The 922,746-nt window shown below is 67.3% G+C and carries 785 protein-coding genes, 1 tRNA gene, 28 pseudogenes and 1 riboswitch (2 of these 815 cut by a window edge); of the genes and pseudogenes, 448 read left to right on the top strand and 366 right to left on the bottom strand.

The features are described 5' to 3' along the window. The 8 genes from SY91_RS18110 to asd form a co-directional block, all read left to right on the top strand. A protein-coding gene (locus SY91_RS18110; RefSeq protein ID WP_006479342.1) for a TetR/AcrR family transcriptional regulator crosses the window boundary here: on the top strand, window positions 1-424 show its 3' portion. The gene continues 182 nt to the left of window position 1, outside the view; 424 of the gene's 606 nt are visible here — the last part of the coding sequence; its start codon lies off the left edge, out of view; the stop codon is at window positions 422-424. Window positions 425-594: 170 nt separating this feature from the next. After that, on the top strand, window positions 595-1,524 hold the full coding sequence (locus tag SY91_RS18115; protein WP_006479341.1) for an alpha/beta fold hydrolase: 930 nt from the start codon (window positions 595-597) through the stop codon (window positions 1,522-1,524). Between the two features lie 359 nt (window positions 1,525-1,883). After that, a complete protein-coding gene (gene leuC / locus SY91_RS18120; protein WP_006479340.1) occupies window positions 1,884-3,293 on the top strand; it encodes a 3-isopropylmalate dehydratase large subunit in 1,410 nt (469 codons plus the stop codon). A gap of 3 nt (window positions 3,294-3,296) precedes the next feature. Next, window positions 3,297-3,443 carry an entericidin A/B family lipoprotein gene (locus tag SY91_RS18125; RefSeq protein WP_011548098.1) on the top strand — a complete coding sequence of 49 codons (147 nt, stop codon included), beginning with the start codon at window positions 3,297-3,299 and terminating at the stop codon, window positions 3,441-3,443. Between the two features lie 68 nt (window positions 3,444-3,511). Next, window positions 3,512-4,162 carry a 3-isopropylmalate dehydratase small subunit gene (leuD, locus tag SY91_RS18130; protein WP_011548097.1) on the top strand — a complete coding sequence of 217 codons (651 nt, stop codon included), beginning with the start codon at window positions 3,512-3,514 and terminating at the stop codon, window positions 4,160-4,162. Window positions 4,163-4,241: 79 nt separating this feature from the next. Next, complete coding sequence (gene leuB / locus SY91_RS18135; RefSeq protein ID WP_011548096.1) at window positions 4,242-5,309, top strand: 3-isopropylmalate dehydrogenase; 1,068 nt, start codon at window positions 4,242-4,244, stop codon at window positions 5,307-5,309. A gap of 119 nt (window positions 5,310-5,428) precedes the next feature. Then, a complete protein-coding gene (locus SY91_RS18140) occupies window positions 5,429-5,548 on the top strand; it encodes a hypothetical protein (RefSeq protein WP_006756675.1) in 120 nt (39 codons plus the stop codon). 83 nt (window positions 5,549-5,631) lie between these two features. After that, window positions 5,632-6,753 carry an aspartate-semialdehyde dehydrogenase gene (asd, locus tag SY91_RS18145; protein WP_012338485.1) on the top strand — a complete coding sequence of 374 codons (1,122 nt, stop codon included), beginning with the start codon at window positions 5,632-5,634 and terminating at the stop codon, window positions 6,751-6,753. Between the two features lie 102 nt (window positions 6,754-6,855). Here the strand turns inward: asd and flgE are convergent, their stop codons facing one another. Beyond that, entirely contained in the window at window positions 6,856-8,100 is a 1,245-nt protein-coding gene (gene flgE, locus SY91_RS18150; RefSeq protein ID WP_023474476.1) for a flagellar hook protein FlgE, read from the bottom strand. Between the two features lie 25 nt (window positions 8,101-8,125). Here flgE and SY91_RS18155 point away from each other — a divergent pair, with 25 nt between their 5' ends. From SY91_RS18155 to SY91_RS18215, 13 genes are all read left to right on the top strand, one after another. Beyond that, window positions 8,126-8,338 (top strand): hypothetical protein, encoded by a 213-nt coding sequence (locus tag SY91_RS18155; protein WP_185921289.1) that lies wholly within the window; start codon window positions 8,126-8,128, stop codon window positions 8,336-8,338. 572 nt (window positions 8,339-8,910) lie between these two features. Continuing rightward, window positions 8,911-11,031, top strand: coding sequence for a FimV/HubP family polar landmark protein (locus SY91_RS18160; RefSeq protein WP_043886337.1), 2,121 nt, complete (start codon window positions 8,911-8,913; stop codon window positions 11,029-11,031). Next, complete coding sequence (gene truA / locus SY91_RS18165) at window positions 11,031-11,843, top strand: tRNA pseudouridine(38-40) synthase TruA (protein WP_023474479.1); 813 nt, start codon at window positions 11,031-11,033, stop codon at window positions 11,841-11,843. The genes SY91_RS18160 and truA overlap by 1 nt, the downstream gene beginning before the upstream one ends. Beyond that, window positions 11,840-12,541, top strand: coding sequence for a phosphoribosylanthranilate isomerase (locus SY91_RS18170; RefSeq protein WP_043886338.1), 702 nt, complete (start codon window positions 11,840-11,842; stop codon window positions 12,539-12,541). The genes truA and SY91_RS18170 overlap by 4 nt, the downstream gene beginning before the upstream one ends. Window positions 12,542-12,595: 54 nt before the next feature. Then, entirely contained in the window at window positions 12,596-13,789 is a 1,194-nt protein-coding gene (gene trpB / locus SY91_RS18175; RefSeq protein WP_011548091.1) for a tryptophan synthase subunit beta, read from the top strand. Between the two features lie 9 nt (window positions 13,790-13,798). Then, window positions 13,799-14,650 (top strand): DNA-methyltransferase, encoded by an 852-nt coding sequence (locus tag SY91_RS18180; protein WP_023474481.1) that lies wholly within the window; start codon window positions 13,799-13,801, stop codon window positions 14,648-14,650. 42 nt (window positions 14,651-14,692) lie between these two features. Continuing rightward, window positions 14,693-15,508: a tryptophan synthase subunit alpha gene (gene trpA, locus SY91_RS18185; protein WP_023474482.1), complete on the top strand. Its 816-nt coding sequence runs from the start codon at window positions 14,693-14,695 to the stop codon at window positions 15,506-15,508. Between the two features lie 64 nt (window positions 15,509-15,572). Then, window positions 15,573-16,445 (top strand): acetyl-CoA carboxylase, carboxyltransferase subunit beta, encoded by an 873-nt coding sequence (gene accD / locus SY91_RS18190; RefSeq protein ID WP_009691548.1) that lies wholly within the window; start codon window positions 15,573-15,575, stop codon window positions 16,443-16,445. 99 nt (window positions 16,446-16,544) lie between these two features. Next, a complete protein-coding gene (gene folC, locus SY91_RS18195) occupies window positions 16,545-17,855 on the top strand; it encodes a bifunctional tetrahydrofolate synthase/dihydrofolate synthase (RefSeq protein ID WP_023474483.1) in 1,311 nt (436 codons plus the stop codon). A gap of 29 nt (window positions 17,856-17,884) precedes the next feature. Further along, on the top strand, window positions 17,885-18,721 hold the full coding sequence (locus SY91_RS18200) for an SPOR domain-containing protein (protein ID WP_023474484.1): 837 nt from the start codon (window positions 17,885-17,887) through the stop codon (window positions 18,719-18,721). A gap of 7 nt (window positions 18,722-18,728) precedes the next feature. Then, on the top strand, window positions 18,729-19,223 hold the full coding sequence (locus tag SY91_RS18205; protein ID WP_006479328.1) for a CvpA family protein: 495 nt from the start codon (window positions 18,729-18,731) through the stop codon (window positions 19,221-19,223). 51 nt (window positions 19,224-19,274) lie between these two features. After that, window positions 19,275-20,807 (top strand): amidophosphoribosyltransferase, encoded by a 1,533-nt coding sequence (gene purF / locus SY91_RS18210; protein WP_006479327.1) that lies wholly within the window; start codon window positions 19,275-19,277, stop codon window positions 20,805-20,807. 260 nt (window positions 20,808-21,067) lie between these two features. After that, on the top strand, window positions 21,068-22,258 hold the full coding sequence (locus SY91_RS18215; protein WP_023474485.1) for an O-succinylhomoserine sulfhydrylase: 1,191 nt from the start codon (window positions 21,068-21,070) through the stop codon (window positions 22,256-22,258). A gap of 102 nt (window positions 22,259-22,360) precedes the next feature. Here SY91_RS18215 and SY91_RS18220 read toward each other — a convergent pair whose 3' ends face one another. The 3 genes from SY91_RS18220 to SY91_RS18230 are packed head-to-tail and all read right to left on the bottom strand — an operon-like array spanning window position 22,361 to window position 25,459. Next, window positions 22,361-23,326: an NAD-dependent epimerase/dehydratase family protein gene (locus SY91_RS18220; RefSeq protein WP_023474486.1), complete on the bottom strand. Its 966-nt coding sequence runs from the start codon at window positions 23,324-23,326 to the stop codon at window positions 22,361-22,363. Further along, window positions 23,313-24,359, bottom strand: a complete 1,047-nt coding sequence (gene gmd, locus SY91_RS18225) for a GDP-mannose 4,6-dehydratase (protein ID WP_006479324.1) — start codon at window positions 24,357-24,359, stop codon at window positions 23,313-23,315. The genes SY91_RS18220 and gmd overlap by 14 nt, the downstream gene beginning before the upstream one ends. 35 nt (window positions 24,360-24,394) lie before the next feature. Continuing rightward, window positions 24,395-25,459 (bottom strand): acyltransferase family protein, encoded by a 1,065-nt coding sequence (locus SY91_RS18230; protein WP_023474487.1) that lies wholly within the window; start codon window positions 25,457-25,459, stop codon window positions 24,395-24,397. 470 nt (window positions 25,460-25,929) lie between these two features. Between SY91_RS18230 and SY91_RS18235 the strand changes: the two genes are divergently transcribed. The 3 genes from SY91_RS18235 to SY91_RS18245 are packed head-to-tail and all read left to right on the top strand — an operon-like array spanning window position 25,930 to window position 32,097. Next, window positions 25,930-28,122, top strand: a complete 2,193-nt coding sequence (locus SY91_RS18235) for a hypothetical protein (protein ID WP_023474489.1) — start codon at window positions 25,930-25,932, stop codon at window positions 28,120-28,122. Window positions 28,123-28,168: 46 nt separating this feature from the next. After that, complete coding sequence (locus tag SY91_RS18240; protein ID WP_006479321.1) at window positions 28,169-29,635, top strand: flippase; 1,467 nt, start codon at window positions 28,169-28,171, stop codon at window positions 29,633-29,635. Beyond that, the gene (locus SY91_RS18245; protein WP_023474490.1) at window positions 29,632-32,097 is read left to right on the top strand and encodes a glycosyltransferase family 4 protein; all 2,466 of its coding nucleotides are present in this window, start codon (window positions 29,632-29,634) and stop codon (window positions 32,095-32,097) included. Before SY91_RS18240 ends, SY91_RS18245 begins: the two co-directional genes overlap by 4 nt. A gap of 382 nt (window positions 32,098-32,479) precedes the next feature. Here SY91_RS18245 and SY91_RS18250 read toward each other — a convergent pair whose 3' ends face one another. Further along, window positions 32,480-33,655 (bottom strand): acyltransferase family protein, encoded by a 1,176-nt coding sequence (locus SY91_RS18250; protein ID WP_023474491.1) that lies wholly within the window; start codon window positions 33,653-33,655, stop codon window positions 32,480-32,482. Window positions 33,656-33,873: 218 nt separating this feature from the next. Between SY91_RS18250 and SY91_RS18255 the strand changes: the two genes are divergently transcribed. Together SY91_RS18255 and galU are read left to right on the top strand one after the other, a co-directional pair. Further along, a complete protein-coding gene (locus SY91_RS18255) occupies window positions 33,874-34,017 on the top strand; it encodes a hypothetical protein (protein ID WP_006479318.1) in 144 nt (47 codons plus the stop codon). A gap of 230 nt (window positions 34,018-34,247) precedes the next feature. After that, the gene (gene galU, locus SY91_RS18260) at window positions 34,248-35,135 is read left to right on the top strand and encodes a UTP--glucose-1-phosphate uridylyltransferase GalU (protein WP_006482949.1); all 888 of its coding nucleotides are present in this window, start codon (window positions 34,248-34,250) and stop codon (window positions 35,133-35,135) included. 372 nt (window positions 35,136-35,507) lie between these two features. On the opposite strand, the gene SY91_RS18265 is transcribed toward galU, so the two are convergent. Next, a complete protein-coding gene (locus tag SY91_RS18265; RefSeq protein WP_023474493.1) occupies window positions 35,508-36,626 on the bottom strand; it encodes an acyltransferase family protein in 1,119 nt (372 codons plus the stop codon). Between the two features lie 267 nt (window positions 36,627-36,893). On the opposite strand from SY91_RS18265, the gene SY91_RS18270 reads away from it, so the two are divergent. Then, complete coding sequence (locus SY91_RS18270) at window positions 36,894-37,343, top strand: HU family DNA-binding protein (protein WP_011548077.1); 450 nt, start codon at window positions 36,894-36,896, stop codon at window positions 37,341-37,343. A 166-nt stretch (window positions 37,344-37,509) separates the two neighbouring features. After that, window positions 37,510-38,493, top strand: coding sequence for an AadA family aminoglycoside 3''-O-nucleotidyltransferase (locus tag SY91_RS18275; RefSeq protein WP_185921290.1), 984 nt, complete (start codon window positions 37,510-37,512; stop codon window positions 38,491-38,493). 239 nt (window positions 38,494-38,732) lie between these two features. On the opposite strand, the gene SY91_RS18280 is transcribed toward SY91_RS18275, so the two are convergent. From SY91_RS18280 to SY91_RS18290, 3 genes are all read right to left on the bottom strand, one after another. Continuing rightward, window positions 38,733-39,206, bottom strand: a complete 474-nt coding sequence (locus SY91_RS18280; protein ID WP_043886341.1) for a VOC family protein — start codon at window positions 39,204-39,206, stop codon at window positions 38,733-38,735. 391 nt (window positions 39,207-39,597) lie between these two features. Continuing rightward, window positions 39,598-40,755: a porin gene (locus tag SY91_RS18285; RefSeq protein WP_006479312.1), complete on the bottom strand. Its 1,158-nt coding sequence runs from the start codon at window positions 40,753-40,755 to the stop codon at window positions 39,598-39,600. A gap of 416 nt (window positions 40,756-41,171) precedes the next feature. Then, window positions 41,172-42,116 (bottom strand): YihY/virulence factor BrkB family protein, encoded by a 945-nt coding sequence (locus SY91_RS18290; RefSeq protein ID WP_023474495.1) that lies wholly within the window; start codon window positions 42,114-42,116, stop codon window positions 41,172-41,174. A gap of 142 nt (window positions 42,117-42,258) precedes the next feature. Here SY91_RS18290 and fdnG point away from each other — a divergent pair, with 142 nt between their 5' ends. The 7 genes from fdnG to SY91_RS18325 all read left to right on the top strand — a co-directional run bounded on the left by fdnG (window position 42,259) and on the right by SY91_RS18325 (window position 51,767). After that, window positions 42,259-45,330 carry a formate dehydrogenase-N subunit alpha gene (gene fdnG / locus SY91_RS18295; RefSeq protein ID WP_185921291.1) on the top strand — a complete coding sequence of 1,024 codons (3,072 nt, stop codon included), beginning with the start codon at window positions 42,259-42,261 and terminating at the stop codon, window positions 45,328-45,330. Between the two features lie 10 nt (window positions 45,331-45,340). Continuing rightward, the gene (gene fdxH / locus SY91_RS18300; protein WP_006479309.1) at window positions 45,341-46,255 is read left to right on the top strand and encodes a formate dehydrogenase subunit beta; all 915 of its coding nucleotides are present in this window, start codon (window positions 45,341-45,343) and stop codon (window positions 46,253-46,255) included. Next, window positions 46,252-46,878, top strand: a complete 627-nt coding sequence (locus SY91_RS18305) for a formate dehydrogenase subunit gamma (RefSeq protein WP_006488816.1) — start codon at window positions 46,252-46,254, stop codon at window positions 46,876-46,878. The genes fdxH and SY91_RS18305 overlap by 4 nt, the downstream gene beginning before the upstream one ends. Before the next feature lie 392 nt (window positions 46,879-47,270). Next, a complete protein-coding gene (gene fdhE, locus SY91_RS18310) occupies window positions 47,271-48,206 on the top strand; it encodes a formate dehydrogenase accessory protein FdhE (RefSeq protein WP_023474497.1) in 936 nt (311 codons plus the stop codon). A 72-nt stretch (window positions 48,207-48,278) separates the two neighbouring features. Continuing rightward, a complete protein-coding gene (gene selA, locus SY91_RS18315) occupies window positions 48,279-49,718 on the top strand; it encodes an L-seryl-tRNA(Sec) selenium transferase (protein WP_006479308.1) in 1,440 nt (479 codons plus the stop codon). Then, on the top strand, window positions 49,715-51,640 hold the full coding sequence (gene selB / locus SY91_RS18320; protein WP_023474498.1) for a selenocysteine-specific translation elongation factor: 1,926 nt from the start codon (window positions 49,715-49,717) through the stop codon (window positions 51,638-51,640). The genes selA and selB overlap by 4 nt, the downstream gene beginning before the upstream one ends. A gap of 32 nt (window positions 51,641-51,672) precedes the next feature. After that, window positions 51,673-51,767: transfer RNA gene (locus tag SY91_RS18325), tRNA-Sec, on the top strand. 136 nt (window positions 51,768-51,903) lie between these two features. On the opposite strand, the gene SY91_RS18330 is transcribed toward SY91_RS18325, so the two are convergent. From SY91_RS18330 to SY91_RS18345, 4 genes are all read right to left on the bottom strand, one after another. Beyond that, window positions 51,904-52,959 (bottom strand): SDR family oxidoreductase, encoded by a 1,056-nt coding sequence (locus SY91_RS18330; protein ID WP_023474499.1) that lies wholly within the window; start codon window positions 52,957-52,959, stop codon window positions 51,904-51,906. 217 nt (window positions 52,960-53,176) lie between these two features. Further along, the gene (locus SY91_RS18335; RefSeq protein ID WP_023474500.1) at window positions 53,177-54,832 is read right to left on the bottom strand and encodes a tannase/feruloyl esterase family alpha/beta hydrolase; all 1,656 of its coding nucleotides are present in this window, start codon (window positions 54,830-54,832) and stop codon (window positions 53,177-53,179) included. Between the two features lie 24 nt (window positions 54,833-54,856). Beyond that, the gene (locus SY91_RS18340) at window positions 54,857-55,897 is read right to left on the bottom strand and encodes a hypothetical protein (RefSeq protein WP_052334976.1); all 1,041 of its coding nucleotides are present in this window, start codon (window positions 55,895-55,897) and stop codon (window positions 54,857-54,859) included. Then, complete coding sequence (locus SY91_RS18345; protein ID WP_023474502.1) at window positions 55,894-57,243, bottom strand: MFS transporter; 1,350 nt, start codon at window positions 57,241-57,243, stop codon at window positions 55,894-55,896. Before SY91_RS18345 ends, SY91_RS18340 begins: the two co-directional genes overlap by 4 nt. 113 nt (window positions 57,244-57,356) lie before the next feature. Between SY91_RS18345 and SY91_RS18350 the strand changes: the two genes are divergently transcribed. The 4 genes from SY91_RS18350 (at window position 57,357) to SY91_RS18365 (ending at window position 63,405) form a co-directional block, all read left to right on the top strand. Next, window positions 57,357-58,265, top strand: a complete 909-nt coding sequence (locus SY91_RS18350) for a LysR family transcriptional regulator (RefSeq protein ID WP_006479304.1) — start codon at window positions 57,357-57,359, stop codon at window positions 58,263-58,265. Window positions 58,266-58,332: 67 nt separating this feature from the next. After that, window positions 58,333-59,379 carry an AraC family transcriptional regulator gene (locus SY91_RS18355; protein ID WP_023474503.1) on the top strand — a complete coding sequence of 349 codons (1,047 nt, stop codon included), beginning with the start codon at window positions 58,333-58,335 and terminating at the stop codon, window positions 59,377-59,379. 45 nt (window positions 59,380-59,424) lie between these two features. Then, a complete protein-coding gene (locus SY91_RS18360; RefSeq protein WP_023474504.1) occupies window positions 59,425-60,435 on the top strand; it encodes a LacI family DNA-binding transcriptional regulator in 1,011 nt (336 codons plus the stop codon). A 483-nt stretch (window positions 60,436-60,918) separates the two neighbouring features. Next, window positions 60,919-63,405, top strand: coding sequence for a beta-glucosidase (locus tag SY91_RS18365; protein WP_260632472.1), 2,487 nt, complete (start codon window positions 60,919-60,921; stop codon window positions 63,403-63,405). Window positions 63,406-63,598: 193 nt separating this feature from the next. On the opposite strand, the pseudogene SY91_RS18370 reads toward SY91_RS18365, so the two are convergent. Further along, a pseudogene (locus SY91_RS18370) lies at window positions 63,599-64,518 on the bottom strand (LysR family transcriptional regulator). Between the two features lie 130 nt (window positions 64,519-64,648). Here SY91_RS18370 and SY91_RS18375 point away from each other — a divergent pair. The 5 genes and pseudogenes from SY91_RS18375 to SY91_RS18395 form a co-directional block, all read left to right on the top strand. After that, the gene (locus SY91_RS18375) at window positions 64,649-65,599 is read left to right on the top strand and encodes a hydroxymethylglutaryl-CoA lyase (protein WP_023474507.1); all 951 of its coding nucleotides are present in this window, start codon (window positions 64,649-64,651) and stop codon (window positions 65,597-65,599) included. Between the two features lie 11 nt (window positions 65,600-65,610). Beyond that, window positions 65,611-66,762 (top strand): CaiB/BaiF CoA transferase family protein, encoded by a 1,152-nt coding sequence (locus SY91_RS18380; protein ID WP_023474508.1) that lies wholly within the window; start codon window positions 65,611-65,613, stop codon window positions 66,760-66,762. Further along, entirely contained in the window at window positions 66,759-67,295 is a 537-nt protein-coding gene (locus SY91_RS18385; protein WP_023474509.1) for a gamma carbonic anhydrase family protein, read from the top strand. Before SY91_RS18380 ends, SY91_RS18385 begins: the two co-directional genes overlap by 4 nt. A gap of 106 nt (window positions 67,296-67,401) precedes the next feature. Beyond that, complete coding sequence (locus SY91_RS18390) at window positions 67,402-68,841, top strand: MFS transporter (protein ID WP_023474510.1); 1,440 nt, start codon at window positions 67,402-67,404, stop codon at window positions 68,839-68,841. A gap of 169 nt (window positions 68,842-69,010) precedes the next feature. Beyond that, window positions 69,011-69,232, top strand: a pseudogene (locus SY91_RS18395) (amino acid permease); the annotation flags it as partial. A 41-nt stretch (window positions 69,233-69,273) separates the two neighbouring features. On the opposite strand, the gene SY91_RS18400 reads toward SY91_RS18395, so the two are convergent. After that, window positions 69,274-69,627 (bottom strand): winged helix-turn-helix transcriptional regulator, encoded by a 354-nt coding sequence (locus SY91_RS18400; RefSeq protein WP_006479294.1) that lies wholly within the window; start codon window positions 69,625-69,627, stop codon window positions 69,274-69,276. Window positions 69,628-69,719: 92 nt separating this feature from the next. Here SY91_RS18400 and SY91_RS18405 point away from each other — a divergent pair, with 92 nt between their 5' ends. The 3 genes from SY91_RS18405 (at window position 69,720) to SY91_RS18415 (ending at window position 71,398) form a co-directional block, all read left to right on the top strand. Continuing rightward, complete coding sequence (locus SY91_RS18405) at window positions 69,720-70,046, top strand: nuclear transport factor 2 family protein (RefSeq protein WP_023474514.1); 327 nt, start codon at window positions 69,720-69,722, stop codon at window positions 70,044-70,046. Continuing rightward, on the top strand, window positions 70,046-70,825 hold the full coding sequence (locus tag SY91_RS18410; protein WP_023474515.1) for an SDR family oxidoreductase: 780 nt from the start codon (window positions 70,046-70,048) through the stop codon (window positions 70,823-70,825). The genes SY91_RS18405 and SY91_RS18410 overlap by 1 nt, the downstream gene beginning before the upstream one ends. A 360-nt stretch (window positions 70,826-71,185) precedes the next feature. After that, window positions 71,186-71,398, top strand: a complete 213-nt coding sequence (locus tag SY91_RS18415; RefSeq protein WP_023474516.1) for a hypothetical protein — start codon at window positions 71,186-71,188, stop codon at window positions 71,396-71,398. Window positions 71,399-71,459: 61 nt separating this feature from the next. Here the strand turns inward: SY91_RS18415 and SY91_RS18420 are convergent, their stop codons facing one another. Then, window positions 71,460-71,885, bottom strand: a complete 426-nt coding sequence (locus tag SY91_RS18420) for an NUDIX hydrolase (protein ID WP_023474517.1) — start codon at window positions 71,883-71,885, stop codon at window positions 71,460-71,462. Between the two features lie 187 nt (window positions 71,886-72,072). Next, entirely contained in the window at window positions 72,073-73,461 is a 1,389-nt protein-coding gene (locus SY91_RS18425; RefSeq protein ID WP_043886346.1) for a nucleobase:cation symporter-2 family protein, read from the bottom strand. A 261-nt stretch (window positions 73,462-73,722) separates the two neighbouring features. Between SY91_RS18425 and SY91_RS18430 the strand changes: the two are divergent. Beyond that, window positions 73,723-74,763 (top strand): annotated as a pseudogene (locus SY91_RS18430) (RNA-guided endonuclease InsQ/TnpB family protein). An 85-nt stretch (window positions 74,764-74,848) separates the two neighbouring features. Here SY91_RS18430 and SY91_RS18435 read toward each other — a convergent pair. Continuing rightward, on the bottom strand, window positions 74,849-75,826 hold the full coding sequence (locus SY91_RS18435) for a LysR family transcriptional regulator (RefSeq protein WP_023474520.1): 978 nt from the start codon (window positions 75,824-75,826) through the stop codon (window positions 74,849-74,851). A gap of 134 nt (window positions 75,827-75,960) precedes the next feature. On the opposite strand from SY91_RS18435, the gene SY91_RS18440 reads away from it, so the two are divergent. The 3 genes from SY91_RS18440 (at window position 75,961) to SY91_RS18450 (ending at window position 78,414) form a co-directional block, all read left to right on the top strand. After that, window positions 75,961-76,680 carry an SDR family oxidoreductase gene (locus SY91_RS18440; RefSeq protein WP_023474521.1) on the top strand — a complete coding sequence of 240 codons (720 nt, stop codon included), beginning with the start codon at window positions 75,961-75,963 and terminating at the stop codon, window positions 76,678-76,680. Window positions 76,681-76,924: 244 nt separating this feature from the next. Continuing rightward, window positions 76,925-77,260, top strand: a complete 336-nt coding sequence (locus SY91_RS18445; protein ID WP_011548055.1) for a putative quinol monooxygenase — start codon at window positions 76,925-76,927, stop codon at window positions 77,258-77,260. Further along, window positions 77,257-78,414: an iron-containing alcohol dehydrogenase gene (locus SY91_RS18450; RefSeq protein ID WP_023474523.1), complete on the top strand. Its 1,158-nt coding sequence runs from the start codon at window positions 77,257-77,259 to the stop codon at window positions 78,412-78,414. The genes SY91_RS18445 and SY91_RS18450 overlap by 4 nt, the downstream gene beginning before the upstream one ends. A 36-nt stretch (window positions 78,415-78,450) precedes the next feature. Here SY91_RS18450 and SY91_RS18455 read toward each other — a convergent pair whose 3' ends face one another. Both SY91_RS18455 and SY91_RS18460 read right to left on the bottom strand, forming a co-directional pair. Next, window positions 78,451-79,614, bottom strand: a complete 1,164-nt coding sequence (locus tag SY91_RS18455; RefSeq protein ID WP_185921292.1) for an MFS transporter — start codon at window positions 79,612-79,614, stop codon at window positions 78,451-78,453. Window positions 79,615-79,837: 223 nt separating this feature from the next. After that, a complete protein-coding gene (locus SY91_RS18460; protein WP_023478143.1) occupies window positions 79,838-82,018 on the bottom strand; it encodes an ornithine decarboxylase in 2,181 nt (726 codons plus the stop codon). A gap of 508 nt (window positions 82,019-82,526) precedes the next feature. Between SY91_RS18460 and SY91_RS18465 the strand changes: the two genes are divergently transcribed. Continuing rightward, window positions 82,527-84,827 carry an Orn/Lys/Arg decarboxylase N-terminal domain-containing protein gene (locus SY91_RS18465; protein WP_124591544.1) on the top strand — a complete coding sequence of 767 codons (2,301 nt, stop codon included), beginning with the start codon at window positions 82,527-82,529 and terminating at the stop codon, window positions 84,825-84,827. Window positions 84,828-84,892: 65 nt separating this feature from the next. Further along, a complete protein-coding gene (potE, locus tag SY91_RS18470; protein WP_023478030.1) occupies window positions 84,893-86,278 on the top strand; it encodes a putrescine-ornithine antiporter in 1,386 nt (461 codons plus the stop codon). 3 nt (window positions 86,279-86,281) lie between these two features. Here potE and SY91_RS18475 read toward each other — a convergent pair whose 3' ends face one another. Continuing rightward, window positions 86,282-87,190 (bottom strand): LysR family transcriptional regulator, encoded by a 909-nt coding sequence (locus SY91_RS18475; protein ID WP_023478031.1) that lies wholly within the window; start codon window positions 87,188-87,190, stop codon window positions 86,282-86,284. A gap of 197 nt (window positions 87,191-87,387) precedes the next feature. Between SY91_RS18475 and SY91_RS18480 the strand changes: the two genes are divergently transcribed. Further along, window positions 87,388-87,972, top strand: a complete 585-nt coding sequence (locus SY91_RS18480; protein WP_043888659.1) for a putative glycolipid-binding domain-containing protein — start codon at window positions 87,388-87,390, stop codon at window positions 87,970-87,972. 4 nt (window positions 87,973-87,976) lie between these two features. Here SY91_RS18480 and SY91_RS18485 read toward each other — a convergent pair whose 3' ends face one another. Together SY91_RS18485 and SY91_RS18490 are read right to left on the bottom strand one after the other, a co-directional pair. Next, complete coding sequence (locus tag SY91_RS18485) at window positions 87,977-88,969, bottom strand: sulfonate ABC transporter substrate-binding protein (RefSeq protein WP_124478245.1); 993 nt, start codon at window positions 88,967-88,969, stop codon at window positions 87,977-87,979. A gap of 210 nt (window positions 88,970-89,179) precedes the next feature. Next, entirely contained in the window at window positions 89,180-89,587 is a 408-nt protein-coding gene (locus SY91_RS18490) for a DUF427 domain-containing protein (protein ID WP_011548045.1), read from the bottom strand. A gap of 367 nt (window positions 89,588-89,954) precedes the next feature. On the opposite strand from SY91_RS18490, the gene SY91_RS18495 reads away from it, so the two are divergent. Further along, window positions 89,955-91,616, top strand: a complete 1,662-nt coding sequence (locus SY91_RS18495) for an ABC transporter substrate-binding protein (protein ID WP_124478246.1) — start codon at window positions 89,955-89,957, stop codon at window positions 91,614-91,616. A 45-nt stretch (window positions 91,617-91,661) separates the two neighbouring features. On the opposite strand, the gene SY91_RS18500 is transcribed toward SY91_RS18495, so the two are convergent. The 8 genes from SY91_RS18500 to SY91_RS18535 all read right to left on the bottom strand — a co-directional run bounded on the left by SY91_RS18500 (window position 91,662) and on the right by SY91_RS18535 (window position 99,990). Then, window positions 91,662-92,609 carry a TauD/TfdA dioxygenase family protein gene (locus SY91_RS18500; protein ID WP_185921293.1) on the bottom strand — a complete coding sequence of 316 codons (948 nt, stop codon included), beginning with the start codon at window positions 92,607-92,609 and terminating at the stop codon, window positions 91,662-91,664. A 157-nt stretch (window positions 92,610-92,766) separates the two neighbouring features. Next, the gene (locus SY91_RS18505; protein ID WP_006479273.1) at window positions 92,767-93,720 is read right to left on the bottom strand and encodes a TauD/TfdA dioxygenase family protein; all 954 of its coding nucleotides are present in this window, start codon (window positions 93,718-93,720) and stop codon (window positions 92,767-92,769) included. Window positions 93,721-93,868: 148 nt separating this feature from the next. Then, on the bottom strand, window positions 93,869-94,714 hold the full coding sequence (locus SY91_RS18510; protein ID WP_006479272.1) for an ABC transporter ATP-binding protein: 846 nt from the start codon (window positions 94,712-94,714) through the stop codon (window positions 93,869-93,871). Between the two features lie 41 nt (window positions 94,715-94,755). Continuing rightward, the gene (locus SY91_RS18515; protein ID WP_185921294.1) at window positions 94,756-95,571 is read right to left on the bottom strand and encodes an ABC transporter permease; all 816 of its coding nucleotides are present in this window, start codon (window positions 95,569-95,571) and stop codon (window positions 94,756-94,758) included. Window positions 95,572-95,606: 35 nt separating this feature from the next. Then, window positions 95,607-96,449, bottom strand: coding sequence for an ABC transporter permease (locus SY91_RS18520; RefSeq protein ID WP_034174852.1), 843 nt, complete (start codon window positions 96,447-96,449; stop codon window positions 95,607-95,609). A 21-nt stretch (window positions 96,450-96,470) separates the two neighbouring features. After that, complete coding sequence (locus tag SY91_RS18525; protein ID WP_012338436.1) at window positions 96,471-97,538, bottom strand: ABC transporter substrate-binding protein; 1,068 nt, start codon at window positions 97,536-97,538, stop codon at window positions 96,471-96,473. A gap of 103 nt (window positions 97,539-97,641) precedes the next feature. Further along, window positions 97,642-98,889, bottom strand: coding sequence for a glycosyltransferase family 87 protein (locus SY91_RS18530; RefSeq protein ID WP_185921295.1), 1,248 nt, complete (start codon window positions 98,887-98,889; stop codon window positions 97,642-97,644). Between the two features lie 6 nt (window positions 98,890-98,895). After that, the gene (locus SY91_RS18535; protein ID WP_077179708.1) at window positions 98,896-99,990 is read right to left on the bottom strand and encodes a glycosyltransferase family 2 protein; all 1,095 of its coding nucleotides are present in this window, start codon (window positions 99,988-99,990) and stop codon (window positions 98,896-98,898) included. A 306-nt stretch (window positions 99,991-100,296) separates the two neighbouring features. Between SY91_RS18535 and SY91_RS18540 the strand changes: the two genes are divergently transcribed. Next, a complete protein-coding gene (locus SY91_RS18540) occupies window positions 100,297-100,671 on the top strand; it encodes a phage protein NinX family protein (protein WP_043886689.1) in 375 nt (124 codons plus the stop codon). A gap of 28 nt (window positions 100,672-100,699) precedes the next feature. Here the strand turns inward: SY91_RS18540 and SY91_RS18545 are convergent, their stop codons facing one another. The 6 genes from SY91_RS18545 to SY91_RS18570 all read right to left on the bottom strand — a co-directional run bounded on the left by SY91_RS18545 (window position 100,700) and on the right by SY91_RS18570 (window position 106,646). After that, on the bottom strand, window positions 100,700-101,686 hold the full coding sequence (locus SY91_RS18545; protein ID WP_023475064.1) for an ABC transporter substrate-binding protein: 987 nt from the start codon (window positions 101,684-101,686) through the stop codon (window positions 100,700-100,702). 232 nt (window positions 101,687-101,918) lie between these two features. Further along, window positions 101,919-102,350, bottom strand: coding sequence for a DUF1090 family protein (locus tag SY91_RS18550; RefSeq protein WP_023475063.1), 432 nt, complete (start codon window positions 102,348-102,350; stop codon window positions 101,919-101,921). A gap of 163 nt (window positions 102,351-102,513) precedes the next feature. Beyond that, window positions 102,514-103,698 (bottom strand): LysR family transcriptional regulator, encoded by a 1,185-nt coding sequence (locus tag SY91_RS18555; RefSeq protein WP_043886686.1) that lies wholly within the window; start codon window positions 103,696-103,698, stop codon window positions 102,514-102,516. Window positions 103,699-103,759: 61 nt separating this feature from the next. Then, window positions 103,760-104,482 carry an aspartate/glutamate racemase family protein gene (locus SY91_RS18560; RefSeq protein ID WP_012338429.1) on the bottom strand — a complete coding sequence of 241 codons (723 nt, stop codon included), beginning with the start codon at window positions 104,480-104,482 and terminating at the stop codon, window positions 103,760-103,762. 23 nt (window positions 104,483-104,505) lie between these two features. Further along, the gene (locus tag SY91_RS18565; protein WP_027808055.1) at window positions 104,506-106,056 is read right to left on the bottom strand and encodes an NCS1 family nucleobase:cation symporter-1; all 1,551 of its coding nucleotides are present in this window, start codon (window positions 106,054-106,056) and stop codon (window positions 104,506-104,508) included. A 254-nt stretch (window positions 106,057-106,310) separates the two neighbouring features. Then, window positions 106,311-106,646, bottom strand: coding sequence for a hypothetical protein (locus SY91_RS18570; protein WP_023475060.1), 336 nt, complete (start codon window positions 106,644-106,646; stop codon window positions 106,311-106,313). Window positions 106,647-106,733: 87 nt separating this feature from the next. On the opposite strand from SY91_RS18570, the gene SY91_RS18575 reads away from it, so the two are divergent. Then, a complete protein-coding gene (locus SY91_RS18575) occupies window positions 106,734-107,285 on the top strand; it encodes a DUF3005 domain-containing protein (protein ID WP_006479262.1) in 552 nt (183 codons plus the stop codon). A 94-nt stretch (window positions 107,286-107,379) separates the two neighbouring features. On the opposite strand, the gene SY91_RS18580 is transcribed toward SY91_RS18575, so the two are convergent. Both SY91_RS18580 and SY91_RS18585 read right to left on the bottom strand, forming a co-directional pair. Then, the gene (locus tag SY91_RS18580; protein ID WP_006479261.1) at window positions 107,380-108,141 is read right to left on the bottom strand and encodes a DUF4397 domain-containing protein; all 762 of its coding nucleotides are present in this window, start codon (window positions 108,139-108,141) and stop codon (window positions 107,380-107,382) included. 280 nt (window positions 108,142-108,421) lie between these two features. Next, a complete protein-coding gene (locus SY91_RS18585; RefSeq protein WP_006479260.1) occupies window positions 108,422-109,729 on the bottom strand; it encodes an MFS transporter in 1,308 nt (435 codons plus the stop codon). A gap of 538 nt (window positions 109,730-110,267) precedes the next feature. On the opposite strand from SY91_RS18585, the gene SY91_RS18590 reads away from it, so the two are divergent. Beyond that, on the top strand, window positions 110,268-110,714 hold the full coding sequence (locus SY91_RS18590) for a MarR family winged helix-turn-helix transcriptional regulator (RefSeq protein ID WP_006491051.1): 447 nt from the start codon (window positions 110,268-110,270) through the stop codon (window positions 110,712-110,714). Window positions 110,715-110,739: 25 nt separating this feature from the next. Here the strand turns inward: SY91_RS18590 and SY91_RS18595 are convergent. From SY91_RS18595 to SY91_RS18615, 5 genes and pseudogenes are all read right to left on the bottom strand, one after another. Then, a pseudogene (locus tag SY91_RS18595) lies at window positions 110,740-113,021 on the bottom strand (molybdopterin cofactor-binding domain-containing protein). Window positions 113,022-113,252: 231 nt separating this feature from the next. Then, window positions 113,253-113,900, bottom strand: coding sequence for an isochorismatase family protein (locus SY91_RS18600; protein ID WP_006479257.1), 648 nt, complete (start codon window positions 113,898-113,900; stop codon window positions 113,253-113,255). Between the two features lie 19 nt (window positions 113,901-113,919). After that, on the bottom strand, window positions 113,920-114,960 hold the full coding sequence (locus SY91_RS18605; RefSeq protein WP_023475056.1) for a Leucyl aminopeptidase (aminopeptidase T): 1,041 nt from the start codon (window positions 114,958-114,960) through the stop codon (window positions 113,920-113,922). Window positions 114,961-115,004: 44 nt separating this feature from the next. Next, the gene (locus tag SY91_RS18610) at window positions 115,005-115,835 is read right to left on the bottom strand and encodes an alpha/beta fold hydrolase (RefSeq protein WP_006479255.1); all 831 of its coding nucleotides are present in this window, start codon (window positions 115,833-115,835) and stop codon (window positions 115,005-115,007) included. Between the two features lie 27 nt (window positions 115,836-115,862). Then, window positions 115,863-116,615: an Asp/Glu racemase gene (locus tag SY91_RS18615; RefSeq protein WP_006479254.1), complete on the bottom strand. Its 753-nt coding sequence runs from the start codon at window positions 116,613-116,615 to the stop codon at window positions 115,863-115,865. A 299-nt stretch (window positions 116,616-116,914) separates the two neighbouring features. On the opposite strand from SY91_RS18615, the gene SY91_RS18620 reads away from it, so the two are divergent. The 4 genes from SY91_RS18620 (at window position 116,915) to SY91_RS18635 (ending at window position 121,743) form a co-directional block, all read left to right on the top strand. Next, the gene (locus SY91_RS18620; RefSeq protein WP_023475055.1) at window positions 116,915-118,072 is read left to right on the top strand and encodes an FAD-dependent monooxygenase; all 1,158 of its coding nucleotides are present in this window, start codon (window positions 116,915-116,917) and stop codon (window positions 118,070-118,072) included. 185 nt (window positions 118,073-118,257) lie between these two features. After that, on the top strand, window positions 118,258-118,761 hold the full coding sequence (locus SY91_RS18625; RefSeq protein ID WP_023475054.1) for a (2Fe-2S)-binding protein: 504 nt from the start codon (window positions 118,258-118,260) through the stop codon (window positions 118,759-118,761). Continuing rightward, entirely contained in the window at window positions 118,751-121,186 is a 2,436-nt protein-coding gene (locus tag SY91_RS18630) for a c-type cytochrome (protein ID WP_185921296.1), read from the top strand. The genes SY91_RS18625 and SY91_RS18630 overlap by 11 nt, the downstream gene beginning before the upstream one ends. A 224-nt stretch (window positions 121,187-121,410) precedes the next feature. Then, on the top strand, window positions 121,411-121,743 hold the full coding sequence (locus tag SY91_RS18635) for a hypothetical protein (RefSeq protein WP_034174847.1): 333 nt from the start codon (window positions 121,411-121,413) through the stop codon (window positions 121,741-121,743). A gap of 115 nt (window positions 121,744-121,858) precedes the next feature. On the opposite strand, the gene mmsB is transcribed toward SY91_RS18635, so the two are convergent. The 3 genes from mmsB to SY91_RS18650 form a co-directional block, all read right to left on the bottom strand. Continuing rightward, on the bottom strand, window positions 121,859-122,749 hold the full coding sequence (gene mmsB, locus SY91_RS18640; RefSeq protein ID WP_006479249.1) for a 3-hydroxyisobutyrate dehydrogenase: 891 nt from the start codon (window positions 122,747-122,749) through the stop codon (window positions 121,859-121,861). A 14-nt stretch (window positions 122,750-122,763) separates the two neighbouring features. Then, on the bottom strand, window positions 122,764-124,290 hold the full coding sequence (locus SY91_RS18645; protein WP_034174846.1) for a CoA-acylating methylmalonate-semialdehyde dehydrogenase: 1,527 nt from the start codon (window positions 124,288-124,290) through the stop codon (window positions 122,764-122,766). 111 nt (window positions 124,291-124,401) lie between these two features. Beyond that, window positions 124,402-125,721, bottom strand: coding sequence for an MFS transporter (locus SY91_RS18650; protein ID WP_185921297.1), 1,320 nt, complete (start codon window positions 125,719-125,721; stop codon window positions 124,402-124,404). A 157-nt stretch (window positions 125,722-125,878) separates the two neighbouring features. On the opposite strand from SY91_RS18650, the gene SY91_RS18655 reads away from it, so the two are divergent. Further along, window positions 125,879-126,838, top strand: a complete 960-nt coding sequence (locus SY91_RS18655) for a LysR family transcriptional regulator (protein WP_185921298.1) — start codon at window positions 125,879-125,881, stop codon at window positions 126,836-126,838. A 93-nt stretch (window positions 126,839-126,931) separates the two neighbouring features. Continuing rightward, window positions 126,932-127,723 carry a hypothetical protein gene (locus SY91_RS18660; protein WP_023478146.1) on the top strand — a complete coding sequence of 264 codons (792 nt, stop codon included), beginning with the start codon at window positions 126,932-126,934 and terminating at the stop codon, window positions 127,721-127,723. Window positions 127,724-127,777: 54 nt separating this feature from the next. On the opposite strand, the gene SY91_RS18665 is transcribed toward SY91_RS18660, so the two are convergent. Then, window positions 127,778-128,500 carry a haloacid dehalogenase type II gene (locus tag SY91_RS18665; RefSeq protein ID WP_023478147.1) on the bottom strand — a complete coding sequence of 241 codons (723 nt, stop codon included), beginning with the start codon at window positions 128,498-128,500 and terminating at the stop codon, window positions 127,778-127,780. A 200-nt stretch (window positions 128,501-128,700) separates the two neighbouring features. Further along, a complete protein-coding gene (locus SY91_RS18670) occupies window positions 128,701-129,339 on the bottom strand; it encodes a hydrolase (protein WP_023476540.1) in 639 nt (212 codons plus the stop codon). Window positions 129,340-129,642: 303 nt separating this feature from the next. Between SY91_RS18670 and SY91_RS18675 the strand changes: the two genes are divergently transcribed. After that, entirely contained in the window at window positions 129,643-130,536 is an 894-nt protein-coding gene (locus SY91_RS18675; protein ID WP_023476539.1) for a LysR substrate-binding domain-containing protein, read from the top strand. 283 nt (window positions 130,537-130,819) lie between these two features. Then, window positions 130,820-133,069, top strand: coding sequence for a putative bifunctional diguanylate cyclase/phosphodiesterase (locus tag SY91_RS18680; protein WP_023476538.1), 2,250 nt, complete (start codon window positions 130,820-130,822; stop codon window positions 133,067-133,069). A gap of 22 nt (window positions 133,070-133,091) precedes the next feature. On the opposite strand, the gene SY91_RS18685 is transcribed toward SY91_RS18680, so the two are convergent. Both SY91_RS18685 and SY91_RS18690 read right to left on the bottom strand, forming a co-directional pair. Next, entirely contained in the window at window positions 133,092-134,153 is a 1,062-nt protein-coding gene (locus SY91_RS18685) for a diguanylate cyclase (protein ID WP_023476537.1), read from the bottom strand. 77 nt (window positions 134,154-134,230) lie between these two features. Then, the gene (locus SY91_RS18690) at window positions 134,231-135,235 is read right to left on the bottom strand and encodes a chemotaxis response regulator protein-glutamate methylesterase (protein ID WP_023476536.1); all 1,005 of its coding nucleotides are present in this window, start codon (window positions 135,233-135,235) and stop codon (window positions 134,231-134,233) included. 312 nt (window positions 135,236-135,547) lie between these two features. On the opposite strand from SY91_RS18690, the gene SY91_RS18695 reads away from it, so the two are divergent. After that, on the top strand, window positions 135,548-135,976 hold the full coding sequence (locus tag SY91_RS18695) for a hypothetical protein (protein WP_043887657.1): 429 nt from the start codon (window positions 135,548-135,550) through the stop codon (window positions 135,974-135,976). 48 nt (window positions 135,977-136,024) lie between these two features. Here SY91_RS18695 and SY91_RS18700 read toward each other — a convergent pair whose 3' ends face one another. Continuing rightward, a complete protein-coding gene (locus SY91_RS18700; RefSeq protein ID WP_011548005.1) occupies window positions 136,025-136,249 on the bottom strand; it encodes a hypothetical protein in 225 nt (74 codons plus the stop codon). 271 nt (window positions 136,250-136,520) lie between these two features. Between SY91_RS18700 and SY91_RS18705 the strand changes: the two genes are divergently transcribed. The 4 genes and pseudogenes from SY91_RS18705 to SY91_RS18720 all read left to right on the top strand — a co-directional run bounded on the left by SY91_RS18705 (window position 136,521) and on the right by SY91_RS18720 (window position 140,417). Next, window positions 136,521-137,210, top strand: coding sequence for a DUF969 domain-containing protein (locus SY91_RS18705; protein WP_023476535.1), 690 nt, complete (start codon window positions 136,521-136,523; stop codon window positions 137,208-137,210). Next, a complete protein-coding gene (locus SY91_RS18710; RefSeq protein ID WP_011548003.1) occupies window positions 137,207-138,157 on the top strand; it encodes a DUF979 domain-containing protein in 951 nt (316 codons plus the stop codon). Before SY91_RS18705 ends, SY91_RS18710 begins: the two co-directional genes overlap by 4 nt. Window positions 138,158-138,176: 19 nt before the next feature. After that, a pseudogene (locus tag SY91_RS18715) lies at window positions 138,177-139,198 on the top strand (DUF2891 domain-containing protein). A gap of 157 nt (window positions 139,199-139,355) precedes the next feature. Next, entirely contained in the window at window positions 139,356-140,417 is a 1,062-nt protein-coding gene (locus tag SY91_RS18720) for an asparaginase (protein ID WP_023476533.1), read from the top strand. A 53-nt stretch (window positions 140,418-140,470) separates the two neighbouring features. Here SY91_RS18720 and SY91_RS18725 read toward each other — a convergent pair whose 3' ends face one another. Beyond that, complete coding sequence (locus tag SY91_RS18725) at window positions 140,471-141,445, bottom strand: LysR family transcriptional regulator (RefSeq protein WP_043887655.1); 975 nt, start codon at window positions 141,443-141,445, stop codon at window positions 140,471-140,473. 142 nt (window positions 141,446-141,587) lie between these two features. Here SY91_RS18725 and SY91_RS18730 point away from each other — a divergent pair, with 142 nt between their 5' ends. Continuing rightward, a complete protein-coding gene (locus SY91_RS18730; RefSeq protein ID WP_043887653.1) occupies window positions 141,588-142,994 on the top strand; it encodes an aspartate ammonia-lyase in 1,407 nt (468 codons plus the stop codon). A gap of 77 nt (window positions 142,995-143,071) precedes the next feature. Continuing rightward, window positions 143,072-144,577: an amino acid permease gene (locus SY91_RS18735; protein WP_023476532.1), complete on the top strand. Its 1,506-nt coding sequence runs from the start codon at window positions 143,072-143,074 to the stop codon at window positions 144,575-144,577. 65 nt (window positions 144,578-144,642) lie between these two features. On the opposite strand, the gene SY91_RS18740 is transcribed toward SY91_RS18735, so the two are convergent. After that, a complete protein-coding gene (locus SY91_RS18740; protein ID WP_023476531.1) occupies window positions 144,643-145,326 on the bottom strand; it encodes an alpha/beta hydrolase in 684 nt (227 codons plus the stop codon). 257 nt (window positions 145,327-145,583) lie between these two features. Here SY91_RS18740 and SY91_RS18745 point away from each other — a divergent pair, with 257 nt between their 5' ends. From SY91_RS18745 to SY91_RS18780, 8 genes and pseudogenes are all read left to right on the top strand, one after another. Then, window positions 145,584-145,826, top strand: coding sequence for an antitoxin (locus tag SY91_RS18745; RefSeq protein ID WP_023476529.1), 243 nt, complete (start codon window positions 145,584-145,586; stop codon window positions 145,824-145,826). After that, window positions 145,823-146,230: pseudogene (locus tag SY91_RS18750) on the top strand (type II toxin-antitoxin system VapC family toxin). The gene SY91_RS18745 and the pseudogene SY91_RS18750 overlap by 4 nt, the downstream one beginning before the upstream one ends. 400 nt (window positions 146,231-146,630) lie before the next feature. Further along, window positions 146,631-149,018 (top strand): MCP four helix bundle domain-containing protein, encoded by a 2,388-nt coding sequence (locus SY91_RS18755; protein WP_023476528.1) that lies wholly within the window; start codon window positions 146,631-146,633, stop codon window positions 149,016-149,018. A gap of 22 nt (window positions 149,019-149,040) precedes the next feature. Next, the gene (locus SY91_RS18760; protein ID WP_043887659.1) at window positions 149,041-149,769 is read left to right on the top strand and encodes a methyl-accepting chemotaxis protein; all 729 of its coding nucleotides are present in this window, start codon (window positions 149,041-149,043) and stop codon (window positions 149,767-149,769) included. Continuing rightward, a complete protein-coding gene (locus SY91_RS18765) occupies window positions 149,766-150,347 on the top strand; it encodes a hypothetical protein (RefSeq protein WP_023476526.1) in 582 nt (193 codons plus the stop codon). The genes SY91_RS18760 and SY91_RS18765 overlap by 4 nt, the downstream gene beginning before the upstream one ends. A gap of 25 nt (window positions 150,348-150,372) precedes the next feature. After that, a complete protein-coding gene (locus SY91_RS18770; RefSeq protein WP_043887651.1) occupies window positions 150,373-151,338 on the top strand; it encodes a chemotaxis protein CheX in 966 nt (321 codons plus the stop codon). A gap of 36 nt (window positions 151,339-151,374) precedes the next feature. After that, complete coding sequence (locus SY91_RS18775) at window positions 151,375-151,740, top strand: response regulator (protein ID WP_006486240.1); 366 nt, start codon at window positions 151,375-151,377, stop codon at window positions 151,738-151,740. Between the two features lie 143 nt (window positions 151,741-151,883). Continuing rightward, entirely contained in the window at window positions 151,884-152,342 is a 459-nt protein-coding gene (locus SY91_RS18780; protein ID WP_023476525.1) for a DUF3592 domain-containing protein, read from the top strand. 21 nt (window positions 152,343-152,363) lie between these two features. Here SY91_RS18780 and SY91_RS18785 read toward each other — a convergent pair whose 3' ends face one another. Next, window positions 152,364-153,254, bottom strand: coding sequence for a LysR family transcriptional regulator (locus tag SY91_RS18785; protein ID WP_023476524.1), 891 nt, complete (start codon window positions 153,252-153,254; stop codon window positions 152,364-152,366). 137 nt (window positions 153,255-153,391) lie between these two features. Here SY91_RS18785 and SY91_RS18790 point away from each other — a divergent pair, with 137 nt between their 5' ends. Together SY91_RS18790 and SY91_RS18795 are read left to right on the top strand one after the other, a co-directional pair. Then, window positions 153,392-154,822 (top strand): MFS transporter, encoded by a 1,431-nt coding sequence (locus tag SY91_RS18790; protein WP_023476523.1) that lies wholly within the window; start codon window positions 153,392-153,394, stop codon window positions 154,820-154,822. 187 nt (window positions 154,823-155,009) lie between these two features. Beyond that, window positions 155,010-155,804, top strand: a complete 795-nt coding sequence (locus SY91_RS18795; protein WP_023476522.1) for an enoyl-CoA hydratase — start codon at window positions 155,010-155,012, stop codon at window positions 155,802-155,804. A gap of 246 nt (window positions 155,805-156,050) precedes the next feature. Here SY91_RS18795 and alr read toward each other — a convergent pair whose 3' ends face one another. Continuing rightward, the gene (gene alr, locus SY91_RS18800; RefSeq protein ID WP_023476521.1) at window positions 156,051-157,172 is read right to left on the bottom strand and encodes an alanine racemase; all 1,122 of its coding nucleotides are present in this window, start codon (window positions 157,170-157,172) and stop codon (window positions 156,051-156,053) included. A 302-nt stretch (window positions 157,173-157,474) separates the two neighbouring features. Between alr and SY91_RS18805 the strand changes: the two genes are divergently transcribed. Further along, entirely contained in the window at window positions 157,475-157,846 is a 372-nt protein-coding gene (locus SY91_RS18805) for an MAPEG family protein (protein ID WP_023476519.1), read from the top strand. Between the two features lie 45 nt (window positions 157,847-157,891). Here the strand turns inward: SY91_RS18805 and SY91_RS18810 are convergent, their stop codons facing one another. Continuing rightward, complete coding sequence (locus SY91_RS18810; RefSeq protein ID WP_027805305.1) at window positions 157,892-158,839, bottom strand: LysR family transcriptional regulator; 948 nt, start codon at window positions 158,837-158,839, stop codon at window positions 157,892-157,894. A gap of 118 nt (window positions 158,840-158,957) precedes the next feature. Here SY91_RS18810 and SY91_RS18815 point away from each other — a divergent pair, with 118 nt between their 5' ends. The 9 genes and pseudogenes from SY91_RS18815 (at window position 158,958) to SY91_RS18855 (ending at window position 170,292) form a co-directional block, all read left to right on the top strand. After that, window positions 158,958-162,497, top strand: coding sequence for an ATP-binding cassette domain-containing protein (locus SY91_RS18815; protein ID WP_023476518.1), 3,540 nt, complete (start codon window positions 158,958-158,960; stop codon window positions 162,495-162,497). A gap of 507 nt (window positions 162,498-163,004) precedes the next feature. After that, on the top strand, window positions 163,005-163,757 hold the full coding sequence (gene glnH, locus SY91_RS18820; protein ID WP_012338385.1) for a glutamine ABC transporter substrate-binding protein GlnH: 753 nt from the start codon (window positions 163,005-163,007) through the stop codon (window positions 163,755-163,757). A gap of 15 nt (window positions 163,758-163,772) precedes the next feature. After that, window positions 163,773-164,480 carry a glutamine ABC transporter permease GlnP gene (glnP, locus tag SY91_RS18825; RefSeq protein WP_011547981.1) on the top strand — a complete coding sequence of 236 codons (708 nt, stop codon included), beginning with the start codon at window positions 163,773-163,775 and terminating at the stop codon, window positions 164,478-164,480. Next, window positions 164,477-165,205, top strand: coding sequence for a glutamine ABC transporter ATP-binding protein GlnQ (gene glnQ, locus SY91_RS18830; RefSeq protein WP_006486238.1), 729 nt, complete (start codon window positions 164,477-164,479; stop codon window positions 165,203-165,205). The genes glnP and glnQ overlap by 4 nt, the downstream gene beginning before the upstream one ends. Window positions 165,206-165,225: 20 nt before the next feature. Continuing rightward, window positions 165,226-166,275 (top strand): C45 family autoproteolytic acyltransferase/hydolase, encoded by a 1,050-nt coding sequence (locus tag SY91_RS18835; protein WP_023476517.1) that lies wholly within the window; start codon window positions 165,226-165,228, stop codon window positions 166,273-166,275. Between the two features lie 15 nt (window positions 166,276-166,290). Then, complete coding sequence (locus tag SY91_RS18840; protein WP_023476516.1) at window positions 166,291-167,625, top strand: aspartate aminotransferase family protein; 1,335 nt, start codon at window positions 166,291-166,293, stop codon at window positions 167,623-167,625. 25 nt (window positions 167,626-167,650) lie between these two features. Beyond that, window positions 167,651-168,205, top strand: a complete 555-nt coding sequence (locus SY91_RS18845) for a carboxymuconolactone decarboxylase family protein (RefSeq protein ID WP_023476515.1) — start codon at window positions 167,651-167,653, stop codon at window positions 168,203-168,205. A 206-nt stretch (window positions 168,206-168,411) separates the two neighbouring features. Further along, window positions 168,412-169,311 (top strand): lipid A hydroxylase LpxO, encoded by a 900-nt coding sequence (gene lpxO / locus SY91_RS18850; RefSeq protein WP_023476514.1) that lies wholly within the window; start codon window positions 168,412-168,414, stop codon window positions 169,309-169,311. A gap of 157 nt (window positions 169,312-169,468) precedes the next feature. Then, window positions 169,469-170,292: pseudogene (locus SY91_RS18855) on the top strand (extensin). Between the two features lie 95 nt (window positions 170,293-170,387). Here SY91_RS18855 and ahpF read toward each other — a convergent pair. From ahpF to SY91_RS18875, 4 genes are all read right to left on the bottom strand, one after another. Then, a complete protein-coding gene (gene ahpF / locus SY91_RS18860; RefSeq protein ID WP_023476512.1) occupies window positions 170,388-171,989 on the bottom strand; it encodes an alkyl hydroperoxide reductase subunit F in 1,602 nt (533 codons plus the stop codon). Between the two features lie 122 nt (window positions 171,990-172,111). Beyond that, a complete protein-coding gene (gene ahpC, locus SY91_RS18865; RefSeq protein ID WP_011547973.1) occupies window positions 172,112-172,675 on the bottom strand; it encodes an alkyl hydroperoxide reductase subunit C in 564 nt (187 codons plus the stop codon). 173 nt (window positions 172,676-172,848) lie between these two features. Then, complete coding sequence (locus SY91_RS18870; RefSeq protein ID WP_043887649.1) at window positions 172,849-173,058, bottom strand: CopG family ribbon-helix-helix protein; 210 nt, start codon at window positions 173,056-173,058, stop codon at window positions 172,849-172,851. A 115-nt stretch (window positions 173,059-173,173) separates the two neighbouring features. Further along, on the bottom strand, window positions 173,174-174,070 hold the full coding sequence (locus tag SY91_RS18875; protein WP_023476510.1) for a LysR substrate-binding domain-containing protein: 897 nt from the start codon (window positions 174,068-174,070) through the stop codon (window positions 173,174-173,176). A 178-nt stretch (window positions 174,071-174,248) separates the two neighbouring features. Between SY91_RS18875 and SY91_RS18880 the strand changes: the two genes are divergently transcribed. The 3 genes from SY91_RS18880 to SY91_RS18890 are packed head-to-tail and all read left to right on the top strand — an operon-like array spanning window position 174,249 to window position 177,230. Then, complete coding sequence (locus SY91_RS18880; RefSeq protein ID WP_043887646.1) at window positions 174,249-175,415, top strand: branched-chain amino acid ABC transporter substrate-binding protein; 1,167 nt, start codon at window positions 174,249-174,251, stop codon at window positions 175,413-175,415. Between the two features lie 41 nt (window positions 175,416-175,456). After that, window positions 175,457-175,981 carry an L-2-amino-thiazoline-4-carboxylic acid hydrolase gene (locus tag SY91_RS18885; RefSeq protein ID WP_023476508.1) on the top strand — a complete coding sequence of 175 codons (525 nt, stop codon included), beginning with the start codon at window positions 175,457-175,459 and terminating at the stop codon, window positions 175,979-175,981. Next, the gene (locus SY91_RS18890) at window positions 175,974-177,230 is read left to right on the top strand and encodes a Zn-dependent hydrolase (protein ID WP_185921299.1); all 1,257 of its coding nucleotides are present in this window, start codon (window positions 175,974-175,976) and stop codon (window positions 177,228-177,230) included. The genes SY91_RS18885 and SY91_RS18890 overlap by 8 nt, the downstream gene beginning before the upstream one ends. A gap of 33 nt (window positions 177,231-177,263) precedes the next feature. On the opposite strand, the gene SY91_RS18895 is transcribed toward SY91_RS18890, so the two are convergent. The 10 genes and pseudogenes from SY91_RS18895 to SY91_RS18940 form a co-directional block, all read right to left on the bottom strand. Next, a complete protein-coding gene (locus SY91_RS18895) occupies window positions 177,264-178,100 on the bottom strand; it encodes a c-type cytochrome (protein WP_077179679.1) in 837 nt (278 codons plus the stop codon). A gap of 289 nt (window positions 178,101-178,389) precedes the next feature. Then, window positions 178,390-179,658, bottom strand: coding sequence for a hypothetical protein (locus SY91_RS18900; RefSeq protein WP_077179678.1), 1,269 nt, complete (start codon window positions 179,656-179,658; stop codon window positions 178,390-178,392). Further along, complete coding sequence (glmS, locus tag SY91_RS18905; RefSeq protein WP_074803699.1) at window positions 179,655-181,478, bottom strand: glutamine--fructose-6-phosphate transaminase (isomerizing); 1,824 nt, start codon at window positions 181,476-181,478, stop codon at window positions 179,655-179,657. Before glmS ends, SY91_RS18900 begins: the two co-directional genes overlap by 4 nt. Window positions 181,479-181,596: 118 nt before the next feature. After that, window positions 181,597-182,084 (bottom strand): annotated as a pseudogene (locus tag SY91_RS18910) (Biofilm PGA synthesis auxiliary protein PgaD). After that, on the bottom strand, window positions 182,062-183,333 hold the full coding sequence (gene pgaC, locus SY91_RS18915) for a poly-beta-1,6-N-acetyl-D-glucosamine synthase (protein WP_011547962.1): 1,272 nt from the start codon (window positions 183,331-183,333) through the stop codon (window positions 182,062-182,064). Before pgaC ends, SY91_RS18910 begins: the two are co-directional and overlap by 23 nt. Beyond that, window positions 183,330-185,423 (bottom strand): poly-beta-1,6-N-acetyl-D-glucosamine N-deacetylase PgaB, encoded by a 2,094-nt coding sequence (pgaB, locus tag SY91_RS18920; protein ID WP_124591570.1) that lies wholly within the window; start codon window positions 185,421-185,423, stop codon window positions 183,330-183,332. The genes pgaC and pgaB overlap by 4 nt, the downstream gene beginning before the upstream one ends. A 13-nt stretch (window positions 185,424-185,436) precedes the next feature. Further along, complete coding sequence (gene pgaA, locus SY91_RS18925; RefSeq protein WP_185921300.1) at window positions 185,437-188,067, bottom strand: poly-beta-1,6 N-acetyl-D-glucosamine export porin PgaA; 2,631 nt, start codon at window positions 188,065-188,067, stop codon at window positions 185,437-185,439. Between the two features lie 104 nt (window positions 188,068-188,171). Further along, a complete protein-coding gene (locus tag SY91_RS18930; RefSeq protein ID WP_077179674.1) occupies window positions 188,172-188,948 on the bottom strand; it encodes a hypothetical protein in 777 nt (258 codons plus the stop codon). A gap of 67 nt (window positions 188,949-189,015) precedes the next feature. Beyond that, window positions 189,016-189,441 (bottom strand): hypothetical protein, encoded by a 426-nt coding sequence (locus SY91_RS18935; protein ID WP_011547958.1) that lies wholly within the window; start codon window positions 189,439-189,441, stop codon window positions 189,016-189,018. Window positions 189,442-190,073: 632 nt separating this feature from the next. Next, window positions 190,074-191,069 carry a LysR substrate-binding domain-containing protein gene (locus SY91_RS18940; RefSeq protein WP_011547957.1) on the bottom strand — a complete coding sequence of 332 codons (996 nt, stop codon included), beginning with the start codon at window positions 191,067-191,069 and terminating at the stop codon, window positions 190,074-190,076. Window positions 191,070-191,656: 587 nt separating this feature from the next. Between SY91_RS18940 and SY91_RS18945 the strand changes: the two genes are divergently transcribed. From SY91_RS18945 to SY91_RS18975, 7 genes are all read left to right on the top strand, one after another. After that, entirely contained in the window at window positions 191,657-193,072 is a 1,416-nt protein-coding gene (locus SY91_RS18945) for a circularly permuted type 2 ATP-grasp protein (RefSeq protein ID WP_023477240.1), read from the top strand. A 64-nt stretch (window positions 193,073-193,136) separates the two neighbouring features. Then, entirely contained in the window at window positions 193,137-194,078 is a 942-nt protein-coding gene (locus tag SY91_RS18950; RefSeq protein ID WP_011547955.1) for an alpha-E domain-containing protein, read from the top strand. Window positions 194,079-194,086: 8 nt separating this feature from the next. Continuing rightward, the gene (locus SY91_RS18955) at window positions 194,087-195,106 is read left to right on the top strand and encodes a transglutaminase domain-containing protein (RefSeq protein ID WP_023477241.1); all 1,020 of its coding nucleotides are present in this window, start codon (window positions 194,087-194,089) and stop codon (window positions 195,104-195,106) included. A gap of 93 nt (window positions 195,107-195,199) precedes the next feature. Continuing rightward, window positions 195,200-198,613 carry a DUF2126 domain-containing protein gene (locus SY91_RS18960; RefSeq protein ID WP_023477242.1) on the top strand — a complete coding sequence of 1,138 codons (3,414 nt, stop codon included), beginning with the start codon at window positions 195,200-195,202 and terminating at the stop codon, window positions 198,611-198,613. Window positions 198,614-198,827: 214 nt separating this feature from the next. After that, a complete protein-coding gene (locus SY91_RS18965) occupies window positions 198,828-201,434 on the top strand; it encodes a circularly permuted type 2 ATP-grasp protein (protein ID WP_012338361.1) in 2,607 nt (868 codons plus the stop codon). After that, entirely contained in the window at window positions 201,428-202,513 is a 1,086-nt protein-coding gene (locus SY91_RS18970; RefSeq protein ID WP_023477245.1) for a transglutaminase N-terminal domain-containing protein, read from the top strand. Before SY91_RS18965 ends, SY91_RS18970 begins: the two co-directional genes overlap by 7 nt. A gap of 177 nt (window positions 202,514-202,690) precedes the next feature. Continuing rightward, on the top strand, window positions 202,691-202,963 hold the full coding sequence (locus SY91_RS18975; protein ID WP_027807048.1) for a hypothetical protein: 273 nt from the start codon (window positions 202,691-202,693) through the stop codon (window positions 202,961-202,963). Window positions 202,964-203,022: 59 nt separating this feature from the next. Here SY91_RS18975 and pip read toward each other — a convergent pair whose 3' ends face one another. After that, window positions 203,023-203,955 (bottom strand): prolyl aminopeptidase, encoded by a 933-nt coding sequence (pip, locus tag SY91_RS18980; protein WP_023477246.1) that lies wholly within the window; start codon window positions 203,953-203,955, stop codon window positions 203,023-203,025. A 323-nt stretch (window positions 203,956-204,278) separates the two neighbouring features. On the opposite strand from pip, the gene SY91_RS18985 reads away from it, so the two are divergent. Beyond that, on the top strand, window positions 204,279-205,430 hold the full coding sequence (locus SY91_RS18985; protein WP_023477248.1) for an acyltransferase family protein: 1,152 nt from the start codon (window positions 204,279-204,281) through the stop codon (window positions 205,428-205,430). A 29-nt stretch (window positions 205,431-205,459) separates the two neighbouring features. On the opposite strand, the gene SY91_RS18990 is transcribed toward SY91_RS18985, so the two are convergent. The 9 genes from SY91_RS18990 to SY91_RS19030 all read right to left on the bottom strand — a co-directional run bounded on the left by SY91_RS18990 (window position 205,460) and on the right by SY91_RS19030 (window position 214,404). After that, window positions 205,460-206,281: a hypothetical protein gene (locus SY91_RS18990; protein ID WP_023477249.1), complete on the bottom strand. Its 822-nt coding sequence runs from the start codon at window positions 206,279-206,281 to the stop codon at window positions 205,460-205,462. Window positions 206,282-206,403: 122 nt separating this feature from the next. Then, window positions 206,404-206,976: a hypothetical protein gene (locus tag SY91_RS18995; protein ID WP_077232693.1), complete on the bottom strand. Its 573-nt coding sequence runs from the start codon at window positions 206,974-206,976 to the stop codon at window positions 206,404-206,406. 201 nt (window positions 206,977-207,177) lie between these two features. Beyond that, window positions 207,178-208,242 (bottom strand): 2-aminoethylphosphonate aminotransferase, encoded by a 1,065-nt coding sequence (locus SY91_RS19000; RefSeq protein ID WP_023477251.1) that lies wholly within the window; start codon window positions 208,240-208,242, stop codon window positions 207,178-207,180. After that, window positions 208,242-209,423: a phosphonopyruvate decarboxylase gene (gene aepY / locus SY91_RS19005; RefSeq protein ID WP_023477252.1), complete on the bottom strand. Its 1,182-nt coding sequence runs from the start codon at window positions 209,421-209,423 to the stop codon at window positions 208,242-208,244. The genes SY91_RS19000 and aepY overlap by 1 nt, the downstream gene beginning before the upstream one ends. After that, the gene (gene aepX, locus SY91_RS19010) at window positions 209,420-211,105 is read right to left on the bottom strand and encodes a phosphoenolpyruvate mutase (protein ID WP_023477253.1); all 1,686 of its coding nucleotides are present in this window, start codon (window positions 211,103-211,105) and stop codon (window positions 209,420-209,422) included. The genes aepY and aepX overlap by 4 nt, the downstream gene beginning before the upstream one ends. Beyond that, on the bottom strand, window positions 211,102-211,869 hold the full coding sequence (locus tag SY91_RS19015) for an NTP transferase domain-containing protein (protein ID WP_023477254.1): 768 nt from the start codon (window positions 211,867-211,869) through the stop codon (window positions 211,102-211,104). Before SY91_RS19015 ends, aepX begins: the two co-directional genes overlap by 4 nt. Before the next feature lie 35 nt (window positions 211,870-211,904). Then, entirely contained in the window at window positions 211,905-212,906 is a 1,002-nt protein-coding gene (locus tag SY91_RS19020) for a TIGR00374 family protein (RefSeq protein ID WP_023477255.1), read from the bottom strand. Next, on the bottom strand, window positions 212,903-213,712 hold the full coding sequence (locus SY91_RS19025; protein WP_043888246.1) for a 2OG-Fe(II) oxygenase: 810 nt from the start codon (window positions 213,710-213,712) through the stop codon (window positions 212,903-212,905). The genes SY91_RS19020 and SY91_RS19025 overlap by 4 nt, the downstream gene beginning before the upstream one ends. After that, the gene (locus SY91_RS19030; protein ID WP_011547939.1) at window positions 213,709-214,404 is read right to left on the bottom strand and encodes a CDP-alcohol phosphatidyltransferase family protein; all 696 of its coding nucleotides are present in this window, start codon (window positions 214,402-214,404) and stop codon (window positions 213,709-213,711) included. The genes SY91_RS19025 and SY91_RS19030 overlap by 4 nt, the downstream gene beginning before the upstream one ends. A gap of 655 nt (window positions 214,405-215,059) precedes the next feature. Between SY91_RS19030 and SY91_RS19035 the strand changes: the two genes are divergently transcribed. Next, entirely contained in the window at window positions 215,060-216,574 is a 1,515-nt protein-coding gene (locus tag SY91_RS19035) for an acetyl-CoA hydrolase/transferase family protein (RefSeq protein ID WP_023477257.1), read from the top strand. Window positions 216,575-216,604: 30 nt separating this feature from the next. Here the strand turns inward: SY91_RS19035 and SY91_RS19040 are convergent, their stop codons facing one another. Continuing rightward, on the bottom strand, window positions 216,605-218,143 hold the full coding sequence (locus tag SY91_RS19040) for a DHA2 family efflux MFS transporter permease subunit (protein ID WP_023477258.1): 1,539 nt from the start codon (window positions 218,141-218,143) through the stop codon (window positions 216,605-216,607). Window positions 218,144-218,277: 134 nt separating this feature from the next. On the opposite strand from SY91_RS19040, the gene SY91_RS19045 reads away from it, so the two are divergent. Then, window positions 218,278-218,718, top strand: a complete 441-nt coding sequence (locus SY91_RS19045; RefSeq protein WP_011547936.1) for a MarR family winged helix-turn-helix transcriptional regulator — start codon at window positions 218,278-218,280, stop codon at window positions 218,716-218,718. A gap of 117 nt (window positions 218,719-218,835) precedes the next feature. Here SY91_RS19045 and SY91_RS19050 read toward each other — a convergent pair whose 3' ends face one another. After that, window positions 218,836-219,333, bottom strand: coding sequence for a DUF2938 domain-containing protein (locus SY91_RS19050; protein WP_023477259.1), 498 nt, complete (start codon window positions 219,331-219,333; stop codon window positions 218,836-218,838). 134 nt (window positions 219,334-219,467) lie between these two features. On the opposite strand from SY91_RS19050, the gene SY91_RS19055 reads away from it, so the two are divergent. Then, window positions 219,468-219,893 (top strand): helix-turn-helix domain-containing protein, encoded by a 426-nt coding sequence (locus tag SY91_RS19055; RefSeq protein WP_011547934.1) that lies wholly within the window; start codon window positions 219,468-219,470, stop codon window positions 219,891-219,893. A 148-nt stretch (window positions 219,894-220,041) separates the two neighbouring features. Here the strand turns inward: SY91_RS19055 and SY91_RS19060 are convergent, their stop codons facing one another. Both SY91_RS19060 and SY91_RS19065 read right to left on the bottom strand, forming a co-directional pair. Next, window positions 220,042-220,923 carry a helix-hairpin-helix domain-containing protein gene (locus SY91_RS19060; protein WP_023477261.1) on the bottom strand — a complete coding sequence of 294 codons (882 nt, stop codon included), beginning with the start codon at window positions 220,921-220,923 and terminating at the stop codon, window positions 220,042-220,044. A gap of 182 nt (window positions 220,924-221,105) precedes the next feature. Continuing rightward, window positions 221,106-222,650 carry a sigma-70 family RNA polymerase sigma factor gene (locus SY91_RS19065; RefSeq protein ID WP_023477262.1) on the bottom strand — a complete coding sequence of 515 codons (1,545 nt, stop codon included), beginning with the start codon at window positions 222,648-222,650 and terminating at the stop codon, window positions 221,106-221,108. A gap of 296 nt (window positions 222,651-222,946) precedes the next feature. Here SY91_RS19065 and SY91_RS19070 point away from each other — a divergent pair, with 296 nt between their 5' ends. Both SY91_RS19070 and SY91_RS19075 read left to right on the top strand, forming a co-directional pair. Next, a complete protein-coding gene (locus tag SY91_RS19070; RefSeq protein ID WP_023477263.1) occupies window positions 222,947-223,372 on the top strand; it encodes a hypothetical protein in 426 nt (141 codons plus the stop codon). A 33-nt stretch (window positions 223,373-223,405) separates the two neighbouring features. Then, window positions 223,406-224,344, top strand: coding sequence for an SH3 domain-containing protein (locus SY91_RS19075; protein ID WP_185921301.1), 939 nt, complete (start codon window positions 223,406-223,408; stop codon window positions 224,342-224,344). Between the two features lie 145 nt (window positions 224,345-224,489). Here SY91_RS19075 and ilvD read toward each other — a convergent pair whose 3' ends face one another. The 5 genes from ilvD to SY91_RS19100 form a co-directional block, all read right to left on the bottom strand. Next, window positions 224,490-226,349: a dihydroxy-acid dehydratase gene (ilvD, locus tag SY91_RS19080; protein ID WP_011547929.1), complete on the bottom strand. Its 1,860-nt coding sequence runs from the start codon at window positions 226,347-226,349 to the stop codon at window positions 224,490-224,492. Between the two features lie 373 nt (window positions 226,350-226,722). Then, window positions 226,723-227,745: an Ldh family oxidoreductase gene (locus tag SY91_RS19085; RefSeq protein ID WP_185921302.1), complete on the bottom strand. Its 1,023-nt coding sequence runs from the start codon at window positions 227,743-227,745 to the stop codon at window positions 226,723-226,725. Beyond that, a complete protein-coding gene (locus tag SY91_RS19090) occupies window positions 227,738-229,330 on the bottom strand; it encodes an aldehyde dehydrogenase (NADP(+)) (protein ID WP_185921303.1) in 1,593 nt (530 codons plus the stop codon). Before SY91_RS19090 ends, SY91_RS19085 begins: the two co-directional genes overlap by 8 nt. Window positions 229,331-229,413: 83 nt before the next feature. After that, window positions 229,414-231,039 carry an APC family permease gene (locus SY91_RS19095; RefSeq protein ID WP_124476398.1) on the bottom strand — a complete coding sequence of 542 codons (1,626 nt, stop codon included), beginning with the start codon at window positions 231,037-231,039 and terminating at the stop codon, window positions 229,414-229,416. 232 nt (window positions 231,040-231,271) lie between these two features. Then, complete coding sequence (locus SY91_RS19100) at window positions 231,272-232,192, bottom strand: dihydrodipicolinate synthase family protein (RefSeq protein WP_185921304.1); 921 nt, start codon at window positions 232,190-232,192, stop codon at window positions 231,272-231,274. Between the two features lie 251 nt (window positions 232,193-232,443). Here SY91_RS19100 and SY91_RS19105 point away from each other — a divergent pair, with 251 nt between their 5' ends. The 4 genes from SY91_RS19105 to SY91_RS19120 all read left to right on the top strand — a co-directional run bounded on the left by SY91_RS19105 (window position 232,444) and on the right by SY91_RS19120 (window position 236,280). After that, a complete protein-coding gene (locus tag SY91_RS19105; RefSeq protein WP_185921403.1) occupies window positions 232,444-233,376 on the top strand; it encodes a 4-hydroxyproline epimerase in 933 nt (310 codons plus the stop codon). Then, window positions 233,373-234,500 (top strand): NAD(P)/FAD-dependent oxidoreductase, encoded by a 1,128-nt coding sequence (locus SY91_RS19110; protein ID WP_185921305.1) that lies wholly within the window; start codon window positions 233,373-233,375, stop codon window positions 234,498-234,500. The genes SY91_RS19105 and SY91_RS19110 overlap by 4 nt, the downstream gene beginning before the upstream one ends. A gap of 281 nt (window positions 234,501-234,781) precedes the next feature. Then, window positions 234,782-235,015 carry a 2Fe-2S iron-sulfur cluster-binding protein gene (locus SY91_RS19115; RefSeq protein ID WP_023476664.1) on the top strand — a complete coding sequence of 78 codons (234 nt, stop codon included), beginning with the start codon at window positions 234,782-234,784 and terminating at the stop codon, window positions 235,013-235,015. Further along, window positions 235,012-236,280, top strand: a complete 1,269-nt coding sequence (locus SY91_RS19120) for an FAD/NAD(P)-binding oxidoreductase (protein ID WP_023476665.1) — start codon at window positions 235,012-235,014, stop codon at window positions 236,278-236,280. The genes SY91_RS19115 and SY91_RS19120 overlap by 4 nt, the downstream gene beginning before the upstream one ends. A 37-nt stretch (window positions 236,281-236,317) precedes the next feature. Here the strand turns inward: SY91_RS19120 and SY91_RS19125 are convergent, their stop codons facing one another. After that, a complete protein-coding gene (locus SY91_RS19125) occupies window positions 236,318-237,262 on the bottom strand; it encodes a LysR substrate-binding domain-containing protein (RefSeq protein ID WP_006495053.1) in 945 nt (314 codons plus the stop codon). 164 nt (window positions 237,263-237,426) lie between these two features. On the opposite strand from SY91_RS19125, the gene gtdA reads away from it, so the two are divergent. The 6 genes and pseudogenes from gtdA to SY91_RS19155 all read left to right on the top strand — a co-directional run. Next, entirely contained in the window at window positions 237,427-238,470 is a 1,044-nt protein-coding gene (gene gtdA, locus SY91_RS19130; protein WP_023476666.1) for a gentisate 1,2-dioxygenase, read from the top strand. 87 nt (window positions 238,471-238,557) lie between these two features. Next, a complete protein-coding gene (locus tag SY91_RS19135) occupies window positions 238,558-239,256 on the top strand; it encodes a fumarylacetoacetate hydrolase family protein (protein WP_023476667.1) in 699 nt (232 codons plus the stop codon). 34 nt (window positions 239,257-239,290) lie between these two features. Further along, window positions 239,291-239,932 carry a maleylacetoacetate isomerase gene (gene maiA, locus SY91_RS19140; RefSeq protein WP_023476668.1) on the top strand — a complete coding sequence of 214 codons (642 nt, stop codon included), beginning with the start codon at window positions 239,291-239,293 and terminating at the stop codon, window positions 239,930-239,932. A gap of 32 nt (window positions 239,933-239,964) precedes the next feature. Then, entirely contained in the window at window positions 239,965-241,173 is a 1,209-nt protein-coding gene (locus SY91_RS19145) for a 3-hydroxybenzoate 6-monooxygenase (protein ID WP_023476669.1), read from the top strand. Between the two features lie 80 nt (window positions 241,174-241,253). Then, complete coding sequence (locus SY91_RS19150) at window positions 241,254-242,615, top strand: MFS transporter (RefSeq protein ID WP_043887776.1); 1,362 nt, start codon at window positions 241,254-241,256, stop codon at window positions 242,613-242,615. 55 nt (window positions 242,616-242,670) lie between these two features. After that, window positions 242,671-242,900: pseudogene (locus tag SY91_RS19155) on the top strand (PLP-dependent aminotransferase family protein); the annotation flags it as partial. An 84-nt stretch (window positions 242,901-242,984) separates the two neighbouring features. Here SY91_RS19155 and SY91_RS19160 read toward each other — a convergent pair. The 3 genes from SY91_RS19160 to SY91_RS19170 all read right to left on the bottom strand — a co-directional run bounded on the left by SY91_RS19160 (window position 242,985) and on the right by SY91_RS19170 (window position 246,198). Then, window positions 242,985-243,263, bottom strand: a complete 279-nt coding sequence (locus SY91_RS19160; protein ID WP_012338320.1) for a hypothetical protein — start codon at window positions 243,261-243,263, stop codon at window positions 242,985-242,987. Window positions 243,264-243,359: 96 nt separating this feature from the next. After that, a complete protein-coding gene (locus SY91_RS19165) occupies window positions 243,360-244,667 on the bottom strand; it encodes a cytochrome-c peroxidase (RefSeq protein WP_185921404.1) in 1,308 nt (435 codons plus the stop codon). A gap of 67 nt (window positions 244,668-244,734) precedes the next feature. After that, the gene (locus tag SY91_RS19170; protein ID WP_023476673.1) at window positions 244,735-246,198 is read right to left on the bottom strand and encodes a metallophosphoesterase family protein; all 1,464 of its coding nucleotides are present in this window, start codon (window positions 246,196-246,198) and stop codon (window positions 244,735-244,737) included. 155 nt (window positions 246,199-246,353) lie between these two features. Here SY91_RS19170 and SY91_RS19175 point away from each other — a divergent pair, with 155 nt between their 5' ends. Further along, window positions 246,354-247,202, top strand: coding sequence for a class I SAM-dependent methyltransferase (locus SY91_RS19175; protein WP_023476674.1), 849 nt, complete (start codon window positions 246,354-246,356; stop codon window positions 247,200-247,202). Between the two features lie 102 nt (window positions 247,203-247,304). Here the strand turns inward: SY91_RS19175 and SY91_RS19180 are convergent, their stop codons facing one another. The 5 genes from SY91_RS19180 to SY91_RS19200 form a co-directional block, all read right to left on the bottom strand. Beyond that, window positions 247,305-247,616, bottom strand: coding sequence for a hypothetical protein (locus SY91_RS19180; RefSeq protein ID WP_006479242.1), 312 nt, complete (start codon window positions 247,614-247,616; stop codon window positions 247,305-247,307). Beyond that, the gene (locus SY91_RS19185) at window positions 247,613-249,634 is read right to left on the bottom strand and encodes a BCCT family transporter (protein WP_043887777.1); all 2,022 of its coding nucleotides are present in this window, start codon (window positions 249,632-249,634) and stop codon (window positions 247,613-247,615) included. Before SY91_RS19185 ends, SY91_RS19180 begins: the two co-directional genes overlap by 4 nt. A 298-nt stretch (window positions 249,635-249,932) precedes the next feature. Next, entirely contained in the window at window positions 249,933-251,120 is a 1,188-nt protein-coding gene (locus tag SY91_RS19190) for a porin (RefSeq protein WP_023476677.1), read from the bottom strand. Between the two features lie 113 nt (window positions 251,121-251,233). Next, on the bottom strand, window positions 251,234-253,654 hold the full coding sequence (locus tag SY91_RS19195) for a glycoside hydrolase family 31 protein (protein ID WP_023476678.1): 2,421 nt from the start codon (window positions 253,652-253,654) through the stop codon (window positions 251,234-251,236). Window positions 253,655-253,681: 27 nt separating this feature from the next. Next, window positions 253,682-254,953, bottom strand: coding sequence for an MFS transporter (locus SY91_RS19200; RefSeq protein ID WP_011547905.1), 1,272 nt, complete (start codon window positions 254,951-254,953; stop codon window positions 253,682-253,684). A gap of 471 nt (window positions 254,954-255,424) precedes the next feature. On the opposite strand from SY91_RS19200, the gene SY91_RS19205 reads away from it, so the two are divergent. The 8 genes from SY91_RS19205 to SY91_RS19240 all read left to right on the top strand — a co-directional run bounded on the left by SY91_RS19205 (window position 255,425) and on the right by SY91_RS19240 (window position 264,772). Then, entirely contained in the window at window positions 255,425-256,369 is a 945-nt protein-coding gene (locus SY91_RS19205) for a MurR/RpiR family transcriptional regulator (protein WP_023476679.1), read from the top strand. Next, on the top strand, window positions 256,366-257,355 hold the full coding sequence (locus tag SY91_RS19210) for an isoaspartyl peptidase/L-asparaginase family protein (protein ID WP_023476680.1): 990 nt from the start codon (window positions 256,366-256,368) through the stop codon (window positions 257,353-257,355). Before SY91_RS19205 ends, SY91_RS19210 begins: the two co-directional genes overlap by 4 nt. Before the next feature lie 25 nt (window positions 257,356-257,380). Next, window positions 257,381-259,285 (top strand): dipeptide ABC transporter ATP-binding protein, encoded by a 1,905-nt coding sequence (locus tag SY91_RS19215; RefSeq protein WP_023476681.1) that lies wholly within the window; start codon window positions 257,381-257,383, stop codon window positions 259,283-259,285. 129 nt (window positions 259,286-259,414) lie between these two features. After that, a complete protein-coding gene (gsiB, locus tag SY91_RS19220; RefSeq protein ID WP_023476682.1) occupies window positions 259,415-260,977 on the top strand; it encodes a glutathione ABC transporter substrate-binding protein GsiB in 1,563 nt (520 codons plus the stop codon). Between the two features lie 67 nt (window positions 260,978-261,044). Beyond that, entirely contained in the window at window positions 261,045-261,965 is a 921-nt protein-coding gene (gsiC, locus tag SY91_RS19225; protein WP_006479236.1) for a glutathione ABC transporter permease GsiC, read from the top strand. 7 nt (window positions 261,966-261,972) lie between these two features. Continuing rightward, a complete protein-coding gene (gene gsiD, locus SY91_RS19230) occupies window positions 261,973-262,866 on the top strand; it encodes a glutathione ABC transporter permease GsiD (protein ID WP_023476683.1) in 894 nt (297 codons plus the stop codon). Further along, entirely contained in the window at window positions 262,866-263,948 is a 1,083-nt protein-coding gene (locus SY91_RS19235) for a P1 family peptidase (RefSeq protein ID WP_023476684.1), read from the top strand. Before gsiD ends, SY91_RS19235 begins: the two co-directional genes overlap by 1 nt. Further along, window positions 263,945-264,772, top strand: coding sequence for a M55 family metallopeptidase (locus SY91_RS19240; protein WP_006479232.1), 828 nt, complete (start codon window positions 263,945-263,947; stop codon window positions 264,770-264,772). Before SY91_RS19235 ends, SY91_RS19240 begins: the two co-directional genes overlap by 4 nt. 35 nt (window positions 264,773-264,807) lie before the next feature. Here SY91_RS19240 and SY91_RS19245 read toward each other — a convergent pair whose 3' ends face one another. Beyond that, window positions 264,808-265,587: an alpha/beta fold hydrolase gene (locus SY91_RS19245; protein WP_006479230.1), complete on the bottom strand. Its 780-nt coding sequence runs from the start codon at window positions 265,585-265,587 to the stop codon at window positions 264,808-264,810. Window positions 265,588-265,729: 142 nt separating this feature from the next. On the opposite strand from SY91_RS19245, the gene SY91_RS19250 reads away from it, so the two are divergent. Next, complete coding sequence (locus tag SY91_RS19250; protein WP_034174843.1) at window positions 265,730-266,509, top strand: AraC family transcriptional regulator; 780 nt, start codon at window positions 265,730-265,732, stop codon at window positions 266,507-266,509. A 431-nt stretch (window positions 266,510-266,940) separates the two neighbouring features. On the opposite strand, the gene pcaG is transcribed toward SY91_RS19250, so the two are convergent. The 3 genes from pcaG to SY91_RS19265 form a co-directional block, all read right to left on the bottom strand. Beyond that, complete coding sequence (pcaG, locus tag SY91_RS19255; RefSeq protein WP_006479229.1) at window positions 266,941-267,534, bottom strand: protocatechuate 3,4-dioxygenase subunit alpha; 594 nt, start codon at window positions 267,532-267,534, stop codon at window positions 266,941-266,943. Window positions 267,535-267,537: 3 nt separating this feature from the next. Beyond that, window positions 267,538-268,245 carry a protocatechuate 3,4-dioxygenase subunit beta gene (gene pcaH / locus SY91_RS19260; protein WP_011547893.1) on the bottom strand — a complete coding sequence of 236 codons (708 nt, stop codon included), beginning with the start codon at window positions 268,243-268,245 and terminating at the stop codon, window positions 267,538-267,540. Between the two features lie 275 nt (window positions 268,246-268,520). Next, a complete protein-coding gene (locus SY91_RS19265) occupies window positions 268,521-269,087 on the bottom strand; it encodes a YiiX/YebB-like N1pC/P60 family cysteine hydrolase (protein ID WP_023476686.1) in 567 nt (188 codons plus the stop codon). Between the two features lie 120 nt (window positions 269,088-269,207). Here SY91_RS19265 and SY91_RS19270 point away from each other — a divergent pair, with 120 nt between their 5' ends. The 4 genes from SY91_RS19270 to SY91_RS19285 all read left to right on the top strand — a co-directional run bounded on the left by SY91_RS19270 (window position 269,208) and on the right by SY91_RS19285 (window position 271,870). Further along, window positions 269,208-269,945 (top strand): helix-turn-helix domain-containing protein, encoded by a 738-nt coding sequence (locus SY91_RS19270; RefSeq protein WP_023476687.1) that lies wholly within the window; start codon window positions 269,208-269,210, stop codon window positions 269,943-269,945. A gap of 77 nt (window positions 269,946-270,022) precedes the next feature. Beyond that, on the top strand, window positions 270,023-271,009 hold the full coding sequence (gene pcaQ, locus SY91_RS19275) for a pca operon transcription factor PcaQ (RefSeq protein ID WP_006479225.1): 987 nt from the start codon (window positions 270,023-270,025) through the stop codon (window positions 271,007-271,009). Window positions 271,010-271,139: 130 nt separating this feature from the next. Beyond that, the gene (locus SY91_RS19280; RefSeq protein WP_006479224.1) at window positions 271,140-271,499 is read left to right on the top strand and encodes a type II toxin-antitoxin system RelE/ParE family toxin; all 360 of its coding nucleotides are present in this window, start codon (window positions 271,140-271,142) and stop codon (window positions 271,497-271,499) included. 74 nt (window positions 271,500-271,573) lie between these two features. Further along, the gene (locus SY91_RS19285) at window positions 271,574-271,870 is read left to right on the top strand and encodes an XRE family transcriptional regulator (protein WP_006479223.1); all 297 of its coding nucleotides are present in this window, start codon (window positions 271,574-271,576) and stop codon (window positions 271,868-271,870) included. A 99-nt stretch (window positions 271,871-271,969) separates the two neighbouring features. Here the strand turns inward: SY91_RS19285 and SY91_RS19290 are convergent, their stop codons facing one another. The 3 genes from SY91_RS19290 to SY91_RS19300 all read right to left on the bottom strand — a co-directional run bounded on the left by SY91_RS19290 (window position 271,970) and on the right by SY91_RS19300 (window position 278,631). Then, the gene (locus SY91_RS19290; RefSeq protein ID WP_023476689.1) at window positions 271,970-273,244 is read right to left on the bottom strand and encodes an APC family permease; all 1,275 of its coding nucleotides are present in this window, start codon (window positions 273,242-273,244) and stop codon (window positions 271,970-271,972) included. Between the two features lie 141 nt (window positions 273,245-273,385). Further along, complete coding sequence (locus SY91_RS19295; protein ID WP_023476691.1) at window positions 273,386-277,894, bottom strand: DEAD/DEAH box helicase; 4,509 nt, start codon at window positions 277,892-277,894, stop codon at window positions 273,386-273,388. 212 nt (window positions 277,895-278,106) lie between these two features. Beyond that, a complete protein-coding gene (locus tag SY91_RS19300) occupies window positions 278,107-278,631 on the bottom strand; it encodes a metal-dependent hydrolase (protein WP_006479220.1) in 525 nt (174 codons plus the stop codon). Window positions 278,632-279,028: 397 nt separating this feature from the next. Here SY91_RS19300 and ggt point away from each other — a divergent pair, with 397 nt between their 5' ends. Further along, window positions 279,029-280,732 (top strand): gamma-glutamyltransferase, encoded by a 1,704-nt coding sequence (gene ggt / locus SY91_RS19305; RefSeq protein WP_185921306.1) that lies wholly within the window; start codon window positions 279,029-279,031, stop codon window positions 280,730-280,732. 99 nt (window positions 280,733-280,831) lie between these two features. Here the strand turns inward: ggt and SY91_RS19310 are convergent, their stop codons facing one another. After that, window positions 280,832-281,755, bottom strand: coding sequence for an alpha/beta fold hydrolase (locus SY91_RS19310; protein ID WP_023476695.1), 924 nt, complete (start codon window positions 281,753-281,755; stop codon window positions 280,832-280,834). A 350-nt stretch (window positions 281,756-282,105) separates the two neighbouring features. On the opposite strand from SY91_RS19310, the gene SY91_RS19315 reads away from it, so the two are divergent. Beyond that, window positions 282,106-282,555, top strand: coding sequence for a winged helix-turn-helix transcriptional regulator (locus SY91_RS19315; protein WP_023476696.1), 450 nt, complete (start codon window positions 282,106-282,108; stop codon window positions 282,553-282,555). A 184-nt stretch (window positions 282,556-282,739) separates the two neighbouring features. Here the strand turns inward: SY91_RS19315 and SY91_RS19320 are convergent, their stop codons facing one another. Next, the gene (locus SY91_RS19320) at window positions 282,740-284,155 is read right to left on the bottom strand and encodes a TolC family protein (RefSeq protein WP_006479217.1); all 1,416 of its coding nucleotides are present in this window, start codon (window positions 284,153-284,155) and stop codon (window positions 282,740-282,742) included. Window positions 284,156-284,436: 281 nt separating this feature from the next. On the opposite strand from SY91_RS19320, the gene SY91_RS19325 reads away from it, so the two are divergent. From SY91_RS19325 to ppk2, 7 genes and pseudogenes are all read left to right on the top strand, one after another. Next, window positions 284,437-284,610, top strand: coding sequence for a hypothetical protein (locus tag SY91_RS19325; RefSeq protein WP_006495012.1), 174 nt, complete (start codon window positions 284,437-284,439; stop codon window positions 284,608-284,610). A 224-nt stretch (window positions 284,611-284,834) separates the two neighbouring features. After that, window positions 284,835-285,020 carry a hypothetical protein gene (locus SY91_RS19330; protein ID WP_006479215.1) on the top strand — a complete coding sequence of 62 codons (186 nt, stop codon included), beginning with the start codon at window positions 284,835-284,837 and terminating at the stop codon, window positions 285,018-285,020. A 142-nt stretch (window positions 285,021-285,162) separates the two neighbouring features. Continuing rightward, the gene (locus SY91_RS19335; protein ID WP_023476699.1) at window positions 285,163-287,283 is read left to right on the top strand and encodes a peptidase domain-containing ABC transporter; all 2,121 of its coding nucleotides are present in this window, start codon (window positions 285,163-285,165) and stop codon (window positions 287,281-287,283) included. Then, window positions 287,280-288,283: pseudogene (locus SY91_RS19340) on the top strand (hypothetical protein). The gene SY91_RS19335 and the pseudogene SY91_RS19340 overlap by 4 nt, the downstream one beginning before the upstream one ends. A 12-nt stretch (window positions 288,284-288,295) precedes the next feature. Then, on the top strand, window positions 288,296-289,591 hold the full coding sequence (locus SY91_RS19345) for an HlyD family secretion protein (protein WP_006479212.1): 1,296 nt from the start codon (window positions 288,296-288,298) through the stop codon (window positions 289,589-289,591). A gap of 4 nt (window positions 289,592-289,595) precedes the next feature. Continuing rightward, on the top strand, window positions 289,596-290,990 hold the full coding sequence (locus SY91_RS19350) for an OmpW/AlkL family protein (protein WP_185921307.1): 1,395 nt from the start codon (window positions 289,596-289,598) through the stop codon (window positions 290,988-290,990). 87 nt (window positions 290,991-291,077) lie between these two features. Then, the gene (gene ppk2 / locus SY91_RS19355; RefSeq protein ID WP_011547877.1) at window positions 291,078-292,028 is read left to right on the top strand and encodes a polyphosphate kinase 2; all 951 of its coding nucleotides are present in this window, start codon (window positions 291,078-291,080) and stop codon (window positions 292,026-292,028) included. 77 nt (window positions 292,029-292,105) lie between these two features. Here ppk2 and SY91_RS19360 read toward each other — a convergent pair whose 3' ends face one another. Continuing rightward, on the bottom strand, window positions 292,106-292,693 hold the full coding sequence (locus SY91_RS19360) for an IMPACT family protein (RefSeq protein ID WP_006479209.1): 588 nt from the start codon (window positions 292,691-292,693) through the stop codon (window positions 292,106-292,108). Between the two features lie 271 nt (window positions 292,694-292,964). After that, entirely contained in the window at window positions 292,965-293,822 is an 858-nt protein-coding gene (locus SY91_RS19365; protein WP_023477326.1) for a LysR family transcriptional regulator, read from the bottom strand. Window positions 293,823-293,952: 130 nt separating this feature from the next. Between SY91_RS19365 and SY91_RS19370 the strand changes: the two genes are divergently transcribed. Together SY91_RS19370 and SY91_RS35090 are read left to right on the top strand one after the other, a co-directional pair. After that, a complete protein-coding gene (locus tag SY91_RS19370) occupies window positions 293,953-294,531 on the top strand; it encodes a DUF4865 family protein (RefSeq protein WP_012338297.1) in 579 nt (192 codons plus the stop codon). Continuing rightward, window positions 294,531-294,653 carry a hypothetical protein gene (locus SY91_RS35090; RefSeq protein WP_260632474.1) on the top strand — a complete coding sequence of 41 codons (123 nt, stop codon included), beginning with the start codon at window positions 294,531-294,533 and terminating at the stop codon, window positions 294,651-294,653. Before SY91_RS19370 ends, SY91_RS35090 begins: the two co-directional genes overlap by 1 nt. 82 nt (window positions 294,654-294,735) lie before the next feature. Here SY91_RS35090 and SY91_RS19375 read toward each other — a convergent pair whose 3' ends face one another. Beyond that, entirely contained in the window at window positions 294,736-296,937 is a 2,202-nt protein-coding gene (locus SY91_RS19375; RefSeq protein WP_023477328.1) for a glycoside hydrolase family 3 C-terminal domain-containing protein, read from the bottom strand. Window positions 296,938-297,418: 481 nt separating this feature from the next. After that, window positions 297,419-298,525: a polysaccharide biosynthesis/export family protein gene (locus tag SY91_RS19380; RefSeq protein ID WP_023477330.1), complete on the bottom strand. Its 1,107-nt coding sequence runs from the start codon at window positions 298,523-298,525 to the stop codon at window positions 297,419-297,421. Between the two features lie 520 nt (window positions 298,526-299,045). Here SY91_RS19380 and SY91_RS19385 point away from each other — a divergent pair. The 13 genes and pseudogenes from SY91_RS19385 to SY91_RS19445 all read left to right on the top strand — a co-directional run bounded on the left by SY91_RS19385 (window position 299,046) and on the right by SY91_RS19445 (window position 315,625). Next, window positions 299,046-300,092, top strand: a complete 1,047-nt coding sequence (locus SY91_RS19385) for a dehydrogenase (protein ID WP_027805847.1) — start codon at window positions 299,046-299,048, stop codon at window positions 300,090-300,092. Beyond that, window positions 300,089-300,670, top strand: coding sequence for an SIS domain-containing protein (locus tag SY91_RS19390; protein ID WP_023477332.1), 582 nt, complete (start codon window positions 300,089-300,091; stop codon window positions 300,668-300,670). The genes SY91_RS19385 and SY91_RS19390 overlap by 4 nt, the downstream gene beginning before the upstream one ends. Then, window positions 300,667-301,398 carry a nucleotidyltransferase family protein gene (locus SY91_RS19395; RefSeq protein WP_023477333.1) on the top strand — a complete coding sequence of 244 codons (732 nt, stop codon included), beginning with the start codon at window positions 300,667-300,669 and terminating at the stop codon, window positions 301,396-301,398. The genes SY91_RS19390 and SY91_RS19395 overlap by 4 nt, the downstream gene beginning before the upstream one ends. Then, window positions 301,388-301,960 carry a D-glycero-beta-D-manno-heptose 1,7-bisphosphate 7-phosphatase gene (gmhB, locus tag SY91_RS19400; protein WP_006479202.1) on the top strand — a complete coding sequence of 191 codons (573 nt, stop codon included), beginning with the start codon at window positions 301,388-301,390 and terminating at the stop codon, window positions 301,958-301,960. The genes SY91_RS19395 and gmhB overlap by 11 nt, the downstream gene beginning before the upstream one ends. 227 nt (window positions 301,961-302,187) lie before the next feature. Continuing rightward, complete coding sequence (locus SY91_RS19405; protein ID WP_260632475.1) at window positions 302,188-304,410, top strand: GNVR domain-containing protein; 2,223 nt, start codon at window positions 302,188-302,190, stop codon at window positions 304,408-304,410. A gap of 42 nt (window positions 304,411-304,452) precedes the next feature. Beyond that, window positions 304,453-305,634 (top strand): glycosyltransferase, encoded by a 1,182-nt coding sequence (locus SY91_RS19410; RefSeq protein ID WP_023477336.1) that lies wholly within the window; start codon window positions 304,453-304,455, stop codon window positions 305,632-305,634. Between the two features lie 56 nt (window positions 305,635-305,690). Then, window positions 305,691-307,078, top strand: a pseudogene (locus SY91_RS19415) (DUF6418 domain-containing protein). Further along, complete coding sequence (locus SY91_RS19420) at window positions 307,075-308,313, top strand: hypothetical protein (RefSeq protein ID WP_023477338.1); 1,239 nt, start codon at window positions 307,075-307,077, stop codon at window positions 308,311-308,313. Before SY91_RS19415 ends, SY91_RS19420 begins: the two are co-directional and overlap by 4 nt. A 112-nt stretch (window positions 308,314-308,425) precedes the next feature. Further along, the gene (locus SY91_RS19425) at window positions 308,426-309,634 is read left to right on the top strand and encodes a glycosyltransferase (RefSeq protein ID WP_023477340.1); all 1,209 of its coding nucleotides are present in this window, start codon (window positions 308,426-308,428) and stop codon (window positions 309,632-309,634) included. A gap of 200 nt (window positions 309,635-309,834) precedes the next feature. Further along, window positions 309,835-311,646 (top strand): alpha/beta hydrolase, encoded by a 1,812-nt coding sequence (locus SY91_RS19430; protein WP_043888316.1) that lies wholly within the window; start codon window positions 309,835-309,837, stop codon window positions 311,644-311,646. A 112-nt stretch (window positions 311,647-311,758) separates the two neighbouring features. After that, window positions 311,759-312,919: an acyltransferase family protein gene (locus SY91_RS19435; protein WP_023477342.1), complete on the top strand. Its 1,161-nt coding sequence runs from the start codon at window positions 311,759-311,761 to the stop codon at window positions 312,917-312,919. 165 nt (window positions 312,920-313,084) lie between these two features. Beyond that, entirely contained in the window at window positions 313,085-314,299 is a 1,215-nt protein-coding gene (locus SY91_RS19440) for a glycosyltransferase (protein ID WP_006479197.1), read from the top strand. Window positions 314,300-314,335: 36 nt separating this feature from the next. Then, window positions 314,336-315,625: a hypothetical protein gene (locus tag SY91_RS19445; protein WP_023477344.1), complete on the top strand. Its 1,290-nt coding sequence runs from the start codon at window positions 314,336-314,338 to the stop codon at window positions 315,623-315,625. Window positions 315,626-315,649: 24 nt separating this feature from the next. On the opposite strand, the gene SY91_RS19450 is transcribed toward SY91_RS19445, so the two are convergent. Together SY91_RS19450 and SY91_RS19455 are read right to left on the bottom strand one after the other, a co-directional pair. After that, window positions 315,650-317,215 carry a mannose-1-phosphate guanylyltransferase/mannose-6-phosphate isomerase gene (locus tag SY91_RS19450; protein ID WP_023477345.1) on the bottom strand — a complete coding sequence of 522 codons (1,566 nt, stop codon included), beginning with the start codon at window positions 317,213-317,215 and terminating at the stop codon, window positions 315,650-315,652. Beyond that, window positions 317,212-317,820, bottom strand: a complete 609-nt coding sequence (locus tag SY91_RS19455) for a drug:proton antiporter (protein ID WP_171984285.1) — start codon at window positions 317,818-317,820, stop codon at window positions 317,212-317,214. Before SY91_RS19455 ends, SY91_RS19450 begins: the two co-directional genes overlap by 4 nt. 1,297 nt (window positions 317,821-319,117) lie before the next feature. On the opposite strand from SY91_RS19455, the gene SY91_RS19460 reads away from it, so the two are divergent. Further along, a complete protein-coding gene (locus SY91_RS19460; RefSeq protein ID WP_006479194.1) occupies window positions 319,118-320,509 on the top strand; it encodes a sigma-54 dependent transcriptional regulator in 1,392 nt (463 codons plus the stop codon). A 41-nt stretch (window positions 320,510-320,550) separates the two neighbouring features. Here SY91_RS19460 and SY91_RS19465 read toward each other — a convergent pair whose 3' ends face one another. The 6 genes from SY91_RS19465 to SY91_RS19490 form a co-directional block, all read right to left on the bottom strand. Continuing rightward, entirely contained in the window at window positions 320,551-323,004 is a 2,454-nt protein-coding gene (locus tag SY91_RS19465) for a glycoside hydrolase family 2 protein (protein WP_260632476.1), read from the bottom strand. Between the two features lie 29 nt (window positions 323,005-323,033). Beyond that, the gene (locus SY91_RS19470; protein ID WP_043887902.1) at window positions 323,034-324,089 is read right to left on the bottom strand and encodes a DUF1839 family protein; all 1,056 of its coding nucleotides are present in this window, start codon (window positions 324,087-324,089) and stop codon (window positions 323,034-323,036) included. Continuing rightward, window positions 324,086-325,060 carry an amino acid--[acyl-carrier-protein] ligase gene (locus SY91_RS19475; protein WP_006479192.1) on the bottom strand — a complete coding sequence of 325 codons (975 nt, stop codon included), beginning with the start codon at window positions 325,058-325,060 and terminating at the stop codon, window positions 324,086-324,088. Before SY91_RS19475 ends, SY91_RS19470 begins: the two co-directional genes overlap by 4 nt. Then, on the bottom strand, window positions 325,057-326,253 hold the full coding sequence (locus tag SY91_RS19480) for an acyl-CoA dehydrogenase family protein (RefSeq protein WP_006479191.1): 1,197 nt from the start codon (window positions 326,251-326,253) through the stop codon (window positions 325,057-325,059). The genes SY91_RS19475 and SY91_RS19480 overlap by 4 nt, the downstream gene beginning before the upstream one ends. Further along, a complete protein-coding gene (locus tag SY91_RS19485; RefSeq protein ID WP_006490451.1) occupies window positions 326,250-326,501 on the bottom strand; it encodes an acyl carrier protein in 252 nt (83 codons plus the stop codon). Before SY91_RS19485 ends, SY91_RS19480 begins: the two co-directional genes overlap by 4 nt. A gap of 179 nt (window positions 326,502-326,680) precedes the next feature. Then, window positions 326,681-327,463, bottom strand: coding sequence for a Crp/Fnr family transcriptional regulator (locus SY91_RS19490; RefSeq protein ID WP_011547857.1), 783 nt, complete (start codon window positions 327,461-327,463; stop codon window positions 326,681-326,683). A 921-nt stretch (window positions 327,464-328,384) separates the two neighbouring features. Between SY91_RS19490 and SY91_RS19495 the strand changes: the two genes are divergently transcribed. The 4 genes from SY91_RS19495 to polX all read left to right on the top strand — a co-directional run bounded on the left by SY91_RS19495 (window position 328,385) and on the right by polX (window position 333,284). After that, window positions 328,385-329,167: a Crp/Fnr family transcriptional regulator gene (locus SY91_RS19495; RefSeq protein ID WP_023476863.1), complete on the top strand. Its 783-nt coding sequence runs from the start codon at window positions 328,385-328,387 to the stop codon at window positions 329,165-329,167. A gap of 11 nt (window positions 329,168-329,178) precedes the next feature. After that, window positions 329,179-330,585 carry an undecaprenyl-phosphate glucose phosphotransferase gene (locus SY91_RS19500; protein ID WP_043887904.1) on the top strand — a complete coding sequence of 469 codons (1,407 nt, stop codon included), beginning with the start codon at window positions 329,179-329,181 and terminating at the stop codon, window positions 330,583-330,585. A 381-nt stretch (window positions 330,586-330,966) separates the two neighbouring features. Then, window positions 330,967-331,359, top strand: a complete 393-nt coding sequence (locus SY91_RS19505) for a TraR/DksA family transcriptional regulator (RefSeq protein WP_011547854.1) — start codon at window positions 330,967-330,969, stop codon at window positions 331,357-331,359. Between the two features lie 149 nt (window positions 331,360-331,508). Continuing rightward, window positions 331,509-333,284 (top strand): DNA polymerase/3'-5' exonuclease PolX, encoded by a 1,776-nt coding sequence (polX, locus tag SY91_RS19510; RefSeq protein WP_023476866.1) that lies wholly within the window; start codon window positions 331,509-331,511, stop codon window positions 333,282-333,284. 46 nt (window positions 333,285-333,330) lie between these two features. Here the strand turns inward: polX and ald are convergent, their stop codons facing one another. After that, window positions 333,331-334,446, bottom strand: a complete 1,116-nt coding sequence (ald, locus tag SY91_RS19515) for an alanine dehydrogenase (RefSeq protein WP_006479184.1) — start codon at window positions 334,444-334,446, stop codon at window positions 333,331-333,333. Window positions 334,447-334,736: 290 nt separating this feature from the next. On the opposite strand from ald, the gene SY91_RS19520 reads away from it, so the two are divergent. After that, window positions 334,737-335,153, top strand: a complete 417-nt coding sequence (locus SY91_RS19520) for a DUF3995 domain-containing protein (protein ID WP_034175281.1) — start codon at window positions 334,737-334,739, stop codon at window positions 335,151-335,153. A gap of 19 nt (window positions 335,154-335,172) precedes the next feature. Here the strand turns inward: SY91_RS19520 and SY91_RS19525 are convergent, their stop codons facing one another. Beyond that, window positions 335,173-335,481 carry a 2'-phosphotransferase gene (locus SY91_RS19525; protein WP_260632477.1) on the bottom strand — a complete coding sequence of 103 codons (309 nt, stop codon included), beginning with the start codon at window positions 335,479-335,481 and terminating at the stop codon, window positions 335,173-335,175. 399 nt (window positions 335,482-335,880) lie between these two features. Between SY91_RS19525 and SY91_RS19530 the strand changes: the two genes are divergently transcribed. From SY91_RS19530 to SY91_RS19545, 4 genes are all read left to right on the top strand, one after another. Continuing rightward, on the top strand, window positions 335,881-336,621 hold the full coding sequence (locus SY91_RS19530) for a gluconate 2-dehydrogenase subunit 3 family protein (RefSeq protein ID WP_023476869.1): 741 nt from the start codon (window positions 335,881-335,883) through the stop codon (window positions 336,619-336,621). Continuing rightward, on the top strand, window positions 336,621-338,399 hold the full coding sequence (locus SY91_RS19535) for a GMC family oxidoreductase (protein ID WP_011547848.1): 1,779 nt from the start codon (window positions 336,621-336,623) through the stop codon (window positions 338,397-338,399). Before SY91_RS19530 ends, SY91_RS19535 begins: the two co-directional genes overlap by 1 nt. Continuing rightward, window positions 338,396-339,823, top strand: a complete 1,428-nt coding sequence (locus tag SY91_RS19540; RefSeq protein WP_043887892.1) for a c-type cytochrome — start codon at window positions 338,396-338,398, stop codon at window positions 339,821-339,823. The genes SY91_RS19535 and SY91_RS19540 overlap by 4 nt, the downstream gene beginning before the upstream one ends. Before the next feature lie 208 nt (window positions 339,824-340,031). Next, complete coding sequence (locus SY91_RS19545; protein ID WP_023476872.1) at window positions 340,032-341,747, top strand: cation:proton antiporter; 1,716 nt, start codon at window positions 340,032-340,034, stop codon at window positions 341,745-341,747. Between the two features lie 27 nt (window positions 341,748-341,774). Here SY91_RS19545 and SY91_RS19550 read toward each other — a convergent pair whose 3' ends face one another. Together SY91_RS19550 and SY91_RS19555 are read right to left on the bottom strand one after the other, a co-directional pair. Then, window positions 341,775-343,673, bottom strand: coding sequence for a peptidoglycan D,D-transpeptidase FtsI family protein (locus SY91_RS19550; RefSeq protein ID WP_023476873.1), 1,899 nt, complete (start codon window positions 343,671-343,673; stop codon window positions 341,775-341,777). Window positions 343,674-344,093: 420 nt separating this feature from the next. Next, complete coding sequence (locus SY91_RS19555) at window positions 344,094-344,441, bottom strand: DUF3564 family protein (RefSeq protein ID WP_023476875.1); 348 nt, start codon at window positions 344,439-344,441, stop codon at window positions 344,094-344,096. A 651-nt stretch (window positions 344,442-345,092) separates the two neighbouring features. On the opposite strand from SY91_RS19555, the gene SY91_RS19560 reads away from it, so the two are divergent. Further along, window positions 345,093-346,307, top strand: coding sequence for an SDR family oxidoreductase (locus SY91_RS19560; protein WP_023476877.1), 1,215 nt, complete (start codon window positions 345,093-345,095; stop codon window positions 346,305-346,307). A gap of 72 nt (window positions 346,308-346,379) precedes the next feature. Here SY91_RS19560 and hpaR read toward each other — a convergent pair whose 3' ends face one another. Beyond that, window positions 346,380-346,820, bottom strand: a complete 441-nt coding sequence (gene hpaR / locus SY91_RS19565; RefSeq protein ID WP_023476878.1) for a homoprotocatechuate degradation operon regulator HpaR — start codon at window positions 346,818-346,820, stop codon at window positions 346,380-346,382. A 152-nt stretch (window positions 346,821-346,972) separates the two neighbouring features. Here hpaR and SY91_RS19570 point away from each other — a divergent pair, with 152 nt between their 5' ends. Genes SY91_RS19570 through hpaI form a run of 7 tightly spaced genes read left to right on the top strand, consistent with a single transcriptional unit; the run spans window position 346,973 to window position 352,888 of the window. Next, window positions 346,973-347,662, top strand: a complete 690-nt coding sequence (locus SY91_RS19570) for a fumarylacetoacetate hydrolase family protein (RefSeq protein ID WP_023476879.1) — start codon at window positions 346,973-346,975, stop codon at window positions 347,660-347,662. Further along, window positions 347,659-348,423 carry a fumarylacetoacetate hydrolase family protein gene (locus SY91_RS19575; RefSeq protein WP_006479172.1) on the top strand — a complete coding sequence of 255 codons (765 nt, stop codon included), beginning with the start codon at window positions 347,659-347,661 and terminating at the stop codon, window positions 348,421-348,423. The genes SY91_RS19570 and SY91_RS19575 overlap by 4 nt, the downstream gene beginning before the upstream one ends. A 26-nt stretch (window positions 348,424-348,449) precedes the next feature. Next, window positions 348,450-349,913, top strand: a complete 1,464-nt coding sequence (hpaE, locus tag SY91_RS19580; RefSeq protein WP_023476880.1) for a 5-carboxymethyl-2-hydroxymuconate semialdehyde dehydrogenase — start codon at window positions 348,450-348,452, stop codon at window positions 349,911-349,913. Window positions 349,914-349,959: 46 nt separating this feature from the next. Then, on the top strand, window positions 349,960-350,808 hold the full coding sequence (gene hpaD, locus SY91_RS19585) for a 3,4-dihydroxyphenylacetate 2,3-dioxygenase (RefSeq protein WP_043887895.1): 849 nt from the start codon (window positions 349,960-349,962) through the stop codon (window positions 350,806-350,808). Between the two features lie 44 nt (window positions 350,809-350,852). Further along, entirely contained in the window at window positions 350,853-351,245 is a 393-nt protein-coding gene (locus SY91_RS19590) for a 5-carboxymethyl-2-hydroxymuconate Delta-isomerase (protein WP_006479169.1), read from the top strand. A 20-nt stretch (window positions 351,246-351,265) separates the two neighbouring features. Then, the gene (gene hpaH / locus SY91_RS19595) at window positions 351,266-352,069 is read left to right on the top strand and encodes a 2-oxo-hept-4-ene-1,7-dioate hydratase (protein ID WP_006479168.1); all 804 of its coding nucleotides are present in this window, start codon (window positions 351,266-351,268) and stop codon (window positions 352,067-352,069) included. Between the two features lie 12 nt (window positions 352,070-352,081). Continuing rightward, window positions 352,082-352,888, top strand: a complete 807-nt coding sequence (hpaI, locus tag SY91_RS19600) for a 4-hydroxy-2-oxoheptanedioate aldolase (protein ID WP_011547837.1) — start codon at window positions 352,082-352,084, stop codon at window positions 352,886-352,888. Between the two features lie 75 nt (window positions 352,889-352,963). Here the strand turns inward: hpaI and SY91_RS19605 are convergent, their stop codons facing one another. Beyond that, on the bottom strand, window positions 352,964-353,755 hold the full coding sequence (locus SY91_RS19605; RefSeq protein ID WP_023476881.1) for an AraC family transcriptional regulator: 792 nt from the start codon (window positions 353,753-353,755) through the stop codon (window positions 352,964-352,966). A 95-nt stretch (window positions 353,756-353,850) separates the two neighbouring features. On the opposite strand from SY91_RS19605, the gene SY91_RS19610 reads away from it, so the two are divergent. Further along, entirely contained in the window at window positions 353,851-354,102 is a 252-nt protein-coding gene (locus SY91_RS19610) for a hypothetical protein (protein ID WP_006479165.1), read from the top strand. 32 nt (window positions 354,103-354,134) lie between these two features. Beyond that, window positions 354,135-355,096, top strand: a pseudogene (locus SY91_RS19615) (zinc-binding alcohol dehydrogenase family protein). A gap of 145 nt (window positions 355,097-355,241) precedes the next feature. Here the strand turns inward: SY91_RS19615 and SY91_RS19620 are convergent. The 5 genes from SY91_RS19620 to SY91_RS19640 form a co-directional block, all read right to left on the bottom strand. Next, window positions 355,242-356,333 (bottom strand): porin, encoded by a 1,092-nt coding sequence (locus SY91_RS19620; protein WP_023476884.1) that lies wholly within the window; start codon window positions 356,331-356,333, stop codon window positions 355,242-355,244. A gap of 152 nt (window positions 356,334-356,485) precedes the next feature. Further along, entirely contained in the window at window positions 356,486-357,553 is a 1,068-nt protein-coding gene (locus SY91_RS19625; RefSeq protein WP_023476885.1) for an ABC transporter ATP-binding protein, read from the bottom strand. Further along, on the bottom strand, window positions 357,546-359,318 hold the full coding sequence (locus SY91_RS19630; RefSeq protein ID WP_023476886.1) for an ABC transporter permease: 1,773 nt from the start codon (window positions 359,316-359,318) through the stop codon (window positions 357,546-357,548). Before SY91_RS19630 ends, SY91_RS19625 begins: the two co-directional genes overlap by 8 nt. Before the next feature lie 108 nt (window positions 359,319-359,426). Further along, window positions 359,427-360,527: an ABC transporter substrate-binding protein gene (locus tag SY91_RS19635; RefSeq protein ID WP_006479160.1), complete on the bottom strand. Its 1,101-nt coding sequence runs from the start codon at window positions 360,525-360,527 to the stop codon at window positions 359,427-359,429. Window positions 360,528-360,719: 192 nt separating this feature from the next. Further along, the gene (locus SY91_RS19640; protein WP_023476887.1) at window positions 360,720-362,201 is read right to left on the bottom strand and encodes a PLP-dependent aminotransferase family protein; all 1,482 of its coding nucleotides are present in this window, start codon (window positions 362,199-362,201) and stop codon (window positions 360,720-360,722) included. Window positions 362,202-362,301: 100 nt separating this feature from the next. Between SY91_RS19640 and SY91_RS19645 the strand changes: the two genes are divergently transcribed. The 3 genes from SY91_RS19645 to SY91_RS19655 all read left to right on the top strand — a co-directional run bounded on the left by SY91_RS19645 (window position 362,302) and on the right by SY91_RS19655 (window position 365,755). Next, window positions 362,302-363,537: a multidrug effflux MFS transporter gene (locus tag SY91_RS19645; protein ID WP_043887897.1), complete on the top strand. Its 1,236-nt coding sequence runs from the start codon at window positions 362,302-362,304 to the stop codon at window positions 363,535-363,537. Window positions 363,538-363,662: 125 nt separating this feature from the next. Further along, the gene (locus tag SY91_RS19650) at window positions 363,663-364,337 is read left to right on the top strand and encodes a response regulator (protein ID WP_043887898.1); all 675 of its coding nucleotides are present in this window, start codon (window positions 363,663-363,665) and stop codon (window positions 364,335-364,337) included. Then, complete coding sequence (locus SY91_RS19655; RefSeq protein ID WP_043887899.1) at window positions 364,334-365,755, top strand: sensor histidine kinase; 1,422 nt, start codon at window positions 364,334-364,336, stop codon at window positions 365,753-365,755. Before SY91_RS19650 ends, SY91_RS19655 begins: the two co-directional genes overlap by 4 nt. A gap of 55 nt (window positions 365,756-365,810) precedes the next feature. Here the strand turns inward: SY91_RS19655 and SY91_RS19660 are convergent, their stop codons facing one another. The 8 genes from SY91_RS19660 to SY91_RS19695 all read right to left on the bottom strand — a co-directional run bounded on the left by SY91_RS19660 (window position 365,811) and on the right by SY91_RS19695 (window position 373,924). Further along, complete coding sequence (locus tag SY91_RS19660) at window positions 365,811-366,677, bottom strand: MOSC domain-containing protein (protein ID WP_023476889.1); 867 nt, start codon at window positions 366,675-366,677, stop codon at window positions 365,811-365,813. Window positions 366,678-366,764: 87 nt separating this feature from the next. Beyond that, the gene (locus SY91_RS19665; protein ID WP_023476890.1) at window positions 366,765-367,718 is read right to left on the bottom strand and encodes an ABC transporter substrate-binding protein; all 954 of its coding nucleotides are present in this window, start codon (window positions 367,716-367,718) and stop codon (window positions 366,765-366,767) included. 33 nt (window positions 367,719-367,751) lie between these two features. Next, window positions 367,752-368,936 (bottom strand): c-type cytochrome, encoded by a 1,185-nt coding sequence (locus SY91_RS19670; RefSeq protein ID WP_023476891.1) that lies wholly within the window; start codon window positions 368,934-368,936, stop codon window positions 367,752-367,754. A 50-nt stretch (window positions 368,937-368,986) separates the two neighbouring features. After that, complete coding sequence (locus SY91_RS19675; protein ID WP_023476892.1) at window positions 368,987-369,808, bottom strand: ABC transporter ATP-binding protein; 822 nt, start codon at window positions 369,806-369,808, stop codon at window positions 368,987-368,989. Then, entirely contained in the window at window positions 369,802-370,896 is a 1,095-nt protein-coding gene (locus SY91_RS19680) for an ABC transporter permease (protein ID WP_043887900.1), read from the bottom strand. The genes SY91_RS19675 and SY91_RS19680 overlap by 7 nt, the downstream gene beginning before the upstream one ends. A gap of 4 nt (window positions 370,897-370,900) precedes the next feature. Further along, window positions 370,901-371,935: an ABC transporter substrate-binding protein gene (locus SY91_RS19685; RefSeq protein ID WP_012338267.1), complete on the bottom strand. Its 1,035-nt coding sequence runs from the start codon at window positions 371,933-371,935 to the stop codon at window positions 370,901-370,903. Window positions 371,936-371,965: 30 nt separating this feature from the next. Beyond that, the gene (locus SY91_RS19690) at window positions 371,966-372,805 is read right to left on the bottom strand and encodes a class II aldolase/adducin family protein (protein ID WP_043887901.1); all 840 of its coding nucleotides are present in this window, start codon (window positions 372,803-372,805) and stop codon (window positions 371,966-371,968) included. 33 nt (window positions 372,806-372,838) lie between these two features. Beyond that, window positions 372,839-373,924 carry an LLM class flavin-dependent oxidoreductase gene (locus tag SY91_RS19695; protein WP_023476895.1) on the bottom strand — a complete coding sequence of 362 codons (1,086 nt, stop codon included), beginning with the start codon at window positions 373,922-373,924 and terminating at the stop codon, window positions 372,839-372,841. A 228-nt stretch (window positions 373,925-374,152) separates the two neighbouring features. Between SY91_RS19695 and SY91_RS19700 the strand changes: the two genes are divergently transcribed. After that, window positions 374,153-375,505, top strand: coding sequence for an acyl-CoA dehydrogenase family protein (locus SY91_RS19700; RefSeq protein WP_105798194.1), 1,353 nt, complete (start codon window positions 374,153-374,155; stop codon window positions 375,503-375,505). Window positions 375,506-375,584: 79 nt separating this feature from the next. Here SY91_RS19700 and SY91_RS19705 read toward each other — a convergent pair whose 3' ends face one another. Continuing rightward, window positions 375,585-376,559 carry a LysR family transcriptional regulator gene (locus tag SY91_RS19705; protein ID WP_185921310.1) on the bottom strand — a complete coding sequence of 325 codons (975 nt, stop codon included), beginning with the start codon at window positions 376,557-376,559 and terminating at the stop codon, window positions 375,585-375,587. Between the two features lie 17 nt (window positions 376,560-376,576). Between SY91_RS19705 and SY91_RS19710 the strand changes: the two genes are divergently transcribed. Both SY91_RS19710 and SY91_RS19715 read left to right on the top strand, forming a co-directional pair. Next, complete coding sequence (locus SY91_RS19710; protein WP_011547818.1) at window positions 376,577-377,143, top strand: cysteine dioxygenase; 567 nt, start codon at window positions 376,577-376,579, stop codon at window positions 377,141-377,143. Window positions 377,144-377,248: 105 nt separating this feature from the next. Then, complete coding sequence (locus tag SY91_RS19715; protein WP_043888500.1) at window positions 377,249-378,874, top strand: rhodanese-related sulfurtransferase; 1,626 nt, start codon at window positions 377,249-377,251, stop codon at window positions 378,872-378,874. A 70-nt stretch (window positions 378,875-378,944) separates the two neighbouring features. Here the strand turns inward: SY91_RS19715 and SY91_RS19720 are convergent, their stop codons facing one another. Continuing rightward, window positions 378,945-380,090: a glycerophosphodiester phosphodiesterase gene (locus tag SY91_RS19720; RefSeq protein ID WP_023477556.1), complete on the bottom strand. Its 1,146-nt coding sequence runs from the start codon at window positions 380,088-380,090 to the stop codon at window positions 378,945-378,947. A 382-nt stretch (window positions 380,091-380,472) separates the two neighbouring features. Between SY91_RS19720 and SY91_RS19725 the strand changes: the two genes are divergently transcribed. Beyond that, the gene (locus SY91_RS19725; RefSeq protein WP_023477555.1) at window positions 380,473-381,540 is read left to right on the top strand and encodes a squalene/phytoene synthase family protein; all 1,068 of its coding nucleotides are present in this window, start codon (window positions 380,473-380,475) and stop codon (window positions 381,538-381,540) included. 479 nt (window positions 381,541-382,019) lie between these two features. After that, window positions 382,020-383,240 (top strand): porin, encoded by a 1,221-nt coding sequence (locus SY91_RS19730; protein WP_011547814.1) that lies wholly within the window; start codon window positions 382,020-382,022, stop codon window positions 383,238-383,240. Between the two features lie 103 nt (window positions 383,241-383,343). Here the strand turns inward: SY91_RS19730 and SY91_RS19735 are convergent, their stop codons facing one another. The 3 genes from SY91_RS19735 to SY91_RS19745 all read right to left on the bottom strand — a co-directional run bounded on the left by SY91_RS19735 (window position 383,344) and on the right by SY91_RS19745 (window position 385,792). Beyond that, the gene (locus tag SY91_RS19735) at window positions 383,344-383,763 is read right to left on the bottom strand and encodes a cupin domain-containing protein (protein WP_006479144.1); all 420 of its coding nucleotides are present in this window, start codon (window positions 383,761-383,763) and stop codon (window positions 383,344-383,346) included. Between the two features lie 10 nt (window positions 383,764-383,773). Continuing rightward, window positions 383,774-384,211 carry a carboxymuconolactone decarboxylase family protein gene (locus SY91_RS19740; RefSeq protein ID WP_006479143.1) on the bottom strand — a complete coding sequence of 146 codons (438 nt, stop codon included), beginning with the start codon at window positions 384,209-384,211 and terminating at the stop codon, window positions 383,774-383,776. A gap of 96 nt (window positions 384,212-384,307) precedes the next feature. Beyond that, the gene (locus tag SY91_RS19745) at window positions 384,308-385,792 is read right to left on the bottom strand and encodes a PLP-dependent aminotransferase family protein (RefSeq protein WP_023477553.1); all 1,485 of its coding nucleotides are present in this window, start codon (window positions 385,790-385,792) and stop codon (window positions 384,308-384,310) included. A gap of 165 nt (window positions 385,793-385,957) precedes the next feature. Between SY91_RS19745 and SY91_RS19750 the strand changes: the two genes are divergently transcribed. Further along, window positions 385,958-386,875 (top strand): LysR family transcriptional regulator, encoded by a 918-nt coding sequence (locus SY91_RS19750; protein ID WP_023477552.1) that lies wholly within the window; start codon window positions 385,958-385,960, stop codon window positions 386,873-386,875. Window positions 386,876-387,011: 136 nt separating this feature from the next. Continuing rightward, on the top strand, window positions 387,012-387,761 hold the full coding sequence (locus SY91_RS19755) for an SDR family oxidoreductase (RefSeq protein ID WP_023477551.1): 750 nt from the start codon (window positions 387,012-387,014) through the stop codon (window positions 387,759-387,761). A gap of 62 nt (window positions 387,762-387,823) precedes the next feature. Here the strand turns inward: SY91_RS19755 and SY91_RS19760 are convergent, their stop codons facing one another. Then, window positions 387,824-389,461 (bottom strand): glycoside hydrolase family 32 protein, encoded by a 1,638-nt coding sequence (locus SY91_RS19760; protein WP_023477550.1) that lies wholly within the window; start codon window positions 389,459-389,461, stop codon window positions 387,824-387,826. 175 nt (window positions 389,462-389,636) lie between these two features. After that, complete coding sequence (locus SY91_RS19765; RefSeq protein ID WP_023477549.1) at window positions 389,637-391,220, bottom strand: glycoside hydrolase family 68 protein; 1,584 nt, start codon at window positions 391,218-391,220, stop codon at window positions 389,637-389,639. Window positions 391,221-391,407: 187 nt separating this feature from the next. Here SY91_RS19765 and SY91_RS19770 point away from each other — a divergent pair, with 187 nt between their 5' ends. From SY91_RS19770 to SY91_RS19790, 5 genes are all read left to right on the top strand, one after another. Then, window positions 391,408-392,436, top strand: coding sequence for a substrate-binding domain-containing protein (locus SY91_RS19770; protein WP_043888499.1), 1,029 nt, complete (start codon window positions 391,408-391,410; stop codon window positions 392,434-392,436). Window positions 392,437-392,775: 339 nt separating this feature from the next. After that, window positions 392,776-393,462 carry a type 1 glutamine amidotransferase domain-containing protein gene (locus SY91_RS19775; RefSeq protein ID WP_023477546.1) on the top strand — a complete coding sequence of 229 codons (687 nt, stop codon included), beginning with the start codon at window positions 392,776-392,778 and terminating at the stop codon, window positions 393,460-393,462. 141 nt (window positions 393,463-393,603) lie between these two features. Next, entirely contained in the window at window positions 393,604-394,713 is a 1,110-nt protein-coding gene (locus tag SY91_RS19780) for an NADH:flavin oxidoreductase/NADH oxidase (protein ID WP_023477545.1), read from the top strand. A gap of 136 nt (window positions 394,714-394,849) precedes the next feature. Then, on the top strand, window positions 394,850-395,920 hold the full coding sequence (locus SY91_RS19785) for an AI-2E family transporter (protein WP_006479134.1): 1,071 nt from the start codon (window positions 394,850-394,852) through the stop codon (window positions 395,918-395,920). A gap of 221 nt (window positions 395,921-396,141) precedes the next feature. After that, window positions 396,142-396,516 (top strand): hypothetical protein, encoded by a 375-nt coding sequence (locus tag SY91_RS19790; RefSeq protein WP_034174823.1) that lies wholly within the window; start codon window positions 396,142-396,144, stop codon window positions 396,514-396,516. A gap of 39 nt (window positions 396,517-396,555) precedes the next feature. On the opposite strand, the gene SY91_RS19795 is transcribed toward SY91_RS19790, so the two are convergent. The 3 genes from SY91_RS19795 to SY91_RS19805 form a co-directional block, all read right to left on the bottom strand. Beyond that, complete coding sequence (locus tag SY91_RS19795) at window positions 396,556-397,350, bottom strand: SDR family NAD(P)-dependent oxidoreductase (RefSeq protein ID WP_012338247.1); 795 nt, start codon at window positions 397,348-397,350, stop codon at window positions 396,556-396,558. Window positions 397,351-397,747: 397 nt separating this feature from the next. Next, entirely contained in the window at window positions 397,748-398,302 is a 555-nt protein-coding gene (locus SY91_RS19800; RefSeq protein ID WP_023477542.1) for an inclusion body family protein, read from the bottom strand. A gap of 120 nt (window positions 398,303-398,422) precedes the next feature. Further along, window positions 398,423-398,977: an AidA/PixA family protein gene (locus SY91_RS19805; protein WP_043888498.1), complete on the bottom strand. Its 555-nt coding sequence runs from the start codon at window positions 398,975-398,977 to the stop codon at window positions 398,423-398,425. Between the two features lie 354 nt (window positions 398,978-399,331). On the opposite strand from SY91_RS19805, the pseudogene SY91_RS19810 reads away from it, so the two are divergent. Beyond that, window positions 399,332-399,888 (top strand): annotated as a pseudogene (locus SY91_RS19810) (inclusion body family protein). Window positions 399,889-400,141: 253 nt separating this feature from the next. Next, complete coding sequence (locus tag SY91_RS19815) at window positions 400,142-400,987, top strand: AraC family transcriptional regulator (RefSeq protein WP_006479129.1); 846 nt, start codon at window positions 400,142-400,144, stop codon at window positions 400,985-400,987. 18 nt (window positions 400,988-401,005) lie between these two features. Here SY91_RS19815 and SY91_RS19820 read toward each other — a convergent pair whose 3' ends face one another. From SY91_RS19820 to SY91_RS19850, 7 genes are all read right to left on the bottom strand, one after another. Then, a complete protein-coding gene (locus SY91_RS19820; protein ID WP_006479128.1) occupies window positions 401,006-401,593 on the bottom strand; it encodes a LysE family translocator in 588 nt (195 codons plus the stop codon). A gap of 98 nt (window positions 401,594-401,691) precedes the next feature. Further along, on the bottom strand, window positions 401,692-403,158 hold the full coding sequence (locus SY91_RS19825) for a heavy metal sensor histidine kinase (RefSeq protein ID WP_023477540.1): 1,467 nt from the start codon (window positions 403,156-403,158) through the stop codon (window positions 401,692-401,694). Next, entirely contained in the window at window positions 403,155-403,850 is a 696-nt protein-coding gene (locus tag SY91_RS19830) for a heavy metal response regulator transcription factor (RefSeq protein WP_023477539.1), read from the bottom strand. The genes SY91_RS19825 and SY91_RS19830 overlap by 4 nt, the downstream gene beginning before the upstream one ends. A gap of 33 nt (window positions 403,851-403,883) precedes the next feature. Further along, on the bottom strand, window positions 403,884-405,395 hold the full coding sequence (locus tag SY91_RS19835; RefSeq protein WP_185921311.1) for an efflux transporter outer membrane subunit: 1,512 nt from the start codon (window positions 405,393-405,395) through the stop codon (window positions 403,884-403,886). A gap of 5 nt (window positions 405,396-405,400) precedes the next feature. Continuing rightward, window positions 405,401-406,630, bottom strand: a complete 1,230-nt coding sequence (locus SY91_RS19840; protein ID WP_185921312.1) for an efflux RND transporter periplasmic adaptor subunit — start codon at window positions 406,628-406,630, stop codon at window positions 405,401-405,403. Between the two features lie 37 nt (window positions 406,631-406,667). Beyond that, window positions 406,668-409,835, bottom strand: a complete 3,168-nt coding sequence (locus SY91_RS19845) for an efflux RND transporter permease subunit (RefSeq protein ID WP_006479123.1) — start codon at window positions 409,833-409,835, stop codon at window positions 406,668-406,670. Window positions 409,836-410,019: 184 nt separating this feature from the next. After that, window positions 410,020-410,763: a Crp/Fnr family transcriptional regulator gene (locus tag SY91_RS19850; RefSeq protein WP_027810626.1), complete on the bottom strand. Its 744-nt coding sequence runs from the start codon at window positions 410,761-410,763 to the stop codon at window positions 410,020-410,022. Window positions 410,764-410,931: 168 nt separating this feature from the next. On the opposite strand from SY91_RS19850, the gene SY91_RS19855 reads away from it, so the two are divergent. Then, window positions 410,932-412,584, top strand: coding sequence for an acyl-CoA synthetase (locus tag SY91_RS19855; protein WP_185921313.1), 1,653 nt, complete (start codon window positions 410,932-410,934; stop codon window positions 412,582-412,584). A gap of 42 nt (window positions 412,585-412,626) precedes the next feature. Here the strand turns inward: SY91_RS19855 and SY91_RS19860 are convergent, their stop codons facing one another. The 4 genes from SY91_RS19860 to SY91_RS19875 form a co-directional block, all read right to left on the bottom strand. After that, window positions 412,627-414,609: a methyl-accepting chemotaxis protein gene (locus SY91_RS19860; RefSeq protein ID WP_124591620.1), complete on the bottom strand. Its 1,983-nt coding sequence runs from the start codon at window positions 414,607-414,609 to the stop codon at window positions 412,627-412,629. 139 nt (window positions 414,610-414,748) lie between these two features. Continuing rightward, on the bottom strand, window positions 414,749-415,180 hold the full coding sequence (locus SY91_RS19865) for a YqaA family protein (protein WP_006479118.1): 432 nt from the start codon (window positions 415,178-415,180) through the stop codon (window positions 414,749-414,751). 61 nt (window positions 415,181-415,241) lie between these two features. Next, window positions 415,242-416,417 (bottom strand): voltage-gated potassium channel protein, encoded by a 1,176-nt coding sequence (kch, locus tag SY91_RS19870; protein ID WP_006479117.1) that lies wholly within the window; start codon window positions 416,415-416,417, stop codon window positions 415,242-415,244. A gap of 122 nt (window positions 416,418-416,539) precedes the next feature. Next, window positions 416,540-417,196 (bottom strand): LysE family translocator, encoded by a 657-nt coding sequence (locus SY91_RS19875; RefSeq protein ID WP_124476379.1) that lies wholly within the window; start codon window positions 417,194-417,196, stop codon window positions 416,540-416,542. A 284-nt stretch (window positions 417,197-417,480) separates the two neighbouring features. On the opposite strand from SY91_RS19875, the gene SY91_RS19880 reads away from it, so the two are divergent. Further along, complete coding sequence (locus tag SY91_RS19880; RefSeq protein ID WP_006479115.1) at window positions 417,481-417,963, top strand: Lrp/AsnC family transcriptional regulator; 483 nt, start codon at window positions 417,481-417,483, stop codon at window positions 417,961-417,963. A 440-nt stretch (window positions 417,964-418,403) separates the two neighbouring features. On the opposite strand, the gene SY91_RS19885 is transcribed toward SY91_RS19880, so the two are convergent. Together SY91_RS19885 and SY91_RS19890 are read right to left on the bottom strand one after the other, a co-directional pair. Continuing rightward, window positions 418,404-418,547: a hypothetical protein gene (locus SY91_RS19885; RefSeq protein ID WP_226134863.1), complete on the bottom strand. Its 144-nt coding sequence runs from the start codon at window positions 418,545-418,547 to the stop codon at window positions 418,404-418,406. A 231-nt stretch (window positions 418,548-418,778) separates the two neighbouring features. Then, window positions 418,779-420,434 (bottom strand): IclR family transcriptional regulator, encoded by a 1,656-nt coding sequence (locus tag SY91_RS19890; protein ID WP_124476378.1) that lies wholly within the window; start codon window positions 420,432-420,434, stop codon window positions 418,779-418,781. Window positions 420,435-420,612: 178 nt separating this feature from the next. Here SY91_RS19890 and SY91_RS19895 point away from each other — a divergent pair, with 178 nt between their 5' ends. After that, entirely contained in the window at window positions 420,613-421,572 is a 960-nt protein-coding gene (locus SY91_RS19895) for an MBL fold metallo-hydrolase (RefSeq protein WP_006482658.1), read from the top strand. 186 nt (window positions 421,573-421,758) lie between these two features. Then, window positions 421,759-423,135, top strand: coding sequence for an MFS transporter (locus SY91_RS19900; RefSeq protein WP_185921314.1), 1,377 nt, complete (start codon window positions 421,759-421,761; stop codon window positions 423,133-423,135). On the opposite strand, the gene SY91_RS19905 is transcribed toward SY91_RS19900, so the two are convergent. Further along, a complete protein-coding gene (locus tag SY91_RS19905) occupies window positions 423,132-423,932 on the bottom strand; it encodes an SDR family NAD(P)-dependent oxidoreductase (RefSeq protein WP_185921315.1) in 801 nt (266 codons plus the stop codon). The two genes, SY91_RS19900 and SY91_RS19905, sit on opposite strands and share 4 nt — an antisense overlap. Window positions 423,933-424,073: 141 nt before the next feature. On the opposite strand from SY91_RS19905, the gene SY91_RS19910 reads away from it, so the two are divergent. Beyond that, window positions 424,074-425,039 (top strand): GlxA family transcriptional regulator, encoded by a 966-nt coding sequence (locus tag SY91_RS19910; protein ID WP_185921316.1) that lies wholly within the window; start codon window positions 424,074-424,076, stop codon window positions 425,037-425,039. 78 nt (window positions 425,040-425,117) lie between these two features. After that, the gene (locus SY91_RS19915; RefSeq protein ID WP_006479109.1) at window positions 425,118-426,266 is read left to right on the top strand and encodes an epoxide hydrolase family protein; all 1,149 of its coding nucleotides are present in this window, start codon (window positions 425,118-425,120) and stop codon (window positions 426,264-426,266) included. Between the two features lie 107 nt (window positions 426,267-426,373). Here the strand turns inward: SY91_RS19915 and SY91_RS19920 are convergent, their stop codons facing one another. Beyond that, window positions 426,374-426,865, bottom strand: a complete 492-nt coding sequence (locus tag SY91_RS19920) for a 2,4'-dihydroxyacetophenone dioxygenase family protein (protein WP_006479108.1) — start codon at window positions 426,863-426,865, stop codon at window positions 426,374-426,376. A 150-nt stretch (window positions 426,866-427,015) separates the two neighbouring features. Between SY91_RS19920 and SY91_RS19925 the strand changes: the two genes are divergently transcribed. Genes SY91_RS19925 through SY91_RS19935 form a run of 3 tightly spaced genes read left to right on the top strand, consistent with a single transcriptional unit; the run spans window position 427,016 to window position 429,115 of the window. Continuing rightward, window positions 427,016-427,504 carry a MarR family winged helix-turn-helix transcriptional regulator gene (locus SY91_RS19925; protein ID WP_006479107.1) on the top strand — a complete coding sequence of 163 codons (489 nt, stop codon included), beginning with the start codon at window positions 427,016-427,018 and terminating at the stop codon, window positions 427,502-427,504. Between the two features lie 37 nt (window positions 427,505-427,541). Then, window positions 427,542-427,877 (top strand): hypothetical protein, encoded by a 336-nt coding sequence (locus tag SY91_RS19930; protein ID WP_185921317.1) that lies wholly within the window; start codon window positions 427,542-427,544, stop codon window positions 427,875-427,877. Further along, window positions 427,874-429,115, top strand: a complete 1,242-nt coding sequence (locus SY91_RS19935) for an MFS transporter (RefSeq protein WP_185921318.1) — start codon at window positions 427,874-427,876, stop codon at window positions 429,113-429,115. Before SY91_RS19930 ends, SY91_RS19935 begins: the two co-directional genes overlap by 4 nt. A 24-nt stretch (window positions 429,116-429,139) precedes the next feature. Here SY91_RS19935 and SY91_RS19940 read toward each other — a convergent pair whose 3' ends face one another. Further along, a complete protein-coding gene (locus tag SY91_RS19940; RefSeq protein WP_034174818.1) occupies window positions 429,140-430,090 on the bottom strand; it encodes a LysR family transcriptional regulator in 951 nt (316 codons plus the stop codon). A 105-nt stretch (window positions 430,091-430,195) separates the two neighbouring features. Here SY91_RS19940 and SY91_RS19945 point away from each other — a divergent pair, with 105 nt between their 5' ends. Beyond that, window positions 430,196-431,551, top strand: coding sequence for an aspartate aminotransferase family protein (locus SY91_RS19945; protein ID WP_006479103.1), 1,356 nt, complete (start codon window positions 430,196-430,198; stop codon window positions 431,549-431,551). Between the two features lie 50 nt (window positions 431,552-431,601). Continuing rightward, window positions 431,602-433,119, top strand: a complete 1,518-nt coding sequence (locus tag SY91_RS19950) for a CoA-acylating methylmalonate-semialdehyde dehydrogenase (protein ID WP_006479102.1) — start codon at window positions 431,602-431,604, stop codon at window positions 433,117-433,119. Between the two features lie 126 nt (window positions 433,120-433,245). On the opposite strand, the gene SY91_RS19955 is transcribed toward SY91_RS19950, so the two are convergent. The 4 genes from SY91_RS19955 to SY91_RS19970 form a co-directional block, all read right to left on the bottom strand. Beyond that, the gene (locus SY91_RS19955; RefSeq protein WP_006479101.1) at window positions 433,246-433,620 is read right to left on the bottom strand and encodes a hypothetical protein; all 375 of its coding nucleotides are present in this window, start codon (window positions 433,618-433,620) and stop codon (window positions 433,246-433,248) included. Between the two features lie 282 nt (window positions 433,621-433,902). Beyond that, window positions 433,903-434,835 (bottom strand): DMT family transporter, encoded by a 933-nt coding sequence (locus tag SY91_RS19960; RefSeq protein WP_124476370.1) that lies wholly within the window; start codon window positions 434,833-434,835, stop codon window positions 433,903-433,905. 127 nt (window positions 434,836-434,962) lie between these two features. Beyond that, on the bottom strand, window positions 434,963-435,895 hold the full coding sequence (locus SY91_RS19965; protein WP_196222401.1) for an AEC family transporter: 933 nt from the start codon (window positions 435,893-435,895) through the stop codon (window positions 434,963-434,965). 173 nt (window positions 435,896-436,068) lie between these two features. Next, entirely contained in the window at window positions 436,069-436,953 is an 885-nt protein-coding gene (locus SY91_RS19970; RefSeq protein ID WP_230463065.1) for a LysR family transcriptional regulator, read from the bottom strand. Between the two features lie 375 nt (window positions 436,954-437,328). Between SY91_RS19970 and SY91_RS19975 the strand changes: the two genes are divergently transcribed. Continuing rightward, window positions 437,329-437,706, top strand: a complete 378-nt coding sequence (locus SY91_RS19975) for a nuclear transport factor 2 family protein (protein WP_006482852.1) — start codon at window positions 437,329-437,331, stop codon at window positions 437,704-437,706. Between the two features lie 24 nt (window positions 437,707-437,730). Here the strand turns inward: SY91_RS19975 and SY91_RS19980 are convergent, their stop codons facing one another. After that, the gene (locus SY91_RS19980) at window positions 437,731-438,531 is read right to left on the bottom strand and encodes a helix-turn-helix transcriptional regulator (RefSeq protein ID WP_077179272.1); all 801 of its coding nucleotides are present in this window, start codon (window positions 438,529-438,531) and stop codon (window positions 437,731-437,733) included. 132 nt (window positions 438,532-438,663) lie between these two features. Here SY91_RS19980 and SY91_RS19985 point away from each other — a divergent pair, with 132 nt between their 5' ends. Continuing rightward, window positions 438,664-440,070 (top strand): APC family permease, encoded by a 1,407-nt coding sequence (locus SY91_RS19985; protein ID WP_006479095.1) that lies wholly within the window; start codon window positions 438,664-438,666, stop codon window positions 440,068-440,070. Between the two features lie 72 nt (window positions 440,071-440,142). Beyond that, window positions 440,143-441,252, top strand: coding sequence for a P1 family peptidase (locus SY91_RS19990; RefSeq protein WP_185921320.1), 1,110 nt, complete (start codon window positions 440,143-440,145; stop codon window positions 441,250-441,252). Between the two features lie 156 nt (window positions 441,253-441,408). Here the strand turns inward: SY91_RS19990 and SY91_RS19995 are convergent, their stop codons facing one another. Next, the gene (locus SY91_RS19995; RefSeq protein WP_012338215.1) at window positions 441,409-441,621 is read right to left on the bottom strand and encodes a hypothetical protein; all 213 of its coding nucleotides are present in this window, start codon (window positions 441,619-441,621) and stop codon (window positions 441,409-441,411) included. 137 nt (window positions 441,622-441,758) lie between these two features. After that, complete coding sequence (locus SY91_RS20000) at window positions 441,759-443,942, bottom strand: FUSC family protein (RefSeq protein WP_185921321.1); 2,184 nt, start codon at window positions 443,940-443,942, stop codon at window positions 441,759-441,761. 199 nt (window positions 443,943-444,141) lie between these two features. Here SY91_RS20000 and SY91_RS20005 point away from each other — a divergent pair, with 199 nt between their 5' ends. After that, window positions 444,142-445,089, top strand: a complete 948-nt coding sequence (locus SY91_RS20005; RefSeq protein WP_006479092.1) for a LysR family transcriptional regulator — start codon at window positions 444,142-444,144, stop codon at window positions 445,087-445,089. Window positions 445,090-445,199: 110 nt separating this feature from the next. On the opposite strand, the gene SY91_RS20010 is transcribed toward SY91_RS20005, so the two are convergent. After that, a complete protein-coding gene (locus SY91_RS20010; RefSeq protein ID WP_185921322.1) occupies window positions 445,200-445,502 on the bottom strand; it encodes a DUF4148 domain-containing protein in 303 nt (100 codons plus the stop codon). Window positions 445,503-445,724: 222 nt separating this feature from the next. Further along, window positions 445,725-446,867 (bottom strand): porin, encoded by a 1,143-nt coding sequence (locus tag SY91_RS20015; RefSeq protein WP_011694731.1) that lies wholly within the window; start codon window positions 446,865-446,867, stop codon window positions 445,725-445,727. A 339-nt stretch (window positions 446,868-447,206) separates the two neighbouring features. Between SY91_RS20015 and codA the strand changes: the two genes are divergently transcribed. The 5 genes and pseudogenes from codA to SY91_RS20040 form a co-directional block, all read left to right on the top strand. Beyond that, on the top strand, window positions 447,207-448,448 hold the full coding sequence (codA, locus tag SY91_RS20020; protein ID WP_023475707.1) for a cytosine deaminase: 1,242 nt from the start codon (window positions 447,207-447,209) through the stop codon (window positions 448,446-448,448). 165 nt (window positions 448,449-448,613) lie between these two features. Beyond that, window positions 448,614-449,948, top strand: a complete 1,335-nt coding sequence (locus SY91_RS20025; protein WP_006479088.1) for a chloride channel protein — start codon at window positions 448,614-448,616, stop codon at window positions 449,946-449,948. A gap of 255 nt (window positions 449,949-450,203) precedes the next feature. Beyond that, window positions 450,204-450,515 (top strand): helix-turn-helix transcriptional regulator, encoded by a 312-nt coding sequence (locus tag SY91_RS20030; protein ID WP_319000886.1) that lies wholly within the window; start codon window positions 450,204-450,206, stop codon window positions 450,513-450,515. Next, complete coding sequence (locus SY91_RS20035; protein WP_006479086.1) at window positions 450,512-451,771, top strand: type II toxin-antitoxin system HipA family toxin; 1,260 nt, start codon at window positions 450,512-450,514, stop codon at window positions 451,769-451,771. Before SY91_RS20030 ends, SY91_RS20035 begins: the two co-directional genes overlap by 4 nt. Next, window positions 451,762-451,860, top strand: a pseudogene (locus SY91_RS20040) (TIGR00366 family protein); the annotation flags it as partial. The gene SY91_RS20035 and the pseudogene SY91_RS20040, both read left to right, overlap by 10 nt. Before the next feature lie 63 nt (window positions 451,861-451,923). On the opposite strand, the gene SY91_RS20045 reads toward SY91_RS20040, so the two are convergent. The 4 genes from SY91_RS20045 to SY91_RS20060 form a co-directional block, all read right to left on the bottom strand. Continuing rightward, the gene (locus tag SY91_RS20045) at window positions 451,924-453,252 is read right to left on the bottom strand and encodes an MFS transporter (protein ID WP_023475708.1); all 1,329 of its coding nucleotides are present in this window, start codon (window positions 453,250-453,252) and stop codon (window positions 451,924-451,926) included. Between the two features lie 222 nt (window positions 453,253-453,474). After that, window positions 453,475-454,407: a 3-keto-5-aminohexanoate cleavage protein gene (locus tag SY91_RS20050; protein WP_006479084.1), complete on the bottom strand. Its 933-nt coding sequence runs from the start codon at window positions 454,405-454,407 to the stop codon at window positions 453,475-453,477. Between the two features lie 35 nt (window positions 454,408-454,442). Continuing rightward, a complete protein-coding gene (locus SY91_RS20055) occupies window positions 454,443-455,249 on the bottom strand; it encodes an SDR family oxidoreductase (protein WP_006479083.1) in 807 nt (268 codons plus the stop codon). A 73-nt stretch (window positions 455,250-455,322) separates the two neighbouring features. Further along, window positions 455,323-456,033 (bottom strand): GntR family transcriptional regulator, encoded by a 711-nt coding sequence (locus tag SY91_RS20060; protein ID WP_023475709.1) that lies wholly within the window; start codon window positions 456,031-456,033, stop codon window positions 455,323-455,325. A gap of 286 nt (window positions 456,034-456,319) precedes the next feature. On the opposite strand from SY91_RS20060, the gene SY91_RS20065 reads away from it, so the two are divergent. Both SY91_RS20065 and SY91_RS20070 read left to right on the top strand, forming a co-directional pair. Further along, window positions 456,320-456,820: a type VI secretion system amidase effector protein Tae4 gene (locus SY91_RS20065; RefSeq protein WP_011547753.1), complete on the top strand. Its 501-nt coding sequence runs from the start codon at window positions 456,320-456,322 to the stop codon at window positions 456,818-456,820. Beyond that, window positions 456,817-457,269 carry a type VI secretion system amidase immunity protein Tai4 gene (locus SY91_RS20070; RefSeq protein ID WP_006479081.1) on the top strand — a complete coding sequence of 151 codons (453 nt, stop codon included), beginning with the start codon at window positions 456,817-456,819 and terminating at the stop codon, window positions 457,267-457,269. Before SY91_RS20065 ends, SY91_RS20070 begins: the two co-directional genes overlap by 4 nt. A gap of 54 nt (window positions 457,270-457,323) precedes the next feature. Here SY91_RS20070 and SY91_RS20075 read toward each other — a convergent pair whose 3' ends face one another. After that, window positions 457,324-458,115, bottom strand: coding sequence for an IclR family transcriptional regulator (locus SY91_RS20075; RefSeq protein WP_023475711.1), 792 nt, complete (start codon window positions 458,113-458,115; stop codon window positions 457,324-457,326). A 160-nt stretch (window positions 458,116-458,275) separates the two neighbouring features. On the opposite strand from SY91_RS20075, the gene SY91_RS20080 reads away from it, so the two are divergent. The 5 genes from SY91_RS20080 (at window position 458,276) to SY91_RS20100 (ending at window position 462,675) form a co-directional block, all read left to right on the top strand. Then, complete coding sequence (locus tag SY91_RS20080) at window positions 458,276-459,052, top strand: ABC transporter substrate-binding protein (protein ID WP_023475712.1); 777 nt, start codon at window positions 458,276-458,278, stop codon at window positions 459,050-459,052. A gap of 88 nt (window positions 459,053-459,140) precedes the next feature. Then, complete coding sequence (locus SY91_RS20085; RefSeq protein ID WP_023475713.1) at window positions 459,141-459,797, top strand: amino acid ABC transporter permease; 657 nt, start codon at window positions 459,141-459,143, stop codon at window positions 459,795-459,797. Continuing rightward, window positions 459,794-460,549, top strand: a complete 756-nt coding sequence (locus tag SY91_RS20090) for an amino acid ABC transporter ATP-binding protein (RefSeq protein ID WP_023475714.1) — start codon at window positions 459,794-459,796, stop codon at window positions 460,547-460,549. Before SY91_RS20085 ends, SY91_RS20090 begins: the two co-directional genes overlap by 4 nt. Continuing rightward, window positions 460,546-461,856, top strand: coding sequence for an NAD(P)/FAD-dependent oxidoreductase (locus SY91_RS20095; RefSeq protein ID WP_023475715.1), 1,311 nt, complete (start codon window positions 460,546-460,548; stop codon window positions 461,854-461,856). Before SY91_RS20090 ends, SY91_RS20095 begins: the two co-directional genes overlap by 4 nt. Window positions 461,857-461,934: 78 nt before the next feature. Beyond that, complete coding sequence (locus SY91_RS20100; protein ID WP_006479075.1) at window positions 461,935-462,675, top strand: class I SAM-dependent methyltransferase; 741 nt, start codon at window positions 461,935-461,937, stop codon at window positions 462,673-462,675. Window positions 462,676-462,699: 24 nt separating this feature from the next. Here SY91_RS20100 and SY91_RS20105 read toward each other — a convergent pair whose 3' ends face one another. Next, on the bottom strand, window positions 462,700-464,121 hold the full coding sequence (locus SY91_RS20105) for a cytochrome-c peroxidase (RefSeq protein ID WP_006479074.1): 1,422 nt from the start codon (window positions 464,119-464,121) through the stop codon (window positions 462,700-462,702). Window positions 464,122-464,215: 94 nt separating this feature from the next. Continuing rightward, entirely contained in the window at window positions 464,216-465,889 is a 1,674-nt protein-coding gene (locus SY91_RS20110) for a phospholipase C (protein WP_023475717.1), read from the bottom strand. Between the two features lie 401 nt (window positions 465,890-466,290). On the opposite strand from SY91_RS20110, the gene SY91_RS20115 reads away from it, so the two are divergent. Then, window positions 466,291-467,148, top strand: a complete 858-nt coding sequence (locus tag SY91_RS20115; RefSeq protein ID WP_023475718.1) for an EamA family transporter — start codon at window positions 466,291-466,293, stop codon at window positions 467,146-467,148. Between the two features lie 27 nt (window positions 467,149-467,175). Here the strand turns inward: SY91_RS20115 and SY91_RS20120 are convergent, their stop codons facing one another. Beyond that, window positions 467,176-467,649, bottom strand: a complete 474-nt coding sequence (locus tag SY91_RS20120; RefSeq protein WP_006479071.1) for an Lrp/AsnC family transcriptional regulator — start codon at window positions 467,647-467,649, stop codon at window positions 467,176-467,178. 325 nt (window positions 467,650-467,974) lie between these two features. Between SY91_RS20120 and SY91_RS20125 the strand changes: the two genes are divergently transcribed. The 6 genes from SY91_RS20125 to SY91_RS20150 all read left to right on the top strand — a co-directional run bounded on the left by SY91_RS20125 (window position 467,975) and on the right by SY91_RS20150 (window position 472,338). Next, complete coding sequence (locus SY91_RS20125; RefSeq protein WP_023475720.1) at window positions 467,975-469,360, top strand: amino acid permease; 1,386 nt, start codon at window positions 467,975-467,977, stop codon at window positions 469,358-469,360. 46 nt (window positions 469,361-469,406) lie between these two features. After that, window positions 469,407-470,609 carry an amino acid aminotransferase gene (locus tag SY91_RS20130; protein WP_023475721.1) on the top strand — a complete coding sequence of 401 codons (1,203 nt, stop codon included), beginning with the start codon at window positions 469,407-469,409 and terminating at the stop codon, window positions 470,607-470,609. 167 nt (window positions 470,610-470,776) lie between these two features. After that, window positions 470,777-471,175: a DUF488 domain-containing protein gene (locus SY91_RS20135; RefSeq protein WP_006479068.1), complete on the top strand. Its 399-nt coding sequence runs from the start codon at window positions 470,777-470,779 to the stop codon at window positions 471,173-471,175. A 111-nt stretch (window positions 471,176-471,286) separates the two neighbouring features. Next, the gene (locus SY91_RS20140; RefSeq protein WP_006479067.1) at window positions 471,287-471,577 is read left to right on the top strand and encodes a DUF1488 domain-containing protein; all 291 of its coding nucleotides are present in this window, start codon (window positions 471,287-471,289) and stop codon (window positions 471,575-471,577) included. A gap of 16 nt (window positions 471,578-471,593) precedes the next feature. Beyond that, window positions 471,594-471,833: a hypothetical protein gene (locus tag SY91_RS20145; protein ID WP_006479066.1), complete on the top strand. Its 240-nt coding sequence runs from the start codon at window positions 471,594-471,596 to the stop codon at window positions 471,831-471,833. Window positions 471,834-471,987: 154 nt separating this feature from the next. Next, window positions 471,988-472,338 carry a hypothetical protein gene (locus SY91_RS20150; protein WP_006479065.1) on the top strand — a complete coding sequence of 117 codons (351 nt, stop codon included), beginning with the start codon at window positions 471,988-471,990 and terminating at the stop codon, window positions 472,336-472,338. Window positions 472,339-472,372: 34 nt separating this feature from the next. On the opposite strand, the gene SY91_RS20155 is transcribed toward SY91_RS20150, so the two are convergent. The 3 genes from SY91_RS20155 to lhpI form a co-directional block, all read right to left on the bottom strand. Then, window positions 472,373-473,152 (bottom strand): helix-turn-helix domain-containing protein, encoded by a 780-nt coding sequence (locus SY91_RS20155; protein ID WP_006479064.1) that lies wholly within the window; start codon window positions 473,150-473,152, stop codon window positions 472,373-472,375. 16 nt (window positions 473,153-473,168) lie between these two features. After that, window positions 473,169-473,579, bottom strand: coding sequence for a response regulator transcription factor (locus tag SY91_RS20160; RefSeq protein WP_006479063.1), 411 nt, complete (start codon window positions 473,577-473,579; stop codon window positions 473,169-473,171). Between the two features lie 171 nt (window positions 473,580-473,750). Then, complete coding sequence (gene lhpI / locus SY91_RS20165) at window positions 473,751-474,686, bottom strand: bifunctional Delta(1)-pyrroline-2-carboxylate/Delta(1)-piperideine-2-carboxylate reductase (RefSeq protein WP_043887242.1); 936 nt, start codon at window positions 474,684-474,686, stop codon at window positions 473,751-473,753. 264 nt (window positions 474,687-474,950) lie between these two features. Between lhpI and SY91_RS20170 the strand changes: the two genes are divergently transcribed. The 7 genes from SY91_RS20170 (at window position 474,951) to SY91_RS20200 (ending at window position 483,062) form a co-directional block, all read left to right on the top strand. Beyond that, a complete protein-coding gene (locus SY91_RS20170) occupies window positions 474,951-475,688 on the top strand; it encodes a FadR/GntR family transcriptional regulator (protein ID WP_006479061.1) in 738 nt (245 codons plus the stop codon). 127 nt (window positions 475,689-475,815) lie between these two features. Continuing rightward, the gene (locus SY91_RS20175) at window positions 475,816-476,937 is read left to right on the top strand and encodes a branched-chain amino acid ABC transporter substrate-binding protein (protein ID WP_023475723.1); all 1,122 of its coding nucleotides are present in this window, start codon (window positions 475,816-475,818) and stop codon (window positions 476,935-476,937) included. Between the two features lie 77 nt (window positions 476,938-477,014). Further along, window positions 477,015-478,022, top strand: coding sequence for a trans-3-hydroxy-L-proline dehydratase (lhpH, locus tag SY91_RS20180; RefSeq protein WP_011547736.1), 1,008 nt, complete (start codon window positions 477,015-477,017; stop codon window positions 478,020-478,022). Window positions 478,023-478,207: 185 nt separating this feature from the next. After that, window positions 478,208-480,790: a penicillin-binding protein 1A gene (locus SY91_RS20185; RefSeq protein WP_043887233.1), complete on the top strand. Its 2,583-nt coding sequence runs from the start codon at window positions 478,208-478,210 to the stop codon at window positions 480,788-480,790. Between the two features lie 79 nt (window positions 480,791-480,869). After that, entirely contained in the window at window positions 480,870-481,745 is an 876-nt protein-coding gene (locus tag SY91_RS20190) for a PilZ domain-containing protein (RefSeq protein ID WP_023475725.1), read from the top strand. 223 nt (window positions 481,746-481,968) lie between these two features. Continuing rightward, complete coding sequence (locus SY91_RS20195) at window positions 481,969-482,298, top strand: DUF4148 domain-containing protein (RefSeq protein ID WP_006479056.1); 330 nt, start codon at window positions 481,969-481,971, stop codon at window positions 482,296-482,298. 359 nt (window positions 482,299-482,657) lie between these two features. Beyond that, a complete protein-coding gene (locus SY91_RS20200) occupies window positions 482,658-483,062 on the top strand; it encodes a lysozyme inhibitor LprI family protein (RefSeq protein ID WP_023475726.1) in 405 nt (134 codons plus the stop codon). 70 nt (window positions 483,063-483,132) lie between these two features. Here the strand turns inward: SY91_RS20200 and SY91_RS20205 are convergent, their stop codons facing one another. Both SY91_RS20205 and SY91_RS20210 read right to left on the bottom strand, forming a co-directional pair. Beyond that, window positions 483,133-483,780 carry a response regulator transcription factor gene (locus SY91_RS20205; protein ID WP_006479054.1) on the bottom strand — a complete coding sequence of 216 codons (648 nt, stop codon included), beginning with the start codon at window positions 483,778-483,780 and terminating at the stop codon, window positions 483,133-483,135. Then, the gene (locus SY91_RS20210) at window positions 483,777-485,879 is read right to left on the bottom strand and encodes a PAS domain S-box protein (protein WP_043887236.1); all 2,103 of its coding nucleotides are present in this window, start codon (window positions 485,877-485,879) and stop codon (window positions 483,777-483,779) included. Before SY91_RS20210 ends, SY91_RS20205 begins: the two co-directional genes overlap by 4 nt. 319 nt (window positions 485,880-486,198) lie before the next feature. Between SY91_RS20210 and SY91_RS20215 the strand changes: the two genes are divergently transcribed. The 6 genes from SY91_RS20215 (at window position 486,199) to SY91_RS20240 (ending at window position 491,701) form a co-directional block, all read left to right on the top strand. After that, window positions 486,199-486,669, top strand: coding sequence for a universal stress protein (locus SY91_RS20215; RefSeq protein ID WP_011547729.1), 471 nt, complete (start codon window positions 486,199-486,201; stop codon window positions 486,667-486,669). 334 nt (window positions 486,670-487,003) lie between these two features. Next, on the top strand, window positions 487,004-487,510 hold the full coding sequence (locus tag SY91_RS20220; RefSeq protein WP_006479051.1) for a cupin domain-containing protein: 507 nt from the start codon (window positions 487,004-487,006) through the stop codon (window positions 487,508-487,510). A 185-nt stretch (window positions 487,511-487,695) separates the two neighbouring features. Beyond that, the gene (locus SY91_RS20225; protein ID WP_023475729.1) at window positions 487,696-488,721 is read left to right on the top strand and encodes a DedA family protein/thiosulfate sulfurtransferase GlpE; all 1,026 of its coding nucleotides are present in this window, start codon (window positions 487,696-487,698) and stop codon (window positions 488,719-488,721) included. A 167-nt stretch (window positions 488,722-488,888) separates the two neighbouring features. Further along, a complete protein-coding gene (locus SY91_RS20230; RefSeq protein WP_124476355.1) occupies window positions 488,889-489,131 on the top strand; it encodes a hypothetical protein in 243 nt (80 codons plus the stop codon). Between the two features lie 34 nt (window positions 489,132-489,165). Further along, window positions 489,166-490,548 carry an amino acid permease gene (locus tag SY91_RS20235; RefSeq protein ID WP_023475731.1) on the top strand — a complete coding sequence of 461 codons (1,383 nt, stop codon included), beginning with the start codon at window positions 489,166-489,168 and terminating at the stop codon, window positions 490,546-490,548. Window positions 490,549-490,765: 217 nt separating this feature from the next. Continuing rightward, window positions 490,766-491,701, top strand: a complete 936-nt coding sequence (locus SY91_RS20240; RefSeq protein WP_043887238.1) for a universal stress protein — start codon at window positions 490,766-490,768, stop codon at window positions 491,699-491,701. 501 nt (window positions 491,702-492,202) lie between these two features. Here the strand turns inward: SY91_RS20240 and SY91_RS20245 are convergent. Beyond that, window positions 492,203-492,637, bottom strand: coding sequence for a hypothetical protein (locus tag SY91_RS20245; RefSeq protein ID WP_006479047.1), 435 nt, complete (start codon window positions 492,635-492,637; stop codon window positions 492,203-492,205). 546 nt (window positions 492,638-493,183) lie between these two features. Here SY91_RS20245 and SY91_RS20250 point away from each other — a divergent pair. Further along, window positions 493,184-493,438 carry a DUF3562 domain-containing protein gene (locus tag SY91_RS20250; RefSeq protein WP_011694735.1) on the top strand — a complete coding sequence of 85 codons (255 nt, stop codon included), beginning with the start codon at window positions 493,184-493,186 and terminating at the stop codon, window positions 493,436-493,438. Between the two features lie 201 nt (window positions 493,439-493,639). Next, window positions 493,640-495,439: a methyl-accepting chemotaxis protein gene (locus tag SY91_RS20255; protein ID WP_006479045.1), complete on the top strand. Its 1,800-nt coding sequence runs from the start codon at window positions 493,640-493,642 to the stop codon at window positions 495,437-495,439. Between the two features lie 43 nt (window positions 495,440-495,482). On the opposite strand, the gene SY91_RS20260 is transcribed toward SY91_RS20255, so the two are convergent. Beyond that, a complete protein-coding gene (locus SY91_RS20260) occupies window positions 495,483-496,223 on the bottom strand; it encodes a sigma 54-interacting transcriptional regulator (RefSeq protein WP_043887240.1) in 741 nt (246 codons plus the stop codon). 395 nt (window positions 496,224-496,618) lie between these two features. Between SY91_RS20260 and SY91_RS20265 the strand changes: the two genes are divergently transcribed. The 4 genes from SY91_RS20265 to SY91_RS20280 all read left to right on the top strand — a co-directional run bounded on the left by SY91_RS20265 (window position 496,619) and on the right by SY91_RS20280 (window position 500,400). Further along, on the top strand, window positions 496,619-498,619 hold the full coding sequence (locus SY91_RS20265; protein ID WP_034174804.1) for an ATP-binding protein: 2,001 nt from the start codon (window positions 496,619-496,621) through the stop codon (window positions 498,617-498,619). Window positions 498,620-498,676: 57 nt separating this feature from the next. Further along, window positions 498,677-499,087 (top strand): BON domain-containing protein, encoded by a 411-nt coding sequence (locus tag SY91_RS20270; RefSeq protein WP_006479042.1) that lies wholly within the window; start codon window positions 498,677-498,679, stop codon window positions 499,085-499,087. Between the two features lie 79 nt (window positions 499,088-499,166). Beyond that, window positions 499,167-499,712: a hypothetical protein gene (locus SY91_RS20275; RefSeq protein ID WP_034174803.1), complete on the top strand. Its 546-nt coding sequence runs from the start codon at window positions 499,167-499,169 to the stop codon at window positions 499,710-499,712. Between the two features lie 49 nt (window positions 499,713-499,761). Next, on the top strand, window positions 499,762-500,400 hold the full coding sequence (locus SY91_RS20280; protein ID WP_185921323.1) for a DUF4142 domain-containing protein: 639 nt from the start codon (window positions 499,762-499,764) through the stop codon (window positions 500,398-500,400). Window positions 500,401-500,422: 22 nt separating this feature from the next. On the opposite strand, the gene SY91_RS20285 is transcribed toward SY91_RS20280, so the two are convergent. The 3 genes from SY91_RS20285 to SY91_RS20295 form a co-directional block, all read right to left on the bottom strand. Then, on the bottom strand, window positions 500,423-500,926 hold the full coding sequence (locus SY91_RS20285; RefSeq protein ID WP_006479039.1) for a PRC-barrel domain-containing protein: 504 nt from the start codon (window positions 500,924-500,926) through the stop codon (window positions 500,423-500,425). A 107-nt stretch (window positions 500,927-501,033) separates the two neighbouring features. Beyond that, window positions 501,034-501,465: a CBS domain-containing protein gene (locus SY91_RS20290; RefSeq protein ID WP_006491217.1), complete on the bottom strand. Its 432-nt coding sequence runs from the start codon at window positions 501,463-501,465 to the stop codon at window positions 501,034-501,036. Between the two features lie 335 nt (window positions 501,466-501,800). Further along, entirely contained in the window at window positions 501,801-502,049 is a 249-nt protein-coding gene (locus SY91_RS20295) for a hypothetical protein (protein ID WP_006479036.1), read from the bottom strand. Between the two features lie 138 nt (window positions 502,050-502,187). Here SY91_RS20295 and SY91_RS20300 point away from each other — a divergent pair, with 138 nt between their 5' ends. The 5 genes and pseudogenes from SY91_RS20300 to SY91_RS20320 all read left to right on the top strand — a co-directional run bounded on the left by SY91_RS20300 (window position 502,188) and on the right by SY91_RS20320 (window position 508,279). Then, the gene (locus tag SY91_RS20300) at window positions 502,188-502,487 is read left to right on the top strand and encodes a hypothetical protein (RefSeq protein ID WP_077219246.1); all 300 of its coding nucleotides are present in this window, start codon (window positions 502,188-502,190) and stop codon (window positions 502,485-502,487) included. A 308-nt stretch (window positions 502,488-502,795) separates the two neighbouring features. After that, window positions 502,796-503,107 carry a hypothetical protein gene (locus tag SY91_RS20305; RefSeq protein WP_006479035.1) on the top strand — a complete coding sequence of 104 codons (312 nt, stop codon included), beginning with the start codon at window positions 502,796-502,798 and terminating at the stop codon, window positions 503,105-503,107. A gap of 203 nt (window positions 503,108-503,310) precedes the next feature. Further along, a complete protein-coding gene (locus SY91_RS20310) occupies window positions 503,311-504,192 on the top strand; it encodes a MipA/OmpV family protein (protein ID WP_012340034.1) in 882 nt (293 codons plus the stop codon). Window positions 504,193-504,288: 96 nt separating this feature from the next. Next, window positions 504,289-505,982: pseudogene (locus SY91_RS20315) on the top strand (VRR-NUC domain-containing protein). Continuing rightward, window positions 505,979-508,279, top strand: coding sequence for an ATP-dependent DNA helicase (locus tag SY91_RS20320; protein WP_023477877.1), 2,301 nt, complete (start codon window positions 505,979-505,981; stop codon window positions 508,277-508,279). Before SY91_RS20315 ends, SY91_RS20320 begins: the two are co-directional and overlap by 4 nt. A 15-nt stretch (window positions 508,280-508,294) precedes the next feature. Here SY91_RS20320 and SY91_RS20325 read toward each other — a convergent pair whose 3' ends face one another. Continuing rightward, window positions 508,295-509,068: an IclR family transcriptional regulator C-terminal domain-containing protein gene (locus tag SY91_RS20325; protein ID WP_006485222.1), complete on the bottom strand. Its 774-nt coding sequence runs from the start codon at window positions 509,066-509,068 to the stop codon at window positions 508,295-508,297. Between the two features lie 161 nt (window positions 509,069-509,229). On the opposite strand from SY91_RS20325, the gene SY91_RS20330 reads away from it, so the two are divergent. Continuing rightward, window positions 509,230-509,463: an AbrB/MazE/SpoVT family DNA-binding domain-containing protein gene (locus SY91_RS20330; RefSeq protein WP_027808267.1), complete on the top strand. Its 234-nt coding sequence runs from the start codon at window positions 509,230-509,232 to the stop codon at window positions 509,461-509,463. Continuing rightward, window positions 509,450-509,863 (top strand): PIN domain-containing protein, encoded by a 414-nt coding sequence (locus SY91_RS20335; RefSeq protein ID WP_023477876.1) that lies wholly within the window; start codon window positions 509,450-509,452, stop codon window positions 509,861-509,863. The genes SY91_RS20330 and SY91_RS20335 overlap by 14 nt, the downstream gene beginning before the upstream one ends. 72 nt (window positions 509,864-509,935) lie before the next feature. Here the strand turns inward: SY91_RS20335 and SY91_RS20340 are convergent, their stop codons facing one another. Further along, window positions 509,936-511,237 (bottom strand): UDP-N-acetylglucosamine 1-carboxyvinyltransferase, encoded by a 1,302-nt coding sequence (locus tag SY91_RS20340; RefSeq protein WP_023477875.1) that lies wholly within the window; start codon window positions 511,235-511,237, stop codon window positions 509,936-509,938. 204 nt (window positions 511,238-511,441) lie between these two features. Beyond that, a complete protein-coding gene (shiA, locus tag SY91_RS20345) occupies window positions 511,442-512,749 on the bottom strand; it encodes a shikimate transporter (protein ID WP_011547704.1) in 1,308 nt (435 codons plus the stop codon). Window positions 512,750-513,106: 357 nt separating this feature from the next. Here shiA and SY91_RS20350 point away from each other — a divergent pair, with 357 nt between their 5' ends. Then, complete coding sequence (locus SY91_RS20350) at window positions 513,107-514,234, top strand: 4-hydroxyphenylpyruvate dioxygenase family protein (RefSeq protein ID WP_023477874.1); 1,128 nt, start codon at window positions 513,107-513,109, stop codon at window positions 514,232-514,234. A 156-nt stretch (window positions 514,235-514,390) separates the two neighbouring features. Here the strand turns inward: SY91_RS20350 and SY91_RS20355 are convergent, their stop codons facing one another. From SY91_RS20355 to SY91_RS20370, 4 genes are all read right to left on the bottom strand, one after another. Next, window positions 514,391-515,731, bottom strand: coding sequence for a type II toxin-antitoxin system HipA family toxin (locus tag SY91_RS20355; protein WP_023477873.1), 1,341 nt, complete (start codon window positions 515,729-515,731; stop codon window positions 514,391-514,393). Between the two features lie 2 nt (window positions 515,732-515,733). Further along, a complete protein-coding gene (locus SY91_RS20360; protein WP_023477872.1) occupies window positions 515,734-516,141 on the bottom strand; it encodes a helix-turn-helix domain-containing protein in 408 nt (135 codons plus the stop codon). Between the two features lie 452 nt (window positions 516,142-516,593). Then, window positions 516,594-517,259, bottom strand: coding sequence for a cation diffusion facilitator family transporter (locus SY91_RS20365; RefSeq protein WP_023477871.1), 666 nt, complete (start codon window positions 517,257-517,259; stop codon window positions 516,594-516,596). A gap of 443 nt (window positions 517,260-517,702) precedes the next feature. Then, window positions 517,703-518,137: a mercury resistance transcriptional regulator MerR gene (locus SY91_RS20370; protein ID WP_003131969.1), complete on the bottom strand. Its 435-nt coding sequence runs from the start codon at window positions 518,135-518,137 to the stop codon at window positions 517,703-517,705. A gap of 71 nt (window positions 518,138-518,208) precedes the next feature. On the opposite strand from SY91_RS20370, the gene merT reads away from it, so the two are divergent. The 13 genes from merT (at window position 518,209) to SY91_RS20430 (ending at window position 529,340) form a co-directional block, all read left to right on the top strand. Then, window positions 518,209-518,559, top strand: coding sequence for a mercuric ion transporter MerT (gene merT, locus SY91_RS20375; RefSeq protein WP_003131974.1), 351 nt, complete (start codon window positions 518,209-518,211; stop codon window positions 518,557-518,559). Window positions 518,560-518,571: 12 nt separating this feature from the next. Next, window positions 518,572-518,847, top strand: coding sequence for a mercury resistance system periplasmic binding protein MerP (gene merP / locus SY91_RS20380; protein ID WP_003131987.1), 276 nt, complete (start codon window positions 518,572-518,574; stop codon window positions 518,845-518,847). Window positions 518,848-518,918: 71 nt separating this feature from the next. After that, complete coding sequence (gene merA / locus SY91_RS20385; RefSeq protein ID WP_003156770.1) at window positions 518,919-520,604, top strand: mercury(II) reductase; 1,686 nt, start codon at window positions 518,919-518,921, stop codon at window positions 520,602-520,604. Window positions 520,605-520,621: 17 nt separating this feature from the next. After that, window positions 520,622-520,987 carry a mercury resistance co-regulator MerD gene (gene merD / locus SY91_RS20390; protein ID WP_000995360.1) on the top strand — a complete coding sequence of 122 codons (366 nt, stop codon included), beginning with the start codon at window positions 520,622-520,624 and terminating at the stop codon, window positions 520,985-520,987. Then, window positions 520,984-521,220, top strand: a complete 237-nt coding sequence (gene merE, locus SY91_RS20395) for a broad-spectrum mercury transporter MerE (RefSeq protein ID WP_003132004.1) — start codon at window positions 520,984-520,986, stop codon at window positions 521,218-521,220. Before merD ends, merE begins: the two co-directional genes overlap by 4 nt. Then, window positions 521,217-522,206 (top strand): DUF3330 domain-containing protein, encoded by a 990-nt coding sequence (locus tag SY91_RS20400; protein WP_003132006.1) that lies wholly within the window; start codon window positions 521,217-521,219, stop codon window positions 522,204-522,206. The genes merE and SY91_RS20400 overlap by 4 nt, the downstream gene beginning before the upstream one ends. A gap of 130 nt (window positions 522,207-522,336) precedes the next feature. Beyond that, the gene (locus tag SY91_RS20405; RefSeq protein ID WP_003124096.1) at window positions 522,337-522,897 is read left to right on the top strand and encodes a recombinase family protein; all 561 of its coding nucleotides are present in this window, start codon (window positions 522,337-522,339) and stop codon (window positions 522,895-522,897) included. A gap of 2 nt (window positions 522,898-522,899) precedes the next feature. Beyond that, the gene (locus SY91_RS20410; protein WP_023478010.1) at window positions 522,900-525,866 is read left to right on the top strand and encodes a Tn3 family transposase; all 2,967 of its coding nucleotides are present in this window, start codon (window positions 522,900-522,902) and stop codon (window positions 525,864-525,866) included. A gap of 66 nt (window positions 525,867-525,932) precedes the next feature. Next, entirely contained in the window at window positions 525,933-526,493 is a 561-nt protein-coding gene (locus tag SY91_RS20415; protein ID WP_023476019.1) for a membrane protein, read from the top strand. Between the two features lie 6 nt (window positions 526,494-526,499). Further along, window positions 526,500-527,018, top strand: coding sequence for an alpha/beta fold hydrolase (locus SY91_RS35100; RefSeq protein WP_260632478.1), 519 nt, complete (start codon window positions 526,500-526,502; stop codon window positions 527,016-527,018). 297 nt (window positions 527,019-527,315) lie between these two features. After that, entirely contained in the window at window positions 527,316-527,447 is a 132-nt protein-coding gene (locus SY91_RS35105) for a hypothetical protein (protein ID WP_023476017.1), read from the top strand. Between the two features lie 83 nt (window positions 527,448-527,530). Further along, window positions 527,531-528,550 carry a DNA-binding protein gene (locus tag SY91_RS20425; protein ID WP_006479023.1) on the top strand — a complete coding sequence of 340 codons (1,020 nt, stop codon included), beginning with the start codon at window positions 527,531-527,533 and terminating at the stop codon, window positions 528,548-528,550. A 169-nt stretch (window positions 528,551-528,719) separates the two neighbouring features. Beyond that, the gene (locus SY91_RS20430) at window positions 528,720-529,340 is read left to right on the top strand and encodes a TetR/AcrR family transcriptional regulator (RefSeq protein ID WP_006479022.1); all 621 of its coding nucleotides are present in this window, start codon (window positions 528,720-528,722) and stop codon (window positions 529,338-529,340) included. A 56-nt stretch (window positions 529,341-529,396) separates the two neighbouring features. Here the strand turns inward: SY91_RS20430 and SY91_RS20435 are convergent, their stop codons facing one another. Next, on the bottom strand, window positions 529,397-529,534 hold the full coding sequence (locus tag SY91_RS20435) for a hypothetical protein (protein WP_162595461.1): 138 nt from the start codon (window positions 529,532-529,534) through the stop codon (window positions 529,397-529,399). Window positions 529,535-529,588: 54 nt separating this feature from the next. Here SY91_RS20435 and SY91_RS20440 point away from each other — a divergent pair, with 54 nt between their 5' ends. The 6 genes from SY91_RS20440 (at window position 529,589) to SY91_RS20465 (ending at window position 536,786) form a co-directional block, all read left to right on the top strand. Next, the gene (locus SY91_RS20440; RefSeq protein WP_023476016.1) at window positions 529,589-530,647 is read left to right on the top strand and encodes an NADP-dependent oxidoreductase; all 1,059 of its coding nucleotides are present in this window, start codon (window positions 529,589-529,591) and stop codon (window positions 530,645-530,647) included. A gap of 93 nt (window positions 530,648-530,740) precedes the next feature. Beyond that, a complete protein-coding gene (locus SY91_RS20445) occupies window positions 530,741-531,040 on the top strand; it encodes a putative quinol monooxygenase (protein ID WP_006479020.1) in 300 nt (99 codons plus the stop codon). 143 nt (window positions 531,041-531,183) lie between these two features. Then, a complete protein-coding gene (locus tag SY91_RS20450; RefSeq protein WP_006479019.1) occupies window positions 531,184-531,639 on the top strand; it encodes a (2Fe-2S)-binding protein in 456 nt (151 codons plus the stop codon). A gap of 1 nt (window position 531,640) precedes the next feature. Then, entirely contained in the window at window positions 531,641-533,860 is a 2,220-nt protein-coding gene (locus SY91_RS20455) for a xanthine dehydrogenase family protein molybdopterin-binding subunit (RefSeq protein WP_011547692.1), read from the top strand. 15 nt (window positions 533,861-533,875) lie between these two features. Next, window positions 533,876-535,180, top strand: a complete 1,305-nt coding sequence (locus tag SY91_RS20460; RefSeq protein WP_006479017.1) for a c-type cytochrome — start codon at window positions 533,876-533,878, stop codon at window positions 535,178-535,180. A 160-nt stretch (window positions 535,181-535,340) separates the two neighbouring features. After that, window positions 535,341-536,786, top strand: a complete 1,446-nt coding sequence (locus tag SY91_RS20465) for an NAD-dependent succinate-semialdehyde dehydrogenase (RefSeq protein WP_043887440.1) — start codon at window positions 535,341-535,343, stop codon at window positions 536,784-536,786. 170 nt (window positions 536,787-536,956) lie between these two features. Here the strand turns inward: SY91_RS20465 and SY91_RS20470 are convergent, their stop codons facing one another. Both SY91_RS20470 and SY91_RS20475 read right to left on the bottom strand, forming a co-directional pair. Continuing rightward, complete coding sequence (locus tag SY91_RS20470; RefSeq protein WP_023476013.1) at window positions 536,957-537,967, bottom strand: patatin-like phospholipase family protein; 1,011 nt, start codon at window positions 537,965-537,967, stop codon at window positions 536,957-536,959. A 138-nt stretch (window positions 537,968-538,105) separates the two neighbouring features. Beyond that, on the bottom strand, window positions 538,106-538,744 hold the full coding sequence (locus SY91_RS20475) for a hypothetical protein (protein ID WP_260632479.1): 639 nt from the start codon (window positions 538,742-538,744) through the stop codon (window positions 538,106-538,108). A gap of 126 nt (window positions 538,745-538,870) precedes the next feature. On the opposite strand from SY91_RS20475, the gene SY91_RS20480 reads away from it, so the two are divergent. From SY91_RS20480 to SY91_RS20505, 6 genes are all read left to right on the top strand, one after another. Further along, on the top strand, window positions 538,871-539,173 hold the full coding sequence (locus SY91_RS20480) for a hypothetical protein (RefSeq protein WP_185921324.1): 303 nt from the start codon (window positions 538,871-538,873) through the stop codon (window positions 539,171-539,173). 38 nt (window positions 539,174-539,211) lie between these two features. After that, window positions 539,212-539,415 carry an ogr/Delta-like zinc finger family protein gene (locus SY91_RS20485; protein WP_023476011.1) on the top strand — a complete coding sequence of 68 codons (204 nt, stop codon included), beginning with the start codon at window positions 539,212-539,214 and terminating at the stop codon, window positions 539,413-539,415. 85 nt (window positions 539,416-539,500) lie between these two features. Further along, entirely contained in the window at window positions 539,501-540,160 is a 660-nt protein-coding gene (locus SY91_RS20490; RefSeq protein ID WP_043887438.1) for an AAA family ATPase, read from the top strand. A 484-nt stretch (window positions 540,161-540,644) separates the two neighbouring features. Beyond that, window positions 540,645-541,775: a hypothetical protein gene (locus SY91_RS20495; RefSeq protein WP_185921325.1), complete on the top strand. Its 1,131-nt coding sequence runs from the start codon at window positions 540,645-540,647 to the stop codon at window positions 541,773-541,775. A 441-nt stretch (window positions 541,776-542,216) separates the two neighbouring features. Next, window positions 542,217-542,510: a type II toxin-antitoxin system RelE/ParE family toxin gene (locus SY91_RS20500; RefSeq protein ID WP_185921326.1), complete on the top strand. Its 294-nt coding sequence runs from the start codon at window positions 542,217-542,219 to the stop codon at window positions 542,508-542,510. A 2-nt stretch (window positions 542,511-542,512) separates the two neighbouring features. After that, window positions 542,513-542,869, top strand: a complete 357-nt coding sequence (locus tag SY91_RS20505) for an addiction module antidote protein (protein WP_023476008.1) — start codon at window positions 542,513-542,515, stop codon at window positions 542,867-542,869. A gap of 43 nt (window positions 542,870-542,912) precedes the next feature. Here the strand turns inward: SY91_RS20505 and SY91_RS20510 are convergent, their stop codons facing one another. Then, on the bottom strand, window positions 542,913-543,965 hold the full coding sequence (locus SY91_RS20510; RefSeq protein WP_023476007.1) for a phage portal protein: 1,053 nt from the start codon (window positions 543,963-543,965) through the stop codon (window positions 542,913-542,915). Next, window positions 543,962-544,321: pseudogene (locus tag SY91_RS20515) on the bottom strand (terminase); the annotation flags it as partial. The pseudogene SY91_RS20515 and the gene SY91_RS20510, both read right to left, overlap by 4 nt. Here SY91_RS20515 and SY91_RS20520 point away from each other — a divergent pair. From SY91_RS20520 to SY91_RS20530, 3 genes and pseudogenes are all read left to right on the top strand, one after another. Beyond that, a pseudogene (locus SY91_RS20520) lies at window positions 544,307-544,750 on the top strand (contractile injection system protein, VgrG/Pvc8 family); the annotation flags it as partial. The pseudogenes SY91_RS20515 and SY91_RS20520 sit on opposite strands and share 15 nt — an antisense overlap. A gap of 275 nt (window positions 544,751-545,025) precedes the next feature. After that, window positions 545,026-546,189: a hypothetical protein gene (locus SY91_RS20525; RefSeq protein ID WP_185921327.1), complete on the top strand. Its 1,164-nt coding sequence runs from the start codon at window positions 545,026-545,028 to the stop codon at window positions 546,187-546,189. 70 nt (window positions 546,190-546,259) lie between these two features. Beyond that, the gene (locus tag SY91_RS20530; RefSeq protein ID WP_185921328.1) at window positions 546,260-547,288 is read left to right on the top strand and encodes a hypothetical protein; all 1,029 of its coding nucleotides are present in this window, start codon (window positions 546,260-546,262) and stop codon (window positions 547,286-547,288) included. 119 nt (window positions 547,289-547,407) lie between these two features. Here SY91_RS20530 and SY91_RS20535 read toward each other — a convergent pair whose 3' ends face one another. After that, complete coding sequence (locus SY91_RS20535; RefSeq protein ID WP_043887433.1) at window positions 547,408-547,914, bottom strand: hypothetical protein; 507 nt, start codon at window positions 547,912-547,914, stop codon at window positions 547,408-547,410. Window positions 547,915-548,179: 265 nt separating this feature from the next. Between SY91_RS20535 and SY91_RS20540 the strand changes: the two are divergent. Continuing rightward, window positions 548,180-548,756: pseudogene (locus tag SY91_RS20540) on the top strand (ISNCY family transposase); the annotation flags it as partial. A 750-nt stretch (window positions 548,757-549,506) separates the two neighbouring features. Here the strand turns inward: SY91_RS20540 and SY91_RS20545 are convergent. Next, complete coding sequence (locus SY91_RS20545) at window positions 549,507-549,764, bottom strand: hypothetical protein (protein ID WP_185921329.1); 258 nt, start codon at window positions 549,762-549,764, stop codon at window positions 549,507-549,509. Between the two features lie 41 nt (window positions 549,765-549,805). Between SY91_RS20545 and dxs the strand changes: the two are divergent. The 7 genes and pseudogenes from dxs (at window position 549,806) to SY91_RS20580 (ending at window position 556,793) form a co-directional block, all read left to right on the top strand. Further along, window positions 549,806-551,723: pseudogene (dxs, locus tag SY91_RS20550) on the top strand (1-deoxy-D-xylulose-5-phosphate synthase). 51 nt (window positions 551,724-551,774) lie between these two features. Continuing rightward, window positions 551,775-552,584 carry a squalene/phytoene synthase family protein gene (locus SY91_RS20555; RefSeq protein ID WP_006479011.1) on the top strand — a complete coding sequence of 270 codons (810 nt, stop codon included), beginning with the start codon at window positions 551,775-551,777 and terminating at the stop codon, window positions 552,582-552,584. 54 nt (window positions 552,585-552,638) lie between these two features. Then, window positions 552,639-553,592 carry a 4-hydroxy-3-methylbut-2-enyl diphosphate reductase gene (ispH, locus tag SY91_RS20560; RefSeq protein ID WP_006479010.1) on the top strand — a complete coding sequence of 318 codons (954 nt, stop codon included), beginning with the start codon at window positions 552,639-552,641 and terminating at the stop codon, window positions 553,590-553,592. 82 nt (window positions 553,593-553,674) lie between these two features. Then, complete coding sequence (locus SY91_RS20565) at window positions 553,675-554,025, top strand: Rieske 2Fe-2S domain-containing protein (protein WP_185921330.1); 351 nt, start codon at window positions 553,675-553,677, stop codon at window positions 554,023-554,025. Window positions 554,026-554,054: 29 nt separating this feature from the next. Beyond that, entirely contained in the window at window positions 554,055-554,717 is a 663-nt protein-coding gene (locus SY91_RS20570) for a hypothetical protein (RefSeq protein ID WP_185921331.1), read from the top strand. Between the two features lie 14 nt (window positions 554,718-554,731). Continuing rightward, complete coding sequence (locus tag SY91_RS20575; RefSeq protein ID WP_023475996.1) at window positions 554,732-555,814, top strand: Rieske 2Fe-2S domain-containing protein; 1,083 nt, start codon at window positions 554,732-554,734, stop codon at window positions 555,812-555,814. After that, window positions 555,807-556,793 carry a terpene synthase family protein gene (locus tag SY91_RS20580; RefSeq protein ID WP_159086622.1) on the top strand — a complete coding sequence of 329 codons (987 nt, stop codon included), beginning with the start codon at window positions 555,807-555,809 and terminating at the stop codon, window positions 556,791-556,793. Before SY91_RS20575 ends, SY91_RS20580 begins: the two co-directional genes overlap by 8 nt. Window positions 556,794-557,206: 413 nt before the next feature. Here the strand turns inward: SY91_RS20580 and SY91_RS20585 are convergent, their stop codons facing one another. After that, window positions 557,207-558,016, bottom strand: coding sequence for a hypothetical protein (locus tag SY91_RS20585; protein ID WP_226240166.1), 810 nt, complete (start codon window positions 558,014-558,016; stop codon window positions 557,207-557,209). 363 nt (window positions 558,017-558,379) lie between these two features. Between SY91_RS20585 and SY91_RS20590 the strand changes: the two genes are divergently transcribed. From SY91_RS20590 to SY91_RS20605, 4 genes are all read left to right on the top strand, one after another. Next, window positions 558,380-558,826, top strand: coding sequence for a VOC family protein (locus SY91_RS20590; RefSeq protein ID WP_006479008.1), 447 nt, complete (start codon window positions 558,380-558,382; stop codon window positions 558,824-558,826). A 449-nt stretch (window positions 558,827-559,275) separates the two neighbouring features. Then, window positions 559,276-560,535 (top strand): porin, encoded by a 1,260-nt coding sequence (locus SY91_RS20595; RefSeq protein WP_409557534.1) that lies wholly within the window; start codon window positions 559,276-559,278, stop codon window positions 560,533-560,535. Between the two features lie 417 nt (window positions 560,536-560,952). Further along, a complete protein-coding gene (pal, locus tag SY91_RS20600; protein ID WP_043887429.1) occupies window positions 560,953-561,444 on the top strand; it encodes a peptidoglycan-associated lipoprotein Pal in 492 nt (163 codons plus the stop codon). A gap of 130 nt (window positions 561,445-561,574) precedes the next feature. Further along, window positions 561,575-561,736: a hypothetical protein gene (locus SY91_RS20605; RefSeq protein ID WP_023475988.1), complete on the top strand. Its 162-nt coding sequence runs from the start codon at window positions 561,575-561,577 to the stop codon at window positions 561,734-561,736. A gap of 91 nt (window positions 561,737-561,827) precedes the next feature. Here SY91_RS20605 and SY91_RS20610 read toward each other — a convergent pair whose 3' ends face one another. Genes SY91_RS20610 through SY91_RS20620 form a run of 3 tightly spaced genes read right to left on the bottom strand, consistent with a single transcriptional unit; the run spans window position 561,828 to window position 566,655 of the window. Beyond that, window positions 561,828-563,087, bottom strand: a complete 1,260-nt coding sequence (locus SY91_RS20610; protein ID WP_006479004.1) for a cytochrome c — start codon at window positions 563,085-563,087, stop codon at window positions 561,828-561,830. Next, window positions 563,084-563,779: a (2Fe-2S)-binding protein gene (locus SY91_RS20615; RefSeq protein WP_185921332.1), complete on the bottom strand. Its 696-nt coding sequence runs from the start codon at window positions 563,777-563,779 to the stop codon at window positions 563,084-563,086. The genes SY91_RS20610 and SY91_RS20615 overlap by 4 nt, the downstream gene beginning before the upstream one ends. Then, entirely contained in the window at window positions 563,776-566,655 is a 2,880-nt protein-coding gene (locus tag SY91_RS20620; protein ID WP_185921333.1) for a xanthine dehydrogenase family protein molybdopterin-binding subunit, read from the bottom strand. The genes SY91_RS20615 and SY91_RS20620 overlap by 4 nt, the downstream gene beginning before the upstream one ends. A gap of 532 nt (window positions 566,656-567,187) precedes the next feature. On the opposite strand from SY91_RS20620, the pseudogene SY91_RS20625 reads away from it, so the two are divergent. The 11 genes and pseudogenes from SY91_RS20625 to SY91_RS20675 all read left to right on the top strand — a co-directional run. Next, window positions 567,188-567,670 (top strand): annotated as a pseudogene (locus SY91_RS20625) (RNA-guided endonuclease InsQ/TnpB family protein); the annotation flags it as partial. Between the two features lie 2 nt (window positions 567,671-567,672). Continuing rightward, window positions 567,673-569,222 (top strand): annotated as a pseudogene (locus SY91_RS20630) (diguanylate cyclase domain-containing protein). A gap of 258 nt (window positions 569,223-569,480) precedes the next feature. Continuing rightward, window positions 569,481-569,756, top strand: a complete 276-nt coding sequence (locus tag SY91_RS20635; protein ID WP_006479002.1) for a hypothetical protein — start codon at window positions 569,481-569,483, stop codon at window positions 569,754-569,756. A 247-nt stretch (window positions 569,757-570,003) separates the two neighbouring features. Next, complete coding sequence (locus tag SY91_RS20640) at window positions 570,004-571,038, top strand: succinylglutamate desuccinylase/aspartoacylase family protein (protein ID WP_006479001.1); 1,035 nt, start codon at window positions 570,004-570,006, stop codon at window positions 571,036-571,038. A gap of 369 nt (window positions 571,039-571,407) precedes the next feature. Beyond that, window positions 571,408-572,331: a recombination-associated protein RdgC gene (locus SY91_RS20645; RefSeq protein ID WP_034174788.1), complete on the top strand. Its 924-nt coding sequence runs from the start codon at window positions 571,408-571,410 to the stop codon at window positions 572,329-572,331. Window positions 572,332-572,789: 458 nt separating this feature from the next. Beyond that, the gene (locus SY91_RS20650; RefSeq protein ID WP_041489392.1) at window positions 572,790-573,350 is read left to right on the top strand and encodes a GNAT family N-acetyltransferase; all 561 of its coding nucleotides are present in this window, start codon (window positions 572,790-572,792) and stop codon (window positions 573,348-573,350) included. Between the two features lie 74 nt (window positions 573,351-573,424). After that, complete coding sequence (locus tag SY91_RS20655) at window positions 573,425-574,378, top strand: ABC transporter substrate-binding protein (protein ID WP_034174786.1); 954 nt, start codon at window positions 573,425-573,427, stop codon at window positions 574,376-574,378. Between the two features lie 53 nt (window positions 574,379-574,431). Continuing rightward, complete coding sequence (locus SY91_RS20660; RefSeq protein ID WP_185921334.1) at window positions 574,432-575,481, top strand: LLM class flavin-dependent oxidoreductase; 1,050 nt, start codon at window positions 574,432-574,434, stop codon at window positions 575,479-575,481. A 10-nt stretch (window positions 575,482-575,491) separates the two neighbouring features. Next, window positions 575,492-576,844, top strand: a complete 1,353-nt coding sequence (locus SY91_RS20665) for an LLM class flavin-dependent oxidoreductase (RefSeq protein ID WP_027810432.1) — start codon at window positions 575,492-575,494, stop codon at window positions 576,842-576,844. Between the two features lie 65 nt (window positions 576,845-576,909). Continuing rightward, window positions 576,910-578,703, top strand: coding sequence for an amino acid ABC transporter permease/ATP-binding protein (locus SY91_RS20670; RefSeq protein ID WP_105797626.1), 1,794 nt, complete (start codon window positions 576,910-576,912; stop codon window positions 578,701-578,703). A 34-nt stretch (window positions 578,704-578,737) separates the two neighbouring features. Then, window positions 578,738-579,670 carry an ABC transporter substrate-binding protein gene (locus SY91_RS20675; RefSeq protein WP_185921335.1) on the top strand — a complete coding sequence of 311 codons (933 nt, stop codon included), beginning with the start codon at window positions 578,738-578,740 and terminating at the stop codon, window positions 579,668-579,670. Between the two features lie 75 nt (window positions 579,671-579,745). Here SY91_RS20675 and SY91_RS20680 read toward each other — a convergent pair whose 3' ends face one another. Both SY91_RS20680 and SY91_RS35500 read right to left on the bottom strand, forming a co-directional pair. Next, window positions 579,746-580,840, bottom strand: coding sequence for an LLM class flavin-dependent oxidoreductase (locus SY91_RS20680; RefSeq protein ID WP_034174784.1), 1,095 nt, complete (start codon window positions 580,838-580,840; stop codon window positions 579,746-579,748). A gap of 61 nt (window positions 580,841-580,901) precedes the next feature. After that, window positions 580,902-581,869 (bottom strand): annotated as a pseudogene (locus tag SY91_RS35500) (ABC transporter substrate-binding protein). 267 nt (window positions 581,870-582,136) lie between these two features. Between SY91_RS35500 and SY91_RS20690 the strand changes: the two are divergent. The 3 genes from SY91_RS20690 (at window position 582,137) to SY91_RS20700 (ending at window position 585,384) form a co-directional block, all read left to right on the top strand. Then, window positions 582,137-583,054, top strand: a complete 918-nt coding sequence (locus SY91_RS20690) for a serine aminopeptidase domain-containing protein (RefSeq protein WP_124591650.1) — start codon at window positions 582,137-582,139, stop codon at window positions 583,052-583,054. Next, window positions 583,051-583,482: a MarR family winged helix-turn-helix transcriptional regulator gene (locus tag SY91_RS20695; protein WP_006478991.1), complete on the top strand. Its 432-nt coding sequence runs from the start codon at window positions 583,051-583,053 to the stop codon at window positions 583,480-583,482. The genes SY91_RS20690 and SY91_RS20695 overlap by 4 nt, the downstream gene beginning before the upstream one ends. Window positions 583,483-583,938: 456 nt before the next feature. Next, window positions 583,939-585,384 carry a sialidase family protein gene (locus tag SY91_RS20700; protein WP_185921336.1) on the top strand — a complete coding sequence of 482 codons (1,446 nt, stop codon included), beginning with the start codon at window positions 583,939-583,941 and terminating at the stop codon, window positions 585,382-585,384. A 70-nt stretch (window positions 585,385-585,454) separates the two neighbouring features. On the opposite strand, the gene adhP is transcribed toward SY91_RS20700, so the two are convergent. Further along, complete coding sequence (gene adhP / locus SY91_RS20705; RefSeq protein WP_034174782.1) at window positions 585,455-586,483, bottom strand: alcohol dehydrogenase AdhP; 1,029 nt, start codon at window positions 586,481-586,483, stop codon at window positions 585,455-585,457. A gap of 464 nt (window positions 586,484-586,947) precedes the next feature. On the opposite strand from adhP, the pseudogene SY91_RS20710 reads away from it, so the two are divergent. From SY91_RS20710 to otsA, 3 genes and pseudogenes are all read left to right on the top strand, one after another. Further along, a pseudogene (locus SY91_RS20710) lies at window positions 586,948-588,979 on the top strand (TonB-dependent receptor). Between the two features lie 475 nt (window positions 588,980-589,454). Beyond that, window positions 589,455-591,074 carry a methyl-accepting chemotaxis protein gene (locus SY91_RS20715; RefSeq protein WP_185921337.1) on the top strand — a complete coding sequence of 540 codons (1,620 nt, stop codon included), beginning with the start codon at window positions 589,455-589,457 and terminating at the stop codon, window positions 591,072-591,074. A 465-nt stretch (window positions 591,075-591,539) separates the two neighbouring features. Beyond that, the gene (otsA, locus tag SY91_RS20720) at window positions 591,540-592,946 is read left to right on the top strand and encodes an alpha,alpha-trehalose-phosphate synthase (UDP-forming) (RefSeq protein ID WP_006478986.1); all 1,407 of its coding nucleotides are present in this window, start codon (window positions 591,540-591,542) and stop codon (window positions 592,944-592,946) included. A 175-nt stretch (window positions 592,947-593,121) separates the two neighbouring features. Here the strand turns inward: otsA and ftsH are convergent, their stop codons facing one another. Further along, entirely contained in the window at window positions 593,122-595,101 is a 1,980-nt protein-coding gene (ftsH, locus tag SY91_RS20725) for an ATP-dependent zinc metalloprotease FtsH (protein ID WP_006478985.1), read from the bottom strand. 486 nt (window positions 595,102-595,587) lie between these two features. Here ftsH and SY91_RS20730 point away from each other — a divergent pair, with 486 nt between their 5' ends. Further along, complete coding sequence (locus tag SY91_RS20730; RefSeq protein ID WP_185921338.1) at window positions 595,588-597,252, top strand: acid phosphatase; 1,665 nt, start codon at window positions 595,588-595,590, stop codon at window positions 597,250-597,252. A gap of 225 nt (window positions 597,253-597,477) precedes the next feature. On the opposite strand, the gene SY91_RS20735 is transcribed toward SY91_RS20730, so the two are convergent. Together SY91_RS20735 and SY91_RS20740 are read right to left on the bottom strand one after the other, a co-directional pair. Beyond that, window positions 597,478-599,343, bottom strand: coding sequence for a phosphoenolpyruvate carboxykinase (GTP) (locus SY91_RS20735; protein ID WP_006478983.1), 1,866 nt, complete (start codon window positions 599,341-599,343; stop codon window positions 597,478-597,480). Between the two features lie 608 nt (window positions 599,344-599,951). After that, the gene (locus tag SY91_RS20740) at window positions 599,952-601,535 is read right to left on the bottom strand and encodes an isocitrate lyase (protein WP_006478982.1); all 1,584 of its coding nucleotides are present in this window, start codon (window positions 601,533-601,535) and stop codon (window positions 599,952-599,954) included. 404 nt (window positions 601,536-601,939) lie between these two features. Here SY91_RS20740 and SY91_RS20745 point away from each other — a divergent pair. The 5 genes and pseudogenes from SY91_RS20745 to SY91_RS20765 form a co-directional block, all read left to right on the top strand. Then, a pseudogene (locus SY91_RS20745) lies at window positions 601,940-602,443 on the top strand (YbaK/prolyl-tRNA synthetase associated domain-containing protein); the annotation flags it as partial. Window positions 602,444-602,456: 13 nt separating this feature from the next. After that, window positions 602,457-603,095 (top strand): transcriptional regulator, encoded by a 639-nt coding sequence (locus SY91_RS20750; RefSeq protein WP_124476966.1) that lies wholly within the window; start codon window positions 602,457-602,459, stop codon window positions 603,093-603,095. Window positions 603,096-603,161: 66 nt separating this feature from the next. Beyond that, a complete protein-coding gene (locus SY91_RS20755; RefSeq protein WP_124591652.1) occupies window positions 603,162-604,136 on the top strand; it encodes a threo-3-hydroxy-L-aspartate ammonia-lyase in 975 nt (324 codons plus the stop codon). A gap of 115 nt (window positions 604,137-604,251) precedes the next feature. Then, window positions 604,252-604,500, top strand: a complete 249-nt coding sequence (locus SY91_RS20760; protein ID WP_034174780.1) for a hypothetical protein — start codon at window positions 604,252-604,254, stop codon at window positions 604,498-604,500. 283 nt (window positions 604,501-604,783) lie between these two features. Next, a riboswitch (cobalamin riboswitch) is annotated at window positions 604,784-604,977 on the top strand. 215 nt (window positions 604,978-605,192) lie between these two features. Further along, window positions 605,193-607,121 (top strand): TonB-dependent receptor domain-containing protein, encoded by a 1,929-nt coding sequence (locus SY91_RS20765; protein ID WP_124476969.1) that lies wholly within the window; start codon window positions 605,193-605,195, stop codon window positions 607,119-607,121. 43 nt (window positions 607,122-607,164) lie between these two features. On the opposite strand, the gene SY91_RS20770 is transcribed toward SY91_RS20765, so the two are convergent. Continuing rightward, window positions 607,165-607,797 carry a LysE family translocator gene (locus SY91_RS20770; protein ID WP_034174779.1) on the bottom strand — a complete coding sequence of 211 codons (633 nt, stop codon included), beginning with the start codon at window positions 607,795-607,797 and terminating at the stop codon, window positions 607,165-607,167. A gap of 116 nt (window positions 607,798-607,913) precedes the next feature. On the opposite strand from SY91_RS20770, the gene SY91_RS20775 reads away from it, so the two are divergent. Beyond that, window positions 607,914-608,375, top strand: coding sequence for an Lrp/AsnC family transcriptional regulator (locus SY91_RS20775; RefSeq protein ID WP_034174778.1), 462 nt, complete (start codon window positions 607,914-607,916; stop codon window positions 608,373-608,375). A 113-nt stretch (window positions 608,376-608,488) separates the two neighbouring features. Here the strand turns inward: SY91_RS20775 and SY91_RS20780 are convergent, their stop codons facing one another. From SY91_RS20780 to SY91_RS20805, 6 genes are all read right to left on the bottom strand, one after another. Continuing rightward, on the bottom strand, window positions 608,489-609,985 hold the full coding sequence (locus tag SY91_RS20780; RefSeq protein ID WP_185921339.1) for a collagen-like triple helix repeat-containing protein: 1,497 nt from the start codon (window positions 609,983-609,985) through the stop codon (window positions 608,489-608,491). A 264-nt stretch (window positions 609,986-610,249) separates the two neighbouring features. After that, the gene (locus SY91_RS20785; RefSeq protein WP_185921406.1) at window positions 610,250-610,597 is read right to left on the bottom strand and encodes a copper-binding protein; all 348 of its coding nucleotides are present in this window, start codon (window positions 610,595-610,597) and stop codon (window positions 610,250-610,252) included. Between the two features lie 53 nt (window positions 610,598-610,650). Next, window positions 610,651-611,442, bottom strand: a complete 792-nt coding sequence (locus tag SY91_RS20790) for a DUF2182 domain-containing protein (protein WP_124592125.1) — start codon at window positions 611,440-611,442, stop codon at window positions 610,651-610,653. Next, entirely contained in the window at window positions 611,439-612,083 is a 645-nt protein-coding gene (locus SY91_RS20795) for a DUF1326 domain-containing protein (RefSeq protein WP_124547541.1), read from the bottom strand. The genes SY91_RS20790 and SY91_RS20795 overlap by 4 nt, the downstream gene beginning before the upstream one ends. Before the next feature lie 157 nt (window positions 612,084-612,240). Continuing rightward, window positions 612,241-612,540, bottom strand: coding sequence for a hypothetical protein (locus SY91_RS20800; RefSeq protein WP_105797622.1), 300 nt, complete (start codon window positions 612,538-612,540; stop codon window positions 612,241-612,243). 211 nt (window positions 612,541-612,751) lie between these two features. Next, window positions 612,752-613,000: a hypothetical protein gene (locus tag SY91_RS20805; protein WP_006478971.1), complete on the bottom strand. Its 249-nt coding sequence runs from the start codon at window positions 612,998-613,000 to the stop codon at window positions 612,752-612,754. Between the two features lie 135 nt (window positions 613,001-613,135). On the opposite strand from SY91_RS20805, the gene SY91_RS20810 reads away from it, so the two are divergent. Further along, window positions 613,136-613,543 (top strand): hypothetical protein, encoded by a 408-nt coding sequence (locus tag SY91_RS20810; RefSeq protein ID WP_185921423.1) that lies wholly within the window; start codon window positions 613,136-613,138, stop codon window positions 613,541-613,543. A gap of 75 nt (window positions 613,544-613,618) precedes the next feature. Here SY91_RS20810 and SY91_RS20815 read toward each other — a convergent pair. After that, window positions 613,619-613,761 (bottom strand): annotated as a pseudogene (locus SY91_RS20815) (phenylacetic acid degradation protein PaaY); the annotation flags it as partial. Between the two features lie 140 nt (window positions 613,762-613,901). Here SY91_RS20815 and SY91_RS20820 point away from each other — a divergent pair. Continuing rightward, complete coding sequence (locus tag SY91_RS20820; protein ID WP_006478970.1) at window positions 613,902-615,272, top strand: MFS transporter; 1,371 nt, start codon at window positions 613,902-613,904, stop codon at window positions 615,270-615,272. A gap of 323 nt (window positions 615,273-615,595) precedes the next feature. Here the strand turns inward: SY91_RS20820 and infA are convergent, their stop codons facing one another. From infA to SY91_RS20840, 4 genes are all read right to left on the bottom strand, one after another. After that, window positions 615,596-615,859, bottom strand: a complete 264-nt coding sequence (infA, locus tag SY91_RS20825) for a translation initiation factor IF-1 (protein ID WP_006483034.1) — start codon at window positions 615,857-615,859, stop codon at window positions 615,596-615,598. A 466-nt stretch (window positions 615,860-616,325) separates the two neighbouring features. Next, on the bottom strand, window positions 616,326-616,529 hold the full coding sequence (locus SY91_RS20830; RefSeq protein WP_006483056.1) for a cold-shock protein: 204 nt from the start codon (window positions 616,527-616,529) through the stop codon (window positions 616,326-616,328). A gap of 413 nt (window positions 616,530-616,942) precedes the next feature. Then, complete coding sequence (locus SY91_RS20835) at window positions 616,943-617,359, bottom strand: type II toxin-antitoxin system VapC family toxin (protein ID WP_027807311.1); 417 nt, start codon at window positions 617,357-617,359, stop codon at window positions 616,943-616,945. Continuing rightward, window positions 617,346-617,582 (bottom strand): FitA-like ribbon-helix-helix domain-containing protein, encoded by a 237-nt coding sequence (locus SY91_RS20840; RefSeq protein ID WP_011547638.1) that lies wholly within the window; start codon window positions 617,580-617,582, stop codon window positions 617,346-617,348. The genes SY91_RS20835 and SY91_RS20840 overlap by 14 nt, the downstream gene beginning before the upstream one ends. 490 nt (window positions 617,583-618,072) lie before the next feature. Between SY91_RS20840 and SY91_RS20845 the strand changes: the two genes are divergently transcribed. Continuing rightward, entirely contained in the window at window positions 618,073-619,299 is a 1,227-nt protein-coding gene (locus SY91_RS20845) for an acyltransferase (protein WP_185921340.1), read from the top strand. Between the two features lie 19 nt (window positions 619,300-619,318). Here SY91_RS20845 and SY91_RS20850 read toward each other — a convergent pair whose 3' ends face one another. Then, window positions 619,319-619,996 (bottom strand): hypothetical protein, encoded by a 678-nt coding sequence (locus SY91_RS20850; RefSeq protein ID WP_175681298.1) that lies wholly within the window; start codon window positions 619,994-619,996, stop codon window positions 619,319-619,321. A 358-nt stretch (window positions 619,997-620,354) separates the two neighbouring features. On the opposite strand from SY91_RS20850, the gene SY91_RS20855 reads away from it, so the two are divergent. Then, window positions 620,355-620,576: a hypothetical protein gene (locus tag SY91_RS20855; RefSeq protein ID WP_034174773.1), complete on the top strand. Its 222-nt coding sequence runs from the start codon at window positions 620,355-620,357 to the stop codon at window positions 620,574-620,576. On the opposite strand, the gene SY91_RS20860 is transcribed toward SY91_RS20855, so the two are convergent. Further along, window positions 620,564-620,722, bottom strand: coding sequence for a hypothetical protein (locus SY91_RS20860; protein WP_175806639.1), 159 nt, complete (start codon window positions 620,720-620,722; stop codon window positions 620,564-620,566). The two genes, SY91_RS20855 and SY91_RS20860, sit on opposite strands and share 13 nt — an antisense overlap. Window positions 620,723-620,829: 107 nt before the next feature. Between SY91_RS20860 and SY91_RS20865 the strand changes: the two genes are divergently transcribed. Beyond that, entirely contained in the window at window positions 620,830-622,218 is a 1,389-nt protein-coding gene (locus SY91_RS20865; RefSeq protein WP_185921341.1) for a DHA2 family efflux MFS transporter permease subunit, read from the top strand. 9 nt (window positions 622,219-622,227) lie between these two features. On the opposite strand, the gene SY91_RS20870 is transcribed toward SY91_RS20865, so the two are convergent. Further along, window positions 622,228-622,608, bottom strand: a complete 381-nt coding sequence (locus SY91_RS20870) for a DUF4377 domain-containing protein (RefSeq protein WP_006478962.1) — start codon at window positions 622,606-622,608, stop codon at window positions 622,228-622,230. A gap of 295 nt (window positions 622,609-622,903) precedes the next feature. On the opposite strand from SY91_RS20870, the gene SY91_RS20875 reads away from it, so the two are divergent. After that, the gene (locus SY91_RS20875; RefSeq protein ID WP_034175270.1) at window positions 622,904-624,100 is read left to right on the top strand and encodes a tyrosine-type recombinase/integrase; all 1,197 of its coding nucleotides are present in this window, start codon (window positions 622,904-622,906) and stop codon (window positions 624,098-624,100) included. Window positions 624,101-624,220: 120 nt separating this feature from the next. Here the strand turns inward: SY91_RS20875 and SY91_RS20880 are convergent, their stop codons facing one another. From SY91_RS20880 to SY91_RS20910, 7 genes are all read right to left on the bottom strand, one after another. Continuing rightward, window positions 624,221-624,439, bottom strand: a complete 219-nt coding sequence (locus SY91_RS20880; RefSeq protein WP_011547630.1) for a YXWGXW repeat-containing protein — start codon at window positions 624,437-624,439, stop codon at window positions 624,221-624,223. 58 nt (window positions 624,440-624,497) lie between these two features. Then, window positions 624,498-625,655, bottom strand: coding sequence for a DUF1501 domain-containing protein (locus SY91_RS20885; protein ID WP_034174772.1), 1,158 nt, complete (start codon window positions 625,653-625,655; stop codon window positions 624,498-624,500). A 2-nt stretch (window positions 625,656-625,657) separates the two neighbouring features. Next, window positions 625,658-627,052, bottom strand: a complete 1,395-nt coding sequence (locus tag SY91_RS20890) for a DUF1800 family protein (RefSeq protein WP_185921342.1) — start codon at window positions 627,050-627,052, stop codon at window positions 625,658-625,660. 228 nt (window positions 627,053-627,280) lie between these two features. After that, the gene (locus tag SY91_RS20895) at window positions 627,281-627,784 is read right to left on the bottom strand and encodes a periplasmic heavy metal sensor (protein WP_023477098.1); all 504 of its coding nucleotides are present in this window, start codon (window positions 627,782-627,784) and stop codon (window positions 627,281-627,283) included. Then, window positions 627,781-628,200, bottom strand: a complete 420-nt coding sequence (locus SY91_RS20900) for a hypothetical protein (RefSeq protein WP_023477097.1) — start codon at window positions 628,198-628,200, stop codon at window positions 627,781-627,783. The genes SY91_RS20895 and SY91_RS20900 overlap by 4 nt, the downstream gene beginning before the upstream one ends. Beyond that, entirely contained in the window at window positions 628,197-628,991 is a 795-nt protein-coding gene (locus SY91_RS20905; protein WP_185921343.1) for an RNA polymerase sigma factor, read from the bottom strand. The genes SY91_RS20900 and SY91_RS20905 overlap by 4 nt, the downstream gene beginning before the upstream one ends. A 226-nt stretch (window positions 628,992-629,217) precedes the next feature. Continuing rightward, on the bottom strand, window positions 629,218-629,517 hold the full coding sequence (locus tag SY91_RS20910) for a YXWGXW repeat-containing protein (RefSeq protein ID WP_023477095.1): 300 nt from the start codon (window positions 629,515-629,517) through the stop codon (window positions 629,218-629,220). Between the two features lie 319 nt (window positions 629,518-629,836). Between SY91_RS20910 and SY91_RS20915 the strand changes: the two genes are divergently transcribed. From SY91_RS20915 to yddG, 3 genes are all read left to right on the top strand, one after another. After that, window positions 629,837-631,522 (top strand): purple acid phosphatase family protein, encoded by a 1,686-nt coding sequence (locus SY91_RS20915; protein ID WP_023477093.1) that lies wholly within the window; start codon window positions 629,837-629,839, stop codon window positions 631,520-631,522. Window positions 631,523-631,628: 106 nt separating this feature from the next. After that, window positions 631,629-631,910 carry a hypothetical protein gene (locus tag SY91_RS20920; RefSeq protein ID WP_234621029.1) on the top strand — a complete coding sequence of 94 codons (282 nt, stop codon included), beginning with the start codon at window positions 631,629-631,631 and terminating at the stop codon, window positions 631,908-631,910. Window positions 631,911-632,094: 184 nt separating this feature from the next. Next, window positions 632,095-633,039, top strand: a complete 945-nt coding sequence (gene yddG, locus SY91_RS20925) for an aromatic amino acid DMT transporter YddG (protein WP_185921344.1) — start codon at window positions 632,095-632,097, stop codon at window positions 633,037-633,039. Window positions 633,040-633,109: 70 nt separating this feature from the next. Here the strand turns inward: yddG and SY91_RS20930 are convergent, their stop codons facing one another. Continuing rightward, entirely contained in the window at window positions 633,110-633,742 is a 633-nt protein-coding gene (locus tag SY91_RS20930) for a LysE family translocator (protein ID WP_006478951.1), read from the bottom strand. A gap of 118 nt (window positions 633,743-633,860) precedes the next feature. Further along, a complete protein-coding gene (locus SY91_RS20935; RefSeq protein WP_023477090.1) occupies window positions 633,861-634,757 on the bottom strand; it encodes a LysR family transcriptional regulator in 897 nt (298 codons plus the stop codon). Between the two features lie 34 nt (window positions 634,758-634,791). On the opposite strand from SY91_RS20935, the gene SY91_RS35120 reads away from it, so the two are divergent. From SY91_RS35120 to SY91_RS20950, 3 genes are all read left to right on the top strand, one after another. Continuing rightward, a complete protein-coding gene (locus SY91_RS35120; protein ID WP_234621703.1) occupies window positions 634,792-635,283 on the top strand; it encodes a hypothetical protein in 492 nt (163 codons plus the stop codon). A gap of 151 nt (window positions 635,284-635,434) precedes the next feature. Beyond that, window positions 635,435-635,692 carry a hypothetical protein gene (locus tag SY91_RS20945; protein ID WP_006478949.1) on the top strand — a complete coding sequence of 86 codons (258 nt, stop codon included), beginning with the start codon at window positions 635,435-635,437 and terminating at the stop codon, window positions 635,690-635,692. Window positions 635,693-635,978: 286 nt separating this feature from the next. Continuing rightward, complete coding sequence (locus SY91_RS20950) at window positions 635,979-636,278, top strand: DUF4148 domain-containing protein (RefSeq protein WP_006478947.1); 300 nt, start codon at window positions 635,979-635,981, stop codon at window positions 636,276-636,278. An 84-nt stretch (window positions 636,279-636,362) separates the two neighbouring features. Here SY91_RS20950 and SY91_RS20955 read toward each other — a convergent pair whose 3' ends face one another. The 3 genes from SY91_RS20955 to SY91_RS20965 form a co-directional block, all read right to left on the bottom strand. Beyond that, on the bottom strand, window positions 636,363-638,135 hold the full coding sequence (locus SY91_RS20955) for a diguanylate cyclase domain-containing protein (protein ID WP_023477089.1): 1,773 nt from the start codon (window positions 638,133-638,135) through the stop codon (window positions 636,363-636,365). Further along, window positions 638,132-639,262: a PotD/PotF family extracellular solute-binding protein gene (locus SY91_RS20960; RefSeq protein ID WP_006478945.1), complete on the bottom strand. Its 1,131-nt coding sequence runs from the start codon at window positions 639,260-639,262 to the stop codon at window positions 638,132-638,134. The genes SY91_RS20955 and SY91_RS20960 overlap by 4 nt, the downstream gene beginning before the upstream one ends. A gap of 214 nt (window positions 639,263-639,476) precedes the next feature. Further along, window positions 639,477-640,199 (bottom strand): FadR/GntR family transcriptional regulator, encoded by a 723-nt coding sequence (locus SY91_RS20965; protein ID WP_006478944.1) that lies wholly within the window; start codon window positions 640,197-640,199, stop codon window positions 639,477-639,479. 269 nt (window positions 640,200-640,468) lie between these two features. On the opposite strand from SY91_RS20965, the gene uxuA reads away from it, so the two are divergent. The 4 genes from uxuA (at window position 640,469) to SY91_RS20985 (ending at window position 644,973) form a co-directional block, all read left to right on the top strand. Further along, a complete protein-coding gene (uxuA, locus tag SY91_RS20970) occupies window positions 640,469-641,530 on the top strand; it encodes a mannonate dehydratase (protein ID WP_181158610.1) in 1,062 nt (353 codons plus the stop codon). Window positions 641,531-641,602: 72 nt separating this feature from the next. Continuing rightward, on the top strand, window positions 641,603-642,913 hold the full coding sequence (locus tag SY91_RS20975) for an MFS transporter (RefSeq protein ID WP_023477087.1): 1,311 nt from the start codon (window positions 641,603-641,605) through the stop codon (window positions 642,911-642,913). 130 nt (window positions 642,914-643,043) lie between these two features. Then, window positions 643,044-644,477 (top strand): PLP-dependent aminotransferase family protein, encoded by a 1,434-nt coding sequence (locus tag SY91_RS20980; protein WP_006478941.1) that lies wholly within the window; start codon window positions 643,044-643,046, stop codon window positions 644,475-644,477. A 106-nt stretch (window positions 644,478-644,583) separates the two neighbouring features. Further along, window positions 644,584-644,973, top strand: coding sequence for a hypothetical protein (locus SY91_RS20985; RefSeq protein WP_043888106.1), 390 nt, complete (start codon window positions 644,584-644,586; stop codon window positions 644,971-644,973). Between the two features lie 237 nt (window positions 644,974-645,210). Here SY91_RS20985 and SY91_RS20990 read toward each other — a convergent pair whose 3' ends face one another. The 4 genes from SY91_RS20990 to SY91_RS21005 form a co-directional block, all read right to left on the bottom strand. After that, entirely contained in the window at window positions 645,211-646,494 is a 1,284-nt protein-coding gene (locus SY91_RS20990) for a virulence factor family protein (protein ID WP_023477084.1), read from the bottom strand. Beyond that, entirely contained in the window at window positions 646,491-649,085 is a 2,595-nt protein-coding gene (gene mprF, locus SY91_RS20995; RefSeq protein WP_034174767.1) for a bifunctional lysylphosphatidylglycerol flippase/synthetase MprF, read from the bottom strand. Before mprF ends, SY91_RS20990 begins: the two co-directional genes overlap by 4 nt. 426 nt (window positions 649,086-649,511) lie before the next feature. Continuing rightward, complete coding sequence (locus SY91_RS21000) at window positions 649,512-649,952, bottom strand: hypothetical protein (protein ID WP_023477082.1); 441 nt, start codon at window positions 649,950-649,952, stop codon at window positions 649,512-649,514. Window positions 649,953-650,033: 81 nt separating this feature from the next. Then, window positions 650,034-650,948, bottom strand: a complete 915-nt coding sequence (locus SY91_RS21005; RefSeq protein WP_023477081.1) for a LysR family transcriptional regulator — start codon at window positions 650,946-650,948, stop codon at window positions 650,034-650,036. A 106-nt stretch (window positions 650,949-651,054) separates the two neighbouring features. Between SY91_RS21005 and SY91_RS21010 the strand changes: the two genes are divergently transcribed. Next, a complete protein-coding gene (locus SY91_RS21010; RefSeq protein WP_034174766.1) occupies window positions 651,055-651,498 on the top strand; it encodes a GlcG/HbpS family heme-binding protein in 444 nt (147 codons plus the stop codon). Between the two features lie 4 nt (window positions 651,499-651,502). Beyond that, window positions 651,503-652,279 (top strand): SDR family oxidoreductase, encoded by a 777-nt coding sequence (locus SY91_RS21015; RefSeq protein ID WP_006478934.1) that lies wholly within the window; start codon window positions 651,503-651,505, stop codon window positions 652,277-652,279. A 49-nt stretch (window positions 652,280-652,328) separates the two neighbouring features. On the opposite strand, the gene SY91_RS35595 is transcribed toward SY91_RS21015, so the two are convergent. Genes SY91_RS35595 through SY91_RS21035 form a run of 5 tightly spaced genes read right to left on the bottom strand, consistent with a single transcriptional unit; the run spans window position 652,329 to window position 660,844 of the window. Then, window positions 652,329-653,015 (bottom strand): hypothetical protein, encoded by a 687-nt coding sequence (locus tag SY91_RS35595; protein ID WP_409557536.1) that lies wholly within the window; start codon window positions 653,013-653,015, stop codon window positions 652,329-652,331. Then, window positions 652,916-656,515, bottom strand: coding sequence for a molybdopterin-dependent oxidoreductase (locus SY91_RS21020; protein ID WP_409557535.1), 3,600 nt, complete (start codon window positions 656,513-656,515; stop codon window positions 652,916-652,918). The genes SY91_RS35595 and SY91_RS21020 overlap by 100 nt, the downstream gene beginning before the upstream one ends. Before the next feature lie 16 nt (window positions 656,516-656,531). After that, window positions 656,532-656,876: a nitrite reductase small subunit NirD gene (gene nirD / locus SY91_RS21025; protein WP_006478931.1), complete on the bottom strand. Its 345-nt coding sequence runs from the start codon at window positions 656,874-656,876 to the stop codon at window positions 656,532-656,534. Window positions 656,877-656,914: 38 nt separating this feature from the next. Then, window positions 656,915-659,497, bottom strand: a complete 2,583-nt coding sequence (gene nirB / locus SY91_RS21030) for a nitrite reductase large subunit NirB (RefSeq protein WP_023477079.1) — start codon at window positions 659,495-659,497, stop codon at window positions 656,915-656,917. A 21-nt stretch (window positions 659,498-659,518) separates the two neighbouring features. Beyond that, window positions 659,519-660,844 carry an MFS transporter gene (locus SY91_RS21035; protein WP_006478929.1) on the bottom strand — a complete coding sequence of 442 codons (1,326 nt, stop codon included), beginning with the start codon at window positions 660,842-660,844 and terminating at the stop codon, window positions 659,519-659,521. A gap of 654 nt (window positions 660,845-661,498) precedes the next feature. Between SY91_RS21035 and cobA the strand changes: the two genes are divergently transcribed. The 6 genes from cobA to SY91_RS21065 all read left to right on the top strand — a co-directional run bounded on the left by cobA (window position 661,499) and on the right by SY91_RS21065 (window position 666,621). Then, window positions 661,499-662,260: a uroporphyrinogen-III C-methyltransferase gene (cobA, locus tag SY91_RS21040; RefSeq protein ID WP_023477076.1), complete on the top strand. Its 762-nt coding sequence runs from the start codon at window positions 661,499-661,501 to the stop codon at window positions 662,258-662,260. A gap of 120 nt (window positions 662,261-662,380) precedes the next feature. Then, window positions 662,381-662,977, top strand: a complete 597-nt coding sequence (locus tag SY91_RS21045; RefSeq protein WP_012339886.1) for an ANTAR domain-containing response regulator — start codon at window positions 662,381-662,383, stop codon at window positions 662,975-662,977. Between the two features lie 5 nt (window positions 662,978-662,982). Next, window positions 662,983-664,035: a CmpA/NrtA family ABC transporter substrate-binding protein gene (locus tag SY91_RS21050; protein ID WP_011547601.1), complete on the top strand. Its 1,053-nt coding sequence runs from the start codon at window positions 662,983-662,985 to the stop codon at window positions 664,033-664,035. Between the two features lie 140 nt (window positions 664,036-664,175). Continuing rightward, window positions 664,176-664,775, top strand: a complete 600-nt coding sequence (locus SY91_RS21055) for a uracil-DNA glycosylase family protein (RefSeq protein ID WP_006478925.1) — start codon at window positions 664,176-664,178, stop codon at window positions 664,773-664,775. Window positions 664,776-664,863: 88 nt separating this feature from the next. After that, on the top strand, window positions 664,864-665,805 hold the full coding sequence (locus SY91_RS21060) for a helix-turn-helix transcriptional regulator (RefSeq protein ID WP_006478924.1): 942 nt from the start codon (window positions 664,864-664,866) through the stop codon (window positions 665,803-665,805). Window positions 665,806-665,922: 117 nt separating this feature from the next. Next, a complete protein-coding gene (locus SY91_RS21065; RefSeq protein ID WP_023477075.1) occupies window positions 665,923-666,621 on the top strand; it encodes a fumarylacetoacetate hydrolase family protein in 699 nt (232 codons plus the stop codon). A gap of 56 nt (window positions 666,622-666,677) precedes the next feature. Here the strand turns inward: SY91_RS21065 and SY91_RS21070 are convergent, their stop codons facing one another. The 4 genes from SY91_RS21070 to SY91_RS21085 form a co-directional block, all read right to left on the bottom strand. Then, window positions 666,678-667,217 carry a DUF4303 domain-containing protein gene (locus tag SY91_RS21070; RefSeq protein WP_043888111.1) on the bottom strand — a complete coding sequence of 180 codons (540 nt, stop codon included), beginning with the start codon at window positions 667,215-667,217 and terminating at the stop codon, window positions 666,678-666,680. A 126-nt stretch (window positions 667,218-667,343) separates the two neighbouring features. Further along, on the bottom strand, window positions 667,344-668,555 hold the full coding sequence (locus SY91_RS21075; RefSeq protein ID WP_023477073.1) for an MFS transporter: 1,212 nt from the start codon (window positions 668,553-668,555) through the stop codon (window positions 667,344-667,346). A gap of 228 nt (window positions 668,556-668,783) precedes the next feature. Further along, window positions 668,784-670,364: a trypsin-like peptidase domain-containing protein gene (locus tag SY91_RS21080; protein ID WP_185921345.1), complete on the bottom strand. Its 1,581-nt coding sequence runs from the start codon at window positions 670,362-670,364 to the stop codon at window positions 668,784-668,786. A 230-nt stretch (window positions 670,365-670,594) separates the two neighbouring features. Further along, the gene (locus SY91_RS21085) at window positions 670,595-672,142 is read right to left on the bottom strand and encodes a PLP-dependent aminotransferase family protein (RefSeq protein ID WP_260632482.1); all 1,548 of its coding nucleotides are present in this window, start codon (window positions 672,140-672,142) and stop codon (window positions 670,595-670,597) included. A gap of 195 nt (window positions 672,143-672,337) precedes the next feature. Between SY91_RS21085 and SY91_RS21090 the strand changes: the two genes are divergently transcribed. Then, a complete protein-coding gene (locus SY91_RS21090; protein WP_185921346.1) occupies window positions 672,338-673,540 on the top strand; it encodes a GNAT family N-acetyltransferase in 1,203 nt (400 codons plus the stop codon). Window positions 673,541-673,564: 24 nt separating this feature from the next. Here the strand turns inward: SY91_RS21090 and SY91_RS21095 are convergent, their stop codons facing one another. Both SY91_RS21095 and SY91_RS21100 read right to left on the bottom strand, forming a co-directional pair. Then, window positions 673,565-674,041: a DUF3331 domain-containing protein gene (locus tag SY91_RS21095; protein ID WP_185921347.1), complete on the bottom strand. Its 477-nt coding sequence runs from the start codon at window positions 674,039-674,041 to the stop codon at window positions 673,565-673,567. A gap of 41 nt (window positions 674,042-674,082) precedes the next feature. After that, window positions 674,083-675,291 carry a CynX/NimT family MFS transporter gene (locus SY91_RS21100; protein WP_185921348.1) on the bottom strand — a complete coding sequence of 403 codons (1,209 nt, stop codon included), beginning with the start codon at window positions 675,289-675,291 and terminating at the stop codon, window positions 674,083-674,085. A gap of 211 nt (window positions 675,292-675,502) precedes the next feature. Between SY91_RS21100 and SY91_RS21105 the strand changes: the two genes are divergently transcribed. The 4 genes from SY91_RS21105 to SY91_RS21120 all read left to right on the top strand — a co-directional run bounded on the left by SY91_RS21105 (window position 675,503) and on the right by SY91_RS21120 (window position 679,589). After that, window positions 675,503-676,243, top strand: a complete 741-nt coding sequence (locus SY91_RS21105; RefSeq protein ID WP_124592103.1) for a GNAT family N-acetyltransferase — start codon at window positions 675,503-675,505, stop codon at window positions 676,241-676,243. Between the two features lie 346 nt (window positions 676,244-676,589). Then, window positions 676,590-677,654 (top strand): 2,3-butanediol dehydrogenase, encoded by a 1,065-nt coding sequence (locus SY91_RS21110; RefSeq protein ID WP_006478912.1) that lies wholly within the window; start codon window positions 676,590-676,592, stop codon window positions 677,652-677,654. A gap of 326 nt (window positions 677,655-677,980) precedes the next feature. Then, on the top strand, window positions 677,981-678,637 hold the full coding sequence (locus tag SY91_RS21115) for a VC0807 family protein (protein ID WP_011547589.1): 657 nt from the start codon (window positions 677,981-677,983) through the stop codon (window positions 678,635-678,637). An 85-nt stretch (window positions 678,638-678,722) separates the two neighbouring features. Beyond that, a complete protein-coding gene (locus SY91_RS21120; RefSeq protein WP_034175267.1) occupies window positions 678,723-679,589 on the top strand; it encodes a type II CAAX prenyl endopeptidase Rce1 family protein in 867 nt (288 codons plus the stop codon). A 36-nt stretch (window positions 679,590-679,625) separates the two neighbouring features. On the opposite strand, the gene SY91_RS21125 is transcribed toward SY91_RS21120, so the two are convergent. The 5 genes from SY91_RS21125 to SY91_RS21145 all read right to left on the bottom strand — a co-directional run bounded on the left by SY91_RS21125 (window position 679,626) and on the right by SY91_RS21145 (window position 685,344). Further along, window positions 679,626-680,606 (bottom strand): aldo/keto reductase, encoded by a 981-nt coding sequence (locus tag SY91_RS21125; RefSeq protein WP_185921349.1) that lies wholly within the window; start codon window positions 680,604-680,606, stop codon window positions 679,626-679,628. A 156-nt stretch (window positions 680,607-680,762) separates the two neighbouring features. Continuing rightward, window positions 680,763-681,434 (bottom strand): MarC family protein, encoded by a 672-nt coding sequence (locus SY91_RS21130; protein ID WP_027806145.1) that lies wholly within the window; start codon window positions 681,432-681,434, stop codon window positions 680,763-680,765. 135 nt (window positions 681,435-681,569) lie between these two features. Then, a complete protein-coding gene (locus SY91_RS21135; RefSeq protein WP_006478907.1) occupies window positions 681,570-682,370 on the bottom strand; it encodes an enoyl-CoA hydratase-related protein in 801 nt (266 codons plus the stop codon). Window positions 682,371-682,407: 37 nt separating this feature from the next. After that, window positions 682,408-683,730, bottom strand: coding sequence for a phenylacetate--CoA ligase PaaK (gene paaK / locus SY91_RS21140; protein WP_185921350.1), 1,323 nt, complete (start codon window positions 683,728-683,730; stop codon window positions 682,408-682,410). A 57-nt stretch (window positions 683,731-683,787) separates the two neighbouring features. Continuing rightward, entirely contained in the window at window positions 683,788-685,344 is a 1,557-nt protein-coding gene (locus tag SY91_RS21145; protein ID WP_185921351.1) for a 3-hydroxyacyl-CoA dehydrogenase, read from the bottom strand. Between the two features lie 540 nt (window positions 685,345-685,884). Here SY91_RS21145 and SY91_RS21150 point away from each other — a divergent pair. Further along, on the top strand, window positions 685,885-686,973 hold the full coding sequence (locus tag SY91_RS21150; protein ID WP_006478904.1) for a calcium:proton antiporter: 1,089 nt from the start codon (window positions 685,885-685,887) through the stop codon (window positions 686,971-686,973). 90 nt (window positions 686,974-687,063) lie between these two features. On the opposite strand, the gene SY91_RS21155 is transcribed toward SY91_RS21150, so the two are convergent. The 6 genes from SY91_RS21155 to SY91_RS21180 form a co-directional block, all read right to left on the bottom strand. Continuing rightward, the gene (locus SY91_RS21155; protein ID WP_023476497.1) at window positions 687,064-687,945 is read right to left on the bottom strand and encodes an amidohydrolase family protein; all 882 of its coding nucleotides are present in this window, start codon (window positions 687,943-687,945) and stop codon (window positions 687,064-687,066) included. Beyond that, window positions 687,942-688,964, bottom strand: a complete 1,023-nt coding sequence (locus SY91_RS21160) for an NAD(P)-dependent oxidoreductase (RefSeq protein WP_023476496.1) — start codon at window positions 688,962-688,964, stop codon at window positions 687,942-687,944. The genes SY91_RS21155 and SY91_RS21160 overlap by 4 nt, the downstream gene beginning before the upstream one ends. Next, a complete protein-coding gene (locus SY91_RS21165; protein ID WP_012339866.1) occupies window positions 688,961-690,046 on the bottom strand; it encodes a LacI family DNA-binding transcriptional regulator in 1,086 nt (361 codons plus the stop codon). Before SY91_RS21165 ends, SY91_RS21160 begins: the two co-directional genes overlap by 4 nt. 8 nt (window positions 690,047-690,054) lie before the next feature. Next, window positions 690,055-691,941: a TRAP transporter large permease subunit gene (locus SY91_RS21170; protein ID WP_012339865.1), complete on the bottom strand. Its 1,887-nt coding sequence runs from the start codon at window positions 691,939-691,941 to the stop codon at window positions 690,055-690,057. 3 nt (window positions 691,942-691,944) lie between these two features. Then, window positions 691,945-692,976, bottom strand: a complete 1,032-nt coding sequence (locus tag SY91_RS21175; protein ID WP_012339864.1) for a TRAP transporter substrate-binding protein — start codon at window positions 692,974-692,976, stop codon at window positions 691,945-691,947. Between the two features lie 281 nt (window positions 692,977-693,257). After that, window positions 693,258-694,166, bottom strand: coding sequence for a LysR substrate-binding domain-containing protein (locus tag SY91_RS21180; RefSeq protein ID WP_023476495.1), 909 nt, complete (start codon window positions 694,164-694,166; stop codon window positions 693,258-693,260). 113 nt (window positions 694,167-694,279) lie between these two features. Here SY91_RS21180 and SY91_RS21185 point away from each other — a divergent pair, with 113 nt between their 5' ends. Both SY91_RS21185 and SY91_RS21190 read left to right on the top strand, forming a co-directional pair. Continuing rightward, window positions 694,280-695,218, top strand: coding sequence for a 2-hydroxyacid dehydrogenase (locus tag SY91_RS21185; protein WP_023476494.1), 939 nt, complete (start codon window positions 694,280-694,282; stop codon window positions 695,216-695,218). Window positions 695,219-695,282: 64 nt separating this feature from the next. Further along, a complete protein-coding gene (locus SY91_RS21190; RefSeq protein ID WP_023476493.1) occupies window positions 695,283-696,647 on the top strand; it encodes an MFS transporter in 1,365 nt (454 codons plus the stop codon). 25 nt (window positions 696,648-696,672) lie between these two features. On the opposite strand, the gene SY91_RS21195 is transcribed toward SY91_RS21190, so the two are convergent. Further along, the gene (locus SY91_RS21195) at window positions 696,673-697,641 is read right to left on the bottom strand and encodes a LysR family transcriptional regulator (RefSeq protein ID WP_023476492.1); all 969 of its coding nucleotides are present in this window, start codon (window positions 697,639-697,641) and stop codon (window positions 696,673-696,675) included. A 362-nt stretch (window positions 697,642-698,003) separates the two neighbouring features. Between SY91_RS21195 and SY91_RS21200 the strand changes: the two genes are divergently transcribed. The 4 genes from SY91_RS21200 to SY91_RS21215 all read left to right on the top strand — a co-directional run bounded on the left by SY91_RS21200 (window position 698,004) and on the right by SY91_RS21215 (window position 702,353). Beyond that, on the top strand, window positions 698,004-699,179 hold the full coding sequence (locus SY91_RS21200; RefSeq protein WP_023476491.1) for an HPP family protein: 1,176 nt from the start codon (window positions 698,004-698,006) through the stop codon (window positions 699,177-699,179). A 126-nt stretch (window positions 699,180-699,305) separates the two neighbouring features. Further along, window positions 699,306-699,719: a MarR family winged helix-turn-helix transcriptional regulator gene (locus tag SY91_RS21205; protein ID WP_012339858.1), complete on the top strand. Its 414-nt coding sequence runs from the start codon at window positions 699,306-699,308 to the stop codon at window positions 699,717-699,719. Between the two features lie 32 nt (window positions 699,720-699,751). After that, window positions 699,752-701,542 (top strand): chloride channel protein, encoded by a 1,791-nt coding sequence (locus tag SY91_RS21210; RefSeq protein ID WP_023476490.1) that lies wholly within the window; start codon window positions 699,752-699,754, stop codon window positions 701,540-701,542. Window positions 701,543-702,020: 478 nt separating this feature from the next. Continuing rightward, complete coding sequence (locus tag SY91_RS21215) at window positions 702,021-702,353, top strand: hypothetical protein (protein ID WP_006482964.1); 333 nt, start codon at window positions 702,021-702,023, stop codon at window positions 702,351-702,353. 104 nt (window positions 702,354-702,457) lie between these two features. Here SY91_RS21215 and SY91_RS21220 read toward each other — a convergent pair whose 3' ends face one another. Next, window positions 702,458-702,778, bottom strand: coding sequence for a pyrimidine/purine nucleoside phosphorylase (locus SY91_RS21220; RefSeq protein ID WP_006478890.1), 321 nt, complete (start codon window positions 702,776-702,778; stop codon window positions 702,458-702,460). 173 nt (window positions 702,779-702,951) lie between these two features. Then, on the bottom strand, window positions 702,952-703,854 hold the full coding sequence (locus SY91_RS21225) for a LysR substrate-binding domain-containing protein (protein WP_011547569.1): 903 nt from the start codon (window positions 703,852-703,854) through the stop codon (window positions 702,952-702,954). Window positions 703,855-704,035: 181 nt separating this feature from the next. On the opposite strand from SY91_RS21225, the gene SY91_RS21230 reads away from it, so the two are divergent. The 4 genes from SY91_RS21230 (at window position 704,036) to tssF (ending at window position 709,655) form a co-directional block, all read left to right on the top strand. Next, on the top strand, window positions 704,036-705,220 hold the full coding sequence (locus tag SY91_RS21230) for a M20 aminoacylase family protein (RefSeq protein ID WP_043887635.1): 1,185 nt from the start codon (window positions 704,036-704,038) through the stop codon (window positions 705,218-705,220). Between the two features lie 44 nt (window positions 705,221-705,264). Then, window positions 705,265-706,590, top strand: a complete 1,326-nt coding sequence (locus tag SY91_RS21235) for an MFS transporter (protein WP_023476489.1) — start codon at window positions 705,265-705,267, stop codon at window positions 706,588-706,590. Window positions 706,591-706,829: 239 nt separating this feature from the next. Beyond that, window positions 706,830-707,372: a cysteine hydrolase family protein gene (locus SY91_RS21240; protein WP_023476488.1), complete on the top strand. Its 543-nt coding sequence runs from the start codon at window positions 706,830-706,832 to the stop codon at window positions 707,370-707,372. 441 nt (window positions 707,373-707,813) lie between these two features. After that, complete coding sequence (gene tssF / locus SY91_RS21245; protein WP_023476487.1) at window positions 707,814-709,655, top strand: type VI secretion system baseplate subunit TssF; 1,842 nt, start codon at window positions 707,814-707,816, stop codon at window positions 709,653-709,655. 2 nt (window positions 709,656-709,657) lie between these two features. On the opposite strand, the gene SY91_RS21250 is transcribed toward tssF, so the two are convergent. From SY91_RS21250 to SY91_RS21290, 9 genes are all read right to left on the bottom strand, one after another. Then, entirely contained in the window at window positions 709,658-709,909 is a 252-nt protein-coding gene (locus SY91_RS21250; RefSeq protein WP_023476486.1) for a PAAR domain-containing protein, read from the bottom strand. 46 nt (window positions 709,910-709,955) lie between these two features. Further along, entirely contained in the window at window positions 709,956-710,741 is a 786-nt protein-coding gene (locus SY91_RS21255; RefSeq protein WP_185921352.1) for a hypothetical protein, read from the bottom strand. Next, complete coding sequence (locus SY91_RS21260) at window positions 710,738-713,677, bottom strand: glycoside hydrolase family 19 protein (protein ID WP_023476485.1); 2,940 nt, start codon at window positions 713,675-713,677, stop codon at window positions 710,738-710,740. The genes SY91_RS21255 and SY91_RS21260 overlap by 4 nt, the downstream gene beginning before the upstream one ends. A gap of 61 nt (window positions 713,678-713,738) precedes the next feature. Further along, window positions 713,739-716,243, bottom strand: coding sequence for a type VI secretion system Vgr family protein (locus SY91_RS21265; RefSeq protein WP_043887634.1), 2,505 nt, complete (start codon window positions 716,241-716,243; stop codon window positions 713,739-713,741). A 499-nt stretch (window positions 716,244-716,742) separates the two neighbouring features. Continuing rightward, window positions 716,743-717,849: a porin gene (locus SY91_RS21270; protein WP_011694745.1), complete on the bottom strand. Its 1,107-nt coding sequence runs from the start codon at window positions 717,847-717,849 to the stop codon at window positions 716,743-716,745. A gap of 62 nt (window positions 717,850-717,911) precedes the next feature. Continuing rightward, window positions 717,912-718,331 carry a DoxX family protein gene (locus SY91_RS21275; RefSeq protein WP_011547564.1) on the bottom strand — a complete coding sequence of 140 codons (420 nt, stop codon included), beginning with the start codon at window positions 718,329-718,331 and terminating at the stop codon, window positions 717,912-717,914. Between the two features lie 173 nt (window positions 718,332-718,504). Beyond that, the gene (locus tag SY91_RS21280) at window positions 718,505-719,782 is read right to left on the bottom strand and encodes a cytochrome c (RefSeq protein WP_011547563.1); all 1,278 of its coding nucleotides are present in this window, start codon (window positions 719,780-719,782) and stop codon (window positions 718,505-718,507) included. Between the two features lie 2 nt (window positions 719,783-719,784). Further along, window positions 719,785-721,404 (bottom strand): GMC family oxidoreductase, encoded by a 1,620-nt coding sequence (locus tag SY91_RS21285; RefSeq protein ID WP_023476482.1) that lies wholly within the window; start codon window positions 721,402-721,404, stop codon window positions 719,785-719,787. After that, entirely contained in the window at window positions 721,404-721,910 is a 507-nt protein-coding gene (locus tag SY91_RS21290) for a sugar dehydrogenase complex small subunit (protein ID WP_006478877.1), read from the bottom strand. The genes SY91_RS21285 and SY91_RS21290 overlap by 1 nt, the downstream gene beginning before the upstream one ends. Window positions 721,911-722,219: 309 nt before the next feature. On the opposite strand from SY91_RS21290, the gene SY91_RS21295 reads away from it, so the two are divergent. The 4 genes from SY91_RS21295 to SY91_RS21310 all read left to right on the top strand — a co-directional run bounded on the left by SY91_RS21295 (window position 722,220) and on the right by SY91_RS21310 (window position 731,858). Continuing rightward, entirely contained in the window at window positions 722,220-728,288 is a 6,069-nt protein-coding gene (locus SY91_RS21295) for an alpha-2-macroglobulin (protein ID WP_185921353.1), read from the top strand. A gap of 10 nt (window positions 728,289-728,298) precedes the next feature. After that, complete coding sequence (gene pbpC / locus SY91_RS21300) at window positions 728,299-730,542, top strand: penicillin-binding protein 1C (RefSeq protein WP_011547559.1); 2,244 nt, start codon at window positions 728,299-728,301, stop codon at window positions 730,540-730,542. Between the two features lie 203 nt (window positions 730,543-730,745). Then, the gene (locus tag SY91_RS21305) at window positions 730,746-731,033 is read left to right on the top strand and encodes a hypothetical protein (protein WP_006478874.1); all 288 of its coding nucleotides are present in this window, start codon (window positions 730,746-730,748) and stop codon (window positions 731,031-731,033) included. Window positions 731,034-731,168: 135 nt separating this feature from the next. Further along, window positions 731,169-731,858, top strand: coding sequence for a hypothetical protein (locus tag SY91_RS21310; RefSeq protein ID WP_023476480.1), 690 nt, complete (start codon window positions 731,169-731,171; stop codon window positions 731,856-731,858). A 29-nt stretch (window positions 731,859-731,887) separates the two neighbouring features. Here SY91_RS21310 and SY91_RS21315 read toward each other — a convergent pair. After that, window positions 731,888-732,408 (bottom strand): annotated as a pseudogene (locus SY91_RS21315) (GNAT family N-acetyltransferase). A 19-nt stretch (window positions 732,409-732,427) separates the two neighbouring features. Beyond that, a complete protein-coding gene (locus SY91_RS21320; protein WP_006478871.1) occupies window positions 732,428-733,675 on the bottom strand; it encodes a multidrug effflux MFS transporter in 1,248 nt (415 codons plus the stop codon). A gap of 297 nt (window positions 733,676-733,972) precedes the next feature. On the opposite strand from SY91_RS21320, the gene SY91_RS21325 reads away from it, so the two are divergent. Continuing rightward, a complete protein-coding gene (locus SY91_RS21325; RefSeq protein ID WP_023476478.1) occupies window positions 733,973-734,515 on the top strand; it encodes a hypothetical protein in 543 nt (180 codons plus the stop codon). Window positions 734,516-734,616: 101 nt separating this feature from the next. On the opposite strand, the gene SY91_RS21330 is transcribed toward SY91_RS21325, so the two are convergent. Further along, a complete protein-coding gene (locus tag SY91_RS21330) occupies window positions 734,617-735,513 on the bottom strand; it encodes a glutamate/aspartate ABC transporter substrate-binding protein (RefSeq protein WP_006478869.1) in 897 nt (298 codons plus the stop codon). 421 nt (window positions 735,514-735,934) lie between these two features. Here SY91_RS21330 and SY91_RS21335 point away from each other — a divergent pair, with 421 nt between their 5' ends. The 3 genes from SY91_RS21335 to mgtA all read left to right on the top strand — a co-directional run bounded on the left by SY91_RS21335 (window position 735,935) and on the right by mgtA (window position 741,080). Beyond that, window positions 735,935-737,599: a S8 family peptidase gene (locus SY91_RS21335; protein WP_023476477.1), complete on the top strand. Its 1,665-nt coding sequence runs from the start codon at window positions 735,935-735,937 to the stop codon at window positions 737,597-737,599. A gap of 509 nt (window positions 737,600-738,108) precedes the next feature. After that, window positions 738,109-738,267: a hypothetical protein gene (locus tag SY91_RS21340; protein WP_023476475.1), complete on the top strand. Its 159-nt coding sequence runs from the start codon at window positions 738,109-738,111 to the stop codon at window positions 738,265-738,267. A gap of 47 nt (window positions 738,268-738,314) precedes the next feature. Then, the gene (gene mgtA / locus SY91_RS21345) at window positions 738,315-741,080 is read left to right on the top strand and encodes a magnesium-translocating P-type ATPase (RefSeq protein ID WP_023476474.1); all 2,766 of its coding nucleotides are present in this window, start codon (window positions 738,315-738,317) and stop codon (window positions 741,078-741,080) included. Between the two features lie 109 nt (window positions 741,081-741,189). On the opposite strand, the gene SY91_RS21350 is transcribed toward mgtA, so the two are convergent. Next, window positions 741,190-741,474, bottom strand: a complete 285-nt coding sequence (locus SY91_RS21350; protein WP_043887637.1) for a hypothetical protein — start codon at window positions 741,472-741,474, stop codon at window positions 741,190-741,192. Between the two features lie 71 nt (window positions 741,475-741,545). Then, complete coding sequence (locus SY91_RS21355; RefSeq protein ID WP_023476472.1) at window positions 741,546-742,421, bottom strand: LysR family transcriptional regulator; 876 nt, start codon at window positions 742,419-742,421, stop codon at window positions 741,546-741,548. 51 nt (window positions 742,422-742,472) lie between these two features. On the opposite strand from SY91_RS21355, the gene SY91_RS21360 reads away from it, so the two are divergent. The 6 genes from SY91_RS21360 to SY91_RS21385 all read left to right on the top strand — a co-directional run bounded on the left by SY91_RS21360 (window position 742,473) and on the right by SY91_RS21385 (window position 746,888). Beyond that, entirely contained in the window at window positions 742,473-742,751 is a 279-nt protein-coding gene (locus tag SY91_RS21360; RefSeq protein WP_034174745.1) for a hypothetical protein, read from the top strand. 197 nt (window positions 742,752-742,948) lie between these two features. Next, window positions 742,949-744,031, top strand: a complete 1,083-nt coding sequence (locus SY91_RS21365) for a serine hydrolase (RefSeq protein WP_023476471.1) — start codon at window positions 742,949-742,951, stop codon at window positions 744,029-744,031. Between the two features lie 44 nt (window positions 744,032-744,075). Next, the gene (locus tag SY91_RS21370) at window positions 744,076-744,309 is read left to right on the top strand and encodes a hypothetical protein (RefSeq protein ID WP_006478862.1); all 234 of its coding nucleotides are present in this window, start codon (window positions 744,076-744,078) and stop codon (window positions 744,307-744,309) included. 71 nt (window positions 744,310-744,380) lie between these two features. Continuing rightward, complete coding sequence (locus tag SY91_RS21375; RefSeq protein WP_006478861.1) at window positions 744,381-744,836, top strand: MarR family winged helix-turn-helix transcriptional regulator; 456 nt, start codon at window positions 744,381-744,383, stop codon at window positions 744,834-744,836. A 64-nt stretch (window positions 744,837-744,900) separates the two neighbouring features. After that, window positions 744,901-745,464 carry an isochorismatase family protein gene (locus SY91_RS21380; RefSeq protein ID WP_023476469.1) on the top strand — a complete coding sequence of 188 codons (564 nt, stop codon included), beginning with the start codon at window positions 744,901-744,903 and terminating at the stop codon, window positions 745,462-745,464. Further along, complete coding sequence (locus SY91_RS21385) at window positions 745,461-746,888, top strand: DHA2 family efflux MFS transporter permease subunit (protein ID WP_023476468.1); 1,428 nt, start codon at window positions 745,461-745,463, stop codon at window positions 746,886-746,888. The genes SY91_RS21380 and SY91_RS21385 overlap by 4 nt, the downstream gene beginning before the upstream one ends. A 64-nt stretch (window positions 746,889-746,952) precedes the next feature. Here the strand turns inward: SY91_RS21385 and SY91_RS35130 are convergent, their stop codons facing one another. Both SY91_RS35130 and SY91_RS21395 read right to left on the bottom strand, forming a co-directional pair. Next, on the bottom strand, window positions 746,953-747,132 hold the full coding sequence (locus SY91_RS35130; RefSeq protein ID WP_404990013.1) for a hypothetical protein: 180 nt from the start codon (window positions 747,130-747,132) through the stop codon (window positions 746,953-746,955). A 106-nt stretch (window positions 747,133-747,238) separates the two neighbouring features. Further along, window positions 747,239-748,957: a SulP family inorganic anion transporter gene (locus tag SY91_RS21395; RefSeq protein ID WP_023476465.1), complete on the bottom strand. Its 1,719-nt coding sequence runs from the start codon at window positions 748,955-748,957 to the stop codon at window positions 747,239-747,241. 462 nt (window positions 748,958-749,419) lie between these two features. Between SY91_RS21395 and SY91_RS21400 the strand changes: the two genes are divergently transcribed. After that, on the top strand, window positions 749,420-750,661 hold the full coding sequence (locus tag SY91_RS21400) for a mechanosensitive ion channel family protein (protein ID WP_023476463.1): 1,242 nt from the start codon (window positions 749,420-749,422) through the stop codon (window positions 750,659-750,661). A gap of 58 nt (window positions 750,662-750,719) precedes the next feature. On the opposite strand, the gene SY91_RS21405 is transcribed toward SY91_RS21400, so the two are convergent. Further along, window positions 750,720-752,141 carry a PLP-dependent aminotransferase family protein gene (locus tag SY91_RS21405; protein ID WP_185921354.1) on the bottom strand — a complete coding sequence of 474 codons (1,422 nt, stop codon included), beginning with the start codon at window positions 752,139-752,141 and terminating at the stop codon, window positions 750,720-750,722. Between the two features lie 152 nt (window positions 752,142-752,293). Between SY91_RS21405 and SY91_RS21410 the strand changes: the two genes are divergently transcribed. Together SY91_RS21410 and SY91_RS21415 are read left to right on the top strand one after the other, a co-directional pair. Further along, entirely contained in the window at window positions 752,294-754,618 is a 2,325-nt protein-coding gene (locus SY91_RS21410) for an FdhF/YdeP family oxidoreductase (protein WP_023476461.1), read from the top strand. Between the two features lie 12 nt (window positions 754,619-754,630). Further along, a complete protein-coding gene (locus SY91_RS21415) occupies window positions 754,631-755,551 on the top strand; it encodes a bestrophin family protein (protein WP_023476460.1) in 921 nt (306 codons plus the stop codon). Window positions 755,552-755,575: 24 nt separating this feature from the next. Here SY91_RS21415 and SY91_RS21420 read toward each other — a convergent pair whose 3' ends face one another. Then, window positions 755,576-757,606, bottom strand: coding sequence for an FUSC family protein (locus SY91_RS21420; RefSeq protein ID WP_185921355.1), 2,031 nt, complete (start codon window positions 757,604-757,606; stop codon window positions 755,576-755,578). Window positions 757,607-757,752: 146 nt separating this feature from the next. Between SY91_RS21420 and SY91_RS21425 the strand changes: the two genes are divergently transcribed. From SY91_RS21425 to SY91_RS21435, 3 genes are all read left to right on the top strand, one after another. Beyond that, on the top strand, window positions 757,753-758,709 hold the full coding sequence (locus SY91_RS21425; protein ID WP_023478195.1) for a LysR family transcriptional regulator: 957 nt from the start codon (window positions 757,753-757,755) through the stop codon (window positions 758,707-758,709). A 338-nt stretch (window positions 758,710-759,047) separates the two neighbouring features. Continuing rightward, window positions 759,048-760,607: a DHA2 family efflux MFS transporter permease subunit gene (locus SY91_RS21430; protein ID WP_011547534.1), complete on the top strand. Its 1,560-nt coding sequence runs from the start codon at window positions 759,048-759,050 to the stop codon at window positions 760,605-760,607. A 288-nt stretch (window positions 760,608-760,895) separates the two neighbouring features. Further along, on the top strand, window positions 760,896-761,228 hold the full coding sequence (locus tag SY91_RS21435; RefSeq protein WP_006478845.1) for a sugar ABC transporter ATPase: 333 nt from the start codon (window positions 760,896-760,898) through the stop codon (window positions 761,226-761,228). Window positions 761,229-761,384: 156 nt separating this feature from the next. Here SY91_RS21435 and SY91_RS21440 read toward each other — a convergent pair whose 3' ends face one another. Next, window positions 761,385-762,437 (bottom strand): RNA-guided endonuclease InsQ/TnpB family protein, encoded by a 1,053-nt coding sequence (locus SY91_RS21440; RefSeq protein WP_185921356.1) that lies wholly within the window; start codon window positions 762,435-762,437, stop codon window positions 761,385-761,387. Window positions 762,438-762,529: 92 nt separating this feature from the next. Between SY91_RS21440 and SY91_RS21445 the strand changes: the two genes are divergently transcribed. Together SY91_RS21445 and SY91_RS21450 are read left to right on the top strand one after the other, a co-directional pair. Next, entirely contained in the window at window positions 762,530-764,119 is a 1,590-nt protein-coding gene (locus tag SY91_RS21445; RefSeq protein WP_185921357.1) for an ABC transporter substrate-binding protein, read from the top strand. Between the two features lie 146 nt (window positions 764,120-764,265). Continuing rightward, a complete protein-coding gene (locus SY91_RS21450; protein ID WP_124476788.1) occupies window positions 764,266-765,519 on the top strand; it encodes a hypothetical protein in 1,254 nt (417 codons plus the stop codon). A gap of 19 nt (window positions 765,520-765,538) precedes the next feature. Here SY91_RS21450 and SY91_RS21455 read toward each other — a convergent pair whose 3' ends face one another. The 4 genes from SY91_RS21455 to SY91_RS21470 form a co-directional block, all read right to left on the bottom strand. Then, window positions 765,539-766,849 carry an Nramp family divalent metal transporter gene (locus SY91_RS21455; RefSeq protein WP_185921358.1) on the bottom strand — a complete coding sequence of 437 codons (1,311 nt, stop codon included), beginning with the start codon at window positions 766,847-766,849 and terminating at the stop codon, window positions 765,539-765,541. Window positions 766,850-766,949: 100 nt separating this feature from the next. Continuing rightward, window positions 766,950-768,206, bottom strand: a complete 1,257-nt coding sequence (locus tag SY91_RS21460; protein ID WP_185921359.1) for an oxalate decarboxylase family bicupin — start codon at window positions 768,204-768,206, stop codon at window positions 766,950-766,952. A gap of 336 nt (window positions 768,207-768,542) precedes the next feature. Continuing rightward, complete coding sequence (locus tag SY91_RS21465; protein ID WP_185921360.1) at window positions 768,543-769,877, bottom strand: type II toxin-antitoxin system HipA family toxin; 1,335 nt, start codon at window positions 769,875-769,877, stop codon at window positions 768,543-768,545. A 3-nt stretch (window positions 769,878-769,880) separates the two neighbouring features. Then, complete coding sequence (locus SY91_RS21470; protein WP_034174738.1) at window positions 769,881-770,129, bottom strand: XRE family transcriptional regulator; 249 nt, start codon at window positions 770,127-770,129, stop codon at window positions 769,881-769,883. 258 nt (window positions 770,130-770,387) lie between these two features. On the opposite strand from SY91_RS21470, the gene sapR reads away from it, so the two are divergent. The 9 genes from sapR to SY91_RS21515 all read left to right on the top strand — a co-directional run bounded on the left by sapR (window position 770,388) and on the right by SY91_RS21515 (window position 778,323). Beyond that, entirely contained in the window at window positions 770,388-771,275 is an 888-nt protein-coding gene (gene sapR, locus SY91_RS21475; RefSeq protein WP_185921361.1) for a sap1 transcriptional regulator SapR, read from the top strand. A gap of 16 nt (window positions 771,276-771,291) precedes the next feature. Further along, window positions 771,292-771,855, top strand: a complete 564-nt coding sequence (gene ddpX / locus SY91_RS21480; protein ID WP_185921362.1) for a D-alanyl-D-alanine dipeptidase — start codon at window positions 771,292-771,294, stop codon at window positions 771,853-771,855. A gap of 71 nt (window positions 771,856-771,926) precedes the next feature. Continuing rightward, window positions 771,927-773,528, top strand: coding sequence for an ABC transporter substrate-binding protein (locus SY91_RS21485; protein ID WP_006478836.1), 1,602 nt, complete (start codon window positions 771,927-771,929; stop codon window positions 773,526-773,528). 10 nt (window positions 773,529-773,538) lie between these two features. Beyond that, window positions 773,539-774,609, top strand: a complete 1,071-nt coding sequence (locus SY91_RS21490) for an ABC transporter permease (protein ID WP_006478835.1) — start codon at window positions 773,539-773,541, stop codon at window positions 774,607-774,609. Window positions 774,610-774,675: 66 nt separating this feature from the next. Beyond that, on the top strand, window positions 774,676-775,590 hold the full coding sequence (gene nikC / locus SY91_RS21495; RefSeq protein WP_006478834.1) for a nickel transporter permease: 915 nt from the start codon (window positions 774,676-774,678) through the stop codon (window positions 775,588-775,590). A gap of 1 nt (window position 775,591) precedes the next feature. Next, on the top strand, window positions 775,592-776,506 hold the full coding sequence (locus tag SY91_RS21500) for an ABC transporter ATP-binding protein (RefSeq protein ID WP_034174737.1): 915 nt from the start codon (window positions 775,592-775,594) through the stop codon (window positions 776,504-776,506). Continuing rightward, on the top strand, window positions 776,503-777,279 hold the full coding sequence (locus tag SY91_RS21505) for an ABC transporter ATP-binding protein (RefSeq protein WP_185921363.1): 777 nt from the start codon (window positions 776,503-776,505) through the stop codon (window positions 777,277-777,279). The genes SY91_RS21500 and SY91_RS21505 overlap by 4 nt, the downstream gene beginning before the upstream one ends. 126 nt (window positions 777,280-777,405) lie before the next feature. After that, window positions 777,406-777,660, top strand: coding sequence for a GlsB/YeaQ/YmgE family stress response membrane protein (locus SY91_RS21510; RefSeq protein WP_006478831.1), 255 nt, complete (start codon window positions 777,406-777,408; stop codon window positions 777,658-777,660). Between the two features lie 330 nt (window positions 777,661-777,990). Then, window positions 777,991-778,323: a hypothetical protein gene (locus SY91_RS21515; RefSeq protein ID WP_006478830.1), complete on the top strand. Its 333-nt coding sequence runs from the start codon at window positions 777,991-777,993 to the stop codon at window positions 778,321-778,323. A gap of 21 nt (window positions 778,324-778,344) precedes the next feature. On the opposite strand, the gene SY91_RS21520 is transcribed toward SY91_RS21515, so the two are convergent. From SY91_RS21520 to SY91_RS21530, 3 genes are all read right to left on the bottom strand, one after another. Then, window positions 778,345-779,217, bottom strand: coding sequence for a LysR substrate-binding domain-containing protein (locus tag SY91_RS21520; protein WP_006478829.1), 873 nt, complete (start codon window positions 779,215-779,217; stop codon window positions 778,345-778,347). A 105-nt stretch (window positions 779,218-779,322) separates the two neighbouring features. Beyond that, window positions 779,323-780,222 (bottom strand): class A beta-lactamase, encoded by a 900-nt coding sequence (bla, locus tag SY91_RS21525; protein ID WP_124592069.1) that lies wholly within the window; start codon window positions 780,220-780,222, stop codon window positions 779,323-779,325. 208 nt (window positions 780,223-780,430) lie between these two features. Next, the gene (locus SY91_RS21530; protein WP_006478827.1) at window positions 780,431-781,300 is read right to left on the bottom strand and encodes a peptidoglycan DD-metalloendopeptidase family protein; all 870 of its coding nucleotides are present in this window, start codon (window positions 781,298-781,300) and stop codon (window positions 780,431-780,433) included. Between the two features lie 499 nt (window positions 781,301-781,799). Between SY91_RS21530 and SY91_RS21535 the strand changes: the two genes are divergently transcribed. The 3 genes and pseudogenes from SY91_RS21535 (at window position 781,800) to SY91_RS21545 (ending at window position 785,812) form a co-directional block, all read left to right on the top strand. Next, window positions 781,800-782,696, top strand: coding sequence for a LysR substrate-binding domain-containing protein (locus SY91_RS21535; protein WP_006478826.1), 897 nt, complete (start codon window positions 781,800-781,802; stop codon window positions 782,694-782,696). Window positions 782,697-782,742: 46 nt separating this feature from the next. Further along, window positions 782,743-783,129 carry an ester cyclase gene (locus SY91_RS21540; protein ID WP_011547519.1) on the top strand — a complete coding sequence of 129 codons (387 nt, stop codon included), beginning with the start codon at window positions 782,743-782,745 and terminating at the stop codon, window positions 783,127-783,129. A gap of 512 nt (window positions 783,130-783,641) precedes the next feature. Then, window positions 783,642-785,812, top strand: a pseudogene (locus SY91_RS21545) (hypothetical protein). Window positions 785,813-785,895: 83 nt separating this feature from the next. Here the strand turns inward: SY91_RS21545 and SY91_RS21550 are convergent. Both SY91_RS21550 and SY91_RS21555 read right to left on the bottom strand, forming a co-directional pair. Beyond that, a complete protein-coding gene (locus SY91_RS21550; RefSeq protein WP_023476837.1) occupies window positions 785,896-786,636 on the bottom strand; it encodes a sulfite exporter TauE/SafE family protein in 741 nt (246 codons plus the stop codon). A 133-nt stretch (window positions 786,637-786,769) separates the two neighbouring features. Beyond that, entirely contained in the window at window positions 786,770-787,771 is a 1,002-nt protein-coding gene (locus SY91_RS21555) for an aldo/keto reductase (RefSeq protein ID WP_043887846.1), read from the bottom strand. Window positions 787,772-787,911: 140 nt separating this feature from the next. Here SY91_RS21555 and SY91_RS21560 point away from each other — a divergent pair, with 140 nt between their 5' ends. After that, on the top strand, window positions 787,912-788,823 hold the full coding sequence (locus tag SY91_RS21560; RefSeq protein WP_023476836.1) for a LysR family transcriptional regulator: 912 nt from the start codon (window positions 787,912-787,914) through the stop codon (window positions 788,821-788,823). 43 nt (window positions 788,824-788,866) lie between these two features. Here SY91_RS21560 and SY91_RS21565 read toward each other — a convergent pair whose 3' ends face one another. Further along, entirely contained in the window at window positions 788,867-790,021 is a 1,155-nt protein-coding gene (locus SY91_RS21565) for a porin (RefSeq protein WP_023476835.1), read from the bottom strand. A gap of 381 nt (window positions 790,022-790,402) precedes the next feature. On the opposite strand from SY91_RS21565, the gene SY91_RS21570 reads away from it, so the two are divergent. Both SY91_RS21570 and SY91_RS21575 read left to right on the top strand, forming a co-directional pair. Then, the gene (locus SY91_RS21570) at window positions 790,403-791,500 is read left to right on the top strand and encodes an OpgC domain-containing protein (protein ID WP_006478818.1); all 1,098 of its coding nucleotides are present in this window, start codon (window positions 790,403-790,405) and stop codon (window positions 791,498-791,500) included. Between the two features lie 61 nt (window positions 791,501-791,561). Continuing rightward, window positions 791,562-792,515: an alpha/beta hydrolase gene (locus SY91_RS21575; RefSeq protein WP_023476834.1), complete on the top strand. Its 954-nt coding sequence runs from the start codon at window positions 791,562-791,564 to the stop codon at window positions 792,513-792,515. A gap of 96 nt (window positions 792,516-792,611) precedes the next feature. Here SY91_RS21575 and SY91_RS21580 read toward each other — a convergent pair whose 3' ends face one another. Continuing rightward, entirely contained in the window at window positions 792,612-793,826 is a 1,215-nt protein-coding gene (locus SY91_RS21580; RefSeq protein ID WP_023476833.1) for an FAD-dependent monooxygenase, read from the bottom strand. 166 nt (window positions 793,827-793,992) lie between these two features. Here SY91_RS21580 and SY91_RS21585 point away from each other — a divergent pair, with 166 nt between their 5' ends. The 3 genes from SY91_RS21585 (at window position 793,993) to SY91_RS21595 (ending at window position 796,249) form a co-directional block, all read left to right on the top strand. Continuing rightward, the gene (locus SY91_RS21585) at window positions 793,993-794,934 is read left to right on the top strand and encodes a LysR family transcriptional regulator (RefSeq protein WP_023476832.1); all 942 of its coding nucleotides are present in this window, start codon (window positions 793,993-793,995) and stop codon (window positions 794,932-794,934) included. Window positions 794,935-794,968: 34 nt separating this feature from the next. After that, window positions 794,969-795,340, top strand: a complete 372-nt coding sequence (locus SY91_RS21590) for a hypothetical protein (protein WP_050766473.1) — start codon at window positions 794,969-794,971, stop codon at window positions 795,338-795,340. Between the two features lie 150 nt (window positions 795,341-795,490). Further along, window positions 795,491-796,249, top strand: a complete 759-nt coding sequence (locus SY91_RS21595; protein WP_023476830.1) for an SDR family oxidoreductase — start codon at window positions 795,491-795,493, stop codon at window positions 796,247-796,249. Between the two features lie 102 nt (window positions 796,250-796,351). Here the strand turns inward: SY91_RS21595 and SY91_RS21600 are convergent, their stop codons facing one another. Further along, on the bottom strand, window positions 796,352-796,726 hold the full coding sequence (locus tag SY91_RS21600; RefSeq protein WP_006478812.1) for a hypothetical protein: 375 nt from the start codon (window positions 796,724-796,726) through the stop codon (window positions 796,352-796,354). A gap of 316 nt (window positions 796,727-797,042) precedes the next feature. Here SY91_RS21600 and SY91_RS21605 point away from each other — a divergent pair, with 316 nt between their 5' ends. The 5 genes from SY91_RS21605 to SY91_RS21625 all read left to right on the top strand — a co-directional run bounded on the left by SY91_RS21605 (window position 797,043) and on the right by SY91_RS21625 (window position 804,725). Next, complete coding sequence (locus SY91_RS21605; protein ID WP_023476829.1) at window positions 797,043-797,966, top strand: LysR family transcriptional regulator; 924 nt, start codon at window positions 797,043-797,045, stop codon at window positions 797,964-797,966. A 21-nt stretch (window positions 797,967-797,987) separates the two neighbouring features. Beyond that, window positions 797,988-798,662, top strand: coding sequence for a response regulator transcription factor (locus SY91_RS21610; RefSeq protein WP_006478810.1), 675 nt, complete (start codon window positions 797,988-797,990; stop codon window positions 798,660-798,662). A 154-nt stretch (window positions 798,663-798,816) separates the two neighbouring features. Beyond that, the gene (locus SY91_RS21615; RefSeq protein WP_006478809.1) at window positions 798,817-802,071 is read left to right on the top strand and encodes an efflux RND transporter permease subunit; all 3,255 of its coding nucleotides are present in this window, start codon (window positions 798,817-798,819) and stop codon (window positions 802,069-802,071) included. Further along, window positions 802,061-803,266, top strand: a complete 1,206-nt coding sequence (locus tag SY91_RS21620) for an efflux RND transporter periplasmic adaptor subunit (RefSeq protein ID WP_006478808.1) — start codon at window positions 802,061-802,063, stop codon at window positions 803,264-803,266. Before SY91_RS21615 ends, SY91_RS21620 begins: the two co-directional genes overlap by 11 nt. Further along, complete coding sequence (locus SY91_RS21625) at window positions 803,259-804,725, top strand: efflux transporter outer membrane subunit (protein WP_023476828.1); 1,467 nt, start codon at window positions 803,259-803,261, stop codon at window positions 804,723-804,725. Before SY91_RS21620 ends, SY91_RS21625 begins: the two co-directional genes overlap by 8 nt. A gap of 84 nt (window positions 804,726-804,809) precedes the next feature. Here the strand turns inward: SY91_RS21625 and SY91_RS21630 are convergent, their stop codons facing one another. Beyond that, window positions 804,810-805,985 (bottom strand): porin, encoded by a 1,176-nt coding sequence (locus SY91_RS21630; RefSeq protein WP_023476827.1) that lies wholly within the window; start codon window positions 805,983-805,985, stop codon window positions 804,810-804,812. Between the two features lie 329 nt (window positions 805,986-806,314). Here SY91_RS21630 and SY91_RS21635 point away from each other — a divergent pair, with 329 nt between their 5' ends. Both SY91_RS21635 and SY91_RS21640 read left to right on the top strand, forming a co-directional pair. After that, window positions 806,315-806,587 (top strand): DUF4148 domain-containing protein, encoded by a 273-nt coding sequence (locus SY91_RS21635; protein WP_023476826.1) that lies wholly within the window; start codon window positions 806,315-806,317, stop codon window positions 806,585-806,587. 81 nt (window positions 806,588-806,668) lie between these two features. Further along, window positions 806,669-806,824 carry a hypothetical protein gene (locus SY91_RS21640; RefSeq protein ID WP_023476825.1) on the top strand — a complete coding sequence of 52 codons (156 nt, stop codon included), beginning with the start codon at window positions 806,669-806,671 and terminating at the stop codon, window positions 806,822-806,824. A 68-nt stretch (window positions 806,825-806,892) separates the two neighbouring features. On the opposite strand, the gene SY91_RS21645 is transcribed toward SY91_RS21640, so the two are convergent. The 4 genes from SY91_RS21645 to SY91_RS21660 form a co-directional block, all read right to left on the bottom strand. Next, complete coding sequence (locus SY91_RS21645) at window positions 806,893-807,576, bottom strand: response regulator transcription factor (RefSeq protein ID WP_023476824.1); 684 nt, start codon at window positions 807,574-807,576, stop codon at window positions 806,893-806,895. 58 nt (window positions 807,577-807,634) lie between these two features. Continuing rightward, window positions 807,635-809,053, bottom strand: a complete 1,419-nt coding sequence (locus tag SY91_RS21650) for a sensor histidine kinase (protein ID WP_043887845.1) — start codon at window positions 809,051-809,053, stop codon at window positions 807,635-807,637. Continuing rightward, window positions 809,046-809,792 carry a response regulator transcription factor gene (locus SY91_RS21655; RefSeq protein ID WP_023476823.1) on the bottom strand — a complete coding sequence of 249 codons (747 nt, stop codon included), beginning with the start codon at window positions 809,790-809,792 and terminating at the stop codon, window positions 809,046-809,048. Before SY91_RS21655 ends, SY91_RS21650 begins: the two co-directional genes overlap by 8 nt. Window positions 809,793-810,084: 292 nt before the next feature. Further along, window positions 810,085-810,294 (bottom strand): hypothetical protein, encoded by a 210-nt coding sequence (locus SY91_RS21660; protein ID WP_023476822.1) that lies wholly within the window; start codon window positions 810,292-810,294, stop codon window positions 810,085-810,087. A 277-nt stretch (window positions 810,295-810,571) separates the two neighbouring features. Between SY91_RS21660 and SY91_RS21665 the strand changes: the two genes are divergently transcribed. Continuing rightward, window positions 810,572-810,877 (top strand): DUF4148 domain-containing protein, encoded by a 306-nt coding sequence (locus SY91_RS21665; RefSeq protein WP_006478802.1) that lies wholly within the window; start codon window positions 810,572-810,574, stop codon window positions 810,875-810,877. 377 nt (window positions 810,878-811,254) lie between these two features. Continuing rightward, window positions 811,255-812,424, top strand: coding sequence for a porin (locus SY91_RS21670; protein WP_006478801.1), 1,170 nt, complete (start codon window positions 811,255-811,257; stop codon window positions 812,422-812,424). Between the two features lie 121 nt (window positions 812,425-812,545). On the opposite strand, the gene SY91_RS21675 is transcribed toward SY91_RS21670, so the two are convergent. The 8 genes from SY91_RS21675 to urtA form a co-directional block, all read right to left on the bottom strand. Then, on the bottom strand, window positions 812,546-813,571 hold the full coding sequence (locus tag SY91_RS21675) for an aliphatic amidase (protein ID WP_023476821.1): 1,026 nt from the start codon (window positions 813,569-813,571) through the stop codon (window positions 812,546-812,548). Between the two features lie 84 nt (window positions 813,572-813,655). Then, window positions 813,656-813,991 carry an FmdB family zinc ribbon protein gene (locus SY91_RS21680; protein WP_023476820.1) on the bottom strand — a complete coding sequence of 112 codons (336 nt, stop codon included), beginning with the start codon at window positions 813,989-813,991 and terminating at the stop codon, window positions 813,656-813,658. A gap of 37 nt (window positions 813,992-814,028) precedes the next feature. Beyond that, the gene (gene fmdA, locus SY91_RS21685; protein ID WP_006478798.1) at window positions 814,029-815,267 is read right to left on the bottom strand and encodes a formamidase; all 1,239 of its coding nucleotides are present in this window, start codon (window positions 815,265-815,267) and stop codon (window positions 814,029-814,031) included. A gap of 62 nt (window positions 815,268-815,329) precedes the next feature. Continuing rightward, window positions 815,330-816,019 carry an urea ABC transporter ATP-binding subunit UrtE gene (gene urtE, locus SY91_RS21690; protein WP_006478797.1) on the bottom strand — a complete coding sequence of 230 codons (690 nt, stop codon included), beginning with the start codon at window positions 816,017-816,019 and terminating at the stop codon, window positions 815,330-815,332. Window positions 816,020-816,053: 34 nt separating this feature from the next. Further along, window positions 816,054-816,797: an urea ABC transporter ATP-binding protein UrtD gene (gene urtD / locus SY91_RS21695; protein ID WP_006478796.1), complete on the bottom strand. Its 744-nt coding sequence runs from the start codon at window positions 816,795-816,797 to the stop codon at window positions 816,054-816,056. Between the two features lie 3 nt (window positions 816,798-816,800). Further along, window positions 816,801-817,970: an urea ABC transporter permease subunit UrtC gene (urtC, locus tag SY91_RS21700; protein ID WP_023476819.1), complete on the bottom strand. Its 1,170-nt coding sequence runs from the start codon at window positions 817,968-817,970 to the stop codon at window positions 816,801-816,803. 55 nt (window positions 817,971-818,025) lie between these two features. Then, complete coding sequence (urtB, locus tag SY91_RS21705; protein ID WP_011547490.1) at window positions 818,026-818,943, bottom strand: urea ABC transporter permease subunit UrtB; 918 nt, start codon at window positions 818,941-818,943, stop codon at window positions 818,026-818,028. A gap of 55 nt (window positions 818,944-818,998) precedes the next feature. Further along, window positions 818,999-820,273, bottom strand: a complete 1,275-nt coding sequence (gene urtA / locus SY91_RS21710; protein WP_023476817.1) for an urea ABC transporter substrate-binding protein — start codon at window positions 820,271-820,273, stop codon at window positions 818,999-819,001. A 224-nt stretch (window positions 820,274-820,497) separates the two neighbouring features. On the opposite strand from urtA, the gene SY91_RS21715 reads away from it, so the two are divergent. From SY91_RS21715 to SY91_RS21735, 5 genes are all read left to right on the top strand, one after another. Further along, a complete protein-coding gene (locus SY91_RS21715) occupies window positions 820,498-823,920 on the top strand; it encodes an ATP-binding protein (RefSeq protein WP_043887843.1) in 3,423 nt (1,140 codons plus the stop codon). Window positions 823,921-823,987: 67 nt separating this feature from the next. Further along, window positions 823,988-824,926 (top strand): response regulator transcription factor, encoded by a 939-nt coding sequence (locus SY91_RS21720; RefSeq protein WP_011547487.1) that lies wholly within the window; start codon window positions 823,988-823,990, stop codon window positions 824,924-824,926. Between the two features lie 656 nt (window positions 824,927-825,582). Continuing rightward, window positions 825,583-826,998 carry a sugar porter family MFS transporter gene (locus SY91_RS21725; RefSeq protein WP_043887841.1) on the top strand — a complete coding sequence of 472 codons (1,416 nt, stop codon included), beginning with the start codon at window positions 825,583-825,585 and terminating at the stop codon, window positions 826,996-826,998. Window positions 826,999-827,053: 55 nt separating this feature from the next. Beyond that, on the top strand, window positions 827,054-827,782 hold the full coding sequence (locus tag SY91_RS21730; protein WP_023476812.1) for an HAD family hydrolase: 729 nt from the start codon (window positions 827,054-827,056) through the stop codon (window positions 827,780-827,782). Window positions 827,783-827,812: 30 nt separating this feature from the next. Continuing rightward, on the top strand, window positions 827,813-829,342 hold the full coding sequence (locus SY91_RS21735; protein WP_023476811.1) for a mannitol dehydrogenase family protein: 1,530 nt from the start codon (window positions 827,813-827,815) through the stop codon (window positions 829,340-829,342). Here SY91_RS21735 and SY91_RS21740 read toward each other — a convergent pair. Then, on the bottom strand, window positions 829,331-831,283 hold the full coding sequence (locus SY91_RS21740) for an FUSC family protein (protein ID WP_260632483.1): 1,953 nt from the start codon (window positions 831,281-831,283) through the stop codon (window positions 829,331-829,333). The two genes, SY91_RS21735 and SY91_RS21740, sit on opposite strands and share 12 nt — an antisense overlap. Window positions 831,284-831,383: 100 nt before the next feature. Next, a complete protein-coding gene (locus SY91_RS21745) occupies window positions 831,384-832,481 on the bottom strand; it encodes a branched-chain amino acid aminotransferase (protein WP_012339817.1) in 1,098 nt (365 codons plus the stop codon). Window positions 832,482-832,663: 182 nt separating this feature from the next. On the opposite strand from SY91_RS21745, the gene SY91_RS21750 reads away from it, so the two are divergent. Then, entirely contained in the window at window positions 832,664-833,122 is a 459-nt protein-coding gene (locus SY91_RS21750; RefSeq protein WP_027806114.1) for an Lrp/AsnC family transcriptional regulator, read from the top strand. A gap of 204 nt (window positions 833,123-833,326) precedes the next feature. On the opposite strand, the gene SY91_RS21755 is transcribed toward SY91_RS21750, so the two are convergent. Beyond that, on the bottom strand, window positions 833,327-834,475 hold the full coding sequence (locus SY91_RS21755; RefSeq protein WP_043887342.1) for a porin: 1,149 nt from the start codon (window positions 834,473-834,475) through the stop codon (window positions 833,327-833,329). Window positions 834,476-834,782: 307 nt separating this feature from the next. After that, entirely contained in the window at window positions 834,783-835,742 is a 960-nt protein-coding gene (locus SY91_RS21760; protein WP_023475867.1) for an aldo/keto reductase, read from the bottom strand. 170 nt (window positions 835,743-835,912) lie between these two features. On the opposite strand from SY91_RS21760, the gene SY91_RS21765 reads away from it, so the two are divergent. The 5 genes from SY91_RS21765 (at window position 835,913) to SY91_RS21785 (ending at window position 841,378) form a co-directional block, all read left to right on the top strand. Next, window positions 835,913-836,821, top strand: coding sequence for an AraC family transcriptional regulator (locus SY91_RS21765; protein ID WP_023475868.1), 909 nt, complete (start codon window positions 835,913-835,915; stop codon window positions 836,819-836,821). A 170-nt stretch (window positions 836,822-836,991) separates the two neighbouring features. After that, window positions 836,992-837,909: a LysR family transcriptional regulator gene (locus tag SY91_RS21770; RefSeq protein WP_043887343.1), complete on the top strand. Its 918-nt coding sequence runs from the start codon at window positions 836,992-836,994 to the stop codon at window positions 837,907-837,909. A gap of 225 nt (window positions 837,910-838,134) precedes the next feature. Continuing rightward, window positions 838,135-839,184, top strand: a complete 1,050-nt coding sequence (locus tag SY91_RS21775; protein ID WP_023475870.1) for an Ldh family oxidoreductase — start codon at window positions 838,135-838,137, stop codon at window positions 839,182-839,184. Between the two features lie 140 nt (window positions 839,185-839,324). Next, window positions 839,325-840,650, top strand: a complete 1,326-nt coding sequence (locus SY91_RS21780; RefSeq protein WP_185921407.1) for an MFS transporter — start codon at window positions 839,325-839,327, stop codon at window positions 840,648-840,650. After that, the gene (locus SY91_RS21785; protein ID WP_023475872.1) at window positions 840,647-841,378 is read left to right on the top strand and encodes an ABC transporter substrate-binding protein; all 732 of its coding nucleotides are present in this window, start codon (window positions 840,647-840,649) and stop codon (window positions 841,376-841,378) included. The genes SY91_RS21780 and SY91_RS21785 overlap by 4 nt, the downstream gene beginning before the upstream one ends. A gap of 42 nt (window positions 841,379-841,420) precedes the next feature. Here SY91_RS21785 and SY91_RS21790 read toward each other — a convergent pair whose 3' ends face one another. The 9 genes from SY91_RS21790 to SY91_RS21820 form a co-directional block, all read right to left on the bottom strand. After that, the gene (locus tag SY91_RS21790; protein ID WP_023475873.1) at window positions 841,421-842,623 is read right to left on the bottom strand and encodes an MFS transporter; all 1,203 of its coding nucleotides are present in this window, start codon (window positions 842,621-842,623) and stop codon (window positions 841,421-841,423) included. 212 nt (window positions 842,624-842,835) lie between these two features. Continuing rightward, the gene (locus SY91_RS35135) at window positions 842,836-843,018 is read right to left on the bottom strand and encodes a hypothetical protein (RefSeq protein WP_260632484.1); all 183 of its coding nucleotides are present in this window, start codon (window positions 843,016-843,018) and stop codon (window positions 842,836-842,838) included. A gap of 50 nt (window positions 843,019-843,068) precedes the next feature. Further along, window positions 843,069-843,716, bottom strand: a complete 648-nt coding sequence (locus SY91_RS35140; protein ID WP_260632485.1) for a hypothetical protein — start codon at window positions 843,714-843,716, stop codon at window positions 843,069-843,071. Next, entirely contained in the window at window positions 843,713-845,170 is a 1,458-nt protein-coding gene (locus SY91_RS35145) for a WD40/YVTN/BNR-like repeat-containing protein (protein WP_260632486.1), read from the bottom strand. Before SY91_RS35145 ends, SY91_RS35140 begins: the two co-directional genes overlap by 4 nt. 58 nt (window positions 845,171-845,228) lie before the next feature. After that, the gene (locus SY91_RS21800) at window positions 845,229-847,502 is read right to left on the bottom strand and encodes a LamG-like jellyroll fold domain-containing protein (RefSeq protein WP_043887344.1); all 2,274 of its coding nucleotides are present in this window, start codon (window positions 847,500-847,502) and stop codon (window positions 845,229-845,231) included. 407 nt (window positions 847,503-847,909) lie between these two features. Then, on the bottom strand, window positions 847,910-849,100 hold the full coding sequence (locus SY91_RS21805) for a M20 aminoacylase family protein (RefSeq protein WP_023475877.1): 1,191 nt from the start codon (window positions 849,098-849,100) through the stop codon (window positions 847,910-847,912). A gap of 83 nt (window positions 849,101-849,183) precedes the next feature. Next, window positions 849,184-850,518, bottom strand: coding sequence for a DUF3100 domain-containing protein (locus tag SY91_RS21810; RefSeq protein ID WP_023475878.1), 1,335 nt, complete (start codon window positions 850,516-850,518; stop codon window positions 849,184-849,186). Window positions 850,519-850,566: 48 nt separating this feature from the next. After that, window positions 850,567-852,084, bottom strand: a complete 1,518-nt coding sequence (locus SY91_RS21815; protein ID WP_023475879.1) for an aldehyde dehydrogenase family protein — start codon at window positions 852,082-852,084, stop codon at window positions 850,567-850,569. A 54-nt stretch (window positions 852,085-852,138) separates the two neighbouring features. Then, the gene (locus SY91_RS21820) at window positions 852,139-853,026 is read right to left on the bottom strand and encodes an NAD(P)-dependent oxidoreductase (protein ID WP_260632492.1); all 888 of its coding nucleotides are present in this window, start codon (window positions 853,024-853,026) and stop codon (window positions 852,139-852,141) included. Window positions 853,027-853,154: 128 nt separating this feature from the next. Here SY91_RS21820 and SY91_RS21825 point away from each other — a divergent pair, with 128 nt between their 5' ends. Further along, window positions 853,155-854,063: a LysR family transcriptional regulator gene (locus tag SY91_RS21825; RefSeq protein ID WP_023475881.1), complete on the top strand. Its 909-nt coding sequence runs from the start codon at window positions 853,155-853,157 to the stop codon at window positions 854,061-854,063. Window positions 854,064-854,255: 192 nt separating this feature from the next. Here the strand turns inward: SY91_RS21825 and SY91_RS21830 are convergent, their stop codons facing one another. The 4 genes from SY91_RS21830 to SY91_RS35510 all read right to left on the bottom strand — a co-directional run bounded on the left by SY91_RS21830 (window position 854,256) and on the right by SY91_RS35510 (window position 857,688). Continuing rightward, entirely contained in the window at window positions 854,256-855,350 is a 1,095-nt protein-coding gene (locus SY91_RS21830; protein WP_012339802.1) for a potassium channel family protein, read from the bottom strand. Between the two features lie 60 nt (window positions 855,351-855,410). Beyond that, the gene (locus tag SY91_RS21835; protein WP_023475882.1) at window positions 855,411-856,745 is read right to left on the bottom strand and encodes an NAD(P)/FAD-dependent oxidoreductase; all 1,335 of its coding nucleotides are present in this window, start codon (window positions 856,743-856,745) and stop codon (window positions 855,411-855,413) included. Between the two features lie 284 nt (window positions 856,746-857,029). Further along, entirely contained in the window at window positions 857,030-857,305 is a 276-nt protein-coding gene (locus SY91_RS21840; RefSeq protein ID WP_006478768.1) for a hypothetical protein, read from the bottom strand. Between the two features lie 173 nt (window positions 857,306-857,478). Further along, complete coding sequence (locus SY91_RS35510; RefSeq protein WP_006478767.1) at window positions 857,479-857,688, bottom strand: hypothetical protein; 210 nt, start codon at window positions 857,686-857,688, stop codon at window positions 857,479-857,481. Between the two features lie 477 nt (window positions 857,689-858,165). On the opposite strand from SY91_RS35510, the gene SY91_RS21850 reads away from it, so the two are divergent. The 3 genes from SY91_RS21850 to SY91_RS21860 all read left to right on the top strand — a co-directional run bounded on the left by SY91_RS21850 (window position 858,166) and on the right by SY91_RS21860 (window position 862,230). Beyond that, window positions 858,166-859,020 carry a helix-turn-helix domain-containing protein gene (locus SY91_RS21850; RefSeq protein ID WP_011547464.1) on the top strand — a complete coding sequence of 285 codons (855 nt, stop codon included), beginning with the start codon at window positions 858,166-858,168 and terminating at the stop codon, window positions 859,018-859,020. Window positions 859,021-859,147: 127 nt separating this feature from the next. Then, window positions 859,148-860,821 carry an ATP-dependent helicase gene (locus SY91_RS21855; protein WP_023475883.1) on the top strand — a complete coding sequence of 558 codons (1,674 nt, stop codon included), beginning with the start codon at window positions 859,148-859,150 and terminating at the stop codon, window positions 860,819-860,821. Window positions 860,822-860,898: 77 nt separating this feature from the next. Next, complete coding sequence (locus SY91_RS21860) at window positions 860,899-862,230, top strand: DUF6402 family protein (RefSeq protein ID WP_260632488.1); 1,332 nt, start codon at window positions 860,899-860,901, stop codon at window positions 862,228-862,230. A gap of 550 nt (window positions 862,231-862,780) precedes the next feature. Here SY91_RS21860 and SY91_RS21865 read toward each other — a convergent pair. Next, on the bottom strand, window positions 862,781-864,340 hold the full coding sequence (locus SY91_RS21865; RefSeq protein ID WP_006478764.1) for a methyl-accepting chemotaxis protein: 1,560 nt from the start codon (window positions 864,338-864,340) through the stop codon (window positions 862,781-862,783). A gap of 230 nt (window positions 864,341-864,570) precedes the next feature. On the opposite strand from SY91_RS21865, the gene SY91_RS21870 reads away from it, so the two are divergent. After that, on the top strand, window positions 864,571-866,094 hold the full coding sequence (locus SY91_RS21870; RefSeq protein ID WP_023475886.1) for an MDR family MFS transporter: 1,524 nt from the start codon (window positions 864,571-864,573) through the stop codon (window positions 866,092-866,094). 64 nt (window positions 866,095-866,158) lie between these two features. On the opposite strand, the gene SY91_RS21875 is transcribed toward SY91_RS21870, so the two are convergent. Further along, on the bottom strand, window positions 866,159-867,157 hold the full coding sequence (locus SY91_RS21875; protein ID WP_023475887.1) for a quinone oxidoreductase family protein: 999 nt from the start codon (window positions 867,155-867,157) through the stop codon (window positions 866,159-866,161). Between the two features lie 131 nt (window positions 867,158-867,288). On the opposite strand from SY91_RS21875, the gene SY91_RS21880 reads away from it, so the two are divergent. The 4 genes from SY91_RS21880 to SY91_RS21895 all read left to right on the top strand — a co-directional run bounded on the left by SY91_RS21880 (window position 867,289) and on the right by SY91_RS21895 (window position 870,773). Continuing rightward, window positions 867,289-868,161: a LysR family transcriptional regulator gene (locus tag SY91_RS21880; protein ID WP_043887355.1), complete on the top strand. Its 873-nt coding sequence runs from the start codon at window positions 867,289-867,291 to the stop codon at window positions 868,159-868,161. Window positions 868,162-868,250: 89 nt separating this feature from the next. Continuing rightward, complete coding sequence (locus SY91_RS21885; RefSeq protein ID WP_006478760.1) at window positions 868,251-868,811, top strand: GNAT family N-acetyltransferase; 561 nt, start codon at window positions 868,251-868,253, stop codon at window positions 868,809-868,811. A 9-nt stretch (window positions 868,812-868,820) separates the two neighbouring features. Continuing rightward, the gene (locus tag SY91_RS21890) at window positions 868,821-869,669 is read left to right on the top strand and encodes a MerR family transcriptional regulator (protein ID WP_006478759.1); all 849 of its coding nucleotides are present in this window, start codon (window positions 868,821-868,823) and stop codon (window positions 869,667-869,669) included. Window positions 869,670-869,792: 123 nt separating this feature from the next. Then, window positions 869,793-870,773 (top strand): sulfonate ABC transporter substrate-binding protein, encoded by a 981-nt coding sequence (locus SY91_RS21895; protein WP_023475889.1) that lies wholly within the window; start codon window positions 869,793-869,795, stop codon window positions 870,771-870,773. A 79-nt stretch (window positions 870,774-870,852) separates the two neighbouring features. Here SY91_RS21895 and speB read toward each other — a convergent pair whose 3' ends face one another. Further along, window positions 870,853-871,821: an agmatinase gene (gene speB / locus SY91_RS21900; RefSeq protein ID WP_023475890.1), complete on the bottom strand. Its 969-nt coding sequence runs from the start codon at window positions 871,819-871,821 to the stop codon at window positions 870,853-870,855. A gap of 365 nt (window positions 871,822-872,186) precedes the next feature. Here speB and SY91_RS21905 point away from each other — a divergent pair, with 365 nt between their 5' ends. The 5 genes and pseudogenes from SY91_RS21905 to SY91_RS21925 all read left to right on the top strand — a co-directional run bounded on the left by SY91_RS21905 (window position 872,187) and on the right by SY91_RS21925 (window position 877,479). Beyond that, on the top strand, window positions 872,187-872,858 hold the full coding sequence (locus SY91_RS21905) for a lysoplasmalogenase (protein ID WP_043887357.1): 672 nt from the start codon (window positions 872,187-872,189) through the stop codon (window positions 872,856-872,858). A 246-nt stretch (window positions 872,859-873,104) separates the two neighbouring features. Beyond that, on the top strand, window positions 873,105-874,685 hold the full coding sequence (locus SY91_RS21910) for a flavin-containing monooxygenase (RefSeq protein WP_023475892.1): 1,581 nt from the start codon (window positions 873,105-873,107) through the stop codon (window positions 874,683-874,685). A gap of 20 nt (window positions 874,686-874,705) precedes the next feature. Next, window positions 874,706-875,635, top strand: coding sequence for an SDR family NAD(P)-dependent oxidoreductase (locus SY91_RS21915; protein ID WP_023475893.1), 930 nt, complete (start codon window positions 874,706-874,708; stop codon window positions 875,633-875,635). Further along, window positions 875,632-876,536: pseudogene (locus SY91_RS21920) on the top strand (metal-dependent hydrolase). Before SY91_RS21915 ends, SY91_RS21920 begins: the two are co-directional and overlap by 4 nt. A 4-nt stretch (window positions 876,537-876,540) precedes the next feature. Then, entirely contained in the window at window positions 876,541-877,479 is a 939-nt protein-coding gene (locus SY91_RS21925) for an alpha/beta fold hydrolase (RefSeq protein WP_105798323.1), read from the top strand. Here SY91_RS21925 and SY91_RS21930 read toward each other — a convergent pair. Then, window positions 877,440-877,994, bottom strand: a complete 555-nt coding sequence (locus SY91_RS21930; RefSeq protein WP_006478752.1) for a putative glycolipid-binding domain-containing protein — start codon at window positions 877,992-877,994, stop codon at window positions 877,440-877,442. The genes SY91_RS21925 and SY91_RS21930 overlap by 40 nt on opposite strands. 363 nt (window positions 877,995-878,357) lie before the next feature. Between SY91_RS21930 and SY91_RS21935 the strand changes: the two genes are divergently transcribed. The 6 genes from SY91_RS21935 (at window position 878,358) to SY91_RS21960 (ending at window position 886,668) form a co-directional block, all read left to right on the top strand. Then, window positions 878,358-879,248 (top strand): urea transporter, encoded by an 891-nt coding sequence (locus SY91_RS21935; protein ID WP_023475895.1) that lies wholly within the window; start codon window positions 878,358-878,360, stop codon window positions 879,246-879,248. After that, a complete protein-coding gene (locus tag SY91_RS21940) occupies window positions 879,226-879,999 on the top strand; it encodes a class II aldolase/adducin family protein (protein ID WP_023475896.1) in 774 nt (257 codons plus the stop codon). Before SY91_RS21935 ends, SY91_RS21940 begins: the two co-directional genes overlap by 23 nt. Window positions 880,000-880,069: 70 nt before the next feature. After that, on the top strand, window positions 880,070-880,258 hold the full coding sequence (locus tag SY91_RS21945; protein WP_006478750.1) for a 4-oxalocrotonate tautomerase: 189 nt from the start codon (window positions 880,070-880,072) through the stop codon (window positions 880,256-880,258). A 266-nt stretch (window positions 880,259-880,524) separates the two neighbouring features. After that, on the top strand, window positions 880,525-881,445 hold the full coding sequence (locus SY91_RS21950; protein ID WP_124476819.1) for a hypothetical protein: 921 nt from the start codon (window positions 880,525-880,527) through the stop codon (window positions 881,443-881,445). A 13-nt stretch (window positions 881,446-881,458) separates the two neighbouring features. Beyond that, window positions 881,459-881,680 carry a hypothetical protein gene (locus SY91_RS21955; protein WP_012339784.1) on the top strand — a complete coding sequence of 74 codons (222 nt, stop codon included), beginning with the start codon at window positions 881,459-881,461 and terminating at the stop codon, window positions 881,678-881,680. Window positions 881,681-881,826: 146 nt separating this feature from the next. Next, the gene (locus SY91_RS21960; protein WP_023475897.1) at window positions 881,827-886,668 is read left to right on the top strand and encodes an NAD-glutamate dehydrogenase; all 4,842 of its coding nucleotides are present in this window, start codon (window positions 881,827-881,829) and stop codon (window positions 886,666-886,668) included. 22 nt (window positions 886,669-886,690) lie between these two features. On the opposite strand, the gene SY91_RS21965 is transcribed toward SY91_RS21960, so the two are convergent. The 6 genes from SY91_RS21965 to SY91_RS21990 form a co-directional block, all read right to left on the bottom strand. Next, the gene (locus SY91_RS21965) at window positions 886,691-887,554 is read right to left on the bottom strand and encodes a class I SAM-dependent methyltransferase (RefSeq protein ID WP_023475898.1); all 864 of its coding nucleotides are present in this window, start codon (window positions 887,552-887,554) and stop codon (window positions 886,691-886,693) included. A 7-nt stretch (window positions 887,555-887,561) separates the two neighbouring features. Next, window positions 887,562-887,912: a VOC family protein gene (locus SY91_RS21970; protein ID WP_023475899.1), complete on the bottom strand. Its 351-nt coding sequence runs from the start codon at window positions 887,910-887,912 to the stop codon at window positions 887,562-887,564. 2 nt (window positions 887,913-887,914) lie between these two features. After that, entirely contained in the window at window positions 887,915-888,091 is a 177-nt protein-coding gene (locus SY91_RS21975; RefSeq protein WP_006478745.1) for a ribbon-helix-helix domain-containing protein, read from the bottom strand. Window positions 888,092-888,182: 91 nt separating this feature from the next. After that, the gene (locus tag SY91_RS21980; RefSeq protein ID WP_023475900.1) at window positions 888,183-889,013 is read right to left on the bottom strand and encodes an arylamine N-acetyltransferase family protein; all 831 of its coding nucleotides are present in this window, start codon (window positions 889,011-889,013) and stop codon (window positions 888,183-888,185) included. Between the two features lie 161 nt (window positions 889,014-889,174). Further along, window positions 889,175-889,861 carry a hypothetical protein gene (locus tag SY91_RS21985; protein WP_006478743.1) on the bottom strand — a complete coding sequence of 229 codons (687 nt, stop codon included), beginning with the start codon at window positions 889,859-889,861 and terminating at the stop codon, window positions 889,175-889,177. 378 nt (window positions 889,862-890,239) lie between these two features. Then, on the bottom strand, window positions 890,240-891,724 hold the full coding sequence (locus tag SY91_RS21990) for an amidase (RefSeq protein WP_023475901.1): 1,485 nt from the start codon (window positions 891,722-891,724) through the stop codon (window positions 890,240-890,242). Between the two features lie 364 nt (window positions 891,725-892,088). Here SY91_RS21990 and SY91_RS21995 point away from each other — a divergent pair, with 364 nt between their 5' ends. Then, window positions 892,089-892,523 (top strand): universal stress protein, encoded by a 435-nt coding sequence (locus SY91_RS21995; RefSeq protein WP_023475903.1) that lies wholly within the window; start codon window positions 892,089-892,091, stop codon window positions 892,521-892,523. A gap of 250 nt (window positions 892,524-892,773) precedes the next feature. Here SY91_RS21995 and SY91_RS22000 read toward each other — a convergent pair whose 3' ends face one another. Next, complete coding sequence (locus SY91_RS22000; RefSeq protein ID WP_077216015.1) at window positions 892,774-892,998, bottom strand: hypothetical protein; 225 nt, start codon at window positions 892,996-892,998, stop codon at window positions 892,774-892,776. On the opposite strand from SY91_RS22000, the gene SY91_RS22005 reads away from it, so the two are divergent. Both SY91_RS22005 and SY91_RS22010 read left to right on the top strand, forming a co-directional pair. After that, entirely contained in the window at window positions 892,997-893,245 is a 249-nt protein-coding gene (locus tag SY91_RS22005) for a hypothetical protein (RefSeq protein ID WP_006478739.1), read from the top strand. The two genes, SY91_RS22000 and SY91_RS22005, sit on opposite strands and share 2 nt — an antisense overlap. A gap of 139 nt (window positions 893,246-893,384) precedes the next feature. Then, the gene (locus SY91_RS22010; RefSeq protein WP_023475904.1) at window positions 893,385-893,858 is read left to right on the top strand and encodes a nuclear transport factor 2 family protein; all 474 of its coding nucleotides are present in this window, start codon (window positions 893,385-893,387) and stop codon (window positions 893,856-893,858) included. 22 nt (window positions 893,859-893,880) lie between these two features. Here the strand turns inward: SY91_RS22010 and SY91_RS22015 are convergent, their stop codons facing one another. Beyond that, window positions 893,881-894,708 carry a BPL-N domain-containing protein gene (locus SY91_RS22015; RefSeq protein WP_226240403.1) on the bottom strand — a complete coding sequence of 276 codons (828 nt, stop codon included), beginning with the start codon at window positions 894,706-894,708 and terminating at the stop codon, window positions 893,881-893,883. A 343-nt stretch (window positions 894,709-895,051) separates the two neighbouring features. Here SY91_RS22015 and acnB point away from each other — a divergent pair, with 343 nt between their 5' ends. Further along, a complete protein-coding gene (acnB, locus tag SY91_RS22020; protein ID WP_011547436.1) occupies window positions 895,052-897,637 on the top strand; it encodes a bifunctional aconitate hydratase 2/2-methylisocitrate dehydratase in 2,586 nt (861 codons plus the stop codon). 147 nt (window positions 897,638-897,784) lie between these two features. Here acnB and SY91_RS22025 read toward each other — a convergent pair whose 3' ends face one another. From SY91_RS22025 to SY91_RS22100, 16 genes are all read right to left on the bottom strand, one after another. Then, window positions 897,785-898,186, bottom strand: a complete 402-nt coding sequence (locus SY91_RS22025; RefSeq protein WP_023475906.1) for a PPC domain-containing DNA-binding protein — start codon at window positions 898,184-898,186, stop codon at window positions 897,785-897,787. 74 nt (window positions 898,187-898,260) lie between these two features. Next, complete coding sequence (locus SY91_RS22030; protein WP_023475907.1) at window positions 898,261-898,812, bottom strand: GNAT family N-acetyltransferase; 552 nt, start codon at window positions 898,810-898,812, stop codon at window positions 898,261-898,263. Window positions 898,813-898,983: 171 nt separating this feature from the next. Further along, on the bottom strand, window positions 898,984-900,384 hold the full coding sequence (locus SY91_RS22035; protein ID WP_006478733.1) for an MFS transporter: 1,401 nt from the start codon (window positions 900,382-900,384) through the stop codon (window positions 898,984-898,986). 38 nt (window positions 900,385-900,422) lie between these two features. Then, the gene (locus tag SY91_RS22040) at window positions 900,423-901,667 is read right to left on the bottom strand and encodes an NAD(P)/FAD-dependent oxidoreductase (protein WP_023475908.1); all 1,245 of its coding nucleotides are present in this window, start codon (window positions 901,665-901,667) and stop codon (window positions 900,423-900,425) included. Beyond that, window positions 901,664-902,626 carry a VOC family protein gene (locus tag SY91_RS22045; protein WP_034174715.1) on the bottom strand — a complete coding sequence of 321 codons (963 nt, stop codon included), beginning with the start codon at window positions 902,624-902,626 and terminating at the stop codon, window positions 901,664-901,666. The genes SY91_RS22040 and SY91_RS22045 overlap by 4 nt, the downstream gene beginning before the upstream one ends. Before the next feature lie 18 nt (window positions 902,627-902,644). Beyond that, on the bottom strand, window positions 902,645-904,135 hold the full coding sequence (locus SY91_RS22050) for an aldehyde dehydrogenase (RefSeq protein ID WP_023475910.1): 1,491 nt from the start codon (window positions 904,133-904,135) through the stop codon (window positions 902,645-902,647). A 72-nt stretch (window positions 904,136-904,207) separates the two neighbouring features. Further along, window positions 904,208-905,035, bottom strand: coding sequence for an aspartate dehydrogenase (locus SY91_RS22055; RefSeq protein WP_006478730.1), 828 nt, complete (start codon window positions 905,033-905,035; stop codon window positions 904,208-904,210). Further along, on the bottom strand, window positions 905,028-906,695 hold the full coding sequence (locus SY91_RS22060) for a thiamine pyrophosphate-binding protein (protein WP_006478729.1): 1,668 nt from the start codon (window positions 906,693-906,695) through the stop codon (window positions 905,028-905,030). The genes SY91_RS22055 and SY91_RS22060 overlap by 8 nt, the downstream gene beginning before the upstream one ends. Next, the gene (locus tag SY91_RS22065; RefSeq protein WP_023475911.1) at window positions 906,688-907,485 is read right to left on the bottom strand and encodes an SDR family oxidoreductase; all 798 of its coding nucleotides are present in this window, start codon (window positions 907,483-907,485) and stop codon (window positions 906,688-906,690) included. Before SY91_RS22065 ends, SY91_RS22060 begins: the two co-directional genes overlap by 8 nt. Continuing rightward, window positions 907,482-908,339, bottom strand: coding sequence for an IclR family transcriptional regulator (locus SY91_RS22070; protein WP_006478727.1), 858 nt, complete (start codon window positions 908,337-908,339; stop codon window positions 907,482-907,484). Before SY91_RS22070 ends, SY91_RS22065 begins: the two co-directional genes overlap by 4 nt. Then, window positions 908,336-909,247, bottom strand: a complete 912-nt coding sequence (locus SY91_RS22075; protein WP_023475912.1) for an alpha/beta fold hydrolase — start codon at window positions 909,245-909,247, stop codon at window positions 908,336-908,338. Before SY91_RS22075 ends, SY91_RS22070 begins: the two co-directional genes overlap by 4 nt. Window positions 909,248-909,265: 18 nt before the next feature. After that, a complete protein-coding gene (locus SY91_RS22080; RefSeq protein WP_006489904.1) occupies window positions 909,266-909,793 on the bottom strand; it encodes a cupin domain-containing protein in 528 nt (175 codons plus the stop codon). 34 nt (window positions 909,794-909,827) lie between these two features. Further along, complete coding sequence (locus SY91_RS22085) at window positions 909,828-910,598, bottom strand: SDR family oxidoreductase (protein WP_023475913.1); 771 nt, start codon at window positions 910,596-910,598, stop codon at window positions 909,828-909,830. Then, complete coding sequence (locus SY91_RS22090) at window positions 910,591-911,661, bottom strand: aromatic ring-hydroxylating oxygenase subunit alpha (protein WP_006478723.1); 1,071 nt, start codon at window positions 911,659-911,661, stop codon at window positions 910,591-910,593. The genes SY91_RS22085 and SY91_RS22090 overlap by 8 nt, the downstream gene beginning before the upstream one ends. A 60-nt stretch (window positions 911,662-911,721) precedes the next feature. Further along, window positions 911,722-912,033 carry a recombinase-like helix-turn-helix domain-containing protein gene (locus SY91_RS22095; protein ID WP_006478722.1) on the bottom strand — a complete coding sequence of 104 codons (312 nt, stop codon included), beginning with the start codon at window positions 912,031-912,033 and terminating at the stop codon, window positions 911,722-911,724. 1 nt (window position 912,034) lies between these two features. Beyond that, a complete protein-coding gene (locus SY91_RS22100; RefSeq protein WP_006478721.1) occupies window positions 912,035-912,352 on the bottom strand; it encodes a non-heme iron oxygenase ferredoxin subunit in 318 nt (105 codons plus the stop codon). Window positions 912,353-912,794: 442 nt separating this feature from the next. On the opposite strand from SY91_RS22100, the gene SY91_RS22105 reads away from it, so the two are divergent. After that, a complete protein-coding gene (locus SY91_RS22105; protein ID WP_012339772.1) occupies window positions 912,795-913,874 on the top strand; it encodes a porin in 1,080 nt (359 codons plus the stop codon). 107 nt (window positions 913,875-913,981) lie between these two features. Here the strand turns inward: SY91_RS22105 and SY91_RS22110 are convergent, their stop codons facing one another. The 5 genes from SY91_RS22110 to SY91_RS22130 form a co-directional block, all read right to left on the bottom strand. Next, complete coding sequence (locus SY91_RS22110; RefSeq protein WP_023475914.1) at window positions 913,982-914,878, bottom strand: IclR family transcriptional regulator; 897 nt, start codon at window positions 914,876-914,878, stop codon at window positions 913,982-913,984. A 295-nt stretch (window positions 914,879-915,173) separates the two neighbouring features. Further along, window positions 915,174-915,653 carry a type 6 secretion system effector deamidase TecA gene (gene tecA / locus SY91_RS22115; RefSeq protein ID WP_185921364.1) on the bottom strand — a complete coding sequence of 160 codons (480 nt, stop codon included), beginning with the start codon at window positions 915,651-915,653 and terminating at the stop codon, window positions 915,174-915,176. A gap of 326 nt (window positions 915,654-915,979) precedes the next feature. Beyond that, window positions 915,980-916,186 (bottom strand): hypothetical protein, encoded by a 207-nt coding sequence (locus SY91_RS22120; RefSeq protein ID WP_006478718.1) that lies wholly within the window; start codon window positions 916,184-916,186, stop codon window positions 915,980-915,982. A gap of 305 nt (window positions 916,187-916,491) precedes the next feature. Continuing rightward, window positions 916,492-917,091, bottom strand: coding sequence for an alpha-ketoglutarate-dependent dioxygenase AlkB (locus SY91_RS22125; protein WP_185642881.1), 600 nt, complete (start codon window positions 917,089-917,091; stop codon window positions 916,492-916,494). A gap of 171 nt (window positions 917,092-917,262) precedes the next feature. After that, window positions 917,263-918,408 (bottom strand): metallophosphoesterase, encoded by a 1,146-nt coding sequence (locus SY91_RS22130; protein WP_185921365.1) that lies wholly within the window; start codon window positions 918,406-918,408, stop codon window positions 917,263-917,265. Window positions 918,409-918,596: 188 nt separating this feature from the next. Here SY91_RS22130 and SY91_RS22135 point away from each other — a divergent pair, with 188 nt between their 5' ends. From SY91_RS22135 to SY91_RS22150, 4 genes are all read left to right on the top strand, one after another. Beyond that, window positions 918,597-919,499: a LysR substrate-binding domain-containing protein gene (locus SY91_RS22135; protein WP_185921366.1), complete on the top strand. Its 903-nt coding sequence runs from the start codon at window positions 918,597-918,599 to the stop codon at window positions 919,497-919,499. 371 nt (window positions 919,500-919,870) lie between these two features. After that, entirely contained in the window at window positions 919,871-920,164 is a 294-nt protein-coding gene (locus SY91_RS22140; protein ID WP_011547413.1) for a hypothetical protein, read from the top strand. Next, entirely contained in the window at window positions 920,161-921,210 is a 1,050-nt protein-coding gene (mdtN, locus tag SY91_RS22145) for a multidrug transporter subunit MdtN (protein WP_185921367.1), read from the top strand. The genes SY91_RS22140 and mdtN overlap by 4 nt, the downstream gene beginning before the upstream one ends. Then, window positions 921,191-922,746 carry the 5' portion of an FUSC family protein gene (locus SY91_RS22150; RefSeq protein WP_185921368.1) on the top strand. It continues 520 nt past the right edge of the window, so 1,556 of the gene's 2,076 nt are visible here — the first part of the coding sequence; it begins with the start codon at window positions 921,191-921,193; the stop codon falls past the right edge of the window. The genes mdtN and SY91_RS22150 overlap by 20 nt, the downstream gene beginning before the upstream one ends.

Consider the following 922,746-nt stretch of genomic DNA (forward strand, 5'->3'; position numbering starts at 1 on the left):
CATATTCGTTGCCGCGTTGAACCGGTACATCGATCGGCGCGTAAGCGAGCTCAACATGATCCTTGCCGATGAAAAAAACGGACGGGACAAGGTGCGAGCGCTCCTGCGCTTTTACGCGGACGTCTCGCATGGAGACGAGGGTCGAAAGGGCTGTCTGGTCGTCGCCGGCGCCATTGTTCTGAGTACGCTGGATAGTGAGATCGCCGGTATCGTCCACAAATCGATGCAGAGGATCGAGCGTCTCCTTCGCGATTTGATCAAGCAAGGGCAGGCCGATGGATCCGTCGATGCCGCGCTGAACGCGCAAGCCGCGTCGAGCTGTCTGTTTGCCATGGTGCAGGGGCTTCGAGTGGTGGGGAAGCTCGGCCAGAGCCGGAGCGACATGTCGATGCTGGTTGACGAGGCAATGCGGCTGCTCGACTAAGGTTTCTGCGTTACCGGACCGGTGACTCGATGTGAAATAGCACGCGAAACCGCGCGTGCGCGTGGTCCGGTTTCGCCGAATTGGGAAATGAGTATTTCCGAATGGAATGGCTCCCGCTGCCCCGGGGGGCCATCATCGAGGACAGTCGATTCTGTAGAGAGGACGAACTTATGTACCAGCATCAATCATCCGCGGAGGCGTCGCACTTCGAGGCCGCGCCCTATTTTCGGGAAGACCCGCGGCTCGCCGGCTTTCGTCATCGGTTCGATACGGTAGACGGGGTGCGCCTTCATTTTGTCGAAGGAGGCCGCGCCGACGGCGAGACCATCGTCCTGCTCGCCGGGTTTCCGGAAAGCTGGTACGCGTGGCGGAGAATCATGCCGCTTCTCGCGGACGAATTCAGAATCGTGGCGCCGGATCTTCCCGGACAAGGCGATTCGGATCGTCCACTCGTCGGTTACGACACGCAGACCGTCGCGGCAACGCTTGCGCGCCTGCTGGAGCGGCAAAATATCGCGCGCTTTTACCTGGCCGCTCACGACGTCGGGGCGTGGGTCGCCTATCCGTTTGCCGCGATGTATCCCGATTCAGTGAAGCGATTGGCGTTGCTCGACGCGGGGATACCCGGCATCACGCTGCCCGCCGCACTGCCGATCGAGCCCGGCAACGCATGGCGCACGTGGCACTTCGCATTTCATGCTGTCGCCGACCTGCCGGAGACGTTGATTGCCGGCAAGGAGCGCGAGTATCTCGATTGGTTCTTGCGTCGCAAGGCGGCCAATCCCGAGTCGTTCTCCGACGCGGATGTCGACGAGTATCTCCGGGTGTTCACCCGGGACGGCGGGTTGCGAGCGGGGCTGGCCTTCTACCGGGCCGTGTCGGAGTCGTCGGCGCAGAACCGCAAGCTGCAGGCGCTGGGGAAGCTGAAGATGCCCGTGCTCGCCGTCAGTGCGGATCAGGGATCCATACCCGACATGGCGGGGCCGCTTGAACATGTCGCGGAACAGGTGACGGCTGCGACGATCGCGTATAGCGGGCATTTCATTCCCGAGGAGCAACCGCAGGCGCTGGCGCGCGAGTTGCGCAATTTCTTCCGTTAGCACGCCGCCGCAAGTCGATAGCGATGCCCTGGGCGGCCTGCGGCGGTCGAGAAATCGCGCCGCGCAAGCCAGCATGGGTGCGGCGCACGGATGCGTCGCACGCGTCGCACGCGTGGGCGCGTTTGGCCGGGTTGCGCATCGCTCGCGACAACCTGCGCCAAGTGCGTATGCCGACGGCGCGACTTGTCCGCGTCCGGCCGCCGCGCTTGCCGGGTAATGCTTATCCGGGTATCGCCTGTACCACCCAACTCACTGTTTTTATTCACTTTTTTCGTTATCGTGGTACTCCGCGGGCCGATTTTGCGTGGCATAATCGACCACATCCGCAAGGCTTGTAGTCACAACGACCCCGCATACCCATGGCACAGACTCTCTACGACAAACTGTGGAACACCCACGTGGTCCACACCGAGGAAGACGGCACGACCCTGCTCTACATCGACCGTCAGCTGCTGCATGAAGTCACGAGCCCGCAGGCGTTCGAAGGGCTGAAGATCGCGCAGCGTCCGGTGTGGCGCATCAGCGCGAACCTGGCCGTGTCGGACCACAACGTGCCGACGACGGACCGCAGCCACGGCATCGCCGATCCCGTCTCGAAGCTGCAGGTCGACACGCTCGATTCGAATTGCGACGCATTCGGCATCACGCAGTTCAAGATGAACGACGTGCGCCAGGGCATCGTCCACATCATCGGGCCGGAGCAGGGCGCGACGCTGCCGGGCATGACGATCGTGTGCGGCGATTCGCATACGTCGACGCACGGCGCGTTCGGCGCGCTCGCGCACGGCATCGGCACGTCGGAAGTCGAGCACGTGCTCGCGACGCAGACCCTGCTGCAGAAGAAGAGCAAGAACATGCTCGTGAAGGTCGAGGGCGCACTGCCGCGCGGCTGTACCGCGAAGGACATCGTGCTCGCGATCATCGGCAAGATCGGCACCGCGGGCGGTACGGGCTACGCGATCGAATTCGGCGGCTCGACCATTCGCGCGCTGACGATGGAAGGCCGCATGACCGTCTGCAACATGGCGATCGAGGCCGGCGCGCGCGCAGGCATGGTCGCGGTGGACGACACGACGATCGACTACCTGAAGGGCCGTCCGTTCGTGCCGACCGGCGCGGAATGGGATCAGGCCGTCGAATACTGGCGGCAGTTCAAGTCGGACGACGGCGCGCAGTTCGACCGCGTGGTCGAGCTGAACGCGGCCGAGATCGTTCCGCAGGTCACGTGGGGCACGTCGCCGGAAATGGTCACGTCGATCGACGGTCGCGTGCCCGATCCCGAGCGCGAGAAGGATCCGGTCAAGCGCGACGCGATGGAGCGCGCGCTGGCATACATGGCGCTCGAGCCGAACACGCCGATCGAATCGATCAAGGTCGACAAGATCTTCATCGGCTCGTGCACGAACGCACGGATCGAGGACATCCGCGCGGCCGCGTACGTCGTGAAGAAGCTGAACCGTCGCGTCGCGTCGAACGTGCGGCTCGCGATGGTCGTGCCGGGCTCGGGCCTCGTGAAGGCGCAGGCCGAGCGCGAAGGGCTCGACAAGGTGTTCACCGATGCGGGCTTCGAATGGCGCGAGCCGGGCTGCTCGATGTGCCTCGCGATGAACGCCGACCGGCTCGAGCCGGGCGAGCGCTGCGCGTCGACGTCGAACCGCAACTTCGAAGGCCGGCAGGGCGCGGGCGGTCGCACGCACCTCGTGAGCCCCGCGATGGCGGCGGCCGCGGCGATCGAAGGTCACTTCGTCGACATTCGCCAGCTGGGGTAACACGTGACGGCATCGAAGGTCATCGCGCGGCTGGTTGCCGCGCTGGCGCTGGCGGGGCTGGGCTTCGGCCTCGCGGGGTGCAATACCGTCCGAGGCTTCGGGGAAGACGTCAATGCCGCCGGCAGCGCACTGAAGCGCGCCGCGGAGTGACGTTTCCCGCCGAGAATTTGTCGATGTGCGCCGGCTGAATGCCGGCCCTTCAACCGGATAGACGGATCATGGAAAAATTCACTGTACATACCGGCGTCGTGGCGCCGCTCGATCGCGAGAACGTCGACACCGACGCGATCATCCCGAAGCAGTTCCTGAAGTCGATCAAGCGCACGGGCTTCGGTCCGAACGCATTCGACGAGTGGCGCTATCTCGATCACGGCGAGCCGGGCCAGGACAACTCGAAGCGTCCGCTGAACCCGGACTTCGTGCTGAACCAGCCGCGCTACCAGGGCGCATCGGTGCTGCTTGCACGCAAGAACTTCGGCTGCGGCAGCTCGCGCGAGCACGCGCCGTGGGCGCTGCAGCAGTACGGCTTCCGCGCGATCATCGCGCCGAGCTTCGCCGACATCTTCTTCAACAACTGCTACAAGAACGGGCTGCTGCCGATCGTGCTGACCGAGCAGCAGGTCGATCACCTGTTCAACGAGACGGTGGCGTTCAACGGCTTTCAACTGACGATCGACCTCGACGCGCAGGTCGTGCGCGCGGGCGACGGCCGCGAGTATCCGTTCGAGATCGCCGCGTTCCGCAAGTACTGCCTGCTGAACGGCTTCGACGACATCGGCCTCACGCTGCGCCACGCGGACAAGATCCGCCAGTTCGAAGCCGAGCGGCTCGTGAAGCAGCCGTGGCTCAACACCAAGCTGGTCGGCTGATCGCGCGTGGCGGGCGGGCGCGCCGTGCGTGCGCTCGCCGGCCTGCCTCCATAACAATCTACCCTGTCAGGAATTTCGCATGAAGATTGCAGTGCTGCCCGGCGACGGCATCGGTCCGGAAATCGTCAATGAAGCGGTGAAGGTGCTGAACGCACTCGACGAGAAGTTCGAACTCGAACAGGCGCCGGTCGGCGGCGCGGGCTACGAGGCGAGCGGCCATCCGCTGCCCGACGCGACGCTGGCGCTCGCGAAGCAGGCCGACGCGATCCTGTTCGGCGCGGTCGGCGACTGGAAGTACGACTCGCTGGAGCGCGCGCTGCGCCCCGAGCAGGCGATTCTCGGGCTGCGCAAGCACCTCGAGCTGTTCGCGAACTTCCGCCCGGCGATCTGCTATCCGCAGCTCGTCGATGCGTCGCCGTTGAAGCCGGAGCTCGTCGCGGGCCTCGACATCCTGATCGTGCGCGAACTGAACGGCGACATCTACTTCGGCCAGCCGCGCGGCGTGCGCGCGGCGCCGGACGGCCCGTTCGCCGGCGAGCGCGAAGGCTTCGACACGATGCGCTATTCGGAGCCGGAAGTGCGCCGCATCGCGCACGTCGCGTTCCAGGCCGCGCAAAAGCGCGCGAAGAAGCTGCTGTCGGTCGACAAGTCGAACGTGCTGGAAACGTCGCAGTTCTGGCGCGACATCATGATCGACGTGTCGAAGGAGTACGCGGACGTCGAGCTGTCGCACATGTACGTCGACAACGCGGCGATGCAGCTCGCGAAGGCGCCGAAGCAGTTCGACGTGATCGTCACGGGCAACATGTTCGGCGACATCCTGTCGGATGAAGCGTCGATGCTGACGGGTTCGATCGGCATGCTGCCGTCGGCATCGCTCGACAAGCACAACAAGGGGCTGTACGAGCCGTCGCACGGTTCGGCGCCGGACATCGCGGGCAAGGGCATCGCGAACCCGCTCGCGACGATCCTGTCGGCCGCGATGCTGCTGCGCTACTCGCTGAATCGCGCGGAGCAGGCCGATCGCATCGAGCGGGCGGTGAAAACGGTGCTCGAACAGGGTTATCGCACGGGCGACATCGCGACGCCGGGCTGCAAGCAGGTCGGCACGGCGGCGATGGGCGACGCGGTGGTCGCGGCGCTGTAAGCGGACGGAAATGAAGTCCGGTAATTAAGATGAAAAGGGCGCGAACGGGCCGGAAAAATCGGCCGGTTCGCGCACCGTTGGCCGTTGTGCGGGCCAGCGGCTTTGTGTAGACTCGAACGATGGCGCTGATTTCCCTGATCTCCCCGGTCCTGAAACTCCACGGCAACACTGCCCGTGCGGGTGCGCGCGCCATCGTCATCACGAAAACCATTACCACGAAAACGATCATTAAACGCTGATCGCCGTCGTGCCCGCCTGTTTCCCCGCGCGGTCACGCGGGACGGAAATGGCGGGGAAGCTCCATTCAAGCAAAGGGTTAGTCATGAACGTAGGTCTCGTAGGTTGGCGCGGCATGGTCGGCAGCGTCCTGATGCAGCGCATGCAGGAAGAGGGCGATTTCGACCTGATCGAACCGGTGTTCTTCAGCACCAGCAACACGGGCGGCAAGGCGCCGTCGTTCGCGAAAAACGAGACCACGCTCAAGGACGCGACCAACGTCGACGAGCTGAAGAAGTGCGACGTGATCATCACGTGCCAGGGCGGCGACTACACGAACGACGTGTTCCCGAAGCTGCGCGCGGCCGGCTGGAACGGCTACTGGATCGACGCGGCATCGTCGCTGCGGATGCAGGACGACGCGGTCATCATCCTCGATCCGGTCAACCTCGACGTGATCAAGGATGCGCTGGTCAAGGGCACGAAGAACTTCATCGGCGGCAACTGCACGGTCAGCCTGATGCTGATGGCGCTCGGCGGCCTGTTCCGCGAGAACCTCGTCGATTGGATCACGGCGATGACCTACCAGGCCGCATCGGGCGCGGGCGCGCAGAACATGCGCGAGCTGCTGTCGCAGATGGGCACGCTGAACGGCGCGGTGCAGGAACAGCTCGCCGATCCGGCGTCCGCGATCCTCGACATCGACCGTCGCGTGCTGGCCGCGATGAACAGCGACGCGATGCCGACGAGCCACTTCGGCGTGCCGCTGGCCGGTTCGCTGATTCCGTGGATCGACAAGGATCTCGGCAACGGGATGTCGAAGGAAGAGTGGAAGGGCGGCGCGGAAACCAACAAGATCCTCGGCAAGCCGGCGATGGGCGAGCCGGGTTCGATCCCGGTCGATGGCCTGTGCGTGCGGATCGGCGCGATGCGCTGCCACTCGCAGGCGCTGACGATCAAGCTGAAGAAGGACGTGCCGCTCGACGAAATCAACGGCATCCTCGCATCGGCGAACGACTGGGTGAAGGTCGTGCCGAACGAGCGTGAAGCGTCGATGCGCGACCTGTCGCCGGCGAAGATCACCGGCACGCTGTCGGTGCCGGTCGGCCGCCTGCGCAAGCTCGCGATGGGCGGCGAATACCTGTCGGCGTTCACGGTCGGCGACCAGCTGCTGTGGGGCGCGGCCGAGCCGCTGCGCCGCATGCTGCGCATCCTGCTCGACAAGTAAGCACGCTGGCGGTCCGGCCCGCGGGCCGCGCTGCACGATACGACGCGCCGCGTCGGCCTTGGGATTCAGGGTCGGCGCGGCGCATTTTTCATGGGCGGTCGTTCAGCGCAGGTTCAGCAGCGTCTGGTCGACGGCCTGCTGAGTCTTGATCGTCTGCGCATTCGCCTGGTAATTGCGCTGCGCGGTGATCAGGTTCACGAGCTCGGTCGTCAGGTTGACGTTCGAGTTTTCGAGCGCGCTACCCTGCAGCGTGCCGTGGTTCGTGCTGCCCGGAGCTGAGACCTGCGGCACGCCCGACGCGGCCGTTTCCGCATACTGGTTGCCGCCGATGTTCACGAGCCCGTTCGGGTTGTTGAAGTTCGCGAGCGCGATCAGGCCGAGCACCGCGCTCTGGCCGTTCGAATAGTTGCCGGTGAGCTTGCCGTCGGTGCCGATCGAGAACGTCGTCAGCGTGCCGCTCGCGAAGCCGTCCTGCGCGAGATTGCTCACACCGTCCTTGCCGCCGTACTGCGTCGTGCCGCCGAGGTCGAGCGTCAGGTTCTGCGGATTGGCGCCGCCCGTCGTGCTCGGGATCGAGAACGCGAACTGGCCGAGGCTCGGCGTCGGCTGGCCGGTCGCGGCCGACGTCGTCGAGCTGAGCCGGCCCGACGCATCGAACGTGACGGTGCCGAGATTCGTCGGCGTCTGGCCCTGCACGCCCGCGTAGGCCTGCCACGTGCCGGCCGCGCCCTTCGCGAAGTACATCGTGACCTGTTGCGAGCCGCCGAGCGTGTCGTAGACCTGGATCGACGAGTTGTAGTTGTACGTCGTGTTGTCGGTCGCGTTGAACGGCGTCTTGGCCGGCACCTTGTCTTGCGCGTTCAGGTTGAACTGGCCGGTGATCCTGCTCGTCGCGCGCGGTGCGATGTTGCTGGTCGGCGCCTGCAGCGGCACGGTCTGCGCGGTGTTGATCACGCCGCCGGCGCCTGCCGCATAGCCCATCAGGTTGCGGCCTTGCGCGTCGACGATCGCGCCGTTCTTGTCGCGGTGGAACGTGCCGTCGCGCGAGTACGTGGTCACGCCGTTGCTCGACATCTGGAAGAAGCCGTTGCCGTTGATTGCAACGTCGAGCGACGACTTCGTCGAGTTGATCGTCCCCTGGCCGAAATTCTGCTGCACCGACGCGAGCCGCGTGCCGATGCCGATCTGCGTGTTGACCGACGTCGCGACCGAATTCGCGTACATGTCGGCGAAGTTCGCGCGTCCCTGCTTGAAGCCGACCGTGTTTGCGTTCGCGATGTTGTTGCCGATGACGTCGAGATTGCTCGACGCCCCGGCCAACCCGCTCAAACCCTGCTGATAGCCCATGTTCGTCCCCGTAACGAGCTCGTGAGTGAATGCAGTCGTGCGACTGCGCGATGACCCTCCGGTACTTCACGGCATCAGTCCGACCGCGTGCTGCTGTCTTTCCGGCATGGGCGGGCGCGAGGTCGAAATGTGCCGATTCCTGTTTGAAGGCGATCGTATCGACGGCGGTTATCAGGTCTGTGTAATTTTGTGTAATGCAATTGGATTGATGCAGAAACGATCGCTTTTGTATGAGTAATGGATCGTGCGGAAGGGGTGAAAGCCTTACGGGGCGGGGCTTTGGCGGTGTGAATTCTCATTTCTCCGATAAGAGGGGGAAATTGACTTCTTAACGACGAATTGGAATCGATCGGGATGGGATTGATCGCCGGTCGAGATTTGTTTTGATTGTGCGGCTGGTCATTCATTAACGGCGGGCGGGATGGATTGTTGAGGAAACGCTTGCGATTCTGTTGCTCCGGTCCTTCGGAGGATGTCCGCTGAGCGCCACAAGGCCGTGTCATTCGAGTGGGCGCGAGTCTGCCGTGAGGCGGCTTTCGACTGCGGCAAGCAGGTTCATTTTTACGGATTGGATACATGGACTGCGACACGCGCACCCGCTCGACATGAGCGCCCGCCCGCGCCCGGCGGCACCTGCCGGCGACGAATTCGGCCGGAACCCGATCGCGTGAAGTAAACTACGCGGTTACGACGCACAGACCCGCCGAAAGCGTCGCGTTTCGCGCGACGCTTTTGCATTTCTGCAGCCACTTTATTGACGCTTCCAACCGCGAATCCGAGCCGCGCCCGCGCGCGGCGATAGAGCCAACGATGTCCCGAATTTTCTTGTTTCCGCGTCAGTCCCGCCTGTCGCGCGCCGTGCGTGGCGCGCTGGCGATCCTGGCGCTCGGCGTAGCCGCATCGGCGTGGGCAGTCGGCACCGGCGAATTGCCGGCGTCCGCCGCCGGCACCGCCGCACCGCTTACCGTGACGGTCCAGCCGGGCCAGTCGCTGAACGACATCGCGAAAGCGGCCACGCAATCGCATGATCCGGCCGTGCTCGCACGCGCTGGCCGTGCGTTGTTCGACGCCAATCCGCAGGCGTTCATGAAACGCGACGCGAGCCGCCTGAAAGTCGGCGCGACGCTGACCGTGCCCGCGCTCGACGCGACCGGCGCGGCGCTCGTGCCGGCCGGCGCATCCGCTGCCTCCGGTACGGCGGCTGCTTCCGCGCCCGCCGCCGCATCGGGCGGAGCGGCGATCGCGCAGCATGGCGCATCCGCGCCGCATCCCGGCTCGACCGTGCAACCCGCGCCGGTGGCGCCGGCCGTGCATGCGGCGCCGGTGAGCGGGGCGAGTGTCGCGACGGCGACGGCGGCGGGAGCGTTGGCCTCGAACGGTGCTTCGGCTTCGATCGGCGCATCGGCCGCATATGGCGCGTCGGCTGTCGAAAGCACGCAGCCGGCGGCGTCCACGGCCGGGGCAAGCGGCCCGCACGTGTGGAGCGGTGCGATCCAGTCGGCGCCGTCGTCCGCGAGCGAGGCCGCGGGGCAGGCGGTGCCGGGTAGCCCGGTTTCCGGCGTGCATGAACCGGCCGGCGCGGCGCCCGCGGTGAGTGCGTCGCAGCCGCGGCCGTCGAGCCTTCAGCAATTGCTGGCGTTGAAGAATCGCGTGCTGATGGAGTTGCAGAAGCACGGCATCGGCAAGCCGGCGACGACGACCGGCGTCGCGCCTGCTCCGGCGCCCGCCGCGCCGCGTCCGGCCGCGAATGACGCGGGTGCATCGGCCGCGGCATCGACGGCGGACGAAGCCGCGTCGGGTGCGGCAGCGAGTGCGCCGCAACCGGCATCGGCTTCGGTACAACCGGTCGCGCCTGTCGCGACGCCTGCACGTCGTACCGAACAGATGGACTGGCGCCCGGTCGCCGTGGCCGGCGCTGCCGTGATCGTGCTTGCGGCCGGCTTCGCATGGCGCAAGCGCCGGAAGGGTCGCCGCGCTGACGATGCGGGTACCGTTGCGACTGCGGCCGCAGGGGGCGGTGCCGTGGCTGCGGAAGCCGAAGCCGCGTCGTCCGTCGAACGAGAACTGCCGATCACGCCCGAGATGCCGGTCGCACGCGATGCGGCGTCCGACATGACCCTCGCCGCGGCGACTGCCGCTGCGGCGGAGACGATCGAGCCGCCCGCAGCTGACACATCGCCCGCGCCTGAAGTGATGACGCCGCGTGACGAGTCGCCCGAATTGCCGGCTGCTCACGCTGCGGGGCCGCTCGCGAACGAGGCGACTCCGGTCGAGGCTCCGCACGACGCAGAACCGGCGGGAAAAACCACCGCAGCGGACCAGCCAGCCGACCCGACCGCCGCATCCGTCGCACCTTCGACGACCGAAGCGCAGCACGCGTCGCTGATGCAGAACGCGATCAGCGCGCTCAACAGTCTCGACATGCCGCTGCCGCCGCGGACGGCGGACGAGCCATCGTCGACGGCAGAGGAACCGTCTGCGCGGGCAGTGCAGTCCGACGGTGATAAAATCGCAACTAACGGTCAATCCGCGCAGCGCCCGCCAACGGGCGCGAGTGAACCGGCACCGGAACATCCCGCCGACCAGGACGACGAGTTCGATTGGGACCCGGACGCAGCGACGCCCGCCAGCCAAGCTGGGAGCCCGCCCGTGACGACATCGCTGCCGCCGCTCGGCGGCGCGCAGTTCGGCGCGCTTAAGCTCGACTTCGACCTCGACTTGCCATCGACACCGGGCGCCGCGCTGCCCGCACTCACCCCGAACGAGCTCGCGCGCATCGCCCGCAACAAGCTCGACCTCGCGGCCGAATACGTCGAACTGGGCGACCTGTCCGGCGCACGGACGCTGCTGCAGGAAGTGATCGACGCGAACGACGCCGCGACCCGCGACGATGCACGCGCGCTGCTCGCGAAACTGGCGGACGAGGCGTGATGCGGATCGCGCTGGGCATCCAGTACGACGGCGCGGCGTTCTGCGGCTGGCAGGCGCAGCCGCACGGGAAGACCGTGCAGAACCGGCTCGAACACGCGCTGGCCGAATTCGCACGGGTGCCGCTGCACACGACGGTGGCGGGGCGGACCGATACCGGCGTGCACGGACTCGGGCAAGTCGTGCATTTCGACACCGATCTCGAGCGCGAGGTGTTTTCGTGGGTGCGCGGCACCAACGCGTTCCTGCCGCCGACCGTGTCGGTGCAATGGGCGAAGCCGATGCCGGACACGTTCCATGCGCGTTTTTCGGCGTTCGAGCGCACCTACTACTACGCGCTGTACGTGCATCCGGTGCGTTCGCCGATGTTGGCCGGACGCGCCGGCTGGATCCACACGCCGCTCGACGACGACGCAATGCGCGCCGCCGCCGCGCATTTGATCGGCGAGCACGACTTTTCGTCGTTCCGGTCGTCGGAATGCCAGTCGAAGACGCCGGTCAAACACCTGTATCAGATCGATGTGCGGCGCGCGGGGCATTTCATCCATTTCCGCTTCCGCGCGAACGCGTTCCTGCATCACATGGTGCGCAACCTGATGGGCTGCCTCGTTGCGGTCGGGCGCGGCCGCTATCCGGCCGACTGGCTCGCCGACGTGCTGGCCGGGCGCGACCGCAATCTCGCGGCGCCCACGTTCATGGCCGACGGGTTGTACCTCGCCCACGTCGGCTATCCGGCGGAATTCGCCGTCCCGCCCGCGCAGCTCGGCAGCGTACCGTGGAGCAGCGTCTGGGCGGATCTGGACCCACAAACATGACGGAGCACGCCGTGTCTTCTTCGAATTCCGCCGCGGCCGGCCTGGCGCCGCGCACGCGCATCAAGCTGTGCGGGCTGTCGCGTCCCGAGGACGTGCTGCATGCGGCCGCGCTCGGCGCCGATGCGATCGGCCTCGTGTTCTACCCGAAGAGCCCGCGCGCGGTGACGATCGCGCAGGCGGCCGAGCTGGCGAGCCTCGCGCCGCCGTTCGTGTCGGTGGTCGGGCTGTTCGTGAATGCAACCGAAGCCGACATCGAAGCCGTCGTGCGCGACGTGCCGCTCACGGTGCTGCAGTTCCATGGCGACGAGACGCCGGAGCAGTGCGATGCGCTCGGCCGCGCGGCCCGCCTGCCGTGGTTGCGCGCGGTACGCGTCGGCCCCTCGACGCAGCGTGCCGATTTGGTAGAATCGGCTCTTCATTATTCGAAAGCGCGCGGCCTCCTGTTCGACACTTTGGTGCCGGATTACGGCGGTAGCGGCAAGGTCTTCGATTGGTCTCTTATTCCCGCAGAGCTCGCGCGTCGGGCCGTTTTGAGTGGTGGCTTGAACGCGCAAAACGTCGGTGATGCGATCCGCCAGCTGCGTCCGTTTGCTGTCGATGTCTCGAGTGGCATCGAAGTGGAGGGCGAGAAGGGCGTGAAGGATCATGCCCGGATGGCGGCGTTCGTACGCGCGGTGCGCGAAGCGGACGCCGGGTGATGCAAGCCGGTGCGACCCCCAAAGCGGGCGCACCGACCGATCGAGAGAGACACCATGTACAACCTTCCTGATGATCGCGGCCATTTCGGCCCGTATGGCGGCGTGTTCGTCGCCGAGACGCTGATTCACGCGCTGGACGAACTGCGCGCGGCGTATGAAAAGTTCCAGAACGATCCCGACTTCGTCGCCGAATTCGAGCGCGAGCTGAAGTATTTCGTCGGCCGCCCGTCGCCGATCTATCACGCGCAGCGCTGGAGCGAGATGCTCGGCGGCGCGCAGATCTACCTGAAGCGCGAAGACCTGAACCACACAGGTGCGCACAAGATCAACAACGTGATCGGCCAGGCGCTGCTCGCGAAGCGCATGGGCAAGAAGCGCGTGATCGCCGAGACGGGCGCCGGCCAGCACGGCGTCGCGACCGCGACGATCTGCGCGCGCTTCGGGATGGAGTGCGTCGTCTACATGGGCTCGGAGGACGTGCGCCGGCAGGCCGCGAACGTCTACCGGATGAAGCTGCTGGGCGCGACGGTCGTGCCGGTCGAATCGGGTTCGCGCACGCTGAAGGACGCGCTGAACGAAGCGATGCGCGACTGGGTCACGAACATCGAAAGCACGTTCTACATCATCGGCACGGTCGCGGGCCCGCACCCGTACCCGATGATGGTGCGCGACTTCCAGCGCGTGATCGGCGACGAGTGCAAGGTGCAGATGCCCGAACTCGCGGGGCGTCAGCCGGACGCGGTGATCGCGTGCGTCGGCGGCGGGTCGAACGCGATGGGCATCTTCTATCCGTACATCGACGATACCTCGGTGCAGCTGATCGGCGTCGAAGCGGCCGGCGACGGCCTCGACACGGGCCATCACGCTGCCTCGCTGATCGCGGGCAGCCCGGGCGTGCTGCACGGCAACCGCACGTACCTGCTGCAGGACGACAACGGCCAGATCATCGAGACGCATTCGGTGTCGGCGGGCCTCGATTATCCGGGCGTCGGTCCCGAGCACGCATGGCTGAAGGACAGCGGCCGCGCGCAGTACGTTCCGATCACCGACGCGGAAGCGTTGAAGGCGTTCCACGACTGCTGCCGGATCGAGGGGATCATTCCCGCGCTCGAGTCGAGCCACGCGATCGCGTATGGCGTGAAGCTTGCGCCGACGTTGCCGAAGGACAAGCTTCTGCTCGTCAACCTGTCGGGCCGCGGCGACAAGGACATGCACACGGTCGCAGAGCGATCGGGCATCGAGCTCTGACCCCGACCGATGCGTGACCTGATCGAAGAGCCGGGCGGCGGCGCCGCGAGCGAGGCGGAGGCGGTTCAGCCCGCCGCTGCCGCGCCGCGCGCGCTGCCGTCCGGTATCGAACTGCACAACCGCGACTTCCTGACCCATGCCGCGTATCTGCCGGATGCGTCGATTGACCTGATCGTCGCCGATCCGCCGTACGGGCTCGGCAAGGACTACGGCAACGATTCGGACAAGCGTTCGGGCGACGATTTCCTCGCGTGGACGCGCGGGTGGCTCGAGCTCGCGATTCCGAAGCTGAAGCCGAGCGGGTCGATGTACATCTTCTGCACGTGGCAGTACGCGCCGGAAATCTTCAGTTTCCTGAAGACGCAGCTCACGATGGTCAACGAGATCATCTGGGACCGGCGCGTGCCGAGCATGGGCGGCACGACGCGCCGTTTCACGTCGGTGCACGACAACATCGGCCTTTTCGCGGTTTCGAAGGCGTATTACTTCGATCTCGATCCGGTCCGCATCCCGTACGACGCCGATACGAAGAAGGCCCGCTCGCGCAAGCTGTTCGAAGGCAGCAAGTGGCTGGAGATGGGCTACAACCCGAAGGACGTCTGGTCGGTCTCGCGCCTGCACCGGCAGCACGCGGAGCGCGTCGATCATCCGACCCAGAAGCCGCTCGAAATCATCGAGCGGATGGTGCTCGCAAGCTGCCCGCCGGGCGGCCGCGTGCTCGATCCGTTCATGGGCAGCGGCACGACCGCGGTGGCCTGCGCACGGCAGGGGCGCGACTTCGTCGGCTACGAGATCAACGAAAGCTATTGTGCGATCGCGCACGAGCGCGTGAGCGCGCTCGCCGCGCCGGCGTGCGCGTGAATCGCGCCGCCGCATCGCCGCATGCATCTAGGAAAAATTGCCATGTCCCGTATTCAGCAGACCTTCGCCGCGCTCGCCGAACAAGGCCGTAAGGGCCTGATCCCGTTCATCACCGCCGGCGACCCCGATCCCGCGAAAACCGTCGAATTCATGCACGCGCTCGCCGCGGGCGGCGCGGACGTCATCGAACTCGGCGTGCCGTTCTCGGACCCGATGGCCGACGGCCCCGTGATCCAGCGCTCGTCGGAACGCGCGCTCGCGCGCGGCGTCACGTTGAAGAGCGTGCTCGCCGACGTGAAGCGTTTTCGCGAAACCGACCTCAAAACCCCCGTCGTGCTGATGGGCTATGCGAACCCGATCGAACGGATGGGCGTCGACACGTTCGCGGCCGAAGCGCATGCGGCCGGCGTCGACGGCGTGCTGGTGGTCGACTATCCGCCGGAAGAGGCGGGCGTGTTCGCGGAAAAGATGCGTGCCGCGCAGATCGATCCGATCTTCCTGCTTGCGCCCACATCGACCGACGCACGCATCGCCGACGTCGGCAAGATCGCGAGCGGCTACGTGTATTACGTGTCGCTCAAGGGCGTGACCGGCGCGGGAAATCTGGATGTTTCGAGCATTGCAGGTAAAATCCCGGCCATCAAGTCGCGCGTGCCGGTTCCGGTGGGCGTCGGCTTCGGTATCCGCGACGCCGAAACGGCGCGCGCGGTGGCCGAAGTGTCGGACGCCGTCGTGATCGGCAGCCGCCTCGTGCAGCTGCTCGAGAGCGCCGCGCCGGAAGGCGCCGCTGCCGCGTTGAAGACTTTCATCGCCGAGCTGCGCGCTGCGCTGGACGGTGCGGGCAACACGGCGCGATAAACACAACACAGGAAGCGGGAACGGGCCGGTTGGCCCGCCCCGCCACGGAACAGGAAACCATACGATGAGCTGGCTCGACAAACTGTTGCCGCCGAAGATCAAGCAGACCGACCCGAAAAGCCGCAAGGGCATTCCGGAAGGCCTGTGGGTCAAGTGCCCGTCCTGCGAGGCCGTTCTCTATCGCAACGACGTGGACGCGAACCTGCACGTGTGTCCGAAGTGCGATCACCACATGCGCATCGGCGCGCGTGAGCGCCTCGACGGGCTGCTCGATCCGGAAGGCCGCTATGAAATCGGCCAGGAAATCGTGCCGGTCGACTCGCTGAAGTTCAAGGACAGCCGCAAGTACCCCGATCGTCTGAAGGAAGCGATGGACGAAACCGGCGAGACCGACGCGATGGTCGTGATGGGCGGGGCGATCCACACGCTGCCCGTCGTCGCGGCCTGTTTCGAGTTCTCGTTCATGGGCGGCTCGATGGGTTCGGTCGTCGGCGAGCGCTTCGCGCGCGGCGCGCAGAACGCGCTGGAGCAGCACGTGCCGTTCATCTGCTTCACGGCATCGGGCGGCGCGCGGATGCAGGAAAGCCTGCTGTCGCTGATGCAGATGGCCAAGACCACCGCGATGCTGACCAAGCTGGCGGAAGCCAAGCTGCCGTTCATCTCGGTGCTGACCGACCCGACGATGGGTGGCGTGTCGGCGAGCTTCGCGTTCCTCGGCGACGTCGTGATCGCCGAGCCGAAGGCGCTGATCGGCTTCGCCGGCCCGCGCGTGATCGAGCAGACGGTCCGCGAGAAGCTGCCGGAAGGCTTCCAGCGCGCCGAATTCCTGCTGAAGACGGGCGCGATCGACATGATCGTCGACCGTCGCAAGATGCGCGACGAGATCGCGCAGTTGCTCGCGCTGCTGCAGCGACAGCCGGCCGACGCGCTGGCTTGACCGGCGCAAGGTTGTGACTCTGCGCGTCGCCTGGCTTCAACGTCAGGCGGCGCGCTTCGTTTTTTGGCGTAGTGGCGGTACCGATCCAGATTTGATCCGATGAGCACTTTTCCCACTCTCGACGCGTGGCTTTCGCATCTCGAATGCGCGCACCCGGTCGGCATCGACATGGGCCTGACCCGTATCGGGCAGGTCAAGGCGGCGCTGCAGCTCGAATTCGCGTGCCCGGTGATCACCGTCGGCGGCACGAACGGCAAGGGTTCGACCTGCGCGTTCCTCGAGACGATCCTCGTGCGCGCGGGCTACAAGGTCGGCTGCCACACGTCGCCGCACCTGCTCGAATTCAACGAGCGCGCGCGCGTGAACGGGCAGAACGTGACCGACGACGAGCTGCTGCCGCATTTCGAGGCCGTCGAAGCCGCGCGCACGTCGCTGGCCGAACCTGTATCGCTCACGTATTTCGAATTCACGACGCTCGCGATCCTGCATCTGTTCGCCTCGCGCGGGCTGGATGCGGTGATTCTCGAAGTCGGCCTCGGCGGCCGGCTCGACGCGGTCAACATCATCGATACCGATTGCGCGATCGTCACGAGCATCGACATCGACCACACCGAATACCTCGGCGACACGCGCGAGAAGATCGCGTTCGAGAAGGCCGGGATCTTCCGCGCGGGCAAGCCGGCGATCTGCGGCGATCCGGCCGCGCCGCAGACGCTGATCGACCACGCCGAAGCGATCGGCGCCGATCTGTGGCTGGTCGGCCGCGATTTCCGCTACGAGGCGCAGGCGGGCGCCGAGCGTCAGCAATGGAGCTATCTCGGCCGCGAGAAGCGCTATCCGGCGCTCGCGTATCCGGCGCTGCGCGGCGCGAACCAACTGATCAATGCGTCGGCCGCGCTCGCCGCGCTCGAGGCGCTGCGCCCGGTGCTGCCGGTGTCCGCGCAGGACATCCGGCTCGGGCTGGCCAACGTCGAGCTGCCGGGGCGCTTCCAGGTGCTGCCGGGCAAGCCGGCGATCGTGCTCGACGTCGCGCACAACCCGCATGCGTCGGCCGTGCTCGAGCAGAACCTCGGCAACATGGGCTTCTTCCCGTACACGTACGCGGTGTTCGGCGCGATGCACGACAAGGATATCGACGGCGTGCTGCAGCACCTGAAGGGCGAGATCGACCACTGGTGCGTGACCGACCTGCCGCTGCCGCGCGCGGCCTCCGCGGAGCAGCTCGAAGCCGCGCTGCGCAAGGCCGGCGTGGAGGAGGGGCCTGATTCGAGCGTGACGCGGTACGCGTCGCCCGCGGAAGCGTTTCGCGATGCGCTAAAAAGAGCATCCGAGAATGATAGAATCGTGGTTTTCGGCAGTTTCCATACGGTTGCCGGCGTGCTGGCCTACCGTAAATCGCAGCAACACTGACTGACGGGCAGTTTCGGACTCAGCCATTCATGGGAATTTTCTCGTTCGGCAAGAAAGACGACGACGCGCCCCCGCGGCGCGGCGGTCGCACCGGGGCCTCCCGGAACGTGCGCACGGAGCGCACTGAACGCGTCGAGCGACGCTCGCGCCGCACCGAGCGTCCGGAATCGGATGCACTGCTCCTCGATCCGACCCTTCCAGAAAAGCAACGCGCGCGCCGTCGCCTCGTCGGCGCGATCGCGCTCGTCGTGGCCGCGGTGATCGTGCTGCCGATGGTGCTCGATTCGCACCCGAAGCCGGTCACGGACGACATCGCGATCGACATCCCGAACCGCCCCGCGCATCAGGCGGTCGCGCCGCGCGACGACGATGTGTCCGACGTGCAGGCGGGTGTCGCGCACGACGAACCGCCGGCCTCCGATACGGCCGTTGCGGCCGCACCGGCGCCCGCGCCGAAGGATGCCGCGAAGCCGGCCGCGAAACCCGATACGACCACCACGGCGAGCGTGACGCCGCCGAAGCCCGCGCCGAAGCCGGCTGCGTCCGCCGCGAAACCGGCCACGCCGAAGCCTGCGCCCGCAACCGTCGCGAATGACGGCGCCGCGAGCCCGGACAGCGGCGACGCATCGTCGCCGGCATCGCCGGCCGGTGCGCGCTTCGCGGTGCAGCTCGGCTCGTTCAAGGACGACGCGACGGCCCGTTCGTGGGCGACCAAGTTGAAATCGGCGGGTGTGCCCGCATATGTCGAGCATCGCAAGCAGGCAGACGGCAGCACGGCTACACTGTTGCGGGCCGGCCCGTTCGCGGATCGTTCGGCGGCCTCCGCCGCGATCGCGAAAGTGCGCGAAGCCGGTCTGACGCAGTAATGCCACGATGCTGACGGCTTTCGACTACGCTGTATTGGCGGTGATCGTGTTGTCGGCGCTGCGCGGCGCGTGGCGCGGCTTCGTGTCCGAGATTTTCGGGCTGATCGGCTGGATCGCGGCGATCGTGATCGCGAGCCGCTACGTCGGGCTGGTCGTGCCGTACATTCCGGCGAACTGGCCGGGCGGCGCGCTGACGCAGTGGGTGATCGCCTTCGCGTTGCTCGTGATCGGCGTCGTGCTGGTCGCCGGCGTGGCGAACGCGCTGCTGTCGCGGATCGCGCAGGCGAGTGGCCTGGGCGGCGTCGACCGCTCGCTGGGCATGATGTTCGGGCTCGTCCGCGGCTGCGTGCTGGTGGTGCTGCTGGTCGCGGCGGCCGGGCTGACCGAATTGCCCAAACAGGATTTCTGGCGCAATGCGCTCTTGCGTCCTTTTGCCGAACAGGGCGTGCATGAGCTGAAGCAGCTCCTGCCCGACGGCATGGCCCAGTACGTACGCGTGTGACGACGCGGCCGGGCAGGACGGAACCGATTTTGTCATTCTGAAGGACATGCCATGTGCGGCATCGTAGGCGTTATCTCCCAATCCCCGGTCAATCAGCTGATCTATGACAGCCTGCTGCTGCTGCAGCATCGCGGTCAGGACGCGGCGGGCATTGCGACGGCGGACGGCAGCAATTTCCACATGTACAAGGCGAACGGCATGGTGCGCGACGTGTTCCGCACGCGCAACATGCGCAGCCTGCCCGGCACCTACGGCATCGGCCAGGTGCGCTACCCGACGGCCGGCTCGGCGTCGAGCGAGGCCGAGGCGCAGCCGTTCTACGTGAACGCGCCGTTCGGGATCATCCTCGCGCACAACGGCAACCTGACGAACTGGCAGCAACTGAAGGACGAGATGTTCCGGATCGACCGCCGGCACATCAATACCAATTCCGACAGCGAAGTGCTGCTCAACGTGTTCGCGCACGAGCTGCAACTGTCGACCACGGGCCTCGAGCTCGATCCGGCGTCGGTGTTCAAGGCGGTCTCGGGCGTGCATCGCCGCCTGCAGGGTTCGTACGCGATCGTGTCGCTGATCGCCGGCTACGGGCTGCTCGCGTTCCGCGATCCGTTCGGCATCCGGCCGCTGTGCATCGGCAAGCTCGAGACCGAGCACGGCACCGAGTGGATGGTCGCGTCGGAGTCGGTGGCGGTCGAAGGCATCGGTTTCGAATTCGTGCGCGACCTGGAGCCGGGCGAAGCGATCTTCATCGACAAGGCCGGCAACTTCCACAGCCAGCAGTGCGCGGAGAACCCGACGCTGAATCCGTGCATGTTCGAATACGTGTATCTGGCGCGTCCGGATTCGTGCCTCGACGGCGTGCCGGTCTACAACGTGCGCCTGCGCATGGGCGACTATCTCGCCGAGAAGATCAAGCGCGAACTGCCGAACGTGCCGATCGACGTCGTGATGCCGATTCCCGATTCGTCGCGCCCGGCGGCGATGCAGGTCGCCGCGAAGCTCGGCGTCGAGTATCGTGAAGGCTTCTTCAAGAACCGCTACGTCGGCCGGACCTTCATCATGCCGGGGCAGGCCGTGCGCAAGAAGTCGGTGCGCCAGAAGCTCAACGCGATGAGCATCGAGTTCAAGGACAAGCACGTGCTGATCGTCGACGATTCGATCGTGCGCGGCACGACCTCGCACGAAATCGTGCAGATGGCGCGCGATGCGGGCGCGAAGTCGGTGATCTTCGCGTCGGCGGCGCCGCCCGTGAAGTTCCCGAACGTGTACGGCATCGACATGCCGACGCGTGGCGAACTCGTCGCGCACGGCCGCACCGACGAAGAAGTCGCGAAGATCATCGGCGCCGACCACCTGATCTATCAGGACGTCGACGATCTGCGCCGCGCGGTGCGCGACATCAACCCGAAGCTCGAGCACTTCGAGGCATCGTGTTTCGATGGCAACTACATCACCGGCGCGGTGACGCCCGAGTACCTCGATGCGATCGAGCGCGCGCGCCTCGCGCCGGCGTCGCAGGCCGATCGCGATACGGCCGGCGATACCGAGCGTTCGCAGATGAACCTGCAACTGTCGGTCGAGTAACGCCGGCGCACGCTTTTATCGAGGCGTGATAGGATGTGGCCTTGCGTCGATTTGATATCAGCTTGCGGACGCGGGGCAACTTCCCAAAACAGCTAAAGCGAAGGCCGGCGGCAGCCGGCCCGAGTCGATCGCTGTCGTACCGCACCGAAGCCCGCTGATGCCGACGCATAGCGGGCTTTTTGTTTTTTGGCCTCGGTTTTGACCGGGTCCGCGCCGCATGAACGACCGTCGGCGCGGCCCTCGAATACGGAAAACGGAACATGGACGACTCCCTCAACTTCGACACGCTTGCCGTGCGCGCGGGCACGCTGCGCAGCGACTTCAACGAGCATTCGGAAGCGCTGTTCCTCACGTCGAGCTTCTGCTTCTCGAGCGCGGCCGACGCGGCCGAGCGCTTCGCGAATTCGGAAGACTATTTCACCTATTCGCGCTTCACGAATCCGACCGTCACCATGTTCCAGGAGCGTCTCGCGGCGCTCGAGGGCGGCGAGGCGTGCATCGCGACGGCGTCGGGCATGGCCGCGATCATGTCGGTCGTTATGTCCGCGCTGCAGGCGGGCGACCACCTCGTCAGCTCGCGCAGCCTGTTCGGCTCGACGCTCGGGATGTTCTCGCAGATCTTCAGCAAGTTCGGGATCACGACGACCTTCGTCGACCCGACCGACCTGAACGCGTGGCAGGAAGCGGTGCGGCCGGAAACGAAGATGTTCTTCCTCGAGACGCCGTCGAACCCGCTGACCGAGCTCGCCGACATCGAGGCGATCGGCAAGATCGCGAAGGCGGCGAACGCGCTGTTCGTCGTCGACAACTGTTTCTGCAGCCCGGTGCTGCAGCAGCCGCTGAAGCTCGGCGCGGATGTCGTGATGCACTCCGCGACGAAATTCCTCGACGGGCAGGGCCGCGTACTCGGCGGTGCGCTGGTCGGCTCGAAGGAATTCATCATGGGCAAGGTGTTCCCGTTCGTGCGCAGCGCGGGCCCGACGCTGTCGGCGTTCAATGCTTGGGTGCTGCTGAAGGGGATGGAGACGCTGTCGCTGCGCGTCGAGAAGCAGTCGGCGAACGCGTTGGAGATCGCGCGCTGGCTCGACTCGCATCCAGCGGTGGCGCGCGTGTTTTATCCAGGGCTCGAATCGCATCCGCAGCATGAACTCGCGAAGCGTCAGCAGAAGGCGGGTGGTGCGATCGTGTCGTTCGAGCTGAAGGGCGACACGCCCGAGCAGCAGCGCGCGAACGCATGGCGCGTGATCGACGGCACGAAGTTGGTGTCGATCACCGGCAACCTCGGCGACACGCGTACGACGATCACGCATCCGGCCACCACGACGCACGGCCGGATTACGCCGGAAGCGCGTGCGGCGGCGGGGATCACCGAGGGGTTGATCCGCTTGGCGGTCGGGCTCGAGCATGCGGGCGACGTTCGCAACGATCTGGCGCGTGGTCTGGACGGCTGAGCGAGATAGCACTTTTTGGCTGGGCGTCAATGAAAACGGGCCGCTCGAGAGAGCGGCCCGTTGTCATTTCGGCGTATGCCGTCGCGTGCGTTTCGCCGACGTTCAGCCAGCGGCGTGCCCGGGCGGTGCGGCACGCATCGCGTCCACCATCCAACGCAACGTTTCGTCGAGCGGCGTGACCGGCAATTCGCCCACCGCGCGCCGCAGCTTGTCGCGCGACCCGCTCAGGCTTTTCACTTCGTTGTGCCGCACGAAGCGCGGGTCGATCGTCACGTCGATCACGTAACCGGCGATGCGCGACAGCATTGCCAGCACTTCCTTCAGCGAATACGCGCGCTCCGAGCAGACGTTGAACGTCTCGCCGGCCGGCGCGGTTTCGATGAGCTTCAGATAGGCGGCCGTCACGTCGCGCACGTCGGAGAAATCGCGGCTCACGTCGAGGTTGCCGAGCGAGATCCGCGGCGCGTTGCTCGCATAGTGCGCGACGAGCTTCGGCAGCAAATAGGCGTCGCTCTGGCCCACACCGGTGTAGTTGAACGGCCGCGCGATCACGATCGGCAGCCGGTCGGCCCAGAGCTTCGCCGCATATTCCATTGCGAGCTTGCTGACCGCGTAGTCGTTCGCCGGGGCAGGCGCGACGGTTTCGTCGAGCACGCCGGCCGTCGAATTGCCGTAGACGTTCGCACTGCTGGCCAGCAACACCGCCGACGGACGGCGGTCGAGGCCGGCGAGCGCCGCCAGCAGGTTGCGCGTGCCGACGATGTTGACCGCGTAGGTCTGCGACGGCTCGTCCTGCGCGACGTGCGCACGCGCGGCGAGATGCACGACCGCGTCGGGGCGCGCATCGGCCGCGGCCGCGCGCATGGCCTCCGCGTCGAGCAGGTCGGCGGGCAGCAGCGTGCAGTGTGCGAACGCCGGATCGGCGGGGCGGGGCGTGCCGGGCGCGACCGTGCCCCAGACGTCATAGCCGGCCGCCTGCAGGCGTTCGGCCATGTAGCGACCGGTGAAGCCCGTCAGGCCCGTGACGAATGCACGGCGCGACGGACGCCCGGTTTCAGAACGTGTCATGGTGTTGGTTCCGCGTCAAATCCGCTTCGACCATCATCTGGCAAAGTTGTTCGAGCGTCGTCTTCGGTGCCCAGCCCAGTTTGCTTTTCGCCTTGTCCGCGCAGCCGATCAGCAGGTCGACTTCGGCCGGGCGGTAGAACTTCGGATTCACTTCGACGAGCACGTTGCCGGTCGCCGCATCAAGGCCGCGCTCCTGCTCGCCCTTGCCGGTCCATTCGATCTGGTAGCCGGCCGCCGCGAACGCCATCCGCACGAAGTCGCGCACGGTTTCGGTGCGGTTGGTCGCCAGCACGTAGGTGTCGGGTTCGTCGGCCTGCAGCATGCGCCACATGCCTTCGACGTATTCGAGCGCAAAGCCCCAGTCGCGCTTCGCGTCGAGATTGCCGAGCTCGAGCTTGGTCGTCTTGCCCAGCTTGATCTTCGCGATCGTGTCGGTGATCTTGCGCGTGACGAATTCGCGGCCGCGCAGCGGCGATTCGTGGTTGAACAGGATCCCGCTGCTGCCGAACAGGCCATACGATTCGCGATAGTTCACGGTCATCCAGTGCGCGTACAGCTTCGCGACGCCGTACGGGCTGCGCGGATAGAACGCGGTGGTTTCCGTTTGCGGAATGGCCTGTACCTTGCCGAACATCTCGGACGTCGACGCCTGGTAGAAGCGCGTCTTCGGGCTCACGACGCGAATCGCCTCGAGCAGGTTCAGCGGGCCGATGCCGGTCACTTCGGCGGTCGTCGCCGGCTGGTCGAACGACACGCCGACGAAGCTTTGCGCGGCCAGGTTGTAGAGCTCGTCCGGCTGTGTGCGTTCGAGCAGGCGCAGGCTCGAGCCTGCGTCGGTCAGGTCGTGTTCGACGAGCGTCAGGTTCGGGTGCGTGTCGACGCCAAGCTCGGCGATACGCCAGAAGTTCACCGAGCTGGTGCGGCGGTAGGTGCCGGTGACTTCGTAGCCTTTGTCGAGCAGCAGTTTGGTCAGGTACGCACCGTCTTGCCCCGAAATTCCGGTGATGATGGCCTTTTTACGCGTTTGGCTCATGGCGTTGTCCTGGTAGAAGCGATGGATGATGAAATTCAGGCGGTCGTGCCGGCGGCAGCCGGCACCGCGCGGCGCGCCGGCCCGCGTGTCAGGCGCCGTTCGAAGCCGTACCAGCTCAGGGTCGCGTAAGCGAGCGTGATCGCCAGCGCGAGCACGGCCGTGACGAAGCGGTTCAGGTGCAGCGGCCACAGCGCGTACAGCACGCTCAGGTGGATCAGATAGACGGTGTAGCTGACGGTGCCGACGTAGACGAGCATCGGGTTCGTCAGCACGCGCTGCACGAGGCCGCGGCCGCGCAGCGCGATCACGACGATCGACGTGCACAGCAGCAGCGAGATGCTGTAGAGCGCCGCGTTCGAGAGCGGCGTGTTCGCGGCGCGAAAGCGCGGGAACGACAGGTGCAGCCAGCCGAGGATCGCGAGCGACACGAGCGCGCCGACGATCGCGAGCGGATAGAACGGCTCCAGCGCACGCCGGTCGCGACGCAGCACGATCGCCAGCAACGCGCCGGCCGCGAGCAGGTCCATCCGGAACGGCGTCAGGTAGTAGATCGGCCAGAACGAATCGAACCACGGCGTCGCGATCGCGCGCAGCACCGGCGCCGCGACGACCAGCGCGGCCGCGATCCACAGCAGCGCGCGCTCCGAGCACCACAGCACGACGAACGGCCAGAAGATGTAGAACTGCTCCTCGACCGCGAGCGACCACAGCACGTTCAGGCTGTCATGGCCGATGCTGCCGAGCGACAGCCCGATATTGGTCGAGAAAAACGCGAACCACGGCCAGTGCGGCAGCCAGCTCGCGCCGAACAGCAGCGTCGACACCACCAGCAGCAGCACGTACGGCGGCAGGATGCGGCGCACGCGGCGGGCATAGAAGTGGCTGAAGTACGACTGCCCGCGCGCCTTGCGATCGAGCAGGATGCCGGTGATCAGCAGGCCGCTCAGCACGAAGAACAGGTCGACACCCATCCACAGCGGCGCCTTCAGCGCGTGCTGCAGAAATACGGCGCCCACCGCGATCGCGCGCAGCCCGTCGAGCTGCACGATCCGGCCGTGGTGCGGCGGGGCGAGGTCGGCGGGGCGCGCCAGGGCCGTCATCGCGCGGCTCCTTCACGACCCGCATCCAATGCGTGTACGTATTGCATGCCTTTAAATCGAATATGGAATCGAAACCGATTCTAGGGAAAAGAAATCGGTAAAAAAACGCGCGTCGGTTAGCGGGCGATAAATAGGCAAATGCCGATTATTACGATCGCGGCATGAAAGGTTGGCGCCCGGACGGGCTCACCAGGCGGCGCGGAGCGGAATTTTCTACGTGGTGGCGCGGAAAAAGGCGGTCGTTATTGCCGTTTTTGGGCGTCGTTTATTCGCTGTTCCGGCTCGATATTTCAGGCAGAAACATCCCCAAATATTTCCAAATTTCTTGTGATTATTTTTGCTTGTAACCTGCATCGCGACGTTTGAAACCCATTTAGCGACAGGGCGCGGCCGCGGGCGATCCGTGGCAGCGCCGGTCGCTGTTGCATCGAGTCTGGAGAAGCGCATTGCGACGTCTGATTCTGGTTGGCATGACGGTATGCGCGGTGCTGCTGACGAGCGCCGCGCCGGCCGAAACGGTGTTGCCCGCGACGACCTCGTGGATCGGCAACACGTTCGGCTATGGCGATGGCACATGGACGCAGATCGACATCCGCGCGATCGCGGTGACGCCCGAGGGCAAGGTGTATACGAATGCGCCGTGGGACGAGAGTGGCGCCGAGGCGAGCGTCTACCAGGACGGGAAGATGCTCGGCTTCGCCGGCGGCACGCACGGCTGGGGCAATCTCGGCGGCAGCGCGATCGCGGTGAACAGCAAGTACGCGTATGTCGCGATCGGTGTCGGCAACGAGCGCGGTCACCTGCAGTCGCCCGGCATCTGGCCGGACAAGGGCAAGCAATGGTTCGGCATCTCGCGGCGCACGATTGGCGACATGAAGCAGCCCGCGCCGTTTCGCGCGGCGCCGCAGGTCGCGCCGGGCGGGCGCGCCGATACCGGCCGCGCACGGATGGCCGCCAGCTTCATGATGATGAACGAGGTGCCGGCGCCCGCGCGCTCGGAAGTGGGCGAGGCGAAGGCGGAAGTGGGCGGCCTCGCGGCCGACGACAAGACGCTGTTCGCGACCAATCCGTCGCGCGACGTGGTGGATGTCTACGACGCGGAGACGATGCAGCAGAAGGGCACGTGGAGCGCGCACGAGCCGGGCCGCATCGCGCTCGCCGGCGACGGCACGCTGTGGCTGCTGACCGATACGCTGGGCGGCCCTGCGCATCTCGTGCACGTGCGGGCCGACGGCCGCAAGCTCGACGACGCGCCGGCGCTGCCGGAAGGCACCGACGCGGTGGACGTGGCGGTCGACGCGAAAGGGCGCGTGCTCGTCGCGGACAACGGGCCGCGCCAGCAGATCCTGATCTTCTCGAAAGGCGGCAACGGCTATGCGCCGTCGGGCACGCTCGGCGAGCGCGGCGGCATTTTCGCGGGCCCGGTGCCGGGGCGGCCGGGCCCGCAGCGTTTCAACGGGCTGACCGGCGTCGGCGTCGACCGCGCGGGCAACATCTACGTATCGATGAACGGGATCGGGCCGCGCCACGACACGATCGGCGCGGGGCTCGGCGCGGTGCTGGAAAGCTACACGCCGGACGGCAAGCTGCGCTGGCAGGTGCAGGGGCTGCTGTTCGTCGACGGCGCGTGGCTCGACCCCGCGCGGCCGAACAGCGTGTACACGGGCAACAAGCGCTTCGAGCTCGACCTGTCGAAGCCGCCGGGCCAGGACTGGAAATACGTCGGCTTCCTGTCGAACCGCTTCAAGTATCCGGACGACCCGGTGTTCCACACGGATCAGTATCCGGGCATGCCGATCGCGCGGCGCGTCGACGGGCGCACGTTCCTGTACCTGACCGACATGTACGCAGATCACCTCAAGATCTACCGGTTCGACGCGAAGCGCGACGGCGAGGTCGCGATTCCGTCCGGCCTGATCGCAGGCCGTGCGCGGCCGGTCGACAAGGTGCCGAACAAGCCGCCGGGCGGCGACTGGCTGTGGCGCGACGCGAACGGCAACGGCCGGATCGATGCCGACGAGTCCGAGATCAACACGACGGGCAAGGCGAAGGCGGGCGGCTGGGGCTGGTGGGTCGACACGAAGGGCGACATCTGGCGCACGAGCGACGTGCGTGGCATCCACCGCTTCCAGTACGGCGGCGTCGACAAGGCCGGCAACCCGATCTATTCGTACGACAAGGTCACGACCTACCCGATGCCGCAGCCGTTCACGCAGCTGCGCCGCGCGATCTACGAGCCGCAGACCGACACGCTGTACGTGACCGGCTACACGGCCGACGCGCCGCCGCAGCCGGGCATCAACAAGGAAGTGGGGCGCGTGCTGATCCGCTTCGACAAGTGGTCGACGGGCTCGCCGGTCGCGCGCTACCAGGTGGCGCTGCCGTGGAAGCTCGATGCGAAGCCGATCTTCGACCTGATCGGGATCACGGTCGAGGGCCGCTACCTCTTCACGGTGGAGCCGGTCGGCAAGATCCACGTGTACGACAAGGAAACCGGCAAGGAAGTCGGCGTGATGAGCCCGGGCGCCGAGGTCGGCAAGGCGTCGGGCTGGGTCGACGTGCCGTTCGGCATCAGTGCGTTCCGGCGCGAGAACGGTGAGTACCTGGTGTTCGTCGAGGAAGACGCGCGCGGCAAGGTGCTCATGTACCGCTGGAAACCGTGACGGGCGGCGCGCCGTCGTCGGCGTCAACGTCACACAAGGCTAAAGCATGGACAAAGGCATACTCAAGAACGTTTCGATCAACTTCATCGGGCTGATCCTGCCGACCTTCGTGTCGCTGGTGACCGTGCCCGCGTACATCCACGCGCTCGGCGTCGAACGCTACGGCGTCGTGAGCCTCGTGTGGACGCTGATCGGCTATTTCGGGATCCTCGATCTCGGGATGAGCATGGCCGCGCAGAACCACATCTCGAAGGCGCTCGCGAGCGGCAACGCCGACGAAAGCGCACGCGTGTTCTGGAGCGCGTTCTGGCTGAATCTCGGCACCGGCATCGCGGGCGGGCTGCTGATCTATTTCGGCGCGTTCGTCTACACCGCGTATTTCACGAAGGTATCGGCCGCGATGCAGCACGAGGTGTATCTCGCGCTGCCGTGGCTCGCGCTCGCGATTCCGCTCGCGAACGTGTCGTGGGTGTTCGCCGGCGCGATCAACGGCGCCGAACGGTTCGGCGTGTTCAACACGAACCAGACGATCGGCACGTTCCTGTTCCAGCTGCTGCCGCTCGCCGCCGCGTGGTGGATCGCGCCGAACCTGCAGACGGTGCTCGCCGCGGCCGTCGTCGCGCGGCTGATCGCGGCGGTGATGCTCGGGCAGGCCAGCATCAAGGTGCTCGGCATCCGCCGCATCGATCCGCCGCAGTGGGGCACCGCGAAAGGGCTGTTCAATTTCGGCGGCTGGATGCTGATCGCGAGCACGACCAGCATGATCGCCGACACGCTCGACCGCGTGATGCTCGGCGCCGGCATGGGCGCGAAGTTCGTCACCTACTACACGGTGCCGCAGAACCTCGTCACGCGCCTGAACATGCTGCCGAATGCGTTGGTGCGCACGCTGTTCCCGCGGCTGTCGGCGGTCGGCCGCGATCATGCGGATACCCTCGCGCGCCAGTCGCTCGAATTCCTGAACGGCGTATTCACGCCGGTCGGCATCGTCGCGATCTTCGCGCTCGCGCCGTTCCTCACGCTGTGGGTTGGCGCCGATCTCGCCGCGCATTCCGCGCCGGTCGGCCGCGTGCTGGTGATCAGCGTGTGGCTCGTCGGCCAGGCGAGCGTCACGCGCATCCTGATCCAGTCGCAGGTCAACCCGGCCCGCGCGGCATTCGCCGGGCTCGTCGAGATGCCGTTCTTCGTCGGCGGCCTGTGGTTCGGCATTCATCACTTCGGGCTGATCGGCGCGGCGGTGGTCGTCGCGGCGCGCGCGCTCGTCGACTACGGCGTGCTGCTGTACCTGTCGGCGATCCGGATGCGCGCGATCGTGCTCGACATGCTCGCCCATCTCGCCTTCCTGCTGGCGAGCCTGTTTCTGGCCCAAGCCTGGTCGGGGCTCGGCGAGTCGATCGGCATGTGCGCGGTCGTGCTGGTGCTGAACGTCGCGTGGTCGCTCACGATGACGCCGGGATTGCGCGCACTCGTGCGCGACCTGTTTGTCCGTCTCAATGCGAGGAAAACCATATGAATCGCGATCTGGCGGAACACGCCGTCCTGAATCTCGCCGCGGCCGATGCCGCCGTGGCCCACCCGGGCGACGCCGCGCTGCACCGCGCGGTGCCGGCCGAGCGCGCGGGCGCGCGGCAGCCGGCGCGTGCGCTGCGCGTGGCGATCGTCCACGACTGGCTCGTCACCTATGCGGGCGCCGAGCGCGTGCTCGAACAGATCGTCGCGTGCTTTCCCGACGCGGACCTGTTCAGCCTCGTCGATTTCCTCGACGACCGCGCATTCGTGCGCGGCAAGCCGGTGACGACGTCGTTCATCCAGAAGCTGCCGTTCGCCCGCACCAAGTACCGCAGCTACCTGCCGCTGATGCCGCTCGCGATCGAGCAGCTCGACGTATCCGAGTACGACCTCGTGATCTCGAGCAGCCACGCGGTCGCGAAGGGCGTGCTGACCGGGCCGGACCAGGTGCACATCAGCTATGTGCATTCGCCGATCCGCTATGCGTGGGACCTGCAGCACCAGTATCTGGAGCAGTCGAACCTCACGCACGGGCCGAAATCGCTGCTCGCGCGGATGATCCTGCACTACATCCGCAACTGGGACACGCGCACCGCGAACGCGGTGGACGGCTTCGTCGCGAATTCCGCGTTCATCGCACGGCGCATCAAGAAGGTCTATCACCGCGACGCGGCGGTGATCTTTCCGCCGGTCGACGTCGACGCGTTCTCGCTGAACGCGGTGAAAGAGGATTTCTACCTGACCGCGTCGCGGATGGTGCCGTACAAGAAGATCGACCTGATCGTCGAGGCGTTTTCGCGCACGCCCGAGCGCAAGCTCGTCGTGATCGGCGACGGCCCCGAGATGCAGAAGATTCGCGCGAAGGCCGGCCCGAACGTCGAGATCATGGGCTACCAGCCGTTCGCGGTGCTGCACGACCGGATGCGGCGCGCGAAGGCGTTCGTGTTCGCGGCCGAGGAGGATTTCGGGATCTCGGTCGTCGAGGCGCAGGCGTGCGGCACGCCGGTCATCGCGTACGGCAAGGGCGGTGCGCTCGAAACCGTGCTCGACCCGCAATCGAACCTGAACCCGACCGGTCTCTTCTTCGACGAGCAGACGCCGCACGCGATCGTCGCGGCCGTCGACGATTTCGAGCGTGCGCCGCAGCGCTTCACGCCGGACGCGTGCCGCGCGAACGCGGAGCGCTTTTCCGCCGACACGTTCCGGCGGCGCTTTCTCGACTACGTGGAGCAGGCGTTGCCCGGTTCGACCGCGCAGCGCGGCACGGCCGCCCCGTTGCCGGCCGCGCGCGGCCCGGCGACGCTCGTGCTCGACCAGAGCGGCGTGCTCGGCGGCGCCGAGCTGTCGCTGCTCGAGATCATGAAACACATGCGCGCGAACGCCGACGTGCTGCTGTTCGCCGATGGTCCGTTCCGCGCGGCGCTCGACGAGATCGGTGCGCGCGTCGACGTGGTCGAGCAGGGTGCGCTCGCGGGCGTGCGCAAGCAGGGCGGCGTGTCGTTCGGCGCGGTGAAGCAGCTCGTGCGGCTGGTGCGCGACGTCGCCCGGCGCGCGCGCCGCGCCGAGGTAATCTACGCGAACACCCAACGCGCGATGGTGGTCGCCGCGCTCGCCGGGCGGCTCGCGCGCAAGCCGGTGGTCTGGCACCTGCGCGACATCGTCAGCACCGATCATTTCGGCGGCAAGCAGTTGAAGGCGATCAAGTATTGCGCGCGGCTCGGCGTCACGCGCGTGATCGCGAACTCCGACGCTTCCGCGCAGGCGTTCCGCGCGCTGACGGGCTTCACGCCGCAGCACGTCGACGTCGTGTTCAACGGCATTTCGGCCGAACCGTTCGACGCGCTGGAAGGCGTGAGCCAGGCCGCGCTGCGCGCGCGCCTCGGGCTGCCCGCGGACGCATGGCTGGTCGGCTCGTTCAGCCGTCTCGCGCGCTGGAAGGGGCAGCACGTGCTGCTGGAGGCCGCCGCGCGGCACCCGGACATGCACGTGGTGCTGGTCGGCGCGCCGCTGTTCGGCGAGGACGACTATGCGGCGCAGCTGCACGAATACGTCGCGCAGCACGGGATGGACGAACGCGTGCATTTCCTCGGGTTCCAGCGCGACGTGGCCGCGTGCATGACGGCGGTCGACGTCGTCGCGCACACGTCGATCACGCCGGAGCCGTTCGGGCGCGTGATCGTCGAGGGGATGCTCGCGCGCCGGCCGGTCGTCGCGGCGCGGGCGGGCGGCGTCGTCGAGATCATCGAGGATGGCGACGACGGGCTGCTTTGCGAGCCGGGCAACGCGGCCGCGCTGGCCGATGCGCTGGCGGCGCTCAAGCGTGACCGCGCGCTGCGCGAGCGGCTCGTCGCGAGCGGGCGTGCGACCGCGGTGCGCCGGTTCGGGACCGAAACCTACGTGGAGCGGGTCGAGAAGATCCTCGCGGATACGGCGAAGGCCGCCAAGGCCGCGAACGCGAAGAAGTAGCAGCCGGCGCGAGCCGGCGGGAAACGAGCCCCCATGCGGCGTTGCGCTGCGCGGGGGCTTCGCTTTTCGGCGGGCGAGGTGTCTGGCCCGGGCAAGCGGGCGGATTTGCGCCGCGAATCCGCGACGGGCGCGAGCGTAGCCGACCGTCATCTGAAACCAGGATCGGGGCCATCGGCAACGTGAAGCGGGCAGGCGACACCGTTGCAGTCGTGCCGCGGCAACCCCGCAGAGACGGCTTACGCGGGTCGTGGCGCGGTCGGAGAGCGGCAGGCTGCCGTTCCTTGTCGAACCGGCCCGCGACCGCGTGCCGGCCGTGAAAAAGCCCCCGCGCAGCGAGACGCCGCGCGAGGGCTTCGAGACCGGACGGGCCGGCCGGCTTGTGTCAGACGGCCTGTTCGGGCGTCGAGGCGACGACGCGGGCGGCGCGGGTCGGCTTGAAGCTGGCCGACCACATCATCGCCGGTCGTTCGAACATCCGGTAGAACAGGTACGCGACCGGAATCGCGACGGCCATGAACGCGAACGACGGCCAGATCGACAGTTGCAGTTCGGAGTGGAACAGCACCGAGCCGAGGCAGACGAACAGCGGCAGGTGGACCAGGTACAGCGAGTAGCTGAAATCGCCGAACCAGCTCAGCACGCGCAGCGGTGGCGTCGGGCGCGGCGGGCGGGCGAGCGCGCGGTACAGGAAGCACGCGAAGCCGGCCGACCACAGCTGGAATGCGCCGTACTGGCCGACATGGAACGCGCCGCAGCCGGCGGCCAGCAGCACGGCGGCCACAACGTACCACGCGCGCGACGGCACGACGGCCGTGTCGCGTGACTGCTGCGCGCGCACGTCGGCGATCCATGCGCCGATCGTCCAGGACAGCCAGTACGACGTGAAGAACTGCAGGTCGTGCCGTTCGAGCAGCCATGCCGACGCGACGTTGACGAGCGCGACCGCGGCCACGACGGCCGGCATGCCGATGCGCCGGCGCAGCGCGAACAGCAGCGGATAGATCGCGTAGAACTGCACTTCGAGCGACAGCGTCCACAGCGCGCCGTTCGACCCGTACGTGTAGCCGGCGACGCCCTGCAGCGAGAACAGGTTCACGAGGAACGCGACTAGGCCGACGTCGCGAATCTTGTGGCTGACGGGCTCGATCTGCAGGCTGACCGCGTCGAGCGCGAGCGTGAACAGCAGCGCGGCCAGCAGCACCGGGTAGATGCGCGCGAAGCGGCGCACCCAGAAGTTCGGCGCGTCGAGCCGGTATGCGGGGTTCGCCGCGAGCTTGAGCGCCGCGTTGCGGTGGATGCAGTAGCCGCTGATCACGAAGAAGATCGGGACGCCGGCGGAGCCCCACGCGAACGGGAAGGTCAGGTAGCCGGCGATCACGCCCGGGCTGAGTGCATGACCGTAAGCATGATGGAAGCTCTGCATGCCGACCCAGACGACCTGGCGGCAGTGGAAATAGGCGACGAGCAGCGCCGCGAAGCCGCGCATCGCGTCGATCACGTGTTCCTTGTGATCGGCGACGGGCGGCGCGGCCAGAGACGATCCGCTGAAAGCTTGCATGCGATTCGATTCCTTGCGACGGATGGACGGGAAGTTTCATCCAATCGTAATGCGCAAGAATTCGGTCAATGAATAAAAAAATCTCGCCCGGAAATATCGGTATTCCACATCATGGATTTATCGCGACCCGAAAGCGGTTCGCCGAGGGGCGCGAATTATTTGCCGATTTTTTTCTGATAGTTTGAAAGCTCCAGTTGAGTGATGCAAGGAGCGGCAAGATGGACATGCATTGGATCGCGAGCGCTGCAGTACTGCTGGTCATGGCCGTGCTGTCGGCGTACCGCGAGGCGCTGAAGAACGAACCGATCCGCCCGGGCCTCGAGCGGGGCGGCGTGCCCTATATCGAGGAATTCGAATCGTAAGAATTTGTATCTGGAAAATCGGTAATTTGTTTCTGCTTCGGCAATCGGTTCGGCAATATCGACCGGATTGAAGCGATTATATTTTTTCCGGAATAATTGGGCAATCAGTTCATATCGAAAATGAGCGGAGCGGAATTGGCAGTACCGTCGATTCTCGATATGCCGTTCGGAACACAATCGCGCCGGGTCGCGGGTCGACACGGCGCAGTCAACGCTATCAGGATGCGAACATGTTGAAAGTCACCAAGGCCGTGTTCCCCGTTGCCGGTCTCGGCACGCGGTTCCTCCCGGCAACGAAGGCGAGCCCGAAGGAAATGTTGCCCGTCGTCGACAAGCCGCTGATCCAGTACGCGGTCGAGGAAGCGATCAACGCCGGTATCACCGAGATGATCTTCGTCACCGGGCGCAGCAAGCGCGCGATCGAGGATCATTTCGACAAGTCGTACGAGATCGAGGCCGAGCTCGAGGCGCGCGGCAAGGAAAAGCTGCTCGAGCTCGTGCGCGGCATCAAGCCGAGCCACGTCAACTGCTTCTACGTGCGCCAGCCGGAAGCGCTCGGCCTCGGCCACGCGGTGCTGTGCGCGGAGAAGCTCGTGCACGGCGAGCCGTTCGCGGTGATCCTCGCCGACGACCTGCTGCACGGCGAACAGCCGGTGCTCAAGCAGCTCGTCGACGTGTTCGACCACTATCACAGCTCGGTGATCGGGGTCGAGACGATCCCGCGCGAGGACAGCCGCTCGTACGGCGTCGTCGAAGGCCGGGAGTGGGAAGAGGACATCATCAAGCTGTCGGGCATCATCGAGAAGCCGGCGCCGGAGGATGCGCCGTCGAACCTCGGCGTGGTCGGCCGCTACGTATTCATGCCGACGATCTTCGATCACCTGCGCAAGCTCAAGCCGGGCGCGGGCGGCGAACTGCAGCTCACGGATGCCGTCCAGTCGCTGCTCGCGAACGAACAGGTGCTCGCGTATCGCTACTACGGCACGCGTTTCGACTGCGGCAGCAAGCTCGGCTATCTGAAGGCCACCGTCGAGCTCGCGCTCCAGCATCCGGAAGTGAGCCGCGAATTCGAGGCGTATCTGCGTACCTGCTTGCCCGCGCTGGCTGCCGTCGCTTAAAGCGGCCGCGCGCTCCGTCGTTTCAGGTGGTGGTTGTTCCGTTGGCCCCGGCCGCTCGCGCGCCGGGGCTTTTTTGTTTTTGCGGGCGCACGAGCAGGGTGCGCGACGTCTCGGTGTCGTGCCGCGAACGGGCGGCAGGCGGTGTCCCGCGCTGCGTGACGCGTACCGACGAGGCCGCGCGTCGCGCGTGAAACCGGTGCGGAAGCACGCGCCGCGTGACCGGAGCGGTGGAGGGGGTGCGCGGCATGCACGACACTCGCACGGGTGTCGCGCGATGACGCAGCGTCGGCTGCCATGCAGCCGGCCGTCGGGTGTCGCCGATATCGAAGCGTTCCCGTCCGGCTTGCGCCGTACGCCGCTTCCGCGTACCGCTCAGCGCGGCGACGCGCTCGGCTGCGTGGCGAAGTGCCGGGCCAGCAGCGCGGCGATCGGCTTCTTGAAGTCGAGCAGCCGCTTTTCGAGATAACGCCAGGACAGGTGCGCGAGCAGCACGGCGAGCGCGAATTGCAGCATTTCCGGCAGCGTGTCGCGGACCATCTCCGGCATCGGCACGTGCGCGAAGGATGCGGGCAGGGCGCCGAAGCGCGCCGGAATCAGGTTGTGGAACAGGTAGAAGCCGTAGCTGATCGTGCCGAGATAGGCGAGCGGCGCCCAGTCGAGCAGCGCGACGACGGGATGCTCGGGCGCGCTGACGATCCACAGCATCAGCGCGGCGAGCGACGCCGACAGGCCGAGATCCGCGAGCCCCGCGACCGCATCGGGCAGCGCCGTGAACGCCGGCAGCACGAGGAAGAACACGACGCCTGCCGCGCCGAGCCAGCCGGGCGGCACGCGGCGCGCGGCCGTCGCGCCGCGATCGGCGAGCGCCATCGCGCCGACGCCGCCGAGCGCGATCAGCGCGAAATTCCACGGGGAAAACGCGTAGATCAGTACCGGCGACGCGTCCGACAGGTAGAGCGCGAGATGCGCGATCGCGCACAGCGCGACGGCCGCGATGCCGAGCGCGACGTGTCGCGCGGCGGGCACCGTGAGCAGCGCGAGCGGTGCGATCAGATAGAACTGCTGTTCAACGGCGAGGCTCCAGAAGTGCGACGTGGAGCCGGGCCAGCCGTCCTTGACGACGCCGATCCAGTAATTCGACAGGAACGCCGCGTGCCATGCGAGCCCGAGATTGACGCCGCGCTGGTAGAACAGCGCGTGTGCGATCGCGAGCGCGGCGAGCAGCAGGTAATACACGGGAAAGATCCGCAGCGCGCGCTTCGCGAGGAACAGCGCGAGTGCGTGACGGCGCGTCATGGTGCCGCGCTCGACCGCCTGGCGGTTGCGATGCAACTCGCCGACGATCAGGAATCCGCTGATGAGGAAAAACGTCCACACGCCGAGCTTGCCGACGTCGACGGCAAGGACATGGCCCTTGTGGGACAGGAAAACGAGGATGACGGCGAGGGCTCGCAGGCCGTCGAGTCCTTTGACGTATCTGACTTCGCGCATGGAGGCATCCGGGCATTGAGCGTGCCCAGTATAGGTGCGCAAATATCGAACGTAATTCGCGTTCGTGCTCGTTTGAGCTCATACGTGAAGGCGTTTTTGGATGCTCGAGCGTCGACGAAGTCGGTCGCGCGCAACAAAACCTGCGGGAAACCCCGCGAAAACGCATAAAAGTACTGCACGAAGCGTCAAGGCGCTTGTAGAATCCGGCGTTGAAGCGCGCGCGTTGCACGCTTCGTGTATCCAACGACCACACCTGGTAGGAGAAACATGGCGACTTCCGCAAAAAAGGTGGCCAAGAAGGCTGCCGCACCGGCGACCAAGAAAGTGGCTGCCAAAAAGGCTGCGCCCGCGAAGAAAGTAGTGGCCAAGAAGGCTGTCGCGAAGGCAGCACCGGCTGCTCCGACGCCGCTGAAGGACAAGTTCACGAAGGCATCGCTCGCAACGCACATCGCTGAGCGCGCAGCTGTCGAAGTGAAGGCGGTCAAGGCAGTGCTCGTCGCACTCGAGAACGTCGTGCTGGGCTCGGTCCACAAGAAGGGCGCAGGCGAGTTCACGCTGCCGGGTCTGCTGAAGATCACGGCACAAGTCGTGCCGGCGAAGAAGAAGCGCTTCGGCAAGGATCCGTTCACGGGCGAAGAGCGTTGGTTCCCGGCGAAGCCGGCCAGCGTGCGCGTGAAGGCACGTGCGCTGAAGAAGCTGAAGGACGCGGCGGCGTAATGCCGTGCAACGACTGCCGAATGCATGTCGGCAGCCGTTGCGATGTCCCGAGATCCCCGTACGCGAAAGCGTGCGGGGATTTTTATTGCGCCGCGCAAAGCGCGCGGCAGCGAACAGGCGGCGTCGCGATGACGGGTTGCCCGACGCGTGGCACGCGGCGGATCGTATGTCGCGCATCTGCATCCCCATCGCCGAGCGGCGAGCTTCGTTCGCGCGACGCATGTCGGTGTCGCTGCGGCAGGGCGAAACGCTCGGCATCGTCGGCGAATCGGGATCGGGTAAGTCGACGCGCGCGATGGCGCTGCCCGGGTGTCGTTTCTTCGCGCTCCGTCGGGCGCGCATCGCCAGGTTTGCCGTCGTGACCGACTTCATTCCGCACGACATCGCCGCACAGCTCGCCGCCGCGCGCGCCGCGATCGAACAGCATCTCGGTGCGACGCTGCAAGCGGTCCACCTGTTCGGATCGGCGCTCGACGGCGGCCTGAAACCGCGTAGCGACATCGATGTGCTGGTGACGGTCGCGGTGCGCCCGGACGAAGCAGTGCGACGCGCACTGCTGTCGGACCTGCTCGGCGCGTCGGCGCCGCCCGGGTGCAGCGGTGGCATGCGCGCGCTGGAGGTCACCGTCGTCGCGCACGGCGACGTGGTGCCGTGGCGTCATCCGGCGCGACGCGAGCTGCAGTTCGGCGAATGGCTGCGCGGCGATCTGGAAGCCGGCATCGTCGAGCCGCCGCTGGTCGATCACGATCTGGCCATCCTGCTGACGAAGGCGCGACAGCACGGTGTCGCACTGGTCGGGCCGCCCGCGGACGTGTTGTTCGAGCCGGTGCCCGCGCGTGACTTCGTCGCCGCGCTGCGCGCGACCGTTGCGCAGTGGGAAGCCGAACCGGACTGGCGTGGCGACGCGTGCAACATCGTGCTCGCGCTCGCACGCATCTGGTACAGCGCCGCGACCGGCGCGATCGCGCCGAAGGACGTCGCCGCGACGTGGGTGCTGGAGCGCCTGCCGGACGCGCACCGGCCGATCGTAGCCGCTGCGCGAGCGGCCTATCTCGATGGCGAAGCGGGCGCGGCAATCCTGTCGGGCGAACCGCTGGCCGAATTCATCGGCTACGCGCGGCGGACGGTCGAGTCGATGCTGTCGGCGTAGCGACGGGCGCCAGCGACGTACGCAAACGACGTACGCAAACGACGTACGCAAACGACGTACGCAAACGACGGGCGCCAATGACGTACGCAAACGACGGGCGCCAATGACGTACGCCACCGGGTTACCGCCGGCCCACGGATAGCAAACGCCTGCAAGCCCGCTACACGCGCAGCCCGTCGAGCCGAGCCCGTGCAGACGACCCGGCGCGGCGTCACGCGAGTACGGCCCGACGCGTTCCGTCAGCCCGCCGTGCCCGCGAAGGCTGCCTTCAGCGCGGCGTCGTCGAACTTGGTCATCTGCATCATCGCGGCGGCCACGCGTCCCGCCTTGACCGCGTCGCGGTCGGCCATCATCGGAATGAGCGCTTCCGGCACGATCTGCCATGACACGCCATAACGATCCCGCAGCCAGCCGCAGCCGTCGGCCGTGCCGCCGTTGTCGAGCAGGGCGCTCCAGTAGCGGTCGAGTTCCGCCTGGTCCGCGCAGCTGACGAGCAGCGAGATCGCATGGTTGAACGCCTCCGTGCGCGGGTGGCTCATCGCAAAAAATGGCTGCCCGAACAGCTCGAATTCGACCATCCGCGTGCCGTCGGTGCCGGGCACCGCCGTGACGCGCACGATGCGCGAATCCGGAAAGATGCCGGCATAGAAGGCCGCTGCTTCTTCGGCTTCCGTCGAATACCAGAGAAAAGGCGTGATCTTCTGAATCGTCATGACGAGTCTCCTGTCTGTATGGGTCCGGGGCAAACCATGTGCCGCCATCGATACGACGGACGACGCCTGCCGAAATCGACACGCGGCGCAAACAAATCCCGCTGTGGTTGAGCCGGCGATGCCGGCTGTGCGGATGGTAGTCGCTCAACAGCGAAACGGCGACCTCTGCGGACATCGAAAACGGTGTTGCGGGTGCATTGCAGTCGCCAGGCGCCGCTGCCGGCCCACCAGCCTGTATCGGGGCCCCGGCTTGAGCGCGGCGGCCCTGCAGGCGATGCCGGCCGCCACCGGGCGCGGACGAAAAAAAAGCCAGCCGCGGCCGAAACCGGGGCTGGCTTTCCAGGTCGGCGGCAAGGCGTCGGAGACGCCATGCATGCCGGATACTTCGTTTTTAGAACTTGTGACGCAGGCCGAGTGCGACGATTTCCTGCGAGCTCTTGCCGGCGATGCCGTACGAGCCGACCGACGCTTGCGCATCGGTACCGTCGGCGTTCTTGCCGCTTGCGTGCTGGTACGCGCCAACCAGGTAGATGTCCGTACGCTTCGACAGCGAGTAGTCCGCGCCGAGCGAAACCTGGTGGTACTTGGCGTCCGTCTGGCCGCTACCCTTCGTGTAGATGTAGCCGACGCCCAGCAGCAGCGGTGCCGATGCCTGGTACGTGACGAATGCGCGACCCGTGTTGTACTTCTGGTTCGTGCCGAAGGCCGAGTTCGCATCCGCCTTGTACTGGGCGTTGCTGTAGCCGAGGCCGAACGTCACCGGGCCGAATGCATACTGGCCAGCGACTTGCGCGATGCCGATCGACGATGCCGACGTGTACGCGTTGTTGATGAAGTTGCCCGAGCCGTCGAAGATCGCGTCCGACGTGCCGGCCCAGCCGGTGCGCTGGCCAACTGCGCTCAGCGGAGCCGAGTTGTTCGCGTGGAAGTAGCCGGCAGCCAGGCCGAGCGGGCCGTTGTTGTACGCTGCCGCTGCCGCCCACGTCTGACCCTTGCCGGTCGAGCCGGCGACGCCGCCGAGTGCGTACATCGCTTCGACCTGGAGGCCTGCCCAGACCGGCGACGTGTACTTGATCGCGTTGCTGACGCGCAGGCTGTTGTCGTTGTTGTCGACGTCGCCCGGCGTGGCGAACACGCTGCCGAAGTAGTTGTCAGCCGTGACTGCCTGGACCAGGTCGACCAGCGGGTCGTACTGGCGACCCAGCGTCAGCGTACCGTACTGGTCGCTTTGCAGACCGACGAAGGCTTGACGACCGAACATGCGGCCACCCTGGCCCAGTGCGCCCGATGCCGAGTTGAAGCCGTTTTCCAACTGGAAGATCGCCTTCAGGCCGCCACCGAGGTCTTCCGAACCCTTCAGGCCGAAGCGGCTGCCTTGCAGGTTGCCGCTACCCATCGACCACGAATTGTTACCTTGACCATCGTTGCCGTGAACATAGGTGATCGACGTGTCGATCACGCCGTACAGCGTGACGCTCGACTGAGCTTGAGCAGCGCCGGCCGCGCCCAGCAGGGCGAGCGAGAGGGTCGAGAGAGCAAGTTTCTTCATCGTTGAGTTTCTCCACGCAAGTGATTCATCGTTATTTGTTGCGGATTGGAGAATAGCTCAGTGCCATACACGCAAGAAAGCTTAAAAAATAAAGTGCCTCGAAAAGGTAACAGCAGGAAAAAGTCCATATATATCAAGCACATCAGAGACTGTTCCTGTTTATGAAATAGTTGACAATTGCTGCGCTGCGATTGTTTCAATAGCTGACGTGCATGGCGGCACAACCCCTGTTTCGGCTCGTTTCAGCAAGGAAACGAGGGTATGCAAACGTTTGCGGTTGCAGGTGTGTGTGCGTCGAGGTGTAAGGAAAGCATCGACGCCGCGCGAATGCGCGGCGAACACCGGGGTTGCGAGGGTGCGGGAGGATGTGCCTGGGCGCGCGAGATCGATGTGCGGCCTGTTCACGGACGGCGCAATCAGTCGTCGCGCGGGCGATCGTCGGCCTGACCGGGTCGAGCGGCTGGAGCGGGCGCGGCCGGCGCCGCATGCTCGGCCGGCCGATGCGCATTGCCGCGGGCCGCCGCGAACTCCGCGCCGAGCAGCAGCACGATCGCGGAGAAGTACAGCCACATCAGCAGGACCGCGAACGATCCGGCTGCGCCGAACGCACTCGCGGTGCCCGCATGCGCGAGATACAGCGCGAACAGCTTCTTGCCACCGGAGAACAGGATCGCGGACACGATGCCGCCGATCGCGGCGTCGCGCCACGCGACGCGCGCATCGGGCAGGAATTTCATCAACGACGCGAACGCGGCGGCGAGCACCGCGATGCCGACGAAGAACTGCACGAGGTTCGTGACGACCACGTACGGCGAATCGCCCAGCAGCCAGGTGCCGATGAAGGTGATCGCGGTGTCGAGCACGAGCGACACGATCAGCAGGAACGCGACGCCGAGCACGAGGCCGAACGAGATCAGCCGGACCCGCACCAGCCCGAGCATGCTCGACCAGCGGCTTTCGGTGGCCGGCCAGATCACGCTGAGCGCGGCGCTGAGCGACGCGAACGTGGCCGACGCGCCGATCGCGAGCGCGGCGAACGAGATCAGCGTGGCGAGGCCGCCGCGTTCGCCCGCGCGGTGCGCGTTCTGCACGATCGTCTGGATGGAGGCCGCCGCGTCGTCGCCGATCAGTTGGTGCGCCTGTTCGAACACCTGGCCGCGCGCGGCGTCGTCGCCGTAGAACCAGCCGGCCACCGCGATCACCATCACGAGGGTCGGCGCGAGCGAGAACGCGGAGAAAAACGCGATGCCCGCAGCCATCGCGGAGCAGCGGTCGGACGAGAAGCGCTTGAACGCGGTGAGGGCCCAGTTGGCCTGCTGCTGGGCGAGGCGGGTGGCTTCGGAAGTGATCTGTCGTTTCATGACGGTTCGGTTGCGCGCGGAACGCGGATCATCTCAGTTAATCGGACAAATCGGTATTGATCCGAGGATTCGATCATAGTTGCCTGAACTGTCTATAATTCCTTTCAGTCGTACCCCACCCCACAATAACGCCGAGACCGCCATGCTACAAATGTCCCGGCGCCAGTTCCTGAAGGTGACGGCCACGTCGCTTGCCGGATCGAGTCTTGCCCTGATGGGCTTTTCTCCGTCCGAAGCGCTGGCCGAAGTCCGACAGTACAAACTGGCGCGCACCGTCGAAACGCGCAACACCTGTCCTTACTGTTCAGTGGGTTGCGGCATCCTGATGTACAGCCTCGGAGACGGCGCGAAGAATGCGCAGCCGAGCATCATCCATATCGAAGGCGATCCCGACCACCCGGTCAATCGCGGCACGCTGTGCCCGAAGGGCGCGAGCCTGATCGATTTCATCCACAGCCCGAACCGCCTGACGCACCCCGAGTATCGTGCGCCCGGCTCGGACAAGTGGGAACCCATCTCGTGGAACGACGCGCTCGACCGCATCGCGAAGCTGATGAAGGCCGACCGCGACGCGAACTTCGTCGAGACGGCCGAAGACGGCGCGAAGGTCAACCGCTGGCTCACGACCGGCATGCTGGCCGCGTCGGCGGGCAGTAACGAGGTCGGCTACCTGACGCACAAGACCATCCGCAGTCTCGGGATGCTCGCATTCGACAATCAGGCGCGTGTCTGACATGGCCCGACGGTGGCAGGTCTTGCCCCGACGTTTGGCCGTGGAGCGATGACGAACCATTGGGTCGACATCAAGAACGCGGACGTGATTCTCGTGATGGGCGGCAATGCAGCCGAGGCCCATCCGTGCGGTTTCAAGTGGGTAACGGAGGCGAAGGCGCACCGCAAGGCGCGGCTGATCGTCGTCGACCCGCGCTTCACGCGTACGGCCTCGGTGGCCGATTACTACGCGCCGATCCGCACCGGCACCGACATCGTCTTCCTGGGCGGCGTCATCAACTATCTGCTGACGAACGACAAGATCCAGCATGAGTACGTGAAGAACTACACGGACTTCTCGTTCATCGTGCGCGAGGATTTCGCGTTCAACGACGGCATCTATTCCGGCTACGACGCCGAGAAGCACGCGTACCCGGACAAATCGAGCTGGGACTACGAGCGCGGCGACGACGGCTTCGCGAAGGTCGATCCGACACTGCAGCATCCGCGTTGTGTATACAACCTGCTGAAGCAGCACTACGCGCGCTATACGGCGGAGATGGTCCAGCAGGTCTGCGGCACGCCGAAGGAGAAATTCCTGAAGGTGTGCGAGATGCTCGCGACCACGGCCGTGCCCGGCCGCGCCGGCACGGTGCTGTACGCGCTCGGCTGGACCCACCACTCGATCGGCGCGCAGATCATCCGCACCGGCGCGATGGTGCAGTTGCTGCTCGGCAACATCGGCATCGCCGGCGGCGGGATGAACGCGCTGCGCGGCCACTCGAACATCCAGGGGCTGACCGACCTCGGGCTGATGTCGAACCTGCTGCCGGGCTACATGACGCTGCCGATGCAGGCCGAGCAGGATTTCGACGCGTACATCAAGAAGCGCGTGCAGGAACCGCTGCGGCCGAACCAGCTCAGTTACTGGAAGAACTACAAGGCGTTCCACGTCAGCTTCATGAAGTCGTGGTGGGGCGACGCGGCCACCGCCGAGAACAACTGGGCGTACGACTACCTGCCGAAGCTGGACAAGCAGTACGACCTGCTGCAGGCGATCGAGCTGATGAATGCCGGCAAGATGAACGGCTACATCTGCCAGGGCTTCAACCCGCTCGCGGCGGCGCCGTCGAAGGTGAAGACGGCGGCGGGCCTCGCGAAGCTGAAATGGCTCGTGATCATGGATCCGCTCGCGACCGAGACGTCCGAGTTCTGGAAGCACCACGGCGACTACAACGACGTCGATGCCTCGAAGATCCAGACCGAGGTGTTCCGTCTGCCGACCACCTGCTTCGCGGAGGAAAACGGCTCGCTAGTGAGTTCGAGCCGCGTGCTGCAGTGGCACTGGAAGGGCGCGGAGCCGCCGGGCGAAGCGAGGAGCGACCTCGAGATCATGTCGGGGCTGTTCCTGCGCATGCGCAAGCTGTACCAGAAGGACGGCGGCAAGTATCCGGACCCGATCGTGAACCTGACCTGGCCGTACGCGAACCCGGAGAGCCCGACGCCCGAGGAACTGGCGATGGAGTTCAACGGGAAGGCGCTCGCCGATCTGCCCGATCCGAAGGACCCGGCGAAGACGCTCGTGAAGAAGGGCGAGCAGCTCGCCGCGTTCGCGCAACTGAAGGACGACGGCACGACCGCGAGCGGCTGCTGGATCTTCTGCGGCGCGTGGACCCAGGCCGGCAACCAGATGGGGCGGCGCGACAACTCCGACCCGACCGGCATCGGCCAGACGCTGAACTGGGCGTGGGCGTGGCCGGCGAACCGGCGCATCCTGTACAACCGCGCGTCGTGCGACGTCGCGGGCAAGCCGTTCGACCCGACCCGCAAGCTGATCGGCTGGAACGGCAGCGCGTGGAAGGGCGCCGACGTGCCGGACTTCAAGGCGGACGAACCGCCCGAAAACGGGATGGGGCCGTTCATCATGAATCCGGAAGGCGTCGCGCGCTTCTTCGCCCGCGCGGGGATGAACGAAGGTCCGTTCCCCGAGCACTACGAGCCGTTCGAGACGCCGCTCGGCGCGAACCCGCTGCATCCGAACAACTCGCTGGCGCTGAACAACCCGGCCGCCCGCGTGTTTCCGGACGACCGTGCGTCGTTCGGCAAGGTGGCGGACTTCCCGCACGTGGCGACCACGTACCGGCTGACCGAGCACTTCCACTACTGGACCAAGCATGCGCGGCTGAACGCGATCATCCAGCCCGAGCAATTCGTCGAGATCGGCGAAGACCTCGCGAAGGAAGTCGGCGTCGCGCATGGCGAGCGCGTGAAGGTGTCGTCCAAGCGCGGCTACATCATCGCGGTCGCCCTCGTCACGAAGCGGATCAAGCCGCTGACGATCGACGGCAAGAAGGTCCAGACGGTCGGCGTCCCGCTGCACTGGGGCTTCAAGGGTCTGACGAAGCCCGGCTATCTCGCCAATACCCTGACTCCGTCCGTGGGTGACGGCAACTCCTATACACCGGAATTCAAGTCGTTCCTGGTGAAGGTCGAAAAGGCGTAAGGGGGAAGAGATGGCATTGCAATCGCTGGATATCAAGCGGGTCTCGGCCACCACGACGCCACCGCCCACGGTGCGCGAACCGGTGACCGGGAGCGTCGCGAAGCTGATCGACGTATCGAAGTGCATCGGCTGCAAGGCATGCCAGACGGCATGCATGGAGTGGAACGACCTGCGCGACGAAGTCGGCACCAACGTCGGCGTGTACGACAACCCGGCCGACCTGAGCGAGCATTCGTGGACGGTCATGCGGTTCTCCGAATACGAGAACCCGGCGGGCGACCTCGAGTGGCTGATCCGCAAGGACGGCTGCATGCACTGCGAGGACCCGGGCTGCCTGAAGGCGTGCCCGTCGCCGGGCGCGATCGTGCAGTACAACAACGGGATCGTCGATTTCCACGAGGAGAACTGCATCGGTTGCGGCTACTGCGTGACCGGTTGCCCGTTCAACGTGCCGCGGATCTCGAAGAAGGATCATCGCGCGTACAAGTGCACGCTCTGTTCCGACCGCGTCGCGGTCGGGCAGGAACCGGCCTGCGTGAAGACCTGCCCGACGGGCGCGATCGTGTTCGGCACCAAGGAGGACATGAAGCAGCACGCGGCCGAGCGGATCGAGGACCTGAAGGAGCGCGGCTTCGAGCATGCGGGGCTGTACGACCCGCAGGGCGTCGGCGGCACGCACGTGATGTACGTGCTGCACCACGCGGACAAACCGTCGCTGTACCACGGGCTGCCCGACAACCCGTCGATCAGCCCGATGGTGAAGCTGTGGAAGGGCATCGCGAAACCGCTCGCGGTCGCCGGCCTCGCGCTGACCGCGCTGGCCGGGTTCTTCCACTACACGCGGGTCGGTCCGAACGAGGTCACCGACGAGGAAGAAGCCGCTGCCCGCGACGAGGCACGACGCATCAAGGAGGACGCGAAATGAGCCACGACGACCCCAACCTGATCGTCCGCTACACGCCGAACGAGCGCACGAACCACTGGATCACCGCGATCACGTTCGTGCTGCTCGCGTTGTCCGGGCTCGCGCTGTTCCATCCGTCGATGTTCTGGCTGACCGCGCTGTTCGGCGGCGGCCAGTGGACGCGGATCCTGCATCCGTTCGTCGGCCTCGTGATGTTCGTGTCGTTCGCGATTCTCGTGGTGCGCTTCTGGCACCACAATGCGCTCGACGCGGACGATCGCCAATGGCTGAAGCAGATCGGCGACGTGCTGACCAACCAGGAAGACAAGCTGCCGCCGGTCGGGCGCTATAACGCCGGACAGAAGCTGCTATTCTTCACGCTGGTGGCGTGCCTGCTGCTGCTCCTGCTGTCGGGAATCGTGATCTGGCGGCGCTACTTCTCGTTCTACTTCCCGATCGGGGTGATCCGCGCGGCCGCTGTCGTGCATGCCGTGGCGGCCTTCGTGCTGATCGCGAGCATCATCGTGCACATTTACGCGGCGTTGTGGGTGAAGGGTTCGATCGGTGCGATGGTGCGCGGCACCGTCACGCTGGGCTGGGCCCGCAAGCATCACCCGAAGTGGTTCCGTGAAAGCGTGAAATAACGCAGCGGAGCGGGGCGGTACGCCGATTGCGGCGTGCTGCTCCGCCCCCACCGCAGGAATCGCCCGAAAGCGCCGATTCGTCGGCGCTTAGTTGGGGGCTGTTTGCGCATGGAACGCGCATGCGAATGCCCGAAATCGCCCGCAGGGCAAGGAGTGAGGAGCGCCGTTTGGCCGAGCCAAACAAGTGACGAGCGACGCCGCCATGTGGGCGATTTCGGGCATTCCCCTAAAATGGATAATTAGACACGGGTTGCCACGAGAAGGGCCGCTCGCCACGTTGCGCTCCTTGCGAATACGTCAGTATTCGCTGCGTCGCGCGCCTCGCGAGCGGCCCTTCTCGTGGCAACGCATGCGCGTTCCATGCGCAAACAGCCCCCTTGGAAGATATTTTCGTGACACAACGCATTCTGGAGCCGACCGAGATCTCGGCACTCGATCATTCGGCCATTCCGCGCTTTCGCCTGCCGGAGCGCGCGACCGCGTTCGCGGCGCGCGCCGCGCGGCTGCGCAAGCTGGCCGACCTGAACCCGATCAGCGGCTACCTGCGGCTGATGGCCACCGTCGCCGACGCGCAGCACGCGACGCTGCAGGCGCTGGAGCTGCCGCTGCCGTCGAAGGAAGCGATCGCACGTGCGCAGGAACATTCGATGCCGCTCGTGCCGGCGCTCGACGGCGAACGCAATGCGCGCTGGCGCGCCGTGCTGTACGAACTGCTCGACCGCGTCGAAAGCGCCGGGCTCGTCAACCCGCAGCTCGCGAAGCTGCTCGACCGGTTGCGCCTGATGGCGCCGGCCGAGCTCGACGCGCAGGCTGATGCGATCCTCGCGCTGCGCTTCGCCGAGGTCGACCCGGCCACCGCGCCGTTCCTGATGGCCGCGCTGCAGGTCGCATGGACCGACCTCGCGAGCCGCGTGACGCCCACCGATGTCCCATATCTCGACCAGCCGGGGCTGTGCCCGGTGTGCGGCACGCACCCGGTCGCGAGCGTCGTGCGGGTCGGCGGCCAGTATCAGGGCTACCGTTTCCTGCAGTGCGGGCTGTGCACGACCGAGTGGCACATGGTGCGCACCAAGTGCTCGCACTGCGATTCGACGAAGGGCATCGCGTATCACGGGATCGAAGGCGGCAGCGAAGCCGTCAAGGCCGAATCGTGCGACGAGTGCAAGACCTATCGCAAGATCGGCTATCAGGAGAAGGACTACGAGTTCGAGCCGCTGGCGGACGATCTCGCGAGTCTCACGCTCGACCTGCTGATGAACGAGGCCGGCTACCAGCGCAGTTCGCCGAACCCGCTGCTGTGGCCGGACGTGTCGCGGGAAGCGGACTGACGGCACGGGGCCGGGGCGGCGCGAGCGCCGTCCCCGGCGGACTGCGAAGCATGAGACTGGAGCCACAACGACGTGACCGAACCGGGTGTGAATGAACTGAATGCCGTGCTGGCGCGTGTGCCGTCGGTCGAGCGCGTGCTGTCGTCGGCGCCGCTGCAGCCGCTCGTCGCCGACTATGGCCGCACGCGCGTGCTGAACGCCGTGCGCGCCGAACTGGAACGCTGGCGCACGGCCGCGCAGCGCGATCCCGCGGCGGCCGAGCCGCTCGACGAGCCGCGCATTGCCGCCGCCGTCGCGCGTACCCTGGCCGCGCAGAATGCGGGCGCCGTGCGCACCGTGTTCAATCTGACCGGCACCGTGCTGCACACGAATCTCGGGCGCGCGCTGTTGCCCGACGACGCGGTGCGCGCGGTGGTCGACGTGCTCACGCGGCCCGTCAACCTCGAGTTCGATCTCGCTACCGGCCGTCGCGGCGATCGCGACGACCTGATCGACGCTCTGCTGTGCGAACTGACGGGCGCGGAAGCCGCGACCGTCGTCAACAACAATGCGGCGGCCGTGCTGCTGACGCTGTCGGCGCTCGCGACGAAGCGGGAAGTCGTCGTGTCGCGCGGCGAGCTGGTCGAGATCGGCGGGGCATTCCGCATTCCCGACATCATGAGCCGTGCCGGCGCGAAGCTGCGCGAGGTCGGCACGACCAACCGCACGCATCTGCGCGACTACGCGGATGCGATCGGTCCGCGCACGGCGCTGCTGATGAAGGTGCACTGCAGCAACTACGCGATCAGCGGCTTCACGAAGGAGGCGACGCTTGCCGAACTCGCGCCGCTCGCGCGCGAGCACGGCGTGCCGGTGGCCGTCGATCTCGGCAGCGGCACGCTGGCCGATCTCACGCAATGGGGCTTGCCGCACGAGACGACCGTGCAGGAAACCGTCGCCGCCGGCGCAAACGTTGTCACGTTCAGCGGCGACAAGCTGCTCGGCGGCCCGCAAGCCGGCCTGATCGTCGGCGATCGTGCACTCATCGCGAAGATCAAGAAGCATCCGCTCAAGCGCGCGCTGCGCGTCGGCAAGCTGACGCTCGCGGCGCTCGAACCGGTGCTGCGCCTGTACCAGTCGCCCGAATTCCTGCGCGAGCGCCTCACGACACTGCGCTTGCTGACGCGCCCGCAGCGCGAGATCGCCGAAGCGGCCGAACGGGTGCGTCCTGCGTTGCAGGCTGCGTTCGGCAGCGGTTTCGACGTGACGGTCGAGCCGATGTTCAGCCAGATCGGCAGCGGCGCGCTGCCGGTCGACCAGTTGCCGAGCGCCGGGCTCGTGGTGCGCTCGGCGGACGGCAAGCGCAGCGGCCGCGCGCTCGCACAGCTCGAGAAACGGCTGCGCGAATGGCCGCGCCCGGTGATCGGCCGCGTGGCCGACAACGCGCTGCGGCTCGACCTGCGCTGCCTCGAAGTAGCGGACGAAGCGGCGTTCGTCGCGCAATGCGTGCCGCTCGCGGGGCCCGCTGCATGATCGTCGGGACCGCGGGGCACATCGACCACGGCAAGACCACGCTCGTGCGTGCGCTGACGGGCGTCGACACCGATCACCTGAAGGAAGAGAAGGCGCGCGGCATTTCGATCGAACTCGGCTACGCGTATACGCCGCTCGGCAACGGCGACGTGCTCGGCCTGATCGACGTGCCGGGCCACGAGAAGCTGATTCATACGATGGCCGCCGGCGCGTGCGGCATCGACTTCGCACTGCTCGTGATCGCCGCCGACGACGGCGTGATGCCGCAGACGCGCGAGCATCTCGCGATCCTGCAACTGCTCGGCGTCACGCATGGCGCCGTCGCGCTGACGAAATGCGATCGCGTCGATGCCGCGCGCGTTGCCGAGGTGCGCGACGAGATCGCCGTCTGGCTGCACGACTCGACGCTGGCCGGCGTGCCGATCTTCGAAACGCGTGCAACGGCGGCCGACGATTCCGGCGTCGCCGCGTTGAAGCAGCACCTGGCCGACGCGGCGATCGCGTGGCGCACGCGTCGCGACGACGGGTTGTTCCGGCTCGCGGTCGATCGCGTGTTTACGCTCGCCGGGCAGGGCACCGTCGTGACGGGTACCGCGTTCGCGGGCCGCGTCGCGACCGGCGACACGCTCGCGATCGTGCGCACGGGCGGCGCGGCCCGCGTGCGCAGCATCCATGCGCAGAACCGGCCGGTCGAGGCCGGCCGCGCGGGCGAGCGTTGCGCGCTGAACCTGGCCGGCGTCGACAAGGCAGACATCGAGCGAGGCGACACCGTCGCCGATGCGCGGCTCGTCGCGACGTCGCCGCGCCTGGACGTCGAGCTGACGTTGCTCGCGGACGCCGGGCTGACGCTGACGCACTGGGCGCCGCTGCACGTGCATCTCGGCACGCTGCATCGCGTGGCCCACGTCGCGCTGCTGGACGGCGACACGCTCGCCGCCGGCCAGCGGATGCGCGTGCAACTGGTATTCGACGAGCCGGTATTCGCGCTGCCGGGCGACCGCTTCATCGTCCGCAATCCGCAGGCGACGCGCACCGTCGGCGGCGGCCGGGTGCTCGATCCGTTCGGGCCGGCCCGCAAGCGCCGTACGCCGGCGCGCCGCGCGTGGCTCGATGCGCTCGCGGCGTGGCTCGACGAAGGGCGCCTCGATGCGCTGCTCGCGCAGGCGCCGCTCGGCATGGCGCGCGCGACGCTCACGCATCTGACGGGATTCGCGCCCGATGCGCTGGCGTTGCCGGACGATGCGCTGGCGATCGGGCAACGCGATGCCGCGGCGAACGAAGGCGCGGTGATTTCGCATGCGCACTGGCGGGCCTTGCAGACGCGGGCGGTCGACACGCTGCGCGCGTACCACGAACGCATGCCCGACGAGCAGGGGCTCGACGCCGCACGCCTGCGACGGATGGCTGCGCCGCTCGTCGGCGATACGCTGTGGCGCGCGCTCGTCGATGCGCTGGTGACGGGCGGCGAAGTCGCGCGCAGCGGGCCGTGGCTGCATCTGCCGTCGCATTCGGTGAGCCTCGAGCCGCGCGAGGAAGCGTTGGCGCGGCAACTGCTGCCGCTGATCCACGCGGGGCGCTTCGATCCGCCGTGGGTGCGCGACCTGGCCCGCGACACGGGTGCGGCCGAGGATGCGGTGCGCACGCTGCTGCGCAAGCTCGCGCGGCGCGGCGACGTGCACCAGGTCGTGCGCGACCTGTTCTATCACGCGGACATCGCGCGCGAACTGGCGGAGCTGGTCGCGCATCTCGCGCCGTCGCGCGGCGGCGGGCTCGATGCCGCGACGTTCCGCGACGCGACGGGGCTCGGTCGCAAGCGCGCGATCCAGATTCTCGAGTTCTTCGATCGGGTTGGGTATACTCGCTTCCACCGCGATCTTCACTACCTGCGGCCTGACAGCGGTTGGGCGGGTATTCAGGCGTAGGCGCTCGTTGTGCTTCGGTTTCTTTTTCCCGCGGAAGGCATTCGTATCCGGTGGTACGGCTGGACTTCAAATCCAGTTGGGGTGTCAGACACTCCCGGGTCAGTTCGACTCTGGCTGCCTTCCGCCATTTTCTGGTTTCCTCGGCATTCCGACGATTTCAGCAAACGCCCCGCAGGTTGCTGACAGGCCCCGGCAGCGCATTCTATTGCCCGTCGTATCGTCAGGCCGAAACAAGATCTCGGCGGAGGCAGGTGGCGCGCATGCTATCGCCGGCCGGCATCGCGCAGTAGCCCGAGGCGCACGAGGCTTTCGGCCGTGGCGACGATGGCGTCCTCGCGCGGGCGGGGCGACCAGCCGAGCAAGCTGATGGCCTTCTGGCTGGTGGCGTTCAGATTGCGGCCGAGCAGCGGCAGCGATCCGCGCAGCGCGGGATCCCTGAGTGCGCCGATGCGTACCAGCCAGTCGGGCAGCACCCGGGTCGACACATGGCGCGCAGCGTCCCCCATGCGCGCCTTGAGCACTTGCGCGACTTCGGCGAGCCACATGCTTTCGCCTGCAATGGCAAGGAAGCGCTCACCGCTCGCGGCTTCGTGAGTCATGGCTCGCACATGCAGGTCGGCGACATCGCGCACGTCGACGAAGCCGGAATTGATTCGCGGATTGCCGGGCTGGCCGTCCAGCATGCCCCTGATCAGGCGGATGGAATGCGAATAGTCGTCGCCGAGCACGGGCCCGAGAACCGTCACCGGGTTGATCGCGGACAGTTGCATGCCGCGTCCTTCTCGCGCGACGAAGTCCCAGGCCGCGCGCTCCGACAAGGTCTTCGACTTCTGATAAGGCCAGACATCGGCGGCCGCCAGGTTGCTCCAGTCGGTCTCGTCGAAGGGGCGGCGCATTGGCCCATGCCCGGCGCAGATCGCGCCGAAAGCGGAGGTCAGCACGACGCGCTTGACGCCGGCGTCCCGCGCCGCACGCAGCACACGCAGCGTGCCTGCCACGGCGGGCTTGACCCAGTCGTCTTCGCTCGTCTGCGTGCCGGTGGGCGTGGCCGACGCGCCATGCACGACGTAGGTGCAGCCGGCAGTGGCCTGTTGCCAGCCGTCGTCGGCGAGGAGATCCGCCTCGACGAATGACAGACGGCCTCCGGGTTCCGCGCCGCCTCTTTCGAGCTGGGTGCGCACCTGCGTCTCGCGTGCGAGCGAGCGAACGGTGGTGCGTACCTGATAGCCTCGATTCAGCAGCGCCAGGATGCAGTGTTGTGCAATGAAGCCGGTGCCGCCTGTTACGAGAACCGATACGTCGTTGGTGTTGCCGTTCATGTCGTTGATTGTCCGGACGAAGAACCGGAAGGTTAAGGCCCGGCCTGCGGCTTGTTAATGCTCCATAGTGCGATTTACTTGCGCGACAGTACGATGATGGTTCGTCCTCGCAAGCGATCCTTGCGTTCCGCCCGTCGACGCGATGGCGTTGCGCTCGGGCGCCGGAAAGTCGACGGTGAAACCGGGCAACGGCGACGACGGGAAAAACCGCCCCGCGCTACGAGCTGGTGCACTGGAAGCTCGCCGCTGCGTTTACATCGCCGCCGATATATTTTGGCCACAGCGGATAGCGGCACAATGGGCGCGTCCTCCCGAGCGTGGCTGCGTTAAGGTCGCTCATCGTCAGCGTTTCAGGCGCCTTGCCGCTTTCTACCCATTCATCGAGTGCGGAGAGTGAATCGATGGCGGGATGAAACGGTCCGGTGCCATGGCCGACCCCCGGCATCAGGTAAAACCGCGCGAAGCCGTCGACCGTTCCTTGTCCGAAACGCTGCACCAGACCGGTGTAATAGTCGGTGCTCGAGTCGGTGCTCACGATTTCGTCGGCAAGGCCGTGCGTCATGATGAGCTTGCCGCCTTTCGCGACATAGGCGCTCAGGTCGGTGCTCGTTGCATCGGTGAGTGCGGAGAGCGCCTGGACGCGCGACGCATACGTACCGGGATTGACCGGATCGAACATCAACGAATCGAATGTGGGTACGCGCGTGACGAAGTACTTGACCCATTGATCGCCTGTCACCCACTGGTTCGCATCTTTCTTTCCTGCAGGATTGGCGGGTACTTTCGATTCGCCGAGATCGCGCGTCGTGTAGGGCCCCGCGAACACCGAACCCGCGAGGATGTTGTAGCCAGCGTATCGCGTCACGCCGTTCGCAAGCGGATAAGGCAATTGCAACGGCGCGGCGATGGTCTGAACGGTCGCGATCTGCGCATCCGACAGACAGGTGTCGCCCGAATCCACGCCGCTCGGACAGCGCACGGACGCCAGCACCGTCGCCGATTGCGCGTTGCACGCCGCCACGTTGGACACGATGCCGTCGGCGACGCCGTCGAGCGCATCGCACGCGCTCATGACGGCATTTTGCAGCAGCACCGTCTTGGCGACATCGAGCCAGCCTGCGCCGTTGTTCAAGTAGAGTGCGCGGCCCAGCACGACGTTGCTCAAACGCAGCCCAGTATAGTTGAGCGCCGGGCGATTCACGACGATACCGTCATAGTCTGCGGGCCAGCGTTGCGCTTCGCTCAACCCGTCCCGACCGCCTGTCGAACTGCCGAAGAAATAGGTTTTGCTCGGCGCGCTCGCGTAGCGCTTTCCGATGAGCGCCATCGCGACGTCGTGCGTCTTCTTCAGACTCAGGCCGCCGTAGTTCGCAAGCGATTCGTCACTCATGGCGAACTTGCCGTCAGTGATGCTGGAGCTCTGATGCCCGGAATCGTCGCCGAACGTCGCGTAGCCGTGGGCAAGCGGCGTTGGCGTACCCGTTGGCGCCATGTCGAGTGCGTCGACGCCGGTAATCAGCGTACCGTCGAAGCCGCCGCCGCCATAATGCAGCGCCTTGCGGTTCCAGTTGGTCGGCAGATTGACCTGAAACCGGATCGACGGCGCCGCGGGATCGACGGGAGCGATGGCACCATTCACCTGGCAATATTCCCCGGCGGCTTCCACCAGCGTCGCGTTCGTGACCGTCGCACCGCCGGTCGGCTCTGCAATGGAAGAGGCCGGAATCGCCAGGCCGTTCAATGCCGCGCATTGCGTCGCGGCCGAGGGCGGTGGCGGCGAGCTTGCCGAAGCGCCGCCACCCGACTCGGTGCCGCCGCACGCGCTGATGCAAAGGCTAAGGGCGAGTGCCCACCACAACGGTCTGTTGTCCATCGTCGTCTCCAGATGAATGGATTGCTATTCGAGAGCCCCGCCTTCCTGCTCGGCGCGAGATTCGGCGAGCCGAACGGAGGGGCCAAACAATGCGCACACGCCGGCCTGCGATACAAACATCGCGTCGCCGCTGTGCCCCGCGCGTTGAACTTCATGCAGCTCATGCCGCAACTCCGGATGCCGGGCGCGCAGATAGGCGAAGTACGCGCGGCCGCGAGCGAGGCGGTGCGGGCCTTGCATCATCGCCTCGCATGAGCGGTCGAGAGCCGGGTGCGCCGGATCGTCGTCGTGCGTACCGAGCAGATAGGTGACGTCGTGATCGACGTAACGACGTTCGAGCGATTGCGCGTCGAGTCCGTCCGCATAGCGGGGAAGTCGTGACGTGCCGTATTTCCATTCATTGAATCCGGCACATGCGGTTTGATCGATGTCTTCGCCATGCGGACGCCAAGCGTCGAAGTACACATAGGACGAAGGATTCGCGATGACGTAACGTACCTTCACACCGCGTGCGAGACAACATGCCGTCGCGTTGCTGAGTATCGCGTGCCGATGCGCGACCTGCGCCCCACCGGAATGCCCTGCGATCACGATTTCGCGCAGCCTCGGGTAGCGGCCGCCCTGCATGCCTCGGACGTAATGTTCGATGAGCCCATCCAGCACATCGAACGAGCTGAGCGGTGCTGGACCGATTGCGTCGAGTCCGCCCATCCACGAGGTCCATTCCCAATGCAGACAGTCGTCCGCCAACGGGTGATACCCGACGTCGGCCGTCGCGAGAAATTGCGGCACGGCGAGCATCACGTTTGCTGCATCGGCCGTCGACGCGTCGAGCGCGCGCTGCGTCGATCGAAGGTATGCGTCGGCGTCGCGCAATCGGCCGTGCAGCATGACGACGACCTGCGTCGCGGTGGCCGGCGCGGCGCTGCCGCCGGTGAACAGTGGCACTTTCGCTTCGCCGCGCGACGTCGAAACGGTCAACCGCTCACTGGCGACGACTTTGACGGGTACTTCGTTACGTGGGCGCACCTCATGGTTCCGTGGAAGGCACATCGCGACGCTCACGCCGTGTCACCCGGCCACAGGTCCGGCTCGTGGCGCAAGCGTCGCCCGGATGCCGTGAACCCGACCAGCAGCAACGAGACGATGCCGGCGAACACCAGATACCACGCCGGCACGATGCGCGAACCGGTGACGTCGATCAAGGTCGAGACGGTGAGCGGCGCGAGTCCGCCAAACAGCGTGACGGCCACGTTGTACGACAGCGCCACGCCCGTCGAACGCGTGGCCGTCGGAAACAACTGCGTCAGCATGCCGGGGTGTGCGCCCGACATGACGCTGAGCACGACCGTCGCGATGATCTGCGCGCTGAACACGCGCTCGGGCGAAGGCGCTGCGAGCACCCACGCGAAAAGCGGATAGGCAGCACATACCCAGACGATCGTCACCGGAAAGAACAGCCGATATGCGCCGAGGCGGTCGGCGAGCATCCCTGCCAACGGATAGCCGACGATGCCGATCAATCCGGAAATCGCCGTGCCGAACAGTGCATTCTTGAGCGGCAGATGCAACTGGTGTTCGACATAGAGCGGCATATAGGAATGCCACAGATAATTGGTTGCCGCTCCAACGATGATGACGCCCATCGCGCAGAGCGCCGCATCGCCACGCTCGCGAATGAATGTCCGCAGCGACTGGCGTGGCGCATGTCCAAGCCGTTCCCGCAACTGTACGAATTCAGGCGACTCGCCGACCTTGTGCCGGATGTAGAAGCCCACCGGCCCGACCAGCGCGCCGAGCAGAAACGGCACGCGCCAACCCCACGTCACGAGCGACTGGTGCGACAGATGCGTGGTGAGCAAGAACGAACATAGCGACGACAGTAGCAGCGCGACGGCCTGTGACGTCATCTGAAAACTGCCGAAGAACATCTTGCGTCCTGGCGGCGCGTATTCCGTCAGCATCGCGGCCGCTGTCGCGAACTCGCCGCCCACGGAGAGCCCTTGCAGGATACGTGCGAGGATCACCACGAGCGGCGCGGCCATGCCGATCGCCGCGTAGCTGGGCGTCAGGCCCATCATCAGCGTGCTGGCTGCCATCAGCAGAATCAGCAGCGACAACGTCTTGCGTCGCCCGTAGCGATCCGCGCATGCGCCTATCACGATGCCACCCAGCGGCCTGACCACGAAGCCGACGGCAAACGTCGCAAGCGTCAGCGTGATGGACACAAATCCGTTGCCGACAGGAAAAAACACCTGCGCGATGATTTTCGCGAAGTAGCCGTAGATGAGAAAGTCGAACCACTCGAGGCCATTGCCGATGACCGATGCGAGCACCGCGCGGCGAGTTTGCGAACGGCTGAGCGCCGTGGCGGCCGACGCGGGCACGTCCGCTTGCAAGATGGATTGCATGTGTCTCCTTTGTTTCTCTTCCAGCTTTTGAGACAAGCGTACGTGTCGATGTCCTGAATGTAAAATACATATGGGACACGGTTGCCATATCCAACGCATATACCAGACAAACGATGGAACTCAGACAGCTGCGCTATTTCCTCGCCGTCGCCGACGAAGGCCAGTTCACTCGGGCCGCCGCGCGACTGCATATCCAGCAGCCGCCGTTGTCGCAGCAGATTCAGGAACTCGAACATGAGCTGGGCTTCGCGCTTTTCGTGCGGCAGCCCCGTGGCGTCGTGTTGACCGCGCCCGGCGAGATATTCGCCGCACGCGCGCGTACGGTACTGCTCGAACTGAACAACGCCGTCGTCCATGCGCGCCGAGTGGCGCAAGGCCGGATCGGCACGGTGCGCGTTGCGCTCACGAGTTCGGCTGCGTTCCACCCGCTTACGCCTACCGCCATTCGCAATTTTCGGGACATGTACCCCGGGATTTCGATAGAGATGAGCGAGGTGAATGCGGCGGAGATCATCGAAATGATGTTGAACGGTCGCGCGGATGCAGCCATTCTCCGCAAACCGGTCGAAACGTCAGCTGATTTACGCTTCGAACTGCTCGCCGAAGAACGCATGTTGCTGGTGCTGCCGGTGGGGCACCGGCTGATCGGCGGTCGTTCCGTGTCGCTCAAACAGCTGGCGAACGAGTCGTTCATCTTCGTGCGTCGGCCCGGTGCGCCCGGCATGTACGCGGACTTCATTCGGGCATGTCAGGCCAAGGGCTTCGAGCCGCACGTCGTGGAAGAGGTGCCGCGCATGGTGACGGCAATCAATCTCGTGGCGGCGGGCGGCGGCGTATCGCTCGTGCCCGCGTCGATGCAACGTTATCATCAGGAAAGCGTGCGCTACTGCCGTGTGGCCGGCGATCATGCGTTTCGAGCACCGTTGCATCTCGTCACCCGGCACGATTTGCAAAACCCTGCCGCGTCGCACTTCCGTGAAGCGTTGTTGATGTTTGTCCAGCATCATCCATATCGCGAATGAGCCAGAGAAGGGCAAGCACCTGACGGATTGCTCACCGGAAGATCAAGGCCCGGCCTGCGGCTTGTTAATGCTCTATAGTGCGATTTACTTGCGCGACAGTACGATGATGAGTGACGACCCCTTCTCCGACATCCTGAGGCTCACGAACGCCGAATCGCTGGCGACGGGAGGCTTCTCTGCCGGCGGCGCCTGGGCCGTGCGATTTCCGGCACCCGACAAGATCAAGTTCTTTGCGGTGGTGAAGGGCACGTGCTGGGTCTCCATCGACGGAGAAGAAACGCCTATCCGCTTTGGAAGCGGTGACGTCGGATTGTTGACGGCGAAACGCTCGTTCGTCCTCGCAAGTGATCCTTGCGTGCCACCCGTCGACGCGATGGCGTTGTTCTCGGGCGCCGGAAGGTCGACGGTGAAACTCGGCAACGGCGATGAATTCGCGCAGATCGGCGGGCACGTATTGCTCGATCCGGTCACCGGCAGCTTGCTGTCGGACGTTCTGCCGCCATGGATTCACGTACCGGCCGCATCGCCGCAGGCGGTGAAGGTCCGCTGGCTTCTCGAGCAACTCGTGGAAGAGCGTGCGGCCGATCTGCCCGGCGCGCAACTCGTATCGGCCCAGCTTTCCCAGCTGCTCTTCATTCAGATATTGCGCGCCCATTTGAAAACGTCCGCGTCCTTGACGGGATGGCTGCGCGCGTTCGGCAACCCGCGCATCGCACCCGCACTGCGGTTGATGCACGGCGACCCCGCACGTTCATGGCATCTGGATGAGCTTGCCGCCGCGTGTGCGATGTCACGGACTACGTTCGCTTCTCACTTCAGGGCGAGCGCCGGTGTCGCGCCGCTGACCTATCTGGGAGAGTGGCGCATGCGTCTTGCGGAGCGCCGTTTGCGCGACGAGGACATCCCGGTGGCCCTGCTTGCGCAGTCGCTCGGTTACTCGTCCGAAAGCGCATTCAGTCACGCGTTCAAGCGCATGTCCGGGCATTCACCGACCGCATATCGCCATGTCGTACGGACGGCTGCTGAAGGCGCGGACAGCGGGCGCGGCGGCGTTCGCGCGGCCGTGGAGGCTACCGGTGCGACTCCGCAGCCGTTTCCGTTGGAACCTCGGTGAAATGCTCGAGCGACTCGACGTTCCCATACAAGACATTCCACACATATGAAAAAAGGCGCGAACGCGACGATCCGGGACGTGGCAACGGCAGCCGAGGTGTCTGTCGCGACCGTATCGAAATATGTCAACGGGACCAAGCGCTTCTCGCCGGAAGTGGAGTTCCGCCTGAAGCAGACCATCGAGAAACTGGGCTACCAGACGAGCCCGCTTGCGCGCTCGATGATTACGGGGCGCACGCGAACGATCGGCCTCGTCATTCTCGATATCAGCAATCCACACTTCGCGAGCGTCGTGAAAGGGGCCAATCGAACGGCGCTCGCGCACGACTACACGCTGCTGCTCGTCGATACGGAAGAGGATGCGGCGCGTGAACGTTCGCTGATCGAGGCCCTTGCGCAACGCGTCGACGGATTGATCATCAGTTCACGCCTCTCGGAGAGCGAAGCCGGATGGATGCTGGACTTGAAGAAGCCGGTCGTGATGTTGCGGCACCTCGATGAACTGTCGATCCCGACCGTCGGGATCGACAACCGTCTGGCGACCTACATGCTTGCCCGGCATCTTCTCGACCTCGGACATCGAAAAATCGCGTATCTGGGATTCGGCCAGGCATCGATCGATGCCGAACGCGTCCGCGGCGCAAGCGAGTGCCTGGCGGAGGAGGGGCTCGCGCTCGACGTGTTCGATGCACATGCGCCCACTTCTGTCGCGGGCGAGGAAGCTTGCTCCAGGATTCTGTTGGGACCGCGGCGCCCACACGCGGTGATCTGTTACAACGACCTGATCGCGCTGGGATTCATGAAATGCGCGAAGACCCTGGGATTTCACGTGCCGCGCGACATCGCGATCACGGGCATCGACAACGCACCGTACGGGCAATATTCGGAGCCGGCATTGACGACGGTCGACACCCAGAGCGAAAAGATGGGCGAACTCGCCACGCTGAAGGTGTTCGAGGCGCTCGCCGGCCGTCATGATGGTGAACGCGTTCTGCTCGAACCTCGCCTCGTGGTCCGGGAATCGGCGGCGAATCGCACGGGGCCAGGGCCGCGGTGACGTCGTGGCGGTAGATAGGTTGGCCCATCGCGAGAACACCCGATCCCTTCGAAAGCGGCGCCTGCCTGCTTGCCTTCCGAGGCCCTGCTTCGCAACACGCATGTCACATCGGCGCTCGGTCGCGGCCAGTCGGCGGGATAAACGGTTACCTTCGCTCCCCGTTTCGATTGGCTCCGCGCGACTGCTGTTCAAAAAATAGGCGTTAATACCGACTGGTAAAACAGCGGTCGTCGCCCTAATCTCGGATAAACGTTTTCCCAATTTGACTTTGATGTAACGATCGACATGCTGAATTGCGTGTTCGGCGGTGGAGACACGTCCGAAGGCCTGTGACCTCGGGGCGGCGGATGCGCACGCTTCTGCCGGGGAAAGGGCGGTCGTTTCGGTTCTGCGATGCAGGCCCGACATCCGCGTGGGTTCAGTCGGATGCATCCATTCGTTGGCGCGCATCGACAGGCGTTGATGCGATGCACTGAATCAGTAGTGCGAAGGACAAGAAAAGCAAGGCCTTGGCAAATCGTCCGCGTGGATAGAGGAGCGAGACATGAGGAATGTGGTCACGAGATCAGGCGTCTGTCTGGCGGCAGGGCTCACCTTGATGCTGAGCGGGTGCGGGGCGGCGACACCAACTCGACGGCGTCGTCGCCCACCCCGTCCGGCAATGCGTCGCCATGGATGGATACGTCGTTGAAGCCTGAGCAGCGCGCCGCCTTGCTCGTGGCGGCAATGGCATTGCCCGACAAGGAGGCGCAACTGGTGGGCGGCCCCGGCGTGATCGCCGAGCTCCCGCAATGCTTCGGTGCACGTCACATTCCCGGGCTGCCGAAATACCACATCCCCACGCTGCGCATCACGAATGGCCCGGTCGGGATCGGCCAGAACGATTGCGTTCCCGCCGGCTCGGCGTCGAGCGGTGCGGCGGCGTTGACGAGTGCCGCGTCGGCGAAAGCCACTGCGTTGCCGTCCGCGATCGCGGTGGCGGCATCGTTCGACCACGCGGTGGCGACGCAATTCGGCGACGTGATCGGCAAGGAAGGTGCGAACCTCGCGCTTCATGTGTTCGAAGCGCCGGGCATGAACCTGGCCCGGTTGCCCGTCGGCGGTCGCAATTTCGAATACATGGGCGAGGACCCGTATCTGACCGGCACGCTGGGCGTCGCTGAAATTCAGGCGGTTCAGTCGCACGGGATGATCGCGATGGCGAAGCATCTCGTCGCGAACGAGCAGGAAACGAACCGGATGACCATCTCGGAAAACGTCGACGACCGGACGTTGCATGAACTGTACATGCTGCCGTTCGAGATGGCGGTCAAGGACGGGCAGGTGGGTGCCGTCATGTGCTCGTACAACTCGGTCAACGGTTTCTCGATGTGCGAGAACAAGCACATCCTGACCGACGTGCTGCGCGGGCAATGGGGTTTCAGCGGTTACGTGCAGTCGGATTTCTTCGCCGCGCACAGCACGGCGGGAACGATGCTCGCCGGGCTGGACAACGAAATGCCGGGTGTGATCATTCCGGGCGTGACGACCTGGTGGACGCCGGACAAGCTGAACGCCGCGCTCGCGTCCGGCGCGATCGAGACATCGGACATCGATACGGCGCTGGCGCGCCGATACACGCAGATGTTCAAGGCCGGCATCTTCGACCGTCCGCTGGTGCAAACGCCGATCGATACCGTCGCGAACGGCGCCGTCGCGAAAGCCATCGGCGAGCAGTCCGCGGTACTGCTGCAGAACGACGGCACGCTGCCGTTGAGCAAGGCGGTGCAGAACGTCGTGATCGTCGGGAAGGCTTCGCAGGTGTTCGCGCAACAAGCGGTGGCCGGCGGCAGCAGCGTCGGCAACCCGATGGGGTCCGGCGGCGGGAGTTCGGACGTGGTCGCGCTCTATACCGTCTCGCCGCTGCAAGGAATGCGCGACGTGCTCGCCAACCTCGGCAATTCGACGACGAAGGTTCACCTCGTGCTCGTCGACGATGCAAACGCGAACGCCACCATCGACGGCACCGGCTCGACGTTCGCGGCGGCCCGGTCGTTGATCGGCAGCGCCGATGCGGTGGTGGTGATGGCCGGATCGATTTCCGAAGAGGGCGCGGATCAGACGACGTTCGTCGATGCGACCGGCCTGAATCTCGACGCCGGCAAGTACCTGAACACGCTCGACTGGTACGGGCCGAAGGCCAGTGCGCTGACGACGACCGGTACCGTCAGGAGCAGCAATACGCTGGCCATGATCCAGAGCGTGGTGGCCGCGAACCCGAAGACCGTGCTCGTGCTCAAGGACAACGCGGTCGAGGCGCTCGATCCGACGCTGCTCGAGGGCGGTGCGTCCGCGCCAGCCGCGATCCTCGAAGCATGGTTCCCGGGGCAGGAGGACGGGCACATCGTCGCGGACCTGCTGTTCGGCGTGACGAATCCGTCGGGCAAATTGCCGGTGACGTTCCCGCAGGTCGGCCAGGGGTTCATGGATTCGATCAGTACCGCGCAGTATCCGGGCGTCGCGGTGAACGGGGTGCCGACCGTGACCTACACCGAAGGGCTCAACATGGGCTATCGCTGGTACGACGCGATGGGCAAGCAGCCCGCGTTCGAGTTCGGGTTCGGGCTTTCGTATACGACATTCGCGATCCGGAACGCAGCCGTTTCGCCGGGCAGCAACGGCACGTACAACGTCACTGCATCGGTCGCCAATACGGGCAAGGTTGCAGGGGCGGAAGTCGTGCAGGTCTACGTCGGCTTGTCGGCGTCGTCCGGCGAACCGCCGAAGCGCCTGGTCGGGTTCCAGAAGGTGTTCCTGAATCCGGGGGCGTCGCAGACGGTGACCGTCAACATCGATCCGAAGGCGACCAACCATCCGTTGAGCACCTGGGACAAGGATGCGCAGCAGTGGTCGCCGGCAAGCGGCGCGACGACGATCTATGTCGGCAATTCGTCGAGAAATGTCGGCTCGGCAGGGATCATCACGCAGTAACGCCGCTGCGAATCCCGATTGGGCGGTCTGGCCGGTTCACCGAGCGGTGAACGGCGACGGCCGCTGCCCGATCGTCATCGGAATTCCGCTGCTTCAGGACGAATGCCATGAGAAAAAACAGCATGGAGCGGAGGTGAGCGGGCGCCGCGGCGGGTGCCGGCCACGGGTTTGAACCGACGGCGCTGCCACCCGGTCACATCGGCTCATGCGTCACGGGCGCCGCCCGGGATACCAGGTGATCGACCATGCGTTGCGCGGCAGGCGGCAGGAATTCGAAATGCTTGAAGCAGACGATGAACTGCCGCTCCGCCCACGGATCGACGAGCGGAATCGTCTTGACGCCAAACACCGCCTGATAGGTCGTGGCCACTTCGACCGGTACGACGCTGATACCGAGACCCGCCGCGACGACCCGGAACGCCGCGTCGAAATTCGACACGATGACGCGGTACGACAGCCCCTTTCCCGCGCGGGCGGCCGCGCGCCGTAACATCGTGTGCACGGCCGTGGACGGCGGCAGCCCCACGTGCTCGTATGCGAGCGTCTGATCGAAATTCAATTGTGCGTGCCGCGCCAGCGGATGGTCGGGGGGACGGCCAGCGCGAGCCGGTCGCGTCGATATGGCCGGTACTGCAGCCCCTGCAGATCGACGTTGTCCCAGCACACCCCGACACTCGCACCTCCTTCGCGCAATTGACGCACGAGCTCGTTCGACAGGCGCTCTTCCACGTCGACGCGGATATTGGCGTTCGCCGCTTCGCTCATGAATGCCGCGATATCGTCGAGCAGTGCTTCGGCGATCGCCGAGGCCGACGCGCAAATGCTCACGCGCCCCTGGAGTCCGCCGCCGAATGCGGCGATGTCGCTGCCGATTCGTTCGAGTGTGAACAACACGGTGCGCGCGTGTTCGAGCAGCGCCATGCCGGCACTCGTCGGCGCGACCCCGCGTCGCGAACGCGCCAGCAGGGGTGCGCCGAGATCCGCCTCCAGCTGCGCGATGCGCTTGCTGATGGCGGATGGCTCGATATGAGCCTCCTCTGCCGCGCGGGCAATGTTGCGGTGATCGCATACCGAAACGAACAGCCGCAACGTCTTCAGATCGATGTCCCGCACGATGGGTCTCCGGTGACATTCCGGTTCGGAACGACGAAGGTTCCGAATCGTCTCTTTACTGAGATATTGGCAGGTCTAAAGTTATCACAGCGTCGGCGTTTCCATGACCGGCGAAAACACGGAGACACCCATGCCATTGTTCCCGCCGGACGTCGTCATCCGGGAAGTCGGGCTGCGCGACGGTCTGCAGAGCATTCGGCGCATCGTGCCGACGCACGACAAGCTCGAATGGATTCGCGACGCATACGCGGCCGGCCAACGCGAAATCGAAGTCGGCTCGTTCGTGCCCGCCCGATTGCTGCCGCAACTCGCCGACACGGCCGAACTCGTGGCGTTCGCGAAGACGTTGCCGGGCCTGTCCGTATCGGTGCTCGTGCCGAACGTGAGGGGCGCGCAGGCCGCGCTGGACGCCGAAGCCGATCTGCTGCTGGTGCCGCTGTCGGCGAGCCGTGCACATAGCCTCGCGAACCTTCGCAAGACACCGGATGAAGTCGTCTCGGAAGTCGCACGGATTCGCGCCGAGCGTGACGCGTCGGGCGCCAAGACGCTGATCGAAGGCGGTATCGGCACCGCGTTCGGCTGCACGCTGCAAGGTCGGGTGGCGCCCGACGACGTGCTCCACTACATGCAGGCGCTGCTGGACGCCGGGGCGGATTACGTCAGTATTGCCGACACCGTGGGCTACGCGGGCCCGCGCGCGGTGGCCGACCTGTTCGGCAAGGCGCGCCGGCGGGTGGGCGAGCGCCTGTGGTGCGGCCATTTCCACGATACGCGCGGCCTCGCGCTCGCCAACGTGTACGCGGCGCTCGAGACGGGCGTCGCCCGCTTCGACACGTCGCTCGCCGGGATCGGCGGCTGCCCGCATGCACCGGGCGCGAGCGGCAACGCGGCGACGGAGGATCTGGCCTTCATGCTCGCCGACATGGGCATTGCGACAGGCATCGATCTGCCCGCGCTGCTCGCGCTTCGCGCGAAGGTCGCGCACTGGCTCGACGGCGAAACCCTGCACGGCGCCCTCTGGCGTGCCGGCTTGCCGAACACGTATTCACGCGACGCCAACGGCGTCGCGCTTTCCCTCTGAGGTTTCGCATCATGTCAGTCAATGCAAGGCTTCCGCTCGATGGCGTGCGCGTCGTCGAATTCACGCACATGATCATGGGACCCACGTGCGGGATGATCCTCGCCGACCTCGGCGCCGAAGTGATCAAGGTCGAGCCGCCCGGCGGCGACAAGACGCGTACGCTGCCGGGCCTCGGCATCGGCTTTTTCCGGTCGTTCAACCGCAACAAGAAAAGCGTCGTCATCGACATCACCACGTCGCAAGGCCGTGAAACCGCGGCCGAGCTGATCGGCACGTGCGACGTGATGGTGGAGAATTTCCGGCCCGGCCTGATGAAGTCTCTCGGGCTGGACCATGAGACGTTGTCGGAACGCTATCCGCGTCTGATCAGCGTATCCCACAAGGGCTTTCTGCCCGGCCCGTACGAAAAACGTCTCGCGCTCGACGAAGTCGTGCAGATGATGGGCGGCCTTTCCTACATGACGGGCCCGGTGGGGCGGCCGTTGCGTGCGGGAACGTCCGTCAACGACATCATGGGCGGCATGTTCGGCGCGATCGGTGTCCTCGCGGCCCTGCGCGAGCGCGAAGTCACCGGGCGCGGCCAGGAAGTCCAGAGCGCGCTGTTCGAAAACTGCGTCTTCCTGTCGGCGCAGCACATGCAGCAATACGCGATGACGGGCGAGCCGCCGCCGCCGATGCCCGCGCGGGTGTCGGCGTGGAGCGTCTACGACGTGTTCACGCTGGCCGATGGCGAGCAGCTGTTCATCGGCGCCGTGAGCGACAAGCAGTTCGTCACGTTGTGCGACGTGCTCGGGCGCCCGGACCTCGCGGCCGACCCGCGCTTCGCGAACAATGCGATGCGGGTCGTGGTACGGCCCGAACTGCTCGCATGCCTCGGTGCGGTGCTCAAAGACCGCCGTGCCGATGAGCTGGCGCCGAAGCTGGAAGCGGCCGGCATCCCGTATGCACCGATCGTGCGACCGGAACAGTTGCTCGACGACCCGCACCTCAAGGCAAGCGGGGGCCTTGCCCCGATGCAGGCCGACGACGGCAGCATGACCGACGTGGTGTTGCTGCCGATCACGATCGGCGGCCGGCGTCCCGGTGTGCGCCACGCGCTCGCGCGGATCGGCGAACACACGCAGGAAGTGCTTTCACGGCTCAGGGGCAAGGTGGTTGCATGAGGATGTTCGAACTGGATGGCGAGCGGCCGCGCGTGGCGGCGTCCGCGTGGGTTGCGCCGCACGCGGTGGTGATCGGTCGCACGACGGTCGGCGAGCATGCGAGCGTCTGGTTCAACGCCGTGGTACGTGCGGATAACGCCGCGATTTCGATCGGGGAGGGCAGTAACGTGCAGGACGGGGCGGTGCTGCATACCGACCCGGGTTATCCGCTCGACATCGGCGCGCATGTCAGCATCGGGCATCAGGCGATGCTGCATGGATGCACGATCGGGGCCGGGTCGCTCATCGGTATTCAGGCGATCGTGATGAACGGCGCCGTCATCGGTAGGCAGTGTCTCGTCGGAGCAGGGGCGGTCGTGACGGAGGGCAAGGTGTTTCCCGACCGGTCGCTGATTCTCGGCTCCCCCGCCAAGGTCGTGCGTGAGCTGAGCGAGGAGCAGATAGCCGCCGTCGCGAAGAATGCCACGGACTATGCCGATCGCGCCGCGCGTTATCGGCGCGAGCTGGAGATCGGCGCCCTCTGGCAACTGTAGTGCGGTGCGGGGCGCGATGCCGGCTGGCGCATGCCGTCGGCCGCGGCCCGCGAATCGGCCGACTGAGCGAGGCCGAACAAAACGATCATATGGAGACAGAATAGCCATGCAGCAGACCGTTACCGCGGGCGGGCCCCCGCTCGCCGCATCCAGCGTGCACGTCGGCATTCAGCCTGGCGCGGCCGTTTCCGCACGGATGGACCGTTTGCCCGTTACGCGACATCTCTGGATGCTCGTATTGCTCATCTCGCTCGGCGGTTTTTTCGAGATCTACGATCTGATCTTCACCGGTTACATCGCGCCTGGCATGGCCAGAAGCGGGCTGCTCGCGACGACCACGCATGCGTTCTTCGGATTCACCGGCATCGCGGGGTTCATCGCGGCGACCTTCGCCGGCTTGTTCGTCGGAACGTTCTGTTTCGGCTGGCTGCCGGATCGTTTCGGGCGCCGATCGGTGTTCACGATTTCGCTGCTGTGGTATTCGGTCGGCTCGGCGATCATGGCGTTCCAGACGACGCCCGAAGCGGTCGTTTTCTGGCGCTTCGTCACGGGCATCGGTGTCGGTGTCGAGATCGTCACGATCGACAGCTATGTGACCGAGATCGTGCCGCAACACATGCGTGGACGTGCGATGGCGTTCAACCAGATGGTGATGTTCGCGGCGGCCCCGGTGGCCGCGATTCTGTCGTACTGGCTCGTGCCGACGACGGTCTTCGGCATCGACGGCTGGCGCGTCGTGGTGCTGGCCGGTTCCGTCGGCGCGGTGCTGGTGTGGTTCATCCGCCGCTCGGTGCCCGAAAGCCCGCGCTGGCTGGCATCGCATGGCCGTCCGGAGCAGGCCGACGCCATCGTGAGCAGGATCGAGGGGATCGTCTCGCGGCAGGCGAGGGCGCCGCTGTCGCCGCCGCTGCCGATCGTCGACCAGCCGCTGCATCGTCGCGCTTCGTTCGCGGAGCTGTTGCACCCCCCGTATCGGTCGCGATTCGTCATGCTGGTCGTGTTCAATCTGTGCCAGGCGATCGGATACTACGGCTTCGCCAACTGGGTGCCGACATTGCTGATCGGTCAGGGCATCACGGTGACGAAGAGTTTGCTGTATTCGTTCGTCATTGCGTTCGCGCTGCCGGTGGGACCGATGCTCGCGATACTGTATGCCGATCGGGTTCAGCGCAAATGGTTGATCGTCGGCGGTGCGGTCATGGTCATCGTATGCGGCATCGCCTTTGCCTTCGCGCGCTCCGCCGCGTTGCTGATCGCGCTCGGCGTACTGATCAGCCTGGCGGGCCAGACCATCTCCGTGTGCTACCACACCTACCAGGCCGAACTCTTTCCGACCGCGATCCGCTGCCGCGCGAACGGGCTCGTGTATTCGGCGAGCCGGGTCGGCGCAATGATGTCCGGCTTCATCATTGCCGCGCTACTGCGGGATTTCGGCGTGGTCGGCGTGTTTGCCGGCATCACCGCATGCATGCTGGTTGTCGTGTTGTCGATCGGGATTTTCGGGCCGAACACGAACGGCAAGCGTCTCGAGGAGCTATGCCGCTGAGGCGATGCGCATGGTGTAAAACGGGCGTGATCCGGCGTGCACGCCCACGTATGTCTGCTCGCCCGGGTTCATTGCCATCACGCATCGGAGCCGGCGGCCGCTTCACTGGAACGTAATGAACTGCGCGGACGACCACACCTTGCTGTCGTTGCGCTGCCGGCCGAAGAAATACACGGCCGTCAATCCGTGCGTGATTCGCCTGTACCTTTCAGGCAATCACGGCGAACGCCGGATCGGCGTGTTCGGCAGGCTCGTCTTTCCCGCAATTGGCGCGGTGTCCGATATCTGGCTGCTCGTGAGCGTCGAGAAGGCGGCGCTCGTGCTCGGGCTCGTGTATCTGTGCTGGATTACGCGGCTGTTTCGCCAGGCACCCCCGGAAGTGGCGATTTGAACGAGGCGGGCAGCGCGCAGCGCATCAGCCGACAGGCCCGGTCATTCTGCCGACTCGGGTGATGACGAGAAGCACGCGCGTTGCTCGGCCCATTTCAGCATGGCGTCCAGTGCGGGGCACAACGCCTGTCCCCAATCCGTGAGCCGGTACTCCACCTTTGGCGGCACCTGCGCATACAGCTTGCGCGACACGATTCCGTCGGCTTCCAGTTGCCTCAGTTGCTGCGCCAGCATCTTCTGGGAAATGCCTGGAATCAATCGTTCGAAATCCGAATATCGCTGCACTTTTCCGTCGAAGAGATGGAACAGGATGATCAATTTCCAGCGACCTTCAAGCAGCTGAATCACCTGTTCTACCCCAAGCGCAGCCGTCGCTGGCGTGTATTCCTTTCCCATGGCTCAGTCACTTACTTTTTAGTGCGTTCTTGTGGAATGGTTAGTCTATGACGAGAATGTCCGTCATGAAAGCCCATAGCGAGAACGCAGACATGACGCTGTTACTGCCAGACCCGATTCACGCCTATTTCGAATTCAGCAACGGCGCGGATACGCGTCGGGCCGCGCACTGCTTCACGCCGGATGCGGTCGTCGTCGACGAGGGCCGGACGCACCGGGGGCACGACGCGATCGAGTCGTGGAAACGCACGTCGCGCGGGCAATTCGAGTTTGCGGTCGAGCCTGTCACCGTCTCCCGGGATGGCGATCGCGTGACGGTCAGAGCCAGGGTCGACGGCAACTTCCCGGGAAGCCCGGTGCAACTCGATCACGTGTTTGATCTGGCCGGCGACCAGATCCGGTCGCTGGAGATCCACTGATGGCCATGACGCTGGAATTGCAGGGCAAGCGCGTCCTGGTGACGGGCGGGACGATGGGTGTCGGAAAGGCCGTCGTCGGCTTGTTCCGCGAACTCGGCGCGAAGGTACTCACCACCGCGCGCACGCCACCGGCCGATACGCCCGCCGACATCTTCGTCGCGGCGGACCTGGCAACCGTCGAGGGCTGCGAAGCAGTGGCCGAGGCAGTGACGACCAACTTTGGCGGCGTCGACGTGATCGTCCACGTCGTGGGCGGTTCGCGATCACCTGCCGGAGGTTTCGCTGCATTGAGCGAAGATGCTTGGCATGACGAACTGAACCTGAATCTCCTGCCCGCGGTTCGACTGGACCGCGCATTGTTGCCGGGCATGCTGGCACACCGCGCAGGGGTCGTCATTCACGTCACGTCGATCCAGCGCGCGCTTCCGTTGCCGGAATCGACCACCGCCTATGCGGCAGCGAAAGCGGCGCTTTCCACCTATAGCAAGAGCCTGTCGAAAGAAGTCTCGCCCAAGGGCATTCGCGTGATCCGTGTTGCGCCCGGGTGGATCGAAACCGAAGCGGCCGTCGCTTTCGCGGAACGGCTCGCCGCCCAGGCGGGAACCGACTATGAAGGCGGCAAGCAGATCATCATGGATTCGCTTGGCGGCATTCCGTTGAGACGGCCGTCGACGCCCGGTGAAGTGGCGAATCTCATCGCCTTCCTGGCGTCCCCGCGTGCCGCGTCGATCACCGGCGTCGAGTATGTGATCGATGGCGGCACGATTCCGACTGCGTGAGCATGCGAGTGGCCATCGCCAACGCCGGATGACAGCGAATGATCGACAAGTGACCCGTCACGCGATGCGAGCGGGCTGACGGCGACCCGCCGATGCAGGCGTATCACGACCACGAATGAGGCGTCCCGGCACGCGGCGCATTGGGCCTGGTGGTCGACAATCGCGTTCAGGTCGACGATTCGCCCCACGTGTCCGGCGCAGAAACGGTGGTGCGGCACGTTACGACTCCGATCGCCGGAACTTGATCGGGAAAAGCACCAGAAGCTTGCGGATTTTGTTCCGGTTATAGTGGAATGACTGAAGGTAGACGCGGCGCTTTTTGCCGATACCGTTCAGGTCATGACTGTAGACGGGTGCTGTATGAAAAACAAAATCGACAAGACCGCCGGACCGATCTGGGGCGTGGCAGCAGGATTGCTTCTTGCTGGGGCAGGATTGAGTCTGGGTATTTTCCCCGCGGCGTTGCGCAGCGCGGGCAGCGCAAACGACTTCATGGCGTCGGGCGCCGCGATGCTGGGCATTTTCCTCGTCGTCTATTCGACGCACGAACTGCGAAGAAAACGCTCGCACTGAGCGTTCGCGCGCCACTGATTCGCGACGATCGACGCGAGCCGACAGACGGCTCGGGCGTGCGCTACGTCTTGCGGATTTCGTGGTCGTAGACGAGTTCGACGATTCGCTTCGTCGGAATACTCGCGCGCAGGCGGTCGACACCGTCGATCGGAAACCACTTGCATTTCGCGATCTCGTTGCTCGCTTGCGGCGTCTGGTCCGGCCCGACTTCCGCGAAGAACACGTGGTGGATCTTTGCGAGCCCGGTGAACTGCATCGAGTACACCAGATCCTGGTCGGTCATGCCCGTTTCTTCGCACAATTCGCGATGCGCGGCTTCGAGCGGGGTTTCCCCACGCTTGATCGTGCCGCCGGGAAGGGCCCAGCGCGACGCCGCACGCGTGACGAGCAACACGCGCTCATCGCGATAGCAGACGACGGTCGCGCGTTCCTTGATCGGGACGGCACTCGTTTCGGGGGCGTGGTCGGGCGTGAGGATCAGGGGCATGCCGTGATTCTAACCAGCCCAAATCGATCGGCCAAGGCGGCCTGACCGGGTTTGACGATCAGGGCCTGCCTGAGCGCTCCCGCGATGGCGAGGGCCATGCCGCGCCGGCACCCGGAGGCCGGTGCCGGCCGGCGCGACGCACGGTGCGGCCCATCCCGCGCACCGCGCCGTCGCGCGGTTCCTTCGATTACTTCTTTTCCGGCAGGAACCAGTTCATCACGAGCGCACAGATGCCGCCCGTCGCCACGCCCGATTCCAGCACGTTCTTCAGTGCATGGGGCAGGCTGTTCAGGATGTCCGGCACCTGCGACACGCCGAGGCCGAGCGCCAGCGACACCGCGATGATCAGCAGCGCGCGACGGTCGAGATGGACGCCCGCGAGAATGTTGATGCCCGACGCGGCCACCGCACCGAACATCACCATCGCCGCACCGCCGAGCACGGGCTCCGGCACGGCCTGCAGCACGCCGGCGACGACCGGGAACAGGCCGAGCACCACCAGCATGCCCGCGATCCAGATACCGACGTGACGGCTCGCGACGCCGGTAATCTGGATCACGCCGTTGTTCTGCGCGAATACCGAGCTCGGGAACGTGTTGAACACGCCGGCCAGCAGCGAGTTCGCCCCGTTGACGAGCACGCCGCCCTTGATGCGCTGCATCCACACCGGCCCCTCGACCGGCTCGTTCGAGATCTTGCTGGTGGCCGTCACGTCGCCGATCGCTTCGAGCGACGTGACGAGGTAGATGATCAGCATCGGCACGAACAGCGCCCACGAGAAGCCGATGCCGAAGTGCAGCGGCGTCGGCACCTGGAACAGCGCGGCCTGGTGCATGCCGGTGAAATCGAGGCGGCCGAGGAACGCGGCCGCGAGGTAGCCGATCGCGAGCGCGATGACGAGTGCGGTGCTGCGCACCCAGACGACCGGCACGCGGTTCAGCAGGATGATCGTGCCGAGCACGAGGCCCGACAGTGTCAGGTTCTCCGCGCTCGCGAACGTGCCCTTGGCCATCGCGCCGTAGCCGCCGCCCATGCTGATGAGGCCGACCTTGATCAGCGTGAGGCCGATCAGCAGCACGACGATGCCGGTGACGAGCGGGGTGATCAGGCGCTTCACGAACGGCAGGATGCGCGACACGCCCATCTCCACGAACGACCCGGCGATCACGACGCCGAAGATCGCGGCCATCACGGTCTCGACCGGCGTGCCTTGCTTGACCATCAGGCTGCCGCCGGCGATCAGCGGGCCGACGAAGTTGAAGCTGGTGCCCTGGACGATCAGCAGGCCGGCGCCCAGCGGGCCGAAGCGCTTGCACTGCACGAAGGTGGCGATGCCGGAAATCACCAGCGACATCGACACGATCAGGGTCGTATCGCGGCTGGACACGCCGAGCGCCTGGCAGATCAACAGGCCGGGCGTGACGATCGGCACGATGATCGCGAGCAGGTGCTGGAGGGCGGCGACGAACGCGACCATCGGCGCCGGCCGGTCGTTCGGGCCGTAGACGAGGTCGCGGGCCGCTTCTGCGGCGTCGGTGCCATGGGAGGCGGAGGGGGCGGAGGAGGCGGGTTGCATGGCGAGCGGGCCGGACAAGATGGAAAGTGCGGCATTTTAGCCGAAGGGGCTGCCGGCGCGGCCCGGCCGGGCCGCGATAGGGGGATTCGGCGGCGCGTGGAAAAGGCGCCCGATCGGCCCCGGCGATCAGCGGGTCGGCTGCGTGGCGATCCCTGCTGGGCAATCGTTTCATCAGTTGCTCCGAGAAACCCCGCCATTGATGGCGGGAAGGAAGGGCGTGCAGTTGACAGGCAGCTTCTTCCACGGGTTAGGATCGCCGGCATGATCCTTGTCTACCGCTACCGCGTGAAATCGCTCAACGGACTGCTTAACAAGTAGAGCCGTGCGGTGAACTTTTGCAACGACACGCAGAAGCACGCGCTCAAGTGGAACAAGAAGTGGCCGACGGGATTCGATCTGAACGTGCTGACGACCGGCAGCAGCAAGGCGCTCGGCATCCACTCCGGCACGGTCAACGCAACGTGCGAGCAATACGCGAAGTCGCGCAGCCAGCGTCGACGCCCTTACCTGCGCTATCGCGGCAGGAAATCGCTGGGCTGGGTGCCGCTGAAGGGGCGTGACCTGAAGCGCGAGGGTGACGCGTTCCGTTTCGCCGGCAACACCTTCCGCGTGTTCAACAGCCGATCGCTTCCCGAAGGCAAGATCAAGGACGGCACCAACTTTGCGCAGGATGCGCGTGGTAATTGGTTCCTCAACATCGTGATCGAGATGCCCGATGTTCAGGCTCGTCCGATCCGTTCCGGCGTCGGCATCGATCTCGGCCTGAAAGACTTCGCCACACTTTCGACCGGCGAGAAGTTGCCCAATGACCGGTTCGGCCGACGAGCGGCGGAAAAGCTGGCGAAAGCGCACCGTGCGCACAAGCACAAGCGGCATATCGCGAAGTTGCACGCCAAAGTGGCAAATGTCCGTGCCGATTTTCAGCACAAGCTCGCGCTCGATCTGGTGCGGCGCTTCGATTACATCGCGGTCGGCAACGTGTCGGCCGCAAAACTCGCCAGAACCAGGATGGCGAAGAGCGTCTACGACGCATCCTGGTCGTCCTTCCGAAACAAGCTCCGCTACAAAGCGATCGCGCACGGGGCCACGTTCGAGGAAGTCGACGAAAGGAGTTCCACCCGGTCCTGTTCGGCGTGCGGGTCGAAAGACAGCACGACGCGGCCGAAAGGTATCGCAGGACTGCGAGTAAGAGAATGGGCCTGCAGTGACTGTGGTGTCGAGCATGATCGAGATATCAACGCTGCGCTGAACATTCTCCGATGCGGACGTGCATCGCCAGGTGTGGGAATCCTCTCCCTTTAGGGAGAGGAGGACGTCAAGAATGGCGAAATCCTGCACATCGACGGCGGCGGCCGGCTGGTTTGAGCGGCGGGATGTCGGCCGGCGGTCAGCCAGCGGCAGGCGTCCCCTTGCCGCGCGCCGCGGTGCGTGGCGGCCGGGAATCCGGATACGCGCGCTGGCACACGGCGATGACCGTATCGCGCAGGCGGCGATGCACGGGGTCGCCGTGCATGCGCGGATGCCACAGCGCGGACACGAGGATCGCCGGCAGACGGACCGGGATCTCGAAACTGCGCAGCCCGAGGGCTTCGGTGAGCCCCTGCGAGCACGCGTTGCCGAGGCTCGAGCGCGGCACCAGCGCGATCAGGTCGGTGCTGGCCGCGACACGCATCGCGTCCGGGTAGCCTGGCACGACGACGTGCACGACGGGGCCGTCGCCCGCGTTGACGGTCGAATCGTCGGCCAGCCCGCCGAAATCGCCGAGCTGGACCGCCATGACGTGGCGGCAGGCTGCATAGCGCGCGGGCGTGATCCGGGCCGACGCGAACAGCGGATGGCCGGCGCGCGCTACCGCGACGTGCCAGTCGTGAAAGAGCATGCGCGTGTGCAGCTCGGGTGCGTCGTCGCCGCGCTTGCCGATTTCGAGGTCGACCGTGCCGTCGCGCAGCGCTTGCGGGTCGCGGTCGAGCTTCGGGACGAAGCGGATACGCACGCGCGGCGCGACGTCGCCGAGTGCGGCCACCACCGGGCCGGACAGCATTTCCATGAACGACGCGGCCGCCCGGATCGTGAACGTGGCCGTGAGCGTCGCGAGGTCGACGTCGGCTGTCGCCGGCCGGAGCACGGCGCGCGCGTCGCTCGCGACGGCATGCACGCGGTCGCGCAACGCGGCTGCGTGCGGCGTTGGCACGAGCTTGCGCCCGGCGCGCACGAGCAACTGGTCGCCGGTGGCGGTGCGCAGCCGCGTGAGCGTGCGGCTCATCGCGGACGTGCTCAGGCCCAGCCGGCGCGCGGCGCCGGTCACGCTGGCTTCCGACAGCAGCACATCGAGCGCGGTGACGAGGTTCAGGTCGATGTCTTCCATGTGGACAGGATACGCCACTGTGCGGTTTGACATGGCGTTCGGTGCAACGATGGATTGCATCCGGTGCGTCTGGCGCCTGTCGTGGTGCCCGCCTATAGTGGTCGCATGACGAAACACGGCAAAGGCGAGAAACCATGCAATCGACTGAATCGAATCGACGAAACGCCCCCGCGATCCTCCTCGTCGCGGCGTCGCGCGGCCTCGGGCTGGCGATGGCGGAGGCATTCCTGAACAAGGGCTGGCACGTGACGGGCACGGTGCGCGAAGGATCGGGACGCACGAAGCTGCACGACCTGGCCGACCGGTTCGATGGCCGGCTCGAGATCGGCACGCTCGACATCTGCGAGCCCGCGCAACTGGCCGCGCTTCGCGCGCGCCTGTCGGGCCGGCGCTTCGACGTGCTGTTCGTGAATGCCGGCACGACCAACGATCCGAATGAAACGATCGGCGAAGTGACGACCGACGAATTCGTGCGCGTGATGATCACGAATGCGCTGGCGCCGATGCGCGCGATCGAGACGCTGCAGGATCTCGTGACCGACGACGGGCTGATCGGCGCCATGTCGTCGGGGCAGGGCAGCGTCGCGAACAACGTGACCGGAATGCGCGAGGTGTATCGCGGCAGCAAGGCGGCGCTGAACCAGTTCATGCGCAGCTTCGCGGCACGTCAGGCCGATACGCGCCGCGCGCTGGCGCTGATGGCGCCCGGCTGGGTCCGCACCGAACTCGGCGGACCCGATGCACGCCTGACCATCGAGGAGAGCGTGCCGAGCCTCGTCGACGTGTTGCTCGCGAAGCGGGCGCGGCCCGGGCTCGAATACCTCGACTATCTGGGACGCACGGTGCCCTGGTAAGCAGCGTGGTGGCGCAAGCGCACGGGCGGCCGGCCGGGCTCCTGTTCGCCGTGAGCGTGCCGTGAGGGATTGGGTTCGATGTTTTCGCGGCCGGTCGCGGCACTGCGAAGGCCGTGCCGATTCAATACAATGCGACGACGCGTCAGTGATACGGTGCCGCCTCATCGCGTTTGAATCCATCCGGTTCATCGCGGCTGGGGTGCGCTCCCGTCATGACGGGCTTGTGTCGAACCTGGAGCGCAGCATGAACGAACCCTACCTGCAGGTCATCGCGCATTACTTCGCGAAGCCCGGCAACGGCGACCGCGTGATCGAACTGCTTGCGGAACTTGCGCCGGCCACGCGGGCCGAGCCGAAGAATCTCGACTACGCGTATTTCCGGTCGCCGGAGCACCCCGACCACATCGTGATTCTCGAACGCTATCGCGATGCCGACGGCCTCGACGCGCATCGGGAAACGCCGCATTTCCAGCGGATCGGAATCGGGGCGATCATGCCGTTGCTCGATCGCCGCGACGTGTCCCGCTACATGGTGCAGCCGGACACTGGCACGGCGACGCCACCGGGAGGCACCCGATGAACCCGTTTCAATTCCGTACCGTTCCGACCCAGATCGTCGAATTCGGCGCCGCGCGCCGGCTCGGCGCGCTGTTGCGCGAACGCTTTCCGGCGCTCGTGCGGCTGTGCGTCGTCACCGATGCGTTCCTGCATCGCAGCGGCGTGCTCGCGCCCGCGCTGGAGAGCCTCGCCGCGCACGGCTGGCAGGTCACCGTGATCGACGACGTGATCGCCGATCCGCCCGAGCACGTGGTGCTCGAAGCCACCGCGCGGGCCGTCGCGGCCGATGCCGAGATCGTGCTCGGGCTCGGCGGCGGCTCGTCGATGGACGTCGCGAAGCTGATCGCGGTGCTCGCGCCGGGGCAGCAGGCGCTGGCCGACATGTACGGCGTCGACAAGGTCGCGAGCGCGCGGCTGCCGCTCGTGCAGATGCCGACCACGGCCGGCACGGGCTCCGAGGTCACGGCCGTGTCGATCGTCACGGTCGGCGAGGCGCGCAAGATGGGGGTCGTGTCGCCGCATCTGTTCGCCGACGTCGCGATCCTCGACGCGGAACTCACGCTCGGCCTGCCGCGCGCGGCGACGGCCGCCACCGGCATCGACGCGATGGTGCATGCGATCGAGGCGTACACATCCGCGCGGCTGAAGAATCCGGTGTCCGACATGCTGGCCACGCACGCGCTGACGCTGCTGTCGCGCAACCTGCTGCCCGCCTGCGACGACGGGCAGAACCGGCACGCGCGCGAAGCGATGCTGGTCGGCGCGATGTTCGCGGGGCAGGCGTTCGCGAATGCGCCGGTCGCGGCCGTGCACGCGCTGGCCTATCCGGTCGGCGGGATCTTCCACGTGCCGCACGGGCTGTCGAATGCGCTGGTGCTGCCGCACGTGCTGCGCTTCAATGCGCCGGCCGCCGCGCCGCTGTATGCGGAACTGGCAGCCATCGTCGCGCCGTCGGCCACGGGTAGCGACGAAGCGAAAACGCATGCGCTGATCGCGGAGATCGACCGGCTGATCGTCGCGACGGGCATTCCGCGCACGTTGCGCGAGGTCGGTATCGGCGAGGCCGACCTGCCGAGGATGGCGTCGGACGCGATGCTGCAGACACGCCTGCTCGTGAACAATCCGCGCGAGGTGACCGAGGCCGACGCGCTGGAGATTTACCGGCAGGCCTGGTGACGCGGCGGGCGGGCGTGGCGCGTCGCCCGGCACGATTCAAGATGCGCGCACGGCCTGCCGAGCGGGCCGTGCCGCGACCCACGCGCATGCCAGCGCGACGGCCACCAGCACGCAGCCGGCCGACGGTGTAACGAGCAGCGCATCGCGCCCGACGAGCACGCCGCCGAGCGCCGATCCGAGCGCGACGCCCGCATGCATCGCCGATACGTTGAGGCCGACGCTCGCATCGGCCAGCGTCGGCCCGGTGTGAATCAGATAGTTCTGCACGATCGGCGAGATCGACCAGCTGATGCCGCCCCACAGCATCATCGCGGGCACGAACACGAGCGGCGACGCACCGGCCGCCGGCAGCGCGGCCATCGCGACGAGAAACACGGCAGGGCATGCGCACAGCGCGCGCGCTGCGCCGAGCCGATCCGAGCAGAACCCGCCGAGCCACGCACCGGTCACGCCGGCCATCCCGAACGCGACGTACAAGCCTTCGAGCGCCGCCGCGCCGGGCGACAGCACGGCCTGCAGATACGGCGTGAGATACGCGAACAGCGTGAAATGGCCGCCGATCATTGCGATCGACACACATTGCGCGGCGAGCAATCGCGGTTGCGACAGCACGGCGCGATACGACGGCATGCCGGGCGCGCCGGCCGCGGCCGGTGTCATGCGCGGCAGCCCACGCGCGAGCCAGATCCCGAGCGGCAGCGCGGCCACCGCGATCGACACGAACACCGCGCGCCAGCCGGCCCATTCGGCGATGCGCATCCCGATCGGCACGCCGAGCACGAGCGATGCGCTGATCCCCATGAAGACGATGCCGATCGCACGGCCGCGTTGCGACACCGGCGCGAGTTCCGCCGCGAACCGCGTCGCGACGAGGATCAGCGTCGCGCAGCTCGCGGCCATCAGCACGCGCGCAGCGAACAGGCTCGCATAGCCGGGGCTTGCGGCGGCGCACAGGTTGGCGGCCGCGAACGCGCCGAGCGCCGCGAGCAGCGCGGTGCGCCGTTCGACCCGTGCGACGAACGAGGCCGCCACCAGCGCGGCGAGCGCGAACACGGCGGAGAAGATCGTGGTGAGATGTCCGGCAGCGGCGATCGAGACGTGAAGGCCGGCGGAGATCGCCGGCAGGATGCCGACGCAGATGTTTTCGGCAACGCCGGCCAGGAACACGGCGGCGGCCAGCAGATACACGCGAACGTCCAACGCAAACCCCTCCTGTACGCGCGATGCGACGGCGCCGGGCAGGGGCGCGGCCGCATCGGATCGAATCGACGGATGGGTTTCGACGCGAGGCTTCGGTTATCCCGGAAAGGAGGACGGTACCGCACGGTCGGAACGCGCGCAAGTGCCGGCGTGCGGTCGTGGCGGCGTCGGGCGGCGGACGCGGAGAACAGGACGGGGGGCGGCACGCCGCCGCCCACCGCGCTTACATGCGCGCCGCGTCGGCGCCGGCCGCGACCACGTAGGCCGACGCCTGCTTCGTGCCGTCCGGCTTCGTTTGCAGGTACACGCCCTGGATTTCCGGCTCGAAGCCCGGCAGTGCGTTGATCCCGGCTTCGAGCGCGCGGAAGTAGTCGAGCGCCGGGCCGCCCCACGCTTCGCCGGGCACCACGCAGAAGATGCCGGGCGGATAGGGCAGCGCGCCTTCGGTCGCGATCCGGCCTTCGATGCGCTCGAGCGTGACGAGCTCGACGTTGTTGCGGATCAGCTCGGCATTCGCGGCCTGCGGCAGCATCGCCTGCTTGGGGAACTGCGCACGCCGGAACATCTGTTTCTGCAGGTGCTTCATGTCGTGGCTGCGGTAGAAGTCGTGCATGCGCTGGCACAGCTGCCGCAGGCGCATCGTGCCGTACAGCTCCGGATATGCTTCGCACAGCGACGGAATCGCTTCGCGCAGCGGTGTGTCCTGGTCGAGATGGCGCTCGAACTGCGCGAGGTGCGCAACCAGATGCTGCAGCTTGCCGAAGCTCTCCGACGGCGTGAGCAGGAACAGGATCGTGTACAGGTCGGCCTTCTCCGGCACGACGCCGTGCTCGCGCAGGTAGCGCGCGAGGATCGGCGCCGGTGCGCCGAACGCCGCGTATTCGTGCGTGTCGCGATCGATGCCGGGCGTGGTCAGCAGCAGCTTGCACGGATCGACGAAATACTGGTCGTCCGCATAGCCTTCGAAGCCGTGCCACGTGTCGGCCGGGTGGAAGCGGAAGAAGCGCAGGTCGTCGACGATCTGCTCGGTCGGATAGTCGGCCCACGGGCGGCCGTCGATCTCTTGCGGGACGAACGGACGGATCTGCCGGCAGGTTTTCAGCAGCAGCTTGCGCGCATCGACGCCGTGTGCGACGCAGTCGCGCCACAGGCGCCTGCCGGCCGGGCCCGCATGCATCTGCGCGTTGACGTCGAGCGCCGCGAACATCGGGTAGAACGGGCTCGTCGACGCGTGGATCATGTACGCGTTGTTGAAGCGCCGGTGATCGCAGAAACGCTTCTGGCCTTCGATGTGGCGATCCTTCTTGTGGATCTGCGACGTCTGTGAGAAGCCGGCCTGTTGCTTGTGCACCGACTGCGTGACGAAGATGCCGGGATCGTCCGGGCCGAGCGTGAGCATCAGCGGCGAGCAGTCCTGCATCATCGGAATGAACTGCTCGTAGCCGACCCACGCCGAATCGAACAGGATGTAGTCGCACAGATGCCCGATCCGGTCGACGATTTCGCGTGCGTTGTAGATCGTGCCGTCGTAGGTGCCGAGCTGGATCACCGCGAGCCGGAACGGGCGCGGCAGGTCGGCGCGCTCGGGCGCGACGTCGCGGATCGCGTCGCGAATGCGCGCTTCGCCGAGCGCCGCGCTGTCGACGCCGCCGATGAGACCCCACGCATTGCGCGCGGTCTCGAGGTAGACGGGTCGCGCGCCGGACAGCACGAGCGCGCCGAGGTGCACGGACTTGTGGTTGTTGCGGTCGAACAGCACGAGATCGTCGGGCGCGAGCAGCGCGCTCGTGACGACCTTGTTCGACGTCGACGTGCCGTTCAGTACGAACCAGGTCTTGTCCGCGTTGTAGATCCTTGCGGCGTTGCGCTGCGCTTCCAGCGCGGGCCCTTCATGGATCAGCAGGTCGCCGAGCCGGACGTCCGCGTTGCAGAGGTCCGCGCGAAACAGCGTCTCGCCGAAGAAGTCGAAGAACATCCGGCCGAGCGGATGGTTCGAGAAGAACTGGCCGCCCTGGTGGCCCGGGCAGTCGAATTCGACATAGCCGCGCTGCACGTAGTCGCGCATGACCTTGAAGAACGGCGGCAGCAGGTTCTCGCTGTAGATGTCGGCGGCGGCGGAGATCTGCCGTCCGTAGTAATGGCGGCCGCCGTGCCGGAGCTGGATCACGCCGCTCGCGCGCGGCAGGACCGACGGCGGCACTTCCTGGTCGGGCTCGACCGCGACGAAGAACGGAATCGCGAAACCGGTTCGCTCGACGGTTTTCAGTATCTTTTCCGCGGCATCGATGCCGACGACGATGGCCGCGATATTCGTGAAATCGGTCTGAAATACGTCGACCTGTTCATGCGTGGTGAGAAAGGCGCCGATCAGCGCCGGCTCGACTGCGATTTTCAACAGGCTCACGCGAACTCTCCGGTAAATGACCTGAAACGGGAGCCGCATTCGCGCCGGGACGCAATCGTGAATCGATACGCGCTACAGCCGATTGAAAACGGTCCCGCGAATGCTGAATGCCGATTGCGCATTGCACCAGAAAGCCTTGCGCGGCGCGGCACGAGCGCGATGGGGCAAGGCCCGGCGCAGCCGATCGTAGCAACAAATGCACGCGGATTCAATCGATCGGAATCAGCAATTCCATGGCGGCATGAGCATGATCAAGTCATCGGGAATTGGCGTGCTGCAGCGCACATAAAAATGATCCAATGATGAAAATCCGATTCGAAAGGGCCGATTGTTTCACCGAATCGTCGGCTTCTCATCGAAAGGCATCCATGGCATAGTCGGCTCCGAACTGGATGGCGAATCAAGCCGGAATTGCGCGCGTCTCATGCCGCTGCCCGTGACTGCTTCCCGCGTGCTCGTGAGACGAACGATACCAATCGAAGAGCAACGCAACAGCGAGGGCAACATCATGAATACTTCCGTCGGCGGCATTCGCCGTCTCGGCATGCGTGCGCTACTGGTCGACGACGAGATCGCGCAGGAAACCGCGACCGGGCGCGCGGTCCGCACGCTGAGCGCGGAGCTCGCGCAACGCGGTGTCGACGTGCTGACGGCCACGTCCGCCGACGATGCCATCGTGCTGATCCGCTCCGATCCGTCGATCCAGTGCGTGCTGCTCGACTGGGATCTCGGCGTGGACGGCCACGGGCCGTCCGAGGCGGTGGTCGACGCGATCCGGCATCGCAACGGCAGCGTGCCGATCTTCCTGCTGGCCGACCGCAGCGTCGCGTCGACGGTACCGGCCGCGGTGATGGGCAAGGTCGACGATTTCGTGTGGCTGCTCGAGGATACGGCCGACTTCATCGGCGGGCGCATTCACGCGGCGATCGAGCGCTATCGCTCGACCGTGCTGCCGCCGATGTTCGGCGCGCTTGCGAAGTTCTCGCGCGTCTACGAATACTCGTGGCATACGCCGGGCCACACCGGCGGCACCGGCTTCCTGAAATCGCCGGTCGGCCGCGCGTTCTTCGAATACTTCGGCGAATCGCTGTTCCGCTCGGACCTGTCGATCTCGGTGGGCGAACTCGGCTCGCTGCTCGACCACTCGGGCCCGATCGGCGAAAGCGAACGCTACGCGGCGCGCGTGTTCGGCGCGCATCGCACGTATCACGTGACGAACGGCTCGTCGACGTCGAACCGCATCATCCTGATGGCGAGCGTGAGCCGCGATCAGATCGCGCTGTGCGACCGCAACTGCCACAAGTCGGCCGAGCACGCGATGACGATGTCGGGCGCGATTCCGACCTACCTCGTACCGACGCGCAACCGCTACGGGATCATCGGGCCGATCGCGCCGGAGCGCCTCACGCAGGTGGCGATTCGCGAGGCGATCGCATCGAACCCGCTCGCGGCCGGGCTGGCCGATCGCCAGCCGAAGCACGCGATCGTCACGAATTCGACGTACGACGGGCTTTGCTACAACGTGACGCGCGTCGAGGAACTGCTCGGCGCGAGCGTCGACCGGCTGCACTTCGACGAAGCGTGGTACGGCTACGCGCGTTTCAATCCGATCTACCGCGACCGCCATGCGATGCACGGCGACCCGCGCGATCACCACAAGGATCGGCCGACGGTGTTCGCGACGCAGTCGACGCACAAGCTGCTGACCGCGCTATCGCAGGCGTCGTACATTCACGTGCGCGACGGCCGCAGCCCGATTCCGCATGGCCAGTTCAACGAAACGTTCATGATGCACGCGTCGACGTCGCCGAACTACGCGATCATCGCGTCGAACGACGTCGCGGCCGCGATGATGGACGGCCCCGGCGGCGCCGCGCTGACGCACGAGTCGATCGAGGAGGCCGTCGCGTTCCGGCAGATGATCGCGCGGATGAACGGCGAATTCGGCGCGAAGGGCGACTGGTTCTTCGAATGCTGGCAGCCCGACACCGTGCTCGAGGCGCGCACGGGCCGCACGCTGCCGTTCCACGAAGCGCCGCCCGAGCTGCTCGCGAGCGACCCGGCGTGCTGGGTGCTGCGCCCCGGCGCGCAATGGCACGGCTTCGGCAATCTCGAGGACGGCTATTGCATGCTCGACCCGATCAAGGTGTCGATCGTCACGCCGGGTGTCGCGCCGGCCGGCGGCCTGATGCCGGTCGGCATCCCGGCGAGCGTCGTCACCGCGTATCTCGATGCGCGCGGGATCGTCGTCGAGAAGACGACCGATTTCACGATCCTGTTCCTGTTCTCGATCGGTATCACGAAGGGCAAGTGGGGCTCGCTCGTCAGCGCGCTGTGCGATTTCAAGCGCGACTACGACGCGAACCTGCCGCTCGACATGGCGATTCCGTCGCTCGCGAAGGAGCATGGCGCGCGCTATGCGGGCATGGGGCTGAAGGATCTGGCCGACACGATGTTCGCGGCGATGGAGCAGCTCGGCACGACGCGCCTGATGTCGGAGGCGTTCTCGATCCTGCCGAAGCCGGAAATGAGCCCGGTGCGCGCATACGAGCACCTCGTGCAGGGTCGCGTCGAGCAGGTCACGCTCGACGAGCTGGCCGGGCGCACGGTGGCCACCGGCGTCGTGCCGTATCCGCCGGGTATTCCGCTGTTGATGCCGGGCGAGAACGCGGGGCCGGCCGGCGGCCCGGTGCTCGGCTACCTGAAGGCGCTCGAGGCGTACGACCGGCGTTTCCCCGGGTTCGCGCACGACACGCACGGCGTGGAGGTCGAGGACGGCACGTACCGCGTGTACTGCCTGACCGCCTGACACCCGACCGGGCGAACGAACGAGCGACCGGCCGCGCGGCGGCCTCACATCGAAGGATCGACACCATGGAACACGCAGCGCACCTATCGGACGCGGCCCCGGCGGCCGCGCAGAAGCACCGGATGAACGTCTGGCAGCTCACCGTCCTCACCGCGGTCAACATGATGGGCTCCGGCATCATCCTGCTGCCGTCGAAGCTCGCGCAGGTCGGCACGATCTCGCTGCTGTCGTGGATCGTCACGGCCGGCGGCTCGCTCGCGCTGGCCTATGCGTTCGCGCGCTGCGGGATGCTGAGCCGCAAGCCGGGCGGGATGGGCGGCTACGCGGAGTACGCGTTCGGCAAGGCCGGCAACTACATGGCGAACTATACGTACGGGCTGTCGCTCGTGATCGCCAACGTCGCGATCGGCGTCACGGCGGTCGGCTACGGCACCGTACTGTTCGACGCGACGCTGTCGCCGCTGCAAACGGGCCTGTGGACGATCTTCCTGCTCGTGCTGACGACAGTCGCGAATTTTGGCGGCTCGCGCATCACCGGCCGGATCGGCGCGGTGACGGTGTGGGGCGTGATCATTCCGGTCGTCGTCGTGTCGCTGATCGGCTGGTTCTGGTTCAGCGGCGCGACCTGGGGCGCCGCGTGGAATCCGAACCACATGCCGTTCGGGCCCGCCGTCGGCAGCTCGATCGCGGTGACGCTGTGGGCGTTCCTCGGGCTCGAATCGGCGTGCGCGAACTCGGACGCCGTCGAGAATCCGGAGCGCAACGTGCCGATCGCCGTGCTCGGCGGCACGATCGCGTCGGCGATCTTCTACATCGTGTCGACCAACGTAATTGCCGGGATCGTGCCCAACGCGATTCTCGCGAAGTCGAACGCGCCGTTCGGCATCGCGTTCGCGACGATGTTCACGCCGACCGTCGGCACGATCGTCACCGCGCTGATGGTGATCGCGTGCATCGGCTCGCTGCTCGGCTGGCAGTTCACGGTCGCGCAGGTGTTCAAGAGCTCGGCGGACGTCGGCTACTTCCTGCCGGTGTTCGCCCGCGCGACGCGCACCGGCACGCCGATCGTCGGCATGGTGATCCTGCTGGTCGCGCAGGTCGCGCTGGCGCTGATGACGATCAGCCCCGAGCTGAGCAGCCAGTTCCAGAAGATCGTCGATCTCGCGGTCGTCACGAACCTGGTGCCTTACGTGATGTCGATGGCCGCACTGATCACGATCCAGAAGGTCGCGAAGGTGCCGCCGGGCAAGGCGCTCGTGACGAACGTGATCGCGATGGTCGCGACCGCATACAGCTTCTACGCGCTGTTCAGCTCGGGCGAGCAGGCGCTGATGCTCGGCGGCCTGTGCGTGTTCCTTGGCTGGACGCTGTTCGGCTTCGTCAGCGCGCGCTTCTACCAGATGGAAGTCGACGCGCACGTGAAGGAGCCGGGGAAGTCGCTGCAGGCGTGACGGCTAGCACTGACCTTGCGTCAGCAGCGGCGGGAGTTCGCTTTTCAGCAGATCGACGACGGCACGCACGCGCGGCGGCAGCGGCCGTTGCGCGTGCACCAGCACGTTGAGCGCGAAGTCGGGGACGTCGTAGTGCGGCAGCAGGCGCACGAGCCGGCCATGCGCGAGCGCATCGGCGCAAGCCGGATGCTGGACCACGCCGATGCCGCCGCCCGCCGCGATCGTGTCGAACATCGGGCGCCAGTGGCTCGCGGTCATGACGGTGCGGATGCGCGCGTATTCGACCGCACCGCCGTCGCGCCGCAGCGGCACCTGTTCGTTCGCGAACACGCCTTTCACGCGGATGAACGGATGGTTCGCGAGATCGGCCTTCGTGTCGATCGGGCCGTGCCGCTCGAGATACGACGGCGCGGCCACGAGCACGCGGCCGACCGCGCCGAGCGCGTACGCGATGAAGCCGCCATCGCCGAGCTGGCCGACCCGGATCGAAATGTCGACGCCCTCGGTGACCGGATCGACGATATCGTCGTTCAGCACGAGGTCGATGTGCAGCTTCGGATACGCGGTGCGGATCTGCATCAGCACGCCCGGCAGCACGACCTCGCCGAAACATTGCGGCGCCGCGAGCCGGATCGTGCCGTCGAGCGCATGCGCCGTCTTCGACACCGACGCAACGGCCAGCTCGGCCGCTTCGAGCAGCGCCTTGCTGCGTTCGTAGAAAATCCGGCCTTCCTCCGTGCACGCGAGGGTGCGTGCACTGCGCATCAGCAGCCGCGTGCCGAGATGCTTTTCGAGCTTCTCGATGCGCTCGCTGACGGCCGGTTGGCCCATGTCGAGATCCCGCGCCGCGCCGGACATCGTGCCGCGCTCCACGACTCTCACGTAGATGCGCATCGTCGCCAACAAGTCCATGAAGTCGCGCCTCGTGTCTTCCGGTTCGATTTTTACCGATCGACGGATGGTACCAAAGCGGTGGAGGGATGATGGTGTGCGTTGGGCCGATACTGACTATCGGCCGGTGCGTTCATGGCGCCGCCGAGGCCGCGTGCGTTCATTCGCACGGTGAGCGAAAATCGGCCTTCTTCCGCGCGACCGACAGGAGCCCCGACATGACGCAACGCAATGAAGCCCGACGCACGCACTGCGTCGCCTGGCAGATCGTGCAGACGTGGCAGGCGGCCGAATGGTGCCGGCTCGACGCGTCGCAAACGGGCATCGCGCTGTCGGGAGCGGTCGCGGGTGCGATCGATGGCACGCCGTTTCGCATCGATTACGCGATCGCATGCGGGACCGACTGGTTCACGCGCTCGGCGCGCGTGACGCATTGGACCGGCACGGCGCCGCCACGGCAATGGGACATCGCATGCGATGCGGGGCAGTGGACGATCGACGGCGTCGATGCGCCGATGCTCGCGGGCGCGACCGACATCGATCTTGGCTTCAGTCCATCGACCAATACGCTGCCGATCCGGCGGCTGGCGCTCGCCGTCGGCGAATCGGCGGAGATTCGCACCGCGTGGCTGCGTTTTCCCGACTTCGACATCGTGCGCGGCGAGCAGCGCTATACGCGCACGGCGCCGCACGTGTATCGCTACGAGAGCGGCACGTATGCGGCCGACATCGAAATCGACGACGCGGGCCTCGTCACGGACTACGACGAATGGCGGCGCGTCGGCGCGGCGTCTGCGTCGTGACGGATCAGCGCGCGCTGGCGACCGACAGCTTGCCCGGAATCAGCTTCAGCGTGGTGAACGCGTCGGCGATGCTCTGCTGGTACGCGACCGTCGCGTCGGTGATCGGCTGCACGCCGTAGCCGGCGCGCTTGAGCGCGATTTCGAGCGTAGGCGCGTCGAGGCCGACGAGCGGCGACAGTTGCGCGGCCACCTCGGGCACGTGATCGCGCGCCCAGCGATCGACCGCGTCGACTTCGTCGAGCAGCGCGCGCAGCACCTGCGGGTGGGCGGCCGCGTACTTGCGGGCGGCGAGGTAGTACTGCGTGTTGCGCACGAGCCCTTCGCCATTCGCGACCACGCGCGCGCCGAGCTGCCGTTCGGCGGCGGCCAGATACGGATCCCAGATCACCCACGCATCGACGCTGCGCTGCACGAACGCGGCGCGCGCGTCGGCCGGGGTCAGGTAGATCGGCTGGATGTCGGCATACGTGAGGCCCGCATGCTCGAGCGCCTTCACCAGCAGGTAATGGACGTTCGAGCCCTTGTTGAACGCGACCTTCTTGCCGCGCAGTTGCGCGAGAGTGCGGATCGGCGAATCGGGTAGCACGACGATCGCCTCGCCCTGCGGCGCGGGCGGCTCGTTGCCGATGTAGACGAAATCGACGCCGGCGGCCTGCGCGAAGATCGGCGGGGTTTCGCCGACCGTGCCGACGTCGATCGCGCCGGCGTTCAACCCTTCGAGCAGTTGCGGGCCGGCCGGGAATTCGAGCCATTGCACGGTGACGCCCTGGCTCGCCAGACGCTTCTCGAGCGTGCCGCGCGCCTTGAGCACGACGAAGTTGCCGTATTTCTGGAAGCCGATGCGCAGCCGCGTGCCGCTGTCGTCGGCCCGGGCCGGTGCGGCCGCGAGCGGCCCGAGCGCGAGCCCGGCCAGCCCGGCGGCCGCGCCGTGCAGCCACTGGCGGCGGCGCGGGTTCGCCGGGGTCGTTTCAAGGTCTGCGTGCGGTGTGTCGTTCATCGAGGCGTCCTGCTGGCGGGTTCACGGGGCGCGCGCGAAGGTGGCGCGGGCGCAGGGCCGGGCCGGATGCGGGCGACGCACGCAACGGGCCGGCCCGCGCCGGAGTCGAGACGATACGGGCCGGCGGGACGACGGCCAACCAATGAATCCGCATATGCAAATCAGCGGCCGGACGATACGTGAATGGCGACGCGGCAGGGCGCCCCGCGCTCACGCGGTGACGAGCAGGCTTTCCTCGATCGAATCGACGCGGTCCGGATAGAACGCGAGGTGCCCGCGAATCGATTCGACGGCCGGATTCGGATGCTCGTATGTCCATACCGCGTTGGTCGAGCGTTCGCCGCCGGCCGGAATCGAGTAGTACGCGCAATCGCCCTTGTACGGGCAGTAGGTCGCGTGATCGGTGCGTTCGAGCAGCGACATGTCGGCGTCCTCGCGCGGAATGTACAGCACGGCCGGGTAGCTGGCCTCGCGCAGCACCAGCGCGTGGCGCGTATCGGCGACGACCTTGCCGGCGACCTTCACGACCACCCGCGACGAATGCGGTTCGATCAGGATCGGATGATCGGGGCCCGGCGACTTCACGGGACGAGAGGGCGTATCGGGGTTGATCGACATTCGTGGTCCTCCAGAAAGAGCGGCGCGCTCGGACGCGCCGTGCCGGCACCTGCGCGCCAGGCGGATTCCCGCGCGCCGGTGCCGGCGTGGGCCAACCGATACGATGCACCCATTTCACGGAGCCTGCAGGGGGACGGAAGGGCGCCCGCGGCCGTGCGCGAATGGCGCGGTCTCATGACGGGGGGCGGGCGTCGCGGCGGGGTGCGCGAGCCTGTCCGCGGCGCTCGCATGGACATTCTCATGCAGCGGCAGCGGGATGCAGCCATGACGATAAGCAACGCGGAATTAATTGGTAAGCGATCGGCGGGCGGCGCGCGAAGATCGACGGTCGTCATTCGCATGGCACCTCTTTCTTTCCTCCGTCACCATGAAGAATCCTTTCGTTTCGTCAGCCGCGCGCCGGTCGCGCGGCGTATCGCCCGCCGGCGCCGCGCTTCGCTGCATCGCCGCGTCGTTGCTGCTGGCCGGCGCCGCGACGCACGCGCTCGCGGCGCCCACGGGCAAGACGCTCGTGTACTGCACCGAAGGCAGCCCGGCCGGCTTCGATCCCGGCCAGCACACGACGAGCACCGATTTCGATGCGAGCACGTACCCGGTCTACAACGGGCTCGTGCAGTTCAAGCGCGGCACGCTCGACCTCGAACCGGCGCTCGCGACGAGCTGGGACGTGTCGCCCGACCAGCGCACGATCACGTTCCACCTGCGGCGCGGCGTGAAATTCCAGACGACCGCATGGTTCAAGCCGACGCGGCCGTTCCAGGCCGACGACGTCGTGTTCACGTTCCGCCGGATGCTCGACCCGGACGATCCGTTCCGCAAGGCCTATCCGGTCAGCTTCCCGTATTTCAGCGATCTCGGCTTCGACCACAACATCGAACGCATCGAGAAGGTCGACGACTATACGGTGCGCTTCGTGCTGAAGTCGCCCGACGTCGTGTTCGTGCGCAATCTCGCGATGGCGTTCGCGTCGGTGCTGTCGGCCGAATATGCGGGGCAGCTCGCCACGCGCCATCGCGAGTCGGACATCAACCAGTTTCCGGTCGGCACGGGGCCGTTCGTGTTGCGTACGTACCAGAAGGATGCGCTGATCCGCTACGACGCGAATCCCGACTACTGGAACCCGGACGACGTGAAGCTCTCGCGCCTCGTGTTCGCGATCACGCCCGATCCGGCCGCGCGGCTGCAGAAGCTCGTGGCCGGCGAGTGCCAGGTATCGGCGTTTCCGCGGCCGGCGGATCTCGAGACGGTGCGGCGCGATCCGAAGCTGACGCTGTTCTCGGGGACGGGCTTCAACGTCGGCTTCGTCGCGTACAACACCCAGCATCCGCCGCTCGATCGCGTCGACGTGCGGCGCGCGCTCGACATCGCGATCGACAAGACGGCGATCATCAAGACCGTGTTCAACGGCGACGCGACGATCGCGACGAACCCGATGCCGCCCGCGCAATGGTCGTACAACCCGCGCCTGAAGGACGCGCCGCGCGATCCGGCCGCCGCGAAGGCCCTGCTCGCGCAAGCCGGCTTCCCGAACGGATTCGACCTCACGCTATGGGCGATGCCCGTGCAGCGCCCGTACAACCCGAACGCGCAACTGATGGCGCAACTGATCCAGCAGGACTGGGCGAAGATCGGCGTGCGCGCGAAGATCGTCAGCTACGAATGGGGCGAGTACAACCGCCGCGCGAAGCACGACGGCCAGCACGACGCGATCCTGTACGGCTGGTCGGGCGACAACGGCGACCCCGACAACTGGCTCGGCACGCTGCTCGGCTGCGAGGCGGTGCATGGCAGCAACCTCGCGAAGTGGTGCAACAAGGACTTCGAGCAACTCGTGACCGCCGCGCGGTCGAACGGGGACGTCGCGAAGCGCACGGCGCTGTACGAGCAGGCGCAGGTGGTATTCAAGGATCAGGTGCCGTTCACGCCGATCGCGACGTCGATCGTGTCGTTGCCGATCTCCAGGCGCGTGCACGGGCTGACGTTCTCGCCGCTCGGCGGGCACCGGTTCGACGGCGTGTGGCTCGATTGATCGAAGTGGGGCCGGCGCGCCGCGTGCGCGCCGGCGTTTGCCGCATCAGTTGAGTGCGACGGCGGCCGCGGCCTCGACCGGCGTGCCTTCGAGCGCGACCGACGGGCGGCCGTCGGGGCCGACCGGCACGTCGCCGATGAGCGTCGTGCGATACAGCTGGCGATCGAAGTCGAGATCGAAGATGTCGACGGGCGCGAGATGCGCGGTCGCGCGGTTGTCCCAGAACGCGATGCTGCGCGGTTCCCACTTGAAGCGGATCGTGAATTCCGGCCGCGTCACGTGCTCCCACAGCAGTTCGAGCAATGCCTGGCTCTCGCGCGGCGTCAGCCCGACGATCGATTTCAGGAAGCTCGGGCTCACGTACAGCGCGCGTTCGCCGGTCTCCGGATGCACGCGCACGAGCGGATGCTCGGTCACGAGCGGGCGGCGCTCGACGGCGTCGTCGAATGCGCCGGTCGCGCGCGCGCCGGGCGGCGGCGTGAAGCGATGGATGCCGCGCAGGGTATCGACGAAGCCGCGCAGCGGCGCGGACAGCGTTTCGTACGCGCGTACGAGGTTGGTCCAGTGCGTGTCGCCGCCGTACGGCGGGATCGTCACGCCACGCAGGATCGAGGCCCACGGCGGGTTCACGGCGGCCGTCACGTCGGTGTGCCAGCCGGTCCAGGGCCGGCGTACCGGTTCGCCTTCGAAGCGCGTCGCCTTGCGATGCTTCGAGATCGAATAGACGGCCGGATGGCCGTCGACGTGCCCGAACACCGGGTGGCCGACCGTCGGCTCGCCGAACTGCGCGGAGAACGCGACATGCTGCTCGTGCGTGAGGAATTGTTCGCGGAAGAAGATCACGCGCCATTTCAGCAGCGCGGCGCGGATCGCCGCGATCTGCGGCGTGGTCAACGGTTGCGTGAGGTCGACGCCGCGGATTTCCGCACCGATGTGGGCGGACAGCGGGATCACGTCGACCGGCTGGGCGGCGGGTTCGAGTAGGGCGCTCATGCGACGCTCCTGGCGGAAGTGAACGAGGGAGACGGGCGACATCGTGGCGCGTGCACGCGTCGATCCGGTGGTGCGAGGTTCATGGCGGGTGTCCTCCAGAGAGGCGCGCGACGGCGCGCGGAAAAGAGCGCCGCCGCGTGACGTGGGTACGTCGACGTTATTGCAGCGTGGCGCCCGGCCCCTTGAGCAGGACGCTCTGGCGGCCGTCGATGCCGACCGGCACGTCGCCGTGAACGGTCGCGCGGCGCACGACGCGGCGCGCATCGCCGTAGTCGTTGATCGCGTAGTGCTGGGTCGCGCGGTTGTCCCAGATCGCGACGTCGCCTTCCTGCCAGTTCCAGCGCACGGTGTTCTCGAGGCGCGTCACGTGTTCGTGCAGCACCTGCAGCAGGTGCGCGGAATCCTGCGACGACAGCCCCTTGATCTTCTGCACGAAGTGCCCGAGCACGAGCGTGCGTTCGCCGGTTTCCGGATGCACGCGCACGACCGGATGCTCGGTTTCGTAGACGGTCGACGTGAATACTTCGCGGTAGCGCTTCAGTTGCGTATCGTCGGCGTGCACGTGCGTCGACGCATAGTCGTACGCGTTCGTATGCAGCGCCCACAGCGTGTCGGCGAGCGCGCGCAGCGGGTCGGGCAGATTCGCGTACGCGGCGGCCGTGTTGGCCCACACGGTATCGCCGCCGAACGGCGGGATCACGACCGCGCGCAGGATCGAGATCTTCGGGTACGCGTCGACGAAGGTCACGTCGGTGTGCCACGAATTGGCGCGTGCGCCGTGCGCGGAATCGAGTTCGAGCAGGGCAGCGCTGCCGTCGACGGACGGCACGGTCGGGTGCGCGACCGTGTCGCCGAAGCGGCGGGCGAAGGCTTCCTGCGCGGTGTCGTCGAGATGGTGCTGGCCGCGGAAGAACAACACCTTGTGGCGCAGCAGCGCGGCGTGGACCGCATCGAACGTCGCGTCGTCGAGCGTGGCCGACAGCCGCACGCCGGAAATTTCGGCGCCGATCCGGCCGGCGACCTGACGAAGCTGAAGCGGGACGGTGGCCGTGCGCGGCGCGGCGTGCGAAGCAGGCGAGGGCGAGTGAGCGGCGTGCTGGACATCGGACATCGGGAGTCTCCTGGGAGTCGGGTCGGTCGAGTCTCCATTCAAGCAGGAGCCGCGCGGAACCGGAACCGATGAATCGTCACAACCTTAGCGTGCGCGCTGCGATGAACGATATGTGTCGTGATGCTGAACGATTCGATACGTCATGCGCCTACCAGGCGAGCCGCCATTCGCCGATCCGGTGCGGGCGCGCCGCGTCGAGGTGCTTGCCGCCTGAACCGTCGTCGCCCGGCGGCTCGCTGTCGTCGAAATCGGCGAGCACGGTGTCGCGCAAGCGCGCGAATGCCGGCGAATCGCGCCGGCGCGGGCGCGGCAGCGCGACGTCGACGATGCGCGCGATGCGGCCCGGACGCGGCGCCATCGTGACGACGCGGTCGCCGAGATAGACGGCTTCGTCGACGTCGTGCGTGACCAGGATCATCGTGATGCGCTCCTGTTCCCAGATGCGCAGCAGTTCGTTCTGCATCTTCGCGCGGGTTTGCGCGTCGAGCGCGCCGAACGGTTCGTCGAGCAGCAGCACGCGCGGCCGGTTCACGAGTCCGCGCGCGATCGCGACGCGCTGCGCCATCCCGCCCGACAACTGGTTCGGAAACGCGTGCTCGAAGCCGTTGAGCCCGACGAGCGCGATGTGCTCCGCGATCGCGCGCCGTTTCGCGGCGGCGTCCAGCGGCGCGTTGCGCAGCGCGGCGCCGATGTTCTGTTCGACGGTCAGCCACGGGAACAGCCGGTGATCCTGGAACACGATGCCGCGCTGCAGCGACGTGTCGCGCACGCGCTCGCCGCCGGCGTGGATTTCGCCGGTGTAATCGGTGTCGAGCCCGGCGACGAGCCGCAGCAGCGTCGACTTGCCGCAGCCGCTGGCGCCGACGATCGTGACGAATTCGCCGGCGCGCACGTGCAGCGACACGTCGTCGAGCACGGCGAGCGCCGCGCCGCGTTGCGCGTAGTGCTTGCTTACATGGAGGATGTCGAGCGAATCGGAGGCGAGAGTCGTCATGGCGGTCAGGAGAAGGGAGCGATACGGAAGGAACGGGCGCCTCAGCGCGCGAGGTCGCCGCGCCGGGCCAGCACCTTGCGCTCGATCGCCCGCGCGGTCGCGTTCAGTGCCCAGCCGGTCACGCCGACGACGATGATCCCGAACAGCACGAGATCCATCCGGAACTGCTCGCTGCCGTCGATCAGCATGTTGCCGATCCCGCTGCCGGCGACGAGCAGGTATTCCGCGCCGAGCGTCGCGAGCCACGAATAGATCAGGCCGAGATACAGGCCGGTGAAGATCGACGGCAGCGCGGCCGGCAGGATCACGTAGCGGATCAGCTGAAGCCGCGAGTAGCGCAGCGCGCGGGCGACGTCGACGTACGTGCGCGGCACCGCGTGAATGCCGTCGCAGGTATGGGCGGCGACCGGCAGCAGCGCGGCGAGCGACAGGAACACGACCTTCGCGACGTCGCCGAGCCCGAACCACACGGAAATCAGCGGAATCCACGCGAACAGCGAGATCTGCTTGAACGTGTCGAAGCTCGGGCCGACCATCCGCGTGGCGACGCGCGACAGCCCGAGCACGGCGCCGAGCAACAGCCCGCCCGTCGCGCCGATCGCGAACCCGCACGCTTCGCGCGCGAGCGATGCCGACAACGCACGGCCGAGCGCGCCGCTCGTGGCCTGCGCCCACGCGGTGTGCAGCACGTCGGCGGGGCTGACGAACAGCCCGCTTTTCACGAGATGGGCGGAAGCGAGGGCCCACCAGCACGCAAGTGCGGCGAGCGGCAGTACGAAGCCGCGCCAGTCGGGTGCATGCAGGCGGCGGGCGGGCGTGGCGGGCGGTGACGTTGACGGCGTGGCGGCGTGCGGCACGGGCGACTCTCCTTCGATGGGGCGGGCGGCCCGGTTCAGCCGCGAAACGCGGACGGCACACCGCGGCGCAAGCGCGCTTCGAGTGCGTCGAGCGCCCGGTTGATCAGCAGGCCGACCGCGCCGACCACGACCACGGCCGCCATCACGAGATCGAGCTGGAACAGTTGCCGCCCGTACACGATCAGGTAGCCGAGCCCTTCGGACGACGCGACGAGTTCGACCACGACGAGCGCGAGCCACGACTTCGTGAACGCGAGCCGCACGCCGGTTGCGAGCGTCGGGATCGCGGCCGGCAGCACGACGTGGACGATGCGTTGCCGGCGCGTGTAGCCGAATCCGCGCGCGACTTCGTCGAGGGCGGGCGGCGTCTGGCGGAACCCCTGCAACGTGCTCAGCGTGACCGGGACGAGCGCCGCATGCGCGATCAGCAGGTACTTGAGCGGCTCGCCGACGCCGACGAGCAGCAGCAGGAACGGCAGCCAGCCGAGCACCGGAATCTGCACGAGCGCATTGAAACTCGGCAGCACGTAGGCTTCCAGCGTGCGCGACAGCCCGAGCGCGACGCCGATCGACACCCCGAGCAGCGTGCCGGCCGCGAAGCCGACGAGCACGCGCTGCAGGCTGATCAGCGTGTGGCGCACGAGATCGCCGCTCGACGCGAGCTCGGCCAGCGTGTCGACCACGCGTTCCGGCGGCGGCAGGATTTGCGGTGCGATCCAGCCGCGCGCGCTGCCGACGCTCCACAGCGCGAACAGCAGCGCGGGCAGCACCCACGGCGCGAGCTGCCACGCGAGCCGTTTCAGCGCGGCCGAGCGGCGCGGCGGCACGGCGAGCGCGTGCGAGTCGGACGACGGGACGGAAAACGCGGTGTCGCTCATCGGGGCGGGTCCGGTCAGGTATCAGGTGAGGGGCTTGCCGGCGGCGTCGTAACGCGGCCAGTAGTTTTCGAGCTTCAACGTGCGCAATGCGTTGTCGAGATACTTCGGCTCGAACCAGCCGTCGACGTCGACCGGCTGGCGGATCAGCTTGAGGTTCAGCGCATCCTGGGCGACCGCCTTGTAGCGAGCGACGACGAACGGATCGATCAGCGGGGACAGGCGTTCCTTCAGGCGCTGGTTCGCATAGTCGGCCTGCCACGACGAATACGGCACGCCGCTTTTCGCCCACAGCTTGAACAGCGCATCGCGGTTCGCCTCGTCGGACGACCATTGCGCGCCCTTCACGAACGCGGTGACGACGCGCTGCACGATGTCCGGGTGCGCGCGGTCGAAATCGTCGAGCACGAGCAGGTGGGTCTGGCGCGTCAGTTGCGGGCCGTCGTTCTGCGATTCGTAGATGATCTTCGCGAGGCCCGCGTCGCGCAGCTTGTAGAGCGCGTAATCGCCCACCGACGCGTCGATGCCTTTCGATGCGAGCGCGGCGAGCGAACTGGCGGCGTCGAGGTTGATCACGCGCAGGTCGCGTTCGCCGAGGCCGTTCTTCGCGAGCGCGTTGTCGGCGACGAGCTGCAGGTTGGTGCCGCGGAAGATCGACACGCGGCGGTCCTTCAGGTCCTTGATCGAGCGGATTGTCGAGTCGGGCGGCACCGCGATCTTGATGCCCGAGCGCACGCTCGCGGCGAGCAGCAGGCGGGTCTTGATCCCGTTCGAGCGCGCGAGCACGGCGGGCAGGTCGCCCTGGTACGCGAAGTCGAGCGCCTTGTTGGCGATCGCCTCGTTGACGGCCGGGCCCGCACCCTTGAAGAACAGCCATTCCACCTTGATGCCGTCGGCGGCGAATTCCTTTTCGACGAGCTGCTGCAACTGCACGGTGGCGGCGCTCGATCCGCCGAACGTCGGGGGATCGCCGGCGCCTTGCTGGGCGACGCCGATGCGGATGGTGGCGGGCTTGTCGGCGTGCGCGGCGGCGGCCGGCAACGCAAAAAGGGACGCGATCAGCAGCGATCGCAGCAGGCGCAGTGGGAGCATGAATCGATGGATCCGGAACGTGGGAGAACGAGGCCGGGCCGCAGCCCGTCGGGTCATTCTCGATGACGCCCCGGGGCCGGACAAGCAACGATTTGAACTATGCTTATCGCCGCGCGGGGGATCGCGGGAGGGCGCGGGCGCGCCGCAGGAGCACGAGCAGTGCGGTCGCCGTGACGGCAGGCCCGATCTGCGGCAGCGTCAGCCACGGATTCAGAAACTCGTACATCGGCAGCGCCCACATGACGGCGACGACGCACTGCTCGCCGCGCCGCCAGCCGTACTGTGCGCCGATGGCGATCATGCAAGCGATCGGGATGCACAGCCACGACAGTTCGTAGTGCCAGACATACGGATTGGCGGCCAGCGTCGCGACGACCAGTACCGCACCGCGCAACCGTGCGTCCCGGCTGCGGCGCCAGACGAAACACGCTGCCGCGAGCGCGATCGCCGCGATGACGGCCTGGCCGGCGTACGCGAGGGCGGGCGACAGGCCGGCAAGCCGAAACGCCGCGAACGGCGTCGGCGACGCGAACCAGAACGGCACGCCATGCTCGATGATCAGCGAACGCAGCGCGCCGGCGTTTTGCAGGAACAGGCGCAGCGGTTCCATGCCGCCCGCCGCGATTCCCAGTGCGGTGATCGCGGTCGCCCATGCCGCGGCCCACGCGAACGCGCGCCACGCACGCGCGGCAATCAGCACGAACGGGAACAGCAGGGCCAGTTGCGGCTTGACCGACAGGAGTCCGATACAGAGGCCGGCCAGCAGCGGCCGCCGGTCGACGAAATACACCGCGAGCGCCGCGCACGCCGCGGTCAGCGTCGCGTTCTGTCCGTACATCGCAGTGACGAACACGCCCGGGCAGGCGAGCAGCGCGAGCCAGCCGATGCGCGTCGCGCCGGGCACCGCGCCGAACCCCGACACGCGCCACACCGCGAGGCCGAGCAGCACGATGCCGAGTACGACGAACACCGGATAGCTGATCGCGTAGGGCAGCAGCGCGAGCGGTGTCACCGCGAGCAGATACGACGGCGGGTACAGCCACGGCAGGAACGCATGGCGGCCGGCCAACGGGAACAGCGTGGCGAGTTCGCGCGAGAACGCGGGGATGTCGTAGGCCAGCCACGGCGAGCCGTGGAGCATCAGATGGGACGCGGACCAGAACACCATGTACCCCGAGCCGGGGCGAAACGTGCCGGGGTCGGTCGAGTGAAAGCCGACCCAGAGCAGTATCGCGCCCAGCAGCGCACCGATCACCAGCATGACCGCGCTGTAAAGCGCGATGCGTCCGGGCGTGAGCCAGGGGCGGATGGTGCGTTCGTCGCGCCGTATCGACGAGCCGGAAATATCCATGCGGTGCTACTTGACCGACAGATTGCGCGACGCCTGCGCGCCCGCCACGACCGTCTGCCGGCGCCGGGCCGTCGCGATGCGCCGGACCGGAAACTGCAGCAGTTTCGAGCCGTCCGCTGGCGCGTGCCGCGCGGGCTGCTGGCCGGCCTGCGCATCGGCCCGGTAGCGGCGCCGCACGAGGTAGACCGGGCGCTGCTTCGATTCGTGATAGATGCGGCCGAGGTATTCGCCGATCACGCCGATGCCGATCAACTGGATGCCGCCGACGAACAGCATGACGGAGATCAGCGACGCGTAGCCGTGCACCGGGTTGCCGAACAGCAGCGTGCGCATCACGATGTACGCGCCGTAGACGAACGACAGCGCGGCGAACGCGAGGCCGATGTAGGTCCACACGCGCAACGGCACCGTGCTGAAGCTCGTGATGCCCTCGAGCGCGAAGTTCCAGCGCCGCCATCCGGAGAATTTCGAGCGGCCGCCGCTGCGCGCCGCGCGCGTGTATTCGATGATCTCGGTGCGGTAGCCGACCCATGCGAACAGGCCTTTCATGAAACGGCGCCGTTCGGGCAGTGCCCGCAACGCATCGACGACCTGGCGATCCATCAGCCGGAAATCGCCGACGTTCTCCGGCATCTCGACCTCGGAGAGCTGGTTGTGCACGCGGTAGTAGAGCGCGGCGGCCACGCGCTGCATCAGCGGATCGCACCGGCGGTCGGTGCGCTTCGCGGCGACGACTTCGGCGCCCGCGTGCCAGCGTTCGAGCATCGCGGGGATCAGGGCCGGCGGGTCCTGCAGGTCGGCGTCGATCAGGATCACGGCCGCGCCGGCCGCTTCGTCGATGCCGGCCGTGAGCGCGGCTTCCTTGCCGAAGCGCCGCGTGAGATCGACGATGCGCACGCGCGAATCGGCGACCGCAATGTCGATCAGCTTGTCGAGCGTGCCGTCGCGGCTGCCGTCGTTCACGCAAACGATTTCGAAGCGAGCGGTGCCGATCGCTTCCAGTATCGGAACGGTGGTCGCGAAGAACGCATCGATCGCTTCTGCTTCGTCGTGAAACGGCACGACGAGCGATACCAACGGCTTCAGGGTGTGCCTGGACATACGTCCCCCGTGAGATCCGGTCTGCGCCGCATCGTCTGGTCCTGTCGTCGCCGGGTGTGCGAAAACGGGTCCGGATCGGCGCGCATGTTGTGTTTGTAATGGCCGCGGCTGCCTGCCGCGAGCCGGGCGGCGAGCCGTCAGATCATTCTACGCACGAATGACACACAGGTGACAGCGCGCCCGGGTTTGTTCGGGGGCGGGTTTCCGCGATGCAGCGGCTCGCCGGGGAGCGCTGCGGCGCCGGTTACGCGTGCATCCGCAACGGTTGTTAGCATGTCGTCGGTAATGACGATGACGGAGACGGTCATGCAAGTCCAGGATCTGACAGGCGCGCGGCTGGATTACTGGGTCGCGATCGCGGAAGGCCACGAGGCGCCGCGTGCCGACGCGTCCGGATGCACGTCGATTCGCGCGGCGGGCGGCGTGCCGACGCCGTTCGCGCCGTCGTCGTCCTGGGCGGACGGCGGCCCGATCGTCGAGCGGCTGCCGTTCGCCGCGTTCGAGCGCGAGGGCGGGCGGGGCGCCTGGCGTGCGGTGCTGCACCGCGCCGTACCGGCCGCGGGCGAGCGCTGCACGTTCAACCACGCGGGGCCGACGTTGCTGGTCGCCGCGATGCGCACGCTCGTCGCGTCGACCTTTGGCGACGACGTGCCGGATCTCGATATGACGCGGCCGCGCTGAACGCGCCCCGCGCCCCGCCTGGCCCCGCTCAGGCCGACACGTCCCGGATGGCGATCGACGCGACGTCGACGCGGCGCGGCAGGATCGCATCCGCGGCCGCGCGATCGGCGACACGCTGCAGCACGTCGATGTCGGCGCCGCTGAGGCTGCGCTGCGCGAGCGCGGCCCGGCGCGCGATGTCGGTGGCCGCGTCGGGCGGCAGGCGCGTGAGCGACGCATAGACGCTCGCGTAGTCGGACGGGTGCGCGAGTGCCCATTGACCGGCGCGGGCGAGCCGCGCGAGCACGTCCGCGAGCGCCGCGCGCTTGCCGCGATCGTCGAGCGTTTCGACCGGCGACGTCAGGAACGCAAGCCCCGAATTGATGCCGCTGCCGTCGCGGACGATGCGCGCGCCGCGTCGCACCGCATGCCCGTAGTACGGATCGAAGGTGGCCCAGATGCCGATCCGCTTCGCCTCGAATGCGGCGAACGCGTCGACCGGCAGCACGAAGCGCACGTCGACGTCGCGCGGTGCGAGCCCGTGTTCGCGCAGCGCGCCGTACAACTGATACTGCGAGATGCTGCCGCGCGCCGACGACACGACGACGGTTTGTCCTTTCAGGTCGGCCACCGTGCGGACCGGCGAGTCCGGCTGCACGACGATGCCGAGCGACGCCGGCGAGCCGACGCGCGTCGCGACGATCCGCAACGACGGATCGCCGAGTGCGGCCGTCAGCACGGGCAGGTCGCCGGCCGGTGCGAGATCGATCGCGCCCGCGCGCTGCGCTTCGAACAGCGGCGCGGCGCCCTGGAAGTTGGCCCAGCGGAACCGGTACGGCGCGCCGTCGAGCACGCGTGCCGCTTCGGCCAGCGCCCGCAGGCCGCCGGCCTGGTCGCCGAGGACGAGCGTGACGCCCGACAGGTCGGTGCCGGCCGCGCGGGCGGGCAGTGCGAGGCCGCCGGCGAGCGGCGCGGCGGCGAGCGCGGCAAGGCGCTGCAGCGCGCGGCGGCGCGCGGGGGCGGAAGAGTGGGTCATCGGCGGCGTGTCCTCGGTGATCCGCGCGGGCCGCGCGGCTGCCGGGCAGATTACGGAATCGGTTTCCGGCCGACAAACATCGAATCGTGAAATGCATATTCGCGCGGCGGCCGCCGGGGTGGCCGGTGTCGACCCGATGCTCGGGGCTGTCGTGTCGCTGTCGGGGCTGCTCGCACTCGCACTCGAGCGGCACGCGCGACGCGGCCCGTCGCATCAACCCTTGTTCGATCCGTCAGCCTTCAAGCGCATCGCGATCGACCTGCGCGTCGTGCAGGTCGCGCGTGGCGTCGCGCAGCTTCGCCTGCTTGTCGGCGAGCTTGCGTTGCGCGTTGCTCAGCTTCCTTGCATCGCCTAGCGTTTCGGCTTCGTGGACGCGCGCCTGTGCGTGGCGGACTTCGTCTTCCGCGTTGCGCAGGTCGCGCGCCTTGTCGGCGAGCTTGCGTTCGGCGCGCGCGAGCTGGCCGGCATCCGTGCAGTTCGCCTGGATTCGTTCAAGCGCGGCTTGCTGACGCATCGCCTGTTGCGTGTTGCCGAACCGTTTCGCGTTGTCGATCTGCGTGTGCAGCGCGCGGATGCGCGTTGCGCAGTCCTGAGTGCCGGCGAATGCGCCGGTGCTCGCGAATAGCGCGACCGGGATGGCCAGCGCGATGAGTGTATGTTTCATGCGATTTCCTCGATTCGATCAAGCGGCCACGGGCGGTCGCGATACGACGCTCGGCGGCACGGGTTCGAGGCGTCATTCTGACGAGTCGGTGCGACGCGGGTAAATAGGACCGGTCTGACATGCAGCGGCCGAGCGGACCCTTCCGGCCCGGGTGCGGCGCCGGTCAGTGCGACTTGGCCGCGCCGCGATGGATGCGTGCCGCCTGCGCGACGCGCGCCGGATGCGACGCATGGCAATGAGTGGCCGGTCTGCGGCGCTTGCGCCGGGTGGGGTCGGGCGGATCGGTGCCAGCCACCGCGGTGTTCGTTGCGTCCGCATCGGCCCCGGAAGCGGCAACGGCAGCGACCGCCGCGACCGCCGGCAACCTTGCCTCGGCGTCGAGCCATGCGCGCGTCGCGTCGGCGATCAGCCCGCGCAGCCACCGACCGCCTTCCGCGCACGATCCCGATTCGTTCCACGTCATCCGGTACGCGATGTCCGGCGGCTCGACCGGCAGCGCGACCGCGGCGAGCGGCAGCAGCTTCGCATAGTGCCGCGCGAGCCGGTACGTGGTGGTGAGGATCAGGTCGGTGCGCACCAGCGCATGCGCGGCGAGCTCGAAGTGCGGCAGCGTGACGACGATGCGCCGTTGCAGGCCCACGCGTTCGAGTTGCCGGTCGATCGCGCCGGACGCTTCGAGCCACGACGGCGTCGGGCACAGCTGCGGCGCCGCCGCGAACCCGGCGGCCGTCATCGCGCCGCGCCGCGCGAGCGGGTGCGTCGCGCGCATCAGGCATACGACGCGGTCGTCGAACAGGTCGTCCTGGCGAAAGCGCGACTGGCGCACGGGCCGGTTGTCGATCACGACGTCGAGGTCGCCGTCAGCCAGCGCGCGCTCGTCGTCGAACCCGTCGCCGAGCGGATGGAACACCAGTTGCGCGTGCGGCGCACGCTCGCGAAACAGCGCGACGAGCTTCGGCACGAACAGGACATTCAGGTAGTCGGGGCAGCCGATCCGGTAGGTGCGCACCGACGTGCGCGCGTCGAACGTCGGCTGCTGGATGCGGATGAAGTCGATCACGCGCAGCGCGTTGCGCAGCGGCTCGATCAACCGCGCGCCGAATTCGGTCGGCACCATCCCGTAGCGGCTGCGTACCAGCAGCGGATCGCCGAGCAGCGTGCGCAGGCGCTTGAGCGCGGCGCTCGTCGCCGGCTGCGACATGTTCAGGCGCACGGCCGCACGCGACACGGTGCGCTCGGTCAGCAGCACGAGCAGGATGCGCATCAGCCGTGCATCGAGCACGTCGAGCGCGCCCGCGGCATCGAACGTGCCGCGGGGCAGGGCGGTTGGATCTAGCGGGGCCCGCATGACGATACGCGTCCCGACGATACGAGGCGACCGCGCGATGCGGCCGCCGGCCGGCGACCCGTCATTTTGCGAACGGCCAGCCAACGATCCGCTTCGGGCGCGGCGGCGCGTACGTGCGGACCTTCGACGTCTTCAGCTTCAGGCGCACCAGCGATTCGGCGAGCACGACCGCGGCCGATACGCCGTCGACGACCGGCACGCCGGTGCATTCCTCGATCTGCCGGTCGAGGCCGGCCATCCCGCCGCAGCCGAGGCAGATCACTTCCGCGTGATCGTCCTTCACCGCGCGCTGCGCCTGGCCGACGATCGATTCGATCGCGCGGGCCGGATTCTCCTCGAGTTCGAGCACCGCGAGGCCGCTCGCACGCACCGACGCACAGCGCGCATCGAGCCCGGCGAGCTTCAGGCGATCCTCGATCAGCGGCACCGTGCGGTCGAGCGTCGTGACGACCGAGTAGCGATGGCCGAGCAGCATCGCGACGCTCGCGGCCGCTTCGGTGATGTCGACGACGGGCACCGTCAGCAGTTCCTGCAGCCCTTCGCGGCCATGCTCGCCATAGCCGGCCTGGATCACCGCATCGTACGGTTCGTCGTAGCTCAACACGCGATCCATTACGGCGATCGCCGCGAGGTAGCTCTCGAAGTTGCCTTCGACCGACTCTGCGCCGAAGCGCGGCGTCAGCCCGACGATCTCCGTGCCCGGCGATGCGGCGGCCTGCGCCTGCGCGGCGATCGCGTCGGTGATCGACTCGGTGGTGTTGACGTTGACTACCAGGATTCTCATCGGCGACTCCGTATGCGTGTGTGTCAGTGTCGCGCGCAGGCGACCGCGATGTGCTCGCCCGAGCGCGCTTCGTAGATCCGTTTGCGATCGGCCAGCAGCCAGTACACGCTGCCCGCGATCGCCGCGCCGAGCAGCCACGAGAACGGCGTCATCGCGCTGAAGGCCGGCACGACGGCGAGCGTGATCGAGATCAGCGCGGACGGCACGAGTGCCGCGAGCGCCTTGCGGTTGACGCCGCGCGTGTAGAAGTAGGCGCCGCTCGGCGCTTCGGTGTAGAGATCGGGCACGTTCACGCGCTGCTTGCGCACGAGCCAGTAGTCGACCGTGATGATCCCGTACAGCGGGCCGAGCAGCGCGCCGAGGCCGGACAGGAAATAGACGATCACGATCGGGCTGTTGTACAGGTTCCACGGCAGGATCAGCACGGCGATCGTCGCGCTGATCAGGCCCGCGCGGCGGAACGACAGGCGATGCGGCGCGAGGCTCGTCAGCACGAAGGCCGGCGCGACGAAGTTCGCCATGATGTTCACGGCCACCGTCACGATCAGGAAGGCGAGGCAGCCGAGCACGAGGAACAGCTTGTTCGGCACCGTCGCGATGATTTCCGTCGGGCTGTGGATGATGTGGCCGTTCAGCTTGAACTGCGCGCCGGCGAGCACGAAGCTGATCGTCGCGAATACGAGGATGTTGACCGGCAGCCCCCAGAAGTTGCCGACGCGCACCGTCTTCGGGCTCGGCGACGAGCGGGCGAAATCGCAGAAGTTGAGCACCAGCGTGCCGTAGATCGCGAGCCACAGCGAGCCGCCCGCGAAGATTTCCGTCCACATCTTCAGGCCGGTCATCGGCTTGCCGATCGACATCGCGAGGTGGCCGCCGGTGCGGCTGAACATCCATGCGGCGAGCGACAGCGTCGTGACGAGGATCACCGGGCCGGCGAGCCCCTCGTACTTGCGGACCATTTCCATCCCGTACGTGAGGATGCCGATCTGCACCAGCCAGATCGCGACGAACGTGATCCAGCCGAGCGTCGACAGCCCGAAGATCGCATTCTGGTCGAACGCGGCGAGGCCCGGCCAGATCGCGGTGAGCAGCACGCGCAGCACGACGGACGCGAGATAGGTCTGGATGCCGAACCATGCGATCGCGATCACCGCGCGGATCATCGCGGGCAGCATCGCGCCGTAGATGCCGAAGCTCATCCGGCTGATCACCGGGAACGGCACGCCGGTTTTCTGGCCCATGTAGCCGGTGAGGTTCATGAAGCCGTACACGAGCACCGCGCCGATCGCGAGCGACGCGAGCATCTGCCAGCCCGACAGGCCGAGCGCGAACAGCCCGATCGCGAACGAGTAGTTCGCGATGTTGTGCACGTCGTTGGTCCATAGCGCAAAGATGCTGTAGCGGCCCCAGGTCCGGCCTTCGGCCTGGGTCGGCGCGAGATCGGGGTTGTGCAGCCGCGGGCTCAGCGCGGGATCGCGGGCGGCCGGGTCGGTTCGATGCGATGCGTCGTCCGCGCCGAGCCCGAGGCCCGCGCGGTGAATGGCTTCCAGTTGCACGCCGTTGTCTCCTTCCATGTGCGGGGCGCGAAACCGACCGCGTGTCGTACGCGGCGCGGGCCGGGCCCCGGTGGACGTTATGTCTCGGATTTGTTCGCGAGTATGGGCGGCGGCTACCACGATGGGAAATTAAATATTCGGCTGGGCGTCATTTGAAAAATGAATGAATCGCGTCGGGCCGCGGCGGCGGGGGAACGGCATGCAAATTGCGAGTGAACGGGTTCCATCCACATCGACATCAGCGGAGGTGTCATGCAGCGATATTCCATTCGTCACGTATCGCGAGCCGTCTTCGCCGGCATCCTGATCGCGGGCCTGGCGGCAGGCGCGGGTTGCCAGAAGAAGGGCGACAACGGCGCGGCCAGTTCAGATTCGAGCGCAGCGAGCGGCATGTCGGCCGCGCCTTCGACCGCACCGTCGGGCACGCCGAGCAGTGGGGCGGACGCCGGCGCGAGCCTGCCGGGCGCGGCCTCCGCGCCGAGCGGCGCGAGCAGCGGCTGACCGACGGCGGATAGCCGGGGCGGACGGTGCGTCAGCGCGCCGTTCGCCGCTGAGGTGCGGTGCCAACCGGCACGCGCGCCGGACGGCGTGCGCGCGGCCGTGCGCATGAAAGATTTGCAAGGACCGTTGTAGCGATTTCCGGCCCGGCGGCGACGGCGTGACGCCGGCGTCCGCCGGCCGGGCAAGGAGGTGCGATGCAGAACGCGGAATCGAACCCTACCCCGGAAAAGCAGCGGGAACAGATCGAGAAGAGCCCGGTGAAGACGCCGGCGGCCGGCGATATGCCCGACGCGGCGACCCAGGCGGCGCAAGTGGCGCGGCGTCCGCTGACGCCGGAGGCGGTCGCCGGCAAAATGCCGACCGGCCTGCCGGAGATCGACGTCGGCGCGCATGCGGTCGACAGCGGCGACCCGGTACGTCGGGCCGCCGGCCGGATCGTCACGCTCGACAACGCGAACATGGCGATGACCGACAACACGGTCGACGTCGACGGCAAGGGCATGGAGGCGCGCACCGGCGCGTCGGAACTGCAGGACAACGTGATCTATTCGAACGCGTCGCTCGACGAAGCGGTCGATACGCCCGACGAAGGGCTCGGCGGGATCGAGAGCCGGCCGTCCGGCAACATGCCGCAGATCGCGACGCGGCCGGGCTGGCGGGTGCGTCATGTCGGTGACGTCGATATCGAGCATGGCGACAGCACGCGTGCCGAGCACGTGATCTGCCTCGAACGGTCCGACGACTGATAGCGGCCGCTGATACCGGCATTCGAGGTAGTCGACGCGCGGCGGCCGGCGCACATCGCGCCGGCCGCCGCGATCGTTTCGGGCCCTTGCTGCGTTACTGCGGCCCCAGCTCCTGCGCGGACGTATCGGCGTTGTTGCCCTGCGCGACCAGCACGTGGATGTCGTTCGGCGTCACGTCGCCGACGCCGCCGGACGGAATCGTCAGGAGCAGCCAGTCCGCGTTGTTGCCGATGCTGACCGGCGCGGTCTTGAGGATCGGCGACTTGCTGCCGGCCGTCGTGACGACCACTTGGTACGTGCCGCCGTTCAGGTAGACCGAATCCTGCGTCGTTGCCGGTACGGCGTTCTGGTAGGCGGCGCCCGCCATCGTCGGGCTGACCGTCGTGATGTCGGTGCCCGGCGGCACGACGTACACGTCGACGTTCTGCGCATTCGGCGATGCGTTGAAGCTGCGCACGCGCGCCTTGTCCGACAGCAGGCCCTTGTCGTACGGATCGTCGATGACGGAGATCAGCGACGTCGTGCTCGGCAGCGCGATCGTCGTGTAGTGGTGACCGTTCGCGGCGCTGAACGCCTGGGACGCGACGGTCGCGGTCGTGCCCGACACGTCGTAGCTCGCGGTCTGCGTGCCTGAATCGACGTCGTGATAGCGCGTCACGCCCTTGTAGGCGACGCCCGACTGGTCGACCTTCCCGTTCAGGTAGTAGTCGAGGTTCGGGCCGGCCGGCACCGCGTTGATGAAGCGCGCCTGCGGCTTCGAAATACCGAGTACGGTGCCGGCGTCGTCGCCGCCGCCGCACGCCGCGAGTACGGAAATGACCGAGCACAGGGCCACTATCGTTCGTATTGATTTCATGTTGTCCTCTCGTTCAGGGAACCTGCATTGCGATGCAGAACCGCCGCGTGACGGATCGCGCGGGGCGCAGCGCCGGTTGGAAGGCAGATGGCTGTCCGCCGGATGGCGGGCGCGAGGATGTCGCAAGCGGTGTGCCTGTGCGAGGAAAAAACGGCGAACGGCGGGGGAAGCGCGCACGCGCCGGTGTGGCGGCGTGCGCGGGATGACGCGAGGAGCGGGAGCAGACCGCGCGAACCGGCGCGGTTGTAAAAAAGCAGCGTTGCGCGCGCGGCGCGATACGTCAGCGGTTCACGAGCCGGGCCGGATACGCGAGCGCGAGTGCGCAGCCGACCAGCATGCACGCGGCGAACCCATACAGACCGGCGCTTTGCGAATGGAACGTATCGCGCAGCCAGCCGATGAAATAGGTGCTGCCGAACCCGCCGAGGTTCGCGATCGAGCATGCGAACGCGATGCCGCCGGCGGCGGCCGAGCCCTTCAGGAACGTCGACGGCAGCGCCCACACGACCGGCATCGCGGCGGCCGCGCCGGCGTTGATCAGCGAGAACAGCAGCACCGTGCCGAGCGTGCCGTGCGACGACGAAGCCGCGATCGCCAGCGCGACGGCCGACACCATGAACGGCACGACGATATGCCAGCGGCGTTCGCGTGCGCGGTCGGAGCTGGCGCCGCAGTACAGCGTGGCGAGTACCGCGGCGGCGTTCGGAATCACCATCAGCCAGCCGATCTGATATGCGTCCTTCACGCCGGTGTCGCGCAGGATCGTCGGCAGCCAGAAGCTCACCGCATACAGGCCGAGCAGCACGCACAGGTCGATCAGGCCGAGCGCCCACACCTTCGGATCGGAGAACGCCTTGCCGAGCGCGTGGCTCTTGTTGCCGGACGGATCGGCGTCGAGATTCGCGCGCAGCACCCGCTTCTCGTCGGCGTTCAGCCAGCGCGTGGATTCGATGCCGTTGGGCAGCCAGCGCAGCACCGCGAAGCCGAGCAGCACCGACGGCAGCGCTTCGAGCAGGAACAGCCACTGCCAGCCGCCGAGCCCGTGCGCGCCGTCGAATGCACGCATGATCCAGCCGGAAATCGGGCTGCCGATCATGCTCGACAGCGGCAGGCCCACCATGAACAGCGCGACGATCCGCGCGCGACGTGCATCGGGATACCACTGCGTCAGGTACAGCAGCACGCCCGGCAGGAAACCGGCTTCGGCGGCGCCGAGCAGGAAGCGCACGACGTAGAACTGCATCGGCGTGTGCACGAACATCGTCGCGCCCGACAGCAGGCCCCACGTGATCATGATCCGCGCGATCCACAGCTTCGCGCCGACGCGTTGCAGCACCAGATTGCTTGGGACTTCGAACAGGATGTAGCCGGCGAAGAACAGCCCGGCGCCGAGGCCGTACACGGTGTCGCTGAACTTCAGCGCATCGAGCATCTGGAGCTTCGCGAGACCGATGTTGATGCGGTCGAGATAGGCCGCGAAGTAACACAGGCAGAAGAGGGTGATGAGGCGCAGCGTGACCTTGCGATAGAGAGGGCCGTGGGGCGCGTCGTCGGGGGAAACGGCGGCGCTCGGGTGTGCGGTAGACATGGGACTGCCCCTGTTCGAGTGTGACGGATGAATGGGTGGCTCGATCGTCGCGAGCGGGACGTTCCGCTGCGCACTGGAGTCTGTATATCACGTCAAATACGTAGCGTACACACTAGAAAATACCGAAGCGCACAGGCACGTATACGGCCATCTTAAGGCAAGCGTTTGCATGACAAATGTCCGTGTCAACAAAGGGGTTTTGGATGATATGGAGTGTGCGCTGAAAAGACAGGCGCACAGGCGATGGCATGCACGAATTTCGTGCGTATGCACTCAAAATTGAAGTGTGTGCGCGAAAGCTGGCGGCGGCGGTCGCATGCCCAGGCGGTAGCCGCCGCGACGGTGCGCGGCTGGCCGGCACGCCGCCGTGACGGGCTGGCGATCCGCTAGGACCAGACGAGCCTCAAGCGCCACTCGCACGCGATTCCGCGAATCCTGATGCACCGCAATGACGCGACCGGCCAGCCGCCGGCCACGCCGATTTGAGGGTGTACACTGCTTGTCTTTCATTTGCGCGCAGGCAAGGGCCTGCACTCTCATGGCGTCTTCCAAGGATTCGTACGATTTTCATGACCAGGTCGGGCATCTGCTGCGCCGCGCGTATCAGCGGCACGTTTCGATTTTCCAGGAGGCGATTCCCGATTCGGATCTCACGGCCGCGCAGTTCGTGACGCTGTGCGCGGTCAAGGAGCGGCAGGCGTGTTCGCTGAACGACATCGTCAAGGCGACCGCGATCGATCAGGCGACGATTCGCGGCGTCGTCGAGCGGCTGAAGACGCGCGCGCTGATCGAGGTGTTGCCCGACCCGAACGACGGCCGCAAGCTGATCGTGCGCGCGACCGCGGCCGGCCTCGCGCTGATCGACCGCACGGTGCCGTTCGCGCGGCAGGTGACCGAGCGCACGTACGGCGCGCTCAATCCCGGCGAGCGGGTCGCACTGCAGTTCCTGCTGCGCAAGATGATGGAAGAAGACGGCGATGCCTGACGGGTGGCGCGCGGCCCAGATCCATCTATGTCGTGACGGGCGCTGCCGCGTCGGCGCGCATCAGCCGGCCGGCCTCGCGTAGCCCGGCGCGCACGGTTTCCGGCGTAAACGGCGGCGCATAGAACCGCACGCCGGTCGCATCGAACAGCGCATTCGCGACCGCGGCCGGCCCGGGCACCGATGCCGATTCGCCGGCCCCGAGCGGCGGTTCGCCTTGCCTCGGCATCAATACGACGTCGACGTCCGGCACTTCCGCGAACGTCAGGATCGGATAACTCGCCCATTCGCGCGACGCGACCTTGCCGTCCGCGAACCGCACGCGCTCCTTCAGCGTGCGGCTCAATACCTGGATCACGTTGCCGTGGATCTGGTGGCGCACGCCATCCGGGTTGATCATCGTGCCCGTGTCCTGTCCGACCGTCACGCGCTCGATGCGGATCTCGCCCGACACGCGATCGACGCTCAGGTCGACGATCCAGGCCGACCACGCCGCGCCGAAACCGGGGAAGCGGCTGTGCACGTAGCGCGCATACGCGATCCCGCGGCCGCGCACGAGCCGCGCTTCGTCGCGTTCGTCGCGTTCGTCGAGCGGGCGCGGCACGCGCGGCGTCCACCCTGCGCGCTCGGCCACCGCCTGCAGCAATTCGATCGCACGCGTGTCCTGCAGATGGCGAATGCGGAACGCGAGCGGATCGACGCCGGTCAGCGCCGCGCATTCGTCGACGAACGCATCGTGCGCGAACGAGTTCGGCAATGCCGACACGCCGCGCAGCCACGACGCCCGCACGAGCGGCGCGAGATCCTCGCAGACGAAGCGACGATGCGGGCTCGCATACGGCGACACGGCCGTGCGGTCGCCCATTTCGAACACGCGCGGCGCGGGCGCGATCGCGCCGGTCAGCAGCGCCGCGAGCAGCGGCGCGTCGTTCGACGGATAGCGCGTCGTGAAGTCGTAGCCGAGCAGGCGGCCGTCGCGCGTGACGGTGCCCGTCACCTGCATCGACTGGCCCGCGCCTTTTGGTTCCCACAGATGTTCGTCCGCGCGCGACAACTGCACGCGCACCGGGCGGCCGACCGCGCGCGACAGCAGCAGCGCGTCGCCGCACACGTCGTCCGCGCCGTTGCGGCCGTAGCAGCCGGCCGCTTCCATCCGCACGACGTCGATATCGGCCTCATCGCGCGCGACGAGCGTCGCGAGGTCGTAGCGCAGCGATACGGGGTTCTGCGTGCCGGACCACACGGTGATTCGGCCGTCGCCCGGCGCGCGGTAGTCGGCGAGCGCGCACGACGGGCCGATCGAGCCGTGCATCTGGAACGGCCACGCATAGGTGCGCGACAGCGTGAGCGTGTCCGGTTCCGTTCGCGCGGCGTCGACGTCGCCTTCGTCGAGCAGCACGCGGCGGGTGGCCGGCGCGGCGGCGATCGCGGCGGCCGGCGCGTCGAGCGGCGGCAGCGCGGGAAGCGGCCGCCACGTCACGCGCAACTGGCGCGCGGCGCGGATCGCGTATTCCTCGCGTTCGGCGACGACCCCGACGAAATCGCCGAGCGTGACAACGGCCACGAGCCCCGGTACGTCGGCCACCGATGCGCGATCGACGTCCATCAGCGACGTGCCGACGAACGGGCCGCTGTCGTGGCCCGCATACGGCGGCCGGACGACGCGGCCGTGCAGCATGCCCGGCACGCGCATGTCGTGCACGAACGTGAGCTGGCCGGTCGCCTTCGTGGGCAGGTCGACGCGCGGCGACGCGCGGCCGACGATCCGGTAGTGCGCGGGTCCTTCGTGCGGGTGTTCAGGTCGAGCGTCAGCGCGATCCGCCGTGCGGCGACGAGCGCGGCGAACGTGACCGCCTGTCCATCGGCTGAAATCGATCCATCGTCGATGTTCAGCCGCTCCACATCGACGCCGAACCGCTCGGCGGCGAGCGCCAGCAGCGCGTGACGGGCCTGCGCGGCCGCGCAGCGCAGCGGCGCGGCGGAAATCTGGATCGTCGCGCTGGCGATCGTCGGGCCCTGGTTCGGTGTCGCGGCCGTGTCGCCGAGCACCATCGTGACGCGCGCGGCCGGCACGTCGAGTTCCTCGGCGACGATCTGCGCGAGCGACGTGCGAATGCCGGTGCCGAGATCGACGTGTCCGTTGAACGCGAGGATGCGGCCGTCGTCGAGAATCGCGACGAACACTTCCGGCAGCGCCGGCACGTACGACGACAGGCTGCCCGGCTGGCCGGGCGCCGGCTTCACGGGGGGCGCGGGCGGCCGGATCACGGTCAGGCAGCCGGTACGCGCGAGCAGTTCGGAGCGGTTCACGGGGGAGAGATCCTGTCGAGGAAGGGGCGGCCGGCGCCCGGTCGCGACGAATGCGGCGTGCGTGCAGCGCGCGGCGCACGCGAGACGGCGGGTGGCCGCGGCGCGGCGGCGCATGCGGTCAATCTAGGTCGCCAAAACCGCAGCGTCAATTGCGCGCGGGTGCAGGCGTAGCCAGCGCTCACGCCGCCCGAACCGCCCGAACCGCCGGAGCCACCCGTGCGACGCGGCAGTTCAGCGTGCCTGCACGGCATCGATCGCCGCGATCGCATCGTCGAGCGGCATCACGGCCGCATATTTCTGCTGCATGTCGAACAGGTTCGCGTCGTGCGGCGCGATCGCGCGATCGCCGACGCAATCGGCGAGCACGAGCGGGCGGAACCCGTGCGACATCGCGTCGACGACGCTCGCGCGCACGCAGCCGCTCGTCACGGCGCCCGCGACGAGCAGCGTCTGCACCGCGCGCTGCGCGAGCCACGGCGCGAGTTGCGTGCCGAAGAACGCGGACGGCACGGTCTTGCGCACGACGAGTTCGCCCGGCGCCGGCGTGAGCTCGGGCACGATCGCGCTGTTCGGATGATGCTCGGTCAGCGTCGCCATGCCGGGCACCTTCAGCGAGAACACGTTGTCGTCGCTGCCGTCGTCCGCATACACGATGCGGCTGTGCGCGACCGGCCAGCCGCGTTGGCGGGCGAGCGCGAGCGCCTTCGTCGTGCGCGCGATCGCCGGCGCGATGTTGCCGCCGCCGAACGTCGCGGGATCGGCGAAGCCGACCACGAAATCGACGATCAGCAGTCCAATGTTGCCGTGCGGCGGCAGCGGCGTGCCGAAACCCTGCTGGCGATACACGCTCGCTTCGGCGTGACGGGAAAGATCGTTCATGGTGTCGGGGGCTCGGCGGTCAGGCGGGTTGATCGGTCACGTGGCCTTCGCGCACGACGGTCTCGCCGTCGAGTTCGACCGTGCAGCGGCGCAGCGGGATGTCGATATGACAGGTGGTCGTGCGGCTGCCGCCGCCTTCGTTGTTCGGGCCGAGCGAGAACAGGAAGTTGCCCTCGAACGCGCGCGCGTCCATCCCGATCGTCGCCTCGCGGTCGTACAGCCCGAGCGTCGACCAGCGCGCGCGCGGCTGCAGCCCCCAGCCGATATGCGAGATCGCATAGCCTTCGGGGTCGGCGAACGTGTCCATGTAGTCGCGCAGCAGGTCGGCGTCGACGCCGCCTTCGATGCGCGTCGCATACCCGCCTTCGACGGTCAGCGCGATCGGCTCGCGCACGTAGTGCTTCTGCGGCAGCAGGATGTCGCCGCGGTCGATCACGATCGTGCCGCGCGCGGTGCGATCGTTCGGATAGGTCAGCGCGAAGCCGCTCGGCCAGTGGTCCCAGCGGCCCGGCGCGTCGACGAAGCCGTATTCGGCGGTCGGCGGAAATTCGCCGAGCGGGCACACGAGCGCGGTGCCGGCCGCCGAGCTCACGCGCATCTCGCGGGCCGCGGCGATTTTCTTCGACGCGGCGAGCACGCGCGTGCGGTCGGCCAGGGTCGGCACCATTCGCACCAGCACTTCGGGCGGCTCGACCGCGAGCAGGATCTTCGTGCCGGACTTCAGGATGTCGTGCTGTTCGGGCGAGAACAGCAGCGTCATCAGGTCGAGCACGAGGTCGCTCTCGCGCAGCGCGGCGATCGCGGCCTTGTTGCCGGTCAGCGGCGTCGTGCCGAGATAGGCGAGCGGGTCGCGGCTGAACGCCTTGTCGCCGTTGACGGGCGGCAGGTCGAGCCGGTTGACGATCGCGCCCAGCGATTGCGTCGCGATCAGCGCGCACGACAGCGTCTGCGGATGGGTGGCCGCGCTCGTCAGGATCGTGACGGTCTGGCCCGGTTCGAGGCGCGACAGCGTGAGGACCTGCTTCCACGCGTCGATCAGTTGGGTATCGCTGACTGGCATCGTCGGCTCCGGTAAAGGCGTGAAGGAAAGGGCGGGCGCCGCGCTCAGGCCGCGAGCGGCGCGCCGAGGAAGTCGCCGAACGCCGCGTAGAAGCCCGCCGCGTTGTCCCACGGGATCATGTGGCCGGCGTCGGGCACGCGCACGTGCCGCATCGTCGGCGTCGCGCGCTGCAGCTCGGCGACGTCGTCGTCGCGCACCACGTCGCCGCGCTCGGCGGTGATCAGCAGCGACGGCACCGCCAGGTGCGCGGCATCCGCGTGGAAATCGTCGGTATGGAAGCCTTCGTACGACGTGCGCACCGCGCGTTCGTCGCAGGTATGCAGCCATTCGGCGCGCAACCGCAGCTCGGCATCGGTCCAGGTCGGGCAGAACGCGCGCATGCCTTCGGCGTCCGTGCCGGCGCGCGCGAGCGCCATCGAGTCGATGTACCACGGCAACTTGCCCGGATAGTCGCGGCGGTTCGGGCCCGACACGGGCGGATCGACCAGCACGACGGAGGCGAGCCCGCGGATGCCGCGCCGGGCCGCGCGCGCGGCGATGCGCGCGCCCATCGAATGGCCGACGAGGCTCGTGCGCGGCAAATCGAGCGCGGCGACGAGCGCCGCGACGTCGTCCGCCTGCGCATCGAGGCTGTAGTCGAGCGACGGCGACGCGTCCGACAGCCCGCGGCCGCGCACGTCGAGCACGTAGGTGTCGAACGCCGCGCCGAATACTTCGCCGACGAAGCCCCACGTGATCGCGGGGCTCGTGATGCCGGGAATCAGCACGATCACCGGGCGCGACGCGCGTGCGCCGGTCGCGCCGCCGTAGCGCAGATAATGCTGGCGGATGCCGTTGGCGCGGACGTTCGCGCCGTACAGGAAAGTCGAGGACATGGGATGGCTCCGAAGTAGCGGCGGCGCTCAGTACGCGCCGGACAGCAGTGCGCCGGCGCCCGGCACGACCGGTTCGAGATCGAGTTCGCGCAGCATCGCGTAGGTGGTCGCGATCGCCGCGGTGATCACCGGCTTGCCCGTCATCGCCTCGACCTTCGCGACGGCCGGCAGCGACGGCATCTGCACGCATGCGGACAGCACGATCGCATCGGCGTCCTGGTACGGCAGCGTCTTCACGATGTCGGGCAGGCGCGCCGGATCGTGGCGGCCGACGTCGAGGTTGTCGGGGATCTCCAGCGCGCGGTACGCGAGCACGTCGAAGCCTTCGTTGCGGATGTAGTCGACCACCAGCTCGGTGAGCGGCAGCATGTACGGCGCGACGACGACGATGCGCTTCGCGCCGATCACCTTCAGCGCGTCGACGAGCGCACCCGCGCTCGTCAGCACCGGCGCCTGCGCACCGTTGTCGGCCGTGTGCTTCGTGAGGCGCGCCTGCGACACGCGGTGATAACCGTGACCCATCGCCATGATCGCGACGAGGCACGCGTAGCCGAGCACGTCGACGCGCGCATCGCTCAGTTCCACCGCGCAGCGGTCGGATTCGGCATCCATCGCCGCGAGTTCTTCCTTGACGACCTTCTTCATCCGCATCCGGCTCGAGTGATACGTGAAGCGCTCGGGCCGGATCGCTTCGCGCATCCGCAGCATCGCCGGGATCTCGGTCTCCATCGTCGTGTTGGAACTCGGCACGATCTGGCCGATGCGGTAGGTCTTGCTCATGACGGGAGGCTCCGTGTCGGTAAGGAGGGGGGCGGCACGCTGGCGCGGGATCGCCGGATGTTGGGCAAAGTCTAGTGTGTACATTTGAAAATGGCAATGGATCAAAATTACGTCTGCCATGGTTGGATTGTTGGTGTGTATGGATTTAAGGAGATTTATTGGTGCTTTCCCGGAGACGTCGGCATCGGTCAATAATCTGCTTGTCCTGAATAAATTGAGTGTGTACGCTAAATAAACGCCATTCAATCCGCTCGCCCTGGCGCCGCGTTCGGCAATGGGCCCACGATCAGGAGATCCGCATGAGCAAACCCCGTATCGCAATCATCGGCGCCGGTCTCGGCGGCACGGCCGCGGCCGCGCTGCTGCAGCGCGGCGGTTACGACGTCGCGCTGTACGAGCAGGCGCCCGCGTTCTCGCGTCTCGGCGCGGGCATCCATCTCGGCCCGAACGTGATGAAGATCATGCGGCGCATCGGTTGCGAGGACGCGCTGGAAACGATGGGTTCGCATCCGGATTTCTGGTACAGCCGCGACTGGCGCACGGCCGACGTGCTGTCGCGGATTCCGCTCGGCGACTACGCGCGCAAGGCCTACGGCGCGAGCTACCTGACCGTGCATCGCGGCGATTTCCATGCGCTGATGACGCAGGCGGTGACGCCCGGCACGATCCGCTTCGGCAAGAAGCTCGCGGCGGTGGAGGACACGGGCAGCGACGTGCGCCTCACATTTACCGACGGCAGCATCGAGACGGCCGATATCGCGATCGGCGCGGACGGCGTGAATTCGCGGCTGCGCGAGCACCTGCTCGGTGCGGAACCGCCGCGCTACACCGGTTATGTCGCGCACCGCGCGGTGTTCCCGGCCGCGCTGCTCGGCAACAAGCCGTACGACATGTGCGTGAAGTGGTGGTCGGAGGATCGCCACATGATGGTCTACTACGTGACCGAGAAGCGCGACGAGTACTACTACGTGACGGGCGTGCCGCAGGCCGAATGGCCGGAGGGCGTGTCGATGGTCGACAGCAGCCGCGACGAGATGCGCGAAGCGTTCGCCGGTTTCCACTCTGACATCCAGCATCTGATCGACGTGTCGCCGTCGATCACCAAATGGCCGCTGCTCGAACGCGATCCGCTGCCGTTGTGGAGCCGCGGCCGGCTCGTGCTGCTCGGCGACGCGTGCCATCCGATGAAGCCGCACATGGCGCAGGGCGCCGCGATGGCGATCGAGGATGCCGCGATGCTCGCGCGCTGTCTCGACGAAGTCGGCGTCGGCGATTACGCGGGCGCGTTCGCGCTGTACGAGGCGAACCGCGCGGCACGCGCGTCGAAGGTGCAGCTCGTGTCGCACAACAATACGTGGCTGCGCACCAACGAGGACCCGTCGTGGGTATTCGGTTACGACGTGTTCGACGTGCCGCTCGAAGCGCCGTCGCGCAGCAGTGTGGCGGCCGTGGCCTGACGCGCGGCGCCCGCGCCGGCCGGCGCTTTGCGTCCGTTTTGCAGCCGCTGCGCCGGCGCGGGAATCGATGCGCGGCAACGCGCATTTCGGCGTGTTATATGTCAGGCGCGCCGGCAGGCGCCAGCCGGCGGCTCGTGCCTGCCGCCGGCCGACGCCGGCCCGCCCGTCGTATTCCGGATCCCTTCATGTCCCATCCCGCTTCTTCGTCGCGGCCGCTGGCGTTTCGCGTGAACGGCACGCCGCACACCTTCGCCGACGCCGCGCCCGACGCGCCGCTGTTGCTGGTCCTGCGCAACGACTGCGCGCTCAACGGCCCGAAGTACGGCTGCGGGCTCGGGCAGTGCGGGGCGTGCACGGTGCTAGTCGACGGGCAGGCCACGCGTTCGTGCGTTGTGCCGGCCGCCGCCGCGCACGGGCGCGACGTCACGACGCTGGAAGGGCTCGGGTCGTGCGACGCGCCGCATCCGATCCAGCGCGCGTTCATCGACGAGCAGGCCGCGCAATGCGGTTACTGCCTGAACGGCATGATCATGAGCACGAAGGCGCTGCTCGACCGCCACCCCGCGCCCGACGATGCGGCGATCCGGGATGCGTTGCGCTTCAACCTGTGCCGTTGCGGCACGCATCTGGAGATCATCCGCGCGGTGCATCGCGCCGCACGCTATCTGCGAGGCGGCGATGAAGCCTGACGCAGGTCCGCCGATGGCGCCGGCGTGTGTGGCGGAACCCGCACCGCACGATGACGCGGCCGCCGCCGCCGCGCCGCCGCACCGCGCACGCTACGCCTGGCCGATCGGCGATGCGCGCACGCCTGCCTCGTTCGATATCGAAACGCGGACCGCGCCCGACGGCAGGATGACCACGTGGCGCTACCGTGCGCAGGCAGTCGGCCCAGCCACGAACGATGCTCGCGGAGCCGCGGCACGCGCCGATTCCAGCGCCGCATCGCCGTTCGTCTACCGGCACGCGCAGACGTCGATCGAGCTGGTCGATGCCGATGGCGCGATTCCCGGTCACGCGCACGTCTTTGCCCGCGAATCCTTCGTCGACGAACTCGCGGGCGCGTTGCGGCGCGACCCGGTCGCGTTGCGGTTGCAGCATCTCGACGCCGCGCGGGACGCGGGGCCCCGCGAAACGATCCGGATGGTCAGCGAACGCGCTGCCTGGGGCGTGCCGGTTGCGCCGCGGGCGAACGCGGCGTCGCGTGTCAGCGGTCGCGGCTTCGCCTTCGATGGCGAGCGGGGCGACGCGCGCACAGTCGCATCCGCATCCGCGTCCGGCGCCGATGCCGATCGTCACGGCGATCCGCACTGGTCAGCGTGGGTCGTGGATCTCGAGGTCGACCGTGCGACCGGCGATGTCGCGGTGCGGCGCGTCGTGGCCGGGCAAGGCAGCGGCGAGCCGGCCGACGCGTCGCTGGCCGGCCTGCCCGCATGGCAGATCGAGGCCGCGATTTCTCGCGTGATGGGCGCACGGTTGTCGGCGCGGCCGGCGCACGACGAGACCGATGCCGATGCGCGGCCCGACGCGATCGCACACGAGCTGGTTGCCTTCGATGCCGCCACGCATCGCGCGCATGGCGACCTGTCCGGATACGATGCGCGGCGAGTCGAGCAGGCGGCCGCGCCGGCCGCGGCTGCCATCGCCAACGCGCTGTACGACGCGACGGGCGTGCGTTTTCGCGCGCCGCCGTTCGATGCGGCGCACATTCGCGCCGCGCTCGCGCAACCGGTGCCGGCCGATGCCGCTGACAGGTCGCACGCGGCCCCGCGCCGCGCATCGCGCTGGCGTCGCTGGCTGGCCGGCGGCGGCGCGGGCGGCGTGGTCGGCGGGCTGATCGGGCTGGCGTGCGCGATCCTGCCGGGCCCCGCGCCGATCGCGCCGCTTGCGCCTGTTGCGCCTGTTGCGCCCGGCGGCGCGGACGGCGCGATGTGGAGCGTGGCGACGCTCGAACGCGGCCGCCTGGTCGCGCTCGCCGGCGATTGCGCGGTGTGCCACACGGCGCCCGGCGGCGCGACCAATGCGGGCGGGCTCGCGCTCGATACGCCGTTCGGCACGATCTACACGACGAACCTCACGCCCGATCCGGAAACCGGCATCGGCAACTGGTCGTATCCGGCGTTCGCCCGCGCGATGCGCGAAGGCATCTCGCGCGACGGCTCGCACCTGTACCCGGCGTTCCCGTACACCGCATTCGCGAAGCTGAGCGAGCCCGATCTGCTCGCGCTCTATGCGTACCTGATGTCGCAGCCGCCGGTGAAGCACGTGCCGCCGCAGACGAAGCTGCCGTTTCCGCTCGATCAGCGGCGTCTGGTGGCCGGCTGGAACTGGCTGTTTCACGACGCACGGCCGTTTGCGCCGGACCCGGCGCGCTCGGCGATGTGGAATCGCGGCAAGTATCTGGTCGACGGCGCCGGGCACTGCGGCGCCTGCCACACGCCGCGCAACGCGCTCGGTGCGGAGAAGGGTGGTCTCGCCTATCTGTCGGGCGGCGAAGCGGAAGGCTGGGTCGCGCCGCCGCTCGTCGCGTCGCCGGCTTCGCCCGTGCCGTGGACCGAAGGCGCGCTGTTCGACTATCTGCGCACCGGGTTCTCGGCACAGCACGGCGTCGCGGCCGGGCCGATGGCGCCGGTCGTCGCGGGGCTCGCGGCGCTGCCCGAATCCGACGTGCGGGCGATCGCGCATTATCTGGCGTCGCTGTCGCCGCCCGTCGATGCGGCCGTCGCCGCGGCTGCGGCCGACCGCCAGGCGCGCGGCGCGGAAACCCTCGCGACGCTCGGCCTCGAGAACGGCCGCCGCGCGTTCGACGCGGCGTGCGCGGTGTGTCATGCGGAATCGGGCGGCGTCGGACATTTCGGCGTGCGGCCGCTGATGGGGCTCAACACGAGCGTCAGCCAGGCGACGCCGGACAATCTGCTGCGCGTGCTGCACCACGGGATCGACCAGCCGGCCACCGACCGGCTCGGCTACATGCCGGGCTTCGGCGATGCCTTCGACGATCGGCAGATGGCCGAGCTTGCCGCCTACATCCGCGCGCGGTACGCACCGGGGCAGCCGGCGTGGCACAACCTCGCGGAAGCATCCGCGCGAATCCGTCAGGCGGGTGCACATTGACCGTCGTGCCGGCGTGAGCGGCCGCGCCGGCGGGCATGCCGGGCGAAATGACCTGACGAACGAAAACGATGGCCGGCGACGGCTGTAATTCTTGCCGGATTCGGCCATCGTTTAACCATTCGAAACAATGTGTTCACCGAAAGGGGCATGATCTCCGGCGATCGAGCAGGCATACTGTCGCCAATGTTGCTCAATGCACGTCGACCGGCGTGCGCCTGCCCTCCATGTCCATTCCAGTCTTTTTTCGAACCCTGCGATGGTTGACCATTGCGGCTGCTGCATGCTTGCTCGCCGCGTGTTCGACTGCTTCCGACGTGACCGCGACGTCGAACCCGAACGTGTACACCGTGACGACGCGCACGGTCGGCGTGTCGACGACGTGGGCCGACGCCCACGAGAAGGCCGTCAACGAAGCCACCAACTACTGCACGCAGCGCGGGATGCGCGCCAGCGTGAAGCAGGAATCGCTGACCGGCGGCCGCCGCGTCGACGCACGCTCGGAACTCGCGTTCGAGTGCCATCCGACCTTCGAGACGGCGTCGAACCCGCGCGGTTGACCGACCGGCGGCATGACGACGCCGCCCGCGTTTTTCTTCCCCCGCCTGCAAACCGACCCGCGATGCCGTTCCGGCCCGTCGCGGGTCGACGCACGTCCGGCGTCGGCCAGGCGCATCAGGCCGGCTGCGCCTCGTACAGCTTCACGCACGCGGAGAAGTCGAGCGTGCCGAGCCCCTGCTGGCTCATCGACTGATACAGCTGCTGCGCGAGCGCGCCCATCCAGACCGGCTGATGCGCGCTGCGTGCGGCTTCGGTCGCGAGCCCGAGATCCTTCAGCATCAGGTTCGCCGCGAAGCCGCCTGCATAGCCGCGCGCGGCCGGCGCGGTGTCGCTCACGCCCGGATACGGGTTGTACGCGTCCGAACTCCAGCAGCGGCCGGTCGACGTGTTGATGATGCCGGCCAGCACGGTTGGATCGATGCCGAGCGCGGCGCCGAGCGCCATCGCTTCCGATACGCCCATCATCGAGATGCCGAGCAGCAGGTTGTTGCAGATCTTCGCGATCTGCCCGGTGCCGGTGCCGCCGCAGTGCACGACGTTCCTGCCCATGTCGAGCAGTACCGGGCGGATGCGCTCGAACAGCGCGCCATCGGCGCCGACCATGAACGTCAGCGTGCCGGCCTGCGCGCCGCCGGTGCCGCCCGACACGGGCGCGTCGGCGAGCGGGAAGTCGCGCTGCGCGGCCGCGTCGGCCACCGCGCGCACGGTGCCCGGATCGATCGTGCTGCAGTCGATCAGCGTCGCGCCGGCGCGTGCGCCGGCCAGCACGCCGTCGTCGCCGAGGTAGACGGCGCGCACGTGCTGCGCGGCCGGCAGCATCGTGATGATCAACGAGCCGCGCGCGGCGGCGTCACGCGGCGACGTCGCCGCCGCCGCGCCGGCGCGCACCGCGGCGTCGACCGCATGCGCGTCGAGGTCGAACACCGTCAGCGCGTGGCCGGCCTTGAGCAGGTTGGCGGCCATCGGGCCGCCCATGTTGCCGAGTCCGATGAAGGCGATTTCCATGGCGAAGCTCCTCCTCAGCGCAGCGCGATCGTCGTGTTCACGCCGCCGGCCGTCGCGTCGTCGTCGAACCAGCGCGCGGTGACCGTCTTGGTCTGCGTGTAGAACTGCACGACCTGCTTGCCGTACGGGCCGAGATCGCCGAGCTTCGAGCCGCGCGAACCGGTGAAGCTGAAGTAGGGCACCGGCACCGGAATCGGGATGTTGATGCCGACCTGGCCGACGTCGATCTCGCTCTGGAACTTGCGCGCGGCCGCGCCGCTCTGCGTGAAGAGGCCCACGCCGTTGCCCATCGGGTTGCGGTTGACGAGCGCGATCGCGTCGTCGAGCGTGTCGGCTTCCATCACGACCACCACCGGTCCGAAGATTTCTTCCGTGTAGATCGACATGTCGGTCGTCACGCCCGAGAAGATCGTCGGGCCGACGAAATTCCCCTGCTCGTAGCCGGGCACCTTCACGTCGCGGCCGTCGAGCAGCAGCGTCGCGCCTTCCTTCACGCCGGCGTCGATCAGCGACAGGATGCGTGCCTTCGCCGCCTTCGACACGACCGGGCCGACGTCGGTGCCGGCTTCGGCGCCCGCGTTGACCTTCAGGGCCTTCGCCTTGTCGACGAGATCGGGCAGCCAGTCGCGCGCCTTGCCGACCAGCACGACGACGGAGGTCGCCATGCAGCGCTGGCCGGCCGCGCCGAAGCCCGCGCCGACCAGCGCGTTGATCGACTGCTCGCGGTGCGCATCGGGCAGCACGACCGCGTGGTTCTTCGCGCCCATCATCGACTGCACGCGCTTGCCGTGCTGGCTGCCGAGGTTGTACACGTGCGTGCCGACGCGCGTCGAGCCGACGAACGAGATCGCCTTGATGTCCGGGTGCGTGCACAGGCGGTCGACCACCGTCTTGCCGCCGTGCACGACGTTCAGCACGCCTGGCGGCACGCCGGCCTCGAGCGCGAGCTCGACGAGCTGCATCGTCGACAGCGGGTCCTGCTCGGACGGCTTCAGCACGAACGTGTTGCCGCAGACGATCGCCATCGGGAACATCCACAGCGGAATCATCCCGGGGAAGTTGAACGGCGTGATGCCGGCGCAGACGCCGATCGGCTGGCGCAGCGTGTAGGTATCGACGCCGCCCGCGACGTTCTCCGCGAATTCGCCTTGCTGCAGCGTGCCGACCGAGCACGCGTGCTCGACCACTTCGAGGCCGCGGAAGATGTCGCCCTGCGCGTCGGGCAGCGTCTTGCCTTGCTCGGCCGTCAGCGTGTGCGCGATCCGTTCGAGATTGCGGCGCACGAGATCCTGGAACTTCAGCATGATGCGCAGCCGCGCGCCGATCGGCGTCGTCTTCCAGGTCTGGAACGCGCGCTGCGCGGCCGCGATCGCGGCATCGACCTCGTCGAGCGTCGCGTACGGCACGCGGCCGATCACTTCCTGCGTCGCGGGGTTGACGATGTCGCCCCACTCGGTGCTGTGCGATTCGACGAACGCGCCGTCGATCAGCAGCTTGGCGGTGGGCAGGGCGAGGGTGGTCTGGGGAACTGCGGCGTTCATGGAACTCTCCGGGGAAACGATGTGCGATGACGAAAGGGGGCCTGGGTCCGCCACGCGTGCAGGCGCGGCGGGCGACAGGACGAACTGAAGATCGAATGCCGGCCGGCGTGCTCAGGCGCGCGTCGGGCGCATCAATGCGGTACACACGAGCGCGAACACGCCGAAGCCGACGAGGTACGCGATCACGTAGTGCGGCTGGCCGCCGCCGGCCTTGAGCAGCGACGTCGCGATCATCGGCGCGAAGCCGCCGCCGATCACGCCGGCCAGCTGCACCGACAGCGAGATGCCGCTGTAGCGGATTTCCGCCGGGAACTGCTGCGCGAACAGCAGCGATTCCGGCGCATAGAGGATCGGGAACACGACGCCGAGGCCGAGCACGATCGCCCACCATGCAGTCGACGTCTGCTGCGTGCCGAGCATCATGAAGAACGGCGCGGCGAATGCGCACATCAGCACGAGGCCGATCGCGAACATCCGGCGCTGGCCGATGCGGTCGCTCAGATGCCCGCACAGCGGCATCGTGACGAGCGACAGCGCCGCGCCGGCCGTGATCGCGTGCAGCATCTCGGCCTTCGGCAGATGCAGCTGCTGCGTCGCGTAAGCGAGCGCGAACGTGACGACCATGTAGAACCAGGTGTTCTCGGCGGCGCGTGCGCCGACGATCGTCAGCACCTCGCGCGGATGGCGGCGCAGCGCGGCCGTCACCGGCGATTTCTCGGCCTTGCCCTGGCGCTGCATCTTCTCGAAGTCGGGCGATTCCGGCACCTTCGCGCGGATGAACCAGCCGAGGCCGACGAGCGCGATGCTCGCGAGGAACGGCACGCGCCAGCCCCACGACAGCATGTCGGCTTCCGGCAGCGCGGCCACCGCGGCCATCGCCACCGACGACAGGATCAGGCCGAGCCCGACACCCGTCTGCGGCAGGCTGCCGAACAGCCCCTTGCGGCCCTTCGGCGCGTGCTCGACGGCCATCAGCACCGCGCCGCCCCATTCGCCGCCCACCGCCATGCCCTGCAGGAAGCGCATCGCGATCAGGAGCGCGGCGGCCCAGTAGCCGATGCTGTCGTACGACGGGATCAGCCCGATGATCATGCTCGGCACGCCCATCAGCAGCAGCGTGATCATCAGCATCGACTTGCGGCCGATGCGGTCGCCGAAGTGGCCGAACACGATGCCGCCCATTGGCCGCCCGATGAAGCCGACCGCGAACGTGCCGAACGCGGCGAGCGTGCCGACGACCGGGTCCAGCGACGGGAAGAAGATACGGTTGAACACGAGCGCGGCGGCCGTGCCGTACAGGAAGAAGTCGTACCACTCGATCGTGGTGCCGGCCATGCTGGCCCAGCCGGCCAGCAGGTAGTGCTTCGCGGTGCGCTCGGGCGCCGGCGTCGCGATGGTCGCATGCTCATCGAGGGTGGATCGGGTCTGCATGGTGTCTCCGGTTTCATTGCCCGCGGCTCATGGTCCGCAGGTCACGGTCGAGTATAGTTATGCGCAGATTCATGATGTACCGATAAAGAAACCGGTTGGATGTGCATTTATGCACATCGACGGCCGGCCCGGAGACGCCCGCCTTTTTCCCTCGCCGATGCGACATGCCACCGAGCCGGTTTCCGGCAACCTGAACGGGGACGACTTGCGCTTTTTCCTCGAGGTCGCGCGCACGCAGCGCGCGAGCGGCGCCGCGAAGCGGCTCGGCGTCGACTACACGACCGTCGCGCGGCGCATCCGCGCGCTCGAGGCCGCGATGGGCACGCTGCTGTTCGACAAGTCGCGCTCGGGCGGCTTCACGCTGACGGCGGAAGGGCAGCGGCTCGTCGCGTATGCGGACGCGATGGAGACGACCGTGCAATCCGCGTGCGACCAGGTCGCGAACACCGGCGAGGCGCTGTCGGGCCACGTGCGGATCGGGTCGACCGAAGGGTTCGGCTGCTTTTTCCTCGCGCCGCAGCTCGCGCGGTTCCGCGCCGCGCATCCGCACGTGACGGTCGACCTGCTGCCGGTGCCGCATTTCGTCAACCTGCCCAAGCGCGAGGCCGATCTCGCGATCACGCTCGAACGGCCCGAGCGCGGGCCTTACGTGGTCACGAAGCTGTGCGACTACCAGTTGCGGCTCTATGCGACGCACGACTATCTGGCGAACCACGCGCCGATCACGTGCACCGACGATCTCGCGCGGCATGCGTTCATCAGCTACGTCGACGATCTCGCGTTCAGCAACGAACTGCTGTACCTGGACCGCGCGGTGCCCGGCGCGACGGCGGGCTTGCGCACGACCAGCGTGATCGCGCAGGTTTTCGCGGCGCTGCAGGGCGGCGGCCTGGCGATCCTGCCGTGCTTCATGGCGGCCACGCAGCCGGCGCTGGTGCCCGTGCTGCCGGACGACGTGGTCGTCACGCGGTGTTTCTGGCTGACGTGCCGTGAGGATCTGCGCAAGCTGCGGCGCGTGACCGCGCTGTGGGATTACCTGCGCGCGGCGGCGGACGCGAATCGCGCGTTGCTGTCGGGGGAATCGGCTACGCTGCGCTTCGTCGGCGAGCCGGCATAGCGGTCGACGGGCGACGCGCGACGGCGACGCGACGATCGATCTGGATCACAACACGGCCGGCGGCGATTCGACCGGCCAGCGGGGAGAGGGCAGATGGCTTTGACGCATGCGGGCAAGGTTTTCGTGGTGTGCGTGGTGGTATTCGGCGTGGTCGCTTACTGGCTCGCGTCGCGCATGGTGCGCCGCCAGACGGGCAGCAAGCGCGGGGCCGGCGGCGCGGTCGCGTTCTGGTGGCTCGTGTGTTTTTGCCTGGTGTCGCTGTCGTTCCCGTTCGCGTACTGGATCGGCGACGAGCTCTACGCACTGGCGGTGTCGCCGACATACGAAGCGACCGTCGTGTCCTACCAGTCCGAGTGGGACACCTGCGAGCGCCGCGACAGCTCGGGACGAACCTCGTCGTACCGGTGCATCAAGTACACGTCGATCCTGGAAGCCGTGATGCCGGATGGCGAACGTATCACGCTACCGGGCAACATTCGCTCGGGCGCCGTGCCCGACATCGGCGAGAAGGTCGATGTCGTGTTGCCGCAGGGCGCCCATCAGTGGCACGAGCGCAGCGTGCGCAGTATCGGGCTGCTGGCCGGCGGCGCGGTGATGGTTGCGATCATCGGGTATTTCGTCTACCTGATCGCGGCGTATGGCGCCGGGAAGAAGATCGACGGCGCGGCCCGCTTCGGCATGGCGGTGGTGCTGAACGGGCTCGTGCCGCTCGGCGCGCTGCTGATGGAAATCGCCATCCTGAGCGTGCCGTATCGCTACTGGGCGCGAGGCAATCCGGAACAGTGGCCCGTGTGGGTGCTGGCACTCTGCCTGCTGTTCGCGCTGGCGCTGCTGCCGTTGCTGCTCGTCTACGCGCGAACCGCATGGCGGGCGGTCGTGAAGTAACGGCGGCGCCCCGCCTCGCGATCGCGGCGCGGGGGCCGGCCGCGCCGCAGGCCTTCAACGCGGGCAGCCGAGCCGATCCGCGAGTTCGTTCAGGTCCCTGACGTCGAAATCCCATGCCTCGTCGGCTTGCAGGTCGGTCGTCTGGCCGGGCCCGTGCTCGGTCGGCCGCAGCACGAACGCGGTAGACAGCCCGAGCCGGCGCGCGGCGCCAAGATCGCCGTTGTGCGCGGCCACCAGGCACAGCTCGGCCGGCGCGAGGCCGAGAATCTCGACCGCTTCGGTATAGACCGCCGGCGACGGCTTGTACGCGCGGGCGACCTCGGCGCCGAGAATCGCGTCCCACGGCAGCCCGCCGTGCTTCGCGACGTCGACCATCAGCCGGATATTGCCGTTCGACAGCGGCGCGATGATGTAGCGCTGCTTCAGCCGGTGCAGCCCGGCGACGGCATCCGGCCACGGATCGAGCCGGTGCCACGCGAGATTCAGCGAGTCGATGTCGGCGTCGGGCACGTCGACGATCCCGAAACGGTCGAGCGTGCGCACCAGGTTCTCGCGATGCAGCACGTCGAGCCGCACGTAGCGGCGGCGTCCGCTGCGGATTTCTTCCATCGACGGCGAATATTCGGCGCGCCACGCATCGGCGAACGCGAACGGGTCGAGCGTCGGCGCGTGGCGGTCCAGGAATGCGGCGGCGCCGCGCGCGACACCGCTTCTCCAGTCGACGATCGTTCCGAAGACATCGAAAACGAGCGCCTTGATTTCGGCAGGGTTCGTCATGGTGATCCAGTGAAGGTCGTTCGATGAGGGTTCACATCGCCGTGCCGCCGGATGGCGCGGCGCCGGTTCGATCGACATTGAATCACGGATACGAAAACGCGGCCGGGGAGGCCGCGATAGGTGGCTCGCGCGCCGGTCACGCCGGCGCCAGCGAGCGGGGCAGGGCGCGCGGCGCCGGCCGCCGCGCGCGCCCTCGCCGGTCAGCTCTTGTCGTACGAGAACTGGATGCCGGCCGTGCCGCCGGTTTCGATGAACAGGTTGATGAACGCCGGCACGGTGGCGCTGCGTGCCCAGTCGCGCTGCAATTCGCAGAACAACTGCGCGACGCTGATCATCTGGCCGCCGGCCTGCTCGATGCGGCGCAGCGCGGCTTCGTGCGCGGCGACCGACGTGCCGCCGACCGCATCGACGACCACGTACACCTCGTAGCCGGCCTTCAGCGCATCGAGCGCCGGGAACGTCAGGCATGCCTCGGTCCACAGCGCGGTCATGATCAGTTTCTTGCGGCCGGTCGCCTCGACGGCCTGGCGGAACTCGACGTCTTCCCACGAGTTGATGCTCGTGCGGTCGTAGGTCGGATAGCCTTCGAGCGCCGCGCGCAGTTGCGGGATCGGCGGCTTGTTCAGCCCGGTCTTCACGTTGACGGTCGAGTGGACGATCGGGAGGTCGTATGCAACCGCCGCCTTCGATGCGCCGACGATGTTGTTGATCAGCAGTTGGCGATCCATCGACGCGATCGAGTTCACCTGGACCGGCTGGTAATCGATGACGATGAACGCGGAATTCTGCGGGGTGAGCAGGTGGTCGTTCGCGGGGTCGCGAATCGGTTCGCTTGCCATGGTTGCCTCCAGAGACAGTGCAGGAAGTGAAGGGAAATCCCGAGGTTCCAGGTTGGCGCGGCCGCGGTGTCGGGACACTCGCCGCGGCTGCACGCTCGCGCTGTCGCAAACGTCCGACTCCGGTTGCACGGCGGGCGAATGCTTCAAGCGTAGTGAACCGTGCGGCCGAGCGAAGTAGCCGGCTGAAAAAAAATCCCGCTGGTCGCGGCGACATCGATCCACGTCGAAACACGATGCTAAGCGTGCAACAACGGGTGTTCCAGTCCCTTAAAATGCCGTCAGTGTTCTATGAATGGAACAATCATGGATGACCTGAACGACCTCTACTATTTCGTGAAGGTGGTCGAACACGGCGGATTCACGCAGGCCGGGCGCGCGCTGGACGTGCCGAAATCGACGCTGAGCCGGCGCATCGCGGCGCTGGAAGCGCGGTACGACGTGCGGCTGCTGCAGCGCACGACGCGCCATTTCACGGTCACCGAAACCGGGCGCGAATTCTACGAGCGCTGTCTCGCCGTGCTGGTGGAAGCCGACGCGGCGCGCGAGGTGATCGAGCGCCGGCACGCGGAGCCGCGCGGCATCGTGCGTGTGAGTTGCCCGACCGCCTTGCTCGAATTCCGCGTGAGCGAACTCGTTGCACGTTTCATGGCGATTCATCCTCAGGTGCACGTGCACCTCGAGGCGACGAATCGCCGCGTCGACCCGTTGAGCGAAGGGTTCGACCTGGCGCTGCGCGTGCGCTTCCCGCCGCTGGAGGACAGCGATCTCGTGATGCGCGTGCTCGCCGACAGCCCGCAGCGGCTGGTGGCCGCGCCGCAGTGGCTGGACGGGCGCACCGCGCCGTCGGACCCGGCCGAGCTGATCGGCGTGCCGAGCCTCGACTGGGGGCCGGCGCGGCATCACGTGTGGCAACTGGTCGGCCCGAACGGCGAGCATGCGCAGTTGCGCCATCACCCGCGGTTCGTGACCGACGACATGCACGCGCTGCGCGATGCGGCGATTCACGGCGTCGGCATCGTGCAACTGCCGTGCATGGTCGTCGAGGACGACCTGCGCGACGGCACGCTGGTCGACGTGCTGCCCGGCTGGGCGCCGAAGGGCGGCGTGGTGCACGCGGTGTTTCCGTCGCGGCGCGGGTTGCTGCCGCGCGTGCGCCTCCTGATCGACTTCCTGGCCGAGCACATCCGGAAGGATTGACGGGGCGGCGCGCCCGCGTTTTCGTGCGGCGCAGCAACCTGGCGGCGCGCCGGTCGCCGCCGGCGGGCCGCCCGGCAACCGAGCGTATCCCCTGATGCAAGCGGATACGCCGATCGTCACGGATTGGTGTTAAATACATTTCGGCGCGCCCTGGCTCGGCGCGCGAAAACGGGGCGCACCGGGTATCGGCGTAAACCCGGGGCGGACAGGGTACGAAAAGGCACGAAATATCGATAACGAATCGGGCGCATCAGACCCGGTCGGACAGACGGCAGGATTCATATTGAATACCGAACCGCAAAGTTCTCGCTACAGCCTCGGGCTCGCCGCGGAAGTACTCGCATCCGAGCAGAGCGTACTGAGGCTGATCACGCGCAACACGCCGCTACCGGAACTGTTGGTCGAGGTTTGCCGGCGTGCCGAGGCTTTGCTCGGCGACGGCGCGTCCTGCACGATCCTGCTGCTCGATACGGACGGCGTGCACGTGCGCGTCGGCGCGGCGCCGTCGTTGCCCGCGCAGTACAGCGCGGCGATCGACGGCGCGACGATCGGGCCCGCGGCCGGCTCGTGCGGCACGGCGATGTACGAGCGCCGGATGGTCGCCGTCGAAGACATCGAAACCGATCCACTGTGGGCCGGCTACCGCGCCATCGCGTTGCCGCTGGGCTTGCGCGCGTGCTGGTCGGTGCCGTTCCTCGACGATGCGGGCGCCGTGCTCGGCGCGTTCGCCGTCTATCACCACCGGCCGTGCCGGCCGAGCGACGAGGAAACCGCGCTGTTGCGCGATATCGGCAACAGCGTCGGCCTCGCGGTGCACCAGGACCGGATCGCACGACAACTCGCGCGCAGCGAGGAACATCACCGGCTCGTCGTCAACAGCCTGAGCGAGGGCATCCTCGTGATATCGCGCGAAGGCGTCGTGATCGCGAGCAATCCGAGCGCAAACCGGATGATGCGCGTGAAGGGCGAACTCGTCGGCCGCCGGCTGTCGACGGTGATCCTGCGCAAGCTGCGCGAGGACGGCACGCCGCTCGACCCGCACGACTGGCCGAGCCGGCGCGCGCTCGAGACGGCCACGCCGATGCTCGACTATACGGTCGGCTTCGGGCTCGCGGACGGCGACATCATCTGGGTGCGCGGCAACGCGGTGCCGATCGTGAGGCCGGGCGAGACGCAGGCCGACTCGGTGCTCGTGTCGTTCAACGACATCGGTCCCGTGCGCGAAGCGCAGCAGCAGTTGCGCTACATGGCGACCCGCGACGCGCTGACGGGCCTCTACAACCGCCGCTGGCTCGGTGACCGCATGCGCGAGCTGTTCTGCGCGCACGACGCGGCGGCCGGGCCCGCGCGCGTCGCGATCCTGTTCATCGATCTGGTCGGCTTCAAGAAGGTCAACGACACGGCCGGCCACGACGCCGGCGACGCGCTGCTGCGCAGCGTCGCCGCGCGGCTCGCGGCCTGCGGGGAGGGCCGCTACGCGCTCACGCGCGTCGGTGGCGACGAGTTCGTGATCCTCGTCGACGATTGCGACGATCCCGATCGCCTGTCGGTGCTCGCACGCGAGGTGATCGAGGCGATCGCGAAGCCGTTCGCGATCGCGAACAACGAATACTGGCTCGGCGTATCGATCGGCATCAGCGTCGCGCCGCGCGACGGCGACGATGCCGTGACGCTGATGCGCAACGCCGATTCGGCGATGTACGACGCGAAGCAGCGCGGTCGCAACCACTTCACGTTCTTTACCGCGCAGCTCAACCTGCGGCTGCAGCGCCGCTTCGCGATCGAGCAGTCGCTGCGGCGCGCGCTCGCGTCGGACCTGCTGCGGCTCGCGTATCAGCCCGTCGTCGATGCGCGCAGCGGCCGCACGGTCGGCGCCGAGGCGCTGCTGCGCTGGACGAGCCCCGAGCTCGGGCCGATGTCGCCGGCGGAATTCATTCCGGTCGCGGAAGATACCGGGCTGATCGTCGCGATCGGCCAGTGGGTGCTCGAAACCGCGTGCCGGCAGGCGGCCGAGTGGCGCCGCACGATCGCGCCGGACCTGATGCTGGCCGTCAACCTGTCGCCGCGGCAGTTTCACGAGGGGCTCGTCGAATCGGTCGGCCGCTGTCTCGCGCAGACGCGGCTCGACCCGTCGGCGCTCGAACTGGAGATCACCGAAGGCGTGCTGATGAACGACACGGATACCGTGCTGCCGATGCTCGAAGCGCTCACGGACATGAACGTGCGGATCTCGGTCGACGATTTCGGCACCGGCTATTCGTCGCTCGCGTACCTGAAGCGCTTTCCGCTGCACAACCTGAAGGTCGACCGCTCGTTCGTGTCGGGCGTGCCCGATCATCACGATTCGGTCGCGATTACGCAGGCGGTCGTCGCGATGGCGCATTCGCTCGGGATGAAGGTCACGGCCGAAGGCGTCGAGACGCAGGCGCAGTCGTGGTTTCTGCAGCAGATCGGCTGCGACATGCAGCAGGGCTATCTGTTCAGCCGGCCGCTGGACGCGAGCGATTACGCGCGCCGGCTCGGCGCCGCATAAGCGCGCGCTCGGCGGCGTTCCGCTAGCGCGCGCCGAACCCGCTGGCGCCTGGCGGCGTCGACGACGGATCGATCTCCACCCGGTTCTTGCCTTCGTGCTTCGCGCGATAGAGCGCGCGGTCGGCCGCCTCGATCAGGACGGTCGTCGGCAGGCCGGGCGCGGGCACGATGCTCGCGCCGCCGATGCTGATCGTCACGGTGTGGTTGCCCGTCGACGAATGCGCGTGCCGCAGTCGCAGCGCCTCGACCGCGAGCCGGATCTTCTCGCCGAGCAGCCGCGCGGCGCCCGGCGACGAGGCCGGCATCACGACCGCGAATTCCTCGCCGCCGAAGCGCGCGGCGAAATCGCCCGATTGCCCGAGGCAGCGCTCGATCGTCGAGGCGATCTGCTTGAGTACGCTGTCGCCCGATACGTGTCCGTACGTGTCGTTGTAGAGCTTGAAGTTGTCGACGTCGATCATCAGCAGCGACAGCTCGCTGCGCTCGCGCGCGCCGCGCCGCCACTCGTCGGCCAGGTATTCGTCGAGATAGCGCCGGTTCGACAGCCCGGTCAGGCCGTCGGAGTGCGTGAGGCGCCGCAGTTCGAGATTGGCCTCGAGCAATTGCTGCTGCGACTGCCGCAGCGCGCGATAGGCTTCGTCGCGCTGCAGCAGGTTCAGGTACGAGCGCGAGTGGTAGCGGATGCGCGCGACGAGTTCGATGCGATCGGGCAGCTTGACCAGGTAGTCGTTCGCGCCGGACGCGAACGCGGCGCTCTTGATCACCGGTTCTTCCTGCGTCGACAGCACGATGATCGGCACGTCGCGCGTCGCCGGATTCGCGCGGTACGCCTTCACGAGGCTCAGCCCGTCGGTGCCCGGCATCACGAGGTCCTGCAGGATCACGGTCGGGCGCGTCTCGACCGCGGTGGCCATCGCGTCGTCCGAACGCGGGCAGTAGTGGAAGTCGATGCCTTCCTCGTCGACGAGCGCGCGCCGCACGGCTTCCGCGACGATCGTCTGGTCGTCGACCAGCAACACCATCGCCGGCGCGTCGGCGGGCGACGCGGTCGGGCCGCCCGGCGGTCGAGTCAGGTCAATCGTCATGGTCGATGCGGGTCGTGGCGGTGGTCGCGGTCGTTGCAGGGGCAGGCATGGGTGTTGCGCGTGGTCATCGTCGGAGTTCAGATCCGCGCCAGCGCCGCCAGTTCGCCCGCGATGCGCCCGAGCGGCAGGATCGCCCGCGCCGCGCCGAGCGTCGCGGCCGCCTTCGGCATCCCGTAGACGGCGCTGGTCGCCTCGTCCTGCGCGATCGTATGGTAGCCCTTCATCCGCAGCGCCTTCAGCCCGATCGCGCCGTCGCGGCCCATCCCCGTGAGCAGCACGCCGATCACGCGGCCCGGCCAGTGCTCGGTCAGGCTGTTGAAGAATACGTCGACCGACGGACGATACGGCGTGGCGGCCGGTTCCCGCGTGTATTCGAGCGTGCCGGCGCGCGTGATGCGCAGGTGATCGTCGGTCGCGGCGAGCAGCGCGACGCCTGGCTGCGGGCGGTCGCCTTCGCGTGCGACGCGCACGGCGAGCCGGGTCTGGCCGTCGAGCCATTGCGCCATGCCTTCGGCGAACGCGCGATCGACGTGCTGCACGATCACGATCGGCGCATTGAAATCGGCCGGCAGGTTGCCGAGGATCGACGCGAGCGCGCCGGGGCCGCCGGCCGATGCGCCGATCGCGATCAGCGGGCCGGCGCCGCCGCGCGCGGCCGCGCCGGCGAGGCGCGAGCCGCCCGGTGCGTCGAGCAGGCGGCCGATCTGGTCGATCTTCGCGAGCAGCAGTTTCGTCGTGTCGCCGGCCGCGCCGTCGCCGAGCCGCGGCGTGTCGACCGCGTCGAGCGCGCCGGCGCCCATCGCCTCGAACACGCGCCAGGCGTTCGAGCCGATGCAGCTCGTCACGATCAGGATCGCGCACGGTCGTTCGGAGCGCATGATCCGCCGCGTCGCCTCGATCCCGTCGAATTTCGGCATGATCAGATCCATCAGCACGATGTCGGGCGGCTGCGCGGCGCACAGTTCGACGGCTTGCGGGCCGTCGGTCGCGACCCACAGCACGCGGTGCTCGGGCCGTCGCGCGATCGCGCGGCGCATCGCCTCGACGGCAAGCGGGAGGTCGTTGACGATGCCGATGTTCACAAGCGGAATTCTCCGGTCGGTTCGTAGTGTTGGAGGTGGGCCGGGTTCATGGAAGGGCGCAGCCTGTTCGGCGCGGCCGGGCGGCATCGGCGGCCGGACGGCACGGCATTCTTTTCGGTTGGCGACGCCCGAATGCTGTCATGCGGCGCGGGCGGCGGCAATCGAAAAATATGCGCATTGTGCGGTTTCAGTACGTTTCCTCTATGGCGATTCCGCATTGTCGGCAAGCGGGGCGGTCGATCCTGTCCGACAGGCCGCAAAAGTCCGCATGTTACCGTGCCGGCATCGACAAAAAAGCAAGGAGAGAACCGGATGAGCGCGCCCTATACCGTCCTCGTCAGCCGCGACCCGTACGCGCCGATCGTGATCGAGCAGGACGGCCGTTTGCTGTACCGGATCCACATCGAGAGCGGGCACGCGTCGTTCGACCGCGATTTTCCGGTCGAACCCGATGCGGTGCGCGTGCTGCGCGACGATGCCGAGCGCTACTACTTCCTGTTCGCGGCGCTTCACCATCCGTACCAGCTGAGCGCGACGAACCTCTCCGACGCCGAGCGCGAGCGTTATTTCGGCACGATCCTGTTCGCCGGCCGCGACGAAGTCGAAGCCTTCATGACGGAACGCGATCGTGCCAGCAACGGCGCGGTGGCGAACTTGCTGAGCATCTTCACGCAGGCCGATTACCGGCAACTGCGCGAGGGCCGGTGGTTCGGCATGGGCGCGGGCATGCCGGCCGCGTAGCGGGCCGTAGCGCGCATCGGGCCGCGCGGCGGCCGTGCCGCCACGCCGTCAATGGCTGCGCGCGTAGCCCTGGATCAGCGCGCGCATCATCCCTTCGACCGTCGCGTCGCGCAGGTCGGCTTCCTGCTCGGCTTCCTCGACCAGCGCGGCATAGGCGGTCGCGAGCGTCACGCGGTCGACTTCATGGCGTTGCTCCATCAGCGTCACCATCCCGTCCTTCGCCAGATGAGCGGAGAACGCGCGGCTGCCGATAGTCTGGAATACGTCAATCATGGCGGCTCTCCCGTACGTTGCCGATGCTCTTCAGTGTAGTCGGCGTCCCGGGGCTGCGCCACGCGCGCCGGGCGGCCCGATTCATCCGATGAAACGCGGCCGACACATGGCGCGGGCACGGTGTCCATCGGCTTCAACGTTTACCCGAACCGGCAAATTGTCGACTTTTTATCGATAAAGTCTCGTGTTAGATTGCGCCGTCCGAGCCCGATGCAAACCGGGCCGGCCGCGCGTGGCCGGAGTGCCGCGCGTCCAGACACAAGGAGGGGAAATGCTGGTGCTGATTGGGGTGCCGATCGTCGTGATCGGCTTCGCGCTGCGCTTCAATGCGCTGCTGGTGGTCACGATCGCTGGGCTCGCGACGGGGCTGGCGGGCGGGCTGAATTTCGTCGACATCGTCAGTGCGTTCGGCAAGGCGTTCACCGAGAACCGCTACATGGGGCTGATCTGGCTCACGCTGCCGGTGATCGCGCTGCTCGAGCGCAACGGGCTCAAGGAGCAGGCGAAGCGGATGATCTCGCGGGTGCAGGCGGCCACCACGGGCCGCGTGCTGATGCTGTACTTCGTGCTGCGTCAGGCGACCGCCGCGCTCGGCCTCACGTCGCTCGGCGGCCATGCGCAGATGGTGCGGCCGCTGATCGCGCCGATGGCCGAGGCCGCCGCGGTCGGCCGGCACGGCGAGCTGCCCGAGGCGGTGCGCCAGCAGATCCGCGCGCATGCGTCGGGCGCCGACAACGTCGCCGTGTTCTTCGGCGAGGACATCTTCATCGCGATCCAGTCGATCCTGCTGATCAAGGGCTTTCTCGAACAGAACGGCATCGCCATCGAGCCGCTGCACCTGTCGGTGTGGGCGATCCCGACCGCGATCGCCGCGCTGCTGATCCACTGCACGCGCCTCGCGCTGCTCGATCGCCGGCTCGCGCGCGGCTTCGGCCTGGTCAGGCAGGAGGGCGCGCGATGATCGGCCTCGAATCGCTGTACACGCTCGCGGGGCTGATGTTCGCCGCGTTCGCGTACTTCAACCTGACGGATCGCACGAACCCGCGGCGCGTCGTCAATTTCGCGTTCTGGGCCATCTACGCGGTCACGTTCCTGTTCGGCGCGCTGCTGCCGCATTTCGTGACGGGGTGCCTCGCGATCGCGCTCGCGGTGATCGCCGGCTCCGGCAAGCTGGGCCGCGGCCGGTCCGACGAGGCCGGCGAAGCGGCGGCCGGGCGGCGTGAGACGCTCGCGCAGCGCTTCGGCAACCGGCTGTTCCTGCCCGCGCTGCTGATTCCGCTCGTCACGCTGATCGGCACGTTCGCGCTGAAGCTCGTGCCGTTCGTCGAGCCGAAGAGCGTGACGCTGATCTCGCTCGTGCTCGGCACGATCGTCGCGTTCGTCGTCGCGCTCGCGATGCTGCGCGATTCGCCCGTGCATGCGCTGAAGGAGGCGCGCCACACGATGGATGCGGTCGGCTGGGCCGCGATCCTGCCGCAGATGCTCGCGGCGCTCGGCGCGCTGTTCGCGGTCGCGGGCGTCGGCGGCGTGGTGTCTGGGCTCGTGAAGGACTGGGTGCCGATCGATTCGCCGTTCGCGGTGGTCGCGGCCTATACGGTCGGCATGGCGCTGTTCACGATGATCATGGGCAACGGCTTCGCCGCGTTCCCGGTGATGACGGCCGGCATCGGCCTGCCGCTGATCGTCCACCAGTTCCACGGCAATCCGGCGATCATGGGCGCGATCGGGATGCTGAGCGGCTTCTGCGGTACGCTGATGACGCCGATGGCCGCGAACTTCAACATCGTGCCCGCGGCGCTGCTCGAACTGAAGGACAAGAACGGCGTGATCAAGGCGCAGTGGCCGACCGCCGTGCTGCTGCTGGCCGTGAACACGCTGCTGATGTACGCGTTCGTATTCCGCTTCTGATTCGATGGACGAGATCCTCATGACCGACCGACTCACCCCGAACTCGCGTCGAAATTCGCGTCGCTCGCGCTCGCGCACCTGACCCGCGAATATCCGAACAAGCTCACGCATGCGCTCGAAGGGCCGCACGACGTGCAGGGCCCGCGCGCATTGCACCCGATCTTCTACGGAAGCTACGACTGGCATTCGTGCGTGCACGGCTACTGGCTTGTGCTGCGCGTGCTCGAACGCTTCCCGGCATTGCCGGAGGCCGAGCGCATCGTCGCGATCGTCGACGCGCATTTCACCGACGCGAACGTCGCCGGCGAGCGCGCGTATCTCGCGCGGCCGCACAACGCCGGCTTCGAGCGGCCGTACGGCTGGGCGTGGCTGCTCGCGCTCGTCGCGCAGCTCGAGCGGCTCGCGCTGAAGGGCGTGCTGCCGCAGGCCGCGCGCTGGGCGAAGACGCTGGCGCCGCTGGCCGACCTGTTCGTGTCGCGCTTCGAGACGTTCCTGCCGAAGGCCACCTATCCGCTGCGCGTCGGTACGCACTTCAACACCGCGTTCGCGCTGGCGCTCGCGCTCGATTTCGCGCGCGATACGCGGCGCGACGGGCTCGCGGCGCTGATCGTCGATACCGCGAAGCGCTGGCACCTGAACGACGTCGCGTGCCAGGCGTGGGAGCCGTCGGGCGACGAATTCCTGTCGCCCGCGCTGATGGAAGCCGAACTGATGCGGCGGGTGCTGCCGGCCGCCGAATTCGACGGCTGGTTCGCGCGTTTCCTGCCCGATCTCGCGCAAGGCGAGCCGGCGACGCTGTTCGAGCCGGCGACGGTCAGCGACCGCAGCGACGGCAAGATCGCGCACCTCGACGGGCTGAACCTGAGCCGCGCGTGGTGCCAGCGTTCGCTGGCCGGCGCGCTGCCGGAAGGCGATGCGCGGCGCGCGAAGCTGCTCGATGCGGCCGACCGGCATCTCGCGAGCGCGCTCGCGCACGTGGCCGGCGACTACATGGGCGAGCACTGGCTCGCGACGTTCGCGTTGCTCGCGCTGGACGCGTAGCGCGCCATCGGGCTTTCGTGGAAGGCGACCGCCTTTGCGTCGGACGCAACACCGCTTTCCACGACCGGGCCGACGCGCGGCGGCGACGACTCGCTACACTGCCGTACCGGTTGGATGGGCCCCGGCATCAGGCCCGCGAGCAAGGAGACAGAAGAGGATGGAGACCCCACGCGCAGCGGTCGTCACGTACCGCGGCAATGCGATCGAGAACACGCACGTCGCCCATGTGGCGGTCGTCGATGCACGCGGCCGGCTGCTGGCCCGGTTCGGCGATCCGTACCGGATGACGCTCGCGCGGTCGGCGGCCAAGCCGGCGCAGGCGCTGTCGGTGATCGAGACGGGCGCGCCGGAACGCTTCGGCTTCGACGACGCGGACATCGCGCTGATGTGCGCGTCGCACAGCAGCGAGGATCGTCACATCGAACGCACGCGCGCGATGCTCGCGAAGGTCGACGCGCACGAATCGGATCTGCGCTGCGGCGGCCATCCGCCGTTGTCCGACGCGGTGTACCGGTCGTGGATCAAGCGCGACTACACGCCGACCGGCGTATGCAGCAACTGTTCGGGCAAGCATGTCGGGATGCTGGCCGGCGCGCAGGCGATCGGCGCGGCGATCGCCGATTACCATCTGCCCGACCATCCGATGCAGGTACGCGTGAAGCAGGTGGTGGCCGACGCGTGCGGCCTGCGCGACGATGAAGTCGACTGGGGTATCGACGGCTGCAACCTGCCGACGCCGGCGTTCTCGCTGGACCGGCTGGCGCGCCTGTACGCGTCGCTGGCCGACGGCGCGGACGCGGTGGAAGCGGGTGGCGCGGTGACCGATCGGGTGCGCGCACTGGCGCGCATTCATCGCGCGATGACCGCCTATCCGGAACTGGTCGCGGGCGACGGACGCTATTGCACGGTGCTGATGAACGCGTTCGGCGGGCAGGTGGTCGGCAAGCTCGGCGCCGATGCATGCTACGGGATCGGCGTGCGCGCGTCGGAACGCACGCGGCAACTCGGCGCGGACGGTGCGCTCGGCGTCTCGGTGAAGATCGAGGACGGCAATCTCGACGTACTCTATATGGTCGTCAGCGAAATCCTCGAGCGGCTGCGGATCGGCACGGCCGAGCAGCGCGCGCAACTGGCCGCGTTCCACCGGCCGCGGATGCTCAACACGCAGGGCGTCGAGTTCGGGCACGCGACGTTCCCGTTCGACTTGCAGGCGGCCTGAACGCGGTGGCCGCGCCGATGCGCGGCCCGCGATCCGGGCCCCGCATCGGCGCGCTACGCGCGAGCGTCGCGAATCTTCGCCAGTTCCCGCTCCGACAGCTCGCCGATCTGCGCGAGGTGTTCCGCCAGAAAATCCTTGAGCACGCGCAGCTTCGCCGAGCTGCGTCGGTTCGCCAGATACGCGATGTAGATGAATTCGCCGGTCAGCCGGTTCTGCAGCCGGTAGCGCGGCAGCACGGCTTCGAGCTGGCCGCTCGCGAGCAGGTCGCGCACCAGCCAGATCTCGAATTCCGCGATGCCGAGCCCCGCGCAGGTCGCTTCCAGCAGCAGCTCCGAGTGGTCGGTGACGAGATTGCCGGCCGGCAGCACGCTGTGCTGCGTGTCGCCGCGCACGAGCGCCCAGCGCGGATCGCCTTCCGGGTGCACGTAGCGCAGGCAGTTGTGGTGCGTCAGGTCGTCCGGCGTTGCGGGGCGCCCGCAGCGGTCGAGGTAGCCGGGCGTCGCGCACAGGATGCTGTCGTTGCGCGACAGCCGGTGGACGACCAGGTTGTCCAGGTAGTTCTCGCCTTCGTGGATGTCGAGGTCGAAGCCGCCCGCCACGAGGTCGTTGTGGTTGTCGGTGAGCCGCACGTCGAGCTGGATCGTCGGATAGCGCGCGAGAAACGGCGCGATCAGCGGCGCGAGATGGCGGCGGCCGAACGCGACCGGCGCGGTGAGCTTCAGCGGGCCGCTCGGCTGCGCATTCAGCTCGGCGACGACGCGTAGCGTGTCGTCGAGATCGGCGATCAGCGTGACCGCGCGCTCCAGGTAGATGTGGCCGGCTTCGGTGAGCGTCACGCTGTGCGTGGAGCGGTGCAGCAGCGCGACGCCGAGCGCCTCCTCGATCGCCGTGACCTTGCGCGCGACGGTCGACGTCGACACGTGCATCTCCTTCGCGACCGCCGAAAAACTTCCTGTTTCGACCACCCGCACGAATGCGCGCATCGCGCCCAGATGATCGATGCCGGTTTCTCTCGCGCCTTTTTTCATTCGATTCTCGCTGTTGCGTCTCACGCAAAACCGCTTTCGATAATACAGAAGCGAGCTTGTTTTTGCAAAGGCATAGAATGCGAACCCGTCGCGTCGGGAAGCGGCGAACGACGAGCGGCACGAGACATCCAGGAGGGGCACGATGACCGAAAACGGCTTCCGCGTCGAAGCGGATCTTTTAGGCAAACGAAGTATTCCCGATACCGCCTATTACGGCGTCCATACGCTGCGCGCGAAAGAGAATTTCGACATTTCCGGCCGCACCATTGCGTCGCTGCCGTACCTCGTGATGGCGCTCGCGTCCGTGAAGGAAGCGGCGGCCGACGCCAATTGCGAACTCGGCCTGCTGCCGCGGCCGTACCGCGATGCGATCGCCGCCGCGTGCGTCGAGATCCGCGAAGGGCGGCTGCACGACCAGTTCGTCGTCGACGTGATCCAGGGCGGCGCCGGCACGTCGACCAACATGAACGCGAACGAGGTGATCTGCAACCGCGCGCTCGAAATCATGGGGCACGCGCGCGGGCAGTACGAATACCTGCATCCGAACGAGCACGTCAATCTCGCGCAGAGCACCAACGACGTCTATCCGACCGCGATCCGCATCGCGACCTGCTTCGCGGTCGAACACCTGCTCGAGGCGATGGCGCGGCTGCGCGATGCATTCGCGGAGCGCGCCGACGCGTTCGCCGGCTTGCTGAAGCTCGGCCGCACCCAATTGCAGGATGCGGTGCCGATGACCCTCGGCCAGGAATTCTCGACCTACGCGGTGATGCTGACGGAAGACATCGCGCGGCTGCAGGAAGCCGGCTGGCTGATTCGCGAGATTAACCTCGGCGCGACCGCGATCGGCACGGGCATCACCGCGCACCCGCAGTACGCGGAGAAGGCGCTGGCCGCGCTGCGCCGCATCACCGGGCTCGACCTGAGCACCGCGCCGAACCTGATCGAAGCGACGCAGGATTGCGGCGCGTTCGTCCAGGTGTCGGGCGTGCTCAAGCGGATCGCCGTCAAGCTGTCGAAGATCTGCAACGACCTGCGGCTGCTGTCGAGCGGCCCGCGCGCGGGCTTCGGCGAGATCAACCTGCCGCCCGTGCAGGCCGGCTCGTCGATCATGCCCGGCAAGGTGAATCCGGTGATCCCGGAAGTCGTCAACCAGGTCGCGTTCGAGGTGTTCGGCAACGACCTGACCATCACCTTCGCGGCCGAGGCCGGCCAGCTTCAGCTCAACGCGTTCGAACCGGTGATCGCGAGCGCGCTGTTCCGCAGCTTCAGCCACCTGACGGCCGCCTGCACGACGCTCGCGCAGCGATGCGTGAGCGGCATCACCGCGAATCCCGAGCGGCTGCGCGAAACGATGGAGCGCTCGGTCGCGCTCGCGACCGCGCTGAACCCGTACATCGGCTACAAGCGCGCGACCGCCGTGGCCGCCGAAGCGCATGCGACCGGCAAATCGATCCGCGAGGTCGTGCTGGCGCACGAACTGATGACCGACGCGCAACTCGACGAAGCGCTGCAGCCCGAAGTGCTGATCCGGCCGCGGGCGTTTTGACGCCGGCCGGCTCGCAGCCGTACCGAAAGCGCCTCCGTAGCGGGGCGCGACACATCAACAAACAACGGAGACTCACGATGACACACCCCAGCGAGCGCCCGGCCGGCCCGGCCGGCGGCGCGGATGCCGTGCATGCCGACCCCGATGCGATGTTCGCGTCGCACGAAGCCGGCTATGCGAAGCAGTTGAAGCCACGCCACGTGCAGATGATCGCGATGGGCGGGGCGATCGGCACCGGCCTCTTTCTCGGCGCGGGCGGGCGCCTGCAAAGCGCGGGGCCGGCGCTCGCGCTCGTGTATCTCGTGTGCGGCGTGTTCGCGTTCCTGATCATGCGCGCGCTCGGCGAGCTCGTGATGCACCGGCCGACCAGCGGCAGCTTCGTGTCGTACGCACGGGAGTTCATGGGCGAGCGCGCATCGTTCGTCGCGGGCTGGATGTACTACCTGAACTGGGCGACGACCGGCATCGTCGACATCACCGCGGTCGCGATCTACATGAAGTACTGGGCCGTGTTCACCGACGTGCCGCAATGGGTGTTCGCGCTTGGCGCGCTCGGGATCGTGTCGGTGATGAACATGATCGGCGTGAAGGTGTTCGGCGAGATGGAGTTCTGGTTCTCGCTCGTCAAGGTCGGCACGCTCGCGGTGTTTCTCGCGGTCGGCGCGGTATTTCTCGCGAGCGGCCATCCGGTGGCGGGGCAGATGACGGGGCTGCATCTCGTCGCGGATCACGGCGGGATCTTCCCGCACGGCATCCTGCCGGCCGTGCTGATCGTGCAGGGCGTCGTGTTCGCTTACGCGAGCATCGAACTCGTCGGCGTCGCCGCGGGCGAGACGGCGGACGCGCGCAAGGTGCTGCCGAAGGCGATCAACAGCGTGATGTGGCGCATCGCGCTGTTCTATGTCGGCTCGGTCGTGCTGCTGACGATGCTGCTGCCGTGGACCGCGTACAGCGCGCACGAAAGCCCGTTCGTCACGTTCTTCAGCAAGCTCGGCGTGCCGTACGTCGGTACGGTGATGAACGTCGTGGTGCTGACCGCCGCGCTGTCGAGCCTGAATTCCGGCCTCTATTCGACGGGCCGCGTGCTGCGCTCGCTCGCGATGGGCGGCTCGGCGCCGCGTTTCGTGTCGCGGATGAACGCGCGCGGCGTGCCGTACGGCGGCATCCTGATCACGGTCGCGATCAACGCGATCGGCGTGCCGCTCAACTACATCGTGCCGGCCCAGGCGTTCGAGATCGTGCTGAACATGGCGTCGCTCGGGATCATCACGACGTGGGGCTTCATCGTGATGTGCCAGATCCTGTTCCGCCGCGCGGTCGATCGCGGCGAGATGAAGGCCGTGTCGTTCCGGATGCCGGGCGCGCCGTTCACGTCGTGGCTCACGCTCGCTTTCCTGGTCGGCGTGCTGGTGCTGATGGCGTTCGATTATCCGGGCGGCACGTGGACCATCGCGACGATTCCGGTCGTCGTGCTCGCGCTGGTGATCGGCTGGAAGCTGGCGAAACGCGGCGCCGAGCGCGAGCGGGCGGCGGCGATGCCTGCATCCGTGCGTGGCGTTGCGGACCCTGCGCGGAACGCGTGACGGCATGTACCGGGGGGCGGTCCGTTCGCGGGCCGGCGCCCCTGGTGCGTTCGGTTCACATTCAGTTAGTTCAACCCGGCGCGCTCACCGACCCATCGGCCGAAATCGCCGGCCATCTCCGCGGTCAGCTCGTGGCCGGCCGCATACAGCCGCGTGTCGTGCGCGACGCCGAGCGCCGTCAGCTTCGCGTCGGCCTTGTCCGCCCACGAGACGGGCAGCTTGTCGTCGAAGCGGCCATGCATCACCAGCGCGTGCAGCGTGCTCAATGCATCGCGCGGCGCGATCAGCGGATCGATTTCCGGCAGGATGCGCCCGCACAGCACGGCGAACGCACTCACGTCGCCGGGCGACGTGAGGCCGACGCTCGCGCTCATGATGCCGCCCTGACTGAAGCCGGCGATCACGGTCGGCAACGCGGGCGCGGCGCCATCCCGCGCGCGCAGCGCATGCAGCAGCGTGATCAGTTGCACGCGGCTCTCGTCCGCACGCGCGGCATCGATTTCAGGGCCGTTCGGGCCGAAACGCACCGGAAACCACGCATGCTGACTGGGCCCGAACGTGAGCGGGCCGCGCAGGAACGCGATTTCGATGCGCGGATCGATCACGTCGGCCACGTTCAGCAGGTTGGTTTCGTTGCCGCCGACGCCGTGCAGCAGCAACAGGCGGGCGGCGGGACGGCCGGCGGCCGGGCGTACACGGTACTGCAGGCCGGAATCGGGATCGGTGGTCAGCGGCAGGGCGTCGGTCATCGCGTGGGTCCGGAAAGAGGTCGATGCGACAGTCTAGAGCGGGCGGATCGAGAGAGGAATCGCCGGGGCGGGATTGATTGTTTCCTGGGCGGAATGAATCGGGGCACCATGCGTTGCGGAGCGGATCGCGATGTCACGCGGCCACGCATGGCCGGACGGCCCGGATATACGCCGACGACAGGCCGATTGGACGATTCGTCATTCTCACGTACAGTTGATAAAATAGATACATTCTGTAGATACGTGAGGATGGAGCGATGAATACTGCAAAGCTCTTCAAGCATGGCGGCTCGCAGGCTGTCCGGCTACCGAAGGATTTCCGCTTCGATACGGCCGAGGTTCGCATCCGCCGCCATGGGGCGGCCGTCATTCTCGAGCCGATGCCGCAAGACTGGGCTTGGCTGGCACCGCTGATCGGTCCGGTGGACGCCGATTTCGAGGCTGCCGCGACCACGCAGCCGTCCGGTCAGGAGCGCTCGGGTCTGGACGTGTTCGAATGAAGTTCCTGCTGGATACCAACGCGGTGATCGCCATTCTCAAAGGCGAGCCGGCGATACTGGCCCGTTTGCATGCCTGGCGGCCGGCCGATTTCGGGGTCCCGGCGATCGTCGCGCACGAGCTCTATTACGGCGCGTACAAGAGCCAGCGAGCGGCTGCGAACGTCGCGCGTGTCGACGCGCTGCAGTTCGAGGTCGTATCGTTCGACACCGAGGATGCACAGCATGCGGGTGAAATTCGTGCGCACCTGATCGCGGCCGGCACGCCGATCGGTCCATACGATGCATTGATCGCAGGGTAGGCGCGTGCGCGGCACCTGGTGCTGGTCACGCACAACGTCCGCGAATTCGAGCGCGTTCCGCGGCTGCAATTCGAAGACTGGCTCGCCGAGCCGAGCGAAGGCTGAACGGTCGATCGTGCGGGGTCGACATTAACGAACCAGCCAGGCGAATACTGCAACGATTATAAAAAATACCAAAACAAACCGGCCCGCCGATAATGCGCAAACGTTTTGCCGGCATTCAATAAAACGGATTTGGCGGGGCATGAATAAAACAATGAATATCCGCTATTCCTGTGCTTCGTCGAACGCCGCATCCTTACCGGGTATGGTGGCCCAAAGTTAACGGCAAGCCGACAAAAAACTTTAGGCTTTTCCCCGCGCAATTATCCATTTCATTTTCCTCAATGACCGATTGATTTTCGGTCATCGGACAGTCATACACCATCCCCGATAATTCGGCGCTCACATTCTTTCAATAGACCAAAGGGCGATCGAACCCGGATCGCTGCGGGGAGCTGTACTCATGACCATCCGTCATCGCATTACGCTGCTAGTCGTCCTGACGTTCTTCGCGCTGTCCGCGATCGGCATCTACGCCGTGTACCAGACGCGCAAGAGCGCATCCGAGGTGCGTCAGGTCACCCAGGGAATCGTGCCGAGCGCGCTCGCATCGGCGGATCTCGTCGCCGATGTGAAGAACATCCAGATCGCGACGATGACGCTCGTCTACGCGCCCGACGCGAACACCGCCGCCCAGGCGCGCGACGAGCTGAAGGCGAAGCAGGCCGCGCTGCGCGCCGCACTCGACGCGCAGGCGAAATCGGCGGTCGGCCAGGCGCAGGTCGGGCTCGTCGCGCAGGCGAAGGACAGCGCCGCGAACTATTTCGCGGCGATCGCCGACACCGTGAAGATGAAGACGGACGGCAAGGCCGAGATGGCGCAGGCCTACCTGTTCGCGAACGTCGCGCAGTATCGCGACGAACTCGAAAGCATCGTCGACACGCTGCGCGTCGAGAAGAACCGCCAGAAGGACGACGCGATCGGCGCGCTGAACGGGATGCTCGCGACCACGGCGACCGCGATCGCGGGCGTTGCCGGCACGGTGATCGTGCTGCTGACCGCGCTCGGCTTCGTGCTGTATCGCCAGATCACGCGCCCGCTGATCGGGATGCAGACGGCGATGAGCGAGATCGCGACGAGCCAGGATTTCACGCGCCGCGTGCCGGTGGGCCGGATGGACGAGATCGGTCATTCGATCGTCGCCTTCAACGGGATGATCGAGAAGATCCAGGAGAACGCCGCGCAACTGAAGCAGAAGACGGCCGACATCCAGGCGATGCTGCAGAACATGCAGCAGGGCATCCTGACCGTCGTCGAGGGCGGCGTCGTGCACGCCGAGTATTCGGCGTACCTCGAAACCATCTTCGAGACGAACGACATCGCCGGCCGCGACCTGATGGCGCTCGTGTTCGACGATTCGGCGATCGGCGCCGACGCGCGCTCGCAGGTCGACGCGGCCGTGCATGCGTGCCTCGGCGAGGACAGCATGAACTTCGGGTTCAACGAACACCTGCTCGTCAACGAAGTCGCGAAGCGGATGCCGGACGGCCGCGAGAAGTGGCTCGACCTGAGCTGGTCGGCGATCACGGACGAGACCGACACGGTGGTGCGCCTGATGCTGTGCGTGCGCGACGTGACCGAGATCCGCGAGCTGACCGCGCAGGCCGGCGAACAGCAGCGCCGCCTCGAGATGATCGGCGAGATTCTGTCGATCAGCCAGGACAAGTTCCACGACTTCGTGCACAGCGCGAAGGGCTTCCTCAGCGAGAACGAGCGGATGATTCGCCAGCACGAGCGCGTCGATCATTCGATCGTCGCGGCGCTGTTCCGCAACATGCATACGATCAAGGGCAATGCGCGCACGTACAGCCTCCAGCATCTGACGAACATCGTCCACGAAGCGGAGCAGGCGTACGAGTCGCTGCGCCGCGCGGACAGTGGCCCCGAGTGGAACCGCGACGCGCTGATGGAGGATCTGGCGCGCGTACGCGAGGCCGTCGACCACTACGCGACGATCAACGCGGTCACGCTCGGCCGTAGCGGCGAGCCGGCGCAGAACGGCGCCGATTTCCTGATGGTCGAGCGCGCACACATCAGCGAGAGCCTGCGGGTGCTCGACGGCGCCGATCCGGCGAACGCGTCCGACTGGCACGCGGCGCGCGATGCGGTGCGCCGCATGTTGAGCCAGCTCGGCACGCAAGGGATCGGCGACGCGCTCGGCGGCGTGATCGAATCGCTGCCGTCGCTCGCGGCCGAGCTCGGCAAGCCGGCGCCCGTCGTGCATATCGACAGCCACGGCCAGCGCGTGCGCAGCGAGATCGTCGCGACGCTGAAGAACGTGTTCATGCACCTGCTGCGCAATGCGATCGACCACGGGATCGAGTCATCCGACGCGCGGCGCGCGGCCGGCAAGCCGGCATCCGGCACGATCGACATCGCGGTCGGCGTGGGCGGCGGCGAACTGTGGTTCGTGCTCGCCGACGACGGCCGCGGCCTCGCGCTCGACCGGATTCGCGGCATCGCGCGCGAGCGCGGCTGGATCGATGCCGGCAACGAGGCGGCGTTGTCCGACGAGGACGTCGCCGAGCTGATCTTCCGGCCGGGCTTCTCGACCGCGCAGACGGTGACCGAAGTATCGGGGCGCGGCGTCGGCATGGACGCGGTGCGCAACTTCCTGAAGCGCGACGGCGGCGATATCGCGCTGCGCTTCACCGACGATCGCGTCGGTGCGCCGTATCGCGCATTCGAGACGATCGTGTCGCTGCCGGCACGCTTCGCGGCGGACGGCGCCGCGCCCGGCACGGGGCACGCGCAGCGCGCACGCGTCGCGGATATCGACGCAGCGGAGTGACGGCGTGATCGTGCAGGCGTGGATGACTCAGATGGCCGCTGCGCTGGCGGGCGGCGTGGTCGTCGCGATGGCGGCGGCGATCGTGTTTCGTGCGATGCGCAAACGGCTCGTCGCGACGCTGGCGCGCGAGGCCGACGCGTTGCGCGACGCGCTCGACGCAGCCGCCGCACGCGCAGATGAAGCGGCGTCCGCGCATGCGGAAGCGGCCGACGCATGGGCGCGACGCGAGGCGCAGCTCGGGGAGGCGCTGACGCGCGAGATCTCGGCGAACGGCGCGCAGCGCGACGCGTTGCAGGCGCTGTCGGCCGACCGTGCGGCGCTCGCGCAGCACGCGATGAAGATCGCCGACGAAGCCGCGCGCCTGCGCGGGCTGGCCGGCACGTTCGAGCGCTGGCACGAGCAGATGATCTCGCTGACCACGCAGAACCAGGACATGCGCGCGAAGAACCTGGAGCTGTCGGCGATCGTTGCGCACGTGTCGATCGTGTCGCTGAACGCGTCGATCGAGGCGGCGCGCGCGGGCGCGGCCGGGCGCGGTTTCTCGATCGTCGCGAGCGAGGTGCGCGGGCTGGCCGCGCGCTCGCAGCAACTGTCGAACAGCTATCGCGACAGCCTGAACCGCAACGATCTCGTGACGGCCGCGACGTTCCAGGACATCCAGGCCGGCGGCAAGATGATCACGGCCGCGCTCGCGACCGTCGAGACGCTGGCCGGGCAACTGCATGCGCGGATCGAAGGAGCGGCCGCGTGATCAGCGCGCAGGCGACGGCGGGTTTCGAGCGGATCTTCTTCGATGCCGCGCGCACGCGGCTCGCGGCCGGCGGCGCGTGCGACATCCGGCCGGCCGCCGGTCACGACCCCGACGCGCCCGATCGGGGGCACGCGAAGTCGCGATCGAAGCCGAAGGTGCCCGAGCATGTGGTCGTGCTGACGATCTCGGCGCTGCATTTCCGCCTGCTGCTCGCGCTGCGCTTCAGCGACGACGACGCGACGCGCCGCCATTTCGCCGGTACGACGGCGGGCACGAACAGCCAGCGGCTGCTGACCGACGCGTTCATGGAAGTCGCGAACCTGTGTTGCGGCGCGATCAACCAGGCGCTGACCGCGCCGTTTCCCGATCTCGGGATGTCGACGCCTTACCTGCTGAGCGGCGCGAGCATCGACTACATGCACGCGCTCGCACCCGACTACGTGGCCGCGTACGACGTGACGCTCGACGGCGACGTGCGGGTCGGCGCGACGCTGTGCGTGTGCGCGAACGCGCCGGTCGATTTCCACGTGCCGGAAACGGCCGCGGTGGACACCGGCGGCGAGCTCGAACTGTTCTGACCGACGACCCTCAGGAATCGATGAGATGACCGAAGACCAACCCGTCAGCAAGGTGCTCGTGCTCGATGACAGCCGCGTGCACGCCGATGCGATCAAGCGTTTCTGCGACGCGCACAACCTGGTCGGCCTGACCGTGCGGCGCAGCCGGCTGCTGAAGGTGCTGCGCTCGAACATCGATCTCGGCGCGATCCTGCTGGCCGAGGATTACGGCGGCTCGCCGGCCGAGAGCGCGATCATCGCGACGCAGATCGACGCGCTGCGCCCGGAACTGCCGATCATCCTGCGCCGCGAATCGCTGGCGTCGCGCGACGGGCTGCCCGATGCGCTCGCGCGGGTCGCGTGCGCGGCCTACGTCGCCGACGACATGACGCCGCTCGAGCGCGCGATCGACGAATACCTGTTCGGCCGCGACTACCCGAACGCGCTGGTGCGCGGCATCTCGGAGATCACCGAGGCGCGCATCGACAGCCTGTTCCCGGGCATGACGATCGAGCACGACACGCCGTGCATCGTGCGCGACCAGATCATCTTCGGCGAGGTGTTCAGCCTGATCGCGCTCGAAAGCGCATGGTGCCGCGGCTACATGCTGCTGCAGACGAGCGAGCAGCCGCTGCTCGACATGCTCGGCGGCACGCGCGACGGCGACGGCGGCCGCGCGCCGGATTTCCGCGACGTGAACAGCGTGCTCGGCGAGCTCACCAACCTCGTGTGGGGCGCGTTCAAGAACCGCTATCTCGGCGACGCCGAGGCGCTGGCGCGCCATCCGGTGCAGGTGCCGCTCGTCGTCAATCACAAGCAGAAGTTCATCTCGTTCGGCGGCGACTGTCCGCAGCTCTGTTTCAAGTACCGGATGACCGATCCGGCATCGGGGCGTTCGGTCCGTCTCGACCAGCGTTTCGTGTTCAGCCTGAGCTGGTCGCCGGAGGATTTCCGCGAATCGGTGCAGGACGTCGGGCCGATGGTCGAGGCGGGCGAACTCGAACTGTTTTGAATGTTGAAGTCAGCAACGACGAAAGGGGAATACGACATGGCAAAGATTCTGGTGGTCGACGATTCGGGCACGGTGCGCGACGAAGTGGCAGGCTTCCTGCGCAATCACGGGCTCGACGTCGCGACGGCTGTCGACGGCAAGGACGGGCTCGCGAAGCTCAAGGCGACGCCCGGCGTGCGTCTCGTGATCAGCGACGTGAACATGCCGAACATGGACGGCCTGACGATGGTCGAGAAGATTCGCGGCGAACTGGCGAACACGGCGGTCAACGTCGTGATGCTGACGACCGAAAGCAGCCCGGCGATGAAGGAGCGCGGCAAGGCCGCCGGCGTGAAGGGCTGGATCGTGAAGCCGTTCAAGGGCGATGCGGTGCTCGACGCGCTGAAGAAGCTCGCGGGCTGACGCGCGCGGCCGGCGAGCCGCTTGCGTACGCAATTTACAGCGTGCCGGGATGTCCGTATCCTGCCGGATGCCGAGGGCGGCGTGGCGGCGCATCATGCGCCGCATGCCCGGCATTGACGAACATCAGGAGCGGAACGAAGCAGATGGCATCCGAAATCGGGCGACCCGCTGCGCAGCACATCGAGTGGCGGATCGCGAAGGGCATCGTTTTTACCATCGTGGGCACGTGCATGCTGACCGGCACTGCGTTGTACGCGCAGTCGACACGCGAATTCCTGCGAACCTCGGTCGTCGTACCGGGGCGCGTGGTCAAGCTGAACGCAGGCCCGCATCATCCGGAGATCACGTTCACGACGCTCGCGGGCGAGCAGGTCGACTATGCGCAAGGCGGCGAAGTCAGCGTCGAGGACGGCGCGACGGTCGAAGTGCGCTACGCGCCGGACGCGCCGAGGACGACCGCGCGGATGAACACGTTCGGCGCGATCTGGGGCACCGTGCTGACCATCGGCGCGATGGGTATGGTTTTTTTCGCCGTCGGCGTCGGTCAGGTGTGGTCGGGCGTGCGTGCCTCGCGCAGCGGGAGAACCCCCTCGGTGCGCTGACGCGGAAGCCTGAAACCCGCGTTATCGGGCGGCGGTCGTCGCGCTCGCCGCCGTCGCGAATTCGTCGACGACGGCTTCGATCACCGCCTGCACGCGTGCGGTCTTGTAGAGATCGGCATGGGCGACGAGCCACACGTCGAAATGATTGCACCGCTGCGGCATGAGCCGCACCAGATCCGGCTCGGTGTCGGCGCGGAAGCACGGCAGCTCCGCAATGCCGAGCCCGGCCAGCGCGGCTTCCACCAGCATCATCGTCGACGAGGTCTGGAACATCACGCGGCCGCGTGAAGTCGGTTCACCGCACAGCGCGTCCCACATCGTCGGCACCACCGGTTGCTGATACATCACCAGATCGTGTCCGTCGAACGCGCTGCCCGCGACCGGTTCGCCCCGTTCGGCCAGATAGCGGCGCGATGCGTAGATGCCCGTTTCGAGATGCCCGAGCCGCCTGACGATCAGGTCCGGCGATTCCGGCCGCAACGTGCGAATCGCGAGATCCGCTTCGCGGCGCGTGAGGTTGGTGATTTGCGCCGACGTCACGCACACGACGTCGATGCCGGCATGCCTGCGCCGCAAGTTGGCGATCGCGGGCACGACGAAACGCTTGCCGAGCGTGTCGGTCGTGGCGATGCGCACGGACCCGGCCAGTTGCTCGTCGAGCCCCATCACGCGGCGTTCGATCGTCAGCGATGCGCGTTCCATCGTTTCGGCCGGTTCGAGCAGCGCTTCGCCGGCGGTCGTCAGCACATAGAGGGACGGCGTGCGCAGAAACAGCCGGGCCGACAGTTCGTCCTCGAGCGCGGCGATCCGGCGCCCGACCGTTGCCTGATCGACGTTCAGCTGCGCCGCGGCGCCGCGCAGCGTGCCGGTGCGCGCCAGCGCGAGGAAGAAGCGGGCGTTGTCCCAGTTCATACGGATCGATTGTGTCATCGGGCAAGCGGCGGCGGACGGGAATCGGTGATGCAGATCTGCATCATGTCAATGCGAAATTATCACTTTTCCGCATCGCGCGCCGGGTCCTAGACTCCGGGCATCTGCCTGGAGGTGTCATGTCCGATTGCCATTCCGTTTCCGTCCCCGTTTCCACCGTTCCGCTGGCCGCGCCGAGCCGCCCGACGGCGCGCGAGCAGCGCCTGACGCTGGCGCTCGTCGCGGTCGGCATGTTCATGGCGGTGCTCGATTCGACGATCGTCAACGTGGCGCTGCCGGCAATGCGCACGAGCCTCGGCGCGACGGTCGCGGAACTCGCGTGGATCGTCGACGCGTATACGCTCAGCTTCGCCGCGCTGATCCTCGCGGGTGGCGCGCTGTCCGACCGGTTCGGCGCGAAGCGCGTGTATCTCGCCGGGCTGGCGCTGTTCGTCGGTGCATCGGCGGCGTGCGGCGTCGCGTCGTCGGTGGCGCTCCTCGTGGCCGCGCGTTTCGCGCAGGGCATGGGCGCCGCGCTGTTCTTGCCCGCGTCGCTCGCGATCGTGCGCAGCACCTTCGACGTGCCGGCCGAGCGGGCGCGGGCGATCGCGGTGTGGGCCGGCATCGCGTCGGTCGCGGTCGCCGTGGGGCCGGTGCTGGGCGGCATCCTCGTCGACGATTTCGGCTGGCGCAGCGCGTTCCTGATCAACGTGCCGACCGGTGCCGTCGCCTTTGCCGGCGCGGCGGCGCTGGTTCGGGCAGCGGCCGCGCGGGAGGTGCGCCAGTTCGACTGGGCCGGCCAGTGCGTCGGTGCGGCGGCGCTCGGCGCGCTGTGTTTCGCGGTGATCGAATTGCCCACGCGCGGCGCCGGCGCCACCGAGGTCCGGGGCGCGCTGCTGATCGCCGTGCTCGCGGCCGTCGTGCTGGTCGCCGTCGAGCGGCGTGCCCGCCATCCGATGGTGCCGCTCGCGTGGTTTCGCAATCGCGTGTTCGTCGCGATGAACCTGATGGGCAGTCTCGTCTATGTCGGCTACTTCGGGCTGCTGTTCGTGCTGAGCCTGTACCTGCACGGGCGCTTCGGCATGAGCGCGCGGCAGATCGGGATGACGTTGTTGCCGTTCGCGCTGAGCCTGTCGCTCGGCAACCTGCTGTCGGGAAAGCTGCATGGCCGGGTTCGCCCCGTCACGCTGATGGCGAACGGCCTCGCGATGGCGGCGCTGGCCGTTCCGGCGATCGCGCTTGCGCTCGCGCTGCATGCGCCGTGGCCGGTGGTCTGGATGGCCATGGCCGCATTCGGTACCGGAACCGCGCTGTCGGTGGCGCCGATGATCGCGACGGTGCTCGAACAGGTGCCTGCCGACGCGGCCGGTGTGGCATCCGGGTTCCTCAACGCGGCGCGTCAGGCCGGCAGCCTGCTCGGCGTGGCCGTCGCAGGCGCCGCGACGATCCTGTTGCCGGATCTGACCGATGCGCTGTGGGCGGTCGCGGCGCTCGGGGGTGTCGCCTACGCGATTGCCGCGCTGGCGGCGAGGGCTGCCGGCCGTGCGGAAGCCGCGCAACGGGGGCGTTGACGCTCGCGCGGCATCGCCCCCGTTGCGCCGTGGCCTGCAGGCCGCCACGCACGCGCATGCGGCGGCGCGGCTGGACGCCGTGCGGAATGTGGAGGACCATTTCCTCGACATGCCGCGAGCGGGCGGGCGCGATGGACGCTCGTTCGCCTCGCCGCGAAACCTGCCGAACCCCGTCGAGCGGAACACCATGGAACCCATTCACGAGACTGCCGAGCCGATCCTGTTGCGCGACGCGCACGACGGCGTCGTCACGCTGCGCCTGAATCGCCCGCAGCAGTTCAACGCGTTGTCCGAAGCGATGCTCGCGGCCCTGCACGATGCGTTCGACACGCTGGCGGCCGATCCGCACGTGCGCTGCGTCGTGCTGGCCGCCGAAGGCAAGGCGTTCTGCGCCGGGCACGACTTGCGACAGATGCGCGGCAAGCCCGAACTCGACTACTACCGCACGCTGTTCGCGCAGTGCAGCCGCGTGATGCTCGCGATGCGCGCGTTGCCGGTGCCGGTGATCGCGCGCGTGCACGGCATCGCGACGGCGGCCGGCTGCCAGCTCGTCGCCGCGTGCGACCTCGCGATCGCGGCCGATACCGCGCGCTTCGCGGTATCGGGCATCAACGTCGGGCTGTTCTGCTCGACGCCCGCCGTCGCGTTGAGCCGCAACGTCGCGGCCAAGCGCGCGTTCGACATGCTGATGACCGGGCGCTTCGTCGATGCGGCGACGGCCGCCGCGTGGGGGCTCGTCAACGAAGCCGTGCCCGAGGACGCGCTCGATGCGGCCGTCGCGCGCAAGGTCGCGGAGATCGTCGCGAAGAGCCCGGCCGCGGTGCGTTATGGCAAGCAGATGTTCTATCGTCAGCGCGAGTTGCCGCTCGACGAAGCCTATGCGTATGCGGGCGACGTGATGGCGCGCAACATGATGGAAGAGGATGCGGGCGAAGGGATCGACGCGTTCCTCGAGAAGCGGAAGCCGACGTGGCGTTCGTGATGCGTTGACGGAGGCGGGCGGGGAGCGCTTCGTCTCTCGTCGTTGTGTGCAACGCGCAACGACGTACCGCATCGTCGCTGGTGCGCGTCGGCGGGTCGCCATAAACGCAGACGGGCCGCCCAAGGCAGCCCGCAGGTAAGTCGCACGGCATGCGCGGCGACGCGGTTGCGCACCGCCGCACCGCCGCAGCGACGCACCGCCGCAGCGACGCACCGCCGCAGCGACGCACCGCCGCAGCGACGCCGGTCAGCGCCCGTAGCTGCCCGTCCGCAGCGCCGGCTGCACGCTCGCCGCGCCGGGCGGCACGATCACGACCGGCACGCGGCGCGCGAGCGCGCACATCAGCTCGTAGCCGATCGTGCCGCTGGCTTCCGCGACATCGTCCACCTTCACCTGGTCGCCCCACAGCTCGACGCGCGAGCCGATGCCCGCGTTCGGGCACGGCGTCAGGTCGACGGTCAGCATGTCCATCGACACGCGGCCGACGACGCGCGTCATCACGCCGTCCACCGCGATCGGCGTGCCGGTGGGCGCGTGGCGCGGATAGCCGTCCGCGTAGCCGCATGCGACCACGCCGATCCGCATCGGCCGGTCGGCCGTGAAGCGGCGGCCGTAGCCGACCGTTTCGTCGGGCGCGAGCGTCTGCACGCCGATGATCTTGCTGGTCAGCGTCATCGCGGCCATCAGCGGCGTGTCGGCGATATCCCGCGCCGCGCCGGTCGGCGACGCGCCGTACAGGATCGTGCCGGGCCGCACCCAGTCGCGGTGCGCGCGCGGATGCCACAGCACGGCCGCCGAATTCGACACCGAGCGCTCGCCCGGAATCCCGGCCGTGGTCGCGTCGAACTGGTCGAGTTGCCAGTCGACCTCGCCTTCGTCGGCGTTCGCGAAATGCATCATCAGCGTGATCCTGCCGATCGACGGCGCACTCGCCGCGCGTTCCCACGCGGCGCGGAACGCGGCCGGCCGGTAGCCGAGCCGGTTCATCCCGGAATTCATCTTGAGCTGGATGTCGATCGGCTGCCGCGGCTTCGCGGCGATCAGCAGGTCGAGCTGTTCGTCGCAGTGCACGGCGACCGTCAGCCGGTGGTGATCGGCCAGCTCGACGTCGGCCGGCTCGAAGACGCCTTCGAGCAGCAGCACGGGCTTGTCCCAGCCGAGTTCGCGCACGCGCACGGCTTCGTCGAGATCGAGCAGCGCGATGCCGTCGGCGGCCGCGAGGCCGGGGTAGATCCGTTCGATGCCGTGGCCGTACGCGTTGGCCTTGACCACGGCCCACACGCGCGATTGCGCGGCGGTGCGGCGGATGAAGTCGAGGTTGTGGCGGACGGCGTCGGGGCGGATATGGGCGACGATGGGACGGGGCATGGCAAGGGCTCGGGTCGGATGTCGTTCGGCGCACGGCGGCGCGGAGGGAAACGGCCGGCTGGCGCGATGGCGCGTCAAGCCAGTGTCGAGCGCTATCTTATTGGTGTTCGACCAGTTTTAATTAACGTATTTATCGACGATTTGGTGGAAATTTTGGTGTCGTCGCGGCCTGGGCGCCTTCCCCGGCGGCCTGCGCGGCCGAGTCTCCCGTCTAGAAAACCGGTGCGCGAACGGCACGGCGCAATGCTAAGCTCTCGGCGATCTTGTCATTGATCAATGTAATCATAACGGGGGAGACTTTGATGACGACGTCCCAGCTGTGCCTGTTCATCGTGGCGCTGTTGCCGTTCCCGATGACGTTTCTCGCCAAGGCCCGCAAGGGTTACGACAACCGCGCGCCGCGCGATTACCTGGCGAAGCTCGAAGGCTGGCGTGCCCGCGCGCAGGCCGCCCATCAGAATTCGTGGGAAGCGCTCGCGCTGTTCACGGCCGCGCTGGTGGTGGCATGGCACAACGGCGCGAACGTGCATCGCGTCGACCAGCTCGCGATGGCGTTCGTCGCGATCCGCATCGTCTATGCGCTGATGTACCTGCTGAACTGGGCGTCGCTGCGTTCGCTCGTGTGGTTCGGCGGAATGGCGTGCATCGTCGCGCTGTTCTTCGCCACGCCGTAAGCGGCCCGCGGGCCACCCGAGGGCGGCCTGGCATGCCGGCTCTCGTCAGGCGCCGCCCGCGCCTCGTGCGTGACTGTCATTGGATGCGGGCGCAACCTTCTTCGAGACGAACGGCGGCGCGTCCGCTTCGCTGCGCAGGAACGCGATCAACGGATCGAGCAGCCGATGCCGCGTCGACGGATGGCGGCGCAACACGAAGCGCCATGACGCATCGCGCGAAAGGCCCGGCACCAGCGGCACCAGACGCCCGCTGCGCAGTTCGGGCTCGATCAGCGGCACGCGGCCGAGCGCGATGCCCGCGCCGCCCACGGCCGCGCCGATCACCTGGCTGAAACTGCTGTAACGGACGATCTTCGTGTCGAAGTCGTCCGGCAAGCCGAAATGCACCGCCCAGTTGCGCCAGTCGATCTCGGGGCTGTCCTCGTGCATCTCCTGCAGCAGCCGCGAGCGGCAGACGTACCCCGATGCGTACGGAAACAGCTCGGGGCTGCAGACCGGAAACACGGTTTCCCGCATCAGCACGTCGTCGTCGGCGCGCAGCCGGTGCGCGGGCACGTGCACGATCGCGAGGTCGACGCCGCTGCGCGCGAAATCCGGCTCGTCGTCGAGCACGACCGCATGCAGCGGGGTGTCGGGATGAAGCGACGAGAATTCCGCCAGCCGGCGTGCGAGCCACATCGACGAAAACGGCGCGTTGGCGGATACGGTGAGCCGTTGCGCGGTGCCGCGAATCTCGGCGCACGCGTCGGTGAGACGCGACAGCGCATCGCTGACGGCCGGCAGCAGGCGCGTACCGGCCGGCGTGAGACTGATGCCGCCGAGCCCCGTGCTGCGTTCGAGCAGCCTTGCACCCAGCGATTCCTCGAGCGAACGGATCTGGTGGCTGACCGCGCTGGTCGACACGTTCAGCTCGACCGCCGCGCGCGCGAACCCGCCGAGGCGGACGGCCGCCTCGAAAGCTCGCAGTGCGCTGAGGGGAGGAAGGTGCGACATGCGGGGTATTGTAGTTGACTCAACACCCGTTGAAAAATCATCTTTTGCCGCGTGCGGGCGGCGCGGGTAGCCTCGATCCGGTCAAGAAAAACGCAACGAAACACCGACCGGAGGCTTCATGTATTTCGACCGACGACTATGGGCAATGATGGCGGGATTGCGCTGGCGGGTGGCGGCGGCCGTCGCGCTCGGGCTGCTCGCGATGGGTGTCGGCATCCTCCGCTTCGTATTCCTCGGCCGCGTGCTGGCGCTGGTTTTTTCCGGCGCGCCGGCGCGCGGCATCGGCGAAGCCGTCGTTGCAACGGCGGCCTGCGTGCTGCTGCGTGCATGGCTCGATCATCGCCGCACGGTGCTCGCGCAGCACACGGCCGGCCGCGTGCAGGCCACGCTGCGCGCGCGGCTGTTCGACCGGATCGCCGCGCTCGGCCCCGCATGGTTCAGCGGCGAACGCACGGGCGGCGTGATGCTGGCCGTCGTCGACGGCGTCGAGCAGTTGCAGACCTTCTTCGGCGTCTACCTGCCGCAGCTCGCGATCGCCGCGTGCGCGCCGCTGATGATCTTCGCGGTGCTCGCGTGGTGGGACGTGCCGACGGCCGCGGTCCTGCTGGTCGCGGCGCTCGTCACACTCGCGCTGCCGCAGCTCGTGCATCGTGCGGACAAGCGCGCGGCGCTCGCCCGTTCGGCTGCGTTCAAGGCGTTCGGCGAGGAGTTTCTCGACGCGGTGCAGGGCCTGCCGACGCTGAAGGCGTTCGGGCAGAGCACCGCGTTCGGCGCGAAGCTGGCCGCGAAGGCGCGCGCGCTGTCGGACAGCACGTTCTGGGTGCTCGCGCTCGGGCTGCTGACGCGGCTCTTCACGGATCTCGGCACCGGCCTCGGCGCGGCCGCGGCGATCGCGGTGGGCGCGTGGCGCGTGCGGCACGGCGACATGAGCCTCGAAGCGCTGCTGATCGTGCTGATGGCCGGCAGCGAGATCTTCCGGCCGCTGCGCGACCTGCGCGCGGTGCTGCATCAGGGGATGATCGGCCAGTCGGCGGCGAATGCGATCCATGCGCTGCTCGACGCGGGCAGCCATGCCCCTTCCGTCGACGCACCGCGCGTACCCGGCCTGCGGCCGGAGATCGCGTTCGATCGCGTCAGCTTCGCGTACCCGGGGCGCCGCGCGGATGCCCATGCGGCGTTGAGCTTCACGGTGCGCGAGGGTGAGACGGTCGCGATCGTCGGGCCGAGCGGGGCCGGCAAGTCGACCATCGTGCGCCTGCTGCTGCGCCAGCACGACGCGCAGGGCGGCGCGGTCCGGATCGGCGGCCGCGACGTGCGCACGCTCGATGCCGACCAGGTGCGCGAGATGATCGCGGTCGTCGCGCAGGATGCGACGCTGTTCGACGGCAGCGTCGCCGACAACCTGCGGCTCGGTCGCCCGGACGCGAGCGACGCGGACATGATCGCCGCCGCGCGCGCGGCCAATGCGCACGACTTCATCTCGGCGCTGCCCGACGGCTACGCGACGCGTATCGGCGAACGCGGGCTCATGCTGTCGGGCGGCCAGCGCCAGCGCATCGCGATCGCCCGCGCGCTGCTGCGCGATGCGCCGATCCTGTTGCTCGACGAGGCGCTGTCGTCGGTCGATGCGGAAAACGAAGCGCTGATCCAGCAGGCGCTCGACCGGCTCACGCGCGGGCGCACGACGCTCGTGCTCGCGCACCGGCTGTCCAGCGTGATCGGCGCCGATCGCATCCTGGTGCTCGACCAGGGGCAGGTGGTCGACGAAGGGACGCATGCGGCGCTGATCGCGCGCGACGGCCCGTATCGCCGCCTGATGGGGCCGCAACTGGAAGCGGTCGCCGAGTCCGTCGGCGCGACGGCGGCGGCGGGCACGACCGGCCGCGCGTCGTCGGGCCCGCAGGTGCGGCCGCTGAACGACGACGCGGCGACGATCGGCTGGCCGGAAACGTTGCAGACCCTGCTGCGCTTCGTGCGTCCGTGGAAGGGCAAGGTGGTGCTGACCGTGCTGTTCGGGATCGGCCGCGTGCTCGCGTTCATCGGCGTCGGCGTGCTCGGCGCGCGGGTGGTCGGCGCGGTGCCGAGCGGTCACGTCGGCACGGGGCTGGTGACCGCGCTGCTCGTGATCGCGCCGGTCGCGGCCGTGCTGCACTGGCTCGAATCGTGGCTCGCGCACGACATGGCGTACCGGCTGCTCGCGGAAATGCGCATCGCGCTGTTCGCGACGCTCGAACGGCTCGCGCCGGCCGGGCTGCTAAGCCGCCGTTCCGGCGATCTCGTGTCGCTCGCGACGCAGGACGTCGAGACCGTCGAATATTTCTATGCGCATACGCTGGCGCCCGCGTTCGTCGCGGTGCTCGTGCCGGCCGGCGTGCTGGTGCTGCTCGCGTCGGTCGCATGGCCGCTCGCGCTCGTGCTGCTGCCGTTCCTGCTGTGGGCCGGGCTCGCGCCCGTGCTGGCCCGGCGCGACGTCGACCGGCTCGGCACCGGCGCGCGCGACGCGCTCGGCCAACTCGGCGCGCATCTGACCGAAACGATCCAGGGCCTCGCGGAACTGACCGCGTTCCAGGCGATCGCGCGCCGGCGCGCGGCATTCGTGGCCGAAGTCGACGCGTATCGCCGGCAGCGCGCGAAGCTGCTCGACGATCTGTCGACGCAAAGCGCCGCGCTGGAAGTCGCCAGCGGGCTCGGCGGGCTGGCGGTCGCGGCGCTCGGCGCGTGGTTGTGCGCACGCGGCGGGTTCCCGCGCGAGTCGTTGCCGCTGCTGGTGCTGGTCGCGGTGGCCGCGTTCATGCCGGTGGCCGAAATCGGCCAGGTTGCGCGCCAGCTTGCCGACACGATCGCGTCGACGCGCCGCTTGCGCGCGCTGGAGAAGGAACCCGTGACGGTGACCGACGGCGCGCATGCGATGCCCGGCAATCCGGCGGTGCGGTTCGACGCGGCGTCGTTCACGTATCCGGGGCGCAGCGTGCCCGCGCTCGACCGCGTGAGCTTCGAGGTGCCGCCCGGCAGCACGGTCGCGCTGGTCGGCGCGTCGGGCGCCGGCAAGTCGACCGTCGCGAGCCTGCTGCTGCGTTTCTGGGACCCGCAGCAGGGCCGCGTGACGCTCGGCGGCGTCGATCTGCGCGATCTGAGGCTCGACGACCTGCGGCAGCACATCGCGCTCGTCGCGCAGGACACCTATCTGTTCAACGACACGCTCGAGGCGAACATCCGGCTCGCCGCGAACGACGCGTCCGATGCGGACGTACAGCGCGCGATCGACCACGCGGCGCTCGGCGATTTCGTCGCGCGACTGCCGGACGGGCTCGCGACGCGCGTCGGCGAGCGCGGCGTGCAGTTGTCGGGCGGCCAGCGCCAGCGTGTGGCGATCGCACGCGCGTTCCTGAAGGATGCGCCGGTGCTGATCCTCGACGAGGCGACGTCGCACCTGGACACGATCAGCGAGCAGCAGATCCGCGCGGCGCTGGAGGACCTGATGACGCAGCGCACGTCGATCATCATCGCGCACCGCCTGTCGACCGTGCGCAATGCCGACCTGATCCTCGTGATGGAGCAGGGCGCCGTGATCGAGGCCGGCCGCCACGCGGAGCTGCTGGCACGGCAGGGCGCGTATGCGCGGCTCGTGTCGCATCAGGCGAGCGGAGTCGCGGCGTGAGCGGCGCGGCATCGGTGCGCCGTCGTTCGGCGATGCCGCGCGAATTCCGCAATCTGCGTTGAGCCGCGCCGGCGGTTGCCGGCCTGGCGCCCACGGTCGTCCCGCCGAGGCGGCTGGTTGAATCGCCGGCCGTCCGCGCAAACCGATGTGCGGGCAGCGATGGCGCGGTCGTCATCCTGCCGCACGCGTTGCGCTGGACGGCCGTCGTGCCGGCCCGCGCCAGCCGCTGCAACCTTCCCTTCAGCCCTTTGCCTCGAGCCCGCCTGCACGCCCGCCCCGTGCATGTCGCCCCCCGCCGCCGCTTTCCTCCGATCTATCCGCGCCGCGCGCCGCGGGTTTGCCTCGATGCATTTATTTGTTGCGGACTTTTTTGTTGTCGTAGTATCGCCATTGACAACACTTGTTGCACTAAGGTCTAATTCAACATCGCATGTTGCGGTGCGGCTTGATGTCGTCGTTCCCCGGCCAGCCGGCCGGTTACATCGCTCAACCATGCGGAGAAATGCCATGAGTCGCCGTTCCTTCCTGAAAGCCGTCGCGGTTGCTGCCGCGCTCGGCGCCAGCCTCGCGCACGCGGACACCAAGACGCTCGTCGTCGGGACCGATACGTCGTTCATGCCGTTCGAGTTCAAGCAGGGCGACAAGTACGTCGGCTTCGATCTCGACCTGTGGGCCGAGATCGCGAAGGACCAGGGCTGGAAATACACGATCCAGCCGATGGATTTCGCGGGCCTGATCCCGGCGCTGCAGACGCAGAACATCGACGTCGCGCTGTCCGGGATGACCATCAAGGAAGAGCGCAAGAAGGCGATCGACTTCTCCGCGCCGTACTACGACAGCGGGCTCGCCGCGATGGTGCAAGCCGGCAATACGTCGATCAAGTCGATCGACGACCTGAACGGCAAGGTGATCGCCGCGAAGACGGGCACCGCGACGATCGACTGGATCAAGGCGCACCTGAAGCCGAAGGAGGTCCGTCAGTTCCCGAACATCGACCAGGCCTATCTCGCGCTGGAAGCCGGCCGCGTCGACGCGGCGATGCACGATACGCCGAACGTGCTGTTCTTCGTGAACAACGAAGGCAAGGGCAAGGTGCAGGTCGCGGGCCAGCCGGTCAGCGGCGACAAGTACGGGATCGGCTTCCCGAAGGGCAGCGCACTCGTGCCGAAGGTCAATGCGTCGCTCGTGAAGATCAAGGCCGACGGCCGCTACGCGCAGATCTACAAGAAGTGGTTCGGCGCCGAGCCGCCGAAGATGTGAGCGTGACCACGCGCCATGGCGCGGCCGGGTGGCCGCGCCGGTCTTGAATCGAACGGGGAGCGACAAGTGAATTTCGATTGGTCGGCGATCTGGGCGGCGTTGCCGGACCTGATGGACGGGGTCCGGTTGACGGTGTTCATCGCATTACTGGGGCTGGTGGGCGGTTTCATCGTCGGGATGATCGCGGGCATGTTCCGCGCATACGGACCGAAGGCGATGAACGTGCTCGCACAGGTCTATATTGAATTGATTCGCGGCACGCCGATCGTCGTGCAGGTGATGTTCCTGTATTTCGCGCTGCCGCTGCTCGCGCATATCCGCATCGACGGCCTGACGGCCGCGATCATCGCGATCACGGTGAATTCCGGCGCGTATCTCGCGGAAGTGGTGCGCGGCGCGCTGCTGTCGATCCCGAAGGGGCTGACGGAGGCGGGGCTCGCGATGGGCCTGTCGATGCCGCGCGTGCTGCTGAAGATCGTCGGGCCGCTGGCGTTCCGGCGGCTGATTCCGCCGCTCGGCAACCAGTGCATCGTGAGCCTGAAGGACACGTCGCTGTTCATCGTGATCGGCGTGGGCGAACTGACGCGCAAGGGGCAGGAAATCATCGCGGGCAATTTCCAGGCGGTCGAGATCTGGAGTGCGGTGGCCGTCATCTATCTGATACTGACCGGCGCGATGACGCTGACGCTGCGGATCGTCGAGAAGAGGATGCGTATCTTATGAGCATGATCGAATTCCAGAACGTGTCGAAGAGCTTCGGCCACGTGCCGGTGCTGAAGAACATCGACCTGAAGATCGACGCGGGCGAGGTGGTCGTCGTGGTCGGCCCGTCGGGCTCGGGCAAGTCGACGATGCTGCGCTGTATCAACGCGCTCGAGAAAATCACCGGCGGCGAGCTGCTGGTCGACGGCCAGAGCGTGCGCGGCAACGCGACGACGATCCGCAACATCCGGCTCGAAGCCGGCATGGTGTTCCAGCAGTTCAACCTGTTCCCGCAAATGACCGCGCTCGAGAACGTGATGTTCGGGCCGATCCAGGTGCGCGGCGCGTCGCGCGCCGACGCGCGCGACCAGGCGATGGCGCTGCTCGACAAGGTCGGCCTCGAATCGCGCGCGAATCATTACCCGTCGGAGCTGTCGGGCGGCCAGCAGCAGCGCGTCGCGATCGCGCGGGCGCTCGCGATCCGGCCGCGGTTGATGCTGTTCGACGAGCCGACCTCGGCGCTCGATCCGGAGCTGCGCCACGAAGTGCTGAAAGTGATGCAGGATCTCGCGACCGAAGGGATGACGATGATCGTCGTCACGCACGAGATCGGCTTCGCGAAGCGGGTCGGCACGCGGCTGCTGTTCATGGATCAGGGCGGCATTGCCGAGGACGGCCATCCGGTCGACCTGATCGACCGGCCGCCGACGCCGCGCCTGAAGGAATTCCTGAAACACGTATCCTGAACGGAACCGAAACTTCCGACATGCCGCTTTCCCTTTCTCCCGTCATCGCCGGCACGCCGTTCGACATCGGCGTGCGCCTGGGTGAGCTTGCCCGCCCGGTATTCGACGCGTACATGCAGCAGAGCAGCGCATGGCAGGCCGTGCGCCGCTGGCGCGGCGATCCGTTCGTCGCGGTGCTGCGGCAGGCCGCGCTTGCCGCGTATCCCGATCTCGTCGCGGAGCTCGACGGGATCGCGGCGGGCATCGGCTGGCCGGCCGAGGACATCTTCCTGTGGAACTGCCGCGGCGAGCTGATCCACAACGCGCCGGACGGCTGCACGACGCTCGCCGCGCGCGCTGCGAACGGCACGCGCTGGATCGCGCACAACGAGGACGGCGATCCGTACCTGCGCGAACGGTGCCTGCTCGTCGACGTGCAGCCGGCGGGCAAGCCGGGTTTCATCAGTTTCTACTACCCGGGATCGCTGCCGGGCCATACCTTTGCCGCGAACCGCGCGGGTATCGCGCAGGCGATCAACAACCTGCGAATCCGCACGCCGGCGCCGGGCGTGCCGCGCATGATCCTCGCGCGCGCCGTGCTCGACGCGACGTCGCTCGATGCGGCCGCCGACGTGCTGCGATCGCATGGGCGTGCGAGCGGTTTTCATCACACGCTCGGTGCGACCGGCGATGCGCGCTTGATGAGCATCGAGGCGAGCGTCGCGCGCTGCTCGATCGTCGACGTCGCGCACCTCAGTGGGCACGCGAATCATCTCGTGCATGCCGGCTGCGACGCGGAAGCGCAGATCGTCACGCAGTCGTCGGCCGACCGCCAGCGTCGCGTCGATGCGCTGACGCCCGGCATCGACAGGATCGACGCAGCCGCGCTGTTGCGCGTGCTTGGCGATCGCGCGCCGGAAGGGCTGCCGATCTATCGCGACGATCCGGCCGATCCCGACGACGAGAATACGCTGGCGACCGCGGTGTTCGAGATTCGTGACACCGCGATCGACTTCACCGTTCATCAACACGGCACGCAGCGCTTCGCGACGCGCATCGTGCCGTCCGGACGCGCACACCGCGCATCCTGATCCATGAGGCCACGCATGACGACCGTTTTCCATCGCGCCCCGCGCGCCACCTTGCCCGTTGCCGTCGCAGGCGACGGCATCGAGATCATCGATTCGACCGGCAAACGCTATATCGACGCGTGCGGCGGCGCGGCCGTATCGTGTCTCGGCCACAGCAACCAGCGCGTGATCGATGCGATCAAGCGACAGGCGCAGCAATTGCCTTACGCGCATACGTCGTTCTTCACGACGGAAGTGGCCGAGGCACTGGCCGACCGGCTCGTCGACGCCGCGCCGGCCGGGCTCGACCACGTGTATTTCGTATCGGGCGGCTCCGAGGCGATCGAAGCCGCGCTGAAGCTCGCGCGCCAGTATTTCGTCGAGAAGGGCGAGCCGCAGCGCCGTCATTTCATCGCCCGGCGCCAGAGCTATCACGGCAACACGCTCGGCGCGCTCGCGATCGGCGGCAACGCCTGGCGGCGCGAGCCGTTCCTGCCGCTGCTGATCGAAGCGCACCACGTGAGCCCGTGCTATGCGTACCGCGACCAGCAGGCGGGCGAAACCGACGAAGCGTACGCGCAGCGCCTCGCGGATGAGCTCGAACGGAAGATCGTCGAGCTCGGCGCGGAAAACGTCGCGGCGTTCGTCGCGGAAACGGTAGTGGGCGCGACGGCCGGCGCGGTGCCGCCGGTGCGCACGTACCTGAAGAAGATCCGCGCGGTGTGCGACAAGTACGGCGTGCTGCTGATCCTCGACGAGATCATGTCGGGGATGGGGCGCACGGGCTACCTGTATGCATGCGACGAAGACGACGTCGCGCCCGATCTGCTGACGATCGCGAAAGGGCTCGGCGCGGGCTACCAGCCGATCGGGGCGACGCTGGTGAGCGACCGCATCTATCGAACGATCGTCGACGGCTCGGGCTTCTTCCAGCACGGCCACACCTACCTCGGCCATGCGACCGCCTGCGCGGCCGCGCTCGAAGTGCAGCGCGTGATCGCCGAAGACAAGCTGCTCGACAACGTGAAGGCGCGCGGCGAACAACTGCGTGCGTCGTTGCGCGAGCATTACGGCACGCATCCGCATGTCGGCGACGTGCGCGGCCGCGGGCTGTTCGTCGGCGTCGAACTCGTGCGCGATCGCGACACCAAGGCGACCTTCGACCCCGCGTTGAAGCTGCATGCGGCGGTCAAGCGCGAAGCGATGCAGAGAGGGTTGATGGTGTATCCGATGGGTGGCACGATCGACGGCGTGCACGGTGATCACATCCTGATTGCGCCGCCGTTCGTGTGTACCGCGCAGCAGATCGACACGATCGTCGAGCGGCTGTCCGGCGCGGTCGGCGCGGCGCTCGCGTCGGCCGGCGCATGAACCCCGATCTCACCGAATCCTCGCCATGACAGACAGACTGCCACCCTTCGATCCCGCATCGGCCACCGACGAACAGAAGGCCGTGCTCGCCGACATTCTCAGTGGCCCGCGCGGCAACCTGAACGGGCCGTTCCTCGGCTGGATCGCCAGCCCCGAGCTGGCCCAGCACGCGCAGAAGCTCGGCGCGTTCTGCCGCTATCGCACCGGGCTGCCGCTGCGCCTGTCGGAGCTCGCGATTCTCGTGACGGCCGCGCGCTGGCGCTCGCAGGCCGAGTGGCACATCCATCATCCGATCGCGCTCGAGGCCGGCGTGCCGGCCGCGACGGCCGACGCGATCCGCCGCGGCGTCGCGCCCGCATTCGAATCGGACGACGATGCGCTGATCCATGCGTTCGCCACCGAGCTGTACGACACGCGCCGCGTGAGCGATGCGACGTTCGCGCGTGCACAGGCGCGCTTCGGCCACGAGACCGTCGTGAATCTCGTCGCGCTGCTCGGCTATTACGCGCTCGTGGCGATGACGCTCAACACGTTCGATATGCGCGCAGACGGACAAACTGATTTGCCGTTTCCGGAATAATCGCCGCCGGCGCGTGCGTCGGCGGCATGCCGCACGCACGTCGGATCGCTCGAAAAGCCCGTATACACGGGCTTTTTTGCATTTCGGCACGGATCGCCCCCCGTCTCGCCACATCGTGACGACGCCTGCCGCACGACCTGCGCGTCGATGCAGGAAATTTTCCCAGTCTCTAGAATTTCCTCAAAAGAACCACGGGGGAAATATCGATGCGCTGGGTCCTGTTGATCGTGTTCATTGCGTGTGTCGTGTACACGCATCGGCGCGGCAAGGTTCGGCACCGGTTGTTCAGGCAACTATCCGACCACTCGACCTTTACCGCACCGCTGAACTGCTTTTCGTATGCGTTCTCGTCGGTGCCGACCACGCCGTTTCTCGACACGGCTCACTTTCCGGAGCTCGCGGTGCTGCAGCGCGAATGGCGCACGTTCCGCCGCGAAGCGCTTGCGTTGCGCGATGCGAGCCGGATCAAGGCGTCGGGCGAGTACAACGACATCGGCTTCAATTCGTTCTTTCGCCACGGCTGGAAGCGTTTCTACCTGAAGTGGTACGACGCGCCGCATCCGTCCGCGCAGGCGTTGTGTCCGCGCTCGGTCGAGATCCTGTCGCGGATTCCGTCGATCAAGGCGGCGATGTTCGCGCAGTTGCCGCCGGGCGGGACGCTCGGGCTGCATCGCGATCCGTATGCGGGCTCGCTGCGCTACCACCTCGGGCTCGACACGCCGAACGACGACGGGTGCCGGATCGTCGTCGACGGCGAGTCGTACGCATGGCGCGACGGCGAGGCCGTGATGTTCGACGAGACGTACCTGCACTGGGCCGAAAACCGCACCGCGCACGATCGCGTGATCCTGTTCTGCGACATCGATCGCCCGATGAAATATCGCTGGGCGCAGCGTGTCAACGATGCGTTCGGACAACTGCTGATGCGCGCGGCCGCGTCGCCGAACGAAACGGGCGATCGCACGGGCGGGCTCAATCGTGCGTTCCGGTACCTGTATGCGATTCGCCGCGCGGGCAAGCGCTTGAAGGCGTGGAATCGCACCGTGTACTACATCGTCAAGTGGCTGCTGTTCGGCGGGATTGCGGTCGCGATCTTCTGCATCTGACGGGCGCGGGCGGGCGGTTTTTTCCGTCTGACGATAGTACGGCGCGGCGCCGATGGCCGTGCGCCGTCATCAATGCAACCAAATGTATTCGTACGAGATCAACGCGCATTGGCCGCGTATGATGGCTTGTTCACGTCGATATGATCGGTGAGCAAGCATGACGAGTACCCGTAAAACCATCATGATCGCCGGCGGGCTGCTGGTAGCTGCGGCCGGCACCGCGTACGTGATGCTGCTGCGCGCGGACCACCGTGCGATCGAAGACGCCGGCATCGGCGATTCGGCCGCGCCCGTTGCCGCGGCGCCTGCAGGCAACGATCACGCGGTACAGGGTGCGATCGCGCCGCCGGCACCGGCCGCCGCGACGGCGCCGAAGCAGGCGGCTGCCGCGCCGCCTCCCGCACCAACCGCATCCACGTCCGCGCCGGTCGCACCCGCGCGCGTCGACGCCGCGCCTGCACCGGTGCCGGTCGTCAGCGACAAGCCGCAACCGGTGACGAAACCGGCCGCACCGCCGCCGAAGGTCAACGTCGTGACGGTGAACCCGGAGGATTCGACCCCGCCGGCGCCGGCCCCGGCCCAGACTGCGACTGTTCAACCCCCCAATCGGTCCAACCCGCTCGGTCGGCTGCGCCCGCACAGAGCACGCAGCGAGCACAGGTCACGCAACGCGCGCCGCGCAAGCGCGACGGCCTCGAACGTCACGCCGCCGCCGCGCCGCCGGCCGCGATGAAATCCGAAACGCCGGAGACGGCCGCGCTCGTCAGGGAATCGGCGAAGCTCGACCCGTCGTTGCCGCCGCCGTCGATGTCGTCGATCTCCTCGATGCCGGCGAGCACCGGTTCGTACCGGCAGGGCGGTTCGTCGTCCGGCGCGAATCCGGTGGCGGCCGCGATGACCGAGCAACTGGTCAGGCAGTCGAGCAGTTTCAAGTCGACGGCGCCCGTGCCGGCGGACGGCGGCACGACCGCGACCAAGTAACCGCGAATGTATTCGGCATAAAAAGGGCCCCGCACGCCGACCAAAGCATGCGGGGCCAAGAGAGACAAACTATGATGCCGGTGCGTTGACGTCCGTCAGGCGGCGACCGCTTCTTCGGCCTGCGGCTGCGCAGTGGCCGCCGGCGCCGCCACGTCCTGCCGGATCAGATAATCGAACGCGCCGAGCGACGCCTTCGCCCCTTCGCCGACCGCGATCACGATCTGCTTGAACGGCACCGTCGTTACGTCGCCGGCCGCGAACACGCCCGGCACCGACGTTGCGCCGCGTGCATCGACGACGATCTCGCCGTGCTTCGACAGTTCGACCGTGCCTTTCAGCCATTCGGTGTTCGGCACGAGGCCGATCTGCACGAACACGCCTTCGAGGTCGACGCGCTTCGTTTCGCCGGAACGCAGATCCTTGTAGACGAGCCCGTTCAGCTTGCTGCCGTCGCCGGTCAGTTCGGTCGTCTGCGCCTGCGTGACGATCGTCACGTTCGGCAGGCTGCGCAGCTTGCGTTGCAGCACTTCGTCCGCGCGCAGTTGCGCGCCGTATTCGATCAGCGTGACTTCCTTCACGATGCCGGCGAGGTCGATCGCGGCCTCGACGCCCGAGTTGCCGCCGCCGACCACCGCGACACGCTTGCCCTTGAACAGCGGGCCGTCGCAGTGCGGGCAGTACGCGACGCCGCGGTTGCGGTATTCGCGCTCGCCCGGCACGTTGATTTCGCGCCAGCGTGCACCGGTCGCGAGGACGATCGTCTTCGCCTTCAGCACCGCGCCGTTCGCGAGGCGGATCTGGTGCACGTCGCCCGGAATCAGCGCGTCGGCGCGCTGCACGTCCATGATGTCGACGTCGTACTGCTTCACGTGCTGCTCGAGTGCGGTCGCGAACTTCGGCCCTTCGGTTTCCTGAACCGACACGAAGTTCTCGATCGCCATCGTGTCCAGCACCTGGCCGCCGAAACGCTCGGCCACGACACCCGTCGCGATGCCCTTGCGTGCCGAGTAGATCGCGGCAGCCGCGCCCGCCGGGCCGCCGCCGACGATCAGCGTGTCGAACACCGGCTTGTTTTCGAGCGACTTCGCCGCGCGTTCGCCGGCGCCCGTATCGAGCTTTGCGAGGATTTCCTTCACGCTGCTGCGGCCCTGGCCGAACGATGCGCCGTTCAGGAACATCGTCGGCACGGCCATGATCTGGCGCGACTCGACTTCATCCTGAAACAGCGCGCCGTCGATCGCGACGTGGCGGATGCGCGGGTTGATCAGCGACATCACGTTCAGCGCCTGCACGACTTCCGGGCAGTTCTGGCACGACAGCGAGAAAAACGTTTCGAATGCGTAGTCGCCGTCGAGTGCGCGAATCTGTTCGATCACGTCGTGGTCGAGCTTGATCGGATGGCCGCCCGTCTGCAGCAGCGCGAGCACGAGCGACGTGAATTCATGGCCCATCGGGATGCCGGCGAAGCGGATGCCGGCCGGCTTGCCGGGCTCGCCGATCGAGAACGACGGCTTGCGCTCGGCGTCGTCGCGGCGTTCGGTTACGGTCACGCGATCCGTCAGCGACGCAATCTCGTTCAGCAGCGCCAGCAGTTCCTGCGATTTCGCGCTGTCGTCGAGCGAGGCGACGAGTTCGATCGGGCGCGTGATCTTTTCGAGGTACGCTTTGAGTTGGTTCTTGAGATTGGCGTCGAGCATGGCGTTTCGGATTCCGTATTGATGATGCTGGTCGGGCACGTCGTGCCGGAGGAGGGCGCGGGCCGCGCGAGGCGGTCCGTGGCGAGGCTTGTCGCGCGCCCCGTGCGAGGCGCGCGGCGACCTTAGATCTTGCCGATCAGGTCGAGCGACGGGGTCAGCGTTTCCGCACCCGGCGTCCACTTGGCCGGGCACACTTCACCCGGGTGCGCTGCGATGTATTGCGCGGCCTGGACCTTGCGCAGCAGTTCGCCTGCGTCGCGGCCGATGCCGTTGTCGTGGATTTCGCACAGCTTGATCTCGCCTTCCGGGTTGATCACGAACGTGCCGCGCAGCGCCATCCCTTCTTCCTCGATCAGCACGTCGAAGTTGCGCGACAGCGTGAGCGTCGGGTCGCCGACCAGCGGGTACTTGATCTTGGCGATCGTGTCCGACGTGTCGTGCCATGCCTTGTGCGTGAAGTGCGTGTCGGTCGACACGCCGTAGATTTCGACACCCAGCTTCTGGAATTCCGCGTAACGGTCGGCGAGGTCGCCCAGTTCCGTCGGGCAGACGAACGTGAAGTCGGCCGGGTAGAACACGACGACGGACCACTTGCCCTTGAAGTTCTCTTCCGACACGGGCACGAATTCGCCATTGTGGTAAGCGGTTGCCTTGAACGGCTTGATTTGGGTGTTGATGATCGGCATCTGGACAATTCCTTTTCGTCAGTGGTGAGTGGAGTGTTGCCAGTATCCGGGTTCACCCTGAGCTTGTGAAATTGCTTGTTTCAATCCGAGGCATCGGGATTTTCTATCTGCTTCCGGCCCTTGATTGGCGGGGGCCGAAGGCAATTCGGGCGGGGCAGAGGCTGTACATGCCTTCACCATTCCGAACGCAGGTCCTCCTGGCTGGCAATCTCGCGCCCCTTCCATAGACCGAACACATTGTTGACAAGTGTGTGCTCGTGTCGCGCGATATAGGCATCGATTGCGTCGCCGATGATTTCGGCGCGGGGGCGGTCCCTGGCCCCTGCGATGATGCTCAGCGCGGCATGCTGGTCATCCGACAGGTCGACCGGGATCGTATGCATTGCAACCTCCATGACTTGACGCATCCATCATCGACATGCGACCGCGCAAATGCAAGATCGCCGCTTGTCCGAAGCGAATGCCGATTCCCGGTTCGGCAGGCGGGGCACACCCCGCTCAAATCCCCGCCATCTCCCGCAACCATTCCGCCAGCCGTCGCGCCCCGTCCGGCATGTCCGCGTCCTCGCGCGTGCACAGGTAGTAATCGCGCCCGTCGTCCAGCGCGTGATCGAACAGTTGCACCAGCTCGCCGTTCGCCAGTTCGCGCTGGACCAGCGGCGCGCGCAGCAGCGCGGCGCCGAGATCGGCGCGGGCGGCGCTCAGCGTGAGCTGGCCGTCCTCGAACATCGGCCCCACCGCGTGCGATACGTGCCTTACGCCGGCGCCCTGCAGCCAGTTGACCCACGTGCTGCGATCCTCGTCATGCACGAGCGGCGCGCGGGCGAGATCGGCCGGCGTGCGGAACGGCCCGTGACGCTTCAGGAACGACGGGCTGCACATCGGCACCATCGCGCCCGGCAGCAGCCGCTCGCAGCGGTAGCCGGGCCAGTCGCCGGTGCCGAAGCGGATCGACAGATCCGACGCATCGCTTCGGTAGTTGCGGTGATGTGCGTACAGCACCGTGACGTCGACATCGGTGTTGTCGGCCAGGAACGCATGCAGCCGCGGAACGAACCAGCCGATGCCGAGCAGCGGAATCAGGCTGACGGTGATCTGGCGCAGCGACGAACGATCGCGCACGAAGCGCGTGGCGCTGCGCAGCACCGAGAACGCCGCGCTGATCGACCGGTAGTAGTCGCGTCCCTCGTCGGTGAGCGCGAGTAGCCGGCCTTCGCGTACCGTCAATGGCGTCTGGATGAACGCCTCGAGCAGTTGCAGCTGATGGCTGACCGCCGACGGCGTGATGTCGAGTTCGCCTGCTGCCGCGGTGACCGAGCCGAGACGCGCGAATGCTTCGAATGCACGCACCGCGCGCAGCGGCGGATCGTGCGGCAACTGTTCGATATTTTTCATGTATCGAATTTTATCGAAAAGTCAGGGTAAGCGACAACATAAAAATACCCTTTATTTACAGCGATGTACGTTAATGTGTCGGGAACGGCATAAGCATCCAATAATTGGGTATTTGGGGTTTGAGTGTCGAATATTTAATATTTTTCATGTTTTTGATCCGACTGACCGGTCCCCGCACATGAAAATCGCTTTCTTTTCCGCCCATCTCGCCTTCTCCGCGGCCGCCCTGGTCGCCACCGTTCCCGCGTTCGCGCAGTCCGCTCCGCAGACGGTCCTGATCGGTCTCGCCGCGCCGCTCACGGGCCCGTCCGCGCGGATCGGCAAGGACTTGCAGAACGGCGCGCAACTCGCGATCGACGACGCGAACGCGAAGCATCCGACCATCGGCGGCAAGCCGGTCGTCTACAAGCTCGTCGCGGCCGACGATCAGTCCGACCCGCGCACGGCCGTCGCGGTCGCGCAGCAACTCGTCGACCAGCACGTGATCGGCGTCGTCGGTCACTGGAACACGGGCTGCAGCGTGCCGGCGTCGCGCGTGTACCGCGATGCGGGCATTCCACAGATCGCGCCGGCCTCCACCGGTCATCAATACACGCAGCAGGGCTACGCGACGGCGTTCCGCATCATGGGTCACGACGATGCAGGCGGACACTTCACCGGCGCGTACGCGGTGAAGACGCTGAAGGCGAAGCGCATCGCGGTGCTCGACGATCGTACGTCGTTCGGCGCCGGGCTGGCCGACCAGTTCATCAAGGGCGTGCAGGCGAACGGCGGCACGATCGTCGATCGTCAGTACGTGAACGACAAGACGACCGACTTCAGCGGCGTGCTGACCGCGATCAAGGGCAAGCGCGCGGATCTCGTGTTCTTCGGCGGCCTCGACGCGCAGGCCGCGCCGATCGCGCGCCGGATGCGCCAGCTCGGCGTGAACGCGCCGCTGCTCGGTGCGGGCGGCTTCGTGAGCCAGACCTTTCTGTCGCTCGCCGGCAAGGACGGCGACGGCGTGACGGCGCTCGAACCGGGCCTGCCGCTCGACCGGATGCCGGGCGGCAAGGTGTTCGACACGCAATACCAGGCACGCTTTCACGCGCCGATCGAGCTGCATGCGCCGTTCGCGTACGACGCGGCCGCCACGCTGATCGCGGCCGCGCAGAAGGCCGGCACGACCCAGCCGGCGAAGCTGGTCGCGGCCGTTCGTGCGATCGAGCGGCCCGGCGTGACCGGGCGCATCGCGTTCGACGCCGAAGGCAACCTGAAGGACCCGGCCTTCACGATCTACCAGGTGCGCGGCGGCAAGTGGGCCGTCGTCGACGTGCTCGGCGGCTCGCGCACCGCGGCCAAGTAACGACAAAACGACAAAACGACAAAAAAACCAGGACGATCCCCATGACAGAAGCGCACCCGACATCCGCCGCCGCACCCGAGGACACACGCCTCGGGATCCTCGCGCGGCGCCGCATCGAAGCGGAAATCATCAAGCCGATCTACGAGATCATGAAGCGCGAGTTCGGCGTCGAGCGCGCGCAGGCCGTGATCGCGGAAGCCGTGCGTGGCGCGGCCGTCGACGCGGGCCGGACCTTCGCCGCGCAGGAGCCGGACGGCACGAGCGTGAAGTCGTTCATCGCACTGCAGGTGCTGTGGGAGAAGGACGATGCGCTCGACGTCGAGGTGCGGCGCGCGGACGACGCGCACTACGACTACGACGTGCATCGCTGCAGCTACGCGGAGATGTATCACGCGATGGGGCTCGGCGAGATCGGCCACCTGCTGAGCTGCGCGCGCGACAGCTATTTCATCCAGGGCTATGCGCCGGACATCGCGCTCACGCGCACCAGCACGATCATGCAGGGCGGCAAGCGCTGCGATTTCCGCTATGCACTGCAACGCGCGCCGGAGAACGGCGATGCGTAACGATGCCGATACCGCGCGCATGCCGCGCGTCGACGGCGACCGCCTGTGGGCGTCGCTCGAACGGATGGCGCAGATCGGTGCGACGCCGAAGGGCGGCGTGTGCCGTCTTGCGCTGACCGATCTCGACCGCGAGTCGCGCGACCTGTTCGTGCAGTGGGCGCGCGACGCCGGCTGCACGGTGCGCGTCGACCGGATGGGCAACGTGTTCGCGCGCCGCGCAGGCCGCAATCCGGACGCGGCACCGGTGATGACGGGCTCGCACGCCGATTCGCAACCGACCGGCGGCCGTTACGACGGCATTTACGGCGTGCTCGGCGGGCTCGAAGTCGTGCGCGCGCTGAACGACGCAGGCATCGAGACCGAACGCCCGGTCGACGTCGTGATCTGGACCAACGAGGAAGGCTCGCGCTTCGCACCGGCGATGGTGTCGGCCGGCGTGTTCTCGGGCGTCTATACGCTCGAATACGGGTTGTCGCGCAGCGACGGCACGGGCCGGACGATCGGCGAGGAGCTCGAACGGATCGGCTACGCGGGCACGGATCCGGTTGGCGGCTATCCGGTGCACGCGGCGTACGAACTGCATATCGAGCAGGGCGCGATTCTGGAACGGGCCGGCAAGACGATCGGCGTCGTGACGGCCGGGCAGGGGCAGCGCTGGTACGAAGTGACGCTCACCGGGGTCGACGCGCACGCCGGTACGACGCCGATGGCGTTCCGTCGCGACGCGCTGGTTGGCGCGGCACGGATGATCTCGTTCATCGAGGTGCTCGGCTGCCGCTACGCACCGGATGCGCGCGCGACGGTCGGGATGATCGAGGCGCGGCCGAATTCGCGCAACACGGTGCCGGGCGGCTGCTTCTTCACGGTGGAATTCCGTCACCCCGACGATGCGGTCCTCGATGAACTGGACGCCGCGCTACGCGCGGAACTCGCGCGCCTGGCCGACGAAACCGGCCTCGGCGCGCGGATCGAGCAGATCTTCACGTATGCGCCGGTGCCGTTCGCGCCACGCTGCATCGATACGGTGCGTGACGCGGCGCGCTCGCTCGGACTGTCGCACATGGACATCGTGTCCGGCGCGGGCCATGACGCGTGCTATGTCGCGCGTGTCGCGCCGACCGGCATGATCTTCGTGCCGTGCGTCGACGGGCTGAGCCACAACGAGGCCGAAGCGATTACGCCGGAATGGGCGACGGCCGGCGCCGACGTGCTGTTGCGCGCGGTGTTGCAGAGCGCGCAGGAAGCGTAAGCGCGACGGGTGCGGCCGGATGGATGGCGCGCGTTATCTTGCCGCCTTGCGCCGCGCCATGTACGCGAGATACGCGACGATCTGGTCGAGTTCGCGATCACTCAGTTGATCGGGCGGAAACGCCGGCATGCTGCGGCCCGGCCAGTCGCGCACCGACGCCGGATTGCGGATGTAGCGGCGCAGCGCGGCGGGCTGGAAGTAGTCGACCGGGTTCATCGGCGTGTTCAGGTCGGGGCCGGCGTGGCTGCTGCCCGCGCCGTCGATGCGGTGGCATGCGAGACATTGCGTGACGAACAGGCGCTGGCCCGCGCGGGCCGGGTCGTCCGCGGGCAACGCGGTGTCGACCGCGAGCGACGGCCAGCGCGCGAGCGGCGACGATTCGATCGTGATGCGCACGATCTGGTACGGCCACTGCTCGCCGCGCACCGACGACGCGTCCGGCCCGAGCCAGACGAGATAGAACGGCCCCGCGCTGACTTGCTTGCCGGGCAGCTTCGGCCATGGATGGGCCGGGTCCTCGATCGCGAGCCACGGGATCGCGCCGGCCGGCGCGCGGCGGCGCACGAGATCGAGCGGCAGTTGCGCGGCGAAACCGTCGGCCGCGCGCGTTTCGAGCACGCCGTCGACCGGCAGCGGCGTGTCGCCGAGCAGTGCGGCGAACGGCACCGCGCGGAACGTCATCGGCCGCCCGTAGGCGATGTCGCGCGGCACGTGGATCTCGGTCGCATCGGCGCGCGCGAGCAGCGTCTGGCGGGTGAGGGCACGCGTCGTGCCGTCGGTATCGAGTTCGAGCGTGGACTGGGCCGACGCGCGTTGCCCGAGCAGGCAAACCGTCAGCAGCAGGAGCGAAAACCACTGGCGCTTCAGCATTCGTTCTCCGGGAAGGGACGTTCCGGCGGCGGCAGGAGGCGGGACGCCGCGGCCGATGGAAGGAATCGGGCGACAGTCTAGCCGGTACGGGCGGCGCTGGCGAATCCGGCAGAGGAAAGGCGCGGCAGTTGGGGGCGGGCAGGCCCGCGACGGCATGCCCCACTACCGGGCGGCCGAGTTGGCGAGGTGTTGTCTGTCGCGGCGTGATTCGGACGGCGGAAAGAAGAAGGGCACGGGGAGACACGCGGCCTGTCCGCGTTCACGACGACAGTGCGTTACCGGAGCGCCGTCAATGACTCGAACACGACACTTCGTTCTTCGGCATCGGCGTGTCGCGCGCCGGATCGAAATCGGCTTCGCGCAGCCCCGACGGCGTCAGCGACACGAAATGCATCGCCGTGCCGCGCGCCGGGAAGCCGGCGATGCCGGTCGAGCCCCACGGAATCGGCGAACGCTGCACGCCGCTTACCTTCATGTCCGCCGGCGTGAGCGCGAGCGTCAGCAGCCGCCCGTCGCGGGTCGGCACGTACGCGTGCGTGCCGACGACGCCGAGGCCCGATTCGCGTACCGACGCGGGCAGGCAATCGAGCGTTGCCGTGCGGCGGCCGTCCGGCGCGATCAGCATCACGACGCCGCGCTCGTCCGCGGTCGTCGTGACGACGATGAAACGGTCGATCTCCGGCACATAGGCGGCTGAATACACGTAGTACTGGATCGCATCGTTCAGCGATCCGAGTTTGTCCAGTTTCGCGGTGACCGGATCGAACATCGCGTATTCGAGCGTCGCGTCCGTGCTGCCGTCGATGAATTTCTGCCACACGAGCAGCGCGTTGCGCGGCGAGCCCGCGATCACGGGCCACCACTCGCGGCGGCGCGGCGCGACCGCGACATGGTTCAGCACGCGCCCGGCCGCGTCGTAGGTTTTCAGGTAGACGCCGTTGCCGCTGCCGAGGTTGTCGACCCCGCCGCCGTTGACCCAGTCGGCCGAATAGAACACGACGAAGCGGTCGGCGACCGTCGCGACGTGACCCGAGTGGCCGCCCGATTCGACGTCGTTCGGGTAGGGCTTGATCGGCTTCAGGTCGCGGCGGTAGACGCCGTAGCGCTGGCTGACTTCCTGCGACGTATTCCAGCCGTCCTCGAACGTGACGAAGATGTCGCCGTGCGCGTTCTGCGCGATCGAGACGGGCTCCTGCGCCTCGGGGCGGCTGATGAACGTGCGCACCCGCAGCACGCGCGGCTCGCCGGGCGCCCATTCGCCGACGTATACGTCGTGCGGCCAGCTGCCGCCGCGCCGCGCGCCGCGCGGCACGATGCCCGAGCTGCTGAAGAACACCCAGCGTTTGCCGTCGCCGGCGTCGGCCACGCCGATGCCGTGCATGAAGCGCCGCGGGTCGCCGGTGTCCTGCGGCGCCGGGGCGCCCGGCACGGTGACCGTATGCACGACCGGCGCGCCGGCAAGGGCCGGCGGCGGCGCCGTGCCGATGCCGCCCGCGCCGCAGAGGGCAGCCATGGCCAGCCGCATGGCCGCCTGTACCGGGCGCGTTCGTCGCGTCATTCGACGGTCACCGATTTCGCGAGGTTGCGCGGCTTGTCGACGTCGGCGCCGCGCGCGCAGCCGACGTGATACGCGAGCAGTTGCAGCGGAATCACGTTGACGATCGGCGACAGCAGGTCGCCCGATTCGCGCACGCGGATCAGGTGCGTGTCGCGGTCGGCGTCGATCTCGAGCTGATTGCCGGCCAGCACGTAGAGCCGCCCGCCGCGCGCGCGCACCTCGGCCATGTTGGACTTCAGCTTCTGGAACAGGCGGTCGTCCGGCGCGATCGTGACGACCGGCATCGCGCTCGTGACTAGCGCGAGCGGTCCGTGCTTCAGTTCGCCGGCCGCATAGCCTTCCGCATGGATGTACGACACCTCCTTCAACTTCAGCGCGCCTTCCAGCGCGATCGGGAAATGGATGCCGCGCCCGAGGAACAGCGCGTTCTCGGTGCGGGCGAACTTCGTGGCCCAGCCCATGATCTGCGTTTCCAGCGCGAGCGCGTGGCTGATGCGATCGGGCAGCGCGCGCAATTGCTTCAGGTGCGTCGCGACTTGTGCGGCATCGAGCCGGCCGCGCAGTTGCGCGAGCGTCAGCGTCAGCACGAACAGCGCGACGAGCTGCGTGGTGAACGCCTTGGTCGACGCGACACCGAGTTCGGCGCCGGCTCGCGTCAGGAACCGCAGCGGCGCGTTGCGCGCGATCGTGCTGGTCGCGACGTTGCAGATCGCCATCGACAGGTCCTGGCCCATCGCACGCGCCTGCTCGATCGCGCCGATGGTGTCGGCCGTTTCGCCCGACTGCGAGATGCCGACGACGAGCGTGCGCGGATCGGCCACCGTGTCGCGGTAGCGGTATTCGCTGGCGATCTCGACCTGCGCCGGCACGCCCGCGATGCTTTCGAGCCAGTACTTCGCGGTCAGGCCCGCATAGTAGCTGGTGCCGCAGCCGAGCAGCAGCACGCTTCTCACCCGCGACAGCAGCGCGCGCGTGGCTTCCGTCGCGTCGAACAGCGCCGGCGAGATCGCGTCGATGCCGTCGAGCGTGCTGTCGATCGCCTTCGGCTGCTCGAAGATTTCCTTCTGCATGAAGTGCTGGTACGGGCCGAGCGCGGCGTCGTCCGCGCGCGCCTTCACTTCGCACAACGGACGCCGCGCTTCCTGCCCGCCCGCATCGACCACGGCGATGCGCTCCGGTGTGATCAGCGCGACGTCGCCATCCTCCAGGTACACGAAGCGGTCGGTCAGGTCGCCGAGCGCCGCGCAGTCGGACGCCAGGTAGTTCTGCTCGGCGCCGATGCCGATCACGAGCGGCGAGCCGGCGCGCGCGGCGACGAGGCGCTGCGGCTCGAGCGCACTGAGCACCGCGATCGCGTACGCACCGTGCAGCCGCTTGACGGCGCGTACGACCGCGTCGAACAGGTCGTCGCGATAGAGGCTGTGGATCAGGTGCGCGATGACTTCGGTATCGGTCTGCCCGCGGAACGTATAGCCGCGTTGCTTCAGTTCGGCGCGCAGCGTGTCGTGGTTCTCGATGATCCCGTTGTGCACGACCGCGATCGTGTCGCCCGACATGATCGGGTGCGCGTTCATTTCGGACGGTGCGCCATGCGTCGCCCAGCGCGTATGCGCGATGCAGGTCTGCGCTTCGAGGCCGAGCGTCAGCACACGGTCCTGCAAGTCGGTCACGCGTCTCAACGTACGTTCGCTGCGCAGGCGGCCGTCGCCTTGCACGGCGATGCCGCACGAATCGTAGCCGCGATATTCGAGCCGGCTCAGCGCGTTGACCAGTTGCGGCACTTGATTGTTCCGGCCGCTTGCTCCGACGATTCCGCACATGATTCACCTCGTCTCCAGGAAGTTGTCGACCAGCACGCGTCGCGCGCCGGCACGGTGCCGAAAGCGGAGCCACGTCGCGCGACAGGCGTCGCGCCCGGCGCGGCACGTTTCCGGCGATTTATTCGCGCGGTTGCGGCTCGGCATGCGCGATCCACTCGATGCCGGAAATCGACCCGTTCGCATCGTGCGACGCGACGAGAATGCGCGTCGTGCGTCGCGCGCCGCGCCGGCGCTCGCTCGCGAACGCGGTCGGCGGTACCGAGCGCACCTTCACGCTGGCCGAGCGCCGCAGCATCTTCGACACCCGCAACCGGTACGCGAGCGGATGCACGACGCGCCCCGCGATCAGCCACATGACGATCGTGCCGGCGATCAGCGCGATGCTCGTCACGTAGAACACGATCTGTTCGATCGGCATCTCGGCCTCGTTGAACGGCAGCAGGTAACGGTACGTATAGATGCAGATCGAGGCCCATACGCCCCGACCAGCGCAGGCCGCACGAGACGGAACCACGCGACGAGCACGGGCCCGACGATGTTGCCGCGTTCGGCGATCATGTCGCGCGGTGCGCGCAGGGAAAGGTCAATAATCGGCGCGTTCTTCATGTTGAATGCCTCGGTCGGGACTGACCCAAACGGCGCGCTTGCCACGGCCCCGCAGCACGACGGCGGGCAGGGCGATGACGGTGGTGATCATGCTGATCAGCCAGAACGCGACGGGGTACCAGATGGTGTCAAGGAAGTACATCAGGAGTTTTTCGTCGTAACGACGATCGATCATGCTGCCGATGATCAGCTGCAGGATGCAGGTCGCGACCAGCAGCATCCCGTGCCAGTGCGGCACCACGGACACATGCCAGTTCGGCGGAAGCGGGTAGACGACGTCGATCAGCGCGAGCAGCAGGATGAACGTCATCGAGTACGCCCACGCGATGCCGATCAGGTATTCGGCGAACAGCGGCCACATCATCATCTGCGTCGGCCGCATCAGCGTGCCCGCGTACTTGAGCAGCACCTGGATGCCGCCCTTCGACCAGCGCAGCCGCTGCCGGTAGAGCCCCTTCACCGTCTCCGGCATCAGGATCCAGCTGAGCGCGTGCGGCTCGTACACGACGCGCCAGTCGCGGCATTGCAGCTTCCAGCTGATGTCGATGTCCTCGGTGAGCATGTCCGAGCTCCAGTAGCCGACGTCGGCGAGCGCCGTCTTGCGGAACATCGTGATCACGCCCGACACCGTGAAGATGCGGCCGTACACCTGCTGCGTGCGCTTGATCAGCCCGACGATCGACGAGAATTCGCCGACCTGCATGCGGCCGAGCAGCGACGTGCGCGTGCGGATGCGCGGGTTGCCGGTCACCGCGCCGACGCCCGGGTCGGTCAGGAAGTGCTCGAGCATCCAGCCGATCGCATCGTGCGCGAGCAGCGCGTCGCCGTCGATGCACAGCAGGTATTCCGCGTTCGACACGGCCGCCGCGGTCGTCAGCCCGACCGCCTTGCCTTCGTTGCGCGCGTGATGGATCACGAGCAGCCGCGGGATCTCGACGGCCAGCTCGTTGAGGATCTCGCCGGTGCGATCCTTGCTGCCGTCGTTGACCGCGATGATGTCGTAGTTCGGATACTGCATCCCGTTCAGGTGGCCGATCACGCTGCGCGCGTTCGCGGCTTCGTTGAAGCAGGGCACGACGATCGACACCTTCGGGATGCCGCTCGACGCGATCGTGCGCGTCGACAGCTCGCGGCCTTCCTCGAGCAGGAAGTAGTGCACGACGCCGCCGATCATCCACAGATACGACATGAAGAACGGATAGTAGAAGACGAAATCCTGCAGGCGCTGGATGAGGCTATGGGAGGTCATGGTGTCTTGGTTCCCTGCGAGTGCTGCATCTGCATCAGCGCGTTGATCGAGGTGGGGTCGAGGCGCGACTTCAGCGACATCACGTCGCGCATCGCGTCGAGTTCCGGCTGGCCGTTCAGGAAGTTGTCGGGGTAGTAGCCGAAATTCACGGCGCCCTCGCTGCGCAGCCGCCGCATCTGCGCGAGCAGCGTGCCGGCCGGCACCGCCTTCTGCCCGTGCCAGTCGTATGCCTGCAGTTCGAACACGGTGCGCTGCAGCCCGCGCTGCTTCGCGCGTACGGCCTTCACGAGCTGGTCCAGCCAGCCTTCCGGGTCTTTCGCCTGTTCCATGTACGGCATCGCCATCAGCGCGACGTAGTCGTAGGCGGCGAGGAAATCGTCGTAGTTCTGCGCGAACCACGCTTCCGATTCGGGCTTGAGCACCGGCATCGCGAAGATGTTGCGCGCGGTCAGCACGTCGCCGACGTTCTGGTGCGCCAGCACGATCTGCTCGAGCTGCCGGGTCATGTCGATCAGGTAGCGCGTCTTCTGGTGCGTCCAGCGCTTCATCAGGTCGGGGTTCTCGCGGATCTTGCCGACGTCGGCCGGCAACCCCCATTGCGAATAGGTGCGCAGCGCATGCCGGCCCCCATCCTCGTAGTCGTCGAGCACCGCGTCGTCGCTGAACAGGATGCCGCTGAACGACGCGTGCTTGCTGAGATCCTCGTAGATCTGCTGGATCATCAGCCGCGCATCGGGATCGAACGGACTCAGCCGGAACACTCGCGTGCCGTTCTCTCTAGCCGGCGCACCGCCGAACGCGCTCACGGCCTGGAGCGAGCGGAGCTTGTCGGCGGGCGGCCGGAACGCGAGCACCGGCATCCACGCGTACACCTGTACGTTGGCGCGCGTATTGAGTTGCCACGCAGCACGCGAGAACAGGTCCGAACGCATCGGCAGGTGCCGGTTCGGGAAATACACCGCTTCGGCCACGCCCGTGCCCTTCGGGTCCGCGAACGCCTGCAGGTACACCGATTTCGGCTGCATCCGGTAGATGCGCTCGATCAGCTTGCCGAGATTCGCTTCCTGCCGTGCGGGATCGGGATCGTAGACCTGGTCGAGATCGACCTGCACGGTGCGCTCGGGCACGTCGACGTCGCCGCGGTTCGACGCCGGTTCGCGCATCGAGCGCTCGAACCCGCCGATGTCGACGTCGTACATCATCAGGATCCGTCTCAGCCGGTCGAGCGGCACGTCCGGCGTATTCGGGCCGGCATCGAGGCTGAACTGGACGTCCATGCCGAGCGACGTCGAGATATTGCGCACGGGCTGGTTTTCCGCGCCGTACGGCCACACCATCGAGCGCGCGACGATACCGGTGCGTTCGCGGATCTGCCGCACGCACGTTTGCAGGTCGTCGTGCACGCGTGCGTGGAACTCGGCGTCGGTTTCATAGCGTTTCTGGTCTTGCAGGTACAGATGCGACGTGGTCGCCGGCAACTCGTTGCCTTGCGGATTCGCGACCGCGCCATGATGGAGATTGTGGGTGTGGCAGCCGAGCTCGACGAATTCCGACTGGCCGAGCTTCTTCACCTCGTCCCACGACAGGAAGTAGTCGCGCGGCACCTGCACCTTGTCGCTGATGCGGATCGGCGTATCCGGCGGCGTGTCGATCCATGCGGTGACGAGCCCCATCACGGCCGGATACTTGAAGCGCTCGAGCAGCGGCAGCACTTTCGTGTAGTGGCTGCGAAAGCCGTCGTCGAACGTGAGCAGCACCGAGCGCGGCGGCAGCGGCTTGCCGCCGCGGCGCGACTCTTCGATCTGCTTGACCGTGATGGTGTGGTAGTTGTTGGTCTGCAGCCACGAGAAGATCGCGGTGAGCGTGCCGGTATCGACCGCGAACGGATCGATGATCGCGGTCGGCGACGAGAACGACGCCATCAGGTTGTCGCGCACGTCGTGCATGCAGATCACGCGAAACGTCTTGCCGTCGGCCGGATCGGACGGCGGCAGCAGATCGATCATCTTGGCGCCGGTCACGCCCGGGAACAGCGAACAGGCGGCAAACGTGCCGAGGCATCCGCACATGAAGGTCCGTCTGGATTGCATTCAGAGCTCCTTGCTAAAACGGCAGGTTGAGCGACAGGAAGCCGGTTTCGGAGCGTTCGCGCTGGCCGTCGTATGCGTGGCTGCTGATCTCGACGCCGTAGCTCAGCGTGATGTCGTGCTTGAACGTCCACGCGTGCTCGAGGCGCGCGCTCCACAGCGGGCTGGTGCCGAAGCCGCGCTCGCTGTACACGCCGCCCGATACCGACACACGCTGTTGCAGCCCCGTGTCACCTTTCTTCCACAGCGTCAGCTGATGCATCACGGTCGCCGCGGCCGCGTAGTCGCGACCGGGGCTGAAGTAGGGCGCGTCCTGGCGCGTGTTGCTGTCGGTGCCGAGATTCAGCGAGACGTTGACGAGCTGGTTCGCGGACGTGTACACGCGCTGCGTGGCGGTCGCCGCGATCTCCTGGTGCAGGTTCGAATCGCTGTAGCGGCTCACGCCGTAGCTCAGCTTGACTTCGCGCCGGTCGTTCTGGCGATACACGACTTCGACGTTCGCGGAGCGGCCCCAGATGTGCGCGGCATACGCCTTCCACGGCAGCGAGTTGTCGTTGGTGTCCAGCCCGGCGCCGACCGTCCAGTAGTCGTTCAGCGCGTACGCGATCGTCCCGCGGCCGCCGGTCCGGCCGTCCCCGCCCATCGAACGCGTGACCTCGCCCAGCACGGTGAGCGGCCCGTGCCGATAGTCGCCGCCGATGCCGGTGCGCGTGCGGCTGACGCTGCCGCCGTCGGTTTGCGCATGGCCGAAGAACGTATGCGAGAAGACCCGCCAGTTGTCGCCGAACGGTTGCGAATAGATGTAGCTGTCCGACGTGAAGCTGTTGTCGGCCAGTGCGCTGTTACCGTGCTCGAAGCTCAGGTCGGTCGTGAACACCGGGCTGCGGTAGGCGTTGTAGTCGCGCTTGAAGCTGCGCACGGAGCCGCTGTCCGGGAACGTGTTGCCCAGGGTCTGGTCGACGGTCTTCGCGGTCGCGTAGTCGTCTGCCGTGAGCGATGCGCGGCCGAGGCCCGCGAGCATCTCGACGCTGTCCGGGTGATCGGTCAGCGATGCGCGATACATCGAGATCGCCTGGCGCGGATGCGACTGGCCCGACACGGCGTCGGCGTGCGCGGCACGGACCTCGGCGTTGAACGGCACCTCTTTCTCGAGCTGTTCGAGGGCGGCGATGCCCTGGTCGACGTGACCCGTGAAGATCAGGTACTGCGCGCGCAGCCGGTAGTAGCGCAGATAGTCGCTTTCTCCCGGACCGACGTTGGTCACCTGCTTGACCGGCGGCAGCGACTTCTCCATGTCGTCGAGCACCTGCTTCGCTTCGGGCGCACGCGCCTGGTCGACGTACGACCAGAACAGCCCTTCGCGCAGCTCGATCGGCTGCGTGCGGGCGCCATACTGGAAGCCGCGGGTCGCGCGATCGGTCGGCGACGCGGTGGCCTGCTGCAACGCCCGCGCGTACACGGCGTTCGCCTTGGCCGGCTCGCTCAGGTACAGGTACGCATCGCCGACGGCCGCCAGCGCGTCGATCGAGATCTCCGCGTTGGACGGAATCGTCTCGAACGTCGTGACGGCCGCCTTCATGTCGCCGCGTGCTGCGAGGGCGACCACCCGGTCACCGGCGAGCGCCGTGCGGACCGGCGTGTACTCCGGCGTGGCCGGTATCCGCTTGTCGAGGTCGTCGGCGGCGCGCAGCGCGTTGTCGAGCCCGTCGAAGCGGTCCGAACTCGTCATCGAACGCGACTTGTCGCGTCCGCCGCGCACCTGCTGGCGAATCGACAGTTCTTCCAGTTGCGCGATGTCGACGGCGGAGAATGCATCGGGCCGGGCCTTCGCTTCGTCGAGCGCCTTGACCGCGCCGCCGCTGGCCGCGAGGCCGAACACGTCGTTGCGCACCGTCGCGACGTCGGCGGTGCGAAGATTCGGCGCCTGCGCATTCGGCGCCTCGACGTCGGGTCCTTGCGATCGCTGGATCGCCTCGCCGGGGAGCTGCGCGCCCGGTGACTGTGAACCCGGTTGCCGGGACGACGGCGGCTCGACGCCAGGCGGCTGGGCCGCGGGCGTGGGCGAGTTCGGCATCGGCGTGCCGGATGCCTGCGCGACGAGCGTCGGCGTAGCCGGCGGTGCGGGGGGCGCGGTTTGGGCGAGTTGTTGAGGTGCATCCGACGTTGGCACGCGTGGTGCCGGCGCATCCGGCGGCACCGTGTCGAATGCCTGCACAAGCAGCATCGGCGCATTCGGCGCGTGCGCGGCCGGCGCAGGTGCATTCGACGCGGTTGCGTCCGGCACCGGAGCACCCGGCTGCGCTGCATCCGGGTCCACGACGACGGTGGTCGGCATCGCGGGGCTCGCCTGCGCGATCTGCATCGACGCATCCGAGGCCCGTGCGATCGGCGTCGGCGCATGAGGGGGCTGCGTGCCCGAACCCTGGGCGGCCTGCGTCGACGCGCCCGTCGGCTGCAGGTCGGGCGGCAGCGCATCCGGCGCACCATGGGAGCCGGCGATTGCACTCGCGTCGCGCGGCTTCGCGTCGCCTTCGGCGGCAAGGCACGGGCCGGACGCGACGAGCAGGCACAGCAACGGCGCATGCAGGAGGACCCGCCGGTTCGGCGGAACGACGGTGGTGCATTGTTGTTGACGATTGTTAGCCACGATGTCTCCTCACTTTGAAACGATCACATCGGTTGCACGCCCGACGGCGTGCTTCGCCGGCTATCGCGTCGCCGGGAGGCGAGGCCCGGCGGCATCCGGTCGGTTTACAGGCGGTTGCGGACCGCTTGTCCGAGCAACGCGCGCGATTCGCTGTTCGTCGGATCGATGGCGAGTGCACGGCTCGCGTTCTGCTCCACACAGCTCCATTCGTCGATCCGTGCGCACCAGCGCGCCCTGGCCAGAGCGCGGGCACCTTCCACTTCGTCGTGCGTGACGCTGGTGGCCTCCATGTGCGCCGTGCCGGCGATATACGACTGAGGTTGCAGTCTCGGCCCGGGGTCGGGATGTTTTCTCGTGCGCGCCAGCGCCTGCGAACGTGACGTCCGGTGCGCATCGCCCGGACGCGTCGTGCGGCTGCCGGTCGACGCGGCGTGCGGGGCGGCCGCGAGCCGGGTCGGCGGCACGTGTGCGGGGCGCGGGTGTTGCGTGGCCGAACCTGTCGCCGCTTGCGGCGGTACGGCCGGCACGGCCGGTTCGGCCGCGGCCGACAGGGCCGGCGTGGCCGACGCCGAAGGCGTCACCGGCCCGGCCTGCGCGACCGTCGACGTCGAGCCGGCGGGCGCGACGGGCGCCTCGGTGCCGGACGCGCCGCCGGTCGCCGCCACGATGAGCTTGCGGTAGTTGCCAACGGCGGTTCCGATCACGCCGGCGATATCGTGCGTCACGCTCGCATGGCCGATCCTCGCGTCTCGCTCGACGTACGCGAAGGCACCGAAGATCGCGGCAAATGCAGCGACGCTGAGCGCCGCATTCTTTCCCGGACCCCACGAGGGTTTCGGCTGACGGGCGGGCGAGCCGTCCGGTCGTTCTGCACGGGGCATTCAAGACTCCTTGATTCGATGCGTTCTCCGAATGACGCGATCGGAGCGGGGCGGCGCGACGCGACGTTCACCATCGCAACTGCGTGGTGAGCGTGCCCGTCTCGACGATCGCGAACTGGGTGGCTCCCTGATAGGTCCCCTCGACCCGATAGCTCGCATCCGGCACGCTGAACAGGCAGCGCGATCCCGGGGCGTTGAATTCGACGAGCACGCGCCCATGCCGGCGCAGGCGCACCTGCACGTTGGACAGGGGCTGCCCGGTGCTCCCGGACAGGAACGACACGCCCAGGTTGTACGGGCGTCCGTCAGGGGGAAGCGGCGCGGTACCGTCGATCCGTGCGTCGCCGCAGATATACGAAATCACGTACCGGTTTGCCCCCGGACCGGACGCCGGCGGCGGAGCCGCCGGTGTCTGGGCCATGGCGTTCATGCAGAGCGTGGAAAGCACGACGCTCAGGAAAGGGCGAGCCTGCTGTCGAAGCGAGGGTGACATTGCAATCTCCCGTCCGGAATCGATGACGCGCATCGACCCCGAGTCGAATTTGCCAACGTTCTTTTTGCGACACGCTATTGATACACGATGGTTTTTGAACCAACAACCGCGTGTGGCCCGAATGGGACGAGAGAAAAGATCCTATTTAAATAGGATAAAGACGCATTTATGAGGATCGCTTACTGCTGAATAAAGGCGATATTGCCGAACATGAAAATTGCTACTCGGTAGCGATGATCGAGCACGCTTAGGATTACGTCGGAGGTATCGACGTTCGTGCCGAAAGATAACGACTGATAAAAGAAACTATTGCGCCTGTATTCAAGGCGAATCGATGAAGATCCGGATACAGATCGCACATCATGAAATGAGGGTGCGACGTTTTTGATGATTCCGTCAGTTACAGGTAAATCGAAACTTGTGTAACAAGGTATTTCTGTCTGGAAAAGCGGGCCGATTATTCTTACTTAATACGGAAAACAGTAAAAAATACGACATGAATCGCAAACGTTTGCGTGTTCTGAAAATCGATTAAGAGCTGTTGAGGGATTTTACGGAGTCCGACGGGATTATCGATTGCTATCGGGAGAACGCGTATTCGCGCCATGGATATCCACGGCGCGAATACGCCATCAGCGGCTGCCGCCCGCGCTTCGCCGTGCGCTGCGCATCGCCGGCGCGGCCGCTTCTTCAGTACCGATCGCACCGTCGATCGCCGCGCGCGGCCGGTTCATGATGTAGGCCCACAGTTGCTCGGCCGCGAGCCCGCGCTTGCGCGCCGATCGATACAGGCGGATTTCGAGTTCGGTGATCCAGTCGCCGGTGCCCGCGCACACGAGCGTGCCGTCGGCGAGCTCCTTCGCGACGCAGCTTTCCGGCAGCCAGCCGATGCCGTGCCCGGCCACGACCATGCCTTTCAGCGCCTCGGACATGTGCGTCTCGAAGCACCGGTGCAGCACGTACGGCTCGGTCGCATTCAGCAGCAGCATCTCGACGATGTTGCCGAGAAAGGCGCCCGACGAATACGCGAGCAGCGGCAGCGGGGCATCCGGCGTGCCGGGCAGCTGGAACACCGGCTTGCCGCGCGCGTCGGGCGACGACACGGGCAGGATCCGCTCGACGCCGAGGCTGACGAACGGGAAGTGGTTCGGGTCGAGCACGATCGGCAACTGCGGATGGTGATAGCCGAGCAGCAGGTCGCATTCGCCTTCGACCAGCTGCTGCACGCCTTCCGGCACGTTCACCGCATTGACGCGGGCAGTGACGTGGCCGACCTCGCTATTGAGCTGCTTGAGCCATTCGGGAAACAGCGTGAACACCAGCGTATGCGCGACGGCGAAGCGCACGACCTGGTCGCTCGCCGCGAACTGGTCGTAGCCGTTCACGAGATTGCGCGCCGCATACATGCTGCGCAGGATGTCCGCGGCGAGCCCGCGGAACATCTGGCCGGCCGGCGTCAGCGCGACCGGATTGATGCTCCGGTCCACCAGCTTCGCATCCATCCAGGTTTCAAGCGCGGCGATTCGCCTGCTGAACGCCGACTGCGTCAGGTGCCGATGACGCGCGGCCCGGGAAAAGCTCTTGGTATCCGCAAGGCTCAGGAAATCTTCCAGCCACTTTGCTTCCATTTCGATCTTCGCTTTTTATAGTCGGGCGCCTGAAAGGCGGCGCCGTCTGCTGCACCAACGTTCTAGCGTACCGCGCATCGCGCCGGTCGGGCCGATGTTTTTTTTCGATCGGTGTCAGTCGAAATATGCATGGGCGTTGTCGGCGGGATTACGGCTGCATAGCGTTGAGGGGCCGGACCGGTTAACCGGACAGTTCATCGCGTCGGACTGTCCGGGCCCGCCTGGACGGCACTTCCCCCGGGCCGGCTGCGCCGTGTGCGTGCCGGCCCGCCCGTTCATGGTCGTTTCGGGGGCGTCGGCTCGCCGCTTTTGGTGCAGTGCAGATTGCACATCCGTGACACGTGGGAGAACTATGTTCGTCGGACGCGGCGCAGCATCGATCGTGCACGTTCGCGGCGCACCGCAAGCGCCCGGCGCGTCCGAGGTTGCACCGTTGTGGTGCGTAATGCCGCGCAGGCATGCCTGACGCGGCGCGAAAAACAGGGGGATATCGAGCAGATCGAGCAAGGCACGTTCCTTGCAAAGCATTCAGTACGCCGGTCCGGCATGCGCAATGCCGGGGAAAACGATCGATGGAGAGAAGATCGATGAAGCCATTCGATGAAATGCTGCAATCCGGCGACATGGTAAGGGCGCCTTACGCGCGCCTGAAGCAATGGCTCGACACGCAGAATCCTGCGAGCCTCGCCCAGAAGGCCCACGACGCGGAAGGCGTGTTCCGCAAGACGGGCATCACGTTCGCCGTCTACGGCGACGCGGAGGCCGCCGAGCGGCTGATTCCGTTCGACATCGTCCCGCGCATCATCTCGGGGGCGGAATGGAGCCGCCTGTCGCTCGGCATCGAGCAGCGCGTGATGGCGCTGAACGCGTTCCTCGACGACATTTACCACCGTCAGGAAATCGTGCGCGCGGGCATCGTGCCGAAGCACCTGATCGCGCACAACGACGCGTTCATCCCCGAGATGATCGATTTCCGGCCGCCCGGCAACGTTTACACGCACATCATCGGTGTCGACATCGTGCGCACCGGCGAGAACGCGTTCTACGTGCTGGAGGACAACGCGCGCACGCCGTCCGGCGTGTCGTACATGCTGGAAAACCGCGAAACGATGATGCAGCTCTTTCCCGAGCTGTTCCAGCAGGTGAAGGTGCGCCCGGTCGAAACCTATCCGCAGATGCTGCGCCAGTCGCTCGCGGCCGTGTGCCCGCCGGGCGGCAATGCCGACAACCCGACCATCGCGGTGCTCACGCCCGGCATCCACAATTCCGCGTACTACGAGCATTCGTTCCTCGCCGACCAGATGGGCGTGCACCTCGTCGAAGGCAGCGACCTGCAGGTGATCGACGGGCGCGTCGCGATGCGCACGACCGAAGGCTTCCAGCCGATCGACGTGCTGTACCGCCGCGTCGACGACGCGTTCCTCGACCCGCTCACGTTCCGCCCGGATTCGGTGCTCGGCGTGGCCGGCATCATGGACGTGTACCGCGCGGGCAACATCACGATCGCGAACGCGCCCGGCACCGGCATCGCCGACGACAAGGCGATCTACTCGTACATGCCGGAGATCGTCGAGTTCTACACGGGCCGCAAGGCGCTGCTGGAGAACGTGCCGACCTGGCGCTGCGGCGAGGCCGACAGCCTGAAGTACGTGCTCGCGCATCTCGACGAACTGGTCGTGAAGGAAGTGCACGGCTCGGGCGGCTACGGGATGCTGGTCGGGCCGTGCGCGTCGAAGGCCGAACTCGAGGCATTTTCCGCGAAGCTGCGCGCGCGTCCCGCGAATTACATCGCGCAACCGACGCTCGCGCTGTCCACGACGCCGATCCTGACCGACGCCGGCCTCGCGCCGCGCCACGTCGACCTGCGGCCGTTCGTGCTGGTGTCGGACCGGATCCGCATCACGCCGGGCGGGCTCACGCGCGTCGCGCTGCAGGAAGGATCGCTCGTCGTCAACTCGAGCCAGGGCGGCGGCACCAAGGACACCTGGGTGCTGGCCGACTGAGCCGGGCACGACCGCGCGCGCCGGAGCCGGCGCGCGAACCGAACGAAGACGGAGTGGACACGAGATGCTTCTGGGACGTACTGCAAGCGGCCTCTACTGGATGTACCGCTATATCGAGCGCGCGGAGAACATCGCGCGGATCGTGGATGCCGGGCTGCGGATGGCGCTCACGCGCACGGCCGACGCGCCGGCCGAATGGTCGTCGGTGCTCGTCAGCTCGGGCGCCGACGACGGCTATCGGGAGAAATACGACGCGTATGCGGCCGACACCGTGACCGACTACCTGCTGCGCGACCGCGACAACCCGTCGAGTGTGCTGTCGTGCATCGAGGCCGCGCGCTCGAACGCGCGGATGGTGCGCACGGCGCTCACGCGCGAGGCGTGGGAAAGCGTGAACGGCGCGTGGCTCGCGTTGCGGCGCGCGTTGGCGCAGCCGGTGCCGGAAAGCGAGCTGCCGGCCGTGCTCGACGAAGTGAAGCGCGAAACCGCGCTGATCCTCGGCAGCTTCTACAGCACGATGCTGCGCAACGAGATCTTCGATTTCGCGCAGATCGGCGCCTTCATCGAACGCGCGGACAACACCGCGCGGATCATCGACGTGAAGTATCACCTGCTGCTGCCGTCGGTGTCGCACGTCGGCACGATCCTCGACAACTACCAATGGGAGACGATCCTGCGCTGCGTCGCCGCGCACCGTTCGTATCGCTGGGTGTACGACGTGCAGTACAAGCCGCTGAACATCGCCGACTACCTGATCCTGAACGGCCGCATGCCGCGTTCGCTGCGCTATTGCTACGGACGCGTCGTGTCGAGCCTGAACCTGCTCGCGAAGGATTACGGCGTGACACACCCGTGTCACGACACGGCCACGAAGATTCTGCAACTGCTGTCCGATACCTCGGTCGAGCGGATCTTCAAGAGCGGCCTGCACGAGTTCCTGACCGACTTCATCGGCCGCAACAACAGCCTCGGGCTCGAAATCGCCCAGGCTTACAACTTCGACTGAGACTTGCCATGCGACTCGCCATTCGACACATTTCGCGTTATCAGTTCGACGATCAAGCCAGCCATGCGCTGCAACGGCTGCGCCTGCGCCCGCAGTCGGGCCCCGGTCAGACGGTGCGCGCGTGGCAGGTCACGATCGACGGCGTCGAGCCGACGCTGTCTTACGCCGACGGGCTCGGCAACCGGATCGATCTCGTGCGTCATGATCGCGGCGCGAAGGCCGAGATCGTCGTCGTGGCGGCCGGCGTCGTCGAAACGCAGGACCGCGCGGGCATCATCGGGAATCCCGAAGGCTATGCGCCACCGTGGATCTTCGAGCGCGAGACCGCGCTCACGAAGGCGGGCGAGACCGTGCGCGAGCTCGCTCAGGCGCTGCCGATCGAGCCGCACGGCCTCGACGCATTGCACTGGCTGATGACGGAAGTGCACGGCCGCATCGCGTACGCGCCGAACGTGGCGGCCGACGCCGCCGTCGATGCGGAAACCGCGCTGCAAAGCGGCGAGGGCACGAGCCGCGACCATGCGCACGCGTTCATCGCGGCCGCCCGCGTGCTGAAGATCCCCGCGCGCTACATCTCGGGCTACGTGCTGGCCGACAGCGCGATGCAGCGCATCGCCGACGCGAAGCAGAACGCGGGCGACGTCGAGGAGGAGGAAGCGCTCGCGCTGCAGAGCGGCGACGGCATGCAGCAGGTGCTCGGCGCGTCGCATGCCGCGCAATCGCAATCGCAGTCGCAATCGCAAGGGCAGTCGCAGTCGCAATCCCAGGGGCAGTCGCCGACGGCGCTCGGCGCGCAGCCGCAAGCCACGGCGCTGTCGCAGCAGCCGGCCGGCCACGCATGGGCCGAGGCCTATGTCGAAGGGCTCGGCTGGGTCGGCTTCGACCCGTTCATGAACCGTTGCCCGGACGAACGCTACGTGCGCATCGCGGTCGGCCTCGACCATCGCGACGCGCAGCCGGTGACGGGGCTCGGCGCGACGGCCGTCGGCGTCGAGATCAGCGTCGTGCAGACGCCGGAACTCGTCTGACCCGCGGCACGCCTTCGCCGCATCCGCCATGCCGGGCCGCCGCGTCGACAGCGACGCGGCGTGCGCGGCCGGCCCAACCCGACTCGAGCTCCCATGTCCATCCACGTCGCGCTGCATCACACCACCCGCTATCGCTACGACCGGCTCGTCAACCTCGGCCCGCAGGTCGTGCGGCTGCGGCCCGCGCCGCATTGCCGGACGCCGATCCTCGCGTATTCGATGACGGTCGAGCCCGCGCAGCACTTCATCAACTGGCAGCAGGACCCGTTCTCGAACTATCTCGCGCGGCTCGTGTTTCCGGAGCGCACCGAGCACTTCGAGATCACGATCGATCTCGTCGCCGAGATGTCGGTGTACAACCCGTTCGACTTCTTCCTCGAAGCGAGCGCGGAGCAATACCCGTTCAGCTATGACGACGCGCTGAAGACCGAGCTCGCGCCGTATCTCGCATGCGACCCGCAGACGAGCGCCGCGCCGCTGTTTCGCGCGTATCTCGACGGCGTGGACCGCACGCCGGCGGGCACCACGAACTTCCTCGTCGCGTTGAACCAGCAGCTCCAGCGCGACATCGGCTATCTCGTGCGGATGGAGCCCGGCGTGCAGACGCCCGCGCAGACGCTCGAGCTTGCGTCCGGCTCGTGCCGCGACAGCGCGTGGCTGCTGGTGCAGCTGTGCCGCCATCTCGGCATCGCTGCGCGCTTCGTGTCGGGTTACCTGATCCAGCTCACGCCCGACGTCAAATCGCTCGACGGCCCGAGCGGCACGTCGGTCGATTTCACCGACCTGCACGCGTGGTGCGAGGTCTACCTGCCGGGCGCCGGCTGGATCGGCTTCGACCCGACGTCCGGCCTGCTCGCCGGCGAAGGGCATATTCCGCTTGCGTGCACGCCGCAGCCGACCAGCGCCGCGCCGGTCGAGGGGCTGATCGACGAGTGCGAGGTGTCGTTCGAGCACGAGATGAGCGTGACGCGCGTGTACGAATCGCCGCGCGTGACGAAGCCATATACGGAATCGCAGTGGGACGCCGTGCTGGCGCTCGGCACGCAGGTCGACGGCGCGCTGGCCGCCGGCGACGTGCGGCTCACGCAGGGCGGCGAGCCGACCTTCGTGTCGATCGACGATCGCGACGGCGCCGAGTGGAACACCGATGCGCTCGGCCCGACCAAGCGCGGCTATGCGACCGAACTCGTGCAGCGGCTGCGCGCCGAATACGGCGAAGGCGGCTTCCTGCATTTCGGGCAGGGCAAGTGGTACCCGGGCGAGCAACTGCCGCGTTGGGCGCTGTCGATCTTCTGGCGCGCGGACGGCCAGCCGGTGTGGCGTGATCCGTCGCTGTTCGCCGACGAGCGCGAGCCGTCCGCGTACACGACCGGCGACGCGAAGCGCTTCATCGATGCGCTCGCCGCGCGGCTGAACCTGACCGGCGAATTCATCCAGCCCGGCTACGAGGATGTCTGGTACTACCTGTGGCGCGAGCGCCGGCTGCCCGTCAACGTCGATCCGTTCGACGCGCGCCTCGACGACGAGCTCGAACGCGCGCGGCTGCGCAAGGTGTTCGAGCAGCAGCTCGACAGCGTGGTCGGCTACGTGCTGCCGGTCAAGCGCACGGACGACACGCCCGGCCTCGACGGGCCGCGCTGGCAGACGGGCCCGTGGTTCTTCCGCGACGAGCGGATGTACCTCGTGCCCGGCGATTCGCCGATGGGCTATCGGCTGCCGCTCGATTCGCTGCCGTGGGCGGCCCGCGCCGACCATCCGTATCTCGTCGAGCGCGATCCGTTCGCGCCGCGCGACGCGTTGCCGGACGCCGCCGCCATGCGCGCCCGCTACGCGGGCCCGGCCGACGCGCCGCGCTATCTGGCCGGCGTGCATCGCGAAGCATCCGCGCAGACGGTGATGCAGTGGCGCGACGATGGCACCGCCACGCGCGGCCGACCGGGCGCCGCGGACCCGCATCGCCGCCCCGAGCGCTTCGAATCGGCCGCGTGGATCACGCGCACCGCGCTGTGCGTCGAAGTGCGCAACGGCATCCTGTACCTGTTCATGCCGCCGCTTGCCGCGCTCGAGGATTATCTGGAACTGCTCGGCGCGATCGAGCTGACCGCGCAGGCGCTCGGCGTGAAGCTCGTGCTCGAAGGCTATCCGCCGCCGCGCGACGCACGGCTGAAGCTGCTGCAGGTGACGCCCGATCCTGGCGTGATCGAGGTGAACATCCATCCGGCCGCGAGCTTCGACGAACTCGTCGACCATACCGAATTCCTGTACGACGCCGCGTGGCAGTCGCGGCTGTGCAGCGAGAAGTTCATGGTCGACGGACGGCACGTGGGCACGGGCGGCGGCAACCACTTCGTGCTCGGCGGCGCGACACCGGCCGACAGCCCGTTCCTGCGCCGCCCCGATCTGCTCGCGAGCCTGATCGCGTACTGGCACAACCATCCGTCGCTGTCGTACCTGTTCTCGGGGCTGTTCATCGGGCCGACGAGCCAGGCGCCGCGTGTCGACGAGGCCCGCAACGACCAGCTCTACGAGCTCGACATCGCGTTCGCGGAGATCCAGCGCAACAAGCTGCTGTTCGGGCAGGACATGCCGCCGTGGCTCGTCGACCGCGTGCTGCGCAACCTGCTGATCGACGTGACGGGCAATACGCACCGCAGCGAGTTCTGCATCGACAAGCTGTATTCGCCCGATTCGTCCACCGGCCGGCTCGGCCTGCTCGAACTGCGCGCGTTCGAGATGCCGCCGCATGCGCGGATGAGCATCGTGCAGCAACTGCTGCTGCGCGCGCTGGTCGCGCGCTTCTGGGCCGCGCCGTACACGACGCCGCTCACGCGCTGGGGCACCGCGCTGCACGACCGGTTCATGCTGCCGGAATTTCTTCAGATGGATTTCGACGACGTGCTGGCCGAGCTGCGCGACGCCGGTTTCGCGTTCGATCCGGCGTGGTTCGCGCCGCACTTCGAATTCCGTTTCCCGCTGTTCGGGCAGATCGCGGTGAACGGGATGGAACTGTCGCTGCGCGGCGCGCTGGAACCGTGGCACGTGATGGGCGAGGAGGGCGCGGCCGGCGGCACGGTACGCTACGTCGATTCGTCGGTCGAACGGCTCGAAGTGCGCGTGACGGGGCTGAACGACAACCGGCACGTCGTGACCGTCAACGGCCGCGCGCTGCCGCTGCAACCGACCGGCACCGTCGGCGAATACGTCGCGGGCGTGCGCTACAAGGCGTGGTCGCCGCCGTCGGCGCTGCATCCGACCATCGGCGTGCACGCGCCGCTCACGTTCGACATCGTCGATACGTGGCTGCAGCGCTCGCTCGGCGGCTGCAGGTATCACGTCGCGCATCCGGGCGGGCGCAACTACGCGACGTTCCCGGTCAATGCGTACGAGGCCGAGAGCCGCCGGCTCGCGCGCTTCGTCGAGATCGGGCACACGCCGGGCCGGATGGACGTCGCGGCTGCCTCACCGAGCCGCGAATTCCCGTTCACGCTCGACTTGCGGCGGCCGTGAACGATCGATGACGGGGCGGACGACGATGCGCGGTTCGCGACCTCCGGGCCCACCGGCCGGTCGCGGCGCCGCCGGAATGCTAGGATGCGGGCAGATTGCGGCTCCGCACCGCGGCTTGCCGCCCGAATGGCGGCGTGCATGCGCGGCCGCACCCTGACGACGGAACGATATCGTGCCGCCCATTGACCTCGACCATCCCGCCGCCTTCGACGCGATGCCCACGCTTTTCGATACCGGCGCGCAGCCGGACGCCGCCGAACTGGCCGCCGCGCTCGCGGCGCCGGCCGCTGCCGGCCGCTACGACGAACTGCGCGGCAGCGCGGCCGGCCTGAACGCGCCCGCGCTTGCGCCCGCGTGGCGCAGCTTCTTCACGTCGATCGGCAGCGACGGCGTGGCCGACCTCGATCGCCGCGCCGACGCGCTGCACCGGCGCATGCGCGAGAACGGCCTGTTCTACCAGTTGCACGAGCAGCGCGCCGGCGACGGCGCGGTCGGCCCGTGGTCGCTCGACCTGCTGCCGCTGATCGTCACGCCCGACGACTGGGTCGCGATCGAGCGCGGCGTGCTGCAGCGCGTGCGGCTGCTCAATGCGACGCTGGCCGACCTGTACGGGCCGCAGACGATCCTGGAGCGCGGGCTGCTGCCGCCCGCGCTCGTCACTGGCCACCCCGGCTACCTGCGTGCGATGCGCGGCGCACACGTGCCGGGCGATACGTGGCTGCACGTCGTCGCGTTCGATCTCGCGCGCGGCCCGGACGGCCAGTGGCGGATCGTCGCGCAACACACGCAGGGCGCGGCCGGGCTCGGCTACCTGCTCGAGAACCGGCTGATCGTGTCGCGGCTCTTTCCGCGCGGCTTCCGCGGACTGCGCGTGCAGCGTCTCGCCTCCGCGTACCGCGCGCTGCTGCAAAGCATGCAGTCGCTGAGCCCCGCCGCGAAGAATTCGCGGATCGTGCTGCTGACGCCGGGGCCGCACAGCGCGACCTATTTCGAGCATGCGTATCTCGCACGCTATCTCGGCCTCACGCTCGTCGAAGGCGGCGACCTGACCGCGCGCGACAACCGCGTATTCCTGAAGACGCTGAGCGGGCTCGAACCGGTGCATGGCATCCTGCGGCGCGTCGACGACGCGTGGCTCGATCCGCTCGAACTGCGGCCCGATTCGATGCTCGGCGTACCGGGGCTGTTGCAGGCCGTGCGCGCGGGTAACGTGCTGCTCGCGAATGCGCCGGGCTCGGGCTTCCTCGAATCGCCGGCGATGCTCGGCTTCATGCCGCGTCTCGCGGAAGGCCTGCTCGGCGAAACGCTGACGTTGCCGGCCGTGCATTCGTGGTGGTGCGGCGAGGCGGCCGCGTGCGACGACGCGCTGCCGCGGCTCGCGCGCAGCATCGTCAAGGCATCCTATCCGCCCGACGTGCAGGAGAACGGCGCATTCGAACCGGTGATCGGCGCACGGCTCACGCAGGCGCAACTGGCGGAATGGCGCGCGCGGATTCTCGCGCGGCCCGAACATTACACGGTGCAGGCGGATCTGCCGCTGTCGCAGGCGCCGACCTGGCCGCGGCCCGATGCGCCCGACGGCAACGACAGCGCGCGGATCGTGCCGAAGCCGCTGCTGCTGCGCGTGTTCGCGCTCGCCGACGGCGCGCAGCGCTGGCGGCTGTTGCCGGGCGGGCTGTCGCGGGTCGGCACGCGCGACACGCTGTTCAATGCGCCGATGCCGCATGGCGGCAGTACCGTCGATACGTGGGTGATGACCGAGGGCATCGTCGATTCGACGACGCTGCTGCAGACGCACCTCGGCCCCGACGATCTCGTCGAGCGGCCGCGCGCGATCGCGAGCCGCGCGGCCGAGAACCTGTTCTGGCTCGGCCGCTACACCGAGCGCGCGACCAACCTGATGCGCCTGGCGCGTGCCGCGCTCGAACGGCTGCGCGGCGAGGACGACGTCGACAGCCCCGCGCATCTGGAGCTGATCGACACGCTGTGCCGCGACACCGGGCTGATCGCGGCCGACGCGCCGAACGCCGTCGATGCGCCGCGCGCGTTCCAGCATGAGCTGGCGACGTCGCTGACGCGCGGTGCCGACCGCACGTCGGGGATCGCGTCGTGCCTGTTCGGCATGCGCGGCGCGGCGGCCGCGATCCGCGAGCGGCTGTCGAGCGATCAGTGGCGGCTGATCGACGACGCGACGCAACTGTTCGCGGACAGCGCAGGGCAGCCGGAGGCGGAGGAGCAGATCGGCAACGAGGCTCTGCAGCTGCTGGAACGTCTCGGCCTGCTGCTCGGCGCGATCACCGGCGCGCAGACCGACAACATGACGCGCGACGACGGCTGGCGCCTGCTGTCGATCGGCCGGCAGATCGACCGGCTCGACTTCCTGTGCAGCGTGCTGAAGTTCGCGTTCGACGAAGGCGCCGTGCATCGGCAGGACGGCTTCGAACTCGTGCTGGAACTGTTCGACAGCACGATCACGTTCCGCTCGCGCTTCCAGCGCGGCTTCGACGTCGCGCCGCTGCTGTCGCTCGTCGTGCTCGATACCGACAACCCGCGTTCGCTCGGCTGGGTCGTGCAGGCGCTGCGCGGCCGGCTGACCAAAGTGGAGCGCAGCGAAGGCTATGCGCTGTCCGAACTGGCCGAGACGGTGCCGGACATCCCCGCGTGGTCGCTGCACGAGCTGTGCGAGACCACCGAAGGCGGTCGGCACGACAAGCTGCTGGCCGCGCTCGACACGACGGTGAAGGCGGTCTGGGAGCTGTCGAACCGGATCGGCGAGCGCTATTTCAGCCACGTGCGCGAGGCGGGCAGGACGCTATGGTGACGACGAAAGGCGCGCCGAAAACGCCGGCCGGTGCCGGAAGCGCACGGCAGGCGCCGGCCTCGGCTCCCGTTCCGGCTCCAGCCCAGGCCCAGAGCCAAGGCCAGGCCGCAACGAACGCACCGGCCGCCGTCGCACCGGGCCGGTTGCTGCGCGTCACGCACGACACCGAATACCGTTACGCGGCACGCGTCGAATCGGCGCAGCACCAGGCACGCCTGCAACCGCTCGCGACGCCGCGCCAGCAGGTGCTGTCGTTCTCGCTCGACATCGAGCCCGCACCGGAATCGGTCTGCACCGAACTCGACGCGTTCGGCAATGCACGTGCGTCGTTCGCGCTGAACCTGCCGCACGACACGCTGCTGGTACGCAGCCGCAGCACCGTGCGCGTGACGCCGCCCGCGTGGTCGCTCGGTGCCCGCGGCGAGCCGCCGCCCGCGATCGCGAACCCGGACGCCGCGCAGGCCACCGCGTGGGAGGCCGTGCGCGACCGCTTGCGGTTCCGCGCGGGGCAGCCTTACGACCCGGCGAGCGAATTCTTGTTCGCATCGCCGCACGTGGCGTGCGACCCCGAACTCGCTGCGTACGCGGCCGCGAGCTTCACGCCGCAACGGCCGCTGGTGCAGGCGGCGTGGGATTTGATGCGGCGCGTGCATGCCGATTTCGCGTACACGCCGAACAGCACCGACATCACGACGTCGGCGCTCGACGCACTGCGGCTGCGCAAGGGCGTCTGCCAGGATTTCGCGCACGTGATGATCGGTGCGCTGCGCTCGCTCGGGCTGGCCGCGCGCTACGTCAGCGGCTACCTGCTGACGCAGCCGCCACCCGGCCAGCCGCGGTTGATCGGCGCCGATGCGTCGCATGCGTGGGTCGAGGTGTACGACCCGGCGTGGCCCGAGGATGGCGGCTGGCTGCAACTCGATCCGACCAACGATCGTGCGCCGGGCGACGACTACGTGATGCTGTCGATCGGGCGCGACTACGCGGACGTGACGCCGCTGCGCGGCGTGATCCGCGGCGGCGGCGCGGATCAGGAGCTGAAGGTCGGCGTGACGGTCGAGCCGCTCGATGCGGCTTGAGGGCGCCGCGGGTCGCGCTTACACGCTTTAAGTCTTCGTTAATTCTGCACGCCTAGCATGGTGATGCCGGCGAACGATTCGGACCCCGGTCCGACGCGCCGGCGGCACGCGCGGGTGCGTCGACGTCACGGCGCCGCGCCGTCGCGCGTCGCCATTTCCATGCAACGGCGGCAGACCATGATCAAGCACTTCGACTACACGCTCGGCAACGAGACGATCGCGCTTTGTGCGAGCTTCGGCGCGGGCCCGGCATTCCGCCGCGTGCTCGTGAGCCGCGCGGATTCGATGGAGACGCTCGTGGTGCTCGACGCGCGCGGGCTGTCAGGCTTGCTGAAGGTCGCGACCGAGGAACCGGAAGGGCTGCTCGACGACGCGATCCGCAAGGTCGGCGACGAACAGCTCGTCGAGCAGGCAATCAGCGGCCGGACGATCGTCGAAGCCGCTTTGTGATCGCGCGGCGCGTGAGCGTGCCGGCAGGCACGGCTGCACATGCCGCGTTGTTCCGTTGCTCAGGCGGCGAACCGGTCCGTCGCCGCGATCAGCGCTTCGAGAATTCCCGGTTCGTTGTACGCGTGTCCGGCACCGGGCACGATTTCGAACGTCGCCTCCGGCCACGCCTTCGATAGCTCCCACGCCGTGCGTGCAGGTGTCGCGATGTCGTAGCGGCCCTGCACGATCACGCCCGGAATGCCGGCGAGCCGATGCGCGTCGCGCAGCAACTGGCCTTCCTCGACGAAGCCCTTGTTCACGAAGTAATGGTTTTCGATCCGCGCGAACGCGAGTGCGTAATGGCCGTCCGCGAAGTGCGCGGCGAGCGCGGGGTCGGGCAGCAGCGTGATCGTGCGGCCTTCCCAGATGCTCCACGCGCGCGCGGCTTCGAGCTTCGCGGCTTCGTCGTCGCCGGTCAGCCGACGATGGTAGGCGGCCATCAGGTCGCCGCGCTCGGCTTCCGGAATCGGTGCAAGGAAGTCTTCCCAGTGATCGGGGAACAGCCACGACGCGCCTTCCTGGTAGTACCACAGCAATTCCGCGCGACGCATCGTGAAGATGCCGCGCACGATCAGCGCGCTCACGCGTTCGGGGTGCGTCTCGGCGTACGCGATCGCCAGCGCGCTGCCCCACGAGCCGCCGAACACCAGCCATTGCTCGGCGCCGACCATCTCGCGCAGGCGTTCGATATCGGCGACCAGATCCCATGTCGTGTTGTTCTCGAGGCTCGCGTGCGGCATCGAGCGCCCGCAGCCGCGCTGGTCGAACAGCAGGATGTCGTAGCGCTCGGGATCGAACAGGCGGCGATGGTCGGGGCCGCAGCCGGCGCCGGGGCCGCCGTGCAGGAACACGGCGGGCTTGCCGGCCGGGTTGCCGCAGCGCTCCCAGTAGATGCGGTGGCCGTCGCCGGTGTCGAGGTGGCCGTGGGCGTAAGGTTCGATCGGTGGGTACACAGGCAGGCTCCGGGTGAGGGGCGAGAGGGGGCGGACGACGCGCGGGCCGGTGTGCGGGCGGCAAGGTACTGCGAAGCGTGCTGCGCCGCAAAATTCGTTGCGTGGGCATCGGACCGGCCGCCGCCGGACAAGGCTTGTCATTATGCCCATTCACCGCGCCGGACGTCGGCACGTTGTGGCAGGGCGTTCGTCGCTGGCGGTATGTGCTCCGCGGATTTTTGAAGCAATTTCATTCCGATATTTTTCATACAAAATCCCGGCGGCAGGTCGATCGGGCCGCCCGCCAACCCCTGTTTCTCCACCGTGCCAACGGAAACCAGCCGATGAACCATCGCGTCACGCAGTTGACCGGGTTGCGCGCCGTCGCGGTCGCGATGGTCGTTGCCGGTCATGCCGAGCATGTGCTGCCCGGCGGCTATACGGGCTGGTATGCGCCGTTGCGGCTGATCGCCGACGGCCGGCTCGGCGTGCTGATCTTCTTCGTGCTGAGCGGTTTCCTGATCACCAACGTGCTGCGCGCCGAGTTCGCGCGCACGGGCGGTATCGCGTTGACGTCGTTCTACGTGCGCCGCGCACTGCGGATCTGGCCGGCTTGCTACGTGTATCTCGCGGCCGTCGCGATCATGGCGTTCGCCGGCGGGTTCGACGTCGATCGCCGGCAGTGGCTCTATGCGGCGCTGCATCTCTGGAATTACTCGGCATGGTTCGGGCTGACTGGCGACAACGCGCTGCATCCGGACGGCGCGTGGTACCTCGGCCATTTCTGGTCGCTCGCGCTCGAGGAGCAGTTCTACTGGTTCTGGCCGCTGCTGTTCGTGTTCGGCATCCGGCGCGCCGGCACGCGCTGGCTGGCCGCGTTGATCCTGACCGTGCCGCTGGTGCGCGCCATCACGTATTTCGTTGCGCCGACGCTGCGCGGCCAGCTCGGGATGATGCTGCACACGGGTGTCGATCCGATCCTGATCGGCTGCTATGCGTCGCTCAACCGCGAACGGCTCGAAGCGTGGATCGGTTCGTGGCGCGGCGAGGCGCGCATCGTGACGGCGCTCGTCTTCGTCGTGCTGCTCGGCATGCCGCTCGCCGAACACCGGCTCGGCGGCTTCTGGAATGCGACGTACGGCGTGACGCTTGAAGCCGCGCTGATCGCGATCGTGATCGTCGTGCTGAATTTTCGCGGCGAGTTCTGGTGCGCGCGCTGGCTGCGCGCCGGGCCGGTGGTGTTCGTCGGCACGATTTCGTTCAGTCTCTATCTGTGGCAGCAGCCTTTTGCGAACCCGGGCCTGCCCGTGCCGCATGGGTTTCCGCTCGGCATCGTGTGGGCGCTGATGGCCGCGACCGCCAGCTATTTCGTCGTCGAGAAACCGTTCCTGCGGCTGAAGGATCGCTATACGGCGCGCGAGGCGCGACGCGTGCGGGACGACGCGTTGCGGATGCCGGCGCCGACCGAGGCGATCGGGCCGAAGGTGGTGGAGTAGGCGGGCGGGGCGGCGTCGCGCCCGCGGCATTACTTGAAGCGTTGCATCGCGGCCTGCGAATACCAGAAGTTCCGGAACATGTCGATTCCATAGGACTTGCCGTCGTAGTGGACGATCGTGCGCGCCGTGCGCTTGCCCGTATCCGAGTAATCGCCGTTCTTGCGCTGCGTCTTCGTGATGTGCGCGGTGATCGACAGGTCGGCGAAGCCGTGGCTCGACGTTTTCTCGACGGCGATCGTCATGCGGGCCTCTTCGCTGCGCGCATCGCCTGTACCTGGGCCGCAGGCGTCGCCTTCGACGCTGACCCAGCCGTACAGATTCGTGCCGAACACCGAGCGGATACGGCCGCCTTCACGCACCCACAGTGTCAACTCTTCACTGGTGCTGGCATCCGGGCAACTCGGCCCGCGCGCGCTGCTCGTAAACACAACGCCGAACGCGCGCACGTCGGGCGACAGACGGTAGGGCGCCGTGTCGATGCGATAGCTGTTCTCGCCGATCTCCGTCGCCGCATCTTCTTCGACCACCGACCGATCGGCCGCCACGACCTTGCCGCCTTCGACGAGCGCGACGACCTGCAGCTTTTTGCTTTCGTCCGGGTTCTTGCTCATCGGCAACGAATCGAACGCGACGGCCGCGATCGTTGTGTCAGGGGCGTTCGGCATGGCCTTGCACGCCGACGCGACGACGAGCCGGTCCGCGTCGCGCGTGGCGATGCGTGCGCTCGCGATGCCGGCCCAGCGGGCGACGGCCGTGACGGTTTCGTCGTCGCAAGGAGGATTGTCGGCGGCGTGAACAGTAGGAGCGGCGGCCAGCGCGAGCAGTGGGACGAGGCGAAGGCGTGCGGCCATGGGCATCATTGAAACAGTGTCGCGGGTTTCAAGGGAGGGCGCTCGCCGGCCTGAAGCCCGCTTTCCGAGCCGCGACGATCGCTCGTCGCTTTTCGGCGAGGGACGGACATCGCGTGATGCGCTCATTGCTTCTGCTTCGCTGCGACAGGTGTATCGCTCGTCTGTAGTCCATGCCGCCGAAGGACGATGGAAACGATCGACCACATCTGATTGTTGACTTGCTGAGATAGCGTGGCCATATAGTGCGTCGTATCGCTGTCTCGCATCGCGATCGTCCACCTTTGCATGACCGGATCCTGAAGCATTGCGATGAGATGCCGGAGTTCATCGTCCGAGAATCTTGCGTTCTTGATGAAACGTCTTGCCAGAAGCGCCTGCTCGCCGTATCCGGATCGGATTTTGTTCGAGATGATTTCATCGACGTCGGCGCGGACGGATTGCCAAGTATTGGCCGGAACATCTGCATTGAATCGCTTGGACGCATCGATCAGATAACCGGCCATGGTCTTTTCCATGCTGGCAGGATCTCCACGCTCGGTCAGCGCGACCGCTTGATCGATCAGGGCCTCGGTCGCGGCGTCGCTCTGCGCGGCGTGAGCGTGCCCACTCGGAAAGACGACGAACAGCGATGCCGCGATGACTCCCGCTCGGGAGAAGGCGACACGATTCCTGATCATGGACTTCCAGTCGTTCATTGTGGGAATTTGCATTGCCCTACACGTTGTGCGGTGAATTAAAAATTCGAGGATGCGTGATGGAGGTGCGACCGCGGGCAAATTCTACACACGATGTCCCATTTGACCGAACCCGAACGCGCTGTCTCACATCCGCCGGGAACCCCGCACAAATGAAAAAGGCCCTTGCGGGCCTTTCGTCGACGAAGTTACAGACAACGCTTACCGCGTCAGCGCCGTAAACCCTTCCAGCAACCGCTCGACATCAGCCGCCTGAATCGCGCCCATCGTCGAGATCCGGAACAGTTCCTTCGACAGCCCGCCTTGCCCCGCGTAAATCACGAAGCCACGCGCCTTCAGTCCGTCGTGCAGCGCTTCATACGTCACACCCTGCGGCAGCCGATACGCACGCAGCACGACCGACGACGCACCTTCCGGCAGCACCAGCGGCATCCCGCGCGCGGCAAGCCCGGCTTGAGCCTGATCGGCAAGCCCCTTGTAATGCGCATGCCGCGCACGCCAACCGCCGGCCTCATCAAACTCACGCAGCGCCTCGACGAGCGCGTAATACGCATGTACGGACGGCGTAAACGGCGTATTTCGCTGATCCTGCAGCTTCGCGAGACGACCGAGATCGAGGTAATACGTACGGCTCGCCGCTTTCGCGAGCGCGCTGCGGCGCACGATCACGAACGCCGCGCCCGGCACGCCGTGCAGGCACTTGTTCGCGGTCGCGGCAACCGCATCGATGACGCCGCCTGCAAAATCGATCGCTTCCGCGCCGAAGCTGCTGACGCCGTCCACGAGCATCTTCACGCCGCGCGCACGGCACACTTCTGCAATCGCGCCGAGATCGTTCAGCCGGCCCGTCGTCGTTTCATGATGGATCACCGCGACGTGCGAATACCCACCCGCATCGAGCTTCGCCCCGATCTGCGCGAGATCGGGCGCCTGCATCCATTCATGCTTCAACACGTCATGCGCGATGCCGTACTGCGTGGCGATCTGCGTGATCCGCTCGCCGTACACGCCGTTCTCGATCACGAGCAGCTTGCCGTCCTGCGGCACGAGCGCCGCGATCATGCTTTCGACGGCAGCCGTGCCCGAGCCCGTCATCAGCACGGCGGCCCATTCGGCCGGATCGAGTTCGTACGCGGCGACGAGGCGCGCGCGCGCTTCGTCCTGCAGGTCGAAGAATTCGCTTTCGCGATGGCACAGATCGGGTTGCAGCAGGCTGCGGCGCACGCGTTCGGAGAGCGTGACCGGGCCGGGGTTCAGCAGCAGCATCAATGGGCTCCTTCAACGTGGGCTTCGGTCTGCGCGGCGCCGATGTGCCGCATCAGACGGGTCTTGACCTCGACCGGCGTGACGGTCGGGCGGGGCAGGCCGTCGGGTACGCCCGTGCGGATCGCCACGCGAACGAATTGCGCACCGTCACTCGTTGCGGCGAGCGTCGCATCGAGCACGTCGAGCGTATCGCCTTCGACCGCCGACGCGTAGCCGCACGCGGCCGCGACACCCGCGAACGACACGTGCTGCGACACCGTCGCCTGGCCGCCCGTCGATTCGTGCGCGCCGTTGTCGAGCAGCACGTGCGTGAGATTGGCCGGGCCGTAGGTGCCGAGCGTCGCGAACACGCCCATGCGCATCAGCGCGGCGCCGTCGCCGTCGACGGCCACCACGTGCAGGTCGGGGCGCGCGAGCGCGAGGCCGAGCGCGAGCGGCGTCACGCAGCCCATCGAGCCGACCATGTACAGCTGGTTCGGGCGATCGTCGAGTGCGTAGAGCTCGCGACCGCAGAAACCGGTCGACGCGAGCACGACGGTCGAATCGACCGGCGTATGCGCGATCACGCGCTGCAGCGCGTCGTGACGGGTCGGCCACGCGTCGGTCGATGCGGCGTGCGACGCCGATTGCGCGGCGACGTGCGCACGCGGCTTCGCGGCCGGGTTCGCCTTCAGCTCATACGGCGCGACGCTGCCTTTCTGCATCACGAGCGCGTACGGGCGGCCCGTTTCGTCCATGTGCGCGATCGCGCGGTCGAGTGCCGGGCCGACCTGTTCGGGGTCGGTCGGGAACGTCTCCCACGGGATCTCCATCGTGTCGAGCATCGCGGGCGTGATCGGGCCCATCAGTGCGTGCTGCGGCTCGTCGGCCACGCCCGGCTGGCCGCGCCACGTGACGATCAGCAGTTGCGGCAGGCGGAACGTCCACGTGAGCGACGTGAGCGGGCTCACCGCGTTGCCGAGGCCCGAGTTCTGCATCATCGCGATCCCGCGCTTGCCGCCGAGCGTCGCGCCCGCGATCAGCGCGACCGCGTCGCCTTCGTTCGCGGCCGACACATAGTGCAGCGTCGGGTCCTGCAACACGTAATTGATGAACGGCGTCAGGTACGAGCAGGGCACGCCCGCGTACCAGTCGAAGCCGCGTTCGCGCGCGGCTTCGACGAACTGGGCCGCTTCGATCATTGCGCGCCCCCGTTGCCGGTGCCCGGTTCCGACAGCGGCGTCTGGCCGTGCGCGAAGTCGCCCGCGCGGCGGAAGTCTTCCAGATCGTTGACGCCGCGCCAGTGGCCGTGCACGTACTGCACCTCGATCTTCTCGCCGGCGGCGATCAGTTCGTTCAGCAGCGACGGAATGTCGAGCGTGTCGAAATCAGGACGCGCCTGCAGCGTCGCGAGCATCGCCTTCAGGCGATCGACGCCCGCGCCGCGCACGTTCAGCAGGCCGATCCAGCGGCCGTGCGGCGTGCCCGTGGCGACGTCGCTCGACACGCGTTGCAGGTAGGTCTTCTGGCCGAACAGGCCGCGATCGTCGGCCGCCGAGCAGAGGGCGAAGTCGCGCACGCTCTGGTTGGTCTCGGTGAGCGACGAATCGACCACCACGCTGAACTCGGCCTCGCTCTCCGCGAGGTCGCGCACGATGTAGCTGCGGAACAGCAGGTCGCCGTACGAGATCACGGTGTCGCCGGTCAGGCGTTCGGCCGCGCAGGCGAGCGACGCGAGCTCGCCCGTTTCCGCGTGGCGTTCGTTGACGACGAGCTTGATGCCCGACGTGTCGATCGCGTCGGCGCGATAGCCGCCGACCACGGTGATGTCGTTCACGCCGTGCGTCTTGAAGCCGTCGACGAGCCAGCGCAGCAGCGGCTTGCCGGCGACCGGCAGCATGACCTTCGGCTTGTCTTCGGTCACGGCTTCGAGGCCCTTGCCGCGGCTCGCGGCGAGCACGATCGCGGCATTCGACGCGCGCGACGACGACGACAGGTAGATCCGCTCGGCGGCCGAGTACTCGTCGGCGTCCTGCAGGCGGAAGATCTCGTTGACCGATGCCACGCGGTCCTCGACGTTGATCAGCGTTTCGCTCTCGTGGATCTCGCGCGCGGTCGCCTGCATCGCGGATGCCGACGCGCGGATCAGGTGGTTCGCCCAGATCACGGTGCTGATGCCGGCCTGGCGGAACACGTCGGTCGGCGTGCTGTAGTACTTGGTCGGCACGATCACGAGCGGTGCCTTGCCGCTCCATTCACGTGCGAACTGCAGGATCTCGTCGGGGCGCGACAGCTTGCTGTGAATCAGGATCGCGTCGGCGCCCGCTTCCGCATACGCGTTCGCGCGGCGCAGCGCCTCGTCCATCCCCCAGCCTGCGATCAGCGCCTCGACGCGCGCGACGATCGAGAAGTCGGGATCGGTCTGCGAATCCTTGCCGGCCTTGATCTTGCCGCAGAACTCGTCGATTTCCGCGAGCGGCTGGCGCTCGCCGCCGATGAAGCTGTTCGTCTTCGGGAACTGCTTGTCCTCGATGCACACGCCCGCGATGCCGCGCTGTTCGAGCTTCTTCACGAGGCGGCGCACGTTGTTGAAGTTGCCGTAGCCGGTGTCGCCGTCGAGCAGGATCGGCAGGTCGCTCGCGTCGGCCATGAATTCGAGCACGTCGACGACCTGGGTCCAGCTCGCTTCGTTGTTGTCGCGCACGCCGAACTGCGCGGAGATCGCGAGGCCCGAGGCCCAGATGCCCTTGAAGCCGGCCTCGCGGACGATCCGCGCGGACAGGCCGTTGTGCGCTTCCATCAGGAATTCGAGATCGCTGCTGACGAGCATGCGGCGTAGGCGCGCGCTGCGTGATTCGGTGAAGTTGGGTTCGCGTGCGTTCATCGTGCGGCTCCGGCGGTGGTGCGTTGAATCAGGGGAAGAATGTCTTGCGTCGCGCGTGCGACGTCGTTCGGGAAATCGATCTCGATCCACGGCAAGCCGGTGACGTCGGCGACGTCGAACGAATGGCCGCCTTCGAGCAGCAGGTCGCGCACGGCTTCCTCGTGCGGCATGTTCGCGCGGCCGCTGTCGACGTAGCCCGCGACGAGGGTCGCGAGGCGGCGCGCGGTGCCTTCGGTGAAGCGGAAGAAGCCGACCGATTCGCCGATCGTGTCGTAGTCGAGGTCGATCGCGAGCTGCTTGCGCAGCTCGACCGGCACGCCGTTCTTCAGGCACAGCTTGACGGGTTCGTCGCCGGCCTCGAAGTCGCGGTCGATCAGCAGGCGGTCGACCGACTTGTCGGCGTCGGCCACCAGCGCGTGCAGGATGTTCTCGTCGTACAGCACGTCCGCGTCCATCAGCAGCACGTCGCCGCCGCGTGTCATCGCATCGGCGACGGTATGCACGGTCAGCACGCTGCCGAGGTCGTAGCGGTCGTTGATCACGATCTCGGCGGTGCGGCCGAGGCGCTTCAGTTCCTGCTCGACCTTCTCGTGCTGGAAGCCGAGCCCGAGCACGATTTCATCGACGCCCGCGGCGTCGAGCACGCGCAGATGGCGCTCGAGCAGCGACACGTCGTCGAAGCGCAGCAGGCACTTCGGGAACTGCGCCTCGGGCGGTTGTTGCAGGCGCAAGCCGAGGCCTGCCGCAAGAATGATGGCTCGCATGGGTTCTCCAACCAAAAAGCCGGCGATCTGAACGATCAGTCGGCGAGCGGCTGCGGCGCACGGCGCCGCTGCCAGTTTCTTTCACTGAAATGCAGATAGAGCAGGCCGGGCAGGCCGAGCGCGAGTTCGCGCGCGCGCTTCGCGAGCGACAGCGCGAGCGCCGCGTCGGGCGGCAAGCCGACCAGCGGCGCGAGCAGCAGGTAGCCGCCTTCCTGCGCACCGAGCGAGCCCGGGATCGCGAAGGCCGCGCCGCGAATCGCCTGGCCGACGCTTTCGAGCAGCAGCGCGTCGAGCCAGCTCACCGGATGCCCGAGGAAGTGCAGCGCGAGCCACACTTCCGCGGTGCCGACGATCCAGCCGGCGAGACTCAACGCGAAGGTCTTCGCGACCTTCGCGCGATCGCGGTACAGCGCGCCGACCGCGTCGTCGATCGCATCGGCGCGCGTGGCCAGCGACGACCAGTCGCGCGGGCCGAGCAGCTTCGACGCGAGGCGCAGGCCGCGGCCGAACAGCCCGCGCCGCTGCGCCGCGTAGAACGCGACGGCGAGCGCGCCGAGCACGCCGGTGGCGATCAGCGCGGGCGTGCGCAGATACGCGACCGATTCGTGCGTCGCATACAGGCTGAACGCGGCGATGCCGATCAGCGCGAATGCCATCTGCGAGAGCGCCTGCATCGTCGTGCTGACGGTCACGGCGGCGGCCGCGTCGGCCATCCGCGTGCCGCGCTGCGCGAGGTGGCGTACCATCAGCACCGGGCCGCCGATCTGCCCGGCGGGCAGCAGGCTGTTCACCGATTCGCCGACCCAGCGGGCGCGCAGCGCGTTGCCGAGTTCGGCGCCCGGCTGCCCGCGGCGGAACATCACGGAGATCGCGACCGCATCGATCGCGAGCGGCACGACGTGGAACGCCGCGACGAGCGCGAGGCCCCAGCCGGCCGCGAGGAACGTGGATGCGACCGCGCCGACGCCCTGCCAGGCCAGCAGTGCGATGAAGAGTGCGGTCCCGAGGGACAGCAGGATGAGGCCCGCGCGTGTCATGACCCGCTCGTGCGTCGCGTCGCCAGTTGCTTGAACACCTGGCGGAAACCGAAATACGCGATCGCGTCCTTCATGTTCGAGATGAAGCGCTTCCACGGCCGCATGCCGGGGTTCGTCACGTATTCGAACGTGAGCGATACGCGCATCTCGTTCTGGCCGAGCGGCGTGATGCGGTGGCGCAGCTTGTCGCCGTCGAACAGCACGATGCCGCCGTCGGCGATCTGCACGGAGCCCGGTTCGTCGGCGACGTCCGGGTTGCGCGTATGCAGCTCGTAGTCGAGCCGGCACGACGATTCGTCGATCACGCCGATCAGCAGCGTGTAGCGCCGGCCGTCGTAGTACGACGTGTCGTAGTGCCAGCCGATGTGGTCGCCGGGCTTCGTGTAGTAATACAGCGCGTACGCGTGCGGATCGTCGGCCGGCGACAGCATCAGCTTGTCGCCGGTGATCTTCTCGAGGAAGGAGATGAGTGCCTTCGAGCGATACAGCTCGGCGATGTAGGGTGCCTGCTCGTCGATCGTATGGCGGCTGACGCTGCCGCCCTGCTTGTGGCCGGGCAGGTAATTGCGGTTCAGGCCGGCCTGCATCGCGCGGGCAGCGTTCGCCAGCTTCGCGTGCGCGTCGGCCGGCAGGAAGGCGTCGAGATAGAGGAACGAGCCCTGGCGCGTGTAGTCGCCGCGCAGGCGGTCGAGGTCGAGCTGGCCGACGCAGTCGGCCACGGTGCGATCGGGATCAGCCGCGGCCGCGCGCACGGGCGCGGGGCGTGCCGGGCTCAGCACGGAATCGTCGCGCGTGCTAGGAGTCATTTGGAAGCCTGGATTTCGGTTGGGTTCTGCGCGGCCGGGTTCTGCGGAAGGTTGCCGCGCCGCACGATGCGCCACCAGTCGATCACGACCCAGGCGGCGAACAGCGGGGCGCCGATCGACGCCGCGAGCAGGAACGGCTCGACGCCGTCCACGAGCGTCACGATCGGCAGCAGGTACAGCACGTCTTCGGTCTCGAAGCCGCCGGCGAACGCCTGCTTGGTGCCGGCCTTGCCGGCGATCGACTCGATCCGCATGCGAAGGAAGAAAATCAGGGCGACGGCCGCGCCGGCCACCGCGCCGAGCAGCACCGGCGACGCGGCCATCTGGCCGCCCTGCGCGACGATGCCGACGCCCATGCTGACGAACAGCGCGACCGTGACGAGCGCATCCGCCGCGAGGTCGTAAAAATGACCGATCTTGCTGGACTTGCCGCTGATGCGCGCGAGCTCGCCATCGGTGTGGTCGACGAAGTTCGACAGCACGATCAGGAACGCGCCGGCATTGCTCCAGCCGAAGCCGCCGTGCGCGAGGCACCAGGCGCCGGCGAGGCCGATCAGCAGACGAAGGGTAGTGAGGTGATTCGGGGTGACCGGCGTGTCGACGAGCGGTCGGACAAGCGAGCGCGCGAGCCGCGCATCCCAGGTGCGTGGCGGGGGCGGCTCGGGTCGTGTGGCGGTTTTTCTTTGGTCCATCGGCGAAATATATACGGAATTGTAATTTGGTGCTTTTTATTCGATCAATGTCCTGACATACGGGAGTGTTACCGCGTCTTGCAGGCATCGGCCGGTTCAAAAACGCACGTGCGAACGGAGCGGCCAACCGGGCCGCCGGACCCGTCTTCCAGTGTGGTCCTCATCGCGCCGCTGTCAAGGCCGGACGGGCCTCGCAGGCCGATCCGACCGGGGTTTTCGCGCCGGTCGGCTGGTGTCGCGCAGCGCACGCGACCTTGATCTCCGTCAGGCCCGGAAAAGCCGCATCGGGCGACAATCGGCCGCGCCGGACTGGTATCGGCGATTGCCGGGCCAAAGGCGGCCAATGTCGATGCAAATCGGTCGATTGACGCGCGCCGGTCGGCGATCGCGAACCGGCGATTCGCCCGATGCTTTCATGTACCTTTCGCGTGCACCCGGCGCGGGCGGATCGCCTGTCACAGAACGGTCGTTCGATACCCGGCAAATCCGGCAAGGATCTTTTGCATCCAGCGGACATTTCGCAGCGATGGCCTCTGCGATACTCCGGACCGTGCCCGTGGTGCCGGGCCGCCCCTCGCGGCCCCAAGGGCTTCGCGTCGCTCAGGAGACACCCCCCGCGACGTCAACGACAGACCCAAGCGTCAGATAACCAGCCATGTCTTCTTCACGCATCCTCGCTCCCGCCCTGCGTTCGCTCGTCCGCACCGCCGACGAAGCCGCCGCGCTGATCCGCCCCGGCATGACCGTCGCCATGAGCGGCTTCACCGGGTCGGGCTATCCGAAGGCCGTGCCGACCGCGCTGGCCGCCCACATCGACGCGGCGCACGCGCGCGGCGAGGACTTCCGGATCAACGTGCTGACGGGCGCGTCGACCGCACCGGAACTCGACGGCGCGCTCGCCCGCACCAACGGCATCTCGATGCGGCTGCCGTACCAGTCCGACCCGACGTTGCGCGACAAGATCAACGGCGGCGAAGTCGATTACCAGGACGTCCACCTGAGCCACGTCGCGCAATACGCGTGGTTCGGGCTGTACGGCGATCTCGACGTCGCGATCGTCGAGGTCGCGGGCATCCGCGAGGACGGGCTGCTGATCCCGTCCGCGTCGATCGGCAACAACAAGACCTGGCTGGAGCGCGCGAAGCACGTGATCCTCGAAGTGAATGCGCGGCAGCCGCTCGGCCTCGACGGGATGCACGACATCTATTACGGCACCGCGCTGCCGCCGCACCGCAAGCCGATTCCGCTGACGAAGAGCGACGACCGGATCGGCGAGCCGTACCTGCGCTGCCCGGCCGACAAGATCGTCGCGATCGTCGAGACCGACGCGCCCGATCGCAGCAATGCGTTCAGCGCGCCGGATGCGACGTCCAAGCAGATCGCGCTGCAGCTGATCGACTTCCTGCGCCACGAAGTAAAGCGCGGCCGCCTGCCGGAAAACCTGCTGCCGCTGCAGTCGGGCGTCGGCAACATCACGAACGCGGTGCTCGCGGAGCTCAGCTCGGCCGGCTTCTCGAACCTGACGGCCTACACCGAGGTGATCCAGGACGGCATGCTCGACTTGCTCGACGACGGCACGCTGAGCTTCGCGTCGGCCACCGCGCTGTCGCTGAGCCCGGCCGCCGTGCAGCGTTTCGCCGACGAAATCGCGACGTTCCGCGAGAAGATCGTGCTGCGCCCGCAGGAGATCAGCAACCATCCGGAGCTCGTGCGCCGGCTCGGCTGCATCGCGATGAACGGGATGATCGAAGCCGACATCTACGGCAACGTGAACTCGACCCACGTGATGGGCACGAAGATCCAGAACGGCATCGGCGGCTCGGGCGACTTCGCGCGCAACGGCTACCTGTCGTGCTTCATGTCGGCGAGCACCGCGAAGGGCGGGGCGATCTCGCGGATCGTGCCGATGGCGAGCCACGTCGACCATACCGAGCACGATGTCGCGGTGGTCGTCACCGAGCAGGGGCTGGCCGACCTGCGGGGCCTGTCGCCGAAGCAGCGCGCGCGCAAGATCATCGCGACCTGCGCGCACCCGGACTACCGCCCGATGCTCGAGGACTACTTCGAGCGGGCGTCGCGCGACAGCTTCGGCAAGCACACGCCGCACCTGCTCGCCGAGGCGCTGTCGTGGCACGAGCGCTACGTGCGCACCGGGACGATGAAGGCCTGACGCGGCCTCGGACGGGCGCATGCGTGCCCGTCAATCCAGCGCCGCATGCGCGACGTCGACGCTCGCCGTCTTCTGCGGCGGGCGGATCAGCAGCAACAGCGGGATCATCAGCAGCGTCGCGACGAACATCAGCTTGAAATCGTTCAGGTACGCGATCATCGCGGCCTGCTGGTTGATCGTGCGGTCGAGCAGCGCGAGGTCGACACGGCTGCCGGCCAGCGCCTGCACGGCCGGGTCGAACGGCGTGATGTGGGTCGCGAGGTCGGCATGCGCGACCTGCGTGTTGCGCGTCATCAGCGTCTGCACGATCGAGATGCCGATACTGCTGCCGATGTTGCGCATCAGGCTGTAGGTGGCCGTGCCGTCCGCGCGCAGCTCGGGCGGCAGCGTCGAGAACGACAGCGCGCTCAGCGGCACGAACACGAGCCCGAGGCCGAAGCCCTGGATCACGCCGGGCCATACGATGTCCGCTTCGGACAGCACGATCGTGTACTGCATCATCTGCCACAGCGCGAGCGCGGAAATCGCCAGCCCGGCGAGCAGCAGCATCCGCGCATCCACGTATTTCAGCAGCCTCCCGACGAACAGCATCGCGATCATCGTGCCGGCGCCGCTCGGCGCGGTGACGAGGCCCGTCGTCGCGACCGGGTAGCCCATCAGGTTCTGCAGCATCGGCGGCAGCAGCGCGCGAGTGGCATACAGCACCGCGCCGACCACGAAGATGAACAGCGTGCCCGTCGCGAAATTCGGATCGCGCAGCAATTCCGACTTGAAGAACGACGCCTTGCCGACGGTCGCCGTGTGTGCGAGGAAGAACGCGAAGCTCAGGGCCGCGACGAGCGCCTCGATGCGGATCTCGTACGAACCGAACCAGTCGAGCTGCTCGCCGCGATCGAGCATCGCCTGGAACGCGCCGATCGCGAGCGCGAGCGTCGCGAAGCCGAACGCGTCGAATTTCACGTGCGGACGCGGCGCGCGTGCCGGCAGGAAGGTCATCACGCCGGCGAGCGCGAACGCGCCGATCGGCACGTTGATGAAGAACACCCAGCGCCAGTTGTAGCTGTCGGTGAGCCAGCCGCCGAGCGTCGGGCCGAGAATGGGGCCGACCATCACGCCCATTCCCCAGATCGCCATTGCCTGGCCCTGTTTCTCGCGAGGATTGATGTCGAGCAGGATCGATTGCGACAGCGGCACCAGCGCGGCGCCGAACACGCCCTGCAGCAGCCGCGCGCCGACGATCTGCACGAGCGTCTCGGACAGCCCGCACAGCGCCGACGCGACCGTGAAGCCCGCGATCGACACGATCAGCAGCCGCTTCACGCTGAGCCGGTCGGACAGCCAGCCGGTGAGCGGCGTCGCGATCGCCGCGGCGACGATGTAGGAGGTCAGCACCCACGTGATTTCGTCCTGCGACGCGGACAGCGTGCCCTGCATGTGCGGCAGCGCGACGTTCGCGATCGTGCTGTCGAGGGTCTGGATCAGCGTCGCGAGCATGATCGACAGGGTCAGCATCGGCCGGTTCAGGGCGGGCGAGGCGGGAGTATCGGCGGCGTCGGCGGCGGGGTTCAAGCGGTGTCTCCGTGGGGCGGCCGCCGTGGTCGGCGATCCGGTATGGCGTGAATTATAAGCATGCTTATTATATAGCCGCTTATCGCCGGGTCGCGAGCCACGGGCCGGTTCCGGCTTGACCCTATAATCGCCGCATGGACAAGACCTACGAGAACCGGATCGGTTACCTGATCGCCGACGTGGCCCGCCTCAATGGACGCCTGTTCGACCGGCGCGCGAAGCGCATCGGGCTGACGCGGGCGCAAAGCCGCGTGCTCGCGTACCTGACGTGGAAGGGCGAGATGAACCAGGCGCGGCTCGCCGAATGGCTCGAGATCACGCCGATCTCGCTCACGCGGCTGCTCGACCGGATGGAAAGCTATGGCTGGATTGAACGCATCGCGAACGACGACGATCGCCGCGCGTTCGTAATCCGGCTGACCGACAAGTCGCGCGAGATCTTTCCGCAGATGCTGGAGGTGGGCGATACCGTCGCCGACGACGGGCTGCGCGGCTTCACGCCCGACGAGCGCGATACGCTGGTGCGGCTGCTCGGGCGAGTGCGCCGCAACCTGATCGACTGTGGCGGCGAGTGACGCGGGCGTCCGGCCGGGTGCACCGGGCAACGGGAAGGCGTCGTGAATCCCGGCCCGCGTACGAGCACGATGAAGGCGCGCCGCAAGAAGGCGGCCGAGGAGATGCCGGCGCGCTGCTTAACGGGACAGCGCCGCCAGCATGTACGCCGCAAGATAGAGCCCCACCCCGTACGACAGATGCGTGACGAGGCTGCGCCGGCGCGCGACACCCGGCTGCGGCGTGCGCGACGCCGCGATGCCGAAGCCGAACGCCGGCTGCATCACGAAGAATGGCGCGACCACGCTCGCGAGCCCGGCGACGACTGCGGGAAGCGGCGTCGGCGCATCGATCCATGCCGGGCCGGCAATCAGCACGGGTAGTGCCGCGAACGCGATGCCGATCGCGTAATGCGCGACCCAGCCGAGCGCGCGTTCGCCGGCCACGGGTGCGGCGGCGACGATCGACGCATGCCGGAACCGGCCGTGCATCATGTGGCCGAGCCAGCGGCCGACCAGCGCGTAGTCGAGCGACGGAATCCCGAACGCATGCCGCCGGAACAGCGTCCATAGGTCCATCAACAGCGTGGCGCCCGCGCCGATCAACAGCAGTTTGAGCAGGATGTCGGACGGGCTCATCGCGCACCTCCGCAGCGAGTAGCGATGCGGTATGGCGGAATACGACGCGGGTTCAACGGTTTCATGGCGGTCCGGGCTTGTCTTCATGGAGTCGAGCGACTATCTTGCAACTTCAAGTTCACTTGAGGTCAAGCATGAGCCGACTGGACATTGCGGACGTGGCGCGGCGCACGGGGCTGCCCGCCTCGACGCTGCGTTACTACGAGGAAAAAGGGCTGATCGTTCCGATCGGCCGGCATGGGCTGCGGCGGCAATACGACGAGGCGGTGCTGGAGCGCCTGGCGTTGATCGCGCTCGGCCGCGAGGCCGGTTTCTCGCTCGACGACATCCTCGCGATGGTCGGCGCGGAGGGCCGACCCGCGATCGATCGCGCCAAGCTCGACGGCAAGGCCGACGAGCTCGACCGCACGATCCGCCGTCTCGGCGCCGTGCGCGATGCGCTGCGGCATGCGGCCGTGTGCCCGGCGGCGAACCATCTCGAGTGCCCGTCGTTCCAGAAGCTGCTGCGTATTGCCGCGCATCGTCATCCGGCGCGCCGTGCGAAGGGGGAAGGGGCGTAGGCGGCGAGCCGGCGCGAAGCGGGCGGCGCGGTAGCGGGTCGACAGGAAGGCGGCGACGTGGCGATGTAGTCGGCTTGACGTGCCGGGTCGAGAAAAGGCGATGCCGTCAGTGGGGCCTTCGACGTCAGCGAAGCCGCCTACGCCGGACTCACCCCGCGTAATACACGCGGCATTCCATCTCGCGCCCGCGCACGATCCGCTTGCCGACGAGCGCGCCGTACGTTTCGGTGAAGACGGTGCGCTGGTGCTCGCACTGCACGGCGTCGTAGAAGTAGAGCGAGACCCAGTCGGTCGGCCGGCCGGCTTCCGGCGTGCGCATGGCCGCATGCTGGCTCAGCGCCGTGAAATGCCAGCCGCCCTTGGTCATGTGCATCACCGGCGGCGGCACGTAGCCGTCCGCGTTCAGGCGCCGGTGCGCGAGCGTCGGCAGCACACCCGCGGCCGCCTTGTTGCGGTACTGGCGATCGATGTACAGCAGCAGCTCGACGGGCGGTTCCGTGCCGGGGCCGGCGCTTTGCATGTGGCCTTGCCAGCGCCGGCGGCGGCTCAGTACGTCGTCGAGCGCGGCGCGGATGCCGGCCGCGCGCCGCGGGCCGACGCCCGCGATCATTTCGAGCTGGCCGTTGCGCGCCGCGCGTTCGAGCTCCTCCAGCGTGTCGATGTGCAGCGCGTCATGAATGCGCAGTGCGAGCGCGTGGCCGATGCCCGGCACCGCTTCGAATGCCGACGCGCGTTCCGCGTCACCGCGCAAGCGGTCGAGCTGGCGCCAGCGGCCCGTCACCAGCAGCTCGGCGATCGCCTGCGCGACGCCCGCGCCGATGTCGGGCAGCGCGCCGAGCGCCTCGACGCCGCCGGTGTCGAACACGCCGCGGATGTCGCGGTCGAGCGCGTCGACCGTATCGGCCGCGGCGCGGTATGCGGCCACCCGGTACGGGTTCGCGCCCTGGTCGACGAGCCACTGCGCGGCCTCGCGCAGGCAGGCCGCGACAGGCCGGTTTTCCTCGTACGTCTGGCTGACGGTCGACTGCATGGCAAGGGACCCGGAAAGCACAAACGGAATGGACGCGGCGAGCGGTGCGCCGGTCGGCTGTCAACCATTGTCGCGACGCGCGATGAAGAAAACTTGATGCGCGTCAATGGCAAACGTAACACAGGCGCGCGGCGCACGGTCGTGCCGGAACGCGGCACGACCGTGCGCGTTGCGCGATGCGCTTACGCGTCGAGAAACGACTGCGCGTTCTCGGCCTCGGCGGCCGTACGCAGCGCGGCGAGCGCCCGTTTCTCGATCTGCCGCACGCGCTCGCGCGACATCCCCGCATCCTGCGCGATCGCGTCGTAGGTGTCGGGCTCGGCGCCGCCGAGGCCGAACCGCCGGCGCAGCACGTCGGCCTCGGTCGGCGTGACCGACCGCAGCAGCGAGCGCACGCAGTCGCGCATGCGCGTGTCGGCCAGTTGCTCGAACGGGCTGGCCGACGCCTGGTCCTCGATCAGTTCCACGAGGCCGGTGTCCGCGTCCGGCAGCGGCGTATCGAGCGAGACCGGCTCGGCGGGCAGCGCGAGCACCGCGCGCAGCTTGTCTTCGGCGAGGCCGGTTTCAGCCACGAGCTCGGCCGGCGTGGCGCGGCGGCCCGTGCGCTGGCGAAAGCGCAGTGCATGCCGCTGCACGCGCTGGTACTGATCGCCGACGTGCACCGGCACGCGGATCGTACGCGAGCGATCCGCGACCGCGCGTGCGATCGCCTGGCGAATCCACCAGGTCGCATAGGTCGAGAACTTGAACCCGCGCCGGTATTCGAATTTCTCGATCGCGCGCATCAGGCCGAGACAGCCGTCCTGCACGAGGTCGGACAGATCGACGCCGCGGTTCACGTACTTGCGCGCGATCGACAGCACGAGCCGCAGGTTCGCCTCGAGCATCGCACGCGTCGCGTCGCGCACTTTTTGCTGGCCGTCGCTCAACGCGGCTGCGAGTGCGCGCCGCGCGACCGCGTCGAAGCATGCGGCGTCAGCCGCCGACGGATCATCGGAGGCGGCCGCGAGCGCGCGCACGGTACGGCTTGCGTCGTCGACGGCCGGTGCGACCCAGGCGAGCGAGCCGAGCAGGGCGGCCACGTGGTTGCGCGCGTCGCGGTAGTCGGCCGAACGGCTGCCATGCGCATGCAATGCATCACGCAGTGCCGACACCGCTGCCTGCAGCGCATCGTAGCGGGCGGGCGCGGGCGTTTCGCCATCCTCTTCATCGGGCGATCCGGTTGTGCCTGTTGCGCCGGTTGCGCCCGTCGCGCGATGACGCTCGAGCAGTACGTCGACGGCGGGCGGATAGCCGGCGATCGCATGCAGCACCTGATGACGGCCCGTCTCGATCTCGCGGGCGAGCACGATTTCGCCTTCGCGCGTGAGCAGCGGCACCGCATGCATGCGCCGCATGTAGAGCGCGAGCGGATCGGTCGACGCGCTGGTACCGCGCGCGAGGTCGCCGAGCATGGCCCGGCCTTCGTCGAGCGCGTCGCGATCGACCTCGACCGGCGCCGCGCCGGCAAACGGTGCAGGCACGGCCGGCTCGTCGAGTACCGCGATGCCGATGTCGGCCAGCGCGGCGCGCACGACGTCGAGCGCGTCGGGGCTGTCGCTTTCGGGCGGCAGCGCGTCGACGAGGTCGGCGTGCGTCAGATAACCCTGCTCGCCGGCGAGCGCCAGCAGCTGGATGATCGGATCGAGCGGTGTGTCCGCCCGGGGAGTGGGGCGTGGCGTAGTCATGTCGATGGCGGCGCGAGCCGCGTTCCTGTCTGGGCGGGCCGAAGCTCGCCGGTTTGCGGTTGCCGGTGGGTCGCGGACGCCCGTCCGCGCCGGTCAGCCCGACATCGTTCAAGTTGAGGGCATTTGCGCCAACTTCAACGCCGGCGCCGCGGACGGGCCAGCACGCGGCGTTCCTGCCCCGCCGTGCGGGCAGGAAACAAAAAGTAACCGATCATACGCGCGGAAATCTGCAGGGGACGTAAGCTAGAGTCAGGCGCGCGCCCGGCGGCGACGCGCGGATTCTGCCGGAGTACGAGATGAACCCGATTTCCGCCGCGAGGCCCGCCGTCGTCGGGCTGGCCGCACTGATGCTTGGCGGCTGCTACTACACGAGCCCGTATGGTTATGCACCTTATTACGCGCCGGTGCCCGCCACGGTGACGCAGCGCGAGATTCCAGCCGCACCGACCGCGTCCGGTCCGGCGCCGTCGACCGTACCCCAGGCGCAGGTCGACGCCGGCCCGGCGGTGCCGGTGTATGTCGCCCCGGCCTACGTGCCGCCGCCGTACCCGTATTACTACCCGGCGTACTACTCCGGCTGGTACGGGCCGCCCGTGACGATCGGCTTCTGGGGCCGCTGGGGCGGCGGCGGATACTGGGGCGGCCGCGGCGGGTACTGGCATCGTCCGTGGGGCGGCGGGCATTGGGGTGGCGGCCACTGGGGCGGCGGCCATCGGCACTGACCGGCGCGCGGCGGCGCGGCGCGGGAGAGCATCATGAGGAACACGATTGTCCGAAGTCTGTGCGTCGTCCTGGCCGGCCTCGCGGCCGCACCGGGCGTCGCCGATGCGCAGAGCAGCGCTTACACGAACTCGCCGGCCGAGCTGTTTGCCGGGCCGGCGCCCGATTATCCGGTGGTCGCGCAGATCCCGCCCGGCACCGCGCTGGATGTGTTCGGCTGCCTGAGCGACTACACGTGGTGCGATGTCGCGCTGCCGGGCGTGCGCGGCTGGATCGATGCGCAGTTGCTCGACTATCCGTACCAGGGCAGCTACGTGCCGTTGCTCCAATACGGCGCGATCATCGGCGTGCCGGTGACCGGCTTTGCGATCGGCGCGTACTGGGATCGCTATTACCGGCACCGCCCGTGGTATCCCGACCGTGATCGCTGGGCGCATCGTGCGGAGCCGAGGCTCGGCCCCGGCGGCATGCCGCCCGCGCAAGGGCGTCCGCAACCGGGTGCGCCGATGCAAGTCACGCCGGGCGGCCCGCCGCCCGTGCATGACACGCGGCCGTCGGCGACGCGCGGCGGCTGGAACGGCGCGAACCGCGTGCCGCCGCCGGCTGCACCGGCACCGGCACCGGCGCCGGGTGGAGTGGGTAATGCGCGTCCGGCCAGCCCGCCGACGCCGATGCCGGGCGGGATGGGTAATGTGCGTCCGGCCAGCCCGGCGGCGCCGACGCCGATGCCGGGCGGGATGGGTAATGTGCGTCCGGCCAGCCCGGCGGCGCCGACGCCGATGCCGGGCGGCGCGGGTAATACGCGCCCGGCCAGCCCGCCGCCCGCGCCGGGCGGCGAAGCCCGCACGATGCCTCAGCCCGCGCGCCAGGGAGGTTGGGGCGGCGGCGGTTATGCGCGGCCGCAAGGCGGCGGAAACGGCGGCGGCAACCATGGCGGCGGTGGAGGCGGCGGTCCCGACGAACTCCGCCACTGACGGCGTCGGTGCCGCGGGTTCTCCGGGCACCAGACAAAAAAAGCCGCTCCGGAGAGCGGCTTTTGAGAGCGGCTTTTGAGAGCGGCTTTTGGATCGGGCAAGCGGGGCGAGGTAAGGCGCTACCGGTCGCCCGCCGCCCGCCGCATCAGTCGTCGAGCAGCGACAGATCGCGCACGGCGCCCTTGTCGGCCGACATGACCAGCTTCGCGTATGCCTTCAGCGCGGCGGACACCTTGCGCGGGCGCGGCTGCGCGGGCTTCCAGCCCTTCGCGTTCTGCTCCTCGCGGCGGCGCGCCAGTTCCTCGTCCGACACCAGCACGTCGATCGTGCGGTTCGGAATGTCGATGCGAATCCGGTCGCCGTCGCGCACGAGGCCGATCGCGCCGCCCGCCGCCGCTTCCGGCGAGCAGTGGCCGATCGACAGCCCCGACGTACCGCCCGAGAACCGGCCGTCCGTCAGCAGCGCACACGCCTTGCCGAGCCCTTTCGACTTGATGTAGCTGGTCGGGTAGAGCATTTCCTGCATGCCCGGGCCGCCCTTCGGGCCTTCGTAGCGCACGATCACCACGTCGCCGGCCTTGACCTTGTCGTTCAGGATGTTCTCGACCGCTTCGTCCTGCGATTCGGTCACGTGCGCCGAGCCTTCGAACACGAGGATGCTTTCGTCGACGCCGGCCGTCTTCACCACGCAGCCGTCGAGCGCGATGTTGCCGGTCAGCACGGCGAGGCCGCCTTCCTTCGAGAACGCATGCTCGTACGAGCGGATGCAGCCCTCGGCGCGATCGAGGTCGAGGCTCGGCCAGCGCGTGTTCTGGCTGAACGCGACCTGCGTCGGGATGCCGGCCGGGCCGGCCAGGTAGAACGTGCGGACCGCTTCGTCCTGCGTGAGGACGATGTCCCACTGGTCGAGCGCATCCTTCAGCGTCGGCGCGTGGACGGTCGGCACGTCGGTGTGCAGCTTGCCGGCGCGCTCGAGCTCGCCGAGGATCGCCATGATGCCGCCGGCGCGGTGCACGTCCTCGATGTGGTACTTGTTCGTGTTCGGCGCGACCTTGCACAGCTGCGGCACGGTGCGCGACAGACGGTCGATGTCCTTCATCGTGAAGTCGATGCCGGCTTCCTGCGCGATCGCGAGCAGGTGCAGGATCGTGTTGGTCGAGCCGCCCATCGCGATGTCGAGCGTCATCGCGTTCTCGAACGCCTTGAAGCCGACCGAGCGCGGCAGCACGCGTTCGTCGTCCTGCTCGTAGTGCTGGCGCGTCAGCTCGACGATGCGGCGGCCGGCGCGCTTGAACAGCTGTTCGCGATCGGCGTGCGTGGCGACCACCGTACCGTTGCCGGGCAGCGACAGGCCGAGCGCTTCGGTCAGGCAGTTCATCGAGTTCGCGGTGAACATGCCCGAGCACGAGCCGCAGGTCGGGCAGGCCGAGCGTTCGACTTCGGCGACGTCGGCGTCCGAATACGACTGGTCGGCCGCGATCACCATCGCGTCGACGAGGTCGAGCTTCTTCAGTTCGACGGTCTTGGTGACCGGGTTCGCGAGGCGCGTCTTGCCGGCTTCCATCGGGCCGCCCGACACGAAGATCACCGGAATGTTGAGGCGCATCGCGGCCATCAGCATCCCCGGCGTGATCTTGTCGCAGTTCGAGATGCACACCATCGCGTCCGCGCAGTGCGCGTTCACCATGTATTCGACCGAATCGGCGATGATGTCGCGGCTCGGCAGCGAGTACAGCATGCCGTCGTGGCCCATCGCGATGCCGTCGTCGACCGCGATCGTGTTGAATTCCTTCGCGACGCCGCCGGCAGCCTCGATCTCGCGCGCGACGAGCTGGCCGAGATCCTTCAGGTGCACGTGCCCGGGCACGAACTGGGTGAACGAGTTGACGACCGCGATGATCGGCTTCGAGAAATCGTCGTCTTTCATGCCGGTGGCGCGCCACAGCGAGCGCGCACCTGCCATGTTGCGGCCGGCGGTGGAGGTTTTGGAGCGGTAAGTGGGCATGGTGATGGCTGAAGAAATATCGCGGGAAAAGGGTGGAGGCACGGGAATAAAGGCCTCTCTCGCGCCCGTGCGAACAACCTCTTGAGCTGCGCCCTGGGCAAACTCCCCGATTATCCCACAGCCGCCGGGCGGGCGGCGCCGGCCGGAGCGGGCGAGTGAGGCCGGTGGTGCACCGGACAGGGGTTAAGTGCACTCGGCACACAGACGTCACGAAGCACGAGGCCCCGAGGAAGCCCGAAGCACGAGGCCCGAAGCCCGAAGCCCGAAGCCCGAAGCCCCAAGCCCCAAGCCCCAAGCAATCCATCGCCACAGGCCCGCCGGCGGCTTCATTGCCCGTTCTGCCGACGATGAAGCCGCGCCGCTCGATCGCGCGTCAGTCGAGCAGCGTCAGGATCTCGTCGTACAGCGCCTTCGGAATCCGCACGCCGTTCGCGATGCTGCGCGCACGGGCGTCGAAGCGCCGTTGCGACGGCAGCCGCGCGCCCTGCGCGACGATCGATTCGAACATCCGCTCGCCGCGCGCGAGCCCCGCGTCGAGATCGTCGCCGAGAAACACCTTCGGATCGAACGCGATCACGAGTTCGCCGTGGCACGGCGTCGCGCCGACGCCTTCGTCGAAGTCCATCGATTCCCGGCTCGTCATGTCGCCGATCAGCGCGCCGCCGAGCAGCTCGACCATCGCCGCGAGCGCCGAACCCTTGTGGCCGCCGAACGTGCGCATCGCGCCTTGCAGCGCGGCCTTCGCGTCGGTGGTCGGCTGCCCGTTCGCGTCGATCGCCCAGTGCGGCGGAATCGCCTTGCCTTGCTTCGCGTGCAGCTCGATGTCGCCGCGCGCGATCGCGCTCGTCGCGAAATCGAACACGAACGGCTCGCCGCCCGGGCGCGGCCACGCGAACGCGATCGGGTTGGTGCCGAACACCGGCTCGCGGCCGCCTTCCGGGGCGACCCAGCTATGGCTCGGGTTCATCGCGATGCCGACCAGCCCTTCGGCCGCGATCGCCTCGACCTCGGGCCACAGCGCGGAGAAGTGATAGCAGTGGTTGATCGCCATCGCGGCGATGCCGTGCTGCTTCGCCATCTCGACCAGCACGGGCAGCCCGGTCTCGAAGCTCAGCAGCGAGAAGCCGCGATGCGCATCGACCGCGACGATCGACGACGACAGCCGGCGCAGCGTCGGCACGGCCTGCGGATCGACCTTGCCTTTCCTCAGCGACCGCACGCAGACGAGCAGCCGGTACACGCCGTGCGAATGGCATTCGTCGCGCTGGCCCTGCGTGATCACGTTCGCGATGGCACGCGCATGCGCGTCGGACATTCCGTGGTGCGTCAGCACGCGCAGCGCGAGCGTGTGGACTTCGTCGAGCGACAGGACGACTTCGGTGGTGGGCTCAGCCATGGTTCACCTCGCGCGAAACGAGCACGCCGTCGATGCGTTGCGGTACGCGCAGCGGATTGCTGTTGCGTAGCGCGTCCGGCAGCAGCGCGTCGGGCAGGTCCTGGTACGACACGGGGCGCAGGAAGCGCTCGATCGCGCGGGCGCCGACCGACGTCGTGCGGGTGTCGGACGTCGCCGGGAACGGGCCGCCGTGCACCATCGCGTGGCCGACCTCGACGCCCGTGCCGAAGCCGTTGACGAGAATACGGCCGGCCTTGCGTTCGAGCGTCGGGCGCAGCGCGGCGAACAGCGCCGCGTCGCCATCGGCCAGATGCGCGGCGATCGTCAACTGGCCTTCGAGCGATTTCAGCACGCGATGCAGCGTGTCGGCGTCCGGGCAGCGCACGATCAGCGAAGCGGGGCCGAATACTTCGTCGCGCAGTTCGGGGTGGGCGATGAACGCGTCCGCAGAGGTTGCGAACAGCGCCGCGCGCGCCTGATGACGGCCGCCTTCGACGCCTTCGGCCAGCAGCTCAACGGCCGAGTGATCGCGCAGCGCCGCGACGCCTTGTGCATAGCTCGCGTGGATGTGCGGTGTCAGCATCGTCTGCGCGGCGACGGCACGCACGGCATCGGCCGCCGCGGCCTCGAATGCGCGCAGCGCGGGGCCGTCGACCGCGAGTACGAGGCCCGGGTTCGTGCAGAACTGCCCGGCGCCGAGCGCGAGCGACGCGACGAACTGCGGTGCGATGGTGTCGTGACGGGCCTCGAGCGCGGCCGGACACAGCAGCACGGGATTGATCGAGCTCATTTCCGCATAGACGGGGATCGGCTCGGCCCGCGCGGCCGCGATATGCATCAGCGCGACGCCGCCGCGGCGCGACCCGGTGAAGCCGACGGCCTTGATGCGCGGATCGGCGACGAGCGCCTGGCCGATCTCGCGCGACGCGTCGAACAGCAGCGAGAACACGCCGGCCGGCATCCCGCATTCGCGCGCGGCCTGCTGGATCGCGCGGCCGACGAGTTCGGACGTGCCCGGATGCGCGGAATGCGCCTTGACGATCACCGGGCAGCCGGCCGCCAGCGCCGACGCCGTGTCGCCGCCGGCCACCGAGAACGCGAGCGGGAAGTTCGACGCGCCGAACACGGCCACCGGCCCGAGCGCGACGTTGCGCAGGCGCAGGTCGACGCGCGGCAGCGGCTTGCGCTCGGGGCGCGCCGGATCGATGCGCGCATCGAGAAAACCGCCGTCCCGCACGAGCGACGCGAACAGCGCGAGCTGGCCGACCGTGCGGCCGCGTTCGCCTTCGATGCGTGCACGTGGCAGCCCCGTTTCGACGACGCAGCGCTCGATCAGGTCGTCGCCGAGCGCCATGATGTGGCGGCCGATCGCGTCGAGGAACGCGGCGCGTGCCTCGAGCGACGTTTCGCGATAGGTGTCGAACGCGTCGTCGGCGAGTGCGCACGCCGTTTCCAGGTCGTGCAGGCTCGCGCCGCCGAACGCCGGTTCGAGCGGTTCGCCGGTCGCGGCGGCGAGCGCGTGGAGGGTGCCGTTCTGTCCGGCGACGGCCGACTGGCCGATCAGGAGCTGACCTGTGAGTTGCATGGTTTTCCTCGGAAAAAGCAGGGCCGGGCGTGCTGCGCCCGGCCGATGGAAGGGGAAAAGGGCGGGAAAAGGGCGCGGGCGCGTCAGTTCTCGTCGTCGTCGAGTTGCAGCTTGTCGGCGCGCACGCCGGTGTTCGCGCCCCAGTAGTAGATGACGAGCGCGACGGCCGCGACGACGACCGTGTCGTACGGATGCGCGAGCCGGCCGGTGCCGCCGAAGCCGCCGAGATACGACAGCACGATCATCGCTGCATAGAACGCGATCAGCCACGCGGACGAACGCACCTGCTCGGCGAGGCTCAGGTGCGCGGTCGGCACCCAACGGCGGCACGCGAGATAGATCGCGAACATCACGATCTGCAGGCCGAGCAGCCAGGACACCGTGCTCCAGCCCGACCAGTAGACGATCAGCGCGGCGATCACGAACGACGCGGGGCCGGTGAGGCCGAACGCGCTGGCGCGGAACGGCCGCGGCAGGTCGGGCGCGGTGCGGCGCAGCGCGGCGACCGACACCGGGGCGACCGCATAGCTGAGCACCAGCGCGGCCGACACGATGTTGATCAGCGCTTCCCACGACGGGAACGGCAGCGTCCAGAAGATCGCGAGGCCGAACGTGAGCCACAGGCCCGCGCGCGGGATGCCCGACGCTTCGTCGACGCGCGTGAACACCTTGAAGAACGTGCCCGTCTTGGCCCAGCCGTAGACCACGCGCGGCGTCGCGTTCATGTAGATGTTGCCGCAGCCGCTCGGCGAGATCATCGCGTCGGCGACGACCATCACCGCGAGCCAGCCGACGCCGAGCGCGAGCGCGATGTCGCGGTACGGCAGCGAGAACGCCTTGCTCACGTCGTGCCAGCCGGCGGCGAGCATGGCCGTCGGGATGCTGCCGATGAACGCGAGTTGCAGCAGCACGTAGATCAGCGTCGACAGCAGGATCGACAGGATCAGCGCGATCGGGATCGTGCGCTGCGGATTGCGCACCTCGCTCGCGACCGACACGATCGGCGTGAGCCCGAGATACGCGAAGATGATGCCGCCGGCCGACACGGCCATCTCGATGCCCGGCATGCCGAACGGCGCGAAGCCGTGCACGGTCAGGTTCGCGGGCTTGAAGAACGTGAACAGCACGCCGATCACCGCGAGCGGCACGATGAACTTGAAGACGCTGATGATGTTGTTCGCCTTCGCGAACGTCTTCACGCTCGAATAGTTCAGGTAAAAGAAGAAGCAGAGCAGCGCGGCCTGCACGAGCCAGCCGACGGTGGTCGGGTCGCTCGATCCTTCGACCGTCAGGCCCGGAAACCATGCGGCCGCGTACTGGCGCGCGGCGACGACTTCGATCGCGATCAGGCTCGAGAAAGCGATCAGCGTGATGAAGCCCATCAGGTAGCCGAGCAGCGGGCCGTGCGAGAACACCGGGTAGCGCACCACGCCGCCCGCGCGCGGCAGCGCGGCGCCGAGCTCGCAGTAGACGATGCCGAGCAGCAGCACCGCGAAGCCGCCGAGCAGCCACGAGAAGATGCCGGCCGGGCCCGCGATCGTCGATACGTGACTCGCGGCGAACAGCCACCCCGAACCGAAAATGGCGCCGAGACCGATGAACGTGAGATCGGTCAGCGACAGCTGTTTCTTGAACTTGCCGTGACCCGCGCCGGGGTGCGCGGAACGGGAAAGCGGGACAGACGGGTGTGCGTTGCCTTGGCCTGGCATGGGCGTGTCTCCTGGAGGGAATAGCGGCACAGGCTTGAGGTGCGCCGCGCTCCGACGGAGCAGCGGCGCCTGCCTGTCGGCCGGCGACGCCCGGTTCGAGCGACCGGGGCGGGCTGCGGGGCATTCACGCGCGGCACGCTCTGGCGCCGCGGCGAACGGGCCAGCAGGCCATGCCGGACCGGAGACGGCGGCGCGCAGGCGCAATGCCCGCGCGCCGCCGCAGGGGCGTCGATCAGAGACCGACGTCGGGCAGCGCCGGGCGCGTGTCGAGCGCCTTCGCGACGATGGCCTCCACTTCGGCGAGCGTGTCGCCTTGCAGCGCGAGGCGCGGCGGACGCGTGATCGCGCTGCCGCGGCCGACCAGTTCCTCGCACAGCTTGATGCACTGCACGAGGTCGGGGCGTGCGTCGAGGTGCAGCAGCGGCATGAACCAGCGATACAGCGCGAGTGCTTCGTCGAAGCGCTTTTGCTTCGCGAGGCGGAACAACGTCTCGCCTTCCTTCGGGAACGCGTTCGACATGCCCGACACCCAGCCTTCGGCGCCGACCGCGATGCTCTCGACCACGACGTCGTCGAGGCCCGCGAACAGCACGAAGCGATCGCCGACCGCATTGCGCAGGTCGATGAAGCGGCGCGTATCGCCCGACGAATCCTTGAAGCAGACGATGTTCTCGCAATCCTGCAGCGCGATCAGCACGTCGGGCGTCACGTCGTTCTTGTAGATCGGCGGGTTGTTGTAGACCATCACCGGCAGGTCGGTGCTCGTTGCTACCGCGCGGAAGTGCGCGGCGGTTTCGTGCGGCTTCGCCGAGTAGACGAGCGCGGGCATCACCATCACGCCGTCGACGCCGACGCGCTGCGCTTCGCGCACCGTGTTGCGCGCGAATTCGGTCGTGAATTCGGCGATGCCGGCGATCACCGGAATCTTGCCGCCGGCCGCGTCGCGCGCGGCCTCGATCACCTGGAGCTTCTCGCTCGTCGACAGCGACGTGTTTTCGCCGACCGTGCCGCAGACCACGAGGCCCGACACGCCGTCGTTCACCAGGTTCTTGACCACGCGGTGCGTGGCGTCGATGTCGAGGGAAAAGTCCGGCTTGAACTGGGTGCTGACGGCCGGGAAAACCCCGGTCCATTGAATGGCTTTGCGGCTCACTGAAATCTCCTACGTTCGTATCGGTCGGCCGACGGGTGTGTCGGTGTGGCAACCAGTATCGCCGCGCAAACGCCCATCACGCTTGAGTCGTATCGCGGAGCAAAATGACGAAATCGGCACAGCGGTCGGCAGGGGCGGGAGGGGCGCGTCGCACTATGCCGATTTCGTCGTCGTCCTCATCGAAAAGCCACAAGCGGACGGACGCGCGACGGAGGAAGCTATGCTCCTTTCCCCACTTCGGACGGCTCATGATGAAGCGCATCCAGATCATCGATTCGCACACGGGCGGCGAACCCACTCGGCTCGTCGTGTCCGGCTTTCCATCGCTCGGCCGCGGCACGATGGCCGAGCGCCGCGACGTGCTCGCGCGCGAGCACGATCGTTACCGCACCGCGTGCATCCTCGAGCCGCGCGGCAGCGACGTGATGGTCGGCGCGCTGCTGTGCGACCCGGTGGCGCCCGACGCGGCGGCCGGCGTGATCTTCTTCAACAATAGCGGCTATCTCGGGATGTGCGGGCACGGCACGATCGGCGTCGTGCGCACGCTGCATCACATGGGGCGCATCGCGCCCGGCGTGCACCGGATCGAGACGCCGGTCGGCACCGTCGAGGCGACGTTGCACGACGACCTGTCGGTCAGCGTGCGCAACGTGCCCGCATATCGTCACGCGCAGGGCGTCGCGCTCGACGTGCCGGGATACGGCCCCGTGAAGGGCGACATCGCATGGGGCGGCAACTGGTTCTTCCTGATCAGCGACCACGGGCAGCGCGTCGCCGGCGACAACGTCGCGGCGCTCACCGCGTATGCGTCGGCCGTGCGCGAAGGGCTCGAACGCGCGGGCATCACCGGCGCGAACGGCGGCGAAATCGATCACATCGAGTTGTTCGCCGACGATCCCGAGCACGACAGCCGCAGCTTCGTGCTGTGCCCGGGCCTCGCGTACGACCGTTCGCCGTGCGGTACCGGCACCAGCGCGAAGCTCGCGTGCCTCGCGGCCGACGGCAAGCTCGCGCCGGGCGCCGTGTGGCGGCAGGCGAGCGTGATCGGCAGCGTGTTCCATGCGAGCTACGAGCGGGTCGACGGCGGCATCGTGCCGACGATTCGCGGCAGTGCGCATCTGAGCGCGGAAGCGACGCTGCTGATCGACGAACACGATCCGTTCGGCTGGGGCATCGGGTCGTGAGCGAAACGAAGACCGACGTCGTCGTGATCGGCGCCGGCATCGTCGGCGCGGCCTGCGCGCACGAACTCGCGCAGCGCGGGCTGCGCGTGCTCGTCGTCGACGACGCGAGCGGCGGCGCGACCGGCGCGGGCATGGGCCACCTCGTCGCGATGGACGACAACGCGGCCGAGCTCGCGCTGAGCCATTACTCGATCGACCTGTGGCGCGCGTTGAGCGGCGAGATGCCGGAAGGCTGCGCATACCGCAACTGCGGCACGCTGTGGCTCGCGGCCGATGCGCACGAAATGGATCTGGCGCGCGCGAAGCAGGCGACGCTCGCCGCGCACGGCGTGGCCGGCGAGTTGATCGACGCGGCGGCGCTCGCGCAACTGGAGCCGATGCTGCGCGCCGGGCTTGGCGGCGCGCTGAAGATTCCCGGCGACGCGATTCTCTATGCGCCCGTCACCGCGAACTGGCTGCTGCAGCGCGCGCCGCGCATCACGTTGCGCCGCGAGCGGGCCGTCGCGGTCGATGGCCCGAGCGTGACGCTCGCGAGCGGCGACGTGCTGCGCGCGCAGCGTGTGCTGGTGGCGAACGGCGTCGCGGCGCGCACGCTGCTGCCCGAACTGCCGCTGCGCCCGAAAAAGGGCCATCTGCTGATTACCGACCGCTATCCGGGCCACGTATCGCATCAACTCGTCGAGCTCGGCTATGCGGCGAGCGCGCACGCGAGCGACGGCACGTCGGTCGCGTTCAACGTGCAGCCACGGCCGACCGGCCAGTTGCTGATCGGCTCGTCGCGCCAGTTCGACACCGAGGACGCGCGGGTCGAGCCGCCCGTGCTCGCGCGCATGCTGCGTCGCGCGGTCGGCTACCTGCCGGATCTGGCCGACCTGAACGGCATCCGCGCGTGGACGGGTTTCCGATCCGCGAGCCCCGACGGCCTGCCGCTGCTCGGCGAGCACCCGGCGCGGCCGGGCGTGTGGCTCGCGGTCGGCCACGAAGGACTCGGCGTGACGACCGCGCCGGGCAGTGCGCGGCTCGTCGCCGCGCTGATGGCCGGCGAGCGGCCGCCCATCGATATCGAACCGTATTTGCCGGGACGCTTCCTCGCCGCGTCCTCCTTGGCCGGAGCGCTGACATGAAACGACCCCCACGCTTACTTCGTTCACTGTCGACCGGAGTTCGCGCTTCAGCGCTTACTCCGGTCCCATGCAAGGCACCGCCCGAGGGGGCCGTCAGCCGCCCACGGCCGGCTTTGCAAAGCCGGCCGGCTACGCAGGCGCAGAGCGATGCTCTGCGAATTCCCTGCTACGCCCTTGGGGCGGCCCGGCGGAGGCTGAGATGAAACGACCCCCACGCTCACTTTGTTCGCTGCCCCCCGCGGGGCGGTCAGCCTCCTTGGGGCGGCCCGGCGGAGGCTGACATGATCATTCATCTGGACGGCCGCGCGCTGACGGTGGCCGACGGTGCGACCGTCGCGGCCGCCGTTGCGGCGAGCGGCGACGACACGACGCGCGTGTCGTGCACGGGTGCGGCGCGTGCGCCGCTTTGCGGGATGGGCATCTGCCAGGAATGCCGGATGACGATCGACGGCCGGCGCCGGCTGGCGTGCCAGACGCTGTGCCGCGACGGCATGCAGGTGGAGCGCACGCGATGAAACAGGAACGACTGAGCGTCGACGTCGCGATCGTCGGCGCGGGCCCGGCGGGACTGTCGGCCGCGCGGGCCGCCGCGCGCAGCGGCGCGACCGTTGCGATCGTCGACGACAACCCGCGCGCGGGCGGACAGATCTGGCGGCAGCCGGCAGCGGCCGCACCGACGCCGGCCGCCGCCGAACGCCTCGCCGTGCTGCGGCAGCCGAACGTCATGCACCTCGCGGCGACGCGCATCGTCGCCGAAACGCAGCCGGGCACGCTGCTGCTCGAAGACGACGAACGCGGGCTTTTGCTCGATTTCCGGACGCTGATTCTCTGCTGCGGCGCGCGCGAGCTGCTGCTGCCGTTTCCGGGCTGGATGCTGCCTGGCGTGACCGGCGCGGGCGGCTTGCAGGCGCTGATCAAGTACGGGCTCGACGTGCGCGGGCAGCGCACGGTGATCGCGGGCAGCGGGCCGCTGCTGCTGGCGAGCGCGGCGACGGCCCGGCAGGCCGGCGCACGCGTGTCGCACGTGCTCGAACAGGCCGCATGGGGCGACGTCGCCGGCTTCGGCGCGGGGCTGTGGCGCTGGCCGTCGAAGCTCGCGCAGGCCGCGAAGCTCGTCACGGCTGTTTATCGGCCGGCTGCGTACGTCGTCGAGGCATTCGGCGACCAGCGGCTCGAACGCGTGCGGATTCGCCAGGGCGATCGCGAATTCGACGTCGACTGCGACCGGCTCGCGTGCGGCTTCGGCCTCGTGCCGAATACCGTGCTGCCGCGTCATCTCGGCTGCCGGATCGAGCACGGCGCGGTGGCGGTCGACGCACACCAGCGCACGAGCCGCGACGGGTATTTCGCGGCGGGCGAGTGCACGGGCGTCGGCGGCAGCGAGCTGGCGATGGTCGAAGGCGAAATCGCCGGCTATGCGGCGACCGGGCAGACCGACCGACTGGCCGCGCTGGTCGCACGCCGTGCGCGCTGGCAGGCGTTCGCGGATGCCGTACGCGAGCGCTTCGCGATCCGCGAGCCGATCCGCCGGCTTGCGCGGCCCGACACGCTGCTGTGTCGTTGCGAAGACGTGCGGTTCGATGCGGTCGCACGGGAACCGGGCTGGACGGCTGCCAAGCTGCAGTCGCGTTGCGGGATGGGCGCATGCCAGGGCCGCGTGTGCGGCGCGGCCGCGCAGGCGCTGTTCGGCTGGACACCGCCGGCGCCGCGCACGCCGCTGGTGCCCGCGCGGGTCGGCACGCTGATGCTCGACGGTACGGGGTTCTGCGACGGCGCGTGACGTATGCAGCGGCCCGGTTCGCGCCGGGCCGCGCCGTTCACTCCACCTTCACTTTCTCCCATCCGCCGACCTGCGGCGCCGCACAGGCGCGCAGACACTCGATCGTTGCGGCCACGGCCGCGCGGTTCGCGCTGTCGGGGTGCCAGTACATCGACACCGCGCCCTGGCCCTCGAGCTCCATCGGCAGGATGCGGATCGCGTTCAGTTGCGCGAAGCGCCGCGCGGCGCGGTGCGACGCGACACCGAGCAGATCGGTGTTGTTCAGCAGCGTGAGGTTCAGGATCGACGAATTCGATTCGACGCAGTGCGGCGGCTGCACGCGGCCGGCGGCGTGCAGCGCGGCTTCCAGCGCATTGTGGACGGGCGTGCCCGCCGGCCACACGATCCACGGATAGGCGAGCACGTCGTCCCAGCCGAGCGACGTCGCGCCGGCCAGCGCGTGGTCGGGCCGCGCGACGAACACGACGGGATCGACGTATAGCGCTTCGGCATGCAGCAACGGATCGACGGACGTCGAGCCCGAGCGCCCGACGACGATATCGAGTTCGCTGCGCGCGAGCTGCGGCATCAGCTGGTTCATCGTGCTTTCGGTGAGCCGCACCTGCGCGCGCGGCATTCGTTTCAGCAACTGCGACACCGCGAACGGCACCGTGTCGGCCGCCGCGACGCCCGACGTGCCGATCGTCACGAGGCCGCTGCCGCCTTCGCGCAACGCGGCCATGTCGTCGCGCGCGATGTCGAGCTGCGCTTCGACGCGTCGCGCATGCTCGATCAGCGCTTCGCCGTAGGGCGTCGGCCGCAGCCCGCGCGCATGCCGCTCGAACAGCGGCAACCCGACATCTTCTTCCAGCTCCTTCAGCCATTTCGACAGCGCCGGCTGCGTGGTCGCGAGCGCGACCGCCGACTGGCTCAGATTGCCGGTGCCGGCGAGGCTCAACAGTACTTGCAGGTGCCGCAGCCGCAGCCGGTGGGTCCAGTCCATTGCATGCCTCGTCGCGAGAAGGTATATCCAGAAATATATAGATCAGATGATTTAACCATTTTACCGGGTATGTCTGCGTCGAATATAAATCTGCTGATGGACTGCAGCACGGTCCCCGACCCGACATAGCGCCGACGCCGATCGGCCGCCTCGAAGGAGACATCATGACGACCCATCCGGACGCGACGCGCGCCGCTTACTACGCACGGATCGCCGAGCAGCGCCTGGCGCCGCTGTGGGAATCGCTGCACAACCTCGTGCCGACCTCGCCGCAGCCGGCGGCGCAAGCCGCGATCTGGAGGTACGCGCAGATACGCGACCTCGTGATGCAGGCCGGCAGCGTGATCAGCGCGGAGGAAGCAGTGCGCCGCGTGCTGGTGCTGGAGAACCCCGGGCTGCCGGGCAAGTCGAGCATGACGCCGAACCTGTATGCAGGATTGCAACTGATCCTGCCGGGCGAAATCGCGCCGAGCCACCGTCATACGCAGTCGGCGCTGCGCTTCATCGTCGAGGGGCGCGGCGCATGGACGGCCGTGAACGGCGAGCGCACGACGATGCATCCGGGCGACTTCATCATCACGCCGTCGTGGGCGTGGCACGACCACGGCAATCCGTCGGCGGAAGACGGCGGCGAGCCGGTCGTGTGGCTCGACGGGCTCGACATCCCGCTGCTCGCGAACCTCGACGCCGGTTTCGCGGAGAACTATCCGGAAGCCGTGCAGCCGGTGAATCGTCCGGAAGGCGACAGCTTCGCGCGCTTCGGTCACAACATGGTGCCGGTGCGGCATCGCGTGAGCGATCCGACGTCGCCGGTGTTCAGCTATCCGTATGCGCGCAGCCGCGAGGCGCTCGACGCGCTGTACCGGAACGGCGAACTCGATGCGTGGGACGGCGTGAAGCTGCGCTACATGAACCCCGCGACGGGCGGCTGGCCGATGCCGACCATCGCCACCTTCATGCAGTTCCTGCCCGCGGGCTTCGACGGCCGCACGTATCGCAGCACCGACGCGACGATCTATTGCGTCGTCGAAGGCAGCGGCACCGCATCGATCGGCGACCAGGCATTCGCGTTCGCGCCGCACGACATCTTCGTCGCGCCGTCGTGGGCGCCGGTGCGGCTGTCGGCGTCGCGCGACAGCGTGCTGTTCAGTTATTCCGACCGGCCGGTGCTGTCCGCGCTGAACCTGCTGCGCGAAGCGCGCGACTGACGCCGGCTGCTTTCGATACTCCGTTTCCCGTGCGCCGCCGAGGTCGCGGCGCGCGCCCCTTCATTCACGCCCACGCTGGAGCCATTCATGACTTTCGTATTCCCGCCCGAGGCGCCGGTGGCGCTGCCCGTCGACGGCAGCGACGCCCGATTCGCGGTACGCCGCGTCTATTGCGTCGGCCGCAACTACGCGGCCCATGCGCGCGAAATGGGCTTCGATCCCGATCGCGAGCCGCCGTTCTTCTTCTGCAAGCCGGCCGATTCGATCGTGCCGGTGGCGTACGGCGACACGCTCGAGCTCGCCTATCCGTCGCAGACCCAGAACTATCACTACGAAGCCGAACTCGTCGCGGTGATCGGCAAGGGCGGCTCGGACATTCCGCTCGAGCGCGCGCTCGACCACGTGTGGGGTTACGCGGTCGGCCTCGACATGACGCGCCGCGACCTGCAGATGAAGATGCGCGAGATGGGGCGGCCGTGGGAAATCGGCAAGGCGTTCGATCGTTCGGCGCCGATCGGGCCCGTGCACCCGGCGAGCGACGTCGGTCATGTCGAGCAGGGCGGCCTGTGGCTGACCGTCAACGGTACAACCAGGCAGAAGAGCGACGTGTCGCACCTGATCTGGTCGGTCGCGGAGACGGTGGCCGACCTGTCGAAGTTCTTCCGCCTCGAACCGGGCGACGTGATCTTTACGGGCACGCCCGAAGGGGTTGGCGCGGTGGTGAAGGGCGATGTAATGAAGGTCGGCGTCGAGCGTCTCGGCGAACTGACCGTGCGCGTGGTCTGACGCGCGTTCGTCGATTTCCTCGAAAGGTCACATCGTGCAACTGCATAGCTTCTTCAACAGTTCGACCTCCTACCGGGTGCGCATCGCGCTCGCACTGAAAGGGCTGCCGTACGACACGCTGCCCGTGAACATCCGCACCGGCGAGCATCGCGACGCCGATTATGTCGCGCGGGTGAACCCGTCGGCCGCGGTGCCGGCGCTGACCGACGGCGATTTCCGTCTCGGCCAGTCGCTCGCGATCCTCGATTACCTCGACCAGATCCAGCCGACGCCTCGGCTGATCCCGCTCGAACCGCGACGCCGGGCGCGCGTGCTGGAACTGGCGACGCTGATCGCCTGCGACATCCATCCAGTCAACAACCTGCGCGTGCTGCGCTATCTCGACAGCGAACTGAAGGTCACGCCGCAGCAGAAGACCGCGTGGTACCGGCACTGGGTCGCGGAAGGGATGGCCGGCGTCGAGCGGCTGCTGGCGCGCGCGGACGACGGCCCGTGGTGCTTCGGCGATACGCCGACGCTCGCCGACGTGTGCCTGGTGCCGCAGGTCGCGAACGCGTTGCGGATGGGTTGCGACCTGAGCGCGTATCCACGCTGCCTCGCGGTGGTCGAGCACACGCGGCACGAGCCGGCGTTCGAGGCCGCGCAACCGCAGCGGCAACCGGATTACGTCGCGTAGCACGAATCACGTCATAGAAGCAGGAGACAGACATGGACGAGACAATCAACAAAGGCCGGCGCGTACTCGTGATCGGCGGCGGTATCGGCGGGCTCGCGGCGGCGCTGGCGCTCGCGCGTCGGGGCATTCGCGTGAAGCTGCTCGAACAGGCCGAACGGATCGGCGAGATCGGTGCGGGCATCCAGCTCGCCGCGAACGCGTTCAATGCGCTCGATGCGCTGGGTGTTGGCGAGGCGGCACGCAGTCGAGCCGTATTGACCGACTGGCTGCAATTGATGGACGCGATCGATGCACGCGAGGTCGCCCGCATCGCTACCGGCGCCGCGTATCGCGAGCGCTTCGGCAATCCGTATGCGGTGATCCATCGCGCGGACATTCACCTGTCGATCTTTGAGACGGTCAAAGATCATCCGTTGATCGAATTCCGGACGAGCACGCAAGTGTGCGGCTTCGAGCAGGACGGCCGCGGCGTGACCGTGATCGACCAGCGCGGCGAACGCTATCGTGCCGATGCGGTGATCGGCTGCGACGGCGTGAAATCCGCGATCCGTCAGGCGCTGATCGGCGACGCGCATCGCGTGACGGGCCACGTCGTGTATCGCGCGGTGGTGGACGTCGACGACATGCCGAAGGATCTGCGGATCAATGCGCCGGTCGTGTGGGCCGGCCCGCATTGCCATCTGGTTCACTATCCGCTGCGCGGCGGGCGGCAGTACAACCTCGTCGTCACGTTCCACAGCCGCGAGCAGGAGACCTGGGGCGTGCGCGAGGGCAGCAAGGAAGAGGTGCTGTCGTACTTCGACGGGGTCCATCCGCTGCCGAAGCAGATGCTCGATAGGCCGACGTCATGGAAGCGCTGGGCGACCGCCGACCGCGATCCGGTCGAGTGCTGGAGCGCGGGCCGCGCGACGGTGCTCGGCGACGCCGCGCATCCGATGACGCAATACATCGCGCAGGGCGCGTGCCAGGCGCTCGAGGACGCGGTGACGCTCGGCGCGGCCGTTGCGCAGACCGACGGCGATTTCGAGGCCGCGTTCGCGCTGTACGAAAGCGTGCGGATTCCGCGCACCGCACGCGTGCTGTATTCGGCGCGCGAGATGGGGCGGATCTATCACGCGAAGGGCGTCGAGCGGCAGGTACGAAACGGGCTGTGGGTCGGGCGCACCGATGCGCAGTTCTACGACGCGCTCGGCTGGCTGCACGGCTGGCGTGCGGAGGATTGCCTGAAGACGGTCGCATGACGCATCCGTTCAGCCCGATTCCGGCGGCGCGCATTTCAACGACAGAAGACGCGCGCCGCCTTCCTGGAGGAGACACCATCATGGCCGATACGCTGTCCATCGACGTCAGCGAATGGATCGACCGGCATCGCATCGCGCCGTTTCAGGCCGCGATCGTCGTCCTGTGCTTTCTGATCGTCGCGATCGACGGATTCGATACCGCGTCGATCGGGTTCATCGCGCCGGTCATCCGCGCGGAATGGGGCCTGTCGCCCGCGCAGCTCGCGCCGGTATTCGGCGCGGGGTTGGCCGGGCTGATGGCCGGCGCGCTCGTGTTCGGGCCATTCGGCGACCGGTTCGGCCGTAAGCGGCTGTTGCTTGCGTGTGTGGCGTGCTTCGGCATTGCGAGCGCCGCGTCGGCGAGCGCGGGCGGCCTGACCGAGCTGATCGTATGGCGCTTCGCGACCGGGCTCGGGCTCGGCGGCGCGATGCCGAATGCGATCACGCTGACGTCCGAATACTGTCCGTCGCGCCGTCGCTCGCTGCTCGTGACGACGATGTTCTGCGGTTTCACGATCGGCTCCGCGCTCGGCGGGCTCGCGGCTGCGTCGCTGATCGAGCACCACGGCTGGCGCGCGGTGCTGGTCGTCGGCGGCGTGGCGCCGCTGCTGCTCCTGCCGCTGCTCGCGTGGCGACTGCCGGAATCGGTGCGCTATCTCGTCAACCAGGGCGCGCCGTCCGCGCGGATCGCGACGCTGCTCGGTCGTATCGCGCCGGGTCCGCACCTCGCGCATGCGTCGTTCATCGCGCCCGCCGGCAAGCCGGCCGGGTCGCCGCTCGGGCGGCTGTTCGCCGCCGACCTGCTGCGCGGCACGCTGCTGCTGTGGCTCACGTTCTTCATGAGCCTGCTCGTCATTTACCTGCTGTCGAGCTGGTTGCCGACGTTGCTGCGCACGACCGGCGCGACGTTGCAGACGGCTGCACGCGTGACCGCGATGTTCCAGGTCGGTGGCACGCTTGGCGCAATCGTCCTGGGCTGGCTGATGGACCGCTTCGATCCGCATCGCGTGCTGGCCTGCAGCTATGCGGCGGCCGGCGCCTGCGTCGCGGCGATCGGCGTGTTCGCCGCGTCGCCGTGGGGGGCGGCACTTGCGGTATTCGCCGCCGGCTTCTGCGTATCGGGCTCGCAGGTCGGGGCGAACGCGCTGTCGGCCGCGTTCTATCCGACCGAGTGCCGGACGACCGGCGTGAGCTGGGCGAACGGGATCGGTCGTGGCGGCTCGGTGGTCGGCTCGATGGCGGGCGGCGCGATGCTGGCGATGGGCGTGCCGCTGTCGACCGCATTCGCCGTCGTTGCCGCGCCATGCGTGATCGCGGCGGTCGCGGTGCTGGCGCTCGGTGTGGTTCGCGCCGGTGCGGCATGCGTGGCGGCCGCCGACGGGATGGCGGGCAGGCAGGCCTGATCTAAGGCGGGGCGGTTCGATTGCCGATTCGGTAAGCGGCAGGATGCTGCCGTAGCTCGCGTTGCCGGCAGACGTGTGCTTCGATGCGCTGTTCTGACGCCGCGCTGGCGCATGGAGTTCAAGATCGCGCCCGGTTCGATTTCCTCGAATTCGGACCGTTTCGCCGGCTATATCCGGCTCGCCTGCACACGCGTATCCGATGTGTCCGACGCATCCGGTGCGGTGCACGAGGCAGCGTTCGACACACTCGCCCGCCTCGTACGGGAAGCCATGGCGGCCGTGTAAGCGCGACGGCGGCGGCCGGTCGGACTTCCGAATACGCGAGTGCTCCGGCCGGACGCGGTACCGAAGCGGCAAGCCGCCGCCATTTCATCGGCTGACCGAGTGCGTGGCGAGGTGCTGGCGAATCAGCGACAGATAACGGTCGCCGACCGAGAAATCGCGTGCCGCGCGCGGCCGGGCGGCGGCCGGCCGCAGCGTGGCCGGCGCGCTCATGCCCAGATACCGGCACACGGCGGACGGGAAGGGCTTGCGCGTATGCCCGAGCTGACGCGCCGCGCGCTCGACGCGGGCATCGCCGACTTGGGCTCGAAGCCACGCCAGCACTTGGCGATCGGTTTCGTTGACGATACGGACCAGATGTTCCATCGCGCACCTCACTGTTCATAAATACAGTACTGTAAATATAACCAGTGTTTGTGCTGACCGCAAGCGGGCGTGCGTCGGCTGGCCGTTCGGCCAGGGTCAGCGCACCGGCGCGGCGGCTCGCGTGATCCGGGCGGCGGCCGGGGCGGCGCGGCCGGTATAGCGCGCGTCGGTCAGCGTGCCGAGGAACGCGACGATGTCGTCGATTTCCGCGTCGGTGAGCGCGGGCGGCGTGCCGGGCCGACGGTTCATCGGCGTCGAGTTGACGTTGATGTTGCCCCGATAGGCGGCCGGCACGTCGTCGAACGTCTTGGCGCCGTGGTACCAGAAGCCGGGATCGGTCGAGCGCGTGTTGTAGAACGCGACCGCGTCGCGCAGCGTCGTGAATACCCCGTTGTGCATGAACGTCTGCTTGACCGCGACGTTGCGCAGCCCCGGCGTGCGCAGGTAGCCGCACCATTGCGTCGGTTCGGGCCAGCGCAGCCGGCGCGCGGTGTCGCACAGCCCGTTGTCGAAATGGCGCGGATCGCGGTTCGCCGGCAGCGCGCGATTGCGCGGCACCGCGATCGCGTCGTAGCCGAAATCGGTGAACAGCGAGCGCTCCGGGCGGCTCGACGTGTCCGACAGCGTATGGCAGGTCATGCAATTGCCCTTGTCGGGATTCCGGAACAGCGCGAGGCCGCGCATCTCGGCCGGCGCGAGCGGCTTGCGCGTGCGCAGGAACGCATCGAAGCGCGACGTGAACGGCGCCATCTCGTCGCTCTGCAGATAGGCTTCGACGGCCGAACCCAGCGCGCGCACCAGTTGCTCGGGGTCGCGGCGCACCGGCGCGCCGAAGCGCGCGGCGAGATCGGGCGCGAGTTCGGTCGCGTTGACCTTGCGCAGCAGCGCGGCCGGCGACCGGTTGTTCATCTCGTTCGGATCGAACAGCGGCCCGCGGATCTGCTCGGCGAGCGTATCCGCGCGGCCGTCGCTGAACAGGCCGCCGAACGGCGACGGCGCGGGCGCATCGTCGTCCTGGTAGAAGTGGCGGCGCGGCACGTAGCGCACATACAGCAGCGACGGCGCATTGCGCTGGCTGAAGCGCCCGGGCCGGCTGCCTTCCGGCACGCCGGGCCCCGCGAGCGATGCGGCCGACAGCGTCGGCGCGAACGCGCGGCCCGGATCGTGGCAGCCCGCGCACGACATGCCGCGCGGCTCGGACAGCCGCGGGTCGAAGAAGATGCGGCGGCCGAGCGCGACGAGCGTCGGGTCCGGCGCGAAGCGCGCGGTGGCCGCGTCGATCTTGCCCGTCACCTGCGGCGTGCCGTTGCCGATCGTGTCGACGACGCGCGACGGCGGCGCGCCGGGAAGCAGGACCGTTTCGGCCGGCGCGGCGTGGGCCGCCAGCGTCAGACCGGCGAGCAGGGGTGCGACAAGCGTGCGCAACGTCTGCCGGCCGCGCCCCCGCGGCCTTCATATCGAACTGCCTCACTCACGGCGCGATGAACCCCGTCTTGTCGCAGGCGAGCGTCCTGCCCGACTGGTTGCACGACGCCAGTCGCTTGCCGGCCGCCGAATACGCATGGAACACCCAGCCCGTCGCCGGTGCGGCGTTGCGCTCCATGATCAGGAAGCCGAAGCTGTTGTTGTGCGACAGCCGCTCGATCACGGCGCCCGGCGCGGGCGTCAGGCCGGCCGGGAACGGGTCGGGCAGCGCGACGTCGAGGTTGTCGCCGCCGTTGCCGGACACGATCGTCGCCGGGTGCCCGGACGAGAAGTTGATCGCCTGGAAATCGTGCACGTGGCCATGCAGCGCGACGTGCACGCCCGGCGGGTAGTACGCCTGCGCGTTGAGGCTCGACATCACCGACTGCAGCGCGAGGTTGCCCGGCGCCGGCGTGCTGCCGGCGATCGGCGCGAACGCGAGGATCGGATGATGGTTCGTGAAGATCGTCGTCGTCATGCCGGCTTTCGACGCGAGCGATGCGACCGTCTGGAACTGCTTCTGGTAGATGCCGAACTGCGCGTCGGTCGTCTTCAGCGGCGTGCGGCCGACCTTCGCGGTGTCGAACACGATCACCTGCGAGCCGCCGCCGAGCGACACCGCATAGGGTTCCGAATAGTTCGCGTTGTTGTCGTTGGCCGGATCGTCGCACGAGCGGGCGGCCGAATACGGGCGCGGGTCGAGGAAGCGGAACCAGCCCTGGCCCGCCCGCGCGCATTCCTCGTGGTTGCCGCGCACGACGACCCACGGCGCCTTCGCGAGCAACGGCGCGGCCGGGCGGAACAGGTCGGCTTGCCACGTATCCCAGCCGTAGCCCCACGGGCTGTCCTTGCAGCCGGCGATGTCCGGCGGGCACGCATTCTCGCGATAGTGGTAGTCGCCGACGTGCAGTACGAGATCGGGCGACAGCTTCGCGACGCTGGCCGCGATCGTGTCGAGCGGCCAGACCGCGGCATCGTTGCACGCCTGCCAAGCGTTGTCGGCCTTCTTCATCCGGCAGCCCGTGTCGGCGATGATCGCGATGCGCTGCGGTTGCGCTTTCGGCAGCGGCAGCGTGCGGCCCGCGACGCTGGCTGTTTGCACGCCGGCCGGCAGCGTGGCTTCGCAGACGGACACCGGGAAGCTCGACGGCTTCGAATCGGCCGGATCGCTGGCGGTCGGCCGCTGGGCGACGGTCGCGGCGCCCGCGCGCAGCGTCATGCGCGACAGCTTGCCGTCGACGGTCAGTTGCGGGCACAGCGGATCGGTGGCCGACGCGGGCGTGTAGTTCGTGATCACGCGCGCGATCGCCTGGTTCGCGTCGCCGATCTCGACCCACGCGGCCTGAACGTTGGCCGAGGCGCTGGCCGGATCGTCGGGCGTATCGATGTGATTCGAGCACGCGGACAGCGCGGCGAGGGCAGCAAGGGGAGCGCAGCGCACGAGCAGCGCGCGCGTGAGGAGTCGTCGCATGGGAGGGGGAGGCGCCGTAGGAAAGTCGTCAACGATACGCAGCGCGAATGTAAGAAATGTGAAAAGCGGGGCGCGTGCTGGCTGCCCCTTGACTTCAAGCCGGCTTGAAGCAGCACAGTACGATTCGTCATCAATGAATCGGAAGGGGATCGACGATGGAAGCCAACCGGCCCAACGAAGCGCAATCCGCGCTCTGGAACGGTCCGTCAGGGCGCGCGTGGGTCGATGCGCAGGCGCCGCTGGACCGGATGTTCGAGCCGTTCGAAACGCTGCTGGCGGAGGCCGCGGCAGCATCGTTTGCCACGCGCGTGCTCGATGTCGGCTGCGGCACCGGCGCGGTCACGCTCGCGACCGCGCGGCGGCTCGGTGCGAGCGCGCAGTGCACGGGCATCGACATTTCGGCGCGGATGATCGATGCCGCCCGGGCGCGTGCCGAACGCGGCGGCGTGCCTGCCCGGTTCGTGTGCGCGGACGTGCAGACACATGCGTTCGAGCCGGCGAGCGTCGACCTGCTCGTGTCGCGTCTCGGCGTGATGTTCTTCGACGATCCGGTACGGGCGTTCGCGAACCTTCGGCGTGCGGCACGGCCGGGCGCGCCGATGCGGTTCGTCGCGTGGCGCGGCGCGGCCGACAATCCCTTCATGACGACGGCCGAGCGGGCGGCCGCGCCGCTGCTGCCGAACCTGCCCGTGCGGCAGCCCGGCGCACCGGGCCAGTTCGCGTTCGGCGACCGGCAGCGGATCGCGTCGGTGCTGTCGGACAGCGGCTGGGCGGACGTTGCGATCGAGCCGGTCGACCGGATGTGCATGCTGCCGGAATCCGCGCTGGACGACTACATTGGCCGGCTGGGCCCGGTCGGCGTTGCATTGCTGGAGGTGGACGAAGCGACGCGGCGGCGCGTGATCGACACGATGCGCGCCGCGTTCGAGCGGTACGTGCACGGCGCCGAAGTGCGCTTCGAGGCGGCGTGCTGGCTCGTGACGGCGCGCGCGCCGTCCGCATGACGCGTAACGTGAAAGCAGCGGATCAAGGCCGGGGCGGTGACCCGTTCGCCCCGCACGTGGCCGTGCCCGCGTGACGAAGCGGGGCCATGCGACCTGCGTGCGTCAGCGCTTCCGCGCGCGCAGCATCAACCAGGCGCAGCCGCCGGCCGCCAGCACGAGGCCGAGCAGGACGGCCTCGGCGCCGAGCGCGAAACCGGGCGGCATGTCGCCGCCGTTCGGCACCGGCGCCAGGTTGCCGGCCATCGCGACGGCGCCGCCGGCGAGCAGCGCCGCGCAGACGATCCAGTAGATCTTGCCGGGCAGTGCCGCGGCGCGGATGCGCCACAGCGCGATGCCGGCGCCGCCGAGGTACAGCACGGCGAGCGTGCCGAGCGCGATGATGTCGGCCGCGCGGCTTTGCAGCAACCCGCTCATTCGGCCTCCGTCGCGTGCCCCGGTGCCCGGCTCAGCAGATGCGTGCGGGTGTCTGCCGCGAGCGACACGTAGCGTTCATATTGGCGCAGCACGTCGGCGATCACTTCGTCGCCGCGCAGGTATTCGATGTCGTAGCCGAGCCGGCCGTCCTCGAAGAACGTGACGATGCCATGGACATGCGCACGCGTCTCGTCCGGCTCGGCCGCCTCGCGCACCAGGAACGCGGCCGCGGATTTCGCGGTGACGCGCACGCCGTACACGAAATCGCGGTGTTCGGCGGTCGGCACGGTGAGCCGCACCGCATCGTCGCTGTCGCGCTGCACGTGCGCATCGACGCCGCTCGCGCGCAACTCGTCGGCGACCTTGCGCAGCGCGGGTTCGACCGTTTCCGCGACGAACTGGCGCGCCTCGGCCTCGGTCGTCTGCCGCAGGATGTGCGTCAGGCGATGGCGCCAGTGCTGGCCGGTCCAGAAGCTCGTTGCAGGCGCGACGTCCTGCGAATAGTGCGCGCGATCGGCCGCGAGCCCGCGCCACAGCCCGTAGCACAGCGCGAGCATGATGATGGCGACCGGCAGCGCGGCGATCAGCGTCATCGCCTGCAGCGCGCCCAGCCCGCCCGCGACGAGCAGCACCGCGGCCGTCACGCCGAGCAGCGCGGCCCAGAACAGCCGCTGCCAGACCGGCGAATGCGCATTGCCACGCGTCGCGATCTGGTCGATCACGAACGCGCCCGAATCGGCGGACGTGACGAAGAACACCGCGATCAGCACGATCGCGACGATCGACAGCAGTTGCGGCAACGGCAGGAAATCGAAGAAGCGGAACAGCAGCGCATCGACGTTGGTCGCCGTCTGCGCGAGCGCGCCGGCCGCGCCGTGCGTATCGAGCCAGATCGCGCTGTTGCCGAACACGGTCATCCACACGAGGTTGAACGCGGTCGGCACGAGCAGCACGCCGATCACGAACTGGCGGATCGTGCGGCCGCGCGAGATGCGCGCGATGAACATGCCGACGAACGGCGACCACGACACCCACCACGCCCAGTAGAGAATCGTCCAGCCGCCGAACCAGCCTTCCTCGCGCGGCGGCGCGTACGCATAGGTGCGGAACGACAGGTCGACGAGGCTCGACAGGTACTGGCCGATGTTGTCGCCGAGCGCGCGCAGCAGAAAGGCCGTCGGGCCCGCGACCACCACGAAGGCGAGCAGCAGGAATGCGAGCAGCAGGTTCAGCTCGGACAGCCGGCGCACGCCCTTGTCGAGGCCGGTCGCGGCCGATACGCCCGCGAGGATCACGACCACCGCGACGAGCCCGATGCGGAACAGGTTGCTGCCCGTGTCCCATCCGGCGACCGTATGCAGGCCCGCGCTCAGCTGCATCACGCCGTAGCCGAGCGTCGTCGCGATCCCGGCGACCGTGCCGACCAGCGCGAACGCATCGACGGTGTGGCCGATCCAGCCGTTGATGCGCTCGCGCAGCACCGGATACAGCCCGGAGCGCAGCGTCAGCGGCAGGTTGTAGCGGAAGCCGAAGTACGCGAGCACGAGCCCCATCAGCCCGTAGATCGCCCACGCATGGAAGCCCCAGTGGAAGAAGGTCATCAGCATCGCCTCGCGCGCGGCGGCGGGCGTGCCGGGGTCGACGGTGGGCGGCTTCAGGAAATGCTGCATCGGCTCGCCGACGCCGAAGTACATCAGGCCGATGCCCATGCCGGCCGCGAACAGCATCGCCGTCCACGACACGAAGCTGAATTCCGGTTCGGCATCGTCGGGGCCGAGCCGGATATTGCCGAAGTCGCTGGCGGCGATCAGCACGAGAAACACGAGGAAGCCGGTGACGGCGAGCACGTAGAACCAGTCGAACCGGGCGATGACCCATTGCTGGCCGGCGGAGAACAGTGCGCCGGCTTCGCTCGGGTGCAGTGCGCACACGACGAGTAGCGCGCCGATCACGGCGAGCGCGGGCAGGACGACCTGCGGCTTGAATGTCGTGCGGGGCGAGGGACGGGAATCCGGCATGGCGGGCATCCAGTTGTGGGCGCAACGAGGCGCGACGCCGCCCGGCGCGCACGTTGCGCGTCGGACCCTGATACGGCGTGCGTCGAGTGTACCGCGGTGTCAGGACTGCAAGAAGGGGTATGCAGAAGGGTAAACCTGACGAATTGTAAGGTATCAGGGCGATCGAGAAAACCCGCGCGGTGTGCGCGGCGGGCCGGCGGGGCGGGGAAAACGCAGCGACGGACGCCCGGACGGCGCACGCGCGGCATGCGCATCGTCCGGGCAACGGGCGGCGCGCGGAAGGCGTCGCCAGGCGGGTTCAGAACGTGACGGCGATCCCGGCCATGCCGACGAACTGGCCATGCGTCGTCGACGGCGTGAGCTGCTGCGAATCGCCGACGATCGGCGCCGCGTCGACGATGTGCCCGGCGCCTTGCGCGCCGAGCGTCTGCCCGCTCGAATGCGTGTACGCCTGCAGCGCGTAGAGCGTCGTGCGTTTCGACAGGCTGTACGATTCCTTCAGCGAATATTGTTGATAGCGGGCCGCGCTCGCGACACCGTTCGCCTTCGATGCGAGCGTGTACGCGAATGCGCCGGCCACCGAGAACGTCGGCGTGAAGCGGTATGCGGCAAGCGCGCCGTAGGTGTTGAACACGGCCGTGTCGGTGAACGCCGAGCCGTTGCCGGGCAGGTACTTCACGTTCGAATAGTTGAGCCCCATCGTCAGGTCGCCGAGCGTGTAGTTGCCGGCCGCCGCCACCTGTTCGACCGCTTTCGCGCTCAGGTAGCCCTGGTTCAGCACGGACACCGCGAAGCTGCCCGACGATGCGGTGGCCGGATTCAGGAAGCCCGCGGACGAGCCCGAGCTGTTGATCCGCAGGTAGCCGGCCGCGATCCCGATCGGCCCGTTCGCGTAGCGCAGCGCGGCGCTGAACGTGTTGCCCTTGCCGGTCGCGCCCGCAATGCCGCCGAATGCGTACATCGCGCTCGCGGTCAGCCCCGCGAAGGTCGGCGACGTATAGGTAACCGAATTGTTCACGCGGATCGTGGTGTCGAGGCCGTCGATGTCGCCCGGATGCGCGCCCGTGGCGCCGGTCAGCCAACTGCTCGACGCGTACGGGCCGACGAACAGGAAGTAGGGCGTGTACTGGCGACCGGCCGTGACCGTACCGTAGCTGGCGTTGCGCAGGCCGACGAAGGCCTGGCGATTGAATAGCGTGCCGGCGGCGGCGTGCGCGCCCGTATTCAGGTTGAAACCGGCCTGCAGGTCGAAGATCGCGTGCGTGCCGCCGCCGAGATCCTCGTCGCCGCGCAGCCCGAACTTCGACGCATACAGGTTGCCATCGCGCATGTAGATGTTCGAGTGCCCCTGCTGGTTGTTCACGTACGCGAGCGAATCGTCGACCACGCCGTACAGCGTGACGCTGCTCTGCGCATGGGCGGCGGTCGTGCCGAGCGACGCGGCCGATAAAATCAGGATTGCAGAACGGTTGATGGATGCTTTCATGCTCGATCTCCAGGTCTCTTCATCTTTTCAAGGGGGCGGGAGGCTGAATGCCTCCTCTGTGGCAGGCGGCGGGCCGCGCGAACGGCCCGCCTGATCGGGTTGGCTTCAGTGGTTCATTGATCGAACGCGACGACGAGGCGGCGCCACGCGCCGTCCCGCGCGTCCTGCTCGACACGCGCGCCGCGCACGGCAACCGGGCCTTGCAGCGACGCGGGCAGGAGGATCTCGACGCGATCGGACGGACGCGCCGGGCGGCCGTCCCAGCGGACCGACACGCCGATCACGCCAGATGCCTCGCGGCCGGTCTCGATGTGCCACAGGCCGTATTCGCCGTCGCGCCACGCTTCCGTCTCGCCGTCGTCCTCCACGCATTCGCCGTACGCGACGCCATCCTCGATTCGCGGTGCGACGAGGAAGCCACGCGTGTCGACGCGCGCCCCGAAATGCTGTTCCGCGACGTTCAGCGGCAGCACGCGGCCTTCGCGCAGCAGCATTACCGGCGTGTCGAGCGGCGCGGGGAGCGTCACGCTCGCGCCGCCGTCGAACGATCGCGCGCTCGCGCAGCACGTCCAGCGTGCGCCCGACGGCAGATACACCGTGCGTTCGGTCTGGCCGGGCTCGACGACCGGCGCGACCAGCAGCGCGTCGCCGAGCATCATGTCGTCGCACGCGTCGTAGCAGCGCGCATCGCCGGGGAAATCGGCGAGGGTCGGCCGCAGCACGGGCTCGTAGCGCGTCGTGGACAGCCACAGCAGGTGATAGAGGTACGGCAGCAGCCGGTAGCGCTGTTTGATCAGCGATGCGATCTGCGCGGTGATCTCGGGGTACATCCACGGTTCGTTGACGGTGCCGTCGTCGTTCCATGAGTGGATGCTGAAGCGCGGCATGAAGATGCCGAACTGCACCCAGCGCAGCAGCAATTCGGGCGACGGCGCGGGGCCGGAGAAGCCGCCGATGTCGTGGCCGATGTTCGACACGCCCGACAGCGCGAGCCCGAGGCCCATCTTCAGGTTGTAGCGCAGCGTTTCCCACGACGTGTAGTTGTCGCCCGACCACGTCTGCACGTAGCGCTGCATGCCCGCGCCGCCCGAGCGCGACACGAGGAACGGCCGCCGCGCCGGCGCATGTGCGCGCTGCGCATCGCGCGACGCGCGCATCATCAGCATCGTCTGCAGCACCTTCGTCTCGCGCGCCGGGAACGGCTGGCCGAAGCCGTGCGCGATCGCGTCGGGCGACCAGATCTCGTATTCGTTGTTGTCGTTCCAGGTCGATTCGATCCCGTATTCCAGCAGCGCCGACGTGACCTGCTCGCGCCACCAGCGGTACGCGTCCGGCTGCGTGAAATCGATGTACGCGCCGACTTCGTCCCAGAACTGCACCCATGCGGGCTCGCCCGATGCGGAGCGGATCAGCAGCCCGCGCCGCGCGGCGTCGTCGAACGCGGGATGGTCGCGCAGCAGGCACGGCTTGATGTTGGCGCACAGGCGGATGCCGTTGTCGCGGTAATGCTGCACGAAGCCTTTCGCATCGGGAAACTTGTCGCGGTTCCAGTTGAACACGTAGCGCTTCGCGCCGATCGACGTATAGCCCGACGACAAGTGGAACGAATCGCACAGGATGTCGTGCGTGTCGCACTGCTCGACGAACTGGTTCATCTGCTGCTGCGCGTCCGGCGCGTCGGTGTAGCTCATCGTCGAGCCCGAATAGCCGAGGCCCCATTTCGGCGTGCGCGCGGGGCGCCCGGTGAGCCACGTGAAGCGCCGCGCGGCCGCGAGCGGCGTAGCGGGCGACGCGATGAAGTAGTAGTCGAGATCGCCGTGCTCGGCGACGAAATAGCGATAGAGCCCGTGGTAGTTGTCGAGCTCGCGGCCCATGTCGAACGCGCAATCGGACAGCGTGTCGTAGAACAGCCCGAAGCCCTGGCCCGCATCGGGCGACCACGTGATGTAGAACGGGATGTGCTTGTACAGCGGGTCGGTGTGCTTCGCGCTGTAGCCCATCGCGTCGATGTTGCGCATCTCGAAGCGGGCACCCGTGCGATCGAGTTCGCCCGCGCGTTCGCCGAGGCCGAACACCTGGTCGCCGCGCTCGCGGGCGACGTAGTGATACGCGCGATCGTCCCACCAGCCGAAGTTGTACGCCTGCGTCGCGCGGTCGGCGAGCGCGACGCGCCATGCGCCGTCCGCGCCGCGCAGCGACCACGTGCAGTGGCCGCCTTGCCGGCGCACCGCGAGCCGGATCTGCGCGGTTTCGATGCGCACGGCGTCGTCGTCCTCGGCGAAGTCGTAGTGGGGTAGCGCGAAGCCGCCCAGGTCGAGGCGGTCACGCCCGTCGAGCGGCACGTCGTCGAGGCCCGGCGCGATCGTCCACGTGCGCGGCGTGCGCGCGGTCGCGTCGGGCAGCACGCGTACCCGCACGATGTCGTCCTCGAGCACGAAGATTTCGACGGTGGCGCCCGTATCGGACGCGAGCAGTACGCGGTTCGCGTGGTGGCTGGCGACGCGGAACACGGGCGGATGAAGGAGCGAAGTCATGAATGCGGTTCCTGGTGAAAACGGAGGTCAGGCGTGCTGCGCGAGCAGGCGTTCCTGCTTCGACTGGCCGCGGATCAGCAGTGCGAGCAGCGTGACGCCGATGATGTCGAACAGGCCGAGGCACGCGAACAGCGGCGCGTAGCCGATCTTGTCGGCGAGCGCGCCGACCAGCAACGAGAAGCCGAGGCCGCCGATCCACGCGGCCATCCCGGCGAAGCCGCTCGCGGTGCCGACCTCCTCGGGGTCGAACACGTCGGCCGACAGCGTGTTGACGAGCGCGGAGATCATCTGGTGCGCGAAGCCGCCGACGCAGAACAGCGCGATCGCGGTGTACGGCGACGACGCGAGCCCGATCATCGCCGGCCCAAGCATCAGCAGCGCGCCGAGCGCGACGCCCGCGACGCGCGACCATACGAGCGGCAGCTTGAAGCGATTCGCGAGGTAGGGCGACAGGTAGCCGCCCGCGATGCCGCCCAGGTCGGCCGCGAGAAACGGCATCCACGCGAACACCGCGATCTGCGTGAGCGGCATGTGGCGCTCGGTCGCGAGGTATAGCGGAATCCAGAAGCTGAAAGTTTGCCACGCGGGTTCCGCGAAGAAGCGCGGCAGCGCGATCGCCCAGAAACGTCGGGCGGTGACGACGTCGCGGATACGGCGCTTCGACACGGGCGGCATCGTGGCCTGGCCGTCGCGGATCAGCGTGCGTTCCTGCGGCGTGATGCGCGGATGGTCGGCCGGCGACCGGTACTGCGTGTACCAGAGGGCGGCCCAGACGAACCCGAGCGCGCCGGTGGCCATGAACGCGGCCTGCCAGCCGAACCGCATCGACAGGAACACGACGAGCGGCGGCGCGATCGCGGCGCCGAGCGACGTGCCCGCGTTGAAGTAGCCGACCGCGACGGATTTCTCGCGATCGGGAAACCATTCGGCGACGGCCTTCATTCCCGACGGAATCGCGGCGGCCTCGAACAGGCCCAGCAAGCCGCGCAGGATGCCGAGCGACAGCCAGCCCGACGCGAAGCCATGCGCGACGCCGACCACCGACCACAGCATCGCGAACAGCGCGAACCCGAGCCGCAGCCCGATCAGGTCGACGATGAACCCGCATACCGGCTGCATGATCGTGTAGCCGATCTGGAACGCGCCGACGATGTACGAGTACTGCTGCGTCGAGATCGCGAACACTTGCTTGAGCTCGGGCGCGAGCACCGCGAGGGAATTCCGTGCGAGGTAGTTGAGGATCGTGCCGAGACACACGAGCACGATGATCCACCAGCGCAACGCCTTGACTGTCTTCACTGCTGTCTCCTGTCAGGGAGGGCGGGCGCGCGGCGCCTGCCCGGTCCGTGAGGGCCACCTGTTCGGGGCGGCTTGTTTCGTTTTATTCGTACGATGTCCGATCTTGATATGCGTCGGTTTTACCGGGTTATATCGAAATCACGGTGTTCGAGCGAACATTTCGTCGTCATCGAACTGAAATGTTATCTGACGACTGATCATTTTCGAACATCCTATGTTCGAATGCGAATCCGGTCAACGTGAATCTGCATTCGAACGAACGTACTCGGGGTTTTCCCGATGAGCGGAGGCAATCGCTCGCGCGGCGGCGCAGGACGGCCGCCCGTCAAAGACCCGTGCGACGGGGCCGGATGATCGTCCGGAGGGCGACGCGCGCCGGATGGGGCGTGACAACCCTGATGAAAATTTATTTCTTTTCGGGAATCGGATTGTGTAAATTCATTTTCATCAAACCTTGCAACAACCCTTCGCATGACGCCTCTCGTTCCGCCCGATGTCAGTCACGACGAACCCGCGATCGCCGAGCGGATCGCGTCGACGATGCCGTTGATGACGCCGATTCACCGGCGCATGGGCGAATTCGTGCTCGCGAACCCGTTTCGCGCGGCGACGATGCGGATCGACGAGCTCGCGCAGGCGGTGAATGCGTCGATCGCGACCGCGAACCGCTTCGCGAAGGCGCTCGGTTTCGACGGCTATCCGGCGATGCGCGCGGCGCTCGTGCGCGGCTTCGAGGCCACGCTCGGACCGGTCGAACGGCTGCGTTCCGCGCAGGAGCAGGAGTCCGGCGTACGCGGCGCCGCATGGATCGACGCGGTGTTCGACCAGGCTGCCGCCAACATCGAGAACACGCGTGCGCAACTGGATGCGGCCGACGTCGAGGCGGCGGTCGAGGCGATCGTCGGCGCACGGCGCGTGCTGATTCTCGGCGCCGGGTCGAGCGCATTTCTCGCCGGGCTGATGGAGCACGGGCTGTCGGTGTGCCACGACAACGTGCAATCACTCGCGCTGCTGGGCGGCCCGTCGCATGCGGCGCGGCGCCTGTATACGGCCGACTCGCGCGATCTCGTGATCGCGCTCGCGTGTCCGCGCTACGTGAAGGACACGATCGAACTGGCCCGCCGCGCGGCGGCGCGCGGCGCGCGCGTGCTCGGCATCACCGACGGCCCGCAATCGCCGCTCGCGCCGCTCGCGTCGCTGAACCTGTACGTCAAGGCCGAACGGCGTTTCGCGGCCACGTCGGAAGCCGCGGTGCTGACGATGATCGAGGCGCTGATCGATGCGGTCGCGCTGCGCACCCACCGGTCCGCGAAATCCGCGGCCGAGATGACCGAATTCCTGCTGCCGTGGCTCGTGCAGCCGCAAGCGGCGCTGCCGGCCGCCAACTCTTCTTCCCCACGTCCGAAAAAATCATGACTTCATCCGCGATCGTCGCGATTCACGGCGGCGCAGGCACGATCCTGCGCGAAGCGATGGATACCGACACCGAACGTCGGTACCGCGCCGAACTCACCGCGATCCTGCAGGCCGCGCAACAGGTGCTGGCCGAGGGCGGCAGCGCGCTCGACGCCGTCACCGTCGCGGTGCGGATGCTCGAGGATTGCCCGCTGTTCAACGCCGGGCGCGGCGCCGTCTATACGGCCGAAGGCAAGCACGAACTCGATGCGGCGGTCATGGACGGCGCGACGCTCGGCGCCGGCGCGATCTGCTGCGCGACGCGCGTGCGCAACCCGGTGCTCGCCGCGCGGCGCGTGATGGAGGCGAGCGAGCACGTGCTGTTCGCCGGCGCGGGCGCCGATGCGTTCGCGGCCGCGCAGGGGCTCGAACTGGTGGAACCCGGCTATTTCGACACCGAATCGCGGCATGCGCAGTGGGTGAAGGCGCGCGCGGCGGCCGGCGTGATGCTCGACCACGACGCGGCCAGCTTCGCATTCGGCGCTGCCGCACAACCCGCCGAGCCGCTCGATCCGGACCGCAAGCACGGCACGGTCGGCGCGGTCGCGTGCGACCTGAACGGCCACATCGCGGCGGCGACGTCGACGGGCGGCATCACGAACAAGCAGCCGGGGCGCGTCGGCGATTCGCCGATCATCGGCGCCGGCTGCTATGCGGACGACGCGACCTGCGCGGTCTCCGCGACAGGCACCGGCGAGATGTTCATCCGGCTCGCGACCGCGCATGACGTTGCCGCGCAGATCGCGTATCGCGGCGCGTCGCTCGCCGACGCCGCGCACGACGTCGTGATGAACAAGCTGCCGCGCCTCGCGGGCCGCGGCGGGATCATCGCGGTCGACGCGCACGGCAACGTCGCGATGCCGTTCAACACCGAAGGGATGTATCGCGGCTACGCACGCGTCGGTGAAGCGCCGGTCGTCGGCATCTACCGCGACGACGCGGCCTGATCCGGATCGCACGAGGAGATACGCCATGACTTCGAGCCGTAACCCGTCGCCCCTGGCGCTGCCCGAGCAGCGCGTGGTGGCCGTCGACGACCTGTCGGTCACGTTCCGCCGCGAAGGCGCGACGTTCGACGCGGTGCGCAACGTGTCGTTTCACGTCGATCGCGGCGAGACGCTCGCGATCGTCGGCGAATCGGGCTCGGGCAAGTCGGTCACGTCGCTCGCGCTGATGCGGCTGGTCGAGCACGGCGGCGGCGAGATCACGAGCGGCCGGATCGCGTTCCGGCGCCGTGGCGGCGCGCTGGTCGATCTCGCGCGGGCGAGCGCCGCGACGATGCGCGGCATCCGCGGCGCGGACATCGCGATGATCTTCCAGGAGCCGATGACGTCGCTGAACCCGGTGTTCACCGTCGGCGACCAGATCAGCGAGGCGATCGCGCTGCACCAGTCGAAGGGCGCGGCCGAAGCCCGCGCGGAAGCGCTGCGGCTGCTCGATCTCGTGCGCATCCCCGAAGCGCGCCGCGTGTTCGCGCGCTATCCGCACCAGCTGTCGGGCGGGATGCGGCAGCGCGTGATGATCGCGATGGCGCTGTCGTGCCGGCCCGCGCTGCTGATCGCCGACGAGCCGACGACCGCGCTCGACGTGACGATCCAGGCGCAGATCCTGCAACTGGTGCGCGGGCTGCAGGACGAAATGAACATGGGCGTGATCTTCATCACGCACGACATGGGCGTGGTGGCCGAAGTGGCCGATCGCGTGCTCGTGATGTATCGCGGCGAGAAGGTCGAGGAGGGCGAGTCGGACCGCATCTTCGCGACGCCCGCGCATCGCTACACGCGGGCGCTGCTCGCGGCCGTGCCGCGGCTCGGCTCGATGCAGGGCACCGACGCGCCCGAGAAATTCCCGCTGCTGAAGGTGGACGGCACGCGCGCGACGGCCGCGGCGCCGACCACGACGTCCGCCGCGAACGACGCGCAGCCGCCCGTCGATCACGCCGCGCCGCCGATCCTGCGCGTGCGCGATCTCGTCACGCGCTTTCCGGTGAAGAGCGGCGTGTTCGGCCGCGTGTCGCAGTACGTGCATGCGGTCGAACGCGTGAGCTTCGAGCTGCGCGCGGGCGAGACGCTCGCGCTCGTCGGCGAATCGGGCTGCGGCAAGTCGACCACCGGCCGTTCGCTGTTGCGTCTCGTCGAATCGCAAAGCGGCTCGATCGAATTCGACGGCCGCGACATCAGCGCGCTGAAGGGTTCGGACCTGCAGGCGTTGCGCCGCAACATCCAGTTCATCTTCCAGGATCCGTTCGCGTCGCTGAACCCGCGCCTGACCGTCGGCTTCTCGATCATGGAGCCGCTGCTCGTGCACGGCGTCGCGAGCGGCAGCGAGGCGCAGGCGCGCGTCGACTGGCTGCTCGACAAGGTCGGCCTGCCGCCGGAGGCCGCGCGCCGCTATCCGCACGAATTCTCGGGCGGCCAGCGCCAGCGGATCGCGATCGCGCGTGCGCTCGCGCTGAACCCGAAGGTCGTGATCGCCGACGAATCGGTGTCGGCGCTCGACGTGTCGGTGCAGGCGCAGATCGTCAACCTGATGCTCGACCTGCAGCGCGAGCTCGGCGTCGCGTACCTGTTCATCTCGCACGACATGGCCGTCGTCGAGCGCATCAGCCATCGCGTCGCGGTGATGTATCTCGGTCAGATCGTCGAGATCGGCCCGCGCCGCGCGGTGTTCGAGGCGCCGCAGCATCCGTACACGAAGAAGCTGATGAGCGCGGTGCCGGTGGCCGACCCCGCGCGCCGGCATGCGCCGCGCCAGCTTGCCGCGGACGAGATTCCGAGCCCGATCCGCGCGATCGGCGACGAGCCGGTCGTCGCGCCGCTCGTCGCGGTCGGCCCCGATCATTACGTCGCGACGCATCGCGTCGGCGGCGCGTATTGAACGCGCGGGAGGGTGCATATGGACCGAAGCTGCGCACGAGCAAGGCAACGGCGTCTTTTTCCCGAAAGGGTGCCGTCACGCCGCGATTTCCACCACGCGTTACCGAATCATCCACAGGAGCCCAGCAAGATGAACAAGCCGTATTCGTTCCCGATGTTCCGTCCGCGCGCGCTGTTCGCCGCGGGGGCCGGCGCGCTCGCGTTGTCGGTCGCGGTGCCCACGTTCGCGCAGCAGAACGTCGTGGTCGCCGTGTACTCGACGTTTACGACGATGGACCCGTACGACGCGAACGACACGGTGTCGCAGGCTGTCGTCAAGTCGTTCTACGAAGGCCTGTTCGGTTTCGACCGGAACATGAAGCTCGTCAACGTGCTGGCGACCAGCTATACGGCGTCGCCGGACGCGAAGGTGTACACGGTCAAACTGCGCCAGGGCGTGAAGTTCCACGACGGCACCGACTTCAATGCCGCCGCGGTGAAGGCGAATTTCGACCGCGTGACCGATCCGGCGAACAAGCTGAAGCGGTACGGCCTGTTCCGGGTGATCGAGAAGACCGAAGTGGTCGATCCGAACACCGTGCGGTTCACGTTGCGCGAGCCGTTCTCGGCGTTCATCAACACGCTCGCGCACCCGTCCGCGGTGATGATTTCGCCGGCCGCGCTGAAGAAGTGGGGGCGTGACGTGTCGCTGCATCCGGTCGGTACCGGCCCGTTCGAGTTCGTCGAATGGAAGCAGACCGACGACATGAAGGTGAAGAAATTCGCCGGCTACTGGAAGAAGGGGTATCCGAAGGTCGACGCGATCGACTGGAAACCGGTGGTCGACAACAACACGCGCGCCGCGCTGATCAAGACCGGCGAGGCCGATTTCGCGTTCACGATTCCGTTCGAGCAGGCGACCGATCTGAAGAGCAATCCGAAGGTGGACTTGATCGAGGCGCCGTCGATCATCCAGCGCTACATTTCGCTGAACACGCGGCAAAAGCCGTTCGATAACCCGAAGGTGCGCGAAGCGCTGAACTACGCGGTCAACAAGGATGCGCTCGCGAAGGTCGTGTTCGCCGGTTACGCGACACCGCAGACGGGCGTGGCGCCGACGGGCGTCGAATACGCAACGAAACTCGGGCCCTGGCCGTATGACCCGGCGAAGGCGCGTGCGCTGCTGAAGGAGGCCGGCTATCCGAACGGCTTCGAATCGACGCTGTGGTCCGCCTACAATCACACGACGGCGCAGAAGGTGATCCAGTTCGTCCAGCAGCAGCTCGCGCAGGTCGGCGTGAAGGTGCAGGTGCAGGCGCTCGAGGCCGGCGAGCGCGTCGCCCGGGTGGAGAGCGCCCAGGATGCGGCGAAGGCGCCGGTGCGGATGTACTACAGCGGCTGGTCGGCGTCGACGGGAGAGGCGAACTGGGCCCTGTCGCCGCTGCTTGCGTCGGAGTCGGCGCCGCCGAAGCTGTACAACACGGCGTACTACAAGAACGGTCTGGTCGACGACGATCTCGCGCAGGCACTCTCCACGACCGATCGCGCGAAGAAGGCCAGCCTCTACGCCGATGCGCAGAAGCAGATCTGGGCCGACGCGCCGTGGATCTTCCTCGTGCAGGAGAAGATCGTCTACGCACGCAGCAAGCGCCTGCAGGGCATGTACGTGATGCCGGACGGCTCGTTCAACTTCGACGAAATCTCGCTGAAATGACGGCGGTTCACCCGCCACGCGGCGCCGGCGGCGCAATCCGCCGGCGCGTTGACCCGATCGGTGCCCCATGCTGAATTTTCTCGTCAAACGCCTGTTCGGCCTGCTGCCCACGCTCGCGATCGTCGCGGTGCTGGTGTTCCTGTTCGTGCACCTGCTGCCCGGCGACCCGGCGCGGCTCGCGGCCGGCCCCGAAGCCGATGACGCGACGGTCGCGCTCGTGCGTGCCGATCTCGGGCTCGACAAGCCGATGCCGACCCAGTTCGCGAACTTCTTCGTGAAGATCGCGCATGGCGATTTCGGCATCTCGACGCGCAGCAAGCGGCCGGTGTCGACCGAGATCGGCGAGCGCTTCATGCCGACGCTGCTGCTCACGCTCGTCAGCATGGTGTGGGCGACGGCGATCGGGATGGCGATCGGGATCGCGTCGGCCGTGTGGCGCAATCGCTGGCCCGACCGACTCGGGATGACGATCGCGGTGTCGGGCATTTCGTTTCCCGCGTTCGCGCTCGGCATGCTGCTGATGGAGATCTTCTCTGTGAAGCTCGGCTGGCTGCCGGTCGTGCCGGACGGCACGTGGAAGAGCTACGTGCTGCCGTCGCTGACGCTCGGCGCCGCGGTCGCCGCCGTGATGGCGCGCTTCACGCGCGCGTCGTTCGTCGAGGTGCTGAACGAGGACTTCGTGCGCACCGCGCGCGCGAAGGGCGTGCATGAGCCGATGGTCGTGCTCAAGCATTGCCTGCGCAACGCGATGATTCCGGTCGTCACGATGATGGGGCTGCAGTTCGGCTTCCTGCTCGGCGGCTCGATCGTCGTCGAGGCCGTGTTCAACTGGCCGGGGCTCGGCCGCCTGCTGGTCGATGCGGTGACGATGCGCGACTACCCGGTGATCCAGGCGATCGTGCTGCTGTTCTCGCTGGAATTCATCCTGATCAACCTGACCGTCGACGTGCTGTACGCGGTCATCAACCCGACCATCCGGTTCAAGTGAGGCGCGCATGAACGCGACTGTCCAGCCCGCGGCGCCGGCCGCACCGACCGCGATCCGCACGCCGTGGCGCGAATTCTGGCGCAAGTTCCGCAAGCAGACCGTCGCGCTCGTCGCGGGCGGCTTCGTGCTCGCGCTCGTCGTGCTCGCGTTCGTCGGCCCGCACATCGTGCCGTTCGATCCGGAGAACTATTTCGACTACGACGCGCTGAACGCGGGGCCGTCGGCCGTGCACTGGTTCGGCGTCGATTCGCTCGGCCGCGACATCTTCAGCCGGATCGTCGCGGGCACGCGGATCTCGCTCGCGGCCGGCTTCTTCTCGGTGGCGCTCGGCGCGGTGATCGGCACGTTCTTCGGGCTGCTCGCCGGCTATTACGAAGGCTGGTGGGACCGCATCACGATGCGCATCGCCGACGTGCTGTTCGCGTTCCCCGGCATCCTCCTCGCGATCGGCGTGGTCGCGATCCTCGGCAACGGGATGGTCAACGTGATCTGCGCGGTCGCGATCTTCAGCATCCCGGCGTTCGCGCGGCTCGTGCGCGGCAACACGCTGGTGCTCAAGCACATGACCTACGTCGAGGCCGCGCGCAGCATCGGCGCGTCCGACTGGACGATCATCATGCGGCACATCCTGCCGGGCACCGTGTCGTCGGTCGTCGTCTACTTCACGATGCGGATCGGCACATCGATCATCACCGCCGCGAGCCTGTCGTTCCTCGGGCTCGGCGCGCAGCCGCCGACGCCGGAGTGGGGCGCGATGCTCAACGAGGCGCGCGCGGACATGGTGACGGCGCCGCACATCGCGGTGTTCCCGAGCCTCGCGATCTTCCTGACCGTGCTCGCGTTCAACCTGCTCGGCGACGGCTTGCGCGACGCGCTCGACCCGAAGCTGGAGCGCCGTTGATGCGGCCTGCACCGATGTGGACAGCGACGCTGCCGGCCGGCCCGCGCGGCACGATCGCCGACGTACCGGGCGTGACGGTCGGCCATTGCACGCTGGATGCCGGCAACGTGCAGACGGGCGTGACCGTCGTGAAGCCGCATCCGGGCGACGTGTACCGCAGCAAGGTGCCGGCGGGGGCGGCCGTGATCAACGGGTTCGGCAAGAGCGTCGGGCTCGTGCAGGTCGACGAACTCGGCACGCTCGATACGCCGATCGCGCTGACCCATACGTTCGGCGTCGGCGCGGTCGCACAGGCGCAGATCCGCGCGGCGATCGCGGCGAATCCGCGGATCGGCCGCGACTGGTCGACCGTCAATCCGCTCGTGTTCGAGTGCAACGACGGTTACCTGAACGACATCCAGGCGTTCGCGGTCACCGCCGCGCACTACGACGACGCATGCCGCGCGGCGTCGCGCGACGTCGCACGGGGCGCGGTGGGCGCCGGGCGCGGGATGTCGTGCTTCGACCTGAAAGGCGGGATCGGTTCCGCGTCGCGCGTGGCCGTCGCGGCCGGCCGGCCCTATACGGTCGGTGCGCTCGTGCTCGCGAATTTCGGCCGGCTGCCGATGCTGACGCTCGGCGGCGTGCCGCTCGGGCGCATCGTCGCGCAACGGCGCGCAGCCGAAGCGGTTCACGCGGCGCCGCCCGAGCAGGGCTCGATCATCCTGTTGCTGGCCACCGATGCGCCGCTCGACGCGCGGCAACTGTCGCGGCTCGCGCGCCGCGCGGGGGCGGGGCTGGCCCGCACGGGTTCCGTCTACGGGCATGGCAGCGGCGACATCGCGCTCGCTTTCTCGACCGCCTACACGATCGCGCACGACGCATCGACGATCGCGCTGCCGGCCCTCGTGGCCGATGCGGCGCTCGATCCGCTGTTCATGGCCGCGGCCGAAAGCGTCGAGCACGCGATCGCCGACGCCTTGCTGCAGGCGGTGACGGTCGCCGGGCGCGACGGCCACGTGCGGCAAGCGCTGCGCGACGCGGTGCCCGATCTCGACCGGCTGTTCAACGAAGACAACGAAGGGCATCTGACCCAGTCATGAAGATTCTGATCTCGACCGACATCGAGGGCGTCGCCGGCGTATTCGCGACCGAGCAGACGCGCGCCGGCAATCCGGAATACGAACGCGCGCGCCGCTGGATGACCGCCGAGGCGAACGCGGCGATCGAAGGCGCGTTCGCAGGCGGCGCGCAGGCCGTGTGGGTCAACGATTCGCATGGCGGCTATCGCAACCTGCTGCCCGACGGGCTCGATGCGCGGGCGCGCGTCGTGCTCGGCAAGCCGCGCACGCTCGGAATGATGGCGGGCCTCGAACAGCAGCCCGATCTCGTGTTCATGATCGGCTATCACGCGAAATCGCAGACGCGCGGCGTGCTCGCACATACGATCAACAGCTTTGCGTTCACGCAGGTGTGGCTGAACGGCGTCGAGCTCGGCGAAGCCGGGCTGTGTGGCGCGCTGGCGCGCGAATACGGTGCCCATGTCGCGCTCGCGACCGGCGACGACGTATTCGCCGAGGAAACGCAGCCGCTGTTTCCGGACGCGCGCTTCGAGACGGTCAAGACGGCCGGCGGCACATCGAGCGGCGAGACGCTCACGCCGTCCGCGTCGTGCGCCCGGATCGCGACCGCGGCGCGCGAGACGGTCGCGCAGGCGCTGTCGTCCGGCCGGCGCGCGGGCGCTCATCGGCCCGCGCCGGCCGCCTGCACGCTGCGCGTACAGACGGCCGCGCTCGCCGACCTTTTCTGCGTGCTGCCGTCGCTCGAGCGCGTCGATGCGGTGACGCTGCGCTTCGACGGGCCGTCGGTCGAGCACGTGGTGCGCACGCTGAACAGCCTGTCGGCGATGTCGTTCATGCTGCGGTGATGCGTGCCGCGACGATGCCGCCGGCGCGCGGCCGGTCAGCCGATCGCGACGGGGCGGGCCGTCGGGGCGAGCAGGAATGCTTCCATCGCCGCGACCAGCGCGAGCGGGGTTTCGTTCATCGGATAATGGCCGGCATTGCGCAACACGTCGACGCTGGCGAGCGGATAGCGCCGCAGGTAGGTGCGGGCCATCAGCGCCGCGTCGAACGCCGGATCGTGCTCGCCGATCAGTACCTTGACCGGATGGATGCCCGTGATCTCTTCGCTGAAATCCGTATCGGCCCACGCGCGGAAGTATGCGGCGAATGCCCGCGCCGACGAACAGGCTGCCGAATACGCGGCTTTCCACTCGATCCAGGCGGCGGGCAGCCGGTTACCGGTGCTGCGGTCGATGATGGTCCGGCGATCGGCGAGGTGGTCGGCGGCCCGCTCGAATAGCGCGCGTCGAGCGGCGTCGAACGGCAGGCCGCCGCACGGCACGGGTGCGATCGCCACCAGCGCGCGCACGCGGTCGGGCGCGATGGCGGCGATCTTCTCGATCGCCATGCCGCCCATCGAATGGCCGACGAGACTGAAGGTCGGAAAGCCGAGCGCGTCGGCGAGCGCGAGCGTATCGGCGGCGATCTCGTCGATCGTGTAGTTGCCGTGTGCGTCGCGCATACCGCCGTAACCTCGGTAGTCCATGAATACATAGCTGAAGTGCTCGCGCGACAGCCAGGCTTCGAGCGGTTCGAACGCGCGGGCGTCGCCGAACCAGCCGTGCAGCACGAGAACAGGGTGGGGGCCTTTCCCCACGCGATGAAACGTATTGGGCATGTCCGCTCCGATGAGGTTGCCATCCGGCCGACCAGGCCGGCGGGGGTTGCGGCCGCGAGGTCGCGCAACGGTGGAGCGGATCGTAGATCGTTCGAAGGCGACCCGCCTTCGATATCGGGTCATTGATGATGGAATTCGGGCCGTGAGAAATACGCTGCTAGATCCCTACGAACACATTCCCCGGAGCGTGGTCGTGCTCGCCAACGACTTTGCGGCGGGCACGACGTTTCCGGATCACGCGCACGTGCGCGGGCAATTCGCGTTCGCGTCGCGCGGCACGATCAGCGTGTCGACGCCGCACGGGCGCTGGCTGGTGCCGCCGCAGCGCGCGTGCTGGGTGCCGGCCGGCGTGCGGCACGAAATGACGATGACCGGGCCGGTCACGATGCTCAATGCGTTCGTGTCCGTCGACGCCGCGCAGGCGGCCGGGCTGCCGGCCCAGTGCGGCGTGTATGGCGTGTCGTCGCTGCTGCGGCAACTGCTCGACGATGCGATCGACCTGCCGGCCATGTACGACGTCGACGGTCGCGCGGGCAAGCTGATGGATCTGCTGGTCGCGGAAATCGCGACGATGCCGCGCCTGTCGCTGCATGCGCCGCTGCCGGCCGACGCGCGGCTGGCGAAGGTGTGCCGGCACCTGTTCGCGGCACCGTCGATCGACGCCGATCTCGACCGCGTCGCGGCCGACGCAGGCGTGAGCCGCCGCACGTTCACGCGGCAGTTTCGCGCGCAGACGGGCGTGAGTTTTGCCGCTTGGCGCCAGCAGGTCTGCATGCTGGCGGCGATTGCCCGCCTGACCGACGGGCAGCCGGTGACGCGCGTGGCGCTCGATCTCGGCTACGCGAGCGCGAGTGCGTTCACGTCGGCGTTTCGCCGCATTCTCGGCGACACGCCGAGCCGCTATCTCGAGATTCGTCGCTAGCCGGTCGCCGCCAAAAAATACGCGTCCGCCAACTTCGGCCAGACGCGTTTAAAGGCACTCTGTCTGAAAAAAATGCGCGGGCCGCCTCAGGGGCAGCGTCGCGCATGATGCATGTCATTGTTGCTTCGTCTGATTTAATCCTGTCAGCTCGTTGCGGATAACGAAGCATACGCCGCATAACGCGCAAACGATATCGTGTCGACCCGCCGATTGATGTGCTGTCGCAGCATGCGTTTCAATGGCGAGTTCGATATCGGGGCGGGAAGCCGATGACGACGGGCATCCGCGGCCCCGTTGGTCACGATGCAGTGCACCATCGAATGATGGGGGCGCCGTGCGCAAAAACGCCGTGTGGCGCGATGCCCGTCGGTATCGCGTCACACGGCGAAGCGGTTGCGCCCGAAGCCGTCAAGCGCCGGCGCGTGCGTGCGTCAAACGTCGAAGAACACGGTTTCTTCCGGCCCCTGCATGCGGATGTCGAAGCGGTAGACGACCGGCCGGCCCGGCTGCGCGTCGCGTTTCGCGACGAGCGTCGCGCGGCGCTCGGCCGGCACCGCGTTCAGCACGGGGTCGATCGCGTTCGCGGCGGCTTCGTCGTCGAAGTACACGCGTGTGAACGCATGGGTGAGAATGCCGCGCATCATCACGGTTACGTTGATGTGCGGCGCTTCGTCGGCGGCGACGCGGCCCGGCTTCACCGTCTCGACGACGAAGCGCTGCTGCGGGTCGGTGCCCGTGCCGACTCGCGCAAAGCCCGTGAAGCCGGATTTCGCGATGTCGTCGCGCGACGCGGGGTAGCGGCCCGCGCCATCCACCTGCGTGAATTCGAGCACCGCGTCGCCGACCACGTTGCCGTCGCCGTCGAACACCTGCCCGACCAGCAGCACATGCTCGCCCTCGGCGTGCGCCGCGGCAATCGTCGGCGTGAACAGGCTTTTCAGGTCGTAGTCGTATTGTTGCGGGCACAGGCCGTACGCGAAGTACGGGCCGACCGTCTGCGAAGGGGTTTGCTTCAGCGTCGTCATGGTTCAGCGCTCCATCGGGGTGGCGTCGCGGCCGCGCAGCACGATGTCGAATTCGTAGCCGAGCGCATAGCCTTCTTCGGTGATGTCCATCGAGAAGCGCGAGATCAGGCGCTCGCGCGCGGCTTCCGGCGTGCCCTGGAAGATCGGGTCGTACGCGAGCAGCGGATCGCCGGGGAAGTACATCTGCGTGACGAGACGCGAGCCGAAGTAATCGCCGAACAGCGAGAAGTGGATGTGATTCGGGCGCCACGCGTTCGGATGGTTGCCCCACGGATACGCGCCGGGCTTGATCGTCAGGAAGCGGTAGCGGCCTTCGTCGTCGGTCAGGCAGCGGCCCGCGCCGAGGAAGTTCGGGTCGAGCGGCGCGTCGTGCTGGTCGACCTTGTGCACGTAGCGGCCGGCCGCGTTGGCCTGCCACACCTCGACGAGCGTGTTGCGCACGGGCTTGCCGCCTTCGTCGAGCACGCGGCCGGTGACGACCATCCGCTCGCCGAGCGGCTCGCCGTTCTTCACGGCGTTCTTCGTCAGGTCGTGGTCGAGCGCGCCGAGATCTTCCGCGCCGTAGACGGGCGCGTACTGGTCGCGGAGTTTTTCCTTCAGCGGGATCAGCGGGCGGGTCGGGCCGCGCTTCACGGACGAACGGTACTCGGGGTGGACATAGGCCGGATGCGACGGCCAGTCGCGCGGCGTGAGGATCGTGGGGGAATCCATCGGGCGTCTCCTGGTAAGTATTGGGCGAGGTGGATGGCACGACTTTAGCCAATCCGGAAAGTTATGAAAAATGACCTTTTCTCGCGAATCGCATAACCATTCGTTATGTTCGTCCGGGCAATGAAAATCCGCCGGACAGGAAGCCTGTCCGGCGGAAAAAGCGATCGGGCTTCGCGTCGTCGGTGACGACCCCGTGCACGGCCCTCCAGCCAGCCCGTCGCTGTTTTTTGTCGTTCGTTCTCGTTGTTATCCGATCTTCCCGAGCGTGCCCGTCGTCAGGGATGGCGGGGATCGAACACGATCCCGTCGAATTCGAGCGCCAGCGTGCCGCCGCGCAGCAGGGCCGACGGTGTCGCCGCGTGGCCGGCACCGAGCACGTCGGTCACGTACTGCGCGCAGAAACCGCGCCGCGCGCGCAGGTCGAAGCGGCTGCCGAGCAGCGCGTCGATTCGCTGCTCGGCCAGCGCATGGATGCGGCGTTGCGCGTCGGCCGACGCTGCCGCGACGCGGCGCGCCAGCGCGATGCGTCCGCCGTCGGCACGGGCAACGAAGCGCGACAGCGGCGTGAGCTTCGTCCACGCGAATACCGTGGGCTCGGCGATCAGCGGTTCGTCGCCCGACGTATCGACGACGATGCCGAAGCGGTTGGCCCACGTGCCGGCCGACCCGGCCGTGGCATCCGGTGCACCGGCCGGCACGCGGATGAACACGAGATCGCCGACATGCGCGCCGGCAGCCAGTGTGCGCACGGTGGCGAGCGGCATCGTGCGATCGGTGTCGCGTGCATCGCGCGGTGCGGTGGAGTGCGGTTCGCAGGCGGCTGTGTCGATTCGGGTGGTCATTTCGGCTCCGTCGTTGCATGACAGGACGGAGCGGATTATGCAGACAAGTATCCAAAAGTGCTGATATGGATGCGTGGGTAGCCTAATATCCGACCTCGAGCATCATTTTTTGATACCGACATGACTGAGACCGCCCAACTCATCGAAACGCTGAAGCGCCAGCTCAAGGCGCAGGGAATGACTTACCGGGACGTCGCGCGTGCGCTCGACGTCTCCGAGACGAGCGTGAAGCGGCTGTTCGCGAGCGGCCGCTTCACGCTGGAACGCGTCGCGGAGATCGCGCAACTGCTCGGCTATACGCTCGCCGAGCTCGTGCAGGAAGCGTCGGCATCCGCGCCGCGCCTGCGCGTGCTGACCGAGCAGCAGGAGGCGTTGCTCGTGTCGGACGAGAAGCTGCTGCTGGTCGCCGTCTGCGCGATCAACTACTGGACCGTGCAGGACATCGTGGCGGCCTATCGGCTCACGCAGGCCGAGTGCGTGAAATACCTGCTGATGCTCGACCGGATGAACGTGATCGCGCTGCTGCCCGGCGACCGGATTCGCGTGCGGGTCGCGCGCGATTTCGACTGGCTGCCGGGTGGGCCGATCCGCCGTTACTTTCACGCGCACGTGCTCGACGACTTTCTCGGCAGCCGCTTCGACGGCCCCGGCGAGACGATGACGTTCCTGCAAGGGATGCTGACGGACGCGGCCGCCGCGGAGCTCGAACAGGAACTGCGGCGGCTCGCCAGCAAGGCGGCGGCGCTGCATGCGGAGTCGTCGTCCGCGCCGCTCGGGCACAAGCACGGCACGGCCCTGCTGATCGCGAAACGGATCTGGGAGCCGACGGGATTCCATGCGCTGCGGCGCCACGGATGACGCCACGCCGAACGCTTGGGTCTTTCCGGAAAGTTATGCAAAATGGCGATTCATCGTCATTCGCATAACCACCCGTTATGAATAACCGTATCGCCGACGGCCGCGTCAAATTCCGGCACCTGCAATGCTTTCTCGCGGTCGCGCAGCTGGGCGGCGTGCAGAAGGCGGCCGAAAGCCTGTCGATCACGCAACCGGCCGTGTCGAAGACGATCGCCGAGCTGGAGGCGATCCTCGGCGTGAAGCTGTTCGAGCGCGGCCGGCACGGCGCGCAGCCGACTCGCGAAGCGCAACTGTTCATGCCGCACGCGAATGCGTGCGTGCTGGCGCTGCGGCAGGGCGTCGGGCTGCTGGCGCGCGAGGGCGGGGCGGCGGCCGCGACACTGGAAATCGGCATGCTGCCGACCGTCGCGGCCTCGCTCGCGCCGGCCTTGATGAAGGCGCTGACCGCGCGCTGGCCGCGCATCGTCGTGCGGATCGCGACGGCCGCGAACGCCGAGTTGCTCGAGCGTCTGAAAGCCGGGGCGATCGAATGCGCGATCGGGCGGCTGTCGGAGCCGGAGCGGATGATCGGGCTCGCGTTCGAGCAGTTGTACAACGAGCCGCTCGTCGCGGTCGTGCGCGCCGGGCATCCGCTGCTCGCGAGCGCAGCGCCGGCCGCCGAGCTGGCGCGCTATCCGGTCGTGCTGCCGCCGTTCGGCACGCTGATCCGCCAGTCCGCCGAGCAACTGCTCGGCGCATGCGGCGCGCCGCCGCTGGATTCGTTCATCGAGGTGCTGTCGGTATCGGTCGCGCGCGCGCTGGCGCTCGAGAACGACGCGGTCTGGTTCGTGCCGCTCTATGCAGCCGAATACGATCTGTCGGCCGGTGCGCTGGCGCGCCTGCCGCTGCCGGCGGCGGGCACCGACGAGCCGGTCGGACTCGTGCTGCGTACCGATGCGCAGCCGTCGCCGGTCGCGCGGACGCTGATCGACGCGGTGCGCGACATCGCGCGGTCGCGGTTCGGCGATGCACGCCCGCACCGGGCGTCACGCGCGGCGCGCAAGCCTGCTCGCGGCAAGCGTTGATCTCATCGGGCCCCGGGGCGATCCACCGGGCCGATTTCTTTTGTTGCCGCAGGATTGGCTATCCGGTCAGTAGCCGTCGTCGGGGTGCTTGGCATATCGTACCGTTTTTGATACGATGGGCGGGAAGACGATGGCGAGACAGCAGATTCAGGTCACGCTCGGCGTGCGGTTCTTCCGGACGGCCCGCGGCCACGAGCCGGTGCGCGAATGGCTCCATGCGCTCGGGCAAGCGGAGCGAAGGGCGATCGGCGAAGAGATCAAGACCGTTCAACTCGGCTGGCCGCTCGGCATGCCGCTGGTCCGGAAGATGGCGAAGGATCTGTGGGAGATCCGCGTGATGGTGCCGGGGCGAAGCGCACGCGTGCTGTTCACGGTCGTCGGCGACACGATGGTGCTGCTGCACGGCTTCTTCAAGCAGTCGCGGGGCACGCCGTCGGACGATCTCGACGTGACCGTCGCGCGCCTGAAAACGCTGACGCGCGCCATCTGAATTCCCCGGTTGTGCCGGAACGCACCGTCTCCGACGGTCGGGCGGCCGGCAACGCCATGCACCTGGAGTACGACATGACGACCACGAACAATCCGTATATCGGCAGCGATTTCGACGCCTTCCTCGAAGCGGACGGCAATCTCGAAGCGGCCACCGCCACCGCGATCAAGCGCGTGATCGCGTGGCAGATCGGGCAGGAAATGAAGGCGCAGCACATCACCAAAACCGCGATGGCCGCGCGGATGAAAACCAGCCGCGCCGCACTCAACCGCCTGCTCGACGAAACCGACACGAGCCTCACGCTCGCGACGCTCGCGAGCGCGGCCGCCGCGCTCGGCAAACGGCTCAGCTTCGAGCTGGTGCCGGCCTGAGCGGCGCGAACGAACGGCGCGCGGCGGCCGGATCGGCGTGATGGTTCGCGCGACGGGTGTGGCGAGCTGGCGGGCGTCGACCCGCGGGCGCTTGCCGGGTCATCGACGCGGGCCGGTGATCTGCAGATAAAGCAGCGCACCGCCCGCAAGCAGCAGCGGGCACAGGAAATACCAGCCGGTCGTCACGAACAGCCCGCCGACCGCAATCAGCGAAATCCACGCGCAGCGGTACGCGATGCCGCCGCGCGGCAGCAGCTTCAGCGCGGCGGCCGCGCCGAGCCCGTACACCATCACGAAACATCCGGACGTCACGAGCACGAGCGGCTTCGGCCCGACGTCCGACAGCGCCGTGGCGGTCAGCGCGATGGCCGCCAGCACCGCGATCACGCCGAGGCTGCGACGCGGCACGCCGCCGACCTGGCTGCCCTGCGCGAGCCACGCAGGCAACGCGCCGTCGCGTCCGAGCGCCGCGCCGAGCTTGGCCGCGCCGGCGAAATACGCGTTCATCGTGCCGAGCGTGAGCAGCAGCGCGGCGGCGGCGGCCAGCACTTGCGCATGGCCGCCGATGCCGCCCGCGATCAGTTCGGCGAGCGGCGCGCCCGATGCGCCCGCGGAAGGCCCGAGCACCGTCACGCTCGCGGCCGCAACCGACAGATACAGGAACCCGACGACCACGACCGCGATGCCGGCCGAGCGCGGCATGTCGTGCGCCGGCCGGCGGAATTCGGCGGCGAGGTGCGTGATGGCTTCCCAGCCGGCGAAGCTCCACACGAGCAGCGCGGCGGCCTGGCCGACCGCGAGCCAGCCGTGCGGGGCGAACGGATGCAGGTTCGCGGCGCGCGCATGCGGCGCGGACGCAAGCACCGCGGCGAGCAGCAGCGCGACGAGCAGTGCCGACAACACGAGTTGCATGCGGCCCGACACGGTGACGCCGAATGCGTTCGCGGCCGATACGGTCGCGATCAGTGCGGCGGCGGTGACGATGACCGTCGTATGTCCGCCGCCCGTGACGGCCGCGACGTAGGCGCCGCCGAACATCGCGGCGGCCGGCGCGCCGGCCGGCACCGCGAAATAGAAGCACCAGCCGACGATGGCCGCGGCCTTCGGGCCGAATGCGCGCCGCGCGTAGGTCGACACGCCGCCCGCATCGGGATAGCGGGCGCCGAGTGCGGCGAAGGTGGCCGCGAGCGGCCCGGACAGCACGACGAGCGCGGCCCACGCGAGCAGCGAGGCGGGCCCGGCGACGTCGGCGGCGAGCGCGGGCAGCGCGATCACGCCGGTGCCGAGCACCGCGCCGATATAGAGCGCGGCGCCCTGGAAAATGGTCAGCGAACCCGCATGATGGGCAGCGGGCGAATCGGCATGCGAAGGCATGAGCGGCAGTCTCCGGAAGGTCTTGTTTTGTGTGGGCGACACGCGGAAGTTCGCGCGGTCCATTGTTCGATGCTACCCGAACGATGACGCTCGCGCGGCGCGGCGATCAGTAGTCCGGTGCCGCGTGCGTGTCAGCCGATGTCAGCAGGAACGCGCGAGCCGCAGACGTGCCTCCTCGCGCGCGGCGGGCGGCAGGTCGAGCGCGTAGTGGAACGTACCCGATACCAGCGATGCGACGGGCACGCCATCGCGAAACAGCACGCGGTTGCCGGTCAGCGCCGGCACCTTGTCGCCGGGCAGCAGCGTGCCGGCGAGATTCAATGGGTCGGCGCCCGTCACGCATACGTATTGTCCGTCGCCCGGTTGCCGCCGCAGTTCGCGCAGGATCGGGATGGCCTCGGGCAGCGCGAATTGCTCGCCCGCGAGCCCGGCGACGAAGCGTCCGCCGCGAATCTCGCCGCGTGCTTCGAGGCGTTGCAGCACGCGCACGAGTTCGCGCCAGCTCGGCAGCCAGTCGGCTTCGCGTTCGAGCAATCGCCAGAACACGACGCCGTAGCGGCGCAACAGCGTCCACACGATATGTTCGAGCGCGTCGGGATCGGTCGTGGCAGGGCCGCGTTTCGGGGTGGGCGCGTCATCGTCCGGCGGGGCCTGACGTTGCACGAGCGCCCAGCGCCCTGCGTCGTCCATCCCGCCGATCAGCGCGCTGCCGCGTCGCGTGCGTGGCGCATAGGTCGCGCTGCGCTTGACGGCCGGCTTCAGCAGCGCGCGCAGGCCCGCGTAGCTGTCCGCATTCACGAGGCCGGCCGACACGAGTTCGCCGAGCGCCTGTTCGAGCTCGATGGGCAGCATGTGCAGATCGTCGAGCAGTGCATCGAAGAACATCGCGCCGTGCGCGGCGAGCGCGTCGCGCACTTGCGTGGCGCGCGCGGACAGTGCCGGTTGCGCATCGGGATCGCGCAGCGCCTGCCATGCGGAAAGATGGCGGCGCGGCAGCAGCACGATCGGCGTCGTCTTCACGGGTGTGCCGGCCGCGCGCGCCGGCGCGCCGATGCGGGTCCACACCAGCTTGCCCGAGCGGCACAGCTCGTCGAGGCCGCCCGCCGTGTAGTCGATGAGCCGCGCGGGCAGCAGCGCGTCTTCCCACGCGCTCGCCGCAGCCTCGTAGCCTTCGAGCTGTTCGACCACGGCTGCCAGCGCGTCGCGGCCGGTGCCGCGCGTATCGGGTGTCAGGTGCTGCCAGTGGAACAGGAAGCGCATGAAATCGGCGCGTTCGACCGGTTCGATCTCACGGCGCAGCCGCTTCACCGTATAGCGATGAATGCGCGCGAGCAGATGGCGTTCGCACCATTCGTCGGTCGTCGCGCCCGGCGTGAAGCGGCCGCGCATCACGTAGCCTTCGCGTTCCAGCGCGGCGAGCGCCGTCGCGATCGACGCGGGCGGCAGGCCGAGCGGCGCGGCGATCGCATCGAGCGTGAGCGGCCCGAAGCCGGTGAGCCGCGCGCGGATCACGTCGACGAGCGCCGCATCGGCTTCCCACGGCTGCGCGCACGCGGCCGGCACCTTGAGCGCGGGTGTCGCGCGGGCGTCCGGATGCAGCGCACGCACGCAGACGAGCCGCTCGACCGGCACCCACAGCGCGGCGCCGCCCGGCGTCGCGAGTTTCGTCGCGCGGCGGCGTTCCGCGAGTTCCGCGAGTCGCTCGGGCCAGCCTGCGTGCGCGTGCGCCTCGTCGTCGGCGACGCAGGCGAGGGTGAGCAGCGCATCGTGCATTTCGTCGGCGTCGCGCACGAGCGGCCACGCTTCGTCGCGTACCGCATCGATCGCGTCGGCGTCGAGCGCGCCGAGATCGTCGGCCGTTTCAGGGTCGCTCCAGCGGCGCGACTGCACGGCTTGTGTGCGGCGCTCCTCGAGCGGCGCATCGTCGAGGAACGCGTAGGGCTTCGCATTCAGGATCTCGGCCGCGAGCGGCGACGGCGCGGGCAAGTCGCGCGTGATGAGCTCGATCGCGCCGCTTTCGATCCGGCGCAGCAGCGCGAGCCAGCCGTCGGTGTCCATCGCGTCGTGCAGGCAGTCGTCGAGCGTCTGGTCGACGAGCGGGTGATGCGGAATCTCGCGTTCGCCGACGATGTTCTCGAGGCACGCGACCTGGTCGGGAAACACCGTCGCGAGCAGATCGTCGCTCTTCATCCGCTGCAGTTGCGGTGCGGTGCGCCGGCCGCCGGTGAAACGCGGCAGCGCGAGCGCGGTGGTCGCGTTCCAGCGCCAGCGCACGCCGAACATCGGCGCATCGAGCAGCGCCTGGATCAGCACGTGTTCGGCACTGGCCGAACGCAGGTAGCGCCACACCTCGTCGAGCGCGAAGCTGTGCGCGAGCGACAGCGACAGGATGATCGCGTCGTCGGTTGCAGCGGCCTGCAATTCGAAGTTGAAGTTGCGACAGAAGCGCTTGCGCAGCGCGAGCCCCCATGCGCGGTTGATGCGGCTGCCGTACGGCGAATGGATCACGAGCTGCGTGCCGCCCGATTCGTCGAAGAACCGCTCCATCACGAGCGTGTCCTGCGTCGGCAATGCGCCGAGCGCGGCGCGGGTGCGGGCGAGGTAGTCGGCGATCTGGCGCGCGGCGTCAGGCGACAGGCGCAGATCGTCGACCAGCCAGCGCAACGCGGGCGCGAGGCGGATTTCGGTGGGGGCGAGCGCGGTGCCGCCGGGCGCGTTGTCGGGCGAGGCGGGCGGCGCGTCAGTTTCGGCGGCCGCTTTTCGGGATTTGCCGCGGGTGGTCGTCTTGCCGGCCTCGGTGACGTTCGCGTGCTTCGCCGCATCGAGCCGCGCATGCCGGTCGCCGTCCGCGAACAGCCCGTCGAGTCGCGCACGCAACCGGCCGACCGCCGCCGACAGTTCATCGCTGCGCCCCAGCCCCTCGCCGAGCCAGAACGGAATGCCCGGCGATTGACCCTGCGCATCCTCGACGCGCACGCGGCCCGTTTCCACGCGAATGATCCGGTACGACTGGTTGCCGAGCTGGAACACGTCGCCGGCCAGGCTCTCGATCGCGAAATCCTCGTTGACGGTGCCGACCTGAATGCCCTGCGGTTCGAGCAGCACCGCGTAGTCGGCCATGTCGGGGATCGTGCCGCCGGAAGTGGTTGCGGTCATCATCGCGTTGCGACGGCCGCGCACGGTGCCGCCCACCACGTCGCGGTGCAGGTACGCGCCGCGCACGCCGCGTCGGCTCGTGAACCCCTCGGCGAGCATCTTCATCACTTCGTCGAAGCGCTCGCGCGCGAGCCGGGCATACGGCGCGGCGCGCGTGAAGCTCGCATACAGCGCGTCCTCCTGCCATTCCGCGCACGCGACTTCGGCGACGATCTGCTGCGCGAGCACGTCGAGCGGCGCCTCGGGAATCCGCAGCGCATCGAGTTCGCCGCGCTGCACGCAATCGAGCAGCGCCGCGCATTCGACCAGCTCGTCGCGCGACAGCGGAAAGAGCCGCCCCTTCGGCACGCCGCCGACGTGGTGCCCCGAGCGGCCGACACGCTGCAGGAACGGCGCGATGCCGCGCGGCGAGCCGACCTGGCAGACGAGATCGACGTCGCCGATGTCGATGCCGAGTTCAAGCGACGCGGTGGCGACGAGCAGCTTCAGTTCGCCGCGCTTCAGGCGCTGCTCGGCGTCGAAGCGGTGCTCTTTCGCGAGACTGCCGTGATGTGCGGCGATCGCGTCCTTGCCGAGCCGGTCGGCGAGATGGCGCGCCATGCGCTCGGCGGTACGCCGCGTGTTGACGAACACCAGCGTCGTGCGATGCGCGGCCGCGAGCCCGGCGATGCGGTCGTACACCTGTTCCCACACGTCGGTCGCCATCACCGGTTCGAGCGGCACGTTCGGCAGTTCGAGCGCGAGGTCGCGCTCGCGCGTGTGGCCGGTGTCGACGATCGCGCAATCGCGCGGCGCGTCGGCCGGCCCGCCGACGAGGAAGCGCGCGACCGCGTCGATCGGCTTTTGCGTGGCCGACAGCCCGATGCGCGGCAGCGTGCGCCCGGTCAGCGCGTCGAGGCGTTCGAGCGACAGCGCGAGATGGCTGCCGCGCTTGGACGACGCCAGCGCATGGATTTCGTCGACGATGACCGAGCGCACGTTCGACAGCATCTGCCGCCCCGACGTGGACGACAGCAGCACGTACAGCGATTCGGGTGTCGTGACGAGGATGTGCGGCGCGCGCTTGCGCAGCGCGGCGCGCTCGGCCTGCGTCGTATCGCCGGTGCGCACCGCGGTGCGGATCGCCGGCACCGGCAGGCCGAGCTGCGCGAGCGATTCCGCGATGCCGGCGAGCGGCGCGTCGAGGTTCACGTGGATGTCGTTCGACAGCGCCTTCAGCGGCGACACGTAGACGACCAGCGTCGCATCGGGCAGCGTGCCGTCGTGCGCGAGCGCATCGCGTACCAGATCGTCGAGTGCGCACAGGAATGCGGTGAGCGTCTTGCCGGAGCCGGTCGGCGCGGCCACGAGCGTCGAGCGGCCGGCCTTGATGTGCGGCCACGCGAGCGCCTGCGCGCCGGTCGGCGCGGGGAACGTGCGTGTGAACCACGCGGCGACGGCCGGGTGGAACACGTCGAGCGCACGGGCGGCAGGGCGGGTAGCTGTGACGTCCATCGGAGCGTTGAAATAGGGTGCGAGCGGGGTGCGAGCGCGCGGACGCATCGCACGCGAATCGAATCGTCAGTGTGCCAGACGTCACGGGTGCGTGCCGGGCATGCGTGCCGACGATTCACCCTCAGGTGGGGGCCTGCGCTGCACTTTCAATGGACGGAAAGTTGCGTGCGATTCGGCACGCCGATCGCGCGCGGAATTGCGTCGAATTGCAACTAGACGCGATGCAGCCAGCCGAGCCACTGTTCGATCAGCGGCGCACGCGACCACAGCGATTGCGCGAGCCACAGCGTGCCGCCCCAGGCGGCCGCCACCACGATCAGGTCGCAATGCCCGCTGTTCCACAGGTTCAGCGAATGGCGCCGCCAGATCCACGGTACGCCGAGCGGATTCGGCCAGTCGGCGAGCAGGTGCATCACGCCGCCGCAGGCGAAGCCGAACAGCGGCGCGGCCCACAGCGGATGCGGATGATGGATGAGCCCGTGCCAGCCGAGCGCGAGCAGCGCGACCCAGCCGATGCCCCAGTGCGTGAGGGTGCGATGCGTGATCCACAGGCGGCGCTTGCGGCTCCACCAGGCGACTTCGAGCCAGTCGGGCGCGGTGCCGCCCGCGACGCCCGCCGCGAACGCGGCGAGCATGCCCGAGTGCCACGGACCGGTTGCGCCGGTTTGCGCGACGAGGACGGCGGCGGCGACGCCGGCTGCGAAGCCGGACGCGTGATGTGCATTGTGTGATGCCATAGGGAGCGAGACGAAGCAACGTGAAGCGGCGCGTGCACGAAACGATGATGCTGCGCGCAATGGGGCGCTATCTTCGCAGATCGGGCTGTGCCGCGGGCGGGGCGTTCGCGGATTTTTTTGCACGCGCGGCGAGGCTTGCCGCGCGGTTCGCAACTTTCGGGTTTTGTGCGGTGCGCGAAGCGCGCGCCGCAGGCGATGTCGAACGATCCGCGCGCACGTCGCGGCAGCGCAACGTGACCGCGCGCACACAATCGCCACGCTTTCGTCGCGCCCCGCGTGTTCGACCCTTTTTGTCCCCCTATACTACGTAGCCGGCACAGGGCCGTCGGCGCGCCCGCGGCCTTCCACGGATCAGGTGCTCGTCGTGCCTGAAGGAGATCCACATGGGGGACATGCAATGACTACGCTGAATCGCTTCAAATCATCCGCAGCCGTGCTCGCGACGGTGGCCGGCATCGGCTTCCTGCCGAACGCGCCCGCGTACGCGAAAGGGCCGCAGCCCGCGGTCCTGACGAGCTCCGCGGTGGCGGTGGCCGACAAGTACAGCGCGGATGCCGCGGAGCGGATCTTCAAGGAAGGCGGCAACGCGATCGACGCGGCCGTCGCGATCGCGTTCACGCTCGCCGTCACGTACCCGGAAGCCGGCAACATCGGCGGCGGCGGCTTCATGACGATCTACAAGGACGGCAAGCCGTACTTCATCGATTACCGCGAGCGTGCGCCGCTCGCCGCGACGAAGGACATGTATCTCGACAAGGACGGCAACGTCGTCAAGGGCATGAGCCTGTACGGCCCGCGCGCGGTCGGCGTGCCGGGCACGGTGGCGGGCATGTGGGAAGCGCAGAAGCGCTTCGGCAAGCTGAAGTGGAAACAGGTGCTCGCGCCGGCGATCCACTATGCGCGCGACGGCTTCGTCGTCGACGAGCAACTGGCGCAGCGCGGCGTCGACGCATCGAAGGAGTTCGGCGGCAAGACCAACTTCGACAAGTACTTCTCCGGGCTGAAGGCCGGCGCGAACTTCAAGCAGCCCGATCTCGCTGACGTGCTGACGCGCATCGCAAACGGCGGCGCGGAAGGCTTCTACAAGGGCAAGACGGCCGAGCTGATCGCCGCGTCGATGAAGACCGGCGACGGCAACGGGCTGATCACGACCGAGGATCTCGCGCAGTACCGCGCGGTGTGGCGCCAGCCGGTGCAGGCGAAGTGGAACGGCTATGACGTGATCACCGCGCCGCCCCCGAGCTCGGGCGGCATCGGCCTCGTGCAGTTGCTGAAGATGAAGGCCGACCTCAAGCAGGACTTCGAGGGCATCAAGCTCAACTCGCCGCAGTACATCCACCTCGTCGCGGAAATCGAGAAGCGCGTGTTCGCCGACCGCGCGCAGTATCTCGGCGATCCCGACTTCTACAAGGTGCCGATCGCGCAGCTGACCGACGACGCGTACATCGCGAAGCGTGCGGCCGAGGTCAACCCGAAGGAGCCGTCGGACACGAAGAGCGTGCAGCCGGGCCTCGGCACGACGATGCCGGAGAAGGCCGAAACGACGCACTTCTCGGTGGTCGACAAGTGGGGCAACGCGGTGTCGAACACGTACACGATCAACGGCTATTTCGGCTCGGGCGTGATCGCCGACGGCACGGGCATCGTGCTGAACGACGAGATGGACGACTTCTCCGCGAAGCCGGGCGTCGCGAACATGTTCGGCGTGGTGGGCAGCGACGCGAACGCGATCGAACCGAAGAAGCGCCCGCTGTCGTCGATGTCACCGACGATCATGACGAAGGACGGCAAGGTATCGCTGGTGATCGGCACGCCGGGCGGCTCGCGCATCTTCACGTCGATCTTCCAGGTGATCAACAACATCTACGACTTCAAGATGCCGTTGAAGGAAGCGGTCGGCGCGATGCGGTTCCATCACCAACTGCTGCCGCCGAACACGATCTTCTGGGAGCCGTACCATCCGATCGAAGGCGAACTCGCGAAGCAGATCGAAGCGCGCGGCTATACGCTGAAGGGGCAGGACTTCAGCGGCGACATCCAGGTCATCAAGATCGACGGCAAGACGCCGGAAGCGATGGCCGATCCGCGCGGGCGGGGGTGACGCGGATCATTCGGTGACGTTGACGTGAAGCGACGCGTGCGCGAAGCGACCGCGCACGCCGTTCGGCAGCCGGTGTTTCGAGCCGGCTGCCGAAATTTTTCAGCCGGTCGTTCGGATGAAATCCGCGATTCGCGCGGCAATGGCATCCGGCGCGTCCTCGAAGCAGTAGTGCCCGACGCCCGCCAGCCGCTCGATCGGCGCGGACGGAAACAGCGCGGTAAAGAGCGGCAGGAAGTGTTCGGCGCCGAGCGTTCGGTCGGCGTCTCCCCAGATCGCGAGCGCGGGCTTGCCGCGTATCGCGCGCAGCGCCGCCGCATCGGGTTCCTCGAACCGGTGCGCGCCGGCCGCGAACCCCCGTGCCCATCCGATCGCGCCGAGACAGTCGGCCGGCTGCGCGAACGGCGCGCCGTATGCGGCGATCCACGTGTCGGTGATGATCGCGTGATCCTCGAAACCGTTCAGCTTCAACGTGCTCAGGATGTTGAAGCCGAGCTGCCCGAGCACCGTTTCGAGCGTATCGTCGGCCGCCGCGCGCATGATCCACTGGAACCACGGCGCCTCGCGGCCGTTCGCCGTCAGGCGCTCGGCGAGATCGGTCTGCCCGAACGGCGTCGGTCCGTTGGCCGACACGATGCGCCGAATCCGGTCCGGATGCCGCGCGGCGAGCCCCATGCCGACCGGGCCGCCGAAGTCGTGCATCACCAGCGTGATGCGATCGAGGTCATGCGCGAGCACGAAGCGCTCGAGATTGTCGATGTGATCCTGCAGCCAGTAGCTGCGGTCCTGCGGCGTCGCGCTTTTGCCGAAGCCCATGTGATCGGGCACGACGACGCGGTATGTCGGGCTCAACGCCGTCACGAGGTGACGGAACAGATATCCCCATGTGGGTTCGCCATGCAGGCACAGCACGATTTCGCGGTCGCGCGGGCCTTCGTCCACGTAGTGCATCCGGAAGCCGGATGCGTCGTCGAAATGCGGGGCGAATGGAAAGGTGCCGTCGAACGTGGCATCGGACCGGATCATCGAATGCTCCTTCGGGAGTTGGACAGAATGGTTTCAAGTTGAAACTGATTCGAGCGTAGATGATCTGGTTTCAAGTTGCAACCTATTAAATCATGAGGGCAGGTGCCGAATGCGGGGCCGATGAGGTGGGGCGACGTGATGAAGCCCTCCAATGTATGGATTTATTGGCTGTAACGTATGAATTCATATGCCAATTCCGGCTGGAACGGTCATTCCGTTCATCGATCCCGAACGGTCGCGCACTCAGCATTGATCTTTTCTGAGTTGGGTTTTATATTGCAACCATTCATTTCAACGAAAGCGAACGCCGTCGAGTCCGTATCCCGGCCAAGGCATCGCCCCCTGCACCGATGAACCGACGCACCACGCACGAAGATTCCCTTTGCGGTGTCGCCCGCCCGCTGGACGCGATCGGCGACTGGTGGTCGCTGCTGATCGTCCGCGACGCGTTCGATGGCCTGCGCCGCTTCGGCGAATTCCAGAAGAATCTCGGCCTCGCGAAGAACATCCTGGCTGCGCGCCTGCGCAACCTGGTCGCGCACGGAATCATGGACGTCGTGCCGGCCGCCGACGGCGGCGCGCATCACGAATACGTGCTGACCGAGAAGGGGCGCGGGCTGTTTCCGCTGCTGGTCGCGCTGCGGCAGTGGGGCGAGGATTTCTTCTTCGAACCGGACGAGGCGCACGTGCTGCTGGTCGACCGGAAGACCGGGCTGCCGGTCAGGAAGCTGGAACTGCGTTCGCAGGACGGCCGCGTGCTCGGCCCCGAGGACACGCTCGTGCTGCCGCCGCCCGACTGATGTACCTCGAATCAATGCGTATCACCGCTTCAGCCACGCATGCGGCTGCGCACGGGCGCGGTAAGCGACGAGCGGGAATCGCGATGCGCCGTCGTCGAACCTCCGACCAGCCGGCACATCGACCTTTTCCTTGAAGGTTGTGTACGCAACCTTGCCCGGGATACCGACGTATGGGATATCGCGTTTACCCTCGATCGCTCGCCGCGTTGCTTTCGAGGAAACTGTCCACCGCGATCAGCGATTGTTCGTCGAGCGTGCCGAGCACGCTTTTCAGCTTCAACTGAAGCTTCAGCGCATCGAGATAGCTGTCGAACAGCTTCTGCCGGATGCCCGAGATGTCGCGCCTCAGGTTCAGCGTCTCGTACGTCGTGCTGTAGCCGACCTGATGCGCCTTCATCGACGCATCGTAGGCGAGCCGCGCGGCCTGCAGCGACTGCTGCAGCGCGCGAATGCGCTTGCCGACCGATTCGAGCGCGGACAACGCCTCGCGGTGATCGGTGCCCAGTTGCTCCTCGACCTCGCGCAGCCGGTTGCGGTACTGCTCGGTCACGTGCTCGGCCTCGACCTGCCGGTAGTACACGCTGCCGCCGGAGAAGATCGGAATCGTCACCTGCACGCCGACCGCGCTTTGATGGAAGTCCGAACGATCGGTGAGCCCGCGCAGGTTCGGGTTGAGCCCACGCGAATACGACGCGAACAGGTCGACGGTCGGCAAGTGTTCGGCGCTGACGCGCTTCGCGGCAAGGCGCGCGACCTGGACGTCGCGATAGGCCTGCCGGTACGCGGGGTTGTCCTGCGGCGCATAGTCGCCGGACGGAATGCGCGGCGACGACCCGCGCATCGCCAGCCGCGGCCAGCGCGAGAAATCGATCGTCGAACCGAGCAACGTCTCGTAACGGGCGCGCCGCGCATCGACGTCGGTCTGCGCGAGCGCTTCGTCGGATTGCGCGAGACTGCGGCGCGCCTCGATCTCGGCGGTGTCGCCGATCGTCTTCATCCCGAGTTGCGCCATGCGCCGCGTATCGCTTTCGAGTCGCGTGAGCGCGCTGACTTCGTCGTCGGCGGATTGCAGTTTCTCTCGCGCGCTCAGCAGATCGAAGCACGCGTTCGCGACCCGCAGGATCAGGTCCTGCTTCGCGACCTCGAACTTCTGCTTCGCCGCTTCCTCGTATTCGGTCGCACGCCGCATGTCGTACAGGTAGGGCACGTTGAACAGCGCCTGCGTGACCTGCGCGGAACCGTATGCCGCGTTGCTCGAGCCGCTGACGTCGATGCCGAACAGGTTCGCGTGCGTGCCGTAGCGCCCCCACTCGAGTTGCGCGGCGGCCTGCGGCAGCATCTGCGCACGCGCCTCGGGAAATTTCTGGCGGGCCGCATCGTATTCGCTGCGGGCCTGCAGGTAGCGCGGATCGTGCACGGACGCGTACTGGTAGGCGGTATCGAGGCAGAACGCACGGGCGTGTGCCGCCACGCCGGCTATCGTTACAGCGAACAATGTCATGGTTGCAAGTCGGGGATTCCACCTAGTCGAAAATCTTGATAGGGAAATACCCGCATCCGGTGTCGCCGACTCGCGATTCGTGCGCCTCGTTTCAAACATGGCCGTCTCCGTCTCCTGTCCGTGCCGCAATGCATTGCGACGGGATTTAAACGTTTTGAAATTGAAATTCAAACAGCATGAATGCCTGCTACTCGCCGTGCATCGGAAAATGCGGCTGTAAGAGTGTGTCCTCCATTGAATTCCGATGCGCCCGCATGATAGCCTGATTTCGGCTGGTAATCGCAGTGATTATTAGATTAACGAGTCGCTCGGGATTAAAAGCCGTTTGTCTTTCAATGAAGGTTCTTTGCATCATCTTTATTTTTTACGAGGAGAGAATGATGAAGGTCATGACGACGGAACAGGTCAGGAATGTGCATGGCGGCGGTGCGATCAGCTCGCTGGGTAGCCTCGCCGTTGACGCCGCGCCGGTGGTGACCGCGCTCGGCCAGTTCCTGCCGAGCCTCGGCAATTACCTGCAGAACCCGAAGACGTTCAATAACACCGGCAAGTAACCGCCGTGCGCGGGGAGGCGCCCCCCGCGTCAGATGCTGCGAAACAGAAGGAAAAGAATCGATCGCCGCAGTGCAAATAAAGTGACTTCGAAATGCATTATTTCGAAATCGGGCGATTATCAGGAGACTGGAGTGCCGGATTATCACGTAATAAAGTGAACGGCCATCGAGCTTGCAATTGGCTGACGGCTGTTGGCATTCCGACAATATAAAGGCCACCACAAATGCGAGATATCACGGAAGAACAGGCCCGCCAGATTCGCGGCGGCGCGTCGCTTTACTCCAATTCGGCCGCCTATACGGTCGATCTCGTCAACCAGTCGATCGGGACCACGCTGCAGGGCCTGATGACCCAGTACCAGGCCCACGCCGTCGAACAGTTCCGGATGTCGCTCGGCTCGTCGCGCTGAGCGGCCCGCCGAGCGGCCGGCAACACCGATCTTCCGTCGCAGCCGGTAGCGCCGGCTGTGCCCATGCGTATCGCGCACGACCCGCCACGGGCCCGCACTGGCTGGCCCGGGCGGCGCGTCGTCGCGCCCCGGGTGCCCGACCATGCTCTTCAATACGCGTAAAGTCCGTCCGGTCCTGCAGGACGAAGTGACGGAGTGCGGCCTGGCCTGCCTCGCGATGATCGCGTCGTGGCACGGGCGCGAAACGACGTTGCGCACGCTGCGCAACCGCTATCCGGTGCGGATCGACTCCGGTCTGTCGTTCTTCGACCTGATGGAGATCTCGAACGATCTCGGCCTGCGCGCACGCGGGCTGCAGTTCGATGCGGGCGAGCTCGACGCGCTCAAGACGCCGTGCATCCTGCACTGGGGGATGAACCACTATGTCGTGCTGACGAAGGTCGGCTACGGCAGCGTGCACATCGTCGACCCCGCGCTCGGCGAGACGAGGCTGCCGCTCGCGCAGGCGCTCACGCACATCACCGGCTATGCGCTCGAACTGAATCCGGACATCGGTTTCACGCGGGCGGGGCAGGCCGACCGCATCCGGCTGCGCGACTACCTCGAAGGGCTGACCGGCATCCGCAAGAGCCTCGCGATCGGCATCGCGGGCGGCGTCGCCGCGCAGCTCCTGCTGCTGCTCGGCCCGTCGTACGTGCAACTGACGATCGACGAGGCGCTGAAGAAAACCGACGTCGACATCCTGTACCTGCTGACGATCCTGTTCGCGATCGTGTTCCTGTTCGACACGCTCTACGCGAATCTCGTCGGCAACATCAAGAGCTACCTGCGCAACATCGTGTCGCAGCAGTTGTCGGCGAACATGGTCGGCCATCTCGCGCGGCTGCCGATCGGCTATTTCCTGTTTCACAACACCGGCGATTCGATCTCGCGCGTGTCGTCGGTGTCGGAGGTCGGGCGGTTTCTCGTCGACGGGCTGGTGGGAGGGCTGCTGAACCTCGTCACCTGCACGCTGACGCTCGTGCTGATGCTGTATTACAGCCCCGTACTGGCCGGTATCAGCCTCGCGGGGATGGTGCTGTTCGCGTTGAGCCGGCTCGCGATCCAGCCGCAACTGCAGGACGCGATGTCGCAGATCCTCACGCGCGGCGCCGAGGCCGATGCGCTGCTGATCGAGAACATCCGGTCCGCGCATTCGATCAAGCTGCTGTCGGCCGAGACCGCGCGCAGCAGCCTGTGGGTCAACGCGTTCACGCAGAAACTGCAGGCGATGCGCCAGCAGGAGCGGCTGCAACTGCTGTTCGACGCGATCTCGAAGGGGATCGTGCACGTCGAGCAGCTCGTGATCGTCACGTACGGCGCATGGCTCGTGATGCACGGCCAGAGCACGATCGGCGTGATCTACGCGTTCATCCAGTACAAGAACCTGTTCGCGGACAAGTTCATCGATTCGATCCAGCTCTACGTGCGGCGCAAGGTGCTGCAGGTGCACATGGATCGCGTCGCGGACGTGCTGCAGACCGAGACCGAGGAGCCGGCGCCGGACGCGGTCGTGCGGCCGGTCGACGGGTTCGACGGCGCGCTGTCGATCCGCGCGCTGTCGTACACGCCGAAGGGCGGCCATCGGCCGATCCTGAGCCATGTCGCGCTCGACGTGCCGGCCGGCAGCAAGATCGCGATCGTCGGCCGTACCGGCAGCGGCAAGACGACGCTGCTGAACCTGATCTGCGGGCTCGTGCGGCCCGAGCCCGGCACGCTGTTCGTCGGCGGCGTCGATCTCGCGGAAGTGAACCTGCGGCAATACCGCAAGCATCTCGCGGCCGTCACGCAGTCCGACCAGCTGTTTCGCGGGACGATCCGCGACAACATCACGAACTTCGCGCCCGCGCCGCGGATCGGCGCGATGTTTGACGCGGCGAAGCTCGCGTGCATCCACGACGAGATCGAGCGGCTCGACCATCGCTACGACACGCCGCTCGGCGATACGCAGAAATTCCTGTCGGCCGGCCAGATGCAGAGACTGCTGATCGCGCGGGCGCTGTATTGCGAGCCGCGCCTGCTGATCCTCGATGAATTTTCGTCGAACCTCGACCAGGCGACCACGCACGAGATCTGCCGCAACGTGCTGACGCTGCCGTGCACGATCGTGCTCGTCACGCACGATGCGTCGATCCTGTCGATGGTCGACCGGATCTACCGAATGGATGACGGCGTGCTGACCGATGCGACCGAGGCCTGGCGCACGCATGAGGAGGCGCGGTGATGCTCGGGCGGCTCTTCCTGCTCAATCCGTTCTCGTACGTGTTCCTGCTACGCCGCGCGGTGCGGGCGATCGCGCTGCGTACGTCGCCCGCGCGTGGGCTCTGGCTGATGCGCTGGTGCTCGGGCGCGTGCCTGCGCTGCTTTCCGTGCATCCGCGAGTCGATCGAACGCGCGGTCGCTTACATGTTGAGCGCGCACCTGAACGACGATCCGCGGCGCGTGCGCGAAGTGTCGGCCGCGATCGTGCGCGAGCTGTTCGAGGCCGAATTCGCGGGGCTCAAGCTGCGCACGCACAGCCTCGCATCGATGAAGACGATGATCGACGGGATGGCGTGCGAAGGCGACGACCAGTTGCGCGCGGCACTCGCACGCGGCGGCCCGCTGATGCTCGCGGGCTGCACTTCGGCAACCTGATGCTGTTCGTCACGAAGCTGCGCTTCATGATTCCCGACGACCGCAAGCTGATGGTGATCCTGCACCGCGATGCGCCGGGCGCGTTCTTCGACGATGCGCTGCGGCTCGTCGCCGAGTACGGTGCCGGCGAAGTCGAATTCATCGACATCGAGGAGCGCGTGCACCTGCGGCGGCTGATCACGAGCCTGCGGCGCGAGGCGCCCGTGTTCCTGCTGTTCTCCGACCTGCACGGCAAGTTCGGCAAGACCAATCGCTGCCGGCTCGGCGGGCGCTGGGTGCGGATGGCCGGCGGCGGCGTGAAGCTCGCGGTCGAGCAGGGCATTCCGCTGCTCGTCGCGTATGCGACCGGCGTGCCGTTTCGCGATCGCTGCGCGGTGCATTTCACCGAACTCGCGGCCAGCCCGCTCGCGCCGATGCTCGGTACCGACGACGACGCGTCGCCCGTGCGCGCGACGCACCAGCGCATCGTCGACCGTCTCGAGCAGGCGCTCGTGCGCCAGCCCGAGCAGTGGCATTTCTGGGAACACTTCACGCCTTACCTGATGCCGACGCCGCTGCTCGATGCGGCCGCGCGGCGTCGCTCCTGACGAGCCCGCCCCATGCCGACCTGGAATTCCGCCTTCCGAGAACAGAAGCCGTCGCGCAAGCTCGCGCGCGGCACGACCTTCGGCACCGTGATTCACGGCGTCGTCGACGTGCCGGTGTCGATGCGGTTCTTCTGCTACCTGTCGCTGGCGATGTTCGCGATGTTCGTGACCGCGCTCGTCGAGCTGAGCTACGCGAACACCGAGAGCGTGTCGGGGATGCTGACGCCGCGCTCGGGGCTGATCGGCGTCGGTGCGCCGCCGGGCTGGGCGGTGCGCGACATCTACGTCGGCAAGGACCAGCACGTGAAGGCCGGCCAGCGCCTGCTCGCGGTGACGCGCGACACGAGCTTCGTCAGCCAGGCGAACAACGTGCAGGGAATGCGCGCGGCGCTCGACCGGCAGCGCGTCGAGGTGACGCAGCAGATCGATGCGGCGCGGCTCGAATACCGGTCGTCGGTGCAGCAGATCAATCAGCAGATCGCCGCGCAGGGCGAGAGCCGCGGGCTGATCGACCGGCAGATCCAGGACCAGAAGCGCATCGTCGACGAGTATGGCGAACGGCGCGCGCGCGTGAAGCAGTTGCTCGACGAACAGGTCGTGACGCTCGAACAGTACAACCAGGTCAACACGCAATACCTGCAGGCCGGGCAGGCGTACCAGGACCTGCTGCTGCGCCGCGCCGAACTCGCGAAGAACGCGATGAAGCTGCGCGGCGATCTCGACACGATGCAGAGCAAGTACGACGGCGCGAACGCGGAACTGAAGATCAAGCAGGAGGAGCTGAACGCGAAGGAATACAACATCGACGAGAACGTGAACCAGGTGCTGTACGCGCCGGCCGACGGGCAGATCGTGCGGCTCGACGTCGTGCAGGGCGGCGTGATCGATCCGCCCGGCACGCGTGTCGTCGAGATCCTGCCCGCGAAGGCGGACGGACTGATCGCCGAGGTCTACATTCCGTCGTCGAAGGCCGGCTTCGTGAAGAAGGGGCAGGAGGTGAAGGTTGCGTACGCAAGCTATCCGGTGGAGAAATTCGGCACCTATCGCGGCAAGGTGCTGTCGATCTCGCCCGTCGCGTTCTCGGCGAAGGAACTGAACCTGCCCGGCGATGCGGCCGCGCCGCAGACCTACTTCAAGACCTGGGTCGAACTCGCCGACCGCACGCCGTCGTTCGACGGGCGGCCGTTGTCGCTGCGGGCCGGGATGATGCTGAAGGCGGACATCGTGCTCGAGCGGCGCAGCCTGCTCGAATGGCTGTTCGAGCCGTTGTACCGGATTCGCCAGCGCCTGTTCGGCGTGCCGGCCTGAGCCGATGGGCAATCGCGACACTCGCCGCCCCCGCGCGCGGCCGGTCACCGTGCGTCCGCTGTCGCGCTGGCTCGGCGCGACGCTGTTCGCATGCGCGGCGGCCGCGCACGCCGCGCCGCAGCCCGACGGCGACGCCGCGCCGCGCTGGCAGGCCGGCGCCGACGGGATCGGCTTCTGGCCGGGCGGCGATGCGGCTGGCTTCGATGCGAGCGCATGGATGACCGATGCGGGGCCGGCGCGCGGCGCACGCAACGAAGCTTCGCGCGACGAGCGGCAACCCGATACCATCCCGTTGACCGCCCGGAAGATCACGCTCGGGCAGCGAACCGGCGCGGCAGCGCGCGCCTGGGAGGCCGTCGGCGACGCGGGCGCGGACGGCATCGGCTTCGACGACGGCCGTACCGGCGGCGGCTGCGATCCGGCCGCCACGCACGATGCACCGGCCGACGACGCAGCGGCGCGCGGCGTCGTCCATGCCGACCGGATGCCGTACGAACTGCATCCGGTCGATCCGTCGCGGCTGCCCGATCTGCCGGCTGCGCAGGCGCCGCCCTTGCTCGAGCAACTGATGGGCGACGACCGCAACATGGTCGGCCTCGGTTGGCACTTCGTCGGGACGACCGGCCGCTCGACGCCCGTGACGACGCGCACCGACGCGCTCGGCCTGAACAGTTTCCAGAACGCGGGTTCGAGCCTGTCGCTCAGCAATACGAACACGCTGGCGTTCACGTTCACGCATTTTGTCTCGGAGCACTGGGCGGCCGAACTGGGCGCCGGCATTCCGCCGGTGCTGACGCTGCGCGGGCACGGCAGCATCGCGCTGCCGCTCGACCGCATCTTTGCCGGCGTCCACGGGCGCTTTCCGCTGATCGATCTCGGCAACACGCAAAGCAACCCGCTCGCGACCACGCGGGCCTGGCTCGGCTCGGTCGTGTTCAAGTACTACCTCGGCGAGCGCGACGACCGTTTCCGTCCGTTCGCGGGCATCGGCGTCAGCTACACGCGTTTCACGAACACGAACCTGAACCCCGTGTTCCAGCGCAAGCTCGCATCGCTCGGCGGGCTGCTCGCGGCCGGCGCGGACATCGGCAGCCTGCAGTCGCTGCTGCTCGATCCGGCGCTGTTCCAGCGGATCTGGGACGCCGGCGGCGATCTGCTGCTGTCGGGGCGGACCAATGTGTCGGCGAAGGTGAAGAGCGTCTGGGAGCCGGTGTTCACCGTTGGCGCGAGCTACCAGATCACGCGCCGGTTCTGGCTCACCGGGATGGTGACCTACATCCCGCTGCGCACCCGGATCACGCTCGACATCAACCAGCCGAACCGCCTGCTGGCGTCGAATACGTTCGATATTTCGGCGAACCCGGTGCTGGCCACCGTGCTGCTGAACTTCCGCTTCTGACGGCGCAGCCGGCCATTTTCATGAATTTGACGCGCGACGCTGGGATAATGGTCGAGTTTGGCTGCGTCAATGATGGAAGGAGGCCCCATGGGCGACAACGATACCCGCACCGAGACCGACAACCGCACCGAGACGCGCTCGATGGAGGAGCGCCAGCGCCGTTTCGAGGAAGATCTCGTCGACGCCTACGACGAAGAGCTCGAGATGGAACTCGACGACCGCCGCTTCGACAATGGTGAGGACGTGCTGTTCTCGCCCGAGCGTCGCGAGGCGCGCAAGGCGTATTTCCGCGAGTTGTTCCGCTTGCAGGGCGAACTCGTGAAGCTGCAGGACTGGGTCGTGAACACCGGGCACCGGCTCGTCGTCCTGTTCGAGGGGCGCGATGCGGCCGGCAAGGGCGGTGCGATCAAGCGCATCACGCAGCGCCTGAACCCGCGCGTGTGCCGGGTGGCCGCGCTGCCGGCGCCGAACAACCGCGAGCGCACGCAATGGTATTTCCAGCGCTATGTCGCGCATCTGCCGGCAGGCGGCGAGATCGTGCTGTTCGACCGCAGCTGGTACAACCGTGCGGGGGTCGAGCGCGTGATGAATTTCTGTACCGACGACGAGTACGAGGAATTTTTCCGGTCGGTGCCCGAGTTCGAGAAGATGCTCGTGCGCAGCGGCATCCAGATCGTCAAGTACTGGTTCTCGATCACCGACCACGAGCAGGAACTGCGCTTCCAGAGCCGGATCGAGGACCCGCTGAAGCAGTGGAAGCTGAGCCCGATGGACCTCGAAAGCCGCCGCCGCTGGGAGGCTTATACGGCCGCGAAGGAAGAGATGCTGCAGCGCACGCATATTCCGGAGGCGCCGTGGTGGGTCGTGCAGGCCGTCGACAAGAAGCGCGCGCGGCTGAACTGCATTCACCATCTGCTCGGCCAGGTGCCGTATCACGAGGTGCCGCGCCCGACGATCGACCTGCCGCAGCGCGAGCATCACGAGGATTACATTCGCCGGCCGGTGCCCGACAACATGATCGTGCCGGACGTGTATTGAGCGGTTCGGGCCGGCTGGATCGGCCACCGAGGCGCGCCGTGCAACGCGGCGCGCGGTCTTCTATCGAGCGAATCCAATCACAGGTCGGGGAAGCCGGAGCGTCCTTGCGTCAGGTCGAACAGTTCGGCTCTTGCCGCGGCTTCGGCGGCTTCGGGCAGCTTGATCACGAGCTTTACCGTCATCCCGTACGCGCTGTCCACTAGCGCGTAACCCGCCTGTTCGATCCAGCGGCGCACGCGTGCCTCTTCCGGGTAGCCGATCTCGATCGCGAGCCGCGTGTGCCGAATGCGCTCGACGCGCTCGGCATCGAGCAGCGCCGACGCGATCGCATCCGTGTACGCGCGCACCAGCCCGCCCGCGCCGAGTTTCACGCCGCCGTAGTAACGCACGACCGCGCCGAGCACGCCGTCGAGGTCGTGATGACGCAGCACTTCGAGGATCGGCCGGCCCGCCGTGCCCGACGGCTCGCCGTCGTCCGACATACCCGACTGGCCGCCCGCCAGCAGCGCCCAGCACACGTGGGTGGCCGCCGGATGCTCGTCGCGCAGGCGCTGCAGCACCTGCATCGCGGCATCGCGGTCCTCGACGGGAACCGCGTACGCGATGAAACGGCTCTTGCGGATTTCGAGTTCGCGGAGGTAGGAGGTGGCGAGCGAATAACTCATGCGTCGCGACGCGGAAAGCGTAGGGAAATCAAGGTGATGATGGCCGGTCGATGCTCGTGGTGTGGGCCCGCGGACCGATGGATGTCGTCTGCATGAGCGCGGGGCGAAGACGGAATTTTACCGTGGCGCAGGTCGAGGGTATCCAGTTTGGCCGGCGACCGCGGTCCGGATGGCGCGCATGGCTTGAATCGGGCACGGTACCTGCGCGCGACATGCGCTGCTTTCGTTCCTGCGCGTGGGTCAAGTCGATTCATCGATGCCGCGCACGGCATCAACGCACGCCGACCGACGACCGCAGCGCCGCGCCCAGCGTGCGCAGCGCCTGCCGGGCGTGCGCATCGGTCAGGTTCGAGTAGAGCACCACGTCGCGCGCCGGCAACGGCGGCAGCCCGTAGCGCATCCCCACGTCGACGGTGCCGGCGGGCGCCACGCGATGCCCGAGCGCCGCGACGGCCAGCCCCGCGGATACCGCCGCGCCGATCGTCGCCACGCCGCCGCCGACGAAGACTTCCATCCACGCGACACCGGCTTCGTCCAGCGCGTCGACCGCCATGCGGCGCACGCTGCACGGTTCGGCCTGCGTGGCGAGCCGCAGCGGTTGCGGCGGATGGTATTCGAAATCGGCCGCCGCCATCCAGCCGAACGACTCCGACAGAATGGTTTCGCCGTCGAGCCGCCGGCTGTCGTGCTGCAACGCGACGGCCGCATCGAGCCGGCCGCGATCGAACGCATCGAGCACGTCGCGTGACGCGGCGACGCGGATCTCCAGCACCAGCGCCGGCTCCGCTTCGCTCATCCGCCGCAGCAGCATCGGCAGATCGGCGCCGACGACATGGTGGCTGACGCCGATCACGAGCCGTCGCTGGGTCGTGCCGAAGGCGCCGAGCGCACCATGATGAGCGGCCACCAGTTCGCGCGCCGGTTCCAGGAACGCGGTGCCGTCGGCCGACAGGCGAACCTGCCGCGGCGTGCGTTCCAGCAGGCGGCGGCCGAGCCCGTCTTCCAGCCGCTTGATCTTCAGGCTCACCGCGGACTGCGTCGTGTCCAGCGCTTCCGCGGCCCGCGTGAAGCTCTTGAGGTCGGCGGTCAGCACGAAGGCCTGCACGGCTTCGATGTCGAGCGTTTTCATCCCACCCTCGTTCATTTCAGAATCGAATCATTGAAATATTCTGCCATCGTCTTTTCAAATGATTCAAGGTCTTCTACGCTGCGTTCATGCCGTCCGGAATGCCGTCCGTTTCTTTCGCCAGGAGTCGATCATGCTGACCGCGTACTACGTGCACCGCCTGCCGGCGGACTACGACCTCGACATCATCCGTAATCGCGTGCGCGAGCGTGGCCGGCTGTGGGACGACACGCCCGACCTGCTGTTCAAGGGATTCCTGCTGCGCGAGGCCGGCCGCCACGGCGCAACGGAAAACGGCTATGCGTCGTTCTACCTGTGGCGCAACGAACAGGCGTTCGCGCGGTTCGTGACGGACGGCCGCTATCGGGTCGTGACGGACAGCTTCGGTCGCGCGCCGATCGACACGCAGGTTGCGCTCGACGCGCGCAAGGGCAGTGCGTCGACGGGACGTTTCGCGCGTCTTGAAACGATCGAGATTCCGGCGGACGCCGATCTCGATGCGGCACTGGCGCGGGAGATCGCACGCAATCGCGAAGCGGCGGCTCGGCAGGGTGTGGTCGCGGCGGCCGTCAGTCTCGATCCGCTGCGTTGGCGCTTGACGCGTGCGCTCGTGACCGAACATGAGCCGGACGACGGCGGCGCGGGCACCGTGTACCAGGTCCTGCATCTGGCGAGGCCGTTGCTCGACACGCTGGACGCGGGTCGCGCGTGATGGCCGGCATCGCATCGCGATTGCCGGCCGGCGTGGTGATTGCCGCGCATCTGGCGGGTGTGGCGGCGGTCATCGTCACGATCGCGGCGCTCGTGACGGTGCTGGCGCTGCTGTTCAGGTAACGCGCTTCAGCACAGTGGTGGTGGGCGCGGGGGCGCCGCGCATGCGGTGCGCGGCGCCCCCGGTCGCTTCATCGCCGCTCGCTCAATGGCCTTGCAAGCGGATATCGCGCGACGACGCGCCGACGTACACGGTCCCGCCCGAGACGACCCGCCAGCCGTTGCGCGACGTATCCCAGACGCTCTGCATCCGTGGCGACACGGTCACGCGCACCCGCCGTGCCTCGCCCGGATTCAGCCGGATCTTTTCCCAGCCGACCAGCCGCTTCGGCGGCTCGTCCTTGTACGGCACGCCGAGATAGACCTGCGGCGTTTCCGCGCCGGCCACGCGCCCGTCGTTGCGTACGGTGAACGCGACGCTCAGCGAGCCGTCCCATTGCTTCGACACCGACAGACCCGAATACGCGAAGTGCGTATACGACAGGCCGTAGCCGAACTCGAACATCGGCTTGATGTTGCGCGCGTCATACCAGCGGTAGCCCATGTTCAGCTTTTCTGCGTACACCGGGTCGGTGTCGAACGCGCCGTTTTGCCCCCACGTCGGCGAGTCCTGATCGCGCGCCGGGAAAGTCACGGGCAGTTTGCCCGACGGATTGACCGCACCGAACAGCACGTTCGCGATCGCCTTGCCGCCGGCTTCGCCCGGATACCACGCCTCGACGATGGCCGACACGTTGTCCTTCCACGGCATCAGCACCGGATTGCCGCTCTGGACGACCACGACCGTATGTGGATTCGCGCGCGCGACGGCCTCGACGAGCGCATCCTGGTTCGACGGGTTCGCGAGGCTCAGGCTCTGCAGATCGCCGAAATCCTCGCCGGCCGGCTGCGCGACCACGACGATCGCGACGTCCGAGCGGCCCGCGAGCGCCGCGGCCTGGTCGATCTCCTGCTGCGTGTACGCGCGGAACGGCGACTGCTGGTCGCTGTTGCCCGCATACGTGACCTGCGCGGCCGGCGCCAGCGCTCGGATCGCCGCGACGATCGGCACGTCGACCTTGAGCCACGGATTGCGCCACCAGCTGCAGCCGGTCGACGATCCGAACGTCAGGCCGCCGCAGCCGGCGAACGAACCGGATACGGGGTCGCGCGTGTTGCCCGAGCCGCCGCCGGACAGCACGGCTGCATCCGCATGGCCGCCGATCACGGCGATCCGCGACAGTGCCGACGCGACCAGCGGCAACTGGTTGCCGTCGTTCTTCAGCAGAACGATCGATTGCTCGGAAGCCGCTTGCGCGAACCGGTTCCCGGCCGCGAAATCGATCGTGCCGCCGCCTTGGGCCGGATCGTCCATCACGCCCACGCGGATCATCACGGCGAGCTTGCGGCGCACCATGTCGTCGAGGCGCGCGGTCGACACCGAGCCGTTCGCGATCGCCTGCTTGACGGCCGCCGGCGTCAGGTACACGCTCGGCCCGACGTCTTCTTCCTCGTCGAGCCCGGCATTGATCGCGGCGGCGGTGCTGTGCGTGGCGCCCCAGTCGGACTGCACCTGGCCCTGGAAGCCCCATTCGTTTTTCAACACGTCGTTCAGCAGATGAGGGTTCTCGCATGCATAGGTGCCGTTCAGGCGGTTGTAGCTGCACATCACGCTACCGGGCCGCCCGCGTTTCGCGGCGATCTCGAACGGCAGCAGATACAGCTCGCGCAGCGTGCGTTCGTCGATCTGCGTATTGCCGCCCATCCGGCCGTGCTCCTGCTCGTTGCCCGCGTAGTGCTTGATCGTGGCGATGACTTTCTGCCGCTGCGTGGCGAGCGTGCGTTCGGCGAGCAGGTCGCCGGCGAGCAGCGGATCCTCGCCGAGATACTCGAACAGGCGGCCGCCGCGCGGCTCGCGTGCGAGGTTGGTGCCGCCGGCGAGGCCCATCCCGAATCCTTGCGCGCGCAACTGGATCGCGACCTGCTTGCCGTAGTCGTACGAAAGCCGCCGATCCCAGCTCGCGGCGACCGCGATCGTGGCCGGGAACGTCGTGCTGGCCTGCGACGTGCTGCCGGAGCCGGTCGCCGAATCGACCATGTTGAGATCGGGAATGCCGAGCCGCGGCACGCCCTGGATGTAGCCGGCGCCGCCGCCCGGCACCTTGGACATTTCGTATTGCGAATGAATGAATTGAAGCTTCTCGTCGAGCGTCATCTTGCGCACGAGCAGGTCGGCGCGCCGTTGCGCGGCGGCCGATGCGAACGCGTCGGTCGCGTCGCCCTGCGCATTGAAATCGGCGTCGCCGGCGTAGGCAGTGGTGCAGAGGGTCGCTGCCAGCACGACGGCCGGCCAGAGTTTGTCCCGCATGTTGCTCTCCTGATCGTATTGCCGGTTGTTCGAATGATGTCCGGAGCTGCGCACGTCCGGTGGATTCGCACCGGACGGATTCGGCTGGCGGTGCAGGGTGGTTGCGCGTCGGCATGCCAGGCCAGGCGGGGAATCGTTACGGCCGGTTGGGCTCGACCAGTCAATGCGGGCGGCGACGCAGCCCGTCCCGCACTGTCGAATCGGGTGTAGCGATTCTCTGCTGCGACCAATGGTATGAATGTAGTTTGACTACAGCATCGGTGTTTCTACCGATCCGTGTGATCTTTATTTCGTAGTCGCGCTGGGTGGGGTGGAAAGGCGGTCATCGTTCCCGACGAGGCGTGTTTGGTCGGGTAAGAAGTACCTGGGTGCAAGCGGTTTTGCATGGGAATGCGTCGGGCGGAGACCGGCTCGTTGCGTGCGCATCGAATGCGGGGAGGGCGCATCGGGCGAATCCGCTCCCCGCGTGCGGAAAGTGCGATTACTTCGTGACGAGTGCGCCCGTCAACCCCGCGCTGATCGCCGGCAGCAGCAGGTTCAGCACGCGGCTTGCGCGGACGAGCCCGGTGTTGTCGACATACACGACGTCCTTCGACGCGAGCGGGAACTGGTTCGCGAGCAGCATCGATACCGGCGACTGCATGTCGAGATGATAGATGACGGGCGCGCTATCGGCGGCCTTGCGCAGCACGAACACCTGTTTCGCATTCGACGTCTGCTGGTTGAGCTGGCCGGCCTGCGTGAGCGCTTCGCTGAGCGTGAGCGAGCCGTCGCGCAGCGGTGCGACGGCTTGCGGCCTGACCACTTCGCCCATCACGTACACGGGATTGTCGTCGCGCGCGCTCACATGCAGCATGTCGCCGGGTCTCAGCATGATGTCCGCCGGGTTTTTCCCCGTCTTCATCATCTGCGCGACGTTCAGCGGGTAGATCGTGCCGTTGCGGGTGATCGTGACGCGGCTCTGGTCCGCCGTCGGCGCAAAGCCGCCCGCGCGGCTGACGGCTTCGATCAGCGTCATCGGGATGTCGTTGATCGGCTGTGCGCCCGGATTGCGGACCTCGCCGTCGATATAGACCTGCGTGGCGCGAAACGACGCGACGCGAACCGTGACCTGCGGCTTGACGAACACCTTGGCGAGCTCGGCCCTGACCTCGTGCTGGAGCTGCGCGACGGTCTTTCCGACCGCATGGATCGGATGCGGCACATACGGAAACTGCACGTTGCCGTTGCTGTCGACGACGAAGCCGGGCGCGGCGTCCGCGGCCTTCGTGTTCTGCACCGGCTGCCCGGCGGCCGTCGCGAATTCCGGGTGATCCCACACCGTGATCTGCAGCACGTCGCCGGCACCAATCCGGTACATGTCGGACTTCGCGAACAGGTTCGGCGGAATGGACGTACCGGGTGCGCGTTTCTGCTCGGCCCGGATCTGTTCGATCTGCGTCAGGTCGATCTGCTTGACCGGAACCTGCATGTCGCTGGTGACGTCGCCGTTGTCGGCGGTCGTGACCGGCAACGCGGTCGAACTCATGTGCTGCCCTGGCACCGTGCATGCGGACAACGTCGCGATGGTCGCGAACGAGAATGCCATGGCCATGCGGCGCATGGCTGTGCGAGGGTGGCCCGGCGCCACGGAATCCAGCGGTTGAGCAATTTTCATTTTTTTATCCAGCATCGTTGAATCGATTGATACGTTATCCGGATCGAATCGAAAGCGCTTGTCGCACCCTCGATTCGTTCTGCACATCGTGACGACGCTCGCGGGCGGCGTTCAGGCGCACGGCAATCCGCGCGTCGTTCGCGGCGACGCTGCTTCCGGCATCGATTGTCAAACATTGCCAATGACGGAAGGAAGTCGTCATGCGGGGGCGGGGACGTGACGGCGATTTCGATGCCGGTTCGCACGTCGCCGTGCCGGTCGCGAACAGAGCGTAACGCAGGTTGGACGCTTCGATTGAGCGCTGGCGGCTTAATGTAAGCCATCGCACGCAGCGTGCCGGACATCTATCGCATAGTGGCGCCAACGAACATGGTCGTGCATTCCCGGCCGAATGTGCGGGAGCGCGAACGGCATCGTGCCGACGGCCGACTCACTGTCTGCGAGAGATTTCATGACACGCTTCATTGCCCGTTCGAGGGCGCCTTTGCGGTTGGGTCTGGGCGGCGGCGGAACCGACGTGCCGCCTTATTCGGACCGGTTCGGCGGTCTGGCGCTCAATGTGACGATCGAGAAATTTGCGTATGCGTCGATCGCGCCGCGCGACGACGCGAAGATCGAACTGGTGGCGGCGGATACGGATACGCGCTGGATCGGCCCGGTGTCGCCGGTGCTCGAAGTGCAGAACGGGCTCGGGCTGCATGTCGGCGTCTACAACCGGATCGTGCGGGATTTTCATGGCGGTCATCCGCTGGCCGTCACGATCACGACGTGTTCCGAGGCGCCGCCGGGGTCCGGGCTCGGCTCGTCGTCGACGATCGTCGTCGCGCTGGTCAGGGCGTTCTGCGAACTGCTGTCGTTGCCGCTCGGCGAATACGACATCGCGCATCTCGCGCACGACATCGAGCGAGAGGATCTCGGGCTTGCCGGCGGCAAGCAGGATCAATACGCGGCGACGTTCGGCGGGTTGAACTTCATGGAGTTTTATGGCGATCGCGTGATCGTCAATCCGCTGCGGATCAAGCAGGAAATCAAGGCCGAGATGGAGGCGTCGCTCGTGCTGTATTACACCGGCGTATCGCGCGAGTCGGCCAACATCATCAAGGAACAGAGCAGCAACGTGACGGAAGGCGTCGTCGATTCGCTCGCTGCGTTGCACGAAGTCAAGGACGAAGCCGTACGCATGAAAGAGGCCGTGCTGCGCGCCGATTTCGATGCGTTCGCCGCGTCGATGCGCGACGCGTGGGAATCGAAGAAACGGATGGCGAAGAACATCTCGAACTCGATGATCGACGACCTGTACCGGGTCGCGGTCCGGGCCGGTGCGAAGGCCGGCAAGGTGTCCGGCGCGGGCGGTGGCGGTTTCATGATGTTCTTCGTGGACCCGGTCGACCGGTCGACCGTGATGCGCGCGCTGGACGCATACAACGGAATCAACGGCCAGGTGCTCAACTGTACGTTCACCGACATCGGTGCGCAGTCGTGGAGAAAGAATCAATGACGATCGGGGCAGAGAGCGAAATTCGCCAGACGCTCGCGGTGCTGACGGCGCTCGTATCCGACCGTGAGCAACTGGCGCGGGTCGAGCAGGTGGCCGAACGCGTGACGGAAGCGCTGCGGACGGGCAACAAGGTCCTGCTCGCGGGCAACGGCGGCAGCGCGGCGGATGCGCAGCATATCGCCGGCGAATTCGTCAGCCGTTTCAACTTCGACCGACCCGGGCTCGCGGCGTTTGCGCTGACCGTGGACAGCTCGGTGATGACCGCGATCGGCAACGACTACGGTTACGAGAAGCTGTTCGAGCGCCAGATTCAGGCGACCGGACGCCCCGGCGACATCTTCTGGGCGTACTCGACGTCGGGGCGGTCGCCGAACATTCTCCGCGCGCTGGAAGTGGCGCGGACAGCCGGCATGTTTTCCGTCGGCTTCACCGGCAACGGACCCGGCGCCGCCGAGATGCGCAGGCGTGCCGACATCTGCATCGAGATTCCGTCCGCGTCGACGCCGAAGATCCAGGAGGGGCACCTCGTGTGCGGCCACATCATTTGCGGCATCGTCGAAGAGCGGATCTTTGCATGAGCGCGATGCTGCCCTGCCTGATCCTTGCCGGCGGACTCGGCACGCGGCTGCGCCCGGTGCTGGGCGACGCGCTGCCGAAGGCGCTCGCGTCGATCGGCGGCGAGCCGTTCCTGGCCTGGATGCTGCGCGGGCTCCAGCAGCAGGGCGTGACGGAGGTCGTGCTGTCGCTCGGTTACGGCAGCGACCCGATCAAGTCGTTCGTGACGTCGCGCGACTTCGGCATCGCGGTTTCCGTGATCGAGGAAGACGAGCCGCTCGGCACCGGCGGCGCGATCGTTCATGCGCTGAATGCTCACGGTGCGCGCGACATGATCGTGATGAACGGCGATACGTTGTCGAATCTGGATCTGCGCGCGTTGGCGGCATTCCATCACGCAATGCGCCCCGATCTTGTCGTGGCGGCGACGCGCGTCGACGATGCGTCGCGCTACGGTACGCTCGAATTCGATGCGACGTCGCGCCGGCTGTCGGCATTCCGCGAGAAGCGGCCGGCGCCGGGCTACATCAATGCAGGTACGTATGTCGTCAACGCGCGCAAGCTGCTCGGCTTCGCGCTGCCGGTGAAATTCTCGTTCGAGCAGGATTTCCTGGCCGAACGGGTCGACGCGCTCGACATCCGCGTATTCCCCGAGGTCACGGCGTTCATCGACATCGGCGTGCCGGCGGACTATCTGCGCGCGCAGACGGTGATTCCGTCGATGCTGGAGACCGGGACCAGTGAAGCCTAAAGCCCTGTTCCTGGATCGCGACGGCGTGATCAACGTCGACTACGGCTACGTGCACCGCCAGCAAGACTGCGTGTTCGTCGACGGCATCTTCGATCTCGTGCGGCTGGCCAATGCGACCGGGTATCAGGTGGTCGTCGTGACGAATCAGGCCGGGATCGGCCGCGGATATTTTTCGGAGTCGCAATTCGTCGCATTCATGGACTGGATGCGACGCAGGTTCGACGAGCGTGGCGCGAGAATCGACCGCGTCTATTTTTGCCCGCATCACCCGGTGGCCGGAATGGGCCGCTACCGGCAAGCATGCGCCTGCCGGAAGCCGCAGCCCGGCATGCTGCACGACGCGCGGCGCGATCTGGACCTCGACCTGTCCGCGTCGATCCTGGTCGGCGACAAGCCGTCCGATCTCGACGCCGGTGCGCGCGCGGGTGTCGGGCGTCGGTTCCTGTTCGTGGGCGACCGGCCCGGACATGCGCAAGCCGATCCGGCGGCCGAGGTGGTCGCGCGGCTGTCGGACGTCGGCGCGGCGCTGCAACGCACGGGAATCGCCGCGGCGGGCGTGTAGCGGGCGGCAGTATCGACGACGGCACGCCGGAATGAAACCAACGAGGACTCGACGACGGCTGGCCGGCCGTTGCGCCGGTCGGGAAGCGCGGGGCATCCAGGTTCCCGACGCAACGCGCTCCCGGGCGGCACTGAAGGGTTTCCAGCCGGATTTTCAAAGACATGAACGTGAATCACAACACGCGTAAAGCGGCGAAGCCAGCCGGATCTTCCATTCTGGAGTTCAGCATGAAGATGGACCGACCTGCATTGACCGGGCATCAGAACGAACCGAAACAGGCTGCCGGACATGCGACGCGGTTGTCGCCGATCGATTTGCTGGAGAACGTGCTCGACAACGGGCGCCTGTTTGCGGCCGTGTTCGCGGCGTGCCTGCTGCTGGCGATCGTCTATGCGATGGCGGCCACGCCCGTGTATTCGGCCGATACGCTGATCCAGATCGAGGAGAACAAGGCCAGCGCGCTGGGATCGCTGTCGTCGATCTCCAAGGCGCTCGATATCCAGAATTCGGCGGTGGTCGGCGAAATCGACATCGTCCGTTCGCGCTCGGTCGTCATGGAAGCGATGAACGCGACGGCCGCCCAGGCGGAGGTGTCGGTCGAGAACCGGTTTCCGATCGTCGGCGGGCTGATCGGGTCGTTCCTGCCGAAGGATGCGAACGGCCTCGTCGACGCGCCGTTCGGGATGTCGTCGTGGGCATGGGGCGGCGAGCGTCTGGAGTTCAATGCGTTCGAGGTGCCGGCCGCGCAGGTCGGCAAGGCGCTGACGTTCGATTATCTCGACGGCAATCGATTCCAGCTGACGGACCGCAGCGGCCAGGTGCTGCTGAGCGGGGTGGTCGGCGTGCCGAGCGCGAGCAATGGCTATCGCGTGGACGTGGCACGGATCGTCGCGCACCCGGGCGCGGAATTCCGGGTGCGACGCGTCGCCACCGACGTGCGTCTCGAAGCAATCCTGAAGAAACTCGGCGTGACCGAGACGAAGCGTCAGTCGGGCATCATGCAATTGAGCTTCGAGGATGCCGATCCCGTTTTTGCCGCGCGCATGCTCAATGCGATCGCCGCGGCCTACCTGAACTTCAACGCGAGACGCCGCGCCGACGATGCCGAGCGCACCCTCACGTTCCTCAACGCGCAGATGCCGATCGTCAAGGCCAGGCTGCAACAGGCCGAGCAGGCGCTGAACGCGTTCCGCAATCAGCAGGGTTCGATCGACGCGCAGGGCGATATCCGGCTGTTGGTCGAGCAACTGGCGTTCGTCGACAAGTCGCGGCTCGAAACGCGGCTCGAGTATCAGGATCTGCTGTCGAAATACGTGCCGGGGCAACCGCAGGTCGTTGCGGCGGCCAACAAGCTGAAGGAACTCGACAAGCAGGCCGCCGTGTTGAAGGACAAGGCCGCACGCCTGCCGTCGCAGCAGCAGACGTACTTGCGTCTCGCGCGTGACGTCGAGGTCAACAACCAGCTCTATGTCGGCTTGCTGAACAATGCGCAGCAGTTGCAGATCGCGGAAGCCGGCACGGTCGGCAACGCATCGGTCGTCGACAAGGCGGTCGTCAGCGACAAGCCGATCCGGCCGAAACGCCTGATGGCGATCCTGGCGGGCGCGGTGATCGGGCTGATGCTCGGGTTTCTCGCGGCGCAGGGCCGTGCACTGCTGGCCGGCCGCATTCGCGATCCGCATGAGCTGGAAGCGGCGCTCGGTATCCCGATGCTCGGCATTCTGCCGAATTCGCGCCGCCAGGCCGACGCGGATGCGCACGGAACGCCGGCGTTCTTCGCGACGCAGGCGCCGGCCGACGAGCCGCTCGCTGACGCGATGGACAGCCTGGCGCTGACGTTGCGGCACCGGCTGGCGGCCTATGGCGGCGACGCGAAGGTCGTGCTGGTGTCGTCCGCGGCGCCCGCGCAAGGCAAGTCGATGATTGCCGCCAATCTCGCGTACCTGTTCGCCGAGAGGGGGCTCAAGACGGTGATCGTGGATGCCAACCTGCGTGCGCCGGCGTTGCATCGCTATTTGCCGGTCACCGCGACGCAGGGGCTGTCCGACGTACTCAAGGGCACGCTGCCGGCCGACCAGGCGATTACCCGCGTGGCCGGGCAGCTCGATGCACTGCCCGCCGGAACCCAGCGCACGTCGGTGCGCAACCGGTTCGACATCGCGCGTCTCGACAAGCTGGTCGTGTCGCTGCGCAGCGGCTACGACATGGTCATCGTGGATGCGCCGGCCGCGCTGCCGGTGGCCGACATCGAGGCCTTGTCGCGGGTGGCCGACATGACGCTGCTGGTGGTGCGCCAGGGTTCGGCGAACTCGGCCGGCATGACGGACGCGCTCGACAACCTCGGCAAGATCGGGGTGCGCATCGACGGGCTGGTGTTCAACGGTTTCGAGCCGTCGCCGTTGCGCGGCGTTCGCCGGATGGGCGCCGGCTTCGCCGCGGCGCGCGCGTGATCGCACGGGGAACGCGATGCAACCGGGCGAGGAGCGCAACGCATGAGTGATTCGATGGCAGGCAATGACGGGCTGCGGCGCGAAGCGCCCGCGGTGCGGGTCGTGTGGTTTCTCGGGCCGCGGCCGGTGAGCTGGAACGGCGTCATGCGATACAGCCTCAAATGTATCGACTTCATCCCGGCATTGGCAGGATTCGACGTGGAGCCGGTCGACATTCCGGCCGAACCGCGTTCGTTGAGGCGCTACTGGACACAATTCGTGCTGTATCCGCTGCGTGCGATCGCGGCGGCGCGCGCGGGGCACTTCGTGATGCTGTACCAGGAGGACCTGGCCTTCATGATTCCGCTGATTCGCTGGGCGGGCGGCCGCGTCGGCATCGTGCTGCATCACGTGCAGCGTCCGGGGCAGGTGCGCGGCGTCGTCGAGCAGTTGAAGAATGCGTACATGCGGCTGACGCAATCGCTGATTGCGACCGCGGACGTGGTGCTCGCGCCGTCCGACGTGACCGCGCAGGAAGCGCTGGCCGATCTGCGCATTCGTGCCGACCGGATCCAGGTCGTGCCCAATGCATTCGACGACCGCTATGCGCCGATCGACGCCGAGGTGCGTGCACGGGCGCGCGCGATGCTGCTCGCGCGCTTCGGCATCGACACCGGTGAAGCGTGGGTCGTGCTGAACGTCGGCTCGGACGAAACGCGCAAGAACAATGCGACGCTGTTTCGCGCGCTCGCGTCGCTCGGACGCAAGGACGTGATGATGCTGCGGGTAGGGAGCGCGCAAAACCAGGCGAACCGCGAGGAATGCCGCGGCATCGCCGCCCAGGCGGGCATTTCCGCTCATTTCGTCGAGAACGTCGGCGACGAGGATCTCGGCTACTTTTTCCAGGCATCGGATCTGTACGTATCGCCGACGTTGCACGAAGGATTCGGTCGCACCGTAATCGAAGCGCAGTTCGTCGGCGTGCCGGTGGTCGCGACCGATTTGCCGGTGTACCGCTATACGATGGGCGACTCGTTCGTGGCCGTCGCCAATGCGATGGATGCCGCCGAATGGGGTCGACAGATCGAACGCGTCGCCGGCGACCCGTCGCTGCGCGCTGCGCTGGTGAGCGCCGGGCGGGCGAACGCACGGCGCTTTTCGTCCGGCGCGGTCAGCGCTCAACTGCACGATGCGCTGGAGCGAGCCGTGCACGACCGGCCGCGCGCCGGCCGGGCACCAGCGTGAAAGAGGCGCCGATGCGAACGATTCGGGCCGACGGCCGGACCGCGGCGCTCACGGGTATGGCCGTGTCGACGCTGCTCGTGCTTGCGTTGAGCGTCAATGCGATGCTGCCGGCGCTCGGCGAGATGGAGCCGAGCGCGACCTGCACATTGCTGGTGGCGGTCGCGGGGTTGATCGCGCTGATCGTCGCACGTCCGGTATTCGCCGTGTCGATCCTGTACACGCTCGTGATCGGCCTGACCGCATTCGTAGCCGGCGTGGGGATCGAATCCGGCGGTTTCCTGCGGGAAACGGACATCTTCGGTGTCGCGAACGGTGCGTTCAGCCGGCTGCTGTCGTTCTATGTCATTTTCGTCGCGTGCGCACTGTTCACGTTCGACCGGCTTCTGAACGCGCGCGCCGTCCACTCGCCGATCCGTGCGCGGATGACGCTTCAGCCGGTCAGCGTGGCGCTCGGGCTGGGGCTGGTCGGCGCGATCCTCGCGACGGGCGTGCTGGCCGGCCTGACCGGCGGCTTCGCGGTGCTGAGCGGCGTGAACCGCTACGCGCTGCGCAACGACGCGTCGAACAGCACGCTGTTCAACCTGTTCCTGAACAACCAGACGTTCGTCGCGGTGCTGCTCGGCACCTTCTGCACGAGTTCGAACCGGGTCTTGCGCTGGACGTCCGTGTGCCTGATCGTCGTCGATCTGGTGCTCGAGGCGTTGCATGGCGAACAGTTCATGGCCGTGCTGCACGTTTGCCTGACGATCCTGATCCCGTTCATCGCGATCCACGCGATGAACGGCAAGCCGGTCATGCGTTACCTGGGAATCGGCTCGGTCATCGCGCTCGTGATCGGCAGCGTGTCGGTGTTCTACGCATACCGGGGCAAGGGCTCGACATCGCGGAAACGGTGGTGTCGCGGTTTCTCGAGCAGGGGCAGGCGTGGTACGTGGTGGACGGCGACGCACACCTGTTCGGCGCGCCGACGTTCGGTGGCATGGCGGCATTCGGCCGCTTCATCGATTCGCTGGGCTCGTTCACCGAGCCGACGTTCTTCAGCGACGCGCCGGTGAGCGGGTTGCGCGACCTGATGCTGTCGTACGGCACGCCCGAGATCCTGAAGGCCTACGTGTTCGACGACGTGACGTTCACGATGGGCAACATGGCAGTGCCGGTCTACTGGTTCGGCTATGCGGGCGGCGCGCTCTTCATTGCGCTGACGGGCGCGATCTACGGCGTGGCGAGCGCGATGCTGATCCTGGTCGCGATGCGCGGCGGGGTCGTGATGCTGTGGCTCGCCACGAAGATCTTTGCCTACGCGACCTATGCGATGCAGCAGGGTGATTACTGGACGCTGTTCGGTGCGCGCACGCTGTTCTACCTGGCGATCGCGCTGATCTGGTGGCATTGCATCGACGCGCGGCGCATGCACGCCGATGCGATGCGGACGGGGACATCTTGAACGCGTTCATCAGGCTCCTGTTTTCGTCGTTCGCGGGCGTGGTGTGCGAAAAGATCATCGGGGCGCTCGCGGCGATCGCAAGCAATCACCTGTTCGCGAACATCTACGGCGCGCGGCTGTTCGGCGAGCTGCAGTTCGCGTTGTCGCTGGCCTACGTGATCGGCAGCGTCGCGCTGATTTTCGGCGCACAGGTGATCCAGCCGATCCTCGGCAAGCACCCGCGTCTGCGGCACATGGTCGTCTACCGCGCATTCCGCCTGCGGCTCACGCTCACGCTGGCCGTCATGCTGCTGTTCATGGGGATCGTGGTGATCGTCATGCGGCCGTCGAGCGTATCCGAGCTCACGTTGATCGCGGCCTTCGCGTTGATCGTGGAGCCGATCGCGCTCGGTTCGCTGATGGCCTATGCCGAATCGAAACCATGGGTGATCACGCGGGCGAGGGCGTACGCCAGCTGTGTGCGCGTGCTGTGGCTGTACATCGCGGCACACGCGTCGCTGGGCGTGATCGTCGCCGCGTTCGCGTGGCCGCTCGAAGCCTGCGTGGCGGCCGCGGCACCGTTCAGCCGCTATCGGGAACTGGCGTTGAAGTCGCCGAAATCGTTTCGCGGCAGCGCGGCCGTCACGAAAGCGCTGGTCGTGCGCGGGCTGCGGATCTGGCCGGCCATCGCGGCCAGCGTGCTGGTACTGCGCATGGACCGGCTGCTGCTCGGCGTGCTGGTGTCCAAGGCCGATCTCGGCATCTATGCGTCGGCGGCGTCGCTGGTCGAACAATGGAATTCGGTCGGCACGACGCTGGCGCTGGCATTGGCGCCCAGCATGGTCTTTTCGGCGCGGACCGAACCGCTCGTGCGCGCCAAGGCGTTGAAGCTCGGCCTGTATCTCGGCCTCGTCGGCTGTATCGCGTGGGTCGGCAGCTACTTCGTCGGCCGCAAGGTGTTCCTGATGATCTACGGGCCCGCGTTCGTGCAGGGCGTGCCGATCATGATCTACGCGACCGGCTGCGCGATCGCCACGTTCGTCGATGCGGGGCTGAGCACGTGGCTCCTGGCCGTGCGCCGCTACCGGCTCATCATGATCAAGCAGGTGCTGATCGTCGCGGCGATCGTCGCCGCGCCGTTCGTCATGCCGCGCGCGCTGGTGATGTATGCGCCGTCGACGGGCATTGCGGTATCGCTTGTCGTGTTCTGGTGCGTGGTGCTCGGCAATCTCGCGTTCAACCGGGAGCGGCCATGAGCGGGTGCGCGGGCGGTCGTTCGCCGTGCCGGCAACGGGCCGCGCGCGTGCGCCGGCATGCGCCGGCGGGGCAAGGAATCGGGAAGGTTTCGAATCGTTGGGGAGGTCGCTCGTGAAAAACCGGGTGCTGATGGTGATGACGCGGGACATTCCGCATGACGTATCGAACGGGCGGGAGCGCACGCTGAGCTTCATCCGGAAGGCGATCGGCGACCACATGGACGTGACCGAATTCAAGATCCGGTCGGTGTTCGAGGACGGCGGCTGGCGCGCGAAGATCGGGGCCGCGGTGCGGGTCGGATGGAGCGTGTTGCGCGGCGCGCCGTGTGCGCTTCAGGTGGCGATGTTCTCGCATCCGCGCAAGCGCACGGCGCTGCTGCGCGCCGTCGAGACGATCAAGCCGGACGTGATCTATTTCGACGGCATCCGGCTCGTCGATTACGCGATCCTGGTGCGGCGCAGCGTGCCGGGCTGCCGGATCGTCGTGGATTTCGACGACCTCATGTCGCGCCGCGCGAACATCCTGCGCGAACAGGATTTTCCGTTGTCGGCCGGGTATCTGGAGAAGTCGATTCCGGGGCCGTTCGTCAGGCTCGCCAACGCGAGGCTGGTCCGCAACGCATTCCTCGGCTATGAAGCGTTCGCGCTGAAACGGCAGGAGCGCGCGGCGATCGACTCGTCGCATGCCGTTACGCTGGTTTCGACCGAGGACGCGCAGTCGCTGCGGCGCTCCCTCACGAACGACGAGGCCGTGAAGACGCACGTGATCGCGCCGCCGATGCATGCGCTGGTGCCGATGCGGCGTCCGACGGCGCCGTTCCGGTTCGTCTTCATCGGTTCGGACCGGCAGTTGCAGAACCGCCTCGCGATCGAATACCTGGTGGCGTTGTGGGCGCGTATCCGGCCGGCTACGCCGCTCGTGATCTACGGGCGCATGGCCGGCCGGTACGCGCCCGTTCCGAACGTCGAATTCGCCGGATTCGCGCCGACCCAGGCGGATGTCTACACCGGGTGCTCGATCGCGTTGTGTCCTGCGTTTCTGCGCGGCGGCATCAAGTCGAAGGTGCTGGAGGCGGTTTCGTACGGTTGCGTGCCGGTCGGCAACGAAGCCGCCTTCGAGGGGCTGGGATTCCACGACGAGGCGCTTGCGATGAGCGACGCGCGACTGGAGCGGTTCGTCGCCGATCCGGCCGCGGATCTGGATCGCGTCGTGGCGGCGGCCACACGCTTCGCCGCCTACTGCGAGCAGCATTTCAGCATGCCGGTATTCGATCGTCGGTGGCGCGAGCTGATCGCGCCGCCGGCCGGTAGCCCGTCGTGACGGGCGCCGCAACGAAGAGGAGGGCCTCGATGGTGTGATTCGAACGGCTCGCGGCCGGCCGGCTTCCGGACCTTGCATGTGCGGCATGGATACCGGAAAGGGGAAAGGCTTCCGCGAGCGATTTGCCGTCCGGCGGCCGATCGATTCAGCAGTCGGGCCGTCGGACGCCGTACCCATTCTTCACCGATACCTAATAGAAAATGAGACCGATCATATTTGGCGGACGGTTCGGATGGCTGCATCCGGGCAACGGGACGCGGGGCGTCGTCCTGTGCAACGCTTACGGACACGAATCCGTCTGGAGTCACGGCGGCATGCGGAATCTGGCGGATCGCCTGTCGGCGAGCGGAATGCCGGTGTTGCGTTTCGATTACCGCGGCACCGGCGATTCCGCAGGGGCCGATGGCGCGAACGACCAGTTCGAAACGGCCGTCGACGACGTGTGCGCGGCCATCGCGCGATTGCGCGAGGAAACCGGCGTCGCACGGGTGACGCTGTGCGGCCTGCGGCTGGGCGCGGCATTCGCGTTGCTGGCGGCGGACCGATGCGAAGTCGACCAGCTCGTGTTGCTGGCGCCGGTGGCAAGCGGACGCAGCTACGTGCGCGAACTGTCGATCATGCGCAATATCTGGCTCGACCAGTTGCCGGCGCCGTTGCGCGCGGCCCAGCCGAAAGACGCGCCGCTCAACGTGCTCGGGCAGGTCTACAGTGCGGCGTTCCGTACGCGGCTCAATGCATTCGACGCGATCGACGCGTTGAAGGACCGCACCGGTGCGCCGGCATCGAGAACGCTGATCGTCGACATGAGCGCCGGCGGCACCGACGCGCTGCAGACGCGGCTCGAAGCGCTGGGCGGCAAAGTCGAGCAAAGGCCGTTCGAAGGCTATGCGGCGTTCATGCAGGAGACGACGTTCTCCAGCTTGCCGATGCGCGTATTCGATGCCGTCGTCGACTGGATCGCGGCCACCGATGGCCGGCAGGGGCCGTCGTCGCGCGCCGTGTTGAAAACGGACTGGGAACCCGACCTGATGCTGCGCACGCCCGAAGCATGCGAGCGGCCGGTCAGATTCGGCGTGGCCGGCCGCCTGTTCGGCATCCTGTGCACGCCGCACGAGATGCACGACCGTGGGCCGGTGCTGCTGATCACGAACACGTCGGCCAGTCCGCACGTCGGCGACAGCCGGCTGTCGGTGCGGATTGCCCGTGAGCTGGCGCGTCGCGGCATCGCGTCGCTGCGCTTCGACGGACGTGGGATCGGCGACAGCTCGCCGGTGCACGGCGCCGGTTCGCCGCAAGATGAGCGCCAGCCGGTCTATTCGAGCGCCGTCGTCGAGGACGTCGCGACGGCCGCGCACTGGTTGAAGGAGCAGGGGTATCGACAGGTCGTGTCGTTCGGCATCTGCTCGGGCGCATACAGCGCATTGCGTGCGGCGCTCGCGGGACGCGCGCTGTCTGGCGTCATATCGGTGAACCTGCAGCGCTTCCACGTGCCCGACGGCATCTCGACCGATGCGCTGCGCCAGCATCGCCCCAATTCGATGGCCGGTTACCGCTCCTCGTTCTTCGAGCTGAAGAAGTGGAAGCAGGTGCTGAGCGGCGATCGAAAGATCATGCCGTTCGTCCGGCTCGTGCTGAAGCGCTCGACCACGGCGCTGGCGGTGCGGATCGGCGCGTGGCGACGCCGGATCGCCGGCTGGTCGTGCGCGGAGACGATGCCGGTCGATCCGCACGAGATCCTGCGTACGCTGCAGCGCAAGGAGGTGAGCGCGTTGTTCGTCTGCGGTGCATACGACAGCAGCCTCGATCTGGTGACGATGTATTTCGGGCCGCGCGGCAAGCGGCTGTCGCGATTTGCCGGCGCGCGTGCCGTCGTGCTCGACGATCTCGATCACAGCGTATTCGGTTCGCATGCCGCCGACGCGGTGGTCGGGCTGTGCAGCGAATTCGTCAAGGGGCTCGAATCGCGCCGCGCGACGGCGGCGACGATCATCAACGCGGAGTCGCCGGCGTGATTCGATCCGGGCCGGGCTGTGTCACATGTCGAACAGTCGGCGCACGGAGGCGGTGCTACGGTAACGCATCCGTTCTCTGGCGATACCGCCCGGCTTCTACGCGACCCTGACGATGCATTCCGAACACTCCGGACGTCTGGACCATATCGATGCGATGCGCGCCGTCGCGGTCCTGCTCGTCATCTGGACACACTACGCCGAGCGGTTCGTCGCGCTGGCGGGCGCTCAGCAGTGGCTCGACACGCTGCAGCGCTCGGTCAATTTCGGACGGATCGGCGTGGTGGTCTTTTTCGGCATCAGCGGTCTGCTGATCCCGGTCAGTTTGCGCGGCCAGGCGGGACCGGGCACGCGGCGCTTCCTGATCCGCCGTTTCCTGCGGCTGTATCCGGCATTCTGGTTGTCCATTCCGATCGGCTGCGTCGTCTTCTGGACGTTGTTCGGCAAACCGGTGAGTGCGGCGCTGCTGATCGCCAATGCGACGATGATCCCGACCGCGTTCGGGCAGGAACCGGTCATGGGGCATTACTGGACGCTCGAAACGGAACTGTATTTCTACTGGCTTTGCCTCGTGCTGTTCTGGTGGGGCGGGCTGCACCGGATGCGTGACCTGTCGTTCGCCTGCATTGGGCTGTGTGCGGTGTTCGTGATCACCGTCGCGCTGCACGTCTTTCCCGATGACACACTGGGCCAGTACAAGGCCATGCCGTACCACCTCGCGATCATGTTCTGGGGTGCATGCTTTCGTCAGGCTTACGACCAACCGCTCGGCACGGTGCGGGTGAGCCGAGGGCGTGGCGGCATCACGCTGACGTACCGGTCCGTGGCGGGCCTGCTGACGGCGATGATCGTCGGCGTGGCGCTCGTCGGGGCGGCCAACGACTGGCGGCATCACAACGTCGACCATCTGCCGTCGTCGCTGGCTTACGTGGCCGGCATCGCGATCTTCGTGGCGATGGCGACGGTATTGAAAGTCCGCGCGCGCGGGATGGCGAAGCTGGGCGAGGTCAGCTACTCGATTTACCTGTTTCACGCGATCCCGCTGTTCGGCTTCTACTGGCTGTGCGAACACTACCGATGGACCGGATGGCCGCTGGGCGTCTACATGATCGTTCCGGTCGTGCCTTTGATTGCGTTGTCGTACCTGAGCTACCGGTATTGCGAGGCGCCCTGCGTGCGGCTCGCGCATCACCTGACCGCGTCGCGGCCGCGCGATGATCTGCCGCTCGGCAATCGGCCGGTCAATGCGACGCAGGACCCGGTCGGGAACGGATGACACGCGCGGACGGACGAAACGACGCGGCGCGGCGATCCCGCGTTGCCGATACGAATGGAATGAACGGTATGGAGCGGCGATGATGCTGGCGAGTACGGTGGTGCACGACGATTGCGGCGGCATGTCGCGATACCGGATGGTTCAACACACGTTTGGGATATCGAATTGAACGGTTTGTCGTCAATCGGCTCCCGGGAGGAAGCGACGCGCATCGTCGTCGTCAACGACTACGCGCGCAAGGGTGGCGCGGAGGAGGTCTACCAGACCTCCATCGAGGTGCTGCGAAACATCCCGGACGTGGAGGTGACCTCGTTCGACGAGACCAATTTCCCGGCGGGCGCAGGCGCGCTCACGCGCGGCTGGAATCGCGCCGCGGCGAACGCGCTGGCGGCGTTGCTCGACGACGTGCGTCCGCATCGCGTGCTGGTGCACAACTATCACAATCTGCTGACGCAATCGATCCTGCCGGTGCTCGCGCGGCGGCGCCGCGAGCAGGGATTCCGCACGTATCTGACGTGCCACGACTACCATCTGGTGTTCTACAACCCGAACCTGCTCGCCTATCGCGACGGGCGTCCGGTGCCGGTTCCGGTCGATGCGCTGTCGAATCCGGCGCGCTTGCTCGCACTGGCGAGCCCGCGCGGGCGGCTGCACGACACGGTGAAGAAACTGCACTGGCACGCGGTGTACGCGTATTGCAATCCGCGGGACGTATTCGACCTGTTCCTGTGCCCGAGCCCGTACATGCGTACGGCGCTGGCGCAGCGAGGCATCACGCGAACCGCATTGCTGCCGAATCCGGTGAGCACGCTGGCGGAGCCGTTCCCGCCGCGCGTGGGCGATCGCGAGCAGTTCGATCTCGCCTATGTGGGGCGGCTCGACGCGGAGAAGGGCATTCACGAGTTCATCGAACTGGCGCGGCAGACGGCGTTTCACCGTATCGGTACCCTGACGCTCTACGGCGACGGGACCTTGCGCGCGCAGCTCGAAACGCGCCACCACGATCTGGTCGAGGCCGGCCGGCTGCGTTTCGCCGGGCGACTCGGGCACGGCGAGCTGTTTCATGCGCTGCGCGCCCACGATGCACTGGTCCTGCCGTCCGTCTGGGCCGAAAACGCGCCGCTCGTGCTCGTCGAGGCCGCCACGCTGGGGCTACCGGTGCTGGCGCACGAGATCGGCAGCCTGTCGACGTTCGGCAGCGAGATCGGCAACAAGATCCTGTACCGGAATTCGCCGGCGGGCCTGACGGGGGCGCTCGATGAACTGGGGCGCCACCTGCACACCGCCGATCGACACTACGATTGTTCGGCTTACACGCCGTCGCGCTACGCGGCCCAGCTTGCGTCGTGGATGGGGCTCGGCGGGCAGCACGGCGGTTAGGGCGTGCCGCCGCGACACTCACGCGGGAGAAAGGTCATGCGGGCATTGCGACGTATTGCGGCGGTCGCGCTGGGTGCGCTGGCGCTGTCGGCCGGTTCCGGCTCCAGCCATGGCGGCGAGCGGGTGGCAGCGCTCGCGCCGGCCAATACGTCCGGCAGCCGCGATTTCAAGGGATCGTCGAACGGGCTGCTCGCCGGCACGTCGTCGATATCGAAAATCGATGTGCACACGCTGCTGTATTCGGGCAGCACCACGCAGGTGCTCGCGCACTATCTGCCGTGGTGGGGCCCCGACCCGCGCGGCGTGAACGTCGGCTATCGGTCCGACGATCCCCACCAGGCGTTTCGCACCTTCGCCGACATGCGTTCGAGAGGCATCGACGGCGTGATCGTCGACTGGTACGGCGCGGGCCATTTCGTCGACACCGCGTGGCAGGCATCGCTGCCCGAACTGGCGAAGTTTCCCGGGATGACGTTCTCGATCATGATCGACAGCGGTTCCTTCAAGTTCAATGCGTGCCGCGGCTGCGACCTGACCGAGACGATCCTGCACAACCTCGCGTACATCAGCCGCGAATACTTCACGTCGAGCCAATACCTGCGCTACGACGGTCATCCGGTCGTGTCCGAGTTCGGGATGGATGCGGTCGGGAAGGCCGACTGGGCACGGATTCACGCCGCATACCCCGACATCTACTGGATTCATACGTTGGCGCAGGGCTTCGATCTTCCGTACAGCAAGGGCGCGTATGTGTGGGCGCAGCCGTCGCCGCGGGCCACGCCGCAAGCGATCGGTACGCGGCGCGACCTGCTGTATCGCGAGCGCTTCTACGACATCGCGCGGAACCAGCCGCCGGGGGCGATCACGGTCGGCGGCGTGTGGAGCGGCTTCGACGATACGAAGGCATCGTGGGGCGCCGCGGCGCCGCGCTTTCTTGCGCCGTCGTGCGGCCGGACCTGGCTGGACACGTTCAGGAGCATCAACGAACGCTACAGCGTGCAGCGGCAACTGCCGTTCGTTCAGCTGATCACATGGAACGACTACGAGGAAGGCAGCGCACTCGAAACCGGCATCGCGAGTTGCACCGCAATCGACGCGCAGCCCGTGGGCGCGAGCGTGACCGTGCGGATCACCCATGCGGAAACCGTCGACCATCTCGAGCTGTACGAGCAACTCGGCGACGGAACGTTCAGCCTGGCCGGCCGCTATCCGGCCGATACCACCAGCATGCCGCTGCCGGACGGCCGGGCAGGCACCTACTTCATCAAGGCGGTCGGCAAGCCGTTCATCCAGAACGTCGTGTCGACGGCCGTCGTCGTGCACTGACGCGCGGGCGCCAAGCCCGTTCGGTCAGCGTGCGTCGTCGGCCGCCGGCACAGCAAGCACGGCAGTCTTCTGCGTCGCCGGTTCGGGCGGTACGCAAGTCGCCCGCCCATACTGATCCTCGAACCGCACGATATCGTCCTCGCCGAGATAGTTGCCCGACTGCACCTCGATGATCTCGAGCGGAATCCGGCCGGGATTCTCGAGTCGATGCACTTCGCCGACGGCGATGTACGTCGATTCGTTCTCGCACAGCAGGAACGTGTCGGCGCCGCGCGTCACCTTCGCGGTGCCGCGCACGACGATCCAGTGCTCGGCGCGGTGATAGTGCATCTGCAGCGACAGCCGCTTGCCGGGTTCGACGACGATTCGCTTCACCTGGAAGCGCTCGCCGAGATCGATCGAATCGTAGTGGCCCCACGGCCGCTGCACTTTGCGGTGCTCGCTCGCCTGCGGGCGCTGGTCGGTCTTCAGGCGCGCGACGATGTTCTTCACGCGCTGCACGTCGTGCTTGTTCGCGACCAGCACCGCATCGGCTGTCTCGATCACGACGACGTCCTTCATCCCGACGCACGCGACGAGACGGCCTTCCGAACGCACGAGGCTGTCCTGCGTATCCTCGAAGACGATCGGCCCGCGCGCGACGTTGCCCTGGTCGTCCTTCGGCATGATTTCCCAGATCGCGTCCCACGTGCCGACGTCCGACCAGCCGGCCGCGAGCGGCACCACGATGCCTTCGATGCCGAGTTCGGGGTGTTCCGCGAGGCGCTCCATCACCGCATAGTCGATCGAATCCGCCGGACACGCGTCGAAGGCCGCCGCATCGATCCGGAAGAACGGATCGTCGGCGACGCCCGCGCGCCATGCGCTGTCGCAGGCTGCGTGGATGCCCGGCGCGAGCGCGCCGATCGCCTTCAGCCAGACCGATGCGCGCGTGACGAAGATTCCGCTGTTCCACCAGTAATCGCCCGATTGCAGGTAGCGCTCGGCGAGCGTTGCATCGGGCTTTTCGACGAAACGCCCGATCGCGTAGCCGCCCTGGCTGCCGTGGCGGCCCGAGCGCGGTTCGCCGACCTGGATGTAGCCGTAGCCGGTCTCCGCGCGGCGCGGCAGCACGCCGAGCGTGACGATCGCGCCTTCCTGCGCATAACGCGCCGCGCGCGCGATCGCGTCCTGGAACGCGCCGACGTCGACGATCACGTGATCGGCCGGCATCACGGCGAGCACGGGATCGTCCGCGAGCGCGCTCGCATCGAGCGCCGCAAGCGTCAGCGCGGGCGCGGTGTTGCGCGCGGCCGGCTCCAGCAGGATGCGGGCAGGCGCCGAGCGGCCGTGTACCTGCTCGGCGCTCATGAAGCGATGCTGTTCGCCGCACACGAGCAGCAGCGTGTCGCCGAGCGACGCGTTCGCGATGCCGTTCAGGCGGCGCGCCGTCGCCGACAGCGGCGACTCGTTCGAAACCAGCTCGATCAGTTGCTTCGGATACTGCTCGCGCGACAGCGGCCACAGCCGCGTGCCGGAGCCGCCGGCGAGAATCACCGGCAAGATGCTCGGCAGATCGGGTTCGGGAACCGGGCGAAGGGTGCGGGTCATCGGTTCGCTCCGGTATCGGCGGGTAGTCGGGGGTGAGCGCGGCCGTCGGCGCGTGCGTCGTCGTTGCGCGAGACCGAAACGGCTCGCGACAGCAGCTGACGCAGCGCGCCGGCCGCGCGGTCGGCCGACCGGACCAGGCCCACGAACGGCGCGCCCTGTTCGAGATACGGGCCGTAGGCCTTGCGGAATCCGAACTGTTTGTAGAACGCCTGACGCGGCGCAGGCACGTGCGTGCGCACCGCGGTGTCCGGCCACGCGGCCTGCGCGGCGGTGAGCGCGCGCTCGATCAGGCGTTCGAGCGTGTCGTCGTCTCGGCAGCTTTCGCTCGTCAGCACCTTGTCGATCACGACGTCCGGATCGATGTCGTCGCCGGGCAGGATGCGCGCGTAGGCGGCGACTTCCGTCGTGTCGCCGTCGCGCACGCTCGCGTAGACGTGCAGCGCGCCCGCGTCCTTGCCGTCGATGTCGAGATGCGTGTGCGCGTCCTCGACCACCAGCACGGCGTTGCGTGCGCGCAGGATTGCATAGAGATCGACGGCGCTCAGATGTTCGAATTCACAACAATGCCATTCCATGATGCTGTCCTCGCGTGATGCCTTCGGCATGCCGCGCCGCACGGACGCGATCGTTCCGTGCAGCGCGGCGATCCTCATCATCCGGATGCGCGGTACGGCGGTCTGTTCGAAAGCGTACTCACCCTCGGGATTCGCACGCCGGCGCCGGATACGGGGCGATGCACATGACGCGCGAGCGTCGCAAGGTGCGGTAGCACACAACGTCCGGGCCGGCGCCTTTTCATAATTGATTCATCGTGGTGGCCTGCAATGAAGCATGGCCGGACGACATCGCACGCAAACGACGGACGGAGGCGGGACCGGAAATTGCGATCCTCGGCTGATCGTGCGCGACAGTGCGTGACACAGGATCGCCGCCGATTGCGGGGCGTCGGCGGATTCATGCGATCTCGCCGCGTTCCAGCGGAATGGCGCGCACCTGCGCGGTGCACCCGTCCGGCGTCGGTACGCTGCCGCTCGCGCGCATGCCCGACCGCCGCGATCTGTCAGCCGTCGGCTGGCGTTGGAGCCGTGCGGCTGGTGCGGCCGCGCAAGGGGGCGATCATGCTGCATCGCACGACACGCGCGCCAACGCCCGGTATTCACGCCGACTCACGCGGGCCGGCGCGAATCCGCCGAAAAGAGCCGGTGAGGCGCGATGTCGAGGATTACGCGGTGATTACGACGTGTAACGGCCGGGCGGCCCGCGCGCCGCCGCGATGCGATCCGGCTACCCGGCCGCGGGCGGGATTATGCGGTCCGGCGAACACGGCGCCGCGATTTTTGGGAGATTTCGATGGAAATCACGGGCAATCGCCAGGATCAATGTTGCGGAAAAGTAGTATTTGCCACTGATTGACGGGAATGGTCATAGATAATCAAATCTCAGTGGTCAAAAGCGCACGGCGCCGCGCCGCGGGCAGCGTAACCGACTGATTCAGGTTTATCGTTTGGTAACAAGACCAACGCGAAACGGGGTGTAGATTCAGGTGCGGATGAAATGGGGCGGTCAATCCGGGCGCGGTTTGGCAGCCCTCCGGTTCAGCATCGGGCGCGACTGTCGTGTACGACGCGACGCACATGTGGACGGAATTTCCGTTGCCGACGTGCCCCGCCTGACGGCGGGTCGCTTCAAAGCCGGAATGTCGTGGCTCCCGTAGCCGCGCATTCCGTTCGAGTTCGATGACAACGAGGCCGGATGACATTCGGCTCGACCTCCGGGGGTTCTCGCCGTGTGCAGTTTCTATCTTCGCCAAGGCTGCGGAAACGCAGCGCGGAAAGGCGGCCATGCGCCGCCGGCCGCAGCGCACGCGTACGGTTCGCGGAGTGCAGAAAATGATGGTTCGTTATGAATATGCCAATAACGCGCGATAAGAGCGCCGGCGTGGGGAGCGGTAACGGGCAGCGTCCGTTGATTTACTGGACGCAGTCGCCGTCCGTGATGCTGCGAAAGGAATTGTCGCGCCGCGACTGGAAAGTATCGGTCGTCGCGCATGCGAACGAGCTGCGCGACACGTCCGGCGAAATTACCTGCGGCATTCTCGACTTGAGCGGCGGCCACGCCGATGCGATCGGCAGCATCGCGTCGACCTGCGCGTCGATGCGCGACGTCGTCTGGGTGGCGCTCGTGGATGTCGGCCAGACCGCCTCGCCGAACGTGCGGGCGCTGTTGCGCGACTACTGCTTCGACTACGTGACGTTGCCGGCGTCGCACCAGCGGATCGCCGATACGGTCGGCCATGCCTACGGCATGGAATGCCTGTTCGCGCGCGATCGCGAACAGCTCGAATCGGAAGAAAAGGGCATCGTCGGCACCTGCAGCGCGATGCTGCGGCTGTTCGATACGGTGCGGCGTTTCGCGCGCACCGACGCACCGGTATTCGTGTTCGGCGAAACGGGAACCGGCAAGGAACTCACGGCCGTCGCGATCCATCGTCATTCGGAACGGCGCAACGGCCCGTTCGTTGCCGTCAACTGCGGCGCGATCCCGCCGCATCTGCTGCAATCGGAACTGTTCGGCTATGAACGCGGTGCGTTTACCGGTGCGAACGCGCGCAAGATCGGCTACGTCGAAGCCGCGAACGGCGGCACGCTGCTGCTCGACGAAATCGGCGACCTGCCGCACGAAAGCCAGGCGAGCCTGCTGCGATTTCTGCAGGAGCGTTCGATTCACCGTCTTGGCGGAAGTGATCCGGTGCCGGTCGACGTCCGGATCGTGTCGGCAACGCACGTCGATCTGCGCGAGGCAATGGAAGAAGGGCGTTTTCGCGCCGACCTGTTCCACCGTCTCTGCGTCATGCGCATCGACCAGCCGCCGCTGCGCGCCCGCGGCAAGGACATCGAACTGCTCGCGCACCACATGCTCGAACGCTTTCGCGGTGACGCGCGCCATCGCGTGCGCGGGTTCTCGACCGATGCGATCACGGCGCTCTACAAGCACGACTGGCCGGGCAACGTCCGCGAGCTCATCAACCGCGTGCGCCGTGCGGTCGTGATGACGGAAGGGCGCCTGATCACCGCGCAGGACCTCGAGCTCGAATACTGTCTCGACGCGGCGTCGCCGTCGGTGGCCGACATCCGCAAGTCGATCGAACGCGAGGCGATCGAAACCGCGTTGCTGCGGACGCGCGGGCGCGTTGCCGCTTCGGCGCGCGAACTCGGCGTGTCGCGCGCGACGCTGTATCGCTGGATGGAGGCGTACGGTATCGAGCGGCCGCGCGGGACGGGCTCGTCCGATTGATACATGGCGGCACGACGCTCGCGGTCGCCGCGAGCGTCGCGTCAGCCGGCCTGCGTGGCCCGCACCGCGCGTGAGGCGTTCACGGCACGGATTTCCACCGCGGGCGGCGCGTTGTCGTCAGCCGCCGCGGGCTTCCCGTCGATTCGCAATGGAATCAGCGCGATGCGCGCCGGCGTGCCGGGCGCGAGATGGAACCAGTCGTCGCCCGGCATGAAACCCGGCGCGTCGATCTGCACGTGGCGGGCGACGTGCCGGGTGTCGATGTCGACGTGCCAGGTCTCGCCGGTGCGCGACACGCATGCCTCGATCCCCGGTTCGCGGCGCGCCAGCACGGCCGGATGCGTGCGGGAGGGGAAATGGAACGCCTGCGACAGCAGCGTGCCGTCGTCGGCGCGCAAGGTCGCGACGACCGTATCGTGTTCGCAAGGGCCGAAACGGTACGCGTAGGTCCAGTCGAAGAAGCGGCCGAGCAACTCGGCCGAGCCGAGCCGCACCGTGTCGTACGCGGCGATCCGCACCGGGCAGCCGGCCCGCGCGACCGGCGTGCGGCCGTCGCGCAGCGCGACCAGCTCGATCGCCGCCGACAGCGGCGCCGGGCGCTCGTTGACGACGTGCACGTCGAGCCCGTTCAGCCCTTCGTCGACGAGCAGCACCTGGATCGGCTGCAGCACCTGGCGCAGCGCATACCAGGCCGATTTCGGCCGGTGCGCGGCGTCGATCACGCCCCATCCGGCGCCTGGCATCACGTCCTGGAACTGCCACACGAGCGCGCCGGCGCAGCGCGAGCCGGCGCGGCGCCATTCGGAAAACGTCTCGCGCATCACGTCCGCGATCACCGCACGCGACAGCTCGACATAGCGCGCCGGGTCCTCGCGCCGCAGCCGGTCGGGCGCGACGTCGTAGAGCGTCTGCAGATAGTGGTCGCGGATATCGTCGAAATCCCACGACGTGCCGGGGTCGCGCGGCACGGCCGCCTTCCAGCGCGGCTCGTGCACGCCGGGCCAGCCGAGTTCGGTGAGCGTCGCGTCGCAAGGCACGTTCGCGAACGCGAGGCATTCGCTCGCGAAGCGTACGTCCGCGCGGCGCGCGTCGTCGAGCGGACGCAGGTACGCGCCGACGCCGTAGTAGTGCGACACGCGTTCGCGCGGCGTGAACGGCAGCACGCCGCCGTCGGGCGAATCAGGCACGTAGGGGACATCGGGGCGGTGCGCGGCCGCGTGGTCGGCCAGCCGGTCGGCCGTCAATTCGAGGAAGCGCTGCTTCGGCCCGAGCCCCGACATCGCGGCTTGCTGCGCGATCTCGCTGCCGCCGCACAGCACCGCGAGCGACGGCGAGGCGCCGTGACGCGAGAGAAACTGGCTCGCTTCGCGATCGACGTTGGCCGCGAACGCGGGATCGTCGAGCGCGTAATCGAAGTTCGCGAAACCGAAGTCCTGCCAGACCAGCAGCCCGAGCCGGTCGCACGCCGCGTGGAACGTGTCGGCCTCGTAGGTCATCGTGCCGCCGACGCGGATCATGTTGAAACCGGCGTCGCGGGCGAGCCCGAGCAGGTGGCCGTAGGTCGCGTCGTCCGCGTGCAGCGCGAGCGGCGCGGCGCTGCTCCAGCATGCGCCGCGCGCGAACACGGGCACGCCGTTGATGCGCAGTCCGAACCCCTTGCCGTCGGCGCCGGAATCGATCTCGATCGTGCGAAAACCCGTCGAGCCGAGCGGCCGGCGCGTAGCGCCGATATGCAGCGCGATCTCGTAGAGCGCCGGTTCGCCGTGGGTATGCGGCCACCAGCGGCGCACGTTGGGGATCGCGACGCTCGTGCGCAGCCGGTCGGCGCCGGCCCGTTCGAGCGTCGCGTGATGTTCGCCGCACGACAGCCGCGCCGCGAACGTGTCGGGCAACGGCGCGGCGAACGTCAGTTCCGCATCGAGCCAGCCCGTGTCGCCTTCGACGCGGGCCTGCAGTTTGTAATCGGTGAGAACGTGCCCGTCGGCCGGATCGAGTACGTCGACGGGCCGCCACGGGCCGGTCGGCACGTACGGCGGAAACCAGCCCGGCATGTGCCCGAACAGCGACGTGCGGATCGTGCGCAGCCCGGCCGGCTCGGCCAGCCGTGTGCGCCAGCGCGCCCGGCGCGGTGCGCGTGCGTCGCGCAGGTGCGGCGCGAGTGCGCGGAAACAGATCGTCAGCCGATGCGTGCCGTCGAGCGACACGGGCACGTCGTGCGCGACGAACATGCTGTCGGAATGGAGGATCGGCGTGTCGTCGAGCCAGGCCTGCGCGAGCGTCGCGAGGCCGTGAAAGCGCAGGATGCGCGGCCCGCGCCCGCGCAGCTCGAGGCGGTACCAGTGGTCGCGCTCGTCGAGCGACGCGGCTTCGTCGAGCCGGCCGGCCAGCGCGAGCGCCTGCGCGACCGTGCCGGGCACCGGCGCCGCGATCCAGCCGCCGTGGTCGGCAGGGAGGTCGCGCGGGTCCCGCACGGCGCCCGCGGCCGTCGCCAGCATCGCCCACGCCGGCAGGGGGCGCGCGCGCGTCACCGCATGGCCGACACGGGCTCCGTGTCGTAGCGCACGGGCGTCACGTGCCGCAGCGGCGCACCGATCTGCCGCGCGCACGCGACGAGGTCGCCGTACGCGGCCTCGATCGCTTCGAGCGTCGAATCGCCGCGTTCTTCCTTGCCGCGTGCGCACGCGCGCGCGAGCCGGAATTCGAGCACCATCGCTTCCGACGCGATGCGATCGCACGCGGCGCGGATCTCGGCGAACGGCCCGGTGCAGCCGCTCGCCTGCAGCCAGCGCGCATAGTGGCCGAACAGTTCGAAATTCGCGCCGAGCTGCCGCACCGAATTGAACGAATACGCATGGAAGCGCTCGAGCGGGGCCTCCGCGAGGATGGGCGCGTCGGCCTGCAACTGCCGACGGAACGCCGCGATCGGATCGACGACCGGCAGGCGCCGCAGGTGGCGCTGCAACGCGGCGAGCGACGCTTCGCACAGCGCGCGCTCGTCGAGCGGCGCAAAGCGTCGCTTCGCGCATTCGACGTACGGCGGCAGCGTCATCGGCGAACTGCTGCCGACGAGCCCGGTGTAGTCGAAATCCTCGGCGACGTAATAGCCGCTGTTGTGGAAGTAGCCGATCTGGTGCTTCGCGCGGTCGATTGCATCGATGCCGATCGTCGTCTTCGTGTGCTGGGTGCGGTAGCTGCTGCCGCGCGTATCGGGCAGGAACCACGCATCGACCTCGACGATCATCAGGTGGCCGCGCGCGACCTGCGTCTCGATGTGCTGGTCGAGCGGCTCGTAGATCGAATGTTCCTGCACGACGATCCCGTAGAGCCGCTCCAGCTCGTCGTGCGGAAACTTGAAGAACGTGAACTGGTCGCCCTCGAAATCGAGCGCGATCGTAAACGGCAGCGCCGCGTACGGATTGAGGCCCCACCACCGGAGCACCTCGAGCCACATGTCGACGTAGCAGTTGGTCTGTTTCCAGACCATCTCCTGACTGTGCAGCGGGTGCGGCCGGTAGTGGCGCGCGCGATGGCGCACGCTCTCGAACGACGCGTCTTCGCCGTCGCGGGAAACGAACCTCATCGCGTGCCCCACAGCACGTCGCGGACTGCTTGCGGCCATGCGTCGATGTCGAAGCCGTGATGACGGAACAGCGCGAGCGTGAGCCGCTCGAGGCCGAAGCCGACGCAGCCCGTGTGCGCGACGTCGCCCGTCGCGGTGCGGATGTCCCACAGCAGCCCGAAATGGTCCATGTGGTAGTTGAAGCTCAGGCACGCGGTCTGGCGATCGTCGTGCTCGATCGGGATCAGCAGCTCGAACTTCAGGTTCTGCTCGCGCTGGCTGTCCGCGACGATCTTGCCGCCGCGTCCGAAGAACGGGTCGTTCGCGAGATCGATCGCATTCGGCAGGCCCAGCGACTCGATCATCCGCGTGCCGCGTTCGATCCACGTCTCGCGGAACGAGACGATCTGCTCGGGCGTGCCGATCCGCACGTACTCGCGCATCCGGAACAACTGCATGCGGGTCGGGTCGAGCGACGGTTCGTGACGGAAGCAGTACGAGAACACGTCGACGATGCGGCCGTCGGCAGGCAGTGCGCCCGCGCGGGCGACGACGGGATAGACGGGGTAGCACGCGGCCGGCGTCATCACGACGTAGGTCGGCTTCTGGTTCTCGGTCCAGTCGTCGCCGCGATCGAGGCATTGCAGCACGCGCTGATGCTGGCGCTCGTCGCCGCAGAACGCATGCACGCTGCCCGCCAGTTGCGGGAAGCTCTTCATGTATTCGCTGCGCTCGAACTCCATGCGGCTCATCGCCGGCGGAAAGCGCAGCACTTCGGCCTGCTGGTCGGCGCCGATGCGCGTGACGAACGCGTCGAGCGCTTCGACCACGCGCTCGAATCGTTCGCTGCGGCCGAACAGGCCCTGGATACCGGTCGAAACCAGCAGGCCCGCGTCGATCAGCGCGTCGCGCAGCGGATTGACGCCCGCGCGGTCGAGCGGTGCGTCGGCGGGAACGGAGGCGGCGGAGGGCACGGCGAGGCGATCGTTCACGTATGTTTCTCCAGCGTCGCAGGACGCAGCGCGAGCAACAGGCTCGCAGTGTTGGCGGCAATGCGGTCGTTGCTGATCATCAGCGGCGCCGCGTGCAGGTCGCGAATGTGGCGGCCGATGCTGAACGGCGTGCCTTGCTTGTAGCCGGCCATGCCGCAGATCATCATCGCCTGCTGCGCGACTTCGAGCGCGGTCGCCGACACGTAGGTCTTCAGCGTATTGATCTCGGCGGCCCAGGCCATGCCGGCCGACCACGAGCGGGCCGACGCGTTCGCGTGGAGGCGCAGCACGTTGTCGACGCGGGCCTGCATCGCCTGCATCAGCGCAAGCGATTCGGCGATGCGCCGCGCGGCGGGCGACGGCGCGCCGTCGGTCTGGCGCGCCTGTGCACGGAAGAACTGGTGCGCGCGATGAAACGCGTCGCCGGCCACGCCGATCCACACCGCGGCCCACAGGATGTGCGAGACCGGCACCATCGTTTCCTCGGCGATCTTCGCGAACGGCACCGGCAGGCATTGCACGGCGGCGCCTTGCGCGTCCAGCACGAAGCCGTTGCTGCACGTGCCGCGCATGCCGAGCGTGTCCCATTCGCCGCGGCGCGTGAGCGTATAGCCGTCGCGCAGCAGCGTGACGAGCACCTGCTCGGAAGCCGGCGCATCCGCATCGCGTCGCGCGGTGGCGAGAATGCCGTCCGCGTAGTCGCCGTACGAGATCGTCGGCGCGGATTTGTGCAGCCGGAATCCGCCGCCGTCGATCTCGAGTGCGCACTGGCTCGCGCGCAGGTTGCCGCCGACGCCGTCTTCCGACGTGGCCGATGCGAGCAGCCATTGGTGGCGCACGAGCTGTTGCAGGAACAGCCGGTGCCAGCCCTGGTCGGCGGCGTGGTCGACGATGCAGGCGACCTGGATCTGGTGCATCGCGAACACCATCGCCGACGACGCGCAAGCCTGGCCGAGGATCGAGCAGGCCGACGCGATGTCTTCCAGCGACGCGCCAGCGCCGCCGAGATGGGTCGGCACCATTGCGCCGAGCAGGCGGCGCGCGCGCATCGCCTCGATCGCCTCTACGGGGCAGCGCGCGTCGCGATCGACCGCATCGGCATGCTGGGCGGCGATCTGCGCGACGGCATGCGCGGCCTCGTCGAGCCGATGCGAATCGCTGTCGGACGCGAGTTCGGGAAGCAGCGCGCTCATGCGGAGTGCTCGGTGCGTTGCAGCGTGGCGATCGTGTCCGCGAGCGCGTCGATGCTGCGGAACAGGTTGCGGTTCAGCATCTCGTCGGGAATCTCGATGTTGAACTGCTTTTCGATCGCGAGCATCAGCTGGATCGTATCGAGCGAGGAAAGGCCCGCTTCGTAGAGGTCGTCCCCGTCACCGATCGAATCGATCGCGGCTTCGAGGTGGGCGACGTGCTTCAGGATGGTTCTGATTTCGTTTTTCACGTGCTGCTCCGGCGTGCGTGGTGTCGTCCGCTCGGGCAGACGCGCGATAAGCGCTGACATCCCCCCGGCAGTCCGGCATCAGTAGACCATTGGCAGACACGACGTTCTGTTCGCCACCCTACAAACGGCTGACCCGGCACGCGGGCGGCGCCGAAGCGCCGCTCCGGCCGGTGCGCCGATCATGCGCGCGACGCGGCCGGCACGCCCGAGTCGGCCGACAGGATGCGCTTCATCTCGTCGCGCACGATCGCGCGGCAGCCGCACGACATTTTTTCGAGGCCGTCGAGGTCCGCGAGCTCGATCGAGCTGCGGTATTGGCGAATCAGGCCGAGCTTCTGGATTTCGCCGGCGGCGTCCGTGACCGTTTCGCGCCGTACGCCGAGCATTTGCGCGAGCATGCTGTGCGTCACCTGGATCTCGATGCTGCGCGTGCGGTCGAACGCCAGCAGGAACCATCTGCATAACTGATGTTTGAGCACGTGATGACGGCTGCAGAATGTGATCTGCGACACCTGCGCCATCAGCAGCCGCACGCAGACGAACACGAGGTGGCGAATCACCGGCGACGCATCGAACGCGGCGGCGAACACACGCCGGTCGAGCCGGTAGACGAAGCCGTCGCGGCACGCGAGCGCACGGCACGGCATCCGGCCGCTGCCGCCGATCACGTCGTCGCAGACCACGCTTTCGCTGCCGATCTCCGCGACTTCCAGCGTCATGCCGCCGGACGACACGTACTGCAGCGAAATCGCGGTCGTGACCGGCAGGTAGACCGCGGCGAGCATCTCGCCGGGTTCGCAGAGCACTTGCCCGGATTTCAGGTGAACGAGTTGCAGGTGGGGCGTCAGTGTGAGGAGTTCGTCGCGGTCGATGGCCGCGAGAAACCGGTTGGCATCGAAGCTGTGGGAAAGCTCGATCATGCCGTTCGCATGCGCGACGGCGTCGGCGGCCTGGTGAGTCACGGGCGCATCCTCGCAGGTTGGCGGTCGCGCGTCGTTTCGGCGAATCCCGGAACGGGATTTCGCACGATCGTGCGGACTTTTGTGGATCAAAAACGGAATGACGATACTCGCGAAAAAGGCTAGCACGCAATTGAAATCGTCCAATTCCGCATTCTGTAATTTTACAAAGTTTGACGGTTGCGATTGCGCGCAAACGTTATGCCGATTTAATAATTCATTTCGCCAGAATTAATCATCCTGAAATGGAATCGTGTGCTCGCTTGTCATTCGATGTCGATAGGGAATCAATCGAACGACGTGCGCATCGTACAGCGAAAGTGTCGGAAAGGCATTGAACATTATTTGACAAATAAATGGGGATCGCCTGATTTTTCATTTGAATCAAAGGCTTGTGGGGGATGTGTGCGGCAGCGCACAGAGTGCCGGATGAGTGTGCCGATTCAAATTTGAGACAGTTTGAAACGAGCGTGTGAGGTGCTGTGGCGCCGGTAAATGCTGCGCTGCACATCATGGAAACAATTGAAAATCGGTCGTAAGTATTTGAACGATAAGCGTCGTGGCCGCCGCGTAGCCGCCGTGATCCGATAGTCGGGAATTGATCAGTCGAATGCGCGCTGTGTCCAGCGGATGGAAGAGTGTCCGGAAATGAGACGTTTTTTTGCTTTTGGGGTCGGTTATTCGGGGGCGCTAAATCGGATGTGATTCATATATTAAGGACGGGCGGCTATTGGCACGTAAATCGCTTATTCGGGCTGGCGTGTAGAGAACGGGACAGTCGACTCAATCGGGCAATGACAAACCGATGGTCAGTCGGATTCAGGGTTGTGGGCCGCAACCGCTGTCAATGTCCTGGTGCGCATCGCGATAACGAATTCCGTGCATGCGGTTGCAGGCGGCGCGGACGATAAAAGGGATACAGACATGCTTCATCTTCACTCGAGCTATTCGGCGAATGCCATTCTTGCTGCCCTCCCGGAGGACAGCATCCGCACCATCGCACCGCATCTCGAACTGGTCAGGATCAAGGCCGGGATGCTCAACCGGGTCGGCGAGCCGATGCGTCATCTGCATTTTCCGACGACGGCGATGATGTCGGTCCAGCACCTGATGGAGGATGGTGCGATGGTCGAGGTGGCGGTGGTGGGCCGCGAGGGCGTGGTCGGGCTGGGGACGCTGGTCGGCGGCATCGCGGCGTCGAACCGGGTCGAGGTGCGGATCGGCGGGATGGCTTATCGCGTGCCGAGTTGCGTGATGCGCGCCGAATTCGAGCGGTCGCCGCAGACCTATCGGCTGCTGCTCAACACCTGCCAGGCGACGATGGCGCAGATCTCGCGCAGCGCGCTGTGCAACCGGCACCACTCGGTCAGCGAGCAGCTCAGCCGCTGGCTGCTGCTCGCGCACGACCGGATCGACGGCGACGAGCTGGCGGTCACGCAGCAGACGATCGCGAACATGCTCGGCGTGCGGCGCGAGGGCGTGACGGAAGCGGCCGGGAACCTGCAGGAAGCCGGGCTGATCCGGCAGCGCCGCGGCCGCATCACGGTGCTCGACCGCGACGGCCTCGAACATCACGCCTGCGAATGCTACGACCTGATTCGCGCGGACTATCGCCGGTTGCTCGGGACGCGCGGGAATGCGATGCCGGCGACGGTTCGCCCGCGCATGCCGGAAGGGCACCGCGGATTCCCCGCACACGGTGCGTGACGATGCAGTCGATGTCCGGTGGAACGAATGCGATGCGGCGTGCCGCGATCGCGGCGGCCGACGTCGTGCTCGTGATGGCCGGCGCGCTCGTCGCGCAGGCGGCGTCGGGTCTCGGCTGGCATGCGCTGTCCGACGCGCAGCGCGGTGCGATCGCGCTGCTGTGCGTGCTGACGGTGGCGCTGCTGCCGCGTTACCTGCGCACCGTGCGCGGCGGCGTGGCGGTGCAGGGTGGCGCGCACGTGCTGACGCACACGCTGGTGGCGGTCGTTTGCGCGAGCGTGCTGACGGTGGCCGGCACGATGTGGATCATGAATCGCGGCGGCACGGTGACGACCCGCTGGATCGTGCGCACGGTGCTGGCCGGCGACGCGGCACTGCTGCTCGGGCGCGCGGCGCTGCTGGCGCTCGCGCTGACGCGCGGCGACTCGCGGGCGCGGCAGCGCCGCGTCGCCGTCGTCGGGGCAACGGCGTACGGGCGCGTGGCGATCGAGCGGATGCAACTGGCGCCGAATGGCCCGTTCGTCGCCGCATGCGTATTCGACGACGATGCCCAGGCCGTCGCGGGCGGTATCGGCGGCGTGCCGGTGATCGGCGACTGGAACGGGTTGCGTGAACTGATTCGCGGCGGCGGCATCGATGAGGTCTGGCTCACGCTGCCGATGTCGCACGAGTGGCGGATCCAGCGCATCGTGCGCGAGCTGCGCGACGAGTTCGTCGAGTTGCGGTTGTTGCCCGACGTGCGGCAGATGTCGGTCGTCGATCGCTCCGCGACCGACGTGCTCGGCATGCCGGCGATCAATCTCGCGACCACGCCGCGCTCCGCGCCGGAGCTGTGGGCCAAGTTCGCGTTCGACCGGCTGTTCGCGTTCGGCGTGCTGATTCCGTTGCTGCCGCTGCTGGCGCTGCTGGCGATCGCGGTCAAGCTGTCGTCGCCGGGGCCCGTGCTGTTCAGGCAGCGCCGCAAGGGGGTCGACGGCCGCGAGTTCGATATCCTCAAGTTCCGGACCATGCGCGTGCATCGCGCGCAGCCGGGCGTCGTGCGGCAGGCGTCGCGCAACGATTCGCGCATCACGCGCGTCGGCGCGTTCCTGCGCCGCACGTCGCTCGACGAGCTGCCGCAGTTCTTCAACGTGCTGTTCGGGCAGATGTCGGTGGTCGGCCCGCGTCCGCACGCGATCGAACACGACGACTTCTACCGGCAACTGATCGACTGCTACATGTACCGCTATCGCGTGCGGCCCGGCATCACCGGATGGGCCCAGGTGAACGGCTATCGCGGTGAAACGCGCAAGGTCGAGGCGATGGAGGCACGCGTGAAGTTCGATCTGTTCTACATGCAGAACTGGAGCTTCTGGTTCGACATCAAGATCATCCTGCTGACGGTGGTGCGCGGCTTCATCGGGCGCAATGCGTTCTGAGGAGGACGAATGATCGAAGCGGCGCCGCGCGAGCGATCGTCCCGACGCAGTGAGGCCGGTTCGGGCGCGCGGAAGCAGCGCCGTGGCCGCGCCGGAATTGCTGCGCTGCGGTTGTGCCGGCAGGCTTCGGGGTGCGCGCGGCGGGGCGGAATTCCTCGTCCGTCCCCAGTTTCCCCGCCTTTGCCGCGGCATGACCGGCACGCTGATTCCGGTCAACACACGCGTGTTCAATGGGTTTATCCTGCGTCGCATGCGTCCGGCGTTTTGCGTGTCCGGCCGCTGATCCGGATGCGACGGCACGGGGCATGCCTGCGTGCCGCGCACCCGCGCGATACCGCGCGCCGCTCTTTTTCGCGCGGACCCGGAACAGGAGAGACGGCCATGTCGCTCGACCCACAACAACGGCAGACGCTGAAGCAGCGGCTGAACGAGAGCGAGCAGACGCTGCGTGCGGAGATCCGCACCAGCGAAGACCAGCGCGCGTCCGAATCCTATGCGGAGCTTGCCGGCGCGGCGCCGGACGAGGGCGACGAGGCGAACGCCGACCTGTTCGTCGACGTCGATCATGCATTGATCGGCATGAAGCTGACCGAACTGCGCGCGATTGGCCGCGCCCAGCAGCGGATGCGCGACGGCAGTTACGGCGAATGCATCGACTGCGACGGCTCGGTCGGCTACGAACGCCTGCTGGCGCGCCCGACCGCCGAACGCTGCACGCATTGCCAATCGCTCTACGAGCGGCGCTACGCCACGACGCCGCGCGCGTCGCTCTGACGTCGCGGTTCCCACCGCGCCGCACGTACGGCGCGGCCGGCGCAGGATGACCAACGGGCGCCCGGCGGCGTCGACATGCGGCGCCGGGCGGGCAGACGCCGTCGCGCCCGCGCGCGGCGCCATCCACGTGGAAGGGAGCCACGCCAATCATGCCGATCCACAATGCCGAGTGCGCGGCCGTGTTCGCCGAGATCGCCGACATGCTCGAGATCCAGGGCGCCAATCCGTTTCGCGTACGTGCGTACCGCAACGCCGCGCGGACGATCGCCGACTACGGTCGCGACATCCCGACGATGATCGAGAACGGCGACGATCTCGGGAAGATTCCGTCGATCGGGGCCGATCTCGCGTCGAAGCTGCGCGAGATCACCGCGACCGGCACCTGCGACCTGCAGCAAACCTTGCGTCATGCGCTGCCGGGCGCGATCGTCGAGCTGCTCGACGTGCCCGGGCTCGGCGCGAAACGCGTGAAGGCGCTGCATGACGCATTGCACGTCGATTCGCTCGAACAACTGCGCGCGGAAGCGAAGAACGGGCATGTGCGTGAGCTGCCGGGCTTCGGCGCGAAAACCGAAGCGCATCTGCTCGAAGCGATCGACGATCGCCTGCAGCGCGAGCCGCAACGCTTCCTGCTGCCCGAGGCCGCGCACGCGCTGATGCCGTTGCTCGAACGCCTGCGTGCGGTGGCCGGTGTCGGCCAGGCCGTGCCGGCCGGCAGTTTCCGCCGCCGCCGCGAGACGGTCGGCGATCTCGACATCCTCGTCACCGCACGTGATCCGGTCGCGGTCACCGAAGCGTTCGTCGGCTACGGCGAGGTGGCGCGCGTGCTCGCGCACGGCAAGAGCCGCTCGAGCGTGATGCTGGCCAACGGCTTGCAGGTCGACCTGCGCGTCGTCGATGCCGATGCGTTCGGCGCGGCGCTCGTCTACTTCACGGGGTCGAAGGCGCAGAACATCGCGCTGCGCCGGATCGCGCAGGCCGGCGGCCTGAAGATCAACGAATACGGCGTGTTTCGCGGCGACGAGCGGATTGCCGGCGCGACGGAGGCATCGGTCTACGCGGCCATCGGGCTGCGCGAGGTGCCGCCCGAGTTGCGCGAGGATCGCGGCGAGATCGATGCGTCGCGCGCCGGCACGCTGCCGGCGCTCATCGAGCGCAAGCATCTGCATGGCGACCTGCACGCGCATACCGATGCGTCGGCCGGTCGCGACGGCCTGCGCGCGATGGCCGCCGCCGCGCGTGCACGCGGGCTCGCCTACCTTGCCGTCACCGACCGCGTGCCGCCTGGCGGCGATCGCGACGGTTTCGACTGGCTCGCGCGGCAGCTCGACGAGATCGACCGCATCAACGCGACGTTCGACGATTTCGTGCTGCTCAAGGGCGTGGAAGCCGGCATTCGCGAGGATGGCAGCCTGGACGTGCCCGACGCGATGCTCGGCCGGCTCGATCTCGTCGTCGGCGCGGTACGCGACGGCTTCGATCTGCCGCGCGGCGCGCAGACCGATCGCATGCTGCGTGCGATGGAGCATCCGCATTTCACGATTCTCGCGCACCCGACCGGCCGCGTGCTCGGCGAGCGCGACGCGTGCGAACTGGACGTGCCGCGCGTGCTCGCGCAGGCCGCCGCGCGCGGCTGCTTCGTCGAACTCGATGCGCAGCCGCGGCGCTTCGACCTGCCGGACGTCTGGTGCCGCGAGGCCGCGAAGGCCGGCGTGCCGGTCGCGATCGGTTCGGATGCGTACGGCGCCAACGAGCTCGACCATCTCGCGTTCGGCGTCGATCAGGCGCGGCGCGGCTGGCTGACGCGGCAGGACGTGCTGAACACGCGCACGCTCGCGCAACTGCGGCCGCTGCTGGCACGCACGATGGGCGGTGCGGGCAGCGCGGGCGGCGGCGCGCAGCGGAGCCGGTCGAAGGGCGCGTGAACGCCACGCGGCCCGGCCGTATTGCGTTCAGCTCATGCCGGCAGGGTCATGCGAGTACGCCGGTCGCCGGGACGTAGGGCAGGCCGAGCGCCAGCGCGACCGCTTCGTACGTGATGTGGCCGTCGCACACGTTCAGGCCCGCGCGCAGATGCGGATCGTCGAGCATCGCCTGCTTCCAGCCCTTGTCGGCGAGCGCGAGCGCATGGCCGAGCGTTGCATTGTTCAGCGCAAAGGTCGACGTGCGCGCGACCGCGCCGGGCATGTTCGCGACGCAGTAGTGGACCACCCCGTCGACCACGAAGGTCGGCGCCGCGTGCGTGGTCGCATGCGAGGTCTCGAAGCAGCCGCCCTGGTCGATCGCGACATCGACGACGACTGCTCCCTTGCGCATCGTCGCGATCATGTCGCGTGTGACGAGCCGCGGCGCCGATGCGCCCGGCACGAGCACGGCGCCGATCACGACGTCGGCATCGCGCACGGCTTCGTCGACCGTCTGCGCATTCGAGCAGACGGTCGCGATCCGGTTGGCGAACACGAGATCGAGCTGGCGCAACCGGTTCACGTTGTTGTCGAGCACGGTGACGCGCGCGCCGAGGCCCACCGCCATCTGCAGCGCGCCGGTGCCCACGACGCCCGCGCCGAGCACGACGACGTGCGCGGCCGGCACGCCCGGCACGCCGGCCATCAGCAGGCCGCGGCCGCCGCGCGGGCTTTCGAGGTGGGTCGCCGCGACCTGGATCGACATGCGGCCGGCGACTTCGCTCATCGGCGCGAGCAACGGCAGGCCGCCGCCGGGGCCCGTCACGGTTTCGTACGCGATGCAGACCGCGCCGGATTTCACGAGCGCGGCGGCCTGGTCGGGATCGGGCGCGAGATGCAGGTACGTGTAGAGGATCTGGCCGCGCCGCAGCATCGCGCATTCGGTGGGCTGCGGCTCCTTGACCTTGATGATCATGTCGGCGCGCGCGAAGATTTCTTCGGCGCCGTCGCTGAGCGACGCGCCCGCGGCCGTGTAGTCGTCGTCGAGCAGGCCGATCGCCGTGCCCGCGCCGCGCTGCACCAGCACGCGATGGCCGTGCCGCGTGAGTTCGCGCGCGCCGGCCGGCGTGAGGCCGACGCGGTATTCGTGGTTCTTGATCTCCTTCGGCACACCGATCAGCATGAGTCGCCTCCATGGCCTTCGTTATCGTCGTCGTGCGGGCAGCCCGTTGCGCAGCGCCTTGCCGACCGCAGTACTGGAATAACAGGGTAGTAGTGCGCGGAGGGAAGTCAAGCGACCGGGCTGTGCGACGACGCATGCGCACTGCAACGCAGCATGCGTCGCCGTCGGTTGCGACCGGACGTCGCAATGCGCGCGTGACGCGGTTTCGGTATCGTCATGCGTGGCGTGGGCCGCGAGCCGAACACCTTTCGGCAAAACGACGAGACAACGAGACGAGGACCTTGATCGACATGACCGGTGCGTATTTCAGCGTGCCGACGCTTTGCGCCATCGCGCTCGTGCACGTCTACTGGGCGTTCGGCGGGCGATTGGGCAAGCGCGCGGCCATTCCGGAGCAGGATGGCGTACCGCTGTTGCGGCCGACGGCGCTCGGCACGCTGGCCGTCGCGCTCGCGCTGCTGGGCGGGGCAGGCGTGGTCGCCGCGCGTGCCGGCTGGCTGGGGCGCAACGCGTATCCCTGCACGATCGCGTTCGCGGTCGTTGCGCTCGCATTGATCTTCGCGGTGCGCGCCGTCGGCGATTTTCGCTACGTCGGCTTCTTCAAACGGATTCGCGGGTCGCGTTTCGCGCGGATGGACACGCTGTATTACTCGCCGCTGTGTGCGGCGCTGGCGCTGTCGATCGCGTCGATGTTCTGGCCGTGGTGAGCGGGGCGCGGCGCGCGATTCAGTCCGCGCGCGTATCGATCGGCGGCAGGCATTCGGCGGGCACGGCATCGGTCAGCCGGACACCGTTTTCGGCGACGAAGAACGTATGGCCCTGCCGGTGCATCCGCTGCGCCTCCACTGCGAGGATCGCGGGCACGCCGTGATGCGCCGACGGCCCGCGCCGTCCGGATTTCCGCCGACAGATGCACGTGATGGCGGGCGCCCGGTTCCGCCGCCGCCGATCCTCGCTGTCCGCCATCCCCTCATCCTTGCACATTCCGGCATCCGGTTTTCCCATTGTTGCTGATTTCGATGCACTGAATTGCATTGAACCCTCTAGTAATGGAACCGGTTCCATATATAATTCGCCGCACTCGTCGCCGGGCCCGAAAGAGGGTCGTGCACGTTGCGCTTGCCGTCGGCGGACGCGACGTCTAAGTTGAACAAGGGTCATGGGCGATGACGGGTAGATGCCGGCCAATGCCGGTATTTGTCCGACGATAGGGCCCGCAAAGAGGTCGATCCACGCAACGCCGCCGGCACCGGGGCGAGCGCGGCTGCAATGACGGCGCCACCGCGAATCGCGGCCGGGCGCCTGCATCGAGGTTGTGCGCAACACACGAAAGAACAGGGCGACCGGCCGCCTGCGGCACGGCTGCCGTGCCGGGCACGCGGCATGCGGAATGCGCGCGTCCGAACCCCGATCCCCAACGATCAACATCCGACCATGTCCACGCCACCTGACAAACCCAATTCGCGTCGCCGTTTCCTGCGCACATCGGTCGCGCTCGTGCCGATCGCGTCGGTCGCCGGCTGCGACCTGCACTCGTCGTCGCCGTCCGCGACGACCGCCGGCAACGCGTCCACTGCATCGGCCAGCGCCGAACGCGCGCCGTACAAGCCGACCTTTTTCGACGCGAAGGAATGGGCGTTCGTCCAGGCCGCCGTCGACCGGCTGATTCCGGCCGACGCCGAAGGCCCCGGCGCGCTCGAGGCGGGCGTGCCCGAATTCATCGATCGCCAGATGGAGACGCCGTATGCGCACGGCGCGACGTGGTACATGCAGGGGCCGTTCCAGCAGGGCGTGCCCGAGCTCGGCTACCAGTTGAAGCTGGTGCCGCGCGACATCTACCGGCTCGGCATCGCGGCCGTCAACCGCTATTGCGAGAAGACGCACGGCAAGGCGTTCGCGGATCTCGACGCGCCGACGCGCGACACGGTGCTCGGCGCGCTGGAGAAGGGCGGCGCGCAGATCGACGACGTCCCGCCCGGCGTATTCCTCGGCCAGTTGCTGCAGAACACGCGCGAAGGCTACTTCTGCGATCCGGTGCATGGCGGCAATCGCGACATGGCCGCGTGGAAGATGATCGGTTTCCCGGGCGCACGTGCGGATTTCATGGATTTCGTCAACCAGAGCGGCAAGCCCTATCCGTACGGCCCCGTCTCGATCAACGGGGAGCGCAGCTGATGGCCGCAGACAAGAAGCCGCACGTCGATGCGGTGATCGTCGGCTTCGGCTGGACCGGCGCGATTCTCGCGAAGGAACTGACCGAAGCGGGATTGAACGTCGTCGCGCTCGAGCGCGGCGAATATCGCGACACCTATCCTGACGGCGCGTACCCGAACACGATCGACGAGCTGACCTACAACATTCGCAAGAAGCTGTTCCTCGACCTGTCGAAGACGACCGTGTCGATTCGTCACGGCCTGCAGGACACCGCGCTGCCGTACCGGCAGCTCGCCGCGTTCCTGCCGGGCGAAGGCGTCGGCGGCGCGGGGCTGCACTGGTCGGGCGTGCACTTCCGGATCACGCCGGAAGAGCTGCGCCTGCGCAGCCACTATGAAGAGCGCTACGGCAAGAAGTTCATCCCCGAGGGGATGACGATCCAGGATACGGGCGTGACCTACGACGAGCTCGAGCCGCATTTCGATTTCGCGGAGAAGGTGTTCGGCACGTCGGGGCAGGCGTACAAGGTCGGCGGCAAGGTGGTCGGCGACGGCAACGTGTTCGAGGCGAACCGTAGCGACAACTTCCCGCTGCCCGCGCAGCTCAACACCTATTCGGCGCAGCGCTTCTTCGATGCGGCGCATTCGCTCGGCCTGCATCCGTACCGGCTGCCGTCGGCGAACACGTCGGGCCCGTACACGAACCCGTACGGCGTGCAGATGGGCCCGTGCAACTTCTGCGGCTACTGCAGCGGCTACGCGTGCTACATGTATTCGAAGGCGTCGCCGAACCTGAACATCCTGCCCGCGCTGAAGCAGGCGCCGAACTTCGAGCTGCGCTCGAAGTGCCACGTGCTGCGCGTCGACCTCGACGACACGAAGAAGCGCGCGACGGGCGTCACCTACGTCGATCCGGCCGGGCGTGAAGTGCACCAGCCGGCCGATCTCGTGATCGTGGCCGCGTTCCAGTATCACAACGTGCACCTGCTGCTGCTGTCGGGCATCGGCAAGCCGTACGACCCGATCTCGGGCGAAGGCGTGGTCGGCCGCAATTTCGCGTACCAGAACCTGTCGACGATCAAGGCGTTCTTCGACAAGGACACCTACACGAACCCGTTCATCGGCGCGGGCGGCAACGGCGTCGCGGTGGACGACTTCAACGCGGACAACTTCGACCACGGCCCGCTCGGCTTCGTCGGCGGCTCGCCGCTGTGGGTGAACCAGGCCGGCGTGAAGCCGATCAGCGGCATCGCCACGCCGCCCGGCACGCCGCAGTGGGGCTCGGCGTGGAAGAAGGCGGTCAAGGACAACTACGCGCACACGATCTCGATGGACGCGCACGGCACCAACATGTCGTACCGCGACGTGTATCTCGACCTCGATCCGACCTATCGCGATTCGTACGGCCAGCCGCTGTTGCGGATGACGTTCGACTGGAAGGACAACGACATCAAGATGGCGCAGTACGTGACCGGGCAGATGAAGAAGATCGCGGAAGCGATGGGGCCGAAGGCGATCGGCGTGTCGACGCGCGAATTCGGCAAGCACTTCGACTCGCGCCAGTACCAGACGACCCACCTCGTCGGCGGCGCGATCATGGGCACGGACCCGAAGACGAGCGTGCTGAACCGTTACCTGCAGTGCTGGGACGTGCACAACGTGTTCGTGATGGGCGCGTCCGCGCTGCCGCAGGGCATCGGCTACAACCCGACCGGGATCATCGCGGCGCTGGCCTACTGGTCGGCACGCGCGATCCGCGAGCAATACCTGAAAAATCCCGCCCCGCTGGTGACCGTATGAAGAGGACGATGAACCACCACAACGCCGCGCGTCCGGTGTCCCCGCTGCGGCGCGCGCTGGCGATCGGCACGGCATGGGCGGCATTCGGTCTGGCGGGCGGCGCCGCATTCGCGCAGCCGGCGTCCACGCCGGCCGCGGCTTCGGGCGCGGCGGCTGCGCCCGTCGCCCAGTCCGCCGACGCGGCGCTCGTCAAGCGCGGCGAGTACCTCGCCCGCGCAGGCGACTGCATCGCCTGCCACACCGCGATCGGCGGCAAGCCGTTCGCGGGCGGCCTGAAGTTCGACACGCCGATCGGCGGCATCTACTCGACGAACATCACGCCGGACCCGAAGACGGGCCTCGGCGGCTGGACTTACGAGGACTTCACCCGCGCGGTGCGCGAAGGCGTGCGCAAGAACGGCGACACGATGTATCCGGCGATGCCGTTCCCGTCGTACGCGCGCCTGAGCGACGACGACATGAAGGCGCTGTACGCGTACTTCATGCACGGCGTCGCGCCGGTCGAGCACGAGAACCGCAAGGTGGACATCGTGTGGCCGCTGTCGATGCGCTGGCCGCTCGGCATCTGGCGCAAGATGTTCGCGCCGTCGCCGAAGCCGTTCGACGCGGCGTCGTACACCGACCCGGTGATCGCGCGCGGCGCGTATCTGGTGCAGGGGCTCGGCCACTGCGGCGCGTGCCATACACCGCGCGCGCCGACGATGCAGGAGCGCGGGCTGACCGACGCGGACGGCCTAGACTTCCTGGCCGGCGGCGCGGCGATCGACGGCTGGGTGCCGACGAGCCTGCGCGGCGAGCCGCGCACGGGCCTCGGCACGTGGAGCGAAACCGAGATCGTGCAGTTCCTGAAAACCGGCCGCACGCTGCGCACGGCCGCGTTCGGCGGGATGACGGACGTGGTCGGCCACAGCATGCAGCACATGACCGACGACGACCTGAACGCGATCGCGCGCTACCTGAAGACGTTGCCGCCGCGCGTGCAGGGCGAGCAGCCGCACGTGTACGACGCGGCCGCGGCGAAGGCGCTGCAGACCGGCGACGCGAGCAAGCCGGGCGCGGCCGTCTATCGCGACAACTGCATGGCCTGCCACCGCAGCGACGGCCACGGCTACACGCGCGTGTTCCCGGCGCTCGCCGGCAACCCGGTCGTGCAGGGCGACGATCCGACCTCGCTGATCCACGTCGTGCTCGAAGGCAGCGCGCTGCAGGGCACGCGCACCGCGCCGTCGACCTTCACGATGCCGCCGTTCGGCTGGCGCCTGTCGGACCAGGAAGTCGCGGACGTGTCGAACTTCGTGCGCACGAGCTGGGGCAACACGGGCGCGCCGGTGACGGCCGCGCAGGTCGCGAAGGTGCGCAAGAGCGTGCCGTCGACGCGGCCCGAGCCGCCGCCGGGCGCGCGCTTTCCGCAAGCGTCGCGTTGACGGGAGCGGCGGGGCTTCCGCCCCGCCTGCCGCCCGGCCCACGTCGACGTGCGGCCGGGCGCGCAACGCCTTTCCCTTCGCCGGGGTCACGCCCCGCAACCCGCGCCGCCGCGTGAAATTTTCGCGGCTGCGCGCCATTTTTCCGCCTCATCCCTTATCCTTTCACTCTTGAACCTTACTAAATAGTTACAAGAGCTTGGGAGGGGGGATGCCTCATGACGTCAGCCTGATTGCGTTGCTCGCGGCCGGTTTCGGTCTCGCGATGATCTTCGGTTACCTCGCGTCGCTGCTGAAAATGCCGCCGCTCGTCGGCTATCTGCTCGCCGGGATCGTGATCGGCCCCGGCACGCCCGGTTTCGTCGGCGACCTGTCGCTCGCGCAGCAGCTCGCGGAAGTCGGCGTGATGCTGCTGATGTTCGGCGTCGGCCTGCATTTCTCGCTCGGCGATCTCCTCGCGGTGCGCAAGATCGCGTTGCCGGGCGCCGTCGTCCAGATCACCGTCGCGACGCTGCTCGGCGGCGGGCTCGCGCTCACTTGGGGCTGGAGCCTCGGTGCGGCGCTCGTGTTCGGGCTGGCGCTGTCGGTCGCGAGTACCGTCGTGCTGCTGCGCGCGCTCGAAGGGCGCGGGCTCGTCGAGACGGTCAACGGACGCATCGCGGTGGGCTGGCTGGTGGTCGAGGATCTCGTGATGGTGCTCGTGCTGGTGCTGCTGCCGCCGGTGGCGGGGCTGCTCGGCGGCACGCCGCCCGGCGACGCGCATGCGGCCGGCGGCAGCGTGTGGGGCACGCTCGGCGTCACGATGCTGAAGGTCGCCGCGTTCATCGCGCTGATGCTGGTGGTCGGCAAGCGCGTGTTCCCGCGCATTCTGTGGCTCGTCGCGCGCACGGGCTCGCGCGAGCTGTTCACGCTGTGCATGATCGCGGCCGCGGTCGGCATCGCGTTCGGCGCGGCGAAGCTGTTCGACGTGTCGTTCGCGCTCGGCGCGTTCTTCGCCGGGATGATGATGCGCGAGTCGGAATTCAGCCGGCGCGCGGCCGACGAGACGCTGCCGCTGCGCGACGCGTTCTCGGTGCTGTTCTTCATCTCGGTCGGCATGCTGTTCGACCCGAAGGTGCTGCTCGACGAGCCGCTGCACGTAATCGAGGTCGCGGCGATCGTGCTGATCGGCAAGACGGTCGCGGCCGTCGCGCTCGTGATCGCGTTCCGCTATCCGCTGAACACCGCGTTGACGGTCGGCGCCGGCCTCGCGCAGATCGGCGAATTCTCGTTCATCCTCGCGGGGCTCGGCCGTGCGCTCGGGCTGCTGTCGGCCGAAGGGCAGAGCCTGATTCTCGCGGTCGCGCTGATCTCGATCGCGATGAACACGCTGCTGTTCGCGATGATCGATCCGGCGCTCGCGTGGATCCGCAAGCATTCGGCGTTCGCGCGCAAGCTCGAGGCGCGCGACGATCCGCTCGCCGCGCTGCCGATGTCGACGCCGCAGACGCACCTGACCGGGCAGGTCGTGATCGTCGGCTACGGCAAGGTCGGCACCCGGATCGCGCATGCACTGGACGAGCGCGGGATCGCATACGTCGTCGTCGAGCAGAATCGCGAGCTCGTCGAGAAGCTGCGCACGGACGGCATCGCGGCCGTGTCGGGCGACGCGATCGAGCCGATCGTGCTCGTGCAGGCGCATATCGCCCGCGCCGGGATGCTGGTCGTCACGCTGCCCGACGTGTTCGACGTGCGGCAGATCGTCGAGATCTCGCGCACGCTCAACCCGGCGCTCGAGGTCGTGCTGTGCACGAACAGCGGCGACGAGGCCGCGCTGCTGTCGAGCGAGGGTATCGGCACCGTGTTCATGGGCGAGACCGAACTCGCGCGCGGGATGACCGAGCACGTGCTCGGCCGGATGGCGAAGCCGGTCGCGGCCGCGCATTGACGGCACGCGGCGGCGCGCCTGGCGTCGTCAGCCCGCTGCGGCCATCTTCGCGGGCGCGGGGCGACTGGATTGCGCAGCCGTCTTGAGTTGGGCCGACGGTTTCTGCGCGACGGTCGCCGTGGCCGGCGCCCCCGCTTGCGGCGCCGCGACCGTCTTTTGCGGCGCGGCGGCCTTCGTCGGCGCATTCTTTTCCGGTTCGACCGGTGCATCGGGCGGCACGCCGAGCAACTGCAGCGAGCCGCTCGTGACCGACGCGAACACCGGGCCGGCCACCGTGCCGCCGTAGTAACCCTTGCCGCGCGGCTCGTCGATCATCACCGCGACGATCAGGCGCGGGTTGCTCATCGGCGCCATCCCCGCGAACAGCGCGCGGTACTTGCCCTTCGCATAGCTCGCGCCGACCTGCTTGCGCGCGGTACCCGTCTTGCCGCCGATCCGGTAGCCGTCGACGCGCGCGCGGCGCCCCGTGCCGCCTTCGCCGACCGCCATCTCGAGCATCGAGCGGATCGCGGCGGCCGTTTGCGGCGACGTCACGCGGTGGCCGCGGTGCGCGTCGATCGTCTGCTGATCGGTGCCGTTCTTCAGCAGCGACACCGGGTGCAGCGTGCCGTCGCCCGCATACGCGGTGTAGGTCTGCGCGATCTGCAGCAGCGACATCGACAGTCCGTAGCCGTACGCCATCGTCGCCTGCTCGATCGGCCGCCAGCGCTTGTAGCCGCGCAGCCGCCCCGACGCGACGCCCGGGAACGTCAGTTCCGGCGCGCGGCCGATCCCGTATTCCTGGTATTTGTTCCAGATCGTTTCGGCGGGCAGGTTCAGCGCCAGTTTCGCGAGCGCGACGTTGCTCGACTTCTGCAGCGCCTGCGATACCGTCAGCGAGCCGTGGTTGGACGTATCGTGGATCACCGCCGGGCCGATCTTGTAGGTGCCCGGCGACGTGTTGATGATCGTGTTCGGCGTGACCTTGCGCTCGTCGATCGACAGCGCGACGACGAGCGGCTTGATCGTCGAGCCCGGTTCGAACGTGTCGATCACGGCGCGGTTGCGCAATTGCTGGCCGGTGAGGCGGGCGCGGTCGTTCGGGTCGAAGGTCGGATAGTTCGCGAGCGCGAGGATCTCGCCGTTCTGCGCGTCGAGCACGACGACGCTGCCGGCCACCGCGTTGTTCTCGATCACGGCCGCCTTGAGCTGGCTGAAGGCGAGCTGCTGGATGCGGCGGTCGATCGTCAGTTCGATCGTCGCGCCGTGCTGCGCGGGGACGAGCGGCCGCGTGTCCGACACGATGCGGCCGAGCCGGTCGCGGATCACCTCGCGCTGGCCGGAGGTGCCTTGCAGGCGCGCATTCGCCGCGAGCTCGACGCCTTCCTGGCCCTTGTCCTCGACGTTCGTGAAGCCGACCACGTGCGCGGCCGATTCGCCTTCCGGGTAGAAGCGCTTCGAATCGGCGATCTGCGTGATGCCGTCGATCGCGAGCTTGTCGAGCCGGCTCGCGGTGTCGGCGTCGACCTGCCGCTTGAGCAGCACGAACGTCTTGTCGTTGCCGAGACGCCGCTTCACCTCGACGAGCGGCAGGTCGAGCAGCTTCGCGATCTGCGGGTAATCGGTGTCGGCGACCTGTTTCGGGTTCGCCCAGATTTCATAGGTCGACAGGCTGACTGCGAGCATCGCGCCGTTGCGGTCGACGATGCGCCCGCGCATCGCATCGAGTTCGATCGTGCGCTGGTAGCGCTTCTGGCCCTGACCGACGTAGAAATCCTGGTTCGCGACCTGCACCCAGAAAGCGCGCGCGATCAGCGCGGCGAACGCGAGGAACACGACGACCACGATCAGCCTCGAGCGCCACATCGGCAGGCGCGACGCGAGCATCGGATTCTTGGTCGCCGCCGCGTATGGATCGGCAGGGTGGGTCTTCTTTTTCACGCTCATGCAATGGCCGGGTCGGGCCGCCGGGCGGCGGCGGGTCAGTCTGAATAATGCGATTGTAATAAAGGAGTAAACATCGTGTGGGGAAAGTATGTTCCGGCCCTTCAAAAAGGCGAAGGTCAGGCCATCTGGAACAGGGGAAGGGAACCGACAGGAAAGGTGGGGCCAACGCGGGATTCGGCGGCGGCGGATGACGACGAAACCTGCGCGATCATCGCATGCCGATTCGGGCAGGCGGTTCGGGATATCGCTCGCTCCCGATCGCCCGCGGCGCGCGATCAATTGCCCGCACGCCGGTTATTTCTTTAATCCGGAAAATGAAAAGCGCCTCGAACCGAGGCGCCATTATTGCTGAATATCGAAATGAATATCACTGCTACCGGAATAAACCCGAAAACCGCAGACGATTGATGTCAATAATACCTATCGTGCAACGGAAATAAATTCCCGGTATTCGGGCGGGGTCGTGCAGGTATCGACCGCCTGCAGGCGCCACGCGCCGTCGGGGTGCTCGCCGGCGAGCACCGCGGGGCCCTGTTCGCGCCGCATCGCGTCGAACGACAGCCCCTTTAACTGACAGACGGCATTGCCGCTGTCGGCCGCGCACAGCGCCATCGCGCCTTCGACGTCGCGGACCTTGCCCCAGGTCGGAAGGTCGATGCCCTGATGTGCCTCGCGCGACCACAGCCCTTCGTCGGTATCGACCCACAAGACCGCGAACGAATGCCGGGTTGCCGATTCGCTGCCATTAATCCGAATGGTGAGGCGCATTGGATCGTCTCCTGAAAAAGATGACACATTCGACCGTTTTGACTTGAACAGTCTAGATAGACTGGTGTGAAACGCAAGTGATAATCCGCAATAAACCCGGATCGAGTCTATTTCCGTTTCAGATGAAACGATGTCTGACGATTCATGGTCGTTCCCGAGGCGTCAGCCCACGCGGGCGATAGCGGCGACCAGCGGTGTCCGGCCGGCGCGCGTGGCGGTCCAGACATGGGATGACAGGGCCGCCGGCCGCGTCGATCGGTCGCGCGCCGACCGCTCGACGGAAAGCGGGGCGAAGGACACGCTCTGGCGCCCTCGGATGCTGCCGGACCGAACCTCTCAGCGTGTCGACGCGGCGGCCGGTACGACACACTCCGACAATCGCGTACAAATCGGCACACTTTCACGAAACTTTCGGGACAGACTTGCATGCGGTCGGGCCCCACACTGGGAACTTCCCGATCCTGTGCCGCGGACGCCCGTCCGCGCCGGCTGCCGCCGCCTCGTGCCAGAGCGCGATCGACGCGATCGCAGGCCGCACGCCGGATCGGGAGGCGCCGGGGCGCGCGTCAGCCCCGGCCCGGCCGGTGAGCCGTGCGCCGCCCGCAACCGCGGGCACCGCGCCGCCCGGCCGACTCTTCGAAGGAGACTATCGTGCTGATCTGGAAAACCGCGTTGTCGCTCAACTGGCGGACGAGCCTCGTGTCGCCGGCCAGCGCACCGGTCGCGGCGGCGAACGTGGGCCGGCTGGTGCTGACCGGCGCAACCGGCTTCATCGGCAGTACCGTGCTGACGGCGCTCGTCAATGCGGGGCTGCTCGAACGCATCGTCTGCGTCGTGCGCGCGCAGGACCGCGGCCATGCGGTCGCGCGGCTGCGGGAAGCGGCGTTGCGCGCGGGGCTCGCGCCGTACTGGGCGTCGCGCCTGACCGATGCGAACGTGATCGTCGGCGCGCTCGGCGACGTGTGGCACGGCGCCGATGCGCCGCGCCTGACCGGCGCGACGCACGTGATTCACTGCGCGGGCCATGCGTCGCCGGCCGACGGCGCGCATCTGCAGGCCGACATCGCCGACGCGGTGCACTTCGCCGAACGCTTTGCCCGCGCGCCGCGCCTGCAGCGCTTCGTGTACGTCGGCACGGCCTACGCGCATGCGGGCCGTGGCGGGATCGTGCAGGAAGAGGCGGAGCGCGACGCGGAGAACGACGTCGCGCCGCAGGCCGACGAAGGCCTGCCCGGCGCGGTGCTGGCGGCCGACTACCTGCATGCGAAGGCCCGGACGGAGCAGCGTCTGCGCGCGCTCGGGCTGCCGCTCGTCGTCGTGCGGCCGTCGCACGTGGTCGGCCATACGGTGCTCGGGACGCGTCCCGCGCCGAATTCGTTCTGGATGTTCCGGCTCGCGCATGCGGCGCGCCGCTTCACCGCGCGACCGATGACGCGCATCGACATCGTGTCGGTGGACGACGTGGCGCGCGCGACGATGCTGCTGGCCGTCAAGCCGACGCTCGCGCACGACGTCTATCACGTGTCGGCCGGCGACGAGGCGCCGCAGGTCGCGCAGATCGTGCGCGCGATGGACGAGGCGGCGGGAATGACCGGGGCGCCGCGCTACGCGGCGTGCGCGCCGGCGGAACTGCCGCTCGTCGTGCGTGATGTGCTGGGGCGCCCCGATCCGGCACTCGAGCGCGTGATCGGCCGGGCACTGCAGCGCTGCGGGGAATTCGCGACGGTCGATCGCGTGTTCGACAATCGCCGCGTGCGCGACGAAATCGACTTCGAGCCGTTGCCGTTCATCGATTACGTCGAGGAGTGCATGCGCACGTCGCGCGGCGTGGCCGTGACCGAGCTGATGCGCGGCGCGATCCACTGATACTGATCGCCCGCTGACCGCCCGCGTCGCACCGGCGACCGCGCCCGCATGTGGCGGGCGCGGTCGCCGTCTTTACGCCTGGCTGCCGAGCTCGATGAGCCGGTCGAGCGCGCGGTAGATGTCTTCCAGGCCGTCCTGGCCGAAGCGCGACTCGAGCTGACGATATTGCTCGTCGATGCGCGGCCCGATCTCCGTCACCAGTTTCCTGCTTTGCGGCGTCAGGCTGACCAGCAGCCGGCGCTGATCCTCCTGCGCGCGCGTGCGCGTGATCAGGCCGTCGCGCTCCATCCGCTCCAGCACGCCAGTCAGGCTCGGGCTCAGGATGCAGCAGCGTTTCGCGATCTGTCCGGCTTCGAGCGCCTCCGTCGGTTCGCCGTCGAGCACGCGGATGATCCGCCATTGCTGTTCGGTCAGCGAAAATTCCTTGAGAATGGGGCGAAACAGACCCATCAGCGTTTCGCGGGCCTCGAGCAGCAGCATGGCCAGGTTGCGATGGTCGAGCGTACGGTTCATCGGGATGAGCAGAGGACGGGGACGCATCAATCTTAACAGCCGAAGCTGATGAATTTCGCATCTCAGGGTAATCGAGGTTGCCACCACTCGATTGTTTACTTAAGATATTAACTATTGACGATGCGCCGCGACGCGCGGCAGGGGAATGACGCATGGAGCTGTCTTGCACGACCGCCGCGGCGCCGCCGTTGCCGGTCGCCATCGGTACCGTCTACGGCGCGCTGCTCAACGAGCGCGCGGCGCTCGACGCGCTCGGCGATGCGGTGAATGCACCGCCTTACGGCCGCCCGCCGCAGGCGCCGATCCTGTACATCAAATCCGCCAACACGCATGCAGCCGACGGCGCCGCCGTGGTCGTGCCGGCCGGTGTCGACGCGCTGGAGATCGGCGCGTCGGTGGCCGTCGTGTTCGCGCGGCGCGCGACGCGCGTGACGGCCGCGCGGGCGCTCGACTACGTGCACGGCTTCACGCTCGCGAGCGACGTGTCGGTGCCGCATCCCGATTACTACCGTCCGGCCGTGCGCTTCAAGTGCCGCGACGGCTTCTGCCCGCTCGGGCCCACGATCGTGCCGGCCGCCGCGCTCGCCGATGTCGACGCGATCGGCCTGACAGTGCGGATCGACGGCGAAGTGGCGGCATCCGCGTCGACCGCGACGCTGATTCGCCCGGTGCGCGCGCTGATCGCCGACGTGACGGCCTTCATGTCGTTCGACGCGGGCGACGTGCTGTTGCTCGGCGTCGCGGGCGGCGCACCGCATGCCCGTGCGGGCAGCACGATCGAGATCGCCGCGGCCGGCATCGGCACGTTGCGGCATACGCTGATCGCGGAGGAAGCGCGATGAAGACGGCGCGCGTGATCTACAACGGCGCACTGCATGCGGCCGAACCGGCCGGCGACGGCGCGATCCGCCTCGATACGGGCCGCGTGGTGGCCGAGGACGCGGTGGCGTGGCTGCCGCCCGTCGCGCCGCGCACGACGTTCGCGCTCGGCCTGAACTACGCCGACCATGCGAAGGAGCTCGCGTTCAACGCGCCGAGCGAGCCGCTGATTTTCCTGAAGGGGCCGAATACGTTCGTCGGTCACCGGTCGCTGACCGTGCGCCCCGCGGACGCCACGCACATGCACTACGAGTGCGAACTGGCCGTCGTGATCGGCCGGCCCGCGCGCCACGTGAGCCGCGCGCAGGCCATCGACTACGTGGCCGGCTATACGGTCGCGAACGACTACGCGATCCGCGACTATCTCGAGAACTACTACCGCCCGAACCTGCGCGTGAAGAACCGCGACACCTGCACGCCGCTCGGGCCGTGGTTCGTCAGCCGCGACGAGATCGGCGACGCGGGCGACCTGACGCTGCGCACGACGGTGAACGGCCGGGAGACGCAGCGCGGCAGCACGCGCGACATGGTGTTCGACGTGCCGGCGCTGATCGAGCACATCAGCAGCTTCATGACGCTCTCGCCGGGCGACCTGATCCTGACCGGCACGCCCGAGGGGCTGGCGGACACGCAGCCGGGCGACGAGGTCGTGACCGAAATCGAAGGAATCGGCCGGCTCGTGAACACGATCGTCGGCGAGGCAGACTACTATCGCGCCGGCTGAGCCCGTCGCCCAAGGAAGGAGAGCACATGACCATCAAGCACTGGATCGGCGGCCGCGAAGTGGAGAGCCGCGAAACCTTCACGACGCTGAACCCGGCGACGGGCGACGTCATCACCGACGTCGCGTCGGGCGGCGAGGCCGAGGTCGATGCGGCCGTGCGCGCGGCGAAGGAAGCGTTCCCCAAATGGGCGAACACGCCGGCGAAGGAGCGCGCGAAGCTGATGCGCAAGCTCGGCGAGCTGATCGAGAAGAACGTGCCGATGCTCGCCGCGCTGGAAACGCAGGATACCGGCCTGCCGATCGCGCAGACGAGCAAGCAGCTGATTCCGCGCGCGTCCGAGAACTTCAACTTCTTCGCCGAAGTGTGCGTGCAGATGAACGGCCGCACCTATCCGGTCGACGACCAGATGCTGAACTACACGCTGTACCAGCCGGTCGGCGTGTGCGCGCTGGTGTCGCCGTGGAACGTGCCGTTCATGACCGCCACGTGGAAGACGGCGCCGTGCCTCGCGCTCGGCAACACGGCCGTGCTGAAGATGTCGGAGCTGTCGCCGCTGACGGCCGACCAGCTCGGCCGGCTCGCGCTCGAAGCGGGCATCCCGCCGGGCGTGCTGAACGTCGTGCAGGGTTACGGCGCGACGGCCGGCGATGCGCTCGTGCGGCATCCGGACGTGCGCGCGGTGTCGTTTACCGGCGGCACGGTCACCGGCAAGCGGATCATGGAGCGCGCGGGCCTCAAGAAGTATTCGATGGAACTCGGCGGCAAGTCGCCGGTGCTGATCTTCGACGACGCCGATTTCGACCGCGCGCTCGACGCGTCGCTGTTCACGATCTTCTCGATCAACGGCGAACGCTGCACCGCGGGCTCGCGGATCTTCGTGCAGCGCACGATCTACGACCGCTTCGTGCAGGAATTCGCGCGCCGCGCGAACAACCTGGTGGTCGGCGATCCGACCGATCCGGGCACGAATCTCGGCGCGATGATCACGCGCCAGCACTGGGAGAAGGTGACGGGCTATATCCGCATCGGCGAGCAGGAAGGCGCGCGCGTGGTCGCGGGCGGCGCGGACAAGCCGGCCGCGCTGCCCGAGTATCTGCGCAACGGCAACTTCGTGCGGCCGACCGTGTTCGCCGACGTCGACAACCGGATGCGCATCGCGCAGGAAGAGATCTTCGGGCCGGTCGCGTGCATCATCCCGTTCGACGACGAAGACGAAGGGCTGCGGCTCGCGAACGACACGGCGTACGGCCTGGCGTCGTACATCTGGACGCAGGATGTGGGCAAGGTGCATCGGCTCGCGCGCGGCATCGAGGCCGGGATGGTATTCGTGAACAGCCAGAACGTGCGCGACCTGCGCCAGCCGTTCGGCGGCGTGAAGGAATCGGGCACCGGGCGCGAGGGCGGCGAGTACAGTTTCGAGGTGTTCGCGGAGATCAAGAACGTGTGCATCTCGATGGGTTCGCATCATGTTCCGCGCTGGGGCGTGTGACGGGCGCCGGCCGTGTTGTCGCAAGAACGATAGGGAGACTTGAACGATGGGCAAACTGTCCCTCGCCGCGAAGATCACGCACGTGCCGTCGATGTACCTGTCGGAACTGCCCGGCAAGCATCACGGCTGCCGTGAAGCGGCGATCCGCGGCCACCAGTTGATCGGCGAGCGCTGCCGCGCGCTCGGCGTCGACACGATCGTCGTGTCGGACGTGCACTGGCTCGTCAACGCGGGCTATCACGTGAACTGCAATGCGCGGTTCGCGGGCACCTATACGAGCAACGAGCTGCCGCATTTCATCCGCGACATGCAGTACGCGTATCCGGGCAACCCGGCGCTCGGCCGGCTGATCGCGGAAACGGCCACCGAGCGCGGCGTGGCGACGCGGGCGCACGAAATCGACAGCCTCGAACTCGAATACGGCACGCTCGTGCCGATGCGCTACATGAACGGCGACCAGCACTTCAAGGTCGTGTCGATCGCCGGCTGGTGCATGTGGCATCAACTCGACGAAAGCCGGCGCTTCGGCGAGGCGCTGCTCGAGGCGATCGAGAAGAGCGATTCGAACGTTGCGTTCCTCGCGAGCGGCTCGCTGTCGCACCGCTTCAACGACAACGGCAGCCCCGAGGAATCGATTCACCAGATCAGCCGCGAATTCTTCCGGCAGGTCGACCTGCGCGTGGTCGAGCTGTGGAAGCAGGGCGATTTCAAGACCTTCTGCGCGATGCTGCCCGAATACAACGTGCATTGCCACGGTGAAGGCGGCATGCACGACACGGCGATGCTGCTCGGGCTGCTCGGCTGGGATCGCTACGACCGGCCGGTCGAGATCGTCACCGACTATTTCGCGAGCTCCGGCACCGGGCAGATCAACGCGATCTTCCCGCTGCCCTGAGCGCTGCCGCCCGCCACGCCTTCGAATCCGACTGGAGAGTTGCCATGCCACACATCGTCGTCGAATACACCGCGAACATCCGCGACGACGCCCGCATTCCCGCGCTGCTGCGCACGATCAACGCGACGCTGATCGCGCAGGGCGGCGTGTTTCCGACCGGCGGCATCCGCTCGCGCGCGATCGAGCTGCACGATTATTGCGTCGCGGACGGCACGGAGGACGACGCATTCGTCCACGTGACGCTGAAGATCGGCGCGGGTCGCAGCGACGAAACGAAGCAAGCCGCGTGCGACGCGCTGTTCGACGCGATCAAGACGCATTTCGCCGAGCTGTACGCGAAACGCTATCTCGCGTTGTCGATGGAGCTGACCGAGTTCAGCGAAAGCGGCTCGTACAAGCACAACAACATCCACGCCCGCTACAAGCGGGCCGGCTGAACCCCATTCCCGATCCGACCATGCTCGAACCCGCCCTCATCGACCAGCTCGCGCACCGTCTGCACGACGCCGAGCGCGCCCGCACGCAGATCCGCCAGATCTCGCTCGACCATCCCGACATCACGATCGACGACGCGTATGCGATCCAGCGCGCGTGGGTGACCCTCAAGCTCGCGGAAGGCCGCACGCTGAAAGGGCACAAGATCGGCCTCACGTCGAAGGCGATGCAGAACACGTCGCAGATCGACGAGCCCGACTACGGCGCGCTGCTCGACGACATGTTCTTCGACGACGGCGGCACGATCCCGACCGGCCGCTTCATCGTGCCGCGCGTCGAGGTCGAACTCGCGTTCGTGCTCGGCAAGCGGCTCACGGGGCCGAACTGCACGATCTTCGACGTGTACGACGCCGTCGATTACGTCGTGCCGGCGCTCGAGATCATCGACGCGCGCAGCCAGTCGATCGACCCCGATACGAAGCGGCCGCGCAAGGTGTTCGACACGATCGCCGACAACGCGGCGAACGCGGGCGTCGTGATCGGCGGCCGGCCGGTGCGCCCGCAGGACGTCGATTTGCGCTGGGTCGCGGCGATCATGTCGCGCAACGGCGTGGTCGAGGAAACCGGCGTCGCGGCCGGCGTGCTGAACCATCCGGCGAACGGCGTCGCGTGGCTCGCGAACCGGCTGTCGCGTTTCGACGTCGCGCTGGAGCCGGGGCAGATCGTGCTCGGCGGGTCGTTTACGCGGCCCTGCGCGGCGCGATCGGGCGACACGTTCAGCGTCGACTACGGTCCGCTCGGGACGATCCAGTGCTACTTCGAGTGAGGTGAGCGAACGATGCAGATTCCGTCGAATGTCTTCAAGGCCGCGCTCGCGCGCGGTGACGCGCAGGTCGGCCTGTGGCTCGGCCTCGCGAATCCGTACAGCGCCGAAGTGGTCGCGGGCGCCGGTTTCGACTGGTTGCTGATCGACGGCGAACATGCGCCGAACACGATCCCGACGATCCTCGCGCAACTGCAGGCGATCGCGCCGTATCCGTCGCATCCGGTCGTGCGCGTGCCGTGGAACGATCCGGTGATCGTCAAGCAGGTGCTCGATCTCGGCGCGCAGACGTTGCTCGTGCCGATGGTCCAGAGCGCGGACGAGGCGCGTGCGGCGGTGGCCGCGACGCGTTATCCGCCGCACGGGATGCGCGGTGTCGGCAGCGCGCTGGCGCGCGCGTCGCGGTGGAATCGCGTCGGCGAGTACCTGCATCGCGCGAACGACGAGATGGCCGTGCTCGTGCAGGTCGAGACGCGCGCGGGGCTCGATGCGATCGATGCGATTGCGCGGGTCGACGGCGTCGATGGCGTGTTCATCGGGCCGGCTGATCTTGCTGCCGATCTCGGCCATCTCGGCCATCCGGGGCACCCGGACGTGCAGGCCGCGATCGACGGTGCGATCCGCGCGATCAAGGCGGCCGGCAAGGCGCCGGGCATCCTGAGCGCGGATGAAGCGGCCGCGCGGCGCTATCTGGAAGCGGGCGCGTTGTTCGTCGCGGTCGGTGTCGATACGACGTTGCTGGCACGGAGCGCGGAGCGGCTCGCCGCGCAGTTCAAACGAAACGGCGACGACGCCGTGAAGCAGGGCGACGGCACGTATTGATGCGGCGGCGGGCGGTTTTCCCGTGTCGACCGCCGGCTTTTCGCCGCGCGGCTTCATGCATGCGCATGGCCGCACCTATCGCTGCGCTTGGCTTCCCGTTTCCATGTATTTCCCCGGCGTCGTCCCCAGCGCGCGCCGGAACATGTCGATGAACGCGCTCACGTTGTCGTATCCGAGATCGAGCGCGATCGTCGTCACCGGCACGCCGTCGGCAATGCGCTCCAGCGCCCGCAGCAGCCTGGCCTGCTGACGCCACTGCGCGAACGTCAGCCCCGTTTCTGCGACGAAGCGGCGGCTCATCGTCCGCGCGCCGATGCCGGCCCATTCGGCCCATTCCTCGAGCCGCCGCTCGTTCGCGAGATCCGCGGCCAGCGCATCGGTGATCTTCACGAGCCGAGGGTCTCGCGGCCGGACCAGCCCCAGCGCCTCGGCTTCCGATGCCGCGATTTCATCGAGGATCACGTCGGCGATCCGGGTCTGCGCGGCATCCAGATCGGCATCGCCCCAGCTCGCTGCACGCTGCACGGCTTCGCGCAGCAGCGGCGTCGTGCGGATCGCGCGCGGCGTGGCCGGCAGCGTCGCGCAGCGGGCTTCCGCGACGAACGCCGACCAGCCGGCGATCGGCCCGAACGAGCGCAGCGAATGCCGGCAATGCGGCGGAATCCAGATCGCATGGATCGCCGGCACGACCCACTCCTGATCGTCGAGGCCGATCGTCACCAGCCCGCTCAGCGCGCCGACGAGCTGGCCGCGCGCATGCGAATGCGGCGCGGTGATACGCGGGTCGCGTTGCGACAGGACGGCGGCGACCACGAACGGGCCGTCGTCGGACGTGACGAAGCGGGCGGGCAGGAGCGGATCGGACATGGCCGGATATCGGTATCGAATGGCTGTTATACCGGAGATCGGCCGGTTTCGCACGCCTACACTGCGTCCATCGATGACAACCGGAGCAAGACGCGATGCGAGCCGAACAGATGCTTCCCGACCATGCCAACCAAGTCGATGCCGGCGGAACGACGATCCGCAAGGGGACCGTCGGCGCGTTTCTGGTCAATGCGCGTGTATTGACCGATCCGAACGCCGCGCCGGCCGAGAGGGCGCGTGCGGAGGCCGATGCGATCGACGCATTGCCCGCGCTGCGTGCGCTCGGCCTGTTCGACGTGCTCGAAGTACGCGATCCCGCGCTGCGCGCATGGCTCGATGCCCGATAAAGGCCCACCCCTCCAGAATTGAAGGAATCACCATGAAAGCAGCAGTCGTTGAAGGCGCTGGACAACGTCCGGTTTATACGGAGCTCGAACCGCCGGGCGCAATGCCGGGCCACAGCCTGATCGACGTGACGGCGTCCGCGCTGAGCCGCATCGCGCAGGGGCGTGCGGCGGGAACGCATTATTCGTCCGTTGGCGGTTATCCGTTCGTCGTGGGTGTCGACGGCGTGGGGCGTCTCGACGACGGCCGGCGCGTCTATTTCTTCGGTGCGCCCGCGCCGTTCGGCGCGATGGCCGAACGTACGATCGCGCCCGATACGCAGTGCGTGCCGCTGCCGGACGCGCTCGACGATGTCACGGCGGCGGCGATCGCGATTCCCGGGATGTCGTCGTGGGCGGCGCTGACCGAACGCGCGAGGTTCGTTGCGGGCGAGACGGTGCTCGTCAACGGCGCAACGGGGACGTCGGGGCGGCTCGCGGTGCGGATCGCGAAGCATCTCGGCGCGGCGAAGGTGATCGCGACAGGCCGCAACGCGGCCGCGCTGCAGGCGTTGCTGAGTGCCGGCGCGGACGCGGTGGTGTCGCTGCAGCAGGACGACGTGCATCTGGCGCGGGCGCTCGAGCCGCATTTCCGCGCGGGCGTGGACGTCGTGCTCGATTATCTGTGGGGCGCCAGCGCGCAGACGCTGCTGGTTGCCGCCGCGAAGGCGACCCCGGCGGACGGCGGGTGCGCTTCGTGGAGATCGGCTCGATCAGCGGCGCGGACGTGCTGCTGCCGGGCGCCGTGCTGCGGGCGACCGCGATCGAGCTGATGGGCAGCGGCCTGGGCAGCGTGCCGTTGCCGCGCCTGCTGGCGTCGGTGCACGGCGTGTTCGAGGCGGCCGGGGATGCGGGCCTCACGATCGACACGCGCACGGTGCCGCTGTCGGCGGTCGGTGAACACTGGGGCGATGCGAGCAGCGTCGTGCGTCCGGTGTTCACGATGCGTGGCGAGTGAGCAGCGCATCGCCAGGCAGCGGGCCGGATGCGGCGTGAGCGTCGAGTTGCGCGGCAGCGTTCGGCCGGTCGCCGTCATGCCGCCGCGCGTAGCGTGGAAAGCAGGCGGGGCGGCTGATCAACCGCTGCCGCTCGTCACGTCGGCTTCAAAACCGCTGCTGAATCCCCGCCGTCACCCCGACCTGCGTGGTGCCATACCCGTTGAAATCGCGCGACACGCCGACCTTCTGGTCATGTTTCGCGATCGCGAACGCCCCGGCCGCATACAGCACCGTGCGCTTCGACAGCGCGTACTGCGCACGCACCGACACCAGCGTCGGGTCGGCATCCGTACCGCCCTTGATGTTCTGGTGATAGACGGCCGCGATCAGCGAGAACGTCGGTGTGAACTGGTACGACCCGCCGAGCCAGTACATGTCGCTCAACTGGTTCGCGGCCGTGGTGTGGAACGTGCGCCGATAGTTGCGATAGCCGGCCATCGTCTTCAGGTTGCCGAAGTCGTAGCTGAGGCCCGCGTGGATGCCTTGAATGTAGTTGACGGTATCGGCCGGCGTGACGCTGTCGGCCGCGCCGTTCTGCCGGTCGAACGTGACGACCGCCGCGAACGGCCCCGTCTCGTAGCCCACCGCGAAATCGTATTTCGAGCTGGTCTTCATGCTGCCCGGCACGTTGCCGAACCCGTACAGCGCGCCGAACTTGAAGCCGCTGAATTCGCCGTCGTAGCGCACCGCGTTCGACGAGCGCGTGAACAGGCCGTCCTTGCGGCCGCCGGTCGCCATCGACGAGGTCGCCCACGAGTAGTTCTGCGCGTAACCCATCGGATCGAACGGCAGCATGTAATCGTAAGTGACGGTGAAGTTGCGGCCGAGCGACAGCTCACCCCATTTGCCTTTCAGGCCGACCGTCGCGCGGCGCGCGAAGATCGAGTCGGGGCCGTCGTCCGAGGCGCCGTTCGCGAGGTCGATTCCGCTTTCGAGCCGGAACACGGCCTTCAGCCCGCCGCCGAGATCCTCGACGCCGCGCAGGCCCCAGCGCGACGTGTTCTTGTTGCCCGACTTCAGCTTGACCGAATTGCCGCCTTGTGGCGCCGCATGGTTCGTGAATTCGATACCGGCGTCCATGATCCCGTACATCGTGACCGACGACTGCGCGTGCGCGGCCGGCGCGGCGAGGCAGGCGGCCGCGGCTGAACCGGTGAGGACTACTGTTCGAATCGAACGTTCTGCGCGTGACTTCATTGACGGTGTCTCCTTGGTTCTTGTGGGTTGGGTGAAACGGATACGGCACGCAACCGCGCAATTGCCCGCGGCGGACGCCGGGAAGCGTCCGCCGGGCAGGAAGGCGGCTGCGTGGAGTGACAGGCGGCGGCACGCTGACCGCCACGATCGGGTCAGCCCGCTTTCGCGAACGCCCAGCAGTCGTTGGTCGGGAATTCGATCCAGTGCTTGCCGGCCGCGCGCGGTACATGGCCGAACGCACGCAGGCGCATCTCGCCGCAATGGAACAGGTACTCCCAGCGATCGCCGAGATACATCGACGTGACGAGGTCGGCCTGCAGGCGGTTCGCGCCCGGGCCGTCGGTGACCTGCACGCGTTCGAGACGGATCACGGCCTGCGCGTCCTGGCCCGGCGCGAGCGTGTCGCGGGCAAGCGCCTGCAGTTGCCAGCCGTCGCCGGCGAGCGTCACGCATTCGCCGTCGATCGCGGCGACGCGCGCATCGATCCGGTTGTTGCTGCCCATGAATTCGGCGGTGTACAGCGAGCGCGGCGCGCCGTACAGCTCGGCCGGCGTGCCTTCCTGCTCGATGCGGCCGTTGCGCAGCAGCAGGATGCGGTCGGACATCGCCATCGCCTCGGTCTGGTCGTGCGTCACGCACAGAGCCGACAGCCCGAGCGACACGATCAGCTCGCGCAGCCACGCACGCGCTTCCTCGCGCAGCTTCGCGTCGAGGTTCGACAGCGGCTCGTCGAGCAGGATCACCGGCGGGTTGTAGACGAGCGCGCGGGCGATCGCGACGCGCTGCTGCTGGCCGCCCGACAGCTGATGCGGAAAGCGTTCCGCGAGATGGCCGAGGCCGAGCTGGTCGAGCGCGGTCTGCACGCGGCGCTTCTGTTCGGCCGGGGCGACACGGCGCAGCTTGAGGCCGTAGCCGACGTTGTCGGCGACGGTGCGGTGCGGCCACAGCGCGTACGACTGGAACACGAGGCCGAGCGAGCGCTGTTCGACCGGCAGGTCGACGCGCCGCGCGCCGTCGAAGAACACGCGGTCGTCGAGCTGGATGCGGCCGTCCGACGGCTGTTCGAGGCCGGCCACCGCACGCAGCAGCGTGGTCTTGCCGCTGCCCGACGCGCCGAGCAGGCACACGACTTCGCCGGCCTTCAGTTCGAACGACACGCCCTTGAGGATCGGGTTGGCGCCGTAGCTGAGGTGCAGATCGTCGACGATGAGCTTATCCATGAAGTTTCACTCCGAAGCGCAGGGCCACGCCGAGACCGGCGCCGACCATCGCGATGTTGATGACAGAGAGCGCCGCGACCTGGTCGACGGCGCCGGTCGCCCACAGCGACACGAGCAGCGCGCCGATCACTTCGGTGCCGGGCGACAGCAGGTAGACGGCCGTCGAGTATTCGCGCTCGAAGATCATGAAGATCAGCAGCCACGCGGCGAGCAGGCCGAAGCGCACGAGCGGCAGCGTCACGTCGAGCGACACGCGGCTGCGCGTCGCGCCGACGCTGCGGCCGGCTTCCTCGAGTTCCGGGCCGACCTGCAGCAGCGCGCTCTGGATGAGCCGCATCCCGTACGCGAGCCACACGACCGTGTACGCGATCCAGATGCTCCACATCGAGTTCTTCAGCTCACGAAGGCCGGGCACGAACAGGAAGATCCACAGGAACGCGAGACCGGCGAGGAGACCCGGCACCGCGCGCGGCAGCAGCACGAGGTAGTCGAGCAGCTTGGTCGCCCAGTCGGCGCGGCGGTGGCCGGCGAACGCGACGAGCGAGTAGAAGCCGATCGCGAGCGCGCCGCCGATCACGCCGATGCCGAGCGTGTTGACGATCGCGCGCACCAGGTTGTCCTGCTCGAACAGTTCGATGAAGTTCGATAACGTCAGCACTTCGGCGAGCGCGACGCCTTCGCCCCAGTTGGTCACGAACGCCCGCAGCACGATGCCCGAGATCGGCACGATCACGGTCAGCATCAGCCACAGCGCGACGATCGCGAGCGCGACCCAGCGCCACACGCCGAGCGGCAGCACGGTCGCGCGGCCGGCCTTGCCCTTCACGGTGACGAAGCGGCTCGCGGTCTTCAGCAGGCGGCGCTGCAGCAGCACGAGCGGGAACGTGATCGCGACGATGCACACGGCGACCGCGGCCATCAGGTGATACGACGGCACGCCGAGCTTGTTGGTCAGCTTGTACAGGTAGGTCGCGAGCACGAGGTGGCCTTCCGGATCGCCGAGCACGAGCGGCAGCCCGAACACCTCGAAGCCGAGGAAGAACACCAGCACGCCGGCGAACAGCAGCGCGGGCATCGTCATCGGCAGGCTCACGTCGAGCGCGACGCGGAACGGGCGGGCGCCCGTCACGCGCGCGGCTTCCTCGACGTCCGAGCCGAGGTTGCGCAGCGCGGCCGACGAATACAGGTACACGTGCGGCACGTGCGTGAGGCCGACGATCACCGTGATCGCGAAGATCGAATACACGTTCCAGGGCACGTTCTGTACCCCGAAGAGTTCCTTGAACCACACCGAGTAGAAGCCGACCGGGCCGACCGCGACCACGTAGCCGAACGCGAGCACCATCGGCGACACGAACACCGGCGTGAGCAGCAGCGGTTCGAGCCAGCGGCGGCCGGGCAGGTCGGTGCGCACCATCAGGAACGCGAGGATGCCGCCGAGCGGGATCGAGATGAACAGCATCCCGCCGGCGATGATGAACGAGTTCTTCACGGCCGACCAGAAGTCGGGATCGCTGAAGATGAAGCGGAAGCCTTCGACGCCGAGCGTCTTGTTCGCCTCGAAGAACGGTGCGGACAGCAGGCTCTGGAACAGGATGAAGCCGAGCGGCAGCGCGACCGCGACGGTCAGGACCGCGACGACGATCCAGCGCAGCATGCCGGCGAGCGGCTGCAGGCTGCTGACCGGCAGCGCGGGAATCGCGTCGCGCGGGCCGGTGGCGGGCGGAACGGCCGGTGCCGTGCCGCGTGTGCTGGTTGAAAGCATGAGTTCGCCCCTGCGGCCATCCGGATGGCCGCCTCAAGGAAGTTGGTAAGGGGAAGGAGCCGCGCGCGCGCGGTGCGGCGGGCGGCTCGAGGTCAGCGGCTCAGCGCATCAGCGCTTGATCGCCTGCTGCCATTGCTTCAGGAACGCGAGGCGCTTCGACTGGTCGAGATAGACCAGCAGGCCGGTGCCGATCTGGATCGGCTTCAGCGAATCGCCGAGTTCCTTCGTGAGGCTCGCGGCCGACGTTTCGCCGGTCACGTCCGCGCGGATCGCGTACAGGTTCGCCTGGTTCGCGATCAGCGTCTGGCCGCGTTTCGACAGCAGGTAGTCGACCCACAGCTTCGCGGCGTTCGGGTTCTTCGCCTTCTTCGACACCGTGGCGAGACGGCTCACGACCTGCGTGTAGTCCTTCGGAAACACGTAGCCGATCGACTTGTCCTTCTTCGCCTTTGCATAGGCATACGAACCGATGATGTTGTAGCCGATCAGGTTCTCGCCCGACGAGATGCGCTCCATCATCGCGCCCGTGCTCGACTGCAGCTTCGGGCCGGTCGCGCCGATCGCCTTCACCAGTTCCCACGTGACCTTCTCGTTCACGTGCGCGTCCTGGGTCAGATAGTTGAAGCCGACGCCCGATTTCTCGATGTCGTAGGTCGTGACCTTGCCCTTGAACTTGTCGGCCTGCGTGGTGAGCAGCTTGATCAGGTCGGCGCGCGTCGTCGGCACTTCGTTCTCGGGGATCAGCCGCTTGTTGTAGACGATCGCGAGCGGCTCGAACGTCGTGCCGTACGCCTGCTTCTGGTACTGCGCCCATTGCGGCACGTTCGGGCTTTCGGGCGAATCGTAGGACGCCATCAGGCCGTCGTTGACGAGCTTGACCTGCAGGTCCATCGCCGAGCTCCACAGCACGTCGGCGCTGGTGCTGCTCGCCGCGTTCTCGCTGATGTAGCGGTTGTACAGCTCGGTGCTGTTCATGTCGTTGTACTCGACCTTCACGCCGTACAGGCTTTCGAAGTCCTTGATCAGCGGACGCACGAGGCCCGTGTCGGTGGTCGAGTAGACGATCAGCTTGCCTTCCTTCTTCGCGGCGTCGATCACGCCCTGGTAGTTCCCCGGGTAGCCGGCCGGAACCTGCGCGGCGGCGCTGCCGGCGGCAGTGCCCAGAACGATCGCCAGCGCGACGGCGAGTTGCTTCGGTGCAAACGGCATGTCTTCCTCCAGTGATGCGTGGGTTTTGTTCGAGTGACGCGGATGTTAATTGCGGGGCACTTTCAGCCTGCTTTCATTCCGGTGCGCAATCGCGCCGTTCGTGTCATGGATTTCCCGAGGTCGACGCGGCGCCGGCCGCGGGTTTCGCGGCGCGCGGCAGGGCTTGAAAGGTGGGCGACGCGGGGGCGCGGGTTACGCGGAAGTGGCCAGCAGTTGGCCGAGGAGGCGGCCGCCATGCCGCGCGTGGGCGGCCGTCAGCGCGGCATAGCCCACGACGACGCCCGCTTCGCGGCGGGCGCTTCGACAGAAGCCGCGGATCGGTTGCAGCTCGACGCCGGCCGCGCGGGCTTGCGCGACATACGTGGCATCGTCGATGCCGGGCGGCAGCCACAGCACGAAATGAAAGCCCGCGTGCTCGCCGGTCACCGAGTAGCGGCCGCGGGCATGTTTCTCGAGCTGGTCGAGCACGATGTCGCGCCGCTGGCGGTACGCGTGGCGGGCGGCGCGCAGGTGCTTCGCGAAATCGCCTTGACCGATGAAGCGGGCCAGCGCCAGTTGGGGCGCGACGCCGACCGAGCGCGCGGTCGCGTGCCACACGGCGGACAGCGCCGGCCGCAGTGCCGACGGCACGATCATGAAGCCGATGCGCAGCCCGGAAAACAGCGTCTTGTTGAACGATCCGCAATAGATCACGCGGTCGCACGCGTCGAGCGATTTCAGCGCGGGCAGCGGGGCGGTCTGGTAGCTGAATTCGCCGTCGTAGTCGTCCTCGATGATCCACGTGCGGTTGCGCTGCGCCCAGTCGAGCAGTTCGAGCCGGCGCGAGACCGACATCGTGACGCCGAGCGGCGCCTGATGGGCCGGCGTCACGTAGGCGGCGCGCGCATCGGGATGGCGATTCAGCGATGCGGTGTCGATGCCTTCCCGATCGACCGGCACGTCGATCACGTTCGCGCCCGCGATCGTGAAGATCTGCCACGCCGACGCATAGCCGGGGTCCTCCATCAGCACCGCCGAGCCGGGCGCGAGCAGCGTGCGTGCGACGAGGTCAATCGCGTGGCGGATGCCGGTCGTGATGACGATGTCGCCGGCCTCGCACGGGATGCCGCGGTATTCCCGCAGGTACGCGGCGATCTCGGCGCGCAGGCTTTCGACGCCCTGTGCCGGTGTCGCACCGAGATCGTCCGCCGTTGCGGCGAGCAGGCTGGCGCCGAGCGCCTTCTTCCATTGCTGCATCGGCAGCAGGCCGGGATCGGCGAGCCGCGCGACGAACGGGACGCCCGGACGCACGCCGTGCTCGGGCTCGGCCGGGGCGGTGGGTGCGGGGGACGCGATGGCGGCGGGGAGCGGGTTGCCGTCTCGCGACCGCGCGGCCGCGCGCAGATAGCTGTCCGGCACCACCGCGCACACGTGTGTGCCGGAGCCTTGCGTGCGGGCGATGTAGCCCTCGGCGCACAGGATGTCGTACGCCGCTTCGACGGTGCCGCGCGCGATGTCCCAGCGCGCGGCCAGCGTCCGGCTGGATGGCAGCGGACTGTCGCCGGGCAGCAGGCGTTTCAGGATCGCGTCGCGGATCGTGTCGGCGATGCATTCCTGCTTCGAGTGCGGGCTGCCGCCCGACAGCCCCGCAGGGCGCGGCAGGTCCAGCGGAATCGCGGCTTTGCCTCGCGGCATAGTGGTCCAGTCGACAGTCGATTTAATGGTCCTTCAGCTTATATCACTTTCGCCTTAGATTGCTGTCGACCCACTCATCCGTCCGATCCGGACTTACCGCATGAAGACGCGTTCATTACCCCGCCGGGGCTGGCTGTTCCTGTTGATGCTCGTCGTGTGCCTGCCGCGCGTCACGATCGACGCGTACCTGCCGTCGCTGCCCGCGATGGCGGATGCGCTGCACGGCACCGACGCGCAGCTGCAACTCACGCTGACCCTCTACATGGTCGGCTATGCGCTGTCGATGCTGGTGTCGGGGCCGCTGTCCGACCGCTACGGCCGACGGCCGGTGCTGCTCGGCGGCCTGTGCGTGTACGTCGTCGCGAGCGTCGCCTGCGCATGGTCGACCAGCATCCCGGCGCTGATCGCCGCGCGCATGTTCCAGGCGCTGGGCGGCTGCAGCGGCACCGTGATCGGCCGCGTGATCGTGCGCGAGCGCTTTCCGGCCGCGACGCAGGCCACGATGCTCGGCCATATTTCGGCGGGCATGGCGCTGTCGCCGGTGGTCGCGCCGCTGGCCGGCAGCGCGATTGCCGAGTGGCTCGGCTGGCGCGGCGTGTTCGGCTGGCTGGCGGCGGGCGGGCTGGTCGCGACCGCGATGGTGCTGCGCTACCTGCCCGAGACCCGCGAGCGCGACGCGCGGCCGGCCGCCGGCGCGGGGCTGCTGCGGACCTACGCCGGCCTGCTGCGCGAGCGGCGGTTCCTGCGCTATTCGCTCGCGATCAGCTTTGCTTACTGCACCTACTATCCGTTCATTGCGGAATCGTCGACGCTGTTCCAGCGGCACATCGGCGTGTCCGGCCCGGTCTATGCGGCGATCTTCGGCGTGACCGTGCTCGGCTACCTGATCGGTTCGAGTGCGTTCGCGCGGACCAGCACGCGCCGGACGGCCGATTCGGTCATCGCGGCGGCGGCGGCCGTCAATCTGGTCGGCACCGCCGTGCTGTGGGTCGGCGGCGCGCTCGCGCCGGCTTCGGTGACGGCGCTCGTCGCGCCGATGTTCGTCGTGATGATCGCGGTCGGGATCGCGATTCCGGCCTGCCAGTTCGCGGTGATGCAGCCGTACACGAAGATCGCCGGCACGGCGTCGGGGCTGTTCTTCTTTATCCAGATGGCGATCACGGCCGCGTGCGGCGGCGTGCTGGCGTGGCTATCGGACGGCACCGTGCATCCGATGATCGTCGTCACGGTCGGCGCGAGCGTCGCGTTCGTCGCGGTGGTGGCCGGTTTCCGCGAGCGGCGCGTGACCGGCGACGCGCGCATCGTGGCGCGCAACCAGCCTGCTGCCGACCGCTGAGTCGCTGCGGCCGGCATCGCGCGCGGCGGCTTCGCGACACCCGCGCAACCCGTGTTTGCGCGAGGCGTGGAGACGGAAAGGATCATGTAATGTAGCGGGCTGTCGCTGACCTTACCGGAATCCCCATGCGTGTGCTGCTCGTCGAAGACAACCCGAACCTGGCCCAGTCGCTGAACGATGCGCTGAGCGCCGCGCGCTTCGCGGTCGATCACATGGCCGACGGCGAGGCGGCGGACCACGTGCTGCGCACGCAGGATTACGCGCTGGTGATTCTGGACCTCGGGCTGCCGAAACTGGACGGGCTCGAGGTGCTGCGACGACTGCGCGCGCGCCGCAACCCGGTGCCGGTGCTGATCCTCACCGCGCACGGATCGGTCGAGGACCGCGTGAAGGGGCTCGATCTCGGCGCCGACGACTATCTCGCGAAGCCGTTCGAGCTGACCGAACTCGAGGCGCGCGCCCGCGCGCTGATCCGGCGCAGTCTTGGGCACGAGCATTCGCGCGTCGAGTGCGGGCCGCTTTCGTACGACAGTATCGACCGCAGCTTCCATCTCGCGGGCGAGCCGCTGTCGCTCACGCCGCGCGAGCGCTCGGTGCTCGAGGTGCTGATCCTGCGCAACGGCCGCGCGATCAACAAGGACACGCTGTCGGAGAAGATCTTCGGGCTCGACGAATCGGTCAACGCCGATGCGATCGAGATCTACGTGTACCGGTTGCGCAAGAAGCTGGAGAACACGGGCGTCGCGATCGTCACGCTGCGCGGGTTGGGCTATCTGCTCGAAGCGAAGGCGAAAGGATGACCCGCCCGAACCTGCGCGCGCAGGTCGCGCTGTGGCTGCTGCTGCCGCTGCTGGGCCTGCTCGCGCTCGACTCGTGGCTCACGTACCAGCGTGCGATGAGCGCCGCGCACGTCGCGTTCGACCGCACGCTGTCGTCGTCGCTGAAGTCGATCCGCGAAGGCGTGCGGCTCAACGACGGCGAGATCGAGGTCGACCTGCCGTATCTCGCGCTCGAAATGCTCGAATCGAGCGACGGCGGCAAGATCTACTACCTGATCCGCGAGGACAACGGCCACACGATCACCGGCTATCCGGACCTGCCGCTGCCGCAGGGCCGCGACGCGGGCGACGGCGCGTTGTTCGTCACGCGGTACTACGACGTCGTGTATCGCGGCGAACAGTTGCGGATGGCCGCACTGCGCATCCCGGTGCACGACGTGCCGACCGCGCAGTCGCGCATCGTGTGGGTAATGGTCGGCGAGACGATCGAGGCGCGCCAGGCGCTCGCGCGCGAGATCCTGATCGGGTCGCTGTTGCAGGAAGGGCTGCTCGTCGTGCTGGCGCTCGGGATCGTGTGGCTCGGCGTCGGCCGCGGGCTGCGGCCGCTGAACCGGCTGTCGGCCACCGTCGCCGCGCGCAGCGAGGACGACACGACGCCGCTCGACACGGGCGCGATGCCGAGCGAACTCGCGCCGCTCGTCGATTCGATCAACCAGTACATCGGCCGCACGCAGCGGATGCAGGTGGCGCGGCGGCGCTTCTTCGCCGATGCGGCCCATCAGTTGAAGACGCCGCTCGCGGCCGTGCAGGCGGGCGTCGAACTCGCGCTGCGGCCGGACGAGCAGCCGCGCGCGAACGTGCATCTGCGGCGCGCGAACGGCGCGGTGCGGCAGGCCGCGAAGATCGTCCAGCAACTGCTGTCGCTGTCGCGGCTCGATTCGGACAGCGGCCATGCGGTCGCGCACAAGCCGGTCGCGCTGCACCGGCTTGCCCGCAGCGTGACGCTCGACTGGTCGCCCGTCGCCCGCGCGCGCGACATCGATCTCGGCTTCGAACACGAGGCCGACGTCGACGTGCTCGGCCAATCCGACTTGCTCGGCGAGATGATCGGCAACCTGATCGACAACGCGATCCGTTATGCGGGCGACCATGCGGTGATCACGGTGCGTATCTCGCGCGACGGCGAACAGGCGCGGCTCGACGTGATCGACAACGGGCCGGGCATTCCGGCCGACGAACGCGACGCGGTGTTCGAGCGCTTCCATCGCGGCAGCAAGACGCAGACGGTCGAAGGCACCGGGCTTGGGCTGTCGATCGTGCGGGAAATCGCGCGCGTGCATCAGGGCAGCGTGACGCTGGCCGATGCGGCCGGCGGCGGCCTCGTCGTGACGATCCGGCTGCCGGCGGCGGCGAGCGACGCGATGGCGCGCGCCGCGTGATCGGACGCGACGAGACGGCGCGTGAAGGGAATGCGGGGCGCTGTCCGGCTCCGGCTCAATCGCCGAAGCCGATCTCCGCTTCGACCGGCTGCCCGACTTCGAGCCACGCGCCCGCGCCTGCGATGACGATCGCGTTGATGCCGAACGTCAGCGCGCCGTCGTAGTTCGGGTTCGCGCGATAGGTCTGCATCGTGTCGGTCGGCTCGTGCGGCCATGCCGGATCGGGTGCGCCGGTGGCCTGGTCGATCGTCGGCATCGGGCAGCGCGTGCACAGCTTCACGAGCCGCAGCCGCACCGGCGTATCGCCGTCGACGTCGAGATGCTCGACGAAATCCTCTTCGTACGCATCGAGATCCGACACGACGATGTTCGGCCGGAAGCGGTTCATCGGAATGGCCGGCGCGCCTTTCGCGGCGAGCCGCGCGTTCAGGTCGTCGAGCGACGACTGGCCGATCACCAGCAGCGGATAGCCGTCCGCGAACTGCGTATGCGTATCGATCTCGCCGGTCCATTTGCGGTTGCAGCCGCGGCGCGCGTCGGGGCCGAAGCGTGCGAGCTTCGTCGGCACGCCGAGGAATTCGGTGAGCCATGCGGCCGTGTCGGCGCCGGTGTCGATCGCGTCGACGGTGTCGCGCCACACGGTCGCGGCCATCTTCGGCGTGGCGGGCGTCGCGTCGCCATCGAGCGGCGTGCGGATTTCCGGCATGCCCGGCGCGTTCAGCACGAGTGCATCGCCGTCGAGCGTCGGGCGGATCAGCGCGAGGCGCGGGTGCGTGCGCTGCGTGAGCATCTGCCCGTGCGGATCGGTGATCAGCCAGTGGCGGTCGTACGCGAGGCCCGTTTCCAGCAGTTGCGCGCGTGTCAGCGCGATGCCGGCGCAGGATTTGATCGGATAGACGAAGAGTTCGGTGATGGCTGGCATGACGCTGGCTGAAGGCGGGCTGATCGAAGCGCGATTGTGCCAGATCGTGCCGCAGCCGTTTGGGCGGCTGCGCGCCGCCCGCGCTCGTCACGCGAGCGGGAAGCCCGTGTCGAAGGTCGTGCGTACGTCGAGCGGCTGGCGCAGCAGCCCGGCCTTCAGGTAGAAGTCGGCCGTGCGCTGCTGCCCGGCGATCACCGGCGCGTCGATCGGCAGCCAGCGCGTGCCGCGGCGCTCGAATTGCAGCTTCGCGGCGGCCGGCGGAATGCCGATGATGCGCGCGAGCGCCGCCGAATACGCGTCGACGTGCCGGTACGACCAGGCCTGCGCGCGCACGACGCGCCGCAGGAAATCGTGCAGTACGTCGCGTTTCGATGCGATCGCCGCGTCGGTCGCCGCCAGATAGCTGAGGCCCGACCACAGCCCGCGGCCGTTGACCAGCACGCGCGCGCGGCCGCTCGTTTCGGCGAGCGCGGTATAGGGCTCCCAGGTTGCCCACGCGTCGATCGAACCGGTGGCGAGCGCCAGCATCGTGTCGGCCGGCGGCAGGAAGCGGAACGACACGGCATCGGGCGGCAGGCCGGCCGCGTCGAGCGCCTTCAGCGTGACGAAATGGCCGATCGAGCCGCGCGTGGTGCCGATGCGCTTGCCTTTCAGGTCGGCCGCGCCTTTCAGCGCGGCGTCGGGCTGCACGAGCACGGCCGTGCCGTACGGATCGGAACGGTTCGCGCCGATCACCTTGATGCGGGCGCCCGATGCCAGCGCGAAGATCACCGGCGCGTCGCCGATCGGCCCGCAGTCGACGGCGGCCGCGTTCAGCGCTTCGGCGAGCGGCGCGGCGGCAGGAAATTCGGTCCACGCGATGTCGTACGCGAGGCCGTTCAGTTCGCCGGCCGCTTCGAGCAGTGCGCGCAGCCCGCCTTTCTGGTCGCCGGCGCGCAGCAGCGGGCGTGCGCCCGATTGCGCGCGCACGACGGCGGGGGCGGCGGCGATCGTGGCAAGGGCGCTCGCCTGGGCGAGGAAGTGGCGTCGGGTCGGATTCATCGTGAAGTTCGGTTGAGGGAAGGGTTCATGAATTCAATGCGGGAGCCCGGCTTGTACGTCGCGCACGGGTTCCCGATCGACGCGCAGCAGCAGTGCGGTCAGCGCGTCGCCGCGGGTGGCCGGCGTGGACGGCCGGACAGCCGCCGTATCCGAGCGGCACAGCAGGTCGGCGTCCGACCAGCCGGCGCTGCCCGGCAACGCACGCGCGCGCAGCCAGCCGCGTCGATCCGCAAGCAGTTGCGTGCCGCCGAGCGCATCGGGCGCGACGCCGGCAATCGTCGCGAACGCGCGCCACGCATCGACGGTCGTCGCGACGCAGTTCGCACGCGAGCCGGTCGACGATGGCACCGACACCCCGTTTTCGGTGACCAGCAAGGTCTGCCAGCGCGCGTCTTCCTGCGGTGGCGTCGCGCCCGGCGCAAGCGCGACGACGCGCACGCGCTGGCCTTCGCGCCAGCGCTCGAGCGCTTGAGGCGCGGCGTCGCCGCACCGCACGTCGAGGGCCGGCAGCGGGACCGGCACCGGCCACGCGCCTTCTGCCTGCGCGCCGCTGCCGGCAGCCAGCGCTTTCAGGTAGTCGAGCACGGCCCAAGTGTCCTGCGGGCCGAGGGTCGCCGCAAAGCCGGGCATCGTCGGCGCGCCGTGCTCGTTCTGCGTGCCGTGGCGCACGCGCCAGAACAGTTCGCCGTCGAGGCGACGCGCGAGCAGCGCGCCGGCGAAGGTCGGCGGCCAGTGCGCGAGCGTGGCCGCGAGCGGCCCTTCGCCGCGTCCGTCCGTGCCGTGGCAGGCCGCGCAATGTTGCGTGTACAGGTGCGCGCCGCGCATCACGTTCGCTACGGAAAACGGCGCGGGATCGCGCTGAAAGCTGGTCGGCACGGCCGGCGCGAGCCACAGCGACGCAGGTGGCCACGGCGCGAACCACGCGACGGCCAGCGCGGCGATGGCCGACGCGATATGCCACTTGCGCGAAGCCAGCGCGGTGCACGCGAGCACGACGGCCAGCGCCGTCGCGCCACAGGCGAGCGCGAGCTGCCGCGTGAGCCCCGCGTCGATGCGCAGCGTCTCGAGCGCGATGCGATGCGCCCACGGCCACGCGGCCTGTCCCTCGGCGTCGCCGGTCAGGCCGATCGCGTGCAGCCCACGCGCCAACGCGATTTGCGCGCGATACAGCAGTTGCAGGAACGCGATGGCCCAGTCGGCGAACGGCGGCGCGTTCATCGCGCGCGTCCCCGGCGGATCGCGGTCAAACGTCGAACGGCATCCGGCATCTACCAGCTCGCATCGAGCCCGAGATGCCGCAGCGCGTCGTGCCGCAATTCGGCGAGGCGCGGGTCGCCGCGATGGCGCGGGTAGGGCAGGTCGACGCGCAGTTCGGCGACGATCGTTGCCGGGCGCGGCCCGAACACGATCACGCGCTGCGCGAGGAACAGCGCTTCTTCCACGTCGTGCGTGACGAGCAGCGCGGAGAAACCGTCGCGTTGCCACAGCGCGGTCAGCTCGGCCTGCATCGTGAGCCGCGTCAGCGAATCGAGCTTGCCGAGCGGTTCGTCGAGGATCAGCAGGCGCGGATCGTTGACGAGCGCGCGGGCGAGCGCGACGCGCTGCGCCATCCCGCCGGACAACTGATGCGGAAACACGTTCGCGAAGTCCTGCAGCCCGACGCGCGCGAGCGCATCGTCGACGCGATGCTGCGAGGCACGCGCCACGCCGCGTGCTTCGAGGCCGAGCGAGACGTTCGCGCGCACGCGCCGCCACGGGTACAGCGTCGGGTCCTGGAACACGACGATGCGCGACGGATCGGGCCGCTCGATCGGCACGCCATCCTGCGCGATGGTGCCTTGACGCGCGGCGTCGAGTCCCGCGACGAGGCGCAGCAGCGTCGATTTTCCGCAGCCGCTCGGGCCGAGCAGCGCGACGAATTCGCCGGCCGCGACCGACAGCGACACGTCGTCGAGCACCGGCAGCGTGCCGCCGGGGTCGTCGAATGCATGGCTCACGCGGCGGATGTCGATGCGCGCGCCGCGCGGCGGCGTGACGGCGGGCGCCGCGGCAGTGGCCGCGGACGGTTCGAGTACGGCGGCGCTTACCATTTGACGGTTCCTTTCTGCCACGCGAGCACACGGTCGCGCACGGCGAACAGCAGCGCGATCAGCCCGGAAAACAGCAGCGCCATCACGATCAGCGCCGCATACATGTTCACGTACGACGCCCAGCCCTGCGCCCAGCTCAAATACCAGCCGAGCCCCGACTTGACGCCCATCATCTCGGCGACGACCAACACGGTGAACGACGCGCTCAGCCCCATGAAGATGCCGACGAACACGTGCGGCAGCGCGGCCGGAATCGCGACGCGCAGCACGAGGAAGCGTGCGTTCGCGCCGAGCGTGCGCGCGACGTCGTAGTACTGCTTGTTCACGCTCGCGACACCGGACCACGTGAGCACGGCAACCGGGAAGCCCGTCGCCAGCGCGATCAGGAACGCGGCGGCCGAATAGCTCGACGGGAAGAAGTAGAACGTGAGCGGCAGCAGCGCGGTGGCCGGCACCGGCCCGAGCACGCGCAGCACCGGATGCACCCAGTAGCCGATCCGGCGCGACCAGCCGATCGACACGCCGACCGCGAAGCCGACCGTGACGCCGTACGCGAAGCCGAGTGCGAGCAGCTTCAGCGTGTTGGCGGCGCTGCCGGCGAGGCGCGGCCAGTCGTCGACGTAGACCTCGATCAGCGCCTGCGGCGGCGCGAAGAACGGCGTCGGCAGCCAGCCGGTTTTGGCGGTGACGATTTCCCACGCGGCGAGCACGAGCGGCAGCGCGACGAGCCACGGGCCGGCCGGGCGTACCCGCGCGAGCCGCGTGCGGGTCGCCGCAACCCGATGGCCGAGCGTCGCGGCGATGAGCAGCAGCGCGGCGATCGTCCACGCGGCCGTGCCGAACGTGTCGGTGTACGCCCAGTCGCTGAAGCCGACGATCCGGTTCGGCCACAGTTGCGTGAGTGCGCCGAGCGCGGCCCACGCGAATGCGGCGGCGATCCCGGTCGGCCAGATGCGCTCGCGCCGCGCCTGCGCGGCCAGCGTGGCTTCGCACGTCGTGCAGGCTGCGCGCGCGGAACCTGGAGCGTTGGCGGCGCCGGCCGGAGCCGCCGCGGTACGTGCGGCGGAAGCGTGTTCGATCGTCGACATCGTGTTACCCCAGTACGTTCGCATAGACCTGCTGCGCGAAGCGCTGCGGGTCCGTGCTCTTCTTCAGCACGCTGATGCGGCGGAAATCGTCCGCATAGAACGCGATTTCCTGCTGCAGGTCGACGTTGGTCGGGTGATGCGTGTAGGTGAGCGTCGCATACAGCTTGCGCAGATCCTCGGGGCTGATCTTCGGCGAATACTTGGCGAACACCTTCGCGGCTTCGTTCGGGTTGTCGTGCGTGTACTCGGTGGCCTGCACGATCGAGCGCGCGAGCGCGGCGGCCGACGGCCGGTCGTTGCGCACGAGGTCGCCGCGCGCGCCGATCACGCAGCACACCTTGCGCGCGTATTCGCCGGACAGGTTGGTCGCGAGTTCGGTATACGCGCCGTTGCTGCGCTTTTCGAGCAGATACAGATTCGGGTCGCCGTCGGCGATCGCGTGGATTTCGCCCTTGTCGACCGCGACGCCGAGCAGGTCGGCCGGATACTGTCGCCACGTGATGTCGCGCTCCGGATCGACGCCGTTCTTCGCGAGCAGGATCGAGAAAAAGTGCTTGCCGGGCGCGGCGAGATCGCTGACGCCGACGGTCTTGCCTTTCAGCGCCTGCAGCGTCGTGACGCCGGCCGCCTTCGCGCCGAGCAGGCGCACGCAGCCGCCGTGCGAACTGCCGATGATCTTTACGTCGAAGCCGGCTTCGAGCGGCTTCAGCCAGCGGTGGATCATCCCGACCGCCGCGTCGGCCTTGCCGGTCGCGATCGATTCGAGCAGTTGATCGGTCGAGCCGCTGTAGTTGATCAGCTCGACCTGCAGCCCGTTCTTCTCGAAGAAGCCGCGCTCCTGCGCGACGACGATCGGCGTCAGGCAGAACGCGTTCTGGTTCCACGCGAACGTGAGTTTCTTCAGCGGCGGCGCGGACCACGCCTTGCGGCCGAGCGTGATCGCGGGGACGGCGAGCGCGGCGGCGCCGGCCGCGCGCAGCAGCCGGCGGCGTTGGTCGTCGTGCGTGTCGGCGGGCGCGGGTGCGGTGGTGTGGGTCATTGTGTGGTCTCCGGGTGGCGCAAGGTCGGCTCAGTCGAGCAGATCGGGTTCGTCGGCGACGACGCGCGCGAACAGGCTGTCGAACGCATGCAGCGCACCGTCGGGGCCGCCGATCTGGCCATGCGTATGACGCGCGGTCGCGTGATCGATCGGTTGCGGCGTGCCGGCCGCTTCGGCCAGCAACTGCGTGTGCGCGGCATTGTCGAGCGCGATGTACCACCACGCGGCGGCCTCGACCGTCGGGCCGGCCGTCAGGATGCCGTGGTTCTTCAGGATCACGCCCTTGTGCGTGGTGCCGTCCGGCTTCGCGAGCGCATCGGCGATCCGCGCGCCTTCGCTGGTGTCGACGATCATCCCCGTGAAATCGTCGAACAGCGCGTGGTCTTCATAGAACACGCACGCGTCCTGCGTGAGCGGATCGAGCGGGCGGCCGAGCGTCGACCAGGCCTTGCCGTAGGTCGAATGCGTGTGCGCGGCGGCGACGACGTGCGGATGGGCTTCGTGGATCGCCGCATGGATCGCGAACGCGGCCTTGTTCAGCGGCCGCTGGCCGATCGCGGTTTCGCCGCGCGCGTTGACGAGCAGCAGGTCGGAGACCTTGATCTGCGAGAAATGCACGCCGAGCGGGTTCACCCAGAAATGATCGGGCAACTCCGGATCGCGCGCGGTGATGTGGCCGGCGAGGCCCGACGCGAAGCCGAAGCGCGCGAACAGGCGGAACGCGGCCGCGAGCCGCTCCTGCCGGTGGCGGCGCTCGGCCGCCACGTCGATGCGCGGCGCGGGCGGATCGAACCAGAAATGCTGGCGCGGGGTATCGGCGAGCACGAGTCCCGATGCGGTACGGTCGGGCGACGAAAGGACGGCGGACATGGTGGCGTGGGGCTCCGTATGGTTCCGTGGGGCTCAGGCGGCGCGGCGGGCCGCGTCGCGTGCGGCGACGGCGCCGCGCACGCGCGGAATCAGTTCGCGGCCGTAGTCGATCGCGTCTTCGAGCGGATCGAAGCCGCGGATCAGGAACGTCGTCACGCCGAGGTCGTAGTAGTCGAGCAGCGCGTCGGCGACCTGTTCGGGCGTGCCGACGAGCGCCGTCGAATTCGAGCGCGCGCCGGTGAGCTTCGCGATCTCGGTCCACAGCCGCTTGTCGACGCGCGAGCCGCGCTCGGCAGCGGCGAGCAGGCGGCGCGCGCCTTCGCTCTGCTGCGGGCCGCCGGCGCCGAGCCCGGCCGCTTCGCGCAGCCGGCGCGTTTCGTCGAGGATGCGGTGCGCGCGCGCCCATGCTTCGTCCTCGGTCGCCGCGAGGATCGGGCGGAACGACACGGAGAAGCGCACCTGGCGGCCGTGCTTCGCGGCTTCGGCGCGCACGCGCGTCGTCAGGTCGCGCACCTGGTCGAGCGATTCGCCCCACAGCGCGTAGACGTCCGCGTGCTTGCCGGCCACCGCGAGCGCCGCGTCCGACGCACCGCCGAAGTAGATCGGCACATGCGGCTGCTGGAACGGCTTCACTTCCGAGAAACCCTGCTTGAACCGGTAGTGCGCGCCGTCGTGATCGAACGGCTGCGGTTCCGTCCAGATCCGCCGCAGGATGCCCAGGTATTCGTCGGTGCGCGCATAGCGTGCGTCGTGATCGAGGAAATCGCCGTCGCGCTGCTGCTCGCTGTCCGAGCCGCCGGAGATGAAGTGCACGGCGAGCCGGCCGCGGCTGAACTGGTCGAGCGTCGCGATCTGCCGCGCGGCGAGCGTCGGCGCGGTGAAGCCCGGGCGATGCGCGAGCATGAAGTGGATGCGCTCGGTCGCGGCCGCCGCGAACGCGATCGTCAGCGTCGCCGACGGGCCGGTCGAGTGATGCGGCACGAGGATCCGGTCGAAGCCGGCCGTTTCGTGGGCGCGGGCAAAGTCGCGCACATAGTCGGGATCGACCACGGGGCCCGACGCCGGGTGGATTTCCGACTGTTTCTGGCTCTGGATCATGCCGATGAATTCGACGCTCATCTGGGTCTCCGGTGCAGGGATGTCCCGGCGCACGGCCGGGCAGGAATGGAGCGCAGGTTAACGCCGGGATCATGCGGAACGGAAATAATCAATCCCGATTTGAATATCAGATTTGCATGGTTTGGGGGCGCATGCGTTGCGCATACGCTGTGGGCTCGTGAATGATCGGGCGCGCGTGGGTGCCGCCTTCTTGCCGCCGTGTTCGACCTACCCAGGGAATCCGTTTCGATGTCCGCCAGCCTTGCCGCTTCCTCGCCGCCACCGCAACCTGCGCTGCGCCTTCTGCCCGCCGACCTCGCCAAAGCTGCCGACGCCGCCGACGAGACGAACGACGCGCGCCTCGCCGCGCTGCTCGAGCGTCTCGCCCCCGAACTCGCCGCCGATGCGGCCCGCAACGACGTCGACGGCCGCTTTCCGCACGAGAACTTCGCGCGGCTGCATCGTGCCGGGCTGATCGCGCAGGTCGTGCCGCGCGAACATGGCGGCGCCGGGGCGACGCTCGCGCAGGCGAGCCGGATCGTCGCGGCCGTCGCCGGGGCCGATCCCGCCACCGCGCTGGTGCTGACGATGACGTATCTGCAGCATCGCGCGCTCGGCCGCGCCGACAACCGCTGGCCGGCGCAGGTGCGGCGCGCGGTGTTCGACAGCGCGGTCGCGCACGGCGCGCTGATCAACGCGCTGCGCGTCGAGCCCGCGCTCGGTTCGCCGTCGCGCGGCGGGCTGCCGGCGACCATCGCCCGCCGCGACGGCGACGGCTGGCGGCTGTCGGGCCACAAGCTCTACAGCACCGGCATTCCGGCGCTGCGCTGGCTGGCCGTGTGGGCGCGCACCGACGAACCGGCGCCGCGCGTCGGCGTGTTTCTCGTGCCGCGCGAGCGCGCGACCGACGGCGAGCGCATCCGCGTGATCGAAAGCTGGAATCATCTTGGCCTGCGCGCATCGGGCAGCCATGAAGTCGTGTTCGACGACGTGCCGCTGCCGGCCGAATATGCGGTCGACGTGCGCGCGCCGGACGCATGGGTCGTGTCGGCCGCCACCCATGCGGATGCCGACGCGCAGGCCGATCAGCAGGCGTGGATGGTCGCGCTGCTCGGCAGCCTGTACGACGCGGTGGCGCGCGCATCGCGCGACTGGCTGGTCGAATTCGCGACGACGCGTGCGCCGAGCGGGCTCGGCGCGCCGCTCGCGACGCTGCCGCGCGTGCAGGAGGCGGTCGGCGAAATCGAGGGCTGGCTGCACACGAACCGCGTGCTGCTCGACGATCACATCGCGCGCACCGACGCCGGCAACGCGCCGTCGGTGACGACCAGCGGTCTCGTCAAGCGCACCGTGACCGAGCAGGCGATCCGGACGGTCGAGCAGGCGCTGAAACTGTCGGGCAATCACGGGTTGAGCCGCACCAATCCGCTGGAGCGCCACTATCGCGATGTGCTGTGCAGCCGCGTGCATACGCCGCAGGACGATGCGATCGCGGTGGCGGCGGGGCGGGCGGTGCTCGATGCGGCACCGCGCGGGCAGACGCATGCGCAGGCCGACGCGACGTCACGCAACGGGATCGAACGCGGCCCGCGTGATGCGTGAGCCGGGCCGGGTTGCCACGCACGGAAATCGCAAGGCGGGAGGCAGGCGCTGCGCGATGGCCGAGGCCACCACGGCTACGTTAGGCGGCCTTGTCGTGCGATCGCTCGGGCAGCGCGAACGCGGCGCGCGCATGCGCGGCGATGGTCGCGAGCGGCGCGTCGAAACGGGCCGCATCGTGCCGGCGCAGCAGCCAGAGATCGATCTGCGGCTTGAAATCGGCGAGTGGCACGATGTCGAGCGCGTCGCGCAGCGGGCTGCGTTCGACGAGCGGCAGCGGCATCAGCCCGAGGCCGAACCCGTTCGCGACGCTCTGCAGTTGCAGGTCGCGGCCGTACGCATCGAGCGTGACCGGCATCGGCAGGCCCTGCGCGTCGAGCGCGCGCCGCAGGCCCGCACGAAAGCCGCAGCCGTCCGGATTGAGCACCCAGCCGCGCGCGTGGCAATCGGCGAGCCGGTAGCTGCGGCGCGGCCAGTCGCCCTTGCGGCCGACCGCGACGAGCCGCGTGTCCAGCAGCCGAACGCCTTCGACCTGCGCCGGCAGCACCATTTCGCGGGCGAGGAAGACGAGTGCCGCATCGAGTTCGCGGCGGGCGATGCGTTCGACGAGCAGGCCGCCCCATGCGGTCGTGACCTGCGTCGCGAGCGCGGGCCATTGCGCGGCGAGATCGCCGATGAGTGCCGGCAGCATCAGCTCGCCGAGCCCCTGCGTGAGCCCGATCCGGAATTCGCCGGCCGGCGGCTGCTGGCCGGCCGTCAGTTCGCGCAGCGCGTCGACCTCGCGCAGGATCGCGCGACACTGTTCGAACACCTGCCGACCGATGTCGGTCGGGCGCGGCGGCTTCGTGTTGCGGTCGAGCAGCGTCACGCCGAGCGCTTCCTCGAGATTCTGGACGCGCCGCGTGATCGCGGGCTGCGTCATCCCGAGCTTGGCCGCGGCCTGGCTCAGGGTCTGGCAGCGGACGACCGCTGCAAAAGCGTCGATATCGCTAATTTTCATGTTTGTTCTGCATGGTCTTTCAGGTGCATCATGACGATCCATCATATTCGGCATCATATTCGAGGAGACGGCCGATGAGTACGCTTTCGTTGCAACAGACGCCGCTGCGGCCGTTCGTCGAGGGCCTGGATGCGCTGCTCGCGTCCGGCGCGAACGAGGCGCGCATTCTCGACGAGGGCGGCGCATTGCTCGCCGCGCTCGTCGAACACGACGACTGGTTGCCCGACGCGTTCGCGCAACCCGATCCCGAGCGCTACCGGCAGTACCTGCTGCATCTCGACCCGGACGAACGCTTCTCGATCGTCAGTTTCGTGTGGGGGCCCGGCCAGGCGACGCCGATCCACGACCACACGGTGTGGGGGCTGATCGGGATGCTGCGCGGCGGCGAATTCTCGCAGCCGTACCGGTTCGACGCGGCCGGCAAGCCGGTGCCCGCCGGCGACGCCGTGCGGTTGCGGCCGGGCGAGGTCGAGGCCGTGTCGCCGCGCATCGGCGACGTGCATCGCGTGACCAACGCGTTCGCCGACCAGGTATCGATCAGCATCCACGTGTACGGCGCGAACATCGGCAAGGTCGAGCGCGCGGTGTACCTCGACGACGGTACCGTGAAGCCGTTCGTGTCGGGCTATTCGAATGCCTGACGCACGGCCCGCTCGCGTGGCCCGTTGCGGGGGCGCGCTGGCAGGGCCAAGCTCGAGCCGTTCCGCTTTCTTCATCGACTTCAACCTATTCAACACTGAGACATCGTGACGCAATCCGCCGATTCCATTTCCCGCTTTCCCGTCGCGTCGTACCAGGACGTACGCGCACGCCTGCTGGCCCGCGACGAGATCGCGCTGATCGACGTACGCGAGGAAGATCCGTACGCACAGGGCCACCCGCTGTGGGCGGCCAACTTTCCGTTGTCGAAGCTCGAACTCGACGCATGGACGCGGATTCCGCGCCGCGACACGCCGATCGTCGTGTTCGGCGAGGCAGGCGGCGAGGATCTCGCGCCGCGCGCGGCCGCGACGCTCGCGCGGCTCGGCTACACCGACGTGCGGCTGCTCGACGGCGGCCTCGCGGGCTGGGTCGCGGCGGGCGGCGAACTGTTCATCGACGTGAACGTGCCGAGCAAGTCGTTCGGCGAATGGGTCGAGGCGGAGCGCCATACGCCGTCGCTGTCCGCGCAGGAGGTGCAGGCGCTGATCGATGCGAAAGCCGATGTCGTGATCGTCGACGCGCGCCGCTTCGACGAGTACCAGACGATGAACATCCCGACGTCGACCAGCGTGCCGGGCGCGGAACTCGTGCTGCGCGTGCGCGCGCTCGCACCGGATCCGAAGACGCAGGTGATCGTCAACTGCGCGGGCCGCACGCGCAGCATCATCGGCACGCAATCGCTCGTCAACGCGGGGCTGCCGAATCCGGTCGCCGCGCTGCGCAACGGCACGATCGGCTGGACGCTGGCCGGCCAGACGCTCGAGCGCGGTGCGGCGCGCCGCTTTCCGGACGAGATCGACGCGACGCAGCGGGCCGAAGCCCGTCAGGCTGCCCGCGCGGTGGCCGAGCGCGCGGGCGTGCCGCGCATCGCGCTCGAGGACGTCGCCGCGCTCGACGAACCGGGCCGCACGCTGTACCGCTTCGACGTGCGCACGCCCGAGGAATACGAAGCCGGGCATCTGCCGGGCTTCCTGAGCACGCCGGGCGGCCAGCTCGTGCAGGAGACCGACCATCACGCGGCCGTGCGCGGCGCGCGGATCGTGCTGGCCGACGACGACGGCGTGCGCGCGGACATGACCGCTTCGTGGCTTGCCCAGATGGGCTGGGACGTGCGCGTGGTCGAGCCGGCCGGCACCGCGGCATTCACCGGGCGCGGCCAGCCGCCGCGCGACGTGCCGGCGACGCCGCCCGCCGCCGACGTGTCGCCTGCGACGCTCGCCGGCTGGCTGAAGGAGGCCGCGCCCGGCGAGCTCGCGATCGTCGACGTGACGGCCAGCGCGAACTACGTGAAGCGCCATATTCCCGGCGCGTGGTTTGCCGTGCGCGCGCAGTTGCGCGACGCGCTGGCGGCGATTCCGCCCGCGAAGCGCTACGTGTTCACGTGCGGCTCGAGCCTGCTCGCGCGGTTCGCGGCGGATGACGCGCGTGCGCTGCTGCCGGCATCGGCCGAGATCCGGGTGCTGACCGGCGGCACGGCCGCGTGGATCGACGCCGGGCTGCCGCTGGAGAGCGGCGAGACGCATCTGGCGTCGCCGCGCGTGGATCGCTACCGGCGTCCGTACGAAGGCACCGACAACGCGGCCGCCGCGATGCAGGCGTATCTCGACTGGGAATACGGGCTGGTCGACCAGTTGAAGCGGGACGGCACGCACCACTTCAACGTGATCTGAGCGATGCGGGGCAACCGGGCGCGGCACGTCGTGCGCGGCGCCCGGTCACGAAGCGGATCGGCGCTTCGTATCAGCGCTTGAACGTATCGACGGCCGTGCGGCCGACGGCCGGATCGTCGGTGAAGAAGCCGTCGATCCCCGCGCGCAGGTACGCCTGGATCTCGCGCACCGAGCCGGCCGTGTTGCGCGTGGCCGGCGTGCCGCCGTCCTTCAGCGACGCAGGCAGGAAGTTGTTCTCCGGACGGAACGTGTACGGATGCACGACGAGACCGGCCTCGTGCGCGTAGCGCACGTACGGCGTCGGCTGCTGCAGCGTGCCGTCCGCGGCGACCGCGATGATCGACGTCTTGTACGGCCCGACGCCGTTCGCATAGGTCGCGATCTCGCGCATGCCGTCGCGCGTGGACAGGTCGCCGTAGGTGCGCGTGTCGTTCGCCTTCACGAAGTCGTACGGGCGCTGCTGCGCTTCGTCCATCAACTGCACGAGCTTCCAGTTCGGCTGGCTCGACTTGATCCGGTTGCGGATCGCCTTCAGGTTCGCGATTTCGAACGACTGGATGTAGACGGTCGCCGTGCGCGACGTGTACGCATCCTTCAGCAGCGCGTCGACGAGGCGATCCTCGAGCGGCAGGCCGATCGACTGGAAGTAGGTTGGATGCTTGGTTTCCGGGTACAGGTGGATCGTGCGGCCGGTCTGCGCGGACATCTGCTTCGCGAGCGCGACGATCTCGTCGAACGTCGGAATCTCGAACTGGTCGTTGTACGCGGTATTGGCCGGGCGCACCTGCGGGATGCGCTCGCGCGCCCGCAGCGTCTTCAGCTCGGCGAGCGTGAAATCCTCGGTGAACCAGCCCGTCAACTGCGCGCCGTCGATCGTCTTGGTCGCCTTGCGGCTCGCGAACTGCGGCAGCGCGGACACGTTCGTCGTGCCCGAGATCTCGTTTTCGTGGCGCGCGACCAGCACGCCGTCGCGGGTCGACACGAGGTCGGGCTCGATCACGTCCGCGCCGTCCTCGATCGCCTTGCGGTACGACGCCAGCGTGTGTTCGGGGCGCAGCGCGCTCGCGCCGCGATGGCCGACCACCTGGACCTTCGCGGAAATCGGCTGCGTGGGATCGCGCGTCAGATCGTCGTCGCCGCCGCACGCGGCGAGCAGGCACGCGGCGGCACAGGCGAACGGGACGTAGCGCAGGGAGGTCGGGCGCTTGAGGAGCATGTTGATGAACCTTCGAAACGGAGTCGGAAAGGAGTCGGAAAAGGGCGCTCGCGCCGGCGGCCCGGCGGGGAGCCCGGGCTGAACGGAGTCGAACGGTGCGCGATCGTCGCATCGAATAATTACATATGTATTACTTCTGCCTTTCCGTTTTGTTTTGAAGGCGCGACGTGCAGGGCAGCGCGAGTGACGGCGGGCTGCTGCGCACCACATTCCGGCCGTCGCAACGAGTTCGTGCGCCGGATGCACTAAACTTGCGGGAATTTTGCATCGCCGCAGCGGGGCCGACGCCCGCCTGGCGCGACGATGCGGCGACTCGCGGGCCGGCGCGGGCGCCCGGCGCCCGTGTGCGTCGGGGCCCGCGCCGGCCGATTTTTCCCGACCCATGACGACCCATACCGATCCCGCCTATCTGCTCGGCGAGCTGCTGAAGAACGTTTCCCGCTCCTTCTACCTGACGCTGCGCGTGCTGCCCGACGGCATGCGCGACCCGGTCGGCCTCGCGTATCTGCTCGCGCGCGCGGCCGACACGATCGCCGACACGGCGCTCGTCGCGCCCGATCGCCGCGCGGCGCTGCTGACCGACCTGCGCGACGACATCGAACGGCTCGGCGACGGCGCGGCGCTGTCGCGTTCGCTCGAGGACGTGACGCGGATGCAGACCGATTCGCACGAACACCTGCTGCTCGGTTCGATGGCGCCGATGCTCGCGCTGCTGCGCGCGCAGCCGGAGGCCGATCGCGCGTCGATCCGCAAGGTCGTCGCGACGCTCACCGCGGGGATGGAGTTCGACCTGCGCACGTTTCCGCACGAGCAGTCGGGGCAGGTCGCATCGCTGCCCACGCGCGACATGCTCGACCGCTACACGTACCTGGTCGCCGGCTGCGTCGGCGAATTCTGGACCGACATGACGGGCGCGCACACGCGCGCCGCGCGCGGCTGGGATCTGCCGCACATGCGCGAGAAGGGAATCCGTTTCGGCAAGGCGCTGCAGATGACCAACATCCTGCGCGACTGCGCGAAGGACCTGCGCATCGGCCGCTGCTACCTGCCCGACGACGTGCTGGGCGCACACGGGCTCGTGGTGGCCGACCTGATGCAGCCGGAAGCATCGGAACGTGCGCGCGGCGTGCTGGTCGACCTGCTGCGCGTCGCACTCGACCAGTATCGCGACGCCTGCCTGTATACGCTCGCGATTCCGCGTCGTTTCGTGCGGCTGCGGCTCGCCTGCCTGTGGCCGATCATGATCGGCCTCGAAACGCTCGAACTGCTGGCCGGCCACGCGGCGTGGCTCGACCCGGCGAAGCCGGCCAAGGTGCCGAGAAAGCGCGTCTACCGGATCATGGCGGCGTCGCTCGCGCTGGTCGGCTCGAACACGGCGGTCCGTTCGCGTCTGACCGCGCTCGCCGATGCGGTGACCGCGCAGCTCGCGCGCCCCGCCACGCAGCACTGAAGACCGCCGGCGCGGCAGGCGCCGGCATCGCCTCCGGCCCGCGTCCGTCGGGCCGTTCCCGTCCGGCCTCCGGCACGCCGGCTAAAAACGTTTTCATGATTTCGTGTCTCGAAATGTGGGTGTCACGAACGTGGGCGATCCTGCGCGGCGGCGTGAATCGCGGCGTCAGCTTCGATCGCGCATTTGTAAGACCTTTTTGTGCCGAAGGCGTCTGACGACATTGGACGGTCGTGGTGCACCCGTAAAAATGTAAAGCTAGGGTTTTCACCGGCAAATGCCGGAAACGCCCGCCGCACAAGCTTTTCGGGCTGTCATGTAACCGTTTGGTGAACCTGCGCGTTGCGTCGATCATACGATGACCGACTGCACATGTTGGGAAACAATTGGTAATCCGTCAGAATCGCGTCGGCATGTACTCGCACATGTGTCGGTCATAAAACCACACCAGAAAAGAAACATTCTTTGAGGACGGAGAATCAATGAAAAAGCGCGTCGCTTTCGCCATGACGGCAGTCGGTCTCGCAGCCGCTACCGCCGCCCACGCCCAGAGCAGCGTGACCCTGTACGGTATCGTCGACAACGGTATCGCTTGGCAGAACAACTCGTCGGCAGTCGGCGCAACCTCGGGTGGTCACTCGAAGGTGCAGATGTCCACCGGCGTGTGGGCAGGCAGCCGCTTCGGCCTGAAGGGCAGCGAAGATCTCGGCGGCGGCACGAAGGCGATTTTCCAGTTGGAAGCCGGCGTCAACACGGCTAATGGCTCGTCGCAGTGGACCAACGGCATCTTCACGCGTCAGGCATGGGTTGGCCTGACCAACGCCACGTACGGTACGCTGACGGCCGGCCGCCAGTACACCGCGTACTACACGCTGCTGTCGCCGTACAGCCCGACGACCTGGCTGACCGGTTACTACGGCGCGCACCCGGGCGATATCGATTCGCTGGATACCAGCTACCGCGCGAACAACTCGCTCGTCTACATGTCGCCGAAGTTCTACGGCTTCACGGTCGGCGGTTCGTACTCGTTCGGCGGCGTCGCAGGCGCGACGAACCGCGGCTCGACGTGGAGCGCGGCGATCCAGTACCTGAACGGCCCGGCAGGCATCGCGGTCGGCTATCAGAAGGTCAACAACTCGACGCTCGGCGGCGGCGTGTGGGGCGCGAACTCGACGGTCCAGAACGGCCTGACGGCAGCGGGCGACGGCAACCAGCCGGCAGTCTCGTCGATCAACAACGGCTACGCGACCGCGCAATCGCAGCAGCGTATCGCCGTGACGGCGGGCTACCAGTTCACGCCGGCATGGGATATTTCGGCGTCGTACTCGAACGTCCAGTACACGCCGGGCACGGGTTCGTTCTTCCGGAACAAGGCAATCTTCAACACGGCTGGCGCCGTGCTGCACTGGAAGGCAGCTGCTCAGTGGGACTTCGCGGCAGGCTACTCGTACACGGCCGCAACGCAGTCGAACGGCATCACGAGCTCGGCCAAGTACCACCAGGTCACGCTGTCGCAGTACTACAGCCTGTCGAAGCGCACGGGCCTGTACGCGGTTGAGGCTTACCAGCACGCAAGCGGCAACACGCTGAACGGCCGCGGCAACGCAATCATCTCGGCGACCACGTCGATCGGTGACGGCGTGGGCGCAGGTTCGAAGCAGAACCAGATCGGCGTCGGCGTCGGCATGATCCACCGCTTCTAAATGTCGCGCGGCGCGCGAGCGCCGCTCACGGCATGCGGTATGAAAACCGGCCTTCGGGCCGGTTTTTTCGTTTACGTCGCGAGCCGATGCACGATCCGTCGGATCACTGATCGATCGGCGACTTCAGCGGCTGATGCTCGCCCGTCAGCCCGAACACCACGAGCTGCGCGGGCTCGGTCGCGCTCGCGTTGCGCGACACCTGATGGCGCGAGCCAGGCGGCTCGTACCAGCCTTCGCCGGCGCGATAGCGGCGCAGCGGGCCGCCGTTCACCTGCGACAGCACTTCGCCTTTCGACACGACGGCGAACACCGAGCCGAGGTGCTTGTGCGCTTCGGACGCCTGACCGGGCGCATAGTCGACCGTCGCGACGACCACCAGTTTGCCGGGCGCCTCGGGCACGGCTTGCTGCATGATCGCGTGCACGCTGTCGGCGGCGTCGTGCGCATGGGCGGCGGCCGGCAGCGCCGCGGCCAGCACGAGCCCGGCGTACAGCGCGACGCGATGGAGCGGAGAGCGGATCATCGTCGGCTCCTCACTCGGGCATCTTGCGGAACGCGATCGCGAAGCGGTTCCACGAGTTGATCGTCGCGATCAGCATCGACAGGTCGAACAGCTCCTCGTCGGTGAAATGCGGCTTCACGGCTTCCCAGACGGCGTCGGGCACGTGGTTGCTGGCCACCAGCGTCAGCGCCTCGGTCCATTCCAGCGCCGCGCGTTCGCGCTCGGTGAAGAACGGCGTTTCGCGCCACGTGACGACGGTCGCGAGACGGCGGTCGGTTTCGCCGCCCTTGCGCGCGTCGGTCGTGTGCATGTCGACGCAGAACGCGCAGCCGTTGATCTGCGACGCGCGCAGGCGGACGAGTTCGGCGAGCGGCTTCTCGATCGAGCTCTTCGCGAGGAATTCCTCGGCGTTGCGCATCACCTTGATCGCATTCGGGCTGGCGGCATAGAAGTTCAGGCGCGGTTGCATGGCAGGTCCTTTTCGGTTGGGTAGCGCCGGGGTGGCGCGACAGGACCTACTTTACGAGTCGCACTGGCCTGCTTGAATAGCCAATTTCATGGAAATTCAGGTAACCAGCGGCGACCCACCCACCGTGCCGGCATCCAGCAATCCCGCCACCTTCGCGAGCGCCGTGTCGATGCGCAGCGCGTCGATCCCGCCATAGCCGAACAGCAGCCCCGGGCGCACCGGCACGCCCACGTGGAACGCGGAGATCCCGTACAGGCCGATGTCTTGCGCCCGTGCGGCGCGGACCAGCGCCGCTTCGTCGAGCCCCGGCTTCAGGTGCGCGGCGAGATGAATGCCGGCGGTCGGCACGATCGCATCGAACCACGGCGCGAGTGCGCCGCGCAGGTGCGCGACCAGCATCTTGCGGCGCGCGTCGTAGTGCTTCTGCACGCGTTTCAGGTGCCGCGCGAAATCGCCTTCGTGCATGAAGCGCGCGAGCGCCGCCTGCGTCAGCGTGCAGGTGTGCCAGTCGACGATCTGCTTCGCCTTGGCCAGCGCGCCGCGCAGCGCGCGCGGCGGAATCGCGTCGCCGATCCGCAGTTCGGGAAAGATCGTCTTCGAGAACGTGCCGACGTACGCGACGAGGCCCGTGCGGTCGAGGCTCTTCAGCGATTCGACCGGCCGGCCCTCGAAGCGGAATTCGCCGTCGTAATCGTCCTCGATGATCACCGCGCGGCGGCGCTGCGCCCATTCGAGCAGCGCGACGCGGCGCTCGAGCGTCATCGGCATGCCGAGCGGGAACTGATGCGACGGCGTCACGTAGACGAGCCGCGCGTCGTCCGGCAGCCGTTCCGTGACGAGTCCCTGGGCATCGACCGGCACGCCGATCACCGTCGCGCCGAGCGACGCGAACGCGGCGCGCGCGGGCGGATAGCCGGGGTCCTCGACCGCGACGACGTCGCCCGGCCGCACGACGACGCGCGCGAGCAGGTCGAGCGCCTGCTGCGCGCCTTGCGTGACGAGCACGTCGTCCCAGCTGCAGGCGACCGCGCGGCTGAATCCCGCGTAGCGCGCGATCGCGCCGCGCAATTGCGGATCGCCGGCCGGATCGTGGTACTGGCCGGGGCCGCGCGCCTGCTGGCGCAGCGCGTGATGCAGGCAGCGCCGCCATGCGTCGAACGGGAACAGCGTCTTGTCGGTCACGCCGCCGCGAAAGTCGAAGCCGGGCGAATCCTGCGGCGCGGGCATCGCGAGCGCGTCGGGCAGGTCGTTCCACAGCGCGCGCGCATCGACCGCATCGATGCGCGGCCGCTCGTCGACGATCGACGGCGCCGATGTCACCGCGGCGTGCGGCACGCGCGCGAGGCCGTCGGCGACGAACGTGCCGTCGCCGATGCGCGTAGTCAGGTAGCCCTCGGCCACCAGGCGCTCGAATGCGTCGAGCGTCGTCTTGCGCGACACGCCGAGTTGTTTCGCGAGATCGCGCGTCGACGGCAGCCGCGCACCGCCTTCGAGACGCCCGTCGACGATCGCGGTGCGCAGTTGCCGGAAGATTTGCCCCGTCAGGTCGTGACGGCCTTCGATGCGGATCGCGATGTCCATCGCAGTGGTTACCTCGATTCGTGTGATTTCACCTCGATCAGCATACCGGAACTCGACCGCGCCGGCGGCGGTTCCGGGCTCGCACCCGCACCGGCCCTCGCGCGATTGGACCGCCGTGCGCTGCTGCCTTACGATCCACCACAAACCTCACCGCGGAGCAACCTCATGCTGTCCGAAGACGAACTGGCGCTGCTCGACGCGATCCGCGCCACCGGCAGCCTGTCGCGTGCCGCCGCGCGGCTCGGCAAGGCGCCGTCGACGGTGTCGCATGCGGCGCGCCAGCTCGAAACGCGGTTCGACGCGCTGCTGTTCGACCGGCGCGGCTACCGGCTGCAGCTCACGCCGGCCGGACAATTGCTGACCGACGAGGCGGCGCGGCTGGCGCTCGACGTCGCCCGGCTGACGCAGCGCGTGCGGCAGGTCGCGAGCGGCTGGGAGGACCGGCTGTGGATCGTCAGCGACGAGGTGCTGGAGTTCGATACGCTCCTGCCGGTCGTCCGCGCGTTCGATGCGCTCGATTCCGGCGTGTCGCTGCGTTTCACGCACGAGGTGCTTGGTGGAACCTGGGAAGCGTTGCGCGACGGCCGCGCGGATCTGGTCGTCGGCGCGACCAACGAGCCGCCGGCGATGCCGGGCCTCAAATGGTTCGAACTCGGCGCGATGGAGTGGGTGTTCGCGGTGTCGCCGCGCCATCCGCTGGCGGCCGCGAGCGGGGTGCTGACGCGCGACGCGATCGGTGCGCACCGCTCGGTCGTCGTCGCCGATTCGTCACGGCGGGCAGCCGGCCGCGCGTATGGCCTGCTCGGCGGGCAGGCGGTGCTCGCGGTGCCGTCGATGCGCGCGAAGATCCTTGCGCAGCGCGATGCGCTCGGCGTCGGCTGGGTGCCGCGCCGGCGCGTCGCGTCGCTGCTCGCGCGCGGCGAACTGGTCGAGAAGCAGACGGCCGATCCGCGCGAGCCGAATCTGCTGTACGTCGCGTGGCACGGCGATCGTGACGGCCGCGCGCTGCAATGGTGGCTGGAGCAACTGCGCGAGCCGCGGCTCGCGCGGCGGCTGCTCGACGGGATCGATGTGATCGGGTGAGCGTGATCGGCTGAGCGCGCTCGCTCAAACATGTTCGACGTTTTCGAACAGGTCCGTCGTGCCCGTCGCACGGCAAGGCCGCGCGACGCGCGCATCCTGTGTTCACGGTCAACTCACCGGTTCACAGGAGAACATCATGCAACGCTTCGAAGGAAAGACGGTCCTCGTCACGGGCGGCAACAGCGGCATCGGCCTGGCGGCCGCCAAGGGGTTCGCGGCCGAAGGCGCGCGAGTCATCATCACCGGGCGCGACGCCGAAACGCTGGAAGCCGCCCGTCAAACGCTCGGCGAAGGCGCGCTGGCGATTCGCAACGAAGCCGGCAGCGTCGTGTCGGCTCGCGCGCTGGCCGACGCGCTTGCCGCCGCCGGCGTGCGGCTCGACGCCGTATTCGTCAACGCGGGCGTCGCGAAACTCGCACCGTTCGCCGACAGCGACGAAGCGATGTGGGATCTCGTGTTCAACACCAATGTGAAGGGCGCGTATTTCCAGATCCAGTCGCTCGTGCCGCTGCTGAATCGCGGCGCATCGATCGTGATCAACGGCTCGATCAACGCGCATATCGGGATGCCCGGCTCGTCGGTGTACGCGGCGAGCAAGGCGGCCGTCAATTCGTTCGCGAAGACGCTGTCGACGGAACTGCTGCCGCATGGCGTGCGCGTGAACGTGGTGAGCCCGGGGCCCGTGCAGACGCCGCTGTACGGCAAGCTCGGGCTCGACGCGGCGACGCTCGACGCGACGGCCGACAAGATCAAGGGCCTCGTGCCGATCGGCCGGTTCGGCACGCCGGACGAAATCGCGTCGACGGTGCTGCACCTGAGCGCGCCGGAATCCGCGTTCATCGTCGGCGCGGAAATCATCGCGTCGGGCGGGATGGGGTTGCTCTAAAGGGGCGACGCGTGCGGGGCCCGTAACCGGCGATGCGGGGCGACCGGCCCCGTCACCTGCACCTATCGTGACGCACAGGCGCCGCGCGTGTCGTCGCCGGTTTTCAACTGCGTCACCGTCAACCCCGCGAACGTCGCGCGGCCTTGCTCGGCGAACACGGCCACGCGATCCGCGTCGAGCGGCGGAAAGATCAGGTCCGTCAGCGCGACGCGGCCGCCGTTCGCGAATACTTCGACCGAGCCGCGATCGACGACGATTTCGAGCCGCAGTTGCCCGTGTTCGAGCGGCAGATCGACGATGTGTTCGCGGCTGAACGTGCCGGCGAAATTCGCTTCGCCGGATTGCGCACGGTCGAGCGTCAGCGTGCGCTTCGCCGTGTCGTACACGATCCGGGTGCCGATCGAGCCGTCGGCCGAGCGCCGGACGATCAGGCCCGCGCGCGCGGCACGCTGCGGCGAGATCGTCACCGTGATGCGCTGGACGACGCCGCGCGTCGCGGCCGACAGCGCGCGGGTAGCGGAGTCGACCGTCAGGTCGCCTTCATGCACGGCGGGCCGGCCGTCGGCCCATGCGTCGAAGGCGGCGGCCGGCGCGACGATGAGGGTCGGCTCGCCGTCGATCGTCTTCAGCGACAGTTCGCGCGGCAGCGTGGTCGCGCCGCGCCATGGGGTGGTCGGCACCTTGGCCGCGTAATCCCAGTTGCTCATCCATGCGATCGCGACCGGCCGGGCGCCGGGTGCGCCGGAGAACGTGCCGGCCGCGTAAAAATCGGCGCCGTGATCGACCCAGCGGAATTGCGCGGGGTCCGAACCGGCGGGCGCGACGCGGTCGGGCACGAACGTGCGGCCGTCGAAGTTGCCGACGAAGTACATCGCGCCGGAACCGCCGGCGATCGACCACGGATTCACGTTGACGATCATCACCCACTTGATGCGGCGGGGATCGCCGTCGAGCGGCAACGGTACGAGATCCGGCATTTCCCACAGCGCGCCCGCATGCGGCACGTCAGGCAGCGTGAAGTCGCTCAGGAACGACCAGTGGATCAGGTCGTCGGAACGATAGAGCTTCACGACGTGCGCGTCGGCAACGACCGTCGTCATCAACCAGTAGCCGCCCGCCGCATACCACGACACTTTCGGGTCACGAAATTCCTTCGATTCCGGATCGAGCGTCAGCACCGGGTTGTGCGCATACGGCTGCCAGGTCGTGCCCTGATCGAGGCTGTACGCGAGCGATTGCGCCTGGATGCCGGGCGCGTGACCCGAGCCGGGCTTGTAGACGCTCGTATAAAGCGCGACGAGCGGCGTGTGGCCCGGCGTGCCGAGGCCGGACGTGTTCAGGGTGTCGGCGACGATCGAGCCGGAGAAGATTTCCTCGGTGGCGTTCGCGCGCATCGCGACCGGCTGCTCGCGCCAGTGGACGAGGTCGGTGCTGGTCGCGTGCCCCCACGACATGTTGCCCCAGTCGTTGCCGAGCGGGTTGTACTGATAGAACAGGTGATAGCGGCCGTTCGCGTAGACGAGCCCGTTCGGATCGTTCATCCAGTTGCGTTGCGGCGTGTAGTGGAGGGCGGGCCGCCATTGCGGCGTGCCGTTGTCGGGCGGCGCGTGGCACGGCGCGGCGACGGCCTGCGTGCAGGCCAGGCAGGCGAACAGCAGCCGGACGAGCCGGACGAAAAAGCGGAAAGACGTCGAATTCATGCGGGACCAGGCGCTTCGTCGGGCGAAGCGGGAAAGGGCGCAGGCCGTTTGCAACGACGGCCTGCGCAACGGTCAAAGGAAAAGTCGAAAGAAAAAGAGGAGGCGCATACGCGACACGCGCGATACGCACCTCCTGAACCTCGTGCCTTTATCGACGATGGTTATTTTGGGTTGCCTAGTTGCCCTGGCCGTTGCCGTCGTTGTGGCCGGCCCCCGTCGCCGGCAGGTTCGCCGGGATGTCGCCGTAGCCGCCGAGGCCGCCGCGTCCATACGTGCGGTCGACCGCCGTCGACGTGCCGTTGATGTTCACCTTCACCGTGGGCGCGAGCGTGCCGCCGCGGCGCGGGCCGATCGCATCGATGAACGACTCGACGAGCCCGCCCGGCATCACGTAGTGCGAATACGACTGGAATTCGCGCGGGTTCTGGTTCGGGTCCTGCGAGTACGGCGCGCCGGCCGGTGCGGAGAAGTCGGTCGGGTTGCCGAGCACGAGGCCGCTGCCGCCGTTCAGCGGCAGGAAGTCGCTGCGGATGCCGTTGCCGACGAAGCCGTACACGCCATCCGGGCCGTCGACGCCGGCCGCCATCGTCGTGCGGTGGCTGATCGTGAACAGGTAGTACTTGCCGTCCTTCAGGTAGATCTGCGGGCGCTCGGTCTGGTCGTCGACGCAGTTCGCCGACAGGATCGGCGGCAGGAACTTCCACGCGGTCAGTTGCGGGTTCGTCGCGACCGCCAGGCCGACGTTGGCCTTTTGATACACTGCGCCCGAATTCATCACCGCGTTGAGATCTTCGCGGTTCGGATCGTTCGGCGCGTAGCCGAGATCGGCCTCGGTGCAGGTGCGCGCGCCGCGCGGGCCGCCGGTGTTGCCTTCGAACACCATGTAGGTCTTGCCCGGATGCGCGGGGTCGGTGAACACGAACGGATCGCGGAACGAGAAGTAGGTGTTCTGCTGGCCGGTCTGGTAGTAGTTGCCGTCCGGCTGCAGCAGCGCCTTGTGATCGTCGAAGCCGGTGAACCACACGTGCTTGTCGTCGGCGTGGATGTTGCCGTCGGCGCGCGTGATGATCGCCTGCGGCGGCGTGATGTCGGCGCCGCCGGGCGCCGAGCGGTTGAACGACGTCGCGGTGTAGTAGAGGCTGACGTTGCTGCCGTTCGTGAGGCGCGCGGAGCCCGACCATTCGGCGTTGTTGGTCATCGGCGCGGTGCCGAACACCCGGGCGCTCGCGCCGTCGGGGAACAGGTGGCCGCCCCAGGTCCAGCCGCCGTTCGCGGGGCGCTGCGACGCGGGGATGCCGGCCCGGCGATAGAAGAAGCCGATGCGGGCGTGGACGTGACGGTCGTCGAACGTGTAGCCCGCGTGCGGATCGGCGGTGAGCGAGAAGATCACCTCCCAGCCCTTGTAGCTGAGCTGGTTCGCGCGCAGGTCGGCCAGCGGCCATGTGTCCCACACCCACACGTTCGAGTTGATCAGCGGGAAATCCTGCGGGATGTCCGGCATCGTCAGCGCTTGCGGCAGCGAGTTCTTGTCGGCGCCGGCGGTGTGCGACTGCGCGACGATCTGGCGGATGTCCGCCCGCGTCCAGCGCATCGTGAAGTTGCCTTCGGGATCGTAGGCTTGCTGGGTATGGGGCGTGGGCACGGGCGCGCCCGTGCCGCCGGACTGCGCGTGCGCGACGGACGCGAAGGCGGCGAGTGCGCCGCCAGCGAGAAGCAAACGTTTGGCCGCGACCGGACGGAAAAGGGGAAAGTATGTCATCTCGTCGTTGTTTCCTGGAAAGGTGAAAGTGAACGGCTGAGTGGGCATCGATGTCCAAACCGGTTTGGATGCTATTTCAAACCGGTTTGGAACGCAAAAGATATTTATTTGACGGTAATCGTTACCAATTGGAAATAATTACCCGGTCGGCGCGTCCCGGGCTTCGGGCAGCCGGCCGGATCGACGCATGCGAGGAGTGACGGTGAAGGTGAATCTGAAGGCGCTGTCGGAAGCGCTCGGCCTGTCGCGGACGACGGTCAGCCGCGCGTTGAACGGTTACGACGACGTGAGCGAGGCGACGCGCGAGCGCGTGGCGAAGGCCGCGCGGGAAATGGGCTACGTGGCCGATCCGACCGCGCGCCGGCTCGCGACCGGGCGGGCCGACATGATCGGGATCATCTATCCGTTCGGCGCCGGCGATCTCGGCGATCCGCGGTTCGGCGAGGTCGTGGCGGGCATCACCGAGCGGCTCGCCGAGCGCAATCTCGATTTCATCATCGCGTCCGCGCGACCGAACGCGGAACTGGACACCTATCGGCGGATCGTCGACGGCAAGCTCGTCGACGGGTTGATCGTCGCGCGCACGCGGGTCGACGATCCGCGGATCGCGTACCTGCAAGCGAGCGCGTTTCCGTATGTCGCGTACGGTCGCACGCAGGCCGCCGGCCCGTACGCGTGGTTCGACTTCGACAACGAGGCGGGCGCGCGCGACGCGGTGCGCCGGCTGATCGGCTTCGGGCATCGGCGCATCGCGATGATCAGCGCGCCGCTGGCGCTGAATTTCGCTGCGCAGCGGCGTGCCGGTTATCTGTCGGCCTTGCGCGAAGCCGGTATCGACGCCGATCCGGCGCTGCTCGTCGAGAGCCCGTTCACGCACGACGGCGGGCAGCAGGCGGTGCGGGCGTTGCTCGCGCTCGCCGAGCCGCCGACCGCGCTGCTGGTCGACAACAACATCGCGGGCAGCGGCGCGTTTCGCGCGCTGGTCGACAGCGGGCTGCGCCTGGGGGCGGACCTGTCGCTGATCGTCTATGACGGCGTGCCGCCCGATATCGCGCACCCGTATCGCGTCACGGCGGTCGTGCAGCCGACCGGCCACGCGTCGGGGCGTGCGCTCGCGGAACTGATGCTGCGGCTGCTGGACGACGGCGTGTGCAATCAACGGCTCGAAGCGCCGGCCATCGAGGCGGGCGACACGGACGGTCCGTTGCGCGGGTAGCCCGCACACCGGCGACGAGGCGACGGCGGCCGTTGCCGAACGGCGCCTCCCGTCGCAAAGGCCATGACGATGGCAGGGGCGAATACGCGTTCTTCTAGACGACCGGTCTAATCCGAGGCTATCATCCGTCCTTGTGAATGCGGCGACGCCTCAGGCAGATTCAAGCAGCGAGATGTCGTCGTTTTATTTCGGCCGCTTCTAGACGACTGGTCTAATAGGCATATATCGCATGCGAGTGAATGAATCGCACGTTGCCGCGCGCCGGTGGACTAACCGACAGGCGTGCCGCGTCGACGTGCGGCCCCGTTCCCCCGTTCATTTTCGAAGGAGTGTCCGATCATGAAGATCCTGGTTGTCCTGACCTCGCACGACACGCTCGGCGACACCGGCAAGAAAACCGGCTTCTGGCTCGAGGAACTGGCCGCGCCGTACTACACGTTCAAGGATGCGGGCATCGAACTGACGCTCGCGTCGCCGAAGGGCGGCCAGCCGCCGCTCGATCCGAAAAGCAGCGACCCGACGGCCCAGACCGACGCGACGCGCCGGTTCGACGCCGATGCCGCGGCCAAGGCCGAACTCGCGTCGACGCGCAAGCTCGCCGATGTGCCGGCGGACGACTACGACGCGGTGTTCTACCCGGGCGGCCATGGCCCGCTGTGGGATCTCGCCGAGGATCTGCATTCGATTGGCCTGATCGAGCGCGCGCTCGCGGCCGGCAAGCCGGTCGCGGCGGTCTGCCATGCGCCGGGTGTGCTGCGCCACGTGAAGAACCCGCAGACCGGCGAATCGGTCGTGCGCGGCAAGCGCGCGACGGGGTTCACCAACAGCGAGGAGGCGGCCGTCGAGCTGACCGAAGTCGTGCCGTTCCTCGTCGAGGACATGCTGAAGACCAACGGCGCGGAATTCGAGCGCAGCGCAGACTGGGCGCCGCATGTCGTCACCGACGGGCTGCTGATCACCGGGCAGAACCCCGCGTCGTCGGCGCCCGCGGCCGAGGCGCTGCTCGCGAAGCTCGGCCACCGCTGAAAGCATGGCGCCGGCCGGGCCGGCGCCGCGTCCTTGCCGTCGCCGGGCGCAGCCGGCCCGCCGATGGCCTGCATCGTTGCGTCGTGCGCACCGCATGACGCATTTCCAGCCGTTTTGCAGAACCAAGCAAAGGAGTCGTGGATGTCTGCCCTGTTCGAACCGTTCAAACTCAAGGATGTCACGCTGCGCAACCGCATCGCGGTGCCGCCGATGTGCCAGTACGTCGCCGAAGACGGCGTCGTCAACGACTGGCATCACGTGCATCTGGCCGGCATCGCACGCGGCGGCGCGGGCCTCGTGATCGCCGAGGCGACGGCCGTGTCGCCGGAAGGCCGCATCACGCCGGGCTGCGCCGGGTTGTGGAACGACGCGCAGGCCGAGGCGTTCGCGCCGTCGGTCGCGGCGATCAAGGCGGCCGGCGCGGTGCCCGGCATCCAGCTCGCGCACGCGGGCCGCAAGGCGAGCGCGAATCGCCCGTGGGAAGGCGACGACCATATCGCCGACGGCGATCCGCGCGGCTGGCAGACCATCGCGCCGTCGGCCGTGCCGTTCGGCGCGCACCTGCCGAAGGTGCCGCGTGAAATGACGCACGACGACATCGCCCGCGTGCAGGCCGACTTCGTCGCATCGGCGCAGCGTGCGCGCGACCTCGGCTTCGAATGGCTGGAGCTGCACTTCGCGCACGGCTATCTCGGCCAGAGCTTCTTCTCGGTGCATTCGAACCAGCGCACCGACGAGTACGGCGGTTCGGCCGACAACCGCGGCCGCTTCCTCGTCGACACGCTCGCGGCCGTCCGCAAGGTCTGGCCCGAACATCTGCCGCTGACCGCGCGCCTCGGCGTGATCGAATACGATGGCCGCGACGAAGAGACGCTCGCCGAGTCGATCGCGCTCACGCAGCGGATGAAGCGGGAAGGGCTCGACATGCTGAGCGTATCGGTCGGCTTCTCGACGCCGACCGCGCAGATTCCGTGGGGCCCGGCATTCCTCGCGCCGATCGCCGAGCGCGTGCGCCGCGAGGCCGGGCTGCCGGTATCGTCCGCGTGGGGAATCGACACGCCGCAACTGGCGAATCGCGTGGTCGAGCAAGCGCAGCTCGATCTCGTGATGGTCGGCCGCGCGCACCTGGCCGATCCGCACTGGCCGTATTACGCGGCCAGACAGCTCGGCGTCGAGCGTCCGTCCTGGACGCTGCCCGCGCCGTACGCGCACTGGCTCGAGCGCTACCGGGTCGCCGACAAGGTGGCGTAAGCGGGGCGTGTCGATGCAGCGCCGCGGCGGTGCGCGCATCCCGCGTGCCGCCGATCCGGCGCCGATGGATAGAATGGCGGTTCGTCCAGGCCTCTTGCCTGGGCGAACCGCCTTTTTTCATTTCGACAGAGGTGCCATGGGCGCACATGTCCCGTCGTCTCACGATTCCGCCGCGCGGCCGCGCGTCCAGCAGATCGCCCGCGTCGCGTTGTATGCGGCGCTGCTGTTGCTCGCGCTGTGGGTGATCCGCGACTTCATTCCCGCCATCGCCTGGGCCTGCGTGATCGCCATCGCGATGTGGCCGCTGCTGAAACGCTTCGAATCGCACCGGCTGTTCCGCAATCGGCCGACGCTGATCGCGACCGTCATCACGACGTCGATTTCGCTGCTCGTCGTGCTTCCGGTGGCGGTCGCGACGACCCAGGCGTTCGCGCAGGCGCACGACCTGCGCGAATGGCTGCACACGATCCAGGACAACGGCATTCCGCTGCCGGACGTGGTCAGCCGGTTGCCGTACGGCGCGGCGCAGATCACCGAATGGTGGCAGGCCAATCTCGGCCATCCGCTGCATGCGGCCACCGCGATGCACGGCGTCAACGGCGAGAAATTCATTGCGTTCGGCCGGCAATTCGGCACGAAGCTCGCGCACGTGCTGCTCGAATTCGGTTTCATGCTCGTCACACTGTTCGTGATCCTGCGTGCCGGCCACAAGCTGTCGGGTGCGTTGCTGCAGGGCGCGCGGCGCGCGTTCGGGCGCAACGGCGCGGAACTGATCGAGCGGATGGTCGCGGCCGTGTACGGCACGGTGACGGGGCTCGTCGTCGTCGGGCTCGGCGAGGGCGCGCTGCTCGGCGTCGCCTACGCGCTCGCGGGCGTTCCACATGCGGCGCTGCTCGGCCTCGTCACGGCGGTCGCCGCGATGCTGCCGTTCTGCGCGCCGGTCGTGTTCTGCGGCGCGGCGCTCTGGCTGTTCGTGCAGGGGGCGACCATGTGGGCCGTCGTGGTCGCGGCGCTCGGGTTCATCGTCGTGTTCGTCGCCGAGCATTTCGTGCGGCCGGTGCTGATCGGCGGTTCGACACGGCTGCCGTTCCTGCTCGTGCTGTTCGGCATCCTCGGCGGCGCCGAGACGTTCGGCCTGATCGGGCTGTTCGTCGGCCCGGCGCTGATGACGGTGCTCACGATGCTGTGGGCCGAATGGATCGCTTGAGCGCGCATGCCGCTGCACCGGTTCGACGTCGCGGTGCAATGGCGCGCAGGGCCGCGCACGCGAAGGCCGGCTGCAACGATCGCTGACGATTCGGCTGGCGCGAAGGCGCGCAAACGCAGGGATTCGGATGAAGATCTCTACATTTCTTTTCGATCCGGACCCAAAGGTCGAGTAGCATGGGGCTTTCGATCACGCCGGTAGGCGCAGCAGATTTCCCGAGCATGCGATTGATTCCGATGGCCCGTCCCGCAGCGACGCTGTCCCTGGCCGCCAGCTGCCTGATGTTGCACGGCTGTGCGTGGTTCGACTCGTGGCTGCCGTTCTCGTATTCGCGCACGCCGCTTGCACGGGCCGCGTCGCGGCACGGCGCGACGCGCGCCGACGTCGTCCGCGCCGCCGGCAACCCGCGCAGCGTCTGGATGGTCCGCAACGGCAGCGGCGTCTGCTACAACTACTTCATCGAGCACGGCAACGATCATCGTGCTTTCTTCGTCGTGTTCGACAAGGCCGGCGTCGTCACGCAGCACGGCTTCGATTCGTGCATGGACGCCGACCGCAAGGGCACGCTCCAGCAGGGCAAGAGCGCGTCGCGATAGGGCGGGGGCCACGCGCCGCGCGAGCGCGTCATACTGCCGTCACGCTATCGTGTCGACCACACCGCCGTCGACGCGCAACGCCGCGCCGGTCGTGGCCGATGCCTGCGGCGAGCACACGTACACGACCAGGTTCGCGACTTCTTCCGTCGTCGCCGGCCGCTGGATGATCGAGCTCGCGCGCTCGCTGCGCACGAATTCCACTGCAATGTCGTCGATGCTGCGGCCCGTTTCGTCGGCCTGCGCCTTCAGCATTTCGCGCACGCCTTCCGACATCGTCGGCCCCGGCAACACCGAATTGACGGTCACGCGGGTGCCGGCCGCGAGCTTCGCGAGGCCGCGCGCGATCGACAACTGCGCGGTTTTCGTGAACCCGTAATGAATCATGTCGACGGGGATGTTCAGACCCGATTCCGACGAAATGAACACGATGCGCCCTGCATTGCGTTCGATCATCCCTTTCAGGTAATGCCGTGCGAGCCGCACGCCGGACATCACGTTGATCTGGAAATAATGTTCCCATTCGGCGTCGTCGATGTCGAAGAACGCCTTCAGGCCGTAGATGCCCGCGTTGTTGACGAGAATGTCGGCATTCGGCGTGTGCTGCGTGACGCGCGCGACGCCGGCCGCGTCGGACAGGTCGGCGGCGACGCCGTCGAAGCTTGCGCCGGGCACGGTATCGCGCAGTTTCTCGAGCGCGGATTGCACCGACGGGTCGCTGCGGCCGTTGACGACGACGTGCGCACCGGCGCGCGCGAGCCCTTCGGCGATCGCGAGCCCGATGCCCGCGGTGGAAGCGGTGACGACCGCGGTCTTGCCTTTCAGATCGATCTGCATGAGCGTGACGGGGAAGAGTGAACGAGGGCCGCCGCGCGTGCCGCGGCGGACGGAATTCAAAGCTTAGGCAAATTCCGCTCAATAGGCCATGTCGCGCGCGCGTCGGCGGCGGTCACGCGGAAATACCGGGAGGCGAAGTGAAGTGCTGCCGGGTATGGCGGACGCGCGAGATTCCTGTCGGTTCGGGGCATCCGGGCGCGAAATTGGTATCCCGCGCGTGCTTCACCCGCGGGATACCGAACCGATGACTATTCGCCGGCTGCGACGGCAACCCGTCGATATCCGGCCCGCCAGGATCGGTGCTTCGGCCGATCCTGGCGGATATCGTGCATGCCGCTGGCCGTCTCGCGACCCACGCTCGCAGAACGGGCGAACCGTCAACGATGAAACGCGAAGATCACGAACACGTGACGAACCAGTCCCACCAGTAGTATCCCAACAACTCCTGGGTACTTCGTTCCAGCGTATAGAGCCCGAAGCAGGCGCCGAGCGTTTCGATCCCGCTCTCTCTCGCCTTGGCGCCGATGCTGACGAACGTGTGCGGCTGCGTCAGCGGTGGCAGGCCGTCGCGCGTTTCGGGGTTCAGTTGCACGGCATTCACGTCGAGGAAGTCCTGCGAAAACGGATTGAAAACTTGCTGGCCGAACAGGTGCGAAACCTGATAAATCAGCACCGCGTCTTCCGCGTTTTCATAGAGAGAGACTGCCCTGAGCGAAACCGTGTCGCCGGGATACAGCGTCAGAACGGGGTCCGCCGGGCCATTTCCGATCGACGCGCCGCGCGCGCCGGTGTAAAGCAGGCGCACGGCGCGATGATCGACGGCGATCGGTAACTCGGGCTGCTTGCTCGGATGCGGGTACCTCAGCTTGATATATTCCGTGTCGATGACGGCGAGGATGTCGATTTGCTGCGAGGTCGTGTCGCGAGTGAGGCTTCCAGGATCGGCTGTCATACGGGTGCTCCATTTTGGTTTATCGCGGAAAAGGTGCGGCACCCTGTGGGGCGCCGCGTAAAACCTGTCGGCTTGAATCGCTCCCGTGCGGCTTCGGAGCGAGTGGTTGGGGCGCTCGCCTCAAGCCGCGGACGCTTGCCAGACCCAGAAGAAGTAGCCGAACAAGGATTTCCTGTTTTGGCTCCGCGTATAAAGCGCAAAACTCGTCCCGAGGTTCTCGACTCCGAAGGATTTTGCTACGGCGTCGAACCGTTGAAAGACTTGGGATTGCGCCGAGAGTGCGATGAGGTCGGGCGTCTCGGCCGCACTGGGTGCGGCAGCCTGTTCGATGGTATGCGCGGCGAATTGACTGAAGACCTCCGCGCCCGAGTAGTGCCGGACGTTGTAAATCAACGCAGAGTCGTCCGAATTGTCGGACAGCGATGTGCTCATCAGCGATACCTTGTCGCCAACCTGCAATTTCAAGCCCAGGCTACCGGTGCCTTCCGAGCTGCTCACGCCGGGCAAGCGGCTGTTGAGCATGAACACGGCGTTGCTGCTGATCGCCGTCGGGCGGTTCGCGTTCTGGCTCGGATTGGGACAGGTTGTCTTTAAATAATGCGCGTCGATAACCGCAAGGATATGAATGAATTGAGCGGTTTGTTCCAGATCGATGCTATTAAGGTCGACTTTCATTTAAGTGCCTCCATGACAGACTAATTGCCCGTTCGGTGCGCGTGGCGCATCGGCGATGCGCTTCGTCAGTATTAGCTATTTATATTCGTTTTAGTACCTGTCAGGTTTGATGGGGGATTTATTTTGGTGAGAATTGATTTTTCAGGTCGGGAGGGGGCGTGTAATCGACTGTAATTGATTTTTATGGATTTTCCGGGTCTGAATTACAGGTTGTTGTATGCGAGGTCAAGTGCTCGTCACCGCGTAATCGGTTGTAATTGATTTTGGTGAGCGAATGAATTGATATTGTCCTTGACGCGCTAATGACGTGTCGTCGGACTCAAATTCATAACGCTTAGTGAATGGAGATTAACCATGGCTTCCGAAATCACGCTTGCATCAAGCGCGCAGGACATCAACATCATCGCGGTGATCGATACGGAATGGGTCAAGAAGACGTATCCGAACCCGAGCCAGAATCAGGCCGCGCCGACCGGCATCGCCCACAATGGCCAGTTCCTGATCTGCACCGGTGCGCGTGGCGTCAAGGGGCAGGGCACGGCCGACCTGGAAATCACCGCATACCCGGGTGACCGCGTCCAGTTCACCGGCGTGTCGATCTACGACAACTCCGACGATGCCGTGATCATCTACAACATCCCCGCTATCAAGGCGACGAGGTATTCAACCCGTTCGTCTGCAACACGGTCGTCCGCAATGGCGCGGTGGAACCCAACCCGGATTCGGGGACCCGCAACGGCCTCCCGCCGCTGAAGAAGCAACTCACGTTCGCGACCTTCGACTCGTCGGTCCGGCGAAGCGGGACGGAATATTTCGGCGTTTGCTTCGCGCTTTACAAGCTCGTCGGCGGGCAGAACCAGGAACTGTTCGGCTACTACTGGTGGGACCCGAAGATCATCGTTCCGGCCTGACCCGCTGCTGTCGGCTTCAGCGCCCGAGCACGCGGAAACGCGTGTGCAAGCAGAGGTGCAGGGCGGGCGCTGTTTCAGCGTAAGCGCGCCATCCTCCGCACCTCGTGCGGGAAGTCGGCGGCGCAGGGTGGTGCCCACGATCATGTCCGTGGGCACCACCGTTCTGCGTAGCGGCGAAGCAGCGCGATCCGGTTGCGCGGCGCTACACAGTCTTGTACGGTGAGCGTTCCTCGTTCGAACCGGAGCCCGCCGCGTGAGCCGTACCGCCAACCGATCCGCCGTACCGTCGCCGTTCTGGCGCGATACCGCGCTGCCGTTCATCGAGGCGCGCACCGTCGACGACGGGCGCGCGATCTGCTACGCGAAGCACACGCACGACACGTTTTCGGTGGGCGCGATCGTCGGCGGCACGAGCACGTACGTGAACGGCGCGACGAACGCGCACGTCGGGCGCGGCGTGCTGGTGATCATCGACCCGGAGCAGGTGCACGCATGCAATCCGTACGGCCCCGATGCATGGGCGTACCGGATGGTCTATGTCGACGTGCCGTGGCTCGCGCGGCTGCAACATTCGTTGGGCGGCGATCCGAACCGCGATTTTCACGGGTTTTCGCCGAAGTTGACCGAGCGCGGCGATCTGTTCGCGCGATTTGGCGGCTTCTACCGCACGCTCGTGTCGCCCGGCATCGATGCGCTCGGCAAGGAGAGTGCGGCGGTCGAATTCTTCACGGCGTTGCACGGCGCGCTCGACCGCGAACTGCCCGACCCGCGGCCGGGCGACGACAACGCGAAGCTCGCGCGCGCGGCCGACTACATCGCCGCCCATTGCCGCGAGGCCGTCACGCTCGATGCGATCTGCGCGGCGGCCGACCTGTCGCCGTCGTACCTGATCCGCGCATTCAATGCGCGTTACGGGATGACGCCGCATGCATTCCTGATCGATCGGCGCGTGCAGTACGGCCGCACCGAATTGCGGCGTGGCAGGCCGATCGCCGAAGTCGCGCTCGACGCCGGCTTTGCGGACCAGGCACACTTCCAGCGCGCGTTCCGGCGGATCGCGGCCGCGACGCCCGGCCAGTACCGCAGCGCGATGCGCTGAACGCCATGGGCACGACGGCTACACGTCGAGCAGAAACAGCGCGCTGCCCGCGAGCAGCAGCGCCATCAGCCGGTTGAACACGCGCATGCGCCGCGCGTTCGCGAGCCGGTGTCGCAGCGACGCGCCCGCATAGCCCCAGCATGCGATCGACGCGAAGCAGATCACCAGATACAGCGCGGCGAACTGCCAGACCTGCGCGCGATCGCCATCGGCCGCATACGCGCCCATCGCGGCCACGCACGCAAGCCACGCCTTCGGATTGAGCCACTGCATCGCCGCGCCGGACGCCGCCGACGGGCCGGCCACGTCGGGATCGGCCGACAGCCGGCCGTCGTCGAGCGCGAGCCGCAGCGCCATATACAGCAGGAACGCGATCCCCGACCACTGCGTGGCCGTCGTCAGCACGGGCCAGTGCGCGAGCGCCGCGTGCAGGCCCAGGCCGATCAGCAGGAACAGCGCGACGAAGCCGAGCGTCGCGCCCGCCGCGTAGCGCAGGCTCGCGCCGAGGCCGTGGCGGGCGCCCGCGCTGAGCGCGACGATGTTGACGGGACCGGGGGTGATCGACGAGGCGAGCGCGAACGCGGCCATCGAAACCAGCATGCTCATCAGGTGTCTCCATGCGACATGTCGAAAGTCGCATCGAGACTACGGGCGCGGCGTCGGCCCGTATTGAAGAAAACTGCCCTCGGCGGGCGCGGCCGCCGTCAGTGCAACGCGCGCGGCACGTGCGTCGGGCGAGCGCCGTGCGAATCGGCCGATTCGGCCGGCCCGGCGGCGTCGGCCGGACGCAGCGGCCCGCCCGGGGACGGCTGCGTCGACACCGAGAAGCCGAACGTATTGACGCCGCCCGAGCACGCGACGAACACGCCGCCGCCGTGCATCTCGGCCACGGCCTTGACGATCGACAGTCCGAGCCCGTGGTTTTCCTTGCTGTTCGCGCGCGCTTCCTCGAGCCGGTAGAAGCGCTCGAACACGTGCGAGCGCTGCACCGGGTCGATCGGCTCGCCGGGGTTCGACACGGCCATCTCGACGAGCGTGTCGCGGCGCGTGATCGTCACGTTCAGCGTCGCGCCGGGCGCCGAATGCTGGATCGCGTTGATCAGCAGGTTCGTCATCGCGCGGCGGAACAGCGACGGATCGACGGCCGCGCGCGCGTCGCCGTGCAGTTCGGCACGCAACTGCGCCTCGTCGAGCGGAATTTCGAGGAAGTCGAGCATGCGCCGCACCTCGTCGGCGAGCGACACGTCCTTCAGGTCGCTCGCGCGCTCGCCGCGGTCGCTGCGCGACAGGAACAGCATGTCGTTGATGATCACGCGTAGCCGCTCGAATTCCTCGAGGTTGGACTGCAGCGTCTGGCGCATCCGGTCGACCGAGCGGTCGCGGCTCGTCAGCGCGACCTGGGTCTGGCCGATCAGGATGCTGATCGGCGTGCGCAGCTCGTGCGCGACGTCCGCGTTGAACGCTTCGAGCCGCGCGTAGGTTTGCTGGATGCGTTCGAGCGCGCCGTTGAACGACGTGGCGAGATCGCGCAGCTCGGTCGGCAGCGCGTCGGTGTGCAGCCGCTGGCGGCGGTTCGTCGCGCTCACGCTCGCCGCGTCCTGCGACAGCCGGTCGAGCGGCGCGAGCCCGAAGCGCGCGACCGCGCGGCTCAACAGCAGCGTGATGACGGTGGCCGTCGCGATCAACGCGGCCAGCGTCCATGCGAAACGACGCAGCATCCGCTGCGTGCGCTCGCACGACGACGCGACGATCAGCTTCACGTCCGGGCGCTCGCCGCTGCCCGCGATCGCGACGGTCTTCGTCATCACGTCGTAGCTGCTGTTGTTGAGCGCGTACTGCTGGAACGCGCCGAACGGTTGGCCGACGGGCACGCCGTCGACCGAATGGCCGAAGCGGAAATCGGCGTCGGGGCTGTCGATCTGATAGCGCGTCGACCCGTCCGGCGGTTCGAGGTCGGCGAGCTTTTCCTGCATCAGGCGGCCGCGTGCGGCCGTGGTCGCGTGCGACACGATCATCGCGGCGACCTTGGCGCGGGTGTCGATCGTCGCGCGCAGCTCGGCGAGCAACTGGCGCTCCATCATCACGAATAGCCCGCAGCCGACCAGCGTGAACACGAGCAGCGACACGATGCCGAACATCGCCGAGAGCCGCAGGATGATCGAGCGTTTCATGCGTGTTTCTCCACGTCGCCGTCCTCGCGCGCCTCGAGCACGTAGCCCATCCCGCGGATCGTATGCAGCAGCTTGTCCGCGAACGGGCCGTCGAGTTTCGCGCGCAGGCGCTTGATCGCCGTCTCGACGACGTTCGCGTTGCTGTCGAAGTTCACGTCCCACACGAGTTCGGCGATGGTCGTCTTCGACAGCACCTCGCCGCTGCGCCGCGCGAGCACGCCGAGCAGCTGGAATTCCTGCGCGGTCAGGTCGAGCCGCGCGCCGTCGCGGCTCGCGCGGCGGCCGATCAGGTCGACGCGCAGGTCGCCGATCGAGATCAGCGTCGATTCCTGCACGCGGGCGCGGCGCGTCAGCGCACGCAGCCGTTCGATCAGTTCGAGGAACGAGAACGGCTTGGTCAGGTAGTCGTCGGCGCCGCCGCGCAAGCCCCGCACGCGGTCGTCGACGCGATCGCGCGCGGTCAGCATGATGACGGGCGTCTGCTTCTGCGCGCGCAATGCACGCAGCACGCCGAAGCCGTCGAGCTTCGGCAGCATCACGTCGAGCACGACCACGTCGTAGTCGAATTCGACGGCTTTCCACGCGCCGTCCTCGCCATCGAGCGCGGTGTCGACGACCCAGCCTTCCTCGGTCAGGCCGCTCTTCAGGTATTCGACGACTTTCGGTTCGTCCTCGACGATCAGTACTTTCATGTTCGTTGTCCGCGTAACCGGGTTAAGGGCGGGTCAAGGGCCGACGCCCGCGCCGCGCTGCGGGGCCGCCGACGCGACGTCGGACGGCGCCGGGCCGTTCGCCGCATCGCCGTCCCAGCCGCCGCCGAGCGCCTTCGCGAGAAACACGACGAGCGCCGCGCGCTGGCCCTGGATCTGCACGGCCTGGCGTTCGCTCGTCAGCAACTGCTGCTGGGCCGTCAGCACGTCGATGAACGGCGTCAGGCCGCCCGCGTAGCGGTCCTGCGCGAGCGAGACGAGCTTGCGTGCGTCGTCGACGGCCGCGGAAGCCTGCTGCGCGGCCTGCGCGAGCACCGACAGGCCGGTCACCGCATTTTGCACCTCCTGGAACGCGGTGAGCACGGTCTGCCGGTAGTTGGCCTGCGCGGCGACGTAGCCGGCCTGCGCGAAATCGACGCCGGCCTTCAGCTTGCCGCCCTCGAACAGCGGCTGGCTGAGCGACCCGCCGACCGACCACAGCAGCGCCGGCACGGTGAACAGGCCGGCGAAGCGGGTCGCGTCCCAGCCGATGTCCGGCGACAGCGTGATACGCGGGAAATACGCGGCGCGCGCGACGCCGATCTGCGCGTTCGCGGCGGCCATCGCGCGCTCGGCCGACGCGACGTCGGGGCGCCGCTGCAGCAGGTCGCTCGGCATTCCGGTCGGCAGCGCGGGCGCGTTGATCGGCACCACGCGCGGCGGCAGCGAGAAGGCGGGAGCCGGCGTGCCGACCAGCGTCGCGATCGCGGTTTCGACCTGCGCGCGTTGCTGCATCAGCAATTGCGCCTGCGTGCGCGTCGCGTCGAGCTGCGCGCGCTGCTGCAACAGGTCGAGGCCCGACACCGCGCCGAGGTCGTGGCGCGCGCTGACGTAATCGAGCGCCTTCTGTTGCAGGTCGATCGAGCGCTTGACGACGTCGATCTCGGTGTCGAGCTCGCGCAGCGTGAAATAGCTCGACGCGAGGTCGGCGCTCAGCACGAGGCGCGCGTTCGCGAAATCGTCACGCGACTGCTCGGTGCTGGCCTGGGCGGCTTCGACGTTGCGCCGCACGCGGCCGAACAGGTCGAGTTCGTAGCTGACCGCCGCGCCGACCTGGATCTCGTTCTGCACGGTCGACATGCTCTGCGTCGCGTAGTTGGTCTGCGGCCGGTCGGCGGAGATCTTGAAGCGCTGGCCGCTCGCGTTCAGCCCGACGGCCGGATACTGTGCGGACGCCACCGACGCGAGCGTCGCCTTCGCCTGGTCATAGCGCGCGGCCATCGCCTTCAGGTTCTGGTTGTTGCGCAGCGCGTCGGCTTCCAGCGCGTCGAGCTGGGCGTCGCCGAACGCGGTCCACCAGGCGGGATCGAGCGGCGCGCGGGCCGGCGCGGCCGGCTGCCAGTATGCGTCGGCCGGGTCGAGCCGCCACGCGGCCGGCGTATCGACGGGCGGGCGCCGGTAATCCGGGCCGACCGTGCAGCCGGCGAGCACCGCAGCCGCGACGATCGCGACGGCGCCGATCGCGGCCGGGTGCACGCGGGGGCGCATCGCGATCACGACTTCGCCCCCGCGACGGCCGAGGCGGGCTGCGCAGCCGGCGCCTGCACGACGACCCCGTCGCCGGTCGCGAGCGCGTCGCTCGGGTTCGCGACGAGGCGGTCGTTCGGCGTGATCGGCCCGTCGACTTCGAGTGTCTGGCCGATCGTGCGCACGACCGTCACCTGTTTCAGCCGGACCTGGCCGTTCGCATCGACGGCGGCGACCGTCGGGCCTTCGGCGCGGAACAGCAGCGTATTGGCCGGCACCTGCAGGCGGCCGACCGGCGTCATCGGCAGCGTCGCCTGCACGTACGCGCCGGGCAGCAGCCGCCCGTCCGGGTTCGGCAGCGTGATCTCGATCTGCAGCGAACGCGTCGCGACGTCGATCGCCTGCGACGTGCGCGTGATCGTCCCGTCGAAGGTCCGACCCGGCAGCTCGGCCTGCGCGACGCTCACGTGCTGGCCGACCTTCACCTGCTGCGCATACGCCTGCGGCACCTGCACGTACAGGCGCAGGCGGTCGGCCTGCACGACCGTGAACAGCGAGCGGCCCGCGTTGCCGGAATTGACGAGATCGCCGACGTCGACGTTGCGCTGCGTGACGATCCCGTCGATCGGCGCGACGATCCGCTGGAAGCCCTTCAGCTCGGTGAGGCGGCGCATGTTCGCATCGGCCGCCGCGAGGTTCGCGCTGCCCTGGCTGAACGCGCCTTGCCGGTCGTCGAGCTCCTGCTGCGACACGGCATCGCGCTGGCGCAACTGCTGCGCGCGGTCGAACGACGTCTTCGCGAGCGCGAGCGCGGCTTGCGCCTGCTGGCGCTGCGCGGTGGCCTGCGCCAGTTCCTGGTTCAGTTCCGGCGTATCGAGTTCGGCGAGCGTTTGCCCCTGTTTCACGTGCGCGCCGATATCGGCCTGCCAGCGCAGCACGTAGCCGCTGGCGCGCGCATAGATCGGCGCCTCGACGAAGCCGCGCAGCGTGCCGGGCAGCGTCAGCTTGCCGCCGGTGGCCGCGTCGACCGGATGCACGACGCTCACGTACTGGCGCGTGTTTTGCTCGGCGACCGCGTCGAGGCGATGCTGGTTCAGCACGTTGACGACGATGGTGCGCGCGGCGCCCGCCGCGAGCAGCACGCCGATCACGATCAGGACGATCCGTCCGCGCCGCGACACCGACGCGCGCGCCGGCAGGTGCATGCCGTGTTCGTCCACCTGGATGCCGACGGCGCTGTGATGTTTCTCTTCCATGAATTCAACCAGTTCAACCGGGTAGTGGGGGCGAAAGTCAGTGTCCGGCCTGGCGCGCACGCCGCCGGGCCAGCCGCGCATGCACGCCGCCGAACACGAGCGGCACGAACAGCAACGTCGAAACGGTCGCGAACAGCAGCCCGCCGATCACCGCGCGGCCGAGCGGCGCATTCTGTTCGGCGCCTTCGCCGAGACCGAGCGCCATCGGCACCATCCCGATGATCATCGCGAGCGCCGTCATCAGCACCGGCCGGATGCGGGTCGCGCCGGCCTCCAGCGCGGCCGTGAGCGGCGGCGCGCCCGCCGCGAGGCGTTGCCGCGCGAACGACACGACCAGGATGCTGTTCGCGGTCGCGACGCCGACCGTCATGATCGCGCCCGTCAACGCGGGCACGCTCAGGTGCGTGCCGGTGATGAACAGCATCCACGCGATGCCGGCGAGCGCGGCCGGCATCGCGCTGATGATGATCAGCGGGTCGAGCCACGACTGGAAATTGACGACGATCAGCAGGTAGACGAGCACGATCGCCATCGCGACGCCCGCGCCGAGGCCGATGTACGACGTGCGCATCGTCTCGATCTGGCCGCGCATCGTGAGGTCGGTGCCGCGCGGCAGCGTCGCGCGGGCGTCGGCCACGATGCGGTCGATCTCGCCCGCGACCGCGCCGAGATCGCGGCCCTCGACGCTCACGTACACGTCGATCGCCGGGCGGATGTTGTAGTGCGTGATCACGGCCGGGTTCACGGTACTGCGCACCTGCACCAGGTTGCCGAGCAGCTGCAGCGGCGTGCCCGTGCGGCCGCTCGCGGAGATCGGCGTGCCGAGCAGGTCGTCGACCGACGACAGGTTGTATTGCGGGGTCTGGATCTGCAGCGGGTACTGCACGCCGGTGCGCGGGTTGATCCAGAACGACGGCGTCGTCTGCGAGCTCCCCGACAGCGAGATCAGCATGTTCTGCGCGACGTTCTGCGCGGAGAGATTGAGCTGCTGCATGCGCGTACGGTCCATGTCGGCCAGCAGGGTCGGCTCGTCGTTGCGTTGCAGCACGTGCACGTCGACGGCGCCGGGGATTTGCCTGATCTTTTTCATCAGGCTGCTCGCAATGGTCATGTTACTCGCGAGATCGTTGCCCAGCACCTGCACGTCGATCGCTGCCGGCTGCCCGAAGTTGAGGATCTGCGTGATGATGTCCGACGGCTGGAAGAAGAACTCTACGCCCGGGAAGCGCTGCGGCAGTAGCGTGCGCAGCGTCTGTACGTAGTGCCCGGTCGCGCGGTGGCCGGGTTTCAGCGCGATCAGCAGTTCGCCGTCGAGCGTGCCGATCGTGCCGGCGTTGCTGTACGACAGGTTGATGCCGCTCACCGGCAGGCCGAGGTTGTCGACGATCGCGCCGAGCTCGTCGGGCGGCACGGTTGCGCGAATCACGCGCTCGACCTGGTCGGCGAGCCGCGCGGTTTCCTCGATCCGGTAGCCGGTCGGCGCGCGCACGTGCAGCCGGAGGTTGCCGGAATCGGCGTTCGGGAAGAAATCGCGGCCGAGCACGAGCACGAGGCCGGTCGACAGCACGCAGAAGCCGAGGAAGCACAGCGCGTAGAAGCGGCGGCGCACGAGCAGGATGCTGAGCAGCACGATGTACCACGCGCGCAGCCGTTCGAACGCGTGGTTGAACGCGTGATGGATGCGCGCGAAGCGCGACGTCGAATGATCTGCGCCGGTGTTCGCCTGCTGCGGGCGGAACAGCAGCATCGCGAGCGTCGGCACCAGCGTGCGCGACAGCACGTACGACGCGAGCATCGCGAACACCACGGCTTCCGCGAGCGGCACGAACAGGAAGCGCGCGACGCCGGTGAGGAAGAACATCGGCACGAACACGATGCAGATACACAGCGTCGACACCAGCGCGGGCACCGCGATCTCGCCCGCGCCTTCGAGGATCGCGTCGTGCAGGTTCGTGCCCAGATGCAGGTGCCGCTCGATGTTCTCGATCGTGACGGTCGCGTCGTCGACGAGAATGCCGACCGCGAGCGCGAGCCCGCCGAGCGTCATGATGTTGATGGTCTCGCCGAGCGCGGACAGCGCGATCAGCGACGTGAAGATCGACAGCGGGATCGAGATCGCGATGATCAGCGTGCTGCGCCAGTTGCCGAGGAACAGCAGGATCATCATCGCGGTCAGCACGGCGGCGATCAGCGCCTCGTGGATCACGCCCTGGACGGCCGCGTTGACGAACACCGACTGGTCGAACAGCGGCGTGATCGTGAGCCCCTCGGGCAGCGTCGGGATCACCTTCGGCAGCAGCGCCTTCAGGTCCGACACGACCTTGAGCGTCGACGCGTCGCCGCTTTTCAGGATCGAGATCAGCACGCCGCGCTGGCCGTTCTGGCGCACGACGTTGGTCTGCGGCGCGAAGCCGTCGCGCACCGCCGCGACTTCGCGCAGGTAGGTCGTCGCACCGTTGATCGTCTGGACCGGCAGGTTGCTGATGTCGGCGACCGTATCGGCCGACGCGTTCGTGTCGATCCGGTATTCGGTCTGGCCCATCTTCGCGGTGCCGGTCGGCAGCACGAGGTTCTGCGCGTTGACCGCGTTGACGATGTCGGCCGGCGTGAGGCCCTTCGCCTGCAGCGCCTGCGGGTCGAGGTCGATCGCGACCACGCGGGTGCGACCGCCGTACGGGAACGGGATCTGCACGCCCGGCACCGTGATCAGCTGCGGGCGCAGGAAGTTGAGCGCGATGTCGGCGAGCGACTGCTCGCTGAGCGTCTTGCTCGACAGTCCGAGCTGGATCACCGGAATGCTCGACGCGGAATAGGTGATCACGAGCGGCGGCGTCGCGCCCTGCGGCATCTGCCGCACGATCGCTTGCGCGGACGATACCGTCTGCGCGATCGCCGTCTGCACGTTCGCGCCGGGCTGCAGGAACACCTTCACGACCGCGATGCCGGGCAGCGACGTCGATTCGACGTGCTGGATATTGTTGACGGTCGTCGTCAGGATGCGTTCATGGACGGACGTGATGCGGTTCGTCATCTCCGTCGCGGAGAAGCCGCTGTAATTCCAGATCACGCTGATGACCGGGATGTTGATCGCGGGCAGCACGTCGACCGGCGTGCGCATCAGCGCCAGCGGGGTGGCCAGCACGATCATGATGGCCATGACGATGAACGTGTAGGGGCGCCTGAGCGCGAGATTGACGATCCACATGAAGGCGGCGGGGCAGGCGGTGATCGGCGGCGGTGAAGGGAACCCGAATGATAGGCGTCGGCCCGCAACGGGTTACTGTCGCGAAACTGGCGGAATTGTCAGGTTGGGGCGTGGCGTCCGTCGGCCGATTCCGCAGACGGAATGCGTCGTCGCGATCGCGACGGTTTCGCGCATCGGGCGGCGATCACAGCTGCTCCATGCCGAAGCGCGCGAGCGCGTCGAGATCGACGACCTCGATCTGGTTGTACGCGAGCCGCAGCGCGCCGAGCTTCTCGAGCTGCTGCAGCGCCTGGTTGATCCGCTGGCGCGATACGCCGACGAGCATCCCCAGCTCCTCCTGCGAGATCGACAGCGACGGGCCGGTGTCCGGGTACAGCGCGGGATTGAAGAGCTGCGCGAGCGCCTGCGCGACGCGCGCGTCGACGTCGAGCAGCCGGCTGTTCTGGATCGACGCGATGAATTCGCCCATCCGGTTGTTCAGCTGATGAATCACGAAGCGCGTAAACGGCAGGCTCGTGTCGAGCAGCGCATGGAACGTGTCGACCGGCACGAACAGCACGGTCGAGCGCTGGATCGCGACGACCTCGTACTTGCGCAGCTCGCGCTTGATCACGCTGCCTTCGCCGAACCAGCCGCCCGACGGCACGCCGGAGAACGTGCAGCCGCGCCCCGACACGTTGAAGATCGCGAGCTTCAGCAACCCCTGATGGACGCCGATCCAGTATTCGGACGGCGCGAGCCGGTGCGCGATCACGTCGCCCGCTTCGCACTGCGCGACGTGCGACTCGGCCAGCACGCGCGCCTGGTGTTCGGGCGCCAGCGTGCGAAACCACGCGCACTGGCCGAACAGCGTCGCGAGCGGCGGCAGCGGGCCCGGTTCGGGGAGCGTGTCGGCCGGGGCGGCGGCCGCGTCGAGGTGGTCGTGCATGGGTGCGGGTTTGCGAGGATAGGGATAACGCGCAGCGCTCGAGCGGCACTCTGTCGTTTCGATGACAGACGGCTCACAATAGCGCCCGTTAGGCTGTCGGCAATTGAACCACATCAAAACGATCCGGGGTGCATGCGCCCCGGTGGACAGAACACGGGAGACAGGATCATGACGCAGATGTTCGAGGCCGGGCTCGGCCGCCGCGATGCCAATTACGTGCCGCTCACCCCGATCGATTTCCTGATCCGGGCGGCCGAAGTCTACGGCGAGCGCCTCGCGATCGTGCACGGCGACGTGCGGCGCACGTGGGGCGAGACCTGCACCCGCGCGAAGCAGCTGGCGAGCGCGCTCGCGCAGGCCGGGGTCGGGCGCGGCGACACGGTCGCGGCGCTGCTGCCGAACATCCCGGCGATGGTCGAGGCGCACTTCGGCGTGCCGATGGCCGGCGCCGTGCTGAACACGATCAACACGCGGCTCGACGCATCGTCGGTGCTGTTCATGCTGCGTCACGGCGAGGCGAAGGTGCTGATCGTCGACACCGAATACGCGGAGATCGCGCAGCGCGCGGCGCTCGAGGTGCCGGGCCTGAAGATCGTCAGCGTGGCCGACGCGCTGCCGGCCGACCCGGACCGCTTCGCGGGCGCGACCGACTACGAGGCGTTCGTGGCCGGCGGCGACCCCGACTACGCATGGACGCCGCCCGCCGACGAATGGGAGGCGATCGCGCTGAACTACACGTCGGGCACGACCGGCGACCCGAAGGGCGTCGTCTATCACCATCGCGGCGCGTATCTCGCGGCGATCAGCAACATCCTCGAATGGGACATGCCGAAGCACGCGGTGTATCTGTGGACGCTGCCGATGTTCCACTGCAACGGCTGGTGTTTCCCGTGGGCCGTCGCGGCGCGCGCGGGCGTGAACGTGTGCCTGCGCAAGTTCGACGCGAAGACGGTGTTCGACCTGATTCGCCGCGAGCGCATCACGCATTACTGCGGCGCGCCGATCGTGCAGAGCGCGATCGCGAACGCGCCGGCCGAGCTGCGCGCGGGGATCGACCACACGGTGCACGCGATGGTCGCGGGCGCGGCCCCCGCGCCGGCCGTGATCGCGAAGATGAAGGGGATCGGCTTCGACCTGCTGCACGTGTACGGGCTGACCGAGGTCTACGGCCCGGCGACCGTCTGCGCGAAGCAGGCGCACTGGGACGCCGTGTCCGACGAGGAGCGCGCGCGGCTGAATGCGCGCCAGGGCGTGCGCTACCACCTCGAGGCCGGCGCGACGGTGCTCGATCCCGACACGATGACGCCGGTGCCGGCCGACGGCGAAACGCTCGGCGAGATCATGTTCCGCGGCAACATCTGCATGAAGGGCTACCTGAAGAACCCGAAGGCGACCGACGAGGCGTTCCATGGCGGCTGGTTCCATACCGGCGATCTCGCGGTGCTGATGCCGGACGGCTATATCCGGATCAAGGATCGCAAGAAGGACATCATCATCTCGGGCGGCGAGAACATCTCGAGCATCGAGGTCGAGGACGCGCTGTACCGGCATCCGGCGGTGGCCGTGGCGGCCGTCGTCGCGATGCCCGACCCGAAATGGGGCGAGGTGCCGTGCGCGTTCGTCGAGCTGCGCGAAGGCGCGAGCGCGACCGAGGAAGAGATCGTCGCGCACTGCCGGCAACTGCTCGCGGGCTTCAAGGTGCCGAAGGCCGTGCGCTTCGGCGAGCTGCCGAAGACCTCGACCGGCAAGATCCAGAAGTTCCAGTTGCGTAATGCGGTCGGCTCGGACAAGGCGATCGACCTGGCGGGCGACAAGAAGTAGTCGAGGCCCGGCCGCGGCCGATCGTTCGTCGTCCGGCGTTCGTCACGCGTCGCGTGCGAGCCGGAACACGCTGACCGCGTCCGACAGTTGCGCGGCCTGCTCGCGCAACGCGACGGCCGCGCGCTCGGCGTCCGAGATCAGCATCGCATTCTGCTGCGTCGCTTCGCCGATCTGCGTGACGGCCAGGTTCACCTGCTCGATGCCGGTCGATTGTTCGCGCGACGCGGCGCTGATCTCGCCGATCAGCGTGCGCACCTGGTCGACCCGCGCGACGATGTCGCGCATCGTGCCGCGCGCGGCGTCCGCGATCCGGTAACCCTGTTCGACGGTCGTCGACGATTCGGCGCTCAGCGCGTCGATCTCCTTGACCGCGGCCGCGCTGCGCTGCGCCAACGCGCGCACCTCGGCCGCGACCACCGCGAAGCCCTTGCCGTGTTCGCCCGCGCGGGCGGCCTCGACGGCCGCGTTCAGCGCGAGGATGTTGGTCTGGAACGCGATGCCTTCGATCGCGCCGGTGATCTCGGCGATCCGGCGCGTCGCGCGGCCGATGTCGTCCATCGTCGCGACCACGCGCTGCACCGCGGCGTCGCCGTTCGTCGCGGCGGCCGACGCATCCGCGACCAGCGCGTTGGCCTGCGCCGCATGCTCGGCGCTCTGCTGCACGGCGGCGGTGATCTGCTCCATGCTGGCGGCCGTCTGTTCGACGCTGCTGGCCTGCGTCGCGATCCGCGCGGCGATGTCGCCGCTGCCGGCCGCGATGCCGACCGTGCCGTGCGCGATGTCGGCCGCACCGTTGCGCACTTGCGCGACGATCCGCGCGAGGCCGTCGCCGATCCCGTCGACCGCCTGCACGAGCCGGCCGATCTCGTCGTTGCCCGCGCTGCCGTGCGCGGCCGCGCCGTCGCGGATGCGCACGCTGAGATCGCCCGCCGCATAGCGCTCGGACGCGCGGGCGGCGGCTTCCAGCGGCCGGCTCACCACGCGCCGCACGACGATGACGAACAGCGTCGCGAACGCCGCGACGAGCACGGCGCCGATCATCAGGAAGCGGTTGCGGGTGGCGCGCATGGTGGCCAGCAGCTCGTCGTCGAGCGCGATCCCGCCGACGAGCCATTGCCACTGCGGAATCGTCGTGAACGACACGAATTTCGCGGTCGGCCCGGCGTCGTGCGCGGCGGGGTCGGTCGACGTGTACGCGAGCCGGCCCTGGGCCGCCGCGAGCATCTGCGCGTAGGGGGCGCGCGCGTCGTCGGCACGCTGGCCGGCCGCATCGGGATGCACGACGAAGGTGCCGCGCGACGGGCCCTGCGACGCATCGAGCACGAAGTAGTAGCCGTTGTCGCCGATCTTCAGCGCACGGATGCCGTCCTCGACGAGCTTGAGCTCGGCGCCGATGTCGAGGCCGACGAACAGCGCGCCGATCACGCGGCCGGTCGCGTCGGTCACCGGCTTGTACTGCGTGATGTACGACCGGCCGAACAGCTTCGCGAGGCCCGTGTAGCTGCGCCCGGCGACGAGCGGCGCATACGCGGGGCCGGCGCGGTCGAGCTTGGTACCGACCGCGCGCGCGCCGTCCTGCTTCTTCAGCGAGGTCGTGATACGCACGAAATCGTCGCCGTCGCGCGCGAAGATCGTCGCGATCGCGCCGCTTTTCTTCAGGAACTGGTCGGGGATCGAGTAGTCGAGGTCGAGCGGCTGGCCGCCCGCGAGCAGGGTCGGCGCGGCCACGCCGCCGATATCGACGGTGCGCGCCGGGTCGAGCGAGAAATCGGCCGGCAGGAAACTCGCGAACAGCGACATCGAGCGGTTGGCTTCGGCGGTCAACGCCTTGTCGAACAAGTCGACCATCGCGCGGATCGACTGCTCCTTGTCGTCGATCCGCTTATGCGCTTCATCGGCGAGCTGCTGGCCGGCGAAATGGGCGAGGGTCCACGCGAACACGGTAAACAGCAGGGCGACGAGCGCGCACGCCAGCGCGGCCAGACGCGCGCCGACGCTCACTCGGCCCAATTGGGTCATTCTCATGAGACATCCTGAGTGGGAGTGAGAGGAGGCGGAACGCACGCGTCACCGCTCGTGGTCCCGTTAATACGGCAACTTTCGCGAAATCTTTAGCGGATGTCGCGGATCACGGGCACGCAGGCGGGCGAAGGGGAAGCGAGGGTCAGTGCATGACGAGCCACGCGACGGCCAGATAGCGGCCGACTTTCGCGATCGTCACGATCGCGAGAAAGGTCGGCAGCGGCTCGCGCAGCACGCCGGCGATCATCGTCAGCGGATCGCCGATCACCGGCGCCCAGCTCAGCAGCAGCGACCAGCGGCCGTAGCGTGCGTACCAGCGCTCGGCGCGCGCGAGCGCGGACGGCTTGACCGGAAACCAGCGGCGCTCGCGAAAGTGCTCGATGCCGCGGCCGAGCGCCCAGTTGATCGCCGAGCCGGCGACGTTGCCGACGCTCGCGACCAGCACCAGCGCCCACACGGGTTCGCGTCCGGCGAGCAGCAGGCCGGCGAGCACGGCTTCGGACTGGAGCGGCAACAGGGTCGCGGCGACCATCGACACGGCGAACAGGCCGCCGTAAGTGAGCAATTCGGACATCGCGCGATTGTACCGGCCGTGCGGCGGCCGGCCCCGGTCACGCGGTCATCGGCTCACGATCTCACGCGGCATCCGTCGTGCCGAACAGCAGGTGCGAGATCATCGACTTGTCGACCGGTTCGTCGTTGAGCGTGCTGGCGAGCAGTTCGCCCGCGAGCTGCTGCGGCGAGAACACCATGTCGGGCTTCAACAGCCGCAGCCGTTCGAGGTTGCGCTGCTGGTTCACGAGCGCGACCGTGCGCACCGACGGCGCGATCTCGCGGATCGCGAGGATGATGAACGCGTTTTCGGCGTCGTCCGAGCGCAGCGCGAGCACCGCGCGCGCGGTCGCCGCGCCGGCGCTTTCCAGCACCGCATGGTCGGTCGCATCGCCGACGATCAGGTCGGTCGCCGCCGGATAGTTGTGCTCGACGCCGGCCGGCACGACGACGGTCACCGCGTAGCCGCGCTTGCGCAGCCCGTCGTGCACCGCATGCGCGACGGGTGTCGCGCCGACGATCAGGAAATGATGCTTGCGGATCACGTTCGAAATGCCTCCCTTGACGATCCGTTTCAGATTGCCGCCGATCACCGGGCCGACGACCGCGCTGATCGACGTCGCGAACACCGTGATGCCGAGCACGATCACCGATGCGGTGAACAGGCGCGCGGTCGGCGCGTGCGGCACGATGTCGCCGTAGCCGACGGTCGACATCGACACGATCGAGAAATAGACGGCGGTGGCGAGATCGTGGACGGGCGGCGTGAACTCGTCGCCGAGATAGAGCACGCCGAAAGTGGCGTAGATCAGCAGCGACACGATGCTCAGCAACGCGAACAGGCTGCTGGCGGCCACGCTCGCGCGATCGAAGTGCCGCCAGTAGTACAGCAGCGCGACGACCAGCACGGCCGTATAGACGAACACCGCGTGGCTGCGATAGCCGCCGAGCACGCTGATTGCGGCGGCCGCGACCAGCAGCAGGATCGACAACACCCATGCGACGCGGGCGCGCAGGACGATGCCGATGGCCATCGTCGCGAGGCCGGCCGCGACCACCACCTGCGGCAGCACGACGAGCCCCATGTTGTCGACGAGATTCAGCGCATCGGCGAGCCACGCGCGGTGCAGACCGAGCCGCGCGTGCTCGACGACGGGGCGCAGCACCATGAGCGCATCGAGCGCAAGCAGGAGGGCGAGATACCAGTGCAGGCCGATCGGCGCGAACAGGCGCCGCAGGCGGGAGGTGACGTGCTTCATTCAGTCGCCCGGCAGGCCCGGGCATGTCCAACGAACCAGGCGCTACCCTAAAGCATTCGGCGCCCGGCTGCTTTTTCGAGGGGCCTGGCAGCGGCGCCAACGCAGCCCGTTCGCGCGGCCGTTCAGTTCCAGCCGACCATGATCGCGCCCATCCCGACGAGCAGCCCGCCCGTCACGCGGTTCATCGCGCGCATCCGTGCCGGCCGCTGCAGCGCGCGGCTCAGCCGGTGCGAGAACAACGCCATCGATGCGACGCCGCCCGCGAACAGCAGCGCGAACGTCGCGGCGAGCAGCAGGTATTGAAGGTTCAGGCTCCAGTCGGCATTCGGGCTGATGAACTGCGGAAAGAACGACGGAAAGAACAGCAGCGTCTTCGGATTCAGCCCGGAAGTCGCGACGCCACGCCAGAACAGCGCGCGTCCGGAGTCGGCGTGCGGCGCGGCGATGGCCGTTCCTGCGTCGGTCTCGGCCGGCGCCGCGGCCGTTCCGGCCGGCGTGCGGCTCAGCCATTGCTTGCCGCCGAGCCAGACGAGATACGCGGCGCCGGCCCAGCGCAGCACGGTCAGGGCGTGCTCGTCGAGGTGGACCAGCGAATTGAGGCACAGCGCGGTCAGCGCGAGTTGCAGCAGCACGGCGAGCGTGCCGCCCCAGACGCACGGTAGCGCGCGGCGCCAACCGGTGCGCAACGCCTGGTTCATCGTGAGCAGGTTGACGGGGCCGGGCGCGTAGATGAGGACGACGGAAGCAGCGAGGAACGACAGATAAAGCTTGAACGACATGACGGACGGGCAAGAGCGGGGAGGCAGGCACCGGCCCCGCACGCGGTCGGATGGGCGTGCGGGCGGCGGGGAATCGCATGTCTGCCGGCCGGCACCGCAACTCGTGATTGCGGCCGTGCGTTCCGTTGCGAGGGGTGGTCGCGGGGAGCGTGCCGGACAGCAGGCATGGAGAAAATGTATCAAGCGGCCCGGTTAAAAGGCTTCCTGTTTTCCAGTAAAAAGCCCCTGAAACCGGAATCCTGTTCAGATAGAATGCCGATTTTCAGTAGAAGATTCTTCTCGCCATGGCTACCCGCGAACGCACGCCCAAAACGCTCGACAATCAGGACCGCAAGATCCTGGGTGCATTGCAGAAAAATGCGCGCCTGTCGAACGCCGAACTGGCCGAACAGATCGGCATGTCGACCACCGCCTGCTGGAACCGCACGCGGCAACTCGAACTCGACGGCTACATCGACGGCTATGTCGCGCTGGTCAACCAGCGCAAGCTCGGCTACGCGGACATCGTGATCCTCGAAGTCACGCTCGATCGCCATGAAGACGACGCGCTGGCGCGCTTCGGCGCCGAACTGGCGGCGCTGCCGGAGGTGCTCGAGGCGTATCTGGTGTCGGGCGAGTACGACTACTGGATCAAGGTCGCGGTGGACGGCACGGCCGGCTACGAACGCTTCCTGCGCGAAAAGCTGTACCGGATCTCGAGCATCCGCCACAGCCGTTCGATGTTCGCGCTGCGGTGCATGAAGGATGTGCCTTCGATTCAGGTGTGACGGAGGAGAGACGGGAGCGCGGCCGTCGTTGAAACGGCAGTGCGTGCGGTAACAGCGCGGGTGCGGAGGAAACCGGTGAACGGCCGGCGCGGAAGGCTCGCGAGAGAAATGGCCGGCGGGCACACAAAAACGGATGAATCTTCCGTCGGCGATGGCTGGGCGTAATCGCGCGCTGGCCGGAAATGGCTGCATGCCCAGACAACCTGACTTATAGCCCTCCGCGCCGAGACGCATGAATCGGCGCCGGTATCGGCCTGAAACACGGCCTCGAGACGATCTTGAAACGCTCGCCACGCGGCGAGGGTATTCGGCCGGGACGAGCCCGGCTTCTTGCTATCTGACAGGCGCGATCGCCCGGTGCCCGGCGCAACAGCCGCTGTCGGCGCGCGTCAGGACAAGGGGATCAGGCGACCGGCGATCTGGCCGCCGGTCCAGCCCACTCAGCGCGGCAGGCGCGCGTGTGCTTCAGCGATGACTTCGCAGTTCTCGAGGTGCAGTGCCCAGGCTTCCGCCAGCAGCTCGCCAACACGCGCGAGCCAGCCAGTGGATTGGGTGGAACGATCGGAGACATTAGACGTTTGCATGACGAAGCCCCATATAGGTGGCGAGTTAGGGATAACCCTAATCATAGCGAAGCGAACTCGCTTTGTGAAATGCGATTTCGTTATATGAGAATTACTGACAATTTATGTTGCTGCTACGCAACATGAATATTGGCTTCCCGGACGTGTCGACTAGGCGTGACGAGGCCGTGCCGGCACGGCCTCGCGGGGAGAAAGAAAGGGAATCGAACGTAAGTTGGGAAAAGGGCCCGATTACCGGCCGATCCACCCGAAGCGCCACGATAGCCGCCGCGTTGCGGCCCGCAGCGTTTGCGCCAGCTCGCTGTCAGGCCCGCGCGGGAAGCCGCGCGACGAGCCGATGATCGCGATCACGAGCCGGATGCTGCCGGTGTGATCGAACACGGGTGCGGCAATCGTCCCGATGCCCGGCACCGGCGCGTCGAACGCGAAATCGAGCTCGTCCGCGCGGATCGCCGCGAGCCGCGAGCGGAAGGCCGCGTCATCCGGTGCGACGGGCGCGCCGGCGAGGCGCACGGGCTCGTTGGCGAGCAAGTCGGCCAGCACGTCGTCGGACATGCCGGACGCGAAAATCCGGCCGATCGCCGTATTGACGAGCGACATCACGGTGCCGACCTGCAGGCTCACGTGCTGCGGCCGCGCCGATTCCTCGAGCCGGATCACGGTCGGCCCGAGCGGGCCGAGCGTCGCGGCGGCCACGCTCATGTCGGTCGCGCCGGCGAGCGCGACGATCTCGGCTTCCGCGTCGCGCGTCGGCGACACGCGCTGCATCGCGATCAGGCCGAGCGCCTGCGCGAGCGGCCCGCCATCGAAGCAGCCGGCGTCGTCGCGGCTCAGCAGGCCGATCTTCTGCAGGCTGACCAGATGCGGAAATGCCTTCGCGGCCGGCATGCCGGCCGCCGTCGCGAGATCGCGCAGCGGCAGCGCGCGACCCGCCGACACCAGCGCGAGCAGCAGGTCGCCGGTGCTGTCGAGCGCATTGATGCCGCGCTGCGTTTTCGCGTCGTCGGCCAGCGCGGGCGGTACGCGTGCGGCGCCCGGCGCCACCGCAGGCGCGGGCGCCGGTTCCGCACGCGCCGCGCCGAGCGACGCGGTGGCCTGCCGCGCCGCGCCGCGCAACGCCGCCGCGATCGGGCCGTCCCAGTCGACATCGATCGATCCCGTCGAACCGATCACCGTCAACGCGAGCTGCAGGCGCCCGTGCGGATCGAGCACGGGCACGCACATCCCGCTGACGCCCGGGCTCGGCCGGTCGATGCTGCGTTCGATGCCGCGTGCGCGGATCGCATCGAGTTCGACGGGTTGCGCATCGGCGTCCGGCGCGACCGACGGGCTTTCGGCGCCGGCAAGCGTCTCGCCCGCACCTGCCTGGCTGGCCGCCATCGCATCGAGTTGCGCGGCGTCGCCGAACGCGCGGAACACGCGGCCGGTCGCCGTGGTGTCGAGCGACATCACCGAACCGACGTGCAGGTTCACGTGCAACGGATAGCCGCCGTGCTCGATGCGCACGATCGTCGGGCCGAGCACGCCCGGCACCGACAGCGCGACGCTCAGCCCGACCGTTTCCGCGAGCCGCACCGCATGCGGCAGCGTCGCCCGGTAGGCCGGCTGGCGCTCGATCGACATCAGCCCGAGCCGCAGCGACAGCGGGCCCGGCTCGTAGTTGCCGGTGATCGCGTCCCGCTTCACGAGCGCGAGCCGCGTCAGGCTCACGAGATAGGTGTGCGCCTGCGCGGTGGAGAGATCGGCCGCCGCGGCCAGTTCCGACAGCCCGAGCGGCTTGCGCCGGCGCGCGAGCGCGTCGAGCAGCCGGCCGCCGACCTCGACACTCTGGATGCCGCGCTGCGCCTTGGGCGGCGCATCGTCCGCGCTGACTTCGTGGTTCTGCACGCGATGATTCTTCCGTTGACGAAACCCCGCATGGTATCCGACGCCATTTTGAGCGCCAGCCCACACGTTTACCCGTATTGGACAATAGCAAGCGCATTTGTCATTGACAAATATTCGACGCAGGCCGATGATCCGCTCACTCCCCCTCAACACATGGCTCGCAGCCACGGAACGCACAATGGCCAAAGCATTCGCCTCCCAAGCCGATCTGGAAGAGAAGAAAGTCACCTGGACGAAGCTGTCCGAGAACGCGTACGCGTACACAGCCGAAGGCGACCCGAACTCGGGCGTGATCATCGGCGACGACAGCGTGCTGATCGTCGACACGACCGCGACGCCCGCGATGGCTCAGGACCTGATCGCGAAGATCCGCAGCGTGACCGACAAGCCGATCAAGCACGTGGTGCTGTCGCACTATCACGCGGTGCGCGTGCTCGGCGCGTCCGCGTACTTCGACGAAGGCGCGCAGCACGTGATCGCGAGCCGCGGCACCTACGAGATGATCGTCGAGCGCGGCGAGGCCGACATGAAGTCGGAGATCGAGCGCTTCCCGCGCCTGTTCGCCGGCGTCGAGACGGTGCCCGGCCTGACCTGGCCGACGCTCGTGTTCGAGCGCGAGATCACGCTGTTCCTCGGCAAGCTCGAGGTGAAGATCATGCACGTCGGCTCGGGCCATACGAAGGGCGACACGATCGTCTGGCTGCCGTCGCAGAAGGTGCTGTTCTCGGGCGACCTCGTCGAATACGACGCCGCGTGCTATTGCGGCGACGCGCAGCTCGAACAGTGGCCGGCCACGCTCGAGGCGCTGCGCGCGCTCGGCGCCGAGAAGCTCGTGCCGGGCCGCGGCCCCGCGCTGCTGAATCCGGCTGAGGTGAACAAGGGCCTCGACTACACGAAGGATTTCGTCACGACGCTGCTCGCGCAGGGCCGCAAGGCCGTCGAGCGCAATCTCGACCTGAAGGCCGCGATGGCGCTCACGCGCGAAGCGATGGACCCGAAGTTCGGCCACGTGTTCATCTACGAGCACTGCTTGCCGTTCGACGTGTCGCGCGCGTTCGACGAGGCGAGCGGCATCGCGCATCCGCGCATCTGGACCGCGCAGCGGGACAAGGACATGTGGGCCGCGCTGCAGGACTGAGCGGCCCACGGCGGCGGGGCGGCGCACACATGATCGCCTTGCCGTTTCCCTGAAGGTCGCGGCATTCGCGGCGGCATCGCGCCGCGGTGCCGGCGACCGTATCCGGTCTCACAAGAATGCAGGGCGCATGCACGCCCTCGGAGACTGCCGCGCGCTCGACATCGCGCGGCCCGTTTGGAGAGAGACATGCCCCAATCGCTTCCCGCCGAAGCGACGCTCGCGCACGCGAGCGCGTCGGCGCCGACTTCCGCATCCGAATCCGCATTCAGCGACGCGCTGCTGTTCCGCAAGATCGCGTGGCGGATCGTCCCGTTCCTGTTTCTCTGCTACGTCGTGTCGTTCCTCGACCGCATCAACATCGGCTTCGCGCAGTTGCAGATGAAGCACGATCTCGGCTTCAGCGATGCGATGTACGGCCTCGGCGCCGCGGTGTTCTACGTCGGCTACGTGTGCTGCGAAGTGCCGAGCAACATGCTGCTCGCGCGGTTCGGCGCGCGCCGCACGTTCACGCGGATCATGCTGCTGTGGGGCCTCGCGTCGACCGGGATGATGTTCGTGTCGCAGCCGTCGCATTTCTACGTGCTGCGCTTCCTGCTCGGCGTGTTCGAGGCCGGCTTCTTCCCCGGCATCGTGCTGTACCTGACCTACTGGTTTCCCGCGAACCGGCGGGCGGCGGCGATCTCGGTGTTCTTCGCGGGCGTCGCGGTGGCCGGCGTGCTCGGCGGCTTGTTGTCCGGCTGGATCATGCGCGACATGAGCGGCGTGCTCGGGCTGCACGGCTGGCAGTGGATGTTCGCGATCGAAGGTGCACCGGCGATCCTGCTCGCGTTCGCCGCGTTCTCGTTCCTCGTCGACCGGCCGCAGGACGCCGCATGGCTCACGTCCGACGAAAAGGCGCGCGTCGCCGTGCTGTGCGCCGAAGGCCGCGCACACGACAATGCGCATGACGGACGCAGCGTGATGGCCGCGCTCGCGAACCCGCGCGTGTACCTGTTCGCGTTCATCTATTTCTCGCTGACCTGCGCGTCGCTGACGCTCAACTTCTGGATGCCGCTGATGATCCGCGACTTCGGCGTGACCGACGTCGTCGCCGTGAGCCTCTACACGGTCGTACCGAATGCGGTGGGCGCGGTGGGGCTGGTGCTGATCGCGCGGCGCTCGGACCGCACCGGCGAGCGCCGCAAGCACTTCGCATGCTGCACGATCGGCGGCGGGCTCGCGCTCGCGGCGCTGACGCTGCACCTGCACAGCTTCGCGGCGATGCTCGCGTGCCTGTCGATCGCGGCGACGCTGATCTTCGCCGCGCTGCCGATCTTCTGGGCCGTGCCGACCCGCTACCTGTCCGGCAACGCGGCCGCCGCCGGGATCGCGTTGATCAGCAGCATCGGGATCACGAGCGGCATCGTCAGCCCGTGGGTGATCGGGATGATCCGCACGCGCACGGGCAGCATGGATCTCGCCGTCTATCTGCTGGCCACGCTGCTGGTGGCGAGCGGGGTGGCGCTGATGGTCGGCGTGAAGGGCGAAGGCGCGCGGCGCGGCGCGGCCTCCGCCGGCAACTAGCGCGCCGCGGTGTAGCGCGGCGCGGGCGTATTGGCCGACAAATGCGGCGCCATCGTGCGGCGCGCGGCCTCGTACGCCTCCCATTCGTCGCCCGCGTGCAGCGACGGGATCGTCACGAGCTCGCCGCGCTCGAACCCGACCAGCGCCGCATCGACCAGGTCCGGCGCCGTCATCACGATTTCCTTCGGCAGGTGCTCGAGCGGCAGGCCGCCCGTCTGCCAGAACTCGGTGGCCGTCGCGCCGGGCAGCACGGCCTGTACCTGCACGCCCTTGTCGGCGAGCTCGTGATGCAGCGACTGGCTGAACGCGAGCACGAACGCCTTGCTGCCGCCGTACACGCCGTTCAGCGTTTCCGGCGAGATCGCGACGATCGACGCAATGTTGATCACCGCGCCGCGGCCGCGTGCGACGAAACCGGGCACGGCCGCATAGGTCAGGCGCGTGAGCGCGGTCACGTTCAGGTCGATCATCCGCGTCATCGCGTCGACGTCGCTGTCGAGCAGCGGCGCATGCGTGCCGATGCCCGCGTTGTTGACGAGCAGCGTGATGCTCGCGTCCTGTTTCAGCTTGGCTTCGACGGCGGCGAGCGCCGCGCGGTCGTTGAGGTCCGCGTCGACGATCTCGACGCTGCGCTGCGTGTCGTTCGTGATGCGCTCGGCGAGGGCGCTCAGCCGGTCGCGGTTGCGCGCGACCAGGATCAGGTCGTAGCCGCGGCGCGCGAGGCGGTCCGCGTAGACGGCGCCGATGCCCGACGACGCGCCGGTAATGAGGGCGGTACCGCGATGTGCTTGCGTCATGATGTGCTCCGTTTCGGTGAGAATGGCCGGATGGCGTGAAGGCATTCTGGCCTCGAAGCGCGGCGACACAAATGACGTAGATGGGTATGATTCCGGACATCGGGCCCATCGGCCCGATCGACACGGAAGCGGAGAACGCACATGCACCGAATCGGCTTTCTGATCAGCGACGGCTTCCAGATCATGGCGCTCGCCGCGCAGTCGGTGTTCGAGTACGCGAACATGGGGATGGACGCGCCGTTCTACGCGATGGACAACTATTCGGTCGACGGCGGCGACGTGCGCTCGTCGCTCGGGCTGCCGGTCGCCACGCGCGCGCTGCGCGGCCGGCTCGATGTCGACACGTGGATCGTCGCGGGCGTCAACGACCCGCTCACCGCGCCGGCGCCGGCCGGCGTGGTTGCCTACCTGCGTCGCGCGAACGGGCGGGCGCGGCGGATCGCCGGCGTCTGCACGGGCGCGTTCGTGCTGGCCGAGGCCGGGCTGCTCGCACAGCGTCGCGCGACCACGCACTGGGCGTTCGGCCGCGACATGCAGCGGCACTATCCGGAGATTCGCGTCGAGGACGACCGGATCTTCATCGTCGACGGCCCGATCTGGACGTCGGCCGGGATGACGGCCGGCCTCGATCTCGCGCTCGCGATGGTGGAAAAGGATCTCGGCGCCGACGTCGCGCGGTCGGTCGCGCGTAAGCTGGTGATGCATCAGCGCCGCGCCGGCGGCCAGTCGCAGCATTCGGAAATGCTCGATCTCGCGCCGAAATCCGACCGGATCCAGAGCGCGCTCGATTACGCGCGGCGGAATCTCGGTCGCGCGCTGACCGTCGAGGAACTCGCCGAGGCCGTGCACCTGAGCCCGCGCCAGTTCAGCCGCGTGTTTACGCTCGAAACCGGGCAGTCGCCGGCGAAGGCGATCGAGCGGCTGCGGCTCGAAGCGGCGCGGCTGATGATCGAACAGAGCCGCCATCCGCTCGACGTGATCGCAAGGGAGAACGGTTTTCGCGACCGCCGGCACATGCGCGAGGCGTTCGTGCGCGGGTTCGGCGTGCCGCCGCAGGCGTTGCGGCGCGACGCACGGACGGAGACGGACGCGCGCGAAACGGGCTGACGCGCGCGGCCGCCTGCCGCCAGCGCGGGGCGGAAAAATCGCGCAGAATCTCGTCGACATGTTTCGCGAGGAGACACGATGCACGCCGAACCGTTCGACATTGCGATACCCGATCAAGCGCTCGACGATTTGCGGCGGCGCGTGCGCGACACCCGCCCGCCCAACCTGACGCCCGCCGAGCCGTGGCAGCAGGGCGTCGACGGCGCGTGGCTGCGCGAACTGGCCGCGTACTGGGCCGACGGTTTCGATTGGCGTGCAGCGGAACGCGCGCTGAACCGGCTGCCGCAGTTCGTCGCGGACATCGGCGGCCAGCGCGTGCATTTCGTGCATCGGCGCGGCACCGGCCCGAAACCCTATCCGCTCGTCGTCACGCACGGCTGGCCGGGTTCCGCATTCGAATTCCATGCGCTGATCGATCGCCTGTGCGATCCGGCCGCGTTCGGCGGCGATCCGGCCGACGCCTTCGACATCGTCGCGCCGTCGCTGCCCGGCTTCCTGTTTTCTCCCGCGCCGGCGGCGCCCGGCACGTCGGCGCTTCAGGTCGCCGACTGCTGGGCGGCATTGATGGCCGGCCTGGGCTACCCGCGGTTCGGCGCGCAGGGCGGCGATCTGGGCGCGGGCGTGTCGGTCGCGCTCGGCGCGCGGCATGAGGGCGTGGTCGACGGCATCCATCTGAACTACCTGCCCGGCAGCTACGACCCGCCGATCGACGCGGCGCGGCCGCTGACCGACGACGAGCAGGCGTTCCTGAAGCAGCGCGGCGAGTGGACAGCGCTGGAAGGCGGGTACGCGTACGTCCACATGACGAAGCCGCAGACGCTGGCCGTCGCGCTCAACGATTCGCCGCTCGGGCTGGCCGCGTGGATCGGCGAGAAATTCCGTGCGTGGAGCGATTGCGACGGCGACGTCGCGCGCCGTTTTTCGCGCGACACGCTGCTGACGGGCATCTCGCTCTACTGGTTTACCGGCTGCATCGGCTCGTCGATGCAGATGTATTGGGAGAACCGGCTGCAGCCGATGCGGTTTACGCCCGGGCAACGCCTGGCGGTGCCCGTCGGCTTCGCGCGCTTCCCGAAGGAAATCAGCCGCCCGCCGCGCAGTTGGCTCGAACGCGTATTCGACGTCGTGCAGTGGACCGACATGCCGAGCGGCGGCCATTTCGCGGCGATGGAAGAGCCGGATCTGCTGGCCGACGATATTCGACGGTTTTTCAGGCGTTTTCGATAACAGGCGGGCAAGCCTGGCGGCGGAAACGAATACTGGAGGACGCTCGCGCGTGACGGAGTTGACGAGAGCGGCACGATGCGCGTCGCGTCGCCTGTCTTGCCGCGTAGTTACCGCGTAACGAACGCCGTGGCCGCATCCGGCGCCGTACGCGCATGCTTGCGCTGGCGCAGCAGCGCGACGCGGCAGTTCTCGCGCGCCGTTTCGCGGCCGTCGTCGTCGAGCAGCACGAGGTCGCCGCGCATCACGTTCAGCGTGATCACATCCTCGCCCGGCGCGCCGAGCGTCTCCGGCGTATGTACCGAGCCGGCCGGTTCGAGCACCGTCGAACCGGCGTGCGCGACCCAGTCGTATTCGCGGTAACGCCACGCACCCTGCAGCGTATGGACGAATACCTCGCCATCGTGACGATGGCGCGGCAGCATGCCGCCGGCCGGCATCTTCAGCAGCGCGGTCAGCGTGTCCTCGGCCGCATTGATGTGCAGGTACTTGATCGCGAGCCCCGGCAGGTCGGCGCTCATCGGCAGCCACGGCAGCGCGTCGCCGGGCAGGCACGAGATCGGCGGCAGGTCGGTGGAGAGCGGGGCGGACGGCTGCGTCATGGCGGAAGGCGGTGCGGAAACGAGAAGCCCGCATTATCGCAGAGCCGGAATGCGTGGCCGAACAGGGGGCGGCGTCGCGCCGAAAGCATGCGTGGCCGCCCGATCCTGACACGATGAAATATACAGTCAAACTGTACAGTTTGACTGTCGATGTGCTATCTTGAATTCATGAACTCGCCATCGTCTTCCCCCGACACCCTCCCGCTGGCCGGTCTCGCCGGCGAACTCCGCATCTCGGTCGGCAAGCTGATGCGGCGGATGCGGGAGCAGACCCATCCGAACGACCTCACGTCCTCGCAGAAATCGGTGTTGCTGCGGCTCGATCGCGACGGCCCGGCGACGGTATCGGCGCTGGCGCGTGCCGAAAGCGTGCGCCCGCAGTCGATGCGGGTGACGGTCGCCACGCTCGAGGCGCTCGGCGCGGTCGCCGGCGCGCCCGATCCCACCGACGGCCGGCAGACGCTGATCGCGCTCACGCCCGGTTTCCGCAAGGTGCTGCAAGCCAATCGCGCGGCCAAGGACGACTGGCTGTTTCGCGCGCTGCATGCGCAACTGTCGGCGGCGGAGCAGGCCGAGCTCGCGGCGGCCGTGAAGCTGCTGCAGCGGCTCGCCGAATTCGAGGACCCGGCGCGTTCGTGAACCGCTCCGGCCCGCTAGCCAAAAGGACTACCTGCACATGAACCTCCTGCACCTCGTGTCGTACTTCTTCGGCGGCGCGTTTCTCGCGAACGCCGTGCCGCATCTCGTCAGCGGGCTGCGTGGCGAGCTGTTCCAGACGCCGTTCGCGAAACCGCCCGGCCGCGGGCTGTCGTCGTCCACCGTGAACGTGCTGTGGGGCGTCGTGAATCTCGTGATTGCCTATGCGCTCATGCGTCGGGCCGGCGATTTCGACCTGAAGATCACGGCCGACGCGGCGGCGTTCGGTCTCGGCATCCTCGCGCTCGGCCTGTTCCTCGCGCGACATTTCGGCGCACTGCACGGCGGCAACGAGCCCGACCGGGAGCGGCCGTGAGCGTGCCGGCAGCGGGCGTGTTCCGCTCGCTTCGCAGCTTCAACTACCGCGTATGGGCGATCGGCTCGCTGGTGTCGAACATCGGTACGTGGATACAGCGCACCGCGCAGGACTGGCTCGTCCTCACGCAGCTCACGCATCACGACGCGTCTGCGGTCGGCACGGTGATGGCGCTGCAGTTCGGGCCGCAACTGCTGCTGTTGCCGTGGACCGGCTACGCGGCCGACCGCTTCGACCAGCGCAAGCTGCTGATGGCGACGCAGGCGCTGATGGGCGCGCTGGCGCTCGTGCTCGGCGTGCTGACGGTCACCGGCGCCGTGCGGCTCGAGCACGTGTATGTATTCGCGTTCCTGTTCGGCTGCGCGTCGGCGTTCGACGCGCCGGTGCGGCAGACTTTCGTCGCGGAACTGGTCGGCGACCGCGAACTCGCGAATGCGGTCGCGCTCAACTCGACGTCGTTCAATGCCGCGCGGATGGTCGGCCCGGCGGCGGCCGGCTTCCTGATCGCGTCGGTCGGCACCGGCTGGGCGTTTCTCGCGAACGGGCTCAGCTTCTTCGCGGTGCTGGCGTCGCTGTCGCGGCTTCGGGAGGACGAACTGCGCACCAATGTGCGGGCAAGCCGCTCGCGCGGCAGCCTGCTAGACGGATTCCGCTACGTGTGGCGCCGGCCGGACCTCACAGCCATCCTCGTGATGCTGTTCCTGATCGGCACGTTCGGGCTGAATTTCCAGTTGTTCATTTCGACGATGGCCGCCAGCGTGTTTCACGTCGATGCGCGCGGGTTCGGTTTCCTGTCGTCGATGATGGCGGTCGGCACGGTCTCGGGCGCGCTGCTCGCCGCGCGCCGCGAGCAGCCGCGTTTCCGTCATCTGTGGATCGGCGCGGCGCTGTTCGGGCTCGGCTGCGCGTTCGCCGCGCTGGCGCCCGGCTACTGGTCGTTCGCCGCCGCGCTGGTGCTGACCGGCGTCGCCGCGATCACCTTCATGAACTCGACCAACAGCCTGATGCAGCTTTCCACCGAGCCGGCGATGCGCGGCCGCGTGATGGCGCTGCGTCTCGCGGTCGCATTGGGCGGCACGCCGATCGGCGCGCCGGTGGCCGGCTGGGTCGCGAACCATCTCGGCCCGCGCTGGGCGCTCGGCCTCGGCGCGGCGTCCGGCTTTGCCGCGGCGCTCGTCGCGACCCATTTCGTCACGCGCAAGCGGGCGCAGCCCCGCGCATCCGACGACGGGGCCTGAACGAACCCGAACCGGAAGCCGCCGCTATGCCGCCGGCAGCGTCCCCGCATGCGCGGCTTCGAGGCACGACTGGAACAGCAGCGCGGCCCGCGACGGCCGCGGCGAGCGCCGCAGCAGGCTCACGAACCGGCACCGGTAATTGAACCGGTGCGGCGCGATCGGCTGCATCAGCCCCTTGTTTTCGAAACTCTCCGCGTAGTGATCGGGCAGGAAGCCGAGATAGCGGCCCGACAGAATCAGCGTCGCGATCGATTCCTGGTCCGACGCGGTCGCGCTGCGCGTGAGCTTCGCGCGATGGCTCAGCTCCATGTTCGGCGAATGGAAGCCGAGCCCGGCGAACGCGTGGTTGCGGACCGTCGTCCACGTGAGCTTGCCGTGCGGCGCGTCGAACAGCGGATGCTGGCGGCCGCAGTAGAGCAGCATCCGTTCGTCGAACAGCGCCGAATACACGAGGCTGCCCGAGTTGCGGTGCGCGGGAATGATCCCGACCTGGTAGCTGCCGTCGATCACGCCGCGCTCGACCTCGTTGATCGACGCGACGTGCAGGTTCAGCGCGACGGCGGGCGCTTCGTCCGCGAATTGGCGGATCGCGTCGCCCAGGCGCGCATTCGGGTTGGTGGCCGTCTTGTCGAATACGGCGATGTGAAGTTCTCCGCCCATCGTGTCGTGAATGCCGTCGATCCTGCTGCGAAATGCTTCCATCGACGCGAGCAGCCGCAATGTTTCCTCGTACACCGTCTGCCCCTCGGGCGTCAGGGTGAAGCCCGCGCGGCCGCGCCGGCACAGCACGAGGCCAAGCCGCGTTTCCAGATCCTTCACGTGCCGGCTGATCGTCGAGATGCCGATATTCAGTTCCAGTTCGGCCGCCGCCATCCCGCCGCACTGCACGACGCCCTTGAAGACCCGCAGCAGGCGCAGATCCATGTCGCTGAGCTGTCCGAGCAACGCGCGGCTCTTCGGTTTCTTTGCTTGCATATTTGAGCAAGTGAACATTGATATTGCGATATTCAAAAGACTAATTGGCGTCCCGACAATGCGCAACATCAACCCGAGGAGGAGGGGCGCGCCGCGCCGACCGACATGACCGACATCACCACCGCCCAGCACGACGACACGAACCTCCGCACCGACGCCGCATGGCTCGATGCGCACTGGATGCCGTTCACCGCCAACCGCCAGTTCAAGGCCGATCCGCGGCTGATCGTGTCCGGCAAGGGCGCGTACTACACCGACGCCGAAGGCCGCAAGATTTTCGACGGCCTGTCGGGCCTCTGGTGCACGGGCCTCGGTCACGGCCGCACGGAAATCGTCGAAGCCGTGAGCCGCCAGGTCGCACAGCTCGACTACGCGCCGGCGTTCCAGTTCGGCCATCCGCAATCGTTCGAGCTCGCCAACAAGATCAAGGAACTGACGCCGGCCGGCCTCGACTACGTGTTCTTCACGGGCTCGGGCTCGGAAGCGGCCGACACGTCGCTGAAGCTGGCCCGCGCGTACTGGCGCGCGAAAGGCAAGGGCACCAAGACGCGCCTGATCGGCCGCGAGAAGGGGTATCACGGCGTGAATTTCGGCGGCATCTCGGTCGGCGGGATCGGGCCGAACCGCAAGCTGTTCGGGCAGGGCCTCGACGCCGATTTCCTGCCGCATACGCAACTGGCCGAGAACAAGTTCTCGCGCGGCATGCCCGAGCACGGCGCCGAGCTGGCCGACCGCCTGCTGGAACTGATCGCGCTGCACGACGCGTCGAACATCGCGGCCGTGATCGTCGAGCCGTTCTCCGGCTCGGCGGGCGTCGTCGTGCCGCCGAAGGGCTATCTGAAGCGCCTGCGCGACATCTGTACCGCGCACGACATCCTGCTGATCTTCGACGAGGTCATCACGGGCTTCGGCCGGGCCGGCGCGATGACGGGCGCCGACGCATTCGGCGTGGTGCCGGACATCATGAACTTCGCGAAGCAGGTGACGAACGGCGTGCAGCCGCTCGGCGGCGTGATCGCGACGAAGGAGATCTACGACACGTTCATGGCCGCGGGCGGCCCCGAGTACATGCTCGAGTTCCCGCACGGCTACACGTATTCGGCGCATCCGGTCGCGTGCGCGGCCGGCGTCGCGGCGCTCGACCTGCTAGTGAAGGAAGACGCGGTGGCCCGCGTGCGCGATCTCGCGCCGCATTTCGAGGCGGCCGTGCACGGGCTGAAGGGCCAGCGTCACGTCGCGGACATCCGCAACTACGGGCTGGCGGCCGGCCTGACGATCGCCGCATTGCCGGGCGAGCCGGCACGGCGCCCGTACGAGATCGCGATGCGCTGCTGGGCGAAGGGCTTCTACGTGCGCTACGGCGGCGACACGATCCAGCTCGCGCCGCCGTTCATCGCCGAGAAGCGCGAGATCGACAACCTGGTCAACGCGCTGTCCGACGCACTGAACGAAGTGGACTGAGCGATCGCTCGTCCTCACGCGACAACCGAATTCAGGAAAGAGCCCCAGACATGAAACACGACAGCAATGTGACCTCCACCGTCGGCCACCTGATCGACGGCAAGCGCGTCGACGGCGGCAGCCGCGTCCAGCCGGTGTTCGACCCGGCGACCGGCGAATCGCGCAAGAGCGTCGCGCTCGCCGACAAGCTGACCGTCGAAGCCGCGATCGCGTCCGCGCAGGCCGCGTTCCCGGCGTGGCGCAACACGCCGCCGCTGAAGCGCGCCCGCGTGATGAGCCGCTTCAAGACGCTGCTGGAAGAGCATGCCGACGAGCTGTGCGCGCTGATCACGGCCGAGCACGGCAAGGTGCTCGCCGATGCGATGGGCGAACTGCAGCGCGGGATCGAGAACGTCGAGTACGCGACCTATGTGCCCGAGTTGCTGAAAGGCGAGCACAGCAAGAACGTCGGCCCGGCGATCGATTCGTGGAGCGAGTTCCAGGCGCTCGGCGTCGCCGCCGGCATCACGCCGTTCAACTTCCCGGTGATGGTGCCGCTGTGGATGTGGCCGATGGCCGTCGCGTGCGGCAACACGTTCGTGCTGAAACCGTCGGAGCGCACGCCGTCGTCGACGCTGCGCATGGCCGAGCTCGCGCTCGAGGCCGGCCTGCCGCCGGGCGTGCTGAACGTCGTGAACGGCGACAAGGAAGCGGTCGACACGATCCTCACCGATCCGCGCGTGAAGGCCGTGAGCTTCGTCGGCTCGACGCCGATCGCCGAATATATCTACTCGACCGGCTGCGCGCACGGCAAGCGCGTGCAGGCGCTCGGCGGCGCGAAAAACTTCGCGGTCGTGATGCCGGATGCCGATATCCCCAACGCGGTGAACGCGCTGATGGGCGCCGCATACGGCTCCTGCGGCGAGCGCTGCATGGCGATTCCGCTGGTCGTCGCGATCGGTGACGAAACGGGCGACCAGGTCGTCGCGGGGCTGAAGGCCGAGATCGAGAAGATGAAGGTCGGCCCGGGCAACGGCGCGGGCGTCGACATGGGCCCGCTCGTCACGCAGCAGCATTTCGAGAAGGTGACGGGTTTCGTCGAAGCGGGCGTGGCAGCGGGCGCGACGCTCGTCGTCGACGGTCGCGGCGTGAAGGTCGACGGCCACGACGGCGGTTACTACCTCGGGCCGTGCCTGTTCGACAACGTGAAGCCCGGCATGCCGATCTACCAGCACGAGATCTTCGGGCCGGTGCTCGGCGTGATTCGCCTGAAATCGCTCGACGACGCGATGGCGCTGATCGATGCGCACGAATACGGCAACGGCACCTGCCTGTTCACGCGCGACGGCGAGGCCGCGCGCTACTTCAGCGACAACATCCAGATTGGCATGGTCGGCATCAACGTGCCGCTGCCGGTGCCGGTCGCGTACCACTCGTTCGGCGGCTGGAAGCGTTCGCTGTTCGGCGACCTGCACGCATACGGCCCGGACGCCGTGCGGTTCTACACGAAGCGCAAGACGATCACGCAGCGCTGGCCGTCGGCCGGCGTGCGCGAAGGGACGGTGTTCAGCTTCCCGTCGAACCGCTGAGTTAACGCGCGCACCGGCTGCATACGGCCGGTGCGACGCGCGGAACTGCCGAGGCCCGCCCCGATCGACGATCGGGGCGGGCCTTTTACGTGCTGGCGAAATGCACGGAGCGCGGCGAAAGCAGGCTTACGGCGCGACCACGTGCCACACGTTCTTGAAGTTGTCGCCGTTGCGCTCGCCCTGTTTCATGTCCTTCGAGAAGAAGTACAGCGGCTTGCCCTTGTACGCCCATTGCGGGCTGCCGTCGTCGCGCTTGACGATCGTGTAGGGCCCGACCGGTACGTCGGTCGCGCTGGCCTTGTACGGCGGCCAGAGGGTTTCGCATGGGCCTGTGCAGGCGCTGGTGCCGGCGTTGGGCTTGTCCTTGTCGAATGCGTAGACGGTCATGCCGTTGGCGGCGACGAGCGCGCCGTTCTCGACTTTCGTGATCGAACCTTGGGCCGAGGCCGAGGCGGACGCCATGGCGAGCAGGACGGAGCTGACGAGCAGCGCAGCTTTCATGTGTGCCTCCTGGTAGTCGGTGTGCGGGCGCGATCGCGTGCACGGGCGAGCGTGCGCGACGACCGCGGTGAATGGCGCCGGAACGCAAGGCCGTTGCCGCGGCGGGCGACGCACGGTCGAACGGCGGCAAACGGGGGCGCTTCATTCACGATAGGCGGTTTTTGGCGGGGCTGCGAGAAGATCGGGGGGCGTATCGGCCCGACGTATGCAGCACGCAACGGCATGGCGGGCGCCTGCATCCGTATTCGGCATCCGTCCCCGAACGCGGCGCACGCCGACGCATCAGCGGTTCGCGCGATTGGTCAGTGCGACGCCCGCGATCACGAGTGCGCCGCCGGCCAGCATCGACGGCGACAGCGGCTCGCCGAGCAGCACGACCGACAGCAGCACGCCGAACACCGGCACCAGGTTGGTGAACACGGCCGCGCGGGCCGGCCCGAGGAGGCGGATGCCCTGCGAATACCAGACGAACGCGATCACCGTGCCGACGGCGCCGAGATAGAGCATCGATGCGACGGCCTGCCACGTCAGCGGCGTGCCGCCAGTCGCCGTCGCGTCGAACAGGTGCGTGACGAGCAGCAGCGCGAGGCCCCAGAGCGCCGCGTACGTGGTGGCGGCGAGCGGCGACAGCCCGTCGAGCGCGCGCCGGCCGATCACGGTGTAGGTCGCCCAGCTCAGCACCGCGCACAGCATGAAGCGTTCGCCGGCGCCGAACGTATTGCCGAGATCGGTCAGCACGCGCAGCCAATCGCCGCGGCTGATCACGATCAGCGCGCCGCACAGCGCGACCGCGATGCCGGCCCAGCGCGACAGCGACAGGCGTTCGCGCACGACGACCGACAGCAGCACGGCGGTGGCGACCGGATTCAGTGCGACGAACAGCGCGGTGCGCCCGGCCGGCATCCGCGCGAGCGCCGCGAAAAAACACACGTTGTACAGGAAGATGCCGGTCGCGCCGAGGCCGAACGTCGTCACGATCTGGCGTCCGCTGAGTGTCGGCAGCCCGCCTTCGACCTGCCAGGTCAGCACGACCAGCAGCAGCGCGGCGATCGCGAAGCGTCCGGTGGCCGCCGAGGTCGCGGACATCGTCGCGGCGAGGATCCGGCCTGCGATGAACGTCCCGCCCCAGAACAGCGCGACGAGCGTGAGCTTCACGTAGATGGCCGCGTGCGGCCGGGGGGCGACGACGCTGGCGGGCGGGGCGGGAGCATTCATGTGGCGTGCAATCTCGAAAGGAAGCGTGTGCCGCGAGGCGTGCGTGGCCGCGCGCGGCTAAACGATGCCGAACCGCGCGATGGCCGGCCTGCGGGCCGATTCAGTGAAGGGGGCTGGGCGGGCGTCGTCAGCGGAACGCGGGCGCCGACGCGAGCGCGGTGAGCACGGCCGGCATCGCGAGCGCGGCGGCGATCGTCTGGAACGCGGTGATGCCGGCCATCAGCGGCGCGTCGCCGCCGAGCTGGCGCGCCATGATGTACGACGCCGACGAGGTCGGCAGTGCCTGGAACAGCAGCGCGACGGTCAGCGCCGCATCGCCGAGCCCGAACAGCCGGCCGGCCGCGAGCGTGATGAGCGGCATCGCCACGAACTTGAACGCCGATGCGACGCACACCGGCTGCCACCATGCGCGGGCCGCATCGAATGTCAGCGCCGCGCCCACGCACAGCAGGCCGAGCGGCATCGACGCGGCGCCGAGCGCCCGCACGGCCGGCTCGACGGCGGCCGGAAACGCCACGCCGCCGGCCTGCATCGCCATCCCGAGCGCGCAGGCGACGACGAGCGGATTCGACAGGATCTGCCGCACGAGCGCCGCCGCGCCGAGCCGCGTGTCGCCGTAGCGCGCGAAGACCAGCACGCACATCAGGTTGACGGTCGGCACGATCGCCGCGACGCAGACGGCCGCGAGTGCAATGCCCTTCGCACCGAACAGCCCGGCGGCGAGCGCGGTGCCGACATAGTTGTTGAAACGCACGGCGCCCTGGAACACCGACGTGAACCCGGCGCCGTCGACCCGCACGAACCGGCGGACCAGCAGAAGAAGCGCCGCGGCGAATGCGGTCGAACCGACCAGCGCCGCCGCGAGCGGTAAAACGGGCAACGATTGCAGCCGCGCATTCGCGAGGCCGTCCGCGAACAGCGCGGGCAGCAGCACGTAGTAGCAGAGCCGCTCGGCGTGCGGCCAGAACGCTGCGGCGATGAAGCCGGTGCGCCGCAGGCCATGACCGAACGCGACCAGCAGCGCGACCGGCGCGAGCGCGAGCAGGATCGGGCCGATCATCGGCGCGCCTTCATGCGGGTCGTGCCGGAGCGCCGGCGCGGCCGGCAGGCAACGCAGCGGAACGACGCGGGAATCCATCCGGCGGGCGACATGGCGACATGCAATCGAAAGAATGACGATGCCGCCAAGTTAACACGCGCAAGCAACAGGAATAATGGTGAATTATCGGGTGTTCAATGAGAAATTCTCATCGATGACGCGGTCACTTCGGCGGCCAGCGCGCGGGCGAAACGTTCGGCCGGACGCGACTGGTGTTCGAGCAGCACGACCGCGCGGCCCATCTGCGGCTGGCCGAACGGCAAGCGCGTGACCGGCGGCAGGCGCGCGAGCGTCGCGTCGGGGAGCGCGACGATCGCCGCACCGAGCCCGCGCGCCACCATGCGCGCGATCGTTTCCGCGCTGTCCAGCACCATCTCCTCGCGCCCCCGCACGCCGATGCGGCGCAGCTCGGCGGCGATCATCCGGCCGGCCCACGCCTGCGCGTCGAAGCGGATGAACGGCAGCGCATCGAGCAGCGCGCCCGCGTCGCGTTCCGCATGACCGGGCGGCGCGAGCAGCCAGAAGCGATCCTCGTACAGCGTGGTCCACGTCAGTTCCGCCGGATGCGGGCGCACCGGGCGCGTCGTGATCGCCGCGTCGAGCTCGCCGGCCGCAACGCGGTTCGCGAGTTCCACCGACATGCCGGCCGACACGTGCACGCGCAACGACGGATGCGCGGCACGCAGCGCGAGCAGCGCGTCGGGCAGCGGGCCGGACAACGCGGTCTGGATCGCGCCGATCCGCAGCCGGCCGACCAGCTTCTTCTCGTCGCTGAGCGCATCGGGAATCCGGTCGACCATCGCGAGCACCTGCTCGGCCTGCGCGAGCAGGATGTTGCCGGCTTCGGTGAGCACCGGCTGCCGGCGCGAACGGTCGAACAACTGCACGTTGTATTCGCTTTCGAGCGTCTTGATCTGCAGGCTCACCGCCGATTGGGTGAGGCCGATGGCTTCGCCGGCGCGCGCGAAGGTCCGGTAGCGGGCGATGGCGACGAGCGTTCTGAAGGCGCGGAGTGACATGGGCTCGGTGAGATGGGCGAACGGGGCCGGCACGCGGATTGCTCGACGATGCCGGCGGTGCAGTGGCGGCATGCCGCTCGGGGCGTCGACGACCGCCGAAGCGGACGGCTGGCGCCGGCACGCTGGCGGACATCATGCCCGTGCGTGCGGAAACGGGCAACCGACGCGCGCCCCGGTCTGCGCCGAAAGGCGCGGTGCGGGACGGGCGGATCGGCCGGTGCGTGCTTTCATGCATGGCGTCGTGCCGGACATGCACGTCTGTCCGCGCACGCGTGAGCGGCCGTGGCCGTGCGTGCCGCCCGCTTCCGTTTCATCGATGCGCCGGGGCGACGCGAGCCGTTGCGGTCACCCCGACCCTTCGCGGAGGTAACGACGATGCCAGACGATCCCGGTGAAGTCGCGCGTGCGAGCTATCGCGCGTATGTCGACAAGAACCGCGACGCGATCGAAGCGCTGATCGCGCCGGACTTCCATTTCACGAGCCCGCTCGACAACCGGCTCGACCGCGACGCGTATCTGGCGCGCTGCTGGCCGAACAGCGCGATGCTCGCAGGATTCGAGTTCGTCGACGTGGCGGTGCACGGCGAATACGTGTTCGTCGTGTACGAAGCCGTCACGACCGCCGGACGGCGGTTTCGCAACGCCGAGCGATTGCGCGTACGCGACGGCCGGATCGTCGAGGCCGAGGTGTATTTCGGCTGGTACGTGCCGCACCAGGCGCCCGATGGCGGGTTCATCGAGGCGGGCGGGTGAAGGCAGTCGCGTGCATCGGCGCACTCATCCCGCCGCGTCTTCCCCCAACGCCTGGATGAACCGCGAAAACAGCTCGGGTTGCGACGAAATCCCGAGCTTTGCGTACAAATGCCGCCGATGCACCTTCACCGTTTCCGGTGAAATCGCGAGCCGCTCGGCAATCGCCTTCGACGAATTGCCGCGCAGCACCATCCGCGCGATCGACATCTCGCGGTCGGTCAGCACGCCCGCGCCGAAGCGGGCGAGCGCCTGTTCGACGCGCGCGCCGAGATCGGCGTCGGGCGCCGCACGTGCGGCGTCGCCCACCAGCCTCCAGTGCTGCCGAATCACCGCGAGCACCCACGGCATCGCGGCCGTCAGCTTGCCGAGCGGTTCGACGTCGAAGCGCGTCGACGCACCGAGCGACAGCGACAGCAGCGTGTCGGCATTCGGCCGCACGAGAATCTGGATCTCGTCGTCGCCGACCGCGTCGCGGAAATAGCTCAGGAAATACTCGCTCTGCCGGAACAGGTCGGGCGCGACTTCCTCGAGCCGGTAGCAGCCGTCGGCGAGCCCGTCGTGCGCGGCCTGCAGGAACGGATCGAGCAGATATAACCCATTCAGGTAAAGCGGCACGGGCGACGCGGTGTCGGTGCCGCCCGTGTCGTATTCGTCGAGCACGAGCGGTACGCCGTCGCTGCCGATCGCGGTCGCCAGCGCGTTGTCGAACGGCGCCATTTCATTGAGCAGCAGCACCAGGAATCGCCAGAAGCGCGGCTGGCCGAGATGATCGATTGCGCGGCCAAGCGCCTGGTGCATCGCGATTTCGGAAAAGAGACGATCCATACCACCACCGGAAGGGCGTAACACGAAGGGGGAATAGCGGTCCTGAAATTGGCTTCCTAGACTGCCACGCAATCAATCGGGCCCGAGTATGGGCGTTCAAAAACAGGTGGCATAGGAGCACAGGAGAACGAAATGGCGATGATGTCGGAATCGACGGGCAGCGTGCAAGCGGCGCCTGCAACGGAAGACGCGCCGCGCGCGTTGTCGCAGACGCTCAGCGTGCGCGATGCGGTGATGATCACCGTATCGGGCGTGACGCCGGCCAGCTCGATCTTCGTGATCGCGCCGTTCGCGATCCAGCAGGCCGGCAGCGGCGCCGTGCTGTCGTTCCTGCTCGGCGGCGTGCTCGCGCTCGCGTTCGCGCTCTGTTACGCGGAACTGAGCGCCGCGCATCGCAGCGCGGGCGGCGAATACGTGATGGCCAAGCGCGTGTTCGGCACGTTGCCCGGCTACCTGACCTTCATCACGGTGCTGTCCGTCAGCGTGTTCATTCCGGCCGTGCTCGCGAGCGGCGCCGCGCCGTACCTGAACAACGCGCTCGGCACGCACTTCGGCAACCAGTCGGTCGCGCTGACGATCGTGCTGCTCAGCTATCTGCTCGGCATGTTGAACATCAAGACGAACGCGTGGATCACCGGCGCGTTCCTGGTCGTCGAAATCGGCGTGCTGATGCTGATCGCGGGGCTCGGCTTCGGGTCGCCGCATCGCGGCGCCGAAGTGCTGATCGCCCCGGTCGTCGCAAGCGGCAATGCCCTCGTGCCGGCGACGCTCGCGGCCATCGTGCCCGCCATCGGCACCGCGATCTTCTGCTACAACGGCTTCGGCTCGGCCGCCTATCTCGCGGAAGACCTGCGCGGCGGCAACCGCAACGTCGCGAAGGCGGTGATCTATTCGCTGCTCGTGATCCTCGTCGTCGAACTGGTGCCGCTCACCGCGATCGTGCTGGGTGCGCCGTCGCTGACGGAGCTGACCAAAAGCGCCGATCCGATCGGCTATGTCGTGCGCTCGCTGAGCAATCCGGCCGTGTCGCGTGTGGTCAGCGGCGGGATCTTCCTGTCGGTGTTCAACGCGATCATCGCGATCGTGATCACGATGGGCCGCCTGCTGTACAGCAGCGGCCGGCATGCGCTCTGGTCGCGCACCTGCAACCGCGCGTTCTCGACGATCCATCCGCGCCTCGAATCGCCGTGGCTCGCGACGCTCGCGCTCGCGATACCGTCGGCCGGGCTCGTGTTCGTGTCGAGCCTCGACGAGCTCACCGCGTTCACGGTCGACCTGCTGCTGCTGATTTATCTGGTCGTCGGGCTGGCCGCGCTCGCGAGCCGGTTCGTGCGCCGCGACGTCGAACATCATTACCGGATGCCGCTGTGGCCCGTGACGCCGCTCGTCGCGGTGGCGGGCGCCGCGTATACGCTTTACACGACGCTGGCGACCGCGACGAAACCGACCGACCTGATCATCATCGCGGGGCTGCTGGTCGCGGCGCTCGTGATGTACGTGGCCTGGGCGCGCCACAGCGAAGCGTTCCGCGCGCTCTGAGCACCGGATCGATACCTTGCGCCACCGATACACCGAACCATTGAAAAATCGAAAGACGGGAGGAATTGCATCATGCGCACGAGGGATCTCGGCATCCGCATCGGCCTCGGCACGCCGGGCCGCTTCAACGCGATCACGGACGTACCGGGTGTGCGGGTCGGACATTGCACGCTGAACGTCGAGAACGGCGACGCGTCGATCCGCACCGGCGTCACCGTGATCGAGCCGCGCGCGGGCGCCGCGCACGATTCGCCGTGCTTCGCGGGCGTGCACGTGCTGAACGGCAACGGCGACGCGACCGGGCTCGAATGGATTCGCGAAGCGGGCCTGCTGACGACGCCGATCGCCTATACGAACACCCACAGCGTCGGCGCGGTGCGCGACGCGCTCGTCGCGAACGAACGCGAAGCGGCGGCCGGCCGTGTGTACTGGTGCATGCCGGTCGTGATGGAAACCTACGACGGACTGCTGAACGACATCTGGGGGCAGCACGTGAGCGCCGCGCACGTGCTGCGCGCGCTGGCCGCCGCGCAGTCGGGGCCGGTCGCCGAAGGCGGCGTGGGCGGCGGTACGGGCATGATCTGCCACGAGTTCAAGGGCGGCATCGGCACCGCGTCGCGCGTGCTGGCGGACGATACGGGCGGCTGGACCGTCGGCGCGCTCGTGCAGGCGAACTACGGTGTGCGCGAGATGCTGCGCGTGGCCGGCTACCCGGTCGGCGAAGTGCTGCGGCATGTGCATTCGCCGTTCCGCGAAGCCGACGCGAAAGGCGAAGCCGGCATGGGTTCGATCGTCGTCACGATCGCGACCGACGCACCGTTGCTGCCGCATCAATGCACGCGTCTCGCGCAGCGCGCGAGCGTCGGGCTCGCCCGCGTCGGCGGCGGCACCGAGGATTCGAGCGGCGACATCTTCCTTGCGTTCGCCACCGGCAACGCCGGCTTGCCGGCGGTGAACTACGGCAGCAAGGGCGCGCCGACCACCGGCGTGCAAATGGTCAACAACGACCATATTTCCGCGCTGTTCGTCGCGGCGGCGGAAGCGGTGGAGGAGGCGATCGTGAATGCGCTGGTCGCGGGCGGCGACGTCGCATCGCGCGGGGCGCGGGTCGAAGGGCTCGGGCAGGCGCGCTTGCTGGATGCGTTGCGCGAAGTGGGTTGGCGGCCGGGGCGCGGCGCCTGAAACGGCAAGCGCCGCTTCAATCGAAGCGGCGTGGGGCGGGGCGGCGATGCGGCGATCGGCCGGACCGCCGTCCGCCCGCGCCTGTCACGCGTGCGGTGCGGGCCGTGGGGGCCGTGGGGGCGATATGGGCCGGGCCGTGACGACGCGGCGTCATGCTCAGCTGCCGAAGTAGATGTTGCAGAAGCTGACGGGGCCGACGCAGGCGTTCGGGTCTTCCTGCTTCGATTGCGCACGATCGACGCGGCCGGCGGCCTGGATCGCCTCGGCGCGGTTCGCCTGTTGCGGTGCGGCGTCTGCCGGCGCCGGCTGCGCGTGAGCGACGGCAGCGGTGAGCGACAGGGCAACGAGGGCGAGGTGCAGCGGCTTCATTTTGTTTCTCCTGGGTGAGTGCCAGTCTCGCTGGCAGTGAGGAAACTATAGGCTCGCACTGCTTAAAGATTAATCACCGCGGCTGTAGAGCTTATTTCCATCCGGAACAACGATCCCGTAGCGCGCGCACACATTCTTCAATGGCGGTGCCGGTTGAACGGCGCGTCCTTGTCCAGCAGCGCGCTGCGCATGAAGTGCAGGCAGCCGACGATCCTTTGCATGCTGCGGCGCGCGTCGGGCACCGCGTACCACGCCTGCAGCGTGTGCTGTGCCGCGCGGATCGCGAGATTCACCGATTTCAGCGTGCGCGCATGGCGACTGGGCGTCGGATCGTCGAAGAAGCGCGGCAGTTCGTTCAGCACCGCATCGATCGAACCGATCCAGCGCAGCGTCTGCGGCGGTTTCGACGCGCAGAACGCGTGCAGCTCGTCGCGCAGGTCGATGACCGCGTGGCCGACCTCGAGCGTCGACAGCATCCAGCGCAGTGCATCGCGATGCTGCCGCGTACGGCGCACCAGCAGCGTGCGCAGTTGCGCCATCAGGTCGTGCGTGCTCGACTGGAAGCGCTGCGCGAGGCCGTCCGGCGCGCCTTCGCATGCAAGCGTCACCTGGCGGCGCAAGTCGTGCGCGATCCGGCCGGTGAGCCAGGGCATGTGGGTCGGGAATACGACGGCGAACACGAGCGAGCACGCGAGCATCGCGACCACGACCGCCAGCCCGTTGTTGATCAGCACTTCAGGCGTATACGCGATCGTGTTGTCGGGGCCCGCAAGCAAGCAGAAGAACACCGCGAAGCCGATCCCGTAGCCGGACAACCCCGGCCGCATCGCGAGGAACGCGCCGAGGCCGAGCACCGGCGCGAGCGCCGCGCACAGCAGCGGAAAACCGTCGATGTTCGGATAGACGTAGCACAGGAACAGGTAGCCGACGGCGGTCGCGAACGCCGCCCCGACGCCCATCTGCGCGACGAACTTCGGCGCGCGCGGCGACGTCGAGCTGAGTGCGCACGCGATCGCGGTGGCGATCACCGCGAGCGAGCCGCTCGGCCATTCCGACGCGATCCAGAATGCACTCATCGCGCCGACGGCGACCACCGTGCGCAGGAAGGCGAAACCGACGAAGAACGCATTGGTTTTCACCGCGTAATGCGTGACCGAGCGCTCGAACGCGTGATCGTCCTGGTCGAGCGACGCGTACGTGTCGACGTAGCCGAGATATTCGCCGATGAACCGGTACAGCAGCTCGATCGCGGTATCGAAGTCGAGCAGGCCGCCGGCCGCATGGTCCTCGAGGGTTCGCCGCGACGCGCGCGCGGTCTTCGGCAACGCACCGTGGAAGCGGCGCAGTTCGAGCAGCGCGCCGGTGGCCGGTGCGATGCCGCGCTGGCGTTCGTCGCGCAACGCGGCGAAGCGCAGCGCGAGTGCGTCGACGTGCGGCGCCAGCGCGTCGAGCACCGCGTCCGATTGATTCGCGCGCAGCCGTTTGACGAGCTGGTGCAGCGCATGCAGCCGCGTGCACGCGTTCATGAACTCGCTGTTCAGCCGCGCGAGCCGGCGGCTGCGCGCGCGAATGTGCGGGTCCTCGAACGAGGCGAATGCACGGTTGGCTTCGAAGCCGACGATGTCGTCGACGAAATCGGCGAAGCGCCGCTCGAAATCGCCGCGCGCGACGTTGCCCGCCAGCGCGCCGGCCGTGAACGCCGCGAACGTCGCGTGGCGCGCGCTCAACGAACGCATCAGCGCCTTCGCGGAACTCAACGGCAGGATCAACGCGCTGACCGCGCCCGAGCACGCGATGCCGAGTGCGACTTCCGCGGCGCGCGTGAGCGCGGACTGGAACAGCGTCTGCGGTGTCATCACGGCCGGCAGGCCGATCAGCGCGGCCGTGTAGCCGGCGAGCACGAAGCCGTACCAGCGGAAGTGGCGGTTGCGCACCGCGAGCGCGATGCAGCCGCCGATCCACAGCGTGATGCCGGCCATGTACAGCTCCGGCTGCTGCGCGAACAACCCGCCGAGCGCGAGCGCGCCGACGAGGCCGGCCGCCGTGCCGAGCACGCGGTAGAAGCTTTTCGCGAACACCATGCCCGACAGCGGCTGCATCAGCACGAACACGGTCGTCATCGCGGTGCGCGGCTGCGACATTTCCAGACGCATCGCGATGCCCATCGCCAGCAGCGCCGCGAGCACGGTTTTCGCGAGATGCAGCCAGATCAGCCCGTCGGTCGCGGCCCAGTCGCGCGCCGCGTTGCCGAGCGGATCGAGCCATGGCCTCCATCGTGCCGGTTCGATGGAAGGTCGCTCGATCGCAGGTTGTGGCTTCATGAAAAGAGGGCCCAGGGCCGACCGGGCGAAGCGCCGCGGTGCGTCCGAACGGGTCCGTTCGACTGGTGAGGCGCCGATTGTAGGAGTGCGGCGCCCGTGCATTAACGCAGTTGCGGGGAAACGATAGTTGCAGCCGACGTAACAATCTATCGCGCGCAGTGGAGGAAAATGGCGGCTCCGCTACAGGTTGCTCACAGGAATGGATACGCTACAAAACATGCGGGTGTTTTCGCGCGTCGTCGAGACGGGCAGTTTCACCGCCGCCGCGCAATCGCTGAATTCGACGACGGGCGCGATGTCGCGCGCGGTGTCGGAGCTCGAGGCGCGCCTGCGCACCCGTCTGATGAATCGCTCGACGCGCCGTCTCGCGCTCACGTCGGCCGGCGAAAGCTATCTGCGGCGCTGCCGCCAGATCCTCGCCGACGTCGACCGCGCGGAAGAAGAGGCGAGCTGCGCGCACGAGCGCCCGGCCGGCGTGCTGCGCATGCACAGCTTCGCGAGCGTCGGGCACCACTACGTATTACCCGCGCTGACGCGCTATCACGCGCAATTCCCGGACGTGTCGATCGAGCTGTCGCTGTCGCAGCGGATGCCCGACCTGTTCGACGGCACGAGCGACATGGCCGTCGTCACCGCATCGTCGCTGCCTGATTCGGAGCTCGTGTCGCACCTGCTCGGCTCGACGTTCAGCATTCTGTGCGCATCGCCCGACTACGTGAAACGGCATGGCGTGCCGGCCCGCCCGCAGGATCTCGCCGCGCACGCGTGCTTGACGCTATGTACGCCGGCGTTCCCGACGCACGAATGGGTGCTCGAAGGGCCCGACGGCGTCGAGCAGATCCACGTCGCCGGGCCGGTGCAGACCAATACGGCCGAATCGCTCGCCCTCGCGATCCGCGACGGCATCGGGATCGGCATGCTGCCGCTGTATTCGGCAATCGACGCGCTGCGCGACGGCACGCTCGTCCGTGTGCTGCCCGCGCATATCCTGCAGAAGATGAACGTGTATGCGCTGTACCCGTCGCGCCGCTTCGTCGATGCGAAGGTGCGGACCTGGGTCGAGATGCTGCGTGCGCAGGTGCCGACGATGATCGCGCGCGACGTCGAGATGCTGAACGCGATCGACCGCGAACCGCAGGCCGCCTGAACGCAGGCCGTCTGAAACCCGCTCGCGCATCGGCGCGCGGCGGGTTGCTTCATGCAAACACCCGATACGCATCGCTCGCCACGCATGCGTGATGCGAGCGACGCGCATCGTCACAGCGCGGGCCTGGCCGCCGCGCCCGATTCGGTGGCCGGCTCGCCGGCCGGGCCGTAGGCGGCCCGCGCCGCTTTTCGCTCGGCGAGACGTTTCGCCTGCAGCCGTTCCTGCGCCGCGAGGATGTCGTCCGGATAGTTGCCGATTTCACCGCGCGCCGGGTTGTAGCCGACCGATTCGAGATCGATCAGCTCCTGCAGCACCTGCGCGCGCGTGACGGGCGACTTCGCCTGCTGGGCGAACGACAGGGCCGGTGCGGCGAGCAGGACGGCAGCGGCGGCGGTAACGACGAGCGATTTCACGTGGTTCTCCTGAATACGGGGTGGGTGGCCGGATCGACACGCCGCACGCGATGCGCGGCTCCGACCTTCGACGTCAGTCTACGCAGCAGGCCGATGCGCAAACACCCCGAATCCAGGAGGGCTGCCTTCCAGAAGCAACAACATTGGCGCGGTCGCCCGCACCGGGCGAAACCGTGAGCGCACACGGGCGCCGTGCATACGGGCGACGTCGCGCGCTACCGGTCAGAACCGCGTGCGCATGCCGATCGTGCCGACCACCTGGTTCGCCGTGCTCGATGCGCCGCCCGACGTGTTGATGAACGCCTGGTAACCACGGCCCGACGCGTGCTGAAACATGGCTTCCGCGTACAGGTCGGTGCGGCGCGACAGCTTGTACACGGCCTGCAGGTTCGCCTGATGCCATTTCGGGTCGGTGCCGTGCTTGCTGTCGGGATTCGACACGCTGGCGTCCGTGTACACATAGGCCGCGCCGACGCTGACGGCCGGCGTGACCGCATAGCGCACGTTCACGTCGTAGTTGTTGAACGCGATCTGGCCGCTCGAGCCGAACGCGCCCGTGTTGTCGTACTGCGAGCGCGTGTAGACGAAGCCGACGGTCGCCGGGCCGAACACGTAGCTGACGCCGCCGCCGTACGTGCGCATGCGGTCCGAGCCGATCGACCAGCCGCCCTGGTTCAGGCTCTTCGCTTCGGCCGAATCGGTCGCGCCGGGGCTCGCGCTCGTCGAACCCTTGGTACCGTTCATCTGCAGGTACGCACCGGCCAGCTTCAGCGGGCCGTTCGTGTAGCTCGCGGCCACGCTGTATGCGCGGTTCGCGCTGAAATTCGCCGAGTTGGAAAACGCGTACAGCGCGCCGACCTTGAAGCCCGCGATCGTGTCGCTCGTGTACTTGACCGCGTTGTTGATGCGCAGCGAGTGGTTCAGGTTGTCGTTGTCGAACGGATGCGCGAAGCCCGTATCGCCGAAATCGCCGGACGTCGCCGACAACGGCGCGACGAAGTCGACCATTGTGTCGTACTGGCGACCGAGCGTCAGCGTGCCGTAGCCGGCCCGGCTGAGGCCGACGTACGCGTGCCGGCCGAACAGCTTGCCGTCCTGGCCGAGCCCGCCGTTGTTCGCGTTGAAGCCGTTTTCGAGCACGAACAGCGCCTTCAGCCCGCCGCCGAGATCCTCGGTGCCGCGCAGGCCGAAGCGGCTGCCGTTGATCGTGCCGGTCGTCATGCGCCACTGCGACGCGCCGTTCACGTTGTTGGTATAGGCGATGCCGGCGTCGATCAGGCCGTACAGCGTGACCGAACTTTGCGCGTGGGCGAGCGGCGTGAGGAGTGCGGCGGCGCCTGCGCCGGCGATCAGGGTTTTTTTCATCGGAAAGCTCCTGCGGGTGGGACTGGAAACCAAAGTTCGGCGCAAGTATAGGAATGCGCGGCACGCGCACGGCCGTCCGGGCCGCGAGCGCACTGTTCCAGATCCGACAAGCATCCTTCACAAAACTGACACGACGCGGCGCGCACACCCTGGGCAGGCGATTCCTGCGTGGCGGGCGGCCCTCGGCTTCCGCCCGGTACAGCCTGGTTGTCGTGTCGATGCAACATGCGTGACACGTGCGCGCATCGCTGCTTTTCCTCCATACTGGCCGTTCGGACCACACGGCCGCCGACGCAGATCGCGCGATCGTGTCAATGCAGCACGACAAGAGGCCTCCCCATGAACCTGTTCAACGTACGTCTGCGCGGCCGCGACGGCCTGTTCACGATCGGCGTCGATGCCGGCAAGATCGCGCGGATCGATGTGCAAACCGCGCCGATCGCGTCGACGAACCCCGACCATATCGACGGCGGCGGCCGTCTCGCGATTGCGCCGCTCGTCGAGCCGCATATCCACCTCGATGCCGTGCTGACGGCCGGCGAACCCGCGTGGAACATGAGCGGCACGCTGTTCGAAGGCATCGAGCGCTGGGCCGAGCGCAAGGCGACGATCACGCACGAGGACACCAAAGCGCGCGCGCATGCGGCGATCGGCATGCTGCGCGACCACGGGATCCAGCACGTGCGCACGCACGTCGACGTGACCGATCCGACGTTGGCCGCGCTGAAGGCGATGCTGGAAGTGAAGGACGAGGCGCGCGGGCTGATCGATCTGCAGATCGTCGCGTTCCCGCAGGAGGGCATCGAATCGTTCGACGGCGGCCGCGCGCTGATGGAGCAGGCGATCGAGCTCGGCGCGGACGTCGTCGGCGGAATTCCGCATTTCGAGAACACGCGGGAGCAGGGCGTCAGCTCGATCCGCTTTCTGATGGATCTCGCGGAACGCACGGGCTGCCTCGTCGACGTGCACTGCGACGAAACCGACGATCCGCATTCGCGCTTTCTCGAAGTGCTCGCGGAAGAAGCGCGCGTGCGCGGCATGGGCGCGCGCGTCACCGCGAGCCACACGACCGCGATGGGTTCGTACGACAACGCGTATTGCTCGAAGCTGTTCCGGCTGCTGAAGCGGGCGGGACTGAACTTCATCTCGTGCCCGACCGAGAGCATTCACCTGCAAGGGCGCTTCGACACGTTTCCGAAGCGGCGCGGCGTCACGCGCGTCGCGGAACTCGACCGGGCCGGGATCAACGTGTGCTTCGGGCAGGATTCGATCAAGGACCCGTGGTATCCGCTCGGCAACGGCAACATCCTGCGCGTGCTCGATGCGGGCCTTCATATCTGTCACATGATGGGTTACCAGGACCTGCAGCGCTGCCTCGACTTCGTGACTGACCACAGCGCGACGACGATGCATCTCGGCGATGGCTACGGCATCGAGATCGGGCGGCCGGCCAATTTCGTCGTGCTCGACGCGGACAGCGACTACGAGGCCGTACGCCGGCAGGCGAAGGCCACGCTGTCGATGCGCCACGGGAAGGTCATCATGCGGCGTGAGCCGGAGCGCATCACGTATCCGGATTGACGCGGAAGGCGGGTCATCGCGGCCCGCCGGCCCTCATGTATTCAACAAATGCATGAGTCGATTCGAAAAATACGTTTGTCTCATGAGAGGCGGGGGCCTACGATGCGGTCCTGATGACGGCATGCAGCGTGCGCGCCGCCTTTTCGATCCTCGTTCGCCGACCCCATGCGCCTCGATCTTCCATCCGCTCCCGCCGCTTCCTCGCCCCCCGTCAGCCCGTTCGCGCGCATGGCTGTCGTCACGGTCCTGACCGGTATCGGCGCGGGTCTCGGCGGCATGCTGCTCGCGTTGCTGCTGCATGCGATCCAGCACCTCGCGTACGGCTACGGCATCGCGCACGTGATCGGGTCCGAGAGCTTCCTCAGTGGCGTGACCGGCGCCGAACCACTGCGTCGGCTGGCGGTGCTGACCGTCTGCGGGATCGTCGCCGGCGGCGGCTGGTGGGCGCTTTACCGGTATGGCCGGCCGCTCGTCAGCATCCGTCGCGCGGTGCGCGCGGCCGATCCGCGGATGCCGTTCGTCAGTACGACGGTTCATGCGCTGCTGCAGATCGTCACCGTCGCGCTCGGCTCGCCACTCGGCCGCGAAGTCGCGCCGCGCGAGATCGGCTCGCTGCTCGCCGGGCGGTTCGCGCATGCGGCGCGACTCACGCCCGACGATTGCCGGCTGATGGTCGCGTGCGGCGCCGGCGCGGGGCTCGCGGCCGTCTACAACGTGCCGCTCGGCGGCGCGATCTTCGTGCTCGAGGTGCTGCTCGGCACGTTCGAAATGCGTGCGCTGATCGTGGCGGTCGTGACGTCCGCGATCGCGGCGATCGTCGCGTGGCTCGGCCTCGGCAATGAGCACCAGTACACGGTGCCGGCGTTCGTGCTGAGCACACCGCTGGTCGCATGGTCGATCGTCTGCGGGCCGCTGTTCGGCTTCGCCGCGTACGGTTTCGTGCGGCTCACGACCCGCGCGCGGGCGAACGCGCCGAAGGACTGGCGGCTGCCGGTGTTCGCGCTGCTCAACTTCGCGGTGATCGGCGTGCTCTCGATGGGGTTTCCGCAATTGCTCGGCAACGGCAAGGGGCCGGCATCGCTGGGCTTCGACGGCACGCTGACGATCGGCCTCGCGGCGGTGCTGCTCGTGCTGAAGGTGCTGATCGAGGCCGGCAGCCTGCGGGCCGGCGCGGAAGGCGGGCTGCTGACGCCGGGCCTCGCGAACGGCGCGCTGCTCGGGGTCGTGCTCGGTGGACTGTGGAGCATCGTGTGGCCGGGCGCATCGCTCGGCGGATGCGCGCTGATCGGCGCGACCGCGTTTCTGGCCGCGTCGATGCAGATGCCGATCACGGCCGTCGTGCTGCTGCTCGAATTCACGCGCGCGAATCACGACTGCCTCGTGCCGATGCTGCTTGCCGTGGCGGGTTCGCTTGTTGCGTACCGGTTCGCGCAGCGGGTGGCGGAGCGGCGAGCGACAGCGATCGCAGCCGTCAGCACGCCGGAGGCGGTTGCTCGCTAGCGGGCTCACGCCAGGGCCCGTATACGCATCGATGCGCGCGGCGATCCATCCACGACATGGCGTATCTGGAAGGCGTCCAGTGGGCAGGGGAAGAGCGTGCATCGCTCACGCATCAATTCCGTTTTGAAGTGGATTATCCGCGAAAATATCAAAATAAGACCCAATGTGTGGGAATTAAAGTTCCTGCATGCATCTCTCCTATAACTCTATAATATTGTGAGTTACGAGAGATATGGCGCGGGAAGACCCACTATGCTGGAATTAAATTTTCGCAAGCCCGATGAAATCGTCACACTGCTTTGCGCGAGGCTTCGCACGGAGCGGCTGGCGTTGCAATTGACGCAGAGCGACGTAGCCGCGCGTGCCGGCGTCGGTTCCAATACCGTGTCCAATCTGGAAGCCGGACGCAATGTGAGCCTCGAGACGGTAGTTCGTGTAGCCATGGTCCTGGGACGTAGCAAGGAACTCGAAGGATTGTTCCTGCCGAAGCTCGATAGCCTGGAAGACGTTCATCGGTATGAAAAAAGTGCCAAACGTCAGCGCGTCAAGAGGGGCAACCAGAAATGATCGAGCGGATCGATGTCTACTACGACGGCTGGGGGGAGCACTGGCTGTGGGGATCGATGGTTTCTACGACGGCGATCACGGGGCGCCCGTTGATCGTATTCGAATATAGCGATGACGCGCGCAAAAGGGGGCTGGAACTGTCGTCTTATGCGCTCCCATTGCATGGGGCGAGGCTGCGCAAGGACTTTCCGTCCCACCAGCTAGGATTGCCCGGCCCAGTCTATGACGCGCTGCCCGACGGATGGGGCATGTTGCTCATGGACCGCTTGTTCAAACGCCGCGGTCTCAACGCGGCACGCATCGGGCCGCTGGAGCGGTTGGCTTACATTGGCAACCACGCAATGGGCGCCATGTCGTTCGAGCCGGTCGCGGTCGAGATCCAGGCACCGCAGCCGGATATTCCTCTCGACCGGCTCGCGGCCGAGGTACAGGAAGTCCTCAACGGTGAGGGCGGCGAATTCCTTCATCAACTGCTGCAGGTGGGCGGCTCTCCGCAAGGTGCCAGGCCGAAGGCCCTGGTCTATCGTGATCCGCAGTCCGGCGTTTTTACCACGGCCGCGGTGGCGGGTTTTGACGCGTGGTTGGTCAAGTTCCCGGCTCGGCAAGAGCATCCCGAGGTGTGCGCGATCGAAATGGTCTACGCCGAGTGCTTGCGCATGTGCGGCATCGAGACCCCGGACACGCTGCATTTCAATTTGCCTGACGGGATGGCGGCATTTGCGTCCCGGCGTTTCGATCGACGGGACGGTCTGCGCGTGCCCATGCAAAGCGTTGCCGCGTTTACCGGTGCCGATTACAAAACGCCGGGGGCGCTGGACTACGTGAACTTCTTGCGTGCGACTCACATGTGCACCAACGACGTACGCGAGAAGGCGCGGGCGTTTGAACGGGCTGTCTTCAATGTCGCGTTCAACAATCGCGACGATCATCCGAAAAACTTCGCTTACGTCATGTCGCGATCCGGCCAGTGGAAACTCGCGCCGGCCTACGACGTGACATTCTGCGAGGGGCCGGGCGGTTACCACCAAATGGACGTCATGGGCGAGGCGCTGCGGATCGACCGGGCGGCATTGCTCGGACTGGCAAAGGAAGCAGAGCTTTCCGCAGCCGTTGCCAGCGACATGATCGACGGAATGTGCGGAGTAGCCAGCCAGTTCTCGGCCATTGCGAAGCGCCGCTACGAGGGGATCATCACAGAAGACACGCTGACGGACATTCAGCGTCGAATCGACGAGAACGTTGCGCTGCTGCGCTAGGGCTCGGCGTGCGCGACATCATGGGGTATTGCGTGACGACGCTGCTGTTCTCGGGCGTGGTGTTTGTCGCGGAGATGCATCTATTCTGACGGAGCGAGGCGAGATGCGGCCGGGGCGAAACCCGCATCTCGCCAGCCTGAATCTCGCTGTCTTCAGCCGCGCGACCGCACGTCGGCGTGCTCGTGCCCGTGCCGCAACGCGAGGCTCGCGAACGCCGCGACGACGAGCGCGGCCGCCAGCAGCGTCAGCCCGTTCTTCGCATTGCCGGTCGCCTGTTCGATCGCGCCGACGACGGTCGGCCCGACGAAGCCGCCGAGCAACCCGCACGTATTCACGAGCCCGAGCCCGCCGGCCAGCGCGCTGCCGGCGAGCCGCGACGCCGGAAACGTGAACACGATCGACTGCACGACGAAGAACATCGATGCCGCGACGCACACGCAGAGCAGCCCCGCCAGCGGCGACGCATGCGCGGCGCCGACCATCCCGGCGGCCATGACCACCAGCCCCGCGCACAGCATCCGGCGCGAATGACGCGACTCGCGGGCGAAGCGGGGCAGCGTCCCGGCGCCCAGCGCGGCGGCGAGCCAGGGCAGCGACGTCAGCAACCCGACCGCGACCGGCGAGAGCCGCCCCGACGCGCCGATGATGCCCGGCAGGAAGAAGATCACCGTGTAGATGGTCAACTGGTGGCAGAAGTACACGAAGATCGCGAGCCAGATCTGCGGGTCGCGCAGTGCGGCGCCGAACGCATGGCCGCCGTGCGCGGCGACGCTCGCGTCCTGTTCGGCGGCCAGCTTGCGCTCGAGCGCGCGGCCGGTTTCCGGGGCGAGCCACGGCGCGGCGCTCGGACGGTCCGGCAATCGCGTCCACACGACGAACGCGAGCAGGATCGCCGGAATGCCTTCGACGACGAACAGCCATTGCCAGCCGTGGAAGCCGAGCGTGCCGTCGAGCTCGATCAGCGCGCCGGCGAGCGGCCCGCCGACGATGTTGGCGATGCACACGCCGAGCAGGAAATAACCGGTGGCGCGCGCACGTTCCTCGCGGCCGAACCAGTACGTCAGATACAGCATCACGCCGGGAAACAGGCCGGCTTCGGCCACGCCGAGCAGCAGGCGCATCACGTAGAACGACGTCTCGCCGCGGACGAACGCCATCGCGACCGACAGCGCGCCCCACGTGATCATGATCCGCGTGATCCAGAAGCGCGCGCCGACGCGATGCATGATCAGGTTGCTCGGGATCTCGAACAACGCGTAGGTGAGAAAGAACAGCCCCGCGCCGAGCCCGTACGCGGCCGATGAGATGCCGAGATCGACGCCCATCGAGTGTTTGGCGAACGCGATGTTGGTGCGGTCGAGAAAGCTGATCACATAGGCGGCGATCAGCAGCGGCATGAGTTTGCGGAACAGCAGCCGGTTCAGCGACGCGTTCGCGTCGCCGGCGGCGGAAGACAATGCCTGAGCGTGATGAGTGGACATGCGGACGACTCCGGTAAGAGCGAACCGGCGCGCACGGCAAGCACGGCGCGCCGCGTTCGGCAAATGCCGCTGCGATGCAGGCAGCGGATGGGCAGTCGACGGAGCCGCGCCGGCGGCGCTCGCATGGAGCGGGGCGATCAAGGGCGTCCTGGCACCGGCCGGCTCGGGCCGGCGCCTTGTCACTGCGCTTGCGGGTTCTGGTGTTGGGGTGCTACCCGGCGGTCAGAAATTCACCGCGTCGCCGCCCTTGAGCGCGAGCATCGCGCGCGCCTCGGCCGGCGTCGCGATCTCGAGCGACAGGCCTTCGAGCACCTGGCGCATTTTCAGGACTTGCGCGGCGCTCGATTCCGCGAGCTTGCCGGGCGCGATCCACAGCGAATCCTCGAGCCCGACGCGCACGTTCGCGCCTTGCGCGGCGCCGATCGTCGCGAGCGGAATCTGGTTGCGCCCGGCGCCGAGGATCGACCACACGTAATCGCTGCCGAACAGGCGGTCGGCCGTCCGGCGCATGTGCATCAGGTCCTCCGGATGCGCGCCGATCCCGCCGAGCAGGCCGAACACGCTTTGCACGAAGAACGGCGGCTTCGCGAGCCCGCGATCGACGAAGTGCGCGAGGTTGTACAGGTGCGAGATGTCGTAGCACTCGAATTCGAACCGCGTGCCGTTCGCGCCGCAGCGCGTGAGGATCGTCTCGATGTCCGCGAACGTGTTCTTGAACACGAGATCGCGGCTTTTCTCGAGATGTTCGCGCTCCCACGGATGCTTCAGCTCTCGGAAGCGCTCGAGCATCGGGTACAGCCCGAAGTTCATCGAACCCATGTTCAAGGACGCGACCTCGGGCTGGAAATGCAGCGCCGGCTGCAGCCGTTCGTCGACCGTCATGTGCGGGCTGCCGCCCGACGTGAGGTTGATCACCGCGTCGGTCCGCGCCTTGATGCGCGGCAGGAACTCGGCGAACACGGCCGGGTCCTGCGTCGGCTTGCCGTCGGACGGGTTGCGTGCGTGCAGGTGCAGGATCGCCGCGCCGGCCTGCGCGGCCGCGACCGCGGCCGTTTCGATTTCGTGCGGCGTCACGGGCAGGTACGGCGACATCGACGGCGTATGGATCGCGCCGGTCGGCGCACAGGTGATGATGACTTTGCGAGCGTTTGCCACGGATGGATTCCTTTCGATGAACGATGCAGGAGGCGTCAGAGCACTTCGACGTTGCCGCAGACGGAGATCGCCTGCCCGGTGATCCCGTGCCCGCCCGGCGAACACAGGAACAGCGCGGTCGCGGCGATCTCGGCCGGATCGGTCATGCGCCGCAGCGAGATCTTCTCGAGATAGCGCTGCTCCATTTCGTCGTAGCCGATGCCGAGCTGCTGCGCGCGCGCCTCGATCACACGGCGCATCCGCGGGCCGCGCACGATGCCGGGCTGGATCGCGTTCACGCGGATGCCGAGCGGCCCGAGTTCGATCGCGAGACTTTTCACGAGGCCGACCACCGCCCATTTGGTCGCCGCATACGGTGTGCGGAACGCGTAGCCGAGCCGGCCGGCGACCGACGACAGCGCGATGATCGCGCCGCCGGGTTTCGACTCGCGCAGCAGCGGCACCGCGCGGCGCGCGAACTGGAATTGCGCGTTCAGGTTGATCGCGACGGTCTGCTCCCACTGCATGGGGTCGATTTCGTCGATGCCGCCGGTCGGGCCGGCAATGCCCGCGTTGTTGACCAGCACGTCGAGGCCGCCGAGCCGGGTCGACACGTCGGCGAACACGCGCTCGACGGCGGCCGGGTCGGACACGTCGGCCAGCGTCGCGCTGATCGCGCCGGTCGCGGCACGCGGCGGCCGATCTGCGAGCGCCGCGATCGCGGCTTGCGACGCATCGCACACGTGCACGCGCGCGCCGCATTCGGCGAACGCGTCGGCGATTTCGAGGCCGATGCCCGACGCGCCGCCGGTCACGAGGACGCGCAGGCCGTCATAGGGTTTCAGCAGGTCGGAAGCTGTCATGCCGGGTTGTCTCCATCTTTGGTGTTGTGGAATGACGGCCGCTCGCGTGTCGGGCGGCCGTGGCAGGCGGTCGCTACGGTTTCGCGTTCACGCTCCGCGGCGTCTGTTCGGCCCGCAGCGTCTCGGCGAGATCATGCGCGGCGCCGCCGATGTCGAGCGCGATGCCGGCCCGCACGCCCGCGCCGTCGCGCCGTTCGAGCGCATCGACGATCGCGCGGTGCGCATCCATCGAGCGCCGCATGTGCGGGATGTCGAGCGCGACCATGTTGAGGAACGGGCCGACGCGCATCCACAGGTTCTCCACGATCGCGAGCGTGTTTTCGCTGGCGCCGTGCGCGTAGATCGCACTGTGGAACGCGAAATTGCTTTGCAGGTAGGCACGCGAGCGGCCGGCCTCGGCGTGTGCCTGCATCGTCTCGCAGGTCTTGCGCACGGCCGCGATCTGCGCGTCGGTCATCCGGGCGCACGCGCGTTCGGCGATGCAGCCTTCGAGCGCGATGCGCACGTCGCGGAGTTCGTCGAGCATGTCGAGCGTCATCGGCGGGACGACGAGCGCGCGATTCGGGCCGTCGACCAGCGCGCGTTCGGCGCGCAGCCGCGTGAGTGCGGCCCGCACGGGCATCGTCGACGAGCCGACCGCCTCGGCGACGCTGCGCAGGCTCAGCGCCTGGCCGGGCGCGAAACGGCCGCTCATCAGCGCTTCGCGCAGTTGCTGATAGACCTTGTCGGCCATCGTTTCCTGTTCGATGACTTTCAGTGCGGGCGGGACGATGCGTGGCGGCAAGGCGGGGCTCCTGAGTTTGATCTGCGATCTGTGATCACACTGGCGATGTGCGAAGTTTTGTCGATCGGGGCGGCGGAGTCAAGGCGAACGGGATCGGGGAAAACGAGGGGTGAAGCAGAAGACGGATCGGAGTCCGACAAGCCGACGTCCTTACAAAAAACTTTCACGCCGTGCATCATGACGCCCTGATTCGGTGGATTCGAAGGTTCTCGGTGCACATGAGCCGTCGCGAGTCTTCGATGCGCTTACCCTCGAGTCGAATTCATTTCAACAACAAGGAGCCAAAGTGAAACGACCATCATTTGCCGTTGCATGGGCGGCATCTCAGCGAATCTACGACCCGGCAAATTCCGGTGAGCGCGTTGCGAAAGTGATAGGTGGATACGTCGAGAAGAACGTCAACAATCCGAATCCGACAGAGCGATGGAGCAATACTTGCGCGGTGAGGATGAGTTATATCCTGGGTGAAGCTGGCATGGTGATACCGCGAATCCCCGAGCAAACGGTATCGGGCAGAGACAATCGGCAATACTTTTTCCGTGTCAGGGATTTGATTCGTTTTCTCGAGCAACGCTGGGGGAAGGCTGAGGGCGTCAAATACCCGCCGTCGAACGGAGGGCCACTTGCGGGTCGGCAGGGCGTCCTCCTGTTCGAGGTGTCGGGGTGGAGCGATGCACAGGGCCACGCCACGCTGTTTAACGGGCGGACGTGCTACGACCATTGTTACTTCAACGAACCGGGCGCGCGGTATCGTACCGATCGCGCAAATTTTTGGAGCCTGTCATGAGGGGAGTCCGGATCGCTGCCGCGTTGGCGTGCATCGCGTTTCAACCGACGATGGTCGTGGCGAAGGACGTCGCACAAACATCGCCCGAGGCCGGCTCACGAACTTACCTCCAGAACTTCAAGGACATGGCGCTCGCGGAGTGCCTGGCTGCCGCATACAAGCAGGCGCCCGGCGCGAGCAAGGACATCGGCAGCAGCATCAGCGCGTTGCGCGACTGGACCTACTACGACATGGAACGTGCGCCGGACGTCATTCATGCGCTGGTTGCGAAGTATCTGGCTCGCGACTATCGGAATCCGGTCGTCGAATCGGAAGTCGCGGATGTGAAGTTCGACTTCCTGAAGTGCATCGACCTGTATCACGGCAAGGAACTGGACGCTGCAGCGAAGCAGCTCGTATCGCGTCCGAACCGTACCTATCGAACCGAGCATCCGCCCAAGCCGCAGTAGCGATCGAACGCCGTTGCGCGATGCAACGGCGCGCCGTATGCCGTTTCGTCGACGCTATTCAAGCGTCCGGATCGAATTGCTGATCCCGCGCGCGCAGTCGATCACCGCCGGCGCGAGCTTGCGGCGCGCGTCGTCGAACGTCCAGCGGCTCGTCGGCGCGACCACGTGCACGGCCGCGACCGGCTGCCCCTGACTGCCGAGCACGGGCGCGGCAATCGACATGTCGCCGATGAACAGTTCTTCCTGGTTGGTCGCGTAGCCTTCGCGCCGCGCGCCATCGAGCAACGCGACGAGATCGTCCAGCGCCGTGACCGTGCGCGGCGTGTGCGGCGTACGCACCATGCCGTCGAGCCGCGCGCGTGCGTCGCCGGGTGGCAACGCGCTCAGGAACGCGCGGCCGCTGCCGGTGCAGTACATCGGGATACGGCTGCCGATCGGCATGTGGATCGGCACGAACTTCGTCGACACGAAACGCGCGACGTACACCATTTCGTCCTCGTCCGGCTCGGTGAGGTTGGTGGTTTCGCCGGTCAGGTTCGTCAGCTCGGACAGGAACGGATTCGCGACGTCGATCAACGTATCGGCCGCGAGATAGTTGAAGCCGATCCGCATCACGTGCGGCGTGAGCTGATAACGCCGCGTGACCGGATGCTTGCGGATGTAGCCGAGCTTCTCGAGCGTATAGACCATCCGCTGCGCGGAGCTTTTCGTCATGCCCGCCGCGTCGGCCACTTCCGCCAGCGTCATCGTGCGCCGCTTCGCGCTGAACGCGCGCAGCACGTTGAGCCCTTTTTCCAGCGACTGGTTGAACAGCAGATCGTTTGCTTGGTCGGACGACGTTTCCATGGCGAGGGGCGAGATCGATTCGATATCGCATCATATCGTATCGAATATCGATACGCAAAAATCTATTTGCGATGTTTTTGATTCGTTTTAAGATCAAGCCATCGTCGCAGTGTCGATCAGCGACCGGCCGGCGCCCCGGATTATTCGAGAAGGAGTCACCATGGTTCCATTCATCAAGCGGTTCGGCGCACTGGCCGCCGGTTTCGTCACCTGTGTCGCACTCTCCACGGCTTCGGCGAGCGGCGTCGCCGCCGAGCCCACGCTGAAGGTCGGCGCGACGGCCACCGGCGTGCCGTTCACGTTTCTCGACGTCAAGAGCAATTCGATCCAGGGGATGATGGTCGATGCGATCACCGCGGCCGGGAAGTCGGCCGGGTTTCGCGTCGACGTGCAGCAGACCGTGTTCTCGGCGCTGATCCCGTCGCTCACCACGCAGAAGATCGACATCATCTCGGCCGCGATGCTGAAGACGCCGGCGCGCCAGCAGGTCGTCGATTTCTCCGACACCGTCTACTCGTTCGGCGAAGGCCTGATCGTGAAGGCCGACGATCCGGGCCGCTATACGTCGATGGACGATTTCAAGGACCAGGTGGTCGGCGCGCAGGTCGGCACGGCATTCGTCGATGCGCTCAACAAGAAGGGCATCTTCAAGGAAGTCCGCACCTACGACTCGATCGCCGACATCATGCGCGACGTCGCGCTCGGCCGTATCAAGGCCGGCTTCGCCGACCAGCCGATTGTCGCGTACCAGATCGAGCACGGCGTCAATCGCCAGGTGCGGCTGGTACCCGAATACCAGAGCGTCGTGAAGGGTCAGGTGTGCTTCATCGTGCGCAAGGGCGACAACGCGACGCTCGAACAGCTCAACGGTGCGATCCGCAAGATGAAGAGCGACGGCACGCTGCAGCAGATCCTGCAGAAGTGGCACATGAGCTGAGCGTCGGCGCTCGATTCCCGACCGGCAACGCCCGCGCGTCGCGGGCATCCCCAGCGGCGTGCCGTTCGGACGTCGCATAGGAGACCTCATGTTTTTCCAGAACGCGATCGATTTCCTGCCGATCCTGCTGAAGGGCGCGGTGGTCACGATCGAGATCACCGCATGCGCGTTCGTGCTCAGCTCGGTGCTCGGGCTGATCCTCGCGTTGATGAAGGTGTCGCGCAATCGTGCCGTCGCGACGGCCGGCAGCACGATCGTCAACGTGATCCGCGGGCTGCCGATCATCGTGCAGCTGTTCTACATGTACTTCGTGCTGCCCGATCTCGGCGTGCAACTGTCGGCGTTCCAGGCCGGCGTGCTCGGCCTCGGCATCGCGTATTCGGCGTATCAGGCCGAGAACTTCCGCGCCGGCATCGAGGCGATCGACCGCGGCCAGATCGAAGCCGCGCATGCGATCGGCATGCGCGGCCCGATGATCATGCGGCGCGTGGTGCTGCCGCAGGCGTTCCGCATCGCGCTGCCGCCGTACGGCAACACGCTGGTGATGCTGCTGAAGGATTCGTCGGTCGCGTCGACGATCACGGTCGCGGAAATCACGCGTGCCGGCCAGCTGATCGCATCGTCGACGTTCCAGAACATGAGTGTCTACACGCTCGTCGCGCTGCTGTATCTCGCGCTCGGCCTGCCGCTGATGTTCGGCGTGAACCGGCTCGGCAAGCGGCTCGCACTGAGGAGGGGCGCATGATCCGGATCGATTCCATCCATAAACGGTTTCAGCAGCACGCGGTGCTGAAGGGCGTGAGCCTCGACGTGCAGCAGGGTGAAGTCGTGTGCCTGATCGGGCCGTCCGGTTCCGGCAAGTCGACCGTGCTGCGCTGTATCAACGGCTTCGAGACCTACGACGAAGGGTCGATCACGATCGACGGCGTGACGGTCGACGCGCATTCGAAGCGGATTCACGAGCTGCGGATGCGGGTCGGCATGGTGTTCCAGCGCTTCAACCTGTTTGCCCACCGCACGGCGCTCGAGAACGTGATGGAAGGGCCGGTGCACGTGCGGCGCGTGCCGGCCGCGCAGGCGCGCGAGCAGGCCCGCGCGCTGCTCGACAAGGTCGGCCTCGCGCACCGGATGAACGCGTATCCGTCGGAGCTGTCGGGCGGGCAGCAGCAGCGCGTCGCGATCGCGCGTGCGCTTGCGATGGAGCCGCAGGCGATCCTGTTCGACGAGCCGACGTCGGCGCTCGACCCCGAACTCGTCGGCGAAGTGCTGGGCGTGATGCGCGGGCTGGCCCGCGACGGGATGACCATGGTGGTCGTCACGCACGAAATGGCATTCGCCCGCGAGGTGGCCGATCGCGTGTGCTTCCTGCACGACGGCACGATCTGCGAAAGCGGGCCGGCACGCGCGGTGCTGACGCAGCCGAGCCATCCCCGCACGCAGGAATTCCTGCGTCGCCTGCTGGCGTCGGACGGCGCCGACCACCCGGATCGAACATGAGCGCAACGAATGCGGCACCCGGACGGCCCGACGCGCAGTGGCCGGATTCGCTGTGGGCGGCGACCGCCGCGCCGGCACCCGATACGCCCGCGCTCGACGCGTCGGTGTCGTGCGACGTGGCGATCGTCGGCGCCGGCTTCACGGGCCTGTCGACCGCACTGCATCTGGCCGAACGTGGCATGAACGTTCGCGTGATCGATGGCGCGCAGCCGGGCTGGGGCGCATCGGGCCGCAACGGCGGGCAAGTGATTCCCGGGCTGAAATACGACCCCGACGAACTGGTCCGCCGGTTCGGCGACGATGCCGGCGAGCGGCTTGCCGGCATCGTCGGCGGCGCGGCCGATACCGTGTTCGACCTGATCGCGCGGCACGCGATCGACTGCGATGCGCGTCGCGAGGGGTGGATTCAACCCGCGCCGACCACAGCGATGCTCGACACGGTTGCACGCCGTGCGCAGCAATGGGCGGCGCGCGGCGCGCCGGTCGACGTGCTCGGCCGGGACGACGTCGCGCGACGGCTCGGTACGCCAGCGTATGCGGGCGGCTGGATCGATCGCCGTGCCGGCAGCGTGCAGCCGCTCAGCTATACGCGCGGTCTCGTGCGGGCAGCTCAGGCGAGCGGGGCGGTCGTGCACGGAGCGACCCGTGCCGTCGGGCTGACACGTGCCGACGGCCGCTGGCGGGTCGCGACGTCCGGCGGCGCGACGCTGTCGGCCGAGCGCGTCGTGATCGCGACCAACGGCTACACGGACGGGCTGTGGCCCGGCTTGCGCCAGTCGGTGATCGCCGCGAACAGTTTCATCGTCGCGACGGAGCCGCTCGCACCGGCGCTCGGCCGCGACATCCTCGCCGGCGGCGAGGTCGCATCGGATGCGCGCCGTCTGCTGCTGTACTTTCGCCGTGACGCGGCCGGCCGCCTGCTGATGGGCGGCCGCGGCCCGTTCGCCGAACCGCGCGCGCCGAGCGACTGGCGCCATCTCGAACGCGCGACGACGCTGCTGTATCCGCAACTGAAGGGCGTCCGGTTCGAATACCGCTGGGCGGGGCGCGTCGCGATCACCGCGGATTTCCTGCCGCACGTGCACGAGCCCGCGCCGGGCGTGACGATCGCGCTCGGCTACAACGGCCGCGGCATCGCGATGGCGACGACGCTCGGCAAGCATCTGGCCGCGCATCTGTCGGGCGATGCGCAATTGCCGCTGCCATTCCGCGTCACGCCGATCCGGCCCATTCCGTTGCACGGGCTGCAGCGCTTCTATATCGCGGCCGGGGTCGCGTGGTATCGGTTGCTCGACAGCCTGTCCTGACCTACCTGTGACGGCAGTCGCCATCCGTCATCCGATCGGGCAGAATCGGCCTGCCCAGTTTCGACCGACGGATACCGCATGACCGAACCGAACGACCCGAACGAATCGCCCGGCCGCCGCGCTTACGCGAGCTTCGCGCAACGCTATGCGGACCTCGCGCCGACGAAGGCGCACAACGCGCTCTACGAGCGGCCGGCATCCATGGCGCTGCTCGGCGACGTAGCAGGCCTGACGGTGCTCGACGCCGGCTGCGGGCCCGGCATCTGCAGCGCGCATCTCGCCGGTCACGGCGCGACCGTGCATGCGTTCGACGTGACGCCGGAGATGGTTGCGCTCGCAAGGACGCGTTGCGCGGGCCTGCCGGTCGACGTCAGGGAAGGCGACCTGGAGGCGCCGCTCGCGTGGCTGCCCGACGCGTCGGTCGACAAGGTGCTGTGCTCGCTCGCGCTCGACTACGTGCGCGATCTCGCGCCGACGCTGCGCGAATTCCGGCGCGTCGCGCGGCCGGGCGGAACGCTCGTGTTCTCGATGGCGCATCCGATGCGCGACTGGATGGACGAACGCACGCGCGGCGACGGTACGTATTTCGACACGTCCCGCTTCGGTTTCCACTGGTCGGGGTTCGGCGAGCCGAAGCCGTACGTCGAAGCGTGGCGGCGGCCGCTCGCCGACATCCTGAACGCGGTCGCCGACGGCGGCTGGCGGCTCGAGCGCTTCGTCGAACCGACGCCGCTGCCGGAAATGAAAGCCGTATCCGAACGGCTCCACGCGGAGCTGTCGCTGGCACCGGCCTTCCTGTGCATCCGCGCGCGCTGCTGACCCGGCGCGGCGCCCGGCCGGCGCTCAGTGCTGCGCCGGGGCGTCCGTCAGCGTGCCGAGGAACGCTTCGATATCCTTGATGTCCTGCGCCGTCATCGCGGGTTTGTCGCCCGGCTTGCGATCGAACGGCGCATCGGTCACGTCGACGTTCGCGCGATATTTCGGCGGAATGTCGTCGTATTCGTCGACCTTGCCGTCCGCGCCGCGCGAATAGAACTTCTGCGGCGAGATGCTGCGCTCGTTGTAGAACGCCATCACCTGGTCGAGCGTGTGGAATACGCCGTTGTGGAAGAACACGTGGCGTGTCGCCGAATTACGCAGCGTCGGCGTCAGGAACATCCCGCAATACTGTGTCTGGTCCTTCAGGTCGTCGCGGAACGGCCCGCACACGCCGAGATCGTAGAACGCCGGGTTGCGGTTCTGCGCGAGCGCCCGGTTGCGCGGCGCGCCGAGCGCCTCGTACTGGTAATCGGTAAACATCGGCGGCAGCCCGTCCTTGCCGGGCTTCGACAGGTGGCAGCCCGCGCAATTCGCCTTGTCCGGATCGTTGAACAGGCGCAGCCCGCGCAGTTCGGCCTGCGTGAGGCGCGCGCGGCCTTCGAGCCAGCGGTCGTACTTGCTGTCGTACGGATGGAACGACGGATCCTCGACCTGATAGCGCGCGATCGCGAACATCGCTTCCGACACCGCGAGCTGCGGCGTGGAGAACACGCGCGCGCCGAACAGCTGCTCGAATTGCGCGCGATGCGACGACTGCGCGAGCTTGCGTGCGACGTCGTCGACGCTCGCATTCGCCATCTCGACCGGATTCAGCAGCGGGCCGAACGCCTGTTGCTGCAGCGTATCGGCGCGGCCGTCCCAGAACATCCCGCCTTGCGGCACGAGCTGCGGCGCGGCCGACGTACCGGCCACCTTCTGCGCCTTGACGACGCCGGCCGCCGCCGTGGCCTGCTGCGCGACGCTCGGCGCGGCGTCGTTTTCACCGGCGTCGGGGCCGATGCTGAAATTCGGCTGGCGGTACAGGTACATCAGCGACGGCGGCGGACGATAGCCCTGCTGCGTCATCGCGAGGCCGCCCGGTTGCACGTCGAGCGCATTCGGTGGGCCATACGCATGATCGGGACTATGGCACGACGCGCACGACTGCTTGCCCGATGCGGACAGCGACGGATCGTGGAACAGCGCGCGCCCGAGCTGCGCGACCGCCGACAGCGGCTGCGCGGCGGGCCGCTGCAACACGACCGGATGCGGATTCGCGCCGGTCCAGTCGGCGACCACGGTGCCGATCGCCGCCGGCACCTGGGCGGGAAACGCGATCGCGAACGCGCCATAGCCGATCACGGCCGCGCCTAGCACGAACGCCACGCGGCGCAGCAAGCGGGAAGGGGCGCGCGGCACGGGCGTGCCGGAGGCGTCGGGGGACGGAAAGGCGGGGCGAGCTGTCATGCTGTCGATCGAAAATCGGGCGTCGCACGAAGCGACGCGTTAAATGGAAACGGCCGGCGCGTGATGCGCCGGCCATGCGGTCATGCCGTGACGGTCAGATCGCCGGAGCCGCGCTCAACGCGGTGCCGAGCGTCGGGTCGAGATACAGCGGCGTCGTGTTCGGCTTCGACGTGAAGTCGAACAGGTTGCGCAGGTCGCCCGCCGTCGCATCGAACGAGCCGCCGCCGATCCGCTGGCCGCCGAGCCAGTTGTCCTCGATGAAGCGCACGACGGACGACTGGTCGAGCATTGTGTGATCGACGTAGTTCTGCTTCGCATACGGCGAGATCACGACGAGCGGAATACGCACGCCCGGGCCGCAGCGGCCGTTCACGGTCGCGCCGTTCACGCCGGTGGTGCCACCCGTGCCGCACTTGCCGGCGCCGTTGAGCTGGTCGACCGGGTCCGACGATGCGTGCGTCGGCGCCGTGTACACGTGGTCGTACCAGCCGTCCGAGTCGTCATAGGTGACGATCACGGCCGTGTTCTGCCAGTCCGGCTGCTGCTGCAGGAAGTTGACGACCTTCGTCACGAACGCCTGCTCATCGAGCGGATCCGAATAGCCCGCATGCCCGTCCTGCGCGGCCGGCGCCTTCAGGTAGCTGACCGACGGGAAGTTGCCGGCCTTCACGGCGGCGAAGAAGTCGTCGGTGTCGTACTGGTGGTTCGCCGGTTCGGCCGTCTTGCCGTCGGTCTGGACGCTCGAGCCGATCGCCGCGATCGAGCTCGGGCGCGTGTGTTGCGGGTTCGCGGTCGACGCGTAGTACTGGAACCAGTTGTGGTGCGGGATGTAGTCGGCCGTCGCGGCGTTCACGGCGGTAGCGACCGTGCTGCGCGCGCAGCCCGTCGTGCCGTTGCCGTTCGTCGTCGACAGGTTGAAGCCGCCCATGAAGCCGCCCCACGTGATCTTCGCGGCATTCAGCAGGTCGCCGATGTTCTTGCCGGTCATCATCGCCTGGTCGGTCGTGCTCGAACACACGTCGAAGCCCGGATCGACGTCGTTGATCATCGTGAGGCCGCCCTGGCCGTCATTGATGTAGTACGAGCTGGCGGCGAGCGTCGACGGCTGCTTCGACGTCTTGACGATCTGCATCCCGTTGGTCTGCCCCGCGACGACGTTCAGCGCACCCGGCGTCGACGGCCCGTAGCCCGTCGTGAACGTGTTGTCGCTCATCGCGAAGCGCTGCGCGTAGTTCCACAGCGCGGTCACCGTGTTGCCGTCGAAGTAGCCCATCACCTGGCCCTTCGTGCCGAACGCGCCGGCGCCGCCGGACGAGCCCTTGCCCGTGTACTTCGGGAACAGGTCGGCGAGGCCGTTGTCCTCGGCCTGCTGTTCGGCCGTGTACGCGTGGTTCTGGTCGGCGGTCGCGGCCTGCGTGCGGTCGAGGCGGAACGGGTTCGCCGCGTCGGTGCCGTTGGCCGTGTTCGTGAAGTTCGGGTTCGCGGTGAGCAGCGTGCCCGTCAGGCCGTTCGGCGTCGGCGTGCCGGATTTGGCGGTGAACGCCGGTTCGCCCGACGGGTTCGTCGCGTTCGGGTAGGTGCCGAAGTAGTGGTCGAACGAGATGTTTTCGCCGTAGATCACGACGACGTGCTTGATCGGCGTGGCGGTCTGCAGCGCATCCTGCGACGAGACGACGGGCGCCGGCGTGGAATCGTCGCTGCCGCCGCAGGCGAACAGCGCAAGCGTGGCGCCGGCGCAGGCGGTGACAAGCAAGGCTTGACGGAACATCGGAAAACTCCAGGGTAAGGCCTTCGATGGTGGAGAACGGCTCCGTCGCCGTGTCGGTTCGGCGCGGAGCTCGTGAGGGAGCACGCGCATTGGAACAGCCGCGTATGAAGATATGGGGACGGAGTGTTTTCGCGACGGTTGCGCTCCGGTATCGGTTTCATTACGGCGCGGCGCGATGCGAAAGAGAACGGAAAGGGGCGGACCGCTGGCAACCTCCGCGTCACATGTCGCGGCGTGCGGGTCGCTTGCGGCGCAAGCGATGCCGGGCGGGCGGCAGGGAGCACCCGGCCCGATCTTTTACGGGGCGTCGTGCGTCGCTTTTTTGACAATTCGGTGACGCATTCATACGATGAACGCCCGCCGCGCACCGCGCGGCTTCCGACCGTCAGGGAGTATTGAGCGTGCCGATCCCCGTTCTGTTTGCCGTTCTGTGCGCGGCGTTCCTGCACGCGTCATGGAATGCGCTGGTGCGCAGCAGCGGCGACCGGCTGCGCTCGGCCACGGTGCTGCAGATCGCGATCGGGCTGTTCGCGCTGCTGTTCCTGCCGGCTGCCGCGCCGATCACGCCATCGAGCTGGCTCTGCGTCGTCGCGTCTGCCGTGCTCCACGTCGTCTATACGCTGCTGCTCGTCCGCGCGTACGAGCACGGCGACCTGAGCGTCGCGTACCCGGTCGCGCGCGGCACCGCGCCGCTGCTCGTCACGCTCGGCGCGGCCGCGTTCGCGGGCGAGCGCCTGAACGTCGGCGCGCAATGCGGGCTCGTGCTGATCTGCGCGGGCATCATGGCGATCGGGCTGGAGCGCGGGCGCGGCGCGAAACACCGGATGACGCAGGTACTGCCGACCGCGTTCGCGACCGGCGTGTCGATCGCGGCCTATAGCGTGGTGGACGGGATCGGTGTGCGCGAGAGCGGCAGCACGGTCGGCTATACCGCATGGATGTTCGTGCTGACCGGCGCGCTGATGGCCGTGTACTACCGGTTGCGGGCGGGGCCGTTGCGGCTCACGCAGGAGGTCGGCGAGACGGTGAAGGCCGCCTGCGGCGGGGTGTTCGCTGCACTCGCGTACGGCATCGTGATCTGGGCGATGGACCGCGCGCCGATGGGCCCGGTGTCGGCGCTGAGGGAGACGAGCGTGGTGTTCGCGGCGTTGATCGCGCGTGTGTATCTCGGCGAGCGGCTGACGCCGCGCCGGGCGACCGGGTGCGCGGTGATCGCGGCGGGCGCGTTGTTGATCAGTGCGTTCGAGGCGGTGCGGTAAACGCATCAGCCCGGCGCGCCACATGGGTCAGCTTTCCACCGGCATCGCACTCGTACACTTGATCTCGTCGAGGCACACGCTCGAATGCACGCCGCTCACGCCGGGAATGCGCATCAGCGTTTCGAGCAGGAACGTCGACAACCCCTTCAGATCGTGCGCGACGACTTTCAGCACGTAATCGATATCGCCCGTCACCGAGAAGCATTCCTGGATCTGCGCGAGATCCGACACGAGCTTCTGGAACTTCGACAAATCGCGGATATGCCCGCGCTCCATCGTCACGTGCACGAACGCGGTGACGCCGAAGCCGAGCGTATCGGGGCACAGCCGCGTTTCGTAACGGCGGATCGCGCCGATCTCCTCCAGCCGCCGGTGGCGCCGCAGCGTCTGCGCGGGCGACAGGCCGACGGCCTTCGCCAGGTCGAGGTTCGACGCGCGGCCGTTCTCCTGCAACACCGACAGCAAGTGGCGATCGATGCGATCGAGAACCGGTTCAGGCATTTTTGTTTCCTCATCTGTCTCCTGGATGCAATCTTATCTCATAATGTAGGGTTTGCATGAGCGGGTTACGCAACCCGATTTCGCCGTCGCGACGCTAAACTGACGCCGGATTTTCGTGTGCGGCCGCAGCAATGCGGCGGGGGCGGACGAGTCGGCGGCCAATCAGGCCGGCACGCCGACGCGAATCGGTGCCGCCACCACGCGAAGATTGCAGTCCCCAACCCGGCGCCCCCACGAACGGCCGCCGGCACAGTAAAAACAGCGCCCGGCACACCGAGGCGCGCCGCACCCCGCCGCAGGCGGAGGCGGACAGAGTGGAGAAGACATGGTTTCTGGAAACGAGAGCGACGGCCTGAAGCGCGGGCTGAAGAACCGGCACATCCAGCTGATTGCGCTCGGCGGCGCGCTCGGCACGGGGCTGTTCCTCGGCATCGCGCAGACGATCAAGATGGCCGGCCCGTCCGTGCTGCTCGGCTATGCGGTGGCCGGCATCGTTGCGTTCTTCATCATGCGTCAGCTCGGCGAGATGGTCGTCGACGAGCCCGTCGCGGGCTCGTTCAGCTACTTCGCCGACAAATACGTCGGCCACTTCACCGGTTTCCTGTCCGGCTGGAACTACTGGGTGCTGTACATCCTCGTCAGCATGGCCGAACTGTCGGCCGTCGGGATCTACGTGCAGTACTGGTGGCCGGGCGTGCCGACCTGGGTGTCGGCGCTCGTGTTCTTCGTCGCGATCAACCTGCTGAACCTGGCGAGCGTGAAATCGTACGGCGAGACGGAATTCTGGTTCTCGATCATCAAGGTCGCCGCGATCGTCGGGATGATCGGCTTCGGCGGCTGGCTGCTCGCAAGTGGCCATGCAGGGCCTGAAGCGAGCATCGCGAACCTGTGGCAGCACGGCGGTTTCTTCCCGAACGGCGTGTCGGGGCTCGTGATGTCGATGGCCGCGATCATGTTCTCGTTCGGCGGGCTGGAGCTGATCGGCATCACCGCGGCCGAGGCCGACGATCCGAAGCGCAGCATTCCGCGTGCGACCAACCAGGTCATCTACCGCATCCTGATTTTCTACATCGGCGCGCTGGCCGTGCTGCTGTCGCTGTATCCGTGGGAGAAGGTCGTCACCGGCGGCAGCCCGTTCGTGCTGATCTTCCACGCGCTGAGCAGCAACCTGGTCGCGAACGTGCTGAACGTCGTCGTGCTGACGGCCGCGCTGTCGGTCTACAACAGCGGCGTGTACAGCAACAGCCGCATGCTGTTCGGCCTCGCGCAGCAGGGCAACGCGCCGAAGGTGCTGTGCTCGGTGAACAAGCGCGGCATCCCGCTTGCCGCGCTCGGCGCGTCGGCGCTCGCGACCGGCGTGTGCGTGCTGGTCAACTACTTCATGCCGGGCAAGGCGTTCGAGGTGCTGATGGGCCTCGTCGTGTCGGCGCTGATCATCAACTGGGCGATGATCACCCTGATCCACCTGAAGTTCCGCCAGGCCAAGCGTGCTGCCGGGGAGGAGACTTCCTTCCGCAGTCTGGGCTATCCTTTCACGAATTACCTGTGCCTGGCATTCATGGCCGGCATTCTCGTCGTGATGTACCTGACGCCGGATCTCCGTCTGTCGGTGTACCTGATCCCGGTATGGCTCGCGGTGCTCGCGATCGGGTATCGCTTCCGTCAGAAGAATGCCGGCTTTGCGGTGCACGACGGCGCGTCCGCACGCTGACGCAGGCCACGACCGACCCTTCTTCCAAACGAGACCGACTCAAGCCATGTTCGAACACATCGACGCGTATCCGGGCGACCCGATCCTGACGCTCAACGAGAACTTCCAGAAAGATCCGCGCGACCAGAAGGTCAACCTGAGCATCGGGATCTATTTCGACGCCGAGGGCCGGATTCCGGTGATGGGCGCCGTGCGCGAAGCCGAAACCACGCTGCAGCGCGACAGCGGCCCGAAGCCGTACCTGCCGATGGTCGGCCTGGCCGCCTATCGCGACGCCGTGCAAGCGCTGGTGTTCGGCGCCGATCACCCGGCCCGCGCGGCCGGCCGCATCGCGACGCTGCAGACGCTCGGCGGCTCGGGCGCGCTGAAGGTCGGCGCCGATTTCCTGAAGCGCTATTTCCCGGATGCGCAGGTGTGGCTGAGCGATCCGAGCTGGGAAAACCATCGCTTCATCTTCGAGCGCGCCGGCTTCACGGTGAACACGTATCCGTACTACGACGAGGCGACGGGCGGCCTGAAGTTCGACGCGATGCTCGCGGCGATCGACGCGCTGCCGGCGCGCAGCATCGTGCTGCTGCACGCGTGCTGCCATAACCCGACCGGCGTCGATCTCGACGAAGGCCAGTGGGAGAAGCTGATCGACGTGATCGAGGCGCGCGGGCTGCTGCCGTTCGTCGACATGGCGTACCAGGGCTTCGGCGCGGGCCTCGACGCGGACGCGTTCGCGGTGCGCGAGCTGGCCCGCCGCGGCGTGCCGACGCTCGTCGCGAACTCGTTCTCGAAGAACTTCTCGCTGTACGGCGAGCGCGTGGGCGGCCTGAGCGTCGTCTGCGAAAACGCGGCCGCGGCCGATCGCGTGCTCGGCCAGCTGGCCGGCGCGGTGCGCTCGAACTACAGCAACCCGCAGACCTACGGCGCGAAGGTCGTCGCAACCGTGCTCGGCACGCCGGCGCTGCGCAAGCAGTGGGAAGAGGAACTGTCGGCGATGTGCCGCCGCATCGCGCGGATGCGCCAGTCGATCCACGACGGCCTGCGCGACCACGTGAGCGGCGAAGCGCTCACGCGCTACGTGAAGCAGCGCGGGATGTTCACGTACACGGGCCTGACCGAATCGCAGGTCGACGCGCTGCGCGAGGTGCACGGCGTGTATATCCTGCGTTCGGGCCGGATGTGCGTGGCGGGCCTGAACGACTCGAACGTCGGCATCGTCGCGGACGCGATCGGCAAGGTGCTGAAGAGCGGCGTCTGAACGCGGCGCGCCCAGGCGCGCAACGGTTAAGAACCGGCTGTTTCCCGTCGCGGGAACAGCCGGTTTTTTGTTGGGCGGCCGTCATGTGGGCTGCCCGGCTGACGCCGGGGCGGGCGCGGCGGTACGATCACGGGATCGCATGCAACGCAGACGAATAAAGGAGCGACATGGGCATCCGGATCATCCAGCTCGGCACGCCGCGCGCGGCCGGCGAAGGCCTGCGGATCGGCACGGTGCGGCGGCCGCCGCGCGGCGTACCGAAGGCGGAATTCGCGTCGCGCAACTACTATGATGTATGGTTGCCGACGCTGTCGCCGAGCCCCGAACTCGTCGCACAGGCGCAGGCCGCCGAAACCGACGCGGAATGGAAGGCGTTCAAGCGCCACTTCCGCGCGGAGATGGCGCATGGCGATCCGTCGAAGGTGCTGGACCTGCTGGCTGCGCTGTCGGCGACCACCGCGCTGTCGATCGGCTGCTACTGCGACGACGAACGCCATTGCCACCGCAGCGTGCTGCGTGAACTGCTCGCGGAGCGCGGCGCGGCGATCGAGCCCGACGCGAGCTGAAGCGGCGTCGCGCGGCCGCACCGTGATCGTGCGGTGCGGCGAACCGGTTGACGTGGGTCAAGCGCGCGGCCGCGCGCGCCACTATGCTCTCGTCATGGAGCCATCACGACGATGACAGGCCGACAGATGCACATTGTTTTCCCGTCCGAACCGCCGGAATACTGCGCGCGCGACCTGGTCGTCGCGTTTTCGGCGCTGGTCGACGGCCATTGCGTCCAGTGCGCGGTCACGGCCGAGGCGCTGGAAGATCATTTCGGCGCGCGGTCGCTGCTCGAGCGCGATCTGCTGAGCGCATTCGACGCGCACCGGTCGGCCATCGAGGCGATGGCACGGCGCATGCTCGAGGAAATCGGCGGCCGGCCGGTGCTGCTGCACAGCGGGCACTTCCGGCTCGGCGACTGATACCGCAGGAGGGCGCATGACACTGCAGGGCAACATTCACGAACGGGACTGGTCGGTCGAAGTGGAGACGCGCCCGTGCGAATCGGGCGAGTTCCGCTGCCGCGTGTCGGTCGAGCACGGCGCCGGCGCCGCGCGGTTTCATCATACGTTCGAGCACAGCCACGCGTATCCGACGGAGCGCGAGGCGATGATCGAAGGGCTGCGGGCCGGCATGACGTGGATCGAGATGAAGGCGTCGCAGACCTTCAACGTATGAACGGTCCCGCGCCAGCCGGGCGCGGGCAGACCATCGGCCGGCAGCGACCGGGCAAGGCGCGCTGCGCCACGGAAAAACACGTGCCGCCTCATCATGAAGCGGCCGGCACAGGCAAGGCGGTCGACGCGCGCGCGGCCCCGTCAGGAGACACGACATGGGCGTGGGCATGCAGATCGCCTGCCTCGGATTCACGGGTTCGGCAACGGTCGAGGCCGAAGCCGGCGCGCAACTGGTGCGGCTCGAGCGGTTTCGCGCGTTGCTCGACGGCTGCCATCTCGCGATCGAAGCGCGCACGCTGGCCGATGGCGCGCGCCTCTACGACGTGCGGCTCGACCTGTCGATGCGCGGCGCGGCGCTCAGGTCGCTGCCGCCATGCGTCGGCGCCGACGTGGACGACGCGCTGCGCCGCGCGTTCGCGCAGGCGGAACAGGCGCTGATCGCGTGGCAGTCGGGCGCCGCAGCGGTGGCGCTGCGCGACGCGGCGACCGGCGACGCGCTGCATTGATGCAGCGGCGGCCATCCGCCGCCGCGTGCCGGATTCAGACCCGCGCGAGCGCTTGCGCGTCGATGATGCGCACGCGCTTGCCGCGCGTTTCGACGAGCGCGTCGCGATGGAACCGCGAGAACATCCGGCTGACGGTTTCGAGCTTCATCCCGAGATAGCAGCCGATTTCCTCGCGCGTCATCCGCAGGTTGAATTCGGTCGCCGAATAGCCGCGCGCCTCGAACCGCGACGACAGGTTCAGCAGAAAATGCGCGACGCGCTGCTCGGCCGACATCGTGCCGAGCAACAGCATCTGGCTCGATTCGCGGACGATCTCGCTGCTCAGCATCTGGTAGAGAAAGTGCTGCATCGGCTTCATCTCGCGGCACGCGGCTTCGAGCGCGCCGAACGGGATGATGCACACCACGCTGTCCTCCAGCGCGATCGCGTCGCAGCAGTGCTGGCCGCCGCCGATGCCGTCCATGCCGAGCGTTTCGCCGGCGATCTGGAAGCCCGTCACGTGCTCGCGGCCGTCGCGATGCATCATCACCGTCTTGAACGAACCCGCGCGCACCGCATAGATGCTCTGGAACGGATCGTCGGTGCGGAACAGCGCGTCGCCCTGGCGCACTTGTCGCGTCGTGCAGATGATCGCGTCGAGGCGGCCGTATTCGGCGGGGGTCAGGTGCGGCGGCAGGCACATCGAGCGCATCGCGCAGGCCGAGCAGCGTGCGGCCGGATGCTTGGCGGCGTCGGCGCGCGCGACCGGGCGCAGGGCAATCGTTGGCCGGGGTACGACGGACACGTCGGCGGCGAAGGCGGTGGCGGTGGACATGGGGCGCTCCGGCTCGTCAGGGGCGGTGGCGGTGCGCGCGAGCGTGCACCAGGGATTCGATGACACGGCATGCGGCGTCGAATTCGACGGTCTTGTCGAAGAAGTAGTCGGCTCCCGCCGTCGCGCATGCCTCTCTGAATGCCGGCGCCGAGTGGTTCGTCAGCACGATCGTGACGATGCGCGGCGCGGCCTTCGACAGCATCCCGATCAGGTCGAGACCGCTGCCGTCCGCGAGCCGCACGTCGACGATCACCACGTCCGCGCGACTGCTGCGGATATGCGTCCACGCGTCCTGGCCGTCTTCCGCTTCGCCCACCACGGCAACGCCGCGGATCGCGCCGACGAGCAGCGCGATCCGCTGGCGGACGGCAACCGCGTGATCGACGAGGAACACCCTGAGTGCGGCGGGTGACAGGCTGGCATTCATGCCGGCAGTATCCTGTTGCGCCGCCGAAATTGAAATCGGCCGAATTGGAACTTCGTGTAGGCCGCTTCGACGCGGTGTAGGGTGTTTCCTACACCGCGTACGGGAAATCGCCGCGGGCGATCCCGACAGGTGCGATGCCGCGGGGAGCGGCCGAACGGTCGCGCGGCCGGCTCAGCCGGCCTGGCGCGCGGCCAGCGCGTCGCGCGCGGTGCGGCACGCCGCCAGGTCCCATGCGGCGCAGCCGACGCTCTTGAACAGCAGCGGGCCGCCGCGGGCGAAGGTGCCGTTCAGCACGTCGGCGAGCGACGCGACGTGCTGCCAGTCCACCTGCGCGACGATCAGGTCGCCGGCTTCGTGGCGCGCGCCGGCCGGATCGTCGACCACGAGCCGGCTGCCCCGCACCGTGCTGGCGTCGATCTCGGCGGCATCCGCAGTGAACGCGCCGACGCCGACCACGAGCCGGCCTTCGCGCGCGGCTTCGCGGTAGACGGGCGTGCGGCTCGTCGTCAGCGTGACGACCACGTCGATCGCGTCGGGAATCGCGTCGCCGTCGAGCGGCGCGAGCCGCGTCGCATGCGCGCGGTGGGCGGCGCAGAAGGCTGCCGCGCTGTCCGCGCTCGTGCCGCGCACGTGAAGGTGCGCGTCCGGAAAGATCGCCGCGAGCGCTTCCGCGTGATTGGCCGCCTGCTTGCCGGTGCCGATCAGCAGGATGTCGCGCGGCGCGGCGCCATGCAGCGCCTGGATGCCGAGCGCGGTGATCGCCGCCGTGCGGCGGCCGGTGACCGTCGGGCCGTCGAGCGCGAAGCGCATTTCTCCGGTGGTGGCGTCGTACGCGGTGACCTGGCCGAGAATCGTCGGCAACCCGCGCGCGCCGTTGCCGGGGCACACGTTGACGAGCTTGTGGCTCGCCAGGTCGTGGGCGCTCGACGGCATCGACAGCATCACGCCGCCGCCTTGCAGCGGCACGACCAGGCGCTCGGGGCTGACGATGTCGCCCGCCGCATACTCGACGACCGCTTGCCTGAGCGTGGCGAGCAGCGCCGGATAGTCGAGCAGCGCGGCCGTGTCGGCCGCATCGAAAACGGGAATCGGGGAAAAGGCGGGCATCGTGTACGTCGCAGCGTCGGTGAGCGTGGACGGCGGACGCATGCCGCGCCCGCCACAGGTCTGCCGGATACCGTGACACCGGGCAGTGTGGATCGAATCTATACCACTTGCTGGCGCACGTGCAACCCAGAAAATAAAGCGCTTCGCGGATTTTGGTTCTAATATCTGGCCAGAAGGCTCGCCGCTGCCGCGCTGCCCGCGCCGCTCCGGTATAGTGCGAACCCATTTCCCGATCCACGCCCGCGAACGGGCAGGAGCCATCCGATGATGTCCGCGCGTCCCGACACACTCGAAGGCGGTTTCAGGCCGCTGCAGATCTACGAGCAGGTAGCCGAAAAGATCCGCGACGAAATCCGCGCGGGGCGCTATGCGGCCGAGTCGCGGCTGCCGTCCGAGCGCGAACTCGCGGCACTGTTCCAGGTCGGCCGGCCGGCCGTGCGCGAGGCGCTCGGCGCGCTGCAGAACGAAGGGCTCGTGTTCACGAAGCGCAATTCGGGCACCTACGTCGTCGCGGCCCCGCTCGAGGTGCTGGCGCGGCGCGGCGACGCGCACGCGGCGTCGGAGGCCGACTTCAGCCCGACGTCGACGCTCGACGTGCGGCTGATCCTGGAGCCCGCGATCGCGCGCCTCGCGGCCGCCCATGGCCGCGCCGACCCCGGCGCCGAACGCTATCTCGCGCAGATGGAGACCATCACCGACGTCGACGATCCGCACCAGCGCGCGCTGTGGAACGAGAGCGACCGGCTGTTCCACCGGCAGCTCGCGCTGATGACCGGCGACGCGCTGATCGTGAAGATCGCGGACGAAGTCGCGAAGACGATGGACCAGCCGCTGTGGAAGCGGCTGAAGGACGACGGCATCTACGACGCGGGCCGGATCAGGCTCTACGTGTCCGAGCACCGGCTGATCTACGAGGCGATCGTCTCCGGGGATGCCGATGCCGCTGCGTTCTATGTCGAACAGCACATCCGCCGCGTGCGGCGCGACATTGCGCCGAAATGACACGCCTGCGGATGCGATCGTTCTGGTCCTCAATATGACCAAAATCCCGATCATTATTTTGAAATTGCTTGCGATGTGACCACGCGTGTCCTACATTGGTTTCACACAAAACCAATCAGGAGACATCATGCGACACCTCGTGACCGCGCTCTCGGTGGCTATTGCCGCCGGCGCGCTGACTTCCGCGCACGCGCAGGAAGTCGTGATGATCGGCCATTCGGCGCCCCTCACGGGCCCGCAGGCCGCCAACGGCAAGGACAACGAAAACGGCGCGCGGCTCGCGGTCGAGGAGCTCAACAAGGCCGGCATCAAGGTCGCCGGCAAGACCGTCACCTTCAAACTGGTTTCCGAAGACGACCAGGCCGACCCGAAGGCCGGCGTGCAGGTCGCGCAGAACCTCGTCGACAAGGGCGTCGTTGCCGTGCTCGGGCCGTACAACTCGGGCGTCGCGATCCCCGCGTCGCGCGTGTATTCGACCGCCGGCGTGCCGATCCTGCCGGTCGCGTCGAACCCGGCACTGACGAAACAGGGCTTCAAGAACATCTTCCGGATCGGTGCGAGCGACGAGCAGCTCGGCGGCACGATGGCCACGTTCGCCGCGAAGACGCTGAACGCGAAAACCGCCGCCGTGATCGACGATCGCACCGCGTATGGGCAGGGCGTCGCCGAGCAGTTCATGAACGTCGCGAAGGCGAACGGCATCAAGATCGTCGACCAGGAATACACGAACTCGTCGGCCACCGATTTCCTCGGCATTCTCACCAAGATCAAGGCCGCCAATCCCGACGTGATCTTCCTCGGCGGCTATGCGGCGCAGGGCGCGCCGATGGCCAAGCAGATGAAGCAACGGGGTTTGCGCGCGAAGTTGCTCGGCGGCGACGGCATCTGCTCGGCCGACATGGGCAAGGTCGCGGGCGACGCGGCGTCGATCGTCTACTGCGCGCAGGGCGGGGTCGCGCTCGAGAAGACGGCGGCCGGCCGCGAATTCCTGAAGAAGTACCACGACGCCTATCACACCGATACGCAGGTCTACGGCGTCAATTACTACGACGGGATGAAGCTGCTCGCCGACGCGATGGTCAAGGCCGGCACGACCACCGACAAGGCGAAGCTGAGCGCGCAGCTCGCGAAGTCGAACTACGGGGGCGTCGCGGGCACCTATTCGTTCGACGCGAACGGCGACCTGAAAGGCGCGCCGACCACCGTCTATGTGATCCGCAACGGGCTGCCGGAACCGTACGCGAAGTAATTGCCCCACGGCCCACACGGCCCGTCACCGGACGGCGGCCCGGCCGCCGTCCTTCGTTTCAACGCATCCGATCGACCATGAAAATTTCCCGATCCCTGTCCACCGTCGAAGTGCACACCGGCGGCGAGGCGTTCCGCATCGTCACGAGCGGGCTGCCGCGCCTGCCCGGCGACACGATCGTCCAGCGTCGTGCGTGGCTCAAGGCGCACGCCGACGAGATCCGCCGCGCGCTGATGTTCGAACCGCGCGGCCACGCCGACATGTACGGCGGCTATCTGACCGAGCCGGTCTCGCCGAATGCCGATTTCGGCGTGATCTTCGTGCACAACGAAGGCTACAGCGACCATTGCGGCCACGGCGTGATCGCGTTGTCGACCGCGGCCGTCGAACTCGGCTGGGTGCAGCGCACCGTGCCGGAAACGCGGGTCGGCATCGACGCGCCGTGCGGCTTCATCGAGGCGTTCGTCCAGTGGGACGGCGAGCACGCGGGGCCGGTGCGCTTCGTCAACGTGCCGTCGTTCATCTGGCGACGCGACGTGTCGGTCGACACGCCATCGTTCGGTACCGTGACCGGCGACATCGCGTATGGCGGCGCGTTCTATTTCTATGTCGACGGCGCGCCGTTCGACCTGCCGGTGCGCGAATCCGCGGTCGAGAAGCTGATCCGCTTCGGCGCGGAAGTGAAGGCGGCCGCGAACGCGACCTATCCGGTCGTCCATCCGGAGATCCCGGAAATCAACCATATCTACGGCACGATCATCGCGAACGCGCCGCGCCATGCGGGCTCGACGCAGGCGAACTGCTGCGTGTTCGCGGATCGCGAAGTCGACCGCTCGCCGACCGGCTCCGGCACCGGCGGGCGCGTCGCGCAGCTCTACCAGCGCGGGCTGCTCGCGGCCGGCGACACGCTCGTCAACGAATCGATCGTCGGCACGGTCTTCAAGGGGCGCGTGCTGCGCGAAACGACGGTCGGCGACTTTCCGGCCGTGATCCCGGAAGTGGAAGGCAGTGCGCATATCTGCGGGTTCGCAAACTGGATCGTCGACGAACGCGATCCGCTCACGTACGGATTTCTCGTGCGCTGAGCCGCGGCGCCAGTCGCGCTGCTGTCGCGTCCCCGTCGCGCGGCGTTCAGGTTGTCGTACCAGGTTTGGCGCGTCGTTCCGGTTGCCGGGCACGCGCCTTTTTTGCGTGAGCGCCGTCGCGACACCGCACCGCGCATGCCGACGCGGGGCCCCAGCGGGCCGGCCGGCCGCGCGAGTTTGGTACGATGCAGCCTTTTCAGCCGAGCCCCACCCGCGTGAATCGCCGAAACGTGTCGTCAGTGCGTGCCTTGTGTGCCAGATGGGTCACGCGCGCCCAATCCGCCGCGGCGGCCGCCGTCGCGCGGGCCAAGCCTCTCGCCGCCACCGCGTGGCACCATGTCCGCCACCCGACACGCCGTGGCGTGCTGCTCACGGCCGCCGCCGTGCCGGCGCTGTTCGCGGCATACGTGGTCGTGCTCATCCCGTTCACGCCGGGGATCGGCGACATCCGCAAGGCGCGCGTCGACCAGCCCGCGCAGGTGCTGTCGGCCGACGGCAAGCTGCTGGCCGAATTCAAGCCGTCGAACCGGGAATGGGTGCCGCTCAAGCAGATTTCGCCGCGCATGGTCGACGCGCTGATCGCCACCGAGGATCACCGCTTCTACGAACACCACGGCCTCGACTGGAAACGCACGGCGTCGGCCGCGCTGCATACGTTCTCGGGCAGCCGCCAGGGCGGCTCGACGATCACGCAGCAGCTCGCGCGCAACCTGTATCCGGACGAGATCGGCCGCGCGCCGACGCTCACGCGCAAGGTGAAGGAGGCGATCACCGCGCTGAAGATCGAGGCCGTCTACAGCAAGGACCAGATCCTCGAGACCTATCTGAACACGGTGCCCTTCCTGTACAACGCGTACGGCGTCGAGATGGCCGCGCGCACCTATTTCGACAAGTCGGCCGACGAACTCGACGTGCTCGACAGCGCGACGCTCGTCGGGATGCTGAAGGGCAACAGCTACTACAACCCGGTGCTGAACCCCGAACGCGCGCTGCAGCGGCGCAACACGGTGCTCGGCCAGATGGTGAAGTACGGCAAGCTGTCGCCGGCGCAGTTCGCGCAGTTGCAGCGCCGGCCGCTGCGCATCGACTTCGAGCGTCAGAAGGAGCCGCCCGGGCCGGCGCCGCATTTCGCGCAGCAGTTGCGCAAATGGCTGATCGCGTGGGCCGACCGCAACGACTACAACATCTACTCGGACGGGCTGATCGTGCGCACGACGATCGACTCGCGGCTCCAGCAGATGGCGACGCAGGCGCTCACGCTGCAGGGCAATCAGTTGCAGGGCATCGCGAACAACGCGTGGAGCGGCCGCGACGGCTGCGGCACCGACAACGAGGTGTTCCGCACCTTCATGCGCGAATCGCCCGAGTACAAGGCCGCGCAGGACGCCGGCAAGGACGACGCGGCGGCGATGAAGATGCTCGCGGCCGACCGCGGCTTCCTGCACGCGCTATGCAAGGCGAAGACCGACGTGCAGGCCGGCTTCCTCGCGATCGATCCGCGTGACGGGCAGATCCGCGCGTGGGTCGGCAGCCGCGACTTCACCCGCGAGCCGTTCGACCACGTCGCGCAGGCGCGGCGCCAGCCGGGCTCGACGTTCAAGCCGTTCGTCTATGGCGCCGCGTTCGCGAGCGGGATGAAGCCGGAGGATACGTTCATCGATCAACCGGTCGAGATTCCGCTGAAGGGCGGCGAGATCTGGCGGCCGAACGACGACGTGCCGCCGACCGGTAAGCCGATGACGCTGCGCGACGCCGTCGCGCTGTCGCGCAACCGGATCACCGCGCAGGTGATGGAGAAGGTCGGGCCGGGCGCCGTCGCGCGGCTGGCGCGCGACATGGGCGTGCGCGAAAGCCCGCTCGAACGCGTGCCGTCGCTCGCGCTCGGCACGAGCCCGGTCACGCTGAAGGAAATGGTCGCGTCGTACGCGACGATCGCGAACGGCGGCCTGTACGTCGAGCCGCAGATGGTGACGCGCATCGAGAACCGCCAGGGCGAGGTGCTCGCCGAATACGCACCGGCGCCGCCCGAGCGCGCGCTCGACGCCGAAACCGACAAGACGCTGCTCGACGTGATGCGCGACGTCGTGACGCGCGGCACGGGCGGCAGCATCCGCACGCGCTTCGGCATCCGCGGCGACGTGGCCGGCAAGACCGGCACGACGCAGGACAACGCGGACGGCTGGTTCATCCTGATGCAGCCGGGCCTCGTCGCCGGCGCGTGGGTCGGATTCGACGACGGCCGCGTGACGCTGCGCAGCGATTACTGGGGGCAGGGCGCGCACAGCGCGCTGCCGATCGTCGGCGATTTCTTCCAGCGCGCGCAACGCGCCCGGATCGTCGATACGAAAGCGAAATTCGATACCGAGCCGTCGCCGGGCTGGTTCGGATCGCTGCGCGAGCGCGTGACCGACCTGTTCGACACGTGGTTCCCGCCCGAGGCGAAGAAGGCGCCCGCGCCGGTCAGGACGCAGCGTATCGAGCGTCCGGCCGAGACCGACGAGGGCGCGGCGTCGGCTGCCTCGGCGCCGGATGCCGCCTCCGGCGGGATCGTCGAGGAATGGGTGCCGGCGTCGGAAGTGGCCGCATCGGCCGCGGCGCTGTCGTCGGGCGCGTCGCAGCCGCAGCCGCCGCAGATTGCGCCGCCGCCGGCGGGCGCCAGTGCGACGAGCGCAAGCAGCGCCGGTATCGGCGTCGCGCCTTCGGCCGTGCCGGCGCCGCCGCCGGTGTCGGTACCGGCCGCCCCTGACGCGACCGGCGCTTCGCAGTAACGGAGCCGTTCAGGTTCCGCGCGATGCTGCCGTAATCAAGTTGTCACGACAGCGCGCGCGGTCGCTCCGCGCTTCTCCGATGCGGCTTTCAACCGACTCCGTCGCGCTCGCGCGCGACGACCTTTCCGCGGGTGTCCCGCTCGGCTTCGACCTCTACGACGCCGACGGCGCCGCGCTGCTGCCGGCCGGCACGACGCTGCGCGATGCCGCGCAGCACGCTTTCCTGTTCGACCATTTCCGCCCCGTGCGCCGCCGCGAGGACGCCGACGCCGATCCGCACGGGTCCGCGGCGACCGCGCCCGCCACGCGCATGGGCCTGTCGGCGGGCGCCGCGATCGGCATTCGCCGCCGGGTCGGCACGACGCGCGCGCTGCAACGGTGCCGGTTGATCGGCGTCGGCGCGTCGGGGGCGCTGTTCGTCGAGCCGCAGCCCGCCGCCGTGCTCGAGTTCGCACGCGGCGACGACGTCGAAGCGGTGGCAATCGGCCGTGCCGCGGTGTCCCGTTTCGGCGCGACGGTCGAATCGGTGCTGGCGTCGGGCGCCGCGCCGTTCATGATCCTGTCGCCGCCCGGTTTCGTCGACCGGCTGCGCACGCGCGCCGAGCCGCGCGTGCCGGTGCGCATCGCGGCCTGCTGCAACGGCGGAGCGCAGGGGGTGGACGGCATCGGGTTGGTGCACGACATCAGCCTGAGCGGGCTGTCGATCGCCGTCGACCGGCCGATCGCAGCAACCGGCGAGCCGTTGCGCGTGCTGCTACCGTACGAAACCGGCGGCCGCGTCGTGCAGTTGGCGCTCGATGGCACCGTGCGGGCCGTGCATGCCGACCCGGCGGGGCCGGCGCTGACGCTGCATCATGCGGCGTTCGACGACCTCGATGCCGACGACCTGATTCGTCTCAAGGCGTTGCTGTTCGACAGGCAGATGGCGTCGGCGGATAGCGATCGCCTGCGCTGACGCGCGGCCGAGCGCGCCGGATACCGAATCGCGGCATTCGGCACATGCGCGGCGACAATCATCTGACGAATCGACTTATTCCCGGGCGATTGTACGGTTTCGGTCAACAGTGAATTTGCGATTTAAGTATTTACCCTGATAGCGGCGACTCCTAGACTTCTACTCATGCGCAACGACTTCGAGTCCGAAGCGCCTGACAAAACAATCCTGGAGGTAACGCATCATGAAATCGCTGATCAAGGCAGTTGCACTGGCCGCCCTGGTGGCCGCACCGGTCGTCTCGTTCGCCCAATCGAACCAGCAGCCGCTGACGCGCGCGCAAGTGCGCGCCGAGCTGGTCCAGCTCGAAAAGGCCGGCTACAACCCGAACGACTGGATCAACTATCCGGAGAACATCCAGGCCGCCCAGGCCAAGATCGCCGCCGCGCAGAACGCCGGTGCGCAAGCCGACGCAACCGGCTACGGTTCGAACCCGGTCGCGACGTCGCAGTCGGGCCAGCGCGCCGTCGCGCCGGCCGTCAGCGACCGCTCGTCGGTGTACTTCGGCCACTGAGCCCGTCGTGGTTCCGCGGCTCTCGGGCCGCGGCTGACGCCATAACGAGAAAGCCCGCACGCGTATCGTGCGGGCTTTTTTGCGTCTTCTTCATCGAGTGGCCCGGCGCACGAATTCCAGCGGCCGAACCGGTCGCGGAGAGTCTGCCGCGTGCATGAGCGACACGCCGGATGCCGGCCTGAGCTGGTTCAACGGCACCTTGCCGTGAACGATCACGCCGCTCGCAGTACCGCACCCGCTGACAATCCGTCGCGCGTGCGCTAGCATCGCGGTCGATGTCGCCGCGGCAGTGCGGCCAATGCACACGGGGCGCAGCAGGGCGCCGGGTTCCACACTTCAACGAACAACAAGGAGCATCCATGCGTGTCTTGACTGGTCTGCTGGGCTCGCTGGCGCTGGTGGCGAGCGTTGCCCATGCGCAGGCGAATTGCGCGGACGCGACGGATCAGGCGACGATGACGGCGTGTGCCGATCGCGCGTACAAGAAATCCGATGGAGAGCTGAACCGAACCTACCAGGCCGTCACGGCCCGCCTGCGCGGTGCGCCGCCGCTCGCCGACAAGCTCGTGAATGCGCAGCGCGCGTGGATCGCGTACCGCGACGCCGAATGCCATTTCTCGAGCGCGAATGCCGAGGGCGGCAGTGCGTACCCGATGGTCGTATCGACCTGTCTCGACGATCTGACGAAGGCACGCACGGAAACGCTGAAGGGCTATCTGTCCTGCGAGGAAGGCGACCTCGCTTGCCCGGTGCCTGTGAAGTAACCGTTCGGACGCGGGCCCGGTGAGCGAGGCCCGCACTGCGCCGGCTGGACGTCGTCCTACACGTCGTCTGTTACACGTCGTCCGTTTCGTCGAGCAGCTTGTGCCGCATCGCGTAACGCACGAGCGCCGCTTCGTGCGGCATCTGCATCTTTTCCAGGATCCGGGTCTTGTAGGTGCTGACCGTCTTCGCGCTCACGCACAGCGCATTCGCGATCTCGGTCAGCGTCTGGCCGGCGGCGATCCGCCGGAACACGTCGAATTCGCGATCGGACAGCCGCTGGTGCGGCAGCGTTTCGGCCGGCTCGTTCAGGCTCTGCGCGAACTGCTCGGCCATCGCGAGGCTCACGTAGACGCCGCCCGACGCCACCTTCGTGACCGCGCCGACCAACTCCGCGCTCGCGCTTTCCTTCGTCAGATAGCCCGACGCGCCCGCGCGGAACGCCCGCACCGCATATTGCTGCTCCGCGTGCATCGTCAGCACGAGCACGCGCAGCGCGGGCTTCTCGTCCTTGATCTGCTTGATCAGTTCGACGCCGTTGCGGCCCGGCATCGACAGGTCAAGCACGAGCACCTGCGCGGGCGTCGCCCGCACCAGCGCTATCGTCGACGGGCCGTCGAAGGCTTCGCCGGCCACCTCGAATCCGGTGGCGTTCTGGAGGATGTGCCGCAGACCGTCGCGTACGAGCGTATGGTCGTCGGCGATGAGCACCTTGATCATGTGATGAGCGTGTCCTGTTGAACGGTGGCGAGCGGAAATGCGACAGTGATCGAGAAGCCGCGCGCGAGCGCGGTGTCGATCGTCACGGTGCCGCCCAGCATGTGCGCGCGTTCGCGAATGCCGATCAGGCCGAACGACTTGTCCTCGTGGGCGGGCCCGCCGGGCGCCGCGCCGCGGCCGTTGTCCGCGACGCGCAGCACGCAAGAACCTTCCTCGACGTCGAGCCGCAATGCCACGCGCGTCGCATCCGCATGGCGCGCGACGTTCGTCAGCGCTTCCTGGACGATGCGAAACAGCGTGGTCGCGCCCGCGCTGGTGAACGTGAGGCCGCCCGTCTCGATGTGGCGCTCGACGTCGATCCCGTAGCGGTTCGTGAAATCGTTCGCGAGCCATTCGATCGCGGGCACGAGGCCGAGATCGTCGAGCATCACCGGCCGCAGGTCGGCCGCGATGCGCCGCACCGACGCGACCGTCGCGTCGATCAGCCGCCGCATGCCTCGCAGATGCGTCTGCACGCCCTCATCGGGTTGCGCGCGGCCGGGCATGCGCAGTTGCTGCTCGACGACCGACAGATCCATCTTCAACGCGGTGAGCTGCTGCCCGAGATCGTCGTGCAACTCGCGCGCGATGCGGGTTTTTTCCTCTTCGCGCACGTTCTGCAGGTTCGCGGACAGTTCACGCAATTCCTCGCGCGATTGCTTCAGCGCGTTCTCGGCCCGCTGCCGCTCGGTGATGTCGCGCAGCATCACCGTATAAAGCTTGCCCGACGCGTCGCGGATCTGCGAAATCGACGCTTCGATCGGGAATTCCTCGCCGTTGGCCCGCAGCCCGAACAGCACGCGCTGGCGGCCCATCTGCCGCTCGGACACGCCCGTCACGCCGAACTGGTCGACGTGCTTCGCATGTGCGGCGCGGAACCGCTCCGGAATGAAGCGCGACAGCGGCGCGCCGATCGCCTCCATCGCGGACACGCCGAACACCTGCTCGGCCATCGGATTGAAGATCACGACGGTTTGCTTCTCGTCGATCGTGATGATCGCTTCCATCGACGAACGGATGATGCCCATCATCCGTGCTTCGTTGAGGATGCCGCGGCTGCTCGCGCCGGCATCGGCGCGGCTGCGCAGCAGCGCATGGACGAGCGCCGCGAATCCGAACGACGCGATCAGCCCGGCGGCGAGCACGGTGCCGGCCGCACGCTGCGCGCCGGTCGCGCTCGGCCGGCCGTCCGCGGAATAGGCGAGCGTCAGCGCGGTGCCGCCGAAATTCAGCACATCGGTACGCCGCATCAGGTCGGGCGACGCCGACGCTTCGTCGGTCGTCGTCTCGACGCTGGCGATCGCGCGCGGATCGCCGCCGGCGGTCATCCACAGGTCGATTCCGCGTTCCGCGTCGAGCGCGCGCTCGATCAGGCGCCGCGGGCTCAGCGCCGCGAACAGCACTCCGTCGGCGCCAGCTTCGCGCGTGCCGGACGGCTTGGCGGCGGCCAGCGGCGAGGTCGCCACGGGCAGGAACAGCGTCAGGGTACGGGCGTCGCGGGAGGCATCGTCGTCGGCGGGGTGGACGCCGAGCGCGATGTCGCCGGTCCGCAGCGCGCGTGTGAGCGGCGCCGCGTCGGACGCGCCGAAACGCACGACCGGCGAACTCGAGACGGGGGCGCTGAGCGTCGCTGCCGCGAGCGGATCGGTCGGCAGCGGCTTTGCGCCGGCCAGCGCGCCGCGCGCCGCGGGCGTGAGCGGCGCATAGCCGATCTGCCGGACCGGCGAGCGGCCGCTGTCGAGATCGAGCGTCTCCGCGTATCGGCGCCATTGGCCGGGCGTCATGTCCGGGACGAGCCCGAACGTGCCGCGTGCGCCTTCGAGCACGGCGACGCCGGCCTGCAACTCGTGGCGCAGCATCGCCGTCACGTGCGTCGTGCGGCGTTCGAAACGCGTATGAACGGCGCCTTGCCACTGCTCGCGCACCAGCAGCGCGACGCCGAGCGACAGCAGCGCGCCCGCGCACAGCGCGGCGACGCCGGCCGCGAGCGGCTGGCGTAGCATGGTCTGGAGGCGCGTGGGCCCTCGGGCGTCCCGCGTCGGGGTTCCACTGGGGGTCATTCGATGGCCATTCTGTTGTTCGGGCTATCCGGGGCACTCGGACAGCGCGGCAAAACCGGGAAAACTCGCACCGGCTGCGTGCAACGACTATTTTGAAGATGAAATTGTGCGCGTTTTACACATTTTTTGTAATGGGGTCGGTTGAAATAGCGGCAAACGGCATGAAGCTGCGGGCGCGCCGGCCGCGCTTGACGCGCGTCAACGCACACGTCGGCACGTGGGGCAGACTGTTCGGCAGGCAAGCCGGCACCGGGCCGGCCTGCGGTAACGGGTCGTGATTGCGCAGGGCGCGACGCGCGCCCGGTCGGAGGGACGGACCATGTACAAGCGGATTTTCGTCGGGCTCGACGGTAGCCCGAGCGCGCGTCTCGCGCTAAACGAGGCGATCCGGATCGCGACGGCGTCCGGCGGCGAAGTGACCTGTGCGTACGTCGTCGAACATCGGCCGCAGCTCGTCGACGTCGACGCCGGCTTCGCCGCCGAGCGCGATGGCGATGTCGCCGCGACCGATGCCGCGACGCCGGTGCTCGACCATGCGAAAGCGGTGCTCGCGCAGCAGCATGTGCGGGGCACGGTGCGCGCGCTCGACGCGTACGGCGAGGACATCGCGACGGTGCTGATGCGCACGGCGGCCGAAGCCGACGCCGACCTGATCGTGATGGGTACGAGCGGGCGGCACGGCCTGCGCAGGCTGTTGCTCGGCAGCGTGGCGGAATCGTTGCTGCGTGCGGCCGACCGGCCGGTGCTGCTGGTGCGGCACGGCGAGCCGGGCGCGTCGGCGACCGCGTAAGCGACGACGTACGGCGGCCGCCGCTGCGGCACGAGGGCCCGCAGTCGACAGGATGCCGCGCGGCATCCCGGATGTCTGCGTGAGCGGGGGGCTGCGCCGTCGCGTCGTCCAACACGGCGCGGCGGCCGCCGACGAGACGCTCGCCTGCATGCGATTGCGCGTCGACGGTTGCATCCGGGCACGCAGTTCTGGCAGCATCGGCCGGTGTCCGCTTGTTCGCCGCGCGCATGGCCGCGGCGATCGACGCAGGGACATCCGGCGGCACCCGGTCGCCTGAATCGAGATCGGGCGGTCCGCCGGATGCCGGTTTCCTACCTTACCGACGTCATTTGCCATGCCGATTTCCGCGACCGACCTGATTCGCCAGTTCGACCTGCAGCCGCATCCCGAAGGCGGCTATTTCCGTGAAACCTACCGCGCGACCGATTCGGTCGTGCGTCCGGCCGACGGTGCGCCCCGTGCCGCGTCGACCGCCATCTATTACCTGCTGTGCGACGGCGCGTATTCGTCGTGGCACCGCATCCGTTCCGACGAGGTCTGGCATTTCTATGCGGGCGATCCGATCGAAGTGTGGGTGCTCGACGCGCGCGACGGGCTGACGATCCACCGGCTCGGCAACCCGCTCACGCATCCCGGCACCGTGTTCCAGGCCGTGGTGCCGGCCGGAAGCTGGTTCGGTGCGCGCTGCGCGTCGCCGGCGCACGTCGCGCTCGTCGGCTGCACGGTGGCGCCCGGGTTCGAGTTCGCGGAATTCGAGCTGGCCGATGCGGTCGCACTGGCGGCCGAGTTTCCCGATTACGCGGAGCACGTCGCGCAACTCGCGCAACGCTCCGACGTGTGACCGTCACGGTCGCGTCACGCCGCGTGCAAAGCCCTTGCCGACGGCTTGCGTTCCGCGCGGTCGAGGTCAAACCCGTTTAGAATGCGTACGATGCACCGGTCGGTCGCGGACGTGCCGCGGCGGCCGGTGCGCTGCCGTACCGACGGCCCTGTCGCGCGGCCCGCATGTCTTCCAGGAGCGCCGCCGTGTGGCACTTTCCCATCGCTATTCCATCGTCGCTCGGCCCGTGGGCCGTGTTCGCGAGCGTGTTGATCACGCAGCTCGGCGTGCCGGTGCCGGCCGTGCCGATGCTGATTCTCGGCGGCACGATGGCGGCGATGGGGCAGGCGTCCTGGGTCAGCATGTTCGCGGCGGCGATCGGCGCGACGATGCTGGCCGATTCGCTGTGGTTCTTCATGGGCCGCACGCGCGGCCGGCGCCTGCTGAACGGCCTCGTGCGTTTCTCGCTGTCGCTCGACACGACGCTGCGCTTCGCGCGTAACGTATTCGAAAGGTACGGCGCGCCGCTGCTCGTGCTGTCGAAATTCCTGCCGGGTCTCGGCCTCGTGTCGGCGCCGCTGCTCGGCACGACCGCGATCGGCATCGGCGTGTTCCTGTTCTGGGATCTGGCTGGCGCGTCGCTGTGGGCGGCGTTCTGGCTGATCGGCGGTGCGGCCATTCACGACCAGATCGTCCAATTCGTGCTGTGGGTGCGCGCGAGCGGCGGCACGATCCTCGACGCATTCCTCGCGATCTTCATCACGTTCCTGCTGTACCGCTGGGTGCGCCGCGTACAGTTCCGCCGCTATCTCGCACAGGTGCGCATTTCGCCGCCGCAGCTCGTCGAGATGATGACGTCCGACGAACCGCCGCTGATCTTCGATGCGCGGCCGAAGGCGATCCGCGACCGCGAGCCGTACCGGATTGCCGGCGCGGTGCCGGTCGATCTCGATTCGCCGGACCTGCTCGACCCGGAAGTGCTGAAGCGGCCGATCGTCGTCTATTGCGTGTGTCCGAACGAGGCGACTGCGAAGCGGCTCATCGCGAAGATGCAGCGCAAGAAGATGATCCACAACATCCGGGCGCTGAAGGGCGGCCTCGATGCGTGGGAAAAGCATGGCTATCCGGTCGAGCCGCTGCCGGCCGATCTGGATTCGTCGCGGTATTTCGTGCGGCCCGAGCAGGGCGGGCTGGGGGGCGAGTATACGGTGCGAGCGACGTTGTCGAAATAAATACGCACACCGTTTTACGCGGATTTAAATCCGGTCACCCATTTCGCCCGCCGCGATTTCCCCAAAATCGCCTGGCATGAAACCGCCGATCCTCCCTATAATCCCGCCTGCATATTGCGTGCGCGAAATGGCGCACATTCGACGCGCGTTCGTTCGCGCCGAAAGCGATGAATCCCGTTGCCGCTCGTCACGCGCACAGCCGCGTCGCGCGGGCCGCTCGGGTGTATTCGGTGAAAGGCTCGATCCGTTTTTCCGGATTGTTCCGGAAAGATCGGATAATCCGCAGCAATTCCAACCGGATTGACGCGGTATCCGTGTCGTTTCTTATTCGGAAATCGACAGCGGCGATTATTTCGTTTTCGGCTGCCACAATCGGCATGAACGGGCGCGCATGGTCATCGACACAATGACGGCGGCCCGCTCGCGGCTGCCAAGGAGACGGATTTGAAACAACCAGAAGACCAGCTGCACCGCGGGCTGGAAGAACGGCACATCAACCTGATGGCGCTCGGCGCGACGATCGGCGTCGGCCTGTTCCTCGGCTCGGCCACCGCGATCCGCACGGCCGGCCCGGCCATCCTGCTGACCTACCTGCTGGGCGGCCTCGCGATCTTCCTGATCATGCGCGCGCTCGGCGAGATGGCGATCACCAACCCGGTCGCCGGCGCCTTCAGCCGCTATGCGCGCGACTACCTCGGCCCGCTCGCCGGTTACCTGACCGGCTGGACCTACTGGTTCGTGTGGATCGTCACCTGCATGGCGGAAATCACGGCGGTCGGCGTCTACATGCACATGTGGTTCCCCGGCGTGCCGAACTGGATCTGGGCGCTCGCGGCGCTGCTGGCGATGGGCTCGGTGAACTTCATCGCGGTCAAACTGTATGGCGAATTCGAATTCTGGTTCGCGCTGATCAAGATCGTCACGATCGTGCTGATGATCATCGGCGGCGGGCTGATGATCGCGTTCGGTATCGGCAACGGCGGGGTCGCGACCGGCATCTCGAACCTCTGGTCGCACGGCGGCTTCATGCCGAACGGCATCAACGGCGTGATCGCCGCGCTCCCGATCGTGATGTTCGCGTATCTCGGCGTCGAGATGCTCGGCCTCACGGCCGGCGAGGCGCGCAATCCGGAGAAGTCGCTGACGAAGGCCGTGAATTCGGTGTTCTGGCGCGTGCTGATTTTCTACATCGGTGCGCTGTTCGTGATCATGTCGCTCTATCCGTGGGACCAGATCGGCACGCAGGGCAGCCCGTTCGTGATGACGTTCTCGCGGCTCGGCATTCCGGCCGCCGCCGGCATCATCAACTTCGTCGTGCTGACCGCGGCGCTGTCGTCGTGCAACAGCGGCCTGTTCAGCACCGCGCGGATGCTCTACAACCTCGCGCAGCAGGGCCAGGCGCCGGCCGCGCTCGGTCGCGTGAACCGCAGCGGCGTGCCCGTGTACGGCGTGGCCGTGTCGGTCGCGTTGCTGCTGATCGGCGTGTTGCTCAACTATCTCGCGCCGCAGCACGTGTTCACGTGGCTCACGTCGGTGTCGACGTTCGGTGCGATCTGGACGTGGTGCGTGATCCTGATCGCGCAGATGCGGTTTCGCCGCACGCTGTCGGCCGACAAGATCGCGCGCCTGCCGATTCGCGTGCCGTTCTATCCGCTCGGTTCGTTCGTCGCGCTCGGCTTTCTCGTGCTGGTCGTCGTGTTGATGGCGTTCACGCCCGATACGCGCGTCGCGCTCGTGATCGGGCCGGTGTGGATCGTGCTGCTCGGCATCGCGTACGCGCTGTTCTACGCGAACCGTTCGACCGCGTCGATGCCGACGAAGTCGTAAACGGAGGAAACGGGCAGGGCGCCGCACGATCGTTGATCGCGATCATGCATGCGCGGGCCCGACGGCCTATGCTGAACGAACGCATTGCTTGTCCGCGCTTCGCGTGGCATCACGCCGATCCCCGCGACCGCGGCGGCTGTCCGGCCGCCGCGCGCCGCTGCCGCGCGAAGCTTCCGTCGTCGTTCAGCGACGACGCGCACGCACGGAGATCTTCGCCATGCAGCCTGCCCAATCCATTCCGACGCTCGCGCGGATCGCGCTGGCCGTCGACCCGACGCCCGAATCGCTGACCGCCGCGCGCTATGTGCGCACGCTGCTGCGTCCCGGCATGCGATTGCGCATCATTTGCGCGATCGACAATCCGCGCCTCGTGTTGCCCGACATTCCGCGCATCGACGCGCTGCTGACGTCCGCGCGCGAGGACATGATGCGCGAAGCGCAGGCCACTTGCGCGCGGATCGCGGCGCTGTTCGCCGACAGCGACAGCGAAGTCGAACAGGCGATCGTCGATACGTCGGTCACGGGCGGCTCGGTCGCGGACGCACTGGTGAACGATACGTCGACGTGGCACGCGGACGTGCTGGCGATCGGCGCAAATCCGCATCACGGGCTGTTGCGGCTCGTCGAAGGCGCGATGTCGGACACGCTGACGAAACGCGCGCGCTGCGCGCTGCTGATCGTGCCCGGCACCTACGCACGGCCGACGGACGGCACGCTGCAGCGGCTGATGTTCGCGGTCGACGGCAGCGAGCCGTCGCTGCATGCGGTGCGCGTCGGCCTCGGCTTCGCGGCGCCGGGGACGTTGCTGTATGCGGCGTACGTGATCGACCGGGCGGTTCGTCTGACCGATGTCGTGCCGGTGCGCGCGCTCGAGGATGCGTATCGCGCGGAGGGCGAGGACGCGCTCGCGAAAATCGGCCCGTTGTTCCACGCGACAGGCAATCCGACCAAGCGCGGCATCGTCGAAACGCATCCGACCAGCGACGACGTGGCCCATGCGCTGATGCGTGATGCCGTGCACTGGCGGGCAGAGTTGCTGGTGGTCGGCACGCATGGCCGTCGCGGCATCGCCGCCTGGCTGATCGGCAGCGTCGCACGACGCGTGGCGCACCTCGCGCAGGTGCCCGTGCTGCTGGTGCGTGGTGCGGAGTGAATCGCACGTCGTCGCGATCGATGCGGCTCAGGATTGACCTGCATCAGAAACGCGACGCGCATCGCGTGAGACAGTGATGGAACGTCCGGCGGCGCGGCGGGTCTGTCGTGCTTGCACACGATCCCGCGCCTGCATGCGGGTAGCCATTTCCGCCGCATTCACTTCCGTCACATCATTTCAGGAGCCGCGCCACGGGCTTATACGGCGCGTCATCCGACCGGGAACTCTCTGGCACGAGGGTAGGCAACCGACGGTTGCCTTGGAGGACGGGCGGGGTGCAAGTCACCCCGTCCGCTTTCCGCCTGGCCCCGTCGAATCCACTTCCCGCAGCAAGGGGGTTGAATGCGGCCGCGTCGTGTCGTGCGTCATCGCGCGCGTTCGCTTCGATGTGGATCGCGACGAACATGGACGCGTGCACGGCAGCGCGTCGGCATGACAGCCGTGTCGTGGCGCGCGCAGCCATTGCACGGCACCGCACCGTATGTCGGTGAAGTATGGAGATCAGAGGGTACGAAGAATCGATCGCAGGTCGTGCCGACGGCCAGCGCCGCGTCGTACCCGCACATGCGGACGCACGACGTGCAGCGGCGCGCACCCGCTGCACGTGCGGCTACGCAAACGATTCGCATGCGGCCAGCCGGGGCGTGCCTTGCGACGCGGCTCCGATCCGGCCGGTGCATCGGCCGCGTGTCGCGCGCAGAGCGCCGCGGCGAACCGCTGCAACGCGAGGACGGACCCCGCGACGCTCTGATACTTTTCGCGGCCGATCTGCCCGTCGAGCGTGACGAGCAACCCGGCCTCGCGTGCGAGCGCGAGCAGGGTGTCGAGATCGTCGGACGGACGGTTGCCGGCCGACGCGGCCCGGGCGGGCAGGGCGCGCGCGTTGCCCGACGCGCGCCGCTGGCCGTCCCGGCCCGGTAAGTTGCGATGTGCCATGGTTGGTCTCCTGCGCCGGACCCCGCGTGCCGGCTCGACGGCCGACTGAGCGATGTTCCGGTATGAACGCCTGGTTCATGTGATCAGTATCGTGTGGCGAGGGCACGCTGCCAAGCGGCGCGCGCTGAAGTCGCTGTCAGGAAATTGCGCGACGCGTATCGGAATCCGCTGACACGCGCGGCGGCCGGCCGGTCCGGCGCGTTCGTCCCCCATGAATGAACGGCACGCGGCGGGCGCCGCTTGACGCGTGATTTCGGCCGGTCTAAGTTCGCTTTTGCATCGGCGTCGCCCGGCGTTCCACCCGCCGCCCGTCGCCAGTGCCACGCCCGGGGTGGGGTGGCAGGGCTTTCAGTTTCGTTCGCGGGCCACGTGCACCGCGAACCCCGCGCGGCCGGTTCGGCAACGCAACGAACCGGCGCGGCGGCACGCAATGTGCCGTTGATCGCGCGCAAACACGCGTCGGCGCATCGTACGCCGCCCGTCTATCCAGTCTTTAAGCTTCCAGTACCGTCATCTTTTCGTTCCTCGACCGTCAGGAGTTCGTCGATGTCCAAGGACAATTTGCTCGATTCACTCAAGGAAGCCGCCGAACAGCGCGCGATCGGCGCGGATCAGCTGCGTGCGATGCTCGACGACGAAGTGCGCGCGCTGTCGTCCGGTGCGCGCGTGCACGACTACATCCACGTGTTCGCGATCCGGAATCTGCGCGAGCGGATGCGCCGGAAGGACGACTTCGACCGCGATACCCGGGCCGACGCGGCACCTGCGGACGACGATCCGCGTCCGAGCCATCGGTTGTAGCGGAGGGGAGCCGGGCGCCGAGACCGGCGCGCCGCCCGTCCATCGAATCCGGCCATCCTGACGATTCGCCGACAGGCGTCGACGCGTTTCGTCATACGTTTCATTGAATTGTCACAACGACCTCAAGTAAGCGGTGCGATTTGCCGTTTACCCGGTGAATTCGTCCACCGGGCGTTCCCGCTCCCTTACCGAGTCGTTGCCATGTTCTCGTCCATTCGCGCCCGCATCCTCGCCGCGTGCGTCGCCATCGTCGTATTCGCGCTGGTCGCGTCGACCCTGATCAACTATTTCATCGCACGCTCGTACAACGACGACGCGATCGACCGCAACCTGACCTCGGTCGCCAGCGGCCACGTGGTCGGGATCGCCGACTGGGTCGCCACCCGCAGCCGGATGATCGCGTCGCTGCAGGACGCCGCGCTGACGCCCGATCCGCTGCCGGTGTTCAAGCAGATGGCCGCGGCCGGCGGCTTCACGAACGTCTATGCGGGCTACGCCGACAAGGCGTTCCACTTCTCCGACCCGACCGGCATCCCGCCCGATTACGACCCGACCGGCCGCCCGTGGTACAAGCAGGCCGCGCAGGCCGGCAAGCCGGTCGTCACGCCGCCGTACGTCGATGCCGGAACGGGCAACCTCGTCGTCACGTTCGCGGTGCCGATCCTGCGCGACGGCGCGCTGAAGGGGGTGGTCGCCGCGGACCTGTCGATGGACAGCGTGATCGCCAACGTGAAGTCGATCCGCCCGACGCCGGCGAGCTTCGGGATGCTGGTCGACAGCAGCGGCCACGTCGTCGCGCACCCGGACGCCAAGCTCACGCTGAAGCCGGTCGCCGACGTGTCGCCCGAACTCGGCTCGCTGGGCGTGGCCTCGATCGCGGCAGCGAATGCGCCGGTCGAGGTCGGCGTCGGCGGCGACGCGAAGCTGGTGCGCGCGAAACCCGTGCCGGGTACCGACTGGTACGCGCTGGTGCTGCTCGACAAGACCGAAGCGACGGCCGGGATGCGTTCGCTGCTGACCGCATCGCTGATCACGCTCATCGTGATCGTCGGCGTGGCGTCGCTGATCATCGGCGCGATCACCGCGACCGCGTTCCGCCGCCTGTCGCAGGTGCGCCAGGCGATGGCCGCGATCGGCTCGGGTGCCGGCGACCTGACGCGGCGCCTGCCGGCCGACGGCCGCGACGAAGTCGCCGACATCGCGCGCTCGTTCAACAGTTTCATCGACAAGCTGAACGACGTGATGCGCCAGATCCGCGACGCCAGCGAATCGGTGCGCACGGCCGCGAACGAGATCGCGGCGGGCAACCAGGACCTATCGTCGCGGACCGAGTCGGCGGCGGCGAGCCTCGAGGAAACGGCCGCGTCGATGGAAGAGATCACCGCGACCGTCGGTCAGTCGGCGGCGGCCGCCGGCCAGGCCGACGAACGTGCGGCGGCCGCGTCGCGGATCGCGTCGCACGGCGGCGTGGTCGTGTCGGACGTGGTCGCGACGATGGGGAAGATCGAGGAAGCGTCGGGCCGGATCGGCGACATCATCGGCGTGATCGACGGGATCGCGTTCCAGACCAACATCCTCGCGCTGAACGCGGCCGTGGAAGCCGCCCGCGCGGGCGAACAGGGCCGCGGCTTCGCGGTCGTCGCGCAAGAAGTGCGCAGCCTCGCGCAGCGCAGCGCGCAGGCCGCACGCGAAGTGAAGGTGCTGGTCGAATCGACGGTCGCGAGCGTGTCGGCCGGGTCCGGGCAGGTGCGCCAGGCCGGCGACACCATGCGCGAGATCGTATCCAACGTGTCCAACGTGACGACCATCATCTCCGAGATCACGCACGCGGCGAACGAGCAGACGCGCGGCATCCAGGAAGTAAACCGCGCGGTCAGCCAGCTCGACGAAATGGTGCAGCAGAATGCAGCGCTCGTCGAACAGTCGACTGCGGCGGCCACCGCGCTGCAGTCGCAGGCGAACGCGCTGGCGACGACGGTCGGGCAGTTCAAGGTCGCCTGACGCAACTGGCGGCCGACGGCCCGCGGCATGTGGGCCGCGCCGCTCACGAATCGTCCTGGTCGCGCATCAGCGCGAGCCGGTTATAGAGGGTCTTCAGGCTGATGCCGAGCGCCTTGGCCGCGCGCGGCTTGTTACCGTCGAAGTGACGCAGCGTCTCCGCGATGAAGCGTTGCTGCGCATGGTGCAGCGTCGCACCGACCGGCAGCGCCATCGCGCCTTCCGACGTGCTCTCGGCTGCCGCCAGCGCCTGCTTCGGCAGCGCGACGTCGATGCCTTCGTCCGCCAGGATGTACGCGCGCTCGATCGTGTTGTGCAGTTCGCGCACGTTGCCGGGCCACGAATACGTGCGCAATGCGGCGATCGCCGCGTCGGTCAGCCGCTTGTGCGCGCGATGTCGCGCATTCAGCGTGTCGACGAATTCCTGCGCGATCGTCTCGACGTCGCCGTCGCGCTGGCGCAGCGGCGGCACGTAGATCGCGAACGCGGCGAGCCGGTAGAACAGGTCCTCGCGCAGCCGGCCGTCGCGCACCGCCTCGGCGGGATTGTGGCGAGTGGCCGAGACGAACCGCACGTCGAGCGGAATCGGCTCGGTGCCGCCCACGCGCACGATCGTGTTCGACTCGATCTCGATACGGCCGAGCAGCGTGCGCATCGCGGCGGACCGGCCGGACAGCCGGCGACCGTCTGCACGCTGCTTCGTCCGGTTGGCGGATTCACCCATAGGCGTTCGCGGGCCGTTTTGAAAAACGGCATCACACGTTCCGTTGATTGCAATATTTATCATCGACAGCGAAACGACCGCGAAGGTGCCGCCGAATAGAAATTTCCAATGTGCGCAGCGTGAACGAAAGAAACGGGCGATCACTTTTTTGCAGGCCGTGCCGTGACGCCAGGTCCGCGTCGGGACCAGCGCTTTTTTACAGAAACCCGATGAAAAAAGCGGCCGGCCACACATTACGGCGGCGTGCGACGGCGCGGGGACGCGAGGGAGACGATCCACCACGCAGCCAGTGCGGGCGCAGCGCCCAGCGGCCATTGCCGCGACCGTGAGGTCCGAGCGCCACCAGGTACGTTGTTTGCTGGCGTTTTCACGCTCGCCCGGCGCGTTCGACGGCACGCCGCATGGCCGACAGGGGGCATGCCCCCGCACGACGGCAGCCGGTGCGATGCAAGGATGCAATGACGACTCTGACCCGTGAGGTGTTCCGGCAAGGTGCATGGGTCGTACTGGCCGTCGGGCTCGCGACCGCGCTGCAGGCGTGGGCAATTCGGGCTGTCGGCGAGCACGCGCCCTTTGCGCCGCTGCCTTTTTACGCAGGTGTGGCGGCCGCCGCATGGCTGACGTCGTTCGGCGGCGGCCTCGCCGCGACCGCCGCCAGTGTCGGCGTGATCGGCGCATTGTGGTGGCGCGACGCGCCGCTGGCGACGCTGTTGGCGCAAGCCGGCGCGTTCGTCGCGATCGGCTTCGTCGAATGCGTGCTGGTGGCGGCCGTGAAGCCGCTGCTTGCGAATGATCGATTGCGGGAGATCGGCGATGACGATAGCGATTCGTACCCGTCGCACCGCGAGCCGTCGTCCGTCGCGAGCCTCTCCGGCGACGGGCTGCTGCGCCGGGTGGTCGACGCGTCGCCCGATGCAATCGTCGGGACCGATGCCGCGCGCAGGATCACCAGCTGGAATCCGGCCGCGGCCAGCATCTTCGGCATCGATACGGCCCAGGCGAGCGGCCGCGATATCGTCACGATGATCGCGCCGCGCTGGTTGCGCCGGCACGCGGTGCCCGCGTCGTTCGCGGACCTGCGCGCGCCGGTCGGGCCGCTCGACGTACTGTGCGTGCGCTCCAACGGCGGCCGTTTTCGCGCCACCTTCGCCGCGTCGCCGATCGTCGACGCGCAGGGCCACTGCGCGGGCCTGTCGCTGACGCTGCGCGAAGCGGGCGAACGCCGCCGCAACGAACGCCACCACCTTCGCTCGCTGCGCGGCGCCCGCGACGCGCGCGTGCAGGCCGACGCGTCGAACCGGCTGAAGGACGAGCTGCTGGCGACGGTGTCGCACGAGCTGCGCACGCCGCTGAACGTGATCTACGGCTGGGTCGAGGTACTGCGCAACGCCGACGGGCAGGGCTTCGCGCAGCAGGCGGTCGACGCGATCGATCGCAGCGCGCGGTCGCTGTCGCACATGGTCGCCGATCTGCTCGACGCCTCGTCCCTCGCGACCGGCCGGCTGCGTCTCGAACGCGTGCCGGTCGACCTCGTGCGGATCGTGCGCGACGCCGCACGTGAACTCGACGCGACCGCCCAGGCGAACGGGCTCGTGCTGTCGACGGAATACGCGATGCCGGCCTGCGTGATTCCCGCGGACGGCGAACGCCTGCGCCAGGTCCTGTCGAACCTGCTGTCGAACGCGATCAAGTTCACGCCGCCGGGCGGCCGCATCAACGTGTCGCTGACGCGCGCCGGCGAGCGCGTGCGGCTGTCCGTCTCCGACACCGGGCAAGGCATCGCGCCGGAATACCTGCCGCACCTGTTCGACACGTTCAGCCGGCCGGAAGGCGCGTTCACGTCGCCGAAGCGCGGTTTGGGGCTCGGCCTGTCGATCGTGCGCAACATCGCGCAGCTGCACGGCGGCGAGGTGGTCGCGACGAGCGCGGGCGCCGGGCGCGGCATGACCGTCACGGTGACGCTGCCGGCCGGCTGGGACGCCGACGATCCGACGGAGCAGCCGTCGCGGACCAAGGGCGCGTCCGACACGGTCGCGCTCGACGGCCAGCGCGTGCTGGTGGTCGACGACGACGCAACGTCCCGGACCAGCCTCGCGGCGGCGCTCGAAACGATGGGCGCACAGGTATCGACCGCGCGGTCGGGGCATGATGCGCTCGAAGTGGTGGAGCGGCAGCCGCCGAGCGTCGTGCTGTCGGATCTCGCGATGCCGGACGGCGATGGTTACTGGCTGCTGGACCGGATCCGGCGCTTGCCGAACGGCGGCGGACATCTGCCGGTCGTCGCGGTGACCGCGCACGCCGGCAAGGCCGACCGGCGCCGGGTGATGGCCGCGGGGTTCGATGCGTATCTGTGCAAGCCGGTCGACATGCCGACGCTCGCAAGCGTGATCGTCGACGTCGTACCGGATGACGCGGGCGACACGGGAGACACGGCAGACGGGAAGCCGCGCGAGCGGTAGCCAGCCGTATCCATACGGCGCGGCGGCGGGTCGATCGCATACGAAAAAGGAGGCACGATGGACGCAACGGAAAACACGCGGCACGACCGCACCGGCGGCAAGCCGGCGCGCACGCGACGCAGGACGCCGGCCGTGCCGATCGCGAGCATACTGATGCTGTCGTGTGCATGGATCGCGACACCCCGCTACGCATCGGCCGAGGAGGGCACGCGTGCGAAGCTCGCGAGCCAGGCGTCGGCCGTCGGGGGCCAGATCCGCGATGCGACGCTCGCGTCCCGTGTCAGGGCCGCGCTCGTCGCCGAACGCGGCCTGGCCTCCGGCGACATCGACGTGCAGGTGCGCGACCGCGTGGCCGAACTGACGGGCAACGTGCCCGACGAGCGGCAACGCGCGACCGCGATCCGCGTCGCGCACGACGTCAGCGGCGTGAGCGGCGTGCGCGACAAGCTGCAGATCCGCCGGAAGTAACGTGATGCGCGGGCAAGCGCCGGGCCGATCGGGCGTCGCGCGCCCGCGACCCTGCGCGTCACCGGGCAGGAGGTTCGACATGGACACCATCATCGCGGGCCGTTTCTCGCGGCTCGAGCAGGCGGAACGCTGCGCGGAGCAATTGCGCGGCCACGCCATGCACCGGGACGACGTGAAGGTCTTCTTTCTCAATCCGCCCGGACAGCACGCACTGTTCTGGCTTGGCGGCGACGTCTATGCGGACTCCGCCGCGCGGCCGGGCGGCCTCGGTGCGCTGGAAGGCGTGGCCATCGGCGCGATCGTCGGGCTCGCCGGGGCCGCGCTGCTGTATCTGGGCGGGCTGCATTCCCCGCTCGCGTGGATCGGCGTGCCGCTCGTGGGCGGCTATGTCGGCGCGTTGTGCGGCGCGCTCAGCCGGATGCGCGGCGATGCGCCGGAAGGGCACGGCGCGCTGAAGCAATGCGAAAACGGCGTGGTGCTGGCGGCGCACGTGACGCGACGCACGATCACGTTCGCGGAGCGGACGATGCTCGCCGCCGGCGCGCTGTCGGTGGAGCGCACCGAGGGCGCGTGGCACAACGGCGCATGGACCGATTTCTTCACGTCGGCCCATCGTCCCGCGTGACGGCAAGCCGCACCGAGGACCCGCTCCGTCGCATGACACGGAGGCCCGGATGAGCACAAACCGAACAATCCGGAGGATGAAGCGGGGCGGGCGTCGGCCAGTGGCGGTCGTCACGCTGACTACCGCCGCCGGCGTCCTGACGTTCGCGCTCTCGCACGCGCAAGCGCCGCCCGCTTCGTCCGCGCAGGTCGCGCCGGGGGTCATCCGTCCCGGCCCCACCGCCGACGAGCCCGGCCTGACGCAGCGGCCGATCGGCATCGACGCCGAGTTCGTCGACAAGGCGGGCATGATCGGCAAGGTGGAGCGACAGGCCAGCCAACTCGCGCTCGACCGTTCGTCGAACGCGGACGTGAAGGCCTTCGCGCGCCGGATGCTCGACGATCACGCGCGTATCGCGGACGAATTGCGCCACATCGGTGCGCAGAAAGGCGTGCCGGTCCAGACGCGGATGCTCGTCGATCCAGCGGTCACGGCATTGCGAGCGAAAGACGGGCGCGCGTTCGATACGGCGTACGTGGCGCTAGCCGGTCCGCCCGCGCACGAAGCGGCGATCCGGCTTTACGAAACCGAGGCGAAAGACGGCCGCGACCCGCAGCTTCGCGCGTTCGCGGCCCGCACGCTGCCGGTGTTGAACGCACACCTGAACGCCGCGCGGCAACTCGCGAAGACGGTGGCCGCCGCGCAGTGACCGACCTTCCGGCCGGCAGGCTTCAGTGGTGCCGCGTGCCGTCTTCGGGGTCGTCCGGCGACGCCTCGTACGGCGGCGAGTCCAGGGCCGTTTCGCCTTCCTCGATTAGCCAGTACGGCGAACGGCCGTAGTACGCATGCAGTGCTTCGGCCCATTCGGGGTCGGCCATCGCGGGCCAGCGGCTCTTGTCGAAGCCGGGCGCTTCGCGCACACGGGCGGTGTCGACGGGCAGCACGAAGCATTGGCGCTCGGCATCGAGCACGAGCGCATTCCACGGCACCGCGAGCAGCTTGTCGCCGATCCCGAGCAGGCCGCCGGACGACACGACCGCATACGCGATCCGCCCGGCGCGCACGTCCAGCATGATGTTGGCGATCTTGCCGATATCGTCGCCGTCGATCGTCAGCACGCGATCGCCTTCGAACGTGCTGGCGGCCATCACGTCGGGCCCCGGCCCGCGTCCGGCCGTGCGCGGGGTCGTGCCGACGATGCGCGCGGCGTCGCGCGACGGTTTGTCCGTTGTCATCGAAAACCTCCTGGTCGAAGCGGCAACCCGGTCCGCGCGCAAATTCATTGCGCGCGTATTTCGTCGGGGCAACAGGCCGCGCGGGATGATGGGGGGACGCCAGTCGGTCAGCGGCGGCGCGGCAACGACACGTCCTCGAGCGTATTGGCGAGCTCGTCGCGCGCCGGGCCGCCCGCGCGCGTCGCGATGTCGCCGAGCGACACCATGCCGACCAGCTTCAGGCTGCGGTCGAGCACCGGCAAACGGTGCAGTTGCACGTCGGCCATCCGTTGCTGGACGTCGCCGACGCCGTCGTCCTCGACGCACCACTGCACGGGCCTGGACGCGACCGCCTGCACGGGCGTGTCGGGCGAGTGGCCATGCGACAGCGCCCGGACCGCGAGGTCGCGATCGGTCACGATCGCGACGAGCTCGGTGCCGTCGCACACGGGCAGCACACCGATATCGAAGCGCTGCATCAATTCGGCCGCATGGCGAATCGTGTCGGTCGGCGCGACGCAGACTACGTCGCGCGACATGATCTCGTTGACGCGATACATGAACGCCTCCTTCGTGATCGGAACGATACGGGAGCAGGCCGCGTGCCGCGCGCGATGCGCACACGCCGGGCCTGGGTTGCCGAGCGACGGAGAAATTTGCCAGCCCGCTTGTACATCTTCCACGGCGGCAGCCGCGGCGTCGACGCGGGACGTCAGTGGCCGATGCCCGTCATCGTGACGATCGCCAGCACCACCGCGCTTTCGATCGCGGCCAGCGCCGCGACGCCGGCAGCACCGCTGATTTCATGCCATCTGCGTTCAAGGACCTTCATCGGATTGCCTCCTGATCTGGCCGGCGCGCGCACTGCCATTGCACCGCGCGCCGGGTGCCGCCGTCAGCCGTGATCGCGGGGCGGGGAAGGGACGTGCGGCGCGCGACGTTCGCGCTCGCCGGACGGCTTGGCGGGGTCGATACGCGTCGCACCGCCGACGGCGGGCGGGTCGCTGGCCGGGAACGTCTCCTCGAGCCCTTCGTCGATGCGCTCCTCCGTCTTGTCTTCGGACGGCGGACGCGACGTGGCGAGCCGGAGCAGGCCGGCAGCCGCTGACACGGCGTCGCGGCGACCGGGGGCGTGAGCGGTCATGATCGAACCTCCTTGTCGATGAGAAGGCGCAAGCGGCGTACCCGCGGCATCCGCGGCACGACGCTTGCAAGCCGGCGGGACCGGCCGGGCATGCGGATACGACGCATACGCGTCCGGTATGGACGAGAGGACATCGCGATGAATGCAGCCAGGGAAAGGATACGTTACGACGCGAACGTCTGCGGCGGCGACTTCGGCCACGTTCGCGAGCGTTTCGCCGCATGGAAGCGCGAATCGCTGGTCTATCGACCGGAGCGGCGCATGTTCGACGGCAAGGACGAGGTGCGCGCACTGAACGACACCGTCTACGACGGTCCCGAACGTGCGCAGCAGGCGCTCGTCGCGCGATGCGAACCGTCCGATCCGTTCGCGCTCGCCGTGCAACTGAGCGCCGAGGGGCGCACGATGTGGCTGGTCATGGCGGCTTACGACGCCTGAACCGGGCGACCGGGGTTCACGGCGCGGGAGCGGGCACGGCGCTTGCGGAGGCTCGCTTCGCCATCGAGATGCGCGCGCCGTCGCGCAGGAGTGACATGAACACGCCATCCATGCTGCACCGCCCCGAACCGACGACACCCGACGTCGACCCGGATCCGCCGCCGCCCGGGCACGACGACCCGGTCGATCCGCCCGTGCCCGACGGCTTGCCGCAGGGCGACCCGCCGTCGAACCCGTCGCCGATGCGGATGCCGGGCGGGGGCAGTGTGCCGCCACCGGCCGCGCGAACACTGAAAAGGAGGACCGTCATGGACATTCACGTGCAATCGCCAGACAAGCGCGCGATCGCTCAGGTACTGGGCCGCTATTTCGAATCGCGTTCGCTGCACTATCACATCGAGGAGTTGCCGGGCGGCGTGCTGCAGATCGGTTTTCGCGCCAGCGGCCGCCCGGTCGCCGTCACGGTTTCGTTCGACGATGCCGCGTACGACACCTACACGCACTGGGACGCGAGCCAGAAGCAGCTCGCGCTCGGCCGGCTCGCCGACGGCTTCTCGCGAATGATGTCGACGCGCAGTCCGGCCGCGCTCGCCGGCGACTATCACGTCGAGCGTTTCTGATTCCGCAATCATCCGCCGGCTCCTGCCGGATTCCGGCAAAGTGCCCGTACACAACGGGCGCTTTGCGTCTGTGCGCGCGTCGCGTAGGATGTCCGTTAATTCAGCGCATGCTACGTTCGCGCCGCTGGCTGGCTGCCGTTGCAGCCGGTGAAGCGCGACGCGCTTTCCCTCAGGTTCGTTTCGTGCAGCCGACGGAGATCGCCTTGACCACTGTTGCTCGCCTGTTGCAGTCACCCGGCGCACGCCGGTTCGTATCCAGCCTCTCGGCATTCGCGGCGCTCGCCGCCGCCGGCGCCCGCGACGCGTCGGCCCAGACGCCTTCGCCGCTCGGTGAATGGCAGTACACGGCGGGGGTCCCGCTCCAGAAACTCTTCGATCCGAACATCCCCACCTGGCAGGTGAGCGTCGGCGCCGCGATGACGCTGCAGCCGCGCTATGCGGGCTCCGACCGCTATCGCGTGATGGGCGGCCCGAATTTCGACATCCGCTATCGCGACCTGTTCTTCCTGTCGACCGGCGAGGGGCTCGGCGCGAACGTGCTGCGCGGGCCGAACTGGCGCGTGAGTTTGTCGGTCGGCTATGACCTCGGACGTCGGTCGGCCGACGATCTCGGCCACCTGAACGGTCTCGACAACATCAACGCGGCGCCCGTGATGAAGCTCGCGGCCGACTATGTGGTCTCGAAGGATTTCCCGCTCGTGCTGCGCGCGGACGTCCGGCGCAGCATCGGCGGGTCGAACGGCTGGACCGGCGATTTCTCCGCGTACATGCCGATGCCCGGCAGCAACGAGCACTTCTTCTGGTTCGCGGGGCCGACCGTGACGTTCGCCGACTCCCGCTACATGAACAGCTGGTTCGGCGTGAACCCTGGCGCCGCCGCGCGCTCGGGGCTGCCGGCCTATTCGTCGGGGGCCGGGATCAAGTCGGCCGGCGTGGGCATGACGATGGTGTGGTTCGTGAACAAGCACTGGTTCGTCACGATGGACGGCGCGCTCGAGCAGCTCGTCGGCCGGGCGGCGCGCAGCCCGATCACCCAGCAGTCGACCAACGGCGTGTTCGACATGTCGGTGAATTACCAGTTCTGACCGGGACCGGGCGGCGGAAGGGCCATGCAGCGTGCGGCATGGCCCGTCATATTTGATATGATTGCGACCTGTACAAACGTACAGTGATCGATCCCCGTGACGCCTGCCTCGCCGACGCCTCCGGCGTTTTACTACCTGACCAATTTCGAACGCGCGCTGGCCTGGCTCGGCGAGCGTTACGACGACCTGTTCGACGCGCACGAGCACGCATTCGTCCGGCAGTTCGCGACGCTGCCGCAGGCGTCGCGCGCGCTGCTCGTGCGGATGCTGATGCGCAACGGGTCCGATTTCCGCGCGAGCAAGCTCGTGTACGACGAGATCGGCTGCACGCTCGATGCCGCCGCACCGCTCGTCGCGCTCGACTGGGTCGATCCGGCGCCTGCGCTCACGCTCGACGCGCTGTTCGCGCTGTCGACCAAGGCCGAACTGCTGCGCATCTTTCCGGCGCTCGCCGCGCATGCGGGCGAACGCAAGGCCGACTGGCTCGAGCGGCTGCGGCCCACGCACGACGTCGCGCAACCGCTCGACGCCTGGTGCGCGCAGCCCGACGACCGCGTGCTGCGCGTGACGGTCGGCGCGCTGTGCGACCGGCTGCGGCTGATGTTCTTCGGCAATCTGCATCAGGACTGGAGCGAATTCGTGCTCGCCGATCTCGGCGTGTTCCAGTACGAAAGCGTGCCGATCGCGCCATCGTCTCGTGCGTTCCAGCAGCGCGGCGACGTCGACGCGTATCTGGCGCTGCAGATGTGCCGCGACGCGCTCGAAGCCTGGCCCGACGATCGGCCGTTCGACGACCTGATCCGCGCGCTGGACGCGGTCGACTGCGCGCAGCCGTGGCTCGCGACGCGCCGCGCGAAGCTTCTGTTCGCGCTCGGCCAGGCGTGCGAGCGCCGTGCCGACTGGTGCGCCGCGCTCGACGCGTACACGCGCAGCGCGTGGCCCGGCAGCCGCCACCGGCGCATCCGCGTGCTCGAACGCTGCGGGCGCGACGACGACGCGCTCGCGCTGGCGCTCGACGCGCGCGGCGGCTTCGAGAGCGACGAGGAACGCCAGCGGGTCGAGCGCATGCTGCCGCGCCTGCAGCGCCGCGCCGGCCAGCGGGTCGAACGCGCGGCCGCTGCCGCGGCCGTGCCGCGCGAGACGCTCGTGCTCGCCCGCCCCGACGCGTCCGTCAGCGTCGAATTCGCGGTACGCGACCATCTTGCGCAGCCGGCGTCGCCGGTTCACTACGTCGAAAACACGCTGATCAATTCGCTGTTCGGGTTGCTGTGCTGGGAGCCCGTGTTCGCGGCCGTACCCGGCGCATTCTTCCACCCGTTCCAGCGCGGCCCCGCCGACCTGCATGCCCCGATTTCGCGGTGCGCCGCGCGGCGGCCTTCGATGCATGCTTCGCGCAGCTCGATTCGGGCGCGTACCGCGACACGATCCGCCGGCATTTCGCGACGAAAACCGGGCTGCAATCGCCGTTCGTGTTCTGGGGCGTGCTGACCGACGCACTGCTCGACGAAGCGCTCGCATGCCTGCCGCCCGAGCACTTGCGGCTGTGGTTCACGCGCCTGCTCGCGGATATCCGCAGCAACCGGTCCGGCTTGCCCGATCTCGTCCGCTTCTGGCCCGACGAGCGCCGCTACGAGCTGATCGAAGTGAAGGGCCCCGGCGACCGGCTGCAGGACAACCAGACGCGCTGGCTCGCCTACTGCATCGCGCACCGCATGCCGGTGCGCGTCGTCGACGTCGAGTGGGCCGGCGAGGGTGTGGCGCACGCCGAAGCGGCGGGGCTGTCCGCATGAGCTACGTCGTCGCGGTGCGGGCGATGTGCGAGTTCACCGCGCGGCGCGGCGATCTCGATCTGCGCTTCACGCCCGCGCCGACCGCGCTCGAGGGCATCGCCGGCCACGGCGCGGTCACGTCGAAGCGCGGCGCACGCTACGAAACCGAGATCGCGCTGACGGGCACGTGGGGCACGCTCACCGTGCGCGGCCGCGCCGACGGCTACGATCCCGTGGCGAACCGGCTCGAGGAAATCAAGACCTATCGCGGCAGCCTCGACGCGATGCCGGCCAACCATCGCGCGCTGCACTGGGCGCAGGCGAAGGTCTATGCGCACCTGATGTGCGATGCGCGCGATCTCAAGGAAATCGACGTCGCGCTCGTGTATTTCGACATCGTGTCCGAGCGCGAGACCGTGCTGACGGAAACGCTGGATGCCGGCACGCTCGCGACGTTCTTCGCCGAGCAGTGCGCATGCTTCGTCGGCTGGGCCGAACGCGAGACTGCCCATCGCGCCGCCCGCGACGCGGCGCTGCGTGCACTCGCGTTTCCGCACGGGCAGTTCCGCAGCGGCCAGCGCGAGCTGGCGGTGGCCGTCTATCGCGCGGCGCGCGACGAGCAGTGCCTGATGGCGCAGGCGCCGACCGGCATCGGCAAGACGCTCGGCACCGTGTTCCCGATGCTGAAGGCATGCGGGGAGGGCGAGCTCGACCATGTGTTCTTCCTCACCGCGAAAACGCCCGGCCGCGCGCTTGCGCTCGAAGCGGCGACGACGCTTGGCGCCGGCACGCCCGCGCTGCCGCTGCGCGTGCTGGAACTCGTCGCGCGCGACAAGGCGTGCGAGCATCCGGACCTCGCGTGCCACGGCGAATCGTGCCCGCTCGCGAAAGGCTTCTACGACCGGCTGCCGGCCGCGCGCGATGCGGCGATCGAGGCCGGGCTGCTCGATCGCGATACCGTGCGCACCGCGGCGCTCGCGCACGACGTCTGTCCGTATTACCTGGCGCAGGAGCTTGCGCGCTGGTCGGACATGATGATCGGCGACTACAACTACTACTACGACGGCAGCGCGATGCTGCACACGCTCGCGCAGCAGAATCAGTGGCGGGTCGGCGTGCTCGTCGACGAAGCGCACAACCTGCTCGACCGCGCGCGCAAGATGTACAGCGCGTCGCTCGATCCGTTCGCGTTCGCGGCTGCGCGCGAAGCCGCGCCTGCCGCGCTGCGCAAGGCGTTCGACCGGCTCGCCCGCGCGTGGGGCACGCTCAATCGCGCGCAGGCCGAGCGCTATGCGGCCTATCCCGACGTGCCGGGCCCGATCGTGTCGGCCGTGCAAAACCTCGTCGCGGCGATCGGCGAACACCTGACCGACGCGCCGCGCGCGAACGGCGACGCGCTGCTGCGCTTTCATTTCGAGGCGATCCAGTTCGGCGTGCTGGCCGAAGCGTTCGACAGTGCGTCGATCTTCGACGCGACGCTGCATGGCGAACCGATGCCGCGCCAGCCAGGACTCGACGGCGTCGCGACGGCCGGCCGCCGGCGCCGCGTCCAGTCGACGCTGTGCGTGCGCAACGTGATCCCGGCCGGTTTCCTCGCGCCGCGCTACGAAGCCGCGCGGGCGACCGTGCTGTTCTCGGGCACGCTGAGCCCGTTCCATTTCTACCGCGACACGCTGGGGCTGCCCGGCGATACGGGCTGGCTCGATGTCGACGGGCCGTTCCGCGCCGAGCAACTGACGGTGCGCGTGGCGAGCCACGTGTCGACGCGCTGGCGCGACCGCGATCGCTCGCTCGAGCCGATCGCCGACCTGATCGCCGCGCAATACGCGGCACGGCCCGGCAACTATCTCGGCTTCCTGAGCAGCTTCGACTACCTGGGGCGTGTGGTCGCGCTGATGCAGACGCGCCATCCGGACGTTCCCGTGTGGGCGCAGGCGCCCGGCATGGCCGAAAGCGAGCGCGACGCGTTTCTCGCGCGCTTCGACGCCGGTGGACGCGGCGTGGGCTTCGCGGTGCTGGGCGGGGCCTTCTCGGAAGGCGTCGATCTGGTGGGCGAGCGGCTGATCGGCGCGTTCATCGCGACGCTCGGGCTGCCGCAGGTCAACGACATCAACGAGCAGATGCGGCGCGCGATGGAAGCTCGCTTCGGCAACGGTTACGACTACATGTACCTGTATCCGGGGCTGCAGAAGGTCGTGCAGGCGGCCGGGCGCGTGATCCGCACCGAGCACGACGAGGGCGTCGTGCATCTGATCGACGACCGTTACCGACGGCGCGAAGTGCGCAATCTGCTGCCGCGGTGGTGGCGGATCGGGTGACGCCGGCGCCGGTCGCTACAGCACGTTGAGCATCGCGAGCGCGGCTTCCTGCAGATGCGGCAGCACGCGCCGCACGGCCGCGTCGGTCGTCTCCGCGCCGATCGGCATGTTCGTGCTGAGCGCGGCGACGACTTCGCCGTGACGGTTCTTCAGCGGCACCGCGATCCCGCGTACGCCGACCTGCAATTGCTGCTCGATCGCCGCGTAGCCGGCGTCGCGCGCCTGGTCGACCTGTTCGAGCAGCCGCGCCTTGTTGGTGATCGTGTGCGGCGTGAACGGCGGCAGCTCGGTCTCGTCGAGCCAAGCGCGCACGGCTTCGCGATCGGGATGATGGGCGAGCAGCACGACGCCGGGGGACGTCAATGGCGCCGGCACGCGCGCGCCGAGCACGAAGCCCGTCGTCATCACGCGCGACACGCCGTTGCGGGCGATGAACACGAGCTCCCAGCCGTCGAGCACGCTGACGTACGCCGATTCGTTCAGCGATGCGCTCAGTTGCTGGAGATAAGGCTGGACCGTGCGCGGCAGCCGTGCCGAATCGAAGTACGACCAGCCGACCCGCAGCACGCGCGGCGTGAGGCCGTACAGCTTGCCGTCGGTGTACACGTAGCCGAGCGATTCCAGCGTCAGCAGGTAGCGCCGCGCGGCGGTGCGCGTGAGGCCGGTGCGCGCGGCGGCCTGGGTGGGCGTCATGCGCGCGTGCTGGCTGTCGAATGCCTCCAGGATCATCAGGCCTTTTTCGAGGCCGGCAATCCAGTCGCGTCGGTCGAGGTCGGGCTTTTTCGTCATGGGCGGCGCGCGGGTAGATGCGCGGTGTTCGCGCAGGAGTGGGCGATTATCGCGCGAGTGGTGGGGTAACGGGACGCGCGCGTGCCGAATTGTCCATTCAGCCGACTTGCGAATTTGCACTTAAGATATACAATCTATTGCGTATATCCATGGAGGCTCATATGCAGGTCGCAAAATGGGGCAATAGCCTGGCGGTTCGCCTTCCGGCCAGTGTGGTTGACGCACTGGAACTCCGCGAAGGCGACGATATTGAGATAGTGGTCGACAGCCCGCGGGTTTTCGCGGTAAGTCGCAAGCCGAGGCCCGACGAGCTTCTGGAGCGACTGCGGCGTTTCAGGGGCAAATTGCCCGCCGATTTCAAGTTCAGCCGGGACGATGCGAATGAGCAGGATTGAGACGGAGAAATCATTCGTCGACAGCAATGTCGTGCTGTATCTGCTGTCCGAGGACGAAACCAAGGCAAACCGTGCGGAGTCGCTGTTCCTGCGGCGGCCGACCATCAGCGTCCAGGTACTGAACGAAGTCGCCAGTGTGTGCAACCGCAAATTGCGGATGCCGTGGCGCGAGGTAGGGAAGTTTTTGGAGCCGATCAGGAGTTTGTGCCATGTCGTACCGCTCACCGTCGATGCGCACGACCTCGCGCGGCGGCTGGCAGAGTGGCATCGCTTGTCCTTCTACGATGCATGCATCGTGGCAACTGCCTCAATCGAAGGATGTGAATACCTGTACACCGAAGACATGCACGACGGCTTGCAAGTGGACGGCGGTCCGGTATTGCGAAATCCGTTTGCCTGAGGACCGGCGAACGGGAAAAGCCGAGGAGCCGGATGCGACGCGACCGTTACGCGCGCCGCATCCATCAGGGATTTACTCGCTGCTCGTCCACTCGACGTTCGCGCCGACCGAACGCAGGTTCTCGACGAAATGCGGATGCGCGCGGCGGATCGGCAGCGCGTTCATGATTTCCGAGCGGCCTTCGATGCTCGCGGCCACCATCAGCAGCGCGATCGCGACGCGAATGATGTACGGGCTCTCGACGCGCGCCGGCGTCAGTTGCAGCCCGCCGAACGTGATCAGCCGGTGTGGGTCGGACAACAGCACGTGCGCGCCGAACTTCGACAGTTCGCCGGACCAGCCGAGCGCGCCGTCGTAGACCTTGTTCCAGAACATCGCGCTGCCTTCCGCGCGCACGCCGAGCGCGATGAAGATCGGCAGCAGGTCGACCGGCAGGTACGGCCACGGTGCGGCTTCGACCTTGGTCAGGATGTTCTGCGTGAACGGCCGGCGCACGCGCAGCGGGCCGTCGCGTTCCGCGCGCGACCAGCCGTCGCGGTGCGTGACGGTCACGCCGAATTTCGCGAACGTGCGGTCGATCAGCGGGAAATGCTCGGGCGACGAGTTGCGCACCGTGATGTCGCCGCCGGTGATCGCGCCGAGCGCGAGGAACGTCGCGATCTCGTGGAAATCCTCGGCGAAGCGGAACTCGCCGCCGCCGAGCTTGCCGCCGCCCGTCACGCATAGCCGCGACGTGCCGATGCCCTCGATCGCGACGCCGATCATCGCGAGGAACTGGGAGAACTCCTGCACGTGCGGCTCGGAGGCCGCGTTCATCAGCGTCGACGTGCCGTTCGCGGCCGTCGCGCACAGCGCGAAGTTCTCGGTGGTCGTCACCGACGCGTAGTCGAGCCAGTGATCGTTGGCCGTCAGCGGGCCGTCGGTACGGACGATCAGCGAATCGGGCGTGCGTTCGATGTGCGCGCCGAAACGTTCGAACACCTCGACGTGCGGATCGATCTCGCGCACGCCGAGCGTGCAGCCTTTCACGTCGTTCTCGAGGCGCGCGACGCCGAAGCGTGCGAGCAGCGGCGGAATCAGCATGATCGACGAACGCATCGCCTCGGGCAGCCGATGGACCGCCGGATCGAACTTGGTGTTGCGATGGTGAAGCTCGAGCAGACCCGTCGTGAAATCGACCGACACGTCGCTGCCGAGCGTGCGGAAGATGTCGAGGATCTTGCGCACGTCGGTGATGTCCGGCACGCCGACGAGGCGCAGCGGCTGATCGGTCAACAGGGTGGCGCACAGAATCGGCAGGACGGCGTTCTTGTTCGCGGACGGCTTGATGTCCCCGCGCAGCGGAGTGCCGCCGTGGACGATGAGATTCGACATGATATGGGGGCGTATCGGTGACTGACGTAGGCCCATATGATGCCATTGGTCGGCACGCGGCGTGGCATGTTCCGACGGGAAAAGGGGGGATCGGCGCGCGTAACTGACAGTGTTTGACGTCGCGCCCGAGAGACGACTGGTCGAATGTCGTCCGGCATGGAGAAATGGCCGGCCGCGACTCGGGCCGGCCACGCGCACATTACCTCATCGCGCCGCCCGCATCCGCGCGGCGACCACCAGCGAGATCAGGCAACCGACCGCCAGGTAGCCGGCGACGAGGTGCCACGAACCGCCGGCCACGCTGACGAGGCCGACCGCGATGAACGGCGTGAACCCGCCGCCGACGACGCTCGCGAACTGGTAGCCGACACCCGCGCCGCTGTAGCGGTATTCGGCGCCGAACAGCTCGGTGAACAACGGCTGCTGGACGCTCACGACCATGTCGTGCGCGGCGTTCGCCAACAGGATCGAGAAGATCACGATCCACGCGATCGACCTCGCTTCCAGTGCGACGAAGAACGGCACCGCCGACGCAAGACCGATCAGCGCGCCAATCAGGTAGATACGGCGCAGGCCGTAGCGATCGGCCAGCCACGCGAAGCAGGGGATCGTCACGCAGCTCACCGCGCCCACCAGCAGGCCGATGTTCAGGAACAGGTCGCGCGACATGCCGAGGTTCGTCGTCGAATAGCTGAGCGCGAACGCGGTGACGATGTACATCGTGAACAGCTCGGCGAGCCGCAGCGCGACGATCAGCAGGAACGCCTTCGGGTGGCGCGTCAACGCTTCCAGCACCGGCAGGCGCAGCTTGCGGTTGCCGTGCTCGACCTTCTCGACGAACTCCTGCGATTCGTCCATGTTCTTGCGCACCCACAGCCCGATCAGCACCAGCACGATGCTGAACACGAACGGCAGGCGCCAGCCCCACGACTTGAATGCGGCCTCGCCGAGCGTATGGCTCAGGATCGAGACGATGCCGGTGGCCAGCACGAGCCCGACGCCGTAGCCGACCTGCACGCCGCTGCTGTAGAACGCCTTCTTCTGCTTCGGCGCGCTCTCGACCGCCATCAGCGCCGCGCCGCCCCATTCGCCGCCGACCGCGAAACCCTGGATCGCGCGCATCAGCACCAGCAGCACGGGCGCCCACCAGCCGATCGTCGAGAACGCCGGCAGCAGGCCGATCGCGACCGTCGACAGCCCCATCAGCATCACGGTCAGCACGAGCATCCGCTTGCGGCCGAGCCGGTCGCCGTAGTGACCGAACACGATGCCGCCGAGCGGCCGGAACAGGAAGCCGACGCCGAAGGTGGCGAACGCCGCGAGCGTGCCCATCGTCGGACTGACTTTCGGGAAAAACTCGGAATTGAACACCAGCGCGGCGACGATCCCGTACAGCAGGAAGTCGTACCAGTCGACGACGGCGCCGACGAAGCTGCCGATCGCGGCCTTGCGGGCCTGGCTGCGCGCACGGGCGCCGGCGGCGGCGTCGAGGGTGTCGAAGGTGGGGGTCATGGCGATGTCTCCTGGCACGGCGCATCGTGGATCGTGGCGGGGCCGCGTCCGATGCTGCATTGAAGTCGATGGGTGAACGGAGAATAGGGCGCGGACTGCGTGGCGGCAATTGGCCAATCGGATAAAGTGCGCGATTATCGTTCAAATCCGTGCGATTATCGAACGCTTTCCGGGTTTGCACTAGGCGGTGCGACGATATCCCGTTCGGCCGGGGTGTGCCGCCGTGAACGATCTGGTTAAAATCTGCAGCATCGACAACTCGCCCGTTCGGGGCGGAGGCAAGGCCGCCACATCGGCCGCGCATGCCGCACGCGACAGGCCCGATTCCCCATCGACCGCATGCCCCCGGAGACTGGAATGCCCGGCAATTCCCACCCCTTGTCCAGCGATACGCCGCCCGTCGCCGATCCGGCCGCCAATCCGCTCGGGATGGCCGGCCTCGAATTCGTCGAATTCGCGGCGCCCGTGCCGGACGCGCTCGCGCAACGCTTCGAGCAGCTCGGGTTCAAGGCGATCGCGCGGCACGTCAGCAAGAACGTCACGTTGTACCGGCAGGGGCAGATGCATTTCCTGATCAACGCCGAACCCGATTCGTTCGCCGCGCGCTATGCGGAGGAGTACGGGATGGGCGTCTGCGCGATCGGGCTGCGGGTGGCGAATGCCCGGCGCGCGTTCGAACGCGCGATCCAGCTCGGAGCATGGGCGTTCGAAGGCGAAAAGGTCGGCGTCGGCGAGTTGAAGATCCCTGCCATCCAGGGCATCGGCGATTCGCACCTGTATTTCGTCGACCGCTGGCGCGGGCGGGACGGCCAACGCGGCGGCGTCGGCGAGATCTCCATCTTCGACATCGATTTCCGACCGATCGACATCGCGACCGCGCATACCGATCTCGACTGCGCGGGCGTCGGCCTGCAGCAGGTCGACCACTTCACGCAAACGGTCGGCGCGGGACGGATGCAGGAGTGGCTGGATTTCTACCACGACTTGCTGCATTTTCGCGAGATCCACCAGATCGACGCGCACTGGCATGTGTCGGAGGAATCGCGCGTAATGGTGTCGCCGTGCGGCGCGGTCCGGATTCCGGTCTACGAGGAAGGCACGCGGCGTACCGACCTGATGCATGCGTACCTGCCCGACCATCCGGGCGAGGGCGTGCAGCACGTCGCATTGGCCACCGACGACATCCTGTCGTGCGTCGATGCCCTGCGCGCGAACGGCGTCGAGTTCATCGAGCCGCCTGCACGTTATTACGACGACGTCGATGCGCGGCTGCCCGCGCATGGCGTCGATCTCGACGCGCTGCGCCGCCGCGCGGTGCTGGTCGACGGCGAGATCGGCAGCGACGGCGTGCCGAGGCTGTTCTTCCAGACCTTCGTCAAACGCCGTCCCGGCGAGATCTTCTTCGAGATCGTGCAGCGCAAGGGGCACCACGGGTTCGGCGAGGGCAACCTCGCGGCACTCGCCCGCGCGCGCGACGCCGGGTGAACGATCTGCGCCGGCAGCCGGCAGGCGGTTCGGCGCGGGGCGTTCGATGTCCGTATCTGCGACGACGTAACTGCTTCGGTCCTGTCAGGGCTGCCCGTCGACCGAGGGCCGAAGTACTGCAGCGAAGACCGAAGCCCGTCGCGGCCGGTCGATTCATCACGCCGGATCGGCCGCCGCGAGTTTGCGGCTTTGCCGACGCATGCCCGCGAAGATCGCGTCTGCCACGTCCGCGGGAAAGTCCGGCGGGATCTGCGCGGCGGCTTCGGCAATCGCGGGCTCCGTCCGTGCTGAGACGGCCGCCATCGCGGCCCGCACGTCGTCTTCGGTCAGGCCGACACGGCGGCCCTGTGCGATCCAGTGGCGCGGCTGGATTTCACCGATCACGTAGTGCCGGTTCTTCCCGCAGACGGCCATCGCCAGGCGGGCGCGGCGCGGCGGAATCTGGTTGCGGCGCGTACCGATGATCGGATGCGCGGACAGCACGTCGTACAGCGGCGTGCTGCGATACGCATTACCGGGCAGGTGCGCGATGCTGAAGTTCTTCGCGTGGCCGTCGATCGCCGCCAACACCCAGAATACAAGCTGTGCGACAAAGAAATTCATCCGGTCGCGCGAAGCGTCGGCCGAATTCGCGAGGATGCCCATGATCGTCTCGATGCCGGGGCCGCCGTCCGTTTCGTATTTCGCCCCCGACGGCGTGCCGGTCGCCTGACACATGTCCTCCTGCGGCAGCCGCAGGATCCACGAGCCGTCGCGCGACGGGCGACGGTCGAAGCGCTCGACGATGAGTGCCTTCTGATCGTCGAACCGGCCGATTTCGCACGGCGCGACCGACAGGCCGTACGCAGCGACGAGCTTCGAGCACAACCATTCGTTTTCGACGGACGTGCGCATGTCGGCCTGCATGTTGCCGACGCGCCCGAGCGGCAGCTTGAAGATGTGGGTCGTCGGCGTGCTGCCCGACGGCCGCAGCCAGCGGTTGCGCTGACGCAGCAGCGCGGTCTTTTCCTGCGCGCCGGCAATCGACAGGCGCAGGTCGCCGTCCGGTTCTCCGCTGCCGGGCAGTGGCGTGGCGGTCGCGTGGCGCAGCACATTGGCAACGGCTGCGTCGTCGAGCGGCGCGCCTTCGATTGCCTCGAGATCGACCGGGGTCTCGTCGGGCGGCAGCATTTGGATCGCGCCGACGCAATCGCGGCCGATCGACGCGAGCAATTCGAACGGCGCTGTCGATCGGAGCCGGTAACGCTGCGCGATGCGGCGACGGATCGACTCGCTGTCCGGCAGCAGGTTGTCGAAGTAGTCGGCCACGATCGCACCCTGGTGCGGCTGGTTGCCGGGCGTGAAGGGGAGCGACAATGACAGTGGTCGGCCCTGGGGATCATCGAGCCAGTCCGGCAGGTAGACGAGACGCTCGACCCCGCGCCGGATTTCCCAGTAGCCGACAGGAATGCCGTTCATCCACAGGTCGAGCCGGTCGCTGCGGGCGCGTGCGACCATCGTCACCAGTCCTCCCGCTTCGAGACGCGTGGCGTGGTCCGAGTCGTCGCTGTCGGGCGCCTCCTCGCCGCGCCGACGGCGGTGCCGGTCAGGGTTTTGGCGGCCGTGGTGCCGCGCTTGCTCGCGACCGGCTTGCGGCGCGCCACCGGTTCGGCAACGGAAGCCGAATCGGCCGCTTCCGCCGGTGCATCCCGCTCGTCGAGGCTGAGCGTCATGCGAACGCCAAGCGCGTTCATCACCTTGAAAAGCCGTTCGATGCTGACCGCCGACGGGTTGGCTTCGAGCTGAGCATAAGATTGCTGGGTGATGCCGAGGCGAGCGGCCAGTTGCGCCTGCGTGAGCCCCGCGGATTTGCGGAAGCCGACGAGGATCGGACGCAACTGGGTCAGGGTCTGGACAGGAAAGGCCATCGGGCGCTCCGCGAGATGACAGGTGATCGTTTGTAATCGGAAAATACAGTCTATGGCATGTATCGTCAAAATACAAACCATAGGCTGTATTAACAAAAAACAAACAATAGCCTGTTACGCGGAACCCGATCGATCATCCCGCCTGCGGTTGTCGCGCACGACGCCCGCGAAGCATACGTGTGCGTCGTGGCACGCCATGCAAGACGTCCCGATACTCGATCGCGCAAAACTGTCCCATGCATGTATGCCATGGCCTTTGCTCGGCGGCGCTCGTGTGGATTCTGCTCGGGAGTGTCGCGTCGTTCGGAGAGGTAGCAGCATCGATGCGTCACGCACTACATGGCGATGGCGACATCACGCAAAAGACGCTCGCGGGGTGCGAGCCTCTTCTTTCTTTCCGTGCCGTCGATCAGACGTCTCGGAGCATCAACGAGCGGCTCCGCTTCCCCCGTTCACGACCCGCGCGTCGAGCGATTCGCCCAATCGGCCAGTGCCGGCCACTGCGCACAGCCGCGCCGGATGAATCCGACACCCGTGCGAATCACGAGCGCGCCGATCGCGAGCGCGGCCAGATCGTCCAGCCGGCCGAAGCCGACCAGCGCCGCACTCATCGCGAGCGCCGCGAGCAACGACGACAGCGCATCGGTCCGCACGTGCCAGCCGCTTGCCTCGAGCAGCGCGGAGCCGGTCTCGCGTGCCTTGCGCAGCATCCAGTACGACAGCACGGCCTTGCCGGCGAGCGTGACGGCAACCAGCGCGAGCGCGGTCGCGCCCGGCTGCACGACGGACGGCGTATCGAACCGGGTCAGCGCATGCCAGATCATCTGCGCGCCGGTTACGGCCAGCAACGCACCGAGGCCCGCGAGCGCGAGCGGCTCGTAGGTCGGCCGACGTGCCGGCGGCAGGCGCGCGTCGAGCCGGCAGGCGACGAGGATCAGCGCATCGGCCGCCAAGTCGATCGCGGCGTGCGCGACGTCCGCGAGCAGCCCCGATGAATGCGCGGACCATGCCGCCGCCGTCTCGACGGCGAGCAGCAGCAGGTTGATCGCGAGGCTGACGGCGAGGGCGCGGGACGTGGCTGCGTAAACGTGGGGCGTGGCGCGCGACGGGCGCTGCATGGCGGATCGCTTGTCGGAATCGGGACGAGTTCGGACGTTACCGGCCTACGGTGGCACGCAAATGACAGACGAAACCACGGCGCCGGGACAGGATCCGGCGCACGGCGATCCGCCGGCCGGTAACCCGCTGCGCTTACCGCTTTCGATCGCGCTGAAAAAATTACAGCGCACGTTCGTTCGATAGCGAATTCAGCGGCATAGCATGACTCCGCGGCCCCATCGACGCAAGCCGCACAATGGCGTACCAAAGCGCGATGAGCGACGCTGCCGGCGTGCGGTCAGGACCGTGGTTTGCTTTCGCGACAGCCCGGCAGGTTCGCCCAGATGGCGTATCGGGGGAGTTCCTCGGCCATCGGACACCATCAGGCGACGAAACGCATTGCCCACTCGCTTCAGCAGCCGATGCACGAGGGGTCGTCTCAGAAAACGGAAAATAAAGCACGCTAAGGCATAGCCGAACCTGCCAAGCTTGCTCCACCCTGTAGTGACGCGATCAGCGGGCAGGAAACGTTCCCCCTTCGCGCATGGCAGGCGCACACCAACTCAGACAGCACGGCCTCCATGCGCGCCAGGTCAGCCATTTTCTCGCGCACGTCCTTGAGCTTGTGCTCGGCCAGACTGCTGGCTTCCTCGCAATGGGTGCCATCCTCCAGCCGCAGCAGCTCGGCGATCTCATCCAGGCTGAAGCCCAGCCGCTGGGCTGATTTCACGAAGCGCACCCGCGTTACATCCGCCTCGCCATAGCGGCGGATGCTGCCATAGGGCTTGTCAGGCTCCAGCAACAAGCCCTTGCGCTGATAGAAACGGATGGTCTCCACATTGACCCCGGCCGCCTTGGCGAAAACGCCAATGGTCAGGTTCTCCAAATTGTTTTCCATATCGCTTGACTCCGTACATGAGTACGGAAGTAAGGTTACGCTATCCAATTTCAATTCGAAAGGACAAGCGCATGTCTGAACCAAAAACCGGGCGCGGCGCGCTCTTCACTGGAGGGCTTGCCGCCATCCTCGCCTCGGCTTGCTGCCTCGGGCCGTTGGTTCTGATCGCCTTGGGGTTCAGCGGCGCTTGGATCGGCAACTTGGCGGTGTTGGAACCCTATCGCCCCATCTTTATCGGCGTGGCGCTGGTGGCGTTGTTCTTCGCCTGGCGGCGCATCTACCGGCAGGCAGCGGCCTGCAAACCGGGTGAGGTCTGCGCGATTCCCCAAGTGCGAGCTACTTACAAGCTCATTTTCTGGATCGTGGCCGCGCTGGTTCTGGTCGCGCTCGGATTTCCCTACGTCATGCCATTTTTCTACTGATCGGAGTTCACCATGAAGAAACTGTTTGCCTCCCTCGCCCTCGCCGCCGTTGTTGCCCCCGTCTGGGCCGCCACCCAGACCGTCACGCTGTCCGTACCGGGCATGACCTGCTCCGCCTGCCCGATCACTGTCAAGAAGGCGATTTCCAAGGTCGAAGGCGTCAGCAAAGTTGACGTGACTTTCGAGACACGCCAAGCGGTCGTCACCTTCGACGATGCCAAGACCAGCGTGCAGAAGCTGACCAAGGCAACCGCAGACGCGGGCTATCCGTCCAGCGTCAAGCAGTGAGTCACTGAAAACGGCACCGCAGCACAACGGACGTCATTGTCTGGCGCCACAAACGATAAAGGATCTGTTGCATGACCCATCTAAAAATCACCGGCATGACTTGCGACTCGTGCGCGGCGCACGTCAAGGAAGCGCTGGAAAAAGTGCCAGGCGTGCAGTCGGCGCTGGTGTCCTATCCGAAGGGCACAGCGCAACTCGCCATCGTGCCGGGCACATCGCCGGACGCGCTGACTGCCGCCGTGGCCGGACTGGGCTACAAGGCAACGCTAGCCGATGCGCCACTGGCGGACAACCGCGTCGGACTGCTCGACAAGGTGCGGGGATGGATGGCCGCCGCCGAAAAGCACAGTGGCAACGAGCCCCCGGTGCAGGTAGCGGTCATTGGCAGCGGTGGAGCCGCGATGGCGGCGGCGCTGAAGGCCGTCGAGCAAGGCGCGCAGGTCACGCTGATCGAGCGCGGCACCATCGGCGGCACCTGCGTCAATGTCGGCTGTGTGCCGTCCAAGATCATGATCCGCGCCGCCCACATCGCCCATCTGCGCCGGGAAAGCCCGTTCGATGGCGGTATTGCGGCAACTGTGCCTACGATTGACCGCAGTAAGCTGCTGGCCCAGCAGCAGGCCCGCGTCGACGAACTGCGGCACGCCAAGTACGAAGGCATCCTGGGCGGTAATCCGGCCATCACCGTTGTGCACGGTGAGGCGCGCTTCAAGGACGACCAGAGCCTTACCGTCCGTTTGAACGAGGGTGGCGAGCGCGTCGTGATGTTCGACCGCTGCCTGGTCGCCACGGGTGCCAGCCCGGCGGTCCCGCCGATTCCGGGCTTGAAAGAGTCACCCTACTGGACTTCCACCGAGGCCCTGGCGAGCGACACCATTCCCGAACGCCTTGCCGTAATCGGCTCGTCGGTGGTGGCGCTGGAGCTGGCGCAAGCCTTTGCCCGGCTGGGCAGCAAGGTCACGGTCCTGGCGCGCAATACCTTGTTCTTCCGTGAAGACCCGGCCATCGGCGAGGCGGTGACAGCCGCTTTCCGTGCCGAGGGCATCGAGGTGCTGGAGCACACGCAAGCCAGCCAGGTCGCCCATATGGACGGTGAATTCGTGCTGACCACCACGCACGGTGAATTGCGCGCCGACAAACTGCTGGTTGCCACCGGTCGGACACCGAACACGCGCAGCCTCGCGCTGGACGCAGCGGGGGTCACTGTCAATGCGCAAGGTGCCATCGTCATCGACCAAGGCATGCGCACGAGCAACCCGAACATCTACGCGGCCGGCGACTGCACCGACCAGCCGCAGTTCGTCTATGTGGCGGCAGCGGCCGGCACCCGTGCCGCGATCAACATGACCGGCGGCGATGCGGCGCTCGACCTGACCGCAATGCCGGCCGTGGTGTTCACCGATCCGCAAGTGGCGACCGTGGGCTACAGCGAGGCGGAAGCCCACCACGACGGGATCGAGACCGACAGCCGCACCTTGACCTTGGACAACGTGCCGCGTGCGCTCGCCAACTTCGACACACGCGGCTTCATCAAGTTGGTTATCGAGGAAGGCAGCCATCGGCTGATCGGCGTACAGGCGGTCGCGCCGGAAGCGGGTGAACTGATCCAGACGGCGGCTCTGGCCATTCGCAACCGCATGACGGTGCAGGAACTGGCCGACCAGTTGTTCCCCTACCTGACGATGGTCGAGGGGTTGAAGCTCGCGGCGCAGACCTTCAACAAGGATGTGAAGCAGCTTTCCTGCTGCGCCGGGTGAGAAAAAGGAGGTGTTCAATGAACGCCTACACGGTGTCCCGGCTGGCTCTTGATGCCGGGGTGAGCGTGCATATCGTGCGCGACTACCTGCTGCGCGGATTGCTGCGCCCGGTGGCGTGCACACCAGGCGGCTACGGCTTGTTCGATGACGCCGCCTTGCAACGGCTGTGCTTCGTGCGGGCGGCCTTCGAGGCGGGCATCGGCCTCGACGCGCTGGCGCGGCTGTGCCGGGCGCTGGATGCGGCGGACGGCGACGAAGCGGCCGCGCAGCTTGCCCTGCTGCGTCAGTTCGTCGAGCGTCGGCGCGAAGCGTTGGCCGATCTGGAAGTGCAGTTGGCCACCCTGCCGACCGAGCCGGCACAGCACGCGGAGAGTCTGCCATGAACAACCCCGAGCGCTTGCCGTCCGAGACGCACAAACCGATCACCGGCTACCTGTGGGGCGGACTGGCTGTGCTGACTTGCCCCTGCCACCTGCCCATCCTCGCTGTCGTGCTGGCCGGCACAACCGCCGGTGCTTTCCTCGGCGAGCATTGGGTCATCGCGGCGCTCGGTTTGACCGGCCTGTTCCTTCTGTCCCTGTCGCGGGCGTTGCGGGCATTCAGGGAAAGAGAATGAGCGCTTTCCGGCCGGATGGATGGACGACGCCGGAACTGGCCCAAGCGGTCGAGCGCGGGCAGCTTGAACTGCACTACCAGCCCGTCGTCGATCTGCGCAGTGGTGGGATTGTCGGCGCGGAAGCCCTGTTGCGCTGGCGTCATCCGACGCTTGGACTATTGCCACCGGGCCAGTTCCTGCCCGTGGTCGAATCGTCCGGCCTGATGCCTGAAATCGGCGCTTGGGTGCTGGGCGAAGCCTGCCGCCAGATGCGTGACTGGCGAATGCTGGCATGGCGACCGTTCCGGCTGGCCGTCAATGTTTCGGCGAGCCAAGTGGGACCGGACTTCGACGGGTGGGTAAAGGGCGTGCTGGCTGATGCCGAGTTGCCCGCCGAGTATCTCGAAATCGAGCTGACCGAATCGGTCGCGTTTGGTGATCCGGCGATCTTCCCCGCCCTGGACGCCTTGCGGCAGATCGGTGTGCGCTTCGCCGCCGATGACTTCGGGACGGGGTATTCCTGTCTGCAACATCTGAAGTGCTGCCCAATCAGCACGCTCAAGATCGACCAATCGTTTGTCGCCGGGCTCGCCAACGACCGCCGCGACCAAACCATCGTGCACACCGTGATTCAGCTTGCGCACGGGCTGGGCATGGATGTGGTGGCTGAAGGCGTGGAAACATCGGCGAGTCTTGATCTATTGCGACAAGCGGACTGCGACACAGGACAAGGCTTCCTGTTCGCGAAGCCAATGCCGGCGGCGGCATTCGCCGTCTTCGTCAGTCAATGGAGGGGTGCCACCATGAATGCAAGTGACTCGACCACCACCAGTTGCTGCGTGTGCTGCAAGGAAATCCCGCTCGATGCCGCCTTCACCCCGGAAGGCGCGGAATACGTCGAGCACTTCTGCGGGTTGGAGTGTTATCAACGCTTCGAAGCGCGTGCCAAGACAGGGAACGAAACCGATGCCGATCCGAACGCCTGCGACTCGCTACCGTCAGATTGAGGCATACCCTAACTTGGCGTCAGACCATCCGGCGCTAAATCGTCAGAATAGAGTTGCCTTCCGAATTGATTGACATACGCCGTCAAGGGTCATAGATTTCTTCCTGACACATTTCCCTCAGGAGGATACCTTGCACGGTCAGCGCATCGGTTACGTCCGCGTCAGCAGCTTCGACCAGAACCCAGAACGGCAGCTCGAACAGATCCAGGTGGATAAAGTGTTCACCGACAAGGCGTCGGGCAAGGACACACGGCGGCCCGAACTGGAACGGCTGCTCGCCTTCGTGCGCGAAGGCGACACGGTCGTGGTGCACAGCATGGATCGTCTGGCGCGCAACCTCGACGACCTGCGCCGCCTGGTGCAGGGCCTCACCCAGCGCGGCGTACGCATCGAGTTCCTTAAGGAGCATTTGACCTTCACCGGCGAGGACTCGCCGATGGCGAACCTGATGCTGTCGGTAATGGGCGCGTTCGCCGAGTTCGAACGCGCCTTGATCCGCGAGCGGCAGCGCGAGGGCATCGCGCTCGCCAAGCAGCGCGGGGCCTACCGTGGCAGGAAGAAATCCCTGTCGTCTGAGCGTATTGCCGAACTGCGCCAACGTGTCGAGGCTGGCGAGCAAAAGACCAAGCTGGCTCGTGAATTCGGAATCAGTCGCGAAACCCTGTATCAATACTTGAGAACGGATCAGTAAATATGCCACGTCGTTCAATCCTGTCCGCCGCCGAGCGCGAAAGCCTGCTGGCGTTGCCGGACACCAAGGATGAGTTGATCCGTCACTACACGTTCAGCGAAACCGACCTCTCCATCATCCGGCAGCGGCGCGGCCCGGCCAACCGGCTGGGCTTCGCCGTGCAGCTCTGTTACCTGCGCTTTCCTGGTGTCATCCTGGGCGTCGATGAGCCGCCGTTTCCGCCCTTGTTGAAACTGGTCGCCGACCAGCTCAAGGTCAGCGTCGAAAGCTGGGACGAATACGGGCAGCGGGAGCAGACCCGGCGCGAGCACCTGGTCGAACTGCAAACGGTGTTCGGCTTCCAGCCCTTTACCATGGGCCACTACCGGCAGGCCGTCCAGTTGCTGACCGAGATGGCCTTGCAGACCGACAAGGGCATCGTGCTGGCCAGCACCTTGATCGAGCACCTGCGGCAGCAGTCGGTCATTCTGCCTGCCCTCAACGCCGTCGAGCGGGCGAGCGCCGAAGCAATCACCCGCGCCAACCGGCGCATCTACGATGCCTTGGCCGAACCGCTGTCGGACGCGCATCGCCGCCGCCTCGACGATCTGCTCAAGCGTCGGGACAACGGCAAAACGACCTGGCTGGCCTGGCTGCGCCAATCGCCCGTCAAACCGAATTCGCGGCACATGCTGGAACACATCGAACGCCTCAAAGCGTGGCAGGCGCTCGACCTGCCTTCTGGCATCGAGCGGTCGGTGCACCAGAACCGCCTGCTCAAGATCGCCCGTGAGGGTGGCCAGATGACGCCCGCCGACCTGGCCAAGTTCGAGGCGCAGCGACGCTATGCCACCCTGGTGGCGCTTGCCATCGAGGGCATGGCCACCGTCACCGACGAAATCATCGACCTGCACGACCGCATCCTGGGCAAGCTGTTCAACGCCGCCAAGAACAAGCATCAGCAGCAATTCCAGGCGTCCGGCAAGGCGATCAACGCCAAGGTGCGGCTGTTCGGCCGCATCGGCCAGGCGCTGATCGAGGCCAAGCAGGCGGGCCGCGATCCGTTCGCCGCCATCGAGGCCGTCATGTCCTGGGATGCCTTCGCCGAGAGCGTCACCGAAGCGCAGAAGCTTGCGCAGCCCGAGGACTTCGATTTCCTGCACCGCATCGGCGAAAGCTACGCCACGCTGCGCCGCTACGCGCCGGAATTCCTTGCCGTGCTCAAGCTGCGGGCCGCTCCCGCCGCGAAGGACGTGCTCGACGCCATCGAGGTGCTGCGCGGCATGAACAGCGACAACGCCCGCAAGGTGCCCGCCGACGCGCCGACCGAGTTCATCAAGCCGCGCTGGCAGAAGCTGGTCATGATCGACACCGGCATCGACCGGCGCTACTACGAACTGTGCGCGCTGTCGGAGATGAAGAACGCGTTGCGTTCCGGCGACATCTGGGTGCAGGGGTCGCGCCAGTTCAAGGACTTCGAGGACTACCTGGTGCCGCCCGCGAAATTCGCCAGCCTCAAGCAGGCCAGCGAATTGCCGCTGGCCGTGGCCACCGACTGCAACCGGTACCTGAACGACCGGCTGACGCTGCTGGAAACACAGCTTGCCACCGTCAACCGTATGGCGACGGCCAACGAGCTGCCGGACGCCATCATCACCGAGTCAGGCTTGAAGATCACGCCGCTCGACGCGGCGGTACCCGACACCGCCCAAGCGCTGATCGACCAGACGGCAATGATCCTGCCGCACGTCAAGATCACCGAACTGCTGCTGGAGGTGGACGAATGGACGGGCTTCACTCGGCATTTCGCGCATCTGAAATCGGGCGACCCGGCCAAAGACAAGAACCTGTTGCTGACCACGATCCTCGCCGACGCGATCAACCTGGGCCTGACCAAGATGGCGGAGTCTTGCCCCGGCACGACCTACGCCAAGCTGGCTTGGCTGCAAGCCTGGCACATCCGCGACGAAACCTACGGGGCGGCGCTGGCCGATCTGGTCAACGCACAGTTCCGCCATCCCTTCGCCGAGCACTGGGGCGACGGCACCACCTCATCGTCGGACGGCCAGAACTTCCGCACCGGCAGCAAGGCCGAGAGCACCGGCCACATCAACCCGAAATACGGGAGCAGCCCAGGGCGGACGTTCTACACCCACATTTCTGACCAGTACGCGCCATTTCACACCAAGGTCGTGAACGTCGGCGTGCGCGATTCGACCTACGTGCTCGACGGCCTGCTGTACCACGAGTCCGACTTGCGGATCGAGGAGCATTACACCGACACGGCGGGCTTCACCGATCACGTCTTCGCCCTGATGCACCTCCTGGGCTTCCGCTTCGCGCCGCGCATCCGCGACCTGGGCGACACCAAGCTCTACATCCCGAAGGGCGACGCCGCCTATGACGCGCTGAAACCCATGATCGGCGGCACGCTCAACATCAAGCACGTCCGCGCCCATTGGGACGAAATCCTGCGGCTGGCCACCTCGATCAAGCAGGGCACGGTGACGGCCTCCCTGATGCTCCGAAAGCTCGGCAGCTACCCACGCCAGAACGGCCTGGCCGTGGCGCTCCGCGAGCTGGGCCGCATCGAGCGCACGCTGTTCATCCTGGACTGGCTGCAAAGCGTGGAACTGCGCCGCCGCGTGCATGCCGGCCTGAACAAGGGCGAGGCGCGCAATGCGCTGGCCAGGGCAGTGTTTTTCAACCGCCTGGGTGAAATCCGCGACCGCAGTTTCGAGCAGCAGCGCTACCGGGCTAGCGGCCTCAATCTGGTAACGGCTGCCGTCGTGTTGTGGAACACGGTCTATCTGGAACGGGCTGCGCACGCGCTGCGTGGCAACGGCCATGCCGTTGATGACGCGCTGTTGCAGTACCTGTCGCCGCTCGGTTGGGAGCACATCAACCTCACCGGCGATTACCTCTGGCGCAGCAGCGCCAAGATCGGCGCGGGCAAGTTCAGGCCGCTACGACCGCTGCAACCGGCTTAGCGTGCTTTATTTTCCGTTTTCTGAGGCGACCCCCACGACAGCCAACGCCTTTTCCCGTCCGGCACGATGCGTGAATCAAGCACGATCGTCGTCAGTCGCGTTGTTCATCCGGGGCGGGAAAGGCAATTCGATCACTGGGCGCGCGAGATCGACGCGGCGGCGCGGCGTTACCCGGGGCACCTCGGAAACGTTCGCCTGAGCGATTCGAGCGGCATCAACTACCTGATTTACCGCTTCGACTCGCCGGCGCACCTGCATGCGTGGGTGTCTTCCGGGGAACGGCGAAAGCTGATTGCGAAGGGCGACGAGATATCGGACGAACATCGCGACGCCGCGGTCGGCATGGATGCGTGGTTCGCGATCGCCGGCAAGCCCGCTACACCGAAGTGGAAAACGTTTCTCGTGACGTGGCTGGCCGTCTACCCGGTCCTGCTGTCGATCACGTACCTACTGAATGCGCTCCTGCCAGCGTTGGAGCGTCCTGTCCAACTCGCGCTCAGCTCAGCGCTGCTGACCTCATCGCTGACCTGGATCATCATGCCGCTCCTCACGAGGCAACTTCGGCCATGGCTGCTGCGGGGCGTGAAACAGGTCGAGAGCCTGAGCGACCGACACAGCAACGGATGACGACCCATGCAAAATGAACCATCGATGTCAGGGATGCCGGCGCCCGGCCTGCCGGCCGGTTTCGATCGACGCTTCAGCCGACGCTACGCGCAGGTCGATGACGTCCGCCTCCATTACGTGACCGGCGGCCCGGACGACGGCGAGCTGGTGGTCCTGCTGCACGGCTGGCCGCAAACCTGGTACACGTGGCGTCACGTGATGCCGGTGCTGGCGCAAGAGGGATATCGGGTCGTCGCGGTCGACTACCGCGGCGCGGGCGAATCCGACAAGCCGCTCGGCGGCTACGACAAAGCCGCGATGGCGGGCGACATCCGCGCACTCGTATCCGGCCTTCCTGACGCGTCAGTTGCTCGATTTCTTCACGGAGCCCGCGTCGGACCGTTGAAGGCCGCTGCCGTGACACGTCGCGCTTCTGGCCGCCAGCGCGCGCGCTGGTTTGGTCGGTCTCGCATGGTGCTCCGCGTCCAGTGCGACAGTGCGGCTTCGTCGGCGAATGTCGCGGCGCGCAGTACGGCGCGGCCATAACCGGCGTCGGACGCATCGTCCGGGATCACGTCGAATTCCGCGTGCTTCGTACGATACGCCGGCCGCATCGCACGTCACGTGATTCGCGATGCCCGTCATCCAGCCGTTATCCCACCGTTCGGCAATCCCGTCGCCAAAGCCGCCGCGGGCAACGCACCCTGCGTGATCTGGCCGGCCGCGTCGCATGCGACGGCGTGCGCATCACCCGCACCACCAGGTATTCGCCAGCGCCGGCCATCCGTTTTTCCATCGTTGCCCCGGCCAAGCAAAGCAAAGTGGCCCGCTTCGAATCGCGCAATGTTGACGTTTTTCGAGGCGGTTGCAGCGGCGTTGTTGCTCGGCACCAAGCTGGGCGAAGGCGAGGCGGCCAACAGCACAGGGCGAAGGGCCGATATCAGACCGGGAATCTTTTATCTCGACATTATATAAATAATGTCAAATCTCTTCATTCGATTGATTGAATATTTAACGGTTTACGTTATATTATTGACGAAATTCCCTAAGAGCCCGCCATGCCCGATCTCGCCGCCGACGAATCCCGCCTGACCGCCGAAATCGAGCGCCTCAAGGCCGACTTTCCGAAAACGCGCGAGCTGTACCGCGAAGCCTGCGCGCTGCTGTTCTTCCGCTTCGGCATCACGCCGACGGCGAACCGCCTGTACCAGCTCGTTCGCAAGGGCAGCATGAGCACGCCGACGGCTGTCCTCGGCGAGTTCTGGGCCGAACTGCGGGAAAAGAGCCGGGTGCGCATCGAGCATCCGGACCTGCCGGCCGATCTGCAGGCAGCGGCCGGCGAACTGGTCGCGGCGCTGTGGAACCGGTCGAGTACCGACGCGGCCGCAGCACTCGATGCGCTGCGCGCGGAAGTCGAGGCCGAGCGGGCGGCGGCGCAAACGGAAGTCGCGACGCTGCAGGCCGAACTGGCCCGCACCGAAACCGCGCTGGAGCAACGCACGGCCGCGCTGCTGGCCGCGCAGGTCCGCATTCAGGAACTCGAGCAGGCGAGGGCGGCGGACGACGCCTCTCACCAAGCGCTAAAAGCGGAGATCGAACGCCTGAAGGCCGACAACGCGGAGGCCGACCGCGCCCTCGCCGAGGCTCGCGCGGATTTCACCACCCAGCTCGACCGGTTGCGCGACGACGCGGGCCGCACCGAGGAGCGCCTGCGCGCATCGGAGAAGCGGGCGCTTCAGGAAATCGACCGCGAGCGGCTCGCGGCCGCGCGCTTGCAAAAGGAACTCGACGCGGCGACATCGCGCGCGGAACAGCGCGATGCGCAGCAGCGGAAGGACACGGCCGCGCTACAGGCCCGACTCGGCGACGCGCTGCATCGCTGCGGCGTGCTCCAGGGGCAGCTCGACGGCGCACTGGCGACCGGCGCGGCGCGCAGCCGCGAACTCGAGGCGTTGAGGCGCGAGATGGCGGCGCTCATGCGCCGGCCACCGTTGCGCGGCGTCAAGACCGTCCCGGCCGCCGAACGCAGCGAGCGGCGGGCGCGGACGCGAAAACGCGCCGACGAAGCGCCGCGCTGACAACGAAACCGAGTCGCCGATATGACGCGCGGCGCGCAGCCGGCACGAGCAGGCGAGAGCCGCGCCGACCTGGCGTTGGGCGCGCGACCGGGATCGGGTAAAGTGCCGCTCAACATGCCGGTTCGACGTTACTAGACGACCGGTCTAATCGTTGCTACCATACGCCATCATGAATGCATCTTCAGGCGCCGAAGTCCGCCAGCACATCCTGAACATCGCGAAGCCGATCATGCTCCACAAGGGGTTTTCGGCGGTCGGTCTGAACGAGATTCTCGCCGCGGCGGGCATCCCGAAGGGCTCGTTCTATCATTACTTCGGCTCGAAAGAGGCATTCGGCGAAGCGCTGCTCGAATCGTATTTCGAAGGCTATCTCGCGCATCTCGACAACCTGCTCAAGCAGCAGGCCGGCACGGGCGCCGAGCGCCTGATGACGTACTGGGGCAACTGGCTGCACACGCAATGCGCGGACGATCCGGAAGGCAAGTGCCTCGCGGTGAAGCTCGGCGCGGAAGTGTCGGATCTGTCGGAAGCGATGCGCGCGGTACTGCGGCGCGGCACCAGCCAGATCATCGAGCGGCTCGCCGGCGGCATCGAGGCGGGGCTCGCCGACGGTTCGCTGAGCGGCGTCGACGATCCGTCGTACACCGCCGCGATCCTGTACGAGCTGTGGCTGGGCGCGACGCTGCTGGAGAAGATTCACCGCGACCGCAAACCGCTCGAAAGGGCGATGGCCGAAACGCGGCGCATGCTGAACCTGCCGCCGGCCACGCATGACGGAGCACAGTCGTAATCCGGGCGCGCAGGGGCGCGCCTTGTTTTTACCCCAACTCTAGACGACTGGTCTACTCAATCATTCATGACGAACGCTTCACGCCGAACGCTCCACACCGCGTTACGCTGTCCCGATCGTTCCAACCGCCTGCTTGCGACCGCACCGGCCCGCCCGTCGATGCCGCCGCGGGCGCGCACTTCCTGCTGGTCCATCCCTGATCCGATCGTGCCCACGACGCACGTTCATTCCTGTTGACGGAGGCTCACATGCCGCAAAGCAAGACCGCAAACCGCCAGATCGTCCTGAATTCGCGCCCGGTCGGCGCACCGACGCCGGACAACTTCCGCGCCGAAACCGCTGACGTGCCGGTACCCGGCCCCGGCCAGGTGCTGCTGCGCACCGTCTGGTTGTCGCTCGACCCGTACATGCGCGGCCGGATGAGCGACGCGCCGTCCTATGCGCCGCCGGCCGAACTGGGCCAGCCGATGGTCGGCGGCACGGTCAGCCGCGTGGTGTCATCGAACCTGCCGGCGTTTCGCGAAGGCGATCTCGTCGTCGCCGGGGCCGGCTGGCAGGACTACGCGCTGTCCGACGGACGCGACCTGATCCCGCTCGGCCGCGACTTCGCGCACCCGTCGTACGCGCTCGGCGTGCTCGGCATGCCGGGCTTCACCGCGTACACGGGACTGCTGAAGATCGGCGAACCGAAGGCCGGTGAAACCGTGGTCGTCGCGGCCGCGAGCGGCGCGGTCGGCGCGGTGGTCGGCCAGATCGCCAAGCTGAAGGGTTGCCGCGTGGTCGGCGTCGCGGGCGGCGCCGACAAGTGCGCGTACGTGACCGGCACACTCGGCTTCGACGCATGCGTCGACCACCACGATCCGGCGTTTGCCGCGAAGCTGAAGGACGCGTGCCCGAACGGCATCGACGTCTATTTCGAGAACGTCGGCGGCGCGGTGTTCGACGCAGTATGGCCGCTGCTGAACGACCATGCGCGCGTGCCCGTCTGCGGGATCATTGCGCATTACAACGACGCGGCCTACGACGACAACGCGCTGTCGACCGGCCGTGACCGCGTGCCGGCGTTGATGGGCGCGATCCTGCGCAAGCGTATCCGCGTGCAGGGTTTCATCATTCTCGATCACTATGCAACCGGCTATGCGTCGTTCCTGAAGGACATGAGCGAGTGGGTCGCGCAGGGCAAGGTGAAGACGCTCGAGGACGTCGTTCCCGATCTCGCCGACGCGCCGCAAGCGCTGATCGGCTTGCTCGCGGGCAAGAATTTCGGCAAGGTCGTCGTGCGTGTCGGCCCGGACGAGCTGGCCTGATCCCGCCGCTCGACGACATACGACCGTTGCACGCTGGCGTCGCACGACGCCGGCTTGTGGCATGCTCGTTTTCCGTTTTCCAAGGAGTGAAAAATGGCGCTTCACGTGATTGCTTCGCTGTTCCTGAAACCCGAGCACGCGCAGGCCGCCGAGGCCGAGCTGCGCAGCATGGTCGCCAAGACGCGCACCGAACCGGGCAACCGGCGCTACGACCTGTTCCGCGAGCAGGACGGTTCGCCGAATCTGCATCTGTACGAGATCTACGACGACCAGGCGGCGTTCGACGCGCACCTCGCGAGCCCGTATTTCGGCGAGTTCCGCACGAAGTCGGCCGACTGGTTCACCGCGCCGCCGGTCATCAAGGTGCTGGCGGGCATCGACGTGGCCGAGTAACGACGCAGCACGCAACACCTCCGCCGCGGCCCGCCCGCACCCGGGCCGCGCGGCACCCGTTGCGCACGACGCAACGGCGAGGACCCATGACGCAGCGCGCGTCGTTCGCGCCGCTCCCCCAATACAACGGCCCCGGAGGCTGAATGATCACCCTCAACATCAACGGCGAAACCCGCTCGGTCGACGCCCCCGACGACATGCCCTTGCTCTGGGTGCTGCGCGACGTCGTCGGCCTGACCGGCACCAAGTTCGGCTGCGGGATCGCGCAATGCGGCGCGTGCACCGTGCATCTCGACGGCGTGGCCGCGCGTTCGTGCGTGCTGCCGGTCGCCGCCGTCGCGGGCCGCAAGATCACGACGATCGAAGCCGTCGGCGCGACGCCGGCCGGCCACAAGGTCCAGCAGGCGTGGCGCGAGCTCGACGTCGTCCAGTGCGGCTACTGCCAGTCGGGGCAGGTGATGGCCGCCACCGCGCTGATCGCGTCGAACCCGAACCCGAGCGACGCCGACATCGACGCGGCCATGGCCGGCAACATCTGCCGCTGCGGCACGTACCACCGGATTCGCGCGGCCGTCAAACAAGCCGCGAAGGAGGCCTGACATGTCGCGAGGACTGATCGAAGCAGGCCGGGCGACTGCGGGCGTATCGCGCCGGTCGTTTCTTAAACTCGGCATGTCGCTCGGCGCCGCAGCCGGCGGCGGCTTGCTGCTCGGCTTCAGCCTGCCGGCGGCGGGCGACGATGCGCGCCGCTCGGTGATCGGCGGCGATGCGGCCGAACCCGCGCAGCCCGGCGTGTTCGCGCCGAACGCATTCGTGCAGATCGACCGCGCCGGCAAGGTCACGCTCGTGATGCCGAAGGTCGAGATGGGGCAGGGCGTCTATACGGCGCTGCCGATGCTGATCGCGGAAGAACTCGAAGTGCCGCTGTCGAGCGTGACGCTCGATCATGCGCCGCCGAACGAGAAGCTGTTCCTCGATCCGTTGCTCGGCGGCCAGCTCACCGGCGGCTCGACGTCGGTACGCTACGCGTGGGACCCGCTGCGCCAGGCGGGCGCCACCGCGCGCACGCTGCTGGTCTCGGCGGCCGCGAAGCAATGGAACGTCGATCCGGCGAGCTGCCGCGCGGCGAACGGCGAAGTGCAGCATCCGCCGAGCGGCCGGCGCGCATCGTATGGCCAGCTGGCCGACGCTGCGGCGAAGCTGCCGGTGCCGAAGGACGTCGTGCTGAAGAAGCCGGCGGATTTCAAGCTGATCGGCACGCCCGCGAAGCGCCTCGATTCGCCGGAGAAGGTCGACGGCACCGCGCAGTTCGGGCTCGACGTGCGCCTGCCCGGCATGCTGTACGCGGTGATCGTGAACAGTCCGGTGTTCGGCGGCACGGTCGCGAGCGTCGACGACACGGCCGCGAGGAAGATCCCCGGCGTGCGCCAGGTCGTGCGCGTCGACAACGCGGTCGCGGTGGTCGGCGATCACACGTGGGCCGCGAAGCGCGGCGCGTCGGCGCTCGTCGTGAAGTGGAACGAAGGCGCGGGCGCGAAGGTGTCGACCAAGGACCTGTTCGCGGATCTCGCGCAGGCGGCGGCGAACGGCAAGGGCGCGGTCGCCCGCAAGGAAGGCGACGTCGGCAAGGCGTTCGCGAACGCGAAGACGCGCGTCGACGCCGTCTACGAACAGCCGCTGCTCGCCCACGCGACGATGGAGCCGGTGAACTGCACGGTGCACGTGCGTGGCGACGGCTGCGAGATCTGGGTCGGCACGCAGGTGCCGACCCGCGCCCGCGACACGGCACAGCAGTTGACCGGGCTGTCGCCGGACAAGATCGTCGTGCACAACCACCTGCTCGGCGGCGGATTCGGCCGACGGCTCGAGACAGACATGATCGGCCAGGCCGTGAAGGTCGGCAAACAGGTCAACGCACCGGTGAAGGTGATCTGGACGCGCGAGGAAGACGTCCAGCACGACATGTACCGACCGTGCTACCACGACGCGATCTCGGCCGGCCTCGACGCGAACGGCAAGCCGGTCGCGTGGCAGCACCGGATCGTCGGCTCGTCGATCCTCGCGCGCTTCGCGCCGCCCGCGGTCAAGGACGGCGTCGATCCCGACGCGGTCGAGGTCGCGGCCGAACTGCCGTACGACCTGCCGAACCAGCTGGTCGACTACGTGCGCCAGGAGCCGCGCCACGTGCCCACCGCGTTCTGGCGCGGCGTCGGGCCGACGCGCAGCACGTTCGTCGTCGAAAGCTTCATCGACGAACTGGCCGCGCAGACCAAGACCGACCCGGTGCAGTACCGCCGCGCGCTGCTCGACAAGACGCCGCGCGCCCGCAACGTGCTCGACGTCGCGACGAAGGCGGCCGGCTGGGGCACATCGCTGCCGAAGGGGCAAGGGCGCGGCGTGTCGGTGATGCACGCGTTCGGCAGCTTCTTCTCGATCGTCATCGACGTCGCGGTGGACGGCGGCGAGGTGCAGGTCAAGCGCGCCGTGTGCGCGGTCGATTGCGGGATGTATGTGAATCCGAACACGATCGAGGCGCAGGTGCAGGGCGGCATCATCTTCGGGATCACGGGCGCGCTGTACGGCGAGATCACGATCGAGGACGGCCGCGTCGTGCAGACCAACTTCAACGACTACCGGATGATGCGAATCAACGAGGTGCCGCCGATCGAAGTCCATCTGGTGAAGAGCGGCGAGGCGCCGGGCGGGATCGGCGAGCCGGGCACGGCCGCGACCGCGGCGGCACTGTCGAACGCGATCTTCGCGGCCACCGGCACGCGGCTGCGCAAGCTGCCGGTCGGCAACCAGCTGAAAACGGCCTGAGGGGAGGAGACGACCATGCGATATCTCACCCTGAACCTGAACACGCTCCGCGCGTCGCTGTTCGCGCTATCCGCTCTGGTGATCGGCACGGCTGCGCATGCCGCGCAGACGGCGCCCGCCGACAGCGCGCTCGTCGCCCGCGGCGCGTATCTGGCGAAAGCCGGCGACTGCGTCGCGTGCCATACCGCGCCGCGCGGCACGCCGTTCGCGGGCGGCCTGAAGATGGTCACGCCGATGGGCGCGATCTACACGACCAACATCACGCCCGACCCGGAGACGGGCATCGGCGGCTATACCGAAGCAGATTTCGCCAGCGCGTTGCGCAAGGGCGTCGCGAAGGACGGTCACAACCTGTATCCGGCGATGCCGTATCCGTCGTACGCGAAGCTGAAGGACGACGACGTGAAGGCGCTGTATGCGTACTTCATGCACGGCGTCGAACCGGTGAAGCAGGCGAACCGGCCGTCCGACATCCCGTGGCCGCTCAACATGCGCTGGCCGCTCGCGTTGTGGAACATGGTGTTCCTCGACACGACGCCGTACGCGGACAAGCCGGCCAAGGACGCGATGTGGAACCGCGGCGCGTATCTCGTGCAGGGGCTCGGGCACTGCGGGTCGTGCCACACGCCGCGCGGTGTCGGCTTCCAGGAGAAGGCACTCGACGAAAGCGGCGCGGCGTTCCTGTCCGGCGCCGCGATCGACAACTGGTTCGCGTCGAACCTGACCGGCGAGCACAACACCGGGCTCGGCCGCTGGAACGAGGCGGACGTCGCGCAGTTCCTGAAGACCGGCGCGAATCAGCACGCGACCGCGTTCGGCTCGATGGTGAGCGTGATCAACCACAGCACGCAGGAACTGACCGACGACGATCTGGCTTCCATCTCGCGCTACCTGAAGTCGCTGCCGGCGACAGGCGGCACGGGCGCACCGCCGTACCGCTATGATCCGAAGGCGACGCAGGTCGCACTGGGCCGGCCGGCAGCCGATCCGGGCGCGAAGGTGTATAACGCTTACTGCCTGCATTGCCACGGGGTGGACGGCCGCGGTTATGCGCCGCTGCTCGCGCCGCTCGCCGGCAATCCGAACGTGCTCGAGGCCGATGCGTCGTCGCTGATCAACGTGACGCTTAACGGCAGCGACACGCTCGTGATCGGTGGCGTGCCGTCCGCGTATCCGATGCCGGCGTTCTCGAACCAGTTGAACGACCAGCAGGTCGCCGACGTGCTGACGTTCATGCGCGCCGGCTGGAACAACGGCGCGCCGGCCGTGCAGGCGGCGGACGTCGCGAAACTCCGCAAGGCGACGGCGGCCGCGCACTGAGCGCGGTGCGCTGCAAAACGACGGCGGGCCGGCGTGCCTGCCGTCGACGCCGCCGGGCGCGTGCCTGCCCCCGGCGGCGTGGCTTTTTCTGTTTCTGTCAACCGGCGCGCGACCGTTCGCGGCAGCGCGCGTTTTATCGACGCAATGTAGGGGTGTCTGGATGGCTAACGTGACTTATACGGATACGCAACTGCTGATCGACGGCGAGTGGGTCGACGCCGCGAGCGGCAAGACGATCGACGTCGTGAACCCGGCGACCGGCAAGCCGATCGGCAAGGTGGCCCACGCGGGCATCGCAGATCTCGACCGTGCGCTCGCCGCCGCGCAACGCGGCTTCGAGGCATGGCGCAAGGTGCCCGCGCACGAACGCGCGGCGACGATGCGCAAGGCGGCCGCGCTGGTGCGCGAACGCGCCGACGCGATCGCGCAGCTGATGACGCAGGAGCAGGGCAAGCCGCTCACCGAAGCGCGCGTCGAAGTGCTGTCGGCGGCCGACATCATCGAATGGTTCGCGGACGAAGGCCGCCGCGTGTACGGCCGGATCGTGCCGCCGCGCAACCTCAATGCGCAACAGACGGTCGTGAAGGAGCCGGTCGGCCCGGTAGCGGCGTTCACGCCGTGGAACTTCCCGGTCAACCAGGTCGTGCGCAAGCTGAGCGCCGCGCTCGCGACCGGCTGTTCGTTCCTCGTGAAGGCGCCGGAAGAAACGCCCGCCTCGCCGGCCGCGTTGCTGCGCGCGTTCGTCGACGCAGGCGTGCCGGCCGGCGTGATCGGCCTCGTGTTCGGCGATCCGGCTGAAATCTCGTCGTACCTGATTCCGCACCCGGTGATCCGCAAGGTCACGTTCACGGGTTCGACGCCGGTCGGCAAGCAATTGGCCGCACTCGCGGGCCAGCACATGAAGCGCGCGACGATGGAGTTGGGCGGCCACGCGCCGGTGATCGTCGCCGAGGATGCGGACGTCGCGCTCGCGGTGAAGGCCGCCGGCGGGGCGAAATTCCGCAACGCGGGGCAGGTCTGCATTTCGCCGACGCGCTTTCTCGTGCACAACAGCATCCGCGACGAATTCACCCGCGCGCTGGTCAAGCATGCCGAAGGGCTGAAGGTCGGCAACGGCCTCGAGGAAGGCACGACGCTCGGCGCGCTCGCGAACCCGCGGCGCCTGACCGCGATGGCGTCGGTCGTCGACAACGCGCGCAAGGTCGGCGCGAGCATCGAGACCGGCGGCGAGCGGATCGGCGCGGAAGGCAACTTCTTCGCGCCGACCGTGATCGCGAACGTGCCGCTCGAAGCGGACGTGTTCAACAACGAGCCGTTCGGCCCGGTCGCGGCGATTCGCGGCTTCGACAAGCTCGAGGATGCGATCGCCGAGGCGAACCGTCTGCCGTTCGGTCTGGCCGGCTACGCGTTCACGCGTTCGTTCGCGAACGTGCATCTGCTGACGCAGCGCCTCGAAGTCGGGATGCTGTGGATCAACCAGCCGGCCACGCCGTGGCCGGAAATGCCGTTCGGCGGCGTGAAGGATTCGGGCTACGGGTCGGAAGGCGGGCCGGAAGCGCTGGAGCCGTATCTCGTCACGAAGTCGGTGACGGTGATGGCCGTCTGAGAGTGGTCTGATGGCCGGTTGGCCGCGTGCGTGCCGCCATTTGCGCGGTACACACGCGGCTGGCCTTGCCGAGCGCCGGGCGTTCTGCCCGGCCTCGTTGTTTCCGATTCGTTCGCCATCGGCACCTGCAGCGCCTGCTGCTCACGAAAGCCCGGCTATCGACGTTGCGATCAGCGCCAGAATTGCTCCACCCACTGGCAAACACGTTGCCACTCGGCGGTCCTCATGTACGCCTGGGTTTCCTTCTCCAGTTCCGGCACCTTGCGCCAGTCGTCCAGTGCGATGGATTGACCGAGCACGAAATTTCCGCGCTGGTAATTGGCGTTCAGTATCTGCCCGGCCTGTTGTGCGGCGATCGCCGCCGTCGTATCCATCGTCAGCCCGAGCAGGGCTGCCGCCGGTACGCGCCCGCTTTCGAGCGGCCACAGCCATTTCGAAACGCCCCAGGTCAACGGGTTGCCGACGGCGTCCGGGGGAATGCCCACGGGGCTGGTTCCGGTGCCGAGCGACAACAGACGCACATCGTCCAGGCTGCCTGCGCGACGGCTCGCCAGCGCCTCGGCAATGGCGGACACGGAAGGATTGTTCGCAAACACGCCGCCATCGGCGAAATAGCCAAGCCCGGCGATTTCGTACGGCGGGAAATACGTCGGCGCAGCCGACGTGGCAAGTGCGGCATCGAACAGGCTGACGTTACGGTAGGCGTTGCCGTTTCCGTTGGAGAAGGTGCACGGAGCCCAGCTCTTGGTGGGCGGATCCCACAGGCGCGCCGAGTTGATTGCGACGAAGCGGGACAGATCGGCCAGCTTGCCGTTGCCGACCAGCGACTTGGCGATCTCCTGTAGCCCGGTGTTGACATACTGGCACTGGAACACGCCCGGGCCAGCCAGGACCGTGCCTTGTTCGAGTGCTTGCGGGTGCTGTTCGAGCGCTTGCTTTTGCGCCAGCCACGCCCCGTTTTCCCGAAAGATCACCGGGCCCTTCGTCCTGTAGATATCGACGATCTCGGAAATGGATACGCCGCAGGCGAGCCCCAGGGCGATCAGGCCGCCCGTGGATGTGCCGGCAAAGCCGTCGGCACTCGCGATGATCCGGCTGCGCCGGTCGAGGTCCTGGATGAGCAGGGCGGTGATCAATCCCCGGATACCGCCGCCATCGCAACTGAGAATCTTGAAGGTCATTGCGTTTCCCTTTTTGATCGTGGGATGAATGCGAATGGCGCAACCCGGCGGGCATCCCGCCCGTGTCGCCGGGGGATGCTCCGCTTCCTGCGCCGTATCGCCGCCGGAAATTCAAGCCAGCGGGCGAAGCGTCGTGCGTTATTGCCCGTCGAATCTCACATCGAGCACGGTGTAGGCATCCCACGCATACAAATACGCGTTGTCCTTGGAATAGAGCGACAGTTTCTGGTGGTTGAAATCGGAAATCAAAATAGAGCCCTGACGCGTCCATCCGCGCGCGCCTATCCAGTTATAGAAACCCACGTAGGCGTTATTGCTGACGGACATATATCGACTGGTGCCGAGGATCCGATAATACGTCACGCCGTTATAAGGGTACTGTTCCAGCGTCAACGCTTTCGCGGCGGAATCGACGAGAACGGCCCATTCGCCGCTGTTTTGGCCAAGCCAGCCTAACTGCACACCGTCGTGATAGAGCGCCATTTTGAATGTATCGACCTCGGTGGCAGAAACAGGGGCCGTGTTGGCGAATTCTGCAAAGGTCCCGTGTGGCTGATTTTCAATCGGATTGAGACTCATTTTTTTCACCTTGAAGAGGTTGGATGCTTCCCCGTGCCTTCGAGAACAGCACCATGCGTTTCGGACGCATGGCGCGCCGGCATCGTCAAAGGCCGCGATTCCGGCGAATTCGGTGGTGCTCCAATCCGGCTGGACGATGGCAGATCGACCATGATGGCGCCGGATAACGCCAGCGGTCACGTCCGAGCGGCGGGACATGCCGGAGCATTGGCATTATCGAATGCCAGGCATTCAATTTCCTTCTATTGGGGTGATTGTCTCGAGTGTCGCCGCTGTATTTTCGATTGACTCGGCACCAGTGATTTATAGGAAATGAAATGACGGATGACAAGGCTGGCGGAAGACGGGAATTTAATCGAAATTAAAACAATCCGGATTGAATTGCATATATTTGAAACATTCGAACCTGTCCGGCCTCATGGATGGTTTCGCATGCGTCGGATGGCAGGAATGGCGGCAGATGCGTTGACGCACCTGCGCTTTACCCGGAGACATCGCCGCAGCGAAAGCGGTGGCAGCTATCACGATCCTCACGCGACGATCATGGATGCAGGGGCTGTCGATCGGCGTGGCCGCGATCGGCATCGTGGTGGCGGGGTTGGCGTTGTTTGGGGTTTGATGGGCTGAGAGGTCGTCAGGGTCCAGTCGTATCTGGAGGTCGGCGCATGAGATTCACGATTGCATGCCCGCATTGCGGCGCGCGCGGCATCGCGCGCGTGCTCGAACAGAAAACCGAGCTGGAGTGGGAAATCGACTACCAGTGCGACGACGTCGTGTGCGGTCACACGTACCGCGCACGACTTGGCCTAGACCTGGCCGCGCCTATTGAGCGGCGGCCGCGGCTCGGCGAACAGATTCCGCTTGTATAGCGGTGCCATAGAGGGATATCGACGTGCCATCCAACAGATAGTGCATCGATATCGATTCGATATCGTTTTGATATAGGGGTGATAGATGATTGTAGCGGTCGGAAATCCGAAGGGCGGGGTAGGGAAATCGACGGTTGCCGTGCAGCTCGCGCTCGGCGTCATGCTTGCCGGCCAGCGTGCCTGGCTGGTCGACGGTGATCCGCAAGGCTCAAGCGCCGGCGCCGCGCTCGTGCGCAGCGATGCCGGTCTCCTTGGCCTGGCGTCGCTGTACTGCGATGACGGGCAGGAGCTGCACCGCGCGATCCTGGCGAACTCGCAGAAATACGATCACGTCGTTATCGATATCGGCGCGCGCGATTCGAGCGCATTTCGTGCCGCGCTCGCGGTCGCCGACGTGGTGCTGATCCCGGTCATGCCGCGCTCGTTCGATGTCTGGGCGCTGGATGACATGGCGAAACTACTCGGCGAGGCGCGCAAGGTGAACCGGGTCCGCGCGCTCGCCTTCCTGAACGCGGCGGACACTCAGGGCGCCGACAACCGCGAAGCGGAAGCGGCTATTGCCAGCTACGACGCATTCGACCTGCTGCCGTGCCGTCTGTATCGGCGAAAGGCGTACGCCAACGCCAGCGCGGTCGGTTTGCACGTCGAGGAAATGGGGCGCCGCGATACAACCGCGTGCGCGGAAATTGAGCGACTGCAAGACGCGGTGTTCGGGGTGCTGGATAAGTCGGCTGCCGGTGCATAAGCGCGGGCCGGTATCGGCCCAACATCAAACAAGAAGCGAAACCACATCGAATCGATATCAGAACGATAGGGGTTCATATGTCCATTACGCGAAAGCCGGCGATACGCATCAGCGCAGAGGCTGAGGCCTTCATTTCTGCCGCACCGGACGCGCCCTCTGTGGCGTCACATCGCCCGACTGCCGAACAGTCATCCGTTCGTAGGCCAACAAAGAAGAAGATAAGCCTTGATATTGACCGGCACTTGCTGCAACGCATTGACGATTGCGCTCACAAACTCGGAATTTCGAGGAATGCAGTGCTTGCGCTTGCAGCAGCCGGTTATGTAACGGAGTCTCACACTCGCTGAGCGCTGAGAGGGTCTGGAGCGTCGACTCGGCGCTATCATGTTGATATCGACTAGAGGTAGCCACGGTGGCGCACGCGCCGGCTCGCAGTGCGTGCGTCGCAAAGGCGATTTCCTATCGAATTTGCCACGGGGACATGATGACGCACGATTTGGATCTAGACAAAATGATTGCCGGGGTAAAGAAAACCGGCTACCCGCTTGAGTATGAAATTTCGGCAATATTAAAATCCCGAGGTTGGACGATCATTTCTGGAATGTACTACATTGATTCTGATCGCGATCAGCCGCGGGAGATCGATATTGTTGCCTACAAGATCAGCAATACTCCGGTAAAGGTCGTAACAGCACTAATAATTAGCTGCAAAAAGAGCGCAAATGCGGCATGGGGCTTCCTTGCAAGATCGGCGGACCACTCGAATCCGAACATCGTCTACGATCCATTTCATTTTTGGACTGACAACAAACCGATGCAGTACTATATCGAAAAAGAAAACTGGAGAAATATTTACCCTCGATTTGCCGCAAGCCGCCGGGTGAATGGAATTTTAGATAAACCGGAATTTGAGGTTTTTGCACTTCAACCTATGGAAATGGGCGCGCAGCGCGAAGACGGGGCGAAGGGAAAAGATCAAGGAAAACCCTCAGACTCCCCTGCGATGTTCGAGTCGGTCATGTCGCTTATGAAGGCGCAGCAGCACTATTTGAATAGAGGGAGCAAGGGTAGAAAAGTGCCGAGGTTTTATCAATACAATCTCATTTCCCTTGCTGATACCAAATTTATTAGATTTGATTTTTCAGATTCTGGAATTGGCGCCGAATTTGCTGAGCGGATTCCCTATATCGGCCGATACATATTTAAGGACGATGATGTTTTCTCTAAAATTTGGTTCGTGACAAAGAATGACTTTCCATCCTTGCTGTCCGAATACGATAGGCTGCACGAGGCAAATGTGAAACTCGTCAAGGGGAAAACTGAAGAATTTTACAAAAACATAATGAAGGACAGCGAGCGAATTGACGTACTGCTGCCCGAGTTCCAGAAGAAATTGGTTGCAGCTATTGGGACGCGAATCAAAACAGAGAGACCGATCGCCCCAGATGATTTTTATTTATTCTTCGTGGCGGACGATGTTTTGGAGATTTGCTACGTTTCTTTCGAGGATATTTCTAAAAAGTTAAACTCGAATAAACATATTCTCGCTCGAACGGCTGAAATTCTAAAAAGCTTGTTTAAATACGAAGGCCCGTTCAAGTTCACTGACCTGTAGCCGCTCGCCGCGACTGCATGGAAGCGCACAGAAATATCGCATCGTGAAACGGCCGCAGGCCCGCGCTAGTTGCCGCCCGCGGTCCGCCGCCCAGGTGCATAGAAAGTGCCCTGATAAATGAAGCGGGCAGGCGGGGAGGGGACTGCGCAGTGGCGCCGGTGCCGCCGGCGTGCCAGTACCCCCGCCCGCCCCTGAGGGTGCCCGCTCAGCGCGCTGTCACCCCTACAGCGGCTTCGCTGGCGGCATCCGACGGCTCGGCTGCCAGTCAACGGACAACCCGGTATAGGCCGTCTATACGCCCCCTACACATAACGCGAAAAACCGTGCGGAAATGATGCGCGGGCGGCCACTGGTCCGACTGCCGCCCGCCGCGTCCGGCGCCGAACCGGCGAACCGCACAAAGCAGTAGCCATAGTGTCCCCCATGGGTTACAATTGCGCTATGTTCAAAGTCTTGACCCCCCAATTTGATAGCTGGCTCGACGGGCTTCGCGATCCAGTCGGCAGCGCGGCAATCAGCCTGCGCATCGAGCGGGCGAAGCTCGGCAACCTCGGCCAGTGGCGCGCAGTCGGTGACGGCGTCAATGAAATGAAGATCGACGTAGGGCCGGGATACCGGGCCTACTTCGTGCGGCGCGGAAAAATCATCGTCGTGGTGTTGTGCGGCGGGGACAAGTCGACGCAGAAGAAGGACATCAAGACGGCGAAGCAAATCGCCGGCGAACTGGAGGATTGAGTATGAAAATCAGCGAACTGGCCGAATTCGACGGCTCGAAGTACCTGAAGGACGAGGAAACGATTCGTCACTACCTGGCGCAAGCGTTCGAAGATGGCGATCCGCGCCTGATCCAGGCCGCGCTCGGGAACGTCGCAAAGGCGCGCGGCATGACCGCGCTTGCGCGCGAGTCCGGCGTAAAGCGCGAAGCGCTCTATCGGGCGCTGTCAGAAGGTGGGAACGCGGAGTTTGCAACGATCATGAAGGTTGTCGGTGCGTTGGGATTGCACCTGACCGTTGCGCCGGCACAGCCGGCGGCCGAAGCGGCGCCGGTGCCGGCACCGACACCAACACGCGCACGCGCTGCAGCGCACGCGTAGCGCGCCGGGGCCGGCCGCGTATGTCGCGCCGGCCCGCCGTCGCCTATGCCGCGGGCGACGCCGGCGGAATGGCGTACGGATCGAAGCTCACGACTTCTTCGCCGAGCCAGTCGTTCAATTCCAGGAACCGCGACTGCAGCGGCACAATCTCATTTCGCCCGAACACGCGCGCAGCGGTGTCGGGCGTGCCAAACCCGCCCGAATTGCTCGGCACGATGCCGAGCAGCTGCGGCGGCACGCGATGCGCGGCGAGCAAGTCGTCGCGCGTCACGTTCTTGATATTGAAAAATTCATCCTTCGCGGCAACCTCGGAAACGGGGATAAGCTGGATGCCGTCCTTCTTGCCGCCCGGTGCATACATGAACACGTTTCGGAAATTGCCCGGTCCCTTGCTGTTCTTCAACGCGGAGCGCATGTTGTCCACGTCGCTCTGAGTTTGCGCGGCGTCCGTCATGTACAGGATGGAGCCCGCATGGCTTCCGTTCTCGTAATACTTCCGGCGGAACAGCGTCGACGATTCGTTGAGCCAGGCCGAATGGAGCGAGCTGAGATATTCCGGCAGGCCGTACACCTCTTGGTTGATATCCGACTGCATCACATGAAACACGCTGTCCGGCTCGAATTCATGTTCGATCCGCCAGCCGTTCGCGTATACGTAGCCGCTGAAGTCGGCCTTCCGGCGGGTGTACTTCGCGAGTGAGTTCTCAAGGCGTAGTGTGTTACCGAGCCGATTCCGTCGCCGTTCGAGATAGCCGTTACCGAACACCATGAATTCGAGCGCCAGGCGCCCGAATTGCGCGCGCGAAAGCAACCGGTGCGGCCGGAACGTCGACGCCAATACGTTCGCTTTGAAGTACAGCGCGGAGCTGTGGTGTGTGCTCGCGCGAAATGACTTCGCAATCCCGTGAAAGCTCACCGGCGGCTCGAACCACTGACCATTCGACCAACATTCAACGTAGTCGAGAATTTCGGCACGATCCATGACCGGAATCGGATCGTCGAAGGTGAACACTTCGGCACGCGCCGGCGCTGGCGCGACCGGCGCGAGATGCGAGGATGCTGCGGCCGTGTGGCGGCCGCGCGTGCGCTCGCTCACGAATAAATCTCCATGAAGGATTGAGAATTCAGGCCGCCGCCGTCGAGCGGTTCGCGGTCGATCGCATGCAGGCACGCCCACGCCAGGTCGGCGTGGCCGGTTTCCTCGGAGCGGTCGGCCGTGTACGTCGCGCGGTGGCCGCCGGCCGTGATGGTCTGTTTGATCGCCATGAAGGCGGCCGCCAGGTCTGTCCATCCGGCGTCGAACTGAAATCGGCCGTTGCGAATCACCGACTGGCCCTTGAGAACCAGGCGGGTTTTCACCTCGGGCGAGTAATTGATAGCGACCGCGCCGGGGTAGAACTTTCGGACGAGCTGATAGACGCCCTGGCCCATGCCGGTCGTGTCGATGGTGACACGCACCGCTATCATGTGTCCGAGCGCGAAAATTTCTCGGCCGTGCGCGCGCACTACCATTCGAACGGAAAGGCGAAACGGAAATCAGTCATCGGCGGCGGCGAAAACAATCACAACGTGAAGGTGCTGCCGGAGGACTACGCGACCGAGGCCGAAGCACGCGCTGCAGCGCAAGCAGAATTCACGCGCACGCAACGCAGCCAGGCGACGCTTGACTACTCGCTCGCGCGTGGCCAGGCCGACTTGTTTCCAGAAACCCCTATTACGGTGAGCGGATTCAAACCGGAAATCGACGAAACGGCGTGGCTGGTGAAGAAGGCAACGCACCGAATCGGAAACGATGGTTTCGTGACCGACGTGGAGCTGGAAATGCGCGACGATCCGACGACGGATCGGCATCGGTCGCACTTTCGGACGAACAAGAAATGACCAACTTGGCACGGAGCGGATTTCCACATGATTGTATTTCGGCTATACGTGCTTGTAGCTCTGCGACACGCTTGCAAGCCAGCGGATGACGTGGGCGCTCGTAGCGCCCCTCTGCTGGGTCCGGATGCAGTGTCCGCCGATCGCGAAACAAGGGGGTGAGCTTACGGGCGAGTCGGAAATTTTAGCTATAGCGTGCGGTAGAATCTTCACACCAGTCCCATCTAGCCGCTGCACAGTGACTCCGGTGGGGCAATGACCTAAGAATAGGGAAAACAATGCGCATCGCATCGAAACTTCACGACGGTCGGATCAACGCAACGAATTACTTGATCGAAATATCGATTGGCGACTATATCGATTTGGCTCGAACAGTCCTTGACAACAACGAGTTTCAGAGAAAGCGTGTCTCCAGCTCAAAAACAATATACTCGCTATTAAAGACAGACGCGGTTCAAGGTTGCGTCATACCGCCGATCGTACTAGCACTCTCTTCGCCGGACCCCAAGGAACTAACAAACGAAAACCTTAAATCAGCCCTGGAGGGGCATGTCGATCATCTAATGATCTTGGACGGACTCCAGCGAAGCCACTCATTCATCGACATTGAAGATGAGTTTAAGCGACGTGGCGATGATGTGGGGCTAAAATCTTATCGAGAATTACCGATTCGATGCGAAATATATCTCGGCATCAATCGACTGGGCATTTTATACAGAATGCTGACGCTTAACACCGGGCAAACCCCAATGTCCCTGCGCCAGCAAATTGAAATGCTTTATCTTGATTACTCTAAAGAAGAAATCGCAGGAGTCGTTCTCACGCGGGAAGTTGATGCAACCAAGGCCAAAGGTCTCAATGCCTATAACTTCAAAGAGGTTATAGAGGGATTTAATTGCTACCTGGAGCGAAATGAATTGCCTCTGGAGCGCGCAGATCTCCTCGAGAACATCAAAAGTCTTGAGAAGCTCTCGCAAGAAAATTCCGGAAAAGATCTTTTCCGAGAATTTGTCGCATCATTTCATCAGTTCGTAATACGAGTCAATGAATTAATGGATGACGAATCGCTAGATGAGGCGCGATTTGGGGAGGGCACAGTATGGGGAAAAACCGCGACCCAAGTATTTAAGAAGCAACAAGCTTTGGCCGGATTTGGGGCGGCAATTGGGAAGTTAAAAGACAATGATGTTATCGAAGGTTTTCAGGACGTGATATCAGTGCTTTCCCAAGTTTCGATCGGCAGCGAAACTCAAATGTTCTTAGCTGAATTCAATAAATCAATGCGCTGGATTGCCGATAACGCAAAAAAAATCGGTAACGCGCAGCGCATGTATTTTCAATATTATTTTAGGGAGCTATTTAATCCATCGGGCGATGGGTATTTAAGTCTTTACGAATCAATCCCGCTTGCCCTCCAGAAATACAAGAGTCAAGTATTTTGAAGGGGGTGATGTGTTAAGAGTTCGGACCGCAAACGGGGAGACCGCGCACCTCTCGTCTTATCGAGCCAGCTTGGATGGTCGAGAGTTGCGTGCCGATGTGAATTCGGAAGATTACGAAGGGGAAATTGTCGTCACACGCCCTTACGCAGACCGCGTAGCCCGTGACTATCAACTGTTCTTCTTTGTGTCGACGGTTCCTGGCGAGGGACAGATTTACGATATCTTTGATATTGCAGCCGATGAGCGCGTTGGGCTTCTAACGCCCATTCGTGCGCTCGACTCTCGCGAGCACGCCCGTAGCGATGATGAGTATTTTCAAGCTGTGGCGGCCTCTATCTTTTGGCAACTTGTAGAGGACGCAGCGGGATATTCTCAACTGACAGAATCAATTGACGCATACGACTACAAAATATCCGATTTTTACGAGGACGGCGTTTCCATCTTAGTTGTAAATCCTCGCGCACAACCCAACTTTAATATAGACTCCTATTTGCCCGGTCTATTTTCATACGGATACTCCGTTTACAGTCCAGGGCGTTCTGCGTCATGCAGCTTCGCTTTCAAGGATTTACCCAAAGGTAAAAATCTAAAAATTCATCCGGTATGGAAGGAGTATGTGGGCGAACCATACTTCAAAAACTTGTACACCGAAATGCTCCCATATGAGGCAAATCCGATAGCGACGTTTCTGCTTCAATATCAAGTTTTTGAAGTGCTCATGCAAGCTGTATTTTCTGAGAGACTTCAACAATTAAAAGAAGCGATTAATAATTTTAGCGGAACAGCCTCCGATCTCAGAGAGCTTGTTACACCCATCCAAGAATTAAGCGCTGAACGAGATAGAATTAGAGCCTCGATATCGGTATCATCAATCTCGGCAGACTTGCTCGCGGACATTTGTTCTGCGTGCAAGACACTCCTCGCCGGCGCAAATAAAGCGTACAAAAGTGAGCAGTGCGGAGATCTTCTTTATGACGTAAGAAATTTGATTTTCCACAATTTCAGAGCGATACCTACCGCAGATCGAAAAATCATTACTGAAATTAATGCTGGTCTTGTGCGGGTTCTGCCGCGCCTCCTGTCCCGACCTAGTTCGTGAGCGCAAGAGTGCCCATCAATAGGATGCAAAGAATACGTTGTTTGGCCAACGTAACAGGGTGAGGTTTTTTGTGGCTGAGCCATCAGGGTTCGTGAAGTGCCTGGCACCGACGAACCCGATTACCTTTCGACGTAAGCGGGCGGCCCGATGCCGGCCCACATTGGGCCGGAACGCCACATGCGTGGCAGTTCGAGCGCGAGCGTGCGCCAACGCGCCAGGACGGCGCTGAACGTGCCTTCCTGCTTCGCGCGCCGAATCTTATCGACGACGCTCCAGCCGCGAATGTAATACGCCAGGCTGCGCTGACTCGAAAGGTAATGCGACGCATGGACGCCAACCCAGGCGAGCATTTCGTCAGGCGTTACATCCGGCGCGGCCGGATCTGGTTCGATGTTGGCTACTACAGGAGCTTCGACGTTTCTCGGCACAACGGTATGCTCGCCGGGTGCCTCACATGCCAATAAACGCAGCAATTCAATGCGATGCCACGGTATTGGTGAGCGGCCGGCGAGGTAGTTGCGGACTGTGCGTGAGCAACAGCGCAACGTGCGCGCGATATCGCTGACGGTCAGCCCGTCGATGAGGTCGAGAAGCTCCTGCAGCGTGCCATGACGGAGGTCGGACACTAGAAAACCTGCTGGACTGCAAAGAGCGACGGTAAACTAACGTAAACCTTACATTTATGCTCAGACAAATGTCGTGCGTAGCCGATGAAATCAATCGGGAAAGCTAGCGATCAGACTTTACATAACGTGAATTATCGACATTTTTGATGTAAGAGCAAAGTTGTAATGTCGCATCTGAGCAAAGTTGAAATGTCGTAGTTCGAGGGTTTCGGCGCATGCTGGCGGCGGTTTGAACTGCCGGAGCACATCACCTGGACTGATCACCATGAGCATGCGGGAGCTGGATCGTCTGAAGGTCGTGGAAGCCGTGATCGAGCAGCGTCTGATGCCTTGGCGAGCCGCGGAGCGGCTCGGGATCAGTCGACGGCAGATTGAACGGCTGGTCGCCCGGTATCGCGTGGCTGGCCCGGGCGGGCTGGTTTCGCAGCGTCGTGGCCACGCGAGCAACCATCAGCTGCCTGAGGATCTCGCTCATCGCGCCTTGAGCCTGATTCGTAAGCGCTACGCAGATTTCGGGCCAACACTGGCTTGCGAGAAGCTGTGGGAATGCCACGGGCTGCAGTTGTCGAAGGAAACGGTCAGAAGGCTGATGACGGACGCCGGGTTCTGGATACCGCGCCGGCAACGCCCCCAAGGTCTACCAGCCGCGAGCACGCCGGGCCTGCCTCGGTGAACTGATCCAGATCGACGGCAGCGATCATCGGTGGTTCGAGGAACGGGCGCCGGCCTGCACGCTGCTGGTATACGTCGACGATGCGACGAGCCGGTTGATGATGCTGCACTTCACGCAGACCGAATCGACCTTCAGCTACTTCGAGGCGACGCGAGCGTATATCTGGAAGGCCACATCAAAAGCAGGAACTGAGCGGCGGTCTGCGAAGGCCCGCTGATGAACGTAAGCGCCCTGCTGCTTCAGGCTCGGCGCTTCAACGTTAAAGGATGGAAAGATCGATGAAACATGCGACATCTGTATTTAGCTGGCGCTACGACATCTGAATCCGGGTATGACATTTGATGTAGTAGCTTTTTAGATGGAATGGTCGCCTCCCGCCTTAATGGGCCGTCCGGCGCCGCAATCTCGCGTCCAGAGCATGCGACATTGCTGGTTCGGCAGCCCAGCCGCCAAGGAGATCAACAACCACACCTTGATTATCGAGGCGTAGCTGTCTGCCCTACCGGCTTCCGAACCGGGTGATCATTTCGCGAAATTCATCTGCCTCTGGAATTATATAAAATTCCAAAAAAATGGCGCCTATATAATAAATCCCACATGCCTCCCCCTATCCATTATTACCAAATCAGATGGGGTTTGATTCTTGACATTCACGAATCACCCTCCTAGATTTAACCAAACATAAATTCGATAAAGAGCCAACTCAGATCGTTCCGGCTTGTAAACCGTTGTCTAACGGAAACGCTTCCTGATTTACAACCTGCATAGCAACCACCACCTGTCTGCCTTGCTTCGTAACGGGGCAGCATCATCGGCAGGCGGTCTGCATATGGGTAATGACATGGCTCTTTTCGAATCACGCCTTCCATTTCAACGATTGCAGGAATGCAAGTGTCGTTTTCATCTTGATCGCTGAAATTCAATATCCGATTTTCAAGGAAATCTGTCGCATTGCATTGCACCCTACCGAATCGAATTCCATTTTCGATGGCGGCTTTTCATTTTTTAAATGGCGAATCCATTCAGGCGAAAGCAAATGGAAGAAATGCTGATTCTGGCGAACGAAGACGGCGCCCAGGTTTGGGCCGATACCAAAAGCCATGTGCACCAGCCCGGCCGCTGCTTCGCGAAATTCACGCGCGGGTTCGGTTCGATGGCGCCGTGCTCCTGTCGGCATCGCTATAACCCATCCGCGCCCGATCGCCCCGGGATACGGACATGAACGCCTTGAGTGCAATCTACACGCCGGCCGACCTCAGGAAGCTCGCGCGCACACAATTGCCTGATCTCGCGACCCAACTGCGCGATTTCGTGCTGCACAGCGTCGCCGCCACCGGCGGGCATCTCGCGTCCAATCTCGGTTCCGTCGAACTGGCCATCGCGCTGCACTACGTATTCGATACGCCGCGCGATCGCATCGTCTGGGACGTCGGGCACCAGTCCTATCCGCACAAGATCCTGACCGGTCGGCGCGAGGCGATGAAGACACTGCGGCAAGGCGGCGGCATTTCCGGTTTTCCGCGCCGCAGCGAATCGCCGTACGACGCGTTCGGCACCGCGCACTCCAGCACGTCGATCTCCGCCGTGCTCGGCATGGCGCATGCCGCCCGGATCAACGGCGAAGCGCGGCATTGCGTGGCGGTGATCGGCGACGGCGCGTTGAGCGCCGGCATCGCTTTCGAGGCGATGAACAACCTGGCGGGATGCAAGGACCTGCGCCTTCTCGTCGTGCTGAACGACAACGACATGTCGATTTCGCCGACGGTAGGCGCGCTGCGAGACTGCTTCGCGAAGCTGACGGCGAACCGTTTTCTCAATCGACGGAAGGCGGATGCGAAGTCGGTGCTGCAAGCCATGCCGGCGCCTCTCGCGGGCGCCGCGCACCGGCTCGAGGCACAAGTGAAGGGGGTGCTGCTGCCCGCCACGCTGTTCGAGGAATTCGGCTTCAATTACGTCGGCCCGATCGACGGCCACGATCTCGACGCGCTTATTCCCGCACTCGAAACGATGCGCACGCTCAAGGGGCCCCAACTGCTCCACGTCATCACCCGCAAGGGCGCGGCTATGCGCTTGCGGAGAAGGATCCCGTCCTGTATCACGGCCCCGGCAAATTCGATCCCGACGTGGGTATCGTGCCGCCCTCGCCCCCGGAAAGCCGACTTACACGCAGGTGTTCGGCAACTGGCTGTGCGACGAGGCCGAACGCGATCGCCGTGTCGTGGCGATCACCCCGGCGATGCGTGAAGGGTCGGGGCTGGTCGACTTCGAACGACGCTTCCCGGACCGCTATTTCGACGTCGGCATCGCCGAACAGCACGCGATCACGTTCGCCGGCGGGCTGGCGGCCGACGGACTGAAACCCGTGGTAGCGATCTACTCGACGTTCCTGCAGCGCGGATACGACCAGTTGATCCACGACATCGCGATCCAACGGCTGCCGGTCACGTTTGCGATCGACCGGGCAGGCATCGTCGGCGCGGACGGCGCGACCCACATGGGTGCGTTCGACATTGCGTTCCTGCGATGCATCCCGGATCTCGTTCTCATGGCGCCGGCGGACGAAAACGAGTGCCGCCAGATGCTGCATACCGCGCTCGATCACGATGGCCCCGCGGCCGTGCGCTATCCGCGCGGCTGCGGCCCCGGCGTGCCGCCCGTTCGAGAGATGCAGCCCATCCCGATCGGCAAGGGCGCGGTGATACGTACCTCGTCGCAGCCACCAGGCGCCCGCATCGCGATCCTGGCTTTCGGCTCCATGGTGGGGGCTGGACTGAAAGCCGGCAAGCAACTGGATGCCACGGTGGCGAACATGCGCTTCATCAGGCCGCTGGATATCGATCTGGTGCGTACCCTCGCCGACCAGCACGACGTACTCGTCACGGTAGAGGAAGGTTGCATCGCCGGTGGTGCGGGTTCCGCCTGTCTGGAAGTGCTGGCCGCGCATCGTGTGCCGATTCCCGTATTACAACTCGGCCTGCCGGACCAGTTCATCGAGCATGGCGACCCGGCCATGCTGCTGGCCGCCTGCGGCCTCGATGTCGATGGGCTGGTGCGATCCATCGATCGCTTTTTCAATGACGTCGCCGCCTCTTGTCGTTCGCCCCGAACAATGACGCGCATGAGCCTGGTGTCCTAACCCTGCCGCAACCCTTGGCCCGCAACCTTTCCTTCCCACCGGGAGAAAAAGATGGTTCCGCTCTCGAAAGCCCATGACATGATCCGGCAGTACAGCAAGACATGGTATCTGCCCGTAGTCGGCCTGCCGCCCAGGCTGAACGAGGCGGCGTCGTGCGCCTACCTGTGCATGCGCGGCATCGACGAAATCGAAGATCATCCGACCATGGCCGCCGCGGACCGTGCTCGCTTGCTTCGGCGGGTCAGCGCCATCCTGCAAACCCATTTCTCCCCGGCGGATTTTCAGACTGCATTTGAAGGCTATGAGGACGTTCTCCCGCCGGTTTCGCTGCAACTGGGCCAATGGGTCACGCTCGCGCCGATCGACATCGCGCCTCGCGTACTGGACACGTTTTCCGTCATGGCAGAGCGAATGGCGGACTGGGTCGAATCGGATTTCGCGATCCGGACCGAGCAGGACCTGAACCGGTATACCTATGCGGTGGCCGGCACGCTGGTACTGCTACTCAGCGATCTGTGGGGCTGGTTCAATCACACCGATACCAACCGTACCGACGCCATCGGATACGGCCGCGCGCTGCAGGCCGTCAACATCCTGATCGATCGCGACGAAGACACCGGGCGCGGGGTCGATTTCTGGCCGCACGGCTGGGGCTTGCCCGAGATGCTCGGTTATGTCGAGCGAGAGCTCGCACTGGCGCAGGCGTACCTTGACGCGCTGCCGCCAGGCCCCGCGCGCAGCTTTTGCGAACAACCGCTGATCAATGCGCGGCACGCCGCGCTGAATCTGAAGCAAACGCTCGGCGCCGGCAGAGAACCACGCTCTTACGCGACAGCGGATGGATTCGCCGGTCGGCCATGACGGCACCCTGTTCCGCGTTTATCGACATATCGCACCTTTCCCGGAGATTTCAACATGCGCGTCATCCTTGCCGAACCTCGCGGCTTTTGCGCCGGAGTCGTACGCGCAATCGACATTGTCGATCGGGCACTGGAAAAATACGGTGCTCCCGTCTACGTTCGGCACGAAATCGTCCACAACCGGCGAGTCGTAGACGGCCTCAAGCGCAAAGGTGCAGTCTTCGTCGAGTCCCTCGACGACATTCCCGAACAGGCGGTGACCGTGTTCAGTGCCCATGGTGTGGGTCAAATGGTGGAGGCAGAAGCGCGCCAGCGCGGCTTGCATGTGCTCGACGCCACCTGCCCGCTCGTCGCCAAGGTTCACGTCCAGGCCCGGCGTTATGCGTCGCAAGGGAAGACCGTCGTGTTGATCGGGCACGCCGGACACCCCGAAGTCGTCGGCACGCTGGACCAGGCACCGGACGCGACGGTCCTGGTGGAAAGCAAGGCAGATGTGGCGGCCCTGCCGTTTGCCGCCGACGCGCCGCTGGCCTATATCACGCAGACCACACTCAGCGTGGACGACACACGCGACATCATCTACGCGCTCAAACAGCGATATCCAGGCATCGTCGGCCCGAATGTCCACGACATCTGTTATGCCACGCAGAACCGGCAAACGGCCGTACGCGAACTTTGCCGCAGAGTCGAACTGATGCTGGTGATTGGCGCCCGCTACAGCTCGAACACCGTACGACTGCACGAGATCGCGCTCGAATCGGGCATCCCTAGCCACTTGATCGCCGATGCCGGTGAGCTGGGGCCGCAGTGGTTCCAGGGCATCGCAACCGTGGGCATCACGTCGGGTGCATCCGCACCCGAAACATTGGTCGACGAGGTAATTGCGGCATTGCAGACGTACACACCGCTGGAGATCGAAACCATGGCCGGACGGCGTGAAACAGCGGTCTTTCCGCTGCCGGCCGAGTTGCTGCACGGCACCGCATCGGCGCTCGCGCCGCATACCTGATCCGCTCGCCGTCCGGCGCGTGGCAAGCCTCGAGCGCCGCGTGACGAGTCATTTGCGCAACCGTCGCATTCGGAGATGTCCCATGCGGAATCCGACCTACCCGATCTTGCCCCGACACAGCCCGGTGGTGGATGCGCGCAGTCCGCTGCCCTACCCGAACGGCTGGTTCGGCGCGTGCTTCAGCCGCGATCTCAAACCAGGCCGCATACAGACCGTTCCATTCATGGGTGGCGAACTTGTCGTCTACCGTACGCAGTCCGGCGCCGCCAAAGCCATCAGCCCGTATTGTCCGCATCTGGGCGCCCATCTCGGCCATGGCGGCAAGGTCGACGGCGAGCATCTCGTCTGCCCGTATCACGGGCTTTCCTTTGCGCCGGGCGGACAATGCCAGCCGGATCGAGACAGCCCGCCCTTGCACGGCGGCCCCGACTGACCGAATGGCCGCTGCGTGAAGTCAACGGCGTGGTGTTCGTGTGGCACGACGCCGAACGCCGGGCGCCCACGTGGGATGTGCCGGAGCTCGACCTCCGGGCGTTCTCCCGCGCGGACCGGAACACCTTCGACATTCCCGGATACGTACAGGACATCGCCGAAAACGGCATCGACAGGTTGCATCTGGTGCGCGTTCACCAGTTTGCCGACGCGCAGGTCAGCGCCTTTCGGGCCGCGGGTCCCAGACTGACGTACGAGATCACGACGCACGCTTCCAGGCAGTGGCTGCATTTCCGGAACACGTACTGCGGCCTCGGATACATGATCGGCGAAATCGACGTGCCGACGCTGCGCGTGCAGTTGAAGGTGCTCAGTTGCCCGGTTCCGACCGCACCGCTCGAATGGCGCGCCCGGGTACTGAATTTCATTCACGTCGACGCGCTCGACCGGTGGCCAGGCCCGCTGCGACGCGGGCTGCAGGATACGCTGGTGCTGGCGCTCAGGGTGTGGTTCCGATACCAGATCGGCAACGACATCAAGATCTGGAATCACCGCCGCTACAACCACGAAGCCAGGCTGGTGCCCGGCGACGGACCCATCATGGCGTTTCGACGCTGGGCGGCCCAGTTCTACCCGACCCATGAATCCGTCGCCGATAGCCGTCGAGGCCTCGAGCGCGTGAACGAAACCTGAACGGGAGAGACGAGATGAACTGTCCGGCCATTCCTATCCAGCATCGTTGCGTCACGGTCGAAAAGCGCAGCGTCCAACCGTATCCGAGGGGCTGGTTTGCGGTGTGTTACAGCCACGACGTCAAGTCGGGGACGGTACGGACCTTCCCGCTCGCCGACGGTGAAATCGTGCTGTACCGGACTCGATCCGGCGTGCTGAACGCAATCAATTCGTATTGTCCGCATTTCGGTGCGCACCTCGGCCACGGCGGCAAAGTGAAGGGCGAAAACCTCGTCTGCCCCTTTCACGGTTATGCGTTCGGGCCCGATGGCGCGTGCCTGCGCCCGAAAAACGAACCCCCATCGCCGGGTCTGCGGTTGAGCAGATGGTACTTGCGTGAAACCGGTGGAATGGCGTGGGTCTGGTACGACTTCGACGGCAATCCACCGATGTGGGATATCCCGGCCTTCGACAGCATGGAATTCTCCCGCACCGTGTACCGCTGTACGGTCATCGCAGGACATATGCAGGATTCGGCCGAAAACGGCGCCGACATGGGCCATATGGCGCACGTTCATCACTTCCGCGCGCCCGTCATGCCGGAGGTGACGATCGATGGCCCCATTATGGTTGCCTACACGAAGACGATGTACGAGAACCGGTGGCCGTTCAACTTCCGCGCCAGTTGGTATGGCATTGGCTATCTGATCGGTGAACTCGAATTTCCCGGCATCGGACTGGAAATCCGGACGCTTGGCGCTTTCACCCAGATCGGGCCGGCCAAATGGACGCTCAGATGGAGTCATGTCGCCCGCATCGCTGCATTCGATGCCCTCCCACGCCTGCTTCGCCTGCTGCTCAACACCCTCGTCGTCAGACTCTATGAACCGTGGTTTCACATGCAGAACATGCGCGACAAGCGCATCTGGGACTACAAGACTCATCGGCCCCACCCTGCCACCACGCCCATGGATCGCTCCGTCCTCGAATATCGGAAATGGGCGGCGCAGTTTTATCCGCCGGGAATGGAGACGGTCGACAGCGTGACGACGAACAGGTCCGGCGTCCCGCGCATTGAACCCGCCCGCATGACATCTCGGAGTGCCGCCCATGAATGATCCGCGCCAGCTCACCCCAGTGCCGGACACCCTGGTGATTCCCGAGCGCTATTGCCCGCTGCTTCAGGACGTCAATCCCATGCGTGCGCAACTCGACGCGAGCATCGAAGCCTGGGTTCAGAAATTCGGGTTGGTACGGACGGAGCGCGAGTGGACGTTGTTCCATGCGGCGCAAACGGGCTTGCTGACATCCCTCTGCTATCCGCGCATGCCGTTCGAGACGCTGGAACCCGCCGGCCATCTGTGCACATGGATCCTGCAGTTCGACGAGTCCGGGTTCGAAGGCCCGGCCAGCCGGGGCGATTTCTCGCAAACGACGGCCAATCTCGCCCGCTTCCAAAAAATCGCCGATGCGCCGCAGCAGCCCCTCGACGTTCAGGAACCGTATTGGGTGGCGTTGCAGGACATCCTGCTTCGGCTGCACAAGGTCGCCACTGGCGAGCAACTCTACCGATTCGACATGGGTATCCTGCGCTGGCTGCACGGCAACGGGTGCGAACTCGGCTACCGCGTCAAGGGAACCATGCCCACGCTGCAGGATTTCCTGGTGATCCGCGGCAACACGGCCGGGTCGAGCCTGTTCGCGTCGATGATCGACATGGGCAGCGACCGACCGATTTCGAGCGCACATTGGGGCAGCCCCGCGCTGCGCGAGCTGAACCTGCTCGGCGATTTTCTGTACGGCATCGACAACGACATCGCGAGCTACCTGCGCGATGCGCAATCGCCCCGGCAACTGCGCTGGAACGTCGTGGATGTGCTGGCTCACGAATACGGTATATCCGCGGAGCACGCGATCCAACGTGCCTGCGACATGCACCGCGAAAAGATGCAGCAGACGGCCGATCTCTGCAGCAGCTTGCGCCAGCATCCGGATACTGGCGTCCGAGAGTTCGCCACCGACTTCGAATACATGATGTCGGGCCCGTGGAAGTGGTACCAGATGATTAACCGATATCGGGTGGTTGACGAGTTCTGATTGAGAGCCTTGAGAAGGCTCCGCACGAATCGGACCGAATATGCGTGGCCATTTTCGAGTCCGGTCGGATCGCGGCTCAAACCTGTCTCGTCGTCTGGGCCGCGTGAGCTTCCCGACGTCACCCGCGCAGTATCAATCGAGTCGGCTGTCGACGAAGCCGCTTCTCCACCAACGAGAAGCCCGTCTGCGCCAGTGCCTACCGCACCTTCGCAACCTTGCAGGCGCCAGTCTTACAGGCCTATTACTCGCGCAAGATCCGGCACGGTAGGCGTCACAACCAGGCGCATCGCGCTCGCACAAGCGGCCGAAGTATTTAGCGATCTGCAGACGCCCTCGCCCACCGACTTTCCGGACAAGAAGTCGTAATTCGGGCGTAATCCCGTGGCCGCACATGCGCGATCAATCTCCATGCGTCAACACGGAACCCGACCACCTACGCCATTGCCCATCATCGTGCACCAGCGCTGCGTGTCTTGTTGCGGTGCCGGATACGGCAACCCGGTCCGTGGATCGATCGAGTCCAGCGGATTCGGTCCCGGCGGGTGGTTTGCCGCGTGCATCGCGGCGTTCTCCGCCATCTGTCTCGCGTTCGCCGCGTTCTGTCGAGCCAGGTCCGCCTTCTGCGCGTCGTCCACCTTCTTCGTCATGGTCACCAGCCGCGCGAACCGCGGATCGCGAACATCCTGCAGCGGCGGCAAAGGCGGTGCGAACGGCATGAAAAGCAACGGCCCGTCATATCTCGGCACCGCCAGTTTCGACGGCTTGCCGAAGTCCGCGGCCATGCTGATCTCCCACATGCCGGCGTTCATGCCAAGCGCGTATTCGTAACGTCGGTTCACGTCCGCCAGGCTGAGCGGCCCGGACGACGCAGGCAACGGTTGCAGGGATGGCGGCAGCGTCTGCCGCGCGGCAGGATAGATCGTGCGAACCCAACTCACCGCGGCGAGCGAGTATTGATAGAGCACCGCGTCGTACTTTTCCAGCACCTCCGCTCGACTATAGTTGCCGGGATTCTGGAAAATGGGCTTGTACGCCGCGAGGGTCTGGTAGTACCGCTCGTTCGCATTTCGCTGCTCCGCAACGAACTGCTGCTGGGGGTCGACCGGCGCAGATGAAGACATCGCAGCGCAGCCGGACAGCAGACTGACGACGAAGGCAATGCCGGCCGTCGTTCGAGACACCGACCGGATGGGACGCAAGATAGGAGGCATCGGAAACGCCATGGAGACTCGACAGGTTTTCATGAATCGGCGCGCGGCCGACAACGCCGCGGCATGCGCCGCGCTCGCCCTATTCTGCCCCGCTCCATATCGCGGCAGGTGGAGTTGCGTCTGATCGTGGTGGATTCCAGTCTCGGGATTTCGTCCCATCGCAGTGCGTGCCGCTTGACGCCGCGGCCAGTCGCCGACCGGTTTGCGCGCCGATCGCCGATGCCCGTCGATCGAAACCGGCCTTGCGCCCACTACCCGATTCGTTTGTAGAATCGACGTGGGTTCGCCGTTCACGACACGGTACAAGACATGATCCTCACCGGCCGCCCCGCCGGATGCCGGTAGGATCGACCACACCACCCACCGGAGGGCACCATGGCGATTCACGAAGTCTTTCCGTATCTGCGCGCCAAAAGCGCGGAGGACGCCATCGCGTTCTATGCGAAGGCATTCGGCGCGCAGGAGAAATTCCGGCTCGTCGAGCCGTCGGGGCGCATCGGCCACGCCGAATTGCAGCTCGGGCCGTGCACGCTGATGATCTCGGACGAGTTCCCGGAATACGACCTGTTCGCACTCGACCCGGACGGCAACGCGCCGATGGTGCTCCATCTTCATGTCGACGACGCCGATGCGACGATCGCCGCCGCCGTCGCGGCCGGCGCGCACGTGACGCGCGCACTCCAGGACCAGTTCTACGGCGAGCGCTCGGGCAGGATCCGCGATCCGTTCGGTTACGATTGGCTGATCGGGCATACGATCGAAACGGTCGAACCCGACGAAATGCAGCGGCGTTACACGGCGCTGATGTCCGGCAATCAGTAAGCAGTCCGGACGGCGTCTCCCGATCGATCACCCCGCTAATCGCGATGCACTACCACCCCGACGACGTCAGCCGGCTTTTCGTCGGTGTTCCAACACTGCAGTTGAACCGCGCCGCGCCGGCCGAACGGTTTCTCGCCGCCGCCGTCGAATCCGGCGTCGAGCTCCGGCCGCGTTGCCGCGCGTCGTCGTCCGGCTGAGACCGTGGCACTCGCCGGAAGCGCTCGAGGCGAGTGTGAATGCCGTGCGCGCCGCCTATCGAAGCGGCGGTGCCGACGCGGCGCTGCCACTCGCCCGCCGCTAGACGTTCGGCACACCATCGTCGCGCGATGGCGCGCCGAACCGTACGCCGCGCCCGCCTCCCAGCCATCGACACCCCCGCGATTCCGACCGATTCCGCAGAGGACCTTTCCTGTGCAACGCCTTAATCGACCGCCGCACGATCTCCAATAATGGCCGCTCGACCCATCGGCCGCGAGGCCGGACCAACAACAAACTCCTATGCATTCCTGCCAAATGAACCAGCATGCCGGCGCACGCGTCGCGGGACCGTCATTGCCGCCTGCCTGAGCAGCTTCGTGCCGGATGTCGCGCATGCCCAGAGCAGCGTGACGCTGTACGGCCTGATCGACACGTCGATCACCTACTCGACCAACCAGCGCACGCGCGGTGCCGGCTCGCCCGGCGGCGGCAGCGTCGCGATGACGAGCGGCGCACTGAACGCGTCGCGCTGGGGGCTGCGCGGCCGCGAGGATCTCGGCGGCGGAATGGCTGCGGTCTTCGCGCTCGAAAACGGCTTCTCGGGCACCACCGGCAAGCTGTCGCAGAAAGGCGTCGACCTGTTCGGCCGCCAGGCGTGGGTCGGCGTGAGTTCGCAGACGGCCGGCACGCTGTCCTTCGGACGCCAGTACGACCTGATCCTCGATTACGTGACGCCGCTCGGCGCGTCCGGCCCCGGCTGGGGCGGCAATCTCGCGGTCCACCCGTACGACAACGACGATTCGAACCGCAACCTGCGCATCAACAACGCCGTGAAGTACGCGAGCCCGACGGTTCGCGGGTTGAGATTCGGCGCGATGGTCGGCTTCTCGAACGCGGCCGGCCAGTTCTCCAACAATGCGGTGTGGAGCACGGGGGTGTCGTACGAGAACGGGCCGGTGAAGCTCGGCGCCGGCTACCTGAAGATCAGCCGCGACCGCAACGCGCCGAACCCGGACGGCGCACTGAGCACGGTCGACGGCTCGGCGACGATCACGGGCGGCAACCAGCAGATCTGGGCGATGGCCGGCCGTTATGCGTTCGGCCCGCACTCGGTCGGCGCCGCGTGGTCGCATTCCGCCACCGACGGCGTGACGGGCGTGCTCCAGGGCGGCAACATCGCGCCGCTGAAGGGCGAATCGCTGGTGTTCGACAACTTCTCGATCGACGGACGCTACTTCGTCACGCGCGCGCTGAGCGTCGCCGCCGCGTACACGTACACGATGGGCCGCTTCGACACCCGCACGGGCCAGACGCGCCCGAAATGGAACCAGGTCGTCGCGCAGGCCGGCTACGTGCTGTCGAAGCGCACGGACGCGTATCTCGAAGGCACTTACCAGAGCGTGAGCGGCGGCAACGGCAATCCGGCGTTCAACGCGACCGTCTGGACCTTGACGCCTTCCGCGAACAGCAACCAGGTCGTCGTCGCACTGGGGCTTCGGCACAAGTTCTGACGATACGGCGTGCGCCGCGGCGTCACGCGGTCGACCGACTGTATCCGGCGAATGCTTCCCGCATCACCCGATCGCCATGACCGGCAACGACAAGGCCGCGCCCCGTGCGCGGCCTTTTTCGCTGTGGCAGGCGTCGCTTGCCGCGCACCGCCGGCGCAAGCAAGAATGCCTCCCGACTGTCGCGTTTGCGCAAAAAATGCGGAGAAACTGGGCACGTTGTGACATTTTTCCTAATCTGTTTGCAGCGACGCCTCGATCCGGCGTTCCGGTCGCAACATTCTTTCATTTGGCGCACCACCGGCTTACGAGCCTGCATCACGGCAACGGAGCCGGACCTTTCGCGCCATGGCGACCGGACGGTTGCGTGCGAATGGCACGCGCCCCGCTTTCAACGCAGTCAACCGCTGGAGAAGAACGATGAGCAAAATGAACCGAATCGCGGTCCTGGCAACTTTCGTCCTGCTGGCCGGTTGCCACAACGCGGCGAAAACGCCCGAGAATGCCGCCGCGGCGCCGGAGCCTTCGAGCGAAACCGTCGCGACGGTGACGGCCGACGATCTGAACAATCCGAACAGCCCGCTCGCCAAGCGCAGCATCTACTTCGACTTCGACCAGTACTCGGTGAAGCCCGAATTCCAGTCGCTGCTGCAGGCGCACGCCGACTACCTGCGCAGCCATCCGGCGCGGCGCGTGCTGATCCAGGGCAACACCGACGAGCGCGGCACGTCCGAATACAACCTCGCGCTCGGCCAGCGCCGCTCGCAGGCCGTGGCGAGCACACTGGAAACGCTCGGCGTGCCGGCGACGCAACTCGAGGCCGTCAGTCTCGGCAAGGAAAAGCCCGTCGCGCTCGGCCACGACGAGGAGGCATGGGCGCAAAACCGCCGCGCCGATCTCGTCTATCGTTGATCCAGGCGCTGCCGCGGCGATACGCAAAAAGCATGGAATAAACGCCCCGCCGAAACGTCTTCTCATCGCGCAGACGCGCGGTTCACGCGAACCGCCTTTCCTGTCGCCTGCGCGCGGCAAGGAGATCGCAATGAAATCGGCAACGTTGGTTGCGGCGCTGATCGCGGCGCTGGTGCTCGTGCTGTCGGCGGGCTGTACGTCGTCGGGCAGCGGTACGTCGCAAGGGCCGGGCATGAGCCGGTATGGCGGCTCCGGAGGCAGCGGAGGTGGAGGGGGTGGTGGCGGCTACTGACGCGCCGCCGCGAGGAAAGTGAGGCGACGAAATCGCGCGCGAGCACCGGAAGCCGGCCGCTCGCGCGCGACGCTCTACCCCACGGCACGACTCAACGCATCGCCTTCACGTCGGCCGGCGTGACGTTCGCGGGCTGGCCGCCCCACGTCGCCCGCAGGTAGTTCGCGAGTTGCGCGAGTTCGTCATCGCTCAACGTTTTCGCGAAACCCGGCATCGGCTGCAGGTTTTCGAAACCGGCGAACTTCTGCTCGTCGATACCGTCGAGCATCGCGACCAGCAGGTTGCGCGAGTCGGCCTGACGCACCGTCGAGTTGCCGTTCATCGGCACCGCCACGTGCGGCTTGCCCTCGCCGTTGAAGCCGTGACAGCCCGCACACACCGCGAGATACACCGAGCGGCCGGCGGCCAGTTGCGCGGCGTCGGCGGACACCGGCTTCACCGGTTGCGGCGCGGGCGGCGTATCGCCGAGCAGGTACGTCGACAGCCCGCGCAAGTCGTCCTTCGTCAGGTACTGCGTGCTCAGGTGCACGACCGGATACATCTCGCCGAACGCCGAGCCTTGCGGTGCGATGCCGACGCCGAAGAACGTCTGCAGATCGGTGCCCGTCCAGCCGCGCGCGGCCAGGCCGGCCGGCGTGATGTCGGGCGCGGCCACGCGGCCGAGCGCGGCGCCCGCGAACGGCTTCGCGCCATCGAGCTGGCCCGTGAACGCGCGCGGCGTGTGGCATTCCGCGCAGTGGCCGAGCGCGCCGGCGAGATAGCGGCCGCGCTGCCAGTCCGCGGATTGTCCGGTCGACGCATCCGGCAGGCTGTCCTTCAGGAACAGCATGTCCCAGAACACCATGCCGAAGCGCAGGTTGTACGGGAACTTCAGGTCGTGCGCGCGGTTTTCCTGCGCGACCGGCCTGACCGTCATCAGGTACGCGTACATCGCGTCGGCGTCGGCGCGCGTGATCTGCCGGTACGACGTGTACGGCATCGACGGATACAGGCGCTTGCCCGGCGCCTTGCCGTCATGCAGCGCGGCGTAGAAGTCGTCCGCGCTCCAGTTGCCGATCCCGTGATCCTTGTCGGGCGTGATGTTCGAGCCGTAGAACGTGCCGAACGGCGATTCGAGCGCCGCGCCGCCGGCGAACGGCGCGCCGTCCTTCGCGGTGTGGCACGCCGCGCAGTCGGCGGCCTTGACGAGATAGCGGCCGCGCGCGATCGGGTCGGCGCCGGGCGCGCCGGACGCCGCATTCGACGCCGGCGCGTCGTGGCCGCCGCAGGCGGCGAGCAACAGCGCGCAGGCCGCAGCGAGCGCGGGCAGGCCCGCGGCCCGCGCGACACGATGAGCGAGTGTGCGTTTCATGCGGCGTCCTTCACGAGTCCCGGCGTCGTCAGCACCACGTCCTTGACGGCTTCGTAGTAGCGGACATAGCCCGTGCAGCGGCAGAGGTGCGCGTCGAGCGCATCGGTGATCGTGCGTTCCACGTCGGCCTTCGCGACCGGCTCGCGCTTCAGGCGTTCGATCAGCACGGTCGCCGCGTTGACGAAGCCCGGCGTGCAATAGCCGCACTGGAAGCTGAAATGCTCGAGGAATTTCTGCTGGATCGGCGACAGCTCGACCACTTCGCCGGCTTCGTTGCGCTTCGCGTGGCCTTCGATCGTGCGGATCGAACGGCCGTGGAAGAAGTGCGCGCCGGTAATGCAGGTGCGCATTTCCTCGCTCGTGCCGTCCGGCTGGTCGACGATCACGACGCACGCGTGGCAGATGCCCTGCCCGCAGCCGAGCCGCGAGCCGGTGAGGCCCACGTACTCGTGCAGGAACTCGATCATCATCAGCCCTTCCGGCACCTGCATCGGGCCGACGGCCTTACCGTTGATCTTGACCGACAGCGGCTTCTGCTGGAACCGGACGAGCGGACGCTCGACGGCAGCCGATGCCGATGCCGGCGCAGCCGGAGCGGGCGCCGGGGCGGCCGAAGCCGCGGTCGGTGCGGAAGCGGCGGTCGCTGCCGCGCTGGCGCTCGCGGCCGAAGCCGCGGTTTGGGCGGTCGTCATGCGAGCACCTCCTGAATCTTTTGCGGGGTCACCGGCAGGTCGGTGAAGCGATGGCCGATCGCGTGCGCGATGCCGTTCACGATCGCGCCGACGACGGGGATCATCACCACTTCGGCGACACCCTTCGGCGGATCGGTCTCGGACAGCGGCGGCAGCACGTCGCCCGTTTGGGTCCAGACGGCGACGTCGGACGCGCGCGGCAACCGGTAACGGTTGAAGTTCCACGTACCGTTGCCGGGGCCGTCCTCGTAGAGCGGCAGGTACTCGTGCAGCGCATGGCCGATGCCCATCGCGAGACCGCCCTGCAACTGGCCCGACACGAGCTGCGGCGAAATCTGGTTGCCGCATTCCATGATCGAGTGGTGCGTGAGCAGTTCGACCTTGCCGGTCGCTTCGTGCACGGCCAGCTCGACGAGCGTGCCGACCGCCGTGTAGTACGTGACGGCCGCGTTGTTGCGGCTCGTCGGCGGGATGAACACGCGCTTGCGGTCCAGCACGCGGTAGCCGTTCGCGGTCGGCGGCAGCGTCCCGCGCAGCGCGGTCGCGCCGGCCGGCGCGGCGGTGCCCCGCACCGGGCCGTCGTCGGCGCCCGCCTTCGGCGCGCCGACACGCAGCGACAGCCCGTCGATCGGCAGACGTTCGACCGTGCCGCCTACCTCGAATTCGGCGTCGGTCCATTGCCAGCGGTTGAACACGTGCACGACGGCGCCGGTCGGCAGGCCGAGCGCATGCGCCTGCTTCGCGAGCTGTTCGAACGTCAGCGGCTCGAGGCCGTCGGCGGTCAGCTTGCCGTCGACCCAGCGTGCATCCTCGATGCGGATCGTGTACGGCGCGGCCTGGCCGCCGCCCAAGCCCCGCGTCCAGATCGACATCGCGGCCGGCCACAGCCCGTAGCGGAACACGGCGCGCGCGGCTTCGCGCGTGCTGTGCGTGAAGTAGTACGCGGAGTTCGTCGCGCTCGACGGCGACGCATAGCCCGGCGACCAGCGCGGGTTCGCGCTCAGGCGATCCTGGTCGGCCTGCGACATCAGGTACGGGTCGCCGCTCGTCTCGACCGGCAGATCCGGCCATTCGGTCACGGCCACGCGCACGTCGGTCGCCGGACGGCCGAGCCATTTCGCGACCGCCACAGCCTGCGACGTCGACATCCCGGTGCCGATCTCGGCCGCCGTGTGCTGCAGCGACACCTTGCCGTGCGCGTCGAACTCGACCTTCGCGAACGACGCTTCCGCGCCCGTGCCGAAATCCTTCTGCACGCACGCGAAGCCCACGCCGTAGCGCTTGCCCGGATGCGCGGCCTCGAACTCCGCCTTGCGCGCGGCACGACGCGTCCACAGCGGATGCTGCTTCGCGCGCTCCAGCACTTCGTCGACGCGCAGCGCGCCGGCGGGAATCGCCCCCTGCGTGTTCTTCATTCCCGAACGCAGCGCGTTGCGCAGACGGAACTCGATCGGGTCGATGTTCAGTTGCGCGGCGATCTCGTCGACCGCCATCTCGGTCGCGGCCATGCTCTGCAGCGTGCCGTAGCCGCGCGCGGAACCGGCGTCGATCGCACGCGATGCGATCGCGACGGCCGCGAGGTCGCTCTTCGGGAAGTAGTAGATCGATTGCGCGGCGGTGGCGCCGACCATCGCGACCGACGGCGAGAAGTTCGAGCGGCCGCCGCCGTTCGCCTCGAACTCGCCCTTGAACGACTGCAGCAGGCCCGTATTGCGGTCGACCGCGATCCGGTAATGCATCTTGAACGCGTGACGCTTCAGCGACGTCTGGAACTGCTCGTAGCGGTCGTTCGCGAAACGCACCGGGCGGCCGTCCGCGTACAGTGCGCAGACGAGGCCGTAGAACGGCACGTTGAAGTGATCCTTCGAGCCGTAGCCGACCGTGTAGCACGGATGCACGAACAGCTTCTTCACCGGGAAGCGGCATTTCGCGACCATCGCGGCCGCATTCTCCGACACTTCGAGCGGCGACTGCGTCGGCACGACGAGGTGCAGCGACTGCGTCGCGGCGTCGTACCAGCAGTTCGCGTTGTCGGGTTCGAGCGCGGCCGTATCGACCGACTGCGTGTTGTATTCGCGGTCGAACACGAGCCAGTCGGCTGACGGATGGTCGAGCTCGCTCGCGATCTGCCCGGCGAGGAACATGCCCTGCTCGTCGAGCTTGCCGTGCTCCTTGCCGTCCGGCCAGACCGGCAGGTGCTTGCGCATCATGCTCGGGAAAATCGGCGCGTCCTTCAGGCTCGAATAGACGTCGTCGTCATAGGCCGTCTTGCCGCCCACGCGCACGTAGCGGAAGGTGCCCCACGGATCGCGCTCGAGCGGGCCCGTGACCGCGCCGTAGCGGATCACGTCGTCGCGGAACTTGAGCGCGTTCTTCGCGAAGCGGAAACGCGCGAAGTCGTGATAGATGAGGATCGCGACCGCATGACCGAGATACGCGGGCGTCTTGCCGGCCGGTAGCAGCATGTCGTCGCCGTAGAACGCCGGGAATGCGACGCCGTCGCGCGCGAGATCGTCGGCCGTGACCACGCGGTCCGGCTTCAGCTCGTCGCCGAGCAGCGACAGGTCGAAGCCTTCGTACGTGCGGTCGGCCTGCGTGACGCGCAGGATCAGCGCGTGCGACTGCTGCTGCGGCCAGTGCGGCATGTCGGCGGCGCGCACGTCGCGGGCGAACACTTTCGAGCCGGTGACCTTCGCGATGCCGTCGATGCGGAATTGGGGGATGCCGGTGACGCTATCCCATTTGACCGGGGTGAGGAGTTTTTCTTCGAAGAGCGCCGCGAACGCGCGGCTGCCGATGGGCGCGACATACACCGCGACGCCCGCCAGCACGCTGGCTTTCAGAAAACCCCGACGTGACAGGCCGTGGTTTTTCATTGGGGGAGAACCTCCTGATGCGGCTCGGACGGCGATCGGGTGTCGCGGCGTTCGGAGCGGCGCGCATTCTGGCATTGTTTTTGATATATCGCCTATAGTATTTCCCGCATGAAATACTTATTGGATTTCTTATGACGGGTTTCAGCCGGGCTGCGGCGGGTGGTCGCGGGGCGATCCGTTGGCCGTTTGCGTGCGGCCGGATGCCGTCGTACATCGTTCCGTTCGCAACGAACCGGCCTTTGCGCCGCCGAATCCGCAAGCCGCTCGCAGCCGGGACTGACGACCGCGCACGACGCAATGCGCGGTGCCGCCGGGCGGCCCGCGCCGCCGCCGTTTTTCATCAGTTGCTCCGAGAAACGCCGTCCTTCAGAACGGGGAGGAAAGGCGTGCTGTTGACAGGCAGCTTCTTCCCCGGGTTAGGATTACGTGCATGATTCTTGTCTACCGCTACCGGGTGAAATCGCTCAACGGACTGCTCAACAAGCAGAGCCGCGCGGTGAACTACGTCTGGAACTTCTGCAACGACACGCAGAAGCTCGCGCTCGATCTGGTGCGGCGTTTCGATTACATCGCGGTTGGCAACGTATCTGCCGTCAAACTTGCCAGAACCAGGATGGCGAAAAGCGTCTACGACGCGTCCTGGTCGTCCTTCCGAAACAAGCTCCGCTACAAAGCGATCGCGCACGGAGCCACGTTCGAGGAAGTCGACGAAAGCGGTTCGACCCAGTCCTGTTCGTCGTGCGGGTCGAGAGACAGCACGACGCGGCCGAAAGGTATCGCAGGACTGCGAGTAAGAGAATGGGCCTGCAGTGACTGTGGTGTCGAGCATGATCGAGATATCAACGCTGCGCTGAACATTCTCCGATGCGGACGTGCATCGCCAGGTGTGGGAATTCTCTCCCTTTGGGGAGAGGAGGACGTCAAGGTAATGTCGTGCGCATCCGGCTCGGCCGGGCTTCCGCCACGTGCCGTGCGGGCGCCGCCAGCCATCGAGACATCGTGTCGAGGTCAATAATCATGGCAGTCAGGGCGGCTCTCCTGAACTCCGTTCTCGCCACTCCCCCTCCGGCAACCACCGCGTGACGGCCGCGCTGCGTCCGTCGATGCTCGTGACGCTGTTCGAGGACGTGCGCCCGATGGCGCTGTCCGGGCTCGCGAGCGGCTTCGTCGCGGCCGTCGCGCTGATCCGGCTGCAGCAGCTGTGGTGCCTCGCGTGGCTCGTCGTCGACGTCGGCCTGCTCATTGCGCGCCTGTCGATCGCACGGGCCTACACGGTACGGCGCAACGCCGGCGACGATCGCGCCGAATACTGGGCGAAGCGCTATGCGCCGGTGTCGCTCGTTGCCTGCTTCGTGCTCGGCCTCGGCGTGATGGGCTGCGTGCAGGCCACCGACGTCGAACTCGGCACGCTGTCCGTGATGGTCGCAGGCGGCGTGTTCGGCGGGATCGCGTCGCGCAATTCGGCGCTGCCGCGGCTCGCGATGACGCAGGTCGTGCTCGGCGTGCTGCCGATCGGCGTCGGTGCGCTGCTGGCCCCTCGGCCGGGTGCCTGGCTGCTGGTGCCGCCGCTCGCGATCTATCTCGCGGCAATGCGCACGGTCGTCCAGCGCCACTACCGCGTGCTCGTCGCGCTGATCGCCGCGCGCCAGCGCAACGCCGAACTCGTCGCCCGCTTCGACGCCGCCCTCACCTACATGCCGCACGGCCTTTGCATGATCGACGGCGACAGCCGCGTGATCGTCGCGAACCGGCGCACCGCGCAACTGTTCGGCTCGCCGCGCGAGATCATGCTCGATACGCCGTTGCCCGCCGTGGTCGCCGCGCTCGGCACCGATGCCGTGATCGATCCCGGCGGCGCCGGCCTCGCCGCGCAGTGCGACAGCTGGCTGAGCCGCCACGAACCCGGGCCGCTCGACATCGCGCTCGCCGACGGCCGCCAGCTCGAACTGACGCGCCACCGCGTGCCGGACGGCAACGCGGTGATCATCGTCGAGGACGTCACCACACGCCGTCAGACTGAACAGCACATCCGGCACCTCGCGCGACACGACGCGCTGACGGGGCTGCCGAATCGCCACGAACTGCACGCCGAGCTCAAGCGAATGCTCGCGCGCCGGCCGCGGCTGCCGAGCCCGGCATTCGCCGTCATGTATCTCGACCTCGACGGTTTCAAGTCGATCAACGACCGCTTCGGCCACCAGGCCGGCGACGAAGTGCTCACGCAAGTCGCCGAGCGGCTCGGCAAGACGCTGCCGCCGGGCGAGCTCGCCGCGCGCATCGGCGGCGACGAATTCATCGTCGCGATCGACGACACGACGATGCAAGCGTGCTCGATCCTCGCCGCGCGGATCATCCGGCAGATTTCGGCGCCGTACGCGCTGTCGATCGGCGAGACCGTCTGCATCGGCATCAGCATCGGCATCGCGCTCGACGACGGGCACGGCTCGCCCGACGAGCTGATCCGGCAGGCCGACAGCGCGCTGTACGACGCGAAGTCGGCCGGCAAGGGCATCTACTGCTTCTACTCGAGCGGCAGCCGCCGCATGGCGCCGGCCGCCGCCAGTTGAACCGGCGACGCGGCACTCCGCCGCGCGTTCGTCCTTGCCGTACCCGCCGCACCCTCCCGCGATTCAATTCCGAAACACTTTGCCGGTTCGCACGTGGTGCCGTGCGTTCGCGTGTCACGTGACGTGTTCCGTAACATCGCCGTCCGGCATGCCGAAAGATGACTGCAGAAGCCCGCACGATCGAGGCCGAGTGCGGCATTTCGCGGTTGGCACTCTTATTGCTCCTTGATGGGGAAAGAACGTTTCAGGGAGCCCAACATGAATACCGTCGACGTCCTCGCACGAACCGAAATCATCGACGAACAGGCCGTGATCGACGGCGCCTCGCTGATCCGCCGGCTCGTGTCCGACCGCCGGATGCCGGCCGCGTACGAAGCCGCATGCATCGACAATCCGCCGCTCACGCTGTACGGCGCGTTTCGCCAGGGCGTCGCCGATCACGCCGCGCGGCGTGCGAATCCGTATCGCGCCGGCAGCCGGCTCTGGGCGCTGTGGGAAGAAGGACGTCTCGAAGCTGAAACATCCGGCCGATAAGCGCGTCGTGCGCGCCGGCCCTGTCCCGACACGGGCTGGCGCGAAAGCCGGCGCGTGAATGCAGCCGGCCGGCACGCCGGCATGGCTTCATCGCTGCAACATCGCGCGGGCTCGCGTATCGGCCCGGCAACGCACGGCAGTGCACGCGCCCGCAGTCACGTGCAGCCCCGCTGATCCCGCCCGCCGCGCCGCGCGGTGCCGGTTTCCCCTATAAGATGGCAGATTCCGTTCATCGAACGATACCGCCATGACCGCCTCTTCCTCTCCCCGCAATCCCATCCACTGCGAAATCGATCTCGACGCGCAAGGCAAGCACGCGGGCTACCTGCGCCTGCCGCACTCCGTGCACCGCTCCGCCTACGGCTGGCTGCCGATCCCGATCGTGTCGATCCGCAACGGCGACGGCCCGGTCGCGCTCGTGATGGCCGGCAACCACGGCGACGAGTACGAAGGCCAGATCATCGTGTCGCAACTGATGCGCGAAATCGAACCCGACATGGTCAGCGGGCAATTGATCCTGTTGCCGATGGCGAATTTCCCGGCGGCGGATGCGGGCCTGCGCGTGTCGCCGCTCGACGAAGGCAACCTGAACCGCAGCTTTCCCGGCGACCCGACCGGCACGCCGACGCAGATGATCGCCCACTACATCGAGCATGTGCTGCTGTCGCGCGCGCAGTACCTGGTCGACCTGCATTCGGGCGGCAGCTCGCTGCTGTACCAGGGCGGCAACATGCTCGCGATCGATCCGCTCGACGCCGAAGAAGCCGCGAAGCTCAACGGGCTGCTGGTCGCGTTCGGCTTGCACAACGCGCTGCTGCACGCACCGAATCCCGTGCATTCGGCGTCGGCCGCGCGCCGGCAAGGCGCGATCTCGATCGTCACCGAGCTCGGCGGCGCCGGCATGGCCGATCCGTCGCTGATCCGGCTCGGCCGCCAAGGGCTGCTGCATTACCTCGGCTACATCGGGCTGCTGCACGGCGCGCTCGTGCCCGACGCGCCGCCGACCGTCCCGCGTTTCATGCGCGTCGACGGCGATCGCCATTTCGTCTATGCGTACGAGCGCGGGCTGTATGAACCGCTCGTCGAACTCGGCGATCAGGTGAAGGCCGGGCAGCCGGCCGCGTGGGTGCATTTCCCCGATACGCCGTTGCGCGAACCGGTGCTGCACCGGTTCAACGGCGATGGCGAGGTGGTGTGCAAGCGGGTGCCCGCGCAGGTGCGGCGCGGGGATTGTCTGTTTCAGCTGGCGGAGTTGTCGACGCCGCCACGTGTCATCGAGTGAGGCACCCGACTGACGCGTTCACGACCATCGTACGCCGCCAGTGCGGACACGCTAACCGTCAGTCGGACGACACCGGCGACTCATTCCCCTGCGCAACGCCGGTTACGTATTCAAGGTTCTTCTACTGTTCTGCGCTTTGGCGGCACGGTAGGCCGGCGAATTCTGGCGGAAGTTGAAAGGCATGGAGCAACGCGCATAGCCTCTGAATCGGTTGATCGTGCCGACGGGCGCACCGGTCTTTGAGCTAGCTGGCCCCCGTCCAATGACCGTTTCCAGGTACGAGCCCGGGGCCGTCAGCGGCTAACCGGGGGCCCTTCCGGCCACTGACCGCCCCCGTCATATAGAATGACGCGCTTTGCCCGTACGCCTATGTGGTTCAAGAATCTCCAGCTTCACCGTCTTCCCGCACCCTGGGCCGTCACCCCCGACCAGATGGAAAAATGGCTGGCGCCTCACGCGTTCCAGCCGGGCAGCAGCGTCGAGATGCAGCGCGTCGGCTGGGCGTCGCCGCGTGACGACGGCGCACTCGTGTATTCGAACAACCGGCAGATGCTGCTGCTGTTTCGTGCCGAAAAGAAGCTGCTCCCGGCATCGGTCGTCAATCAGGTCACCAAGGCACGCGCGCTCGAAGTCGAGGAACAGCAGGGCTTCAAGGTCGGCCGGAAACAACTGCGCGAACTCAAGGAGCAGGTGACCGACGAACTGCTGCCGCGCGCGTTCAGCATTCGCCGCGATACCCGCGTGTGGATCGACACGGCGAATGGCTGGCTCGTCATCGACGCGGCGGCACAGGCGCTTGCCGACGACGTCCGCAGCCTGCTCGTCAAATCGATCGACCCGTTGCCGCTCGCCGGCGTTCATGTCGCGCGCTCGCCGGTCGCCGCGATGACGGACTGGCTGCTGTCCGGCGAAGCGCCGGGCGGCTTCACCGTGGACCAGGACGCCGAGTTGCGCTCGAGCGGCGAAGGCGGCGCCACGGTGCGATACGTCGGCCACGCGCTGGAAGCGAACGACATGCGCCGGCACATCGAAGCCGGCAAGCAATGCATGCGCCTCGCGATGACGTGGAATGACCGGATCTCGTTCGTGCTGACGCCGTCGCTGACGATCAAGCGTGTCACGCCGCTCGACGTGATCAAGGAAGCGGCGGACCCCACCGCGCAGAACGACGACGAGCGCTTCGACTCGGATTTCACGCTGATGACGGGCGAACTGGCACGGATGCTGACCAGTCTCGTCGATATCCTGGGTGGCGATCAGCAGGACGCGATTCAGCAGGCGGCAGCGGCCTGAACGCTGTCGTCGTCGATCAGCGCCCCGCGCTGACGCGACACATCGAGGAGAACCCGTCGCCGCCATGGCGGCGGGCCCCGGCCTGGTGCGCACAAGCGTGACGAGCCAGCGCCGAATCGGCATCGCCCGTCGGCCACGAAACGACACCATCGTGCCGGTCGTCGAGGCCGTACATCCATCAAACGGGCACGGCTCCCGCCACGCCCGTTCGCCGCACCCCACTCCCTCTGCAAGCCTTCTTCCACCTTCCGCGAAATCCTTATCGAAATTGCTTCGTTCGCCTTTGCCGGCCGCGCCGCTAACGTGTTCAAAACGGCGGCGGCGCGCCGGATGCATCGCACGAAGCACGACAGCCGCCGCCATCACGACAACTGCGTCGCGATAACGGAACAGACCGGACGGGCCGCGTGCCCGCACCCCGCCAGGAACGTCCGCATCGCGCGCCCTTCGCGATGCCCATGGCCACGAACGACCGCATCATCGACACGACGCCGCTCGACGTCCGCGCGCAGCCGCTGATCGACGCGCTGATCGACGAGTATTCAACCCGTTACAACGCGTACCGCCCCGACAGCCGCGCGTCGGCCCGCGACGAACTCGCGCGCTATCCGGCCGAACTGTTCGCGCCGCCCGAAGGCGCGTTCGTGCTGCTGCTGCGCGACGGCGAGACGATCGGCGGCGGCGCGTTCAAGCGCTACGACGCGCAGACCGCCGAACTGAAACGCATCTGGACGCGCGCCGACCTGCGCCGCCAGGGCCTCGCGCGACTCATCGTCGAAGCGCTCGAACTGCGCGCCGTGCAACAGGGCTACCGCCGCCTCTACCTGACCACCGGCTTTCGCCAGCCCGAAGCGTGGGCACTGTACGACCGCACCGGCTATACGCGGCTGTTCGATTCGTCGATCGACCCGGAAGCGTATTTCCACCTGCGTTTCGGCAAGGATCTCGTCGATCCGTCGCGCACGTCGACGCTGGCCGACCTGTGGGCGCCCGTGCCCGAACCGGTGCTGCCGCGCTGAGCGCGCGACATCCCGCCTTTCATCTCGCCCTTCCCGCTTTCAACGATTCCACGCTGCCACGACAGGACGTTTTCATGCATCGAGCCGTACCGCTTTCTTTCCGTGCCGTGCGCACGCTGGCCACCGCACTGATCGGCCTGAGCGCCTTCGCGGCCGCGATGGCCGCGACCGCCGCGACGTTCGACCTAAGCCCCGAGCAGCGCGGCCGCCCGCGTGGCGCGGCCGATGCGGCGGTCGAGCGCGCGGTGCCCGCGTCGTTCAAGTTCGCCGAGCCCGGCACGCTGACGATCGGCATCGCGCCGAGCCTGCCGCCGATCAGCTCGTATGCGACCGACGCGCGCACGGTGATCGGCTTCGATGCCGACGTCGGCCAGCTCGTGTCCGACAGCCTCGGCCGCAAGCTGAAGATCGTCGCGCTCGCGTGGGCCGACTGGCCGCTGGCGCTCGAATCGGGGAAAGTCGACGCGGTGATCTCGAACGTGACCGTCACCGAGGAGCGCAAGCAGAAGTTCGATTTCTCGACCTACCGCAAGGACCAGGTCGGCTTCTACGTGCGCAACGACAGCAAGATCCAGGCGATCCGCGAGCCGAAGGACGTCGCGGGGCTGCGCATCGTGACCGACGCCGGCACCAACCAGGAAAAGATCCTGCTCGCGTGGGACCGCGAGAACGTCGCGCACGGGCTGAAACCCGTGCAGATCCAGTATTACGACGACCAGGCGATGCGCATCGTCGCCGTGCAGTCGGGCCGGGCGGACGCGGTGTTCAGCGTGAATTCGGTGCTCGCGTATCAAAGCGCGCAGCAAGGCAAGACGCGGCTCGTCGGCGCGATCAGCGGCGGTTGGCCGCGCACGGCCGACATCGCGATCGCGACGCGCCGCGGCAGCGGCCTCGCCGAGCCGCTGACCGTCGCGCTGAACGGCCTGATCAAGAGCGGCCGCTACCAACAGGTGCTCGACCGCTGGAACCTCGCGTCCGAAGCGATCGACCAGTCGCGTACGAATCCGCCCGGGCTGCCGAAAAGCTGAGCGCCGCGCGCCCGCAACCGTCCATCCACGCTCACGCAGGAACGCCGCTCACCATGTCTTATTCGCTTTCGTTGCTGGACAAGAGTCCGATCGCCGACGGCGCGAACGCCGCCGATGCGCTGCGCTTCACCACCACGCTCGCGCGCCGCGCCGAACAGCTCGGCTACGCGCGCTTCTGGGTCGCCGAGCATCACGGCACGCCGGGCTTCGCGAGTTCGGCGCCGGAGGTCGTCGTCGCGCACCTGCTCGCGCACACGTCGCGCATCCGGATCGGCTCGGGCGGCGTGATGCTGCAGCACTACAGCCCGTTCAAGGTCGCGGAAACCTTCAAGCTGCTGGCCGCGCTCGCGCCGGGCCGCGTCGATCTCGGCATCGGCAAGGCGCCCGGCGGGCTGCCGCTGACCACGCGCGCGCTGCAGTGGTTCCACGACAAGGCGCGCAAGCCCGATTTCGCGGGGCAGCTCGCGGAGCTCGACGCGTTTCTCGGCTGGGGCGTGGCCGAAGATCATCCGCTCGCCGGCGCGGTCGCGATGCCGGTGCCGCCGCAGTCGCCCGAACGCATCCTGCTCGGCGGCTCGCCGGACAGCGGCGCGCTCGCCGCGCGCAACGGCTGGCGCTTCTGCTACGCGGGCCATTTCAACGGCGACGACGCGAATCTCGAACGCTCGCTCGACGCGTACCGCGGCGCGGGCGGCGAGAAGCCGCTCGTCGCGCTGTACGCGGTCGCCGCGCCGACGCGCGACGAGGCCGAACAACTGATCGGGCCGCTGAAGATCTTCAAGCTGCAGTTCGCGGGCGGCCAGAGCTTCAACCTCGGCAGCGCGCAGGCGGCCGCGGAATTCGCGCGGCAAAGCGGCGCGTCCGACTACCGGATCGACGAGTTGCGCCCGACGGTGCTGGCCGATACGCCCGACGGCGTGCACCGCGCGCTCGACGCGCTGAGCCGGCGGCTCGACGTCGATGCGTTCGTGATCGATTCGCCGGTATCCGACTACGCGGCGCGGCTCGCGTCTACCGAATGGCTCGGCGGCGCGCTGTCCACCACGCCGTTGCAGACGGCCCTCGCGGCCGACCGCTCCCTCTCCCCTGACCAGAACGCGTGACATTCCCATCATGACGACCCGACGATCGATTCCCTTCGGCCTGATGCTGCAAGGCGCAGGCAGCCACATGAACGCGTGGCGGCATCCGAGCAACCCGCCCGACGCCAGCATCAACCTCGACTTCATGATCGGCGTCGCGCGCAAGGCGGAAGCCGCCGGCATCACCTTTGCGTTCGTCGCGGACGGCCTCTACATCAACGAGAAGTCGATCCCGCACTTCCTGAACCGCTTCGAGCCGCTGACGGTGCTGTCGGCGCTCGCGGTCGCGACGAAGAAGATCGGGCTCGCGGGCACGATCTCGACGTCGTACAGCGAGCCGTTCACGGTCGCGCGCCAGCTCGCGTCGCTCGACGCGATCAGTGGCGGTCGCGCGGGCTGGAACGTCGTGACGACGCCGCTCGAAGGCACCGCGAAGAATTTCGGCAAGACGCACCCGGATCACGAACTGCGCTACGAGATCGCCGACGAATACCTCGAGGTCGTGCAGGGCCTGTGGGACAGCTGGGACGACGACGCCTTCGTGCGCGACCGCGCGACCGGCCGCTTCTTCGATCGCGACAAGCTGCATACGCTCGATCACCAGGGCCGCTTTTTCCAGGTTGCGGGCCCGCTGAACATCCAGCGCTCGCCGCAGGGGCAGCCGGTGATCTTCCAGGCCGGCTCGTCCGACACCGGCATCGGCCTCGCGGGCAAATACGCGGACGCCGTGTTCACGCATTCGCCGTCGATCGAGGAAACGGCCGCGTTCACGCAGCGCGTGAAACAGAGCGCGATCGAACACGGGCGGCAGGCCGGCGACGTGAAGATCTTCCCGGGCGTCGGGCCGATCGTCGGTCGCACGGCCGCCGAAGCGGAAGACAAATACCAGGCGATCCGCGACCTGCTGACGATCGACGAGGCGCTCGCGTACCTCGGCCGCTATTTCGATCACCACGATTTCACGCAGTACGCGCTCGACGCGCCGTTCCCGGAACTCGGCGAGCTCGGCCGCAACAGCTTCCGCTCGACCACCGACCGCATCAAGGCCGATGCGAAACGCAAGGGCCTGTCGCTGCGCGAAACCGCGCTCGCGGTCGCGACGCCGCGGCCGAACTTCATCGGCACGGCCGAACACGTCGCCGACGAACTGATCCGCTGGCACGACGCAGGCGCCGGCGACGGCTTCATCCTCGGTTTTCCGGTCCAGGCGCAGGGCGTCGACGATTTCATCGAACTCGTGATTCCGGTGCTCGAGGCGCGCGGCCGCTACAGCCGCGACCTGCCCGGCGCCACGCTGCGCGACCACCTCGGTCTGCCGCGCAAGGCGAGCCGCTACGCGACGCCCGGTGCCGCCCAGGAAACGGCCGCCGAAGCGCACGCCTGACGCCGCCGCGCCGCCCATGCACGGCGGCGCGCCCGCCGATCGATCGATTCGAGGATTCCAACGACATGAGCGACACGACCCACCTCGGCGGCGCGCTGCCGCCGCTCTCTTCCCCCGACGCACGCGAGGCCGGCACGCGTTTGCGGATCGTGCCCGCGCGCCACCGGTCGCGCACGGCCGGCACCGTGCTCGCGCTCGTGCTGATCGCGATCACGCTGTATTCGCTCCTCGGCAACCCGCAGTGGGGCTGGCCGGTGTTCGCCGAATGGTTCCTGTCGCCGCCGGTGCTGTCGGGGCTCGCGCGCACGCTGGTGCTGACGCTGCTCGGCGCGGTGTTCGGCTTCGTGCTCGGCGCGTTCGTCGCGCTGGCCCGGTTGTCGCGCTCGCGCCTGCTGTCCGCGAGCGCATGGACCTTCGTGTGGCTGTTCCGCTCGATTCCGCTGATCGTGCTGCTGCTGATCCTGAACAACCTCGGCTACCTGTACGAGCACGTGCGGCTCGGCGTGCCGTTCACCGACATCGTGTGGTTCGACACGCCGACCACCGACCTCATCAGCCCGTTCCTCGCGGCCGTGCTCGGCCTCACGCTGAACCACGCGGCGTTCTCCGCGGAGGTGATCCGCGGCGGCATTCTCGCGGTCGACCAGGGGCAGCTCGAAGCCGCCGCCGCGCTCGGGCTGCCGCGCGGCCGCCAGACGTCGCGGATCGTGCTGCCGCAGGCGATGCGCGCGATCCTGCCGACCGCATTCAACGACCTGATCTCGCTCGCGAAAGGCACGTCGATGGTGTACGTGCTCGCGATGCCCGAACTGTTCTACACGGTGCAGGTGATCTATCGCCGCAACCTCGAAGTGATTCCGCTGCTGATGGTCGCGACCGTCTGGTACCTGATCATCCTGACCGTGCTGTCCGCGATCCAGGTGCAGGTGGAGCGGCACTATGCACGCGGCGCGCTCCGCAATCCGCCGCCGTCGGTGGTCACGTTCGCGCTTGCGCGCCTCGGCGGGCTGTGGCGGCGTGTCGCGTCACGCCGTGCGGCGTCGAATGCGCAGGCCGCAGACGACACGCGCACCGATACCGCGGCCGCCGTGTCGCGCACCGGCGGCGAAGTGGCCGTGCATGGCGTGTCGAAGCAGTTCGGCATGCAGCGCGTGCTCGACAACGTGTCATTCGTCGCGCCGCGGGGCAGCGTGACCGTGATCGTCGGCCCGTCCGGCTCCGGCAAGTCGACGCTGCTGCGCACGATCAACCATCTCGAACGCGTCGACGACGGTTTCATCGACATCGACGGCGAACTGATCGGCTATCGCCGCGACGGCGACGTGCTGCACGAACTGAGCGAACGCGACGTGCTGAAGCGGCGCACGGCCGTCGGCATGGTGTTCCAGAACTTCAACCTGTTCCCGCACCTGACGGTGCTCGAGAACCTGATCGAAGCGCCGATCGCCGTCGCCGGCGTGACGCGCGATGCGGCCGAGCACACCGCGCGCACGCTGCTCGCGCGGGTCGGCCTCGCGGATAAAGCCGATGCGTACCCGCGCCAGTTGTCCGGCGGCCAGCAGCAACGCGTCGCGATCGCGCGGGCGCTCGCGTTGCGTCCGAAGGTGCTGCTGTTCGACGAGCCGACGTCGGCGCTCGATCCGGAACTCGTCAACGAAGTGCTCGACGTGATCAAGGAACTCGCGCGCTCGGGCACGACGCTCGTGATCGTCACGCACGAAATCGGCTTCGCACGCGAAGTGGCGGACAACGTGCTGTTCATGGAACGCGGGCGCATCGTCGAGGCCGGGCCGCCCGCGGTCGTGCTCGACGCGCCGTCGCATTCGCGCACCCGCGCGTTCCTGTCGCGGGTGCTGTGATGCGCGCCGCTTTCGACCTGCGAGGTGCCGCGCGATGACCGATCGACGCCAGTTCATCACGGCCGCGCTGGTCGCGGCATCGGGCCTGCCGTGGCACGCGGCACGCGCGGCGGCCGCCACCGCCGACCTCGACCCGCGTCAGGCCGGCCGCCTGCGCGCGAGCCCCGACGACGCGGCCATCCGCGCGGCCAGCGGCTACCGCTGGGTGCGCGACGGCGCGTTCACGGTCGCGATCTCGCCGCACGCGCCGCCCGTGTCGACCTATGCGACCGACGCGCGCACCGTGGTCGGTGCCGATCCCGACTATGCGCAACTGGTCGCGGACGCGCTCGGCCGTACACTCGTGCTACTGCCGATCGCGTGGGCCGACTGGCCGCTGGGGCTGACGTCCGGCAAGTACGACGCGGTGATCTCGAACGTCGGCGTGACCGAGAAGCGCAAGGAGAAATACGATTTCACGACCTACCGGCTCGGGCTGCACGGCTTCTACGTGCGCACCGCCAACCCGATCGCGAAGATCGCGGAGCCGAAGGACATCGCGGGCCTGCGGATCATCACCGGCGCCGGCACGAGCCAGGAGCGCATCCTGCTCGAATGGAGCAAGCGCAACGTCGCGCAAGGGCTGAAGCCGGCCGAACTGCTCTATTTCGACGACGATGCGACCGCGCGCGTCGCGCTGCTGTCGGGCCGCGCGGATGCGGAGCTGAACCCGAACGCGTCGCTCGCGTACGAGGCCGCGCGCACCGGCAAGATCCGCCGCGTCGGCGTCGTCAATGCAGGCTGGCCGGCGAATGCGGACGTCGCGATCGCGACGCGCCGCGGCAGCGGGCTCGCGCCCGCGCTGACGCTCGCCACCAATGCGCTGATCGGCAACGGCCGCTACGGGCAGGCGCTGGCGCGCTGGGGTTTGCAGAGCGAGGCGATCGCGCGGGCGGAGACCAATCCGCCGGGGTTGCCGTCGTTCTGAGCGTGTCGCTCAAGACAATCGCGCCGGCATGTCGTGGCGGACACGCCGGCGCGATTCGATCGATCGGTCGTTCGTCTACGCCGGCACCGCCGCCTGATAGCGGTCGAGTTCCGCAATGTGCGCATGAATCGCCGGAATCAGGTCGCGCCCGTAGGCCAGTGCATCGTCGAGCGGATCGAAACCGCGAATCAGGAACGTCGATACGCCGAGCCGGTAATACGCGCCCAGCGCTCGCGCGACCTGCTCGGGCGTGCCGACCAGCGCGGTCGAATTCCAGCGCGCGCCGGTCAGGTTCGCAACCCCCATCCACAGCCGCTCGTCGAGCACGTCGCCCTGCGCGGCGGCGGCCATCAGCCGCTGCGAGCCCGCATTCTGCGGCGCGTGACCGGCGATCGGCTGGCCGTTCGCGAGCCGCGCCGCACGCACGCGCTCGCGGATCGCCTCGGCCTTCTCCCACGCGGCCGCCTCGGTATCGGCGACGATCGGCCGGAACGACACGCTGATGCGCGGCGCGCGTCCGAACGGCGCGGCGGCGGCCCGCACGCGCGCGATCTGCTCGCGCACCGCATCGAGCGGCTCGCCCCACGTCATGTAGACATCCGCATGCTCGCCCGCAACGGCAAGCGCGGCGGGCGACGAGCCGCCGAAATAGATCGGTACGTGCGGCCGCTGCGCGCCCTTCACGAGCGGCGACGCGCCGCGCAGCCGGTAGAACGCGCCGTCGTGATCGACCGGCGCATCGGCCAGCCAGATCCGTTTCAGCACGTCGAGATATTCGCCGGTGCGGCGATAGCGCGCATCGTGCGGCACGAAATCGCCGTCGCGCTGCAAGTCGGCGTCGTCGCCGCCGGACACCACGTTCAGCGCGAGCCTGCCGCCGCTGAACACGTCGAGCGTCGCGATCTGCCGCGCGGCGGCCGACGGCACGATCACGCCCGGCCGGTGCGCGAGCAGCAGGCGGATGCGTTCGGTCGCGGCGGCCGCGAACGACGCGACGATGAAGCCGTCCGCCGCGTTGCTGAAATGGCCGATCAGGATCTGGTCGAAGCCGGCGGCCTCGTGCGCCTGCGCGAAGCGGCGCACGTAGTCGGGCTGGACGGCCGCGCCGCCCGGTACGTCGACCTCCGCGCCGGGCGTCGCGGTGATCATGCCGATGATGTCGACTGGCATGTCGGGATGTCCTCGGGTATGTCGATCAGGAATGGCGGGAATCGTGTAGCGGGCCGCACGGTCACTGCGCGGCGGCGGTCTTCTGCGCGGGCGCCGCGAACACGCCTGCGTACGAGCGGTCGAGCAGCTTCGACGTGTCGTACGCGGTCGGAATCACGCCGGACTTGTGCAGGAAGTCGGCCGTGTTCTGCGCGTCCTTCGCGGCCGTCTCGTCGACCGGGCCGACACGCTGCCGGGCATTGTTGAGCCAGCGGTACGCGACGTCGGGTTCGAGATTCGCGCGTTTCGCCCACAGCTCCGCATACTCGCGCGGATGGCTGTCGACCCACTGGCGCGCGACCACCACGCGCCGCAGGAAATCGGTGATCTCGGCGCGCTTGCCTGTCGCGGCCTGCTCGTTCGCGGCGACGAAGCTCAGCGCCGGCATCAGCCCCTGCGCGGTCGTCACGGGGCGCGCCCCTGCCGCAATGCGAGCGTGCTGACGAACGGCTCCCACAGCGACACCGCGTCGACCGAGCCGTTCGCGAGCGCATTGGTCGCGTCGATCGGCATCAGGTACGCGTACTTCACCGAATCGGCGCGCAACCCCGCGTGTTCGAGCGCACGCAGCACGAGCTGCTGGCTCCACGCGCCGCGCCATACCGCGATGGTCTTGCCTTGCAGATCGGCCACGGTGCGCACCGGCGAGTTCTTCGGCACGAGGATCGCTACGCCGTCGAGGCTCTGCCGCGACACCGCGACGACCTTGACCGGCGCGCCGCGCGCGGCCAGCGTGAGCAGCGCGGAATCGCCGAGGAAGCCGAGGTCGATCGCGTTGCCGTTCAGGCTTTCGGCCACCGGCGCGGCGGCCTGGAAGTGCTTCCACTCGATCGTGTAAGGCAGGTCCTTCAGCGCGCCGGACGCCTCCATCGACGCCTGGATGTTGAAGTAGTTCTGTTCACCGACACGCAACGTGACGGTGTCTTTGGCGATGCCCGGCTGCGCGGCGAGCGCCAGCAAGAGCGCCGTGACGATTCGGCTCAGCAACATGATCTCCCGGAAGGTTTGTCCGCCGTGCGGAAACCGCCGGCGCAACGGATGGAACCGGTGAAGATACGTCGATCCACTTCATGACACAAACGCAATATTCTTCTATGCAAAGATGCAAATATTTTATGACTCGCTCGCGTGCGTGCACTGCTCGTCGTCTGCCGACGCCTCCCGAAGTTCGAAGGGTTCCTCGACAGATATTTCGTGCACGAAATAAATTACGAACTATATTTCGCATACGAAATAACTACCCGAGCGAGGACGCCCATGAGCTCCGAACCCATCGAATTTTCCGCTGCGGACGGCTACGTGCTGCACGGCACGCTGTGGTCGCCGGATGCGACGCCGCGCGCGCTGGTCCTGATCCATCCGGCGACGGCCGTGCCCGAGCGGCTGTATGCGGGCTTCGCGCGCTTCCTGACCGAACGCGGTTTCGCGGCGTTGACCTACGACTATCGCGGCATCGGCGCATCGCGGCCGGCGCGTTTGGGCGCGCTGCAGGCCCGCATGCGCGACTGGATGGAGCTCGACGTGGGCGCGGCGACCGCGTGGGCCCGGCACGCGTATGAAGGGCTGCCGTTGCTGGCGGTCGGCCACAGCGTCGGCGGCCACGCGATCGGGCTGTCCGGCGCGACGACGCATCTGCGCGCGGCCGTGCTGGTCGCCGCGCATGCGGGCAGCACGCGGCTGATCGCGCAGGCGGCCGAGCGCCTGAAGGTGCGGCTGATCCTGCGCGTGCTCGGCCCGCTGACGTCCGCGTTGCTCGGCTACGTGCCCGGCAAGCGGCTCGGGCTCGGCGAGGATCTGCCGGCCGGCGTGTTCCGCGAATGGAGCCGCTGGACGACGCTGCCTCACTACTTCTTCGACGATCCGACGCTCGGCGCGGCCGAACGCTTCTCGAAGCAGCAGTTGCCGATCCTCGCGCTCGGCTTCGACGACGATCCGTGGGCGAACCCTGCCGCGATCGGCCTGCTGGTAAGCTATCTGACCCGCGCGAAGGTCGAACGCCGCCAGATCGATCCGCGCGCGGCGGGCAGCGGCCCGGTCGGGCACATGGGCTTCTTTCGAAGCCGGCCCGGCACCGTGCTGTGGCCCGACGTCGCCGACTGGCTCGCGCAGGCGCTCGACACGCCGCGCACCGCGGGCCGTCCCTCTCTTTCCATTGCAGCCGGGAACCCAGCTTGAGCGAAGACCGACGACTGTTTTTCATGTTGAACATCGGCCAGCGACGCGTGCAGCGCTGGATCGACCGCAAGGCCGAAACCGAAACGCGCGCGAGCGCCGCGCAGGCCGGTGCACTGTTCTGTCTCGCCAGGCAGGACGGCGCGCTGATCGGTGAAGTCGGCGCCGCATTGCAACTGGCGCCGTCCGCGATGACGGGGCTCGCCGACCGGATGGCGAAAGCCGGCCTCATCACGCGTCATGCCGATTCGGACGACGGCCGCGCGACGCGGCTGTACCTGACCGACGCAGGCCACGCGGCGCTCAAGCGTGCGCGCGTGCTGCTGCGCGAACTCAACGGGAAGCTGTGCGACGGGTTTTCCGACGCCGAACTCGACGTCGTCGCGCGCTGGTTGCACACGTTGCAGGAGCGCTTTCCGGCGGAGCGCTGAGCAGCGCATCACGCGCTCACAGTCGGCGCGTGCCGGACATCAATCGCAAGCGATTGCGATTCGCGTTTTCGATTCGATTTTCATGCCGCCGCAACGGCAAATCTTGCATGCCGGACGCCTGCTTCCGGCAACGCTTTCCGGCTACGTCCTGTTACAAAAAACCGTCTGTTGCGCGGCATTCGAATCGCCTACATTGCAATCCACTTCGACACATTCGTCGCATGCCCGGACTGGCGTTCCCGTCGGGTCGACATCGCAGACACACCCGACAAGCATTGAAAACGAAGAGGAGTCTTAACCGAAGCGCTGGCGGCATCCAGCGCACGCGGATCGCGATGACTGAAACGGCAAGCTGAACGGCACGTCACGACGTGCGCGGCACGATTCGCCGCGCCCCGGCTCGCGTCGTCTCGTCGTGCCCCGCCATCGCATCCGCCCCTCACCGAGGAGTCGTCCATGCGACGCATGATCGTGTCCCATCCGCTTGTCACCCGTCTGTCCGCCGCGATGGCGCTGGCCGCCGCTGCCGTGGCGCACGCCGAACCCGTCGTCGTGTCCGGCCCGAGCCCGTTCGCCGCGTGCACCATCGGCGGCCCGGGCACCAACTACGTGAATGCAGAAGTCGAACCGTGGCTCGCGGTCAATCCGGCGAACCCGAACAACATGATCGGCGTGTGGCAGCAGGACCGCTGGTCGAACGGCGGCGCCCACGGGCTCGTCGCCGGCTACACGTTCGACGCCGGCGCGACCTGGGCGCGCACGCCGCAGCCGTTCAGCGCATGCGCGCCGGGCGGACTGAAATACGAGCGCGCGTCCGATCCGTGGGTCTCGTTCGGGCCGGACGGCACCGCCTACTCGGTATCGATCTCGTTCAACCAGTCGAACAACGCCAACGCGGTCGGCGCGTCGGTCTCGACCGACGGTGGGCAAACGTGGAGCAACCCGGCCGTGCTGATCGCGAACGACGAACCGACGACGCAGTTCTTCAACGACAAGGAATCGGTGACCGCCAACCCGGTGAAGGCCGGCACCGCCTACGCGGTATGGGACCGTCTCGAGCTGCCGAACGGCAACCCGTACGCGAACCTGCACACGAAGGCGTATCGCGGGCCGACGCTGTTCTCGAAGACGACCGACGGCGGCAAGACGTGGAGCGCCGCGAAGGTGATCGTCGACGTGCCGTCGCGCCAGCAGACGATCGGCAACCAGATCGTCGTCGATCCGAAGAGCGGCACGCTCTACGATTTCTTCGACCTGATCCAGCCGCCGTTCAGCAAGGCGGCCGGCAAGGTCGCGTTCATCAAGTCGACCGACGACGGCGCGACGTGGACCAAGCCGCAGATCATCGCGGGGCTGCAGACGGTCGGCGTCACGGACCCGAACACCGGCGAACCCGTGCGCACCGGCGACATCATTCCCGAACCCGCGATCGATCCCGCATCCGGGCAGCTCTACGTCGTGTGGCAGGACAGCCGCTTCAACGGCGGCGCGTACGACGAGATCGCGCTATCGACGTCGAAGGATGGCGGCGCGACCTGGAGCACGCCGCAACAGGTGAACACGCCGACCGGGCGCCCCGCGTTCAATCCGTCGGCGCGCGTCGACAACACGGGCGCGGTGATGGTCACGCACTACGACTTCCGCGACCTGCAGGCCGGCAACACGACGACGCTGCCGACCGGCTTCTGGCGCAAGATCTCGCACGACGGCGGCGCCACGTTCGCCGACGAGCGGCGCGTCGGCGGCCCGTTCGACATGAAGCTCGCGCCCAACGCCGAAGGGTTCTTCATCGGCGACTACCAGGGGCTCGACGTTCTCCCGTCGTCGTCGTTCCATCCGTTCTTCGTGCAGACCAACGCGGGCAACCTGACGAACCGCACCGACGTGTTCTTCGCGCCGTAACGCGCGCCTGGCCACCTCGCCGCCGCTCCGACGCCATGCGTCGCGCGGCGGCGGGCGCAGCTCCAGCGCATCAATGCATGTCGGTCAGCACGATGCGCCCGTCGACCTTCCCTTCCCGCAGCTTCGCGAATACGTCGTTGATGTTGCCGAGCCGGTCGCGGTGGATGTGCGCGCGCACCAGGCCGTCCGCCGCGAAATCGAGCGATTCCTGCAGATCGCGCCGCGTGCCGACGATCGACCCGCGCACGGTGATGCCGTTCAGCACGGTCGAGAAGATCGGCAGCGGGAAATCGCCCGGCGGCAAACCGTTGAGCGCCACCGTGCCGCCACGCCGGACCATCCCGAGCGCCTGCGCGAACGCGCTGCGCGATACGGCCGTGACGAGCACGCCGTGCGCGCCGCCGATTTCCTTCTGGATCACTTTCGCGGGGTCGTCGATCGACGCATCGATCGTCAGATGGGCGCCCAGTTGCCGCGCCAGCGCGAGCTTGTCGGGGGAAATGTCGATGGCCGCGACGTGCAGGCCCATCGCACGCGCATACTGCACGGCCACGTGCCCGAGGCCGCCGATGCCGGAAATCGCGAGCCACTGGCCCGGGCGCGTGTCGGTGACGCGAATGCCCTTGTAGACCGTGACACCCGCGCACAGGATCGGCGCGATCTCGTCGAACGCGACCTGCGCGGGCAACTGGCCGACGTAGTCGGGATCGGCCAGCACGTATTCCGCGTAGCTGCCGTTCACCGAATAGCCGGTGTTCTGCTGCCCATGGCACAGCGTTTCCCAGCCCGTGCAGCAGTACTCGCAATGGCCGCAGGCCGTATAGAGCCACGGCACGCCGACGCGATCGCCCTCGCGCACGTGCGTGACGCCCGCGCCGACCGCCGCGACGATTCCCACGCCTTCGTGGCCCGGGATGAACGGCAGCGACGGCTTGACGGGCCAGTCGCCGTCGGCCGCGTGCAGATCGGTATGGCAGACGCCCGACGCCTTGATGTTGACGAGAATCTGGCCGGGCCCCGGTGCGGGGATCGGCACTTCGTCGATGCGCAACGGCTCGCCGAACGCGTGTACCACGGCCGCTTTCATGGTCTGGGTCATGCGTTGCTCCTGTCTGGTCGATGAGCGACCCAGTATCCGGTTTCGGCACCGGAGCACGTTGATACGCGTCAACGTATCGGAACGGATGCAGCGGTCAACGCGGCTTCGCCACGATCGGCATCGTTCGACGCGAAAGCTCGAGCCGTCGATTACAGACCGCCCCGCTGCTCGCGCCACCCTTTCACCGTTCCGACAGAAACCCGACGAGATCCTGCCATTCGGCTTGGATTTTGACATGATATAACATATCATTTCGCGTGCTCGTCCACCGGATGCCGTTCCAACCAGGTGGCCGCGCCTTGCCGAGCCATGTTCCAACGGGTCACTGCGCGTCAGCGACGCAACAATATATCGTATCCAGCAGTGGCCCGCATCGCTCGTTATCCGATCCGATTCCAACCGATTCACCGACCATGCGCGACCTCCCTCGCTTACCGCTTCGCCCGCTCTCGTCCCTGTCGCTGATGCTGTGCGCCGCCGTCGCCCACGCGCAGACCGATGCGCCCGCCGCGTCCGGCACGCCTGCCGCCGCACCCGCACCGCTCGCACCGATCTTCGTGACCGCGAACCCGCTCGGCGACACCGAACTGATCGCGCCGACCGTCCAGCTTTCCGGCGACGCGCTGACGCGCCGCCAGGCCGATTCGCTCGGCGAAACGCTCAACGGGCTGCCCGGCGTGTCGACCACCACCTACGGGCCGATGGTCGGCCGCCCGATCATCCGCGGGATGGACGGCGACCGGATCCGGCTGCTGCAGAACGGCGTCGCGGCGTATGACGCGTCGTCGCTGTCGTACGATCACGCGGTGCCGCAGGACCCGCTGTCGATCGAGCGCGTCGAGATCGTGCGCGGCCCCCGCGCTGCTGTACGGCGGCAACGCGGTGGGCGGCGTGGTCAACACGATCGACAACCGGATTCCGCGCGAAGCGATCGAAGGCGTGACGGGCGCGCTCGACGCCCGCTACGGCGGCGCGAATTCCGTGCGCGCCGGCGCCGCGCAGGTCGAAGGCGGCAACGGCCGCTTCGCGTTCCACGTCGACGCATTCGATCGCGAAACCAGCAAGCTGCGGATTCCCGGCTATGCGCGCAGCAGCCAGCAGCGCGCGATCGACGGCCCCGACACGCCGCAACCGGAAGGCAACGTGCCGAACAGCGACGGGCGCGTGCACGGCGGCGCGGTCGGCGCGTCGTACACGTGGGCGGACGGTTTCGCGGGCCTGTCGTACAGCGGCTACGAATCGAACTACGGCTCCGTCGCGGAAAGCGACGTGCGGCTGCGGATGCGCCAGGAACGCCTCGCGTTCGCGTCCGAGGTGCGCAACCTGAGCGGGCCGTTCACGAAGCTGAAATTCGATTTCGCGTACACCGACTACCGCCACAAGGAAGTGGACAACGGCGAGACGGCGACCACCTTCCGCAATCGCGGCTACGAGGCGCGCATCGAGGCACGCCATCGAAAGATCGGGCCGTTCGAAGGCGCGATCGGCGTGCAGTTCGGCCAGAATACGTTCTCGGCGCTCGGCGACGAAATGCTCGTGCCGTCCACCCGCACCAACAGCGTCGCGCTGTTCGGCCTCGAGGAATGGCAGGTCGTCCCGGCGCTGAAGCTGAGCCTCGGCGGCCGCTTCGAGCACGTGAAGGTCGATCCCGATCCGGCGGGCGTCGAGAAATTCGCGGGCGCGCAGCCGCGCGACTTCAATGCGGGCAGCCTGTCGGCCGGTGCGCTGTTCTCGCTGACGCCGGTATGGTCGATCGCGGCGAACGTCGCCTACACCGAACGCGCGCCGACCTTCTACGAGCTGTATTCGAACGGTCCGCACGATGCGACCGGCCAGTTCCTGATCGGCAACCCGAACGCGTCGAAGGAAAAGGCCGTGTCGACCGACCTGTCGCTGCGCTATGCGAGCGGGCCGAACCGCGGCAGCGTCGGCGTGTTCTACAACCGCTTCTCGAACTATCTGACCGAGTACAACACGGGCCGCGTGGTGGACGACGACGGCGAGCCCGTCGCGCCCGGCACCGACGGCTCGCTCAACGAGGCAATCTACCGCGGCGTGCGCGCCGAGTTCTACGGCGTCGAGCTGGACGGCAAGTGGCGTGCGTTCTCGCGGCGCGGCCACACGGTCGATCTCGAACTGACGGCCGACTATACGCACGCGCGCAACGTCGACACGGGCCAGCCGCTGCCGCGCATCGCGCCGCTGCGCGCGACGCTCGCGGCCGACTACGGTTATGGCCCGTTCGGCGCGCGGGCGCAGATCACGCACGCGTGGTCGCAGCATCGCGTGCCCGACGACGACTTCTCGACGGACGGTTATACGTCGCTCGGCGTGATGCTGACGTACAAATTCCGCGTCGGCCCGACGCACTGGCTCGCCTACCTGCGCGGCGACAACCTGACGAACCAGGAGATCCGCTACTCGACGTCGGTCGTGCGCGGCTTCGCCCCGCAAGGCGGGCGCAGCGTGATGGCCGGATTGCGCACCACGTTCTGACCCTCGCATGGCTCGCGGCGCCCGTCGCGGGCCGCTTTCCGGGGCGAACCCGACGCCGCCGCGTCCTTTCCGTTTGTCCGTCAGACAGTCGCATCATTCACGCCGATCGTCGTGAACACGCATATCGGCTTCCATTCCCCATTCCTCCGCAATGAAATTCCGGCATTCACCGGTAATTTAGAATGAACTCATCAGACAATTACTATAAAGATGACGTTTATTGTTTTACCAGTAAATCCGGTTTCAAATACCTCGCATAAACAATTCAGTAAATATCGCCCCTCGCCTCTTTTGATCGAGATCAAGAATGCCCGTACGACAAGGCTTTGTTCGATCGAAAACAGAATGTAAGGGTTTTGACGGGTAAAGAATCATCCCGAATACCCGTTAAAGCCGGCACGATTCCGTATCTGGTCGAACGATAAATTCCATTTGCCAACCACACGCACAGGGGCACAACGTGAAAATCGCCAGAATGAGCATCAAAACGAAACTCCTCGGCGGCTTCGGCCTGCTCGCCGCGGTCGTCGTGATCGTGTCGGGCATGGCCCTCAAGGCACTGTCCGATACGAACGCCGAGTTTTCACGCTACATGAACGGCATCAACGCGCGGGCGAACCTGTCCGCGCAAATCCGCACCGCGGTCGACCGGCGCGCGATCGCCGCGCGCAACCTCGTGCTCGTCACCCGGCCGGCCGACGTCGAAGCCGAACTGGCCGAGGTGAACCACGCGCACAAGGACGTGCAGGACCATCTCGCGAAGCTCAAGGAACTCATGGCGAACGCGACCGACACCTCCGATCGCGCACGCGAACTGGTGGCCGACATCGTGCGCATCGAGGCCGGCTACGGGCCCGTTGCGCTGCGCATCGTCGGACTCGCGCAGGCCGGCAAGAAGGACGACGCAATCGCCGACATCGAGGACAACTGCCGCCCGTTGCTCGCGCAACTGGTGCGCGCAACCGACGCCTACGCGACCTTCACGCATGAACGCGAACTCGAAATCGCGCAGGCCTTCGCGGATCGCTACACGGCGGAGCGCAACCTGCTGGCCGGCATCTGCCTGATCGCCGTCGCGATAGCGGCCTGCGGCGGCCTGTGGCTCACACGCAAGATCACGGTGCCGATCGGCGCGGCCGTGGACGTCGCCCGCACGGTGGCGAACGGCGATCTCGGCAGCCGTATCGAGGTGCGCGGCAACGACGAAACGCGCGACCTGCTCGACGCGCTGCGGACGATGAACGAACGGCTGATCGGCATCGTCGGCCGCGTGCGCGACTCGTCGAACAGCATCGCGCACGCGGTGAGCGAGATCGCATCGGGCAACCTCGACCTGAGCCAGCGCACCGAGGAACAGGCCGCGTCGCTGCAGGAAACCGCGGCGACGATGGAGGAATTCACGTCGACGGTGCGCCTGAACGCGGAAAACGCGCAACAGGCCAGCACGCTCGCCGCGAATGCATCGGACGTCGCGCACCGCGGCAGCTCGGTGGTCGGCCGCGTGGTCGACACGATGACGGAGATCGGCCACAGCTCGTCGAAGATCGCCGACATCACGGGCATCATCGAAGGCATCGCGTTCCAGACCAACATCCTCGCGCTCAACGCGGCGGTCGAAGCCGCCCGCGCGGGCGAACAGGGCCGCGGCTTCGCGGTCGTCGCGAGCGAGGTGCGCAATCTCGCGCAGCGCTCGTCGACCGCGGCCAAGGAAATCAAGGAACTGATCACCGCGTCGGTGCAGACGATCCGCGACGGCTCGGCGCTCGCGGGCGAAGCCGGCAAGACGATGTCCGACGTCACGCAAGCCGTGGCGCGCGTGACCGACATCATGGGCGAGATCGCGGCCGCATCCGCCGAGCAAAGCCGCGGCATCGACCAGGTGAACCTGACGATCACGCAGATGGACGAGACGACGCAGCAGAACGCCGCGCTCGTCGAGCATGCGGCAGCCGCATCGAAGTCGCTCGAGGCGCAGGGCCGCGAGTTGTCCGAAACGGTCGCCGCGTTCCGGATGCCGTCCGGCTCACATGGCGCGTCGCCGGGCGCGCGTGAGCAGGAAGCCGACGTGCGTCACTGGCAACCGGCTGCCGCGTAACGGCATGCGCGAACCAGACGACGATGCGCATGCGGTTACGCTCGTCCGTCTGGGTCACGCTGGCACGCACCGCGTAACCGCCGCATCCCTCATCGAAAATCGTTGCAGTCGATTGCGCATGCCGCCATGCGCGTCCTTCGCCCCACTCCCCGCATGGCCTTGCGCACACTGCTTCCGCAGCGACGCGCAAATTTCGGTCCCGCTAGGGCCTCGCGCGTTGCAGCACCCTCGTCATGGATAGCGCCCGACATGCGCGCCCGCATCGTGCATCGATACAGACTTTTAAAACGCACGAATGACGAGTATCCTAAAAAAGTACTTTTCGACCGGACGGCGAATCGCATTCCCTGACTCCCGTCCGATCGCCATGCGGCCCCATCGTCTCGCGCACCGCGCACCGATGGCGGCGTCTGTCTCTCGCGCCTGGCCGCACGCCCCCTTCCCCAACAATCGTCAGGAGAGCTGGTGAGCCGACTCGTCGTCGTATCCAATCGCATCGCAGATCCCCGTAAAGCCGCGGCAGGCGGTCTCGCCGTCGCCGTGAAGGACAGCCTGCAGGAAACCGGCGGCGTCTGGTTCGGCTGGAGCGGCAGGCTACGCGGCGGCGACGATCAGGCCACGCATGGCGACGACGTGCAGATCCAGAACGTCGGCGGCATCCAGCTCGCGACGGTCGACCTCGATCCGCAGGATTACGACGCTTACTATCTCGGCTACTCGAACAACGTGCTGTGGCCGGTGTTTCACTACCGGCTCGATCTCGCGCAGTTCGACCGGCGTTTCGCCGACGGCTACCGACGCGTGAACCAGCTGTTCGCGCGCAAGCTGCGCACGCTGCTGCGCCCCGACGACGTCATCTGGGTGCACGACTATCAGCTGATTCCGCTCGCGGCCGAGCTGCGCGCGATGGGCTGCACGAATCCGATCGGCTTTTTCCTGCACATCCCGATGCCGCCGCCGCCGATCATGGCCGCGATCCCGGAACACGAATGGCTGATGCGCTCGCTGTTCGCGTACGACCTCGTCGGCTTCCAGACCGAATCGGATCTGCTCCACTTCGAGCATTACGTCGAGGCCGAAGCCGGCGCGGCGCGGCTGCCCGACGGCCGGCTGCGCGCGTTCGGCCGCACGCTGTCGGCCGGTGCGTTCCCGATCGGCATCAACGTCGACGAATTCGAAGCGCTCGCGCGCGATCGCGACGGCCTCGACATGTTCGAGCGCATGCGCGACGAATATTCGCGCCGTCAGTTGCTGGTCGGGGTCGACCGGCTCGATTACACGAAAGGGCTGCCGCAGCGCGTGCATGCGTTCCGCGAGTTGCTCGAACACTATCCGGAGAACCGCGACCGCGCGACGCTGATCCAGATCGCCGCGCCGAGCCGCGAGGATCTCGGCGCCTACGACGACCTGCGGCGCGAAATGGACAGTCTGTGCGGCGCGATCAACGGCGACTACGGCGAGCTCGAATGGATGCCGATGCGCTACATTCACCGCACCGTCGCGCGCAAGCGGCTCCCCGGCCTCTACCGTGCAAGCCGGGTCGCGCTCGTCACGCCGCTGCGTGACGGGATGAACCTCGTCGCGAAAGAGTTCCTCGCGGCGCAGGACGCGGCCGACCCGGGCGTGCTCGTGCTGTCGCGTTTCGCGGGCGCGGCCGAGCAACTGAAGTCGGCGCTGCTCGTCAATCCGTACGACACGCAAGGCACCGCGCAGGCGATCCAGCGCGCGCTCACGATGCCGCTCGAAGAGCGCCGCCAGCGTCACGCGGCGCTGATGGCGATCATGCGCAAGACCGACGTGCACTGGTGGCGCACGCGCTTTCTCGAAGCGCTCACCGAAGCGGCCGAAGTCGCGGCCGCGACCGAATCCTGACGCGCTGGCGCGCGTTCACGCGTCCGTCGTCCCGGCGGGCATTCGAGCACGACCCACGACGTTCGACCGATACGTGTGCGTCGCTCATGGCGGCGCCGTGGCGGGAAAGAAGGGAAAGAAAACGCGCAGTGTCGGCAGATCGACACGCGACGCTCGCCGGTCCGCGCAGCGCGCTTCAATGATCGGGTTCGTGCGGCCGTCGGTACGCGATGAAATCGCGCTCGACGGTAGACGCCTGCTCCGTTTCGATCGCGCCGCCTCGTGCGCTCGTTTCGTCACCGGGTAACGCTGCCGCCGTCGCCGACGGCGGTTCGCTGCGCCCGTCGATCAGCGCCTGCAGCACGTCGCGTTCGAGCACCTCGCATTGCAGCAACCGTCGCGCGATGCGTTCGAGCGCGTCGCGTCGTTCGCCGAGCGTCGCCGCGACGCGCGCATGCGCATCGGTCAGCAGCGTGCGCACCTCGTCGTCGATCATGCGCGCGGTGTGCTCGCTGCAGCGGCCGTCGCCCGCATGCCATGCGCCGGGCATGCCCTGGCGTGCGTCGCCGTCGTCGAACGTCGCAAGCCCGATCTTCTCGCTCATTCCGTATTGCATGACCATGTGGCGCGCCATCGCGGTCGCGCGTTCGAGGTCGTTCTGCGCGCCGGTCGACACATCGCCGAACACGAGTTCTTCCGCCACGCGCCCGCCGAGCAGCGCGTCGATCCGGTCGAGCAACTCGCTGCGACGCAGGACGTAGCGATCCTCGGTCGGCACCTGTTGCGTGTAGCCGAGTGCCGCGACGCCGCGCGGAATGATCGACACCTTCTTCACCGGGTCGCAATGCGCGCGGCTCTCCGCGACGAGCGCATGGCCGGCTTCGTGATACGCGATCGTCAGCTTCTCCTGCTCGTTCATCACGCGGCTCTTGCGCTCGAGGCCCGTCAGCGCGCGGTCGATCGCCTCGTCGAAGTCGGCCATGCCGATCGCCGGCTTCCCGAGTTCGGCCGCATGCAGCGCGGCCTCGTTGACGACGTTCGCGAGATCGGCGCCGACGAAGCCCGGCGTGCGCGATGCAAGCTCGCCGAGATCGACGTCGGCCGCGAGCTTCACGCGCTTCACGTGCACGCCGAGGATCTGGCGGCGGCCGTTCACGTCGGGCCGGTCGATCGCGATGTGACGATCGAAGCGGCCCGGCCGCAGCAGTGCGGGGTCGAGAATCTCGGGCCGGTTCGTCGCGGCCATGATGATCACGCCGGAGCCGGCCTGGAAGCCGTCCATCTCGACCAGCAACTGGTTGAGCGTCTGTTCGCGTTCGTCGTTGCCCGACATCGGGCCGACGCCGCGCACCTTGCCGAGCGCATCGAGCTCGTCGACGAATACGATGCACGGCGCCTTCTGCTGCGCCTGCTCGAACAGGTCGCGCACGCGCGCGGCGCCCACGCCGACGAACATCTCGACGAACGCCGAGCCGCTGATCGAGAAGAACGGCACGGCCGCCTCGCCGGCCACCGCACGCGCGAGCAGCGTCTTGCCCGTGCCCGGCGCGCCGACGACGAGCACGCCTTTCGGAATCTTGCCGCCGAGCCGCTGGTAGCGATCGGGATTGCGCAGGAACGCGACCAGTTGCTGCAGTTCAGCCTTCGCTTCGTCGATGCCCGCGATGTCGTCGAACGTGATGCCGGTTTCCTGCTGCACGTACACGCGTGCGCGGCTCTTGCCCATCCCGGTGAAGTCCTGCAGCCCGCCGCGCTTGCGCAGCATCATGTTCCACACGAACACGAGCAGCACGAGCGGTAGCAACCACGACGCGAGCGACGTGATCCAGCCGGTATCGGGCGTGCCGTGATAGCGGATGCCGGCGGCGGTCAGCGTGTCGATCAGGTGTTCGTCGCTCACGCGGCTGGTCGTGAAGCGCCACGGCGTGCCGGCTTGCCGCACGACCGCGGCGTCGGACGCCGGCAGCATCGTGCCGGCCTGCGGCATCTTCAACGTGCCCGAGATCGACGCCGGGCCGATCTCGAGATCGTCGACGAGCCGCGCGGCGACGAGCCGGTGAAAATCGCTGTACGCAATCGGTGTCGACGTCGGGTGCAGCATCAGCAACTGCGCGGCGAACAGCACGAAAAAGCCCGCCGCGATCAGCAATCCCGGGTAGTCGAATTTCCTGTCCATGGCATCGGGCCGGCCGTATCTGCTGCGCGACGTGCGCTCACGCCGGCACGCGCGCGCAACCCGCGCAACGGGTACGCGGCTGCGGCCGCGACGACCAGCCGAAAACGGCATGCATCCACGCCATCGTCGCCTCGCTGTCTCGCGTCGTTCGTCCCATCGATACCGCCTCGGCAACACCGTCGGCCGGCGTCGCCGGGGCGATCCTCGCCCGGGCGGCACGCCGTGACGCGCCGCCCCTGATTCCAGTCTAGTTCGCGTGCGGGCGTCGCGCACCGCTCGCCGTGCACGCGTCGAATCGTCCGACGAACGACTTTCATCCGCCCCCTTGCCGCGTTATAGTCGCGTTCATGACATTTTCGTGACAGCCGTGTCGCGCCGCCGCGCGCGATAGCGGCCGTTGCCTTCCGCCCTGCGTCGCGGCTGCCCGCGCGGCGCCGGCGCACATCGAACGACAAAGCCCACCCGCCCATTCGAGGAGCCCACGACGTGAACGACACCCCCGATCGCCCCGACGACCTTCCCGCCGATCCCGACCGCCGCCGTGTGCTCGGCGGCCTCGCCGCGCTCGGTGCCGGTGTCGCGCTCGCCGGCTGCGAAACCACCGCGGGCAACGCGCCGCGCTCGGCCGCCGACCTGCGCATCGACGAAGCGCTGCGCCAGCGCGTGCGCCACATCGTCGTGATCTATGCGGAAAATCGCAGCTTCGCGAACCTGTACGGCGATTTCCCGGGGGTACTTCATCCGCTGAGTGAAGTACGGCCCGAACATGCGCAGCAGCTCGATCGCGACGGCAAGACGCCGCTGCCGGTGCTGCCGAAGATCTGGGGCGGGCTCGTGCCGCAGGCGCAGGAAGTGGACGGCAAGCGCTACGCGCTCGCGGAGCGCGACATCGACAAGCTGCCGAATGCGCCGTTCCGGATTACCGACGCGCAAGGCCAGCCGCTGCCGAACGGCGTGATCACGCGCGACCTGTGGCACCGCTTCTACCAGAACCAGATGCAGATCGCGGGCGGCCGCAACAACCAGTTCGCCGCATGGGCCGATTCGGGCGGCCTCGTGATGGGCCATTACCGCAATTCGGCCGACACGCTGCGGCTGTGGAATCTCGCGCGGCAATACACGCTGTGCGACAACTTCTTCATGGCGGCCTTCGGCGGTTCGTGGATGAACCACATGTTCCTGATCTCCGCGCAGCCGCCGCTGTATCCGGACGCGCACAAGCATCCGCATGCGGCGAAGCTGCTGTCGAAGGTCGAAGGTGACGACCCGACCGGCACGCGCCTGAAGCTCGCCGACGATTCGCCCGCGTCCGCGCTGGACGGCCCGCCGAAGTTCGCGGTCGATGGCCCGCTGACGCCGGACGGCTACGGCGTCAACACGATGGCGCCGCCGTACCAGCCGAGCTACGTGCCGCCGCCCGATCCGGGCAACGCCGCGTATGCGGACCCGGCCGACCATCGCGTGATGCCGCCGCAGGGCTACGCGACGATCGGCGACCGCCTGTCGGAAAAGAACATCGACTGGGCGTGGTACAGCGGTGCGTGGCAGTACGCGCTCGAGCATCGCGACACCGGCACGGTGCCCGATTTCCAGTACCACCACCAGCCGTTCAACTACTTCGTGAACTACGCGCCGGGCACCGAAGCACGCCGCAAGCATCTGCGCGACGCGGGGCTCGGCGACGAGCCGTCGACCAACCATTTCATCGCCGACATCGACGCGGGCCGCCTGCCGGCCGTCACCTTCTACAAGCCGCAGGGCAACCTGAACATGCACGCGGGTTATGCGGACATCGAATCGGGCGACCGTCACATCGCGACCGTGATCGACCATATCCGGCGCGGGCCGCAATGGGAGAACACCGTGATCGTGATGACCCACGACGAAAACGGCGGCTGGTGGGATCACGTCGCGCCGCCAGTCGGCGACCGCTGGGGCCCCGGCTCGCGGATTCCGGCACTCGTGATCTCGCCGTTCGCGAAAAAGGGCTTCGTCGATCACACGCTGTACGACACGAACTCGATCCTGCGCTTCATCAGCCGCGTGCACGGCCTCGCCCCGCTCGACGGCGTGGTGCTGCGCAACAACGCGTTCGCCGCGCGTGGCGAGACGCCGCCGGGCGACCTGACGAACGCGCTCGATCTCGGCTGACGACCAGTTGACTGCGGGAAACGACGACGCCCCGGGCCATGCGATCGATGGCTCGGGGCGTCGTTCGTTTCAGGGCCGGCGAGGCTACGCGGCGCTACGCAATGCGTCGCGCATTTCGGTGCTCAGTGAGTGAATAGCGGCGCGCGCGACGCCCAAATGAAAACGTCCCGCCGCCGACGAGCAATGGCGGCGACGGGACGCCAAAGACGATGACGCTGCGTACCGTCAACCGCCGATACGCTGCTCGATCTTCTTCATCGTGCCGGTCATTTCAGCCGGCAAGCGCAGCTTCAACGTATCGAACAACGCCGCGTGCAGCTTCAGCTCCTCGCGCCATTCGTCGGCGTTCATCGACGTCACCGCATCGAACTGATCGCGCGTGAAATCGAGGCCGTCCCAGTGCAGGTCTTCATACGCAGGCGACACGCCGAACGCATGCTCGCCGCCACCGCCCGTGCCTTCGAGCCGATCGAGCATCCACTTCAGCACGCGCATGTTCTCGCCGAAGCCCGGCCACACGAACTTGCCGTTCGCATCCTTGCGGAACCAGTTCACGCAGTAGATCTTCGGCAGCTTCGCGCCGGCGGCTTCAAGTTGCTTGCCGATGTCGAGCCAGTGCGCGAAATAATCGCTGACGTTGTAGCCGCAGAACGGCAGCATCGCGAACGGATCGCGGCGCACGACGCCCTGCTGGCCGACGGCTGCCGCGGTCGTCTCGGAGCCCATCGTCGCGGCCATGTACACGCCTTCGACCCAGTCGCGCGCCTCGGTCACGAGCGGCACCGTCGTCGAGCGGCGGCCGCCGAAGATGAACGCGTCGATCGGCACGCCGGCCGGGTTTTCCCAATCGTCGTCGATCGACGGGCACTGCGCGGCCGGCGCGGTGAAGCGCGAGTTCGGATGCGCGGCCTTGCGGCCGGTTTCCTTGCCGATCTCCGGCGTCCACGGATTGCCCTGCCAGTCGGTCAGCTTCGCGGGTGGGGTGTCGGTCAGCCCTTCCCACCACACGTCGCCGTCTTCCGTCAGCGCGACGTTCGTGAAGATCACGTTTTCCTTCAGCGTGGCGATCGCGTTCGGGTTGGTCTTCACGCCCGTGCCCGGCGCGACGCCGAAGAAACCGGCTTCCGGGTTGATCGCATACAGGCGGCCGTCGCGGCCGGGCTTCAGCCACGCGATGTCGTCGCCGATCGTCGTGACCTTCCAGCCGTCGAAGCCCTGCGGCGGAATCAGCATCGCGAAATTGGTCTTGCCGCACGCGGACGGGAACGCGGCCGCGACGTGATACTTCTTGCCGGCCGGCGACGTCACGCCGAGGATCAGCATGTGTTCCGCGAGCCAGCCCTGATCGCGGCCCATCGTCGACGCGATGCGCAGTGCGAAGCACTTCTTGCCGAGCAGCGCGTTGCCGCCGTAGCCCGAGCCGAAGCTCCAGATCTCGCGCGTTTCGGGGAAATGCACGATGTACTTGACCGGATTGCACGGCCACGGCACGTCCTGCTGGCCGGCTTCGAGCGGATGGCCGACGCTGTGCACGCACGGCACGAAGTCGCCATCCTCGCCGAGCACGTCGTACACGTCGCGCCCCATGCGCGTCATGATCCGCATGTTCACCGCGACGTACGGGCTGTCCGACAACTCGACGCCGACGTGCGCGATCGGCGAGCCGAGCGGGCCCATCGAGAACGGCACGACGTACAGCGTGCGGCCGCGCATCGAGCCGCGGAACAGCCCGTTCAACGTCTCGCGCATTTCGGCCGGCTCGATCCAGTTGTTGGTCGGCCCGACGTCGTCGCGCGAGGCCGCGCAGATGAACGTGCGATCCTCGACGCGCGCGACGTCCGACGGATCGGATTGCGCGAGATACGAGTTCGGGCGCTTCGCCGGATTCAGGCGCGTCAGCGTGCCCTGATCGACCATCGCCTGGCACAGCGCATCGTATTCTTCCTGCGAACCGTCACACCACACGACGCGCTCGGGCTCCGTCAGTGCCGCGATGCGCGACACCCAGTCGATCAGCTTGCGATGTTTGACGAAAACCGGCGGAGCAATCAGCGGGCCGTGCGTTGCTTCGGCCAAAGTGTTTTGCGACATGGGGATGTCTCCAGATTTATTGGGCGGGATGGGGATGCGGGGCGAGCCCGCGAGATGGGGAATGCGTGCGGAGCGCAGGAAGATACGGCGCGAGGACGGGACGCGCGAGCGGAGCGCGCGTCGATGCCGCGATGCGTGCGAGAGAAGCTGAAGTCTCGTTAGAGGGTGCGAACGCGAGTTTCGCCATGCAAGCAACCTGCCATACAACTCCATGCCGGCCAGCATACCATCGCCGTTATTGGGCGGGCGTTGCGTTGCAACAAGAAACAACTGTGACTGCGCGCCGGCATGCGCGTTGCAGACAGCTGCTTTTTACGGCGACGTTGTGCCCGCTTTGGGGACGAAACGAGCGCGACGACCGCCCCGCAAGGGTTTCGCTCGAGCGGCAATTTCAACCTGCCACTCGTCCGTATGCACAACGCTAACGCGGGTCGCACGAATTCGCGTTTTCGCTACTCAGGCAAACCCTGAATTAGGTTGTGTACACAAACATCCTGTCCGAATGCCCGTACGTCGTAAAAGTCGTGCGCGGATAACGTGCCGGGTTCGAGCAGACAAAAAAACGCCAGCCCCGCGGGGCTGGTGTCGTGTTGCGGGTCCGACGACGATCAGAACTGATTCATCGTGTTGTCCTTGCCCGCTGCCTTCAGCGCCGCTTCGCCGCTGAAGTATTCCTTGTGGTCGTCGCCGATGTCCGAACCCGACATGTTCTGGTGCTTCACGCACGCGATGCCCTGGCGGATTTCCTTGCGCTGCACGCCTGCCACGTAGCCGAGCATGCCCTGGTCGCCGAAGTATTCCTTGGCCAGGTTGTCGGTCGACAGCGCTGCCGTGTGGTACGTCGGCAGCGTGATCAGGTGGTGGAAGATGCCTGCTTCACGCGATGCATCGGCCTGGAACGTACGGATCTTCTCGTCGGCGAGCTTGGCCAGTTCGGTTTCGTCGTATTCGACGCTCATCAGCTGCGCACGGTCGTAAGCCGACACGTCCTTGCCTTCGGCCTTCATCGCGTCGTACGCCTGCTGGCGGAAGTTCAGCGTCCAGTTGAACGACGGGCTGTTGTTGTACACCAGCTTCGCGTTCGGGATCACCTTGCGGATCTCGCTGACCATGCCGCCGATCTGTGCGATATGCGGTTTTTCGGTTTCGATCCACAGCAGGTCGGCGCCGTTCTGCAGCGACGTGATGCAGTCGAGCACGCAACGCGCTTCGCCCGTGCCGGCGCGGAACTGGAACAGGTTGCTCGGCAGGCGCTTCGGACGCAGCAGCTTGCCGTCGCGCTTGATGACGACGTCACCGTTGCCCAGTTGGTCGGCCGACAGTTCCTCGCAATCGAGGAACGAGTTGTATTGATCGCCCAGGTCGCCCGGCTGGTTCGTCACGGCGATCTGCTTGGTCAGGCCGGCGCCCAGCGAATCGGTACGGGCGACGATGATGCCGTCGTCCACGCCCAGCTCCAGGAATGCGTAGCGAATCGCGCGGATCTTCGCGAGGAAGTCTTCGTGCGGCACCGTGACCTTGCCGTCCTGGTGGCCGCACTGCTTCTCGTCCGACACCTGGTTTTCGATCTGGATGCAGCACGCGCCCGCTTCGATGAACTGCTTGGCCAGCAGGTAGGTCGCTTCCGCGTTGCCGAAGCCGGCGTCGATGTCGGCGATGATCGGCACGACGTGCGTGACGTGGTTGTCGATCTTTTGCTGGATCGCGGCCTTGGCGGTCGCGTCCTTCGCGGCATCCAGCTCGCGGAACAGGCCGCCCAGCTCACGGGCGTCGGCCTGGCGCAGGAACGTGTACAGCTCGCGGATCAGCGCGCTGACCGAGGTCTTTTCGTGCATCGACTGGTCCGGCAGCGGGCCGAATTCCGAACGCAGCGCGGCGACCATCCAGCCCGACAGGTACAGGTAGCGGCGTTCGGTGCTGTTGAAGTGCTTCTTGATGGAAATCATCTTCTGCTGGCCGATGAAGCCGTGCCAGCAACCCAGCGACTGCGTGTACTTGGACGGATCGGCATCGTACGCGGCCATGTCGGCGCGCATGATCTTCGCGGTGTACTTCGCGATGTCCAGGCCGGTCTTGAACTTGTTCTGGGCACGCATGCGGGCCGCATACTCGGGGCTGATGGCGTTCCACGCGCTGCCGTGGTTTTCCTTCAAGCCAGCCACTGCCTTGATGTCGTCTTGATATTGGGACATGTCTATCTCCTGGGAACGAAGCGCATTTGAGTAAAGGTTTCAGCGTGCCCGCCGCGTGTGACGAAGCGAACTGCATGGACTCAATAGTAATCCCGCCCAGCGAAATTTCGGTCAAGTCTTATATAAGACATAAGATATAAATTTTCGTTATTTTTCAATGAGATAGTCACGCGTTTTTGCGATGCAAAACACGGTTTCAAGCGGCGGTAAAACGTGGCGGCAGGAATTTCGCGCGACTTCCGCAATATGAAATGCCCTTTCGGCTGCTGAAGAATGAGCACGCGTCGACAAGGCGGGGCAACGACGGCCACTCCCCTTTGTCATGGTTATGACAAAACGTCTATACTTGGACGATTCTTTGAGCCACGCATATCGACGCATTGGCCTGCCCGCCCCGGAGCGACATGAACGACTCTTCCGTTTTCGACACGCTGTGCGAACTGCTGAATACATCCGGCGCGCGTTTCCGCGTGCTCGAGCATCCGGCGGAAGGCAAATCCGACGCGATCGCCGCACTGCGCGGCACCCGCCCCGAACAGGGCGCGAAGGCAATGCTCTGCACGTTCAAGGATGGCGGCGACACCACCGCGCTCGCGGTGATTCCCGGGCACCTGAAAATCGACTTCCGCAAGGTCGCCGATGCGGTGGGCCGGCGCAAGGCGACGCTCGCGTCGCCTGACGTCGCGGCCGCCGTCACGCGCTGCGTGATGGGTGCCGTGCCGCCGTTCGTATTCGATGCGAACGTGACGCTCGTGGTCGATCCCGCGCTGGTCGAGCGCAACACCGAGATCGCGTTCAACGCCGGCCGCCTCGACCGCTCGGTCGTGCTCGACGCGGCCGACTATGTCCGGATCGCGCGCCCGCTGCTGGTCGACATCACGCGGCCCGAAACGACCGACACACCCGCCCCCAGGACCACGCATGAGCACGAACCGCAAAGCGCTGCCGTCGGAGCAGGCGTCGCTGATCGAACAGGTACAGCGCATCGCCGAAGGACTCGGCGAGATGTTCGCGCCGTTCACCGAGGTCGTCGTGCACGACCTCCGCACGCCGGAGCACGCGATCCTCGCGATCCACAACAACCTGTCCGGCCGCGCGGTCGGCGATCCCGCGACCGAACTCGGCCTCGCCCGCATCGCCGACGACGATTTCCCGCAGGTGCTCGCGAACTACCCGAACCGCTTCGCCGACGGCCGCACCGCGAAAAGCACGTCGATCGGCATCAAGGATTCGAGCGGGCGCTACGTCGCCGCGCTGTGCCTGAACGCCGACGTCACGCTGTTCCGCGGCTTCCAGGGCATGCTGAACCAGTTCTGCCGCACCGATGGCGAGACCGTCGTCGAGACGCTGGACCCGGCCGGCGCGGACGCGATCCGGCAGCGCATCGACGCATTCGCGACGCGCCTCGCGACGACGCCGCGCGAGCTGAAGACCGACCAGCGCCGTGAACTGATGCAGACGCTGAAGGCCGACGGCTTCCTCGAGGTGCGCCGCGCGATGGAGATCGTGTCGCAGCATCTCGGCGTGTCGCGCGCGACCGTCTACAACGACGCGAAGTGACGCCGCGCGTCCGGTATTGCCGTTTTGAGTTTCCCGTTGACTGACCTTTTCGACTCTCGAGCGACCATGAATTCTCCGACTCTCCCTACGTACGACGACGTCGTCGCCGCCGCGGCCCGGCTCGAAGGCCATGCGCACCGCACGCCGGTGATGACGTCGCGGACGATCGACGACGCGCTCGGCGCGCAGGTGTTCTTCAAGTGCGAGAACCTGCAGCGCATGGGCGCCTTCAAGTTCCGCGGCGCGTTCAACGCACTGTCGCGCTTCAACGCGGAACAGCGCCGTCACGGCGTCGTCGCGTTCTCGTCGGGCAACCATGCGCAGGCGGTCGCGCTGTCGGCGCGCATCCTCGGCATTCCCGCGACGATCGTGATGCCGCAGGACGCGCCGGCCGCGAAGATGGCCGCGACACGCGGCTACGGCGGCAATGTCGTGACCTACGACCGCTATACCGAGGATCGCGAGCAGATCGGGCGCGATCTCGCGGAAAAGCATGGGCTCACGCTGGTTCCGCCCTACGATCACCCTGACGTGATCGCCGGCCAGGGCACCGCGGCCAAGGAACTGTTCGACGAAGTCGGCCCGCTCGACGCGGTGTTCACGCCGCTCGGCGGCGGCGGGTTGCTGTCGGGCACCGCGCTCGCCACGCGCGCGCTGTCGCCGCACGCGAAGCTGTACGGCGTCGAGCCGGAAGCCGGCAACGACGCCCAGCAATCGTTCCGGTCCGGCACGATCGTGCATATCGACACACCGCGCACGATCGCCGACGGCGCGCAGACGCAGCACCTCGGCAACCTGACGTTCCCGATCCTGCGCCGCGACGTCGACGACATCCTGACCGCGACGGACGCGGAACTGGTCGAGTCCATGCGTTTCTTCGCCACGCGGATGAAGATCGTCGTCGAGCCGACCGGCTGCCTGTCGTTCGCCGCCGTGCGGCGGATGAAGGATGCGCTGCAGGGCAAGCGCGTCGGCGTGGTGATCAGCGGCGGCAACGTCGATCTCGAGAACTTCTGCGCGCTGGTGTCGGCGCCCGCCTGACCGTCGCGGCGCGCATGAAGATCCTGTCATGCGTGCCGCCGCCCCTTCACGGCGCGTTTAGTTTCGCGCCCTAGACTGATTACGTCGTCCTGAATTCAGTCGTGAAGGAGTCGCCATGAATACGCACGCGATCGCCGCCGCCGCCCTCGCGGCCGCCTCCCTGCCGGCGTTCGCTCAACCGGATGTGACGTCATCCGGTTTTCCCGCCGCCGCGCCTCACCCCGCAGCCGGGCAAGCAGTGCACCGTTCGCCCGCCGCGTTGCCGCCCGCCGGCTTCGTGCTCGCGAAGATCGATCAGAACAATACGCCGCCCGATCGCGGCGGCGACCCGGGCGGCCGCGCGCATGGCGGCACGCACATGTAACGACGCGCCGCCGCGGCATTCAGAACGAACGTCGGCAGCGACGGACCACGGGTGCCGTGGAGATCGTCGGTGCGCCGCTGCCGTGCGCTGTCGATCGTCCCCGGTGGCGGAATCAGCCAGTCGCGCCCGGCGCGAAGTCACGCGCTCGACCCGCCGGTTTCATCAGACGTGAAACGTTGTACCGTCGGGAGAGCGCGAGCGAATCCGGCACTCCGCCGCCGGACAATGACGTTTTTTTACATCCCCACCCGGCCGCACGATTGACGCGCCGGAGGGCGCGCCATTACCCTTGCGCGCTGATGGTTCCCGGAGACGGGATCAAAAGGGAACGCAGGCGAGGCAACGCCTCGAAGCTGCGGCTGCCCCCGCAACTGTGAGCGGCGAATCCGTGCCACCGCATGCCACTGGGAAACCGGGAAGGCCCGCACGGACGACGACCCGCGAGCCAGGAGACCTGCCATCGACCCGAGGTCCAGCAGCCGCACCGGGCGGGGTGTCCCGATGCGCCAGGCGCCGCCCCCGGCGGCCGCCCGTTGCATGGACGACCCGACCTCAGGATCCGTCAGATGTCCATCGTTCCCGAATCCGCTTCCCGACCGGAAGCGTCGCACCGACACGCCGTCGGCATGCGCCCCTTGCCCGCCCTCGGCTCACGATCGCCGTACACGCCACACGCTTGGTCCCGCTGTCTCATGAATATTCGTCACCTGCTTGCCACGTCCGCCGCTACCGCGCTGCTTTCCCCGCTCGCCCATGCGGCTGGCGACACGGCGCAGGCGCAGCCCGCCGCGCCTGCGTCAGGCGCGGACCTGCCGACGATCAGCGTGACCGACACACGGCATCTGCCCGAATCGTTCGACCGCCGCTATGCATCGACGCAGGTGCTCACGCGCGAGGATCTCGACCGGCTGTCGCCCGCCGACCCGAGCATCACGCAGGCGCTTGCGACGCTGCCGGGCGTGACCGTCGCGCAGAACGGCGGGCCCGGCTCGTCCGCATCGGTCAGCATCCGCGGCTCGTCGGCGAGCCAGGTCGCCGTGTTCATCGACGGCATCCGGATCGGCTCGCCGACCACCGGCATCGCGCCGTGGGCCGACCTGCCGACCGAAGCGTTCGAGCGCGTCGAAGTGATCTCCGGGCCGGCCGCCGCGTCGTTCGGCAACAACGCGATGGGCGGCGTCGTGCAGCTCTTCACGCGCCGCGCCGCCAACCAGCCGAACCGGACCACCGTGTCGTTCGGCGGCGGCTCGAACAAGACGTTCGACACGCAGTTCCGCACGTCGGGCACGGTGCCGCCGACGGGGCCGCTGGCCGCGCTCGGCGGGCTCACCTACTCGCTCGGGCTGCACGACTACAACACGGCCGGCATCGATGCGACGCGGCCGTTCTTCTACGGCCACGAAGACGGCCGCAATCCGTATCACGCGCAGGATCTCGATGCGCGGCTGGGCTATGCGCGCGACAACTGGTCGATCTCGACGTTCGCGCTGTACCACCGCTCCGATCTGTCCTACGACAACAGCGGCTACGCGAATCGCGAGCTCGATCACCAGTTGACGACCGGCGTCGCGTTCCATCTCGACATCACGCCCGATACGCAGTTCGATCAGTCGTTCGGCTATGCGAACGACCGCCAGTTCATCTACGCGGACAACCCGGCGCTCGCGACGGACCAGATCAATTCGCAGCGCATCAGCACGTCGACGTCGCTGACCCATCAGGAGCACGGGTTTCACCTGTTCGGCCTGCCGCTGTCGGGCGAATCGAAGCTCGCGTACGACTTCACGCGCGAGCAGGCGTTCCTGCCGGTCGACATTCCCGGCGGCGTGCCGACGCGCAACGATTCCGCGTTCTCGCTGCACCAGTCGGCGACGTTCGGCCGCGTGACGATGTTCGTGGCCGGCCGTCACGAGATCATCGCCGGGCAAGCGGTGAACACCGGCAACGCCGCGCTGTCGTGGGCGATCACGCCGGTCTACACGGCGCGCGTGTCGTACGGCAATGCGTTCCGCCTGCCGACCTTCAACGACCTGTACTACCCCGGCTACGGCAATCCGAACCTCAGCCCGGAACGCAGCACGTCGGTCGAGGCCGCGCTCGACGCGAACACGGCGTACGGCATGTTCACCGCGGCGATCTACGACACGCGCGTCAACAACCTGATCGCGTACAACCCGGCGACGTTCTCGCCGATGAACATCGGCCGTTCGCACATTCGCGGCATCGACCTGTCGTACAAGGGGACGATCGGCCGTTCGACGCCGGTGAGCGTCGCGGTCGGCATCCTGAATCCGCAGGACGAAACCAACCAGACCTGGCTCAGCCGCCGGCCGCGCCAGACGGTCAGCCTGAACGTCGACCACACGTGGGACGAACTGAAGCTGCACGCGCTCAGCACGGGCGCGTCGCTGCTGTACGGCGGCTCGACGTTCGACGATCCGGCCAACCGGCAGTATCTGGCGTCGTACCTGACGGTGAGCCTGCGCGCGTCGTACCGGATCAATGCGCACCTGACCGTGTCGGCGTCGCTGTCGAACCTGTTCGACCGGCAATACATGACCGCGTACGGCTACAACACGCTCGGGCGCACCGCGTTCGGCAAGGTCAGCTATACGTTCTGATGGCCACGCACATCGGCGCAAGGAACCCCACCGGCACGCGCGCCTAGATCAGCCCGCGCACGCCCGCGACCAGCTGGATCGCGCCGAATACCGCGACGACGGCCGCCGACACACGCGACAGCCCGTGCATGAACGCGAACGACAGCTTCGTGCGCAGCGCGGCGCTCGCGCTGCTCAGGCACAGCCACCACATGGCCGAACCGATGAACACGCCGGCCACCATCCACGCGACGGTCGCCCACATCGCGCCTTCCCGCGCCCCTGGCAACGGGCCGAGCGCCGCAAAGATCCCGACGAACGACACGATCGTCATCGGGTTCGACAGCGTGAGGCCGAACGTCGTCAGGAAATCGCGCAGGACGGTCGACCGCGGCAGGTCGCGTTGCCCCGCCGGCGCGGCCGGCGCCTGGCGTGCGATGGTCCATGCGAGCCAGACGAGAAACGCGCCGCCGCCGATTTTCAGGCCGACGGTCAGCATCGGGAACGCGGTGACGATGCCCGCGACGCCCAGCGCGCCGAGCAGGCCGTAAATCGCATCGGCGCACGCTGCGCCGATGCCCGTCGCGAAGCCCGCCTGGAAGCCGCGGCTCAGGCTGCGCTGAATGCACAGCATGCCGATCGGGCCGACCGGCACCGCGATCGACAGCCCCATCACGACGGATTTGATGAACAACATCGCCTGCTCCTTGCAACATCCAGTGGCTCGAACAGGCATCGTAGGGAAAGTCCGGCCCCCGCTGAATGCGGTTTTTAAGGAAAAATGGCGGCTCTCCCTTAAAAACTCCAACCGCAATGGACGATCTGGACTGGAAGGTGCTGGCGCTGTTGCAGGACAACGGGCGCATCAGCTATACGGAGCTCGCGCGCCAGGTTCACCTGTCGGTGCCGGCGGTGACGGAGCGCGTGAAGCGTCTTGAAGCGGCCGGTGTGATCGACGGCTACACCGCCCGGATCAATCCGTCCGCGGCCGGCTATCCGGTGAGCGCGCTGATCGGCATCACGGTGCCGCAACCGGCGAAAGCGAAGTTCCTCAAGCTGCTGGAGACGATTCCCGAAGTCGTCGAATGCCATCACGTGACGGGCGCGGATTCGTACGTGATGCGGTTCGTCGCCGTCAGCATGGCCCATCTCGAACAACTGATCGAACGGGTCAACCTGTACGGCGAGACGCGCACGTCGATCGTGATGTCGACGCCGTTGCCGGCGCGCGGGATGGCGCGGCCGTCGTCGAAGCCCGGCGACACGCGTCGGTAGCGGGCCGCGGTTTCGGGACCGTCCGACGCGACCGGCCGAACCGGCGACGACCGATGGTCGCCGGCCCCCGTCATGCATCGCGTTCCCCTCGCATGACGATCGGTACGGGCCGGCTATTTGCCGATCGCACCGCCGAGCAGGCCGCCCACCAGCGACGTCACCGGCGCGAGCGGATTGGCGAGACCGCCCAGCGGCGAGCCGCCGCCGCTCGTACCGGTCGCCGAGCCATCGTGCACGGTCGCCGGGATGCCGCCGACCACGCTCGTCACCAGACCGGCAACCGGCACCGCGCCGTTCGGGCCGCTCGGGTTCACGAGCCCGCCTGTATTGGTCACCGTGTTGCCGACTGCCCGAACCAGGCCGCCGACCGCGCCGACGATCGGCTGCGGCGACGTGGACGTCACCTTCCATCCGGCCGACGTGATCGCGCCGCCGACCTGCCCGAGCAGGCCCGCGACCGGCTGCCCGAGGCCGGTTGCGGTGCCGACCTGCTGCGTGAGCTGGCCCGCCGTCGTCACGAGCGGCGTGATCGCGGTGCTGATCGCCTGCGTCGCCTGCTGGACCGGGGCCGACGACAGGGCCGCGCCGAGCATGGTGCCGCCCGACTTCAGGCCGCCGGCCACCGTGTCGAGCAGGCCACCGACGGGCGCCGTGATCGGCGCGAGCGGTGACAGCGGGCCAGAGCCGAGCGCCTTCACCGTTTCGCTGAGGCCGTTGACCGGGTTGCCGGTCGAGCCGACGAGGGTGCCAAGGCCCATTACCGTCCTGCCGACCGGGTTCGGCGTAAAGCCGATCTGACCGATACCGTTGCTCACGGCGTTCGTCGTATCGCGGACGATCGTGCCGACGCCGGTGACCGTGTCGGCCGGCCCGGCCGTCACCGCCTTGCCGACGCCCGGCAGCGTCACGTCGCCGAGCGTCGCGCCCGCAGCCAGCACGACTGCGCCGACGGAACTGATGATGCCGTTGGTGCCGGGTGTGCCGCTGGTTCCGCTGGTGCCGCCTGTGCCGCTGGTTCCACTCGTGCCACTGGTTCCACTGGTTCCACTGGTTCCACTGGTTCCACTGGTTCCGCTGGTTCCGCTGGTTCCGCTGGTTCCGCTGGTTCCGCTAGTTCCGCTAGTTCCGCTAGTTCCGCTAGTTCCGCTAGTTCCGCTAGTTCCGCTAGTTCCGCTAGTTCCGCTAGTTCCGCTAGTTCCGCTAGTTCCGCTAGTTCCGCTAGTTCCGCTAGTTCCGCTAGTTCCGCTAGTTCCGCTAGTTCCGCTAGTTCCGCTAGTTCCGCTAGTTCCGCTAGTTCCGCTAGTTCCGCTAGTTCCGCTAGTTCCGCTAGTTCCGCTAGTTCCGCTAGTTCCGCTAGTTCCACTAGCTCCGCTAGTCCCGCTAGTTCCGCTAGTTCCGCTAGTTCCACTAGTTCCGCTGGTACCGCTCGTGCCACTTGATCCACTCGTGCCACTGGTCCCACTCGTGCCACTGGTCCCGCTCGTACTCGTCCCGATGTTGTTACCGGCCAGCGTCGGTGCCGTAATGTCGCCGCCGCCGCATGCCGCGAGCGCGCACGCCGCGGCAATGGCGGCGAACGCAACGTTCGCCTTGATGAAGTGATCTTGCATGGAAGCCCCCGTTCGCTATTCAGCGCGATCACCCCAACAAGCATCTACCGTGCCATTTCCAACGGCCTTCTTCACAATTTCACAATCACCCTGCGATAGCCGTCCGCGCCGCACTGCGCGGCATGGCGCATCACGTGCGGATCGTGCCTCGCGGCGCGGTCCGCCCTGGCATTCCGATAACGCCGACGTAACACCGGCCCTGCGTTACGTAGCACGAACCAGGAAAAACCGACGTCGTCCATCCGTACACGGGCCACATAGTCGTCACGGTCGCTTCACCAGTTTCACGATCGTCAGTGTGCCGTTGACGTTTTCCACTCGAACCCGGACCCTGTCGCCCATATGCAGCGACGGGATCATCGCCGCGTCGCCGGCCTTGAACGCCATCGTCATCGGCGGCATTCCGATGTTGTCGAGGGCGCCGTGCTTCAGCGTCACGAGCTGGCGGCCGGCGTCGATTTCCTTGACTTCGGCATCGGTCAGCTTCGTATCCGGCACCGACATGGTCGTGTCGGCTGACTTCATGCCGGACATGTCGCCACTCGCGAGCGCCAACGTCGCAACGATCGCCATCGCGTACGACACGACGACGGCGTGAAAACAGGTTTTCATCGAGCGTCTCCCGTCGGGCCCGGCGCGTTTCCCCCGCCAGCCGGCGCTACGCATCACACGATCAACGTCACACCGGCCCATGCGATCAGCACGGCACCCAGCACACGGCCGATACGATCGCCGCCGGGCAGCACCTTTTCCACGAACACGAACAGCGACAACGCGACGATCCATGTGACGTTCATCACGCCGCCGACGAACAGCAGCGCCATCAGCAACCAGCAGCAGCCCACGCAAACCATGCCGTGCCGCGCCCCCAGCAGGAAACTGCCGGCAACGCCCGGACGCCAGTGCGCGACCAGGAATGCCGCCGGCGCACGGCATTGCCGCAGGCACGCACGTTTCAGCGGCGAGAATTGGTAGAGTCCGGCCAGCGCCAGCACGATCGCGGAAAGCAGCGCACTCTTCGACCACAGCATCATCGCGGAGATCAGCCCGGCCGGCTGCAGCACCGCCTGAAGCAACGCCGCGCCGATCGAGAACGCCAGCCATGTCGTCAGATAGCCGGCCAGCAGCGCGACCGACGTGAACGCCGATCCCGCCGCCCCGTCGCCGTGCTGCCGCAGCACGCGCCGGTACAGCATCACGAGCGGCGCCGCGCCGGGCGTCATCATCGCGATCATCATCACCCACCACATCGCGATCACGGTCGGCAGAGACGGGTCCATGCTGCCCATGCCGTCCGCCAGCCGATGCGGAAACAGCGCGACGGTCGTCATCTCCCGCGCCGACATGCCGGTTCCCGCGCCGGTCCACAGATAGAACCAGCACAGCCCCACGAGCGCGGCCATGCCGAGCAGCGTGACGGCCCGCTCGCGCGCGAACCAGGAGTCGAACGGCGTCATGCCGCGGCGCGATGCCGGATCAGCCCGTGATTGTTCAGATGCAGCCGCGCGAATTGCGCATAGGTTCCGTCGAGATTCAGCGCGATGTTGCCCTGCGAGCGCCCCGTGCCCGAACCGATCTCGGCCAGCTCGTATTCGAACCCGTGCGGCAGGTCGATCCGCACGCGATGCTCGGCCCCCGTCACCGGATTGCGGATGGGTTCGCCGGTCGCATCGAACACCCCGTCGACGTGAATCCGGCCGCGCCGCGCATCGACATCGACGTCGAAATCGATCTTCGTGAAGATTGGATCGAACGCGTGCTCGAGCGTCGACGCATACACCGAGAACATCGTCGCGAATGGATCGGTGTCCTGACCGGTCATGATCTTCAGCACGGCATCGCGCTGCGCCGGACTGGCACGCTCGTCGACGATCGGCTGGCACTTTCCCTTGCCTTCGTGCACGGCGCCCGGCCACTGGAACACCACCGCGATCCTGACGCCGTCGAGCACCACGTCGCCGTAGTGGCCGCTGTCGATCGAAATCGCCCCCATCGCTTCGCAGTTGCCGTTGGTCGGCAGCGCATTGAACTGACAAGGGCAACCGTATGAGCAATTGCAACTGATCATTTCGGTTCCCTGAATTTCCCACGGCGTCATGGCTCCACCTCGCGCGCTGAAACGGACGAACGCTTCGAATCTAGTGCACGGGATGAGGGAAAGCAAAGCGGGAATGGCGGCGTGAAAACCGCGCGTTGCGGCCTCACGTAAGACGTTTCGGGATGCGTTCGCGGGGCTGTTCCTGAAACCCTTGTTCTCACACGATCAGCGATGCGACGATCGCACACCACACCGCGCCTGCGCCGCACAGAAACACGCGCCGCGCGACGAACATTCGCGACTCGTCGTCGGGTTTTTTCATCGGCGACGTCGCGAGAAACGGCACGCTGGCCAGGCACGCGAACCCCGCCAGCGCCGGCACGATCACGACGTAGTCGCCGAATCGCCAAGGCAGCGCCTCGTGCAACCCCCAGTAGCCAAGAAACAGCATGCCCATCGAGAACATCGTCGCCGCGGCCGAACTGAGCGCGACCACTGATCCTGTCGGAAATTGCACGGGAACCTCCCTTCGCGCGGCGCGCGATGCAACGCCTCTCGCCGAAGACCAACATCATCTCGTCCGCCGGCAACGAAGTCGGGCATTCGGGCGCGAATGCATCGAGCGCATCGTCTCCGCTCCTCAGCGAATGCGCGTTGTCACGGATTGACAGAGCCAGCCTGATCGAGCGGTCATGTCGTAATCGTCCAAGAGGACGCGCGTGACGCCGTCAACCCGGCTTTTTCGTACCCTGCGCAACGGAAATCCATCCGACCACCGCCGCGGCGACCCAGCAACAGGTGATCATCAGGTCCAGATCCATCAGTCCCTGGAAATTCGTACTGTTTTCGAAACTGCAGCGCTGATGGCCCCTGACCCACATACAGCCGCTGATCAGCTGCTGGATATGCATGTAGACGCTGTACACGGCAACGGCCGAAGCGATGACGGCGACCCGCAGGCTTATGCTCTTTTTCATTGACGCTGAAGGCGTGGGATGATCTCCCGCCGATCTTAAGCCAATGGCGATGCGTGACGCAATCGATCCGGTATGGACCCGATCGACCGGCACGCGTAAAAGAACATCGATCTCGCAGCGGCAACGCGGACCACCATGACGAAACGAGACACGATCGCACTGATCGTCGATCCCGACAGCGGCGAGCGGATTCGCGACATCCCCGCGCACGCACGGCATACGTGGGTCGTGACGAGCGACGCGAACGATCCCGTGATCAGACGGATCTGGAATACGCGTCGGGCAGAGCTGGATCGAGCCGCCGAAGGCGGCGTGACCCTGTTCCAGCGTCATGGCGACGACCGCGAAAGCTGGTGCGCCGGAATACTGGATGCGGTGGACGACCATCACGGCGACGCGATGCATCGCGACGGCTATGCGATCCTGGCCGTTTACGGCACGCCGCTTTCCGGGTGCCTTCGGCACGCGTTGTCCGCCTTCGGGTTTTCGGAGTTCGTGTCGACGACGGAAGGATTTCGCGCGATCAAGCGCGACACCGGATGAATCGCGGGCGGTTGGCAGCGCCCTCCATTCAACCGACGATCGACGTGATCGTTGCCAATAGAAAGCCGCGTGCCGTTCGCCGTCGCTCGGCTGCCTCACGACACGTGCCGGCATGCCCGCGCAAGCAGCACGCCGCGCGGCACGTCGTAGCCGGCCTTCACGAATGCACTGGCCGCCGCGATCGTCGCACCGTCCCCCACCACCACATCGATGCCGACGGAAACCGCGCGCAAGCCCCATTCGTCATCTGACGCGTGGGCATGCGGCTTGCGCGCTACGCGCTTTTTTGACCTGCTGACACCCCGCTGGCAGCAGGCAGCGCTTAAGGTCGCACGATCGCCCGCCGAGGAACGTCGCCATGGCCCATACCGGAGAACTCGCCAACCACGCGCTCGAACGCCGCGGCGTGACGCTGCTCACGCTGTGCATCGCGGTACTCGTGGCTCAGGTCGATACCGCCGTCGTCAACCTTGCGACGCGTGCGATCGGCGCCTATTTCCATGCCGGTGTCGGCGCATTGCAATGGGTCGTCGACAGCTACAACCTCACGTACGCGGTGCTGCTGCTGACCGGCGGGCTGCTCGCCGACCTGTACGGCCGCCGTCGCGTCTTCATGGCCGGCACGGCGGTCTTCACGATCGCGTCGCTGCTGTGCGCGCTCGCGCCGTCGGTGTCGGTGCTGATCGCCGCACGCGCACTGGCCGGCGTCGGCGCGGCCCTGTTGCTGCCGGCGTCGCTTGCGGTCGTGCGCGTCGTGTGGCGCGATCCGGTCGAACGCGGCCGCGCGCTCGGCATCTGGGCTGCGTGCAACGGCGTCGCGATGGCGATCGGCCCGACGCTCGGCGGCGTGCTGATCCGGCACTTCGGCTGGCGCAGCATCTTTTTTGTCGTCGTGCCACTGAGCATCGCAGCGATGCTGCTCGCGATCCCGGCCGTGCCCGAATCGTCCGATCCGCACGGCCGGCATTTCGACGGCGCGGCGCAAGTCACGGGCGCACTCGCGCTCGGCGCGCTCGCGTATGCGGCGATCGTGTTCCGCGAGGCGCCGGTCGCCTGCACGATCGCCGGCTGCATCGCAGTCGCGTCATTCGCCGGGTTCGTGGCGATCGAGCGCCGCCACGGCGAAGCCGCGCTGGTGCCGCTCGACATTTTCCGGATCAGCGCGTTTCGCGGCGCGATCGTCGCGACCACCGGCATGACGTTCGGGATGTACGGTGTGCTGTTCCTGCTGCCGCTGACGTGGCAAAGCATCGGCCGGCTCGATTCGACCGGCGCGGGCCTCGCATTGCTGCCGATGGCGCTCGTGTTCGTCGCCGTGTCGCCGTGCTCGGGACCATTGTCGGAACGTATCGGCACACGCGCGACGACGGCCGGCGGCGTCGCGGTGATCGCGAGCGGACTCGCCTCGATCGGCGCGTCGGCCAGCTCGTCGAGCCTGCTCGGCGCCGAAATCGGGCTCGCATTGACGGGGCTCGGGATGGGGATCGCGACGGGCCCGCTGATGACGGTCGCGGTCGGCGCGGTCGACGCGGCGCGCTCGGGCACCGCGAGCGCGCTCGTCAACGTCGCGCGGATGGCCGGCGCGACGCTCGGGATCGCGGTACTCGGCACGGCGTTCGCAGCCGCACACGGCGGTGCGGCCGGGCTGCACGTGGCGATGTTCGCCGGCGCGGCGGTTCAATTGACGGGCGCGGTGGTATCGGCAGTCAGCGTGCGGCGGGCGGCATGACGTGCCCCATCCGTGCCAGGCATGCACGGCGCCCCTTCATTCACGCGCGGCTCCTGACGATACCGAATTGCGGGCATTACCCGACGCAGGAATATCCGCCGTATTCGCGATGGTGATCGAGGATTTTCTGCAGGACGCGGCCGCCAGAGCGTAGTACACACGCGGCGCCGGTAAAGGCGGGAGAAGCAGAAGAAGCCGCCGCGACGCAATGGCGCCGCCGGCGACCGACGAACGGCACACCGTGCGCCGCTCATCCGGTTCGTCCGGCCATGAGCCGGACAGGTGTCGATCGGTACGCGTTGAGGCGCACCGGTCGTGGCCGCTTAGCGGCGCGGCTGCCCGCTTCGCGGCGGACGCGGGGAATTCGCGTCCTTGTGCCGGAAGTTGATGCGGCCCTTGGTGAGGTCGTACACCGACAGTTCCAGCGTCACGCGATCGCCCGCGAGAATGCGGATGTGGTTCTTGCGCATGCGGCCCGACGCGTACGCGCCAACCACGACGCCGTTTTCCAGCGTGACACGATATTTGCTGTCCGGCAGCACTTCGTCGACGATTCCGTCCAGTTCCAGCAGTTCTTCTTTTGCCAAACCAATTCCTCCAGACAAGGTGATTGACCGCGGCCGCGGCGACTGCCCGGCGCCGGCTCCCGCAAACGGGACGGCGGCCGGCAGGCAGCCGGGATCGGTTCGTTCAGACGGGCCTCGGGCCTGTCTTGCGATCGGAGCCCGGCGCGTTGCGGCGTTCGGGCGGTCAGTGGCTGCGGCGCCAGCAGCGCCGCGCAAGTCGGGACCGCGCCAGCTGAGGCATGGCGGCGGTCTGCTCGGGTTGATGCGTTGAAGCGGTGATGCGCTCGCGAAACGACGTGCGTGTCACGAGGGCGTTGCGTCGCATGCGGTTCAGGCATGCGATGAGGGAGGCGTCACGACCGATGCATCGTGAATGTCGCGATGCATCGGTCGTGCGCATCGGAACGCGCCGGCCGCCGTCAAGCGGCGCCCCGCGCGATACTCCATCCGGCAGCGGCCGCCGCTTGGCGACCGATGCCGATGCGGCTTACTGCGGCGTGATGTTCGACGCTTGCAGACCCTTCGGGCCACGCTTCACTTCGAAGCTGACCTTCTGGCCTTCGGCCAGGGTCTTGAAGCCCGTGCCGCGAATTTCCGAGAAATGGGCGAACAGATCGTCGCCGCCGTTGTCCGGGGAAATGAAACCAAAGCCCTTGGTTTCGTTGAACCACTTGACGGTACCGGTATCCACAAATACTTCCTTAATACAAATAATTGAACATGCGCCCGCGACGGGCACAGAAAGAATCAAAGAGGGAGAGACCAACGACTGCCGCACGGTGTGCGGCCAATGATGAGCAATCGAACTTCTTGACGACTTCGGTCTCGGACACTACGCGGTAGCGGCCGTTTCGTCAAGTTATTTTGATGCGGCGCACAAGCGCAAATGCTCCTGCGCCTTCTGCGGCAAGTGTTGCCAGCCAATGGAGCCTGTCTCGACATGCCCCTGATTTTCCGCCGGCTTGCGCGTTTTTACTTCGGCTCTGATGCATTCGGTACCGGGCATGAATTGTGGCGGTCGCGCCGAACTGCCTACGAGAGCCATACGTCGCTCGCTAGCCTGCCTCCCTTGACCTCGCGCGATGGCCAGCCGCTGCCGCGCCGCTAGTCGAACGGATTCAGCAACCGGACGCCAGTGCGAGCGAAATCGTCGACGTTGCGCGTGACGACCGTCAGATCGTTGATCAGCGCGGTGGCCGCGATCAGCTTGTCGAGTTCGTGCGTTGGGTCGGGCACCCGCAAATGCCCCCACATCTGGCTGGTCTCGATATCGACCGGCAGGATGTTCGGCGCATAGCCGGACAGGATCATCGCGATCCAGGCCTCGAGCGCCGACGCCTGGCTATGATCGCCGCGATGACGGATCAGGTCGACACCGCGCCGCAGCTCGGCCACCGTCACGACGGACAGGTAAAGCGGGCTGGCGTCGGCTTCGGCCTGCCTGAAGAACGCCCGCACGCCGCGATTGGTTCGCCTGCCCTTCCTGATTTCGCTAATGACGTTGGTATCAATCAAAAACACGCCTGACCTCGCCTGAATCCTGAACACGTTGGAAATCCGCGTCCTCGCCCACCTCCGGCATGCTCAGCAGCACTTGCGCAAATGTCCGCCGCTTCGGCCGGCCGAGCGCTTCGGCCAGAATGGCTCGATGTTCGGCCTCGGCGCTCCTGCCATTGGCCGCCGCCTGCTCGCGCAGGCTTTGAACGATAGTGTCATCCACGTTACGCACCAGAAGATTTGCCATGACTACCTCCATCCAGATTTGCTATCAATGATAGCGCCACGAAGGCAAATTGCAAGCATTGCTATCACCTTCGTGACCGGACGGACCCTGGAGTCGGCGTGAGCCAGCCGCAGCGGACGGCATGAAGCCATCCACGTTCCGCCACTGGCCCGACGCATCGAACTGCTGTCGCTCAAGGTAAGCCGGCGCGGGACGATGGGGAAGCCGGCCGAATGGCCAGTCGAGCGCGTCGATCACGACGCATGTCCGGCCGGCGAGGAACGGGATTTGCGGCGCGGGCGCCGTTGGCGACATGGGCTGCGAGCACGGACGTCGCACCGATTCACGCTGAAACATCGTGTTGCACACCGGGCCGCGGCCGTCGCGATCGTTTGATACCATCGAATCACAAGACCGGCGATCGAACGCCGTGCGAAGCGCGCAGAAGACCTTGCATCGACGCGGACCATCCGTGCCTGAAATCCCGATCCAAGACACGAGACGCTCTTCAGTGGACTTTGTTACGCCAGCCCTGCAAACCCTGTTCTCCCCGACACCCGACAAACTCTACTTCCCGGCATGCCTTGCGGCCGTGGCGATCATCGCGTGGCTCGTCGCCCGACACGTGCCGTTCTATCGGTCGGCCGTCGACAAGTCGCTGTCGATGCGCTATCGCAATCTCGACGGTTTCCGCGGCATCCTCGCCACCTCCGTGGTCTTCCATCACTTCGCGTGCAACCAGGCGTTGCTGTCGACCGGCGTCTGGGGGGCCGGCACCGATTTCCTGCGCAATCTCGGGACGATTCCGGTCGCGATGTTCTTCATGGTCACCGGGCTGCTGTTCTGGGAACGCGCATGCAGAGGGACGCTCGACGTGCGGACCTTCTTCGTCGGGCGCGTGCGACGCCTCGCGCCGCTCTATCTGTTCTACGCGGCCGTCATCGTCGCCTGCACGCTTTACTGGTTTCCCGGCAACGCCGTCGGCGCACCGACGCAGTTGCTGGCCGACCTGCTCAAGGCCGTTTCGCTCGGCTGGTTCGGCTCGTTCCCGATCAACGGAGCGGAGCGAACACCCTATCTGAGCGGCGTCTGGTGGACCCTCGCGTACGAATGGCGGTTCTACGTCGCCGTCCCGTTTCTCGCGTGGTTCGTCGCCACACGTGCGTGGCGCAAACTGCTCGCGCTCGCGATCGTCTCGGCCTGTGCCGCGTTGTTCGGGCCGCCCGGCGGCATGGCGCTGCTGTTCGCGTTCGGCGCCCTGGCCTACGAGGTGTCGCGGCACCCCGCGATCTGCGCGCGGCTCGCCACGAAACCGGCGGCGACCGTCGCGCTGCTGATTCTCGCGCTGTCTCCGTCCCCGGAAGAGCGCTATTCGATCGAAGGCGCGCTGCCGCTGCTTCCGGTGTTTCTCTGCATTGCATGCGGGAATACGTTCTACGGTGTACTGAGGACCCGGCCGCTCGCGTTGCTCGGCACCGCCAGCTTCAGCATCTACATGATCCACATGGTGATCGTGTACATGATCGTCCACGCAGTCGACAAGTTCGTTTTCCCGATCAATTCCGCCGGCGATTCAGCCATCTGGGCGCTCGCGCTGGCATGCGCGCTGGTTGCCGTCTTGTGCGCGCTGCTGACTTACCGCTACGTCGAGCATCCGTTCATCGCAAGACGCAACGACGCACGCCCGGCGCGCCGAGCGGCCGAGCCCGCTCGCGAGCGCCAACCCGTCACGCTGTGAGCCGCCCGCGACTCAGGACTCAGAAGCGATACGAGATGCCGATCTGCAGGACCGGATACCACCGATAGCGCGACATCATTTGCCGCAGCGAATCGAGCCCGCTCGCGACCAGCACCTGGCTCTTCGCCGGTCCGGCCGCCGCGGCGAGTTCCGGCGACAGCGTGTACGAACATTTCGGCATCCCGTACGCGACGCCGATATCGGCGACGAACCCGAGCCCTTTCGACGCCGGTCGATGTCCGTAGCCGATTCCGACATACGGCATCACGGTCGGATAGCGCGCTTGCGCGACCGCATACATACCCGGCAGCGCCGGATAGCGCTTGCCGCCGAACACATAGGTTCCATTGGTCGGCACCGACACGCCGTGAAGTTCGTCGTCGTTGAAGCGCAGCCCCAGCGTCGCGCGGAAGCCGCTGCCTCGCCACGGGAAGATGTCGGCATAGATGCCGCCCTGGCGCAGCTTCAGGTCGTCCTGATAGCGATTGCCGGCCACCGTGAAGTCATGCGTCAGATTGATCGCGTTGAAATCCGCGTGCGCGCCCAGCATCGAATTGAAGCTCACGGCCGCTCCGATGCCGACGCCCTGCGTGCCGCCCTGCAGGTAGATTTCCTGCGCGTGCGCGCTCGCGGCGAACACCACCGCGACCGCTGCCCATTGATTCACTATCGTTTTCACGGGCGCCTCCCCCGACATGTGCCGGGCGCGACGCCACGTACATGCGACCTTCGTCGCGATGCGCGATGCGAACCCCGGCACGACACCTTGCAAGCACGCTTGCTGTTCGACGGACCGGGGACGCGTTGCGCCGTGCGCATGACCGATACGACATGCGCTGCGCATGCACCGTGGCACACGGCGCGCGCGACCCGATCCGATTCCCCGTTTGTTTCGATGTCGTTACATGCCGCGGAGGCGCGGATCGTTCTGGCGAAATTCGTCTGCGCCGGCGGCATCGGATGAACCGCAAAGCGCGTGCCATGCGGCGCTGACCGAGGCGGAAAAAGCACCATCCGTCGGGACGGGTCGTGGCGGGAATCGCAATTGACGGGAAATGTTTCAGGAACGTATCCGTATTCGGCGCGCGACGCCGAAACACGCGATCGTCGGCATCTGGCTTCGATCGCACAATGCAGGTGGAAAGAGGCTGGACGGCCATCAGCGCGTGGCGGTCGCCGTTGCGATCAAGCGTGCGCCGATGGATACGTTGAAAAAGCGTTGCAAAAGTGCGACCTCGTACCGGTCGCACGCGACGCCGATGCGCTATCCCGCGTAACGAGACAGGGTGAATACCGATGCGTGCGCAAGCATCTTGTCGGGGGCATGCACGCCCACCCGCGCGACCGGCCCGATCAGCCGATGCGCGGCGGACAGCCGCTCGATCTCGGTCCTGGGGCGGTTGAAACCGCCGACGACGAACATGTCCTCGATGCGCTCGGTGATACCACTTTCCGATGACCACCGGAATCGGTACCATCGAGCGCTCGAAGTCCGGTACGCGCCGGGCTTTTCGCACCACCGATTTCGCCATGTCCCGGGAACCCACACATTCCGTGCTGCTCTGGATCGTCGCCGCTGCAATGTTCATGCAGTCGCTCGATACGACGATCGTCAACACCGCGCTGCCCTCCATCGCCCAAAGCCTGCATGCGTCACCGCTTGCGATGCAGCCCGTCGTGGTCGTCTACACGCTGACGATGGCGATGCTCACGCCGGCCTCCGGCTGGCTCGCCGACCGGTTCGGCACGCGCCGCGTGTTCTCGGTCGCGATCCTCGTGTTCGTGCTCGCGTCGATCGGCTGCGCGGCGTCGCATACGCTCGGCCAGCTCGTCGTCGCGCGCGCCGTGCAGGGCATCGGCGGCTCGATGCTGCTGCCGATCGGGCGGCTCGCCGTGCTGCGCCGCGTGCCGGGCGAACAATACGTCGCGGCGATCGCGTTCGTGTCGATCGCCGGCCAGCTCGGCCCGATCGTCGGGCCGACGCTCGGCGGCTGGCTCACCCAGGCGATTTCGTGGCACTGGGTGTTCATCGTCAACGTGCCGGTCGGCGTGGTCGGCTTCATCGCCGTGCAGCGCTACCTGCCGCACGACCAGGCGACGCAACCGCCGCCGTTCGACTTCGTCGGCTGTGCGTTGCTTTCGGCCGCGATGATCGCGCTGTCGCTTGCGATCGACCCGCCGATGTCCACGCACCGCGCCGCGTGGTCGGCCGCGCTCGCCGGGCTCGGCCTGGCGAGCGCGCTCGCGTACCTGCCCCATGCGCGGCGACGCACGCAGCCGCTGTTCCGGCTCGGGTTGTTCCGCGAGCCGAACTTCGGCTCGGGGCTGCTCGGCAACCTGCTGTGCCGGATCGGCACGAGTTCGGTGCCGTTCATGCTGCCACTGCTGATGCAGGTGCAGCTTGGCTATACGCCGCTGCGATCGGGGTTGATGATGCTGCCGGCCGCGATCGCGGGCGTCATCGCGAAACGGTGGATCGCGCCGCTCGTGAAGCGCTTCGGCTATGCGGCGTTTCTGGTCGTGAATACGGGAATCGTCGGCTGCGCGATCGCGGGGTTCGCGCTGGTGTCGGCGCGGCCCGCGCCGGTGCTGGAAGGTGTGCTGCTGATCGTGTTCGGCGCGGCGAATTCGATGCAGTTCGCGGCGATGAACGGCGTGACGCTCAAGGGACTGTCGCATGCCGACGCCGGCAGCGGCAACAGCCTGTTCACGATGATGCAGATGCTGGCGATGGGGCTGGGCGTGTCGATCGGCGGCGGGCTCGTCAACCTGTTCGCCGCCTATCGGGGCTCGATGGCGCACGGGTTCATGCTGTCGTTCGCGTGCATGGGCGTGGTGACGCTGCTGTCGTCCGTCGTGTTCCGGCGGATCGATACGGCCGCGCCGCCGGTCAAGGCGACGGCGCGGCCTTCCGCGTGATCGCGGCCGTCAGTTCACCTGCCGGCGCTCGACGACGCGCTTGAGCACCCAGCGGATCGACGAACCGTCGGCCGGCGGCTGCGCGACGCGGTACTCGTCGACTTCGAGCGTGTACAGGTAGCCGGGCTGGTACGCAAACCCTTCGATGCCCGCGTACCACAAGCTCCACGGCTCGCCCGGGCTGCTGCGCACCTGCAGGCACTCCATCGGCGCGACGCCCGTGCAGCGCGCGGACTGCGGCGCGACGTAGACGGTTTTGGTCACGGGCTTGCCGTCGGCCGGACGCGTGGCGTTCGGCGCGGTGGCCACCGCATCGGTCTGGCATCCGGCGACGAGCATGCTGCCGGCAATGACGGCCGCGCCAAGCAGCCTTCTGGAGTGACGAATCATCTGGTGTTCCTCTGGGAGCGTTGGAGGGCCGATTAGACGAACTGCCCCGCGAGAAAGTTCACAAACACCTTACAGGGCGCGTTCGACCGCTCTCCTTCAAGTAATGTCGCGCGCGAGCCGATACGTTAGCGTGTTCCAGTTCCGCCGCGCGCTTCGTCACCGGCCAGCCGATCGCCATCGACGGCGGCATCACAGTGTGGCGATCGTGTACCATCGGCGCTTCCCGATACGCTTCGACGCACTGCCTTCGTTCGCCGGCCACGCCCGCGCGGTTCGCGCAGCGCGTTTCCCTCGCATGACCTCATCCGCCTCGTCCGACACCGCGCTGCGCCCGCTGCCGATCGATACGCTCGTCGTGCCGGCCGCGCTCGACGGACGCACGGGCACCAATCGCTCGGGCAGTGCGCATCCGCAGATCGCCGCGACCAACGACCTCGACGCCGTGCGCGCGTGGCTCGCGCGCTTCGTCGATACGCCGACCACGTTCCAGAACTACCGCAAGGAAGCCGAGCGCCTGTTGCTGTGGGCCGTGATCGCGTGCGGCAAGCCGCTGTCGTCGCTCACGCACGAGGATCTCGTCGTCTACCGGCAATTCCTGCTCGCGCCCGCGCCGGCCGAGCTGTGGTGCGCGAACGGCGGCCGCAAGCATCCGCGCGACGATCCGCGCTGGCGGCCGTTCTACGGGCCGCTGTCGGCCGCCAGCCAGCGGCAGGCGCTGGTGATCCTGAACGTGATGTTCTCGTGGCTCGTGCAGGCCGGCTATCTCGCCGGCAACCCGCTCGCGTTGTCGCGACAACGGCAGCGCCGGCCCGCGCCGCGCGTCACGCGCCATCTCGGGCAGCCGCTGTGGCAATCGGTGAAGGACGCGATCGCCGCGATGCCGCGCGACGATGCGCGCGCGTGCTTCCATGCTGATCGCGCGCGCTGGCTCTTCACGCTGCTGTATCTCGGCGGGTTGCGCATCACCGAAGCGGCCGATACGACGATGGGGCAATTCTTCTGCCGGCGCGATGCGAACGGGCACGAACGCTGGTGGCTCGACGTGACGGGCAAAGGCGGCCGGCAGCGGCTCGTGCCGGCCACCGACGAGATGATGGCCGAGCTGGCGCGCTATCGGCGCACGCACGGCCTGCCCGCGCTACCGCTCGACGGCGAGCCGACGCCGCTCGTGCTGCCGTTCGGTCAGGCGCGCAAGCCGCTCACGCGCGCGGCGCTGCACCGCATCGTGAAGCAGGTGTTCCGGCACGCGGCCGGCCGGCTGCGCGCGAACGGCAAAACCGGCGAGCAGGCGGCGCGCGTGCTCGAACAGGCGTCCGCGCACTGGCTGCGCCACAGCGCGGGCTCGCACATGGCCGACGGCCGCGTCGACCTGCGGCTCGTGCGCGACAACCTCGGCCATGTATCGCTCACGACGACGAGTCAGTATCTTCATGCGGACGACGACTGGCGCCATCGCGAGACGGAAGAGAAGCACCGGATCGGGTGGGACTAGGCTGCGTTGCGCCGCTCAGCGTGCGAGGTAGAGGCCGCCGTTGCTGCGGCATTTAGCACGGTCGCTTGCCACCGGCAGGTTGATTTAGCCGCATAGCAGCACGTCGGTACGCTTGCCGTGTCAGTACACGCCAACCCAGTGCCCCGGCACCCACGCCCAGTGATTGCCGGCCCACCGATAATGCCCCTTCGCCCAGCGATAGCCGGGCGCGGGCGGTGGCGGCGCCACCTCGACGACGGGCGCCGGCTGCGGCGGCCGCACGGGCTCGACCACGCAGGCGGACATCAGCACGGCACTCGCGCTCACCAATACGGCGAGCGAAACGGATCGGATCTTCATTGTCGATTCTCCCTGTTGTGTCATGAGTTGAGCGGGCCGAGCGCGGGCTTGCGCCGCATCACGCGCCCCCATGAATCAGGCCGCTCATCGGCCGCGCCGGGCCGCTTTCCGCGAACAATGCGGACGCGGTGCGGCGCGGGTCGAGCCGCAGGCTGTCGGCGGCCGCGCCAGCGATCAGCGCGTCGAGCGATGCGGTCGGCTTCAAGTCGCGCCCTTCGTACAGATCGCCGGGGCGCAGCCCCGGCCAGTCGGCGATCACGCGCCCGCCCGCGACCGCGCCGCCCGCCAGCATCGCGACCGATGCCTGCCCGTGATCGGTGCCGCCCGTGCCGTTCACCGCGGCCGTGCGGCCGAACTCGGTCGCGACCAGCACCGTGGTCTGCTGCCACGCGGGCCCGAGGCCGTCGCGCAATGCGGCGAGCATCGTGTCGAGCGCCTTCAACTGATTCGCGAGCCGCGCGTTCTGCGCGCTATGGGTATCCCAGCCGCCCGTCTCGATCATCGCGATCCGCGGACCGTCGTCACGCGCGAGAAACGTCGCGGCGAGCTTGCCGACGCCGGCCGGGTCCTGCCGTGCATGCGCATCGCCGGCGAGACCGCGTGCTTCCATCGCGGATTGCCACAACGGGCCGAGCTGCGCGTCGGCTTCGTAGAGCGCCGACACGCGCGTGAGCAGATCGTCCGGCGCGGCGGGCAAGCCGGACGGCGCATACGACGCGGCCTGCACCGTGCCGCGCAGCGCGAGCGGCACGGTCGGCGCGAATGCGATCGCGTTGTCGCGCGTCGCCGGCAGCAGCGCGGCGAGCCGGTTCAGCCAGCCGTCCTTCACCTGGTACGGCGCACGGCCGCCCGTTTCGAGCACGTTCTGGCCGTCGAAATGCGAGCGGTCGCGATACGGCGACGCGATCGCATGGACGAACAGCGCCTGACCGTCGCGGTACAGCTGCGCGGTCTGTGCGAGCGACGGATGCAGCGCGAACGTACCGTCGAGCCGCGTTGCCGCCGCCGTGTCGATCGCGAGCGGGCCGCGCAGCGACGCATACGCGGGCTCCGCATACGGGACGACGATGTTCAGGCCGTCGGCCGCGCCGCGCTGGATCACGAACACGAAGCGACGGTCGGTCTCGACGTTCGCGAATACGATCCGCGGCGCGACGAGAATCGCGCCCGCGCCGGCGGCGACGACGCTGAGGAATTGTCGGCGGGACAGTGCCATGATCATCTCCGTTGGAAATCGGGCGAGACAAGCAGCAGCGCGAGCGACGTCGTCGCGCTTTCGGCGCGCGCGAGCGCGGTCGCGGTCGGCGCGCTCAGCGAACCGGCGAGCAGCGTGTTGCCGAGCGTGCGCGGGTCGAGCCGGTCGCCCGTGCGCGCGGCCAGACGCTGCGCAATCTCGACGCGGCGCACGAGCGCGTCGGGCGCCGCCCAGCTCGCGGCGACGTCGTCGTAGCCGGCCGGCGAGCCCGGCCGCCACACCGGCTGGCCGAGCTGCGCGAGCAGCGGCGCGGCCTTGAGATCACCGGTGTCGCGCCAGCCGAGCCCGCGCAGCGACGATACGGCCCACTCCCACGGTGTCTTGAACTTGCGGTCGACCGGCGACCACGCGTCCGGCGCGTCGACGAGCGCGCGATAGACGGTCGGCAGATCGTCACCGCTCGTGTCGAATGCGCGCGCGAGCCGGTCGGTCAGCGCGGGCGGCGGGTTGTCGGCGACGAAATGACGGGCGAGCTGAAACGCGACGTGCCGGCCCGTCGCCTCCGATCGCGCGAGGTCGTGCAGGATCGCGCGCGCCTGCGCTTCGCCCGGTTGATCGTACGTGCGGCCCATTACCGTGCGCGTGCCGGGTTCGTGCAGGTTCGGGCGAAACACGAATGCGCCGGGCGCCGCATCGCCCGGTTGCGGCCCGCGCCCGCCGGCGATGCTCCAGCCGGTCAATGCGCGCGCGAATTCCGTCACGTCGGCTTGCGTGTAGCCGGTGCGCACGCCGAGCGTATGCAGTTCCATGATTTCGCGCGCGAGGTTCTCGTTGAGCCCGCGCTTCGCCGCCGGATTGCGTGCCTGCGCACGCAGCGCGGCCGGACTGTCGGGGCCGACCGAACGCGCCTGGTCGAGGAACACCTGCATCGCGGGATGCTGCTCGACAGCGACGAGCATGTCCTCGAAACGGCCGAGCACGTGCGGGCGGATCGCGTCGCGTTCGAATACGCCCGCGTACGCAGCCACCTGCCCCTTGTCGACCGATACCGCGAAATGGTTCGCCCAGAAATGCACGAGACGTTCGACGAACGGCGCGGGCGTGGTCAGTGCGCTGTTCATGCGCGCGGCGACGGCGCTGCGATACGCGTCGTAGCCGTCGCGGCGGATCGATTGCTCGGTCGCGCGCTTCGCGGCGGGGTCGTCGCTCTTCATCGCGTTGCGTGCATCGGCAAAGCGCGTGGCGAGCGTGATTGCGTCCGGTTCGCCGGCCCATGCGGCGGGTCGTGCGTCGTAGCGGTCGAATTGCGCGACGAGTGCCGCTTTCGGGTCGGCGGGCGGCGCTTCGTCGGCGCGTGCGCCGAGACCGAAGCGGTTCAGCGCGATCGCGGCCGGCGTGGAGTCGTTCGGGTGGTCCATGACGGGCTCTCTTGCGGTGCGTACTCACGTTCAACGCAAGCACACCGGGAAATCCGTCGCGGGAAGGGCAAATATTCTTTTTGATCGAGGGAACGCCGGCCGGAAGATTCTCGCTGCGCGGCGGCAGGCATCGTCAATGGAGAACGACCGCGCGATTCGCCGGACCCGGCACACGCATGACGCGCGAGCGACATGCGGATCGCATGCCGCCCGCGTGGTTTAGCCGGTTTACTCGCTCGCCGATGCGTCCGGCTTCTTCTGCAGCTTTGGCGGCAGACGCCAGTTGCCGCTGCGCTGCAACCCGTCGACGAACTTCGCGCGCTCGTCGGGTGTCAGCGTCGCCGCGAAATCGACGACGCTGCGCTCGACCTGTGCCCGCATCGCGGTGTCGGCCGCGCGCGTGCGGTCGAGCGCCGCATCGATCGCCGCGCGATCGAGTTGCGGCGCGGCGAGCAGGTCGAGCACGGTGAGCCGGCCGTCGCGCCCTTCCCGCGCGAAATCGCGGCCGCTCTTGCGCGCCGCCTTCAGCGCGGCGGCGAACTCGCGCTGCCGCGCATCGGGCAATTCGTCGGCGGCGAAACGCAACGCGGTGCGCGATGCGGGCGTGCCCGCCGCATGCAGGTCGCGGTGAGTCGAGAACCACTGATACGCGCCGCCGCCGATCGCGCCGAGCATGAACACATTCAACACGACCGAGCCGACGAGAATGAATTTCCAGCTGCGTTCGCTCATTCGTCGGCTCCGTCGATGCTCGGGCCGCCGAAGGTCGTCGTCAGGTAGCCCGGTTCGTGTTGCGCGATCGGCGCGCTGCCGAGCATCAGCATCGACACGGCGACCGCACCGGCAAGCGCGCCGGCCAGCCCGATGCCCGCGAACGCGGCGCCCGACCACCACACTCTCCCACGGCTTCGCGCGCGTTGCGGCGCGGGCGCCGTGGCGACGATACGTTCAACCAGCGCCGGCGCGGGCGGCGCGACCGTGTCCTGCATCAGCCACGCATCGAGTTCGGCCGCCTCGTCGAGTGCTTCCAATGCGTCGCGCGGATGTGCTTGCGCCCACGCTTCGGCCGCCGCGCGCTCGGCTTGCGGCCAGCGCCGCGCGTCCGAGCCGTACGCGGCGACGATGGTACGGAATCGTTCGGGTGTCATCGCTTGTCCTCGCTAGGTGGATCGCTGGCCAGTTGCGCGCGCAGGTTGCGCCGCGCACGGGCGAGCAGGCTTTCCAGCGCATCGACGGTGATGCCCATCAGGTTGGCCGCTTCCACGTTCGACATTTCCTGATAGTACTGGAGCACCAGCGCTTCCCGCTGCCGCGGCGGCAACGCGGCCAGCGCCTGCCGCACGCGTGCGTCGCGCGAACGCAGTTCCGCATGCGCGGCCGGCTCCGGCTGTGTATCCGGCACGTCGGGCAGCGTGTCGACGGGCTCCTCGCGCCGGCCGCGCAACCGGTCGTAGCACAGGTTCAGCACGACGCGATGCAGCCACGTGTCGAAGCGGGCTTCGCCTTCGCGCCAGCGCGGCGCCTGGTTCCAGATTCGCAAGAACGTCTCCTGCGCGACGTCCTCGGCTTCGTTCCGGTCGCCGAGCATGCGCGTCGCCAATGCGAGCAGCCGCGGCAGCTTGCGCGCGACGAGCACGCGTACCGCCGACGCATCGCGCGCGCCGACGCGCGCGACGAGTTCCGCGTCCGGATCGCGGTCGCCGCGATCGTTCAACGCCGCCTGCTCCGTCGCGCGGCGCGCGGGCGCCGCCCTGTCACGGCAGGTATCCCCACCGCCCGGCTGAAGCTCATCGTCGTGCTCTCCTTGCATGCGTCGGGCCATCGCCGAATGGCGCCATGCCGGCGGTTCCGACGGTTCGGCATCGCCGCGCGCGTCGCTCCCGGCATCGCACACGGTGTCGGCCGTGTCGGTTTCATCGACATCCGGTTCGCGCCGCATGTCGACCCTGTCTGCCGGCCGCGCGACCGTCGGCCGGCGCGCTCAATATACGACGACCGGCGCGGGCCGGTAATACACCGGACGGGCCGGCACCACGACGCAGCCGGCCAGCACGATGGCTGCGGCCGCCAGTATCACGATGGTTCGAAAGGGCATCGCTTCGACTCATGATGTTGCATGAAAAGTCCGCTGCGCCGGCCTCGCGTGCCGCGCGGCGGCGTGCACGTCAGGCCCAGTGGCCCGGTACCCAGCGCCAGGCCGGGCCGCGCGCGTCCCAATGCCCGGGCACCCAGTGGTAACCGACGCGCACGACCTGCCAGTGGCCCGGAATCCATACGTAGCGACCCTGCCGCCAGTGCCAGTGCCCCTGATCCCATACGTAACCCGCACGGGCCGCCGGCATCACTTCGACACGCGGCGGCGGCGGTGCATAAGGCGCGACGATCACGGCTTGCGCGAATACGGCGGACGTCGCGAGCGCAGCCATGCCTGCGGCGGCCCATCGCAATGGAACAGAAAGTTTCATGAAAGACTCCGAAATAACGGGCATCGACCGGTGGCGGTCGTTCATGCATTAAACGGAGCAGGCGGAAGAAATCCGTCGCGATATCGGCGAATAAATTTCGGGGGCCGCCGCGGCGTCGATGTCGACTGGCGGCGCGCGCCGCGCGATCGTACGTATCGGCCGCCACGCATGCGGGGTTGCGGTACTGTCACAACGCGGCAAAACTGCCCTTCGACAATGCAGGCGACCGGGACCCCGCTCGTTTCCGGCCCACGCCCCGGCCGTGCTTGCGCATGGCCGCGCGGTTCCCCTCGCGCCCCATCAAACGAATACACCGACCATGTCGAACCAGGACACTTTCCCTGACCAGCCGAACGAGCCGGCCGCCTCCGTGTCGCGTCGCGGCTTCCTGAAACTCGCCGGCATCTCCAGCCTCGCCACCGCTGCCGGCGGGCTTGCGGCCGCCCGCGCCGCCGCGTCGAATCCGGACGGCACGCCCGAGCAGGTTCACCTGACGTGGAGCAACGACCCGACGTCGGAAGTCGTGATCTCTTGGGCGTCGCTCGCCCCCGCCGTCAATCCGCGCGCGCGCATCGTCGCCGACGGCGAGCCGGGGCGCACCGTGCACGGCGTCCAGCGCCTGTACACGGACGGCCTGAACGGCGAGACCGTATTCGCGTACCACGCGCGCGTGCACGGACTGAAGCCGGATACGCGCTACCGCTACGAGATCACGGCCGACAACGACAGCAACGCCGCGCAGCCGTTCTCCGCGAATTTCTCGACTGCGCCGCGCGGCCGGGCGCCGTTCCGTTTCACGAGCTACGGCGATCTCGCGACGCCGAACGGCGCGTGGGTGCTGTCGTCGCCGCAGAGCCGCTTCGCGGTGCAGGCCGTCGAACAGTTCCAGCCGCTGTTTCACCTGCTGAACGGCGACCTCTGCTATGCGAACCTGAACCCGGCGCACCAGCCCGAGGTGTGGCGCGATTTCGGCAACAACAACCAGACGTCGGCTGCGAACCGCCCGTGGATGCCGTGCCCCGGCAATCACGAGATCGAATTCAACAACGGTCCGCAGGGGCTCGACTCGTACCTCGCACGCTATACGCTGCCCGAGAACGGCACGCATTTCCCGGGCCGCTGGTACAGCTTCCGCGTGAGCTCGGTGCTGTTCGTGTCGCTCGACGCCGACGACGTCGTGTACCAGGATGCCGCCGCGTTCGTCGGCGGCCCGGCGCCGCTCGTGCCGGCCGCGAGCACCGGCCGCCCGCCGATCGAGCCCGGCACGTCGTTCTACGTGCGCGGCTACAGCAACGGCGAGCAGACGCGCTGGCTCGAACGCACGCTGCGTCACGCCGCGCACGACGACGACATCGACTGGATCGTCGTGCAGATGCATCAGGACGCGCTCAGTTCGTCGAAAACGGGCAACGGCTCCGACAAGGGCATTCGCGAAGCGTGGCTGCCGCTGTTCGACCGTTACGGCGTCGACCTCGTGCTGTGCGGCCACGATCACGACTACGAGCGCAGCTACCCGGTGCGCGGCTGCAATCACCGCGCGGGCGTCGATGCGCAAACCGGTGAAGTGGTCGAAACGCTGCAGCCGCGCCCGGTCGGCTCGAACGACCCGGACCGCACGAAGTTCGACACGAGCCACGGCACGATCCACCTGATCCTCGGCGGCGGCGGCACCAGCGCGCCGCTCGACGTGTACGGCGAAAACCCGTCGACCGGTTTTGCGCAGGCGAAGGTATTCACGAAGCCGAACCGGCCGGTGCCGGGCACCGCGCCGAACACGTTCGTGCGTCAGCCGGCCGATGCGCTCGAGGACGCGATCTGGTCCGCGCGTCGCGATACGGGCACCGGCTACGGGATCGCGGTGTTCGACCACGATCCGGGCAAGCCGGGCGGCCACACGACGATCACGATGCGCTACTACCACGCGCCGGGCGCCGACCAGCATCCGACCGCGCAGTACGAGCTGTTCGAGACGATCGAGTTGAGCAAGAAGCGGCGCGAGCGGTGATCGACGCATCGGGCGCCCGCTGCGACGAGCGCCCGATGCGCGGCCGTCGACGGCCGGAACGCGCGGCGCGGGTCAGACTGCCCGCGTCGCACTCCGGCCCATGCAGATGAGTTTCGAATACCGCATTTACACGCCATCTTCGGCCGCCCCATTCGACGCCGTCGCCAACGTGCTGCGGCAAGCGCATCGCGACATCGACGTTGATCCCCACGAACGGCGGCTTGAAATTCTCGATGCGGCCAGCGGCTGGCCGCTGATCGATCTGTCGATCGAAGCAGCCGTTTTCCGCCTTGTCACGACGCTGGGCCCGACGCGAAACGCGATGCTCGACGCGATCGGACGCGCGCTGTCGGGAATCGACGCACCGTGGCATATCGACGACGCGTGATCGGCTCGCGCGACTGAGTCGATCGTGCACGCCAGTCCGGCCGCCTCGCTGCAACGGCCGCGTCCCCGTAAAATGCGCGTTTCCGGCGAAATCTTCCCTTTGTATCGCGGCCCGCGCTGACGGCACGCGCGAGCCGAGCCGAATCATCCGAAATCGAACTGGCATGTTGAAACAGGCAGCACGCATGAAACGCAAGAAGAAGGCAACGCTCGTCGGGCTCGGCGCGGTGCTGTTATGGGCGTCGGTGGTCGCGCTCGTGCGGGGCGTCAGCGAAAGCCTCGGCGCGACCGGCGGCGCGGCGATGATCTATACGGTGGCGTCCGTGCTGCTGCTGTTCTCGATCGGCTTCCCCGACCTGAGCCGCTTCCCGAAAAGCTATCTGCTCTGGGGCGGGCTGCTGTTCGTGTCGTACGAGCTGTGCCTGGCGCTGTCGATCGGCTATGCGAGCAACGGTCGGCAAGCGATCGAAGTCGCGATGGTCAACTATCTGTGGCCGAGCCTTACGTTGGTCGCCGCCATCGTATTCAACCGGCAGCGCGCGAACCTGCTGGTCGTGCCGGGCGTCCTGCTGTCGATGCTCGGCATCTGCTGGGTGCTCGGCGGCGACCAGGGGCTCGATCCCGCCGGCATGCTGCGCAACGTCGCGGACAATCCGCTGAGCTACGGCCTGGCATTGTTCGGCGCGCTGATCTGGGCCGCCTATTGCACGGTGACCGCGCGCATCGCCGACGGCAAGAACGGCGTCACGCCGTTCTTCATGCTGGTCGCCGCGGTGCTCTGGATCAAGTTCGCGATCGAAGGCGGCGGCGGCATGACGTTCAGTTTTCGCGCGATCGTGTATCTCGTGCTGGCGGCGTCGGCGCTCGGCTTCGGCTACGCAGCCTGGAACACCGGCATCATGCACGGCAACGTGACGGTCATCGTCGGCGCATCGTACTTCACGCCGGTGCTCGCCGCCGCCCTCGCCGCCACGCTGCTGCATGCGCCGCTGTCGATCGAATTCTGGCAAGGCGCATCGATGGTGTGCGGCGGCTCGATCCTGTGCTGGCTCGCGACGCGCAGCCGGCGTCGTGACGAGGCCGAGCCCGTGCCGATCGGTAGGGAAACCGAAGGTAACTGCCACGGATAACGATGCCCGGCGCCGTCGACGGAAGGTCCGAACGCAGCGGTCGGCCATGCCCCGAACTGGGGCCGCCGGGCTACCTCTGCGATTCCAGCGCGATCCGCACGGCCAGCCCGGCCAGCACCGTCCCCATCAACCAGCGCTGAACCGCCGCCCACAGCGGCCGCCCCGCGAGAAAGCCTGCGATCGAACCGGCCGCGCAGGCAATCAGCGCGTTGACGCTGACGCTCACCGCGATCTGCACGCAGCCGAGCGCCAGCGATTGCGCGAGCACGCTGCCGTGCCCCGGCACGATGAACTGCGGCAGCAACGACAGATACATCACCGCGATCTTCGGGTTCGCGAGGTTCGTGACGAAGCCCATCGTGAACAGCCTGACGCGGCTGTCGTGCGGCAACTGCCGGACCTGGAACGCGGAGCGCCCGCCCGGCTTCAGCGCCTGCCACGCCAGGTACGCCAGATACAGCGCGCCGGCAAAGCGCAGCGCATCGTATGCGTACGGCACGGTCATCACCAGCGCGGTGATGCCCACTGCCGCGCACACCATGTAGAACACGAATCCCAGTGCGACGCCGCCGAGCGATATCAGCCCGGCGCGGCGGCCCTGGCAGATCGAGCGCGAAACCAGATAGATCATGTTCGGTCCAGGCGTCAGCACCATGCCGAGCGACACGAGTCCGAACGCAAACAGGGTGGGCAAGGCCGGCACGGCACGCTCCTTCAGGGTAACGACAACGATGTCCGAGCAATATATTGCATCTCGATTATCGTCGGCATGAATAAACTGCAAGCACCCCATGAGCGTCGTGCATCGTACCGACCGGTTGCTACCTGCCCTTTTTCGCGCGCGTCCGGGTCGTCTTTCCCGCCTTCGCACGTTGCGCATCGACGAGCCGCACGAACTCGTCGGTGACCGCATTGCCCGTGGTGTTCCACGCCAGTCGCACGGAGCGATGCAGCCGCGGCGACAGTTCCAGCACACGGCCGCCGAACGGCGTGTACGTGAGCGTGACGCGCGGCACGATCGACACGCCCATGCCCGCCTCCGCCATCGACAGGATGGTGCGCATCTCGACGACGTTGAACGCCGCGCGAAGCGGCACGCCGCCGCGCGCGAAGTAATCCGTGATCACCGGCCCGCACCCCGCCTTCGAGAAGATGAACGGCGCCGCGGCCAACTGCCTGGCCGACACGCTCTTGCGGCCGGCGAACATGTCGTCGGCCGCCACCGCGACGAAATCCTCATCGAGTAGCGGCAGGTTGTGCGCGAACGTCTTCGTGCCGGCCACCACGCCGACGTCGGCCGTCCCGTCGTCGATCCACCCTTCGACTTCGCTGTCCGTGCCTTCGAGCAGCACCGCCGACACGCCCTGGTGCATTTCCTTCAACGCCTCGAGCGCGGGAACGACGAACGCCAGCGACACGCTCGGCAGCGACGCGACCACCAGCTTCCCTTCAAGCTTGCCGCGCGACAGGCTGAACTGCTGGCGCAGCATCTGCGCTTCCCGCACCACGCTCTGGACATACGGCCACAGGCGTTCGCCGGCCGCCGTCAGAACGACCGGCTGCCGGTCACGCCAGAGCAGCTTGACCTGCGTGATGTCTTCCAGCTCCGTCAGCGCATGGCTGATCGCGGATTGACTGCGGCTGAGCCGGTCTGCCGCGGCCGTCAGCGAGCCGAGTTCGACCACGGCGGCCAGAGCCTGCAACTGGGCAAGCGTCATCAGGTTTCCTCGTTCGGGGGTATGTATGCCACGCATGAAGTGGCTGATCGACTTGAATTATATTGAACTGCCGGCGAATGCCGGCATGGGGCTGATTCGCCCGCTGCGGGACAAGATATCGCCCGGGATTTTCAGGATGGTCGCCCTGCTGTTCGTGCTCGTCGCAGCGTCGCGGATGATCTGGAAGTCGGGCGCATTTCGGCACGGCGGATCGCCTGCCGCCCGCACGGGCAGCGTGCACGCAGCATGCGTTCTGAAAGCTGCAACGCGTAGTATTCGCAGACCCGGCGTATCGCTCCGACCGACAGCGCGGACGATATGCGACCGGCTTTGCTGCGCGTACGCTGATACCGACGTCGGCGTTGCCACGTTTTCAGAGGCACGAAATGGAAACCTATGTGTTGCTGGGCTGCGGATTGGGCCTTGGCTTGTTGATCGCGATCTGGGGCATCTGGTCGCTCCGATGACGCGCACCGGCCCCGTCCGCGCGCAAGGATTCCGTATGGAGACGGACGGGAAACCATAGTATCGGTGAACGGTTCCATTCGACTTGATTCGCAGTCCGATTCAGCCTGACATCGCCCGCCCCTGAACCGTCGGTCGCCGCTGCCGCCCGGCACGCGACATGTTCGGCACCGCGCCCTGCTCCATTCCCGAAGACGCGTTAGACTATTCGGATGGAACAATGCCGTTATTGCCAGAGAATCCGCGATGAATGGGATTGCCACGGCGACGAATGCCGCCGGGCAATCGCCAAGGCACTGCGCCGCCAGCGTGCGGGCCTGCCGATGGTGCCCGATCGCATCCGCAACGAGTTGCCGTCCGGCGCGCCGACCCAGCAGGTGATCGCGGTCCTGTCGCGCCAGCGCCTGCGCGCGCGTCGCGGCAACGAGGAACGCCGCGAGCGCAAGGAAATCGACGACGACGGGGTCTGATCCAGCCACCGTGCCGTCTCGCGCTCCGTTGCACGTTGTTCGCCCCCTCCTTCCCGCAGGGCGTCCCCCCGTGCGCGCATCCCTTCTGTTCACGCCCCCCTGTCCCTTGCAATCCCGGCAACACCGCATGGGGACAGAAGATGTTTGTCTCGAAATTATTACCTCGAGCGCAACGATCTTTCACTCAAACCCACGTTTACCCTAGATCACGCGACGCCTACGATGTAATCAACCGCTTACGACATGGTGTCGAACGCGGAAAGCCAAATAAACATCGGAGGTCATCATGAAATCGCTCGTTTCCGCAGTCGCCGCCGCCGTCGCCCTGTCCGCCTCGTTCGGCGCATTCGCACAAAGCACCGTGACGCGCGCCCAGGTGCGCGAGGAACTGGTCCAGCTCGAAAACGCCGGCTACAAGCCCAGCCAGTCGAGCCCGCATTACCCCGCCGACATCCAGGCTGCGCAAGCCCGCGTGCACGGCGTCGACAACAGCGGCTCCGGCTCGCAACCGGCCGCGACCGCCGAGAGCGGCGCACCGGTCGTCCGCGCGCAGAACCCGCGCGACTCGGTCTACTTCGGCCATTAAGTCTGCCGCTGCACGCCCCGCGCGTGCGGCCCGCAGATGCAACGAGCCCGTCCCGCGTCGGGCTCGTTGCGTTTCGGCCCGCCGTCAGCGAGTGCCGTCCGAGGCGACGCGACCGGTTTGGTCCGGCGTACCTCCGCGGACCAGATCCTGATAGCGCACGCACACGCACTGCGCGGACGCCTTCGCCGCATACATCGCCGCATCCGCCTTGACGAGCAACTCCTCGGCCGACGCGCCATCCGCCGGAAACTCGCTGACGCCGATGCTCGCGCCGACGGCCATGCGCCCTTCGTCGAACTCGAGCTCCTCGGCCATCACGATCTGGATGCGCGACGCGACATCGCCGATCACCGCGGGTGAACTCACGTCCGAAATCAGCACGATGAATTCGTCGCCGCCGAGCCGTGCCGCCATGTCGCCGGCGCGCAGCACCTGGCTCAGACGCTTCGCGACCGCGACGAGCGTGCGGTCGCCCGCCGAGTGTCCGTGCTGGTCATTGATCTGCTTGAAGCGGTCGAGATCGACGAACATCACCGCCAGCCCTTCGCGCACCGCGGCCGCATGCCGGATCGCGGCCTCGAGATGCTCCATGAACAGCAGGCGGTTCGGCAGGCCGGTCAGCGGATCGTGACCGGCAAGGTGCGTCAGCTCCAGCTGCTTCGCGCGCAGCATCGCCATCTGCGTGCGGATCTCCACGCGCATGCTGTCGAAACAGCGCGCGAGCACGCCGATCTCGTCGGCCCGCGCGACCGGCAGCCGTTCGGCGGCCGGGTCGTCGAACACGTGTGTCGCGGCGCGCGCGAGGGTCTGCAACGGCCGCGTGATCGCACGCGCGAACAGGATCGCGAGAATCACCGCCAGCACGCTCGATACGAGCACCATCCTGACGATTCGTTCGCCCAGCATGCCGGCCGGCGCGAGCACGTCGGCCAGCGGGCGAGCCATCCCGAGCACGACGAAGCGGTTGCCCTCGTCCTGCCCGAACGGCGTGCGCACGAACGCGAACATCTGTCCCGGTGCTTCGTCGGGCTGCGCGAGTCCGTTGAGCGTCACGTTCGTGCGCGCGCTGTCGAACAGCGCGCGCGTGACGGCAAAGCGGTCCTGCATCAACACGCGCCGGCCGCGATCGAAGCCGAACGTCTGCGCCGGATCGGGATGCACGAGAAAATCGCCCCACTCGTTCGCGAGATAAACCGCATAGTCGTCCGGAAGATCGCGTTCGAGCCGGTCTAACACGCGCGACAGCTCGACGTCGACGACGAGCGCGCCGACCGTCTGGCCGGCCGCGTCGACCACCGGCGTGCCCACGCGCAGAATCGGCAGCCCTTCCGCCGCATGCGATCCCGTCTCGTGATTGACCACGATCGGCGACAGATAGATATGGCCGGGCGCCGTCGCGAGCGTATCGAATACATAGGAGAACTGCCCTTTCTCCTGGAACGCGCTTTCGGGCAGCACGACGATGCCGCGCGCATCGCGATCGAGGCGAATGCGTTCGATCCCGAAATGCCCGCTCGCGATCAGGCGAATCTGCAGGTATTCCGCATGATTGCGCATGAAGCTGTAGTACACCTGCTCGAGCCGCATGCGTCGCGCGGTGTCCGGGTTGTCGCCGCCAGCGACGGACGCGGACGACGGCAACTGCGCGAGCACGAGCGCATCGTCGGCCACGTCGGCAAGCGCGGTGGTGAAGCGCTGCCCGAGCAATTGCGTCGACATCAGCAGGCTGTGCTGCGCTTCCTGCACGAGCATCGCGCGGTTGGCGCGATACGCGGAGTAGCCGGTCGTGCCGGCCGCGATCACGCCGATGCACGCGAACAGCAACGACAGCTTCGACGTGAGGCCGAGCCGGATCATTTTCCGAATCGCTCCGGCCGGTCGCCCGACACGATGCGGCTCCACAGCGATTCGCGGCGCGCGATGTCCTCCACGGGCTGAAGCCACACGAGATGCTGGTGTCCGGTATCCAGGCCGCGCGGCGGCTCGAGCGTGTTCGCGAGCCCCTGACGCTCGGTCAGCAGCGCGCCGATCGCCGGTTCGAGCATGTAGTTGATCCACGCGAAGGCAAGCTCGGGACGTTGCGCGCCGCGCGTGACGGCCCAGCAGTCGAGCCACGCGAGCGCGCCTTCGTCCGGGATCACGTACCCGACGTCCGCGCCGGCGCGACGCAACTGCTCCACCTGCTGCGTGCCGTAGTTGCCGAACATCAGCGCCGCGCGATGCTGGACGAACAGCGCGGTCGCTTCTTCGGGAAGCGTGTAGTACGTCAGCAGGTTGCGGCGCAGGTCGATCAGCTTGCGGGCCACGGCAAGCGTCTGCGCGGGCGACAGGCGGAACGGATCGGAATAGCCGAGCGCCAGCGCCGTGAACGAGAAGTTGTGCTGCGCGCTGTTGAAGTCGAGCACCTTGCCGCGATAGCGAGGATTCCACAGCTCGCGCATCGAGCGCGGCGCGGCCGGCACCTGCTTGCGATCGTAGATCAGCCCCATCGACGAATACGTGAACGGGATCGCGTAGGACGCGCCGTCCTGCACGAGGCCGCCGATCGTCGCGAGCTGCTGGAAATTCGGCAACTGCCGCCGCCGGTTCGCGATGCGCGACAGGTCGATCGGCGCAAGCAGGTGTTCATGCGCATAGCGCTGGATCTCGGCCGTGTTCGCGGCCAGCACGTCGTACGGCGGCGGCGACGCGCTGTGCAACCGCGTCCACAGCGCTTCGTCGGAATCGACCAGCGTCACCTCGACACGCACATGAAACTGCGCCTCGAATGCGCTGACGATATCGCTGTCCGCATAACCGGGCCAGGCCAGCACGCGCAGCACGTTGTCGTTGACGGTTTCGGGAGAGGCCGCGACGGCCGGCGGAACGGGCGCCAGTAAGCCAAGCGTCAGCATGACAAGCAGCGTGCGCACGGCGCCGCGGGCGCGCGCGCGTGCACCGATTCCCCTGATCAATCGCACCCCGCGTGAATCGCCCGGCTGCATTCGACTGTCCTTTTTCGAGTCGATGCGATATCCCGCAACGAGACCATAAAACGCAGGGTCACGCAATCGGAACAAGCCGCACGTCACGCATATTCGCAGGCCTCACGGCTGAATGCGACCCAATTACACGAGCCCGCGTCGGGCCGCGAACACACGAACACACGAACACGCGGAGACGCGGAGACACGGAGACGCGGAGACGCGAATACGAACGTCAGCGCCAGGCCTGCGTGAATTCGGCGATCACGCGCGACAGGTGGGCGCGCATCGCGTCGCGCGCACTGGCCGCGTCGCGCGCCATGATCGCCGCGAAGATCCGCTGGTGATCCTCCTGCGACGCCTCGCGCAGCGCGGGCGAGTGAAAGTGCTCCTCGATCTTGTCCCACAGCGGATCGGCGCGCGCGCAATCCCACATCGCCGTGACCATGTGCAGCAGCACCGTGTTGCCGGTCGATTCCGCGATGCGCAGGTGGAACTGGCGATCGGCCGCGTCATATGCGGCCTTGTCGTTCATCTGTTCGCGCATCGTCGTCAGCGAGAAAAACAGGCGGTCGAGATCGCCATCCTTGCGCTCGGTCGCCGCGAGCGCCGCGACTTCCGCCTCGATCAGCCCGCGCGCGCGCAGCGTCTCGATCGGCCCGGGGCCGCGCGGTACTTCGAACGTGACCGGCCGCGCGGCGTCGGCCGCCGACACGTAGATGCCCGAGCCGATCCGCACCTCGACGACCCCCTGCACCTCGAGCGCGATGATCGCCTCGCGCACTTGCGTACGGCTCACGCCGAACTGGTCGGCCAGACTGCGCTCCGACGGCAGTCGTGCGCCGGCTTCGAACGCGCCGGCGGCCACCATCGCGTGAATCTGCCGCGCAAGGCCGATATAGGAGCGGTCCGCGGCATCGGTGTCGCGGCTGGCGGGCAGGCTGGAAAGGTCGGTCATCGAAAGGCTCGCAACAGGCTGGCCGGCGCCGCTGCGGCGTCGGATCGACAAAATGGTACACCAATTTGGCTGCGCCGCCGGTTCGACCGATCGACCAGCCTATGCTTGCCACTTCCAGAAATGCATCACGGGTGATCGCTTGCCTGACAACTGGTAAACCACTATCCCACGCAACTGGCATACCAATCATAATCCGCACACCGACGACGGCCCGGCACGCCGCCGCCCCGCTCGTCCGACGCATGAACCGCCAGCCAGGAGCCTTTCCAGTGAAGATGTCTTTCCGTTGGTACGGCGAGTCCGATCCGGTCTCGCTGCAATACATCCGCCAGATCCCCGGCGTCACGCATATCGTGTCCGCGATCTACGACGAACCCGTGGGCGAGGTCTGGCCCGCGCACAAGATCGACGCGCTGAAGGCGACGATCGAGCGCGCCGGCCTGCAGTTCGACGTCGTCGAATCGGTACCGGTGCACGAGGACATCAAGCTCGGCAAGCCAACCCGCGACCGCCTGATCGACCACTACCGGCAAACGATCCGCCATCTCGGCGCGGCCGGCATCCGCGTCGTCTGCTACAACTTCATGCCCGTGTTCGACTGGACCCGCACCGAGCTGTCGAAGACACTCGACGACGGCTCGACCTGCCTCGCGTTCAGCACCGACGCGGTCGACCGGATCGATCCGAACGACGGCATCGCGCTGCCCGGCTGGGATTCGAGCTACCGGCCCGAACAGTTGCAGGCGCTGCTCGCCGACTACCGCGACGTCGACGAGAACGCGCTGTGGGCCAATCTCGAATACTTCCTGAAGGCGATCATTCCGGTCGCCGAGGAAGCCGGCGTGAAGATGGCGATCCATCCCGACGATCCGCCGCGCCCGATCTTCGGGCTGCCGCGCATCGTGAAGAACCGCGACGATCTCGCGCGGATCGTGCGCATCGTCGACTCGCCCGCGAACGGGCTGACGCTGTGCTCGGGCTCGCTCGGCGCGGGCCCCGAGAACGACGTCGAAGCGCTCGTGCGCGAGTTCGGCGCGATGGGCCGCATCCATTTCGCGCACATCCGCAACGTGAAGGTCGACGCGAACGGCGATTTCGAGGAAACCGCGCATCTGTCGAGCTGCGGCTCGCTCGACATCGCCGCGATCGTGAAGGCGTACCACGACACCGGCTTCACCGGCTACGTGCGCCCCGACCACGGCCGCATGATCTGGGGCGAGACGGGCAAGCCCGGCTACGGCCTCTACGACCGCGCGCTCGGCGCCGTCTACCTGAACGGCCTGTGGGAAGCGCTGGCGAAGTTCGACCGCACCCCGCAAGCATCGCGGTAATCCGCCCTTCGAGGCGGCCGGCGCAGCGGATCGCCGGTCGCCCGTCACGACATTCCGCGCGGAGACACCGCCATGCCACGCATTCGATGGGTCATGATCCTGATGTGCTTCCTGGCCAACGTCATCAACTTCATCGATCGCGCGAACCTCGCGATCGCGGCGCCCAGCATCCGTGCCGACCTCGGGCTCGACGCGGTCGGCATGGGGCTCGTGCTGAGCGCGTTCTTCTGGACCTATGCGTTCCTGCAATTGCCGGCCGGCTGGTTCATCGACAAGGTCGGCGTACGCATGAGCCTCGCGCTGGCCGTCGGCTGGTGGTCGGTATTCACCGTCGCGACGGGCGCCGCGCGCGGCCTCGCGCAACTCGTCGGCGTGCGGCTGATGCTCGGCGTCGGCGAAGCGGCCGCGATCCCGTCGTTCGCGAAGGTCGCGTTCAACTGGTTCCCGCGCAGCGAGCGCGGCCTGGCCAGCAGCATCTTCGACAGCGGCTCGCGCGTCGGCTCCGCGCTGTCGCTGCCGCTCGTCGCGTGGCTGATCTCGCTCGTCGGCTGGCGCGGGTCGTTCGTGATCACGGGCGGCATCGGCATCGTCTGGGCGCTCGCGTGGTGGTTCGTCTATCGCGACCCGGAACGCTATCGCGCGGTCGCGCCGGACGCCGTCGATGCGCTGCTCGCGCAACGCGGCGCACCGACGGTTGCGGCCGCAACCGACGGCCCGAAGGTGTCGTGGCTGGACCTGTTCCGCTATCGCACCGTGTGGGGGATGATGATCGGCCTGTTCTGCCTGAACTTCGCGATCTACTTCTTCATCACGTGGTTCCCGAGCTACCTGCTGCAGTCGCGCGGCTTCTCGCTCGCGTCGCTCGGCACGTGGGGCATGCTGCCCGCGCTGCTCGCGATTCCCGGCGGCTGGCTCGGCGGCTACGTGTCGGACAGCCTGTTCCGCCGTGGCTGGAGCGCCACCGCCGCGCGCAAGACCTGTCTCGTGCTCGGCATGCTGCTGTCGTCGTCGATCGCGCTGTCCGCGTTCGTCGAAAACGTGTGGGCCTGCCTCGGCCTGTTCGCGCTCGCGTATGCCAGCCTGTCGTTCGCCGGCGCCAACGTGTGGACGCTGGTCGGCGAAGTCGCGCCGACGCCCGCGCACGTCGCCTCGCTCGGCGGCATCCAGAACTTCGCGGGCAATCTCGCGGGCATCTTCATCACGACCTTCACCGGCGTGATGCTGTCGATCACGAAAGGCTCGTTCGTGGTGCCGCTCGCGGTGGCCGGCGCGCTGTGCGTGGTCGGTGCGCTGTCGTACCTGTTCATCGTCGGCAAGGTTGAACCGTTGCCGCCGCTGCGGCGCGGCAGCAGCGCACGGAATGTCGAGCCGAACGCGGCCTGACGCAGCGGGACGGCAGCGCGGAAACGCTCGCGCTTTCCTTTTCGGGCCACGCATCGGACAATGAGCCGCGCCCGCCGGGCGCGGTGCCGCCCCGGCCCGCGCGCGGCGGCGAAGCGCCCCGCCCACGCCGATGAAACGCTACGAAATCCTCGCCCATACGATCGCCGACGACATCCGCAACGGCAACCTCGCCGTCGGTACACGTCTGCCGTCGCTGCGGCAAATCATCGCGCAACATGGCGTGAGCCAGTCGACGGTGTTTCGCGCGTATTACCTGCTCGAGCAGTGGGGGTTGATCCGCGCGCGCGAACGCTCGGGCTACTACGTCGCGCCGGGCGCACAGCCGGCCACGAGCCCGGCGACGAAACGCCGTACGAGCCGCGCGGGTGCAACGCGCAAGGTCGACATCAGCAACCTCGTGTTCTCCGTGCTCGATGCGGCCACGCAGCCCGGCATCGTGCCGCTCGGTTCCGCGTTCCCGGCGCCGCAACTGTTTCCGCTGCCGCGCCTGGCGAAGTCGCTCGCGCAGGCCACGCGGCTCGTGAGCCCGTGGAGCACGGTGGTCGACCTGCCACCCGGCAACGAAGCGCTGCGCCAGCAGATCGCGCGGCGCTATCTCGCCACCGGCATCTCGCAGCCGATCGACGAAATCGTCGTCACGAACGGCGCACTCGAAGCGCTGAACCTGTGCCTGATGGCGGTGACGCGGCCCGGCGACGTCGTCGCCGTCGAAGCACCGGGCTTCTATGCGGCGCTGCAGGCGATCGAGCGGCTCGACCTGCGCGCGGTCGAGATTCCCGTCGATCCGCGTACCGGCCTCGATCTCGACGCGCTCGCGAGCGCGCTTGACCGGCACGCCATCCGCGCGTGCTGGTTCATGACCAATTTCCAGAATCCGACCGGCGTCACGCTGACCGCCGAAAAGAAGCGCGCGCTCGTCGAATTGCTCGCGGCGCGCAACGTGCCGCTGATCGAGGACGACGTGTACGGCGAACTGCATTTCGGCCCGGACTATCCGCTGCCCGCGCGCGCGTTCGACCGTCACGGCCTCGTGATGCACTGCAGTTCGTTCTCGAAGACGCTCGCGCCCGGCTACCGGATCGGCTGGGCCGCCGCTGGCCGGTTCGCGGAGAAGGTGCAGCGGCTCAAGCTGATGACGACGCTGTCGGCCAGCATCCCCGCGCAGGCCGGCATCGCGAACTATCTCGAGCACGGCGGCTACGACCGGCACCTGCGCAAGCTGCGCGGCGCGCTGCACGCGCAGCTCGACCGGATGGACGACGCGCTGCGGCGCTGGCTGCCGGCCGGCGTCGAATGGGTGCGGCCCGACGGCGGGTATTTCCTGTGGCTCGCGTTTCCCGATGCGATCGACGCGATGGAACTGCATCGCGAGGCGATCGCGCGCGGCATCAGCTTCGCGCCGGGCCCGCTGTTTTCGGCCGCGCACGGGTTCGAGCGCTGCGTGCGCGTGAACTTCGGCCATCCGTGGAGCCGCGACATCGAGCGCGCGATCCGCGTGCTCGGCGAACTGGTCGCGCAGCCGTCGGTCCGCAAGGCAGGTTGATCACGTAGTGCGCGAGCGCACCGCGCCATGCTGCGTGCGTCACGATCATGCAGCCGCTCCGCATGCGGGTTACATTGCAGGTCCTGCCGCCCTTTCCCGATTGCCCATGAGCCGATTGCCCTACCTCGATCACGACGCGCTGCTGACACTGACGGACGAAGCGGCGCACGTCACGCAGTCGTGCACGTGCACGAAGACCTCGCTCGCCGGCTGGACGACCCTGCCGCTGTCGCTGCCGGACACGCAACTGATCGAAGTGGCCACGCTCGCGCCGCCGGGCGATGCCGAACCGACCTACGCGGAATATCATCCGGCCGGCACGCGCTATGCATCGGACGACGCGCCGATCGCGCCGCGTCATTTCCCGTACAACCGCTGCACCGTCAGCCGCTGCCGCACGTGCGGCCGCCTGTTCCTGCGCTACCAGGAAGGCGGCGGCTACTTCATCGACCAGCGCATCCGCGCGCTCGATCCGGCGCTCGTCGTCGACGCGTGACCGCGCAACGCAGGGGGGGTTCGAGCGCGGTGCTCGGCGACGACACCGATCTCGCGGCCGCGCGGCGGCAGCTCGATCGATTTCAGGGCTTCCATCAGCGCGACGCGAGAACAGCCCTCCCGCCGCAGGACGCCGCAGCGCAGCCCGGAAAATGAAACGGGCGGCTCGCTGGCCGCCCGTACGATGAACCGGAAGCAAACCCGCCGGCGCCCGCCATCATGCGGGCGTCCCTGGCATTCAGCGCGCCGCCACCGGCTTGCCGAACCCGCCGAGGATCTTCTTCTCGAGCGCGATGTAATCGCGGCCGAAGTGGTGATCGCCCTGCGTCTTGATCACGTCGGCGCCCGTGTTCGCGAGTGCCGGGCACATCGTGTCCGTCTCTTCCGCGCCATAGAAGCACTGCACGAGCGTCGGCGGCACCTTCGCGATTTCCGGCGCGACCTTCAGCGCCTTGTCGCTCGCGGGCATGCCGAGCCAGCCCGTCACGCGGATCTGGAAATCGGCCGACGGCGCGAAGCCGAGCAGCGACATCACCGCGACCTTGTCGCGCAGGTCGGCCGGCAGCCGGTTGTACGCGAACGGCATCACGTCGGCGCCGAACGAGTAGCCGACCAGCGCCACGCGGCTCGCATGCCAGCGCGCCATGTAGGTGCGCATCACGCGGGCCAGGTCGCGACTCACCTGGGCCGGCGGCTTCTCGCTCCAGAAATAACGCAGGCTGTCGATGCCGACCACCGACACGCCGTCGCGCTGCAGCGCCTCGGCGATCGTCTTGTCGAGATCGCGCCAGCCGCCGTCGCCCGAGATCACGATCGCGAGCCGGTCGCTGCCGCCCTTGGCCGGCAGCTCGACGAGCGGCAGGTCGGACACGTCGAGCTCGTCGCTGCTGCCGCTGGTGTCGCGCAGGTGCGACGTGACGAGCGACACCAGCTTCGCGGTGTCGCCCGCGGCCGCCGTTTCGACGAAGCCCGGCATCGCGCGGCGCACGATCGTCGGATCGGGCGGGCACGGCTTGAAGCGCGGATCGAGCTTCGCGGCCGGACCGACCGCGACGACGCCGGCGATCGTGTTCTCCGGCGCCATCGCGAGGATCTGCTTCGCGATCGCGCCGCCCTGGCCCACGCCCGCGACGATCGGCGTGAAATAGCGCGACGACTGCGCGAGACGTTCGAGCTGATGGCTGACCGCCTCGGCGTCGCCGTCGAGGTGATGGCAGGTCTCCTGCTTCGCGGCGAGATTCGCCGCGTAACGCCCGGAATCGACGCCGACCGTCATCGCACCGGCTTTCGCGAGCGCGTCGGCCGCCTGCTGATCGGCGGCATGCCAGCCGGCCTCGCGCGAGAACAGCACGACGAATCCGCGCAGCGGCCCGCTCGGCTTGGTCACGGTCACGGACCCGTAGCGGCCGCCGGACACGGTTTCGGCTTTCACGTCGGCCGGCTGCGCGGCGCACACGGCGCCGGCCAGCATCATTCCCGCGCAGGCGACTGCCGCCCGCGCGCTTACCTTCTTCAACATCATGAACGCCGACCTCCAGCCAGCAATGACAGATCCGCCAGCGTGACGAACACGCCGACCGAGCCCGAGGCCGCGAGATAACGCGGCTCCCAGTGCGGTTCGAACTTGCTCTTGAAAGCGCGCAAGCCGCGGAAGTTGTAGAAGCGGCCGCCGAAGCGCCAGACCATCAGGCCGAGCCGGTGGAACGGCGACGGCATCTTCGCCGCCCCCATTCCCGAGAACGGCGCGATGCCCAGGCTCAGCTTGCGGAAACCCGCTTCCTTCAGATGCAGCGCGAGCTGCGTAAACAGATACTCCATCGCATACGGCGATGCGTCCGGCAGATGGCGCATCACGCCGACCGTCGCCTCCGTGTTGAGGTCGGTCGTCATGAACGTGACGAACGCGATCGGCTTGTCGGCCTGCCGCACCAGCATCACCGACTGCGTCGACAGATAGCCGTCGTGGAACGCGGCCACCGAGAAACTTTTCTCGCGCGCATCGCGGCTGTCGAGCCAGCCGTCCGAGATGTCGCGCAGCGCCGGCAGCGCGGCCGGCACGTCGCCCGGCGCGATCACCTCGACCGTCAGCGCATCCTTGTCGCCGCGACGCAGCGCATAGCGCAGGTGCGAACGGTTCGATCCCTTCAGGTCGAACTGGTCGAGCGCGATATGCGCTTCTTCGCCGAGCTTCATCAGCGTGAGCCCCGCATCGAGATACAGCGGCAACGCGTTCGCGCGCACCTGGTAGAACGCCGCGCGGCCGCTGTGCGCATGCGCGAGCGCAATGAACTTGCTGATCAGCGCCGGCCACTCTTCGCGCGGCCCGACCGGGTCGTGCAGCGCGGCCCACGTGCGGCCGTTCTTCGCGTACATCAGGAACGCACGGCGCGATTCGGAAAACAGGAACGACTTGTCGCCCATCAGCGCGAGACCAGCATCGCTGCATTCCTGCGCGCGGATGATCTGCTCCGCGTCGATGAGGTCCTGCTCGGCGGGCTTCACGAAACGGCCGGGGGCGGGACGCAGCAATTGCCACAGCGCGAACAGCGCGACGAATACGCCGGCGGCGAGCGTCGCGCGCAGCGCCCGCGGCGCGCGCGCATCGAACGAGAAATGCGACCACAGATCGCGCGTGTAAGGCACGTCGCGGAATGCGAAGAACAGCACCCACACGGCCAGCATCAGCACCATCGCCACCGACACGAACCAGCTCACCGTGAAGCGTTCGGCAAGCAGCGACGAATGTCGGTTGAACCGGCGGCGGCTGACGAGCAGCAGCACGAGCAGCGTGCCGAGCACGCCTGCCTCGACGAATGCGAGGCCCTTGGCCAGCGACAGCGCGAGACTCGCGAGCGTCAAGGCAAATGTCATCCACCACGCGCCGTCGAGCCGGCGCAGCAGCCCGCGCGCGACGAACAGCAGCGCGACGCCGAGCACGCTGCAAATCACCTGCGAGCCTTCGAGCACCCACAGCGGCACGATGTGGCGCAGGATCGCGATCCGGTGCCAGAACGCGGGCGTCGCGCTCGAGATCACCAGCATCCCGCCGACCGCGAAGGTCACGAGGCTCAGGAACACCGGCGCCAGTTGCGACACGCGCACGGCCTGCCGCGTCACGAGCCGGCGCCGCAGCGCGCGGCCCTCGAAGCCGGCCAGCAAGCCGGCCGACAGCACGAGCGGCACGCCGAAATAGATCGCGCGATACGCGATCAGCGCGGCGACCATCGCGTGCGCGGGCACTTCGCGGCCCAGCGTGAAGACCATCGCCGCTTCGAACACGCCGATCCCGCCCGGCGTATGGCCGATCATCCCGAGCAGCAACGCGGCCGCATAAACGGTGATGAAGGTCGGGAAGCCGACGGGAGCCGCCGGCAGCAACACCCACAGCGTGAGGCCCGCGGCAACGACGTCGAGCACCGCATAGACGACCTGCGCGACGAGATCGCGCCGCGCCGGCACGTCGAACGACAGCCATTTGAAGCGCGTGACGACCGGGCGCGCGGTGTTGCCGCACAGCACGACCAGCGCGGCGAGCGCGATGAGCAGTGCCGCGCCCGTCCACGTGAGCACGCCGGGCACGACGTGCAGCATCGCGGCGAGCGCCTCCGGCACGCAGACCATGCCAACCGCCGTCATCAGCACCATCGCAAGCGCCAGCGTGCCGCTCGTGAACACCGTCATCCGGCCGATCTGGGCGGGCGTGACGCCCGACACGCCGTACACGCGCGCGCGCACCGCGCCGCCCGTCAGCGCGCCGAAGCCGGTCGCGTTGCCGAGCGCGGAACCGGCAATCGCGCCGATCCACAGCGCGACGCGCGGCACCCTGGCCGCGACATAACGCAGGCCGACCGCATCGCGGGCGACGAGCGCGAGATAGCTGAGGGCCGTCGCGGCCAGCGACGCGCCCCACTCGCTGGCGGACATGTGACGCAACTGGCGAATCACCGACCGGTAGTCGACGGATTCCGACAGATGCTGGAAAACCACGATCAGCAGCAGGCCGATGCCGAGCGCGAGCAGCGGCGACAGCACGCGCTCGTTGCGGATCAGCGCCCGGGCACGGGCGATCACCGCCTCGGCACGGCCGGGCGAACCAGGGTGGCGGGAAGACATAACGTGTTCAGTGGTGGTGCATAGCGTGTCGCGGCGCGGGCTGGCCGGGCGGCGACGTATCTGGTTGTTCTGCATGGGCGGCCGGCCGAAGACGGGCTCGAGGCGCCTGGATCAGAACTTACGAGTATACGGAACTTATATTACAGAATCTTTCACGTCGCCTTTGTGCGGATTTGTGGTTTCTCGCGCATCGAAACGCATAAAGAAACCGGGCGTCCCACGAACGCAAGGTGCGCATCATACCGGGAACCGGGGCGGTTTTTTCATCGGATGAATGACTTGTGATGCATTTGGGCGGAATCTGCCGCGCCGGGCCCGGCGGGCGAGGACGAAAACGCGACGGCGCGGCGCATTTCGGAATGGCGGCGGATTGATTCGGCGCGTTCATTCCGGCGCGCCACCGGTACGGAAATACGCCACTACGCGTCACTTCGCCCGCTCATGCTCCCCCAAACCGATCGCCTTGTAATCGTAAGTCGGATAGAACTCGGTCCGGTACGCGCCCCACGCCGTATCCTCGAGCACGCGATTGACCTCGCGCAGCCGCGACGCCGGCAGTCGCAGCACGACGATCTGCCCGATCCCCATCGTCACGGTCCAGCTCACGACCTCGACGCCCGGCGGCGGAAACGCCTTGTAGAAACCCTGCTTCGCGAGTTGCGCGTTCAGCTCGGCCAGCGGACGGGACTGGTCGTGTTTCAGGAAAACCGTCAGCAGTATCGCGTTGTCGGGGGTCGCCGCCGCCGAGCCGGCCGGCACGGTCGACGTCGACGTCTGGCCGACGGCGGGCACGCTACCGATTGCGACAGCAGCCAGCGCCGTGGCAATCAAAAGGGTTCGAATCGGGAAATACGGGAATGCCGTCATCACGCGACTCCATGGCTTCGTGGCTGGAGCCGCCATCATGCACCGCCCAATCCATTGCTGCAGTGACCGGGGCCGATGCGATTACGCCGCGCCCGCGCCTTCGCGCTCGCGCAGCACGTCGATGAACGCGCGCAGCTTGGCCGGCACGTGCTTGCGGTTCACGTAATACAGCCACATTGGCGGCAGCGTCCGGCACGCGCCGGGCAGCACCTCGACGAGCGTGCCGTCGCGCAGGTCCTGCTCGATCCTCTCGCGCACGAACGCGAACGCGATGCCGACACCGACCCGCGCCGCGTCGATCACCGCATCGTCGTCGTTCGTCACGAACACGCCGTCCGGATCGAGATCGACATCGCGGCGCCCGTCCTGCAGCAGCCACTTGTGCAGGCGCCCGCTCTCCGAAAACCGGAAACGGATGCACGCATGCTGCGCCAGCGCGGCGATCGACTCGGGCGTGCCGTGCCGCGCAAGATAGGCCGGCGACGCGACCAGCGCACACGTCAGCGCCGGCGCGATCCGCACGCCGATCATGCCCGGCTGCAATCGGTCGGCCAGGCGAATCCCCGCATCGAAGCCATCCTTCGCGATGTCGACGAGTTCGTTGTCGTAGCGGATTTCGAGCCGGACTTTCGGATAGCGCTCGCGGAACGTGGCGAGCACCGGCGCGATCACGAGCAAGCGCGCGAGCGGCAGCGCGGTCACGCGCAGCAGCCCGTTCGGCTCGCTGCGCGCATCCTTCAGTTCGTCGCGTGCCTGCATGACCTGCCGGTAAGCGGGTTCGGTCTGCCGCCAGTAGCGCTGGCCGGCTTCGGTGAGGCTCACGCCGCGCGTGCTGCGGTTGAACAGCTTCACGTTGAGTTCGCCCTCGAGTTGCCCGATCGCCAGGCTGACGGCCGCCGGCGTCAGGCCGAGCGCGGCCGCGGCCCGCGTGAAGTTGCCGGCCGTCGCGACGGTCATGAACACGTGCAGCCCGGCCATCGGATCGCGTCTGCTCATCGTTTGTCCATCATTAAAAAAACTTGAAACTGCTTCGAGAAGAATGCGGATTCTCCCATATACCGCAACTGCCTACACTGGCGCTGTCGTCCCCTCGGAGCCTCGCATGAACCCGCTCACCGCCGCACTCCCGCTGCCGCTCGCCGTCGCCCGCCGCACGGTCGACGCGGCGCTCGCGCATGCCGTATCGCTGCAGGTGGCCGGCGTCGCGATCGCCGTCGTCGATGCCGGCGCGAACCTGCTCGCGTTCGTGCGTACCGACGACTGTTTTCTCGGCGCGATCGATCTCGCGCAGCGCAAGGCGCTGACGGCGGTGCGCTTTCGCGCGTCGACCGGTGCGCTCGGCGCGATGTCGGGCGACGGTCCGCTGCGCGGCATCGAACACAGTCACGGCGGGCTCGTCACGTTCGGCGGCGGCGAGCCGCTCGTCGACGGCGACGGGCGCTGCGTCGGCGCGATCGGCGTCTCGGGCGGCAGCGTCGACGAAGACACCGCGATCGCGCGGCACTGCCGCGACCTTTTTCAGGCAACCCTTCACACCACAAGGTAAGCACATGACACGGAAACGCATCCTCATCACCGGCGCGGGCACCGGCTTCGGCCGCGAAGTCGCGCTGCGGCTCGCCGAACGCGGTCACGACGTGACGGCCGGCGTACGCACGGCCGTCGAGATCGACGCACTGACGGACACCGCCGCGCAGCGCGGCACCCCGTTGCGTGCGGTGAAGCTCGACGTCACGTCGGCCTACGATCGCGCGCGCGCCGCCGAACTCGCCATCGACGTGCTCGTGAACAACGCGGGCGTCGGCGAAGCCGGTGCGCTTGTCGACCTGCCGGTCGAGATCGTCCGCGAGCTGTTCGACGTGAACGTGTTCGGGCCGCTCGAACTCACGCAGCAGATCGCACGCGCAATGCTCGCGCGCAAGCACGGCAAGATCGTGTTCGTGTCGTCGATCGCGGGGTTGATCACGGGGCCGTTCACCGGCGCGTACTGCGCGTCGAAGCACGCGGTCGAATCGGTGGCCGAGGCGATGCACGCGGAACTGGCGCCGCACGGCATCCGCGTCGCGGTCGTGAACCCGGGCCCGTACCGCACCGGCTTCAACGACCGGATGATGGAAACGACGCGGCGCTGGCACGATCCGGCCGTGCATACCGTGACGCCCGAGCGGCTGGCGTTCCCGCTCGAACAGCACGACCCGGAGGAAATGATCGCGAAGATGGTCGACGTGATCGACAGCGACGGCGGCGCGTTCCGCAACCTGCTGCCGGCTTCATCGGAAGCGTTCGTGCGCGCCGAGCAGGCGCGTGCGTGGGAGCGGCAACAGTAAGCCGGCGGCGAAGCAGCGGGCCAACGCAACGGCCCGCCGCTCACGCGATTCAGTACACGTCCCGCATGTAGCGCCGCGCCTTCGAAAGCCGCGCGACGTAGTCGTTCGCGGCTTCGTCCGACATGCCGCCGTGCCGGGCGACGATCGCCTTCAGCGCCGTATCGACGTCCTTGGCCATCCGCGCGGCGTCGCCGCACACGTAGAAGTGCGCGCCCTCTTCCAGCCACGCGAACAGCTCGGCGCCCTGCTCGCGCATCCGGTCCTGCACGTAGACCTTGTCGGCCTGGTCGCGCGAGAACGCGAGATCGAGCCGCGTCAGGAAGCCGCTGTCGCGCATCTCGCTCAACTCGTCGCCGTAGTAGAAGTCGGTCTGCGCGTGCTGCTCGCCGAAGAACAGCCAGTTGCGCCCGCGCGCGCCGCGCGCCCGCCGCTCGTGCAGAAAGCCGCGGAACGGCGCGACGCCGGTGCCCGGGCCGACCATCACGATCGGCACGTCGCCGTTCACCGGCGGCCGGAAATGCGCGGACTTCTGCACGAACACGGGCACGCGGCCGTCGTCCGCGCGATCGGCGAGGAACGTCGACGCGACGCCTTTGCGCGCGCGCCGGCCGTTGTGATAACGCACGGCCGACACGGTCAGGTGAATCTCGCCCTCGTGCGCGCTCGGGCTCGACGCGATCGAATAGAGGCGTGGCTGCATGCGCTTGAGCATGCCGACCAGCTCCGCGCCCGACAGCTCGACCGGGTATTCGTGCAGCACGTCCGCCAGTTGCTGCCCCACAGCCATTGCTTGAGGTCGCCCTTGCGATCCTCGCCGAGCAGCGACTTCAGCGCGCCGTTCGCGCTGCGCGACGCGATGAAGGCCAGCGTGTCGGGATGCGGGCGCGTGATGTCGAAGTGGCGCGCGAGCGCGTCGCCGAGCCGGATCTCGCCGACACCCGCGACCGACACGGGCGCATCGGCCTTCAGCGCGGTGACGGACAGCAGTTCGTCGACCAGTTCCGGACAGTTGGTCGGCCATACGCCGAGCGCGTCGCCGGTTTCGTATTCGAGGTTCGCGCCCTGGGTCGACAGCGATACGTAGCGCGTGTCTTTTGCCGCGCCCGGCCGGTTCAGCCGCAGGTTCGCGACGAGCTTCGACGGCGCCGGATGCGCTTTCGTCGGCAACAGCCCCGACGGGCTCAATCCACCGGACGGCACCGCGTGCAGCGCGGCATCGGCCTCCTTGATGCGCGCGACGACGCGCTCGAGCCACTGATCGGCATCGTGCTGGAATTCGACGTCGCAATCGACGCGTGCGCACAGGCGCGCCGCGCCGAGTTCCGCGAGCCGAGCGTCGAGCCGGCGGCCGTGGCCGCAGAACTGGTCGTAGTTGCGGTCGCCGAACGCGAGCACCGCGAAATGCACGCCGTCGAGGCGCGCGGCGCTGCCGGCCTGCAACGCGTCCCAGAACTCGCTGCCGTTGTCCGGCGCATCGCCGTCGCCGAACGTGCTCGTCATCAGCAGCACGTATTGCGCGCCGGCGAGCGACGCGACCGGATAGTCGGACATGCACGCGGTGCGGATCTCGAAGCCCGCGTTCATCAGCTTCGTCGCGTAATCCTCGGTCAACGATTCGATATTGCCGGTCTGCGACGCCCACAACAACGTGACCTTCGGGCGCGGGCGCACGATGCGCACGCCGCCGGCCGCGGCGGCGTCGGCCGGCAGCGCGGGCGCGGCAGCGGTCTGCGCACCGGCAGGCACGGAGCGGCTGAACAGGCCCGCGAGCATGCCGTCGAGCCAGAACCGCACGGGCGGCGTCAACGGCGCGCCGGCCGGCAGCACGGGCACGCTGCCGTCGCGACGGCCGGCGCTCGCCTTCAGTCCGCTGACGAGGCCGGCCACGTACAGCCGCTCGGTGTCGGTCAACGGCGGCGGCGCGAGATCGGCGACGCCGAGCGCGGCCGCGAAAGTGTCGATGTCTGCCATGTCGGATTCCTGTGAAGCCGTGATCGGCGAGATCGCGGGCGCGGGCGGTGCATCGTCCGCGCGTGCGTCGGCGCGCGCCGTGTCGTCGTCGGCCGACGCGAACGCGTCCGTGTCGACGCGCGTCAGCGCGACCGCGCAGTATTTCAGTTCGGGTTGCTGCGATTCCGGGTCGATCGCGTCGTTCGTCACCGCGTTGATGCACAGGTCATCGCCGTACACGTCGTTCCAGTGCATCGGCGCGAAGCAGTTGCCGCGCCGCACGCGGTCCGTCACGACGGCCGGCAGCACCGCGCGGCCGCGCGCCGAACGAATCTCGACGCTGTCCTTCGCGGCGATGCCCAGCGCGCTCGCATCGTCCGGGTGCAGTTCGACGAACGGGCGCGGGTTGAGCTTGTTCAGCATCGCGACCTTGCCGGTCTTCGTCATCGTGTGCCACTGATGCTGCAACCGCCCGGTGTTCAGCACGATCGGGAACGTGTCGTCGGGCAGCTCGGCCGGATCGACGTGCGGCCGCGCGAAAAAGCGCGCCTTGCCCGCCGGCGTCGGGAACGTGATGCGCGGCGCGTCGCCGCCGTCGGCTGCCAGGCGCAGCGGCTGGCTCACGCCGTCGTTCAGGTAGCGAATCGGGTGCCGCTCGCGCGCGGCGCCCGGCGCGACCGGCCACTGCACGGGCCCGTCGCGCAGCGCCGCGTGGCTCGCGCCGCGCAGGTCGTAGCCGGTCGCCGGATTCGAGAAGCGCACGATCTCGTCGAACACGTCGGCCGCCGACGCATAGTCGAACGCGTCGCCGAACCCCATCGCACGCGCGACTTCCGCGACGATGCGCCAGTCGGGCAGCGCGTCGCCGGGCGGCGCGACCGCCGCGCGCATCAGCGTCATGTTGCGCTCGGAATTGATCATCACGCCGTCGCCTTCGGCCCACAGCGCGCCGGGCAGCAGGATGTCGGCGTAGCGATTGGTCTCGGTGTCGAGGAACGCGTCCTGCGCGATCACGAGCTCCGCGGCCTGTAACCCGGCGATCACGTTGCGCCGGTTGGGCACGGTCGCGACCGGGTTCGTGCAGACGATCCAGCACGCCTTGATGTCGCCGGCCGCCATCCGCTCGAACAGGTCGACCGTGCCGTTGCCGGTGTCCTGGCGCAGCGTGCCGGCGGGCACGCGCCACAGGTTCTCGACGAAGCGGCGGTCGTCGTCGGACGCCACCGAGCGCTGGCCCGGCAGCCCCGGCCCCATGTAGCCCATCTCGCGGCCGCCCATCGCGTTCGGCTGGCCGGTCAGCGAGAACGGCCCGCTGCCCGGGCGACAGATCTTGCCGGTCGCGAGATGCAGGTTGCAGATCGCGTTGGTGTTCCACACGCCGTGCGTGCTCTGGTTGAGCCCCATCGTCCAGCAGCTCATCCATTCCTGCGCGTCGCCGATCCATTGCGCGGCCGTGCGGATGTCGGCTTCCGCGAGCCCGGTGATCTCGGCGACCCGCTCGGGCGTGTAGTCGGCGAGAAACGCGGGCATCGCGTCCCAGCCTTCGGTGCAGGTATCGATGAACGCGGCGTCGGTGCGCCCGTTCGCATGCAGCAGGTGCAAGAGCCCGTTGGTCAGCGCGAGATCGGTGCCCGGCCGGATCTGCAGGAACAGGTCGGCCTTGTCGGCGGTGCCGGTGCGGCGCGGATCGACGACGATCAGCTTCGCGCCGGCCTTCACGCGGTCCATCATCCGCAGGAACAGGATCGGGTGACAGTCGGCCATGTTCGCGCCGATCACGAAGAACAGGTTCGCGCGATCGAAGTCCTGGTACGACCCGGGCGGCCCGTCCGCGCCGAGCGACTGCTTGTAGCCGGTGCTCGCGCTCGCCATGCACAGCCGCGAGTTCGACTCGATGTTGTTGGTGCCGACGAAACCCTTCGCGAGCTTGTTGACGAGGTACTGCGCCTCGATCGACATCTGCCCCGACACGTAGAACGACAGCGCATCGGGCCCGTGCGTATCGAGCACCGCGCGCAGCCGCCGCGCGGTCTCGGCGATCGCGTCGCGCGCCGGCAACGGCACGAGGTCGTCCTCGCGCGCGCGGCGCACGAACGCGCGGTCGAGCCGCCCCGAGCGGCGCAGCGCGACGTGCGCCGACGAACCCTTCGTGCAGAGCCGCCCGAAGTTGGCCGGATGGTCGGCGTCGCCGGATACCTTGACGACTTCGCCGTCCTCGACGTGCAGCACCATCCCGCAGCCGACGCCGCAGTACGGGCACACGCTCTTGACGGGGGTGGCGGTCATGCGTGCTCCCGGGCGTTCAGGCCGCGATCCATACGAAGCCGTCCTCGACCCGCGACGGATACGCGTTCACCGATTGCTCGGGCGCTTCCAGGCATTCGCCGGTCCGCAGGTCGAAGTGCTGCTTGTACAGTGGCGACGCAACGACGACGCGCTCGCCGAGGCTGCCGATCAGCCCGCGCGACATCACCGCGGCCTGCGACACGGGATCGACGTTGTCGATCGCGAACACGCCGCCGTCGGCATGCGCGACGTGAAACACGGCGACCTGCTCGCCGTTGACGAGCGCGCACACGCCGGTGTTCGGCACGATGTCGTCGAGCGGGCACACGCGGGTCCAGGACAGCGGAAGACGATCGTTCATGATGGGCTCCTTTGAAAGACGGGGGTGTCGGTCGGGGGTCAAACGGTCGCGGGTTCGGCGACGACCGGAATCGCCACGGGCTTGCCGCCCGCGCGCTCGGCGGGCGTCGCGGGCCGGATCTGGCCGCGCGTCTCGACGAATTCGATGGTCGTGTCCGGCGCGTCGCTGTTCACGAAGTGGCGGAAGCGCTTGCGCGTCTCCGGATCGGTGACGGCGCGCTTCCATTCGCACTCGTAGGTGTCGACCACGTGCTGCATGTCGGCTTCGAGCTCGGCCGCGATCGCGAGCTTGTCGTGCACGACGACGTCGATCAGGTAGTCGAGGCCGCCTTCGAGGTTGTCGCGCCACACGCTGGTGCGTTGCAGCCGGTCGGCCGTGCGCACGTAGAACATCAGGAAGCGGTCGATATAACGGATCAGCGTGTCGCGATCGAGATCGGACGCGAGCAGTTCCGCGTGGCGCGGCTTCATCCCGCCGTTGCCGCACACGTACAGGTTCCAGCCCTTCTCGGTCGCGATGATGCCGACGTCCTTGCCTTGCGCTTCCGCGCACTCGCGCGTGCAGCCGGACACGCCGAACTTGATCTTGTGCGGCGCGCGCAGCCCCTTGTAGCGGTTCTCCAGGTCGATCGCGAGGCCGACCGAATCGTCGACGCCGTAGCGGCACCACGTCGACCCGACGCACGACTTCACGGTGCGCAGCGCCTTGCCGTACGCGTGCCCCGATTCGAAGCCCGCCGCGATCAGTTCCTCCCAGATCGACGGCAGCTGCTCGACGCGCGCACCGAACAGGTCGACGCGCTGGCCGCCCGTGATCTTCGTGTACAGGCCGTATTTTTTCGCGACCTGGCCGACCGCGATCAGCCCTTCCGGCGTGACTTCGCCGCCCGGCATGCGCGGCACGACCGAATACGTGCCGTCGCGCTGGATGTTCGCGAGGTAGTAGTCGTTCGAATCCTGCAGCCCCGCGTGCTCCTTCTTCAGCACGAACTCGTTGAAACACGACGCGAGGATGCCCGCGACGGCCGGCTTGCACACGTCGCAGCCGAGACCGCGGCCGTGCTTGTGCAGCAGTGCGTCGAACGTCGTGATGCGCTCGACGCGGATCAGGTGGAACAGCTCCTGACGCGAATACGGGAAGTGCTCGCACAGATGGTTGTTGACCGCGAGGCCCTGCTTCTTCATCTCGGCCTTCATGATCTGCGTGACGAGCGGCACGCAGCCGCCGCACGACGTGCCGGCGCCCGTGCAGGTCTTCAGCGCGCCGAGGCTCGTCGCGCCGTCGGCCACGGCCGCGCAGATCTGCGACTTCGACACGTTGTTGCACGAGCAGATTTGCGCGCCTTCCGGCAGCGCGTCGACACCGATCGCCGGCTTCGCGGCGCCGTCCGACGACGGCAGGATCAGGAATTCCGGCGACTCGGGCAGCTCGATGCGGTTCAGCATCATCTGCAGCAGCGTGCCGTACTCGGCGGCGTCGCCGACCATCACCGCGCCGTGCAGGAACTTGCCGCAGTCGGACACCACGAGCTTCTTGTAGACCTGGCGGCGCTCATCCGCGTACTGGTAGGTGCGGCTGCCGGCCGTCGTGCCGTGCGCGTCGCCGATGCTCGCGACGTCGACGCCCATCAGCTTCAGCTTCGTGCTCATGTCGGCGCCGGCGAACGCGGCCGCCGCCGCTTCGTCGGCGTCGCCCGCGAGCTGCTTCGCGACCACGCGCGCCATGTCGTAGCCGGGCGCGACGAGGCCGTACACCGTGCCGTTCCAGGCCGCGCATTCGCCGATCGCATAGATGTCGGCGTCGCTCGTGCGGCACGCGTCGTCGATCGCGACGCCGCCGCGCGGACCGATGTCGAGCCCGCACGCGCGGGCCAGTTCGTCGCGCGCGCGGATGCCGGCCGAGAACACGATCATGTCCGTGTCGAGATGCGTGCCGTCGGCGAACGCCATCCGGTGCGCGCCTTCCTCACCGTCGACGATTTCGAGCGTGTTCTTGCCGGTATGCACGGTCACGCCGAGCGCCTCGATCTTCGAACGCAGCATCCGGCCGCCGCCGTCGTCGACCTGCACGGCCATCAGGCGCGGCGCGAATTCGACCACGTGCGTATCGAGCCCCATGTCGCGCAGCGCCTTCGCGCATTCGAGGCCGAGCAACCCGCCGCCGATCACGACGCCGCGCTTCGCGTGCGCGCCGCACGCCTGCATCGCCTCGAGATCCTCGATCGTCCGGTACACGAAGCAGCCCGCGCGCTCGCGGCCCGGCACCGGCGGCACGAACGGCCGCGAGCCGGTGGCGAGCACCAGCTTGTCGTACGCGAGCGTTTCGCCCGATGCGAGCGTGACCGTATGCGCGGCGCGGTCGATCGATGCGACCTGCGCGTTCAGGCGCAGGTCGAACTGCGGATGACGCTCGAAGAAGCCCGGTTCGACCAGCGACAGGTCGTCCGCCGACTTGCCCGCGAAGAATTCCGACAGGTGCACGCGATCGTAGGCCGGGCGCGGTTCCTCGCCGAGCACGGTGACCTGCAGCGCGCCTGCCGTGCCGGCCGCGCCGGCTTGCGCCGCGACGCATTCGAGGAGCTTGTGGCCGACCATGCCGTGGCCGATGACGATGAGTTTCATGATGACGGTTCCTTCGGTCGATCAGTTCGCGGCGCCGGCGGCGGCCAGCGCGCGATCGCGCAGCTCGGCTTCGCGCGCCTTGTGTTCTTCGCTGAAGCGCACGGCCATCGCGCACAACGCGGTCGCGGTCACCGCGAGGCCGAGCAGGCTCAGCGTCTGCTGCACGTCGCCGACACCCTTCAGCAGGAAAGCCGCGGCCACCGCGCCGACGTTGCCGCCCGCGCCGACGATCCCCGCGACGCCGCCGAGCGCCTTGCGGTCGATGAACGGCACGAGCGCGTAGGTCGCGCCGCACGCCATGTGCGTGAACAGGCCGAAGGCCAGCATCGCGACGAGGGCCATGCCGATGCCTTGCGCGTGCGAGAACCAGATCAGCCCGAGCCCTTCGCCGATGATCAGCGCGCACAGCAGCGTCGCGCGCACGTCGAGGCTGCGGCGGGCAGCGATCTTGTCGGACAGCCAGCCGCCGAGCGCGCGCGCGAACAGGGCGAGCAGCCCGAACATCCCGACCGCGAAACCGGCGTCCTTCAGCGACAGCTTGAAGTGATCGACGTAGTACAGCGCGGCGATGTTGTGGATGAACACCTCGACGCCGAAGCACGCGCCGTACGTGACGAACAGCATCCATACGCGGTAGTTGCCGCAGGCCCTGAAGAAGCTCGCCCAGCCGCCCTTCTTGCCGCTGTCGACCGTCACGCCCTGCTTGCGCAGCGCGACGAAATCGCCTTGCGGGCAGTCCTGCGTGAAGCGCCAGTACGCCCATGCCATCGCGAGCATCGCCACGCCCGGCACGACCAGCGCGATGCGCCACGACGAATCCTCGCCGAAGCCGAGCATCAGCCCGGCGGCGACGAGCAACGGCATCAGCGCCTGCGTCGCGCCCGCGCCGGCATTGCCCCAGCCGGCCGTCGTCGCGTTCGCGGTGCCGACCACATTCGGCGCGAACATCACCGACGTGTGGTATTGCGTGATCACGAAGCCCGCACCGATCGCGCCGATGCCGAGCCGGCAGATCAGGAACCACAGGTAGTCGTGCGTGAACGACACGGCGAACACGGGAATCGCGCCGAGCAGCAGCAGGCCCGCGTACACGCGGCGCGGGCCGAAGCGGTCGCACAGCGGGCCGACCAGCAGCCGCACGGCGATCGTCGCGGCCACCGCGGCGATGTTGATGTTGGCGACTTGCGCCGCCGTGAGATGGAATTCGCGCGCGATCAGCGGCATCAGCGGCGCGCACGCGAACCACGCGAAGAAGCAAACGAAGAACGCCATCCACGTCAGATGGAACGCGCGCATCGGCGCGGTGCGGAGGCTGAAGAGATCGATACGGGTAGCTTTGTCGGTCATGTCATCCGCCAAACGAAAAACGGCGTCCTGCGCACCCGGTCTCGTCGAGACCTGATACGTAGGACGCCGTTGCCCATGAAGCCCGTTGCCGGGCGCGTCGGTATTCGGTACTGCGGACGGATCGCCATTGACCCGTCCGAACGAGCTAACGCAAGCGACGTGCCATGTCCGCGTCGATCACGCCGCGCGCCCCACCGCACAAGGCGCAGCGGGCATCGGGCACGTCACCGCGGCGCGCGGTGCGCTCTCCGTCGCGATGCACCGGGGCACAGATGTGGTGCGCTGCAGCACTGTCGTCGTGCGGCATCGCGTGCGCGCGGACGGGGCACGATGCACACCGATGCGGCATGGCGACCGCGCGCGCGTGGCGAGCACATGCGCGCTCGCGGCCATCGCACGGTGCGCGGCGCCGCGCCCAGGCCGCGTCGTCGCGCCGGTTGGCCCGGATATTGCTGAACCTTCGTCACACCGGCAACGGCGCCGGTGGGCAGTCCCCGCAAACCCTGCTCGCCCGTCACCGCGAGCCCTTCAGGACAACGGCGTCCCTCCGTGCACGGCACGGCCGGATGCCGGTGCGTTTCGACCGCCTCCGCCGCCGAGCAACAACGCGACATCAGACCGCCGCAGCGATGCGATGCGGCACAGGAACACGACATGACGACAGGCAAAGTCACGCTGCTGGGCGCCGGCCCCGGCGATCCCGATCTCCTCACGCTGAAGGCGGTGAAGGCGCTGGCCGCCGCCGACGTGCTGCTGCTCGACGATCTCGTCGCGCCCGGCATCGTCGAACTCGCGCCGCGGGCGCGCGTGATCCGTGTCGGCAAGCGCGGCGGCTGCCGCTCCACGCCGCAGGCGTTCATCGAGAAACTGATGCGCCGCTACGCGCTGCGCGGCGCGCACGTGGTGCGCGTGAAAGGCGGCGACGCGCTGCTGTTCGGGCGCGCTGGCGAGGAACTCGCGACGCTGCGCGCGGCCGCGATTCCGGTCGAGATCGTCAACGGCATCTCGGCGGGATTCGCCGCCGCCGCGAGCCTCGGCATCTCGCTCACGCACCGCGAGCACTGCCAGGGCGTCACGTTCGTCACCGCGCACCGCCAGGATCATGGCGAACCCGACTGGGCACGGCTCGCGGCGACCGGCACGACGCTCGCGATCTACATGGGGATGAGCCGCGTCGACAGCATCGCGGCGGGCCTGCTCGCCGCGCTGCCCGCGTCGACGCCGGCGGCGGCCGTGCAATGGGCCGGCACGCCCGACGAACGTCGCTGGACCGGCACGCTGGGCACGCTCGCGCGCGGCATCGAAGCCGAGCGGCTGGGCAGCCCGGCCGTGATCCTCGTCGGCGGCGCGATCGGCGCAGCAGCCGCGCAAGGCGCGAGCACGGCAACCGGCGCGGCGCTTGCGCGAGCCGCCTGACATGCGCGGTATCGCACGGCTTCGGCCGCTTCCCGGTTCCTGCCCCTCCGGCCGCGCATGCGGCCTGCGTGCATCGTCCGCCCCCTGCATCGACGCGTCCCTGCCCCTGTTGCCCGCCTCATGAGTTCGTCCGCCCTGCCCACCCGCCTGCGCGTGCTGCTCGTCACCGACACCGACAAGCCGATCGGCGAACTCGGCGACGCGCTCGCGCGCCTCGGCTACGAGATGCTGAACGACGTCGCGACGCCCGCGCGCCTGCCGGCGGCCGTCGAGGAGCAACGCCCCGACGTCGTGATCATCGATACCGATTCGCCGTCGCGCGACACGCTCGAACAGCTCGCCGTCATGCATGCGACCGCCCCGCGCCCCGTGCTGATGTTCAGCCACGACGCCGACCAGGAACTGATCCGCGCGGCGGTCGGCGCGGGTGTCAGTGCGTATCTCGTCGAAGGGTTGTCGGCCGAGCGTCTCGCGCCGATTCTCGAAGTCGCGCTCGCGCGCTTCTCGCACGACGATGCGCTGCGCCGCCGGCTGGCCGACGTCGAGCGCGAACTCGCGGAACGCAAGCTGATCGACCGTGCGAAACGCGTGCTGATGGACCAGCGCAAGCTCTCCGAACACGATGCGTATGCGGCGCTGCGCAAGCGCGCGATGGATCAGGGCCTGCGCATCGTCGACGTCGCGCGACAATTGCTCGACGCGTCACCCCAGCCATGAGTGCCATGCATACCTCTCCTCCCGCCGCGCCGGAACGCGCGCATCTTCGCCTCGGGTTCGTCGCGCTCAGCGACGCGGCCCCGCTGATCGTCGCGCAGCGCCTGAACCTCGGCGCGCGTCATGGCCTCACGCTCGAATTGAGTCGCCAGCCGTCGTGGGCGGCCGTGCGCGACAAGCTGCTCAGCGGCGAGCTCGATGCCGCGCACGCGCTGTACGGGCTCGTCTGCGGGCTGCAGCTCGGCATCGGCGGCCCGCAGGCCGACATGGCCGCGCTGATGGTGCTGAACCGTAACGGCCAGGCGATCACGCTGTCGCGCGGCCTCGCCGACGCGTACCGCGAAACCGCCAACGTGCGCGCCGCGTTCGCGACGCTCGGCCGCAAGCCGCTGCTCGCGCAGACCTTTCCGACCGGCACGCACGCGATGTGGCTGAACGCGTGGCTCGCGTCGCACGACGTCGATCCGCTGCGCGACGTGCGCAGCGTCGTGATCCCGCCGCCCGAAATGGTCGCCGCGCTCGCGGGCGGCGAGCTCGACGGCTTCTGCGCGGGCGAGCCGTGGCACGCGGTGGCCGAAGCGTGCGGCGCCGGCCGCACCGTCGCCGTCACGAGCGAGGTCTGGCCCGATCATCCGGAGAAGGTGCTCGCGACGCGGCGCGATTTCGTCGCGCTGTATCCGGCCACCGCGCGTGCGCTGGTCCGCACGCTCGTCGATGCGTGCGCGTGGCTCGACAGCCCCGCGCACCGTCGCGAGGCGGCCGACTGGCTCGCGTCGCCCGACGCGCTCGGCGTGCCGGCCCGGCTGATCGCGCCGCGCCTGCTCGGCGACTACGGCGCGGGGCCGTTCGCCACGCCGCCGCTGCCGATCCGCTTTCACGACGGCGGCGCGGTGAACCGGCCCGATCCGCGCGAGGGCCTGTGGTTCCTGTCGCAATACCGGCGCTGGGGCATGCTCGACGGCTCGCACGACGACGCGGGCATCGCCGCGGCGATCGCGCAGACCGCGTTGTATGATGCTGCGGTCGCCGAAGGCGGCGCAGCGGGCCCGTCGCAGGCGTAGGGCGTAGCCGTAGGCGCACCGCGCAGTGCAGCCGGTGCGCGCCGGGGTCACGCCGAGCCGGCGGCCTTGCCGCTGCCCGCCTGTGCCGCCCATGCCGCTCGCACGGCACCGCCTTGCCACTCCGTCCCCGCTCCGAATCGATGCCGAAACGAACGCGCGCGCCGCTCGACGTGCTGCTCACCGAAATCCGCGCGTGCCGTGCATGCGAAGCAGACCTGCCGCTCGGCCCGCGCCCGGTCGTGCGCGCGCATCGCGACGCACGCATCCTGATCGTCGGGCAAGCGCCGGGCGCACGCGTCCATGCCAGCGGCATTCCGTGGGACGACGCGAGCGGCAAGCGGCTGCGCGGCTGGCTCGGCGTCGACGCCGACACCTTCTACGACGAGACGCGCTTCGCGATCGTGCCGATGGGCTTCTGCTACCCGGGCCGCGGCGCGAGCGGCGACAACCCGCCGCGCCCCGAATGCGCGCCACTGTGGATGGACCGGCTGCTGGCCGAACTGCCGTCGGTCCGGCTCACGCTGCTGATCGGCCAGTACGCGCAGCGGCATTTCCTGCGCGGCGCGCGCAAGGCGACGCTGACCGACACCGTGCAGGCTTGGCGCGACTACGGCCCCGCGATCCTGCCGCTGCCGCATCCGTCGCCGCGCAACCAGGCATGGTTCAAGCACCATCCGTGGTTCGACGCCGAGGTCGTGCCCGAGCTGCGGCGCCGGATCGCATCGCTCGCGGCAGGCTGACCGGGGACGCGGGGCCGCGCCCGTCCCCGTCGCGCCCGGTTCGCTGTACCATCGCGGCTCAACCGCGTCACGAACAACACGATCCTTCATGCCCTCCACCGCCCCGCCGCGCCTGTACGGGATGCCCGAACGCAGCGACCGGCTCGACTTCTACATCCGCGACCAGGCGTCGCGCCAGGCAATCACCGAGCCGCACCGGCACGCGTATTTCCAGATCCAGTTCAACCTCGGCGGCGACACCGAGCAGCGCATCGGCGGCGTCACGCGGCCGTTTCCGCGCGGCGCGCTCGCGTTCGTGCTGCCGCACCGCGAGCACCTGATTCCGCATCCGGAAGGCGCGCACTTCATCGTGATCAACTTCAGCCAGGCGTTCCTGCGCGCCGATCTCGACGTCGATCCGCTCGATCTCGAGGACGTGCCCGCGCACCGCTTCCCCGAGCTGACGCCGTTCCGTTTCCAGGAGCACCTCGATTTCATCCTGACCGGCGATACGTACGACGAAGCGCGGCGCCTCGCGCTGTGCATGCTCGATGCCGATCGCGTGCGTACGTTCGGCTCGACCACGCTGCTGCGCGGCTATCTGCTGCAGCTGATCGGGCTCGTCTGCACACAGTACGCGGGCGCGCTCGACAAGCTCGCGCAGCGCGGCGCCCAGCGTGCCGGCCGGCGCGACGCGCTGGCCCGCGTGCTGCGCCACGTGCGGGCGAACCTGACCCGCGAGGACCTGACGCTCGCCGCGACCGCCGAAGCTGCGTTTCTGTCGCCGAACTACCTCGCGCACCTGGTGCGCAAGGAAACCGGCAGCACCTTCACCGATCTCGTGACCGATCGGCGGATCGCGCTCGCGCAGTCGCTGCTGGCCCACACCAGCCGGCGCATCGCGGACATCGCCCGCTCGGTCGGCTTCCGCGACGAAGGGTATTTCGCGCGGCGCTTCCGCGCGCGGGTCGGCGTGTCGCCGAAGGCGTACCGCGACGCGAACGCCGCATTGCCCGCCGCCGACGACACGCAAGCGGCCGCCGACGCGTAGTTTTGTCCCGGTAAAACGCAGTTGCGTCGCATCCCGGCGCACGCGCGTCGGGTATCGTTGCACGCATGCCGGCCGGTGCGCCGGCCATCCGTCTTCCTACCGAACGAGGCCCATCCGATGTCCGCCTATGTCATCGACGCCGCCGAGCGTCCTTCCGTCGAAGTCGAACAGTCGTCCGCACGTTTTCCGGTGCGCCGCGTCTTCTGCGTCGGCCGCAACTACGCCGACCACGCCCGCGAAATGGGCGCCGACCCCGAGCGCGAACCGCCGTTCTTCTTCACGAAGCCGGCCGACGCGATCGTGCCGGCCAGCGGCACGATCGCCTATCCGCCGCTGACGAACGATCTCCACCATGAAATCGAGCTGGTCGTCGCGATCGGCAAGGACGGCCGGTCGATCGACCCGGCCGACGCACTGTCGCATGTATGGGGCTACGGCGTCGGCGTCGACCTCACGCGCCGCGACCTGCAGGCCGAAGCGAAGAAGCTGAGCCGGCCGTGGGACTGGGCGAAGGGTTTCGACGCGTCGGGCCCCGTGACCGCGCTGCGCCCGGCGGCCGCCACCAGCCATCCGGCCGCCGGCCGCATCTGGCTCGCGGTCAACGGCGACACGCGCCAGCAAGGCGACCTGGCCGACATGATCTGGGCCGTGCCCGACGTCATCGCGTACGTGTCGCGGTCGGTCGAGCTGAAGGCCGGCGACCTGATCTTCACCGGCACGCCGGCCGGCGTCGGCGCGCTGCAGCCGGGCGACCGCGTGACGGGCGGCGTCGACGGCGTCGCGACGTTCGAATTCGTGGTCGGCGCGAAGCCGTAACGCGCCATGCAGGGCGGCCGCCTGCCCGGGCCGCTCAGGCGATACCGCGTTGCCGGTCAGTCGTAGCGGCGCAGGAACGCGTCGGCGACGGCCGGCGGATTCAGCGCTTTCGCCGACGCGTTTTCCAGCGCCTCGGCAGCGTCGTCGTCGCTGATCGACACGAACAGCGTGATGGCCGCCCGGTCGTCGCCCGTGCCGAACACGCCGTCGCGATCGAGCAGCCGCAAGGCCTCGATCATGTCGGTGTGCAGTTGCCGGGAAAATTCCGCGAAGCGCGACCGGACGAACTGCGGGCTCAGCACCTCGTCGGCCAGCCGGCCACAGATCGCGTTGAACGGCGAGGCCTCGGCCGCCGCGTACGCCCACTCGGCCACGCCCCACACGAACCACGGATCGTCGTCCGCCACCGCCTGCTGCGCGCGGACCCGGCGCAGCCCCTCGACCGAATTGGCGGCCGGCACCACCGTCATCGCGCCGCTGTCCGTGTACAACGCGAACGTATAGAAATGCTCGTCCGGGTGCAGCGCCCGCAGCGCCCTGAAGGTCGCCCTCGCGGCATCGGCAATATCCCGCTGGAAATCAGAAAAGTCGCTCATCGCATCCTCGTCCAGTCGCCCTGCGCGCTCGTCGGGGTACGCGGCGCGCGGATCGTGCGTCGTGTCCCGGCATGCGGCGGATTGTCCGTCATTCCGCCGCACGCCGGTACCGGGGCGCACCCGCGCTCACCGTCCGGCGTCCTGCCCGTCGAACGCCCGCCCGCACCCGGCGGCCGCCAGCGCGATCGCCGCCGACAGCAGCATCATCGCGAGCGGCAGGTAGCCTGCGTTACGCGGGGTCAGCAGCGCGCCCGTCAGCGACGACAGCGCGGCGCCGCCGCCGATCGTCATCGCGCCGGCCAAGCCCGACGCGCTGCCCGCCAGTTCCGGGCGTACCGACACCGCGCCCGCATGGGCGCCGGGATTGCTCAGACCGTTGCCGACGCCGACCAGCACGCACGGCCCGAACCACGCGAGCGCATGGGTCACGCCGCCGAACAGCAGCGCAAGCCCGATCAATGGCCCCGCACACGCGACGATCCGCCCGCACAGGATCGTCGCGGCCAGCGCATGGCGGCGCGCGACCCGCGCGGCCAGAAAGCTGCCGCAGACGAAACCGGCCGTGATCGTCCCCATGTAGAAGCCGATCTCCGCGGGCGGGATGCCGAACAGTGTTGTCGCGGCGAGCGGCGCGCCGGCCAGGAACGCATAGAACGCGCCCGTCGAGAACGCCATGCACAGCGCATAGGCCCAGAAACGGCGCGCACGCAGCAGCGCCGGATACGCGCGAAGCTGCTGCCCGAAGCTCGACGGCCGGCGCGTATGGGTTTCGGCGAGATCGCGCACGCACCAGGCCAACAGCGCGGTGCCGACTACGGCCAGCAGCCAGAAGCTCGCGCGCCAGCCGACCGTCTCGTCGAGCGCGCCGCCGAGCGTCGGGCCGAGCATCGGGGCGAACGCGGCCGCCATCGCCGCGTAGCCGATCCGGCTCGCCGCGCGCGCCCCGCCGCCGCTGTCGCGGATCGCCGCCATCGACACCGGATAGACCGACGTGATCGCCGCCTGCATCAGCCGGCAGCCGAGAAACACGTGGATATCGGTCGCCATCGCGCAACCGAGCGAACCGAGCGCGAACAGCGCGACGCTCGTCAGCACGATCGGCCGGCGCCCGAACCGGTCGGACAGCGGCCCCGTCACGCATTCGAGCGACGCGGCCACCGCCGCATAGCCGCCGAGCGACAGCGCGACGAGCGCATAGTCGGTATGCAGGTCGCGCACGATCGCCGGCAGCGACGGCAGGAACAGGCTCAACGGCAGCACGGACAACGCGCACAGCACGATCAGCGTGGCGTGCCGGGGTGACGCCGGGTCGGAAGTGGTCGACAGGTTCGATGACAAGCGGATGCCCTCCCGCGCACGGGCCGCGCGGCCTTGCGCAACACAAAAAAAAGCCCCCGAACGAGTCGGGGGCGCATGGGTGCCGGCGCGGTGCCGCTACCGGACCCTGCGCCTGTGGACGACTACGATGAAGCAAGTGGTTTTCATGCCGAATGGCTCCTGAATACGTGGCGGACCGCTCGCGGTACCCGACGATGTTAGGCGGACGACAACCGCCGCGTCAACGCGCTACCGCGTGCGCACCGACACGAACTTCCGCGCGTTGTTGCGCTGGATCAGCACGGCGATCACGTTGCCGCCGCTCGCTTCGAGCATCGGCACGTCGTCCGGCGTCTCGAGCAGCGTGTCGTTGAGTTCCAGCACGACGTCGCCCGGCTGGATGCCGGCGCGCGCGGCCGGGCCGTGCACCGCGTCCACCATCATCCCGACCGCGAGCCCCGTCGACCGGCGCTCGGCGTCGCTCAGCGCGTGCATCGTCAGGCCGAGGCGATCGCCGTGGTCGCCTGCATCGCCGGTGCCCGGCCCCGGCTGCGCGGCGGCCTTCGGCGCGGCCATGCCGACCGTCGCGGGCGTACCGCCGCCCGCGTCGTCGGCGCCGGTGATCGTCAGCGTTACCGGCGCACGGTTGCGGATCACCCGTAGCGGCGCCTTGCCGCCGGGCGGCAGCGCGGCGGCAAGGTCGTTCAGTTCGGCCGAACGGCCGATCGCCTTGCCGCCCATCTTCACGATCACGTCGCCGGGCTTCAGGCCGGCCGCGGCGGCCGGCGAGCCGGGCGCGACGCCGTTGACGAGCGCGCCTGCCGGACGCGGCAGCCCGAACGCCGCGGCCAGACCGACGCCGACGTCCTGCACGTCGACGCCGAACGCATTGCCCGACGGCGCATCCGGCGCGGGCGCCTGAGCCTGCTGCGCCTGCATCTGCGCCTGCTGTTGCGCGCGCAACTGGGCACGCACCTTGGCCGCGAATGCGATCGGGATGGCGAACGTCGTGCTCGCGTAGCGGTCGGCGCCCGGATAGACCTGCACCGCGATGCCGATCACGTCGCCCGCGCGATTGAACACGGGGCCGCCGGAGTTGTCCGGGTTCGGCGCGATGTCGGTCTCGAAGAACGGGAATGCGCTGCCGTCGGGCAACCGCCGCGACGTCGCGCTGACGATGCCGGCCGTGACCGTATTGCCCGATCCGTCCGGCGCGCCGATCGTCATCACCGGTTCGCCCGCGCGGACTTTCGACGAATCGCCGATGCGCACGAACGGCAGCTTCGTCGCGTCGACGCGCAGCACGGCGACATCGCTTTGCGGATCGACGGCCAGCACCGTCGCCTTGAATTCGCGGCGGTCGGTGAGCCGCACCGTCACGTCGGTCGCCTCGTCGACCACATGGGCGGACGTGAGGATCAGGCCATCGGCGCTGACGATGAAGCCCGAACCGCTGCCGGACACCGCACGCGGTGCCGCCGTATCGGGTGCCGGCGCCTGCGGCCCCTGCGCGGGCGGCGGCGCGCCGTGCCGGAAGAACGCGGCGAGCGGATCGTCGGGATCGAGCGCGGCAAAGGCCGGCCCGCCGGTTTGCGGATCGGGTGTGGCGGCCAGGATGGTCACGACCGCCGGGCCGTAACGTTCGACGATTGCCGGGAAATCGACCGGCATCGCGTAAGGCGCGGCGGGTGGCCGCGCCTTCATCGCCGGCGGGGCGGCGTGTGGCGCGAGGGTGCCGGCAACGGCGGCGGGCAGCGGCAAACATCCGGCAAACACGCCCCCGATCAACGCGGTGCGAAGCACGGCGCGAGCAAGCGTCTGGCAAACCACGGTGCCACCTCCCCCGGCAGCCGCGACGCCCCCCTGCGCGAGACGCGCAGGCGCCCGACAAGCACCGGTACACGCCTCCATTTATAGCCCACGTGCCGGTCGGAACATACGAATCGAAACCCGTATGCCGGGAGGCGTCGTGGCGGCGGAACCGCGAAGGCATTCGTTTCGAACAAAGTGCGCGGTTCGTCAATCCGAATATCCACCACGCATCGGTGCGCGTGCCGGCATCACCGCCATCGCCGCGATCCGCGGCCGATCGTCAGCCTGTTGCGCAACGCCGACCGCGAAACCATCCCGTCACGCATCCCCGCGCCCACCCGCTCCGCGATCGCCGACACCATCCGCAACATCGGCTCGAACGCATCGGCCGACGTATTGCCGAAACCGAGCACGAGCCCGTTGCCGGCCCGCGCCGCATCAATCGCGAAACCCGACAGCGGAAACGGCCCGATGCCATGCGCGCGCGCCGCTTCGACGATCGCGCGATCGCGATACCGCGCCGGCAACCGCAGCGCGAGATGCAGCCCGCACGGGCCGCCCTCGACCTGGTGCGGCACGCTCAGGCTGCGCTCGAGCGCGGCGAGCAGCAACCGCCGCCGGTCGCGATACAGCCGGCGCATCCGCCCGAGATGCCGGCCGTACTCGCCCGTCTCGATAAAGTCGGCCAGCGCGAGCTGCACGTGGCGCGTCCCGCCGCGCAGCATCTCCGGTAGCGCCGGCCGCACGGCAGCCAGCAACGCGTCGGGCAGCACGAGAAAACCGATCCGCAGCGCCGGAAACATCGTCTTGCTGAACGAGCCGAGATAGACGACCGGCGAATCGGGCGCCAGCCCGTGCATCGCGCCGATCGGCTCGCCGGTGTGACGGAATTCGCTGTCGTAGTCGTCCTCGATGATCCACGCGCGATGGCGGCGCGCCGCGTCGATCAGCGCGAGCCGACGCGAGATCGACAGCACGGCGCCGGTCGGGAACTGGTTCGACGGCGTCGTGTAGACGAGGCGCGGCGTCCGCTCGCGCCAGTCGTCCGGTTCCGCGCGCAGCCCTTCGGCGTCGACCGGCATCGGCACGACGTCGAGGTCGGCCGCCTGCATCGCGGTGCGCGCGCCGCGATAGCCGGGCTCCTCGACCCACACCGTATCGCCCGGATTCGTCAGCAGTTGCGCGCACAGTGCGATCGCCCCTTGTGCGCCTTCGGTGATCACGATCTGCTCGGGATCGCAGCGCACGCCGCGCGTGACGGCCAGGTGGCGCGCGATCGATTCGCGCAACGCGGGCTCGCCGAGCGGATCGCCGTACGCCAGCAGCTCGCGGCCGGCGCGACGCAACGCGCGGTCGATCGCATGCCGCCACGCGTCCACCGGGAAATGCGACAGCGCCGGCACGCCCGGACGAAAGCCCTCCGATTCGCCGGTGCCGACGAGGCTCGGGCGAATCCGGCCGAGCCGCTGCGCGACGGCCGGCGGCGCGGCACGCCGGCGCGGCGGCGTGGGCCGCGACAGCCCGACGACCCGCGTGCCGCGACGATCCGATTGCAGGAAGCCTTCGGCGACGAGCTGCTCGTACACGGCGGCCGTCGTATTGCGCGACACGCCGAGCGTTTCGGCCAGCGCGCGCGTGCCGGGCAGCCGCGTGCCGGCCGGCATCGCGCCGCCGAGAATCGCGTCGCGCACACGGCGCAGCAACTGGCGCTGGAGCGACGGTGCGCCGGGCGTGCGCGCCAGCGGCGCATCGAGCGGCAGCAACGGTGCGTCGCCGGCAGGAAAGGCAGTCGTCATCGGAACATCGCAGCGTGAAAAAGTCGGAATGTGACGCACGGGTAAGCGTCGCACGGTGACCGGCGCGCGGCCGGCGGCCCCAGACCGTGGCACCATAAATTTACCGCTCACTGGCGCTTCTCATGGTACCTCGGCGGGACTACGATCGTCTGCATGCCGGCATGTCGCCGGCCGCCAACCGAAGCGAGATCGACCTTGCCCACGCTCACCAACGCTTTCCAGCAGCCCATCGGCCACCCCGTTCCCGACTGGTCCGCGCGTCCGCGCCCGGCGCGCATCGTGCTCGAAGGCCGCTACTGCCGGCTCGAACCGCTCGACGCCGAGCGCCACGCCGCCGATCTGTATGCCGCCTACGCACAGGCGCCCGACGGCAGCGACTGGACCTATCTCGCGCACGGCCCGTACGCCGACGAATCCGGCTACCGCGACTACGCGCGCGGCGCGCAGGCGAGCACCGATCCGCTGCACTACACGGTAATCGACCGCGCCACGGGCCGCGCGGTCGGCACGCTCGCGCTGATGCGCATCGATCCGGCCAACGGCGTGATCGAGGTCGGCTCGGTCACGTTCTCGCCGCTGCTCAAGCGCACGCCGGTGTCGACTGAAGCGCAGTTCCTGCTGATGAAGTACGCGTTCGACACGCTCGGCTACCGGCGCTACGAATGGAAGTGCGACGACCTGAACGCGCCGTCGCGCAAGGCGGCTGCCCGCCTCGGCTTCCGCTACGAAGGCACGTTCCGGCAGGCGATCATCTACCGCGGCCGCAATCGCGATACCGCGTGGTTCTCGATCGTCGACGGCGAATGGCCGGATGTGCGCGCCGCGTTCGAAGCATGGCTCGCACCGGAGAACTTCGACGCGCAAGGCAACCAACGCCAGTCGCTCACCGCGATCCGCCACGCGCAGGCCAGCGCGCGCGATGCCGCCGGACGCGCGAACGGCGCCACGCGCGTCACGGTGCGCCCGCTGGTCGCCGCCGACGAAGCCGCGTGGCGTCCGCTGTGGCAGGGTTACCAGAAGTTCTATGACACCGCGCTGAGCGACGCGGTGTTCGCGACGACCTGGGCGCGCCTGATGGACCCGGCCGAGCCGATGTTCGTGCTCGGCGCGTTCGACGCGTCGGGTGCGCTGGTCGGGATCGTCCATGCGATCTACCACCGTTCGTGCTGGACCGAAGGGCCGTACTGCTACTTGCAGGATCTGTACACGGCGCCCGACGCACGCGGGCAAGGCGCGGGCGGCGCGCTGATCGAGGCCGTGTACGAACGGGCGCGCGAAGCCGGTGCGAGCCGCGTGTACTGGCTCACGCACGAGACCAACACGACCGCGCGGGCGCTGTACGACAAGCTCGCGAACAATGCCGGTTTCATCCAGTACCGGCACGATCTGAAGAAGTAACGTCGCGCCGCCGCCGGCCGACGTTCAGCCGCGAACATCGGCCGGATGGCGTGCGTCGCCGTCCTCCGGCGTGGCGTCGCACGCCGCACCGCCCCTACCCGGCACCGACGCCGGGCAGATCATCTCGTCGCCGTTGGCCGGCACCGGTCGCCGCACCGGCCGGAACACCGGCTCGCCCGGCTCGATCGGCTGCCCGGAAAGCGCGCAGCGGCCGGGCCGCAACGCGACGCGCAGCCGCCAGCGCTGCTCGCCGTAGTGACACCGGCCGCTCTCGACCCAGCGCACCAGCAGTGCGTCGTCGCCCGCCTCCAGCACCGTGACGAACAGTTGCGGGCGCAACGGCGATGCCGCGGCCGTCGCGTGCTCCGGAATCGGCGCACGGCCGATCGTCACGAGCGGATGCGCGACCACGCCGCCGCGCGACGGCATCGCGTCGTCTTCGTCGAACGCGTCGCACGACAGGTCTTCTTCGCAGATCGGGCTTTCCATGGTGTTGAGCATGCTTGACGAATTTCCGTGCAGGTTGAACGACGCCGGCGCGTTCAGCGCCGGCCCATCGGTTCGCGCAGCAGGGACAGGCCGATCGCCGCGCCGACGGCGGCGGCCGCGAGCATCAGCCCGATGCCGCCCGACCAGCCGAACGCACCGACGATCGCGCCGATCGTCAGCGGCCCGATCACCTGGCCGAGATAGTTGCCCTGCACGACCCAGCCGATGCTGAGCGGCGCCAGCGACGGCGACGGGGCGGAGCCCGGCGCGCACGCGAGAATGGTCGCGGGCAGCATCCCGGCCATCGCCGAAAACGCGAACCCGAGCGCGACCGCGAGCGGCGCGGGTGTCGCGGCGCTGAAGAGGCCCGCGCCCGCCGCGCCGATCGCGACCGACGTCGCCGCCATCACGATCCCGGGTCGCGCCCCGCGCGACAGCAGCCAGCCAGCCGTCAGGTTGCCGATCACGCACGCGGCGACGATCGCCGCGCTGATCAGCCCCGCCGCGCCGATCGCGACGCTGAGGCGCTGCATCAGGAACACCGGCAGGAACGTCATCACCGCGAAGAACTGCACGTTGTAGGTCGCGAAGCCCAGTGCGAGGAGCGTGGTCGAGCGCGACGCGAGCACGGCGCGCAGCGCGGGGCCGATGCGCGTCGTCGCCTGCCGCGACGGCGCGTCGGCCGACGTCGTGACCGGCACCGCGGCCGCCGCGACGAGCGTCAGCGCCGCGGCCGCGAGCCAGCCGTTGCGCCAGCCGCCGAGCAGCGGCCCGACCAGCATCGACAGCGCCATGCCGGCCGGCATGAAGGTGCTCCACAGGCCGAACGCGAAATTGCGCCGTTCGGGCGGCGTCACGCGGTTCAGCACGGCCGGCGCAGCGACCACCACGATCACGAACCCGAGGCCTTCCGCGAAGCGCGTGGCCAGCAACAGCGCGAAGCTGCCGGCCCAGGCGCCGGCCACGCTCGACAGGCCGAGGATGACGAGGCCCGTCACCAGCAGCCGCCGGTCGCCCCAGCGCCGCACCAGCAGGCCGGCGGCGATCCCGCCGAACACGCCGACGAACGGAAACACCGACATGATCCCGCTCAGCGACGCGAGCGAGCCGCCGAACTCGTGCTGGAGCGACGGCAAGCCGATCGTCGCCTTGCCGACGTGCAGCGCCGACACGATGCTCGCCAGCACGACGTTCGCGACGGCGGCCCGGTAGCTGCGCGCCGGCAGCGTGGCGGCATCGGCCGCGACAGGCGATTCGGTCATCTTCACCTCCGTTGAAGCGGCGGCGTGCAACGGGATGTCTCACGCGACCGCAATCGGACTGGCGCACATGATACAAATTGAAGTTAACTTCAAGTAAAGGGGCAGCGGGCGCAACGATCCGTTTCGGCGATGGTGACAATGGCCGGCGCGACACGCGACGGCATCCTGGTCTAAGCTGTCCGCTTCGTCCGACAACGCCGCGCCCCTCCTTATGTCGACCGCCTCCCCTGCACCGGCCACGCTGTTCCCGCTCGACGAAGCCTGGACGGATTTCCCCCGCCGCAAGGCGGCCGTGCGCACCTTCATCGCCGGATACTGCGCCGCGCGCGACCGGCGCGACGCGCCGCTGCACGACGGCCCTGACGGCCATGTCGTACAGTTCGACGGCGCGATGGGCCGGCCTTTCGAACATTTCACGATCGAGGGGGCGCCCGTGTCCGCCGCCGGCCCGTTTGCCGTCGGCGCGTGGATCACGCGCTACGGCGCGGCCCCGCTGCCGCCCGCGCTGCACGGCAGGACGCGCCGGCTGACCGACGAGCATTTCATGGCCGCGGATATCGACGGGCTGTCCGGTGACGGCGCGCTCGCGCTCTCGCTGGCCTGCGACACGCCTGACGCGATCGACGCGTTCAACGCCAGCGGCGCCTTCCCGCCGTTCCAGCCGAATCCGGCCGCGTTCCTGTTCGCGCACCGGCTCGACGGGCAGATCGCGGCCACCGCGCGCTACGGCTTCGCGTCGCCGCGCGATATCGTCGTCGACCGCGTCGGAACGGCGGATGCCTACCGGCGTCGCGGCCTTGCGACGCAACTGCTCGCCGCGATCGTCGCGCACGCACAGCACCGCGGCGCGCGCCGCGTATGGCTCATCTCGACCGAAGCCGGCCAGCCGCTGTACCGTGCCGCCGGATTCACATCGCTCGCCGCGGTTGCCGTGGACGAAGTGCTCGCCTGAACGCGGATCGAGCAACGCCCCCCGTTGCGGTTCGTCTCGCGATTCGTCTCATTGCGCTGAGACGAACGTCCCGGCGTCTCATTTGACTCGCTGTTTCGCTGTCGCAGCAAATTCGGCGCCCCATTCGTTCCGAACCCCTTCCGGTCGGCAGAAAGTGACATGGTGCAACGCACGCCACGCGCACCGTCGACCGCCACGCACCACCGCACTTCACGCTGGCCCCGTTCCTGCATACCGTCGATCGCGCAATCGCGCGACGGGCGCACCGGCAGCATTGCCGCGCGCCCGACGACAACCTGACGGAGACAACAACGTGAGTACACCGGCACCCGACATCACATCCAGCATGAAGGCCGCCGTCTGGCATGGCCGCCACGACATCCGCGTCGAAGAGGTTCCCGTTCCGGAGCGCCCGCCCGCCGGCTGGGTCACGATCCGCGTGCACTGGTGCGGCATCTGCGGCTCCGACCTGCACGAATACGTCGCCGGGCCGGTGTTCATCCCGGTCGACGCGCCGCATCCGCTGACCGGCCTGAAGGGCCAGTGCATCCTCGGCCACGAGTTCAGCGGCGAGATCGCCGAGCTCGGCGCGGGCGTGTCGGGCTACGCGGTCGGCGACCGCGTGACGGCCGACGCGTGCCAGCATTGCGGCACCTGCTGGTATTGCCGGCACGGGCTATACAACATCTGCGAGAACCTCGCGTTCACCGGGCTGATGAACAACGGTGCGTTCGCCGAATACGTGAACGTGCCGGCCGAACTGCTGTACAAGCTGCCCGACAATTTCCCGACCGAGGCCGGCGCGCTGATCGAACCGCTCGCGGTCGGGCTGCACGCGGTGAAGAAGGCCGGCAACATCGTCGGGCAGACCGTCGTCGTGGTCGGCGCGGGCACGATCGGCCTGTGCACGATCATGTGCGCGAAGGCGGCGGGCGCCGGGCGCGTGATCGCGCTGGAGATGTCGGCCGCGCGCAAGCAGAAGGCGCTGGAGGTGGGCGCGAGCGTCGTCATCGATCCGAAGACGTCCGACGCGATCGCCGAAGTCAGGGCGCTGACCGGGGGCTACGGCGCCGACGTGTCGTTCGAATGCATCGGGCACACGGCCACCGCGAAACTGGCGATCGACGTGATCCGCAAGGCCGGCAAGGCGGTGATGGTCGGCATCTTCGAGGAACCGGCGCCGTTCAACTTCTTCGACATCGTGTCGACCGAGAAGGAAGTGATCGGCTCGCTCGCGTACAACGGCGAATTCGCGGACGTGATCCGCTTCATCGCCGACGGCCGCATCGACGTGCAGCCGCTCATCACCGGGCGCATCGCGCTCGGCGACATCGTCGCGCACGGCTTCGAGGAACTGGTCAACCACAAGGACCGCAACGTGAAGATCATCGTCCAGCCGGCCATCGCCTGACCGCCCGCGCGCGGCCGCGGCTTCGATTCACGCCGCGCCGCGCAGGCTCGCGCACCGCAAACGCAACCGCAAACGCATTCCGATCGGCGCCTTGCCGCGACGCGACGACGCGATCGTGCAGCGCGCCCCGGCCCAGCAGCGGTCGCGTGCGCCGATCCTTCTGGCGGACCATGCACTCGCATACCGGCTACAGCCGATGCCGTCGCGGCAGGCGACACCGCAACCCCGCACGATTCTTCGATATACTGAATCGAACCCTTTTCGGGACAACCGGGGGCAACCACGCGTTGCGTACGTTCGCCCCGACCTGCGTGGAATGGCGCATCGTGAAACCGCGAGCCGGACTGATTCTCGAACTCTTCGTCAACCTCGTGCTGCCCTGGGTGGCCTATCGGGTCGCGCATCCGTATTTCGGCGAAACCGGTGCGCTGTACGCGTCGGCGGTTCCGCCGATCATCTGGTCGATCGTTGAATTCATCCGCTCGCGCCGCGTCGATGCGGTGGCGGCCATCGTGTTGCTCGGCATCACGCTGTCGATCGTCGGCATGGCGTTCGGCGGCAGCCCGCGCACGCTGCTGATGCGCGAATCGATCGGCTCTGGCACGATCGGCATCGTGTTTCTGCTGTCGCTGTTCCGCGAACGCCCGCTGATCTACTATCTCGCCCGCGCCACCGTGGCCCGCGAGATGGACGGCGGCGCCGCGCACTTCGAAGCCGTCTGGGACGCGCAACCGGGCCTGCGGCAGATGCTGCGGCTGATGACGTTCGTGTGGGGCGCCATCATGACGGTCGAGATGCTGCTGCGCTGGTGGATGGTCGTCAACTGGCCGGTCGAACGCGTGCTGGTCGTGTCGCCGGTCATGGGCTACACGGTGTTTGCCTGCCTGTTGCTGTGGACGTTCTGGTACCGGCGGCGGATGCGCGTGCGCAACAGCGTCGACATCCCGGGCCGCGGCGGCGTCACCGAAACCGCCGGTCGCTGACGCGCGGCGCGCCGGCTGTCCGGCGGCGGGTCACGGCGCCTGCTGTATGATGCGCGGCGTCTCGTCCGCCCATCCGTTTTTCGTCATGTCCCTTTCGCTCCTTCCGTGTGCCACGATCTGGCTCGCCCTGTTCGCGGCCGCCGCCTTCGCGTGGCATCGCCCGCTGCATGGCCTGAGCATCGGCCTCGCCGCGCTCGGCTATGCAGGCGCGCTGGCGTTCGGCCAGATCGCGCCGATCACGCTGGCGCCGCTCGCGCTGCTGATCGCGGCCGGCTGGGGCGTGCTGCCCGAGCGCCCGCTCGCGGTGCGCATCATCGCGCACCTCGTCTTTGCCGCGCTCGCGATCGCGCTGAGCCTGCACCTGATTCCCGGCTTCCACAATCCGCGCGTGATCGGGCCGATCCACTTCACGCCGGACGCCGTGCCGTTCACGATGTACCTGAATTTCGACAAGCCGCTCATCGGCCTGTGGCTGCTGTGGGCGCTGCCGTGGGTCGCGCCCGATGTCGCGCTGTCGCGCGCGCTGCGCACCGGCGCGGTGGCGGCCGTCGCAACGGCTATCGCGTGCCTGGCCGGCGCGCTCGCGTTCGGGATGGTCGGCTGGGCCCCCAAATGGCCGCCGTCGGGCTGGCTGTGGCTCGTGAATAACGTGTTGCTGGTGACGCTCGCCGAGGAAGCGCTGTTCCGCGGCTACGTGCAAGGCGGGCTGACCCGCGCGTTCCGCGCGTGCTCATGGGGCCCGTGGGTCGCGCTCGCGGCCGGCGCGCTGCTGTTCGGCGCCGCGCACGCCGCGGGCGGCTGGCCATGGATCGTGCTCGGCACGGTGGCCGGCGTCGGCTACGGGCTAGCGTGGCGGCGCGGCGGCCTGCTCGCTGCCGCGCTCGCGCATGCGGGGCTGAACGTCGTCCACTTCGGCCTGTTCACCTATCCGATGCTCGCCGCCGCGCGCTGAGCGCGGCGACGGCGCCTGTGTCGCCCGCGCCGCCGCTCAGTTGAACCCGGCCACCGCGTGCGGCACGTACGGGCGTTCGAGCGTGGCGATTTCGTCGTCGGTCAGCTTCAGCGCGAGCGCGCCGAGCGCGTCGTCCAGTTGCTGCGGCTTCGAAATGCCGACGATCGGTGCGGTCATGCCGCGCTTTTGCGCGACCCACGCCAGCGCGACCTGCGCCCGCGGCACGTTGCGCGCGGCGGCGATCGCCGCGACGGCCTCGACGACCGCCTTGTCGGCATCGGCCGTCGCGTCGTACAGCCGCTGGCCGACGTCGTCCTTCTGCTGCCGTTCCGACGTTTCGTCCCAGTTGCGCGTCAGGCGCCCGCGTGCAAGCGGGCTCCACGGGATCACCGCGATGCCTTCGTCCTCGCACAGCGGCAGCATTTCGCGCTCCTCTTCGCGATACAGCAGGTTCAGGTGGTTCTGCATGCTGACGAAGCGGGTCCAGCCGTTCTGCTTCGACGTGTGCAGCGCCTTCGCGAACTGCCACGCGAACATCGACGATGCGCCGATATAGCGCGCCTTGCCGGCCTTCACGACGTCGTGCAGCGCCTCGAGCGTCTCCTCGATCGGCGTGCCGTAATCCCAGCGGTGAATCTGGTAGAGATCGACGTAGTCGGTGCCGAGCCGCTTCAGGCTCTGGTCGATGTCGGTCATGATCGCCTTGCGCGACAGGCCCGCGCCGTTCGGCCCCGGCCGCATCCGGTAGAACACCTTGGTCGCGATCACGACGTCGTCGCGTTTCGCGAAATCGCGCAGCGCGCGGCCGACGATCTCCTCCGACGTACCGTCCGAATACATGTTCGCCGTATCGAAGAAGTTGATGCCGGCCTCGACCGCCCGCTGGATGATCGGGCGGCTTTCCGCTTCCGGCAGCGTCCACGGATGCGTGCCGCGCGACGGCTCGCCGAACGTCATGCAGCCCAGCACCAGCTTCGACACGTCCAGCCCGGTCGACCCGAATTTCACGTATTCCATTGCTCGCCTCGCCACTCAAGTTGGGGTTGCGGCCGGATGCACGCGGCATCCGCCAGACGTCGCATGGTATCCCGCACGCCGCGAACGCGTATGAGCGCGCGCCGCGTGCAGGCTGCGTGAAAGGTTGAACCTCGAAGGATGAACCGGGCGCCCCGGTTACTTGGCCTGGTCGGCGAGCGGCTGCAGGAACGCGGAGAAGCCGGTCAGCATGATCTGCACGCCGATGCACAGCAGCAGGAACGCCGACACGCGCTTCGCGACCTTGGTCCCCTCGCTGCCGAGGTAGCGTGCGAGCAGCGCGGAGCGGCTGTAGACCTGCCAGATCACGAGCGCGACGAGCACGGACACGGCGATCGACACGATGCTCGACAGCATGAATTCCGACAGCTTGTGCGTGCGGTTCGCGTTCAGCGCGATCGCGGTCGCGATCGAGCCGGGGCCGACCGTCAGCGGCACGGTCAACGGGAAGAACGCGCGCGTCATGATCGCGTTCGCGTCGATCGGCTTGACCGGCGTATCGCCGCCGCCCGGCCCGTCGGGTTCGTTCAGCATCTGCCAGCCGGCCACGGCGACCGCGAAGCCGCCGCCGATCCGCAGCGCTTCCATCGAGATCCCGAAGAAATGCAGCACCGGCGTGCCGGCGAAGAACGCGACCATCAGCACGACGAACGCATTGAACGCGACCTTCCTCGCGAGCAGATCCCGTTCGTGCGCGGTGAGCGTCTCGGTCCGTTCGAGAAACAGGAACGCGATGCCGATCGGATTGATGATGCCGATCAGGCCGGTAAAGCCGAACAGGATCTCGGAGACAAGGCGGTTGACGATCATCGTGCGAAGCATCGGTCGGAACGGGGCCGGCAGCGCCGGGGGTCACGCATTGTAGTGCAAGCGCTCGCGCCCGAGACGCAAAATGCCGCCGGCCCGGCTTCGCCGTCGATCGTCGTGGAGGTTCGTCGTGCAGCCTTATTCGGCGCCCGCCTCCCACGCCGGCGGCCGCTTTGCGAAGAAGGCCGCGAAGCCCTCCTTCGCTTCCGGCGTCGCACGCACGCGGGAGATCGTCTGCGCGGTGAACGCCGCGCGTTCGTCCGACGGCGGGTACTCGCCGATCGCGTCGAAAAAGCGCTTGATCTCCATCAGCGCGTGCGGGCCGTTGCGGCCCAACTCCGCGAGCGTGCGCTCGAGCGTGTCGTCGAGCGCATCGAGCGGCACGGCCTGATGGATCAGGCCGATCGCGACGGCTTCGGCGGCCGCGAGCTGCGTCGCGGTCAGCGCGAGCCGGCGCGCCTGGCGCTGGCCGACCGCCTCGACCAGATACGGGCCGATCACGGCCGGCAGGATGCCGAAGCGCGCCTCGCTGACCGAAAAGCGCGCGTGGTCGCTCGCAATCACGATGTCGCACGCCGCGCACAGGCCCACACCGCCGCCGAACGCGTGGCCCTGCACGCGCGCGACCGTCGGTTTCGGGCACTGCCGGATCGCGCGCATCATCGCGGCGAACCGCTCGGCGTCGCGCAGATTCGCGGCCGCATCGTTCGCGCTCGCGCGCTGCATCCACTGCAGGTCGGCGCCCGCGCAAAAGGCGCGGCCATCCGAACGCAGCACGATCGCGCGCACGTCGTCGCGTCGGCCGAGCGCCGTGAAGGCCTCGGTGAGTTCCGCGATCATCGCCTCGTCGAACGCGTTCAGCACGTCGCCGCGCTGCAGCGCGACGGTCGCGATGCCGCGTGCATCGACCGTGACGGCCAGGGTCTTCAATCCATCCATCGAACCATTTCCTCAGGTAGAACTGCACACATCGAAATCACGCCGCCTGGCGGCGATCGATCACGCGGCGCGCCTTGCCGGTCGCGGTCGCCGGGATACCGCCGGCTGCCAGCACCGTCACGCCGGACGACACGCCGACCATCGTCTTGATCCGGTGTTGCAGCTCGCGCGCGAGTGCCCCGCGATCGCCGTCGCTCACCGACGCCGCCGCCTCGGAACGCAACTCGACCGCGAGGTCGAGCCGGTCCATGTGACCGTCGCGCGACAGCGTGATCTGGAACTGGCCCGACAACTGCGGCAGCGCGACGACGATCTCCTCGATCTGGCTCGGGAACACGTTCACGCCGCGCACGATCAGCATGTCGTCGGAGCGGCCCGTGATCTTCGCGAGCCGGCGCATCGCGCGCGCGGTCGGCGGCAGCAGCGCGGTGAGGTCGCGCGTGCGGTAGCGGATCACCGGCATCGCCTCCTTCGTCAACGACGTGAACACGAGCTCGCCCTGGCTGCCGTCGGGCAGCACTTCACCGGTGACGGGGTCGATGATCTCCGGGTAGAAATGGTCTTCCCAGATCACCGGGCCGTCCTTCGTCTCGACGCATTCGCACGCGACGCCCGGGCCCATCACTTCCGACAGCCCGTAGATGTCGAGCGCGTCGATGCCCACGCGCGTCTCCACTTCGTCGCGCAGCGCCTGCGTCCACGGCTCGGCGCCGAAGATGCCGATCTTCAGCGACGATTCGGCCGGGTCCATTCCCTGCCGCACCATCTCGTCGATCAGGTTCAGCATGTAAGACGGCGTGACGAGGATGATCTTCGGCTCGAAATCGCGAATCAGCTGCACCTGTTTCTCGGTCTGCCCGCCGGACATCGGCACGACCATGCAGCCGAGCCGCTCCGCGCCGTAGTGAATCCCGAGACCGCCGGTGAAGAGACCATAGCCGAACGCGTTGTGCAGCGTATCGCCCGGGCGGCCGCCGGCCGCGCGGATCGAGCGCGCGGTCACGTTCGCCCACGTGTCGATGTCGCGCGCGGTGTAGCCGACCACGGTCGGCTTGCCGGTCGTGCCGCTCGACGCGTGCACGCGCACGACCTGCTCGCGCGGCATCGCGAAGAGGCCGAACGGATAGTTGTCGCGCAGGTCGGTCTTGGTCGAGAACGGGAATTTCGCGAGATCGGCGAGCGACTTCAGGTCGTCCGGATGCACGCCCGCCGCATCGAACGTGCGCCGATAGTGCGGGACGTTGTCGTATGCGTGGCGCAGCGACCATTTGAGGCGTTCGAGCTGCAGCGCCTGCAGTTCGTCGCGGCTGGCGGTCTCGATCGGCTCGAGGGCGGCGGCGGGATGCGTCGGGTGAGTCATCGGGGTGCTCCTCCAGTGGAGTGGTCGTTGTCGTGTTCGAAGTGACGGCGCGGGCGGCTACGACCGGAACGTGCGGCCGGCCGCGTGCAGCGCGGCGACGCGCGGCGACACGCGATAGCGGTCCTCGCCGTAGCTCGCCGCCAGGTTCGACAGCACGCGATGCACGCGGCCGACGCCGATCGCATCGGCCCACGCAAGCGGGCCGCACGGATAGTTCACGCCCTTCTCCATCGCGAGATCGAGATCGGCAGGCGAGCACACGCCCTGGTTGACCGTATCGGCCGCTTCGTTCGCGAGCATCGCGACGGTGCGCATCGCGACCATCCCCGGCACGTCCGCGATGCCGACCACGCGAAAGCCCGCCTGCTGGAACAGGCCGACCGCGTCCGCATACGCGGCGTCGTTGCACTGGAGCGCACGCGTCAGCGCGACGAGCCCGGCCTGCGCGTAATCGCGCGCCAGGTCGACGAGCACGAGGTCGGCCACGCCTGTTTGCGCGGCGCGCGCGGTCGCGGTGCGGCCATCGGTCAGCGCGATCGACGCGCGGCCGGCCACGGCGAGCAGTTCGTCCGCATGCGCGCCGTTGCGCCGCGCGCCTTCGATCCGTTCGGCCAGGCGCGCGTGCAGCGCGGCGGCCGGGCCGTCCTGCGCAAACAGCGCGATCTCCGCCGGCGCGGCGCGCGGCGGCTCGAGATCGGGCGCGGGCGTCGTCGCGCCGTCCGCATACGAATAGAAGCCGCGCCCGGACTTGCGCCCGAGGAAGCCCGCGTTCACGAGCTCCTGCTGGATCAGCGACGGCGTGTAGCGCGGGTCGTTGAAGTACGCGCGGAACACCGACTCGGTCACCGCGAAATTCACGTCGTGGCCGATCAGGTCCATCAGCTCGAACGGCCCCATCCGGAACCCGCCGGCTTCGCGCATCACCGCGTCGATCGTGGCCGGCGTGCCGCCCTGCTCGTTCAGTACACGCAGCGCCTCCGCGTAATACGGCCGTGCGACGCGGTTCACGATGAAGCCCGGCGTCGATTTCGCCATCACCGGTTGCTTGCCCAACGCGGCGGCGGTCGCATGAAGCATCCCGGCGACCTCGGGCGCGGTCGCGAGCCCGCTGACCACCTCGACGAGCGCCATCAGCGGCGCCGGATTGAAGAAATGCAGGCCGGCGACGCGCTGCGGCACGCGCAGCCCGGCCGCGATCGACGTGATCGAGATCGACGACGTGTTGGTCGCCAGCACGCAGGTGTCATCGACATGACGTTCGAGGGTCGCGAAGATCTCGCGCTTCACGTCGAGCCGTTCGGCCGCCGCCTCGACGATCAGCGCGGCGCCCGCGAAATCGGCCAGCGCGCGCACCGCGCGGATTCGATTGCCCGCTGCGTCGGCCTGCGCCGGTTCGAGCCGGCCCTTCTCCGCCAGCCGCGCGAACTGGGCGCGGATGCCGGCCAGCGCCTTGTCGCAGGCTGCTTCGTTCAGGTCGTACAGCAGCACCGCATGGCCGGCCGCCGCCGCGACCTGCGCAATGCCCGCGCCCATCGCGCCGGCGCCGATCACGCCGACGACGGCCGACGGCGCCAGCGCGCCCGAGTTCACCGAATGTGCAGAGGAAACAGCCATCGCTTGCGATCCGTCATGAAGTGGAAGTGCGAGCGATTATAAACCGACCGGTCGGTAGATTTATGTCAGGGCGAGCCCGAATGTGTCGTGCGAGAGACCGTTACGGAAACTGCAAAGACAAAAAATTGAAAGAGCGGGGCACTTTTTGTAAACCGAAAGGTCAACGTAAGCGTTCGAATATGAGATAGTGACCCCGAACGCCTGATAAAATTCGACAAATTGCCGGATTCCAGGGGAAACGCGTGTCGCGCCGTCACCGCTGTCCATCGCTCCCTTTCGGGGTCGAATCAGGCTTCCGGCCCGCGCGTTGCCACGTGTGCTCGTCCCGCCGTCCGCGGGCAGCCGCATCGAACCGTTTCATCCCGCGACGGGCTTCGGCCCGCCCGCGCCCCTCGCCGCCTCGCGGCAGCGAACCCAGGGCAGCACCGTTGCGTGTCGCCCCCTTCGGTTTCATCGTCCTCGTTCGGCGGATAGTACGGCCGGGCTTCGTCAACCCGTGACGGCGCGTCGCGCGTCGCCACTCGCATCAGGAAACCCTCCATGCCGCTCTCGTCCAACCAGCTCCCGCGCTGGACCCTCTGGGCCCCGCTTGCCGCCTGGCTGGTACTCGCGCTGTCGCGCGTCGTGCCGGCCGAAGGCCTCGTCATCGCGGTATTCGCCGCCGCGCTCGCCGGCGCCGTGTTTGCCGCCGTCCACCATGCGGAAGTCGTCGCGCACCGTGTCGGCGAACCGTTCGGCACGCTCGTGCTCGCGGTCGCCGTGACCGTCATCGAAGTCGCGCTGATCGTATCGGTGATGCTCGGCGCAGGCCCGGAAAAATCGGGCCTCGCCCGCGACACCGTCTACGCCGCCGTGATGATCATCTGCAACGGCATCGTCGGCATCTGCCTGCTGGTCGGCGCATGGAAGCACGGCGAACAGGACTTCCAGGGGCGCGGCGCGAGCAAGGCGCTCGCGGTGCTCGCGTCGCTGTCGGTGCTGTCGCTCGTGATGCCGAACTACCTGAGCGCCGCCCCGGGCCCGTTCTTCTCGAAATCGCAGCTCGCGTTCGCCGGCGTCGCATCGCTCGTGCTGTATGGCGCATTCGTGTTCGTGCAGACCGTGCGCCACCGCGACTACTTCCTCGCCGCGCACGACAGCGCCAACGAAGCGGTGCACGCGGCAGCGCCGAGCAACCGCACCGCGATCACCAGCATGGTGCTGCTGTTCGCGAGCCTGGTCGCGGTCGTGCTGCTCGCGAAGCTGCTGTCGCCGGCCGTCGAGCATGCGGTGCTGAAGCTCGGCGCGCCCGAAGCCGCGGTCGGTATCGTGATCGCCGCGCTCGTGCTGCTGCCGGAAGGGCTCGCGGCCGTCACCGCCGCGCGCGCGAACCGCCTGCAGACCAGCATGAACCTCGCGCTCGGTTCGGCGCTCGCGAGCATCGGGCTCACGATCCCGACTGTCGCGGCCGTGTTCATCTGGGTCGGCCAGCCGCTCACGCTCGGGATCGGCGCAATGGAGACGGTCCTGCTCGCGCTCACGCTGCTGGTCAGCACGCTCACGCTGAGCCAGGGGCGCACGACGGTGCTGCACGGCGTCGTGCACGTCGCGCTGTTCGCCGCCTATCTGTTCCTGTCGTTCACCCACTGACGTCCCGCTGCGCGCGGCCCGACGGATGCTCTCCGCCGGGCCGCGCGCACGTCTTCAAGTCGCCTCCCTCTACCTCGCTTCACGCCACCGCTACCGGACGGGGGCGATGGCGCATGACGCGGCGGTTTCGCGCTGCGTGTCCGCGGGAAATCCATAAAGCGCAGCCGCGTTGTCGACCAGGATCGCGCGGGCAATCGCGTCGTCGGCCGCGCAATCGTGCAACCAGCCGAGCAGACGTGCATCGTCGGGCGGCGGCGACGCGTTCGGATGCGGCCAGTTGCTGCCCCACACGCAGCGCGCCGAATGGCCGCGCGCGAGCACGGCGGCAAGCCGCCCGACATCGTCGTAGCCCGGTGCGCCGGATCGCGACGTCTCGTACGGCGCGGACAGCTTCACCCATGCGTGACCGCGATCGAGCAGGCGTCGCAGCGCCAGGAAGGACGGCGCATCCGGCGCGACGGGCGTCAGGAACTTGCCCGTGTGATCGATGACGATACGCGCCGGTAGCCGCGACAGTGTCGCCTCGATCTCGCCCAGCGTGCGGCCATCGAACTGCAGGTCGATATGCCAGCCGAGCGGCGCGATCCGCGCGGCCATCTGCTCCAGATCGCGCCATTGCGCGGTGCCGCCCGCCAGCATCATGAAGCGCACGCCGCGCATGCCGGCGGCATGCAGACGTTCCAGCTCGGCCTCCGGCACGTCGACCGGTACCGTCGCGACGCCGCGCGCCTGCGGGCCCAGTGCGGCCAAGGCGTCGAGCGTGCACCGATTGTCGAAGCCATAGCCGGTCGGCTGCACGACGACCACACGCGTGAGGCCGAGCGCCTGCTGCATGCGCCGATAGGCAGCCACCGGCGCATGGGGCGGTCGAAACGTCGCCGTTGGCGCGAGCGGATACGCATCGTCGTAGATGTGGATATGGCAATCGCACGCGTTGGCGAACCGCGTGCCGCCCGCCTCGTCGCGCGTCATCGCCCGCCCGGTGCGACGGACGCATGCGATGCGCGCCAGCGCGCGAGCCGCGTCGCCTGCGCGGCGTTGACCGCGCCGGTCGGCACGCGTCCGTCGAGCAGCGCGGCGAGCTGGTCGACCGTCTCCAGCGCCTGATGCTCGATCGCCGGCAGCGTCAGGCCGCCGATGTGCGGGGTCGCGATGACGCGCGAATGCGCGGCCAGCGCGGGGGTGGGCATCTGGTCCGCCGCGCGGCCGACATCGAGCGCGCAACCGGCCAGCCGGCCGCTGGCGAGCGCGTCGGCCAGCGCCTGTTCGTCGACGAGTTCGCCGCGCGACGCATTGATGAAGCACGCGCCCGGCTTCATCGCGGCGAATGCCGCCGCATCGATCAGGTTCGCGGTGGCCGGCGTGGCGGGCGCAAGGCAGACGACGAAATCCGCGTCGCGCAGCAGCGTGGCGAAGTCGACCTGTTCGAGCGGAGGCGCGTCGACCCGCACGTATGGATCGCAGACGAGCACGCGCATGCCGAGCGCCGTCGCGACCGGGGCGAGATGGCGCGCGATCTGCCCGTAGCCGATCAGGCCGAGCGTGCTGCCGCGCAATTCTCGCCCCATCCGGGGCACCGGCGGCGCGCCGCGGTGGTACGCGTCCGCGTAGCCGCCGATCCCGCGCGCAAGCTCGATCATCGCGCCGACGACCCACTCGGCGACAGCCGGGCCGAAGCCGGGGCTCGCCTGCGTGACCAGCACGCCGAACGCACTCGCCGCGGCGACGTCGACCGTCCGGATGTCGACCGCGCAACGCAGGAACGCGGCGAGGGCCGGCAGCCCCGCGAACAGCGCGCGAGGCGCCGGCGTCTGCCGGTACGCGATGATCGCGTCGCACCCCTGCGCGGCGGCAATCAGTTCGTCCGTGCCGAGTTCACGATCGTGCGGATTGCAGGTGACGTCCGCGATCGCGCGCAGCGCGCGCAACGCGCTGGCGCCGTAGTAGTGGTCGATCATCCCGGTCGGATGCGTGACGTAGACGCGCGTCATGCGTGATCTCCCCGCGTGCCGGCCGCCTGCGTCGGCGGCGGCGCCACCGACGCGCGCTCCACGAGCGTCACGTCCGCGAACACGCATTGCCCGGATGCGGACGGCGCGTCGCCCTCCTGCCGCATCACGCGCCGCACCATCTCGCCGGCCATTTCGGTGACGGGCAGTTGCACCGTGGTGAGCGCCGGCCACGAGATCGCCGACAGGAAATGACCGTCCATCCCGATGACGGAGACATCGTCCGGCACCCGCAAGCCGCCGTCGCGCAGCCCGGCCATCAGGCCGAGCGCGAACAGGTCGTTGACCGCGACGATGCCGGTCGGCCGCGCCGGATCGGCCGCGAGCTCGACGCCGAGCGCACGCCCGACGTCGACGATCACCGAGTCGCCGTATTCGTTCGCGGGGCCGCCGTCGAGCACGCGCGCCTGGGTGGCGCCGCCCGCCTCGCTCGCCACGGCGAGAAAGCCGCGGATCTTGTCGCTGCGGCTCACGGTGACGCCGGCCACCGTCGCGAACGCGAGCCGCGTATGGCCCGCTTCGACGAGCCGGCGCGTCGCGAGCCGCGCGGCCGCCTCGTTGTCGGCCGTCACGTGATCGACCTTAGATTGCTCGCCGGGTGTCGCGCGACGGTCGTAGCTGACGACCGTCATCCCGCGCTCGGCCGCACGCTCGAGGTGGCTTTCGTCGGCGAGCGACGAGATCACGATCACGCGTCGCACGCCGTGCGCGTAGAGATCGTCGAAGAACGACGCCTCCTTGCGCGCATCGCGGTACGTATTGCCGATCAGCACGCGATGGCCGTACCGTTCCTGCGCGCAGGCCTCGATCTCGCGTGCGATGTAGCCGTACATCGGGTTCGCCATCGACGGCACCAGCAGCCCGACGAGCGGCGTCTGCCCCGTCTTGAGCTGGCGCGCGAGCGTGCTCGGCCGGTACTGCAGCGCGTCCATCGCCGCCTTCACGCGTTCGAGCGTTTCCGGCTTCATCTGGTCGGTGCGTCCGTTGAGCACGTTCGAAACCGTGCTGACCGAAACGGCCGCATGACGGGCCACGTCCTGAATCGTACTCATGTCGTCTTGCATGGAACGGGCTACAGGCCGAAATGGGCCGGCAGCCACAACGAAAACGCCGGTGCGAAGATCAGCGCCACGAGAGCAGCGAACAGCACCAGCAGGTATTTCACCATCGGCCGGGCTACGCGCCCAACCTCGGTGCCCGTGATCGCGCACGTCGTGAACAGCCCGAGCCCGACCGGCGGCGCGAACAACCCGAACCCCATCGCCACCACCACGACCGTGCCGAAATGCAGCGGATTGATACCGAGCTGCAGTGCGATCGGCGCGAGCAGCGGCCCGAAGATGATCAGCGCGGGCGCGCCTTCGAGCACGGCGCCGAACACGATCATCAGCAGCGCCGACAGCAGCAGGAACATCGTCGCGCCGTATTGATGGGCAAACGCCGTCATTGTGCCCGAGACGAGGGCCGGAATCTGCTCGATCGACAGCGCGAACGACACGCTCGACGCCGCCGCGACGATGAACAGGATACCGCTCGCCATCGATGCGGCGCGCACGAACACGCGGCCGACCGAGCGCCACGTCAGTTCGCGAAACGCGAGCCAGCCCACGACGAGCGCGTAGACCACCGCGAACGCCGACACTTCGGTCGACGTCGCGATCCCAGACGTCACGCCCTTGCCGATCATCGCGACCATGACCAGCGCGACGAGCGCGCCGCCCGCGAGCGGCAGCCACGCGCGACGCTCGCCGAACACCTCGGCCACGTCGATCTTGCGCCCCGTGATCACCGTCACGACCGCGAGCGACGCGGCCAGCACGGCCGCCGGCACGATCCCCGCGACGAACAGCCCGGCGATCGAGATGTTCGCGACGAAGCCCATGATGATCATGTTCACGCACGGCGGAATCGTCTCGGCCATCACCGCGCTGCACGCGAGCAGCGCGGCGGTTTCGTTCGGGTCCTGCCGCGCGCGGCGCACCGCCGGCATCACGACGCCGCCCACCGCCGCGATATCGGCCAGCTTCGAGCCCGACACGCCGGAAAAGCACGCCGTCGCGAAGATCACGATCAGGCCGAGCCCGCCCCGCACGCGCCCGAAGATCCGCAGCAGCAACTCGACGAGCCGCGCGGACATCCCGTTGGTCTCCATCAGCAGCCCCGCCAGCACGAAGAACGGCACCGCGAGCAGCACGAAGTGGTCGGCCCCGGCCATCACCTGTTGCGAGTAGACGAGCAGCGGCAGCGTCGGATCGGCGAGGAAATACAGCAGCGCAGAAAACGCCAGCACGAACCCGATCGGCACGCCGAGCACCAGCCCGCCGACGAAGCCCGCGACCAGCAGCGTGCCGGGCGCGACCGCATGCGCGGGCCACAGCGCGTTCCAGCCGTACACGGCGCCCGCGAGCGCCGCGCAGCACACGAACGTGCCGATCACCCGGCGGCGCGGCGCGTTCAGCGCATTGGCGAGCGCGAATACGGTCATGAACAGCGCGCCGAACATCATCGGATACCCGTTGATCCAGCCCGGCAGGCCGCCCGTCGTCAGCTGGTCGTACGAATCCGTGAGCAACTGGCACGACGACACCAGCAGGTTCAGCGCGACGGCCGCCACGATCCAGTGGCCGACCTGGATCAGCGCGCCCTGCCAGCGTGCCGGCAGCCGGCCGCGGAACACGTCGATGCCGACATGCTGGCTGCGCCCCAGCACCGTCGCCGCGCCGAAGAACACCAGCACGATCATCAGCGCGCTCGCCACTTCCTCGGCCCAGTCGACCGGGTCGTGCAGGAAATAGCGGAACACGACCGACACGAACACGACCAGCACGTCGACGGCGAGCACCGCGGCCGACAGATACTCGAGCCAGCGCAGCATCGCATCCAGCACGCGGGCGACGCGATGCGCCGGCTGGCCGGCAGCGGGAGCCGGCGCGGCGCCCGACACGGAGTGCATGTCCATCGCTCACCCCCGCGCGGCGGCAATCGCCGGAAACAGCGGCGCGGTAGCCGGATACTGCTTCGCGAACGCCGCATACAGGCGGTCTTGCATCGTCTGCCGCAGCGCCGCGCGCTCGCCATCGGCCAGCGGGTAAAACGCCATGCCGCGCTGCTTCAGCGCCTGCTCCGCCTGCGCGGCCTTCTGCGCGGCAATCGCGCGCTGCTGCACGGTCGCGTCGGCCACCGCGCGGTCGAAGGCGGGCCGCAGATTGGCCGGAATCCGGTCGAGCGCACGCCGCCCCATCACGACGGTCATCGCCGCGAACACGTGGCGCGATTGCCAGCACGACTTCACGATCTCGTCGAAGCGGCTCGCGAGCACCGTGGCGGGATCGTGTTCGAGACCGTCGACGACGCCCGTCTGCACGGCCATGTACAGCTCGCCGAACGGAATCGGCGTCGGCACCGCGCCCATCGCCTTGAAAGTGTCCATGAACGCGGGCGTCGGTAGCACGCGCAGCTTCGTCCCCTTCAGGCCGGACAGCGCCGTCACCGGCTGCTTCGTGAACACGCAGCGCCCGCCGAAATGCGAGCCCCAGGTCAGCACCGAGCATCCCGCGCGCTTTTGCAGCAGCGCGTTCAGGCTCGTGCCGACCGGGCCGTCGAGCGCCTTCGCGACGTGCGCGTAGCTGTCGAACAGGTAGCCGAGATCGAGCATCCCGAGCTCCGGCGCGACCGTGGCCCAGATCGACGAGCCCGCGATCATCATGTCGATCGCGCCGATCTTGACCTGCTGCACGACATCGCTCTCCTTGCCGAGCTGGCTGTTCGGAAAATAGTCGACCCGGATCGCGTCGCCCACGCTCGCCTTCAGGTTCGCGGCGAGACGCTCATACCACACGTAGTGCGCGGCGTTCTGGTCGGCCGGCATCGACGACGAGCAGCGCAGCGTGACGACCGGCTGCTGCGCGCGCACGCTTTCCGGCAAGCCGCCCGCGGCCGCGAGCGTGGCGGCGGACACCGTCTGCAGAAAGCGCCGCCGGGTGTAGGTATTCATGAGTCGTCTCCCGTGCGAGTGCGTCTCGCGACGCGACTGTATCGATTTAGTGTATCGATACAGTAATACGACGACCGATGAGAGAAAAATGGGGGTTTCCCCGTGTTCGCGATGGAAAGTCTGAAGGGTATGCGGTTCGTTTCAGGCGAAATTCGTATGAAAAATCGCCGTTTTTCTACGTATTCCCGAGGCGTCGAAAAGAATTCGAGTCGTGTTTTCGATCATCGGACGACCGACTTTTCGCGGTACGCGGCAGCCCGCTCGTGCAGGCAAGCGCGTCGCTAAACACCCGGATCGTCCGTGCTCTCGGTCAGAAACCGCTCGACCATCGCGTTGAACACCGGCAGCGCCGGATTGTCGTTGTCCGCGCGCCACGCGAGATACAACTCGGCCGCCACGTTGACGCCCGCCAGCGGCCGGAACACCACGCCGTCCACATGAAGCTCGCGCGCCGAGGCCGGCACCAGCGCCGCGCCGAGCCCCGCGCGCACGAGGCCGAGGATCGTATGCGTCTGGCCGACGTAGTGCAGGTAGTTCGGCAGCCGCCCGGCGCCCGCGAACATCCCCGAGATCATGTCGTGGAAATACTTGCCCTCGTTCGGCGAGTACGCGATGAACGGCTGCCGGTCGAGCTCGTCGGGGCCGATCTGCTCGTAGGCCGCGAGCGGTGCGCCTTCCGCGACCGCGACGAGCATCGGTTCGCGCTGCACGAGCCGGTATTCGAGCGGCTGGCGCGCGGCGCGCTGGCGCACGAAACCCGCGTCGAGCATCCGCGACGCGAGCGCGTCGATCTGCACGGTCGACACCATCTCGCGCAATTCGACGTCGACGTCCGGCAACGCATGCGCCGCGTGCGCGAGCAGCACCGGGATCATCCGGTACGCACTGACCGCCGTGAAACCGAGCGTGATGCGTCCGGCCCCGCCGTGCGCGACGCGCTGCGCGGCCTGCTCGGCGCGCGCGGAGAATTCGAGGATGTGCCGCGCGTCGCGCAGGAAGCGTTCGCCGGCCGCGGTCAGGCTCACCTGCCGGCTGCTGCGCTCGAGCAGCGCGATGCCGAGCGCGTGCTCGAGCAACTGGATTTGCCGGCTGAGCGGCGGCTGGGTCATGAAGAGCCGCCTGGCCGCGCGGCCGAAATGCAGTTCTTCGGCGACCGCGACGAAGCAGCGAAGCTGGTGCAGTTCAATCATTCAAATCTTGAATCAATCGATAGTCTTTTGATGTTAGACCGATATCGATGCGATTTCTATACTCGGTTCCACCTGATGCGCGGCCCGCGCCGCGCACGACGACCGAGACCTTCATGACCATCGACATCCTGCTGACCCAGCCGCTGCCCGCCACGATCGACGCCGAACTGTCCGCCCGCTACACCGTGCATCGGCTGTATGCGGCCGAGCAGCCGGACGCGCTGCTCGATCGCGTGGCGCCACGCATTCGCGGCGTCGTGACGGGCGGCGCGAACGGCCTGTCCGCCGCGCTGATGGACCGGCTCGGCGCGCTCCAGATCATCGCGATCAACGGCATCGGCACCGATGCGGTCGATCTCGACCGCGCCCGGGCGCGCGGCATCCACGTGACCACGACGCCCGACGTGCTGACCGACGACGTCGCCGACATGGCGCTGGGGCTGATCCTGATGACCCTGCGCGACCTCGGCGCCGGCGAGCGGATCGTGCGCGCCGGCCGCTGGGGCAAGGCGGCCCAGCCGCTCGCGACGCAGGTCACGGGCAAGCGGCTCGGCATCGTCGGGCTCGGGCGCGTCGGACGCGCGATCGCGCAGCGCGCGCAGGCGTTCCGGATGCCCGTCAGCTACTTCGGCCCGCGCGAGCATCGCGACAGCGGCTATCGTTTCGTGCCCGACCTCGCCGCGCTCGCGCGCGACAGCGACGTGCTCGTGATCGCGGCCTCGGCCGATCACGGCAACGTGCTGGTGACGGCAGACGTGCTCGCGGCACTCGGCCCCCAAGGATTCCTGATCAACGTCGCGCGCGGCAAACTGGTCGACGAAGCCGCGCTCGTGCGCGCGCTGGCCGACGGCACGATCGCCGGCGCCGGTCTCGACGTGTTCGCAAACGAACCGCACGTGCCGGCCGCCCTGCTCGAACTCGACCGCGTCGTCGTGCAGCCGCACCGCGCGAGCGCCACGCATGAAACGCGGGAGGAAATGGGCCGCATCGTGCTCGCCAACCTCGCCGCGTGCTTCGCAGGCCAGCGCCCGCCGACCAGCGTCACGCGCTGAGCGCGGCACGTCCCTTCCCGTTACAACACCGATGCCTTCGCACGACGAAGGCCAGGAGACATGCATGTCCAATCGATCCAGCGGCGCTGCGCTCGCCGCATCGCCCGCCGCGTCGCGCACGATCGGCCGCGTCCGTTATGCGGTCCTCGCACTGATTTTCGCGGTCACCGTCGTCAACTATGCGGACCGCGCGACGATGTCGATCGCCGGCACCGGCGTCGCGCACGACCTCGGGCTCACGCCCGTGCAGCTCGGCGTCGTCTTTTCGGCGTTCGCGTGGGCCTATGCGATCGGCCAGATTCCGGGCGGCTGGCTGCTCGACCGCTTCGGCGCGCGACGCGTGTACGGCCTGAGCCTGTTGCTGTGGTCGGTATTCACGATGCTGCAGGGCACGGTCGGCGGGTTCGCGTTGCAGGGCGCGGCCGCGACGCTCGCGCTGTTCGTGATGCGCTTCATGCTCGGCCTCGTCGAATCGCCGGCGTTTCCGGCCAATTCGCGGATCGTCGCCTGCTGGTTCCCCACCGCCGAACGCGGCACCGCGTCGGCGCTGTTCAATTCCGCGCAATACATGGCCGTCGTGCTGTTCACGCCGGCGATGGCGTGGCTCACGCATGCACTCGGCTGGGAGCACGTCTTCCTGTGGATGGGGCTGCTCGGCATCGCGCTCGCCGTGCTGTGGTTCGCGTGGTATCGCGAACCGCACGGCCACCCGCGCATGACCGACGCGGAGCGCGACTACCTGCGCGCCCACGGCGCACTCGTCGATCTGGAGGCGAACCGCGTGCGCGAGCGGCCGCGCGTGTCGTGGCACGACGTGTCGCAACTGTTCCGCCACCGGAACCTGTGGGCGATCTACATCGGCCAGTACTGCATCACGGCGCTCACGTACTTCTTCATCACGTGGTTCCCGATCTACCTGATCAAGGGGCGCGGGATGACGATCATGGAAGCCGGCTGGGTCGCCGCGCTGCCGGCGATCTGCGGCTTCACGGGCGGCGTGCTCGGCGGCGTGCTGTCGGACTGGCTGATCCGGCGCGGCATGCATCCATCGAAGGCGCGCAAGACGCCGTTCGTCGCGGGGATGGCGATGGCGACGCTGCTCGTGCTCGCGAACGGCGCATCGTCGAACGCGGTCGTGATCGCGCTGATGACGATCGCGTTCTTCGGCAAGGGGCTTGCGGCGGTCGGCTGGGCCGTGCTCGCCGACACGGCGCCGGAAGGCATGGTCGGGCTGAGCGGCGGCGTGTTCAACGGCCTCGGCAACATCGCCGGGATCGTCACGCCGCTCGTGATCGGCTACTTCGTCGCGAGTACGGGTTCGTTCGCCGGCGCGTTGTGGTTCGTCGCCGCGCACGGGCTGATCGGCATTGCGGCGTACGCGTGGCTCGCGGGCCGCTTCGAGCGCATCCGCATCGCGCCGGCCGCATGAGTGTCGCGGCGGCACGCAGGCGCCATCACGCGCGCTGGCGGCCGCCCGGCGCGTGCTCGGTCGTCAGCCGGTCGAGTTCGCGCAGATCGTTCTCCAGCGCGGGCGTGAGCGTCGTGCGCAGGTGGTCGAGGAAGGTGCGGATCTTCGCGTCGAGATAGCGACGCGTCGCGTAGACGGCATAGACGCTCACCGTCTGCAGCCGGTACTCCGGCAGCACGCGGATCAGGCGCCCTTCCCGGATATCGTCGAGCACCGTATACAGCGCCACGCATGCGATCCCGCGGCCGGCCCGCACCGCGACGCACAGCGCGTCCGGCACGTTGACCTGGAACGGCGCCGGCTGCAACTCGTAGACGGCTTCCTCGCCGTCGCTGCGCTCGAGCCGCCATTCGCCGGCCGGCGATGCCGGCGTGTCGAGGCGCAGGCAGACGTGGTTCGGCAGTTCGTCGGGCGTCTGCGGCGTACCGTGCCGGGCCAGATACTCGCGCGACGCGACCAGTACGCTGCAGCTCGTGCCGCAGGTCTGCGCGACATAGCCCGAATCGGGCAATTGCGACGCGGTCACGATCGACACGTCATACCCCTCTTCGACCAGGTTCGGCATCCGCTGCGCCAGCGTCAGCTCGACCGACACGTCGGGGTTGTCCTCCTGGTAACGCACGATCGACGACACGACATGACTCTGCCCGAGCCCCGTCATCGCATGGATGCGCATCTTGCCGCTCGGCCGCAACAGCGCGTTGCGCGCCTCCGCGTTCGCGTGGTCGAGTTCCGCGAGGATCGATTTCGCGCGCTCGAAATAGCGCTCGCCGCTTTCGGTCAGGCCGAGGTGGCGGGTCGTGCGATGCAGCAGGCGCGTCTGTACGTGGGCTTCGAGGTTCGAGACCGCGCGCGACACCTGCGCGGTGGTCGCGTCGATTTCCTTCGCGACGGCGGTAAAACTGCCGGCTTCGACAACGCGCACGAACAGGCGCATGTTTTCGAGCATGTCCATTGAATTGGCTTGGGGAGAGTCAGTGGGGAGGCGTCGGCGGCGTTCGCGTCAGAGGCGCAACGGAACACGGCCGAGAACCACGTCGAATCGATCACCGGGCCGGGGGGAAGGCAGGAGAGCGGGCATCGCGGACGGGGTTCTGGCATGACGGGGGAATTCAGTGCGCCGAATTGTACGCCGCTGCAGACAAATTTGCGCGGTTACCCGCGCGCAAACTCTCGCGAGATGAAAGGAATTTGCAAGGCTTGCGCGTCGCGCGCGTGCAACGGCATGATGCGGCGCGGCAATTTGTATCACAACACGATATAATTCGACGCTTCTCGCCGCACCCCAGCGTTGTCGATTTTTACCGCTTACCGTCCATGTCGTCAGGCTCCTCCCCGTCGCGCCGCACGTTGCGGCAATGGCTGCACAGCTTCATGCCCCATCCGATGACCCTCGGCTGGCGCGAGCGCCTGCGCTCGTGCGCCGGCGCGCTCGTGGGCATCGCGACGGTCGGCGTCACGATGCGGCTGCTGCCCGGCGTGCCGGGCCTCGTGCCGCTGCTCGTCGCGCCGATGGGGGCATCGGCCGTGCTGCTGTTCGCGGTGCCGGCGAGCCCGCTCGCGCAGCCCTGGTCGATCATCGGCGGCAATCTCGTCGCGGCGACGGTCGGCGTCGCGTGCGCGCAATGGATCGCCGATCCGATCACGGCCGCCGCGGTCGCGATCGCCTGCGCGATCGGCGGCATGTTCGCGCTGCGCTGCGTGCATCCGCCATCGGGCGCCGTCGCGCTCACGGCCGTGGTCGGCGGCCCGGCGATTCATGCGCTCGGCTTCGGCTTCGTCCTGCAGCCGATCGCGCTGCAATCGGCGATCCTGCTGTCGGCCGCGCTCGTCTATCACGCGCTGACCGGGCACCGCTACCCGCACAGCGGCATGCGGCCCGAAGCGAAACCGCAGGCCGGCGGCGCCGCACCGGCGCGCGGCGGCTTCACGCGCGGCGACCTCGATGCAGTGCTGAAGCGTCGCAGCGAATGGCTCGACGTCGATCCGGACGATCTCGAAACGCTGCTGCGCGAAACCGAAATGCAGGCTTATACGCGCACGTTCGGCCAGTTGAAGTGCGCCGACCTGATGACGAAGCATGCGATCGAGGTCGCGCCGTCGACATCGGTCGCGGCCGCGCTCACGCTGCTCGACCGCCATCGCGTGAAGGCGCTGCCCGTGGTCGACGGCGAAGGCCGCCTCATCGGCATCGTCACGCGCGCCGACCTCACGCGTCCACCGCGCCGTCCGGCCCCGCTGTGGCAGCGCCTGTCCGCACGGTTGCCGCAATCGTTCGGCGGCCGGCCCGCGAGCGTCGCGTCCGTGATGACGCGCGACGTCGCGTCGGTGCCGGAAACGCTGCCGATCACGGCGCTCGTGCCGCTGTTTACGCATTCGGGCCACCACCATATTCCGGTCGTCGATGCGTCGCGCCGGCTCGTCGGCATCATCACGCAGACGGATCTCGTCACGGGCCTTTATCAGCAGACCCAAATGCTCGAGGCCGCGTAGCGCGCATCACGCCTCGCGCCTCGTACCCGCCCGCACAACGCGGAATACATCCATTCCGCCAGATTGCGCCCATTTATATCATGTTGTGATATATTAATCGCCACCGTAACCGACTGCCCGACCTCGATGACCGATACCCGACGCGCGCTGGCGAAAAGCGATTTTCAGCAACTGTCCGAGTTCCGCTACCAGATGCGCCGCTTCGAGCGCTTCTCCGAACGCGCCGCGCAAAGCGAAGGCGTGACGCCGCTGCAATACCTGCTGCTGCTGCACATCAAGGGCTATCCGCATCGCGAATGGGCGACCATCGGCGAGCTCGCGGAACGCCTGCAGGCGCAGCACCACGGCGTCGTGGCGCTGGTGACGCGCTGCGAAGCGCTCGGGCTCGTGAAGCGCAAGCCGAGCGAAGCCGACCGCCGTCAGGTCGAAGTCCACCTCGAACCGGCCGGCGAAACGCTGCTCGCCCGTCTCGCAGCCATGCATCGCGCCGAGCTGAAGTCGCTCAAGGGCGCGTTCCAGGTTCCCCAGATCGATTCCTGACCCTTGCCCTTGCCACTCTCACTCCCACTCCGATGAACGCCGCCCCACACAAACGCGATTTCTCGACCAACGAACGCCTGCCCCGGATCGCGTTGCTGGCCGCCGGGATCGGCCTGCTCAGCACGCTTGCCGCGTTCGTGCTGTTGAGCCTGATCCACCTGTTCACGAACCTGTTCTTCTTCCGGCAGTTCTCGTTCGCCGAGCATTCGCCCGCGACCAACACGCTGGGCGCATGGGTGATCGCGGTCCCGGTGATCGGCGGGCTCATCGTCGGCTTGATGGCGCGTTTCGGCTCGGAGAAGATCCGCGGCCACGGCATTCCGGAAGCGATCGAGGCGATCCTGTTCGGCAAGAGCCGCATGTCGCCGAAGGTCGCGATCCTCAAGCCGCTGTCGTCCGGCGTCGTGATCGGCAGCGGCGGCCCGTTCGGCGCCGAAGGCCCGATCATCATGACGGGCGGCGCGCTCGGTTCGCTGATCGCGCAATGCGTGCACGTGACCGCCGCCGAACGCAAGACGCTGCTCGTCGCAGGCGCGGCCGCCGGCATGACGGCCGTGTTCGGCACGCCGGTGGCCGCCGTGCTGCTCGCGGTCGAGCTGCTGCTGTTCGAATGGCGTCCGCGCAGTTTCCTGCCGGTCGCGCTGGCATGCGCGGTGGCGGGCTTCGCACGCGCGGTGTTCTTCGGCGTCGATCCGCTGTTTCCGCTGACGACCGCCGCGCCGACGCCCGTCGCGCTGCTGTCGTGCATCGTCGCCGGCCTGCTGTCCGGCATGCTCGCGTGCGGCCTGTCGGCGGCGCTCTACCGCGTAGAAGACACCTTCGCGAAACTGCCCGTGCACTGGATGTGGTGGCCGGCGCTCGGCGCGATCGTGATCGGCATCGGCGGCTGGCTCGAACCGCGCGCGCTCGGGGTCGGCTACGACGTGATCGGCGACCTGCTGCACCAGCACATCGCGCTGAAGATCGCGCTCGCACTGCTGGTCGTGAAAGCCGTGATGTGGGTGATCGCGCTCGGCTCCGGCACCTCGGGCGGGGTGCTCGCTCCGTTGCTGATGCTCGGCGCAGGCCTCGGCACCGTGCTGTCGCCGGTGCTGCCGGGCGGCGATCCGGCGCTGTGGCCGCTCGTGTGCATGGCCGCGACGCTCGGCGCGACGCTCGGCGCCCCGCTCACCGCGATCGTGTTCGCGTTCGGCCTCACGCACGACGCCAATGCGCTGCTGCCGCTGCTCGCCGCGACGCTCATCGCGCACGGCTTCGCGACCGTCGTGATGAAGCGCTCGATCATGACGGAAAAGATCGCGCGCCGCGGCTATCACATCTATCGCGAATACGGCGTCGATCCGCTCGAGCGGCACGACATCGGCGAAGTGATGACGTCGGCCGATCGGCTCGTCGTGATCGACGGCGCGGCGACGCTCGACACCGTCGAGACGCAGTACTTCGGCACGACGCAGACGCACCGCGCGTACCCGGTCGTGCAGAACGGCCGCCTGCTCGGCCTGGTCGACCGTGCAACGCTCGATGCCCAGCGCGCGCGGGCCCGCGCCGACACACCGATCTCGGCCACGTTCGCCAACCGCGCACCGGCCGTCGCGCTGGCGCACGAAACCTGCCGTGTCGTCGCGTCGCGCCTCGCGATGCTCGGCCTCGAACGCCTGCCGGTGGTCGCCGACGAGCAATCGCTGCGCATCACGGGCATCGTGTCGCGCAGCGACCTGATCAAGCCGGCGCTCCAGCACTTCGACGACGAACACAAGCGCGAGCGCTTCCGTCCGGTCGTCCCGGTCAACCTGCGCGACTTCGGTTCGCGCAAGGCCGGCTGACACGCCCGCGTGCGCGGCGCCCCGCCGCGCATCGCTTCCCCACCTCTCCTCGCTGCACGATGCCGCGCGCCCGTCGCGTGCCGCATCGCCTCCCGCCGCTGTCCTTCGTTTAAAGTTGGTTAACAATTCGCCAGACGAAAGTTTGTCATCATGGTGCTCATGCGACGGGGCCATTCATCAGCCATTCCACTTCGCCATCAAATAAAGAGTCGCGGCGCGGCATGCACGCACATGCCGCCCGCCGCGACCATTCACTCACCACACCACGACCGGGCAGCGCACCGACCGCGCGCCGCATGACGTCAAGCCGTACGCATGCCGCGCCGCAGCAACATGCGCAGCATCCGAGCCGCCATTTGGCAAGCGCGTTAACAACTTGTTTCGGAATGACCGGAACCGTGCCTGCCCGATGCGATCTCACTTGCACGCAGCACTGCTGCGCATCCCACTCAATCAATCACGACTCGAGGGAGATAACGTGAACGTGAAATACTTACCGCTCATCGCATTGACCGTGGCAATTTCTGCTCATGCCGCTGAACCTGCCGTGCAGAACGTGGGACAAAGCCAGAAAGACGCGCCCGATGTCTCGGCGTGCATCGCCAAGACCTGGGCCGACAAGTCGCAACAACAGGTGATCTCGCAGAACGTGCTGGCCAACGGCCTCGCGACCGACGTGTACGCGCCGGGCCAGCAGCCGCCGAACGGCGCGGCCGCGATGGTTCGTCCGTCGTGGAAGCCGGGTGCGAAGACCTGGGTCGGCGTGCGCGGCGATGCAGCGTCCGCCGGCGACATCAACGCCTGCCTGTAACGATGTAACGAGAACAGGCGCTTCGGATGGCCTTGCGCCATCCGCTTGCGACGAGCCCCGCTTCGGCGGGGCTTTTTCTTTGCCGCGCGCGCAGGGCGCGGGTCTTACAGGTAGCTGCAGACGTAATCGAGCGTCTCGAGCACTTCGATGTCGAAACGGCTCTTGCCCGGCACCGAGAACGATTCGCCGGCGCCGTAGGTCTGCCATTCGCTGCTGCCGTCGAGCTTCACGCGGCACTTGCCGGCCTGCACTTCCATCAATTCGGGCGCATCCGTGCCGAAGTTGAGCGCGCACGGCAGGATCACGCCGAGCGTCTTGCGCGTGCCGTCCGGGAAGAGCACGGTATGCGACACGCACTTGCCGTCGAAATAGACGTTCGCGCGCTTGACGACCGATACGTTGTCGAATTGGGTTGCACTGGTCATGTGATGCCTCTGATTGCTGGATGCTTGATGGCGATGGAGTAGGAGGCCGGCCGGAGCGGCGGGCCGGCCGCTATGATACCGGCTTGCGCGACGCGCGCCGCAATGGCACGCGGCCAGCGCATGCCCGGCACGCAATCATCAGGATCACTACGCGATCCATGCAGGGCATGTGTTCATCGCAGCCCCTTGCGTCGCGCGGAATCTCGCAGGCAATCGAGCAGCATCGCCGCGGCCGGCGTCAGCGGGCTGTCGCGGCGCGTAACGACCTGCACCGATACGGCCGGCAAGCGCTCGCGAATCGGCAGCACCGCGAGCTGATCGCGCGCCCACTCGCCTTGCAGCAATTGCTCGGGCATCGATGCGATCAGGTCGCAACCGGTCATCAGGCTGTGCGCAAGACCGAAGCTCGGGCATTCGACGACACGCGCGGGCACCGGCAGCCCGTACGCGACGAACGAGTTGAACAGCACCTGCGTGGAGCTTTCCGGCGACGGATTCATCAACCAGTCGGCCTCGACGAGATCGGCGAGCGACGTGGCCGACGCGAGCGGATGCCCTTTGCGCGCGACGATCAGCGAGCGGCTCGCGTAGAGCTCCGCATGATCGAACTCGGCGGCCAGCAGTTCGGGCACGACGACGGCCACCGCGAAATCGAGCGAACCGTCGTGCAGGCGCGGCAGCGCGACGCCCGGAAACCCTTCGACCAGATTGACGCGCGCGACCGGAAAGCGGCGCCGGAATGCGCGGAATGCGTCAGGCAGGATCGTCACCGCCGCCGCGGGCGTGATCGCCGCCGCGACGGAACCCGTCATTGCGCCCTGCGCCTGCTCGATGTCGTCGCGGGCGCGCTGCATTTCGGCGACGATCAGCCGCGCGCGCACCTGCAGTTGCTGGCCGAACGCCGTGAGCTGCACACCGCGCGCGGTACGCACGACGAGCGATACGCCGAGCGCGATTTCCAGCTCCTTGACCGCCTTCGTCAGCGCGGCCGGCGACACGTTCAGGCGCCGCGCGGCCGCGCGAATGCTGCCTTCCTCGGCGGCGGTGACGAACGCTTTCAGCTGATGGTATTTCATGGAGCAATGCGTGATTCGTGGAAACCCTGTGCGCGGCGCGACGCAGTGGCTCAGGGTATTCCCGAGCGGCAACCGACGGTGTGCACCAAAGCAATTTAGCAGCTTCTGGTACCCAAAAGAAATTTATATGCTTGGTCGTCATATGCGCGTCAAACGCTCCACCCGCCCCACAGGAGACACCATGCTGCAAGCCGTGAACCCCGTCATCCCCGGCATCGCCGCGATCGCCCCCGAGCTCGTCGAGGTGCGCCGCCGCATCCACGCCCATCCCGAACTCGCATTCGAAGAGACGCTCACGAGCGACCTCGTCGCCGAGTTGCTCACCGGTTGGGGTTACGACGTGCATCGCGGCATCGGCAAGACGGGCGTGGTCGGCGTGCTGCGCGAAGGGCAAGGCACGCGCACGGTCGGGCTGCGCGCCGACATGGACGCGCTGCCGCTCGCGGAAACCACGGGCCTGCCGTACGCGAGCCGCCACGCGAACAAGATGCACGCATGCGGCCATGACGGACACACCGCGATGCTGCTGTGCGCGGCGCGCCATCTCGCGGCGACGCGTCAGTTCTCCGGCACGCTGCACCTGATCTTCCAGCCGGCCGAGGAAAATTTCGGCGGCGCGAAGGCGATGATGGACGACGGCCTGTTCGACCGTTTCCCGTGCGACGCGATCTTCGCGATCCACAACATGCCGGGCCGCGCGGCCGGCGACATGGCGTTCCGCACCGGCGCCGCGATGGCGTCGGCCGACCGCGTGACGATCACGCTGCGCGGCGTCGGCGGTCACGGCGCGATGCCGCATTTCGCGCGCGATCCGATGTCCGCCGCGGGCAGCATCATGGTCGCGCTGCAGACGATCGTCGCGCGCGAGGTCGACGCGCAGCACGCGGCGGTGATCACGGTCGGCAGCGTACAGGCCGGCGAAACCTTCAACATCATTCCCGAAACCGTCGTGATGAAACTGTCGGTGCGCGCGCTGAACGCCGACGTGCGCGCGCTGCTCGCGCGCCGCATCGAAGCGCTCGCGAAAGGCCAGGCGGAAAGTTTCGGCGTCACCGCGGAAGTCGACTACGACTACGGCTACCCGGTGCTCGTCAATCACGCGGAACCGACCGCGTTCGCAGCCGACGTCGCGCGGCAGATGCTCGGCGCGGAACGCGTCGAAACCGACGCCGCGCCGTTGATGGGCAGCGAGGATTTCGCGTTCATGCTCGAAGCGCGCCCCGGCTGCTACGCGTTCATCGGCAACGGGATCGGCAGCAAGGGCGGCTGCATGGTGCACAACCCCGGCTACGACTTCAACGACGACATCCTCGCGATCGGCGCGAGCTACTGGGTTCGCGTCGCCGAAGCCTGGCTCGCGGCCTGACGGCCCTTCACCACGCAGTTTCGCGCCCAACCCGGGGGAACCCCATGGAAACGTCCGCCCTTCCGTTCGCCGGCACGCCGGTCGATGCCCGCGCCGCCGCGAAGAAGCGCCGGCTGATCGCGGCCGCCGCCGTCGGCAACGCGCTCGAGTTCTACGACTTCACGGTCTACAGCTTCTTCGCGCTCCTGATCGGCAAGCTGTTCTTTCCCGTGCATTCGTCGTTCGGGCAGTTGATGCTCGCGGTCGCGAGCTTCGGGGTCGGCTTCGTCACGCGTCCGCTCGGCGGGCTCGTGATCGGGATGTATGCGGACCGCGCCGGCCGCAAGAAGGCGATGATCCTCACGCTGCTGCTGATGGCGCTCGGCACCGCGACGATCGCGGTCGCACCGACCTTCGCGCAGATCGGCATCGCCGCGCCGCTGCTGCTCGTGCTCGCACGGCTGCTGCAGGGGTTCGCGTCGGGCGGCGAAGTCGGCGCATCGACGACGCTGCTGCTCGAACAGGCGCCGCAGCATCGTCGCGGCTTCTATGCGTCGTTCCAGTTCTCGAGCCAGGGGCTCGCCGCGCTCGCGGGCGCGCTCACCGGCGTGGCGCTGACGTCGACGCTGAGTGCCGCGCAACTCGAAAGCTGGGGCTGGCGCGTGCCGTTCATCATCGGCACGCTGTTCGTGCCGCTCGGCTACTGGCTGCGCCGCACCGTCGAGGAAGTGCCTGCGGCGGTGCCCTCGCCCGCCACCGGGCACGACGAGCCGGTCGCATCGCTGCCGCTCGCCGACGTACTGCGCCATCACGGCAAGGCCGTGTTCGCGGGCCTCGGCGTGACGATCGGCGGCACATCGATCCATTACATCATCGTGTTCTACATGGCGATCTACGGCGTGCAGGTGCTGCACCTGCCGACCTGGCTGTCGATGACGGCCGGCTGCGTCGCCGGGGCGATCCTGATGCTCGTGACGCCGATCGGCGGCCACCTGTCCGACGTGTTCGGGCGCAACCGGATCGTCTGGTGGACGCGCATCGTGCTGATGGCCGCGATCTATCCGGCGTTCGTCGCGCTGAACCGCTGGCCGGGCGCCGCGTCGCTGCTGTCGATCATCGCCGCGCTGTCGATCGTGCATGCGATCAACATCGGTGCGACCGGCGCGATGCTCGGCGAGTTGTTTCCGCGGGCCGTGCGTGCGACCGGCGGTGCGCTCGTGTATAGCGTCGGCGTCGCGATCTTCGGCGGCTTCGCGCAGTTCTTCGTCACGTGGTTGATCGCGGCAACCGGGAATCCGAATGCGCCGGCATGGTATGCGATCGGGTGTGGTGCGATGACGCTGCTTGCGATTCGGTGCATGGACGAGAAGGCCGGGAAGCTGCTGGATTGAGCGGCGGGCGATGCGCGACACGTGAAGCGTGATTGATGTCACGCGCACGCATCGGGCATCATCGATCCATGCACAACGCCACGATCACCCTTTCGACGACCACGCGCACGACCGCCTTCGGCGGGCCCGTGCGGCGAGTGCGCGCAGGATCGTAGCGTCACCGATTCCCACAGGCCCCGCCGGTTCCGGACGGGGTCTCGTCGTTTCTCCGTCTGCATCGGCCACTCAGGAGAAACGCAATGTCCGAAGCCCCTTCCCCGAAACGAGCGCTGCTCGTGATCGACATGCAGATCGGGTTGTTTCATGGCGATGATCGTCCGCATGACGGCGAACGTGTGCTGGCCAACATCAATCGGCTGATTTGCCGCGCGCATGAGAGCGGTGCGCCCGTGTTCGCCGTGCGTCACACCGGCCCGGCCGGCTCGCCGATCGCGCCCGACGCGCCGCTGGCCGCGCTGCTGCCGGAGCTTGCGATCGATACCGCTCGCGACATCGTGTTCGACAAGACGCGGCCGAACTGCTTCGCGGGCACGCGACTCGCCGAGTGGTTGCATGCAGCCGGTATCGGCGAGATCGTGATTGCGGGGATGAAGACGCAGTACTGCGTCGATACGACGTGCCGTGCGGCCGGCGATCTCGGCTTTCGCGCGGTGCTCGTGGCCGATGCGCATACCTGCATGGAGACGCTCGCGCTGCCGGCCGAGCGGATCGTCGCGCATCATAATGCGACGCTGGGCGGGCCGTTTGCGACGCTGACGACGACCGAGGCGTGCGTGTTTTGATGCAGGGCGCCGATCGGACTGCGGTGTGCGGGAGCGCGCGCTGCAATAGGTTCAGCGCCGAACACGCATATCATCGCGTGTCCCGACGAGTCGTGCGACGCATCGTCGCCGCCTAGATCCTCGACGCCTTTCAGCAAGATGCCTCACCGGCCCCGCCGGTTCCGGACGGGGTCTTTCCGCGGCAGCGGCTACCGTCCCGACTTTACCTCGACGAGCCGTCCCTCGAAGTTCACACTGCGAAACATATTCACACAGAGATTAAGGAAACCTCGGCTGACGCAAAAATCCATCGATATCGGTTACTGACTATCAATTGCATGTGAACGTAAGCGGCTTTTTCCCACCGTCGTGCAGTTGCCGTAATCGCATCAGACTCATATTTTGGCGTCGGACTATTGGGCAGCGGGAACTCGCAGAATGAAGATTCGACTACGATGACCGTTGGACAATACGACGCACGTCGTGACCTGCAGAGGCCTGACGACGTTGGATATGCACGACAAGTTGCGCGGCTACTATGAACAGGAACTGACGAAGCTGGAGGATCAGTTCGCAACTTTCTCCAACAAGTATCCACGAATAGCCGCCCGCCTGAACTTTACAGGCGGACAGACGGACGACCCACACGTCCAGCGAATGATGCAGGCGTTCGCGCTGATCGCGGCCGAAATCCGGGCCAGCCTGGACGATGGCGCACCGATGTTCACCGAAGCGCTGCTTCACGTCCTGCACCCGCACTATCTGCGACCGTTCCCGGCATGCTCGATAGCTCGTCTCGATCCGACCAAGGATTTGCCCGACAAACCGGTCGTCTTGCCGCGTGGGATGGAACTCACGTCGCGCGGCGGCGAAGTGCGCTTTCGAACCGCCTATGACGTCACGCTTGCGCCGATCCGCATCGCAAGTGCTCGATTCTCCCGCAGCATCGTCGCACCGGCACACGTGGCCTTGCCGCCGAACACAACCAGCATCATTTCTATCGCCATCGAGTCGGCCGCCGCCCCGCTCGGGGCGGTTTCGCCCGACGTGCTGCGCATCCACCTTACCGGCGCGCGCCAAAGCGTCGTGGCGCTGCTGGATACGGTCCTGCTGCGTGTCCGGAGCACATTTATTGAAGCGGACGACAGCGGACGGTGGATGCCAATTGCGGGGATACCAGTCAAACCAGTCGGGTTCGGCCCGGCCGACATGCTGCTGCCGCCGCCTCAAACCTCACCGCTCATTCAACCGCTGCTCGAACACGTCGGATTTCCAGACAAGTTCGATTTCCTTGACGTTCATTTACACCGATGTCTTCAGCCCGCCCAAATGGACCGTGCGCGGCGCATCACCCTCCATCTCGCAATTGACGGCGTGCACGCCGATTCGCGCATCGCGCAGGCGCTCGCGCCGCTATCGGCGGACAACCTCCGGTTGTTCTGCACGCCAATCGTGAACCTGTTTGCGCAAGCGGGCGTCAAGTCGTCGCGCGGCGAAATCGTCGCGGACTACCCCCTTGTACCGAAGCCGAACCGGCCGGCCATGCGTGGCATCTATTCGATTGATGCGGTTCGCGACCCGTCAGACGGGACCGACATTCCGCCGCTGAACGCGTGGAAAGCGGGAACCGGCGAACGGTTCTGGCTCGCGCGTCACGATCCCTACGCGGCAACCCATCGTCCCGGATGTGAAACGTTGCTCGTACTGTTACGTGCGGACGGGACGGCGGCGGCGAAGATGCCGCTGCAATTGAGCGCTGACCTCACGTGCACAAACCGCGACTGGCCCTCGCGGATGCGGATCGGCTCGCCCAATGGCGACCTCAAAAACGAAAACGATCAAGTGCCTTGCAGGATTACGCTGTTGAAACAGCCGACACCGACCTATAGCGCGTCCCGTGAGGCGGAAGCGCAGTGGCGCGTGATTGCGCTGACGACGGCCAACCTGACGCAGTTGACGCGTGAGGGGTGGCCGGACTTCGTGAAGCTCATGCGCCAGCTTGCGCCGAAAGACCGACGCGCCGAACACGTCGGTGCGATTTCGTTCGTCAAGCGGAGCGTTGTCGAACGATTGCTGGCGATCAAGCCTCATTCAGCCCTTGTGAGAGGCTTCGAAATCGTGATGGCAGCGGACGAGAACGCGTTCATTGAAAACAGCATGGGCGCACTGATCCTTCAGCTCGACCTCTACCTGTCGCGCTACGCGCCCGCCAACAGCTTTACGCAACTCGTCGTGCTGTCGAAGAACGACGGTTCCCTGATCGTGCGGTGCCCGATGCGGCCGGGCATCGCGCCGCTGTTGTAGCGTTACACGAGGCTCGAAATTAGGTGACAACCGCATGTAGCACGATGGCCGTGCCGCGCAATCGGAATGCCGTTGTCCTTCATCGATTCGTCGCCTTCCTCGATGATGTTCGGCGACACGTCGGGATGCTGCGGACACGATACGCGGTCGCCTTTGCGTGCGACGTAGCGGCCATCGAATTTCATCGACGACGAGCCCGTTTCGACGTTGCCGCCGTGATCAGTGGCGTCGCCAATTCTAATCACATTAATCACGTGAATTCTCCCCGCCCACATCACCCATCCAATTAAATTTCCCAAGTCATTTGCATATAGTCAAATCCTCGCACTTGACCCACTTAAGTATGACACCACGCCGCCGCGAAAGATATTTGACAAGATACCAAAGACCGTTTTCGCTATTAAACTCAACAAGCTGAACTTTATCTCCTTTCAGCAAATACATTTTCGTCGCCGAAGAATCGGAATGATCGTCGTACAACCTTGCCTTACTCACGGCTACCGCCGTAGTTACCGGCGCACGTTGCGCATAATTCCGTTGATTGGTAACGATTAATTTTTCGGAAACCCTCCCGTCCACGTACACAGAACGAGAAATCTCATCGCACCCAACACACGCATCACTTATTGCAATTTGATATTTTCCATTTTTTATCTTATAAATATCTTCATATTGTTTCGCATCAAGCCGATACGAACTAATCAAACTATCTCCGTCGATTCTAAAATTACATATATCTCGATCCGAGAATTTCAAGGCAGAAAATCTGCGCGACGCATGGTCATATGAAAAAAATTTCGAGCAGCTATCGCCCCCACCACTCGTGGCAGCAATTTCCCTATTTCCATCCTTATAAATATCAACAACAGCCAAATTCTCGTAACCGTCGTCAATGGCCTTCTTAAGATCGTCGGTCGGCTCTATGTCTTTGCAAACTGAAGAACCGCTACAATCACGGATTTTTCCCGCCTTATCTATTGAGAGCTCATTTGCATAAATTTCAGTAGAAGCAACTGACACGACGCCCACTGCAATCATAAAAGTCAACCCAAATTTAAACGATAAATCTCTTTTAAAAATTCTCACACCAACCCCCACTCTTTCTTAATTCGATCAAAAAGCTCCTGACGCTCAGGCAATCCATTATGCCCGCCATTGACAGCCAGCGTAATTAATCTAACATTATTTTTCTCATGATCTATGAGAATATTTATATCGCCCTTGGCTTCATATTTTTCCGAAAGCGCCCCTTTATGGCGCCAATACCAGCAAGATGCATCGATAGCATTTTCCATATCAGCAGCAATAAGCTCAGGATTTGTCACAAAATCGATCTTCCTGTGATCGGAATATGCGGCATAGTTATTTTTCCACGTTAACTGAATTAGCCCCTTTCCTTTGTACTTAGGTCCATCTCCGACGACAGTATTTCCATTCTTAATAGCGTCTGGATGCACCCCAGGATTATATCCCTCACCGGAGGCAAACTCTATTGTTGTCTCGAACCTAGCCGATTCATGGAAACATTGCGCTAAAAAGTGGGCTTTGTGATAACACCCGACAATGCCATACTCCTTCAATTTAGCATTGAGTAGCGAGACGAATTTATATTTATCATATTTATATATATTCGGGTATTTTTCCGGAAACTCCTGTACAAATGTCCTTGATCCTCCCTTCCCTGTAAACCAGTCTCCCGATTTTTTATACACCTTTTCCAATAGCTCAACCGTAATTGCACAGCATCCTGTGCCCGCAAAATTCCCAATCAACCCAATCGGATGAAGATGCCAAGGCGAAAGGTCTGTGGGGAACCCATCAACACCCTTGATTGACTCCCACCACTGAAGCTTCGCGAGCCGGTCAAGTTCCGTCTTCCACATCTCGGTCTGCTTCTGCATGAGCGGGCTGAGTTCTTCCCACTTGCCTAGACCACCGCCCCATTCGGTTTCATTACGCACCACAAGATGCGAAATCGCTTCGGCCATCCACTGCGTTTCCAGTGCGTGCTTCAGTTCTTGCGCCGTCACCTTCCCGTCGTGGTCCGTATCGATCGCCTGTTCGATCTTCGTGATGAATTCGCCAGCGTTGACCTTCACCGCGTCCACAGCAAATTCGGTGCCTTCCTCGTCCGGCAAATATTGCCCGGTCGTATGGATATGGCGTTTGAACATGTCGGCCGGGCTGACGCTGCCGTTGTCCACCAATGCGAACCCCGGCCATTCCCACGGACTACGAAGTTGTACGTGAGGGTGATCGGTATCGCACACCCAGCCAGTCAGGCCGGAGCCGTCCTTCGAGCCAACCGTGATGTTCCACCAATGATGACCCTTGTCGTCGACCGCGACATTGCCCTCACCGAGCTTGTCGAGTTCAGTACGGCGTAACACGTTCCTGAAGTCCGCGCCCGGTCCGCTTGCCTTGGAAACGTCCAGCGGAAAATTCTGCCATCCCGCTACGTTCGCCGTGCTGATCGTGTTCGCCAGACTGCTTTCGACCCACAGCGGATTGCCAACGTCCGCTAATTTTTGTTGGGCCTTCTGTTTGCCTTTCGCGGGTACATTGGTCACGCTCTTGGGTTGCACCTTGATCCAGCGCGAACCCTTTGCGTCGCCGATCGGCACGAGCTTCAACCCGGATTGGGTCAATTTCTGGTCCGGCGCGGGAATTTCGCTGACCAGTTTGGCCCCCGGCTCGATTTCCAGAAGCGGTTTGTTTTTGTCGTTCAGTTCTTTCACGCGCGCGCGGCTTCGATCGATGAAGTCCTTCAGGTCCGGCCCCGCGAACACTTCGAGATGCAGCATCGGATAGTTCGGCTTCGGCGGTATCGTACTGGCCTTCATAGGCCATTGATACTGGCCGACGTGGGCGATGACTTCGCCCGCCTTGACACGCTGCGGCTCCTTCAGGATCACGACCGTATCCAACGGCTGCGGATCGACAACGGCGTCCAGTTCCCCCTTGAACACATAGCTCCACTGCGCTTGGGGAGAAACCGGCTTGCCCACTTCGGCAGACAGAACCGTGCCCGATTTGATGGACTTGATCTTGATCCAGTCCGGATGGGCGGGATCGCCTTCGCCCGCAATGATTTCGGCTCCTGTCGGCAACACGCCGATAATCTTGCTCTTGCCGTCTGGCAGTTCTCTAATGCGCAACCCCGTCTGGGGAGCCGGTAGATCGACATCTTGATCGCTACTCGCGGGCGGCGGATCATTCTGGAGGGTGTTGTTAATCGGCAGATCGTCGGCCCCATCGGTACGCCTCGCGGGCGGCTGCGCAGGCGCTTTCGGCTTCGGGATAGCTTGCTTGTCCTTCGCCTTGTTGCCCACTCGATAGTAGCGCTCGCCTTCCCAATACGACATCGGCACGGGAAGCGTCGGGTCCGGCTTCGCTTTAGATTGAGCCTGTTCGATCGCCTTCTGATAGGTCTTCCAATCCATCGTGTGCATGTACAGGCTGAAGAACACGAGGGGCTTGTCGGTCGCCGGTTTGCTACTCGGCGCGGGGTTGTCGGCCGGGGCGGGTGTTGGCGTGGCGGTAGTCGATGCTGGCGCGGGAGCCGATGCAGGGGCCGCAGGTTTCGCGGGTTCTTTCGGTGCCGGTTTCGGCGGCACAGGCGGCAATTTCAGTTCATGCCGGACCAGTACAAAGCCGGTCGAGTAGTGCGCCGAAGTGTTGTTTGGATACTTCGTTTCCTCATATTGCGTGTTCAGCCGGTACGCGACGATCTTGCCGTCCGCAATCGCGCGCACGCCGCTGTCCTGCTTCAGCATTTGTGCACTGCCTTTGTCGAAGTGCACGCCCCCATGCCACATGCCACTGATGCCCAACGGGTAAAAGCCGGTCCCGCACTTCGCCAGCGCCTTGAAATACGTCATCGGGTCGGCCGCGTCGCTCCTGTCTGCGGGCGTGAACGGGTAGGCCCAGCTCAGCGGTGTATCGGCCGGCTCGGCCGGTTTGGGGGCCGATTGCGGCGCGGTCGCTGGATGGTGTTTCTTTTTGTGCGTTGTCTTGCTCATGATTCCCGACTCGGATTCGGCTTTCAGAATTTCTTATGTTTGACACTATACTGGCCGCGATTCAACCGGAGAACAGAGTGAAACGCCCGCCGTCGATCGATACCGGCGACGAATGCAACGGGTTTTGCAGCGTACCGCTTGCCGCACCGGCTTTCTCCCAATCCGTGCACTTTTCCACAATCTGGCCCGACGTAGCGTTCTCGATCGTGTTCGCTGTTAGTTTGATATACGAACCGTTCGCGCCGATCCAAATTTCGTCGGCCGACAGGTACATCTTCTTGCCCGCCGTTATCTTCACATCTTGCGAGGCGGCCAAGCTCATCGAATCGTTCTGCGCCTGAAGGTCGATCGGGCCGCTCGCCGCGTAGATCTTGACGCCGAGTTTTTCCGCAAACAGGCTGATTTGTTCCAGCACACTCGCGAGCAATGCTCGTCCGGCGGCAAGGTTGATGTTCTCCCCGGCGACCACATTGGTTTGCTTGTTTGCCGTGATGTGCGCCGATCCTTGCGTCGATGCGGCAATGCCTTCCGGACTGGACAGCAGCATGATCGGTTTGGCGAAACCGTTCGCATTACCCGTGCCGCCACCCGCCGTGCGACCGCCCTTGGTCGTGCCTGCAACCGGGTGCTGCGTGGCGTCGGTGAAGGCTTTCAGCGCGTTGTGGCCGTCTTGCTGGCTTTGCGCCCGATTCGTCTGGCTCGCCTTCGATGTTGTTTCCAGCGTCGCCTCGGCGCGGGTCAGTTGCTCGGATGCCGCCGTCGCGCTCATCGGTTGCGCGGCGACAGGTTGCGTCGACACATAGAGCCCTTGTTCGGCCCGCACCGCACCGTACCCCAACGACTTGAGATCGAAACCCTGCCCGATGAACGCGCCGCGCGTATTGCCCGAATGCTGGATCAGGTAGCCCAGGTGCAAATGAGAGCTATAACTCGTCGAGTACAAATGCACCCGGTTCTGCCCACTGGCGTCGTCCATCATGAGTTGGTTATAGCCTTCGCCGCCGTATTCGCGCGAAAGCAAACCCGAGGTCAGCCCGTGCGTGTGCCATTCCGGCATGCTTTCGCCGCCGTGCATTCTCGACAGAATCACGGGGCGATCGCAATCACCGTTGATGAAGCCGATCAAAACTTCGTCGTTCTTGCGCAGCGGAAACATGCCGCCGCGCTTGTGGCCCGCGTCGGGCATCGCCGCGCGTATCCATGCCGATACGTTTTGGTCGCCGTCATTGAGTCGATTGGACGTCAGCCGGACCTTCGCTCGCAGCATCGCATCCGTATAAATTTCTTCGTCCTCCGGCCCGCCGATGATGCCCGTCTGAAGCTGCATGATCGGTTTCTTGTGTTCGAATGGGCTACGAAACGCGACGCGGCGCCGTTGCGCTTCGATTTCGACGTGGAAAAATCCTACGCCGCCGTCGTCATGGCGCACGGACGAACCCGCACCGCTCGCGCGCGCTTGCTCGACGTCAGCACGTAGGCTCCTGCGAAAACGCATCAGGTTCTCGAGTCCCGGCACGTTATTCTGGATGAGCCAGCTTACCGAGAGGATCGCCATTTCACGATCCTGGTCCGACTGCGCATCATGCACCGGGTGCCCGGTCAGCACCCCATAGCGACCAGGCCATGCGCAACGCAATGCGCCCACACCGTAGAAGCGTTGCGCCCGTGAGCGCCATTCTTCTGTGACAACGTTTGCCTGAGCCTCGCCCATGTCGCGATCCGACCACGTATGCGACCCCGTGTATTCATACTGCTCGCCCAGCCCCGGCACATCGTCAAGATCGAACGCGGGCATCGTGACGTGCTTCGAAAGGTCCGGACGCTTGTAGTCGAATGTGCCCGTATCGAGTTCGGCCGACTGAATTTCTTGCGAGTCGATCCACTCACTCAGGCCGTCGAATTCCTCGTCTTGTACCGAGCGGCTAAACAAAATGGTCTTTTGCTTCAACTCGGGAACCGAGAAAAGATCGTCCATAATGACGACCTTGTGAGACTTGCCGTCCTGCGCGATATCGAAACGCGGAAAAAGATCGAGTTCTTCAAAGGTACGGTGGACGTAATTCCAGTCGGATTCCCATTGCATCCGCTGAGAATACGAGCGCAACGATTGACGCAGTTGCCAAGTAAAGTTACCGGTCGCCTGCGGATACTTTCCCAGCACATCGGACACGGTTTGTTGCGCGGGTGTCTCGATCCAGTCGCGTCGGTCACTGCCGAGGCGCAGCAGCGCGAGGAATGAATTGAAGCGGAGTTGATAGTACGTATTGGCTCCGTCCCCGCCCAAGCGGCTGAACGCCGTCACATAACCGTGAATCGGCATTTCGCTGCCATCCGTTTGCCGGATCCACAGCGTCACGGATTGCCGGATCAGCGCCTTCGCCGGAATCGTTTCGAGCCGCGTCGACGTTGCGTCGATCGTGAATTCGAAGTCTCGTCCAAGACATGCGCGCCCCCGGACATAAAGCGGGACCAACCAGTCTTCGCCAAGCGGCGTATCGAGGCGGACAATTCGTCCGTGTTGCACGTATTGCGTGCGCAGTGCCTTGTTCAGGAAATCGGAAACCATCAGGCTACCCCGTACCGTGTAGTAACAGAAACGGCCGCCGGGCAGCGCCGAGCGACCGATTGGTATCTCATTGAAATAGGGAAAGGCCCAAAATTTTCCGGCCACTGTTGGGGCTTTCGGCATGGAAAGGATTCAAGCCGCACACCGGATCGAGCCGGAATTCATCATATTAAATCCAACTCGGATGCAACTTACGCCATGCTTTCGAGCACAACGATATCGGCAGGCAGCACAGGCACGCCGCCCGTGGGGTCACTGCATTCGGCAACGGTAACGACAGCGCCCGCCGTAGCTGGAGCCAGCTAGATAGCGATAAATCGAATAACCGTCGTTTACCTTGGAGCTTTCAGTCTATAAACGTCAAAAAATGTGAAGCCATCGAGCGCGGACTCCCCGCAATGCAATGCTCGTGCAAGCCATGCGGCTGCTAAGCGCTGTAAACGCAAAAGGCTCGGGTTCGATCACCCGAGCCTTTTTCACCTACGCAAACCGCCCACGCTCAGAACGTATGCATCATCCCCACATACGCGCCCGTCTGCGACTCGCCGGTCATCGGGCTCGTCCCCGACGTCGCGTCGCGCGGCGTCGCGAGCAGCGAGAAGTTCGAATTCCCGCCGTTGCGCACATACGCAACCGTCCCATACAGGAACGTCCGTTTCGACAGGTTGTACGTGGTACCGAGCACGTACATCATCGCGTGCCCCGACGGATCGTGCGACGCATCGCCGCCGCCATCGCCCACCTTCACGTAATACCCGCCCCCCGTCACCGCCCACTGCGGCGTCGCCGAGTAGGTCGCGCCGAGCCAGTAGTGATCGGCACGATCGGCAACACCAGCCGGACTATCCGGCGCCTGGTAGTGCGTATACGCCCCCTGGATCTTGAACTTCGACACCTTCACGTTCGCGCCGACGAAGTACTCGCGCGACGCCGTGAAGACGTTGCTGAACTTGCCGTTGTTGTCGCGCAGCTCGTCGTAGATGCCACGCACATCAAGCACCGGCGAGTGATACGAGATCATGATCCCGTCCGAGCGGCCGAAATCGTCGGGCGCGCCGTAGTTGAAGCCGCGCGACTGGTTGCCGAACGCGTATTGCGCCTGCACGTCGAAGCCGCCGATCACCGGGCTGTGATATTCGATGTTGTTGCTGGTCTGCTGCCAGTTGCGGCCACGCACGAGCGACGCCGACGAAAACGCCTGCTGGACGAACGGATCGAATTCCCACACGCCGTCGCTGTCGATGAACAGGTTGCGGCCGGCCTGCAGCTGGCCCCACGTGTTGCTCTTCAACCCGACGTATGCGCGCCGTGACCACATGCGCCCGCCGCCCGTCTGGCCGTTCATCACCTGGAACGCGGTTTCCAGGTTGAACACCGTCGACAGCCCGCCGCCGAGATCCTCGACGCCCTTCAGCCCGAACATGCTGGTGCCCCAGTCGCCGCTTTCCGCGCTCCAGCGCGTCCCGCTGCCACCGTTCGGCTTCGCGATGTGGTTCAGGTATTCGACGCCGCCGTCGATCCGGCCGTACAGCGTGACGCTCGTCTGTGCAAACGCCGCCGCCGGCGTGGCGGCCGCAATCAGCCATGCGAAGTATTTGAGTCGCAAAATGATGCCCCTCGAAGTCTCGACCGTCCGACGCGCGCCCCATGCACGCGCCTCGGGTCCGCTTATCCGCGATCGATCGAAAAACGTCCGGGGCCAGCCGCGCAGAGCGCGAGCAAGCCGCCCGAGATCGCGATGTTCTTGTAGAAATGAATCATGTTGTTGATCTGCTCGCCGCCCGTCATCGTCCAGTAGTGGTGGCCGATGATGCCGGTGCCGATCGTATACAGCGCAAGCAGCAGCGCGAGCGCGCGCGTCTGGAAACCGACGAGGATCGCGATCCCGACGAACAGCTCCATCACGACGGAAATCGCCGCCGAGATGATCGGCGCCGGCGCGCCCTCGCTCCCCATGAACGCGATCGTACCGGAGAAGTCGATAATCTTCTTCCAGCCGAACATCACGAACAGGATCACGAGCAGAATGCGGGACAGCAGCAGCAGCACATCGCGCTGGGACGCGAGAAACGGTTGATTCGGTGTCATGGTGTGATCAACGAAAACGATGCGCGCAACTGCACGCACCGGATTGCCTGTGAACCGGGGCGAGCGGCCAACCGCGCCGCCCGCCCCGCTCTGCAACAACCGGCATCGGGGCCCGCCCGATGTGCTGTGCTCCTCCTCTTTTCTGTTGTCGCCCTGCTTCGTCGCGTGCCGCGTCAGCGCAGCTTCGCGACGTCCTGCTCGGTCACCTTCGCGGCCGGATTGCCGAACTGCCCGGTCAGGTAGTTCGTGAGCGCGGCGATCTGCGCATCCGACAGCTCGTGACGGAACGCGGGCATCCCGACGTCCTCGCTGCCGGCCTTGCGCTGCACGCCGTTCAGGATCACCTGCACGAGGTTGGTCGGATTCGGCGCGCCGACCGTCGAGTTGTGGAACAGCGGCGGGTAGTAACCGTCCGGCGTACCCTTGCCCTGCATCTGGTGGCAGGTCGCGCAGTTGCCGAGATACAGGCGCGCCGGATCGATACCCGACGACGCGAGCGCGACGCCGCGCAGCTTCAGGCCATCCTCGGCCGGCTTGCCCCACGACGAGCGCGACTGCTTCGCGTCGCCGCTGGCCACGGCCGGCACCGTACGGATGTACGTCGAGATCGCGCCGATGTCGGCTTCGGTCATCTTCGAGAAGCTGTGCTCGATCGCCTCGGCCATCGGGCCGGCCGCCTGCGCGAGACCCGGCACGCTGCCGGTGCGCAGGTACTGGACGAGCTGCTGCTGCGTCCAGCCGCCGATCCCCGCGTTCGGGTCGGACGTGATGTTGTAGCCGTCCCAGCCCGCGAGCACCGAGCCCGACAGGAAGCTGCCGCCCGTTTCGTCGAGCGACTTCTCCTGCATCGCGATGCCGCGCGGCGTGTGGCACGTGCTGCAGTGCGCGAGGCCCTGCACGAGATACGCGCCGCGGTTCCACTCGGCGCTCTGCGCCGGCTTCGGCTGATAGACGCCGTCCTTCAGGAACAGCCAGTTCCAGATCTTCAGCGGCCAGCGCATGCTGAGCAGCGCGGGGATCTCGTTCTTCGGCGGCGCCTGCTTGACCGGTTCGACGCCGTGCATGAAGTACGCGTACAGCGCCTGCACGTCGTCGTCGTTGATCTTCGCGTACGACACGTACGGCATCGCCGGATACAGGTTGTCGCCGTTCTTCGACACGCCGTGCCGCACCGCACGCTCGAAGTCGTCGAACGTCCAGTTGCCGATGCCCGTATCCGGGTCGGGCGTGATGTTGCTCGTATAGATCTTGCCGAGCATCGGCACCGGCATGCCGAGGCCGCCCGCGAACGGCTTGCCGCCCTTTGCGGTGTGGCAGGCCATGCAGTCGCCCGCGACCGCGAGGTATTCGCCGCGCTTGACCTGCGCGGGATCGGCCGAATCGGCCGCGCGTGCGAGGCCGGGCAGCGCGAGGCAGCCGGCCAGGAGGAAGGTGAGAGTAGATTTCCGCACGGTCAGACTTCCTTCTTCAGCGTGTCCGACATCCGCAGCGCGAGCGCCGCGATCGTCAGCGTCACGTTCACCGTACCGACGGTCGGCATCGTCGAGCTGCTCGAGATGAACAGGTTCGGATGGTCGAACGTGCGGCAGTCCTTGTCGACGACCGAGTCGCGTGCGTCCGCGCCCATGATCGTCGCGCCCGTGATGTGGTTGTTCGGCGCGAACTCGTCGTTGAAGACGACGTCGGTGCCGCCGAGCACCTTCGCGGCGGTCGCGTAGACCTCGCGCGTATGCACGGCGCCGCGCTTCACGTAATCGTCGATCGCATACGTGATCTCGGGGCGCGGGATGCCGATCGCGTCGGTGGCCGTCTTGCTCGGCACGATGCGGTTCTCGGGTTGCGGCAGGATCTCGTGGAAGCAGTCGAACTGCACGTAGCGTGCGGAACGGTCGCGGATCTGCGCGTCGAGCTCGTCGTGCTTCATCAGCTTGCCGGCCTTGAAGATCTTCTGCGTCTCCTGGTTGATGCGCGACATGTTCGACAGGTGGATCTTCTTCGCGGCTTCGGTCGCGCGGAACGGGCCGTCGCGGAAACCGATCAGCGACGTCATCTCCTGCGGGCCGCGGCCCGGCCACAGCTTCTCGCTCGCATAGAACGACACGCCGGTGCCCGGATGGTCCATCAGGTTGCGGCCGACCATGTCGGAGCTGTTCGCAACGCCGTTCGGGAAATCGCGGTTCGCGGACATCAGCAGGATCTTCGGCGTCTCGATGCCGTTCGCGGCGAGCACGAAGTACTTGCCCTCGACACGATGGTCGGCGCCCGTCTTGTCCTTGTAGATCGCAGCGACGATGCGCTTGTCCGGGCCCGTCTCGAGCTTGTAGACGACCGCGCTGTCGATCAGCTTCGCGCCGGCCTGCTCGGCCTTCTCGACGTGGACGATACCGTTGTACATCGCGCCGATCGGACAGATCGGCATGCAGTTGTTGTTTCCGCAACAGGTCGGCCGGCCGTCGTACGGGCGGCTGTTACGCGCGACGGGCTCGGTCACCACGTGGAACTTCGGGTCATAGCCGTTCAGCGCGCTCTTGATGGTCTGCTCGTTGAACGACAACGGCAGCGGCGGCATCGGGTACGCCTGCTTGCGCGGCGAGTACAGGTCTTCCTCGGGGCCCGGGCCCCACACGCCGAGCTCTTCCTCGGCGCGCTGATAGTAATGTTCGAGATCGTCGTACTGGATCGGCCAGTCGCGGCCGACGCCGTACACGGTCTTCATCTTGAAGTCGTTCGGGATGAAGCGCCACGCGGACGCGGCCCAGTGCCACGTCGTGCCGCCCACCGCGCGGATGTACTGCGAGTTGAACTTGTGCTCGCCCTTCAGGACCAGGTAGTCGTTCGGCGGGCCGTATTCCGGATGCGGGGCCCACGGGCTCGACGGGTACGGTGCCATGAAATCGGTCTTGTCGGCCTGGTTGCGAAAGCGCTCGACGATTTCCCAGCGCGGCATGCGCGGGCCGGCTTCCAGCAGGATCACGGACTTGCCCGCCATCGCGAGCTGGTGTGCAACGATCGCGCCGGCGACACCCGATCCGACGACGACGATGTCGGCTTTTTGCGTATCGGTATCGGCCATCAGGCTTGCCTCTCGATCGGTTTTTCGGCCCAGAAGCCGGGTTTGTTGGGGCAATACGAAGGGATCACGAGCGTATCGGACACCACGCTGAACATTAATGCTTCTTCGTAGGTAATCACGACGTTGTCGACGATGCCGAGATACCACGCGCCGAGAATCGTCAGTGCGAGCGATTCCTGGTCGGGATTCAGCGAACCGGATGCGAGCGCACCGGCGAGTTGCGGCAGGCTGTCGGCCGTCTTGAACGAGCCCTTCTGCAAGGCCTGCAGATAGCGCTGGCCGGTGATGCGGCTCAGCCCTTTCTTGCCGGTCAATGCTTCGGAAAGCGTCATGAACGTATCGAGCGGCGCGGTGCCGGGATCGTCGGCCAGGGCCCGCAACGCCAGCGAGCCGGTGAGGCCCGCCGCCGTCAGCGCCAGTGCGCCCTGCAGCCATTGACGCCGCGTGATGCCGGTTGCGGCTGCGTCGTTGTCACGACGCGATTGGGGGGTGTTGTCGTTGTGCATGTTTCCTTCTCTCGAACACCGGATTCGGGAAAACCACGCTTGATATTTCTCAAACATTGGCGCGGACCTGCAATGTACGCGCACCAGCCGGATCAAACAATCTTTTTATAGTTCATTTAATGTTCCGCAATCCGGGACAATCGAAATTTCGCTGCATTTTTGTGTCGTCGACGCGACAAATCCGCGGCAGGCCCCCCGTGTCGCGTGCCGACCACACACCGCACCCGCACGCCGCGCTGCGCGCGCGCGGCGGTCGGTTAGAATCCCGTGCAATCAAACAGAAAGCTTCCCTCCGAGGGCAATCGAGCGATGAAGCAGCGCGACAAGCACAACAAAGAAACGCATCGAACCAACCACACGACCCGGCTGCTCTGGCGCATCGGCGCCGTCGCGGCGCTCGGCGCCGCCGCGGCCCTGTCGCTGCATGCGGGCGCGGCGCGCACGGTGAGCGTGTCGCCGCAAGGCACCGTCACCGAAGTCCGGCAGAGCGTCGTCAAGTTCGACGAACCGATGGTCGCGTTCGGCTCGGCGTCTGCGCCGAATCCGGCGCGCGTAACCTGCAACGATTCGACCGCCGCGCGCGGCCAGGGCCACTGGCTCGACGACAAGACCTGGGTTTACGATTTCGAAAGCGACCTGCCGCCCGGCGTCCGCTGCTCGGTCGCGCTCAACGATACGCTGCGCTCGGTCGCCGGCAATGCGGCCAGCGGCCCGCGCCGCTTCACGTTCCAGACGGGCGGCCCGTTCCCGGTGTCGGTGCGCCCCGGCTCGCGCGAGATCGAGGAGCGGCAGGTCTTCGTGATGAAGCTGAACGGCCCGGCCGAGCCGCGCTCGGCGCTCGCCAACATCTGGTGCGAAGCGGCCGGCATCGGCAACCGCATTCCGGTCACGGCGGCCGACGACGACACGCGCAACGCCCTGCTCGATCATTTCGGGCTGAAGAAAGAAGCGGCGCGCGTGCTGACGCTGTCGTGCTCGCAGGCGCTGCCGGCAAGTGCGAAGATGCAGCTCGTCTACGGCAAGGGCGTGGCGAGCCCGAGCGGCATCGCGAACGACACCGAGCGGCGCTTCGATTTCACCGTGCGCGCACCGTTCGCCGCAAGCTTCTCGTGCGAACGCGAGAACGCGAAGGCGCCCTGCACGCCGCTGCGCCCGCTCACGCTGTCGTTCAACGCTCCGATCTCGCGCAAGCAGGCCGAAGCGATCAGGCTGCGCGGCCCCGACGGTTCGCTGTCGCCCACCTTCGCCGCCGACGACCACAGCGAGGAAGTGACGACCGTCACGTTCAACCCGCCGCTGCCCGCGCAGGCCGCCCTGACCGTCGAGCTGCCGTCGGGCCTGCACGACGTGACCGACCGGCCGCTGTCCAACGCCGACCTGTTCCCGCTCGCGACGCGCACCGCACCGATGCCGCCGCTCGCGAAATTCGCGTCGGGCACCTTCGGGATCGTCGAGCGCTTCGCCGAACCCGGTACGCCCGCGCTGGTGCCCGTCACGCTGCGCAACGTCGAGGCCGACCTGCATATCGCCGGCCTCAATGCGGGCGGTGCGCAATTCGCGAACCTGAAGGTCGAGAACGACACCGCGATCCGTCAATGGATGCGCACCGTCGACCGCTTCGACAACTGGTCGATGACGGCCGGCTCGATCGACGACCAGATTCCCGGGCTGCTGGAACGCAAGGGGCAACACCCCGTCTACGTGCCGCTCGAGGCCGGCGAAAAACAGCCGGCGCCGAAGAACCGCCGCATCGACGTGCGCTCGCTGTCGCTGCTCGCGGGCGAGCCCGGCGCGCAGGTGCTGACGCTGCCGAAGGCCGATCCGAAGGCGCTGCGTCCGTTCGAAGTGGTCGGCGTGCCGATCGACAAGCCCGGCTTCTACGTGCTCGAACTCGCGTCGCCCGCGCTCGGCCGCTCGCTGCTCGCGAAGCCGTCGAGCATGTACGTGCGCACCGCCGTGCTGGTCACGAACCTCGGCGTGCACCTGAAACAGGGGCGCGAGAACAACCTCGTGTGGGTCACGACGCTCGACAAGGGCAAGCCGGTGCCGAATGCGCAGATCCGCGTGTCGGACTGCAACGGCGACGAAATCGCGGCCGGCAAGACCGACGCGCAGGGCCTGCTGAAGATCGACGGGCCGTTCGAGCCGAAGCGCGAATGCAGCTCGTCGGGACAGCGCTTTAACGACTACTTCGTGTCGGCCCGCGTCGACGATCCGAAGACGGGCCCCGACATGGCGTTCGTCAGCTCGGGCTGGAACCGCGGGATCGAATCGTGGCGCTTCAACGTGCCGACCGACACCGACAGCGCGCCGACCGTGCGCGCACATACGGTGTTCGACCGCACGCTGCTGCGCGCCGGCGAAACCGTGTCGATGAAGCATTTCATCCGCACCGAGACGCTGCAGAGCCTCGCGTTCCCGTCGCAATACCCGACGCGCGTCGCGATCCGCCATCTCGGCACGGGCCAGACCTACAAGCTGCCGCTCACGTGGGCGGCCGACCACAGCGCGGATTCGCAGTTCACGCTGCCGGCCGCCGCGAAGCTCGGCGAATACAGCGTCGAGCTCGAAGGCGGCCCGGACGATGCGCCGACCGCCACGTACTACAGCGGCAGCTTCCGCGTCGAGGCGTTCCGCCTGCCGGTGCTGAAAGGCTCGATCGGCGCGCGCGACGCGCAGAAGAGCCCGCTCGTCGCCGCGAAGGAAGCGCCGCTCGCGGTGCAGATCGACTACGTGTCGGGCGGCGGCGCATCGAACCTGCCGGTGCAGGTATCGGCGCTGATGAAATGGGCGTCGCCGCCGTTCGCGGACCGTTTCGAGGATTTCAGCTTCACGCCGTATCGCCCCGACACGAGCGACGGCAACGCCGACGACGATGCGCAGGACGGCGACAACGCGTCGTCGTCGGCGTCGAGCAACGATCCCGACGCGACCAAGCTGATCGCCGACAAGCTGCCGCTGACGCTCGACCGCAACGGCGCGGGCTCGGTCACGCTCAAGGGCCTGCCGGACGTCGACGCGCCGAAGCGCATTGCGCTGGAGGCGACGTTCGCCGACCCGAACGGCGAAGTGCAGACGATTCGCGGCGACACGATCCTGTGGCCGGCCGCGGTGGTGGCCGGCATCAAGGCCGGCCGCTGGGTGTCGGTCGGCCAGCGCGTGCCGGTGCAGGCGCTGGCGGTCGACCTGCAGGGCAAGCCGCGCGCGTCGGTGCCGATCGAGATCAAGGGCGTCGCGCGCATCACGACGTCGTCGCGCAAGCGGATGGTCGGCGGCTTCTATGCGTACGACAACAAGAGCGACACGCGCGACCTCGGCGTGCTGTGCTCGCGCAAGACCGACGACAAGGGCCGCATGGCCTGCGACGCGACGCTCGAGCAGGCCGGCAACGTGCAGCTGATCGCGGTCGCGAAGGACGGCGACGGCCGCACGTCGAATGCGTCGACGTCGGTATGGGTCACGCGCGAGGACGAACTCTGGTTCGGCGGCGACAACACCGACCGGATCGACGTGATCCCCGAGAAAACGTCGTACGAACCGGGCGAAACGGCCCGCTTCCAGGTGCGCATGCCGTTCCGCTACGCGACCGCGCTGGTGGCGGTCGAGCGCGGCGGCGTGATGGAAACGCACATCGTCGAACTGAACGGCAAGAACCCGACCGTCGACCTGAAGGTCGGCGAATCGTGGGGGCCGAACGTCTACGTATCGGTGCTCGCGCTGCGCGGCCGGATTCGCGAGGTGCCGTGGTACTCGTTCTTCACGTGGGGCTGGAAGGCGCCGGTCGAATGGGCGCGCGCGTTCTGGCGCGAAGGCCGCCACTATGAAGCGCCGACCGCGTTCGTCGACCTGTCGAAGCCCGCGTTCCGCTATGGCCTCGGCGAGATCAAGGTCGGCACGGGCGTTCACCGCCTCGGCGTGACCGTGACGACCGACGCGACCCGCTACACGGTACGCGGCAAGGCGCAGGCGCACGTGAAGGTCACGCTGCCGAACGGCCAGCCGGCGCCGGCCGGCACGCAGATCGCCCTCGCGGCCGTCGACGAGGCGCTGCTCGAACTGATGCCGAACAACAGCTGGGACCTGCTCGACGCGATGCTGCGCCGGCGCGCGTACGGCGTCGAAACGGCCACCGCGCAGATGGAAATCATCGGCCGCCGCCACTTCGGCCGCAAGGCCGTGCCGGCGGGCGGCGGAGGCGGCAGCGCGCCGACCCGGGAGCTGTTCGACACGCTGCTGCTGTGGAACCCGCGCGTGACGCTCGATGCGAACGGCAGCGCAACCGTCGAGGTGCCGCTGAACGATGCGCTCACGCGCTTCCGGATCGTCGCGATCGCGGCGGTCGGCCCCGACCGCTTCGGCACGGGCAGCACGTCGATCCGCAGCACGCAGGATCTGCAACTGATCTCCGGCCTGCCGCCGCTCGTGCGCGAAGGCGACGCGTTCCGTGCGCAGGTCACGCTGCGCAACACGACCGACCGCGCGATGCAGGTCGTCGTGACGCCGCGCGTGACGGGCCTCGACGTCGCACCGCAAACCGTGTCGCTGGCGGCGAACGCGGCGACCGAGGTCGCGTGGACGATCACGGTGCCCGAGCAGGCGCTCGATGCGGCCGGTGCGCTGAACTGGCGCATCGAGGCGGCCGAGCAAGGCGGCAAGCGGGCATCCGACGCGCTGGCCGTCGCGCAGAAGGTCGTGCCCGCGCTGCCGGTCACGGTGCAGCAGGCGACGCTCGCGCAGGTCGACGGCACGCTGACGGTGCCCGTGGCGGCCCCGACCGGCGCCGCGAACAATGCGCAAGGTCTGCCGCGCGGCGGCATCGCGGTATCGCTGCAGTCGAAGCTTGCCGACGGGCTGCCCGGCGTGAAGCGCTGGTTCGAGCGCTATCCGTACCGCTGCCTCGAACAGCAGACCTCGCGTGCGATCGGCCTGCGCGACCCCGCGCAATGGCAGGCGCTGATCGCACGGATGCCCGTCTATCTCGACAGCGACGGCCTGGCGAGCTACTTCCCGCCGTCGTCCGACGATTCGCACCACGGCAGCCCGACGCTGTCGTCGTATCTCCTCGTGGTGTCCGACGAAGCCAGCCGTCTCGATCCGCGCTTCGCGCTGCCGGAAGACCTGCGCACGCAGCTCGAAGCCGGGCTCGCGCGCTTCGTCGACGGCCGCCTCGAGCGCAACGCGTGGGCGCCGCGCCAGGATCGCGACCTGCGCAAGCTCGCGGCGATCGAGGCGCTGTCGCGCTACGGCGCCGCGCAGGGCCGCATGCTCGGTTCGATCGAGATCGCGCCGAACCAGTGGCCGACGTCGGCGGTGATCGACTATCACGCGATCCTGACGCGCGTGAAGGACATCCCGCAACGCGACGAAAAACGCGCGCAGGTCGAACAGATCCTGCGGGCACGCCTGACGTACCAGGGCACGCAGCTCGTGTTCTCGACCGCGCGCGACGACGACCTGTGGTGGCTGATGACCAGCAACGAGACCAACGCCGCACGCCTCGCGCTGGAATTCGCGGGCGACCCCGCATGGAAGGATGAAATGCCGCGCGTGACGGCCGGCCTGCTCGCGCTGCAACGCCAGGGCGCCTGGCAGACGACGACGTCGAACGCGCTCGGCCTGCTCGCGGTCGAGCGCTTCTCGCGGACCTACGAGAGCACGCCGGTCGCCGGCGCGACGAAGGTTGCGCTCGGCGGCAACGAGCGCTCGATCTCGTGGTCGCAGACGGCATCGGCCGCGCCCGCCGAGTCGCCCGCATCGGCAGCGCCGTCGGCGTCGGCCACGCCCGCGACCCGCGCGGCCACCGCGCGCAGCGTGCTGATGCCGTGGCCGCGTGCGTCGCAGGGGCCGGCCACGCTGTCGGTCACGCAGGACGGCACCGGCCGCCCGTGGGCGACCGTCGAAAGCCTCGCGGCCGTGCCGCTGCGTGCGCCGTTTGCTGCCGGCTACCGGATCACGAAGACCGTCACGCCCGTGTCGCCGGCCGTCAACGGCGTGCTGACGCGCGGCGACGTCGTGCGCGTGCATCTCGACATCGATGCGCAGAGCGACATGACGTGGGTCGCCGTCAACGATCCGATCCCGGCCGGTGCGACGATCCTCGGGTCGGGCCTCGGCCGCGATTCCGAAGCCGCGACGCAGGGCGAGAAAACGCCGGACGGCGCGTGGCCGGCGTTCATCGAGCGCGACTTCGACGGCTATCGCGCGTACTACGACTATTTGCCGAAGGGCAAATTCTCGGTGGAGTACACGGTACGGCTGAACAACGTCGGCACGTTCGGCCTGCCGCCGACGCGCGTCGAGGCACTGTATGCGCCGTCCGTGTACGGCCTGTGGCCGAACCCGCCGATGACCGTGAAGCCGGCCGACGCGGGCAAGTAACGAGCACGTGATGATCGATCTGGCTTTGCCGCGGCCGGCGCGTTTCGCCGGTCGCGTATTCGCCGCCGTCGTGCTGGCCGCGCCGCTCGTCGCGCATGCGCTGCCCGGCTACGACGACGTGCGCCGCAACTGGCGCAGCTCCGACTGGGTGCTGCTCGCGCGCGACGGCACGCCGCTGCAGCGCACGCGTGTCGACCTCGCCGAACGGCGCGGCGCCTGGGTGTCGCTCGCGGACGTATCGCCCGCGTTCCGCGAAGCGATCGTCGTGTCCGAGGACAAGCGCTTCTACGAACACAGCGGCGTCGACTGGCGCGGCATCGCCGGCGCCGCGTGGGGCAACCTGTGGAACGAGCGCACGCGCGGCGCGTCGACCGTCACGATGCAGCTCGCGGGCCTGCTCGGCGATTCGCCGCGCCGCTCGGGCCAGCGCTCGCTGCCGCAGAAGGCCACGCAGGCCGTGAACGCGCTGTGGCTCGAACGCAGCTGGCGCAAGGATCAGATCCTCGAGGCCTATCTGAACCTGGTGCCGTTTCGCGGCGAGACGATCGGGCTCGGCGCGCTGTCGCAGGTGCTGTTCGGCAAGGCGCCGTCGGGCCTCGACGCGCGCGAGGCCGCGATCGCCGCCGCCCTCGTGCGGGCACCCAACGCGGCCCCGGCGAAGATCGCCGAGCGCGCATGCCGAATCCTGCGCGACATGCAGGCCGGGCAGGCGTGCGCGTCGCTCGACGGCTACGTGCAGCTCGTCGTCGCGCGCCCAGCCAATACCGTACGCGACGACGGCGCCGCACTCGCCCCGCACTTCGCGCGGCGCATCGCGGCCGAGGTCAAGCCGGCGGCCGGCGCGCAGGTCCGCACGACGCTCGATGCGCCGCTGCAGCGCTTCGCACGCGACACGCTGATGCGCGCGCTGACCGAACTGAACGCGCCCGCGCACCGGCGCAACGTGCAGGACGGCGCGGTCGTCGTGATCGACAACGCGACCGGCGAGATCCGCGCATGGGTCGGCTCGTCGGGGGCGCTGTCGAGCGCGCGCGACGTCGATGCCGTGCTCGCGCCGCGCCAGGCCGGCTCGACGCTCAAGCCGTTCCTCTATGCGCAGGCGCTCGACGAGAAGCGGCTGACCGCCGCGTCGCTGCTCGACGATGCGCCGATCAACCTCGCCGCCGGCGGCGGCCTGTACATTCCGCAGAACTACGACAAGGATTTCAAGGGCTGGGTGAGCGTGCGCAGCGCGCTCGGCGGCTCGCTGAACGTGCCGGCCGTGCGCACGCTGGTGCTCGTCACGCCGCACCGTTTTGCGCGCACGCTGACCGCGCTCGGCCTGCCGCTCGCGCAGGAAGGCGATTACTACGGTTTCAGCCTTGCGCTCGGCAGTGCGGACGTCACACTGCTGTCGCTGACCAACGCCTACCGCGCGCTCGCGAACGGCGGCGTCGCACGCAAGGTCGTCGACCTGCCGGCCGCGGCACCGGCGCCCGCATCCGGCGCAGCGGCGCCCGCGCGGCCGGACGCGGGCACGCGCGTGTTCAGCGAAGCGGCCAGCTTCGTCGTCACCGACATCCTGTCCGACAACAATGCGCGTGTCCGTACGTTCGGCTTCGACAACCCGCTCGCGACGCGCTTCTTCTCCGCGGTCAAGACCGGCACGAGCAAGGACATGCGCGACAACTGGACGGTGGGCTTCACGTCGCGCTATACGGTCGGCGTGTGGGTCGGCAATGCGGACGGCTCGCCGATGTGGGACGTGTCGGGCGTCACGGGCGCGTCGCCCGTGTGGTCGGCCGTCGTCGGCTACCTGCATCGCGACCTGCCGAGCCGTGCGCCGCGCGCGCCGGCCGGCGTCGAGACGCGCCGGATCGCGTTCGAGCGCGATATCGAGCCGGCTCGCAACGAGTGGTTCATCGCGGGCACGGCGGTCGACACGATCCGGCTCGCGGCGCCCGTCACGCCGGGCAAGGACGGCGCGCGCGCGCCGCTGACGATCGGCGCGCCGACCGACGGCACGATCTTTGCGATCGACCCGGACATTCCGCCGAAGAACCAGCGGATCTGGTTCGAGCGCTCGGCCGGACGCGCGACGAAGTTCGCGTGGCGGCTCGACGACAAGGTGATCGGCCATGCCGATCGCGTCGCGTGGCTGCCGTGGCCGGGCCGGCACCGGCTCGAACTCGTCGACGCGCGCGGCAACGTCGCGGATGCGATCGGCTTCGAGGTGCGCGGCGCGTTCGCGAAGCCGGCCGCGCGCAAGCGCTGAGCGGGCGAGCCGGCCCGACTGGCCGGGCATATTTGCTTTCGGCGGCTGGGCGGAAAAGTCGAGTGCAGTCGCCCGATCCTTCAACCGGACCGGCCAAGCCGCAAATCGTTGTGGACGGGGTGAATTAGTTCGACAATACCGGGCACGCGCTGCATCCGGGCGCCGACGACGAACCGACGCAGGCCGATTCCCGACCGACAGCGATGACACCCGAAACCGAGCGGAAACTACTTCGGCATGGCGTACAGATCATTCCGCTCTTCTTGGGTCTGTATGCCGCCGCCAGCCTGTGGGACGCGTATCGAAACGGCGGCATCCTGGAATGCCATCAGGCTCGCATGCACCCCATGACCTGCCGATGGATCACGCCGGACATGGGCGAGCACTTCCAGCGGCTGCTCGCCAGCCATTGGCACGTGCTCGGGCTCAGCATCCTGCTGAGCCTGTTGCTCGCTTACGTCATGGCGCCGGCCCGGCCCCCGCACCCATAACGCGTCTGCCCGGCGGTACCCCGCCTACGGCACACCGAACGGGCGAGCAGCACCGCGGTTCAGGACATAGAATGAAAGCAGCGCTGCATCCCCGACGCGCCCCGGTTGCCTCATTCTCTCGGATTGCCCGCGACCATGAACATTCGCCTTACGCGCTTCACCCGCCCCGCGCTGAGCGCGTTGTGCGTCGCAACGCTCGCCGCCCTCCAAGCCTGCAACGGCGATGCGTGCTTCGGCGTCGACGCATGCTTCAACGACAACACGCAAACCGTCTCGCTATCGGGCACGGCCGCGACGGGCGACGCGCTCGCGAGCGCGCAGGTGGCGGTCAATTGCGCGGTTGGCTCGGCAACGACGCTGACGGACGGCGGCGGCAACTACCGTGTGACGCTCAACGCGGCGCTGCCGTGCGTCATCACCGTGGCGTCGGGCAGCGCGAGCCTGCATTCGCTCGCCTATGCGGGCGGCACCTTCAACACGACGCCCGAGACCGAACTGATGCTCGTCTATCTCGCGGCGCAACTCGGGACGAACACGGCCGGGCTGATCGGCAATTTCCAGGACAGCCTGCGCTATCAGCGGGCCATGAACAGCCCGGACACCGTGCAGGCCGCGCAATCGGCCGTGGTCACCAACCTGCAGCAGCGCTATGCGGTCACGCTCGCCGCGCCGGCATTCCTGACCACCTCGTTCGTGGTCGGGCAACCGGGCGTCGATGCCGATCTCGTCGCGCTGGCCAAGGCTGGGGCGGTCGATTCGAACGGACTGCCGGACCCGGTTGCCGTGTCGCTGTTGCAGCAGGCAGGCGCCGCGCATCCGCTGTAAGCGCCGCGAGGCGGGACGGGAAACGACCGTCAGGCGCCGCCTTCGCGCGCGTCGTCGGCCAGCAGCGCCCAGCGCTCGTGGTCGCGCCATTCGCCGCCGATGCGCAGATAGCTCGGCGAGAATCCCTCTTGCCTGAAACCGAGCCGCCGAACCAGCGCGATCGACGCATGATTGCCGGGTTGGATATTCGCTTCGAGCCGATGCAGCCCGAGTTCGCCGAACGCGACGTCGATCGCCGCCCGCAACGCATCCGTCATCAGCCCCTTGCGGCTGAACTCCGCCATTCCGTAGTACGCAAGATAAGCGCTCTGAAACACCCCCCGACGATCTCGTTGAGATTCACGACGCCGACCACCGCGCCCGATGTCCGCTCGCGCGCGATGAATCCCACGTTCGGGCCCGTCAGGCAGCGGGCGAACCATTGATCGAAGCCGGCCTGGTCGATGAACGAATCGACCCACGGCAGATGATGGCTCCGGCTCGCGCGGTTGGCAGCGATCAGGTCGGCGGCGTCGGACCGGGCGACGCGCTTCAGCAGAATCCGGTTCATGAGTCGGTCGACCGGCGGCTTACGCCGCCTCCCCGCTCCCGCATACCACCGGCGCCGCCTGCTGCCGCGACAGATACCGCAGCAGCTTCGTCACCATCCACACGACGATGAACGACAACGCGACGAAGAACACCGCCAGCGGCGTCAGCACGTGAATCGACACGAAGCCGGCGAGGCCCATCATCGCGGACGACACGAGCAGCAGCGCACAGCCGAGGATCGCGCTCGTCAGGCCGGCGATATGCGGAAACAGCGAATTGCCCTTGGCCATCAGCGTCGGATACATCGCGCCCGCGCAGAAACCCATCACGAGCACCGGCGTCGCGAGCGTCCACACGCGCAGGCCGACGGTCAGCGCCAGCACCAGCATCGCGACCGACGCGCCCGCCATCACGCGCGCGCCGATCCGCAGCCGTTGCTCGGCGCTCGGCAGCCCGCGGCCGTGAATCCGGTTCGACAGGCCGCCGAGAAAATACATGAGGCCGATGCCGAGCGCGAGATAACCGAAGAAGGTCGGCGGCTTGTGCAGCGTGGTCTGCACCATGAACGGCCCGACGATGTTGAACACCAGCAGAATGCTGTAGCACAGCCCCTGTGCGAGGAAGCAGCTCTGGAACACCGGGCTGGCCAGCACCTTGCCCGCGTTCGCCATCAGCGTACGCGGCTCGAGATGCACCGGCTTCGGCAAGGTTTCGCGGTAGCGCCACAGCAGCGCCCACATCGCCAGCGAGTAGACCAGCAGGAACACCAGGCAAGCGCGCCAGCCGAACCATTCCTGCAGGTGCGCCCCGATCACCGGCGCGATGATCGGCGCCAGCCCCCACGCGATCGACATGTACGTGAACGCGTGCATCAACGCCTGGCCGGAGAACGAATCGGTGATGATCGCCTTCGCCAGCAGGTTGGTGGTCGCGATCCCGAAGCCCTGCAGGCAGCGCGCCAGCACGAACGTCTCGAGGTTCGGCGCGCCGAGCGACAGCAGGCAGCCGATCGTGTAGATCACGAGCCCGAACGCGAGCACGCGCTTGCGGCCGTATGCGTCGGCGATCGGCCCGAAGATCAGCTGGCCCAGCGCGTAGGCCGCCATGTAGCCGGACACGCTCGACTGGATCGCCTGCGGCGTGGTCGCGAACGAACGGGCCATGTCGGGCAGCGCGGGCACGTAGATGTCGATCGCGAGCTGGCCGGCGGATGCGAACAGGCAGATCAGGAACAGCAGGAAGCGCGGCGAATTCGACTCGCGCGCGGGAGTGAGCGTGGCGTTCATGACGACTGGGGAAGGAGATCGGGCAGCAGTGCCGCATCGTCAATGTTCGGATGTCGAACATGCGTGCGGGGGTGGCGAATTCCGTATTGTGCCTGTTGTTGCACCGGGCGACAGGATGCCCCTGGCACGGGCGAGGTTGAATGCCGATGGCGGCCCGTTCCGACATGCGCCGACGGGGCCCGCCGGCGGCGGTTTTAATGTTGATTTAAGCCAACGGCCGCATCGTCTCGGATGGCTCACTCCGTGAGCCGCACGTCATTGTTGATTCGATCAGTCCCGTTTGATGGAGATACGAAGATGCGATTCCGTTCGTATATGGCGGCGGGCGCGCTGACGCTGGCGCCCGTGTTCGCCCTGGCCGGGCAGGCCGGCGCGCCGGCCGTCGCCCAACCGATGTTCGTCAATGTCGACGGGCAGGCCGTGCCCGTGAAAGCCGAAACGCGCGTCGTCCAGACGGCCGTCGGCCCGATGAAGGTCAGCACGTGGCGCTGGCACAGCCCGCAAGGCGGCGCGAGCTTCGAGATGCAGACGTCGTCGGGCGGCCTGCCGCCCGCGGCAGCGTTGCGGCAAATGCAGGTTGCGCAGTACCGGATGCAGGCGGCGCAGGCCCAGATGGTCGCGATGCAGCAACAGATGATGGCGCTCCAGCACATCGCGCTCGCCAACGCATTCGCGATGCCGATGCCGCAGCCCGTCGGGTTCGCGATGGCGCCGTGGGCCATGCCGGAACCGGTCGTCGTGATCGTGCCGGTGCAACCTTCCGCGCGTTCGATGGCACCCGCTCCCGCCCCGGCGGCGCCGGCACGGCCGGCCGCGCGCGGGCCCGAAATCAAGGCCTGACGCGCACGCTCGACGCACGAGCGGGCGGGGCCGCAAAGCGAAACCGCCGGCATGTGCCGGCGGTTTTTCATGGGTGGCGCGATATCGCCACGACGCGGTGCTCAGTACTGCGCCTGATCCGTCGGATTCTTGAACAGCTGCTTCATCTCCGCCGACAGCGGATAGTTGAGGCTGACACCCTTCGGCGGAATCGGCTGCATGAACCACTGGTCGTACAGCTTCTCGGCCGCACCCGAGGTCTGCATCTTCGCGATCACGCCGTCGACGACGCGCTTGAACGCCGGATCGTCCCTGCGCATCATGCACGCATAGTTTTCGTGAACGAGCGGCGTGCCCGCGACCGTGTACGCCCCCGGGTTGCGGTCCTTCGCGATCTCGCCGTACAGCAGCGGCTCGTCCATCACGAACGCCACCGCGCGCCCGGTCGTGACGTTCATGAACGCTTCGGCGTGATCCTTCGCGCTGATGATCGTCATGTTCATCGCCTTCTCTTCGTTGAGCTTGCGCAGCAGGCGCTCGTCCGACGTACCGGCCGTCGTCGCGACCGTCTTGCCGGCCAGGTCCGCGAAGTCCTTCACGCCCGAATCCTTGCGCGTGCTGAAACGAATGCCGTACAGAAAGATACTGTTCGAGAACGCGGCCTGCCTTTGCCGTTCGAGCGTATTCGTCGTCGAGCCGCATTCGAAGTCGATCGTCCCGTTCTGCAATAGCGGAATGCGGTTCTGCGACGTGATCGGGATTTCCTTCACCGCGAGGTTCGGCAGGTTCAGCTCCGTCTTCAACTGGTCGATGACGCGCGACGCGATGTCCCGCGAGTAGCCGATGTTCTTCTGCTGGTTGTCCGAATACGAGAACGGCACCGACGACTCGCGAATGCCCAGCGACACGACGCCCGTGTCCTTGATCTTCTTCAGCGTACCGGTAAGGGCCTGCGCGTGCGCGGCGCCGGCCAGCGCACAGGCCAGCGCGACGGCGAGACAACGGAAACGGCGATCCATGCATGTCTCCTGATGAAACGTTGATCGAATCGCGATCCTACGCCCGACAATATTCGCGTCACATCAGGGCAAGCGTAAGCAACCTTCCGCCCGAGCTCGATCCTGAAAGATGTTTTCCGTGCCGCGCAAACCGGCCCGCGCCATTCGGCTCGCCCGGCGACGCCACGTGCGGGCTCGTGCGCGCCGTCTGTGCCGATCGTTCCAAACGCGCGTTCATGCTGCGACGCACCAACGGAATCGTTTGCGGCACCCCCTGTTTTTCTCGCGAAACGCACTCAAGAAGCCGCCGCGCACGCCGTTACCCAGTGCATGGCGCGTCGCAGCAACCTGCTGCAACCGTCAGACAAAAACACAAGGTCCGGCTCAGCCGGACCGGCGCCACCGCCGGCACGACGGTTATCTACGAGGATCAAGTTTCAACATGAGAGCCAAACGTTTCAATTTCGCGCTGGCGCGCCCCGCACATGCGCGCATGCTCGCCGGCATGCTGTCCGCAGCCGCCCTCCTGCCCCTCGCCGGTTGCGGCGGAGGCGGCGGCGACGGCAGCAACCCGTCTTCGTCCAACGCATCGCCCGCACCGACACCCGCCCCGACGCCGGCTCCCACGCCCGCGCCCGCCCCGACCACCCCGCCCGCGTCGTCCGGCGGCAATGCATGCACGTCGCAGCAGGCCGCCGTGCAGATGGCCGCGCAGACCGCGCCGGCCGAGCCGCCGGTCGATCACCTCATCGTCAAGCTGAAAACGCTGACGGCCACGCGCGCGATGGCGGCCATCGACAACGGCTCGCGATTCGACGCGGTGATCCAGCGCGCGATGACGCGCTGGACAGCGCCGGTGACCGGCAGCGCACGCGCGTACGCGAGCACGGTCGCGCAAACGCCGGTGAACGTGCAGGTCGAGCGCACGATCTCGAACGGCGCGGCCGTGCTGTCGCTCGGCCAGCGCATGGACGCCGCCGATGCCGCCGCGCTCGCGCAGGCGTTCGCGGCGGACAGCGACGTGGACTACGCGGAACCGGATCACCCGATGCAGATCCGCGACACGCCGAGCGACCCGCTCTACAGCCAGCAGTGGTACCTGTCCGACCCGGCCGCCGGCATCGACCTGCCGCCCGCCTGGAACGTGACCAAAGGTTCGCCGACCGTCGTCACGGCCGTGCTCGACACCGGCTACCGGCCGCACGGCGACCTCGTCGGCAATCTGATCCAGCAAGGCTACAGCTTCATCAGCAACGTCAACACCAGCAACAACGGCCTGACGCGCGGCCCGGACGCCACCGATCCGGGCGACTGGGTCACGCAGCAGGAACTCGACAACGCCAACGGCCCGTACTATCACTGCGCCAGCCAGCCGAGCAACAGCAGCTGGCACGGCACGCGCGTGATGGGCGTGATCGGCGCGACCGCCAACAACGGCACCGGCGTCGCCGGCGTCTCGTGGCTCAGCCGGATCCTGCCGGTGCGCGTGCTCGGCAAGTGCGGCGGCGTGACGAGCGACATCGCCGACGGCATGCGCTGGGCAGCCGGCATTCCCGTCAATGGCGTGCCGAACAATCCGAACCCCGCGAAGATCATCAACCTGAGCCTCGGCGGGGTCGGCGCATGCAGCACGACGTTCCAGCAGGCGATCGACGACGTGACCGCGAAAGGCGTGACCGTGGTCGTCGCGGCCGGCAACGACGGCCTGTCGACCGGGCTCGACCAACCCGCGAACTGCCGCGGCGTGATCACCGTCGGCGCGACCGACGCGACGGGCCGACGCGCATCGTTCAGCAACTTCGGCGCCGATGTCGCGCTGAGCGCACCGGGCGTCAACGTCCTGTCGACGTCGAACACCGGCACGACGACGCCGGGCTCGGACACCTATGGCCCCGCGAACGGCACCAGCCTCGCGGCGCCCCAGGTGACGGGCGTCGCCGCGCTGATGTTGTCGGTGAACGGCAACCTCACGCCCGCGCAGATCCTGCAGAAGCTGCAAGGCGGCACGCGCGCGGCGAAGCTGGCCGCCGGCACGTCGTGCACCGCGCTGCCGGCAGGCTCGGGCATCCTCGATGCGGGGGCCGCCGTCGCGACCGCGAACCAGTAACCGGAACCTCGTTCGACGCGGCCGCGCCTCTGCCGACATCGCAGGCGCGCGGCCGTTTCATGACGGGCTATCGAACGCGACTGCACACGCGCGCCGCCTCGATCACGCATCTCGAAATAACGCCTGACAAAAGGGTTGACGCTTCGCACAGCGAGCCATTACCATCGCCCCCGTCTAGTTACATGGAGTGTTCTGTGAACACCGATGCGAGTTGTAGTTGGTCCCTGGCCAACTTGACTGCTGCCTGAGGAAAACGCGCAGAGCCTCGTCTTCTGCCGCATCCCGGGAAGCAGGATGCGGCGCCCTTCCGGCCTGACCACGGGCCAGATCTCCCGCCGAATTTTCGATGTTGTCGAATGCACGCGACGCGCCGTCGCGCGTGTGCGTTCGTGTTGCGCGCGGCGCCAGCCGCGTGCACTCTCCGTTCGCGTGCCGTCCGGCCGCGCGCCTCGTTGCGCGCGCCGCCGCCGATCGCCCGCGCCGATTCTCCGCAACCGACAGGAGTGCAGATGAACTCAGACGACAGTAGTCGATTACCGCTCGCCGGTGCGACGCTGCGCATCGACACGCCGTGCGCATTCTGCGCGCCGGCGAGCGTTCCCGCCTTTACCGATCCACAGCCGATCGCGCCTGACGCGACGCGGCGGGGAGCGTTCGTGCGTCGATGACGTCACGGCCGCTCCCCGCCCGCCGCCTCGTGCGCAAGGAGCGACTCATGACGACACGACACAACACCTCGCACAAGAAACAGCGCGGCTTCATCAAGGCCGGCGCCGGCCAGCAGAACGACCCGCGCATCATGCGCGCCGCCCAGGAAGCGGCCCGCCCGCTCGAAGACACGCTGAAGTCGCTGCACACCAGCACGCGCGGCCTCACCTACGACCAGGCAGCCGGCCGCCTGCAGCACGACGGCCCGAACGAAATCGCGCACGACAAGCCGCCGCACTGGACCCGCCAGTTGCTGCTGTCGTTCCACAACCCGTTCGTCTACGTGCTGCTGGTGCTGGCCGCCATCAGCTTCTTCACCGACGTCTACTTCGCGGCGCCCGACGATCGCGACTACGTCGGCATGACGATCCTGCTGACGATGGTCACGATCAGCGCGCTGCTGCGCTTCGTGCAGGAATTCCGGTCGCTGCGCGCGGCCGAGAAGCTCAAGGCGATGGTCCGCACGACCGCGACCGTGCAGCGCGCCATGACCGACACGTCGGAACCGACGCGCCGCGAGGTGCCGATGCGCGAAGTCGTGACCGGCGACATCGTGCATCTTTCCGCCGGCGACATGATCCCCGCCGACGTGCGGCTGCTCGCGTCGCGCGACCTGTTCATCAGCCAGGCCGTGCTGACCGGCGAGGCGCTGCCCGTCGAGAAGTACGACACGCTCGGCGCGGTGGCCGGCAAATCCGCGGGCACGCACGCGGCCGGCGCGGCCAACGGCGCACCGGCATCGCTGCTCGATCTCGAGAACGTCTGCTTCATGGGCACCAACGTCGTCAGCGGCACGGCGACGGCCGTCGTCGTCGCGACCGGCGAAGACACGTACTTCGGCTCGCTCGCGCGCAACGTCGTGAGCCACAAGCGCATCGAGACGAGCTTCGACCGCGGTGTCGCGAGCGTCAGCTGGCTGCTGATCAAGTTCATGTTCGTGATGGTGCCGATCGTGTTCATGATCAACGGCCTCACCAAGGGCGACTGGCTGAGCGCACTCACGTTCGCGCTCGCGGTGGCCGTGGGCCTCACGCCCGAGATGCTGCCGATGATCGTCAGCGCGAACCTTGCGCGCGGCGCGGTCGCGATGGCGCGCCGCAAGGTGGTCGTCAAGCGGCTGAACTCGGTGCAGAACTTCGGCGCGATGGATGTGCTGTGTACCGACAAGACCGGCACGCTCACGCAGGACAAGATCATCCTCGAACACCACCTCGACCTGTCCGGTCACAAGAACGAGGACATCCTGCGGCTCGGCTGGCTGAACAGCTTCCACCAGAGCGGCCAGAAGAACCTGATCGACATCGCGGTCGTCGCGCGCGCCGACGAGATCGGCGAACGCGTGAAGCCGCAGGGCTACAAGAAGATCGACGAACTGCCGTTCGACTTCGTGCGGCGCCGTCTGTCGGTCGTCGTCGAGGATACGCGCGGCACGCACCTGCTGATCTGCAAGGGCGCGGTCGAGGAAATGCTGGCCGTCTCCAGGCATGTGCAGGATGAGGACGGCGTGCGCCCGCTCGACTTCGTGGCCCGCAAGCGGCTGCTCGAACAGGCCACCGCGTACAACGAGGACGGGTTCCGCGTGCTCGTGCTCGCCACGCGCACGATCCCGCGCGGCGAAGAACGCGCGCAATATCGCACCGCCGACGAACACGATCTCGTCGTGCGCGGCTTCCTGACCTTCCTCGATCCGCCGAAGGAATCGGCCGCGCCGGCGCTCGCCGCGCTGCGCGAGAACGGCGTCGCGGTGAAGGTGCTGACGGGCGACAACCCGACCGTCACGATGAAGGTGTGCCGCCAGGTCGGCCTCGAACCCGGCAAGCCGATGCTCGGTACGGAAATCGAAGCGCTCGACGATGCGACGCTCGCGCAGGTGGTCGAACGCACGACCGTGTTCGCGAAGCTCACGCCGCTGCAGAAGGCGCGCATCGTCAAGGCGCTGCAGGCGAACGGCCACACGGTCGGCTTCCTCGGCGACGGCATCAACGACGCGCCGGCGCTGCGCGACGCGGACGTCGGCATCTCGGTCGACAGCGGCGCCGACATCGCGAAGGAAACCGCCGACATCATCCTGCTCGAAAAGAGCCTGATGGTGCTGGAGGAAGGCGTGATCAAGGGCCGCGAGACGTTCGGCAACATCCTGAAGTACCTGAACATGACGGCCAGCTCGAACTTCGGCAACGTGTTCTCGGTGCTGGTCGCCAGCGCGTTCCTGCCGTGGGAGCCGATGCTCGCGACGCAACTGCTCGTGCTGAATCTGATCTACGACACGTCGCAGATGCTGCTGCCGTGGGACAAGATGGACCCCGAGTTCCTGAAGAAGCCGCGCAAGTGGGAAGCCGGCAACATCAGCCGCTTCATGCTGTGGGTCGGGCCGACGTCGTCGGTGTTCGACATCACGACGTACATCCTGATGTGGACCGTGTTCGGTGCGGGCGCGCTGTATCACCTGAACGGCGGCGCGAGCGGCCAGATCGTGATGAACTCGGGCTGGTTCATCGAGAGCCTCGTGTCGCAGACGCTCGTCGTGCATCTGCTGCGCACGCAGAAGATCCCGTTCCTGCAGAGCACGGCGTCGCTGCCGGTGCTGCTGTCGACCTTCACCGCGATCGCGATCGGCTGCTGGCTGCCGTTCTCGCCGTTCGCGGAGGCGATCGGCTTCATGCACCTGCCGGGCACCTACTGGCTGTGGCTCGCCGCGACGATGGTCGGCTACATCGTGCTTGCGCAGATCGTCAAGACGATCTACGTGCGCCGCTACAAGCAATGGTTCTGATGGCGCGAGGATGACGATGCGCCGGCCCGTGCGCGACCCGCACGGGCCGAACGATCCGATCTGCCATCGTTCGGTGATGAACAGGCCGCATCCGCGGCCTGTTTTTCATTCATTGGGCATCGTTCGCACCGAACAGCTGCGCGCACACCGCGCGCCCTTCGTCGGTCAGCGCGGCGCTGCCGGTACCGTCCTCGTTCAGCGTCGTCGCGCTCAGGCCGGCGGCGTCGAGTTGCGTCAGCACGCGGCGCAGCGTGCTCATCGGCAGTTGCGCGCGCTTCGCGATCTTCGGCAGCGACCACGTCTTGCCGGCCGGATCGCTGGCGGCTTCGTTCAGCGTCGCGAGCGTGGCGACGAGTGCGGGATCGAGCGGGGATTCGTCGGTGTCGGAAGTCATCGGTTCGGGTTCGTCGGCCGGCGTCGCACCGGCATGCAGGGAGAAAACGCTCGCGGACACTATACGCCGCGTCACGCACCCTTGAGCGCGCTGCGCATGAACGACACGAAACGCGCGGTGACGGGATCGTCGCGATCGGACAGCCATGCGAGCCCCACGCGCCACTTCGCGTCACGGCCGTCGAGCGGCAGCACCGTCGCGTCGCGCAGCAGGTACCGCGCGCTCGACGGGATGAACGCGACGCCGACGCCGGCCGCGACCGAGGTCAGCACCGACTGCACGTCTTCCGCCTGCTGCATCACGTGCGGCACGAAACGGCGCTCGACGCACCATCGGTCGATCTGCGCGGCCAGCCCCGGGCCGCGCGCACGCTGCAGTGCGATGAAGCCGATCTCGTTGAGCGCGTCGAGGTTGGCCGGCACGCGCTTGAAGCCGAGATGCGGCGGCACGGCGAGCGCGAGCGCTTCGTCGGTCACCTTGAACGACGACAAGCCGTCGTCGGCGGGCAGGCGCAGGAAACCGGCGTCGAGCTTGCCGGCACGCAGCCGACGCGTCTGTTCGGACGACGACAGGTCGCTCAGCGTCACCGCGATACCCGGATTGCAACGGCGGAATTCGGCGATCAGCTTCGGCACGAGCGTCAGCACGGACAGGCAGATGCCGAGCCGCAAATGCCCGCGCTGGCCACTGGTCGCTTCCCGTGCACGCGCCAGGATTTCGTCGGCATCGCGCACGAGCGCCTGCGCGTCCGGCAGGAAGCGTTCGCCGAACGGCGTCAGCTCCGCGCCATGCCGGCCGCGCTCGAACAGCTTGCCGCCGAGGCTTGCTTCCAGCGCGCCGATCTGCTTGCTGAGCGCAGGCTGGCTCATGTGCAGCGCATCGGCCGCGCGGCTGAAATGGCACAGCTCGGTGACCGTCAGGAACGTGCGCAGCAGTTTCAGTTCCATTCTTTAACGGAATCGTAACGATTGAAATATTCATTTTACCGATCGAACGCAATGGCGTTCAATACGGACATGCCCTTCCCGGAATTCACCTTCATGTCCCTCGATCCAGCGGCCGACTGCGTGGCCGAATCACCATGCGATGTCGCGGGTGCAAACGCATGCGCCGGTGCCGCCGATACCCGCGCGCCGAAACGTCGTGTCGAACGCACGGACGGGCGCAGCCGCCGCTTTCGCTTCGGCGATGCGCTGGAAGACGCGCCGCCACGCGCGATGACGGGTTCGATCGCGATCAGTTTCGCGGTCGTGTCGCGGCGGAACTGGCCGCGCTGAACCACGCACCCGCCCGCCTTTCTCCCCACCCGCACCGCTGCCCGGCAGCGCGAAAACGACCGGAATCCTCCCGTATCACGCATCATTGCGCGTCATCCCATCGTCATCGCCGCGCGATCGACCGTATAATTTCCCGCACCCGCCGACCGCCCACGCATTCCGCGCAGCCGCATCGCGCGTGAAAAGGAGACTTTCGCTTGACCGGCCTCATCGCGCGCCTGCCTCGCGCCCGGACCACCCTGATCCTCGTCCTGTCGTTCCTGCTGCTCGCATTCGCCACGAACGCGTCCGCGCAGCGCGTGCAGCCGCATCGCACCGCCCATGCGCAACCGCATGCCCATACGAAGGCCGTCAAGAAGAAGCCCCATCGCAAGAAAAAGGCCGTCAAGCATCGCCGCTCGCGCGTGACGCATCAGGCAGCCAAACGCCACGCGGCACCCGCGCCGCAGCCGCGGCGCGCGAAACGCACGACCGCCGTGCGGCCACGCCCGCCCGCGAAACCGAAATTGCTCGCCAGTTGCGGCTACACCCCGCGCGCGGTCGGTTCGCTGCATTCGCGCGCGGCCTACGTGCTCGACGTCGATTCCGGCACCCCGCTGCTGGCGCGTAACGCACGCACCGTGCGGCCGATCGCCTCGATCTCGAAACTGATGACGGCCGTCGTCGCGCGCGATGCCGATCGTCCGCTGAACGGCGTGCTGCGCGTGACCGCGCGCGATCGCGACACGATCAAGTTCACCGGTTCGCGCCTGCAGGTCGGCTCGGAACTGTCGCGCCGCGAGATGTTCCATATCGCGCTGATGTCGTCGGAGAACCGCGCGGCCGCCGCGCTGAGCCGCGACTATCCGGGCGGGCGCGCCGCGTTCGTCAAGGCGATGAACCGCGAAGCGCGCCGGCTCGGTATGCGACATACGCACTTCCGTGAGCCAACCGGCCTGTCGCCGCACAACGTGTCGACGGCGGAAGATCTCGCGCGGCTCGTCGGCGCGGCCGCGCAAGATCCGCTGATCCGCTATTTCTCGACCGATCTGTCGACCACCGTGCGCCCCGGCGACGGTGAACTCGTGTACGTGAATTCCGACCCGCTCGTACGCGACCGCCGCCTGCCGATCCGGCTGCAGAAAACCGGCTTCATCAACGAATCGGGGCACGGCGTCGTGATGCGCATGCGCGTGAAAGGCCGCCGGGAAACGGTCGTGCTGCTCGGCGCGGCGACGCGTGCCGGCGTATCGAGCGACGCAATCAAAATCCATCGCTGGCTGTCCTGTTCGATCCAGTAGACGGACACGGGCAGCCAGCGAGCTCACGCGACGGGAGCGACGCCATGCAGGACGAATACCGCTTCAACGCGTTCGGTCGGCTGCTCGCCGTGGTGCGCACGGACGGTCGTTGGGCCGTGTTCGATCTCGGCGCCGAAGGCAAGCGGCGCCCGGCCAATCTGCAGATTCCGTCCTCGCTCAGCGCAGACGAACTTGGCCAGTACCTCGGCGATCTGCTGCACGAAAACGCGACTCCGCGATACAGCGAAGTCGTACCGGTCGCGCATCGACGCACGTAATCGCACCGGGCAGCGCCACCAGCCGGCGATCAATTCGACAGTTAAACTTGCAAGTTTAACTGTCTTGTTCTATGATTCGGCGCATGAACCCGCCACGCAAACCCGGCGTTTCCGCCGAAACCGTCGCCGCCGACCTGACCCTCGCGGTCGGCCAGCTCATCCGCCGGCTGCGCTCCGAGGTCGATTCCGAAGGGCTCGGCATGTCGCAGACGAGCGCGCTCGCGCGGCTCGAACGGCACGGGCCGATGACGACCGCCGATCTCGCGCGCGCCGAAGCGATGAAGCCGCAATCGATGAAGACGATCCTCGCGAGCCTCGAGGAAGACGCACTCGTCGAGCGCGAGCCCCATCCGACCGATGGCCGCCAGATCCTGTTCAAACTCACCGCCGCCGGCCTCGCCGCGCGGCGCAAGCGCAACGCCGCGAAACACCAGTGGCTTGGCGCCGCGATCGAGAAACTCGATCCGCAAGACATCGACACGCTCGCCGCGGCCATCCCGCTGATCCGCCGCATCGGCGAGCAATGAACCCGGCCGGCGCGCCGCACTGCATACGCGCCGGCTTTCCTTGCCCTTTTCCCCGGAGCCCATCATGAGCGCAACGCGTCTCGACACGAACACGGCGCTGGTCGTCATTGACCTGCAGAAAGGCATCGTCGCCCTCCCCACCGCGCACCCGGTCGCGCCGGTGATCGCCCGCACCCGCGAACTGCTCGACGCGTTCCGCAGCCGCGGCCTGCCGGTCGTGCTGGTCAACGTCGCGGGCGGCGCACCGGGCCGCACCGAGCAAGCGCCGCGCACCGCGCAGCTTCCGGCCGACTGGACCGAACTCGTGCCCCAACTGAACCGCCAGCCGGGCGACCACGTCGTGACGAAGCGGACCTGGGGCGCCTTCACCGGCACCGGTCTCGACGCACACCTGAAGGCAGCCGGCGTCACGCAGATCGTGCTGACCGGCGTCGCGACGAGCATCGGCGTCGAATCGACCGCGCGGCAGGCCTACGAGCTCGGCTACAACGTGACGCTCGCCGTCGACGCGATGACCGACCTCAACGCGGATGCGCACGTCAACAGCATCGAGCGGCTGTTCCCGCGCCTCGGCGAGACCGGTACGACGCAGGACATCGTCGCGCTGCTCGACCGGCGCGGCGCGTGAGCGACCCACGCATCCAGCCGGCGCCGGGCCGCGCGGCCGGCCGGCTCGACCCGTCGATCTGGAAAGTCAGCGCGGTCGCGACGCTCGGTTCGCTGCTGTCGCAGCTCGACGCGACGATCGTCAACGTGTCGCTGTCGAGCCTCGCGACCGATCTGCATGCCAGCCTGGCGACGATCCAGTGGGTGACGAGCGGCTACCTGCTCGCGCTGACGCTGGTGCTGCCGCTGAGCGGCTGGCTCGTCGACCGCATCGGCGCGAAGGCGCTGTACCTGTGGTGCTTCTCGGCGTTCACGCTTACGTCGGCGCTGTGCGGGCTCGCATGGTCCGCGCCGTCGCTGATCGTGTTCCGCGTGTTGCAAGGCGTCAGCGGCGGCTTGCTCGCGCCGATGGCGCAGATGATGATCGCGCGCGTCGCCGGTCAGCAGATGGCGCGCGTGATCGGCTATGCGGCGGTGCCGGTGCTGCTCGCGCCGATCCTCGGCCCGGTCGTGGCCGGCGCGATCCTGCAGCACGCGTCGTGGCGCTGGCTGTTTCTGGTGAACCTGCCCGTCGGCGCGCTCGCGCTCGCACTGGCCGCGCGCTTCCTGCCCCGCGACCGGGACGATGCGCCGCGGCGCGAGCTCGACTGGATCGGCCTCGCGTTGCTGTCGCCGGGCCTCGTGCTGTTCCTGTACGGCGTCGAGCGGATCGGCTCGGTGCCCGGCATCGCGGCGGTCGCGGGTTCGGCGCTGCTGCTCGTCGCGTTCCTGCGCGTCGAGCGCCGCCAGCGCGAACATGCGCTGATCGATCTCGCGCTGTTTCGCTCGCGCGTGTTCGGTGCGGCAGCCGGCACGCAGTTCCTGTCGAACGGCGCGCTGTATGCAGGCCAGATGCTGATTCCGGTGTTCCTGATCCAGGCATGCGGGCGCTCGCCGGGCGAGATGGGCTGGCTGCTCGCGCCGCTCGGGCTCGGCATGCTCGTCACCTATCCGTCGATGGGCGCGCTGACGAGCCGGTTCGGCGTACGCCGGCTGGCCGCCGCCGGTGCGTTGCTCGCACTCGTCGCCACGCTGCCGCTCGTGTTCCTCGCGCTGACCGGCTACGATCCGCGCGTGCTCGTCCCGGCGCTGTTTCTGCGCGGCATGGGCCAGAGTGCGATCGGCGCGCCGTCGATCGCCGCCGCGTATGCATCGGTCGAACGCCGCGACCTGCCGATGGCGACCACGTCGCTCAATATCGTGCAGCGGCTCGGCGGCCCGACGTTCACCACGCTATGCACGCTGTTCCTCGCGTGGCGGCTGCAGGCCGAAGCAGCGTCGGTCGGCGGCACGCCGGCCGTCGCGTATGCGTGGGCGTTCGGCCTGCTGTGCGCGCTGCATGCGGCGAGCTTCGCGACGACGCTGCGGCTGCCGTTGCGCTCGGCCGGTGCAGGCGGCGGCGACTGACGAACCGGCAACGCACCGGCCGGTTCGCGCTGAACCCGGGCCGCGCCGCGTGCGCGGCCTCCCGCTACGGCAGCCACATCGGCACGATCGACGCCACCAGCAGCACGCCGAGCCCCGCATTCAGGCAGCGCCACTGCCGCTCCGTGCGCAACACGCGTGCGAACAGCAGCCCGGCGAAACACCACAGCGACAACGACGCCATCGCCGCCACGCCGAATGCCGCCCTGCCGAATTTCTCGATCAACCTGCATGTGCCGCGCGGCCAGCACACGCCGGCCGCGACGGAACTGGCCCGCTACCTGCGCAACGGTTTCGCGCGCCTGCGCGCGCTCGCGTAGTGCCGCATCGCGCTACACCGTGCCCGGCTCCTGCGGCGCGGGCGTCGTGCCCGCCGCCTCCAGCGCCTGATGCAGCGTGGCGAAGATGCACGACGCGCCGACCACCTCGGTGATCCCGTGACGATCCATGTCCGCACGCAGATAGCGGTTCACGCGCCCGAACAGCACGCCGATCCCGCGCGCATGCAGCGCCCTGACGAGATCGGCCAAGGTCCGCGCGGCCGAATAGTCGACATCGGTGATCGCGCCCGCGTCGACGACGAACCAGCGCGGCGGCAACGGTGCCGCGTCGACGAGTTCGGTCACTTCGGCAGCGAACAGGTGATCGTTCGCGAAGAACAGGTCGGCGCCGAACCGGTAGACGATCAGCCCCGGCGCCGTCATCGCGCCGCGCCGGGTCGGCACCGGCTGCCAGCGCCCGTTGCCGGCGACCGGTTCGAGCACCATCGTGTGCGGCTGGTAGCTGTGGCGCACGTGCCGCATCAGCGACAGCGCGACGGCCAGCAGGATGCCCTGCTCGACGCCGACCGTCACGACGGCCGCGGCCGTGATCAGCGCAAGCGTGAATTCGCCGGGGCTTTCCTCGCGGATCGCCGCGAGGCTGCGCACGTTGATCAGCCCGAGCGCGATCGTGAACACGATGCCGGCCAGCACCGCATGCGGCAGATACTGCAAATACGGGCTGAAGAACAGCAGCACGACGGCGACGACGACAGCGAACGCGAGATGGCCGATCTGGCTGCGCACGCCCGCGCCGTCGGCCATCGCCGTCTGCGTCGGGCTGCCGTTGACGACGAACGCGCCGCCGAGCGCCGCCGCCGCGTTCGCGGCCGCGAGCCCGAGGATGTCGGCGTTGGTGTCGACGTCCTCGCCGTACTGCTGCGCGAACACCCGCGCGGCGGCCGCGCTCTGCGCGATGATCATCACGAAGCACGAAGCGGCGACCGGCACGAGATCGAGGAACTGCTGCCACGTGACCGACGGCCAGCGCAGCGGCGGCAGGCCGCCCGCCACGGGCCCGAGCACCGCGATGCCGTGCGCGGCGAAGCCGAACGCCGCGCTCGCTGCGATGCTGCCCGCCACCGCGATCATCGGCATCGGCACCCGCGGCAGAAACCGCTTGCACGCGAGAATCGCGCCGACGACGAGCGCCGCGAGCGCGAGCGTCGGCCGGTGCGCGTGAACCAGGTGCGTGACGACGTAGTCGAGTTGCGCGAGGCTGCGTGACGCCGGGTACGGCACGGACAGGCCGAGCATGTCGCCGAGCATCGCGATCGATACCTGCACGCCGACGCCGGCGAGGAAGCCGACCAGCACCGTGCGCGACAGGAAATCGGCGAGAAAACCGAGCTTGAAGATGCGTGCGAGCAGCAGCATCGCGGCGGTCAGCAACGCGACCATGCCGGCCAGCGCCGCATAGTCGGCGCTGCCGGCCGGCGCCATCGACGACAGCCGGCTCGCGAAAATCGTCGCGGTCGCGGAATCGGCGGCGACCACGAGATGGCGCGACGCGCCGAAGCACGCGAACGCAACGAGCGGCAGGAACACCGTGTAGAGCCCCGTGACGGCCGGCATGCCGGCGATGCGCGCGTAGCCGAGCACCTGCGGGATGTCCATCGACGCGAGCGACATGCCCGCGAAGATGTCGCGCATCGCCGCCGCCCGGCGGACCGGGAGGATGCCTTTCAGCAGCCGCACGCGTGACGGACGGCTTTCGTTGGAATCTTGCATGGGTGAAATGCGTGAGGTCGAGTGACGGGGCCACGAACGGGTGCGCGACGGTGTCGCCTGTCGCTCACCGTCGCCGGACGGGCCGCATGGGCCGCACGCCAACGCGAGCAGCATACCGACGACGCCTGCGACGTCCGCATGATTGCATGGATCGCGGATCGCGCGTAGCGAAGCGCAAAGGCGTGCCGTCATGGCTTCCGGCCGATTGCATGCTGACGGATGGCGCGTCCGGCAACCGGCTCGCACGCCGGCTTGCGGTGATGTCGATTCGCGGCTCGCCTTCACCCTGATGCAGAGGATACCTGCACAATGGTGAGCCGATTCGGGAGCCGATCGCCCCGCCGTCACCGCACGCATCCGGAACCCGATGGCACAATCACGGTCCCTTTCATGTGCCCTTCATCGGGCGCGCGCCGCATCGCGGCGCCGATTCAACGCACGAGAAAGCCCCTGTCCGCCTCTATGACCCTGAACGAATCCTGGTTTGCGCCGCTCGTCGGCATCCTCGTCCTGCTCGCCGCCGCCGGCGCGATCACCGCCGTCGTCCACTTCCTGCTGTTTCGCGTGGTCGCGCGGCTCGCGCGGCTGTCCGCCACGCGCGTCGACGACGCGCTGTTCGAATTCGGCGCCTTCACATGGCTGAATCGCATCGTCCCGTTCGTCGTGATCAAGCTCGGGCTCGGCGCGGTGTCCGGCATTCCCGGCCTGGTCGCGCAGGTGGTCGACAAGGTGCTGTTCGCGCTGATCGTGTTCCTCGTGACGATGACCATCAGCGCGACGCTGTCCGCGCTCGAACACACGCACCGCACCGCGCAACGCGATCAGCCGCGTCTGTCGCTGAAAGGCGCGATGCAGCTGGTCAAGCTCGTGATGTTCATCACGGCCGCGCTCGTCGTGATCGGCGATGCGACCGGCAAGCAGATCGGCCTGCTGCTGTCCGGCATCGGTGCGATGTCCGCGGTGCTGATGCTGATCTTCAAGGACACGCTGCTCGGCCTCGTCGCCGGCGTACAGCTGTCGTCGAACGACATGCTGCGGATCGGCGACTGGATCACGATGCCGTCGGCCGGCGCGGACGGCACGGTCATCGACATCACGCTGAACACCGTCAAGGTCGCGAACTTCGATCACACGATCATCACGGTGCCGACCTGGAAACTGATCACCGAGAGCTACCAGAACTGGCGCGGCATGACCGAAGCGGGCGGTCGCCGCATCAAGCGCGCGCTGTTCATCGATGCGACGAGCGTGCGCTTTCTCACGAACGACGAGATCGAACGGCTCGAACGCCTGACGCTGCTGAAGGACTATCTCGAGGACAAGGTCGACGCGATCGAGCAATGGAACGGCACGCTCGGCGCGGCCGGCGAGTGCCCGGCGAACCGCCGCCAGCTGACGAATCTCGGCACGTTCCGCGCGTACGTCGCGAACTACCTGAAGGGCCATCCGCGCATTCGCCGCGACATGACGAACATGGCGCGGCAATTGCCGCTCACGGCCGAAGGCATTCCGCTCGAACTGTACTGCTTCACCGACACGACGACGTGGGTCGACTACGAGACCATCCAGGCCGACCTGTTCGACCACCTGATCGCGGTGCTGCCGGAGTTCGGGCTGCGCGTGTACCAGCATCCGTCGGGCTTCGACATGCGCCAGATGGTCGACGCCGCGCAGCCCGGGTTGCAGGCGCCGCGCGCGGCGTGATACCGGCCATGGCGGCAGGCCACCGGCCGCCGCCTGCCGTGCCGGCGGGCGGCAACGCTCACCGCGCCGCGCACTCCGACGCAAGCCGCCCCAGCACCTTCAGCGCGTCCTCGATCTGCCGCGACCACGGGTAGCTGTAGTTGAGCCGGATGAAATGCCGGTAATCGGTGCCGGCCGAGAACATGTGCCCGGGCCCGACCGTGATCCGCTGCGCGAGCGCCAGCGTATACAGCTTCATCGCATCGACCTGCGGCGGCAGCTCGACCCACAGCACGTACCCGCCCTGCGGCTGCGACAGCCGCGTGCCTTCCGGGAAGAAGCGCCGCACCATCGCGCTCATCAGGCTCGCCTGCTGCGCATACTGCTTGCGCATGCGCCGCAGGTGAAAATCGTAGCCGTCGTGTTTCAGGTACTCGGCGATCGCGAGTTGCTCGATCGCGGGCGTCGCGAGCGTATTCAGGAATTTCAGCTTCTCGACCTGGTCGCGGTAACGGCCCGGCATCGCCCAGCCGATCCGGTAGCGCGGCGACAGGCTCTTCGTGAACGACGCGCAATGCAGCACCAGTCCGTCGCGATCGAACGACTTCAGCGCGCTCGGCGCCGTATCGCCGAAGTGCAGCTCGTGATAGACGTCGCTCTCGATCGCCGGCACGCCGTGCTTCGCGAGCAGTTCGATCAGCGCGCGCTTGCGCGCATCGGGCATCTGGAAGCCGAGCGGATTCTGGAAGTTCGGCATCACCATGCAGGCCGCGATGCGCTCGTTCGCGAGGATTCGCCCGAGCGCGTCGAGATCGATGCCGTCGCCCGGGTGCGTCGCGACTTCCAGCGCGCGCATGCCCATCCGCTCGATCGCGTGCAGCATCGCATAGAAGGTCGGCGACTCCACCGCGATCGTGTCGCCCGGTTTCGCCACCGCCTGCAGGCACAGGTTGATCGCCTCGGTCGCGCCGATCGTCATCACGATCTCGCCCGGCTCGACCGCGACCCCGCGCTCCGCATAGCGCCGCGCGATCTGGCGGATCAGCTCCTGGTTGCCGGGCGGCAGGTCGTCGATCACGCCCCAGCGCGTGCGGCGCCGCCCGATCGCCTGCGCATAGCGCGCGAGGCGCTGCACCGGAAACTGCGACGCGTCGGGATACGGCGAGCCGAGCGGCACCGCGTCGTCGCGCGCGATCGAGCGCAGCGTCGACAGCACGAGCCGGCTCACGTCCACGGCCGACGGCTCGGCGGCCGGCGCGGAGACATGCAGCTCGGCCTCGGCCGGCGCCGCCGCGCGCGCCCGCACGAAGTAGCCCGACTGCGGCCGGCTTTCGATCAGGCCGCGGCTTTCCAGCACGAGGTACGCGCGCAGCACGGTCGTGACGCTGAGCTGCTGCTGCCGGCTCGCCTGCCGCACCGACGGAATCCGCTCGCCGGGTCGGTACACGCCCCGCTCGATCTGCGCCTGGAGATCGTCGGCCAGTTGTTCGTAACGCTTCACGCGCCTCCCTTTCAGCTTCCCTTCAGCAACACAGTTGCGATCCGCACTGTCTGAATGGCCGAAACTGTACTCTTTTTTGAAGTGAACAGGTGTACACACAGCGGGACGGAGGCCGCGCGTACTCTGCACGCATCGACCCCGACACCCGCATCATGAAAAAGAAATCCGCCACCGCGCGCATCGAACCGTACACCCACCCGGCCGCCGGCTGGGGCGCGCTGAAAGCCGTCACGATCAACCTGATCAAGGAAAAGGTCGCCGGCGGCAACTACCGTACGCTGCTGCGCCAGAACCAGCCGGACGGCTTCGACTGCCCGGGTTGCGCGTGGCCCGACCGCCAGCACGCATCGACGTTCGAATTCTGCGAGAACGGCGTGAAGGCCGTGGCCGCGGAAGCGACGAGCAAGCGTGTGACGCCCGACTTCTTCGCCGCGCACACGGTGACCGAACTGCTCGAACAGTCGGATTTCGAGCTCGAACAGCACGGCCGGCTCACCGACCCGATGGTGTACGACGCGCAAACCGACCGCTACGTGCCGATCGCGTGGGACGACGCGTTCGCGCTGATCGCGCGCCACCTGCGCGCGCTGCCCGACCCGAACCAGGCCGCGTTCTATACGTCCGGCCGCGCCAGCAACGAAGCCGCGTTCCTCTACCAGTTGTTCGTGCGCCTGTACGGTACCAACAACTTCCCCGACTGCTCGAACATGTGTCACGAGGCGACGAGCCGCGGGCTGCCGGCGTCGGTCGGCGTCGGCAAGGGCACCGTCACGCTCGACGATTTCGAGCATGCGGATACGCTGCTGATCTTCGGTCAGAACCCCGCGACCAACCACCCGCGGATGATGGGCGAACTGCGCGAGTGCGCGAAGCGCGGCGCGACGATCGTGTCGATCAACCCGCTGAAGGAGCGCGGCCTCGAGCGCTTCGCCGATCCGCAAAGCCCGCTCGAGATGCTGACGATGTCGGGCACGAAGATCGCGTCGACGTTCATCCAGCCGACGATCGGCGGCGATTTCGCGCTGATCAAGGGGATGGCCAAGCGCGTGCTCGAACTCGACGACGCCGCGCGCGCCGCCGGTGCGCCGCGGGTGCTCGACACCGCGTTCATCGACGCGCACACGGCCGGCTTCGACGCATTCGCCGACGATCTGCGCAATGAAAGCTGGTCCGCGCTGACCGCGGAAAGCGGCGTGCCGTACGAGCAGATCGACGCGCTCGCGCAACTCTATGCACGCAGCGAACGCGTGATCGCGACGTGGGGAATGGGCATCACGCAGCACAAGCATTCGGTCGCGACGGTGCAGATGCTGACCAACCTGATGCTGATGCGCGGCAACATCGGCCGCCCCGGCGCCGGCCTCTGCCCGGTGCGCGGCCATTCGAACGTGCAGGGCAACCGCACGGTCGGCATCGAGGAAAAGCCGTCGCAGGCGTTCCTCGACCGGCTCGGCCACGTGTTCGATTTCGAACCGCCGCGTCATCACGGCTACGACGTCGTCGAAACGATCGAAGGGATGCTCGACGGCCACGTGAAGGTGCTGATCGGTCTCGGCGGCAACTTCGCGATGGCGACGCCCGACACGCCGCGCACGTGGGAAGGCATGCGTCGCTGCGAACTGTCGGTGCACATCACGACGAAGCTGAACCGCAGCCATCTGATCCACGGCCGCGACGCGCTGATCCTGCCGACGCTCGGCCGCACCGAGATCGACCTGCAGGACAACGTCGCGCAAGGCGTGACGGTCGAGGATTCGATGAGCATGGTGCACGTGTCGTACGGGATGAACAAGCCGGCGTCGCCGAACCTGATGTCGGAGCCCGCGATCGTCGCGCACATGGCGCATGCGCTGTTCGGCAGCGGCAAGATCGACTGGCTCGCGTACAAGGACGACTACGCGAAGATCCGCGACGCGATCGAAGCGACGCTCGACGGCTTCTACGACTACAACACGCGCATCGCGCGGCCCGGCGGCTTCCATCTGCGCGTGGCCTCGCGCGACCGCGAATGGCTCACGCCGACGGGCAAGGCGAACTTCATCGCGCACGCGCTGCCGACCGACACGCCGATCCAGCGTGCCCGCGCGCTGCACGGCGACCGGCTGATGACGCTGATGACGACGCGCTCGCACGATCAATACAACACGACCGTCTACGGGCTCGACGACCGCTACCGCGGCGTGTTCGGGCAGCGCCGCGTAGTGTTCGTCAACCGCGACGATCTCGCGATGCTCGGCCTGAAAGCCGGCGAATGGGTCGACATGGAAACCGTGTGGCACGACGGCATCGAGCGGCGCGCGGCGGGCTTCCTGCTCGTCGAGTACGACATCCCGCGCGGCTGCATCGGCGCGTACTACCCGGAAACCAATCCGCTCGTGCCGCTCGACAGCGTCGGCGACGTGTGCAACACGCCGACGTCGAAATCGGTACCCGTGCTGCTGCATCGCGCGGCCGCGCCGGCCTCGATCGCCGCCTGACGGAGCACGCCGATGATCGTTCGTCCGCGCGAGCACTGGCTGCGGATGCTGCTCGTCTGGAACGGCTCGGTGCTGCCGACCATCCTGCCGCAGCTCGTGCTGACGCTCGCGATCAGTCTCGTTGCCGTGTGGGGCGGCGGCCGCGTGCTCGGCGAGAAGGTGCCGCTGAATCCGACGCCGTTCACGCTGATCGGCCTGACGCTCGCGATCTTCGCCGGGTTTCGCAACAACGCCAGCTACGAACGCTATCGCGAGGGCCGGCAGCTGTGGGGCGGCGTGCTGACCGCCACGCGCACGCTGGTGTCGCAGGCGCTCTGCTACGGCGCGGTGGACCGTGACGACGCATCGCGCCGCGCGTTCGTGCGCACGGTCGTCGCGTTCGTCTACACGCTCAAGCATCAACTGCGCGGCACCGACCCGGCCGCGGACCTGCGTGGGCTGCTCGATGGCGCCACCTATGCGCGCGTCGCCGCTTCCCGGTTTCGCCCGGTCGTCATCGTGCACGCGCTGCGCGAAGCGTTAGCCGCGCGCGCCGATGCGGGCCAGCTCGCCGACACGCGGCTGTGGATGCTCGATGCGCGCCTCGACGATCTCGTCGCGATGGTGAGCGGCTGCGAGCGCATCGCGTCGACGCCGATCCCGTTTTCATACGACGTGCTGCTGCACCGGACCATCTACGCGTATTGCGTGCTGCTGCCGTTCGGCCTCGTCGATTCGATCGGCGCGGCGACACCTTTCGTAACAGTTTTCGTCGCCTATACGCTGATCGCGCTCGACGCGATCGCCCACGCGATCGCCGAGCCGTTCGGCGACGGGCCGAACCATCTCGCGCTCGACGCGATGACGCGGCAGATCGAGCGCACGCTGCTCGAACTGAACCGCGAGCCGCTGCCGGCCGAGGTGACGCCCGGTCCGTCGTACCGCCTCACCTGACTCGCTTCACCTGACTCGCGCCGCTCAATCGCGGCGGCCGCGCAGGAAGCCGCCGTGCTCGGCGGTTGCGTCCGCGATCCGCCGCAGCAGCACGATGCCGTTCAGCAACGCCTGCGCCGCGTCGCCGTCGCGCGCGGCCATGCGACCGCGCAACAGGCGGGCCGCCGCGTCGCAGGTCTCTTCGAGCCGCGTGAAATCCGCACGGGCGACGCGAGCGCGCACCACCGCCGCCGCGCGGCCCGCGACCGGTTCGCGCGTGGCCAGTTCGGCAAGTGACAGCAGGCTGTCGCCGATTCCCCAGATCGCGAGCAGGTCGCGCATGTCGCGCTCGATCAGCGTCTGCGGCAGGCTGCCCGCGAAACCGAGCTCGCGCGCGAGACGGTCGGCCGTGCGGCTCAGCCACGCACTTGCGTGCCACGCCCCCGGATCGCGCGCGATCTCCGCCAGATCGCGACGCACCGCGCGGTGCAGACGCCGCCGGCTCGTGCCGGGATCGCCGGGAAACACCAGCGCGAAGATCAGCGCGCCGAACGCGATGCCGAGCATCGTCGCGAGCGCGCTGTTCAGGAACGCGGCGTCGCCGATGCGCGTCGTGTTGTCCGGCGACGTGAAATTCCAGAAGAAGATCGAGAACGCGCTGCCCATCGCGGCCGTGCGCGGATGGCGCATCGCGATCCCGGTGCCGATCAGGAACACGCCGAGGATATAGGCGAGCATCTCGAAGCCCGACACCGCCGGCAGCAGGATGAAGTTGCAGACGACACCGGCGACCGCCGCGCATGCCGAGCCTTTCAGGAAGCCGATGGCCGCGCGCACCGAGTTGGGGCGGGTCGAGAACAGCGCGCCGACCACGGCCGTGATCGCGACGAACCCGCCGCCCGCCGGCCACGCGGTGAAGATCCAGATCGCCGACGCGGCCAGCACCGCGATGAACGCGCGGATGCCGTTGTGCCACGCGAGCACCGGATCGCGGTGGAACGCGTAGCGCACCCGCGAAGGCGGCAGTTCGGGCCGGTCGAGCAGCGCCTGGCTCGCGAAGGCGCGCTCGAACCCGCCGAGCAGCGCCGCCAGCCGATCGAGCGTGAGCAGGCGCGACGTGTCCGGCGCAGCCGGCGCGTCGGCCTCGGCACGCAGCGCATCGCCCACGCGTGCGCGCAGTGCGGCCATCCTCGGCTGCGCGTCGCCCGATGCGGCGATACCGTCGAGCACGCGCGCCACCTCGTCGACCAGCGGGTCCGACGCATCGTGCGCGCGCGACGCGTGCTCGCGGATCGCCTGCGCCGCCGCCTGCGCCGTCAGCACGCCGAGCGCCGCCGCGCGCAAATGGCCGATCGCGCCGCGCACCGGCGGTGCGCCGGCCGCCGCATATTCCGCCGCGGTGTCGAGTTCGAGCGCGTCCGCGAACAGCCGGTGCACGGCCGCGCCGTTCGGCTCGCGGCGCAGCGCGCCCGCGCCGAGCGCCACCGCACGCTCGAGATAGCGCGCGAGCCGCGTGCGGACATCGTGCAGCGGCGCGCCCGGCACGAACACCGTGTCGAACAGCGCCGCGCACAGGATGCCGACCACCACGTATAGAAACCGCGCGACCGCGATATCGAATGCATGCAGCGGCGCCGATACCGCATCCATCGCGACGATCGCGGCCGTATAACCGGCGAGCACCGCCGCATACGCGCGAAAATTCCGCTGGAACGTCGCGACGCCCGCACACAGGCCGATCCACGCGGCAAGCGCCGGCAGGAACAACTCGGGCGTCTGCGCGAACGCGCCGGTCAGCGCGAGCGCGACGGCCGCCCCGATCGCGGTGCCGAGAATCCGGTACTGGCTCTTCGACAGCCCCATTCCGCGGCTGCCCTGCGCGACGATCCACACGGTCGACGCGGCCCATTTCGGATCGTCGAGATTCATCCGGAACGCAATATAGAGCGCGAGCAGCGAGGCAGCCGTATTGCGGAGCGCGAAGGCAAGCGCGCCGGGCGGCAGCGTCGGGCGCGCGTCGCGCAGCGCGGCCCGGACGGCCGCGAGCGTCGGCATGCAGGGGAAGGCGAATTTCATGCGGCGAGCATACGGTCGCGCTCCGCGCGCCACTACGGGGCAGCGGCGGGATGCGTTATTGCAGCGGGCGGGATAATCGGCTCGACCTGCAGCGTTCCGGTCCGTGACGGTAAGATGCGCGCAGGCCGAACATTGAAACGAATCGCATGGACCTCGAGAGCATCCGGATATTCCTGCGCGTGGTGGAGCGCGGCAGTTTCACCGCCGCCGCCACGCAACTCGACATGCCGCTCAGCCGCGTGAGCCGCAAGATCAAGCAGCTCGAGGACGACCTCGGCGTCCAGCTGCTGTACCGCACGACGCGCCGCGTATCGGTCACCGAAGCCGGGCGCGACTATTACGAACGCTGCCTGCGCGCCGAGGAGATCCTGCTCGACGCGGACCGTCAGGTGCGCGCGCTGCGCACGGAACCCGAAGGCACGCTGCGCGTGCTGGTGCCCTACGCGATCGGCCTGTTCGAACTGGAGCCGGCGCTCGCCGAGTTTCGCCGGCGCTACCCGCTGGTCCAGCTCGTGCTGATCTACGACAACAGCGCGCTCGACCTCGTCGAACACGGCTTCGACGTCGCGCTGCGCACCGGCGTGCTGAGCGATTCCGGCTATGTCGCGCGCTCGCTCGGCTGGTCGCACGCGAAGTTCGCGGCCAGCCCGCACTATCTCGACCGCGCGGGCCGGCCACGCACGCCGCAGGACCTCGCCGATCACGACATCCTGTTCGTCGGCCGCGACACGCCGGGCCTGACGCTGCGCCTCACCAACGCCGCCGGCGACGTCGCCGACGTGCCGGTGCGGCCCGTGCTGATCTCGAACGAATCGGTCACGGTGCTGCGCCAGGCAGCGAGCGGCGGCGGCATCGCACTGATTTCGACCCACTTCACCACCCGGCGGCTCGAGAGCAACGAACTCGAAATCGTGCTGCCCGACTGGCATCGCACCGACGACGTCGAGCTGCACGCGCTCTACCCGAAGCGCGCGACGCTCGACAGCAAGGTGCGCGCGTTCGTCGAGTTCCTGACGGAAGTCTTCACCGCGTGGCGGACCGCGTCGCAGAGCCTGCAATCGATGCATGTCTGCTGCATTATTGCAGTGCAGGAAAGGAATTAATGAGCATGCGAGCGTTGATCGCCGCTCGCCGCATCGTTAGCCTGTGGCGATGAAAAATCACCACACACGCTACGGCAGCCACCTGAGCGCTGCCCGCCGACGCATCACGCGCGTCGCGCCTTCCTGACCGGCCGGCCCGCGTCCCGAAGCCCGTCACGGCTTCGCCATTCCGATTCACCGCTCGAACCGTACACCGCACGCGACGGCACCGCTCGCCGGGCCGCCGTGCGGCGTGCGTGCATCCGTCCGTTGCGTGCTTCGCCGCGCGCCTGCACGTCGCGTGCAGGCGCGGCGAACGGCATGCGCCGTACGGCCTTCGTCCATCACGCAGGAACGCCATGTCCTCTCCCTCGTCTTCAGGCCCGCTGTCGGGCGGCCGGCTCGTCATCGGCACGATCGCGGTCTCGCTGGCGATGTTCATGAACGTGCTCGATTCGTCGATCGCGAACGTCGCGATCCCGACGATCTCGGGCGACCTCGGCGTGTCGGTCGACGAAGGCACGTGGGTGATCACGATCTTCGCGGCGGCGAACGCGGTGTCGATTCCGCTGACCGGCTGGCTCACGCAGCGCTTCGGCCAGGTACGCCTGTTCGTCACGTCGATCCTGCTGTTCGTGTTCGCGTCGTGGCTGTGCGGGATCGCACCGAACCTGCCGACGCTGCTCGCCGCGCGAATCCTGCAAGGTGCGGTGGCGGGGCCGCTCGCGCCGTTGTCGCAGGCGCTGCTGCTCGGCGCGTGGCCACGGCAGAAGTCGTCGACGGCGCTCGCGCTGTGGTCGATGACGGCGCTCGTCGGGCCGATCGCGGGGCCGTCGCTCGGCGGCTGGATCACGTACGACTACAACTGGTCGTGGATCTTCTACATCAACATTCCGGTCGGCTTCTTCGCGGCGGCCGTCACGTGGTTCGTGTTCCGCGATCGCGAATCCGCCACGCGCCGCCTGCCGATCGACACGGTCGGCCTGCTGCTGCTCGTGCTGTGGGTCGCCTCGCTACAGATCATGCTCGACAAGGGCAAGGATCTCGACTGGTTCAACTCGCCCGTCGTCGTCGCGCTGGGCATCGTCGCGCTGATCGGCTTCGCGTTCTTCCTCGTGTGGGAACTGAACGAAGCCAATCCGATCGTCGACCTGCGCCTCTTCACGCAGCGCAATTTCGCGGGCGGCACGATCGCGATCTCCGTCGCGTACGGGATGTTCTTCGGCACGCTCGTGCTGCTGCCGCAATGGATGCAGGGCTATCTCGGCTACCGCGCGGTCGATTCGGGGCTCGCCACCGCGCCGCTCGGGGTGTTCGCGATCCTGCTCACGCCGGTCATGGGGCGCCTGCTGCCGCGCACCGATCCGCGTTATATCGCGACGCTCGCATTCGTCGGCTTCGCGGTCGTGTTCATGATGCGCACGACGTTCTACACCGACGTGTCGCACTGGGATCTGGTGCTGCCGACGCTGCTGCAAGGCATTCCGATGGCGATGTTCTTCGTGCCGCTGACGTCGATCATCCTGTCCGGGCTGCCGCCGGAAAAGATTCCGGCGGCAGCCGGCCTGTCGAATTTCGGCCGCACGTTCTGCGGTGCGGTGGGCACGTCGCTGATCAGCAATGCGTGGAACGACCGCACGATCCTGCACCACGTGCGGCTCACCGAACAGGCGAGCGTCACCAATCCGGTCTTCACGCAGCAGCTCGACACGACCCGTTCGCTGCTGCACCTGAGCCCCGATTCGGCGCTTGCGTTCTTCAATGCGTCGGTCGATTCGCAGGCGGCCGTGATGGGCTTGAACGACATCTTCTACGTGTCGGCGATCATCTTCATCGCGATCATTCCACTCATCTGGATCACGAAACCGGCGCGCTCGGGTGGCGGCGATGCCGATGCGGCGGCGGCCGGCGCGCATTGATCCGCAGGCGTTGCGGCGCCGCTCCGTGCGCCGGCATCGCGACGACCGCGAGATTCGCCGGTAACGGCGACATCCGGGACGAGCGGCCGTCCCGCAGCGGGCGCTCGTTGTGTATCGAATCGTTTCAACGCGCCAACGGCGTCAAATGCTGCGGGTATACTCCGTCGTCAGCCGCCTGCCGTCTCGTCGTCCGTCAAAAGCGGCCCGATTCCGGGCGGTTTCGTCGCGAAGCTTCGCGTTTCGCCACCCCGCGCCCCAGCCTCGATACGAGACACCCGACGACCGACCATGAAACGATTCCTGCTGCTCCTGCCCGCCGCCCTGCTCGCCGCCTGCGGTTCCGCGCCCTCGTCCGATTCGGCTAGCTCGGGCGCCGCGCCGATGATCTACGTGTCGTCGCAACGTCCGGCCTATGCGGTCGCGAACTGCCTCGACAGCCGCCTGTCGGGCACCGAACAATCGCAGCACAACGGCGTGACCGACATCGCCGTCGGCTCGAATTCGTACTTCGTCACGCTCACGCCGTCGGGCAACGGCTCAGTGATCAAGGTCGTGCGCGGCTCGGGCAACGAGCCGGCCGAGGAAGCGATGCGTTTCGCGATCGCGCGCTGCGCGATCTGACGCCCACCAGCGCCGGGCGCCTGCCCGGCCCGCCTGCCTGCCCGCCGCTGCGCGCCAACCGGCGCGCCCGCCGAATATTTTCATCCGGGCGCCCGTCGATGAGAGAATCGCACCACGATTCCCTTTCGATGGAGCCCGCTTGACGTCCTCGTCCGCCTAAAGGCGGAGGATTCCCACACCTGGCGATGCACGTCCGCATCGGAGAATGTTCAACGCAGCGTTGATATCACGATCATGCTCGACACCACAGTCACTGCAGGCCCATTCTCTTACTCGCAGTCCCGCGATACCTTTCGGCCGCGTCGTGCTGTCTTTCGATCCGCACGACGAACAGGACTGGGTCGAACCGCTTTCGTCCACTTCCTCGAACGTGACTCCGTGCGCGATCGCTTTGTAGCGGAGCTTGTTCCGAAAGGAGGACCAGGACGCGTCGTAGACGCTTTTCGCCATCCTGGTTCTGGCAAATTTCGCGGCCGACACGTTGCCGACCGCGATGTAATCGAAACGCCGCACCAGATCGAGCGCGAGCTTGTGTTGAAAATCGGCACGCGCATTCGCGACCTTGGCGTGCAGCTTCGCGATATGCCGCTTGTGCTTTCGCGCCCGTTGCGCTTTCGCCAGCTTTTCCGCCGCTCGTCGACCGAACTGGTCATTGGGCAGCTTCTCGCCGGTCGAAAGTGTGGCGAAGTCTTTCAGGCCGAGATCGATGCCGACGCCGGAACGGATCGGGCGGGCCTGAACGTCGGGTACTTCGATCACGATGTTGAGAAACCAATTGCCGCGCGCATCCTGCGCAAAGTTGGTCCCGTCCTTGATCTTGCCTTCAGGAAGCGCCCGGCTGTTGAACACGCGGAAGGTGTTGCCGGCAAAGCGAAACGCTTCGCCTTCGCGCTTCAGGTCACGCCCCTTCAGCGGCACCCAGCCCAGCGACTTCCTGCCGCGATAACGCAGATACGGGCGACGGTGCTGGCTGCGCGACTTCGCGTATTGCTCGCACGTGGCGTTGACCGTGCCGGAGTGAATACCGAGTTCCTTGCTGCTGCCGGTCGTCAGCACGTTCAGATCAAAACCCGTCGGCCATTTCTTATTCCACTTGAGCGCGTGCTTCTGCGTGTCGTTGCAGAAGTTCCAGACGTAGTTCACCGCACGGCTCTGCTTGTTGAGCAGTCCGTTGAGCGACTTCACCCGGTAGCGGTAGACAAGAATCATGCCGGTGATCCTAACCCGTGGAAGAAGCTGCCTGTCAACCCCACGCCTTTCCTTCCCGCCATCAATGGCGGGGTTTCTCGGAGCAAATTCTGATGAAGCACCTGCTGTCCCGGCTGTTCGTCAGCGCCGCGCTCGTCGCGCTTGTTCCGGCGCTGCCGGCGCAGGCTGCCACGCCGCCCGGCATCTTCGTCGTCGCCACGCAGCTCGGCGAATTCACGACCCTCGACCCGAGCGGGATCTACGAGCTGGTGCCGTCCGAATACGTCGCGAACACCTACGAACGGCTGGTGCGCGTCGACCTGAAGGACCCGACGCGCTTCGACGGACAGATCGCGCAATCGTGGACGGTCGGCGCCGACGGCGTGACCTACACGTTCAAGCTGCGACCGGGCCTCACGTTCCATTCCGGCAATCCGGTCACCGCCGACGACGTCGCGTGGTCGCTGCAGCGCACCATCCTGCTCGACAAGGGGCCGGCCGGCGTGCTCGCCGATCTCGGCCTCACGAAGGCGAACGTCACGCAGAAGGTGCGCGTGGTCGATCCGCAAACCGTCGTGCTCGAAACCGACCGCAAGTACGCGCCGAGCTTCGTGCTCAACGTGCTGAGCGCGTGCCCGGCCTCGGTCTTCGACAAGAAGCTGCTGCTGTCGCACCAGCAAGGCAACGATTTCGGCAGCGGCTGGCTGCGCACCAACGACGCGGGCTCGGGCCCGTACCAGCTCGTCAAGTGGACGCCGAACGAAACCATCGTGCTGCAGCGCTTCGACAAATACCGCACGCCGTATCCGATGAAGCGCGTGGTGCTGCGCCACGTGCCCGAAGCGTCCGCGCAACGGCTGCTGCTGGAGAACGGCGACGCCGACGCCGCGCGCAACCTGAGCCCCGACAGCCTCGCCGCGCTGTCGAAGGCCGGCAAGATCAAGGTCGCGTCGTGGCCGGTGTCGGCGCTGCTGTACCTGAGCCTGAACACGAAGAACCCGAATCTCGCGAAGCCCGAGGTGCAGCAGGCGATGAAATGGCTCGTCGACTACGACGGCATCCAGCGCAACATCGTCAGCACCACCTACAAGGTGCATCAGACCTTCCTGCCCGAAGGCTTCCTCGGCGCGTCGAACGCGCGGCCGTACAAGCAGGACGTCGCGAAGGCGAAGGCGCTGCTCGCGAAGGCCGGCCTGCCGAACGGTTTCGACGTGACGATGGACATGCCGAACGACTATCCGTACCTCGAGATCGCGCAGGCGCTGCAGGCGAACTTCGCGCAGGGCGGCATCCGCGTAAAGCTGATCCCGGGCGACGCGAAGCAGGCGATCGGCAAGTACCGCGCCCGCCAGCACGACATCTTCGTCGGCGAATGGTCGCCCGACTACATGGACCCGAACAGCAACGCGCGCGGTTTCGCGTGGAATCCGGACAACTCGGACCAGTCGCCGACCAAGATGCTCGCGTGGCGCAACAGCTGGGACATTCCGCAACTGACGAAGGACACCGAGGCCGCGCTCGTCGAGCCGTCGCCCGCGAAGCGCGCGCAGCGTTACGAAGCGCTGCAGAAGGCCGTGCTCGCGAACTCGCCGTTCATCATCATGTTCGATAAGGTCGTGCAGGTCGCCACGCGTCCCGGCGCGACCGGGCCGGAAATCGGGCCGATCAACGATCTCGTGTCGTACCGGACGCTCGCGAAGTAATCGCGGCGGCCTGCCCGCGTGGCCACGCCGCCGCGCGGGTCATCGCCGCCGCCGTACCGGCGCCGGTACGGCGGCCGTGCAGCGACGATCTACAATGACCGGCACCGCGCGGCTACCGCGCCGGGCACACGTAACGGGACCACAACATGCATTCGAGCGAGCACGCAGTATGCGTGGCGATCAACGACAACAACCGCGCGTGGTACGAAATGCTCGTGCCGTTCCTGCTGTCGCTGCGGCACGCCGGCTACGACGGGCGGATCGCGGTGATCGGCTACGGGCTGTCCGAACGCAAGCGGCAGATTCTCGCGGGCCAGTCGGTCGACGTGATCGACGCGTCGGGCGCCTACGCGCTGCCGGTCGGCCGCTTCATCGAGGCCGCCGAGTATTGCGCGCGCCATCCGCAGATCCGCAAGCTCGCGCTGTACGACGCGGACATCTGGTTCTGCGCGCCGCAGTTCGACCTGTTCTCGCAGATCGGCGACGACCGGCTCCACGTGTGCCCCGACCCGCTGTTCTGCACGTTCGTCGTCACGCCGCTGATCGGCGAGCGGCGCGACCATCACTGGCGCCTCGTCGTCGACGAGGTCAATGCGCGCCACGGCGGTGCGCTGCAAGCCGGGCTCGTCGCCGGGACCGCCGACGCATGGGCGCGTTATGCCGACCATCTGCGCGACTGCCTCGCCCGCGTCGGCACCGATTTCCAGGAATGCTTCGGCATCGATACGACGTTCCTGCATCTGTGGAGCGCGCAAGGCGAAACGGCGCTGCTCGACCCGGTCCAGAACTTCGTCAGCAAGTACGGCATCCACGAATCGTTCGACGCGGGCAGCGGCAAGACGACGCTCAGGTATCACGGCGAGCCGATCCGCGCGCTGCACATGACCGGCGACATCCGCTTCCTCGACCGGTGGCGCTACTACGCGAACCACATCGACGCCGCACTGCGCGACGGCACGCCGTTCGCGCTGTCGGACGGCACGCCGGCGCCGTCCGACGCACTCGCCGCACGCATCGCGGCGGCGGATTACGTGCGATCGGCCGGGCTGACCGTTGCGTCCGCCGCGCTCGAGACAAGCGCGGGCGCCTACCTGCAGGCGCTCGACGAACCGGGCGGCACGATGCTCGTCGGCAGCGGGAACCACGAAGTCGTGTTCACCGCGACCCGCGACATCGCGCGGCTGAACGTCTACGTCACGCATCCGTCCGGCTCGCCGTCGCCGCTGCTGTGCGAGGTGCGCGTCGACGGCCACGCGCAGCGCAAGGGCACCGAACTGATGGCGCATTTCTGGTACCAGATTGCGGCCGGCACCGTCGTCACGCTGCGCGCGACGAGCCTCGGCGGCCAGCAGTGCAACGCCATCTGGCGGCTGCGCGAAGCACCGGACATGCAGCAGTAAGCGGCCGGCCCGCACCCGTTCAATTGAAGGCCGCCCATACCAGGTACGCATTCAGCCCGACGATCACGACCGTCGCCGCGCCGGCGACGATCCGCAGCGGCATCCGCATCGCGTAAGCGCCCATCACGTATTCGCGCGCCGACAGTATCAGCAGCGCGATCATCGGCATCGGCAGCACGAAACTCAGCACGACCTGGCTGGCCACCATCGCCCGCGTGACGTCGCAGCCGAGCGCGACCACCCCGAACGCGGGCACGATCGTCACCGCGCGCCGCACCCAGATCGACAGGCGGCGACGGATGAAGCCCTGCATCACGACCTGCCCCGCCATCGTGCCGACCACCGAGCTCGACACGCCGGAGGTCAGCAGCGCGACGAGAAACAGCGCGCCGGCCGCCGGCCCGAGCACCGGGATCAGCGTGTGATAGGCGTCGCCGATGTCGGTCATGCCCGGCGCGGCCGCATGAAACGCCGACGACGCCATCATCACCATCGCGAGATTCACGAACCCGGCGAGCCCGAGCGCAATCACGACCTCGCGGTTCGAGAAACGCACGAGCCGCCGCCGCTCTGCGTCGTCGCGCGGCGCGGTGCGATCCTGCGTGAGGCCCGAATGCAGATACAGCGTGTGCGGCATGATCGTCGCGCCGATGATGCCGACCGCGATCGTCAGCGCCGCGTGATCCGGAATCTGCGGGACCACCAGATGAAACGCCGCCGCGTGCCAGTCCTGCGGCGCGATCAGCAGTTCGCCGAGATAGCACGCGCCGATCACGCCGACCAGCGCCGCGATCGCGGCTTCCAGCGGCCGGAAGCCGCGCTTTTCGAGCGCGAGGATCGCGCAGGTCGCGAACGCGGTCGCGATCATCCCCGCGAACAGCGGCAGGTGGCACAACAACCCGAACGCGAGCGCGCCGCCGAGAAATTCGGCGAGGTCGGTCGCCATCGCGGCGATCTCCGACGCCATCCACATGCCCCACACGACCGGCGCGGGGAAACGGTCGCGGCACAGCTCGGCGAGATTGCGGCCGGTCACGATGCCGAGCTTCGCGGACATCGCCTGGAACAGCATCGCGATCGCGTTCGCGGCCAGCACGACCCACAGCAGCCGGTAGCCGTATGCGGCGCCGGCCTGGATGTTGGTCGCGAAGTTGCCGGGGTCCATGTAGCCGATCGACGCAATCACGGCCGGGCCGATGAATGGCAGCAGCGCGGCGACGCCGGTGCGGCGCCCTTCGAGCGCGGCGCGCACCGTGCCGTCGGTGTGCTCGGTGGACAGGCCCGGCAGCGCGAGGCCGCCGGCGGGTTTGCTCGGGACGACGGGAATCATGGTGAGTATTTATTCCGTTCGAATGAGGAAGGCCGATTCGGGGATCGCGGCTCGCCACAGCAGCAAGCCGCATGCCGGCCACGACGAGACGCCGACCGCGTTACAGCGGCACCACGTCCGGACGATTGCGCGGAAATTGCGCGATCACGTCCGGCGCGACGTTCAGGTGCGCTTCGACGAGCTGCGGCGGCGTGTGCGCGAGCCAGTCGGACAACGACACCTCCGCATAGCGGTCGGTCTTGAAGATCTCGAGGAACACGAGGTCGGTCTGCCCGGTGTTCTGCACGTAGTGCCCGAGGCTTTTCTTCACATAGCCGACGTCGCCCGTGCGGAAATCGGCCGTCTGCGCCTTCGGCCCCGTGTCGAACACGGTCATCCGCGCCTCGCCCTGCAGGTAGTACTGCCATTCGTCGGCGTTCGGGTGCCAGTGCAGCTCGCGCATGCCGCCTGGATGCACGGTGACGAGCGCCGCCGCGACGGTCGTCGACACGTTGAAGTTGGTGCTGTCCGCGATCCGCACCTCGCCGCCGCGCGTCTTCCTGACCGGCTTCATGTCGCCGAGCGAAAAGATGAACGGATGCGGCGGCGCACCGGCCGATGCGGCCGCCGCGCGCTGCGCGTCCGCGAGCGGGCCCGGCTCGTCGCCCTGGAAGATCCACAGGTTGTCGAGCGGCACGTTCCTGAACGCGTCGGCCGGCACGCCGAAGTTGAGCGCGAGCACGTCGGGCGGCGTATGCGCGATCCAGTCGGTCAGCAACAGCGTGTTGAATTCCGATGCGCGACCGTTATCGAACGCGAGCAGGAATTCCGCGCCGTCGCTGCCGAGGCCCTGCAGCGAATGCGGCAGGCCGGGCGGGAAATACCAGAGATCGCCGGTCTTGACGTCCTGGACCGACGGCCGCCCGAGTTCGTCGAGTACGGTGATCCGACAGCGGCCGTCGAGCATGATGGCCCACTCAGCCTGCTGGTGCCAGTGCATCTCGCGAATGCCGCCGCGCGTGAGCCGCATGTTGACGCCGGAAATGGTTTCGGAAATCGCGAAATCGTCCTGCGTCACTTCGCGCGCCCACCCGCCATTCTGAATGCGTTTATGGGCATTATTGAAAGACGCCCAGAATAACGGCATGCCGTTGATATCGGTGGCCGGCGGGTCCTGAAAAGACGGGAATTGATTGGCGATGGCCGGATTTTTAGGCCCCGGGTCGGTCAGGCTCTGACGGTTGCGCGCATTCACCGCGCCTTCCGGCGGGCTGTCCGGATTGCCGAACGAAGCGGCCTTCGCCGTTACCGCAATGCCCGCCGCGGCAATGGCGCCGGCCGTACTCGTCAACATCTTGCGTCGAGAAAGATTCGTCATGATTTCCTCTTCATTTCTCAATCGAGAGAATTTCCATTACGGAATACTTGCCGTTTTTCGAATTACCGAAAATCAAACATCCCGTGACGCAAGTTAAATCCAGATTCATCCAAAAATTAAATGAATTATTAACCTGAATTAATGAATTAAAATGATCGACTTTAATTTTGTAATTATTGCGATGCAGCAGGGGAAGAATGGCGAGGAAAAGAAATCGATATGCGCACCGCGTGATGGCGGCCCACTGCCATCGATTCGGGTGGCCTGGCGCGCCACCCGGAACGGAAAAATACGGATGCGCCGGCTTTCACCTGCCCGGCCGGGACCGGGACCGCGTCACTTCCGCGGCATGTCGGCGAGTCGCTGCGCGGCGAAGCGCAATCCGCCGAGAATGCGTTCGGCGATCCTTGCCGGAAACCCGGCGGGCAGCGCCGCGCCGACCGATTCGATCACGTGCGGTGTCGCGGCGACGAGCCGATCGACGATCGGCGTCGCGATATCGCCCAGCAAGCAGTATTCGGCCATCGCGGTAAAGTGCCGGCGCGTGATGTCGCGCATCGCGTAGTGCTTGCGCTTGCCGTGCACCGCCATCGCGAGCTTCGCCTTGTGCCACGACCACTGGTTCGCGCCATCTCCCTCGACCGGCCAGATCGACATCACGTCGTAGAGCGGCGTCAGACGGAAACGGCCGCCCGGCAGCAGGCGCAGGCTGAAGTTCTTCGCATGGCCGTCCGGTGCAGCGAGCATCCAGAACACCACCAACGCGGTGAACAGCGTATCGAGATCGGCCTGCGCCGTTTCCGACCGACGCAGGATCCCGGCCAGATCGGGCACCCCCGGGCCGCCCTGCGATTCGTATTTGAGATGCGGCGGCACGCCGAGCGCCTGGCAAAAATCCTCCTGCGGCAAGCGCAGCAGCCATCCGCCGTCACGATGCAGCGCGCGATCGAAGCGCGCGACCGACAGCACCTTGTGTTCGCCGAAACGCAGGATGTCGGCATTCGCCGTCGGCAAACCGAACGCGCGCAGGATCGCGAGGCACAGCCACTCGTTTTCGACGGATGTCGTGAGATCCGCGCGCTTGTTGCCGACCAGGCCGAGCGGCAACTTGACGATATGCGTGGTCGGCGTCGCGCCATGCGGACGCATCCATCGCCCGTCGTGAAACAGCAGCGCAGTCTTTTCCTGCGCGCCAGCCAGCGACAGGCGGAAGTCGTCGTCGTCCTGCGCACCGCCCGCCACCCCGCTCGCCTGATCGAGCACGCGCGCCACCTCGTCGTCGGACAACGGCGTACCGTCGATCCGGTCATGGCCGGTCGGAGTTTCATCCTCGCCGAGCAACTGCACCGCGCCGACGCAGTCCCGGCCGAGCGCGGCGAGCAAATCGAACGGCTCGGTCGTCGCCGTGCCGAACCGCGACGCAAGCCGCCGACGAATGGCGTCGCTGTCGGGCAGCAGATTATCGAAGTAGTGATTGACGCGCTCGCCGCGCAACGGCGCATCACCGACGCCGAACGGCAGCGACAGCGACAGCGGGCGGCCTGCATTCGACTGTTTCCAGCCGGCGTCGTACAGCAGCTCCATGTCGCCGCGCGCGGGAATCCGCCAGATTCCGACCCGCACGCCATTGGCCCAGATCGATAGCGCGCGGCTGTGCGATTTGCGTCCCATCGATTACCACTCGACGTTGGCAGCGTCGCGCCCGTCCTTCGTGCGGATGCTGACCTCGAGACCGTACAGCGCGGTCAGTTCGAGCAACTGCTTGAGCGACAGGCTTTCGGTGCGGAGCGTTTCCAGCGACGACAGGCGCGATTGGCCGACGCCGATGCGCGCCGCCGCCTCGGCTTGCGTCAGCCCCTTGGCCTGACGCGCGGACGACAGGATTTCGCCCAGTTGAGCAGGGGTATTGACGATGAGATTCACGGCTGGAGTCCTGTATGCGATCCATGCAGTATATCTCTGCCAGGCATAAACGCAAATTATCTCCGATAGAGATAAATGCAAAATATTCCTGTCAGAAATATTTTTTCACGCCAGTGCGTTGCTCCCCAGTCGTTGCACGCATGCGCAACACCCTATCGCCCACCGCCACCCCATAGTTTTTATCCGCTGGCGCGAATGATTTTGGCTTTGTCAGATAGATGACATCGAATCATCAAATGACAACGATCTAACAGCTCGATGACCTGCGCCTTCGCCCATACCGTCGAATCCCGCTTTGCCGAGCTGACGCCGACCGCGAAGCGCATCGCGAGCTACATGCTCGCGAACCTCGATCGGCTCGGCCTCGAAACCGCCGACCAGATCGCGCAGCAGACCGGCACCAGCGGCATTTCGGTCGGGCGTTTCCTGCGCAGCGTCGGTTACCGGAATCTCGACGACCTGAAACGCGAACTGCGCGGCGGCGGCGACCGCCCGTGGATGATCACCGACCGCCTCGACGAGTACCGCCGCGCCACCGCCACGCCAACGACCGTCGGCGAGCACGACAGCCATCGCAACGGCGGCACGCTCGCGTCGTCGCTCGAGCGCGAACTCGATGCGATCCGCCACGTGTACCGGCTCGCCGAAGAACCGGTGTTCGCGCAGGTCGCGGACCGGATCGCGCATGCCGATGCCGTCTTCATCCTCGGCATCCAGTCGACCCGCGGCATCAGCAACGCATTCAGCAGCTACCTCGAATACCTGCGCCCGCGCGTGTTCTATTCCGACGGCCAGTCGGGCTCGTACGTCGATTCGCTGAATTCGGAGTTCGAACGGCCGTACTGCATCGTCACCGACACGCGCGCCTATTCGCGCAGCGCGCGCCGCTATTGCCAGGCGGCCGCCGAACGCGGCCAGCCGTTCGCGCTCGTCACCGATCTGTATTGCCCGTGGGCGCGCGAGTGGCCGGCCGACCTGCTGCAGGTGAAGACCGACGTCGGCCAGTTCTGGGATTCGCTCGCGCCGCTCACCTGCCTGTTCAACCTGCTGATCACCGCCGTGGTCGACCGCCTCGGTCCCGCGATCGACCGGCGCGTCGCGCGCAACCGCGAACTGCAGCGCACGTTCGACCAATTCGAATCCTGAGCAAACCGGACCGCCGATGAACCCTCACCGCCTCGTCGAAATCACGCCCGCCACGCATCGCGTGGAGATCGATCTCGTCTACGCGACCGAGCGCAACCTGACCGGCGAGCCGATCTACCGCCACGCGCACTGTCTGCTGCTCGAGCCGGCCGAAACCGCGCTGCGCCGCGCGGTGGACATTGCCGCGCAAGCCGGCTTCACGCTGCGCATCTACGACGCATACCGGCCGCCGCAGGCGCAGCAGGTGCTGTGGGATTTCCTGCCCGACCCGAACTTCGTCGCCGATCTCGGCCGCGGGTCGAACCACAGCCGCGGCACCGCGCTCGACCTGACGCTCGTCGGCGCGAACGGCGAGCCGCTCGACATGGGCACCGGCTTCGACGAGATGGTCGCCGCGTCGGGCCACTTTCACGCGGGATTGCCCGAGCACGTGCAACGCAACCGGCTGCTGCTGCTCGGCGTGATGCACGCAGCCGGCTTCGCGCACATCGACAGCGAGTGGTGGCACTACGAGCTGCCTGGCTCGCACGCGCTGTCGCCGATCGACAACGCGGCGAGCGGCCCGTGGCGCCTGATGTAACGACGCCGCACGCCTCCCTTTTTCATGCAGGTTCACGTTCAACGACTCAAACGACAGATGGAGATGCGCCCATGAAATTCCCGACTTCCCGGCTCGTCGCGGCGCTGGCCGCCGCGTCCCTGTGCGCCGCCGTGCCGCTTTCCGCCGCCCATGCGGAAACGCCGAAGGACATGTTCGTGATGGCCACGCTGCTCGACGAATTCACGACGCTCGATCCGGGCGAGATCTACGAGCTGGTGCCGGAGGAATACGTCGCGAACACGTACGACCGGCTCGTACGCGTCGACTTGCGCGATCCGTCGAAATTCGACGGCGACGTCGCGCAGTCGTGGACCGTGAGCCCCGACGGCCTGACCTATACGTTCAAGCTGCGCCCGGGCCTCAAGTTCCACTCGGGCAACCCGCTGACGGCCGACGACGTCGCGTGGTCGATCCAGCGAGCGGTGCTGCTCGACAAGGGGCCGGCCGCGGTGCTGACCGGCATCGGGCTCACGAAGGCCAACGTCGCGGCGAACGTGAAGAAGCTGGACGACCAGACGGTATCGATCACGACCGACCACAAGTACGCGCCGACCTTCGTGCTCAACGTGCTCGGCTCGTGGCCCGCGTCGGTGCTCGACAAGAAGCTGCTGCTGTCGCACCAGCAGGGCAACGACTTCGGCAACGCGTGGCTGAAGACCAACGAGGCCGGCTCCGGCGCGTACAAGCTCGTCAAGTGGACGGCCGGCGACAGCGTCGTGCTGCAACGCTTCGACGGCTACCGGCTGCCGCTCGCGATGAAGCGCATCGTGCTGCGCCACGTGCCCGAAGCGGCAAGCCAGCGGCTGCTGCTGGAAAACGGCGACGTCGACGCGGCGCGCGACCTGAGCCCCGACGATCTCGCGTCGGTCGTGAAAGCGGGCAAGGCGAAAGTCACGGCCTCGCCGCAGGCGACGCTGCTGTATCTCGGCCTGAACACGAAGAACCCGACGCTCGCGAAGCCCGACGTGCAGGAAGCGCTGAAGTGGCTGGTCGACTATGCGGGCATCCAGGCCAACGTCGTGAAGACGACCTACAAGGTGCACCAGACCTTCCTGCCCGAAGGTTTCCTCGGCACGCTGAATTCGAACCCGTACAGGCTCGACGTCGCGAAGGCGAAGGCGCTGCTCGCGAAGGCCGGCGTGCCGAACGGCTTCTCGGTGACGATGGACGTGCGCAACGACTATCCGTACACGGAGATCGCGCAGGCCGTGCAGGCGAACTTCGCGCAGGCCGGCGTCAAGGTGCAGCTGATCCCCGGCGACAACAAGCAGACGCTCGCGAAATACCGCGCACGCCAGCACGACATCTACATCGGCGAATGGTCGGCCGACTACATCGACCCGCACAGCAACGCGCAGGGTTTCGCATGGAACCCCGACAACGGCGACAAGTCGAGCTATAAAATGCTGGCCTGGCGCAACAGCTGGGACATTCCGCAACTGACGAAGGAAACCGACGCCGCGCTCGCCGAGCCGACCGCCGCGCAACGCGCGCAGCGGTACCAGGCGATGCAGAAGGAGATACTCGCGCGCTCGCCGTTCGTGATCATGTTCGAGAAGGTCGCGCAGGTCGCGACACGTCCCGGCGTGAGCGGGCTCGAAGTCGGTCCGATCAACGATCTCGTGTCGTACCGTCACCTGAAGAAGCAATAAGGTTCACCGCATGTCGACTCCCGCCTCCTCCCTCGAAGCACTGCGCACGCTGCCCGCGCGGCGCCCGGCCGTACGCTGGGCGCTGCGCGTGCTGCGCTGGGCGCTCACGCTCGCCGTCACGTTCGCGGGGCTGCTCGCGCTGACGTTCGTGATCGGCCGCAAGGTGCCGATCGATCCCGTGCTCGCGATCCTCGGCGATCGCGCGTCGGCCGAAGCGTATGCGGCCGAACGTATCGCACTCGGCCTCGACAAGCCGCTCGTCACGCAATTCCTGATCTATGCGCGCGACGTGCTGCACGGCAATCTCGGCATGTCGCTGCTGACCGCGAACCCTGTGCTCGACGACATCAGGCGCGTGTTTCCGGCCACGCTCGAACTCGCGACGATCGCGACGTTGATCGGGATCGCGATCGGCGTGCCGCTCGGCGTCGCGGCCGCGGTGAAGCACAACCGGCCGATCGATCACATCGCGCGCTTCGTCGGCCTGATCGGCAATTCCGTGCCGGTGTTCTGGCTCGGGCTGATGGGGCTGCTGCTGTTCTACGCACGGCTGCACTGGGTCGGCGGCCCGGGCCGGCTCGATCCCGTGTACGACGGGATGGTCGACCCGCGCACCGGCAGCCTGCTGATCGACGCGGCGCTCGCGGGCGAGTGGGACGTGTTCCGCAACGCGGTGTCGCATATCGCGCTGCCGGCCGCGATCCTCGGTTACTACTCGGTCGCGTACCTGAGCCGGATGACCCGCTCGTTCATGCTCGACCAGTTGAGCCAGGAATACATCGTCACCGCGCGCGCGAAGGGCCTGTCCGAGCGGCGCGTGATCTGGCGGCATGCGTTCGGCAACATCGCGGTGCCGCTGCTCACCGTGATCGCGCTCACGTACAGCAACCTGCTCGAAGGCTCGGTGCTGACCGAGATCGTGTTCGCGTGGCCGGGGCTCGGCTCGTACCTGACCGGCGCGCTGCTGAACGCCGACATGAGCGCGGTGCTCGGCGCGACGCTCGTGATCGGCGCGATGTTCATCACCGTCAACCTGCTGACCGACGCGCTGTACCGCGTGTTCGATCCGCGTGCGCGCTGAGGACGGCGTCGACATGACCGTTTCCCTCCTGCTTCCTTCACCGTCCATGCCGAAGGCTACCCGACCATGAATGCCGCACCGCTCACGCTGCGCGCGTGGCTGCTTTCCGATGCGCCCGCGTCGCGCGCGCAGGCCGCGTGCGGCCTCGCCTACCGCCGCTGGCGCCGTTTCGCGGCCAATCCGCTCAACCTGTTCGGGCTCGCGATCCTGCTGGCGCTGGTCGTCGTCGCGATCGTCGGCCCGCTGATCATGCCGCACGATCCGCTGCGCCAGGTGCTGTCCGACCGCCTGCTGCCGCCCGGCTCCGCGTCGCACTGGCTCGGCACCGACCAGCTCGGCCGCGACATCCTCTCGCGGATGATCGCCGGTTCGCGCCTGACGCTCGGCATCGCGCTGCTCGTCGTCGTGATCGTGGTGCCGATCGGCCTGCTGATCGGCACCACCGCCGGCTATTGCGGCGGCTTCGTCGACAGCGTGCTGATGCGCATCACCGACATCGCGCTCGCGTTCCCGAAGATCGTGCTCGCGCTCGCGTTCGCGGCCGCGCTCGGGCCCGGCGTGATCAACGCGGTCGTCGCGATCTCGATCACCGCGTGGCCGGCATACGCACGGCTCGCGCGCGCCGAAACGATCCGCATCGCGCAGGCCGACTACATCCATGCCGCGCGGCTGCAAGGCGCGTCGGGCCCGCGCATCCTGCTGCGCTACATCATGCCGCTGTGCATGTCGTCGGTGATCGTGCGCGCGACGCTCGACATGGCCGGCATCATCCTGACCGTCGCGGGCCTCGGCTTTCTCGGCCTCGGCGCGCAGCCGCCGAGCCCGGAGTGGGGCTTCATGGTCGCGTCGGGCCGCAACGTGCTGCTCGACGCGTGGTGGGTCGCGACGCTGCCCGGCATCGCGATCCTGCTCGTGAGTCTCGCGTTCAACCTGCTCGGCGACGGGCTGCGCGACGTCTTCGATCCCCGCCATGGAGCCTGACATGCCGATGCATTCCACCCCCGCGCCCGCGCCGCTCTGCGAGATCGACGGCCTGAAGATCGGCTTTCGCGGGCACGACGGCGTCGTCACCGACGCGGTGCGCGACCTGTCGCTGACGCTCGCGCCCGGCGAACGTCTCGGCATCGTCGGCGAATCGGGCTCCGGCAAGTCGCTGACGGGCCGCGCGCTGCTCGGCCTGCTGCCCGACGCCGCGCGCTGGTCGGCGCGCACGATGCGCTTCGCGGGCCAGGATCTGCTCGCGATGTCCGCGAGCGAACGCCGGCGCCTGTGCGGCAGCCAGATGGGAATGATCCTGCAGGACCCGAAGTATTCGCTGAACCCGGTGATGACCGTCGCGAAGCAGATGGGCGAAGCATTCCGGCGGCACGAGCCCGGCTTGCGCGGCCGCGCGCTGCGCGAGCGGATCGTCGACGCGCTCGCGGCCGTGCAGATCCGCGACCCGGCGCGCGTCGCCGATGCGTATCCGCACGAGCTGTCGGGCGGCATGGGCCAGCGCGTGATGATCGCGATGATGGTGTCGACCGGCCCGCGCCTCCTGATCGCCGACGAGCCGACCTCCGCGCTCGACGTTGCGGTGTCGATGCAGGTGCTCGCGGTGCTCGACGCGATGATCGCGCGGCACGACACGGGCCTGATGTTCATCAGCCACGACCTGCCGCTCGTGATGTCGTTCTGCGATCGCGTCGCGGTGATGTATGCGGGCCGCGTGGTCGAAACCTGCGCCGCGCGCGACTTGCGCGATGCGACGCATCCCTATACGCGCGGGCTGCTCGCGGCGAACCCGCCGCTCGCGAACCCGCCCGACGAGTTGCCGGTGCTGCGGCGCGATCCGGCGTGGCTCGACGCCGCCGCGCCCGAGCCCGCCTCTCACCTGCCTCAGGAGGCCGCACGATGATCGACGTCGATCACGTATCGATCCGTTTCCCGACCCGCACGGGTCACGTCGATGCCGTGCGCGACGCGAGCTTCGCGGTGCGCGACGGCGAAGTGTTCGGGCTGGTCGGCGAATCGGGCTCCGGCAAGTCGACGCTGCTGCGTGCGCTGACGGGCCTCGTGCCGCTCGCGTCCGGCAGTCTGTCGATCGATGGCCGTCCGGTCGGCGGCACGCCCGATCGCGCGTTCCGCCGGCACGTGCAGATGGTGTTCCAGGACCCGTACGCGTCGCTGCATCCGCGCTTCACGGTCGACCAGACGCTGCGCGAGCCGCTGTCGATCCATGCGATCGGCGACGCCGATGCGCGGATCGCCCGCGCGCTCGCCGAGGTCGGCCTCAGCCCCGCGTTCCGCTTCCGCTATCCGCACCAGTTGTCGGGCGGCCAGCGGCAACGCGTGGCGATCGCGCGCGCGCTGATCGTCGAGCCGCGCGTGCTGCTGCTCGACGAGCCGACGTCCGCGCTCGACGTGTCGGTGCAGGCCGAGATCCTGAACCTGCTGCGCCGCCTGCATCGCGAACGCAACCTGACAATGATCCTCGTCAGCCACAACCTCGCGGTGATCGGCTTCCTGTGCCAGCGCGTCGCGGTGATGCAGCACGGCGAGATCGTCGAGCAGTTGCGAATCGAGGACGTGCGGGCCGGGCAGGTCGCACGCGACTACACGCGTACGCTGCTGAATGCGACAGAAGGCTATCGCCGCCTCGACCCGGTTGCCGACGCGCCTGCCAAGTGACATCCGCCGGACGCGAACGCATGCGATACTGCGCACGCCACGCGCCGGCTTGCCGCCGCATGGAACCCTCGTGCATCGCACGGGTCAACTTCCTTTCGTCAACAGCACAGCTATAGGGAGGCATTCATGCTGCAATTCATCGAAACCCTGGTGGTCGGGCTCATCGTCGGCCTCCTCGCCCGCGCACTCAAGCCGGGCGACGACAAGATGGGCATCCTGATGACCGTCGTGCTCGGCGTCGTCGGCTCGCTGGTGGCCGGCTATGTCGGCCGCGCCGCCGGCTGGTATGCGCCGGGCCAGGGCGCCGGCTGGATCGCGTCGATCATCGGTGCGATCGTGCTGCTCGTCGTCGTGGGTGCGATCCGCAAGCGCGCGGGCTGAATACCGTACGCCCCGCTTCACGGCAAGACGGCCGCTCATTCACGAGCGGCCGTTTTGCTTTCCGGACGATGCAAACCGTTGCCGGCACAACGATTACGGCGATCGTTCGTCATGCGATCTTATGCCGCCCGGCGTTTCCCCGACTTGCGGATGCGCAGATCCGGCCTACATTGGTTGAAGCACCACGCGGTCATTTGCTTATTACCGATATTTTCGTTTTTTGATTCAAGAGGTCCGATGGTTTTGCCGTTTACGCAGATAGCATCGTAGCGTTGACGGACTGCCACCCGAGCGGCCCCGCTGCGACGCGCTTCCTCTCTGGAGCCTGTCATGAAGCATCGTGTGTTCGCCTCGTTCGCCCTGGCTGCCTCGCTTCTGGCCTCGTCCTCGTCGTTTGCCGCCGGCGCGTCCGGCATCATTTACTTCTCCGGCATGATCGTCGAGCCACCCTGCTCGTTCGCGCTCGACACGGCCAATGCGACCCAGGCACACGTGCGCCCCGACTGCCCGCGCCCGGCCGCCGGCCAGATCGCGTTCGTCGACGCGGCGACACAGCGTTCGCTGAAGACGGCGCTCTTCACGCAGGCCTCGCGCGCAATCGTTTTACCTGACCGCCCGGGCAACGACCATGCACCGATGATCGCCGTCGTGACCTACCAGTAAAGTCCGCCGCGGCGCCGCGCGTCAGTCGCGATGGCGCGCGATCCAGTCGCTGAACGCGCGGATCTTCTGCTGGCTGCCGAGGTTCTCGGGGTAGACAAAGAAGTAGCGTGCGCCGGTTTCGAGCACGATGTCGAACGGCCGTTCGAGCCGGCGCGCGCTGACGTCGTCGTCGACGAGCGTCACGTCGCCGATCGCGACGCCGAAGCCCTGCATCGCCGCGTTCGTCGCGAGATCGAGCGTGTCGAACGTCGGGCCGCGCGCGGGATCGACGCCGCGCTCGCCCGCATGGTCGAGCCATGCACGCCAGTCGCGGTGGTCGCGCGTCGGATGCAGCAGCGTGTGGCGCGCGAGATCGCCGACCGCGCCGAGCGGCGACGCCTGCCGCAACTCGGGCGCGCACACGGGTGTCAGCCGTTCGTCGAACAGCGGCAGCGCGACGACGCCGGGGCCCGGCGACGTCCCGTAGACGATCGCCGCATCGAACGGTTCGCTCGAGAAATCGACGACGTGCTGCCACGCGGTCGTGATCTGCACGTGGAGATCGGGGTGTTCGCCCTGGAAGCGCATGATGCGCGGCAGCATCCAGCGCATCACGCAGGTCGGCACCTTCAGCGCGAGATCGGTGCGCTGCCGCGTGAGCTTCATCGAGATGTCCTCGATCCGCGCGAAGCTCTCGTCGACCACCGGCAACAGTTGCTCGCCTTCCGCCGTCAGCGTGAGGCCCTTCGCATGCCGCTTGAACAGCGGAAACCCGTAATGCGCCTCGAGCGTCTGGATCTGCCGGCTCACCGCGCCCTGCGTGAGGCACAGCTGCTCGGCCGCGCGCGTGAAGCTGCGGTGGCGAGCCACCGTCGAGAAGATCTGCAGCGCGTGCAGGGGCGGAAGTCGGCGCATGGCGAACGGGAAACGGAAAACGGCGCGGAAGGACCGCGCGCCGGCGTCGGCGCGCGCTGACCGACACGATAAGCCAAACGCCGGTTTTGCGCGAGACGCCGGGGTTCAGGCGGTCGCGGTGAGCGCGCCCGCCGCGATGCGCGCCGCCGACGCGACGACGTCCGCGCGCGCCGCGGCAGCGGCGTCCGGCTGCGTGAACGACACGGCCATCACGATCGGCGCGCGCGACGGCGGCCACAGCACCGCGATGTCGGTCGTCGTGCCGTAGCCGCCGGTGCCGGCCTTGTCGGCGACGCGCCAGCCGGGCGGCACGCCCGCCGCGATGCCGGTCGCCGCGCGTGCGCCGCCCGCCATCCATTCCGTCAGTTGCGCGCGCTGCGGTTCGCGCAGCGTGTCGCCGAGCAGCAGCCGCTGCAGCGTGTCGACCATCGCGACCGGTGTCGACGTGTCGCGCTCGTCGCCGGGCGCGGCCTTGTTCAGCTCGGGCTCCCAGTGATCGAGGCGGAAGCTGGTGTCGCCGCTTTCGCGCGCGAACGCCGTGACGGCCTGCGGGCCGCCGAGCACGCCCATCAGCAGGTTGCCCGCGCCCTTGTCGCCCGACTGCAGCATCGCCGCGCACAGTTGCGCGATCGTCATGCCGGTGTCGACGTGGCTTTCCGTAATCGGCGAGCCCGACACGATTTCATAGCGGCGGTACAGGATACGGCGCGGCAGCAGCGACGCGTCGAGCGAGCCGCGCGCGAGCATCGCGGCGGCGGCCATGACCGCATACGTGCCGCACAGCGGGAAGCGTTCGCGCGCATGGTGCGCGATGCGCACGCCGTTCGACGTATCGAGCGCGGCGACGCCGAGCCGCCCGTTCGAGGCTTTTTCGAGTGCGGCGAGTTCGGCCTGGGCGGTATGGGCGCGCCCCTGGTCGGCGACCGGCGCGGACGTGCACGCGGCGACGAACGGCGCGGCCACTGCGGCAAGCAACAGCGAGCGGCGGGTCGAAGAGTGTTCCATGAATGAGATCTGTTCTGTCGGAAACGGTGGCGCGAAGCAACGCGGCCGCGCATCGGCGATGCGCGACCGTTCACGCCGACGGCCGGCCCGCGACGGCATTTGCCGCGCTTCCCCGAAGACGCCCGTCGGCCCCGCGATAGCGGGATTCGCATGAACAAACCTTAGCGTAGCAGCGACCGCCGTCGCGTTCCAGCGAAACGGCCGCGCTTCACCCTTGCGACGAAGGCAGGTACGGCATCGGATTCACCGGCTTGCCGTCGCGTCGCACCTCGAACAGCAGCGCGACGCGCGAGTTGTCGAGGTCGCCCATCTCGGCGATCGCGTCGCCCTGATGCACGATGTCGCCCGTCTTCACGAGCAGCTTGCGGTTGTGCGCATAGGCGGTCAGGAAGTCCGCGTTGTGCTGGACGATGATCAGGCTGCCGTAATCGTTCAGGCCGGTGCCCGCGTACATCACGCGGCCGTCGGCCGCGGCGCGAACCGGATCGCCCGGCCGGCCGGCGATCTGGATGCCGCGGTTCTGTCCGGGCTTGAACCCGTCGACGATCTTGCCGGTTGCCGGCCACTTGAGCGCGACGCCGCCCGCATGGCGCTTCGTTTCCTTGACGACCTGGCGATCGCTCGCGGTCGATGCGCCGGCCTGCGAAGTGGCCTGCGCGGTGGTCTGCGAGTTGCCCTGACTACTCGCCGCGCCATTACTCGCGACAATCTGCGTGCCGGCCGCGCCCGCGGGTGGCAGCGGCTGCTGCTTGACGATGCGCAGTACCTGCCCCATGCGCAGCCTGCCGTTCGCGGCCAGCTTGTTCCAGGTGCGCAAGTCGGCCACGCTGCAATCGTTCGCGGAGGCGATGCCCGTCAGCGTGTCACCGCGTTTCACGACGTACTTTTGCGCGACGAGAATCGGTGCGGCCGGCATCGGCGCAGCCAACTGCGCGGCAGGCGGGCTCGTATCAGCGGGTTTTCCCGCCAGCGTGTCGCTCGGCGGAACGGACTGCGTACTTGCACAACCGGCCATGACGAGCACGGCGGCCAGGCCCGACAGCCACGCCGCCTTAGGGTGAATCTCGCGCGTTTTCATGGACGATCCGACTCCGGTTTGACAATCTTTCAAGCATCTCAAAAACGGAACGGCCGACGTGTAACCGGATGCAAACAATGATGACAAACGATCACGGACCGGATGCCGGCCGGCATTCGCTACCGGTAATACGGTCCGATCCGGAAAAACTTGATGGTCTTTTCGCTGGAAAACGGAAGAATTTTCGTCGTCAAAAACTATGGCCCGCTGGTTTCAATAGGCGCGATCCGCGACATTCACCGCAACCATGCGACGATTTCGGCTGCGGCCCACGCGATGCCAATGCACAGGAACAGCAGATGCAACGCGATCTTGAACGACACGCCCCATGACGAATCGATCCGCATGACAGGCTCCCCGGTTGATGTGCGTCCATCATCGGCCGCCGATCGCACCCCGAAAATGCGGAAGCGACGAACCAGGCCTCAAGCTGCCCCTGAGACCGGCGCGGCGGTTCCTGCTAACTTATCGGCCATCCCCACCCATCGCTCCGCCCATCATGCGCTTCGACCTGACCGACCTGCGCCTCTTCCTGAACATCTGCGAAGCCGGCACGATCACGAACGGCGCCGAACGCACGCACATCACGCTGCAGGCCGCGAGCGAACGCATTCGCGGGATGGAGGACGAACTCGGCGTGCCGCTGCTGCACCGGACCAAGGCGGGCGCGCAAGTCACCGATGCGGGCCGCGCGCTCGAACACCACGCGCGCACCGTGCTGCAGCAGATCGATCACATGCGTGGCGAACTGCAGCAATACGGCCAGGGGCTGCGCGGCCATATCCGGCTGCTGTGCAACACCGCGTCGCTCAGCGAATACCTGCCCGACGCCCTGGCCGATTACCTGCCGAGCCATCCGAAGCTGTCGATCAGCGTCGAGGAACGCTCGAGCCAGGAGATCGTGCATGCGATCCGCAACAAGACGGCCGAGGTCGGCATCGTCGCCGATTCGGTCGGGCTCGGCGGGCTCGAACAGCAGCCGTTCCGCGAAGACTGGCTGATCGTCGTCGTGCCGGCCGCGCATCCGCTCGCGTCGCACGACAAGGTCGCGTTCGACGACATCGCCGACGAAGACTTCATCGGCCTCACCGACGGCAGCGCGCTGCAGGTGCATCTCGCCGATCAGGCGCGTGCGATCGGCAAGCGGATTCGTTATCGCGTGCAGTTGAAGAGCTTCGACGCGATCTGCCGCGTGATCGCGAGCGGCGTGGGCATCGGCATCGTGTCGCGGCATGCGGCCGAGCGCGCGATGCTCACGATGGACGTGCGGCTCGTCGAGCTGTCCGATCCGTGGAGCCATCGGAAACTGACGCTCTGCGCGCGGTCGTTCGACGCGCTGCCGAAGTACACGCGCGAGTTCGTCGCGTTCCTGTCCGGCGGCGCACCGCCGCGCTGACGCGCGCCGCATTCGCGTCGCCCCATCGACATACGGAGGCATGACCATGACCGATACCGATCTCGCCACCCGCTATCGCGCGTATATCGACTGCCTGAACCGGCAGGACTGGACGGCGCTCGGCGAGTACGTGTCCGACGACGTGATCCACAACGACCGGCCGCTCGGCCTCGCCGGTTACCGCGCGATGCTGGAACAGGACTTCCGCGACATTCCCGATCTGCGCTTCGACATCCGGCTGCTCGTGTGCGAGCCGCCGCGTGTCGCGTGTCGCCTTCGCTTCGCGTGTTCGCCGAAGGGGACGTTCATGGGGCTCGCCGTCGACGGCCGCAAGGTCACGTTCGCCGAGAACGTGTTCTACGAGTTTCACGAAGGCAAGATCCGCCAGGTGTGGTCGGTGATCGACAAGGCGGCGATCGAGAAGCAGCTTTGAACGTCGTCGAAACGGCGCGGCGTCGCGCGCGGCGGCCGGTGGTCAGGAATACCTGAATGCACTTCGATTCTTATGGATAACGTTTTCTCTCCTTACGTATCGAGAATCCGTTTCCATGTCACGCTCCGGCCGCCGCTTCAAAGCACGATTTCCCTCACCCGATGATCATTCGATCGTCAACGAAAATCCCCGCGATTTTCGCATAAGGCCGATTTCCCCTCCGCACCCTCTCGCACCCTCCGCTCCCGACATTCGGGTTTCTACCGGCGTATCCGATGTGAAACTTCATTGACATCACGCGGATGGATGCCTAAATTTGGAAAACGTTTTCCAATGCTCGAGCGCGACGCCAGTCACGGCCCGCGCAGGGGGAACGCTTGCCTGCTCGATTTGCGATTCAGGCCGTCCGCCTTCAGGGATCAGGGTTGCAAGGCGGTGGCCGGGTACGGGCATCGAGCGCGGCATCGGCCACACGTGCCCGTGCTTCATCACTATTCAAAACTGGAGACACCATGCATCCTCGCAGCAGATTCGCGCTCGGCGCCGCGCTCAGCGCCCTTTCCGTCGTGTTCGTCAGCGCGTGCGGCGGCAACGACGTGACCGACACGCCGTCGTCGCCCCCTCGTCGACCACGCCCGCCACGCCCACGCTCGCGTCGAACTCGCTGCAGGCGCTCGTCTATGGCGCGCCCGACACCAGCGTGCCGGCCGGCACGAACATCCCGGCCACGATGATGGGCCAGATGCGCGCGCTGTTCGACCTGATCCGGAAATCGCCCGATTTCACGCAGGTCGTGATGGATCTCGGCGACGGCACGCCCGTCCACGTGCTCGACACGAACACCGGCGACAAATTCCTGCCCGGCAAGCTCGCGCTCGGCCTGTCGTACATCCTGATCGACATGAAGTCGAAGAACGACCCGCAATACGCGAGCTACCTCGCGACGTACCAGACGATCACGACCGCGATGATGGCGCAGTCGGGCAGCAACTACACGTATGCGAACACGTCGTGGGGCGAGTACTACTACCTCGTCGCGCTGAACAACCTGAAGGCGCACGGGATGCTCAACGAAGTCTTCAGCGACGCGATGCTCGCGACGCTGCAGCAGCGGCTCACCTTCTGCGACATGTTCGGCCCGGATGCGAGCGGCAAGACCAGTACGTGCCCGGCGGCCGGCACGCCGATCGACATCGCGTCGCTCAACACCGCGCAGAACTACTACGCGGTGTCCTACGGCATTGCCGGGCTGCGCCAGAAGCTCGGCTGGAGCAGCCCGTCGTTCGCATCGAAGACCGATCCGGCGGTCGCCGCGATGAGCGCGCGCGACGCGCTGCTGTACACGCTGACGAACCACATCCGCAACGACTCGTCGGGCGGGTTCTCCGACGAAGCATCGAACACGCACACGACCTATTACGACCAGGCGCGCTTCGACCGCTACAGCACGCTGCTGATCGGCGAAGTGGTCGAGCGCACGTTCGAGATGGGCAACGAAGCAAACCTCACGCCGGAGCTGAAGGGCTATCTGCGCAAGTCGGCCGACCTGATCCTGCCGCAGCTGAACGCCGACGGCCAGGGCTTCAACTACGGCCGCTCGATCGGCCCGTACGGCGATTCCGCGTTCATGGAAGTGCTGACGGCCGCGGCCAATGCCGGCGTGCTGACCGATCGCGAGAAACAGGTTGCGTATGCATTCATCTACCAGGCCGCGCGTCGTTTCGACACGTACTGGTACGACCCGTCGCTGCCGACGCCGTCGGTGAACATGTGGGTCAAGGGCCGCGGCACCGACACCTATCGCGGCAAGCCGCGCGTGATGGGCGAGAACTTCAGCCTGCTGCACCAGTACCTGTACGTGAACGCATGGTGGAACAAGCTCGGCTTCGGCGGACAGGCGCCGATGGCCGATGCGGACTACCGCGCGTGGCTCGACGCGCTGCCGCGCTACACGCTCACCTGGTACAACCAGCCGGGCGACGCCGCGCATCCGTACAGCGCCGCGCTGCTCACCGTGCGCGACGGCCGGCGCGTGATCAACCTGAACCTCAGCCAGGCGCCCGACTACGACTCGTACACGCCGTATTACCCGGTGCCGTTCTCCGACAAGCTGATCTACGGCACGACCGACCTCGGCTATGCGCTGCTGGTGCCGCAGGTGACGTACAACGCGAAGACCTACATTCCCGTCACGTACTACAGGAACCTGAACGTGCAGCAGAGCAACGGCCAGGTGATCGTGTCGTTCGATACGACGAAGTTCCGCCTCGCGTCGAAGAACGCCGCGTACACGACGGATCTCGACCTGCAGGTGCACACGGTGCTGACCTTCGCGCACGGCACGGTGTCGCGCAGCGATACGCTGAGTTCGGGCACGCTCGCCGGCAACCTCGCGATCGAGACGGACTTCACGTCGTTCGCGGATTTCGCGTCGACGCAGGCCAACGGCGACGGCGTATCGGTGACGTACGCGAACAGCGCCGCGACCGGCTATGCGGCGTCCGGGTTCGACAACTGCGCGCTGTCCGCCTTCGACACGGCGAACGGCACGACGAATCCGCTGTCGACGACGCCGATCGGGCAGTTGCATTCGAACTTCGCGTGCACGACGAAGCCGTTCGCGCTCGGCGCGGGTGCGACCCGCACGGTCGGCTGGACGCTGCGGTACGCCGATCCGGCGTGAGCGGCGCGAACGCGATGCCGTGACCGTTCCCGAAGCCGGTCGCCGAAACCGGCTTCGGGATCATTCGGCGGCCGGAGGCACGTTCACCGCCACCCCGACCCCGCCATATACGCGCCGAGCGCGATCAGCCCGATGAAGAAGCAACGCTTGAACAGCTTCTCGCTCATCACGCGCCGCGCATATTGGCCGCCGGCCATCCCCGCCAGCGCGGGCACGAGCGCGAGCGCCGACACGCCGAGATCGACGGTCTGCAATGCGCCCGTTACGCGCAATTGCAGGGCGAGCACGATCGTCGACGCGGTAAACGACAGCCCGAGCGCCTGGATCAGATCGTCCTTCGACAGACTCAGCGCCTGCAGGTACGGCACCGCCGGTACGACGAACACGCCGGTCGCGGCCGTCACGACGCCCGTCAGGTAGCCGACCCCGGCCGACACCCATTTTTCATGGCGCCCCGGCGCGGGCAGCCGCGCCGCCGCCAGCCCCCACAGCCCGTAAAGCACCAGCACGACGCCGAGCGCCGCGTGCGTCCACGTGCTGCCGGCCGCGAGCGCCGGCAATCCGCCCGTCAGCGTGCCGACCGTCAGGCCGGCGAGCAGCGGCCACAGCCGGCGCAGCAATGCACCGAACGACGGACCGAGCCACAACTGCCACACGTTGGTGACGAGCGACGGCACGAGCAGCAGGCTCGCCGCGGCCGACGGCGGCATCGCGAGCGTCAGCAGCCCCATCGCGATCGTCGGCAGCCCGAGCCCGATCATCCCCTTCACCGCACCGGCCAACAGGAAAACCAGTACGACGATCGTCAGCGTATGAATGTGCATGGCGGGCGTTCCGTCCGTTGAGTACGGCGCCGATGGTGCCTGCCCGCCCTGCCGCCCGCCATCTGGCTTTGCCTGAGGCTGGCTCGGGCCGGTCGGCCGGGGCTGTCAGGCCCCGGCGATCCGGCCCCGTGGATCACCCCCGGCCGTGCTCGCTGTCGAGGTGCGCCATCTGCGCGGCCGGATAACGCTCGCCGGCCGCCGCCCCGGCGGGAACCGCCGCTTCGATGCGTTCGAGGTCATCGACCGTTAGTTGCAATTTGGTCGCCAGCAAACCGTCCTGCAGTTGCGTGCGCTTGCGCGCGCCGACCAGCGGCACGATGTCTGCGCCGCGCGACAGCACCCACGCGATCGCGACCTGCGCCGGATTGCTGCGCTTCTCGTCCGCGATCGCGCGTAGCGCATCGACCAGCGCGAGGTTGTGCGCGAGGTTCTCGCCCTGGAAACGCGGGCTGGCCGCGCGGAAATCGCGCTCGCCCTGCCGCGCCGCGCTCCAGCCGCCGCCGAGCAACCCGCGCGACAGCACGCCGTACGCCGTCACACCGATCCCGAGTTCGCGGCACGCGGGCAGGATGTCCGCCTCGATCCCTCGCGACAGCAGCGAGTATTCGATCTGCAGATCGACGATCGGCGCGACGGCGGCCGCGCGGCGGATCGTGTCCGCACCGACTTCCGACAGCCCGATATGACGCACGTACCCGGCCTTCACGAGATCGGCGATCGCGCCGACCGTTTCCTCGATCGGCACGGCCGGATCGACGCGTGCCGGCCGGTAGATGTCGAGGTAGTCGGTGCCGAGCCGCTTCAGCGAATACGCGACGAAGTTCCGGATCGCCGCGGGCCGCGCGTCGTAGCCGGCGAACCCGCCGGCCGGATCGCGCAGCGCGCCGAACTTCACGCTGATCAGCACCTGGTCGCGCGTGCGGCCGCGCAGCGCGTCGCGGATCAGCATCTCGTTGTCGCCCATCCCGTAGAAGTCGCCGGTATCGAGCAGCGTGATGCCGTGGTCGAGCGCCGCGTGCAGCGTCGCGATGCTTTCGTCGCGATCCGCCGGCCCGTAAAAGTCCGACATCCCCATGCAGCCGAGCCCGATCGCCGAAACCTGCGGGCCCGTGCGGCCCAGTCGATGCTTGTCCATGTCCGTGTCCTTGCGGTGTTGACTGAATCAACCGGATTCTGAACGCATCGCGGCGCACGATAAACGCGAAACCCCCAACCAATTCATTCGACGATGATTAACAATGGAGCCTGTTCCAATCGCCACGCTCCCGCCCCCGCATGGACCATCTGCAAGCAATGCGCACCTTCGCGCGCGTCGCCCATCTGGGCAGCTTCACGAAAGCGGCCGAGCAACTCCAGTTGCCGCGCCCGACGGTCAGCAACGCCGTCCAGTATCTGGAAAAGCACCTGAAGATCCGCCTGCTGCAACGCACGACGCGGCGCGTCGCGCTGACCGCCGAGGGCGCGACCTACTACGAGCGCTGCGTGCGGTTGCTGGCCGATCTCGACGATGTGGAAACGCTGTTCGAGGATGCCGGCGCGTCGCCGCGCGGCGTGATCCGCGTCGACCTGCCCGAGCGTTTCGCGCTGAACCAGGTGATTCCGGCGCTGCCGGATTTCCACGCGCGCTACCCCGACCTGCGCGTCGTGATCAGCACGACCGACCGCTTCGTCGACCTCGTGGCCGACGGCATCGATTGCGCGGTGCGGGTCGGCGTGCTGTCCGACACGTCGCTCGTCGCGCGGCGCGTCGGCGAGATGGCCCAGATCAACTGCGCGTCGCCCGCCTATCTCGCGCGCCACGGCACGCCGCGCTCGCCGGACGAGCTGCCGGACCACGTCGCGGTCGGTTATTTTTCGAGCCGCACGGGCCGCGAGCTGGACTGGGAATATGCGGACATGGATTCGGGCGAGCTGCGCGCGGTGAAGATGCACAGCGTCGTGTCGGTCAACAGCTCGCAGGCGTATCTCGCGTGCTGCCTCGCGGGCCTCGGGCTGATCCAGGCGCCGCGCGACGGGCTCGCGCCGCTGCTCGCCGACGGCTCGCTGGTCGAGGTGCTGCCGGAATGGAACGCGGCGCCGCTGCCCGTGTCGGTGGTGTTCCCGACCGGCCGGCATCTCGCGCCGCGCGTGCGGATCTTCGTCGACTGGCTCGCGGAAACGCTCGGCGGCATGCACCGGACGGACTGATGGCGGCCGTGCCGGGGCGTTCGGCCCCGGCCCCGGCGCCCGGTCAGAACTTGTGGCGGATCGCGGCGCGCACCGAGAACTGGTTCGACGACGCCGACGGGCCGTCCGTCCCGACGACATAGCCGCCATCGGCCGCCGTGCCCGTCTTGTCGCCGCCCACCTTCTGCCACGCGCCCTGCAGGTACACGTCGGTGCGCTTCGACAGGCTGTAGTCGGCCATCAGGCCGACCGTGTGGTACTTCGGCTTGAACGAACCGGCCGCGGCATCGTACTTGCCGTCCGTGTATACGTATTGCGCACCGAGATAGAAATCGGGCGTGAGCTGGTACTTGCCGTTGATTTCGAAGTTCTGGAACTTCGTCGCGGTCAGCCCGAGACCGGCGAACGTCGACGCAGGCAGGTAGACCGTCGATACCGGGTTCTTCACGTCGGTCTTCGTGTAGACGACGCCGACCGTCGCCGGGCCGAACGTGTAATTGACGCCGCCGCCGAAGATGCGCAGCCGGTCGGCGACGAAGTTCGCGTCGTCGGCCGCGATCGCGCCCGCGCTGCCGATGCCCGGGTTGTTCGCCTGCAGGTACGCGGCCGCGACCTGCAGCCCGGCCAGCGAATACTGCGCGCCGATGCTGTACTGGCGGTTGTTCGAGAAGCCCGTGCTGTTGCTGAAGCTGTACGTGCCGCCGAACGTCAGGCCGTTCCAGTCGGCGCTCGCGTACTTGACCGTGTTGTTGACGCGGAACGAGTTGTCCGTGTTGTCGTTGTCGAACGGGTGCGAGAACAGCGTGCCGCCCCAGTTGCCGTTCGCGGTCAGCGGCGCGAGATAGTCGACGACCGCATCGTACTGGCGGCCGAAGGTCAGCGTGCCGAAGCGCGACTCGGACAGCCCGACGAACGCCTGACGGCCGAACATGCGGCCGCCCTGGCCGAGCCGGCCGTTATTCACGTCGAAACCGTTTTCCAGCGTGAAGACCGCCTTCAGCCCGCCGCCGAGATCCTCGCTGCCCTTCAGGCCCCAGCGGCTGCCCTGCGCATAGCCGCTCGCGAGCTGGTAATTGGTCTTTCCGACCCCATTGACGTTGACGTTGTTCGTGTAATTGAAGCCTTCGTCGATCACGCCGTACAGCGTCACGCTGGTCTCGGCAAAGGCCGGCGCGGCGAAGGCAGCGAGCGCGGCGGCAAAAATGACGGGGTGCTTCATGACGGATCTCCGGAGCCGAGGGCCGGGCAGGCCGAACGCCCGGCGAATGTTTGAGCTGTTGTATGTGTGGCCCGCAGGGCGGACGACGCGGTGTGCGGCCGCGTGAGGACAAAATGGTGTCACGTCGCAAATCGTCCGTCCATCGGGTACGGGGCGTCGCGTGCAAAGCGTTGCGCTCGTCCAACTGCCCGGTTGTGCCGACCGCCTGACCGGGCTTGTCGGCAGCGGCAGGCCGGCCCGCCATCCGAGTAAACCCGATGAGCGTCGCATCGGTGGCACAATGCGCATCCGTTCGCCATTTCTTCACGAAGTCATGCTTCACCCCGACACCCGCGCGGCGCGTGCCGGCCGTGCCCGCGGCCCGCGCCGGAAGGCGTTCCGATGACCGCGCCGGCCCGGGCCGGCCGCTACGCCGAGCTCGATTTCTTCCGCGGCCTCGTGCTGCTCGTCATCGTCGTCGACCACATCGGCGGCAGCATCCTGTCGCGCGTCACGCTGCACGCGTACGCGCTGTGCGACGCGGCCGAGGTGTTCGTGTTCCTCGGGGGCTTCGCGACCGCCATCGCGTACAACTCGCTCGCCGAGCGGCACGACGAGGCCGCCGCGCGCCAGCGCTTCATCCGGCGTGCGTTCGAGATCTACCGGGCGTTCCTCGTGACGGCCGGCCTGATGCTGCTGATCACCGCCGCGCTGAACGCGTTCGCGATCGACGGCCCGAACATGCCGACCAACGACCTCGACGGGCTGCTGCACAAGCCGCTCGCCGCGCTGCGCGACATCCTGCTGTTCCGCCGCCAGCCGTACCTCGCGTCGGTGCTGCCGATGTACGCGTTCTTCGCGCTGCTCGTCCCGCTCGCGCTGCCGCTCGCCCGCACGCAGCCGTGGCTGATGCTCGCGTTCAGCGGATCGCTGTGGTACGCGGCGCCGCACGTCGCGCGCTTCTTGCCGACCGTCGAAGGCGCGCCGTGGGATTTCAACCCGTTCGCGTGGCAGTTCCTGTTCGTGCTCGGCGTGATCGCGCGCTGCCAGCCCGTCTACCAGACGCTCGCGCCCCGGCCGCAGGGCTGGCTGCTGACGGCCGCGTCGCTCGCGATCGTCGCGGCCGGCGCGTACTACCGGCTGCGCATCGAACCGTTCCCGACCGATCCGTCGATCAAGCAGAACCTCGGCGCGCTGCGGCTCGTGAACTTCCTCGCGATCGCGTGGCTCGCCGCCAAGCTCGTGCACCTCGGCTGGATGAAGAAGGTCGCGCACGCGATGCCGTGGATCGGCACGATCGGCCGGCAGGGGCTGCTGTGCTTCGTCGCGGGCACCGGCATCTCGCTCGCGGTCGATTCGCTGCTCTACCAGGCGACCGAAGGCTATCTCGACGTGCCGCTCGGCCTGACCGCCGACGCCGTCGCGATCGGGCTGCTGTATCTCGTCGCCAAACTCTACGGGCCGCTCGTCGCGCGGCTGCCGTTCCGTTCGCGGCCATGACGCGCCGCGCCGTCACGCGCCGCTGCTACGATAGCCGGCGCCTCTCCTGAAACGATTCGCCATGCGCCGACTCGCCCTTCCGCTCGCTTTCGCCCTCGCCCTGATCGCCGGCGCCATCGCCACCGCCCATGCCACGCCGCCGGCACAGGGGCTGGCTGCCGCGCCGGCGGCCTCGCCCGCGCCGCCGGCCGTCCAGACGGCGACGACCCCGTCCGCCGCGCAGGAGCCGTCCGTCAATCCGGGCAGCAGCGTCGTGCTGCGCACGTTCCGCTCGGCGTCGCTGAAGCGCGACTGGTCGTACACGGTCTATCTGCCGCCCGGCTACAACTCCGAAGGCGCGCGCTACCCGGTGATGTACCTGCTGCACGGCAACGCGGGCAACGCGAACGACTGGGTCACGCAGGGCCGGCTGCAGGCCACCGCCGACACGCTGATCGAGCGCCACGACATCCCGCCCGTCGTGATCGTGATGCCGCAGGGCGGCACCGACTGGTACGTCGATCGCAAGGAGAAGATGCAGAGCGCGTTTCTCAACGACCTGCTGCCGGAAGTCGAAGCGCACTTCGCGGTGTCGAACCAGCGCGCGGGCCGCGCGATCGGCGGCGTGTCGATGGGCGGCTTCGGCGCACTGCGCTTCTCGCTGCTCGAACCGGGGCTGTTCTGCGGCGCGATGCTGCTGAGCCCCGCGATCTATGCGAACGAACCGCCGCTCAATTCCGCCGCGCGCTACGTCGGCGTGTTCGGCGACCGGCAGTTCGATTCACGCGTGTGGCACGAACTCAATTACCCGGCGCTGCTGCGCGGCTATTTCGCGCGCAGCTGGCGCGTGCCGATGTTCATCGCGGCCGGCGACGACGACCTGACGATCCAGGCGGAATCGAGCGTGCTGTACACGCACCTGCGCCGTGCGCAGAACCCGGCCGAGCTGCGGATCGTCGACGGCGGGCATACGTGGGACGTGTGGCGCGGGTTGCTCGGGCAGGGGTTGAAGTATGCGCTGGAGTGTGTGAAGTGACGGCCGGCGCCCGTTGCGCCGACCGCTTCGGGCTGGCGGGTCGGTAACCGGCTGACCGCCGTCGATGGCCGCCCTGCCCGGCGCGCCGCCCGCCGCTCACAGCCACGTCCCGCCCTGCCGCTCGCTCGGCTCCGCATCGAGCGCATCGAAATCGTGAATCCAGTCCAGGTGATGCAGCACGCGATCGCGGTCGGCCAGACGCGCGTCGCGTGCCTGCGCGGCCGGCCCGTCGGGAAGATGCAGCATGTCGGCCGCCGAGATCGACGCGTATTGCACCTTGCGCGTCCGGCCGCGACGCAGCCGCTCGTAGGCTTCCTGCGCCTCGCGCCAATTTCCAGGGCCGGCCTTGGCCAATTGCGCGGCCAATACCACCGCATCCTCGATCGACTGATTCGCGCCCTGCCCATGGTGCGGCACCAGCGCGTGCGCGGCGTCGCCGAGCAGCGTCACGCGCCCGCGGCTCCAGCGGCCGAGCGGTGGACGATGGAACAGCGCCCAGCGCTGGCTGATCGGCACGGCCGTGATCATCTGCACCACCGCCGGATGCCAGCTCCGGAATGCGCGCAGTTGCTCGCCTTCCTCGGCCGGCACGACCCAATCGCGTGACGGCCACGGTGACGGATGCCGCTCGACCAGCAGGAAATTCTGGTCACCGTCGTCGCCGATCGGATAGTGCAGCAGATGCCCGTGCGGCCCGACCCAGAACTGGATCGTGTCGGGATCGGGCAACAGATCCAGGCGCGCGGCCGGCACCACGCCGCGAAAGCCCGAGCAGCCCGAATACAGCGCATCGTCGTAGCCGAGCATCCAGCGTCGCGTGATCGAGCGCGCGCCGTCCGCACCGATCACGAGATCGGCGTCGACCTGCGTGCCATTGTCGAACGACAGCGTCACGTGATCGGCGTGCTGCGCGAGATCGACCAGTCGATGGCCGAGATGGAGGCAGCCGGGACCGACCGCCGTCGACAGCACGGCCTGCAGATCCGCCCGATGCACGCCCCAGTACGCGCCACCGAATTGCCGCCGATAGTCGGGTTCGCCGCGATGATGGCCGATCACCGCGCCGCTGCGCCCGTCGCGATAGACGAGCCCCGGGATGTCCGCGCATACCGCATCGAAAGCCGCGCGCAAGCCCATGCGTTCGTAGAAGCGCGTCGCATTGGCCGACAGCGCGACGGCCGCGCCGACTTCGCGCAATTCATGGGTCTGCTCGTAGAGTTGCGCGTCGATGCCGTGCTCGCGCAATGCAAGCGCGAGGGTCAGGCCGCCGATGCCGGCGCCGACGATCGCGATCTTCAGATCCGTCTGCATGATGAAGGTGTCTCCGATAGGGATAGGTGGGGGATTCGGCGTACGCGGCGGTCATGTCGAAGGCATGCGTCGTATCGGTATTTTCATGAGTGGAGTTTCATCCAGCAATAAAATGAAATGAATCTGCTTCATCACTGAATGCAATGAACCGGGCCGTGCAAACCCCATGGAACTGAGCGATATCGACCTCAACCTGCTGGTGCTTTTCCAGCGGCTGATGCACGAACGGCGCGTGTCGAGCGTCGCCGAGCAGATGAACATGAGCCAGCCGGGCGTCAGCAACGCGCTCGCGAAGCTGCGCCGCCGGCTCGGCGATCCTCTGTTCGTGCGCGGCCCTGGCGGCGTCGTGCCGACACCGTTCGCGCTGCGTCTCGCCGAACCCGTGTCGCATGCACTCGCGACGCTGCACGCCGCGCTGAACCCCGAGACCGGCTTCGATCCGCTGCACGCCACGCGCACGCTGACCATCGGCATGACGGATATCGGCGAGGTCGTATTCCTGCCCGCGCTGCTCGAACACCTGTCGCGGTCGGCGCCGGGCATCGCGCTCAACACCGTACGCAACACGAACGTCAACCTCGGCGACGAAATGGCCGACGGCCGCGTCGATCTCGCGATCGGCCTGCTGCCGCAACTGAAGGGCGGGTTCTATCAGCGCCGGCTGTTCGATCAGCGCTACGTGTGCCTGTTCCGGCGCGGGCACCCGCTCGAGGGGGCGCCGCTGACGGTCGACACGTGGCGCGACGCCGAACATCTGGTCGTGGTGTCGGCCGGCACCGGGCACGGGCAAGTGGACGAATGGCTGACGCGGCGCCGCGTGAAGCGCCAGGTGCGGCTGACGGTGCCGCATTTCATGAGCGTGGGCTACATCCTGCAGCGCACCGACCTGATCGCGACGGTGCCCGAGCATCTCGCGCTGCAGCTCGCCGCGCCGTTCTCGCTCGGCTGGCGTGCGCTGCCCGTCACGCTGCCCGGTGCGCCGATCCATATGCTGTGGCACACGCGGGTCAATCAGGACGAAGGCAACCGGTGGCTGCGCGATGTCGTGGTCGAGTTGTTTGCGGAAACCGGTGCGCGAACGCGAAAGGCCGCCGCCCGGCGGAAATGATCATGGCGATCGCCTGACACGGAGAACCGAGTCGATGAATCCCAGACGCGTGCATGCGCTCTATCTCAAACATCGTCCCGACGTGGATCTGGTCAAATGCGAATGGATCCATTTGCTGTCGACTGGCAGCGTCGATCGCGACCTTCTCTGGAAGATGCTGTCGACGATCGGTTCCGCGGACGTCGTGATCCACGTTCGTCGTAAGATCGGCGATTTTCTGCCGATCGAGCCCGCGATCGCTTTTATCGGCGAACACATCGGCAAAGGGCAGATGCTCGTCTCCGATCGCGCATTCACGAACTTCGTCATCGTCGCGCACAACGGCGTGGCGGCGACCTGGCCACAATGCCTGAAGCGAGGCCGGATCGATTTACTGCCGGGCGCGCCAAACGCCACGGCGGTATAGTCGACCGATCGCGAGAGCGTGTCGCGCGGTCAATCGCGCTTCGCGGCTCGGCATCAACAGGCACGTCGCGCATTTCGACTACATTGCCGAAGTGGCGATGACATCGGCCATCGTCGGCCGCCCCTCACCCAACCCGCAGGAAAACCAGCCATGTCTGTCTCGAAGAAATTCGCCGCCGTCACGGGCGCCGGCTCCGGCATCGGTCGCGCCGCGGCCATCGCGCTCGCCCAGGCCGGCTTCACCGTCGCGCTGCTCGGACGCACGGAGGCGTCGTTGAGCGAAACGCAGGACGCGATCCGCGCCGCCGGCGGCGACGCGCAGGTGTTTCCCGTCGACGTCACCGACGAAGCATCGGTCGACCGCGCGTTCGCGCAGATCGCGCAACGGTTCGGCCGGCTCGACGTCCTGTTCAACAACGCCGGCCGCAACGCGCCGGTCGTGTCCCTCGACGAATACGAACTCGACGTGTGGAACAGCGTCGTCGCGACGAACCTGACCGGCGTCTTTCTGTGCGCGCGGGCCGCATGGCGGCTGATGAAAACGCAGACGCCGCAGGGCGGCCGAATCATCAACAACGGCTCGATCTCGGCGCACGCACCGCGCCCCGATACGATCGCGTACACGGCCACCAAGCACGCGGTGACCGGGATCACGAAGTCGCTGGCGCTCGACGGCCGCCGGTACAACATCGCGTGCGGCCAGATCGACATCGGCAACGCGGCCACCGCGCTCACGGAACGGATGACGCAAGGCGTCCCGCAAGCGGACGGTAGCCTGGCGCCCGAAGCGCGGATGGACGTCGCGCATGTCGCGAACGCGATCGTCCAGATGGCGAATCTGCCGCTCGACACCAACATTCTCACCATGACGATCATGGCGACCGCGATGCCGTTCGTCGGGCGCGGATAGCGCGCGTCGCGGCCAGCGCCGGACGGCAGCATTCACGCCTGGGCCGCCATCGAACCGCTCCGTGGCGACGACGCCGAATGCCGGCGCGTGCGGGCAGCAGCTTCAGTGAGGCAGGCTGATCGCCTGCCACTCGTCCTCGAGCAATTGCGTCAGCGAACCGTGCAACCGTTCGAGGCTGTGCGGCGGGAGTGCGAAGCTTGCCCAGCCGAGCCCGCTATGGCGCATCAACAGCACCACGCCGCCCTCCAGCGGATGGCGTTCGGCATACCAGCAAGGATCCATTTCCGTCACGAACTGCTGCGCGTGCGGCGGACGTTCCGGCACCGCAGGCTGCATCGACGCGCGCAGCAAACTCAAATACTGGATGACGGCATCCACATCTTCCGGATCGAGCACTGCCGCGCCCCGTTCGATCGACATCAGCACGACGAGCTTGCCGCGCTCCTCGATCATCTTGATGCTCAACGGTTGTGCCATTTCTGTCGTCCTTGCCGCGGTTACGTGATCCCATTATCGATCTCGTTACCCGTCTGCCGCCTGAAGATTTGTGATCCGCGCATGAATCTTTTTTTAGAAATTTTTCAGAAAACGCGCCGCGGCATCGGCCGTCGGGCTCCACCGTTTTCTAAACGAAATTTCATCCGGCCAGCGCTGTTTTTTTAGCGCCCCCCACCCGCGTGCCTTCCATAATGAATTCGCTGCCCGCCCCGGCAGGCGCGGCGCGATGCGTCGACGTAGCCCGCTGAAGACGGACGCGCCCCCCCATTTCCGGCAACTCCATTCCTCGCCGATCATGAACCAACTGCAAGCGATGCGTGTCTTCACGCGCGTGGTCGAGTTATCGAGCTTCAGTCTCGCCGCACGTCAGCTCGGCATGTCGGCCGCCGCGGTCACGCGCAGCGTCGGCATGCTCGAGGCCCATCTGAACATGCGCCTGTTGAACCGGACCACGCGCAGCCTGTCGCTCACCGAGACAGGCCGCGAATATCTCGACGGCTGCCGCACGATCATCGAGAAGCTCGACGAAATCGAATCGAATCTCGCGCAGGTCAATCGCGATCCGCACGGTACGCTGCGCATCGCCGCGTCGGCAACCTCGGTGGCGGCCGGGCTTGGCGCGCTGCTGTCCACGTATCGCATCGAGCATCCGCGCGTGCGATTCGACGTGACGACCTTCGATATACAGGTCGACATGGTGGAAGGCGGCTACGACGTGTGCTTCTGTGACGATCAGCGCCTGGTCAACTCGACCTTCGTGTCGCGCACCTTGACGAGCGTGCGCGACGTGATCGTCGCCTCTCCCGACTACCTCGCGCGCCACGGCACGCCGGTCGAGCCGGTCGAACTGAATACGCACTGCCTGCTGACGGTGTCGAACGGCGCCGCGCGCAACTGGGAGTTCTCGGATGTCGACGGTTCGTCGCGCATCTATACCGGCAATGCGCTGGCGTCGACCAGCAACACGATGGTGCGGATCGCGGCACTCAATCACATGGGCATCGCGCAATTGCCGCATCCGCTCGTCGCCGACGATCTCGCGAGCGGCGCCCTGGTGCCGATTCTCGAACGCTACGACGTGAACGGCGGCCCGCGCCGCGTATCGATCCTCTACCCGAGCCGCAATTATCTGTCCACGAAAGTGCGCAGCTTCATCGACTACGTGGTCGATCACTATCGCACGCCCGAGCGCACCGCGATGCAGCTTGCCGCGGCCTGATTCCGCCGGATCACGTACGCCATGGCCCACATCCTGACGATCGAAGACGATCCGCTGATCGCCGATCACATCGCGCATACGCTCCATGCCGCGGGCCACCAGATCGACGTCGCGCGCACCGGCCGCGACGGCATGGCCCGGGCGATGAGCGCGAACTACGACGTCGTCACGCTCGATCGCATGTTGCCCGACCTCGACGGGCTCACGATCCTCGCCACGATGCGCGGCGTCGGCCTCGATACGCCGGTCCTCGTGATGAGTGCGATGTCCGGGGTCGACCAGCGTATCGAGGGGCTGCGCGCCGGCGGCGACGACTACCTCGTCAAGCCGTTCTCGCTCGAAGAGATGTGCGCGCGCATCGACGTGCTGATTCGCCGGCGGCCGCGCGGCACGCGCGTCGAGACGGTACTGCGCGCCGGCGAGCTGGCGCTCGACCTCGTGCGGCGACGCGCCACGCTGGGCGCGCGCGAGCTCGCGCTGCTGCCGACCGAATCCCGCGTGCTCGAATTCATGATGCGCAACGCCGGCCGCGTGCTCACGCGCACGATGATCTTCGAGGCCGTGTGGGGCTGCCGCTTCGATCCCGGCACGAACCTGATCGACGTGCACATCGGCCGCCTGCGCAAGAAGGTGAACCGGCCCGGCGCGGCGCCGCTGATCCGCACGATCCGCGGCTCGGGCTACATGCTCGGCTGAGTGCGCCCGCACCTTAAAACTTGTTTCATCTTTTTTGCGACCCGTTGTTAGGGGCTGCTCCGCAGAATGCGGTCAGCGGTTGCGCATCGGTGTTTTCCCGAAGACGCGCACATCCGGCTCTTCTTCACGACGCTTTTGAACGGAGCAGCACCTCATGCTGAAAATTGTCCGGCTCGCGCTCACGCGGCCCTATACGTTCGTCGTACTGGCGCTGCTGATCCTGATCGCGGGCCCGCTTGCTGCGGTCCGAACGCCCATCGACATCTTCCCGGACATCCGCATTCCGGTGATCAGCGTCGTGTGGAACTACGCCGGCCTGCAGCCGGACGACATGTCCGGACGCGTGATCACCTACTACGAGCGCACGCTCGGCACGACGGTCAACGACGTCCAGCACATCGAATCGCAATCGTTCCGCGGCTACGGCATCGTGAAGATCTTCTTCCAGCCGACCGTCGATATCCGCACGGCGACCGCGCAAGTCACGTCGATCTCGCAGACCGTGCTCAAGCAGATGCCGCCCGGCACCACGCCGCCGCAGATCCTCAACTACAACGCGTCGACCGTGCCCGTGCTGCAGATCGCGCTGACCAGCAACACGCTCGACGAACAGAAGCTCGGGGATTACGCGGTCAACTTCATTCGGCCGCAGTTGCTGTCGGTGCCCGGCGTCGCGATTCCGACGCCGTACGGCGGCAAGACACGTGAGGTGCAGATCGACCTCGACCCGCAGGCGCTGCAGTCGAAAGGGCTGTCGGCGCAGGACGTCGCGCACGCGCTCGCGCAGCAGAACCAGATCATCCCGGCCGGCACGCAGAAGATCGGCCGCTTCGAATACAACATCAAGCTCAACAACAGCCCGCTCTCGCTCGACGCGTTGAACGACCTGCCGATCAAGTCGGTCGGCGGCACGACGATTTATATCCGTGACGTCGCCCATGTGCGCGACGGCTACCCGCCGCAGGGCAACATCGTGCGCGTGGACGGCCACCGCGCGGTGCTGATGAGTATCCTGAAGAACGGCTCGGCATCGACGCTCGACATCATCGCCGGCGTGAAGGCGAAGCTGCCGCTGGTCGAACAGACGCTGCCGCCGGGCCTGAAGCTCGTCACGATGGGCGACCAGTCGACCTTCGTGAACGGCGCCGTCAGCGGCGTGGCACGCGAAGGCATCATCGCCGCCGCGCTGACCTCGCTGATGATCCTGCTGTTCCTCGGCTCGTGGCGCTCGACGCTGATCATCGCCGCGTCGATCCCGCTGGCCGTGCTCTCGGCGATCGCGCTGCTCGCGGCCACCGGCGAAACGCTCAACGTGATGACGCTCGGCGGCCTCGCGCTCGCGGTCGGGATTCTGGTCGACGATGCGACGGTGACGATCGAGAACGTGAACTGGCACCTCGAACAGGGCAAGGACACACGCACCGCGATCGTCGACGGCGCGAAACAGATCGTGATGCCGGCGCTCGTCTCGCTGCTGTGCATCTGCATCGTGTTCGTGCCGATGCTGATGCTCGACGGCATCTCGCGCTTTCTGTTCGTGCCGATGGCCAAGGCAGTGATCTTCTCGATGGTGTCGTCGTTCGTGCTGTCGCGCACCTTCGTGCCGATGCTCGCGCAATACCTGCTCAAGCCGCACGCATCGGCCGGTCATGCGTCGGGCGAACTGGCCGCGGTGATGGACCCGCACGCGGGCCATGCCGGCGCGCATGACGTCCCGCCGTCGCGCAATCCGCTGGTGCGCTTCCAGCGTGCATTCGAGCGCCGCTTCGAGTCCGTGCGCGCGTCGTACCGAATCCTGCTGGGCCTCGCGCTCACGCGCCGCAAGCCGTTCGTCGTCGCCTTCCTCTGCATCGTGGCCGCGTCCTTCCTGCTCGCACCGTCGCTCGGTCGCAACTTCTTCCCGACCATCGATTCCGGCGAGATCGCGCTGCACGTGCGTGCGCCGGTCGGCACGCGGGTCGAGGAAACCGCCGCCGAGCTCGACCGCATCGAAAACACGATTCGCGGCGTGATTCCGCCTACGCAGTTGCGCGAAGTGATAGACAACATCGGTTTGCCGAACAGCGGGATCAACCTGACCTACAACAACAGCGGCACGCTCGGACCGCAGGACGGCGACATCCTGATCTCGCTGTCGCGCGATCACGCGCCGACCGCCGACTACGTGCACACGCTGCGCGAACGCCTGCCGCGCGCCTATCCGGGCACCACGTTCTCGTTCCTGCCCGCCGACATCGTCAGCCAGATCCTCAACTTCGGCGCACCGGCCCCGGTCGACCTGCAGGTGGCCGGCCCCAACCAGCAGGCCAATCTCGCTTATGCGCACGAGCTGTACCGCAAGCTGCGCCTGATCGCGGGGGTCGCCGACCCGCGCATCCAGCAGGCCAGCACCTATCCGCAGTTCACGGTGACGGTCGACCGCACGCGCGCCGACCAGCTCGGCATCACCGAGCAGGACGTGACGAACTCGGTGGTCGCGACGCTCGCCGGCACCAGCCAGGTCGACCCGACCTACTGGCTCAACCCGCGCAACGGCGTGTCCTATCCGATCGTCGCGCAAACGCCGCAGTACCGCATGACCACGCTGTCGGCGCTGCAGAACCTGCCGGTCACCGGCGCGAACGGCCAGTCCCAGTTGCTGGGCGGCCTGGCCACGATCACGCGCGGGGTCGGCAACGCGGTGGTGTCGCACTACAACATCGAGCCGCTGTTCGACATCTACGCGACCACCCAGGGTCGCGACCTCGGCGCGGTCGCGACCGACATCGACGATATCGTCAAGGCCACCGCGAAGGATCTGCCCAAGGGGTCGACCGTCACGCTGCGCGGCCAGGTGCAGACCATGAACGGCGCGTTCGCCGGCCTGCTGCTCGGCCTCGTCGGCGCGATCGTGCTGATCTACCTGCTGATCGTCGTGAACTTCCACTCGTGGGCCGACGCATTCGTGATCGTCTCGGCACTGCCGGCCGCGCTGGCCGGCATCGTCTGGATGCTGTTCACCACGCATACGCCGCTGTCGGTGCCGGCGCTGACCGGCGCGATCCTGTGCATGGGCGTGGCCACCGCGAACGCGATCCTCGTCGTCAGTTTCGCGCGCGAGCGCCTGGCCGAAACCGGCAACGCGCTGGCCTCCGCGCTCGAAGCCGGTTTCACGCGCTTTCGCCCGGTGCTGATGACCGCGCTCGCGATGATCATCGGCATGGCGCCGATGGCGCTCGGCCTCGGCGACGGCGGCGAGCAGAACGCGCCGCTCGGCCGCGCCGTGATCGGCGGCCTCGCGTGCGCGACGATCGCGACGCTGTTCTTCGTTCCCGTCGTGTTCAGCCTCGTGCACCGGCGCGATGCGCTCAAGCACGACGCGTCCCGCGCTTCCTCTCCTTCCGCGTCCGGAGCTTCCCATGTCCACTGAGATCGATATCAAGTCGCCGAAACGGCTGCCCAACCTCAAGCTCGTCGCCACGATCACCGCGCTGATCGCGGCCGGCATCGTGGCGACCGGCATCGTCGGCCGCGCGCACGCGAAACAGGAAATGACGACCTGGTCCGCTGAACAAGCGGTGCCGACCGTGGTCGCGTACACGCCGTCGACCGGCGGCGACGGCGCGACGCTCGTGCTGCCCGGCCACCTGTCCGCGTTCGAGAGCGCGCCGATCCACGCACAGGTGTCGGGCTACCTGCGTGCGTGGTACACCGACATCGGCGCGCACGTGAAGTCTGGGCAACTGCTCGGGCTGATCGATACGCCCGAGCTCGACCAGCAACTGCAGCAGGCGCGCGCCGACCTGCAAAGCTCGCTCGCCAACGAGAAGCTCGCCGCGTCCACGGCCGCGCGCTGGACCCGGATGCTCGCGCAGGATTCGGTGTCGCAGCAGGAAACCGACGAGAAGACCAGCGACCTCGCGGCCAAGCAGGCGATCGTCGCGGCCAACGAGGCCAACGTGCGGCGCCTCGACGCGCTGGAGGCGTTCAAGCGCATCGTCGCGCCGTTCGACGGCGTCGTCACCGCGCGCAAGACCGACATCGGCCAGTTGATCTCGGCCGGCGGCGGCGCCGGCCCGGAGCTGTTCGCGGTATCCGACGTCCACCGGATGCGCGTCTACGTGAGCGTGCCGCAGAACGAGGCCGCCGCGATCCGGCCCGGCATGACGGCCACGCTGACCGTGCCGGAGCATCCGGGCGAGACCTTCCGTGCGACGCTCGCCGACACCGACGACTCGATCGCCGATTCGACCGGCACGCTGCTCGTGCAGTTGATGGTCGACAACTCCGCAGGCAAGCTGATTCCCGGCGAATACACCGAGGTGCATTTCGCGCTGCCGGCCGGCAGCACCCACGCGCTGACGATTCCGGCCAGCTCGCTGATCTTCCGGCAGGCCGGCCTGCAGGTCGCCGTGGTCGGCAAGGACGATCGCGCGATCTTCAAGCCCGTGACGATCGCGACCGATCTCGGCACGCACGTACAGATCGCGACCGGCCTCGCGCCGGACGACCGCGTGATCGACAATCCGCCCGACTCGCTCGCTGACGGCGACCCGGTCAGGCTCGCGGCGCCGGTCCGCACCGTCGCGTCGGTCGCCCGCGATACGGAGCGCGCGCATGGCTAACCGGCTTCGGCTCTGCGCGATACTCGCCAGCGTCGCGTTCCTGTCCGCGTGCTCGTTCGCGCCCGCCTATTACGCGCCGCAAACGGCGCTGCCCGCCAGCTTCAAGGAAGCCGGCGGCTGGCAGGCCGCGAAGCCAGCCGACCGTATCGCACGCGACGGCTGGTGGAAGGCGTTCCGCGACCCCGTGCTCGACCGGCTCGAAGCACGGGTGGCCGCGGCGAACCCCGACGTGGCCGCGGCCGTGGCCCGCCACGACGAAGCGGCCGCGCTGTTCGACCAGGCGCGCTCGGGCCTCTTCCCGACCATCGGTCTCGGCGCGCAGATCTCGAGCAACCGCCAATCGGCCACGCGGCCGCTGCGCGGCTCGAACCAGCCGAACGTCTATGGCGACAACACGCTCGACGCCGGCTTCGACTACGACCTCGACCTGTGGGGGAAAGTCCGCAACGAAGTCGCGGCCGGGCGCGCCGACGCGCAGGCCAGCGCCGACGATCTCGCGTCGGTGCGGCTGAGCCTGCAGGCCAGCCTCGCCAGCGCGTACTTCAACCTGCGCGGGCTCGACCAGCAGCAACAGCTGCTGGCCGACACGATCGACACGTATCAGCGCGCGCTGCGCCTGACGATGAGCCGGCACGCGGGCGGCATCGCGTCCGATCTCGACGTGTCGCGCGCGCGGACGCAGCTCGATTCGGCCCGCGCGTCGGCCGAGGACGTACGGGCGCGACGCGCGCTCTACGAGCACTCGATCGCGACGCTTACGGGCGTACCGGCATCGTCGTTCTCGCTGACGCCGGACCTGAACCCGGCGTATCTGCCGACGATCCCGGCCGGCATTCCCGCGACGCTGCTGCAGCGGCGGCCCGACGTCGCGGCGGCCGAGCGGCGCATGGCCGCCGCCAACGCGAAGATCGGCGTGGTGCGCGCGGCATTCTTCCCCGACATCACGCTCGGGCTGGTCGGCGGCTACCAGAGCTCGGGCCTCGGCCACTGGCTCCGCGCGCCGAACGAGATCTGGTCGATCGGGCCCAGCCTCGCGCTGACGCTGTTCGACGGCGGCCGGCGCCAGGCGCTCACCGACCAGGCGCGCGCGCAGCTGGCCGAGAACGGCGCGAAATACCGCGCGGTGGTGCTCGACGCGTGCCAGCAGGTGGAAGACAACCTCGCGCTCGCGCATCACCTCGGCGACGAAGCCGATCGCGAACAGGAAGCGCTCGACGCGGCCGAACGCACGTTGCAGTTGTCGATGTCGCGCTATCGGGACGGCGTCGTCAGCTATCTCGACGTCGTGACGGCGCAGACCACCGAGCTCGATACGAAGATCGCGATGCTGGAACTGGACACGCGCCGACAACTCGCGGCGGTGGGCTTGATCGCCGCGCTGGGCGGCGGGTGGTCGACCGATGAAGCCCCACCCGGTACGCAGGCACCGGCCGCGACGATGGCTAGTTCAGCGAACTGAATCCCTTGCGACATGACGAGGCGTGTCGCGTTTCAAGGCACCCGTCGCGATGACGGGTGCCGTTTTTTACATCAGCCCGGCCACTCAGAACTTGTGACGGATACCGGCCGCGACGACGGCCTGACGATCGTTGCCTGACGCGGCAAGGTTGAAGATCCCCGCGTGGCCGAGCACCGCGACGCCGTCCGCGCCCGTCACGCGCTGATACACGCCTTCCAGATAGAGGTCGGTGCGACGCGACAGCGCATAGTCGGCCTGCAGCATGAACTGGTCCCACTTCGGCGCGATGCCGCGGCCCGCATCGTCGAAGCGCCCCTGCGTGAACGTGTAGGCGCCGCCCAGCGAGAAGGCCGGTGTGAGGAAATAGCGTCCGTTCAGTTCGTAGTTGCTGAAGGTCAGCAACTGGCCGTTCACGCGGCCGTACGCGCCGCCCTGCGACAGCTCGCGCGGGTCGTTCAGGATCGTTCTCGTGTAGACGAAGCCGATCGCGGCATGGTCGAACGCATAGTGCACGCCGGCGCCGAACGTGCGCCAGCGGCCGCCCGCAAGCATTGCATCGCCATCCGAACTGCTCAGCGACCCGCCGGTGTTCTGCGGCGCGTCGACACCGCCCGGCTGGTTCGACTGCAGGTACGCGACGGCGAGGTCGACCGGGCCGTTCACGTACTGCGCGCCGACGCTGTACGCATTGTCGTTGCTGAATCCGCCGCCTTGATTGCTGAAGCCGTACGCACCGCCGAACGTGAAGCCGCCGTAGTTCGCACTGCGGAACTTCACCGCGTTGTTCATCCGCGTGTCGTTGGCGAGGTTGTCGTTGTCGTACGGATGATCGGCGAGGTTGCCGCCGAATCCCGACCCCGTCGCCGACAGCGGCGCGACGAAGTCGACCAGGAAATCGTACTGGCGGCCGAGCGTCACCGTACCCCACTGGCGGCTCGCGAGGCCGACCCACGCCTGGCGGCCGAATTCGTCGCCGCCGTTGCCGAGCTTGCCGTTCGCGACGTTGAAGCCGTTCTCGAGGGCGAACACGGCGGCCAGCCCGCCGCCGAGATCCTCGTTGCCGCGCAGCCCCCAGCGCGACGTGCTGACGTTGCCGCTCTGGACACCGTAGACGGGCCCCGCGCCCGCGGCCGATTTCTGGTTGCTGATGTAGTCCAGGCCCGCGTCGATCGTGCCGTACAGCGTCACGCTGCTCTGCGCATGCGCCGCGCTCGCCAGCAGGCAGGCGACCGCCGCCGGAATTGCCAGATATTTCTTCATGATGGTTTCGTTGAAGTGGATCGGTCTGCTCGCATCGCCGGCCCGGGCAACATGGCCGCCCGTGCGCGATGCGATGGCGCCCAATTTAGGCAGCGGGCGTGACAGCGCCGTTATCGAAACGGCCCGAAACATGAAACCTGCTTCATCCTGGCGACATACCGGTTTCACGTCCACCGCGAATGCGCGCCCATGCATGAATTTCTTTTCACGTTGCGTATGCCGATCCGCTAACGCCCCTCCTCTATGCTTGTCCTCAATCTGTGCACGACGCCGACATCGACACGCCGCGCCGGGGAAATTCCCTTTCAATCATCACGAGGACTCCAGACATGAAAACCGCCCGCATCGTCGCCGCCGCCATGCTTGCCGCAATCGGCACGCTGTCCGTTCCCGCGTTTGCGCTGACCGGCAGCCAGCCGACCCGGATGTCGCCGGCCGCTACCAAGGACGGCGCGCCCGGCGCCCAGGCCGCCGGCCAGTGGGTGCCGCCCTACGGCCAGCCGATCCACGAGAAGACGCGCGCCGAGGTCCATGCCGAACTCGTGCAAGCCGAACAGGACGGGCAGCTCAAGTACCTGAACTCCACGCTCTATTCGCATTGATGGGGGCGACCGTGCGGCCGGGTGCGATGCCCGGTTCGCGCCGCCCGCGGCGGCGCCTGTCCCCCGAATTGCTCGCCATCCATGAAGCTGCTTTCGTTGCTCGCCCGTTCCGCCCGTCTCGCGCTCGTCGCGATTGCCGCCGGCGTCATGTTGTCCGCCTGTGCCGCCGCGCAGCCCGATGGCCCCGGCGATTGTGTCGGCCCGCCCGACTTCTGCGTGCCGTTCTTCGGCTCGTAAACGCATGACGGGCGCGCTGCCATCGGCAGTGCGCCCGTCATGTTCGTTGCGCGGCCGAAACCGCGCGTTCATGCGTCCGGCAGCGTCACCTGGTAGCCATAGCGGCTCACCGTATCGATCCGGACGTCGGGCAGATGCCGCGCGAGCTTGCGGCGTAGCCGCGACACCACGAGATTGACGCTCGACGGATCGACATCCTCCTTGTCCTGCCAGACATACCGGATCAATTGGTCGCGCGGCACCGGCGCGTTCGGATGGCGCATCAGGCATTCGAGCAACAGGAATTCCCGGCGCGTCACGGCGAGACGCAGCTTGCCGTCCGCGAGTTCGCGCGCCAGGGTCTCGACCGCGGACACACCCGCGATCGAACGGCCCGCCTCGCGCGGCCCGGCCAGCCGCTGCAACGCCTGCAGGCGTTCGTGCAGCTCGATGAACGAATACGGTGCGCAGAAACAGGCATCGGCGCCCGCGCGCAGCATTTGGATGCGTTCGCGCGCCGACGCGTCGCCGATCAGCACCACGAGCGCGGCGCCGCCGCCGTCGGCCACGAAACGCGGCAACATCGCGATCAGCGCGGCATCGCTGCCGGGCTCGAACGCGGTCGCGACGATCGCGTCGAAAGCCTCCTGCGACGCAAGGAACAAGCCGTCGCGCAGATCATCGGCGCGCGGCACGCTGTGCCCGCTTTCCTGCAGCGCCTTGTGCAGCCACGACGCTTCCGGATGCGGCGAAGTCACGAGCAGGATGCGCATCGTCAACCGGCCTCGCGGCCGACATACGCCGACACGCGCAGCGTCGTCCGGCCGACCATCATCCCAGCGACCTCGGCCAGCATTCGATCGTCACGCGCGTGCCGGGCTCGGCATGGCCGATCCGCAGCGTGAAATCGTGCACGTTGACGACCGTCGATACGATGCTCAGGCCGAGTCCGGCACCCGCGAGATGCCCGGTACGGCGGCTGCGGTACCGGGACCGCAGCACCGCCTCGCGCTCGTCGGCTGCGATGCCCGGGCCGTTGTCGATCACGTCGATGCGCGGGCCGGACGGCGTGTCATGCAGTTCCAGGCGCACCGTATCGCCCGATGTCGTGTACTTGAGCGCATTATCGAGCAGGTTGCTCAGCGCCTCGAACAAGAGTGCGCGATCGCCGTGAATCCGCGCCACCGGCTCGACGGACTGCACGAAGTGGATCGCGCGGCTGTCCGCGAGCGGTTCGAACAACTGCCCGACGTCGATGACCAGATCCTCCAGCGACAGCTCCGCAAATCCGCCGCGCCGCTGCAAGGACCCGATTTCGGCGATACGCAGCATCGCCCGGAAACGATCGAGCAACACGTCGGTCTCGTGGCGTGCCCGCGAGACGAGACGCTCCAGCACCGCATCGTCGAGACGCTCCGCCCGCTGTGCCGCCTGCGCGAGCAGCGTGTGCACATGGGCGAGCGGTGTCCGCAAGTCATGCGCGATGCCGTCGCAGACCCCCTTTACCTCGTTCATCAGCCGCTCGATCTCCTCGAGCATATGGTTGACGAGATGGGACAGCAGATCGATCTCGTCGTGGCCGCCGACCGGCAACCGCTGGCCGAGGTCGCCCTGCGCAATACCCTGCGTGATGCGCCGGATTTCCTTCAGACGCCGCATTTGCCGCACGCTGAGCATCAGGCCGCCCACGACGCCCGTGCCAAGACAGAGCAGCCCGCCGCCCACCAACGCCTGGATGATCGCCGCGCGGATGCGCAGGATGTGCGTGAGGTCTCGCCCCAGCACCAGCACGTCGCCGTTCGCACGCCGCTCCGCCATCGTGCGGACGACCGGCGGTACCTGGTCTCCCGCGATCGGCATCGTGTGATCGAGCGTCACGCCGCTGCGGTTCGGCTGCAGGCCGGCGGGCAACGCCAGCACATCGCCGGCGATATGCGTGCCGTCCGCGGTAAAGAGCCCGTAGTAGTTGGTATGCATCCGCTCGTGCTCGATCCGGTGCAGGATCGCGGCGGCAAGCTGGCCGTCCTGGATCGAATCGAAGTAGATCATCTGCCAATCGATCACCGTGTCGGTTTCCCGCTCCATGTCGTGCGTGATCACCGATGCGATGAAACCGAGCAGCAGCATCACCGACACGGAGAACGTCACGGCATAGACCGACACCAGCCGAAACGTACTCGAGTACCAGCGTCGCGCGGGTGCCGGCGGGACGTGATGCGCGGCCGACGCCGCGGTAGCCGGCTCAGCCAAGACGATACCCCGCGCCGCGTACGGTCTGGATCATCTGCTTCGCATCGGATGGATCGATCTTCCTGCGCAACCGGCCCATGTGCACTTCGATCAGGTTCGTGCCGGGATCGAAGTGATAGCCCCATACGGCCTCGAACAGCATCGTCCGCGTAATGGTTTGCCCGGCATTGCGCATCATGTATTCGAGCACGCGGTACTCGGTTGGCAACAACACGATTTCCTCGCCGTCGCGAAACGCCTTGCGCGAGATCAGGTCGAGCTTGAGGGGGCCGACGACCAGCGTCGTGTCGAACGTGGCCGGCGCGGCCTGGCTCCGGCGCAGCAGCACCTCCAGGCGCGCGGCCATTTCCTCGGGATCGAACGGCTTGGTCAGGTAGTCGTCGCCCCCCGCACGCAGCCCGCGGACCCGTTCGTCGACGTCGCCGAGCGCGCTCAGCATCAGCACGGGAGTGCGCACGCCGACGCTGCGCATCGTGGTCAGGATCGTGAGGCCGTCGACCACCGGCAGCATCCGGTCGAGCGTGATCACGTCGAATTCGTTGCCGAGCGCGCGGGCCATGCCATCGCGCCCGTTCGCCACCCATTCGACCGTAAAGCCGCGCCCCTCCAGCTCCGTGACTATTTCGTTCGCGGTGATTTCGTCGTCTTCGATCGTGAGGACGTGCGCGACGGCCGTGCCGTCCACGGCCGGCTTGTCAGGCGAGGCCGGCTCGTTGACCGGGGAAGCGGATGATGCCATGTACGATTCTCGTCTTCATCGAAGGGACGTGCGCGCTTCGATACCCGACGGCCGAACGCGCTCGTGCAGAGCTTATGCGTGCACGCGTAAAAGATGCGCGTCGGCTTCGTGAAGAAAGTTTCATATCCGGCAACATAACGTCCAGGTCTGCTTCGATCCTGGCTTATTTGCCATTGCAACGGAGGCTGAAAACGACCCGGCATGCTTGCCTTTGCGACACGATTTCGTACCACGGCTCGCGACGCACGCGAGCCGCCGCGACCGGCTGCGAATGGTGCGCGGCAACGCGCGATCAGCGTTGGTGCGATCGTGTGCCGGCCGCGTCCGCACGATGCGATTCGAGATCACGTGCAGCATCGATCGCACGATCCCGCTGTTCGGCTTTCGCGTTCGCGAGCGTCACATCGGCGATCGCGAGCCCGGTTCCCTGCACCTTCGCGAACGCCGGCAGCGACGCACCCATCAGCGCGACCAGCCCAGCCATGATGACTTTTGATTTCATTGCCTTACCCCCGTGTCCACCGCGCGGCGCGCGGCATCGATCGATCCATCGCTCGACGATACGCCGCCGCGCCTAACCATCCGGAAGCACGCGCATGAACGATTCTTTAACCTTCAATGCCTGCGGCAACCGGTACATGATCCGAACCGTGCTTGCCTAAAACATGTTTCATCATCGCGCTGTCGTTTAGCTAGTCCGCCGTGCCTAATCTTCGCCTCGCGGCCGACGCAGACATCCTGCCGTACGGCCTCTACTCAACGCTATCCAGGAGCCGAAGATGAATCATCCCGTCCGTTATCTCGTGTGCGCCGCCATGCTCGCATTGAGCGTCTCCGCGCATGCCGGGACGAAGCTCACGTCCGCGCAATGTCATGACTATCCGTTCGTGCATGCGAACGGCCCGGTCTCCCACCGGCAGCTCGTCAACGAACTGAACGAACTGGAATCCGTCGGCTACAACCCGTCGTCTGGAGACGAGAGCAGCTATCCCGACGATATCGATTCGGCACAGGCGCGCCTGATGCAGAAGTACCAGCACGATTGTGCCGGGGCGGCCAATACCGTCGCGTCGAGCGGAAACTGAACGCTCCCTGCAACCGTTCTCCGAGTTTGCGCGCGAGCCCTCGTGGCCGCGCGCGTTTTTTTGGGTTGCTCCGATGTTCCGTGCCGATATGTCGGCGCTTCACGCGAATAAATCCTGATGTCAATCGGCGAAAGATAGAAAACAACACATCGCAAGGCGTTCGATCGTCATGCGACTCCAGGGCACCGCACTTTTCCGTGCAGCATCCGTCGGCGCATGACACTTTCAAATACTGAAAAATAGTCTTTCCATGCACGTTGCGGCGACCGCTTTTCCTCTGCCTACACTGCCTCGTCCGCCGAGATCGCATTCCGGGACGACATCGAAGTCGGCGCCATCCAGCGCCGACTGCCCCACCCCACCGTCAGAGGAACTAAATGAAACGTCGATCGAAGAAACTGCCCTGGTACGTATTCGCGCCGGCACTCCTGCTCGCAGGCACGGCGCACGCCCAGCAGAGCATCACGCTATACGGGCTGATAGACGAAGGCCTCAACTTCACGAGCAATGCAGGCGGTCATCGCGCCTGGCAGATGTCGAGCGGAGACACATTCGGCAGCCGATGGGGCTTGAAAGGCAGTGAAGACCTTGGCGGCGGCGACAAGGCCATCTTCCAGCTCGAAAACGGCTTCAACGTGAACAGCGGCAAGCTCGGTCAGGATTCGAGCATGTTCGGCCGTCAAGCGTTCGTGGGCCTGTCGTCGTCACGATATGGCACGCTCACGCTCGGACGCCAGTACGATACCAGCGTCGACGCGCTCGGCTTCGGCGGCATCACGGCGGCCGGCAACTGGGCCGGCGACATCGCGACCCACCCGTTCGACAACGACAATACGGACTGGGATTTCCGCGTCAACAATGCCGTCAAGTATGTGACCCCGACATACCGCGGACTCACCGCGGAAGCGATGTACGGCTTCAGCAACCAGCCCGGCGGATTCTCGAACAATCGCGTCTGGGGCGCCACGCTGAACTACCAGAGCGGCAACCTGACTGCGGCGGCGTCCTACCTGAAGCTCAACAATCCCGGGCTCGCGGCGGGTGGCGCGGTCAACAGTGGCGATCTCTTCAACGGCTCGTCGCAGCAGGACATCGGCGTAGCGGCTTCCTACCAGTTCACCCACGTACTCGTCGGCGCCGCGTGGTCCCATGTCGATGTCTACAACCCCGCCGGCAATGCGTGGATCGACAATACCGCCCTGCAAAACGGCGCGACGTGGAATGCGTGGAAATTCGACAACTTCGAACTCAATGCTCAGTACTACTTTACTCACGCCCTCTGGCTGGGAGCGTCCTACACGTTCACCATGGCGCATCTGTACACGTCCGACACGAAATATGTCCCCAAGTGGCACCAGATCGGCATGATGCTCGACTATGACCTGAGCAAGCGCACTTCGCTGTATCTGCAAGGCGCGTGGCAGCATGTCGTCAGCGCCCGTACCGGGACGAGCTTTGACGAAGCCCAGATCGTGGACGCGTCGGCTGGCGCGTCGTCAGGGCCGAACCAGATGGTCTATCGCATGGGCATGGTGCATCGCTTCTAACCCGTCGGAGGCCCGCACCGGAACCCGCTCGGCGCGGCTTCGGTGCGGGCGCCGGTGAGTCGATCGAAATCGATGCGAATCCCCTTCATGAATTCGCCCGATTACACCCGGGCGCACGCACTCAGTCTTCGTGTGGAATGCCTTCGATCGGACACTCCGGCGTGCCCGGCGTTGCACGCGTGAGCGCTTCGACACGGCGACGCGTGGCGTGCGGATCCGCAATCCAGTCGCGATAGAACCCGAACGGGCACTCCGCGACGCCGTTCACGCCGTCGCCGGAATGGATCGTGCCGGTGTACCCGCGATGCAGCAGCTTGTATAGATGATTCTGCGACTGCATGTTGCGCCGCGCGTCGCGAATCATGCCGAGCGACAGCTCCGCATACTGCACGCCCATTTCCTCCTCGCCGCATTCGCCGAGCGTGCGCCCGTCGAACCCGACGATCGCCGAATGGCCGAAGTACGAATACACGCCGTCCCAGCCGGTCGCGTTGGCCACTGCGACGTAGGTATTGTTCATCCACGCCATCGCTTTCGCGACCATCACCTGCTGCTCTTTCGCCGGGTACATATAGCCCTGGCAGCGCACGATCAGCTCGGCGCCATTCATCGCGCAGTCGCGCCAGATCTCCGGATAATTACCGTCGTCGCAGATGATCAGGCTGATCTTGAGGCCCTTCGGCCCGTCCGTCACATAGGTGCGGTCGCCCGGATACCAGCCTTCGATCGGCGTCCACGGCATGATCTTGCGATACTTCTGCACGATCTCGCCGCGATTGTCGATCAGCACGAGCGTGTTGTACGGGACCTTGCGCGGATGCGCTTCGTGGCGCTCGCCCGTGATCGAGAACACACCCCACACGTTGGCCTTGCGGCATGCCGCCGCGAAGATGTCCGTCTCTTCGCCGGGGATCGTCGACGCCGTATCGAACATCTCCTGGCGGTCGTACATGATGCCGTGGGTCGAATACTCGGGGAACACCACGAGATCCATGCCCGGCAAACCCTGCTTCATGCCGACCACCATGTCGGCGATACGGCGCGCGTTGTCGAGCACCTCCGCCTTCGTGTGCAGACGCGGCATCTTGTAGTTGACCACCGCGACACCCACACAATCGCGGCTGCTGGAAATATCACCATGTCGCATGACGCTTTCCTCCTCTAACACGTACACGTTGACGCCGCATGCGACGGCCGCTGCTTCCCCGCATCGGCTCGCGCGCGGCACACCTTAGTGGCTGATCATCCACGGCCGTCCCGCCGGCCGCTTGAGGCCGTCCGACGCCGTGCCTGCAAGCTTCGCCGCGCCGCCCGAGCAGCAACTGCAACCCGCGCGATGGCGCAGTGGCGGCCCGTCGCCGGACTGGCGCGGCGCGTGCGCGGCACGTTCGTTGGTCGCATGTGCGGCGCGGCGTGCGCCTCCCATCAGCGCCAGTGATGGCGCGCTGACGACGCGCGCGCCTTCGGCGCCGCAGTCGGGACAGCGGCTCGGTTTGTCGCGATCCGCGATGCGGCGCATGACGGAGAACGGCCCGCAGCTTGCGCATTCGAAGTCGTAGATTGGCATGACGGTCTCCTGTTCCTGCGTGATTTCAGTGCGTCGCTCACGCCTTCGCGAGATCCGGCGAACACGGCAGATCCACCCCGCCCTGGATGTACCGGATCGGGCCGTCGGCATTCGGGCGAATGTCGAAGTCGAAGATCTGCGTGGGCAGCCACAAGGTCGCGCATGCGTTCGGAATGTCCACCACGCCGCTGATATGCCCCTGCACCGGCGCGCAGCCCAGCAGCGAATACGCTTGCGCGCCCGAATAACCGAATTTCTTCAGATACTCGATGGCGTTCAGACACGCCTGGCGATACGCGGTGGTGACGTCGAGATAATGCTGGCCGCCCTGCTCGTCGACGGAAATGCCCTCGAAAATGAGGTAGTCGTTATAGGTCGGCGTGATCGGGCTGGGCTGAAAGACGGGGTTGCGGATACCGTATTTCGCCATGCCACCCTTGATGAGGTTCACGCGCATATGCACCCAGCCGGCCATTTCGATCGCGCCGCAGAACGTGATCTCGCCGTCGCCCTGGCTGAAGTGCAGGTCGCCGACCGACAGGCCCGCGCCATCCACGTACACCGGGAAAAACACCTTCGAGCCGCGCGACAGATCCTTGATGTCGCAATTGCCGCCATGCTCGCGCGGCGGCACCGTGCGCGCGCCTTGCGCGGCGGCCTGGTCGCGCGCGTCGCCCGCGAGCTTGCCCATGTGCGCGGTGGCCGCGAACGGCGGATTCGCGAGCGGCGGCACGCGCTCGGGCGCGGTGGCGATCAGGCCGGTTTCGCGCGCGTTCCAGGTTTCCAGCAGAGTCGGATCGGGCAGGCAGCCGATCAGGCCGGGGTGAATCAGGCCCGCGAAATTCACGCCCGGAATATGGCGCGAGCTCGTGTAGACACCATGAAAATCCCAGATCGATTTCTGCGCGCTGGGGAAATGATCGGTGAGAAAGCCGCCGCCGTTCGTCTTCGAAAAGAAGCCGTTGAAGCCCCATTGGCTGTCGGCCTTCGCGCCGATGTCGAGCAGGTCGACCACCAGCAGGTCGCCGGGCTCCGCGCCGTGCACGCCCACCGGGCCGGACAGGAAGTGCACGATCGACAGGTCGATGTCGCGCACGTCGTCGGCGCTGTCGTCGTTCTTGATGAAGCCGCCGGTCCAGTCGTAGGTTTCGAGGATGAAATCGTCGCCGGGCTTGACCCAGCAGGCCATCGGAATGTCGGGGTGCCAGCGATTGTGCACCTGTTCGTTTTCGTAGGCCGACTGGTTCAGATCGACCTTGATGAGAGTCTCGGGCATGACGTTCGCTCCTTGGGTTCGCGGATTGACAGACGGCGCGGCGCGCGAACGCCGCGCCGCGCTCAGACGGACAGGTACTCGCGGATGCGGTCGGTGTCGCCCGCATCGCGCGTACTTTGGTGCACGAAGCGCCCACCCTCGATCACGAACAGGCGGTCGGCCACGTCGAGCGCGAAGCTCAGCACCTGCTCCGACACGACGATGGCGATATTGCGGCTCGTGCGAATCTGGTTGAGCGCCTTGGCGATGTCCTTGATGACGGACGGCTGGATGCCTTCGGTCGGCTCGTCAAGCAGCAGCACTTTCGGGTCGGTCGCGAGCGCACGCGCGATCGCGAGTTGCTGTTGCTGGCCGCCCGACAGATTGCCGCCCTTGCGCTTTCTCATGTCGAACAGCACCGGAAACAACGCGTAGAGCTCGTCGGGCACGCGTTGGCTCGGTGCGTTTTCGAGGCCCGTCTGGATGTTTTCCTCGACGGTCAGCGACGCGAAAATCTGCCGTCCTTGCGGCACGTAGCCGATGCCCTTCGACACGCGGCGGTAGCTCTCGTCCTTCGAGACGTCGGCGCCGGCCACGCGCACCGTGCCGCGATTGGCGGGCAGCATGCCGATCAGCGCCTTGAACAGCGTCGTCTTGCCCATGCCGTTGCGGCCCATCACGGCCACGCTTTCGCCTTGCGCGACGGCAAAGTCGATGCCGTGCAGCACCTCGCTCTGGCCGTAGCTGACGACGAGATCGTCGACTTCCAGCATGATGTGTTCTCCGTGTTGTCGTCCGGTGGCGGACTCAGTGGCCCAGGTAGACGTCGATCACGCGCGGGTCGGCCTGCACCTGCGCCATCGGGCCTTCCGCGAGAATCTTCCCCTGATGCATGACCGTGACCTTGTGTGCGATGCGCTCCACGAAAGCCATGTCGTGCTCGATCACGATCATCGAGCGATTGCGGCAGATGCGGTCGAGCAGTTCGGCCGTCAGTTCACGCTCGCGCACGCTCATGCCCGCGATCGGTTCGTCGAGCATCAGCAGTTCGGGGTCCTGCATGAGCAGCATGCCGATTTCGAGCCACTGTTTCTGGCCGTGCGAAAGCAGCCCGGCTTCCATATCGAGTGTGGCGGAGAGGCCGATTTCATCGGCCACGTCGCGCACGCGATCGGCCACTTCGGTATCCTCGCGATAGGCGAGCGCGCCGAACACGCTGCGGCCGCGCGGAAACGACACTTCGAGGTTCTGCGCGACGCTCAGGTTTTCGTAGATCGACGGCGTCTGGAACTTGCGCCCGATCCCTTGACGCACGCGGCGGAACTCCGCGAGACGCGTGATTTCCTCGTTGCGGAACTTGATGCTGCCCGCCGTTTCCTTCGTCTTGCCGCAGATGAGATCGAGCAGCGTGGTCTTGCCCGCGCCGTTCGGGCCGATCACCACCCGCAGCTCGCCGCGTTCGAGATAGAGATTGAGCGAATCGATCGCCTTGAAGCCGTCGAACGACACGGTCAGGTCTTCGATCGCGAGCAGAAAGTCGGTATTGCTCATGCTTCACGCCTCCTTGTTCGCCACGCCGAGCAGCCGCCGCACGCGCGGGCGCACATGCTCGTCGTAGAGGCCCGCCAGCCCGTTCGGAAACACCATCACCACGCCGATGAACATCGCCGCCATCAGATAGAGCCAGAGGTTCGGAAAGCTCTCCGAGAACCAGCTCTTGCCGAGATTGACGAGGATCGCGCCGTACACCGCGCCGACCAGCGACATGCGCCCGCCGATGGCCGCGTAGATCACCATTTCGATCGACGGCACGATGCCGACGAACGACGGCGACATGAAACCCACCTGCAGCGTGAACATCGCGCCGCCGATGGCCGCGAGCATCGCCGCGAGACAGAACGCGAACACCTTGAACATCGCGACGTCGTAGCCCGAGAAGCGCACGCGGTCTTCCTTGTCGCGCATCGCGAGCAGCAGCGTGCCGAGCTTGCTGCGCTGAACCCAGCGGCCGACGAGCAGCGCACCGATCAACAGCGCGGCGTTCACGAAATACAGCACGAGCTTCGCGTGATCGGTGCGGATGTCCCAGCCGAGCAGCGTGCGCAGATCGGTGATGCCGTTCACGCCGCCCGTATAGCCTTGCTGGCCGATGATCAGCACCGAGAGGATCAGCGCGACCGCCTGCGTGATGATCGCGAAGTACACGCCGCCCACGCGCCGCTTGAACATCGCGTAGCCGATCACGAACGCGAGCGCCGTCGGCACGACGAGCACCGCGAGGATCGAGAACGGCAACGAGTGAAACGGCTTCCACCACGTGGGCAGCGCGGTGAGCTGGTTCCAGTCCATGAAGTCGGGAATGCCGGGCGTAGTCTGCGTGTGCGTGGCGGCCGGATCGGACGCCTCGAGCTTGAGAAACATCGCCATCGCGTAACCGCCGAGGCCGAAGAACACGCCCTGGCCTAGACTGAGCACCCCGCCGTAGCCCCACGCGATCACGAGGCCGATCGCCACGAACGCATAGGTCAGGTACTTGCCCATCAGGTTCAGGCGGAACGTGTCGAGCGCGAGCGGAAACACGACCACGATCAGCAGCGCGAGCAGCACGATGCCCGCGTAGCCCGACGCGTCGAGCCGCGCGACGCGAGCGCGCCAGCCGGCCGGCGGCGCGCCCGGGCGGGATCGCGGGGATACGGTGCCCGCCGCGGGTTGGATGGGTTCCATGTCCATCTCTCCAGTCGAATGAAGCTGTGAATGACGCGCGTTCATCGACGCACGCTTAAACGCGCCGCACCTTCGACGCGAACAGGCCCTGCGGGCGCAGCATGAGAATCACCACGACGGTGAGCAGCGTGAGCACGCGCGCTATCGATCCCGACAGGAAGAACTCGCTGATCGACTGCATCTGCGCGATGCCGAACGCCGACGCCACGGTACCGAGCAAGCTGGCCGCGCCGCCGAACGTCACGACGAGAAACGAATCGACGATATAGAGCGAGCCGCTCGTCGGTCCCGTCGAGCCGATGGCCGTGAAGGCCGCGCCCGCCACGCCCGCGATGCCGCAGCCGATCGCGAACGTCATGCGATCGGTGCGCCGCGTGTTGATGCCCGCCGCGTTCGCCATCGGCCGGTTCGCGACCGTGGCGCGCACGCGCAAGCCCCAGCGCGAGCGATAGAGCGCGAGCAGCAGGCCGCCCGTCATCAGCAGCGCGAGGCCCATCACGAACATGCCGCTCACCGGAATGTCGAGGCCGGGCGTGGGTTCCCACGAACCCATCAGCCAGTCGGGCAGCGCCGGACTCACTTCCTTCGGCCCGAAGGTCGAGCGGAACACCTGCTGCATGCCGAGGCTCAGGCCCCAGGTGGCGAGCAGCGTGTCGAGCGGCCGCTTGTAGAGATGGCGGATCAGCGCCCATTCGGCGAGCCAGCCCGCCGCGAAGGCCAGCGCGAACGCCGCGACAATCGCGAAGAAGAAATACACGGGCGTGAGCGCGTGCCAGACGTTCTGCGAAAACCACGAAAACAGGTAGACCGTATAGGCGCCGATCGTCATGAATTCGCCGTGCGCCATGTTGATCACGCCCATCTGGCCGAAGATCACGGCGAGCCCGAGCCCCATCAGGAGCAGGACGCTGAAGAGGCTCAGACCGGCGAAGCCCTGCATCAGCGTGATGTTGAAAATATCGGTAGCGGACATCGAACGCTCCTCGCGCGGCGGCGTCATCGGCCGCCGCGCCGCTGCGGTTGACGGATTACATGTAGCCCTTGGGGAACGGATTCGGCTGGATCGGCTGCTCCGACTGCGCGACGACCTTGAACTGGCCGTCCGCCTGGCCCTGGCCGATCAGCGAGCGGCTCCACAGATGGTGGTTCGCATCGACCTTCGCGTAGCCTTGCGGCGCGTTCGCCACTTCGATGCCGGCCGAATGCGCGACCACCTTGTCCACGTCGAAGCTGCCCGCGCGCTCGCACGCAGCCTTCCAGATCCACGGGCCGAGATAGGCGGCCTGGGTCACGTCGCCGATCACCGACTTCTGGCCGTAGCGCGCCTTGAACGCCGCGACGAACTTCTTGTTGTTGTCGTTATCGAGCGACTGGAAGTACTTCATCGACGAATAGAAGCCCGCGAAGTTGTCGCCGCCGATGCCGAGCACTTCGTCCTCGGTCACCGACAGCGTCAGCAGGAACTGCTTCTGCGGCGTGATGCCCGCGGCCTTGAGCTGCTTGTAGAACGCCACGTTCGAGCCGCCCACCACGGTCGCGAAGATGCAGTCCGGGCGCGCGAGCTTGATCTTGTTCATCAGCGACGCGAATTCGGTCGTGCCGAGCGGGTAATACTCCTCGCCCACCACCTTCGCGTGCAGATGCTGTTCGATATGACGGCGCGCGATCTTGTTGGACGTGCGCGGCCAGATGTAGTCGGAGCCGATCAGGAAGAAGGTCTTGGCCTTTTTCGTGTTCGAGGCCCAGTCGAGCGCCCAGACAATCTGCTGGGTCGCTTCCTGGCCCGTGTAGAACACGTTCTTCGACTGTTCGAGGCCTTCGTAGAAGGTCGGGTAATACAGCAGGCCGTTGTCCTTCTCGAACACCGGCAGCACCGCCTTGCGCGAGGCCGAGGTCCAGCAGCCGAACACGGCCGCGACGTGGTCGTTCTCCAGCAGCTTCTTCGACTTTTCGGCGAAGGTCGGCCAGTCGGACGCGCCGTCTTCCTGAATGATCTGGATCTTGCGGCCCAGCACGCCGCCCATCGCGTTGATCTGTTCGATGGCGAGGCGCTCGGCCTGGATCGAACCCGTTTCGGAAATCGCCATCGTGCCCGTGGCCGAGTGCAGCTGGCCGACCGTCACCGTGGTGTCCGTGACCGCCAAGCGCGTGGTGTTGACCTTCGCCGTGGGCGGCGTCTGCGCAAACGCGCCGCGCGGCAGGCCCAGCGCCATCAGCGGCGCGGCGGCGAGACCGCCGAGCATTTTCCGGCGCAGCGGCGAAGGCATCCGGCCATCGTCATCGAATCGATCGTCTGCTGACATCACGTTCTCCTTATCGGGTGCCCGGCGCGGGTCGCTGCGGGCTGGGTCGAGGTTGGACGCACTGTAGGAAGCCAATTTGAGGATCGGAATACGTCAATCGACGTATTCCCCGTGCGCGGGCTGGAATGTAATTTGCATTGCAGGGCGCTCCTGAGCGGCGTGGTCCGCCGTTGTGCCGTCCGCGCCCCGCTCGTGCCGCTTTCGCACCATTTCGGATCATCGTCATGTCCCAGAGTCACCCGTCAGTGGGCGCGCCCGGTACGCAACGCATCGTCAAGGTGCGCCGCGACTACAACGCCTGGGTCGGCGACGAAACCCTCGAGGACTATGCGCTGCGCTTCACGCCGCGCTCGTTCCGGCGCTGGTCGGAGCTGCGCGTGGCCAATACGGCGATCGGCGCGGTGTCGTTTCTGGTGCTGGAAGCGATCGGCGGCAGTCTCGTCGTCAATTACGGCTTCACGAACGCGGTCTGGGCCATTGCGGCCGTCTCCGTGCTGATCTGGATCACCAGCTTGCCCATCAGCTATTACGCGGCGCGCTACGGCGTGGACATGGACCTGCTCACGCGCGGCGCGGGCTTCGGCTATATCGGCTCGACGGTCACGTCACTGCTGTATGCGGTGTTCACGTTCATTTTCTTCGCGCTCGAAGCGGCCATCATGTCGCTCGCGCTCCAGCTGTATTTCCATATTTCGCTGGCGATCGCCTACGTCGTGAGTTCGCTCGTGGTGATTCCGATCGTCATGTTCGGGATCACGCTGATCAACCGCCTGCAAAGCTGGACGCAGCCGCTGTGGCTCGTCCTGTTCGTGCTGCCCTACGCAGCCGTGCTGTGGCGCCATTCCGACCTGATCGCGCAATGGACCACCTTTGCGGGCTTCGCGCCGCAAGGCCGCGCTTTCAGCCTGATCGCGTTCGGTCAAGCGTCGACGGTCGTGTTCGCGCTGATCGTGCAGGTAGGTGAACAAGTGGACTATCTGCGCTTCCTGCCGCCGCTCACCGCGAAGAACCGCACGCGCTGGTGGTTCGCGTTGCTCTCGACGGGGCCGGGCTGGATCGTCCCCGGCGCGCTCAAGATGCTGGGCGGCGCATTGCTCGCCTTCATCGCGCTGCAGTACGAAGTCGATGCCGTCCACGCCACCCAGCCTACGCAGATGTACCTCGTCGCCTATCATCTGCTGCTCGATCCGTTGGGGCTCGCGAGCTGGGCGCTGCCCGCGATGACGCTGTTCGTGATCGTCTCGCAGTTGAAGATCAACGTGACCAATGCCTATGCGGGCTCGCTCGCGTGGTCCAATTTCTTCGCGCGGCTCACGCACAGCCATCCGGGCCGCGTGGTATGGCTCGTGTTCAACGTCATGATCGCGTTGCTGCTCGTCGAAATGGGCGTGTTCGATGCGATCGCCAAGGTGCTGTCGCTCTACGCGAACATCGCGATCGCGTGGATCGGCGCGTTGTTCGCCGATCTCGTCATCAACAAGCCGCTCGGCTATAGCCCGCGACACATCGAATTCAAGCGAGCGCATCTCTACGACGTGAACCCCGTGGGCGTCGGCGCGATGCTGATCGCGGCCGCCGTCGCGATGCTCGCGCACAGCGGCCTGTTCGGCGTGCTCGCCCAGGCGATGTCGTCGTTCATCGCGTTCGGTGCGGCGTTCGCATGCGCGCCGCTGCTCGCGGTACTCACCCGCGGCCGCTATTACATTGCCCGCGCCGCGCAACCGACCGGCGACGCCACTTCGCTGCGCTGCGCGATTTGCGAAAACACCTTCGAACCCGACGATACGGCGCATTGCCCGGCCTATGGCGGCACGATCTGCTCGCTGTGCTGCTCGCTCGATTCGCGCTGCCACGATCGCTGCAAGCCGCACGCACGCTTCGCGTCGCAGGCCGACCGCGCGCTGCATCGCGTGCTGCCGGGCGCGCGGCTCGGCCCCGCCGCGCTGCGCCTCATTCACTATGCGAGCCTCGTGCTGGCCATGCTCGCGGTGCTGGGCAGCGTGCTCTATCTGATCTGGGCGCAGAGCGCGACTTCGATGCGCGCCGCCGGGCCATCGATCGCTCATGCGCTTTCGGGCAGCTTTCTGAATATCTTTCTCGCGCTCTCGCTGGTGGGCTGCATCGCGGCCTGGTGGTTCGTGCTGGAGCGCGAAAACCGCCGCGTCACGCAGGAAGAGTCGCAGCGGCAAAACGAATTGCTGATGCTCGAAATCGACGCGCATCAGAAAACCGACGCGGCGCTCAAGCGCGCGACCGCCGCCGCGGAATCGGCCAACCAGGCCAAGAGCCGTTACGTGTCCGGCTTGAGCCACGAGCTGCGCACGCCGCTGAACAGCATTCTCGGCTACGCACAATTACTGCTGCAGGCGAAGGAAGAACTCACGCCCATGCGCTACAACGCCGTGCGCACGATCCATCGCAGCGGCGAGCATCTGCTCGCGCTCGTCGACGGCCTACTCGACATCGCGCGCATCGAGGCGGGCAAGCTTCAGTTGAACGTCGCCAAGGTATCCCTCGCCGATTTCGTCGCGCACCTGACGTCGATGCTGCGTCCGCAGGCGCTCGAAAAGGCGCTCGCCTTCGACGTGCAAACAGTCGGTCGGCTGCCCGCCACCGTGCGCACCGACCAGAAGTGCATGAGCCAGATCCTCACCAACCTGATCGGCAATGCGATCCGCTTCACGTCGAGCGGCACGATCACGCTGCGCGTCAGCCACGTGCTCGATACGCTCAAATTCGAGGTGATCGATACCGGCCCCGGCATCCCGCCAGCCGAACTGGAACGCCTGTTCCTGCCGTTCGAACGCGGCGAAGCGGCCCATGCGTACGATCACGGCGCCGGTCTCGGGCTCACGATCTGCCGCCTGCTCACGCAAGCGCTCGGCGGCAGCCTGGAAGTGGACAGCGAAGTCGGGCACGGCACGCGCTTCGTGGTGCGCCTGTTCGCCCCGGCCGTCGACGCGGCGGCCGAAACCCACGCCGAACTCGCGTCGATTCGCGGCTATACGGGCGCGCGCCGCACCATTCTCGTGGTGGACGACCTCGACGATCAGCGCGACATCGTCGTGCAATTGCTCACGCCGCTCGGCTTCGACGTCGCTGAAGCCGCCAGCGGCACCGATGCGCTGCGCTGGCTGGCGATGCACACGGCCGACGCGATCATCATGGATATTTCGATGCCGCTGATGGACGGTTACGAAACCAGCCGCCTGATCTCCGAGAATCAGTTGTCGAACGCGCCCATCGTGCTGCTCTCCGCGAACGCATTCGCCGACGACCGCGATCGGGCGAGCGCGACCGGATGCAAGGGCTATCTGGTGAAACCGCTGCAGGTGAATCTGCTGCTCGACAAGCTCGCGCAACTGCTGGCGCTCGACTGGATCGCATCGGACGCCGGCGCCAGCGCGCGACCGGCGGCGACACAGCCGCCCACGCCCGCCGTGTGGCCACGCGAGCTCATCGAACATCTGCATGCGCATCTCGAAGTCGGCTACGTACAGGGCGTGATCGAAGCGCTCGACGCTGCCCGCGAGGCCCGGCCCGGATTGCGGGATCAAATCGACGCGTTGCGCTCGTTGGCGGAACGTTTTCAGCTAAGGGAACTCGAGCATGAACTTGACCGACTCGCGCGCGGCGCGAACGCGTGACGTGCACACCACGATCGCGGCCTCCCCGATCGCCGGCGACCCGGCCGCGTGGCTGCGCGAAGGGCCCATGATCCTGATCGTCGACGACACGCCGGAGAACCTCGCCTTTCTTTCCGACACGCTGCAGGCGCACGGCTACGTGGTGATCGTCGCGCTGTCCGGCGAGGACGCGCTCAAACGCCTCGCGCGCGTGACGCCCGACGTGGTGTTGCTCGACGCGATGATGCCCGACATGGACGGCTTCGAAACATGCGTGCGGATCAAGCAGGACGGACGCCACGAGCATCTGCCCGTCATCTTCATGACTGCGTTGACGGAGAGCGAACATGTCGTACGCGGCTTTCGTGTAGGCGGCATCGATTACGTGACCAAGCCGGTGCAGCCCGAGGAATTGTGCGCACGCATCGGCGCCCATGTACGGCGTTCACGTGCGCAGTTGTACGCGGAGGCGGCACTGTCGCTCGACACGCGCGCGGCGCTGATCGTCGGCGCGGACGGCACGATTCGGTGGCAGAGCCCGCAGGCTGCGCGTCATATCGCTGCATACACGACCGCGCATGACGCCCCCGCCGATGCCCGGCAACCCACGACCGCACGCGATACCGACGCGCCGACGCAGCTGCCCGCGCTACTGCGCACGTGGTTCGTCGACTGGCTCGCGCGCGGCGCCCCGGGCGACGCCGTGCACGAATTCAGCTCGGGCCCGATACGCCGCTCGGCCAGCGCGACGCGCGGCCCGGAACCGGGCGAATGGATCGTGATCCTCAAGGAAAGAGACGACACCGTGCATTGCAATGCACTCGCCGAACGCTTCGGCTTGACCATGCGGGAGGCCGAAGTGCTGCTCTGGGTGTCGCACGGCAAGACGAACCGCGATATCGGCGACATTCTGGGCATCGCCGCGCGCACGGTGAACAAGCATCTCGAACACCTGTTCCGCAAGCTCCATGTCGAGACCCGTGCGGGCGCGGCCGCCGCGGCGATCAAGATGCTCGAGCGCACGTGACAGGGCGGCATCGCCGGATCGTCAACTTGCCGCACCCTTATCGGGCCGCCCGCTGGGGCATAATTTCGTAAACTTGATCTTTTACTCTGATTCTGGATAATTGTTCATGCCTCGGGCGACATGCGTCCTGTAGCGCGCGCCACGAGGCCATAGCCCGCCAGCCCCTCTCGGCTGGCCTCCCCTGTTTCGGCGCCTGACCTGTTGGTCCGCCGAAATACCGTCACGATTCCACCGGGCAACGGCGGAATCGTTCGCCTGCCACGCAGGCCGTGAAGCGCCAGAGGAGACACTGGCGCCTTGCTCCAAAGTGCGGCTCCAGATCGTGCTCAACCAGAGGAATCGTCGCGCCTTCGACCCAAACCGGTTTGGACGGGCCGTGAGCGATTTCCCTACTCGGTGACCGACATGACGAAGCAATCACCCCCCGTACAAACCGGAAGTCCCTCCTGTCGGCGCACTCCATGTGCCCGACGCGGCGGCACGCCGTCCGGCCACGTCCACGCGCTCGGCTGAGCGCCCGTCCGCGACTTCCCGCTCCGCGACTTCAGTGACGCGTTGCCGCACGTGCGGCAACGCCTGTTACCGGAGTGGGCACATGCCGTCACGTTACGCGTTCGTTCGCCCGTGCGACGAGCCGCACCACAAGGAAAACCGTCATGGCTTCTGATTCCGCCCTTCCCGACACACCCGCGGCCCGCCCCCGGCCCACCCCGTCCGCCTACATGCGCACCGTCGCATCGATCGCGGCGATCGCCGGCGGGCTCTATGGATACGACACCGGCATCATCTCGGGCGCCCTGCCCCTCATCGCGCGAGACTTCGGCCTCGACTACCGCGCACAGGAGCTCGTCGCCGCGGCGATCCTGCTCGGCGCGGTGATCGGTGCGCTGGCCGGCACCCGCATGTCGGCCGCATTCGGACGCCGCAAGTCCATTACGATCGTCTCGACGATCTATGCGGCCGGCGTGCTGGCTGCCGCCCTCTCGCCCGACGCGTGGTCCCTTGCCGCTTCCCGGCTCGTGCTCGGATTCGCGGTCGGCGGCTCGACGCAGATCGTGCCGACCTACATCGCGGAACTCGCGGAGCCGGACAAGCGCGGCCGCCTGGTGACCTACTTCAACGTCTCGATCGGCATCGGCATCCTGCTCGCGGCCCTGATCGGCGTCGCGGGCAACGACCTGTTTTCCTGGCGCGCGATGATCGGTATCGCGGTCATCCCGTCGGTCATCCTGATGGTTGGCATGACCCGACTGCCGCGCAGCCCGCGCTGGCTCGTCGAGCAGGATCGCATCGCCGACGCGCATGGCGAGTTGTCGAAGGTGCGGGAATCCCAAGCGGCCGTCCGACACGAGATTGCCGATATTCGGGACGTGGTCGAGCGGCAGCAGGACGGCGCGACATCGGGGTGGCGCACGATGCGCGAGCCCTGGGTACGCCCCGCTCTCGTTGCCGGCCTCGGCGTCGCCGCGTTCACCCAGCTCAGCGGCATCGAGATGATGATCTATTACACGCCGACGTTCCTTCGCGACGCGGGGTTCGGCGCGTCGGCATCGCTCTGGGCCGCACTCGGCGTCGCCGTCACCTATCTCGTGATGACCTTCATCGGCAAGCTGACCGTCGACCATGTCGGCCGCCGCACGCTCAGCCTCGCGACGCTGCCCGTCGCGGCAGCCAGCCTCGTGCTGCTTGGCTGCCTGCTGCGGGGCGACTTCGTTTTGCCCATGCAGCAACTGTGGATCGTCATCTGCCTGATCGCGTTCATGGTGTTCAACGCCGGCGGTATCCAGGTCATCGGCTGGCTGACGGGCGCGGAAATCTACCCCGTCGCGATTCGCAACCAGGCCACCGGCGCGCACGCCGCAATGCTATGGGGCTCGAACCTCTTGCTGACCGGCACTGCGCTGACCGTGACCAAATGGCTCGGTGTCGGCGGTGCGATGTGGGCGTACGCGGGTCTCAACGCACTCGCATGGGTATTTATCTATTCGATGGTGCCGGAAACGCGCGGTCGCAGCCTCGAGGACATCGAACGCGCATTGAAGCGCGGAACGTTCGGGCCGCGCCATTCATGATCGGACACGGTCAAGCCAGTCACGTCCATCCTGCTTTCTCATCACGGAAACCGACATGAACGAACTTACTGCCACACGTCGACTTTCGGATCATGCGCTGATCAGCGATTGCGACGGCGTGCTCGTCGATAGCGAAGCCGTCGCCGAACGCATCGTCGTGACTCGCCTCGAGCACCTCTGGGGGCTCGCCGGCCTTCGCGACGTCATACGTCCCCTGCTCGGCATGCGAGCCGAGCAATTGCTGCGCATGGTCGCGACCATCGTCGACCGGCCGCTCGACGACGACACGGTCGAGGCGATTCGCGCGGACATCCACGCAAACGCGGTGAATGCGCCGGCCATCGACGGCGTGCGCGACGCGTTCGCCGCCATCCCGCTCGTCAAGGCGTGCGCCAGCAACAGCGATCTTGCCTATGTGCGCAGCGTGGTCGACCGGATCGGCCTGGCCGACCTGTTCGGCGAACGCTTGTTCACGGCCGACCAGGTGCCCTCGCCGAAGCCCGCGCCCGACGTCTATCTGGCCGCCGCCCGTCGCATGCATGTCGCGCCCGAACGGTGCATCGTCGTCGAAGACAGCGCGACGGGTACGGCCGCCGCGATGGCCGCCGGCATGACCGTACTCGGCTTCGTGGGCGCCGCGCACGCGGCACGAACGCAGACGGACAAGCTGCACGCCGCAGGCGCGTCCGTCGTCTTCGACGACATGGCCGCGCTGCCGTCGCTCGTCGAGCGCTGGCTGCGACACATGCAGGACACGACGCCCGCTTGGCGCGTACGCGCCTGACCTTCCCCGAACGAGAAACACCTCGCGATCATGAACGACAACGCATCCCCTCCGGCGCGCGAAGACGACACGCGCCATCCGCTCGCCAATGCAACCCTCGGACGCGCGGCGCCGCACGTCGCCGTTCCTGCCTACGACCGCCATCGCCTGACGGCAGGCATCGCGCATATCGGCGTCGGCAACTTCCATCGCGCCCATCAGGCGCGCTACATCGATCATGTGCTGCATCTGCCCGGTCACGAAAAATGGGCAATATGCGGGATCGGACTGGGTAGCGGCCCGGCCTCGGTCGCCAAGGCCGACGCGCTTCGCGCGCAGGATTGCCTCTATACGCTGACGGAGTTCTCGAGCGACGGCACGACGGTCGTGCGCGTCATCGGTGCAATGATCGAGTATCTGCACGCACCGGCCGACCCGGAAGCCGTACTGACCCGGCTTGCCGATCCGGCGATCCGGATCGTATCGCTGACCATCACGGAAGGCGGTTACAACCTCGACGAGACGACCGGCGCATTCCGGTTCGATACGCCCGACGTCGCACACGATCTGCTGGGCGGACCGCCCCGTACCGCGTTCGGGTTCATCGTCGAAGCGCTCAGACGGCGTCGAGCCGCCAACGTACTGCCCTTCACCGTGATGTCCTGCGACAATCTGCGCGGTAACGGCGATACCGCGCGGCGCGCGGTGCTCGATTTCGCACGGGCGACCGACGTCGATCTCGCCGCCTGGATCGAGCGTTACGTCGCGTTCCCGAACAGCATGGTCGACCGGATCGCGCCGCAGGTGACGGACGCGATCCGCCTGCGCGCCAACCGGTTGTCAGGCTTCGACGACACGGCGCCCGTCGTTGCCGAAACGTTCTCGCAATGGGTGGTCGAGGACAGCTTCAGCGCCGGCCGCCCGGCATTCGACGCAGCGGGCGTCGAATTGCGCGACGACGTCCATGCGTACGAGGCCATGAAGGGGCGCATGCTGAACGCTTCCCACATGTTGCTCGCTTACCCGGCGATTCTGCTCGGACATCGCTTCGTCCACGACGCCATGGCCGATCGCGATCTCGCGGCGCTGCTCGACATCTTCCTTACCCGGGACGTCGGCTCGATCCTCACGCTACCGCATGGCGTGTCCGCACGCGCCTATGCCCGCGATACGCTCGCGCGCTTCCGCAACGCCGCACTGGGCGATCAGTTGCTGCGCGTCGCGCACGACGGCGCGTCGAAGATCCCGGTGTTTCATGAAAAGACCATCGGGGCATTGATCGCGCGTCACGGCGACATGCGCCGTGAAGCGCTGCTGCTGGCCTGCTTCCAGCATTACCTGAAGGGTGTCGACGATCTCGGCAACGCGTTCGCCGTCAGTGAGCCGCAATTCGAGGCAGCGGATCTCGAGCGCGTGCGAAGCGGCGCGCCGCTCGCGATCCTCGATTCAAAGCCGTTCGCCCCGCTCGGGCTCGCTTCCAACCCGGGGTTCGTCGAGCTATTCCGCACGATGCAGGCGGCCGTGGCGACACGCAGGACGCGCGACGCCATCCGGCTGGCGCTCGATGCTTCAGATACCTGAACAACGTATCGCTTCCCGAACATCGGGGGCGAGAGCGCTGCCATCGGCGCGATGCGAGCGTTCCTCGCCCGTATTTTTTCCGAACAGCGCGTCCTCGAATGCGCGGTTGAGTTCGGTCAACTTCGCGTCGAGCCGCGCCAGATCCCGATGGGCCGGTAACGGAGGATCGCCGGCTACCGCAAGCGTTCCGTGCCCGACGCTCGCAGCCGCATCGAGTCGCATCGAGCGGCCGCGACCCAGATCGCTGATCAACGCATCGATTCGCGTGACGACAGCCGCGCGCGCCGGCCGCTCGAATGCGACATCCGGGCCACCGGCTTCGACCGGCAGGCGTGTCGCCACGATTCGGCCATACAGCCAGCAGGACAGCAACGTGTCCGACAACCGTCGGGCGTCGCCGGACGCACGGAGCATGCGCCACGTGGCCAACGGCCGGATCGCCATGCGCACGTCGTGAAAGCGGCGATCGGCCGCGCGCATCTGCGCCGCCCCCGGCCGCATGCCGTCGTCGCGCTCGTGCACGAGTTCGCGCAGCGCCGCCAACAGCCCGTGCGAGCGCGTCGCAATGTGGCGCGACGCCGCCAGCGGCATCACCAGCAGCGCCGCCGCGAGCGACACCGCGCAGCCGATCAACACCTCGCCGATACGCAGTTCCGCAAGCGCGCCGATCTCGAACCCCAGTTGCGCATAGACGAGGCCGATCAGCACCGTGAGAAAGAACACGCCGCGCCCATAGGCGTGCAGGATGTGGTACGCCCAGCCAAACACGCACACGCCCATGACGATGACCACGAGTGCATTCGCATGATGAGCCGCGCCGACGACGAGTACGCTCGCGAGCGCGCCGGCGAGCGTCCCGGCGACGCGTTGCGCGCCGCGATAGATCGTGTCCGCGCACGAGTACGTGCCGAAGAACACGACGAACGTGCTGAGCACCGCCCACATCCACCGCTCCGAGGACAGCGTCTCGCCGATCAACATCGCGGCGCACGCAGCCGCCGCGGCGCGGATCGCCGGCAACCATGCAAGCGTGCGCCAGCCGGCGGTCCACGGCACCGCGCGCGCGGGCCGCGGCGTCGCGGGCGGCGGTGCGGCGGTCATGCGCGCCGCCAGGCCGTCGACGACGCTCTCGAAGCGGGCAATCGCGGCACGTAGCACCGCGGCGGCGGCATCGGTTCGATCGCGGTTCAGCACGCGTCGAGCCGACGCGATCTCCAATGCGACGAGCACGGTGTGCAACGCGCGCGTGTCGCCTTCATCGCGTGTCGACGCGTGATGCTCGAGCGCGATGGCGGCTTCGTTCAGCGCCAGTAAATGGGCCATCGCATCCAGCGCGCCGGCATCCGACACGTCGCTTCGTGCGATGCACGCCGCGTGCAGCGATACCGAGCGCGCGATGAGCCGTGGCGTGGGCGCCGCGTGCACCGGCAACAGCACGCGGCAGACGAGCACGACGCTTGCCGGGCCGGCGATCGACATCGCCAGCATGTGGCCGGCCTGTAGCGCGGCCGGATGCAGATAAAGACCGAGGTAGTACATGGCGATCGCCAGGAACGCACAGCCGATCGTGCGCGGCCCGCGGGTCTGGCACAGCATCGAACAGAACAGGACGATCACGAACCCCGCCTTGCCGACGGCCGGCCACGCACTCACGCAGGCGGCCGCGGCAAAGCTTGCGCATGCGGTGCCGTACTGCCACGCAAGCGACTCATACCAGTCCAGCCGGTGAGCATCGCGCAGGAAGAGTGGCGCGATCATCGAGAACAGGATGCCCACCGCGCCGGTGGTGATCGCAAAACCGAGATGGAGCGCCGACGCAATGCCGAGCGCACCGGCCAGCAAGCTCGCCAGCGCGGCGCGCGCACCGCCCAGCAGACGATGAAGACCAGGGTCGACAATGAACAGGCGGTCAATCGCCCGTGACAACGAAACAGCTGACATGATCGAAGAATTCCAGAGACAGCGCGGCGGCTTCCGGCCGGCATGCCGGTCACGGTTTTCATGACGGCCGTCGTGCGTCGCGAGGGCCGCCGTGCCGAACTCAGAACACGCGGTCTACCCAGCCGTGGCGATCGGCTTCACGCCCGTTCTGGATATCGAGCAGCGCCGCCTTCAGGCGCTGTGTGACCGGCCCTGCGCCACCGTCGCCGATCGTGAAGTCGTACGCCCGGCCCTTCACCCGGCCGATCGCCGTCACGACCGCCGCCGTGCCGCATGCGAACGCCTCGACCAGTCGACCGCTGCGCGCATCCGCCTGCCATTGCTCGATCGTGTAGCCCTCCTCCCGCACCGTGTAATTCAGCTCCCGGGCCAGCGTGATCAACGACGCGCGCGTGATGCCCGGCAGAATCGTCCCGTTCAGCGGCGGCGTCTGGATCGACCCGTCGTCGAACACGAAGAACACGTTCATCCCGCCCAGTTCCTCGATCCAGCGGCGTTCGACCGCATCGAGAAACACCACCTGCTCGCAGCCTTCGCGAATCGCCTCCGCCTGCGCCGCCAGGCTCGCCGCATAGTTGCCGCCGCATTTCGCGTCGCCCGTGCCGCCCGGCGCCGCCCGCGTGTAGTGCTCCGACACCCACAACGTGACCCCGGCCGCGCCGCTCTTGAAGTACGCGCCGACCGGCGTCGCGATCACGCAGTACAGGTACTCCGGCGACGGCTTCACGCCGAGCACCGCCTGCGTCGCGATCATGAACGGACGCAAATACAGCGCCGCGCCGTCGAACGCCGGAATCCAGTCACGATCGGCCCGCACCAGCGCACGCACCGATTCGACGAACATCGCCTCCGGCAACGGCGCCATCGACAGCCGCTCGGCGGAATGGCGAAAGCGCCGCGCATTCGCGTCGGGACGGAACAACGCCGCGCCGCCGCCCGGCAACCGGTAGGCTTTCAAGCCCTCGAAAATCTCCTGCGCGTAATGCAGCACGAGCGTGGCCGGATCGAATCGGAACGCTTCGCGCGGCCCGATTTTCGCGTCATGCCACCCTTGTTCCGCCGAGTACCGGATCGTCACCATGTGATCCGTGAAGACCCGGCCGAAACCGGGATCGTCGAGCAGCGCGGCGCGCTCGGCCGCCGGGACGGGATGGGGATTTTGTTCGAATGCGAAGTGCTGGACGGAACCGGTGCTCATTTTTGCCCCTTGATCGGCAGCGGGACCGCCCCGGCTGCTACGGGCCAAAATTTATCGTAGAAAAAATAATTTCAGGTTGCGTGTTCGACCTAAGATGGAAGCGTTTTGGCAATTCAATGCCTCAAAAACCGAACATTCCGGCACTGCGTGCCTCAACCGAACTTGTCGGATCAATGACCGCGATCGAACTGGACGAAATGGACCGTCGCATTCTGAGAGCGCTCCAGGAAGATGGGCGCATCCAGAACGTGGAACTGGCGCAGAAAGTGGGCTTGTCGCCGTCACCGTGCCTGCGTCGGGTCAGGCAGCTGGAACAGGCTGGGGTCATCGAGCGCTACGCGGCGCTGCTCGACGCCTCGAAGATCGGCGCGGGGTTGACCGTGTTCGTCCGTATCTGGCTGACGAGCCAGGACGCGAAAACCGTCGACCGTTTCACCGAGGCGGTTCAACGGCTGCCACAGGTGCTCGAGTGCCACTTGATGGCGGGCGATTGCGATTGCCTGCTGCGGGTCGTGACCGCCGACATCGACGCCTATCGAAAACTCCAGATCGACCACTTGACCCGGATCGAAGGCGTGCAGAGCGTGAAGACCGAGATTCCGATGCAGAAGATCAAGCAGACTTCCGTGCTGCCACTTTGAGCGTGCGCGGCGCTGCGCGCCCCGGATAGCGGGGTATCGCCGACGACGGCGGGTCGGTAACCCGCCGCAGCGAGATCGATCGGTTCCTGTCGAACCGGAACTCGTGTCGGCGATCAAGTGGCATGTATCGGATCATCACGGGCGACCGGATAAATGCGCGTATCCGTTCGCGGAGCCATGCCGCTTCCGCGAACGGCATTCGCGTCAGAAATGATGCAGCAGCGCGATGCGCGCGACATATTGATTCGGGCCCGACGAGATATCGGCGGCGCCTGGAATGTACGCGTAATCGAAGTCGGTGCCCGTGTGTGCGCTCATTGCATGCTGATAGACGCCTTCAACGAATACCGACGTGCGTTTCGACAAGTCGTAGTTCAACTTCGTGCTCAGTTGATGCCACTTCGGATTGAACGCGCCGACCGTCGACGCGACGCGGGTCCGGGTGTACGTATATGCCGCGCCGACGTAGAACGCGGTCGTGAAGTGATAGAGGCCGTTCACCTCGAAGTTGTCGAACTTCCACGATTTCCACGCGCCACCCGCCGGCTGCGTCGTACCGGTGAAATACGCATTCGAAGTCGGATCGTAGACATCGACGTGCGAATACGTGAACCCCACCAGCGCATTCGAGAATGCGTAATTCACGCCAATGCCGATGTTCTGCTGCGACGATGCATCGAACGTGTTGTCTCCGGTGATCGCGCCGGTCGAATCGGCATTGCGTGCGTTATTGATCTTCAGATACGACGCGCCGACCGTTAGGCCGCCCTGCTGGTACTGCAGCCCGGCGCCATACAGGCGGTTGTTCGCGAAGCCGCCCGCCTGATTGCTGAATCCATACATCGCCTCCGCGGTCACGCCGTGCCATACCGGCGACACGTACTTGGCCGCGTTATTCACGCGGAACGAGTAGTCGGTGTTGTCGTTGTCGTACGGATGCGAGAACAGGTAGCCGGTCCAGTTGCCGTTCGCGGTGAGCGGCGAGAAGATGTCGACGCTCGGATCGTACTGGCGACCGAACGTCAGCGTGCCATATCGATCCGACGCGATGCCGACGAAGGCCTGGCGGCCGAATTCCCGACCACCCTGGTTCATTTTGCCGGTGTTGACGTCGAACCCGCTCTCGAGCGTGAAAATCGCCTGGTAGCCCGCGCCAAGGTCTTCCGTGCCCTTGATGCCCCAGCGGCTGCCGTAGTCGTAGCCGCTTTGCAGTTGCACGGTTCCGTGGCCGCGTGCGTTGCTCGTGTAGTTGATCCCGTCCTCGATCTTGCCGTACAGGGTCACGCTGCTCTGCGCGTGTGCGGCTGCAGCAAGCAAGGCGGCAGGCGCGATGGTCCCCCAACGCTTGTTCATGACGATTTACCCCCAAGTCTTTCGTTTGCCGGTCGTAACGCTTGCGCGCTGCGTATACGTCACATCGAGGCTTCCCGGCGATGCGACGGGCGCAGTGTAATGAGCCGATTTTCTGCTGTTAGCCCTGCGCGGCGGGAAGGTGCTCTTCAAAATGGGGGATATTTATCAGCGCGGAAAACGGCTATTCGCCGGTTGAAACATGGGACCGGCCAGCGCGCCATGCGCTGGCATTGAATTTCAGCGGGGTACTGCGCGGTCCACGTCGGCGTGGTCGGAACGGACGTTGGAGGGCCGGGACAACGACGCTTCAGCCTTGCATCTCCTGCTCCCACCAGCCGCGCGTGTTCACATCGGCGGCATCGGCGAGCGCTTCCAGCTCGGCGATTTCGTCGGCGGCAAGCGCGATGCGGCTGGCTCGAACCAGGCCATCGACATGGTCGGGCCGGGTCACGCCGACGATCGGCGTCGTTCCCTTGGCGAGGGCCCAGGCCGTCGCGACATCGGGCGCGGCTGCCCCGCGCTTTCGACCGATCGCGGCGAGTGCATCCGTCAGCGCTTTCAGCCGAGGCAGCATGCGATTGTAGGTCTGCGCCCGGTTGCTGCCTTCCGGCAAAGGATGCGCCGGACCATACTTGCCGCTCAGCGCGCCCTGCTCGAGCACCATATAGGCGAAGAACGGGATGCCGCGATCGCGGCAATAGTCGAGGATGCCGGCGCGCTCGGAATCGCGGTAAAGCAGACTGTAGTGGTTCTGGATCGCTTCGACCCGAAACCCGGCTTCGCGGAGAATCCGGTCGGCCTGCTCGATTTCGCCCAGGTTGTGATTCGAGACGCCGACGTGCTTGATCTTCCCGCTCTCGAGCAACGGAATCAGGTGCGGTGTCCACCGTGCCACATCGGCCGGATTGTGAATCCAGTAGAAGTCGACGTAATCCGTACCGAGGCGGGCCAGACTCTGCGCCAGCATGTCCGCCACCGGATCGGCGCCGGTTCCCGCGGCCTGCGGGGTGAATTTCGTCGAAAGCCGGTAGTCGCTGCGCGCGAAGCGCTTCAGCACGTCGCCGAGTACGGTTTCTGAACGGCCCATGCCGTACACCATGGCGGTGTCCCAGAGGCTGAATCCGGCCGCATGGGCCTTGTCGGCGACCGCTTCCAGGCCAGCCCGCGTGAGGCTGCTGCCGAAGTAGCCATTGCCCGCCTCGCCGCTGTCGCCCCAGGCCCACGTGCCCAGTGCAATCGTGGGGGTTTTCGGATTGTCGGTTGTCATGTGCGTTCCCTATTCGTTTCGCGACCGGGTTTGTCGTGCCCCGGCTGCCGCTCACACTGTGATGCGCGGCGCCGCCGAACCGTTAGCCTGATATCCCGAAATAGCTGCACGATCCTCCAGAAACAGGTTCGCATTGGCGCCCTTCCGCGCGGCATGCGATAGTCGGATGCATGGAAACCTTGACTGAAATCGCTTCCGTGATTGCCCAGCACGTGTCGATGGACGGCTTCCAGGCCACCCCGATCGAGCGGATGACGCTCGTTCGATCCTCCACGGTGACGATGCCGATGCCGAATGTTTACCGGCCGCAACTCTGTCTCGTCGCGGAGGGACACAAGGAGGTCACGCTGGGCGACCGTGTCTTGAAATATGCACCGGGGCGCTACGGAGTCGTGACCTACGATCTGCCGGCAACCGGTCGCGTGGTCGATGCGACGCCCGACAAACCCTACCTGTGCCTGTACCTCGATTTCGATCCGGTCATGCTGGCGGATCTGGCGCTGCGCGTGCCGCCATTACCGGAAGCGCCATCCCCGCCCGTCGGCAAAACGGTGTCCGACGCCGGCGCCGCTCTGCTCGATGCGGCGCTGCGCCTGCTGCGTCTGCTCGACAATCCGGCAGCGCTGCCCGTGCTCGGGCCGCTTGCCGAACAGGAAATTCTCTATCACCTGCTCGCCGGTCCCGACGGCGCCAGGATGCGCCACATTACCGCCGGCCAGGGCCGGGTGGCTCAGGTCGGTCGCGCCATCGCATGGCTCGGCAAGCATTTCCGGGAACGGTTCAGCATCGAGCGGCTTGCCGCGGAAGCGGGCATGAGCCCGTCGAGTCTGCACGAGCATTTTCGCGCGGTGACGGCGATGACGCCGCTGCAGTTCCAGAAGCAACTCAGGCTGCAGCAAGCGCGCAGCCTGATGCTGGTCCACGACATCGACGTCACGACCGCCGCCATCCGCGTGGGTTACGAGAGCCCGTCGCAGTTCAGTCGCGAATATCGCCGCCACTTTGGAGAATCGCCGGCACGCGACATCACTCGCTTGCGCGCATCGGCGGATTCGGCGGATTCGGCAAGGATCACTTGAGCCGGCCGCCCGGCCGACCTCGCTGCGTACCCGGCACCGAGCAGTATGGGAGTGGCGCGCCGCAAGGCAGGCCGATCGCGCCGGCGAATTCGTGTGCCGCACGCACGAATTGACAGCCCCCATCGGCACGCCGAAACTGAGCCCCCCTTTCCCTCGCTGTGGTCATCGGAATGAATTTCGAGATATCGGACTTGCGGGCCTTCGTGGCGACGGCCGACCTCGGCAGCTTTCGCGCGGCGGCCGATGCACTGCATCTGTCGGCGTCCGCGCTGTCGCGCCGGATAGAAAAACTCGAAGAGGTGCTGGGCGTCAGGCTGTTCGAGCGAACCACACGGAAGATGGACCTGACGATCGTCGGCCGCGGGTTTCTCGAGCGCGCTCACCGCATCCTCAACGAGGTCGACAACTCGATGCTCGAGTTCGACGACCTTGCCCGCAAGATGACCGGCGAACTCACGGTCGCGTGCGTGCCGTCGGCGGTGCGCTACTTCCTGCCGGAAACCATCGCGACCTATCATCAGCGCTACCCGGGCATTCGCCTGCGTCTCATCGACGAGCCGTCGTCGATGGTTTTTCTCGCCGTCGCGCGCGGGGAAGCCGATTTCGGCCTGACTTACGTCGGCACCGAAGAGCCGGACATCGAATTCACGCCGCTGCTCGACGACCCTTTCGTTCTCGCTTGCCCGCGCAGTCATCCGCTCGCAAAGCGCAAATCCGTCGCGTGGGCGGAGCTCGCCGGCCTCGAGTATTTGGCCATCGCGCAAGGCAGCGGCAATCGCGCGGTCATAGACGAGGCGCTGGCAGGCGCGGCCGACCGGCCCAAATGGTTCTGCGAGGTACGCCATGTACCCGCGCTCGTGAGTCTGATCGAAGCGGGCCTGGGCGTCGGTGTCGTGCCTCGGCTCGCGATGCCCCGCGGCCCGCACAAGGTACTTGCCAGCGTCGCGCTCGTCGATCCGCCGATCCGGCGAACGCTGGGTGTCATCCAGCGGCGCGGCCGCGGGTTGTCCTCCGCGGGCCGCTTCTTCCTTCAGCTGTTGACGGAGATGCGTGCACCCGGTGTGCCTCCCGCAAGCACGGCCGCTTAGGCGAAGCGCCGGCCCTCGGCTTCGGGCGGCACGGCAAAGCCTTCGCGGGCATCCGGTGGTTGGGTTGGATTGGGTTCGATTCGTGCGCACGGCGCACCAATCGAACGAAAATATGCGTTTGTTGCGTGAACTGCTCCTGCTCGATCATGTGCGAAACGCAAGCGTCGTGCTATTCGCAGCCGCTTGAACCGCACGGTTTTCAAATCGAAGGAGACAACGCGTTCCATGACCCAGCCCACTCCCACTTACGGCATCGTCAGCAAGGCACATCTGACCGAGCTGACCATCGAAGCACTCTGCGCGCTCGGCCTGACGCGCGCCGATGCGACCGACACCGCCACGATCCTCGTGCTTGCCGATCTGTTCGGTCTGCGTACGCACGGCACGAGCCGTATCGAATCGTACGGCTCGCGCCTGCGCATCGGCGGCATCAATCCCGCACCGTCGATCACCACCGAACAGGTGGCGCCGGCCCTTTACCGCCTCGACGGCGACAACGGCATCGGCCCGCTCGTCGGCCATCGCGCACTCGATCTCGCGATGACGGCCGCACGCGAACATGGCATTGCCTGTGTGTTCGTGCGCGGCAGCAATCACTTCGGCCCCGTCTCCCCCTATTCGTACCTCGCCGCGATGCAGGGCTTCGCCAGCATCATCGGCAGTAACGCGACGACGACGATCGCGCCGTGGGGCGGTACCGACGCTCGCCTGGGCAACAGTCCCGTCGGCTTTGGCGTCCCGAACCCGAATGGTCGTCCGTTCATGCTCGACATGGCGATCAGCGTCGCGGCACGGGCGAAGATCCGCAACGCGCTCAAGCGCGGCGAACCGATTCCCGGCGACTGGGCCACCGACGCGCAAGGCAAACCGACCACCGATCCGAAAGCCGCGCTCGACGGCTTTCTGCTGCCGATCGGCGGCCACAAGGGCTACGGCCTCGCACTGGTGGTCGACCTGTTCGCGGGACTGCTTTCCGGAGCGGCGTATCTCACGCACGTCAAGTCGTGGGAGGACGACCCTGAACAACCGCAGAATCTCGGCCACTTCTTCATTCTCATCGATACGACCCGGCTCGGCAGCACCGGGTGGCTCGCCACGCACATGGCCGATTACGCGGCGATCCTGCACGGCTCCCAACCGGCCGATCCGGAGGCGCCCGTGATCGTGCCCGGCGAGATCGAACTCGGTCGCCTGGAACGCCAGATGGCGGAAGGCATCGATATCGGCGCGGCACAGCTCGCGATGCTGGAAGCGACCGCCCGTCCGCGGCGCTGAACGCCGCGTTCGCGAGCGTGGCCCGCCACGCTCGCACCGCTCCGAACGCACGGCGCGGCAGCGAAACGACAAGCGACGGACCGGATAGCGCGTTCGAGCGCCCGGCCGTCAAGCACATAACAAGCTCCAGGGAGCGACAGGTGACAAACATTCGATGGCGCATCGTCCTGCTGCTGTTCATCGCAGGCTTCATCAATTATCTCGACCGTGCGGCGCTGTCCGTCGCCGCCCCCGCCGTCATGCGGGAACTGCATATGTCGCCGAGCAGCCTCGGGCTGCTGTTCTCGACGTTCTTCATCGGCTACGCGGCATTCAATTTCATCGGCGGATGGGCGGCGGATCGCTGGGGCGGCAAGCGCGTCTTCTCCGGGGCAGTCCTGACGTGGTCGTTGCTATGCGGTGCGACCGGCCTTGCCGGCGGCTTCGGCTCGCTACTGGCAGTCCGCACGCTGTTCGGCATGGCCGAAGGCCCGCTCGCGACGACGATCAACAAGATCGTGAACAACTGGTTTCCTCACAAGGAGTCGGCGACCGCATTCGGCTTCGCGAATTGCGGCCTGCCGCTGGGCGGCGCGGTCGCGGGGCCGGTCGTCGGCCTGCTGACGGCCGCTTACGGGTGGCGCGTCGCATTCGCCGGAATCGCGTGTTTCGGCTTGCTCTGGCTGGTGTTCTGGATGTTCATGGCGACCGACAAGCCGCATCAGCATGCACGCGTATCCGATGACGAACGTCGGCTGATCGAATCCGACCGAAGCGTCCCCGAAAGCCCTGCGGACCTGCGGCCCCTCGGCTTCTACCTCAAGCAGCCCGCCATTCTCGCGGCGATGATTTCGTACTTCGGTTACAGCTACATCCTGTTTTTCTTTCTCACCTGGTTCCCGACCTTTCTGACGATGGACCGTCACCTGAGCCTGAAAAGCATGAGTCTCGCGACGGTGCTGCCCTGGCTGCTGGGGTTCATCGGCTACGGACTGAGCGGCGTGCTGTCCGATCTGATCTTTCGCCGCACGGGCAACGCACTGCTCGCGCGCAAGCGGGTATTGGTCGCCTGTCTCGGCACGGCAGGCGTGTGCGTCACGCTGGCCGGCGCCGTGACCACGACGCTCGGTGCGCTGCTGTTGATGGCCGTTGCGGTGTTTGCCCTTTATCTGAGCGGCAGCGCCTATTGGGCACTGATTCAGGACACGATCCCCGGCCCGAAACTCGGCAGTGTCGGCGGATGCGTACACGCGATCGCCAACTGCGCGGGCATCGTCGGCCCGGCTGCAACCGGCTTTCTCGTGCAGGAAAGCCATACGTTCTTCAGCGCGTTCTTTCTCGCGGGCGGTATTGCGCTCGCCAGCGTGCTGGCCGTCGCGATACTGCTGAGGCCCGAGCGCTCGCGCAACGCGAGTCGAGCGATGCACGGGTCTGCGGCTGAAGGCCCGTGCCCCCATGAATTTCTTTTCTTCACGCTATCGACATGAAACCCGACCCATCCGCCATTCGCGCACTCACACCCACCGGCAAGCTGCGGGCATCGATCAATCTCGGGAATCCCATTCTCGCGGGCAAGGACGCATCGGGCGAACCGGCCGGTGTGTCGGTCGACCTGGCGCGCGCCTTTGCCGCAACGCTCGGCGTGGCACTTGAACTCGTGGTGCTCGACGCGGCCGGCAAGTCCGTCCAGGCGGTCAGCGACGAGCGGGCGGACATCGGCTTCTTCGCCATCGATCCACGACGAGGAGAAACCATCGCGTTTACCGATCCGTACGTCTTGATCGAAGGCTATTACATGGTGCGCGATGAATCGTCGATTCGCGCCAACGACGATGTCGACCAGCCGTCGATCCGCGTGGCAGTTGGTGAGGGAAGCGCTTACGATTTGTTCCTGACGCGCGAGTTGAAGCATGCGCGGATCGTGCGGGCACCGACGTCTCCGACCGTCGTCCGGACGTTCCTCGACGAGGGCCTGGATGTGGCCGCCGGCGTCAAGCAGCAGCTCGAGGCAGACGCACGTCAAGCGCCTGGCCTGCGTTTGCTCGACGAGCGATTCATGGTGATCCGTCAGGCGATGGGTTTGCCGAAAAGCCGCGGTGCGGCGGCAGCCGACACGTTGCGGGCCTTCGTCGAGGAAGCGAAGGCATCCGGGTTCGTCGCCGAGGCACTCGCGCGGCACAAGATTACCGGCGCGTCGGTCGCGCCCGCTGCGTAGGCCGACGCGGCCCACGCGTCGTCGGCTTGGGCGTCAGTCGCGTCAGTCCGACACGCGCGCGGTCGATCGCGTCCGCGCCGCGCCGACGGCAACGATCGCGCCACCCAGTATCGCCATGCCGATCGACGTCAGCGTCACGACGAGCGCCACGCGCCCGCGGCCGGAGAAGAGCCCCACGAGCAGCCCCCCAAGCGGCTGCGTCGCGTTGTTCAGCAGGACGATGACGCCCGTCGTCTTGCCATAGTCCCGAGGGGGAATGATCGCCTGCCGTGCGCTGCGGATGTACACGTTGAACATCTTGTCGAAACCGATGACCATCAGGAAACCGGCAACGTACATCGCGATCGAACCCGACAGGCCCATCACGAGGCCGCCGGCCGCGATCGCGACGAATGCGACGATGCCGAGCCGCACGCGCGATACCTCGATACGCGCGACGAACAACAGGACCACGACCGTCGCGACGGCACCCGCGACCTGCAGCCCCGCATAGAAACCGCCCGACTGCCGAAACGTACCGGTGACCATCGCAGCCGACGTCGCCAGTGTCGTCCCGATCACGAGGTTTTCCGCCGCCGCGAGCAGGACGAGCCGCGAGAGCCCCGGCAGCGTAAGGACATGCGTCAGCGCCACGCCGAACGGCGCATACCACGGCCCCACCGCGTGCTCGGGACGCGCAATGCGCGCCGTGCTGGTGCGCTGCCATACGAACGCCAACAGATCCGCCGCGACGAACAGTAGCGCCGCGCAAGCGACGCCCCACTCCCAGGTGCGCCATCCCAGCAGCGCCGCCGCAACGATCGGTCCGAGCACGACGCCCGACTGATCGGCGAGCTGCGTATGGGCCAGCACCTTCTCGAAGCGCTGCAGCGGAAAAATCTGCGGCAGCAGCACCTCCCGGGCGACGAGACCCTGGCTCGTGAGTACGCCGCATACGGCGGACAGCGCGATCAGCCAGCCGATTCCGCTCCAGGCGACATAGCCGACGATGCCGATCAGACAAGCGACGGCCCGGCTGGCCTGGCTCATTCGCAGCACGCGAATCGGCGACACGCGATCGCTCAGTGCACCGCAGATCGGGAAGGCAATGAATCGCGGGAGCGTTTCGATGAAAAAAGCGAGCCCGGACCACGTCGCTTGCCGAGTGACCTGAAAGACGACGAGCGGCACCAGAAAGAGCAGCATCTGGTCCGCAAGACGCGCCAGAAAGAGAGAACCCAGAAAGGCCGGCTGATCGACGCGCATCACGCGTATGCCTCTGCAAGATTGGTCGGAAGGCGCCCGCGGGATACGCCCGCTTCGCGGGGCGCTCGGTACGTCGATCCGGACGCGCCGCCGATGTTGCGCTGCTCGGATCGACCCCCGCTGACGAGCACGAGAAAGCACGAGATCCTCGTCCTTGCCGCCATTCAACCACGCGCACCGTCCGGTTGCAAACCGCAACCGGACGGTCGACCTCAATTGCTGAAGATCAGACCGCGAGCGGCGCCATTGACGTAAATCCGGCCGTATGTGTTCCAGTCGCCGGCCATCACGCCGGAGTCGCCGAATTGGTGCGCGTCGTCGTTGAAGCGCGCCCACGTCGCGCCGCCGTCGTCGGAATGGTAAATGCCCCAGACGCCGTTCAGCGTGCCTTCCACGTAGACCGCGGCCGAGTACGGCGAACCGGTCGGTGCCTTGCCCAACGCGATCACGGTGGCGCCCGGCGTGCCGTTGGCCGACGCAAAGGCGCCGAGCTTCGACCAGGTCGCCCCGAGTCCACCGAGTGGTACACGGCCGTGCCGTCGGCCAGCCAAAGATCGCCCTCCGCGTTCGGATTAACCGCCATCGACGTATCCCGCCACGAATTCCACGCCAGATTCGCGTTCACCGAGCCCTGGCTCAGCGTGAACGTGTGGCCGCCATCGTTCGAGACGTAGATCTTGCCGCGCTGCCAGCTCCACGACGCACCGCCCGAATCATACGCATAGACCTTGTTCGGGTTCTTGCGGTCCGCGGCCAGGCGGTAGGCACGCGGGAAGCCGTTCCAGACGGCGCTGAACGCCGGCAGGTTGGTCGCCGTCCAGCTGGCGCCATTGTTGGTCGTGTACGACGGCACCGAGTCCGGCGGTGCCCAGGTCACGTTGTTGCGTGACGGGACGACCAGGTTGCCCACGTTGCTCTGGCTTGCCGCTGCGCCGTTGGGCAGCGACGCGAACGTCGACCAGCTATTGCCGCTGTCGCCCGACCAGAAGCCCCTGGTGGCATGGCCGTTGGCGTTGTCGACGCCCGCGGCGGCGATGTACGCCGGATCGGACCACGACATATCGGCCGAGTTGCCGTTGCTCCACGTGTTCAAGGGCCCTTCGTCGGCCTCGTCGAAAGTTCCGTATTGACCCACGTGCCGATATCGCCCGCGCTGTTGATGAAGTTGTATGACGCACCGGGCGGCGCCGTGACCAGCGCCAGCGTCACGGTTTCCTCGAGGTTGTCGACCTTGGGGCTCCAGGTTGGCGTGGGCGACGAGGCGTTCATCGTTTCACAGATGCCGCCGCCGTGGACGTGCATGACGTGATCGCGATTGGTTGGGTCGATGGTGACGCCCTCGACCCAGCCGGCGCAGCCACCCGCAGCAATGCCGGTATGCGGCATGCCGGCCTCGATTTCGCGCCATGTAGTGCCGCCGTCGTCGGATAGCTGGATCGTCTTGCTGGTGTCGCTCCAGCCGGTCATGCCCAGTGCAATGCGAGCGGACGAGCCCAGACCGGCGACGGACAGGCCGCCAAAGCCGTTGCTGCTGGAGCTGTTGAGCAGCGTCCAGTTGCTGTCGTTGCTGCCGCCGAACTTGTAGAGACGGCTCGGTCCGCCGATGCCCTGGCCGACGCCCGCGTTGAACGCCACGTAAAAGGTGCCGTCGAACGTGCGCACGACGTGCGGGATGTAGTAGCCAGACACCGCTGACGGGACCGGCACCGGCGTCCACGAGAAGCCGCCGTTGGTGGACTTGTACAGCGTCGACGTCAGGCCCGCCGCGTTCGCGTAGTCCGGGGCGACGGTGGCCCACATGATCCAGGTCGGCTGGCCGCTACCCTTGCCCGACGTATCGAAGATCACCTGTTCGACGCCGATCGGGGAATTGCCGCCGCCGATCGTGGTGGAGGACAATCCCGTGACCTGCGACCACGTGCGGCCCGAATCGGCACTCTTCCACAGGCCGGCCGTGCGCGAGCCGTAGAACAGCGTCGACGGATTGTTGGGGTCCACCTGCAGGCGCTCGCCGGTGGCCCGGCCGTTGTCGTTGCCGCCTACCGGGAACGGCAGGTCGTAGTGCGTCCACGTGTTGCCGCGATCGCTGGAGATGTAGATGCGGCCGTTGTGCCCCTGCGTCACCGTAATGCCGGTCATCATGTAGACGAGCTGGTCGTCGTTCGGGTCGAGTGCGAGGCTTTCGACGCCGTGGAAGTCGCCCTCGCCCGCACCGAAACCGATGCCGTCGGTGATGGGCGTCCATGTCGAGCTGGCCGCGTTCCAGCGGTACGCGCCGCCGACGTCGGTGCGTGCGTACAGCAGGCTCGCGTTGGTCGGATGATAGATCAGGCCGGTGACGTAGCCGCCCCCGCCCCACTTGACGCTGGTCCAGCTCGCCGCCGGCAGGTTGCTGCCGCTGCCGTTTCCGCCGATCTGGCCACGATTGGCGGCGACATTGGCGGCCAGACTGGACGCGCCTGTCGTGCTGTCGGATCCACCACCACAGCCCCATAACGTACACGCCACCGCCGCAGCGGCAATCCATCGCTGAGAAAACACGGTCATCGGAGAAATCCTTGAAGGAAGAGGTTCATCGCAGGGCCCGCCGTCGGGCCCTGTGCAATCAATTCGCCACGAGCGATGCAATCTGCGCAGCGCCGAGCGCACCGCGATAGATGCGGAAATCGTCGATCAGGCCGTGGAACGTGGCGTCGGCACTGTATTGCGATTTGCCCAGCCAGTTCTGCGTGGCACTGCCGAGGCGGAACGGCGCCTGGAACATCGCCGTGTTGGTACCGACGGGCACGCCGTCCACGTAGATCGTGCCGGTCGAACCCGACAGCGTGACGGCCACATGCACCCATCGCTTGCTCGGCAGCTCGGTGGGCGCGTCGATGATCTGTTCCGGAGGGCCGTCACCGGGGCCGTTGGCCGTCATCGCGAAGCGCATGCCGGCCCAGCCGTTGCGCATCTGCCCGCGCGGCGTGAACATCATGTAGCGGTGAAAGCCCGTGCCGAAATCGAACAGGCGTGCCCACGTCTGCGAGCCGTTCCAGAACACCCAGCTGGCGATGGTGAAGTCCGACACATCGGCCAGCAGATCGTCGGGCAGCGCCACATACGCGCCCGAGCCGTTGAGCGAGACCGCGTTGCCGCTGCGCCCCGCTGCCCACGTAGCGCCGTTGAGCGTGCCATTGCGCCCGTTGCCCGAGCTATCGGCGACCGTGATGCCGCTGCCTTCATCGAACGCGAGGTGCGCGAGCAACTGCTGCGCCGTGATCACTTTCACTTCGTTGGAGTGCGCCGATTCGCCCGCAATCGTTTGCGCCGTCACGACATAAAAATACGTGCCGGCACCGGCTGGCATGTCGGTATAGGTCAGCAGATCGGTGATCCCGCTCTGGATGGTGCTGTATGGTCCGCCGGCAATGGTGGCGCGCTTGACGTTGTAGCTGACGGCGTTGCTGCTGCCCCACCACGACAGCACCACCTTGCCCGCACTGGTGTAGCCCGTCAGGCCGGTCGGCGTGGCGGCAGGGGTGCCGGGGTCGAGCGTGCAGGTGAGCGTGCCGTAGCCAAGCTGGTCGAATCCGCCACTGTTGGGGCCGTAGTTGCCGCCACCGCCTTCCGGTGCCACAAGCTCGGCTGCGCGCTGGGTGTAAGGCGCCGCCAGACCTTTGCGGTTGATGTAATGGTTGGCCACCAGCGCCCAGCAGGGCCGCCCCAGGGCGCTGCCTTGCCCGCCGGTGGACAGCTGCGTCTGGATGACGCCGGCGCTGTTCTGGTACGTGACGAAAGGCACCGTGTGGAACGCGCCGTCCTCCTGTGTCAGGTTGGCCTTGGCCACGTATTCCGCGCCTGCGAGGAAGCGGTTGTTGTCGTAGCCGTACAGGTCGATGCCCTGATTCCACGCCATCTCGCAAATGGCGCCCGTCAATGCAATGCCGAGCACACTGTGCCCCTGGTCCCGGCCGGCTTCCTGCCATTGTCCGAGGTTGCCGGGATGCATGTAATACACGGCTTGCCGGATACAGCCGTTACTGCCACCGGTCTTGAAATGGGTGACGGCCTCGTTGACGAGCTCGGCATCGTCGCACAGCACGCCAATGGCCAGGACGCACGCGATGTTCGCCAGTCCCCAGTTGGCCCAGTAGTGCGTGTCCATCGCGGTGTCGATACGGGTCAGGAAAGCATGGCTGACCGGGTAGAAGACATTGCGCATCATCGCCTGAAACGCGGCGAGGCCGGCCGGGCTCCAGCCGCTGTAGCTGCGCATGATTTCGGCGGCGTTGGCGAACTCGTAGCCATAGATGCCGGCGGCGAGCGCCACGTCGCTGCCGCCGAGCGTCGTCAGCGTCGAGGCCCATTGGTCCAGATACTCCACGGCCTTGTCGGCGTAGCGCTTGTCGTCCGACACCTTCCAGCGCAGCGCGTCGCCATAGGCGGCGGCGATGTCGTTGTAGAGCGCGCCGTAGTTCTGACCATGCGTCGGATCGTTGCCGCGATATATGCCGACCTGCGGGTTCGGCTTGTTCGTCAGGCGCGTGTGACCGTTGGCGACGAGCACGTTCCAGCTGTCGATCCACGGGGAAGCGTGCGCGCCGACTTTCGCGCGCATGCGTTCGAAATCCGCCTCGGTATGCAGCAAGCCAGGATGCGTGAAGGTGCGGGTTTGGGCAGTGCCTGCCGACGTCGCGCGTGCGTCGATACCGCCAGAAGTTGGAGCAACTCCGGACGCCAGGGCGCTGTTGTTTGCCGATGTACGCTCAGCGTCTGTAACCGCGTTACCTCCGTCACCGCCGCATCCGGCCAGAAGCGTTGCACCGAGACCCATCACGAAATGGCGTCGTGCAGTACTCTCGATGTCGCCGAGTGGGACGATTTCCTCGGACAGCATCGTCGATGCTCCCTTGTCTCGCATGTCTGGATCCCCTGTTTTTTCGCTATCGTCAACGCGACAAAAATGTACTATCCGTTCCGTATTCATCAGGAACGGGAAGCATTCTATCCAGTGTGATAGGGATCCAATCAAGCGGAAAATAACAAATTCACCGATGACACGCACTTGTCACATCGATGATGCAAGGATCGAGGAGTGCACGAGGCGGCCGGGCACAGCCGTAGAACAGAGCAAAGGTCGTCACCGTTTGCGAAGTACACATGGCGCTTCATCGGCCGACGCCGACGCGGAACCGCAAGACTTCCCCGGAATCCAGCCTATTCGTCCAACGAAATAAAATCGTCGCCGACCGTGGTGTCGCGCAAAGCGGCGTCGACTCCCCCTGCAGTGTCGGCAGCGCCTGCCTACCGCCCCAACACGCGCTCCACCAGCCTCACGAAATAACTCGCTCCCACCGGCAGCAACGCATCGTTGAAGTCGTAACTGGCGTTATGCAGCAGGCAAGGCCCGCCGCCATGCCCGTGCACGCGATGATCGCCCGCCCCATTCCCGAGGAACGCATAACAACCCGGCTTCTCGCGCAGCATGAACGAGAAATCCTCCGCCGCCATGGTCGGATCGACGGCCGCGTTCACATGCGCGTCGCCCACCAGCTCGCGCATCACCGCTACCGCCACTGCCGTCTGTTCGGCGTCGTTCACGGTAGCCGGATACTGGCGCTGGAAATCCACCTCGCTCTCGCAATCGAAGGCCGCGGCCGTCGCGGCCACCACCGCGCGCATGCGCGTCTCGATGAGGTCGAGCGTCGCATCCGAGAAGGTCCGCACCGTGCCGCCGAGCCAGGCATCGGTCGGCACCACGTTCATTGCCTCGCCCGCATGCACCTGCGTGACCGACAGTACCGCGCCGTCGATCGGATTGCGGTTGCGCGTGACGATCCCCTGCAGCGCGCTCAGCACCTGCCCCGCCGCGAACACCGGATCGCGGCCCAGGTGCGGCATGGCCGCGTGGCAGCCAGCCCCGCGCAAGTCGATCCGGAACAGGCTGGTCGAGGCCATCAGCGGCCCCGGCCGCACCGCGAAATCGCCGGCCGCGATGCCGGGCCAGTTGTGCAGCCCGAACACGGCATCCACCGGGAAACGCTCGAACAGGCCGTCCTCGATCATCGCGCGCGCGCCGCCGCCCGCTTCCTCGGCCGGCTGGAAGAACAGCTGCACGGTGCCGTCGAACTCGCCATGCCGCGCCAGATGGCGCGCGGCCCCGAGCAGCATGGTGGTGTGTCCGTCGTGGCCGCACGCATGCATCGCGCCGGGCACCGTCGAACGATGCGCGAAGGTGTTGGCCTCCTGCACGGGCAGCGCATCCATGTCGGCGCGCAGGCCGATCGCACGCGCGCTGCCGCCGCGCTTCAAGGTGCCGACCACGCCGGTGCGGCCCACGCCGCGCGTGACGGCGTAACCCCATTGCTCGAGCCGCTCGGCGACGAGTTCGGCGGTGCGGTACACGTCGTAGCCCACCTCGGGATGGGCATGGATATCGCGGCGGATCGCCGTCAGTTCGTCGGCGTGCGCGACGATGGAATCGATCAGTTTCATGCGGAGGGAAGCACTTTTGCGGTCGTCGCGGCGTGGCGTGGCGGCGGGCCGATTCATGCCGCCCGCCACCGCCCCGCGAGACGTCAGATATGGAACAGCTGCGCCACCAGGGTCGCGCCGATGAAGGTGCCGGCATTGGCCACGAAGGACACCAGCACGATGCGCCAGCCGAGCCGGCGGAAGGCCGGGATGTCCTTGGCGATCGACAACCCCGCGAACACCAGCATCGGCGTGGTTACGCCGAGGAAATCGTTGTGCGAGCTGAGCGCGGCTATCTGCGAAGCCCACGGGGACCACGGCGAGGTCAGGAACATCGCCACCACCGATACCCAGCAGACCGCCGGAATCCGCCGACCCGTCACGCGCGCCAGCGCGTCGCCGACGATCGTCGCGGCCACCATGATCGCGATTCCCGGCAGTCCCGCCAACGGTGTGGTGCCGTGGGCGATCCAGTCGCACACCAGCGCCATCGCGGCCGTCACGATCCACGCGAGCAGCTTGCCGCCGTAGCCGAGCGCGGGTGCCTCGGTCCGCACTTCGCCCAGCGACGGGCTGGCCGCCTCGGGCTGCGCCGAGGCCTTGGTGGTGCGGCCGATCAGCGGCTCCAGCACGCGATAGCCCCAGACCGCGAGCGGCAGCGAGATGAACAGCGTGAAGTAGGTACCGATGGTGGTGGTGATCAGGTTGCTGGCCGCGGCGAACGCGAGCACCGATTTCGCCGTCTCCGGGTCCTGCTGCGCGGCGATCGCGCCCGACGCGGCCGCCATCATGCTGCCCGAGCCGACGCCCGAGCCCATCGCCAGCGCGAGCGGATCGAAAATGCCGAGGCTGCTCACGAAACCCGCGAACACGGCGATGAACACCGCGCCGAACACGGTGCCGGTCAGGTACTCGGCCAGCACGCCGCGGCCCTCGGCCGAATCCATCCCGTACTTCTCGCCGATGATCGCCAGACTCGGCTCGCGGCCCACCGAGAAGGTCGCGCCGATCGCCTCGCGCTTGATGCCGAGCAGCAACGCGAGCGGCAGGCCGAGCAGGATGGTGCCGACGAAGTGGCCGAATTCCTGGAAGGCCAGCGCCCAGCCCGCCGACGCCAGCTTGGGCAGCGCGCTGCCCACCATCAATCCGAGCTTGGAGACGAACAGCAGCAGCGCCGGCTGCAGGATCGCGGCCGCGAAGAACTGGTCGGGCACGCTCAGGCGCGCGCTGCTGTTCCAGCGCGCGCTCGCCAGCCCCACCGCGGCGCCGAGCAGCAGCGCCCAGATCATCGGCAGCAGCACGACCTTGCCCGGTCCGAGCTTGAACGTGAACGAGCCGATCCATTCGGCGACCAGCAAAATGCCGGCCGCGTAAAGCAGGACCTTGGCGGTGGCCGCGCCGCCCAGCTCGCGGCGCTCGATACCCAATGCGTGTTCCATGACGAATCTCCCCTTGAAGCCCGGCTGCCGTCGCATGCGGACCGGTGATTACAGATAACCGAACGCGGCGGGCGGCGCTTCCGCCGTCTCGACCCACACGCTCTTGGTCTGCGTGTATTCGTACAGCGCCTCGACCCCGCTCGAGCGGCCGTAGCCGCTCATGCCGTAGCCGCCGAACGGCGACGCCACGTTGATGGTCTTGTAGCCGTTGACCCAGAAGGTACCGGCATTCACCTGCGCAGCCATGCGATGCGCGCGCGCCACGTCGGTGGTCCACGCCGCGCCGGCCAGGCCGAAGTCGGTGTCGTTGGCGATCGCGATCGCCTCCTCCTCGGTGTCGAACGGGATGGCGGCCACCACCGGCCCGAAGATCTCGGTGCGCGCCACCTCCATCGCGTTCGACACGCCGGCCAGCACGGTGGGCGCGACGAAGTAGCCGCCGCGGCCCGCCTCGACGCGCTCGGCCGAGCCGCTGGCGAGCGTGGCGCCCGCCGCCACGCCGTTCGCGATCATCGACATCACGTGGTCGTACTGCTTGCGATTGTTGATCGGGCCCACCTCGGTCGCCTCGTCGAGCGGCGCGCCGACGCGGATCTTCTTCGCCCCGGCAGCCACCATCGCGACGAATTCGTCGTAGACGGCGCGCTGCACCAGCAGACGCGAGCCGGCCACACAGCTCTGGCCCGCGCCGGCGAAAATCGCCGCCTGCGCGGTCAGCGCGGCGCGCTTGAGGTCGGCATCGGCGAACACGATATTGGCCGACTTGCCGCCCAGCTCCAGCACGCACGGCAGCACGCGGCGCGCGGCGGCCTCGGCGATGCGCGCGCCGGTGGCCGGCGAGCCGACGAACACCACCTTGCTCACCACGCGATGCGCGATCGCGGCCTGCCCGGCGGTGTGACCGAAGCCGGCCAGCACGTTGACCAGACCGCGCGGCAGCCCGGCCCGCTCGCCGAGCCTGGCGACCGCCAGCGACGTGAAGGGCGTCAACTCCGACGGCTTGAGCAGCACACCGTTGCCCATCGCCACCGCGGGCGCCACCTGCCAGCCGCAGGTGAACACCGGCGCGTTCCACGGCGTGATCTGCAGCACCACGCCGGCCGGCTCGCGGCGCGTGTAGTTGAGGTGCGAGGTCGGCACCGGGATCACGCTCCCGTAGAACTTGTCGGTCCAGCCCGCGTAGTACTCGAACATCTCGGCGACCTTCGCCACCTCGCCCCGGCAGTCGCGGATCGGCTTGCCCGAGCCCAGCGCCTCCAGCCGCGCGATCGCGTCGGCCTCGGCGCGGATCGCGCGCGCCACCTCCTGCATCACCCGGCCGCGCGCGGCATGCGTGAGCGCCCACCATTCGCGCTGCGCGCGGCGCGCGCTTTCGGCGGCATGGTCGACAACGGCTGCGCCGGCGTCGCGATAGGCGAGCGTGGCCTCGCCCGTCGCCGCATCGTAAAGCTGGATCGTGTCGCCCTGGCCGGCGACGAGTTCGCCGTCGATATACGAGCCGATCGTGGCGGCACCGGGGAAGAAGTGCGCGAACGCGGCGAGCAACTGGTCTGCGTGCTGGGTCATGTCAGGTTTCCGTGTAGGTGAGTCGAGCGGGATCGTGGCGCGGGCTGCCCCGCCTCAGGCCGGGTCGACGAAGTCGACGATGCGGTTGAAGTCCTCGCCGTCGGCGACGGAACCCTCGCTGGCCGCCCACACGCGCGCCGCCTCGCGCGCCACCGGCGCGACGCTGTCGAACTGGTCGAGCAGGCCCAGCGCGAGCCGCACGTCCTTGCGCATCAGCTTCATCGTGAAACCGGAATCGAACTTGCCATTGAAGATCCAGGTCGGGTAGTTGGTCAGCGTCGCGCTGTTGCGGCCGGAGCCGCCGTTGAGCGCCTCGACCAGCTTTTCCGGATCGACGCCGGCCGCGCGCGCGGTACGCACCGCCTCGCTGGCGACCAGCAAGTGCACGCCGGTCAGCAGGTTGTTGAGCAGCTTGGTGACGTGGCCGGCGCCCACCGGCCCCACATGCACGCGCTTGGCGCTGATCGCCGCGAGGATCGGCTCGATGGCCGCGATATCGCTGTCCGAGCCGCCCAGCACCATGGTCATGGTGGCGGTGGCCGCGCCCTTCGGGCCACCGCTCACCGGGCCGTCGACGAAGCCGATGCCGCGCTCGGCCAGGGCCGCCGCCACACGCCGCGTGCTGTCCGGATCGGCCGTGGTGGTGTCGATCACGATGGAGCCCGGTTTCGCGTTCTCGAGCACCCCGCCCGCGCCCAGCACCACCGCCTCGACCACCGCCGAGGTCGGCAGCGACAGCAGCAGCACGTCGGCGTCGCGCGCGATCCCGGCCACCGAATCGCGCGCCGACAGCACCGCCTGTTCGGCCAGCGCGAGCGCCACGCCCGGCGCCGCGTCGTAGCCGAGCACCGTGTAGTCGCCGCGCCGCAGCGAACCCGCCATGCCGCGCCCCATGTTGCCCAGACCGATCACGCCCACCGTTTTCATCCGACGACTCCTGATAGCTGTTGGTTCGAGGCCGGCGCGCCAGCTTGCGCCTGCCTTGCATGGCCACGATGTTCGGTCCGGCGATCCGTATAATCAATCAACGCCAATATTGATATTGTTCTCTTTTTTAGAACACGCGAATCATGAGCGATACCCTGACCGACAGCCGCATCGTCTATTTCTACGAGGCCGTGCGTTGCGGCACGATCCGCGCCGCGGCCGACTGGCTCGACGTGGCGCCCTCGGCCGTGAGCCGCCAGATCGGGCTGCTGGAGAAGGAGCTCGACGCCACCCTGGTGGAGCGCCACGCGCGCGGCGTGACGCCCACCGAGGCGGGACGTTGCGTGATCGAGTATTTCCGCGAGCAGCTCGCGCACCGCGACGACCTGATCTCGCGCCTGCAGGAGCTGCGCGGGCTCAAGACCGGCCAGGTCAGCCTGGTGCTCGGCGAAGGCTTCGTCTCGGATCTGCTGGCCGGGCCCATGCAGCAGTTCTGCCGGCAGTTCCCCGGAATCCGCGTCAACCTCGACGTGGGCAGCACCAACGACGTGATCCGCAAGATCTCGAACGACGAAGGCGAAATCGGCCTGGTGTACAACCCGCCCGCCGAGCCCAAGCTGGTGTCGCGCGCGTCGAAGCGGCAGCCGATGATGGCGATCGTCGGCCCCGACTTCCCGCGCCGCAGCCACAAGGTGCTGACGGTGCAGCAGCTCGCCACCTACCCGCTGGCGGCCACTCACCCGTCCTACGGCACGCGGCAGATGATGGAGGCCGTGGAATACGCCGAGCGCGTACGGCTCGCGCCGATCATCACCACCAATTCCTTCGCGATCCTGAAGGAGTTCGTGAAATCCGGGCTCGGTATCTCGGTGATGCCGGCCTTCGCGGTGACGGCCGAACTGCAGGCCAGGGAGCTGTTCGCGATCGAGATCGCGCATCCGATCCTCGAGAACGCCGAGGCGCACATGGTCACGCGCGTGGGCCGCAAGCTGTCAGTGGCCGCCAACAAGATGCTGCAGATGATGACGGGGCAGATGCGCGCGTTTCGTTAGCGGGGCTGGCGTGGCCCGTACTCCTGCTCCTGAACGCGACGCGGGTTCGGGTTTGGAGACGGCTTCATGAAAACCGCTGATTCCGCTGCAACGTGTTCCAGCAGCTCAAGCAGCCGCCGCGTTCGAGAAAGGCTTCATGGACAACGCCAGGCGCCCGTGCCCTCATGGGCGCATCACCCAAGCCAAACGTCCTCACGCATCCGGATCCGGAATCCGCGCCGACTGAATCACCACCAGCGTATCACCGGCCTCGATCCTGCACGGCGGATCTTCGTAAAACGAATGAATCTTCCCGCAGCGATCGAGCCCGACCACGATCGCGCCCGGCACGACGTTCGTCAGGCAACCGATTTCATGCGGCAACGCCTCGCGCTCCAGCAGCGTCGCGCGACCGCGCGTCGACAGCATGTCGTTCACGAACGGCACGATGTAGCGGCTGTGGACCGCATCCGCCAGCAACAGCGCGCCGATCTTCGTCGACGATACGATCACGTCCGCGCCGGCCTGCCGCAGTTGCCGCTGATACAGGTTCTCCTGAATCCGCACGACGATCTTCGTATCGGGCGCGATGCTGCGCACCGACAGCGTCAGCAGGATCGCGGTCGGATCGTCGGTTACCGAAATGATCACGGCCTTCGCCGCGCGCACCTGCGCCTGCTGCAGCAGATCCTCATGTGCCGGATCGCCGAGCAACCCCGTCACGCCGAGCGACGTCGCCGCCTCGAGTGCCTGCTGCTGCGAATCGATCACGATGATCGTCGCCGGATCGACGCCGCTCTCCAGCAACTCGCGCACCGCGATCGATCCCGACAGGCCATAACCGCACACGACGATGTGATCGGACAGTTGCTTCTGCAGGCGTTTCATGCGGAATTCCTCGATGACGCGCTGGATCACGAACTGATACGCCGTGCCCAGGAAAATGAACCAGATGCCGATGCGGATCGGCACGATGAAGAACGCATCGAGCAGGCGCGCCCGCGCCGTGACGGGCACGATATCGCCGTAGCCGACCGTCGCGACCGTGACCATCGTGAAGTACACGAGATCGGCCACGGTCATCGGCGTGCTCTTGGTCGAATCGCGCAGGCCGTCGCGATCGAGATACAGCACGAGGAACGCCAGCGTGCACAACAGCACGACCGCGCCGAGACGGAACAGCAGCGTGCGCAGCGGCGACGTCGCGGGGCGCGTGAACAGCGTACGCGCACGCGGCGCCTGCCACGGATTGCGGGCGCGACGCAGACGCATGCGCAACGAGCGGCGCTGATCGGATGGCGTGGCCAACGGGGAATCTCCTGAAGGATGCGGGCTCGATTCTACGACGGGAACGCGGGTGCCCGGGCGTCACAGCATGCTGCGCGGCCGCACCATCGTCCCGTCGACGAACCGCCGCGCGCGAAATGCCGACAGGTCGAGCGACGGCGCGCCCGTGTCGATCCATTCGGCGAGCAGCCGGCCGACAATGGGCCCCATCGCGAAGCCGTGCCCGCAGAACCCTGTCGCGATCGCGAGCCCCGACGGCGTACCCGGCGCATCGATCACCGGGATGCCGTCGGGCAGCACGTCGATCAGGCCGGCCCACGCCTCGACGATCTGCGCATCCTTCAGCGCGGGAAAGATTGCCTTGAGCTTCGCGAGCGCGCGCGGCGCATGCGCCCGATTCGGCTGCGGCTGCGGATCGCGCGGCTCGATCGGCCCGGTCGCGCCACTGATGCGTGCGAGCACGTCGCGCCAGGCGGACGCATTCAGGTGCAGCCGGAATTTGTCGCGCTGCGACCAGAATTCCGGCCAGAAGAGGCTCAATCCGCGCAGGTGGCCGAGCGTCAGATCGACGTCGACCTGCATGTCGTCGGCGAGATTGATCGCGCCGTTCTTGCGCTGCCGGATGCCGAGGCCGTGCCCCCAGATCGTCGACGCGGACACGTCGGGCAGCACGTTGGTGCGCATGCAGGTGCCGCGCACGGCCTGCTGCGGCAGCCGGATGCCGACGCCGTCGAGCAGCCGGAAACTGGTCGCGCCGGCCGCGCAGATCACGCGCCGCGTGCGGATCGTCCCGCGTTCGGTCACGACGCCGACGACCGCGCCGCCCGCCGTCTCGATCGCGGTCACGCCGCAGCCTTCGAAGAAACGCGCGCCGGCCTCGGTCGCGCGCGCCGCGAACGCGGCGGCCACGCGACGCGGCTCGGCCTGCCCGTCGGTCGCCGTGTACAAACCGCCGAGGGTACGCGCGTGAGTCGACAGTCCGGTCACGCGTTCGTCGATCTGTGCGCGTGTCAGCGTGCGCGTGTCGAGCCCATGCTCGCGCGCCACGGTGAGCCACGCCTGGAACGAGGCCCAGTCGTCGTCGTTGTCCGCCAGGTAGAGGCAGCCGCCCTGCCGCCATTCGAGATCGAAACCGAGCGCCTGCTCCAGGCCTTCCCAGATCCGCATGCCGGCCATCATCAGCGGCACTTCGGCGGATTCGCGCCCCTGCTGTCGCACGAAGCCCCACGCGCGCGTCGATTGCTGGCCGGCGATGCGCGACTTGTCGAGCACGACGGCTTTCAGGCCGCGCCGGCCGAGGTAGTACGCGGCCGCGCAGCCCATGATGCCGGCGCCGGCGATCACGACGTCGGCTTCGGGTGGAAATGCCGTATCGGCGTGGCTCAATGCGTCGTGCAGCGGATAGGTGGTGGTCATGGTTTTCTGTCGGATATCAGGGCACGGCAGGCGAAGCTTAGCGCGTCGATGCCGCGATCGCCGAAGCGGCCGCGGCTGACAAGCAACTGTTCGCGCAGGATCAGCGCGAGCGGCTACTGTCCGTCGAGCGGGAAAACGGCGAGCCGTTCCTGTATCTGCCGGCGTAGCGCGCACGCGCAATCGATGCGCGTCGCGCTCGACCACGCCACGTCGAATGCTCGATCATCGCGCAACCATTCAGTCAGGACTTCGCGGTCTGCGCGGAGCGATCGCTGCACAAGCGCTCAGTGCGAATAGCGCGTTTGGGTGCCTGCCGTGCGGTCGAACGGCTGCAGCCTCGCAAGCTGCTCGATCGACATCGTGACGACTTCGAGAACATGCCGCGCGATTTCGTCGTCGGCCATGCCGGCGTTGACGTACTGCTCGATGCTCATCGTGCGGGGCGGGTAGCTGCCGGTTTCGTCATCGACGATGTCGATCCTGGCTGTCCGCCTCTCGGGCGACAGCACGATCTGGACAGTCTTGCCGTGAACGACGGTCTGCATGCACAAGGTGGACATTCGCGGTCTCCAATTGCGTTGCTTTCGGACGATCGATACCCCACAACGGGAGTCATCAATCTACAAATTTCCCGACGCATTCGCAATATTGAGGCAGCAATGCCGGCCGTTCGGCGCACTACACCGCCGCTCGGCCCGATGCCCGGATAGCACGGGCATCGGCACCCGCCGCGCTACGCATAGCGGCTCAACCACTCTTCGGAGAATTGTCTGGCGTACGCGACCGCTTCGGCTTCGGTGTCGAATTCACCCAGTTTGCGGAACGCAGCCTCGCGGCTGAAACCCACCTTCGTGACCTCGACCTGCGCGGCGTATTTGCCGGTCTCCGTCACGCGCGGCTCGCAGTTCATTTCGTATCCGCGCATCAAGAATGTCTTCTGCATCGGTTCAACACTTTTTTGAGACGGCGAAATCGTAGCACGCGGCTTGGCCGACGCCGAAAATGTAACTTCGTTGGTTTCACTAGAGGAAACCATCCATCGATCGTCCTGCAAAAATGGGCGGGATACGTCGGTCGGGGCATGGGGGTTCGCCCCGCGTTGGTGCATCGCGCGGCGATTACCTGCTGTCTCGTGCGGAATCGCATGCCGGTCCGTCGTCAATCCCATCCCGGTCCGTCGGAATGCGGACTTGAAGGCGTCGAACGCCCTGTCACGCGCCCGCGCCGCGGCAGATCGGACGTAACGTCATGACACACCTTTCACACAAACGCACCTTTCACAACACTGAATGACGACCATTTTGCGGTAAAGTTATCTTTTCCGTGCGTGGCCGGTCGGCTCGCCATTGGACGTCATGAAGACTGTCCGCCGAGACTGCCGCAAGGCGTCGTTCTGAACGTCACGATCCGTCCCCGTAGCATGACCACTGAAGCAATCACCACGGATTCCCTCGCGGTTGCCGAGCGCGTGCGCGAGCTGATGACCCGCAACGGCATCGGCAAGCGCCAGCAGACCACCGAGCTGTGCCGCATCCTCGATCTGAGTTTCTCGCAAGGCCACCGCAAACTGCGCGGCAGCAGCCCCTGGACGCTCGCGCAGATCAAGAAAGTCGCCGAAGCGTACGGCGAACCCGCCGCCCAGTTGTTCGGCGCGCAAACGCTCGACCCCGGCATGGTCGGCGCCTATTCCCAGGAAGCCGTCCTGTATGCGGGCGTCGCCGAGATTCCGTGCACCGCCTGGATCGGCGCGCCGCTCGAAGCCGGCGCGCGCCCCGAGTTCGTCGCGTACGAACAGAACGGCCGCTGGCGCGTGCTGCGCCATACCGGCGTGCTGTACCAGAACGCGTACGACGTGCACAAGATCGAGATCTATCCGCGCCGCGCGGAGAGCGACAAGCTCGTCGTCGCGGTGATCGACCCCGATCGCGTCAGCGCAACCGAGCTGTGCCGCTATCTCGAGCGGCAGGGTTTCGCGACGGCCGCGTTCGACGGCCTCGCGGCGTTCGTCGATGCGCTGCAGGGTCAGGCCTTCGACGCGGTCCTGACCGAATGGCTGTTCGACGACGGGACGGCCGCCACCGCGATCAAGGCCGTGCGCACGTCCGACAACCCGGGCGCGCCGATTTTCGTGCTGACGGGCGACCTGCTCACCGGCCGCGCGAGCGAGGCCGACATCAGCGAAGTGATCCGCGCGTTCGACGTGGTGTGCTACGAAAAACCCGCGCGCATGGCGATCCTCAGCGCCGATCTCGCGAAGCGGCTCACGCGCGGCTGACGTCCGCCGGGCCGGCCGCCCGAATCGCGAACGGCCAACCTCCGCGCCGCGCCGCGGGCATGAACGGGTTCCTCAGTACAATAGCCGCACCCGTTCACGCCCACGCCGGCATCCGCCGCCCGACGCCATGGCCCGCCTCATCCCCGACGACTGGAAAAGCCTCGCCGCGACCGGCGCGGCCGAACGCGAGCGCGAAACGCTCGCCGCGCTCGAACACGCGCTGCCCGACAGCTACACCGTGTATCACGGCGTCCACTGGACGCGCGCCGACCAGGCATTCTCGGTGTTCGGCGAAGCCGCGTTCGTCGTCGTGAGCCCGGCCGGGCGCGTGCTGCTGATCGAACAGAAGGCCGGCTTCCTGCGCGAGACCCCGAAAGGGCTCGTGAAGGTCTACCTGCAGAAGGAGCGCAATGTCCCGATCCAGCTCGCGCGCACGCAGGAGACGCTGCACCGGCGCCTCACGGCTGCGCTCGGCGCGGGCGTCTACGGCGTCGAGGCGTTGCTGTACTGCCCCGACTACTCGATCCGCGACGCGTCGATCGCCGGCGTCGCGCCCGACCGCATCGTCGATGCGTCGCGCAAGGCGCAGCTCGCGCAGGTGATCCGGCAGATCCTGCCCGAGGACGACGAGCACTTTCCGAACGCGCCGAAGCTCCACCATTTCCTCGCGGACGAACTCGCGCTCACGCCCGACACGAGCGCGCTCGTCGGGCAAGCCGGCACGCTCGTCACGCGGCTGTCGGGCGGGCTCGCCGCATGGGCGCGCCAGCTCGACTTCACGCCGTTCCGGCTGCGCGTCACCGGCACCGCGGGGTCGGGCAAGACCCAGCTCGCGGTACAGGTGATGCGCGATGCCGTCGCGGCCGGCCAGCGCGTGCTCTACGTCTGCTTCAACCGGCCGCTCGCCGACTACATCGCGCGCATCGCGCCGCCCGGCGCGAAGATCGCGAACTACCACCAGCTGTGCGACTGGGTCGCGCGCGACGGCGGCTATACGCCCGATTTCCAGGTGCCCGGCGAATTCGAACGGCTCGAGGCGCGCTTCGCGCAAGCGCCGATTCCCGAACGCTGGCGCTTCGACGTGCTGATCGTCGACGAAGGGCAGGATTTTCATGCGCCGTGGGCCGCCGCGCTGGAGCGGCTGCTGGCGCCGGACGGTGCATGGTGGTGGCTGGAAGATCCGCTGCAGAACCTGTATATGCGCGAACCCGTCGCGCTGCCCGGCTGGGTCACGTTGAAGGCGCTCACGAATTACCGCAGCCCGCGCGACCTGCTCGACTTCGTGCGCGACGTCGTCGGCCGGGTCGAGCCGCTCGCGGCCGAACTGCGCTCGGGCAGCCCGTTCGACGGTTCCGATCCGTCGGTGTCGGCCTACGGGGAAGAAGGCGCGTCGGGCGACGCACTGGCGCAAGCCTGCATCGACGCGACCAAGCGTGCGATCACGCAGGCGCTGTCGCTCGGTTTCCGCAAGCAGGACATCGCGGTGCTGTCGTACCGCGGCCGCGAAGGCTCGGTGCTCGCGCCGCTCGACCAGCTCGGCCCGCACCGGATCAAGCGCTTCACCGGCAAGTACGACCTGTTCGGCAACCCCGAGTATCGCGACGGCGATGTGCTGCTCGATTCGATCTACCGTTTCAAGGGTCAGTCGGCGCCGTGCGTGATCCTCACCGAAGTCGACTTCGACACGCTCGACGCGCGTGCCGCGCGCAAACTGTTCGTCGGCGCGACGCGCGCGACGATGAAGCTGCTGATCGTCGCGTCGTCGCGGGCGGCCGCGCAACTCGCGGACGCGGCGGATTGATGCGGCGGGCGGGCGCCTGCCCGCCAGGGGACGATCTCCGACATCGCGATTGCCGACACATTCGGGCACATTTCTCGATGCCAGAGGCCCTTGCCCACGCTCGTTTCGACCTGTTTCAGCAATACCTGACGGTTCGTCCGTTTGCAACTGGCTTTTACGATGCCAGGCCATTCGTTGCAAACGGAATAGTCCATGGCCGACGTGAAAAAACTGCCGTACTACAAACCCGAAAAGGGATTGTTCGGATCGGAGTTGAGGGCATACAAGGGTTCCCAAGGGTGCATTCCGCTCGATACGCAAAGGAGCGTATCGATCGACCGGCTCGCTCCGGGGAAAAGCCGCCGCCACCGCCTCCGAAAGTGATTTCCAGGCCTTCGGACGTCCCGAAGCCTCCTGCGCCACCTCAACCGCCGCCACAAACCGATCAGGCAAGAACCAAAGGACTGCCGACGCAGGCGGAATCGGAGGTCTGCGAAAACCCGCCGCCTTTCGATCTCCAGGACGTGCCGATTGCGATGGACAATCTGGGCTGGAAGGTTTCGGCTAGGCTCGCGCGAATCTGGTTTGCGGGCGCGGCGCATACCTACAATGACGATCCAACGTCAGATCAGCCGATGAATAACGATGACGTTACGCTTGACTGGGTGTTGAAATTCGGAAATGTCAGAAAAAAATACGAGAAACTTCTTGAGAATGATATCTACAGCGAACGCTCCATACGCACAGCAACAGATATCACGAAGTCATTTGTCAAGGAGCTATTTTTTGACAGAAACTCCGCGTTCACTTTTAACACCACCTCGCTCACAGGAAATTTTCATGAATTTCACAACAAATGGCAATTTCAACTATCCAAAATAGGAAATTTTGACACCCTTGAAAATCTTTCCCCAACAGATATCACAGGGGCATTGGCCAATTTCAACATTTACGTAGCCATCGGGAATGTTGAAATTTCCAGCGAAAAATATTTCAAATATGAAAAATCAAGCACATTTTATTGCCTGAATGCCACGGGAAAAATTACGCACATCTATGTTTACGTGAAAGACAACTACTCATTCAACGGAAAACAATATCTAGGTCACTGGAACACGCACGGAGTGATCATCGCTACAGGGGCGCTTCTCACCGGCTCAAGATCGCCAAAGCGAGAATTCGACATTGATATTTGGTCAAAAAATATCAACAAACCAGTCGACACCCGAAGAAGCAAGTTCGGAAAATTCAGAAGGCCCGACGTTTACTTTCCGATCTACAACGCGGACTACATCCGCTGGCGAGAGAGGCATCACAGAGGCAGAGATTTCATGATATATTCACGCCCAGTCTATTTAAAGCTAAAGAAACCAATCGATCTTGATCTTGGTGAGATATGCCGAATAGAGCCATCAGATACATTGGCCTAGCCATTGCCATTTATATATGCACAGGCTTAATCATTCATTTCAATCGCCCCATCTACGGACGATGTGACTTCTATGATCGCCCGGAGACATTGGATGGCGGCATAAAGAACATGAATGGCGTTTGGTACCAATTCAAACTGTGCGGCACCGGCGGGAACGATCAGGACGCGACCAATGACAACATCGAGCTAAGAGTTTTCAGTGAGGAGGGCGAGCTTCTTGCGAGGCGATATTTCTCCGTCAATTGGTATCACGGAGACAGCTTTCATCCACCCCTGAATTACGAGGGCAATCGGATTCGCTATATCGACTTGACTGACGAATCGAATTACCAAAAATATCTAATGATCCCCCCTCCAGGTGGGATTGGCTTCGCGCCAGATTGCCTTTGTTTTAACCCCAAGCCTTTGATTTATAAGAAACAAAGCCCTGCTAGCGGGGCCTTGTTCTTCAAAAAAACTGCTCGCGCGAATCAACGACGAGAGCATCGACCGACCCGTGAAACAGGTCGCATCAACCGACAGATTCGCAGCGAATCATCCCGCCCCGCTCAAACGACCCGAAACGCCCCCACTGCCCGACGCAACCCATCCGCCTGTTCCTCCAGCGACGCGGCAGCAGCAGCAGCCTGCTCGACGAGCGCCGCGTTCTGCTGCGACACCTGATCCATCTGCGACACCGCGCGGTTCACCTGCTCGATCCCGTCGCGCTGCTCGCTCGACGCGGCCGCGATCTCCGTCATGATGCCCGTCACGCGCCCGATCGCCTGCTGGATGTCCTGCATCGTCGTGCCGGCCATGCCGACGAGCCGCGAGCCGGTCGCGACACGTTCGACCGATTCGCCGATCAGCGTGCGGATTTCCTTCGCCGCGGACGCCGAGCGCTGTGCCAGCGTGCGCACCTCGCCCGCGACCACCGCGAAACCGCGGCCCTGCTCGCCCGCGCGCGCGGCTTCGACCGCCGCATTCAGCGCGAGGATGTTGGTCTGGAACGCGATGCCTTCGATCGTGCCGATGATGTCGGCGACCTTCTGCGAGCTCTGGTCGATTTCGTTCATCGTGCCGATCACCTCGCCCACGACCGTCGCGCCGCGCGTCGCGATCTCGCTCGCGCTGTCCGCGCAGGCCTGCGCCTCGAGCGCGTGGTCCGCGTTCTGCTTCACGGTCGCCGTCAGTTGCTCCATGCTCGCGGCCGTCTCCTGCAGCGCCGACGCCTGTTCCTCGGTGCGCTGCGACAGGTCGGTGTTGCCGGCCGCGATCTGGTGCGTCGCCGTCGAAATCGCTTCGGAGCCCTGGCTCACCTGGCGCACCGTATCCGCGAGGCTGCGCTGCATGCCCGTCACGCCCTTGACCAGTTCGGCCATCTCGTCGCGCGACGACCAGCGCACTTCCGACGTGAGGTCGCCGTCCGACAGCCGGCGGAAATGCGACAGCAGGCGATTCACCGGTTGCGTGATCGCGAAATGCAGGCCGATCGCGCAGCCGAGGCACGCGGCCAGCCCGAATGCGATGCCCGCGATCGCGCCCATGCGCATCCAGCCGTAATAGGTCTGCGCGGTGTCGTACACGTCCTTGCCGCGCGCGGCCTGGTACGCATCGAGCGCGTCGGTCGCCTGCGTGAGCGCGACCGACAGCGGCGGCGCGACGGTCATCAGCAAGCGGTCGGCTTCGTCGCGCCGCCCTTCGCGGATCGCATCGATCATCGGCTTCAGCGCCTGCCCGATCAGCGCCTGGCGCGCGGCATCGAGGCGGCTCGCGAGCGGGCCCTCGTCGCCGTCGTGCGGCATCGCCGCGTAGTTGCGCCATGCCGTGTCGGCCTTCGCGAGATAGCCCTCGGCCTTCTTCACGAGCTCGGGCACCTCCGGCGCTTCCGGATGCAGCAGCGCACGGTCGAGCGTGGTGCGCACGATCGTCAGGTTCAGACTCGCCGCGGACAGCGCGGTCTTCGCGGCCAGTTGCCGCGTATAGGCCTCGTCGAGGGCGCGGTTGGAACTCTGCATGCCGGCGAGGCCGATCAGCCCCGACACGACGAGCAGCACGGCGACGAGGCCGAGCGTGGAGAAGATCCGCGTACGGATGGAGAAACGGGAAAACAGGGCGTTCAGGTTCATGACGGCACGTGAGCGGTGAAAAGAGCCGCGGCAATCGGTCCGCGGCCCTCTCTATTACGGTTTGCCTGCAAGAAACTTGAGTTCGTCCCCGCTTTCCGGCTGATCGTGGTCAATTTTTCCGGCGGCAATCTCCCGTTACGACTGCAACATATCGAGTCTGGGCAGAAATTGACTAGTCAATCATTCATGGCTATATTTCGACCCAATTCCCTGCCATGGCAGATATCTCGATGACCACCGACACCCTCCTCACTCCGCCGGCCGCCGACGCGGCCCGCCGCGACGCGCCGACCGGGCTGATCGTCGCCGCGCTACTGCTCGTCATGCTGCTGTCCGCGCTCGACCAGACGATCGTGTCGACCGCGCTGCCGACGATCGTCGGCGAACTCGGCGGGCTCGGCGGGCTCGACCAGTTGTCGTGGGTCGTCACCGCGTACCTGCTGTCGTCCACCATCGTGCTGCCGCTGTACGGCAAGCTCGGCGACCTGTACGGCCGCAAGATCGTGCTGCAGGCGGCGATCGTGCTGTTCCTCGCCGGCTCCGCGCTGTGCGGCGTCGCGCAGGACATGACGCAGCTGATCGTGCTGCGCGCGCTGCAGGGGCTCGGCGGCGGCGGCCTGATGGTCGTCACGATGGCCGCGATCGGCGATCTGGTGCCGCCCGATCGCCGGGCGCGCTACCAGGGGATGTTCGGCGGCGTCTACGGCCTCGCGACGATCGTCGGGCCGCTGCTCGGCGGCTTCCTGGTCGAACACCTGTCGTGGCGCTGGATCTTCACGATCAACCTGCCGCTCGGCCTGCTCGCGCTCGCGGTGATCGGCATGGCGTTCCGGCCGCATACCGCGCACGTGAAGCACCGGATCGACTACATGGGCGCCGCGTTCCTCGCGACCGCCCTCACCTGCGTGATCCTGTTCACGAGCGAAGGCGGCTCGCTGCTGCCGTGGACGTCGCCCCAGCTTTGGATGACGCTCGTGCTCGGCCTCGTCGCGATCGGCGGCTTCATTTATGAAGAGCGCTTGGCGGCCGAACCGATCATGCCGCTCGACCTGTTCCGCCACCGCACCTTCGTGCTGGTCAGCCTGATCGGTTTCGTGGTCGGCATCGCGCTGTTCGGCTCGGTCACGTTCATCCCGCTCTACCTGCAGGTCGTGAAGGGCTCGACGCCGTCGCAGGCCGGCATGCAGCTGCTGCCGATGATGGGCGGGATGCTCGTCACGTCGATCGTCAGCGGGCGGCTGATCTCGCGGCTCGGCTCGTACCGAATGTTCCCGATCGCGGGGACGCTGACCGGCGGCGTCGCGATGGCGCTGCTGTCGACGCTGACGCTCGACACGCCGCTGCACACGATGTACGCGTACATGGCGCTGCTCGGGATCGGCCTCGGCATGGTGATGCCCGTGCTGACGCTCGCCGTGCAGAACACGGTCGAATTCCGGCACATGGGGGTGGCGACGTCGGGCGCGACGCTGTTCCGCTCGATCGGCGGCTCGCTCGGCGTCGCCGCGTTCGGCGCGCTGTTCTCGCACGGGCTGCAGTCGCGGATGACGCATGCGCTGCCGGCCGGCACGGAATTGCCGCCCGCGCTCGGCCCGGCCGCCGTGCATCAGTTGCCGGATGCCGTGCGCGACGCGTACCTGCATGCGTTCGCCGGGTCGCTGCACGTCGTGTATCTGTCGGCCGCGGCGGTCATCGCGATCGCGTTCGTGCTCGCGTGGTTCGTCGAGGATGCGCCACTGCGCAAGCACCCCTGAGCGAGCGGCGGCTCGCGACACGACCGTCGGATCGAGCCGCGTCGCGAGTCGCCCGCTCCCGCCGTCACGCCAGCAGCACGACACCGCCCGTCGTCGCGCGCGACTCCAGCAACCGGTGCGCGTCGGCCGCCTGTTCGAGCCGCAGCCGCGCGCCGATCTCGACGTGCATGCCGCCCGCCAGCCGGTCGAGCGTCGCACGCGCGGCGTCCCGATATGCATCGACGTCGCGCGCGATGAAACCGAGCACGCTCGGCCGCGCAAGCGCGATCGAACGGGCCGGACCCAACTCGTCGAGATCGAACGTCTGCCGCGCGCCGATCGCCGCCACCTGCCCGATGCTCGCGACCATACCGAACGGACGAACCGCCCCGAGCGTACGGGTCAGCACGTCGCCGCCGATTCCGTCGATCGCGTAGTCGACGCCCGCCCCGCCGCCGAACGCCCGCGCGGCTGCAACGAAATCCTCCTCGCGATAATCGACCACCGCTTCGGCGCCGTGCGCGCGCACGAGCGCGGCTTTCGCCGCCGATCCGACCGTGCCGATCACCCGCGCGCCGAGCGCACGCGCCCACTGCGTCGCGAGCAGCCCGACGCCGCCGGCCGCCGCGTGCACGAGCACCGTATCGCCGGCGCCGACCTGCCGCACGCGATGCATCAGCATGTAAACGGTGATCCCCTTCAGCAGCCCGGCGGCGGCGGCTTCGTCGCTCAGCCCGTTGGGGACCGGCAGCACGCGCTCGGCCGACATCGTGCGCAGGCTCGCATAGCTGCCGGTCGGCAGGCCGGCATAGGCGACGCGCTGACCGGGCACGAACTCCGTCACGCCCGGCCCGACCGCGTCGATCACGCCGGCCGCCTCGACGCCGAGCGCGTCCGGCAGCGCGGGCAACGCGTGCGCGCCCGTCCTGAAATAGATGTCGACGAAATTCACCCCGATCGCGGTCTGGCGAATACGCACTTCGCCGGCCCCGGGTAACCCAACGGGCGCATCGACGCGGCGCAGCACGCCGGCGTCGCCGTAACGGTCGATGCCGATCCGGATGGCGTTGGCAGTTTGGGTCATGACGTTCCTCGCTATCGAATGAAGTGACACGATGATCCCATCGTGCATAATCGAACGGAATTCACGTTTAACGCCCATTTACTGTGCAAAATTCGACTGATCACGATTCTGCCGGCGCCCCCGCGCTGCCGATGAGCTGGGACGACATCCGCTACTTTCTGGCGGTGATGCGCGGCGGCAGCCTGTCGGCCGCCGCGCGAGCGCTGCAGGTCCAGCATTCGACGGTCGCGCGGCGCATCGATGCGCTGGAGTCGGCGCTGGGAATCCGGCTGTTCGACCGGCTGCCGCGCGGCTGGCCGCCAACCGACGAAGGGTTGCACCTCGCCGAGCACGCCGCGCGCCTCGAAGCCGACGCGCATGCGTTCGCGCGCGCCGCGCAAGGCGCGGCCGCGCTCGACGGCGTGGTGCGCGTATCGGCGTCACCGGTGTTCGCCAGCCATTTCCTCGCGCCGCGCCTGGCCCGTGCACAGCGCGCGTGGCCGGCGCTGCGGATCGACCTGATGGGCGAAATGCATGCGGCCAACCTGTATGCGCGCGAAGCCGACCTCGCGGTGCGGCTGTCGCGGCCGAGCGAACCGGGGCTCGCCGCGCGCCGGCTCGGCACGATGCGCTTCGCGCTGTGCGCGGCACCGGAATGGGCGGACGCGCCGCCCGACACCTGGCCGTTCGTCGGCTACGACGACGCGCTCGCGCAAACGCCGCAGCAGCAATGGCTCGAACGCGTCGCGGCCGGGCGCCGTTTTGCGTTCATCGCCAACGACCTCGCCGCGCAGCATCGCGCGTGCGCAGCCGGGGCCGGCGTCGCGCTGCTGCCGCGGTTTCTCGTCGACGATCCGGCCGCACACGCCGGCGCCCCGCTCGTCGAACTGACGGCCGCGCCGCGTTGCGACATCGAGCGCGAAATCTGGCTCGTCGTTCATCCGGACGTGCGCCGGTCGCCGCGCGTGCAGCGCGTCGCCGACGCGATCGCCGATGCGGTTCATGCGGCGGACGGCCGGCTGTAAGCCGCCGCAACCGTCGAAATCGCCAACGGCTTTGCCACGCGCGTCGGCGGCCGGCATAGTAGCGTTTTGACTTCGCCCGCCCTGCCGCCATGTCTACCGCTCCCACCTGCGTCGTGCGCGACGCGACCGACGCCGACCTCGATGCGATCCACGCGATCTATGCACACCACGTTCACCACAGCGTCGCGTCGTTCGAGGAAACGCCGCCCGATGTCGCCGAACTGCGCGCCCGCCGCGACGCGGTGCTCAACCACGGGCTGCCGTATCTCGTCGCCGAATGGGACGGCCGCGTGGCCGGCTACGCGTACGCGACGCCCTACCGCACGCGCAGCGCGTACCGCTTCGCGATCGAGGATTCGATCTACATCGACGACGCGCAGCGCGGCCGCGGCATCGGCCGCGCGCTGCTCGAGGCGCTGATCGCGCGCTGCGAAGGCGGCCCGTGGCGGCAGATGATCGCGGTGATCGCCGACGGCGGCACCGGCGGCTCGACGTCGCTGCATCGTGCGTTCGGCTTCGAACCGGCCGGCCTGCTGAAAGCGGTCGGCTTCAAGCACGGCCGCTGGATCGACACGGCGCTGCTGCAGCGCCCGCTCGGCGACGGCGCGAACACGCGCCCCGCCTCGCCCGAGCCTGCCGCCGCGCGCTAGAATGGCCGCATGTCAAAACAGACTCATTCCACGCCCGACGAGGCCACGCCGGATTCCCGCAACGAGTACACGGTCGACGAACTCGCGCGCGTGTCCGACACCACCGTGCGCAACGTCCGCGCCTACCAGGATCGCGGGCTGCTGGCGCCGCCGGAGAAACGCGGGCGCGTCGGCATCTACGACGACACGCACGTCGCGCGCCTGAAGCTGATCAACCATCTGCTCGCGCGCGGCTACACGCTGTCGAACATCCAGGACCTGATCAAGGCGATCGACGAAGGCCACGACCTGCGCTCGATCCTCGGCCTCGAAAACGCGATCGGCGGCCGCTGGTCACACGAGCTGCCGAAAACCTATTCGCTCGCGCAACTCGCGCAGATGTTCGGCCCGCAAGCGACCACGCAACTGTCGCGCGTGACCGAACTCGGGCTGCTCGAACGGCGCGGCCTGTCGTTCGTCGCGAAAAGCCCCGCGCTGCTCGAGGCGGCGGCCGCGATGACGAAGGAAGGGATTCCGCCGCGCGAGCTGCTCGACGTGATCAGCCTCGCGCGGCCGCATTTCGACGCGATCGCGCGGCTGCTCGTCGATCTCGTCGTGAAGCGGCTCGACCGCTACGACGCCGGCACGCTGCCGCCGGCCACCGACGTGCCCGAACTGGTCGACGCGATCTGGCGGCTGCGCCCGCTCGCGGCCGTGTTCGTCGAAGGCGAGACGAACCGCGCGCTCGAAACCGCGGCCGGCGCGTATCTCGGCGGCCGGGTCGCGACGATCCTCGACAAAAAGCTCAGCGACGAAGCCGCGCGGCAGTCCGGCGCGCCGGATACGTCCGATCCGGCAGGCCACGACGACAAAGCATAGGGCCGACGCCGTCATATCCATATCGGCAATGCTTCGTTTGCGGGCACGATCGCCCATGCGACGATTCTTCCAACCGAGCGGCACCGGCCGCTCTCCGAAGATGCCTCGCATGGAGTTCATTCGATGATTCGTTTCACCCGCTGGTTCACCCGCGCCGCCGCCGTCTCGCTGGTCGCCTTGTCCGCCGCGTCGGCGTTCGCGCAAGGCGGCGCCGACAAGATCGTGCGCATCGGTTATCAAAAGGCCGGCCTGCTGTCGATCGTCAAGGCGCAAGGCGCGCTCGAAGCGCGGCTCAAGCCGCTCGGCTATGGCGTCCAGTGGTTCGAATTCCCGGCCGGCCCGCAACTGCTCGAAGCACTGAACGCGAACAGCATCGACTTCGGCTACACGGGCGCGCCGCCGCCCGTGTTCGCGCAGGCGGCCGGCGTGCAGTTCGTCTATGTCGGCGCGGAACCGCCGGCGCCGCACAACGAAGCCGTGTTCGTGAAGGCCGATTCGCCGATCCGGACGGTGGCCGGCCTGCGCGGCAAGAAGGTCGCGCTGCAGAAAGGCTCGAGCGCGAACTACCTGCTGCTCGAGGCGCTGAAGAAGGCCGGCGTGCGCTATGACGAAATCCAGCCGGTCTATCTCCCGCCGGCCGACGCGCGCGCCGCGTTCGAAAGCGGCAACGTCGATGCGTGGGCGGTTTGGGACCCGTACTACGCGGCCGCGCAGAGCGCGCTGAAGGTGCGCATGTTGTCCGACTACACGGGGCTCGCGGCGACCAACAATTTCTACGAGGCGACGCGGAGTTTCGCGCAACAGCATCCCGACGTGGTCGGCGCGATCCTGAAACAGGCACGCGAAACGGGCCAGTGGGTCAACGGGCATCCGGCCGACACGGCCGCGCTGCTGGCGCCGAAGGTCGGGTTGCCGCAGGCGCTCGTCGAGACGTGGATCAAGCGCGTGCCGTTCGGCGCGGTGCCGCTCGACGAGCGCATCGTCGCCGCGCAGCAAGGTGTGGCCGATGCGTTCTACGCGGCGAAGCTGATTCCGCAGAAGCTGAGCGTGGCCGACAACGCCTGGGTCGACAAGAACGTCGCGAGTGCGCTGGCGGCGAAGTAATACGCGCGGCACCCTCCCTCAGCGGGCCGGCCGGGCGCGATGCCCCGCCGGCCGCTTTCATGTCCCGCGCGGCACGCCCTCAACGCAACGCGTTCGCCACCTTCTTCTGCCGCCACAGACACAGCAGATCGCACGCGACATGCGCGGCCGCGATCGCCGTGATGTCCGCATGATCGTACGCGGGCGCCACCTCCACCACATCCGCTCCGACCAGATTCACCGCCCCGAGCGAGCGCACGATCGCCAGCGCCTGCGCTGACGACAAGCCGCCCGCCACCGGCGTCCCCGTTCCCGGCGCGAACGCCGGATCGAGGCAATCGATGTCGAAGGTCAGATACGCAGGCCGCGCGCCGACGATCTCGACGATCCGCTCGACCGCCGCCCGCGCACCATGGTCATGCACCCACGCGGCATCGAGCCGCTCGATCCCGAGAAAGTCGTCGTTCCACGTGCGGATGCCGACCTGCACCGACGTCGCGGGATCGATCAGCCCTTCCTTCACGGCCTTGTAGAACATCGTCCCGTGATTGAGGCTGTCCGGATCGTCGTCGGCCCACGTATCGCAATGCGCGTCGAAGTGAATCAGCGACAGCGGCTTGCCGTAGCGCTCCGCGTGCGCGACCAGCAACGGATACGTGATGTAGTGATCGCCGCCGAGCGTCAGCATCTTCGCGCCCGAGCGCAGGATCGTGCGCGCATGCTCGACGATCGCCGGCTTGATCGACAGCGGATTGTGCGCGTCGAACCAGCAGTCGCCGTAGTCGACGGCCGCGAGATCGTCGAACGGATCGAAGCCCCACGGATACGGATGGAGCTCCGCGAGCTGCACGCTCGCCGCGCGGATCGCGGCCGGCCCGAGCCGCGCGCCGGAACGATAGGTCGTCGCGAGATCGAGCGGCACGCCGGAGATCGCGACGTCGACGCCGTCGAGCGCGCGCGAGTAATTGCGGCGCATGAACGACAGCACGCCCGCATAGGTGTTTTCGATCGAGGAACCGTACGGCGTCGTGCGACGGATCGCGCCGTCGCCGTGGAGAAGTTCGGTCATGGTCGGACCTGTTTTCGTGGGGAGCCGGCGCCGCCCTTCGCATCAGCGCGCGGGCCGGGCACGGCATGGATTCATCGGCACGCCCCGGCTCGCGCATCCGGTCGCGCGGCCAGGCGGGACATCGACAACGGCAATACCGCGGCGATCATAGCAAGCCGAATCGCAGCCGTTGCCCCGGTTCGGCCGGGGCAACGCGCGGAAAAACCAGCGGCGGCATCGCGGCTCGTCGCCGTCGTTTCCTAGAAGGATTCGCCGGTTTTCGCGCATCCGTTCTTCCGGATAATGGCCGGCAGCCGCGCCCTCGACGGCGCGCCGTCCGCTGCCGGCCGCCCACCGCAGACGACGACAACCCGGAGACACCCGCCTTGATCGCCACGCTTCCCGCCACCTATCGCCGGCTCTGGCCGCTCGCCATCGCCGCGGCGTTGCTGTACGGACTGTCGCTCGCCGCCGCACCCTATCCGGGCCAGGCCGCCGCGAAAGCCGCGATGGGCATCCTGCTGCTCGCGGCGGGCAGCACCTGCGGCGCGCCGCGCGAACGCGCGTGGCTGTGCGCGGCGCTCGCGACCGCCGTGCTCGGCGACGTACTGCTCGCGCTGCCCGACTGGCGGCTGTCGTTCGTCCTCGGCCTCGGCGCGTTCCTGCTCACGCACCTGTGTTATTGCGCGATCTTCTTCCGGTGGCGCGCGCGGCCGCACGGCTGGCGCATCGTTGCGCTCGTCGGGCTGTGGATCGCCGCGCCGGCGTTCTACGCGGCATTCTTCCCGCACCTCGGCGAGCTGCTGGCGCCGGTCGCCGTCTACATGCTCGTGCTGTGCGTGATGGCGAGCTTCGCGCTCGCCGCCCGCACGCGCGGCCCGCTGGTCGCCGTCGGCAGCCTGATCTTCGTCGGCTCCGACACGCTGATCGGCGTCGGCCGCTTCCTTGGCGGCTTTCCGGGCATCGACTATCTGATCTGGGGCCTCTACGCGCTCGCGCAGGTCACGATCGTGGCCGGGGTTTTCCATGAGACGGCCGCCCGATCGATCCGTCCCTGATACCGTTTCAAACGGACCGTCGTGCGCCGGCGGTCCCGTTTCTTTTCCGTCTCGCCCTGCCGACGGCCTTTTCCGGCCATCCCGCATTGCGGAAACCGGACCGTTCCAAACCCCGCTCAGCCTTTGCCCGCCTGGCTTCCGGCCCTTAGAGCCCCGCTTCTAGCCTCTTGCGGTTTCCGGGTTCACCCACTATCGTTACATCAAACAATGTAACATTCAAAAATGAGCCAAATCGGAGACACCCGGATGAATGCTCGCACGTTGCCTTTCGGTCCACCTGGTCATGACGGCCTGGACGAAACCATCGACATCGCCATCATCGGCACCGGCTTCGCCGGCCTCGGGATGGCGATCCGCCTGAAACAGACAGGCGTGACCGACTTCGTCGTCCTCGAGAAGGCCGCGTCGGTCGGCGGCACGTGGCGCGACAATCATTACCCCGGGTGTGCATGCGACGTGCAATCGCACGTCTATTCGTTCTCGTTCGCGCCGAACCCGCGCTGGACGCGCATGTTCGCGCCGCAGCCGGAGATCCGCGCGTATCTCGAAGACTGCGTGCAGCGCTTCGGCGTCGGTCCGCACCTGCGGCTGAATCACGAATTGCAGCGCGCCGAGTACGACGAAGCCGCGCAACGCTGGCGCCTCACGTTCGCGAACGGCAAGCGGCTGTCCGCGCGCGTGCTGGTGTCGGGGATGGGCGGCCTGTCGCGCGCCGCGCTGCCGGCGATTCCCGGCGTCGAAACCTTCCAGGGCCGTGCGTTCCATTCGCAGCAGTGGGATCACGACTACCCGCTCGAAGGCAAGCGCGTCGCGGTGATCGGCACCGGCGCGAGCGCGATCCAGTTCGTGCCGCAGATCGCGCCGCGCGTGAAGTCGCTCGCGCTATTCCAGCGCACGCCGCCGTGGATCATGCCGAAGCCCGACCGCAACCTGAGCGGCTTCGAGAAATGGCTGTTCCGCACGCTGCCGTTCACGCAGAAGGTCGTGCGCAGCGGCATCTACTGGATGCTCGAATCGCGCGTGCTCGGCTTCGCGATCCATCCGTCGCTGATGAAGAACGTGCAGAAGCTCGCGCTGCGCCACATCCGCAAGCAGATTCCCGATCCGGAGCTGCGCAAGGTGGTCACGCCGAACTACACGCTCGGCTGCAAGCGCGTGCTGATCTCGAACGACTACTACCCGGCGCTGTCGCGCAAGAACGTCGACGTGATCACGACCGGCATCGACCATATCGAAGCCGACGCGGTCGTGACGACCGACGGCAAGCGCCATGAAGTCGACTGCCTGATCTACGGCACCGGCTTCCAGGTGGCCGACCCGTATCCGCGCGGCGCGATCATCGGCCGCGGCGGCCTCGATATCGTCGATGCATGGCGCGACGGCGCACACGCGTATCTCGGCACGACGCTGCCCGGCTACCCGAACTTCTTCATGATCGTCGGCCCGAACACGGGCCTCGGCCACAACTCGATGGTGTTCATGATCGAGTCGCAGATCGAATACATCCTCGGCGCGCTGCAGGCGATGCGCCGCGAGCGCGCCGAGGCGATCGAGGTGCGCCCGCTCGTCGAGGCGCAGTTCAACAGCGACCTGCAGGGCAAGCTCAAGAAGGCGATCTGGTCGACGGGCGGCTGCAAGAGCTGGTACCTCGACCCGCGCACCGGCAAGAACACGACGCTGTGGCCGGGCTTCACCTGGCGCTTCCGGCAGGCCACCGCGCACTTCTCGATCGCCGATTACCACGCGTATCGCGCACCACACGACACGACCGCGCGGCCCGCCGCCGCGCCGGCCGCTTCCGCTTCCACGTCCGCCGAAGCGGCCTGAGCCAGACAAGGAGCCACGACATGAGAGATTTCGCCAACAAGGTCGCCGCGATCACGGGTGCCGGCTCGGGCATGGGCCGCGCGCTCGCGATCCAGCTCGCGCAGGCCGGCTGCCACGTGTCGCTCGCCGACAAGAACGGCGTCGGCCTCGCCGAAACCGAACGGATCGTCCGCGCGATCGCGCCAAACGTGCGCGTGTCGACGCGCGTCCTCGACGTCGGCGATCGCGACGCGATGTTCGCGTGGGCCGACGACACCGCGAAAGAGCACGGCAAGGTCAACCTGATCTTCAACAATGCGGGCGTCGCGCTGTCGAGCACGATCGAAGGCATGGAATACAGCGATCTCGAGTGGATCGTGAACATCAACTTCTGGGGCGTCGTGCACGGCACGAAGGCGTTCCTGCCGTACCTGAAGGCATCGGGCGACGGCCACGTGATCAACACGTCGAGCATCTTCGGGATCTTCGCGCAGCCGGGCATGAGCGGCTACAACGCGACCAAGTTCGCGGTGCGCGGCTTCACCGAATCGCTGCGCCAGGAACTCGACATGATGAAGTGCGGCGTGTCGGCCACCTGCGTGCATCCGGGCGGCATCCGCACGAACATCGCGCAGTCGAGCCGCGTCGCGAAGAACATGGTCGGCTTCATCGTCGAGAGCGAACAGCAAGGCAAGGACAGCTTCGAGAAGTTCTTCATCACGACCGCCGACGATGCCGCCCGCGCGATCCTCGCCGGCGTGCGCAAGAACAAGCGCCGCGTGCTGATCGGCCGCGACGCGAAGGGCGCGGACTGGATGGCGCGCATCCTGCCGGCCGCCTACCAGGCGCTCGTCGTGCTCGCGACCCGCCGCGAGGCCGCGAAGGCCCGCCGTGCCGCACGCGGCACGCCGGCGCCGGCCCCGGTGCACGCCACCTACAACAATGCAGGCAATCAGGGAGAACAATCATGACGACACCGAACATGATGCCCGTGCGGCGCGACATCCGTTTCGCGCTGCCCCCGAACGCGCGAAGGACTGGCACGTGCAGGGCGTGCCGGTCACGCACTTCATGAATGCGCTGTCGCTGCTGTTCCCGGCCGGCGAACGCTTCTTCATGGATTCGGTGCGCAACTACCGCGACCGGATCGAGGACCCCGAGCTGAAGAAGCAGGTGATCGGCTTCATCGGCCAGGAAGCGATGCACACGCGCGAGCACATCGAGTACAACGACCTGCTGCAGGCGTCCGGCCTGCCCGCGCACAAGCTCGACAAGCGCCTGTGGACGATCCTCGGCTGGTTCAAGAAGGTGCTGCCGCACTCGATGCAGCTGGCGATCACGATCGCGCTCGAGCACTACACGGCGATCCTCGCGAACCAGTTGCTGTCGGGCCACGAACACCGGATCGACGGCTCGGTCGAGGGCTACCAGCAGATGTGGATGTGGCATGCGATGGAGGAAACCGAGCACAAGGCGGTGTCCTACGACGTGTGGCGCACCGTGATGAAGCCGGGCCTCGGCAGCTACCTGTTGCGCACCGGCACGATGCTGACGACGACCGTGTTCTTCTGGGCCATCGTGTTCGACTTCCACGTGCGCCTGATGCGCGCGCACCGTCGCGAACACGGCAAGTTCGGCGGCATGTGGCGCCTCGTGAAGTATCTGTACAGCCCGAAGAACGGGGTGTTCCCGAGCATCGCGCGCGAATGGCTCGACTACTTCCGCCCGGGCTTCCACCCGTGGGATCACGACAACCATCAATATCTGCAGGAGCTCGACACGCTGCTCGAGAACATCGACGCGACCAACGCGCGCTATGCCGCGCAAGCCGCCCCGCGCCGCGTGCCGCTGCATTCGGTTGCGCAGGCATGATGCGATGGCGCGCGCTCACGAGATGCTGACCGTCCAGTCCGGCGACGTGAAACTCGCCGTCTACGTAAGCGGGTCGCGCCGCGCGCCGCCGCTGATCCTCGTGCACGGCTATCCCGACTCGGCGGCCGTGTGGGCGCCGATCCGCGCGCGGCTCGCGAAGCGCTACCGCGTGATCGCGTACGACGTGCGCGGCGCCGGCGCATCCGATGCGCCGCGCCGCCGCGCCGACTACACGCTCGAGCGGCTCGCCGGCGACCTGAAGGCGGTGGCCGACGCGACCTGCGGCGGCCGGCCGTTCCACCTCGTCGGCCACGACTGGGGCTCGATCCAGTGCTGGGAGGCCGTGACCGACCCGGCGTTACGCGGCCGCATCGCGTCGTACACGTCGATCTCGGGCCCGTGCCTCGATCACGTGTTCCGCGCGAAGCTGCGGCTCAAGCAGAGCCTGAAGTCGTGGTACATCGGGTTCTTCCATCTGCCGCTCGTACCGTCGCTGGTATGGCGGCTCGGCGGTGCCGCGCTGTGGCCGCGCTGGCTCCAGATCACCGAACGCGTGCGGGCCGAGCGCGATCCCGTGCAACTGAAGAATGCGTTGAACGGGATGCAGATGTATCGCGCGAACTTTCTCGCGCGGGCTCGCAAGCCGCGTGAACGGTACGCGCAGGCGCCGGTGCAGATCCTCGTCCCGGTACGCGACCGCTACGTGACCCCCGAGATGTCGGTCGACCTCGACCGCTGGCTCGGTGACCACGTGCGCGAGGAAATCGACGGCACGCACTGGATCGTGCTGCGCCATCCCGACCTGATCGCGTCGCGGATCGACCGGTTCGCGTCCGCGCATGAACGGCCCGCGGTCGCGGCAGTACCGGCGGCGGCGCCGGCCGCGCGAACGGGCGCCGCAGTTCAGCGCAGCGGCGGCAGGCGCTTGAACAGCGTTTCGTAGTCGACGACGAGCCCGTCGTCGTCGATGTCCATCTCCGCGGTGAAATTCCGGAAGATCCCTTCGTAGCGGTAGCGGCGGCCCGGTTCGATGCACGCATAAGCCTGCTTGACCGGCGTGACCGTCAGGTCCGGCGTCGAGATGTACGCGACGTCGATCGGCCGCCGCTCGCCGCGCGCGAGCCCGAGGCGGCCGATCGGCAGCGAATTCGTAAACGGCGTCGCGGCGATATCGATGTCGATGCAGCCGTCCAGCTCGTGCAGCGCCCGGCCTGAACCGTCGCGCCAGTGCCCGGCCCCGTCGCCGTGCAGTTCGAGCGTGCCGCCGCCCATCACCTTGAGCACCGCGTACTTCACCCGCCACTGCGGATCGCACTCGACGCGATACGCAAGCCCGTACGCGCGGCCGTACCGCTGACCGACCACGGCGCTTTCGACGACGATTGCGCCGCCACTGCGGTCGAACGTCAGATGTTCGACCCCGTCGCCTTCGAGCGACGCCCACCGCACCTCACGCATCGTTCCACCTCCTTGGTATCCCGTGTCCGGGCATCGTCACATAAATCATCGCTATCCGGAATGTCACCGTCGATCGAGTCCAGCTCGGCGGCCCGGTCGCTAGAGCGTTGAAACTGACGCGCATGGATCACCCCCTTGGCGGCAGCCAAGCGGGCACGCGCAAACAATAGCGATGGCGCACATTCGATATCGAATCGCCGGAATCTCGCGAAAACGCCAACAAAACATCCCCGAGTACGCGCGCCGCACCTCTCGATGCCCCGTTTCAGGGCATCGACCACAAATCCTGACTATCCAGAATTCCCTATTCCGGTGCATCGCGGAGTGTCCTATGCTCGCGGCTCATCCTGTTCCGCCGCCATCATGCCTACCGCCCGCCCCGCCTCGCCGTCGATCGACCTGCGCATCCTGCTGCGCGGCATCGGGCAGGTCGTGCTGCAGGCGAATGCGCTCACCGGCGCGCTGCTGCTCGTCGCGCTGGCGCTGACCGACCTGCGGCTCGCGTGCGCGGCGCTGGTCGGCTCGGCCGCCGCCAGCATGACGGCCGTGCTGACGGGCGCCGAACGCCGCGACGTCGAACAGGGGCTGCACGGCTTCAACGGCGCGCTGGCCACACTGATCGCCGTGCTGTTCGCGCCCCATCCACTCGCCGCCGTCGCGCTGGTACCCTTGGTCGCGATCGGCGCGGCGCTCGTGCAACGCGCGATGCGCAAGCCGCTCGCCCGCTGGCGTCAGTGCCCGTATTCGAGCCCGTGCCTGGCCGTCACCGCGCTGTGGCTGCCGTTTGTCGCATTGCAGCATGCGGACGGCGCGAGCGCCGACGCGCTGCTGACGTTCGATTCCGCGGTCGCCGCGCTGTTGTCGGGCGTCGCTCAAACCACCTTCGCGCACGGCGCGTGGGCCGGCGCGCTGGTCGTCGCCGGCCTCGCCGTCGCGTCGCGCCGCGCGGCCGCGTTCGCGCTTGGCGGCGCGCTCGTATCGACCGTGCTGCTGGTCGCGCTCGGCGCGAGCGGCGGCGCATTCGCCGACGGCCTGCTCGGTTTCAACGGTGCGCTCGCCGCGCTCGCGCTGATGCCGCGCGGCCCGCGTGCGGCGCTCGCGGCCGCCGCCCTCGCGGCGCTGCTCCAGTGGCTCCCGATGCGCGCGGGCATCCCCGTGTTCACGGCCCCGTTCGCGCTCGCGTCGTGGGCGACCGTAGCCGCCGCGCGCCGCCTCACCCTTGGAGAACCGGATGTCATTCGCACACCGTCCTGATGCCGTGAAGCCCGGCGGCCCGATCGCGGACGCCGAACGCAAGCTGCGGGTCGACCTCGCGGCCGCGTACCGGCTCGTCGCGCTGAACGGCTGGGACGACCTGATCTACACGCATTTGTCCGCGACCGTGCCGGGCGAGCCCGGCCACTTCCTGATCAACCCGTTCGGCCTCACGTTCGACGAGGTTCGCGCGTCGAACCTCGTGAAGATCGACCTGGCCGGCAACCGGATCGGCGCCAGCGAGCACGCGGTCAACGTGACCGGCTTCGCACTTCATGCGGCCGTGCACGCCGCACGCGCCGACGCGGTTTGCGTGATGCACCTGCACAATACGGCCGGCATCGCCGTGTCGATCCAGCGCGACGGGCTGCTGCCGGCGTCGCAGCATGCGCTGCGCTTTCATGGCGACCTCGCGTACCACGACTACGAAGCGCTCGCGTTCTCGCCGGCCGAGGGCGCGCGGCTGATCGCGAGCCTCGGCGCGAAATCCGCGATGCTGCTGCGCAACCACGGCACGCTGACGGTCGGCCGGACCGTCGCCGAAGCCTATGTGCTGATGGATACGCTGATCAAGGCGTGCGACATCCAGGTGCGCGCGCAGGCCGGCGGCGGGCCGCTCGTGTTGCCGGCGCCGGCCGTCGCCGAGCGCACCGCGGAACAACTGCGCGACGGCGGCGCGATCGAAGGCGAACTGGAATGGCCGGCGCTGCTGCGCCGGCTCGACCGGATCGATCCGTCGTATCGCGACTGACGTTGCCTCCGCACCCGACCGAATCGTTCACCGTCAATCGTTCAATCCATTCCAACCGGAGCCTTATGCCATGCCGACTTTCAATATCCAGCTGTTCGAAGGCCGCACCGTCGAGCAGAAGCGCGCATTCGTCGAAGCAATCACACGCGTCACGTGCGAAACGCTCGGCTGCGCGCCGGGTTCGGTCGACATCATCCTCACCGACGTGAAGAAAGAGAACTGGGCGACCGCCGGCACGCTGTGGAGCGACGAGGGCTGAGCGCCGCGTAAAAGGCCTGCGTCCGCACCACGAGGACGCGGCACCTCGCTCTCAGGCGCTCACGTTCGTTAGTTATCCCAATATATTGTCATTGACATCAACATCGGCAACTACTATTTTTATCATCACGCAGACAATTTCATCACTGCATTTTACTTAACAACTATTTTCAATTCGTTCACCAAGAAGAATCGCATTTATCACAATAGCCAGCCACTCACCTTCATCGGTGTCATCGCCAGCAATGAACTCCGGCACGCAAATTCATGCCGACACTCAACTCATTACTGCAAGTAGACACCGTGAAAATCAGAACACTCCAAGGTTACTCCGCCGCCCTGCTTTTTTCGTTGATTTCCTTCGCGAATCCCGGCGCCTGCAAATCCGTATCCACGACGTCCGACACGAAGCAAGATCACCGCTCCACCGCTCCTCTCGAAACATGGGAAGCCAATGAGAATGGAACGGCGTACAAAATCATCAAGGCCTCCGACAACCGCTTTCTAGTTGTATACGGAAACAAAGAGAACATTTCTGGATACATCGTATACGATCGACGCGATGGATCAAATGGCGTCGACCACGTTCCGGGGACGTCGACTTCATCCAACGTTACGGTTGGAATTCAAGAGACGAGTAGTCGATCAATCGGCGTCATGCTGAGCAGTAGCGGCGAAACCACCAGCTTCGTTGCCAAACCATACCACTCCAAAACCAAAACTCGCGGCGGGGTCCGTGCGGGGAGCTGGCTGGCGACAATCTCCGACACCCCTGTCAAGTTTCGTATCGAAAAAAACCTTGTCGATGCAACCGTCGATATCGGTCAATGCAGGCTGACCGGGAAAATCAAATCCGGCGGTCCGGAAGATGGATTGAATCTGACGCTATCGCCAACAACGTCATCCTGTGCCCCGAGGTTCGGTCATGAATTTGATGCGGCGCTGTTGTTTTCGGAAGATCTCACCGTTATCTATACGACGAAGCGAGAATCGACGAACTTCATTTTCGTCGCGCCTCCGACTACCGACAACGCTCCGGGCACGAAGCCCCAGCCCAGAAACACCTCCTGCGCACAATGGAGGGAGATGTGCCGCGCAAAGTGTTCTGCAATGACCCTACCGACCGGCAACTTCGGTTTCAAATTCTGGAACTGCGTCAACAGTTGCAACGCACTAGCCGGATGCTAACAAGGTGAACCCCATGATCACGGACAAGCAAGTCGCGCATGCCCTGAACGATATGATCCTACAAATGGGGGCCGATCTCGATCGCTCTCTGCTGACAGTCAAGGCGTCGTGCCCGGATTCAGAATTCATCGCCTATCGCGACTTCGTTTCCTCGCTATTGAACACGATGCTACTCGACTTCATGAACCCGCTCTACATGCGACATCCCGACCTGAAGCCGCCGGAGTTGACTTGACCCACATCTGCAGCGTCCGGCTACGGGCGCTGCAGATGCCCGCCTCACACCCGCCGCCCTTGTGCACCCGCACATCGCTTTGTCACGCAATCGGCGCATAATGCCGGACAGACGCAGCAGCCAATGGCCACCCGACGGAGACCGCCATGGAAGCGAAGAACGAGGAAGTCGTCGCACACCTGCTCTCCGATGTCGTCGAATTCGCGCGCGCCCGCCTGCCCGAAGCCACGTTCCGGATCGTCGAACCCTTCCTGCGTCACTACTACGATTTCGTCGACGCCGACGATCTGCAGAACCGCAGCATCGCCGACCTGTACGGCGCTGCGATGGCGCACTGGCAGACCGCCCAGAAATTCGTGCCCGGCAGCGAACGCCTGCGCGTGTACAACCCGATCCTCGAACAGCACGGCTGGCATTCCGACCACACGGTGATCGAGATCGTCAACGACGACATGCCGTTCCTGGTCGACTCGGTGACGATGGCCGTCAACCGTCTCGGGCTCGCGCTGCATTCGGCGCTGCATCCGGTGTTCCGCATCTGGCGCGGCGCTGGCGGCGGCATCGAGCGAGTCGACGCCGGCGGCGCAACCTCGAGCGACGGCCAGTCGCAACTCGCGTCGTTCATCCATTTCGAAGTCGACCGCTGCGGCGACGCCGCATTGCTCGACACGCTGCGCGAGGACATCGCGCGCGTGCTCGGCGACGTGCGCGCGTCGGTCGAGGACTGGCCGAAGATCGTCGACATCGCCCGCGCGACGATCAAGGAGATGAAGGCGCGCGAAGCGACCGCGGAAGACATCGAGGCGCGCGCATTCCTCGAATGGATGGCCGCCGATCACTTCACGTTCCTCGGTCAGCGCGACTACGCGCTCGTGTCGGACGGCACGGGCTTCGGCCTGCGCGGCATCGAGGGCTCGGGCTTCGGCATCCTGCGCGAATCGCTGCGCACGTCCGACGCGCCCGACGTGACGCCGCTGCCGCAGGCCGCCGCCGACATCATCACCGGCGCATGGCCGATCTTCCTGACCAAGGCGAATTCGCGCGCGACCGTGCACCGGCCCGGCTATCTCGACTACGTCGGCGTGAAACTCGTCGGCGCCGACGGCAAGGTCGTCGGCGAGCGCCGCTTCATCGGGCTCTACACGTCGACCGCGTACATGGTGTCGACGGCCGAGATCCCGATCGTGCGCCGCAAGTGCGCGAACATCCTGCGACGCGCGGGCTTTTTGCCGAAAGGGCATCTCGGCAAGTCCCTCGTGACGGTGCTCGAAACCTATCCGCGCGACGAACTGTTCCAGGCCGACGAAGACCAGCTCTACGACATCGCGCTCGGCATCCTGCGCCTGCAGGAGCACCAGCGCACGCGCCTGTTCGTACGGCGCGACCGGTTCGACCGCTTCGTGTCGTGTCTCGTGTTCGTGCCGCGCGACAAGTACAACACCGACCTGCGCCGCCGCATCGCGAAGCTGCTGGTCGACGCGTACAACGGCGTGAACGTCGAATTCACGCCGCTGCTGTCGGAATCGGCGATCGCGCGCATTCATTTCGTCGTGCATGCTGAACCGGGCTCGATGCCCGACGTCGACACGCGCGAACTCGAAACGCGGCTCGTGCAGGTCACGCGCCGCTGGCAGGACGATCTCGCCGACGCGCTGCTCGACGCATTCGGCGAAGAGCAAGGCAACCGCCTGCTGCAACGCTATGCCGAGTCGTTCCCGGCCGGCTATCGCGACGACTATCCGGCGCGCACGGCCGTGCGCGACATCGAGCTGATCGAGCGCGTGAAGGACTCGGGCCAGCTCGCGATGAACCTGTACCGGCCGATCGAGGCCGGGCCGCGTGCGTTCCGCTTCAAGGTCTATCGCGCGGGCGACCCGATCGCGCTGTCGCGCAGCCTGCCGATGCTCGAACATCTCGGCGTGCGCGTCGACGAGGAGCGGCCATACCGGATTCAGACGCAGGATGGCGCGCATGCGTGGATACACGATTTCGGCCTCGAGCTCGCGGACGATACCGAGTTCGACATCGAGCGCGTGAAAGGCCTGTTCGAGGATGCGTTCGACCGGATCTGGAGCGGCCGGATCGAGAACGACGACTTCAATCGCCTCGTGCTGCGCGCCCATCTGAGCGCACGCGAAGTGACGATCCTGCGCGCGTATGCGAAATACCTGCGGCAGGTCGGCTCGACCTTCAGCGACGCATATATCGAACGCGCGCTGACCGGCAATCCGGCGATCGCGCGCCAACTCGTCGAGCTGTTCCTGCTGCGCTTCGACCCGCGCATCGGCAACACGCGCGACGTGCAGGCCGAACGCCTGCTGAAGGCGATCGAAGGCGCGCTCGACCAGGTGCCGAACCTCGACGAGGACCGCATCCTGCGCCAGTTCCTCGGCGTGATCAACGCGACCGAGCGCACGAACTACTTCCTCGCCGACGCGAACGGCGAGCCGAAGCCGTACCTGTCGTTCAAGTTCAACCCGGCGAAGGTGCCCGGCCTGCCCGAACCGAAGCCGATGTTCGAGATCTGGGTGTACTCGCCGCGGGTCGAGGGCGTGCACCTGCGCGGCGGGCGCGTCGCACGCGGCGGGCTGCGCTGGTCGGATCGCCGCGAGGATTTCCGCACCGAGGTGCTCGGGCTGATGAAGGCGCAGATGGTGAAGAACGTCGTGATCGTGCCGGTCGGCTCGAAAGGCGGCTTCGTCGTGAAGAACCCGCCGCCGCAGAGCGATCGCGAAGCGTGGATGCGCGAAGGCATCGCGTGCTACCAGACGTTCCTGCGCGGGCTGCTCGACCTCACCGACAACCTCGCCGGCAACGCGATCGTGCCGCCGCCCGACGTGGTGCGCCACGACCCCGACGATCCGTATCTCGTCGTCGCCGCCGACAAGGGCACGGCCACCTTCTCCGACTATGCGAACGCGATTTCGCACGAATACGGCTTCTGGCTCGACGACGCGTTCGCGTCCGGCGGCTCGGTCGGCTACGACCACAAGAAGATGGCGATCACCGCGCGCGGTGCATGGGAATCGGTGAAGCGGCACTTCCGCGAAATGGGCATCGACACGCAGGCGACCGACTTCACCGTGGTCGGCGTCGGCGACATGTCGGGCGACGTGTTCGGCAACGGAATGCTGCTGTCGCCGCATATCCGGCTCGTCGCCGCGTTCGATCACCGGCACGTGTTCCTCGACCCGAACCCCGATCCGGCGACGAGCTTCGCGGAACGCCAGCGCATGTTCGCGCTCGAACGCTCGAGCTGGGCCGACTACGATACGTCGGTGATCTCGGCGGGCGGCGGCGTGTATCCGCGCACCGCGAAGACGATCCCGCTGTCGCCGGTGGTACAGGCCGCGCTCGGCATCGACGCGCACGCGCTGCCGCCGACCGAGCTGATCCGCGCGATCCTGCAGGCGCCGGTCGACCTGCTGTACAACGGCGGCATCGGCACCTACGTGAAGGCCGCGCGCGAAACCCACGCACAGGTCGGCGACCGCGCGAACGACGCGGTGCGCGTGAACGGTGCGGACCTGCGCTGCAAGGTGGTCGGCGAAGGCGGCAATCTCGGCTGCACGCAGTTCGGCCGCATCGAGTTCGCGCAGCGCGGCGGCCGCATCAATACCGATGCGATCGACAACTCGGCCGGCGTCGATTGTTCGGATCACGAAGTCAACATCAAGATCCTGCTCGGGCTCGTCGTGTCCGACGGCGAGATGACCGAGAAGCAGCGCAACGCGCTGCTCGCTGAAATGACCGACGAAGTCGGCCTGCTCGTGCTGCGCGACAACTACTACCAGACGCAGGCGCTGTCGATCGCGGGCCGCTACGCGGTCGAGCTGCTCGACGCCGAGGCGCGGCTGATGCGCTGGCTCGAACGCGCCGGCCGCCTGAACCGCGTGATCGAATTCCTGCCGACCGACGACGAAGTCGCCGAGCGGCAGGCCGCGAAGCTCGGCCTCACGTCGCCTGAGCGTGCGGTGCTGCTCGCGTACAGCAAGATGTGGCTCTACGATGCGCTGCTCGAATCCGACGTGCCCGAGGACCCGCTCGTGGCCGCGATGCTCGTCGACTACTTCCCGAAGCCGCTGCAACAGCGCTTCAGCGAGCCGATGCGCCGCCATCCGCTGCGCCGCGAGATTCTCGCGACGCACCTGACCAACGCGCTCGTGAACCGCGTCGGCTGCGCATTCGTGCACCGGCTGATGGAGGAAACCGACGCGAAGCCGGGCGACATCGTGCGCGCCTGCATCATGGCGCGCGACGTATTCGACCTCGATGCGGTGTGGCGCGACATCGACGCGCTCGACAACCGCGTCGCCGACGACGTGCAGGCGCGCATGTTCGTCGATGTCGCGCGGCTGCTGGAGCGCGCGGCGCTGTGGTTCCTGCGGCATCTGCAGTCGGGCGCGGTGGCCGACGGCGGCGTCGCCGGATTGATCGCGCGTTGCCGCGACGCGGTGCAGCGGATCGCGCCGCAACTGCCTTCGCTGCTGCCGGCCGACGATCTGGAAGCGCTGTCCGAGCGGCAGCGCGTGCTGGTCGACGCCGGCGTCGACAGCGCGCTCGCGGTACGCGTCGCGAGCGGCGACATCTCGGCCGCGCTGCTCGACATCGCCGAAGTGGCGGCGACCTGCAACCGCAGCCTCGAACTCGTCGCCGGCGTCTATTTCTCGCTCGGCACGCTGCTCAATTACGGCTGGATCGGCGAACGCGCGGCGAACCTGCCGACACCGACGCACTGGGACATGCTCGCGCGCGCCGCCGCACTCGCGGAAGTCGCGCGGCTCAAGCGCACGCTCGCGACCAGCGCGCTCGCGGAATCGCCGGATTCGACCACGCCTGACACGATCGTCGGCGCGTGGCGCGCGCGCCGCGAGGCCGCGCTCGCGCGCTACGAGCACCTGCTCGCGGATCTGCGCGCATCCGGCGGCGCGAGCCTCGCGGTGCTGCTCGTGGTCGTGCGGGAAATGGCCGTGCTCGAACGGGCGTGACGAGCATGACGGTAGCGACGGCTCAGACCGTCGCGACCAGCAGCTCTTCCGCGTGGTTCGGCGGCCGCAGGCCGTCCGTGCGATCGGCGAAATAACGGCGCGTCAGCTCGGCGGCCGACACGTGTTCGGCCTTCGCAAAGCCGGCCTCCCGAGCGAGCGCCCGGATCTGGTCCGGCATGAAGAAGCTGATGAACGGCGTGCCGCTCGCCCGCGCGCCCTTCGCGGCCATTTCCAGCCCCGGGCGCACGTCCGGAGCCGCGTTCTCCAGCGGCAGCAGGAACGTCATCGCGAACGTCGACCCCGACGCGAGCGACGCCACTTCGCGCAGCGCGGCCGCATTCGCTTCGCGCGTCAGATACATGCTGACGCCGGTGGACACCACGACCGCCGGCTGGCCGGCATCGAAGCCCGCGCCGACGAGCGCGTCGCGCCACGACTGCTTCGCCTCGAAATCGACCGGCACGAAGCGCAGCCAGTCGGGCACGCCGTAGCCGAGTTCGACCAGGCGGCGTTGTTTCCAGCGCTGCGGCGCCGGCTGGTCGACTTCGAACACGGTCACGCGCGATGCCATCTCCGGCCGGCGCTGCACGAAGCTGTCGAGCCCCGCGCCCAGGATCACGTACTGGCGCACGCCGCGCGCGGCCTGCTCGGTCACGAGATCCTCGATGAAGCGCGCCCGCGCGACGATCGACGCGCGAAACGGCCGCGTGAACTGCGGGTCCATGTCGCCGCGCTGCTGCCAGCCGGGTTCGGGCGCGAGCAATTGCAGCCCGATTTCGTCTGCGAGCACATGCGGCGGCGCGTCGAGCTCGACGTGCAACGCGCGCCACAGCGCGACGCGTGCGGCCGTGCTGTCGGGCGCATCGTCTTCGCGGTTATCCGTCATGTCGGCCTCACGCGCCCTGCTTGCCCGGCGCCTGCAGGCGCCACACGCGGCCGTCCGGATCGCGCACGGTCATGTCGCGCGTGCCCCAGTGCGTGTCCTCGAACGGCGTGACGGCGTCGACGATCGGCTGGGGCTGCACCGCCTGCTCGTCGGCCACCTTGAGCACAACCTGCATGTCGGGCTTTTCGCTCGGCGGCACTTCGGCGATGAACAGGAACGGACCGTCGCCGCTGCGCAACTGGCCCGAATGGTGATCGGTTTCGAATTCCAGCTTGAAGCCCAGTGCCTGAAAGAATTTCGCCGACTTGCCCCAGTTGTGCGTGGTCAGATACACGGCTTCGATTCGTTCGGATGACATGCTCACTCCTCCTGGTTGGACGGTCCCGCGCCGGGCGGCGGCGCGGCCAGATACGCGCGCAACGCGTCGGCCACCAGCGCGGACAGCGATTGCTCCGTCTCGATGGCGCGATGCTTGACCTGCCGGATCAGGCCGAGCGGCAGGTACACGTTGAATTGCTTCACTTCTTCGTCGGTCATGGGTACTAGTATGCTAGCAATCTAGCAAAAGTCAATCGAGAACGATGGCGGCATGGGTGCAGGGGCCGCCGTCGGAGGTCGTGCGTCCGCGTTACTTTGCGGCGCGCGCCGCGAGCCGCGCGAACAGCGCGTCGAGATCGAATCCCGCCGTATCGATGCCGATCGTGTCGCGCAGGCACGCGGCCCAGTCGGCTGCGTTGTCGAACGTGACCGTGCGCCCGGCCCCGGCCGCGTCGCGCAGCGTCAGCACGGTGTTGAGCAGCGCCGCGCGGCCGTCCGGCAGCACGCGGCACGCGATCAGGTCGTTCACGAAGATCGATTCGGGATACGTCGACGTGAACCAGTTCGCGGCGTCGTAATCGATCCATTCGGCCGGCTTCAGCGAGAAGCGGTAGGTCGTCTGCCAGCCGTCGGGAATTTCGAACTGCATGTCGAATTCGCCGTCGACCGGCGCGTCGATCACGCGAAACGCGCCGTGCGGCGTCAGTTGCCGCTCGCCCGGCACGAAGCGCAGCGGCGCGGTCAGCGTCGCGCTGCCGAAGCCGATGTCCGCGAGCCACGCCGCGCCGTCGAGGTCGATGCGCAGCAGCATGTGCGTCTGCGCGGTGACGATCTCGGGCGGCCGCATCCAGCGCACGCGCGCGATCAGCGGCGTCACGCGAAAACCGATCGTCGTGAGCGCGGTGTAGAACAGCTTGTTGAGTTCGAAGCAGTAGCCGCCGCGGCGGCGCTCGATCACTTTGTCGACGAGCGCGGGCAGGTCGAGCGCGACGCGCGCGCCGGTCAGCGGATTGAGGTTTTCGAACGGAATCGCCTGCGGGTGCAGCAGGTGCAGCCGGCGCAGCACGTCGAGCGTCGGCTCGGCCGGGCCGTCGTAGCCGATGCGGGAGAAATAGCGCGAGAGGTCGAACGAGTCAGTCATGAACCGGCACCGATAAGGGAACACGCCACGATAGCATTGCGCGAAATCCCCATGGTGTGCGGGACTATCGTGCGTAGCCGGCGCGCGCGATGCCGGCCGCGCATCGCGCTCGCACCGGCACCGGCACCGGCACCGGCACCGGCACCGGCACCGGCACTACGTTACGGCAGCAGCTTCAGCGCGGACGACGCCACCGGCGGCACCGAAATGCCCTGACTCGTCGCGAACTGCACGGCCTGGCCGAGCGTCGCGGCAAGCGACTGCAACTGGCCCGGCGCGCTTTGCGCGATATACGTCGCGGCCTGCATGTTCTGCGGATTCAGGCCCGACTGCAGCAGCGACGCGGCGCTCGTCGAGCCGAGACTACCGAGCCCGGACTGCAGCTGCGAATACTGCGTGAGCCCCTGGCCGAGCGACGCGAGGCCATTGCTGAACGCCTGCTTGTCGATCGGGCCGTGCGTGGCGCCGCCGCTCGCGAACGCCTGGCCGAGCGCCTGCGACACCGATTGCTGCGCGCCGCCCATCTGCGACAGCGTGGCCGGCGACAGTGCATCGCCGCCGGACAACTGGCTCGCGGCCTGTTGCGCCTGCCCGGCGGCCCCCGTCAGCCCCATCGCCGACGCGAGCGACGACTGGCCGTTCAGCACCTGCTGGTTCGCACCGACATAGGCCTGCAGCAACTGCGCGACACCGCCCTGCGCAGGCGCCGCCTGCTGCTGCCCGCCGCCGAGCAGTGACGCGCCGATCGACTGCAGGTCGAGCTGCGCGTGCGCGGCACCGCTCACCAGAAGGCCGAACGCGATGCCTGCCGAGGCCAGATGCCGGCCCGTCGCGCGAATGTGCTTCATGTGTTTCCCTCGTGCCCGAATTGTCGAGGCGATATTGTCGAAGCGCGTCGCGCGCCGCCGCAACGACTGAAACACATCGAAACGAAATCAGGCCGCGCCGCTGCTTGCAATTCGGCGAGCGGCGCGCCCCGTCGCGCAGATTCGCGCACGTTTGCCGCGCGATGTCGGGCACGCATCGCGATTCTTTCTCGGGTTGCATCAATGGGCGCCGGCTGCGGCACGCGCCCGCGACGCGATGAAACGCATTTGCCGGCGCGCTTCGCGTCGAGCGATGCAAAACGAAACGGGCAGCGCGTCGCCGCCCGTTTCGTCGCCCGGCTGCCGGCTGCTGCCGGCTACCGGCGGCTACCGTTTACCACCCGCCTGCCGGCCGCGCCATCACGCCGCCATCCACGCCGGCACGCGCCGCGTCACCCAGTCGGCCGCCTGCTCGTAACCGTGCGCGAGCTGCAGCACGGCGAGATCGGCGCGCGGGCGCCCGATCAGTTGCATCCCCATCGGCAACCCCGCGTCGTTGAAGCCGACCGGCACGTTGATCACCGGGCAGCCGGCCAGCGTCCACGGCACGACCGTTTCCATCCAGCGGTGGTACGTGTCCATCGCGCGGCCCGCGATCTCCTTCGGCCACCGCTGCTCGACGTCGAACGGGAACACCTGCGCGGTCGGCGCCGCGACGAAGTCGTAGCGGTCGAAGAAGCTCAGCACCGCCTGATGCCATGCGGTCCGTTCGACGCTCGCATCGAACACCGCCGCGCCCTGCAGCGCGAGCAGCCCTTCGACCTCGTAGATCGCCTCGGGCTTCAGCAACGCGCGGCGCGCCGGGTCGCGATAGTGCGCGAGCAGCCCGCCGCCCGACAGCAGGTGCCGGTGCGTGAGCCACAAACGCCAGATCCGGTCGGGCGCGAACGCCGGCAGCGCGGCATCGACGTCGCAGCCGATCTCGCGCAGCGTCGCCAGACCGTGCTCGCACTGCGCGAGCACGCCGGCCTCGGTCGCGAGATAGCCGTTCCAGTCGCCGACCCACGCGATGCGCTTGCCACGCAGGTCCGCGTCGAGCGGCTGCGCGAACACCGCCGGATCTTCCGCGAGCGACAGCGGATCGTTGCGGTCGTAGCCGGCCTGGATCGCGAGCAGTTGCGCGACGTCGCCGACGGTGCGGCCCATCGGCCCTTCGATGCCGAGCTGCTGCATGAACACGTCGACGCCCGGCCAGCGCGGCACGCGGCCCTGCGACGGACGGAAGCCGACGATGTTGCAGAACGCGGCCGGATTGCGCAGCGACCCGCCGAAATCGCTGCCGTCCGCCACCGGCAGCATCCGCGACGCGAGCGCCGCCGCCGTGCCGCCGCTGCTGCCGCCCGCGCTCTTCGTCAGGTCGTACGGGTTGCGCGTCGCGCCGTAGACCTCGTTGAACGTGTGCGAACCGAGCCCGAACTCGGGTGTATTGGTCTTGCCGATGAAGATCGCGCCCGCCGCACGCATCCGTGCGACGCCGACGGAATCGGCCTGCGGCACGTTCTCGCGGAAGATCGGCGAGCCGTAGGTCGTGCGCAGCCCCTTCGTCATCGCCAGATCCTTCGGCGCCTGCGGCATCCCGTGCAGCCAGCCGCGGTATTCGCCACGCGCCAGCTCCGCGTCCTTTTCCGCGGCTTCCGCCAGCAGCGCATCGCGGTCGCGCAGCGCGACGATCGCGTTGACCGCGCCGTTCACGCGCTCGATGTGATCGAGATACGCACGCATCGTCTCGGCGCACGAAACCGCCTTGGTGCGGATCGCCGACGAGAGTTCGCCGGCCGACAGGCGCACGATCGGATCGACGGAAATGGAAGCGGGAGCGAGAAACTGCGGGGCGCCGTGCGGCATGCGGGGTCTCCTGGAGTCGGAATGGCGGGCCGCTTGACGGCGCTCGCTCCCCTGCCCGCCGGGAAGCCGCCGCGCCGCGGCCGATGCTCTACTCTACGTGACGCCGGGTCCTCGACCTCCGATATTTTCCGCCGCGATTCATTGAGGTTCCGACTGAATCCGCGCGTCCCATGCCGAACTGCCCAGACCGTCACGCTGGATGAAATCGTTTATGCGCATAAACTTAAATTTCTTATATTTTTAATCGGAGCGCCACAGGACCGCGCGTGTTGACGACATTTTTATGCGGCCAGCCGATCTCTTTAGATCGTTTCGCGCGGCCGCCCGCTACGCTGGAAGCACTTCGTTCCCGGGTTCATCGTCCATGCTCAAGCTGCTGGTTCCGGTCGGTCGTTCGCCGCGCTCGCTTCAGGCGGTTCGCCATGCGACGTTTCTGTATCGCGAGCGCTGCGCATCGGAGGTCGTGCTGATCAACGTGCAGGCGCCGCTCGAATCGACACGGCTCGAGGCCTGGCACCCGCTGTCGCGGTTGCGTGCGATCGAAGAAAAATTCGCGTCCGGTGATCTGGCGATGGCGGAGCGGATTCTGAAGGAGGCCGGCGTCCAATACACCGTCGTGGTGAAGGTCGGCCCGGTGGCCGACACGATCGCGGCCGTGGCAACCGAAACCGGCTGCGACGAAATCGTGGTGGTCGCGCCGCGGCATGATCCGCTGCATACGTTGATGGCGGTGTTCCGGCGCAGCGTGATGGCCCGGCTGGTGCGGATTTCGAACGTACCGGTGACGGCGGTGCAATAACGGGAGCGGCGGGTCGTGCGTGCGCATGGTGCGCACGCTGTCGCGCGGCGCTCAGTCGATGGCCTTGCGCCAGAACACGAAATAGGCGGCCGCCGAAGACGCCAGCAGCAGGATGGCCCACATCGGGGCAAGACTGATCAGCACGGAAGAGACGTTCAACATTTGGATTCCTCACTATTTAGACAGCGATATTCAACACCTGCGTGCTTGCCGGACCTGACGCATCGACCTCGCATCACGTTCCGTCAAATCATGCATTCATGCTATCGCCTTGAACGGTCGCGTGACCGCCGCCGCCCGCCCGCACCCTGACATTCGTCAAACTCCCGCGCATTGCCCGGCCGTCGTGCGACGGAAAAAACAGGACGGGATCGCCCTGCTCCTCCACCGCTTTCAGCAGACGTTTACCGGGGGAAGCCCCAAGTGCTTCGCCGAACGTGTCCGCGTACGCTTGAGCGACGAGGAGACGAACCATGAGACGAGCCGTCCATATCGCTGTTTTTGCCCTGCTGGCGTATCTCATCGGCGATCGCGCGATCCTGCACGCGCAGGGCCGCGACGCCAGCCCGCTCGCGTGCGAGCAAGGCGCCGCGCAGGTGAAGGCCGACGCGCTCGGTCGCGGCTTCGGCGAAGCCGCCGCCGGCAGCCAGAGCGAGGCCTTCATGTCGGGCTGCCTGGTGACGGGCCGGGGCAATCAGGACGTCGCGATGGCGGCGCGCTGACGCGTATCATCATCCGGCGGCGAGCCAGCCACGCCCGAAGTCGCGGGTGCGGGCGCCGGTTCGCGCTGCCCGCCGCCACTACCCCGATCGACATTTCGACGGACGTCACCGTCCGCCCTCCCTGCCCGCTACGCCCAACATGCCCCATTCGAACACCGAGTTGATCCAGCGCTTCTACACGGCCTTCCAGCAGCGCGACATCGACGCGATGCTCGCGTGCTACGCCGACGACATCGTGTTCAGCGATCCCGCGTTCGGCGAGCTGCGCGGCGAACTCGCGCGCGACATGTGGCGAATGCTGGTCGCGCGGGCACAGGAGTTCTCGCTGACGTTCGGCGAAGTCGCCGCGGACGACCAGGCCGGGCGCGCGCAGTGGAGCGCACACTACCGGTTCGCCGCGACCGGACGGAGGGTGGTCAACCGGATCGACGCCCGCTTCCGGTTTCGCGACGGACGCATCGTCGAGCATCGCGACCATTTCGACCTGTGGCGCTGGGCGCGTCAGGCCCTCGGGATGAAAGGCGCGCTGCTCGGCTGGACGCCCTTCATGCAGCGCGCGATCCGCGCGCAGGCACGGAAAAACCTCGACGCATACCGGGCCAAACGCAAATAAGCCGTGCGCCGCAGCCGCTTCGCTACGGCTTCATCGTCGCGTTGATCAGGTCGTAGGCCATGTCCGGCGCCACGCCGTCCGGGTTCTTGAGGCCATTCTCGCGATACCAGCTTTCATCGGCTTCGGGATGCGGGCCGGCAAGGCCGACGCGCCCTTTGCCATAGCGGTACGTGGCGGCCGCGATGTCCTTGTTCGGGTAGATCGCCAGCACGATCCCGCCGGAGCCGAGCGGCGCGACCGGCAGCCTCGCGCCGTCCTGGTAGTAGATCCAGCGCTTTTTCCCGCGCCAGACGACCGGCGTCACCGTGTCGGCGATGCCGTGCAGCGTCGAACCCGGCCGGTCGACCTCGGAGTCGATATCGCCGGCAACCAGTCCGAACCCCTGCGCGCCGGCCAGGTACGCGCCCATGCAGAGCCCCAGGTATCGGCCGCCGTTCGCGACGTACTGGCGCACGGCCCTGATTGCATGTCGGCCGATGGCCGCCGCCGCGCCTGGAATGTCCTGGCCGCCGCCCGGCTGCACATAGAGCGCCGCACCGGCCAGCGCCGCGGGCGTGATCTTGAGCGGTTCCGCCGGCCCCACGTAGATCACCCGGAACCGGTAGTCCGACTCCCGCAGGCGGGTGGCGATGGTTTCGGGGCACCCGTCGCACGCGGCCGGACCGCGATAGACCAGCGCGACCGGCCGGCTGGCCGCGTCGCGCGCTGCGTCGCCGGTCGTGGCCGCGTGAACGGCCACTGACGCGACGAGCGCCATCATCAGGAAAATCGCGTCTCTGGAGCGCATGTCGTGAATCGCCGAAGTCGAGGGAATCGCCGCCACTCGGGCCGGATCGGCAGGCGCGCGCATGTTTCCGCCTCCCCGTTCCGAAACCCGATTCAAGCTGCGTGCAGGCAGCGTAGCCATCCGAATGCGCGCCGTGTGTACCGTTTCCTGCGGGCTTGTGCAGATATGTGCGACACCGACGACCTGAACCGACACCCGGCATCCGCCCGCCGAACCCCGCCCGGCAAGGCCCGCTCCGCCATGCAGCCGCGCCTCCCGTCTTTCGCACCGCCAAGTCTTATATAAGACATAAGACATTTGACGTTCCACCTCATTGAGATTAGAATCCCGCTCAAAGCAGTGCCTGGAAAAGCCCCGGAGTGCCGGCAAGGCCTTCCCCTCCAACGCAATATCAGCAGGTCTCCCCATGCTTGAAAACTTTCGTGCTCACGTGGCCGCCCGCGCCGCGCTCGGTATTCCTCCCCTGCCGCTGACGGCTCAGCAGACCGCCGAACTGGTCGAATTGCTGACGAACCCGCCGGCCGGCGAAGAGCAGACGCTGCTCGACCTGATCACCCATCGCGTGCCCGCCGGCGTCGACGAAGCCGCCCGCGTGAAGGCCGGCTTCCTGGCCGCCGTCGCGAAAGGCGAGACCGCCTGCCCGCTGATCTCGCGCGAACGCGCGACCGAGCTGCTCGGCACGATGCTCGGCGGCTACAACATCCAGCCGCTGATCGAGCTGCTGTCCGACGAAGCCGTCGCGGCCGTCGCCGCCGACGCGCTGAAGAAAACCCTGCTGATGTTCGACCAGTTCCATGACGTGAAGGAACTCGCCGACAAGGGCAACGCGCACGCGAAGGCCGTGCTGCAGAGCTGGGCCGATGCCGAATGGTTCACGAGCCGTCCGGAAGTGCCGGAAAGCCTGACCATCACCGTGTTCAAGGTCACCGGCGAAACCAACACCGACGACCTGTCGCCGGCACCGGACGCCACCACCCGCCCCGACATCCCGATGCACGCGCTGGCGATGCTGAAGAACGCGCGCCCGGGCATCACGCCGGAAGAAGACGGCAAGCGCGGCCCGGTCAAGTTCATCGAATCGCTGAAGGAAAAGGGTCACCTGGTCGCCTACGTCGGCGACGTGGTCGGCACCGGCTCCTCGCGCAAGTCGGCCACCAACTCGGTGCTGTGGTTCACCGGCGAAGACATTCCGTTCGTCCCGAACAAGCGCTTCGGCGGCGTGTGCCTCGGCGGCAAGATCGCCCCGATCTTCTACAACACGATGGAAGACGCCGGCGCGCTGCCGATCGAACTCGACGTGTCGCAGATGAACATGGGCGACGTGGTCGAACTGCGCCCGTACGAAGGCAAGGCGCTGAAGGACGGCAAGGTCATCGCCGAATTCCAGGTGAAGTCCGACGTGCTGTTCGACGAAGTGCGCGCAGGCGGCCGCATTCCGCTGATCATCGGCCGCGGCCTGACCGCGAAGGCGCGTGAAGCGCTCGGCCTCGCGCCGTCGACGCTGTTCCGCCTGCCGCACCAGCCGGCCGACAGCGGCAAGGGTTTCTCGCTCGCGCAGAAGATGGTCGGCCGCGCGTGCGGTCTGCCGGAAGGCCAGGGCGTGCGCCCGGGCACGTACTGCGAACCGAAGATGACCTCGGTCGGCTCGCAGGACACCACGGGGCCGATGACCCGCGACGAACTGAAGGATCTGGCCTGCCTCGGCTTCTCGGCCGACCTCGTGATGCAGTCGTTCTGCCACACCGCCGCTTATCCGAAGCCGGTCGACGTGAAGACGCACCAGACGCTGCCGAACTTCATCAGCACGCGTGGCGGCATCGCGCTGCGCCCGGGAGACGGCGTGATCCACTCGTGGCTGAACCGCATGCTGCTGCCCGACACCGTCGGCACCGGCGGCGATTCGCACACCCGCTTCCCGATCGGCATCAGCTTCCCGGCAGGCTCGGGCCTGGTCGCATTCGCGGCCGCCACCGGCACGATGCCGCTGGACATGCCGGAATCGGTGCTGGTCCGCTTCAAGGGCAAGATGCAGCCGGGCGTCACGCTGCGTGACCTCGTCAACGCGATTCCGCTGTACGCGATCAAGCAAGGCATGCTGACGGTCGCCAAGCAGGGCAAGAAGAACATCTTCTCGGGCCGCATTCTCGAAATCGAAGGCCTGCCGGACCTGAAGGTCGAGCAAGCGTTCGAGCTGTCGGATGCGTCCGCCGAACGTTCGGCTGCCGGTTGCACGGTGCACCTGAACAAGGAACCGATCATCGAGTACCTGAACAGCAACGTCACGCTGCTCAAGTGGATGATCGCGCAGGGCTACCAGGACCCGCGCAGCCTGCAACGCCGCATCGCGGCGATGGAACAGTGGCTGGCCGACCCGCAACTGCTGTCGCCGGATGCCGACGCCGAATACGCGGCCGTCATCGAGATCGACCTCGCCGACATCCACGAGCCGATCGTTGCATGCCCGAACGACCCGGACGACGTGAAGACGCTGTCCGACGTCGCCGGCGCGAAGATCGACGAAGTGTTCATCGGCTCGTGCATGACCAACATCGGTCACTTCCGTGCCGCGTCGAAGCTGCTCGAAGGCAAGCGCGACATTCCGGTCAAGCTGTGGGTCGCGCCGCCGACCAAGATGGACCAGAAGCAGCTGACGGAAGAAGGCCACTACGGCGTGTTCGGCACGGCCGGCGCACGAACCGAAATGCCGGGCTGCTCGCTGTGCATGGGTAACCAGGCCCAGGTGCGCGAAGGCGCGACGGTCATGTCGACGTCGACCCGCAACTTCCCGAACCGTCTCGGCAAGAACACGAACGTGTACCTCGGCTCCGCTGAACTGGCGGCGATCTGCTCGCGTCTGGGCAAGATCCCGACCAAGGAAGAGTACATGGCCGACATGGGCGTGCTCACCGCGAACGGCGACAAGATCTACCAGTACATGAACTTCGACCAGATCGAGGACTTCAAGGAAGTCGCCGACACCGTGCAGGTATAAGCACGCAGTCGGGCTGCGGCGGGTGGTCCACGTCGCAGCGCACCGAAAGGCGCCGCGGGCCGAATGGCCGCGGCGCCTTTTTTATGCGGGGTGGAAAGGATGGTGCGATCGCCGCTACACGATACTCATGCGGCGCCGCCGCCCGGCTCACGATGGATCGCGCCGGATCACCAGTTCGTTGAAGCCGGTGCCCGCATCGGGCTCGCGCGAGAAACGATGCGCGGGCAGCAGCGCGAGCAGGATCTCGGCCGTCGTGCGCACCACGCAGCCGCGTGCGACATGGCCGCCCGTCACGTGGCCGTCCGCATCCGAGACCGACATATGCAGATGCGCGCCGTCCGGCGACACCGAGCCGGCCAGCGTCAGGATTTCGAGATCGCCGCGCAGTTCGGTCGGCTCGTCGACGCCGGCGAAGCGCAACTGCGCGACGCTCAGGCTGCCGATGCCCTGGATCACGAAGGCCGCGTGCGCTTCGTGCCGATGTAGCGCTGCCTCGATGGCGCCGCGCAGATCGTCGCCGGGGGAAAGACGCAAAGGATGGGCTTGCATGGTCGAGATCCTGTGGGTCGATCGGGGTATCGACCAAGCGTACGTTCGCCCGGCGAATCCGGCAAGTCGGCCATTTACGCGCCGCGATCGCTCGCCAGCAACCCGTACAGCGCGCTGTCCGACACTTCGTCGCCGACGATCCAGCGTTCGCGCAGCAGCCCTTCCCGCACGAAGCCGAGCCGCTCGAGCAGCCCCGCCGACGCGGCGTTGCGCGGATCGATATCGGCCTCGAGCCGGTTCAGCCGCAGCGTGCCGAAGGCATGGTCGATCAACGCCGACGCCGCTTCACGCATGTATCCGCCGCGCCAGAACGCGCGCCGCAAGCTGAAGCCGATCTCAGCGCGCCGGCACTGCTCGTTCGCATGGAACAGCGCGCATTCGCCAAGCGCGTCGCCGGTTTCCCGCAGTTCCAGCACGCAGGTCAGACTCTCCCCGCTCGCGGACGTCTGCACGTTGCGCGCGACGCGCGCCTCGGCTTGCTCGATCTGCGTCATCGGCGAGAACGAGAAGTAGCGCATCGCTTCCGCATCGGACCAGATCTCGAAGAAGGCCGGCGCGTCGGCGTCGCGAAGCGGCCGCAGCACGAGGCGGGAAGTAGTCAGCGTGACGGGTTCGAACAGGGGCATGGAAATCGTCTGACGAAATCGGGACCGTGAATTAGAACACGTCAGCCGTGCGCCAACAATCGCGCGTACGCTCAGCGCCGCACACCACTGCGGGAGCGCCGCGAAACAAAAAGGCCCGGGGAACATCGCCCGAGCCTTTCGGTTCACGCCATCCGCCGCTGCGGAATATGCTTACGCTTCGAGCGCTTCCAGCACCTTCCCCTTCGTCTCGATCCCGACGAAATGCACGGTCACAGCCGCGATCAGCGGCACGATGCCGATCAGGTAGAACGCCGGCGCGAGGTTCCCGCCGATGATCGCGTGCGGCACGATCATCGGCGCGGCGAACGACGCGATCTTCAGCCACGCGCTGCCGAGCCCGCAGCCCGACGCGCGGATGCTCGTCGGATACTGCTCCGGCGTATAGACGTACGCGGTAATGAAGCCCGACGCCATCAGCCCGAGCGACAGCGAGCAGAACACCGCGACCACATACACCGACGACGCGTGATAGATGCCCGCGAGCGCCAGCGACAGCGCGCACAGCACGAACGACCACACGATCACCGGCTTGCGGCCGAGCTTGTCGACCAGCAGCGCGGAAGCGAGCGACCCGAGCACGCCCATCACCGACCCGATCACCGCGAGGTTCAGAGCGAGCTGCAGCGGTGCGTGATAGAAGTTCTTGTAGATCGTCGGCAGCCACGTCGACAGCCCGTACTGGATGAACCCGCAGGTCGCCCACAACGTCGCCACCGCGAGCGTGCGCTTGCGATACGCGGCGCTGAACAGGTCGCTCATCCTGCGCTTCGGATGCTGGCGCACCATCTCGTCGAACGCGGCCACCTGCGTGACCGGCGGCAGCTCGCCGCGCACCGAGCCTTCGAACACGCCGACCGCACGCCCGGCTTCCGCGAGCCGCCCGCGCGACGCGAGCCAGCGCGGCGACTCCGGCACGAGGTGCGTGAGCACGAGCGACAGGATCAGCGGCAGCCCGCCGACGAAGTACATGATCTCCCAGCCGAAGCGCGGCACGAGCCACGCGCCGAGCGCCATCGACACGAGCAGGCCGATCGGGAACACGATCTCGTACAGCAGCACGAAGCGGCCGCGGCCGTGTGCCCGCGTGATCTCGTTGATGTACGTCGCGGCGACCGGCAACTCGCCGCCCAGCCCGAGCCCCTGCAGGATTCGTAGCAGCACGAACACCTCGAAGGTCGGCGCGAAGCCGCACGCGATGCTCGTGATGCCGATCACGGCCGAGCTCCACGCGATCGCCTTCACGCGGCCGTGCTTTTCGGCGAGTGCGGGAAACAGGAATGCGCCGATCAGCTGGCCGATCGCGCCGGACGCGATCAGCATGCCGATCTGCGTCGGCGACAGCCCCCATTTGTGAATCAGCAGCGGCAGCGTCGCCGCGATCGTGATCACGTCGAAGCCGTCGAAGAACGTCGCGGTGCCGATCAGCACGCGTGCGCGGATCTGCATCGCGTTGGCCGGAAGCCGCTCGAGCCGCGCGATGATCGCGCCAGGCGTGGAGGCGGCAGCTTCCGTCGCGGCCCTGCCGGCCACGACGTTGTCGAAAGTGCTCATGCGGGGGATCTCCTGGATCTCTTTCCGGGTTGGGCCGGTCAGGCAAGCGCTTGGGTCGTGTCTGCCAGGGCTTCCGTATCCACCGCCCGGCCCTGGTTCATCCACTTGCGCGCGAGCTTCAGCTCACGCGCGTTGTTCACGGCGATGACACCTCTCACATGCCCGTCGCCGACAAAAAACAGCGTCGCACGACGCGCGGCGAGATCGCCGCGCACGACGAGCTGCGCATCGGCCGGCAGATCACCGAGGATCTGCAGGTTCACGTCGTACTGATCGGACCAGAACCACGGAATCTCCGCGTACGGTGCACGCACGCCGAGCACGGCCTTCGCCGCCGCGATCGCCTGGTTCTGCGCGTTGGCCCACGATTCGAGCCGCACGCGCCGCTTCAGCCAGCCGTTGTGATGGTTCGCGACGTCGCCGCACGCGAAGATCGCCGGGTCGCTCGTTGCGCCGTATTCGTCGACGACGATGCCGTCGTCGACCGCGAGCCCCGCGTCGCTCGCGAGCGATGCATTGAGCGCGAGGCCGATGCCGGCCACCGCGAAATCGGCGTCGATCGTCGTGCCGTCGGCGAGCGTCGCCCGCACCTTCGACGCGTCGTCCGGTTGCGCATCGAGCGATTCGAGTGCCGCGCCCAGTCGCACGTCGACACCGTTCGAACGATGCAGGTCGAGCAGGAAGTCGGACACGATCTGCGGCACCGAGCGGCCGCACAGGCGCGGCGCGCCTTCGACCACGGTTGCATCCACACCGAGCTTGCGCGCGGTCGCCGCGACTTCGAGGCCGATCCAGCCACCGCCTATCACGAGCACGCGCCGGCTCGCGCGCAGCTTCTCGCCGAGCGCGGCCGCTTCGTCGAGCGTACGCAGGTAATGCAGGTGCGGCGTCTTGACGAGCGCATCGGGCAAGCGGCGCGACGTGCCGCCGGTCGCGATCACGAGCCGGTCGTATTCGATCTCGCGGCCGCTTTCGGTCTTCACCACGCGGCGCGTGCGATCGATCGACGCCGCGCGTTCCGGCTGCCACGCTTCGACATTCAGCGCGTCGAATTCGTCGGGGCGCACGACGCGCACCGTTTCGATGTCCGCGTCGCCGGCCAGCACGGCCTTCGACAACGGCGGGCGCTCGTACGGCAGATGCGGCTCGTCTGCGATCATCACGAGGCGACCCGCGAAGCCTTCGGCGCGCAGCGTCTTCAGCACCCAACCGGCCGCCTGACCGCCGCCGATCACGACGACCGTGCCCGGCGCGGGCTGCTCCTGTGTGTTTGCTTCGCTCACGATTTGCGCTCCGTCATGAACTTGCCTTCCGGCGCCTTCGCGTTCTTCTGCCGCCGCGTGTTGCCGTCGAGGCCGCCGTCGACCGCCCATTCGGCGAATACGGTCGGGCCAGGTTCGAATTCGCGTGGCTGCCATTCGGGCGTCAGCACGTCTTCGTCCGCGTAGTACTCGATCAGCGCGCCGGCCGGATTCCGGAAGTACCAGAAGTACGCGGACGACACCGGATGACGCCCCGGGCCGAGCTGCGTTTCCCAGCCGCAGCGGTCGATGTGCATGCCGCCGCCGAACACTTCGTGGATGTCGCGCACGGTGAACGCGACGTGGTTCAGGCCACGCTTGGCCGTAGGCAGCGCGAGCAGGAACAGGTCGTGATGGCCACCGTGCGGCGCGCAGCGCATGAATGCGCCTCGGCCCGGATAACGATCCGACGTCTCGAAGCCGAGCAGTTCGTGATAGAACGTTTCCTGCGCGTCGAGGCAGTTCGTGAAGAACACCACGTGCCCGACTTCGACCGGCTCGGCGCGCGCATAGATCGGGCTCGGCTGGTCGACGCGCAGCGTCTGGCCCCACACGTTCGACGGCGAGCCGGTGATGCCGAGTGCACGCTTGCGCGTCACTTCGATACGGATCGCCATCCCGTTCGGGTCGATACAGCCGACCGCATCGTCCTGCGCGTAATAGCCGGGCTGGCCGGCCAGCTTCGTGCGCAGGTCATCGAGTTCGCGCGGCGTCGCGACGCCCCACGTGACTTCACGCAGCGTCGGGCCCGCCTCGAATGCGGGCGGCAGCGACGGATCGTCGGCTTTCACGATCAGCACGGTACAGCCGTTCAGCGTCTCGAAACGCGCCCGCGTGTCGTCGTGCGCGACTTCCTTCAAACCCCAGTCGGCGAAAAAACGCCGGCAGGTGGCCAGATCGTCGACACCGTACGTGATCTGCTCGATTCCCAAGATGCTCATTGCGTCATTCCCCTTCGCTCAGTTCGCCCACGGCAGCGGCGCGTCGTTCAAGCCCCAGTAGAGGCTCTTCTGCTGCATGTATTCGCGGATGCCGAGACGCCCCTTCTCGCGGCCCATCCCGCTCTCCTTCCAGCCCGAGAACGGCGTGGAGATCGAAAACAGCTTGTACGTGTTGATCCAGACGGTGCCCGTCTCCAGCGCCCGCGCGATGCGCCATGCGCGCTTGTAGTCGCGTGTCCAGATGCCGGCCGCGAGGCCGAACACGCTGTCGTTCGCCTGCGCGATCAGCGACGCCTCGTCGTCGAACGCCATCGCGACCAGCACCGGCCCGAAGATTTCTTCCTGGCAAATGCGCGCGCTGTTCGGCAAGCCTTCGAGAATCGTCGGCTGATAGAAGAAACCGTGCTCGCGCCCGTCGCCCGACGGCCGCTCGCCACCGCACAGCAGCCTGCCGCCCTCTTCCAGCCCGAGCGCGACGTAGCGTTCCACAGATTCGCGATGCTTCGCGGTGATCAGCGGGCCCATCTGCGTGTCGGGCCGCGTCGGGTCGCCCACGCGCAGCTTGCGTGCGCCGGCCACCAGCCGCTGCATGAATGCGTCGTACACCGCCCGCTGCACGAACAGCCGCGAACCGGCGATGCAGGCTTCGCCCGACGAGCTGAAGATGCCGTACAGCACGCCGTTGACCGCGTGATCGAGATCGGCGTCGTCGCAGACGATCGTCGGCGACTTGCCGCCGAGTTCGAGCGACACCGGCATCAGCTTCTCGGCCGCGATGCGCGCGATGCCGCGGCCCACTTCGGTGCCGCCGGTGAACGACACCTTCTTCACGAGCGGATGACGCACGAGCACGTCGCCGATCACCGAGCCCTTGCCCGGCAGCACGCTCAGCACGCCCTTCGGCACGCCCGCTTCCTCGCAGATGCGCGCCAGCGCGAGCGACACGAGCGGCGTGACTTCGGCCGGCTTGAGCACCACCGCGTTGCCGCCGGCCAGCGCCGGCGCGAGCTTCTGCGCATCGGACGCGATCGGCGAATTCCACGGCGTGATCGCCGCGATCACGCCGATCGGCTCGTACACGCTCATCGTCAGGTAGTCGCCGCGCGACGGCGTCAGCTCTTCGTCGAGCGTCTCGAGGCAGGCCGCGAAGTAGCGGAACGTGTTCGCGGCGCTGGCCACCAGCACGCGCGTCTCGCCGATCGGCTTGCCGTTGTCGCGGCGCTGCAGGTTCGCGAGCGCTTCGTGGCGCTGCATGATCAGGTCGGCGATGCGGTACAGCACCTGCGCGCGCTGGTGCGGCTTCAGGCCGGCCCAGTCGGCGCGACGCCACGCGGCGTCGGCCGCCACGACGGCGTCGGCCGCGTCTTCCGCGTTCGCCGTCGACACTTCCATGTTCACCGACTGGTCGGCCGGATAGATGCTCGTGTAAGGCGCGCCACGGCCGCGCCGCCACTCGCCGCCGATCAGGATGCTGCCGTCGGGTACGAGGCTCGTATCGAAAGGAGTCATGTCACAAGTCCCACAAATCTGTCTCTGCACATCCGCCCTCGCCGTGGCGCGAGCGGATGCTCGATGGTCCGGTCAGATCACGCAGCAGGCCGCGCGGTTGCGCAGCGCGCGAATCGCGCTGTACGCCGTCAGCGCGGACGTCTTCGGGTTGTCGGGCAGCGGCTTGCCGCTCATTTCCAGCGACATCTCGCCGAATGCGCCGCGCGCGGTGATGCGGTGCACGTTGCGCTCGACGGCCGGATCGGCGATCAGGCGCACGTGCGTCGCGTCGAGGCCGAGGCCCGCGAGCGCCACCGTCGCCGCGACGTTCGCGTTCTTCGGATACAGCCGCGCGGCGTCGCGCGCGCTGCCTTCGAAGATCACCTTTTCCTCGGTCATCGCGCGCAGGTCGCATAATTCCTCGGCCGGCGTGCCGAGCCAGCCGAGCGGCGGCTTGCGGCCGACGTACCGGACTTCGTCGAGGCCGCCTTCCTTCGCGGACGCCAGCGCGTCGATGCCGCCGATCGCGCCGGACAGCAGCGTCACCGTCGTGCCGCCTTCGTCGGCGGCCTGCGACAGCACGTCGAGCAGCGCGAGATCGGACAGCGCGCCGATCGACGCGACCGCGCAGTCCGTGCCGGCTTTCAGCAGCGGCACGACGTGATCGACGAGCGCGCCGTGGCCCGCGCATTCGAGCGCGAACTCCGGGCGGCGAGCCAGCGCGTCGACCGACGACACGACCTCCACCGCGCCGCCGAGCTCGCGCTGCACCGCCGCGCGCTGGTGTTCCGGCACGATCACGTGCGCGACGCGCAACGACGCATCGTGCTCGACCGCGCGGTACACGGCCGCGCCGATCGCGCCGAAGCCGATCATCGCGACGTCGACGGGGGCGCGCGCCCGCTTTTGCCCGTTATGCATACTGGCGCTCCGTCGGCGCTTCCTTCTTCACCGGCGGCCCCGCGAAGTTCGACGCGAACGAGCCCACCGACAGCATGTCGACCTCGACCATTACCGGCCCTTCCTTCGCGATCCCTTCGCGCACGATCGCTTCGGCCTGATCGAGCGACGTGATCCGGTAGTGCGTGAGGCCGAAGCTCGCGCAGAACTGCGCGAAATCGGGCTGGTGCAGCTGCACGAAGCAGCGGCGGCCGCCGTAATGCGCATCCTGGATGTTGCGGATCACGCCGTAGCACTGGTCGTTCATCAGCACGATCATCACGTTCGCGTTTTCCTGCACGGCCGTGACGAGCTCGCCGACGTTGACCATCAGGCCGCCGTCGCCGACCAGGCAGACCGTCTTCGCCGCCGCGCCCGCGAGCGCCGCGCCGATGCCCATCTGGATGCCCTGGCCGATGCCGCCGCCGAGCGCATGCACGCCCGAGCGCGGCTCGAAGATCTTCAGCAGACGGTTGCCCCACGTGCTGTTCGAGATCGTCACGTCGCGCACCCAGTTGTAGTCGCGGCCCACCGCGCCCTGCAGCGTGTCGACGAGCTTCTTGTACGGCCCGAGGCCCTTCGCCACGTCGGCCACAGCCTCCTCGCGGGCTGCCGCCAGATCGGCCGCGAATTGCGGATCGACCGACAGGCGGCCTTCGAGGCGGTCGGCCAGCTCGGCCAGCACGCGCTTCGAATCGCCATGCACGAACAGCGCGTTGCGATAGCCGCGGTTGTCGGCAAGCGCGTCGGCATCGACGCGGAACAGCGGCTGCGGCAGCGCGAGCTTGTACTTCAGCGTTTCGTTGCCGCGCAGCCGCGAGCCGACCACGACGAGCGCGTCGCAGGTCTTGTAGAACGCTTCGACGGACGCATGCACGTTGAACGCGCCGAGTGTCGCCGGATGATCTTCCGGCAGCACGCCGCGGCCCTGCACGCTCGTCACGACGCCGAAGCCGAGCTTCACGAGGCGTTCGACTTCCTCGCGTGCATGGCGCGCGCCGCCGCCGAGCCACAGCAGCGGGCGGCGCTTGGCCGCGAGCGCGTCGGCGAGCTTCGCGACGCGGGCGCTGTCGTGCTCGCGCACCGCGACGTGCGCCGGCGCGAGGTCTTCCGGCCATTCGATTTCGGCTGCCTGGATGTCGATCGGAATCTCGACGGATACGGGGCCCGTCGGCGCCGTCTGCGCGATGCGCACGGCTTCGCGGATCGTCGGCAGCACGGTTTCGACGGTGCGCACGCGGAACGCGGCCTTCGAGATCGAGTCGAGCATCGACAACTGGTCGGGCGCTTCGTGGATGTACGCGAGATCCCGGTCGAGATACGGCGTCTCGATCTGCCCGGTGACGTGCAGCAGCGCGGTGCCGGCCGTCAGTGCCTCGACCATCGCGCCGGCCGCATTGCCGGCCGCCGTGCCCGTGCTCGTGAACGCGACGCCCAGGCCGCCCGACACGCGGGCCAGCCCGTCGGCCATGTTCAGCGCACCCGCTTCCCCGCGCGCACCGACATACCGGATGTTGCCGCGCGAGTTGATCGCGTCGAGGATCGGCATGTTGTGGATCGAGATGACACCGAATGCGGTCTTCACGCCGCACTGCTCGAGAAAGGCGGCAATCAGCTCGCCAACCGTGGTTTTTTCAGACATGGCGTGCAAAGCCTCCAGAAACGTCGATATGGCTGCCCGTCGTGTAGGACGACAGATGCGTTGCGAGATAAAAAAGTGCCCAGGCGGCCTCGTCAGGCTTGCCGAAGCGATTCAGCGGAATGTGCTTCTTGCGGGCGAGCGCGCCCGTCCAGTCTTCCCAGCTTTCGCCGGGCTGCGCCTGCGTGTCGTAACGGCGGCGCCACTGTCCCGACTCGACGATGCCGATCAGGATCGAGTTCACGCGGATGCGCTGCGGCGCGAGTTCGGTCGCGAGCGACTTCACGAGGCTCAGCACGCCCGCGCGCGCCGACGACGTCGCGACCATGTGCGGCTCCGGCTGCAGCGCGAGCAGCGAGTTCACGCAGGTGATCGTCGGCGCAGCCGCGTCGCGCAGCAGCGGCAGGAATGCGCGCGTCGGGCGGATGATGCTGAAGTACTTCAGTTCGAGTTCTTCGCGCCAGGCGTCGTCGGCCGTATCGGCAAAGGTCGACACGCGGCCCTGGCCGGCGTTGTTGACCAGCATGTCGGCGCGGCCGAAGCGGTCGGACACGGCCTGTGCGAAGGCGGTCACGTCGGCTTCGTCGAGCACGTCGCAGCGCGCGGCCAGCAGCTGTGCGCCTGCGTACTTGTCGCGCAGCATCGCTTCGGCGCGTGCGAGGCGTTCGTCGTCGCGGCCACAGATGGCGACCGACGCGCCGGCCTGCAGGAACCGCTCGGCCGTCGCGAGGCCGATGCCGGACGAGCCGCCCGTCACCACCGCCACTTGCCCGGTCAGATCGATCTGGATCATCGGAGTCCTAAAGCTTTGAGAAACGTGTGCTCGTCATCCGAGCGGTAATTGAGCCGCCGCGACAATTCCGCCGCTGCGCGCTGCACCTTGTCGATCAGCCCGTCCGCGATCAGCGCCGCGTCGATCTCCGGACGCGGCACCGTCACCGTGATGCACGCGACGATCCTCTGCGTCTCGTTGCGTACCGGCGCCGTGACGACCGAGATCCCGCGCTCGAACGACGAATTGCTGACGCCGTAGCCGCGCAGCGCATCCTCGCGGATCACGTCGTACAGCGCGTCGACCGTTTCCGGCGTCGCGCTCGTCATCCGGTTCAGCGCGCCTTCCGGATACAGCGCGTGCAGTTCCTTCAGCGACAGGTCGCCCATCAGCACGTGGCCGTGCGTCGTCGCGTGCGCGGGCAGCCGGGTGCCGACGTTCACGCGGATCGAGCTGAACACCGGCGACTGGCTCTGCGCCTTCGCGACGAACACCACGTCGCGGCCGTCGCGAATCACGATGTGCGTCGTGAAGCCGGTCGCGTCGCGCAGGCTCTCGATCACCGGCAGGCCGAGATCGGTCAGTTCCAGCGAGCTCAGGTATTCGAAGCCGAGCCGCAGCACGGCGATGCCGAGCTTGTAGTTGCGATCCTTGTCCGCGCGTTCGAGAAAACCGAGCGATTCGAGCGTCTGCAGCAGACGGAACACCGTCGTGCGCGGAATGCCGAGCCGTTTCGACAGCTCGGGCGCGCCGAGCACGGGCTCGCGCGGCGAGAATTCGGCGAGAATCCGCAGCCCGCGTTCGAGGCCCGGCACGACGTAGCTGGCTTCCGCCTTCGCGTGGTCGGATTCGTTTTGTTGCAGCGGTTCGCTCATGCCAGCCCCCGCTGTGGGTCGCACTGACGACAGAACGTATCGATCAGCGCGGAATAAACGGCCGGCGCTTCCACGTAGCCGGCATGCCCTGCCTGCGGAATCACCTGCAGCCCGACGTGCGCGGCCGCGGCGATCCGCTCGCACGCGGCGGGCGGCGTGATCGCGTCGTTCGCGCCGACGGCCACGGCCGTGCGGCCGCGAAAGCCGGCGAGATCGGCCGCGAGATCGGCGTTCGCGAGCAGATGCGTGGCCTGCGCATAGCCGGCCGGCACGATGCGCGCCATGTTCCAGCGCACCCATGCCTTTGCCTCCTCGTTCGCGAAGCCGGACAGCATGTTGCCGCTGCGCTGCTCGGCGAGCCCGGCCGGGCCGAGTTCCGCGAGCATCGCGAGCCGTGCGTCGCGGCGCGATTCGCGCGTGTCGGCTGGCGCACTGCCGTAGCCGCCCGCGGGCGAAATCAGCAGCAGCCCGGCGATCCGCGCGGGCATCACGCGGACGAGGCCGCCCGCGATGATCGCGCCGAGCGAATGACCGACCAGCACGCAGCGTTCGATGCCGAGTGCCTCGAGCCACGCGTTCAGCGATGCCGCGTAATCGGCGGCGGCGGGCGACGCGCCGTGCACGGGCGTCGACACGCCGTAACCGGGCGCATCCCACGCGAGTACACGCCGCGATGCACCGAGCGCGTCGAGCTGGCGGACCCACGATGCGGCGCCCGAACCGATCCCGTGCAGCAGCACGACGGGCAGCGCACGGCCCGCATGCTGCGCGCCGGCCTCGCCTGCACCCGCCTCACGGTAGCCAATCGTGCCCGCCGCGCCGGCCGCGCAACGCTGCTCGGGAAACTGCCCGAGCAGCGCGGCGAACGCCGCGGTGCGGTCGCGTTCACGTTTGTCGATGACACTCATTGCTTCATCCGCCCCGTCTCAGCGCTTGATCTTCGCGAGCGGCGAATCGGGCGGATACGTCGGCGTGATCGGCTTCGACGAACCGAGCATCACGCACATCAGCGCATCTTCCTCGCCGATGTTGATTTCCGTGCGATACACGCCCGGCGGCACCGAGATCAGGTCGCGCTCGCCGAGGATCGCTTCCCAGGTCTCGCCGTCGCGCTCGCAGATCACCTTCATCTTGCCGCGCAGCACGAAGAAGATTTCCTCGACGTCGATATGGATGTGGCTCGGGCCGATGTTGCCGGCCGGGATGACCATCGTCGAGAACGTGAAGTTGCCGGCCGGCACCGTGTTGACGTCCTTCGCGACGCCCGTGCCGCCCGTGCCGACATAGCGCATCTGCGCACGGCGGTACTTCGGGTCGTAATCGGCCTGGAACTTCAGCGCGTCCCAGTCGTAGCGCCGCGTCGCATAGCGCGCGACGCGCCCTTCCATCCAGTCGTTGAAGCTTGCGCCTTCCGGCTGGTCCCACGACTTGCGTTCGAGATCGGCGTCCGCCATCGTCCTCTCCTTCATTCCGAGTGAAAACTTCAAATCAGTTCATTACGAAGCCGCCGTTCACCGGCAGCAGCTGGCCCGTCACGAAGCGCGCGCCGTCCGACAGCAGGAACAGCACGGGGCCCGTCACGTCCTCAGGCAATTGCGTGCGCGTCAATGCGCGGCCCTGCAGGTAGAACGCATGGCGTTCGGCCGGTACGTACGCAGTCGCCTCGACTTCGGTCAGCCCCGGCGCGATCGCGTTGACCGTCACGCCGTGCGCACCGAACTCGCGCGCCTGCGCATGCGTCATCGCGATCACCGCGCCCTTGCTGGCGACGTACGCGAGCAGCTTCGGCGCGCCCCACAACGCGGTGTCCGACGCGAGGTTCACGATCGCGCCGCGACCCGACCGCGCGAGGTGCGGCAGCGCCGCATTGCTGACGAGCCACACGCCGCGCACGTTCACGTTCATCACGGCATCCCACGTCGACACGTCGAGCTCCGTCGACAGCTTGCCGCCCGAGTTCGTGATCGCCGCGTTGTTGATCAGCGCATCGAGGCCGCCGAGCGCCGCCGCGCCCTGCGCGACGAAGGCATCGATGCTCGCCGGGTCGGCCAGGTCGAGTGCGAAGAAATGCGCGGCGTGGCCGGCTTGCGTGAGCCGCGCGGCCAGCGCGCGGCCCTCTTCCGCCAGCACGTCGCCGAACGCGACTTGTGCGCCCGCTTCGACCAGCGCCTTCACGAACGCGGCGCCGAGACCGCGCGCACCGCCCGTGACGAGCACGCGGCGGCCGGGCAGCGCGACGACCGGAGCGAACTCAGCCATTCGCGGGCTCCGCGGCGGCATGCGCTGCACGATGCGCGTCGAGCGCGGACAGATGCTCCTGCGCACGCTGGCGCAGCATCCGGCGCACGCGCGTGATGCCGACGTCGTGCTGGTACAGGTATTCGTGATCGCGCGCATGCGGCGCGAGGCTTTCGAGGACGTAGCGATCCTGCTCGAGCACGTCCCAGTGCAGGCCTTCGAGGCGGTTGCGATACATGAAGCGCCACACGTCGCGCTGCCAGCCGCCGACCTTGCGGGTACGCCAGAAGTAAACCTGGCAGTGGTCGCCGTCGACCGGCGTCGCGAAGCCGATGATCCCGAAATTGCCGCCCGGGCCGAACTTCTGCTTGTACGGAATCGCGAGACGCATCCACAGGCAGCCCGTTTCGCCGAGCTCGACCCAGTCGAAGTTCACGTCGCGCTGGCCGATCTTCTCGAACATCAGGCCCGTGTCCGTCTTGCGCACGCGCATGTCGGCCTGCTTGTCGCCTTCGGCCATCGAGTGCGACGTCGCGTGCAGATAGGCACCGTGCATCGGGTCCATCACGTTGTCGATCGCGTACTGGTAATTGCACTTCCAGTTCGATACGCACAGGAAGTGCGCATACTCGTCGGCGACCAGTTCTTCCGGCAGGTTCAGCGGCGCCGGCTCGCCGTGCGCTTCGTCGCCGAACCACAGGAAGATCGCGCCGGCCTTCTCTTCGACCGGATACGACTTCACGCACTTCATGCCTTCGAGCGGACAGTTCGACACGGCCGGCACACGGTTGACCGTGCCACCGCCGTCGACTTCGATGCCGTGATACCAGCACGCGATGTTGCCGCCGAGGTTCCAGCCGAGCGACAGACGCGCGCCGCGGTGCGGGCAACGATCTTCCAGCGCGTGGACCTTGCCGTCGTGATCGCGCCACAGCACGATCTGCTCGGACAGGCGCGTGAGGCCGACGGGCGCGTTCGACACCTGCCAGCTCGGCGCGACGGGATACCAGTAGTTCTTGATGCCGCGGTCGAGATAGTCACGGACCGGGTCGTGGTGGGCTTCGTGTTGGTCGGGGGACGTCATCAGTGTGCTCCGGATGCGGTTGTCGGGTCGGCGCTCAGGCGCGCGGCGCGGTCGGTGCGTTCATTCCGCCAGCGAGGCCATTTCGGCGCGGAAACGCTCGGGTGTCCAAACCGTGCCGTCCGGCGCGCGGAAGCCGATGCGGTTCAGCCCCGCGACGACATCGTCCAGCTCGGTCGCGCCGCTCTCGAACACGCGTTCGAGCGCATCGCCGAGGTCGTTTTCGTATTGAGTCGGTGCGGCCTTGCGGTTCTGCCAGATCTGGTTCTCGACCTGACCGGGGATTTCGATCTGCCCCTTGCCCGCGACGTTGTTCGGCTGCGGCGCCACCCACGGCTTCAGGAAGGGATTGAAGTTGACGGTCGCTTCTTTCATGTCATTCCACCTTGATCTGGATTTCTTCACCGGCGAGGCGCACCGCGTACTGCTTCAGCGCACGTCCGCCCGGCCCCTTCAGGCATGCGCCCGTCTTGATGTCGAACACGGCCTCGTGCAGCGGGCATTCGACCGTGCCTTCGTCGACGAACCCCTGCGTCAGCAGCGCGTACGCATGCGGGCATACGTTCTCGAGCGCATACACGTCGTCGCCGACGCGGTAGATCCCGATTTCCACGCCGTCGGTCCGCTTGAACTCGATCGGCGTGTCTTCCGACAGCGCGCCGGCATGACCGGCGCAAATCCATTGTTCAGACATCTCACACCCTTCCTTCTGATCGACTCTCGGTTTGCTCCGATTTGTTCCATATTAGGAACATCAGTTTATGGATGGTGATTATAGGAGCGACTTTCCACGAGCAAAATAAAAAGCTGCATGTCCTAGGGAAAACACCGACACTTAGCTCGGCCGCTCCCTTCGTCTACCCTATCGAATGTAATTTTTTGTTATGCGACGGGGATTTATCGGCTTTTTCGAGACATCACGCGGTATTGCCGGGCGTCTGCCCGGCGCTCATCCGTCCCGAAAAATTTATTTTTGATCGGGCGCGCCCCCTCTATACTCCATTCCATTAAAGGCACATTGTTCCTTATATGGAACATAAAAATGCCCGTTCGGCGATGAACATGCGCGACGGCCGGCCGTCCCCGCGCAGGCCGTCACAACACGTATTCATCAGGTTGGAGAGTCAGGAGATCAAATGGTCAAGCATGCGGTAGCAGCAGCAGTCATCGGGATGGGCGCCGCGTCGGGCGCGTGGGCGCAGAGCAGCGTGGTGCTGTACGGCAGCATGGATGCGGGCGTCGCATACGTGAACAACGTCGGCGGCCACGCGAAGTGGGCGATGATCCAGGGCAATACGCAGCCCGACCGGTGGGGCCTGAAGGGCAAGGAAGATCTCGGCGACGGACTGTCGGCGATCTTCCAGCTGGAAAACGGCTTCTATACGAACAACGGCCAGTTCGCGACGGCGAACACGATCTGGAACCGCGCGGCGTTCGTCGGCCTCAGCGCCGAGCGCTACGGCACGCTGACGCTCGGCCGCCAGACGCCGCTGTCGTTCGACTATCTCGATCCGCTCAGCACCGCGTATCTCGCGCTGAGCTGGTACGCGTTCCATCCCGGCAACATCGACGGGCTCGCCGCGACCGGCAACGTGCCGTACAACAATTCGATCAAGTACCGTTCGCCGACCTTCGCGGGTTTCTCCGCCGCGGCGACACTCGCGCTCGGCAACACGACGAACTTCTCGACCGGCAAATCGGTCGGCGTCGCGCTGAACTATGCGAACGGGCCGTTCAAGGCGTCGGCCGTCTACTCGAACGAGCACGACCGCTCGCTGCTGATCAGCCAGACGGGTATCACGTCGTTCCAGGGGCAAAACACCGCGAACGGTTATCTCGCCAGCAAGGTCGAGAACATCGGCGCGGGCGCGTCGTACCAGATCGGCGACTTCCTCGTGCATGGCCTCTACACGCGCGTGAAGATGCAGTCGAACGGGTTTTCCGACACGTTCCAGAGCTACGACGCGGGCGTGAATTACCGCAGCAGCGCGTTCAACACGATCGCGGGCGGTGCGGCGACCACGACGCTGGCCGGCCGCCGCTGGACGCAGGTCGAACTCGGCGACATCTACGCGTTGTCGAAGCGCACGCAGCTGTATGCGAACGTGCTTTATGAACACGGCTCGGGCGGCGCGAAGGCCGCGTTCTTCACGGCCGGCGTGTCGAGCACCGCGAACCAGGTGATCGTGCTGACCGGCATTCATCACTCGTTCTGAGCGAACTCGGGCACCGCGCCTGCGGTGCCCGAAAACGACAAGAGCGGCCCGCGGGCCGCTCTTGTCGTTGCGATGCCGCGCACCGCGGCCGGCTCGATGCGCGAGCGTCAGAACATCGCGACCTTGTGGCGCGCATGCGCGAACGTCGGGTCGCTTTCGAGCGGACGATAGTTCAGCCGTTGCGACAGGTCGACCGCCGCACCGCACACCGCTTCGACGAGCCGCTCCTTCTCGCCGGCCTCGCCGATCTCCGAGCGCGGCACCGTCGCGGTGATCGCCGCGACGATCGAGCCCGAATGATCGCGCACGGGCGCCGTCACCGCGGAAATGCCGCTCTCGAACGCCGCCTCGCTGACCGCATAGCCGAGCCGCGCGTAATGACGCACGCGTTCGTACAGCTCGTCGACGGTACCGGGCGTACGCTCGGTGAACTGTTCGAGTTTCTTCTCCGGATAGAGCTGTCGCAGCGCATCGCGCGTCAGGTCGCCCATCAGCACGTGGCCGTGCACGGTCGCATGCGCGGGCAGGCGCGTGCCGACGTGCACCTTCACCGAACCGAACATCGACGCATTGCTTTGCGCCTTCGCAACGAACACCACGTCACGCTGGTCGCGGATCAGCAGGTGCGTCGACAGGCCGGTCGAATCGCGCAGCCGTTCGAGCACGGGCGTGCCGAGATCGGTCAGTTCGAGCGAATTCAGGTATTCGAAGCCGAGCCGCAACACGCCGACGCCGAGCCGGAAATAGCGGTCGCCGTTCACGCGTTCGAGAAAGCCGAGCGCCTCGAGCGTCTGCAGCAGGCGGAACGTGGTCGTGCGCGGAATGCCGATGCGCTTGGACAGCTCGGGTGCGCCGAGCACGGGCTCGCGCGCGGAGAATTCGGCGAGGATCCGCAGCCCGCGTTCGAGCCCCGGCACCAGATAGGACGAAGCGCCGCCGCCCGACGACTCGTCGTCGCCAGGCACCGCCGGCTCAGGTGCATCGCTCATCGTTGTCTTGACCATGTGGACATGGGCGGAAGGAAATCAGTCACGAAACAGGTCATGGATCGCCATGGAGATTCAGTCATGCTACCTCAGTGCGCGCGGGGGCTCGCACCGCTGCGCGGCGCCGCGATGCGGCACGCGCATCCACGCACCATGACGCGTCATTCAAGGTCGAGAGGATAGCAGCGTTGGACGGCGCGACGCCATGCGGAAATCGCCGGACGGCGGGAAGGCGGCCGCGCGGCGCCGGCGCCGGCGCGCGGCACGCGGTCGGGCGACGGTGGCCGAAGCGTGAGCGTCGACGCCAGGCAGCCTACAGACGCGACAGATAGACGCGAATGGTCGTGCGGTCGTACGCAAAGCCGCCGGCCGGGTCCGGCTGCAGCGCGCGTGCCAGATCGACCGGATGCAGCCATCCGGCGCCCAGCAGGCCGCCGTTGATCCCGCGAATCCGGGTGCCGCCGACGGCGATCGCGGCGTGAAAGACATTGGTGCCGCGCGCGAAGCCGACCGCGGTGCCCGCCGGGATGCTCGCGCGCCCGTCCCACTGATTGCCGGTCTCGAAGTTGAAGCGCGTCTTCCACAGCTGGCCGATCGTGTCGAGCAGCGTACCGGGCGCGATCATCGCATCGGCGCGCAGCAGATAGCGGACATAAGCAGCGGCGTCGTAGCAGACGCCGCCGGACACGTACTCGTCGATGTTCGCCATCCCGAACATCAGCGCCTGCGCGTGTTTTTGCCGTTCGGCGATGCCGGATTGGGCGACATGCCCGCCTAACTGGGTCAGTTGCACGGATAGCTCCTTTCAGGAATGCGGGACGTCATCGTCCCGCCGATGCGATAACGTCATATCTTATTACGATATGGCCCGGCATCTTTCAGGCGCGCTCACGCCATACGGGGTTCGCACTTTGCCCGGGAGGACGCAAGCGCGCGTACATGAGGCTTCCGCTACGCGTGTCGCATCGTCGGCGCGATGCTTCAGCATCGAACCGCACGGGCCATTGGCGCGGCGAACCGCCAGCGCACAACCAGAAACGGGAAACAGTCGGGGAAGCACCGTCCGGCCACGGACGGTACGGAGGAAGACGATCCTCGGGCGGAATCGCCGCGCCGGCGTCAGGCCGTCACGGCGTGGTCATATTCGGCGCGGGCAAGCTGGCCGGCGGCGTATGCCTCGGCTTCGCCGCGAAAGCCTTCGCGGCTGAACGCCACGACTTTCACGCCGACGCCGGTCGCCCGCTTCACCGTCAGCGCCCATTGCCATCCGCCGTCTTGCTCGAAGACGTGTAGCGAGGGTTCGAAGGAAGGGTCGAGTACGGTCACGCGTTGTGCTCCTGCCCCGTCGCGCGCTACGTCGGCAACGCATGGAGGCATGTCGAAAGGATCGCGCCGGCCTGCCGACGCGTTTGTGCCATTCCTGAGTGTAGTCAATAATTGTTGCGACGCACCATCAGAGGTTTCACTCACCTATCAGAACCGGGTGGTCGATCGAATCTATCTGAGAGCCTTGCGGGACGGGCCTGAGCGCCCGGCCGGACCACGCTGCATTGAATTCGTGCGGCAACGTGCCGCACGCCCCATCGATTGCTTGCATTGGCCTTTCGTGAATCACCGAAACGGGGCGCGATCTATCCGGCCGCGATCGATACGCGTCGGAAGGTCAGGTTGACGCGTTCGCCCTGCACGCCCGGCGCCTTCGGCACGCGGTGCTGCCATTCGGCCTGCGTGCGCCCGCGCATCACGAGCAGGCTGCCATGCACGAGGCGGTACGCATGCGTGACGCCGGTCTCGCGATGGCGAAGATCGAACACGCGCATCGCGCCGAGACTCACCGACGCGATCACCGGCGCGTCGCCGAGTTCGGGTTCGTTGTCCGCGTGCCAGCCGAGGCTGTCCAGCCCGTTGCGATAGCGATTGAGCAGCACGCTGTTGAAACCCACGCCGCACGTCGCCTCGACCGCGTGCTTCAGCACGAGCACGGCCGGCGTCCAGGGTTCGGGCACGTTGCGGATCCCCGAGTACACGTACACGGCATCGGGCTCGCCCTGCCACGCGGTGAGCCGCGGCAACGGAATGCGCCCGCGCGGCGTGCGGATCGTGTCCTGTCGCCACGCGACCTCGTCGATCAGCGCGGCCAGCGCGTGGTCCGCGGCGGGTGGCGCAAGCCAATGCGGGTACCAGTCCACGTCGGGTGCGGGTGTATCAGCGAAGAGATCGGGCGTCGACATGTCGGCAGGAACGGGCAAGGAACGAAGCAAACGAGGCATGTCTGCATACTAGCCAACGGCGCCGCGCGCCGCCATGCGCTGTCATTCCCCGCTGAAAGAAAGCCGCCGAGAAATCTGCCGTGCACCGCGATACGCGTTCGTATTGCGTGACGGCCGCCTCCCTGCCATCCGCTAGCCGCGCGTCAGCCGGATCAGCGTGATCTCGGACGGCACGCCGAAGCGGTTCGGCGGCCCCCAGTAGCCGGTACCGCGGCTCGTATACAGCCACATGTCGCCGAAGCGGTTCAACCCGCCGACCACCGGCTGCTGCAACCGCACGAACGGCGGCCACGGCAGGAACTGGCCGCCATGCGTGTGCCCCGACAACTGCACGGTAAAGCCCGCGCGGTTCGCCGCTTCCGCGCTGCGCGGCTGGTGCGCGAGCAGGATCTTCGTGCCGACGTCGCGCGGCGCACCGGCCAGCGCCTGCGCGGGGTCGCTGCGATGCGCGGGATCGAAGCCGCCCGCCGTGAAGTCGGTCACGCCCGCGAGCACCGCGCGTGCGCCGCCGCGCTCGATCAACACGTGCTCGTTCAGCAGCACCGTCAGCCCGATACGACGAAACTCGTCGATCCACGCATGCGCACCCGCGTAGTACTCGTGGTTGCCCGTCACGAGGAAGGTGCCGTGCCGCGAGCGCATCTGGCCGAGCGGCGCGGTGTGTTCGCGCAGGCGCTTGACGGAACCGTCCACCACATCGCCCGTCACGACCACCAGGTCGGCGTCGAGCGCATTGACCGCGCGCACGATCCGTTCGATGTAGGGCCGCTTGATCGTCGGCCCGACGTGGATGTCGGACAGTTGCACGATCGTCAGCCCGTCGAGTGCGGCCGGCAGCCCGGCGACCGGAATCGACACGCGCTTGACCGCCGCCGTACGGCGCGCGCCGACGAACCCGATCGCGGTCACGAGCACCGCGGCCGCCAGCACGCCGAGCGCCGTGTCGGGTGCGGCGCCGGGCCATGCGCCGTCATGGCCGAGATGCCGCCACACGAGCACGCCGAGCAGCACGAAGTCGCGCAGGAGCGTCAGCACCAGCAGCGACGAGAAGAAGCCCATCACGAGCGCGCCGGCCCAGCCGACCAGCGTCGCCGCCCAGCCGTCGTCGAAGCGGCGCGAGAACATGCCGACCGGAATCAGGACGACGAAACTCGCCAGCACGAGCGCCGCGATCGTACGCGCGAGCGGCGACGCGAACGCATCGGGAATGATCCGCATCCCGACGTACAGATGGAACAGCACGCCGATTGCAATGAACCGGACAAAGAAACTTCGCATGAAACGTTCACCTTCGTTGCACGACCGCATCCGCGGCACGCGGCGCACGGGCCGTGATGCCCAGGTGCCGCGCGTCGCGCCCTACGCACGATGGTACACAGATCCCGGCCGCGACGACGGGTCGCCGCCGACGGTGCAGCGCCGTGCGGCTTCGCGCGATAATCGGCCATCCTCCCGCCGCCACGTCCATGCGCTTCGATATCGTCGACCTCAAACTTTTCACGCACATCGCGGAAGCGAACAGCCTGACACGCGGCGCCGAACGCGCGCATCTGTCGGTGCCGGCCGCCAGCACCCGCATCAAGCACCTCGAGGAGCAGGTCGGCGTGAAGCTGCTGAGCCGCACGAGCCAGGGCGTCACGCTGACCGCGCCGGGCGACACGCTGCTCGCGCATGCGCGCCGCGTGCTGCGCCAGCTCGAGCAACTGACCGGCGACCTGCAGGAATATGCGTCGGGCGTGAAAGGCCACGTGCGCGTGTTCGCGAACACCACGGCGATGAGCGAGTTCCTGCCGGGCGTACTGCGTCACTATCTCGTCAACCATCCGGACGTGACGATCGACATGCAGGAGCGGCTGAGCCCCGACATCGTGCGCGCGGTGCAGGACGGCATGATCGACATCGGCATCGTCGCCGGCGACGTATGCACCGACGGGCTGCAGGCGATGCCGTACCGGCGCGACTGTCTCGTGCTCGCGACCGCGCTCGGGCACCCGCTCGCCAGCCTGGCATCGACGCCGTTCGTCGCGACGCTCGACCACGACTTCATCGGCCTGCCCGAGGCGAGCGCGATCCATACCTTCCTGAAGCGCGCGGCCGCCGACGTGCAGCGCACGCTGCGCTGGCGCATCCAGGTCAGCAACTTCGAAACCGCATGCCGGATGATCGAGGCGAACGTCGGTGTCGGCGTGCTGCCCGAAGGCACCGCGCGCCGCCATGCGAGGACGATGGCGCTGCGTCTCGTCGCGCTCGAGGACGACTGGGCCGAGCGCCAGTTGCAGATCTGCGTCGCCGATCGCGATGCGTTGCCGCGCTTCGCGCGCGATCTCGTCGACCTGCTCGTCGAGGATGCGCGCGAGCGACCGGACTGACCGGATTCGCATGCGCTCGAGCGGCAATCGACGGTTTGCGCGCCGATTCCGCTGCGTCGACATGGCAAATTCCACTGCGCGCTTTTCGTCTGACGATCCTTGACAGTCCGTTAGCAACCCTACGCGAGCGGGTGCTGGCAGAATCGCGGCGACCCGATCATCGCTGCCGACACGCACGGCCGGACCGTCCGGCATGAGCGACGACGCGGCCCCGGCCGGCCACGACCCGTGCCGTAATCGTATGCCGGATCGCTGGCGATCCGCATCGCGCTGATTTATGATCGGCTCCGTATCCTGGAATCGTCGTCGCGGCGACGATTCGCATTGCGCCGCGCCCGGCATCCACCCCCAAACGTCGAGCTCGTCACACCATGAGAAAAACAACGCCGCGCGCGCCGCTGCGCGTCGCCGCCGTGCTGGCGCCCGCCCTGCCGCTCGCGGGCTGCGCATCGCGCGGCGCACCGTCCTACGTGCTGTTCGGCGCGTACTTCCCGCTGTGGCTCGTCAGCGCGATCGTCGGCGTCGTCGGCGCGATCGTCGCGCATCGCGTGTTCGTCGCGACCGGCTGGGCCGCGACGGTGCCCTACCAGCTCGCCGTCTGCACCGCGATCGGGCTCGTGGTCGCCGTGATCGTGTGGCTCACCGGCACGGGGCCGTTCGCATGAAGGCCGCCGGCATCACCCGCCCCTCCGTCAAAGGCCGCGTGATCGCGCTCGCGATCGTCGCGCTCGGCATCGCGGCGCTCGCGTACGCGTACCACCGCACGACGGCCTACCCGTCCACCGACGACGCGTCGATCGACGCGGACGTCGTGCACGTCGCGTCGCCGGTCGGCGGTCGCATCGTGCAGCTCGCCGTGCATGAAAACCAGCGCGTCGCGAAAGGCGACCTGCTGTACGTGATCGATCCCGTGCCGTACCGGCTGAGCGTCGCGCAGGCGCAGGCCGACCTCGAACTCGCGCGCGCGTCGCTCGACACGCGCCGCCGTTCGCTGATCGGCGAGCGCTCGAATGCGTCCGTCGCCGCCGAGCAGGTCAAGCGCGCGACGCAGAACTACGATCTCGCGACGCGCGACGTGAACCGGCTCGCGCCGCTCGCCGCGCAGGGCTACGTCAGCGCGCAGCAGTTCGACCAGGCGAAGGTGCGCCAGCGCGACGCGTCCGTGTCGCTCGCGCAGGCGCAGGAGCAACAGCGCGCGTCCGCGCAGACGATCGGCGACGACGCCGACGCGATCGCGACACTGCATGCGCGCGAAGCCGCGTTGGCCCGCGCGCAGCATGCACTCGACGATACGGTCGTGCGCGCGCCGCACGATGGGCTCGTGACCGGCCTCAGCGTGCTGCCCGGCGAGACCCTCGCGCCGAACCAGTCGATCTTCACGCTGATCGACGCAAGCGAATGGTTCGCGGTCGGCAATTTCCGCGAAACGTCGCTCAATCGCATCGCGGTCGGCGACTGCGCGACCGTCTACTCGATGATCGACCGCAGCCGCCCGCTGACGGGCAAGGTCGTCGGCATCGGCGCCGGCATCGCGGACAGCGCGCGCATCAACCTGCCGCGCTCGCTGCCGATCGTGCAGAACTCGGTGAACTGGGTGCACGTCGCGCAGCGCTTCCCCGTGCGCGTGAAGCTCGACGAACCCGACGGCAAGCTCGTGCGTGTCGGCGCGAGCGCGATCGTCGAGGTCCGGCATGGCTCAGCCTGCCGCTGACGTCCGCTCACCGGGCCCGCGCGAAGTCCTGCGGCTGCTCGCGCCGTTTCCGGGGCGCGCGGCGATCGCCGTACGCGTCGCGCTGATCTGCGCGCTGACCGCGTTCGTGACGGCCGCGTACGGCACGCCCGAAGCCGCATTGTCCGCGTACGTCGTGTTCTTCATGATCCGTGCCGACCGCGTGACGAGCGTCGTGCTCGCGGCCGCGCTGCTGCTGATCGTCACGATCGTGATCGGGCTCGTGCTCGGCATCGCGATCTTCAGCATCGACTATTCGATCCTGCGGGTCGCGTGCATGGCCGTGCTGTCGGTCGCCCTCCTGTACCTGACTTCCGCCAGCAAGCTGCGCCCGGTGGGCGCGATCCTCGCGATGATCGTCGGCTTCGGGCTCGACCAGCTCGGCCTCGCGCCGTTCGGCGAAGCCGCCACCCGCGCGCTGCTGTATATCTGGCTGACGATCGCGATCCCCGTCGGCGTGGCGATCGTCGTCAACCTGCTGATCGCGCCGTCGCCGCGCAAGCTTGCGCACGCGCAGCTCGCGAAGCGGCTGCGGCTCGCCGCACGGCGCCTGCGCGGCGACGACGACGCACGTGCCGCGTTCGACGCGAGCCTGCGCGAAGGCGACAAGCAGTTGCTCACGTGGCTCAAGCTGTCGAAGCTCGAAGGCTCGTCGAGCGCCGCCGACTTCGCGGCGCTGCGGCAGGCCATCGTGTCGAGCACCGCGCTGATGGTCGGCGTCGCGCTGGTCGATCGCGAACCGGACGCGCGGCTGCCCGATGCGTTCGCCACGCCGATCGCCGCGACGCTCGACGACATGGCCGCCATTCTCGAACGCGGCGGCTACCCGGTCGACGTGACGCTCGCGCTGCCGCCGGCCGACACGCTGCCGCCGCTCGCACGCATCGCCGCGACCGATCTCGAGGATGCGATCACGCATTTCGCGGAGCCGGGCGCGACGGCGCCGACGACTCCGACGGCCGATGCAACGGCGGAGGCTTCGGCCAACGCAACGCCCGCCGCCGCTGCGGCCACGCCCGAAGCACCCGCCGCCGCGCCGGCACCGGCGCCACGCGGCGGCTTCTTCCTGCCCGACGCACGTACCAATCCCGACCACATCCGCTATGCGCTGAAGACGACCGCCGCGGCGATCTTCTGCTATCTGCTGTACTCGCAGCTCGACTGGTCGGGCATCCACACCTGCGTCGTCACCTGCTACATCGTGTCGCTCGGCTCGACGGCCGAAACGGTCGAGAAGCTCACGCTGCGGATCTTCGGCTGCATCATCGGCGCATTGCTCGGCACCGCCGCGCTCGTGTTCGTCGTGCCGGCGCTGTCGTCGGTCGGCCACCTGATGGCGCTGGTGTTCGCCGGCGCGTGGCTGTCCGCGTGGATCGCCTTCGGCTCGCCGCGCATCGCGTATGCGGGCTTCCAGGTCGCGTTCGCGTTTTTCCTGTGCGTGATCCAGGGCGCCGGCCCCGGCTTCGACCTGACGATCGCGCGCGACCGCACGATCGGCATCCTGCTCGGCAACGTCGT

The sequence above is a fragment of the Burkholderia cenocepacia genome (assembly GCF_014211915.1).
Lineage (GTDB): Bacteria > Pseudomonadota > Gammaproteobacteria > Burkholderiales > Burkholderiaceae > Burkholderia > Burkholderia orbicola.

Bases quoted from the DNA above. Each gene is read 5' to 3' on its own strand.
- SY91_RS18115 (WP_006479341.1), top strand. From the start codon at position 595: ATGTACCAGCATCAATCATCCGCGGAGGCGTCGCACTTCGAGGCCGCG.
- leuC (WP_006479340.1), top strand. From the start codon at position 1,884: ATGGCACAGACTCTCTACGACAAACTGTGGAACACCCACGTGGTCCAC.
- leuD (WP_011548097.1), top strand. From the start codon at position 3,512: ATGGAAAAATTCACTGTACATACCGGCGTCGTGGCGCCGCTCGATCGC.
- leuB (WP_011548096.1), top strand. From the start codon at position 4,242: ATGAAGATTGCAGTGCTGCCCGGCGACGGCATCGGTCCGGAAATCGTC.
- SY91_RS18140 (WP_006756675.1), top strand. From the start codon at position 5,429: ATGGCGCTGATTTCCCTGATCTCCCCGGTCCTGAAACTCCACGGCAAC.
- asd (WP_012338485.1), top strand. From the start codon at position 5,632: ATGAACGTAGGTCTCGTAGGTTGGCGCGGCATGGTCGGCAGCGTCCTG.
- flgE (WP_023474476.1), bottom strand. From the start codon at position 8,100: ATGGGCTATCAGCAGGGTTTGAGCGGGTTGGCCGGGGCGTCGAGCAAT.
- SY91_RS18160 (WP_043886337.1), top strand. From the start codon at position 8,911: ATGTCCCGAATTTTCTTGTTTCCGCGTCAGTCCCGCCTGTCGCGCGCC.
- truA (WP_023474479.1), top strand. From the start codon at position 11,031: ATGCGGATCGCGCTGGGCATCCAGTACGACGGCGCGGCGTTCTGCGGC.
- SY91_RS18170 (WP_043886338.1), top strand. From the start codon at position 11,840: ATGACGGAGCACGCCGTGTCTTCTTCGAATTCCGCCGCGGCCGGCCTG.
- trpB (WP_011548091.1), top strand. From the start codon at position 12,596: ATGTACAACCTTCCTGATGATCGCGGCCATTTCGGCCCGTATGGCGGC.
- SY91_RS18180 (WP_023474481.1), top strand. From the start codon at position 13,799: ATGCGTGACCTGATCGAAGAGCCGGGCGGCGGCGCCGCGAGCGAGGCG.
- trpA (WP_023474482.1), top strand. From the start codon at position 14,693: ATGTCCCGTATTCAGCAGACCTTCGCCGCGCTCGCCGAACAAGGCCGT.
- accD (WP_009691548.1), top strand. From the start codon at position 15,573: ATGAGCTGGCTCGACAAACTGTTGCCGCCGAAGATCAAGCAGACCGAC.
- folC (WP_023474483.1), top strand. From the start codon at position 16,545: ATGAGCACTTTTCCCACTCTCGACGCGTGGCTTTCGCATCTCGAATGC.
- SY91_RS18200 (WP_023474484.1), top strand. From the start codon at position 17,885: ATGGGAATTTTCTCGTTCGGCAAGAAAGACGACGACGCGCCCCCGCGG.
- SY91_RS18205 (WP_006479328.1), top strand. From the start codon at position 18,729: ATGCTGACGGCTTTCGACTACGCTGTATTGGCGGTGATCGTGTTGTCG.
- purF (WP_006479327.1), top strand. From the start codon at position 19,275: ATGTGCGGCATCGTAGGCGTTATCTCCCAATCCCCGGTCAATCAGCTG.
- SY91_RS18215 (WP_023474485.1), top strand. From the start codon at position 21,068: ATGGACGACTCCCTCAACTTCGACACGCTTGCCGTGCGCGCGGGCACG.
- SY91_RS18220 (WP_023474486.1), bottom strand. From the start codon at position 23,326: ATGACACGTTCTGAAACCGGGCGTCCGTCGCGCCGTGCATTCGTCACG.
- gmd (WP_006479324.1), bottom strand. From the start codon at position 24,359: ATGAGCCAAACGCGTAAAAAGGCCATCATCACCGGAATTTCGGGGCAA.
- SY91_RS18230 (WP_023474487.1), bottom strand. From the start codon at position 25,459: ATGACGGCCCTGGCGCGCCCCGCCGACCTCGCCCCGCCGCACCACGGC.
- SY91_RS18235 (WP_023474489.1), top strand. From the start codon at position 25,930: ATGACGGTATGCGCGGTGCTGCTGACGAGCGCCGCGCCGGCCGAAACG.
- SY91_RS18240 (WP_006479321.1), top strand. From the start codon at position 28,169: ATGGACAAAGGCATACTCAAGAACGTTTCGATCAACTTCATCGGGCTG.
- SY91_RS18245 (WP_023474490.1), top strand. From the start codon at position 29,632: ATGAATCGCGATCTGGCGGAACACGCCGTCCTGAATCTCGCCGCGGCC.
- SY91_RS18250 (WP_023474491.1), bottom strand. From the start codon at position 33,655: ATGCAAGCTTTCAGCGGATCGTCTCTGGCCGCGCCGCCCGTCGCCGAT.
- SY91_RS18255 (WP_006479318.1), top strand. From the start codon at position 33,874: ATGGACATGCATTGGATCGCGAGCGCTGCAGTACTGCTGGTCATGGCC.
- galU (WP_006482949.1), top strand. From the start codon at position 34,248: ATGTTGAAAGTCACCAAGGCCGTGTTCCCCGTTGCCGGTCTCGGCACG.
- SY91_RS18265 (WP_023474493.1), bottom strand. From the start codon at position 36,626: ATGCGCGAAGTCAGATACGTCAAAGGACTCGACGGCCTGCGAGCCCTC.
- SY91_RS18270 (WP_011548077.1), top strand. From the start codon at position 36,894: ATGGCGACTTCCGCAAAAAAGGTGGCCAAGAAGGCTGCCGCACCGGCG.
- SY91_RS18275 (WP_185921290.1), top strand. From the start codon at position 37,510: ATGTCGCGCATCTGCATCCCCATCGCCGAGCGGCGAGCTTCGTTCGCG.
- SY91_RS18280 (WP_043886341.1), bottom strand. From the start codon at position 39,206: ATGACGATTCAGAAGATCACGCCTTTTCTCTGGTATTCGACGGAAGCC.
- SY91_RS18285 (WP_006479312.1), bottom strand. From the start codon at position 40,755: ATGAAGAAACTTGCTCTCTCGACCCTCTCGCTCGCCCTGCTGGGCGCG.
- SY91_RS18290 (WP_023474495.1), bottom strand. From the start codon at position 42,116: ATGAAACGACAGATCACTTCCGAAGCCACCCGCCTCGCCCAGCAGCAG.
- fdxH (WP_006479309.1), top strand. From the start codon at position 45,341: ATGGCATTGCAATCGCTGGATATCAAGCGGGTCTCGGCCACCACGACG.
- SY91_RS18305 (WP_006488816.1), top strand. From the start codon at position 46,252: ATGAGCCACGACGACCCCAACCTGATCGTCCGCTACACGCCGAACGAG.
- selB (WP_023474498.1), top strand. From the start codon at position 49,715: ATGATCGTCGGGACCGCGGGGCACATCGACCACGGCAAGACCACGCTC.
- SY91_RS18330 (WP_023474499.1), bottom strand. From the start codon at position 52,959: ATGAACGGCAACACCAACGACGTATCGGTTCTCGTAACAGGCGGCACC.
- SY91_RS18335 (WP_023474500.1), bottom strand. From the start codon at position 54,832: ATGGACAACAGACCGTTGTGGTGGGCACTCGCCCTTAGCCTTTGCATC.
- SY91_RS18345 (WP_023474502.1), bottom strand. From the start codon at position 57,243: ATGCAATCCATCTTGCAAGCGGACGTGCCCGCGTCGGCCGCCACGGCG.
- SY91_RS18350 (WP_006479304.1), top strand. From the start codon at position 57,357: ATGGAACTCAGACAGCTGCGCTATTTCCTCGCCGTCGCCGACGAAGGC.
- SY91_RS18355 (WP_023474503.1), top strand. From the start codon at position 58,333: ATGCTCTATAGTGCGATTTACTTGCGCGACAGTACGATGATGAGTGAC.
- SY91_RS18360 (WP_023474504.1), top strand. From the start codon at position 59,425: ATGAAAAAAGGCGCGAACGCGACGATCCGGGACGTGGCAACGGCAGCC.
- SY91_RS18375 (WP_023474507.1), top strand. From the start codon at position 64,649: ATGCCATTGTTCCCGCCGGACGTCGTCATCCGGGAAGTCGGGCTGCGC.
- SY91_RS18380 (WP_023474508.1), top strand. From the start codon at position 65,611: ATGTCAGTCAATGCAAGGCTTCCGCTCGATGGCGTGCGCGTCGTCGAA.
- SY91_RS18385 (WP_023474509.1), top strand. From the start codon at position 66,759: ATGAGGATGTTCGAACTGGATGGCGAGCGGCCGCGCGTGGCGGCGTCC.
- SY91_RS18390 (WP_023474510.1), top strand. From the start codon at position 67,402: ATGCAGCAGACCGTTACCGCGGGCGGGCCCCCGCTCGCCGCATCCAGC.
- SY91_RS18400 (WP_006479294.1), bottom strand. From the start codon at position 69,627: ATGGGAAAGGAATACACGCCAGCGACGGCTGCGCTTGGGGTAGAACAG.
- SY91_RS18405 (WP_023474514.1), top strand. From the start codon at position 69,720: ATGACGCTGTTACTGCCAGACCCGATTCACGCCTATTTCGAATTCAGC.
- SY91_RS18410 (WP_023474515.1), top strand. From the start codon at position 70,046: ATGGCCATGACGCTGGAATTGCAGGGCAAGCGCGTCCTGGTGACGGGC.
- SY91_RS18415 (WP_023474516.1), top strand. From the start codon at position 71,186: ATGAAAAACAAAATCGACAAGACCGCCGGACCGATCTGGGGCGTGGCA.
- SY91_RS18420 (WP_023474517.1), bottom strand. From the start codon at position 71,885: ATGCCCCTGATCCTCACGCCCGACCACGCCCCCGAAACGAGTGCCGTC.
- SY91_RS18425 (WP_043886346.1), bottom strand. From the start codon at position 73,461: ATGCAACCCGCCTCCTCCGCCCCCTCCGCCTCCCATGGCACCGACGCC.
- SY91_RS18435 (WP_023474520.1), bottom strand. From the start codon at position 75,826: ATGGAAGACATCGACCTGAACCTCGTCACCGCGCTCGATGTGCTGCTG.
- SY91_RS18440 (WP_023474521.1), top strand. From the start codon at position 75,961: ATGCAATCGACTGAATCGAATCGACGAAACGCCCCCGCGATCCTCCTC.
- SY91_RS18445 (WP_011548055.1), top strand. From the start codon at position 76,925: ATGAACGAACCCTACCTGCAGGTCATCGCGCATTACTTCGCGAAGCCC.
- SY91_RS18450 (WP_023474523.1), top strand. From the start codon at position 77,257: ATGAACCCGTTTCAATTCCGTACCGTTCCGACCCAGATCGTCGAATTC.
- SY91_RS18465 (WP_124591544.1), top strand. From the start codon at position 82,527: ATGAATACTTCCGTCGGCGGCATTCGCCGTCTCGGCATGCGTGCGCTA.
- potE (WP_023478030.1), top strand. From the start codon at position 84,893: ATGGAACACGCAGCGCACCTATCGGACGCGGCCCCGGCGGCCGCGCAG.
- SY91_RS18475 (WP_023478031.1), bottom strand. From the start codon at position 87,190: ATGGACTTGTTGGCGACGATGCGCATCTACGTGAGAGTCGTGGAGCGC.
- SY91_RS18480 (WP_043888659.1), top strand. From the start codon at position 87,388: ATGACGCAACGCAATGAAGCCCGACGCACGCACTGCGTCGCCTGGCAG.
- SY91_RS18485 (WP_124478245.1), bottom strand. From the start codon at position 88,969: ATGAACGACACACCGCACGCAGACCTTGAAACGACCCCGGCGAACCCG.
- SY91_RS18490 (WP_011548045.1), bottom strand. From the start codon at position 89,587: ATGTCGATCAACCCCGATACGCCCTCTCGTCCCGTGAAGTCGCCGGGC.
- SY91_RS18495 (WP_124478246.1), top strand. From the start codon at position 89,955: ATGAAGAATCCTTTCGTTTCGTCAGCCGCGCGCCGGTCGCGCGGCGTA.
- SY91_RS18500 (WP_185921293.1), bottom strand. From the start codon at position 92,609: ATGAGCGCCCTACTCGAACCCGCCGCCCAGCCGGTCGACGTGATCCCG.
- SY91_RS18505 (WP_006479273.1), bottom strand. From the start codon at position 93,720: ATGTCCGATGTCCAGCACGCCGCTCACTCGCCCTCGCCTGCTTCGCAC.
- SY91_RS18510 (WP_006479272.1), bottom strand. From the start codon at position 94,714: ATGACGACTCTCGCCTCCGATTCGCTCGACATCCTCCATGTAAGCAAG.
- SY91_RS18520 (WP_034174852.1), bottom strand. From the start codon at position 96,449: ATGAGCGACACCGCGTTTTCCGTCCCGTCGTCCGACTCGCACGCGCTC.
- SY91_RS18525 (WP_012338436.1), bottom strand. From the start codon at position 97,538: ATGCTCCCACTGCGCCTGCTGCGATCGCTGCTGATCGCGTCCCTTTTT.
- SY91_RS18530 (WP_185921295.1), bottom strand. From the start codon at position 98,889: ATGGATATTTCCGGCTCGTCGATACGGCGCGACGAACGCACCATCCGC.
- SY91_RS18535 (WP_077179708.1), bottom strand. From the start codon at position 99,990: ATGTCCAGGCACACCCTGAAGCCGTTGGTATCGCTCGTCGTGCCGTTT.
- SY91_RS18540 (WP_043886689.1), top strand. From the start codon at position 100,297: ATGCAAGTCCAGGATCTGACAGGCGCGCGGCTGGATTACTGGGTCGCG.
- SY91_RS18545 (WP_023475064.1), bottom strand. From the start codon at position 101,686: ATGACCCACTCTTCCGCCCCCGCGCGCCGCCGCGCGCTGCAGCGCCTT.
- SY91_RS18550 (WP_023475063.1), bottom strand. From the start codon at position 102,350: ATGAAACATACACTCATCGCGCTGGCCATCCCGGTCGCGCTATTCGCG.
- SY91_RS18555 (WP_043886686.1), bottom strand. From the start codon at position 103,698: ATGCGGGCCCCGCTAGATCCAACCGCCCTGCCCCGCGGCACGTTCGAT.
- SY91_RS18560 (WP_012338429.1), bottom strand. From the start codon at position 104,482: ATGAGAATCCTGGTAGTCAACGTCAACACCACCGAGTCGATCACCGAC.
- SY91_RS18565 (WP_027808055.1), bottom strand. From the start codon at position 106,056: ATGGAAGGAGACAACGGCGTGCAACTGGAAGCCATTCACCGCGCGGGC.
- SY91_RS18570 (WP_023475060.1), bottom strand. From the start codon at position 106,646: ATGCGCACGGCCGCGCGCACGCCGTCCGGCGCGCGTGCCGGTTGGCAC.
- SY91_RS18575 (WP_006479262.1), top strand. From the start codon at position 106,734: ATGCAGAACGCGGAATCGAACCCTACCCCGGAAAAGCAGCGGGAACAG.
- SY91_RS18580 (WP_006479261.1), bottom strand. From the start codon at position 108,141: ATGAAATCAATACGAACGATAGTGGCCCTGTGCTCGGTCATTTCCGTA.
- SY91_RS18585 (WP_006479260.1), bottom strand. From the start codon at position 109,729: ATGTCTACCGCACACCCGAGCGCCGCCGTTTCCCCCGACGACGCGCCC.
- SY91_RS18590 (WP_006491051.1), top strand. From the start codon at position 110,268: ATGGCGTCTTCCAAGGATTCGTACGATTTTCATGACCAGGTCGGGCAT.
- SY91_RS18600 (WP_006479257.1), bottom strand. From the start codon at position 113,900: ATGAACGATCTTTCCCGTCACGCCGAAGCGAGCGTGTATCGCCAGCAG.
- SY91_RS18605 (WP_023475056.1), bottom strand. From the start codon at position 114,960: ATGCCAGTCAGCGATACCCAACTGATCGACGCGTGGAAGCAGGTCCTC.
- SY91_RS18610 (WP_006479255.1), bottom strand. From the start codon at position 115,835: ATGTCCTCGACTTTCCTGTACGGCGCGAACGTCCGCGCCAACGGCATC.
- SY91_RS18615 (WP_006479254.1), bottom strand. From the start codon at position 116,615: ATGAGCAAGACCTACCGCATCGGCCAGATCGTGCCGAGTTCCAACACG.
- SY91_RS18620 (WP_023475055.1), top strand. From the start codon at position 116,915: ATGAGCAAACCCCGTATCGCAATCATCGGCGCCGGTCTCGGCGGCACG.
- SY91_RS18625 (WP_023475054.1), top strand. From the start codon at position 118,258: ATGTCCCATCCCGCTTCTTCGTCGCGGCCGCTGGCGTTTCGCGTGAAC.
- SY91_RS18630 (WP_185921296.1), top strand. From the start codon at position 118,751: ATGAAGCCTGACGCAGGTCCGCCGATGGCGCCGGCGTGTGTGGCGGAA.
- SY91_RS18635 (WP_034174847.1), top strand. From the start codon at position 121,411: ATGTCCATTCCAGTCTTTTTTCGAACCCTGCGATGGTTGACCATTGCG.
- mmsB (WP_006479249.1), bottom strand. From the start codon at position 122,749: ATGGAAATCGCCTTCATCGGACTCGGCAACATGGGCGGCCCGATGGCC.
- SY91_RS18645 (WP_034174846.1), bottom strand. From the start codon at position 124,290: ATGAACGCCGCAGTTCCCCAGACCACCCTCGCCCTGCCCACCGCCAAG.
- SY91_RS18650 (WP_185921297.1), bottom strand. From the start codon at position 125,721: ATGCAGACCCGATCCACCCTCGATGAGCATGCGACCATCGCGACGCCG.
- SY91_RS18655 (WP_185921298.1), top strand. From the start codon at position 125,879: ATGCGACATGCCACCGAGCCGGTTTCCGGCAACCTGAACGGGGACGAC.
- SY91_RS18660 (WP_023478146.1), top strand. From the start codon at position 126,932: ATGGCTTTGACGCATGCGGGCAAGGTTTTCGTGGTGTGCGTGGTGGTA.
- SY91_RS18665 (WP_023478147.1), bottom strand. From the start codon at position 128,500: ATGACGAACCCTGCCGAAATCAAGGCGCTCGTTTTCGATGTCTTCGGA.
- SY91_RS18670 (WP_023476540.1), bottom strand. From the start codon at position 129,339: ATGGCAAGCGAACCGATTCGCGACCCCGCGAACGACCACCTGCTCACC.
- SY91_RS18675 (WP_023476539.1), top strand. From the start codon at position 129,643: ATGGATGACCTGAACGACCTCTACTATTTCGTGAAGGTGGTCGAACAC.
- SY91_RS18685 (WP_023476537.1), bottom strand. From the start codon at position 134,153: ATGACGATTGACCTGACTCGACCGCCGGGCGGCCCGACCGCGTCGCCC.
- SY91_RS18695 (WP_043887657.1), top strand. From the start codon at position 135,548: ATGAGCGCGCCCTATACCGTCCTCGTCAGCCGCGACCCGTACGCGCCG.
- SY91_RS18700 (WP_011548005.1), bottom strand. From the start codon at position 136,249: ATGATTGACGTATTCCAGACTATCGGCAGCCGCGCGTTCTCCGCTCAT.
- SY91_RS18705 (WP_023476535.1), top strand. From the start codon at position 136,521: ATGCTGGTGCTGATTGGGGTGCCGATCGTCGTGATCGGCTTCGCGCTG.
- SY91_RS18710 (WP_011548003.1), top strand. From the start codon at position 137,207: ATGATCGGCCTCGAATCGCTGTACACGCTCGCGGGGCTGATGTTCGCC.
- SY91_RS18720 (WP_023476533.1), top strand. From the start codon at position 139,356: ATGGAGACCCCACGCGCAGCGGTCGTCACGTACCGCGGCAATGCGATC.
- SY91_RS18725 (WP_043887655.1), bottom strand. From the start codon at position 141,445: ATGAAAAAAGGCGCGAGAGAAACCGGCATCGATCATCTGGGCGCGATG.
- SY91_RS18730 (WP_043887653.1), top strand. From the start codon at position 141,588: ATGACCGAAAACGGCTTCCGCGTCGAAGCGGATCTTTTAGGCAAACGA.
- SY91_RS18735 (WP_023476532.1), top strand. From the start codon at position 143,072: ATGACACACCCCAGCGAGCGCCCGGCCGGCCCGGCCGGCGGCGCGGAT.
- SY91_RS18740 (WP_023476531.1), bottom strand. From the start codon at position 145,326: ATGACCGACGCCCTGCCGCTGACCACCGATCCCGATTCCGGCCTGCAG.
- SY91_RS18745 (WP_023476529.1), top strand. From the start codon at position 145,584: ATGAATACTGCAAAGCTCTTCAAGCATGGCGGCTCGCAGGCTGTCCGG.
- SY91_RS18755 (WP_023476528.1), top strand. From the start codon at position 146,631: ATGACCATCCGTCATCGCATTACGCTGCTAGTCGTCCTGACGTTCTTC.
- SY91_RS18760 (WP_043887659.1), top strand. From the start codon at position 149,041: ATGACTCAGATGGCCGCTGCGCTGGCGGGCGGCGTGGTCGTCGCGATG.
- SY91_RS18770 (WP_043887651.1), top strand. From the start codon at position 150,373: ATGACCGAAGACCAACCCGTCAGCAAGGTGCTCGTGCTCGATGACAGC.
- SY91_RS18775 (WP_006486240.1), top strand. From the start codon at position 151,375: ATGGCAAAGATTCTGGTGGTCGACGATTCGGGCACGGTGCGCGACGAA.
- SY91_RS18780 (WP_023476525.1), top strand. From the start codon at position 151,884: ATGGCATCCGAAATCGGGCGACCCGCTGCGCAGCACATCGAGTGGCGG.
- SY91_RS18785 (WP_023476524.1), bottom strand. From the start codon at position 153,254: ATGAACTGGGACAACGCCCGCTTCTTCCTCGCGCTGGCGCGCACCGGC.
- SY91_RS18790 (WP_023476523.1), top strand. From the start codon at position 153,392: ATGTCCGATTGCCATTCCGTTTCCGTCCCCGTTTCCACCGTTCCGCTG.
- SY91_RS18795 (WP_023476522.1), top strand. From the start codon at position 155,010: ATGGAACCCATTCACGAGACTGCCGAGCCGATCCTGTTGCGCGACGCG.
- alr (WP_023476521.1), bottom strand. From the start codon at position 157,172: ATGCCCCGTCCCATCGTCGCCCATATCCGCCCCGACGCCGTCCGCCAC.
- SY91_RS18805 (WP_023476519.1), top strand. From the start codon at position 157,475: ATGACGACGTCCCAGCTGTGCCTGTTCATCGTGGCGCTGTTGCCGTTC.
- SY91_RS18810 (WP_027805305.1), bottom strand. From the start codon at position 158,839: ATGTCGCACCTTCCTCCCCTCAGCGCACTGCGAGCTTTCGAGGCGGCC.
- SY91_RS18815 (WP_023476518.1), top strand. From the start codon at position 158,958: ATGTATTTCGACCGACGACTATGGGCAATGATGGCGGGATTGCGCTGG.
- glnH (WP_012338385.1), top strand. From the start codon at position 163,005: ATGAGTCGCCGTTCCTTCCTGAAAGCCGTCGCGGTTGCTGCCGCGCTC.
- glnP (WP_011547981.1), top strand. From the start codon at position 163,773: ATGGCGCGGCCGGGTGGCCGCGCCGGTCTTGAATCGAACGGGGAGCGA.
- glnQ (WP_006486238.1), top strand. From the start codon at position 164,477: ATGAGCATGATCGAATTCCAGAACGTGTCGAAGAGCTTCGGCCACGTG.
- SY91_RS18835 (WP_023476517.1), top strand. From the start codon at position 165,226: ATGCCGCTTTCCCTTTCTCCCGTCATCGCCGGCACGCCGTTCGACATC.
- SY91_RS18840 (WP_023476516.1), top strand. From the start codon at position 166,291: ATGACGACCGTTTTCCATCGCGCCCCGCGCGCCACCTTGCCCGTTGCC.
- SY91_RS18845 (WP_023476515.1), top strand. From the start codon at position 167,651: ATGACAGACAGACTGCCACCCTTCGATCCCGCATCGGCCACCGACGAA.
- lpxO (WP_023476514.1), top strand. From the start codon at position 168,412: ATGCGCTGGGTCCTGTTGATCGTGTTCATTGCGTGTGTCGTGTACACG.
- ahpF (WP_023476512.1), bottom strand. From the start codon at position 171,989: ATGCTCGACGCCAATCTCAAGAACCAACTCAAAGCGTACCTCGAAAAG.
- ahpC (WP_011547973.1), bottom strand. From the start codon at position 172,675: ATGCCGATCATCAACACCCAAATCAAGCCGTTCAAGGCAACCGCTTAC.
- SY91_RS18870 (WP_043887649.1), bottom strand. From the start codon at position 173,058: ATGCATACGATCCCGGTCGACCTGTCGGATGACCAGCATGCCGCGCTG.
- SY91_RS18875 (WP_023476510.1), bottom strand. From the start codon at position 174,070: ATGAAAAATATCGAACAGTTGCCGCACGATCCGCCGCTGCGCGCGGTG.
- SY91_RS18880 (WP_043887646.1), top strand. From the start codon at position 174,249: ATGAAAATCGCTTTCTTTTCCGCCCATCTCGCCTTCTCCGCGGCCGCC.
- SY91_RS18885 (WP_023476508.1), top strand. From the start codon at position 175,457: ATGACAGAAGCGCACCCGACATCCGCCGCCGCACCCGAGGACACACGC.
- SY91_RS18890 (WP_185921299.1), top strand. From the start codon at position 175,974: ATGCGTAACGATGCCGATACCGCGCGCATGCCGCGCGTCGACGGCGAC.
- SY91_RS18895 (WP_077179679.1), bottom strand. From the start codon at position 178,100: ATGCTGAAGCGCCAGTGGTTTTCGCTCCTGCTGCTGACGGTTTGCCTG.
- SY91_RS18900 (WP_077179678.1), bottom strand. From the start codon at position 179,658: ATGACGCGACGAACGCGCCCGGTACAGGCGGCCATGCGGCTGGCCATG.
- glmS (WP_074803699.1), bottom strand. From the start codon at position 181,478: ATGTGCGGAATCGTCGGAGCAAGCGGCCGGAACAATCAAGTGCCGCAA.
- pgaC (WP_011547962.1), bottom strand. From the start codon at position 183,333: ATGACCTCCCATAGCCTCATCCAGCGCCTGCAGGATTTCGTCTTCTAC.
- pgaB (WP_124591570.1), bottom strand. From the start codon at position 185,423: ATGCAATCCAGACGGACCTTCATGTGCGGATGCCTCGGCACGTTTGCC.
- SY91_RS18930 (WP_077179674.1), bottom strand. From the start codon at position 188,948: ATGCCCCGTGCAGAACGACCGGACGGCTCGCCCGCCCGTCAGCCGAAA.
- SY91_RS18935 (WP_011547958.1), bottom strand. From the start codon at position 189,441: ATGTCACCCTCGCTTCGACAGCAGGCTCGCCCTTTCCTGAGCGTCGTG.
- SY91_RS18940 (WP_011547957.1), bottom strand. From the start codon at position 191,069: ATGGAAGCAAAGTGGCTGGAAGATTTCCTGAGCCTTGCGGATACCAAG.
- SY91_RS18945 (WP_023477240.1), top strand. From the start codon at position 191,657: ATGAAGCCATTCGATGAAATGCTGCAATCCGGCGACATGGTAAGGGCG.
- SY91_RS18950 (WP_011547955.1), top strand. From the start codon at position 193,137: ATGCTTCTGGGACGTACTGCAAGCGGCCTCTACTGGATGTACCGCTAT.
- SY91_RS18955 (WP_023477241.1), top strand. From the start codon at position 194,087: ATGCGACTCGCCATTCGACACATTTCGCGTTATCAGTTCGACGATCAA.
- SY91_RS18960 (WP_023477242.1), top strand. From the start codon at position 195,200: ATGTCCATCCACGTCGCGCTGCATCACACCACCCGCTATCGCTACGAC.
- SY91_RS18965 (WP_012338361.1), top strand. From the start codon at position 198,828: ATGCCCACGCTTTTCGATACCGGCGCGCAGCCGGACGCCGCCGAACTG.
- SY91_RS18970 (WP_023477245.1), top strand. From the start codon at position 201,428: ATGGTGACGACGAAAGGCGCGCCGAAAACGCCGGCCGGTGCCGGAAGC.
- SY91_RS18975 (WP_027807048.1), top strand. From the start codon at position 202,691: ATGATCAAGCACTTCGACTACACGCTCGGCAACGAGACGATCGCGCTT.
- SY91_RS18985 (WP_023477248.1), top strand. From the start codon at position 204,279: ATGAACCATCGCGTCACGCAGTTGACCGGGTTGCGCGCCGTCGCGGTC.
- SY91_RS18990 (WP_023477249.1), bottom strand. From the start codon at position 206,281: ATGGCCGCACGCCTTCGCCTCGTCCCACTGCTCGCGCTGGCCGCCGCT.
- SY91_RS18995 (WP_077232693.1), bottom strand. From the start codon at position 206,976: ATGAACGACTGGAAGTCCATGATCAGGAATCGTGTCGCCTTCTCCCGA.
- SY91_RS19000 (WP_023477251.1), bottom strand. From the start codon at position 208,242: ATGCTGCTGCTGAACCCCGGCCCGGTCACGCTCTCCGAACGCGTGCGC.
- aepY (WP_023477252.1), bottom strand. From the start codon at position 209,423: ATGATCGAAGCGGCCCAGTTCGTCGAAGCCGCGCGCGAACGCGGCTTC.
- aepX (WP_023477253.1), bottom strand. From the start codon at position 211,105: ATGAACGCACGCGAACCCAACTTCACCGAATCACGCAGCGCGCGCCTA.
- SY91_RS19015 (WP_023477254.1), bottom strand. From the start codon at position 211,869: ATGCGAGCCATCATTCTTGCGGCAGGCCTCGGCTTGCGCCTGCAACAA.
- SY91_RS19020 (WP_023477255.1), bottom strand. From the start codon at position 212,906: ATGACACGCGCGGGCCTCATCCTGCTGTCCCTCGGGACCGCACTCTTC.
- SY91_RS19025 (WP_043888246.1), bottom strand. From the start codon at position 213,712: ATGACTCCTAGCACGCGCGACGATTCCGTGCTGAGCCCGGCACGCCCC.
- SY91_RS19030 (WP_011547939.1), bottom strand. From the start codon at position 214,404: ATGGACCAAAGAAAAACCGCCACACGACCCGAGCCGCCCCCGCCACGC.
- SY91_RS19035 (WP_023477257.1), top strand. From the start codon at position 215,060: ATGTCTTCTTCACGCATCCTCGCTCCCGCCCTGCGTTCGCTCGTCCGC.
- SY91_RS19045 (WP_011547936.1), top strand. From the start codon at position 218,278: ATGGACAAGACCTACGAGAACCGGATCGGTTACCTGATCGCCGACGTG.
- SY91_RS19050 (WP_023477259.1), bottom strand. From the start codon at position 219,333: ATGAGCCCGTCCGACATCCTGCTCAAACTGCTGTTGATCGGCGCGGGC.
- SY91_RS19055 (WP_011547934.1), top strand. From the start codon at position 219,468: ATGAGCCGACTGGACATTGCGGACGTGGCGCGGCGCACGGGGCTGCCC.
- SY91_RS19060 (WP_023477261.1), bottom strand. From the start codon at position 220,923: ATGCAGTCGACCGTCAGCCAGACGTACGAGGAAAACCGGCCTGTCGCG.
- SY91_RS19065 (WP_023477262.1), bottom strand. From the start codon at position 222,650: ATGACTACGCCACGCCCCACTCCCCGGGCGGACACACCGCTCGATCCG.
- SY91_RS19070 (WP_023477263.1), top strand. From the start codon at position 222,947: ATGAACCCGATTTCCGCCGCGAGGCCCGCCGTCGTCGGGCTGGCCGCA.
- SY91_RS19075 (WP_185921301.1), top strand. From the start codon at position 223,406: ATGAGGAACACGATTGTCCGAAGTCTGTGCGTCGTCCTGGCCGGCCTC.
- ilvD (WP_011547929.1), bottom strand. From the start codon at position 226,349: ATGCCCACTTACCGCTCCAAAACCTCCACCGCCGGCCGCAACATGGCA.
- SY91_RS19085 (WP_185921302.1), bottom strand. From the start codon at position 227,745: ATGGCTGAGCCCACCACCGAAGTCGTCCTGTCGCTCGACGAAGTCCAC.
- SY91_RS19090 (WP_185921303.1), bottom strand. From the start codon at position 229,330: ATGCAACTCACAGGTCAGCTCCTGATCGGCCAGTCGGCCGTCGCCGGA.
- SY91_RS19095 (WP_124476398.1), bottom strand. From the start codon at position 231,039: ATGCCAGGCCAAGGCAACGCACACCCGTCTGTCCCGCTTTCCCGTTCC.
- SY91_RS19105 (WP_185921403.1), top strand. From the start codon at position 232,444: ATGAAGCGCATCCAGATCATCGATTCGCACACGGGCGGCGAACCCACT.
- SY91_RS19115 (WP_023476664.1), top strand. From the start codon at position 234,782: ATGATCATTCATCTGGACGGCCGCGCGCTGACGGTGGCCGACGGTGCG.
- SY91_RS19120 (WP_023476665.1), top strand. From the start codon at position 235,012: ATGAAACAGGAACGACTGAGCGTCGACGTCGCGATCGTCGGCGCGGGC.
- SY91_RS19125 (WP_006495053.1), bottom strand. From the start codon at position 237,262: ATGGACTGGACCCACCGGCTGCGGCTGCGGCACCTGCAAGTACTGTTG.
- gtdA (WP_023476666.1), top strand. From the start codon at position 237,427: ATGACGACCCATCCGGACGCGACGCGCGCCGCTTACTACGCACGGATC.
- SY91_RS19135 (WP_023476667.1), top strand. From the start codon at position 238,558: ATGACTTTCGTATTCCCGCCCGAGGCGCCGGTGGCGCTGCCCGTCGAC.
- SY91_RS19145 (WP_023476669.1), top strand. From the start codon at position 239,965: ATGGACGAGACAATCAACAAAGGCCGGCGCGTACTCGTGATCGGCGGC.
- SY91_RS19150 (WP_043887776.1), top strand. From the start codon at position 241,254: ATGGCCGATACGCTGTCCATCGACGTCAGCGAATGGATCGACCGGCAT.
- SY91_RS19160 (WP_012338320.1), bottom strand. From the start codon at position 243,263: ATGGAACATCTGGTCCGTATCGTCAACGAAACCGATCGCCAAGTGCTG.
- SY91_RS19170 (WP_023476673.1), bottom strand. From the start codon at position 246,198: ATGCGACGACTCCTCACGCGCGCGCTGCTCGTGCGCTGCGCTCCCCTT.
- SY91_RS19175 (WP_023476674.1), top strand. From the start codon at position 246,354: ATGGAAGCCAACCGGCCCAACGAAGCGCAATCCGCGCTCTGGAACGGT.
- SY91_RS19180 (WP_006479242.1), bottom strand. From the start codon at position 247,616: ATGAGCGGGTTGCTGCAAAGCCGCGCGGCCGACATCATCGCGCTCGGC.
- SY91_RS19185 (WP_043887777.1), bottom strand. From the start codon at position 249,634: ATGCCGGATTCCCGTCCCTCGCCCCGCACGACATTCAAGCCGCAGGTC.
- SY91_RS19190 (WP_023476677.1), bottom strand. From the start codon at position 251,120: ATGAAAGCATCCATCAACCGTTCTGCAATCCTGATTTTATCGGCCGCG.
- SY91_RS19195 (WP_023476678.1), bottom strand. From the start codon at position 253,654: ATGACTTCGCTCCTTCATCCGCCCGTGTTCCGCGTCGCCAGCCACCAC.
- SY91_RS19205 (WP_023476679.1), top strand. From the start codon at position 255,425: ATGACGCCTCTCGTTCCGCCCGATGTCAGTCACGACGAACCCGCGATC.
- SY91_RS19210 (WP_023476680.1), top strand. From the start codon at position 256,366: ATGACTTCATCCGCGATCGTCGCGATTCACGGCGGCGCAGGCACGATC.
- SY91_RS19215 (WP_023476681.1), top strand. From the start codon at position 257,381: ATGACTTCGAGCCGTAACCCGTCGCCCCTGGCGCTGCCCGAGCAGCGC.
- gsiB (WP_023476682.1), top strand. From the start codon at position 259,415: ATGAACAAGCCGTATTCGTTCCCGATGTTCCGTCCGCGCGCGCTGTTC.
- gsiC (WP_006479236.1), top strand. From the start codon at position 261,045: ATGCTGAATTTTCTCGTCAAACGCCTGTTCGGCCTGCTGCCCACGCTC.
- gsiD (WP_023476683.1), top strand. From the start codon at position 261,973: ATGAACGCGACTGTCCAGCCCGCGGCGCCGGCCGCACCGACCGCGATC.
- SY91_RS19235 (WP_023476684.1), top strand. From the start codon at position 262,866: ATGCGGCCTGCACCGATGTGGACAGCGACGCTGCCGGCCGGCCCGCGC.
- SY91_RS19240 (WP_006479232.1), top strand. From the start codon at position 263,945: ATGAAGATTCTGATCTCGACCGACATCGAGGGCGTCGCCGGCGTATTC.
- SY91_RS19245 (WP_006479230.1), bottom strand. From the start codon at position 265,587: ATGCCCAATACGTTTCATCGCGTGGGGAAAGGCCCCCACCCTGTTCTC.
- pcaG (WP_006479229.1), bottom strand. From the start codon at position 267,534: ATGACGACGCTGAAGCAAACCCCTTCGCAGACGGTCGGCCCGTACTTC.
- pcaH (WP_011547893.1), bottom strand. From the start codon at position 268,245: ATGGATTCCCCCACGATCCTCACGCCGCGCGACTGGCCGTCGCATCCG.
- SY91_RS19265 (WP_023476686.1), bottom strand. From the start codon at position 269,087: ATGACCACCCGAATCGACACAGCCGCCTGCGAACCGCACTCCACCGCA.
- SY91_RS19270 (WP_023476687.1), top strand. From the start codon at position 269,208: ATGACTGAGACCGCCCAACTCATCGAAACGCTGAAGCGCCAGCTCAAG.
- pcaQ (WP_006479225.1), top strand. From the start codon at position 270,023: ATGAATAACCGTATCGCCGACGGCCGCGTCAAATTCCGGCACCTGCAA.
- SY91_RS19280 (WP_006479224.1), top strand. From the start codon at position 271,140: ATGGCGAGACAGCAGATTCAGGTCACGCTCGGCGTGCGGTTCTTCCGG.
- SY91_RS19285 (WP_006479223.1), top strand. From the start codon at position 271,574: ATGACGACCACGAACAATCCGTATATCGGCAGCGATTTCGACGCCTTC.
- SY91_RS19290 (WP_023476689.1), bottom strand. From the start codon at position 273,244: ATGCCTTCGCATGCCGATTCGCCCGCTGCCCATCATGCGGGTTCGCTG.
- SY91_RS19295 (WP_023476691.1), bottom strand. From the start codon at position 277,894: ATGGACGTCACAGCTACCCGCCCTGCCGCCCGTGCGCTCGACGTGTTC.
- SY91_RS19300 (WP_006479220.1), bottom strand. From the start codon at position 278,631: ATGGCATCACACAATGCACATCACGCGTCCGGCTTCGCAGCCGGCGTC.
- ggt (WP_185921306.1), top strand. From the start codon at position 279,029: ATGACTACGCTGAATCGCTTCAAATCATCCGCAGCCGTGCTCGCGACG.
- SY91_RS19310 (WP_023476695.1), bottom strand. From the start codon at position 281,755: ATGATCCGGTCCGATGCCACGTTCGACGGCACCTTTCCATTCGCCCCG.
- SY91_RS19315 (WP_023476696.1), top strand. From the start codon at position 282,106: ATGAACCGACGCACCACGCACGAAGATTCCCTTTGCGGTGTCGCCCGC.
- SY91_RS19320 (WP_006479217.1), bottom strand. From the start codon at position 284,155: ATGTTTGAAACGAGGCGCACGAATCGCGAGTCGGCGACACCGGATGCG.
- SY91_RS19325 (WP_006495012.1), top strand. From the start codon at position 284,437: ATGAAGGTCATGACGACGGAACAGGTCAGGAATGTGCATGGCGGCGGT.
- SY91_RS19330 (WP_006479215.1), top strand. From the start codon at position 284,835: ATGCGAGATATCACGGAAGAACAGGCCCGCCAGATTCGCGGCGGCGCG.
- SY91_RS19335 (WP_023476699.1), top strand. From the start codon at position 285,163: ATGCTCTTCAATACGCGTAAAGTCCGTCCGGTCCTGCAGGACGAAGTG.
- SY91_RS19345 (WP_006479212.1), top strand. From the start codon at position 288,296: ATGCCGACCTGGAATTCCGCCTTCCGAGAACAGAAGCCGTCGCGCAAG.
- SY91_RS19350 (WP_185921307.1), top strand. From the start codon at position 289,596: ATGGGCAATCGCGACACTCGCCGCCCCCGCGCGCGGCCGGTCACCGTG.
- ppk2 (WP_011547877.1), top strand. From the start codon at position 291,078: ATGGGCGACAACGATACCCGCACCGAGACCGACAACCGCACCGAGACG.
- SY91_RS19360 (WP_006479209.1), bottom strand. From the start codon at position 292,693: ATGAGTTATTCGCTCGCCACCTCCTACCTCCGCGAACTCGAAATCCGC.
- SY91_RS19365 (WP_023477326.1), bottom strand. From the start codon at position 293,822: ATGAAAACGCTCGACATCGAAGCCGTGCAGGCCTTCGTGCTGACCGCC.
- SY91_RS19370 (WP_012338297.1), top strand. From the start codon at position 293,953: ATGCTGACCGCGTACTACGTGCACCGCCTGCCGGCGGACTACGACCTC.
- SY91_RS35090 (WP_260632474.1), top strand. From the start codon at position 294,531: ATGGCCGGCATCGCATCGCGATTGCCGGCCGGCGTGGTGATTGCCGCG.
- SY91_RS19375 (WP_023477328.1), bottom strand. From the start codon at position 296,937: ATGCGGGACAAACTCTGGCCGGCCGTCGTGCTGGCAGCGACCCTCTGC.
- SY91_RS19380 (WP_023477330.1), bottom strand. From the start codon at position 298,525: ATGGCATTCTCGTTCGCGACCATCGCGACGTTGTCCGCATGCACGGTG.
- SY91_RS19385 (WP_027805847.1), top strand. From the start codon at position 299,046: ATGACACGCTTCATTGCCCGTTCGAGGGCGCCTTTGCGGTTGGGTCTG.
- SY91_RS19390 (WP_023477332.1), top strand. From the start codon at position 300,089: ATGACGATCGGGGCAGAGAGCGAAATTCGCCAGACGCTCGCGGTGCTG.
- SY91_RS19395 (WP_023477333.1), top strand. From the start codon at position 300,667: ATGAGCGCGATGCTGCCCTGCCTGATCCTTGCCGGCGGACTCGGCACG.
- SY91_RS19405 (WP_260632475.1), top strand. From the start codon at position 302,188: ATGAAGATGGACCGACCTGCATTGACCGGGCATCAGAACGAACCGAAA.
- SY91_RS19410 (WP_023477336.1), top strand. From the start codon at position 304,453: ATGAGTGATTCGATGGCAGGCAATGACGGGCTGCGGCGCGAAGCGCCC.
- SY91_RS19430 (WP_043888316.1), top strand. From the start codon at position 309,835: ATGAGACCGATCATATTTGGCGGACGGTTCGGATGGCTGCATCCGGGC.
- SY91_RS19435 (WP_023477342.1), top strand. From the start codon at position 311,759: ATGCATTCCGAACACTCCGGACGTCTGGACCATATCGATGCGATGCGC.
- SY91_RS19445 (WP_023477344.1), top strand. From the start codon at position 314,336: ATGCGGGCATTGCGACGTATTGCGGCGGTCGCGCTGGGTGCGCTGGCG.
- SY91_RS19450 (WP_023477345.1), bottom strand. From the start codon at position 317,215: ATGACCCGCACCCTTCGCCCGGTTCCCGAACCCGATCTGCCGAGCATC.
- SY91_RS19455 (WP_171984285.1), bottom strand. From the start codon at position 317,820: ATGCCGAAGGCATCACGCGAGGACAGCATCATGGAATGGCATTGTTGT.
- SY91_RS19460 (WP_006479194.1), top strand. From the start codon at position 319,118: ATGAATATGCCAATAACGCGCGATAAGAGCGCCGGCGTGGGGAGCGGT.
- SY91_RS19465 (WP_260632476.1), bottom strand. From the start codon at position 323,004: ATGCTGGCGACGGCCGCGGGCGCCGTGCGGGACCCGCGCGACCTCCCT.
- SY91_RS19470 (WP_043887902.1), bottom strand. From the start codon at position 324,089: ATGAGGTTCGTTTCCCGCGACGGCGAAGACGCGTCGTTCGAGAGCGTG.
- SY91_RS19480 (WP_006479191.1), bottom strand. From the start codon at position 326,253: ATGAGCGCGCTGCTTCCCGAACTCGCGTCCGACAGCGATTCGCATCGG.
- SY91_RS19495 (WP_023476863.1), top strand. From the start codon at position 328,385: ATGCTTCATCTTCACTCGAGCTATTCGGCGAATGCCATTCTTGCTGCC.
- SY91_RS19500 (WP_043887904.1), top strand. From the start codon at position 329,179: ATGTCCGGTGGAACGAATGCGATGCGGCGTGCCGCGATCGCGGCGGCC.
- SY91_RS19505 (WP_011547854.1), top strand. From the start codon at position 330,967: ATGTCGCTCGACCCACAACAACGGCAGACGCTGAAGCAGCGGCTGAAC.
- polX (WP_023476866.1), top strand. From the start codon at position 331,509: ATGCCGATCCACAATGCCGAGTGCGCGGCCGTGTTCGCCGAGATCGCC.
- ald (WP_006479184.1), bottom strand. From the start codon at position 334,446: ATGCTGATCGGTGTGCCGAAGGAGATCAAGAACCACGAATACCGCGTC.
- SY91_RS19520 (WP_034175281.1), top strand. From the start codon at position 334,737: ATGACCGGTGCGTATTTCAGCGTGCCGACGCTTTGCGCCATCGCGCTC.
- SY91_RS19525 (WP_260632477.1), bottom strand. From the start codon at position 335,481: ATGCAATTCAGTGCATCGAAATCAGCAACAATGGGAAAACCGGATGCC.
- SY91_RS19530 (WP_023476869.1), top strand. From the start codon at position 335,881: ATGTCCACGCCACCTGACAAACCCAATTCGCGTCGCCGTTTCCTGCGC.
- SY91_RS19535 (WP_011547848.1), top strand. From the start codon at position 336,621: ATGGCCGCAGACAAGAAGCCGCACGTCGATGCGGTGATCGTCGGCTTC.
- SY91_RS19540 (WP_043887892.1), top strand. From the start codon at position 338,396: ATGAAGAGGACGATGAACCACCACAACGCCGCGCGTCCGGTGTCCCCG.
- SY91_RS19545 (WP_023476872.1), top strand. From the start codon at position 340,032: ATGCCTCATGACGTCAGCCTGATTGCGTTGCTCGCGGCCGGTTTCGGT.
- SY91_RS19550 (WP_023476873.1), bottom strand. From the start codon at position 343,673: ATGAGCGTGAAAAAGAAGACCCACCCTGCCGATCCATACGCGGCGGCG.
- SY91_RS19555 (WP_023476875.1), bottom strand. From the start codon at position 344,441: ATGCGCCTCACCATTCGGATTAATGGCAGCGAATCGGCAACCCGGCAT.
- hpaR (WP_023476878.1), bottom strand. From the start codon at position 346,820: ATGAACCGTACGCTCGACCATCGCAACCTGGCCATGCTGCTGCTCGAG.
- SY91_RS19570 (WP_023476879.1), top strand. From the start codon at position 346,973: ATGGAGCTGTCTTGCACGACCGCCGCGGCGCCGCCGTTGCCGGTCGCC.
- SY91_RS19575 (WP_006479172.1), top strand. From the start codon at position 347,659: ATGAAGACGGCGCGCGTGATCTACAACGGCGCACTGCATGCGGCCGAA.
- hpaE (WP_023476880.1), top strand. From the start codon at position 348,450: ATGACCATCAAGCACTGGATCGGCGGCCGCGAAGTGGAGAGCCGCGAA.
- hpaD (WP_043887895.1), top strand. From the start codon at position 349,960: ATGGGCAAACTGTCCCTCGCCGCGAAGATCACGCACGTGCCGTCGATG.
- SY91_RS19590 (WP_006479169.1), top strand. From the start codon at position 350,853: ATGCCACACATCGTCGTCGAATACACCGCGAACATCCGCGACGACGCC.
- hpaH (WP_006479168.1), top strand. From the start codon at position 351,266: ATGCTCGAACCCGCCCTCATCGACCAGCTCGCGCACCGTCTGCACGAC.
- hpaI (WP_011547837.1), top strand. From the start codon at position 352,082: ATGCAGATTCCGTCGAATGTCTTCAAGGCCGCGCTCGCGCGCGGTGAC.
- SY91_RS19605 (WP_023476881.1), bottom strand. From the start codon at position 353,755: ATGTCCGATCCGCTCCTGCCCGCCCGCTTCGTCACGTCCGACGACGGC.
- SY91_RS19610 (WP_006479165.1), top strand. From the start codon at position 353,851: ATGCGAGCCGAACAGATGCTTCCCGACCATGCCAACCAAGTCGATGCC.
- SY91_RS19620 (WP_023476884.1), bottom strand. From the start codon at position 356,333: ATGAAGTCACGCGCAGAACGTTCGATTCGAACAGTAGTCCTCACCGGT.
- SY91_RS19625 (WP_023476885.1), bottom strand. From the start codon at position 357,553: ATGGATAAGCTCATCGTCGACGATCTGCACCTCAGCTACGGCGCCAAC.
- SY91_RS19630 (WP_023476886.1), bottom strand. From the start codon at position 359,318: ATGCTTTCAACCAGCACACGCGGCACGGCACCGGCCGTTCCGCCCGCC.
- SY91_RS19635 (WP_006479160.1), bottom strand. From the start codon at position 360,527: ATGCCGTTTGCACCGAAGCAACTCGCCGTCGCGCTGGCGATCGTTCTG.
- SY91_RS19640 (WP_023476887.1), bottom strand. From the start codon at position 362,201: ATGCCGCGAGGCAAAGCCGCGATTCCGCTGGACCTGCCGCGCCCTGCG.
- SY91_RS19645 (WP_043887897.1), top strand. From the start codon at position 362,302: ATGAAGACGCGTTCATTACCCCGCCGGGGCTGGCTGTTCCTGTTGATG.
- SY91_RS19650 (WP_043887898.1), top strand. From the start codon at position 363,663: ATGCGTGTGCTGCTCGTCGAAGACAACCCGAACCTGGCCCAGTCGCTG.
- SY91_RS19655 (WP_043887899.1), top strand. From the start codon at position 364,334: ATGACCCGCCCGAACCTGCGCGCGCAGGTCGCGCTGTGGCTGCTGCTG.
- SY91_RS19660 (WP_023476889.1), bottom strand. From the start codon at position 366,677: ATGCCAGCCATCACCGAACTCTTCGTCTATCCGATCAAATCCTGCGCC.
- SY91_RS19665 (WP_023476890.1), bottom strand. From the start codon at position 367,718: ATGAATCCGACCCGACGCCACTTCCTCGCCCAGGCGAGCGCCCTTGCC.
- SY91_RS19670 (WP_023476891.1), bottom strand. From the start codon at position 368,936: ATGAACGCGCCGCCGTTCGCCGACTGGGCCATCGCGTTCCTGCAACTG.
- SY91_RS19675 (WP_023476892.1), bottom strand. From the start codon at position 369,808: ATGGTAAGCGCCGCCGTACTCGAACCGTCCGCGGCCACTGCCGCGGCG.
- SY91_RS19680 (WP_043887900.1), bottom strand. From the start codon at position 370,896: ATGTCGACGATCGAACACGCTTCCGCCGCACGTACCGCGGCGGCTCCG.
- SY91_RS19685 (WP_012338267.1), bottom strand. From the start codon at position 371,935: ATGACCCACACCACCGCACCCGCGCCCGCCGACACGCACGACGACCAA.
- SY91_RS19690 (WP_043887901.1), bottom strand. From the start codon at position 372,805: ATGTCCGCCGTCCTTTCGTCGCCCGACCGTACCGCATCGGGACTCGTG.
- SY91_RS19695 (WP_023476895.1), bottom strand. From the start codon at position 373,924: ATGAGCGTCGAATTCATCGGCATGATCCAGAGCCAGAAACAGTCGGAA.
- SY91_RS19700 (WP_105798194.1), top strand. From the start codon at position 374,153: ATGTCCGCCAGCCTTGCCGCTTCCTCGCCGCCACCGCAACCTGCGCTG.
- SY91_RS19705 (WP_185921310.1), bottom strand. From the start codon at position 376,559: ATGATGCCGAATATGATGGATCGTCATGATGCACCTGAAAGACCATGC.
- SY91_RS19710 (WP_011547818.1), top strand. From the start codon at position 376,577: ATGAGTACGCTTTCGTTGCAACAGACGCCGCTGCGGCCGTTCGTCGAG.
- SY91_RS19720 (WP_023477556.1), bottom strand. From the start codon at position 380,090: ATGCTCCTCAAGCGCCCGACCTCCCTGCGCTACGTCCCGTTCGCCTGT.
- SY91_RS19725 (WP_023477555.1), top strand. From the start codon at position 380,473: ATGACGACCCATACCGATCCCGCCTATCTGCTCGGCGAGCTGCTGAAG.
- SY91_RS19730 (WP_011547814.1), top strand. From the start codon at position 382,020: ATGAAAAAGCGCGTCGCTTTCGCCATGACGGCAGTCGGTCTCGCAGCC.
- SY91_RS19735 (WP_006479144.1), bottom strand. From the start codon at position 383,763: ATGATCCGCTCTCCGCTCCATCGCGTCGCGCTGTACGCCGGGCTCGTG.
- SY91_RS19740 (WP_006479143.1), bottom strand. From the start codon at position 384,211: ATGCAACCGCGCCTGAACTTCTATGCCGCCAGCCCGAATGCGATCAAG.
- SY91_RS19745 (WP_023477553.1), bottom strand. From the start codon at position 385,792: ATGGACATCGCGATCCGCATCGAAGGCCGTCACGACCTGACGGGGCAA.
- SY91_RS19750 (WP_023477552.1), top strand. From the start codon at position 385,958: ATGCTGTCCGAAGACGAACTGGCGCTGCTCGACGCGATCCGCGCCACC.
- SY91_RS19755 (WP_023477551.1), top strand. From the start codon at position 387,012: ATGCAACGCTTCGAAGGAAAGACGGTCCTCGTCACGGGCGGCAACAGC.
- SY91_RS19760 (WP_023477550.1), bottom strand. From the start codon at position 389,461: ATGAATTCGACGTCTTTCCGCTTTTTCGTCCGGCTCGTCCGGCTGCTG.
- SY91_RS19765 (WP_023477549.1), bottom strand. From the start codon at position 391,220: ATGACATACTTTCCCCTTTTCCGTCCGGTCGCGGCCAAACGTTTGCTT.
- SY91_RS19770 (WP_043888499.1), top strand. From the start codon at position 391,408: ATGCGAGGAGTGACGGTGAAGGTGAATCTGAAGGCGCTGTCGGAAGCG.
- SY91_RS19775 (WP_023477546.1), top strand. From the start codon at position 392,776: ATGAAGATCCTGGTTGTCCTGACCTCGCACGACACGCTCGGCGACACC.
- SY91_RS19780 (WP_023477545.1), top strand. From the start codon at position 393,604: ATGTCTGCCCTGTTCGAACCGTTCAAACTCAAGGATGTCACGCTGCGC.
- SY91_RS19785 (WP_006479134.1), top strand. From the start codon at position 394,850: ATGGGCGCACATGTCCCGTCGTCTCACGATTCCGCCGCGCGGCCGCGC.
- SY91_RS19790 (WP_034174823.1), top strand. From the start codon at position 396,142: ATGCGATTGATTCCGATGGCCCGTCCCGCAGCGACGCTGTCCCTGGCC.
- SY91_RS19795 (WP_012338247.1), bottom strand. From the start codon at position 397,350: ATGCAGATCGATCTGAAAGGCAAGACCGCGGTCGTCACCGCTTCCACC.
- SY91_RS19800 (WP_023477542.1), bottom strand. From the start codon at position 398,302: ATGACAGCCGATCCTGGAAGCCTCACTCGCGACACGACCTCGCAGCAA.
- SY91_RS19805 (WP_043888498.1), bottom strand. From the start codon at position 398,977: ATGAAAGTCGACCTTAATAGCATCGATCTGGAACAAACCGCTCAATTC.
- SY91_RS19820 (WP_006479128.1), bottom strand. From the start codon at position 401,593: ATGAGCATGCTGGTTTCGATGGCCGCGTTCGCGCTCGCCTCGTCGATC.
- SY91_RS19825 (WP_023477540.1), bottom strand. From the start codon at position 403,158: ATGAAACGCTCGATCATCCTGCGGCTCTCGGCGATGTTCGGCATCGTG.
- SY91_RS19830 (WP_023477539.1), bottom strand. From the start codon at position 403,850: ATGAAAGTACTGATCGTCGAGGACGAACCGAAAGTCGTCGAATACCTG.
- SY91_RS19835 (WP_185921311.1), bottom strand. From the start codon at position 405,395: ATGCGCCCCCGCGTGCACCCGGCCGCGATCGGCGCCGTCGCGATCGTC.
- SY91_RS19840 (WP_185921312.1), bottom strand. From the start codon at position 406,630: ATGGAAGAGAAACATCACAGCGCCGTCGGCATCCAGGTGGACGAACAC.
- SY91_RS19845 (WP_006479123.1), bottom strand. From the start codon at position 409,835: ATGTGGATCGTCAATCTCGCGCTCAGGCGCCCCTACACGTTCATCGTC.
- SY91_RS19850 (WP_027810626.1), bottom strand. From the start codon at position 410,763: ATGCACGACCACCTCGACGCGGCCGCCGCCCCGGCCGACACGCTCCCC.
- SY91_RS19855 (WP_185921313.1), top strand. From the start codon at position 410,932: ATGACGCAGATGTTCGAGGCCGGGCTCGGCCGCCGCGATGCCAATTAC.
- SY91_RS19860 (WP_124591620.1), bottom strand. From the start codon at position 414,609: ATGAGAATGACCCAATTGGGCCGAGTGAGCGTCGGCGCGCGTCTGGCC.
- SY91_RS19865 (WP_006479118.1), bottom strand. From the start codon at position 415,180: ATGTCCGAATTGCTCACTTACGGCGGCCTGTTCGCCGTGTCGATGGTC.
- kch (WP_006479117.1), bottom strand. From the start codon at position 416,417: ATGAAGCACGTCACCTCCCGCCTGCGGCGCCTGTTCGCGCCGATCGGC.
- SY91_RS19875 (WP_124476379.1), bottom strand. From the start codon at position 417,196: ATGTCGTTCAAGCTTTATCTGTCGTTCCTCGCTGCTTCCGTCGTCCTC.
- SY91_RS19880 (WP_006479115.1), top strand. From the start codon at position 417,481: ATGGCTACCCGCGAACGCACGCCCAAAACGCTCGACAATCAGGACCGC.
- SY91_RS19885 (WP_226134863.1), bottom strand. From the start codon at position 418,547: ATGCAAACGTCTAATGTCTCCGATCGTTCCACCCAATCCACTGGCTGG.
- SY91_RS19895 (WP_006482658.1), top strand. From the start codon at position 420,613: ATGGCCAAAGCATTCGCCTCCCAAGCCGATCTGGAAGAGAAGAAAGTC.
- SY91_RS19900 (WP_185921314.1), top strand. From the start codon at position 421,759: ATGCCCCAATCGCTTCCCGCCGAAGCGACGCTCGCGCACGCGAGCGCG.
- SY91_RS19905 (WP_185921315.1), bottom strand. From the start codon at position 423,932: ATGACGCAAGCACATCGCGGTACCGCCCTCATTACCGGCGCGTCGTCG.
- SY91_RS19910 (WP_185921316.1), top strand. From the start codon at position 424,074: ATGCACCGAATCGGCTTTCTGATCAGCGACGGCTTCCAGATCATGGCG.
- SY91_RS19915 (WP_006479109.1), top strand. From the start codon at position 425,118: ATGCACGCCGAACCGTTCGACATTGCGATACCCGATCAAGCGCTCGAC.
- SY91_RS19920 (WP_006479108.1), bottom strand. From the start codon at position 426,865: ATGACGCAGCCGTCCGCCCCGCTCTCCACCGACCTGCCGCCGATCTCG.
- SY91_RS19925 (WP_006479107.1), top strand. From the start codon at position 427,016: ATGTGCTATCTTGAATTCATGAACTCGCCATCGTCTTCCCCCGACACC.
- SY91_RS19930 (WP_185921317.1), top strand. From the start codon at position 427,542: ATGAACCTCCTGCACCTCGTGTCGTACTTCTTCGGCGGCGCGTTTCTC.
- SY91_RS19940 (WP_034174818.1), bottom strand. From the start codon at position 430,090: ATGCAAGCAAAGAAACCGAAGAGCCGCGCGTTGCTCGGACAGCTCAGC.
- SY91_RS19945 (WP_006479103.1), top strand. From the start codon at position 430,196: ATGACCGACATCACCACCGCCCAGCACGACGACACGAACCTCCGCACC.
- SY91_RS19950 (WP_006479102.1), top strand. From the start codon at position 431,602: ATGAAACACGACAGCAATGTGACCTCCACCGTCGGCCACCTGATCGAC.
- SY91_RS19955 (WP_006479101.1), bottom strand. From the start codon at position 433,620: ATGAAAGCTGCGCTGCTCGTCAGCTCCGTCCTGCTCGCCATGGCGTCC.
- SY91_RS19960 (WP_124476370.1), bottom strand. From the start codon at position 434,835: ATGAATGCTCCCGCCCCGCCCGCCAGCGTCGTCGCCCCCCGGCCGCAC.
- SY91_RS19965 (WP_196222401.1), bottom strand. From the start codon at position 435,895: ATGATCGGCCCGATCCTGCTCGCGCTCGCGCCGGTCGCGCTGCTGGTC.
- SY91_RS19970 (WP_230463065.1), bottom strand. From the start codon at position 436,953: ATGTCACTCCGCGCCTTCAGAACGCTCGTCGCCATCGCCCGCTACCGG.
- SY91_RS19975 (WP_006482852.1), top strand. From the start codon at position 437,329: ATGCCAGACGATCCCGGTGAAGTCGCGCGTGCGAGCTATCGCGCGTAT.
- SY91_RS19980 (WP_077179272.1), bottom strand. From the start codon at position 438,531: ATGGATCGTCTCTTTTCCGAAATCGCGATGCACCAGGCGCTTGGCCGC.
- SY91_RS19985 (WP_006479095.1), top strand. From the start codon at position 438,664: ATGGCGATGATGTCGGAATCGACGGGCAGCGTGCAAGCGGCGCCTGCA.
- SY91_RS19990 (WP_185921320.1), top strand. From the start codon at position 440,143: ATGCGCACGAGGGATCTCGGCATCCGCATCGGCCTCGGCACGCCGGGC.
- SY91_RS19995 (WP_012338215.1), bottom strand. From the start codon at position 441,621: ATGAAGCCGCTGCACCTCGCCCTCGTTGCCCTGTCGCTCACCGCTGCC.
- SY91_RS20000 (WP_185921321.1), bottom strand. From the start codon at position 443,942: ATGAAGCCACAACCTGCGATCGAGCGACCTTCCATCGAACCGGCACGA.
- SY91_RS20005 (WP_006479092.1), top strand. From the start codon at position 444,142: ATGGATACGCTACAAAACATGCGGGTGTTTTCGCGCGTCGTCGAGACG.
- SY91_RS20015 (WP_011694731.1), bottom strand. From the start codon at position 446,867: ATGAAAAAAACCCTGATCGCCGGCGCAGGCGCCGCCGCACTCCTCACG.
- codA (WP_023475707.1), top strand. From the start codon at position 447,207: ATGAACCTGTTCAACGTACGTCTGCGCGGCCGCGACGGCCTGTTCACG.
- SY91_RS20025 (WP_006479088.1), top strand. From the start codon at position 448,614: ATGCGCCTCGATCTTCCATCCGCTCCCGCCGCTTCCTCGCCCCCCGTC.
- SY91_RS20035 (WP_006479086.1), top strand. From the start codon at position 450,512: ATGATCGAGCGGATCGATGTCTACTACGACGGCTGGGGGGAGCACTGG.
- SY91_RS20045 (WP_023475708.1), bottom strand. From the start codon at position 453,252: ATGTCCACTCATCACGCTCAGGCATTGTCTTCCGCCGCCGGCGACGCG.
- SY91_RS20055 (WP_006479083.1), bottom strand. From the start codon at position 455,249: ATGACAGCTTCCGACCTGCTGAAACCCTATGACGGCCTGCGCGTCCTC.
- SY91_RS20070 (WP_006479081.1), top strand. From the start codon at position 456,817: ATGAGGGGAGTCCGGATCGCTGCCGCGTTGGCGTGCATCGCGTTTCAA.
- SY91_RS20075 (WP_023475711.1), bottom strand. From the start codon at position 458,115: ATGGAAACGTCGTCCGACCAAGCAAACGATCTGCTGTTCAACCAGTCG.
- SY91_RS20080 (WP_023475712.1), top strand. From the start codon at position 458,276: ATGGTTCCATTCATCAAGCGGTTCGGCGCACTGGCCGCCGGTTTCGTC.
- SY91_RS20085 (WP_023475713.1), top strand. From the start codon at position 459,141: ATGTTTTTCCAGAACGCGATCGATTTCCTGCCGATCCTGCTGAAGGGC.
- SY91_RS20090 (WP_023475714.1), top strand. From the start codon at position 459,794: ATGATCCGGATCGATTCCATCCATAAACGGTTTCAGCAGCACGCGGTG.
- SY91_RS20095 (WP_023475715.1), top strand. From the start codon at position 460,546: ATGAGCGCAACGAATGCGGCACCCGGACGGCCCGACGCGCAGTGGCCG.
- SY91_RS20100 (WP_006479075.1), top strand. From the start codon at position 461,935: ATGACCGAACCGAACGACCCGAACGAATCGCCCGGCCGCCGCGCTTAC.
- SY91_RS20105 (WP_006479074.1), bottom strand. From the start codon at position 464,121: ATGACAGCTCGCCCCGCCTTTCCGTCCCCCGACGCCTCCGGCACGCCC.
- SY91_RS20110 (WP_023475717.1), bottom strand. From the start codon at position 465,889: ATGTTCCGTCAAGCCTTGCTTGTCACCGCCTGCGCCGGCGCCACGCTT.
- SY91_RS20120 (WP_006479071.1), bottom strand. From the start codon at position 467,649: ATGCCTGAACCGGTTCTCGATCGCATCGATCGCCACTTGCTGTCGGTG.
- SY91_RS20125 (WP_023475720.1), top strand. From the start codon at position 467,975: ATGGTTTCTGGAAACGAGAGCGACGGCCTGAAGCGCGGGCTGAAGAAC.
- SY91_RS20130 (WP_023475721.1), top strand. From the start codon at position 469,407: ATGTTCGAACACATCGACGCGTATCCGGGCGACCCGATCCTGACGCTC.
- SY91_RS20135 (WP_006479068.1), top strand. From the start codon at position 470,777: ATGGGCATCCGGATCATCCAGCTCGGCACGCCGCGCGCGGCCGGCGAA.
- SY91_RS20140 (WP_006479067.1), top strand. From the start codon at position 471,287: ATGACAGGCCGACAGATGCACATTGTTTTCCCGTCCGAACCGCCGGAA.
- SY91_RS20145 (WP_006479066.1), top strand. From the start codon at position 471,594: ATGACACTGCAGGGCAACATTCACGAACGGGACTGGTCGGTCGAAGTG.
- SY91_RS20150 (WP_006479065.1), top strand. From the start codon at position 471,988: ATGGGCGTGGGCATGCAGATCGCCTGCCTCGGATTCACGGGTTCGGCA.
- SY91_RS20155 (WP_006479064.1), bottom strand. From the start codon at position 473,152: ATGTCCACCGCCACCGCCTTCGCCGCCGACGTGTCCGTCGTACCCCGG.
- SY91_RS20160 (WP_006479063.1), bottom strand. From the start codon at position 473,579: ATGAATGCCAGCCTGTCACCCGCCGCACTCAGGGTGTTCCTCGTCGAT.
- lhpI (WP_043887242.1), bottom strand. From the start codon at position 474,686: ATGCCCGCCTTTTCCCCGATTCCCGTTTTCGATGCGGCCGACACGGCC.
- SY91_RS20170 (WP_006479061.1), top strand. From the start codon at position 474,951: ATGATGTCCGCGCGTCCCGACACACTCGAAGGCGGTTTCAGGCCGCTG.
- SY91_RS20175 (WP_023475723.1), top strand. From the start codon at position 475,816: ATGCGACACCTCGTGACCGCGCTCTCGGTGGCTATTGCCGCCGGCGCG.
- lhpH (WP_011547736.1), top strand. From the start codon at position 477,015: ATGAAAATTTCCCGATCCCTGTCCACCGTCGAAGTGCACACCGGCGGC.
- SY91_RS20185 (WP_043887233.1), top strand. From the start codon at position 478,208: ATGCAGCCTTTTCAGCCGAGCCCCACCCGCGTGAATCGCCGAAACGTG.
- SY91_RS20190 (WP_023475725.1), top strand. From the start codon at position 480,870: ATGCGGCTTTCAACCGACTCCGTCGCGCTCGCGCGCGACGACCTTTCC.
- SY91_RS20195 (WP_006479056.1), top strand. From the start codon at position 481,969: ATGAAATCGCTGATCAAGGCAGTTGCACTGGCCGCCCTGGTGGCCGCA.
- SY91_RS20200 (WP_023475726.1), top strand. From the start codon at position 482,658: ATGCGTGTCTTGACTGGTCTGCTGGGCTCGCTGGCGCTGGTGGCGAGC.
- SY91_RS20205 (WP_006479054.1), bottom strand. From the start codon at position 483,780: ATGATCAAGGTGCTCATCGCCGACGACCATACGCTCGTACGCGACGGT.
- SY91_RS20210 (WP_043887236.1), bottom strand. From the start codon at position 485,879: ATGACCCCCAGTGGAACCCCGACGCGGGACGCCCGAGGGCCCACGCGC.
- SY91_RS20215 (WP_011547729.1), top strand. From the start codon at position 486,199: ATGTACAAGCGGATTTTCGTCGGGCTCGACGGTAGCCCGAGCGCGCGT.
- SY91_RS20220 (WP_006479051.1), top strand. From the start codon at position 487,004: ATGCCGATTTCCGCGACCGACCTGATTCGCCAGTTCGACCTGCAGCCG.
- SY91_RS20230 (WP_124476355.1), top strand. From the start codon at position 488,889: ATGAATCCCGTTGCCGCTCGTCACGCGCACAGCCGCGTCGCGCGGGCC.
- SY91_RS20240 (WP_043887238.1), top strand. From the start codon at position 490,766: ATGCAGCCTGCCCAATCCATTCCGACGCTCGCGCGGATCGCGCTGGCC.
- SY91_RS20245 (WP_006479047.1), bottom strand. From the start codon at position 492,637: ATGGCACATCGCAACTTACCGGGCCGGGACGGCCAGCGGCGCGCGTCG.
- SY91_RS20250 (WP_011694735.1), top strand. From the start codon at position 493,184: ATGTCCAAGGACAATTTGCTCGATTCACTCAAGGAAGCCGCCGAACAG.
- SY91_RS20255 (WP_006479045.1), top strand. From the start codon at position 493,640: ATGTTCTCGTCCATTCGCGCCCGCATCCTCGCCGCGTGCGTCGCCATC.
- SY91_RS20260 (WP_043887240.1), bottom strand. From the start codon at position 496,223: ATGATAAATATTGCAATCAACGGAACGTGTGATGCCGTTTTTCAAAAC.
- SY91_RS20265 (WP_034174804.1), top strand. From the start codon at position 496,619: ATGACGACTCTGACCCGTGAGGTGTTCCGGCAAGGTGCATGGGTCGTA.
- SY91_RS20270 (WP_006479042.1), top strand. From the start codon at position 498,677: ATGGACGCAACGGAAAACACGCGGCACGACCGCACCGGCGGCAAGCCG.
- SY91_RS20275 (WP_034174803.1), top strand. From the start codon at position 499,167: ATGGACACCATCATCGCGGGCCGTTTCTCGCGGCTCGAGCAGGCGGAA.
- SY91_RS20280 (WP_185921323.1), top strand. From the start codon at position 499,762: ATGAGCACAAACCGAACAATCCGGAGGATGAAGCGGGGCGGGCGTCGG.
- SY91_RS20285 (WP_006479039.1), bottom strand. From the start codon at position 500,926: ATGACAACGGACAAACCGTCGCGCGACGCCGCGCGCATCGTCGGCACG.
- SY91_RS20290 (WP_006491217.1), bottom strand. From the start codon at position 501,465: ATGTATCGCGTCAACGAGATCATGTCGCGCGACGTAGTCTGCGTCGCG.
- SY91_RS20295 (WP_006479036.1), bottom strand. From the start codon at position 502,049: ATGACCGCTCACGCCCCCGGTCGCCGCGACGCCGTGTCAGCGGCTGCC.
- SY91_RS20300 (WP_077219246.1), top strand. From the start codon at position 502,188: ATGAATGCAGCCAGGGAAAGGATACGTTACGACGCGAACGTCTGCGGC.
- SY91_RS20305 (WP_006479035.1), top strand. From the start codon at position 502,796: ATGGACATTCACGTGCAATCGCCAGACAAGCGCGCGATCGCTCAGGTA.
- SY91_RS20320 (WP_023477877.1), top strand. From the start codon at position 505,979: ATGAGCTACGTCGTCGCGGTGCGGGCGATGTGCGAGTTCACCGCGCGG.
- SY91_RS20325 (WP_006485222.1), bottom strand. From the start codon at position 509,068: ATGACGAAAAAGCCCGACCTCGACCGACGCGACTGGATTGCCGGCCTC.
- SY91_RS20330 (WP_027808267.1), top strand. From the start codon at position 509,230: ATGCAGGTCGCAAAATGGGGCAATAGCCTGGCGGTTCGCCTTCCGGCC.
- SY91_RS20335 (WP_023477876.1), top strand. From the start codon at position 509,450: ATGAGCAGGATTGAGACGGAGAAATCATTCGTCGACAGCAATGTCGTG.
- SY91_RS20340 (WP_023477875.1), bottom strand. From the start codon at position 511,237: ATGTCGAATCTCATCGTCCACGGCGGCACTCCGCTGCGCGGGGACATC.
- shiA (WP_011547704.1), bottom strand. From the start codon at position 512,749: ATGACCCCCACCTTCGACACCCTCGACGCCGCCGCCGGCGCCCGTGCG.
- SY91_RS20350 (WP_023477874.1), top strand. From the start codon at position 513,107: ATGCCCGGCAATTCCCACCCCTTGTCCAGCGATACGCCGCCCGTCGCC.
- SY91_RS20355 (WP_023477873.1), bottom strand. From the start codon at position 515,731: ATGGTCGCACGCGCCCGCAGCGACCGGCTCGACCTGTGGATGAACGGC.
- SY91_RS20360 (WP_023477872.1), bottom strand. From the start codon at position 516,141: ATGGCCTTTCCTGTCCAGACCCTGACCCAGTTGCGTCCGATCCTCGTC.
- SY91_RS20365 (WP_023477871.1), bottom strand. From the start codon at position 517,259: ATGCAGCGCCCGTCGCGCGCCACGCCCCACGTTTACGCAGCCACGTCC.
- SY91_RS20370 (WP_003131969.1), bottom strand. From the start codon at position 518,137: ATGGAAAACAATTTGGAGAACCTGACCATTGGCGTTTTCGCCAAGGCG.
- merT (WP_003131974.1), top strand. From the start codon at position 518,209: ATGTCTGAACCAAAAACCGGGCGCGGCGCGCTCTTCACTGGAGGGCTT.
- merP (WP_003131987.1), top strand. From the start codon at position 518,572: ATGAAGAAACTGTTTGCCTCCCTCGCCCTCGCCGCCGTTGTTGCCCCC.
- merA (WP_003156770.1), top strand. From the start codon at position 518,919: ATGACCCATCTAAAAATCACCGGCATGACTTGCGACTCGTGCGCGGCG.
- merD (WP_000995360.1), top strand. From the start codon at position 520,622: ATGAACGCCTACACGGTGTCCCGGCTGGCTCTTGATGCCGGGGTGAGC.
- merE (WP_003132004.1), top strand. From the start codon at position 520,984: ATGAACAACCCCGAGCGCTTGCCGTCCGAGACGCACAAACCGATCACC.
- SY91_RS20400 (WP_003132006.1), top strand. From the start codon at position 521,217: ATGAGCGCTTTCCGGCCGGATGGATGGACGACGCCGGAACTGGCCCAA.
- SY91_RS20410 (WP_023478010.1), top strand. From the start codon at position 522,900: ATGCCACGTCGTTCAATCCTGTCCGCCGCCGAGCGCGAAAGCCTGCTG.
- SY91_RS20415 (WP_023476019.1), top strand. From the start codon at position 525,933: ATGCGTGAATCAAGCACGATCGTCGTCAGTCGCGTTGTTCATCCGGGG.
- SY91_RS35100 (WP_260632478.1), top strand. From the start codon at position 526,500: ATGCAAAATGAACCATCGATGTCAGGGATGCCGGCGCCCGGCCTGCCG.
- SY91_RS35105 (WP_023476017.1), top strand. From the start codon at position 527,316: ATGTTGACGTTTTTCGAGGCGGTTGCAGCGGCGTTGTTGCTCGGCACC.
- SY91_RS20425 (WP_006479023.1), top strand. From the start codon at position 527,531: ATGCCCGATCTCGCCGCCGACGAATCCCGCCTGACCGCCGAAATCGAG.
- SY91_RS20430 (WP_006479022.1), top strand. From the start codon at position 528,720: ATGAATGCATCTTCAGGCGCCGAAGTCCGCCAGCACATCCTGAACATC.
- SY91_RS20435 (WP_162595461.1), bottom strand. From the start codon at position 529,534: ATGGACCAGCAGGAAGTGCGCGCCCGCGGCGGCATCGACGGGCGGGCC.
- SY91_RS20440 (WP_023476016.1), top strand. From the start codon at position 529,589: ATGCCGCAAAGCAAGACCGCAAACCGCCAGATCGTCCTGAATTCGCGC.
- SY91_RS20445 (WP_006479020.1), top strand. From the start codon at position 530,741: ATGGCGCTTCACGTGATTGCTTCGCTGTTCCTGAAACCCGAGCACGCG.
- SY91_RS20450 (WP_006479019.1), top strand. From the start codon at position 531,184: ATGATCACCCTCAACATCAACGGCGAAACCCGCTCGGTCGACGCCCCC.
- SY91_RS20455 (WP_011547692.1), top strand. From the start codon at position 531,641: ATGTCGCGAGGACTGATCGAAGCAGGCCGGGCGACTGCGGGCGTATCG.
- SY91_RS20460 (WP_006479017.1), top strand. From the start codon at position 533,876: ATGCGATATCTCACCCTGAACCTGAACACGCTCCGCGCGTCGCTGTTC.
- SY91_RS20465 (WP_043887440.1), top strand. From the start codon at position 535,341: ATGGCTAACGTGACTTATACGGATACGCAACTGCTGATCGACGGCGAG.
- SY91_RS20470 (WP_023476013.1), bottom strand. From the start codon at position 537,967: ATGACCTTCAAGATTCTCAGTTGCGATGGCGGCGGTATCCGGGGATTG.
- SY91_RS20475 (WP_260632479.1), bottom strand. From the start codon at position 538,744: ATGTCCCGCCGCTCGGACGTGACCGCTGGCGTTATCCGGCGCCATCAT.
- SY91_RS20480 (WP_185921324.1), top strand. From the start codon at position 538,871: ATGACAAGGCTGGCGGAAGACGGGAATTTAATCGAAATTAAAACAATC.
- SY91_RS20485 (WP_023476011.1), top strand. From the start codon at position 539,212: ATGAGATTCACGATTGCATGCCCGCATTGCGGCGCGCGCGGCATCGCG.
- SY91_RS20490 (WP_043887438.1), top strand. From the start codon at position 539,501: ATGATTGTAGCGGTCGGAAATCCGAAGGGCGGGGTAGGGAAATCGACG.
- SY91_RS20495 (WP_185921325.1), top strand. From the start codon at position 540,645: ATGACGCACGATTTGGATCTAGACAAAATGATTGCCGGGGTAAAGAAA.
- SY91_RS20500 (WP_185921326.1), top strand. From the start codon at position 542,217: ATGTTCAAAGTCTTGACCCCCCAATTTGATAGCTGGCTCGACGGGCTT.
- SY91_RS20505 (WP_023476008.1), top strand. From the start codon at position 542,513: ATGAAAATCAGCGAACTGGCCGAATTCGACGGCTCGAAGTACCTGAAG.
- SY91_RS20525 (WP_185921327.1), top strand. From the start codon at position 545,026: ATGCGCATCGCATCGAAACTTCACGACGGTCGGATCAACGCAACGAAT.
- SY91_RS20545 (WP_185921329.1), bottom strand. From the start codon at position 549,764: ATGCCGACAGGAGCACGGCGCCATCGAACCGAACCCGCGCGTGAATTT.
- SY91_RS20555 (WP_006479011.1), top strand. From the start codon at position 551,775: ATGGTTCCGCTCTCGAAAGCCCATGACATGATCCGGCAGTACAGCAAG.
- ispH (WP_006479010.1), top strand. From the start codon at position 552,639: ATGCGCGTCATCCTTGCCGAACCTCGCGGCTTTTGCGCCGGAGTCGTA.
- SY91_RS20565 (WP_185921330.1), top strand. From the start codon at position 553,675: ATGCGGAATCCGACCTACCCGATCTTGCCCCGACACAGCCCGGTGGTG.
- SY91_RS20575 (WP_023475996.1), top strand. From the start codon at position 554,732: ATGAACTGTCCGGCCATTCCTATCCAGCATCGTTGCGTCACGGTCGAA.
- SY91_RS20580 (WP_159086622.1), top strand. From the start codon at position 555,807: ATGAATGATCCGCGCCAGCTCACCCCAGTGCCGGACACCCTGGTGATT.
- SY91_RS20585 (WP_226240166.1), bottom strand. From the start codon at position 558,016: ATGGCGTTTCCGATGCCTCCTATCTTGCGTCCCATCCGGTCGGTGTCT.
- SY91_RS20590 (WP_006479008.1), top strand. From the start codon at position 558,380: ATGGCGATTCACGAAGTCTTTCCGTATCTGCGCGCCAAAAGCGCGGAG.
- SY91_RS20595 (WP_409557534.1), top strand. From the start codon at position 559,276: ATGGCCGCTCGACCCATCGGCCGCGAGGCCGGACCAACAACAAACTCC.
- pal (WP_043887429.1), top strand. From the start codon at position 560,953: ATGAGCAAAATGAACCGAATCGCGGTCCTGGCAACTTTCGTCCTGCTG.
- SY91_RS20605 (WP_023475988.1), top strand. From the start codon at position 561,575: ATGAAATCGGCAACGTTGGTTGCGGCGCTGATCGCGGCGCTGGTGCTC.
- SY91_RS20610 (WP_006479004.1), bottom strand. From the start codon at position 563,087: ATGAAACGCACACTCGCTCATCGTGTCGCGCGGGCCGCGGGCCTGCCC.
- SY91_RS20615 (WP_185921332.1), bottom strand. From the start codon at position 563,779: ATGACGACCGCCCAAACCGCGGCTTCGGCCGCGAGCGCCAGCGCGGCA.
- SY91_RS20620 (WP_185921333.1), bottom strand. From the start codon at position 566,655: ATGAAAAACCACGGCCTGTCACGTCGGGGTTTTCTGAAAGCCAGCGTG.
- SY91_RS20635 (WP_006479002.1), top strand. From the start codon at position 569,481: ATGAATACCGTCGACGTCCTCGCACGAACCGAAATCATCGACGAACAG.
- SY91_RS20640 (WP_006479001.1), top strand. From the start codon at position 570,004: ATGACCGCCTCTTCCTCTCCCCGCAATCCCATCCACTGCGAAATCGAT.
- SY91_RS20645 (WP_034174788.1), top strand. From the start codon at position 571,408: ATGTGGTTCAAGAATCTCCAGCTTCACCGTCTTCCCGCACCCTGGGCC.
- SY91_RS20650 (WP_041489392.1), top strand. From the start codon at position 572,790: ATGGCCACGAACGACCGCATCATCGACACGACGCCGCTCGACGTCCGC.
- SY91_RS20655 (WP_034174786.1), top strand. From the start codon at position 573,425: ATGCATCGAGCCGTACCGCTTTCTTTCCGTGCCGTGCGCACGCTGGCC.
- SY91_RS20660 (WP_185921334.1), top strand. From the start codon at position 574,432: ATGTCTTATTCGCTTTCGTTGCTGGACAAGAGTCCGATCGCCGACGGC.
- SY91_RS20665 (WP_027810432.1), top strand. From the start codon at position 575,492: ATGACGACCCGACGATCGATTCCCTTCGGCCTGATGCTGCAAGGCGCA.
- SY91_RS20670 (WP_105797626.1), top strand. From the start codon at position 576,910: ATGAGCGACACGACCCACCTCGGCGGCGCGCTGCCGCCGCTCTCTTCC.
- SY91_RS20675 (WP_185921335.1), top strand. From the start codon at position 578,738: ATGACCGATCGACGCCAGTTCATCACGGCCGCGCTGGTCGCGGCATCG.
- SY91_RS20680 (WP_034174784.1), bottom strand. From the start codon at position 580,840: ATGCCAGTCGACATCATCGGCATGATCACCGCGACGCCCGGCGCGGAG.
- SY91_RS20690 (WP_124591650.1), top strand. From the start codon at position 582,137: ATGAGCTCCGAACCCATCGAATTTTCCGCTGCGGACGGCTACGTGCTG.
- SY91_RS20700 (WP_185921336.1), top strand. From the start codon at position 583,939: ATGCGACGCATGATCGTGTCCCATCCGCTTGTCACCCGTCTGTCCGCC.
- adhP (WP_034174782.1), bottom strand. From the start codon at position 586,483: ATGACCCAGACCATGAAAGCGGCCGTGGTACACGCGTTCGGCGAGCCG.
- SY91_RS20715 (WP_185921337.1), top strand. From the start codon at position 589,455: ATGAGCATCAAAACGAAACTCCTCGGCGGCTTCGGCCTGCTCGCCGCG.
- ftsH (WP_006478985.1), bottom strand. From the start codon at position 595,101: ATGGACAGGAAATTCGACTACCCGGGATTGCTGATCGCGGCGGGCTTT.
- SY91_RS20735 (WP_006478983.1), bottom strand. From the start codon at position 599,343: ATGTCGCAAAACACTTTGGCCGAAGCAACGCACGGCCCGCTGATTGCT.
- SY91_RS20740 (WP_006478982.1), bottom strand. From the start codon at position 601,535: ATGTCCCAATATCAAGACGACATCAAGGCAGTGGCTGGCTTGAAGGAA.
- SY91_RS20750 (WP_124476966.1), top strand. From the start codon at position 602,457: ATGAGCACGAACCGCAAAGCGCTGCCGTCGGAGCAGGCGTCGCTGATC.
- SY91_RS20755 (WP_124591652.1), top strand. From the start codon at position 603,162: ATGAATTCTCCGACTCTCCCTACGTACGACGACGTCGTCGCCGCCGCG.
- SY91_RS20760 (WP_034174780.1), top strand. From the start codon at position 604,252: ATGAATACGCACGCGATCGCCGCCGCCGCCCTCGCGGCCGCCTCCCTG.
- SY91_RS20765 (WP_124476969.1), top strand. From the start codon at position 605,193: ATGAATATTCGTCACCTGCTTGCCACGTCCGCCGCTACCGCGCTGCTT.
- SY91_RS20770 (WP_034174779.1), bottom strand. From the start codon at position 607,797: ATGTTGTTCATCAAATCCGTCGTGATGGGGCTGTCGATCGCGGTGCCG.
- SY91_RS20775 (WP_034174778.1), top strand. From the start codon at position 607,914: ATGGACGATCTGGACTGGAAGGTGCTGGCGCTGTTGCAGGACAACGGG.
- SY91_RS20780 (WP_185921339.1), bottom strand. From the start codon at position 609,985: ATGCAAGATCACTTCATCAAGGCGAACGTTGCGTTCGCCGCCATTGCC.
- SY91_RS20785 (WP_185921406.1), bottom strand. From the start codon at position 610,597: ATGAAAACCTGTTTTCACGCCGTCGTCGTGTCGTACGCGATGGCGATC.
- SY91_RS20790 (WP_124592125.1), bottom strand. From the start codon at position 611,442: ATGACGCCGTTCGACTCCTGGTTCGCGCGCGAGCGGGCCGTCACGCTG.
- SY91_RS20795 (WP_124547541.1), bottom strand. From the start codon at position 612,083: ATGACGCCGTGGGAAATTCAGGGAACCGAAATGATCAGTTGCAATTGC.
- SY91_RS20805 (WP_006478971.1), bottom strand. From the start codon at position 613,000: ATGAAAAAGAGCATAAGCCTGCGGGTCGCCGTCATCGCTTCGGCCGTT.
- SY91_RS20810 (WP_185921423.1), top strand. From the start codon at position 613,136: ATGACGAAACGAGACACGATCGCACTGATCGTCGATCCCGACAGCGGC.
- SY91_RS20820 (WP_006478970.1), top strand. From the start codon at position 613,902: ATGGCCCATACCGGAGAACTCGCCAACCACGCGCTCGAACGCCGCGGC.
- SY91_RS20840 (WP_011547638.1), bottom strand. From the start codon at position 617,582: ATGGCAAATCTTCTGGTGCGTAACGTGGATGACACTATCGTTCAAAGC.
- SY91_RS20850 (WP_175681298.1), bottom strand. From the start codon at position 619,996: ATGTCGGGGGAGGCGCCCGTGAAAACGATAGTGAATCAATGGGCAGCG.
- SY91_RS20855 (WP_034174773.1), top strand. From the start codon at position 620,355: ATGTTTCAGGAACGTATCCGTATTCGGCGCGCGACGCCGAAACACGCG.
- SY91_RS20860 (WP_175806639.1), bottom strand. From the start codon at position 620,722: ATGTTCGTCGTCGGCGGTTTCAACCGCCCCAGGACCGAGATCGAGCGG.
- SY91_RS20865 (WP_185921341.1), top strand. From the start codon at position 620,830: ATGTCCCGGGAACCCACACATTCCGTGCTGCTCTGGATCGTCGCCGCT.
- SY91_RS20870 (WP_006478962.1), bottom strand. From the start codon at position 622,608: ATGATTCGTCACTCCAGAAGGCTGCTTGGCGCGGCCGTCATTGCCGGC.
- SY91_RS20875 (WP_034175270.1), top strand. From the start codon at position 622,904: ATGACCTCATCCGCCTCGTCCGACACCGCGCTGCGCCCGCTGCCGATC.
- SY91_RS20880 (WP_011547630.1), bottom strand. From the start codon at position 624,439: ATGAAGATCCGATCCGTTTCGCTCGCCGTATTGGTGAGCGCGAGTGCC.
- SY91_RS20885 (WP_034174772.1), bottom strand. From the start codon at position 625,655: ATGGCACTGTCCCGCCGACAATTCCTCAGCGTCGTCGCCGCCGGCGCG.
- SY91_RS20890 (WP_185921342.1), bottom strand. From the start codon at position 627,052: ATGGACCACCCGAACGACTCCACGCCGGCCGCGATCGCGCTGAACCGC.
- SY91_RS20895 (WP_023477098.1), bottom strand. From the start codon at position 627,784: ATGAGCGAACGCAGCTGGAAATTCATTCTCGTCGGCTCGGTCGTGTTG.
- SY91_RS20900 (WP_023477097.1), bottom strand. From the start codon at position 628,200: ATGACACCCGAACGATTCCGTACCATCGTCGCCGCGTACGGCTCGGAC.
- SY91_RS20905 (WP_185921343.1), bottom strand. From the start codon at position 628,991: ATGCGGCGCGAACCGGATGTCGATGAAACCGACACGGCCGACACCGTG.
- SY91_RS20910 (WP_023477095.1), bottom strand. From the start codon at position 629,517: ATGAAACTTTCTGTTCCATTGCGATGGGCCGCCGCAGGCATGGCTGCG.
- SY91_RS20915 (WP_023477093.1), top strand. From the start codon at position 629,837: ATGTCGAACCAGGACACTTTCCCTGACCAGCCGAACGAGCCGGCCGCC.
- SY91_RS20920 (WP_234621029.1), top strand. From the start codon at position 631,629: ATGAGTTTCGAATACCGCATTTACACGCCATCTTCGGCCGCCCCATTC.
- yddG (WP_185921344.1), top strand. From the start codon at position 632,095: ATGAAACGCAAGAAGAAGGCAACGCTCGTCGGGCTCGGCGCGGTGCTG.
- SY91_RS20935 (WP_023477090.1), bottom strand. From the start codon at position 634,757: ATGACGCTTGCCCAGTTGCAGGCTCTGGCCGCCGTGGTCGAACTCGGC.
- SY91_RS35120 (WP_234621703.1), top strand. From the start codon at position 634,792: ATGAAGTGGCTGATCGACTTGAATTATATTGAACTGCCGGCGAATGCC.
- SY91_RS20945 (WP_006478949.1), top strand. From the start codon at position 635,435: ATGGAACAATGCCGTTATTGCCAGAGAATCCGCGATGAATGGGATTGC.
- SY91_RS20950 (WP_006478947.1), top strand. From the start codon at position 635,979: ATGAAATCGCTCGTTTCCGCAGTCGCCGCCGCCGTCGCCCTGTCCGCC.
- SY91_RS20955 (WP_023477089.1), bottom strand. From the start codon at position 638,135: ATGATCCGGCTCGGCCTCACGTCGAAGCTGTCGTTGCTGTTCGCGTGC.
- SY91_RS20960 (WP_006478945.1), bottom strand. From the start codon at position 639,262: ATGCAGCCGGGCGATTCACGCGGGGTGCGATTGATCAGGGGAATCGGT.
- SY91_RS20965 (WP_006478944.1), bottom strand. From the start codon at position 640,199: ATGACCGACCTTTCCAGCCTGCCCGCCAGCCGCGACACCGATGCCGCG.
- SY91_RS20975 (WP_023477087.1), top strand. From the start codon at position 641,603: ATGCCACGCATTCGATGGGTCATGATCCTGATGTGCTTCCTGGCCAAC.
- SY91_RS20980 (WP_006478941.1), top strand. From the start codon at position 643,044: ATGAAACGCTACGAAATCCTCGCCCATACGATCGCCGACGACATCCGC.
- SY91_RS20985 (WP_043888106.1), top strand. From the start codon at position 644,584: ATGAGCCGATTGCCCTACCTCGATCACGACGCGCTGCTGACACTGACG.
- SY91_RS20990 (WP_023477084.1), bottom strand. From the start codon at position 646,494: ATGATGTTGAAGAAGGTAAGCGCGCGGGCGGCAGTCGCCTGCGCGGGA.
- mprF (WP_034174767.1), bottom strand. From the start codon at position 649,085: ATGTCTTCCCGCCACCCTGGTTCGCCCGGCCGTGCCGAGGCGGTGATC.
- SY91_RS21000 (WP_023477082.1), bottom strand. From the start codon at position 649,952: ATGACGGCATTCCCGTATTTCCCGATTCGAACCCTTTTGATTGCCACG.
- SY91_RS21005 (WP_023477081.1), bottom strand. From the start codon at position 650,948: ATGAGCAGACGCGATCCGATGGCCGGGCTGCACGTGTTCATGACCGTC.
- SY91_RS21010 (WP_034174766.1), top strand. From the start codon at position 651,055: ATGAACCCGCTCACCGCCGCACTCCCGCTGCCGCTCGCCGTCGCCCGC.
- SY91_RS21015 (WP_006478934.1), top strand. From the start codon at position 651,503: ATGACACGGAAACGCATCCTCATCACCGGCGCGGGCACCGGCTTCGGC.
- SY91_RS21020 (WP_409557535.1), bottom strand. From the start codon at position 656,515: ATGACCGCCACCCCCGTCAAGAGCGTGTGCCCGTACTGCGGCGTCGGC.
- nirD (WP_006478931.1), bottom strand. From the start codon at position 656,876: ATGAACGATCGTCTTCCGCTGTCCTGGACCCGCGTGTGCCCGCTCGAC.
- nirB (WP_023477079.1), bottom strand. From the start codon at position 659,497: ATGAAACTCATCGTCATCGGCCACGGCATGGTCGGCCACAAGCTCCTC.
- SY91_RS21035 (WP_006478929.1), bottom strand. From the start codon at position 660,844: ATGACCGACAAAGCTACCCGTATCGATCTCTTCAGCCTCCGCACCGCG.
- cobA (WP_023477076.1), top strand. From the start codon at position 661,499: ATGACGACAGGCAAAGTCACGCTGCTGGGCGCCGGCCCCGGCGATCCC.
- SY91_RS21045 (WP_012339886.1), top strand. From the start codon at position 662,381: ATGAGTTCGTCCGCCCTGCCCACCCGCCTGCGCGTGCTGCTCGTCACC.
- SY91_RS21050 (WP_011547601.1), top strand. From the start codon at position 662,983: ATGCATACCTCTCCTCCCGCCGCGCCGGAACGCGCGCATCTTCGCCTC.
- SY91_RS21055 (WP_006478925.1), top strand. From the start codon at position 664,176: ATGCCGAAACGAACGCGCGCGCCGCTCGACGTGCTGCTCACCGAAATC.
- SY91_RS21060 (WP_006478924.1), top strand. From the start codon at position 664,864: ATGCCCTCCACCGCCCCGCCGCGCCTGTACGGGATGCCCGAACGCAGC.
- SY91_RS21065 (WP_023477075.1), top strand. From the start codon at position 665,923: ATGTCCGCCTATGTCATCGACGCCGCCGAGCGTCCTTCCGTCGAAGTC.
- SY91_RS21070 (WP_043888111.1), bottom strand. From the start codon at position 667,217: ATGAGCGACTTTTCTGATTTCCAGCGGGATATTGCCGATGCCGCGAGG.
- SY91_RS21085 (WP_260632482.1), bottom strand. From the start codon at position 672,142: ATGACGACTGCCTTTCCTGCCGGCGACGCACCGTTGCTGCCGCTCGAT.
- SY91_RS21095 (WP_185921347.1), bottom strand. From the start codon at position 674,041: ATGCTCAACACCATGGAAAGCCCGATCTGCGAAGAAGACCTGTCGTGC.
- SY91_RS21100 (WP_185921348.1), bottom strand. From the start codon at position 675,291: ATGACCGAATCGCCTGTCGCGGCCGATGCCGCCACGCTGCCGGCGCGC.
- SY91_RS21105 (WP_124592103.1), top strand. From the start codon at position 675,503: ATGTCGACCGCCTCCCCTGCACCGGCCACGCTGTTCCCGCTCGACGAA.
- SY91_RS21110 (WP_006478912.1), top strand. From the start codon at position 676,590: ATGAAGGCCGCCGTCTGGCATGGCCGCCACGACATCCGCGTCGAAGAG.
- SY91_RS21120 (WP_034175267.1), top strand. From the start codon at position 678,723: ATGTCCCTTTCGCTCCTTCCGTGTGCCACGATCTGGCTCGCCCTGTTC.
- SY91_RS21125 (WP_185921349.1), bottom strand. From the start codon at position 680,606: ATGGAATACGTGAAATTCGGGTCGACCGGGCTGGACGTGTCGAAGCTG.
- SY91_RS21130 (WP_027806145.1), bottom strand. From the start codon at position 681,434: ATGATCGTCAACCGCCTTGTCTCCGAGATCCTGTTCGGCTTTACCGGC.
- SY91_RS21135 (WP_006478907.1), bottom strand. From the start codon at position 682,370: ATGGATGGATTGAAGACCCTGGCCGTCACGGTCGATGCACGCGGCATC.
- paaK (WP_185921350.1), bottom strand. From the start codon at position 683,730: ATGACTCACCCGACGCATCCCGCCGCCGCCCTCGAGCCGATCGAGACC.
- SY91_RS21145 (WP_185921351.1), bottom strand. From the start codon at position 685,344: ATGGCTGTTTCCTCTGCACATTCGGTGAACTCGGGCGCGCTGGCGCCG.
- SY91_RS21150 (WP_006478904.1), top strand. From the start codon at position 685,885: ATGCCGCTCTCGTCCAACCAGCTCCCGCGCTGGACCCTCTGGGCCCCG.
- SY91_RS21155 (WP_023476497.1), bottom strand. From the start codon at position 687,945: ATGACGCGCGACGAGGCGGGCGGCACGCGGTTCGCCAACGCGTGCGAT.
- SY91_RS21160 (WP_023476496.1), bottom strand. From the start codon at position 688,964: ATGACGCGCGTCTACGTCACGCATCCGACCGGGATGATCGACCACTAC.
- SY91_RS21165 (WP_012339866.1), bottom strand. From the start codon at position 690,046: ATGCAAGACGACATGAGTACGATTCAGGACGTGGCCCGTCATGCGGCC.
- SY91_RS21170 (WP_012339865.1), bottom strand. From the start codon at position 691,941: ATGGACATGCACTCCGTGTCGGGCGCCGCGCCGGCTCCCGCTGCCGGC.
- SY91_RS21175 (WP_012339864.1), bottom strand. From the start codon at position 692,976: ATGAATACCTACACCCGGCGGCGCTTTCTGCAGACGGTGTCCGCCGCC.
- SY91_RS21180 (WP_023476495.1), bottom strand. From the start codon at position 694,166: ATGATTGAACTGCACCAGCTTCGCTGCTTCGTCGCGGTCGCCGAAGAA.
- SY91_RS21185 (WP_023476494.1), top strand. From the start codon at position 694,280: ATGACCATCGACATCCTGCTGACCCAGCCGCTGCCCGCCACGATCGAC.
- SY91_RS21190 (WP_023476493.1), top strand. From the start codon at position 695,283: ATGTCCAATCGATCCAGCGGCGCTGCGCTCGCCGCATCGCCCGCCGCG.
- SY91_RS21195 (WP_023476492.1), bottom strand. From the start codon at position 697,641: ATGGACATGCTCGAAAACATGCGCCTGTTCGTGCGCGTTGTCGAAGCC.
- SY91_RS21200 (WP_023476491.1), top strand. From the start codon at position 698,004: ATGTCGTCAGGCTCCTCCCCGTCGCGCCGCACGTTGCGGCAATGGCTG.
- SY91_RS21205 (WP_012339858.1), top strand. From the start codon at position 699,306: ATGACCGATACCCGACGCGCGCTGGCGAAAAGCGATTTTCAGCAACTG.
- SY91_RS21210 (WP_023476490.1), top strand. From the start codon at position 699,752: ATGAACGCCGCCCCACACAAACGCGATTTCTCGACCAACGAACGCCTG.
- SY91_RS21220 (WP_006478890.1), bottom strand. From the start codon at position 702,778: ATGACCAGTGCAACCCAATTCGACAACGTATCGGTCGTCAAGCGCGCG.
- SY91_RS21225 (WP_011547569.1), bottom strand. From the start codon at position 703,854: ATGAAATACCATCAGCTGAAAGCGTTCGTCACCGCCGCCGAGGAAGGC.
- SY91_RS21230 (WP_043887635.1), top strand. From the start codon at position 704,036: ATGCTGCAAGCCGTGAACCCCGTCATCCCCGGCATCGCCGCGATCGCC.
- SY91_RS21235 (WP_023476489.1), top strand. From the start codon at position 705,265: ATGGAAACGTCCGCCCTTCCGTTCGCCGGCACGCCGGTCGATGCCCGC.
- SY91_RS21240 (WP_023476488.1), top strand. From the start codon at position 706,830: ATGTCCGAAGCCCCTTCCCCGAAACGAGCGCTGCTCGTGATCGACATG.
- SY91_RS21260 (WP_023476485.1), bottom strand. From the start codon at position 713,677: ATGAGCAAGACAACGCACAAAAAGAAACACCATCCAGCGACCGCGCCG.
- SY91_RS21265 (WP_043887634.1), bottom strand. From the start codon at position 716,243: ATGGTTTCCGATTTCCTGAACAAGGCACTGCGCACGCAATACGTGCAA.
- SY91_RS21275 (WP_011547564.1), bottom strand. From the start codon at position 718,331: ATGACACCGAATCAACCGTTTCTCGCGTCCCAGCGCGATGTGCTGCTG.
- SY91_RS21285 (WP_023476482.1), bottom strand. From the start codon at position 721,404: ATGGCCGATACCGATACGCAAAAAGCCGACATCGTCGTCGTCGGATCG.
- SY91_RS21290 (WP_006478877.1), bottom strand. From the start codon at position 721,910: ATGCACAACGACAACACCCCCCAATCGCGTCGTGACAACGACGCAGCC.
- SY91_RS21295 (WP_185921353.1), top strand. From the start codon at position 722,220: ATGAAGCAGCGCGACAAGCACAACAAAGAAACGCATCGAACCAACCAC.
- pbpC (WP_011547559.1), top strand. From the start codon at position 728,299: ATGATCGATCTGGCTTTGCCGCGGCCGGCGCGTTTCGCCGGTCGCGTA.
- SY91_RS21305 (WP_006478874.1), top strand. From the start codon at position 730,746: ATGACACCCGAAACCGAGCGGAAACTACTTCGGCATGGCGTACAGATC.
- SY91_RS21310 (WP_023476480.1), top strand. From the start codon at position 731,169: ATGAACATTCGCCTTACGCGCTTCACCCGCCCCGCGCTGAGCGCGTTG.
- SY91_RS21320 (WP_006478871.1), bottom strand. From the start codon at position 733,675: ATGAACGCCACGCTCACTCCCGCGCGCGAGTCGAATTCGCCGCGCTTC.
- SY91_RS21325 (WP_023476478.1), top strand. From the start codon at position 733,973: ATGCGATTCCGTTCGTATATGGCGGCGGGCGCGCTGACGCTGGCGCCC.
- SY91_RS21330 (WP_006478869.1), bottom strand. From the start codon at position 735,513: ATGGATCGCCGTTTCCGTTGTCTCGCCGTCGCGCTGGCCTGTGCGCTG.
- SY91_RS21335 (WP_023476477.1), top strand. From the start codon at position 735,935: ATGAGAGCCAAACGTTTCAATTTCGCGCTGGCGCGCCCCGCACATGCG.
- SY91_RS21340 (WP_023476475.1), top strand. From the start codon at position 738,109: ATGAACTCAGACGACAGTAGTCGATTACCGCTCGCCGGTGCGACGCTG.
- mgtA (WP_023476474.1), top strand. From the start codon at position 738,315: ATGACGACACGACACAACACCTCGCACAAGAAACAGCGCGGCTTCATC.
- SY91_RS21350 (WP_043887637.1), bottom strand. From the start codon at position 741,474: ATGACTTCCGACACCGACGAATCCCCGCTCGATCCCGCACTCGTCGCC.
- SY91_RS21355 (WP_023476472.1), bottom strand. From the start codon at position 742,421: ATGGAACTGAAACTGCTGCGCACGTTCCTGACGGTCACCGAGCTGTGC.
- SY91_RS21360 (WP_034174745.1), top strand. From the start codon at position 742,473: ATGGCGTTCAATACGGACATGCCCTTCCCGGAATTCACCTTCATGTCC.
- SY91_RS21370 (WP_006478862.1), top strand. From the start codon at position 744,076: ATGCAGGACGAATACCGCTTCAACGCGTTCGGTCGGCTGCTCGCCGTG.
- SY91_RS21375 (WP_006478861.1), top strand. From the start codon at position 744,381: ATGATTCGGCGCATGAACCCGCCACGCAAACCCGGCGTTTCCGCCGAA.
- SY91_RS21380 (WP_023476469.1), top strand. From the start codon at position 744,901: ATGAGCGCAACGCGTCTCGACACGAACACGGCGCTGGTCGTCATTGAC.
- SY91_RS21395 (WP_023476465.1), bottom strand. From the start codon at position 748,957: ATGCAAGATTCCAACGAAAGCCGTCCGTCACGCGTGCGGCTGCTGAAA.
- SY91_RS21400 (WP_023476463.1), top strand. From the start codon at position 749,420: ATGACCCTGAACGAATCCTGGTTTGCGCCGCTCGTCGGCATCCTCGTC.
- SY91_RS21410 (WP_023476461.1), top strand. From the start codon at position 752,294: ATGAAAAAGAAATCCGCCACCGCGCGCATCGAACCGTACACCCACCCG.
- SY91_RS21415 (WP_023476460.1), top strand. From the start codon at position 754,631: ATGATCGTTCGTCCGCGCGAGCACTGGCTGCGGATGCTGCTCGTCTGG.
- SY91_RS21420 (WP_185921355.1), bottom strand. From the start codon at position 757,606: ATGAAATTCGCCTTCCCCTGCATGCCGACGCTCGCGGCCGTCCGGGCC.
- SY91_RS21425 (WP_023478195.1), top strand. From the start codon at position 757,753: ATGGACCTCGAGAGCATCCGGATATTCCTGCGCGTGGTGGAGCGCGGC.
- SY91_RS21430 (WP_011547534.1), top strand. From the start codon at position 759,048: ATGTCCTCTCCCTCGTCTTCAGGCCCGCTGTCGGGCGGCCGGCTCGTC.
- SY91_RS21435 (WP_006478845.1), top strand. From the start codon at position 760,896: ATGAAACGATTCCTGCTGCTCCTGCCCGCCGCCCTGCTCGCCGCCTGC.
- SY91_RS21440 (WP_185921356.1), bottom strand. From the start codon at position 762,437: ATGATTCTTGTCTACCGCTACCGGGTGAAGTCGCTCAACGGACTGCTC.
- SY91_RS21445 (WP_185921357.1), top strand. From the start codon at position 762,530: ATGAAGCACCTGCTGTCCCGGCTGTTCGTCAGCGCCGCGCTCGTCGCG.
- SY91_RS21450 (WP_124476788.1), top strand. From the start codon at position 764,266: ATGCATTCGAGCGAGCACGCAGTATGCGTGGCGATCAACGACAACAAC.
- SY91_RS21455 (WP_185921358.1), bottom strand. From the start codon at position 766,849: ATGATTCCCGTCGTCCCGAGCAAACCCGCCGGCGGCCTCGCGCTGCCG.
- SY91_RS21460 (WP_185921359.1), bottom strand. From the start codon at position 768,206: ATGACGAATCTTTCTCGACGCAAGATGTTGACGAGTACGGCCGGCGCC.
- SY91_RS21465 (WP_185921360.1), bottom strand. From the start codon at position 769,877: ATGGGACGCAAATCGCACAGCCGCGCGCTATCGATCTGGGCCAATGGC.
- sapR (WP_185921361.1), top strand. From the start codon at position 770,388: ATGACCTGCGCCTTCGCCCATACCGTCGAATCCCGCTTTGCCGAGCTG.
- ddpX (WP_185921362.1), top strand. From the start codon at position 771,292: ATGAACCCTCACCGCCTCGTCGAAATCACGCCCGCCACGCATCGCGTG.
- SY91_RS21485 (WP_006478836.1), top strand. From the start codon at position 771,927: ATGAAATTCCCGACTTCCCGGCTCGTCGCGGCGCTGGCCGCCGCGTCC.
- SY91_RS21490 (WP_006478835.1), top strand. From the start codon at position 773,539: ATGTCGACTCCCGCCTCCTCCCTCGAAGCACTGCGCACGCTGCCCGCG.
- nikC (WP_006478834.1), top strand. From the start codon at position 774,676: ATGAATGCCGCACCGCTCACGCTGCGCGCGTGGCTGCTTTCCGATGCG.
- SY91_RS21500 (WP_034174737.1), top strand. From the start codon at position 775,592: ATGCCGATGCATTCCACCCCCGCGCCCGCGCCGCTCTGCGAGATCGAC.
- SY91_RS21505 (WP_185921363.1), top strand. From the start codon at position 776,503: ATGATCGACGTCGATCACGTATCGATCCGTTTCCCGACCCGCACGGGT.
- SY91_RS21510 (WP_006478831.1), top strand. From the start codon at position 777,406: ATGCTGCAATTCATCGAAACCCTGGTGGTCGGGCTCATCGTCGGCCTC.
- SY91_RS21515 (WP_006478830.1), top strand. From the start codon at position 777,991: ATGAAGCATCGTGTGTTCGCCTCGTTCGCCCTGGCTGCCTCGCTTCTG.
- SY91_RS21520 (WP_006478829.1), bottom strand. From the start codon at position 779,217: ATGCGCCGACTTCCGCCCCTGCACGCGCTGCAGATCTTCTCGACGGTG.
- bla (WP_124592069.1), bottom strand. From the start codon at position 780,222: ATGGAACACTCTTCGACCCGCCGCTCGCTGTTGCTTGCCGCAGTGGCC.
- SY91_RS21530 (WP_006478827.1), bottom strand. From the start codon at position 781,300: ATGAAAACGCGCGAGATTCACCCTAAGGCGGCGTGGCTGTCGGGCCTG.
- SY91_RS21535 (WP_006478826.1), top strand. From the start codon at position 781,800: ATGCGCTTCGACCTGACCGACCTGCGCCTCTTCCTGAACATCTGCGAA.
- SY91_RS21540 (WP_011547519.1), top strand. From the start codon at position 782,743: ATGACCGATACCGATCTCGCCACCCGCTATCGCGCGTATATCGACTGC.
- SY91_RS21550 (WP_023476837.1), bottom strand. From the start codon at position 786,636: ATGCACATTCATACGCTGACGATCGTCGTACTGGTTTTCCTGTTGGCC.
- SY91_RS21555 (WP_043887846.1), bottom strand. From the start codon at position 787,771: ATGGACAAGCATCGACTGGGCCGCACGGGCCCGCAGGTTTCGGCGATC.
- SY91_RS21560 (WP_023476836.1), top strand. From the start codon at position 787,912: ATGGACCATCTGCAAGCAATGCGCACCTTCGCGCGCGTCGCCCATCTG.
- SY91_RS21565 (WP_023476835.1), bottom strand. From the start codon at position 790,021: ATGAAGCACCCCGTCATTTTTGCCGCCGCGCTCGCTGCCTTCGCCGCG.
- SY91_RS21570 (WP_006478818.1), top strand. From the start codon at position 790,403: ATGACCGCGCCGGCCCGGGCCGGCCGCTACGCCGAGCTCGATTTCTTC.
- SY91_RS21575 (WP_023476834.1), top strand. From the start codon at position 791,562: ATGCGCCGACTCGCCCTTCCGCTCGCTTTCGCCCTCGCCCTGATCGCC.
- SY91_RS21580 (WP_023476833.1), bottom strand. From the start codon at position 793,826: ATGCAGACGGATCTGAAGATCGCGATCGTCGGCGCCGGCATCGGCGGC.
- SY91_RS21585 (WP_023476832.1), top strand. From the start codon at position 793,993: ATGGAACTGAGCGATATCGACCTCAACCTGCTGGTGCTTTTCCAGCGG.
- SY91_RS21590 (WP_050766473.1), top strand. From the start codon at position 794,969: ATGAATCCCAGACGCGTGCATGCGCTCTATCTCAAACATCGTCCCGAC.
- SY91_RS21595 (WP_023476830.1), top strand. From the start codon at position 795,491: ATGTCTGTCTCGAAGAAATTCGCCGCCGTCACGGGCGCCGGCTCCGGC.
- SY91_RS21600 (WP_006478812.1), bottom strand. From the start codon at position 796,726: ATGGCACAACCGTTGAGCATCAAGATGATCGAGGAGCGCGGCAAGCTC.
- SY91_RS21605 (WP_023476829.1), top strand. From the start codon at position 797,043: ATGAACCAACTGCAAGCGATGCGTGTCTTCACGCGCGTGGTCGAGTTA.
- SY91_RS21610 (WP_006478810.1), top strand. From the start codon at position 797,988: ATGGCCCACATCCTGACGATCGAAGACGATCCGCTGATCGCCGATCAC.
- SY91_RS21615 (WP_006478809.1), top strand. From the start codon at position 798,817: ATGCTGAAAATTGTCCGGCTCGCGCTCACGCGGCCCTATACGTTCGTC.
- SY91_RS21620 (WP_006478808.1), top strand. From the start codon at position 802,061: ATGTCCACTGAGATCGATATCAAGTCGCCGAAACGGCTGCCCAACCTC.
- SY91_RS21625 (WP_023476828.1), top strand. From the start codon at position 803,259: ATGGCTAACCGGCTTCGGCTCTGCGCGATACTCGCCAGCGTCGCGTTC.
- SY91_RS21630 (WP_023476827.1), bottom strand. From the start codon at position 805,985: ATGAAGAAATATCTGGCAATTCCGGCGGCGGTCGCCTGCCTGCTGGCG.
- SY91_RS21635 (WP_023476826.1), top strand. From the start codon at position 806,315: ATGAAAACCGCCCGCATCGTCGCCGCCGCCATGCTTGCCGCAATCGGC.
- SY91_RS21640 (WP_023476825.1), top strand. From the start codon at position 806,669: ATGAAGCTGCTTTCGTTGCTCGCCCGTTCCGCCCGTCTCGCGCTCGTC.
- SY91_RS21645 (WP_023476824.1), bottom strand. From the start codon at position 807,576: ATGCGCATCCTGCTCGTGACTTCGCCGCATCCGGAAGCGTCGTGGCTG.
- SY91_RS21655 (WP_023476823.1), bottom strand. From the start codon at position 809,792: ATGGCATCATCCGCTTCCCCGGTCAACGAGCCGGCCTCGCCTGACAAG.
- SY91_RS21660 (WP_023476822.1), bottom strand. From the start codon at position 810,294: ATGAAATCAAAAGTCATCATGGCTGGGCTGGTCGCGCTGATGGGTGCG.
- SY91_RS21665 (WP_006478802.1), top strand. From the start codon at position 810,572: ATGAATCATCCCGTCCGTTATCTCGTGTGCGCCGCCATGCTCGCATTG.
- SY91_RS21670 (WP_006478801.1), top strand. From the start codon at position 811,255: ATGAAACGTCGATCGAAGAAACTGCCCTGGTACGTATTCGCGCCGGCA.
- SY91_RS21675 (WP_023476821.1), bottom strand. From the start codon at position 813,571: ATGCGACATGGTGATATTTCCAGCAGCCGCGATTGTGTGGGTGTCGCG.
- SY91_RS21680 (WP_023476820.1), bottom strand. From the start codon at position 813,991: ATGCCAATCTACGACTTCGAATGCGCAAGCTGCGGGCCGTTCTCCGTC.
- fmdA (WP_006478798.1), bottom strand. From the start codon at position 815,267: ATGCCCGAGACTCTCATCAAGGTCGATCTGAACCAGTCGGCCTACGAA.
- urtE (WP_006478797.1), bottom strand. From the start codon at position 816,019: ATGCTGGAAGTCGACGATCTCGTCGTCAGCTACGGCCAGAGCGAGGTG.
- urtD (WP_006478796.1), bottom strand. From the start codon at position 816,797: ATGAGCAATACCGACTTTCTGCTCGCGATCGAAGACCTGACCGTGTCG.
- urtC (WP_023476819.1), bottom strand. From the start codon at position 817,970: ATGGAACCCATCCAACCCGCGGCGGGCACCGTATCCCCGCGATCCCGC.
- urtB (WP_011547490.1), bottom strand. From the start codon at position 818,943: ATGTCCGCTACCGATATTTTCAACATCACGCTGATGCAGGGCTTCGCC.
- urtA (WP_023476817.1), bottom strand. From the start codon at position 820,273: ATGTCAGCAGACGATCGATTCGATGACGATGGCCGGATGCCTTCGCCG.
- SY91_RS21715 (WP_043887843.1), top strand. From the start codon at position 820,498: ATGTCCCAGAGTCACCCGTCAGTGGGCGCGCCCGGTACGCAACGCATC.
- SY91_RS21720 (WP_011547487.1), top strand. From the start codon at position 823,988: ATGATCCTGATCGTCGACGACACGCCGGAGAACCTCGCCTTTCTTTCC.
- SY91_RS21725 (WP_043887841.1), top strand. From the start codon at position 825,583: ATGGCTTCTGATTCCGCCCTTCCCGACACACCCGCGGCCCGCCCCCGG.
- SY91_RS21730 (WP_023476812.1), top strand. From the start codon at position 827,054: ATGAACGAACTTACTGCCACACGTCGACTTTCGGATCATGCGCTGATC.
- SY91_RS21735 (WP_023476811.1), top strand. From the start codon at position 827,813: ATGAACGACAACGCATCCCCTCCGGCGCGCGAAGACGACACGCGCCAT.
- SY91_RS21740 (WP_260632483.1), bottom strand. From the start codon at position 831,283: ATGTCAGCTGTTTCGTTGTCACGGGCGATTGACCGCCTGTTCATTGTC.
- SY91_RS21745 (WP_012339817.1), bottom strand. From the start codon at position 832,481: ATGAGCACCGGTTCCGTCCAGCACTTCGCATTCGAACAAAATCCCCAT.
- SY91_RS21755 (WP_043887342.1), bottom strand. From the start codon at position 834,475: ATGAACAAGCGTTGGGGGACCATCGCGCCTGCCGCCTTGCTTGCTGCA.
- SY91_RS21760 (WP_023475867.1), bottom strand. From the start codon at position 835,742: ATGACAACCGACAATCCGAAAACCCCCACGATTGCACTGGGCACGTGG.
- SY91_RS21765 (WP_023475868.1), top strand. From the start codon at position 835,913: ATGGAAACCTTGACTGAAATCGCTTCCGTGATTGCCCAGCACGTGTCG.
- SY91_RS21770 (WP_043887343.1), top strand. From the start codon at position 836,992: ATGAATTTCGAGATATCGGACTTGCGGGCCTTCGTGGCGACGGCCGAC.
- SY91_RS21775 (WP_023475870.1), top strand. From the start codon at position 838,135: ATGACCCAGCCCACTCCCACTTACGGCATCGTCAGCAAGGCACATCTG.
- SY91_RS21785 (WP_023475872.1), top strand. From the start codon at position 840,647: ATGAAACCCGACCCATCCGCCATTCGCGCACTCACACCCACCGGCAAG.
- SY91_RS21790 (WP_023475873.1), bottom strand. From the start codon at position 842,623: ATGCGCGTCGATCAGCCGGCCTTTCTGGGTTCTCTCTTTCTGGCGCGT.
- SY91_RS35145 (WP_260632486.1), bottom strand. From the start codon at position 845,170: ATGACCGTGTTTTCTCAGCGATGGATTGCCGCTGCGGCGGTGGCGTGT.
- SY91_RS21800 (WP_043887344.1), bottom strand. From the start codon at position 847,502: ATGCTGTCCGAGGAAATCGTCCCACTCGGCGACATCGAGAGTACTGCA.
- SY91_RS21805 (WP_023475877.1), bottom strand. From the start codon at position 849,100: ATGAAACTGATCGATTCCATCGTCGCGCACGCCGACGAACTGACGGCG.
- SY91_RS21810 (WP_023475878.1), bottom strand. From the start codon at position 850,518: ATGGAACACGCATTGGGTATCGAGCGCCGCGAGCTGGGCGGCGCGGCC.
- SY91_RS21815 (WP_023475879.1), bottom strand. From the start codon at position 852,084: ATGACCCAGCACGCAGACCAGTTGCTCGCCGCGTTCGCGCACTTCTTC.
- SY91_RS21825 (WP_023475881.1), top strand. From the start codon at position 853,155: ATGAGCGATACCCTGACCGACAGCCGCATCGTCTATTTCTACGAGGCC.
- SY91_RS21835 (WP_023475882.1), bottom strand. From the start codon at position 856,745: ATGACCACCACCTATCCGCTGCACGACGCATTGAGCCACGCCGATACG.
- SY91_RS21840 (WP_006478768.1), bottom strand. From the start codon at position 857,305: ATGTCCACCTTGTGCATGCAGACCGTCGTTCACGGCAAGACTGTCCAG.
- SY91_RS35510 (WP_006478767.1), bottom strand. From the start codon at position 857,688: ATGCAGAAGACATTCTTGATGCGCGGATACGAAATGAACTGCGAGCCG.
- SY91_RS21850 (WP_011547464.1), top strand. From the start codon at position 858,166: ATGACCACTGAAGCAATCACCACGGATTCCCTCGCGGTTGCCGAGCGC.
- SY91_RS21855 (WP_023475883.1), top strand. From the start codon at position 859,148: ATGGCCCGCCTCATCCCCGACGACTGGAAAAGCCTCGCCGCGACCGGC.
- SY91_RS21860 (WP_260632488.1), top strand. From the start codon at position 860,899: ATGCCAGAGGCCCTTGCCCACGCTCGTTTCGACCTGTTTCAGCAATAC.
- SY91_RS21865 (WP_006478764.1), bottom strand. From the start codon at position 864,340: ATGAACCTGAACGCCCTGTTTTCCCGTTTCTCCATCCGTACGCGGATC.
- SY91_RS21870 (WP_023475886.1), top strand. From the start codon at position 864,571: ATGACCACCGACACCCTCCTCACTCCGCCGGCCGCCGACGCGGCCCGC.
- SY91_RS21875 (WP_023475887.1), bottom strand. From the start codon at position 867,157: ATGACCCAAACTGCCAACGCCATCCGGATCGGCATCGACCGTTACGGC.
- SY91_RS21880 (WP_043887355.1), top strand. From the start codon at position 867,289: ATGAGCTGGGACGACATCCGCTACTTTCTGGCGGTGATGCGCGGCGGC.
- SY91_RS21885 (WP_006478760.1), top strand. From the start codon at position 868,251: ATGTCTACCGCTCCCACCTGCGTCGTGCGCGACGCGACCGACGCCGAC.
- SY91_RS21890 (WP_006478759.1), top strand. From the start codon at position 868,821: ATGTCAAAACAGACTCATTCCACGCCCGACGAGGCCACGCCGGATTCC.
- SY91_RS21895 (WP_023475889.1), top strand. From the start codon at position 869,793: ATGATTCGTTTCACCCGCTGGTTCACCCGCGCCGCCGCCGTCTCGCTG.
- speB (WP_023475890.1), bottom strand. From the start codon at position 871,821: ATGACCGAACTTCTCCACGGCGACGGCGCGATCCGTCGCACGACGCCG.
- SY91_RS21910 (WP_023475892.1), top strand. From the start codon at position 873,105: ATGAATGCTCGCACGTTGCCTTTCGGTCCACCTGGTCATGACGGCCTG.
- SY91_RS21915 (WP_023475893.1), top strand. From the start codon at position 874,706: ATGAGAGATTTCGCCAACAAGGTCGCCGCGATCACGGGTGCCGGCTCG.
- SY91_RS21925 (WP_105798323.1), top strand. From the start codon at position 876,541: ATGGCGCGCGCTCACGAGATGCTGACCGTCCAGTCCGGCGACGTGAAA.
- SY91_RS21930 (WP_006478752.1), bottom strand. From the start codon at position 877,994: ATGCGTGAGGTGCGGTGGGCGTCGCTCGAAGGCGACGGGGTCGAACAT.
- SY91_RS21935 (WP_023475895.1), top strand. From the start codon at position 878,358: ATGCCTACCGCCCGCCCCGCCTCGCCGTCGATCGACCTGCGCATCCTG.
- SY91_RS21940 (WP_023475896.1), top strand. From the start codon at position 879,226: ATGTCATTCGCACACCGTCCTGATGCCGTGAAGCCCGGCGGCCCGATC.
- SY91_RS21945 (WP_006478750.1), top strand. From the start codon at position 880,070: ATGCCGACTTTCAATATCCAGCTGTTCGAAGGCCGCACCGTCGAGCAG.
- SY91_RS21950 (WP_124476819.1), top strand. From the start codon at position 880,525: ATGCCGACACTCAACTCATTACTGCAAGTAGACACCGTGAAAATCAGA.
- SY91_RS21955 (WP_012339784.1), top strand. From the start codon at position 881,459: ATGATCACGGACAAGCAAGTCGCGCATGCCCTGAACGATATGATCCTA.
- SY91_RS21960 (WP_023475897.1), top strand. From the start codon at position 881,827: ATGGAAGCGAAGAACGAGGAAGTCGTCGCACACCTGCTCTCCGATGTC.
- SY91_RS21965 (WP_023475898.1), bottom strand. From the start codon at position 887,554: ATGACGGATAACCGCGAAGACGATGCGCCCGACAGCACGGCCGCACGC.
- SY91_RS21970 (WP_023475899.1), bottom strand. From the start codon at position 887,912: ATGTCATCCGAACGAATCGAAGCCGTGTATCTGACCACGCACAACTGG.
- SY91_RS21975 (WP_006478745.1), bottom strand. From the start codon at position 888,091: ATGACCGACGAAGAAGTGAAGCAATTCAACGTGTACCTGCCGCTCGGC.
- SY91_RS21980 (WP_023475900.1), bottom strand. From the start codon at position 889,013: ATGACTGACTCGTTCGACCTCTCGCGCTATTTCTCCCGCATCGGCTAC.
- SY91_RS21985 (WP_006478743.1), bottom strand. From the start codon at position 889,861: ATGAAGCACATTCGCGCGACGGGCCGGCATCTGGCCTCGGCAGGCATC.
- SY91_RS21990 (WP_023475901.1), bottom strand. From the start codon at position 891,724: ATGCCGCACGGCGCCCCGCAGTTTCTCGCTCCCGCTTCCATTTCCGTC.
- SY91_RS21995 (WP_023475903.1), top strand. From the start codon at position 892,089: ATGCTCAAGCTGCTGGTTCCGGTCGGTCGTTCGCCGCGCTCGCTTCAG.
- SY91_RS22005 (WP_006478739.1), top strand. From the start codon at position 892,997: ATGAGACGAGCCGTCCATATCGCTGTTTTTGCCCTGCTGGCGTATCTC.
- SY91_RS22000 (WP_077216015.1), bottom strand. From the start codon at position 892,998: ATGGTTCGTCTCCTCGTCGCTCAAGCGTACGCGGACACGTTCGGCGAA.
- SY91_RS22010 (WP_023475904.1), top strand. From the start codon at position 893,385: ATGCCCCATTCGAACACCGAGTTGATCCAGCGCTTCTACACGGCCTTC.
- SY91_RS22015 (WP_226240403.1), bottom strand. From the start codon at position 894,708: ATGCGCGCGCCTGCCGATCCGGCCCGAGTGGCGGCGATTCCCTCGACT.
- acnB (WP_011547436.1), top strand. From the start codon at position 895,052: ATGCTTGAAAACTTTCGTGCTCACGTGGCCGCCCGCGCCGCGCTCGGT.
- SY91_RS22025 (WP_023475906.1), bottom strand. From the start codon at position 898,186: ATGCAAGCCCATCCTTTGCGTCTTTCCCCCGGCGACGATCTGCGCGGC.
- SY91_RS22030 (WP_023475907.1), bottom strand. From the start codon at position 898,812: ATGCCCCTGTTCGAACCCGTCACGCTGACTACTTCCCGCCTCGTGCTG.
- SY91_RS22035 (WP_006478733.1), bottom strand. From the start codon at position 900,384: ATGAGCACTTTCGACAACGTCGTGGCCGGCAGGGCCGCGACGGAAGCT.
- SY91_RS22045 (WP_034174715.1), bottom strand. From the start codon at position 902,626: ATGAGCATCTTGGGAATCGAGCAGATCACGTACGGTGTCGACGATCTG.
- SY91_RS22050 (WP_023475910.1), bottom strand. From the start codon at position 904,135: ATGACTCCTTTCGATACGAGCCTCGTACCCGACGGCAGCATCCTGATC.
- SY91_RS22055 (WP_006478730.1), bottom strand. From the start codon at position 905,035: ATGCATAACGGGCAAAAGCGGGCGCGCGCCCCCGTCGACGTCGCGATG.
- SY91_RS22060 (WP_006478729.1), bottom strand. From the start codon at position 906,695: ATGTCTGAAAAAACCACGGTTGGCGAGCTGATTGCCGCCTTTCTCGAG.
- SY91_RS22065 (WP_023475911.1), bottom strand. From the start codon at position 907,485: ATGATCCAGATCGATCTGACCGGGCAAGTGGCGGTGGTGACGGGCGGC.
- SY91_RS22070 (WP_006478727.1), bottom strand. From the start codon at position 908,339: ATGAGCGAACCGCTGCAACAAAACGAATCCGACCACGCGAAGGCGGAA.
- SY91_RS22075 (WP_023475912.1), bottom strand. From the start codon at position 909,247: ATGAGTGTCATCGACAAACGTGAACGCGACCGCACCGCGGCGTTCGCC.
- SY91_RS22080 (WP_006489904.1), bottom strand. From the start codon at position 909,793: ATGGCGGACGCCGATCTCGAACGCAAGTCGTGGGACCAGCCGGAAGGC.
- SY91_RS22085 (WP_023475913.1), bottom strand. From the start codon at position 910,598: ATGGCTGAGTTCGCTCCGGTCGTCGCGCTGCCCGGCCGCCGCGTGCTC.
- SY91_RS22090 (WP_006478723.1), bottom strand. From the start codon at position 911,661: ATGACGTCCCCCGACCAACACGAAGCCCACCACGACCCGGTCCGTGAC.
- SY91_RS22095 (WP_006478722.1), bottom strand. From the start codon at position 912,033: ATGAAAGAAGCGACCGTCAACTTCAATCCCTTCCTGAAGCCGTGGGTG.
- SY91_RS22100 (WP_006478721.1), bottom strand. From the start codon at position 912,352: ATGTCTGAACAATGGATTTGCGCCGGTCATGCCGGCGCGCTGTCGGAA.
- SY91_RS22105 (WP_012339772.1), top strand. From the start codon at position 912,795: ATGGTCAAGCATGCGGTAGCAGCAGCAGTCATCGGGATGGGCGCCGCG.
- SY91_RS22110 (WP_023475914.1), bottom strand. From the start codon at position 914,878: ATGGTCAAGACAACGATGAGCGATGCACCTGAGCCGGCGGTGCCTGGC.
- SY91_RS22125 (WP_185642881.1), bottom strand. From the start codon at position 917,091: ATGTCGACGCCCGATCTCTTCGCTGATACACCCGCACCCGACGTGGAC.
- SY91_RS22130 (WP_185921365.1), bottom strand. From the start codon at position 918,408: ATGCGAAGTTTCTTTGTCCGGTTCATTGCAATCGGCGTGCTGTTCCAT.
- SY91_RS22135 (WP_185921366.1), top strand. From the start codon at position 918,597: ATGCGCTTCGATATCGTCGACCTCAAACTTTTCACGCACATCGCGGAA.
- SY91_RS22140 (WP_011547413.1), top strand. From the start codon at position 919,871: ATGAGAAAAACAACGCCGCGCGCGCCGCTGCGCGTCGCCGCCGTGCTG.
- mdtN (WP_185921367.1), top strand. From the start codon at position 920,161: ATGAAGGCCGCCGGCATCACCCGCCCCTCCGTCAAAGGCCGCGTGATC.